Source organism: Microbacterium sp. CH-015 (assembly GCF_049707015.1).
Taxonomy (GTDB): domain Bacteria; phylum Actinomycetota; class Actinomycetes; order Actinomycetales; family Microbacteriaceae; genus Microbacterium; species Microbacterium aurum.
Map to the genome: position 1 here is coordinate 1 of NZ_JBNAFJ010000001.1, position 913342 is coordinate 913342.

Annotated in this window: 838 protein-coding genes, 9 tRNA genes, 3 rRNA genes, 9 pseudogenes and 2 riboswitches (1 of these 861 cut by a window edge); of the genes and pseudogenes, 501 read left to right on the forward strand and 358 right to left on the reverse strand. The window is 70.7% G+C overall.

The features are described 5' to 3' along the window. Positions 1 to 107: 107 nt before the first annotated feature. The 26 genes from ACPYN4_RS00005 to map all read left to right on the forward strand — a co-directional run bounded on the left by ACPYN4_RS00005 (position 108) and on the right by map (position 18253). A complete protein-coding gene (locus ACPYN4_RS00005; RefSeq protein ID WP_424445316.1) occupies positions 108 to 2990 on the forward strand; it encodes a beta strand repeat-containing protein in 2883 nt (960 codons plus the stop codon). Between the two features lie 43 nt (positions 2991 to 3033). Then, positions 3034 to 4524 (forward strand): SpaH/EbpB family LPXTG-anchored major pilin, encoded by a 1491-nt coding sequence (locus ACPYN4_RS00010; protein ID WP_287271235.1) that lies wholly within the window; start codon positions 3034 to 3036, stop codon positions 4522 to 4524. Between the two features lie 101 nt (positions 4525 to 4625). Then, the gene (locus ACPYN4_RS00015; protein ID WP_287271237.1) at positions 4626 to 5498 is read left to right on the forward strand and encodes a class C sortase; all 873 of its coding nucleotides are present in this window, start codon (positions 4626 to 4628) and stop codon (positions 5496 to 5498) included. A gap of 263 nt (positions 5499 to 5761) precedes the next feature. Continuing rightward, complete coding sequence (gene rpsJ, locus ACPYN4_RS00020; protein WP_005050520.1) at positions 5762 to 6070, forward strand: 30S ribosomal protein S10; 309 nt, start codon at positions 5762 to 5764, stop codon at positions 6068 to 6070. 10 nt (positions 6071 to 6080) lie between these two features. Further along, the gene (rplC, locus tag ACPYN4_RS00025) at positions 6081 to 6740 is read left to right on the forward strand and encodes a 50S ribosomal protein L3 (protein ID WP_076691650.1); all 660 of its coding nucleotides are present in this window, start codon (positions 6081 to 6083) and stop codon (positions 6738 to 6740) included. 2 nt (positions 6741 to 6742) lie between these two features. Then, positions 6743 to 7405: a 50S ribosomal protein L4 gene (gene rplD, locus ACPYN4_RS00030; protein ID WP_239281796.1), complete on the forward strand. Its 663-nt coding sequence runs from the start codon at positions 6743 to 6745 to the stop codon at positions 7403 to 7405. Then, positions 7402 to 7713, forward strand: a complete 312-nt coding sequence (gene rplW, locus ACPYN4_RS00035) for a 50S ribosomal protein L23 (protein ID WP_076691648.1) — start codon at positions 7402 to 7404, stop codon at positions 7711 to 7713. The genes rplD and rplW overlap by 4 nt, the downstream gene beginning before the upstream one ends. A gap of 25 nt (positions 7714 to 7738) precedes the next feature. Further along, positions 7739 to 8578: a 50S ribosomal protein L2 gene (rplB, locus tag ACPYN4_RS00040; RefSeq protein ID WP_076691647.1), complete on the forward strand. Its 840-nt coding sequence runs from the start codon at positions 7739 to 7741 to the stop codon at positions 8576 to 8578. A 12-nt stretch (positions 8579 to 8590) separates the two neighbouring features. After that, positions 8591 to 8872 (forward strand): 30S ribosomal protein S19, encoded by a 282-nt coding sequence (gene rpsS, locus ACPYN4_RS00045; protein WP_017201589.1) that lies wholly within the window; start codon positions 8591 to 8593, stop codon positions 8870 to 8872. 39 nt (positions 8873 to 8911) lie between these two features. After that, entirely contained in the window at positions 8912 to 9319 is a 408-nt protein-coding gene (gene rplV, locus ACPYN4_RS00050; RefSeq protein ID WP_076691646.1) for a 50S ribosomal protein L22, read from the forward strand. Continuing rightward, the gene (rpsC, locus tag ACPYN4_RS00055; RefSeq protein ID WP_239281797.1) at positions 9319 to 10068 is read left to right on the forward strand and encodes a 30S ribosomal protein S3; all 750 of its coding nucleotides are present in this window, start codon (positions 9319 to 9321) and stop codon (positions 10066 to 10068) included. Before rplV ends, rpsC begins: the two co-directional genes overlap by 1 nt. After that, positions 10068 to 10487: a 50S ribosomal protein L16 gene (gene rplP, locus ACPYN4_RS00060; RefSeq protein WP_029145865.1), complete on the forward strand. Its 420-nt coding sequence runs from the start codon at positions 10068 to 10070 to the stop codon at positions 10485 to 10487. The genes rpsC and rplP overlap by 1 nt, the downstream gene beginning before the upstream one ends. Further along, positions 10487 to 10801: a 50S ribosomal protein L29 gene (rpmC, locus tag ACPYN4_RS00065; RefSeq protein WP_275445314.1), complete on the forward strand. Its 315-nt coding sequence runs from the start codon at positions 10487 to 10489 to the stop codon at positions 10799 to 10801. Before rplP ends, rpmC begins: the two co-directional genes overlap by 1 nt. Next, the gene (gene rpsQ / locus ACPYN4_RS00070) at positions 10801 to 11184 is read left to right on the forward strand and encodes a 30S ribosomal protein S17 (RefSeq protein ID WP_239281798.1); all 384 of its coding nucleotides are present in this window, start codon (positions 10801 to 10803) and stop codon (positions 11182 to 11184) included. The genes rpmC and rpsQ overlap by 1 nt, the downstream gene beginning before the upstream one ends. A 3-nt stretch (positions 11185 to 11187) precedes the next feature. Next, complete coding sequence (gene rplN, locus ACPYN4_RS00075) at positions 11188 to 11556, forward strand: 50S ribosomal protein L14 (protein WP_018171454.1); 369 nt, start codon at positions 11188 to 11190, stop codon at positions 11554 to 11556. A gap of 5 nt (positions 11557 to 11561) precedes the next feature. Further along, positions 11562 to 11921: a 50S ribosomal protein L24 gene (gene rplX / locus ACPYN4_RS00080; RefSeq protein WP_076691642.1), complete on the forward strand. Its 360-nt coding sequence runs from the start codon at positions 11562 to 11564 to the stop codon at positions 11919 to 11921. Then, the gene (gene rplE, locus ACPYN4_RS00085) at positions 11921 to 12511 is read left to right on the forward strand and encodes a 50S ribosomal protein L5 (RefSeq protein ID WP_076691641.1); all 591 of its coding nucleotides are present in this window, start codon (positions 11921 to 11923) and stop codon (positions 12509 to 12511) included. The genes rplX and rplE overlap by 1 nt, the downstream gene beginning before the upstream one ends. A gap of 86 nt (positions 12512 to 12597) precedes the next feature. Beyond that, positions 12598 to 12996, forward strand: a complete 399-nt coding sequence (gene rpsH, locus ACPYN4_RS00090; RefSeq protein WP_076691640.1) for a 30S ribosomal protein S8 — start codon at positions 12598 to 12600, stop codon at positions 12994 to 12996. Positions 12997 to 13002: 6 nt separating this feature from the next. Further along, positions 13003 to 13539, forward strand: a complete 537-nt coding sequence (gene rplF / locus ACPYN4_RS00095; RefSeq protein WP_076691639.1) for a 50S ribosomal protein L6 — start codon at positions 13003 to 13005, stop codon at positions 13537 to 13539. Positions 13540 to 13541: 2 nt separating this feature from the next. Further along, complete coding sequence (gene rplR / locus ACPYN4_RS00100) at positions 13542 to 13901, forward strand: 50S ribosomal protein L18 (protein WP_076691638.1); 360 nt, start codon at positions 13542 to 13544, stop codon at positions 13899 to 13901. After that, positions 13898 to 14602 carry a 30S ribosomal protein S5 gene (gene rpsE, locus ACPYN4_RS00105; protein ID WP_076691637.1) on the forward strand — a complete coding sequence of 235 codons (705 nt, stop codon included), beginning with the start codon at positions 13898 to 13900 and terminating at the stop codon, positions 14600 to 14602. The genes rplR and rpsE overlap by 4 nt, the downstream gene beginning before the upstream one ends. Then, complete coding sequence (gene rpmD / locus ACPYN4_RS00110; protein WP_023954062.1) at positions 14602 to 14787, forward strand: 50S ribosomal protein L30; 186 nt, start codon at positions 14602 to 14604, stop codon at positions 14785 to 14787. The genes rpsE and rpmD overlap by 1 nt, the downstream gene beginning before the upstream one ends. Then, positions 14787 to 15380 (forward strand): 50S ribosomal protein L15, encoded by a 594-nt coding sequence (gene rplO, locus ACPYN4_RS00115; protein WP_076691636.1) that lies wholly within the window; start codon positions 14787 to 14789, stop codon positions 15378 to 15380. The genes rpmD and rplO overlap by 1 nt, the downstream gene beginning before the upstream one ends. Positions 15381 to 15492: 112 nt before the next feature. After that, positions 15493 to 16821, forward strand: coding sequence for a preprotein translocase subunit SecY (gene secY / locus ACPYN4_RS00120; RefSeq protein ID WP_315549237.1), 1329 nt, complete (start codon positions 15493 to 15495; stop codon positions 16819 to 16821). Then, on the forward strand, positions 16818 to 17411 hold the full coding sequence (locus ACPYN4_RS00125) for an adenylate kinase (protein ID WP_239281801.1): 594 nt from the start codon (positions 16818 to 16820) through the stop codon (positions 17409 to 17411). The genes secY and ACPYN4_RS00125 overlap by 4 nt, the downstream gene beginning before the upstream one ends. Further along, positions 17411 to 18253, forward strand: a complete 843-nt coding sequence (map, locus tag ACPYN4_RS00130; RefSeq protein ID WP_424445317.1) for a type I methionyl aminopeptidase — start codon at positions 17411 to 17413, stop codon at positions 18251 to 18253. The genes ACPYN4_RS00125 and map overlap by 1 nt, the downstream gene beginning before the upstream one ends. A gap of 122 nt (positions 18254 to 18375) precedes the next feature. Here the strand turns inward: map and ACPYN4_RS00135 are convergent, their stop codons facing one another. Continuing rightward, on the reverse strand, positions 18376 to 19347 hold the full coding sequence (locus tag ACPYN4_RS00135; RefSeq protein ID WP_424445318.1) for a hypothetical protein: 972 nt from the start codon (positions 19345 to 19347) through the stop codon (positions 18376 to 18378). A 287-nt stretch (positions 19348 to 19634) separates the two neighbouring features. On the opposite strand from ACPYN4_RS00135, the gene ACPYN4_RS00140 reads away from it, so the two are divergent. The 8 genes from ACPYN4_RS00140 (at position 19635) to ACPYN4_RS00175 (ending at position 24882) form a co-directional block, all read left to right on the forward strand. Further along, the gene (locus ACPYN4_RS00140) at positions 19635 to 20321 is read left to right on the forward strand and encodes a DsbA family protein (RefSeq protein WP_424445319.1); all 687 of its coding nucleotides are present in this window, start codon (positions 19635 to 19637) and stop codon (positions 20319 to 20321) included. A gap of 144 nt (positions 20322 to 20465) precedes the next feature. Then, the gene (gene infA / locus ACPYN4_RS00145) at positions 20466 to 20687 is read left to right on the forward strand and encodes a translation initiation factor IF-1 (RefSeq protein WP_017201569.1); all 222 of its coding nucleotides are present in this window, start codon (positions 20466 to 20468) and stop codon (positions 20685 to 20687) included. A gap of 62 nt (positions 20688 to 20749) precedes the next feature. Beyond that, the gene (gene rpmJ, locus ACPYN4_RS00150; protein ID WP_005050492.1) at positions 20750 to 20866 is read left to right on the forward strand and encodes a 50S ribosomal protein L36; all 117 of its coding nucleotides are present in this window, start codon (positions 20750 to 20752) and stop codon (positions 20864 to 20866) included. 224 nt (positions 20867 to 21090) lie between these two features. Further along, positions 21091 to 21465: a 30S ribosomal protein S13 gene (rpsM, locus tag ACPYN4_RS00155; RefSeq protein ID WP_239281803.1), complete on the forward strand. Its 375-nt coding sequence runs from the start codon at positions 21091 to 21093 to the stop codon at positions 21463 to 21465. Between the two features lie 40 nt (positions 21466 to 21505). Next, positions 21506 to 21904: a 30S ribosomal protein S11 gene (gene rpsK, locus ACPYN4_RS00160; RefSeq protein ID WP_005050490.1), complete on the forward strand. Its 399-nt coding sequence runs from the start codon at positions 21506 to 21508 to the stop codon at positions 21902 to 21904. A 116-nt stretch (positions 21905 to 22020) separates the two neighbouring features. Beyond that, the gene (locus tag ACPYN4_RS00165; protein ID WP_076691629.1) at positions 22021 to 23010 is read left to right on the forward strand and encodes a DNA-directed RNA polymerase subunit alpha; all 990 of its coding nucleotides are present in this window, start codon (positions 22021 to 22023) and stop codon (positions 23008 to 23010) included. A 47-nt stretch (positions 23011 to 23057) separates the two neighbouring features. Further along, on the forward strand, positions 23058 to 23666 hold the full coding sequence (gene rplQ / locus ACPYN4_RS00170) for a 50S ribosomal protein L17 (RefSeq protein WP_424445320.1): 609 nt from the start codon (positions 23058 to 23060) through the stop codon (positions 23664 to 23666). A gap of 133 nt (positions 23667 to 23799) precedes the next feature. Then, complete coding sequence (locus ACPYN4_RS00175; RefSeq protein ID WP_424445321.1) at positions 23800 to 24882, forward strand: GNAT family N-acetyltransferase; 1083 nt, start codon at positions 23800 to 23802, stop codon at positions 24880 to 24882. A gap of 15 nt (positions 24883 to 24897) precedes the next feature. Here the strand turns inward: ACPYN4_RS00175 and ACPYN4_RS00180 are convergent, their stop codons facing one another. Beyond that, on the reverse strand, positions 24898 to 26901 hold the full coding sequence (locus ACPYN4_RS00180) for an acyltransferase family protein (protein ID WP_424445322.1): 2004 nt from the start codon (positions 26899 to 26901) through the stop codon (positions 24898 to 24900). A 123-nt stretch (positions 26902 to 27024) separates the two neighbouring features. Here ACPYN4_RS00180 and ACPYN4_RS00185 point away from each other — a divergent pair, with 123 nt between their 5' ends. From ACPYN4_RS00185 to ACPYN4_RS00195, 3 genes are all read left to right on the forward strand, one after another. Then, positions 27025 to 27915, forward strand: coding sequence for a carbohydrate kinase family protein (locus ACPYN4_RS00185; RefSeq protein WP_424445323.1), 891 nt, complete (start codon positions 27025 to 27027; stop codon positions 27913 to 27915). A gap of 79 nt (positions 27916 to 27994) precedes the next feature. Next, positions 27995 to 28831, forward strand: a complete 837-nt coding sequence (truA, locus tag ACPYN4_RS00190) for a tRNA pseudouridine(38-40) synthase TruA (protein ID WP_424445324.1) — start codon at positions 27995 to 27997, stop codon at positions 28829 to 28831. A gap of 74 nt (positions 28832 to 28905) precedes the next feature. Continuing rightward, on the forward strand, positions 28906 to 29592 hold the full coding sequence (locus ACPYN4_RS00195) for an endonuclease/exonuclease/phosphatase family protein (RefSeq protein WP_424445325.1): 687 nt from the start codon (positions 28906 to 28908) through the stop codon (positions 29590 to 29592). 11 nt (positions 29593 to 29603) lie between these two features. Here the strand turns inward: ACPYN4_RS00195 and ACPYN4_RS00200 are convergent, their stop codons facing one another. The 3 genes from ACPYN4_RS00200 to ACPYN4_RS00210 are packed head-to-tail and all read right to left on the reverse strand — an operon-like array spanning position 29604 to position 33102. Continuing rightward, on the reverse strand, positions 29604 to 30731 hold the full coding sequence (locus ACPYN4_RS00200; protein ID WP_424445326.1) for a hypothetical protein: 1128 nt from the start codon (positions 30729 to 30731) through the stop codon (positions 29604 to 29606). Further along, complete coding sequence (locus ACPYN4_RS00205; RefSeq protein ID WP_424445327.1) at positions 30728 to 32341, reverse strand: sensor histidine kinase; 1614 nt, start codon at positions 32339 to 32341, stop codon at positions 30728 to 30730. Before ACPYN4_RS00205 ends, ACPYN4_RS00200 begins: the two co-directional genes overlap by 4 nt. After that, positions 32338 to 33102 (reverse strand): response regulator transcription factor, encoded by a 765-nt coding sequence (locus tag ACPYN4_RS00210; protein ID WP_239282388.1) that lies wholly within the window; start codon positions 33100 to 33102, stop codon positions 32338 to 32340. Before ACPYN4_RS00210 ends, ACPYN4_RS00205 begins: the two co-directional genes overlap by 4 nt. Positions 33103 to 33287: 185 nt before the next feature. Between ACPYN4_RS00210 and ACPYN4_RS00215 the strand changes: the two genes are divergently transcribed. Both ACPYN4_RS00215 and ACPYN4_RS00220 read left to right on the forward strand, forming a co-directional pair. Then, positions 33288 to 33554, forward strand: a complete 267-nt coding sequence (locus ACPYN4_RS00215) for a hypothetical protein (protein WP_281653653.1) — start codon at positions 33288 to 33290, stop codon at positions 33552 to 33554. Between the two features lie 79 nt (positions 33555 to 33633). Further along, positions 33634 to 34476, forward strand: a complete 843-nt coding sequence (locus ACPYN4_RS00220; RefSeq protein ID WP_281653654.1) for a universal stress protein — start codon at positions 33634 to 33636, stop codon at positions 34474 to 34476. A gap of 9 nt (positions 34477 to 34485) precedes the next feature. On the opposite strand, the gene ACPYN4_RS00225 is transcribed toward ACPYN4_RS00220, so the two are convergent. From ACPYN4_RS00225 to ACPYN4_RS00250, 6 genes are all read right to left on the reverse strand, one after another. After that, positions 34486 to 35328, reverse strand: coding sequence for a hypothetical protein (locus tag ACPYN4_RS00225; RefSeq protein ID WP_287271351.1), 843 nt, complete (start codon positions 35326 to 35328; stop codon positions 34486 to 34488). Positions 35329 to 35408: 80 nt separating this feature from the next. Further along, the gene (locus ACPYN4_RS00230) at positions 35409 to 36110 is read right to left on the reverse strand and encodes a peptidase M23 (RefSeq protein ID WP_287271352.1); all 702 of its coding nucleotides are present in this window, start codon (positions 36108 to 36110) and stop codon (positions 35409 to 35411) included. Between the two features lie 223 nt (positions 36111 to 36333). Next, on the reverse strand, positions 36334 to 37668 hold the full coding sequence (locus ACPYN4_RS00235; protein ID WP_287271354.1) for an HNH endonuclease: 1335 nt from the start codon (positions 37666 to 37668) through the stop codon (positions 36334 to 36336). Between the two features lie 262 nt (positions 37669 to 37930). Next, the gene (locus ACPYN4_RS00240; RefSeq protein WP_424445328.1) at positions 37931 to 39853 is read right to left on the reverse strand and encodes a hypothetical protein; all 1923 of its coding nucleotides are present in this window, start codon (positions 39851 to 39853) and stop codon (positions 37931 to 37933) included. 109 nt (positions 39854 to 39962) lie between these two features. Beyond that, positions 39963 to 41369, reverse strand: a complete 1407-nt coding sequence (locus ACPYN4_RS00245) for a UDP-glucose dehydrogenase family protein (RefSeq protein WP_424445329.1) — start codon at positions 41367 to 41369, stop codon at positions 39963 to 39965. Positions 41370 to 41489: 120 nt separating this feature from the next. Next, entirely contained in the window at positions 41490 to 41825 is a 336-nt protein-coding gene (locus ACPYN4_RS00250) for a hypothetical protein (protein ID WP_424445330.1), read from the reverse strand. A 223-nt stretch (positions 41826 to 42048) separates the two neighbouring features. Here ACPYN4_RS00250 and ACPYN4_RS00255 point away from each other — a divergent pair, with 223 nt between their 5' ends. The 6 genes from ACPYN4_RS00255 to ACPYN4_RS00280 all read left to right on the forward strand — a co-directional run bounded on the left by ACPYN4_RS00255 (position 42049) and on the right by ACPYN4_RS00280 (position 47535). Then, positions 42049 to 42426, forward strand: a complete 378-nt coding sequence (locus ACPYN4_RS00255; RefSeq protein ID WP_424445331.1) for an LPXTG cell wall anchor domain-containing protein — start codon at positions 42049 to 42051, stop codon at positions 42424 to 42426. Between the two features lie 125 nt (positions 42427 to 42551). Continuing rightward, a complete protein-coding gene (locus ACPYN4_RS00260) occupies positions 42552 to 43175 on the forward strand; it encodes a CPBP family intramembrane glutamic endopeptidase (RefSeq protein WP_315549278.1) in 624 nt (207 codons plus the stop codon). Positions 43176 to 43675: 500 nt separating this feature from the next. Next, positions 43676 to 44122, forward strand: a complete 447-nt coding sequence (gene rplM / locus ACPYN4_RS00265) for a 50S ribosomal protein L13 (RefSeq protein WP_076691601.1) — start codon at positions 43676 to 43678, stop codon at positions 44120 to 44122. Between the two features lie 27 nt (positions 44123 to 44149). Beyond that, a complete protein-coding gene (gene rpsI / locus ACPYN4_RS00270) occupies positions 44150 to 44635 on the forward strand; it encodes a 30S ribosomal protein S9 (protein ID WP_239279915.1) in 486 nt (161 codons plus the stop codon). Between the two features lie 6 nt (positions 44636 to 44641). After that, the gene (glmM, locus tag ACPYN4_RS00275) at positions 44642 to 45985 is read left to right on the forward strand and encodes a phosphoglucosamine mutase (protein WP_424445332.1); all 1344 of its coding nucleotides are present in this window, start codon (positions 44642 to 44644) and stop codon (positions 45983 to 45985) included. A gap of 56 nt (positions 45986 to 46041) precedes the next feature. Further along, entirely contained in the window at positions 46042 to 47535 is a 1494-nt protein-coding gene (locus ACPYN4_RS00280) for a helix-turn-helix transcriptional regulator (RefSeq protein ID WP_239279911.1), read from the forward strand. 375 nt (positions 47536 to 47910) lie between these two features. Here the strand turns inward: ACPYN4_RS00280 and ACPYN4_RS00285 are convergent, their stop codons facing one another. Next, positions 47911 to 48852 (reverse strand): Ppx/GppA phosphatase family protein, encoded by a 942-nt coding sequence (locus ACPYN4_RS00285; protein WP_239279909.1) that lies wholly within the window; start codon positions 48850 to 48852, stop codon positions 47911 to 47913. A 34-nt stretch (positions 48853 to 48886) separates the two neighbouring features. On the opposite strand from ACPYN4_RS00285, the gene coaA reads away from it, so the two are divergent. Next, positions 48887 to 49846: a type I pantothenate kinase gene (gene coaA, locus ACPYN4_RS00290; protein ID WP_239279907.1), complete on the forward strand. Its 960-nt coding sequence runs from the start codon at positions 48887 to 48889 to the stop codon at positions 49844 to 49846. A gap of 93 nt (positions 49847 to 49939) precedes the next feature. On the opposite strand, the gene lhgO is transcribed toward coaA, so the two are convergent. Together lhgO and ACPYN4_RS00300 are read right to left on the reverse strand one after the other, a co-directional pair. Next, complete coding sequence (lhgO, locus tag ACPYN4_RS00295; RefSeq protein ID WP_287269154.1) at positions 49940 to 51154, reverse strand: L-2-hydroxyglutarate oxidase; 1215 nt, start codon at positions 51152 to 51154, stop codon at positions 49940 to 49942. Further along, positions 51151 to 51753, reverse strand: a complete 603-nt coding sequence (locus ACPYN4_RS00300; protein WP_287269157.1) for an acyltransferase — start codon at positions 51751 to 51753, stop codon at positions 51151 to 51153. Before ACPYN4_RS00300 ends, lhgO begins: the two co-directional genes overlap by 4 nt. 214 nt (positions 51754 to 51967) lie before the next feature. Between ACPYN4_RS00300 and ACPYN4_RS00305 the strand changes: the two genes are divergently transcribed. The 16 genes from ACPYN4_RS00305 to ACPYN4_RS00380 all read left to right on the forward strand — a co-directional run bounded on the left by ACPYN4_RS00305 (position 51968) and on the right by ACPYN4_RS00380 (position 75079). Beyond that, a complete protein-coding gene (locus ACPYN4_RS00305; RefSeq protein WP_287269159.1) occupies positions 51968 to 57616 on the forward strand; it encodes a DUF4082 domain-containing protein in 5649 nt (1882 codons plus the stop codon). A 41-nt stretch (positions 57617 to 57657) separates the two neighbouring features. Beyond that, positions 57658 to 58737, forward strand: coding sequence for a Gfo/Idh/MocA family protein (locus ACPYN4_RS00310; RefSeq protein ID WP_239279900.1), 1080 nt, complete (start codon positions 57658 to 57660; stop codon positions 58735 to 58737). Beyond that, positions 58734 to 59732, forward strand: coding sequence for an NAD-dependent epimerase/dehydratase family protein (locus tag ACPYN4_RS00315; RefSeq protein WP_281653665.1), 999 nt, complete (start codon positions 58734 to 58736; stop codon positions 59730 to 59732). Before ACPYN4_RS00310 ends, ACPYN4_RS00315 begins: the two co-directional genes overlap by 4 nt. Then, on the forward strand, positions 59729 to 60877 hold the full coding sequence (locus tag ACPYN4_RS00320) for a DegT/DnrJ/EryC1/StrS family aminotransferase (RefSeq protein WP_239279898.1): 1149 nt from the start codon (positions 59729 to 59731) through the stop codon (positions 60875 to 60877). The genes ACPYN4_RS00315 and ACPYN4_RS00320 overlap by 4 nt, the downstream gene beginning before the upstream one ends. Further along, positions 60874 to 61503: an acetyltransferase gene (locus tag ACPYN4_RS00325; protein ID WP_239279897.1), complete on the forward strand. Its 630-nt coding sequence runs from the start codon at positions 60874 to 60876 to the stop codon at positions 61501 to 61503. Before ACPYN4_RS00320 ends, ACPYN4_RS00325 begins: the two co-directional genes overlap by 4 nt. Further along, the gene (locus tag ACPYN4_RS00330) at positions 61496 to 62635 is read left to right on the forward strand and encodes a DegT/DnrJ/EryC1/StrS family aminotransferase (RefSeq protein WP_239279896.1); all 1140 of its coding nucleotides are present in this window, start codon (positions 61496 to 61498) and stop codon (positions 62633 to 62635) included. The genes ACPYN4_RS00325 and ACPYN4_RS00330 overlap by 8 nt, the downstream gene beginning before the upstream one ends. Beyond that, on the forward strand, positions 62632 to 64932 hold the full coding sequence (locus tag ACPYN4_RS00335; protein WP_287269166.1) for a glycosyltransferase: 2301 nt from the start codon (positions 62632 to 62634) through the stop codon (positions 64930 to 64932). The genes ACPYN4_RS00330 and ACPYN4_RS00335 overlap by 4 nt, the downstream gene beginning before the upstream one ends. A gap of 9 nt (positions 64933 to 64941) precedes the next feature. Further along, positions 64942 to 66573: a lipopolysaccharide biosynthesis protein gene (locus ACPYN4_RS00340; RefSeq protein ID WP_239279894.1), complete on the forward strand. Its 1632-nt coding sequence runs from the start codon at positions 64942 to 64944 to the stop codon at positions 66571 to 66573. Next, complete coding sequence (locus tag ACPYN4_RS00345) at positions 66570 to 67952, forward strand: glycosyltransferase family 4 protein (protein ID WP_239279893.1); 1383 nt, start codon at positions 66570 to 66572, stop codon at positions 67950 to 67952. The genes ACPYN4_RS00340 and ACPYN4_RS00345 overlap by 4 nt, the downstream gene beginning before the upstream one ends. After that, complete coding sequence (locus tag ACPYN4_RS00350) at positions 67952 to 68800, forward strand: glycosyltransferase (protein WP_239279892.1); 849 nt, start codon at positions 67952 to 67954, stop codon at positions 68798 to 68800. Before ACPYN4_RS00345 ends, ACPYN4_RS00350 begins: the two co-directional genes overlap by 1 nt. Positions 68801 to 68894: 94 nt before the next feature. Next, positions 68895 to 69602, forward strand: a complete 708-nt coding sequence (locus ACPYN4_RS00355) for a hypothetical protein (RefSeq protein WP_239279891.1) — start codon at positions 68895 to 68897, stop codon at positions 69600 to 69602. Further along, positions 69599 to 70519 carry a hypothetical protein gene (locus ACPYN4_RS00360; RefSeq protein WP_239279890.1) on the forward strand — a complete coding sequence of 307 codons (921 nt, stop codon included), beginning with the start codon at positions 69599 to 69601 and terminating at the stop codon, positions 70517 to 70519. The genes ACPYN4_RS00355 and ACPYN4_RS00360 overlap by 4 nt, the downstream gene beginning before the upstream one ends. A 73-nt stretch (positions 70520 to 70592) precedes the next feature. Further along, positions 70593 to 71993, forward strand: coding sequence for an O-antigen ligase family protein (locus tag ACPYN4_RS00365; protein WP_239279889.1), 1401 nt, complete (start codon positions 70593 to 70595; stop codon positions 71991 to 71993). Further along, on the forward strand, positions 71993 to 73573 hold the full coding sequence (locus ACPYN4_RS00370) for an acyl-CoA ligase (AMP-forming), exosortase A system-associated (protein ID WP_287269180.1): 1581 nt from the start codon (positions 71993 to 71995) through the stop codon (positions 73571 to 73573). Before ACPYN4_RS00365 ends, ACPYN4_RS00370 begins: the two co-directional genes overlap by 1 nt. Next, positions 73570 to 74796, forward strand: coding sequence for a pyridoxal-dependent decarboxylase, exosortase A system-associated (locus ACPYN4_RS00375; RefSeq protein WP_281653672.1), 1227 nt, complete (start codon positions 73570 to 73572; stop codon positions 74794 to 74796). The genes ACPYN4_RS00370 and ACPYN4_RS00375 overlap by 4 nt, the downstream gene beginning before the upstream one ends. 25 nt (positions 74797 to 74821) lie before the next feature. Next, entirely contained in the window at positions 74822 to 75079 is a 258-nt protein-coding gene (locus ACPYN4_RS00380; protein ID WP_281653673.1) for an acyl carrier protein, read from the forward strand. A gap of 35 nt (positions 75080 to 75114) precedes the next feature. Here ACPYN4_RS00380 and ACPYN4_RS00385 read toward each other — a convergent pair whose 3' ends face one another. From ACPYN4_RS00385 to ACPYN4_RS00395, 3 genes are read right to left on the reverse strand one after another with little or no spacing between them, the layout of a single operon-like run. Next, entirely contained in the window at positions 75115 to 75972 is an 858-nt protein-coding gene (locus ACPYN4_RS00385; protein WP_239279885.1) for a hypothetical protein, read from the reverse strand. Between the two features lie 4 nt (positions 75973 to 75976). Next, positions 75977 to 77404: a glycosyltransferase gene (locus ACPYN4_RS00390; protein WP_239279884.1), complete on the reverse strand. Its 1428-nt coding sequence runs from the start codon at positions 77402 to 77404 to the stop codon at positions 75977 to 75979. Further along, positions 77397 to 78593, reverse strand: a complete 1197-nt coding sequence (locus tag ACPYN4_RS00395; protein ID WP_239279883.1) for a glycosyltransferase — start codon at positions 78591 to 78593, stop codon at positions 77397 to 77399. Before ACPYN4_RS00395 ends, ACPYN4_RS00390 begins: the two co-directional genes overlap by 8 nt. Before the next feature lie 35 nt (positions 78594 to 78628). On the opposite strand from ACPYN4_RS00395, the gene ACPYN4_RS00400 reads away from it, so the two are divergent. Further along, entirely contained in the window at positions 78629 to 79528 is a 900-nt protein-coding gene (locus ACPYN4_RS00400; protein ID WP_239279882.1) for a glycosyltransferase, read from the forward strand. 114 nt (positions 79529 to 79642) lie between these two features. Here ACPYN4_RS00400 and ACPYN4_RS00405 read toward each other — a convergent pair whose 3' ends face one another. After that, positions 79643 to 81376 (reverse strand): DUF4082 domain-containing protein, encoded by a 1734-nt coding sequence (locus ACPYN4_RS00405; protein WP_281653674.1) that lies wholly within the window; start codon positions 81374 to 81376, stop codon positions 79643 to 79645. Positions 81377 to 81583: 207 nt separating this feature from the next. Here ACPYN4_RS00405 and ACPYN4_RS00410 point away from each other — a divergent pair, with 207 nt between their 5' ends. After that, complete coding sequence (locus ACPYN4_RS00410; protein ID WP_424445333.1) at positions 81584 to 82009, forward strand: VanZ family protein; 426 nt, start codon at positions 81584 to 81586, stop codon at positions 82007 to 82009. On the opposite strand, the gene ACPYN4_RS00415 is transcribed toward ACPYN4_RS00410, so the two are convergent. The 6 genes from ACPYN4_RS00415 to ACPYN4_RS00440 all read right to left on the reverse strand — a co-directional run bounded on the left by ACPYN4_RS00415 (position 81993) and on the right by ACPYN4_RS00440 (position 88324). Further along, positions 81993 to 82646, reverse strand: a complete 654-nt coding sequence (locus ACPYN4_RS00415; RefSeq protein ID WP_287269187.1) for a polysaccharide deacetylase family protein — start codon at positions 82644 to 82646, stop codon at positions 81993 to 81995. The two genes, ACPYN4_RS00410 and ACPYN4_RS00415, sit on opposite strands and share 17 nt — an antisense overlap. Next, a complete protein-coding gene (locus ACPYN4_RS00420) occupies positions 82643 to 83497 on the reverse strand; it encodes a glycosyltransferase (RefSeq protein ID WP_239279878.1) in 855 nt (284 codons plus the stop codon). Before ACPYN4_RS00420 ends, ACPYN4_RS00415 begins: the two co-directional genes overlap by 4 nt. A gap of 5 nt (positions 83498 to 83502) precedes the next feature. Further along, entirely contained in the window at positions 83503 to 84528 is a 1026-nt protein-coding gene (locus ACPYN4_RS00425) for a hypothetical protein (RefSeq protein ID WP_239279877.1), read from the reverse strand. Further along, a complete protein-coding gene (locus tag ACPYN4_RS00430) occupies positions 84525 to 85784 on the reverse strand; it encodes an MFS transporter (protein WP_239279925.1) in 1260 nt (419 codons plus the stop codon). The genes ACPYN4_RS00425 and ACPYN4_RS00430 overlap by 4 nt, the downstream gene beginning before the upstream one ends. 2 nt (positions 85785 to 85786) lie before the next feature. Beyond that, positions 85787 to 86464: a hypothetical protein gene (locus ACPYN4_RS00435; protein ID WP_239279876.1), complete on the reverse strand. Its 678-nt coding sequence runs from the start codon at positions 86462 to 86464 to the stop codon at positions 85787 to 85789. Between the two features lie 342 nt (positions 86465 to 86806). Further along, complete coding sequence (locus ACPYN4_RS00440) at positions 86807 to 88324, reverse strand: sugar transferase (protein WP_239279875.1); 1518 nt, start codon at positions 88322 to 88324, stop codon at positions 86807 to 86809. A gap of 583 nt (positions 88325 to 88907) precedes the next feature. Between ACPYN4_RS00440 and glmS the strand changes: the two genes are divergently transcribed. The 8 genes from glmS to ACPYN4_RS00480 all read left to right on the forward strand — a co-directional run bounded on the left by glmS (position 88908) and on the right by ACPYN4_RS00480 (position 96090). Further along, positions 88908 to 90758 carry a glutamine--fructose-6-phosphate transaminase (isomerizing) gene (gene glmS / locus ACPYN4_RS00445; RefSeq protein ID WP_239279874.1) on the forward strand — a complete coding sequence of 617 codons (1851 nt, stop codon included), beginning with the start codon at positions 88908 to 88910 and terminating at the stop codon, positions 90756 to 90758. A gap of 72 nt (positions 90759 to 90830) precedes the next feature. Then, positions 90831 to 91262 (forward strand): holo-ACP synthase, encoded by a 432-nt coding sequence (locus tag ACPYN4_RS00450; RefSeq protein ID WP_239279873.1) that lies wholly within the window; start codon positions 90831 to 90833, stop codon positions 91260 to 91262. Further along, entirely contained in the window at positions 91259 to 92383 is a 1125-nt protein-coding gene (gene alr, locus ACPYN4_RS00455; RefSeq protein WP_239279872.1) for an alanine racemase, read from the forward strand. The genes ACPYN4_RS00450 and alr overlap by 4 nt, the downstream gene beginning before the upstream one ends. Before the next feature lie 229 nt (positions 92384 to 92612). Then, a complete protein-coding gene (gene tsaE, locus ACPYN4_RS00460) occupies positions 92613 to 93116 on the forward strand; it encodes a tRNA (adenosine(37)-N6)-threonylcarbamoyltransferase complex ATPase subunit type 1 TsaE (protein ID WP_239279871.1) in 504 nt (167 codons plus the stop codon). 44 nt (positions 93117 to 93160) lie between these two features. Beyond that, positions 93161 to 93841 carry a tRNA (adenosine(37)-N6)-threonylcarbamoyltransferase complex dimerization subunit type 1 TsaB gene (gene tsaB, locus ACPYN4_RS00465; protein WP_239279870.1) on the forward strand — a complete coding sequence of 227 codons (681 nt, stop codon included), beginning with the start codon at positions 93161 to 93163 and terminating at the stop codon, positions 93839 to 93841. Next, positions 93838 to 94335 carry a ribosomal protein S18-alanine N-acetyltransferase gene (gene rimI / locus ACPYN4_RS00470; RefSeq protein ID WP_239279869.1) on the forward strand — a complete coding sequence of 166 codons (498 nt, stop codon included), beginning with the start codon at positions 93838 to 93840 and terminating at the stop codon, positions 94333 to 94335. Before tsaB ends, rimI begins: the two co-directional genes overlap by 4 nt. Positions 94336 to 94450: 115 nt before the next feature. Next, complete coding sequence (gene tsaD / locus ACPYN4_RS00475; RefSeq protein WP_239279868.1) at positions 94451 to 95563, forward strand: tRNA (adenosine(37)-N6)-threonylcarbamoyltransferase complex transferase subunit TsaD; 1113 nt, start codon at positions 94451 to 94453, stop codon at positions 95561 to 95563. Continuing rightward, positions 95560 to 96090 carry a hypothetical protein gene (locus ACPYN4_RS00480; protein WP_239279867.1) on the forward strand — a complete coding sequence of 177 codons (531 nt, stop codon included), beginning with the start codon at positions 95560 to 95562 and terminating at the stop codon, positions 96088 to 96090. The genes tsaD and ACPYN4_RS00480 overlap by 4 nt, the downstream gene beginning before the upstream one ends. 11 nt (positions 96091 to 96101) lie before the next feature. On the opposite strand, the gene ACPYN4_RS00485 is transcribed toward ACPYN4_RS00480, so the two are convergent. Then, positions 96102 to 97289, reverse strand: a complete 1188-nt coding sequence (locus ACPYN4_RS00485; protein ID WP_239279866.1) for a class I SAM-dependent methyltransferase — start codon at positions 97287 to 97289, stop codon at positions 96102 to 96104. A 171-nt stretch (positions 97290 to 97460) separates the two neighbouring features. Between ACPYN4_RS00485 and groES the strand changes: the two genes are divergently transcribed. The 3 genes from groES (at position 97461) to ACPYN4_RS00500 (ending at position 100340) form a co-directional block, all read left to right on the forward strand. Further along, the gene (groES, locus tag ACPYN4_RS00490) at positions 97461 to 97757 is read left to right on the forward strand and encodes a co-chaperone GroES (RefSeq protein ID WP_239279865.1); all 297 of its coding nucleotides are present in this window, start codon (positions 97461 to 97463) and stop codon (positions 97755 to 97757) included. A gap of 133 nt (positions 97758 to 97890) precedes the next feature. Beyond that, positions 97891 to 98823: an EamA family transporter RarD gene (gene rarD / locus ACPYN4_RS00495; RefSeq protein ID WP_424445334.1), complete on the forward strand. Its 933-nt coding sequence runs from the start codon at positions 97891 to 97893 to the stop codon at positions 98821 to 98823. 164 nt (positions 98824 to 98987) lie between these two features. Then, a complete protein-coding gene (locus ACPYN4_RS00500) occupies positions 98988 to 100340 on the forward strand; it encodes an ABC transporter substrate-binding protein (protein ID WP_424445335.1) in 1353 nt (450 codons plus the stop codon). Between the two features lie 249 nt (positions 100341 to 100589). Here ACPYN4_RS00500 and ACPYN4_RS00505 read toward each other — a convergent pair whose 3' ends face one another. The 4 genes from ACPYN4_RS00505 to ACPYN4_RS00520 are packed head-to-tail and all read right to left on the reverse strand — an operon-like array spanning position 100590 to position 104604. Then, a complete protein-coding gene (locus ACPYN4_RS00505; RefSeq protein ID WP_315549376.1) occupies positions 100590 to 101357 on the reverse strand; it encodes an ABC transporter ATP-binding protein in 768 nt (255 codons plus the stop codon). Continuing rightward, the gene (locus tag ACPYN4_RS00510) at positions 101354 to 102343 is read right to left on the reverse strand and encodes an ABC transporter ATP-binding protein (protein WP_424445336.1); all 990 of its coding nucleotides are present in this window, start codon (positions 102341 to 102343) and stop codon (positions 101354 to 101356) included. The genes ACPYN4_RS00505 and ACPYN4_RS00510 overlap by 4 nt, the downstream gene beginning before the upstream one ends. Next, positions 102333 to 103313 carry a branched-chain amino acid ABC transporter permease gene (locus ACPYN4_RS00515; protein WP_424445337.1) on the reverse strand — a complete coding sequence of 327 codons (981 nt, stop codon included), beginning with the start codon at positions 103311 to 103313 and terminating at the stop codon, positions 102333 to 102335. Before ACPYN4_RS00515 ends, ACPYN4_RS00510 begins: the two co-directional genes overlap by 11 nt. Positions 103314 to 103320: 7 nt before the next feature. Then, positions 103321 to 104604, reverse strand: a complete 1284-nt coding sequence (locus ACPYN4_RS00520; RefSeq protein WP_424445338.1) for a branched-chain amino acid ABC transporter permease — start codon at positions 104602 to 104604, stop codon at positions 103321 to 103323. 254 nt (positions 104605 to 104858) lie between these two features. On the opposite strand from ACPYN4_RS00520, the gene guaB reads away from it, so the two are divergent. Next, entirely contained in the window at positions 104859 to 106361 is a 1503-nt protein-coding gene (gene guaB / locus ACPYN4_RS00525; RefSeq protein WP_287269210.1) for an IMP dehydrogenase, read from the forward strand. Here guaB and ACPYN4_RS00530 read toward each other — a convergent pair. Further along, positions 106349 to 107404, reverse strand: coding sequence for an FAD-dependent oxidoreductase (locus tag ACPYN4_RS00530; protein ID WP_239279860.1), 1056 nt, complete (start codon positions 107402 to 107404; stop codon positions 106349 to 106351). The genes guaB and ACPYN4_RS00530 overlap by 13 nt on opposite strands. Before the next feature lie 102 nt (positions 107405 to 107506). Between ACPYN4_RS00530 and ACPYN4_RS00535 the strand changes: the two genes are divergently transcribed. The 4 genes from ACPYN4_RS00535 to guaA all read left to right on the forward strand — a co-directional run bounded on the left by ACPYN4_RS00535 (position 107507) and on the right by guaA (position 111596). Continuing rightward, a complete protein-coding gene (locus ACPYN4_RS00535; protein ID WP_424445737.1) occupies positions 107507 to 108625 on the forward strand; it encodes a GuaB3 family IMP dehydrogenase-related protein in 1119 nt (372 codons plus the stop codon). Positions 108626 to 108713: 88 nt separating this feature from the next. Further along, positions 108714 to 109496, forward strand: a complete 783-nt coding sequence (locus ACPYN4_RS00540; protein WP_239279919.1) for an SURF1 family protein — start codon at positions 108714 to 108716, stop codon at positions 109494 to 109496. A gap of 10 nt (positions 109497 to 109506) precedes the next feature. Beyond that, the gene (locus ACPYN4_RS00545) at positions 109507 to 110016 is read left to right on the forward strand and encodes a DUF3817 domain-containing protein (RefSeq protein ID WP_239279859.1); all 510 of its coding nucleotides are present in this window, start codon (positions 109507 to 109509) and stop codon (positions 110014 to 110016) included. Then, positions 110013 to 111596 (forward strand): glutamine-hydrolyzing GMP synthase, encoded by a 1584-nt coding sequence (gene guaA / locus ACPYN4_RS00550; RefSeq protein WP_239279857.1) that lies wholly within the window; start codon positions 110013 to 110015, stop codon positions 111594 to 111596. The genes ACPYN4_RS00545 and guaA overlap by 4 nt, the downstream gene beginning before the upstream one ends. 118 nt (positions 111597 to 111714) lie before the next feature. Here the strand turns inward: guaA and ACPYN4_RS00555 are convergent, their stop codons facing one another. The 6 genes from ACPYN4_RS00555 to ACPYN4_RS00580 form a co-directional block, all read right to left on the reverse strand. Then, positions 111715 to 114747, reverse strand: a complete 3033-nt coding sequence (locus tag ACPYN4_RS00555) for an alpha-mannosidase (RefSeq protein WP_239279856.1) — start codon at positions 114745 to 114747, stop codon at positions 111715 to 111717. Positions 114748 to 114768: 21 nt separating this feature from the next. Then, a complete protein-coding gene (locus ACPYN4_RS00560) occupies positions 114769 to 115623 on the reverse strand; it encodes a carbohydrate ABC transporter permease (RefSeq protein WP_239279855.1) in 855 nt (284 codons plus the stop codon). A gap of 1 nt (position 115624) precedes the next feature. Next, on the reverse strand, positions 115625 to 116551 hold the full coding sequence (locus ACPYN4_RS00565) for a carbohydrate ABC transporter permease (RefSeq protein WP_239279854.1): 927 nt from the start codon (positions 116549 to 116551) through the stop codon (positions 115625 to 115627). A gap of 7 nt (positions 116552 to 116558) precedes the next feature. Further along, entirely contained in the window at positions 116559 to 117917 is a 1359-nt protein-coding gene (locus ACPYN4_RS00570; RefSeq protein WP_239279853.1) for an extracellular solute-binding protein, read from the reverse strand. A 110-nt stretch (positions 117918 to 118027) separates the two neighbouring features. Next, positions 118028 to 119248 (reverse strand): ROK family transcriptional regulator, encoded by a 1221-nt coding sequence (locus tag ACPYN4_RS00575; RefSeq protein WP_239279851.1) that lies wholly within the window; start codon positions 119246 to 119248, stop codon positions 118028 to 118030. Between the two features lie 91 nt (positions 119249 to 119339). After that, complete coding sequence (locus ACPYN4_RS00580; RefSeq protein ID WP_239279850.1) at positions 119340 to 120245, reverse strand: Bax inhibitor-1/YccA family protein; 906 nt, start codon at positions 120243 to 120245, stop codon at positions 119340 to 119342. Positions 120246 to 120400: 155 nt separating this feature from the next. Between ACPYN4_RS00580 and ACPYN4_RS00585 the strand changes: the two genes are divergently transcribed. From ACPYN4_RS00585 to ACPYN4_RS00600, 4 genes are all read left to right on the forward strand, one after another. After that, positions 120401 to 121408: a glycerophosphodiester phosphodiesterase family protein gene (locus tag ACPYN4_RS00585; protein ID WP_315549394.1), complete on the forward strand. Its 1008-nt coding sequence runs from the start codon at positions 120401 to 120403 to the stop codon at positions 121406 to 121408. 101 nt (positions 121409 to 121509) lie between these two features. After that, positions 121510 to 122442 (forward strand): ABC transporter ATP-binding protein, encoded by a 933-nt coding sequence (locus ACPYN4_RS00590; protein WP_281653013.1) that lies wholly within the window; start codon positions 121510 to 121512, stop codon positions 122440 to 122442. Then, entirely contained in the window at positions 122439 to 123524 is a 1086-nt protein-coding gene (locus ACPYN4_RS00595; protein WP_315549396.1) for an ABC transporter permease, read from the forward strand. Before ACPYN4_RS00590 ends, ACPYN4_RS00595 begins: the two co-directional genes overlap by 4 nt. Before the next feature lie 129 nt (positions 123525 to 123653). After that, positions 123654 to 126758 carry a S8 family peptidase gene (locus ACPYN4_RS00600; RefSeq protein ID WP_315549398.1) on the forward strand — a complete coding sequence of 1035 codons (3105 nt, stop codon included), beginning with the start codon at positions 123654 to 123656 and terminating at the stop codon, positions 126756 to 126758. 53 nt (positions 126759 to 126811) lie between these two features. Here the strand turns inward: ACPYN4_RS00600 and ACPYN4_RS00605 are convergent, their stop codons facing one another. Beyond that, positions 126812 to 128911 carry a bifunctional lysylphosphatidylglycerol flippase/synthetase MprF gene (locus tag ACPYN4_RS00605; RefSeq protein WP_287269240.1) on the reverse strand — a complete coding sequence of 700 codons (2100 nt, stop codon included), beginning with the start codon at positions 128909 to 128911 and terminating at the stop codon, positions 126812 to 126814. 99 nt (positions 128912 to 129010) lie between these two features. Between ACPYN4_RS00605 and ACPYN4_RS00610 the strand changes: the two genes are divergently transcribed. Then, positions 129011 to 130303 (forward strand): alpha/beta hydrolase, encoded by a 1293-nt coding sequence (locus ACPYN4_RS00610; protein ID WP_287269243.1) that lies wholly within the window; start codon positions 129011 to 129013, stop codon positions 130301 to 130303. A gap of 54 nt (positions 130304 to 130357) precedes the next feature. Here ACPYN4_RS00610 and ACPYN4_RS00615 read toward each other — a convergent pair whose 3' ends face one another. The 4 genes and pseudogenes from ACPYN4_RS00615 to ACPYN4_RS00630 all read right to left on the reverse strand — a co-directional run bounded on the left by ACPYN4_RS00615 (position 130358) and on the right by ACPYN4_RS00630 (position 132314). After that, positions 130358 to 130798 (reverse strand): hypothetical protein, encoded by a 441-nt coding sequence (locus ACPYN4_RS00615; RefSeq protein WP_287269245.1) that lies wholly within the window; start codon positions 130796 to 130798, stop codon positions 130358 to 130360. Positions 130799 to 130873: 75 nt separating this feature from the next. After that, a pseudogene (locus ACPYN4_RS00620) lies at positions 130874 to 131444 on the reverse strand (dihydrofolate reductase family protein). A gap of 309 nt (positions 131445 to 131753) precedes the next feature. Then, positions 131754 to 131826, reverse strand: a tRNA-Met gene (locus tag ACPYN4_RS00625). A 98-nt stretch (positions 131827 to 131924) separates the two neighbouring features. After that, entirely contained in the window at positions 131925 to 132314 is a 390-nt protein-coding gene (locus ACPYN4_RS00630) for a YccF domain-containing protein (RefSeq protein ID WP_281653019.1), read from the reverse strand. A 583-nt stretch (positions 132315 to 132897) separates the two neighbouring features. Here ACPYN4_RS00630 and ACPYN4_RS00635 point away from each other — a divergent pair. From ACPYN4_RS00635 to ligD, 3 genes are all read left to right on the forward strand, one after another. Continuing rightward, the gene (locus tag ACPYN4_RS00635) at positions 132898 to 135306 is read left to right on the forward strand and encodes an ATP-dependent helicase (protein ID WP_424445339.1); all 2409 of its coding nucleotides are present in this window, start codon (positions 132898 to 132900) and stop codon (positions 135304 to 135306) included. 38 nt (positions 135307 to 135344) lie between these two features. Beyond that, positions 135345 to 136388 carry an SseB family protein gene (locus tag ACPYN4_RS00640; RefSeq protein ID WP_424445340.1) on the forward strand — a complete coding sequence of 348 codons (1044 nt, stop codon included), beginning with the start codon at positions 135345 to 135347 and terminating at the stop codon, positions 136386 to 136388. A gap of 156 nt (positions 136389 to 136544) precedes the next feature. After that, the gene (ligD, locus tag ACPYN4_RS00645; RefSeq protein ID WP_424445341.1) at positions 136545 to 137570 is read left to right on the forward strand and encodes a non-homologous end-joining DNA ligase; all 1026 of its coding nucleotides are present in this window, start codon (positions 136545 to 136547) and stop codon (positions 137568 to 137570) included. Position 137571: 1 nt separating this feature from the next. Here ligD and ACPYN4_RS00650 read toward each other — a convergent pair whose 3' ends face one another. Continuing rightward, complete coding sequence (locus tag ACPYN4_RS00650; RefSeq protein ID WP_424445342.1) at positions 137572 to 138771, reverse strand: AI-2E family transporter; 1200 nt, start codon at positions 138769 to 138771, stop codon at positions 137572 to 137574. 138 nt (positions 138772 to 138909) lie between these two features. On the opposite strand from ACPYN4_RS00650, the pseudogene ACPYN4_RS00655 reads away from it, so the two are divergent. After that, positions 138910 to 139245, forward strand: a pseudogene (locus ACPYN4_RS00655) (alkaline phosphatase); the annotation flags it as partial. 137 nt (positions 139246 to 139382) lie between these two features. Here the strand turns inward: ACPYN4_RS00655 and ACPYN4_RS00660 are convergent. After that, positions 139383 to 140699 (reverse strand): threonine/serine ThrE exporter family protein, encoded by a 1317-nt coding sequence (locus tag ACPYN4_RS00660; RefSeq protein WP_424445343.1) that lies wholly within the window; start codon positions 140697 to 140699, stop codon positions 139383 to 139385. A gap of 281 nt (positions 140700 to 140980) precedes the next feature. Beyond that, positions 140981 to 142015 carry an ATP-dependent DNA ligase gene (locus ACPYN4_RS00665; protein ID WP_281653024.1) on the reverse strand — a complete coding sequence of 345 codons (1035 nt, stop codon included), beginning with the start codon at positions 142013 to 142015 and terminating at the stop codon, positions 140981 to 140983. 135 nt (positions 142016 to 142150) lie between these two features. On the opposite strand from ACPYN4_RS00665, the gene ACPYN4_RS00670 reads away from it, so the two are divergent. Continuing rightward, positions 142151 to 143923 (forward strand): acyl-CoA dehydrogenase, encoded by a 1773-nt coding sequence (locus tag ACPYN4_RS00670; RefSeq protein ID WP_281653025.1) that lies wholly within the window; start codon positions 142151 to 142153, stop codon positions 143921 to 143923. Between the two features lie 180 nt (positions 143924 to 144103). Here the strand turns inward: ACPYN4_RS00670 and ACPYN4_RS00675 are convergent, their stop codons facing one another. Continuing rightward, positions 144104 to 144778, reverse strand: a complete 675-nt coding sequence (locus ACPYN4_RS00675) for a TetR/AcrR family transcriptional regulator (RefSeq protein WP_281653026.1) — start codon at positions 144776 to 144778, stop codon at positions 144104 to 144106. A 197-nt stretch (positions 144779 to 144975) separates the two neighbouring features. Between ACPYN4_RS00675 and sucC the strand changes: the two genes are divergently transcribed. Together sucC and sucD are read left to right on the forward strand one after the other, a co-directional pair. Then, positions 144976 to 146142: an ADP-forming succinate--CoA ligase subunit beta gene (gene sucC / locus ACPYN4_RS00680; protein WP_281653027.1), complete on the forward strand. Its 1167-nt coding sequence runs from the start codon at positions 144976 to 144978 to the stop codon at positions 146140 to 146142. Positions 146143 to 146183: 41 nt separating this feature from the next. After that, a complete protein-coding gene (sucD, locus tag ACPYN4_RS00685) occupies positions 146184 to 147086 on the forward strand; it encodes a succinate--CoA ligase subunit alpha (protein ID WP_239279828.1) in 903 nt (300 codons plus the stop codon). Positions 147087 to 147145: 59 nt separating this feature from the next. Here sucD and ACPYN4_RS00690 read toward each other — a convergent pair whose 3' ends face one another. After that, entirely contained in the window at positions 147146 to 148558 is a 1413-nt protein-coding gene (locus ACPYN4_RS00690; protein ID WP_424445344.1) for an NCS2 family permease, read from the reverse strand. A gap of 78 nt (positions 148559 to 148636) precedes the next feature. Between ACPYN4_RS00690 and ACPYN4_RS00695 the strand changes: the two genes are divergently transcribed. The 21 genes from ACPYN4_RS00695 to ACPYN4_RS00795 all read left to right on the forward strand — a co-directional run bounded on the left by ACPYN4_RS00695 (position 148637) and on the right by ACPYN4_RS00795 (position 171145). After that, the gene (locus ACPYN4_RS00695; RefSeq protein ID WP_281652142.1) at positions 148637 to 149887 is read left to right on the forward strand and encodes a DUF6350 family protein; all 1251 of its coding nucleotides are present in this window, start codon (positions 148637 to 148639) and stop codon (positions 149885 to 149887) included. Next, the gene (locus tag ACPYN4_RS00700) at positions 149884 to 150177 is read left to right on the forward strand and encodes a hypothetical protein (protein WP_281652141.1); all 294 of its coding nucleotides are present in this window, start codon (positions 149884 to 149886) and stop codon (positions 150175 to 150177) included. The genes ACPYN4_RS00695 and ACPYN4_RS00700 overlap by 4 nt, the downstream gene beginning before the upstream one ends. A 4-nt stretch (positions 150178 to 150181) precedes the next feature. Then, positions 150182 to 150775, forward strand: a complete 594-nt coding sequence (gene purN, locus ACPYN4_RS00705) for a phosphoribosylglycinamide formyltransferase (protein WP_281652140.1) — start codon at positions 150182 to 150184, stop codon at positions 150773 to 150775. 26 nt (positions 150776 to 150801) lie between these two features. Next, positions 150802 to 152406, forward strand: a complete 1605-nt coding sequence (purH, locus tag ACPYN4_RS00710) for a bifunctional phosphoribosylaminoimidazolecarboxamide formyltransferase/IMP cyclohydrolase (protein ID WP_281652139.1) — start codon at positions 150802 to 150804, stop codon at positions 152404 to 152406. A gap of 78 nt (positions 152407 to 152484) precedes the next feature. After that, the gene (locus ACPYN4_RS00715; RefSeq protein ID WP_239279823.1) at positions 152485 to 153984 is read left to right on the forward strand and encodes a DNA-3-methyladenine glycosylase 2 family protein; all 1500 of its coding nucleotides are present in this window, start codon (positions 152485 to 152487) and stop codon (positions 153982 to 153984) included. Continuing rightward, positions 153981 to 154472, forward strand: coding sequence for a methylated-DNA--[protein]-cysteine S-methyltransferase (locus ACPYN4_RS00720; protein WP_239279822.1), 492 nt, complete (start codon positions 153981 to 153983; stop codon positions 154470 to 154472). Before ACPYN4_RS00715 ends, ACPYN4_RS00720 begins: the two co-directional genes overlap by 4 nt. A 92-nt stretch (positions 154473 to 154564) precedes the next feature. Further along, positions 154565 to 155260, forward strand: a complete 696-nt coding sequence (locus tag ACPYN4_RS00725) for a hypothetical protein (protein WP_424445345.1) — start codon at positions 154565 to 154567, stop codon at positions 155258 to 155260. A 2-nt stretch (positions 155261 to 155262) separates the two neighbouring features. Next, positions 155263 to 155853, forward strand: coding sequence for an esterase FrsA (locus ACPYN4_RS00730; RefSeq protein WP_239279820.1), 591 nt, complete (start codon positions 155263 to 155265; stop codon positions 155851 to 155853). Then, positions 155850 to 156167, forward strand: a complete 318-nt coding sequence (locus ACPYN4_RS00735) for a hypothetical protein (protein WP_281652136.1) — start codon at positions 155850 to 155852, stop codon at positions 156165 to 156167. Before ACPYN4_RS00730 ends, ACPYN4_RS00735 begins: the two co-directional genes overlap by 4 nt. Positions 156168 to 156246: 79 nt before the next feature. After that, on the forward strand, positions 156247 to 156825 hold the full coding sequence (locus ACPYN4_RS00740) for a hypothetical protein (protein ID WP_315549444.1): 579 nt from the start codon (positions 156247 to 156249) through the stop codon (positions 156823 to 156825). A 33-nt stretch (positions 156826 to 156858) separates the two neighbouring features. After that, positions 156859 to 157740, forward strand: a complete 882-nt coding sequence (locus ACPYN4_RS00745; RefSeq protein WP_424445346.1) for a hypothetical protein — start codon at positions 156859 to 156861, stop codon at positions 157738 to 157740. Continuing rightward, positions 157737 to 159053: an RDD family protein gene (locus ACPYN4_RS00750; protein ID WP_424445347.1), complete on the forward strand. Its 1317-nt coding sequence runs from the start codon at positions 157737 to 157739 to the stop codon at positions 159051 to 159053. Before ACPYN4_RS00745 ends, ACPYN4_RS00750 begins: the two co-directional genes overlap by 4 nt. Positions 159054 to 159108: 55 nt before the next feature. Next, on the forward strand, positions 159109 to 163689 hold the full coding sequence (locus ACPYN4_RS00755) for an FtsK/SpoIIIE domain-containing protein (protein WP_424445348.1): 4581 nt from the start codon (positions 159109 to 159111) through the stop codon (positions 163687 to 163689). Between the two features lie 99 nt (positions 163690 to 163788). Further along, positions 163789 to 164079: a WXG100 family type VII secretion target gene (locus ACPYN4_RS00760; protein ID WP_232321638.1), complete on the forward strand. Its 291-nt coding sequence runs from the start codon at positions 163789 to 163791 to the stop codon at positions 164077 to 164079. Positions 164080 to 164156: 77 nt separating this feature from the next. After that, the gene (locus tag ACPYN4_RS00765) at positions 164157 to 164444 is read left to right on the forward strand and encodes a hypothetical protein (RefSeq protein ID WP_076691524.1); all 288 of its coding nucleotides are present in this window, start codon (positions 164157 to 164159) and stop codon (positions 164442 to 164444) included. Between the two features lie 99 nt (positions 164445 to 164543). Further along, on the forward strand, positions 164544 to 164834 hold the full coding sequence (locus ACPYN4_RS00770; protein WP_232321638.1) for a WXG100 family type VII secretion target: 291 nt from the start codon (positions 164544 to 164546) through the stop codon (positions 164832 to 164834). Positions 164835 to 164941: 107 nt separating this feature from the next. Then, the gene (locus ACPYN4_RS00775; protein WP_076691523.1) at positions 164942 to 165166 is read left to right on the forward strand and encodes a hypothetical protein; all 225 of its coding nucleotides are present in this window, start codon (positions 164942 to 164944) and stop codon (positions 165164 to 165166) included. An 8-nt stretch (positions 165167 to 165174) separates the two neighbouring features. Next, positions 165175 to 166932, forward strand: coding sequence for an ABC transporter substrate-binding protein (locus ACPYN4_RS00780; RefSeq protein WP_424445349.1), 1758 nt, complete (start codon positions 165175 to 165177; stop codon positions 166930 to 166932). Between the two features lie 34 nt (positions 166933 to 166966). Then, positions 166967 to 167182, forward strand: a complete 216-nt coding sequence (locus tag ACPYN4_RS00785; RefSeq protein ID WP_281652131.1) for a hypothetical protein — start codon at positions 166967 to 166969, stop codon at positions 167180 to 167182. A gap of 337 nt (positions 167183 to 167519) precedes the next feature. Continuing rightward, positions 167520 to 169331: an ABC transporter ATP-binding protein gene (locus tag ACPYN4_RS00790; RefSeq protein ID WP_424445350.1), complete on the forward strand. Its 1812-nt coding sequence runs from the start codon at positions 167520 to 167522 to the stop codon at positions 169329 to 169331. Then, complete coding sequence (locus ACPYN4_RS00795; RefSeq protein WP_424445351.1) at positions 169328 to 171145, forward strand: ABC transporter ATP-binding protein; 1818 nt, start codon at positions 169328 to 169330, stop codon at positions 171143 to 171145. Before ACPYN4_RS00790 ends, ACPYN4_RS00795 begins: the two co-directional genes overlap by 4 nt. Positions 171146 to 171190: 45 nt before the next feature. Here ACPYN4_RS00795 and ACPYN4_RS00800 read toward each other — a convergent pair whose 3' ends face one another. Further along, positions 171191 to 171643, reverse strand: coding sequence for a GNAT family N-acetyltransferase (locus ACPYN4_RS00800; RefSeq protein ID WP_281652128.1), 453 nt, complete (start codon positions 171641 to 171643; stop codon positions 171191 to 171193). Positions 171644 to 171880: 237 nt separating this feature from the next. Next, positions 171881 to 172813 carry an N-acetylglucosamine kinase gene (locus tag ACPYN4_RS00805; RefSeq protein ID WP_424445352.1) on the reverse strand — a complete coding sequence of 311 codons (933 nt, stop codon included), beginning with the start codon at positions 172811 to 172813 and terminating at the stop codon, positions 171881 to 171883. A gap of 271 nt (positions 172814 to 173084) precedes the next feature. On the opposite strand from ACPYN4_RS00805, the gene ACPYN4_RS00810 reads away from it, so the two are divergent. Continuing rightward, positions 173085 to 175301: an NADP-dependent isocitrate dehydrogenase gene (locus ACPYN4_RS00810; protein ID WP_424445353.1), complete on the forward strand. Its 2217-nt coding sequence runs from the start codon at positions 173085 to 173087 to the stop codon at positions 175299 to 175301. Between the two features lie 91 nt (positions 175302 to 175392). On the opposite strand, the gene ACPYN4_RS00815 is transcribed toward ACPYN4_RS00810, so the two are convergent. After that, complete coding sequence (locus ACPYN4_RS00815) at positions 175393 to 176919, reverse strand: L,D-transpeptidase family protein (RefSeq protein WP_424445354.1); 1527 nt, start codon at positions 176917 to 176919, stop codon at positions 175393 to 175395. Positions 176920 to 176983: 64 nt separating this feature from the next. Continuing rightward, positions 176984 to 177409, reverse strand: a complete 426-nt coding sequence (locus ACPYN4_RS00820) for a hypothetical protein (protein WP_239279805.1) — start codon at positions 177407 to 177409, stop codon at positions 176984 to 176986. Between the two features lie 97 nt (positions 177410 to 177506). On the opposite strand from ACPYN4_RS00820, the gene ACPYN4_RS00825 reads away from it, so the two are divergent. From ACPYN4_RS00825 to ACPYN4_RS00835, 3 genes are all read left to right on the forward strand, one after another. After that, positions 177507 to 178643, forward strand: coding sequence for an ROK family transcriptional regulator (locus ACPYN4_RS00825; protein WP_315549476.1), 1137 nt, complete (start codon positions 177507 to 177509; stop codon positions 178641 to 178643). A 176-nt stretch (positions 178644 to 178819) separates the two neighbouring features. Further along, complete coding sequence (locus ACPYN4_RS00830; RefSeq protein ID WP_424445355.1) at positions 178820 to 178984, forward strand: hypothetical protein; 165 nt, start codon at positions 178820 to 178822, stop codon at positions 178982 to 178984. Next, positions 178977 to 179756 carry a glucosamine-6-phosphate deaminase gene (locus ACPYN4_RS00835; protein ID WP_076691512.1) on the forward strand — a complete coding sequence of 260 codons (780 nt, stop codon included), beginning with the start codon at positions 178977 to 178979 and terminating at the stop codon, positions 179754 to 179756. Before ACPYN4_RS00830 ends, ACPYN4_RS00835 begins: the two co-directional genes overlap by 8 nt. A gap of 270 nt (positions 179757 to 180026) precedes the next feature. On the opposite strand, the gene ACPYN4_RS00840 is transcribed toward ACPYN4_RS00835, so the two are convergent. The 6 genes from ACPYN4_RS00840 to ACPYN4_RS00865 all read right to left on the reverse strand — a co-directional run bounded on the left by ACPYN4_RS00840 (position 180027) and on the right by ACPYN4_RS00865 (position 185270). After that, positions 180027 to 181388 carry an FAD-binding oxidoreductase gene (locus tag ACPYN4_RS00840; RefSeq protein WP_424445356.1) on the reverse strand — a complete coding sequence of 454 codons (1362 nt, stop codon included), beginning with the start codon at positions 181386 to 181388 and terminating at the stop codon, positions 180027 to 180029. After that, positions 181385 to 181804: a YrdB family protein gene (locus tag ACPYN4_RS00845; protein ID WP_424445357.1), complete on the reverse strand. Its 420-nt coding sequence runs from the start codon at positions 181802 to 181804 to the stop codon at positions 181385 to 181387. The genes ACPYN4_RS00840 and ACPYN4_RS00845 overlap by 4 nt, the downstream gene beginning before the upstream one ends. Positions 181805 to 181869: 65 nt before the next feature. Further along, positions 181870 to 182121 (reverse strand): hypothetical protein, encoded by a 252-nt coding sequence (locus ACPYN4_RS00850; protein WP_239279800.1) that lies wholly within the window; start codon positions 182119 to 182121, stop codon positions 181870 to 181872. A gap of 65 nt (positions 182122 to 182186) precedes the next feature. Next, a complete protein-coding gene (locus ACPYN4_RS00855; RefSeq protein WP_424445358.1) occupies positions 182187 to 182429 on the reverse strand; it encodes a hypothetical protein in 243 nt (80 codons plus the stop codon). A 117-nt stretch (positions 182430 to 182546) separates the two neighbouring features. Beyond that, positions 182547 to 183683 carry an N-acetylglucosamine-6-phosphate deacetylase gene (gene nagA / locus ACPYN4_RS00860; RefSeq protein WP_424445359.1) on the reverse strand — a complete coding sequence of 379 codons (1137 nt, stop codon included), beginning with the start codon at positions 183681 to 183683 and terminating at the stop codon, positions 182547 to 182549. Between the two features lie 12 nt (positions 183684 to 183695). Next, positions 183696 to 185270 (reverse strand): family 20 glycosylhydrolase, encoded by a 1575-nt coding sequence (locus ACPYN4_RS00865; RefSeq protein WP_424445360.1) that lies wholly within the window; start codon positions 185268 to 185270, stop codon positions 183696 to 183698. 57 nt (positions 185271 to 185327) lie between these two features. Continuing rightward, positions 185328 to 185410: riboswitch (ZMP/ZTP riboswitch) on the forward strand. Positions 185411 to 185466: 56 nt separating this feature from the next. On the opposite strand from ACPYN4_RS00865, the gene glyA reads away from it, so the two are divergent. Beyond that, the gene (gene glyA / locus ACPYN4_RS00870) at positions 185467 to 186774 is read left to right on the forward strand and encodes a serine hydroxymethyltransferase (protein WP_287271953.1); all 1308 of its coding nucleotides are present in this window, start codon (positions 185467 to 185469) and stop codon (positions 186772 to 186774) included. A gap of 151 nt (positions 186775 to 186925) precedes the next feature. Then, positions 186926 to 187807, forward strand: a complete 882-nt coding sequence (locus ACPYN4_RS00875) for a bifunctional methylenetetrahydrofolate dehydrogenase/methenyltetrahydrofolate cyclohydrolase (protein WP_239279795.1) — start codon at positions 186926 to 186928, stop codon at positions 187805 to 187807. A gap of 254 nt (positions 187808 to 188061) precedes the next feature. On the opposite strand, the gene ACPYN4_RS00880 is transcribed toward ACPYN4_RS00875, so the two are convergent. The 11 genes from ACPYN4_RS00880 to ACPYN4_RS00930 form a co-directional block, all read right to left on the reverse strand. Further along, positions 188062 to 188829 (reverse strand): amino acid ABC transporter ATP-binding protein, encoded by a 768-nt coding sequence (locus ACPYN4_RS00880; protein ID WP_315549503.1) that lies wholly within the window; start codon positions 188827 to 188829, stop codon positions 188062 to 188064. Further along, positions 188826 to 189671 carry an amino acid ABC transporter permease gene (locus tag ACPYN4_RS00885; protein ID WP_239279793.1) on the reverse strand — a complete coding sequence of 282 codons (846 nt, stop codon included), beginning with the start codon at positions 189669 to 189671 and terminating at the stop codon, positions 188826 to 188828. The genes ACPYN4_RS00880 and ACPYN4_RS00885 overlap by 4 nt, the downstream gene beginning before the upstream one ends. Positions 189672 to 189694: 23 nt before the next feature. Next, positions 189695 to 190558 carry an ABC transporter substrate-binding protein gene (locus ACPYN4_RS00890; RefSeq protein ID WP_315549504.1) on the reverse strand — a complete coding sequence of 288 codons (864 nt, stop codon included), beginning with the start codon at positions 190556 to 190558 and terminating at the stop codon, positions 189695 to 189697. A 197-nt stretch (positions 190559 to 190755) separates the two neighbouring features. Continuing rightward, positions 190756 to 191304, reverse strand: coding sequence for a hypothetical protein (locus ACPYN4_RS00895; RefSeq protein ID WP_424445361.1), 549 nt, complete (start codon positions 191302 to 191304; stop codon positions 190756 to 190758). 31 nt (positions 191305 to 191335) lie between these two features. Then, positions 191336 to 192133 (reverse strand): transglutaminase family protein, encoded by a 798-nt coding sequence (locus tag ACPYN4_RS00900; protein WP_315549513.1) that lies wholly within the window; start codon positions 192131 to 192133, stop codon positions 191336 to 191338. A 58-nt stretch (positions 192134 to 192191) separates the two neighbouring features. After that, the gene (locus ACPYN4_RS00905) at positions 192192 to 192995 is read right to left on the reverse strand and encodes an HpcH/HpaI aldolase family protein (protein ID WP_424445362.1); all 804 of its coding nucleotides are present in this window, start codon (positions 192993 to 192995) and stop codon (positions 192192 to 192194) included. Beyond that, the gene (locus tag ACPYN4_RS00910) at positions 192980 to 193765 is read right to left on the reverse strand and encodes a 2-keto-4-pentenoate hydratase (RefSeq protein WP_424445363.1); all 786 of its coding nucleotides are present in this window, start codon (positions 193763 to 193765) and stop codon (positions 192980 to 192982) included. The genes ACPYN4_RS00905 and ACPYN4_RS00910 overlap by 16 nt, the downstream gene beginning before the upstream one ends. Next, entirely contained in the window at positions 193765 to 194925 is a 1161-nt protein-coding gene (gene hpaD, locus ACPYN4_RS00915) for a 3,4-dihydroxyphenylacetate 2,3-dioxygenase (RefSeq protein WP_424445364.1), read from the reverse strand. Before hpaD ends, ACPYN4_RS00910 begins: the two co-directional genes overlap by 1 nt. Before the next feature lie 69 nt (positions 194926 to 194994). Continuing rightward, positions 194995 to 196509, reverse strand: coding sequence for a 5-carboxymethyl-2-hydroxymuconate semialdehyde dehydrogenase (gene hpaE, locus ACPYN4_RS00920; protein ID WP_424445365.1), 1515 nt, complete (start codon positions 196507 to 196509; stop codon positions 194995 to 194997). Positions 196510 to 196528: 19 nt separating this feature from the next. After that, on the reverse strand, positions 196529 to 197188 hold the full coding sequence (locus tag ACPYN4_RS00925) for a GntR family transcriptional regulator (protein WP_424445366.1): 660 nt from the start codon (positions 197186 to 197188) through the stop codon (positions 196529 to 196531). A 1-nt stretch (position 197189) separates the two neighbouring features. After that, positions 197190 to 198716, reverse strand: coding sequence for a fumarylacetoacetate hydrolase family protein (locus ACPYN4_RS00930; protein ID WP_424445367.1), 1527 nt, complete (start codon positions 198714 to 198716; stop codon positions 197190 to 197192). 130 nt (positions 198717 to 198846) lie between these two features. Here ACPYN4_RS00930 and ACPYN4_RS00935 point away from each other — a divergent pair, with 130 nt between their 5' ends. Together ACPYN4_RS00935 and ACPYN4_RS00940 are read left to right on the forward strand one after the other, a co-directional pair. Next, positions 198847 to 200232, forward strand: coding sequence for an MFS transporter (locus ACPYN4_RS00935; protein WP_424445368.1), 1386 nt, complete (start codon positions 198847 to 198849; stop codon positions 200230 to 200232). A 49-nt stretch (positions 200233 to 200281) separates the two neighbouring features. Beyond that, complete coding sequence (locus ACPYN4_RS00940) at positions 200282 to 202165, forward strand: FAD-dependent monooxygenase (protein ID WP_424445369.1); 1884 nt, start codon at positions 200282 to 200284, stop codon at positions 202163 to 202165. Between the two features lie 4 nt (positions 202166 to 202169). Here the strand turns inward: ACPYN4_RS00940 and ACPYN4_RS00945 are convergent, their stop codons facing one another. Both ACPYN4_RS00945 and ACPYN4_RS00950 read right to left on the reverse strand, forming a co-directional pair. Then, positions 202170 to 203930 (reverse strand): Na+/H+ antiporter, encoded by a 1761-nt coding sequence (locus tag ACPYN4_RS00945; RefSeq protein WP_424445370.1) that lies wholly within the window; start codon positions 203928 to 203930, stop codon positions 202170 to 202172. Between the two features lie 178 nt (positions 203931 to 204108). Beyond that, on the reverse strand, positions 204109 to 205785 hold the full coding sequence (locus ACPYN4_RS00950; protein ID WP_424445371.1) for a thiamine pyrophosphate-binding protein: 1677 nt from the start codon (positions 205783 to 205785) through the stop codon (positions 204109 to 204111). A 242-nt stretch (positions 205786 to 206027) separates the two neighbouring features. Between ACPYN4_RS00950 and ACPYN4_RS00955 the strand changes: the two genes are divergently transcribed. Continuing rightward, positions 206028 to 207500, forward strand: coding sequence for an NAD-dependent succinate-semialdehyde dehydrogenase (locus ACPYN4_RS00955; RefSeq protein WP_424445372.1), 1473 nt, complete (start codon positions 206028 to 206030; stop codon positions 207498 to 207500). Positions 207501 to 207565: 65 nt separating this feature from the next. Then, entirely contained in the window at positions 207566 to 207907 is a 342-nt protein-coding gene (locus ACPYN4_RS00960) for a hypothetical protein (RefSeq protein WP_076691490.1), read from the forward strand. A gap of 395 nt (positions 207908 to 208302) precedes the next feature. On the opposite strand, the gene ACPYN4_RS00965 is transcribed toward ACPYN4_RS00960, so the two are convergent. Continuing rightward, positions 208303 to 209742: a helix-turn-helix domain-containing protein gene (locus ACPYN4_RS00965; RefSeq protein ID WP_424445373.1), complete on the reverse strand. Its 1440-nt coding sequence runs from the start codon at positions 209740 to 209742 to the stop codon at positions 208303 to 208305. Between the two features lie 119 nt (positions 209743 to 209861). Between ACPYN4_RS00965 and ACPYN4_RS00970 the strand changes: the two genes are divergently transcribed. After that, a complete protein-coding gene (locus ACPYN4_RS00970) occupies positions 209862 to 211757 on the forward strand; it encodes a phosphoenolpyruvate carboxykinase (GTP) (protein ID WP_424445374.1) in 1896 nt (631 codons plus the stop codon). 140 nt (positions 211758 to 211897) lie between these two features. On the opposite strand, the gene ACPYN4_RS00975 is transcribed toward ACPYN4_RS00970, so the two are convergent. Both ACPYN4_RS00975 and ACPYN4_RS00980 read right to left on the reverse strand, forming a co-directional pair. Then, entirely contained in the window at positions 211898 to 213811 is a 1914-nt protein-coding gene (locus ACPYN4_RS00975; RefSeq protein WP_424445375.1) for an ABC transporter ATP-binding protein, read from the reverse strand. 46 nt (positions 213812 to 213857) lie between these two features. Next, positions 213858 to 214070, reverse strand: a complete 213-nt coding sequence (locus ACPYN4_RS00980; RefSeq protein ID WP_424445376.1) for an AsnC family protein — start codon at positions 214068 to 214070, stop codon at positions 213858 to 213860. 193 nt (positions 214071 to 214263) lie between these two features. On the opposite strand from ACPYN4_RS00980, the gene ACPYN4_RS00985 reads away from it, so the two are divergent. The 3 genes from ACPYN4_RS00985 to ACPYN4_RS00995 are packed head-to-tail and all read left to right on the forward strand — an operon-like array spanning position 214264 to position 216919. Next, positions 214264 to 215205: an ABC transporter ATP-binding protein gene (locus ACPYN4_RS00985; protein WP_424445377.1), complete on the forward strand. Its 942-nt coding sequence runs from the start codon at positions 214264 to 214266 to the stop codon at positions 215203 to 215205. Further along, positions 215202 to 216074, forward strand: coding sequence for an ABC transporter permease (locus ACPYN4_RS00990; protein ID WP_239282726.1), 873 nt, complete (start codon positions 215202 to 215204; stop codon positions 216072 to 216074). The genes ACPYN4_RS00985 and ACPYN4_RS00990 overlap by 4 nt, the downstream gene beginning before the upstream one ends. Continuing rightward, positions 216071 to 216919: an ABC transporter permease gene (locus ACPYN4_RS00995; protein ID WP_239282728.1), complete on the forward strand. Its 849-nt coding sequence runs from the start codon at positions 216071 to 216073 to the stop codon at positions 216917 to 216919. The genes ACPYN4_RS00990 and ACPYN4_RS00995 overlap by 4 nt, the downstream gene beginning before the upstream one ends. Before the next feature lie 59 nt (positions 216920 to 216978). On the opposite strand, the gene ACPYN4_RS01000 is transcribed toward ACPYN4_RS00995, so the two are convergent. From ACPYN4_RS01000 to ribD, 6 genes are all read right to left on the reverse strand, one after another. Then, entirely contained in the window at positions 216979 to 218379 is a 1401-nt protein-coding gene (locus ACPYN4_RS01000) for an MFS transporter (RefSeq protein ID WP_424445378.1), read from the reverse strand. Between the two features lie 212 nt (positions 218380 to 218591). Then, complete coding sequence (locus tag ACPYN4_RS01005) at positions 218592 to 218942, reverse strand: Fe-S protein (protein WP_424445379.1); 351 nt, start codon at positions 218940 to 218942, stop codon at positions 218592 to 218594. A gap of 190 nt (positions 218943 to 219132) precedes the next feature. Further along, positions 219133 to 219606, reverse strand: coding sequence for a 6,7-dimethyl-8-ribityllumazine synthase (ribH, locus tag ACPYN4_RS01010; RefSeq protein WP_239282575.1), 474 nt, complete (start codon positions 219604 to 219606; stop codon positions 219133 to 219135). Beyond that, positions 219603 to 220883 carry a GTP cyclohydrolase II gene (gene ribA / locus ACPYN4_RS01015; RefSeq protein WP_424445380.1) on the reverse strand — a complete coding sequence of 427 codons (1281 nt, stop codon included), beginning with the start codon at positions 220881 to 220883 and terminating at the stop codon, positions 219603 to 219605. The genes ribH and ribA overlap by 4 nt, the downstream gene beginning before the upstream one ends. Next, positions 220880 to 221521, reverse strand: a complete 642-nt coding sequence (locus ACPYN4_RS01020) for a riboflavin synthase (protein WP_076691478.1) — start codon at positions 221519 to 221521, stop codon at positions 220880 to 220882. Before ACPYN4_RS01020 ends, ribA begins: the two co-directional genes overlap by 4 nt. A gap of 1 nt (position 221522) precedes the next feature. After that, positions 221523 to 222557: a bifunctional diaminohydroxyphosphoribosylaminopyrimidine deaminase/5-amino-6-(5-phosphoribosylamino)uracil reductase RibD gene (gene ribD / locus ACPYN4_RS01025; RefSeq protein WP_424445381.1), complete on the reverse strand. Its 1035-nt coding sequence runs from the start codon at positions 222555 to 222557 to the stop codon at positions 221523 to 221525. Between the two features lie 79 nt (positions 222558 to 222636). After that, positions 222637 to 222792: riboswitch (FMN riboswitch) on the reverse strand. A gap of 154 nt (positions 222793 to 222946) precedes the next feature. On the opposite strand from ribD, the gene ACPYN4_RS01030 reads away from it, so the two are divergent. Continuing rightward, positions 222947 to 224698 carry a glycerol-3-phosphate dehydrogenase/oxidase gene (locus ACPYN4_RS01030; protein ID WP_424445382.1) on the forward strand — a complete coding sequence of 584 codons (1752 nt, stop codon included), beginning with the start codon at positions 222947 to 222949 and terminating at the stop codon, positions 224696 to 224698. Between the two features lie 33 nt (positions 224699 to 224731). Beyond that, positions 224732 to 226285, forward strand: coding sequence for a glycerol kinase GlpK (glpK, locus tag ACPYN4_RS01035; protein ID WP_424445383.1), 1554 nt, complete (start codon positions 224732 to 224734; stop codon positions 226283 to 226285). 58 nt (positions 226286 to 226343) lie between these two features. Here the strand turns inward: glpK and ACPYN4_RS01040 are convergent, their stop codons facing one another. From ACPYN4_RS01040 to ACPYN4_RS01070, 7 genes are all read right to left on the reverse strand, one after another. Further along, positions 226344 to 227207, reverse strand: coding sequence for an Fpg/Nei family DNA glycosylase (locus tag ACPYN4_RS01040; protein ID WP_424445384.1), 864 nt, complete (start codon positions 227205 to 227207; stop codon positions 226344 to 226346). Between the two features lie 33 nt (positions 227208 to 227240). After that, positions 227241 to 228326 (reverse strand): alpha/beta hydrolase fold domain-containing protein, encoded by a 1086-nt coding sequence (locus ACPYN4_RS01045; protein ID WP_424445385.1) that lies wholly within the window; start codon positions 228324 to 228326, stop codon positions 227241 to 227243. Then, positions 228323 to 229330 carry a LacI family DNA-binding transcriptional regulator gene (locus ACPYN4_RS01050; RefSeq protein ID WP_239282480.1) on the reverse strand — a complete coding sequence of 336 codons (1008 nt, stop codon included), beginning with the start codon at positions 229328 to 229330 and terminating at the stop codon, positions 228323 to 228325. Before ACPYN4_RS01050 ends, ACPYN4_RS01045 begins: the two co-directional genes overlap by 4 nt. Further along, positions 229327 to 231918: a dipeptide ABC transporter ATP-binding protein gene (locus ACPYN4_RS01055; RefSeq protein WP_239282478.1), complete on the reverse strand. Its 2592-nt coding sequence runs from the start codon at positions 231916 to 231918 to the stop codon at positions 229327 to 229329. Before ACPYN4_RS01055 ends, ACPYN4_RS01050 begins: the two co-directional genes overlap by 4 nt. Beyond that, a complete protein-coding gene (locus tag ACPYN4_RS01060; protein WP_281653633.1) occupies positions 231915 to 232856 on the reverse strand; it encodes an ABC transporter permease in 942 nt (313 codons plus the stop codon). Before ACPYN4_RS01060 ends, ACPYN4_RS01055 begins: the two co-directional genes overlap by 4 nt. Positions 232857 to 232916: 60 nt before the next feature. Next, entirely contained in the window at positions 232917 to 234476 is a 1560-nt protein-coding gene (locus ACPYN4_RS01065) for an ABC transporter substrate-binding protein (protein ID WP_239282839.1), read from the reverse strand. 198 nt (positions 234477 to 234674) lie between these two features. Next, entirely contained in the window at positions 234675 to 235241 is a 567-nt protein-coding gene (locus ACPYN4_RS01070; RefSeq protein WP_239282837.1) for a GNAT family N-acetyltransferase, read from the reverse strand. Positions 235242 to 235496: 255 nt separating this feature from the next. Between ACPYN4_RS01070 and ACPYN4_RS01075 the strand changes: the two genes are divergently transcribed. After that, entirely contained in the window at positions 235497 to 236357 is an 861-nt protein-coding gene (locus tag ACPYN4_RS01075; protein WP_281652018.1) for a hypothetical protein, read from the forward strand. Positions 236358 to 236589: 232 nt separating this feature from the next. Here ACPYN4_RS01075 and trpS read toward each other — a convergent pair whose 3' ends face one another. The 7 genes from trpS to sdhC all read right to left on the reverse strand — a co-directional run bounded on the left by trpS (position 236590) and on the right by sdhC (position 243323). Further along, positions 236590 to 237594: a tryptophan--tRNA ligase gene (gene trpS, locus ACPYN4_RS01080; RefSeq protein ID WP_281652019.1), complete on the reverse strand. Its 1005-nt coding sequence runs from the start codon at positions 237592 to 237594 to the stop codon at positions 236590 to 236592. Positions 237595 to 237740: 146 nt separating this feature from the next. After that, a complete protein-coding gene (locus tag ACPYN4_RS01085; protein WP_239281811.1) occupies positions 237741 to 238574 on the reverse strand; it encodes an exodeoxyribonuclease III in 834 nt (277 codons plus the stop codon). Between the two features lie 9 nt (positions 238575 to 238583). Beyond that, on the reverse strand, positions 238584 to 239744 hold the full coding sequence (locus ACPYN4_RS01090) for a YihY/virulence factor BrkB family protein (RefSeq protein ID WP_424445386.1): 1161 nt from the start codon (positions 239742 to 239744) through the stop codon (positions 238584 to 238586). 53 nt (positions 239745 to 239797) lie between these two features. Beyond that, positions 239798 to 240559, reverse strand: a complete 762-nt coding sequence (locus ACPYN4_RS01095; protein WP_424445387.1) for a succinate dehydrogenase iron-sulfur subunit — start codon at positions 240557 to 240559, stop codon at positions 239798 to 239800. Then, a complete protein-coding gene (sdhA, locus tag ACPYN4_RS01100; protein WP_424445388.1) occupies positions 240559 to 242385 on the reverse strand; it encodes a succinate dehydrogenase flavoprotein subunit in 1827 nt (608 codons plus the stop codon). Before sdhA ends, ACPYN4_RS01095 begins: the two co-directional genes overlap by 1 nt. Before the next feature lie 48 nt (positions 242386 to 242433). Next, positions 242434 to 242889 carry a succinate dehydrogenase hydrophobic membrane anchor subunit gene (locus ACPYN4_RS01105; RefSeq protein WP_312678193.1) on the reverse strand — a complete coding sequence of 152 codons (456 nt, stop codon included), beginning with the start codon at positions 242887 to 242889 and terminating at the stop codon, positions 242434 to 242436. Continuing rightward, on the reverse strand, positions 242889 to 243323 hold the full coding sequence (sdhC, locus tag ACPYN4_RS01110) for a succinate dehydrogenase, cytochrome b556 subunit (protein WP_076691465.1): 435 nt from the start codon (positions 243321 to 243323) through the stop codon (positions 242889 to 242891). The genes ACPYN4_RS01105 and sdhC overlap by 1 nt, the downstream gene beginning before the upstream one ends. 217 nt (positions 243324 to 243540) lie before the next feature. Between sdhC and ACPYN4_RS01115 the strand changes: the two genes are divergently transcribed. The 8 genes from ACPYN4_RS01115 (at position 243541) to ACPYN4_RS01150 (ending at position 253088) form a co-directional block, all read left to right on the forward strand. Next, positions 243541 to 244656 (forward strand): mannose-1-phosphate guanylyltransferase, encoded by a 1116-nt coding sequence (locus ACPYN4_RS01115; protein ID WP_424445389.1) that lies wholly within the window; start codon positions 243541 to 243543, stop codon positions 244654 to 244656. Between the two features lie 162 nt (positions 244657 to 244818). Continuing rightward, positions 244819 to 245940: a BMP family lipoprotein gene (locus ACPYN4_RS01120; RefSeq protein WP_424445390.1), complete on the forward strand. Its 1122-nt coding sequence runs from the start codon at positions 244819 to 244821 to the stop codon at positions 245938 to 245940. 127 nt (positions 245941 to 246067) lie between these two features. Next, positions 246068 to 247582, forward strand: a complete 1515-nt coding sequence (locus tag ACPYN4_RS01125; RefSeq protein WP_424445391.1) for an ABC transporter ATP-binding protein — start codon at positions 246068 to 246070, stop codon at positions 247580 to 247582. Next, on the forward strand, positions 247579 to 248892 hold the full coding sequence (locus tag ACPYN4_RS01130; protein WP_239281822.1) for an ABC transporter permease: 1314 nt from the start codon (positions 247579 to 247581) through the stop codon (positions 248890 to 248892). The genes ACPYN4_RS01125 and ACPYN4_RS01130 overlap by 4 nt, the downstream gene beginning before the upstream one ends. Beyond that, positions 248889 to 250187 (forward strand): ABC transporter permease, encoded by a 1299-nt coding sequence (locus ACPYN4_RS01135; protein WP_424445392.1) that lies wholly within the window; start codon positions 248889 to 248891, stop codon positions 250185 to 250187. The genes ACPYN4_RS01130 and ACPYN4_RS01135 overlap by 4 nt, the downstream gene beginning before the upstream one ends. Positions 250188 to 250194: 7 nt before the next feature. After that, positions 250195 to 250593, forward strand: coding sequence for a cytidine deaminase (locus ACPYN4_RS01140; protein WP_424445393.1), 399 nt, complete (start codon positions 250195 to 250197; stop codon positions 250591 to 250593). Further along, positions 250590 to 251915, forward strand: a complete 1326-nt coding sequence (locus ACPYN4_RS01145; RefSeq protein ID WP_424445394.1) for a thymidine phosphorylase — start codon at positions 250590 to 250592, stop codon at positions 251913 to 251915. The genes ACPYN4_RS01140 and ACPYN4_RS01145 overlap by 4 nt, the downstream gene beginning before the upstream one ends. A 57-nt stretch (positions 251916 to 251972) precedes the next feature. Then, positions 251973 to 253088: an adenosine deaminase gene (locus ACPYN4_RS01150; RefSeq protein WP_424445395.1), complete on the forward strand. Its 1116-nt coding sequence runs from the start codon at positions 251973 to 251975 to the stop codon at positions 253086 to 253088. 126 nt (positions 253089 to 253214) lie between these two features. On the opposite strand, the gene ACPYN4_RS01155 is transcribed toward ACPYN4_RS01150, so the two are convergent. The 5 genes from ACPYN4_RS01155 to ACPYN4_RS01175 all read right to left on the reverse strand — a co-directional run bounded on the left by ACPYN4_RS01155 (position 253215) and on the right by ACPYN4_RS01175 (position 258346). Further along, a complete protein-coding gene (locus ACPYN4_RS01155) occupies positions 253215 to 254069 on the reverse strand; it encodes an endonuclease domain-containing protein (protein ID WP_424445396.1) in 855 nt (284 codons plus the stop codon). Between the two features lie 193 nt (positions 254070 to 254262). Further along, a complete protein-coding gene (locus ACPYN4_RS01160; protein WP_424445397.1) occupies positions 254263 to 255216 on the reverse strand; it encodes an SDR family oxidoreductase in 954 nt (317 codons plus the stop codon). Next, complete coding sequence (locus ACPYN4_RS01165) at positions 255213 to 256247, reverse strand: bile acid:sodium symporter family protein (protein WP_287270834.1); 1035 nt, start codon at positions 256245 to 256247, stop codon at positions 255213 to 255215. Before ACPYN4_RS01165 ends, ACPYN4_RS01160 begins: the two co-directional genes overlap by 4 nt. Next, positions 256244 to 257554 carry a flavin-containing monooxygenase gene (locus ACPYN4_RS01170; RefSeq protein WP_424445398.1) on the reverse strand — a complete coding sequence of 437 codons (1311 nt, stop codon included), beginning with the start codon at positions 257552 to 257554 and terminating at the stop codon, positions 256244 to 256246. Before ACPYN4_RS01170 ends, ACPYN4_RS01165 begins: the two co-directional genes overlap by 4 nt. An 84-nt stretch (positions 257555 to 257638) precedes the next feature. Then, entirely contained in the window at positions 257639 to 258346 is a 708-nt protein-coding gene (locus ACPYN4_RS01175) for a TSUP family transporter (RefSeq protein WP_424445399.1), read from the reverse strand. A gap of 407 nt (positions 258347 to 258753) precedes the next feature. Here ACPYN4_RS01175 and ACPYN4_RS01180 point away from each other — a divergent pair, with 407 nt between their 5' ends. Next, positions 258754 to 259068 (forward strand): GIY-YIG nuclease family protein, encoded by a 315-nt coding sequence (locus tag ACPYN4_RS01180; RefSeq protein WP_424445400.1) that lies wholly within the window; start codon positions 258754 to 258756, stop codon positions 259066 to 259068. A 130-nt stretch (positions 259069 to 259198) separates the two neighbouring features. Here ACPYN4_RS01180 and ACPYN4_RS01185 read toward each other — a convergent pair. The 5 genes and pseudogenes from ACPYN4_RS01185 to ACPYN4_RS01205 all read right to left on the reverse strand — a co-directional run bounded on the left by ACPYN4_RS01185 (position 259199) and on the right by ACPYN4_RS01205 (position 263344). Beyond that, positions 259199 to 260352, reverse strand: a pseudogene (locus ACPYN4_RS01185) (mannitol-1-phosphate 5-dehydrogenase). A gap of 8 nt (positions 260353 to 260360) precedes the next feature. Next, positions 260361 to 260798 carry a PTS sugar transporter subunit IIA gene (locus ACPYN4_RS01190; protein WP_424445401.1) on the reverse strand — a complete coding sequence of 146 codons (438 nt, stop codon included), beginning with the start codon at positions 260796 to 260798 and terminating at the stop codon, positions 260361 to 260363. A 218-nt stretch (positions 260799 to 261016) separates the two neighbouring features. Further along, a complete protein-coding gene (gene ptsP / locus ACPYN4_RS01195) occupies positions 261017 to 262678 on the reverse strand; it encodes a phosphoenolpyruvate--protein phosphotransferase (protein WP_424445402.1) in 1662 nt (553 codons plus the stop codon). A 19-nt stretch (positions 262679 to 262697) separates the two neighbouring features. After that, positions 262698 to 262973 carry an HPr family phosphocarrier protein gene (locus ACPYN4_RS01200; RefSeq protein WP_076691448.1) on the reverse strand — a complete coding sequence of 92 codons (276 nt, stop codon included), beginning with the start codon at positions 262971 to 262973 and terminating at the stop codon, positions 262698 to 262700. Continuing rightward, on the reverse strand, positions 262970 to 263344 hold the full coding sequence (locus tag ACPYN4_RS01205; RefSeq protein ID WP_239281838.1) for a PTS sugar transporter subunit IIB: 375 nt from the start codon (positions 263342 to 263344) through the stop codon (positions 262970 to 262972). Before ACPYN4_RS01205 ends, ACPYN4_RS01200 begins: the two co-directional genes overlap by 4 nt. A 109-nt stretch (positions 263345 to 263453) precedes the next feature. Here ACPYN4_RS01205 and ACPYN4_RS01210 point away from each other — a divergent pair, with 109 nt between their 5' ends. Continuing rightward, positions 263454 to 265400 (forward strand): BglG family transcription antiterminator, encoded by a 1947-nt coding sequence (locus ACPYN4_RS01210; RefSeq protein ID WP_424445403.1) that lies wholly within the window; start codon positions 263454 to 263456, stop codon positions 265398 to 265400. A gap of 196 nt (positions 265401 to 265596) precedes the next feature. On the opposite strand, the gene ACPYN4_RS01215 is transcribed toward ACPYN4_RS01210, so the two are convergent. From ACPYN4_RS01215 to ACPYN4_RS01225, 3 genes are all read right to left on the reverse strand, one after another. Then, positions 265597 to 266169: a GNAT family N-acetyltransferase gene (locus tag ACPYN4_RS01215; RefSeq protein ID WP_424445404.1), complete on the reverse strand. Its 573-nt coding sequence runs from the start codon at positions 266167 to 266169 to the stop codon at positions 265597 to 265599. A gap of 255 nt (positions 266170 to 266424) precedes the next feature. Continuing rightward, positions 266425 to 268101, reverse strand: coding sequence for a phospho-sugar mutase (locus tag ACPYN4_RS01220; RefSeq protein ID WP_424445405.1), 1677 nt, complete (start codon positions 268099 to 268101; stop codon positions 266425 to 266427). Continuing rightward, entirely contained in the window at positions 268098 to 268931 is an 834-nt protein-coding gene (locus tag ACPYN4_RS01225) for a purine-nucleoside phosphorylase (protein WP_281652030.1), read from the reverse strand. Before ACPYN4_RS01225 ends, ACPYN4_RS01220 begins: the two co-directional genes overlap by 4 nt. A gap of 64 nt (positions 268932 to 268995) precedes the next feature. On the opposite strand from ACPYN4_RS01225, the gene ACPYN4_RS01230 reads away from it, so the two are divergent. Continuing rightward, a complete protein-coding gene (locus ACPYN4_RS01230; RefSeq protein WP_239281843.1) occupies positions 268996 to 270447 on the forward strand; it encodes an NAD(P)H-quinone dehydrogenase in 1452 nt (483 codons plus the stop codon). Positions 270448 to 270598: 151 nt separating this feature from the next. Here ACPYN4_RS01230 and ACPYN4_RS01235 read toward each other — a convergent pair whose 3' ends face one another. Next, positions 270599 to 272392 (reverse strand): acetyl/propionyl/methylcrotonyl-CoA carboxylase subunit alpha, encoded by a 1794-nt coding sequence (locus ACPYN4_RS01235; RefSeq protein ID WP_424445406.1) that lies wholly within the window; start codon positions 272390 to 272392, stop codon positions 270599 to 270601. 78 nt (positions 272393 to 272470) lie between these two features. Further along, a complete protein-coding gene (locus ACPYN4_RS01240) occupies positions 272471 to 273127 on the reverse strand; it encodes a Maf family protein (protein ID WP_424445407.1) in 657 nt (218 codons plus the stop codon). 211 nt (positions 273128 to 273338) lie between these two features. Between ACPYN4_RS01240 and ACPYN4_RS01245 the strand changes: the two genes are divergently transcribed. From ACPYN4_RS01245 to ACPYN4_RS01260, 4 genes are read left to right on the forward strand one after another with little or no spacing between them, the layout of a single operon-like run. Beyond that, on the forward strand, positions 273339 to 274760 hold the full coding sequence (locus ACPYN4_RS01245) for a class I SAM-dependent RNA methyltransferase (RefSeq protein ID WP_424445408.1): 1422 nt from the start codon (positions 273339 to 273341) through the stop codon (positions 274758 to 274760). A 9-nt stretch (positions 274761 to 274769) separates the two neighbouring features. Further along, a complete protein-coding gene (locus ACPYN4_RS01250; protein WP_076691438.1) occupies positions 274770 to 275435 on the forward strand; it encodes a response regulator transcription factor in 666 nt (221 codons plus the stop codon). Continuing rightward, positions 275425 to 276675, forward strand: coding sequence for a sensor histidine kinase (locus ACPYN4_RS01255; protein WP_424445409.1), 1251 nt, complete (start codon positions 275425 to 275427; stop codon positions 276673 to 276675). Before ACPYN4_RS01250 ends, ACPYN4_RS01255 begins: the two co-directional genes overlap by 11 nt. Beyond that, the gene (locus tag ACPYN4_RS01260) at positions 276672 to 277706 is read left to right on the forward strand and encodes a hypothetical protein (RefSeq protein ID WP_424445410.1); all 1035 of its coding nucleotides are present in this window, start codon (positions 276672 to 276674) and stop codon (positions 277704 to 277706) included. Before ACPYN4_RS01255 ends, ACPYN4_RS01260 begins: the two co-directional genes overlap by 4 nt. 320 nt (positions 277707 to 278026) lie before the next feature. On the opposite strand, the gene ACPYN4_RS01265 is transcribed toward ACPYN4_RS01260, so the two are convergent. Then, positions 278027 to 278287, reverse strand: a complete 261-nt coding sequence (locus ACPYN4_RS01265) for an acyl-CoA carboxylase subunit epsilon (protein WP_424445411.1) — start codon at positions 278285 to 278287, stop codon at positions 278027 to 278029. Further along, entirely contained in the window at positions 278284 to 279909 is a 1626-nt protein-coding gene (locus tag ACPYN4_RS01270; protein WP_424445412.1) for an acyl-CoA carboxylase subunit beta, read from the reverse strand. The genes ACPYN4_RS01265 and ACPYN4_RS01270 overlap by 4 nt, the downstream gene beginning before the upstream one ends. Positions 279910 to 280031: 122 nt before the next feature. Between ACPYN4_RS01270 and ACPYN4_RS01275 the strand changes: the two genes are divergently transcribed. From ACPYN4_RS01275 to ACPYN4_RS01305, 7 genes are all read left to right on the forward strand, one after another. Continuing rightward, positions 280032 to 280820 carry a biotin--[acetyl-CoA-carboxylase] ligase gene (locus ACPYN4_RS01275; RefSeq protein WP_239281501.1) on the forward strand — a complete coding sequence of 263 codons (789 nt, stop codon included), beginning with the start codon at positions 280032 to 280034 and terminating at the stop codon, positions 280818 to 280820. 82 nt (positions 280821 to 280902) lie between these two features. Continuing rightward, the gene (locus ACPYN4_RS01280; RefSeq protein WP_076691434.1) at positions 280903 to 281466 is read left to right on the forward strand and encodes a PH domain-containing protein; all 564 of its coding nucleotides are present in this window, start codon (positions 280903 to 280905) and stop codon (positions 281464 to 281466) included. A 197-nt stretch (positions 281467 to 281663) separates the two neighbouring features. Further along, positions 281664 to 282779 (forward strand): 5-(carboxyamino)imidazole ribonucleotide synthase, encoded by a 1116-nt coding sequence (locus ACPYN4_RS01285; RefSeq protein ID WP_424445738.1) that lies wholly within the window; start codon positions 281664 to 281666, stop codon positions 282777 to 282779. Between the two features lie 163 nt (positions 282780 to 282942). Then, positions 282943 to 283410 (forward strand): 5-(carboxyamino)imidazole ribonucleotide mutase, encoded by a 468-nt coding sequence (gene purE / locus ACPYN4_RS01290; protein WP_424445739.1) that lies wholly within the window; start codon positions 282943 to 282945, stop codon positions 283408 to 283410. Next, positions 283407 to 284879 carry an LCP family protein gene (locus ACPYN4_RS01295; RefSeq protein ID WP_424445413.1) on the forward strand — a complete coding sequence of 491 codons (1473 nt, stop codon included), beginning with the start codon at positions 283407 to 283409 and terminating at the stop codon, positions 284877 to 284879. Before purE ends, ACPYN4_RS01295 begins: the two co-directional genes overlap by 4 nt. 3 nt (positions 284880 to 284882) lie before the next feature. Then, complete coding sequence (locus ACPYN4_RS01300; protein WP_424445414.1) at positions 284883 to 286037, forward strand: glycosyltransferase; 1155 nt, start codon at positions 284883 to 284885, stop codon at positions 286035 to 286037. 180 nt (positions 286038 to 286217) lie between these two features. Beyond that, entirely contained in the window at positions 286218 to 288215 is a 1998-nt protein-coding gene (locus tag ACPYN4_RS01305; RefSeq protein WP_424445415.1) for an S-layer homology domain-containing protein, read from the forward strand. A 3-nt stretch (positions 288216 to 288218) separates the two neighbouring features. Here ACPYN4_RS01305 and ACPYN4_RS01310 read toward each other — a convergent pair whose 3' ends face one another. From ACPYN4_RS01310 to ACPYN4_RS01335, 6 genes and pseudogenes are all read right to left on the reverse strand, one after another. Beyond that, positions 288219 to 288413, reverse strand: coding sequence for an S-layer homology domain-containing protein (locus tag ACPYN4_RS01310; protein ID WP_424445740.1), 195 nt, complete (start codon positions 288411 to 288413; stop codon positions 288219 to 288221). 372 nt (positions 288414 to 288785) lie between these two features. Beyond that, a pseudogene (locus ACPYN4_RS01315) lies at positions 288786 to 289520 on the reverse strand (ABC transporter ATP-binding protein); the annotation flags it as partial. Then, entirely contained in the window at positions 289504 to 290364 is an 861-nt protein-coding gene (locus tag ACPYN4_RS01320) for an ABC transporter permease (protein ID WP_424445416.1), read from the reverse strand. The gene ACPYN4_RS01320 and the pseudogene ACPYN4_RS01315, both read right to left, overlap by 17 nt. A gap of 11 nt (positions 290365 to 290375) precedes the next feature. Then, positions 290376 to 291287 carry a glycosyltransferase gene (locus tag ACPYN4_RS01325; protein ID WP_424445417.1) on the reverse strand — a complete coding sequence of 304 codons (912 nt, stop codon included), beginning with the start codon at positions 291285 to 291287 and terminating at the stop codon, positions 290376 to 290378. 54 nt (positions 291288 to 291341) lie between these two features. Next, positions 291342 to 292238 carry a glycosyltransferase family 2 protein gene (locus tag ACPYN4_RS01330; RefSeq protein ID WP_424445418.1) on the reverse strand — a complete coding sequence of 299 codons (897 nt, stop codon included), beginning with the start codon at positions 292236 to 292238 and terminating at the stop codon, positions 291342 to 291344. Between the two features lie 124 nt (positions 292239 to 292362). Then, the gene (locus ACPYN4_RS01335) at positions 292363 to 294321 is read right to left on the reverse strand and encodes a DUF6541 family protein (protein WP_424445419.1); all 1959 of its coding nucleotides are present in this window, start codon (positions 294319 to 294321) and stop codon (positions 292363 to 292365) included. A gap of 289 nt (positions 294322 to 294610) precedes the next feature. On the opposite strand from ACPYN4_RS01335, the gene ACPYN4_RS01340 reads away from it, so the two are divergent. The 4 genes from ACPYN4_RS01340 (at position 294611) to ACPYN4_RS01355 (ending at position 300933) form a co-directional block, all read left to right on the forward strand. Then, positions 294611 to 296728: an acyltransferase family protein gene (locus ACPYN4_RS01340; RefSeq protein ID WP_424445420.1), complete on the forward strand. Its 2118-nt coding sequence runs from the start codon at positions 294611 to 294613 to the stop codon at positions 296726 to 296728. Between the two features lie 11 nt (positions 296729 to 296739). After that, the gene (glf, locus tag ACPYN4_RS01345) at positions 296740 to 297888 is read left to right on the forward strand and encodes a UDP-galactopyranose mutase (protein ID WP_424445421.1); all 1149 of its coding nucleotides are present in this window, start codon (positions 296740 to 296742) and stop codon (positions 297886 to 297888) included. A gap of 250 nt (positions 297889 to 298138) precedes the next feature. After that, positions 298139 to 299698: a hypothetical protein gene (locus ACPYN4_RS01350; protein ID WP_424445422.1), complete on the forward strand. Its 1560-nt coding sequence runs from the start codon at positions 298139 to 298141 to the stop codon at positions 299696 to 299698. A 101-nt stretch (positions 299699 to 299799) separates the two neighbouring features. Beyond that, positions 299800 to 300933: a polysaccharide pyruvyl transferase family protein gene (locus ACPYN4_RS01355; RefSeq protein WP_424445423.1), complete on the forward strand. Its 1134-nt coding sequence runs from the start codon at positions 299800 to 299802 to the stop codon at positions 300931 to 300933. A 16-nt stretch (positions 300934 to 300949) separates the two neighbouring features. On the opposite strand, the gene ACPYN4_RS01360 is transcribed toward ACPYN4_RS01355, so the two are convergent. From ACPYN4_RS01360 to rfbA, 3 genes are read right to left on the reverse strand one after another with little or no spacing between them, the layout of a single operon-like run. Next, positions 300950 to 302362, reverse strand: coding sequence for a sugar nucleotide-binding protein (locus ACPYN4_RS01360; RefSeq protein ID WP_424445424.1), 1413 nt, complete (start codon positions 302360 to 302362; stop codon positions 300950 to 300952). A gap of 4 nt (positions 302363 to 302366) precedes the next feature. Next, entirely contained in the window at positions 302367 to 303365 is a 999-nt protein-coding gene (gene rfbB / locus ACPYN4_RS01365; RefSeq protein ID WP_424445425.1) for a dTDP-glucose 4,6-dehydratase, read from the reverse strand. Beyond that, positions 303365 to 304234: a glucose-1-phosphate thymidylyltransferase RfbA gene (gene rfbA / locus ACPYN4_RS01370; protein ID WP_424445426.1), complete on the reverse strand. Its 870-nt coding sequence runs from the start codon at positions 304232 to 304234 to the stop codon at positions 303365 to 303367. The genes rfbB and rfbA overlap by 1 nt, the downstream gene beginning before the upstream one ends. A gap of 71 nt (positions 304235 to 304305) precedes the next feature. On the opposite strand from rfbA, the gene ACPYN4_RS01375 reads away from it, so the two are divergent. The 8 genes from ACPYN4_RS01375 (at position 304306) to ACPYN4_RS01410 (ending at position 311799) form a co-directional block, all read left to right on the forward strand. After that, a complete protein-coding gene (locus tag ACPYN4_RS01375) occupies positions 304306 to 305037 on the forward strand; it encodes a glycosyltransferase family 2 protein (RefSeq protein WP_424445427.1) in 732 nt (243 codons plus the stop codon). Next, complete coding sequence (locus ACPYN4_RS01380; RefSeq protein ID WP_424445428.1) at positions 305034 to 305417, forward strand: DUF2304 domain-containing protein; 384 nt, start codon at positions 305034 to 305036, stop codon at positions 305415 to 305417. Before ACPYN4_RS01375 ends, ACPYN4_RS01380 begins: the two co-directional genes overlap by 4 nt. Beyond that, entirely contained in the window at positions 305407 to 306660 is a 1254-nt protein-coding gene (locus ACPYN4_RS01385) for a hypothetical protein (protein ID WP_424445429.1), read from the forward strand. The genes ACPYN4_RS01380 and ACPYN4_RS01385 overlap by 11 nt, the downstream gene beginning before the upstream one ends. Before the next feature lie 64 nt (positions 306661 to 306724). Further along, positions 306725 to 307699: a GDP-L-fucose synthase family protein gene (locus ACPYN4_RS01390; RefSeq protein WP_424445430.1), complete on the forward strand. Its 975-nt coding sequence runs from the start codon at positions 306725 to 306727 to the stop codon at positions 307697 to 307699. 42 nt (positions 307700 to 307741) lie between these two features. Continuing rightward, positions 307742 to 308557, forward strand: coding sequence for a glycosyltransferase (locus ACPYN4_RS01395; protein ID WP_424445431.1), 816 nt, complete (start codon positions 307742 to 307744; stop codon positions 308555 to 308557). Positions 308558 to 308645: 88 nt separating this feature from the next. Continuing rightward, the gene (gene gmd, locus ACPYN4_RS01400; protein ID WP_424445432.1) at positions 308646 to 309674 is read left to right on the forward strand and encodes a GDP-mannose 4,6-dehydratase; all 1029 of its coding nucleotides are present in this window, start codon (positions 308646 to 308648) and stop codon (positions 309672 to 309674) included. After that, positions 309674 to 310618 carry an NAD-dependent epimerase/dehydratase family protein gene (locus tag ACPYN4_RS01405; protein WP_424445433.1) on the forward strand — a complete coding sequence of 315 codons (945 nt, stop codon included), beginning with the start codon at positions 309674 to 309676 and terminating at the stop codon, positions 310616 to 310618. Before gmd ends, ACPYN4_RS01405 begins: the two co-directional genes overlap by 1 nt. Further along, positions 310615 to 311799: a DegT/DnrJ/EryC1/StrS family aminotransferase gene (locus ACPYN4_RS01410; protein ID WP_424445434.1), complete on the forward strand. Its 1185-nt coding sequence runs from the start codon at positions 310615 to 310617 to the stop codon at positions 311797 to 311799. The genes ACPYN4_RS01405 and ACPYN4_RS01410 overlap by 4 nt, the downstream gene beginning before the upstream one ends. 37 nt (positions 311800 to 311836) lie before the next feature. Here the strand turns inward: ACPYN4_RS01410 and ACPYN4_RS01415 are convergent, their stop codons facing one another. Together ACPYN4_RS01415 and ACPYN4_RS01420 are read right to left on the reverse strand one after the other, a co-directional pair. Beyond that, positions 311837 to 312928 (reverse strand): glycosyltransferase family 4 protein, encoded by a 1092-nt coding sequence (locus ACPYN4_RS01415; protein WP_424445435.1) that lies wholly within the window; start codon positions 312926 to 312928, stop codon positions 311837 to 311839. Between the two features lie 31 nt (positions 312929 to 312959). Beyond that, positions 312960 to 313844 carry an S-layer homology domain-containing protein gene (locus ACPYN4_RS01420; protein WP_424445436.1) on the reverse strand — a complete coding sequence of 295 codons (885 nt, stop codon included), beginning with the start codon at positions 313842 to 313844 and terminating at the stop codon, positions 312960 to 312962. Positions 313845 to 313927: 83 nt separating this feature from the next. On the opposite strand from ACPYN4_RS01420, the gene ACPYN4_RS01425 reads away from it, so the two are divergent. Next, positions 313928 to 314728, forward strand: coding sequence for an ABC transporter permease (locus tag ACPYN4_RS01425; RefSeq protein ID WP_424445437.1), 801 nt, complete (start codon positions 313928 to 313930; stop codon positions 314726 to 314728). Further along, the gene (locus ACPYN4_RS01430) at positions 314728 to 315468 is read left to right on the forward strand and encodes an ABC transporter ATP-binding protein (RefSeq protein ID WP_424445438.1); all 741 of its coding nucleotides are present in this window, start codon (positions 314728 to 314730) and stop codon (positions 315466 to 315468) included. The genes ACPYN4_RS01425 and ACPYN4_RS01430 overlap by 1 nt, the downstream gene beginning before the upstream one ends. 19 nt (positions 315469 to 315487) lie before the next feature. Here the strand turns inward: ACPYN4_RS01430 and ACPYN4_RS01435 are convergent, their stop codons facing one another. From ACPYN4_RS01435 to ACPYN4_RS01455, 5 genes are all read right to left on the reverse strand, one after another. After that, a complete protein-coding gene (locus tag ACPYN4_RS01435) occupies positions 315488 to 316483 on the reverse strand; it encodes a glycosyltransferase family 2 protein (protein ID WP_424445439.1) in 996 nt (331 codons plus the stop codon). Between the two features lie 185 nt (positions 316484 to 316668). Further along, the gene (locus ACPYN4_RS01440) at positions 316669 to 317049 is read right to left on the reverse strand and encodes a type II toxin-antitoxin system VapC family toxin (RefSeq protein WP_424445440.1); all 381 of its coding nucleotides are present in this window, start codon (positions 317047 to 317049) and stop codon (positions 316669 to 316671) included. Next, entirely contained in the window at positions 317046 to 317303 is a 258-nt protein-coding gene (locus tag ACPYN4_RS01445; protein WP_424445441.1) for a CopG family transcriptional regulator, read from the reverse strand. The genes ACPYN4_RS01440 and ACPYN4_RS01445 overlap by 4 nt, the downstream gene beginning before the upstream one ends. A 46-nt stretch (positions 317304 to 317349) precedes the next feature. Further along, entirely contained in the window at positions 317350 to 318690 is a 1341-nt protein-coding gene (locus tag ACPYN4_RS01450; RefSeq protein WP_424445442.1) for an O-antigen ligase family protein, read from the reverse strand. Beyond that, positions 318687 to 320093 (reverse strand): O-antigen ligase family protein, encoded by a 1407-nt coding sequence (locus ACPYN4_RS01455; protein ID WP_424445443.1) that lies wholly within the window; start codon positions 320091 to 320093, stop codon positions 318687 to 318689. The genes ACPYN4_RS01450 and ACPYN4_RS01455 overlap by 4 nt, the downstream gene beginning before the upstream one ends. 81 nt (positions 320094 to 320174) lie before the next feature. On the opposite strand from ACPYN4_RS01455, the gene manA reads away from it, so the two are divergent. The 4 genes from manA (at position 320175) to ACPYN4_RS01475 (ending at position 326575) form a co-directional block, all read left to right on the forward strand. After that, complete coding sequence (manA, locus tag ACPYN4_RS01460) at positions 320175 to 321374, forward strand: mannose-6-phosphate isomerase, class I (RefSeq protein WP_424445444.1); 1200 nt, start codon at positions 320175 to 320177, stop codon at positions 321372 to 321374. A 190-nt stretch (positions 321375 to 321564) separates the two neighbouring features. After that, positions 321565 to 321882: a WhiB family transcriptional regulator gene (locus ACPYN4_RS01465; RefSeq protein WP_076691402.1), complete on the forward strand. Its 318-nt coding sequence runs from the start codon at positions 321565 to 321567 to the stop codon at positions 321880 to 321882. A gap of 215 nt (positions 321883 to 322097) precedes the next feature. Beyond that, positions 322098 to 324917, forward strand: coding sequence for a glycosyltransferase (locus ACPYN4_RS01470; protein WP_424445445.1), 2820 nt, complete (start codon positions 322098 to 322100; stop codon positions 324915 to 324917). Beyond that, entirely contained in the window at positions 324914 to 326575 is a 1662-nt protein-coding gene (locus ACPYN4_RS01475) for a DUF5719 family protein (protein ID WP_424445446.1), read from the forward strand. Before ACPYN4_RS01470 ends, ACPYN4_RS01475 begins: the two co-directional genes overlap by 4 nt. 23 nt (positions 326576 to 326598) lie before the next feature. Here ACPYN4_RS01475 and ACPYN4_RS01480 read toward each other — a convergent pair whose 3' ends face one another. Next, on the reverse strand, positions 326599 to 327027 hold the full coding sequence (locus ACPYN4_RS01480) for a metallopeptidase family protein (protein WP_239281464.1): 429 nt from the start codon (positions 327025 to 327027) through the stop codon (positions 326599 to 326601). Positions 327028 to 327470: 443 nt separating this feature from the next. Here ACPYN4_RS01480 and ACPYN4_RS01485 point away from each other — a divergent pair, with 443 nt between their 5' ends. The 4 genes from ACPYN4_RS01485 to katG all read left to right on the forward strand — a co-directional run bounded on the left by ACPYN4_RS01485 (position 327471) and on the right by katG (position 332274). Beyond that, positions 327471 to 327677 (forward strand): DUF3499 family protein, encoded by a 207-nt coding sequence (locus ACPYN4_RS01485; RefSeq protein WP_076692243.1) that lies wholly within the window; start codon positions 327471 to 327473, stop codon positions 327675 to 327677. Between the two features lie 265 nt (positions 327678 to 327942). Further along, the gene (gene ahcY, locus ACPYN4_RS01490; RefSeq protein ID WP_287271995.1) at positions 327943 to 329403 is read left to right on the forward strand and encodes an adenosylhomocysteinase; all 1461 of its coding nucleotides are present in this window, start codon (positions 327943 to 327945) and stop codon (positions 329401 to 329403) included. A 71-nt stretch (positions 329404 to 329474) separates the two neighbouring features. After that, positions 329475 to 329903 (forward strand): Fur family transcriptional regulator, encoded by a 429-nt coding sequence (locus tag ACPYN4_RS01495; protein WP_424445447.1) that lies wholly within the window; start codon positions 329475 to 329477, stop codon positions 329901 to 329903. A gap of 40 nt (positions 329904 to 329943) precedes the next feature. Continuing rightward, the gene (gene katG, locus ACPYN4_RS01500) at positions 329944 to 332274 is read left to right on the forward strand and encodes a catalase/peroxidase HPI (protein WP_424445448.1); all 2331 of its coding nucleotides are present in this window, start codon (positions 329944 to 329946) and stop codon (positions 332272 to 332274) included. Between the two features lie 88 nt (positions 332275 to 332362). On the opposite strand, the gene ACPYN4_RS01505 is transcribed toward katG, so the two are convergent. Next, positions 332363 to 332902 carry an aquaporin gene (locus tag ACPYN4_RS01505; protein ID WP_424445449.1) on the reverse strand — a complete coding sequence of 180 codons (540 nt, stop codon included), beginning with the start codon at positions 332900 to 332902 and terminating at the stop codon, positions 332363 to 332365. Here ACPYN4_RS01505 and mtrA point away from each other — a divergent pair. From mtrA to hpf, 5 genes are all read left to right on the forward strand, one after another. After that, positions 332901 to 333581, forward strand: a complete 681-nt coding sequence (mtrA, locus tag ACPYN4_RS01510) for an MtrAB system response regulator MtrA (RefSeq protein ID WP_281653105.1) — start codon at positions 332901 to 332903, stop codon at positions 333579 to 333581. The genes ACPYN4_RS01505 and mtrA overlap by 2 nt on opposite strands. Before the next feature lie 10 nt (positions 333582 to 333591). After that, entirely contained in the window at positions 333592 to 335259 is a 1668-nt protein-coding gene (gene mtrB, locus ACPYN4_RS01515; RefSeq protein WP_424445450.1) for an MtrAB system histidine kinase MtrB, read from the forward strand. Then, complete coding sequence (locus tag ACPYN4_RS01520; RefSeq protein ID WP_424445451.1) at positions 335256 to 336959, forward strand: LpqB family beta-propeller domain-containing protein; 1704 nt, start codon at positions 335256 to 335258, stop codon at positions 336957 to 336959. Before mtrB ends, ACPYN4_RS01520 begins: the two co-directional genes overlap by 4 nt. A gap of 126 nt (positions 336960 to 337085) precedes the next feature. Next, positions 337086 to 337766 (forward strand): ComF family protein, encoded by a 681-nt coding sequence (locus ACPYN4_RS01525; protein WP_424445452.1) that lies wholly within the window; start codon positions 337086 to 337088, stop codon positions 337764 to 337766. A 90-nt stretch (positions 337767 to 337856) separates the two neighbouring features. After that, a complete protein-coding gene (gene hpf / locus ACPYN4_RS01530; RefSeq protein ID WP_287271985.1) occupies positions 337857 to 338519 on the forward strand; it encodes a ribosome hibernation-promoting factor, HPF/YfiA family in 663 nt (220 codons plus the stop codon). Between the two features lie 77 nt (positions 338520 to 338596). Here the strand turns inward: hpf and ACPYN4_RS01535 are convergent, their stop codons facing one another. Together ACPYN4_RS01535 and ACPYN4_RS01540 are read right to left on the reverse strand one after the other, a co-directional pair. Beyond that, positions 338597 to 338779: an ATP-binding cassette domain-containing protein gene (locus tag ACPYN4_RS01535; RefSeq protein ID WP_424445453.1), complete on the reverse strand. Its 183-nt coding sequence runs from the start codon at positions 338777 to 338779 to the stop codon at positions 338597 to 338599. Positions 338780 to 338909: 130 nt separating this feature from the next. Next, positions 338910 to 340244, reverse strand: a complete 1335-nt coding sequence (locus ACPYN4_RS01540) for a hypothetical protein (protein ID WP_424445454.1) — start codon at positions 340242 to 340244, stop codon at positions 338910 to 338912. A gap of 230 nt (positions 340245 to 340474) precedes the next feature. Here ACPYN4_RS01540 and secA point away from each other — a divergent pair, with 230 nt between their 5' ends. Continuing rightward, positions 340475 to 343279 carry a preprotein translocase subunit SecA gene (gene secA / locus ACPYN4_RS01545; protein ID WP_424445455.1) on the forward strand — a complete coding sequence of 935 codons (2805 nt, stop codon included), beginning with the start codon at positions 340475 to 340477 and terminating at the stop codon, positions 343277 to 343279. A gap of 13 nt (positions 343280 to 343292) precedes the next feature. Here the strand turns inward: secA and ACPYN4_RS01550 are convergent, their stop codons facing one another. Further along, a complete protein-coding gene (locus ACPYN4_RS01550; protein WP_424445456.1) occupies positions 343293 to 343709 on the reverse strand; it encodes a PIN domain-containing protein in 417 nt (138 codons plus the stop codon). Then, complete coding sequence (locus ACPYN4_RS01555; protein WP_424445457.1) at positions 343706 to 343966, reverse strand: type II toxin-antitoxin system Phd/YefM family antitoxin; 261 nt, start codon at positions 343964 to 343966, stop codon at positions 343706 to 343708. Before ACPYN4_RS01555 ends, ACPYN4_RS01550 begins: the two co-directional genes overlap by 4 nt. A 150-nt stretch (positions 343967 to 344116) precedes the next feature. On the opposite strand from ACPYN4_RS01555, the gene ACPYN4_RS01560 reads away from it, so the two are divergent. Then, complete coding sequence (locus ACPYN4_RS01560) at positions 344117 to 345340, forward strand: pyridoxal phosphate-dependent aminotransferase (protein ID WP_239282065.1); 1224 nt, start codon at positions 344117 to 344119, stop codon at positions 345338 to 345340. A 10-nt stretch (positions 345341 to 345350) separates the two neighbouring features. Here the strand turns inward: ACPYN4_RS01560 and ACPYN4_RS01565 are convergent, their stop codons facing one another. Further along, the gene (locus ACPYN4_RS01565; RefSeq protein WP_239282066.1) at positions 345351 to 345791 is read right to left on the reverse strand and encodes an Rv3235 family protein; all 441 of its coding nucleotides are present in this window, start codon (positions 345789 to 345791) and stop codon (positions 345351 to 345353) included. Between the two features lie 164 nt (positions 345792 to 345955). On the opposite strand from ACPYN4_RS01565, the gene ACPYN4_RS01570 reads away from it, so the two are divergent. After that, a complete protein-coding gene (locus tag ACPYN4_RS01570) occupies positions 345956 to 346582 on the forward strand; it encodes a hypothetical protein (protein ID WP_424445458.1) in 627 nt (208 codons plus the stop codon). A gap of 20 nt (positions 346583 to 346602) precedes the next feature. On the opposite strand, the gene ACPYN4_RS01575 is transcribed toward ACPYN4_RS01570, so the two are convergent. Continuing rightward, positions 346603 to 346884: a helix-turn-helix domain-containing protein gene (locus ACPYN4_RS01575; RefSeq protein WP_239282068.1), complete on the reverse strand. Its 282-nt coding sequence runs from the start codon at positions 346882 to 346884 to the stop codon at positions 346603 to 346605. 98 nt (positions 346885 to 346982) lie between these two features. Here ACPYN4_RS01575 and ACPYN4_RS01580 point away from each other — a divergent pair, with 98 nt between their 5' ends. From ACPYN4_RS01580 to ACPYN4_RS01590, 3 genes are read left to right on the forward strand one after another with little or no spacing between them, the layout of a single operon-like run. Next, the gene (locus tag ACPYN4_RS01580) at positions 346983 to 347615 is read left to right on the forward strand and encodes an SAF domain-containing protein (RefSeq protein WP_424445459.1); all 633 of its coding nucleotides are present in this window, start codon (positions 346983 to 346985) and stop codon (positions 347613 to 347615) included. Beyond that, entirely contained in the window at positions 347612 to 348874 is a 1263-nt protein-coding gene (locus ACPYN4_RS01585) for an AAA family ATPase (RefSeq protein ID WP_424445460.1), read from the forward strand. Before ACPYN4_RS01580 ends, ACPYN4_RS01585 begins: the two co-directional genes overlap by 4 nt. 25 nt (positions 348875 to 348899) lie before the next feature. Next, positions 348900 to 350393: a sensor histidine kinase gene (locus tag ACPYN4_RS01590; RefSeq protein ID WP_281653092.1), complete on the forward strand. Its 1494-nt coding sequence runs from the start codon at positions 348900 to 348902 to the stop codon at positions 350391 to 350393. A 12-nt stretch (positions 350394 to 350405) separates the two neighbouring features. Here ACPYN4_RS01590 and ACPYN4_RS01595 read toward each other — a convergent pair whose 3' ends face one another. Further along, the gene (locus tag ACPYN4_RS01595; RefSeq protein WP_039397845.1) at positions 350406 to 350654 is read right to left on the reverse strand and encodes a WhiB family transcriptional regulator; all 249 of its coding nucleotides are present in this window, start codon (positions 350652 to 350654) and stop codon (positions 350406 to 350408) included. Between the two features lie 247 nt (positions 350655 to 350901). Here ACPYN4_RS01595 and ACPYN4_RS01600 point away from each other — a divergent pair, with 247 nt between their 5' ends. Then, positions 350902 to 351282, forward strand: a complete 381-nt coding sequence (locus ACPYN4_RS01600; protein WP_424445461.1) for a histidine kinase — start codon at positions 350902 to 350904, stop codon at positions 351280 to 351282. Between the two features lie 29 nt (positions 351283 to 351311). Here ACPYN4_RS01600 and bcp read toward each other — a convergent pair whose 3' ends face one another. Genes bcp through aroA form a run of 3 tightly spaced genes read right to left on the reverse strand, consistent with a single transcriptional unit; the run spans position 351312 to position 354230 of the window. Next, positions 351312 to 351779, reverse strand: a complete 468-nt coding sequence (gene bcp / locus ACPYN4_RS01605) for a thioredoxin-dependent thiol peroxidase (protein ID WP_312678631.1) — start codon at positions 351777 to 351779, stop codon at positions 351312 to 351314. Positions 351780 to 351836: 57 nt separating this feature from the next. After that, complete coding sequence (gene rsgA / locus ACPYN4_RS01610) at positions 351837 to 352883, reverse strand: ribosome small subunit-dependent GTPase A (RefSeq protein ID WP_239282076.1); 1047 nt, start codon at positions 352881 to 352883, stop codon at positions 351837 to 351839. Between the two features lie 9 nt (positions 352884 to 352892). Continuing rightward, the gene (gene aroA / locus ACPYN4_RS01615) at positions 352893 to 354230 is read right to left on the reverse strand and encodes a 3-phosphoshikimate 1-carboxyvinyltransferase (protein ID WP_424445462.1); all 1338 of its coding nucleotides are present in this window, start codon (positions 354228 to 354230) and stop codon (positions 352893 to 352895) included. 109 nt (positions 354231 to 354339) lie between these two features. On the opposite strand from aroA, the gene ACPYN4_RS01620 reads away from it, so the two are divergent. Then, on the forward strand, positions 354340 to 354963 hold the full coding sequence (locus ACPYN4_RS01620) for a sigma-70 family RNA polymerase sigma factor (RefSeq protein WP_424445463.1): 624 nt from the start codon (positions 354340 to 354342) through the stop codon (positions 354961 to 354963). Continuing rightward, positions 354960 to 355205, forward strand: a complete 246-nt coding sequence (locus ACPYN4_RS01625; RefSeq protein WP_424445464.1) for a zf-HC2 domain-containing protein — start codon at positions 354960 to 354962, stop codon at positions 355203 to 355205. The genes ACPYN4_RS01620 and ACPYN4_RS01625 overlap by 4 nt, the downstream gene beginning before the upstream one ends. Here ACPYN4_RS01625 and ACPYN4_RS01630 read toward each other — a convergent pair. Next, complete coding sequence (locus ACPYN4_RS01630; RefSeq protein WP_424445465.1) at positions 355170 to 356120, reverse strand: diacylglycerol kinase; 951 nt, start codon at positions 356118 to 356120, stop codon at positions 355170 to 355172. The two genes, ACPYN4_RS01625 and ACPYN4_RS01630, sit on opposite strands and share 36 nt — an antisense overlap. Before the next feature lie 323 nt (positions 356121 to 356443). Between ACPYN4_RS01630 and ACPYN4_RS01635 the strand changes: the two genes are divergently transcribed. Both ACPYN4_RS01635 and ACPYN4_RS01640 read left to right on the forward strand, forming a co-directional pair. Beyond that, entirely contained in the window at positions 356444 to 357406 is a 963-nt protein-coding gene (locus ACPYN4_RS01635; protein ID WP_281653086.1) for an aldo/keto reductase, read from the forward strand. After that, on the forward strand, positions 357399 to 357764 hold the full coding sequence (locus ACPYN4_RS01640) for a MerR family transcriptional regulator (RefSeq protein WP_281653085.1): 366 nt from the start codon (positions 357399 to 357401) through the stop codon (positions 357762 to 357764). The genes ACPYN4_RS01635 and ACPYN4_RS01640 overlap by 8 nt, the downstream gene beginning before the upstream one ends. Positions 357765 to 357856: 92 nt before the next feature. On the opposite strand, the gene ACPYN4_RS01645 is transcribed toward ACPYN4_RS01640, so the two are convergent. Beyond that, positions 357857 to 358822: a helix-turn-helix transcriptional regulator gene (locus ACPYN4_RS01645; protein WP_281653084.1), complete on the reverse strand. Its 966-nt coding sequence runs from the start codon at positions 358820 to 358822 to the stop codon at positions 357857 to 357859. 103 nt (positions 358823 to 358925) lie between these two features. On the opposite strand from ACPYN4_RS01645, the gene ACPYN4_RS01650 reads away from it, so the two are divergent. The 3 genes from ACPYN4_RS01650 (at position 358926) to ACPYN4_RS01660 (ending at position 359943) form a co-directional block, all read left to right on the forward strand. Continuing rightward, positions 358926 to 359321, forward strand: coding sequence for a RidA family protein (locus ACPYN4_RS01650; RefSeq protein ID WP_281653083.1), 396 nt, complete (start codon positions 358926 to 358928; stop codon positions 359319 to 359321). Between the two features lie 76 nt (positions 359322 to 359397). Next, positions 359398 to 359730 (forward strand): DUF488 family protein, encoded by a 333-nt coding sequence (locus tag ACPYN4_RS01655; RefSeq protein WP_281653107.1) that lies wholly within the window; start codon positions 359398 to 359400, stop codon positions 359728 to 359730. 15 nt (positions 359731 to 359745) lie between these two features. Then, on the forward strand, positions 359746 to 359943 hold the full coding sequence (locus tag ACPYN4_RS01660; RefSeq protein ID WP_281653082.1) for a hypothetical protein: 198 nt from the start codon (positions 359746 to 359748) through the stop codon (positions 359941 to 359943). 197 nt (positions 359944 to 360140) lie between these two features. Here ACPYN4_RS01660 and ACPYN4_RS01665 read toward each other — a convergent pair whose 3' ends face one another. After that, the gene (locus tag ACPYN4_RS01665; protein ID WP_259607975.1) at positions 360141 to 360776 is read right to left on the reverse strand and encodes a TetR/AcrR family transcriptional regulator; all 636 of its coding nucleotides are present in this window, start codon (positions 360774 to 360776) and stop codon (positions 360141 to 360143) included. Between the two features lie 102 nt (positions 360777 to 360878). Here ACPYN4_RS01665 and ACPYN4_RS01670 point away from each other — a divergent pair, with 102 nt between their 5' ends. From ACPYN4_RS01670 to ACPYN4_RS01685, 4 genes are all read left to right on the forward strand, one after another. Continuing rightward, the gene (locus tag ACPYN4_RS01670; protein ID WP_281653081.1) at positions 360879 to 362429 is read left to right on the forward strand and encodes an MFS transporter; all 1551 of its coding nucleotides are present in this window, start codon (positions 360879 to 360881) and stop codon (positions 362427 to 362429) included. A 134-nt stretch (positions 362430 to 362563) separates the two neighbouring features. Continuing rightward, positions 362564 to 363121 carry a hypothetical protein gene (locus tag ACPYN4_RS01675; RefSeq protein ID WP_315552500.1) on the forward strand — a complete coding sequence of 186 codons (558 nt, stop codon included), beginning with the start codon at positions 362564 to 362566 and terminating at the stop codon, positions 363119 to 363121. A 19-nt stretch (positions 363122 to 363140) separates the two neighbouring features. Further along, positions 363141 to 363857: a response regulator transcription factor gene (locus ACPYN4_RS01680; protein WP_281653079.1), complete on the forward strand. Its 717-nt coding sequence runs from the start codon at positions 363141 to 363143 to the stop codon at positions 363855 to 363857. After that, positions 363854 to 364750: a HAMP domain-containing sensor histidine kinase gene (locus ACPYN4_RS01685; RefSeq protein WP_315552497.1), complete on the forward strand. Its 897-nt coding sequence runs from the start codon at positions 363854 to 363856 to the stop codon at positions 364748 to 364750. Before ACPYN4_RS01680 ends, ACPYN4_RS01685 begins: the two co-directional genes overlap by 4 nt. A 48-nt stretch (positions 364751 to 364798) precedes the next feature. Here ACPYN4_RS01685 and ACPYN4_RS01690 read toward each other — a convergent pair whose 3' ends face one another. Further along, entirely contained in the window at positions 364799 to 368548 is a 3750-nt protein-coding gene (locus tag ACPYN4_RS01690) for a multifunctional oxoglutarate decarboxylase/oxoglutarate dehydrogenase thiamine pyrophosphate-binding subunit/dihydrolipoyllysine-residue succinyltransferase subunit (protein WP_424445741.1), read from the reverse strand. 109 nt (positions 368549 to 368657) lie between these two features. Between ACPYN4_RS01690 and ACPYN4_RS01695 the strand changes: the two genes are divergently transcribed. The 3 genes from ACPYN4_RS01695 (at position 368658) to ACPYN4_RS01705 (ending at position 372600) form a co-directional block, all read left to right on the forward strand. Next, positions 368658 to 370115: a GuaB1 family IMP dehydrogenase-related protein gene (locus tag ACPYN4_RS01695; protein ID WP_239282342.1), complete on the forward strand. Its 1458-nt coding sequence runs from the start codon at positions 368658 to 368660 to the stop codon at positions 370113 to 370115. Between the two features lie 101 nt (positions 370116 to 370216). Next, positions 370217 to 371545 (forward strand): hemolysin family protein, encoded by a 1329-nt coding sequence (locus tag ACPYN4_RS01700; protein ID WP_076691376.1) that lies wholly within the window; start codon positions 370217 to 370219, stop codon positions 371543 to 371545. Next, on the forward strand, positions 371542 to 372600 hold the full coding sequence (locus ACPYN4_RS01705; RefSeq protein WP_424445466.1) for a hemolysin family protein: 1059 nt from the start codon (positions 371542 to 371544) through the stop codon (positions 372598 to 372600). Before ACPYN4_RS01700 ends, ACPYN4_RS01705 begins: the two co-directional genes overlap by 4 nt. Before the next feature lie 39 nt (positions 372601 to 372639). Here the strand turns inward: ACPYN4_RS01705 and ACPYN4_RS01710 are convergent, their stop codons facing one another. Continuing rightward, entirely contained in the window at positions 372640 to 373710 is a 1071-nt protein-coding gene (locus tag ACPYN4_RS01710; protein WP_424445467.1) for an NADH:flavin oxidoreductase/NADH oxidase, read from the reverse strand. 64 nt (positions 373711 to 373774) lie between these two features. On the opposite strand from ACPYN4_RS01710, the gene ACPYN4_RS01715 reads away from it, so the two are divergent. From ACPYN4_RS01715 to ACPYN4_RS01730, 4 genes are read left to right on the forward strand one after another with little or no spacing between them, the layout of a single operon-like run. Then, on the forward strand, positions 373775 to 374698 hold the full coding sequence (locus ACPYN4_RS01715; protein WP_281652637.1) for an ADP-dependent NAD(P)H-hydrate dehydratase: 924 nt from the start codon (positions 373775 to 373777) through the stop codon (positions 374696 to 374698). A gap of 54 nt (positions 374699 to 374752) precedes the next feature. Further along, positions 374753 to 375979, forward strand: a complete 1227-nt coding sequence (locus ACPYN4_RS01720; RefSeq protein ID WP_424445468.1) for a glycosyltransferase 87 family protein — start codon at positions 374753 to 374755, stop codon at positions 375977 to 375979. A 30-nt stretch (positions 375980 to 376009) separates the two neighbouring features. After that, positions 376010 to 376327: a thiamine-binding protein gene (locus ACPYN4_RS01725; RefSeq protein ID WP_424445469.1), complete on the forward strand. Its 318-nt coding sequence runs from the start codon at positions 376010 to 376012 to the stop codon at positions 376325 to 376327. Positions 376328 to 376355: 28 nt separating this feature from the next. Next, a complete protein-coding gene (locus ACPYN4_RS01730; RefSeq protein ID WP_424445470.1) occupies positions 376356 to 377576 on the forward strand; it encodes an MFS transporter in 1221 nt (406 codons plus the stop codon). Between the two features lie 12 nt (positions 377577 to 377588). On the opposite strand, the gene metX is transcribed toward ACPYN4_RS01730, so the two are convergent. Together metX and ACPYN4_RS01740 are read right to left on the reverse strand one after the other, a co-directional pair. Continuing rightward, on the reverse strand, positions 377589 to 378791 hold the full coding sequence (gene metX / locus ACPYN4_RS01735; RefSeq protein ID WP_424445471.1) for a homoserine O-acetyltransferase MetX: 1203 nt from the start codon (positions 378789 to 378791) through the stop codon (positions 377589 to 377591). Positions 378792 to 379017: 226 nt separating this feature from the next. Further along, the gene (locus ACPYN4_RS01740) at positions 379018 to 380340 is read right to left on the reverse strand and encodes a bifunctional o-acetylhomoserine/o-acetylserine sulfhydrylase (RefSeq protein ID WP_424445472.1); all 1323 of its coding nucleotides are present in this window, start codon (positions 380338 to 380340) and stop codon (positions 379018 to 379020) included. 128 nt (positions 380341 to 380468) lie between these two features. On the opposite strand from ACPYN4_RS01740, the gene ACPYN4_RS01745 reads away from it, so the two are divergent. Then, a complete protein-coding gene (locus tag ACPYN4_RS01745; protein WP_239282325.1) occupies positions 380469 to 381242 on the forward strand; it encodes an SDR family oxidoreductase in 774 nt (257 codons plus the stop codon). A gap of 25 nt (positions 381243 to 381267) precedes the next feature. Here the strand turns inward: ACPYN4_RS01745 and ACPYN4_RS01750 are convergent, their stop codons facing one another. Further along, positions 381268 to 382758 (reverse strand): MFS transporter, encoded by a 1491-nt coding sequence (locus tag ACPYN4_RS01750; protein WP_424445473.1) that lies wholly within the window; start codon positions 382756 to 382758, stop codon positions 381268 to 381270. 121 nt (positions 382759 to 382879) lie between these two features. Between ACPYN4_RS01750 and ACPYN4_RS01755 the strand changes: the two genes are divergently transcribed. From ACPYN4_RS01755 to ACPYN4_RS01765, 3 genes are read left to right on the forward strand one after another with little or no spacing between them, the layout of a single operon-like run. Then, positions 382880 to 383380, forward strand: a complete 501-nt coding sequence (locus ACPYN4_RS01755) for a phosphoribosyltransferase (protein ID WP_424445474.1) — start codon at positions 382880 to 382882, stop codon at positions 383378 to 383380. Further along, positions 383380 to 384072, forward strand: coding sequence for a uracil-DNA glycosylase (locus ACPYN4_RS01760; RefSeq protein ID WP_424445475.1), 693 nt, complete (start codon positions 383380 to 383382; stop codon positions 384070 to 384072). Before ACPYN4_RS01755 ends, ACPYN4_RS01760 begins: the two co-directional genes overlap by 1 nt. A 10-nt stretch (positions 384073 to 384082) precedes the next feature. Next, the gene (locus ACPYN4_RS01765) at positions 384083 to 384700 is read left to right on the forward strand and encodes a GNAT family N-acetyltransferase (RefSeq protein ID WP_076691362.1); all 618 of its coding nucleotides are present in this window, start codon (positions 384083 to 384085) and stop codon (positions 384698 to 384700) included. A gap of 9 nt (positions 384701 to 384709) precedes the next feature. Here the strand turns inward: ACPYN4_RS01765 and ACPYN4_RS01770 are convergent, their stop codons facing one another. From ACPYN4_RS01770 to ACPYN4_RS01805, 8 genes are all read right to left on the reverse strand, one after another. Then, positions 384710 to 385036, reverse strand: a complete 327-nt coding sequence (locus ACPYN4_RS01770) for a protealysin inhibitor emfourin (RefSeq protein WP_424445476.1) — start codon at positions 385034 to 385036, stop codon at positions 384710 to 384712. Further along, a complete protein-coding gene (locus ACPYN4_RS01775) occupies positions 385020 to 386078 on the reverse strand; it encodes a M4 family metallopeptidase (RefSeq protein WP_424445477.1) in 1059 nt (352 codons plus the stop codon). Before ACPYN4_RS01775 ends, ACPYN4_RS01770 begins: the two co-directional genes overlap by 17 nt. A gap of 33 nt (positions 386079 to 386111) precedes the next feature. Beyond that, positions 386112 to 386951 (reverse strand): ABC transporter ATP-binding protein, encoded by an 840-nt coding sequence (locus ACPYN4_RS01780; protein WP_424445478.1) that lies wholly within the window; start codon positions 386949 to 386951, stop codon positions 386112 to 386114. Further along, entirely contained in the window at positions 386948 to 387736 is a 789-nt protein-coding gene (locus ACPYN4_RS01785) for an ATP-binding cassette domain-containing protein (RefSeq protein ID WP_424445479.1), read from the reverse strand. The genes ACPYN4_RS01780 and ACPYN4_RS01785 overlap by 4 nt, the downstream gene beginning before the upstream one ends. Beyond that, positions 387733 to 388647 carry an ABC transporter permease gene (locus ACPYN4_RS01790; protein WP_424445480.1) on the reverse strand — a complete coding sequence of 305 codons (915 nt, stop codon included), beginning with the start codon at positions 388645 to 388647 and terminating at the stop codon, positions 387733 to 387735. The genes ACPYN4_RS01785 and ACPYN4_RS01790 overlap by 4 nt, the downstream gene beginning before the upstream one ends. After that, positions 388644 to 389594 (reverse strand): ABC transporter permease, encoded by a 951-nt coding sequence (locus tag ACPYN4_RS01795; RefSeq protein ID WP_239282313.1) that lies wholly within the window; start codon positions 389592 to 389594, stop codon positions 388644 to 388646. The genes ACPYN4_RS01790 and ACPYN4_RS01795 overlap by 4 nt, the downstream gene beginning before the upstream one ends. Positions 389595 to 389604: 10 nt before the next feature. Further along, positions 389605 to 391116: an ABC transporter substrate-binding protein gene (locus ACPYN4_RS01800; protein ID WP_424445481.1), complete on the reverse strand. Its 1512-nt coding sequence runs from the start codon at positions 391114 to 391116 to the stop codon at positions 389605 to 389607. 133 nt (positions 391117 to 391249) lie between these two features. Continuing rightward, complete coding sequence (locus ACPYN4_RS01805) at positions 391250 to 392176, reverse strand: alpha/beta fold hydrolase (RefSeq protein WP_424445482.1); 927 nt, start codon at positions 392174 to 392176, stop codon at positions 391250 to 391252. Between the two features lie 117 nt (positions 392177 to 392293). Between ACPYN4_RS01805 and ACPYN4_RS01810 the strand changes: the two genes are divergently transcribed. The 3 genes from ACPYN4_RS01810 to ACPYN4_RS01820 are packed head-to-tail and all read left to right on the forward strand — an operon-like array spanning position 392294 to position 394031. Further along, positions 392294 to 392785, forward strand: coding sequence for a carboxymuconolactone decarboxylase family protein (locus ACPYN4_RS01810; protein WP_076691354.1), 492 nt, complete (start codon positions 392294 to 392296; stop codon positions 392783 to 392785). Continuing rightward, positions 392782 to 393495 carry a tyrosine-protein phosphatase gene (locus ACPYN4_RS01815; protein ID WP_076691353.1) on the forward strand — a complete coding sequence of 238 codons (714 nt, stop codon included), beginning with the start codon at positions 392782 to 392784 and terminating at the stop codon, positions 393493 to 393495. Before ACPYN4_RS01810 ends, ACPYN4_RS01815 begins: the two co-directional genes overlap by 4 nt. A 38-nt stretch (positions 393496 to 393533) precedes the next feature. Then, positions 393534 to 394031, forward strand: coding sequence for an SIP domain-containing protein (locus tag ACPYN4_RS01820; RefSeq protein WP_424445483.1), 498 nt, complete (start codon positions 393534 to 393536; stop codon positions 394029 to 394031). Here ACPYN4_RS01820 and ACPYN4_RS01825 read toward each other — a convergent pair. The 4 genes from ACPYN4_RS01825 to ACPYN4_RS01840 all read right to left on the reverse strand — a co-directional run bounded on the left by ACPYN4_RS01825 (position 394018) and on the right by ACPYN4_RS01840 (position 398282). Next, complete coding sequence (locus ACPYN4_RS01825; RefSeq protein ID WP_239282689.1) at positions 394018 to 394476, reverse strand: Fe-S oxidoreductase; 459 nt, start codon at positions 394474 to 394476, stop codon at positions 394018 to 394020. The two genes, ACPYN4_RS01820 and ACPYN4_RS01825, sit on opposite strands and share 14 nt — an antisense overlap. After that, a complete protein-coding gene (locus tag ACPYN4_RS01830; RefSeq protein WP_239282691.1) occupies positions 394473 to 395285 on the reverse strand; it encodes an arginase family protein in 813 nt (270 codons plus the stop codon). The genes ACPYN4_RS01825 and ACPYN4_RS01830 overlap by 4 nt, the downstream gene beginning before the upstream one ends. Positions 395286 to 395388: 103 nt before the next feature. After that, positions 395389 to 396126 (reverse strand): PspA/IM30 family protein, encoded by a 738-nt coding sequence (locus ACPYN4_RS01835; RefSeq protein WP_239282693.1) that lies wholly within the window; start codon positions 396124 to 396126, stop codon positions 395389 to 395391. Positions 396127 to 396215: 89 nt separating this feature from the next. Then, the gene (locus ACPYN4_RS01840) at positions 396216 to 398282 is read right to left on the reverse strand and encodes a TPM domain-containing protein (RefSeq protein WP_424445484.1); all 2067 of its coding nucleotides are present in this window, start codon (positions 398280 to 398282) and stop codon (positions 396216 to 396218) included. 194 nt (positions 398283 to 398476) lie between these two features. On the opposite strand from ACPYN4_RS01840, the gene ACPYN4_RS01845 reads away from it, so the two are divergent. The 4 genes and pseudogenes from ACPYN4_RS01845 to ACPYN4_RS01860 all read left to right on the forward strand — a co-directional run. Next, positions 398477 to 399322, forward strand: coding sequence for a DUF3097 family protein (locus tag ACPYN4_RS01845; RefSeq protein ID WP_281653271.1), 846 nt, complete (start codon positions 398477 to 398479; stop codon positions 399320 to 399322). A gap of 22 nt (positions 399323 to 399344) precedes the next feature. Continuing rightward, positions 399345 to 400094: a tRNA (guanosine(46)-N7)-methyltransferase TrmB gene (gene trmB, locus ACPYN4_RS01850; protein ID WP_232321628.1), complete on the forward strand. Its 750-nt coding sequence runs from the start codon at positions 399345 to 399347 to the stop codon at positions 400092 to 400094. After that, entirely contained in the window at positions 400091 to 400939 is an 849-nt protein-coding gene (locus tag ACPYN4_RS01855) for a CPBP family intramembrane glutamic endopeptidase (protein WP_424445485.1), read from the forward strand. Before trmB ends, ACPYN4_RS01855 begins: the two co-directional genes overlap by 4 nt. Before the next feature lie 6 nt (positions 400940 to 400945). Then, positions 400946 to 401176, forward strand: a pseudogene (locus ACPYN4_RS01860) (DMT family transporter); the annotation flags it as partial. A gap of 229 nt (positions 401177 to 401405) precedes the next feature. Here ACPYN4_RS01860 and ACPYN4_RS01865 read toward each other — a convergent pair. The 5 genes from ACPYN4_RS01865 to ACPYN4_RS01885 form a co-directional block, all read right to left on the reverse strand. Further along, positions 401406 to 401663, reverse strand: coding sequence for a hypothetical protein (locus tag ACPYN4_RS01865; protein ID WP_281653272.1), 258 nt, complete (start codon positions 401661 to 401663; stop codon positions 401406 to 401408). A 170-nt stretch (positions 401664 to 401833) separates the two neighbouring features. Next, positions 401834 to 402178: a HepT-like ribonuclease domain-containing protein gene (locus ACPYN4_RS01870; protein WP_239282703.1), complete on the reverse strand. Its 345-nt coding sequence runs from the start codon at positions 402176 to 402178 to the stop codon at positions 401834 to 401836. Then, the gene (locus ACPYN4_RS01875) at positions 402175 to 402633 is read right to left on the reverse strand and encodes a helix-turn-helix domain-containing protein (protein ID WP_076691342.1); all 459 of its coding nucleotides are present in this window, start codon (positions 402631 to 402633) and stop codon (positions 402175 to 402177) included. Before ACPYN4_RS01875 ends, ACPYN4_RS01870 begins: the two co-directional genes overlap by 4 nt. A gap of 138 nt (positions 402634 to 402771) precedes the next feature. Then, positions 402772 to 402844, reverse strand: a tRNA-Arg gene (locus ACPYN4_RS01880). Positions 402845 to 402860: 16 nt separating this feature from the next. Further along, on the reverse strand, positions 402861 to 403619 hold the full coding sequence (locus ACPYN4_RS01885) for an SGNH/GDSL hydrolase family protein (protein ID WP_424445486.1): 759 nt from the start codon (positions 403617 to 403619) through the stop codon (positions 402861 to 402863). A 113-nt stretch (positions 403620 to 403732) separates the two neighbouring features. Here ACPYN4_RS01885 and ACPYN4_RS01890 point away from each other — a divergent pair, with 113 nt between their 5' ends. The 10 genes from ACPYN4_RS01890 to ACPYN4_RS01935 all read left to right on the forward strand — a co-directional run bounded on the left by ACPYN4_RS01890 (position 403733) and on the right by ACPYN4_RS01935 (position 415777). Then, positions 403733 to 404578, forward strand: a complete 846-nt coding sequence (locus ACPYN4_RS01890; protein ID WP_287270701.1) for a transglutaminase-like domain-containing protein — start codon at positions 403733 to 403735, stop codon at positions 404576 to 404578. Between the two features lie 40 nt (positions 404579 to 404618). Then, the gene (gene argS / locus ACPYN4_RS01895; protein WP_239282109.1) at positions 404619 to 406283 is read left to right on the forward strand and encodes an arginine--tRNA ligase; all 1665 of its coding nucleotides are present in this window, start codon (positions 404619 to 404621) and stop codon (positions 406281 to 406283) included. Between the two features lie 5 nt (positions 406284 to 406288). After that, positions 406289 to 407140 (forward strand): DUF2993 domain-containing protein, encoded by an 852-nt coding sequence (locus ACPYN4_RS01900; RefSeq protein WP_239282110.1) that lies wholly within the window; start codon positions 406289 to 406291, stop codon positions 407138 to 407140. 128 nt (positions 407141 to 407268) lie between these two features. Beyond that, positions 407269 to 408717 carry a diaminopimelate decarboxylase gene (lysA, locus tag ACPYN4_RS01905; protein ID WP_424445487.1) on the forward strand — a complete coding sequence of 483 codons (1449 nt, stop codon included), beginning with the start codon at positions 407269 to 407271 and terminating at the stop codon, positions 408715 to 408717. Further along, the gene (locus tag ACPYN4_RS01910) at positions 408714 to 410042 is read left to right on the forward strand and encodes a homoserine dehydrogenase (protein WP_281653278.1); all 1329 of its coding nucleotides are present in this window, start codon (positions 408714 to 408716) and stop codon (positions 410040 to 410042) included. The genes lysA and ACPYN4_RS01910 overlap by 4 nt, the downstream gene beginning before the upstream one ends. A 1-nt stretch (position 410043) precedes the next feature. After that, on the forward strand, positions 410044 to 411114 hold the full coding sequence (thrC, locus tag ACPYN4_RS01915; protein ID WP_281653279.1) for a threonine synthase: 1071 nt from the start codon (positions 410044 to 410046) through the stop codon (positions 411112 to 411114). Next, complete coding sequence (gene thrB, locus ACPYN4_RS01920; RefSeq protein WP_239282113.1) at positions 411111 to 412040, forward strand: homoserine kinase; 930 nt, start codon at positions 411111 to 411113, stop codon at positions 412038 to 412040. Before thrC ends, thrB begins: the two co-directional genes overlap by 4 nt. A 162-nt stretch (positions 412041 to 412202) precedes the next feature. Then, the gene (gene rho, locus ACPYN4_RS01925) at positions 412203 to 414260 is read left to right on the forward strand and encodes a transcription termination factor Rho (protein ID WP_424445488.1); all 2058 of its coding nucleotides are present in this window, start codon (positions 412203 to 412205) and stop codon (positions 414258 to 414260) included. 2 nt (positions 414261 to 414262) lie between these two features. Next, complete coding sequence (prfA, locus tag ACPYN4_RS01930; protein WP_281652300.1) at positions 414263 to 415336, forward strand: peptide chain release factor 1; 1074 nt, start codon at positions 414263 to 414265, stop codon at positions 415334 to 415336. Positions 415337 to 415372: 36 nt separating this feature from the next. Beyond that, the gene (locus ACPYN4_RS01935; RefSeq protein ID WP_239282116.1) at positions 415373 to 415777 is read left to right on the forward strand and encodes a hypothetical protein; all 405 of its coding nucleotides are present in this window, start codon (positions 415373 to 415375) and stop codon (positions 415775 to 415777) included. Positions 415778 to 415821: 44 nt separating this feature from the next. Here the strand turns inward: ACPYN4_RS01935 and epsC are convergent, their stop codons facing one another. Genes epsC through cysK (ACPYN4_RS01950) form a run of 3 tightly spaced genes read right to left on the reverse strand, consistent with a single transcriptional unit; the run spans position 415822 to position 418342 of the window. After that, positions 415822 to 416442, reverse strand: a complete 621-nt coding sequence (epsC, locus tag ACPYN4_RS01940; RefSeq protein ID WP_239282117.1) for a serine O-acetyltransferase EpsC — start codon at positions 416440 to 416442, stop codon at positions 415822 to 415824. Continuing rightward, positions 416439 to 417395, reverse strand: a complete 957-nt coding sequence (gene cysK / locus ACPYN4_RS01945) for a cysteine synthase A (protein ID WP_239282118.1) — start codon at positions 417393 to 417395, stop codon at positions 416439 to 416441. Before cysK (ACPYN4_RS01945) ends, epsC begins: the two co-directional genes overlap by 4 nt. Positions 417396 to 417403: 8 nt before the next feature. Next, positions 417404 to 418342, reverse strand: coding sequence for a cysteine synthase A (gene cysK / locus ACPYN4_RS01950; protein ID WP_424445489.1), 939 nt, complete (start codon positions 418340 to 418342; stop codon positions 417404 to 417406). A 147-nt stretch (positions 418343 to 418489) separates the two neighbouring features. On the opposite strand from cysK (ACPYN4_RS01950), the gene prmC reads away from it, so the two are divergent. The 13 genes from prmC (at position 418490) to ACPYN4_RS02015 (ending at position 429728) form a co-directional block, all read left to right on the forward strand. Continuing rightward, the gene (prmC, locus tag ACPYN4_RS01955; RefSeq protein WP_424445490.1) at positions 418490 to 419395 is read left to right on the forward strand and encodes a peptide chain release factor N(5)-glutamine methyltransferase; all 906 of its coding nucleotides are present in this window, start codon (positions 418490 to 418492) and stop codon (positions 419393 to 419395) included. 27 nt (positions 419396 to 419422) lie between these two features. Beyond that, entirely contained in the window at positions 419423 to 420190 is a 768-nt protein-coding gene (locus ACPYN4_RS01960) for an L-threonylcarbamoyladenylate synthase (protein ID WP_424445491.1), read from the forward strand. Continuing rightward, entirely contained in the window at positions 420187 to 421362 is a 1176-nt protein-coding gene (locus tag ACPYN4_RS01965; RefSeq protein ID WP_424445492.1) for an MraY family glycosyltransferase, read from the forward strand. Before ACPYN4_RS01960 ends, ACPYN4_RS01965 begins: the two co-directional genes overlap by 4 nt. Further along, positions 421359 to 421952: a hypothetical protein gene (locus ACPYN4_RS01970; RefSeq protein ID WP_424445493.1), complete on the forward strand. Its 594-nt coding sequence runs from the start codon at positions 421359 to 421361 to the stop codon at positions 421950 to 421952. Before ACPYN4_RS01965 ends, ACPYN4_RS01970 begins: the two co-directional genes overlap by 4 nt. A gap of 132 nt (positions 421953 to 422084) precedes the next feature. After that, complete coding sequence (gene atpB / locus ACPYN4_RS01975) at positions 422085 to 422903, forward strand: F0F1 ATP synthase subunit A (RefSeq protein WP_424445742.1); 819 nt, start codon at positions 422085 to 422087, stop codon at positions 422901 to 422903. A gap of 53 nt (positions 422904 to 422956) precedes the next feature. Then, a complete protein-coding gene (gene atpE, locus ACPYN4_RS01980; protein ID WP_045274135.1) occupies positions 422957 to 423190 on the forward strand; it encodes an ATP synthase F0 subunit C in 234 nt (77 codons plus the stop codon). A 28-nt stretch (positions 423191 to 423218) separates the two neighbouring features. Beyond that, the gene (locus tag ACPYN4_RS01985) at positions 423219 to 423767 is read left to right on the forward strand and encodes a F0F1 ATP synthase subunit B (RefSeq protein ID WP_424445494.1); all 549 of its coding nucleotides are present in this window, start codon (positions 423219 to 423221) and stop codon (positions 423765 to 423767) included. After that, a complete protein-coding gene (locus ACPYN4_RS01990) occupies positions 423767 to 424555 on the forward strand; it encodes a F0F1 ATP synthase subunit delta (protein WP_424445495.1) in 789 nt (262 codons plus the stop codon). Before ACPYN4_RS01985 ends, ACPYN4_RS01990 begins: the two co-directional genes overlap by 1 nt. 15 nt (positions 424556 to 424570) lie before the next feature. Then, a complete protein-coding gene (atpA, locus tag ACPYN4_RS01995) occupies positions 424571 to 426211 on the forward strand; it encodes a F0F1 ATP synthase subunit alpha (RefSeq protein WP_424445496.1) in 1641 nt (546 codons plus the stop codon). Position 426212: 1 nt separating this feature from the next. After that, positions 426213 to 427127: a F0F1 ATP synthase subunit gamma gene (locus ACPYN4_RS02000; protein WP_076691317.1), complete on the forward strand. Its 915-nt coding sequence runs from the start codon at positions 426213 to 426215 to the stop codon at positions 427125 to 427127. Between the two features lie 39 nt (positions 427128 to 427166). Further along, positions 427167 to 428621: a F0F1 ATP synthase subunit beta gene (gene atpD, locus ACPYN4_RS02005; RefSeq protein WP_239282127.1), complete on the forward strand. Its 1455-nt coding sequence runs from the start codon at positions 427167 to 427169 to the stop codon at positions 428619 to 428621. A gap of 1 nt (position 428622) precedes the next feature. After that, positions 428623 to 428883: a F0F1 ATP synthase subunit epsilon gene (locus tag ACPYN4_RS02010; RefSeq protein ID WP_239282129.1), complete on the forward strand. Its 261-nt coding sequence runs from the start codon at positions 428623 to 428625 to the stop codon at positions 428881 to 428883. Positions 428884 to 428978: 95 nt separating this feature from the next. Then, entirely contained in the window at positions 428979 to 429728 is a 750-nt protein-coding gene (locus tag ACPYN4_RS02015; protein WP_424445497.1) for a YaaA family protein, read from the forward strand. A gap of 2 nt (positions 429729 to 429730) precedes the next feature. Here the strand turns inward: ACPYN4_RS02015 and ACPYN4_RS02020 are convergent, their stop codons facing one another. Then, complete coding sequence (locus ACPYN4_RS02020; RefSeq protein WP_287270719.1) at positions 429731 to 430216, reverse strand: DUF4282 domain-containing protein; 486 nt, start codon at positions 430214 to 430216, stop codon at positions 429731 to 429733. Between the two features lie 160 nt (positions 430217 to 430376). Between ACPYN4_RS02020 and ACPYN4_RS02025 the strand changes: the two genes are divergently transcribed. The 4 genes from ACPYN4_RS02025 (at position 430377) to ACPYN4_RS02040 (ending at position 437900) form a co-directional block, all read left to right on the forward strand. Beyond that, complete coding sequence (locus tag ACPYN4_RS02025) at positions 430377 to 432110, forward strand: ABC transporter ATP-binding protein (protein WP_424445498.1); 1734 nt, start codon at positions 430377 to 430379, stop codon at positions 432108 to 432110. Between the two features lie 35 nt (positions 432111 to 432145). After that, positions 432146 to 434095: an ABC transporter ATP-binding protein gene (locus tag ACPYN4_RS02030; protein ID WP_424445743.1), complete on the forward strand. Its 1950-nt coding sequence runs from the start codon at positions 432146 to 432148 to the stop codon at positions 434093 to 434095. Between the two features lie 9 nt (positions 434096 to 434104). Then, entirely contained in the window at positions 434105 to 434893 is a 789-nt protein-coding gene (locus tag ACPYN4_RS02035; RefSeq protein WP_239282132.1) for a PP2C family protein-serine/threonine phosphatase, read from the forward strand. A 67-nt stretch (positions 434894 to 434960) separates the two neighbouring features. Beyond that, positions 434961 to 437900: an FtsK/SpoIIIE domain-containing protein gene (locus ACPYN4_RS02040; RefSeq protein WP_424445499.1), complete on the forward strand. Its 2940-nt coding sequence runs from the start codon at positions 434961 to 434963 to the stop codon at positions 437898 to 437900. A 42-nt stretch (positions 437901 to 437942) separates the two neighbouring features. Here the strand turns inward: ACPYN4_RS02040 and ald are convergent, their stop codons facing one another. Continuing rightward, the gene (ald, locus tag ACPYN4_RS02045) at positions 437943 to 439058 is read right to left on the reverse strand and encodes an alanine dehydrogenase (protein WP_239281384.1); all 1116 of its coding nucleotides are present in this window, start codon (positions 439056 to 439058) and stop codon (positions 437943 to 437945) included. A 44-nt stretch (positions 439059 to 439102) separates the two neighbouring features. Continuing rightward, positions 439103 to 440092, reverse strand: a complete 990-nt coding sequence (locus ACPYN4_RS02050; protein ID WP_424445500.1) for an asparaginase — start codon at positions 440090 to 440092, stop codon at positions 439103 to 439105. Between the two features lie 120 nt (positions 440093 to 440212). On the opposite strand from ACPYN4_RS02050, the gene ACPYN4_RS02055 reads away from it, so the two are divergent. After that, positions 440213 to 440689: an OsmC family protein gene (locus ACPYN4_RS02055; RefSeq protein ID WP_424445501.1), complete on the forward strand. Its 477-nt coding sequence runs from the start codon at positions 440213 to 440215 to the stop codon at positions 440687 to 440689. A gap of 167 nt (positions 440690 to 440856) precedes the next feature. Here ACPYN4_RS02055 and ACPYN4_RS02060 read toward each other — a convergent pair whose 3' ends face one another. Next, positions 440857 to 441702, reverse strand: a complete 846-nt coding sequence (locus ACPYN4_RS02060; RefSeq protein WP_424445502.1) for a DUF559 domain-containing protein — start codon at positions 441700 to 441702, stop codon at positions 440857 to 440859. A 247-nt stretch (positions 441703 to 441949) separates the two neighbouring features. After that, positions 441950 to 442789 carry a lysophospholipid acyltransferase family protein gene (locus ACPYN4_RS02065; RefSeq protein ID WP_281653280.1) on the reverse strand — a complete coding sequence of 280 codons (840 nt, stop codon included), beginning with the start codon at positions 442787 to 442789 and terminating at the stop codon, positions 441950 to 441952. An 87-nt stretch (positions 442790 to 442876) separates the two neighbouring features. Between ACPYN4_RS02065 and ACPYN4_RS02070 the strand changes: the two genes are divergently transcribed. Further along, positions 442877 to 443857: an FKBP-type peptidyl-prolyl cis-trans isomerase gene (locus ACPYN4_RS02070; RefSeq protein ID WP_424445503.1), complete on the forward strand. Its 981-nt coding sequence runs from the start codon at positions 442877 to 442879 to the stop codon at positions 443855 to 443857. Positions 443858 to 443877: 20 nt separating this feature from the next. Then, positions 443878 to 444963, forward strand: coding sequence for a 1-deoxy-D-xylulose-5-phosphate reductoisomerase (dxr, locus tag ACPYN4_RS02075; RefSeq protein WP_424445504.1), 1086 nt, complete (start codon positions 443878 to 443880; stop codon positions 444961 to 444963). Positions 444964 to 445060: 97 nt separating this feature from the next. Here dxr and pflA read toward each other — a convergent pair whose 3' ends face one another. The 5 genes from pflA to ACPYN4_RS02100 form a co-directional block, all read right to left on the reverse strand. Beyond that, a complete protein-coding gene (gene pflA, locus ACPYN4_RS02080) occupies positions 445061 to 445969 on the reverse strand; it encodes a pyruvate formate-lyase-activating protein (protein ID WP_315551850.1) in 909 nt (302 codons plus the stop codon). Positions 445970 to 445991: 22 nt separating this feature from the next. After that, entirely contained in the window at positions 445992 to 448256 is a 2265-nt protein-coding gene (pflB, locus tag ACPYN4_RS02085) for a formate C-acetyltransferase (protein WP_424445505.1), read from the reverse strand. Positions 448257 to 448383: 127 nt separating this feature from the next. Next, positions 448384 to 450018: a Mur ligase family protein gene (locus ACPYN4_RS02090; RefSeq protein WP_424445506.1), complete on the reverse strand. Its 1635-nt coding sequence runs from the start codon at positions 450016 to 450018 to the stop codon at positions 448384 to 448386. A 103-nt stretch (positions 450019 to 450121) separates the two neighbouring features. Then, complete coding sequence (locus ACPYN4_RS02095) at positions 450122 to 450829, reverse strand: DUF1775 domain-containing protein (protein WP_239281396.1); 708 nt, start codon at positions 450827 to 450829, stop codon at positions 450122 to 450124. A 50-nt stretch (positions 450830 to 450879) separates the two neighbouring features. Then, positions 450880 to 451470, reverse strand: coding sequence for a hypothetical protein (locus tag ACPYN4_RS02100; protein WP_076691301.1), 591 nt, complete (start codon positions 451468 to 451470; stop codon positions 450880 to 450882). 71 nt (positions 451471 to 451541) lie between these two features. Here ACPYN4_RS02100 and ACPYN4_RS02105 point away from each other — a divergent pair, with 71 nt between their 5' ends. Continuing rightward, on the forward strand, positions 451542 to 452888 hold the full coding sequence (locus ACPYN4_RS02105) for a M50 family metallopeptidase (RefSeq protein WP_239281398.1): 1347 nt from the start codon (positions 451542 to 451544) through the stop codon (positions 452886 to 452888). 42 nt (positions 452889 to 452930) lie between these two features. Here the strand turns inward: ACPYN4_RS02105 and ACPYN4_RS02110 are convergent, their stop codons facing one another. Further along, positions 452931 to 454868, reverse strand: coding sequence for a chorismate-binding protein (locus tag ACPYN4_RS02110; protein ID WP_424445507.1), 1938 nt, complete (start codon positions 454866 to 454868; stop codon positions 452931 to 452933). Positions 454869 to 455025: 157 nt separating this feature from the next. Further along, positions 455026 to 455475 (reverse strand): low temperature requirement protein A, encoded by a 450-nt coding sequence (locus ACPYN4_RS02115; protein ID WP_275445225.1) that lies wholly within the window; start codon positions 455473 to 455475, stop codon positions 455026 to 455028. Between the two features lie 41 nt (positions 455476 to 455516). On the opposite strand from ACPYN4_RS02115, the gene ispG reads away from it, so the two are divergent. Continuing rightward, positions 455517 to 456668 carry a flavodoxin-dependent (E)-4-hydroxy-3-methylbut-2-enyl-diphosphate synthase gene (gene ispG, locus ACPYN4_RS02120; RefSeq protein WP_239281401.1) on the forward strand — a complete coding sequence of 384 codons (1152 nt, stop codon included), beginning with the start codon at positions 455517 to 455519 and terminating at the stop codon, positions 456666 to 456668. Between the two features lie 142 nt (positions 456669 to 456810). Here the strand turns inward: ispG and ACPYN4_RS02125 are convergent, their stop codons facing one another. Further along, the gene (locus ACPYN4_RS02125; RefSeq protein WP_315551836.1) at positions 456811 to 458028 is read right to left on the reverse strand and encodes a PLP-dependent aspartate aminotransferase family protein; all 1218 of its coding nucleotides are present in this window, start codon (positions 458026 to 458028) and stop codon (positions 456811 to 456813) included. A gap of 116 nt (positions 458029 to 458144) precedes the next feature. On the opposite strand from ACPYN4_RS02125, the gene ACPYN4_RS02130 reads away from it, so the two are divergent. Next, the gene (locus tag ACPYN4_RS02130) at positions 458145 to 458660 is read left to right on the forward strand and encodes an Lrp/AsnC family transcriptional regulator (protein ID WP_281652016.1); all 516 of its coding nucleotides are present in this window, start codon (positions 458145 to 458147) and stop codon (positions 458658 to 458660) included. Positions 458661 to 458883: 223 nt separating this feature from the next. On the opposite strand, the gene ACPYN4_RS02135 is transcribed toward ACPYN4_RS02130, so the two are convergent. The 3 genes from ACPYN4_RS02135 to ACPYN4_RS02145 all read right to left on the reverse strand — a co-directional run bounded on the left by ACPYN4_RS02135 (position 458884) and on the right by ACPYN4_RS02145 (position 462150). Then, positions 458884 to 459912 carry a 1-aminocyclopropane-1-carboxylate deaminase gene (locus ACPYN4_RS02135; RefSeq protein ID WP_424445508.1) on the reverse strand — a complete coding sequence of 343 codons (1029 nt, stop codon included), beginning with the start codon at positions 459910 to 459912 and terminating at the stop codon, positions 458884 to 458886. Next, entirely contained in the window at positions 459909 to 460583 is a 675-nt protein-coding gene (locus tag ACPYN4_RS02140) for a GntR family transcriptional regulator (protein ID WP_239281405.1), read from the reverse strand. The genes ACPYN4_RS02135 and ACPYN4_RS02140 overlap by 4 nt, the downstream gene beginning before the upstream one ends. Before the next feature lie 130 nt (positions 460584 to 460713). After that, entirely contained in the window at positions 460714 to 462150 is a 1437-nt protein-coding gene (locus ACPYN4_RS02145) for an RNB domain-containing ribonuclease (protein WP_424445509.1), read from the reverse strand. 128 nt (positions 462151 to 462278) lie between these two features. Here ACPYN4_RS02145 and ACPYN4_RS02150 point away from each other — a divergent pair, with 128 nt between their 5' ends. Continuing rightward, entirely contained in the window at positions 462279 to 463301 is a 1023-nt protein-coding gene (locus tag ACPYN4_RS02150; protein ID WP_424445510.1) for a hypothetical protein, read from the forward strand. A 41-nt stretch (positions 463302 to 463342) separates the two neighbouring features. Beyond that, entirely contained in the window at positions 463343 to 465100 is a 1758-nt protein-coding gene (locus ACPYN4_RS02155; RefSeq protein WP_287270892.1) for a proline--tRNA ligase, read from the forward strand. Between the two features lie 334 nt (positions 465101 to 465434). Here the strand turns inward: ACPYN4_RS02155 and ACPYN4_RS02160 are convergent. Further along, positions 465435 to 465944: pseudogene (locus tag ACPYN4_RS02160) on the reverse strand (pyridoxamine 5'-phosphate oxidase family protein). 105 nt (positions 465945 to 466049) lie between these two features. On the opposite strand from ACPYN4_RS02160, the gene ACPYN4_RS02165 reads away from it, so the two are divergent. Further along, the gene (locus ACPYN4_RS02165; RefSeq protein ID WP_424445511.1) at positions 466050 to 467111 is read left to right on the forward strand and encodes a TIGR00730 family Rossman fold protein; all 1062 of its coding nucleotides are present in this window, start codon (positions 466050 to 466052) and stop codon (positions 467109 to 467111) included. Between the two features lie 25 nt (positions 467112 to 467136). Here the strand turns inward: ACPYN4_RS02165 and ACPYN4_RS02170 are convergent, their stop codons facing one another. Both ACPYN4_RS02170 and ACPYN4_RS02175 read right to left on the reverse strand, forming a co-directional pair. Then, complete coding sequence (locus ACPYN4_RS02170) at positions 467137 to 467943, reverse strand: DUF1206 domain-containing protein (protein WP_424445512.1); 807 nt, start codon at positions 467941 to 467943, stop codon at positions 467137 to 467139. A 1-nt stretch (position 467944) separates the two neighbouring features. After that, on the reverse strand, positions 467945 to 468568 hold the full coding sequence (locus ACPYN4_RS02175; RefSeq protein ID WP_424445513.1) for an acetate uptake transporter family protein: 624 nt from the start codon (positions 468566 to 468568) through the stop codon (positions 467945 to 467947). Between the two features lie 124 nt (positions 468569 to 468692). Between ACPYN4_RS02175 and nusA the strand changes: the two genes are divergently transcribed. From nusA to rbfA, 4 genes are all read left to right on the forward strand, one after another. After that, positions 468693 to 469682, forward strand: a complete 990-nt coding sequence (nusA, locus tag ACPYN4_RS02180; protein WP_315551824.1) for a transcription termination factor NusA — start codon at positions 468693 to 468695, stop codon at positions 469680 to 469682. Between the two features lie 9 nt (positions 469683 to 469691). Continuing rightward, positions 469692 to 469943: a YlxR family protein gene (locus tag ACPYN4_RS02185; RefSeq protein WP_076691287.1), complete on the forward strand. Its 252-nt coding sequence runs from the start codon at positions 469692 to 469694 to the stop codon at positions 469941 to 469943. Between the two features lie 92 nt (positions 469944 to 470035). Beyond that, positions 470036 to 472807: a translation initiation factor IF-2 gene (gene infB / locus ACPYN4_RS02190; RefSeq protein ID WP_424445514.1), complete on the forward strand. Its 2772-nt coding sequence runs from the start codon at positions 470036 to 470038 to the stop codon at positions 472805 to 472807. 110 nt (positions 472808 to 472917) lie between these two features. Next, positions 472918 to 473358, forward strand: a complete 441-nt coding sequence (rbfA, locus tag ACPYN4_RS02195; RefSeq protein WP_076691285.1) for a 30S ribosome-binding factor RbfA — start codon at positions 472918 to 472920, stop codon at positions 473356 to 473358. Positions 473359 to 473373: 15 nt separating this feature from the next. Here the strand turns inward: rbfA and ACPYN4_RS02200 are convergent, their stop codons facing one another. After that, on the reverse strand, positions 473374 to 474240 hold the full coding sequence (locus ACPYN4_RS02200; protein ID WP_239281415.1) for an A/G-specific adenine glycosylase: 867 nt from the start codon (positions 474238 to 474240) through the stop codon (positions 473374 to 473376). A 35-nt stretch (positions 474241 to 474275) separates the two neighbouring features. On the opposite strand from ACPYN4_RS02200, the gene truB reads away from it, so the two are divergent. From truB to ACPYN4_RS02220, 4 genes are read left to right on the forward strand one after another with little or no spacing between them, the layout of a single operon-like run. Further along, positions 474276 to 475208 carry a tRNA pseudouridine(55) synthase TruB gene (gene truB, locus ACPYN4_RS02205; RefSeq protein WP_239281416.1) on the forward strand — a complete coding sequence of 311 codons (933 nt, stop codon included), beginning with the start codon at positions 474276 to 474278 and terminating at the stop codon, positions 475206 to 475208. Continuing rightward, positions 475205 to 475573 (forward strand): hypothetical protein, encoded by a 369-nt coding sequence (locus tag ACPYN4_RS02210; protein ID WP_076691282.1) that lies wholly within the window; start codon positions 475205 to 475207, stop codon positions 475571 to 475573. Before truB ends, ACPYN4_RS02210 begins: the two co-directional genes overlap by 4 nt. Positions 475574 to 475606: 33 nt before the next feature. Continuing rightward, a complete protein-coding gene (locus tag ACPYN4_RS02215; protein WP_424445515.1) occupies positions 475607 to 476065 on the forward strand; it encodes a hypothetical protein in 459 nt (152 codons plus the stop codon). Next, positions 476062 to 477015, forward strand: a complete 954-nt coding sequence (locus ACPYN4_RS02220; RefSeq protein ID WP_424445516.1) for a bifunctional riboflavin kinase/FAD synthetase — start codon at positions 476062 to 476064, stop codon at positions 477013 to 477015. The genes ACPYN4_RS02215 and ACPYN4_RS02220 overlap by 4 nt, the downstream gene beginning before the upstream one ends. 6 nt (positions 477016 to 477021) lie before the next feature. Here ACPYN4_RS02220 and deoC read toward each other — a convergent pair whose 3' ends face one another. Beyond that, on the reverse strand, positions 477022 to 477738 hold the full coding sequence (deoC, locus tag ACPYN4_RS02225; protein WP_424445517.1) for a deoxyribose-phosphate aldolase: 717 nt from the start codon (positions 477736 to 477738) through the stop codon (positions 477022 to 477024). Positions 477739 to 477833: 95 nt separating this feature from the next. On the opposite strand from deoC, the gene ACPYN4_RS02230 reads away from it, so the two are divergent. The 6 genes from ACPYN4_RS02230 (at position 477834) to ACPYN4_RS02255 (ending at position 485999) form a co-directional block, all read left to right on the forward strand. Continuing rightward, entirely contained in the window at positions 477834 to 478718 is an 885-nt protein-coding gene (locus ACPYN4_RS02230; RefSeq protein WP_424445518.1) for a glycerophosphodiester phosphodiesterase, read from the forward strand. Positions 478719 to 478791: 73 nt separating this feature from the next. Continuing rightward, the gene (locus tag ACPYN4_RS02235; protein ID WP_076691277.1) at positions 478792 to 479004 is read left to right on the forward strand and encodes a heavy-metal-associated domain-containing protein; all 213 of its coding nucleotides are present in this window, start codon (positions 478792 to 478794) and stop codon (positions 479002 to 479004) included. Further along, positions 479001 to 481310, forward strand: a complete 2310-nt coding sequence (locus ACPYN4_RS02240) for a heavy metal translocating P-type ATPase (protein ID WP_424445519.1) — start codon at positions 479001 to 479003, stop codon at positions 481308 to 481310. The genes ACPYN4_RS02235 and ACPYN4_RS02240 overlap by 4 nt, the downstream gene beginning before the upstream one ends. A gap of 229 nt (positions 481311 to 481539) precedes the next feature. Continuing rightward, positions 481540 to 483702, forward strand: coding sequence for a DEAD/DEAH box helicase (locus ACPYN4_RS02245; RefSeq protein ID WP_281651996.1), 2163 nt, complete (start codon positions 481540 to 481542; stop codon positions 483700 to 483702). A 141-nt stretch (positions 483703 to 483843) separates the two neighbouring features. Continuing rightward, on the forward strand, positions 483844 to 484872 hold the full coding sequence (locus ACPYN4_RS02250) for a 6-phosphofructokinase (RefSeq protein ID WP_076691274.1): 1029 nt from the start codon (positions 483844 to 483846) through the stop codon (positions 484870 to 484872). A 275-nt stretch (positions 484873 to 485147) separates the two neighbouring features. Then, entirely contained in the window at positions 485148 to 485999 is an 852-nt protein-coding gene (locus tag ACPYN4_RS02255; protein WP_239281424.1) for a DUF559 domain-containing protein, read from the forward strand. 194 nt (positions 486000 to 486193) lie between these two features. On the opposite strand, the gene ACPYN4_RS02260 is transcribed toward ACPYN4_RS02255, so the two are convergent. After that, on the reverse strand, positions 486194 to 488395 hold the full coding sequence (locus ACPYN4_RS02260; protein ID WP_424445520.1) for a S9 family peptidase: 2202 nt from the start codon (positions 488393 to 488395) through the stop codon (positions 486194 to 486196). A gap of 77 nt (positions 488396 to 488472) precedes the next feature. On the opposite strand from ACPYN4_RS02260, the gene ACPYN4_RS02265 reads away from it, so the two are divergent. From ACPYN4_RS02265 to ACPYN4_RS02285, 5 genes are all read left to right on the forward strand, one after another. Further along, on the forward strand, positions 488473 to 489831 hold the full coding sequence (locus ACPYN4_RS02265; protein WP_424445521.1) for an anion permease: 1359 nt from the start codon (positions 488473 to 488475) through the stop codon (positions 489829 to 489831). Further along, positions 489831 to 490166 carry a peptidase gene (locus ACPYN4_RS02270; RefSeq protein WP_239280494.1) on the forward strand — a complete coding sequence of 112 codons (336 nt, stop codon included), beginning with the start codon at positions 489831 to 489833 and terminating at the stop codon, positions 490164 to 490166. Before ACPYN4_RS02265 ends, ACPYN4_RS02270 begins: the two co-directional genes overlap by 1 nt. A gap of 91 nt (positions 490167 to 490257) precedes the next feature. Then, positions 490258 to 491148 (forward strand): phosphodiesterase, encoded by an 891-nt coding sequence (locus ACPYN4_RS02275; protein ID WP_424445522.1) that lies wholly within the window; start codon positions 490258 to 490260, stop codon positions 491146 to 491148. A 115-nt stretch (positions 491149 to 491263) separates the two neighbouring features. Then, complete coding sequence (locus ACPYN4_RS02280) at positions 491264 to 492724, forward strand: aspartate ammonia-lyase (protein ID WP_424445523.1); 1461 nt, start codon at positions 491264 to 491266, stop codon at positions 492722 to 492724. Positions 492725 to 492826: 102 nt separating this feature from the next. Beyond that, positions 492827 to 493339 (forward strand): DUF4190 domain-containing protein, encoded by a 513-nt coding sequence (locus ACPYN4_RS02285; RefSeq protein WP_424445524.1) that lies wholly within the window; start codon positions 492827 to 492829, stop codon positions 493337 to 493339. Between the two features lie 51 nt (positions 493340 to 493390). Here the strand turns inward: ACPYN4_RS02285 and ACPYN4_RS02290 are convergent, their stop codons facing one another. Next, positions 493391 to 494254, reverse strand: a complete 864-nt coding sequence (locus ACPYN4_RS02290) for a fumarylacetoacetate hydrolase family protein (RefSeq protein WP_424445525.1) — start codon at positions 494252 to 494254, stop codon at positions 493391 to 493393. Between the two features lie 56 nt (positions 494255 to 494310). Here ACPYN4_RS02290 and ACPYN4_RS02295 point away from each other — a divergent pair, with 56 nt between their 5' ends. From ACPYN4_RS02295 to ACPYN4_RS02305, 3 genes are all read left to right on the forward strand, one after another. Next, positions 494311 to 495486 (forward strand): PrsW family intramembrane metalloprotease, encoded by a 1176-nt coding sequence (locus tag ACPYN4_RS02295; protein WP_424445526.1) that lies wholly within the window; start codon positions 494311 to 494313, stop codon positions 495484 to 495486. 154 nt (positions 495487 to 495640) lie between these two features. Then, positions 495641 to 496009 (forward strand): FKBP-type peptidyl-prolyl cis-trans isomerase, encoded by a 369-nt coding sequence (locus ACPYN4_RS02300; RefSeq protein ID WP_076691264.1) that lies wholly within the window; start codon positions 495641 to 495643, stop codon positions 496007 to 496009. Between the two features lie 90 nt (positions 496010 to 496099). Continuing rightward, complete coding sequence (locus ACPYN4_RS02305; RefSeq protein WP_076691263.1) at positions 496100 to 496666, forward strand: YceI family protein; 567 nt, start codon at positions 496100 to 496102, stop codon at positions 496664 to 496666. A gap of 85 nt (positions 496667 to 496751) precedes the next feature. On the opposite strand, the gene ACPYN4_RS02310 is transcribed toward ACPYN4_RS02305, so the two are convergent. After that, positions 496752 to 498059 (reverse strand): MFS transporter, encoded by a 1308-nt coding sequence (locus ACPYN4_RS02310; RefSeq protein ID WP_076691262.1) that lies wholly within the window; start codon positions 498057 to 498059, stop codon positions 496752 to 496754. Positions 498060 to 498175: 116 nt separating this feature from the next. Here ACPYN4_RS02310 and rpsO point away from each other — a divergent pair, with 116 nt between their 5' ends. After that, entirely contained in the window at positions 498176 to 498445 is a 270-nt protein-coding gene (gene rpsO / locus ACPYN4_RS02315) for a 30S ribosomal protein S15 (protein ID WP_005048780.1), read from the forward strand. Positions 498446 to 498625: 180 nt separating this feature from the next. On the opposite strand, the gene ACPYN4_RS02320 is transcribed toward rpsO, so the two are convergent. Both ACPYN4_RS02320 and ACPYN4_RS02325 read right to left on the reverse strand, forming a co-directional pair. After that, positions 498626 to 499636, reverse strand: coding sequence for an isopenicillin N synthase family dioxygenase (locus ACPYN4_RS02320; protein WP_424445527.1), 1011 nt, complete (start codon positions 499634 to 499636; stop codon positions 498626 to 498628). 51 nt (positions 499637 to 499687) lie between these two features. Next, positions 499688 to 500806 (reverse strand): acyltransferase family protein, encoded by a 1119-nt coding sequence (locus ACPYN4_RS02325; protein ID WP_424445528.1) that lies wholly within the window; start codon positions 500804 to 500806, stop codon positions 499688 to 499690. 160 nt (positions 500807 to 500966) lie between these two features. On the opposite strand from ACPYN4_RS02325, the gene ACPYN4_RS02330 reads away from it, so the two are divergent. Beyond that, positions 500967 to 502163, forward strand: coding sequence for an LLM class flavin-dependent oxidoreductase (locus ACPYN4_RS02330; RefSeq protein ID WP_239280503.1), 1197 nt, complete (start codon positions 500967 to 500969; stop codon positions 502161 to 502163). A gap of 20 nt (positions 502164 to 502183) precedes the next feature. Next, positions 502184 to 502855, forward strand: a complete 672-nt coding sequence (locus tag ACPYN4_RS02335) for an FMN reductase (RefSeq protein WP_424445529.1) — start codon at positions 502184 to 502186, stop codon at positions 502853 to 502855. Here the strand turns inward: ACPYN4_RS02335 and ACPYN4_RS02340 are convergent, their stop codons facing one another. After that, entirely contained in the window at positions 502856 to 504187 is a 1332-nt protein-coding gene (locus ACPYN4_RS02340; RefSeq protein WP_424445530.1) for a gamma-glutamyl-gamma-aminobutyrate hydrolase family protein, read from the reverse strand. It abuts the gene before it with no gap. Between the two features lie 216 nt (positions 504188 to 504403). Between ACPYN4_RS02340 and ACPYN4_RS02345 the strand changes: the two genes are divergently transcribed. Next, positions 504404 to 506341: a GDSL-type esterase/lipase family protein gene (locus ACPYN4_RS02345; RefSeq protein WP_424445531.1), complete on the forward strand. Its 1938-nt coding sequence runs from the start codon at positions 504404 to 504406 to the stop codon at positions 506339 to 506341. 22 nt (positions 506342 to 506363) lie between these two features. Here ACPYN4_RS02345 and ACPYN4_RS02350 read toward each other — a convergent pair. After that, a pseudogene (locus ACPYN4_RS02350) lies at positions 506364 to 508155 on the reverse strand (glycoside hydrolase family 15 protein). A gap of 62 nt (positions 508156 to 508217) precedes the next feature. Here ACPYN4_RS02350 and ACPYN4_RS02355 point away from each other — a divergent pair. After that, the gene (locus tag ACPYN4_RS02355; RefSeq protein WP_424445532.1) at positions 508218 to 509600 is read left to right on the forward strand and encodes a glucose-6-phosphate dehydrogenase; all 1383 of its coding nucleotides are present in this window, start codon (positions 508218 to 508220) and stop codon (positions 509598 to 509600) included. A 41-nt stretch (positions 509601 to 509641) separates the two neighbouring features. Here ACPYN4_RS02355 and ACPYN4_RS02360 read toward each other — a convergent pair whose 3' ends face one another. Next, the gene (locus tag ACPYN4_RS02360) at positions 509642 to 509815 is read right to left on the reverse strand and encodes a DUF5302 domain-containing protein (protein WP_198159054.1); all 174 of its coding nucleotides are present in this window, start codon (positions 509813 to 509815) and stop codon (positions 509642 to 509644) included. 274 nt (positions 509816 to 510089) lie between these two features. Here ACPYN4_RS02360 and ACPYN4_RS02365 point away from each other — a divergent pair, with 274 nt between their 5' ends. From ACPYN4_RS02365 to ACPYN4_RS02395, 7 genes are all read left to right on the forward strand, one after another. Next, positions 510090 to 512369 carry a polyribonucleotide nucleotidyltransferase gene (locus ACPYN4_RS02365; RefSeq protein ID WP_239280464.1) on the forward strand — a complete coding sequence of 760 codons (2280 nt, stop codon included), beginning with the start codon at positions 510090 to 510092 and terminating at the stop codon, positions 512367 to 512369. A gap of 259 nt (positions 512370 to 512628) precedes the next feature. Continuing rightward, on the forward strand, positions 512629 to 513666 hold the full coding sequence (locus ACPYN4_RS02370; RefSeq protein WP_424445533.1) for an aldo/keto reductase: 1038 nt from the start codon (positions 512629 to 512631) through the stop codon (positions 513664 to 513666). 88 nt (positions 513667 to 513754) lie between these two features. Next, positions 513755 to 514354 (forward strand): histidine phosphatase family protein, encoded by a 600-nt coding sequence (locus tag ACPYN4_RS02375; protein WP_424445534.1) that lies wholly within the window; start codon positions 513755 to 513757, stop codon positions 514352 to 514354. A gap of 104 nt (positions 514355 to 514458) precedes the next feature. Beyond that, positions 514459 to 515433 carry a hypothetical protein gene (locus ACPYN4_RS02380; RefSeq protein WP_424445535.1) on the forward strand — a complete coding sequence of 325 codons (975 nt, stop codon included), beginning with the start codon at positions 514459 to 514461 and terminating at the stop codon, positions 515431 to 515433. Further along, the gene (locus ACPYN4_RS02385) at positions 515434 to 517062 is read left to right on the forward strand and encodes a hypothetical protein (RefSeq protein ID WP_424445536.1); all 1629 of its coding nucleotides are present in this window, start codon (positions 515434 to 515436) and stop codon (positions 517060 to 517062) included. Next, positions 517059 to 517730 carry an ABC transporter ATP-binding protein gene (locus ACPYN4_RS02390; RefSeq protein WP_281651976.1) on the forward strand — a complete coding sequence of 224 codons (672 nt, stop codon included), beginning with the start codon at positions 517059 to 517061 and terminating at the stop codon, positions 517728 to 517730. The genes ACPYN4_RS02385 and ACPYN4_RS02390 overlap by 4 nt, the downstream gene beginning before the upstream one ends. After that, entirely contained in the window at positions 517730 to 519040 is a 1311-nt protein-coding gene (locus tag ACPYN4_RS02395; protein ID WP_281651975.1) for an ABC transporter permease, read from the forward strand. Before ACPYN4_RS02390 ends, ACPYN4_RS02395 begins: the two co-directional genes overlap by 1 nt. Before the next feature lie 10 nt (positions 519041 to 519050). Here ACPYN4_RS02395 and ACPYN4_RS02400 read toward each other — a convergent pair whose 3' ends face one another. After that, the gene (locus tag ACPYN4_RS02400; protein ID WP_281651974.1) at positions 519051 to 519521 is read right to left on the reverse strand and encodes a GNAT family N-acetyltransferase; all 471 of its coding nucleotides are present in this window, start codon (positions 519519 to 519521) and stop codon (positions 519051 to 519053) included. Between the two features lie 54 nt (positions 519522 to 519575). Here ACPYN4_RS02400 and dapB point away from each other — a divergent pair, with 54 nt between their 5' ends. Beyond that, complete coding sequence (gene dapB / locus ACPYN4_RS02405; RefSeq protein WP_281651973.1) at positions 519576 to 520391, forward strand: 4-hydroxy-tetrahydrodipicolinate reductase; 816 nt, start codon at positions 519576 to 519578, stop codon at positions 520389 to 520391. Next, positions 520388 to 520843 (forward strand): tetratricopeptide repeat protein, encoded by a 456-nt coding sequence (locus ACPYN4_RS02410; RefSeq protein ID WP_281651972.1) that lies wholly within the window; start codon positions 520388 to 520390, stop codon positions 520841 to 520843. The genes dapB and ACPYN4_RS02410 overlap by 4 nt, the downstream gene beginning before the upstream one ends. Positions 520844 to 520855: 12 nt before the next feature. Here ACPYN4_RS02410 and ACPYN4_RS02415 read toward each other — a convergent pair whose 3' ends face one another. From ACPYN4_RS02415 to ACPYN4_RS02430, 4 genes are all read right to left on the reverse strand, one after another. After that, positions 520856 to 521767 (reverse strand): TIGR01777 family oxidoreductase, encoded by a 912-nt coding sequence (locus ACPYN4_RS02415; RefSeq protein WP_281651971.1) that lies wholly within the window; start codon positions 521765 to 521767, stop codon positions 520856 to 520858. After that, positions 521760 to 522185, reverse strand: a complete 426-nt coding sequence (locus ACPYN4_RS02420) for an OsmC family peroxiredoxin (protein WP_281651970.1) — start codon at positions 522183 to 522185, stop codon at positions 521760 to 521762. Before ACPYN4_RS02420 ends, ACPYN4_RS02415 begins: the two co-directional genes overlap by 8 nt. Before the next feature lie 95 nt (positions 522186 to 522280). Further along, positions 522281 to 522862, reverse strand: a complete 582-nt coding sequence (locus tag ACPYN4_RS02425; protein WP_424445744.1) for a DUF4395 domain-containing protein — start codon at positions 522860 to 522862, stop codon at positions 522281 to 522283. Between the two features lies 1 nt (position 522863). Next, a complete protein-coding gene (locus ACPYN4_RS02430; RefSeq protein ID WP_281651968.1) occupies positions 522864 to 523301 on the reverse strand; it encodes a TlpA family protein disulfide reductase in 438 nt (145 codons plus the stop codon). 107 nt (positions 523302 to 523408) lie between these two features. Between ACPYN4_RS02430 and ACPYN4_RS02435 the strand changes: the two genes are divergently transcribed. The 13 genes from ACPYN4_RS02435 (at position 523409) to ACPYN4_RS02495 (ending at position 535756) form a co-directional block, all read left to right on the forward strand. Next, positions 523409 to 524236, forward strand: a complete 828-nt coding sequence (locus tag ACPYN4_RS02435) for a thymidylate synthase (protein ID WP_281651967.1) — start codon at positions 523409 to 523411, stop codon at positions 524234 to 524236. After that, positions 524233 to 524742 (forward strand): dihydrofolate reductase, encoded by a 510-nt coding sequence (locus ACPYN4_RS02440; RefSeq protein WP_281651966.1) that lies wholly within the window; start codon positions 524233 to 524235, stop codon positions 524740 to 524742. Before ACPYN4_RS02435 ends, ACPYN4_RS02440 begins: the two co-directional genes overlap by 4 nt. Before the next feature lie 178 nt (positions 524743 to 524920). Beyond that, positions 524921 to 525685, forward strand: coding sequence for an SDR family NAD(P)-dependent oxidoreductase (locus ACPYN4_RS02445; RefSeq protein ID WP_281651965.1), 765 nt, complete (start codon positions 524921 to 524923; stop codon positions 525683 to 525685). Positions 525686 to 525722: 37 nt separating this feature from the next. Then, positions 525723 to 526700, forward strand: coding sequence for a 4-hydroxy-tetrahydrodipicolinate synthase (gene dapA, locus ACPYN4_RS02450; protein ID WP_076691243.1), 978 nt, complete (start codon positions 525723 to 525725; stop codon positions 526698 to 526700). 62 nt (positions 526701 to 526762) lie between these two features. Then, positions 526763 to 528439, forward strand: coding sequence for a ribonuclease J (locus ACPYN4_RS02455; protein WP_281651964.1), 1677 nt, complete (start codon positions 526763 to 526765; stop codon positions 528437 to 528439). A gap of 70 nt (positions 528440 to 528509) precedes the next feature. Then, a complete protein-coding gene (locus ACPYN4_RS02460) occupies positions 528510 to 529004 on the forward strand; it encodes an N-acetyltransferase family protein (protein WP_424445537.1) in 495 nt (164 codons plus the stop codon). A gap of 64 nt (positions 529005 to 529068) precedes the next feature. Next, positions 529069 to 531807, forward strand: a complete 2739-nt coding sequence (locus tag ACPYN4_RS02465) for a DNA translocase FtsK (RefSeq protein WP_424445538.1) — start codon at positions 529069 to 529071, stop codon at positions 531805 to 531807. 34 nt (positions 531808 to 531841) lie between these two features. Next, on the forward strand, positions 531842 to 532459 hold the full coding sequence (gene pgsA, locus ACPYN4_RS02470; RefSeq protein WP_239280434.1) for a CDP-diacylglycerol--glycerol-3-phosphate 3-phosphatidyltransferase: 618 nt from the start codon (positions 531842 to 531844) through the stop codon (positions 532457 to 532459). Then, on the forward strand, positions 532456 to 533001 hold the full coding sequence (locus tag ACPYN4_RS02475; protein WP_281651960.1) for a CinA family protein: 546 nt from the start codon (positions 532456 to 532458) through the stop codon (positions 532999 to 533001). Before pgsA ends, ACPYN4_RS02475 begins: the two co-directional genes overlap by 4 nt. A gap of 168 nt (positions 533002 to 533169) precedes the next feature. Next, positions 533170 to 533490: a helix-turn-helix domain-containing protein gene (locus ACPYN4_RS02480; protein ID WP_076691237.1), complete on the forward strand. Its 321-nt coding sequence runs from the start codon at positions 533170 to 533172 to the stop codon at positions 533488 to 533490. Position 533491: 1 nt separating this feature from the next. Continuing rightward, positions 533492 to 533716: a DUF3046 domain-containing protein gene (locus ACPYN4_RS02485; protein ID WP_239280430.1), complete on the forward strand. Its 225-nt coding sequence runs from the start codon at positions 533492 to 533494 to the stop codon at positions 533714 to 533716. Between the two features lie 242 nt (positions 533717 to 533958). Continuing rightward, complete coding sequence (recA, locus tag ACPYN4_RS02490) at positions 533959 to 535011, forward strand: recombinase RecA (RefSeq protein WP_315550539.1); 1053 nt, start codon at positions 533959 to 533961, stop codon at positions 535009 to 535011. Between the two features lie 67 nt (positions 535012 to 535078). Beyond that, positions 535079 to 535756 carry a regulatory protein RecX gene (locus ACPYN4_RS02495; RefSeq protein WP_239280426.1) on the forward strand — a complete coding sequence of 226 codons (678 nt, stop codon included), beginning with the start codon at positions 535079 to 535081 and terminating at the stop codon, positions 535754 to 535756. 27 nt (positions 535757 to 535783) lie between these two features. Here ACPYN4_RS02495 and ACPYN4_RS02500 read toward each other — a convergent pair whose 3' ends face one another. Further along, the gene (locus ACPYN4_RS02500) at positions 535784 to 536740 is read right to left on the reverse strand and encodes a 1-phosphofructokinase family hexose kinase (RefSeq protein ID WP_239280424.1); all 957 of its coding nucleotides are present in this window, start codon (positions 536738 to 536740) and stop codon (positions 535784 to 535786) included. Between the two features lie 92 nt (positions 536741 to 536832). On the opposite strand from ACPYN4_RS02500, the gene miaB reads away from it, so the two are divergent. Genes miaB through dapF form a run of 3 tightly spaced genes read left to right on the forward strand, consistent with a single transcriptional unit; the run spans position 536833 to position 540196 of the window. Further along, the gene (miaB, locus tag ACPYN4_RS02505) at positions 536833 to 538386 is read left to right on the forward strand and encodes a tRNA (N6-isopentenyl adenosine(37)-C2)-methylthiotransferase MiaB (protein WP_315550535.1); all 1554 of its coding nucleotides are present in this window, start codon (positions 536833 to 536835) and stop codon (positions 538384 to 538386) included. Continuing rightward, entirely contained in the window at positions 538383 to 539300 is a 918-nt protein-coding gene (gene miaA, locus ACPYN4_RS02510; RefSeq protein WP_281651954.1) for a tRNA (adenosine(37)-N6)-dimethylallyltransferase MiaA, read from the forward strand. Before miaB ends, miaA begins: the two co-directional genes overlap by 4 nt. Positions 539301 to 539329: 29 nt before the next feature. Further along, positions 539330 to 540196 carry a diaminopimelate epimerase gene (gene dapF, locus ACPYN4_RS02515; RefSeq protein WP_281651953.1) on the forward strand — a complete coding sequence of 289 codons (867 nt, stop codon included), beginning with the start codon at positions 539330 to 539332 and terminating at the stop codon, positions 540194 to 540196. Positions 540197 to 540252: 56 nt separating this feature from the next. Here dapF and ACPYN4_RS02520 read toward each other — a convergent pair whose 3' ends face one another. Next, complete coding sequence (locus tag ACPYN4_RS02520) at positions 540253 to 540888, reverse strand: class I SAM-dependent methyltransferase (protein WP_424445539.1); 636 nt, start codon at positions 540886 to 540888, stop codon at positions 540253 to 540255. A gap of 96 nt (positions 540889 to 540984) precedes the next feature. On the opposite strand from ACPYN4_RS02520, the gene hflX reads away from it, so the two are divergent. Beyond that, positions 540985 to 542508, forward strand: a complete 1524-nt coding sequence (gene hflX / locus ACPYN4_RS02525) for a GTPase HflX (RefSeq protein ID WP_424445540.1) — start codon at positions 540985 to 540987, stop codon at positions 542506 to 542508. Between the two features lie 31 nt (positions 542509 to 542539). On the opposite strand, the gene ACPYN4_RS02530 is transcribed toward hflX, so the two are convergent. Then, a complete protein-coding gene (locus ACPYN4_RS02530; RefSeq protein WP_424445541.1) occupies positions 542540 to 544528 on the reverse strand; it encodes a S9 family peptidase in 1989 nt (662 codons plus the stop codon). 165 nt (positions 544529 to 544693) lie between these two features. Here ACPYN4_RS02530 and ACPYN4_RS02535 point away from each other — a divergent pair, with 165 nt between their 5' ends. Both ACPYN4_RS02535 and metE read left to right on the forward strand, forming a co-directional pair. Continuing rightward, entirely contained in the window at positions 544694 to 545728 is a 1035-nt protein-coding gene (locus tag ACPYN4_RS02535; RefSeq protein ID WP_281651950.1) for a methylenetetrahydrofolate reductase, read from the forward strand. Further along, positions 545725 to 548052 carry a 5-methyltetrahydropteroyltriglutamate--homocysteine S-methyltransferase gene (metE, locus tag ACPYN4_RS02540; RefSeq protein WP_424445542.1) on the forward strand — a complete coding sequence of 776 codons (2328 nt, stop codon included), beginning with the start codon at positions 545725 to 545727 and terminating at the stop codon, positions 548050 to 548052. The genes ACPYN4_RS02535 and metE overlap by 4 nt, the downstream gene beginning before the upstream one ends. Before the next feature lie 225 nt (positions 548053 to 548277). Here metE and ACPYN4_RS02545 read toward each other — a convergent pair whose 3' ends face one another. Together ACPYN4_RS02545 and lexA are read right to left on the reverse strand one after the other, a co-directional pair. Beyond that, a complete protein-coding gene (locus ACPYN4_RS02545) occupies positions 548278 to 548475 on the reverse strand; it encodes a hypothetical protein (protein ID WP_424445543.1) in 198 nt (65 codons plus the stop codon). Between the two features lie 69 nt (positions 548476 to 548544). Next, the gene (lexA, locus tag ACPYN4_RS02550; RefSeq protein WP_424445544.1) at positions 548545 to 549210 is read right to left on the reverse strand and encodes a transcriptional repressor LexA; all 666 of its coding nucleotides are present in this window, start codon (positions 549208 to 549210) and stop codon (positions 548545 to 548547) included. Between the two features lie 277 nt (positions 549211 to 549487). Here lexA and ACPYN4_RS02555 point away from each other — a divergent pair, with 277 nt between their 5' ends. The 6 genes from ACPYN4_RS02555 to ACPYN4_RS02580 all read left to right on the forward strand — a co-directional run bounded on the left by ACPYN4_RS02555 (position 549488) and on the right by ACPYN4_RS02580 (position 553905). Further along, complete coding sequence (locus ACPYN4_RS02555; RefSeq protein ID WP_239280404.1) at positions 549488 to 549868, forward strand: LysM peptidoglycan-binding domain-containing protein; 381 nt, start codon at positions 549488 to 549490, stop codon at positions 549866 to 549868. 13 nt (positions 549869 to 549881) lie between these two features. Next, complete coding sequence (locus ACPYN4_RS02560; RefSeq protein ID WP_424445545.1) at positions 549882 to 551000, forward strand: histidinol-phosphate transaminase; 1119 nt, start codon at positions 549882 to 549884, stop codon at positions 550998 to 551000. A gap of 59 nt (positions 551001 to 551059) precedes the next feature. Further along, entirely contained in the window at positions 551060 to 551671 is a 612-nt protein-coding gene (hisB, locus tag ACPYN4_RS02565) for an imidazoleglycerol-phosphate dehydratase HisB (RefSeq protein ID WP_239280399.1), read from the forward strand. Continuing rightward, positions 551668 to 552324, forward strand: coding sequence for an imidazole glycerol phosphate synthase subunit HisH (gene hisH, locus ACPYN4_RS02570; RefSeq protein WP_076691221.1), 657 nt, complete (start codon positions 551668 to 551670; stop codon positions 552322 to 552324). The genes hisB and hisH overlap by 4 nt, the downstream gene beginning before the upstream one ends. A 65-nt stretch (positions 552325 to 552389) precedes the next feature. Then, positions 552390 to 553136 (forward strand): bifunctional 1-(5-phosphoribosyl)-5-((5-phosphoribosylamino)methylideneamino)imidazole-4-carboxamide isomerase/phosphoribosylanthranilate isomerase PriA, encoded by a 747-nt coding sequence (priA, locus tag ACPYN4_RS02575; RefSeq protein WP_239280397.1) that lies wholly within the window; start codon positions 552390 to 552392, stop codon positions 553134 to 553136. Beyond that, positions 553120 to 553905: an SseB family protein gene (locus ACPYN4_RS02580; RefSeq protein WP_239280395.1), complete on the forward strand. Its 786-nt coding sequence runs from the start codon at positions 553120 to 553122 to the stop codon at positions 553903 to 553905. The genes priA and ACPYN4_RS02580 overlap by 17 nt, the downstream gene beginning before the upstream one ends. A gap of 21 nt (positions 553906 to 553926) precedes the next feature. On the opposite strand, the gene ACPYN4_RS02585 is transcribed toward ACPYN4_RS02580, so the two are convergent. Then, complete coding sequence (locus ACPYN4_RS02585) at positions 553927 to 554322, reverse strand: DUF1844 domain-containing protein (protein WP_239280393.1); 396 nt, start codon at positions 554320 to 554322, stop codon at positions 553927 to 553929. Positions 554323 to 554553: 231 nt separating this feature from the next. Between ACPYN4_RS02585 and infC the strand changes: the two genes are divergently transcribed. From infC to ACPYN4_RS02690, 21 genes and pseudogenes are all read left to right on the forward strand, one after another. Then, a complete protein-coding gene (infC, locus tag ACPYN4_RS02590) occupies positions 554554 to 555210 on the forward strand; it encodes a translation initiation factor IF-3 (RefSeq protein WP_076691217.1) in 657 nt (218 codons plus the stop codon). A 58-nt stretch (positions 555211 to 555268) separates the two neighbouring features. Then, positions 555269 to 555463: a 50S ribosomal protein L35 gene (gene rpmI, locus ACPYN4_RS02595; protein WP_005048908.1), complete on the forward strand. Its 195-nt coding sequence runs from the start codon at positions 555269 to 555271 to the stop codon at positions 555461 to 555463. Between the two features lie 30 nt (positions 555464 to 555493). After that, the gene (gene rplT / locus ACPYN4_RS02600) at positions 555494 to 555874 is read left to right on the forward strand and encodes a 50S ribosomal protein L20 (RefSeq protein WP_076691216.1); all 381 of its coding nucleotides are present in this window, start codon (positions 555494 to 555496) and stop codon (positions 555872 to 555874) included. 69 nt (positions 555875 to 555943) lie between these two features. Continuing rightward, positions 555944 to 556744 carry a TrmH family RNA methyltransferase gene (locus ACPYN4_RS02605; RefSeq protein WP_239280391.1) on the forward strand — a complete coding sequence of 267 codons (801 nt, stop codon included), beginning with the start codon at positions 555944 to 555946 and terminating at the stop codon, positions 556742 to 556744. Positions 556745 to 556831: 87 nt separating this feature from the next. After that, a complete protein-coding gene (locus ACPYN4_RS02610; RefSeq protein WP_239280389.1) occupies positions 556832 to 557620 on the forward strand; it encodes an amino acid ABC transporter ATP-binding protein in 789 nt (262 codons plus the stop codon). Between the two features lie 71 nt (positions 557621 to 557691). Further along, positions 557692 to 558561 carry a glutamate ABC transporter substrate-binding protein gene (locus ACPYN4_RS02615; RefSeq protein WP_076691213.1) on the forward strand — a complete coding sequence of 290 codons (870 nt, stop codon included), beginning with the start codon at positions 557692 to 557694 and terminating at the stop codon, positions 558559 to 558561. A gap of 73 nt (positions 558562 to 558634) precedes the next feature. Further along, positions 558635 to 559282, forward strand: a complete 648-nt coding sequence (locus tag ACPYN4_RS02620; RefSeq protein WP_076691212.1) for an amino acid ABC transporter permease — start codon at positions 558635 to 558637, stop codon at positions 559280 to 559282. After that, positions 559279 to 560220 (forward strand): amino acid ABC transporter permease, encoded by a 942-nt coding sequence (locus tag ACPYN4_RS02625; RefSeq protein ID WP_424445546.1) that lies wholly within the window; start codon positions 559279 to 559281, stop codon positions 560218 to 560220. The genes ACPYN4_RS02620 and ACPYN4_RS02625 overlap by 4 nt, the downstream gene beginning before the upstream one ends. Positions 560221 to 560372: 152 nt before the next feature. Further along, the gene (gene pheS, locus ACPYN4_RS02630; RefSeq protein WP_239280387.1) at positions 560373 to 561413 is read left to right on the forward strand and encodes a phenylalanine--tRNA ligase subunit alpha; all 1041 of its coding nucleotides are present in this window, start codon (positions 560373 to 560375) and stop codon (positions 561411 to 561413) included. Beyond that, positions 561413 to 563944, forward strand: a complete 2532-nt coding sequence (gene pheT, locus ACPYN4_RS02635; RefSeq protein WP_239280385.1) for a phenylalanine--tRNA ligase subunit beta — start codon at positions 561413 to 561415, stop codon at positions 563942 to 563944. Before pheS ends, pheT begins: the two co-directional genes overlap by 1 nt. An 82-nt stretch (positions 563945 to 564026) precedes the next feature. Continuing rightward, positions 564027 to 564804: pseudogene (locus ACPYN4_RS02640) on the forward strand (ABC transporter ATP-binding protein). Then, entirely contained in the window at positions 564786 to 566369 is a 1584-nt protein-coding gene (locus tag ACPYN4_RS02645; RefSeq protein ID WP_239280383.1) for a hypothetical protein, read from the forward strand. The pseudogene ACPYN4_RS02640 and the gene ACPYN4_RS02645 overlap by 19 nt, the downstream one beginning before the upstream one ends. Next, a complete protein-coding gene (locus ACPYN4_RS02650; RefSeq protein WP_343224520.1) occupies positions 566366 to 566797 on the forward strand; it encodes an NAD-dependent epimerase/dehydratase family protein in 432 nt (143 codons plus the stop codon). The genes ACPYN4_RS02645 and ACPYN4_RS02650 overlap by 4 nt, the downstream gene beginning before the upstream one ends. Positions 566798 to 567030: 233 nt before the next feature. Then, a complete protein-coding gene (argC, locus tag ACPYN4_RS02655) occupies positions 567031 to 568065 on the forward strand; it encodes an N-acetyl-gamma-glutamyl-phosphate reductase (protein WP_239280381.1) in 1035 nt (344 codons plus the stop codon). Between the two features lie 5 nt (positions 568066 to 568070). Continuing rightward, positions 568071 to 569252 carry a bifunctional glutamate N-acetyltransferase/amino-acid acetyltransferase ArgJ gene (gene argJ / locus ACPYN4_RS02660; protein ID WP_239280379.1) on the forward strand — a complete coding sequence of 394 codons (1182 nt, stop codon included), beginning with the start codon at positions 568071 to 568073 and terminating at the stop codon, positions 569250 to 569252. Continuing rightward, on the forward strand, positions 569249 to 570169 hold the full coding sequence (argB, locus tag ACPYN4_RS02665) for an acetylglutamate kinase (RefSeq protein WP_239280377.1): 921 nt from the start codon (positions 569249 to 569251) through the stop codon (positions 570167 to 570169). Before argJ ends, argB begins: the two co-directional genes overlap by 4 nt. Beyond that, positions 570166 to 571425 (forward strand): acetylornithine transaminase, encoded by a 1260-nt coding sequence (locus ACPYN4_RS02670; RefSeq protein WP_239280375.1) that lies wholly within the window; start codon positions 570166 to 570168, stop codon positions 571423 to 571425. The genes argB and ACPYN4_RS02670 overlap by 4 nt, the downstream gene beginning before the upstream one ends. Further along, positions 571422 to 572345 carry an ornithine carbamoyltransferase gene (gene argF / locus ACPYN4_RS02675; protein WP_239280373.1) on the forward strand — a complete coding sequence of 308 codons (924 nt, stop codon included), beginning with the start codon at positions 571422 to 571424 and terminating at the stop codon, positions 572343 to 572345. Before ACPYN4_RS02670 ends, argF begins: the two co-directional genes overlap by 4 nt. A gap of 13 nt (positions 572346 to 572358) precedes the next feature. Then, positions 572359 to 573453: a heparan-alpha-glucosaminide N-acetyltransferase domain-containing protein gene (locus ACPYN4_RS02680; RefSeq protein ID WP_424445547.1), complete on the forward strand. Its 1095-nt coding sequence runs from the start codon at positions 572359 to 572361 to the stop codon at positions 573451 to 573453. A 68-nt stretch (positions 573454 to 573521) separates the two neighbouring features. Beyond that, a complete protein-coding gene (gene argH / locus ACPYN4_RS02685) occupies positions 573522 to 574961 on the forward strand; it encodes an argininosuccinate lyase (protein ID WP_239280370.1) in 1440 nt (479 codons plus the stop codon). Positions 574962 to 575052: 91 nt separating this feature from the next. Then, on the forward strand, positions 575053 to 575703 hold the full coding sequence (locus ACPYN4_RS02690) for a SatD family protein (protein ID WP_239280369.1): 651 nt from the start codon (positions 575053 to 575055) through the stop codon (positions 575701 to 575703). A 77-nt stretch (positions 575704 to 575780) separates the two neighbouring features. On the opposite strand, the gene ACPYN4_RS02695 is transcribed toward ACPYN4_RS02690, so the two are convergent. After that, positions 575781 to 576377, reverse strand: coding sequence for a hypothetical protein (locus ACPYN4_RS02695; RefSeq protein WP_239280368.1), 597 nt, complete (start codon positions 576375 to 576377; stop codon positions 575781 to 575783). A gap of 61 nt (positions 576378 to 576438) precedes the next feature. Here ACPYN4_RS02695 and tyrS point away from each other — a divergent pair, with 61 nt between their 5' ends. The 6 genes from tyrS to ACPYN4_RS02725 all read left to right on the forward strand — a co-directional run bounded on the left by tyrS (position 576439) and on the right by ACPYN4_RS02725 (position 583804). Further along, a complete protein-coding gene (gene tyrS / locus ACPYN4_RS02700) occupies positions 576439 to 577749 on the forward strand; it encodes a tyrosine--tRNA ligase (RefSeq protein WP_239280367.1) in 1311 nt (436 codons plus the stop codon). Between the two features lie 9 nt (positions 577750 to 577758). Next, entirely contained in the window at positions 577759 to 578541 is a 783-nt protein-coding gene (locus ACPYN4_RS02705) for a DUF4184 family protein (protein WP_424445548.1), read from the forward strand. Positions 578542 to 578568: 27 nt separating this feature from the next. Next, a complete protein-coding gene (locus ACPYN4_RS02710; RefSeq protein WP_239280365.1) occupies positions 578569 to 579648 on the forward strand; it encodes a LacI family DNA-binding transcriptional regulator in 1080 nt (359 codons plus the stop codon). 105 nt (positions 579649 to 579753) lie between these two features. Further along, on the forward strand, positions 579754 to 581301 hold the full coding sequence (mmsA, locus tag ACPYN4_RS02715; protein WP_239280364.1) for a multiple monosaccharide ABC transporter ATP-binding protein: 1548 nt from the start codon (positions 579754 to 579756) through the stop codon (positions 581299 to 581301). Continuing rightward, positions 581298 to 582638, forward strand: a complete 1341-nt coding sequence (gene mmsB / locus ACPYN4_RS02720; protein ID WP_239280362.1) for a multiple monosaccharide ABC transporter permease — start codon at positions 581298 to 581300, stop codon at positions 582636 to 582638. The genes mmsA and mmsB overlap by 4 nt, the downstream gene beginning before the upstream one ends. A gap of 47 nt (positions 582639 to 582685) precedes the next feature. Continuing rightward, entirely contained in the window at positions 582686 to 583804 is a 1119-nt protein-coding gene (locus ACPYN4_RS02725; protein ID WP_076691188.1) for a sugar-binding protein, read from the forward strand. 75 nt (positions 583805 to 583879) lie between these two features. On the opposite strand, the gene ACPYN4_RS02730 is transcribed toward ACPYN4_RS02725, so the two are convergent. Next, positions 583880 to 585184 (reverse strand): CoA transferase, encoded by a 1305-nt coding sequence (locus tag ACPYN4_RS02730; protein WP_424445549.1) that lies wholly within the window; start codon positions 585182 to 585184, stop codon positions 583880 to 583882. Between the two features lie 724 nt (positions 585185 to 585908). Here ACPYN4_RS02730 and ACPYN4_RS02735 point away from each other — a divergent pair. From ACPYN4_RS02735 to der, 21 genes are all read left to right on the forward strand, one after another. After that, positions 585909 to 587432 (forward strand): 16S ribosomal RNA (locus ACPYN4_RS02735). A 377-nt stretch (positions 587433 to 587809) separates the two neighbouring features. After that, positions 587810 to 590915, forward strand: a 23S ribosomal RNA gene (locus tag ACPYN4_RS02740). A gap of 99 nt (positions 590916 to 591014) precedes the next feature. Next, a 5S ribosomal RNA gene (rrf, locus tag ACPYN4_RS02745) occupies positions 591015 to 591131 on the forward strand. The 16S, 23S and 5S rRNA genes sit together here, the layout of an rRNA operon. Positions 591132 to 591202: 71 nt before the next feature. Beyond that, on the forward strand, positions 591203 to 592243 hold the full coding sequence (locus tag ACPYN4_RS02750; protein ID WP_424445550.1) for a hypothetical protein: 1041 nt from the start codon (positions 591203 to 591205) through the stop codon (positions 592241 to 592243). Continuing rightward, positions 592243 to 593283, forward strand: a complete 1041-nt coding sequence (locus ACPYN4_RS02755; protein ID WP_424445551.1) for an HAD-IIA family hydrolase — start codon at positions 592243 to 592245, stop codon at positions 593281 to 593283. The genes ACPYN4_RS02750 and ACPYN4_RS02755 overlap by 1 nt, the downstream gene beginning before the upstream one ends. A gap of 54 nt (positions 593284 to 593337) precedes the next feature. Then, positions 593338 to 593511 carry a hypothetical protein gene (locus tag ACPYN4_RS02760; RefSeq protein WP_281652036.1) on the forward strand — a complete coding sequence of 58 codons (174 nt, stop codon included), beginning with the start codon at positions 593338 to 593340 and terminating at the stop codon, positions 593509 to 593511. Continuing rightward, positions 593508 to 594332: a TlyA family RNA methyltransferase gene (locus tag ACPYN4_RS02765; protein ID WP_424445552.1), complete on the forward strand. Its 825-nt coding sequence runs from the start codon at positions 593508 to 593510 to the stop codon at positions 594330 to 594332. The genes ACPYN4_RS02760 and ACPYN4_RS02765 overlap by 4 nt, the downstream gene beginning before the upstream one ends. After that, a complete protein-coding gene (locus tag ACPYN4_RS02770) occupies positions 594332 to 595291 on the forward strand; it encodes an NAD kinase (protein ID WP_424445553.1) in 960 nt (319 codons plus the stop codon). Before ACPYN4_RS02765 ends, ACPYN4_RS02770 begins: the two co-directional genes overlap by 1 nt. Further along, a complete protein-coding gene (gene recN, locus ACPYN4_RS02775) occupies positions 595288 to 596991 on the forward strand; it encodes a DNA repair protein RecN (protein WP_315551796.1) in 1704 nt (567 codons plus the stop codon). The genes ACPYN4_RS02770 and recN overlap by 4 nt, the downstream gene beginning before the upstream one ends. A 6-nt stretch (positions 596992 to 596997) precedes the next feature. After that, positions 596998 to 598698 carry a CTP synthase gene (locus ACPYN4_RS02780; protein ID WP_315551794.1) on the forward strand — a complete coding sequence of 567 codons (1701 nt, stop codon included), beginning with the start codon at positions 596998 to 597000 and terminating at the stop codon, positions 598696 to 598698. Next, the gene (locus ACPYN4_RS02785) at positions 598691 to 599344 is read left to right on the forward strand and encodes an NUDIX domain-containing protein (RefSeq protein WP_287271178.1); all 654 of its coding nucleotides are present in this window, start codon (positions 598691 to 598693) and stop codon (positions 599342 to 599344) included. The genes ACPYN4_RS02780 and ACPYN4_RS02785 overlap by 8 nt, the downstream gene beginning before the upstream one ends. Before the next feature lie 4 nt (positions 599345 to 599348). Then, positions 599349 to 600281 (forward strand): site-specific tyrosine recombinase XerD, encoded by a 933-nt coding sequence (gene xerD, locus ACPYN4_RS02790; RefSeq protein WP_315551792.1) that lies wholly within the window; start codon positions 599349 to 599351, stop codon positions 600279 to 600281. A gap of 136 nt (positions 600282 to 600417) precedes the next feature. Next, positions 600418 to 601653 carry an aminotransferase class V-fold PLP-dependent enzyme gene (locus ACPYN4_RS02795; protein ID WP_315551790.1) on the forward strand — a complete coding sequence of 412 codons (1236 nt, stop codon included), beginning with the start codon at positions 600418 to 600420 and terminating at the stop codon, positions 601651 to 601653. Position 601654: 1 nt separating this feature from the next. Then, positions 601655 to 602737, forward strand: a complete 1083-nt coding sequence (locus tag ACPYN4_RS02800) for a hypothetical protein (RefSeq protein ID WP_315551788.1) — start codon at positions 601655 to 601657, stop codon at positions 602735 to 602737. A gap of 171 nt (positions 602738 to 602908) precedes the next feature. Continuing rightward, complete coding sequence (locus tag ACPYN4_RS02805) at positions 602909 to 603742, forward strand: ParA family protein (RefSeq protein ID WP_315551804.1); 834 nt, start codon at positions 602909 to 602911, stop codon at positions 603740 to 603742. Next, entirely contained in the window at positions 603726 to 604607 is an 882-nt protein-coding gene (locus tag ACPYN4_RS02810) for a segregation and condensation protein A (RefSeq protein WP_281652044.1), read from the forward strand. Before ACPYN4_RS02805 ends, ACPYN4_RS02810 begins: the two co-directional genes overlap by 17 nt. Then, positions 604597 to 605208 (forward strand): SMC-Scp complex subunit ScpB, encoded by a 612-nt coding sequence (gene scpB / locus ACPYN4_RS02815; RefSeq protein ID WP_239280334.1) that lies wholly within the window; start codon positions 604597 to 604599, stop codon positions 605206 to 605208. The genes ACPYN4_RS02810 and scpB overlap by 11 nt, the downstream gene beginning before the upstream one ends. After that, positions 605205 to 605978: a pseudouridine synthase gene (locus tag ACPYN4_RS02820; protein ID WP_239280332.1), complete on the forward strand. Its 774-nt coding sequence runs from the start codon at positions 605205 to 605207 to the stop codon at positions 605976 to 605978. The genes scpB and ACPYN4_RS02820 overlap by 4 nt, the downstream gene beginning before the upstream one ends. An 8-nt stretch (positions 605979 to 605986) precedes the next feature. Next, a complete protein-coding gene (locus tag ACPYN4_RS02825; protein ID WP_239280330.1) occupies positions 605987 to 607108 on the forward strand; it encodes a prephenate dehydrogenase in 1122 nt (373 codons plus the stop codon). Beyond that, a complete protein-coding gene (gene cmk, locus ACPYN4_RS02830) occupies positions 607105 to 607803 on the forward strand; it encodes a (d)CMP kinase (protein ID WP_315551785.1) in 699 nt (232 codons plus the stop codon). Before ACPYN4_RS02825 ends, cmk begins: the two co-directional genes overlap by 4 nt. 11 nt (positions 607804 to 607814) lie before the next feature. Next, positions 607815 to 609350: a ribosome biogenesis GTPase Der gene (gene der / locus ACPYN4_RS02835; RefSeq protein ID WP_312678068.1), complete on the forward strand. Its 1536-nt coding sequence runs from the start codon at positions 607815 to 607817 to the stop codon at positions 609348 to 609350. A 29-nt stretch (positions 609351 to 609379) separates the two neighbouring features. Here the strand turns inward: der and ACPYN4_RS02840 are convergent, their stop codons facing one another. Next, the gene (locus ACPYN4_RS02840) at positions 609380 to 610114 is read right to left on the reverse strand and encodes an anaerobic ribonucleoside-triphosphate reductase activating protein (RefSeq protein ID WP_424445554.1); all 735 of its coding nucleotides are present in this window, start codon (positions 610112 to 610114) and stop codon (positions 609380 to 609382) included. After that, entirely contained in the window at positions 610084 to 611943 is a 1860-nt protein-coding gene (locus tag ACPYN4_RS02845) for a ribonucleoside triphosphate reductase (RefSeq protein WP_287271194.1), read from the reverse strand. Before ACPYN4_RS02845 ends, ACPYN4_RS02840 begins: the two co-directional genes overlap by 31 nt. 251 nt (positions 611944 to 612194) lie before the next feature. Between ACPYN4_RS02845 and ACPYN4_RS02850 the strand changes: the two genes are divergently transcribed. Then, on the forward strand, positions 612195 to 613121 hold the full coding sequence (locus ACPYN4_RS02850) for an NUDIX domain-containing protein (RefSeq protein WP_424445555.1): 927 nt from the start codon (positions 612195 to 612197) through the stop codon (positions 613119 to 613121). A 64-nt stretch (positions 613122 to 613185) separates the two neighbouring features. Here ACPYN4_RS02850 and ACPYN4_RS02855 read toward each other — a convergent pair whose 3' ends face one another. From ACPYN4_RS02855 to ACPYN4_RS02865, 3 genes are read right to left on the reverse strand one after another with little or no spacing between them, the layout of a single operon-like run. Then, entirely contained in the window at positions 613186 to 613569 is a 384-nt protein-coding gene (locus tag ACPYN4_RS02855; protein WP_239280320.1) for an RNA-binding S4 domain-containing protein, read from the reverse strand. Then, on the reverse strand, positions 613566 to 614279 hold the full coding sequence (locus ACPYN4_RS02860) for a lysoplasmalogenase (protein ID WP_281652051.1): 714 nt from the start codon (positions 614277 to 614279) through the stop codon (positions 613566 to 613568). Before ACPYN4_RS02860 ends, ACPYN4_RS02855 begins: the two co-directional genes overlap by 4 nt. Before the next feature lie 4 nt (positions 614280 to 614283). Continuing rightward, complete coding sequence (locus tag ACPYN4_RS02865; protein ID WP_348649235.1) at positions 614284 to 614637, reverse strand: GNAT family N-acetyltransferase; 354 nt, start codon at positions 614635 to 614637, stop codon at positions 614284 to 614286. Between the two features lie 333 nt (positions 614638 to 614970). Between ACPYN4_RS02865 and ACPYN4_RS02870 the strand changes: the two genes are divergently transcribed. Both ACPYN4_RS02870 and ACPYN4_RS02875 read left to right on the forward strand, forming a co-directional pair. Continuing rightward, positions 614971 to 615044, forward strand: a tRNA-Pro gene (locus tag ACPYN4_RS02870). A gap of 83 nt (positions 615045 to 615127) precedes the next feature. Continuing rightward, positions 615128 to 615886 carry a group I intron-associated PD-(D/E)XK endonuclease gene (locus tag ACPYN4_RS02875; protein WP_239280316.1) on the forward strand — a complete coding sequence of 253 codons (759 nt, stop codon included), beginning with the start codon at positions 615128 to 615130 and terminating at the stop codon, positions 615884 to 615886. Positions 615887 to 615897: 11 nt separating this feature from the next. Here ACPYN4_RS02875 and ACPYN4_RS02880 read toward each other — a convergent pair whose 3' ends face one another. The 4 genes from ACPYN4_RS02880 to nrdI all read right to left on the reverse strand — a co-directional run bounded on the left by ACPYN4_RS02880 (position 615898) and on the right by nrdI (position 618500). After that, a complete protein-coding gene (locus ACPYN4_RS02880; protein WP_281652053.1) occupies positions 615898 to 616113 on the reverse strand; it encodes a helix-turn-helix domain-containing protein in 216 nt (71 codons plus the stop codon). Continuing rightward, positions 616113 to 616604: a DUF2975 domain-containing protein gene (locus ACPYN4_RS02885; RefSeq protein WP_424445556.1), complete on the reverse strand. Its 492-nt coding sequence runs from the start codon at positions 616602 to 616604 to the stop codon at positions 616113 to 616115. The genes ACPYN4_RS02880 and ACPYN4_RS02885 overlap by 1 nt, the downstream gene beginning before the upstream one ends. Before the next feature lie 70 nt (positions 616605 to 616674). After that, the gene (locus ACPYN4_RS02890; protein WP_424445557.1) at positions 616675 to 618033 is read right to left on the reverse strand and encodes a flavin monoamine oxidase family protein; all 1359 of its coding nucleotides are present in this window, start codon (positions 618031 to 618033) and stop codon (positions 616675 to 616677) included. Between the two features lie 26 nt (positions 618034 to 618059). Further along, positions 618060 to 618500, reverse strand: a complete 441-nt coding sequence (gene nrdI, locus ACPYN4_RS02895; protein WP_076691077.1) for a class Ib ribonucleoside-diphosphate reductase assembly flavoprotein NrdI — start codon at positions 618498 to 618500, stop codon at positions 618060 to 618062. A 435-nt stretch (positions 618501 to 618935) separates the two neighbouring features. Between nrdI and adhE the strand changes: the two genes are divergently transcribed. The 3 genes and pseudogenes from adhE to ACPYN4_RS02910 form a co-directional block, all read left to right on the forward strand. Beyond that, positions 618936 to 621656: a bifunctional acetaldehyde-CoA/alcohol dehydrogenase gene (gene adhE, locus ACPYN4_RS02900; RefSeq protein WP_424445558.1), complete on the forward strand. Its 2721-nt coding sequence runs from the start codon at positions 618936 to 618938 to the stop codon at positions 621654 to 621656. A gap of 126 nt (positions 621657 to 621782) precedes the next feature. Beyond that, the gene (locus tag ACPYN4_RS02905; protein WP_424445559.1) at positions 621783 to 621914 is read left to right on the forward strand and encodes a FitA-like ribbon-helix-helix domain-containing protein; all 132 of its coding nucleotides are present in this window, start codon (positions 621783 to 621785) and stop codon (positions 621912 to 621914) included. Beyond that, a pseudogene (locus tag ACPYN4_RS02910) lies at positions 621854 to 622102 on the forward strand (PIN domain-containing protein); the annotation flags it as partial. The gene ACPYN4_RS02905 and the pseudogene ACPYN4_RS02910, both read left to right, overlap by 61 nt. A 117-nt stretch (positions 622103 to 622219) precedes the next feature. Here the strand turns inward: ACPYN4_RS02910 and ACPYN4_RS02915 are convergent. Continuing rightward, positions 622220 to 623734: a DUF222 domain-containing protein gene (locus ACPYN4_RS02915; protein ID WP_424445560.1), complete on the reverse strand. Its 1515-nt coding sequence runs from the start codon at positions 623732 to 623734 to the stop codon at positions 622220 to 622222. 270 nt (positions 623735 to 624004) lie between these two features. Between ACPYN4_RS02915 and ACPYN4_RS02920 the strand changes: the two genes are divergently transcribed. The 14 genes from ACPYN4_RS02920 (at position 624005) to ACPYN4_RS02985 (ending at position 640243) form a co-directional block, all read left to right on the forward strand. Then, positions 624005 to 625420, forward strand: coding sequence for an O-antigen ligase family protein (locus ACPYN4_RS02920; RefSeq protein WP_424445561.1), 1416 nt, complete (start codon positions 624005 to 624007; stop codon positions 625418 to 625420). Between the two features lie 188 nt (positions 625421 to 625608). Beyond that, positions 625609 to 626016: a type II secretion system protein gene (locus ACPYN4_RS02925; protein WP_424445562.1), complete on the forward strand. Its 408-nt coding sequence runs from the start codon at positions 625609 to 625611 to the stop codon at positions 626014 to 626016. A gap of 96 nt (positions 626017 to 626112) precedes the next feature. Then, a complete protein-coding gene (locus ACPYN4_RS02930) occupies positions 626113 to 626526 on the forward strand; it encodes a type II secretion system protein (RefSeq protein ID WP_424445563.1) in 414 nt (137 codons plus the stop codon). Continuing rightward, positions 626523 to 627218 carry a prepilin-type N-terminal cleavage/methylation domain-containing protein gene (locus tag ACPYN4_RS02935; protein ID WP_315552124.1) on the forward strand — a complete coding sequence of 232 codons (696 nt, stop codon included), beginning with the start codon at positions 626523 to 626525 and terminating at the stop codon, positions 627216 to 627218. The genes ACPYN4_RS02930 and ACPYN4_RS02935 overlap by 4 nt, the downstream gene beginning before the upstream one ends. Continuing rightward, a complete protein-coding gene (locus tag ACPYN4_RS02940; RefSeq protein WP_424445564.1) occupies positions 627212 to 629032 on the forward strand; it encodes a bactofilin family protein in 1821 nt (606 codons plus the stop codon). The genes ACPYN4_RS02935 and ACPYN4_RS02940 overlap by 7 nt, the downstream gene beginning before the upstream one ends. Continuing rightward, positions 629029 to 629868, forward strand: a complete 840-nt coding sequence (locus ACPYN4_RS02945; protein WP_424445565.1) for a prepilin peptidase — start codon at positions 629029 to 629031, stop codon at positions 629866 to 629868. The genes ACPYN4_RS02940 and ACPYN4_RS02945 overlap by 4 nt, the downstream gene beginning before the upstream one ends. A gap of 29 nt (positions 629869 to 629897) precedes the next feature. Continuing rightward, positions 629898 to 630974: a pilus assembly protein PilM gene (gene pilM / locus ACPYN4_RS02950; RefSeq protein WP_424445566.1), complete on the forward strand. Its 1077-nt coding sequence runs from the start codon at positions 629898 to 629900 to the stop codon at positions 630972 to 630974. Next, positions 630974 to 631615 carry a hypothetical protein gene (locus tag ACPYN4_RS02955; protein WP_424445567.1) on the forward strand — a complete coding sequence of 214 codons (642 nt, stop codon included), beginning with the start codon at positions 630974 to 630976 and terminating at the stop codon, positions 631613 to 631615. The genes pilM and ACPYN4_RS02955 overlap by 1 nt, the downstream gene beginning before the upstream one ends. Further along, a complete protein-coding gene (locus tag ACPYN4_RS02960) occupies positions 631615 to 632304 on the forward strand; it encodes a hypothetical protein (protein WP_424445568.1) in 690 nt (229 codons plus the stop codon). Before ACPYN4_RS02955 ends, ACPYN4_RS02960 begins: the two co-directional genes overlap by 1 nt. Position 632305: 1 nt before the next feature. Continuing rightward, a complete protein-coding gene (locus tag ACPYN4_RS02965) occupies positions 632306 to 633463 on the forward strand; it encodes a type IV pilus twitching motility protein PilT (protein ID WP_424445569.1) in 1158 nt (385 codons plus the stop codon). After that, positions 633463 to 634704: a type II secretion system F family protein gene (locus ACPYN4_RS02970; RefSeq protein ID WP_424445570.1), complete on the forward strand. Its 1242-nt coding sequence runs from the start codon at positions 633463 to 633465 to the stop codon at positions 634702 to 634704. The genes ACPYN4_RS02965 and ACPYN4_RS02970 overlap by 1 nt, the downstream gene beginning before the upstream one ends. A gap of 61 nt (positions 634705 to 634765) precedes the next feature. After that, positions 634766 to 636433: a GspE/PulE family protein gene (locus ACPYN4_RS02975; protein WP_424445571.1), complete on the forward strand. Its 1668-nt coding sequence runs from the start codon at positions 634766 to 634768 to the stop codon at positions 636431 to 636433. Positions 636434 to 636505: 72 nt separating this feature from the next. Next, the gene (locus tag ACPYN4_RS02980; protein ID WP_424445572.1) at positions 636506 to 637504 is read left to right on the forward strand and encodes a YihY/virulence factor BrkB family protein; all 999 of its coding nucleotides are present in this window, start codon (positions 636506 to 636508) and stop codon (positions 637502 to 637504) included. 234 nt (positions 637505 to 637738) lie between these two features. After that, positions 637739 to 640243 (forward strand): glycogen/starch/alpha-glucan phosphorylase, encoded by a 2505-nt coding sequence (locus ACPYN4_RS02985; RefSeq protein WP_424445573.1) that lies wholly within the window; start codon positions 637739 to 637741, stop codon positions 640241 to 640243. A gap of 234 nt (positions 640244 to 640477) precedes the next feature. On the opposite strand, the gene ACPYN4_RS02990 is transcribed toward ACPYN4_RS02985, so the two are convergent. Together ACPYN4_RS02990 and ACPYN4_RS02995 are read right to left on the reverse strand one after the other, a co-directional pair. Beyond that, positions 640478 to 641209, reverse strand: coding sequence for a glutamine amidotransferase (locus tag ACPYN4_RS02990; RefSeq protein ID WP_424445574.1), 732 nt, complete (start codon positions 641207 to 641209; stop codon positions 640478 to 640480). Beyond that, complete coding sequence (locus tag ACPYN4_RS02995) at positions 641206 to 642198, reverse strand: LysR family transcriptional regulator (protein WP_424445575.1); 993 nt, start codon at positions 642196 to 642198, stop codon at positions 641206 to 641208. The genes ACPYN4_RS02990 and ACPYN4_RS02995 overlap by 4 nt, the downstream gene beginning before the upstream one ends. Before the next feature lie 157 nt (positions 642199 to 642355). Between ACPYN4_RS02995 and ACPYN4_RS03000 the strand changes: the two genes are divergently transcribed. From ACPYN4_RS03000 to ACPYN4_RS03015, 4 genes are all read left to right on the forward strand, one after another. Beyond that, entirely contained in the window at positions 642356 to 643312 is a 957-nt protein-coding gene (locus ACPYN4_RS03000) for an NAD(P)-dependent oxidoreductase (RefSeq protein WP_424445576.1), read from the forward strand. Between the two features lie 22 nt (positions 643313 to 643334). Then, complete coding sequence (locus ACPYN4_RS03005; RefSeq protein ID WP_424445577.1) at positions 643335 to 644843, forward strand: CoA-acylating methylmalonate-semialdehyde dehydrogenase; 1509 nt, start codon at positions 643335 to 643337, stop codon at positions 644841 to 644843. A gap of 314 nt (positions 644844 to 645157) precedes the next feature. Continuing rightward, on the forward strand, positions 645158 to 645394 hold the full coding sequence (locus ACPYN4_RS03010) for a response regulator (RefSeq protein ID WP_424445578.1): 237 nt from the start codon (positions 645158 to 645160) through the stop codon (positions 645392 to 645394). Beyond that, entirely contained in the window at positions 645391 to 646026 is a 636-nt protein-coding gene (locus ACPYN4_RS03015) for a CYTH domain-containing protein (protein WP_424445579.1), read from the forward strand. Before ACPYN4_RS03010 ends, ACPYN4_RS03015 begins: the two co-directional genes overlap by 4 nt. A gap of 245 nt (positions 646027 to 646271) precedes the next feature. On the opposite strand, the gene lpdA is transcribed toward ACPYN4_RS03015, so the two are convergent. Both lpdA and ACPYN4_RS03025 read right to left on the reverse strand, forming a co-directional pair. Then, entirely contained in the window at positions 646272 to 647672 is a 1401-nt protein-coding gene (gene lpdA / locus ACPYN4_RS03020; protein ID WP_281652383.1) for a dihydrolipoyl dehydrogenase, read from the reverse strand. 9 nt (positions 647673 to 647681) lie between these two features. Continuing rightward, on the reverse strand, positions 647682 to 648236 hold the full coding sequence (locus ACPYN4_RS03025) for a copper resistance protein CopC (RefSeq protein WP_424445580.1): 555 nt from the start codon (positions 648234 to 648236) through the stop codon (positions 647682 to 647684). A 145-nt stretch (positions 648237 to 648381) separates the two neighbouring features. On the opposite strand from ACPYN4_RS03025, the gene ACPYN4_RS03030 reads away from it, so the two are divergent. Continuing rightward, entirely contained in the window at positions 648382 to 648765 is a 384-nt protein-coding gene (locus tag ACPYN4_RS03030; protein ID WP_287270179.1) for a hypothetical protein, read from the forward strand. Positions 648766 to 648817: 52 nt separating this feature from the next. Here ACPYN4_RS03030 and ACPYN4_RS03035 read toward each other — a convergent pair whose 3' ends face one another. Beyond that, on the reverse strand, positions 648818 to 649165 hold the full coding sequence (locus ACPYN4_RS03035) for a hypothetical protein (protein WP_424445581.1): 348 nt from the start codon (positions 649163 to 649165) through the stop codon (positions 648818 to 648820). Between the two features lie 185 nt (positions 649166 to 649350). On the opposite strand from ACPYN4_RS03035, the gene ACPYN4_RS03040 reads away from it, so the two are divergent. The 3 genes from ACPYN4_RS03040 (at position 649351) to ACPYN4_RS03050 (ending at position 651186) form a co-directional block, all read left to right on the forward strand. Further along, complete coding sequence (locus tag ACPYN4_RS03040; protein WP_424445582.1) at positions 649351 to 649860, forward strand: FHA domain-containing protein; 510 nt, start codon at positions 649351 to 649353, stop codon at positions 649858 to 649860. Then, positions 649857 to 650537 (forward strand): MerR family transcriptional regulator, encoded by a 681-nt coding sequence (locus ACPYN4_RS03045; RefSeq protein ID WP_424445583.1) that lies wholly within the window; start codon positions 649857 to 649859, stop codon positions 650535 to 650537. Before ACPYN4_RS03040 ends, ACPYN4_RS03045 begins: the two co-directional genes overlap by 4 nt. Before the next feature lie 103 nt (positions 650538 to 650640). After that, on the forward strand, positions 650641 to 651186 hold the full coding sequence (locus ACPYN4_RS03050) for a MerR family transcriptional regulator (RefSeq protein WP_076691052.1): 546 nt from the start codon (positions 650641 to 650643) through the stop codon (positions 651184 to 651186). 80 nt (positions 651187 to 651266) lie between these two features. On the opposite strand, the gene ACPYN4_RS03055 is transcribed toward ACPYN4_RS03050, so the two are convergent. Continuing rightward, positions 651267 to 652073, reverse strand: coding sequence for a ParA family protein (locus ACPYN4_RS03055; RefSeq protein ID WP_203189615.1), 807 nt, complete (start codon positions 652071 to 652073; stop codon positions 651267 to 651269). A gap of 63 nt (positions 652074 to 652136) precedes the next feature. Between ACPYN4_RS03055 and ACPYN4_RS03060 the strand changes: the two genes are divergently transcribed. From ACPYN4_RS03060 to def, 3 genes are all read left to right on the forward strand, one after another. Next, a complete protein-coding gene (locus tag ACPYN4_RS03060; RefSeq protein ID WP_424445584.1) occupies positions 652137 to 655544 on the forward strand; it encodes a pyruvate carboxylase in 3408 nt (1135 codons plus the stop codon). Positions 655545 to 655616: 72 nt separating this feature from the next. Next, positions 655617 to 656948 carry a MinD/ParA family ATP-binding protein gene (locus tag ACPYN4_RS03065; protein WP_424445585.1) on the forward strand — a complete coding sequence of 444 codons (1332 nt, stop codon included), beginning with the start codon at positions 655617 to 655619 and terminating at the stop codon, positions 656946 to 656948. Further along, positions 656948 to 657439: a peptide deformylase gene (def, locus tag ACPYN4_RS03070; RefSeq protein WP_239280976.1), complete on the forward strand. Its 492-nt coding sequence runs from the start codon at positions 656948 to 656950 to the stop codon at positions 657437 to 657439. The genes ACPYN4_RS03065 and def overlap by 1 nt, the downstream gene beginning before the upstream one ends. An 86-nt stretch (positions 657440 to 657525) precedes the next feature. On the opposite strand, the gene ACPYN4_RS03075 is transcribed toward def, so the two are convergent. Beyond that, entirely contained in the window at positions 657526 to 659373 is a 1848-nt protein-coding gene (locus tag ACPYN4_RS03075) for an AMP-dependent synthetase/ligase (RefSeq protein WP_424445586.1), read from the reverse strand. A 186-nt stretch (positions 659374 to 659559) separates the two neighbouring features. On the opposite strand from ACPYN4_RS03075, the gene ACPYN4_RS03080 reads away from it, so the two are divergent. The 3 genes from ACPYN4_RS03080 to ACPYN4_RS03090 all read left to right on the forward strand — a co-directional run bounded on the left by ACPYN4_RS03080 (position 659560) and on the right by ACPYN4_RS03090 (position 662636). Further along, on the forward strand, positions 659560 to 660498 hold the full coding sequence (locus ACPYN4_RS03080) for an ROK family glucokinase (RefSeq protein ID WP_424445587.1): 939 nt from the start codon (positions 659560 to 659562) through the stop codon (positions 660496 to 660498). Positions 660499 to 660529: 31 nt separating this feature from the next. Further along, complete coding sequence (locus ACPYN4_RS03085) at positions 660530 to 661210, forward strand: lysophospholipid acyltransferase family protein (protein WP_239280979.1); 681 nt, start codon at positions 660530 to 660532, stop codon at positions 661208 to 661210. Positions 661211 to 661298: 88 nt separating this feature from the next. Continuing rightward, entirely contained in the window at positions 661299 to 662636 is a 1338-nt protein-coding gene (locus tag ACPYN4_RS03090; protein ID WP_424445588.1) for a class II 3-deoxy-7-phosphoheptulonate synthase, read from the forward strand. A 64-nt stretch (positions 662637 to 662700) separates the two neighbouring features. On the opposite strand, the gene pknB is transcribed toward ACPYN4_RS03090, so the two are convergent. Both pknB and ACPYN4_RS03100 read right to left on the reverse strand, forming a co-directional pair. After that, on the reverse strand, positions 662701 to 664638 hold the full coding sequence (pknB, locus tag ACPYN4_RS03095) for a Stk1 family PASTA domain-containing Ser/Thr kinase (protein ID WP_424445589.1): 1938 nt from the start codon (positions 664636 to 664638) through the stop codon (positions 662701 to 662703). Positions 664639 to 664697: 59 nt separating this feature from the next. Then, entirely contained in the window at positions 664698 to 665738 is a 1041-nt protein-coding gene (locus ACPYN4_RS03100) for a LysM peptidoglycan-binding domain-containing protein (RefSeq protein ID WP_424445590.1), read from the reverse strand. Between the two features lie 174 nt (positions 665739 to 665912). Between ACPYN4_RS03100 and ACPYN4_RS03105 the strand changes: the two genes are divergently transcribed. After that, complete coding sequence (locus ACPYN4_RS03105) at positions 665913 to 666263, forward strand: Rv2175c family DNA-binding protein (protein ID WP_239280983.1); 351 nt, start codon at positions 665913 to 665915, stop codon at positions 666261 to 666263. 15 nt (positions 666264 to 666278) lie between these two features. On the opposite strand, the gene ACPYN4_RS03110 is transcribed toward ACPYN4_RS03105, so the two are convergent. Next, the gene (locus ACPYN4_RS03110) at positions 666279 to 667376 is read right to left on the reverse strand and encodes a polyprenyl synthetase family protein (RefSeq protein ID WP_424445591.1); all 1098 of its coding nucleotides are present in this window, start codon (positions 667374 to 667376) and stop codon (positions 666279 to 666281) included. Positions 667377 to 667457: 81 nt separating this feature from the next. On the opposite strand from ACPYN4_RS03110, the gene ACPYN4_RS03115 reads away from it, so the two are divergent. The 10 genes from ACPYN4_RS03115 to ACPYN4_RS03160 all read left to right on the forward strand — a co-directional run bounded on the left by ACPYN4_RS03115 (position 667458) and on the right by ACPYN4_RS03160 (position 678625). Next, positions 667458 to 667832 carry a DUF3040 domain-containing protein gene (locus ACPYN4_RS03115; protein WP_239280986.1) on the forward strand — a complete coding sequence of 125 codons (375 nt, stop codon included), beginning with the start codon at positions 667458 to 667460 and terminating at the stop codon, positions 667830 to 667832. A 240-nt stretch (positions 667833 to 668072) separates the two neighbouring features. Further along, positions 668073 to 668504, forward strand: coding sequence for a division/cell wall cluster transcriptional repressor MraZ (gene mraZ, locus ACPYN4_RS03120; protein WP_076691039.1), 432 nt, complete (start codon positions 668073 to 668075; stop codon positions 668502 to 668504). Between the two features lie 99 nt (positions 668505 to 668603). After that, a complete protein-coding gene (gene rsmH, locus ACPYN4_RS03125; protein WP_424445592.1) occupies positions 668604 to 669563 on the forward strand; it encodes a 16S rRNA (cytosine(1402)-N(4))-methyltransferase RsmH in 960 nt (319 codons plus the stop codon). Continuing rightward, complete coding sequence (locus tag ACPYN4_RS03130) at positions 669560 to 670168, forward strand: hypothetical protein (RefSeq protein WP_315550170.1); 609 nt, start codon at positions 669560 to 669562, stop codon at positions 670166 to 670168. Before rsmH ends, ACPYN4_RS03130 begins: the two co-directional genes overlap by 4 nt. A gap of 5 nt (positions 670169 to 670173) precedes the next feature. Further along, the gene (locus ACPYN4_RS03135) at positions 670174 to 671988 is read left to right on the forward strand and encodes a peptidoglycan D,D-transpeptidase FtsI family protein (RefSeq protein WP_287270209.1); all 1815 of its coding nucleotides are present in this window, start codon (positions 670174 to 670176) and stop codon (positions 671986 to 671988) included. A 27-nt stretch (positions 671989 to 672015) separates the two neighbouring features. Continuing rightward, positions 672016 to 673428: a UDP-N-acetylmuramoyl-tripeptide--D-alanyl-D-alanine ligase gene (locus ACPYN4_RS03140; protein WP_287270211.1), complete on the forward strand. Its 1413-nt coding sequence runs from the start codon at positions 672016 to 672018 to the stop codon at positions 673426 to 673428. Continuing rightward, on the forward strand, positions 673425 to 674534 hold the full coding sequence (mraY, locus tag ACPYN4_RS03145) for a phospho-N-acetylmuramoyl-pentapeptide-transferase (protein WP_281652368.1): 1110 nt from the start codon (positions 673425 to 673427) through the stop codon (positions 674532 to 674534). Before ACPYN4_RS03140 ends, mraY begins: the two co-directional genes overlap by 4 nt. Further along, entirely contained in the window at positions 674516 to 676111 is a 1596-nt protein-coding gene (gene murD, locus ACPYN4_RS03150; RefSeq protein ID WP_424445593.1) for a UDP-N-acetylmuramoyl-L-alanine--D-glutamate ligase, read from the forward strand. The genes mraY and murD overlap by 19 nt, the downstream gene beginning before the upstream one ends. Then, the gene (gene ftsW / locus ACPYN4_RS03155) at positions 676062 to 677351 is read left to right on the forward strand and encodes a putative lipid II flippase FtsW (protein WP_424445594.1); all 1290 of its coding nucleotides are present in this window, start codon (positions 676062 to 676064) and stop codon (positions 677349 to 677351) included. The genes murD and ftsW overlap by 50 nt, the downstream gene beginning before the upstream one ends. Positions 677352 to 677533: 182 nt before the next feature. Then, positions 677534 to 678625, forward strand: a complete 1092-nt coding sequence (locus ACPYN4_RS03160) for a UDP-N-acetylglucosamine--N-acetylmuramyl-(pentapeptide) pyrophosphoryl-undecaprenol N-acetylglucosamine transferase (RefSeq protein WP_239280994.1) — start codon at positions 677534 to 677536, stop codon at positions 678623 to 678625. A 38-nt stretch (positions 678626 to 678663) separates the two neighbouring features. Here ACPYN4_RS03160 and ACPYN4_RS03165 read toward each other — a convergent pair whose 3' ends face one another. Then, on the reverse strand, positions 678664 to 680055 hold the full coding sequence (locus ACPYN4_RS03165; RefSeq protein ID WP_424445595.1) for a hypothetical protein: 1392 nt from the start codon (positions 680053 to 680055) through the stop codon (positions 678664 to 678666). Then, complete coding sequence (locus tag ACPYN4_RS03170; protein WP_424445596.1) at positions 680052 to 680429, reverse strand: PadR family transcriptional regulator; 378 nt, start codon at positions 680427 to 680429, stop codon at positions 680052 to 680054. Before ACPYN4_RS03170 ends, ACPYN4_RS03165 begins: the two co-directional genes overlap by 4 nt. 107 nt (positions 680430 to 680536) lie before the next feature. Here ACPYN4_RS03170 and murC point away from each other — a divergent pair, with 107 nt between their 5' ends. The 9 genes from murC to ACPYN4_RS03215 all read left to right on the forward strand — a co-directional run bounded on the left by murC (position 680537) and on the right by ACPYN4_RS03215 (position 688148). After that, the gene (murC, locus tag ACPYN4_RS03175) at positions 680537 to 681940 is read left to right on the forward strand and encodes a UDP-N-acetylmuramate--L-alanine ligase (protein WP_424445597.1); all 1404 of its coding nucleotides are present in this window, start codon (positions 680537 to 680539) and stop codon (positions 681938 to 681940) included. Between the two features lie 3 nt (positions 681941 to 681943). After that, positions 681944 to 683008, forward strand: a complete 1065-nt coding sequence (locus ACPYN4_RS03180; protein WP_424445598.1) for an FtsQ-type POTRA domain-containing protein — start codon at positions 681944 to 681946, stop codon at positions 683006 to 683008. A 188-nt stretch (positions 683009 to 683196) separates the two neighbouring features. Further along, entirely contained in the window at positions 683197 to 684351 is a 1155-nt protein-coding gene (gene ftsZ, locus ACPYN4_RS03185) for a cell division protein FtsZ (protein ID WP_424445599.1), read from the forward strand. Then, positions 684348 to 685055, forward strand: coding sequence for a YggS family pyridoxal phosphate-dependent enzyme (locus ACPYN4_RS03190; RefSeq protein WP_424445600.1), 708 nt, complete (start codon positions 684348 to 684350; stop codon positions 685053 to 685055). Before ftsZ ends, ACPYN4_RS03190 begins: the two co-directional genes overlap by 4 nt. Positions 685056 to 685088: 33 nt before the next feature. Continuing rightward, positions 685089 to 685568, forward strand: a complete 480-nt coding sequence (locus tag ACPYN4_RS03195) for a cell division protein SepF (protein WP_076691026.1) — start codon at positions 685089 to 685091, stop codon at positions 685566 to 685568. A gap of 2 nt (positions 685569 to 685570) precedes the next feature. Continuing rightward, positions 685571 to 685873 (forward strand): YggT family protein, encoded by a 303-nt coding sequence (locus ACPYN4_RS03200; RefSeq protein ID WP_424445601.1) that lies wholly within the window; start codon positions 685571 to 685573, stop codon positions 685871 to 685873. 109 nt (positions 685874 to 685982) lie between these two features. After that, positions 685983 to 686609, forward strand: coding sequence for a DivIVA domain-containing protein (locus ACPYN4_RS03205; protein ID WP_424445602.1), 627 nt, complete (start codon positions 685983 to 685985; stop codon positions 686607 to 686609). A 5-nt stretch (positions 686610 to 686614) separates the two neighbouring features. Then, a complete protein-coding gene (locus ACPYN4_RS03210; RefSeq protein WP_424445603.1) occupies positions 686615 to 687229 on the forward strand; it encodes a signal peptidase II in 615 nt (204 codons plus the stop codon). Position 687230: 1 nt separating this feature from the next. After that, a complete protein-coding gene (locus tag ACPYN4_RS03215) occupies positions 687231 to 688148 on the forward strand; it encodes an RluA family pseudouridine synthase (RefSeq protein ID WP_424445604.1) in 918 nt (305 codons plus the stop codon). A gap of 178 nt (positions 688149 to 688326) precedes the next feature. On the opposite strand, the gene ACPYN4_RS03220 is transcribed toward ACPYN4_RS03215, so the two are convergent. Further along, positions 688327 to 688797: an NUDIX hydrolase gene (locus tag ACPYN4_RS03220; RefSeq protein ID WP_076691021.1), complete on the reverse strand. Its 471-nt coding sequence runs from the start codon at positions 688795 to 688797 to the stop codon at positions 688327 to 688329. Between the two features lie 49 nt (positions 688798 to 688846). Between ACPYN4_RS03220 and dnaE the strand changes: the two genes are divergently transcribed. From dnaE to ACPYN4_RS03245, 5 genes are read left to right on the forward strand one after another with little or no spacing between them, the layout of a single operon-like run. Beyond that, positions 688847 to 692365 carry a DNA polymerase III subunit alpha gene (gene dnaE / locus ACPYN4_RS03225; RefSeq protein ID WP_076691020.1) on the forward strand — a complete coding sequence of 1173 codons (3519 nt, stop codon included), beginning with the start codon at positions 688847 to 688849 and terminating at the stop codon, positions 692363 to 692365. A gap of 50 nt (positions 692366 to 692415) precedes the next feature. After that, entirely contained in the window at positions 692416 to 693480 is a 1065-nt protein-coding gene (locus ACPYN4_RS03230; RefSeq protein WP_424445605.1) for a hypothetical protein, read from the forward strand. Between the two features lie 9 nt (positions 693481 to 693489). Continuing rightward, on the forward strand, positions 693490 to 694818 hold the full coding sequence (gene hisD, locus ACPYN4_RS03235) for a histidinol dehydrogenase (protein WP_424445606.1): 1329 nt from the start codon (positions 693490 to 693492) through the stop codon (positions 694816 to 694818). Continuing rightward, positions 694818 to 695279 carry a transcriptional regulator NrdR gene (gene nrdR, locus ACPYN4_RS03240; RefSeq protein ID WP_076691018.1) on the forward strand — a complete coding sequence of 154 codons (462 nt, stop codon included), beginning with the start codon at positions 694818 to 694820 and terminating at the stop codon, positions 695277 to 695279. The genes hisD and nrdR overlap by 1 nt, the downstream gene beginning before the upstream one ends. Before the next feature lie 52 nt (positions 695280 to 695331). Continuing rightward, positions 695332 to 696360, forward strand: a complete 1029-nt coding sequence (locus tag ACPYN4_RS03245; protein ID WP_424445607.1) for a quinone-dependent dihydroorotate dehydrogenase — start codon at positions 695332 to 695334, stop codon at positions 696358 to 696360. Between the two features lie 162 nt (positions 696361 to 696522). Here the strand turns inward: ACPYN4_RS03245 and ACPYN4_RS03250 are convergent, their stop codons facing one another. Next, positions 696523 to 697083, reverse strand: a complete 561-nt coding sequence (locus ACPYN4_RS03250; protein ID WP_315550127.1) for a DUF3043 domain-containing protein — start codon at positions 697081 to 697083, stop codon at positions 696523 to 696525. 86 nt (positions 697084 to 697169) lie between these two features. Between ACPYN4_RS03250 and ACPYN4_RS03255 the strand changes: the two genes are divergently transcribed. From ACPYN4_RS03255 to ACPYN4_RS03280, 6 genes are all read left to right on the forward strand, one after another. Continuing rightward, a complete protein-coding gene (locus ACPYN4_RS03255) occupies positions 697170 to 698597 on the forward strand; it encodes a dipeptidase (RefSeq protein WP_424445608.1) in 1428 nt (475 codons plus the stop codon). Between the two features lie 78 nt (positions 698598 to 698675). Then, on the forward strand, positions 698676 to 699044 hold the full coding sequence (gene erpA, locus ACPYN4_RS03260; RefSeq protein ID WP_239282451.1) for an iron-sulfur cluster insertion protein ErpA: 369 nt from the start codon (positions 698676 to 698678) through the stop codon (positions 699042 to 699044). A gap of 145 nt (positions 699045 to 699189) precedes the next feature. Then, entirely contained in the window at positions 699190 to 700095 is a 906-nt protein-coding gene (gene coxB / locus ACPYN4_RS03265; RefSeq protein WP_281652352.1) for a cytochrome c oxidase subunit II, read from the forward strand. After that, on the forward strand, positions 700095 to 701861 hold the full coding sequence (gene ctaD, locus ACPYN4_RS03270) for a cytochrome c oxidase subunit I (protein WP_281652351.1): 1767 nt from the start codon (positions 700095 to 700097) through the stop codon (positions 701859 to 701861). The genes coxB and ctaD overlap by 1 nt, the downstream gene beginning before the upstream one ends. Further along, positions 701862 to 702296 carry a cytochrome c oxidase subunit 4 gene (locus ACPYN4_RS03275; protein ID WP_424445609.1) on the forward strand — a complete coding sequence of 145 codons (435 nt, stop codon included), beginning with the start codon at positions 701862 to 701864 and terminating at the stop codon, positions 702294 to 702296. A 52-nt stretch (positions 702297 to 702348) separates the two neighbouring features. Further along, positions 702349 to 703143 carry a PP2C family protein-serine/threonine phosphatase gene (locus tag ACPYN4_RS03280; protein WP_424445745.1) on the forward strand — a complete coding sequence of 265 codons (795 nt, stop codon included), beginning with the start codon at positions 702349 to 702351 and terminating at the stop codon, positions 703141 to 703143. Between the two features lie 96 nt (positions 703144 to 703239). On the opposite strand, the gene ACPYN4_RS03285 is transcribed toward ACPYN4_RS03280, so the two are convergent. The 5 genes from ACPYN4_RS03285 to ACPYN4_RS03305 all read right to left on the reverse strand — a co-directional run bounded on the left by ACPYN4_RS03285 (position 703240) and on the right by ACPYN4_RS03305 (position 708154). Continuing rightward, the gene (locus tag ACPYN4_RS03285) at positions 703240 to 703653 is read right to left on the reverse strand and encodes a rhodanese-like domain-containing protein (protein ID WP_424445610.1); all 414 of its coding nucleotides are present in this window, start codon (positions 703651 to 703653) and stop codon (positions 703240 to 703242) included. Between the two features lie 80 nt (positions 703654 to 703733). Then, on the reverse strand, positions 703734 to 705551 hold the full coding sequence (locus tag ACPYN4_RS03290; protein ID WP_424445611.1) for a cytochrome b: 1818 nt from the start codon (positions 705549 to 705551) through the stop codon (positions 703734 to 703736). Then, entirely contained in the window at positions 705548 to 706627 is a 1080-nt protein-coding gene (locus ACPYN4_RS03295) for a ubiquinol-cytochrome c reductase iron-sulfur subunit (RefSeq protein ID WP_281652347.1), read from the reverse strand. Before ACPYN4_RS03295 ends, ACPYN4_RS03290 begins: the two co-directional genes overlap by 4 nt. A gap of 61 nt (positions 706628 to 706688) precedes the next feature. Continuing rightward, on the reverse strand, positions 706689 to 707489 hold the full coding sequence (locus ACPYN4_RS03300) for a c-type cytochrome (protein WP_424445612.1): 801 nt from the start codon (positions 707487 to 707489) through the stop codon (positions 706689 to 706691). Between the two features lie 20 nt (positions 707490 to 707509). Beyond that, positions 707510 to 708154 carry a cytochrome c oxidase subunit 3 gene (locus ACPYN4_RS03305; protein ID WP_424445613.1) on the reverse strand — a complete coding sequence of 215 codons (645 nt, stop codon included), beginning with the start codon at positions 708152 to 708154 and terminating at the stop codon, positions 707510 to 707512. A gap of 143 nt (positions 708155 to 708297) precedes the next feature. Here ACPYN4_RS03305 and trpD point away from each other — a divergent pair, with 143 nt between their 5' ends. The 3 genes from trpD (at position 708298) to ACPYN4_RS03320 (ending at position 710985) form a co-directional block, all read left to right on the forward strand. Beyond that, entirely contained in the window at positions 708298 to 709359 is a 1062-nt protein-coding gene (trpD, locus tag ACPYN4_RS03310) for an anthranilate phosphoribosyltransferase (protein WP_424445614.1), read from the forward strand. A 92-nt stretch (positions 709360 to 709451) separates the two neighbouring features. Next, on the forward strand, positions 709452 to 709946 hold the full coding sequence (locus ACPYN4_RS03315; RefSeq protein ID WP_239282471.1) for an aromatic ring-opening dioxygenase LigA: 495 nt from the start codon (positions 709452 to 709454) through the stop codon (positions 709944 to 709946). A 52-nt stretch (positions 709947 to 709998) separates the two neighbouring features. After that, entirely contained in the window at positions 709999 to 710985 is a 987-nt protein-coding gene (locus ACPYN4_RS03320) for a PHP domain-containing protein (protein ID WP_315550112.1), read from the forward strand. Between the two features lie 7 nt (positions 710986 to 710992). On the opposite strand, the gene ACPYN4_RS03325 is transcribed toward ACPYN4_RS03320, so the two are convergent. Genes ACPYN4_RS03325 through ACPYN4_RS03335 form a run of 3 tightly spaced genes read right to left on the reverse strand, consistent with a single transcriptional unit; the run spans position 710993 to position 713235 of the window. Further along, positions 710993 to 711916, reverse strand: a complete 924-nt coding sequence (locus ACPYN4_RS03325) for a 5'-3' exonuclease (RefSeq protein WP_239281328.1) — start codon at positions 711914 to 711916, stop codon at positions 710993 to 710995. A 39-nt stretch (positions 711917 to 711955) separates the two neighbouring features. After that, positions 711956 to 712723, reverse strand: a complete 768-nt coding sequence (locus ACPYN4_RS03330; protein ID WP_281652342.1) for a hypothetical protein — start codon at positions 712721 to 712723, stop codon at positions 711956 to 711958. Continuing rightward, positions 712717 to 713235, reverse strand: a complete 519-nt coding sequence (locus ACPYN4_RS03335) for a hypothetical protein (protein WP_239281330.1) — start codon at positions 713233 to 713235, stop codon at positions 712717 to 712719. Before ACPYN4_RS03335 ends, ACPYN4_RS03330 begins: the two co-directional genes overlap by 7 nt. Before the next feature lie 63 nt (positions 713236 to 713298). Here ACPYN4_RS03335 and ACPYN4_RS03340 point away from each other — a divergent pair, with 63 nt between their 5' ends. The 7 genes from ACPYN4_RS03340 to uvrB all read left to right on the forward strand — a co-directional run bounded on the left by ACPYN4_RS03340 (position 713299) and on the right by uvrB (position 722152). After that, positions 713299 to 713727 carry a YchJ family protein gene (locus tag ACPYN4_RS03340; RefSeq protein WP_239281332.1) on the forward strand — a complete coding sequence of 143 codons (429 nt, stop codon included), beginning with the start codon at positions 713299 to 713301 and terminating at the stop codon, positions 713725 to 713727. A gap of 34 nt (positions 713728 to 713761) precedes the next feature. After that, positions 713762 to 714745, forward strand: a complete 984-nt coding sequence (locus tag ACPYN4_RS03345; RefSeq protein ID WP_239281333.1) for a cation diffusion facilitator family transporter — start codon at positions 713762 to 713764, stop codon at positions 714743 to 714745. Between the two features lie 215 nt (positions 714746 to 714960). Further along, the gene (rpsA, locus tag ACPYN4_RS03350) at positions 714961 to 716409 is read left to right on the forward strand and encodes a 30S ribosomal protein S1 (RefSeq protein WP_076691000.1); all 1449 of its coding nucleotides are present in this window, start codon (positions 714961 to 714963) and stop codon (positions 716407 to 716409) included. 124 nt (positions 716410 to 716533) lie between these two features. Further along, complete coding sequence (locus ACPYN4_RS03355; protein WP_239281335.1) at positions 716534 to 718195, forward strand: sensor histidine kinase; 1662 nt, start codon at positions 716534 to 716536, stop codon at positions 718193 to 718195. Beyond that, positions 718192 to 719370, forward strand: a complete 1179-nt coding sequence (locus tag ACPYN4_RS03360; protein WP_239281337.1) for a diguanylate cyclase domain-containing protein — start codon at positions 718192 to 718194, stop codon at positions 719368 to 719370. Before ACPYN4_RS03355 ends, ACPYN4_RS03360 begins: the two co-directional genes overlap by 4 nt. A gap of 13 nt (positions 719371 to 719383) precedes the next feature. Further along, positions 719384 to 719986 (forward strand): dephospho-CoA kinase, encoded by a 603-nt coding sequence (gene coaE / locus ACPYN4_RS03365; protein WP_239281338.1) that lies wholly within the window; start codon positions 719384 to 719386, stop codon positions 719984 to 719986. An 84-nt stretch (positions 719987 to 720070) separates the two neighbouring features. Further along, positions 720071 to 722152 (forward strand): excinuclease ABC subunit UvrB, encoded by a 2082-nt coding sequence (gene uvrB / locus ACPYN4_RS03370; RefSeq protein WP_239281339.1) that lies wholly within the window; start codon positions 720071 to 720073, stop codon positions 722150 to 722152. A gap of 150 nt (positions 722153 to 722302) precedes the next feature. Here uvrB and ACPYN4_RS03375 read toward each other — a convergent pair whose 3' ends face one another. After that, a complete protein-coding gene (locus tag ACPYN4_RS03375) occupies positions 722303 to 722548 on the reverse strand; it encodes a hypothetical protein (protein WP_076690995.1) in 246 nt (81 codons plus the stop codon). Positions 722549 to 722581: 33 nt separating this feature from the next. On the opposite strand from ACPYN4_RS03375, the gene ACPYN4_RS03380 reads away from it, so the two are divergent. From ACPYN4_RS03380 to ACPYN4_RS03430, 11 genes are all read left to right on the forward strand, one after another. Continuing rightward, a complete protein-coding gene (locus ACPYN4_RS03380) occupies positions 722582 to 723088 on the forward strand; it encodes a MarR family winged helix-turn-helix transcriptional regulator (protein WP_239281340.1) in 507 nt (168 codons plus the stop codon). Positions 723089 to 723127: 39 nt separating this feature from the next. Further along, positions 723128 to 726040 (forward strand): excinuclease ABC subunit UvrA, encoded by a 2913-nt coding sequence (uvrA, locus tag ACPYN4_RS03385; RefSeq protein ID WP_424445615.1) that lies wholly within the window; start codon positions 723128 to 723130, stop codon positions 726038 to 726040. Continuing rightward, positions 726040 to 728058, forward strand: coding sequence for an excinuclease ABC subunit UvrC (uvrC, locus tag ACPYN4_RS03390; protein WP_424445616.1), 2019 nt, complete (start codon positions 726040 to 726042; stop codon positions 728056 to 728058). The genes uvrA and uvrC overlap by 1 nt, the downstream gene beginning before the upstream one ends. An 82-nt stretch (positions 728059 to 728140) precedes the next feature. Next, positions 728141 to 729016, forward strand: a complete 876-nt coding sequence (rapZ, locus tag ACPYN4_RS03395) for an RNase adapter RapZ (RefSeq protein ID WP_424445617.1) — start codon at positions 728141 to 728143, stop codon at positions 729014 to 729016. 42 nt (positions 729017 to 729058) lie between these two features. Further along, positions 729059 to 730045, forward strand: a complete 987-nt coding sequence (whiA, locus tag ACPYN4_RS03400) for a DNA-binding protein WhiA (RefSeq protein ID WP_424445618.1) — start codon at positions 729059 to 729061, stop codon at positions 730043 to 730045. 139 nt (positions 730046 to 730184) lie between these two features. After that, complete coding sequence (locus tag ACPYN4_RS03405; RefSeq protein WP_424445619.1) at positions 730185 to 730811, forward strand: superoxide dismutase; 627 nt, start codon at positions 730185 to 730187, stop codon at positions 730809 to 730811. Positions 730812 to 730949: 138 nt separating this feature from the next. Further along, positions 730950 to 731960: a type I glyceraldehyde-3-phosphate dehydrogenase gene (gene gap, locus ACPYN4_RS03410; protein WP_315550097.1), complete on the forward strand. Its 1011-nt coding sequence runs from the start codon at positions 730950 to 730952 to the stop codon at positions 731958 to 731960. An 8-nt stretch (positions 731961 to 731968) separates the two neighbouring features. Continuing rightward, a complete protein-coding gene (locus ACPYN4_RS03415) occupies positions 731969 to 733186 on the forward strand; it encodes a phosphoglycerate kinase (protein WP_239281349.1) in 1218 nt (405 codons plus the stop codon). After that, positions 733186 to 733968 carry a triose-phosphate isomerase gene (gene tpiA / locus ACPYN4_RS03420; RefSeq protein ID WP_239281350.1) on the forward strand — a complete coding sequence of 261 codons (783 nt, stop codon included), beginning with the start codon at positions 733186 to 733188 and terminating at the stop codon, positions 733966 to 733968. Before ACPYN4_RS03415 ends, tpiA begins: the two co-directional genes overlap by 1 nt. A 99-nt stretch (positions 733969 to 734067) precedes the next feature. Further along, positions 734068 to 734316, forward strand: a complete 249-nt coding sequence (gene secG, locus ACPYN4_RS03425; RefSeq protein ID WP_076690986.1) for a preprotein translocase subunit SecG — start codon at positions 734068 to 734070, stop codon at positions 734314 to 734316. After that, positions 734316 to 734672 carry an RNA polymerase-binding protein RbpA gene (locus ACPYN4_RS03430; RefSeq protein WP_076690985.1) on the forward strand — a complete coding sequence of 119 codons (357 nt, stop codon included), beginning with the start codon at positions 734316 to 734318 and terminating at the stop codon, positions 734670 to 734672. The genes secG and ACPYN4_RS03430 overlap by 1 nt, the downstream gene beginning before the upstream one ends. 165 nt (positions 734673 to 734837) lie before the next feature. Here the strand turns inward: ACPYN4_RS03430 and pgl are convergent, their stop codons facing one another. Genes pgl through tkt form a run of 6 tightly spaced genes read right to left on the reverse strand, consistent with a single transcriptional unit; the run spans position 734838 to position 742959 of the window. Beyond that, a complete protein-coding gene (pgl, locus tag ACPYN4_RS03435; RefSeq protein ID WP_239281351.1) occupies positions 734838 to 735617 on the reverse strand; it encodes a 6-phosphogluconolactonase in 780 nt (259 codons plus the stop codon). A gap of 8 nt (positions 735618 to 735625) precedes the next feature. After that, positions 735626 to 736567 carry a glucose-6-phosphate dehydrogenase assembly protein OpcA gene (locus ACPYN4_RS03440; protein WP_424445620.1) on the reverse strand — a complete coding sequence of 314 codons (942 nt, stop codon included), beginning with the start codon at positions 736565 to 736567 and terminating at the stop codon, positions 735626 to 735628. Then, positions 736564 to 738114, reverse strand: a complete 1551-nt coding sequence (gene zwf / locus ACPYN4_RS03445) for a glucose-6-phosphate dehydrogenase (protein WP_281652326.1) — start codon at positions 738112 to 738114, stop codon at positions 736564 to 736566. The genes ACPYN4_RS03440 and zwf overlap by 4 nt, the downstream gene beginning before the upstream one ends. Positions 738115 to 738140: 26 nt before the next feature. Then, entirely contained in the window at positions 738141 to 739769 is a 1629-nt protein-coding gene (locus ACPYN4_RS03450) for a glucose-6-phosphate isomerase (RefSeq protein ID WP_239281354.1), read from the reverse strand. Next, the gene (tal, locus tag ACPYN4_RS03455; RefSeq protein ID WP_281652325.1) at positions 739766 to 740884 is read right to left on the reverse strand and encodes a transaldolase; all 1119 of its coding nucleotides are present in this window, start codon (positions 740882 to 740884) and stop codon (positions 739766 to 739768) included. The genes ACPYN4_RS03450 and tal overlap by 4 nt, the downstream gene beginning before the upstream one ends. After that, positions 740881 to 742959, reverse strand: coding sequence for a transketolase (gene tkt / locus ACPYN4_RS03460; RefSeq protein WP_239281356.1), 2079 nt, complete (start codon positions 742957 to 742959; stop codon positions 740881 to 740883). The genes tal and tkt overlap by 4 nt, the downstream gene beginning before the upstream one ends. A 189-nt stretch (positions 742960 to 743148) precedes the next feature. Between tkt and ACPYN4_RS03465 the strand changes: the two genes are divergently transcribed. Next, entirely contained in the window at positions 743149 to 744075 is a 927-nt protein-coding gene (locus tag ACPYN4_RS03465; protein WP_239281357.1) for a heme o synthase, read from the forward strand. A gap of 231 nt (positions 744076 to 744306) precedes the next feature. On the opposite strand, the gene ACPYN4_RS03470 is transcribed toward ACPYN4_RS03465, so the two are convergent. Further along, complete coding sequence (locus ACPYN4_RS03470; protein ID WP_424445621.1) at positions 744307 to 744768, reverse strand: dinucleotide-utilizing enzyme; 462 nt, start codon at positions 744766 to 744768, stop codon at positions 744307 to 744309. A gap of 84 nt (positions 744769 to 744852) precedes the next feature. Continuing rightward, positions 744853 to 745851: a COX15/CtaA family protein gene (locus ACPYN4_RS03475; RefSeq protein WP_424445622.1), complete on the reverse strand. Its 999-nt coding sequence runs from the start codon at positions 745849 to 745851 to the stop codon at positions 744853 to 744855. A gap of 284 nt (positions 745852 to 746135) precedes the next feature. Here ACPYN4_RS03475 and sufB point away from each other — a divergent pair, with 284 nt between their 5' ends. Genes sufB through ACPYN4_RS03510 form a run of 7 tightly spaced genes read left to right on the forward strand, consistent with a single transcriptional unit; the run spans position 746136 to position 752780 of the window. Then, positions 746136 to 747554 carry a Fe-S cluster assembly protein SufB gene (gene sufB, locus ACPYN4_RS03480; protein WP_076690975.1) on the forward strand — a complete coding sequence of 473 codons (1419 nt, stop codon included), beginning with the start codon at positions 746136 to 746138 and terminating at the stop codon, positions 747552 to 747554. After that, entirely contained in the window at positions 747554 to 748780 is a 1227-nt protein-coding gene (gene sufD, locus ACPYN4_RS03485) for a Fe-S cluster assembly protein SufD (RefSeq protein ID WP_424445623.1), read from the forward strand. The genes sufB and sufD overlap by 1 nt, the downstream gene beginning before the upstream one ends. Beyond that, positions 748777 to 749106, forward strand: coding sequence for a non-heme iron oxygenase ferredoxin subunit (locus tag ACPYN4_RS03490; RefSeq protein WP_239281362.1), 330 nt, complete (start codon positions 748777 to 748779; stop codon positions 749104 to 749106). Before sufD ends, ACPYN4_RS03490 begins: the two co-directional genes overlap by 4 nt. Positions 749107 to 749120: 14 nt before the next feature. Further along, on the forward strand, positions 749121 to 749891 hold the full coding sequence (sufC, locus tag ACPYN4_RS03495) for a Fe-S cluster assembly ATPase SufC (RefSeq protein ID WP_239281363.1): 771 nt from the start codon (positions 749121 to 749123) through the stop codon (positions 749889 to 749891). Between the two features lie 9 nt (positions 749892 to 749900). Continuing rightward, positions 749901 to 750230: a metal-sulfur cluster assembly factor gene (locus tag ACPYN4_RS03500; protein ID WP_076690971.1), complete on the forward strand. Its 330-nt coding sequence runs from the start codon at positions 749901 to 749903 to the stop codon at positions 750228 to 750230. Positions 750231 to 750288: 58 nt separating this feature from the next. After that, on the forward strand, positions 750289 to 751419 hold the full coding sequence (locus tag ACPYN4_RS03505) for a MalY/PatB family protein (protein WP_424445746.1): 1131 nt from the start codon (positions 750289 to 750291) through the stop codon (positions 751417 to 751419). Then, positions 751416 to 752780 carry an MFS transporter gene (locus ACPYN4_RS03510; protein WP_424445624.1) on the forward strand — a complete coding sequence of 455 codons (1365 nt, stop codon included), beginning with the start codon at positions 751416 to 751418 and terminating at the stop codon, positions 752778 to 752780. Before ACPYN4_RS03505 ends, ACPYN4_RS03510 begins: the two co-directional genes overlap by 4 nt. A 40-nt stretch (positions 752781 to 752820) precedes the next feature. On the opposite strand, the gene ACPYN4_RS03515 is transcribed toward ACPYN4_RS03510, so the two are convergent. The 6 genes from ACPYN4_RS03515 to ACPYN4_RS03540 all read right to left on the reverse strand — a co-directional run bounded on the left by ACPYN4_RS03515 (position 752821) and on the right by ACPYN4_RS03540 (position 758510). Continuing rightward, positions 752821 to 753729 (reverse strand): siderophore-interacting protein, encoded by a 909-nt coding sequence (locus tag ACPYN4_RS03515; RefSeq protein ID WP_424445625.1) that lies wholly within the window; start codon positions 753727 to 753729, stop codon positions 752821 to 752823. Then, a complete protein-coding gene (locus ACPYN4_RS03520) occupies positions 753726 to 754568 on the reverse strand; it encodes an ABC transporter ATP-binding protein (RefSeq protein WP_287270609.1) in 843 nt (280 codons plus the stop codon). The genes ACPYN4_RS03515 and ACPYN4_RS03520 overlap by 4 nt, the downstream gene beginning before the upstream one ends. Further along, positions 754565 to 755620, reverse strand: a complete 1056-nt coding sequence (locus ACPYN4_RS03525; RefSeq protein ID WP_424445626.1) for a FecCD family ABC transporter permease — start codon at positions 755618 to 755620, stop codon at positions 754565 to 754567. The genes ACPYN4_RS03520 and ACPYN4_RS03525 overlap by 4 nt, the downstream gene beginning before the upstream one ends. Further along, complete coding sequence (locus tag ACPYN4_RS03530; RefSeq protein WP_424445627.1) at positions 755620 to 756675, reverse strand: FecCD family ABC transporter permease; 1056 nt, start codon at positions 756673 to 756675, stop codon at positions 755620 to 755622. The genes ACPYN4_RS03525 and ACPYN4_RS03530 overlap by 1 nt, the downstream gene beginning before the upstream one ends. Further along, positions 756672 to 757703, reverse strand: coding sequence for an iron-siderophore ABC transporter substrate-binding protein (locus ACPYN4_RS03535; protein WP_424445628.1), 1032 nt, complete (start codon positions 757701 to 757703; stop codon positions 756672 to 756674). Before ACPYN4_RS03535 ends, ACPYN4_RS03530 begins: the two co-directional genes overlap by 4 nt. Positions 757704 to 757877: 174 nt before the next feature. Next, a complete protein-coding gene (locus ACPYN4_RS03540) occupies positions 757878 to 758510 on the reverse strand; it encodes a biotin transporter BioY (RefSeq protein ID WP_424445629.1) in 633 nt (210 codons plus the stop codon). Positions 758511 to 758657: 147 nt separating this feature from the next. On the opposite strand from ACPYN4_RS03540, the gene ACPYN4_RS03545 reads away from it, so the two are divergent. Both ACPYN4_RS03545 and abc-f read left to right on the forward strand, forming a co-directional pair. After that, entirely contained in the window at positions 758658 to 759275 is a 618-nt protein-coding gene (locus ACPYN4_RS03545) for a GyrI-like domain-containing protein (RefSeq protein ID WP_424445630.1), read from the forward strand. Positions 759276 to 759373: 98 nt separating this feature from the next. Next, positions 759374 to 760972: a ribosomal protection-like ABC-F family protein gene (gene abc-f, locus ACPYN4_RS03550; protein WP_424445631.1), complete on the forward strand. Its 1599-nt coding sequence runs from the start codon at positions 759374 to 759376 to the stop codon at positions 760970 to 760972. A gap of 55 nt (positions 760973 to 761027) precedes the next feature. Here the strand turns inward: abc-f and ACPYN4_RS03555 are convergent, their stop codons facing one another. Genes ACPYN4_RS03555 through ACPYN4_RS03570 form a run of 4 tightly spaced genes read right to left on the reverse strand, consistent with a single transcriptional unit; the run spans position 761028 to position 763110 of the window. After that, positions 761028 to 761945, reverse strand: coding sequence for an SURF1 family protein (locus ACPYN4_RS03555; protein ID WP_281653533.1), 918 nt, complete (start codon positions 761943 to 761945; stop codon positions 761028 to 761030). Beyond that, positions 761942 to 762145 carry a hypothetical protein gene (locus tag ACPYN4_RS03560; protein ID WP_076690957.1) on the reverse strand — a complete coding sequence of 68 codons (204 nt, stop codon included), beginning with the start codon at positions 762143 to 762145 and terminating at the stop codon, positions 761942 to 761944. The genes ACPYN4_RS03555 and ACPYN4_RS03560 overlap by 4 nt, the downstream gene beginning before the upstream one ends. Next, complete coding sequence (locus ACPYN4_RS03565) at positions 762142 to 762504, reverse strand: DUF3099 domain-containing protein (RefSeq protein WP_239281378.1); 363 nt, start codon at positions 762502 to 762504, stop codon at positions 762142 to 762144. The genes ACPYN4_RS03560 and ACPYN4_RS03565 overlap by 4 nt, the downstream gene beginning before the upstream one ends. 42 nt (positions 762505 to 762546) lie before the next feature. Further along, positions 762547 to 763110, reverse strand: coding sequence for a DUF4190 domain-containing protein (locus ACPYN4_RS03570; RefSeq protein ID WP_281653534.1), 564 nt, complete (start codon positions 763108 to 763110; stop codon positions 762547 to 762549). Between the two features lie 120 nt (positions 763111 to 763230). On the opposite strand from ACPYN4_RS03570, the gene fabG reads away from it, so the two are divergent. Next, on the forward strand, positions 763231 to 763941 hold the full coding sequence (gene fabG / locus ACPYN4_RS03575) for a 3-oxoacyl-ACP reductase FabG (RefSeq protein ID WP_076690954.1): 711 nt from the start codon (positions 763231 to 763233) through the stop codon (positions 763939 to 763941). Between the two features lie 37 nt (positions 763942 to 763978). Here the strand turns inward: fabG and ACPYN4_RS03580 are convergent, their stop codons facing one another. From ACPYN4_RS03580 to glgC, 3 genes are all read right to left on the reverse strand, one after another. Then, complete coding sequence (locus ACPYN4_RS03580; protein ID WP_281653535.1) at positions 763979 to 764692, reverse strand: alpha/beta fold hydrolase; 714 nt, start codon at positions 764690 to 764692, stop codon at positions 763979 to 763981. A gap of 79 nt (positions 764693 to 764771) precedes the next feature. Then, complete coding sequence (serB, locus tag ACPYN4_RS03585) at positions 764772 to 765407, reverse strand: phosphoserine phosphatase SerB (RefSeq protein ID WP_281653536.1); 636 nt, start codon at positions 765405 to 765407, stop codon at positions 764772 to 764774. Positions 765408 to 765438: 31 nt separating this feature from the next. Then, positions 765439 to 766683 (reverse strand): glucose-1-phosphate adenylyltransferase, encoded by a 1245-nt coding sequence (gene glgC, locus ACPYN4_RS03590; RefSeq protein ID WP_287271509.1) that lies wholly within the window; start codon positions 766681 to 766683, stop codon positions 765439 to 765441. A gap of 47 nt (positions 766684 to 766730) precedes the next feature. Between glgC and glgA the strand changes: the two genes are divergently transcribed. From glgA to ACPYN4_RS03605, 3 genes are all read left to right on the forward strand, one after another. Further along, on the forward strand, positions 766731 to 767924 hold the full coding sequence (glgA, locus tag ACPYN4_RS03595; protein ID WP_424445632.1) for a glycogen synthase: 1194 nt from the start codon (positions 766731 to 766733) through the stop codon (positions 767922 to 767924). A 9-nt stretch (positions 767925 to 767933) separates the two neighbouring features. Further along, positions 767934 to 768719, forward strand: a complete 786-nt coding sequence (locus ACPYN4_RS03600; RefSeq protein ID WP_424445633.1) for an ABC transporter ATP-binding protein — start codon at positions 767934 to 767936, stop codon at positions 768717 to 768719. Positions 768720 to 768800: 81 nt separating this feature from the next. Further along, positions 768801 to 769052 (forward strand): type B 50S ribosomal protein L31, encoded by a 252-nt coding sequence (locus tag ACPYN4_RS03605; protein WP_281653539.1) that lies wholly within the window; start codon positions 768801 to 768803, stop codon positions 769050 to 769052. A gap of 150 nt (positions 769053 to 769202) precedes the next feature. Here the strand turns inward: ACPYN4_RS03605 and ACPYN4_RS03610 are convergent, their stop codons facing one another. Continuing rightward, positions 769203 to 769997 carry an exonuclease domain-containing protein gene (locus tag ACPYN4_RS03610; RefSeq protein WP_424445634.1) on the reverse strand — a complete coding sequence of 265 codons (795 nt, stop codon included), beginning with the start codon at positions 769995 to 769997 and terminating at the stop codon, positions 769203 to 769205. 113 nt (positions 769998 to 770110) lie between these two features. On the opposite strand from ACPYN4_RS03610, the gene ACPYN4_RS03615 reads away from it, so the two are divergent. Further along, positions 770111 to 771010: an alpha/beta fold hydrolase gene (locus tag ACPYN4_RS03615; RefSeq protein ID WP_424445635.1), complete on the forward strand. Its 900-nt coding sequence runs from the start codon at positions 770111 to 770113 to the stop codon at positions 771008 to 771010. On the opposite strand, the gene ACPYN4_RS03620 is transcribed toward ACPYN4_RS03615, so the two are convergent. After that, positions 770970 to 771530: a CGNR zinc finger domain-containing protein gene (locus ACPYN4_RS03620; RefSeq protein ID WP_239282238.1), complete on the reverse strand. Its 561-nt coding sequence runs from the start codon at positions 771528 to 771530 to the stop codon at positions 770970 to 770972. The two genes, ACPYN4_RS03615 and ACPYN4_RS03620, sit on opposite strands and share 41 nt — an antisense overlap. 90 nt (positions 771531 to 771620) lie before the next feature. Here ACPYN4_RS03620 and ACPYN4_RS03625 point away from each other — a divergent pair, with 90 nt between their 5' ends. Continuing rightward, entirely contained in the window at positions 771621 to 772667 is a 1047-nt protein-coding gene (locus ACPYN4_RS03625; protein WP_424445636.1) for a DMT family transporter, read from the forward strand. Here the strand turns inward: ACPYN4_RS03625 and ACPYN4_RS03630 are convergent. Beyond that, positions 772585 to 773088 carry an Lrp/AsnC family transcriptional regulator gene (locus ACPYN4_RS03630; protein ID WP_239282236.1) on the reverse strand — a complete coding sequence of 168 codons (504 nt, stop codon included), beginning with the start codon at positions 773086 to 773088 and terminating at the stop codon, positions 772585 to 772587. The two genes, ACPYN4_RS03625 and ACPYN4_RS03630, sit on opposite strands and share 83 nt — an antisense overlap. A gap of 176 nt (positions 773089 to 773264) precedes the next feature. Between ACPYN4_RS03630 and pdhA the strand changes: the two genes are divergently transcribed. Genes pdhA through ACPYN4_RS03645 form a run of 3 tightly spaced genes read left to right on the forward strand, consistent with a single transcriptional unit; the run spans position 773265 to position 776841 of the window. Next, positions 773265 to 774386 carry a pyruvate dehydrogenase (acetyl-transferring) E1 component subunit alpha gene (pdhA, locus tag ACPYN4_RS03635; RefSeq protein ID WP_287271497.1) on the forward strand — a complete coding sequence of 374 codons (1122 nt, stop codon included), beginning with the start codon at positions 773265 to 773267 and terminating at the stop codon, positions 774384 to 774386. Further along, on the forward strand, positions 774383 to 775393 hold the full coding sequence (locus ACPYN4_RS03640; RefSeq protein WP_287271496.1) for an alpha-ketoacid dehydrogenase subunit beta: 1011 nt from the start codon (positions 774383 to 774385) through the stop codon (positions 775391 to 775393). The genes pdhA and ACPYN4_RS03640 overlap by 4 nt, the downstream gene beginning before the upstream one ends. Beyond that, positions 775390 to 776841 carry a dihydrolipoamide acetyltransferase family protein gene (locus tag ACPYN4_RS03645; RefSeq protein ID WP_287271494.1) on the forward strand — a complete coding sequence of 484 codons (1452 nt, stop codon included), beginning with the start codon at positions 775390 to 775392 and terminating at the stop codon, positions 776839 to 776841. Before ACPYN4_RS03640 ends, ACPYN4_RS03645 begins: the two co-directional genes overlap by 4 nt. A 6-nt stretch (positions 776842 to 776847) precedes the next feature. Here the strand turns inward: ACPYN4_RS03645 and ACPYN4_RS03650 are convergent, their stop codons facing one another. Further along, positions 776848 to 777459: a TetR/AcrR family transcriptional regulator gene (locus ACPYN4_RS03650; protein ID WP_287271492.1), complete on the reverse strand. Its 612-nt coding sequence runs from the start codon at positions 777457 to 777459 to the stop codon at positions 776848 to 776850. A gap of 117 nt (positions 777460 to 777576) precedes the next feature. Between ACPYN4_RS03650 and ACPYN4_RS03655 the strand changes: the two genes are divergently transcribed. Genes ACPYN4_RS03655 through ACPYN4_RS03665 form a run of 3 tightly spaced genes read left to right on the forward strand, consistent with a single transcriptional unit; the run spans position 777577 to position 780076 of the window. Next, on the forward strand, positions 777577 to 778779 hold the full coding sequence (locus ACPYN4_RS03655; protein WP_287271490.1) for an acyl-CoA dehydrogenase family protein: 1203 nt from the start codon (positions 777577 to 777579) through the stop codon (positions 778777 to 778779). Beyond that, on the forward strand, positions 778776 to 779264 hold the full coding sequence (locus ACPYN4_RS03660) for a MaoC family dehydratase (protein ID WP_239282230.1): 489 nt from the start codon (positions 778776 to 778778) through the stop codon (positions 779262 to 779264). Before ACPYN4_RS03655 ends, ACPYN4_RS03660 begins: the two co-directional genes overlap by 4 nt. After that, the gene (locus tag ACPYN4_RS03665) at positions 779261 to 780076 is read left to right on the forward strand and encodes an HpcH/HpaI aldolase/citrate lyase family protein (RefSeq protein ID WP_287271488.1); all 816 of its coding nucleotides are present in this window, start codon (positions 779261 to 779263) and stop codon (positions 780074 to 780076) included. Before ACPYN4_RS03660 ends, ACPYN4_RS03665 begins: the two co-directional genes overlap by 4 nt. Before the next feature lie 22 nt (positions 780077 to 780098). Here the strand turns inward: ACPYN4_RS03665 and ACPYN4_RS03670 are convergent, their stop codons facing one another. Both ACPYN4_RS03670 and ACPYN4_RS03675 read right to left on the reverse strand, forming a co-directional pair. Continuing rightward, positions 780099 to 780707 carry a histidine phosphatase family protein gene (locus ACPYN4_RS03670; RefSeq protein WP_287271487.1) on the reverse strand — a complete coding sequence of 203 codons (609 nt, stop codon included), beginning with the start codon at positions 780705 to 780707 and terminating at the stop codon, positions 780099 to 780101. A gap of 28 nt (positions 780708 to 780735) precedes the next feature. Continuing rightward, the gene (locus tag ACPYN4_RS03675; RefSeq protein WP_287271485.1) at positions 780736 to 781584 is read right to left on the reverse strand and encodes a Sir2 family NAD-dependent protein deacetylase; all 849 of its coding nucleotides are present in this window, start codon (positions 781582 to 781584) and stop codon (positions 780736 to 780738) included. Between the two features lie 74 nt (positions 781585 to 781658). Here ACPYN4_RS03675 and ACPYN4_RS03680 point away from each other — a divergent pair, with 74 nt between their 5' ends. Continuing rightward, entirely contained in the window at positions 781659 to 782471 is an 813-nt protein-coding gene (locus tag ACPYN4_RS03680; RefSeq protein WP_239282226.1) for a TrmH family RNA methyltransferase, read from the forward strand. 128 nt (positions 782472 to 782599) lie between these two features. On the opposite strand, the gene ACPYN4_RS03685 is transcribed toward ACPYN4_RS03680, so the two are convergent. Then, complete coding sequence (locus ACPYN4_RS03685) at positions 782600 to 783472, reverse strand: SGNH/GDSL hydrolase family protein (RefSeq protein WP_287271483.1); 873 nt, start codon at positions 783470 to 783472, stop codon at positions 782600 to 782602. 77 nt (positions 783473 to 783549) lie between these two features. Between ACPYN4_RS03685 and ACPYN4_RS03690 the strand changes: the two genes are divergently transcribed. The 5 genes from ACPYN4_RS03690 (at position 783550) to ACPYN4_RS03710 (ending at position 788997) form a co-directional block, all read left to right on the forward strand. Beyond that, a complete protein-coding gene (locus ACPYN4_RS03690) occupies positions 783550 to 785394 on the forward strand; it encodes a DEAD/DEAH box helicase (protein WP_424445637.1) in 1845 nt (614 codons plus the stop codon). Between the two features lie 114 nt (positions 785395 to 785508). Next, entirely contained in the window at positions 785509 to 786588 is a 1080-nt protein-coding gene (locus ACPYN4_RS03695; protein ID WP_287271512.1) for a VIT1/CCC1 transporter family protein, read from the forward strand. 89 nt (positions 786589 to 786677) lie between these two features. Then, positions 786678 to 786762, forward strand: a tRNA-Leu gene (locus ACPYN4_RS03700). An 83-nt stretch (positions 786763 to 786845) separates the two neighbouring features. Beyond that, positions 786846 to 788156, forward strand: coding sequence for a M20/M25/M40 family metallo-hydrolase (locus tag ACPYN4_RS03705; RefSeq protein WP_287271479.1), 1311 nt, complete (start codon positions 786846 to 786848; stop codon positions 788154 to 788156). Positions 788157 to 788166: 10 nt separating this feature from the next. After that, on the forward strand, positions 788167 to 788997 hold the full coding sequence (locus ACPYN4_RS03710; protein ID WP_076690931.1) for an undecaprenyl-diphosphate phosphatase: 831 nt from the start codon (positions 788167 to 788169) through the stop codon (positions 788995 to 788997). On the opposite strand, the gene ACPYN4_RS03715 is transcribed toward ACPYN4_RS03710, so the two are convergent. After that, positions 788991 to 789854, reverse strand: coding sequence for a PAC2 family protein (locus ACPYN4_RS03715; protein ID WP_239282222.1), 864 nt, complete (start codon positions 789852 to 789854; stop codon positions 788991 to 788993). The two genes, ACPYN4_RS03710 and ACPYN4_RS03715, sit on opposite strands and share 7 nt — an antisense overlap. A gap of 127 nt (positions 789855 to 789981) precedes the next feature. On the opposite strand from ACPYN4_RS03715, the gene ACPYN4_RS03720 reads away from it, so the two are divergent. From ACPYN4_RS03720 to lnt, 9 genes are all read left to right on the forward strand, one after another. Continuing rightward, the gene (locus ACPYN4_RS03720; RefSeq protein WP_424445638.1) at positions 789982 to 790674 is read left to right on the forward strand and encodes an HAD family hydrolase; all 693 of its coding nucleotides are present in this window, start codon (positions 789982 to 789984) and stop codon (positions 790672 to 790674) included. Continuing rightward, positions 790671 to 791744, forward strand: a complete 1074-nt coding sequence (locus ACPYN4_RS03725) for a tRNA (adenine-N1)-methyltransferase (RefSeq protein WP_424445639.1) — start codon at positions 790671 to 790673, stop codon at positions 791742 to 791744. Before ACPYN4_RS03720 ends, ACPYN4_RS03725 begins: the two co-directional genes overlap by 4 nt. Before the next feature lie 4 nt (positions 791745 to 791748). Continuing rightward, entirely contained in the window at positions 791749 to 792699 is a 951-nt protein-coding gene (locus tag ACPYN4_RS03730) for an FKBP-type peptidyl-prolyl cis-trans isomerase (RefSeq protein WP_287269469.1), read from the forward strand. 32 nt (positions 792700 to 792731) lie between these two features. Continuing rightward, on the forward strand, positions 792732 to 793733 hold the full coding sequence (locus ACPYN4_RS03735; protein WP_287269466.1) for a helix-turn-helix transcriptional regulator: 1002 nt from the start codon (positions 792732 to 792734) through the stop codon (positions 793731 to 793733). Then, positions 793730 to 794692 carry a helix-turn-helix transcriptional regulator gene (locus tag ACPYN4_RS03740; protein WP_239282613.1) on the forward strand — a complete coding sequence of 321 codons (963 nt, stop codon included), beginning with the start codon at positions 793730 to 793732 and terminating at the stop codon, positions 794690 to 794692. Before ACPYN4_RS03735 ends, ACPYN4_RS03740 begins: the two co-directional genes overlap by 4 nt. A gap of 57 nt (positions 794693 to 794749) precedes the next feature. Beyond that, entirely contained in the window at positions 794750 to 795037 is a 288-nt protein-coding gene (tatA, locus tag ACPYN4_RS03745; RefSeq protein WP_084202006.1) for a Sec-independent protein translocase subunit TatA, read from the forward strand. Positions 795038 to 795103: 66 nt separating this feature from the next. Further along, positions 795104 to 795898, forward strand: coding sequence for a twin-arginine translocase subunit TatC (gene tatC / locus ACPYN4_RS03750; RefSeq protein ID WP_239282617.1), 795 nt, complete (start codon positions 795104 to 795106; stop codon positions 795896 to 795898). Continuing rightward, positions 795895 to 798363 carry a DEAD/DEAH box helicase gene (locus ACPYN4_RS03755; protein ID WP_239282619.1) on the forward strand — a complete coding sequence of 823 codons (2469 nt, stop codon included), beginning with the start codon at positions 795895 to 795897 and terminating at the stop codon, positions 798361 to 798363. The genes tatC and ACPYN4_RS03755 overlap by 4 nt, the downstream gene beginning before the upstream one ends. Before the next feature lie 24 nt (positions 798364 to 798387). After that, positions 798388 to 799953 (forward strand): apolipoprotein N-acyltransferase, encoded by a 1566-nt coding sequence (lnt, locus tag ACPYN4_RS03760; protein ID WP_239282621.1) that lies wholly within the window; start codon positions 798388 to 798390, stop codon positions 799951 to 799953. A gap of 39 nt (positions 799954 to 799992) precedes the next feature. Here lnt and ACPYN4_RS03765 read toward each other — a convergent pair whose 3' ends face one another. The 4 genes from ACPYN4_RS03765 to ACPYN4_RS03780 all read right to left on the reverse strand — a co-directional run bounded on the left by ACPYN4_RS03765 (position 799993) and on the right by ACPYN4_RS03780 (position 802815). Continuing rightward, a complete protein-coding gene (locus ACPYN4_RS03765; protein ID WP_239282623.1) occupies positions 799993 to 800367 on the reverse strand; it encodes an RNA polymerase-binding protein RbpA in 375 nt (124 codons plus the stop codon). Positions 800368 to 800486: 119 nt separating this feature from the next. After that, positions 800487 to 801260: a glycerophosphodiester phosphodiesterase family protein gene (locus tag ACPYN4_RS03770; protein ID WP_239282626.1), complete on the reverse strand. Its 774-nt coding sequence runs from the start codon at positions 801258 to 801260 to the stop codon at positions 800487 to 800489. Continuing rightward, a complete protein-coding gene (locus tag ACPYN4_RS03775) occupies positions 801257 to 802333 on the reverse strand; it encodes an SPFH domain-containing protein (RefSeq protein WP_239282628.1) in 1077 nt (358 codons plus the stop codon). The genes ACPYN4_RS03770 and ACPYN4_RS03775 overlap by 4 nt, the downstream gene beginning before the upstream one ends. Continuing rightward, the gene (locus tag ACPYN4_RS03780) at positions 802333 to 802815 is read right to left on the reverse strand and encodes an NfeD family protein (RefSeq protein WP_239282630.1); all 483 of its coding nucleotides are present in this window, start codon (positions 802813 to 802815) and stop codon (positions 802333 to 802335) included. The genes ACPYN4_RS03775 and ACPYN4_RS03780 overlap by 1 nt, the downstream gene beginning before the upstream one ends. A 123-nt stretch (positions 802816 to 802938) precedes the next feature. Here ACPYN4_RS03780 and ACPYN4_RS03785 point away from each other — a divergent pair, with 123 nt between their 5' ends. Further along, positions 802939 to 803703, forward strand: a complete 765-nt coding sequence (locus tag ACPYN4_RS03785) for an SDR family oxidoreductase (protein WP_239282025.1) — start codon at positions 802939 to 802941, stop codon at positions 803701 to 803703. A gap of 73 nt (positions 803704 to 803776) precedes the next feature. Here the strand turns inward: ACPYN4_RS03785 and ACPYN4_RS03790 are convergent, their stop codons facing one another. Beyond that, on the reverse strand, positions 803777 to 804328 hold the full coding sequence (locus ACPYN4_RS03790; protein WP_239282026.1) for an HdeD family acid-resistance protein: 552 nt from the start codon (positions 804326 to 804328) through the stop codon (positions 803777 to 803779). A gap of 109 nt (positions 804329 to 804437) precedes the next feature. Further along, the gene (locus ACPYN4_RS03795) at positions 804438 to 805358 is read right to left on the reverse strand and encodes an AEC family transporter (RefSeq protein WP_239282027.1); all 921 of its coding nucleotides are present in this window, start codon (positions 805356 to 805358) and stop codon (positions 804438 to 804440) included. Positions 805359 to 805498: 140 nt separating this feature from the next. On the opposite strand from ACPYN4_RS03795, the gene ACPYN4_RS03800 reads away from it, so the two are divergent. Then, complete coding sequence (locus tag ACPYN4_RS03800) at positions 805499 to 805759, forward strand: hypothetical protein (protein ID WP_287269452.1); 261 nt, start codon at positions 805499 to 805501, stop codon at positions 805757 to 805759. Positions 805760 to 805877: 118 nt separating this feature from the next. On the opposite strand, the gene ACPYN4_RS03805 is transcribed toward ACPYN4_RS03800, so the two are convergent. After that, complete coding sequence (locus tag ACPYN4_RS03805) at positions 805878 to 807176, reverse strand: DUF222 domain-containing protein (protein ID WP_424445747.1); 1299 nt, start codon at positions 807174 to 807176, stop codon at positions 805878 to 805880. 284 nt (positions 807177 to 807460) lie between these two features. On the opposite strand from ACPYN4_RS03805, the gene ACPYN4_RS03810 reads away from it, so the two are divergent. Both ACPYN4_RS03810 and ACPYN4_RS03815 read left to right on the forward strand, forming a co-directional pair. Continuing rightward, entirely contained in the window at positions 807461 to 807796 is a 336-nt protein-coding gene (locus ACPYN4_RS03810; RefSeq protein ID WP_424445640.1) for a hypothetical protein, read from the forward strand. A 133-nt stretch (positions 807797 to 807929) separates the two neighbouring features. After that, positions 807930 to 809186, forward strand: a complete 1257-nt coding sequence (locus ACPYN4_RS03815) for an MFS transporter (RefSeq protein ID WP_239282050.1) — start codon at positions 807930 to 807932, stop codon at positions 809184 to 809186. A 7-nt stretch (positions 809187 to 809193) separates the two neighbouring features. On the opposite strand, the gene ACPYN4_RS03820 is transcribed toward ACPYN4_RS03815, so the two are convergent. From ACPYN4_RS03820 to polA, 6 genes are all read right to left on the reverse strand, one after another. Next, complete coding sequence (locus tag ACPYN4_RS03820) at positions 809194 to 809454, reverse strand: DUF6458 family protein (RefSeq protein ID WP_076690899.1); 261 nt, start codon at positions 809452 to 809454, stop codon at positions 809194 to 809196. A gap of 132 nt (positions 809455 to 809586) precedes the next feature. Beyond that, complete coding sequence (locus tag ACPYN4_RS03825; RefSeq protein WP_424445641.1) at positions 809587 to 810348, reverse strand: SGNH/GDSL hydrolase family protein; 762 nt, start codon at positions 810346 to 810348, stop codon at positions 809587 to 809589. Between the two features lie 50 nt (positions 810349 to 810398). Then, positions 810399 to 811775 carry an MFS transporter gene (locus ACPYN4_RS03830; RefSeq protein ID WP_287269441.1) on the reverse strand — a complete coding sequence of 459 codons (1377 nt, stop codon included), beginning with the start codon at positions 811773 to 811775 and terminating at the stop codon, positions 810399 to 810401. A 13-nt stretch (positions 811776 to 811788) separates the two neighbouring features. Then, positions 811789 to 812823 carry an LLM class flavin-dependent oxidoreductase gene (locus ACPYN4_RS03835; protein ID WP_287269438.1) on the reverse strand — a complete coding sequence of 345 codons (1035 nt, stop codon included), beginning with the start codon at positions 812821 to 812823 and terminating at the stop codon, positions 811789 to 811791. A gap of 65 nt (positions 812824 to 812888) precedes the next feature. Continuing rightward, on the reverse strand, positions 812889 to 814565 hold the full coding sequence (locus ACPYN4_RS03840) for a DUF885 domain-containing protein (protein WP_424445643.1): 1677 nt from the start codon (positions 814563 to 814565) through the stop codon (positions 812889 to 812891). A 45-nt stretch (positions 814566 to 814610) separates the two neighbouring features. Continuing rightward, positions 814611 to 817271 (reverse strand): DNA polymerase I, encoded by a 2661-nt coding sequence (gene polA / locus ACPYN4_RS03845; RefSeq protein ID WP_424445644.1) that lies wholly within the window; start codon positions 817269 to 817271, stop codon positions 814611 to 814613. 63 nt (positions 817272 to 817334) lie between these two features. Here polA and ACPYN4_RS03850 point away from each other — a divergent pair, with 63 nt between their 5' ends. Further along, positions 817335 to 817760, forward strand: a complete 426-nt coding sequence (locus tag ACPYN4_RS03850) for a hotdog fold thioesterase (RefSeq protein WP_239282035.1) — start codon at positions 817335 to 817337, stop codon at positions 817758 to 817760. A gap of 27 nt (positions 817761 to 817787) precedes the next feature. Here the strand turns inward: ACPYN4_RS03850 and ACPYN4_RS03855 are convergent, their stop codons facing one another. Further along, on the reverse strand, positions 817788 to 818417 hold the full coding sequence (locus tag ACPYN4_RS03855; RefSeq protein ID WP_287269429.1) for an ANTAR domain-containing response regulator: 630 nt from the start codon (positions 818415 to 818417) through the stop codon (positions 817788 to 817790). A gap of 53 nt (positions 818418 to 818470) precedes the next feature. On the opposite strand from ACPYN4_RS03855, the gene ACPYN4_RS03860 reads away from it, so the two are divergent. After that, positions 818471 to 818553, forward strand: a tRNA-Leu gene (locus ACPYN4_RS03860). A gap of 71 nt (positions 818554 to 818624) precedes the next feature. On the opposite strand, the gene pyk is transcribed toward ACPYN4_RS03860, so the two are convergent. From pyk to ACPYN4_RS04100, 48 genes are all read right to left on the reverse strand, one after another. Continuing rightward, positions 818625 to 820073, reverse strand: coding sequence for a pyruvate kinase (gene pyk / locus ACPYN4_RS03865; RefSeq protein WP_287269427.1), 1449 nt, complete (start codon positions 820071 to 820073; stop codon positions 818625 to 818627). A 45-nt stretch (positions 820074 to 820118) separates the two neighbouring features. Further along, positions 820119 to 821588 carry a glutamate synthase subunit beta gene (locus ACPYN4_RS03870; protein ID WP_287269424.1) on the reverse strand — a complete coding sequence of 490 codons (1470 nt, stop codon included), beginning with the start codon at positions 821586 to 821588 and terminating at the stop codon, positions 820119 to 820121. After that, the gene (gltB, locus tag ACPYN4_RS03875) at positions 821581 to 826149 is read right to left on the reverse strand and encodes a glutamate synthase large subunit (RefSeq protein ID WP_424445645.1); all 4569 of its coding nucleotides are present in this window, start codon (positions 826147 to 826149) and stop codon (positions 821581 to 821583) included. The genes ACPYN4_RS03870 and gltB overlap by 8 nt, the downstream gene beginning before the upstream one ends. Positions 826150 to 826238: 89 nt before the next feature. Further along, on the reverse strand, positions 826239 to 827225 hold the full coding sequence (lgt, locus tag ACPYN4_RS03880) for a prolipoprotein diacylglyceryl transferase (RefSeq protein WP_424445748.1): 987 nt from the start codon (positions 827223 to 827225) through the stop codon (positions 826239 to 826241). A 1-nt stretch (position 827226) separates the two neighbouring features. Beyond that, positions 827227 to 828033, reverse strand: a complete 807-nt coding sequence (gene trpA / locus ACPYN4_RS03885) for a tryptophan synthase subunit alpha (protein WP_424445646.1) — start codon at positions 828031 to 828033, stop codon at positions 827227 to 827229. Then, positions 828030 to 829325 (reverse strand): tryptophan synthase subunit beta, encoded by a 1296-nt coding sequence (gene trpB, locus ACPYN4_RS03890; protein ID WP_424445647.1) that lies wholly within the window; start codon positions 829323 to 829325, stop codon positions 828030 to 828032. The genes trpA and trpB overlap by 4 nt, the downstream gene beginning before the upstream one ends. Beyond that, a complete protein-coding gene (trpC, locus tag ACPYN4_RS03895) occupies positions 829289 to 830098 on the reverse strand; it encodes an indole-3-glycerol phosphate synthase TrpC (RefSeq protein WP_424445648.1) in 810 nt (269 codons plus the stop codon). Before trpC ends, trpB begins: the two co-directional genes overlap by 37 nt. A 2-nt stretch (positions 830099 to 830100) precedes the next feature. Next, positions 830101 to 830331: a DUF6704 family protein gene (locus tag ACPYN4_RS03900; RefSeq protein WP_239282043.1), complete on the reverse strand. Its 231-nt coding sequence runs from the start codon at positions 830329 to 830331 to the stop codon at positions 830101 to 830103. A gap of 39 nt (positions 830332 to 830370) precedes the next feature. After that, positions 830371 to 830985 carry a Trp biosynthesis-associated membrane protein gene (locus tag ACPYN4_RS03905; RefSeq protein ID WP_424445649.1) on the reverse strand — a complete coding sequence of 205 codons (615 nt, stop codon included), beginning with the start codon at positions 830983 to 830985 and terminating at the stop codon, positions 830371 to 830373. Then, a complete protein-coding gene (hisI, locus tag ACPYN4_RS03910; RefSeq protein ID WP_239282045.1) occupies positions 830982 to 831389 on the reverse strand; it encodes a phosphoribosyl-AMP cyclohydrolase in 408 nt (135 codons plus the stop codon). Before hisI ends, ACPYN4_RS03905 begins: the two co-directional genes overlap by 4 nt. Beyond that, a complete protein-coding gene (gene hisF, locus ACPYN4_RS03915) occupies positions 831386 to 832150 on the reverse strand; it encodes an imidazole glycerol phosphate synthase subunit HisF (protein WP_239282046.1) in 765 nt (254 codons plus the stop codon). The genes hisI and hisF overlap by 4 nt, the downstream gene beginning before the upstream one ends. Continuing rightward, complete coding sequence (hisG, locus tag ACPYN4_RS03920; protein ID WP_239282047.1) at positions 832150 to 832992, reverse strand: ATP phosphoribosyltransferase; 843 nt, start codon at positions 832990 to 832992, stop codon at positions 832150 to 832152. Before hisG ends, hisF begins: the two co-directional genes overlap by 1 nt. Positions 832993 to 833059: 67 nt before the next feature. Continuing rightward, positions 833060 to 833323, reverse strand: coding sequence for a phosphoribosyl-ATP diphosphatase (locus ACPYN4_RS03925; RefSeq protein WP_281652170.1), 264 nt, complete (start codon positions 833321 to 833323; stop codon positions 833060 to 833062). A gap of 76 nt (positions 833324 to 833399) precedes the next feature. Then, positions 833400 to 834071 carry a ribulose-phosphate 3-epimerase gene (gene rpe, locus ACPYN4_RS03930; RefSeq protein WP_424445650.1) on the reverse strand — a complete coding sequence of 224 codons (672 nt, stop codon included), beginning with the start codon at positions 834069 to 834071 and terminating at the stop codon, positions 833400 to 833402. Between the two features lie 66 nt (positions 834072 to 834137). After that, positions 834138 to 835526 carry an RsmB/NOP family class I SAM-dependent RNA methyltransferase gene (locus ACPYN4_RS03935; RefSeq protein WP_424445651.1) on the reverse strand — a complete coding sequence of 463 codons (1389 nt, stop codon included), beginning with the start codon at positions 835524 to 835526 and terminating at the stop codon, positions 834138 to 834140. Then, complete coding sequence (gene fmt, locus ACPYN4_RS03940; RefSeq protein WP_076690876.1) at positions 835523 to 836470, reverse strand: methionyl-tRNA formyltransferase; 948 nt, start codon at positions 836468 to 836470, stop codon at positions 835523 to 835525. The genes ACPYN4_RS03935 and fmt overlap by 4 nt, the downstream gene beginning before the upstream one ends. 41 nt (positions 836471 to 836511) lie before the next feature. After that, positions 836512 to 838542 carry a primosomal protein N' gene (locus tag ACPYN4_RS03945; protein WP_424445652.1) on the reverse strand — a complete coding sequence of 677 codons (2031 nt, stop codon included), beginning with the start codon at positions 838540 to 838542 and terminating at the stop codon, positions 836512 to 836514. Between the two features lie 31 nt (positions 838543 to 838573). After that, positions 838574 to 839767 (reverse strand): methionine adenosyltransferase, encoded by a 1194-nt coding sequence (gene metK / locus ACPYN4_RS03950; RefSeq protein ID WP_281652166.1) that lies wholly within the window; start codon positions 839765 to 839767, stop codon positions 838574 to 838576. A gap of 106 nt (positions 839768 to 839873) precedes the next feature. After that, positions 839874 to 840128: a DNA-directed RNA polymerase subunit omega gene (gene rpoZ, locus ACPYN4_RS03955; protein WP_076690873.1), complete on the reverse strand. Its 255-nt coding sequence runs from the start codon at positions 840126 to 840128 to the stop codon at positions 839874 to 839876. A 74-nt stretch (positions 840129 to 840202) separates the two neighbouring features. Next, a complete protein-coding gene (gene gmk, locus ACPYN4_RS03960; RefSeq protein WP_281652165.1) occupies positions 840203 to 841099 on the reverse strand; it encodes a guanylate kinase in 897 nt (298 codons plus the stop codon). Further along, positions 841092 to 841931: an orotidine-5'-phosphate decarboxylase gene (gene pyrF, locus ACPYN4_RS03965; protein WP_281652164.1), complete on the reverse strand. Its 840-nt coding sequence runs from the start codon at positions 841929 to 841931 to the stop codon at positions 841092 to 841094. The genes gmk and pyrF overlap by 8 nt, the downstream gene beginning before the upstream one ends. Further along, a complete protein-coding gene (gene carB, locus ACPYN4_RS03970) occupies positions 841928 to 845224 on the reverse strand; it encodes a carbamoyl-phosphate synthase large subunit (protein ID WP_281652163.1) in 3297 nt (1098 codons plus the stop codon). The genes pyrF and carB overlap by 4 nt, the downstream gene beginning before the upstream one ends. After that, the gene (gene carA, locus ACPYN4_RS03975) at positions 845224 to 846372 is read right to left on the reverse strand and encodes a glutamine-hydrolyzing carbamoyl-phosphate synthase small subunit (protein ID WP_281652162.1); all 1149 of its coding nucleotides are present in this window, start codon (positions 846370 to 846372) and stop codon (positions 845224 to 845226) included. Before carA ends, carB begins: the two co-directional genes overlap by 1 nt. Further along, positions 846369 to 846887 (reverse strand): hypothetical protein, encoded by a 519-nt coding sequence (locus ACPYN4_RS03980; protein WP_281652161.1) that lies wholly within the window; start codon positions 846885 to 846887, stop codon positions 846369 to 846371. Before ACPYN4_RS03980 ends, carA begins: the two co-directional genes overlap by 4 nt. Beyond that, positions 846884 to 848209: a dihydroorotase gene (locus tag ACPYN4_RS03985; protein WP_424445653.1), complete on the reverse strand. Its 1326-nt coding sequence runs from the start codon at positions 848207 to 848209 to the stop codon at positions 846884 to 846886. Before ACPYN4_RS03985 ends, ACPYN4_RS03980 begins: the two co-directional genes overlap by 4 nt. Further along, positions 848206 to 849195, reverse strand: a complete 990-nt coding sequence (locus ACPYN4_RS03990) for an aspartate carbamoyltransferase catalytic subunit (protein WP_424445654.1) — start codon at positions 849193 to 849195, stop codon at positions 848206 to 848208. The genes ACPYN4_RS03985 and ACPYN4_RS03990 overlap by 4 nt, the downstream gene beginning before the upstream one ends. After that, complete coding sequence (pyrR, locus tag ACPYN4_RS03995) at positions 849192 to 849731, reverse strand: bifunctional pyr operon transcriptional regulator/uracil phosphoribosyltransferase PyrR (RefSeq protein WP_281652158.1); 540 nt, start codon at positions 849729 to 849731, stop codon at positions 849192 to 849194. Before pyrR ends, ACPYN4_RS03990 begins: the two co-directional genes overlap by 4 nt. 179 nt (positions 849732 to 849910) lie before the next feature. Then, positions 849911 to 851476 (reverse strand): Rieske 2Fe-2S domain-containing protein, encoded by a 1566-nt coding sequence (locus tag ACPYN4_RS04000; protein ID WP_287269391.1) that lies wholly within the window; start codon positions 851474 to 851476, stop codon positions 849911 to 849913. Positions 851477 to 851555: 79 nt separating this feature from the next. Beyond that, positions 851556 to 854576: a DEAD/DEAH box helicase gene (locus ACPYN4_RS04005; protein WP_424445749.1), complete on the reverse strand. Its 3021-nt coding sequence runs from the start codon at positions 854574 to 854576 to the stop codon at positions 851556 to 851558. A 420-nt stretch (positions 854577 to 854996) separates the two neighbouring features. Further along, complete coding sequence (gene nusB / locus ACPYN4_RS04010; RefSeq protein WP_239281940.1) at positions 854997 to 855407, reverse strand: transcription antitermination factor NusB; 411 nt, start codon at positions 855405 to 855407, stop codon at positions 854997 to 854999. Positions 855408 to 855425: 18 nt separating this feature from the next. Beyond that, positions 855426 to 855986, reverse strand: coding sequence for an elongation factor P (efp, locus tag ACPYN4_RS04015; protein WP_239281939.1), 561 nt, complete (start codon positions 855984 to 855986; stop codon positions 855426 to 855428). A 162-nt stretch (positions 855987 to 856148) separates the two neighbouring features. Then, on the reverse strand, positions 856149 to 856604 hold the full coding sequence (gene aroQ, locus ACPYN4_RS04020; RefSeq protein WP_287269385.1) for a type II 3-dehydroquinate dehydratase: 456 nt from the start codon (positions 856602 to 856604) through the stop codon (positions 856149 to 856151). 37 nt (positions 856605 to 856641) lie between these two features. Continuing rightward, on the reverse strand, positions 856642 to 857259 hold the full coding sequence (locus ACPYN4_RS04025; protein WP_239281937.1) for a hypothetical protein: 618 nt from the start codon (positions 857257 to 857259) through the stop codon (positions 856642 to 856644). Continuing rightward, positions 857256 to 858956 carry an alpha/beta hydrolase gene (locus ACPYN4_RS04030; protein WP_424445655.1) on the reverse strand — a complete coding sequence of 567 codons (1701 nt, stop codon included), beginning with the start codon at positions 858954 to 858956 and terminating at the stop codon, positions 857256 to 857258. The genes ACPYN4_RS04025 and ACPYN4_RS04030 overlap by 4 nt, the downstream gene beginning before the upstream one ends. Continuing rightward, positions 858937 to 859254, reverse strand: coding sequence for a hypothetical protein (locus ACPYN4_RS04035; RefSeq protein ID WP_424445656.1), 318 nt, complete (start codon positions 859252 to 859254; stop codon positions 858937 to 858939). The genes ACPYN4_RS04030 and ACPYN4_RS04035 overlap by 20 nt, the downstream gene beginning before the upstream one ends. Before the next feature lie 63 nt (positions 859255 to 859317). Continuing rightward, positions 859318 to 860400 (reverse strand): 3-dehydroquinate synthase, encoded by a 1083-nt coding sequence (aroB, locus tag ACPYN4_RS04040; protein WP_424445657.1) that lies wholly within the window; start codon positions 860398 to 860400, stop codon positions 859318 to 859320. Beyond that, entirely contained in the window at positions 860397 to 860969 is a 573-nt protein-coding gene (locus ACPYN4_RS04045; RefSeq protein WP_424445658.1) for a shikimate kinase, read from the reverse strand. The genes aroB and ACPYN4_RS04045 overlap by 4 nt, the downstream gene beginning before the upstream one ends. Further along, positions 860966 to 862177, reverse strand: coding sequence for a chorismate synthase (gene aroC, locus ACPYN4_RS04050; protein ID WP_424445659.1), 1212 nt, complete (start codon positions 862175 to 862177; stop codon positions 860966 to 860968). The genes ACPYN4_RS04045 and aroC overlap by 4 nt, the downstream gene beginning before the upstream one ends. Before the next feature lie 4 nt (positions 862178 to 862181). Beyond that, positions 862182 to 863021, reverse strand: coding sequence for a shikimate dehydrogenase family protein (locus ACPYN4_RS04055; RefSeq protein ID WP_424445660.1), 840 nt, complete (start codon positions 863019 to 863021; stop codon positions 862182 to 862184). Then, the gene (mltG, locus tag ACPYN4_RS04060) at positions 863015 to 864481 is read right to left on the reverse strand and encodes an endolytic transglycosylase MltG (protein WP_424445661.1); all 1467 of its coding nucleotides are present in this window, start codon (positions 864479 to 864481) and stop codon (positions 863015 to 863017) included. The genes ACPYN4_RS04055 and mltG overlap by 7 nt, the downstream gene beginning before the upstream one ends. After that, positions 864481 to 864954 carry a Holliday junction resolvase RuvX gene (ruvX, locus tag ACPYN4_RS04065; protein ID WP_312676587.1) on the reverse strand — a complete coding sequence of 158 codons (474 nt, stop codon included), beginning with the start codon at positions 864952 to 864954 and terminating at the stop codon, positions 864481 to 864483. The genes mltG and ruvX overlap by 1 nt, the downstream gene beginning before the upstream one ends. Then, positions 864951 to 867614 carry an alanine--tRNA ligase gene (gene alaS, locus ACPYN4_RS04070; protein ID WP_424445662.1) on the reverse strand — a complete coding sequence of 888 codons (2664 nt, stop codon included), beginning with the start codon at positions 867612 to 867614 and terminating at the stop codon, positions 864951 to 864953. Before alaS ends, ruvX begins: the two co-directional genes overlap by 4 nt. A 69-nt stretch (positions 867615 to 867683) precedes the next feature. Beyond that, entirely contained in the window at positions 867684 to 867968 is a 285-nt protein-coding gene (locus tag ACPYN4_RS04075; protein WP_315551361.1) for an ATPase, read from the reverse strand. A 95-nt stretch (positions 867969 to 868063) separates the two neighbouring features. After that, complete coding sequence (gene rpsD, locus ACPYN4_RS04080; protein ID WP_076692206.1) at positions 868064 to 868693, reverse strand: 30S ribosomal protein S4; 630 nt, start codon at positions 868691 to 868693, stop codon at positions 868064 to 868066. A gap of 180 nt (positions 868694 to 868873) precedes the next feature. Continuing rightward, positions 868874 to 869596 (reverse strand): DUF1361 domain-containing protein, encoded by a 723-nt coding sequence (locus tag ACPYN4_RS04085; RefSeq protein WP_424445663.1) that lies wholly within the window; start codon positions 869594 to 869596, stop codon positions 868874 to 868876. Between the two features lie 67 nt (positions 869597 to 869663). After that, positions 869664 to 869957: a hypothetical protein gene (locus tag ACPYN4_RS04090; RefSeq protein WP_424445664.1), complete on the reverse strand. Its 294-nt coding sequence runs from the start codon at positions 869955 to 869957 to the stop codon at positions 869664 to 869666. A 98-nt stretch (positions 869958 to 870055) separates the two neighbouring features. Beyond that, positions 870056 to 870952, reverse strand: a complete 897-nt coding sequence (locus tag ACPYN4_RS04095) for a tetratricopeptide repeat protein (protein ID WP_424445665.1) — start codon at positions 870950 to 870952, stop codon at positions 870056 to 870058. A gap of 203 nt (positions 870953 to 871155) precedes the next feature. Beyond that, on the reverse strand, positions 871156 to 872418 hold the full coding sequence (locus ACPYN4_RS04100) for a replication-associated recombination protein A (protein WP_076692205.1): 1263 nt from the start codon (positions 872416 to 872418) through the stop codon (positions 871156 to 871158). Between the two features lie 156 nt (positions 872419 to 872574). Between ACPYN4_RS04100 and ACPYN4_RS04105 the strand changes: the two genes are divergently transcribed. From ACPYN4_RS04105 to ACPYN4_RS04115, 3 genes are all read left to right on the forward strand, one after another. Next, positions 872575 to 872874 (forward strand): dioxygenase, encoded by a 300-nt coding sequence (locus ACPYN4_RS04105; RefSeq protein WP_076690844.1) that lies wholly within the window; start codon positions 872575 to 872577, stop codon positions 872872 to 872874. An 86-nt stretch (positions 872875 to 872960) separates the two neighbouring features. Continuing rightward, positions 872961 to 874400, forward strand: a complete 1440-nt coding sequence (locus ACPYN4_RS04110; RefSeq protein ID WP_424445666.1) for a DUF349 domain-containing protein — start codon at positions 872961 to 872963, stop codon at positions 874398 to 874400. Positions 874401 to 874507: 107 nt separating this feature from the next. Further along, complete coding sequence (locus tag ACPYN4_RS04115) at positions 874508 to 875056, forward strand: SAM-dependent methyltransferase (protein WP_232321607.1); 549 nt, start codon at positions 874508 to 874510, stop codon at positions 875054 to 875056. On the opposite strand, the gene ACPYN4_RS04120 is transcribed toward ACPYN4_RS04115, so the two are convergent. The 11 genes from ACPYN4_RS04120 to pdxS form a co-directional block, all read right to left on the reverse strand. Further along, a complete protein-coding gene (locus ACPYN4_RS04120; RefSeq protein ID WP_424445667.1) occupies positions 875043 to 877310 on the reverse strand; it encodes a RelA/SpoT family protein in 2268 nt (755 codons plus the stop codon). The two genes, ACPYN4_RS04115 and ACPYN4_RS04120, sit on opposite strands and share 14 nt — an antisense overlap. Before the next feature lie 89 nt (positions 877311 to 877399). Next, the gene (gene secF, locus ACPYN4_RS04125) at positions 877400 to 878392 is read right to left on the reverse strand and encodes a protein translocase subunit SecF (RefSeq protein ID WP_424445668.1); all 993 of its coding nucleotides are present in this window, start codon (positions 878390 to 878392) and stop codon (positions 877400 to 877402) included. Further along, a complete protein-coding gene (secD, locus tag ACPYN4_RS04130) occupies positions 878392 to 880146 on the reverse strand; it encodes a protein translocase subunit SecD (RefSeq protein ID WP_424445669.1) in 1755 nt (584 codons plus the stop codon). Before secD ends, secF begins: the two co-directional genes overlap by 1 nt. Positions 880147 to 880191: 45 nt before the next feature. Further along, positions 880192 to 880623, reverse strand: coding sequence for a preprotein translocase subunit YajC (locus ACPYN4_RS04135; RefSeq protein WP_076690840.1), 432 nt, complete (start codon positions 880621 to 880623; stop codon positions 880192 to 880194). An 82-nt stretch (positions 880624 to 880705) separates the two neighbouring features. After that, positions 880706 to 881749 carry a Holliday junction branch migration DNA helicase RuvB gene (gene ruvB / locus ACPYN4_RS04140; protein ID WP_281653114.1) on the reverse strand — a complete coding sequence of 348 codons (1044 nt, stop codon included), beginning with the start codon at positions 881747 to 881749 and terminating at the stop codon, positions 880706 to 880708. After that, entirely contained in the window at positions 881742 to 882365 is a 624-nt protein-coding gene (gene ruvA, locus ACPYN4_RS04145) for a Holliday junction branch migration protein RuvA (RefSeq protein ID WP_281653113.1), read from the reverse strand. Before ruvA ends, ruvB begins: the two co-directional genes overlap by 8 nt. A gap of 92 nt (positions 882366 to 882457) precedes the next feature. Beyond that, a complete protein-coding gene (ruvC, locus tag ACPYN4_RS04150) occupies positions 882458 to 883033 on the reverse strand; it encodes a crossover junction endodeoxyribonuclease RuvC (protein ID WP_287272022.1) in 576 nt (191 codons plus the stop codon). A gap of 51 nt (positions 883034 to 883084) precedes the next feature. Further along, positions 883085 to 883843, reverse strand: a complete 759-nt coding sequence (locus ACPYN4_RS04155) for a YebC/PmpR family DNA-binding transcriptional regulator (protein ID WP_239280133.1) — start codon at positions 883841 to 883843, stop codon at positions 883085 to 883087. Positions 883844 to 883853: 10 nt separating this feature from the next. Further along, complete coding sequence (locus ACPYN4_RS04160) at positions 883854 to 884396, reverse strand: DUF1697 domain-containing protein (protein WP_287272020.1); 543 nt, start codon at positions 884394 to 884396, stop codon at positions 883854 to 883856. 351 nt (positions 884397 to 884747) lie between these two features. Continuing rightward, positions 884748 to 885344, reverse strand: a complete 597-nt coding sequence (gene pdxT / locus ACPYN4_RS04165; RefSeq protein ID WP_287272018.1) for a pyridoxal 5'-phosphate synthase glutaminase subunit PdxT — start codon at positions 885342 to 885344, stop codon at positions 884748 to 884750. Beyond that, positions 885338 to 886228, reverse strand: a complete 891-nt coding sequence (pdxS, locus tag ACPYN4_RS04170) for a pyridoxal 5'-phosphate synthase lyase subunit PdxS (protein ID WP_315552579.1) — start codon at positions 886226 to 886228, stop codon at positions 885338 to 885340. The genes pdxT and pdxS overlap by 7 nt, the downstream gene beginning before the upstream one ends. Before the next feature lie 51 nt (positions 886229 to 886279). Here pdxS and ACPYN4_RS04175 point away from each other — a divergent pair, with 51 nt between their 5' ends. Both ACPYN4_RS04175 and pdxY read left to right on the forward strand, forming a co-directional pair. Continuing rightward, a complete protein-coding gene (locus ACPYN4_RS04175) occupies positions 886280 to 887659 on the forward strand; it encodes an aminotransferase class I/II-fold pyridoxal phosphate-dependent enzyme (RefSeq protein WP_424445670.1) in 1380 nt (459 codons plus the stop codon). Between the two features lie 3 nt (positions 887660 to 887662). After that, positions 887663 to 888514 carry a pyridoxal kinase PdxY gene (pdxY, locus tag ACPYN4_RS04180; RefSeq protein ID WP_239280139.1) on the forward strand — a complete coding sequence of 284 codons (852 nt, stop codon included), beginning with the start codon at positions 887663 to 887665 and terminating at the stop codon, positions 888512 to 888514. A gap of 158 nt (positions 888515 to 888672) precedes the next feature. On the opposite strand, the gene ACPYN4_RS04185 is transcribed toward pdxY, so the two are convergent. After that, positions 888673 to 889230: an HIT family protein gene (locus ACPYN4_RS04185; protein WP_287269114.1), complete on the reverse strand. Its 558-nt coding sequence runs from the start codon at positions 889228 to 889230 to the stop codon at positions 888673 to 888675. 13 nt (positions 889231 to 889243) lie between these two features. Further along, positions 889244 to 891244: a threonine--tRNA ligase gene (gene thrS / locus ACPYN4_RS04190; protein ID WP_239280143.1), complete on the reverse strand. Its 2001-nt coding sequence runs from the start codon at positions 891242 to 891244 to the stop codon at positions 889244 to 889246. Between the two features lie 69 nt (positions 891245 to 891313). Here thrS and ACPYN4_RS04195 point away from each other — a divergent pair, with 69 nt between their 5' ends. Continuing rightward, the gene (locus ACPYN4_RS04195; RefSeq protein WP_424445750.1) at positions 891314 to 892477 is read left to right on the forward strand and encodes an SLC13 family permease; all 1164 of its coding nucleotides are present in this window, start codon (positions 891314 to 891316) and stop codon (positions 892475 to 892477) included. Positions 892478 to 892505: 28 nt separating this feature from the next. Here ACPYN4_RS04195 and ACPYN4_RS04200 read toward each other — a convergent pair whose 3' ends face one another. The 4 genes from ACPYN4_RS04200 to ACPYN4_RS04215 all read right to left on the reverse strand — a co-directional run bounded on the left by ACPYN4_RS04200 (position 892506) and on the right by ACPYN4_RS04215 (position 893371). Then, on the reverse strand, positions 892506 to 893012 hold the full coding sequence (locus ACPYN4_RS04200) for a glycine cleavage system protein R (RefSeq protein WP_287269111.1): 507 nt from the start codon (positions 893010 to 893012) through the stop codon (positions 892506 to 892508). Between the two features lie 47 nt (positions 893013 to 893059). Continuing rightward, positions 893060 to 893134, reverse strand: a tRNA-Val gene (locus ACPYN4_RS04205). Positions 893135 to 893162: 28 nt separating this feature from the next. Further along, a tRNA-Cys gene (locus ACPYN4_RS04210) sits at positions 893163 to 893233 on the reverse strand. Between the two features lie 65 nt (positions 893234 to 893298). Next, positions 893299 to 893371 (reverse strand) — tRNA-Gly (locus tag ACPYN4_RS04215). 150 nt (positions 893372 to 893521) lie between these two features. On the opposite strand from ACPYN4_RS04215, the gene ACPYN4_RS04220 reads away from it, so the two are divergent. Next, positions 893522 to 893597 (forward strand) — tRNA-Val (locus tag ACPYN4_RS04220). A gap of 47 nt (positions 893598 to 893644) precedes the next feature. Here ACPYN4_RS04220 and ACPYN4_RS04225 read toward each other — a convergent pair. The 4 genes from ACPYN4_RS04225 to ACPYN4_RS04240 all read right to left on the reverse strand — a co-directional run bounded on the left by ACPYN4_RS04225 (position 893645) and on the right by ACPYN4_RS04240 (position 898018). Further along, positions 893645 to 894232, reverse strand: a complete 588-nt coding sequence (locus ACPYN4_RS04225) for a type II toxin-antitoxin system PemK/MazF family toxin (protein ID WP_424445671.1) — start codon at positions 894230 to 894232, stop codon at positions 893645 to 893647. An 87-nt stretch (positions 894233 to 894319) separates the two neighbouring features. Beyond that, positions 894320 to 895543 carry an ammonium transporter gene (locus ACPYN4_RS04230; protein ID WP_424445672.1) on the reverse strand — a complete coding sequence of 408 codons (1224 nt, stop codon included), beginning with the start codon at positions 895541 to 895543 and terminating at the stop codon, positions 894320 to 894322. Between the two features lie 217 nt (positions 895544 to 895760). Then, positions 895761 to 896789: a cell division protein ZapE gene (gene zapE / locus ACPYN4_RS04235; protein ID WP_424445673.1), complete on the reverse strand. Its 1029-nt coding sequence runs from the start codon at positions 896787 to 896789 to the stop codon at positions 895761 to 895763. Then, entirely contained in the window at positions 896786 to 898018 is a 1233-nt protein-coding gene (locus tag ACPYN4_RS04240; RefSeq protein WP_424445674.1) for an alpha/beta hydrolase family protein, read from the reverse strand. The genes zapE and ACPYN4_RS04240 overlap by 4 nt, the downstream gene beginning before the upstream one ends. Before the next feature lie 25 nt (positions 898019 to 898043). Between ACPYN4_RS04240 and ACPYN4_RS04245 the strand changes: the two genes are divergently transcribed. The 5 genes from ACPYN4_RS04245 to ACPYN4_RS04265 all read left to right on the forward strand — a co-directional run bounded on the left by ACPYN4_RS04245 (position 898044) and on the right by ACPYN4_RS04265 (position 904096). Next, a complete protein-coding gene (locus ACPYN4_RS04245) occupies positions 898044 to 898667 on the forward strand; it encodes a DUF3000 domain-containing protein (protein WP_424445675.1) in 624 nt (207 codons plus the stop codon). Next, entirely contained in the window at positions 898660 to 899856 is a 1197-nt protein-coding gene (locus ACPYN4_RS04250; protein ID WP_424445676.1) for an HRDC domain-containing protein, read from the forward strand. The genes ACPYN4_RS04245 and ACPYN4_RS04250 overlap by 8 nt, the downstream gene beginning before the upstream one ends. 72 nt (positions 899857 to 899928) lie before the next feature. Beyond that, complete coding sequence (locus tag ACPYN4_RS04255) at positions 899929 to 901137, forward strand: thiolase family protein (RefSeq protein WP_239280157.1); 1209 nt, start codon at positions 899929 to 899931, stop codon at positions 901135 to 901137. Between the two features lie 5 nt (positions 901138 to 901142). Then, positions 901143 to 903287 (forward strand): 3-hydroxyacyl-CoA dehydrogenase NAD-binding domain-containing protein, encoded by a 2145-nt coding sequence (locus ACPYN4_RS04260; protein WP_424445677.1) that lies wholly within the window; start codon positions 901143 to 901145, stop codon positions 903285 to 903287. A 98-nt stretch (positions 903288 to 903385) separates the two neighbouring features. After that, entirely contained in the window at positions 903386 to 904096 is a 711-nt protein-coding gene (locus tag ACPYN4_RS04265; protein WP_424445678.1) for an SPFH domain-containing protein, read from the forward strand. A gap of 40 nt (positions 904097 to 904136) precedes the next feature. Here the strand turns inward: ACPYN4_RS04265 and pepN are convergent, their stop codons facing one another. From pepN to dut, 6 genes are all read right to left on the reverse strand, one after another. After that, complete coding sequence (gene pepN / locus ACPYN4_RS04270; RefSeq protein WP_424445679.1) at positions 904137 to 906644, reverse strand: aminopeptidase N; 2508 nt, start codon at positions 906642 to 906644, stop codon at positions 904137 to 904139. 32 nt (positions 906645 to 906676) lie between these two features. After that, positions 906677 to 908635, reverse strand: a complete 1959-nt coding sequence (gene dxs / locus ACPYN4_RS04275) for a 1-deoxy-D-xylulose-5-phosphate synthase (RefSeq protein WP_424445680.1) — start codon at positions 908633 to 908635, stop codon at positions 906677 to 906679. Between the two features lie 238 nt (positions 908636 to 908873). Next, entirely contained in the window at positions 908874 to 911708 is a 2835-nt protein-coding gene (locus tag ACPYN4_RS04280; RefSeq protein WP_424445681.1) for an aconitate hydratase, read from the reverse strand. A gap of 179 nt (positions 911709 to 911887) precedes the next feature. Continuing rightward, entirely contained in the window at positions 911888 to 912658 is a 771-nt protein-coding gene (locus ACPYN4_RS04285; protein WP_424445682.1) for a DUF3159 domain-containing protein, read from the reverse strand. Further along, on the reverse strand, positions 912655 to 913233 hold the full coding sequence (locus tag ACPYN4_RS04290) for a DUF3710 domain-containing protein (RefSeq protein WP_239280165.1): 579 nt from the start codon (positions 913231 to 913233) through the stop codon (positions 912655 to 912657). Before ACPYN4_RS04290 ends, ACPYN4_RS04285 begins: the two co-directional genes overlap by 4 nt. Next, a protein-coding gene (gene dut / locus ACPYN4_RS04295) for a dUTP diphosphatase (RefSeq protein ID WP_239280167.1) crosses the window boundary here: on the reverse strand, positions 913230 to 913342 show its 3' end. The gene runs 337 nt beyond the window's last position; only the last 113 of its 450 coding nucleotides appear in the window; its start codon lies beyond the right edge, outside the window — the gene reads right to left on this strand; it ends in the stop codon at positions 913230 to 913232. Before dut ends, ACPYN4_RS04290 begins: the two co-directional genes overlap by 4 nt.

Sequence of the window (913342 nt, forward strand, 5' to 3'; positions counted from 1 at the left end):
CCGCGACGGCACCCTCTACCAGTCGCGCATCACCGAACCGGTCCTCGCCGCTTGACAGAAGACATAGGGGCACCCCCCCCCGATCTGCAGAGACTCGGAGGGGAGACATGCGGTTCATTCGTGCGCGCCGGAAGGCGACGATCATCGCCGCCACCACGCTCGCCGTGGTCGGCGCTCTGTGCGTGGCTCCTTCTGCGACGGCAGTCGCGGGAGCGGATGCCGCCGCCGCAATCGGCATCGTCCCGATGGCTGCCGGCGTCACGGAGGCGCCCACGCAGGTCTGGGCGGAGACGTTCGAGAATGGCCAGGGAACAGCTCCCACGCGGTTGGGCACCTATCAGTCCGCTGCGGGGACGACCTACACGGGCGCCACCTACTGGTTTGACTATGGAAACTGCAACGGCGTCGTCCTGAGCTATCTCGCAAGCCGATCGGCCAACGGCAACGTCGCCTCGTTCTCCGCGCCGTTCTGCACGGTCGAGGTCGCCGCCGTCGCGCAGATGAACGCGCGGCGCATGGCCGATGTGCTCGGTCAGGTCGCCGCGGGTGTATCCGGCGGGACAGCAGGAGCTCCGGCGAACGGGTCGACGAGTGGCACCCAGAACAACCACGCCGTCGCTGAGTGGACCACTGACGGGGGCACGGGAACGGCGAATCAGATCGTCATGACGAGCTCGGCGATCGGCGTGAGCGCCACAACGAACCGGTACTACACCGCGTCGATCGACGTCGTGGAGGCATCCTGCAGTTACTTGAGTGGGGCGAACAACTCGCGGATCAATCTCTCGCTCGTCGTCTCCGGTACGGAGACGTCTGTCACTCCGACCGCGATTCAGGCCTGCTCGGCCAGCGGCGCCGGCTATTACACCTCACCGACTCCGCAAGGCGCGGGCAGCAATCCCTGGGACAACGGCGGCACGTCGGTGCGCGCGGGGCGCTTCACCGCCGCGGGGTCGCAGCTGCTCACGCCCGCCCAGCTCGCGACGGCTCAGTTGCGCGTGCGCAACCAGACGACTGCGTCCGAGGGCAACGACTTCGGCGTCGACAACCTCCGCCTGATCGACGTCACTCCAAGCCTCGACAAGAGCTTCGCGCCGACGAGCGTCACGGCGGGGGAAGTCTCGACGCTGACGTTCACGATCACCAACACGAGCGAGCTGGCTGCCAAGGCAGATATGTCGTTCTCCGACGCGCTGCCTTCGGGGCTCGTGGTCGCGGCGACACCGACGATCGGGGGAACCTGCACGAGCACGACGGGTTCGGCGCTCGTCCGCACCGCCAACGCAGGATCCTCAGTGGTCACTGTGTCCGGGGTGGATTTCGCAACCGGTGCGACATCGTGCACCGTGACGGTCAACGTCACCTCGAGCACGCCCGGCGTCTACACCAACGGTGCGAGCAATGTCACGACGATCCTCAACTCGCCCGAGACGGCGACGCTCACCGTCAACGCGCCGAGCACCCTCAGCGTCCGCAAGAACATCGTCAGCCGCGCCGCCGCCTCAGATCAGTTCGTGCTGCGTCTGCGCTCGGCCGGGTCGACGTCCGACATCGCGACCGCGACGACGTCGGGCAGCGCGACGGGCGTGCAGACGCAGTCCATCGCCGCGAGGCAGGTGATCTCCGGGCAGTCATACGACTTCAGTGAGGTCATGGCTGCGGGGTCGACATCGGCGCTCACGAACTACACGTCGGCGTGGGAGTGCCGGAACGGAACGAGCGTCTTAGCGAGCGGCACAGGCTCCTCCGGCACGATCGCGATCCCGGCGGCCACCGTCGCAGGAGTCGCCGTCGTCTGCACGATCACGAACTCGCCGCTGCTCGCCACCGTCACGGTCACCAAGCAGGTGCAGGACGTCACGGGCGCCAACCCGCAGCCCGGATCGGGATGGGTCCTGGGCGTCGTGCCGAGCGGAACCGGCGTCACCACGACCCCGGCGGCGACGACGCAGACCACCGCGGCGTCGGGGTCCGCGTCGTGGCAGATATCCTTCGCGACGGCGGCTTCGCGCGCGACGGTCGCGGTGTCGGAGACGCAGAAGACCACGCACACATTCGTCAGCGCACAGTGCCAGGTGACATCTCTCTCCGGAGTGACGCGCACCGTCACGTTCACCGCGGCCACGGGCGGGTCGGTCGCCGACATCGCTCCGGGCGACGCCGTCGCGTGTGGCTTCGTCAATCGGCTCAAGGCGACGACGCTGACCCTGACGGCCTCGGTGGGTTCGGGCTCCGCCCTCCCCACCGCGTGGAACCTCAGCGCAACCGGTCCGTCCGGTTCGGCGGCGGGGCCGACAGGCACCACCGGCTCCACAGGTGCGACGAACAGGACAGTGACCCCGGCCACCGGCTACCAGCTCGCCGCGACGGGCGGTCCAGGAACCTACGTTGCCGGCGCCTGGACATGCGCCGACCAAGACGGCTCCGCGGTGACGGTGACGTCGGGAGGCCTCGTCTCCCTCGTCGCCGGCAGCGCAGTGAACTGCGCGGTAACTCTCCGGACTGCCACGCTGACGCTTCTGAAGAACGTCGTCACGCCTTCGGCCGGCTTCACGGCCTCGACCTGGAACGTCACGGCCACGCCGACGACGCTCTCCGGCGTGTCGATCCCCACGGAGACGCGAGCGGGCGCGGAGTACTCCTCCGCGGGCAATCCGGCGAGCACGTTCGAGGTGCGCCCGGATCACACCTACACCCTCAGCGAAGCGCTCGCGAACCCGTCCAGCACGATCGCATACCGTCAGCTCGCGCTGCAGCGACTGAGCGACGGAGTGTGGGTCGACGTCGAGTCGACTGAGATCACGGCGCCGGCAGCTGGCCAGACGGCGGTCTATCGCTTCGTCAACGACAAGATCCCCGCAGTCGTCCTTCCGCTCACGGGCGGAACCAGCACCGACGTGTTCCTCATCTCCGGTGCCCTGTTGCTCGCGCTGATGGCGGGTCTCGCCTTCTGGCAGCGTCGCCGCCGCACGCGCATACAGCACACCTGACCCTTCCCGCCACACCGCTGATACCCCCGAGAAAGCAGAAAGAATGAACACCAGCATCCGTCCGGGCATCGCCCGGCGTTTCGCGGCCGCAGTCGGCGTCGTCGCGATCGCGCTCTTCGGCACGTTGGCAGCCGCCGGTCCGGCCTCGGCCGCGACCGGTGTCGGCAACATCACCGGCACCCAGGGCACGCTGACCATCCACAAGTACGAGCGCTCCGGCGCGAACGGTGTCACGCCCGGCAACGGGCAGGAGCAGACCGTGACCGGCACGCCCCTGAACGGCGTCACGTTCAGCATCCAGCGCGTCGCGAACTACGACCTCAAGACGGCGGCCGGCTGGGCTTCGGTGCAGTCGATCATGGCGGCGGCCAACCCCGTCACCGCGGCGACCGCCGCCGGTCTCGGCGCGGCGGCCTCGGTCACCACGACAGGCTCCGGCACCGCGACGGCGACGCTGCCCTTCGGTCTCTACCTCGTCACCGAGACGGGCACCCCCTCGTCGGTGACCGAGGCCGCGGCGCCGTTCCTCGTGTCGGTCCCGTTCGCGACCGGCCCGACGGCCACGCCGTCGAACACCTGGATCTACGACGTGCACGTGTACCCCAAGAACGCGGTGACCTCGCTCGGGAAGTCCGAGACCACCACGGCGGCGGACATCGCCGCCGGCGCAGACCTGGCGCGCTGGGCGATCACGGCGAAGGTCCCCGTGCTCGCGTCCGGCACGATCTCGAGCTTCGTGCTCACCGACGTCATCGACGCGGCCCAGCTCGCATTCGTGACGGATGCCGCAGCTGTCGCTCTCGGCCTCCCCGCCGGAACCGTCACGGCCGTGAAGGCCGACGGCACGACCGCCGTCGCGCTGACCGCCGGCACCGACTACACGATCTCGCCCGCGACCGGGACCACCCGCACCGTGACCTTCACGTCGACGGGTCTGACCAAGCTCAGCACTCAGGCGCCCGGCGGCACGGTCACGTTCGACGTGCTCACGCGCGTCGTGGGTGTGCCTGCGAACGGCGTCATCACCAACAGCGCGACGAGCGACGTCAACGGCAAGTCGGGAAACACCGCCACCGCCACGACGACCTTCGGGCAGCTGCAGGTGTTCTCGCACGTCACGGGCACCACGACGCCGCTTGCCGGCGGCGTCTACCGGGTGAAGGACGCAGCGGGCAACACCGTCGTCGTGAACGGTGTGAACTCCTGGACCTCCGACGCGAACGGCCTGCTGACCGTTCCCGAGCTGCGTCCCGGTAACTACACCCTCGTGCTGGTCACGCCCTCGGCGGGCTACCAGCTGCCTGCGAACACCCAGGTCGCTACGACGATCACGGCGGGGACCTCAGACCCGGCGGCGCCGAAGAATTACGTGGATGTGCCGTACGCGCAGGTGCCCGCGTGGGCGCTGCCGCTGACCGGTGGTGACGGCGCACTGTGGTTCGGCGTTGGTGGCGTGGCGCTCGTGGTCATCGCGGCAGGTGCGGCGGTCCTGGTGGCCGCACGTCGCCGTCGCCACGAGGCCGTCCAGGCCTGACCGGCACGAGCATGACTGAACCGATGCCGGGGGGTGGGGAGGACTCCGCGCCCCGGCATCGGCGCATGCGTCGGCCGCGGCGGGTATCAGGGCTCAGCGTCGTGATCGCGCTGATCGGCCTCGCCGGTGCCGCGTTGCTGCTCTACCCGAGCGCCGCTGCGTGGTTCACACAGCTTCAGCAGTCCCAGCAGATCGACGAGTACACCGACAGCATCGGTGCGCTGAGCGCCGAGCACCGCGTCGAGGAGATCCAGCGCGCCGAGGAGTACAACCAGGCTCTCATCGGGGGGACATCGGTCCTCGCCGCGGGAGAGCGCAAACCCCAGTCCGAGGTGGATGCCGCCGCCCACGCGGACTACGCAGATCTGCTGCATGCGGACGATCTCGGCCTCATGGCGCGCCTCAAGATCCCCGCGATCAATGTCGACCTCCCGATCTACCACGGCACGAGCGACGACGTGCTCGAGCATGGCGTGGGTCATCTCGAAGGGACGGCACTCCCGGTCGGCGGAGAATCCACGCATGCGGTGCTCACCGGCCATCGCGGACTCGCGACCTCGGAGCTGTTCACCCATCTCGATCTGCTCACGATGGGGGACACGTTCACGATCGAGGTCTTCGGCGAGGTCCTCACCTACCGCATCATCGACACCCGCATCGTCGCGCCGGATGACACGGAGACGTTGCGACCGCAGCGCGGCAACGATCTGGTCACCCTCGTGACCTGCACCCCGCTCGGGATCAACAGCCACCGGATCCTCGTGACGGGCGAGCGGATCCTGCCCACTCCCGTCAAGGACGTGAGCGACGCCGGTCGGCATCCGGATGTGCCCGGGTTCCCCTGGTGGGCGGTGACCTTCGGGGGTGTGGTGATCCTCCTCGGGGTGTACGTCACGGTCGCCGGGCGCCGACCCACGGTGCCCGTCGAAGACCGCGACACGCCCGGGTTTGCGACACGCCCGGGCGACACGTAGACTAGTCAGGTTCCACATTCCTGCGTGCGCTGTGTCTGAAAAGAAGAGCGCGGCGCGGGATCACTGCCAGGGCAGTGCATAGACCGGCGAGAGCTCAGAGTCTAGGCCGCGGGCAGCAGAACAGACATCCACCCCCAGTTCAGGTGGATACCGCGCGTCCGCGCGCGGGTTGACATCAGAACAGCGGTGCAGCATCCGGTGCGAGAGCACCACCGTGCGTCCAATGCCCGTGAGGTATGACGCGAGAAGAGAGAGAGCAGACAATGGCGGGACAGAAGATCCGCATTCGCCTGAAGTCGTATGACCACGAGGTCATCGACACGTCGGCGCGCAAGATCGTCGACACGGTCACCCGCGCGGGCGCCACGGTCGTCGGCCCCGTGCCGCTTCCGACCGAGAAGAACGTGGTGTGCGTCATTCGTTCGCCCCACAAATACAAGGACAGCCGCGAGCACTTCGAGATGCGCACCCACAAGCGCCTCATCGACATCATCGACCCGACGCCCAAGGCCGTCGACTCCCTGATGCGCCTCGACCTCCCGGCCGACGTCAACATCGAGATCAAGCTCTGAGGTCCCGGTCATGGCACACATCAACGAAAAGGTTTCCAAGGGCCTGCTCGGCACGAAGCTGGGCATGACCCAGGTCTGGGACGAGAACGGCAAGCTCGTTCCCGTCACCGTCATCGAGGTGGCCCCCAACGTGGTCACCCAGGTGCGCACGCCCGAGCGCGACGGCTACAACGCCGTTCAGATCGCCTACGGGCAGATCGACCCCCGCAAGGTCAACCAGCCCCTCACCGCCCACTTCGAGGCCGCCGGGGTCACCCCGCGTCGTCACCTCACCGAGGTGCGCACGGCGGATGCCGGTGACTACACGCTGGGCCAGGAGCTCACCGTGGACGCCACCTTCGAGGCCGGCCAGCTGGTCGACGTCGTCGGCACCAGCAAGGGCAAGGGCACCGCGGGTGTCATGAAGCGCCACAACTTCAAGGGTGTCTCCGCCTCGCACGGTGCGCACCGCAACCACCGCAAGCCCGGTTCGATCGGCGCCTCGTCGACCCCGAGCCGCGTCTTCAAGGGCATGCGCATGGCCGGCCGTATGGGTGGCGAGCGCGTGACCGTCCTCAACCTCACGGTGCACGCCGTCGACGCCGAGAAGGGTCTGCTGCTCGTCAAGGGCGCCGTCCCCGGCGCGCGCGGCCGCATCGTCTACGTCCGCAACGCAGTGAAGGGTGCCTGATCATGGCTGACTCGACTCTCGCGCTCGACGTCGTGAAGGCCGACGGCAAGAAGGCCGGCTCCGTGGAGCTGCCCGCCGCCATCTTCGACGTCAAGACGAACATCCCCCTCATCCACCAGGTCGTCGTCGCGCAGCTCGCCGCGGCTCGCCAGGGCACCCACTCGACCAAGCGTCGCGGTGAGGTCTCCGGTGCCGGCCGCAAGCCCTTCAAGCAGAAGGGCACGGGTAACGCCCGCCAGGGCTCGATCCGCGCGCCGCACATGACCGGTGGTGGCATCGTCCACGGCCCGAAGCCGCGCGACTACGGCCAGCGCACCCCCAAGAAGATGATCGCCGCCGCCCTGCTGGGCGCGCTCAGCGATCGTGCTCGCGGCGGCCGTCTGCACATCGTCGACTCCTTCGGCATCGACGGTGCGCCGTCGACGAAGGCCGCGGCATTCGTGCTGTCCGGTCTCGGCGCCGTCAAGAACGTCCTCGTGGTCACCGAGCGTGGCGACGAGCTGACCGTCAAGAGCGTCCGCAACCTCGGGTACGTCCACGTGCTCGACGCCGGCCAGCTCAACGCCTACGACGTGCTCGTCTCGGACGACATCGTCTTCACCAAGGCCGCCTACGACGCGTTCGTCGCGTCCAAGAGCGCCACCACCGAGGAGGTCTCGGCATGAGCACCGCGAACATCGCCGTCAACAAGGACCCGCGCGACGTCATCCTGAAGCCGGTCGTCTCGGAGAAGAGCTACGGGCTCATCGACGAGGGCAAGTACACGTTCCTCGTGGACCCCCGCGCCTCCAAGACCGAGATCAAGCTCGCCATCGAGAAGATCTTCGGCGTCAAGGTCGCCGCGGTGAACACGCTCAACCGCGCGGGCAAGGCCCGTCGCACCCGCTTCGGCACCGGCAAGCGCAAGGACACCAAGCGCGCCATCGTCACGCTGAAGTCGGGCACCATCGACATCTTCACGGCCGTCGGCTGACCGCTGGGATAGAGGACTAGAGAACATGGCTATTCGCAAGTACAAGCCCACGACCCCGGGTCGTCGCGGTTCGTCGGTGGCCGACTTCGCCGAGATCACCCGATCAACGCCCGAGAAGTCGCTGCTGCGCCCGCTGTCGAAGACCGGTGGCCGCAACAACCAGGGCCGCATCACCACGCGTCACATCGGTGGCGGTCACAAGCGTCAGTACCGCGTCATCGACTTCCGTCGCAACGACAAGGACGGCGTGAACGCCAAGGTCGCTCACATCGAGTACGACCCCAACCGCACCGCGCGCATCGCGCTGCTGCACTACGTCGACGGCGAGAAGCGCTACATCCTGGCGCCGAACAAGCTGGCGCAGGGCGACATCGTCGAGTCGGGTGCCTCGGCCGACATCAAGCCGGGCAACAACCTGCCGCTGAAGAACATCCCCACCGGTACCGTCATCCACGCCATCGAGCTCCGCCCCGGCGGCGGCGCGAAGATCGCGCGGTCGGCCGGTGTGTCGGTGCGTCTCGTCGCCAAGGACGGCCCCTACGCGCAGCTGCGTCTGCCCTCGGGCGAGATCCGCAACGTCGACGCGCGCTGCCGCGCCACGATCGGCGAGGTCGGCAACGCCGAGCAGTCGAACATCAACTGGGGCAAGGCCGGCCGCAAGCGCTGGAAGGGCGTGCGCCCGACCGTCCGCGGTGTCGCGATGAACCCCGTCGACCACCCGCACGGTGGTGGCGAGGGCAAGACGTCCGGTGGACGTCACCCCGTCTCTCCTTGGGGCCAGGCTGAGGGTCGCACCCGCCACCCCAACAAGGAAAGCGACAAGTACATCGTCCGCCGTCGCAACGCCGGCAAGAAGCGCAAGTAGGAGTAGAGGAAGATGCCTCGCAGCCTTAAGAAGGGCCCCTTCGTCGACGAGCACCTGCTTCGCAAGGTCGTCGTCCAGAACGAAGCCGGCACCAAGAACGTCATCAAGACCTGGTCGCGCCGTTCGATGATCATCCCGGCCATGCTGGGTCACACGATCGCCGTGCACGACGGACGCAAGCACATCCCCGTGTTCGTGTCCGAGACCATGGTCGGCCACAAGCTGGGCGAGTTCGCGCCCACCCGCACCTTCCGCGGCCACGAGAAGGACGACAAGAAGGGCCGCCGCCGCTGACGCGGTGGTGATCCTGGAGAGGACTAGAGGAGGAGAGACATGGTGGATTCCATCGCACGCGTCAAGCACATTCGCGTGACCCCTCAGAAGGCTCGTCGTGTCGTCGCGCTCATCAAGGGCAAGCAGGCTCAGGAGGCCCTGGCCATCCTGAAGTTCGCGCCCCAGAGTGCCAGCGAGCCGATCTACAAGCTCGTTGCCGCTGCGGTCGCCAACGCCCGCGTGAAGGCGGACAAGGACGGCGAGTTCCTGGACGAGCAGGACCTGTACGTGCGCAACGCGTACGTCGACGAGGGCACGACGCTGAAGCGTTTCCAGCCCCGCGCTCAGGGCCGCGCGTTCCAGATCAAGAAGCGCACGAGCCACATCACCGTCGAGCTCGCGACCCCCGAGGTCGCAGATGCGTCGACGGGCTCAGCAACCGCTGCTAAGAAGAAGGCGAGCAAGTAATGGGACAGAAGGTCAACCCGTACGGCTTCCGCCTCGGCATCACCACGGACCACGTGTCGCGTTGGTTCTCCGACTCCACGAAGCCGGGACAGCGTTACGCCGACTACGTGGCCGAGGACGTCAAGATCCGCAAGCTCCTGCAGACGCAGCTCGACCGCGCCGGCGTGTCCGGCATCGAGATCGAGCGCACCCGTGACCGCGTCCGCGTCGACATCCACACCGCCCGCCCGGGCATCGTGATCGGTCGCCGCGGCGCCGAGGCCGAGCGCATCCGCGCCGACCTCGAGAAGCTCACCGGCAAGCAGATCCAGCTGAACATCCTCGAGGTCAAGAACCCCGAGGCCGACGCCCAGCTGGTCGCGCAGGGCATCGCCGAGCAGCTCTCCGCACGTGTGGCGTTCCGCCGCGCGATGCGCAAGGGCCTGCAGGGCGCGCAGCGCGCCGGTGCCAAGGGCATCCGCATCCAGGTCTCCGGCCGCCTCGGCGGCGCCGAGATGAGCCGGTCGGAGTTCTACCGCGAAGGCCGTGTGCCCCTGCACACGCTCCGCGCGAACATCGACTACGGCTTCTACGAGGCCAAGACCACCTTCGGCCGCATCGGCGTGAAGGTCTGGATCTACAAGGGCGACCTGACGGCCAAGGAGCTCGCGCGCGAGCAGGCCAACCAGAAGCCCGCTCGTGACCGGGGCGACCGTCCCCGTCGTGGCCCCCGCAACGAGGCCCCCGTCGCAGAAGGAGCATCGGCATAATGCTTATCCCCCGCAAGGTCAAGTACCGCAAGCAGCACCACCCGGGTCGCTCGGGCCAGGCCACCGGCGGCACGAAGGTCTCCTTCGGCGAGTTCGGCATCCAGGCGCTGACCCCCGCGTACGTGACGAACCGTCAGATCGAGTCCGCTCGTATCGCGATGACGCGTCACATCAAGCGTGGCGGCAAGGTGTGGATCAACATCTACCCCGACCGTCCGCTGACCAAGAAGCCGGCCGAGACCCGCATGGGTTCCGGTAAGGGTTCGCCGGAGTGGTGGGTCGCCAACGTCAAGCCGGGTCGCGTCCTGTTCGAGGTCGCCGGTGTCAACGAGCAGCTCGCTCGTGAGGCGCTGACCCGTGCAATCCACAAGCTGCCGCTGAAGGCACGCATCATCAAGCGCGAGGAGGGCGACGCGTAATGGCTGTCGGAACCAAGACGCTCGCACCCAGCGAGCTGGACACGTTCGAGGACCAGCGCCTCGTCGAGGAGCTGCGCAAGGCCAAGGAAGAGCTGTTCAACCTGCGCTTCCAGTCGGCCACTGGCCAGCTCGAGAGCCACGGCCGCATCCGTGCGGTCAAGCGCGACATCGCGCGGCTGTACACCGTGATCCGTGAGCGCGAGCTCGGCATCCGTGCCACGCCCGCGCCCGTCGAGGTCGCGCCCAAGGCGAAGAAGACCAAGGCCAAGAAGGCGGATGCCGCCGACGAGGCCGTGAAGGAAGAGGCCGAGTGATGGCTGAGACCACTGAGAAGAAGGCGCCCGCCAAGAAGGCGCCGGCCAAGAAGGCGACCGCCGAGGCCGTCGTCGAGGCTCCGGTCGAGGCCGGCCACGAGCACGCCGCCCACGACGTCCGCGACGCGGACGCCCGTGGCTACCGCAAGTCGCGCCGCGGCTACGTCGTCAGCGACAAGATGGACAAGACCATCGTCGTCGAGGTCGAGGACCGCGTGAAGCACCCGCTGTACGGCAAGGTCATCCGCCGCACGTCGAAGGTCAAGGCCCACGACGAGCAGAACTCCGCCGGCATCGGCGACCTCGTTCTCATCAACGAGACCCGGCCGCTCAGCGCCACCAAGCGGTGGCGCCTGGTCGAGATCCTCGAGAAGGCGAAGTAAGAAATGATCCAGACTGAGTCCCGCCTCAAGGTCGCCGACAACACCGGCGCCAAGGAGCTGCTCACGATCCGCGTGCTCGGTGGTTCCAACCGCCGCTACGCCGGACTGGGCGACATCATCGTGGCGACCGTCAAGGACGCGATCCCCGGCGGCAACGTCAAGAAGGGCGACGTGGTCAAGGCCGTCGTCGTCCGCACCGTCAAGCAGACCCGTCGTGCCGACGGTTCCTACATCAAGTTCGACGAGAACGCCGCCGTCATCCTGAAGAACGACGGGGAGCCCCGTGGCACCCGCATCTTCGGCCCGGTCGGCCGTGAGCTTCGCGACAAGAAGTTCATGAAGATCGTCTCGCTCGCACCGGAGGTGATCTGACCCTCATGGCCAAGATCAAGAAGGGTGACCTGGTTCAGGTCATCACTGGCAAGAAGCAGGACAAGGGCGGCGACCGCGGCAAGCAGGGCAAGGTTCTCGACGTTCTCGTCGAGTCGAACCGTGTCATCGTCGAGGGCGTCAACTACGTCACGAAGCACAACCGCGTCGGCCAGTCGCAGCGCGGCACCAAGACGGGCGGCATCGAGACGATGGAAGCCCCGATCCACATCTCCAACGTCGCCCTCGTCGACCCCTCGACCAAGAAGCCGACCCGTGTCGGTCACCGCGTCGAGGAGCAGACGAAGGACGGCGTGAAGCGCAACGTCCGCGTGCGCTACGCGAAGAAGAGCGGTAAGGACCTCTGATGAGCACCACCACTGCCCTCGAGGCTGGCAAAATCCAGCCCCGTCTGAAGGCGAAGTACCAGACCGAGATCAAGAAGGCTCTGCAGGAAGAGTTCGGCTACGCGAACGTCATGCAGATCCCGGGGATCGTCAAGGTCGTCGTGAACACCGGTGTCGGCGAGGCTGCTCGCGACTCCAAGGTGATCGACGGCGCGGTCGACGACCTCACCAAGATCACCGGCCAGAAGCCGGTCGTCACGAAGGCCCGCAAGTCCATCGCGCAGTTCAAGCTGCGTGAGGGCCAGGCCATCGGCGCGCACGTCACCCTCCGCGGCGACCGCGCGTGGGAGTTCCTCGACCGTCTGGTCAACCTCGCCCTGCCCCGCATCCGCGACTTCCGCGGCCTGTCGCCGAAGCAGTTCGACGGCAACGGCAACTACACGTTCGGTCTGCAGGAGCAGTCGGTCTTCCACGAGATCAACCAGGACAAGATCGACCGCGTCCGCGGCTTCGACATCACGGTCGTCACGACCGCGAAGACGGATGCCGAGGGCCGCTCGCTGCTGCGTCAGCTGGGGTTCCCGTTCAAGACGGACGACGCCCAGGCCTGACACACTCCCGGTCATCCGGCCGGACCTCAAGAAGGTCGGCTGTCGTGTAACGGCATCCGAAACCACTGAACAAAGGAAACCAAGAAATGACGATGACAGACCCGGTCGCTGACATGCTGACCCGTCTGCGCAACGCGAACTCGGCGCACCACGACTCCGTGTCGCTGCCGAGCTCCAAGCTCAAGACCCACATCGCCGAGATCCTCCAGCAGGAGGGCTACATCTCGTCGTGGGAGGTCTCCGACGCCCGCGTCGGCCAGACCCTCACGCTGAACCTCAAGTACGGCCCGAACCGCGAGCGGTCGATCGCCGGCATCAAGCGCGTCTCCAAGCCGGGTCTGCGCGTCTACGCGAAGTCCACCGAGCTCCCCACCGTCCTCGGCGGCCTCGGCATCGCGATCCTGTCCACCTCCTCCGGTCTTCTCACCGACCGTCAGGCCGAGCAGAAGGGCGTGGGTGGGGAAGTCCTCGCCTACGTGTGGTGATCTGACATGTCGCGTATCGGACGTCTTCCCATCGACATCCCCGCCGGCGTCACCGTTTCGGTGGACGGCCAGGATGTCGCCGTCAAGGGCCCGAAGGGTGAGCTCGTGCTCACCGTCGCCAAGCCCATCGAGGTCAAGGTCGAGGAGGGACAGGTGCTGGTCACCCGTCCCGACGACGAGCGCGAGTCGCGGTCGCTCCACGGCCTGACCCGCACGCTCATCAACAACAACATCATCGGCGTGACCCAGGGGTACACCAAGGGCCTCGAGGTCGTCGGCACCGGTTACCGCGTCGCGCAGAAGGGCACGGCGGTCGAGTTCGCACTCGGCTTCTCGCACCCGGTGCTCGTCGAGGCGCCGGCCGGCATCACGCTGACCGTCGAGGGCAACAACAAGCTCACCGTCAGCGGCATCTCCAAGCAGGCCGTCGGTGAGGCCGCCGCGAACATCCGCAAGATCCGCAAGCCCGAGCCGTACAAGGGCAAGGGTGTGCGGTACGCGGGCGAGGTCGTTCGCCGCAAGGCCGGAAAGGCTGGTAAGTAACCATGGCTGTCAAGTCGAAGAGCGACGCACGCACGCGTCGTCACCTCCGCCTTCGCAAGAAGGTCGTGGGCACCGAGGCGCGTCCGCGCCTGGTCGTCACCCGCTCGGCCCGCCACGTCTTCGTCCAGCTGGTCGACGACAGCAAGGGTCACACCGTGGCATCCGCGTCGACCCTCGAGGCCGACCTGCGCACGTTCGACGGTGACAAGACCGCCAAGGCCCGCAAGGTCGGCGAGCTCGTCGCCGAGCGTGCGAAGGCCGCCGGCGTCTCGGACGTCGTGTTCGACCGCGGTGGCAACCGCTACGCGGGCCGTGTCGCAGCGATCGCCGAAGGCGCCCGCGAGGGAGGTCTGAACCTGTGAGCGATGCAACTACTCAGAATGTGGAGAACGAAGTGACCGAACAGGCCACTGAGGGAACGACCGCGCAGACGGCAGCCGCTGAGGCGCCCGTCGAGCGCGAGCGTGAGCCGCGCCGCGGTGGCCGCGAGCGCAGCCAGACCCGCGACCGCGGGTCGCGCGACGCCGAGAAGAGCCAGTTCCTCGAGCGCGTCGTGACGATCAACCGCGTGTCCAAGGTCGTCAAGGGCGGTCGCCGCTTCAGCTTCACGGCGCTGGTCGTCGTGGGCGACGGCAACGGTCTGGTCGGCGTCGGCTACGGCAAGGCGCGTGAGGTCCCCCTCGCCATCTCGAAGGGTGTCGAAGAGGCCAAGCGCAACTTCTTCCGGGTTCCCCGTGCCGGCTCCACCATCCCGCACCCGGTGCAGGGTGAGGCCGCTGCCGGTGTCGTGCTGCTGCGTCCGGCTGCCGCCGGTACCGGTGTCATCGCCGGTGGTCCGGTGCGTGCCGTGCTCGAGTGCGCCGGCATCCACGACGTGCTCTCGAAGTCCCTCGGCTCGTCCAACACGATCAACATCGTGCACGCGACCGTTGAGGCGCTCAAGCAGCTCGAGGAGCCCCGTGCGGTCGCCGCTCGTCGCGGTCTCGACTTCGACCAGGTGGCTCCTGCCCGTCTGATCCGTGCCGAGGCCGACGCCCTGGCCGCTGCAAAGGGAGGTGCCTGATGGCTGCGCGCCTCAAGGTGACCCAGGTCAAGTCCAAGGTGAGCGAGAAGCAGAACCAGCGTGACACGCTGCGTTCGCTGGGTCTCAAGCGGATCGGCGACTCCGTCGTCCGTCCCGACGACGCGCAGACGCGCGGCTACGTCAAGACCGTCGCGCACCTCGTCAAGGTTGAGGAGATCGACTGATGGCCGAGAAGGCTGAGAAGGTGACCGAAGAGGTCGCCGAGAAGAACACCGAGAAGAAGGCTGCCGCCAAGAAGCCGGCCGCTGCCAAGGCTGCCGCCGAGAAGAAGGCGCCCGCTAAGAAGGCTGCTCCCAAGAAGGATGCCGAGGCCTCGCGCCCCGGTGTGCTGAAGGTGCACCACCTGCGTCCGGTTCCCGGATCCAACACCGCGAAGACCCGTGTCGGTCGCGGTGAGGGCTCGAAGGGCAAGACCGCCGGCCGCGGCACCAAGGGCACGAAGGCCCGCTACCAGGTGAAGGTCGGCTTCGAGGGCGGTCAGATGCCGCTGCACATGCGTACGCCGAAGCTGCGCGGGTTCAAGAACCCGTTCCGCGTCGAGTACCAGGTGGTCAACCTCGACAAGCTCGCCGAGCTGTACCCCTCCGGTGGCGACGTCACCGTGAGCGACCTCGTCGCCAAGGGTGCGGTGCGCAAGAACGAGAAGGTCAAGGTGCTCGGCACCGGCGACATCTCGGTCAAGCTCACCGTCGCCGTCGACAAGGTCTCGGGTTCGGCCGAGCAGAAGATCGTCGCCGCGGGCGGTTCGGTCAAGTAATTCCACGGCAGGGGCCGGAGGCGAGCCTCCGGCCCCTGTTGCCGTACTCTGGGAAACGGTGTCCCCCGAGACGCCGGTCACTCTCACTGCAGGAAATCCCCTGGAGGATTCTTTGTTCAGCGCCATCGCGCGGGTCTTCCGCACGCCGGACCTCCGGCGGAAGATCGCCTTCACCCTCGGCGTCATCGCCATCTACCGCTTCGGCGCGCACGTGCCCGCACCGTTCGTGAACTTCCCGAACGTGCAGTCCTGCCTCGACCAGACCGGCTCGGCCAGCGAGGGCCTGCTGTCCCTGGTGAACCTGTTCTCCGGTGGCGCGCTGCTGCAGCTGTCGATCTTCGCGCTGGGCGTCATGCCCTACATCACCGCGACGATCATCGTCCAGCTGCTGCGCGTGGTGATCCCGCACTTCGAGGCGCTGTACAAGGAGGGCCAGTCCGGCCAGGCGAAGCTCACGCAGTACACCCGGTACCTGACGATCGCGCTGGCGCTGCTGCAGTCGACGACCCTCGTCACCGTGGCCCGCTCGGGTCAGCTGTTCGGCACCACCGGCATCGCGGAGTGCAACGCCCTGCTGACCAACGACGTGTGGTGGGCGCAGCTGCTGATGATCATCACGCTGACCGCCGGCACCGGCCTCATCATGTGGTTCGCCGAGCTCGTCACCGAGCGTGGCGTCGGCAACGGCATGTCGATCCTCATCTTCACTTCGATCGCCGCGACCTTCCCGGTCGCGATGTGGTCGATCTGGCAGGCCCGCGGCTTCGAGATCTTCCTCATGGTCCTCGCCGTCGGCATCGTCGTCGTCGCCCTGGTCGTGTTCGTGGAGCAGTCGCAGCGGCGCATCCCGGTGCAGTACGCCAAGCGCATGGTGGGCCGTCGCACGCTCGGCGGCACCAACACGTACATCCCGATCAAGGTCAACATGGCCGGCGTCGTGCCCGTCATCTTCGCCTCGTCGCTGCTGTACATCCCGGCGCTCATCGCGCAGTTCAACCAGACTCCGGATGCCGACGGCAACATCCCCGGCTGGGTGGCGTGGATCCAGGCGTACCTCACGAAGGGCGACCACCCGCTGTACATGCTGCTGTACTTCCTGCTGATCGTCGGCTTCACGTACTTCTACGTCGCCATCACGTTCAACCCGGTCGAAGTCGCCGACAACATGAAGAAGTACGGCGGCTTCATTCCCGGCATCCGTGCCGGTCGTCCCACCGCGGAGTACCTGGACTACGTGCTGACGCGCATCACCCTGCCGGGCTCGATCTATCTCGGTCTCATCGCCCTGCTGCCGCTCATCGCGCTCGCGACTGTCAGCGCCAACCAGAATTTCCCGTTCGGCGGCGCCTCGATCCTCATCATCGTCGGCGTGGGTCTGGAGACGGTGAAGCAGATCGACGCGCAGCTGCAGCAGCGTCACTACGAGGGGCTGCTGCGATGACGGCGCCTCGGCTTCTGATCATCGGCCCGCAGGGCTCGGGGAAGGGCACGCAAGGCGAGCGCATCGCCGAGACCTACGGCATCCCCGCCGTTTCGACGGGCGACGTGTTCCGCGCGAACGTCAAGGAGGGGACGCCCCTCGGGCGGCAGGTCAAGGCGATCATCGACGCCGGTGACCTCGTTCCCGACGAGCTGACCGGCGAGATCGTGCGCGACCGGCTGTCGCAGGACGACGCTGCGCAGGGCTTTCTGCTCGACGGATACCCGCGCAACCTCGGCCAGGTCGGCGACCTGGACGCATTCCTCGACGAGCGGGGCGCGCCGCTGACCGCGGTCATCGAGCTGTCGGTGCCGCGTGACGAGTCGATCCGCCGTATTGCGCTGCGGGCGACCGAGCAGGGCCGCGCCGACGACAACGAGGAATCGATCGCGAAGCGGCTGTCGATCTACGAGTCCGAGACCGCGCCGATCCTCGACGTCTACCGCGAACGCGGCATCGTCGACGCGGTCGACGGTGTCGGCACGCTCGATGAGGTCTTCGAGCGGATCGTCGTCGCGCTGACCGCGCGCGGCATCACGCCGGCGGCCTGATGGGTCTGCGGCGCTCGCTGTACAAGACCCCCGCGCAGCTGCGCGCGATGGTCGAGCCCGGCCTCATCACCGCCGCGGCCCTCGACGCCGTCCGTGAGCTGATCGCGCCCGGGGTGACGACCGCAGAGCTGGATGCCGCGGCATCCGCCGTCATCACCGCGCGCGGCGCGGAGTCGAACTTCCAGCTGGTGCGCGGATACCGGCATACGACGTGCATCTCGGTCAACGACCAGGTGGTGCACGGCATCCCGGGGGAGCGGGTGCTGGAGCCCGGTGACATCGTCTCGATCGACGCGGGCGCGCAGTTCAAGGGCTGGAACGGCGACTCCGCCATCACGCTCGTCGTGCCCGGCGGCGCTCCGGGCGTCGTGGCGCCGCGGCAGCGGCTGTCCGACGTCACCGAGGAGTCGCTGTGGGCGGGCATCGCCGCGCTGGCGTCCGCCGCGCGGGTCGGCGAGGTCGGCGAGGCGGTGCAGGGGTCGATCGAGCGGGCGGGTGCTGCGGACGGCGTGAGCTACGGCATCCTGCGCGACTACGTCGGCCACGGGATCGGGCGGCGCATGCACGAGGGTCCCACGGTCTTCAACTACCGCGTGGCCGATCTCGGGCCCGCCGTACGGCCGGGCCTGTGCCTGGCGATCGAGCCGATGGTGACGTCGGGCTCGGACGAGACGTTCGTGGAGGACGACGACTGGACGGTCACGACCGTCGACGGCAGCGACGGCGCGCACTGGGAGCACAGCGTCGCCGTGCACGAGGGGGGCATCTGGGTGCTGACCGCCGCCGACGGGGGCGCCGCCGGCCTCGCTCCCTACGGCGTCACCCCCACCCCGCCTGCCTGACCCCCGCGCGCCGCGGGCTTGCCGCCGCCCGCTGCGCCTTCCGCGAGACGGGGTATCCGTGCCGAGACGGCACGCGACGCATGTCGTCTCGCCACAGATCTGCCGTTTCGCCGGGCGGCGCGCTACAGCGTGCGCGGGCTGCGGCGCAGCGTGGCGAGCATGGCGGGCTGCTCCGGGTGGCACGGGCGGAGCCCCGTCGCCTGCAGCGCACGCACCAGCGGCGTCACCTTCGTTGCGCCGGCGCCATCCCATCGCCCGAACGGATGACCGTGGCGGCGCAGGCGATCCTCGCGCGTCTTCTCGTTGCGGAGGTGCGCTTCGGCGCGCGCGGGATCATCGAGGTCGTACTTGCCCCACCCGTCGGCTTCGCACAGGGCCCGGTTGGAAGGGAACCCGAAGTCCGTGCGGTCGGTGTGGCCTTCGTAGTGGAAGACCGGCTGTTGCACCGGTTCTTCGAATCCGGTCCATTCGATGACAGCGCGGCTGACGACTTCGGCCGGTGACTCCGCGACGCCGTTCACGCGGTCCCACACCCAGCGGAGGCGGGCGCGCCCCCGGGAGTTGATCTGACCGGCGGCGCGGTCGCGGAGCTGCTCCAGGCGGAGAACACCGCCCTGCACGGGGGACACCGCGGCATCCGCCACGGTCAGCGCCTGCGCCGGCGGCAGCACGCGCGCCAGGTCGACGACCGTGTCGACCATGCTCGTCACGAGAATGCCCCCGACAGTGACGACGTCGCGGGCATCGGCGCTGGCGTGCACGACGACGTCGCCGAAACGCGTCGACTTCGTCGCGCTGGGATCGTAGACGTGGATGTCGCGAGCCTCACCGAACAGCGGGATGCCGTGGATCACCGCGGCGGACTCGAGGCACAAGATCGCGTCCGGGCAGATGCGCAAGTAAGCGTGGACGCGGGCGGCGTAGCGCTCCCACGGAGCCAGCGACTGCCAGTGCGCGAGCGACGTCCACACGCCGGCGCGCACCCGATGGTGCGTGCGATGCGTGGGCCGTATGCCCGCAGCCGCGGCATCGCGCGCCGTGAGCAGCGTCGTGGGCGTGATGAGCTGAGCGCGATCGCGGAGCAGAAGGGGCATGCCGCCAGTGTGGATATCCGACGCGCGCCGTGGGGCGGGTCACAGCGCAACCGTGGACAACTTCGCCACCTCGGGCGTTGTGGAGGAGGCGATGCTCCGGCGCGAGACGGCGCATCTGTGGCGAGACGGGGTGTGTCGTATGCCGTCTCGCCACGAATGTGCCGTCTCGCGAGAATCCGTACCGCGCGGGCGGGCGCGGGGGAAGGGCTCACGGGGAATGCATAGGCGCGGATGGGGGAAGATAGAAGATGGCGCGGGCGGATGCCGGGGCCAGAGAGGCGCGGGCAATGGCACAGGCAGCGGCGGGCAAGACGAACTGGTTCGCGATCTGGGTGAGCGTGGCGGTCGTCGTCGTCATCGCCCTCGTGATCGGACTCGTGGTCTGGATGAACAACGCCGCGACCGACCCAGGGACAGCGCCCAGCGGCTCGGGCATCGACCAGGAGACGGGCGCCGTCGTCGTCGGCGCTGGCGATCAGACCTTGGACCTCTACCTCGACTTCATGTGCCCGATCTGCGGTCAGTTCGAGGACGCGTACGGCGAAGAGATCCTCGATCTGGTCAATGACGGAACGATCACGCTCAACATCCACCCGATCGCCATCCTCGACCGCTACTCGCAGGGCACCGAGTTCTCCACGCGTGCCGCGAACGCGATGTACTGCGTCGCCGAGGCGGATCCGGATGCCGCGGTGCCCTTCATGCAGGCCATGTTCGCGAAGCAGCCCGAAGAGAACTCCACCGGCCTCACCGACGCGGAGATCATCGAGATCGCCGCCAGCGTCGGCGTCACGGGCATCGACTCGTGCGTCACCGACGGCACGTACACACAGTTCGTCAGCGCGATGACGCAGAAGACGCCCGTGCAGCCGGGGTCCAGCGGCATCGGCACGCCGACCCTCGCCGTCAACGGCGAGGTCATCGCGAACTCGACGATCCCCGCGCAGGGCCAGTTCGCGACGCTCTTCCAGTAAGAACGAGGGCGGATGCCGGCGGTTTGCCGGACGCGCACCTATCACGTACACTAGATCTTTGGTGCCTTGCGCCTTCATTGGCGTGTCGCCGCACCACAACCCATCCACCGCAGACCGACCGGTCTGCCGAGCGTAAGCGAGCGTATGGCGAAGAAAGACGGAGTCATCGAGATCGAGGGCGTGATCTCCGAGGCGCTGCCCAACGCGATGTTCCGCGTTGAGCTGAGCAACGGACACAAGGTCCTCGCGACGATCTCCGGCAAGATGCGGCAGAACTACATCCGCATCATCCCCGAGGACCGTGTCGTCGTGGAGCTCTCGCCCTACGACCTCACCCGGGGTCGCATCGTCTACCGCTACCGCTGAGACCGGTCGAGAAGTAACACCCCAGGCTTCGGCCTGCCCGGTGAAGACAGCGAAAGAACATCATGAAGGTCAACCCCTCCGTCAAGCCCATCTGCGACCACTGCAAGGTCATCCGCCGCCACGGCCGCGTGATGGTCATCTGCAAGTCCAACCCGCGCCACAAGCAGCGCCAGGGTTGATTCGGGTCGGATCAATGCGAGCGTCAGCGAGCGTTGATGCGATCCCGAATCAAGGTTGAGCGAGCGAAGCGAGTCGAAACCTCGCGAGCGAGCCGAAACCTCCGCAAGCCCACAACTCAATACATACAGGCAGGATCAGATCCCACTGCGGTGGGGGACACCCCGGGTGGAGGCCCGGGCACCGATCCTGCTCCACACCTCCACGTACTCCTAGGAGAAACCGCATGGCACGTCTTGCCGGCGTTGACATCCCGCGCGACAAGCGCGTGGTGATCGCCCTCACCTACATCTACGGCATCGGCCGTACCCGTTCGGTCGAGATCCTCAAGGCCACCGAGATCGACGAGTCGATCCGCGTCAAGGACCTCTCGGACGACCAGCTGGTCGCGCTGCGCGACTACATCGAAGGCAACTACAAGGTGGAGGGTGACCTGCGCCGCGAGGTCGCCGCCGACATCCGCCGCAAGGTCGAGATCGGCTCGTACGAAGGTCTGCGCCACCGCCGCGGCCTTCCGGTGCGCGGTCAGCGCACGAAGACCAACGCGCGTACCCGCAAGGGCCCCAAGCGCACCGTCGCCGGCAAGAAGAAGGCGCGCTAAGGCGCGGCCCCCGGGTTCACAGGTTTAGGAGAACAGACTCATGGCACAGGCCAAGACCGCCGCGCGCAAGCCGCGCCGCAAGGAGAAGAAGAACATCGCGCTGGGCCAGGCCCACATCAAGTCGACGTTCAACAACACGATCGTCTCGATCACCGACCCGTCGGGCGCCGTCATCAGCTGGGCGTCCTCGGGTGGCGTGGGCTTCAAGGGCTCGCGCAAGTCGACGCCGTACGCCGCCGGCATGGCGGCCGAGTCGGCCGCCCGTCAGGCCGCCGAGCACGGCGTCAAGAAGGTCGACGTCTTCGTGAAGGGTCCGGGCTCGGGCCGCGAGACCGCGATCCGTTCGCTGCAGGCCGCCGGCCTCGAGGTGGGTTCGATCTCGGACGTCACCCCGCAGGCGCACAACGGCTGCCGTCCCCCCAAGCGCCGCCGCGTCTGATCCCGCCGACGGATGCCGCGTGTCGCGGCATCCGTCCGGTTCGTCTTTACACAACTCAAAATCTCTTGCTAATCGCACGTGTCATATAGCGGGCACGTGACGGAAAGGAACACATAGTGCTCATTGCACAGCGTCCCACTCTGACCGAGGAGAAGATCGGCGAATTCCGCAGCCGGTTCATCATCGAGCCGCTGGAGCCCGGCTTCGGCTACACGATCGGCAACGCCCTGCGGCGCAGCCTGCTCTCCTCGATCCCGGGAGCGGCGGTCACCAGCATCCGCATCGACGGCGTGCTGCACGAGTTCAGCACCATCCCGGGCGTGAAGGAGGATGTCACCGAGATCATCCTCAACATCAAGCAGCTCGTGGTCTCGTCCGAGCGCGACGAGCCCATCACGGCGTACCTGCGCAAGACCGGCGCCGGTGAGGTCACCGCCGCCGACATCTCCGCTCCCGCCGGTGTCGAGGTACACAACCCCGAGCTCGTCATCGCGACGCTCAACGACGCGGCCCGCTTCGAGCTGGAGCTCACGATCGAGCGCGGCCGCGGCTACGTCTCGGCCACGCAGAACCGCAACGAGTACGCCGAGGCCGGTCAGATCCCGGTCGACTCGATCTACTCGCCCGTGCTGAAGGTGTCGTACCGGGTCGACGCGACGCGTGCCGGTGAGCGCACCGACTTCGACAAGCTCGTGCTCGACGTCGAGGCCAAGCCCTCGATCACCCCGCGCGACGCTGTCGCGTCGGCCGGTCGCACGCTGACCGAGCTGTTCGGTCTCGCCCGTGAGCTGAACGTCGAGGCCGAGGGTATCGAGATCGGCCCCGCGCCGGTCGCCGAGGTCGTCTCGGGCGAGCTGTCGATGCCCATCGAGGACCTCGACCTGTCGGTCCGTTCGTACAACTGCCTCAAGCGCGAGGGCATCAACACGGTGTCCGAGCTCGTCGCCCTGAGCGAGACGCAGCTGATGAACATCCGCAACTTCGGTCAGAAGTCGGTCGACGAGGTGCGCGACAAGCTCATCTCGCTGGGCCTGTCGCTGAAGGACTCGGTCCCCGGGTTCGACGGCGCCCACTTCTACGGCGGCTACGACGACGAGACCATCTGATCCGGTTCGCGCCGGTTCTGTGACACTTTCCACCTGGAGTAACTGATATGCCCAAGCCCACCAAGGGTCCCCGCCTCGGAGGCGGCCCCGCCCACGAGCGCCTGCTGCTCGCGAACCTCGCCGCGGCGCTGTTCACGCACCGCTCGATCACGACGACCGAGACCAAGGCCAAGCGCCTGCGTCCGCTCGCCGAGCGCCTCATCACCTTCGCCAAGCGCGGCGACCTGCACGCCCGTCGCCGGGTGCTGTCGGTCATCGGTGACAAGGAAGTCGTGCACGTCCTGTTCGCGGAGATCGCGCCGCTGGTCGCCGAGCGTGAGGGTGGCTACACCCGCATCACGAAGGTCGGCAACCGCAAGGGCGACAACGCGCCCATGGCTGTCATCGAGCTCGTCCTCGAGCCGGTGAACCCGAAGCCGAAGAGCGCGAAGCGCCGTCCTGAGCCTGTCGAAGGGAAGTCGGCTCCGGCCGCCGCGGCGGCTCCCGCCGCGGACGAGGCCGAGGAGAAGGCCACCGAGGCCGTCACCGAGGCCGACGAGACTCAGGATGCTGCCGACGAGGTCGCCGCTGCGGACTCCGGTGCCGAGGCCGGCGCCGAGTCGCAGGAGGAGGGCGCGGCCGCCGAGGCTGCGGCCGAGGACGCCGTCGAGAAGTAAGGCACCCGCCGAACGCGAAAGGCCCGCACCGCGCTGTCATCGACAGCGAGGGCGGGCCTTTCGCATGCCCGGGCGGGGGCTACCCGGCGCCGGGCGGGCGATCCGCGCGCGGCGACCCAGCTACAGTGGCGAGGTGACTGAGACGAGCCTGATCGAGCGGATCGCCATGGCGCGAGGGGCGGATGCCGCGGGAAACGCGACCGGAGAACTTCCGCTTCTTCCTCCCACCAGCGACGTGCCGGTGTGGCGGATGGCGACGCCCGACGATGTCGACGCGATCCACAGCGTGCTCGCCGCCGCCGACCGCGTCGACCACCCGACGTGGACGACGCCGCGGGAAGAGGTCGCCGACACGTTCGACCTGCCGCACATCGACCACACCCGCGACACGATCATCGGGTTCGGCGTCGACGGCGAGCCGGTCGCGTTCGGGAGCGCGTTCCTGCATCCGTCCCGCCAGGGCACACTCACCGTAAACCTCGGCGGCGCGGTCGTGCCGGCGTTGCGGCGGCACGGCATCGGCGCGGGGATCTACGGCTGGCAGCTGTCGCGCGCGCTGCAGCAGCTCGCGGAGGCGGCGAGTGCGGTGGCCGACACGGCCGACACGACGTGGTCGGCCGAGGTGAAGTCGTATGCCGAGGAGACGGACCTCGGCAGCCGGCGCATCGCGGAGGGGCTCGGCTTCCGCGCGGAGCGCTGGTTCTCGTCCATGGTGCGGGATCAGTCCGAGCCGGTCGGTGCCCTGACCCCGCCCGCGGGGATGAGCGTCGTGCCGTACACGCATGATCGTGACGATGACGCCCGGCAGGCGCGCAACGACGCGTTCCGTGACCACTGGGGGAGCCTCGACAGCCAGCCGGAGACCTGGGCGAAGTTCGTCGGCGGCGAGTTCTTCCGCCCCGACCTGTCGCGGCTCGTGGTCGACGCGGACGGGGCGATCGCGGCGTTCTGCCTCGTCTCGGTCAACGAGGACGACTGGGCGACGCTCGGCGCCTCCCACGCGTACATCGATCTCATCGGCGTCGTACGAGAGCACCGCCGGCGAGGGCTCGCTCCGCTCGTGATCTCGGGCGCGCTGCAGGCGATCGCTGACGCCGGGCTGGCGAAGGCCGTGCTCGACGTGGACACCGCGAGCCCCACGGGAGCGAACACGCTCTACGAGCGGCTGGGCTTCGTCGCGACGGAGCGGTCGGTGGCTCTCGTGAAGAAGATCTGACGCGAACCGGAAGGGTCAGCCCGCAGCGCGCAGCGCCTCATCGGCCGCCCAGCGGATGAGCTCGACCTGGTATCGGACCTCGGCGCGCTGATTGGCGACGCCGTCGATCGCGGCGGCGACGGTGTCGGCGTAGACGCCACCGCCCTGAGGGCCGGGGTGGATGCGGTCGCCGGCGAGCATGTCGGGGTGCGGGGCGATGGCCTGTGCCCAGTCCGCGACGACGACACCGGGGTGGGTGGCGGCGAAGGCGGCGAGGTCGCTGTTGACGCCGGCGATCCAGTCGCGCGGCGCTGCGGCGTTCACGAACACGAGCGTGCGGTCGCGGCCGATCGCGTCGTAGATCTGCTGCAGCGCCTGCGCATCGACGGGGCCGTTCGTCCCGAGGCCCACGACGACGTACTCCCGCAGTGCACCCTGCGCCGCGAGCTGCTGGACGATCGTGTCGCCCGCCCACATCGACCGCGACACCTCGGCATCGATCTGGACGCCGGGCAGGCGGGCGAGGAGCCCGGCGGCGGAGGCGAGCATGACGGAGTCGCCGACCGCCGTGACACGGGTGCCGTCGACGGCAGCGGGTGCGGGGGGACGTGGCCGGCCGTCCGCGCCGGTAGCGCTCCGATTGTCCGCGCCGTCACCGCTCAGGCGGTCCGGGTCGGCAGCATCCGTGGCGGCCGCGTCGGGGGCCGCGGTGACGGGGGCATCCGGAGCCGGCGTGGCGTCGCTGCCGCCCTCCCCCATCGGAGGCGCCGGGGCGACGGATGCCGCGGTCAGCGCCTGACGGCCGGCTTCGACGACGGCCTCGCTCGAGGAGACGGCCGGTGCGGCGGCGACCGCGGCGGTGGTCCCGCCCACGACGAGCAGGCCCGCGGTGAGCGAGGCGATCGCGCCGAAACGGCGCACCGGCGTGGAGCCCAGCCGGGCCATGACCGCGCGCCCGGCGCCGGCGAAGCCGAGCCGGCGGATGGGCTGCTCCAGCATCCGGTACGACACGGCGGACAGCGCGAGGGTGAGCACGCCCGCGGCGAGACCCGCGGCCACGGGGATCGCGGTGTCGACGAACGCGCCGGTGGCCGCGAGCGTCACCAGCACGACGAGCGGCCGGTGCCACAGGTAGATGCCGTACGACCGTTCGCCGATCCAGCGCAGCGGCGCGACGTCCAGGGCGCGGCCGAGCCACGCGCCAGGCGCGGTCGCCGCGGCGATGACGACCGCGGTGAGGAGCGACGCCGCCAGCGGAACGGCGGGGTACAGGTCCGCGCCACCGGGGACCGACGCGACCGCGACGAGGGCGACGAGCGCCAGGGCGCCGGCCACCGGCATCCCGACCCGGGTCCATCCCGTCGCGCGGCGCCGTCCTCCCGCGCCCGCGCCCATGCCGAAGGCGAGGGCCACGCCGATCAGCAGGCCGAAGGCGTGCGTGTCGGTGCCGTAGTACGCCCGCGTCAGCGCGTCGCCCGCGACGGCGAAGCCCCAGAGGGCGGATGCCGCGGCCAGCGCGAGAGCGACCAGGGCGCGCAGCCAAGGCCTCCGCACGAGGAGGAGCACGGGCAGCAGCAGCGGCCAGAGGACGTAGAACTGCTCCTCGACGGCGAGTGACCAGAGGTTGCGCAGCAGCTCGGGCTCGGCGCTGCCGAAGTAGCTGGCGCCTGCGCCGATCGAGGTCCAGTTGTAGGAGAAGGTCGCCGCGCCGAGCACCTGTCGGCCGAGGCCCACGAGCACGTCGCCGCCGATCACCCACGCGAGCGTGGCGCTCACCGTCACCACGAGGGCGAGCGCGGGCAGCAGCCGCCGCGCGCGGCGGGTCCAGAACGCGCGTAGCGCGATGCGCCCCGTGGCCGCGCGCTCCCGCAGCAGGAGCGACGTGATGAGGAACCCGGAGATGACGAAGAAGACGTCGACGCCCACGAAGCCGCTGTGCAGGAACCACGCCGGAAACAGGTGGTAGAGCACGACGAGCAGCACGGCGACGGCGCGCAGGCCGTCGAGCCCGGCGTAACGGGGCGCGGTGGGTGTCGTCATAACCAGGAAGGGGGAGAAAGCGGCGGGCTGCGGAGGGGCATCGCGAGCGGTGCGCGTCGGGGTTCCAGTGTACGTATCGCACCTGGGAGTGGTCTCCCCGTCGGCGTGCGGCAGACTGACCTCATGGACACTGCGCTCGTGATCGGTGAGGCCCTGATCGACATCGTCGTCCGCCCCGACGGCGACCAGGAGCTGGTGGGCGGCAGCCCCGCCAACGTCGCGGTCGGGCTCGCCCGTCAAGGGCACGACGTCCGGCTGCTGACACGCTTGGGCCGCGACGCGCGCGGTGAGCGCATCGCCGCCCAGGTGCGGGCGTCGGGGGCGGCGATCGACGACGCGTCGTGGACGGATGCCGCGACCTCCACCGCCCGCGCGCGCCTGCGCGCCGACGGCTCGGCGGAGTACGACTTCGCGATCGACTGGGCCGTGCCCGTGCCCCCGCTCGACGGGGTGAGGGCGGTGCACACCGGCTCGATCGCGCTGTTCCTCGAGCCCGGCGGCGCCGCCGTGCGCGACACCCTCCGGGCTGCCGCCGGTCGCGCGCTCGTCACCCTCGATCCGAACATCCGCCCGGCGCTCGTCGGCGAGCGCGCGGGGGCGCGAGACCGGTTCGCGGATGCCGCGGCATCCGCCGACCTCGTCAAGCTCAGCGACGAGGACGCGGCGTGGCTGTATCCGGGTCTCGGCGACACCGAGGTGCTCGAGCAGATCGCGGCGTACGGGCCGCGCGTGGTGGTCATGACGCGCGGCGGCGCCGGGGCGATCGGGCTCGGGCCCGGTGGTGTCGCCGAGGTTTCCGCGCTGGCGGTGTCGGTGGCCGACACGATCGGCGCCGGTGACGCCTACATGGCGAGTCTCATCTCCAGCGCGCTCGACGACGCGGCCGTGTTCGACGATCCCGCACTGTTCCGATCGGCGCTGCAGCGGGCCGCCGTCACGGCGGGGATCACGGTGTCGCGCTCCGGGGCGAACCCGCCCACGCGCGCCGAGGTCGACGCCGCGCTGTCGGCCTGACGCCCGGGGCCCGGGAACCCGGACCGGTGGGCAGTCTCGCCTGACGCCCGGCGGGAGAGCGCGACGCTACGCTGGGTGCGTGCGGCTGCGCCTGGATCTCGCCTATGACGGCACCGGTTTCCGCGGGTGGGCGCGTCAGCCTGAACTGCGGACGGTGCAGGGCACCCTGGAGGCCGCGATCTCCCGGATCCTCGGCGGGGAGGCGCAACTCGTCGTCGCGGGGCGGACGGATGCCGGGGTACACGCCTCCGGCCAGGTCGCGCACCTCGATCTCACCGAGGCGCAGCAGCGGCGGCTCGCGGCCAGCCGCGCGGGCACGCCCGAGGCGCTCGCCGCCCGGCTCAACGGCGTGCTCGGCCAGTATCCCGACATCGCGGTGCACCGCACCGCCATCGCGGCACCCGGGTTCGACGCGCGGTTCTCGGCGGTCTGGCGGCGCTACGAGTACCGCATCGCCGACCGCGTGGCCGGCTACGACCCGCTCGAGCGCCACCGGACCACGACCGTGAACGCGCGACTGGACGAGCAGGCGATGGATGCCGCGGCGCGCTCGCTCATCGGCCTCCACGACTTCGCGGCCTACTGCAAGTGGCGCGAGGGCGCGACGACCATCCGCACCCTGCTGGATTTCGGGTGGCGGCGCGATGACCGCGGCATCCTCATCGCCCAGGTGAAGGCCGACGCGTTCTGCCACAGCATGGTGCGCGCGCTGGTGGGCGCGTGCGCGGCGGTGGGGGAGGGAAAGCTCGACGTCGAGGACGTCGCCGACATCCGCGACAAGGGCGCGCGCACGCCGGACGTGAAGGTCCTCGCCGCGCGCGGACTGACCCTGACGGAGGTGGGGTATCCCGCGGATGAGCTCCTGGAGAGCCGCGCCGAGCAGACGCGGGCCGTGCGCCGGCTCGACGAGGACTGAGCGGATGCCGCGCGGCGGCACCCGCCGCGAAGCTCGAGCGGATTCAAAGCACCGGAGCCTAGGCTGATCGCACGATGAAGCTGATCTCGTACAACCTCAACAAGCACAAGGCGGCGGGTGAGCTCGAGGACCTCGTGGAGTCCACCGGCGCCGACGTGCTGTGCCTGCAGGAGGCCGTGACCGGAGACCTGCCCGCCGCGATCTCCGGGCTGCAGCTGGCCGAAGCGACGGCCCGCAACCGGCTGGGACTGGCCGTCTACCACCGGCGCAACACGTACGAAGCGCTCGAGGTGCGCTCGCTCGCGCTGAAGAAGTCGCTGCACGACATGGTCCTCAAGCCGGCGGAGGAGCGGATGCTGGCGGTGCGGCTGCGTGACATCGATCGCGGCCGCGAGGTGATCGTGGCGAGCTTCCACGCGGCGCCGCTGACGGCGCTCAACTCTCTGCGGCGCAAGCAGATCGAGGCGGCGCTCGGTGAGCTGTCGACGCTGGGCGACAAGCTGCCGATCCTCATGGTCGGCGACTACAACTATCCGGTGTTCAAGGAGAACCTGGGACAGAAGGTCCGCGAGGCCGGCTACGAGCTGACGCTCAGCGATGCCCGCACCTACACGCGTTACAAGTTCTTCAAGGGCCACTACGACTTCGCCACGAGCGTCGGCTTCGACATCGACGCCATCACGACGCTGCCGCAGGGGCGCAGCGACCACCTGCCGATCCTCGTGACCGCGGCGCCGCGCGCCGCGACCGCGTCGGCCTGATCCGCGCCTGGTCAGACGGTCGCGGCGGTCGCTCGGTGCCACTGGTCGCCGCCGGCGGCCTCGGCCTCGGCAGCGGCGTCGCCGGCGACCCGGACCAGGGTGTCGAGGTCGTACCCGGCGACTTCGACCTGCGCCCAGCCGACGCTCGCCGACAGGCGCACGGCCAAGGGGCCGTCGGCTCCCGACTCGGCCACCTGCTCCAGAAGGTTCGCGAGGATCTGGCGCACGGCGCCGACCGGACGCGGCAGCAGAACGACCAGCTCGGTCGCGCCACGCTGCTCGATGTCGCTCTCCGCCGGTAGTGCCTGGCGCACGGCCGCCGTGAACTGCTCGGCCATGTGCTCGAAGGCACTGGTGCTCGAGGCGTCGCGGAGCGACTCGGGGTCATCCAATCGCACGACCAGAACGGACCACCATCGGTCGCCCAGCGCCTCGGCGCGCGCCAGCCGGTCGCGGGCAACGGTCTGGAAGGACGAGCCCTCGAGAGTGCCGGGCGCCGGCGTGTCGCGGCGCGTGAGCAGCAGCAGCGTCACCACCGCCGTCACCAGGAACAACAGCGACCCCAGCATGGTGAGGTTCCGTGTCGTCGACAGCACCTGGCCGGCATCCTGACCCGTCGTCAGACGCACGACCTCGTGCGCCAGCCCGAGTGCCGCGAACAGGACGAACAGCGCTGACATCAACGCCAGAGGCAGGATCTCGTCACGCAGCAATGGTCCGAGTCGAACGAGTTCGGCGATCGTGAGCGCGGAGAACACTCCGGCCGCGAGGAAGACGGCGCGAACCGCCGTGAGGAACACGCTCGTCTCGGCGAGCGCGGCGAGCAGAGGGGGAGCGCCGAGCGCGAAGGCGATCACGGGCCACCAGCGCCACCCCGGCGCACCGCGACGCGCGCACAGTCCGATCCACACCACGCCGACCATGGCGACCATGAACCCGGATGCGGTCGCCCGAAGCACGGCGGAATCGGAGACGTCGGCGGCGGCCCAGAGGTACGAGCTCACCATGGATCCGCAGAATGCCAGCGACCAGATCGCGGCGGACGGGCTCGGGCGCGGCAAGAACCCCAGCCCGATATAGAGCAGGGTGGTCAGCGTCGAGAGGGCGACGAGCGCGGCGCCCAGCCCGGCGGGAATCATGTCGGCATCCCTTCGACGGTAGCCGGTTGCGGTCGCTGCAGGGTGATCGTGACGCGTGTGCCGCGTCCGGGCGCACTTTCCACCTCCAATCCGCCGGAATGCTGCTCCACGATTTCACTGACGATCGCCATCCCGATCCCCGCACCGGCGATCCCCGACGCGTGGGCTGCCTCGCTGCGGTAGCCGTGCTCGTGCATCCGATCCCGGTCCAGCGGTGCCATGCCGATACCGGTGTCCGCGACCACGACGCTCGTCCGTGACGAGGTGTGGGCGGCCGAGACGTGCACGACGCCGCCGCGATGGGTGTACTTGATGGCGTTGCCGACGATGTTGTCGATCGCCTGGCGCAACCGGAAGGCATCTCCCCACACGGGGCGGAGGTCGCGGAGGTCGTGGCTGAGCAGGATCTGCCCCGCGACCGCGGTCGGTCCGAACGCGACCAGTGAGGCTTCGACCACCGCGGCCACGTCCACCACGGTGAAGGGCTCGTTGGTGAGGCTCACTCCCTCGAGCACCGAGGTCACCAGCCGTTCCATGCGCCGGCCGGCGTGGTCGATGACGGCGAGCTGCCGCTGCACACCCGTCGGCAGGTCTTCGCGCTCCAGCAGCAGATCGGTGTGACCGAGGATCGCCGTCAGCGGGTTGCGCAGCTCGTGCGAGACGACGGTGCTGACACTCTCACGCTCACGCTCGGCGGCGACCGTGTCGCTGACGTCGTGGATGATCACGATGTTCGAGGGGCGATCGACGACATCGGCGGCGATCGGGCGCATGGTCACGTTGAGCGCGCGCCAGGCGCCTCGTGCATCGAACATCCACACCCGACGATCGCTGCAGTGCTCACCGGCGGCCGCGCGGGCGAGGAAGGTGTCGGCGAGGGCGACGGGTTCGCCACGGTAGTCGCGGTACTCGACGGCGCCGGTGCCGGAGAACTCGGTAAGGGATGCCGAACCGAACAGGTCCAGGAAGGCCCGGTTCGCATCCAGCAGCGTGCCGTCTGCGTCGATGCGCGCGATGCCGATGTCGAGAGAGTCCGTCAGGATCGCGGTGCGGCGGGCGTGCTGTTCAGCCCGGCGGCGGGTGCGATCGAGCTGGGCGAACTGTCGTCGCAGCAGGTGACGGAACGCGCGGGCGCGTCGAGCGCCCACATTGATGGTCACTCCCATGAAGCCGAGGCACAGCATCACGATCACCGCGCGCTGCACCAGCGTCGGCTGCATTGCCCCGACGAAAGCGTCCACTGCCAGGAACAGGCCGATCAATCCGAGTGCCGTGGCGAGCATCGGCAGCCGATAGTAGGTTGCGATCCAGGCGATCGGGAACACCCACAGCAACCAGGTTCGCGTCTGATCTCCCGAGGACATCATCCCGATCGCGACGATCGCCGCCAGGGGGAGCGCGGCCACTGCGTGGCGCGGAACGTGGTCCCATGGCACGAGCAGTGCGCCCATGGTCACGGCGGCGATGGCCACGACGCCGCCGAGGAACGTGATCGAGGTCAGTCGCGGCGGGTCGAGCACGGCGATCGTCGCCGTCACCGTGACCGTCGCCGCGGCGAGGATCAGCTGCCACCGCCAGATCGATCGCGTGCGGACGGATGCGGGGCTCATCGCGCGGCGGTGCTGCCAGGCACGAGTGCCCGGTAGCCGACCGCGCGCAGGGTTTCGATGTAGCGAGGCTCGGCGGCGCTGTCGCCGAGCTTGCGGCGCAGATTCGTCATGTGCGTCTCGATCGCGCGCTCGTCCGCATCCGACACGCGCCCCGGTCCTCCGGGGCCGTCGCGAAGAGCGCCCACGAGGTCAGCCTTGCTGCGGACCTCGGGTGCCGCTTCGAGGAGCGTCGCGAGCAACTCGAACTCGGTGCGCGTCAGTGTGATCGGTGCGCCGTTCACACTGACGGCGTGCGTGCCGCGATGCACCTCCAGGCCGTTGGCGCCCAGCAGCACGCCGGGCGCAGCCACCGGTGCGGGGGCCGGCGAATCGGTGGGAGCCGAGCGTCGCCGCTTCTGCGCCGCGAGGACGCGGGCGCGCAACTCGCGCGCCCGGAACGGCTTGGTGACGACGTCGTCGGCGCCGACGCTGAACCCGAGGATGGCGTCCGCCTCGTCGGTCAGTGCCGTGATCAACAGGATGTAGGTGTCGCTGCGCTCACGGATGCGGCGCGCCGTCTCGTAGCCGTCGATGCCGGGCATGTTGACATCGAGGGTCGTGATGTCCGGGTTGTGGGCGAAGACCGCCTCGACGCCCTCGTAGCCGTTCTCCGCCGCGATCACCGAGAAGCCGGCGCTGGAGAGCACCTGGACGAGGAGGTCCCGCACGTCGGGGTCGTCGTCGATGACGACGGCGGTGTGCGCCGACGCGTGATCGCTCATACCCGATCTCCCGCTCATGTGATGGATAGCTCGATTGTGCCAGAACGGTCGGGGTCGCCTATGCCGTAAACTCTGCGCCGGCTCAGCGCTGACTCAATGCTGACTCAAATCTCGGCTCCGGCCCCGCCACCGTCACCGTCGCGGTCACGACATAGACTGACCGGCACAGGCCGGGAGGGGCGGATATGGGCAAGCGGGTGGCGATCGTGGGCGTGATCGCGGCATTGGCGATTGGCCTCACCGGCTGCGGGGCGCCGCCCTGGACGGACCCGACCGCATCGCCCGATGCCACCGCGACGGCGACGACCCCGCCGACCCCGGTGCCGAACGACCTGTCGACGGGCTCCACGCAGCGCTCCCTCACCGCGGGTGCGGTCGCCGCGACGGTAGACTACTGGTCGGATCTCACGATGGACAAGTGGACGGCCTCGGCGCTCCCCCCCCGGGTTTGACACGGCCCGTGCGCTCGCCGCGCGCGGGCGGCCGGCGTAGCGTGAGAGGACAGGAACTCCCGACGAAGGGATGGGACTCATGAACAGCACGATCATCGTCGGCGTGACCGGTGCGCCGGTGGCCACTCGGGCCGTGGACTGGGCGATCGAGCGGGCCGCGGCGAGCGGGCAGCGGCTGGAGTTGTGGGCCGTGGTGGGCGGCGCGATCGGCACGGTGGGGGAGCACGCCGTCGTCGAAGAGGCGCGGGCGGCAGCGCAGCAGCTGCTCGACGGGCACGCCGACCGGGCGCGGCAGCGCGGCATCGACGTGTCGACGCGGGTGGATGCCGGGAACCCCGTCGCCCGGCTGATCGACGCCTCCGAGCAGGCGGCGCTGCTGGTGATCGGCAGCGACTACCGGGGTCCGGGGGACGGCCCGGCGCGGGGCGCCCACGGCATCCGTCTGGCGGCCGGTGCGAAGTGCCCCGTCGTGGTCGTCCCCGATTTCGCGATCGCCGGCCGGTCGGGGGTCGTGGTGGGGCTCGACGGCTCGCCGGTGTCGGAGCATGCGCTGCGGTTCGCCGCCGCCGAAGCCGACCGGCTGGGCGAGAAGCTCATCGCCGTCAGCGTGTGGACGCCGGTGGAGGCGCCGCGCAACGGCCTGGCGGTGTACCCGGAGCTGTACCTCAGCAACATGCAGGCCGCGACGGAGGAGGTGCTCGCGCTCGCCGTGGCGGGTCTCGCGTCGGATTATCCCGACCTCGAGGTGGAGCGGATCGTGGAGCGCGGGTATCCGTCGCACGTGATCAATGCGCGGGCGCAGGAGGCCCGGCTCGCCGTCGTCGGCACCCACGGGCGCGGGGCGCTGGCACGGTTCCTGCTCGGCTCGATCAGCCAAGAAGTGCTGGCGCGGCTCGCGACGGTCACCGCTGTCGTGCGCTGAGCGGCGCTCTCATCGCAGCGAAGGGTTGGGCTCCGACCACTTCTCGATGCCCTGCACGATCCAGAACGCGCTGAACAGCACGAGCGCGGCGGCCTCGGCGACGAGCACGAGGGGGATGCCGAGGGTGTCGGCCTGGGGCAGGAACGCGATGTACGCGGCGAGCACGGCGACGAGCAGCACCGCGATGGCGATGTAGAGCGCGCGGAACACGCGGGCGGGCGGGTCGCTGCGGCGCGGGAACGCGGCGAGCACGGCGACGAGGGCGAACAGTGCGAAGAACGCGATGGTCGCGACGAAGTGGCCCTGCGCGAGCACCCAGTCGCGGGCGAACGCCCAGGAAAGTCCGACGGCGGCGAGCACGCCGATGGCGACCCCGCCGCTGATGGCGAAGGAGGCGACCGGCACCTGGCGCAGGATCACGAGCAGCGCCGCGACGATGACGACGACCGTGCCGGTGATGAGGTAGGTGGCGATGCCGTTCGCGGCATCCGCTTCGAACGCCGGCGGGAAGCAGCGGAAACGGCACGGCAGGTCGATGTCCGCGATGGTTCCGGGCGCGAGGGTCGTGGGGATGAGGGCGATCAGTGGGGCGAACAGCGCGGCCGCGTCGAGCAATCCGCGCTCGAGGCCGCGGCCAGACAGAGCGAGCAGGGCGAAGCCGACGGCGATGAGTGCGCCGACGAAGGGCGTGCGCGCCGACGTGTAGTAGTAGTCGCTGAGCGAGGTGAGCCAGCCGACGGATGCCGCCGCCACCCCCACCGACGCGAAGATGACGACGACCATGCCCGCGATGCCGATGCGCAGGTAGCGGTACGTGCGCTGCAGCGAGGTCGAGGGGTCGAGCGTGGACATGCCTTCACGGTAGCCGCCGTCGCCGACGGGCACCCCGTCATCTCGCCGCGGGCGCCCACCCGAATGGTGCGCCGTGGACGTCACCCGTCGCGGTCGGCGTCGCTGCGGTCGGCGTCCAGCGCCGCGATCAGGGCGACCGCGCGCGGCCAGTACGGGGCGTAGTGGTCGGGATCGCGGTTGATCTGCGTGCGATGCGCGACCTCGGTGGGTTCGAGGCCGTCGCGGTCGGGAACGCGTGCGACCATCGCGCGGTAGAAGAGGACAGCGGCGGTGTACGGGTCGAGGCGCTCGTCGCGGGTGCCCCAGCCGTCCTGCTGCTGGAAGAGCCCGATCGAGGTGGTGCGGGTGCCGTCGGGGTTGGTGACGCCGCTCGTCTCCCAGTCGCCGTAGTCGAGGTTGCGGAGCGACGATTCGCCCATCGCGGTCATGACGGCGATGGTCTGGTCGCGCGCGGAGAGGCCGAGATCCCGGCCGGCGCTCACGATGATGGCGGCGTTGTCGCGCTGCTCCTGGGTGTACTCGGCGGATGCCGGGGCGTCGCCCTCCGGCGACCACGGGCCGCCCGGGACGAACCCGGCGAAGATCGCGATCACCCCGGCGATGACCAGCGCGAGTGCGATCGTCGGCAGCGCGATGATCGCCGTGCGACGCCACGCTCTGCGCCGTGCCCGCGCGCGCCGGGCGGCCGCCGCACGTCGAGCGGATGCCGTGCGTCGCGCCGCCGCGCTGCCGCGCGTCCGAGACGGCGGGCGCCGTGAGCGTGCAGGTGCCGATCGCGCCATGCCGGGCATTGTGTCACCCGCGCCTGGACGGCGCCTCCGCGCGCCCGCACGCCGTCGCCTCCGCCCGCGCCTCAGCATCCGCGCGCCTCCGCGCACCCGCGCGCTATGTCGCCCCGACGACCCGGCATCCGCCCATCGCCCGCACCTCAGCATCCGCCCCAGCATCCACGCCCCAGCATCCACGCGCCCGCGCACACCCCGGCATCCGCCCCCGCCCTCGCGATCAGGCGGCGATGCTGCAGCGTTGGCGTGCGCCGGGACGTGGCGTGCGATCCCGGTCTATCCAGGGTGGCGGGATGAACCAGACGCGGGCGTCGATCCCGACTCCGTCGACCTCGATCTCCCAGCCGTCGTCGTGCAGGCGATGGTGACACGCGACGCACAGGAGCACTCCGTTGGAAAGGTCGGTTCGGCCTCCGTGTCGTTTCCACCAGCGGATGTGGTGCACTTCGGTCCACGACGGGGGCGCCCCGCAGCAGGCGCAGCCCTGGTCGCGCAGGGCGATGGCGAGTTTCTGCGCCCGGGTGAATCCCCGCTTGTCACGCCCCCAGTCGAGCACCGCGCTGTCGCTGCCGAGCACCGCCGGGATCACCTGCAGATCGCACGCGAGCCGCCGCACCGCACCGGCCGGAATCGGCTGGTCGATGCCGTCGATCGTGACCGCCCCGATCTCGGTGCGCAGCTGGTCGAGCGTCATCTGCACGATGACGGTCGTCGTCGGCCCGGTGGGCAGCTCTTCGCACCCGATCGCGTGCCGGCAGATCGCCACGAGCGCGTCGGCCCGCATCTGCTTGATCGAGCGCTGGTCGCGCGTCGCATCGTCGGCGTCGTGGTTGCGCCGGAGCGTCTGGCTCACGATCCCCTCGATCGCCGCCTTGATCGGAGCACCCGATTCCACGTCGACCTCGCCCGAGAACCGCAGGCGGCCGTCGCGCTCGATGATGTCGAGATGGCGCTCGGCGCGCGCCTCCTCGTGCCGCGGCTCGACGCCGTCGGGATCGAGGAACGCTTCGGTGCGCGCGATCAGCCGCGCCAGCTCATCGGCACGCAGTCCGGGCGCGAGGGCGACGAGCTTGCGCTCGGCCTCGTCGCGGTCGGCGAGTGCGGTGCGCGGCGCGACCCGGTCGAGGAGCGACACGATGGCGGATGCCGCGGTCACCCCCAGCCCGCCCGAGGTCACACCGTCGGCGACGTGCGGATGCTTCGCCGGCAGGCTCTCGCCGGTCAGCGACATCCGCGGCGCCGTGGCCTCGCCGACCTGGACGAGCTTCATCGCCTCGCCGACCGTCGACCCGGTCGTCGCCTGGATGAGGGCGACCGGCGAGCGGAAGCCCTGCTTCTTCGCGAGCGAGTCCTTGCCGAGTTCGACACGGGACTGCCGCGCGATCTCGGCGGCCACGGGCGTGAAGGCGGCGTCGACCTGCCGTTTGAGCGCTCCGAACGCGTTGTTCACGGCGACGAGCTCGGCCGGCGTCAGCACCTCAGGAGAGCGCCCACCACCGGCGGCAGCCAGCGCGTCGAGCGCCGCCGCGATGCCGTCGAGCCGGGTGTTGTCCATACCTTCGACTGTAGAACAGAGCTCCGACACTCGTGGAAGTTATCCACAGGTGAAGAAGGGACCTTCAGTCAGTGCGCCGAAGTGACTTTCATCAAGTGTGCCGACAACTCATCGGCATCCCGAACGCTGGTGGGGACCGTCGCCACGTAGAGGAGTCCATCGGATCCGAGTGGGGTGTACGAGGGAAACTGCTCCGCAATGGTCCCGGATGCAGGGGTGGTTCTTCGGGTGCGTTGCTTGCGACGAGCCTGAGACGGAGTAGTCACTGGGGCAACCCTTCCTTGATGGTCCTAGCGTAACGCAGTCCTCTGCCTGCGAACAGTAGGGCACTCGCGCACAGGTGCGTCAGGGTGAGGAACAGCAGTATCGCCCATTCCGGATGCTGCAGCACCACGATCCCGTCGATCAGTGTCCAAGGCGCCAACGCGGCGCCGCTGAGCGTGAGGGCGCTGATCGTGACCACGGCGGCGACGTCGATCGACAGCCATACGATGAGCGCGAACGCGGATGCCGACATGAAGCGCATGGCCTCGGCGTTGAGGCGTGACAGGAGCCAGCCGGTGAGAAGCGCCGGAGCGGCGAGGACGAGCGTGGTCCAGGCCGACTGTGCACCCGAGACGGCCGGGAAGAGGACGGGATGGAAGTAGGCGATCGTCCAGGTGAGGAGAAAAATCCAGAGTGACAGGGCGAACGTCGCTCCGATGAGCCCGGGGGGACGCTCCCGCATGCGGATGTTCAGTTTCGGCGTCTCCGCGACCGAGGCGCCTCCGTCGTGTCGGCGGACCCAGTCGCCGAAAGAGCGGATGTGGACGTGGGCGTGCGCATCTCCCCGCAACGGCGCGACGTGGACGAGTTCGGTGTCGCTCGGGGTGTCGCCTTCGTCGCCGGCGAAGACGACCGCTGCTTCTTCGAAGTAGGTAGACGATTCGGTGCGGATGTCGAGGTGGTAGGTGTCGGCTTCGGCGGCGCGGCGCAGGTCGACGCTGAAGTCCGATCGCCCGATACCCACGAAGCGGCGAGCCCACGAGATGGCCTTTCCGTATGGTTCGTCGTAGGCCACCGAGATCTTGTGCGTTGCGGCGCATCCATCCTCGACGACCGCGATCACCACGTCAGCGGCCATCGCGATGTCGATGAGTGAGCGAATCCACGTGAGAAGGGTTCGATGCCGAGGAAGGGATCGACGCGTCCGGGGATGTCGCGTCGCCGCCTTCAGCGCGCTGAGTACCGCCACCCGCTCGGCCTCGACGGAGGGCAGGTCGGCGACGATCAGCGGTGCTGCTGCCCTCACGCATTCGTCCATGTCGCTTCGCGAGGCGAGGCCGTCGGCAACAGCGGCGTCGGCGAGGTGGTCCAGGGCGCGGAGGACGACACCCCGTCCGATGTTCATCGGCAGCGTGCGGCCGGGCTTGTCGTCGATCGTGACGGTCATCGAGCCGACGAGACTGCCCTTGGGCACGTGCAGCACGGGGACGAGCACCAGATCCTTCATGGGCTCCGTCCCGTCGACCGTGCGCGTCAGCGTCACCGCGGCATGCTCGTCTTGGAGGCTTCGCCGTTCGCTCACCCGGGTGAACACGGATGCCGGGGCGACGACGGCGCGCGCCAGAAGCATGATGGCGCCCTGCGCGGCGGGGTCGTGGTCACTGGCTGATCGGAGGCCGTGCCAGAGTCGGGAGGCCTTGGATGCCGAAGGGTCGCGCGTGCTGATGATCTGGGCCACGCGTTCGGTGGCGGCGCTCGTCGCGACGCCCACACGGCGCTGCAGCAGCGCGTGCAGCTCGGCGTCCTTGCGGCGCTGCGCGTCGGGGTCGGAGAGTTGCGCGAGCTCGTTCTTGAGCGCAGACTCCCGGTCTCGGCGCTCGGTCACGACCGACACGTCGCCCGCGCCGAGCCTCTTGTCGGTGATTGCGACGCGGCCGATCGCGGCGATGAGGATGATCACGGCCAGTACGACGATCCAACTCGATGGCGCGTCCACCTCGATGACGGAGTGCACAGTCGCCGTGGCGGATGGCAGCGGTGTCGCGACTGCGACGCCGGGCGCTAACCGCGGAGGGTTGTCCGCGGCGACCCGTGCCGCGAACCCGATGGCGAGGAGTGTAAGAGGAATGACCGCAGCGGTGGTGCAGAAGACGCGCGCCCCTTTGCGGTGGATGCGCAGCCACCTGCGTATGCGTCCCATTGCGTCGCCTCCCCTCGGACGGCATCGTTTGGGTGAAGCATATTGCCGTCGCCGGACACGCTCCGGGCCGGATCGGGCGTCAACTCGTGCCGCTGAGGCACACCACCCGCTACGGCCGCCCCATCCCCAGATAGGTCCACCCCTCGGCGCGCCAGGCGGCGGGGTCGAGGCCGTTGCGGCCGTCGACGATCACACGGCCGGCGGTGAGCGTGGACGCGTGGGAGGGTGCGAGTTCGCGGCGGTATTCGTCCCACTCGGTGACGAGTACGAGCGCGTCGGCGTCGCGGATCGCTTCGTCGCGATCGGCGACGTAGGTCAGTTGCGGGTGCGCGCGGCGGGCGTTGTCGATGGCTTCGGGGTCGGTGACGGTGACCTGCGCGCCGAGCCCGTGCAGACGGACGGCGACGTCGAGCGCGGGGGAGTCGCGGATGTCGTCGGAGTAGGGCTTGAACGCGGCGCCGAGCACAGTGACCTTCTTCTGGAACACCTGTCCGCCGAGGGCATCGACGACGAGCTGCACGGCTCGATCGCGACGGCGCAGGTTGATCTCGTCGACTTCGCGCAGGAACGCGACCGATTCGCCGCGACCGAGTTCCTCGGCACGGGCGCTGAAGGCGCGGATGTCTTTGGGCAGGCATCCGCCGCCGAACCCGATGCCCGCACCCAGGAAGCGGCGTCCGATCCGCACGTCGTGCCCGATCGCGTCGGCGAGCTGGGTGACGTCGGCGCCGGTGACCTCGGCGATCTCGGCCATCGCATTGATGAAGCTGATCTTGGTCGCGAGAAACGCGTTGGCCGCGACCTTCACGAGCTCCGCCGTCGCGAGGTCGGTGACGATGAACGGCGTGCCCTTCGCGACGGCCGGTGCGTACACCTCACGAAGAACGGATGCCGCGTCCACCTCCCCGGTCGCCCCGCGAGCGAGGGACGAGCGAGACGAAACGCCCCCACCGCCCGCGTCCCCCTCTCCGGTCGTTGAGCGAGCGAAGCGAGACGAAACGCCCACACCCCCCGCGACCCCGACCACCAGCCGGTCCGGGTCGATGGTGTCCTGCACCGCAAACCCCTCGCGCAGGAACTCCGGGTTCCACACGAGCGTCGCCCCTGCCGCCTCGATCCGCGGCGCGAGCTCGGCGGCGGTGCCGACCGGCACAGTCGACTTGCCGGCGACGATGTCGCCCGGCGACAGGTAGGGCAGGAGAGCGTCGACCGCAGCGTTCACGTAGGTGAGGTCGGCGGCGTAGCCGTCCTTCTGCTGCGGGGTGCCGACGCCGATGAAGTGCACCTTGGCTCCGGATGCCGCGGACATGTCGGTCGTGAAGGTCAGCCGCCCCGACGCGATGCCCTCGGCGAGGATCTCAGGCAGCCCCGGCTCGAAGAACGGTGCCTCCCCCTTGGAGAGGGCCTCGATCTTGCGCGCGTCGACGTCGATGCCGACGACCTCGTGTCCGATGGACGCCATAGCCGCCGCGTGGACAGCCCCCAGATACCCGCAGCCGATGACAGACAGACGCATACGGCCGAGCCTACCGGCGCCCCACCGCGCCCCCGCCCCGCCCCAACCCCACCCGCGACACCGAACGGCCGCGGCATCCGTCGTCGAGACAGGATGCCGGGGCCGCGGCTCGCGCGAAGCTCAGCCGAGCGCGGGGTACAGCGTCGGTGTGGTGCGGTAGTGCGTCGCCTGCTCGGAGTCGTACGCGAGCCCGAGGAACACGCCCTCCGAGAAGTCACGGCCGAGCCATTCGAGGTTCACCCCGACCGCCGCACCGCCCTGACCCGCGCCCGTCGTACCCATCGGCAGGGTGACGGCCGGCATCCCCGTGTTGGGGCTCAGACGCATATTGGTGCCGATCGTCCCGTACGCGTTCGTCGAGGGGTAGATGATCGCGTCGAGGTCGTTGTCGTCCATCAGCTGCGTGACGAGCGTCTTGCCGGCGGCCAGCTGAGGGTTCTTCCTGCTACCTCTCATTGGAAGCGCAGCTTCCTTCATCGCGATCCCGTTTCTCATTCGTGCTGGCGGACCCGAGGGTTGGGCGGCGGCCTTCGTCGCGGGGGCGCTGCTGTTCGCTGGTGCTACCGCGGCAAGTGCCGACGAGTACAACCCGGGCAACGACCCGGTCGAACTGACCGCTCCGTCGACCTCGGCCACCGCAGGCGCCAGCGTCACGCTGACCGCCACGTTCCAGGACCCCGTGACCGACGAGGCGACCTTCACGGTGACGCCCACGACGGGCGCAACGCTCTCGTCGCTCGTCAAGGCTGCGGCCGCCGGTTCGGTCACCAAGCCGATCGTCAACGGCGTCGCCACCGCCAACTTCACGGCGTCGGCCACCGGCACGTACACCGTCACCGTCACCGACGGCGACGTGAACGACAGCATCACCCTCACCGTGACCGCAGCGTCGACCGGCGGCGGCACGGGTGGCGGCACTGGCGGCGCTGGCTCCACGCTGCCCTCGACCGGTGGCGAGATCCCCGCGGTCGCGCTCTGGATCGGTGCCGGCGCGCTCGGCCTCGGTGGCCTCGCGGTCGTCGCCGCGACGGCTCGCCGCCGCGCTCAGCAGCGCTGAACCACCGCACCACACTGAACGACCTCACGACGACGACCCCGGACTCCGGTCCGGGGTCGTCGTCGTTTCGCCGTCCCCGCCTCGCGCTGGCCATCGCGGCCATCGCCTACGCTGTCGCCCTCGTTGTGGCCTGGCCCGGCGTGCTCCCGGGGTTCGCCGCCCTGCCGGCCTGGGCGGCGACCGCGCTCGACGCGGTCGTGGTGCTCGCACCCCTCGTCGCCGGAGCGCTCGTAGCCGCACGAGCAGCGGGCCCCGCCGTCGCGCGCGCCCTCGGCATCCGTGTCACCCTCATCGACCTCGTGCTCGGCGTTCTCGTCGCGCTCGTCGCGCGCGCCGTCGTCGAGATCGTCACCCCGACCCGGGGGAGCCTGCTGTCCCCGTTCGGCGACACGGATGCCGATCAGCTCGCCGTCTCGATCGTCGCCGTCGTGCTCTTCGCGCCGATCGTCGAGGAGCTGTTCTTCCGCGGCGCCGTGCAGCGCGCCCTCCAGGCGCTGCTCACGCGCCCCGCGCGGCCGCTGCTGCCGAGCCGCGCCGCGGCCGCGGTCGCGATCGGCGTCACGACGATCGCATTCGTCGGGCTTCACGCCGTTCCCTACGGGGGAGCTGTTCCGCTCGGCGCCGTGCTCGCCCCGCTCCTGGTCGGTGTCGGCGCGGGTGTGCTCACCGCGGCCACCGGTCGCATCGCGGCAGGCGTCGTCGCACACGTCCTCTTCAACGCGGCGGGCATCGCACTTCTGCTGGTGTGAGGGCGCGGGATGCCGGTGGGCGGAAGCGGGTCGGGAAACGCCCGGGAAAAGGTGGTCGGAATCGCCCCCACGAACCGGTAGCATTCCTTCAGGCCGCGGTTCAACCGCGACATGCTGCACCGGAGCCCGAACTCCGACGCGCAGCACCACGACCCCCGGATGTGTCCCCCGCACAACCGGCTCGGTGTTCGCCGACCCCCCCGCGTGCGAACACCTCCGGAGGGCTGAAGCACGCTTTCTGCCGGCTTCGGCCCTCCGGCTTTCCGTTGGTGCCTGGCGAGGGCGCCGGGCTGCCGGTTGCGGGTTGCGGGCGCCGGTCCCGGTGAGTTTGGCCGCGGCATCCGGATGACGTAGACTATCCCTTTGGTGCGTCCGCTCCTCGATTCGCTCGGGCCGGACGTGCCGACACCGAACGTGAGCCCTCCACTGGCGTGTTCCGCAGGAACCACCCCGGAGTGGGATTCACGAACCTCTCCGTTCGATCAGAAAGCAGCACTACTGTGACGCGCACCTACACCCCCAAGGCCGGTGAAGTGACCCGTGAGTGGGTCGTCATCGACGCGACCGACGTCGTCCTCGGACGTCTCGCCTCGCACGCCGCCGCGATCCTCCGCGGCAAGCACAAGCCCACCTTCGCGAACCACATCGACACCGGCGACTTCGTCGTCATCGTCAACGCCGAGAAGGTCGCCCTGACCGGTCAGAAGCTCCAGAAGAAGATGGCGTACCGCCACTCCGGCTACCCGGGCGGCCTCACGGCCACCAGCTACGCCGAGCTTCTCGAGAAGAACCCGGTCCGCGCCGTGGAGAAGGCCGTCCGCGGCATGCTCCCCAAGAACAGCCTGGGTCGCCAGCAGCTGTCGAAGCTGAAGGTCTACGCCGGTGCCGAGCACCCGCACGCGGCCCAGCAGCCCACCCCGTACACCTTCGGCCAGGTCGCCCAGTAAGCGCGCCGAGAGATATAAGGACAACTCATGGCTCAGATCGCTGACTCCATCGACCAGACCCCCGAGAGCTACACCACCGAGAGCGCTGCCGCCCCCGCCGCTGCCGCGCTCCGCCCGGTGCTGTCGGTTCCCGGTGCCGCCGTCGGCCGCCGCAAGCAGGCCATCGCCCGCGTGCGCCTGGTCCCCGGCTCCGGCACCATCACGGTGAACGGCCGCACGCTCGAGGACTACTTCCCGAACAAGCTGCACCAGCAGCTGATCAACGACCCGTTCACGGTGCTCGACCTCGCCGGCGCCTACGACGTCATCGCCCGCATCTCCGGCGGCGGCCCCTCGGGCCAGGCCGGTGCCCTGCGCCTGGGCATCGCGCGTGCGCTCAACGAGATCGACGCCGAGAACAACCGCCCGACCCTGAAGAAGGCCGGCTTCCTCTCGCGCGACGCTCGCGTCAAGGAGCGCAAGAAGGCCGGTCTCAAGAAGGCCCGCAAGGCTCCGCAGTACTCGAAGCGCTAAAGCTTCATGGCGCTGTTCGGAACGGACGGTGTGCGGGGCCTCGCGAACGGCCCCCTCACCGCTGATCTGGCGCTCACCCTGGCCCAGGCGACTGCCGTCGTCCTGGGCCAGGGGCGTATCGCCGAAGCGCGCAGGGCGGCCGGCAAGCGGCTCACCGCGGTCATCGGACGCGACCCCCGCATCTCGGGGCATTTCCTGTCCGCCGCGGTCGAGGCGGGGCTGGCCTCGTCCGGCGTCGATGTGCTCGATGCGGGCACGCTCCCGACGCCGGCCACGGCCTTCCTCATCGGCGACATCGACGCCGACTTCGGCGTCATGATCTCGGCGTCGCACAACCCGGCACCGGACAACGGCATCAAGATCTTCGCGCGCGGTGGAGTGAAGCTCCCCGACGTCGTCGAGCAGCGCATCGAAGAGGCCATGTCGGGCCCCAAGCTCCAGCCCACGGGCGGGGCCGTGGGTCGTGTCATCCGGTTCGCGGATGCCGAGGATCGCTACGTCATCCATCTGCTCGCCTCCCTGCCGCACCGCCTCGACGGCCTCCACGTCGTCGTCGACTGCGCGCACGGCGCGGCATCCGGCGTCTCGCCCGAGACGTTCCGGAACGCCGGGGCGAAGGTCACGGTCATCGGGGCCGACCCCGACGGCATCAACATCAACGAGGGCGTCGGCTCGACGCACCTGCGGGGTCTCGCGGCGGAAGTCGTGCGCGTGGGCGCCGACATCGGCATCGCGCACGATGGCGACGCCGACCGGTGTCTTGCGGTCGACGCCGACGGAAACGTGATCGACGGCGACCAGATCATGGCGATCCTCGCCGTCTCTATGAAGCAGCGCGGAGTGCTCCGCGAAGACACGCTCGTCGCGACCGTCATGAGCAACCTCGGTCTGCACCGTGCGATGGCAGAGCACGGCATCCGCGTCGAGACGACCGCCGTCGGCGACCGATACGTCCTCGAGCGCATGAACGAAGGCGGGTTCTCGCTCGGCGGTGAGCAGAGCGGCCACGTCATCATGAGCAGGTTCGCCACGACCGGCGACGGCGTGCTCACGGGGCTCCACCTGTGCGCCGAGATGGCGCGCACCGGCAAATCGCTTGCCGAGCTGGCATCTGTCATGACGGTCTTCCCGCAGGTGCTGGTCAACGTCCGCGGCGTCGAGCGCGCTCGCGCGGAGGACGCCGACGTGCAGGATGCCGTGGCACGCGCGAGCGCGGCGCTCGGCCTCGGTGGTCGCGTGCTGCTGCGACCGTCCGGCACGGAACCGATGATCCGCGTGATGGTCGAGGCGACGACGCAGGACGAGGCCGAGCGCATCGCCGGGGAACTCGCCGAGGTCGTCCGGGGTTGACTCCGCTCCCGCCCGACGCCGTGGTGCTCCGCTAGCCTGAAGGCGGGGGTAGGGAGATGCTCGGGGAGATAGAGGTCGTCTCGCTCGTGCGCGAGGCGATCACGCGGGGTGCGCACGAACGGGTCGCCGAGCTGGTCGACGCGTACCCGCTCGAGGTCTGGTTCGGCATGCGTCCGGACGAGTTCCAGCTTGTGGTGGCCGAGGCGTCGCGTTCTCGCGCGGGGCGTACGGGGGCGGTGGCGCTGTTCGCTCCGGTCTTCGTGGCATCCGGGATCGTGGCGGAGCCGCTGTCGCCGGAGGACTCGACGGGCCTCGAGCGAGATCTGCACGTCCTGGCTCAGGCGATCGCCACGCGGATGCACGGACACGCGCCGGAGGCGTGGGCGCGCGTTCGCGGCATCGGACTCGTCACCGATCCGGTCCCTCGCGGCGTCGATCCGACGCGCGGTCTGCGCGCATTCGCGCTCTTCCAAGCAGGCTTCACCGCGTCGCTCGCCGGAGACCTCGGTGAGGCGATGGATCTCTACGCGAAAGCGGAACTGTGCCCCGTGCCGAAGTCACTGGACTTTCTGGGCCGACACGCCCTTGTACGCCACGCGCTCATCCACGCGCTCTGCGGAGATCGCAGTGTCGCGGAGAGGCTCGAGCGCGGGCTGCGCGCGGACGGACGCACCGACAGCTGGGTCGAGCAGGAGATCGACGCGGAGACCGTTCTGCTGCGCTCGCTGCTGCGGCCCGCGGACGAAGCCGAACAGGCATTCGACGCGATCGCCGCCGTCGACGCGACGGCGGTCGGCGAGATGTGGCCGTTCTACCTGCTGGGTGTCTTCCGGCTGGCCTTCATCGCGGGCGACCACCGTCGCATGCTGGGGGTGATCGACTGGTTCGATCGCGCGAACCTTGTCGGAAGCGGCGGTCCGGGCCTTCCCGGGAGCGTCCTGCGTTCTGCTCGGGCCGTCGAAGCTCTCCTCGACGGGGATGCGCGGCGGGCTCGGCGGGCGTTGCGAGGGGCGGACAAGGACCTGTGGGACACGGGCCTGCTCGTCGCCGCGCTGAGCCTTGTCAGCGGCCGCACCGCGCGCGCCGTCCGACAGCTCGAGGAGCTGGCCTCCGGAACCGCACGACTGCGTCAGGCGGAGAACCTGCGGGTGATCTGTCTCGCCATGGCGGCGCGCGCCGACGGTGACGAGGAGCTCGCCCTCGCACGGCTTCGTGGCCTGGCCCCGCATCTCGATCCCTACGCGACCGCGGCTCTGGCCCTGCTCGCGCCCGAGCTGACCGAGGCGGCGTCGACGCGTCTGGAAGGCTGGCCTCGGCCCGCCGCAACGGACAGCGGGCTGAAGGGGCTGCGGGTGCGACCCACGCTGACCGATCGCGAGTTCGACATGCTGAAGGCCCTCGCCCGGGGGATGACGCGCGAGCAGACCGCCGAGGCGCTGTTCGTCACCGTCAACACCGTGAAGACGCATCAGCGCTCGCTCTACCGCAAGCTGAATGCGAACGACCGCGCGACAGCGCTCGTGGAGGCGCAGCGGCTCGGCCTTTTATGAGACGGTGTTCATTTTCCGGGTGAATCAGGGGGTGAGTTCCTCGCGCCTCCAGGGCAACCCGGAAGGGGCCCACAAGCGACACAGTAGATTCGACTCATCAGCAGCCGAGCGCGGCCTTCCGCGCGGGCTGCGGTCACACGAGAAGCGCACGTCGCGGTCGGGCCCCCGACGCGTCGAGACGCATCGGGGGCCCCTCTGCCAGAGGGCCGGCAAGCGTGTCCGCAGGCCGCATTGATGAGGGATTGGGGCCCTCGCCGTGGGAAGCCGCTGAGCGCGAGCCGTTTGCTGGGGGGTATGCGGCACGCTACTGGGGGATACGGATGCCGGGGTGGGCGGGGCGCCGCCGCCCACCCCGGCATCGCGCACGATTCCGTGTCAGGTCGGCTCCGACCAGCTGAGCGATTCGATGTACCGCAGCAGCACGCCTTCACGCAGCGCCCACGGGCTCACCTCGAGCTCGTCGACGTGGAGCATCGTCATCGCGGTGTGCAGCACGACTCCGGCTGCGACGATCTGGAACGTTCGATCCGGCGTGATCCCGGGAAGCTCCTGGCGTGCGGCCGCGGGGATCCGCGCGAGGCGCGGGATCCACGACCCGAGCGACCCGCGCGGGAGCAGCATGCGTTCGCTGTCCGACCAGCCGGGGGCCGGATAGCCGGCGAGCTTCGCGAGCGAGCGGATCGCCTTCGACGACCCGACGACGTGATTCGGTCGGGGCTGAGCCATCATCATCTCCGCGACCGGTTCGAGCGTGGCGCGGGCGTGCTCGCGCAAACGCTCCACGGCCTCTTCGCCCGGCGGATCGGTCGGCAGGAACTCGATCGTCGTCCGGCCCGCCCCGAGCGGTACGGATGCAGCGACGTCGGGGAGTTCATCCGCTCCCGCGGCGAGTTCGAGCGAGCCGCCGCCGATGTCGAACAGCAGGATCTGCCCCGCCGCCCACCCGAACCAGCGACGGACCGCGAGGAAGGTGAAGCGTGCCTCCGATTCGCCGCCGAGCACCTGCAGGTCCTGACCCAGCGCCGCCTCGATGCGTGCGATCACCTCGGGGCCGTTCGTCGCCTCGCGCACGGCACTCGTTGCCGTCGCGAGGAGTTCGACGACGTTCTCGGCCCTCGCCGTCTCGCGCGCCTGCGCCACGGCATCCACGAGCGCTCGCACGCCGACCTCGCTGATCGAGCCGTCGGGCTCGACGTACCGCATGAGGCGCAGGATCGTCCGCTGACTGGTCGCCGCCTGCGGCCTGCCGCCGGGGTGGACGTCGGCGACGAGCAGGTGGACGGTGTTCGATCCGATGTCGAGGACTCCCAGACGCATGGGAATCAGGCTAGCGGCGGATAGAGTGGGCGCGATGTCCACCGAGGAGCACACGAACGAGCCGGCCACCGACGTCGCCTCGCTGTACCGCGAGGTCGACCGCGCCGAGTGGGCCGCCCTCGCCTCGGGCATCCGGAATCCGCTGAGCGAGACCGAGGTCGTCCAGCTTCGCGGAATCGGGGACCGGCTCGACCTCACCGAGGTGCGCGAGGTCTACCTGCCCCTCAGCCGGCTGCTGTCGACGTACGCGGAGAACACGAAGCGTCTCGGCGCGGAGACGGCCGCCTTCCTGCGTGAGCCCGACACGACGACCCCGTTCGTCGTGGGTGTGGCCGGTTCTGTCGCGGTCGGCAAATCCACGATCGCACGCCTGCTGCGCGAGCTCATGAGCCGTTGGCCCGGCACGCCGCGCGTCGAGCTCGTCACGACCGACGGGTTCCTGTACCCGAACGCCGAGCTCGAGCGCCGCGGCATCATGAGCCGCAAGGGGTTCCCCGAGTCGTACGACCGGCGCGCGCTCGTGCGTTTCCTGACGGACGTGAAGTCCGGGGCGGCCGAGGCGCGGGCCCCGTTCTACTCGCATGTGCGCTACGACATCGTGCCCGACGCGTACGTCACGGTCCGCCGCCCCGACGTCGTGATCGTCGAAGGTCTCAACGTGCTGTCGCCGCCTCCGACGCCCAACGACGTCGCGGTGAGCGACCTGTTCGACTTCTCGATCTTCGTGGACGCCGACGCCGACGACATCGCCGTGTGGTACGTGGACCGGTTCCTGGCGCTGCGCGAGGGCGCGTTCTCGAACCCGAGCTCGTTCTTCAACGTGTTCGCCGAGCTCTCCGACGCGGAGGCGGTCGAGACCGCGCTCGGCTACTGGAACGACATCAACCTGCCGAACCTCCGCGAGAACGTCGAACCCACCAAGCACCGCGCGACGCTCGTGCTCGGCAAGGCCGCCGACCACACCGTGAGATCCGTCCTCCTGCGGAAGCTCTGACGCCGCGGCCGCGATCGCCGGTTGGTGCGCGTATGTGGCATCCGTTCCCGCGTGTCGTGGCGAACGAACGGGGCCAGCATCCGCGGGCAGGCGTCAGCGCCGCGCGTCGAGGGTCTCGACGAGATGCTCGGCGATCGCGAGCGAGGACGTCGCGCCGGGGGACGGGGCGTTGCGCACCAGGGTGGCGGAGCTCGTCTCGTCGATCGCGAAGTCGTCGAGCAGGCGCCCGGAGGCATCCATCGCCTGCGCGCGGATGCCACGGACGAGCCGCGTCGCGCGGGCGCCCTCGAGGGCAGGCACGTAGCGCTGCGCCTCCTGCAGGAAGAAACGCTGCGAGAGCACCGTCCGGGCTTCGCGCACCGCGCTGGCCGCGTTCGCGGCGGAGAAGCGCCAGAACGCGCCGTCGGTCAGTGTCGCCGCAAGATCCCGGGGCGAGAGGCCCAACCCGCGGTATCCCTCGCGTGACAGCGACAAGAAGGCATTGGGCCCCACGGTCATCTCGCCGTCGTGGCGCTTCGTGAGGTGCACGCCGAGGAAGGGGTACCTCGGATCTGGCACGGGGTACACGAGCCCCTGCAGGATGTCGCGGTACGCGGACTCGAGCAGGAAGTACTGGCCGAAGAACGGCACGATGCTGGGATGCCGGTCGCCGCCGGAGCGGCGCGCGACGCGGTCCGACTGGAGCCCCGCGCACACGAAGACGTGATCGGCGCTCATCGGACCGGCATCCGTGTGGACCGTCGCCCGCCCGGAGCCCCGCTCGACACCCGCCACCTCGCGGCCGAACTCGACGCGTCCGCCCGCAGCCGTGATGTCGTCGACGAGCGCGCGGGTCACGGCGGCGTAGTCGGTGATCGCCGTCGTGGGGGACACGAGCGCCGCCTGCCCGACGGCGTGCGGCTCGATGTCGCGGATGCCGGCCGCATCCGTCAGACGGACGCCCGGCACTCCGTTGGCCTGCGCACGCTCGTGGATGTGCTCCAGCCGTGCCTCCTCCGCATCGTCGAGGGCGACGACGAGCTTGCCGCACTCGACGTAGGGGAGCGACTTCTCGGCGCAGAAGTCCTTCAGCAGCGACACGCCGCGGCGGCACAGCCGGGCCTTGAGGCCGCCGGGCTCGTAGTAGAGGCCGGCGTGGACGACGCCCGAGTTGTGGCCCGTCTGGTGCGCGGCCGCACGGTTCTCCTTCTCGAGAACCGTGACACTGCTCGACGGGAACCGCCGGGTCAGCTCTCGGCCGACGGCGGCGCCGAGGATCCCGGCACCCACCACGACGAACGACTGCGTCGACGTGCCGCCGGCGCTCATGCGACGAGGCTCAGCGTCTCGCCGTCCTGGGCATAGTGCTCCCCGGTGTCGGGGCAGACCCAGCGGTCGCCGTCCGCGGCGAGCGGATGCCCCGTGCGCCCGACCCAACCGATGCGGCGGGCCGGCACGCCCACCACCAGCGCGTGGGCGGGGACGTCCTTCGTGACCACCGCGCCGGCGGCGACGAGCGCCCACTCGCCGACGCTCACCGGAGCGACGCACACCGCGCGGGCACCGATGGACGCGCCGCGCCCCACGGTCACGGCCACGGCGTGCCAGTCGTCGCTGCCCTTCGGCGAGCCGTCGGGGTTCGCCGCTCGCGGGTACTCGTCGTTCGTGAGCACCGCGGCAGGTCCGATGAAGACGCCGTCGCCGAGCACTGCGGGCTCGTACACCAGCGCGTAGTTCTGCACCTTGCAGGCATCCCCCAGAACCACGCCGGGCCCGATGTAGGCGCCGCGGCCGATGTTGCAGTCGGCGCCGAGTCGCGCATCCTCACGGACCTGGGCGAGATGCCAGACATGGGTGCGTGCGCCGAGCGTCGCGCGCTCGTCGACATCAGCGGACGGTTGGACGATCGGGGCGTCGGGCGTGGACATGGCTTCCTTCCTCATGCGGCAGCGCCGCGGGCGTCGTGTTCCGGTCAGTATTGTGCCAGGCCGCCGATCGTCGCTACACTTCGGATCGGGGAACCCGGATATGTCCGTGCCGCTTGGGGTGCACGGACAGATCGGCGAGTGATCGTCGATCGGTGTCACGGGCGATTGAGCCTGACCGGCCGATGAGGCGGTCAGGTGACTGGGGAATGAGAATATGGGGACTTCTCAGCGCGGCGTCTACGTCGGCGAGGCGCGATGGCGGAGGGCTGCGGCGATGCTCGGCGCCGCCGCCGTGCTCGTCGCGACGCTCGTGGTCACGTCACAGCCTGACCAGGCGACGGCGGCGAGCCCGTGCGGCGCCGGCGTCAACGCCATCGCGTGCGAGAACCGTCAGCCGGGCACTGATCCGTCGGTGTGGGACATCGACGGCGCCGGCGACCCGTCGATCCAGGGGTTCGCGACCGACATCTCGGTCAACGCGGGCAATCGCATCGATTTCAAGATCGACACCCCGGCCTCGAACTACACGATCGACATCTACCGCACGGGCTGGTACCAGGGACTCGGCGCCCGTCACATCGCCTCCGTCACGCCGTCGGCAACGCTGCCTCAGCGCCAGCCGGAGTGCATCACAGATGTGACCACGGAGCTCTACGACTGCGGTACGTGGGGGGTGTCGGCGTCGTGGAACGTCCCCACCACGGCCGTCTCGGGCGTGTACATCGCTTCGCTCAAGCGAACCGACACCGGTGGCCAGAGCCACATCATCTTCATCGTCCGCAACGACGGCAATCGCTCGGATGTGGTCTTCCAAACCTCCGACACGAGCTGGCAGGCGTACAACACGTACGGCGGTGCGAGCTTCTACCAGGGTGCGGCCAACGGTCGCGGCTACAAGCTCAGCTACAACCGGCCGTTCGCCACACGCAACTGGGTGCAGGGGCGGGACTTCTACTTCAGCTCCGAGTACGCGACCGTGCGCTTCATGGAGCGCAACGGCTACGACGTCTCCTACGTGTCCGGTATCGACTCCGCTCGCTATGGCGGCGAACTGCTCAACCACAAGGTGTTCATGTCGGTCGGGCACGACGAGTATTGGTCGGGAGCGCAGCGCGCGAACGTCGAGGCAGCGCGCGACGCAGGCGTGAACCTGCAGTTCCTGAGCGGGAACGAGGCCTACTGGCGCGTGCGGTGGGAACCCTCGGCGGATTCATCCCACACCGACTACCGGACCCTCGTGTCGTACAAGGAGACCTGGGGCAATGCCGCCAACAAGGGCGGCGGGAAGATCGACCCGTCGCCGGAGTGGACCGGCACATGGCGCGATCCGCGATTCGCTGACAGTTCGACCGGCGGTCACCTGCCCGAGAACGCTCTCACCGGCACGATGTACATGGCGAACAACTCCGACCTCCCGGTGACCGTCTCCGCGGACGAGGGCAAGACGCGGCTGTGGCGCAACACCTCGCTCGCGTCCATGGCCGCGGGCACCACGACCGCGCTGGCCCCGCACACCGTCGGTTACGAGTCCAATGAGGACATCGACAACGGGTTCCGGCCCGCAGGGCTGATCCGGCTGTCGACGACGGTCGGGGCGACGCCGGAGTATCTGACTGACTACGGCAATGTGGTCGTGGCGGGTACGACGACGCATCACCTGACGCTGTACCGCGCCTCGAGCGGCGCACTCGTCTTCTCGGCGGGGAGCGTTCAGTGGGGCTGGGGGCTCGACGCCGAACACGACGGTGACGGTGCCGCCGCGGACAGCCGCATGCAGCAGGCGCAGGTGAACCTGTTCGCCGACATGGGGGCGCAGCCGACCACCCTGATGTCGACGCTGAAGGCGGCGACTGCGAGCTCCGACCGGACCGATCCGACCGTGAGCTTCACATCGCCGGCAGCGGGGGCGTCACTGGCATCCGACTCCGACATCACCGTCACCGGCACCGCCGCCGATGTCGGGGGCGTCGTCGCGGGTGTCGAGGTCTCGCTCGACGGAGGGCAGAGCTGGCATCCGGCCACGGGGACCACTCAGTGGTCCTACTCGGGTGTGCTCCGCGGCTCCGGTGCGGCGAGCATCCGGGCCCGCGCGATCGACGACAGCGCGAACTTCGATCGGGCCGGAACCTCGCTCGCGGTCACCGCTGCCGGTCCCTACACCTTCTTCGGGTCGGCCGTTCCGGCGACCGCTTCGGCCGATGACAGCGACCCGGTCGAGCTCGGGCTGCGCTTCACGCCGGAATCCGACGGCTTCGTCACGGGTGTCCGGTTCTTCAAGGGCAGCGCGAACACGGGGACCCACGTCGGCTCGCTCTGGGGCCCCGACGGCACGCGGATGGGAACCGTCACCTTCACCGATGAGACGGCCACCGGATGGCAGACGGCGACGTTCGCCTTGCCGATCACGGTGACGGCAGGACAGACCTACACGGTCTCCTACACGGCGCCGAAGGGCGGCTATGCCATGCAGGCGCGCTACTGGCCCTACGCCGCGACGCCGGCGACGCCGCTCTCCGTCGGCACCGGCCTCGGAGCGGACGCGCCCGGCGTGTTCGGGGCGGCCGGCGCCCGCCCGACCGGAGTGTGGTTCGACTCCAACTACTTCGTCGACGTCGTGTTTTCGAGCTCGGACACCTCGCCGTTACGGGTGCTGTCGCGTACCCCCGCCGCCGATGCAGGCAGTGTGGACCCGACCGCAACCATCGCGCTCACTCTCAGCCGTGCGGCCGATCCCGCGACGGTCGGCCTCACCGTCGCCGACAGTTCCGGCAGGGCTGCGGCCGGCAACGTGACCTATGACGCCGCGTCCCGCTCGATCCGCTTCAGCCCGAGCGCGCCGCTCGCGCCGCAGACGAAGTACACGGCGACCCCCTCCGCAAAGGATGCCTCGGGCCGCGCCCTCGAGAGTGGGGCGGCATGGTCGTTCACGACGCGGGGAGCGGATCTGCCCGAGGGCACGTGTCCGTGCAGTCTGTTCCCGGAGAGCACGGTGCCCGCGATCGCATCGACGGCCGATCCAGATGCCGTCACGCTCGGCGTGAAGGTCACGGTCGGCGCGTCGGGCACCGTCTCCGGCCTGCGCTACTACAAGGGGCGGGCGAACACCGGAACGCACGTCGGCATCCTCTGGAGTGCGACCGGCTCCGAACTGGCGCGTGCCACCTTCACCGATGACACCGCGGAAGGCTGGCAGGTCGCCACCTTCAGCAGCCCCGTCGCGGTCGCTGCCGGCACCACGGTCGTGGCGTCGTACACCGCTCCCGCCGGTGGATACGCCGTGACCACCGGTCGGTTCGCGTCGCCATACGCTCGCGGCCCCCTGTCCGTCCCTGCCAACGGAGCGGCGTACACGTACTCGGGCGGGTTCCCGACATCGCCCTCGAGCACCGACTACGGGGTGGACCTCGTCTTCCAGACCGGGCCGGCGGCTCCGACCGCCGTGTCCCTGTCGCCGGCCGCCGGAGCCACCGGCGTCGCCACCGACGCCCCGGTGTCGGTGAGCTTCTCGACACCCGTGAAGCCGATCGACGGGGCCACCGTCACGAGCGCGGGAACGGCAGTCGCAGGATCCTGGTCGCTGGATGCCACGGCGACGACGGCGACTTTCTCGCCGGCGGGCGCTCTGCCCGCCGGCGCTCAGATCGCGGTCTCGCTCACGGGCATCCGCTCCACCGAGGGCGTCGCGGGAACGGATGTGTCGTGGTCCTTTGAGACTCGGGCGAACGAAGCCGTCACGCGGTTCTTCTCCGGCGCCGTTCCTCCGCAGGTGGATGCCGATGCATCGCCGGTCGAGCTGGGGCTCGCCTTCCAGACCTCGACCGCCGGCGAGGTGCGCGCGATCCGCTTCTACAAGGCGACCGGCAACGGCGGTGTGCACACGGGCAGCCTCTGGGGACCGAGCGGTCAGCGGCTCGCGACGGTCACCTTCGCGAACGAGACGGCGACCGGCTGGCAGAGCGCGACTCTCGACAGCCCGGTCACGATCACGCCCGGCGCTGTCTACACCGTGTCGTACTTCGCTCCGCAGGGGCATCCGTCCTATGCGAGTGGCGCACTGGCGGGCTCCGTTACAAGCGGTCCCCTCTCGACAGTCGCCGGCAGCAACGGCCGCTATCGCTATGGCAACGGCGGAGTCGTGCCGACGCAGTCGTGGCAGTCGTCGAACTACTTCGTCGACGTGGAGTTCGTCGCCAGCACCAACGCGGTGCACGTGACGGGCACGTCGCCCGAGCGCGGCGCGGGCGCGGTCGCCACGACCGTGACGCAGGTGACGGCGACGCTCGTCGGGGCGACGGCTTCCTCGGCCCCGACCCTCACCGTGACGGGGTCGAGTGGTTCGGTTGCGGGGACGTCATCGTTCGCTCCGTCATCCGGTCTGCTGTCCTTCACTCCGAGCGCGGCGCTGCCCGCCGAGACTTCCTTCACCGCGACCGTCCGCCTCGGATCGTCGACGCTGGACACCTGGCAGTTCACGACCGCGCCGGCGGTGCAGACGCTGTTCGGGGATGAGACACCGAATGTGGCCGCGACCACCGACACCGATCCCGTCGAGGTCGGCACCGCGTTCACCGTTTCGCAGCCGGGCTCGGTCACGGCGCTGCGGTTCTACAAGGGTTCGACCAACACGGGCAGCCATCGCGGGTCGCTGTGGAGCGCCGACGGGACCTTGCTTGCGCAGGTGGCCTTCACGGGTGAGACCGCGTCGGGGTGGCAGCGCGCTGAACTCGCGACACCGGTGATGCTCGTGCCCGGTCAGCGCTACGTGGTGTCGTACTTCTCGAGCACGGGGCGATACGCCTACACGACCGCGTACTTCAACACGGAGCGGACGTCGGCCTTCATCAGCGCACCGGCCGGCGCGAACGGTCTCTATGCGTACGGCCCGAACGGTGGGTTCCCGACGGGATCATTCCGGTCGACGGCGTACTTCGTGGATGCGGAGATCCGCTTCACGGCGACAGGGGGCGGGACTGCGGCGCCGAGCGCGACGCCGACGCCTACGCCCACTGCGACGCCGACGCCGACTGCGACGCCTACGCCGACTGCGACGCCGACGCCGACGCCGACTGCGACGCCGACGCCGACTGCGACGCCGACGCCGACCCCGCCCGCCGTCAGTTCGGCGGCCCCGGCTGGAGGGGCCACGGACGTCGCTCCGACCGCGACGGTCGCAGCGACCTTCGATCGCGACGCGAGCAGCCCGCAGATCGCCGTCACCCGCGGTTCGACGGCGATCGCCGGTGCCACCGCGTACGATGCGTCGACCCGGACGGCCACCTTCACTCCGACCGCGCCCCTCGAGTGGGCGACGGACTACGCGGTGCGCGACACGAGCGGTGGCGCGGCGGTCACGGGCGGTCAGTGGAGCTTCCGCACTGCGGATGCCCCTCCGGTACTCACCGCCCAGACGATCTTCGGAGACGCAACCCCGCAGAATCCCTGGTGGAACGATCCGGACTCCGTTCAGGTCGCGACACGCTTCAGCGTGAGCACCGCCGGATCGGCGACCGGCATCCGCTTCTACAAGGGCGATGCGAACACGGGTGTGCACACGGGGTATCTGTGGAAGGCCGACGGCACTCTTCTCTCTCAGATCCAGTTCTCGGGAGAGACGGCGTCGGGGTGGCAGCAGATGTCCTTCACGACGCCCGTCCATCTCGAGCCCGGGGTCGAATACCGAGTCGGACTGCACAGCACCACGGGGCGCTACGCCGTCGATCTCGGAGCGCTGGCGCAGCCGACGACGTCGGGGGTGTTCAGCACACCGGCCAACGGGTCCGCGTACACCTATTCGACAGGCTTCCCGGACAGCACGAGTACACACAACTACTGGGTCGACGTCACGTTCACGCCGAACCCGTAGCGACGAGACGAACGGCATCTGTGCACTGGGGAGGAAGCACAATGGCAGAGAAGATGAAGGCAGTGGTCGTGGGGGCCGGGTACTGGGGGCCCAACCTCGCGCGCAACTTCCGCGCGAGCGCTGATTGGGACCTCGCGGGCATCTGCGATCTCGACGAGGATCGCGCCCAGGCCGTGGCGAACGGCGTCGGCGGCGTACCGGTGTGGACTCGGCTCGACGACGTCCTCGCGGACCCCGACGTGGATGCCATCGCGATCGCGACACCCGCGCGGACCCATCATCCGATCACCCTTGCGGCGCTGGATGCCGGCAAGCACGTCATGGTCGAGAAGCCCCTGGCCGACACCATCGCGCGCGGGGAGGAGATGGTGACGCGTGCCGAAGAGTGCGGTCTCGTCCTGATGGCCGATCACACCTACTGCTACACTCCCGCGGTCCTCAAGATCCGCGAGATCATCGCCGACGGGGGCCTCGGCGACATCCTCTTCGTCGACAGCACGCGCATCAACCTCGGGCTCATCCAGCCCGACGTCGACGTGTTCTGGGACCTCGCCCCGCACGACCTGTCGATCATGGACTTCGTGCTTCCCGGCGGGCTCGACACGTCGTCGGTGTCCGCGCACGGCTCCGACCCGCTGCGCACCGGCAAGGCCTGCGTCGGCTACCTCGCGATGCCGTTGCAGGGCGGCGCGATGGCGCACGTCAACGTCAACTGGCTGAGCCCGACCAAGATCCGGCAGATGGTCATCGGCGGCACGAAGCGCACGCTCGTCTGGGACGACCTCAATCCGCAGCAGCGCATCAGCGTCTACGACCGCGGTGTCGACATCGACGCCGTGTCCAAGGAGACGACTCTGGACCGTCGCGCCGCGAACATCTCGTACCGTCTCGGCGACACCTGGTCGCCCGCGCTCGAGGAGCGTGAGGCCCTCGGCGGTGTCGTGGCGGAGTTCGCCGCGGCCATCCGCGAGTCGCGCCCCGCACGCACGAGCGGTGACGCGGGCATGCGGGTGCTGTCCGTCCTCGACGCGGCGCAGCGCAGCCTCGCGGCGGGGGGAGCCCCCGCCCCGATGAATCTCGACATCCCACCCCACACGTCTCGCAGAACGGCAGCAGCATGACCCAGCTCGAAGGAACCCGTGTTCTCGTCACCGGCGGCGCCGGGACGATCGGCTCCACCCTCGTCGACCAACTCCTCGACGCCGGGGCCGCCCAGGTGAACGTCCTCGACAACCTCGTCCGGGGCCGGCGGGCGAACCTCGACGCCGCGCTGGCCACCGGCCGCGTCGAACTCATCGACGGCGACATCCGCGACGCCAAGCTCGTCGACGACCTCACCGCCGACGCCGATATCGTCTTCCATCAGGCGGCGATCCGCATCACGCAGTGCGCCGAGGAGCCGCGTCTGGCGCTCGAGGTCCTCGTCGACGGGACGTTCAACGTCGTCGAGTCCGCGGCGCGGCACAAGGTCCGAAAGCTCATCGCGGCTTCCAGCGCGTCCGTCTACGGCATGGCTGAGACGTTCCCGACGGACGAGCGTCATCACCACGAGAACAACGACACGATCTACGGCGCCTCGAAGACCTTCAACGAGGGCCTGGTCCGCAGCTTCCGTGCCATGCAGGGACTGGACTACGTCCTGCTGCGCTATTTCAACGTCTACGGCCCGCGCATGGACGTGCACGGACTGTACACCGAGGTGCTCGTGCGCTGGATGGAGCGCATCGCCGACGGTCGCCCGCCGCTGATCTTCGGCGACGGAAACCAGACGATGGACTTCGTCTGCGTGCCCGACATCGCACGTGCCAACGTCCTTGCCGCGGGAAGCGACGTCGTGGAGGGCACGTATAACGTCGCGAGCGGCACCGAGACGAGCCTTCTCGAGCTCGCGCAGGCGCTCCTGCGCGTGATGGATGCCGAGGAACTCGGTGTCGAGCACGGCCCCGAGCGCGCGGTCAACGGTGTGGTCAGGCGCCTCGCCGACACGAGCGCCGCTCGTGACGACCTCGGGTTCGAGGCGGAGATCGGCCTTGACGACGGTCTGCGGCAGCTCGTCGAGTGGTGGCGTCCGCTCCGCGAGGAGATCGCCGCCGGCCGAAGCCTGGTGACGACATGACCGACCGCATCAACGTGATGATCCCCTGGCTGGGCCAGGAGGAGGCGGACGCCGTCGCCGAGGCGATCGCGTCCGGTTGGGTCGCGCAGGGCCCGCGCGTCGCCCGCTTCGAGGAGGAGTTCGCCGAGGCGATGCAGGCGTCGTACGCGGTCGCGACGAGCAGCTGCACGACCGCCCTGCATCTTGCCCTCATCGTTGCCGGGATCGGACCCGGCGACGAGGTGATCGTGCCGTCCTTCTCGTTCATCGCGACGACGAATGCCGTCGCCTACGTGGGCGCCACTCCCGTGTTCGTCGACGTCGACCTCGAGACGGGCAACATGACGGCCGCAGGCTTCCAGAACGCCCTGACGTCCGCGACCCGCGCCGTCATGGTCGTCGACCAGGGCGGGGTGCCGGTGGACCTCGACCCCATCCGCGAGGTCGCCGACCCGCTCGGCATCGTGGTGATCGAGGATGCCGCGTGCGGCGCCGGTTCGACCTACCGGGGTCGCCCCGTCGGCGCGGGGGCGGACATCGCGGCCTGGTCGTTCCACCCGCGCAAGCTCCTCACGACGGGGGAGGGCGGGATGATCACGACGTCGCGCGCCGACTGGGCGGCGCGCGCGCGTCGTCTTCGCGAGCACGCCATGACCGTGTCGGCCGCGGATCGCCACCTGAGCGTGCTGCCGCCCGCAGAGGAGTACTCCGAGATCGGGTTCAACTTCCGCATGACGGACCTGCAGGCCGCGGTGGGGCTCGTGCAGCTGCGCAAGCTCCCTGCCATCGTCGCCCGACGTCGCGAGATCGCCACGCGCTACCGCGCCGGCATCCGCGGTGTCGACGGGCTTCGCACCGTCGGCGACCCCGACTACGGGACCGGCAACGTGCAGTCCTTCTGGGTGGAGGTGCAGGACGGCTATCCGACGGATCGTGACGGGCTGCTCGTCGCGCTCGCCGAAGCGGACATCTCGGCGCGTCGGGGCATCATGTCCACGCACCGTCAGCCGCCCTATCGTGACTTGGCCGCATCCGGTTCCCTCCCGATCACGGAGCACCTCACGGACAACACGCTGATCCTGCCCGTCTACCACACGCTCTCGAACGCGGATCAAGACAGGGTGATCGCGGTCCTGCGAGATCCGCTGAAAGAGGCCATCGGATGACCGCCGGGCTGCTCCTTGTGGGGGCGAGTGGCCTGGCTCGTGAAGTCCTCGCGGCGGGGATCACCGGTGTCGTCGGCATCATCGACGACGACGTGGAGCGCCACGGGAGCGAGATCGCCGGTGTGCCCGTGCTGGGCGGTACCGCCCTCGCGGCGACGAGCGAGGATCAACTGCTCCTGTGCATCGGCCCGAGCGCGGTGCGCCGCGAAGTCGCACGTCGGCTCATGCGTGCAGGTGTCGACGATGACCGTTTCGAGACGTTCGTCGCGCGTACCGCGCGGATCGGTCGGACGTGTGATGTCGGGCCCGGTTCGATCGTCCTCGACGGGGTCGTCGTCACCGCTGATGCGCGCCTCGGGCAGCACGTCGTGGTGATGCCGAACTGTACGATCACGCACGACGACGAACTCGGCGACTTCGCGACTCTCGCGGCCGGTGTCGCCTTGGGCGGTAGCGTGCACGTCGGCAAGCGTGCCTACGTGGGGATGAACGCCTCGGTTCGCCAGGGTGTGATGATCGGGACCGATGCCACCATCGGCATGGGTGCGGTCGTGTTGCACGACGTGCCCGAGGGAGAGACGTGGGCCGGTGTTCCGGCGAGACGATTGGGGAGAGCAGATGACTGAGCAGACGATCACACAGCAGGCGGTTCCGTTCCTCGACCTTGCCGCACAGCAAGCGGAAGTGATGGACGACGTGCTCCCTGTGTGGCAGCGCCAGCTCACGGACGCGGCTTTCATCGGCGGCGCGGAGGTCGCCGCGTTCGAGCGCGAATACGCCGACTACATCGGCACCGGTCACGTCGTCGGCGTCTCGAACGGCACGGATGCCCTCGAGCTGGCGTTCCGCGCCGTCGGCGTCGCTTCCGGCGATGAGGTCATCATGCCGGCCAACACGTTCATCGCGACGGCTGAGGCCGTCTCGCGCATCGGCGCTGTCCCGGTGTTCGTGGATGTCGACGACGCGCACCTGCTCATCGACCCGGATGCGATCGACGCCGCGGTGACGACCCGCACGCGTGCCATCGTCCCCGTGCACCTCTTCGGGCAGACGGCTCCCATGGCCGAGGTCGCGGCGATCGCCGACCGCCATGGTCTCGCCGTCGTGGAGGACGCGGCCCAGGCGCAGGGCGCTTCCGGTCCCGCGGGACGCGCGGGCGCCCTCGGGCGCGTCGCGGCGACGAGTTTCTACCCCGGCAAGAACCTCGGCGCAGCCGGCGATGCCGGGGCCGTCATGACCGATGACGAGGGGCTCGCGGACGTCGTCCGGAACCTCGCCGCGCACGGCAGCTCCGTCAAGTACGTGCATGACCGCATCGGCATGAACGCCCGTCTGGATGCTGTCCAGGCGACGGTGCTGCGTGCGAAGCTGCGGCGGCTCGAGGGGTGGAACACCTCGCGCCGGGCGGCGGCGGCCCGCTACGCGGGCCTCCTCGGCGACATCGCGGGGGTGCGTCTGCCGGAGGTGCGCGAGGGCAACACCGACGTCTGGCATCTCTACGTCGTCCGCGTCGCGGAGCGGGACCGCGTGCTCGCAGAACTCGGCGCAGCGGGGGTGGGCGCGGGCATCCACTACCCGACCGTCGTTCCGCTCACCGAGGCATACGCCGGGCTGGGGCACCGCCCGGGCGAGTTCCCCGTCGCCGAAGCGGCCGCGGCATCGATCCTCTCGCTTCCGATGTTCCCGCACCTCACCGAAGCGCAGCAGGCGCGGGTGGCAGAGATGCTTCGACGCAGCCTCGACGGCGACGGGTCATGATCGGCAGCGGGGAAGGCGGCCGCGTGCGGGTGCTCGTCGCCCCGCACAACTTCGAGCTCGGCGGCAGCCAGCTCAACGCGCTCGAGCTCGTCGAGAAGATGTCGACCGATCCCCGGTTCGAGTTCGTGTTGTATGCGCCGGACGGCATCCTCGTCGGGCGTGCCCGCAAGCTCGGCATCGAGATACACCTCACCCGGTTGCGTGACCAGGGGGCATCCGTGCGTCGGATGCGGGAACTGTCGCGGATCGTGCGCGACCGTCGAATCGACCTCGTGCACGCCTACGAGTGGATGCCGACGGTGGATGCCGCGTTCGCGGTCGCGTGGCGACGGGGGGTCCCCGTGCTCTCCACAGTCCTGTCGATGGACTATCCGTACCTTCTGCCCGCGTCCGTTCCGCTCGTCCTCGGAACGAGGTCGCTCGTCGCGCGTGCGCTCGGTGAGGGCCGCGAGGCGTACCTCCTGGAGCCGCCGGTGGACACCGAGCTGTTCCGTTCCGACGCATTGGCGGATGATGTCGTGCTCGAGGCTCGACGCGAGTGCGGCGCGGGTCCCGATGACGACCTCGTCGTGGTCGTCGGGCGTCTCGTGCAGCTGCTGAAGCTCGAGGGCCTGCTCACCCTCATCGAAGCGGTCGGGCGCCTGGCGCGCACGCGTCCCGTGCGTCTCGCCGTCGTCGGCGACGGACCCGAGCGCGCCACCGTCGAAGCGGCGGTTCGCCGGGCGAATGCCGAGGCCGGGACTGCGGCGGTGCGATTGCTCGGTGCCCGCTACGACCCGCTGCCGTACTACCTCGCAGCCGACATCGCGGTGGGCATGGGCGGTTCGGCCCTCCGCGCGATGGCCGTCGAACGGCCGCTTCTGGTCCAGGGAGAAGCCGGATTCTGGGATGTGGTCGACGCGGAGAGCATCCCCGTCTTCCTCGAACAGGGCTGGTACGGCGTCGGCGATGGGCGCGACGCCACGGACAGATGCGCCCACGAGCTCGCGCACCTGCTCGATCTCAGCGTCGCGCAGCGGGCCGAACTCGCCCGTGCGGGCCGCCGTCTCGTCGTCGAGGAATACAGCCTCGACGTCGCCGCGCGACGCCTCGCCGACCTCTATCTGGGCACCCTCGCGGCGCCGCCGCGCCTGCGCGAGCGTGTCTTCGGGCCCCTGCGACTGGGGCTCGAGCTGGTCAAGTCCTCACTGTCGGTGCGGATCCCGGCGCTCCGACGGTGGTCACGTCGACTGCGCGGACGGCCGGTGGCGCCGTCGGCCCCGCGGACGGAGGACGCAGCACGCGCCGTCTCGGTGGTGATCCCGTGCCACAACTATGTGGACTACCTCGATCAAGCCATCCGTTCCGCACTCGAGCAGGACGGTGTCTGCGTCGATGTCACGATCATCGACGACGGGTCCACCGATGGGAGCGTCGACATCGCGCGCAGGTGGGCCGAGCGGGGTGACCGGGTGCGGCTCGTCGCCCACGAGCGAAATCGGGGGCACATCGCCACCTTCAACGAAGCGCTCGACGCCGCCACCGCGCCATACGTCATGAAGCTCGATGCCGACGACGTGCTCACTCCCGGTTCGCTGCGCCGCGCGGTGGACGTATTGGAGGCGTGCCCGACGGTCGCGTTCGTCTACGGGCAGGTTCAGCATGTGCGTGGGCCGCTGCCGCAGGTGCCCGATGTCGCGACCCCCTCGTGGCGTCTCGTGTCCGGCGAGAGCTGGATCCGCACCGTGGCGCGCCATCGCGGGAGGAACCCCATCTCCCAGCCGGAGATCGTCATCCGCCGATCGCTCCTCGAGCGGGCAGGCGGACATCGGGCCGAGGTGCCCGGCACGAGCGACCTCCACCTGTGGCTGCGCCTCGCATCGCTCGGCGACGTCGCCTGGATCCGCAACGCGGTGCAGGGCCTGTACCGGGTGCACGGTGCGAGTATGCGCGCCACGATCCACTCGGGGCTGCTCCACGACGTCCGGGCGCGCCGCGATGCGTTCGAGCTCTTCCTCGCCGAACGGGGCGGCCCGCTTGCGGATGATCCCGCCTTCGCGCGGTCGGTGCGGCACGGGCTCGCGAGGGATGCGCTCACGAACGCGTTCCTCGACGTCGAGGCAGGGCATGACCCTCAGCCGCTGTTGGACGAGGCGGTCTCGCTGGACCCGTCCGTCCGCCGCACGATCGCGTGGTGGATGATGTCGCGCCAGCGAGGTCGGGGAGCCTCCGCCGCTCTGACGACCCGTCTCGGGCGCTTCGCCCGACAGATGTCGGCTCGGTGGCGCTGGCACCGCCAGAGACTGTTCGGGCAGTAGGCGGCCGCGATGATCAACGCAGAATCAGGGCAGCCGTCCGACCCGGTGCAGGCATCGCTCGACGAGCTGGCCGTCGACAGCGTCATGGCCGAACGCGTCGAGGAAGAGCGCGCGGAGGAATCCGGCGCGGCCGCGGATGAGAGCATCGGGCGCCAGGCGACAGCCGGGGTGTTCTGGCTGACCGCGCAGCGGTGGGCCATCCGTCTGCTCGGCTTCGTGACGATCGCCGTCCTCACGCGCCTCCTGTCGCCCGAGGACTTCGGGACGGTCGCGGCCGCGTCGACGGTGCTGCCGTTCTTCTTCCTCATCGCCGATCTCGGGTTCGCCGCCTACATCGTCCAGGTGAAGGATGCCGACCGGCGCATGCTCAGTACGGCGTTCTGGTTCTCTCTCATCGCCGGCGTGCTGCTGTGCGCGGTGATGGTCGCGATCGCGCCGTTGCTCGGTGTGGTCTTCCACGATGAGCGCGTGACCCCCGTGCTGCAGTCGCTCTCGCTGTGGGTGGTGCTGACCGCGTTCGGGTCGGTCCCGATGGCGCTGCTGCGCCGGCGCATGCAGTTCCGGATCCTCGCACTGCAGGGGGCGGTGGCCGCCGTCATCGCGCAGGTGGTGGCGATGGCCGTCGCATTCGCCGGTCTCGGAGTGTGGGCGCTCGTGGCGCAGAGCCTCGTGGCCCCGGCCGTGACCACTCTGCTGGCGTGGATCACGTCCCGCTGGCGTCCGGCGATGCTCTTCTCCTGGCGGGAGTTCCGCGTCATGGCGGGCTTCGGCGGTCAGGTTCTCGGGGTCGAATTCGTCGCGATGCTCCGTGCGTGGGGTGAGGCCGCCGTCATCTCGGGCACGCTGGGCATCGCCGCGCTCGGCTACATGAGCATCGCGCAACGCCTCGTGCAGGTCGTCCAGGACCTCACGGGCAGCGCGATCGTCCCCGTGACGACGGTCGCCTTCGCCAAGATCCGCGAAGCGCGGGATCGGCTGCGCGACGCGTACCTGCGCGCGGTCCGGATGACGTATGCGGTGCTGTCGCTGCCCCTCGCCGTCATCGCCGTCACAGCACCGCTCGTCGTGCCGATCGTCTTCGGCGACGGGTGGGAGCAGAGCTACACGGTTGCCCGGATCCTCGCCCTCGGCGGTGTCCTCACGGTGGGCGCAGCGCTCGATCATGGGCTCTTCTATGGACTCGGAAAACCCGGAACGTGGTTCGTGTACGCACTCGTGATCGATGGGCTCACCCTCGGCACGACGTTCTTCCTCGCCTCGCAGGGACTGGTCGCGATCGCATGGGGATTCCTGGGAGTGTGCATCGTCGCGACCGTCAGCCGCTGGTTCCTCACGGGGAGACTTCTGGAGACGTCCGCCTGGACGGTCGCGGGCCCCTTCGGCTACCTCGCCGTCGCCGTGATCCTCTCGGGAGGTGCCGGCTGGCTCACCCTCACGCTCACCGCCACGTGGCCCGCCGTGCTCTCGATCATCCTCGTGGGAGCCGTCGTGAGCGTCCTCCATCTCGCCGTGACCAGGCTCATGGCTCCCGACGTGCTCACCGAGGGGTTCGCGATGCTCGCGCGCTCGAAGGTCGGAGCGCGTCTGCCGTTCGTCCGCGGGGCGCGTGAGCGCGCCGCATCCAGAGAGGTCAACACATGACTGCGTCGTCCCGCCGTTCGCGCGTGCTCGTGATCGTGCAGAACCTGCCCGTCCCCCTGGACCGTCGGGTCTGGCTGGAATGCCAGGCGCTGCGCGCTCAGGGGTACGAGGTCTCCGTCGTCTGCCCCAAGGGCCCGGGCGACCCCGCCTATGAGGAGATCGATGGCGTGCACATCCACAAGTACGCTCCCGCACCCGAGGCGAAGGGGCTGCTCGGCTTCGCGATCGAGTTCGCATATTCGTGGGTGCGCACGGCGCTGCTGTCCCTGCGCGTTCGGCGTCGGCATGGCTTCGATGTCATCCAGGCGTGCAACCCGCCCGACACGTACTGGCTGCTGGCTCTGCTGTGGCGCATCCGCGGCGTGAAGTTCGTCTTCGATCAGCACGATCTGAATCCTGAGCTCTACATCTCGCGGTTCGGCAAGCCCGCAGGGCTGGCGGGGCGCATGCAACTCGGTGCTCTGGCGCTCCTCGAGCGCAACACCTATCGCGTCGCGGACCGTGTCATCTCGACCAACGGCTCCTACAAGCGAGTTGCAGAACGCCGCGGCGGGCTCGACCCGGCGCTCGTGACAGTCGTCCGCAGCGGTCCTGACACGACGGTGATGCGGCCGATCTACCCCGATCCGACCATCCGCGCCGGTGCCGAGCACGTGCTCGCCTACATCGGGATCATGGGCCCGCAGGACGGCGTGGAGAACATCCTCGCCGTCATGGACGAGCTCGTCCACCGGCGCGGACGGACGGGCGTGCGCGCCGTGCTGATGGGGTTCGGCGATTGCCTGGAAGACCTGCGTCGCGAATGCACCGAGCGACGCCTCGATCAGAACGTCGTATTCACGGGGCGAGTGGGCCCGGCCGAGATCGCGCAGAACCTGAGCGCCGCGGATCTCGGTCTCGGTCCGGACCTGAACACGCCGCTGAACAACGTGTCGACGATGAACAAGACGATGGAGTACATGGCCTACGCGCTGCCGTCGGTGTCGTTCGACCTGGTGGAGACGCGCGTGTCGGCAGGGGAGACCGGAGTCTTCATCCCCTCCGGGGACATCGTCGGTTTCGCAGACGCCGTCGAGGCGCTCCTGGATGATCCGGAGCGACGCACGCAACTCGGCCTGGCGGCACGCCGGCGCGTCGTCGCGGAGCTCGACTGGAAGCCACAGGCCGAGGCCTACGTCGGCGTGTTCGACGCACTGATGGACGAGTATCCGGATGCCGCCCGCCTGGCTGTCTGGCCGTACGCGGCGCGACCGGAGAAGGCGACCTCGGCGGACCGCGCATCGGTGGACCTCGACGACGCGGAGGAGTTCGCGCGCTTCGCCCGGGAACGCACCGCGCCGTCGGTCGTCGCGCCGTCACGGCGCTCCGAGGACGGCTGATGATGCTCGACCATCTGCTGCTCACCCGTTTCAACCTCCCGACCGGTGGCGTGGAGGCGCGCATCCGCGCGAGTGAGACGTGGCTGACCAACCGGTGGGCGCTGTTCGAACGCTATTGCGCGCCGTCGGTGAGCCGCCAGAGCACCGACGATTTCACGTGGCTGATCTTCTTCGACCCCGAGAGCCCGCAGTGGCTCAAGGATGCGATCGCCCCGTACGCCGAGGTGGGCCTGTTCACGCCCTGCTTCCGCGTCGAAGTCACGCCGGAGTCGCTGCTCGAGGACATCCGAGTCGTGGCTCGTCACACGGACGGCATGCTGCTGACGACCAACCTCGACAACGACGATGCGATCGCCGTGGACTTCCTCGAGCGCGTGCGCGCCGCGGTCGACTTCGACGACCGGCGGGCGCTCTACGTGCCTGAAGGGCTCGTCAAGGGGCCTGACGGCCTGTATCAGCACCGCGACGAACACAACGCCTTCTGCTCGGTCGCGACCCCGTGGTCGCGACCGTCCACGTCGTGGGACGAGTGGCACAACATGCTCGGACGCACGATGCCTGTCGTCCTGATCGACGGGGCGCCGGGATGGCTGCAGGTCGTCCACGGAGAGAACGTCAGCAACCGGGTACGCGGCCATCTGGCCTCGCCCGCGCGGTGGCGGTCGGCGTTTCCGGGCGCGCTCGACGACGTCGCAGACCCGGGGCGTGGGGCGCTCCTGCGTGACCGCTTCGTGAGCGGGCCGGCCCGCCGCCTGCGCGATGCCGGCCGCAGCGGCATCCGGCGTGCGGCGATCGCGGTACTCGGCAAAGAGGGGCTGCTACGCCTCAAGGCGCGACTGCGCCCGTAATGGCGGGATAATCACAGAACGCGCGCCGTCCCAGCCGAGTATGCTGGCCGGAATCGCGCTCTGTGTGGGGAGACACTGTGTGGGGAGGGGAGCGATGACGTTTCGCGACGTCCTGGGGGCTGTCTGGCGACGCCTGTATGTGGTGTTGGCCGTCGTCGTGGCATTCGCCGTGCTCTACCAGTCCCTCGCCCGCGATGGCGGTTCGTACTACACCCACAGCACCGTGACCTTCACGCTCCCCCTGCGATCCACCCTTCTCCCTGGCAGCGGCACGACCGACGCGAGTGTCATCGCGTTCGCCGGGTCGGTCGCCGCCGAACTCAACGGCGGTCGCCCCGTGCTCAGCTATTCGACGCTGGATGCCCCGTACTACGGCGCCGGCATCCGTGAGGGAGTCGTCGTCGGGCTTCGCAACGACGGCAATCAGTGGATGTCGATCTTCCCGTCGGCGACGATCGACATCCGGATCGTCGGACGCACGAAGGAGTGGGTGGCGGAGCGTCAGAGCGCACTGCTCGACGAGGTTCTCGGCATCGCCGAAGGACAGCAGGTCGCGGCGTCGACCGCGCCGGAAGATCGGATCACGGCGACCGTCGGTCCCCTCAGCACGGAGATCTCGCAGGTCTCCCCGTCCCGTACGGAACAGATGATGGCCCTCGCGGCCATGATGCTGGCCGCACTGATCGTGGGGGTGTCGGGCGCCATCGGCCTCGATCGCCTCCTGCGCACACCGAAGCGCCGGTCGCTTCGACGTGGTCTCGCCACCGCGGGCTCACCCCAAAGAGGAAGCACAATCTCATGAACGTTGCAGATACCCTTCGAGGTCTGCTCCGACGCTGGTACGTCACCGTGCCCGGTCTCGTCCTCGCGTTCGCCCTCGCCGTCGCCACCTACGTGATGGTTCCGCCGGTGTATCAGCGCACCGCGACCCAGCTGCTCATGCCGGGCGAAGGCACGGTGCCGCCGGGAGCGACGAACCCGTACCTGTACCTGGGTGGGCTGACGCAGGCCGCCGACATCGTCGTCCGCGTGATGCAGTCCAACGAGGTGCTGGGCCCCGTGGCGGAGAAGCACCCGGACGCTGAGCTCAAGGTCGCGCGCGATTCGCAGGTGTCCGGCCCAGCGATCCAGATCACGGTCACGGCGTCGAGCGATGCCGCGGCGGCGTCCGCGCTCGATGCGCTCGTCGATCAGACCGGGGTCGTGCTCGAGCGTCTGCAGACTCAGCAGAAGGTCACCCCCGACGATCAGATGCGGGTCGCCACGCTGACGGAGGACACCCAGAGCACCCTCCAGCAGAAGAACCGGCTGGTGCTCGCCGCCGCGGTCGGATTCGCCGCGGTGCTGCTGACGCTCGTGGTCGCGAGCATGGTCGACGGTCTGATCCGGCGGGCACGACGCTCGGGACGCGGCGGGGTGCGAAAGCGCACCACCGCGATCGCGCCAGAGGACGCCGATGAGGGCGCCGCGGAGGTCGACGCCGATGATGTCACGCCGGATGCTGTGGTGGCGGATGCCGAGGGAGCCGACGTCCCGCTGACCGAAGCCGCGGCGACGGATGCCGAAACGGGCTCCGCTTCGAAGGCCGCGGCCGAGGCGTCGCTCGATGAGGTGGCGGAGGCGGACCTCGACGGCTTCGACCCGTCTGCCGAGGAGGAGGACGGCGACGAGACGACCGACGACGCCGACCGCGCGCGCGTCGGGCGCCTCTCACGCTGATCCGATGACTCTGCACAGCGAAGCGCCACCGGTTGCGGTGGGGACCACGGGGATACACGAGAGATCGAGCGGCGTGAGCGCCGCGACGATGCTCACGGTGTACCTCGTGCTGCTGTTCGCTGTGCCGTCCTACCTCACGATCAGTCCGCTCGGCGGGCTCGGTCGGCCCTCCGTGCTGTGGGGGCTCGTGCTGCTGTTCTGGTGGATTCTCGCCGCACTGCAGCGGCGGGGGGCCCCGCTGCTGCGCGTCGCGCAGCCCGTGCGCATCTTCTTCCTGGCGCTCGTGGTCGTCGCCCTGGTGAGTTTCGCCGCCGCGCTCTTGCGAGGCCAACCCGCCGACCAGATCAGTCCCGCCGCGACGGCGCTCGTGCGGTTGGCGTCGTGGGGTGGGGTTCTGCTCGTCGCGATAGACGGCATCCGCACCCACGCCGACGCGGCCCGTCTCGCTCGAAGACTGGCCCTCGCAGGTGTGCTCTTCGCGGCGTTGGGGCTTGCGCAGTTCCTCACCGGGCAGTCGCTCCTCGGGTGGATCAACCTCATCCCCGGGCTCGGTGCCGACGCGGGTGACGTCGCGACCCGCGGTGCCTTCACCCGGCCGTCCGCCACCGCGACTCACCCTCTGGAGTACGGCACGGTGGTCGTCGCGGCACTCCCGCTCGCGATCACCGCCGCCGTCAACCGAGGGTTCCGAAGTGCCGCCGCCACCGCCAGTGCGCTCTGGTGGTGGCTGGGCGTCGGCATCCTGCTGCTCGCGTCGCTGCTGACGGTGTCGCGGTCTGCGCTCATCGGTCTCGGCGTGGCGCTCATCGCATCTCTGCCCGCGATTCCCCGCGCCTATCGCTGGTTCGTCGCTGTCGGGGGTGTCATGATCGCCGGCGTCGTCTTCGCGCTCATCCCAGGGATGTTCGGCACGCTCGTGAACCTGTTCGCGGGTGCCTCCAACGATCCGAGCACGTTGTCACGGCAGGCAGCCCTGGCCCGAGTGCCCGACTTCCTGGCATCCTCGCCGATGATCGGCCAGGGGTTCGGCACGTTCCTGCCGCGCTACTACATCTTCGACAACGGGTGGGTGCTGCTCACGGTGGAGCTCGGTGCACTCGGCGTCGCCTGCATGGCGGCGATGGTGCTCTCGGGGATCTTCAGCGCACTCTGGGCGAGCCGTCACTCGCCGTACGAGGAGACCCGCGCGATGAGCCGCGCCCTCGCCGCCTCGCTGCTCACCGCCGCCGTGCTGCTGCTGTTCTTCGACGGTCTGTCGTTCCCGATGTCGGCGGGGCTCATCTTCTTCCTCGCCGGGCTCTGCGGCGCGCTCCGCACGATCGCCGCGTCGGACGACCTGCTCGTGCGCGATCTGGGGCGGGTCTCGCGCGCCGAGCCGGAGGACAGCGTCTCCGGCGAGGGCGTCCGTCCGTCGAGCATCGCCGCGCGCGACCCCGCTTTCCGCTTCGCCACTGCCCGATCCGAGGACACCTGATGCGCATCCATCTCCACGACCTGCTCGTCGAGCGAGCGTTCACGCATCCGAACGACCCGGCGCTCACGTCCGGCGATCGGACCATGGGCTACGGCGAGCTGTGGGCGCAGACTCGCGATACGGCGCTGCAGTTGCGCGCTCTCGGCGTCACCCGCGGTGATCGAGTCGCGATCTACCTCGAGAAGCGGCTGGAGACCGTCGCGGCGATCTTCGGCACGTCCGCTGCCGACGGCGTGTTCGTGCCGATCAACCACGTGCTCAAGCCCGCGCAGGTGGGGCACATCCTCGCCGACAGCGGGGCACGTGTGCTCGTCACCTCAGCCGACCGTCTCGCCCAGCTGGCGGGGGTGCTGGAGGAGACCGCTGTCACCGATGCGATCGTCGTCGGCGCCGCCACTCTCCCCGACGCTGAGCACGTCGCCGTTCAGGCGTGGCATCCGCAGGGTGCCTCGGAAAGCGCAGAGCCTGCCCTTTCCGTCGAACTGCCACCTCCGGCGTCCATCGATCTCGACCCCGCGGCCATCCTCTACACCTCCGGCAGCACGGGCAGGCCGAAGGGCGTCGTGCTGAGCCACCGCAATCTCATCGTGGGGGCCGAGAGCGTCAGCACCTATCTGCACAACACGAGCGACGACGTCATCCTGAGCGTGCTGCCGCTGAGCTTCGACGCCGGCTTCAGCCAGGTCACGACCGCATTCGCCGTCGGCGCGCACTGCGTGCTCATGAACTATCTGCTGCCGCGCGACGTCGTGCGCCTGTGCGAGAAGCACGGGGTGACAGGGCTCACGTGCGTGCCGCCGCTGTGGTTGCAGCTGATGTCGGTGCCATGGCCGGAACCTGTCGCGACGCGCCTGCGGTACTGGGCCAACACCGGTGGACGGATGCCGCGCAGCACGCTCGACCGCCTGCGGGAGACCTTCTCGGGCGCGGCGCCCTACCTCATGTACGGTCTCACCGAGGCGTTCCGCTCGACCTACCTCGACCCGGCCGAGGTCGACCGTCGTCCGGACTCCATCGGCAAGGCGATCCCGAACGCCGAGATCCTCGTCCTGCGCCCGGACGGCACCGTCTGCGAGCCCGGCGAGGAGGGAGAGCTCGTGCATCGGGGAGCCCTCGTGGCCCTCGGCTATTGGAACGACGCGGCGCGCACGGCCGAGCGCTTCCGCCCGATCGCGCGCCCCGACCAGCCGTGGCGGGCTCCCGAGGCGGCGGTATGGTCCGGCGACACGGTCGTGGCCGACGAGGACGGCTTCCTGCGGTTCGTCGGTCGCGCCGACGACATGATCAAGACCTCCGGCTACCGGGTGAGCCCGACCGAGCTGGAAGAGGCCGCGTACGCGACCGGTCTCGTCGGAGACGTCGTGGCGGTCGGGGTGGAAGACCCCGCCCTCGGCCAGCGCATCGTGATGGTCGTCACGGCGGCCGGCGACGCCCTCGAGGAGCAGGCGCTCGTCGCCGCGCTGCGACCGCGCCTGCCCGCCTACATGCTCCCTTCCCGCGTGGTGATCCGCTCGGAGCTGCCCCGATCCCCGAACGGCAAGTTCGACCGCCCTCTCATCGTCCGCGAGGTATCCGCATGACTCCGCACGAACACGCGACCCGCTTCGGCACGATCGACGGAGAGCTCCGCCTGGGCGGCCAACCGCTGAGCCGCGTGGCGGCGCGCGTCGGGCAGACGCCGTTCTTCGCGTACGACCGATCGCTGCTCGACGCCCGGGTCGACGAACTGCGCGGTCTTCTGCCCGCGCGCGTCGAGCTCAGCTACGCCATGAAGGCGAATCCGATGCCCGCGCTCGTGCAGCACCTCGCGCGTCGCGTCGACCGCATCGACGTCGCCTCGGCGGGCGAGATGCAGCACGCGCTGGACACCGGCATCCGTGCCGATCGGGTCAGCTTCGCCGGACCCGGGAAGACCCCCGCGGAGATCCGGCAGGCCGTCGCTGCCGGCATCATCGTCGAGGTCGAGTCGGCGACGGAGCTCGCGCGCGTCACCGCGGCGGCGGGGCAGCTCGGGGTGCGCGCGCTCGCCGCGGTGCGCGTCAATCCCGACTTCGCCGTCAAGGGCTCGGGTATGCGCATGGGCGGCGGGCCGCAGCAGTTCGGCATCGATGCCGAACAGGTACCGGACGTCCTCGCACGCGCCGGCGACGCGGTCGACATCCTCGGATTCCATGTGTTCGCGGGTTCGCAGAATCTGCAGGCGGACATCATCGCGGAGGCGCAGCGGCGCACCGTCGACCTCGTGACGGACCTCGCCGAGCACCTGCCCGGACCGCTGCGATACCTGAACCTCGGCGGCGGTTTCGGCATCCCTTACACCGCCCGCGACCAGCCGCTGGATCTGCGCGCTGTCGCCGAAGGGCTGGCGGAACTCGTCGATGGGCCGATCGCCGCGCGATTCCCCGAGGCGAGTCCCGTCATCGAGCTGGGGCGCTTCCTCGTGGGGGAGTGCGGGGTCTACGTCACGCGGGTCGTCGATCGCAAGGTCTCGCGCGGCAAGACGTTCGTCGTCGTCGACGGCGGCATGCACCACCAACTGGCCGCGTCGGGCAACTTCGGCCAGGCGATCCGCCGCAACTACCCGGTCGTCGTCGGCAATCGCGCGACCGATGCGAAGGACGACGATGTCGTGACGGTCGTCGGATGCCTCTGCACGCCACTCGACCTGCTGGCCGACGACGTGCCGCTGCCGGACGCCGACATCGACGACCTGATCGTCGTGTTCCAGCAGGGCGCGTACGGACTCACCGCCAGCCCCACCGCCTTCCTCGGACACCCGGCACCCGCCGAGGTGCTCGTCTGACCGCCGATCCGAACCAGGAGACCCCATGGCCACCGACACTCTGAACGCCGTGCGCGAGGTGCTCATCGACGCGCTCGATCTCACGCAGCAGCCCGACGAGCTCACTCAGGAGACCGCGCTGTTCGGCGCACTCCCCGAACTCGACTCCTTCGGCGTCGTCGCGCTCGTCGGCGCGCTCGAGGACCGTTTCGACATCGTGATCGACGACGACGAGTTCGGAGCCGAGCTGTTCGAGAGCGTCGGCACGCTCACCGACTTCGTCGACGCGAAGCTCGCGGTCTGACAGGCGGTGACGCGCCGCGCGCTACCCGCGGCGCGTCACCAGGCGAGCAGTGCGAGCTCGCTGTAGAGATAGTCCACGTCGGCGTCGACCACGTCCCCGCGCACCATCTTCGGGCGCGGGTGGGCGAGTGCGCGACCCAGTCCGTCGGTGAAGCCGAGGATCCGGCGCTCGGCGAGGGTGAACGGCAGACGGTGTCGCAGCAGGATCCGTGACCGGACGCCGCCCCAGGCCTCGCGCAGCAGCCCGCGGTCCCCGCCGACGTACAGGGGTGCCGCGAACAGTCGCAGGCGCTTGCGGGACGTCGCGCGGTACACCAGGTAGGCGTAGTCGCTGCCGCGCTGCACGAGCAGGTGACGCGCAGCCGAGGCATCCGCGTGATCCCGGTAGACCTCGGCGTCGCGGTCGCGGAGCACGCTGCCCAAAGCGGCCGGGTCCTCCGTGAGACGCACCCCTCGCGGTGCCGGGCGAGGGGCGTTCACGACGAGTCGCGTCGTGCCGTCGAGCGTGCGCATGCCGAGGCGCTCGTTCATCGCGATGACGTTGCCGCTCGGCGAGAAATCGGTGAACACGTGTCCGGGCTGCGCGAGCAGGGCGCGCACGAGTTTGAGGCTGTGCATGCGGTACTCCTCGCGCACGCAGAACGCCGCGAGGTTGCATGTGGTGAGGGGGCCCGTGCTGGTCTCGCGGCGCGCGTAGACGGCGGCGTAGACCCCGACGACCTCGCCGTCGACGGTGAGCTGGAACCCCCGATTCGGCCCCGCGTCCGGCCACGAAGGCTGCAGCAGCGCCTGCCAGCGGGCGACGCTGACCGCGGAGTTGAGCTCGGTGTGGAGGAACCGGGCCGCGGGCCCGGTGTCATCTGCGGTGATCGGCGAGGTCTCGACGCGTGCCATGGGCTCAGCCTCTTTCCCGGTGAGCGTTATGCGCGGCGGCCGCGCGGATGACAGCCGCGTGCCCCGCGAGCATCGCCTTGACTCCCGAACGCTCGTCATCGGCAGCACCCGTCGCGGCGGCGCCCCCGGAGCGTTCGCGGAGGACCGTTGCGGCGATCCGACGCACACCCTCGCGAAGCTCGGCGGCGTTGGACTGGCGACGCGAGCGCCGGCGGGCGGTCCGCACGCGACCGTCGCTGACGGCGTCGGCCGCGCCGGTCGCATTCGCGATCAGCACCGAGCGCCCCGCATCCCGTTCCACGAGTTCTCGTGCCCCGCCGACGTCGCTGAGCAGCACGGGGTGCCCGAACGCCATCGCCTCGGTCGCCGCCACGGGCCACCCCTCGAAGAAGGAATCGAGGACGAAGGCATCCGCCGCAGACAGGAGCGTGCGGGCATCCGAGTTGCCGAGCAGATGGATGCGGTCAGCGGCGGGACCTGAGCGGCGTAGCGCGTCGGTGCGGCGCACCTCGACGCGGTCGGACGCGTCCCCCGCGCAGATCAGATGGACGGGGGGCGTCGTGTCCGCCAGCGCCGGGGCGATCGCCGCGACGAGCCCCGCATAGTTCTTCTGCGCGTCGTAGCGGGCGAGACTCACGAACACGATCGCGTCCCCCAGGTCGTGCTCGATCGCGAGGGAGAGCGCGGTGCGGGCGGCTGCCCGCTCCTGTGCGGTGGGTCGTGCCACGGTGGGAGCCCCGTTCGGCACCACCGTCACCGGAACGCGGATGTCTGCGCGCTGCAGATGGAAGTCGCGCACGGTGGCGCTCACCGCAATGGCCGCCACCGATCCGGCGGCGAGGGCGCTGAACTCGCGCCAGCGCGCCGGTGTGTAGTGGATCTCGGTGTTGTGCATCACCGGAATGAGCGGTACCCCGCTCGCGAGGAGTGCGCGTTCGATGAACGGCGAGGCACTGTGCGACTGCGCCACATCGGGGCTGAGGCGGGCGATCGCCGCGGACGCCTCCGCCTCGTCGCCGACCGAGACGACGTCGATCCCCGCGGAGCGAAGCCGGGCGGCGCGCTCGCCGTCACCGCGGCAGAGCACGATGGGCCGGACCTCGTACCGGTCGAGTCCGCGTGCGAGCATCTCGATCACGGTTCCGATGCCGCCCACGTCGAGCCCGTCCGCCGCGAGCAGACACACCGTCGGCGCACCGCGATCCGTTCCCGAGTCGGTCTCGCTCGCGGCAGGGGAGGCTGACGCGGGCGATGGTCGTTCGGGTGCGTCGTCGGCCGAGCGCAGGGTCGGGAGCGGACGGCGGAGCACGGCAGCGGTCAGTCGATGCACGTACCCGTAGCGCACGCGAGGAGGCAGACAGTCGGTGAGGAACACCACGACGCCCCACGCCGATGCGGCGGGGCCGGCGGCGCGGCGCCGGGCGTCAGGCAAGGCCCGGGACGGGTTGGTTGCGCCACGACGGCCAGAGGGACGCGAGTTCGGCGGCGGTGACCCCGAACAGCGCCCACTGGCCGGTGGAGTGAGAATTGCCGAGAAGATGGGGCTCGTCCTCGAGCGGGCCCCACGCGGCCAGGACGTCGGGGGTGAGGCTCGCGACGAAGATCAGCTCGTCGGGTTGACGCTCGGCGATCATCCGGCGCGCCTCGTCGGCACCTGCCGCCGTGACACGGAACGGCCGGCCGAACCGGTCGAGGTGCTGCGAGAAGGTCGCGACAGCCTCCGGGTCGAGGTCGATGACGTGCAGGGATGCCTTGCCACCCGTTTCGAGGGCGTCGTCGATCAGCATCCGAATGTCCGCGAGCACCTGTGCGCTGTCGGGGCTCGCCCGGCGCGTCGTCCGGGCGACTCGCGACTCGTTCCACCACAGCCGCGCACTGTTGTAGCGCCGGAGCCCCGCCGAGAGCCGGTCGGCCGTGGCCCCCGAGCGGCGGATCGTGCCGCAGGTCGTGTGCAGCGGAAGCAGTTCGGGGTACGCGTCTCCCACGTGTCGATGCGCGAGGTCGAGCTTGGCGAGGTTCGTGCTCAGGCTGTTGTGCGTGAGCGGGATGTCGCGTGCGACGGCTCGCAGCCCGGCGCGCCGCATCCGGGCCGCGTACTCGACGCCGTAGGCATGCCACGCCAGGAGCGGCTCTTCGGCGAACGGCTCGCGGAGGATCTGGTCGCGCGTCGTCATCAACAGGACCTCGTCGAGGGAGTCCACGTCGCGCGGAGTCGGTGCGAGCTCACCGATCGGCACGATCCGGTCGCGGATCCGGCCGACGATGCTGCGGTCGGCGTCGATGCCGCAGGCGCCCAGGATGCCGATGTCGGTGGCATCCAGCAGCTCCGCGGCGACCTCTTCGAGCCGCGGCAGCGAATGGAGCACGACATCCTGGTGCACGAAGACGACCACCGGATTCCGTGCGATCCGGGCGCCGTGGTTCAGTGCCGCGCCGGCGGTCGAGAACCGACCCTCACGGTTGTCGACCGCGATCAGCTCCGTTTCGGGGGCATCCGTGCTCTGGGCCCTCACCGATTGGCGCAGGCACGAGTCCAGAACGGCCTCGTCGTTGTAGACGCACACGATCGAAACGGGTGCGCGGCGGGCGTTCCCGGCGTTGTGATCGGATGTCGAGGACACCACAGAATTCTACGGGGGATCACTAGGCTGGACCAGTGGAAATCGATGTCGCTGCCGTCGTCGTGACATACAACAGCGAGGATCACGTCGCGGGGCTGCTGGACAGTGTCGGTCCCGCGCTCGGGGCGCTCTCGGGAGCGATCGTCGTGGTGGACAACGGCTCCACCGACCGCACTCTCGAGATCCTCGACGAGCGCACCGACTGCGTCGTCATCCGCTCCACGAACGTCGGGTACGCGGCGGGCATGAACCGCGCCATCGCCGCCGCGCCCAAGGCGCGGGCATTCCTCATCCTCAACCCCGACGCCACGCTCGACCCGGACTCGGTCGAGACGATGATGCGCGTGTTGGCGCAACCCGGAGTGGGGATCGTCGCCCCGCGCGTTCGGGAGAGCGACGGATCGCTGTCGCCGTCGCTGCGCCGGCGTCCGACGCTCGGCCGGGTGGGCGGCCTGAGCTTCACGGGGCTCGCCGCCTTCACCGAGCGCATCGAGGACCCGCGCGAGTACGAGAGCGCGCACGACGTCGATTGGGCGGTCGGCGCTGTCCTCCTCGTCGATGCGGGCTGCTACACGGCGCTCGGGGGCATGGACGAGTCGTTCTTCCTCTACTCGGAAGAGACGGATCTGAGCCTGCGCGCGCGTGCGGGCGGATGGGCGACGCGCTACACGCCCGATGCCGGAGCCGTGCACGTCGGGGGCGGTTCGGGCGAGAGCGACTTCACGCATACGCTGAAGATCGTGAACCGCGTCCGCATCTACCGCCGCCTCACCGGGCCCGTGCGCGGCTGGATGTACCTGTGGGCGAGCGTGTTCGTCGAACTGCGCCGCGCTGCCCTCGGGCGCCGCGAATCGCGGGCCGCGGTGAAGGCGCTGCTCGTTCCCTCGGCGCGGCCCGAGGTGCTCGGCCTCGGATCGGTGTTCGTTCCGCGCTGAGCACGCAGCACCGCCCGGCACCGGATCGAGCTGCCGGATCGAACGGCGCCGCGTCGAACCGGAACGGCCGGCCCGCATTGCGCGGACCGGCCGTTCCGGGTGGGGGAGCGGGCGTCACTCCTCGGGGCGTCCGATCGCCGCGCCGTCGCTGAATCGGTTGTTCGACCAGACGTTGCCGTTCGGCGCGCCGGCCTTGTTCAACGAGTTGGTCGGGCCGTAGACGCCGCACTTGCCGGATCCGCCGCGGGCGAACACATTGTCGGTGACCGTGAGGTTCCGCGTGTTCGGGTACGGCTTGCCGGGGTAGTAGCCGGGGTTGAGGCAGTAGCCGGCTTGGGTGTGCTTGCCGGCGTCGCTCATATCGAACGTGGATGCCAGGTAGTTCTTCGTGATGGTGATGTTCTGGATCGGCCCGTAGTCGCCGTAGAACCCGATCACCGCCGAGCAGCCGGCATCCTCGACGCGACTGGAGTAGGCCGACCAATCACCGCAGGTGGCGTAGTTGTGCTCGATGCGGAAGCCATCGGTGCCGTTCCCGCCGAAGGCGTTGTAGTGGTACGCGCCGCCGAGTTCCATCCCGTGGACCCAGTTGTCCTTGGCCTCGCAGTTGGTGTCGCACTTGATCACGCCTTCACCGCCGTGCGAGTTCACGCGGTAGGCGAAGAAGTTGCTGCGACCGATGTTCTCCCACCACGGAAGGTCCGGCGGGGCCACTTCGGTGTCCTCGATGAGCACGGGGCCGTAGCTCGACTTCTCCGCGAAGATGACGCCCTTCACGAGGGAGTTGCGGATCGTGACGCATGGAGTGCTCTTCGATGTCGTGCCGTTGCCGGCTTCGATGATGATCGATTCGTTCACGATCTTCGAGTCGATGACGACGCCGCAGGAGCGGATGGTGGTCGGGCCCGTGTACGTGGTGAGGGTGACGGGCTTGCGGGAGTCGCCGGGCAGGCCCTGCGGGTAGCCGGTGTTCTGCGGTCCTGGCCAGCATCCGCCCCACGGGTCCGGTCCGCCGGGGGTGTTGGCCGCGCCCACGCACGATCCCGGGGTCGCCGGAGCGGACGTCGCCGACGGCGTCGGCGTGGGGGTCGCCGTCGGTGTCGGGGTGGACGTCGGTGTCGGCGTCGGCGTGGGCGTCGCGGTCGGCTTCGGCGTGGGGGTCGCGGTCGGCTTCGGCGTGGGCGAGGTCGACGGGGTCGGGCTGGACGACGGAAGCGGCTTCGCATCGCCGGATGCCGCGAAGACGATGTCGACCAGATAGTTCGAGCCGCGGTACGTGCTCTGCGGGACGCTGCTCGTCGCGCCGTAGCGGTACACACCGGCGCTCGAGTCGAGGCGGAAGCCGTTCTGGGTCTTGCTGCGCACCAGATCCTGCTCTCGCACCGGATAGGCGCCCTCCGGTGCCTGGTATGAGGCGACGTACCGCTTGCCTGCGCTGAGTTTGACGGGGTTGTCGAGGGCGACCGTCCGCCACCCGACGGTGCGATCCGCGGGGAACGACGCGCGTGCGAGTACGGTACCGTCCGCGGACCACAGCGTCGCGGACGTCACATCCGTCGTGGCGCTGCCCTGGTAGTACTGCAATGCGGTGACCGATCCCGAACGCTCCGGGCTGAATCGGATGCCGAGTTCGACCGGAACCCGATCGGGATCGACGGCGACGGTGGGCTTGAGTTGGTCGGAGAAGATGCCGGTCGTCGTGGGGGCGGCGACGGCAGGGGTGATGATGGCCAGTCCTGTGATGGACAGTCCGGCCGCGATGAGTGCGGCGACGGCGACGCGGAGATTCCGCGTCAGGTGGGAGCGCACGCGGACGCGTTCGCGAGGGGTGGGGGCTTCGGCAGACATCTCGTTCCGTAAGTGGGAAGCGACCCGGCGGGTTTTCGGGGAGAGGACCGGGTCTGACGATCAGGTTCTAGGGAAGTATGACCGCAGTGTAGGGCCTCCTCGGAACGAATGAGAGAACACTCACATGCAGACCGTTCGGATATGCTCCTGCAGGAGCAGCGTCGGCGGGGGCACCGTCTGCGATGCGGCCACCTGGGGAGGGGCGTGATGGGACGACGGAGTGCCGCTATCGGACTGGGGGTGTACGGGGTGGCCGCTGCGGTCATCCTTCTGGCGCCTGTCTCGTACGGCGACATCGTTCAGGCGATCGCCGACGTCCTGGGCCGTCTTTTCGGTCTGGACGGGTTCGGCTCCGGCTGGGTCGAGTTCGTCGCCAACATCCTGCTCTTCACGCCGCTCGGGTTCCTCCTGACGGTGTTGTTGTACCCGCGCTGGTGGGCGGTGCCGCTCGCGATCGCCTTGTCGGCATGCGTGGAACTTGCGCAGATCGTCATCCCCTCGCGGCAGCCGAGCCTGCGAGATGTGCTCGCCAACAGTCTGGGCGCCCTCGTCGGCGCGTTGGTCGCGTTGCTCGTCATCGGATGGCGGGCGCGGCGTCGTCGGCGCCGCGAGAGGATCAGCGCAACCGTTTGACGAGGCTTGCGGCGGCGTTCCGCGCCTCGGACGCCCCGCTCCGGCGCGTGACGAGAGCGCTGACCGACTCGGCAGTGTCATGCTCGGTGACGCTGTAGCGCGCACGCATCCATGCTCCCGGCCGACTCCGGTAGCGGTCGCTCGTGTACAGCACCCGGTACCCGGCGGCGCGGACCCGGCGCACGGTGTTCCGGTCATACCGGCCGAGAGGGAGCGCCGCCTCGGTGGGGGTCGTGCCCGACGCCTCCTGGATCGCATTGCGCGCGTCGAACAGTTCGCGCCGTGCCGCCGCGTCGTCGAGCGCGCGCCACGGGGTGTGGGTCCACCCGTGGTTTCCGATGGACATCCCCGCCGCGACCAGCGAGCGCAGGTCTCGCGCGTTCAGGCTCGCGGGGTCGTCGAGGCGCCCCGCGAGCACGAAGAACGTCGCACGCAACCCGCGATCCGTGAGCGCCGGGAGAGCGATGTCGAGGTCGGACCGATTGCCGTCGTCGAAGCTCAGTTCGACGTCGGATCGGTCCGCGAGGGCGTCGAGCGTGCGCAGGAAGGTGTCCTCCGCCATCCAGTACCGGGCTTCGCCGCTTTCCCGCTCATCGGCGCAGACGCCGATGCCGTGAAAGCAGATGTGCGTGGTCACGTGACGTTCTCCTCAGGTCTTGCTCGCGTGCTCGTGTCGTGTCCCCAGCCGACCGCCTGCCCACGTCGCCCGCGCCGCCCTGCGATCGCGGTGATCACGACATAGGGCACGGCAGCGGGCGCGAGCCAGGGATTCGGCACCACGACGTCGCGCAGCCAGGCCCAGCGATCCGACGGTCGGACGGTGATCGCGACCTCCCCAGACGCCGCCGCCGCCCGCAGCTGCGCGTTGCCGCGGCGCACGCGAACCAGCCGGGCGAGAAGATCGGAGGTGCGCATCGGAGCCTCGACGACGACCTCGATCGCCGCGACTTCGCGCTTCTCCGCATCGTCGAAGAGTGAGTCGAGGAAGAGGTCATCCGCAACCAGTGTCGGGAAATCCGCGAACCGATCTCGCCCCTCCTCGGAGAGCGCGATCAGGCCGCGTCCGAACAGCCCTCGCCGAAAGACCGGGAGCCGTGAACTGATCGCCGTGTAGGCGCGCACGGGCCAGGAGCGGCCTACGACCTCGATACGTCGAGCCGGAACCGCAGCGAGGATGCCGGGCGCGTCGAGCGACTCGCACAGCGCGGTCAGACCTCCGGGAGGGACGACGATATCGGCATCGAGGTAGATGCGCGGAAAGCTCCCGGCGACGTCTTCGGCGGCGTTGAGCGCCGCCGCCTTGCCGGGCTCGGAGCGATCGATGACGACCGCTCCGCGACGGGCCGCGATCTCGGCGGTGCGATCCGCGCATCCGTTGGCGCTGACGATGATCTCCAGTCGCCCGGGCACATCCTGCGCAAGAAGCGCGGTGAGACACCGGTCGATGACCGCTTCCTCATTGTGCGCTGCGATGATGACGCTGACCATGGGCTCTACCCTCGCCCCCGCACCACCGACGGCGACCAGGCGTGTTCGATGAACACGCTCGGCTCGCTCGAGCCGTCCGCCGCCAGCTTCCAAACGTCGTAGTCGCCCACGGCACCGTCTCGAGGCATCCCGTAGAGAATCGTGCCGTCGTCGAGCCACTCGATCTGGTCGTCGATGCTGCGCGTCTCCGGCAGCAGGGTGACCGCGCCGGTGGCGATGTCGTAGACCGCGGGTGTCCAGTGCACGGTGGGGCCGGAGCCCGATGTGACGCGTTTGAACGCGATCCGCGTGCCGTCGGGGGAAAGCGAGGGACACTCGACGTTGGCGGCGATCGCATCGAGGGACCGGGTGGAGATCGATCCCTTCACGAGGTAGGTGGTGCCGACCGTCGTCATCCCGACGGTCGCGTAGAAGGTGTCGTCATCGACGAACGTGATGCCCCAGTAGTTGCGGTCCACCGGTGCGCTCGGCCGGCCGTCGATCATCAGCGACCAGTCTTCGAGAGTGCCGAGGTCCTCTCCCGTCGTCGTGTGGATGCGGGTGTCGGTCGAGAAGCCGATGGTCGCGTAGGAGTGTCCTGTCACGAACGACGTGGAGGCGATGAGGGTGCCATCGGATGAGATGCGGGTGCGACTCGGGAGACCGGGAAGGGGCCATGAGGCGGCTTCAGTGCCGTCCGCCCGATACAGCGTGCCGGTATAGCTCGGAGTGATGCCGCGTACTGTCCGCAGGCAGCTGAACTCGAGGGGCGTGGCATCCACGCGGTCGCAGACGACGTCGGAGATCGCGCGCGGACCGCTGGGATCGGTCAGCGGCACCGAGGCGACGTGGCCGTACTCGGCACCCGAGGCGGTGCTCCGGAAGACCACGCGATCGGATCCGATCACCGGTGCGGCCTCGGTCGCCACATCGCTCGGAGCCTGCTGCCGCGCCTGATACTGCTGCCATGCGACGATGCCCACGACGCCGGTCGCAGCGAAAGCCAGGACCGCGAGGACCGCGATCAGGATCCAGCGCGCGCGAACACTCACGGCGTCCCGCCCTTCTCCGCCTTCGCCGGCCGGTGCAGCACCGGACGCAGGAGAACTGCGACGAGGGGAATCGCGAGCGCGAGCACGATCGCCACTGCGATCATCGCCGCGTCGCGGCCGGCGACGAACCACAGGACGCCGAAGCCGGCTGCCGAGACGAACCGCGTGAGCGCCACGACCGTCTGCGCGGTGGCGATCGCCGTGCCTCGACTGTCCGGGGGTGCCAGTTGTGAGACGAGAGCCGAAAGCACCCCGTCGGTCGCGGCGTAGAACGCGCCCAGGAACACGAGACAGAGGATCGTCGCGGCCACATCGGCGAGCGGCAGCACCGCGATGACATAGGCGGCGAGCAACCCCAGGTGGCCCCAGACGAAAACGCGGGCTCGGCCGACCCGGTCGGCGAGGCGCCCGAGAGGGACGGCGAATGCCAGGAAGGCCACGTTCGTGCCGACATACAGCAGGGGGAACCAGAGCGCGGCGAAATCGCTTCGGGCCTGCAGCACCAGGTAGACGAAGCCGTCGCCGATCGTGACGAGTCCGAGGGTGCCCGCGGCGGCGAGGACGCGCCGCATGGGTCCTCGGACCACGGCGCGCCAGTCCACCTTCCGACGTGCTTCCGCGCGCCGTGCTCGAACGTTCGGGACGACGAGACCGAGGATCAGCACGCCGAGCGTGGCGAAGACGAGCGAAGCGACGAAGACGATGTGGAACCCGTCCGGCACCATCAGCAGGATGAGGAACGCGAGGAACGGACCGATAGCGGCCCCGATGTTGTCGAGCATCCGATGCACGCCGAAGGCGTTGCCGAGCCGTTCGGGATCGCTCGTCGCCGTGATGAGGGCATCTCGCGGCGCTGTGCGGATGCCCTTGCCGATCCGGTCCGCGGTGATCACGGCCGTCATCGCGGCGAACCCGCTCCACAGCAGGAGTCCCACACGTGCGACCGCAGCCAGCGCGTACCCCACGAACGCCACCCATTTGGGCTGATCGAGGCGGTCAGAGGCGTAGCCCCCCGCGATGCGGACGATCGCGCTCGTGCCCTGGTACAGACCGTCGAGCACGCCGAAGGCGATCGTCGAGAGGCCGAGGAACCCGGTGATGTACAGCGGAAGGATCGCCGAGACGGACTCGGAGGAGATGTCGGTCAGCATCGAGACGATACCGAGCGTCACCACGGTGGACGACACGGTGCGCACGCCGGCCGGTGCGCCGCCGCGTGGCTTGTCTGCCGGGGAGTTGGTGAGCGAGATGTACACGGTCACTCCGTCCGCAGCGTGCCGAACAGCTTGTAGACGAGGCCCGTCGCGGTCTCACTGGTGGTGAGCGAGATCGAGGTGAAGGGGCCGGAGTATGAGACGGTCGAGTCATCGCCGCCGGCGGGAGCGAGTCCGAGTGAGGCCCAGAGGGCGCGATAGTGATCGGCGATCTCTGCGGCGCTCTGCTCGGTCCGCGCGGTGAGACCCGCCTGCATCCTCGTGCCCTCTGAGGCGATCGACGAGTAGATGATCTCCGCGCCCGCCACCGGAGCCGCGACAGAAGTGGGGAAGCCGTCCACGAGCTTCCCCTGGGCGGTGGCGTCGGGCGGGAGCGGTGCGGCCACAAGCGGCGACGCCTGCGTCCGCTCGGGCAGTCGCGCGGCGTCCGACTGGCCTGTCTCCGGTGGCAGTACTTCGCTGCCGTCGACGGGCGTGGGCGCTGTGGTCGGTGTGGTCGGTGTTCCAGGCGACTCGGTCGTCCCCTGGGTCGGTCCCTGGACCGACCCAGACCGCGCTGTGTCGGCACTCCCGCCCGCGCCAGGCCGCACGACAAGCAGCGATCCCGCCCAGATGAGCCCCGCGGCGACGATCACGGCGATGCCGATCAGCGCCCATCGCATTCCGCGCGTCAGCGCGCGCGTCTTCGTCTCGGGCGCATCTGCGCCCTCAGTCGTCCCCATTTACGGATCCCCACATGCTCCGTACCGCCACTGCTTTCCACACTCGTTCGTCCGACACGATCGGCCGCCGTCCCCGGGGCAGATCTCTGTGGGCGATCGCCTCCTCAGAATCTACTCAGCTTCCCCCTCGTGCCGATAGCCACGTCCCGCGCAACCTCGGTGAACGGCGCGCCCGCCCTCGTGTGGGAGGAAGGGCGGGCGCGCCGCGTGGTGGCCGGCGCATACCCGCCGGGGGTCGGCATACCGCACCCGTGTGCGCGCACGAGGAGCACCCACCGACCCTGCCCGAAGGCGGGATCGTCTGCGTGGGTCGGCTGGGCCGGGCATGCTCGGTCACCTCTTTCAGTACGCTCCGCTCGGGCGGACCATGACGGCCGCAGTGCGGAGGATGATCTTCACATCGGCCAGGAGCGACCAGTTCTCGACGTAGTTGAGGTCGAGGCGCACGCTCTGTTCCCAGGACAGGTCGCTGCGACCGCTCACCTGCCACAGGCCCGTGATGCCGGGCTGCACGTACAGTCGCCGCAGCACGTGATGGTCGTAGTCGGCCACCTCGCTCGGCAGCGGAGGTCGAGGACCGACGACGCTCATGTCACCGATGAGCACGTTCCAGAACTGCGGCAGCTCATCGAGCGAGAACTTCCGCAGCACCGCACCGACCCGGGTGACACGGGGGTCGTTGCGCAACTTGAACAGCGGTCCCGAGCCCTCGTTGGATGCCGCGAGCTCGGCCTTTCGGTCTTCGGCATCCATGCTCATGGTGCGGAACTTCAGGATCTCGAACACCTGGCCGTCGCGCCCGATGCGACGCTGACGGAAGAACACGCCGCCGGGGCTGTCGAGCGTGATCGCCAGTGCGATGACCGGCGTGAGCAGAGCGATGGGCACGAGCGCGAGCGTGGCGACGACGACATCCAGTGCGCGCTTGGCGCGTAGCGTGGAGCGGTCGAATCGGGGCAGGCTCACGTGGGTCAGCGCGAGCCCGTGCGTGCGGTCGAACGCGATCCGCGAGCGGTCGACGTCGGTGAGGCGCGTGGCGAGGATCAGGTCGGTCGCGGCCCCCTCGAGGCTCCAGCTGAGCCGGCGCAGGTAGTCGGCGTCGTGGACGCCGTCGGCGACGATCACGGTCTCGATGCAGAGCTCCTTGGCGAGGCGCGCGACCTCCTCCGGGCGGCCCAAGGTGGCGAATGTCCGGCCGGCCACCTCGACGCTGGTGCCTTCGTCACCGAGCAGAGCGACACCCAGCACGTTGTGGATGAGGCGTGAGTCGGCCAGAAGCGACGTCAGCGCGTACTCGACGCTGCTGCGCGAGCCCACGACGATCGTGCGCGGCCCCATGGTGCGGTGCGGCGGTCGGCGCCGGGCGAAGGTGCGGCGCGTTGCGCGCACCGCCACGAGCGTCGCCGCACCGAGCGGCACGGTGAGCAGCAGGTGCGGCCCGAGCACGGGCCAGCCGGTCACGACCGACAGCGTCGCGATCGCCGCGACGCCCACCATCGTGGAGTGCAGGATCGGCGCGAGTTCGAAACGCTCGCCGGCCCCCCGCCGGTGCGCGTGATCGCTCAGCACGATGAGCGTCGCCGCCCACGCGGCCACGATGACGACCGCAGCCGTGACCGACATGCGATCGAGCTCGGTCGCCGGCGCCACCGCGTGCAGAACGGTGGTCAGAGCGGCGGCCGACGCGATGATCGCGGTGTCGATGAGCGCGAAGCGTGCCCGTCGACGCCGGCCCTGACTCAGTCGCCGCTCGAGCACCGGCATGACCTTCGGCGCGCCGATCGTCTGCGTGATCGGCGCCGGCGTCGTTGCGACGTGCGATGCGACGTGCGTCGGCGCACCCGACACGAGCGCGGTCAACGCTCTGCTCCCTCGATCGCGGGCGCGATGGATCGGCGCTCCCGGCGCGCGCAGGCGCGCGCCACAGTGATTCCCCCCATGAGATTCCCCAGTGTTCCCCGTTGCAGGCCGAAGCCCGCGATCCCCAGCGGCGGAACCAGTCCGCCATTCCCCGTTCTCCCCGGCAGCCCCCGGATCGACTCCCACATCGACCCCGGGACCGGACTGGAGGACGCCGACCCCTCGGCATCCGTCCTGCCTTTCGACAGCCGGTTCGGGATGAGTATTGCACACCCGCGCCTCCCTGGGAAGGACCCGTGAAACGAAGTCGCATCAGAGGAGGAGGGGGGAGGCCCCGCGTGTCGTGCCCGAAGTCCCGGGGCTCCCCCGTCCGGGCCTAAGAATGGAGATGCCAGTACGATCGCCGGTCGTCCCCAGCGGCTCGTGCCCTCGGAGTCCCCAGCTTGAGGGCCAGGCGATGTGGCGGAGGCCTTCGCGGGCGCTCCCTCCCGGAGAGCACTGCCCGCGAAGGCCTCACTTCGCGAAGCCCTCGGACGGTTTTGCGAGGGGTCCGACCAAACCTCGGCGGGCTACCCTTGACCCTATGTGTGGAATCGTCGGATACGTGGGCCCGCGCGAAAGCCAGGCCATCCTCCTCTCGGGTCTCGCCCGCCTCGAGTACCGCGGCTACGACTCGGCCGGCATCGCCGTCATCGACGGATCCGGCGACCTCGACATGCGCAAGCGGGCCGGCAAGCTCCAGGTGCTGCGCGACGACCTCGCGGCCCACCCGATGCCCGACGGCACGACGGGAATCGGTCACACCCGCTGGGCGACGCACGGCGGTCCGACGGATGCCAATGCGCATCCGCACCTCGCCGACGACGGCAAGCTCGCCGTCATCCACAACGGCATCATCGAGAACTTCGCCGAGCTGAAGGCGGAACTGCTCTCGCTCGGCTACACCTTCCGCTCCGAGACGGACACCGAGGTCGCGGCGGTCCTGCTCGGACACGAGTACGGCACCTCCGGCGATCTGACGGCAGCCTTCCGGTCGGTCGTCTCGCGCCTCGAGGGTGCCTTCACGCTGCTCGCGATGCACCAGGACCAGCCCGGACTCGTCGTCGGCGCGCGCCGGAACTCGCCGCTCGTGATCGGCCTCGGCGACGGCGAGAACTTCCTCGGGTCGGATGTCGCCGCGTTCGTCGAGCACACGCGCAGCGCCCTCGCCATCGGCCAGGACGAGATCGTCGCGATCACTCCCGGCGGCGTCGAGATCACCGACTTCGAGGGCGTTGCCGTCGAGGCGTCCCCGTTCGAGGTCGTCTGGGACGCTTCCGCAGCGGAGAAGGGCGGCTGGTCCTCGTTCATGGCCAAGGAGGTCTCCGAGGAGCCCGAGGCCGTCGCCAACACGATCCGCGGGCGCGTGCACGACGGCGAGGTCGTGATCCCGGAGCTCGACGGTCTCGACGATCTGTTCACCGGCATCCGTCGCATCATCGTCATCGCGTGCGGCACCGCCGCCTACGCGGCCCAGACCGGTGCGTACGCCATCGAGCAGTGGACCCGCGTCCCCGTGAGCGTCGAGCTCGCCCACGAGTTCCGTTACCGCGATCCCGTCATCGGCGACGACACTCTGGTCGTGTCGATCTCGCAGTCCGGCGAGACGATGGACACCCTCATGGCCGTCAAGTACGCGCGCGAGTGCGGCGCCAAGACGCTGTCGATCTGCAACACGCAGGGCGCGACGATCCCGCGCGAGTCGGATGCCGTGATCTACACCCACGCGGGGCCCGAGGTCGCCGTGGCATCCACGAAGGCGTTCGTCGCCCAGATCACCGCGCTGTACCTGCTCGCCCTCCATGTCGGCCGACTGCGCGGGGTGCTCTCCGCCGCCGAGTCCGCCGATCACGTGCGGGAGCTCGAGGCGGTCCCCGCGAAGATCCAGCGCGTGCTGGACGAGGAGCAGACGCACATCGAGCAGTTCTCGCGCTGGATGGCAGACACCCAGTCGGTGCTCTTCCTCGGCCGTCACGTCGGGTTCCCCATCGCGCTCGAGGGGGCCCTCAAGCTCAAGGAGATCAGCTACATCCATGCCGAGGGGTTCGCCGCAGGCGAGCTCAAGCACGGTCCGATCGCGCTGATCGAGCCGGGGCAGCCGGTCTTCGTGATCGTGCCGTCGCCGCGCGAGTCGGCGGAGCTGCACAAGAAGGTCGTGTCGAACATCCAGGAGATCCGCGCGCGCGGAGCCCGGGTGATCGTCGTCGCGGAAGAAGGGGATGCCGCGGTGCTGCCCTTCGCCGACGAGGTGCTGCGGATCCCGCTCGCGGGGCCCTTCTTCGAGCCGCTGCTGGCGGTCGTGCCGCTGCACATCTTCGCGATGGGCCTCGCGACGGCGAAGGGTCTCGATGTCGACCAGCCGCGGAACCTCGCGAAGTCCGTCACCGTCGAGTGAGGTTCCGCGCGGCTGACGGCGTCGCCGTCGGCGCCCGCATCCGCCCCGACCGGCGCCGGTAGGCTGGATGCCGTGATCGTCGGTATCGGCGTCGACCTCGTCGACATCCCACGCTTCGAGCGGTCGATCGCGCGCACGCCGCGGCTCCTCGAGCGGCTGTTCGCACCGGGGGAGCGCGCCCTGAAGCCGCACTCGCTGGCTGCGCGCTACGCCGCGAAAGAGGCCCTCATCAAGGCCCTCGGCGGCTCGGAGGGCGTGCACTGGACCGATATCGAAGTGGCCTCCGAGCCGAGCGGGCGGCCGGTGTTCGCGCTGACCGGTGAGACGGCCGAGACGGTGGATGCCCGCGGCATCCGCTCGCTTCACCTGTCGCTCAGTCATGATGCGGGCCTTGCGACCGCGTACGTCATCGCCGAATCGGTGGGCGTCTCGCCCGCCGCCGCCTCGACACACGTGCCCACGGAGGCCGCGGTCGCCACCCCGGCCGAAGGAGCCTCGGCATGAGCAGCCTCCCCGCCGGCGTCCTGCGCGAAGCGCTCATCGACACCGCCGCCATCACCGAGAACGTGAGGCATCTGCGTCGCGTCACCGATTCCGACGTGATCGCCGTCGTCAAAGCGGACGGCTACGGTCACGGCGCTGCGCGTTCCGCCGCCGCCGCTCTCGCCGGCGGCGCGAACCGGATCGGTGTCTCCGACATCTCCGAGGCGCTCGCGCTCCGCAGGGCCGGGATCGATGCGCCGATCCTCGCGTGGCTGCATGCGCCCGGGGCATCCTTCGTGGAGGCGGCCGCCGCGCGGATCGAGCTCGGCATCTCGAGCTTCGACCAGCTCGAGGCGGCTGCTGCCGCGGCATCCGGCGATGCTCCTGTCGCGGTGCACCTCAAGGCCGAGACGGGTCTCGGGCGCAACGGCATCGCGCCCGCCGACCTCGGCCGCGTGTTCTCCGAAGCGGCGCGCCTCGAACGCATCGGGCGGCTGCGTGTCGTCGGGATCTTCAGTCATCTCTCGAACACGAGCGAGGCCGACGACCTCGCCGCGGTCTCCCGTTTCGAGGGCGCGCTCTCGCTCGCAGCGACGCACGGGCTTGCGCCGCAGGTGCGGCACATCGCCGCCTCGCATGCGGCGATCGCCCTGCCCCAGGCGCGCTTCGGGTGCGTGCGGCTCGGGATCGCGATCTACGGACTCTCGCCCTTCCCCGACCGCACCTCGGCGGACCTCGGCCTTCGCCCCGCGATGACCTTGCGCGGGGCGGTCGCGGCCGTGCGACGGGTGCCCGCGGGGCAGGGAGTGTCGTACGGCTACGTGCACCGCACGGAGGAGGAGACGACGCTCGCCCTCGTGCCGCTCGGCTACGCCGACGGGGTGCCGCGCGCGGCCTCCGGCGCCGGGGCCGTGCGCCTCGGCGGCACGACCTTCCCGGTCGCGGGTCGCATCGCGATGGACCAGTTCGTCGTGGATGTCGGGTCGCACCCGGTCGCCGTGGGCGATGAGGCCATCCTGTTCGGCGACCCGGCCCTCGGGCATCCGCCGGTGGAGGCCTGGGCCGACGCCGCGGACACGATCAACTACGAGATCGTCACGCGGATCGGCCCCCGTGTGCCCCGCCGCGAGGTCGCACGATGACCCGGCATGCGCGCGCCGCGGCCACGTCTTTCGTCGGCACGGTCCCCGCTGTCGCGGGGTTCGGCGGGCATCCGTTCAGCTTCTTCGCCGACTCTCGCGAACCGTATTCAGTCCGCAGCGCACGTGCAGCCGAGCGGAGCCGCGGAAACACGGGGCCCGGCCGCGGCGCCCGCTCCGCGCAGACTGAATACGGAACGGCGAGTATGGGGCACGGAACGGCGGAGGCCGCATGAGCGGGCTGGATGCCTTCGTCGGCGAGCGCGAGATCGCCTCGCCGTCCGAGATGGAGGCCCTGGGTCGTGAGCTCGGCGGGGCGCTCGCGGGCGGTGACCTGGTCGTGCTCACGGGCGCGCTGGGTGCCGGAAAGACCACCCTCACCAGGGGAATCGCCGCGTCCTTGGGCGTGCGCGGGCGGGTGCAGAGCCCGACGTTCGTGATCGCGCGCACGCATCCGTCGCTGGGTGACGGTCCGTCGCTCGTGCATGTGGATGCGTATCGCCTGGGCACCGACGGGGAACTGGACGATCTCGACATCGACTATCCGCACTCCGTCGTGATCGCGGAGTGGGCGGCGCCCTATGCCGCAGCCGTCGCCGACAGGTGGTGGGAGGTCGAGATCGACCGCGGCTGGTCAGGCACCGGGGTCGACAACGCGTGCGGCACGGCGGGACCGCACGTCGCCGACATGGAGGATGCCGCGCCACGGCTCGTCCGCATCTCGTGCCGCCCGTAGCGGATCGAGCCGCCCCTCCGCCAGGGCCCGACTACCCTGGAGAGGTGATTCTCGGCATCGACACCTCGCTCGGCACGGCCGTGGCCGTCGTCGACCTCGACGGAGTCGTACGCGCCGAGGCATCCAGCGACAACCCGCTCGGGCACGCCGAGGTCATCGGCGACCTGCTGCAGGCCACGCTCGCGGATGCCGCGCGCGGGCCACTCGGGCAGACCGGCGCCGTCGAGCCCGTGACCCTGACACATGTCGCCGCGGGCATGGGCCCGGGCCCGTTCACGGGGCTCCGGGTCGGGATCGCCGCCGCCCGCGCGTTCGCCCTGGGCCGGGGTCTCCCGGTCGTCGCCGTACCGAGCCACGATGCGGCGGCGCTCGAGGTGTTCCTCGCGAGCGCGCTCACAGATCCCTTCGCCGAGGTGCCTCGCTTCGGCATCGTCACGGATGCTCGCCGTCGGGAGTTCGCCTACACCGCCTATGACGGCATCGACGACGACGGCCTCCCGGTGCGGGTCGCCGGCCCCGCCCTCACGCCGCGCGACGAGATCGACACCGTCCTCGCGGGCTTCGGAGCCGAGCGCCGCGACGCCGTCTCGATCTCGGCGGCGATGCTCGCCACGGTGGCCGCCCGGGCGGTCGCCGCGGGGCGTGAGCTCACCGGCCCCGAACCGCTGTACCTCCGCGCCCCCGACATCACGCTGCCCCGTGCGCCCAAACGGGTGACCGCATGAGCCTCCGGCCTGCGACCTCCGCCGATCTCGACGCCATCATGACGATCGAGCGCGCCGCGTTCCCGTCGGATGCCTGGAGCGCGGCCATGATGGCGGAAGAACTCGCTTCGCCGCACAACCACTATGTCGTCGCCGAGCGCGCGGGTCGCGTCGAGGGGTATGCGGGGCTTCGTGCACCGGCGGGCGCGAACGACGGCGACGTGCAGACGATCGCGCTCGCCGAGCCCGCCCGCGGACGCGGGACCGGGCGGGCCCTTCTCGTGGCGCTCCTCGAACAGGCCGCGCTTCGGGATGTGCGGCACGTGTTCCTCGACGTCCGCGACGACAACCCGGTGGCGCACGCGCTGTACGTGTCGGAGGGGTTCCGCGAGATCGGCCGCCGCGCGAACTACTACGCCGCCGACGGCGTCGACGCGATCGTCATGCAGCTCGAGATCCCGGCCTGGGCCGCGGCGCGCGTGCCGCAGCCCTCCGATGCGGGAGCGTGCTCGTGAATCGGTTCCGAAAGCAGGGCGAACCGCGCCCGGAGTGGCGCGCAGCCGCGTGGCGCCCGGCTTCGCCCTGCTTCCGTCACGGAGAGCCCGTCTCTCGCAACGGAAAGGGCGTCGCATGACACGCGCCGAACCGCTCGTGCTCGGCATCGAGACGAGCTGCGACGAGACCGGCATCGGCATCGTGCGCGGCCGGACTCTCCTGTCGAACACGATCGCGAGCTCGATGGACGAGCACGCCCGCTACGGCGGCGTCGTCCCTGAGGTCGCCGCGCGCGCGCACCTCGAGGCGCTGCAGCCCACCATCGAGGCGGCCGTCGCGGAGGCCGGCATCGCACTCGATGAGCTGGATGCCGTCGCCGTGACGAGCGGCCCCGGCCTCGCCGGCGCGCTCATGGTCGGCGTCGGGGCGGCGAAGGCGCTCGCCGTGAGCCTCGGCAAGCCGCTCTACGCGGTCAACCACCTCGTCGGCCACATCGCCGCTGACATCCTCACGGGGGACGAGGTCGAGTACCCGACGATCGCGCTCCTCGTCTCGGGCGGGCACACGTCGCTCCTGCTCGTCCGCGACCTGACGACCGACGTCGAGCTCCTCGGCGAGACGATGGACGACGCGGCCGGCGAGGCCTTCGATAAGATCGCCCGGATCCTCGGGCTGCCCTACCCCGGCGGCCCGGAGATCGACCGTGCGGCAGCGGCCGGCGACCCGAATGCGATCCGCTTCCCGCGCGGCCTCTCCCGCGCGTCGGACATGGCGGAGCACCGGTACGACTTCTCGTTCTCGGGGCTGAAGACCGCCGTCGCGCGCTGGGTCGAGCAGTCCTCGCTCACCCCGAGCGAGGGGGCGGGCGAGGCATCGCCGGAGACGGGCCCGGGCGCGCCAGGTGGCCCCAGCGCCGCCGACGTCGCCGCATCGTTCCGCGAGGCGGTCGTCGATGTTCTGGTGACGAAGGCGCTGGATGCCTGTGCCCGCCACGGCGTGCCACGACTGCTCTTGGGTGGTGGCGTCGTCGCCAATCGTCGTCTGCGCGAGGTCGCGCTCGAACGCGCCGCGGCCGCGGGCGTCACCGTGCGCATTCCGCCGCTCAGCCTCTGCACGGACAACGGCGCGATGATCGCCGCGCTCGCCGCCCAGCTCATCTCGACAGGACGCCGACCGTCGACCCTCGCCTTCGGGGCGGATTCGACGCTGCCCGTGACGGAGATCCAGATCTCCGAGGAGGCCCCGTGAGCGACCCTCGAGACCAAGACCGAAACGTCGCCGAACCCTCTGCGTCAGCGCCCGCGCCCGGTGCCAACGCGTCAGCCGAGTACCCGACCGCGCCGGCACCCGCGCCTGGAGCATCGCCCTCCCTCCCGCTCGGTGCGCCTTCGGACGATGTCACCGTCGCCGCATCGGCGGCGCTCCCGGGCGAGCACCGCGGCGGCTTCCAGCGCGAGTTGACAGCGCCCGTCCCGATCACGGCGACGGTCCACACAGAGTTCGCGTGGGCCGAGCCCCCGGCGCCTGCTCCCGCACCGACGCACCTCGGTTCGTGGGCACTGACGTTCGCCGTCGTGGGCCTCGCCGTGTCGTTCCTCGTCGGGTGGGGTTTCCTCATCGGCCTCGTGGGCCTGGTGCTCGCGATCCTGGCTCTCCGACGGCCGTGGGAGTCGCGGTCGATCGCGGTGTGGGCGCTGTGCCTGAGCGCTCTCTCGCTCGTCTACAGCGCCGGCTGGCTGTGGTGGGCGTCGACGCAGGGCCCGCTGTTCGGCTGAACGCCTGCCCGCTACACCCGGTCGGCGAGCAGTGTCGTGCGCGTGTTCCCGATGCGGGTGACGAACAGCGTCGCCGACTCCGCTCCGGAGAGCTTCAGCTTCGTCCGCAGGACGGCGGGGTCGAGGTCGACCCCGCGCTTCTTGATCTCGAGGGTCCCGATCCCGCGGTCACGGAGCGCCCGGCCCAGCGCCTTGACATCGTTGGGCAGCTGCTCGCGCACGCGGAAGCTGTGCACGAACGGGCTGGATGCCGGGGCATCCGACGTCAGGTACGCGATGCGCTGATCGAGCATCCCGGCGCCGATCGTGCGGGCGACCTCGCCGATGAGCCGCGCCCGGATGACGGCGCCCTCGGGTTCGTGCAGGTATGCGCCGAGGCCACGCACGGGCGCGTCGGGCGCATCGCCGGATGCCACGAGCTCCGCCGCCTGCCCGCCGCGGATGACGAGGGCCGCCCGTCGCACGCCGGGGCGCGCGAGGATGCCGGTCCACACGACGAGTTCGATCGTCGACCCGTCGACCGAGATCCACTGCGCCTCGGCGTCGTCGGGGATGAGCGAGCGGTCGAAGGCGGGCCCGAGCTTGATCCCGGCCGGCAGGCGCGCCGACAGGCCGAACACCCAGTCGAGCGGGGGTGACCAGTCGCCCGCACCGACCCGGGTCGTCTCGCCGTGGCCCGCGGTCCGCCGCGCGGGGTCGACCCACACGGCGTCGATCCCGGTGAGGTCGACGTCCTCGGCGCGGCCGCTGCGCACGGAGACGCTGTCCCCGAACGGTGCGAGGTTGTAGGCCGCGAGCGCCGCCGTGATCTCGTCGGCGTCGACAGCGAGCACGTCGAGTCCGATCCCGGCGAGCGCGAGCGCGTCGCCGCCGATCCCGCACCCGAGGTCGGCGACCCGGGTGATGCCGGCATCGCGGAAACGCCCGGCGTGGCGCGCCCCGACCTCGAGGCGGGTCGCCTGTTCGAGGCCGGCGCGGGTGAACAGCATGCGGTCGGCGAACGCCCCGAACTTCTGCCGCGCGCGGGTGCGCAGGCGTGCCTGGCCGACGACCGCCGAGACCAGCTGCGGGGAGTGACCGGCGGCGCGCAGGCATGAGACGGCGGATGCCACGGCATCCGTCGAATCGATCGCAGAGGCCTCGTCGACGAGTCGCAGCCCCTCGGGGGTGAGGAGGGCATCGAGTTCGGCGCGGTCCATGGAGCCAGCCTGCCACGGCCCGACGAATGACGCCGCACGTCACGCGAACTGGCACTCGCGTTGCACGAGTGCCAACCGCGCCCTAGACTTGCGTTAGCACTCCACCCTCGTGGGTGCTAACGAGTCTTTCAGTGACAAACGGCAGTACGCCCCGCAAGAAAGAGGTAGACCGTGTCGGTTTCCATCAAGCCGCTCGAGGACCGCATCGTCATCAAGCAGGTCGAGGCTGAGCAGGTCACGTCCAGTGGCCTCGTCATCCCCGACACCGCCAAGGAGAAGCCCCAGGAGGGCGAGGTCGTGGCGGTCGGCCCCGGCCGCATCGACGACAACGGCAACCGCGTGCCGCTCGACGTCGCCGTCGGCGACCGGGTGCTCTACAGCAAGTACGGCGGCACCGAGGTGAAGTTCGGCAGTGACGAGTACCTCGTCCTGTCGGCGCGCGACGTCCTGGCGGTCGTCGTCCGCTGAGCGAACGTCTCGCGAAGGCCCCTGGAGTTCTCCCAGGGGCCTTCGTCGTGCTGGCAGAAGATGAGCGAGGAACGGCAGGATGCCGCGGCCGTCGCGGCCCGCAACGAGTCATGACCGTTCTAGGCTTTGTCCCATGACACCCGACGAGACCGCCCGTGAGGAGCGCCTCGGCGGGATCTACGCCTTCGCCGCCTACTTCCTCTGGGGCTTCATGCCCCTCTACTTCCTGCTGCTCGCGCCGATCGGGCCGTGGGAGATCGTCGTCTGGCGCATCCTGTTCTCACTGCTGTTCTGCGCCATCCTGCTGACCGTCACCCGCACCTGGGGCAAGCTCCTCGCGATCCTCCGGGACAAGCGGCTGGTGTTCTGGACGATCATCGCGGGCCTGCTGATCTACGTGAACTGGCAGGTCTTCCTCATCGGCATCCTCACCGGGCACGTCATCGAGGGCAGCCTCGGCTACTTCATCAACCCCATCGTCACGGTGCTGCTGGGTGTCCTCGTGCTCGGCGAGAAGCTGCGCACCGCGCAGTGGGTCGCGATCGGGTTCGCGGCGCTCGCGGTCATCGTCATCATCGTCGCCTACGGGTCCTTCCCGTGGATCGCCCTGACCCTCGCGGCGAGCTTCGGCACCTACGGGCTGGTGAAGAAGCAGATCGGCCCCCGCGTCGACGCGATCAGCGGGCTGACCCTGGAGTCGCTGTGGCTCACCCCGATCGCGATCATCCAGCTCGTCGTCGTCGGCGCGACGACCGGCCTCGTCTGGGGCACGCAGGGCGCGTGGCACACCGCCCTCGTCCCGCTCGCGGGGGTCATCACCGCCGTGCCGCTGCTGCTGTTCGCGGCCGGCGCGCGGCGCGCGCCCCTCACCGTCATCGGCCTGCTGCAGTTCGTCGCCCCGATCCTGCAGTTCATCACTGGCGCGTGGATCATGCAGGAGCCCATGCCGCTGGAGCGCTGGATCGGGTTCGGGCTGGTGTGGATCGCCCTCATCGTGCTGAGCGCCGACTCGCTGATCTCGGCGCGGCGCACGCGCGCGGCATCCGACGTCGCCGATCTCGTCTGAGCCGGCCGGGAGCCCGCCGCGCGGCGGCGAGAGCCGTTATCGCACCGTGATCGTTTGGTTTCACACCGTTAACGGAACGCAACAATCCGGAAGCCGTTCCCCGCATAGGTTTGACCCACTGGGGCGCTCCCGAGCACCCCGCGTCACAGATAACAAGGAGCAACATGGGCGTTTTCACCCGTTCTCGCACCGCCAAAGTCCTGGGCGGCATCGCCTTGGTCAGCGCCGGTATGCTCGCGCTCTCCGGCTGTACCGGAAACGCGAGCACCAACCCCACGGAGTCCGCTGCCGCGGGCTTCGACTTCCCGATCGACTGCGACGCGGCCGAGCCCGCGGCGTACACGCCGACGTTCAACTCGACGTCGACCGGTCCCGGCACGGACCTCACGTACAAGATCGGCACGGCACTGCCCGTCACCGGCAACCTCGCCTTCCTTGGCCCGCCCGAGATCTCGGCGACCGATTTCGCCGCCAGCGAGGTCAACGCCGCCGCCAAGGGCGTCACGATCGACCTGATCCAGGGCGACTCCGGCGACACCGACAACAAGGCGTACGAGACCGAGATTCCGCGTCTGCTGGGCGAGGGCGCAACCGCGATCATCGGCGCAGCCTCCTCCGGCACCTCGCTGCAGTTCATCGACCAGGTCATCGCCGCGAACGCCATCCAGTTCTCGCCGGCGAACACCTCGGCCGCCTTCACGGGCTACGAGGACAACGGCCTCTACTGGCGCACCGCTCCCTCGGACGTGCTCCAGGGCGAGGTGCTCGGCAACCTGATCGCCGGCGACGGCAACGAGACCCTCGGCATGATCGTGCTCAACGACTCGTACGGCACCGGCCTTGCCTGCTTCACGAAGAAGGCGTTCGAGGCCGCGGGCGGCAACGTCGTCGCCGCGTCGCTGTACAACACGGGTGACACGAACTTCTCGGCGCAGGTCGAGGATGTCCTGGCTGCGAAGCCGGACGCGATCGCACTGATCACGTTCGAAGAGGTCAAGACGATCATCCCGGAGCTCGTGGGAGCGGACTTCCCCGCCGACAAGATGTACTTCGTCGACGGCAACCTGTCCAACTTCGGCGACGAGTTCGAGGACGGCACGCTGACGGGCGCTCAGGGCACCTACCCGGCGGTCGACCCCGACACCATCGCGACGTTCCGTGACTCGCTGCAGGCGTACTGGACGGGCAAGGGCAACGAGGCGCTCAAGGACTTCACCTACGCGCCGGAGTCGTACGACGCCGTGATCCTGCTCGCGCTCGCCGCGCTGGAGGCGGGCTCGACCGCCGGCCCGGACGTCGCCGCTCACCTGCAGCAGGTGTCGGGCGGCAGCGGTGACGGCACCAAGTGCACGACGTACGCGGAGTGCGCGGACATCATCATCGGAGGCGGCGTCGCCGACTACGACGGTGTGTCCGGCCCGATCACGTTCAACGAGGTCGGCGACCCGACCGAGGCGACGATCGGCATCTTCCAGTTCGACGACAAGAACAACAACAGCTTCGTCCGGATCGGCTGATTCGACAGAGCGCGGCGGGGCCCCGGTCTTCGGACCGGGGGCCCGCTTCTGTGTGCGCGTGCCTGGTGATGGCGCACCTCGGGTGGCACCTGGGCATGGGCGCGAGGCGCTCGACGTGCGCGGCGGCCACCGGAAGGCCGGCGGCCCCACGACGTGTGCGGGGGACGCCATAGGGGCCGCCATCCGGAGAGCAACACAGAAGAGGGGCCCGGATGCCAGGCATCCGGGCCCCTCTCGTGCGACGCGGGCTCAGGTGCCGAGCGTCCCGAGGTACAGCCCGATGACGTTGGGGTCGTTGAGCAGGTCGCGACCGGTGCCGGTGTAGGCGTCGCGGCCCTGATCGAGCACGTAGCCGCGGTCGCAGATCTGCAGGCAGCGGCGCGCGTTCTGCTCGACCATGATGGTCGTTACGCCGGCCTTGTTGATCTCCGAGACCCGCAGGAACGCCTCATCCTGACGCGACGGCGAGAGACCCGCCGACGGCTCGTCGAGCAGCAGCACGTGCGGATCCATCATGAGCGCGCGGCCCATGGCCACCATCTGGCGCTCACCGCCCGAGAGCGATCCCGCCCGCTGCTGCAGACGCTTGCCCAGGTCGGGGAAGATCGATGTCACGAACTCGACGCGCTCCGAGACCATCTTCGGGCGCTGGTACGCGCCCATCTGCAGGTTCTCGGCGATCGTGAGGCTCGGGAACACGTTGTTGGTCTGCGGCACGAACCCCACGCCCTTGGCGACGAGCTTGTTCGCGCGCAGGCCCGTGATGTCCTCGCCGTTCAGCACGACCGAGCCCGAGCGGATCTTGACCTGCCCGAAGATGGCCTTCAGCATGGTCGACTTCCCGGCGCCGTTGGGCCCGATGATGCCGATGAGCTCGCCCTTGGCGGCGGTCAGGTTCGCGCCATTGAGGATGTTGACACCGGGCAGGTAGCCGGCGACCACGTTGTCGAGGGTGACGACGTTCTCGGCGGTGGGAGCGGGGGACTGCGGCGCGGCCGCCGCTGTGGTGTCGGTCACTTCTGATCCTCCGTCGGTTCGGCGACACGCTCGGCATCCGCCGCGATCGCCTGGTCGAGCTCCTGCGCCGTCTCGACGAGCTCCTGCGCGTCGGCGGGCAGCTCGCCCGCGTATCGGCCGGTCACGACGCCGAGGTCGACGTCCTGGTGGGCCCCGAGATAGGCGTCGATCACGGCGGGGTCCTTCATCACGGCATCCGGCGGACCTTCGGCGACCACCTTGCCCTCGGCCATCACGACGACCCAGTCGGCGATGTGGCGCACCATGTGCATGTCGTGCTCGACGAACAGCACCGTCATGCCGAGGTCTTTGAGGTCGAGGATGTGATCCAGCAACGACTGCGTGAGCGCGGGGTTGACGCCCGCCATCGGCTCGTCGAGCATGACGAGCGTCGGATCGCTCATGAGCGCGCGCGCCATCTCGAGGAGCTTGCGCTGGCCGCCCGAGAGCGACGCGGCGAAGTCCTTCTCCTTGGCATCCAGCTTGAAGCGGGTCAGCAGCTCGCGCGCCTTCGCCTCGTACTCCTTCTCCTGGCGGCGCCAGAGGAACGGCAGAATGCCGGCCCAGATGTGCTCGCCGGTCTGCTTCGGCGCACCGAGCTTCATGTTCTCGAGCACCGTCAGCAGGCCCAGCGACTTCGTCAGCTGGAACGTGCGCACCTGCCCCATCCGCGCCGCCTTGAACGCGGGGATGCCGGCGAGGTTCGTGCCGTCGAACGACCAGCTGCCCGTGTTGGGCTTGTCGAAGCCGGTCAGCAGGTTGAACAGCGTGGTCTTGCCGGCGCCGTTCGGGCCGATCAGCGCCGTGATCGCGCCGCGCGGAATCTCCAGGTGCTCCACGTCGACGGCGGTGAGACCGCCGAACACGCGGGTGACGCCGTCGGCGACGATGATCGGGTCGACCTTCTCGACACCGGGGCGCGGTTCTCCTTTGTGGAGCCCCGTGGTCTTGGGGCGGGGGGTCGGGGGCGCGACGTCAGCGGACAAAGGTCAGCTCCTTCTTGCTTCCGAGGATGCCCTGCGGGCGGAAGATCACGAGCAGCATCAGCGCGACGCCGACTAGCACGAACACGAGCATCTGGCTCTGCTCGGCGCTCAGGAACGGCAACCACCCGATCTGCACGAGCGCGGGCAGCAGGTTCGACAGGAACGCACGCACCATCCAGAAGAGCACGGCGCCGAGCACGGGACCGAAGATCGTCGCCGCGCCGCCCAGCAGCAGCGCCGTCCAGACGAAGAACGTCTGCGACGTGACGTACACGTTCGGGTTCACGTTCGTGCCCATCGCGGTGATGATGCCACCGGCCGCGATGATCACGCCGCCCACGATGAGAGCCTGCATCTTGAACGCGAACACGTTCTTGCCGAGCGAGCGCACGGCATCCTCGTCTTCGCGGATGCCGCGGATGACGCGGCCCCACGGGCTACGCATCAGCAGCCAGACCACGAGCACGGCGATCGCGATCGTGACGACGCCGACGATGATCACCCACCACTGGTCGGACTGGTAGGTCCACGGCCCGAAGCCCCAGCGTCCCGGCGGAAGGGGATTGGATGCCCGGAAGTCGCGCTGGAACCCGGAGAGGCCGTCGGCCGAGCCGGTCCACGCGCGGAACGATGAGGTGAGGAACAGCAGGCGGAGCACCTCGGCGGCCGCGATCGTGACGATCGCGAGGTAGTCGCCGCGCAGGCGGAGCGTCGGGATGCCCAGGACGATCGCGAACAGCACGGCGCCGAGCAGGCCGATCAGCACCGCCGTCGGCCAGGGCAGGCCGAAGGTGAGGATCGAGATCGCGAAACCGTAGGCACCGATCGCCATGAAGCCCGCGACGCCCATGTTGAGCAGGCCCGCGAAGCCGAAGTGCACCGACAGGCCGATCGCCGCCAGTGCGTACCCGAGGGTCGCCGGGGCGAGGATCTGCGCGAACGTGTTGTTGAGAATCTGCAGCCAGTTCATGATGTGCCTAACCGATCCGTTCTCGGCGCCCGAGGATTCCCTGTGGGCGGAACAGGAGGATGACGATCAGCACGACGAGCGCGCCGACGTACTTCAAGTCGGACGGGATCCACAGTGTCGACACTTCGACGAGCAGTCCCACGATGATCGAGCCGATCAGGGCGCCGAACGCCGTGCCGAGCCCGCCGAGGGTCACCGCGGCGAAGATCAGCAGCAGGATGCTCGTGCCCATGTCCCACTTGATGCCCGGGCGGAAGTAGGCCCACAGCACACCGGACAGACCCGCCAGGCCCGCTGCCACCACCCACACGATCCGGACGACCCCGTCGACGTCGATGCCGCTCGCGGCGGCCAGCGACGGGTTGTCCGAGACGGCGCGGGTCGCGCGGCCGATCCGCGTGCGCATGAGCCACCACGCGAACGCGCCGATCACGACGATCGATATCCCCATGCTGATGAGGTCGGTCACTGACAGGCGGATCGGGCCGAGCCCGGGAATGGTCTGCGTGACCGCGCCGGGCAGCTGCTCCGTGCCGCCGCCGACGAACATCTGGTAAACGTAGCGCAGCGCGAGCGACAGACCGATCGAGACGATCATGAGCTGCACCGTGCCCAGGCCCTTGCGGCGCAGTGGCCGCCACAACCCGGCATCCATCGCGTAGCCGAACCCCGCGGAGAGGATCACCGCCAGCGGGATCGCGAGCCAGATCGACCAGCCCACCCCCGTCGAGAACAGCAGCGCCATCAGCGCGCCGAACGTCACCATCTCGCCGTGCGCGAAGTTCGACAGGCCGGTCGTGCCGAACACGAGCGACAGGCCGATCGCGGCGAGGGCGAGCATGAGGCCGAAGTTGAGTCCGTTGACGGCCCGCGAGAGGAACTGATCCCAGAAGCTCGTGGTCTGCCGCTCCGCGGCCACGAGGGTGAAGTTCTTCGTGATCGAGCTGCCGGCGCCGAAAGTCGCCTCCTGCGTGAACGCGAAGCCCTCGGGCGCCTCGACCCCGCTCGGCAGGCTCGCCTTGTCGAGCTCGAGCGTCCAGACGGGCTCCTTGTCGGGAACCCCGATGCTCGCGCGTCCCGCGGCATCCGTCGTCCCCTCGCCTTCGAAGCCGCCGCCGCTGACGGTGATGGTGGCACCCTCGACCGCCTCGCCGCCGGAGCGGACGTTCACGACGATCGTGTACGGCAGGTCGGCGCCGTCGTCTTGATCGTCGTTCGACGAGGCAGAGGCGATGCCGGGGGTGCTCAGCAGCAGTGCCGCCGCGGCGAGCAGCGCCCCCAGGAAGAGCACGAACCACCTGAGTGGATTCCGCGCGGTGACGCTCGTGGGTCTCAAAGGATCCTCCAGTCAGGGCGCATCGTTCGGGTGATGCGGTCGCATCGACGTTGATCAACGACGGTACGAGCGTAATGTGTCGGGATTGTTTCACCTACAGACCTTGTTCGGTGTGGCGTGGCGTGGCATAGGCGCGCACCGCGGGGGAATGCCGCGCCGTGCGCGCGACTTACAATCGATACACGCGCGCGCGAGGCATCGGAGGACCTGTGGAGCACAACGACCCGTTCGGTTTCGTCGGACTGACCTATGACGACGTGCTGCTCCTGCCGGGCCACACCGACGTCATCCCCTCCGAAGCCGATACGAGTTCGCGCGTCACGCGCCGCATCACGGTGGCGACGCCGCTGCTGTCGGCCGCGATGGACACCGTGAGCGAGGCCCGCATGGCGATCGCCATGGCCCGGGAGGGCGGCCTCGGCATCCTGCATCGCAATCTCGCCATCGCCGAGCAGGCCGCCATGGTCGACCAGGTCAAGCGCAGCGAGTCGGGCATGATCACCGACCCCATCACGACGACGCCCGACGCCACGATCGACGAGGTCGACGCCCTCTGCGGGCAGTACCGCATCTCGGGGCTCCCGGTCGTCGACGAGGACGGGCGCCTGGTCGGCATCATCACCAACCGCGACATGCGGTTCGTCTCGGGCTTCGAGCGCCAGACGACGAAGGTCCGCGACGTCATGACGAGCGACGGCCTCGTCACCGGACGGGTCGGCATCGGGGCGAACGAGGTCATCGCGCTGTTCGCGCAGCACCGCGTCGAGAAGCTGCCCCTCATCGACGACGACGGCAAGCTCGCCGGCCTCATCACGATCAAGGACTTCGACAAGAGCGAGAAGTATCCGCTCGCCACGAAGGACGACCAGGGGCGCCTGCGCGTGGGCGCGGCGATCGGCTTCTTCGGCGACGCGTGGGAGCGCGCCGAGGCCCTCCGCGACGCCGGTGTCGACGTCATCGTCGTCGACACCGCGAACGGCCAGTCACAGGGCGTCATCGACATGGTGCGCCGGCTCAAGGGCGACGCGTCGTTCGCGCACATCGACGTCATCGGCGGCAACGTCGCGACCCGGGAAGGCGCGCAGGCGCTCATCGAGGCCGGGGTGGATGCCGTGAAGGTCGGCGTCGGACCGGGCTCGATCTGCACGACCCGCATCGTCGCGGGCGTCGGGGTTCCCCAGGTGACGGCGATCTGGGAGGCCTACCAGGCCGCGCGCGAGGCCGGCATCCCGGTCATCGCCGACGGCGGCCTGCAGTACTCCGGCGACATCGCCAAGGCGCTCGTCGCCGGCGCCGACACCGTCATGCTCGGCTCGCTCCTCGCCGGCACCGACGAGTCGCCGGGCGAGATCGTCTTCCAGGGCGGCAAGCAGTTCAAGCTCTACCGCGGCATGGGCTCGCTCGGCGCGATGCAGACCCGCGGCAAGAAGACGTCGTACTCCAAGGACCGCTACTTCCAGGCCGACATCCCCTCGGACGACAAGCTCATCCCCGAGGGCATCGAGGGGCAGGTCGCCTACCGCGGCCCGGTCTCGGCCGTCGCCTACCAGCTCGTCGGAGGGCTCCGGCAGTCGATGTTCTACGTCGGCGCCCGCACGATCGAGGAGCTGAAGGCCCGTGGCAAGTTCGTGCGGATCACCGCGGCGGGCCTCAAGGAGAGCCACCCGCACGACGTGCAGATCGTCGTCGAGGCCCCCAACTACAAACGCTGAGCCCGGGCGCCGACGCCGGGGGCGAACTTGAATCCCTGGCCGGAGAATCCCGCGCCGACGACCACCCGGCCCACTCGGTCGAGCACGAACGCCTCGTCGGGGGTCGTCGTGTAGGTGCACGAGATCGGCACGGCGGTGTCGGGGTCGAGGCCCGGGAACCACTGCCGGACGTACTCCCGCAGCTCGCGCTGGAACACCGGCCGGTGCGGCCTGGCATCGGGGTCGATCTCGTCGCCGATGCCGTGAAATCCGACCTTGACGCCTTCGCCCGGGGTCGGCATGCCGTAGACGTTCGCCGGCTGCGACCCCGGCGCGACGAAGTGGTTGAACGACGGCCAGGGCCCCGGCATCCGCGGGGCGAAGTGGGCGGGGGTCTCCTCCGTGACGCGCAGGGGCGGCAGGCCGAGGCCCGCGCCGCCGAGCAGCTTCTCGGTCCACGCGCCCACCGTCACGATGGCGACGTCGACGCGGTGGGTCCCGGCATCCGTCACGACGTCCACCCCGTCGGAGTCGGGCTCGATGGCGCGGACCGGCGTGTGCCAGCGGACCTCGCCGCCGGCGGCGACGACGCGCCGCTCCAGCTCGCGCAGCGCCGCGGCGGCCCGCGCCACGCCGGCGTCGGGGGAGTGCAGCACTGTGTCCTCGAAGCGCATGCCGGGCCATCGACGGGCGGCGTCGGCGCCGGAGATCACCTCGGCCGGGATGCCCCGGGCGTCCAGCCGCCGCGCGATCTCCTCGAGCCCGACGGCGTGGGCGCTGCCGAGGGCGGCGCCGGAGCCGTGCGAGACGAGGCCGTGGCGTCGCAGCAGCGGCTCGCCCTCGACGACGCCCAGTGCATCCCAGCCCTCGCGGGCGCGTGTGAGCAGGTCGAGGTAGTGCTCCTCGGCGTAGGCGTTGTTGAAGTTGCGCGTCTCGCCGTGCGACGCACCCTCGTGGTGGCCGCGCGCGAAGCGCTCCACGACGATCGGCTGCTCGCCGCGGCGCGCCAGCTGCCACGCCGTCGCGAGCCCCATCACCCCACCGCCGACGACCACGATCCGCATGACACCATCCTGCCGCGGGTGCGCGCCGCCCGCGCGGCCCGTCGGACAGGGGAGGGATGCCGGGGCGCGCGCGGCGACGGCGGGTAGGCTGGCAGGGTGAGCATGGAGATCGAGCTCGGCCGCGCCAAGCGCGCCCGCCGCGCGTATGCGTTCGACGACATCGCGGTCGTGCCCTCGCGGCGCACCCGCAACCCCGAGGACGTCTCCACGGCCTGGTCGATCGACGCCTTCGGGTTCGAGATCCCCGTGCTGGGCGCCCCGATGGACTCCGTCATGAGCCCCACGACGGCGATCATGCTCGGCCAACTGGGCGGCCTCGGCGTGCTCGACCTCGAGGGCGTGTGGACGCGCTACGAGGACCCCGAGCCGCTGCTCGCCGAGATCGCGGGCCTTCCCGCCGACCAGGCGACCCGCCGGATGCAGGAGCTCTACGCCGAGCCCATCAAGCCCGAGCTCGTCTCGCGGCGCCTCGCGGAGATCCGCGCGGGTGGCGTCACCGTCGCGGGCGCGCTCACCCCGCAGCGGACGCAGGAGCTGTACGAGACCGTCGTCGCGGCCGGCGTCGACCTGTTCGTCATCCGCGGCACGACCGTGTCGGCCGAGCACGTCTCGAGCGACGCGGCACCGCTGAACCTCAAGAAGTTCATCTACGACCTCGACGTGCCCGTCATCGTCGGCGGGGCATCCACCTACACGGCGGCGCTGCACCTCATGCGCACGGGCGCGGCGGGTGTGCTCGTCGGCTTCGGTGGGGGAGCGGCCTCGACCACCCGCGCCACGCTCGGCGTGCACGCGCCGATGGCGACGGCGGTCGCCGACGTCGCCGGCGCGCGCCGCGACTACCTGGACGAGTCGGGCGGCCGCTACGTGCACGTCATCGCCGACGGGGGCGTCGGCACGTCCGGCGACATCGTGAAGGCCCTCGCGATGGGCGCGGATGCCGTCATGCTCGGCGTCGCGCTCGCGCGCGCGACCGATGCGCCCGGCCGTGGATTCCACTGGGGTCCCGAGGCGCACCACCCCAAGCTGCCGCGGGGTCGCCGCGTCGAGGTCGGCCAGGTCGCCCCCCTCGAGGAGATCCTGTACGGCCCGGCGCCCGTCGCCGACGGCACCGCCAACCTCATCGGCGCACTCCGCAAGTCGATGGCCACGACCGGATATTCCGACCTCAAGGAGTTCCAGCGCGTCGAGGTCGTCGTCGCGCCGTACTCCGCGAACTGATGTGGATGCCCGGTCGTTGAGCGAGAAGCCGGTGGCGGCGCGCCCGCCCGAGCGCGGCGAGGTGTTCCCGCCCACGCTGCGCGAGGTCATGCTGCGGCCGTGGTGGCTCGGGATGCTGGCGTTCGCCCTGCTGGTCGCGGCGGTGTTCGCGTGGCTCGGGCAGTGGCAGCTGGGGCGCGCGATCGACACGAATCCCCCGCCTCCCGGCGCGACCGAGCAGGTGCGACCGCTCGCCGACGTCGTGGCGCCCGGTGCCTACCTGCCGGAGCCGCTCGTGGGGCAGCGGGTCGAGGCGACCGGCACCTTCGTGCCGGGGGACTTCCTCGTCGTCTCGTCGCGCTACAACGCCGGCGTCGCCGGGTATTGGGTGACCGGTCAGCTGCGGCTGGACGCGACCGCGCCCACCTCGCTCGCGGTGGCACTCGGCTGGGCCGCCGATCGCGAGAGCGCGGATGCCGCGGCATCCGCTCTCAACGACGCCCCCGCCGACGCGGTGACGCTCGTCGGCCGGCTCATCGCCGACGAGGGACCGGCGGCCCCGCCGCGCGAGGGCCCCGCGACCGAGATGACGCGGATGTCGCCGGCGGCCCTCCTCGGCTGGTGGCACGACGTCGACGAGCTGAACGTGTACCGGCCCTACCTCGTCGCCGACGCGGGGGAGACCCTGCCCGACGGGCTCGTCGCGATCGATTCGCCCGCGCCCGAGGAGGGCTCCGGCGTCAACTGGCTGAACGTGTTCTACGCGGCGGAGTGGGCGATCTTCGCGGGCTTCGCGTTCTACATGTGGTACCGCCTGGCCCGCGACGCGTGGGAGAAGGAGGTCGAGGCGCTCGAGGAGGCTGCGGCCGGAGCGGGGCCCCCCGGCGACTAGACTGGAGGGCATGCCTCAGCCCAAACTCGCCACGTTTCCGGCGATCCGAGGGGCGCTGAAGTTCTACCAGATCGCGTCGGTGATCACCGGTGTCATGCTGCTGTCGCTGTGCGCCGAGATGATCGTGAAGTACGGCTTCCACTACGAGCTGTTCCTCGGCGGATCCGGCGGCTTCCTCTGGTTCGCGCCGGTCGACGCCTTCGGCGAGTCCACCGGCGACGGGGTGAACCTGTCGCTCGGCATCCTCATCGCGCACGGCTGGTTCTACGTCGTGTACCTCTTCGCGTGCTTCCGCGTGTGGAGCCTCATGCGCTGGGGCTTCGTCCGCTTCGTGACGCTCGCGCTCGGCGGCATCGTGCCGCTGCTGTCGTTTTTCATGGAGGCGCGCGTGGGCCGCGAGGTGAAGGCGTACCTCGCCGAGCGTGAGGCCTCCGAGGCGGCTGCGGCCGCATCCGCACCTCCGGTTCCCGAGTCTGTCGACGGAGCCGCCCCGGCATCCACCACGGAAGGCACCCGGTGACCGCTCAGACCGAGACCGCCCAGCGTCCCGTCCTCGTCGTCGACTTCGGCGCGCAGTATGCGCAGCTGATCGCGCGGCGCGTGCGTGAGGCGGGCGTGTACAGCGAGCTCGTCCCGCACACCGTGACGGCCGCCGAGGTCGAGGCCCGCAATCCGGTCGCGCTCATCCTCTCCGGCGGGCCGTCGTCGGTGTACGAGCCCGGTGCGCCCGCACTCGACCCCGGTGTGCTGCAGCTCGGCATCCCCACGCTCGGCATCTGCTACGGCTTCCAGGTGATGGCCCAGCAGCTCGGCGGCGAGGTCGCGAACACGGGCCTGCGCGAATACGGCGCGACGGATGCCGTGATCGCGAACGACGGCGGCGTCCTTCTCGGCGGCCAGCCCGCGCAGCAGAACGTCTGGATGAGCCACGGCGACCAGGTCGCCCGCGCCCCCGAAGGGTTCGATGTGCTCGCCTCCACGGCCGCCACCCCCGTCGCCGCCTTCGGCAACGCGGAGAAGTGCTTCTACGGCGTGCAGTGGCACCCCGAGGTCAAGCACTCCGACCACGGCCAGGAGGTCCTGCAGAACTTCCTGCACAAGGCCGCGGGGCTCGCCTCGGACTGGAACAGCGGCAACGTCATCGCCGAGCAGGTCGCGCGCATCCGCGAGCAGGTCGGCACGGGCCGCGTGCTGTCGGCGCTGTCGGGCGGCGTCGACTCCGCCGTCTCGACCGCACTCGTGCACGAGGCGGTCGGCGACCAGCTCGTCGCCGTGTTCATCGACCACGGGCTCCTGCGCAAGGGCGAGCGCGAGCAGGTGGAGAACGATTACGTGGCCTCCACGGGTGTGCGCCTCATCACCGTCGACGCGCGCGAGACGTTCCTGACCGCGCTCGCCGGTGTCAGCGACCCGGAGCAGAAGCGCAAGATCATCGGGCGCGAGTTCATCCGCGCGTTCGAGAAGGTGCAGCAGGAGCTCCTGGCGGAGGCGGAAGCCGAGGGCGACCCGATCCGGTTCCTCGTGCAGGGGACGCTGTACCCCGACGTCGTCGAGTCCGGCGGCGGTGCGGGCACGGCGAACATCAAGAGCCACCACAACGTGGGCGGCCTGCCGGAGGACCTGCAGTTCGAACTCGTCGAGCCGCTGCGGACGCTGTTCAAGGACGAGGTCCGCGCGATCGGACGCGAGCTGGGACTGCCCGCCGAGATCGTCGGGCGCCAGCCGTTTCCGGGGCCCGGCCTCGGCATCCGGATCGTGGGTGAGGTCACCGCTGACCGCCTCGAGATCCTGCGTGACGCCGACGCCATCGCCCGCGAGGAGCTGACGCGCGCGGGGCTGGACGGCGAGATCTGGCAGTGCCCCGTCGTGCTGCTCGCCGATGTCCGCTCGGTCGGCGTCCAGGGCGACGGCCGCACGTACGGGCATCCGATCGTGCTGCGCCCGGTCTCCAGCGAAGACGCGATGACGGGCGACTGGACGCGCCTGCCCTACGACGTGCTCTCGAAGATCTCGAACCGCATCACCAACGAGGTGCGTGAGGTCAACCGGGTCGTGCTCGACGTGACGTCGAAGCCCCCCGGGACCATCGAGTGGGAGTGACCTCCGCGAGAGGATGACCGGATGCCGGGGCGCGCGCCCCGGCATCCGTCGTCCCGGGGACGCTGCGGGGACGGCGAAGGCCCGCCCGGCGGAGCCGGACGGGCCTCCTCTCGTCGCGTCAGCGCGCGAAGCGCAGCGTGACGATCTCGAACGGCCGAAGATCGAGGTCGACGTGCGCGACGCCGTCCCCCACGGCGGTCACCGCACGCGCCTCACGGGCACGCTCGAGCAGGTCGGTCTCGATCACCGAGACCGCGTCGAAGTCCGGCGTGAGGCGACCGGACGTTCGCGCTCCGAGTGCTTCGTATAGGCGGACCACGACGTCTCCGCTCCCATCCTCGGCGAGCTTGACCGCTTCGACGACGATCCCATCGGCGTCGACCAGCAGCAGCGGTGAGACCTCGTGGGCGGCCGCGTCGACGACGCGCTCGGGGAGATTGATCCGATAGCCCTCAGCCACTGCCGCCGGCACATCGGCGCCGACGACGAGTCCCACGCGCAGACGGTGCGACCCCTCGTCCTGCGTCGGATCGGGGAAGAGTGCGGAGCGGATCAACGACAGCCTCACGGTGCTCACCGTGCCTCGGCCGTCGGGTCGATCGGCGCGGGTGACGTCGTGACCGTACGTCGAGTCGTTCACCACAGCGACGCCGAACCCCGGCTCGGCCACCCGCACCCACCGGTGTGCGACGGTCTCGAACCGCGCCGCATCCCAGGACGTGTTGGTGTGCGTGGGTCGCTCGATATGACCGAACTGGATCTCCGACGTCGCCGAGTCGGTGTGCACGTCGATGGGGAAGGCGAGCTTCAACAGCTTCTGCCTCTCGTGCCAGTCGAGGTCGATGTCGAAGGAGACGACGCGCGACCCGGTCTCGAGTGCGATGCGCTCGGTGACGCGCGACGATCCGAACGTGCGGACGATCCGCAGGCCATCGGCATCCGCGTCGACCGATTCCGCGTCGACGAGATCGACGACACTGTCGCGGTAGTGCACGTCGATGTCCCAGGCATCCCACTGCGTGGGAGTGTCCCGGTGCAGCTGCAACAGTCCCGCCGCCTGCCCCGGGGCGATCGCCTCGCGACCGGTGGCGAGGTCGACAGCCGACGTGATCAGACCGCGCGCGTCGACACGTACGCGCAGGATGCCATTGTCGAGCACCCATCCGTCGTCTTCTTGCACGGGGATGACGTGCGACGCACCGGTCGTGCGGGCGGCCGCCCCGAGCGCCGGCACCCCCCCTCGTGCGTGCGGTGCGGCGTTGGCGCGGAGGGAGAGGGCGCCATCGCCGGCGAGCGCGCGCAGACTCGTCGCGATGATGTCTTCGAGCTCCCGGGCAACCGCGGCGTAGTTGCGCTCGGCATCGTGGTAGACCCAGGCGATCGACGAGCCCGGAAGGATGTCGTGGAACTGCTGCAGCAGCACCGTCTCCCACGCCCGACGCAGCCGATCCGTCGGGTATTCCGCGCCGGCGCGGACGGCGGCGGTCGTCGCCCACAGCTCCGCTTCACGCAGCAGATGCTCGCTGCGACGGTTGCCCTGCTTCGTCGCGAGTTGGCTCGTGTATGTCCCGCGGTGGAACTCCAGGTAGAGCTCGCCCGACCACACCTCCGGCTGCGGGTACTCGGCCTCGGCGGTTTCGAAGAAGAGTCGAGGAGAGCTGTGTCGCACGCGGGGGGATCCCTCGAGAGAGGCCGTCCGTGAGATCGCCTGTGCCATCTCCCGAGTGGGCCCGCCGCCGCCGTCGCCGTAACCGTAAGGGAGGAGCGACACGCTCGCGCGTGCCTTGTCGGCGAAGTTGTGCTCGGCATGGGCGAGCTCTCGCGCTGAGACGACCGAGTTGTAGGTGTCGACCGGCGGGAAGTGTGTGAACAGCCGCGTGCCGTCGATGCCCTCCCATCGGAAGGTGTGGTGCGGCATGCGGTTGGTCTCGTTCCACGACGTCTTCTGTGTGAGGAACCAGCGGGAGCCTGCGGCGGCGGCGATCTGCGGCAGCGCGCCCGAGTAGCCGAACGAGTCCGGAAGCCACACCTCTTCGGTGTCGATGCCGAATTCGCGCAGGAAGAATCCCTTCCCGGCGACGAACTGCCGCGCCAGCGCCTCGCTGCCGGGGAGGTTGGTGTCGGACTCGACCCACATGCTTCCGACGGGGACGAACCTGCCTTCCGCCACTCGCTGGGCGATCCGCGCGTAGAGATCCGGGTAGGTCTCCTTGATCCAGGCGTACTGCTGGGCAGAGGATGCCGCGAACACGACGTCGGGGTCCTCATCCATGAGCGAGAGGACGTTGGAGAACGTGCGGGCGACCTTTCGCACCGTCTCGCGAACCGGCCAGAGCCACGCGGAGTCGATGTGCGCGTGCCCCACGGCGTGCAGCGTGTGCGCGCTTCCCACGGCGGGACGTGCCAGCAGCGGCGCGAGAATCGCCCGGCCCGCGGTCGCCGTCCCGGCGACGTCGTCCGGATCGACGGTGTCGATCATCCGCTCGAGCCCGAAGAGGATCTCGGCGCGGCGCGGAGAGCGCGGGTCGACCTCGTCGGCGAGCCCGCGCAGCGCCACGGTGTCGGCGACGAGCGCCGTGACCTCGAGATCGCGCAGGCGGAGGTCGATGTGGCGGAGGCGGTAGATCGGGCCGGGCCCGGCGGTCGCCTTGTCGCCGAGCGGGGTCGGGGCGAAGTCGAAGAGGCTGCCGACATCGGGGTTCGACGCCGCCTCGATGAAGACATTCACGTCACCGGCGGGGCTCACCGCTTCGATGACCGCATTGTTCAGCGGTGCGATCCCGCGCAGGGGGCGCCCCGACGTCGTCCACACCATCCCCTCGCACTGGAAGCCAGGCTGCCCGAGAGTGAATCCGAGGTCGGCCACCAGTTCGGCGCGCGTTCCTGCCGGAAGCCCGTCGACTGAGAGCCATTCGTCGGGGATGGCTCCCCGCACACGGAACCACGTGGTACCCCAGGGGCTGCCCCACTGCTCGCCTGCGGCGATCGGTGTGTAGGTTGCGGCCGCCGCTTCTCCGAAGGGCACCGGCTCATCGGGTGCATCCCAGAAGGCGAGGTCGAGCGGCGTGGAGGTGCGGTAGATCGCGGGCGCGAGGCGCTCTCGCAGAAAGCGATCGACGCGGAGTTCGGCGAGTCGAGAACGGTCGTGCATGGTGTGGAGCCTTTCGAGGAGTCAGCCTTTGACCGAGCCGGCGAGCGCGAACGCACCGCCGGAAAGCCTCTGGACGAGGACGTAGAGGAGGATCATCGGGGTCGCGTAGAGGACGGAATAGGCGGCGAGCTGCCCGTAGGCGATCGATCCGTACTGTCCGAAGAAGTTGAAGATGGATACCGCCGCGGGAAACTTCGAGGCGGTGAACAGCAGCACGAAGGGCACGAAGAAGTTCCCCCACGCCGTTGTGAAGACGAAGATGAACACCACTCCGATCCCCGGCCGCATCAGCGGCAGCACGACGCGGGCGAGCGCCGTCATCGACGTCGCTCCGTCGACCCAGGCGGCCTCCTCGAGCGAGATCGGCACCGAGTCCATGAAGTTCTTCAGCATCCAGATCGCCATGGGCAGCGACGTCGCCGCCATGAAGAGGATGACTCCCCAGACCGAATCGAGGAGCTTCATCGACACGAAGAGGGTATAGACCGGCACCATCATCGCGGTGATCGGCAACCCGGTTCCGAAGAGGATCGCGTACATGAACGATCGCTGGAACCGGAGGCGGTAGCGTGACAGCGGGTACGCGGCGAGGATGCCGACGATCACCGTGATGAGCGCCGTGCCGAGCGAGATGAGGATCGAGTTGAGGAGCGGCTGCCATGTCAGCTCCGACGTCATCACCTTCGTGTAGTTGTCCACCGTCCACGTCTCGGGGACCGCCATCGAGGTCGTCGCGTTCGCGTTGAACGAGGCGAAGGCGATCCACAGGAGCGGGATGAGGAACATCATCCCGATCGCGGCGAGGATGATGGAGGAGAGCACCGTCTGAGTGCGGCGGCGCGGGGCGGCCACGCTGATCGGGCGAGCGACAGACATCTCAGTCCACCTCCGGCTTCAGAATCTTGATGTACGCGATCGAGAACACCGCTCCGATGAGGAGGGTGACGACGGCGATCGCGGTGCCATAGCCGACCTGCGCGAACTTGAACGCCTCCTGGTAGGCGAGGACCGGCAGAGTGGAGGACTGGATGCCGGGGCCACCACCGGTCATCACCCAGATGAGGGTGAACACGCCGAGGGTTTGCAGCGTCGTGAGCAGCAGGTTCGTCGAGATCGACCGGCGGATGAATGGCAGCGTCACACGCGTGAAGCGCCGCCAGGCGTTGGCTCCGTCGATCTCTGCCGCCTCGGTCAGCTCGGGCGGCACTTCGGCGAGTGCCGCGTTGTACACCATCATCGAGAACGCCGTGCCCCGCCAGATGTTGGCGAGGATGACGGCGAGCATGGGGAAGTAGTAGAGCCAGGCGGTGCCGCCGAGGCCGACCCAGCCGAGCATCACGTTGAGGGTGCCGTCCTTCGAGAAGAAGGCGTAGAGGGCGAATGCCGCGACGATCTCCGGCAGCACCCAGGCGAGCACGACGAGGCCCCCGACGATCGAACGCAGCGGCTTCACCGCCGAGCGCAGCAGGACGGCCAGCAGCATGCCGAGCACGTTCTGTCCGATGACGGCGGACGCCAGTACGAAGACGACGGTGAGCCAGAGCGACATCCAGAAGTCGGGTGAGGTGAACAGCTCCGCGTAGTTGTCGAGTCCGATGAACTGCGGGTTCGCGGCGCGCGGCCCGGTCATCGATCTGTTGGTCAGTGACCCGTAGAGCGCGTAGGCGATCGGTCCGGCCATGAAAGCCAGCAGGAGCAGGATCGCGGGGAGGAGCGGGAGGATGCGGGCGAGGCGACTGCCGCGCCGCGGCCGGGGGGAACTCCCCCGGCCGCGCGCGACGTCGCCGGTGGCGACGACGGTCATCTGCGGATCAGCCGGCCTGCGTGTTCTCCTCGCCGACGATGCCGACGAGTGCCTGGTCGTACTGCGCCTGGGCATCCTTCGGCGCGGCCTGCCCGGTGAACACCGACTCGGTCGCGACGGGGATGTTCGACGAGATCTGCGAGTAGTCCGGCGTCGCGGGGCGGAAGTGCGTGTACTTCACGAGTGACGAGAAGAACTCGAACGATGGGTTGTAGTCCAGGTACTCCTGGTTCTCGGCGACATCGGAGCGTACGGCGATCTGGCCGGCCTTCTGGTGGTACATCAGGGCGTTCTCAGGGGTGAGCGCCTGCGTGATGAAGTCGAAGGCGGTGTCGGGATCGTCGGCGTTCGCACCGAGGGCGAGGGTCCAACCGCCCGACATCGAGGTGAACCCGTCGCCGCCGCCGTCCTGCGTGGGCATGGCGGCGAACCCGATCGAGTCTTCCCACTCGGGCCAGGCGTTGTCGCCGGCGATCCAGTTGCTCGGGAGCCACGAACCGTCCAGCGCGATGGCGATCTTGCCCTGGGGCAGCAGCTCGTTGCCGACCTTCGCCCCCCATGTCGCATCCAGCGCGTCGGCGGGGTCGGGGCCGAGGCCCTCGTCGGCGACCGTCTTGTAGAAGGAGAGGGAGTCGAGGAAGCCCTCGGATCCCGTGACCCACTTGTTGCTGGACGTGTCGAGCAGTTCATCGCCGGTGCCGTAGAGGAGCATCTCGAACCCCTGCATCGAGGTCGCCTCGCCGAGAGCCTTCGAGGCGTAGATGTTGAACGGGATGACATCGGGGTTGCTGCTCTTGACGGCGCGAGCGGCGTCGAGGACGTCGTCCCAGCTCTTCGGCGCCCAGTCGTCGGGAAGCCCCGCCGCGGCGAACAGCTGCTTGTTGAAGTACAAGCCGCGCGTATCGGTGCCGAGTGAGACGCCGTAGGTCTTGCCGTCGTCGCCGAGGCCGGCCTGCTTCGCGCCGTCGTCGTAGAGGCTCCACCCGTCCCAGTCGGCGACGTAATCGTCGATCGGCTGCAGATAACCCGCTGCGGCGTCGGAGCGGATCTGGAACGTGTCTTCGTAGATCACGTCCGGTGCGGTGTCGGGTGAGCCGTTCATCAGCGCGAGCTTCGTGAAGTACTGATCCTGCTCGGCCTCGATCGGCACGAGCTCGATCGTCGTGCCCGCGTTGGCTGCCTCGTACTCCTTCTTCGCCTTCTTCATCAGCTCGTCCATGGCGGTGAACGCCGAGGTCTTCTGATACGCGACGCGGATGGTCCCGTCGGCGTCACCTCCGTCGCCTTCGCCACCGGCGCAGCTGGCCAGTGCGATCGTCAGTGTGGTGATGCCCAGGACCGCGAGAGTCGCCCGTGATCTCTTCATGCCTAGCTCCTTTGCTGTGCGCACCCGTGGGTGCGGGGACGTGATCTTTTTATAAAGCAAATGGAGTAAAACATCAAGAGTGGCGTCGCCGTGATGTGCGCCGGCGTCGATCAGTCCGCGTGGATCATGAGGTCGGCGGGTCGCGCCGTGAACGCGCTGTCGAGGACGAGGCTCGCCGCGCCGAGGGCGGTGACATCCGTGCCTCGTGCCGACTGGTACATCGCGATGGGAAGCGTGGTCGTGACGGCGGCGTGCTGCTCGAGCGCGCGGGCGAGCGGCGCGCTGACGGCGTTGGAGATCGACGCCCAGATCGGACCTCCGATCACGACGACGTCGGCATCGAGGAGGTTGTTCATCAACACCATCGCCCGAGCGATCGACGCCGCGGTGCGTTCGAAGACGGCGACTGCGGCCCCGTCGCCGTCTACGGCCCGCTGTGCCAGTCGCGCCATCCGTGCGCGGAGCTCGGAGGGAGCCGCCACTTCGGAGATATCGATGCCCTCGCCGTCGGCGACAACCCGTTCCGGGGCGACGGCGACGCCCAGGCATCCACGCTGCCCGCATTCACATGGTGGCCCGTCGGGCTCGACGACGAGGTGGGCGATGTCGCCCGCGTTGCCGGTGCGCCCGTGCACCGGGGTGCCGTCGACGGCGAGTCCGGCACCGACCCCGGCTCCGTAGTAGAAGTACAGGGCCTCGCTGAGCTCGCGGTCGCTGCCGGTGAACAGCTCGCCGACCATCGCGGCGACGACATCCTTCTCCATGATCACCGCGAGACCGGTGGCCGCGGCGAGATCGTCTCGGAGTGGGATCTCGCGCCAGGCGGGAAGCAGAGGTGGATGCAGGACGACGCCCGCGCGACTGTCGATGGGGCCCGGCACCGCGATGCCGATCCCGAGCACGCGATCGCGGTGCACGTTCGCCTCGTCGAGCAGGGAGTTCACCCGCCGCGCGAGGCCGTTGACGAGCTCGGCGGGCGGGGCGTCGATGTGCGGCGAGAACTCTCGGTGGGCCACGATGCGTCCGCCGAGATCGACGAGAACGACGGTGTCGACGGCCGGGTCGAGGTGCACCCCGACCGCGTACCGCGCCTGCGCGTTGAGGTGCAGTGGAGTGCGCGGCTTGCCCTTTCCGGCGATGATCGGGGCGCCCTCGCTGATCATCTCCGCTTCGACGAGCCGTCGTGCCACGTTGCTCAGAGTCTGCGCGGACAGTCCGGTGCGTTCGGCGAGCTCCGTGCGGCTCAGCCCATCGGGCGCGCGGCGGATGAGGTCCAGCACGAGCGTCTGATTGTAGGTGCCGACGGCCGGCAGATTGGAACCGCGTCTCATGGTGATCCGACCGTACAGTCAATTGCGCGCGGCCCGGACGACGAAGGCCCGCCCGGCGAAGCCGGACGGGCCTGTCAGCGAGTGCCGCGGGTCAGTTGTTGCCGCGGAGGATCGCGATGAGGCGCAGGATCTCGATGTACAGCCAGACGACCGTGACCATGATGCCGAAGGCGCCGAGCCAGCCGAACTCGCGGGGAGCGCCGTTGCGGACGCCCTGCTGCACCGAGTCGAAGTCGAGCACGAGCGAGTAGGCCGCCATGATCACGACGAGGACGCCGATGATGACACCCAGCGGGATGCCCGCGATCGTGTAGTTCGACAGCATGCCGAAGGGGCCGCCGCTGCCGGCCGGGAACGCGCCGAACATCATCATGACGACGTTGACGAGCGAGAACACCAGGTAGCCGACCATCGCGATCATGAAGATCTTCGTGGCCTTGGCCGAGGCGCGGACCTTGCCGCTGGCGAAGAGGGCGAGGGTCACGCCGACGACCGACAGCGTCGCGAGGGTGGCCTGCATGACGATGCCGGGCCAGATGAACTCGAAGAACGCCGAGATGCCGCCGATGAAGAGACCCTCGAACGCGGCGTAGCCGAAGATGAGGCCCGGGCGCACCTTCTTGCGCGAGGTGAACGTCACGACCATCGCGAGGACGAAGCCGCCCATCGCGCCGATGATCCACGGCATCATCGTCGGCACGGGGTTCGCGGCGGTGACCGGCGACATGGTCCAGATCCAGCCGACGACGGCCGTCACGAGAAGGATGCCGAAGAGTGCGAGCGTCTTGACGACGGTGTCCTCGACGGTCATGCGACCGGTCTGGACCGCACCGGCGGCGGGGGCGGCGAACGCGCCCTCGAGCTGCGCCTGTGCGGCGACGTCGACGGACTGCGCGGTGGTCGCGGCGAACTGGGTCTGGGCAGCCGGCGGGGTCAGCCCGGGCCGCTGTTCCTGGAAGGCGGGGTTGCTGAATGCGGGGTTGCTGCTCGAGGCCATTGTGGTCTCACTCCAATACGAGGATGGCCGCAGCGGGTACTGCGGGATTCCAGCGTATCCGACGGCGGTTCGCGGCGGCAGGTGCGGCCCTGTGAGCACCCTTTGAACCCGGCATCCGCGTCGGTGCGCCGCATCGGCGTCGATAGCCTGGAGGCATGCCTCGACGCCGGCCGCTGGTCATCGGACACCGGGGTGCGCCCGGGTACCGCCCGGAGCACACGCGCTCGTCGTACGACCTGGCGCTCGCCCTCGGCGTCGACGCCGTCGAGCCGGACGTCGTCTTCACCGCCGACGGCGTGCTCGTCGTGCGGCACGAGAACGAGATCGGCACGACCACCGACGTCGCCGACCATCCGGAGTTCGCGAGCCGCCGCACGACCAAGACGATCGACGGCGCCGAGCACACCGGGTGGTTCACCGAGGACTTCACCTGGGACGAGCTGGCGACGCTGCGCTGCCGCGAGCGCCTGCCGCAGCTGCGCGCCGCCAGCGCGTCGTTCGACGGCGAGCAGCCGCCGTTGCGGCTGCGCGACGTGCTCGACCTCGTCCGTCAGGCCTCGCTCGACCAGGGGCGCGAGATCGGCGTCGTGCTGGAGATCAAGCACGCGACGTACTTCTCCGGGCTCGGCTACGACGTCGCGGGCGCCATCGCGGCGGAGCTGAGCGACGCCGGCTGGGCGACGGGCCGCCTGCCGCTCTACCTGGAATCGTTCGAGCAGACGGTGCTCGAGGCCGTCCGCTCCGAGGGCGTCCGCGGCACCTACATCTACCTGCTCGAGGCCGGCGGAAGCCCGTACGACCTCGTCGCGCGTCAGGGGCGCGCCGCGCCGACCTATCGCGCGCAGGCGACGCCGACGGGGCTTGACCGCCTCGTCGGCCGGGTGGACGGCATCAGCGTCGACAAGCGCATGATCCTCGCTCCCGACAAGCTCGGCCGGGCGACCGGCCCGGCATCCGTCGTCGCCGACGCGCACGCCCGCGGCTTGCGCGTCTTCACGTGGACCTGCCGCCCCGAGAACGCGTTTCTGGTCGGGCAGTTCCGGCGCGGCCGGGCGAAGGCCGAGTTCGGCGACTACGCCGCGGAGTGGCGCATGATCGCGGATGCCGGGGTCGATGGCGTCTTCGTCGACCATCCCGATCTCGGCGTTGCCTTCTTCCGGTGAGGGGCGTGCTCGCTCGCTCGCTCGCGCGACGAGCGGGGTGGGTGACGCCCGCGCGTCGTGCGCTCCGTCGTGGCCGCACGGCGATCCCCTAGGGTGAGGGCATGACCGCCCTCGGCATCGTCGCGTCTGGTGTACGTCGCTCCTTCGGGGCGGTGCAGGCCGTCCGCGACGTGAACCTCGAAGCGCGCGCCGGCGCCGTCACGGGCCTCGTCGGGCCGAACGGATCGGGCAAGACGACGCTGCTGCTCATGCTGGCCTCGCTGCTCGCGCCCGACGCGGGGACGATCCGCATCGGCGGCATCGACCCCGTCGCCGCGCCTGAGGCGGCGCGCGCGATCCTCGGCTGGATGCCGGACGCGCTCGGCGCGTGGCCGTCGCTGACCGCACGGGAGACCCTCGTGATGACGTCGCGGCTGTACGGGCTCGACACGGCAGCGGCCGCGGGCGGCGCGGCCCGCCTGCTCGACGAGGTCGGGCTCACCCACCTGGCCGATGCGCCCGCCCGCGTGCTGTCCCGCGGGCAGAAGCAGCGCCTCGGCCTTGCCCGCGCCCTCGTGCACGACCCGCGCGTGCTGCTGCTGGACGAGCCCGCGTCGGGCCTGGACCCGCAGGCGCGCATCGACCTGCGCGTCCTGCTGCGGCGGCTCGCCGCCGAGGGGCGCACGATCCTCATCTCGAGCCACATCCTGTCCGAGCTCGAAGAGGTCGTCGACGATGCCGTGTTCCTCGTCGAGGGCGCGACCGTCAGCAGCGACCGCGTCGCCGCCGCCGCGACGCGGCGACGCACGTGGCGCATCCGCCTAGCCGACCGCGAGCCTGTCGCGGCCGTCCTCCCGGTGGCGCAGGCGCTCGGGCTCGACGCCGCCCTCATCCCCATCGACCGGCGCGATCTGCTCGTCGGCTTCGCGGGCGATGCCGAGGCGGCGTCGGCGCTCGCCGCCCTCGTGTCGGCGGGACTTCCGGTCGCCGAGTTCGCCGCCGCCACGGGCCTGCTCGAACACACCTTCCTCGACCTCGAAGGGGGCCGCGCGTGAACCTGTCGCGTCTGTGGACGATCGCGCGGCTCGAGCTGCTCCAGCGCGTGCGGACGGTGTCGTGGTACGTGCTGCTCGGCGTGTTCGCACTGCTGCTCGTGGGTGTGACCGCGCTGTCGTTCCTCGGCTACGGCGGCTGGGGCATGGCCGGCCCGGGCGTGTACTCGATCGTGGTGTACGTCACCCTGCTCCTGGTGCTCCTCGTCTCCCCGACCCTCAGCGGCAACAGCATCAACGGCGACCGGGATGCCGCGACCCTCGCGCCCGTGCAGGTGACGCTCGTCACCACCGGCGAGATCCTCTTCGGCAAGTTCCTTGCGGCGTGGATCACCGGTCTCGCCTTCGCCGGCGTCGCCGCGCCGTTCCTCGTGATCGCAACGCTCGCGGGCGGGGTCAACCCCTGGACCGTCCTGATCTCGCTCGCCGTCCTCGTCGTCGAGACCGGCGTCATCGCCGCGATCGGGGTGGCGCTGTCCGGCATCCTCGCCCGTCCCCTCTTCTCCGTCGCCGTCACCTATCTCGTCGTCGCCGCGCTCGCCGTCGGCACCGTGATCGGCTTCGGGCTCATCGGCACCGCCACCGCCAGCGAGGGCGTCTCCCTGTCGCGGTCGGCCGAGTACGGCGACAACGGCCCGCTGTGCAAGGACGGGTCCGACGATTGCTGGGACGACCCGGAGCAGATGGTGTGCGGTGAGTGGACCCGCACGACCTACCCCGTCCCTCGCTTCGACCGGGTGTGGTGGCTGCTGTCGGCGAACCCGTTCGTCATCCTCGCCGACGCCGTGCCGACGAGCTTCGACCAGTACGGCAGCCCGGACGACCTGTTCGGGTCGCTGAAGTACACCGTGCGCAGCGCGCAGCGCACCCCCGATCTCGAGACGCGCTGGGACGAGTGCGATCCGACGTACTACTTCGGCGAGAGCGACTACCCGACGCCCGAGGAGATCATCGACCAGACCGTGCCGGGATGGTTCGTCGGGCTCGGAGTGCAGCTGGCCCTGGCCGTCGTGCTGCTGTGGTGGGCGTGGGCGCGCACCCGGACGCCCGCCCGCCAGCTGCCGCCCGGTACCCGCATCGCATAGCCGAGGATCTTCCCGCGGATGAGGATCCTCTCATCGTCCTTCCCGTGCTGTTCAGGGCTTGCATAGCCTCCATACAGCCGTGTCACACCCCGATGCGGCAGCACCCCTGCACGAAAGGCGGTTCCTCCTTTGCAACGACGCATCCTGGCCGCAGTCGGCGCCATCGCGCTGCTCCTGCCCTCCAGCGCCGCACTCGCGGCCAGTCCGGACGACGACCCGGCATCCCGATTCGCGGCGTCCGCCTCCCACGGCGCCGTGGACTCCTCGTTCCGCTCCGCGGCGATCGGCGCGGACGGACGCGTGACGGTCGTGATCGAGATGACCGGCGACCCCGTCGCCGTCGTCCAGGCAGAGAAGGGTCGCGAGCTCACCCCGGGTGAGCGCGGCGACGTCAAGGGCAAGCTCAAGAAGGCGCAGGACTCCATCCGGGGGACGATCACCAGCAAGGGCGGCGAGATCCAGGCCCAGATGCAGTCGGCCTACAACGGCTTCCAGGCCTCGGTGCCCGTCGACCAGGTCGACGCCGTCGCGTCGCTGCCCGGCGTCGTCGCGGTGCACCCCGTGCGCACCTACGCCGTCGACAACGCCGTCTCCGTGCCGTTCCTGGGGCTGCCCCAGGTGTGGCAGAACACCGGCTACACCGGCCAGAACGTCAAGGTCGCGATCATCGACACGGGCATCGACTACACGCACGCCACCTTCGGCGGCCCCGGCACGACCGAGGCCTACGAGGCGGCGCACGCGGCGGAGGCCCAGCCCGCCGACCCGGCATGGTTCGGCCCGGATGCGCCGCGCGTCAAGGGCGGCATCGACCTCGTCGGCGACGACTACAACGCCGATTCCTCCAGCGACGACTATCAGCCCGTCCCGCACCCCGACGACAACCCGCTGGACTGCAACGGCCACGGCTCCCACGTCGCCGGCACGACCGGCGGTTCCGGCGTCCTCGCCGACGGGACGACCTACCCGGGTCCGTACGACGAGTCCACGCCGTCGAACACGTTCCGCGTCGGTCCGGGCGTCGCGCCCCAGGTCGACCTGTACGCCGTGCGCGTGTTCGGCTGCGAGGGGTCGACCGACGTCGTCGTGCCCGCCCTGGACTGGGCGGTCGAGAACGGCATGGATGTCGTGAACCTGTCGCTCGGATCCTCCTTCGGGCGTGGAGATGACCCGGATGCCGTGGCGGCCGCCAACGCGGTCGGCGCCGGCGTCGTGGTCGTCGCCTCCGCCGGCAACGCGGGACACAACCCGTATCTCACCGGCTCGCCGGGCACCGGCGACGGCGTCATCGCGGTGTCGGCGGTCGACAGCACGGAGAGCTTCCCCGGCGCCACCGTGACCGTGGGCGGCGCGACGGTGGAAGCCATCAACGCCAACGGCGCGGACCTCGACGGTCTCGGTGAGCTCGAGGTGGTGCGCCTGACGGGCGAGAACGCCCTCGGGTGCTCGCCGGAGGCGTTCACCGCCGCCGGTGTCGTCGAGGGAGGCAACCAGCTCGCCGTCGTCGACCGCGGCGACTGCGCCCGCGTCGCGAAGGCGATCTACGGCCAGCAGGCCGGGGCCGCCGCGGTGCTCATGGTGAACCACACCGACGATCTGCCGCCGTACGAGGGCATGATCACCTCGAACGCCGACACCGGCGAGCCATACCTGGTGACGATCCCGTTCCTCGGCGTGCGGCAGTCCGACGGGGTCGCGTTCGGTCCCGGGCAGGTCGCGACCATCGCTCCGGCGCAGATCGCGAATCCCGGCTTCCGCGGCTACGCCTCGTTCAGCTCGTCGGGTCCCCGTTCGGGCGACAGCGCCATCAGCCCCGACGTCGCCGCCCCCGGCGTGTCGATCGCCTCGGCCGCCGTCGGCTCCGGCAACGGCGCATCCATCCTCTCCGGCACGTCGATGGCCGCCCCGCACGTCGCGGGCGTCGCGGCGCTGTCGGTGCAGGCGCACCCGAACTGGACCGCGCCGCAGGTCGCGGCATCCGTCGTCTCCACCGCCGACCCCGACAAGGTGGCCGGCCAGCGGCTCACCCTCGGCGGGGTGGGCCTGGTCGATGCGGCGCAGGCCGTCGCGACGCAGGTGACGGCGACCGGCGACGCGTTCCGCACCGAGAGTGGCTGGGCGCGCGAGTCGGCGCTGAGCTTCGGATTCCAGGAGTCGCCGCTCGGCTTCGGCGGGCTCAAGACCGTCACGCTGCGCAACGACGGACCGACGCCGGTGACCTACGCGGTCTCCACGACCCCGTCCGCGCAATCGCAGAAGGCGACCGTGACGCTGTCGTCGAAGAGCATCACGGTGCGGCCCGGCGGGACGGCGAAGCTCGTGCTGGCGGTCACCGCCGCCGCGAGGGACGTGCCCACGTCGGTCGTCGCGGGCGATCCGTTCGCGTTCTACGAGATCTCGGGCGACATCGTGCTGACGGCGCCGGACTCGACGCTGCGGGTGCCGTACCTGCTCGTGCCGCGGTCCTCCAGCACGGTCTCGACGCCGACGAGCGCGCTGTTCACGAAGAAGCAGCAGGTCGCCGACGCCACGAAGAAGATCCCGCTGTGGAACATCCTCGGCGCGCAGGCCACGGCCGGTGCCGACGTGTACACGTGGGGGCTCTCCGACGATCGCGATGTGCCGAAGACGTTCGCCGACACGGGCTACGACATCCGGGCAGCCGGTGTGCAGTCCTTCGGCAGCGGCGAGGATCAGCTGCTCGTGTTCGCGTTGAACATGCACCAGCGGTTCTCCAATCCCGCCGGCAACGAGTACGACGTGATCCTCGACACGGACCGCGACGGCGAGGCCGACTGGATCGTGCTGTCGTACGACTCCGGCACCGTCCGCGTGGGTGACACGGACGGTCTGGCGGAGGTGTTCATCGTCAACGCCAAGACGGGCGCGCTGTCGGCGAGCGGATTCCTCACGCAGGCGCCGACCAACAGCAGCACGCTGCTGCTGCCGGTGTACGCGAGCGATCTCGGCATCACGGGCGCGTTCGACTACACGGTGCAGACGTTCGGACTGGGCGCCGGTGAGGACGCGGTCAACGGCTGGGCCGCCTACGACCCGAACGCTCCGGCGATCGGCAACGGCCAGTTCGTCGACGTGCCGCAGCGCGGATCGGCGAGCGTCGAGGTCGCCGTCGATGCGGCTCAGGTCGCGGCGCAGAAGCCCCTCGGCTCGATGGTGGTCGTCTACGACAACCCCGCGGGCGCCGCCGAGGCTCTGCTGGTGAAGCTGAAATAGCCCTCCCCCAAGGATGCCGGGGGCGCTCGCCCCCGGCATCCGCCCCTCTCGTGTCAGTCGCGACCGGCGCCGCGCAGCAGCTCGAGGCCGGCGCCGGCGAACTGGCGCAGCGACGCGTCGGGGAGGAACGCGCGGGTCAGGCCCGCCCCGATGCGGGCGAGGTCGCCCTCATCGCGGAACAAGAGGGAGAGGGTCTCGTAGCGCGGCCGGAACTTCTCCTTGAAGCGGTGCAGCGACTGGAATCCGTAGACGGGCTCGAGGATGTCGGAGAGCCAGTCGCTCAGCGCGCTGATGGTCGCGGCCTCCGGCGGGTACTCGTGGGCCAGCGGCGCGCCCGACAGCGACATGATCTCGGCGCCCTCGTCGCGGAACGCCGCCGCCGACATGCCGATGAGGTACTCCATCACGGGGCCGAAACCGCCCTCGCGGCGACGCATGAGATCGAGCGTCCACCCCCGCATCCGGCCCTCGGCGCCGTGGATCGGCAGCCAGGAGAGGAACCCGTCGACGTCGCCGTGCGCGGAGATCGCCAGGGCGATGGGCACGTGCGGGTCGGCCGCCTCCTCCAGAGTGCCGAGCGTGAAGCGCATCTCGGGGAGCCCGCGGTCGCCGACCCACATCTCGGAGATCGCGTGGAGCTGGCTGCGGATGTGGAACGGCTCATCGGCCAGCCGGGTCAGCCGGAAGGTCATCTCCTCGCGACCGGCGCGGTTGATGGACGTGCGCACGTCCGACCACCGCTTGCCGGTGAAGGCGAGGCCCGGCAGATCGACGATCGTGTCGTCGGCCACGACGAGACTGCGCCACTGCGCGGGCACCGCGGCGCGCGTCGCGTCGCCGGCGCTGAAGAAGCACGGGACGAGCCCGGCGTGCTCCGCCGCGGTGATGAACTCCCGCGCCGAGTCGGCGCGGCCGGCCTCGGGCCCCAGCGGGTCGCCCAGGGCGATCGCCGCCCCGGCGCGACGCTGGTAGGCGACGATGCCGGTCGTGGTGCGCATGTAGAGGTTCCCCTCCCACGTCGACATCCACGACAGCGTGCCGCCGCCGTCACGCTCGAGCGTCTCGACGACGTCGAGGACCGTGGGGGCCGGCACCGGGCCGAGATGGCCGCGGCGGCGCCAGCGGAACGCCCGCCGCACGAGGATCAGATAGATCAGCAGCAGGCCCCACATGAGCCCCACGGCGACGTCGCCCGACGGGCTGGTGTCGAACAGCGGCACACCGCTCCACGCCTCGGTGATGAGCAGCGTCAGCCCGAGCAGCGCCACCAGCGCGTTCGCGGCGGCGAGGACGATCGCGACCGCCCACGCCCAGCGTCGCGCTCGCCGCAGACCGTTCGCGATGACGACGATGACGATGACGTTGACCGCGGCATCCCACACCGTGCCGTCCGGGACCGACGGGCCGAAGGGGCCGTCGGTGGGCACGAACTCCGTGATCACATCGATCGCGGTGAGGGCGACGAGCCACACGAACGCCACGAACCGCTGCTCGCTGACCGAGACGCGCTGCACCCGCAGCGACCGGTCCACGGCGAGGACGAGGAACACTCCCAGCGCGTGTTCGAGCTGCGACAGGCCGCCCCACAGCAGCACTCCCGTCGTGACGGACACGAGCAGGACGAGCCAGGCGCGCGAGCGCCAGGGAGCGGCGAACAGGCCGACCGCCGCCGCGATGCCGGCGAAGATGCCGCCCTCCGGCGCGACGTCCAGCAGCGCCGACTGCTCCGCCGCCCACGCCCACGCCGGCGCCAGCGACCCGAGCCACAGCAGCAGCGACGCGCCGAGCACGGCGAACAGCTGACCGCCAACGAGGTAGGCGAGGGCCGCGCGTCCGCCGCGGCGGAACTCGACGAACGCGACACCGGCGAGACCGGCGATCGTCACGGGGTAGAGCGCGGGGTGGCTCACCAGCAGCGAGCCCGTGATCGGCGTCCACCACCGCCCGTCCTGAAGGGCCGGCAGGCCGAACGCGAAGACGTCCCACAGCGGGCCGTCGGCGAGCGGGGTCCAGAGGGCGCCGGTGAGGATGCCGGCGATCAGCAGCACCGCGACCACCGACAGCGTCGCCGGGATGCGGCGGAGGACGGCCAGCAGGCGCCCCCCGCGCCGACGCGGAGCCGTGACGGGGGCCTCGGCCGCAGAGTCGGTCACGATGCCAGCGTACGGTTCGCGCGTGCAGACCGGCCATAGGATCGCGGGCCTACGATGTGCTGTGCGCCCGCGCGCATGCCATCCGTCCGAGAGCGCCTCATGCACACACTGCTCGCCCTGCCCATCATCGATGGCCCCGTCCCGTGGGTCCTCGGGGGACTGTCCGTGGCCCTGATTCTCGTGCTGGCCGTGCGGCCCGGCGGGGCGCGCCAGCGGGCGCGGGCGTTCGCCGCCGCGGCGGCGGGGGCGCTGCTGGCGCTCGCGGTGTACCTCGTGGTGAACGCGACGGGCGCGTTCGGCGACCCGCTGCCGGGGTTCGTGCTGTGGTCCGCGATGGCGGCGTGCGGTGCCATCGGCCTCGCCCTCGCGAGCTTCCGGCGGTCCCGATGGTGGCGGAAAGTGGTCGCGGGCATCGCGGTGGCGGTGTTCGCGGCATCCGGCGTCGTCGCGGTCAATGCCGGATTCGGGATCAATCCGACGCTCGGCAGCCTGTTCGGTGTCGTCCCGGCCGATACGATCGCCCTCCCGCCGAGCGACGCCGGCGACGACCCTCCGGATCAGCCGCTCTACGAGACGTGGCACGCGCCCGCCGACATGCCCGCCACCGGGCGCGTCGGCACGGCGGAGATCCCGGCGACGGTGTCGGGGTTCGACGCCCGCCCGGCGGGGATCTACCTGCCGCCCGCCGCTCTCGTCGCCGATGCTCCCGCCCTCCCGGTCATCGTCTTCATGATGGGCCAGCCCGGAAACCCCGACCCGTCGTTCCTCGCCGCGACCCTCGACGCCTACGCCGCGCAGCACGACGGTCTCGCACCCATCGCCGTCGTCGCCGACCAGGTCGGCGCGAACGTCGTCGACACGGCCTGCGCGGACTCGACCGCGTACGGGAACGCCGAGACCTACATCACGAAAGACGTCGTCACGTGGGTGAAAGCGCACCTGCACGTCATCGACGACCCGCGCTGGTGGGTCATCGGCGGATACTCCAACGGCGGAGGCTGCGCGATCACGTTCGCGGCGGAGCATCCGGAGCTCTGGAAGAACGTCATGGACATCTCGGGGGAGCCGTACCCCGGCTCGGAGCAGCCCGACAACATCGAGAAGACCGTCTACGGCGGCAGCACCCAGGCGTTCGAGGCGTCGAAGCCGGTGAACATCCTCGCCGCGCACCCCGGTGCCTATGACGGGATGACGGCGGCGTTCACGGCGGGTGGCGATGACCCGACCTATGTCACCGCGGCGCAGACGGTGTCGGCCGCCGCGCAGCGGGCGGGGATGAGCGTCAGCCTCGACATCATCCCCGGGGCGGGCCACACCGGAAACGCGCTGACGAGCGGACTGCAGATCACCGTCGGGAAGATGTACCCCGCGCTGGGATTGTCGCCGGGCTGAGCGGATGCCGTGGTCTCGGCGCCGGGACGGGGTCTGGGGTCAGGGCGGCGTGCGTCAGCGGGTGCAGAGTTTGGGCGTGGGGCCGTTTCCGAAGCGGTAGTCGTACGTCTTCCCGTCGGAGGTCACGACGACACGCATGCCGTCGACCTGGGCCTGGGTGTAGGACTGGCCGGGGCTCGCGCAGCCCAGCGAGCCGTCGTTGAACGTCACCGCCTCGGCGGAGACGAGCTCGGGTGTCGCGGTGACGCCGCGGTCGGTGAGGTCGGCGACGATCGCGTCCCAGCGGTCCGGCGGCACCTCGACGGGCGTTCCGGTCGGCGCGATCGCGCCGGGCGTCGTGGTCTGCAGCGGTGGCCGCGTCGAGGCGCTCGCGCCCGGGGTGCCGGTCGTGCCGCTGGTGCTGCTGCCGCCGCCGGTGCCGCCGGGGCCGGCCGCGCACGCGGACAGGGTCAGCGCGATCAGGGCCGTGGCCGCGAACAGAATGGGCTTGCGCATGGGGTGCCTCCCGATATCCGGCGCTGTCGTGAGGGTACGTCCGTCACCTGCGAGCACCCGGGGAGCCCGCCGCCGTCACCGCGGCGGTCCATCGAGCACCGTCGGGATGTACTCCAGCAGCTGCAGGCGCCCGTCGAAGGTGCGGCTCTGGACAAAGCTCGAGCGCGACATCGGGGTAGTCGTCGAAGATCCGCTCCCGGCCGGTCACGCCCGTGATGACGGGGAACACCACGACGCGGAACCGATCCACGACCCCCGCGCGCAGCAGCGAACGGCTGAGGCTCAGGCTCCCGAGGGTCCGCAGCGGAAGCGTCTCGCGGTCCTTCAGCTCCCGGACGACCGTGACGGCGTCGCCGCGGGCGAGCTCGGTGTTGCGCCACGACAGCGGCTCATCGAGCGTCGACGAGAACACGATCTTGCGCGCGTCGTCGAGCGCCTGCGAACCGGCATCCTGCGACTGCCCGGCGAACGCGGCCATGAGCCGATACGTCGTGGACCCCATCAGGTGAATGAGTCCGTCCTGTGCGTCCTCGCCCAGCCAGGCGAGGTACTCGGGACCCTCGAGGCCCCAGAAGCCGGGCCACCCCTCGCCCGCCCCGTAGCCGTCGAGCGAGATGATGTAGTCCACCATCAGAGTCGTCGCCATCGTCGTCTCCCTCTGGGCGCGGTGCGCCCATCACTCCATCGTGGAACGGGGCGGAGACGGAGGCAAGGGGATGCCGCGACGCGGCCGTCGGAGTCGCCGCACCCACGCGCTGTACGCGAGCGTCACGACGCCGAGGAGCACCAGCCACACCAGCAGGATGCCGGGCCGTGGCCGGAGGATACCGAGGAGAGTGCAGGATTCCGAGGAGCGGATGCCGCGGACATCTCCTCGGAATCCGCCATCTCCTCGGAATCGGCCATCTCCTCGGAATCCGCCATCTCCTCGGAATCGGCCGCGGGGCGCACGTAGACGCGACGAGGGGAGTCGAACCCGCAACGCAACCGGTTATGAGCCGGAGCCCGGGACCGCCCGGATCGCCGCGATGACCCCACGCTAACCCGGCCGGCCGACGCGGGCCTGGGGTGTGAACGATGGTTTCGGCATGCGTCGCCGTGTGACGCGGGCCGTTGGTGCCCGGATTCAGGCGAAGGCGCCGGTGCGGGTCGAGACGATGTCCTTGCCGAGCGGCATGAGCGAGATCGGGATCATCTTGAAGTCCGCGATCGCCATCGGGATGCCGATGATCGTGATGCACAGCGCGATGCCGCTCGCCAGGTGGCCGAGCGCGAGCCACCAGCCCGCGAAGATCACCCAGATCACGTTGCCGAGGAACGATGCGACCCCCGCCGTCGGCTTCGGGACGATCATCCGCCCGAAGGGCCAGATGACGTAGCCCGCCGTGCGGAATGACGCGATCGCCCACGGGATCGTGATGATCGGGATGCACAGGAGCACGCCGGCCAGGACGTAGCCGAGGAACAGCCAGAACCCGGCGAAGACGATCCAGATGATGTTCAGCAGCGTGCGCATGGTGCCATTCCCGCCCGGTCTCGCGCAGTGGGTGTTCGCAATTCAGTCTCCGCAGGGTGCGGAGCCCGTTTCTGGGGCTTTTCGGGGCGTTTCGAGGCGCGAAGACTGAATTATGGACCGAGTGGCGGCGCGACGTCACCCGACGCGGCGCATAACTCAGGCTGGAAGGCCGGAATCGGGGCTGAAACCCCCTCAGACCGGGATTCTGCCTGAGTTATGCGCCGCCGGCGCCGGCGGCGGCACCGGGGTCCGGTGCCGGCGGGATCAGGCGGGAGTGGGAGGCTGGCCGGACGAGACCAGGCGCCGGGGCGGGAGGCTGGCCGGGGGAGATCAGGCGTAGGCGCAAGCTGCAGCTGTCGTCGCGACACGAGCTGACCGCGTGGGCGAGCGAGCGGCAGCTGCTCTGACGCAGCTCGATGGGGCAGAAGCGGCGTGGAACCGGCCGAGGAGTGCGCTCTGGCCCCACGTTGCAGGACTTCGGCACACCTCCGCGCCCGCACAGGCGCCGCGCCCGGACGGGCGCTCCCGCCGGCGCGCGCTGGCGGACGCCCGTGTCGGGGCGCCGACCTAGACTTGACGGGTTATGAGCGACCCGATCAAGCCCGTCATCGTCGGCATGCCAGCGGCAGGAACGGGTGCGCCCGGGGCCGACGATGACCTGCTCGCGGGCCTCAACGAGCCACAGCGCGAGGCCGTCACCTACCGCGGCCCGGCGCTCCTCATCGTCGCGGGCGCCGGCTCGGGTAAGACGAGCGTGCTCACGCGCCGTATCGCGTCGCTGCTGCGCTCGCGCGAGGCGTGGCCGAGCCAGATCCTCGCGATCACCTTCACCAACAAGGCGGCCGGCGAGATGCGCGAGCGCGTGCAGCAGCTCATCGGCGACACGGCGCAGGGCATGTGGATCTCGACCTTCCACTCCGCGTGCGTGCGGATCCTCCGCCGCGAGGCCGAGCAGTTCGGCTTCACGAAGAGCTTCACGATCTACGACTCCGGCGACTCCCGTGCGCTCATCAAGCGGCTCGTCAAACAGTACGAGGCCGACGCGTTCGGGCTGACCCCGGCATCCGTGCAGGGACGCATCTCGAAGCTCAAGAACGAGCTGGCGGATGCCGAGTCGTTCGTCCGCACGGCGAACCTCAGCGACCCGGCCGAGCGCCTGTTCGCCGAGATCTTCGCGGATTACCAGCGTTCGCTGCAGCGCGCGAACGCGTTCGACTTCGACGACCTCATCGCCCAGACGGTGTACCTGTTCCGCGCCTTCCCGCACGTCGCCGACGTCTACCGCAAGCGGTTCCGCCACATCCTCGTCGACGAGTACCAGGACACCAACCACGCCCAGTACGCGCTCATCCACGAGCTCACCCGGCCCATCGAGGACGTGGGCGCGCTCCTGGACGAGACGGAGGGGGCGTCGCTCACGGTCGTCGGCGACTCCGACCAGTCGATCTATGCGTTCCGCGGGGCGGACATCCGCAACATCACCGAGTTCGAGCGCGACTATCCGGGCGCCAAGGTCGTGCTGCTCGAGCAGAACTACCGCTCGACGCAGAACATCCTCAGCGCCGCGAACGCCGTCATCAGCAACAACTTCGACCGCAAGGACAAGAAGCTGTGGACCGATGTCGGCGCCGGCGAGAAGATCGTCGGCTTCACCGGCTACTCGCAGCACGACGAGGCGCAGTTCGTCGCCGACGAGGTCGAGGCGCTGCACCGTGCCGGGCTCGCCTACGGCGACATGGCGGTCTTCTACCGGACCAATTCGCAGTCGCGCGCGCTGGAGGAGATCCTCATCCGCTCCGCCGTGCCGTACAAGATCATGGGCGGCACGAAGTTCTACGAGCGTGCGGAGATCAAGGACGCCCTGGCGTACCTGATCGCCGTCGCGAACCCCGCCGACGAATTGAGCGTCCGCCGCATCCTGAACAAGCCGCGTCGCGGGATCGGCGACGTCACCGAAACCTCGATCGCGCGGTACGCCGCGGAGGAGGGCATCACGTTCCGCGACGCGCTCGCCAACGCGTCGGCGCTCGGCGTCGGCCCGAAGATCCAGGCCGCGATCGCGCAGCTCGACGCGGTGCTGGCCGAGGCGACGGCCCTCATGCTGCCGAGCTCCGGTGAGGTCGCCCCGCCGACGGCGGTGACCGAGGGGCTCAATCTGCTGCTGAACAAGTCGGGCTACTACGACGCCCTGCGGATGTCGAAGGACCCGCAGGACGAGGCGCGCGTCGAGAACCTCGACGAGCTCCTCGCCGTCACGCGCGAGTTCGCCCGCAACAACCCCGAGGGCACCATCCTCGATTTCCTGACCGAGGTCGCCCTGGTGTCGGATGCCGACGACCTCGCCGACGCGTCCGGCTCGGTGTCGCTGATGACGATGCACACGGCGAAGGGCCTGGAGTACGACGCCGTGTTCGTGACGGGCGTTGAGGAAGACCTGATCCCGCATCGGATCTCCGCGGGGGAGCCGGGCGGCCCGCAGGAGGAGCGGCGGCTGTTCTACGTCGCGCTGACGCGCGCGCGCAAGCGCCTGCACCTGTCGCTCGCGATGACCCGCGCGCAGTTCGGCGAGGTCTCGGTGGCCATGCCGAGCCGGTTCCTGCAGGAGATCCCCCACGACCTCATCGACTGGCGGCAGTCGCCGGGCGACGTCAACTCCCGCGGGGGCATGCAGTCCCGCGCCCTCAACGCCCGCCGGCCGGGCGGCCCGGGGCACGGCGGCGGGTCGCGCTACGGCGACGACCTGGTGCCGCTGCCGCGCCGCGAGCGCCCCGCGGGGGACCTCACGAAGTTCGCCAACCGCATCCCGGCGAAGGTGCGCGACAATGGCGACCTCGAGCTCGCCCCCGGCGACCGCATCCGCCACGACGACTTCGGGGAGGGTCGCGTCGACCAGATCACCGGCGAGGGTCCGAAGCGCGTCGCGCACGTCCGGTTCGACCGGGCCGGACAGAAGAAGCTCCTCATCAAGATCGCGCCGATCGAGAAGCTCTGACCGACGCCGCCCCGGATGCCGCGGTTAGGCTGACAGGCATGGGCTTCTTCTCGCGCGGCAAGCGCACGCCCGCCGACGGTGTCCCTCCCGAGGCGGTGCCGGAGGCGGCATCCGACGCCGTCGAGGAGACCGTCGACGCGCACGCCGGCGAGGAGCCCGTGCCCCACGTCGGCATCTCGGTCTCGACGTTCGGGGCGCCCCCGCCGGCCGCGGCGGCTCCGGCAGCGCCGGGCGCGCTTGCGGAGTCGGCGGCGCCTGCGGCCCCGGTGCGCCGGCCGCCGGCGACCGCGCCGGCACCGCAGCCGACGGTGCCCGGGCTCGTCGACAACACCCTCGTGCAGGCCGCGCTGGCGGGTCTGCCGGGGAAGCCGCGGAACACCGACATCATGAACGTCATGCGGCAGGCGCTGCAGGGACAGCTGTTCGTGCGTGCGCAGGGTGATGCGCAGGCGCTGCTGGCGGCGGGCCAGCCGTTGAACCTCGCGATCACGACGTTCCGGGACAAGCGGTTCCTGCTCGCGTTCAGTGGCGGCGCGGCCCTGCAGGCGAGCGCGCAGGCCGAGGGGGCTGCCGCGGCATCCGTCATCGGTCAGCCGGCGATCGCGGTGCTGCGCGGCGCCGTCACCGGCGGATACGACGGGATCTATCTCGACCACGCCACGCCGGGCGCACGGCTCGTGCTGCCGAAGCCGCTCATCGAGAAGGCGCTCGACGAGGGCGAGCCCGGGTTCGAGCTGAAGGCTCTGCTCGCCGGCGCCCGCGGCGACGCGACGGCGCTGCAGGTGGCCGAGGCGCTCACCCGCGTGAAGGTGTGGGTCGCCGGCGGGACCGACGACCAGGGTCGCATGGGGCTTGCCGAGGCGCGCTCCTCCGATGGACAGCGGCGCCTCGAGGTGTTCTCGCATCCGCTCGAGGTGATCGTGCTGGGGCGCGGCGACCGGCCGCTGCCGGTGCTTCCCGAGCAGCTCGCGAAGGCCCTCGCCTCCGAACCGGGCCTGACGGGCATCGTCGTCGACCCGGGCGGCCCGTGGATCGAGCTCGACCGCGACGTGCTCGCCCCGGTGCTCGCGCTTGCCGGTTGACGGCGTCGCGAAAGCAGGCTGAAACGGCGATCCGGGGCCGCGGGCGGGTCGTCGAGGTCGATCTGGCCTGCTTTCGCGACGGCTGGCGCCCGCGACGCCAACGCCCGCGGCGCGGGCGGGGTGTTGCGCGTGCCGCGGCCGCCCTAGGGTCGAGCCATGGCCTCCGAGCGCATCACCCTCACGATCCCCGGCCCCGACGGCGAGCGCGAGGTGTCGCTGTCGAGCCCGAACCGGGTCATCTGGCCGGAGGTCGGGATCACCAAGCGCGAGCTCGCCGAGTACGCCATCGCCGTCGCGGAGCCGTTCCTGCGGGCGAACGGGCACCGGCCGGTGTCGCTCGAGCGGTTCCCCGACTCGGTCGACGGGGAGAGCTTCTTCTCCAAGAACCCGCCGAAGGGCGCGCCCGACTATGTGCACGAGGTGATGTGCACGTACAACAGCGGGCGGCGGCATCCGCAGGTCGTCCTCGACGAGGCGGCCGCGATCGTCTGGGCGATCCAGATGAACACCGTCGTCTTCCACCCGTGGGCCTCGCTCGCGCGTGACACCGACAATCCCGTCGAACTGCGGATCGATCTCGATCCGCAGCCCGGAACGGATTTCGCGGATGCCGCGGCCGTCGCCCCGGCGTTGCGCGAGGTGCTGCGCGAAGCGGGATTGGAGCCGTGGCTGAAGACGAGCGGAAACCGCGGCATCCACGTCTTCTGCCCGATCGAACCCACCCACGAGTTCCTCGACGTGCGGCACGCCGTGATCGCGGCCGGGCGGGAGCTCGAGCGTCGGATGCCCGACCGGGTCACGATGAACTGGTGGAAGGAGGAGCGCGGCGAGCGCATCTTCGTCGACTTCAACCAGGCCAACCGCGACCGCACGATGGCGGGCGCCTACAGCCCGCGGGCGCTGCCGGCGGCGACCGTCGCGACCCCGATCACGTGGGACGAGTTGGCCGACGGTGTGGACCCGGCATCCTTCACCGTGCGGACGGTGCCGCAGCGCCTCGCCGAGCTCGGCGACCCATGGGCCGAGCTGCAGTCGGAGCCGGGACGCATCGACACGCTGCTGGAGTGGTGGCAGCGCGACCTCGACGACGGGCTCGGCGAGCTGCCGTTCCCGCCCGAGTTTCCCAAGATGCCGGGGGAGCCGCCGCGCGTGCAGCCGAGCCGCGCGCGCAAGCCCGACTGAGTCAGGCCACGGGCGCGTCGGCGGTGCGGGCGCGGGTGGCCGCGGCATCCTCGCGATGCTTCGGGCGCGCCCAGCGCGCGGGCGTGTGAGGCCCGTCCCACACCTGCACGATGCCCCACGCGACGGCGGTGATCGGCACCGCGAGCACGGCGCCGATGATGCCCGACAGCACCGTTCCGATGGTCAGGGCGACGAGCACGACGAACGCGTGCAGCTTCATCGACCGGCCCATGAGCACCGGCTGCAGGAGGTTCCCCTCGAGCTGGTTGACGAGCACGACGACGCCCACGACGAGAAGCGCCACGACCCAGCCGTTGGCGACGAGCGCGACGAGGGCCGCGAGGATGCCGGCGAGGGTCGCACCCACGATGGGGATGAACGCCAGCAGGAACACCAGCACCGCGAGCGGGATCGCCAGCGGCACCTGCAGGATGAGCAGTCCGATGAGGATGCCGACGGCATCCACCGCGGCGACCGTCGCCGTGCCGCGGACGTAGGAGCCGAGGGTCTGCACCGTCTTGTCGCCGATGCGCACCGCGCGCTCGTAGTTCTCACCGCGGAAGGGGCGCAGGAGGAACGCCCACATCTGCGGGCCGTCCTTCAGGAAGAAGAAGAGCATGACGACCATGAGCACGAGCCCCGTGACGAAGTTCGCGACCGCGCTCACCCCGGCGATCGCGCCGGAGCCAAACTGGGCGCTGGTCACGAAGGACTGCAGCTGCGCGATCCACTCGTCGATCTGGTCGTGGTCGATGTCGAACGGCAGCGTCCGGCCCCACGCGAGAAGGTCCTGGAAGCCCGCCTCGGCCTGCGCGTAGAGCGTGTCCCACTGGTCGCGGACCGCCCAGACGATCAGCCACGACACCGCGCCGAGGATCACGAGGATCGCCAGGAGCGCCATCAGCGTGGCCACGAGCGAGGGCACGCCGTGCCGGCGCAGCCACGTCATGACGGGAGCGAACGCCGAGGCGAAGATGAGGGCGAGCACGAGCGGGATCGTCACAACGGTGACCTGCTGGATGCCGACGATGATCGCCGCCGCGATCGCCACGACGATCATGATCTGCAGCGCCCGGATCGCGAGCACGCCGAGCCCGTCGGACCACAGACTCCACGGCTTGCCGCCGCCGGCGTCGACCCGCAGGGCCTTGGCGGAGGTGTCGACGCGGACGGTCTTCGGCGCTGAGCTGAACAGTCCCATGCTCCGACGCTAACCGATGCCGCGCGTCCGCCGGCGTGGGTTGACAACCTGCGCGGCGGCCGGGACCCGCGTCGGCATCCGTTCACCGGCGGTTCCTCCGATGTCTCCGAGAGGCCGCCGGCGCTCGGGACGGTGGAGGTGCGGCCCGGGCCATCCGGGACCGCGTCACGTCACGTACGCACACACGGAACGAGGAAACATGTCAACGAGCACGTTCGGGCCCGCACGGCGCCTGATCGTCCCTGGGTCGGCTCGGGAGCCACCGACTCCGCCGCCGCGGCGACCGCGCTCGGCACGGGCGTGAAGACGAACAACGGCGTGATCGGCTTCGACCCGGCATCCGGCCGCCTGCTGACCGTCGGCGAGCAGGCGCTCGAGGTCGGCAAGAAGGTGGGCCTGGTGACCTCCGTCACGTTCAACCACGCCACCCCGGCCGGTTTCATCGCCCACAACGGCAACCGCAACGACTACCACGGCCTCGCGACCGAGATGATCGACAGCGGCATCGACGTCATCATCGGCGCCGGTCACCCCGATGGCGGTCGTGGCCGGCGTCGTCGTCTGGCTCGTGATCCGGCGCCGCCGTGCGCGGGGCTCCCGGCCGCAGGTCGTCAGCGCGAACCCCACTCCCGCTCCGTGAAGACCCGCGCCACGGTGAGGCCGATGGCGAGCGCGACGACGACGAACAGCGCCGTCATCGCGTTCTGGATCGCTGCGAGCGTGTCACCGTCGATGACGCCGGCGATCGATCGGTAGGCGGCGGCGCCGGGCACCATGATGAGGACCGCGGGCACGGTCAGCGTCACGCGCGCCGCGCGCAGCCGGTCGCCGAACAGGTACGCGCCGAGGCCGACCGCCAGCGCCGCCGCTGCGGCGGCGACGGCCGGGTTCACCTGCGCGTCGACGAGGGCGAGGCGGCCGACGTTGGCGATCGCGCCGAGGGCCGCGGCCGTCACGGCGATCGCCCACGGGGTCGAGAAGAGCGCCGCGAACCCCAGCACGCCGACGAACCCGGCGATCAGCCGCATGAGGGAGAGGAGCGGTTCGCCGAGCTCGGGCGCGGCCGTCTGGGTGACCGTTGTGTGGAAGATCGTCGCGACCGCCCACACCGCCGTCCCGGTCGCGAGCAGGATGAGAGCCGCGTAGGTGACGCGCGCGATGCCGGCGTTCAGGTCGAGCCGCGCGAGGTCGAGGGCGCCGGTGACCAGCGGGAAGCCGGGCACCAGGTACAGCACCGCGCTCGTCAGCGCCGCGTCGTGCTGAGCGCCGGGAAGGCCGACGAGCGCGAACACCGCGGCGACGGCGAGATACACCAGCAGCGCCGTGACGGCCGAGGCGAACACGGTCAGGAACTCGTTGGTGCGGAGGTGATGGATGGCCATGCGCACGGCCTGACCGGCCCCGGCGGCGATGCCGACCGCGACGAACTCCTGCCACCCGCCGTTGTTCAGCAGCGCGAACGCGGCGCACGCGAGCGCCGCCGCCACGACGCGCAGCGCCGGGGAGGAGCGCCGCGGCATCCGCTCGATCTCGGTCAGTCGCGCCTGCAGCTGGGCCGGGGTCGTGCCGTCGACGAGCTCGTTCGTCAGTCGCTTCAGCGCCGTCAGCCGATCGGCGTCGACGGCGGGCTGGCGGATCTCCGCCACGCGGGTGCGGAACATCTGCCCGCGCCCGGCGGTCGCGACGATGTCGGTCATGCCCACGCGGCAGTGCAGCTGCTCGATGCCGAGCGCGCCGGCGGCGCGTTCCATGCTGTCGCGCACGCGCGCAGACGACGCGCCGGCGCCCAGCATGAGGGCGCCCAGCCGGGTGACGGCGTCGGTCCGTGCGATGAACTGCACGGGCTCCAGGCGCAGCTCCTGCGTGTGGGTGGGCACCGGATCGCCGTCGCGGTCCGGCCCGTCAGGGGCGTCGGGGGCGTCGGCCATGCTCCGATCCTCGCACCGCGACGCCCCCGGGCGCACCCGCCGCGGCCGGGAAAACGGCCCGGTGGTGGCGGCGGAATATTCACGGTCGCCGGCCGATCGGGCCTCCGGCGGCGCCCGCTATCGTCGTGGTCAAGGAGGGCGGGTTACCGCCACCTCCGCAGAATCGGGCCCGCGCGGCAGGCCGCCGGACTCCGGCGCCGGTGCGGGCCCGCCTGCGGGAGACCGGCTTCGGCCCGCGCGGTGCTGCGCGGGTCGAAGCTGCGTCCGGGCCCGGCCCGGCGTCAGGTCAGCACGTCGGCGAGGTCGTACGCGGCGACCTGCTCGAGCTGGTCGTACGTGCACGAGCGGGGATCGCGGTCGGGGCGCCAGCGGTCGAACTGGACGGTGTGGCGGAAACGGCGGCCCTCGAGCTGGTCGTAGCGCACCTCCAGCACGCGCTCCGGACGCAGGCGCACGAACGAGGTGTCCTTCGACGCCGTGAACCGCGACCGGTCGGTCTGTCCGGTGACGGCGTAACCCGCGGCATCCGTCTCGACGAGCGGTGCCAGCTCGTGGACGAGCTCGAGGCGCCGGGCGTCGCTGAAGGCCGACGCGCCGCCGACGCTCTGCAGCTCGCCGGTCTCGTCGTACAGGCCCAGCAGCAGCGAGCCGACGCCGCTGCCGCTCTTGTGCACCCGGTAGCCGAGCAGCACGACGTCGGCGGTGCGGGCGTGCTTGATCTTGAACATCGTCCGTTTGCCCGGCGCATACGGGGCATCGAGCGGCTTGGCGACGACGCCGTCGAGACCCGCTCCCTCGAACTGCGCGAGCCAGCGCTCGGCGAGCGCGCGGTCGCCGGTCGTCCGGGTGACGTGGATCGGGGCGGGGACGCCGTCGAGCAGATCCTCGAGCTGCGCTCGCCGCAGCCGGAACGGCTCGGGCTGCAGGTCGCGCTCGCCGCGGGCGAGCAGGTCGAAGGCGATGAACATCGACGGTGTCGTCTCGCTCAGCATCCGCACCCGCGAAGCGGCCGGGTGGATCCGCTGCGAGAGCAGCTCCCACTGCAGCCGAGCCGGGTCGCCGGCCGCCACGACGATCTCGCCGTCGATCAGGCAGGGCTCTGGCAGCAGCGCGCGGCACGCGGCGACGAGTTCGGGGAAGTAGCGCGTCAGCGGCTTGGCGCCGCGCGAGCCGATCTCGACATCGGTGCCGTCCCAGGCGATGAGGGCGCGGAACCCGTCCCACTTCGGCTCGAACGACAGGCCGCCGGGCGTCTTCGCCGGGTCGGGGATGGCCGGGACGGACTTCGCGAGCATCGGCGCCGGAATCTCGTACATGGGGCCAGTCTGGCGTTCGACGAGCGCAAATGGTCCTCGGATGCCAGATTCCCGAGCCGCCTGCGCGTCCCGAAGCCGCACGCCGTGGGACTGAGTCTCAGCTAGAATGGGCCGGAGTCTCACCGAGGAGGACCCATGGCCACCGAGTACCAGCCCCCCGTCGCCGACTACGCCTTCCTGTACGGCGAGGCGTTCGGTCTCGACATCGTCGCCCGCTCCACCGGGGGCGAGCTCACCGCCGACGACGCGACGGACGTGATCGCCGGGGCCGGCGAGTTCGCGGCCTCCGTCCTCGCACCGCTGCAGGAAGCGGGCGACCGCGAGGGCGCGCGGCTGGTCGACGGCGAGGTGCGTCTTCCCACGGGCTTCGCCGAGGCGTATCGCGCGTTCGTCGACGCGGGCTGGGTCACCGCCGAGGCGCCCATCTCCGCGGGCGGTGACGGGCTGCCCGGCTCGGTGCGCGCGGGCCTCGGGGAGATCTGGAACGCGTCGAACGCCGCCTTCGCCCTGTGCTGGCTGCTGACGGCTGGGCAGATCCATGCGCTGGATGCCGCGGCATCCGACGCCCTTCGCGAGACCTACCTCACCAAGCTCGTGTCGGGGGAGTGGACCGGCACGATGAACCTCACCGAGCCCGATGCCGGGACCGACCTGGGCGCGATCCGTACGATGGCGACACCCCGCGAGGACGGCTCGTACGCGATCCGCGGCCAGAAGATCTTCATCACCTGGGGCGACCACGACGTCGCCGAGAACATCGTGCACCTCGTTCTCGCGCGCACCCCCGGCGCGCCGGACGGGGCGAAGGGGCTCTCGCTGTTCGTCGCGCCCCGTGTGCTCGTCAATCCTGACGGCACGCTCGGCGCTCGCAACGCCGTGACGACGGTCGCGCTCGAGCACAAGCTCGGCATCCACGGCTCGCCCACCTGCGTGCTGTCGTACGAGGACGCGACCGGCTACCTCGTCGGCGAGCTCGGCGGGGGACTGGCGGGCATGTTCGTCATGATGAACTCCGCGCGTATCGGCATGGGCTTCCAGGCGACGGGCATCGCCGACCGTGCGCTGCAGCAGGCGCAGGCATATGCCGCCGATCGCATACAGGGTCGCGTGCTGGGACGCGACGGCGTCGCCCCCATCGCCGAGCACCCCGACGTCCGGCGTCTGCTGCTGTCGATGCGCAGCGACGTCTTCGCGATGCGTGCGCTCGGCGTGTACGTCGCCGACCTGTTCGACCGCGCCGAGTCCGACCCCGCGCTGCTGCCGCTGGCGGAGTTCTTCGTCCCGATCCTCAAGGGCTGGGCGACCGAGAATGCCGTGGCACTCACGAGCGACGCCATCCAGGTGCACGGCGGCATGGGGTTCATCGAGGAGACGGGCGTCGCGCAGCACTACCGCGACGCGCGCATCATGCCGATCTACGAGGGCACAACGGCGATCCAGTCAAACGACCTCATCGGGCGGAAGGTGATCCGCAACCAGGGCGCCACCGCGGCGGAGCTGTTCGCGCAGGTGGAGCAGACGGTGGCGGATCTGCGGGCCGTCGCCGGCGCGGCGGACGCGGGGTCGACGGGCGCGGGGACGACCGCCGGGGCGACGGGCGCGGTCGCCCGGCGTGCCGCGGACCGGCTCGAGCGCGCCGCGGCATCCGCCCGCCGTGCCACCGCCGACCTCATCGGCTTCGCCGAGTCGCCCCGCGACGCGCACGCTGTGAGCGTGCCGTACCTCATGCTGCTCGGCGTGCTCGCCGGCGGGTGGATGCACGGGCTGGCCGTCGTCGCTGTCGCCGCGCACGACGCCCCCGCGGCGGAGGATGCCGGCCGGCTCACCCTCGCGGACTTCTACGGCGCCCACCACCTGCCGCGGGTGCACGCGCTCGCCGAGACGGTCACCTCGGGCGAGACGGCCTGACCGGCCGCCGCGGCCCGGGCACGCGAGCGCCGGGCGGCGCGCATTCGTCGAACCCTTACCTCCCCGCCGAACCCTCATCCCCGGGCGCGCTCGGTGGTGAGTGTTCGTCCCAGGGGTAAGGGTTCGGGCTACGGCGCCGCGCGGGCACCACCAGGGCGCGGGCTACCACCAGGGCGCGGGCTATAGGGACTCGCGCAGCCGGCGGGCGACCTCGGCGCCGGGCATGCGCCGCGGGAAGACCGCGACGACCAGATCGTCCTCCTGCGCCTCGTCCCCGCCGGGGTGCACACCGAAGCGGTGCATCAGCCGGTCGTAGGCGTCGGTGAGCACCGACTCGGGGATGTCCTCGGTGCCGCGCAGCAGCCGCCGCAGCACATGGTTGTGCACCGCGGTGACCGCCGCCGAGAACGCGACCGCGTCCACGGGGTCGAGGCCCGGCAGCGCGGAGCGCAGGTACTCGTCGAACAGGCGCTCGTACTGGAACACCGTCACGATCTCGCGCTCGCGCAGCGCCGGCACCTGCCGCACGACCGCATAACGACGGCGGGCGAGCTCGGGCTCGGCCGCGAAGTGACGGAACACCTCGACGGATGCCGCGCACGCCGCCGCCCACGGGTTCTCGTGCGGGTCGTCCTGCAGGGTGCCCAGCGACGTGCGCAACTGGGCGAGCAGCACCTCGTGGTCGCTGAAGACGACGTCGTCCTTGCCGCCGAATTGGCGGAAGAACGTCGACCGGGAGACTCCCGCGGCCTGCGCGATCTGCTCGACAGAGGTCGCTTCGAAGCCCTGCGCGACGAACAGATCGAGCGCAGCGGCGACGACGGCGTTGCGGGCGGAAGCAGGAGCGGCGGTCATAACGGAGCCAGCCTAGTCACCCGCCTCCGAAAACGGCGGAGGATCCCCGCGCAGGTCACAGCACAGGATGCCACGGAGGCGGTCAGCGCGCTCAGCCGCACGTATTAGGCTGGGGGATCGGTCGATCTCTCGACATCGAGATTTCTTCGGCAGCGGGACACCCCGAAAACCCACAGACGCCCAGCGGAGGATTGCGCGTGGATCTTTACGAGTACCAGGCACGTGACCTGTTCGAAAAGTACGAGGTGCCGGTGCTCGCCGGCATCATCGCCGACACTCCTGAGGAGGCGAAGGCGGCCGCGGAGAAGCTCGGCGGTGTCGTCGTCGTCAAGGCTCAGGTCAAGACCGGCGGCCGCGGCAAGGCCGGCGGCGTCAAGGTCGCGAAGACCCCGGAGGACGCCTACGACGCCGCGAAGGCCATCCTGGGCCTGGACATCAAGGGCCACATCGTCAAGCGCGTCATGGTCGCGGCGGGCGCGCAGATCGAGAAGGAGTTCTACTTCTCGGTGCTGCTGGACCGCTCCAACCGCTCCTACCTGTCGCTCGCGAGCGTCGAGGGCGGCATGGAGATCGAGGAGCTCGCGGTGGAGCGCCCCGACGCGCTCGCCAAGGTCGAGGTCGACCCGCTGACCGGCATCGACGCCGAGAAGGCGCTCGAGATCGCCAAGGCCGGCGGCTTCGACGACGAGCTGGCCCCCAAGGTCGCCGACGTCTTCGTCAAGCTCTACAACGTCTACACCGGTGAGGACGCGACCCTCGTCGAGGTGAACCCGCTCATCCAGGACGCCGACGGAAACATCGTCGCCCTCGACGGCAAGGTGTCGCTGGATGACAACGCGACCGAGGTGCGTCACCCCGAGCACGAAGAGCTCGAGGACAAGGATGCCGCTGACCCGCTCGAGGCGAAGGCCAAGGCATCCGGCCTCAACTACGTCAAGCTCGACGGCCAGGTGGGCATCATCGGCAACGGCGCGGGCCTGGTCATGTCGACACTCGACGTCGTCGCGTACGCCGGTGAGAACCACGGCGGCGTGAAGCCCGCCAACTTCCTCGACATCGGCGGCGGCGCGTCCGCGACGGTCATGGCCGCAGGCCTGGACGTCATCCTCGGCGACGAGCAGGTCAAGAGCGTCTTCGTCAACGTCTTCGGCGGCATCACGTCGTGCGTCGCGGTCGCGGAGGGCATCGTCAAGGCGCTCGAGATCCTCGGCGACACGGCGACGAAGCCCCTCGTCGTCCGCCTCGACGGCAACCAGGTCGAAGAGGGCCGCGCGATCCTCGCCGCCGCGAACAACCCGCTCGTCACCCTCGCCGCGGGCATGGACGAGGGCGCCGACAAGGCCGCCGAGCTGGCAAACGCCTGAACCGCGCTGAGACAGCTGAGACACAAGGACTGAGAACAGAAATGTCGATCTACCTCAACAAGGACTCCAAGGTCATCGTCCAGGGCATCACCGGCGGCGAGGGCACCAAGCACACCGCGCTCATGCTGAAGGCGGGCACCAACGTCGTCGGCGGCGTCAACGCGCGCAAGGCCGGCACGACGGTCTCACACACGGATGCCGCGGGCAACCCGGTCGAGCTCCCGGTCTTCGGCTCCGTCGCCGAGGCCATCGAGGCGACCGGCGCCGACGTGTCGATCGCGTTCGTGCCGCCGGCGTTCACGAAGGACGCGATGGTCGAGGCCATCGACACCGAGATCCCCCTCCTCGTCGTCATCACCGAGGGCGTGCCCGTCGGCGACACCGCCGAGGCGTGGGCGTACGCGAAGAGCAAGGGCAACAAGACCCGCATCATCGGACCGAACTGCCCCGGCATCATCACCCCCGGTGAGGCGCTCGTCGGCATCACGCCCGCGAACATCACGGGCAAGGGGCCGATCGGCCTCGTCTCGAAGTCGGGCACGCTGACCTACCAGATGATGTTCGAGCTGCGCGACCTGGGCTTCTCGACCGCGATCGGCATCGGCGGCGACCCGATCATCGGGACGACCCACATCGACGCCCTCGAGGCGTTCGAGGCCGACCCCGAGACGAAGGCGATCGTCATGATCGGCGAGATCGGCGGCGACGCCGAGGAGCGCGCGGCCGAGTACATCAAGGCGCACGTGACGAAGCCCGTCGTCGGCTACGTCGCCGGGTTCACCGCTCCCGAGGGCAAGACGATGGGCCACGCCGGCGCGATCGTCTCGGGCTCGGCGGGCACCGCGCAGGCGAAGAAGGAGGCCCTCGAGGCCGCCGGCGTCAAGGTCGGGAAGACCCCGTCCGAGACCGCCGCCCTGATGCGCGAGATCATCGAGACGCTGTGATCTGAACGACGAAGGGGCGGATGCTGCGGCATCCGCCCCTTCGTCGTTCCCGGCTCGGATCAGACCCCGAAGGCCGCCTCGATCGGACCGCGGGCGAAGTACAGGACGAAGCCGGCGGCGACGATCCAGAGCAGCCAGTGCACCTGCTTCGCCTTGCCCGAGAACGTGTTCAGCACGACCCAGCTGATGAAGCCGGCGCCGATGCCGTTGGCGATCGAGTAGGTCAGCGGCATGACCGTGGCGGTGAGGAACACCGGCAACAGGACGTTGAAGTCCGAGAGGTCGATGTTCTTGATCTGCGTCAGCATCAGCGCGCCGACGAGGACGAGGGCGGCGGCGGCCACGAAGCCGGGGACGAGGCCGGTCACGGGGGTGACGAACATCGCGAGCAGGAAGAGCACACCGGTGACGACGTTCGCCAGGCCGGTGCGGGCGCCCTCGCCGATGCCCGAGCCGGACTCCACGAAGACGGTGGCCGACGACGACGACGTGCCACCGCCGACGACGGCGCCGACGCCCTCGACGATCAGTGCCGACTTGATGCGCGGGAAGTTGCCGCGCTCGTCGGCGAGGCCCGCCTCGCGAGCGAGACCCGTCATCGTGCCCATGGCGTCGAAGAAGTTCGTGAAGACGAGGGTGAACACGAACATGATGAGGGCGACGAAGCCGACGCGGCCCCAGTCGAAGCCGAAGTCGATGGCGCCCACGAGGCTGAGATTCGGCGCGGCGACGATGCTGCCGGAGAGGCCGAAGTCCGCGACCGGCGTGAAGATGTTCACGATCGCGGCGAGGATCGTGCCGGCGACGAGGGCGATGAGGATCGCACCCTTCACCCGCAGCGCCATGAGGATGCCGCCGATCAGCAGAGTCGCGATGAACAGCAGGGTCGCGGGCGAGGTGATCGAGCCACCGACGCCGAGCTCGAGCGGCGTCCCCTCGGCGGGATTCACGAAACCGGCGTTGACGAAGCCGATGAAGGCGATGAAGAGGCCGATGCCGACCGTGATCGCGAGCTTCAGCTGCACCGGCACCGCGTCGAAGATGAGCTTCCGCAGGCCCGTCGCCGCGAGGAGCACGATGATCAGACCGTTGATGACGACGAGCGCCATCGCCTCGCCCCACGAGACCTGGCCGACGACCGAGAAGGCGACGAACGCGTTGATGCCGAGGCCGGCGGCGAAGGCGAACGGGAGCCGCGTGACGAGACCGAACAGGATCGTCATGACGCCGGCGGTGAGGGCGGTGGATGCGGCGACGGCGGACGGCTCGAGGGTGAGGCCCTCGACATCCGGCGTCGACAGGATCGCCGGGTTCAGGATGACGATGTAGGCCATCGTCACGAACGTGACGATGCCGCCTCGGATCTCGGTGCCGACGGTGGAGCCGCGGCGGGTGATCTCGAAGAAGCGGTCGAGGGCGCCGGTGGGCTCCTGCTCGGCGGGACGGCGGGTGGCCGCGGAAGTGGTTGACATTGATCCTCCTGCGAAAAACGTACTGGGTCGGCGGGGCCACCGACGACCGGCACCGACGGAGGTTAGGGTCGAAGCCGCATGAACCGCCTTCTCGTCGCCGTCCTGGCCGCCATCGACGCTGTGATCGCGGCGGCCGTCGGCGTCGCCGCGGCGCTCGCACCGCTGACCCTCTTTTGGGTGCTCGGCCTCGGCGGCACCGCCGACTGGGCTGCGCTGTGGCCGGCCGCGGTGCGTGTGTGGCAGCTCGGGCACCTCGTCCCGCTGCACATCACTCTCGGGGACGACTACCTGATCGCCACCGGCATCCCGGTGGACGGCGCCCGGTTCGTCGTGTCGCTGGCGCCTCTCGCCTTCGCCGTGTTCACCGCCGTCTTCGCGGCGCGGTCGGGCGCGCGCGCGGCCCGTGCCGGCGCGTGGCTGGTCGGCGTGGCCGCGGGGACGGTGACCTTCGCGGCGCTCGCCGCCGGCATGTGGGCGACGGCGGGCAACCCCGTCGCCGCCGTCTACGGCTGGCAGTCGCTGCTGCTGCCGACGCTCGTGTTCGCCCTGCCGGCGATGAGCGGTGCGCTCGTCGGCGCGTGGCGCCACGGCGACGACGGCCTCATCGACGTTCTGCGCGACCGGCTGGACGCGCACCCGCGGTGGACGGCGGTGCCCGCGGCATCCGCCCGCGCGCTCGGCATCGCCGTCGCCGGGCTCGTCGGCGTGGGTGCCCTCCTGGTCGCCGGCGCGACGATCACCCGCGGCGGCGAGGTGGTGGCCCTCTTCGAAGCCGCGCACGTCGATGCGACCGGTGCCACGATCATCGCGCTCGGACAGCTCGCCTACCTGCCGACGCTCGTCGTGTGGGGAGCGGCGTTCGCCGCAGGGCCGGGCTTCGCGGTCGGCACCGGCACGACGGTAGCGCCGGCGGGAACGAGCCTCGGCCTGGTCCCCGGCGTTCCCGCGCTGGGCCTCATCCCGGAATCGCCCTCGTCCTGGCTGCTGCTGCTCGCGCTGGCGATCGTCGCGGTCGGGTTCGTCGCGGGCGCCGTCGCGCGGGCGCGCCTGGCCGCCGAGCAGGGGGAGGGTGCCGCCCCGCGGCTGGCCACGCTCTCGGCGCTCGTGGTGCTGGGTGGCGTAGCCGCGGCGCTGCTCGCGGCGTGCGCGTCGGGTTCGATCGGGCCCGGCCGGCTCACCGAGACGGGCCCGGATGCCGGCCCGTTCGCCTTCGCCGTCGCTCTCGAGCTGGCGGTCGGTGCCGCGATCGCGCTGTTCGGTCCGGCCCGCACCGATGCCTCCGCGGGGGTCCGCGCGCAGACCCAGTCCGCGAGGACGACGAGACCGTGACGGATGCCGCGGCATTCGCCGACGCGCTGTTCGTCACCGCGGGCGTCACGGCCACAGCCGGTGCGACGGCGCGAGCGGATGCCACGGTCGCGCCGGCAGTGGCGTCGGCCCCGGCATCGGCGCCGGCGTCGACGTCGACAACGTCGGCATCGGATGAGGAGACCGAGCCTTTCGCCCTCCTGGATCCGGCTTTTCTCGACGACGCGCGTCCGGACGCCGGAGAGCCGGACACCGTCGAGCCGGGCGACGACGGCGGGCCGCAGCGCGGTCCGCGCCCGCCGGTAGACTGACCGGGTGCTGAGGGTCGCCGTTCTCATCTCGGGCACCGGCTCCAATCTCCGGGCCCTTCTCGAGGCCGCCGCCGACCCCGGATTCCCCGCACGGGTCGTCGTCGTCGGCGCCGACCGGCAGGCCGACGGCTTCGCCCACGCGGAGGCCTTCGGCATCCCCACCTTCCTCGTTCCGTTCCGCGAGTTCGAGACCCGCGAGGAGTGGGGTCGCGAACTGCAGGCCCAGCTCGAGGTGTGGAGTCCGGACCTGGTCGTGCTGAGCGGCCTGATGCGGCTGCTGCCGGCATCCGTCGTCGACGCCTGGGCGCCCCACCTGATCAACACCCACCCCGCGTACCTGCCGGAGTTCCCCGGAGCGCACGGCGTCCGCGACGCCCTCGCCGCCGGCGTCGCCGAGACCGGCGCGAGCGTCATCGTGGTGGACAACGGTGTGGACTCCGGCCCGATCCTGGCGCAGGAGCGCGTGCCGGTGCTACCCGGCGACACCGAGCACACGCTGCACGAGCGCATCAAGCCCGTCGAGCGGCGCCTGCTCATCGAGGTGGTCCGCGCCATTGCCGCGGGCGACCTCGCGCTCCCCGCCCCCGAACCTCACTGAGCCCCAACCCGAACCTGGAGTCCCGCATGGCCGGTCCTGCCGTCGATCCCACCCTCTACCGTCCCCGCGACGTCGTGCCCGTCCGCCGCGCACTCGTCTCGGTCAGCGACAAGACCGACCTGCTGCCCCTGGCGCAGGCGCTGCAGGCCGCGGATGTGGAGATCGTCTCGACGGGCGGCTCGGCGGCGCTGCTGCGCGAGGCCGGCATCGCCGTCTCGGACGTCTCCGAGATCACCGGCTTCCCCGAATCGCTCGGCGGCCGCGTGAAGACGCTGCACCCGAGCGTGCACGCGGGGCTGCTCGCGGACCTTCGACTGGAGGACCACGAGACCCAGCTGGCCGACCTCGGCATCGAGCCGTTCCAGCTCGTCGTGGTGAACCTGTACCCGTTCGTGGAGACCGTCGCCTCGGGCGCGACCGGCGACGCCGTCGTGGAGCAGATCGACATCGGCGGCCCCGCGATGGTCCGGGCATCGGCGAAGAACTTCGCCAACGTCGCCATCGTGGTCTCGCCCTCGTCGTACCCCGCGATCATCGAGGCCGTGGGCCAGGGCGGCACGTCGCTCGCGCAGCGCCGCGACCTCGCCGCGCGCGCCTTCGCGCACACCGCCGAATACGACCGCGCCGTGGCCACGTGGTTCGCCGAGCAGACGCTCGCGGGCGAGGATCTGCCGCAGCACCTGACGATCCGCGCCGAACGCCTCTCGACGCTGCGCTACGGCGAGAACTCGCACCAGCGCGCCGCCATCTACACCCGCGTCGGCGGTCACGGCATCGCGCAGGCCGAGCAGCTGCAGGGCAAGGAGATGTCGTACAACAACTACGTCGACGCCGATGCCGCGCTGCGGGCGGCTTTCGACATGGTCAAGCCGGCCGTCGCGATCATCAAGCACGCGAACCCGTGCGGCATCGCGATCGCCGCTCCGAACGCGCTCGACCCCATCGCCTCGGCCCACCTGCGTGCGCACGAGTGCGACCCCGTGTCGGCGTTCGGCGGCGTCATCGCCGCCAACCGCACCGTCACGCTGAAGATGGCCGAGAACCTCCGCGACATCTTCACCGAGGTCATCGTCGCCCCCGACTTCGAGCCCGAGGCGCTCGAGGTCTTCAAGCTCAAGAAGAATCTGCGCGTGCTGCGCCTGCCCGCCGACTGGCGCCAGGAGCCCATGGACGTACGGCTGCTGTCGGGCGGGCTGCTGCTGCAGGATGCCGATCGCTTCCCGGCTGAGATCGAGTCGCTCGTCGACGGGTGGGAGCTCGTCGCCGGTGAGATGCCCGCCGACGACGCGAAGTCGAACCTTGCGTTCGCGTGGAAGGCCTGCCGTGCCGTCAAGAGCAACGCGATCGTCCTCGCGCAGGGGTCGGCGACCGTCGGCATCGGCATGGGCCAGGTCAACCGCGTCGACTCGTGCCGCCTGGCCGTCGAGCGGGCGGGGGATCGTGCCGCCGGATCCGTCGCAGCATCCGACGCGTTCTTCCCGTTCGCGGACGGCCCGCAGGTGCTCATCGACGCCGGCATCCGCACCATCGTGCAGCCCGGTGGATCGGTGCGCGACCAGGAGGTCATCGACGCGGCGCGTGCGGCGGGCGTCACGATGTTCTTCACCGGCGAGCGCCACTTCTTCCACTGACGCGCGTCGCCTCGGACGCGTCACCGTCGTGTCCGAAAACCGCGAGCGCCAGGTCGCGGCGGGTGGCAGGCTGGAGGCATGTCCACCGCCGCGATGACCTTCGACGAGCGCTACCGCGCGATCGACGCGCGCGACGCGCGGTTCGACGGCCAGTTCGTCACGGCGGTGCGCTCGACCGGCATCTACTGCCGGCCGAGCTGCCCCGCGCGCACCCCGAAACCCGCGAACGTCACGTTCTACCCGACCTCGGCGGCCGCGCATGAGGCGGGTTACCGCGCGTGCAAGCGCTGCCTGCCTGAGGCGGCGCCGGGGTCACCGGAGTGGAACCTCCGCGGTGACGTCGCCGGCCGGGCGATGCGGCTCATCGCCGACGGGGTGGTCGAACGCGAGGGCGTGCCCGGCCTTGCCACCCGGCTCGGCTACTCGTCGCGCCACCTCACGCGGCTGCTGACGGCCGAGCTCGGCGCGGGGCCCCTCGCCCTCGCCCGTGCCCAGCGCGCTCACACCGCGCGGATGCTGCTCGTCGCGACCGATCTGCCGGCCGCCGACGTCGCCTTCTCGGCGGGATTCGCGAGCGTCCGCCAGTTCAACGACACCATCCGCGAGGTGTTCGGCATGACCCCGCTCGCGCTGCGCGCGCGACGCCCCTCGGCGGCGAGCGCCGGAGCCGATGGGGCCGCGCTCGGCGCGATCGATCTGGTGCTGCCGCACCGCGGTCCCCTCGACGCCCAGGGGCTCTTCGCCTGGATGGCGGCCCGCGCCGTCGCGGGCGCGGAGAAGACCACGGCCGGCGGTTTCGCCCGCACCCTGCGCCTGCCCGGTGGGCCGGCGTGGTTCGAGCTGCGCGTCGACGCCGCCGGGCGCGTCCGGCTGCGCGCCCGCCTGGCGCACCTGCGTGACCTGCCGGTGCTCGTCGCCCGCGCCCGCCGCCTGTTCGATCTCGACGCCGACCCGATCGCGGTGGATGCCGCGCTGTCGACCCACGCCGAGATCGCGCCGCTCGTGGCGCGCGTGCCCGGCATCCGCGTGCCCGGCGCCGCCGACCCGCACGAGATGCTCATCCGCGCGATGATCGGCCAGCAGATCACCGTCGCGGCCGCGACGACGGCGCTGACGGCGCTGACCGACGCGCTGGGGGAGCGGATCGAGGGCCACGACGGGCTCGACCGGCTGTTCCCCACGATGGCGGCGATCGCGGAGCGCGGTGCCGAGGTGCTGCGCGGGCCTGCCGCCCGCATCCGCGCCGTCACCGGCGCCGCCGCGGCACTCGCCGACGGGACGCTGACGCTCACGAGCGGGGACGACGGCCCGTCCCAGCGGGCGGCGCTGCTGGCGATGCCCGGCATCGGGCCGTGGACGGCGGATTACGTGCGGATGCGGGTGCTCGGCGACCCCGACATCACTCTGCCCGGCGATGTCGCCGTCCGCGCCGGTGCTGCAGCGGCGGGCATCCCCGCCGACCCGCGCGGCTTCGCCGAGTGGGCCGCCCGCACCGCGCCGTGGCGCAGCTACCTGACCGCGCACCTCTGGCGCGCGAGCACACCCACCCTGAAACCGCAACGCCGGGAGACGACATGACCGCCACGATCCAGACCATCGACACGCCCGACGGCGCCTTCACGATCCTCGCCGATGACCGGCAGCGCGTGCTGGCGAGCGGGTGGACCGCCGACCCCGCCGCGATTCTCGCCCGGCTCGCGTCACCGCCCGCGGAGGTGCGCGAGGGCCAGGCGGATGCCGCGGCCGCCGCGCGGGCGTACTACGACGGCGATCTGGCAGCGATCGACGATGTCGAGGTGGTGCAGACCGGCACGGCGCTGCAGCGCGCCGGGTGGGCGGCGCTTCGCAGGATCGCGCCGGGCGCACCGCTCACCTATGCGGAGTTCGCCGCCGCCCTGGGAAGCCCCGCCGCCGTGCGAGCCGCCGCATCCATCTGCGCCCGCAACGCGCCCGCTCTGTTCGTGCCGTGCCACCGGGTGCTGCGCACCGGTGGGGCGCTCGGTGGGTTCGCGTGGGGGCTCGATGTCAAGCGCGCGCTGCTGACCCGCGAGGCGGCAGCCGGCTGACGCCGGCACCGCGCGATGGGGAGTTCTCCCCATCGAGGGCCTCCGCCGCGGTCGAGTAGGGTCTTCGCAGGGAGGTGGGCACCGTGGGAATGATGCTGCCGAATGAACTCATCTGGGTGATGGAGAAACTCGGATTCGAGTGGCCCGACATCGACGAGGACGAGCTGCGCCGCGGCGGGCACATGGTCGGAACGTTCCGCGACGACCTCGAGAGCAAGCTGCAGGCCATGGATCGCAAGGTCAACGGCGACCTCGCGGCGGCGCTGCAGGGGCAGGCCGGGCCCGCGTATGTGAGCGCCTGGAACACGAACCGCTCGCAGAACCTGCAGAAGCTGCTCGACCTGCTCGGCCCGGTGCCGGCGGGGATCGAGGTCGCCGCCGGCGCGGTGCTCGCGCTGAAGATCAAGGTCATCGTCGATGTGACGACCACCATGATCGCGCTCGTCGCGATGCTCACCAATCCGGTGACCGCGGTCGGCGCCGGGCCGATGCTGATCATCAAGAAACGGCTGCTGAACGCTGCCGTCGACATCGCGGTGGAGCAGGCGCTGAACCAGGTGCTTCCGATGGTGATCGAGCCGCTGACGGAGCAGCTGCCGGGCGTCATCATGGCGGCGCTGGAGTCGCCGATCGTGGAGGCTGTCGCGGGGGATCCCGACGAGTTCTACGCCGACCTGCAGGCGCTGGAGCAGGCCCAGGGCGAGATGGAGCAGCACGCCGCCGACGTCGAGTCGCTGACCGAGCGCCTCATGTCCGACCTCGCCAGCCTCAACATCGGAGGTGACTGACAGTGGGGATCGGCAGTGCGGTCATCCGACCGCTCAAGAACGCGCTGGACGACATGCCGGTGCACGTCCGCCAGCTCTCAGACATGTTCCGTCGGCACGGGCAGCGCCAGAACCGGACGACGGGGCGGGTGAACGACCTCGACGCGGCCGAGACGCGTACACCGCAGATCGCGCAACCGTCAGGTCGTCCTGGATTCCACGCGGACGGCACGATCAACCCCGCCGACTTTCGTACCCCGCGCGATGGGGCCTATTACTGGTCTGGCATGTACCCGCGCAATGGCGAGGAGATCGCGGGCCGTATCGCTAGCAGCAACAATGCGACCACGCTGGAGATGCTCATCGATTCGCGTGGGATCGAGATGCCGGAGTGGGATGCCGACAACCCGGCTGTCGTCGACACCTGGACCCGTGCGTCGGAGGCCTACGCGGCTGGCGCTTCGGGCGAGGTGCGCGCAGTATTGGGCGACAATCTGCGACCGGATGCCGTCTGGTGGACGGAGCTGGACAGGCTGAAGGCGAACGACGACGTCACCCGGGTGATCCGGGTGGATCCGGACACTCTGGCTGAGTCTGTGATCTGGCCGGAATGAGCGAGGGAGACGCTGTGGTGGATGAAGGACTGAGCGAGGCGGTCATCGCCTATCTGGGCAAGGGCAGGTCCTCCTTCCCGCGCACCGATGAGGATGCCGTCGCGACGCTGGCGGGCGCCGTGGGCCGTCCTGACCTGTTGGCGACGGTGAAGGCGCTCGTTGCTGAGTGCCTCGCCGTGCCGGTGGACTGGACGACGCGGTCGCTCTCGGAGGGCGGGCGCGAGGCGCAGGCCGTCATGGCAGAGCGTCATCCGGAGCTATCGGCGGCAGCGCTCGAAGCCCTCTACTGGATGTTCACCTACAACTGGCGATGAGAAAGCGACGCGAGGCTCGGCCATGCTGATGAATCATCACGCCGGCGCACGTCGTTACTCAGCCCTCACCCCGGATGCGGTGCTCGAGGGCGCCGTCGTGTCGTTCAGCGGGGACACCTTGGTCGCATCCGGCGGGAGGATCATCGAAGAGGCTGATCTGCAGCTGGTCGATCCGGACGTGCAGGCAGACCCGTCGAGGAGCCGGCTGCTCGACGGCGTGCCGTTACTGGCGCGCGGTGATGCGTGGATCATCCCGCTGATGTGGAATCCGCTCACCGAAGGCCAGCCCGTCGACGGCGAACTGTCGCGACGGGGCAGCGAACTCTGGTCGAGCATTCGAGCGTGGGCGGAGTACGCGCACGGCGTTCCGATCATTCCTGACCTCGAGGACCCGGATCTGTGGAGCGCGTATCTGCGGGAACTGGTGAGCACGGGAGCGCGCCGCGCGGACTGGTGGGGATCGAAGGACGCGGCGCTGGTGCTGGTCGTCTCTGGTGACCCAATCCCGGCGCCGGTGCGCGCGATGGCTCTGCACGTCGTGCCGATCGGCTGGGTATCGGAGCGTCGGGCGCCGAAGCGGTTCCCCCCGATGGACCTCGCCTGGTCGTGGGCCGACGCCGTCGAGGTCGCCGGGGGGCGGTGCGGCGGGACCGGATAATCTGAAGCGAACGCAAGACGAGGGGCGGAACGGATGACCGACACGATCGGCGGCATCGGGGTGGCGCTGGTGCCGCGCATCTATGGCGCGAGCCAGCTGGGTGTGCTGTCGGTGACGGCGCCGGGACCGGCGCACCCGCGTGTCGAGTACGGCGGCGGGGAGCTGTTCATCGGTCTCGACGAACCCCGGGATGGTGCAGCCACAGCTGTGACCGAGGGCCAGACCGACGCGTGGCCACAGCCGTTCCGCGAGGCGCTGCTCGCCGCGCTGGGAGCCGCCACGGCACTGCCCGACGCCGCCGAAGGCGCGACCGTCATCACCGACGAAGCGGATGCCGCGGCGATCCTCCTAGAGCCCGCCCGACTGACGGGCCGTCAGCTGTCCGGTGCGCCCGTGGTCCTCGCCCTCGCGCGGGATCGTGTCGTCCTCGTCGGCGCCGACGACGAGGCCGCGCTCAGCCGCGCGCTGGACCTCGCCGAAGAGCTCTACGACGCCGGCGGCCCGCTGGTCAGCGCCCACCCGATCGTCCTGCAGGACGATGCCTGGGCGCCCTTCGACTGGCGCGAGCGCGTCCCGTCGCTCCGCCCGCGGTTCGAGCGCGTGCTGCGCCTGTTCAGCGTTCGCGCGTATGAAGCGCAGACGGTCGCGCTGCAGCGCCCCGACGTGCATATCGCCGACCCGAAGATCCGCGTGCTCGACGACGGCGTCACCGTCACCTTCGCCGCCTGGCCGAAGGGCACCGCGACGCTGCTCCCCGTCGTGGACAACGTCATCATCGCCGACCCGTCCGGCCAGCTCAGCGTCGCGACGATGGCCGAGTTCCTGGATGCCGCGGGGGATGCGGTCGTGCGGACCGGCCTGTCGCCGGCCCGCTACTTCGTGCCCGGCGAGCGACCGCGAGACACCGGGGCATGATCTGGGAGATCGAGCATGAGACGCGGGTCGTCGACGGTCTGGACGCGCAGGGCCGGCCCGACCCCGCGTACGCCGCCGCCCTCGGCCTCGTGCCGGCACCGTTCGGCAGGCGCGCGCTCGCCTTCGCGATCGACATCGCGATCTGGCTGATCCCCCAGCTGCCGCTGTGGCTCGGGGCGGTCCCCCTGCTGCTCAAGCTCGCGACAGGAGCCATCTCGCCGTACGGGTTCGTCAACCATCCCGATTTCGTGCTGGCCGTCATCATGGCCGCCGTCTCCGTTGCGCTCTCCCTCGTCTACGTCGTCGTGCAGTGGATGCTGCATGGGCTCAAGGGGATCACCATCGGCAAGGCGATCACCGGCATCCGCAGCGTCAATGTGATGACCCTGGAGCGCCCCGGCGTCTGGGCGGTGCTCCTGCGGTACATCATCGTGGCGGCATCCGGGATCCTTCCGGCGGTCGGCCCCGCGCTCGTGCTGCTGTCGCCCACGTTCGACCTCGAGCGGCGTGGCCGTGGCTGGCACGACCGTATCGGCAAGGTCTGGCTCGTCGACGTGCGCCACGGCCTGAACCCGTATGACGAGAAGCGCATGCGCGTCGCACGCAAGACGGTCAAGGCGGAGCCGGCCCCCGAGCGCGTCGAACTCCCGTCCCTCGCGACGCCGCGCGACCCCGTTGCGCAGCCGGAATACCGCCCCGGCAGCCGCATCAGCGCGGGCGTCGTCGGAGTGCCGCGCTCTCCCGAAGCCCCGGCGATGCCGGCGCCCGCGGCGGCCGCGGCACCGGCATCCGCTCCGGTGAACCCGGCGACCCCGTCGCCCGCGGCGACGCCCGCCGCTCCGGCCGTGGCGACGCCGGCCCCGGCGGTGGCGACGTCTGCCCCGGCGGTGGCGACGTCTGCCCCGGCGGTGGCGACGTCTGCCCCGGCGGTGGCCGTCTCCGAGGCCCCCGGTCCCCGGCGCCGCGGCCGGATGGGCGGGCTTGCACTCAGGCTCGATACCGGGGAGACGATCCCCGTGACGGCGCCGATCCTGCTCGGCCGCGATCCCGACGCCGCCGCGCACCCGGGCGCCCGGGCCGTTCCCCTCACCGACACCACCCGCACGCTGTCGAAGACGCACGCGCTCGTCCAGCCCGTCGCGGGGGGTCTGGAGATCATCGATCGCCGCTCCACCAACGGCTGCGGGGTGATCCGCGGCGGCATCGAGACCGAGCTCGCCTCCGGCGGATCGGCGACGGTCGCCGAGGGCGACGCGATCCGTCTCGGCGACCGCACCGCCGACGTGGTGCAGATCGCGCCGCTGCAGACATGAGCGAGGCAGACATGAGCGACGCCGACATGACCGACGAGTGCATCGGAGGAGTCTCGTGAGACTGAAGCTGACCCTGCATCGCGGTGAGGGCGATCCGGTCGACATCGTCGTCACGACCGACTCCACCGCGACGGCCGGAGACGTGGCGCGCCACATCGCCGAGTCCGACCCGACGCGCACCCTCGCCTTCGCGGAGGGCAGCGCGCTGACTCTCGCGGTCGCGCCGCCGACCGACGCGCGCATGGTGCCGCTGCACCCCGACGTCGCGATCGGCGAGGCGCCCATCGGCTCGGGGTTCGCGGCATCCATCGTCGAGGTGGGCGCCGGGTACGTCGCCGCCGACCGACGCGAGGTCGTCGGCGTGCTGCGCGCGACGGCGGGGCCGCTCGCCGGGCAGGAGTTCCCGCTGTCGGCGGGCCACGTCTCGCTCGGGCGCGACGAGGGCAACGACATCGTGCTGGCCGACCCGATGGTCTCCAAGCGCCACGCCCGGCTCGAGGTCGGCGCGTACGTCGAGGTCGTCGACCTCAACTCCGCCAACGGCGTGCTCGTGGACGGCGTGCAGATGCAGCGCGTGCGCATCGAGGACGGCACGCCGTTCGTGATCGGCGGAACCACGCTCGTCCTCTACCTGACCCGGGCATGGGACGGCTCGGGCGAGGAAGACCCGATCATCGAGCGCGGCGGCGGACTGCTGTTCAACCGCAGCCCCCGCGTGGAGGTGCGCTACCCCGGCACCAAATTCAAGCCGCCGCGGCTGCCCACCGAGAAGATCGGCAAGGTCTTCCCCTGGCCCATCCTCATCGCCCCGATCCTCATGGGGGCGGCGCTGTTCGCGCTGAACGGCAACCCGCGCTCGCTGCTGCTCATCGTGATGACGCCGATGATGGCGCTGTTCAACCTCGTCAACCAGTCGGTGCAGAGCAAGAAGAGCCAGAACCACGAGTTCCTGCTGTTCGAGCGGCAGTTCGAGCAGCTCGAGGAGGACTTCTTCCACGGCAAGCCCGAGGAGGAACGCGCGCGCAACGCGGAGGCACCACCCGTCGCCGAGGTCTTCGACCAGGCCATGCGCCTCGGCCCCATGCTGTGGACCCGGCGCCCCGAGCACTGGAACTTCCTCGGCCTGCGGCTCGGGACCTGCCGCCTGCCGGCGCGTAACGCGATCGACGACGCCGAGGCCCCGGACGGCCTGCCGGAGTTCATCGACCGCGTCGACCGGCTGCGCGAACGCTACGCGTTCGTCGACGACGTGCCGGTGTTCGAGACGCTGCCCGCCGCCGGCTCGATCGGCATCGCCGGGCCGCGCGCCCTCGTGTCCGACGCCATGCGCGGGATCGCGGTGCAGCTGTTCGGGCTCCATGCCCCCAATGACGTCGTCGCTGTCGCTTTCGCCGACTCCACGTGGACGAGTGAACTGGACTGGCTCAAGTGGCTGCCGCACACCACCAGTGAGCGCAGCCCTTTCCAGACCATGCCGCTGGCCGACTCGGCGCCCACCGGTGCCGCGCTGCTGAACTCCCTCGAGGACTACGTGCAGCGTGCCGCGGGCGGCGGCAGCGGCGAGCCGCGCGGTCCGTTCAAGGACGAGTGGAACCCGCTTCAGTACGGCACCGACGTCGCTCGCGCGGCGGAAGACCGGGGCCGGACGCCCCCGGTCTCGGTCGTCGTGTTCATCACGGGCGACGCGCCCGTCGACCGGGGGCGTCTCACCGACGTGCTCGAGCGCGGCGCCGACCACGGTGTGCACGCGGTCTTCGTCTCCCACGCCGTCGAATCCCTCCCCGCCGTGTGCCGCAGCTACATCGAGCTCACCACCGACCTCGACGATGCACGCGTCGGCCTCGTCCGCAGCGGCGCCGCCTACGATCATGTGAAGGTCGAGGGCGTCTCCCACGCGTACATGCAGATGTTCGCCCGGCGCCTGGCGCCGGTCGTGGATGCCAGCACCGTCGTCCACGACGCGTCCGACATCCCGGGCTCGGTGAACCTGCTGCAGCTGATCGACCCGGCGATCGCGGAGGACCCCGCCGTCGTGATCGAACGGTGGCGCCAGAACAACACGATCGTCGACCGCTCCACCGCACCGCGCCCGCGTCTGAAGAAGGCGGGCGGGCTGCGCGCCATCACCGGTCAGGGCGTGAGCGACGCCATGGTGCTCGACCTGCGCGCGCAAGGGCCCCACGCGCTCGTCGGCGGCACCACCGGCTCGGGCAAGAGCGAGTTCCTGCAGGCGTGGGTGCTCGGCATGGCTGCCGCGCACAGCCCCGACCGGGTCACCTTCCTGTTCGTCGACTACAAGGGCGGTTCTGCGTTCGCGGACTGCGTCGACCTGCCGCACACGGTGGGTCTGGTCACCGACCTCAACCCGCACCTCGTGCGCCGAGCCCTGACGAGTCTCCGAGCCGAACTGCAGCACCGCGAGCACCTGCTCAACCGCAAGAAGGCCAAGGACCTGCTGGAGCTGGAGAAGCGCCAGGACCCGGAGTGCCCGCCCTCGCTCGTGCTCGTGATCGACGAGTTCGCCGCCCTTGCGTCGGAGATGCCGGAGTTCGTCGACGGCGTCGTCGACATCGCGCAGCGCGGCCGCTCCCTCGGCATCCACCTCATCATGGCGACGCAGCGTCCCGCCGGCGTCATCAAGGACAACCTGCGCGCCAACACCAATCTGCGCATCGCGCTGCGCATGGCCGATGAGGCCGACTCCCGCGACGTCGTCGACGACCCGATCGCGGCGACCTTCCCCGCGAGCGTCCCCGGGCGTGCGATCGCCAAGACGGGTCCGGGGCGCCTCGTGCCCTTCCAGTCGGCCTACACCGGCGGCTGGACGACGAGCGACGACGCGGCCGTCGCGGAGGTGCGCGTCGCCGAGCTGCGTTTCGGTGCCGCCCCCGAGTGGGAGCCGGACCGGCCCGCCGAGTCGGACGCGCACGCCGAAGATCTCGGTCCCACCGATCAGAAGCGCATCGTGTCGACGCTCCTGCGCGCGAGCGAGGTCGCAGGCCTCCCGCGCCCGCGACGCCCCTGGCTCGATGACCTGTCGCCCCTCGTGGATGTACAGGATCTGCCGAACGAGGGCGACACCCGCATCCCGATCGCGCTCATGGACGTGCCGGAGAAGCAGCAGCAGGAGGCCGCGGTGTTCGTCCCCGACCGGGACGGCTCGCTCGTCATCTACGGGACGAGCGGCTCGGGCAAGTCCACGCTCCTGAAGACGATCGGCGCCGCCGCAGGCCTGCGTCCCGAGCGCGGCCGCGTCAACGTGTACTGCCTCGACTTCGCCACCGGCGCGCTCGGCGCGCTCGCCGCGCTGCCCCACGTCGGCTCGGTCGTCGACGGTGGCGATGTGGAGCGCATCCAGCGCCTGCTGCGCACGCTCGACGGTGAGATGGACCGTCGGGCGGCGGCGTTCGCCGCGGTCAGCGCCGCCTCGATCCAGGAGTACCGTGAGCTCGCCGATGCCGCGCTGCCCCGCATCCTGCTGCTGATCGACAACTACCCCGACTTCAAGAAGGACTGGGAGGTCGCGCCCGGTCGCGGTCCGTCGTATCGCACCTTCATGCGCATCCTCGGGGAGGGGCGCACGCTCGGCGTGCACACCGTCATCACGGCCGACCGCGGAAACGCGGTGCCGAGCGCCGTCGCGGCCAACGTTTCGCGCAAGGTGGTGCTGCGCATGGGCGACCCTTCGCAGTACATGCTGCTGGGCGTGCCGCGCGACGTGCTCGACGAGCAGTCCGTGCCCGGCCGGGCGGTCATCGACGGTCACGAGGCGCAGATCGCGGTCCTCGGCGGGACCTCCAACGCCGTCGAGCAGACGAAGGTGCTCGGCGCTCTCGGTGCCCGGCTGCGCGAGCAGGGGGTGCGCGACCTGCCCGAGATCGGCGCGCTGCCGACGCTGGTCCCGGCGAACGAGATGCCGGCGAGCGTGGAGGGGATGCCGGTGTTCGGCGTCGCCGACGACACCCTCGCGGCCCGCGGCTTCGAGCCGATCGGATCGTTCGTCGTGTCGGGTCCGCCGGCGTCGGGACGCACGAACGCGCTGAAGGCGCTCGTCGTCGCGATGGAGCGGTTCGATCCGGGCGTGCGCCTGTACCACTTCGGCAGCCGTCGGTCGGAGCTCAAGGACTTCCGGCCGTGGGTGCGCAGCGCGACCCGGCCCGAGGATGAGCGGGACCTCGCGACGGAGCTTGCCGAGCTCGTGGTCAGCGAGTCTCCGGGCGGGCGCATCATGATCGTCATCGAGGACATGCCGCACCTGGCCGACGGCGTCGCCGACCGCCCGATGCGCGCGCTGCTGCAGGCGATGAACGACAGCGAGCATCTGCTCGTCGGCGAGGCGGAGATCACGCGCGCCAGCGGCAGCATCGGCGTGCTCGGTGAATGGAAGTCGGCCCGTCAGGGCATCGTGCTCAAGCCCGACACGTACGACGGCGAGGCGATCTTCAAGACGCCGTTCGGACGGGTCAAGCGGAGCGACTTCCCGGTCGGGCGCGGAATCTTCGTGCAGGCCGGCAAGGCCGTCACGATGCAGATGCCGTTCGTCGCCGACGTGCAGGACGTGCAGGCCGAGGCGCCGTCGACGCGCGCGGCGGCGCGCGCCACGGCGCCGGCCGGCACCCCCGCGACGCATGGGTAGTTCTCCCCATGGGTGGCGCGGGACCGGTTCGCTAGCATCGATCGCGCGGGGTCGTTCGGACTCCGGACGACGTAGGACGACACGCTGGGAGGCGGGTTCATGGCACACGATTTCGGTGCAACGTACAGCGAGATGGAGAGCGCGGCGCAGCGTCTGCGCGACGGTCGCCAGACGGTGACCGACACGCTGAAGGAGCTGCAGGGCATCATCGATGACCTGGTGCAGGACGGTTTCAAGACGGAGAACGCGTCGGAGGCGTTCTCGACCGCGTACTCGGAGCTGACGACGTCGCTCGATGACGCCGCGGAGGCTGTCAACGACATGGCGCAGGCTCTGGATCGGATGGCGGACCGCATCCGTGACACGGACGCGGAGCTCGCCGGCGGCTGAGCCGCACCAACGACCCGGCGTCGCGGGGATGATGTGGCCCGAGTGAGCTGATGCTGTGCGCCGCTGGGAGGTCTTTGATGGATGCCGACGCGTTGATGACGATCGTGCGCGAGGAGGGCCTTGACCAGCCGGTGCTGGAAGGTCACGGCGTCCTGCGCAATGAGGCCGTCGTGCTGCAGCGCGAGGGAAGCGGGTGGACCGTCTTCCTCGCCAACGAGCGGGGAGGTCGCATCTCTTCGACGGTTCGTGAGTTCGAGAATCGCTCGGACGCGCTCGAGCACGTACTCGAGAAGCTGCGGCAGACGGCGCGGGCTCGTGAGGCGATGGCGCGACTTCGCGCCCGCCGCGCGGCAGCGGATGGGTAGTTCTCCCCATGGGTGGCGCGGGACCGGTTCGCTAGCATCGATCGCGCGGGGTCGTTCGGACTCCGGACGACGTAGGACGACACGCTGGGAGGCGGGTTCATGGCACACGATTTCGGTGCAACGTACAGCGAGATGGAGAGCGCGGCGCAGCGTCTGCGCGACGGTCGCCAGACGGTGACCGACACGCTGAAGGAGCTGCAGGGCATCATCGATGACCTTGTGCAGGACGGTTTCAAGACGGAGAACGCGTCGGAGGCGTTCTCGACCGCGTATTCGGAGCTGACGACGTCGCTCGATGACGCTGCGGAGGCTGTCAACGACATGGCGCAGGCTCTGGACCGGATGGCGGACCGCATCCGTGACACGGACGCGGAGCTCGCCGGCGGCTGAGCCGCACCAACGACGCAGGGTCGTGGGGGGATCGCAGGATCGCCCCACGACCCTTCGTCGTCACAAGTGACGATTAGGATCATTCCGACGGACGGAGCGCGCAGCCGATGACCCCCTCGCAGAGCTACTGGTACAACCTCAGCACCCAATCGGTGGTGCGTGACGACGTGCGCCCCTCCGAGGACTGCCTCGGCCCGTTCGGCAGCGCGCAGGAAGCCGAGGAGTCGCCCGCGGTTCTCGTCGAGTACGCCCGCGCCTGGCTCGAGAGCGAGGAGAGCGAGCCGTACCGGCAGATGGCCGCTGAACTCGACGACGACACCGACCTCCGCTGACCGGCACGATGGGGCTCCGTCGCCGCGTCGCGGCCACCGCGGTCGCGCTGGTCGCCGTGACGCTCGCCGCGTGCGCTCCGGCGCTGCCGGAGTCGGTGGTGCCCGGGACGCACGCCGTCGTGGGTGTCACGGGCGAGGTCACCTCCAGCAACCCGCTCGCCTCGCCGACACCGGCGAATCTCGAGCTCGCCGCGGCGACGCGTGCCGGCTTCGGCGCGATGGTCGACGGCGAGTTCGTCCCCGACCCGAGCTTCGGTGCAGTGACGATCAGCGGCGACGATCCGTTCATCGTCCGGTACGACCTCGCCGAGCCGTCCTGGTCGGATGGCACCCCGGTGGACGCCGCCGATCTCCTCCTCGGCTGGGCCTGGGCGGCCGGCATCCTGCCGGCCGATGACGCGGATGCCGGTGCGGAGGCCGAAGCGACGGATGCCGGTGCGCAGGCGAGCCTCGAGCCGGAGATGGCCGGCGTGCCGGAACTCGACGAGTTCGGCCGCGCGATCGTGGTGCGCTTCGCCGCACCGACGATGCTGTGGCAGACCGCCGTGACGGCGCAGGTTCCGGCGCACATCGTCGGGCGCCTCGCGTTCGGACTCGACGACGCGATGGAGGCCAAGCAGGCGGTGGTCCGGGCGATCGAGGACGACGACGCCACCGCCCTCGCGAAGATCGGCGAGGCGTGGGATGAGGGCTTCGCGTGGGGCGAGGACGACGATCCCTCCGCCGACCTGCTGCTCTCCAGCGGCCCGTACCGGGTGGTCGACGTGACCCGGGATGCGACCGGGCAGAGCGTGACGCTCGTGCCCAACGCCGCCTATCGCGGCGGTGCGGCGGCGCAGGTCGCCCGCGTCGATCTGGTGCCGGCCGGTGCCGACGCGGTGGCCGAGGTGGGTGCTCGTCTTGACGTCGTGCAGGTGGCGCCCACGGCCGCCAACGACGCACCGATCCACCAGCTGGAGCGCCGCGATGGGACGGTGGCGACGACGCATGACGGCACGGTGTGGAGCCTGCTGCTGCGCCCCGCGGGCGTGCTGACCGATGCGGCGGCGCGCGCGGCGTTCCTCCGCCTCGCGCCGGTGGGTGACATGGTTGACCGTGGCGCGGGGCCGTGGGCGGCGGCATACGCCAAGACGACCTCCATGCTGGCGATGCCGGGCTCCCGCGCGTTCGACGTCGTCGCGGAAGACTCCGGGTTCGCCGCCGCCCTCGGCACGCCGGCCGATGACGCCGTGCTGGACCGCGAGGCCGCCGGTGTCCCGGCCGGCGCGACGGTGTGCGTGCTGTACGACCGGGCGAGCCCCTTCGCCGCCGGGGCGTTCGCGGCACTGCGCGACGCCGCGGCCGAGGCGGGATGGACGGTGACCGACTGCGGCGCCGACGACATCGACGCCGCCCTCGCGCAGGGAGGCTGGGTCGCCGCCCTCGCCCGCGTTCCGATCCCGCAGAGCCCGGCGCAGATCGCCGAGCAGTGGGGGAGCGCGAGCACCACGGCGCTCACATTGCAGGCGGATGCCGAGCGCGACACCCTCATCGCGCAGTACGCCCACACGGTGGACGTGTACGACTCCCGCGACCTGCTCGCCCAGATCGAAGCCACGATCGTCCGCGCCGCCGTCACACGGCCGCTCGCGATGAACCCGGTGGTGACGCTCGCCGACCGCGACGTGACCGGCGTGGCTGCGCGCAACGGACCGGGGCCGATGCTCCTGCCCGGCATCGCGCAGTGGAGTGCCGCCGTCGATGCAACGGCGGTGACGGCGCCGTGATCGCGAGCCCGCAGGCGATTCGTATCGCGTCGGCGTGGCAGGTGCGCAAGCCGGTGTGTGGCCGAGCGGCATGGTGCGCGACCAGGGCGGCGGCCTCACCGCCTACCGCCTGGAGGCGGAAGCGGAGGCCGAGGCTGAAGCGGATACCGTCGTCGACACCTTCGCGCTCGTCGATCCGGCCACCACGTCGACGGTCGCCGCGCAGCAGGCCGACGCCGAGCGCGCAGGTCTCGGCCGCCCGACCGGCTGAATCTTCGTCTTGCGTCCAGCGATCTCCCAGGTCTAGGCTGAAGGGCTGTCGTGTCGTCACCGGCGCGGCGGTCCCCGCTCATCGACTCCTGGAGGAAGCCATGTCCACGGCCATCGTCATCACGAAGCCCGCTTCCTTCCGTGCCCCGGCCGTCGCCGGCGCCGCCGGGAGCCGGCGCGGATAACAGGCGCTCGCGTCCTCCTTCGGCGGAATCGTCCCGCCGCTCGTCGCGTTCTCCCCGCCAGGGCCAGCTTCGTCCTGCGGCGCCTCCGCGCGCCTTCTGTCACCTCCGCCGGCTCTGTGACCCCGGCATCCGCACCACCCCTTCGCAAGGATCATGACCTCTTCCACCGAGAGACTCTCCACCCCCCGGGCGCTGGCCCGGCTCTACCCGTTCGCCAAACCGGTGCTGCCACGTCTCGTCATGGGCGCCGCGAGCGCGCTCGTCGCGAGCCTGCTCGCGCTGTCCATCCCCCTCGTGCTCGAGGTGCTCGTCGAGGGACCGATCGCCTCCGGCGACCAGATCCAGCTCGTCTGGGGCGCCGGCGCCATTCTCGTGCTGGGCCTGCTCGAAGCGGCGATGGTGTGGCTGCGCCGCTGGTTCGTGCTCGCGCCGTCCACCGCCGTGGAGTACGACCTGCGCACCGGCTTCTACAAGATGCTGCAGCGTCTGCCGGTCGCCTTCCACGACCGTTGGCAGTCCGGGCAGCTTCTCAGCCGCATGATGCAGGACATCAGCATGCTGCGGCGGTGGATGGCCTTCGGCATCGTGCTGCTGGTGGTGAACATGCTGACGATCCTCGTCGGCATGGCACTGCTGTTCCGCTGGCACTGGGCCCTCGGGGTGACGTTCCTCATCGTCTGCGCGCCGCTGTGGTACGCCGGCTACCGGTTCGAGAAGACGTATGGCACGCTTGCGCGGCAGAGCCAGGACCAGGCCGGCGACCTCGCCACCAGCGTGGAGGAGTCGGTCCACGGCATCCGCGTGCTCAAGGCCTTCGGTCGCGGCTCGCACGCCCTGCACAAGTTCACCCGGCAGGCCGAGACGCTGCGCGAGACCGAGCTGAACAAGGCGCGCGCGGTCGGCTGGATCTGGTTCTGGCTCGTGCTGCTGCCCGACATCGCCTTCGCGCTGTGCTTGGGCGTCGGCATCGTGCTGCAGCAGCTGGGGCAGCTGCAGCTGGCCGAGCTCGTCGCGTTCTTCGCGATGGCGACGGTGCTGCGCTGGCCGATGGAATCGATCGGCTTCCTGTTCTCATTCCTCCTCGACGCGCGGACGGCCACCGACCGCATCTTCGAGGTGTTCGACGAGCAGAACACCATCACCGACCCCGCGGAACCCGCCACGATCACCGCGCCCCGCGGTGCGCTGCGTTTCGAAAACGTCCACTTCCGTTATCAGGATGCCGCGGACAGCGAGCGCGACCTGCTGGACGGCATCGACCTCGACCTCATCCCCGGCGAGACGATGGCCCTGGTGGGACTGACCGGGTCGGGCAAGACCACGCTGACGACGCTGCCGGGGCGGCTGTACGACGTCACCGGCGGGCGGGTCACGATCGACGGCGTCGACGTGCGTGACCTGACGCTCCGGGAGCTGCGCACGCACGTCGGCATGGCCTTCGAGGACTCGACGCTGTTCTCGCAGTCCGTCCGCGAGAACGTGCTGCTCGGCCGCGAGGACCTCGTGCTCGGCAGCCCCGAGGCCGAGGCGGTGCTGCGCGAGGCGCTCGCCGTGGCGCAGGCCGGGTTCGTCGACGACCTGCCCGACGGGGTCGACACGATCATCGGTGAAGAGGGACTCTCGCTCTCCGGCGGCCAGCGCCAGCGTCTCGCGCTGGCGCGCGCCGTCGCGGCCCGGCCCGCCGTGCTCGTGCTCGACGACCCGCTGTCGGCGCTCGACGTCGACACCGAGGCGCTCGTCGAGGACGCGCTGCGGGAGGTCATGGCCGACACGACCACGCTCGTGATCGCGCACCGCCCCTCGACCGTCATGCTCGCCGACCGCGTCGCGCTGCTTGAGGCCGGCCGCGTGACCGCCGTGGGCACCCACGCCGAGCTGCTGCGCACCAGCGAGCACTACCGCTACGTCATCTCCAGCCTCGAGTTCGAACAGGCCCGCCAGCAGGCCACGGAGGTCAATCTATGAGCACCGCAACGGTCGCCGGGACCACCGGCGAAGACCGCTCGGACTACACCCGCGAGGAGTCGCGGTCGATCCGGCGCCGTTCGCTGCGCCTGCTCGGCTCGCTCGTCGCGCCGCTGCGCTGGCAGCTCGCGCTCGCCGCGCTCGTGCTGGTGATCTCGACGGCGCTGCGCGTGGCCGGGCCGGCGCTGATCGCGTACGGAATCAACACGGCGCTGCCGCAGGTGGTCAGCGACGCGAACTGGATGCCGACGATCATGATCGTCGCGGTCTACCTCGTCGCCGGCATCGGCGGCGCCGCGCTCATCGGCTGGTACGCCGTCGTCGCGGCGCGCCTCACGCAGGCGGTCATGATCGACCTCCGCAAGCGCATCTTCCTGCATACGCAGCGGCTCAGCCTCGAGTTCCACGAGTCGTACACGTCGGGTCGCATCATTTCGCGGCAGACGAGCGATTTGGATTCCATCCGGGAGTTGCTCGACGGCGGCCTGAACGAGCTGGTCTCCGGCATCCTGTACGGCGCCTTCACCCTCGTCGCACTGCTGCTGATCGACTGGCGCTCCGGCCTCGTGCTGGCCGTTGCGGGCGTGCCGCTGTACTTCCTGATGCGGTGGTTCTACCGCAACTCGCAGCGCGCGTACCGGGAGTCGCGGGTGGTCTCGGCGAAGGTCATCGTGAAGTTCGTCGAGACGATGACCGGCATCCGCGCCGTCAAGGCGTTCCGCAAGGAGCCGCGCAACGACGAGGAGTTCGGCGACCTGTCGGGGAAGTACCGCGATGTGAACATGCGCTCGCTGCGCCTGTTCGGCACGTTCGAGCCCGGCATGATGGCCGTCTCGGCGTTCGCCGTGGCGGCGGTGCTGCTGTGGGGCGGCCTGCGCATCGAGGCGGGCGTGTACGAGATCGGCACGCTGCTGGCCGCCGTGCTCTACGTGCGGAACTTCTTCTCGCCGCTGCAGGAGGTGGCGATGTTCCTGAACTCCTACCAGTCGGCCACGGCGGCGCTCGAGAAAGTGTCGGGCGTGCTGGAGGAGGAGCCCACGGTGCCCGACCCGGCGAAGCCGGTGGACCTGTGGGAGGCGCGGGGGCACGTCGAGTTCCGCGACGTCGTGTTCGGGTACTCCGACGACCGCACGATCCTGCCGCACTTCTCGCTCGATATCCCCGCCGGTCAGACGGTCGCCCTCGTGGGCACGACCGGTGCCGGAAAGTCGACGCTCGCCAAGCTCGTGTCGCGGTTCTACGACCCGTCGCGCGGTGCGGTGACGCTCGACGGGGTCGACCTGCGGTCGCTGCACCCGAAGGACCTCCGCCGCGCGATCGTCATGGTCACGCAGGAGGCGTACCTGTTCAGCGGCACCGTTGCCGACAACATCGCGCTCGGCAAGCCCGACGCGACGCTCGAGGAGATCAAGGCGGCCGCGCGCGCGGTCGGTGCCGACGGGTTCATCGAGCGCCTGCCCGACGGGTACGCCACCGACGTCAACAAGCGCGGCGGCCGCGTGTCGGCGGGACAGCGCCAGCTGATCTCCTTCGCGCGCGCCTTCCTCGCCGACCCGGCCGTGCTGATCCTCGACGAGGCGACCGCGTCGCTCGACATCCCCAGCGAGCGGCAGATCCAGAACGCGCTGCAGACCCTGCTCGCCGACCGGACCGCGATCATCATCGCGCACCGCCTGTCGACGGTCGCGATCGCCGATCGCGTGCTCGTCATGGAGCACGGTGAGATCATCGAGGACGACGCGCCCGATGTCCTGATCGCCGGCACCGGCAAGTTCGCCAAGCTCCACGCCGCCTGGCGGGAGTCGCTGGTGTGATGACGGATGCCGGGGCGCGCGCCCCGGCATCCGCTCACCCCATCGCTACAGGCGGATCTCGGCGACGACCTCGCCGTACTCGGTCTCGTCGACCGGCTCGAAGCCCACGCGGGAAAAGAACGCCTCGGGGCCGCCCTCGCCTGCTTCGTAGATCACGTTGACCCGGTCCATGCCGCGGGCGCGAGCCTCTTCGATCAGCTTCTCCACGGCGAAGCGGCCGACGCCGCGACCCTGGTCGTCGGCGTCGACGTTGATCCGCCACAGCACCGAGCGGAACCGTTCCTGCTCCGCCTCGGGATCGAAGTTCGCGCTGACGAATCCGACGACCTCATCGCCGTCGAGCACGACCCGCTGCCAGGCGGTCGCGGGATTGATGACGGCCCCGGCGACGGCGTAGCTGGTCGGGGCGATGAACTGCTCCTGCCCTGGTTTCAGCGACAGCGCGTTGACGGCGACAATGGTCGCGGCAGACAGTTCCACCAGGCGCAGTTCGGTCATGACGACAGGGTATCGGTAGCCGTCGCACCCCGGCATCCGACTTTCGTCAGGAATATTCGCCTCGGTGCGCGCGGTGGGGTGCGGGCGGTAGCGGGTGCGCGGCGGCGTCCGGGGTTCATCCGTCGCAGATGGCGCTGTCGCGGGGGTTTCGCCGCAGTTTGCGCCGGTTGAGTGGGCGCCAGGCGCCAGGCGCACCGCGGCGCACGCCCGTTGTCGAGCGCGTCGGGCGCCCCGCGGTCAGGCTGAGCCTGCGCGCTGCACCACCGCCGTCAGGGGGTGGGCCGGCGAAAGATCGGCCAGCGCCACAGCGCCGTCGATCCCCAAGCCGCGTGCGGGGACGATCTCGACGTCGTCGCCGGTTGATCCATCGGTGAGGGCGTCCTCGAACGCGGTCTGCAGGGACCGCGAACGAAACACGCCGCCCAGCGCGCAGACGGCGAACCGCTCGTCGTCGTCGCGTACTCGGGCGATCGCCGCCCGCACACTCCTCGCGAGCTCGGTCGCCGCGGCCTGCGTGATGCGCAGGGCGACCGCGTCGCCGTCGTCGGCGGCGCGGGCGACGGGCGTGGCGAACGAGGCGACGATGCGTACGCGTTCCTCCTCCGCCTGGAGTGCCATGTACGCCTGGGACAGGTCGGGCCAGCGCTCGCGCACGGCGTCGGTGAGCACCGTCGCCGGACCGCGGCCGTCGTACGCGCGCATCACCGCGTCCAGCGCCTCCCGGCCGATCCAGTACCCGCTACCCGCATCGCCCATGATGTAGCCCCAGCCGTCGACGCGCGCGGTCGCCCGGGGGCCGACGGCGAGAGTGACGACGCCGGTGCCGGCGGCCACGACCGCCCCGTGCCGGTCACCGAGCGCACCGAGGAACGAGGTCGTGGAGTCGTGAGCGAGGATCGCGCCGCGGATGCCGGTGTCCGCGACGAGTGCCAGCAGCGCGTCGGCGTCGGCGTCACGCGCGGTGAGCCCGGAGACGCCCGCCGTGACCAGCGCGGGCGTGGCCCGGGTCTGGGTGAGCGAGGCGCGGGCGACGTCCGCGAGCTGGGGGAGCAGCGGCCGGTGTGTCTCGATGCCGGGGAAGACGAGCTCGTCCTGGACACTCGGGGTGTCCAGACGCACCCTGATGCCGGTCTGGCCGGCGTCGATGGCGAGCACGCTCCTGGTGGTCATGACGGTTCCTTCCTGCTCAGCGCAGTATAGGTCGTGCGGAGTGGGCGGCCCGGGTGCTGCGCGAGACGGCACGTCGATGACGAGACGGCGTGCGCCACGTCCCGTCTCGGCACGAATGTTCCGTCTCGCGGATGCCGGGGCGCGCGGGATGCCGGGGCGCGCGGGCGCGAAGATATCTTGACGTCGAGATACTTTCGCGTGGTGCGGTAGGCTGAATTCGACCCCGCGACGCTCGAAAAGACCCCGCGACGCTCGAAAAGAGAGATCATCCGTGCCTGAGTCCACCATCATCTACACCCACACCGACGAGGCTCCCGCGCTGGCGACGGCGTCGTTCCTGCCGATCGTGAAAGCCTTCGCCGGGCAGGCGGGCGTCGAGATCGACACCCGCGACATCTCCCTCGCCGGCCGCATCCTCGCGGCGTTCCCGCAGCGCCTCACCCCCGAGCAGCAGGTCGGCGACGCCCTCGCCGAGCTCGGCGGGCTCGCGACGCTCCCCGAGGCGAACATCATCAAGCTGCCGAACATCTCGGCATCCATCCCCCAGCTGAAGGCCGCGATCGCGGAACTCCAGTCGCAGGGCTACGACATCCCCGACTACCCCGACGACGCGTCGACGGTCGAGGAGAAGGACATCCGCGCCCGCTACGACCGCATCAAGGGGTCGGCGGTGAACCCGGTGCTGCGCGAGGGTAACAGCGACCGCCGCGCGCCGCTCGCGGTGAAGAACTACGCCAAGAAGCACCCGCACCGCAACAAGGCGTTCGCGGCCGGCTCGAAGACGCGCGTCGCGACGATGGGTCATGACGACTTCAAGAGCAACGAGAAGAGCTGGATCGCCGCGCACGACGACGTCCTCACGATCCGTCACACCGCGACCGACGGCACCGTCACGGTGCTCAAGGAGGGCCTCAAGGTCCTGCCGCGCGAGGTCATCGACGCGACGTTCCTCTCCGCGAAGGCGCTCGACGCGTTCCTGGCCGACACGATCGCCCAGGCCAAGGCCGAGAACGTCCTGTACTCGGTGCATCTGAAGGCCACCATGATGAAGGTGTCCGACCCGATCATCTTCGGTCACGTCGTGCGCGCGTTCTTCGCCGACGTCTTCGACACCTACGGCGCGCAGCTGACCGCGGCGGGACTGAACGGCAACAACGGCCTCGGCGCGATCCTCGCCGGTCTCGGCGAACTCGCGGACGGCGAGGCGATCTCGGCGAAGATCGCCCAGGACCTCGAGAACGGTCCCCGCCTCAGTTACGTCAACAGCGACAAGGGCATCACGAACCTGCACGTGCCGAGCGACGTCATCGTGGATGCCTCGATGCCCGCGCTCATCCGCAACGGCGGCAAGCTGTGGGGCAAGGACGGCGGCGAGGACGACACGATCGCCGTCATCCCCGACTCGTCGTACGCCGGCGTCTACCAGGCCGTGATCGACGACGTCATCGCGAACGGACCGCTCGACCCTGCGACAATCGGCACCGTGCCCAACGTCGGCCTCATGGCGCAGGCCGCCGAGGAGTACGGCAGCCACGACAAGACGTTCGAGATCCCCGCCGACGGCGTCGTCGAGGTGCTCGACTCCGACGGCACGGTGCTCATCGAGCACCGTGTCGAGCAGGGCGACATCTGGCGCGCGACGCAGACCAAGCACATCGCGATCATGGACTGGGTGCGCCTCGCGGTCACCCGCGCGCGGGCGACCGGCGTCCCCGCCGTCTTCTGGCTCGACGTCAACCGTGCCCACGACGCGCAGCTCATCGGCAAGGTGCACCAGGCACTCGCGACGCTCGACACCCACGACATCACGATCGTGATCCTCCCGCCGGCCGAAGCCACGACGTACACGCTCGCGCGTCTGCGCCGCGGCGAAGACACCATCTCGGTCACCGGAAACGTGCTGCGCGACTACCTCACCGACTTGTTCCCGATCCTCGAGGTCGGCACGTCGGCGAAGATGCTCTCCATCGTGCCGCTCCTCGCCGGCGGCGGCCTGTTCGAGACCGGTGCGGGCGGGTCCGCCCCGAAGCACGTGCAGCAGCTGCTCGAGGAGGACTACCTCCGCTGGGATTCCCTGGGCGAGTTCTTCGCGCTGGCGGCATCCTTCGAGCACTTCGCGGAGTTCACCGGCAACGCGAAGGCGAAGATCCTCGCCGACACGTTGGATGCCGCGACCGGCACGTTCCTCGAAGAGGACCGCTCGCCGGGCCGCGCGCTCGGCACGATCGACAACCGGGGCAGCCACTTCTACCTCGGTCTGTACTGGGCGCAGGAGCTCGCGCGCCAGACGGCGGACGCCGAGCTGGCCGCGGCCTTCGCGCCGATCGCGCAGCAGCTGGCGGATGCCGAGGCCACCATCGTCGCGGAGCTCAACGGCGTCCAGGGCCACCCCGTCGACATCGGCGGGTATTACCACCCCGACGAGGCGAAGGTCGCGGCCGTCATGCGCCCGTCGGCGACGCTCAACGCGGTGATCGACGCCCTCTGAGGCGAGAATGACGAGCGGCGGATGCCTCGGCATCCGCCGCTTCGTCGTTACCTACTCAGATGCGTGGTAGGCGAGCACAACGGATGCAGTTTCAGTAGTGCACCCAAACGTCCACGCCCTGAGGAGCCCACTCGTAGATCTGCTCAGCGCGGAACTCGGGCATTCCCACGCAACCCGCGCTCATCTGGTTGCCCCAGTTGGAGTGCCAGTAGACGCCGTGGAACGCTTGGTCGCCATTGAAGTACATCGCCCAGAGGACGTCTTCCTGCACGTATGGCTTCCCAGAGTCGGGCGCGATGCCCGTCATGGTTTGGCTCGGTGTCTTCCAACCGATGTTGTAGTGGCCAGTCTCAGTTTCGGCGCCCTTGCGGCCAGTCGAGACGTACCAGGAGTCGAGAACGACGCCGTTTTCTTTGACGTACATCCGTTGCTCACTGAGGTTGACTTCAAGCAGCCGCTCCAGCTTGACCATCGTCGCGGGCGTAATCGTCACAGGTAGCGCGAACGCGCTATTGCCTTCGGCGAGCTGGGCGGCGAAATCAGAGGCAACCGAGGATGTGTCTCCGAGCGTGCGGCCGTCCTGACCGGGGGCAGCGGTGCCGAGTTCGCTTCCGGCGGAGTTCACGATCACGCCGCCGTTGACCGGCGGCCGGTTCACCGCGGCGGCGAGGGCATCGATGGAGGGCTGGATCTTCGCCGGGTCGGCGGTGACGGTGAAGGCTCCGGATGCGTCGGAGGTCACCGTCAGCCAGCCCGCCGCGGTCGCGGCGTCGACCGGAACGGTGCGCTCGTCGCCCACGTAGAAGCCGATGTTCGCGAGCATCGCGTTCGCCTGGTCGGCGGCGGCCTGCGCCTTCTCGGTCGTCGCCGGGGAGGCGACCGGGCTCGAGGTGAGGTCGATCGTGGCCGAGGTCTTGCCCGCGACGAAGGCGTCGTGGAGGGCGGCGGTGACGGCGTCGACATCGATGCCCGTGCCGTCGACGGCGGGGGTCACGACGAACGCGGTGCCGTCGAACGAGACGGCGGCCGGCGTCGGATCGGTGAAGGCGGCGGGCACGGCGGCGCGCAGCGCGGCCGTGGCGGCGTCGGCGTCGAGGGTGATCGGCGCGTCGACGGCGTCGCCGAACCACTGCGTGACGTTCCACATCGGCCGCTCGTCGAATGCGGCCGATGCCAGCGCGGCCGCGTCGACCGTGGCGCCGAGGTCGGCGCCGGTGACCGTCGGGCCCCCGTCGCCGAGGACGAGGGATGTGGATGCCAGGCGCTGATCGATCGCGTCGGTCGCCGCCCCCGGAGTCATGAAGCCCACAGGCACGCCGGCGACGGCCGTCCCGGGCGCGATCAGCACGAGCGAAGCCGCGACGGCACCGGCGGCCACGAGCGCGACCGGTGCGCCGATCCACAGCCAGAGCCGCTTCTTCTTGGGCGCGGGCTCGGCCGGAGCCCATTGCACGGGCGCGGCGCCGTCGCCGGAGCTCTCCGGCGTCAGCGCGCCGGGTGCGGCGGGTGCGTCCGGGTGATCGAGCACGGCCGTTGCGGCCGTCGTTGCGGTGGTGTCGGCGAACGCCGAGGGCCCCGCCCCACCGTCGGCTTCGTTCTTCGTGGCGAGATCGGTCACCGCGACACCCCCGTGTTCTGCGCTCCCGCGCCCCTCAATGGTACGGGATCGGCGCCGATCGTTGTCACGGTGTGGTACAGAGCTCGGCGAAGCGGGTGAAGCCGTCCTGGATGTCGGTGGTGATCTGCTGCAGTTTCGGCAGCTGTGAGAGGTCGCCGCCGGCGATGGCGGTGAGGGTCTCGGATGCCGCGGCGAACCCCTGCTGCAGCTCGGGGAGGAGCGCGGCGACATCCGCGTTGCCGACCGCTCCCGCGGCGGCGCCGAGTCGGTCGGCGACGCCCGACAGCGCCGTCACCGCCGCCTGGGGATCGCCGGGGTCGATGGCCCGCAGCTGGGTGACGGCGTCATCCACGCCGGCGCGGACGGTGTCGCATGCCTCGGCGACGGTCTGGGTGTCCGAAGAGGTGGGGGAGGGCGACGGCTCCGGCGTCGATCCCGCGCACGCCCCGAGGGCAAGGGTGGCGGTGAACAGGGCCGCGACGGCCGGCATCCGTACGGATTTCGCGAATGTAACGATTTTGTAAACGCTCCTGCCAAATACGCTGCACGGCTTGCAGTCCGTTTGTTCGTAAGGTCTACTAACAAATATGTCGAGATCGGATCTGCAGCGCAGCGGACGCGGGATGCGCCACGCCGCGAAGGTGTTGCCCGAGCACGCGCGGGCGCACAACCGATCGCTCGTGCTGCAGACCCTCTTCCACCAGGGTGCCATGTCGCGCGCGGACCTGTCGCGCGAGACCGGCCTGACGCGCGTGACCATCTCCGACCTCGTCGCAGAGCTCATCGACGACGGCTACGTCGCCGAGCGCGGCCTGCGCGAGGTGACGGGACCCGGCAAGCCCGCCATCCTCGTCGATCTCGACCGGGAAGGCCACCGCATCGTCGGGCTCGACCTCTCGGGCACCGAACGCTTCCTCGGCGCCGTGCTCACCCTCGACGGCGAGATCGTCGCCCGCCACGACGCGCCGGTGCCCGCCGACACCGCCGACATCCTCGAAGCGGTCGTGGAACTGGCATCCCGCCTGGTCGCCGACGCCCACGCGCCGGTCCTCGGCATCGGCGTCGGAACGCCGGGTGTCGTCGACGATCACGGCGTCGTGCTCACGGCGCCGAACTTCGGCTGGACCGACGTCGACCTCGAGGGGGCGCTGCGCGCCCGGCTGGATCTGCCGGTCCTCGTCGCCAACGACGCCAATGCGGCGGTGCTGGCCGAGTACACCTTCGGCGGCGCCGCCGCCGACGTCCTCGTGGTGCGCGTCGGCCGCGGCGTCGGCTCGGGCCTGCTCGCGGGCGGTCAGCCCCTGCGCGGCAGCCGCTTCGCGGCCGGGGAGATCGGCCACGTCACCGTCGGCACCGACGGGGGACCGGTCTGCGTCTGCGGCAAGATCGGCTGCCTGGAGGCGTGGCTGTCCGTGCCCGCCCTCGAGGCGCGCCTGGCCGAGTCCGGCGCCGACCGCGACGCCATCCTCCGCGATGCCGGCGATCGCCTCGGCATCGCCCTCGCGCCGGTCGTCGGCGCCCTCGACCTGTCGGAGATCGTGCTCTCCGGCATCCCTGATCTTCTCGACGGGACCCTCGCTCAGGCGACCGTCGAGACGCTGCGTGCCCGCACGCTCGCCCAGTTCCATGACGGCGTGCAGGTGCGAATGACGACGCAAGGCGAGGACATCGTCCTCCGCGGCGCGGCCGTCATGGTCCTGTCAGGACAGCTCGGGGTGTCCTGACACCCCTCATCCCCCGGATGGGTCACCCGGCCCCGGGAATCGCCAAGAGAGACAAAGGAAGACACCATGAACAAGAAGCTCGGAGCCCTCGCGCTCCTCGGCGCTTCGGCTGCGACGTCGATTCCGTCCTGCTGGGGGGAGGCGTCGCGGCCCTCGGCGACCGTATGCTGGGCCCCGTGGTGACCGAGCTCGAGGCCAGCGCAGCCGCATGGCCGTTCCTGCGCTCGCTGCGCCTGCCCGAGCGCGTCGATCTGCTGCCGCCGGGATCGCCCGCGGCGGCGCTGGGCGCCGCGATCGTCGGCGCCGACACGAACGCGCAGGAGGCTGTCGTCCATGGCTGAGATCGTGATCGTCCCGTCCGCTGCGGCGGCGGGGGAGCTCGTCGCCGAAGAGATCGTGAAGCTCATCACCGCACGCCCCGATGCCGTGCTGGGACTGGCGACCGGGTCGACGCCGCTGCCGGTGTACGAGGCCCTGCGCCCTCGCCTGGCCGGGGTCGACGTGTCGCGGGTGCGCGGGTTCGCACTCGACGAGTACGTCGGCATCGACCCGCACCACCCGGAGAGCTACCGGTCGGTCATCACGAAGGAGGTCGTGGAACCGCTGGGGCTCGACCCCGAACGCATCCACACCCCCAACGGCGCGCTCGAGACGATCTCGCACGCCGGCGAGGACTACGAACGGGCGATCGCGGATGCCGGGGGCATCGACCTGCAGATCCTCGGGATCGGCACCTCCGGCCACATCGGCTTCAATGAGCCGGGATCGTCGTTCGCCTCGCGCACCCGCGTGAAGACGCTCATCGAGCAGACCCGGCAGGACAACGCGCGCTTCTTCGACTCCGTCGACGAGGTGCCGATGCACTGCATCACGCAGGGCCTCGGCACGATCCTCGAGGCGAGGCACCTGTTCCTGCTGGCGTTCGGCGAGGGCAAAGCCGCCGCCGTCGCGGGTGCCGTCGAGGGTCCCGTGACGTCTTCGCTGCCGGGATCGGCGATCCAGCTGCATCCGCACACCACCGTCGTCGTCGACGAGGCCGCCGCCTCGCAGCTGGCCCACGCCGACTACTACCGCTACGCGTTCGCGAACAAACCCGCCTGGCAGGGCCTGTAAGCGCGCCGCCCGGACGCGGTGTCGGCGCCGCCGGTGTCGGCGCCGCCGGTGGCGGTGCCGCCCGTCTCGAAAGCAGGCTGGATCGACGCGGGCGGCCGTGTTCGGGGCCGCTGGGGCCGGTTCAGCCTGCTTTCGGCACGTCGGGACGTTCTGCCCGGGTCGCGTCTGGGGCCGTTCCGCCGGGGTCGCGCCGGGACGTCCTGCCCGGGTCGCGCCGGACGGCCTGCCCGGGTCGCGCCGGACGGCCTGCCCGGGTCGCGTCGGGGCCGTTCAGCGGTCGAAGACCTTGCCCGGGTTCAGGATGCCGGCGGGGTCGAACACGCGCGTGATCTGACGCTGCAGCTCCCACTGATCGTCGCCGAGCTCGTCGCGCAGCCAGCGGCGCTTGAGCACGCCGACGCCGTGCTCGCCGGTGAGGGTGCCGCCGAGCCGCAGCGCGGCGCGGAAGAGGTCATCGGCCGCGGCCCAGATCCCCGGCGGCACCTCGGTGCCGGAGAACACGAAGTTCGGATGCAGATTGCCGTCGCCGGCGTGACACACGGTGGGGATGCGCACGCCGTGCTCGCGCTCGACGCGGGCGATCTCGTCGAACATCGCGGGCAGGGCGCTGCGCGGCACCGAGACGTCCTCGATGAGGGTCGTCCCGAGGGTCTCCATCGCGGGGTGCATCGACCGGCGGATGCGCCACAGCAGTTCCGCCTCCGCGTCGTCGGCGGCCAGGCGCACGGTTCCGCCGGCGGCGGCGAGCGTCGCCGCGATCGCCTCCGCCTCGGCATCCGCCGCGGCGCCGTCGGTCTGCACGGTCAGCTGCGCGCGCCCCGGTGCCGCCTGTTCCAGACCCAGCAGCGCGTGGACAGCCGCGAGCGACGCGGCATCCATCAGCTCCATGATCGCCGGCTGGACGCCCGACGCCGTGACGGCGGCCGCGCCCGCGGCGGCCGCCCGCACGTCGGGGAAGGTCGCGGTCAGCGTGCGCGCGTGGCCGGGGACGAGGCGACGCAGCTTGAGTGTGGCCGCGACGACGACGCCGAGCGTCCCCTCCGAGCCGATGACGAGCGACGTGAGGTCGAGGCCGGTGACGCCCTTGACGCTGCGATGCCCGAGGTGCAGCAGCCGCCCGTCGGCGAGCACGAGGTCGACGCCGAGCACCGCGTCGCGGACGACGCCGTACTTCGCGCACAGCAGCCCGCCGGCGCCGGTGGCGATGTTGCCGCCGACGGTGGAGATGTCGCGGCTGGCCGGGTCGGGCGCCCACCACAGGCCGTGCGCGGCGAGGGCGGCATTGAGGTCCGCGTTGAGGATGCCCGGCTCGACGACGGCGAGCAGGTCGTCGGGGCGGACCTCGAGGATGCGGGTCATTGCGCGCACCGACAGGACGATCTCGCCCGTGCCGGCGTTGGCTGCCCCCGCGAGGCCCGTGCCGGCGCCCCGCACCACGACGGGCGTCGCGGTCGCGGTGGCGATGCGCATCGTGGCCTGCACGTCGTCGACGGATGCCGCGTGCACGACGGCCAGTGGGGTTCCGGCGGCGGCGTGCCCGGACTTGTCGGCGCGCGCCCGCTCCAGCAGGTCGGGATCGGTGTCGACGCGATCTCCGAGCTGAGCGCGGAGCGCGGCGACGACGTCGGTCATGCCAGGCGTCGGCGGCCGGCGACGAGGCCCACGGTGACGGCGACGACGGCGTAGGCCAGGCCGATCCACGCGTTGCCGCTCGTCCACCAGACGATCGTCGCGGCGGCGTAGACGAGCAGTTCGACGAGCGCCCGCACGAACGGGTGCACCGCGATGACCGCGCGCGGCGACACGAACAGCGCCCAGAGGAGGATCGCGATCACCGGGGCGCCGATGCCGACCGCGATGTTCCAGGGGAACGGCCACGCCGTGAACCCCCACACTGCGAGCGTGCCGAACGCGAACAGCTCGCACAGGAACGCCAGCACGTCGACGGCGTCGAGCGCGGGACGCGTGCCGGCGGGGAATCCCGGGGACGCGTCAGCGGCACGGGGCGCCTCGGGCGCGGTCGGTCGGACGTGCGGCAGTTCGGACATGAGCCCAGTTTACGCGGCGCCGTTCGGTGCCGACGGGGCGAGAGCGGCGGACTGCGGGGGAGAAGTCAGGCGCGACGGCGGCGACGCGATGCCTTCTCCGTCTCGGCGGGGGCGATCGCCGAGGCGGCGGGGGCGTCCGCACTGACGCCGGAGTGCAGGTGCAACTGTGCGATGGACTCCCGCGCGAGCGCCATGTCGACCTCGAGCTCGGCGTACTCGTAGGAGAAGCCGTTCTCGTCGACCATCGAGACCTTGACGAGCGCCTTGCCGCGACCGGGCAGTCTCGTCGATGTCCGTGTGAGGAAGCCGTGCGCCATGGAACTCAGCGTAGAGGTCGACACGGACATCGGCTGGGCGCGACGTGCTCTGGACACGATGCCCGTCACCAGATCCGTGTCGTGTCCCCGGCGGGCGCGTCGTCGATGAGGTACGCGACGTGCGCGCGCCCCAGGAGGTAGTCGGTCGCGGGCACCGTGAACTGCACCGCCACCGTCCCGTCCGCGCCGACGACCGCGCGGGCGAGGTCGCGCGAGGTCCCGATGAGCGGACTGAGCGGGGAGAAAGTGACGACCAGGCTCCGGCCCGGCTCGCCGGTGACCGTGACGGTCGTGGCGACGGCGTCCAACGACGCATCGATGTCCGGTGCCCCGGCAGGGCGGCAGCGCGGGGGCGCTGCCGCCCTCCGTTCACCTCGCGAGAGTCCACGGCGTCGGCGGTGGCGCGCGTGTGACGCGATCGCCCCTCAGACGCGGATGCCGTCGACCCAGACCCCCGCGACCGTCAGCGCGTCATCCAGCAGCACGGCGTCGGCGGCGGCGCCCGGGCGGAGCGAGCCGTATCGCCCCTCGACGCCGATCGCGCGCGCGGGCACGGTCGTGAGCGCCGCGACGGCGGCAGGCAGCGGCAGGCCGCCCGCCACGACGAGCCGGAGGGCGGCATCCTGCGTGAGGGTCGAGCCGGCGATCGCGCCGCCGACGTCGAGGCGCGCGGCGCCGTCGATCACGGTCACGGCGAGGCCGCCGAGCTCGTAGTGGCCGTCGGCGGCACCGGCGGCGGCCATCGCGTCGGTGATCAGCGCGATGCGGCCCGGCGCCTGCGCGAACGCCAACGCGATCACATGCGGATGCACGTGGAACCCGTCGGCGATCACCTCGAGCGTGACCCGATCGTCGCGCGTCGCCGCGACGATCGGCCCCGGCGCGCGGTGGTGGATGCCGGGCATCGCGTTGAACGCGTGGGTGAGCAGCGTCGCGCCCGCATCGAAGGCGGCCGCGGCCTCGTCCTCGGTCGCGGCGGTGTGGCCGACCGCGACGGCGACCCCGGCGGCGACGAACTGCGCCGTGGCCGCAAGGCCGCCCGGCAGCTCGGGGGCGAGGGTCACCTGGCGCACCGTGCCGCGGCCCGCATCGACCAGGCGCGCGATGCTCTCGGCATCCGGCGCCCGCAGCAGCCCCTCGGTGTGCGCGCCCTTGTGCCCGGCGTCGAGGAATGGACCCTCCAGGTGCGAGCCGAGGATCGTCGCGTCGCGCTCAGCGAGATCGGCGATCACCCCCACCCGCGCGGCGAGATCGTCGATCGACGCCGTCACCAGCGACAGCACGGCGCGGGTCGTGCCGTGCGCCCGGTGGACGGCGCGGGCCGTCGCGATCGCCTCGGCGCCGTCGTCGAACGCGGCGCCGCCGCCGCCGTGACCGTGGATGTCGACGAACCCTGGGGTCAGGTACGCGCCGCCGCCGTCGACGGTCTCGGCCACCGGCATCTCGCGCCACGACGCACCGGTCCCGCGGGCGAGCACGACGCCGTCGGCGAACGCGACCCAGGCGTCGTCGGTGACGATGCCGTCATCGACGAGACGCAGCGAATGCAGGACGGTGGTCATGCACGGATCCTGTCAGTCTTCGCGGGCCCAGTCGATCCCCGGCAGGGCGGCGAATCGGATGCCGGAACGCGCCCAGAGCGGAGCGAGGGCGCCCACGCGGGTGCGGAACGATTCCCACGTGCGCTCGCTGTTGGAGCCGGCGGCCGGCGACCAGGCGGCCTCCGCCGCAGCACCGATCCGCGGAAAGGCGAGCGCGTCGATGTCGTCCAGGGTGCGCACCATCTCGGTCCACATCGGCGCCTCGACGCCGAGGATGTCGGCATCCGTCACGCCCTCGATCACCGCCGCAGGGTCCCACGCGTACGCGCGCTCGGCGCTCGTGACGCCGCGCGCCCACGTGAGCCCCAGCGGGGAGTCGGCGTCGAACTTCATGTCGAGGTAGATCGCGTCGGCGGGCGACATGATCAGCCGGCCGCCGCCGCGGACGAAGCCGCGTGCCTTCTCGTCCATGCCGTCGGTGGGGGCGACGTAGCCCCAGTACTGGCCGATCGTGCCGGGCGCGAGCCCCGACGCGGTGCCGGCCTCGTGCCACGCGACGGGAGTCTTGCCGAGGTCGGCGACCATCGCGGTGACCCGGGCGACGAAGGTGTCGTAATCCGCGGCATCCGTCCCCAGCGCCTCGTCACCGCCGATGTGCAGGTACGGGCCGGGGGAGAGCTCGGCGAGCTCGCCGAGGACATCGGCGAGGAACGCGTAGGTCGCCTCGTCGTGGATCTTCAGCGACGAGAATCCCACGGCCATGCCGTCGTAGGCGGTGCCGTTCTCGGGCATGCCCCCGCCGTAGTCGCGCACCGTGTCGCGGATGTGATCGCTGATCACGGGTTGTTCGGACAGCTCCGGATACGCGAGCGAGACGGCGTGGGTGTGGCCGGGCAGGTCGATCTCGGGCACGACGGTCATGTGGTGCGCCGCCGCGTACGCGACGATCTCGCGGAAGTCGTCCTGTGTGTAGAAGCCGCCGGGGTCGCCGCCGACGGACGTCGCGGCGGCGTGGGCGGTGAGCTCCGGTCGCGACCGCAGCTGCAGCCGCCACCCCTGGTCGTCGGTGAGGTGCAGGTGCAGATGGTTGAACTTCAGGCTCGACGCACGATCGATGTAAGCGGTGACGGTGGCGACCGGGTGGAAGTGGCGGGCGACGTCCAGCATCACGCCGCGGTAGGCGAAGCGGGGGGCGTCGTCGATGACGACGGCGGGGATCTCCCAGCCGTCGCCGGCGGGCCGGATCAGCTGCACGAGGGTGTGGACGCCGTAGAACAGTCCCGCGGGATCGGCACCGGTGACGGCGGCCGACGTGCCGTCGACCGCGATGCGGTACGACTCCGGCGCGCCACCGGGGACGACGGCGAGGGTGATGGCGGGGGTGCTGTGGCTAACTCCTTCGATCCGAGCACGGGAAGCGATTTCTGAGCCGTTTTCGCCAGCTTTCGCGTCAGATCCGTGGAGTTCGATACCGGTTCGCGTGGCGACCAGGGCTCGAAGCAGGTCGGCGTCGGGGCCGGAGACCGTGGTGGCGGGCGTCAGGGGAAGTCCGGGGGCATCGGCGACCACGACGGAAGCGGGCAGCGGGACGAGGGCGTGGACGCTCAAGTTAGGACTCCTAACAAACCGGGTGCGGCCAGCCTATCAGCGCCCGATCCGCTATGCTCGCAGGGTCGCGACTGGCGTTGAGGTGGGTCACCACCGGGGAGCGACCACATGGCAATCGACCGTTCGCCTGGGTCGGCCGTGGTTTCACCGCCGCGCGCGGGAACCCGTAACCACTGCACCAGCCGGAGGAGCCGCCATGACCGACCCGTACTTCAACGCCCCGCTCGCCGAGGTCGACCCCGAGATCGCACAGGTGCTCGAGCGTGAGCTCGAGCGGCAGCGCGGCTACCTCGAGATGATCGCCTCCGAGAACTTCGTGCCTGTCTCGGTGCTGCAGTCGCAGGGCTCGGTGCTGACGAACAAGTACGCCGAGGGCTACCCGGGTCGCCGCTACTACGGCGGCTGCGAAGAGGTCGACGTCGCCGAGGAGCTGGCGATCGAGCGGGCGAAGGCGCTGTTCGGGGCGGAGTTCGCGAACGTGCAGCCGCACTCCGGGGCATCCGCCAACGCCGCCGTCCTGCACGCGATCGCGCGCCCCGGCGACACGCTCCTGGGCCTCTCGCTCGACCAGGGCGGGCACCTCACGCACGGCATGAAGATCAACTTCTCCGGCCGGCTGTACAACATCGTCGCGTACGGCGTCGACCCGGAGACCTCGATCATCGACATGGACGAGGTCGAGCGCCTCGCCGTCGAGCACAGCCCCAAGGTCATCATCGCGGGCTGGTCGGCGTACCCGCGTCAGCTCGACTTCGCGCGCTTCCGCGAGATCGCCGACAAGGTCGGCGCGCTGCTGTGGGTCGACATGGCGCACTTCGCGGGTCTCGTCGCGGCGGGCCTGCACCCGAGCCCCGTGCCGCACGCGCATGTCGTCTCGTCGACCGTGCACAAGACGATCGGCGGCCCGCGTTCGGGCTTCATCTTGACCAACGACGCCGACATCGCGAAGAAGATCAACTCCGCCGTCTTCCCCGGGCAGCAGGGCGGCCCGCTCATGCACGTGATCGCCGCGAAGGCGACGGCGTTCAAGCTCGCCGCGACGCCGGAGTTCCGCGAGCGCCAGGAGCGCGTCGTGCGCGGCGCGGCGATCCTCGCCGACCGGCTGTCGCAGCAGGACGTGAAGGATGCCGGAATCAGCGTGCGCTCCGGGGGCACCGACGTGCACCTCGTGCTCGTCGACCTGCGTGACGCGGCGATCGATGGCAAGCAGGCCGAGGACCTGCTGCACGAGATCCACATCACGGTGAACCGCAACGCCGTCCCGAACGACCCGCGCCCGCCGATGGTGACGTCGGGCCTGCGCATCGGCACGCCGGCGCTTGCGACCCGCGGCTTCGGCGACGCGGAGTTCACCGAGGTCGCCGACATCATCGCGCTCGCGCTCGTGGGCGGCGGGGCGGGTGTGGACGACGGCGGGGCCGCGGGTGCCGACCTCGAGGCGCTGCGCGCCCGCGTCGCCGCGCTGACCGCGGCCTTCCCCCTCTACCCCAATCTTCAGCAGTAGCGCCCGCCCCGCAGCATCCGCTGCCCTCTCCTCGACCGCGAGAGAACAACGGCGCGCCGAGGGTACGGGTAACACCCGTTCTCTGGGCGCCGAGTTGTTCTCTCGCGGATCCGGCGGGGCGATCCGACGACAATCCATTCCGGGAGGAACCATGACGGCACAGAGGCTCGACGGCAGGGCCGCCGCGGCGGAGATCAAGAACGAGCTGCGCGAGCGCGTCGCGGCGCTGAAGGCGCGGGGCATCACCCCCGGGATCGCGACCGTGCTGGTGGGTGCCGACCCGGCATCCCAGCTGTACGTCGGCATGAAGCACCGCGAGTCCGAGGCCATCGGGATGAACTCGATCCAGCGGGAGCTGCCGGCCGATGCCACGCAGGCGGAGGTCGAGGCGCTGATCGACGAGCTCAACGCCGACCCGGCCTGCCACGGCTACATCGTGCAGCTGCCGCTGCCGCGCCACCTGGACACCGATGCGATCCTCGAGCGGATCGACCCGGCGAAGGATGCCGACGGCCTGCACCCGACGAACCTCGGACGCCTCGTGCTGAACGTGAACGGGCCGATCACGACGCCGCTGCCGTGCACGCCGCGGGGTGTCATCGAGCTGCTGCTCCGCAACGACTACGACCTGAAGGGCAAGGATGTCGTCGTCGTCGGCCGCGGCGTCACGATCGGCCGTTCGATCGGGCTGCTGCTCACGCGCCGGGAGATCAACGCGACGGTGACCCTCACCCACACCGGGACGACCGACCTGGCGCACCACCTGCGGCAGGCCGACGTGATCGTCGCCGCGGCGGGCGTCAAGCACATCGTGCAGGCGGCGGACGTGAAGCCCGGCGCGGCCGTGCTCGACGTCGGCGTGACCCGCGAGACCGACCCCGAGACCGGCAAGAGCAAGGTATACGGCGACGTCGCGCCGGATGTCGCGGAGGTCGCCGGGTTCGTGTCACCGAACCCCGGCGGCGTCGGCCCGATGACGGTCGCCCTGCTGATGACCAACGTCGTGGAGGCCGCGGAGCGCTCCCTGTCCTGACGGCGTCGTTTCGTCTCGCTTCGCTCGCTCAACGACCGGTGGGCGCCGCTGGCGAACCGGTGGCTGACGGCGTCGTTTCGTCTCGCGTCGCTCGCTCAACGACCGGTGGGCGCCGCTGGCGAACCGGTGGCCGACGGCGTCGTTTCGTCTCGCTTCGCTCGCTCAACGACCGGTGGGCGGCCGACCGGCGGGTGCGGCGCCGGTCGTTGAGCGAGGAGCGCAGCGACGAGACGAAACGTCGCAACCGACCGCGCTCAGGCGGTGACGCGGGCGAGGAACTCGCGCGTGCGGGGATGCTGCGGGGCGCCGAAGACGGATGCCGGGGCGCCCTCCTCCACGATCGTCCCGGCATCGAGGAACACGACGCGGTCGGCGACGTCGCGGGCGAACGCCATCTCGTGCGTGGCCATCAGGATCGTGGCGCCGTCGGCGGCGAGCTGCCGCACGAGTTCCAGCACCTCGCCGACGAGCTCCGGGTCGAGTGCCGAGGTGATCTCGTCGAGCAGCAGCACCTCCGGGTCGGTCGCGATCGCGCGGACGATCGCCGCGCGCTGCTGCTGGCCGCCGGACAGCCGATCGGGGTGTGCGCGCGCGTAGTCGCCGAGCCCGATGCGCGCGAGCAGGTCGAGCGCGCGGGCCTCGGCATCCTTCCGCGGCATCCGGTGCACGACGCGCGACGCGAGCGTCACGTTGTCGAGGACCGACAGGTGCGGGAACAGGTTGTAGCTCTGGAACACCGCGCCCAGCCGCGCGCGCACCCGGTTGCCGTCTACGCGCGGGTCGGAGATGTCCTCGTCGCCGAGGAAGATCTGCCCGTCGTCGATCGGCTCGAGCAGTCCGAGACAGCGCAGCAGCGTCGACTTGCCAGAGCCGGAGGCGCCGATCAGCGCGACGACCTGGTGGCGCGCGAGCGAGACGGACACGCCGCGCAGCACCTCGCGGTCGCCGAACGCCTTCCAGACCCCCTCGGCCCGGAGCACCGGCGCGGACAGCACCGCCGCGCCCCGGTCGACGCCGCTCACAGGATCGCCCCCGACTGCTCGCGCTCGCGCAGCCGGGCGGTGTACCAGTCGGCCAGCCGGATCGTCGGGATCGCGAGGAGGACGAACAGGATGCCGGCGACGACGTACGGCGTGAAGTTGTAGCTCAGGGCGGTCGCCGAGCGGGCGGCCGCGAGCGCGTCGAACACGCCGAGGATCGAGATGAGCCCCACATCCTTCTGCATCGAGATGAAGTCGTTCATGAGCGGCGGCGTCATCTTGCGGAGGGCCTGCGGCAGCACGACGCGTCGGAGCGTCTGCGCGTAGCCGAGTCCCAGCGCCCGGGCGGCAAGGCGTTGGGAGGGGTGCACGGCCTCGATCCCGGCGCGGATGACCTCCGCGACATACGACGAGTAGGTGAGCGTCACCGCGATGACCCCGAGCAGCACGACATCGACGCGCTGGTTCAGGATGGTGGGCACGCCGTAGCCGATGAGGTACAGGACGATGATGAACGGGAATCCGCGGAACAGGTCGGTGTAGGCGGCGGCGAGCACCCGCACGGGGAAGAAGACCGGGCCGCGCAGCGTCCGCAGCACCGCGACGAGCAGGGCGACGATCGCCACCGTGAACACCGAGATCCCGAGCACCGTCAGGTTGAGCAGGAACCCGTCCCACACCTTCGGCAGCGCCTCCCACGCCGTCGCCGGGTCGAAGAACGTCTCCTGCACCTTCGTCCAGCCGGGCGTGTTGATGACGGTGACCCACACGATCGCGGCGAACACGAGCGTCGAGGCCACCGCCATCAGCACCGAGCGGCGCTCTCGACCGCGCCGGAACGCGCGGCGATCGAGCTCGAGCGCGCTGGGCGTGTGGCCGGTCACGCCGACGACGCTACCCGAGTCGGTCACTGCAGCTGCGGGATGCCGTCCGTGAAGACGCCGAGCCACTCGGACTGGAGCTTCTCGAGGGTGCCGTTCTCGCGGAGCGTGTCGACGGCGGCGGTCACCTCGGTCGTCAGCGGCGAGTCCTTCGCGAGCAGCAGGCCCCACTGGTCGGGCACGCCGGCCGCGGGGAGCTGCCCGACCACCAGCGAGTTCTCGATGTAGAAGTTCGCGGCCACGTAGGCGGTGGGCGTGTCGAGCACCATGGCGTCGATCTGGCCGGCCTCCAGCGCCGCGCGCGCGTCCTCGTTCGAGGCGTACAGCCGCGGCGCGGTCGTCGGCGCGATGGCCTTCTCGAGCGTCGTCGCGCTCGTCGACCCGGTCATCGCGCCCAGCAGCAGGGGCTTCAGGCCCGCGATGTCGGTGACGCCGTCGGCCTTGCTGCCCTTGAGGGCGACGACGGCCTGGCTCGCCTCGTAGTAGGGCGAGGAGAAGTCGACGGCCTGCTTGCGGTCGTCGGTGATCGTGTACTGCTGGATGTTGAAATCGAAGTTCTTCGGCCCCGGAGCGATCGCCGACTCGAACGAGGTGCGCACCCACACGACATCCGCCTTGTCGAAGCCGAGCTCGGCGGCCACGGCATAGGCGACGGCCGCCTCGAACCCCTTGCCGGAGGCGGGGTCGTCGTCGATGACATACGGCTCGTACGCCGTCTCACCGGTCGCGATCGTGAGCTTGCCGGGGGTCACGTAGCCGGCGTCGGCGACCGCGGGGGCATCGCTGCCGGATGCCGCGGGTGCCGCACCGCCGGAGGCGCAGCCGGTCACGAGCAGGGCGAGGGCGGCCGCGGTGGCGGCGAGGGCGGTGCGCAGGGCAGGACGCGTCATGGAAGGACCTCCGGGTGTGGGTGCACGCGGCGCGTCGGATGCTGTGGACGAGCCGGCTCTCCCATCCTCGCGCGAACGCCCGGTGGCGAGGGCCTCGGGCGTCGCTTTGTTACGAGGTCTTCATCCCAGCGGGCATCGCGCGCGGGCATCGCGGGCGGGCATCGCACGCGGGTGCACCCCGGCGCGATCGCGCCCGCTCAGCTCTTGCCGAGGTCGTCGAGCATCTTGCGCTGCTCCGGCGTCAGGCCGTCGTTCAGCTCCTGACGGCCGGCGGCAGCGGGGGTCGTGGCCGCGGCATCCGCGCCGGATCTCGCGCTCAGGCTGGCGTCGGCCCGGTCGTAGAGGTCGCCCGCGGTCTTCTCCAGGCGCCCCGAGACGCGTGCGTAGACGAACCAGCCGATCGTGATGATCACCGGCGGCAGCACGAATGCCCAGAACCAGCTGCCCCCGAGGTCGACGCCCGACAGGAGCACCGTGATCAGCCAGACGATCGCCGCGACAAGCAGGACGATCACCGCCTGCACCAGCCACTCGCCGGTCTTCGTGCGCTCGCCGGCCGATTTCGCCGCTGCGGACTGGAACGCCTTCGTGACGAGCGGTCGCACCACGAGCTCCGCCAGCGCCATCACCAGCGCCGCCCAGATGACGGCCCAGCCGACGTGCGCGGGCGTGAGCAGCCCGATCACGAGCAGCACGACGACGTTGAACACGTACAGCGACGCAAAGCGCACGATCCAGCTCTTCATGAGTTCAGGATGGCACGCCCGTCCCCTGACGTCACCCGATCGAGACGAGGTTGCGGACGTCGTCGGCCGGGAGCGCGTCGACGGTCGCCGTGACGGTCAGCTCGGCGAGGTCGGCGCGGCCGCTCATGACGCTGAGGAACGCGGTGTCCGCGGCATCCCGCCCCGTCGCGATGCGGACGAGACTCTGCCTCGGCGCGAGCGTCGTGGCGTCGACGACGCGCCAGGCTCCGTCGACCCACGCCTCGGCGACCGCGTGGAAGTCCATCGGGTCAAGGCCCGGTGCATAGACGGCGACGAGGCGCGCCGGGATGCCGCGGGCGCGCAGCAGCGCGACGCACAGGTGGCTGTAGTCGCGGCAGACGCCGCGGCGGTTCAGGAGCGTCCGGGTCGCGCCGTCGGTGGGAAGGCTCGATCCGCTGACGTAGGCCAGGCGTGTGCCCACCCAGGACGAGACGGCGGCCAGCAGCGCCACGGGGTCATCGATGCCGGCGAACTCGGCCGCGGCCGTCGGGGCGAGCGCGTCGGACTCGGCGTAGCGGCTGGGACGGCCGTAGACGAGCAGCTCCGTCTCGTCGGTCTCGAGCGCGGCGGCGGGTCCGTCGAGGGTCGCGGCGTAGTCGACCGTGAGCCGGCCGGGTTGCGCGTCGAGACGGTGCAGGCGCGTGCCGTGCGCGTCGGCGAGCTCGCGCATCGCGACGGGTGCGCCGTCGAGGGTCGCGGTCAGGGTCTCGGATGCCGGGGCGTACGCGGAGGAGACGGCGATGGCGAACACGAGGTCGGCCCGCTCCGTGACGTCGAGGACGATATGGCTGGTGACGGTGCGCTGCATCCCCCCAGCGTCCCACGCGCAGGTTTCAGCGTCGTGACGGTTGACATCGGGCGCCGGCTCAGTAGCCGGCGCGCAGGGTGTCGTCGGCGGTGGGGATCCACCGGGCGGCGAGGGCCTCCGAGCCGCGGGCGAGCAGGGCCACGTCGGCGCCGACGAGGACGAACGCGGCGCCGGCATCGAGGTAGGACTGCGCGACGGCGGGATCGAACGCGTTCACCCCGACGGGCTTGCCCGCGGCGATGACGGCGGCGAAGGCGCGGGCCACGGCATCCGTCACCTCGGGGTGCGTCTGCTGACCGAGCAGTCCCAGGGATGCCGCGAGGTCGCTCGGTCCGACGAAGACGCCGTCGATGCCGTCGACGGCGGCGATCTCGGCGGCCGCGTCGACGCCCTCGATCGTCTCCACCTGCACGAACACCGACACGTAGGCATCCGCGTTCTGCAGGTAATCGTCGACGCGGTTCCAGCGGGCGGAGCGCGCCAGCGCCGACCCCACCCCGCGCCGCCCGCGCGGCGGGTAGCGCACCGCCTCGACGACGGCCCGCGCCTCGGCGGCGGAGCCGACCATCGGCACGAGGATGTTCTGCGCCCCGAGGTCGAGCACCTGCTTGATCGTCACGACGTCGCCGATCGGCACCCGGACGACGGGCGTCGCGGTCGTGCCGGCGACGGCCTGCAGCTGCGACACCACCGTGTCGAGCGTGTTCGGGCCGTGCTCCATGTCGATCAGCACCCAGTCGAGCCCCGACCCGGCCATGATCTCCGCGACGAGGGGCGACCCCGAGCACACCCAGCCGCCGGCGAGGGGGCGGGATGCCGCGCCGAGCCGGTCGCGGAAGGTCGGACTCAGACGAAACGGCATGTGATGACCCCCATCGGCCCGAAGTCGCAGTGCACCTCGTCGCCCTGCGAGACCCACATCGGCCTCGTAAACGACCCGGCGAGGATGATCTCGCCCGCCTCGAGTCTGGCACCGTGCTGGGCGAACTTGTTCGCGAGCCACGCGACGCCGGTGGCCGGATGCCCCAGCACGCCCGCCGCGACCCCGGTCTCCTCGATCTCGCCGTTGCGGCTGAGCACTCCCGGCACCCAGCGCAGGTCGATCTCGTCGGGGCGCTTGCGCACATCGCCGAGGACCATCGCGCCGTAGGCGGCGTTGTCGCTGATCGTGTCGACGATCGTGCGCCCCTCCAGCTCGATGTGGGAGTTCAGGATCTCGAGCGCCGGGACGGCGTAGTCGATAGCGGCGAGGGCATCCTCGAGGGTGCAATCGGGGCCCGCGAGCGGGGTCTTCAGGACGAAGGCGAGCTCGACCTCGATGCGCACGTTGGAGAACCGCGCCGCCTCGATCTCCGACCCGGACGGGTACACGGTGTCGTCGAACATGACGCCGTAGTCGGGCTCGGTGATGCCCGTCGCCCGCTGCATCGCCTTGGAGGTGAGCCCGATCTTGCGCCCGACGAGACGCCGACCCGACGCGACCATGCGGTCGCGCCAGACGCCCTGGATCGCGTACGCGTCCTCCACGGTCGCCTCCGGGTAGCGGGCCGTGATCCGCGGGATCACGCCGTGCGTGCGGTCGGCCTCGGCGAGCTCGTCGGCGATCGCCGCGATCTGGTCGGGGGTCAGCATCAGAGCTGGTGCCCCAGCTTGTACTCGCCCTTCTTGTAGTCGGGCATCGAGTCCTCACCGGGGCGGGTGTAGCTGAAGCCGTCGGCGCCGATCGTGACGGCCATCTCGGAATCGTCGGTGCGGGCGACGACGGGCTGCGGGTTGCCGTCGAGGTCGAGCACGAGCGAGGCCTCGGTGTACCACGACGGGACCACGGGGTTCCCCCACCAGTCGCGGCGCTGGTTGTCGTGCACGTCCCACGTGACGACGGGGTTGTCGGGGTCGCCGGTGTAGTAGTCCTGCGTGTAGATCTCGACGCGGTGCCCGTCGGGGTCGCGCAGGTACAGGTAGAACGCGTTGCTGACACCGTGGCGGCCGGGGCCGCGCTCGATCGCGTCCGAGCGGCGGAGCGCCCCGAGCTTGTCGCAGATCGCGAGGATGTTGTGCTTCTCGTGGGTCGCGAAGGCGACGTGGTGCATGCGCGGGCCGTCGCCGCCGGTCGCGGCGGTGTCGTGCACGGTGGGCTTGCGGCGCATCCACGCGGCGTACACGGTGCCGGCCTCGTCCTGGATGTCCTCCGTCACGCGGAAGCCGAGGTCCTGGTAGTGGCGCACGGCGCGCGGCACGTCGGGGGTGACCTGGTTGAAGTGGTCGAGGCGCACGAGCTCGCCGGGCGTGTGCAGGTCGTAGCGCCAGCTCAGCCGCTCGACGTGCGTCGTCTCGTAGAAGAACTCGTACGGGAAGCCGAGCGGGTCCTCGACGCGGACCGAGTCGCCGATGCCCTTCACGAATCCCTCCGGGCGGCGCTCGACGCGGCATCCGAGTTCGGTGTAGAACGCGACCGCGCGGTCGAGGTCCTCCGCCGACCGCACGCGGTAGCTGAACGCCGCGACGGCCGCGATCGGTCCCTTGCGCAGCACGAGGTTGTGGTGGATGAACTCCTCCGTCGAGCGCAGGTAGATCGCCTCGTCGTCCTCTTCGGTGACGTACAGGCCGAGCACGTCGACGTAGAACCAGCGGGAGGCCGTGAGGTCGGTCACCACGAGCTCCATGTACGCGCAGCGCAGGATGTCGGGCGGGGATGCCGCGGGTGTCGCGACCGGGTTGTTGGAGTGGATCGGCGCCTCGGCGCTCACGTAGTAACCCGACGAGGTCAGGGTCATGTCATCACGGTTGGTCATGTCAGCGTCCTTGCTTTCGTGTACCACCGGTCGCCGGGCGAGGAGCGCAGCGACCGTCATGGGGAGGGGTCAGTTCTTGCCGAAGGTGGGGTTGTGGACCTTGCCGAGCGTGATGTGCACGGCCTGCTGGTCGGTGTAGAAGTCGATCGAGCGGTAGCCGCCCTCGTGTCCGAGTCCGGAGGCCTTGACGCCGCCGAACGGGGTGCGGAGGTCGCGCACGTTGTTGGAGTTCAGCCACACCATGCCGGCCTCCACAGCCTGCGCGAAGTTGTGCGCGCGCTTCAGGTCGTTGGTCCAGACGTACGCGGCGAGGCCGTACTTCGTATTGTTCGCCAGCGCGAGGGCCTCCTCGTCCGTGTCGAACGGCGTGATCGCGACGACCGGCCCGAAGATCTCCTCCTGGAAGATGCGGGCGTCGGGGGAGACGTCGGCGAAGACCGTCGGGGCGACGAAGTTGCCGAACGCGAAGCCCTCCGGCTGGCCGCCGCCAGCGACGAGCCGGCCCTCGCCCTTGCCGATCTCGACGTAGCTCATGACCTTCTCGAAGTGCTCGGGGTGCACCAGGGCGCCGACCTCGGTCGCGGGGTCGTGCGGGTAGCCGACCTTCACACGCTGCGCCTGGGCGGCGTAGCGCTCGACGAACTCGTCGTACACGTCCCGCTGCACGAGGATGCGGCTGCCGGCCGTGCAGCGCTCGCCGTTGAGCGAGAAGACCCCGAAGATGGTCGCGTCGATCGCGGCATCCAGGTCGGCATCGGCGAAGACGACGGCGGGGCTCTTGCCGCCGAGCTCCATCGACAGGCCCTTGAGGTACGACGCGGCGTTGCCGAAGATGATCTGTCCCGTGCGGCTCTCGCCGGTGAAGGAGATCAGCGGCACATCGGGGTGCTTCACGAGCGCGTCGCCGGCGTCCTCGCCGAGGCCGTTCACGAGGTTGAAGACGCCCTGCGGGAGGCCGGCCTCTTCGAAGATGCCGGCCCACAGCGATGCCGACAGGGGCGTGAACTCGGCGGGCTTGAGGACGACCGTGTTGCCGGTCGCGAGCGCGGGCCCGAGCTTCCACGACTCGAGCATGAACGGGGTGTTCCACGGCGTGATGAGCCCCGCGACGCCGATCGGCTTGCGGTTGACGTAGTTGATCTGGCGACCCGGCACCTTGAAGGTGTCGTCGGCCTGCGCGACGATCAGGTCGGCGAAGAAGCGGAAGTTCTCCGCCGCGCGGCGGGCCTGCCCGAGCGCCTGCGTGATCGGCAGCCCCGAGTCGAACGACTCGAGCTCTGCCAGGCGCGCGTCGCGCGACTCGACGATGTCGGCGATGCGGTGCAGCACCCGTGAGCGCTCGCGGGGCAGCATCTTCGGCCACGGGCCGTCGGTGAACGCGCGACGGGCGACGGCGACGGCGAGGTCGATGTCGGCCTTCTTGCCGGCGGCAGCCTGCACGTAGACCTCGTTCGAGACGGGCTCGAGCACGTCGAAGGTGTCGCCGTCCTGCGAGTCGACGAACTGCCCGTCGATGTAGTGGCGGATGCGATCGGGCAGGTCCGCGGGGACGTGGCGCCGGTCGAGGGCGGGGGCGTCGGTCATGGTGTCTCCTTCGACGGGGTCAGTGATCGTGGCGCGCCCGCAGGAACGCGTCGAGCGTGCGCAGGCGGTGGTTGCGGGTGAACAGCTCGAGCTCGTCGGGGTCGGCGCCGGTGCGGATGAGTTCGACGATGCGGTCGTGCTCCTCGACGGAGTGCCGGGGCCGCGACGGGATCAGCGCGAACGACGTGTCGCGCAGCCCCGCCAGCCGTGACCAGCCGCGGTCGACGAGATCGAGGACGTGCGGGTTCGGGCACGCGGCGAACAGCACGGCGTGGAACTGCTGGTTCAGCTGCGTGTAGACGTGCGCGTCGAAGTGATCGAGCAGGCGGTGCATGCGCTCGTTGATCTCGGATGCCGCGGCCAGGTCCTCGTCGGTGAGATGCGGCGCGGCCAGGCGCGTCGCGTAGCCCTCGACGAGGCTGAGGGTCTGCATCGTGTAGACGTACTGGTCTTCGTCGACGACCGAGACGCGCGCGCCGACGTTCTTCTCGAAGGTGACCAGGTGCTCGGCCTCGAGCCGGCGGATGGCCTCGCGCACCGGCACGACGCTCATGTCGAGCTCGGCGGCGATGCTCGCCAGCACGAGGCGGTACCCGGGCCCGTACTCGTGGCGGGTGATCCGCTCGCGGATCCAGTCGTAGGCGTCCTGCGACTTGCTGCCGGTCTCGACGGTGCTCATCTCACTCACCGGTCCCTGCGCCGATCGAGCGGGCCGTCTCGTACTGCGCGCGCCAGGCGGCGTTCATCGGGAAGAGGCCGTCGATGGGGTGACCCTCGGCGACACGGGCGGCGATCCAGGCATCCTCGTCCTCCTGTGCGAGCGCCGCGTCGGCGACCTCTTCGGTGAGGGCTGGCGGGATGACGATGACCCCGTCGGCGTCGCCGACGATGACGTCCCCCGGCTGCACCGTGGTGCCGCCGCACGCGATCGTGATGTCGTGATCCCACGGGACGTGCTTGCGGCCGAGCACCGCGGGGTGCGCGCCGACGGTGTACACCGGGATGCCGACGGCGCTGACCGCGTCGAGATCGCGGACCCCGCCGTCGGTGACGACGCCGGCGGCGCCCCGCGCGTGCGCGCGGATCGCGAGGATGTCGCCGAGCGTGCCGGAGCCGGCTTCGCCGCGGGCCTCGATGACGATGACCTCGCCGTCGCCGACGGCGTCGAACGCGCGCTTCTGCGCGTTGTAGCCGCCGCCGTGGCTGGCGAACAGGTCTTCGCGGCCCGGCACGAAGCGCAGCGTCTTCGCGGTGCCGACGAGCCTCTGCTCCGGGTGCAGCGGGCGCACGCCGTCGATCGTGACGTTGTTGAGGCCGCGCTTGCGCAGCTGCTGCGACAGCCCCGCGACGGGGACGCGCGTGAGCTTCTCGCGGAGTTCGGGGGAGAGGCTCGGCGCTTCGACAGGCTCAGCGACCATGGCCGGCAGCCCCACCGCCTCGCGGGAGCCCCAGGCCTCTTCGCGCTGCGTGTCGTCGACGGCGGGGAGCGAGCCGACCGCGGCGTCGTACGCGACGTCGGGGCCGTCGACGACGGTCGTGACGAGCCGGCCCGAGGTGGCGCCCGTCGCCGGGGCGTCGACCTCGACCTCGACGACATCGCCGGGGACGATCACCGACGAGCCGGCCGGGGTTCCGGTGAGGATCACGTCACCGGTTTCGAGAGTGAGGTGCTGCGACAGGTCGGCGACGAACTGGGCGAGGGGGAAGATGAGGCCGGCCGTGGTGTCGTCCTGGCGCAGGTCGCCGTTCACCCAGGTGCGCACGCGCAGGCCGGCCGGGTCGACCGCCCGCGCGTCGATGAGCTGCGGCCCGATGGGCGTGAAACCGTCACCGCTCTTGGAGCGGACGTTCGAGCCCTTGTCGTTGGCCCGCAGGTCGTAGAGGCCCAGGTCGTTGGCGGCGGTGACCCACGCGACGTGGTCCCACGCGGTCTCCAGCGACACGCGGCGGGCCGGGGCGCCGATGACGAGCGCGATCTCGCCTTCGAAGGCCAGCAGCTCGGTGCCGGCGGGGCGCTCCACCGTGCCACCGGAGGCGGCGACCGAGCTGGATGCCTTGAGGAAGTACGAGGGGGATGCCGGGCGGCGCCCGCGCTGTGCGGCGCGCGAGTCGTAGCTCAGGTGCACGGCGACGATCTTGCCGGGGCGGGTGGGCAGACCCGCGAAGCGGGCATCCGTCTCGGCCGGCTGGGTGGTGTCGGTGGTCATGAGCTCCCTCGCTCTTGCGTCGTATCTGAAATCGTATATGATCATCGGAAGGCGGGCAAGTGATCTTTCGATCCCGGTCCAGCCGCACCCCGACGAAGCCGTCGTCGCCAACTGACACTGGAGTCATGACATGAGCACACCTTCCGTCCCCGCCGGCGGGTTCACCCCGACCGGCACGATCGCGAGCCACACCGATCGTCGCCGCGTGGTCTTCGCCACGGTCGTCGGCACGACCGTCGAGTGGTACGACTTCTTCATCTACGCCACGGCCGTCGGCCTGGTCTTCGGCGAGCTGTTCTTCGCGCCGCTCGGCGCCAACAGCGCCCTCGTCGCTTTCGCGACCGTCGGCATCAGCTTCCTGTTCCGCCCGCTCGGCGCGTTCCTGGCCGGCCACCTCGGCGACAAGTACGGCCGCAAGCCGGTGCTGATGTGGACGCTCATCATGATGGGTGTCGCAACGGCGCTCATCGGTGTGCTGCCCACGTACGGCGCCATCGGCATCGCCGCGCCCGTGCTGCTCGTGCTGCTGCGCATCGTGCAGGGGATCTCCGCCGGCGGCGAATGGGGCGGCGCGGTGCTCATGGCCGTCGAGCACGCGCCCCGGCCCCGCCGCGGCGCCTTCGGAGCGTCGCCGCAGATCGGCGTGCCGCTGGGCCTGCTGCTCGCCTCCGGTGTCATGGCGCTCATGACGCTCCTCGCGCCCGGTGACCAGTTCCTCACGTGGGGCTGGCGCATCCCGTTCCTGCTGTCGGTCGTCCTCATCCTCGTCGGCTACTACGTGCGCCGCCGCGTCGAGGAGAGCCCCGTGTTCGCTGAGCTCGCCGAGCGCAAGGAGGAGACGAAGATGCCGATCGTGCAGCTGTTCCGTCGCCACGCGCTGCTCGTGATCATCGCCGCGCTCGTGTTCGCCGGCAACAACGCCGTCGGCTACATGACCACCGGCGGCTACATCCAGGGCTATGCGACCAACCCCGAAGGGCCGCTCGCCCTCGAGCGCGGTCCGGTGCTGTGGGCCGTGACCGGCTCCGCCGTCACGTGGCTGCTGTCGACGCTCGCCGCCGGATTCATCTCCGACCGCATCGGCCGCCGCACGACCTACATCATCGGGTGGATCCTGCAGCTGGTCGGTGTGTTCACCCTCTTCCCGCTCGTGAACACGGGCGACATCGGGCTGCTGTTCCTGGGACTCGCGATCCTCACGATCGGCCTCGGCTTCACCTACGGACCGCAGGCGGCGCTGTATGCGGAGCTGTTCCCGGCATCCATCCGTTTCTCGGGCGTCTCCATCTCGTACGCGATCGGGGCGATCCTCGGCGGTGCGTTCGCCCCCACCATCGCGACGGCGCTCGTGCAGGCCACCGGAACGACGATGTCGGTGACGTGGTACCTCGCCGGCATGACCGTGCTCGGCCTCATCGCGACGCTGCTGCTGCGTGACCGCAGCGGCATCCCCCTCGGCCCCGACCACGAGGCCGAGCAGTCGGTGAGCCCCATCCGGGGCATGGCCAAGGCCTAACCGGCCGCGTCCGCACGGGCCGCCACCCGCACACCTCGAGGAGACGACGATGCAGTTCCACCACCACGGCTACGTGTCCGCGGACCCGCGGATCCAGCCCGCCGCCGGCACCGGGATCGACCGGCCGACGGAGGTTCCCGACGAGGTCGACGTGCTCATCGTCGGGTCGGGACCGGCCGGGATGCTGCTGGCGGCGCAGCTGTCGCAGTACCCCGACGTCACGACGCGACTCATCGAGAAGCGCGAGGGGCGGCTCGTGCTCGGGCAGGCCGACGGCATCCAGCCGCGGAGCGTCGAGACCTTCCAAGCCTTCGGGTTCGCGGAGCGCATCGTCGCCGAGGCGTACAACATCGGCTGGATGAACTTCTGGGGGCCCGATCCGGCCGACCCGACGCGGATCCTGCGGCGCTCGCGCACCGCCGACTACGCGTACGACATCAGCGAGTTCCCGCACCTCATCGTCAACCAGGCGCGCGTGCTCGACTACTTCGCCGAGGCCGCGGCGCACGGCCCGGGCCGCATCGTGCCGGACTACGGCGTGGAGTTCCTCGGGCTCACCGTGCCCGGCGACGACACCCTTCCGGTCGACGTGCGTCTCAGGGATGCGACGGGCGCCGAGCGCACCGTCCGCGCCCGCTACGTCGTGGGCTGCGACGGCGCGCGCAGTCGCGTCCGTGCGGAGATCGGACGCGTGCACGTCGGCGACATCTCGCAGCATGCGTGGGGCGTCATGGACGTGCTGGTGGAGACCGACTTCCCCGACTGGCGCATCAAGTGCGCCATCAACGCGGAGGCGGGGAACATCCTGCACATCCCGCGCGAAGGCGGCTACCTCAGCCGGATCTACGTCGATCTCGGCGCGGTCGCCGCCGATGACGACCACCGCGTGCGGCAGACGCCGATCGAGGAGATCATCCGTCGCGCGAACGAGATCCTCCACCCGTACACGCTCGACGTGCAGAAGGTCGCCTGGCACAGTGTCTACGAGGTCGGGCACCGCGTGACCGATGGTTTCGACGACGCGCACGGAACCGACCGCGCGCCGCGCGTGTTCCTCACCGGCGACGCCTGCCACACGCACAGCGCCAAGGCCGGTCAGGGCATGAACGTCTCGATGCAGGACGGCTTCAACCTGGGCTGGAAGCTCGGGTCGGTGCTGTCCGGGTTGAGCCCGGCATCCCTCCTGTCGACGTATGGCACCGAGCGGCGCCCCGTCGCCCAGCAGCTGATCGACTTCGACAAGGAGTGGTCCTCGCTCATGGCGCGCAAGCCCGAGGAGATCAGCGACCCGGGCGACCTCGCGACCTATTACCTCGCGACGGCCGAGTTCCCGTCGGGGTTCATGACGCAGTACGAGCCCGGCACGGGCGTCGTCGCGCGCGGCGCGCACCAGGAGCTCGCGACGGGGTTCCCGCTCGGCAAGCGGTTCAAGAGCGCGCCCGTCACCCTCGCCGCCGACGGCAACGTCGTGCACCTCGGTCACCACGCGAAAGCCGACGGGCGCTGGCGGATCTACGCCTTCGCCGATGCGGACGGGCTGGCGGAGGGGTCGGCGCTCGCGGGGTTCGCGGCGTGGCTCTGGTCGTCGCCGGACTCGCCGGTGCGCCGGTACACGCCGGCGGATGCCGACGTCGACGCCGTCTTCGACGTGAAGGCGATCGTCCAGGGCGGCTACGACGAGATCGACGTCACGAGTGTGCCCGAGATCTTCCGGCCCGAGACCGGGCCGCTTGGGCTCATGGACTGGGAGAAGGTCTTCGCCGCGGGGCCCACGCGCTGGAACGAGACCGACATCTTCGACGTGCGCGGTCTGTCTCGTGGTGGTGTCGTCGTGGTGGTGCGCCCCGACCAGTACGTCGCGCACATCCTGCCGTTGGATGCCACCGACGCGCTCGCCGCGTTCTTTGAGCGCTGGATGCTGCCGCAGCGCTGACGCGTCAGTCCAACTGCTCGATGCCGCTCAGCCGCATCTCTTCGAGGTCGAGGTGGGCCTCGATGCGGCGCACGACGAGGTCGTCGATCGTGCCCTCGCGCCGCATCCGGTGCAGGACGGCGCGCTGGCGATCCAGCAGGGCGAGCTTGAGGCGCGTCGCTTCCTCGTGCTTCTGGATGGGCGAGCGCTGCGTGAGGTCGATCCCGTCGCTGGTCGCGAGCATCTGCAGAGCGGATGCCGCGGCCGTGCCGCCGCCCGCGGACCCGACCGTTGTGGTGCGCGGCGGTACCTCGCCGATCTCCGGGACGGGGCCCGTGTCGGCGGCATCCGGTTCATCGAGCATCGTCTCGAGCTCGGCGATCTGCGCGTCGTCGGTCTGCCGCTGCCGCGCGTAGGCGCGTGCGTTGGCGAGCTCGAGCATCTCGTAGCCCTCGCGCCGAGCGCGGTCACGCACATCGGCGCTGATGCCGTGCTCGGCGGCGATGTCGTCGAGCGCCGCGAGCGCCGCACCTGAGATCGCCCGCTGGGCGAGCTCGTACTCTTCGTCCGCGGCGGCGTCCTCGGGCAGACGCGCCCAGCGCACGATCGCGGGGAGCAGCGGTCCCTGCACGAGCAGGCTCAGCAGGATCACGCCGCCCGTCACGAACACGACGGCGTCGCGCCCGTCGAGCCCGTCGCCGCCGACGGTCGTCGGCACCGACAGGGCGATCGCGAGCGAGACCGCTCCGCGGAATCCGGCGACGGTGCTGACGATCCGCGCCCGGTTGCCGCCGCCGTGCGGCGCGCCCCGCGCGGGGCGCGTGAACGGCGCGAACAGCAGCTGGAACAGGTAGCGCACGACGAGGAGCGCGAGCCAGGCGGCGATCGTCACGAGCACGAGCGCGCCGATCTGACGCGCCGCGATGTCGTGCACGACGTACTGCACCTCGAGGCCGATGAGCACGAACAGCGCCCCGTTGAGCAGGTACACGCCGAACGGCCAGGCCGCCGTCGCCTGGCGGCGGGACGCGGCCGTCGTGATGCGCGGCAGCATCCATGCCACGATGAGCCCCGCGAAGACGACCGCCAGCACGCCCGACGCCCCGATGAGCTCGGCCAGGAGGAACGCCGTGAACGGCACCAGCAGCAGCGTCGTGTTGATGACGATGGCCGAGTGCGCGCGCCGCAGCGCCAGGTACGCGAGCGCCGCGACGGCGATGCCGGCCGCCGCGCCGCCCAGGTACGACACGAGCACCGTCGCCGTGATCGACCACGGCGTGATGTCGTCGCCGAGGGCGACGGACAGTGCGATCGCGTACACGACGAGCGCCGTGCCGTCGTTGGTGAGGCTCTCTGCCTTGAGCTTCATGAACATGCGCTGCGGCAGCAGGCGCCCGAGGGCGGCGACCGCCGTCGCGTCCGGCGGCGCGACCGCCGCGCCCAGGAGGAGCCCCGTCTGCCACGGCATGCCGAACAGCGTCGCGATCCAGGCGACGGCGCCGGCCGACGCGACGACCAGCAGCGTCGACATCGGGATGATGTAGCGCAGTGACCGGCGGATGGCGCGCAGCGACGTCGTCAGGCTCTCCCAGAACAGCATGACCGGCAGGAACAGCAGCAGCACCGTCTCCGGCGGCAGCTGGATCTCGCGCAGCGCCGGCACGAACCCCAGCAGCAGCCCGATGACGACGAGCAGCAGCGGCGTCGCGATCCGCAGCCGCGGCGCGAGCACCGTGCCGGCGAGGATCGCGAGCCCGAGCAGGACCGTGACTTCGAGACCTTCCATGGCATCCTCCTCGCGCTCTCGCACTCAGTGTGCGCTGAGGTTCCAGCGCGGCGCCAGGCCCTGGCATTCCCTGTCTCGCGCCGACCCCGGGGCCGCGAGTTCGCCGGTTCGTCCGCGAGTTCGCCGGTTCGTCCGCGAGTTCGCCGGCGAACTCGGCGCGGAACCGGCGAACTCGGCGTCAGGAGTTCACGCGGATGATCTCCTGCTGGTACGGCGCGATGACGTCGCCCGAGATGCGGCAGTCGAGCAAGAGGAAGGGGCGATCGGATGCCGGGGTGCGCGCCCAGCGCGCGAGCGCCTCGAGGTCGTCCAGCGTGCGCACGACGACGCCCGACGCGCCGACCGAGGTCGCGAGTCCCGCGAAGTCGACCTCCGGGATGAGCATCGGTTCGCGGGCGAGCCCCTGGAGGCCGTAGAGGTTCACCTCGGCGCCGTAGGCGGCGTCGTTCCAGACCACCGCGAGGCCGCGGCCGCCCGCGACCCGGACGGCCGACTCGAGGTCGGCGAGGGCCATGAGGCCGCCGCCGTCGCCGGTCGACAGCACGACCGTGGCACCGGGCTTCGCGAGGGCGGCGCCCGGCACGGACGGGAAGCCGAGCCCGATCGACTGGTACGCCGTGCCGACCATCATCAGGCGGTCTGGGGAGGCGACGGGCCAGTACATGTTGGCCCACCCGAGGAAGTGGCCGCCGTCGGTCACGACGACGCGGTCGCGCGTCGAGGGGTTGCTCTCGAGCAGCTCGCCGATGCGGATCGCCACCGAGCGCGGGTCGAGCCGGCCGTCGGGGGCGAGTGCGTCGCCCGGCTCTCTGGTGCGCAGGGCGGCGACATCGAGGGTCCCGCGCCAGCCGTCCGGGCGCGCCCCGGCATCCGCTGTCTCTGCGAGCTCGGCGAGGAGCGCCTCGGCGACCAGACGCGCGTCGCCGCGGATGAACCCGCCGACGTGCGGGTGGGTCGCCGCGGGGGCGATGTCGACCTGCACGACGCGCGTGCCGGGGGAGAAGAGATGACCGAACCGCATCGTGAACTGGTTGAGTCCCGCGCCGAAGACGACCGCGACGTCCGCCGTGCCGATGATCTCCATCGCCGCTTCGGCGCCGAAGCCGCCGGTGACCCCGAGGTCGAACTCGCCGCGCGGGAAGATGCCGCGCCCGAGCGCCGTGGTCGCCGTGACGGCACCCGTCGCGTCGGCGAGGCGTCCGAGGGCGTCGCCGGCCCCGGCGAGCCAGGCGCCGCGGCCGGCCAGCAGCACCGGCCGCTCGGCTCCGGCGAGGGCGCGGGCGAGATCGGCGATCGCGGCGCGGGCGAAGGGGGAGGACGGGGCGAGCGGCGCCGGCAGCACGGGCTGCGGCGCAGCGGGAACGGGCCCGGCGTCGAGTTTCGCGACGTCGTACGGGATCGCCAGCACCGTCGGCACCCGGTACGACAGCGCGTGCTCGATCGCGATGACGGTCGTGGCCGCGGCATCCGCCCGTCCCACGGTGTACGTGCGGGCGCCGACGGCGGAGGCGAGGGCGATCTGGTCGACGTCCCACGGGCGCGGACCGCTGGTGGGCTCATCGCCGACGACGAGGATGAGCGGCACGTGCGCCTGCACGGCTTCGGCGAGGGCGGTGAGCGTGTTGGTGAAGCCGGCGCCGTAGGTCGCGGTCGCGGCGGCGAGCCGGCCGCTCGCCCGGTGGTAAGCGTCGGCGGCGACGACGCCGCCGGCCTCGTGCCGGACGGCGGTGTAGTGCACGTCGGTCGAGCGCTCCAGCGCATCGAGGAAGTAGGCGTTGCCGTTGCCCATGACGCCGAACACGTGGTCGATGTGCTGGGCGAGGGTCTGGGCGACGTGGGCGGAGACGGTGGGCATGACGATGCCTTTCGAGACGGGACGGAGGAAGGCCGTATGTGTCTCGCGTGCCCCTTTTTCGAGCACCGGCTCGCGTCATCGCGTGCCGGACGAGTCGATTATACGGGCGCCGGATGCCGCGGCCCGCGGTCCCGCCAGGCTTCTCGCGCGCTCGGTGTCCGCCGATCAGGGCCACGGCAGCGGGCGATCGTATACGATTGCCGGAGAGATGTCATGCCGCATCCGACGACGAAGGAGTCCCCATGAGCGCTGAGCGTGAGACCGAACTGCTGAACCGCGTACCCGACGGCCTGTTCATCGGAGGGAGCTGGCGCGGCGCCGAGAACGGCGCGACGCTGACGGTCGCCGACCCCGCGACCGGCGACGTCGTCAAGACGATCGCGAGCGCCTCGGTCGCCGACGGCATCGCCGCCCTCGACGCGGCGGTCGCGGCGCAGGACGCGTGGGCGGCGACGCCCGCCCGCGACCGCGCCGAGCTGCTGCGCCGCGCGTTCGACCTGCTGCAGGAGCGCAAGGAGGACTTCGCCCTGCTCATGACGATCGAGATGGGCAAGCCCCTCGCCGAGGCCCGCGGCGAGGTCGCGTACGGCGGCGAGTTCCTCCGCTGGTTCAGTGAGGAGACCGCCCACCTGCAGGGTCGCTATGGCGCGAACCCCGAAGGCACCGGCCGGATGATCGTCACGCACCACCCGGTCGGGCCGTGCTTCCTCATCACGCCGTGGAACTTCCCGCTCGCGATGGCCACACGCAAGATCGCGCCGGCGCTCGCCGCCGGCTGCACCGTCGTCGTCAAGCCCGCTGCGCTGACGCCGCTGACGACGCTCGCGTTCGCCCAGCTGCTGCAGGACGTGGGACTGCCCGACGGCGTCGTCAACGTCATCACCACCTCGACGTCGGGGCCGGTCTCCGACGCCATCATCGCCGACCCGCGGCTGCGGAAGCTCTCCTTCACCGGGTCCACCCCGGTCGGCCAGCAGCTGCTGCAGAAGGCCGCAGCCGGGGTGCTCCGCACCTCGATGGAGCTCGGCGGCAACGCGCCCTTCGTCGTGTTCGACGACGCCGACCTCGACAAGGCCGTCGACGGCGCCATCGCTGCGAAGTTCCGCAACATCGGCCAGGCGTGCACCGCGGCCAACCGGTTCATCGTGCACCGCGACGTCGCCGACGAGTTCGCGCGCCGTGTCACCGAGCGCGTCGAGGCGTTCCGCACCGGGCGCGGCACCGAGGAGGGCGTTACGATCGGCCCGCTCATCGACGACAAGACGGTCGCGAAGGCCGATGAGCTCGTGCGAGACGCGGTGACCCGCGGCGCGACGCTGCGCACCGGCGGATCCGCGATCGAGGGCGCGGGATCGTTCTACCAGGCGACGGTGCTCAGCGACGTGCAGGCGGGAAGCGACATCCTCCGCGAGGAGATCTTCGGTCCCGTGCTCGCCATCGTCCCGTTCGACGACGAAGACGACGCGGTCCGCCTCGCCAACGACACCGAGTACGGCCTCGTCTCCTACGTCTACACCGAATCGCTCAGCCGCGGGCAGCGGATGATCGAGCGGCTGGCGACGGGCATGATGGGCCTGAACGTCGGCGTCGTCTCCAACGCCGCTGCCCCGTTCGGCGGCTGGAAGCTCTCCGGTCTCGGCCGCGAGGGTGGCGCCGAGGGCATCCACGAGTACCTGCAGACGAAGTACACGCTCACTGCGAACCCGTTCGGGTGACAGGCACCGCGGGCGGATGCCGCGGCATCCGCCCGCGGTCGAAGAGCACACGGCAGGATGGCCGCATGGACATCCTCCGGCTGCGCGCCGAGCGGCTGCGCTCGCACCGTCTGAGCGCGCCCGCGGCGACCATCGCCGATGCCGCCTCGCACATGATGGCGACCCAGGGTCAGGAGTTCTGCACCGTGCCGTGCGCGCCGGAGTTCCTCGCGGCGATCGGGCCCACCGCGAACGGCATCGTGCGGCCGATCCTCGTCGCGGGCGGGGAGATCATCGGCGTGTGGTCGCACTCGGTCGCCGTCGGCAAACACCACCTCCTCCCGCAGCACGAGGTGTTCGACGCGGCTGTCGATCCGGCATCCGTCGACGCCGCCCTCGCCCGCTACGCGCGCTTCATCCGCGGCTGAGCCCGCGGCGGCGGTGCGGCCGGAGCCGTCGCGCGTTCCAAAAGCAGGCTGAATCGACCCGCGGAGCGCGATTCGGCCCCGCCGGGGCCAGTTCAGCCTGCTTTCGCGACGCCGAACCGGCCATCCCGCCGCCTCTCCGCCGCCGCCGGCCCTCTCCGCCGCCGCAACTCACCGCCGCCGCGCGTTCCGAAAGCAGGCTGAATCGACCCGCGGAGCGCGGTTCGGCCCCGCTGGGGTCAGTTCAGCCTGCTTTCGCGACGCCGAACTGGCCATACCGCCGCCACGCCGACGCCGACGCCGAACCGGCCGCACCTGCACCCGCACCGCACCCATCACCCGCGCCGATCACCCGCACCCGGCGCCGATCCCGCCGCCGCGCCGCGCCCCGCCTCAGGTCACGACTCGGCGTGACGGTCCAGGAACGCGTACACCTCGCCGTCGTCGACACCCGGGAAGGCCCCCCGCGGCAGGGGCGAGAACATCTGCATGTGCACGCGCGCGCTCGGCCACGCCTTGCCCTCCCACCGGCCGGTCAGCTCGGCATCCGGCCGCCGGCAACACGACTCGTCCGGGCAGGTCGAGGTCGCGCGCTTCTGCGTCTCGCGGCCGCGGAACCAGCGCGCATCGTCGAACGGCACGCCGACGGTGATGGAGAACTCGCCGTCGGAGGTTCGTCCGGTCTGGCTCGAGCACCAGAACGTGCCGGCGGGGGTGTCGGTGTACTGGTAGTGCTCGACGGTGCGGTTCTGCTCCGAGAAGGCGGCACGCGCCGCGAAGCGGCGGCACACCACCTGCCCCTCGACCGACCCCGTGACGTCCATCGGCAGCGGCAGGTCGTCGTTCTCATACGCGCGCGTGATCGCGCCCGCCCCGTCCACGCGCAGGAAGTGCAGGCGGATGCCGATGTGCTGCGTCAGCAGGTTCGTCAGCCGCATCCCCGCCGCCTCGTGCGTCACACCGAACGCGTCGCGGAAGTCCTCGACCGCGAGATTCCGGTCCTTCTTCGCCTGGGCGAGAAACGCGACCGACGCCGTCTCGGGCATGAGGCAGCACGCCGCGTAGTAGTTGATCTCCAGCCGCTGCTGCAGGAAGTCGGCGTAGTCGGTCGGCGGGGTGTGGCCGAGGAGCCGGTGCGCCATGGCCTGCAGTGCCATCGACCGCAGTCCGTGCCCGCCGGGGATGGATGCCGGGGGGAGATAGATCCGGCCGTTCTCCAGATCGGTGACCGAGCGCGCCGAGTGCGGCAGATCGTCGACGTAGATCAGCTCGAACCCGAGCTGCGAGGCCATGATGCTCACGGTCCGGTGGGTGAGGGCGCCGGAGGTGTGCCCCGCTGCCTTCAGCTGCTTCTCCGCCAGCTTCTCGATGTCCGGCAGGTAGTTGTCCTTCTCGCGCATGAGCAGCCGCAGCTCGGTGTTCGCCCGGCGCGCCTCCTCCGGCGTCGCGATGGCTTCGCGCTCGCGGCGCTGCAGTTCGTGATGCAGGCCCAGGATCGACTCGATGGTCTCGTCGGTGGTCGCCTTCGTGACGCGCACCGGAGGGATGCCGAGGCGTCGGAAGACGGGCGAAGTCTGGGCGCGCTCGAGTTCGAGCTCGAGCGCCGCACGGCGGTTGGGCGGCTCGGGGGAGAGGAGGTCGGTGACGTCGGTGCCGGTCGCGCCGGCGATCGCCTGCAGCAGCGACAGTTTGGGCTCGCGCTTGCCGTTCTCGATCAGGCTCAGCTGGCTGCCGGCGACGCCGACCTTCGCGCCCAGTTCGTCCAGCGTCATCCCGTGCGAGACGCGTTGATGACGGATGCGGTGGCCCAGGGTGGACAGTTCGAGCGACGAAGCCATTCCTTGAGCATATCGAAAGAAACTCATTTCTTGACGCCGGAAACGGTGGAAAGCACGGCGATTCCCGACGCAGAGTGGAAGAGCAGCACAACAACGCCGCATCCGCTGAAGGAGCTGACATGGCCATCGCCGACCTCTTCACCCGCCCGACCGCCGTCGCCGCCCCGGGCGGTTCCGCCCCGGCATCCCGCGCCTTCGGCTCTCGCCCGGTCCTCGCCGGCACCGGCCTCGAGGAGCTCTTCGCGTGGGTCGACGAGATCGCCGCGCTGACGCAGCCCGACCGGATCCACTGGGTCGACGGCTCGCCCGCCGAGAACGAGGCGCTGCTGCGCGAGCAGGTCGCCGAGGGCAAGCTCATCAAGCTCAATCCCGAGTGGCGGCCGGGCTCCTACCTCGCCCGCTCGCACCCGAGCGATGTCGCCCGCACCGAGGCGCGCACGTTCATCGCGTCGGAGCGCGAAGCGGATGCCGGCCCCACCAACAACTGGGCACAGCCCGACGAGATCCGCGCCACCATCACCCCGCTGTTCGCAGGGTCGATGCGCGGGCGCACCATGTACGTCGTGCCGTTCTCGATGGGTGCCGTCGGCGGTCCCCTCTCGCACATCGGCGTGCAGGTGACCGACTCGGCCTACGCCGTCACCTCGATCGGCATCATGACCCGCGTCGGCGCCTCGGTGCTCGAGCAGATCGCCGCCGGCAAGCCGTGGGTCAAGACCGTGCACTCGGTCGGCGCGCCGCTCGAGCCGGGACAGGCCGACGTCGCATGGCCCTGCAACGACGAGAAGTACATCGTCCACTTCCCCGAGACGCTGGAGGTGTGGTCGTACGGCTCGGGCTACGGTGGCAACGCGATCCTCGCGAAGAAGTGCTTCGCGCTGCGCATCGCCTCGGTCATCGGTCGCGACGAGGGATGGCTCGCCGAGCACATGCTCCTCATCCGCGTCATCTCGCCGGAGGGGCGGAAGTTCCACCTCGCGGCGGCGTTCCCGTCGGCGTGCGGCAAGACGAACCTCGCGATGCTGCGCCCCACGATCCCCGGCTGGCGCGTCGAGACCCTCGGTGACGACATCGCGTGGCTCCGCCCCGGCGACGACGGGCGCCTGTGGGCGATCAACCCCGAGGCGGGGTTCTTCGGGGTCGCCCCCGGCACCGGCGAGTCGACCAACGTCGCCGCCGTGGAGACGCTGTGGGGCAACACGATCTTCACGAACGTGGCGCTGCGCCCCGACGGCGACGTCTGGTGGGAGGGGCTCACCGACGAGGTCCCCGCCGAGCTCACCGACTGGGAGGGCAAGCCGTGGACCCCGGCCTCCGGTCGCCCCGCGGCGCACCCCAACTCGCGCTTCACGGTGAGCGCCGCGCAGTGCCCGCAGATCGCCCCGGACTGGGACGAGCCCGAGGGCGTGCCGCTGGACGGCATCCTCTTCGGCGGGCGTCGCGCCACGAACGTCCCGCTCGTCGTCGAGGCGACCGACTGGACGCACGGCGTCTTCCTCGGCTCGAACATCTCGTCCGAGCGGACGGCCGCCGCCGAGGGCACGGTCGGCGAGCTGCGCCGCGACCCGTTCGCGATGCTGCCGTTCTGCGGGTACAACATGGCCGACTACTTCGGCCACTGGCTGAAGGTCGGGCAGAAGCTGCGCTTCGACCGCGCGCCGCGCATCTTCCAGGTGAACTGGTTCCGAAAGGGCTCGGACGGCCGGTTCCTGTGGCCGGGCTTCGGCGACAACGCGCGCGTGATCGACTGGATCATCCGCCGTATCGAGGGCGCCGTTCCGGCCGTCGACAGCGCGATCGGTCGGCTGCCCGAGACGTCGGACCTCAACCTCGACGGCATCGACGTCCCGGCATCCGACCTCGACGCGCTCTTCGAGGTCGACCCGGACCTCTGGCTGCAGGAGGCCGACCTCACGGAGGAGTTCTACCGCACCTTCGACGGCAAGGTCCCTGCCGCGCTCTACGCCGAGCTCGCCGCCCTCCGCTACCGCCTGAAGCTCGCCCAGCGGGCCTGAGCCGCGTTTCGTCTCGCTCCGCTCGCTCAACGACCAGCGGGGAGCCCCGCCCCATGACCGGTCGCCCCGCGAGGGAGCGCCAGCGACCGAGACCAAACGCCCGAAACGACCGGACGAGCCCCCACTGAGCGACGCGCCCCTCAGACGAGCAGCTGATGCCGCGCGAGATCCCGGTACAGCGGCACGGTCTCGACGAGCTCGGCGTGCGTCCCCTGCCCGACGACCTCGCCGCGGTCGAGGACGACGATGAGGTCGCTGTCGACGACGGTCGACAGCCGGTGGGCGATCACGACGAGGGTGCGGCCGGCGGCGACCGCGTCGATCGCCTCCCGCATCCGCTGCTCGTTGAGGCCGTCGAGCGATGACGTCGACTCATCCAGCAGCAGGATCGGGGGAGCGGCCAGCAGCGCCCGCGCGATCGCGAGACGCTGGCGTTCGCCGCCCGACAGCATCACGCCGGCTTCGCCGACCGGCGCCTGAAGGCCGAGTGGTGACCGCTCGAGCACGTCGCCGAGGTTCACGGCGCGCAGCACCCGCTCGCAGGCGGCGTCGGATGCCGTGGGCGAGGCGAGCCGCAGATTGTCGGCGATCGTGCCCGCGAGGGTCGGCGCGTCCTGCTCGACGTATCCGAGTTGCGCGCGCAGCCGTGTGCGGTCGATCGCGCGGACATCGACTCCGTCGAGGAGGATGGCCCCGGCCGTCGGATCGTAGAACCGCTCGATGAGGGCCAGGGTCGTGGACTTTCCGGCACCCGACGGGCCGACCAGCGCGACCCGCGCCCCGCGCGGAACCCGGAACGACACCCCGCGCAGCACCTCCCCCTCCGCGTCGGCGACCGCGACGGTGTCGGCGTGCGCCTCGGCGAGGAGCGCCGCCGCCTCGGTCTCCGTGCGGCGCCGCGCCTGCACGACGGCATCCGGATAGGCGAAGTGCACGTCGCGGAACTCGATGGCGGCGGCCTCCTGACCTGCGGCATCCGTCACCGCGATGGGGGAGGTCGCCGGGGCGAGGGATGCCGCGACCTCCGGGTCGCACGCGGTCTCGGTGCGGAGGTCGAGCACCTCCTGGATGCGGCCGAGTGCGCCGAGGGCCTGGTTGACCGACGTGATGGCGCCGAAGAACGACCCGAGCGGCTGCACGAGGAAGAACAGGAACATCACGAACGTCACGAGTTGCGCGATCGTGATCGCCCCCGAGGCGACGCGGAACCCGCCGACGCCGAGCACGACCAGCAGCGACAGCTGCAGCGCGATGCCGGCGATCGGCACGATGAACGCCGACGCCTTCGCGACCTGCACGCCCGCGTCGTAGGCGCCGCGTGCGGTGGCCTCGATCGCGGTGCGTTCGCGGTCGGCGGCGCCCGCGGCGCGGATGGTCCGGATCGACCCGACGGCGCGCTCGACACCGGAGGCCAGTTCGCCCACGCGTTCCTGCTGCAGCGTGGTGGCGCGGCGGATCCGGCCGCTGAGCGCGCCCACGACGGCGACCGAAGCGCCCACGACCACGAGGATCAGCAGCAGCAGGACGGGGTCGATGAGGAGCATCGCGACGACGGCGCCGACGAAGATGAGCGCGTTCCCGAGGGAATCGGCGAGCCCCTGCGTGAGGACGGCGTACAGGAGGGTCGTGTCAGTGCCGACCCGCGACACGAGGTCGCCGGTGCGCCGCGCGTCGTACTCCCGCACCGGCAGGTGCAGCAGCTGGGCGATCAGCCGGCGGCGGCTCGAATACACGACCGCGGTTCCCATGCGCTGCAGCAGGAAGTGCTGGATGCCGCTGATCACCGATCCCACCACGACGAGACCCACGAGCAGCCAGATGAGGATGCCGAGGGGAGCGCTCGTCTGCACCCGCTCGATCAGCTGCCCCACGACGAGGGGCTGGGCGAGGGTGAACGCCGCGGCGAGGATGCTCAGGATCGCGACGACGAGGAGCACGCCCTTCTGCTCGAACACGAACGGGAGCAGCTGGCGGAGGCTCGCGCGGGGGCCGTCGTCCTTGTGATTCCTGCCGGGGCGGGAGGGGCGGCGCGAAGGGGTGCGCGGTGTGGACATGGTGGTGCGTCCTCGTGATTCGGGTTCGGAGGCGACGATGCCGCTTCTATCTTCGTCCGTATTTTTTGTGCACAGCCTGACGGCTGACGCCCAGGACGTCGGCGATCGCGACCCACGAGAAGCCGAGGGCGCGCGCGCGGCGCACCTGCTCGGCCTCGGCGCGCGCGAGGTCGGCGTGCAGCGCCCGCAGTCGACGGAGCTCGGGGAGGGGGTCGCCGCCGTCGGCCGCGGCGATCGCGGTGCGGATCTGATCGCTCATGCCGTCAACCGTAGTTGACGCCGCGGCATCCTGTCAATCAAGGTTGACACCGCGCGCGTTCCTGCGGAGATCTGCACTTCTGCGGACCGATTCCGGCCCTGGCCTCCGAAGAACGGCAGATCTCCGCAGAAGTGGGGGGACGGTCCGCGGATGCCGAGGCGCCGATGTCCCTGCCCCGCGCTAGTGTGAACCGGTGCCCGCTCCTGTGATCGCCGCCCAGAGCCTCGTGAAGACGTACAAGGTCAAGGGCAAGCCCGACTTCGTTGCTGTCGACGGGCTGAGCTTCGAGGTCGCGCCGGGCGAGTCGTTCGGCCTCCTCGGCCCGAACGGCGCCGGAAAATCCACGACCATGAAGATGATCGGCGCCGTCTCGACCCGCAGCGGCGGCGATCTGCAGATCCTCGGCCTCGACCCCGACCGGTACGGACCCGAGATCCGCTCGCGCCTCGGCGTCGTGCCGCAGCAGGACAACCTCGACGGCGAGCTCAACGCCCGCGAGAACCTCTACATCTACGGCCGGTACTTCGGCCTGCCGGGTAAGGTCTGCCACCGGAAGGCCGACGAGCTGCTGGCGTTCGCGCAGCTCGAGGACAAGGCCAAGAGCAAGGTGGATCAGCTCTCCGGCGGCATGAAGCGGCGCCTCACGATCGCGCGCGGGCTCATCAACGACCCCCGCATCCTGCTGCTGGACGAGCCGACGACGGGCCTCGACCCGCAGGCGCGGCACGTGCTGTGGGATCGCCTCTTCCGGCTCAAAGAGCGCGGCACGACGCTCGTGCTCACCACCCACTACATGGACGAAGCCGAGCAGCTCTGCGACCGGCTCATCGTCGTCGACAAGGGGCGCATCATGGCCGAGGGCACCCCGGCATCCCTCATCCGCGAGCATTCCAGCCGTGAGGTGCTCGAGGTGCGCTTCGGCTCCGACCGCAACGCGCAGGCCGCCGAGCGCCTGCAGGGCATCGGCGATCGCCTCGAGGTGCTGCCCGACCGCATCCTCATCTACACGCACGACGGCGAGTCGGCGCTCGAGCGCATCACGGCCGCGGGGCTCGAGCCGATCACCTCGCTCGTGCGGCGCTCGTCGCTCGAGGACGTCTTCCTGCGCCTGACCGGACGGTCGCTGATCGAATGAGTGCGCCGCAGACGGATGCCGCGACCCACCCGACGCTCGACGACCTGCGCGCCGAGGCGATGGCGTGGGGCCGGAGACCCCGGCGCCGCGGCAGCTGGTACGTCACCGAGCACATGGTGCGGGCGATGCGCGCCTACGGGTGGACCATCATCGTGGGCGCGGTCGGGCAGCCGATCCTCTACCTGCTGGGCCTCGCGGTGGGCCTCGCGGCCCTCATCACGGTTCCGATCGTCGATCACGGGCAGGAGGTCAGCTACCTCATGTTCGTCGCCCCGGCGCTCCTCGCGACAGCGACGATCTCGGTCGCGAGCGAGGAGATGACCTACCCGGTCATGGCGGGCTTCAAGTGGCGGCGCTACTTCTACGGCTTCAACGCGTCGCCGCTGTCGAGCCCGCAGATCGCCAACGGCGTCATCGCCGGCGCGACGGCGCGCATGCTCCTCGCCTCCGCGGCGTACTACCTCATCGTGTGGCTGCTGCCGTTCGGCGCGGTCCCGCATCCCGAGACCGGGTGGCTCGCGATCCTCGCCGGCGTGCTCGCGGGCGTGGCGTTCGGCATCCCGCTGATGGCCTACGCCGGGTCGATCGAGGACGACAAGGGGCAGTTCGCGCTCGTGCAGCGGTTCATCTTCATGCCGATGTTCCTCTTCTCCGGCACGTTCTATCCGCTGGACACCCTGCCGTGGTGGCTGCAGTGGATCGGCTGGATCTCGCCGCTGTGGCACGGCGCCGAACTCGGACGGGTCGCGACCTACGGGGCGCAGATCGCGCCCGCGATGATCGCCGTCCACCTCGCGTATCTCGTCGTGCTCGCCGGCGTCGGCTACCTGTGGGGCCGGCGCGTCTTCAGCGAGAGGCTCGCGCGATGACCGTTCGACAGGCTCAGGGACCGCGACCGGAGGCCGAGACGCCGACGGTCGCGCGCCGCGGCGGCGTCCGCGCGCTGTGGGCGGGCAATCCCGGCGCCGTCGTGCAGCGCGGCCTCATCGCGGCGCGCTCGTCGAGCTGGGTGGTCGTGCTGTCGGGCTTCTTCGAGCCGGTGTTCTTCCTGCTGTCGATGGGCATCGGGCTCGGCGCCTTCATCGGCGACGTGCAGGTCACGCAGGGCGTGACGGTGCCCTACGCCGCGTTCATCGCGCCGGCGCTGCTGGCGGTCTCGGCGATGAACGGCGCGATCTACGACTCGACGTGGAACGTCTTCTTCAAGCTGAACTACGGCAAGCTCTACGAGGGGATGCTGTCGACCTCGCTCGGCCCGCTCGACGTCGCCCTCGGCGAGATCCTCTATGCGCTGCTGCGGGGGCTCGCCTACGCCACCGGCTTCATGATCGTCATGCAGCTGATCGGGCTCAACCTGTCGTGGACGGCGATGCTGGCCCTTCCCGCGGTCGTCCTGATCGCCTTCGGGTTCGCGAGCCTCGGCATGGCGATCACGAGCTACATGAAGACGTTCCAGCAGATGGACTGGATCAACTTCGTGATGCTCCCGATGTTCCTCTTCTCCGCGACCTTCTACCCGATCACGGTGTACCCCGGCTGGGTGCAGCAGATCGTGATGGCGCTCCCGCTGTGGCACGGCGTCGAGCTCATCCGCGGGCTGACGACCGGCATCCTCTCTGCGGGCATGCTCTGGCACGTCCTCTACTACGTCGTCATGATCGCGGTCGGCCTCGTCTTCACGACCAAGCGGCTGCGGGCGCTGTTTCTGGACTGACCCCGCAGAACGACGGATGCCGCGGAGCAGCGCCCCGCGGCATCCGTCGTTCTCGGTGATTACAGCGAGGCGGTCTCGCCGAGCCCGATGTTGGTGTCGTAGTCGACGTCCTTCGTCTCCTTCGACAGCCACAGCGCGATGAGCGTGAGGACCGCCGAGCCGGTGAGGTAGACGCCGACGAGCCACGGCGATCCGCCGGCGGCAGCCCACAGCGCCGTCGCGACGATGGGCGCGAGCGCCGCGCCGAGGATCGACGACACGTTGTACGAGACGGCCGAACCGGTGTAGCGGACGTTCGTCGGGAAGAGCTCCGGCAGTAGCGCCCCCATCGGGCCGAACGTCGCACCCATGAGCGTGAAGCCGAACACGAGGAACGCCTGGGTCAGTGCGCCGGTGAACTTCGGGTCGAGCTGCGGCAACAGGAACACGTTGAACAGCAGGCCGAACACACCGATGCCGACCGTGATCCAGATGAGCAGCTTCCGGCGGCCAACGGAGTCGGCGACGGGGCCCGAGAGCAGCGTGAAGATGCCGAAGAACACGACGCCGATGATCTGCATGATGACGAAGTCGGTGTAGCCGAACCCGAGGCCGGGCACGGGGGCATCCGCCGCCTTCGTGCCGTACGCGAGGGTGAAGCTCGTCATGAGGTAGAACAGCACGTACGTCGCCAGCATGATGAACGTGCCGAGGATGAGGTTCTTCCAGTTGCTGCGGATGACCTCACCGAGCGGGAAGCGGCGCAGCGCGCCCTTCTTCTCGGCGGCCGAGAAGGTCTCCGACTCGACGAGCTTCAGCCGCACCCACAGACCGACGATGACCATGACGGCCGAGAAGAGGAACGGCACGCGCCATCCCCACGCGAGGAAGGCCTCGGACTGCAGGCCCGCGCCGTCCGGGTGCGGCAGCGCGAAGTAGATCACGAGGAACACCGTGTTGGCGATGATGAAGCCGATCGGGGCGCCCAGCTGCGGGAACGTGCCGTACCAGGCGCGCTTGCCCTTCGGGGCGTTCTCGGTGGCCACGAGCGCCGCGCCCGACCACTCCCCGCCGAGGGCGAAGCCCTGGAACAGGCGCAGGATCAACAGCAGCAGCGCCGCCCACCAGCCGATGTCGTGGAAGGTCGGGAGGCAGCCGATGAGGAAGGTCGCGACGCCCATCGTGAGCAATGACCCGACGAGGGTCGCCTTGCGACCGAAGCGGTCACCGAAGTGGCCGAAGATGACGGCGCCGATCGGGCGGGCGACCATCGCGGCGCCGAAGACGGCGAACGACGACAGCAGCGACGTGGTGTCGTTGCCGGTCGGGAAGAACAGGACGGGGAAGACGAGGACAGCGGCGGTCGCGTAGACGTAGAAGTCGTAGAACTCGATCGTCGTGCCGATGAGGCTCGCGGTGATGACGCGCGAGCGGGGGTTGGCGGGGGCGGTGGGAGCCGCGGATGCGGGGGAGGAGGCCATGCGGGGAGAGTTACCTGTCGATGAGTGTCGAAGGTCCTCGTGGGACGCGCCGGTGGTGGGCGTCCGGAGCAGGGGTGGTGCGGCGGGCGCCACGGCTGTGGGGGCACCGGGGGCGCCGGCGGTGTCCCCGGCGCACAACCGTCTACTCTACGCCCGCGACGGGGGCGCCGGCGGCGTCGGGGTGGCGATGAGCGGCGCCGGGGTGGCGCGGTTCAGTGCCAGAGCACGGCGAGCGCCGCGTTCAGCAGGGTCAGGATGCCGATGAGCCAGAAGATCGCGGGAGCCACCGTGCCGCTCTTGCGCTGACGTGCCGAGCCGATGCCGAGCAGGGCGCCGATGATGAGCAGCACGACGAGCTTCACACCGATCTTGGTGTAGTTCAGGTCGTACGAGATCCCCCACGGCGCGGCCAGCGCGAGGCCCGCGACGGCGGCGATGACCATGCCCAGCGTCTGCAGACGCGTGATGCGCCGCTGGCCGACGGCTTCGACGACCCACGCCCCGAACAGGATCGCGAATCCGACGAGGTGGACGAGCAGGACGGCGTGGCGCAGGATCTCCATGCCTTCAGCCTACCTGATGGTGACCGAGACGGCGAGACGGCGGTGGCGGATGCCGAGACGCGGTCTGTGCACCGAGACACGGGTGCACCGCCGTGGTCTCGGTGCACGATCCGTGTCTCGCTGTGGGCCCGGCCGGCCGCCGTACGGGGTCAGGCGCGCAGGCGGGCGCGCGGGCGGCCGCCGGACGGGGTCAGGCGCGCAGGCGGCGGAGGAGCAGGGCGGTGCGCAGGGCTGCGTCGGCGGCCTCGGCGCCCTTGTCCTCCTTCGAGCCGGCGAGCCCGGCGCGGTCGAGGCCCTGCTGTTCGTCGTCGAGGGTCAGCACGCCGAAACCGACCGGCTTGCCGGTGTCGAGGGCCACCCGGGTGAGGCCGTCGGTGGCGGCGGAGGAGACGAACTCGAAGTGCGGCGTGCCGCCGCGGATGATGACCCCGAGGGCCACGACGGCGTCCGCGCCGGCATCCAGCGCCGCCTTCGCGGCGACCGGCAGCTCGAACGACCCCGGCACGCGCTCGAGCCGCCACGAAGCGCCGGAGGCGTCGAGCACGCGCTGCGCGCCGGCGATGAGGCCCTCGGTGATCACGTCGTGCCACGAGCCCGCGACGACGACGACCTGCAGGCCGGCGGCGTCGATCGGCTCGGTCTGGGGGGCTCCGTGGCCGCTCATGCGTGCTCCTCCGGGTGGGTGCTGTGGGCGAGGGCTTCCTCGAGTTCGTCGGCGCCGATGATGTGGCCCATGCGGTCGCGCTTGGTCGCCAGGTACTGGTGGTTGTTGGCGCCGACGCCGACCAGGAGCGGCACCTGCTCGACGATGTCGAGGCCGAGCGATCGCAGCTGGGTGACCTTGTCGGTGTTGTTGGTGAGCAGGCGCAGCTTGTCGACGCCGAGGTCGGCGAGGATGCCGGCCGCCGCCGCGTAGTCGCGGGCATCCGCCGGGAGCCCGAGGGCCAGGTTCGCGTCGACGGTGTCCAGGCCCCGCTCCTGCAGGCTGTAGGCGCGCAGCTTGTTGATGAGGCCGATGCCCCGACCCTCGTGGCCGCGCATGTAGACGACGACGCCGCCGTCCCGCTCGATCCTGTCGAGGGCGGCATCGAGCTGCGGGCCGCACTCGCATTTGAGCGAGCCGAAGGCCTCGCCGGTGAGGCACTCGGAGTGCACCCGCACGAGCGGCGCCTCCTCGGTGAGATCTCCCGAGACGACGGCGATGTGGTCGGTGCCGGTGATGCGGTCTTTGTACGCGAGGAAGCGGAAGGTGCCGTGCGAGGTCGGTACCTGCGCTTCGGCGCGCAGGCTCACGCGGCGGCGCGGTGCGTGCTCGGCGGTCGCCGCCGCGGGGGCCTGACCGTCCAGGTGCGCGATGAGCTGCTCGATCGTGATGACCGGGATGCCCTCCCGCTCGCCCATCTCCAGCAGCCCGGGCAGGCGCATCATCGAGCCGTCCTCGGCGACGACCTCGCCGATCGCGGCGACCGGCTGCAGGCCCGCGAGCTTCATGAGCTCGACGCCCGCCTCGGTGTGCCCGGCGCGCTCGCGCACGCCGCCGTCGACGGCGCGGAGCGGCAGGATGTGTCCCGGTCGGATGACCGAGGAGGGGGTGGATGCCGGGTCGGCCAGCACGTTGAGGGTGTGTGACCGGTCGGCGGCGCTGATGCCCGTGGAGACGCGGTCGGCGGCATCCACGCTCACGGTGTACGCCGTGCCCCGGGAGTCCTCGTTGACGGCGACCATCGGCGGCAGGTCGAGCCGGTCGGCCCACTCGGCGGGCATGGGTGCGCAGAGGAATCCGCTCGACCAGCGAATGGTCCACGCGAGCCACTCGGGCGTCGCGAGTTCGGCCGACAGGATGATGTCGCCCTCGTTCTCGCGGTTCTCATCGTCCGCGACGATGACGGGCCGCCCGGCGCGCAGTGCGTCGAGGGCATCGGGGATGGTGGAAAGGCTCATCGGGAGCCTCCTTCGGTGGTGGGGGTCTGCGGGGCGGTGAAGGCGAGCAGTCGCTGCACGTGGCGCGCGAGGATGTCGGTCTCGAGGTTCACGCGGTCGCCGACCGTGCGGGCGCCGAGGGTCGTGACCTGGAGGGTCTCGGGGATGAGCGACACCTCGAACCACGGGTCGGCCTCGTCGGCGGCGGACACCGCGCTGACGGTGAGAGAGACGCCCTCGACCGTGATCGAGCCCTTGTCCACGACGAGGGGAGCAAGCTCACGCGGCATCCGGAACCGGATCACCTGCCACTGCGCACCGGGCCGCACCTCGAGCACCTCGCCGGTGCCGTCGACGTGCCCCTGCACGATGTGGCCGCCGAGCCGGGTGTGCGTCGCGACGGCGCGTTCGAGGTTGACCGGGGATCCCGGCGTCAGCGCGCCGAGCGTCGACATGTCCAGCGACTGGCGCATGACGTCGGCGGTGAACCAGTCCTCGCCCTGGTCGACGACGGTGAGGCACACGCCGCTGACGGCGATCGAGTCGCCCTGGTGCGCGTCGGAGACGACGAGCGGTCCCTGCACGGTGAGGCGGACCCCGTCGCCCGAGGGCGCGACGGCGGTGACGGTGCCGCGTTCTTCGATGATTCCGGTGAACATGTCAGGGTGTCCCTTCCGGGGTGGCGACCACGAGGAGATCCTCGCCCAGCCGCTCGATCGTGGTGATGGTCAGGCGCCGCTGATCGGCGATCGTCGCGACGCCGAGGTCGCCGGTCGCCAGGCGGGGGCCGCCGAGCAGGGTCGGCGCGAGGTAGACGAGCAGTTCGTCGGCGAGGCCGGCGCGGACGAACGACGACGCCAGGGTCGGTCCTCCTTCGACGAACACGCGGTGGGCGCCGAGCTCCCGCAGCCGGTCGAGCAGGTCGGGCAGGTCGTCGCCCTCGTCCTGCAGGAACGGCAGCGGATGCCGTCGGACTTGCGCTTCCTGCGGCGTCGCCCGCGTGCCGATGACGACCGGGCGCGGCTGGTGCTCGTAGAGCGTCCCGTCCGGTCGGCGCGCGGTCAGCGCCGGGTCGTCGGCGAGGAGGGTCCCGGTGCCCACGACGATCGCGTCGGCGTCGCTGCGACGGCGGTGCACGTCGGCGCGTGCGTCCGGTCCGGTGATCCACTGGCTGGTGCCGTCGGATGCCGCGGCGCGCCCGTCGAGTGACTGCGCCCACTTGACGGTGACGTGCGGGCGCCCGAGGCGCTGGACGGTGAGCCACGAGTCGAGCAGCTCCTCGCCCTCCGCCGCGAGGACACCGCCAACGACGTCGACGCCGGCGCTGCGCAGGCGTTCCGCGCCTCCCGCCGACAGAGCGCCGGGATCGGCGACGGCGTAGACGACGCGCGCGACGCCGGCGGCGATGAGCGCTTCGCTGCACGGCCCGGTGCGACCCGTGTGGTTGCACGGCTCGAGGGTGACCACGGCGGTCGCGCCGACCGCGGCATCCGGCCCCTTCTCCTCGGCCAGCCGGGTCAGCGCGTCGACCTCGGCGTGCGCCGTGCCGGCGCCGCGGTGCCAGCCCTCGGCGAGGGTCTCGCCTTCGGGGGAGAGCAGGACGGCGCCGACCTGCGGATTGACTCCGCGGGGGCCGCGAAGGGCGAGGAGCAGCGCCTGGCGCATCGCCTGCGCTTCGCGATCTGTCGCGGCCATCGGGTCGTCCTCCGTCGAGGCTCCGGGGGCGCGGATGCGCGGGAGAATTCACCGGCGGCGCCCATCGCGGGACGTCGTCGGGTGCTGCCTCCCATCCGGACTAGCGCGCGCCTCCCTGGGGAGGAACGTCGCATCACCGTCGGTTCCGGATTTCCACCGGATCAACCCTCGACCAAGGTCTCAGGCTCGCGGACTGTCACCGCCGGTTCGGATTCTCACCGACCCCGGAGCACGTTTCTGCTCACGATCCTACTCAACGCGCCCGGTCCGGTTTCATTCCGTGACGCCCGGCCCGCACGAGACGCCTGAATGATCCCGAATCGTGCGGATGGAGAGCCTTTTGCGCTTCGCGAACCTGCGGGCGCCTAGCCTGGAGTCGGGAGAGCATCATGACCGACACCGCACGCCGAACGACCGAGACCCTCGCGGAGCGCCCGTACGCGGACGTGCTGATCATCGGCGGCGGCATCAACGGGCTCGCGACGCTGCGCGACCTGGCGCTGCAGGGCGTCGATGTCGCCCTCGTCGAGCGGGGCGATTTCGTCAGCGGGGCATCGGCGGCGTCGAGCCACATGATCCACGGCGGCATCCGCTACCTGGAGAACGGCGAGTTCCGGCTCGTGCACGAAGCGGTGACCGAGCGCAACGCCCTGCTGAAGACCGCGCCGCACTACGTCCGCCCGCTGCAGACGACGATCCCGATCTACTCGACGTTCTCGGGCGTGCTCTCGGCGCCGTTGCGCTTCCTGCGTCACAGTGCGGGACAGCACCGCGAGCGCGGCGCCGCGCTCATCAAGATCGGCCTCGTGATCTACGACTCCTTCTCCCGCGGCGGCGGGCTGCTCGGCAAGGGCACGGTGCCGCGCCACGCGTTCCACGGTCGCAAGAGGTCGCTCGAGCAGCTGCCGCAGCTGAACCCGGGCGTGCGATACACCGCGACCTACTGGGACGCCTCCCTGCGCGATCCGGAGCGCCTGGCGCTCGACGTCCTCCGTGACGGCCTCGCCGCCGGCGGCGACCGCGCCCGCGCCGCCAACTACACCGAGGCCGTCGGCGCGGACGGCGGCAAGGTGACGCTGCGCGACGGCGTCACCGGCGAGGAGTTCGCGTTCACGGCATCCGTCGTCGTCAATGCCTCCGGGCCCTGGACCGACCTCACCAACCTCGCCCTCGGCGATCCGACCCACTACATGGGCGGCACGAAGGGATCGCACATCGTGCTCGAGCACGAGGAGCTGCTGGCGGCGACCGGCGGGCGCGAGCTGTTCTTCGAACACTCCGACGGCCGCATCGTGCTCATCTATCCGCTGAAGGGCCGCGTGCTCGTGGGCACCACCGACCTCGAGCACGACATGCGCGAGCCCATCGTGTGCACCGAGGCCGAGATCAACTACTTCTTCGAGCTCATCGCGCACGTCTTCCCGGGCATCGCCGTCGACCGTTCGCAGATCGTCTACCGCTTCGCGGGCGTGCGCCCGCTGCCGGGCCACGGCGACCTCGCTCCCGGATTCGTCTCGCGCGACTATCGCATCGAGGCCGAGCGGCTGCCCGGCGCCGACGCGCCCACCGTGCTGAGCCTCGTCGGGGGCAAGTGGACGACGTTCCGCGCGTCGGCGGCGCACCTCACCGACCGCGTCCTGGAGCTGCTGGCGCGCCCGCGCCTGCGCAGCACGAAGGGGCTGCCGATCGGCGGCGGTGCGGGCTTCCCGACCTCCGAGCGAGCGCGACGGCAGTGGGTCGCCGCGCACGCCGACCGGGTCGGGTTCGACCGTGCCGGCGTGCTGCTCGACCGCTACGGCACGGGAGCCGCCGAGGTCGTCGCCGCGATCGGCGACGACGACACGTCGCTGCGCACCGTGCCGAGCTACAGCCGTGACGAGCTGCGCCACCTCGCCGCCACCGAGCTCGTCGTGCACCTGGCCGATATGCTCCTGCGCCGCACCGCGATCGCGTTCCTCGGGGCGGCGACCCGCGAGGCGGCCGTCGAGGTCGCCGAGGTGATCGCCCCCGTGCTCGGGTGGGATGCCGGTGCCCAGGCCGTCGAGGTCGACCAGGCCCTGGCCGCCGTGCACGCGGCCGACCCTGCGTCCGGTCCCGCGACCGCGCCCGCCGACGCGGGCGCGACGAGCCCGGCGCGGTAGCGTGAGAGGCAGGTAGCTCGAGGAGGAGACGACGTGCCAGACCATGTGATCGCGCTCGATCAAGGGACCACGTCTACCCGGGCGATCGTGTTCGACCGCACTGGTGCGAGCGTCGGCTCCGCCCAGCAGGAGCACCAGCAGATCTTCCCCCGTGCCGGCCGGGTCGAGCACGACGCCGCCGAGATCTGGCAGAACACGCGGCACGTCCTCGAGGCGGCGCTGGAATCGTCGGGTCAGGATGCCGCGGCCATCGCTGCGGTGGGCGTCACCAACCAGCGTGAGACGGTGATCGTCTGGGACCGTCGCACCGGGGAGCCGGTGCACAACGCCCTGGTCTGGCAGGACACCCGCACCCAGCCGCGCATCGACCGTCTCATCGCGCAGCGCGGCGTCGATGCCTTCGCCGAACAGACCGGTCTGCCGCTGGCCACCTACTTCTCGGCGTCGAAGATCGCCTGGATCCTCGACAACGTCGAGGGTGCCCGCGAGCGGGCCGCACAGGGCGAGCTGCTGTTCGGCACCCCCGACACCTGGGTCGTCTGGAATCTGACCGGCGGGGCGGACGGCGGCATCCACATCACCGACGTCACCAACGCCAGCCGCACTCTGCTGATGGACCTGCGGACCCTCGACTGGGCCGACGAGCTGCTCGAGGTGTGGAACATCCCGCGGGCGATGCTGCCGGAGATCCGCTCCTCCTCCGAGGTGTTCGGCGAGGTGCGCGAGCCGGCGGCGCTGGCGGGCGTGCCGATCGCGGGGATCCTCGGTGACCAGCAGGCGGCGACGTTCGGTCAGACCGCGTTCGACGCGGGGGAGTCGAAGAACACCTACGGCACCGGCAACTTCCTGCTGGTCGGCACCGGCACCGAGATCGTGCGCTCGCGCGCCGGGCTCATCACCACCGTCGCCTATCGCTGCGGCGACGGACCGCCCCGGTACGCCCTGGAGGGCTCGATCGCCGTCACCGGCTCGCTCATCCAGTGGCTGCGCGACAACCTCGGCATCATCGGCTCCTCGGAAGAGGTCGAGGAACTCGCGGCATCCGTCGACGACAACGGCGGGGCCTACTTCGTGCCCGCGTTCTCCGGGCTTTTCGCGCCGTACTGGCGGCCGGATGCGCGCGGCGCGCTCGTCGGCATGACGCGATACGTGACGAAGGCGCACATCGCCCGCGCCGCGCTCGAGGCGACCGCGTTCCAGTCGCGCGACGTCATCGAGGCGGTCGTGGCCGACGCCGGACGGCCTCTCACCGAGCTGCGCGTGGACGGCGGGATGACCCGCGACGGGCTGCTGATGCAGTTCCAGGCCGACATCCTGGGGATCCCCGTCGTCCGGCCGAAGGTCGTTGAGACGACGGCGCTCGGCGCGGCGTATGCGGCGGGACTCGCCGTCGGATTGTGGTCGGGACTGGACGAGCTGCGCGGACACTGGCAGGAGGATGTGCGCTTCGAGCCCCGCATGGGCGCCGACGAGCGCACCCGCCGCTACCGGCAGTGGAAGAAGGCGGTCGGCAAGTCGATCGACTGGGTGGATGACGACGCCCGCATCCTCATGGGCACCGAGGATCCGCCTCCGGTGGTCGAGTAGCCGGAGCGCCAGCGGAGGCGTACCGAGAACAGCCCGCCCTCGGGAACCGGGCGCGCAGCTACTTCAACAGGCGGCTCAGCCGCCGGTCGGCGAGGAGCTTCCCGCCGGTCTGACAGGTCGGGCAGTACTCCAGCGAATTGTCGGCGAAGAAGACGCTGCGCACCTCGTCCCCGCACACCGGGCAGGCCTGCCCGCGCCGGCCGTGCACCGCCATGCCGCGGCGTTTGGCGTCCTTGAGGTCTGCCGGAGGCTTGCCGGATGCCGCGGCCACGGCATCCGCCAGGGTCTCGCGCAGCGCGACGTAGAGCCGCGTGACCTCGTCGCCGTCGAGGCTCGCGGCGAGGGCGTAGGGCGACATCTTCGCCGCGTGCAGGATCTCGTCTGAGTAGGCGTTGCCGACGCCGGCGAGGATCGACTGGTCGCGCAGGACGCCCTTGATCTGCGTGCGGCGACCGGCGAGCAGGCCGGCGAACGCGTCGCGCGTGAAGCCGTCACCGAGCGGATCGGGGCCGAGGCGTGCGATGCCGGGCACGTCCTGCGGGTCGCGCACGGCGTAGACCGCGAGCGACTTCTTCGTGCCGGCTTCGGTGAGATCGAACCCGGCGCCGTCATCCAGGCCGACGCGCAGTGCGATCGGGGTCTTCCCCGGCCGGATGACGGTCGCGGGCAGTTGTTCGTACCAGCGCAGCCAGCCGGCCTTCGCCAGGTGGAAGATGAGGTGTACACCGGCATCCGTCGACAGGTCGACGAACTTGCCGTGGCGCGCCGCCCCCGTGATCGTCGCCCCCTTCAGTGCCTCGATCGGCGGATCGTACGTCTTCAGGGCCGCGATGTTGGCGACGGTTGCCTTCGTGACGGCGACACCCGTGGCGCGCTCGGCGAGGAAGTCGACGAGCCCCTGCACCTCCGGCATCTCGGGCATGCGCTCATCCTGCCACGCACGCCCGACATCCCGTCAGAGGTGCAGCGCGTCGCGCATCGCCGCCGCCAGCTCGCCGATCATGGCGGCCTCCACTGCGGGCGTCGCCGTCGTATGCGTCATCTCGTATATATGCGCCGTCGCTTCGCCGCCGCCGGCTTCGATCGCGGCGCACAGGCTCTCACCACCCGCCGCGACCTCGTCGGCCGACGCGATCGCGGCGAAAGTGGGCGGCAGGCCGGCGATCCGGGGGAGCACCCCCGGCGAAGCCCATGGGTCGTCGAGCGCGAGCTCGCCGAGGTATCCGCGCAGCTGCTGCCTGCGCACGCGCAGGGCGGCCTCGCCGTCGGGTACCCGAGTCAGCAGTACCGACGGGACGAGCAGGCCCAGGCCCCGCAGGGGCGATGCGGGGCGGCGCGCGGCATCCGCCATCGCGGCGACCGTCGCGATGTTCGCACCCGACGAGGTACCGACGAGCGCGATCGGCGCCGCCGCCTCCGTCGCGAGCCCCAGGTTGCCGTCGCGGACGGCGTCGAGGACGGTCAGCGTGTCGACGATCGCGGCGGGGAAGGGATGCTCGGGCGCGAGCCGATAGTCGACGTTCAGCACGACGGCGCGCGCGACGTGCGCCAGCTGGTCGATGAGGTGGGCGTCGATGCTGTCGGCGGCGGTGCCGCCGGCCATCCAGAAGGCGCCGCCGTGCAGCCGGATGATCACGGACTGCGGATCGGTCGGGGTCGTGACGCTCACGCGCACGGTCGTCGCGGGGTCGGGCACGCGCGCGCCGGGCCCCGCGGGGATGCCGCCGCCCGGCGCATCCCCGCCGGGCTGCGGGTCCGCGGGCACCGGGACATCGATCGTGTACCGGGCGAGTGGCCCGACGGGCGGCAGCAGCTCGGCGACGGTGGTGCCGAACAGCTCTTTCGACGCACGGTCGACGAGCGCGCGGTGGCGCAGGGCACCGGCATCCGCCATCGCCCGGACGCGCGCCACCTCGGCGCGCCACTGCGCGACCGACTGTCCGTCGTGCGGTTCGGGGGAGGGCAGCGGCACCTCCTCGTCGCCCCGCGCCTCGTGCACCGCCCGCAGGAGGGTCGCGAGGTCGCCGGCGGGCGCCGTCACGTCGTGATCCCGGGAACGAGCGTCGGAGTGAGGATGATCCGCTCGATCGGCACCGATTCGTGGCGCACGAGCGACATCAGGCGCTGCGCACCGATTCGGCCCGAGTCGACGAGCGGCTGCGCGACGGTCGACAGCCCCAGGGCCTCGACGATCGCGCCGCCGTCCCACCCCATGACGCCGACCCGATCGGGCACGGCGACGCCGAGGCCGCGCAGGCCGCCGACGACGCCGGCGGCGAGCGTGTCATGACCCGCGAGCACGCCCACGCGGCCGCTGCGCGCGACGGATGCCACGAACTCTGCGGCGGCGCGCCCGGCGGCGATGTCGCCCGACCGTGCCGTGATGCGGTGCAGCCGGTCGTCGGTCACGCCGTTGTCGGCGAGGGCCTGCACGAAGCCGGAGAGACGGCGCGTGCCCTGCGAGATGTAGTCGTTGGAGACCTGGCCCTCGGTGACGTAGACGAACTGCTCGAACCCGCGGGCCAGCAGGTGCTCGGCGGCGAGCCGCGCGCCGTGCGCCTCGTCGAGCACGATCGACGTGAAGCGGGGGTGGCTCGAGTCGATCAGCACGGTCGGCAGATCGCGGTCGAGGATGCGGTCGCTCAGGCCCGTGTCGACGGGCACGCCCATGATGATGAGCCCCTCGAGCGTGCCCGAGAACGGCAACGATGCGAGGCGCGGCGAAGGCGACCTGCTCGCCGACGGGTGGTCGTAGACGATCGTCTCGGTGCGGTCGACGCCGAGCACCTCGAGGATGCCGTTCAGGCGCGCCGCATACGACGGGTAGCTCGCGAACGGCGCGATGACGCCGAGGCGCTTGCGTGCCGTCGCGGCGCGGTAGTTGGCGGTCGACTGGGGGACGTAGCCGAGCTTGTCGGCGGCTTCCAGAACCCGTGTGCGGGTCTGCGCCGACACCCGCCCGGGCCGGTTCATCGCGTTGGACACCGTCGCGATCGAGACGGATGCCTCGTCGGCGACGTCGCGGATCGTGATGCCGCGGCTCATGCCACGTACCTCTCCGCCTGGAGCGACCGACGGCGCTGCACGGCGGGGTCGGGGATCGGCGCGGCATCCAGCAGCGACCTCGTGTACGGATGCGTGGGGTCTCCGATGACGTCCTGCGCGGTGCCCCGTTCGACGATCGAGCCGCGGTACATGACGGCGATGTCGTCGCAGAAGCTGCGGACGACCGACAGGTCGTGCGAGATGAACAGGTAGGCGATGCCGAGATCGTCCTGCAGGGAGGACAGCAGGGTCAGCACCTGCTCCTGGATCGTGAGGTCGAGGGCGCTCACCGGCTCGTCGCACACGATCAGCTCGGGGCCCAGCACGATCGCGCGGGCGATCGCGATGCGCTGGCGCTGACCGCCGGAGAACTGCGCCGGGTAGCGGTCGGCGGCGGCCGCCGGCAACCCCACGCGCTCGAGCGCTTCGCGCACGCGCCGGGCGGCCTCGCGGCGCCCCACCCCGTGCGCGAGGGTGAGCGGCTCGGCGAGCGTCGACCCGATCGTGCGGACGGGGTTCAGCGATCCGTACGGGTCCTGGAAGATGATCTGCACGCGGCTGCTGAGCTGACGGCGGCGCGCGGCGGATGCCCCGACGAGCTCTTCGCCGTCGAGGCGGATGCTGCCGGACTCGGCCGCGGCCAGCCCCACGATCGCGTTGCCGACGCTCGACTTGCCCGAACCGGACTCGCCGATGAGGCCCAGCGTGCGGCCCCGGTGCACGTCGAGGTCGATGCCCTTCACGGCGGTCGTCCGCGTCGGCTTGCCGTCGGCGCCGCGGCCCGTGTACGAGATCGTCAGGTCGCGCACCTCGAGCAGCAGCTCGGTCGCGGAGCGCACGGGGTGCACGTCGAGCCGCGCGGGGTCGGCGGCGAGCATCGCGCGGGTGTGCGGATGCTGCGGCTCGCGGAAGATCTGCGCGCTCGGCGCCTCCTCGACGAGCTGCCCGTGCCGCATCACGATGACGCGGTCGGCGATGTCGGCGACGACGCCCCAGTCGTGGGTGACCAGCAGCAGCGACATCGAGTCGTCGTCGTCGCACAGCTCGTGCAGCAGCGCGAGGATCTCGGCCTGCACCGTCACGTCCAGCGCGGTCGTCGGCTCGTCGGCGATGAGGATCTTCGGCTTTGCGCTCAGCGCCGCGGCGATCACGACGCGCTGCGCCATGCCGCCCGACAGCTGGTGCGGGTAGCGGCGTGCGACGGCGGCGGGGTCGGGGATGCGCACGCGGTCGAGGAGCTCGAGCGTGATCCGGCGCGCCGTCTTCTTGTCGACCTTCTGGTGCAGGCGGACGAGCTGCACGAGCAGGTCGCCGATGCGCATCGTCGGGTCGAGCGAGGGCTGCGGGTCCTGTGTGATGTAGCCGAACTCGGATGCGCGCAGGCGCCGCATGGCGTCGGCGTCGCCCGTGTCGATCGTGCGGCCGTCGATGCGGAGCGTGCCCGCAGCGACGCGCGTGCCGCGGCTGAGGCCGAGCAGCGCGAGCGAGGTGATCGACTTGCCCGAGCCGCTCTCGCCGACGAGGCACAGGGCCTCACCGCGTGCGAGCGAGAACGACACGTTCTCGACGAGGGTGCGTTCTCCCTCCGGCCCGTCGACGACGATCTTCAGGCCGTCGACCTCGAGCAGGGCCGAGGGATCGCCGGTGGCGGCGGCCTGCGCCGCCACCGGCTTCCGCCGCGCGGACTGCCCCCGCGGAGCGGGACCGGCCCACCGCTCGGCGACAGCGTCGCGGACGCTGTCGCCGAGGAGCATGAGCGCCATGATCGTGATGATGATCGTGCCGCCGGTCGGGATCAGCAGCCACGGCGACCGGCTGATGTTCTCGCTCGCGGTCTGCACCATGTTGCCCCAGCTGGGTGCGGGCAGCTGCACGCCGAAACCGAGGTAGCCCAGGCCCGTCTCGGCGATGATGACGACGCCGCAGAAGATCGTGGCCTGCACGATGATCGGCCCCGCAAGGCGCGGCAGCACGTGGCGCACGGTGATCTGCGTCTCCGTCAGGCCCATCGTGCGCGCACCGCGGATGAAGAGCTCGTTGCGGACGGTCCGCGTCGTGCCGCGCACGACGCGGATGAGCAGGGGACTCGTGAGGATGCCGAGCGCGATCATCGCGACGGTCATGTTGCCGGGCACGATCGAGAGCATCACCAACAGGATGATGAACGACGGCACGCTCAGCAGGATCTCGGCGAGGCGCACGATGACGGTGTCGACGGCGCCGCGCGACATGCCGGCAATGAGTCCCAGCATCGTGCCCAGCAGCAGGAACACGACCATCGCCTGGACGACGCCCAGGAGCGTCACCTGGCCGCCGTACAGCAGTCGCGACAGCACGTCGCGGCCGAGGTCGTCGGTGCCGAGCGGATGCGCGGTGGACGGCCCGGCGAGCGTGTTCGCGAGATCCTGGGCGGTGGGGGAGAACGGCGCGATCACGGGTGCGAACGCCGTCGCGATGACGATGAGGGCGACGATGACGGCGCAGACGACGAACTGCGGGCGGCTCAGCAGCAGCACCCACAGGGGCCGCACGGTGCGCTCGTCGCGTGCGGTCTCGGCCTCGGCGGCCGGAGCGGACGGGGTGCTCATGCGGACTCCTTCACGTTGAGGCGGGCGTACGCCAGCTCGACGAAGAGATTGGTCACGATGATGACGATCGTGAAGATGAGGGTGATCGCCTGCACGACCGGAAGGTCGTGCAGGAGCGTCGCGTTGACCGAGTAGCCCGCGAAGCCGGGGATCACGAAGACGCTCTCGACCAGGACCGTGCCGCTCGTGAGTCCCACGATCTTCATGCCGAGGATCGTCACGATCGGGACAGCCGCGCCGCGCAGCGCGTGCTTCCAGAGGATCCGGCGCTCGCTCACGCCGTGGGCGCGCAGCAGGAGGATGTGCGGTGACGTCAGCTGCTCACTGACGGCATCCCGCGTCTGCTTCGCGAGGAGCGCCGTGCCGCCGATCGTGAGCGTCGCGACGGGCAGGATCATGTGCGCGAGCCACGGGCCGAACCCGTCGACGAGCGGCGAGTAGCCGGTCGTCGGCAGCCAGCGCAGCTGCACCGCGAAGACCGTCGCGAGCACGAGGCCGATCCAGAAGCTCGGCACCGCCGAGCCGATGACGCTGCCGACGTCGGCGGCCTTGCCGACCGCGCCGGGGCGTGCGGCGCCGATGACGCCGAGGACGATGCCGAGCACCGACGCGCACAGGAACGTGCAGATGATGAGCGCCAGCGTGGGCTCCAGCCGGTCGGCCAGCACCTGGGCGACCGGGACGCCGCTGACGATCGAGGTGCCCAGGTCGCCCTGGAAGAGGTTCCCGAGCCAGCGCCCGTACTGCGCCCACAGGGGGAGGTCGAGGCCGAGCTCCGTCCGCACCTGCTCGTACCGCTCCGCCGACGCGGTCGGACCCACGATCGCCCGTGCCGCGTCACCCGGGGTGAGCGAGACGAGGACGAAGATCAGCGCCGAGATGACGAAGAAGAGGATGACGCTCATGATGAGCCAGTTGAGGAAGCGCCGGAGGGGCATGTCACTCCTGTGTCGTACGTGGAGAGGTGCCGGGGGCTCTCGCCCCCGGCACCTGCGGGATCACTCTGCGGGGGCCAGCTCTGCGATCGGCACCTGCGGGCGCGCCTCGGTGGCGCTCGTCGGGGCGATCGTGTCGGCGGCGTAGTAGAAGACGGGTGCGAAGACCGCCGGCGCGAACCAGGCCTCCTCCACAAGTTCCGTCGTGATCGCCTCGTAGAGCGTGGCTGCCTCGTCCTCGGGTGCGACGAGGGCGGCGGCCATGTTCTCCTCGATCGTCGGGCTCGTCGACCCGAGCGGGTTGAAGATGGCATCCGGACCGAACAGGCCGTCGTACTCCATCGGCAGCGGCTGCGAGCCGTAGCCGATGCCCGCGGCGGGGAACGTGCCGCCCGTCATCGCCTCGAAGTAGTCGGGACCGGGACGCGAGTCGAGCTCGACCGTGATGCCGACCGCGGCCAGCTGCTCGACGTACACCTGGGCGAGCGTCGCGGCTGTCGCCGACGTGCTGGCGATCACCGGGAGGGTGAACCCGTCGGGGTAGCCAGCCTCGGCGAGCAGCGCGCGGGCCTTGTCCTGGTCGAACGGATAGCGGTCCTCGAGGGCCTTGACGTAGCCGGGCTCGCTCGGAACCATCGTCTGCTCGGTCGCGAAGCCGTAGTCGCCCAGCAGCGCCTGCGCGATGCTCGTGCGGTCGAGGGCGTAGTTGATCGCCTGGCGCACGCGGACGTCTCCGAGGGGCGAGCCGAGCGTGCCGTCGCGGTCGAGCAGGCTCAGGCCGTACACGATCGTCGGCGCATAGAGCACCTGAAGATCGGCGGATGCCGCGGAGTCGGCCGTGCTGAGGTCGCCGACGGCGTAGTCGATCTCACCGGTCTTCAGCGCGTTGAGGCGCTGCTCGGGGTTCTCGATCACGGTGATGACGACCTCGTCCCAGAGCTGCCCGTCCGGGTTCCAGTAGTCGTCGCGGGCCTCGTAGACATAGCGGGAGCCGGCAACTGTCTGCGCGGCATCCAACGTGTAGGGACCTGCCCCGACCGTCTGGGTCGCGAGGCCCTCGGGGTCCTCGGCGATGGCCTTGGGTGAGACGACCATGCCCGCGACCCAGCGCTGCGTGAGAGCCTGCGGGGCGAGCGGGTGCGGCGTGTCCCACGTGATGCGGATCGTGTCGTCGTCGACCTTCTCGTAGGTGCCGCCGTTGACGAGCGTCGCCACGTTGCTGCGGCCGTCGTCGAGGTGCTCGAAGTTGGCGATGAGGGCATCCGCGTCGAGCTTCTCGCCGTCAGAGAAGGTCACGTCGTCGCGCACCGTGATCTCGAAGACCTTGTTCTCGTCGTCGGTGAATCCCCACTCGGTCGCGAGCGACGGGACGAGCGTGCCGTCGGCGGTCACGCCGATGAGCGCGTCGTACGCGGGCTGTGCGAACGGGCTCGTGGACTGCTCCATGTTGGCCGGGTCGAGGCTCGTGGGAGCTGCGGCCAGGGCGATGCGCAGCGTGCCGCCGCGTGCGCCCGACGCGCTGGCGTCGGGCTTGGCAGATGCTGCGCAACCCGAAGCGGTGAGGGCCACGGCTGCTGCCGTGACCAGGGCGAGCAATCGCCGCGTGCGTGGTGCTGTGGACATGAGACCTCCTCGTCTGGCGGCGGCGGCTCGGGAGCCGCAGACCGCTGTGTCTTGCCGTGTGTCAAGCAGTCAAGCGGCCACCCTGAAAGCCGTAAAGCTTTTGATGTGAAATGTTTTACACGGTGGATGGTGGGGAGTGCCAATCGGGCCGGGTGGGGCGGCCGGGTGGGTCTGGTGCCGCGGTGGTGCGGTGCGGGATCAGTCGGTGAGGACGGGCCAGGGTTGCGGGGCGCGGTCGTCGGTGCTGAGGAGCCCGGCGATCCACGCGTCGTCGCGGCCCTGCTTGCCGGAGAGTCCCGCACGCAGGAGCCCCTCGTAGCGGAAGCCCAGGGCGCGCGCGGCGCGTGCCGAGCCGACGTTGCCGACGACGGCCCGCCACTCGATGCGCTCGAGCCCCGCGCCGTCCGGCGAGAAGCCCCAGTCGATCACGGCCTTCCCCGCCTCGACGATGAGTCCGCGGCGGCGGGACCACGGCGAGACCCAGTAGCCGAGCTCGCCTGACCCCGACCCGTCGAGGCGATAGAGCCCGATCGTGCCGGCGAGGGCGTCGCCCTGGCGCATCGCCCAGGTGAGGTGCACGCCCTCGGCCCAGTGCGCGGCGACGCGCGGGATGAACTCCTCCGCGTGGACCCGGGTGTAGGGCGAGGGCACCGTGGTGTACCGCTGGGTGGCGGCATCCTGGCACGCCTCGAAGATCTCGTCGATGTCGCTCTCCCGCGGCACCGACAGCTCCATCCGCACCGTCTTGAGCGTCACCGACTCCATTCCCCGACCCTACCCACCCCGCCCCGCCGCCCCGACCCGCCCCCGACTCCCTCCCCGCCCCGGCGCATAACTCAGGCAAAAGGCCGGTGCGGAGCCCGAACCGGCCCCGAGGCCATAGTTCTGCCTGAGTTGTGCGCCACGACTGGACTGCGCCCGCGCCCGCACTTCTCCTCCCCAGCCCACCATTTCGTCCCTGTGTCCACAGATCGACCCATCTGGCATCCATCCCGTCACTCGTCCTGGGATGGTGACGGCATGGATATCGGCACCGGAGCGATCGGCGAGGTACTCAGCCGTGCCGATCTGCTCGCGGCGGGGATGCGTCCGAAGCACATCACCCGGGCTGTCCGTGGCGGCGGACTGCTCCGACTGCGTCGCGATCGGTACATGCTCGTGCCGCACGCTGGCATCGATCGGGCGGTCCGGGTCGGTGGGCGCCTCGCTTGTGTGTCGCGTCTCGCTCTCCTCGGCGTGTTCGTCTTCGACTCACGCAGGCTCCACGTGCACCTTGACCGGTCGATGTCGCGCTTGCGTGCTCCCGACGACGGCAGACGTGCGCTTGATGTCGCGGACCGGTCGGAGACGGTTTTGCACTGGTGGCCGCTGTGTGACGACGCGGACAGCCTCGGCGTCGTCGGCGTGGCGGATGCACTGGCCCAAGCCGTGCGGTGTCAGGATGCGCGGTCGGCCGTGGCGACCGTGGACAGCGTCCTGCACCTCGGCATACTTTCGTGGATTGAGGTGCGCGACGTCTTCGCGGCACTTCCGCCCCGGTACGCCACAATCCTGCGGCTCGTCGATCCCAGCGCTGAGTCGGGGACCGAGACGTTCATGCGGCTGATTCTTCGTCAGCTTGGCCTGCGGTACGAGACGCAGGTCGAGATCCCGGGAGTGGGGCGGGTCGACTTCCTCGTCGAGGGCTGGCTCATCATCGAATGCGACAGCAAGGCCCACCACGAGGGCTGGGACAAGCAGCGGCGCGACAGACGTCGGGACCTCGCCGCCGCGCGGCTCGGGCTGACGACTCTCCGCCCGCTCGCGGAGGACCTGCTGTACGACCGGGCACCCGTCTCAGAGGCCGTGCGCGGACTGATCACCGCCCGTCGCCGGCGCTGAGCTGACCGCGCGGGCGGCCGGGTCAGCGGCGCGCGGCGCGCAATTCAGGCAGAGTCGCGGTCTTCGTGGCAGATCGGGCGCTGTGCGGCCATTCAGCCTGAGTTATGCGCCGTGGCCCGGCGGACGTGTGCGTCGGGCTCGTCCGGTCGTTGGCGCGCAATTCAGGCAGAACCCCGGTTTCTGGGCCGGTTCGCGGTGCGCGAGGGAGTTCTGCCTGAGTTAGGCGCCGGGGTCAGCCGCGGCGGAGGAGACCGACCTTGGCGTAGACATCGGCGAGCGTCGCGTCGGCGACCTCCGCGGCGCGGTCCGCGTTGGTGGCCAGCACCCGGTCGAGCTCGGCGGGGTCGGAAAGAAGCTCGAGCGCGCGCTGACGCACGGGGCCGAACTCGTTCACCACGACCTCGGCGAGCCCCTTCTTGAAGTCGCCGTAGCCACGTCCGGCGTACTCGTCCTCGATGGCCGGGATCTGCCGCCCCGTCAGCGCCGCGTAGATCACCAGCAGGTTCGACACCCCGGGCTTGTTCTCGCGGTCGTAGCGCACCGCGCCCTCGCTGTCGGTGACAGCGCGCATGATCTTCTTCGCCGAGACGGCAGGGTCATCCAGCAACCACAGCACACCGGCGTCCGACTCGGCGGACTTGCTCATCTTCGCCGTCGGGTTCTGCAGGTCGTAGATCCGCGCAGTCTCCTTCTGGATGACCGGCATCGGCACGGTGAACGCGGTGCCGTAGCGCGAGTTGAACCGGTCGGCGAGGTCGCGGGTCAGCTCGACGTGCTGCTTCTGGTCGTCGCCGACCGGCACGATGTCGGTCTGGTACAGCAGGATGTCGGCGGCCATGAGCACCGGGTAGGTGAACAGGCCCACGTTCGTCGCGTCGGCGCCGTACCGGGCGGACTTGTCCTTGAACTGGGTCATGCGGCCGGCCTCGCCGAACCCGGTGATCGTCGACAGGACCCACGCGAGCTCAGCGTGCGCGCGCACGTGCGACTGCACGTACAGCGTGGACTTCGCCGGCTCGATGCCCGCGGCGATGTACTGCGCCGCGGTGCGGCGGGTCTTCTCGCGCAGCTCCGCCGGGTCGTTCGGCTGCGTCAGCGCGTGTAGGTCGACGACGGAGAAGAAGGCCTCGTACGCCTCCTGCAGGTCACGCCACTGCAGCAGAGCCCCGATGTAGTTGCCGATCTGGAGGGAGTCGGCGGAGGGCTGCATTCCGGAGTAGAGGCGGGGCCTGGTCATCCCTCAAGTCTATTGATCGGATGCCGGGCGTTTCGTCTCGCTGCGCTCGCTCAACGACCGGCTGGGGGATGCCGGGCGTTTCGTCTCGCTGCGCTCGCTCACCGACCGGGTGTGCGCTCGCTCAACGACCGGTAAGGGTTGCCGGGTCAGAACGCGTAGTCGGCGACCACGGGCGCGTGGTCGCTCCAGCGGGTGTCCCACGACGGTGCCCGGACGACCCGATAGTCCACGACGCGCTCGGCCATCGACGGGGTCGCGAGGTGGTAGTCGATGCGCCAACCGGTGTCGGTGTCGAACGCCTTGCCGCGGTTGGACCACCACGAGTACGGTCCGTCGACCTCGCCGGCCCAGCGCCGCCCGACATCCACCCAGCCGAGCCCCGTGCCGCGGGTGCCGTCGACGCAGGTGACCTCGGTGCCCGCCGGCCCGGTGAACCGGTCGAAGTAGGCGCGCTCGCGGGGGAGGAACCCGGCCTTCTTCACGTTCCCGCGCCAGTTGCGGATGTCCAGCTCGCGGTGCCCGACGTTGAGGTCGCCCGTGATCACGGCGAGCGGGCCGAGCTGCGGCATCCGTGCCTCCATCGCGTCGAGGAACGCGTACTTGGCGACCTGCTTGTCGGTGTCGGCCTCGCCGGTGAACACGTAGGCGCTGACGACCGTCACCCGCTCGCCATCGACGTCGATATCGGCCTCGACCCAGCGCCCGCGCGAGTCGAGCGTGTCGTCGCCGAGCTCGATGCGCCAGACGTCGAGCGGCTCCCGGGTGGCGATCGCGACGCCCGCGCGCCCCTTGGCGAGCGCCTCATCGTTCACGACGTGCCACCCCGGGAGCGCCGCAGCGAGGTCGGATGCCTCGGCGCGCACCTCCTGCAGGGTCAGGACGTCGACATCCGCGGCATCCAGCCAATCCCGCATGCCCTTCCGCACGGCGGCGCGGATGCCGTTGACGTTGACGGATGCGAGGCGGAGGTTCTGGGGCACTGGCACAGCCTAACGAGGGGCGCCGACACCGCCGATTCCGGCAGGCGTCTCCGCCTCGAGCCGGGCGAGTTCGTCCTCCGCGCGCCGCAGGTCGCGGGTCGCGGCCCAGCGTCCCCACCACGCCGCGTCGGCGCGCGCGACATGCGCATCGCGGACGCGCACCCGCGCGGCGATCAGCAGCGCCTCGTGCTCCTGGCGCCGGCGTTCCTCCTCGGTGACGGGCACCATCGGAACGTCGGCATCCCGCGCGGCGAGGGCGACCCAGGATGCCGCGACGAGGATGACGATCCCGACGAGCCGGAACCACAGCAGGAAGCCGATGAACACCGAGAAGGTCGCGAGGAGCGGGTTCGAGGGCGAGTAGTAGAGGAGGAGCCCCGCGCCGAGCTGGAGGACGACGAGCGCGCCCCCGCCGAGCGCGGCGCCGGGGAGGATGAGCCGCCAGCGCAGCGAGGTGCCGGTGAGGAACCGGATGAGCGCTGCGAGGGCGGCCGTGTTGATCACGAACGCGACGAGCGCCGACGCGAGACGTCCGGCGATCCAGACCCATCCCGACGAGCTCTTCCAGCCGAAGAACTCGAAGACCGCCTCGATCACCCCCGTGGTGACGCCGGCGAGAGCCGCACCGATCAGCAGGGCCAGTCCGAACATCGCCGCGGCGACGAAGTCGCGCGCCTTCAGCAGCACGTAGTTGCGGGAGTCGAACGGCAGGCCGAAGATGTCGCGCACCGCGCGGCGCGTGAAGGTGACGAAGCCGATCGCGGTCCACAGCGCGACGAGGAACGCCACGGCACCGGTGATGGCCAGGACGCTCGCGGACTGCTGCGCGATCGCCGCGACATCGGCGCGTGTGACCAGCCCCTGACCCGGCGCCTCACCGATGATGCCCGGGATGTAGGAGTTCACGATCGCGATGAGCGCGTCGATCGCCGACTGCGAGCCGCCCAGCCACACGCCGACGATCGCGAACGCCGTATACAGCACGGCGAAGATCGCGAACAGCGACTGGTAGCTGATGGCCGCTGCCAGCAGGAATCCGTTGTGCTGCAGGAAGTGCCGCCACACCCGGATCGGGAACCACGCGAGCGTGCGCCGGGTGATCTCGGTGGCGCGCTCGATCGGCTCGTCGAACCGCTCCCGCAGTTCGTCGCGCCACCGGTCGTTGCTCACGGCTCACACCCTATCGAGCGGGGTGCCGCCGTCGCTCCGGCCGGGCCGGTGACTCAGACGCCGCCGCGGAGGATCGCCTGCTTGACCTCGGCGATCGCCTTGGTGACCTCGATGCCGCGCGGGCACGCCTCGGTGCAGTTGAAGGTCGTGCGGCAGCGCCACACGCCCTCCTTGTCGTTGAGGATGTCCAGGCGCACGTCACCGGCGTCATCGCGCGAGTCGAAGATGAAGCGGTGCGCGTTGACGATCGCGGCGGGGCCGAAGTACTGCCCGTCGGTCCAGAACACCGGGCACGAGGACGTGCATGCGGCGCAGAGGATGCACTTGGTGGTGTCGTCGAAGATCGCGCGCTCGGCGATCGACTGGATGCGCTCCTTGCCGGGCTCCGGCTTCGAGCTCGCGATGAGGAACGGCTGCACCTCGCGGTAGGAGGCGAAGAACGGCTCCATGTCGACGATGAGGTCCTTCTCCAGCGGCAGGCCCTTGATGGCCTCCACGTAGATGGGCTTCGAGATGTCGAGGTCCTTGATGAGGGTCTTGCAGGCGAGCCGGTTGCGCCCGTTGATGCGCATGGCGTCGGAGCCGCAGATGCCGTGGGCGCACGAGCGCCGGAAGCTCAGCGAGCCGTCGACCTCCCACTTGATCTTGTGCAGCGCGTCGAGCACCCGGTCGGTGGGGTACAGCTCGACGTCGTAGTCGACCCAGCGCGGCTCGGCGTCGGTCTCCGGATCGAAGCGACGGATGATGAAGGTGACGAGGTACGACTGGATGCCGGTGTCCTCCGCGACGGTGGGCGCTTCGGTGACGAGGGTCATCAGTACTTCCTCTCCATCGGCGGGTAGTTCAACTCGCCCGCCTCGTTCTTCGTGAAGACGACCGGCTTCCAGTCCAGGCGGATGTGGTCCTCGGGGTCGGGCGAGTGCGGGTCGCCGGTGAGGTAGGCCATCGTGTGCTGCATGTACTGCGCGTCGTCGCGGTCGGGGTAGTCCTCGCGCATGTGGCCGCCGCGGCTCTCCTTGCGGTTGCGGGCGGCGTAGGCGACGATCTCGGCGAGATCGAGGAGGAAGCCGAGTTCGACGGCTTCGAGCAGGTCGGTGTTGTAGCGCTTGCCCTTGTCGTCGACGTGGATGTTCTTGTAGCGCTGGCGCAGGTCGTGGATCGTGCCCATGACGTTGGTCAGGGTCTCCTCCGTGCGGAAGACCTGGGCGTTGGCGTCCATCTCCTCCTGCAGGGTCTTCCGCAGCACCGCGATGCGCTCGGAGCCGGGGTTGTTGCGCAGGCCCTCGATCATCTCGCGGACCCCCTTCGCGGGGTCGTCGGGAAGCGGCACGAACTCGGCGGTCTTGACGTACTCGACGGCGTTGCGGCCGCTGCGCTTGCCGAACACGTTGATGTCGAGCAGCGAGTTGGTGCCGAGACGGTTGGCGCCGTGCACCGACACGCACGCGCACTCGCCGGCGGCGTACAGACCCGGCACGACGGTGTCGTTGTCCTGCAGCACCTCGCCGTTGTTGTTGGTCGGGATGCCGCCCATCGCGTAGTGGGCGGTCGGCATGACCGGCACCGGCTCGGTGACGGGGTCGACGCCGAGGTAGGTGCGCGCGAACTCGGTGATGTCGGGGAGTTTGGTCTCCAGCACCTCCGCGCCCAGGTGCGTGCAGTCGAGGTACACGTAGTCCTTGTGCGGACCGGCGCCGCGTCCCTCGAGCACCTCCTTGACCATGCAGCGTGCGACGATGTCGCGCGGCGCGAGGTCCTTGATCGTGGGGGCGTAGCGCTCCATGAACCGTTCGCCGGAGGCGTTGCGGAGGATCGCGCCCTCGCCGCGGGCACCCTCGGTGAGAAGGATGCCGAGGCCGGCGAGCCCGGTCGGGTGGAACTGGAAGAACTCGATGTCCTCCAGCGGCAGACCCTTGCGCCAGATGATCCCCACGCCGTCGCCGGTGAGGGTGTGGGCGTTGGAGGTCGTCTTGTAGATCTTGCCGAAACCGCCGGTGGCGAAGATGACGGCCTTGGAGTGGAAGACGTGCAGGTCGCCCGTCGCGAGCTCGTAGGCGACGACACCGGCGATCTGGGTGTTGCCGTCGGCATCCTTCACCGTGATGAGGTCGAGCGCGTAGTACTCGTTGAAGAAGTTGATGCCGAGCTTGACGCAGTTCTGGAACAGCGTCTGCAGGATCATGTGTCCGGTGCGGTCGGCGGCGTAGCAGGCGCGGCGCACCGGGGTCTTGCCGTGGTCGGCGGTGTGCCCGCCGAAGCGGCGCTGGTCGATCTTGCCCTCGGGGGTGCGGTTGAATGGCAGCCCCATGTTCTCGAGGTCGATGACGGCGTCGATCGCCTCCTTGGCGAGGATCTCCGCGGCATCCTGGTCGACGAGGTAGTCGCCGCCCTTGACGGTGTCGAAGGTGTGCCACTCCCACGAGTCCTCTTCGACGTTCGCGAGCGCCGCCGCCATGCCGCCCTGGGCCGCGCCGGTGTGCGAGCGCGTCGGGTAGAGCTTGGTGATGACCGCAGTGCGAGCACCGGGGCCGGCCTCGATCGCGGCGCGCATGCCGGCGCCGCCGGCGCCGACGATGACGATGTCGAACTCGTGGTAGTACACGCCGTCACGCAGGACGGCTTCAGGATGCTGGGTGCTCACGTCAGGAATGCCTCTTCGTTTCGTATCGTCGTCTCGGGGGTGCCGCGCTCAGAGCGCCTGGCACGCTTCCCAGAACACGCTGTCGCTGGTGACGCCGTTGCACGGATCGAACGCGAACACGACGAGCGTGCCGAGGACGATGAGCAGGCCCGCCGCGACGAACACGGCCCACACCAAGGTCTTGCGCACCTTCTCGCCGGTCACGTAGTCGTTGACGATCGTGCGCATGCCGTTGGCGCCGTGGATGAGCGCGAGCCACAGCATGAGGATGTCCCACCACTGCCAGAACGGGTTCGCGAGCTTGCCGGCGACGAAGCCCCAGTCCAACGCATGGATGCCGTCGCCGACCATGAGGTTGGTGAAGAGATGACCGAAGATCAGCACGACGAGCAGCACGCCCGAGACGCGCATGTACACCCAGCCGACCTTCTCGAAGTTGACGCCCTTCTTGCGGATCTGCGGCGACCGCGGGGCGGCGAGGTCCGGAGTCGTGGTGGCGGACATCAGTGGCCCCCTCCCACGTTGGCGAAGACGTTCATGAGGTGGCGCGGCGCGAACCCGGCGAGGGTCACGGCCCAGATGCCGATGACGCCCCACCACAGCTGGCGCTGGTGACGCGTCGCCCACGGCCACAGGTCGACCGCGATGATGCGCAGGCCGTTGTAGGCGTGGTAGGCGACGGCCGCGACGAGGAAGACCTCGCCGATGCCCATGATCGGATTCTTGTACGTGCCGATGACGGCGTCGTACGCCTCGGGGGAGACGCGGATGAGCGCGGTGTCGAGCACGTGCACGAGCAGGAAGAAGAAGATGGCGATGCCGGTGATGCGGTGCAGCACCCACGACCACATGCCCTCGTTGCCGCGGTACAGGGTGCCGCGAGGGGTCTTCGACGTGGTCTGGGCTACCGACGGTGTGACGCGTGCTGGTGCAGACACGGTCGTCCTCCCTTGGTGTGATCGGACGCTACGCTGCGGCGGGGCCTGATCGGCTGCGGGGCCAGAGCCCTCTCGTCGCACACGGGCGCAGTCTTATCCTAAGTCGCGCCCTTCCGCCCCGGCGAGGAAGGGGAGCCTAAGTTCTCTCGATATCGAGAGAACCGCACGAAAAGGCATTCTTTCGGAGGGGGTCGGCGCAGGCGATACCCTCGAAGCCATGGCCCGACCCATCGACGACTTCTACGCCGTGATCCCTGCTGGAGGTGTCGGGAGCCGCCTGTGGCCCCTGTCGCGGGCCGACGCGCCCAAGTTCCTGCACGACCTGACGGGGTCGGGCCATTCGCTGCTGCGGGACACCTGGGACCGGCTCGCGCCGCTGTCGGGCGAGGACCGGATCGCGGTCGTGACCGGCCGGGCCCATCGCGCGGCCGTGGAGGAGCAACTCCCCGGCATCCCGGATCGGAACGTGTTCCTCGAATCGGAGCCGCGGGACTCGGCGGCCGCGATCGGCCTGGCCGCGGCGATCCTGCAGCGGCGAGAGCCCGACGTCATCATCGGGTCGTTCGCGGCCGACCACGTGATCCGCGGGACCCGCGTGTTCGAGTTCGCGGTGCGGGATGCCGTCGAGGTCGCCCGTGAGGGCTACATCTGCACCGTCGGCATCTCGCCGAGCGAGCCCGCGGTCGGCTTCGGCTACATCAAGCGCGGCGGCGAGCTGATCGTCGACGGCGCGCGCGACGCGTCGCTCGTGGACAGCTTCGTGGAAAAGCCCGACCTGGAGACCGCCAAGCAGTACGTCGCCGACCGCGACTACCTGTGGAACGCGGGCATGTTCATCTCGCGCGCCGATGTGCTGCTGGCCGAGATCGAGGCGAACAACCCCGAGCTGCACGCGGGGCTCCTCGAGCTCGCCGAGGCGTGGGACGACCGCGACCGGCGGGGGCCGGTCGTGGATCGGGTGTGGCCGAAGCTGCCGAAGATCGCGATCGACTACGTCGTCGCCGAGCCTGCCGCCGAGAAGGGGCGGCTCGCCGTCGTGCCGGGGCACTTCGACTGGGACGACGTGGGGGATTTCGCGAGTCTCGCCAAGCTCAACTCCGGCGGACGCAAGAACGATCTCGCGATCCTCGGCGAGAACGCCCGCATCCTCTCCGACGCCGCCAGCGGCATCGTCGTCAGCCACACGAAGCGGGTCATCAGCCTCATCGGCGTGAAGGACATCGTCGTCGTCGACACCCCCGACGCCCTCCTAGTGACCACGAGCGAGAACGCGCAGCGCGTGAAGGGCGTCGTCGATGCCCTCAAGCTCACCGGCCGCGGCGACGTGCTGTAGGGCGATCGCGTGTCCCCGCGCGGCGGGGGTGTATCGGGATCATTGCGTCTTTGTAACCATTCGCACCCACGCCTGCCAGACGCGTGCAAGTCCCGCGTCACAGTAGGTAACTTCGATGCGTGCGCCCGCGAGATCCGCGGGTCTATCAATGTGGAGGCTGCATTGACCATCTCGACCACCAAGAAGCTCGCCGGCATCACTGCCGCGGCCGGGCTCCTCATCGCCCTGGCCGGCTGCGGCTCGGCCCCCGAAGCGAACCCGACCGGTTCGGGTGACGCCGGCGCTGCCGACTTCCTGCCCTGCCTGATCTCCGACGCGGGCGGCTGGAACGACAAGTCGTTCAACGAGTCCGCCAAGAACGGCATGGACAAGGCCGCGAGCGAGCTGGGAGTCACCCCGCTCGAGTTCGAGTCGACGAACGACAACGACTACGCGCCGAACATGGAGCAGGCCGTCGCCGAGGGCTGCTCGCTGATCATCTCGGTCGGCTTCAAGCTCAGCGCCGCGACCGTCGAGGCGGCCAACGCCAACCCCGACCTGAACTTCGCGATCATCGACGACTACGCCGACACCGACTTCGACGGCAAGACCGACGCGCCGAACATCAAGCCGCTCGTCTTCAACACCGCCGAAGCCGCGTACCTCGGCGGCTACGCCGCGGCGGCATGGTCGGCCCAGGCGGGCGTGAACAAGGTCGGCACCTTCGGCGGCATGCAGATCCCGTCGGTCGCCGTGTTCATGGACGGCTACCAGCTCGGTGTCGAGAAGTACAACGAGGACAAGGGCGCCGACGTCCAGGTCTTCGGCTGGGACGTCGCGACGCAGGAGGGCTCGTTCACCGGCGGCTTCGACGCCAACGACACCGCCAAGCAGACCGCGCAGGGCGTGCTCGACCAGGGTGTCGACGTGCTGCTGCCCGTCGGCGGCCCGATCTACAAGAGCGCGGCCGCGGCCATCGCCGACAGTGGCAAGGACACGCTGATCCTCGGCGTGGACAGCGACCTCGCCGTCGCCGACCCCTCGGTCACCGACATCACGCTGGTCTCGATCATGAAGGCGATCGACGTCGCCGTCTACGACGCGACCATGGCCGCCTCCAAGGGCGAGTTCGACCCGACCCCGTACGTGGGCACGCTGAAGAACGAGGGTGTCAAGCTCTCGAGCTTCCACGACTTCGAGTCGAAGCTGCCGGCGGGTCTCACGGACGAGCTGGCCGCACTGCAGGAGCAGATCATCTCGGGCGAGATCACGGTGGAGTCGGCGAACTCGCCGGCCACGTCCTGATCCTCTCCGATCCGCACTCGGGGCGGGCAGCCGCGCGCTGCTCGCCCCGAGTGCCGTCCTGCCGACCCCCGTGCGGCTCTGCCGCGCGGGGGCGCCCACTTGAAAACCATCCGGATAGGGTGCTGATATGAAGCTCGAGCTCCGCGGGATCACGAAGAGATTCGGCAGCCTCGTCGCCAACGACCACATCGATCTCGTGGTCGAACCAGGGGAGATCCACGCTCTTCTCGGGGAGAACGGCGCGGGCAAATCCACGCTCATGAACGTGCTGTACGGCCTGTATCGCGCCGACGAGGGCGAGATCCTGCTGGACGATGCGCCGCAGCACTTCCGCGGCCCCGGCGACGCGATGGCCGCCGGCATCGGCATGGTGCACCAGCACTTCATGCTGATCCCCGTGTTCACCGTCGCCGAGAACGTCATGCTCGGCCACGAGGAGACCAAGGGCTTCGGCCGCCTGGACCTCGCCAAGGCGCGTCAGCACGTGCGCGACGTCGCCGACCGGTTCGGATTCGAGATCGACCCCGACGCCGTCGTCGGGGACCTCCCTGTCGGCGTGCAGCAGCGGGTCGAGATCATCAAGGCGCTCTCCCGCGACGCGAAGGTGCTCGTGTTCGACGAGCCCACCGCAGTGCTCACCCCGCAGGAGACCGACGAGCTCATGGCGATCATGCGCCAGCTGCGTGACGAGGGCACCTCCATCGTCTTCATCACCCACAAGCTGCGCGAAGTTCGCGAGGTCGCCGACCGCATCACCGTCATCCGTCTCGGCAAGGTCGTCGGCGAGGCTTCGCCCACCGCGACGAACGCCGAGCTGGCCTCGCTCATGGTCGGCCGCGCCGTCGAGCTCACCGTCCACAAGGACCCGCCGCAGGTGCGCGACGGCGGTCTGCGCGTGCAGGGGCTGCGCGTGCTCACGGCCACCGGCGCGATCGTCGTGGACGGCGTCGACTTCGAGGTGCGCCCCGGCGAAGTGCTCGCCGTGGCCGGCGTGCAGGGCAACGGCCAGACCGAGCTCGTCGAGGCCATCGTCGGCCTCGCCCCGCGCGTCGAGGGCTCGATCGTCCTCGACGGCACCGAACTGGTCGGCAAGAGCGTCCGCGCCATCCTCGACGAAGGCGTCGGGTTCGTGCCGGAGGACCGCAAGGAGGACGGCCTCGTCGGCGGGTTCTCGGTCGCCGAGAACCTCATCCTCGACCGGTCGTCGGACCCCGAGTTCGCGCAGTGGGGGACCATCCGCCGCGGTGCGCTCGACGCGTTCGCGCGCGACCGCATCCGCGAGTACGACATCCGCACCCAGGGGCCCGAGACGGCCGCGGGGACGCTCTCCGGCGGCAACCAGCAGAAGGTCGTCATCGCCCGCGAGATGAGCCGCGACCTGCGGCTGCTCGTCGTGGCCCAGCCGACGCGCGGCGTCGACGTCGGGTCGATCGAGTTCATCCACAAGCGCATCATCGAGACGCGGGATGCCGGCATCCCGATCGTCGTCGTGTCCACCGAGCTCGACGAGGTCACCGCCCTCGCCGATCGCATCGCGGTGATGTACCGCGGCACCGTCGTCGGGATCGTCCCCGGCGACACGGCGCGCGACGTCCTCGGACTCATGATGGCCGGAGCAAGCGATTCGGAGGCCGCGGCATGAGCGGAATCACACCCGGCGCCCCCGACGCGGCGCACACGCCCGCGGACGACGAGCAGCTGCCGCGCGCGAGCGGGCCGCTCACGGGGGAGGACCCCGCGCCGACCCGCTCCGGGATCTTCCTGCGCGAGCTGATGCGCGGCAGCGCGATGACCACCGTGCTCGCCATCGTTCTGGCGATGATCGTCGGCGGAGTGCTGATCGCATCGACCAACAAGGAGGTGCAGGCCGCGGCCGGCTACTTCTTCGCGCGTCCCGGCGACACGCTCGTCGCGATCTGGAACGCGGTCATCGGCGGCTACGAAGCATTGTTCCGCGGCGCGGTGTTCAACCCGCGGGGCAACGACTTCGCCGCCCAGATCCGGCCGCTGACGAACGCGCTCGGATTCGCGGCGCCGCTCATCGCCGCCGGACTCGGCGTTGCGCTGGCCTTCCGCACCGGCCTGTTCAACATCGGCGCCCGCGGACAGATGCTCATCGCGGCGATGTTCGCCGGGCTGTTCGCCTTCAACCTCGACCTGCCGATGTGGATCCACCTGCCGCTCACCCTCGTGATCGGCATCGCCGGTGGCGCGCTGTGGGGTGGGCTCGTGGGGCTGCTGAAGGCCAAGACCGGCGCGCACGAGGTGATCCTGACGATCATGCTCAACTATGTCGCGTACTACCTGCTGCTGTGGATGCTGCGGACGCCCGGCCTGCTGCAGATGCCCGGCAACAACCAGCCGCAGACCGCGCCCACCCCGGCCAGTGCGCAGTTCCCCGACCTCCTCGGCCCGCGCTTCCCAGCGCTGGACTGGGGCTTCGTCGTCGTCGTCGTCGCGACCGTCGTGGTCTGGTGGGTCATCGAGCGCTCGAGCCTCGGTCTGCGCCTGCGGGCCGTGGGAGAGAACCCGCACGCGGCGCGCGCCGCCGGCATCAGCGTCGAGCGCATCTACCTCTACGCGATGCTGTTCGCGGGGGGTCTGGCGGGCCTTGCGGCCATGAACCAGATCCAGGGCAACGTCACGACCGGCTTCGGCGCGACGATCGACGCCGGCATCGGCTTCGACGCGATCACCGTGGCCCTCCTCGGCCGCAGCCGCGCCTGGGGCACCTTCGCCGCCGGCATCCTGTTCGGGGCGCTCAAAGCGGGCTCGTTCTCGATGCAGGCGCAGGGGATCCCGGTCGACATCGTGCTGGTCGTGCAGTCGCTGATCGTGCTGTTCATCGCCGCGCCGCCGCTGCTGCGCGCGGTCTTCTTCCTCCCCAAGACCGACGCCGAGAAGGCCGCCAAGGCGCGCGCCAAGGCGGCGAAGAAGGCGGTGACCGCATGAGCACCTCGCTCCCCGACGCGACGCAGGTCGAGCGCAGCGACGGCACGATCCAGCTCGCCGTCGTCGAGGAGCGCCACTTCAAGGCGCCTATCGTCCTGGCCGTGCTCACGGTGCTGCTGGGGGCGATCGTGCTGTTCGTCCCGCGCGACGGCACGTCGACCTTCCGGCTCGGCGATCCCTCGCAGTCCTTCGCGCTGCCCAACGTGGCGCTGCCCACCGCGGTGACCTGCTGGGTGCTGCTGGCGGTTCTCGCGCTGCTCACGGTGTGGGCGTTCTGGCTCGCGTGGTCGTACCGCCGCCAGCCGCTGTGGCTCACGATCGCCTTCGGCATCCTGGGCGTGTTCGCGTTCCTGGTGTGGGCCGCCGCCGACGGACTCGTGCCGGTGTCGAGCCTGCTGTTCGGTGCGGTGTCGCTGTCGGTGCCGCTCGTCTTCGGTGCGCTCGGCGGCGTCATCGGCGAGCGGGTCGGCGTCGTCAACGTCGCCATCGAGGGCCAGCTGCTGCTCGGCGCTTTCTCGGCGGCGCTGCTGTCGAGCATCACCGGCAACCCGTTCGTGGGGCTCATCGGCGCCATGGTCGGCGGTGTGCTCGTCGCCTTCGTGCTTGCCGCCTTCGCCATCAAGTACCTCGTCGACCAGGTCATCGTCGGTGTCGTGCTGAACGTCCTCGTGACGGGCCTCACCGGCTTCCTCTACGGCGCGCTGCTCGTCCCCAACGAACAGCAGCTGAACGAGCCGGAACGCTTCGGCCGCATCCAGATCCCGCTCCTCAGCGAGATTCCGATCATCGGGCCGGTGCTGTTCAACCAGACCTTCATCGTCTACCTCATGTTCATCGCCGTCGCGCTCGTCGCCTGGGGGCTGTACCGCACCCGCTGGGGACTGCGCCTGCGCGCCGTCGGCGAGCACCCGCAGGCCGCCGACACCGTCGGCATCAAGGTCAACACGTCGCGGTTCTGGAACGTCACGCTCGCCGGTGCGATCGCCGGCATCGGCGGCGCCTACTTCACGCTCGTGTCGGTGCCGCAGTTCGGCAAGGACATGACGGCCGGGCTCGGCTTCATCGCCCTCGCCGCCGTCATCTTCGGTCGCTGGGACCCGATCCGCGCGACCCTCGCCGCCCTGCTGTTCGGATTCGCCACCAACCTGCAGAACCTGCTGACGGTGCTGAAGACGCCGGTGCCGAGCGAGTTCATGCTCATGCTGCCGTACGTCGTGACGATCCTCGCCGTGGCCGGCTTCGCCGGCCAGATTCGCGGGCCCGCGGCATCCGGCAAGCCGTATATCAAGGAGTGAACGCCAGATGACCGACATCGACTGGGACGAGCTGCGCGCCGTCGCCACCGACGCCATGCAGCGTGCGTACGCGCCGTACTCGCGCTACCGGGTCGGAGCCGCCGCGCTCGTGAGCGACGGCCGGATCGTGTCGGGCTGCAACGTCGAGAACGCCTCGTACGGCGTCGGCCTGTGCGCGGAATGCGCGCTCGTCGGCGACCTGCACATGTCCGGCGGGGGCGAGCTCGTCGCCTTCGTGTGCGTCAACAACGACGGCCAGACGATCATGCCGTGCGGGCGCTGCCGTCAGCTGCTGTACGAGTTCGCCTTGCCGGGGATGCTGCTCGAGACCGTCTCCGGCATCCGCACGATCGACGAGGTGCTGCCGGATGCCTTCGGGCCGCGCGATCTGGAGGGGGCGCGATGACTTCCGTCGAAGCGCCTGCGCTGAGCGAGCGCCAGCGAGTCGAAGCGTTCGACGCGGTCGACGTCATCCGCATCAAGCGCGACAAGGGCGAGGTGCCCGAAGAGGCGCTGCGCTGGATGATCGACGCCTACACCCGCGAGTACGTCGCCGACTCGCAGATGGCGGCCTTCGCGATGGCGGTGCTGCTCAACGGCATGACCCGCGGCGAGATCCGCGTCATGACCGACGCGATGATCGCCTCCGGCGAGCGGATGAGCTTCTCGTCGCTCGGCAAGCGCACCGTCGACAAGCACTCCACCGGGGGTGTCGGCGACAAGATCACCCTGCCGCTCGCCCCGCTCGTCGCCTCGTTCGGCGTCGCCGTGCCGCAGCTGTCCGGCCGCGGACTCGGACACACCGGCGGAACGCTCGACAAGCTCGAGTCCATTCCGGGGTGGCGCGCCGCGCTGTCGAACGAGCAGATGTTCGCGCAGCTGCAGGGGGTCGGCGCGGTCATCTGCGCCGCCGGATCGGGTCTCGCCCCGGCCGACAAGCGGTTGTATGCGCTCCGCGACGTCACCGGGACGGTCGAGGCGATCCCGCTGATCGCGTCGAGCATCATGTCGAAGAAGATCGCGGAGGGCACCGACGCGCTCGTCCTCGACGTGAAGTTCGGGTCCGGCGCGTTCATGCAGGACATCGACCGCGCCCGCGAGCTCGCCCGCACGATGGTCGCGCTCGGGACCGACTCGGGCGTCGCGACGACGGCGCTGCTCACCGACATGAACACCCCGCTGGGTCTCGCGATCGGCAACGCCAACGAGGTGCGTGAATCGGTCGAGGTGCTCGCCGGCGGCGGCCCCGCCGACGTCGTCGAGCTGACCGTCGCCCTCGCCCGCGAGATGCTCGCGCTCGCCGGACAGCCCGATGCCGACGTCGAGGCCGCCCTGCAGGACGGTCGTGCGATGGACGCGTGGCGCGAGATGATCCGCGCGCAGGATGGCGACCCCGACGCGGCCCTCCCCACCCCGCGGGAGACCCACACGGTCACGGCCGCCGGCGACGGCATCCTGACCCGCATGGACGCGCTGCCGTTCGGCGTCGCGGCGTGGCGGCTGGGCGCCGGGCGCGCCCGTGCGCAGGACCCGGTCGTGCACGCCGCGGGCATCGACCTGCACGTCAAGCCCGGTGCGGCCGTCACCGCCGGTCAGCCGCTGTTCACCCTGCTCGCCGATGATGACAAGCGCTTCGACCGTGCCCTCGACGCCCTCGAGGGTGCGTGGGAGATCGGGGCCGACGCCCCGGCATCCGCCCCCCTGGTGCGCGAGCGCATCACCGCCTGACCTGCATCCACCCCGCATCCACCTCGCATCCACCTGCATCCACCCGAGGAGCACCCCATGGCCATCGATCAGCACGGCGACGCGAAGCTCGACGGCGTCTCGATCCGCTCTCTGCCGAAGGTGTCGTTGCACGACCACCTCGACGGGGCGCTGCGCCCGCAGACGATCCTCGAGCTCGCCGACGAAATCGGGCTGGAGGTGCCGGCGGAGACCGCCGATGACCTCGCGGACTGGTTCGAGGATCAGAGCGACTCGGGCTCGCTCGTGGAGTACCTGAAGACGTTCGATCTCACCACCGCGGTCATGCAGTCCGCTGACGGGCTGCGCCGCGTCGCGAAGGAGTTCGTCGAAGACCTCGCCGCCGACGGCGTCATCTACGGGGAGGTGCGCTGGGCGCCCGAGCAGCACCTCGCCCGCGGACTGTCGCTGGAGGAGGCGGTCGAAGCCGTGCAGGAGGGCATCGAGGAGGGTGAGGACGCGGTCGACGGCACCGGGCGCGACATCCGCGTCGGCCAGCTCATCACGGCGATGCGCCACACCGACCGGTCGCTCGAGATCGCCGAGCTCGCCGTCGCGTACCGCGGTCGCGGCGCCGTCGGGTTCGACATCGCGGGGCCCGAGGACGGCTTCCCCGCCTCGAACCACCGCGCAGCGTTCGACTACCTCGCGACGCACTTCTTCCCCGTGACCGTGCATGCCGGCGAGGCGGCCGGGCTCGACAGCATCCGTTCCGCGCTCATCGACGGGCGCGCGCTGCGGCTCGGCCACGGTGTGCGCATCGCGGAGGACCTCGACGTCGTGCACCAGAAGGGCGACGAGGTGCTCGTGACCTTCGGCGACCTGGCCCGCTGGGTGCGTGACCGGGAGATCCCGCTGGAGCTCTCGCCGTCGTCGAACCTGCAGACCGGTGCGATCGCGCGGTGGGGCACCACCCTGGAGGACCACCCGTTCGACCTGCTGTACCAGCTCGGCTTCGCCGTGACGGTCAACGTCGACAACCGCACGATGAGCCGCACCTCGCTCACCCGCGAGCTCGCCCTGCTGGCCGAGACGTTCGACTACCGGCTGGAGGACCTCGAGGCGTTCCAGCTGAACGCCGCCGCGGGCGCGTTCCTGTCGGTGGAGGAGCGCGAGGAGCTCATCGAGCTCATCGGCGAGGGCTTCAGCGCCTGACCGCCGGCGGCACGGCCCCGGCGGCCCCTGGGGCGCCGGCGGCTGGCCGTGGCGAACTCCTTCGATTCGGTCGCTGCCGCGCCGAAAGAGACCTCTCGAGCGAGACCGCGTCACGGATCGAAGGAGTTAGCGACGTGGGCCGTGCGAGATCGCGCGCTTGAGGAGTTCCTGAGTCTGTTCCGGAATGGTCAGGATGTCCTCCGCGAGAGGGCGTACCGTCGTGTAGCCACGCGCCGCGGCGGCGAGATCACGCCGCATGTCGCGTTTGCGCTCTTGCCAGCTGCTGTGGTGTGCGCGGCTGTCGCACTCGACGATCAGCCACCCGTTGACGAGCAGATCGATGCGCCCGACCCCCTCGATCTCGACCTGCGTTTCCACGCGACATCCGAGCATCCTGAGCATGAGGCGGACGAGCGTCTCGGGGCCCGACTCGGCGCTCTTGTCGAGCAGCGGGCGTAGCCGCCGGAATCGACGGGGCAGCCGCGCGAACACCGCAGCAACCCCTTCCTCGTCGATCAATCCGTGGTGCCACGCGCTGTCCAGCGTGGCGATCGCGTCGCGTGGCGACTGGCATCGGCACGCCTGGGCGAGAGCTTCGATGAGGTCAGCCGCGAGATCGCAGGCGCCTCGTGACGAGCGTCGCCAGTGGCCGATGACGTGGGAGCCGCGGGCAGGCACACGGCTCGCCCCCATCTCCAACTGAACATGGACCTGGGCGCACTCCCGGACGAAGACGCCGAGCGCCGACAATAGCGAGATGCAGTCGAGGCGCGCGCCGAGAGCGGCAGCCGAGATGAGGAGCGGAGAGAGGCGAGGGTCGACGTAGCGTCCGCGGCGCACGCGAAGCAGGCGCCCGCTGCCCGTGAGTTCACCGAGCTGTCGCTGGGTGATGCCGCGCGAGCGAAGCGCGTCGGTGCTGAGGAAGGTGGCCGGAAGGATGAGCGCGGCGTTCTCACGCACCTGCAGGCTCGTGTTCGACATGCCGACCAGTACAACCCGTTCGCCGTCGGCGCGGAGCGCGGAAGGTCACATCGGTGGAGAGACCTGGTTATTCGGCGTCTGGGGAGAGGGCGATGCAGCTAACTCCTTCGATTCGGTCGCTGCCGCGCCGAAGGACGCTGATTCTCCCGTGCCGCTCCCGGATCGAAGGAGTTGGGTACCGTGGCGCGGCGGCTCAGCGGCGGGCGACGCCCGGGTGGGCGGCGAGGTAGGCCTCGAAGGCTTCGCGGGAGGTGAGCGCGGGCGTATAGCCGAAGTCGCGCTTCAGCGCGGTGTTGTCGAGCACCGGCCGGTAGCGGAGGAACCGCACCTGCTCGGGGCCATGCGGCGTCAGGCGCAGCGCCCGACCGACCCGCAGCGCGAGACCCAGGGCGGATGCCGGGACGCGCACCACCGGTTTACCCAGGCGGTTTGCGATCTCGTCGACCGTCATGCGTCCGTCGCCGGCGACGTTGTAAATGCCGGCCGGCCCGTCGGTCGCCGCGCGCGCCATCGCGGCGGCGACGTCGTCCACCCATACGAAGACGAACGGCGAGTCCGCGCCGCGCACCGCCAGGATGCGACGACCGTCCCATAGCGCCGTGATCTGATTCTGCACGGTGGGTCCGAGGATCGTCCCGATGCGGAACACGACCTGCTCCAGGTCGGGATGCGCGCCGTGGTACTCCGCGAGCATCTCCTCCACGAGCCGCTTGTGCCTCGCATACGCGAACTCCTCGTTGCCGCGGACGGGGTCGCTCTCGCGCAGCCAGTCCGGGCTGTCGGCGTGGTACCCGTACGCCGCCCCGGAGGACGACACGACGATCCGCCGTACGCCGGCCGCCACGCACGCCTCGAGCACGTGCCGCGACCCGTCGACGTCGACGCGGTACTCCAGGTCGTGATCGCGGCCCGGGTTCACGATCGCCGCGAGGTGCACGACGACGTCGATCGCGTGCCGGCGCAGCAGCGGTTCGAGGGTGCCCGCCCGCGTGACGTCGCATTCCTCGTAGACGACGCCGGCGACCGGATGCCGGGGCGCGCGCACGTCGCCCGCGATGACGGCCTCGACGTCGCCCCGCGCGGCGAGGGCCGCTACGACGTGACCGCCGAGGAACCCGGCACCGCCGGTGATCAGCACGCGGGTCATGCCGGGCTGTCCGTCCGCGTCGTCCCGGATGCCGGCGGCGGCGCCGTGCCGTTCGCCCTGTCCGCCGCTGCCGACGCCGCCCGGGCCGCCGCGGCCATCCCGCGCCGGCTGGCGTCGCCCTTGACCGAGCCGGTGCGGCGTTTCGTGTGTCGGGCCCACAGTGCCGCCACGACGAGCCCCGCGATGATGTCCCACACGCCCCACCAGCCGGCGACGATCGCCATGCCGCCGAGACCCCCGAAGAACGTGAAGATCAGCCCGAGTCCGAGGCCGGCATTGCGGATGCCGACTTCGAACGTCAGGGCCTTGCGTTCCCGCGTGCCGAGACCGCCGACGGTCGCGGTGGTCCAGCCGATCGCGAGGGCGACGGCGTCGTGGATCGTGACGGCCAGCACGATGAGCCCGAGGAAGGCGATGAAGTACTGCCAGTTGCCGGCGAGGGCCGCGACGATGAAGGCCAGCAGCGCGATGAGCGAGAACCACTTCACGAACGGCTGCACGCGCCCGGCGAGCCGCGGCAGGCGGTTCCGGAACGTGAGACCCACGACGAACGGAAGCCCGATGACCAGCAGGATCTCCAGCAGCATCTGCCAGCCATTGAGCGAGACGACGTGCAGCAGCGCCTTCGTGTCCGCCCGCAGCGAGCCCCAGAAGGCGACCGACAGCGGCAGCACGAAGATGTAGATGAGGTTCGAGACCGCCGTCATCGACACCGACAGGGCGACGTTGCCGCCGGAGCGATGCGTCAGCACCTGCGAGATGTTGCCCGGCGGACAGCACCCGACGAGGATCATGCCGAGCGCCATCGAGGCCGTGACGGGAAGGATCAGGGTGAGACCGAACGTCACGGCCGGCAGCACGAGCAGCTGCGCGACGATGGCGATGATCATCGGGCGGGGCCGGCGCGCGACGACCTTGAAGTCGTCGACGGTGACGTCGAGGGCCACGCCCAGCATGATGAGCCCGAGCACGACGTTGAGGATGACCAGCGTGCCGGGGTTGAAGTTCAGGACGATCTCGTCGGGGTTCATCGCTGGGCTCCGAGACTCGTCCGCGCCTTCCGCACCGCACCGCGATACGCGTCCTTGTTGACGTAGTACGACATCCGGGCAAGGCCGAGGTAGCGGTAGCCGCCGGTGAGGTCGGGCCAGGGCTCGTCGGCGACCCGGCGGCGGAACGCCGCCTGCGCCGCGGCATCCGCCGTCAGGTACGTCGCGATGAGTTCGGCCTGCTCGTACCGGCCCTGCCAGCCGATGCCGGACGCCTCGATCATGCCCATCACGTACAGGCCGTTGAACGACGGCGGGAAGATGTTGAGGTACAGCTTCGGGGCCATGCCGGTCCAGTTGAGGGCCGCGCGGTCGACGAACGGATAGTCCAGCGTGTAGCCGGTTGCCAGCAGCACCGTGTCGTACTCTCCGCTCGTCCCGTCGCGGAAGTGCACCGTCTGTCCGTCGAAGCGGTCGATGTCGCCGCGGATGCCGATGTCGCCCTGACCGAGGTGGTTCAACACGAGCGTGTTGACGATCGGGTGCGACTCGTAGATCCGGTAGTCGGGCTTCGGGAAGCCGAAGCGCACCGGGTCGCCGGTGAACGCGCGCAGCACTCGCGTGTCGACGAACTGCTTGATCCGCGCCGGCAGCGGACGCCCCTGGTTGAGGGTGTCGGAGGGCCGGCCGAACAGGTACCGCGGGACGAAGTAGTAGCCCCGCCGCACGCTCATGTCGACGGATGCCGCGTGGTGGACGGCATCGACGGCGATGTCGCACCCGGAGTTGCCGGCCCCGACGATGAGCACCCGTCGGCCGTCGAGCTGGCGCGCGCTCTTGTACGTCGAGGTGTGGAAGATCTCGCCGGTGAAGGTCCCCGGGAAGGTGGGGACGGCGGGCTCCGCGAGCGTGCCGTTGGCGAGGATCACGGCGTCGAAACGCTCCGTCGTCTCCCCGTCGGCCCCTGAGCCTGTCGCAGGGCCGACCGAGGTCACCTCCCACCCGCCGCCCTCGGCGGGGGTCACCGCCTTTACCTTCGTGTCGAAGCGGAACAGCTCGGTCAGACCGAAATGGTCCGCGTAGTCCCGGAAGTACTCGATCAGCACCCGGTGGCTGGGATAGTCGGCATCCGTCGCCATCGGGAACTCCGCGAACTGCGTCGTCGTGAGCGACGAGATGAGGTGGGCGGACTCGTACATCGTCGAGCGGGGGTTCTCGATGTCCCACAGGCCCCCGACGCCGCGCGAGGCCTCGAAGCCGACGACCTCGAGCCCCGCCTTCTGCAGCGCGCGTGCCGCCGACAGGCCCGACGGTCCCGCGCCGATGACGGCGCAGCGATGTGTGTGCATCCCCAGATACTCCTTCGTACCCGGCGCGCGCGGCGCGCCAGCGACACGATGTTAGCGGCTGCTAACTGAAATCCGGAATCGGTGTCAGGACCACAGTGCCAGGATGCCGCGGACGAGCACCACTGTCGCCCCCGCCCACGCGATCGCGAGCATCGCGCGGCGGGCGATCGGGGCCGGGACGAACCTCACCAGAAGGCTTCCGACGACGATGCCGGCCGCCGTCGCGGCGACGAGGATCGTCACGTCGACGGACGGCAGCGCGGGGAGCCCGCGCAGCAGCACCGAGACGGCGCTGAACGCGACGAAGATCACCTGCACGCTCGCCGCGAACGAGCGCTGCGGCCACCGGTCGCCGACGGCGTGCGCCGCCAGCGGCGGGCCCGACAGGCCGCTCGCGACGTGCATGAATCCGGCGGCGGCGCCCGCGGCGACGGCTCCCGAGCGTCCGGTGAGCGCCTGGGCCAGGGCGGGGAGGTGCCCGGCGACGAGCGCGAAGTAGGCCAGCGCCGCGATCATGAGCAGCAGCGCCGGGTCGGGGAGCACACGGACGACGAACGCACCGGCGGGGGCGGCGACCAGCCCCGGCCAGATGAGCCACCACGAGCGCCGCCAGTCGACGTCGCGCCAGACGAGCGGCACGGCCGCGAGGGACGCGACGAGCGCCAGCAGCACGCCCTCCCGCCCGCCGTAGAGCAGGACGACCGGTCCGATGAGCACGAGCACGAAGCCGAGCCCCGTGATGCGCTGGATCACCGCGGCGACGAAGGCGGCGGATGCGGCGGCGAGGAGCACGAGGGCAGAGTCTACGGGGCGCGGGGGACGCGCAGGTGACGCGCCGGGGATCCGCCTTCGTGGCATCCCCGCCGGAAGCGTGCGGCTGCACCGCACTGAAGCCATGTTCGGTGAATACTCCGACGCACAGTGGATCGGCCTGGCGTTCGTCCTCCTCGGCTTGGCTCTCGTGCTCGCCATCGCGGTCCGCCGCTGTCGGCGTGCTCGAGCGGTCGTTGAGCGAGCGAGGAACTTCTCTTCCCGGTCGTTGAGCGAGCGAGGAACGAGCGAGACGAAACGGCGTGCCACTTCCCGGTCGTTGAGCGAGCGAGGAACGAGCGAGACGAAGCGGGCCGACCGGTGGGAGACCCGCCGCGGGGCTGTGGAGAGCCGGCGCGCCGTCGACGCAGCATCCCTACTCTCGGCTCATGCCGTACACCTACATGCTCCGCTGCTCCGACGGGACCCTGTATGTCGGGAGCACGATCGACCTCGACCGTCGACTCGCGCAGCATCAAGCCGGCGAGGGCGCCGCGTACACGAAGAGGCGGCGTCCGGTGGAGCTCTTCTGGGCCGGGGAGTTCGAGCGGATCGACGAGGCCTTCGCCTGGGAGAAGCGGCTGCAGGGATGGAGCCACGCCAAGCGCGAAGCCTTCGCCGCGGGAGGACTTGACGCTGTCGTCGGGTGGAGCGCGCGACAACGACGCCGCGATCGCGCACCGGCGGACGACGGCGACGAGTGAGACGAAACGGAGTGAGGGGTTCTGGGGGATTTGGGGCGTTTCGTCTCGGTCGCTGGCGCTCCCTCGCTCAACGACCGGTGGGGTTGCGCTCCTCGGGGCGACCGGTGAACGCGGGGGCGGGGCGCGCCGGCTACCCGGCGAGGGCAGCCTGGCGGGCGCGGACGACCGCCTCGACGGCGGCGAACAGGGGGTGCGCGGGTTCCAGCCCCGTTACCCCCGTCGTGAACGTAGCGGCATCCTCCTCGCGGAGGCGGCGCTGCAGCTCGACGGACTGTTCGTCCTCGGGCTCGTCGAACTCGAGGGCCGCGGCCATCGCCGCTACGAGCGCCGACGTCGCCAGACCCCGCTCCGCGGCGGCCGCTGCCGGGCCGACGAAGCGCTCGTGGCGCGACAGCTTCCGCAACGGCTGCCGTCCCACCCGCCCCACGGTGTCCGGCAGGGCAGGGTTGGCGAACCGGCGGAGGATCGTGGCGCGGTAGGCGGCGAGGTCCGCCGCGTCCAGCCCGTGGACGGCCTCGAGCAGCGCCGAGGTCTCCTCGAGTGTCGCGGCGACCTTCGCGGCGATCGCCGGGTCGGCGAGCGCGTCGGAGATCTTCTCGAGCCCGGCCTGCGCGCCGAAGTACGCCGTCGTGGCGTGGCCGGTGTTGACGGTGAACAGCTTCCGCTCGATGTAGGGCGCGAGGTCGTCGACGAAGTGCGCGCCGGGGATGTGCGGCGGGTTGTCGCCGAACGGCCCGCGCTCGATCGCCCACTCGAAGAACGGCTCGACGGTGACATCGACGCCGGCGCCGGGCGCCTGCGCCGGGACGATGCGGTCGACGGCGGTGTTGGCGAACACGGCACGGTTCGCCACGGCATCCCACGCCTCGCCCGCCTGCGCGCGGATCTCCTCGCGCAGCAGATCGGTCGCTCCGATGGCGTTCTCGCATGCCATGACCTGCAGCGGCGGCAGCGCGGGGTCGCGCGTGCCAGCCCGGCGAGGATGTGCGGCGCGACGAACTTCAGGATCGTGGGACCGACGGCCGTCGTGACGACGTCCGCGGTGGCGATCTCGTCGATCACGTCCTGGGGGTCGGTGGCGCTGTTGATCGCCCGGTATCCGGTGACGACCCGGTCCGCCCCGCCCTCGCCGACCTCGTGGACGGTGTAGCTGGACGTCGCGTTGATGGCGTCGACGAGGGACGCCGCGACATCCGAGAACACCAGCTCATAGCCCCCGTCGTGCAGCAGCAGACCGACGAAGCCGCGTCCGATGTTGCCGGCGCCGAAGTGGACGGCCTTCATGGCGCGCCTCAGCCGTTCACCGAGGCGAGCAGGGCGTAGAGCTCCTCGGGGGTCTGTGCCGCCTTCAGGCGGGCGACTTCGTCCTCCTCGGAGAAGATCAGAGCGATCTGCGACAGGATGTCGAGGTGCTCTTCGCCCTTGCCGGCGATGCCGACGACGAAGGTGACGTGCTCGCCGTCCCAGTCGATGCCGCCGTCGTAACGGACGAACGAGAGCGCCGAGTCGAGGATCGCCGACTTCGTCTCGTTGGTGCCGTGGGGGATCGCCAGCTCGTTGCCCATATACGTGGACACCGTCGCCTCGCGCTGCTGCATGGCGTCGAAGTACGCGCTCGTGACCGCACCGGCGGCCTCCAGGATGTCGGCGGCCTCCCGCATCGCATCTTCCTTCGACACCGACCCGGAGTGGATCCGCACCTGACCGACGTTCAGGACTTCGCGTGACATGTCATCCTCTTCTCGTTCGTGCTCTCGTGATCGATCTGGGCTCATCGTAGGCGCCGAGCCCGTGACGGCCAGGGCCGCGGAGCCGGGGCATCGCGCATCCCGGCTCCGCGGCGGTCTGTACTCAGCCGCGGTTCTTGTGCTGGTCGACGACCATGTCCACGACCTCGTCGTACTTCGGCGAGTTCATGAAGTTGTCGACCGACACGTGCGGACCGCGACTACGCGGCGTTCTGAGCCGCGGCCTGCGCCGCTGCTCGGGCGGATGCCGCGTCATCGGCGGCGAGGGCGGCCGCGGCGATGCGCTCGGCATCGGCACGGTCGTACTGCAGGAGCGAGGCGCGCACGTCCGCGAGGGCGGTCGGGGCCATCGAGAGGGTGGTCGCGCCCATGCCGACGAGCACGACGGCCAGCAGCGGGTCGGCCGCGGCCTCGCCGCAGATGCCGACGGGCTTGCCGTGCGCCTTGCCGCCGTCGGCGGTGGCCTTGATGAGCCGGAGGACCGCGGGATGCCAGGGGTCCTGGAAGCTCGCGACCGACCCGAGCAGACGGTCGGCGGCCATGGTGTACTGCGTGAGGTCGTTCGTGCCGATCGAGGCGAAGTCGGCGATCTCCAGCACACGGTCGGCCATGAGCGCCGCCGAGGGCACCTCGACCATGACGCCGGCGGTCTTGATGCCGTACTCCTTCGCGAGGGTGACGAAATAGTCCGTCTCCTCGACGGTCGAGACCATCGGCGCCATGACCCAGAGGTCGGCCTCGGTCGACGTGTCGGCGTTGGCGAGCGCCGTCAGCTGCTCGCGCAGGATGTCCTCGCTCGCGCGGAGGGCCCGGAGGCCCCGCAGGCCCAGCGCCGGGTTGTCCTCGTGCGCGTCGTTGAGGAAGGAGAGCGGCTTGTCGGCCCCGGCATCCAGCGCCCGCACGACCACCTTCTTGCCGGGGAAGGCCTGCAGCAACTCGGTGTAGGCCTTCGTCTGCTCCTCGACGGTCGGTGCCTGCGTGGCGGAGAGGAAGAGGAACTCGGTGCGGAACAGGCCCACGCCCTCGGCGCCGAGTTCGACCGCCTCGGCGGCGCCGCCGGGCTTGCCGAGGTTCGCCAGGAGCGGGACGGGCGTGCCGTCCTTCAATGCGCCGGGCGTGACGGGGGCGGATGCCGCGGCCGCCCGCGCGTCGGCACGGTGCTGCGCCTGCGCCAGCTCGTCGGCGGTCGGGTCGGTCGTCACGACGCCCTTGGCGGCGTCGACGATGACGATGTCACCGTCGACGAGGTCCTTCGCGCCCGCGACGCCCACGACCGCGACGATCGACTTCTCGCGGGCGAGGATCGCGGTGTGCGAGGTGGGACCGCCCTCGGTGGTGACGAGGGCCAGCACCTTGTCGAGGTCGAGCAGGGCGGTGTCGGCGGGGGCGAGGTCCTTCGCGACGAGCACGAACGGGTGGCCGGGGTCGGGGACGCCCGGCGCGGGCAGGCCGCGCAGCCGCGCGATGACACGCTGGGCGACGTCGTCGAGGTCGGCGGCGCGCTCGCCGAGGTAGCCGCCCATCGCCGCGAGGGTGTCGCGGAAGCTCGCGAAGGCGTCGTAAACGGCGAACTCACCGGTCTTGCCGGCGTTCACCCGGGTCTGGACCTCGGTGTCGAGGGTGGGGTCCTCCGCCATCATCGCCTGCGCCTCGAGCACCTCGCGGGCCATGCCGCCGGCGTGGGAGCCGCGCTCCTCGAGCTCGCGGGCGACGGCGGCGACCGCCTCGCGCACCCGGGCGAGCTCTTCCTCCGGAGTGAGGGTGCTCGCGGCATCCGACGGCGCCGGCAACGGCTCCGCCATCCGGGCGACCGGCCCCTGGGCCACTCCCAGTCCGATCCCGACTCCACGCAGTTGTGCCATCTCTTCGTCTCCTTCGGCTTCAGTTCTCGTCGTGATCGGTGGTCAGCAGTTCGGCGAGCGTGTCGAGCACCTGCTCGGCGTTGTCGCCGTCGGCCGCGAGGGTGACGTAGTCGCCCTTCTCGGCGCCGAGGGCGATGACGCCCAGGATGCTGGCGGCGTTGACCGGCGCCCCCGAGCCCTTGGAGATGGTGACCGGGATGCCGGAGTCCTTGACCGCCTGCGCGAACAGCTTGGCGGGGCGGGCGTGCAGGCCATTGGACGATCCGATCCGGATCGTGCGCGTCACAGCGGTCATGCGGGGTTCCTCTCCGTGGGGGCGTTCTCGGTCTGCAGGGGGCTCGGCGCCGGGACGTCCGGCGCGCCGGAGGCCAGTGCCGCCTCGACGAGCGCCAGCGTGCGGCTGCCGTCGAGGTCGGTGAAGATGTCCGGCGGCAGCAGCACGACGCGGGTCTCGCGGGGTTCCGCCTCCCGACGGATGCGCTCGAGGGCGTGCTGCAGGTGAGGACCCACGAGCACGACATCGGCCGCATCCAGGTCGATCGGCAGCGACTGCTCCGTTCCGGCGACGGCGCTGAACTCGCGCCCGGCCGCCTGCGCGGCATGGCGGATGCGCTGCGCCACGAACGTGCTCGACGCTCCCGCGCCGCACACCACGAGGATCCTCATCGATCCGCCTCCTTCACGGCCATTCTTGTGAAAGCGCTGGGAGCGGACAACCACTCTCCTTTCCGCGGGGGCGGAAACTCCCGGCGGGTCGCATGGTTGACTGGACGACGTGAGCAGAGCGCGCCAGGACCGGGTCATCGCGCTGCTCTCCCGGGAAGGCGACTGGGTCACCGCCGCCGAGCTCGCCGACGTCGTCGGGGTCACGCCTCGCAGCATCCGCAGCTACGTGACGGCGCTGAACGCGCGCGTGCCCGGCGGTCTCGTCGTCGAGTCGGGACCGCTCGGCTACCGCGCCGGGCCGGACGCGATGACCGCGCTGCGCGCCGCCGTCGACACGGCCACCCCCCGCGAGCGCGTGCACCGGCTGGTGCGCGCGCTGCTCGACGGTCGCGACGGCATCGACGTGTTCGAGGTCGCGGAGCAGTTTCACGTCAGCCCCGCGACCCTCGAGGGCGACCTCGGCCGGGTGCGGGCGCTCCTCGGCGACAGCGAGCTGACGCTCGAGCGCACCGGCGCGCGGGCGCGGCTGCGGGGCACCGAGATGGCGCAGCGGCGCCTGCTCAGCAGGCTCGCCCACGACGAGACCGACGACGGCGCCTTCGACCTTGAGGCCCTCCGACGCAGCCTCGGCGAGGGCTCGATCGGCGAAGCGGTGTTCGGCCCCTTCAAGGCCGAGCTCGTCTCGGGCCTCGGCGACCTCGGCTACTTCGTCAACGAGTTCGGCATCGGCGACGTCATGATGCACATCGCGATCACCGCCGACCGGGTGGCGCACGACCGCGCACTGGAGACGACGCTCGCCGCCGCCGTGCCGCCCGCGCAGGAGCAGGTGGGGGAGCTGCTGGACCGGCTGTGCGCCCAGTACCTCGGCGTGCAGCTGGGAGCGGGCGACCGCCGGCACCTCGCCGCGCTGGTGCTCAGTCGCGTCGTCGCGCCGGGAGCGGGGGAGCCGGCATCCGTCATCCGCTCCCGCCTGCAGCCCGATGTCGAACAGGCCGTCCGCGATGTCGTGCAGCGCGCGGCCGCAGAGTTCCTCGTCGACATCGCGCACGAGGACTTCGTGCTGCGCCTCGCCCTGCACGTGCAGAACCTCCGTCTGCGCGCGCGGGAGCAGGCATGGTCGCGCAATCCGCTGACGCGGTCGCTGAAGTCGTCGTACCCGATGATCTTCGAGGTCGCGGTGTACATCGCCGACGGACTGCGCGGGCTCCTCGGCATCCCCATCCTCGACGACGAGATCGCGTACATCGCCATGCACGTGGGTGGACGGCTGGAGCGCAGCCGTCGCGGCGGCACGCAGCTGACCGCCACGATCGTCTGCCCCGGGTACTACGAGCTGCACGAGCTGCTGCGCTCGAGCGTCGACCGTTCGCTCGGTCAGGCCGTGGACGTCGTGGGGGTCCAGACGCGCGCCGACCCCGACTGGGACGCCATCGACACCGACCTCATCCTCACGACGATCGACCCGCCGTTCGCGGGCGACCGCGTCGTGCGGATCCAGCCGTTCCTCACGGAGGGCGACGTCGAACGGGTGCAGGCCGCCGCCGGCCGCGTGCGCCGTGCCCGCCGGTTGGCGCGGCTGCGGGCGGAGTTGGAGCGGTACTTCTCGGCCGACGCCTTCGTCGCGACGGTGCCGCCGGATGCCGACGAAGAGAGCGTCATCCGGATGCTGGGGGCCCGACTGGTCGCGCAGGGCGTCATCGACGAGGACTACGTGGAGCGCACGCTCGAACGCGAGCGGCTGTCCTCGACAGCGTTCACCGACGCGCTCGCCGTCCCGCACGCGCTCGGCATGACCGCGAGCCGCACCGCGATCGCCGTGGCGCTCGCCGATCCTTCGATGCCGTGGGGCCCGCCGTCACCGGCGGGAGATCAGGGGCGCGTGCAGGTGATCGCGATGGTCGCGTTCTCGCAGAGCGACCGCGAGGCGTTCCAGACGGTCTTCGAGCAGTTCGTCGAAGTGTTCAGCGAGCGCGAGAGCGTGCAGCGGATCGTCCGCCGCGGCACGGCGTTCGGCCCGTTCCTCGACGAGCTCGTCGCCGTCGTCGACGGCTGAGGAGTGGGGCGGGGCGGGGTGGGGCGGGGTGCTGCGCCTGCCGGTGCCTGCGCGCGAGTGCCCGTACCCGCCCGTGCCTGCGAACTGCAAGGTCGCGTGGCCGACACGCCGCGGATGCCGGGGCCGCAGCGGCGTGTCGCAGACGATCCCTTGCAGTGAGCGCGCGGCCAGCACGATGAGGCGGGGCGACGGCGCGTCAGCCGCGGGCGAGGCGTGCCTGCAGGCCGTTGCGCACGGCCGGCCACTCGTGGGGGAGGATCGAGTACACGACGGAGTCGCGCAGGCTCCCGTCGGGGCTGCGCCGGTGGTTGCGCAGCACGCCGTCCTGCCGTGCGCCGAGCCGCTCGATCGCCGCGCGCGACTGACGGTTGTGCCAGTGGGTGGTCAGCTGCACCGCGATGACCTCGCACGCCTCGAACGCGTGCCCGAGGATCAGGAGCTTCGCGGCGGTGTTGACGGCGGTGCGCTGCACGCGGGGCGAGAGCCACGTGTAGCCCACCTCGACGCGCGGGCTGTCGAGATCGATCCCGCAGTAGGTCGTCATGCCGACGGCGCGCCCGTCTGAGACGACGGCGAAGGGGTTCATCCTCCCGGCATCCCGCTCGGCGAGACGGCGCTCGATCTCGTCGGGCACCGATGCCGGGACCGACGTGTACCAGGCGTACTCCAACCCCTCGCGGGCGTCGGTGAGGTCGTCCGCGTGGGCGGGGCTGAGCGGTTCCAGCCGGACGAACGGGTTCTCGAGGACGACGGGGTCGGTCAGCAGCACGGGGTCGAGCCTACGCGTGTTCCCAATTCAGTCCGCCCGTGCCAGGCCCGCGCGCTCGCCCCCGGGATTCCGGGGGCGAGCGCGCGGGCCGCGGTGAGGAGACTGAATACGGCCCGGGCCCGGCCCGCCACCCGCCCGGCCGTCACCCGGCCAGCCGTCACCCGGCCAGGCCCTCACCCGGCCAGGCCCTCACCCGGCCAGGCCCTCACCCGGCCGGGCCCTCAGGCCCGGGCGATCAGCCCTGCGCAGCCGCGATCAGCTCTGCGCCGCCGCGATCAGTTCCCGCGCGGCGGCATCGAGTGCGGCCAGACGGGCGGCGGCGTCGGCCGCGGTCTCGCCGCGCACGTCGAGGTACGCCTTGAGCTTCGGCTCGGTGCCGCTCGGGCGCACGATGACGCGCGACCCGTCGGCCAGCCACAGCCGCAGCACGTCGCCGGGCGGGAAGCCGTCCACGCCTGTCAGCAGGTCGTCGATGCGCGTGACGGCCACGGTGCCGAGAGCGGCCGGAGGGGCCGCGCGCAGCACCGCCATGATCCGGGAGATCACTGACACGTCCTCCACCCGCAGCGACACCTGCCCGGACTGGAAGAACCCGAAGGTCTCCTGGAACTGGGTCAGCAGGTCGGCGAGTGTGTGGCCCTGTTCGCGCGCCTCGGCGATCATGCCGAGGATCGCGACAGCCGCGGAGATGCCGTCCTTGTCGCGCACCGTCTCGGGATTGACGAGGTAGCCGAGGGCCTCCTCGAAGCCGTAGACGATCCCGGGGGCGCGGGAGATCCACTTGAAGCCGGTGAGGGTCGAGTGGAAGTCCAGGCCGTAGTGCTCCGCGACGGTCTGCAGGCCGGGGGAGGAGACGAGCGAGCAGGCGAGCGAGGCGCCGGGGCGGGCCTCGCCGGCCGCGCGCGCGGCGGCGCGCCAGCCGAGCAGCAGGCCGATCTCGTTGCCGGTCAGGCGCCGCCAGCCACCGTCGGCGGCGGCGTCGGGGATCGCGACCGCCAGGCGGTCGGCGTCGGGGTCGTTGGCGATGACGAACTCGGCATCCGCCTGCCGCGCGGTCTCGAAGGCGAGGTCCATCGCGCCCGGCTCCTCGGGATTGGGGAACGCGACGGTGGGAAAGCGCCCGTCGGGCGCGATCTGGGCTTCGACGACGGTCGGCTCGGGGTAGCCGGCGAGATGCAGGATCGCGCGCAGCGTCTCGTAGCCGACGCCGTGCATGGCGGTGTAGACCCAGGTCATCCCCGCCGAGCCCGCGGGGGCCGGGGCGACCGTCGCGGTCGCCGCGATGTAGGCCTGGACGACGGACTCGTCCGCCGTCTCGTACGCGCCTCGGGGCAGGTCGGCGACGACGGATGCCGCGGCCACCCGGTCGATGTGTGCGGCGATCTCGGCGTCGGCGGGCGCGACGATCTGCGACCCCTCGTCGGCGCCGCCGAGGTACACCTTGTAGCCGTTGTCGTCGGGCGGGTTGTGCGACGCGGTGACCATGACGCCCGCGGCGGCGCCGAGGTGCCGGACGGCGAACGCGAGCACCGGGGTGGGCAGCAGGCGCGGCAGCAGCACGGCGCGCAGGCCCGCACCGGCGAACAGCTCCGCCGAGTCGCGGGCGAATACGTCGGAGTTGCGGCGACCGTCGTAGCCGATGACGACCGTGGGCGTCGTCCCGGGGGCCGCCTTCTCCCGCAGGTAGGCGGCGAAGCCTGCGGCGGCCTGCGACACCAGCACCCGGTTCATCCGGTTGCTGCCGGCGCCGAGCCGGCCGCGCAGCCCCGCCGTGCCGAACTGCAGCCGGGCGCCGAACCGGTCGGCGAGCTCGGCCGCGGCATCCGCCTCGCCCGCCTCGTCGCGCGCGATCAGGTCGGTCAGCTCCGCCTGCGTGACGGGGTCGGGGTCCTGCGCGAGCCAGGCCCGCGCGGCGGCCCGCACGTCGCTCACAGCGCGCCGATCACGCGGGCGAGGAGCGCGGAGATGACGGGCTCCGCGGCCTGTCCGGCCTCGATGACCTCGCGGTGGCTGAGGGGCGTGGTCTGGATGCCGGCGGCCATGTTGGTGATGAGCGAGAACCCGAGGATCTCCATGCCGGCCTGACGCGCGGCGATCGCCTCGAGCGCCGTCGACATGCCGACGATGTGACCGCCGATCGTCTTCGCCATGCGCACCTCGGCGGGCGTCTCGTACTGCGGCCCGCGGAACTGGCAGTACACGCCCTCGTCGAGCGTGGGGTCGATCGTGCGCGCGAGGTCGCGCAGGCGTGTGGAGTACAGGTCGGTGAGGTCGATGAAGGTGGCGCCTTCGAGCGGCGAGTCGCCGGTGAGGTTGATGTGGTCGCTGATGAGGACCGGGGTGCCGGCCTTCCAGGTCGGCTTGATGCCGCCGGCGCCGTTGGTGAGCACCATCGTTTTCGCGCCCGTCGCCGCGGCGGTGCGCACGCTGTGCACGACGCGGCGGACGCCGTGGCCCTCGTAGTAGTGGGTGCGCGCTCCGATCACGAGCACGCGCTTGCCGGAGGGGGTCAGGATGCTGCGCAGCGACCCCACGTGGCCCGCGAGTGCGGGCCTGCTGAACCCGGTCACCTCGGTCGCGGGGATCGTCGTCGTGGTCTCGCCGACGAGATCCGCGGCCTTGCCCCACCCGCTGCCGAGGGTGAGGGCGATGTCGTGGCGCTCGACTCCGGTGAGGCGGGCGATGTCGGATGCCGCGGCGGCGGCGATCTCGAACGGGTCGGCCGCGGGGTCGTCGAGGGGGTTGCTGTACGAGTCGGACATGGCTCCCACTCTAGGAAACCCGGCCGGTGTTCGGACAGAGCGGCCCGGCTGAGACAATGGAGCAATGTCTTCGAGCTTCGTGAATACCCAGTCGGTCGCCGTCCTCGGCGGCGGCCCCGGGGGATACGAGGCGGCGCTGGCCGCCGCGCAGCTCGGGGCGGAGGTGACTCTCGTCGAGCGTGCGGGGGTGGGCGGCGCGGCGGTCATCACCGACGTCGTGCCCTCGAAGAGCCTCATCGCGACGGCGGATGCCGCCGTCGCGATCGCGGAGGCGTCGGATCTCGGCGTGCAGCTGTTCGCGCATGGGGAGTCGGGGCGCCCGCTCAAGCCCGAGATCGCGATCAATCTCGCCGCGGTCAACAAGCGGCTGATGTCGCTGGCGCGGCAGCAGTCCGACGACATGCGCGCCCAGCTCGTCGATGCCGGCGTGCGCATCATCTCGGGGCACGGCCGCCTCGACGATCACCACTCGATCATCGTGGCCACCGGCCCCGGAGGGACCGACTTCGACCGCGTCGAGGCCGACACGCTCGTCGTCGCGGTCGGGGCATCGCCCCGCCAGCTGCCGAGCGCCATGCCCGACGGGGAGCGCATCCTCACCTGGACCCAGCTCTACGACATGAAGGCGCTGCCCGAGCACCTCATCGTCGTGGGATCCGGGGTCACGGGCGCGGAGTTCGCCTCCGCCTACATGAACCTCGGTGCGAAGGTCACCTTGATCTCGAGCCGTGACCAGGTGCTCCCCGGCGAGGACCGGGATGCCGCGGCCGTGCTCGAGAAGGTCTTCACGCGCGGCGGGATGACGGTGATGTCGCGCTCCCGTGCGGAGCGCGTCGAGCGGGCGGGCGACGGCGTCGTCGTGACCCTCTCGGACGGACGCACCATCGAGGGCAGTCATTGCCTCATGGCGGTCGGATCCATCCCCAACACGGCGAGCATCGGGCTCGCCGAGACCGGCGTGCAGCTCACCGACTCGGGGCACATCCGGGTCAACCGCGTCGCCCGCACCTCGGTGCCCAACATCTATGCGGCGGGAGACTGCACGACCTTCGTGCCCCTGGCATCCGTCGCCTCGATGCAGGGACGCACCGCCATCTTCCACGCGCTGGGCGACACCGTGATCCCGCTGGAGCGGCGCCGCATCACCGCGAACATCTTCACCGCGCCCGAGATCGCGACCGTCGGCCGGCAGGAGAAGGACCTCGAGACCGGCGCCATCAACGGCTACGTCCACAAGCTCCCGCTCGCGGCGAACGCGCGCGCGAAGATGATGGGCATCAAGGACGGCTTCGTCAAGATCATCGCCCGGGAGGGGAGCGGCACCGTCATCGGCGGTGTCATCGTCGCACCGCGCGCATCGGAGCTCATCTACCCCATCGCGATCGCCGTCGAGCGCCGCCTCACGGTCGACCAGGTCTCCCGCGTGTTCGCGGTGTTTCCGTCGCTGACGGGCTCGATCACCGATGCCACGCGCGCGATGCACCTCGTCAACCGCGACGACGACTTCTTCGGCTGATCGCACCGGGCGCCGCCGGGGGGATCCGCCGCCGTTCCGCGGGAGCCCCGCGCCCGGCACTCCTTCGTCCGTCGCAAATCGCGGCTATCGCCGCGTGATGGCGCACTGTGCGTCGGATGAGCACCGCCGCGACGGCGGGCGCGCCCCCGCCTCAGGAGATGGTGAGCAGCTGATGCCCGGCCGACACGGTCGTGCCGGGGTCGGCGTTGATCGCGCCGATGACGCCGTCCTTGTGCGCCTGGATCGGCTGCTCCATCTTCATGGCCTCGAGCACGACGACGAGGTCGCCCTTGACGACCTGCTGCCCGTCGGCGACGGCCACCTTCACGATCGTCGCCTGCATCGGCGCCTTGACGGCGTCGCCCGAGGCCCCGGCCGACACCGTCGGCGCGTGCGAGCGCCGCGACGGCGGCACCGCGGCGGGGCGGCCGATCTTCGTGGGTGCGACGGCGATGCGGTCGGGCAGGCTCACCTCGAGCCGCTTGCCCGACACCTCGACGACGACGGTGTGGCGCGGCTCGGCGTTCTCGGGCGACTCGAGTTCGCCGTCCCACGGCGGGATGTCGTTCTCGAAATCGGTCTCGATCCACCGCGTGAATACGCCGAACCGGCCGTCCTCGGCGGTGAAGGCGGGGTCGCGCACGACCTTGCGGTGGAACGGCAGCACCGTCGGCATGCCCGCGACCTCGAACTCGTCGAGGGCGCGGCGTGCGCGTTCCAGCGCCTCGGCGCGGTTGCGGCCCGTGACGATGAGCTTGCCGAGCAGCGAGTCGAACGCGCCCGAGACGCTGTCGCCGGCGGTGACGCCCGAGTCGAGACGGATGCCGGGACCGCCGAACGTCTTGAACTGGTGGATCCGGCCGGGTTGCGGCAGGAAGTTCCGCCCCGGGTCCTCCCCGTTGATGCGGAACTCGATCGAGTGACCGACCGGGGTCGGGTCGTCATAGTCCAGCGTGCCGCCCTCGGCGAGGCGGAACTGCTCGCGCACGAGGTCGATGCCGGTGACCTCCTCGGAGACCGGGTGCTCGACCTGCAGACGGGTGTTGACCTCGAGGAACGAGATCGTGCCGTCGGCGCCGATGAGGAACTCGCACGTGCCCGCGCCGACGTAGCCGACCTCGCGCAGGATCGCCTTCGAGGCGTCGTACAGGATGCGGTTCTGCTCGTCCGTCAGGAACGGCGCGGGCGCCTCCTCGACGAGCTTCTGGTGACGGCGCTGCAGCGAGCAGTCGCGGGTGGAGACGACGACGACGTTGCCCGCGGCATCCGCCAGGCACTGCGTCTCGACGTGACGCGGCTTGTCGAGGTACTTCTCCACGAAGCACTCGCCGCGGCCGAAGGCGGTGATCGCCTCGCGCGTGGCGGACTCGAACAGCTCCGCGACCTCGTCGAGCTCGCGGGCGACCTTCAGTCCCCGGCCGCCGCCGCCGTACGCGGCCTTGATCGCGATGGGCAGGCCATGCTCCTCGGCGAACGCGATGACCTCGTCGGCGCCGGACACGGGACCCGGGGTTCCGGGGGCGAGCGGCGCGCCCACCTTCTCGGCGACGTGACGGGCGGTGACCTTGTCGCCGAGCGCCTCGATCGCCTCGGGAGAGGGACCGATCCAGACGAGCCCGGCGTCCTGGACGGCGCGGGCGAACTCGGCGTTCTCGGCGAGGAAGCCGTAGCCGGGGTGCACGGCGTCGGCGCCGGAGCGGCGAGCCACCGACAGGATCTTCTCGATCGACAGGTACGTCTCGGCGCTCGTCGCGCCCTCGAGCGCGTACGCCTCGTCGGCGAGCTTGCTGTGCATCGCGTCGCGGTCCTGGTCGGCGTAGACGGCGACCGAGAGCCTGCCGCTGTCGCGGGCGGCGCGGATCACGCGGACGGCGATCTCGCCGCGGTTCGCGATGAGCACTTTGGTGATCTGCGGACGCGCGGGCGCCGTGTCCAGTGAAGGCATGGATGCCAGCCTACCCAGCAGCGGACCGCCTGCTTTGGATCACTCGCACAAGATCCCCGAGGAATCGTGGGCGGAAAGCTACGACGCGCGGGGGCGGTTCCACAGGTCGGTCCAGCGGATACCGAGCCTTCCGCACAGGTGCCGCACGGTCGACAGGGACATCCCGACGACCGTGGACGGGTCGCCCTCGACGCGCTCGATGAACGCGCCGCCGAGGCTGTCGACGGTGAATGCACCGGCGACCTGCAGCGGCTCGCCGGAGGCGACGTAGGCGGAGATCTCGGCATCCGTGATGTCGGCGACGAACGTGACGGATGCCGCGGCCACCGCGGACTCCTCGCGCGGCGCCCGGCCGGGCTCGACCCGGATGACGCTGTGGCCGGAGTGCAGGATGCCGGTGCGCCCGCGCATCTGCTCCCAGCGGGCGGTCGCGACGTCGGGGCGGTGGGGTTTGCCGAGCACCTGGCCGTCGATCTCGAACATGGAGTCGCCACCCACGACGACACCGTCGAAGGCGGGATCGGCAGCGTCGAGGGATGCCGCGACATCCGCCGCCTTGCGACGCGCGAGCAGCAGCACATGCTCGTCCGGCGGCAGGGTGCGGCCCTCGGCGGTTTCGGCGGCGGCGATCACGGCGTCCTCGTCGACGTCCGGCGCCTGCAGCAGCGGCTCGATGCCCGCCTGCCGCATCAGCATGAGGCGGGCGGGTGAGGTGGAGGCCAGGCACACGCGCATGGGACCACGGTATCCGGCCCGCCCGGGGCAGCGCCGCGCCCCCGCGCCCCCGCCACGCTCTGTGCCGAACCCGCGCCTCTGGGCCGAACCCTCATCCTCCAGCGCGCACAGGGGCGAGGGCTGGTCCCCGGGGTAAGGGTTCGGCAGGGTGCGCCGCGCAGCCCCGGCCGCCCCGGGGCGGGCGGTCGGCGAGTGCGGCTAGCGTTGAGGGATGCAGCCCGGCGACCTCCTCGACCTCGACGTGACCGGTGTCGCCCACGGCGGCGTGTTCGTGGCGCGGCACGAGGGGCGGGTGGTGTTCGTCTCCGACGCGATCCCCGGCGAGCGGGTGCGCGTCCGCCTCACCGACACCGCGAAGGCCTCCTTCTGGCGGGCGGAGACCGTCGAGGTCCTGGACGCCTCGCCCCATCGCCGCCCGCATGTCTGGGCAGCGGCCGATGTCGCCGTCGACCCCGACGACCGTCCCGGCGGCGCGGACTTCGGGCACATCGCGCTGCCCCACCAGCGCGACCTGAAGCAGCGCGTGCTCCTCGAGGCGCTGGAGCGGTTCGGTGGGTTCACCCCGCCCGCAGTCACCGTCGCGGAAGCGACTCCCGTGCGCGCGGCGGACGGCGCGGTCCTCGCCGAGGAGACCCCCGATGCGACCCGCTGGCGCACCCGCGTCAGCCTCCACGTCGACGCCGACGGGCGTGTCGGTCCGTTCGCCGCCCGCAGCCACCGCGTCATCCCCGTCGAGGAGCTGCCGCTCGCGACGGCCGAGATCGAGGATGCCGCGCGCGCCCTGTCCGGCGCCGATCACGCGCCGGGGCGGATCGACTTGGTCCAGCCGGCCGACGGGCGGGTGCGTGTCCTCCCGCGCCCGGAGCTCGCGCGCCGCGGAGCGGAGGCCCGTCGCCCCGCCGGCCCCCGCCGCGGAAAGCGGCCCCGCGGCCGCACCGCGGCATCCGCCCCCGCAGCCCACGCCCCAGCACCCCACACCCCAGCAGCCCACCCCCCAGCACCGCACGACCCGGCCCGTGAGGTCGTGCTCGAGCGGGTCGGCGACCGGAGCTTCCGCGTCGACGCCGGCGGCTTCTGGCAGGTGCACCGGCTCGCCGCGCATTCCCTCAGCGCGCTCGTCGCCGACGCGCTCGCGGGCATCGGCGTCGATCCCGACGCGCACCACCTCGACCTCTACGGCGGGGTCGGCCTGTTCGCGGCGGCGCTGGCGGATGCCGGGGGACCGGCCACCCGCGTGACCAGCGTCGAATCCGACCCGCGGGCGACCGAGCACGCCGGCGAGAATCTCGCGGCGTGGGTCGGCGCGCGCGCCGAGACCGACCGCACCGAGCGCTACCTGACGCGGCTGCTCGCCCAGGCCAGCGCGGCGGAACGCGCCCGCCTGGCGCACGGCGTCGTGCTGCTCGACCCGCCGCGGGCGGGGGCGGGACGCGAGGTCGTCGAGCGGGTGGCGGCGCTGTCCCCGGCATCCGTCGTGTACGTCGCCTGCGACCCGGTCGCGCTCGCGCGCGACATCGGGACCTTCCGCGCCCACGGATATCAGCCGCAGCGCATCGACGCGCTCGACCTGTTCCCCCACTCGCATCACCTGGAGGCGGTCGCCGTCCTGAGCCGCGACGGTCGCGCTCGATAGGCTGACCCCATGACGCGGGTGGCCCTGATCGACGACCACGAGTCGGTGCGGCTCGGCCTCCAGGCCGCCTGCGCCCGAGCCGGGACGACGCGCGTCGTGTTCTCGGGGAGCACGGTCCGCGCCTACCTCCGCTGGCACGCCGAGAACGGCGGCGCGCCGGCCGACGTGATCGTGCTCGATCTGACGCTCGGCGACGGCACCACCGTGACCGAGAACGTGCAGCGGCTCGTCGCCGACGGATCGCCGGTCTTGATCCACAGCGTCGCCGACCGGCCCACCGCTGTCCGTGAGGCGCTCGCCGCGGGCGCGGCCGGCGTCATCAGCAAGGCGTCCCGCATCGACGACGTGCTCGCGGCGATCCGCACGATCGCGGCGGGAGAGGCGCTCGACAACATCGAGTGGGCCAGCGCCGTCGAGGGTGACCGCGCGTTCGCCGACGCGCAGCTGTCCAAGCGCGAACGCGACGTGCTGCGCCTGTACGCGGCGGGCCTGCCGCTGAAGGCGGTCGCCGAGCGCCTGGGCATCGCGTACTCCACGGCGAAGGAGAACATCACGCGCGTGCGGGTGAAGTACGTCGACGTGGGCCGGCCGGCGCGCACCAAGATCGACCTGCTGCACCGCGCCATGGAAGACGGACTCGTCACGGGCGGCGCCGGCGGCGACGGTGACCGCTGAACCCCTGCCGATCGCCGTCGATCCGGCGGTGCGCCGGCCCCTCGGCGACATCGCCGCCGGTGCGGAGCGCTTCACGCAGGCGCGCGTCGAGCGGATCATCGGCGTCGTCGTCGCCCTCGGCTTCGCCGTGCTGGGTGTCCAGGCGTTCCTGAACGCGCTCGGCTCCACCCAGGAGAGCCCGCCGTGGCACCTCGCGCTCATGATCGGGGTGTTCCCCCCGCTCGCGCTCGCGATCCTCGCCTGCGCGACCGGAATCGGCGTGCGGGTGTGCACGGGGCTGCTCGCGGTCGTGCTGCCGCTCGCCCTGATCGCGTGGCCGATCGCAACCGCCGGGCGCGGGGCGGATGCCGGGGCGAACGCGGCCGAGCAGCCCTGGATCTGGTACCTGCTCAACATCGCGACGGTCGCCGCCGTCATAGCGTTCCGCATGCCGCTGCAGATCGCGTGGGCGGTGCTCGTGCCGGTGCTGTACGCCGTCGCGCGCCTCCTGCAGCTGGACGCCGACGCCGCCGCGACGGCCGCCGTGATCCTCGACGCGGTGTTCGCGATGATCCTCGCCGGCGTCGTGATCGCGCTGGGATGGATGCTGCGCACCGTCGCGCTCGGCATCGATCGCGCGCGCCGCGACGCCGTCGATTCGTACGCGGCGGCGGCCGCCGCCGACGCCGTCGAGACCGAGCGCATCGCGGTCGCCGCCCTCATGCACGACAGCGTGCTGGCCGCGCTGATCGCCGCCGAGCGCGCAGAGACGCCGCGTGAGGAGGCCCTCGCCGCCGCGATGGCGCGGGAGGCGCTCACCCGGCTCGCGAACGCCGACCACGACTCCGGCGAGGGCCCGGATGACCCGGTCGCGCCCGCCGGTGTCGCGGCGGGGATCCAGGCGGCGGCGCGGGAGCTCGGTGCCGCGCTCACGGTGCGTGCCGAGGTGGCGTCGGATGCCGGGGTGCTGCCCGGCCGGGTCGCGCGCGCGCTCGTGCTCGCGGCGACCCAGGCGATCGCCAACGCGGTGCAGCACGCGGGCGCCGCGGGACTTCAGGTCACGGTGCAGGCGCGCGCCGCCGGCATCCGGGTGCGCATCGCCGATGCCGGGGGCGGTTTCGATCCCGCCGCGATCCCGGAGGACCGCCTCGGGATCCGCGGCTCGATCGTTGCCCGCACCGCCGCCGTCGGCGGACGGGCGCGGGTGCAGACGACGGCATCGGGCACCGTCGTCACACTGGAGTGGGAGCGGCGCGCGTGAGTGTCGGCATCCGCGCCGCACTGTCGGTGCTCGCCGTCGCCTTCACCGGCTATCTGGCCGTCGGGGCGCTGCTGTGGACGACCCCGCCCGCCAATCCGATGGTGCAGCTGGTGGCGGTGGCGTGCTACCTCGTGACGACGTGGCTGTGCATCTTCTGGAAAGCGCAGCGGACCGCCGGCGCCGACCCGATCACCGGGGAGCTCGGCCGTGGCGCGCTGCTGCCGGCGTGGGCGGCGGTGCTGGCGCTCGCGACGGCGGTGCTCGTCCCCAACGCGAGCTGGGTGGCCGCGGGGCCCGAGGCGCGGTCGCTGGACTTCGCGACGTGGAGCCTCGGGGCGATCGGGGCGCTCATGGCGATCGTCATGGTGCGGGGCCGTCCCTGGGTGGCGTGGACGGGGGTCGTGATCCTCGCGGTGGCGGCGACGGCCTGGATCGGCCCGGCGGCGGCATTGGCGCTGGGCGTTGTCGGGGCGGTGCTGTGGGTGGCGATCGCGCAGCTGCTGACGTGGCTGGTCGACCGGGCGGCGTCGGACACCGCCGCGCTCACCGAGCTGCAGCGGGCGGCGTCGGAGTGGCTCGCGACGCAGGAGGGCACGCGGCGCGAGCGCCGCACCCAGGTGCAGCGGGCGCTGGCGCTGGCCGGGCCCGTCCTCACGCGCACGATCGAGCAGCAGGGCCGGCTGGATGCCGCGGACAAGCAGCGGGCGCGGATCGCCGAGGAGGCGCTGCGCGACGAGCTGCGGGGTGCGGCGCTGCTCGACGACGCGGTGCGGCACGCGCTGGGGGCGGCGCGCGATCGCGGCGCCGTGGTGTCGGTGCTCGACGAGGGCGGGCTCGAGGGTCTGTCCATCGAGGAGCGCGCCCGGATCAGGGCGGAGCTCGCGCGGGTGCTGACCGGGGCGGCATCGGAGCGGCTCTACGTGCGGGCGTCGCGGCATGACGAGATCGCGGTCACAGTCGTCGGGCGGTCGGCATCCGACGACGGAGACGACCGCGTCGACCTCTGGCACGAGATCGCCCGGCAGGCGTGAGCCGCGGAGGCGTGCGCGCGTGTGCGTGCGCGCTCGGCGAGGCTCGTGCATCGAGGAGGTCGTGCGTGGAGGAGAGGGAGGCGAGGGGCGGCGAAGCCGCCCGCCCCTCGCCGCGCGAGCGGTTACCCGAAAACCGGCTCGCGAGGGCTGAACACGCTGAGATCGGCGCAGTCAGCCGAACGCAGAAGCGTTCCAGCGGTTCCAGTTTGACGGCTGGTGCGCGCGCTGTCTGTAGGTATTTTGGGGGACAAGCCCGTCGCGACCCGCGCAGGCCTTGCGATGGCCAGCGCGCGCCCCGAGCGCGCGCGCCGGGCACGGGCTCAGCCGGCGAAACGGCCCCAGGCGATGTCGCGCCGCAGCGGGGCGCGCAGCGCGCGCGCCGAGACCTGCCACGCGGACGGGCGGGCCTCCTCTTCGGCGACGGCGGCGGACGCCTCGCGTTCGTACGCTTCGGTGACGACGGCGATGACGGCGGCGAGCTCCTCGGGAGTCGGGTCCCCTCGCAGCACGTCGAGACGCACGGCATCCGGTGCCGGGGTCGACGTCGGGGCCCCTGCGGGGCGCTGCTCTGCCGGGCTCACAGCGGGATGTTCCCGTGCTTCTTCGCGGGCAGGCTCGCCCGCTTTCCGCGGAGTGCGCGCAGGGCCTTGGCCACCGAGACGCGCGTCTGCGCCGGCTCGATGATGCCGTCGAGTTCGCCGCGCTCGGCCGCGAGGAAGGGCGACGCGACGTTGTAGGTGTACTCGCTCGCGAGACGCGCGCGGACGGCCGCGACGTCCTCGCCGGCCTCCTCGGCGCGCTTGATCTCGCCGCGGTAGAGGATGTTGACGGCGCCCTGCCCGCCCATGACCGCGATCTCGGCGGTGGGCCAGGCGAGGTTGACGTCAGCGCCGAGCTGCTTGGAGCCCATGACGATGTACGCCCCGCCGTACGCCTTGCGGAGGATCACGGTGACGAGGGGCACGGTCGCCTCGGCATACGCGTACAGCAGCTTCGCGCCGCGGCGGATGACGCCCGTCCACTCCTGATCGGTGCCGGGAAGGTATCCGGGCACGTCGACGAGGGTGAGGATCGGGATGGAGAACGCGTCGCAGAACCGCACGAACCGGCTCGCCTTCTCGCCCGCCTCGATGTTGAGCGTGCCGGCCATCTGCGACGGCTGGTTGGCGATGACGCCGACGGTGCGCCCCTCGACGCGGCCCAGGCCGATGACGATGTTCGGCGCGAACAGCGGCTGCACCTCGAGGAAGTCGCCGTCGTCGACGATGTGCGAGATCACCTGGTGGATGTCGTACGGCTGATTCGGAGAGTCGGGGATGACGGAGTTGAGCACGCGATCGGCGTCCGTCGTCTCCCACTCGAACCCGTTCTCGTAGACCGGGATCTCGGCCATGTTGTTGTCGGGGAGGTACCCGACCATGGTGCGGACGTAGTCGATCGCGTCGTCCTCGTCCTCGGCGAGGTAGTGCGCGACGCCGGAGCGGGTGTTGTGCGTGTAGGCGCCGCCGAGCTCCTCCATGCCGACGTCCTCACCGGTGACGGTCTTGATGACGTCGGGGCCGGTGACGAACATCTGGCTCGTCTTGTCCACCATGACGACGAAGTCGGTGAGGGCGGGGGAGTACACCGCACCGCCGGCGGCCGGACCCATGATGATCGAGATCTGGGGGATGACGCCGGATGCCGCGGTGTTCAGGCGGAAGATCTCGCCGTACTTGCCGAGGGCCACGACGCCCTCCTGAATGCGGGCGCCGCCCGAGTCGAGGATGCCGATGATCGGCATGCCGCCGCGCAGGGCGAACTCCATGACTTTGATGATCTTGTCGCCGGCGACCTCGCCGAGCGATCCGCCGAAGGTCGTGAAGTCCTGCGCGTAGACGGCGACGGTGCGGCCGTGGATCGTGCCGACGCCGGTGACGACCGAGTCGCCGTACGGACGGGAGCGGTCCATGCCGAAGGCGCTCGTGCGGTGGCGCACGTACTCGTCGAGCTCGACGAACGAGCCCGGGTCCACGAGCAGTTCGATCCGCTCGCGCGCGGTCATCTTGCCCTTGGCGTGCTGCTTCTCGCGGGCGACGACCTCGGCGTCGACGACGGCCTCCTGGTAGCGCGCGCGGAGGTCGGCGATCTTGCCGGCGGTCGTGGACAGGTCCGGCTGGTCGGACGAGGCGGACGGCGCGGGCTGGTCGGGCTGCTGTGGCACGCATTCCACCCTAGCGAGCGTGCCGTGCGAGCGGTTGGGGACCTGCGACAACGGGAACGGCGATCCGCTGTGGGGTATGCCACTCGATCGCGCGGTCTGCACGCCCGGCGTAGGGTGGCGGCATGCCGATTCCGTCTGAGGGATTCCCGCTGTCCGCCGCCGTCTCGCCCCGCGTGCACGTGATCGAGACGGTGGACTCGACGAACGCGAAACTGCTCCGGGATGCCGCGGACGACCCCGACGGGCACCCGCACCTGTCCGTGGTGGTCACGCGCGACCAGCGCGCCGGCCGGGGGCGGCTCGATCGCGCCTGGACGACCCCGCCCGGGTCGGCGCTCGCCGTCTCGGTGCTGCTGCGGGTGGGCGCCGTCGCCACGAGCGACCGCGGGTGGATCCCGCTCCTCGCGGGAGTGGCGATGGCGGATGCCGTCGCCGCACAGCTCCCGTCGATGCGGGCGGGTCGCGATGTGCAGCTCAAGTGGCCGAACGATGTGCTCGTACAGGGCCTGAAGATCAGCGGCATCCTCGCCGAGGTGCTGCCGACCGACCCGCACACGGTCGTGTTGGGCGCGGGCGTCAATACGACCATGGCGAAGGTGGATCTCCCGGTGCCGACCGCGACGTCATTCGCCGCGCTCGGGGCGACCGCGGACGAAGACCGGCTGCTCGCCGATTTCCTCACCGGTCTGCGCGACGGCATCGCGCGCCTGGCCGTCGACGGCTCGGCGGCGGTCGCCGACGACGTGGCCGCGCACTGCGCGACGCTCGGCGCAAAGGTCACGGTGTCGCTGCCGGACGGCACGACGTTGCACGGCACGGCGGCGCGCCTCGACGCCGACGGGCGGCTCGTCGTCTCGGCCGACGGGGTCGAAGCCGTCGTGTCCGCCGGTGACGTGGTGCACGTGCGCTGACCTGCGGGCGCGTTGCCGGCGCGGGCACGCCGCGCCCGGCGGGATCCGGCGGTCGTGACCCATCTGCCGCCACAATGGTGGGGTGACCCAGCCGATGGCGTACCCGGGCCGCCCCGCGGCCCCTGCTCCGGGCGCCGCGACGCCCGAGTTGCGCATCGCGCGCGTGCGGCCGCACGCGCGCCGACTGTTCTGGTCGGCTCTCGTGCTCGTAGCCGCCGCCGCGGCGGTCGGGTACTTCACCGACAACCTGCCCGAGCCTTTCGAGGACTGGATGCTGTGGGCTGTGGCCGGTGCCGTCGTGCTGCTGCTGGTGGTGCTGCCGTACCTGCGATGGCTCGGTCACACCTACACCGTCACGACGCGACGGGTGATCGCGCAGGCGGGCCTGTTCGGCCGGAACCGGCGCGAGCTGCTGCACGCCCGCGGGTACACGATCTCCGAGCGTCGCGGGCCGCTGCAGCGGATGTGGGGAGCGGGCACGCTCACCCTGTCCAACGGTGTGGACGAGCCGCTGCGGATGGCGAACATCCCGGCCGTCCGGCTCGTGCACGAAGTGCTCAGCGACCAGGTCGAGGTGAGCCAGATCCTCGCCCACCGCGATTCGCACAGCATCCCGGTCATCGGCGATCCGCCGCCGCTTCCCTGATCCGCGCCGCGGGCACCGGCATCCGCCTCGCTCGGCCCGGCGACGGCCGGTTGCGACGCTCAGGCGACGAAAGAACAACTGCCCGCCGAGGGAACGGGTGTTACCCGTTCCCTCGGCGCGCAGTTGTTCTTTCGCGGGGGATGGCGCGGTATCCCGCCTGTCGACCTGGGAGGATGGGTGTGACGAAAGGGAGCACGATGGCGCTGACACTCGGGATCGTCGGGGGCGGGCAGCTGGCCCGCATGATGATCGCTCCGGCGGTGGAGCTCGGCGTCGATGTGCGCGTGCTCGCCGAGGAGCCCGGCATGGCCGCGGCGCTGGCGGCGACCGCGACCGGCGATTACCGCGACCTCGAGACGGTGCGCGCGTTCGCGCGGGGCGTCGACGTGCTGACCTTCGACCACGAGCACGTGCCGCAGGAGGTGCTGCGCGCCCTCGTCGCGGACGGGGTCCGGGTTCATCCCGGTCCGGATGCGCTGCAGTTCGCGCAGGACAAGCTGCTCATGCGGGCGCGGCTGGCCGGGCTCGGCATGCCGCAGCCGGAGTGGGCGAGGGTGACGGATGCCGCGGGCCTGCAGTCCTTCCTCGACGAGCACGGCGGGCGGGCTGTCGTGAAGACGCCGCGCGGGGGGTACGACGGCAAGGGCGTGCGCGTCGTCGCAGACCCCGAGGAGGTCGCCGACTGGTTCGACGGCGGCGAACTGCTCGCCGAGGAGCTGGTGGATTTCACGCGCGAGCTCGCGCAGCAGGTGGCGCGGCGGCCGTCGGGTCAGCTCGTCGCCTATCCGGTCGTCGAGACGGTGCAGCGCGATGGGGTGTGCGCCGAGGTCATCGCGCCCGCACCGCACGGGTCGACGCGGCTGACGGAGGTGGCGGCATCCATCGGCTCCGCCATCGCGGAAGGACTGGGCGTGACCGGGATGCTGGCGGTGGAGCTGTTCCAGACCACCGATGACCGGCTGCTGGTGAACGAGCTGGCGATGCGTCCGCACAACAGCGGGCACTGGGGGCAGGACGGGGCCGTGACGGGACAGTTCGAGCAGCATGTGCGCGCCGTGCTCGACCTGCCGCTCGGCGATCCTGCGCCACGGCAGCCGTGGTCGGTGATGGTGAACATCCTGGGCGGTCCTGCGGACGGCACGCTCGAGAGCCGGTTCCCTGCCGTTCTCGAGGCTCATCCGGCGGTCAAGGTGCACACGTACGGCAAGGCGCCGCGGCCGGGCCGCAAGGTCGGGCACGTCAACGCCGTCGGCGACGATCTCGACGCCGTCGTCTACGAGGCCCGCGCCGCCGCCGCCTTCTTCGCCGACTGACCCCTTCCCGGCCGTTGAGCGAGGGAGCGCCAGCGACCGAGACGAAACGGGGTGACCCGCCCCGCGCCGCGCGCCGCTCCGGCGATCTTCCAGCCTGCCGCCCTAACCTTGTCGGGTGACACGGCCCCTGCATTCCTCGGCATCCCCCCTCGTCGGCGTCGTCATGGGATCGGATTCCGACTGGCGCGTCATGAGTGACGCGTCGCAGGTGCTCAGCGAGTTCACGCTCGCGCATGAGGTCGAGGTCGTCTCGGCGCACCGCACCCCCGACAAGCTGCTGCGCTACGGGCGCGAGGCGCGTGAGCGGGGGCTGAAGGTCATCATCGCCGGAGCCGGAGGCGCCGCGCATCTGCCGGGCATGCTGGCGTCGGTGACGGCCTTGCCAGTGATCGGCGTTCCGGTGCAGCTCGCGACGCTCGACGGGCTCGATTCGCTGCTGAGCATCGTCCAGATGCCCGCCGGCATCCCGGTGGCGACCGTCTCGATCAACGGCGCGAAGAACGCGGGACTGCTGGCGGCGCGCATTCTCGGCGCCGCCGACGACCGCCTCGCCGACCGTGTCGAGCAGTACGCCCGGGCGCTCGAGGAGCAGGTCGAGGAGAAGAACCGCCGGCTGAAGGACTCGCTGTGAGCGTGTCGGCTCCGCCTCGTCCGCCGGCACCGCCGCGGGGCACGTCGGCCGGAGTGATCCTGGGCGAGCAGCCCATCCGCCGCCCCGACACGCGGTCGCCGCAGGTCATGACGCGGCGGGCGTGGTGGCTCGTGGCGATGAACTTCCTCGTGCCCGGTTCCGCCCAGGTGCTGGCCGGCAACCGGCGGCTCGGCCGGGTCGGGCTCGCCGCGACCCTCGTGATGTGGGTGCTGGTCGTGCTGACGCTCGTCGCGGCGCTGGTGTGGCCGACGCTGATCGTCGACCTGGGCGTCAACGGGTTCGTCCTGCTCGTGGTGCAGCTCGTGCTGCTGGCGTACGCCGTGCTGTGGGTCGTGCTGACCGTCGACACGCTGCGGCTCGTGCGGCTGGTGAAGACACGGCCGGGGGCGCGTCCGCTCGTCGCGGTGACGGCGATCCTGGGGCTCGTCCTCGGGTCGGGCGGCGCTGTCTACGCCGCGCAGCAGCTTCTCGCGCCCGCGCGGGAGGCCCTGGCATCCATCTTCACGAACAACGCGCCGCCGGTGCCGCCGTCCAACGGGTACTACAACATCCTGCTGCTGGGGGCCGACAGTGGCCTTGGGCGCGATTCGATGCGGTTCGACAGCATCTCCGTGGTGTCGGTGAATGCCGATACCGGGGCGGTGCACATCACCGGCATCCCGCGCGATCTCGCGCACGTGCCGTTCTCGGCGGGGCCGATGCAGGATCTGTATCCCGACGGGCTCGAGGGGCACATCTCGCAGACGTGTGGCTGGGGTCCCGGGATCAATCAGCTGATGAACGCGGTGGAGGTCTGTCGCGAGGATCGTGGCGCGGGTCTGTATCCGGATGCCGCGGCGAACAGTTCCACGCCGGCGATCGAGGCGACGAAGGATGCCGCGGAAGGAATCCTCGGGATCGAGATTCCGTACTATGCCTTCGTCGACATGAAGGGGTTCGCGGACATCGTCGACGCGCTCGGCGGGGTGGACATCACGGTGCAGGAGCGGCTGCCGAAGGGTGGGGGACCGGCGTACGACGGGCAGAGCGCCGAGGACTGGGCGATCGGCTGGATCGAGGCCGGGCCGCAGCACATGGACGGCGACACGGCGCAGTGGTACGCACGGTCGCGGTACACGACGAGCGACGCCGACCGGATGCGGCGGCAGCGCGAACTTCAGCAGGCGATCCTCGCGCAGGCGAACCCGGCGAACGTGTTGACGCGCTTCCAGGAGGTCGCGGCGGCGGGGGAGGACCTCGTGCAGACGGACATTCCGTCGTCGCTGCTGGGCTTCTTCGTGAACTTGGCCGTGAAGGCGAAGGACCAGCCCGTGCAGACGCTGGAGCTGACGCTCGACGGCGCGGGGATCGACACCGACAAGCCGACGCCGGAGGCGTATGCGCACGTGCGGGAGCTCATCCAGCAGGCGCTGTATCCGCCGTCGCCGACGCCCACGCCGGAGGGCTGAGCCGTGTCGGCGGTGTTGCGGGTCGTGCTGGATCAGGTGGTGTCCCCGACGGATGCCGACCTGGCGATGGCGTCACGGGAGCTTGCGCGGGCGCTCGTGGCGTCGACGCCGAGCGGATGCGAGGTCGCGGCGATCGTGCCGTCGGGCGCGGATGTCGCCGGGACGGTGGAGGGCGCGGTGCCGGGGCTGGCGTCGCTGGCGCGGATGCCGCTCGCGCGCCGCGAGCTGGCGGTGGCGTGGCAGCTCGGGGTCGCACCCGGCGTCGGCGGGGGCATGATCCATTCGCCGACGCTCCTCGCGCCCCTCGTCAAGCACGACCGGGTGCACGAGCACGACCAGACCGTGGTCACTCTCTGGGATCTGGATGCCTGGGAGCGGCCTTCCGAGCTGCCGCGCACCGTCGTCTCCCGGAACCGGGCGATGCTCAAGCGCGCCGCCAAGCACGCGGATGCCGTCGTCGTTCCGACCCACGCGGCGGCCGAGCGGCTCAGCGAGCTCGGACCTTTCGGCGACCGAGTGCGGGTCGTCGCGGGGGCGGCGCCGGCGGGTTTCGCCGTGCCCACCGACGAGATCGGCAGGCGTCGTGCCCTCGACCTGCCCGACGGCTGCCTCGTCGTCGCCGGGTCGTCAGGGCCCTCGTCCCGGCTGCGTGCCGTCTTCGCCGCCGTTGCCCGCGCGGGCGCGGATCTTCCTGTCGTCGTGCTCGACGTGCCTGAGGGCGACGAGATCGCTGTCGCCGACCTCGCCGCGGCGGGCGGTCTCGGCGAGGGGCGTGTGCTCGTGCGCGGTGCGCTGACGGATGCCGACCGGGCGGCCGTGCTCGGGGGAGCGGTCGCGCTTCTGGCCCCGTCGTCCCGCACCGCGTTCCCGTGGCGGGTCGTGGAGGCCCTCGCGATCGGGGTGCCGGTCGTGGCAGTCGCGTCGCCGACGCATCGCGAGATCGTGCTCGATGGAGGGCTGCTCGTCGACGATCCGCAGGCGCAGGGTGCCGTGGGCGACGAGGATTCTCTCGCCGATGCGCTCTCCGACGGGCTCGCCCGTGTTCTCGGCTCCACGGCCGCCGTCGAACGCTTCGCCGTGCTCGCCGGCGATCGAGGTCGCGCCTTCTCGTGGCTCGGTGCGGCCGAGCGGGTATGGCAGCTGCATGCCGACCTGTGAGAGCCCGTGGGTGTGCCGAAATCGGCGTGTCCCCGTCCTTTCGATCGGTGGGCAGTGGTAACGGGAGGCTACTTCAGTCACAATGGTCACGTGCATACCCGACGCCGATCCCCCCGTCGCGCGCTCCGGCAAGACCGTAGATCTGTCCTGACCGTCGCCGCGGCGACGCTCGCGCTGGTCGTGTCTCTGCTCGCCGCCGCCCCCGCATCCGCCGCCGACATCCCCGTCTCGGCGGTGCAGCCGAGCGCCGCGGCGCCTGTCGACAGCGCCATCGTGAGGGCGGCGGCCGTCGTCGGGTTCAACCCCGAGAACATCATCGCCGACGCCCTGTTCTACGACGGCGGCGCCATGACCGCCGCCGAGATCCAGTCGTTCCTCAACGCGAAGATCGGCGCGTGCCGCAACGGCAAGTGTCTCAACGTGCTGACCGCCGGCATCTCCTCGCGCGCCGCGGTCTACTCGCAGTCGACGGGCAATCTCATCTGCTCCGCGATCGAGGGCGGCACGATGCCGGTGTCCGAGCTCATCTACCGCGTCCAGGTGGCGTGCGGCATCTCCGCCAAGGTCATCCTTGTGACCCTCCAGAAGGAACAGGGCCTCACGACGAGCAAGGAGCCGTCCGACTGGAATCTCAAGGCCGCGATGGGTGCGTCCTGCCCCGATACCGCCCCCTGCGACCCGGCGTTCGCAGGTGTGGGTCCGCAGATCCTCAAGGGCACGCAGCAGCTGAAGACGTACAAGGCCGCGCGATTCGCGAAGCAGCCCGGCATCAACTACATCGGCTTCAGCCCCAACTCGGCCTGCGGGGGGACCAACCTCAACGTCGCCAACTATGCGACCGCCGCGCTCTACAGCTACACGCCCTACCAGCCCAACGCGGCCGCGCTCGCCGCAGGCTACGGCCTCGGCGACGGATGCTCGAGCTACGGCAACCGGAACTTCTACAACTACTACACGGCGTGGTTCGGATCGACCCAGTTCCTGCAGACCGACACCGCCTTCGTCGACGTGTCCACACAGCCGACGTCTCCGGCGTACAGTGTGTTCGCTCCCGAGATCGTGTGGCTGGCGTCGGCGGGCATCACGAGCGGATGGACCGTCGCCCCCGGCATCCAGGAGTTCCGCCCCGCGACAGCGGTGACGCGAGACGTCATGGCGGCGTTCCTCTATCGGCTCGCGGGCAAACCGGCGTACACCGCCCCGACGACTTCTCCCTTCAGCGACGTCTCGGTCAGTGACACCTTCTACCGCGAGATCGCGTGGCTGGACGAGTCGAGCGGGCGCGCCGAAGAGCGCACCGCCGGGCCCTCGACCTACGATCCGCTCGGAGCTGTCACGCGGAGCGCGATGGCGGACCTCCTGTACCGGTTCGCCGGCGAACCGGCCTTCCAGGCGCCCAGCCAGTCACCGTTCCGAGACGTTGCCGTCAGCGACCCTTCATACACGCAGATCGCGTGGCTCGCCGCCATCGGGATCAGTCGCGGCTGGACGGTGAGCAACGGGGTGGAGTTCCGCCCCGACGCGCCCGTGACGCGCGACGTCATGGCCGCCTTTCTGCAGCGTGCCCAGGCCTACCTCAATCCGTTCGTCGATGTGTCATCGATGCAGACAGCACCTGCGTACAGCGTCTTCGCTCCGGACGTCGCGTGGCTCGCCGCGACAGGGATCACCCAGGGCTGGACTCTGCACAACGGCCTGCGGGAGTACCGTCCCGGTGCGACGGTGACCCGCGACGTGATGGCGGCCTTCCTCTACCGCCTGGCGGGCGCGCCGACGTATGAGGCGCCGTCCGTCTCCCCGTTCACCGACGTCACCGTCACGAGTCCGTTCTACAAGGAGATCGCCTGGCTCGCGTCGCGTGGCATCAGCGACGGCTGGCCGACCTCGACCTCGTCACGAGAGTTTCGACCGGATGCCCCCGTCACCCGGGACGTCGCGGCGGCGTTCCTGTACCGGCTGATGGGATCACCGGCGTACACGCCGCCGACGACTTCGCCCTTCGTCGACGTTCCGGTCGCTCGATCCTTCTACAAGGAGATCTCGTGGCTGGCGTCGATCGGCGTCAGCGAGGGCTGGCCCGTCTCGGATTCGCAGAGCGAGTTCCGTCCGGCGGCCCCGGTTGCGAGGGACGTGACGGCAGCGTTCTTCAACCGTCTGCAGCGTCAGACGGCCGGGTGACCCTCACGACCGCGACGCGGCCATCCCGTCTCTGAACCTTGACAGCATGATCACGAGCGCCTCGCGGGTCAGGTCGAGGTCGGGGCGGAAGGTGGGGGCGTCGAGCGGGTCATCCCACCCTCGCGCGATGCCGGCGTAGAAGAGCCAGCGAATCGCCGCTGCGCTCGGAGACGATGCGTCCACGTCGGAGAACGGCATCGTGTCGACGGTCGTCGGCGAATCGGCGAGCGCATGCAGTATGCGAGCGAACTCCGCGCGTGTCACCGGACGGTGGGGCGTCTCGCCGACAGCGATGTTCACCCTCGGCTGCTCGGTGAGCCACTGCACGGCGACGGCGTCGGCCGCATCGGCGTCTTCGGTCGCCGGCGCCGCTTCGCCCCGCGCTCGGGGAAGCCAGGTCCGCAGGGCGACCGCGAGCTCCGCGAGCGTCACCGCGTCGTCGGGGCGGAACTCGCTGACGCCCTCTCCGACCGAGAACGACGCGATTGCGTGAGACTCGACCGCCTCGAGGATCTCGTAGAAGTGCGGATGTCCGCGTTCGATGTCGGTGAACGGCGACCTGCTCAGCGAACGAAGGGTCCGCACCGCGTCGGCGGTCGGTCCGTCGTATGCGACCTTGCCGTCTTGAAGGACGATGCCGCGGCTGCACAGCCGCGACACCATCGCGAGGTCGTGCGACACGACGACGAGCGTCTTGCCCTGCGCGTGGAGCTCACGGATGCGTGCGAGGCACTTCCGCTGGAACGGCTCGTCGCCGACGGCGAGGATCTCGTCGATCAGAAGGACATCCACTTCGGTGTGGATGGCGACCGCGAAGGCTAACCGGAGGAACATCCCCGACGAGTAGTGCTTCACTTCGGTGTCGATGAACTGCTCGATCTCGCTGAAGGCGACGATCTCATCGAAGCGCGCCTCTGTCTCTGCGCGTGTCATTCCGAGAATCGCGGCGTTGAGATACACGTTCTCGCGCCCCGACAGGTCGGGGTGAAAGCCCGCGCCCACCTCGATGAGTCCGGCGACCCGACCTCGTGTCAGCACCTTGCCGCTGTCCGGAGTCAGGACGCCTGAGATCAGCTTCAGCATGGTCGACTTGCCCGAGCCGTTGAATCCGAGCAGGGCGACCGACTCGCCCTCGCCGATCTCGATGTCCACACCGTCGACCGCGCGGAAGTCCGTCGTCAGGGGCTTGCGTCGAACGGCGGCGATGAAGGTCTCCTTCATCGAGTGCGTGTGCCGGAGGCGGAACGTCTTGTGGACGTCGTCCACGACGATGCGCGGGAGGGCGCGTTCAGAGGTCCTGGGCAAAGCGTCCCTCCAGACGGTGGAAGGCGACCTGGCCGATGACCAGGAGGGCGACGGACGTGCACAGTGCGATCGCCGAGAACTCCCACATGCCCGGGATCGGCGGCGAATTCCGGGGGCCCAGCGGCAGCCACAGCCCGTTGTGGAAGAGTTCGACCGCCATCGTGATCGGATTCAGCCGATAGAGGGTGAAGAACCAGTCGGGGGCGTTGGCTGCGACCATCTCCCATCGGTACATCACGGGCGAGGCCCATACGGCGCACATGGTGATGATCTCCACAAAGCTCTGCGCGTCGCGGAAGGTCACATTGATCGCGCCGAAGAGCAGACCGAGCCCCGTGGCGAGAATCGCCACGATGGCGAGCCCGAGAAGGATGCCCGCTATCTGGACGAACGACGGAGCCCATCCCCAGAAGAGCGCGATCGCGACGACGACGATGATCTGCGGCACGATGTTCACGAGGGCGACGAGCACGCTGGAGATCGGGAACATCTCGCGAGGCAGGTAGATTTTCTTGATCAGCGCGGCGTTGTCGACGAGCGAGCGGGTGCCGTTCGAGAACGCCTCGTTGAAGAACGTCACGACCGTGATGCCGGCGAGGATGTAGATCGCGTAGAAGTCGATGCTCTTGTTCAGCGCGAGGAAGACGCCGAGCGCGATGTAGAAGACCAGGAACTGGACGAGCGGCTTCACGTACGACCACAGCCACCCGAACAGCGACCCGCGGTAGCGAATCTGGATCTCTTTGCGGATGATCAGCGAGAGAAGGTGACGGCGTTCGATCACATCACGCAGACCCCGGCCCCGCCCCGGTTCGATCAGGAGATCGTCGTTCGTGTTCCGCACGGTCGACTCCGCTACCGGCCGATGGCGGCGGGCACCACGCGCTCCGCGGTGGGGTTGAACGTGATGGCGGCGAGAAGGCGACCGGTGATGCGGCGGCGCAGGCGCCACGGCACGCGTCCCCGGTGCATCAGGATCTCGACACGGGCAAAGAAGCGCAGATAGGACAGCAGGGACTCGTGGTGGAGATGATACGAAGCCTCGTTGCGCGCGCCGTAGGAGAACTTCCAGATGTTGCCGTCGCTGACCTGGGTGAAGTCGCCTGCGACGTTGTCGGGGGTGTCGTGGATCACTTTGCTGTCCAGGATGCACACGCCCGGTCCGATGCCTTGGCCCGCCATCCGGGCATAGGCGGCGTCATCGAACCAGATGAAGTACTCCTGCAGAGGCAGTCCGATCCGCTCGACCGTCTCGCGCGTGTACAGGGCGGACACGAACGAGCAGGTCTGCACGAGGAACGCACGCTGCCCCTGCACCCACAGCCGCGCCCACTTCCAGTCGGGCGCGGCGATGTTCATCTCGGCAAGCTCATGGTGACCGAAGTAGACGAGGGAGCAGGCGAACGGAACCCCGCCCGGCATGGCCTCCATCGCGGCCGCATGGCCGGATACGAGGTGCTCGAGCGCGTCGGGCTCCGGATAGCAGTCGTCGTCCATCAGCCAGAACAGATCGGCGCCGAGCTCGTAGGCACGCTTCATCCCCGCGGCGAAGCCGCCCGCCCCGCCCGTGTTCTCCGACATGCGGGTGACGTCGAGCAGCGGGTCATCCAGCGTGCGGAGGTACTCCTCCGTCGCGTCCGAGGATGCGTTGTCGATCAGCACGATCCACTCGGGAGGCGTCGTCTGCGCATGCAGCTTCTCGAGGACCGTCTTCAGCTTCTCGAGCCGGTTGTAGGTGACGACGACCGCCGCGACGCGCTGAGACACGTGGACCTCTCTCAAAGTGATGATGGGGGGATGCCCCGGGGACGGGCAGCTGAGTCAGCGACGGCGCCGGAACCGCAGCTTGTCGAGCAGTCGTGATCGCGCGCGCCGGATGGTCTGCTGCAGGGAGTAGAAGCGCACCGTCTCTTCGATGTACTTCGACAAGTAGAGGAGCCCGCCGACGCCGTTGCGCTCGATGTACTCGTGGATGGCCTTGTCGCGCACCAGGCGGTCGAACTGGAAATGCTCGGCTCCGCCGCCGAAGACGCTGTTCGACGCGGCACCGCTCGCATGCGGACGCTGGTGCCAGAAGGCCAGGGGATCCTCGCCGACGAAGAGCACCCGCCCGTGGCGTACGAGGCGAAGATTGAACTCCCAGTCGCCGACGGCCTTGAGTGCCGGGTCGTACCAGCCGATCTCGTCGTACACCCGGCGGCGTACGAGAAGCGCGATCGGGACCACCCGGTTCGCCTGCAGCAGGTCGTACATCGTCACGAGCTCGCCCGGGGGCACGAAAGGGGCACGCCCGATCTCGATCTGCCGATCGCCCTCGATCCGCTCGAAGACGATCTCGGTCCGCGCGGCCGCGGCCACTGCGTCCTCGTCGGCGTCGAGCGCGGCGACCATGACGGCCAGGAAGTCGGGTGCCCAGGTGTCGTCGTCGTCATGAATGATGACGTAGTCCCCGGTGGCACGCTGCGCGCCCAGGTTCGCTGCGGCCTCCATCGAGCCCGTTCCGCCGTCGACGTGGATGACGTCGAGACGGCCATCGAACGCCGTCTTCCGATCGGCGATGGCGGCATCCACGAGGTCTTTCGCACCGCCGTCGTTGACGACGATGACGGTCCATGCGCGGAGGGTCTGGCCGAGGATGTCGTCGAGCGCGCGCTTCAGAAGCTGCGGCCGGTCCTTCGTTCGGATGACGATGCTTACTCGTTCGCGATTCTCGGACACTCGGCAAACCTCAAGACGACATGACGGCACCGACCGTCGGCGCGCACGAGGTGAAAGTCTACCCGACGTCCCTCGCGGCACCTGTGAGACACCGGGGTGAACGCGGAAGCGCGTCGAAGCGGATTCAGCGTCCGCAGGCCGTGACCTCATAGAGCCGTGCGTCGCCCTCGCTGTCGACGAGGCGGACCGCGCCGGAATCCTGGAGGTCGTCGAATCCCGGGAAGTCGTGGTCGGCGCCGTGCACCTCGCGGGAACCGAAATCGAGCACGAATCGCACGTCGAGCTGCTCCATCGCGGCGCAGACGGCCGAGCCCGGAGCGGCGTCCGCGAGGCCGTCGTTGATCTCAGCGATCTCCTCCGAGATCACCATCAGGATGTGAGGCATGAGCACGCGCCGATCGGCGAGTGCGTACGCGACCGACGTCCCCGTCCAGGGGCTCCCGGCGATCGTGGCATCCTCGGGAACGTGCTGGTCCAGCCGCGAGAGCAGCGCGGCCTCGTCGGTGCTCAGCAGCGGTGAGTCATCCGTGAGTGCGTACGACCACGATGCCACGCGCTGTGCCTCAGACATGGCCGAGAGCGGGCCGATCTGCAAGGCGATCACCCCGATGACGGCGAGCGCCGCTGCTCCTCGCCGGAGAGCGGCCGGCGACCAGCCCCTCGACCGCACGGCAGCGGCGCAGACGGCTCCGGCGCTGGCGAAGCCGTACGCCGCGATCGGGACGAACGTCACGCTGAGAATCGCCGCGAGTCGCGGGATGTTGTTGTACCAGGGCGCGGTGAACACGTCGCGCAGCGGGAACGGTGCGGATGCCGAGATGACGAACAGGATGGCGGCGACGATGTACACGCCGAGCATCGCGACGGCTGCAGGCGTGCGCGCGCGAAGGATCGCCGCAACACCCAGGAGCACGCCGATGGCGACGACGAGTGCCGCGTGCGAGTACCACGGTGACGCAGTCATGAGCTTCACCAGTGCCGCATTGACGCTCATCTCCGGACCCCACGTTCGCGCCTCGCCCGGAGGTCGCAGGACGTAGACCATCGCGGCTGCGATGACGAGGTAGAGGAGGGTGAAGCCGGCGATTCTCATGCGCGCCCCGCGAGCCGTCTCCGCTCGCCACCGCTGCACGACGAACACGACGGCGATCGCGCCCGACAGTGCGAGCCACGCCACGAGTGCGCCCGGGTGAACGATCGTGATCGCGGCGAGCGTCGCCGCCAGCGCGACACAGGACCAGGCTGTGCCGAGCGGATCGCCGACCGACGCGACCCGAAGCAGCCAGGCCGTGATGGCGAGCGCGATCGGCACGAGTGCGAGTCCCAGCTGGAACGGGTAGAGGACGCCGAAGTCCATCATCGCGAGTGGAAAGCCCGGCACCGAAGACGCGATCAGCCCGGTCGTGATCGCCAGGACGGGCGAGCGGCCGAACAGCGTGCGGCTGAGCAGCAGGATCCCGAGCGGCCAGATGATCGCCGACACGATGAGGACCACCGCGTTGACGGCGACGGGAATCGAGGCCCCGGAGAGCTGTACGACCAGTGATGCGAAAGCGTGCCACCCGGTCGGATAGAAGCTCGGGGGGCCGGCCGGATTGGTCAGGTAGCCGATCTGCAGGGCCGAGGCAGAGCCGTTGTCGAGAATCCACCGAATGGCGTTGAGGTGGAAGACGTTGTCGAAGGTCTGGGAGATCCGGTCCGGCGCCTGGATGACCGCGAGCGTGCGGACGATGATCAGGAGCGCCGCCACGGCAAAGCCCGTCAGCAGCCACAGGTCTGCGCGGCGTGGAGGCATCGCGGACGGTCGGAAGCGACGGGTCGCACGCCGCAGTGCGAACAGCACCAGCGCCGTGACGATGCCGACACCCAGGACTCCCCAGCCCGACCAGGGGACCCGCAACCACGGGAGCACGACGGAGGCGGCGCCGACGACCGCCAGAGCGAACGCCGGGGCGACCGCGACGGAGGCGAAACCGCGCAGGCCCAGCAGACGCGTCAGCGGAAGACCGATGACGAACAGAATCAGCGCCGCGACGGTCGCCGGCCAGACCAGGGGAAGCCAGAGCATAGTGGAGTCGTTCACCGTTCCATCAGGAGTGCCGAGACGCGTCGGCGATGGGGTGCGAGCGTGAAGGGAGTTCGCTGTTCATCTGCCTCTGCTGCCTGGCTGGGTGTTCGACGATCCTAGCGGGGCAGGCAGGCAGGCCCCTGGATGGGCGCGCAGACACGATCCAGGGGGCGGCGCGCCGGAGGTGTTCGGCCGACGGCGAGTAGACTGCCACCTCGTCCGGCATCGCTGGCAGTCGCGGCGCTTCGACCGCGGCGTCCGTTCATCGCCGTTTCCGCCTTGCTCGAAGCCTCCGGTGCCCCTCATGAACCTCGTCGACAACAGTCCTCTCCCGGTGCGGGCCGACGCGCGCCCGGCTCACTTCCGCACCGACGTGCAGGCGCTGCGGACCGTCGCGATCACGGCGGTCGTGCTCAACCATCTGTGGCCCCACTCGCTCACGGGAGGCTATGTCGGCGTCGATGTCTTCTTCGTCATCTCGGGGTTCCTCATCACCGGCCACCTCTTCCGTGAGTTGGCCGACGCCGGGCGAATCCGGCTCGGCGCGTTCTACGCGAGACGCATCCGTCGCCTGCTGCCGGCCGCCCTGCTCGTGCTTCTGGTCTCCGTTGTACTGGTGGCGGTGTTCCTGCCGTATCCGCGGTGGGATCGCAACGCGGCCGAGATCGCGGCGAGCGCCGGCTACGTCGAGAACTGGTTCCTCGCGGCGATGTCGGTCAACTACTCGGCGCTCAACGACAGTGCGACCGTCGCCCAGCATTACTGGTCGCTGTCGGTGGAAGAGCAGTTCTACCTCGTCTGGCCGATCCTGCTGTTGGCCGCCGTGGCGATCGTGCGCAGCGGTCGTCTCTCGCTGCGCGCGCGCGTCGCGCTGGCTCTCGGCGTGGTGGGTGTCGGCTCGTTCGTGGCATCCGTCGCATTCACCGTCGTCTCGCCCGCCCAGGCGTACTTCGTCACCTTCACCCGCGCGTGGGAGTTCGCCGTCGGGGGCGCAGTAGCCCTGTTCGCGGCGAGGCTGCCGCTCACGCGCGCATGGGCGGGCGTCCTCGCGGCGGGAGGCCTCGCCGCGATCGCAGCCGCGGCGCTGCTGTACGGCAGTGAGACGCCGTTCCCGGGGTCTGCGGCGCTCGCGCCGGTGATCGGAACGGCCGCGATCATCGTCGCCGGCACCCGCCACGAACGACTCTGGCACACCCCGGTGAGCGCAAGTCGGCCCGTGCAATGGGTCGGCGCTGCCTCGTACTCGCTGTACCTCTGGCACTGGCCGCTCATCGTCATCGCGCCGTTCGCGCTGGCGCGGGAACTCACCACGCCCGTCAAGGTCGCGATCCTCGCCCTCGCCGTCGTCCTCGCCGGCCTGACGCGGTCGTTCGTCGAGAGCCCGGCTCAGCGGTGGTCATGGTGGTCTCGCTCCGTCCGGCGCTCGCTGATCGGCATGGCGATCGGCATGACGGTCGTCCTCGTGGGCTGTGCCGCACTGTTCGGTGTCTACACGGTGCGCGCAGCGGCGGATTCCCCGACAGCTCCGCTGCCGACGGGGTCGTGCGTGGGCCCGGCGGCGCTCGAGAACCCCTCCGCCTGCCCGGGCCGCTTCGGGCCCGCGGAATCGGTGGTGATGACTGCGAGGAACGAGTACTTCTACACGCCTCCCGAATGCGGCGACATGCTCGACATCCTCACGGCGGGAGACAAGCTCACGACCTATCGCTGCGACTTCTCGGGGGGATCGCCCACCGAGCGAGTGTGGCTGGTCGGCGACTCTCACGCGCAGCAGTGGCAGGGCGCCGTGTTCGAGCTGGCGCGCGAGCGCGGATGGGAGGTGACGACGAGCTACCTCGGCGGCTGCCCCGTCGCCGACGTGAGCTTCGTGGGATTCCGCACACCGTGGGGGCCCGCGGATGCCGACGCCTGCATGCGCTGGGGGGATGAGGTCTCCGACGCGATCGTCGCCGAGCGTCCGGATGTCGTCTTCACATCGATGGCCGCGCGGCTGCAGCTCGTCGACGACGGGTCGGGGCGGCCCGCCACCGAGCAGTTCGCCGACGGACTCGTCCGCGACTGGACGAGGTGGGCGGATGCCGGCTCGCGCGTGGTCGCGATCGGCGACCCGCCGCTCAACGGCGAAGTCCGGGGTGCCGACTGCGTCACGCTCAATGCCTCCGATCCACTCACCTGCGCGCGCCCCCTCGCTCAGGCGCAGCCGCCGGACCCGATCGTCCTCGCCGCCGAGCGCGTCCAGGATCCCCGCGTGCAGGTCATCGACTTCACCGACGCGTTCTGCGACGACTCGCTCTGCTACGCCGTGGTGGGCGGCATCCCCGTGTATTACGACGCCGATCACCTGAATCTCGAGTACGTGCGCCTGCTCGCACCGCGCCTCGGGACGACCCTCGACCAGATGCCGACGACTTCGCCCGGATAGACTCGACACCCATGGATCTCCTCATCGTCGGCTCGGGCTTTTTCGGTCTCACGATCGCCGAGCGGGCCGCTGCGTCCGGCCGCAAGGTCACGGTCATCGACCGCCGCCACCACCTCGGCGGCAACGCCTACAGCGAGAACGAGGCGACGACCGGTATCGAGGTGCACCGGTACGGTGCGCACCTGTTCCACACGTCGAACCCGGCGGTGTGGGAGTACGTGAACCGGTTCACGACGTTCACCGACTACGTCCACCGCGTGTACACGAACCACCGGGGCGTCGTGTATCCGCTGCCGATCAACCTCGGCACGATCAACCAGTTCTTCCAGGCGGCGTACTCGCCGGATCAGGCGCGGGCGTTCGTGCAGGAGCTCGCGGGCGAGTTCGACCCGAAGTCGGCGCAGAACCTCGAGGAGCGGGGGATCGGCCTCATCGGGCGTCCGCTGTATGAGGCGTTCATCCGCGACTACACCGCGAAGCAGTGGCAGACCGACCCGAAAGACCTCCCCGCTGAGATCATCAGTCGCCTGCCGGTGCGGTACACGTACGACAACCGGTACTTCAACGACACGTGGGAGGGTCTGCCCACCGACGGCTACACGGCCTGGCTCGAGCGCATGGCCGACCACCCCAACATCGAGATCCGGCTCGACACCGACTTCTTCGACCCGTCCCAGCCGCTCCACAAGGCCGCGACCGTCGGGCAGCTCCCGATCGTCTACACGGGGCCCGTCGACCGCTACTTCGACTACGTCGAGGGCGAGCTCAGCTGGCGCACCCTCGACTTCGAGGAGGAAGTGCTCGAGGTCGACGACTTCCAGGGCACGAGCGTCATGAACTACGCGGATGCCGAGGTGCCCTACACCCGCATCCACGAGTTCAAGCACTTCCATCCTGAGCGCGCCGACCGCTACCCGACCGACCGCACGGTCATCATGCGCGAGTTCTCGCGCTTCGCGACCCGCGCCGACGAGCCCTACTACCCGGTCAACACCCCAGACGACCGTGCGGGCCTGCTCGCCTACCGCGAACTCGCGAAGGGCGAGGCGGACGTCCACTTCGGCGGGCGCCTCGGCACCTACCAGTACCTCGACATGCACATGGCCATCGGGTCCGCACTCTCGATGTGGAACAACACGCTCTCCGGCGCGGACCGCTGAAAGAAGTCGCCGAAGCATTCCGCTGTTTCACAGTATTTGCTGGGAGAACTCCCAGTGTAGGCTGAGCCCACATTCACGCTGTACGACGGAGGGCAAGCGGATGGGCAATCGGAGTCGACGGTTCTCTCGCCTGGGAATCTTCGCGGTTCTCGGACTCTGTGTCGGTACGCTCCTGCCCGCCGCTGCGCTCTCGGCCAGCGCCGCCCCCGCCGGTCCGGAGGATGCGTGGCCCGTTCCCGGGGGTTACGCGTTGCTGCCTGAGCTCGGGCCCGATTCGGTCTGGTACAACGAGACCGGCCAGGCCATCGATCTCGGCAATGGCCGTGTGGTTGCGCCGGGGGGACTCATCGGCTACCCGCTGTGGACGATGTGGCCCGCCGGTAGTCTTCCGGCGTGTACAGCAGCATCCGACGCCGATCAGGCGTCGCGCGTGTGGGCGTTCACGGACACGCTCGGCAATGTTCTCGCCGATGCGCAGGTCGCAGGATTCGGGGAGACACCCGTCGCCCCCGCATACCGGATCATCATTACGCCGGACGTCGAGTTCTCATCCAACATCGGTGGCGCGGTCAGGGCGACGTGCCTTCACACGGACGGCACGGCTCCCACTGAACTGGCGTCGATTCCGGTGCGGATCGCGCCTGATCCGCACCCCCTCTACGCGTCGACGACGCAGTTCACCCTGAACGGCTTCCGGGCGGGGAACGTGGCCTCGCTCGACCTGATGGGCTTCGCGCCCGGCGAGGAGGTGACGGTCTCGCTCATCAACACGACGGGCGGGGGACAGGCCCTGCTCACTCAGGCGATCGTTACCGCCGACGGGGCAGGCGGCGTGGCCGCGCGCCTTGACGTCCCCGCGGCGTGGGGCGGGAGCATCGAGATGATCGACTTCGTTGCCGCGGGCGCGACGAGCCGATATGTCTACTGGAACTACGAGACACCTGACACCGTCGACCCCACTGACGGCGCGTTCCACGCCTACATCGCTCCGAGCAGTGATTCTCCCTCGGGACGCGCTGCCCTCGTCGGCCTCTACGGCTACGACCCCGGGGCGACTGTGAAGGTGTACCTGCACTCGTCGGGCGCACCGGTGGAGCTCGGCACGGTCACCGTCGGCGGCGATGGGACGGCCTCCGTCACGCTCCCACTGCCCGAGAGCATTCCGCTCGACGCGCGACTGTGGGCGGGAGAGAAGACCGGCGGCTACGTGATGCTCAGCGCCCCGCTCGAGACGCTCACATTCCGTGACGTGCCCGCGAACTATGTCTTCCATGACCAGATCGCCTGGATGGCCGATCAGGGCATCTCCCTGGGCTACGACGTCTTCGCAGGTCGTGAGTATCGACCGTTCGGCACCGTGACGCGTGACCAGATGGCCGCGTTCCTGTACCGCTACGCCGGTTCGCCGGACTACGATCCGCCGACGACGTCACCGTTCGTGGACGTTCCGACGAACTACGTCTTCTACAAGCAGATCGCATGGCTCGCGTCGGAGAGGATCTCCACGGGCTGGGATGTCGGCGGCGGAAAAAAGGAGTACCGGCCCTTCCAGCCGGTGAGCCGCGATGTGATGGCTGCGTTCCTCTACCGCTCGGCGGGCTCGCCGGCATTCGAGCCGCCGGCGTCCTCGCCCTTCGTCGACATCCCGAAGAACTACGTGTTCTACAAGGAGATCTCCTGGCTCGCTGCCGCGGGCATCTCCACCGGCTGGGATGTGGGCGGTGGCAAGAAGGAGTACCGCCCCTTCTCGTCCGTGCTTCGCGATCAGATGGCCGCGTTCCTGTACCGCAGCAACGCCCTGCTGAACTGACAGTCGCGGACGGGCGCCCGTCGATCGCGCGGCGGGCGACCCACTTGTTCGATAATGGTGTCGGCCTCTGTACCCGACCAGAGCCGGGAAGGCGTGCGTTCATGTTCGGTCGTCGACGCGACCGGAGACCGATCTATCTCGTCTCCGCGGCTGGTCTTCCCAACTACGGAGACGAGATCCTCACGCGCGTGTGGCTCGACTGGCTCGCGGTCCATCGCCCCGACGCGCCCGTGTGGCTGGACTGCCCCGAGCCGGGTCGCGCCAATCACCTCTTCCGCGACACGCACCCGCTGCTGCGAACGACGAACACGCTCTGGCACCTCGCATTCGGATCGCAGGGCATGGATCTCGATGAGGGCGCGGCGCGCGCTGCTCGGCTCGTCACCGACTACGGCTCACCGCGGTTCGATCTCGGCCTGGAAGAGCTGCGTGGAATGCGTTCGGTCCACCTGCTGGGAGGGGGATACCTCAACTCGGTCTGGGAGAACCATCTGTTCATCCTCCCGGCGCTCGTCTCCCTCAAGGAGCACTTCGACGTCCCGCTGTATGCCACCGGCCAGGGCGTTCTGCCACTGAGCGATCACGCGCGCGAGCTGGTGACCGGGTGGGTCCGTCACTTCGAGTTGTTCGAGGCGCGCGACGCCGCCAGCGCCGACGCCGTCGGTGCAGTGAGCGGCATCGACGATGCCTTCCTGGCCGTCGCCAACAGCAGGACGTTGTACGCGGACGCTGCGACACCCGACGTGATGCTCCTGCTGCAGGGCGACTTCGTCGAACCGGAGGTGCGGGAATCGCTGATCGATGCCGCGGTGCGATTCGTCGACTCACACGGCGAGCACTCCACTGTCGGCCTTGTCGAGGGCATCCCGCCGGATGACTCGTGGGCGCTTCCGCTGCTGCGGGCCCGCGGCATCGATGTCGACTTCTATTCGTTCGGCCGACTGTGGCAGGAGGGCCTGCCTGCCCGAGAAGGCCAGAGCTGGCTGTCGACGCGCTTCCACTTCCACCTGCTCGCGGCTGCGGCGGGCGCGCGTGGTGCCGTCATCGAGCTGGACCCTGCATACTACGGCGTCAAGCACGGATCGCTCCGTGACCTCGGCACCGGGTGGGCTCACCTGGCAAGTCTCGATCCGGGTGCCGACATCGTCGCGACGGTCAATGACCAGTTCTCTGATCGGGTCGCGGACCTCGGTGCCCGCAAGGCCGCCGTCGCGAAGCGGATCTACCAGAGCTGAAGAGCGGTCGGTCCGGTCAGGCGCCGGCGAGGTAATCGGCGAGTCGACCGGATACCAGGCCGAGAGGCACGTTCCGGGTCGTCGCCTTCGTGAGGTCGAGCACGCTGTTGCGTGGTCTCGGCGCGATCGGCCCCGTCGCCGACGCGAAGTACTCCTCGGTCGACACACCGGTCACCCGTTCCGGATCGTGGCCCGTCAGCGCGAAGACCGCACGCGCGATGTCAGCCCACGAATGTGGCTCGCCGTCGCCCGTGAGGTTGTAGACGCCGAACGGCGCGGCGTGCTCGACGAGGTGACGGATGCCACGGGCGATGTCGGCGGTGAACGTCAGCCGCCCGATCTGATCGTCGACGACCCTCGGTTCGATGCCGCGCTCGGCGAGCGACGCCATCGTGCGGACGAAGTTGCTGCCGTCGCCGATCACCCAGCTGGTGCGCACGATGTAGTGACGCGGCGCGGTCGACACCACCGCGTCGCCGGCGGCCTTCGTCTGTCCGTAGACGCCGAGCGGGCACACCGGATCGTCCTCGCGGTACGGGCGGTCGAGCGTGCCGTCGAAGACATAGTCGCTCGACACGTGCACGAGCGTGATGCCGTTGTCTGCGGCGATGCGCGCGAGCGTGGCGACGCCGGTGACGTTCGCTGCCCAGGCGTCCTTTCGCCCTTCGGGCGTCTCGGCGAGGTCGACCCTGGTGTGAGCGGCGGCGTTGATGATCGTGCCGTAGTCGCGCCAGCGGCGCGCGGTCGCGAGATCGGTGGAGGAGATGTCGAACGTCGACCGGTCGGCGTACTCGACGTGCGGCGCATCGCCGTACTCGGCCCGCAGGGCGCGGCCGAGCTGCCCATTCGCGCCGACGACGAGGATCTTCTTCGGCGGGATGGGGGTGACGTCCGCCATGCGTGGGTGGGCGAGGTCCTTCGCCGAGATCTCGACGTCCGACAGCGGGATCGGCCAGCCGATCGCGGCCGTCTCGTCGGCGAGATTGAGGAACGAGTACGCGGCATCCGGCGACCAGTGGTCGTTGACGAGGTACGTGTAGGCGGTGTCGGGCTCGAGGGTCTGATACGAGTTCCCGACGCCGCGCGGAACGAAGATCGCCTTCGACGGGTCGAGCTCCGTCGTGAAGACGGCGCCGAAGGTCGGCCCTTCGCGCAGGTCCACCCAGGCTCCGAAGATGCGCCCCGTGGCGACGGAGACCCACTTGTCCCATGGCTCGGCGTGGATGCCACGGGTCGTCCCGACGGCGTCGTTGAACGAGATGTTGTTCTGCACCGGCCCGAAGTCTGGAAGGCCGAGCGCCGTCATCTTCTCGCGCTGCCAGTTCTCCTTGAACCACCCGCGCGCATCGCCGTGAACGGGCAGATCGAAGACCACGAGCCCGGGAATGGTCGTCTCGGTCGCCCCCAGAGGCTTGCCGTACTCCGTCACGCGGTCACTGCCCCTTGCTGGCGTAGAACGCCTCGACGCCGTCCTTGTCGGCCGCCCACCAGGCCTCGTTCGCGCGGTACCAGTCGATCGTCGCGGCAAGCCCTGCCTCGAAGTCGCGGTACTGGGGCTGCCAGCCGAGTTCGGTGCGCAGCTTCGTCGAGTCGATCGCGTACCGCAGGTCGTGCCCCGCGCGGTCGGTCACGTGATCGTATGCCCCGGCACCCTGGCCCATGAGATCGAGGATCAGCTCGACGACGGTCTTGTTGTCCTTCTCGCCGTCCGCGCCGATGAGGTAGGTCTCGCCGATCTCACCCTTGTCGAGAATCGTCAGCACGGCCGAAGAGTGGTCGTCGGCGTGGATCCAGTCGCGCACGTTCTCGCCCGTGCCGTAGAGCTTGGGGCGGATGCCGCGGATGACGTTCGTGATCTGGCGGGGGATGAACTTCTCGACGTGCTGGTACGGGCCGTAGTTGTTCGAGCAGTTCGAGATCGTCGCCCGCACGCCGAACGAGCGCACCCAGGCGCGCACGAGAAGGTCGGAGCCCGCCTTGGTGCTGCTGTACGGCGACGACGGGTTGTAGGGGGTGCTCTCGGTGAAGCGCTCGGGGTCGTCGATCTCGAGGTCGCCGTACACCTCGTCGGTCGAGATGTGGTGCAGGCGGGTGCCGTGCTTTCGTGCGGCCTCGAGCAGCGTGTAGGTGCCGATGATGTTGGTGTCGAGGAACGGGCGCGGGTCGTTGAGCGAGTTGTCGTTGTGCGACTCGGCGGCGTAGTGCACGACGGCGTCGGCATCCGCGAAGAGCCCGTCGACGAGCGCCGCATCGGCGATGTCGCCCTGCACGAAGGCGAGCCTGTCCTCGGGAAGGCCGTCGAGGGATGCCCGGTTGCCCGCGTAGGTGAGCTTGTCGAGCACCGTGACGTGGTCGTCCGTGTGCTCTATGACATGGTGGACGAAGTTCGAGCCGATGAAGCCGGCTCCGCCGGTGACGAGCAGTCTGCGCATCAGCGCCCTCTCTCCAGAGACTCGAGCAGGTAGGTGCCGTACCCCGACTTGACGAGCTTCTCAGCGCGCACGCGCAGCTCGTCGTCGCTCAGGAATCCCTGTCGCCACGCGACCTCTTCGGGCACCCCGATCGACAGCCCGGTACGACGTTGGATCGTGCGGACGTACTCCGCGGCATCCGTCATCTGGTCGAACGTGCCGGTGTCGAGCCACGCCGTGCCGCGGGGCAGCACCTCTACCTTGAGCTTTCCACGCTCGAGGTAGGCCCGGTTCACGTCGGTGATCTCGTACTCGCCGCGCGGGCTCGGGCGAAGGGCACGGGCGATCTCGACGACGTCGTTGTCGTAGAAGTAGAGCCCCGGAACCGCGAAGTTGCTCTTCGGAGTCGCGGGCTTCTCCTCGAGCGAGACGGCTCGGCCGGCCTCGTCGAACTCGACGACGCCGTACGCCGAGGGCTCGGCGACCCAGTAGGCGAACACGGCGCCGCCATCGACGTCGGCATAGCGCTTGAGCTGCGTGCCGAGGCCCGGGCCGTACAGCAGGTTGTCACCGAGTACGAGGGCGACCTTGTCGTCGCCGATGAAGTCGGCGCCGATCGTGAACGCCTGCGCGAGTCCGTCGGGCGACGGCTGCTGCGCGAAGGTCAGGCGGATGCCGAATCGTGACCCGTCGCCGAGCAGACGCTCGAAGAACGGCGCGTCGTGCGCGGTCGTGATGATCAGGATGTCGTCGATGCCGGCGAGCATTAGCGTCGACAACGGGTAGTAGACCATCGGCTTGTCGTAGACCGGGATGAGCTGCTTGGAGACCCCCAGCGTGATCGGGTGCAACCGCGTGCCGGAGCCTCCGGCGAGGATTATGCCTTTCACAGCCCAATCGTGGCATAGACGCGGCGCGCTTCGCGTTCTCGTCGCAAACGCCCACGGTAGGATCGAACGTCATGGAGGCCCCCGCCGAGCGCACGCTCATCATCGTGCCCGCCTGGAATGAGTCTCGGAACGTCGGCAAAACGGTGCGAGAGATCCGCGGTCACTTCGACCAATACGACGTCGTCGTGGTCGATGACGGCTCGACCGACGACACCGCGGCAGTCGCCCGGGAGGCGGGAGCCCGCGTACTCATCCTCCCGTTCAACATGGGCGTCGGGGGGGCGATGCGCACCGGGTTCACCTACGCCCAGCGCCACGGCTACGACCGAGCGATCCAGGTGGATGCCGACGGCCAGCACAACCCGGCCGACATTCCGGAGGTCCTCGCGGGCCTTCAGAAGGCCGACATCTCGATCGGTGCTCGGTTCGCCGACAAAGGCGAATATGAGGTGCGGGGACCCCGCCGCTGGGCGATGGTCTTCCTCGCGTCGGTCATCTCCGCCGTGGCGAAGACCAAGCTGACGGACGTCACGAGTGGGTTTCGTGCGGCGAACCGCAAGGCGATCGATCAGTACGTCCGCTACTACCCGGCGGAGTATCTCGGCGACACGGTCGACTCTCTCGTGAGCGCGATCCACTCGGGCCTCACAGTCACGCAGGTCCCGGTTGCGATGCGGGCCCGGATGCACGGCAGCCCGAGCCAGAACTTCATCGGCTCTGCGATCTACCTGCTGCGTTCCGTCTTTGCACTGAGTCTTGCACTCATGCGCGGGCGTCGTCGCCCCGCGGAGGCCAGCGCATGATCGTTGTCGCCGGCATCTGCTTTGCACTGATCGTCCTCGTGATCATCGTGTCCATGCTGCTTCGTCGACAGCTGCGCGAGAAGTACGCGACGCTGTGGATCATCATCGGGCTCGCCATCCTGGTCCTCGCGATCTTCCCCGGCCTGCTGGTGGGCCTCACTCATCTGCTCGGTGTCGAGGTGCCGTCGAACCTGATCTTCGCCCTCGCCATCGTGCTCCTGGTCGGCGTCGCGCTCCACCTGTCGTGGGAACTGTCGCAGGCGGAGGACGAGGTGCGCCGCGTCGCAGAGGATGTCGCGATCCTCCGCGCCGAGGTCGAAGAGCTGCGCACCGACCTCGGTCGCCCCGGGGGCGAGCCCGAGACCCGCGATGAAGGCTGAGTCCGCCGCGAGCGGACTGCGCAGCATCCTCGTCGCGACCGCGATAGCGGGTGTGTTCGGCTACGCGATTCAGCTTCTCGCGCCCCGGATGCTGCAGGACGGATCGTCGTATGTGGCGTTCTCGGTGTTCTGGTCGGCGCTGTACCTCGGGGTATCGGCGATGTCGGGGGTGCAGCAGGAGGTCGCACGCGCTGCGCATCCCGCCTCCGGCGAGCCTCCGACCGCCGTCCTGCGCACGTTCACGTTGTGGGCGGGACTCGTCGTCGTGTGCGTGTCGGTGATCGTCGCCGTGTGGTTCGGCGGAGCGCTCCTGCAAGCGGGTGTGCCGAGCGTGGCGGCGATCTTCTCCGTGGGGCTCGTCGGCTATCTGGCCAACGCGGTGCTGTCGGGTGTGCTCTACGGGCTGCGGCTCTGGACGCCGGTCGCCGCGCTCATCGTCATCGACGTCGTGATCCGCGCCGCGCTGACAATCACCGGTTTCGCCGCCCAGTTGCCGACCGCCGTGCTCGCACTGTTCGTGGCGATCCCCTTCGGCGCCTCGTTCGGCATCGTGTGGCTCTGGGTTCGGCGACGCGTGATCGGCGCGTTCCGGCTGGACGTGTCCCTGTCCCGGCTCTCCGCGCACGTCGTGGGCACGGTCGGCGCCGCGGCAGCGTCCGGAGTCATGATCACGGGCCTCCCGATGCTCATCGGTGTCATCGCGGCCGACGAGCCCGCTGCCGTCACCGGCGCACTGATCCTCGCCATCACGCTCACCCGCGCCCCCATCGTCATCCCGGTGATCGCCCTCCAGAGCTTCCTCATCTCCGCGGTGTTCCGCGGCGGGCGCGTTCTCCCCGGCCGTCTGATGCGCATCCTCGGTCTCGCGCTGGTCGCCGTCGCCGCGCTCGCAGCGCTCGGGTGGCTCATCGCGCCGCCGCTGATCACCTGGGTCTCCGGCGGCCGCTTCTCCGTCGATGGGTGGATGGCGGCGACGATCGTCGCCAGCGCCGGTCTCGTGGCCGCGATGTGCGTCACAGGACCGGCCCTGATCGCCGCACGACGGCATCTGGCCAACGCCGTGGGGTGGGGCGTCGCGGCGGCGGCGACCATCCTGGCGCTTGCGGTTCCGGGCGACATCGAGTTGCGCGTCGGGACGGCGCTCCTGGTCGCGCCGCTGATCGGACTTCTGCTTCAGGCCGGCGCCCTCCTGAGAAGGGCGGGAGATCCCGTCGCCGCGAACCCCCCGGGACCTGTGGGCTGAACGGCCGCCGCATCGCATCGCCAACTATCATTGAGACGAAGAAGAGTCGGGAGCACCTCACACAATGTCGCACGAGCCTACGTACGAGCCGAAAGAACTCGATCGAGACTCCATCGTCTACATCGCCGGCCACCGCGGTCTGGTCGGGTCGGGGATCTGGCGGGCGATGGAGGCCGCGGGCTTCACGAACCTCGTCGGCCGGACATCGAAGGAGCTCGATCTGCGCGATCGCGACGCGGTGTTCGACTTCTTTCGTGAGACGAAGCCCGACCACGTGGTGCTCGCGGCAGCCAAGGTGGGCGGCATCCTCGCCAACAGCACCTACCCCGTCGACTTTCTCTCCGACAATCTTCAGGTGCAGGTGAACGTCATGGACGCTGCGCTCGAGCAGGATGTCGAGCGGCTCCTGTTCCTCGGGTCGAGTTGCATCTACCCGCGCGACGCCGCTCAGCCCATCCGTGAGGAGAGCTTGCTGACGGGGCACCTCGAACCGACCAACGATGCCTACGCCATCGCCAAGATCGCCGGCATCCTCCAGGTGCAGAGCGTGCGCCGTCAGTACGGCCTTCCGTGGATCTCGGCGATGCCGACGAATCTCTACGGTCCCGGGGACAACTTCTCGCCGACCGGGTCGCACGTGCTCCCCGCGCTCATCCGCCGCTACGACGAAGCCGTCGCCGCGGGCGCAGACGAAGTGACGAACTGGGGAACGGGTGCTCCCCGACGCGAGTTCCTCCACGTCGACGACATGGCTTCGGCCTGCCTCTATCTGCTCGATCACTTCGATGGACCCGAGCAGGTCAACGTCGGCACCGGTGAAGACAGCACGGTGCGCGAGATCGCCGAACTGGTGGCGCAGGCCGTCGGGTTCGAGGGCCGGACCGAGTGGGACACCTCCAAGCCCGATGGCACCCCGCAGAAGCTCCTCGACATCTCGAAGCTCACCGCCGCCGGCTGGACCGCGTCGATCGGCCTGAAGGAGGGGCTCGAGTCGACCATCGACTGGTACCGCGCCAACCGCGCCTCGCTGCGTGGCTGATCTCCCGGCTCTCTTCCCCCCCATCACACGCGAGGCATCCTCTTGACTGACACCGCCCCCGGCATCCTCGTCGTGCTTCCCACCCTCGGCGACCGGCTGGAGTTTCTGCGAGAGACGTTGGAGTCGGTCGCGGTGCAGCGGTCCACCGTCGCACTGACGCTCGTCGTCGTCTCGCCGCCCTCCGCCGCCGAGGCGCGTGCGCTCGCGGAGTCCTACGATGCCGTGCTCGTCGATGATCCCAAACTCGGGATCAGTGCGGCGATCAACTGCGGGTTGAAGGCCCGGACGAGCGAGCGCTACTACGCCTGGATCGGCGACGACGACCTCTTCCGGCCGGGCGGACTCGCTCGCCTGCAGGGAATGCTGGAGTCGGATGCGCGCGCGGTCGTCGCCTACGGGGCGTGCGACTACGTCGATCCGCACGGGGGGATCGCGTGGGTGAGTGCGGCAGGACGGCTGGCGACGTTCATCCTGCCTTTCGGCCCCGACCTCATCCCCAATCCCGCGGCGCTGATCAGGTTCGACGACCTCGAGGCCATCGGCGGCTTCGACGAGAGCCTGCGCTACGCGATGGACCTGGACGCGTTCCTCTCGCTGCGCCGCCGGGGGCGCTTCCTCGCCACGCGCGAGCCGGTCGCCGCCTTCCGATGGCACCCCGATTCGCTCACGGTGGCGAACAGGCGGGCTTCGAGTGCGGAGTCCGAGGCCGTGAAACGCGCTCACCTTCCGAAGGGTCTCCGGCCCTTCTCCTTCCTTTGGGACCTGCCGGTGCGCTGGGCGTCGCGATATGCCGCGTCGCGAGTGACAGCGCGGGCACGCGCGCTGGCCGCGACGGTTCCCCCGGGGTCTCGCGAGTGAATGAGATAGGCTTGTCCCAACTCAGCTGGCGCTCGTCAGCACACAGGGCGCCCGGTGCGGTGCCCTCGGAATCGTCGGAGTCTTCAACATGAACAACGCGGAACTCAAGCGCGCCCTCGTCACGGGCATCACCGGCCAGGACGGCAGCTACCTCGCAGAGCTCTTGCTCGCCAAGGGGTATGAGGTTCATGGCCTCATCCGTCGGTCGTCGACGTTCAACACCGACCGCATCGACCACATCTACATGGATCCGCACACGCCGAATGCGCGGCTGAAGCTCCACTACGCCGATCTGACGGACGGATCCAGGCTCGTCACGCTGATCGACCAGATCCGCCCGCACGAGGTCTACAACCTCGCCGCGCAGTCGCACGTGCGGGTGAGTTTCGACGAGCCCGAGTACACGGGTGACGCGACCGGGCTCGGCACCATCCGTCTGCTCGAGGCCATCCGTGCGACCGGTTCGGATGCTCGCTTCTACCAGGCGAGCAGCTCGGAGATGTTCGGCGCGACGCCGCCGCCGCAAAGCGAGACCACGCCGTTCTACCCCCGCTCGCCCTACGGCGTCGCGAAGGTGTACTCGTACTGGATCACGAAGAACTACCGCGAGGCGTACGGCCTGTTCGCGGCGAACGGCATCCTGTTCAATCACGAGTCACCGCGCCGCGGCGACACCTTCGTGACACGCAAGATCACGCGGGCCGTCGCCAGGATCGCGGCCGGCAAGCAGGACTATCTCTACATGGGAAACCTCGACGCGGTTCGCGACTGGGGCTATGCGCCCGAGTACGTCGAGGCGATGTGGGGGATGCTCCAGCACGACACTCCGGAGGACTTCGTGGTCGCGACGAACACCGCCTACACGGTGCGCGACTTCCTCGAGTTCTCGTTCCGCCATGTGGGTCTCGACTGGGAGGACTACGTGCGCTTCGACGAGCGCTACCTGCGTCCGACCGAGGTCGACGCTCTGGTGGGCGACTTCAGCAAGGCGCAGGATCTGCTGGGATGGACGCCGAAGGTCCTCACCCCGCGCCTCGCGCAGATCATGGTCGAAGCCGATCAGAAGGCTTTCGAGCTCGAGGGCTCCCGATACGTGGACACCGTGCAGGGAGCCTGATGAGAGTTCTCCTGACCGGCGCTCAGGGGATGCTCGGATCGAGCTTCTTCGCGCGGCTTCGCCGCTCCGGAGACGACGTGGAGGTACTCGCGCCGCCTCGCTCGCAGCTCGACCTGCGAAACCGTGAGGCGGTTGCGGAGTATATCGCGGACGCGAGGCCGGACGCCGTCCTCCACGCCGCGGCGAAGGTCGCCGGCATCGCCGCCAAGCTGGCGGCGCCTCTCGACTACCTTCTCGACAACCTCCTCATGGACTCGAGCGTGATCGAGGGATCGATTCGCGGCGGCGTCTCGCGCCTCCTCTACGTCGGCACCGCCGCGGCCTTTCCCGCGGAGTACACACGGCCGTATGTCGAGAGCGACCTGATGACCGGTCCGCTCGAGTCTGCCAATGAGGGCTATGCGCTGTCGAAGGTGACCGCGATCAAGCTCTGCCAGTACGCGTCGGTGCAGCACGGACTCGTCTATCGTGCCGTCCTCCCGTCGAACCTCTACGGCCCCTACGATCACTTCGGATCGGCCGACGCCCACCTGGTCGCGGCGACGCTCACAAAAGTGCACCGAGCGAAGGCCGAGGGTGCGCCGAGCGTCGAGGTCTGGGGTGACGGCACGGCCCGCCGGGAGTTCACGTACTCCGAGGATCTCGCGGACTGGCTCGTTTCTCAGCTGGACTCCCTCGAAGACTGGCCAGCGTGGCTGAACGTCGGCGCGGGGGAAGACCACAGCATCGCCGAGTACTACGAGGTCGCGCGTGAGGTCGTCGGCTACGACGGCGATCTGAGATTCGACACCAGCAAGCCGTCCGGCGTTCCCCGGAGACTCATCGACTCCACTCGAGCGACCGAACTGGGCTGGCGCCCGCAGACGAGCATCCGCGATGGGATGGCGGAAGCGTATGTCGCGATGCAGGCGTTGTACACCGAACCCCGAGAGAAGGCACTATGACCGCCCAAGAAGAATCCGGATTCCCGCTGGCGACGAGCTCGTGGGACGATGCGGAGCACGATGCCATGCAGCGTGTGATCGCGAGCGGACGATTCACGATGGGTCCTCTGGTGGCGCAGTTCGAGCGTGACTTCGCTGCGCAGTTCGGCTCCGCGCACGCCGTGATGGTCAACTCGGGCAGCAGCGCCAACCTCGTTGCGATCGCCGCCGCCGTCCTCGACCCCGAGATCGACCTCAACCCCGGCGACGAAGTCCTCGTGCCCGCGGTGTCGTGGGCGACGACCTACTATCCGCTGCACCAGTACGGGCTCTCGTTGCGGTTCGTCGACATCGACATCGACACGCTGAACATGGATCTCGACCTCGCCGAGCAGGCGATCACGCCGCGCACGAAGGCCGTCTTCGCGGTGAACCTCCTCGGCAACCCGAACGATTTCGCGCGCCTCCAAGAGATCTGCGACCGCCACGGGCTGCTCCTGCTCGAGGACAACTGCGAGTCGCTCGGCGCGACGTTCGGCGGCAAGGTCGCGGGAACGTTCGGAGCCATGGGCACCTTCAGCACGTTCTACTCGCACCACATCGCGACCATGGAGGGCGGCGTGGTCCTCACCGATGACGAGCGGCTCTACCAGACCTTGGTGTCGCTGCGTGCGCACGGTTGGATCCGCGAGCTGCCCGAGCACAACTTCATTCACGACAAGACGGGCGACCCGTTCGAGGACTCGTTCTGCTTCGCGCTGCCGGGCTACAACTTCCGCCCGGTCGAGATGTCCGGTGCACTCGGCATCGAGCAGGTGAAGAAGATCCCGATGATCATCGAAGAGCGGCGCAAGAACGGCGCCTACTTCACCGAGGCGATCGGGTCGGTCGAGGGCATCCGCATTCAGCGTGAAGTCGGTGAGAGCAGCTGGTTCGGTTTCTCGATGGTTCTCGAGGGAGCGTATGCGGGTCGCCGTCGCGAGCTGGGTGCGGCACTGTCGGCCGCCGGAATCGAGTCTCGTCCGATCGTCGCCGGCAACTTCACCCGCAATCCGGTGATGGGATACTTGAACGCCGAGGTTCCCGACGCGCTCCCTGCTGCAGACGCCGTTCACTTCGACGGCCTCTTCATCGGCAATCGGCACTACGCGAGCACTGAGCACATCGACGCGCTCCGCGGCATCCTGCTCGATCTGCGCTGACAGCCCCCGATCTCGCAGGCAGCGTGAAGCGGCCCGGTCAGCCCTGCAGGGCGCGGGTGAACGACTCGAACGTGCCGGTCGCGACCTTCTCCCACGAGAACAGCGCTGCACGCTCGCGTCCGGCCACAGCGAGCTCGGCGAGGCGATCGGGGTTGTCGACGGCCTCCACCATGGCACGGCCGATCGCGGCATCGTCTGAGGAATCGAAGTAGATCGCGGCGTCGCCGCCGACCTCTCGGTAGACGGAGATGTCGGCCAGCAGCACGGGCAGGTCGATCATCATGGCCTCGAGAGCGGGCAACGAGAAGCCATCGCAGTGCGACGGCACGATGAGAGCGGTCACGCGCGAGTAGAGGGCGTCGAGGTCCTCGACACTGACCCAGGACAGAAGTTCGACGGAGTCCTCCACGCCGAGCTCTCGCACGAGCGGCAGAAGCGGGTCGTCCCCGTGGCTGCCGGTGATGATCACCCGGGGGCGGCGGGACGGTTCGATCGTCGCAACAGCGCGCACCAGCCCGTCGAAGTTCTTGTGCGGGCGGCGGTTGCCCACCGCGAGGAAGGTCGCGCGATCGCGTTGCACCGGTCCGCGTTCACGCGGCTGCACCGTGCCCGCCAGGGGGACCAGATCCGTGCGGTCGGGCGGGAAGTGGAGGTACTTGCGGATGTCGGCGGCGGACGCCTCGCTGATGGTGAGGATGCGCGTCGCGTTTGCTGCCGCGCGCTTCTCCATCCACTTGACCGGCTCGGTGTACAGCCCGGTCAGCATGTACTCGGGGTGCGCGAAGTACAGCAGGTCGTGCATCGAGATCACAACGGGGACGTTCGAGCGCATGGGGCCCAGCATCGCCGGGCAGTGGATGAGGTCTGCGTTCAGCCGCCGCGCCGCCTTGGCGACGCCGAACAGCTCTCCGTATGCCCACGAGAACCGGTTCTCGCCGCTGTATCCCGAAGGAATCACCTCGCCGGGGAACCACGAGTGGTCGTGGGTGAGGAACTCCTTGCTCGCGTAGCCCACGAACTCGAACGGCGAGTCCATCTGCCCGATCTGACGGTAGAGCTCGCGAGTGTAGGTCTCTGTCCCGCCCTTCGTGCCGGTGTACGAGAGAAGGTCGACAAGAACTCTGGGCATAGTGATCGATTTTATCAGCGCGGGCTCGGCATCACGCCTGGCGCCAGCGCGGCTGCGTCTCTCCGGGGAGCTGAGTGCACCGCATGAGCACACCGGTCACGGTATAGCCGTACCATCCGAGCCTCGCCTGTCCGCAGAAGGCGCCGCTGGTGACATGGTCGGACACGAGGGGCGACGGCGGGGGTGCGCACGTGTTGCCCACGAGCGGCGTCGTGCCGCCGTTCTCCATCCGGTAGAGGAACGCAGCCATCTCGGAGCGCGTCACGTTCTGATACGGGCGGTACTCGTAGCAGCCGTAGCCCACGTTCCAGCCCGTCGAGATGCCCTCGGAGGCGAGCCAGAGGATCTCCGTCGCGAACACCGTGCTGCCGGTGACGTCACGGAACGGGCTCACTCCGGCGTCGAAGGCCGGGCTCAGCTGGAATCGGTGCAGGAATCTCGCCATCACGTCGCGCGACGTCGAGAGGAAGGGACGGAACTCTGCTCCTGCGGGGGTCGACCACCCGGCTGAGATGCCCTGCTCCGCGAGCCAGGCAATCTCGCGGTAGAACACGAAATCCGTCGACACATCGATGAACGGCGAGGTGGTCGGAACGTCGAAGTTCGGCGAGCCCGACAGCCGGTAGAGGAACGCTGCCATCTCCCCGCGGAGGATCTGCGCCTGCGGCCGGAACTCGTACATCCCGGGCGAGACCTCCCAGCCGCGCGTGACGCCGGCGGAGGCGAGCCAGGCGATCTCGTTCTCGAAGACGTGGCCGTTCGTATCGGTGAAGATCGGCGCGGGGTTGTCCACGGCGGGCGCAATGACGGACGTGCCGCGAACGTCGGCGGACGCCGCGAGGGCGGCCGTCGGCAGGAGCATCCCCAGCACGACGGCGGCGATGGCGAGGACGAGTGAGCGGGGGAAGGTGCGCATGCTGACCGACTTCCATGTGCGGTGAGGGGACGCCACCAGCCTAGCGACGGTGCTCGCGCTCTCCGTTCTTCTAGACTCGTCAGGTGACCACCGCTGTCGTCGGCGCTCCGGGGTCGGCCCGGCGCTACTTCCACTCGCTGTGGCTGCTGTCCGCCCGCGACCTCAAGATCAGGTACGCGACGAGTGCGCTCGGATATCTGTGGTCGATCCTCGATCCTCTCGTCATGAGCGTGATCTACTGGTTCGTCTTCACCCAGGTGTTCCAGCGCGGCAGCGTCGGGGAGGCCCCGTACATCGTCTTCCTCATCGCGGGCCTGCTGCCGTGGGTCTGGTTCAACGCGTCGGTCACCGACATGACGAAGGCGTTCCGGAAGGATGCCAAGCTCGTCCGCTCCACGGCGATCCCGCGTTCCATCTGGGTGGGACGCATCGTCCTCAGCAAGGGCATCGAGTTCCTCTTCTCGATTCCGGTCCTCATCCTCTTCGCGCTGTTCGCGCAGCCCCGGGTGCAGTGGAACCCGCTCATCCTGCTCTTCCCGCTCGGCATCGTGCTGCAGGCGGTGCTGCTCGTCGGACTCGGCCTGCTGGTGGCGCCGCTGTGCGCACTGTGGGGCGACCTGGAGCGGACGACCCGGCTCATCCTCCGCGCACTCTTCTACGCGTCGCCCATCATCTACGGACTTTCCGACCTCCCCTCGCCCTTCCACGAGATCGCCCTCTTCAACCCCCTCTCGGGAATCTTCACGCTCTACCGCTCCGGTATGTTCCCCGAGGAATGGAACCCGCTCGCGGTGTCCGTCGCCGCGGCGATGTCGCTGGCCTTCCTCGTGCTCGGCGCTCTCGTCTTCCGGCGCCTCGAGCCGTCGGTGCTGAAGGAGCTGTGATGGACGAGCAGCTCGCCATCCGCGTCGACGACCTCGGCGTGCGCTTCCGCCGGGGCCGTCGTGGTCGCCGCACCCTGAAGGATCTGTTCGGAGGGTCGGCACGGCGCATGCGCCCGGGAGAGTTCTGGGCCCTCCGTCACGTGACGTTCGACGTCGCCCAGGGCGAGGCGATCGGCGTCGTCGGCCGCAACGGGCAGGGCAAGTCCACGCTTCTCAAACTCGTCGCGGGCGTCCTGCTGCCCGACGAGGGCTCGGTCACGGTGCACGGAGGAGTGGCACCGCTCATCGAGATCACCGGCGGCTTCGTCGGCGACCTGACCGTGCGGGAGAACGTGCGTCTGACCGCGGGCCTCCACGGCATGTCGAAGGCGGCGATCGCTCGCCGTTTCGACGACATCATCGCGTTCGCCGAGCTCGAAGATTTCGTCGAAACGCCCTACAAGCACCTCTCGAGCGGTATGAAGGTGCGTCTCGCCTTTTCCGTCGTCTCGCAGCTCGACGAGCCGATCCTCCTCGTCGACGAGGTGCTCGCGGTCGGCGACAAGGCGTTCCGCGAGAAGTGCTATCTCCGCATCGACGAACTCCTCGCCGAAGGTCGCACGCTGTTCTTCGTCAGCCACAACGAGAAGGACCTGCGCCGCTTCTGCACGCGAGGCCTCTATCTCGACAAGGGCGCGCTGAAGCTGGATGCCCCGATCTCCGACGTCCTCGACGCCTACAACGCCGACTATAACCGCTGAGTCGCCGCCCGCTCGGGCCTCAGCCCTCGGTGCCCACGAGCGCCGGCATCGGCTGCCAGTCGCGGTCGCGGGAGATCTTGCGCCCGTCGCGGAGGCCCCGGAAGAGGTGCGAGGTCCCCTTGACCTTCCGCTCGACGAACAGCAGCCGGATGATCTCCTTGCCGAACGTGAGCGCCGTGCCGAGGCCGAACGCCACCGGGTTGTAGACCCCGAGAGCCCGGTAGTACTGCTGGATGTGCGCGCGGTTGCGCATGATGTAGTACCGGTACGCGTCGCTCGACGCGTTCATGTGGCGGATGCCCATGTCCCACTGCTTGATCTCGCGGGTGCGGCGCAGCACGAACTCGTCGACGATGACCGAGGTCGTCACGCGTGACGCGAGCCAGCCGTACGTCTGGTCGTCCCAGTAGATGAAGAAGCGCGGGTCGGGCAGACCGATCTGCGTGACGATGTCCCGGTGGATGAACATGCCCTCGAAGCAGCCGGAGTTCATCTCCTTGTAGCCCGAGGAGTCGAAGCCGGACGGGGCGAAGGGGATGGGGATGCCCATGCGCTCGGCGACGCGGTACTGCCAGTAGAACTCGCTGCCGTCGTAGTCGTAGCGGCGGCCCTGGATGCTCTTGAAGCGACCCGACCACGCGCCCATCTTCGCGAGCCCGTCGGGCAGCACCTCGACGTCGTCGTCCATCAGCCAGATCCACGTCGAGCCCAGCTCGTACGCGACCCGCATCCCCTCGCTGAAGCCGCCCGACCCGCCGGTGTTCGTGTCGAGACGCCGGTAGACGATCTCGGTGCCGATCGAATCGCGGAACGACTCCACGACGTCGGTCGTGTCGTCGGTCGACGCGTTGTCGATGATCACCACGTGCCCGGGCTTCGGGTCCATCGCGGTGATGCTCGTCAGCAGGCGCGTCAGCAGCCCGGAACGGTTGAAGGTGACGATCGCGATCGTCGCGCTCGACGGCGCAAACTGCTCGTTCTGAGCCGCGTCGGGGCGCGAAGAAGTGAGTGTCATGACCGGACCATCCTATCCCGGCGCCCTGTGAGAGCCTGAGTCCAAGATCTGCGCGAACGCGCAGAAATGGATGCCGACACCCGCCGCAGCTGGCTCCAGCATTCTGAATCTGCGCGATCGTGCCGACCGCAACCGCTTGGTCGCGCGCACTCTCGCCTACCGCCGCCAGGTGGCGGCGTGAGCGGTCAGGGGCTAAACGGCGGCTGGAGGCCCTCGAACATCGGGAAGTGTCTGGTGTTCAGTGTCGCCACCGTCGCTCCGACCGTGTCTGCCGTCCCTGCGATCAGATAGTCGCCCAGGGAGATGCCTTGGTGGCTGCGTCGGAACTCCCGCTGCAGATCGCCAGCGCGTGCCGCGATGACCTCGCTCACCGGTATCGCGGGCAGCGCTGACAGCAGCGCGCGCACGGCTGTGCGCTCAGCCGAGCGCATGCCGCCCATGATCTCCGCGACGGTCACGACGCTGATCGCGAGATCCTCATCGGCAGCAACGCGCCGGAGCCACGTGTGAGCGCTTGGGGAGCCTCGGAGATGGGCGATGAGCACGTCGGTGTCGACGATGATCACACGGTGTCCTGTCGCAGTCGCTCGAGCCACTGCTCGCGCTCGCTCCCTGCGCGTGCGGGCGCAGACAGCTCCGGGGCCGCACCCGCCGACGCGTCGATGGCCGCGAGGAGAAGGTTTCGCCGATCCGCGCCCGTGTCGAGCGCACGGTCGATGAGCCGACGGATGATCTCCGCCCTCGACGTCCCCTCTGCGTCGGCGAGCCTGTCGAGAGCGCGGGTCTGGCGCTCCTCCAGGTAGATGTTCGTGCGCCGCATACACCAGATCATACGCCGCCATCCGCGTCGCTGGTGGCGTGAGGGGCTACCGCGGCAGCGAGAACGACCCCGTGGGGGCGTCGCCGGTCAGCCGGTCGCGCCACGACCGGGACTGCCCGGCCCGCACCGCGCACAGGCACAGCAGCATCCACCCCACCCCGAACAACGCGACCGACTCGAACACGCTCGTCACCGCGAGCGCCACGAGCATCAGCGGCGTCCACGCATAGACGATCGAGCGCCGCTGGCTCGCGGTGATCCACGACCGCACGAGCGCCACGCCCCCGAGCGCGCACAGCAGCAGCAGCCCCGCCCACCCCAATTGCAGCAGCACGTCGACGTAGGCGTTCAGCGCCGTCGTGTGATGCTCACCCAGCAACTGATTGATCGTGAAGAACGGCTGCTCGCCCGGCTCCCACGGCCCGAACCAGCCCCAGCCCTGCACCGGCCGCTTCGACGTGTAGAACCCCGCCAGCGACCACAGTCGCGTCCGCATCGACAGGTCGTCGGTCGCGCCGAGCGCGTCGAGGATCCGCGCGCGCTGCACGTACCCCGCGACGGATGCCGCGGCCACCACCGCCGCGAGCGACCACTGCATCGCGCGGCGTCGCTCCGCCGGCACGGCGCGCACCAGCATGAGCACCGCCGTCGCCGTGCCCACCGCCACCGCGAGCACGAGGACGGTCGGCGACGCCGACAGCAGACCGAGCGCGGCCGCCAGCGTCAGCGACGCGGCCGCCGTCCCCGGCCGCACCGACTGCGTGCGCATCTCCACCGCGAAGGTGATCATCGCGACCACCGTGATGATCCCCAGCATGTTGCGGGTGCCGAAGATCCCCTGGATGGGGCCGAGCGCCGCGATGTTCCCCTGGATCCCGAGGAACTTCAGCGGCATGTCCAGCAGGATGCCGGAGAACACCTCGAGCCCGAGTGAGAGCCCCAGCGCGGCGCGGAGCACATCGCCGAGCGCCCGCACCGTCTGCAGCGTGTCGCGGATATGCCCGATCGTCACCGCCAGCAGCGCCACCGCCGCCATCGCGGACCACCGCCCGAGGCTCGCGAACGGGTCGGAGCTCCAGAACACGCTCGCGAACGCCCACGCCACCAGCAGCAGCAGCGTCGTCGGCACGAGGCGCAGCAGCGAGATCTCCTCACGCCGCGCCCAGAGGATGCCGAGGGCGAACACGCACAGTCCCGCCACGACCGCGCGCAGCGTCACGATCCCCGCCACCCGTTCGATCAGGTGCGACCCCACGAGCGCCGCGAACGTCGTCAGCGTGAACGTCCGCGCGAAATCGGCCGACCCCAAGAGCCGCCGCACTGCACCGCTCGCGTCGCGGCCGCGATCGGCGTCGCGGGGGCCGGTGCCGGCGGCATCCGCCGTCATCGCGCCATCCGTGCGATCTCGCCCTGCTCGCCGACCAGGCGCTGCTCGGACGGTCCGCGACCGAGGAGCGGCGCCTGCTTGATCTTGAACGCCAGCATGATGACGAAGAACCAGCCCCACCCGAGCAGCGGCGCCGACTCGGCGAGCCCCTGCACGAGCAGAATCGCCGCGACGAGCGTCGGCAGCAGCGTCACCGCCGAGTACGGCCGGTCGGCCACGAGGTCCCACCGGGGCCGGTCCACGGCGAAGAACCACGACCGCCAGACGTACGCCAGGAACGTCAGCGCGACGAGGACCAGGCCGATGATCCCCAACTGGAAGTACACGTCCAGCCACATGTTGTGCGCCTGCATGACGGTCTCGCCGTGGTCGGTGATCCAGCCGTCGAAGAACGGATCGCTCGGCACCCACGGCGTGGAGAAGCCCCAGCCGATCACCGGGCGCTCGGCCGCCTTCTGCGCGACGACCTCCCAGATCCCCTCCCGCCCGGTGAGGTCGGACGACCGCCCCAGCGCCGAGAAGATGCGCTCGCGCAGCAGCCACAGGGCCGTGAGCCCGCCGATGCCGACGACGGCATATGCCACGTAATACCGGGTGCGCTCGCCGGCGCGGCGCGTGGTCCGCATGAGCAGCGCCGTCGTGAGCACCACGACGACCGCCACCGCGGCGAGCCACGCCGTCGCCGATCCCGCCCGCACGAACAGGAACGCCGCCAGCGCGAACCAGGCCACGAGGAGGCTCCGCCGCGGCGCCCGCGACGCGAAGCGGATGGCGAACACGACCATCCCCAGCAGCGCGGCGTAGGCGAGCGGGTTCGCGTTGCCGAACACGCCCTGCAGTCGTCCGCCGTCGAACAGGTTGTCGCGCACCCAGTACACGATCGGGTCGTGCTTCGTGCCGGGGTCCGGCCGCACGAACTCCGGCAGCATCGGGCCGTGCCAGAAGAGCGAGACCCACAGCTCGAGCAGGAGCGACAGCGCGAGGATCCACTTCAGCGCCGACGCGATCGCCCGCACGAGTTCGCGCCAGGTCAGCACCGACCCGACGAACATCGCCTGCACGGTCGTCGTGAGAAGCAGCAGCAGCGTCAGCGTCGTCGCCGACGGATACGCCGTCCAGATGAGCGACGTCACCGCCCACACGACGTACAGCACCGCGAACCACGGCAGGCGCCGCCACTGCACCTCGGGGCGCAGCACCAGCCACAGGACGATCGAGACGATCCCCGAGCCGAACGCGACGACGCCCGCGCCGACGGTGCCGAACGCCATCAACCAGGAGGTGCCCGCGATCGCTGCGGCGATGACGAAGATGCACCAGCCGCGGAGCAGGATGTGGCCCGTCTTCTCCCGGATCGGCGCGGTCGGCGGCGCCGCGACGGGATGCTTCGTGTGGACGGCCATGGTGTGATCAGGGTATCGCGCGCACCCGTGCCCGACCGGGCGCCGCCGGGACCGTTCTCGGAGCGGTTCTAGGCTGGGCGCATGCTGATCCCGATCTCCAACACCCCGCGCGACTACTCCTGGGGATCGGTCGATCTCATCCCCGCGCTGGAGGGGCGCGAGCCCACCGGGCGCCCCGAGGCCGAGGTCTGGTACGGCGACCATCCCGGCTGCCCGTCCGTCGTCGCCGACGGGTCAGGACAGACCCTCGATGCGGCCCTCGCCGCCGCGGGCGAGCCGCCGCTGCCGTTCCTGCTGAAGGTGCTGGCGGCGGCATCCTCGCTGTCGATCCAGGCGCACCCGACGATCGCGCAGGCCCGCGAGGGCTTCACGCGCGAAGAGGATGCCGGGGTGCCCCGCGACGCCGCGGATCGCCTCTACCGCGACGCCAACCACAAGCCGGAGATCATCGTCGCGCTCAGCGACGAGTTCCGCGCGCTCGTCGGGCTGCGCCCCCTCGAGGACACCCGGCGCCTCGTGGCGGCGCTGGGGGAGGGGCCCGCCAGCGCCGCGCTGACGCAACGGCTCGGGGCGCCTGTCGGTGCGGAGGGCGCCGCCGGTGCGGCCACGGGGACGGATGCCGCGGCCCCGGCATCCGTCGTCCGCGATCTGCTGGCGTGGGCGCTCACCGACGCCGATGCCGACCTCGTCGCCGACCTCGTCCGGGCGCTCGAGCGCGCCGACAGCGATGAGTTCGCCGAGGAGATCGCGACGCTGCGCGCCGCGGCCGCCGACTTCCCCGGCGACCCGGGCCTCATCGTCGCGCTGCTGATGAACCTCGTGATCCTCCGGCCCGGTCAGGCGCTGTTCGCCCCCGCCGGCGTGCTGCACGCCTACCAGTCCGGCCTCGGCGTCGAGCTCATGGCGGCCAGCGACAACGTCCTCCGCGGCGGACTGACCCCCAAGCACGTCGACGTGCCTGAGCTCATGCGCGTGGTCGACGTCGCAACCGGGCCCACCCCGCTTGTCGTGCCGCAGGAGATCGCGCCGGGCGTCCGCGAGTACGCCCCGCCGGTCAGCGATTTCGCGCTCACGGCCGTCACCGTCACCGCCGACCAGCCGGTCACGGTGGCGCTGCGGGGCCCCGCGATCGTCTTGGCGACGGCGGGCGACGTTGAGGTGCGCACCGCGGATGCCACGGCGTCGCTCGTTCCCGGCGCAGCCGTGTACGTCGGACGCGAAGAGCGCGTGGACATCTCCGGCGCCGGCGCGGTGTTCGTCGCGCAGCCCGGCCGCGAGTGAGGCGCGGCGCGCGCGTCTCGTGCGCGCGTCTCACGCCGGGTCCGCGCGGGCGACACGCCGGACGGGACGCGGGTGAAGGTTCAATCCGGCCTTGAGGGTTTACGATCTGCGACTTGACCGCGGCGAATGACAAGGGTGTAATTATCCCAACACGCGCACCAGCGCCAGCCGAAAACGTGGGGAGAACGATATGACGGGTTACCGCTCCGGCGTCCCCGACAACTGGTTCGTCGACCCGGTCAATCTCGGCGTCCCGGGAGTCCGTCGCCCCTCCGCTGTCGATGAGGACAGCGCCCTGGCGTGGCAGGCCGATGCGCTGTGCGCACAGACCGACCCCGAGGCGTTCTTCCCCGAGAAGGGCGGATCGACCCGCGACGCGAAGCGCATCTGCACATCGTGCGACGTCCGTGGCGAATGCCTGGAGTACGCCCTGCAGAACGACGAGCGCTTCGGCATCTGGGGTGGCCTCAGCGAGCGCGAGCGCCGCAAGCTCAAGCGCCGCGCCTGACCCCGCGGGGCGTGGGGGCGTTTCGTCTCGGTCGCTGGAGCTCCCTCGCTCAACGATCGTTGGGGTTCGGCGCGTTCCGCACGTCCCGGTCGTTGAGCGAGCGAGGAACGAGCGAGACGAAACGGGGTTCCCCAGCCCCGCCGAGTGGGCTCGATCTGAAGACTCGCGGCCGATCTGCGCCGTGCCGGCGAGGCCCCGCCTAGGCTGACGACGTCATGCCCGCCCGAGTACACGCGCTGCTGGTCGTGCGCCCCGAGGGGCGCGTGGCCGCAGATATCCACCTCCGACGCACGCTCAACGCGCTCGCCGCGCAGACCCGCCCGGCCGATGTGCTCACGATCGTGCTGTGCGGCGTGCACGCGACCGACCGCACCCTCGCCCAGATCGCGGGGGAGTCGGGCGCCGAGGGGGTCATCACCGCCGACCGCGGCACCTCCTTCGCCGAGGCGCTGAGTCTCGCCAGTCGCCGCATCGACGGCGACGCGGTGTGGTTGCTCTCGCAGGAGACGACCCCCGCTCCCGATGCCCTGCTTCGCCTGGTCGGCGCGCTGGAGACCTCCCCGTCGGTCGCCCTGGCCGCCCCCAAGCTCGTCCGCGCCGACGACAACGACCGCATCGTCTCGCTCGGTGTGTCCCTGTCGCGCGGCGGCCGCACCGTCGGTCTCGCCGACGGCGAGCACGACCAGGGCCAGCACGACGCGGGCGATGACGTCCTCGGCGTCGATGTCCGCGGCATCCTGATCCGCGCCGACGCGTGGACGGCGCTGCACGGTCTCGACACCGCCCTCGCCGGCGCCGACGAAGGGCTCGACCTCGGCATCCGCGCGCGGCTGCGCGGCGGCCGTGTCGTGCTCGCGCCGCAGGCGCTCGTCGCGATCGCCGGCGCGCACGCCTCGGCATCCGACCCCGCCCACCCCGGCATGCGCGAGACGTACGCCCAGCGCACTGCGCAACTGCACCGCCGCCTCGTGTACGCGCCGGCGTGGGCGGTCGTGCTGCACTGGCTGTCGTACCTGCCGCTCGCCCTCGTCCGTACGATCGGGATGCTGCTGGCCAAGCAGCCCGGCGACATCCTGCCCGAGTGGGGCGCCACCCTCACCGTCATGGCGCGCCCGGCCGCCGTCGCCCGCGCGCGTCGCGGCATCCGCACCGGACGCGCCGTGTCGTGGGCGCAGCTCGCCCCGCTGCGGGTGACCTCCGCGCAGTTGCGACAGCGCCTCGACGACGATGTGGTCGAGGGTCCCGGTCGCGGTGAGCTGCGTTTCTTCTCCGGCGGCGGAGCTTGGATCGTGCTCGGCGCCCTGCTGGTGTCGGTCGTGGCGTTCCTGTCGCTGCTGGCCTGGCCGGTCCTCGCCGGCGGTGCGCTCGCGCCGCTGCGGGCGACCCTCGCGCAGTTGTGGGCCGATGCCGCCTACGGCGCCCGCCCGCTCGGCTGGGCGACCATCGGCCCCGCCGATCCCTTCAGCGCCGTCGTCGCCGTGCTCGGCTCGCTGTGGCCGGCGGCGCCTTCGCGGGTCACCGTCGCGCTGTGGGTGCTCGCCCTGCCGCTGTCGGCCCTCGGCGGCTGGTTCGCCGCGACGCGCTTCACCGGCCGCGGCGTCGTCCGCGCCGCCGTCGCGATCGGGTGGGCGCTCGCGCCGAGCCTGCTGGACGCGCTCGTCACGGGGCGCCCCACGGTCGTCATCGCGCACCTGCTGCTGCCGTGGCTGCTGTGGACCGCCGCCGTCGCGCACCGCTCCTGGAGCTCGGCCGCGGTGGGATCCGTCGCCGCCGTCGGCGTCGTCGCCGCGGCCCCCTCGCTGGCGCCGGCGCTCATCGTGCTGTGGATCATCGCGATCGTCCTCACCGCGGGCCTCGGCCACGGCCGCGGACTCGCGCGCGTGATCTGGCTCATCGTCCCGGCGGCGGTCGTCTTCGCCCCGATGATCTGGCACCGACTCAGCACCGGCGACCCGTGGGCGCTGCTCGCCGACCCCGGCGTGCCGCTCGCGGGCGACGGCTCCACGGACCTCGTGCGCCGGCTGCTGCTCGGCCTCGGCTTCCCCTCCGGCGACGCGAGCCGCTGGGGTGAGCTGATCGGCCCCGTCGCCGCCTGGATGCCGCTCCTCGTCGTCCCGGTCCTGGTCCTCGCAGTCGCGGCACCCGTCGTCGCGCGCATCGTCCCCGCCGCGGTCACCCTGTTCGCCGCGCTCCTCGGACTCGGCACCGCGTCCATCGCCATCGGCATCACGGTGACGACGGATGCCGCCGCGTCGATCGTCCTGTCGCCGGCCCCCGCGCTCAGCCTTTTCTGGCTCGGAGCCCTCGCCGCCGCCGCGCTCACGCTCGACGCGATCCCCGACGCCGCGCGGGTGCGCGCTCCCCTCGCGGCCCTCGTCATGGCGACGCTCGTCGTGAGCGCCGTCCCCGCGCTGACCGCCCTGCCGCGCGGCACGTCCGCCCTCACCGAGGGGGCGACGAGCACGCTGCCGGCCTACGTCGAGGCCGAGGGACGCGCGGGGCTGCGCAACGCGACGTTCGTCATGACCCCGGCATCCGACGGCGCCGTCATCGTCGACGTCGTGTGGGGGGAGACCTCCGCGCTCGGCGGGCAGTCGACACTGCGCTCGGCACGGCTCGCGGCGAACGCGGGAGATGAGGATGCCGCGAGCCTCGCCGCGGCGCTCATCGCCGACCCCTCGGGCAGCGCCGTGACCGATCTCGCCGACCACGGCGTCGCGTTCGTGTTGCTCGGGACCGAGCCGGCCGGCGACAGCGACGCCGCCCGCGCCGTCCGCATCCAGGCGGAGACCGCGCTCAACCAGCGCGACGACCTCGAGATCGTGGGCGACACCGGCAAGGGCAAGCTGTGGCGCATCACGGCGCCGATCACCGACCGGGCGGATGCCGCGACGCCCGCGACCTCGCCGATCGCGCTTCTGCAGCTCGGTGCCGTCGCGATCGCGCTGCTGCTGGCGATCCCCACCCGGCGCTCGCTCGCCGACAGCCGCCGCCGCTCCCGCATCGTCGGCGCCCGGAAGGGAGACGCGGCATGACCGATCCACGCTCCGACGCCCGCCGCGAGGTGGGGGAGCCCGGCGGGGACGCCGTGCCCGGGGACGCCGTGGCGGGCGTCTCGCCCGACGCCGCCGTGGCGGCCGCCGGTGCCTCGGCTGACGGGGCGCCGGCTGTGGCGGGCAGCGTCTCGGCCGACGACGCCGCGGCCGCGCAGGCTGGAACGGCTCCCGCCGCGTCCGCCGAGGCGCCGGTGCACCCGGCGGCCGCCCCCCGGCATCCGTCCGGCAGATTCGGGCCGGTGCGGCTCGGCATCGGCCTGGTGGTCGCCGTCGTGGCCGCCTCGCTCGGGGTGAGCGTCGCGGTGCTGCCGGTGTCGGGCCTCCTGCCCGCCGCGGCCGGCGACCGTGCCGCGGTCGAGCTGGCCGCGCTGCCGCCGGCGGGACCCTCGATCGCAACCTGCGCCGGACCGGTGCTCGCGGCCGGGCGCGACAGCGCGAACGCGTCGGTGCTCGCCGACGCCGCACCCCAGTCCCTCACCGACGGCGCTGCCGGCGGGGTCGCTCCCGAGTCCACCACGCTCCAGGCACCCGACATCGCCGACGGCGCCGGCCCCGCCGTCCTCACCGTGCCTCCGACCGATGGGGCCGTGACGGATCTGGCTGCTGCAGGCTCGGCGACGGTCGCGGCATCCGACCTCAGCGGCTTCGCCGCCTCGGCCTGCACGCGCGCCGCGATGGAGTCGTGGATCGTCGCGGGATCGGCCACGACCGGCGCCGCCGACCTCGTCGTGCTGGCGAATCCCGGCGACGTCGCGGCGCGGGTGACGATCACGGTCTACGGTGCGACCGGCCCCGCGGTTCCCGCCGCCGGCGCCGGGATCGTCGTCGCGGCCAGCACCCAGCGCGTCGTCCCGCTGGCGGCCCTCGCCCTCGGCGAGGAGAACCCCATTCTGCAGATCACCGCCGCGGAGGCTCCGGTGCGCGCGTCGCTGCAGGCGAGCCTCACCCGTATCCTCGTGCCGGGCGGGCTCGACCAGGTCGGCGCCAGCGCCGTGCCGACGGAGCAGATCGTCATTCCCGGCGTGCCCGTCGTCACCGCTCCCGGCACCGCCGGCGAGAGCGACGTCGTGACATCGCTGCGCCTGCTCGCCCCGGCCGCCGACGCCAACGCGTCGGTCGTGATCCTGCGGAACGGCGGGGCCGGCGGCGCTACCTCACAGCCGCAGGACGTCGCCCTCACCGCCGGGATTCCGCTGCAGCTCGACCTGTCGGGGCTCGAGGTCGGCACCTACACGGTGGTCGTGACGGCGAGCGCGCCCGTCACCGGCGCGGTGCGCGCGGCATCCGGATTCGGGGCCGGCAGCGACTTCGGCTGGTTCGCGGCGGCGGACGAAGTGACGGCGCCGGCGCTGGTCGCCGTCGCCGACGGCCCCGCCCCGCAGTTGACGCTCGCGTCCACCTCCGACACGGCGCAGACCGTGGGGCTCACGGGCATCGACGGTGAGCGGACCGACGTGACCGTGCCCGCCGGAGGGAGTGTCACCGTCCCGGTGACCGCCGGTGCGGTGTACCGCATCGAGCCCGGCGACGACGGCATCCGGGCGGCCGTCACCTACGCCACCGGCGGCGCCGTGGCGGGCTATCCCGTGCCCGCGGGGGATGCCGCGGCATCCGCCATCACCGTCTACCCCCGCTGAGCCGTCTCCCGCTGGGCGCCGCGTCAGTAGTGGAAGCGGTCGGGGCCGAGGTCCCACGGGTCGCGGTCGAGGTACTCCGCGGCGGCGCGGAAGACGCATGCCTCGATCGCCATGCGCCGATGCAGGTCGTCCTCGCGGTGCAGCTGCCCGAGCCGCTCGATCGGCAGCCGGTACAGCACGATGCGCTGCTCCGTGGGCAGTGCGCTCCAGCGGGGGATCCCGTCGTCATCGGATGCCGGTGGCATCGCCGCCACCTCGAAGCGCACCTCGCGCAGTTCCGGCCAGGCGCTGCGCAGAAACTCGGCCGCCGTCCCGACGGCGAAGTCGAACCGCTCCTCGCGGGTCTCCAGCGGCAGCAGGGGCGGCCGGACGACGGGGCTGCGGTCCTCGCGGCCGTGCCGGCCGTGGCGGGACGCGCGCCGCGGGGGAGCCGTGACGCGCTTCCTCACCATGCGATCAGTCTAGGCGGGGCCGTCCGGGCCGGCGGGTGTCGGGTCGGGCCGTCGGGTCGGCTGTGGCGGTCGTGGCGGTCGGGGCGGGCGGGGCGGTCGCGCCGGCTGGGGCGGTCGGGGCGGCTGGGGCGGTCGCGCCGGGTCTGCCGGTCGCGAAAGCAGGCTGAAACGGCACTTTCGCTCCGCCGGGGTGCCCCTTCGGCCGATCGAGCCTGCTTTTGAGTCGGCGGCGGCGCGGCACCCGGCCGCGGCCGGGGCGGACGGACCATGGCTCGACCCGTGGGGTTCGGGCGGGCTGCCGGTCGGGTCTGCCGGTCGCGAAAGCAGGCTGAAACGGCACTTTCGCGCCGCCGGGGCGCCCCTTCGGCCGATCGAGCCTGCTTTTGAGACGGTGGCGGCGCGGCACCCGGCCGCGGACGGGGTCGGCGGCTACCGTGAAGGCGATGCGTACTCGACTGTGCTCGAAGGTGGGCTGCGCCCGCGAGGCCGTGACGACCCTGACCTACGACTACGGCGACCAGATGGCCGCGCTCGGCCCGCTCGGCGGCGCGACCGATCCGCACGCGCACGACCTGTGCGCGATCCACACCGACCGGCTCTCGGTGCCCAAGGGCTGGGTCGTCGTCCGCCACGAGACCCTGCGCGTCTAGTCCCTCTCCCGCCCTTCCGGCGAGATCGCCGCCCCGCGCGCGAGCTTGCCGGCAACCTCGGCGACGGACCGGCGACCTCGGCGTGAGACCGGCGACCTCGGCGTGGAACCGGCGACCTCGGCGACGAACCGGCGACCTCGGCGTGGAACCAGCGACCTCGGCGAGGAACCCCTGGCGACCCCGGCGTGGAAGAGGCGACCTCGGCGACGAACCGGCGACCTCGGCGTGGAACCGGCGACCTCGGCGGGGGTGGGAGAATGGGCGGATGCCGACTGCCACCGCCTCCACGCACGACTTCGTCGTCGCCGACCTGAGCCTCGCCGACGCGGGCCGCCACCAGCTGCGCCTGGCCGAGAACGAGATGCCGGGCCTCATGGCGCTGCGCGAGGAGTACGGCTCCAGCCAGCCCCTCGCCGGTGCCCGCATCGCCGGTTCGCTGCACATGACGGTCCAGACCGCGGTCCTCATCGAGACGCTCGTCGCGCTCGGCGCGCAGGTGCGCTGGGCCAGCTGCAACATCTTCTCCACGCAGGACGAGGCCGCCGCCGCCGTCGCCGTCGGTCCCACGGGGACGGTGGACGAGCCCGCCGGCATCCCCGTGTTCGCCTTCAAGGGCGAGACCCTCGAGGAGTACTGGCAGCTCGCCGACCGCATCTTCGACTGGTCGGCGGAGGGCTTCGACGGCCCGAACCTCATCCTCGACGACGGCGGCGACGCCACCCTGCTCGTGCACAAGGGCGTCGAGTTCGAGAAGGCCGGCGCCGTGCCCGCGGCATCCGACACCGACTCCCTCGAGTACCGCATCGTGCTCGACACCCTGCGGGCGAGCCTCGCGCGCGACCCGCAGCGCTTCACCCGCATGGCGGAGCAGATCGTGGGCGTCACCGAGGAGACGACGACCGGCGTGCACCGCCTGTACGAGCTTGCCGCGGCCGGAAAGCTGCTGTTCCCGGGTATCAACGTCAACGACTCCGTCACCAAGAGCAAGTTCGACAACAAGTACGGCATCCGCCACTCGCTGCCCGACGGCCTGAACCGCGGCACCGACGTCCTCATCGGCGGCAAGGTCGCCTTCGTCGTCGGCTACGGCGACGTCGGCAAGGGCGCCGCCGAGGCCCTGCGCGGCCAAGGCGCCCGCGTCATCATCGGCGAGGTCGACCCGATCTGCGCGCTGCAGGCGGCGATGGACGGCTTCCAGGTCGCCAAGCTCGAGTCGGTCATCGACCAGGTCGACATCCTCATCACCGGCACCGGCAACACCCGCGTCGTGACGACCGAGCACCTGCAGGGGCTCAAGCACCTCGCGATCGTCGGCAACGTCGGCCACTTCGACGACGAGATCGATATGGCGGGCCTCGAGGCGATCCCGGGCGTGGAGAAGGTGGAGATCAAGCCGCAGGTGCACGAGTACCGCCTGCCCGGCGGCACCAGCATCCTCGTCATGAGCGAGGGACGCCTCATGAACCTCGGCAATGCCACGGGTCACCCCTCCTTCGTCATGAGCGCCTCCTTCACCAACCAGGTGCTCGCCCAGATCGAGCTGTGGACGAAGCCCGAGGAGTACCCCGTGGGCGTGTACGTGCTGCCGAAGATCCTCGACGAGAAGGTGGCGCGCCTCCACCTCGCGGCCCTCGGCGTGGAGCTCACGGAGCTCACCGCCGAGCAGGCGGCGTACATCGGCGTGCCCGTCGAGGGACCGTACAAGCTCGATCACTATCGTTACTGAACGGGCGGATGCCGGGTCGTTCACCCACCGTTCTACTTTTGTCTAGTTCAAAACAACGCTAGGCTGGGGGCATGACTCTCGCCGACGCCGCCGACGCGCTCCGCGCCGCGGGGCTCCGCGTCACGGAGTCACGCACCGCGGTGTACGACGCGCTCCGGGAGCGCCCGCATGCCAGCGCCGACGACGTGTTCGGGCACGTGCTGCCGCGGCTTCCGCGCGCGAGTCGGCAGTCGGTCTACAACGCGCTGAACGACTTCGCGGATGCCGGGATCGTGCGCCGCATCGAGCCGGCCGGGCGATCGATGCTGTTCGAGCTGCGCGTCAGCGACAACCACCACCACCTCGTCTGTACCCGCTGCGGCGCGGTCCGCGACGTCGACTGCGTCGTCGGCGAAGCGCCCTGCCTCACGCCGTCGCACGACCACGGCTTCGCCGTGCACGCCGCCGAAGTCACCTTCTGGGGCCTGTGCCCCGACTGTGCCGCCGAGCGCGCCGCCTGAACCTGAACCGCTGCCCACCCGACCCCACGGAAGGAACACCATGAGCACCCCCGACGAGACGGTCCAGCCGATCGGCGAGAACCCGACCGACACCGATCAGGCCGTCACCGACATCGACACCCCCGTCGACGACCGCGAGGACGGCGAGACGCGCCCCCGCCCCAACCCCGACGAGGCCGGCACCTGCCCCGTCATCCACGGCGACCGCCAGCCGCACCCGACGACGGGTTCGGCCAACAACCGATGGTGGCCGAACCAACTGAACCTCCGCATCCTCAAGAAGAACCCCGCCGTCGGAAACCCGCTGGGCGAGGGCTTCGACTACCGCGCCGCCTTCAACGCCCTCGACCTCGACGCCGTCAAGAAGGACATCGACGAGCTCCTCACGACGAGCCAGGACTGGTGGCCGGCGGACTTCGGCAACTACGGGCCGCTCATGATCCGCATGGCGTGGCACAGCGCCGGCACCTACCGCGTGACCGACGGCCGCGGCGGCGGTGGCACCGGCCAGCAGCGTTTCGCGCCGCTGAACTCCTGGCCCGACAACGTGAGCCTCGACAAGGCCCGCCGCCTGCTCTGGCCCGTGAAGAAGAAGTACGGCCAGGCGATCTCGTGGGGCGACCTCATGATCCTCGCCGGCAACGTGGCCCTGGAGAACATGGGCTTCGAGACGTTCGGCTTCGCCGGCGGCCGCCCCGACGTGTGGGAGCCGGACGACGACGTGTACTGGGGCCCCGAGACGACGTGGCTCGGCGACGAGCGCTACACGGGCGACCGTGACCTCGAGAAGCCCCTCGCTGCCGTCCAGATGGGCCTCATCTACGTCAACCCCGAGGGCCCGAACGGCAACCCCGACCCGATCGCGTCGGCGCGCGACATCCGCGAGACGTTCGGCCGCATGGGGATGGACGACGAGGAGACCGTCGCCCTCATCGCCGGCGGCCACACGTTCGGCAAGACCCACGGCGCCGCCCCTGACACCAACATCGAGGACAACCCCGAGGCTGCGGGGCTGGAGATGCAGGGCCTCGGCTGGAAGAACAACTTCGGCACCGGCAAGGGCGACGACACCATCACCTCGGGACTCGAGGTCACCTGGACCTACCACCCGACCCGCTGGGACAACGAGTTCTTCCACATCCTCTACGCCTACGAGTGGGAGCTCATGCGCAGCCCCGGCGGCGGCCACCAGTGGCGCCCCGTCAACGGCGGGGGCGCCGACATGGTGCCGCTCGCGCACTCCAACGGACGCCGCGAGCCCCGCATGCTCACGAGCGACCTGGCGCTGCGCATGGACCCCGACTACGACGCGGTCTCGCGCCGCTTCAAGGAAGACCCCGAGGCCTTCCGTGACGCGTTCGCCCGCGCCTGGTTCAAGCTCACCCACCGCGACATGGGTCCCATCGAGCGCTACCTCGGACCCGAGGTGCCCGAGGAGGAGCTCATCTGGCAGGACCGCGTACCGGCCGTCGACCACCCGCTGATCGACGCCGACGACGCCGCCGAGCTGAAGAAGCGCGTCCTCGACTCCGGCCTCACAGTGCCCGAGCTCGTGTCGACGACGTGGGCCGCGGCATCCACCTTCCGCGGCAGCGACAAGCGCGGCGGCGTCAACGGCGCCCGCATCCGCCTCGAGCCGCAGAAGGACTGGGAGGTCAACAACCCCGCCCAGCTGCACAAGGTGCTCGGCGTGCTCGGCGGCATCAAGGCCGACTTCGACGCGCAGGCCGCCGGCGGCACCAAGGTGTCCCTCGCCGACCTCATCGTGCTCGCGGGCAACGCGGCCGTCGAGAAGGCGGCGGCGGATGCCGGTGTCTCGGTCGACGTGCCGTTCCACCCCGGCCGCACCGACGCCAGCCAGGAGCAGACCGACGTGCGCTCGTTCGGGCACCTGGAGCCGGCGGCCGACGGCTTCCGCAACTACCAGGGGCCGGCGGCGACGGCGGCGGGCCTTCCCGCGGAGCACCTGCTCGTCGACAAGGCGAACCTGCTGACGCTCAGCGCCCCCGAGATGACGGTGCTCGTCGGCGGCCTGCGCGTGCTCGGCGCGAACTGGGACGGCTCGGACCACGGCGTCTTCACCGACCGCGTCGGCGTGCTCACGAACGACTTCTTCGTGAACCTGCTCGACCTCGGCACGACGTGGAAGCCGCTCGACCCCGGGTCGCACGCGTTCCTCGGCACGAAGGACGCCACCGGTGAGAAGGTCGGCGTCGGCACCCGCGTCGACCTGCTGTTCGGCTCGAACTCCGAGCTGCGGGCGCTCGCCGAGGTGTACGCGTCCGACGACGCGAACGAGAAGTTCGTCCGCGACTTCGCCGCCGCGTGGGGTCGGGTCACGGAGCTCGACCGGTTCGATCTGCACGCGTGAGACGGATGCCGGGGCGCGCGCCCCGGCATCCTCACCACAACGGCCCCGCCTCATCCGAGGCGGGGCCGCTGTCGTGCGGGCGCGCCGGTCAGCGCGCCGGCTTGGCGTCGAACAGGGCGCGGTGCGCCAAGCCCGCGAGCAGGCCGCCGACGATCGGGAACACGAGGAACACCCACAGCTGCGCGAGGGCGTCGGGGCCGCCGTAGATCGCGGCCGCGAGCGAGCGGGCCGGGTTCACCGACGTGTTGTCGACCGGGATCGAGATGAGGTGGATGAGCGTCAGCGTCAGACCGATGACGAGGCCCGCGATCGTGGCGTTGCCGCGGGTCGCGTGCGTGACCCCCAGGATGACGAGCACGAAGACGGCCGTCAGCACGATCTCAACCGTGATGGCCGAGCCGAGACCGAACCCGCCGGGGGAGTGCTCGCCGAACCCGTTGCTGGCGAAGCCGCCGTTCTGCGCGGTCGCGAGCCACCCGTCGGGGCCGAAGAGCCCGACCAGCACGATGACGGTCGTGGCGAGGGCGCCGCGACGTGCGGCCCGGTCCCAGACGGGTCCGATACTGTGTTCCTGCGCCCTGCCGTGACGACGGCATCCGGCCGACCCGAAGGACGAATCAGGCCACATGACTTCCCGCATCCTCGTTGTCGACGACGACACCGCGCTCGCCGAGATGATCGGCATCGTGCTGCGCACCGAGGGCTTCGAACCCGTGTTCTGCGCCGACGGCGCCGCGGCCGTCGACGTCTGGCGCACCCAGCGCCCCGACCTGGTGCTGCTGGACCTCATGCTGCCGGGGGTCGACGGCATCGAGATCTGCACCCGCATCCGCGCCGAGTCGGGCGTGCCGATCATCATGCTGACGGCTCGCACCGACACCGCCGATGTCGTCCGAGGCCTGGAGTCGGGCGCCGACGACTACATCGTCAAGCCCTTCAACCCCAAGGAGCTCGTCGCGCGCATCCGCACGCGGCTGCGCCCGAGCGCCGAGCCGGAGAGCGGCAACCTGCGCATCGGCGACGTCGTCGTGGACGTCGCCGCCCACGAGGTGCGTCGCGGCAGCGAGGTCATCGCGCTGACTCCGCTGGAGTTCGAGCTGCTCGTCGCGCTGGCGAGCAAACCCCAGCAGGTGTTCTCCCGCGAGATGCTGCTGGAGCAGGTCTGGGGCTACCACTACAAGGCCGACACGCGCCTGGTGAACGTGCACGTGCAGCGCCTGCGCGCGAAGGTCGAGATCGACCCCGACAACCCGAAGATCGTCATGACGGTGCGCGGCGTCGGCTACCGCGCCGGCGCGGTGGTGTGATCGGGGCGTCATGACGCCGACGACGGCGAGCGTGCCGACCCTGACCGGATGGCGCGACTGGCGTGCGTGGCCGCAGCGCGTGCGCTACGCCTGGCGCCGGTCGCTGCGGTTCCGCACCCTCGCCATCACGCTCGGTGCGACGGCGCTGGCGATCCTCGTCGCGTTCGTCGCGATGGCCCTCGCGATCCAGAACGACCTGTTCGAGTCGCGTGTGCAGCAGGTGCAGGGTTCGGTGCAGCGGGCGACGGAGGCGACGCAGCGCACGCTGAACGCCGCGCAGGTCGAAGGTGACGCGGTGGCGCTGCAGACGCTGTACGACAACGCCGTCGACGCGATGTCGCGGCAGGCGGGCACCGACCTCATCGCCGGGTTCCGCGTCTCGGGCGCGCCCTCGGCGATCGCCCCGCAGGACGTGCAGCGCGGTGAGATCGCGGGCCTGATCACCCCCGGGCTGCGCGCGGCGGTGCAGCGCGATGGCGAGCAGCGGTGGTGGCAGTCGATCGCCCTGCCGGGCCCCGGCGGCGGTGCGGTCCCGGGTGTCGTCATCGGCCAGCAGGTGGAGTTCCCCGAGGTCGGCGCGTACGAGTTCTACTTCGCCTACGACCTCGCCGCGGAGCAGCAGACCCTGCAGTTCGTGCAGGTGACCCTGTGGCTCGTCGGTGCGGGCCTCGTCTTGCTGATCGCCGCGATCTCGTGGGTCGTGCTGCGCTCGGTCACGGTGCCGATCGCCGAGGCGGCGCAGACCAGTGCGACCCTCGCAGCGGGCGACCTCGGTGTGCGCCTTCCCGTCCGCGGCGAGGACGAGTTCGCGACGCTGGGGCGCTCCTTCAACGCGATGGCCGACAGCATCGAGTCGCAGATCAAGGAACTGGCGGAGCTCTCGCTCGTGCAGCAGCGGTTCGTCTCCGATGTCTCCCATGAACTCCGGACCCCGCTCACGACGATCCGCCTGGCCAGCGACATGCTCAACGACCAGCGCGAGAGCTTCGACCCCACCACGGCGCGCGCCGCGGAGCTGCTGCACGCGCAGGTGCAGCGGTTCGAGACCCTGCTGACCGACCTCCTCGAGATCAGCCGTTACGACGCCGGCTCGGTGCAGCTGGAGTACGAGCCGACCAGTCTGGCGCACCTCGCCGAGGATGTCATCGCCTCCATGCAGCAGCTCGCCGAGCAGCACGGCACGGACGTGCGCCTTGTCGCCCCCGGCGGCTATTCGCCGGTGGAGATGGACCCTCGTCGCGTGCGGCGGGTGGTCCGCAACCTCCTCGGCAACGCGATCGAGCACGGCGAGGGGCGTCCCATCGTCGTCACGGTCGACAGCGATCAGCACGCCGTCGCGATCGGCGTGCGCGACTACGGGCTCGGCATGAGCGCGGCCGACTCCGAGCGCGTCTTCGACCGGTTCTGGCGGGCCGACCCCGCCCGCAAGCGCACGATCGGCGGCACGGGCCTCGGCCTGTCGATCGCCCTCGGCGACGCGCACCTGCACGGCGGAACTCTGGCGGTGTGGAGCGAGCTCGGTCGCGGCACCCACTTCGTGCTGACCCTGCCGCGGCACGGGCAGCAGCTGGGCGGGTCGTCGCCGATCCCGGTGGACCCGGGCGACGACGGCTTGTCGCTCGACGACCTCGGTCTCACCCAGCCCATCGCCGTCTTCGAGAAGGGGGACCGCCGATGATGCGCCTGCGCGCCCTGGCCGCCGCCGCCGCGACGGCGCTCGCCGCCGCCGTCCTGACGGCGTGTGCCGGCCTTCCGACCTCCGGGCCCGTCAATGCCGGCGTCGTCATCAGCGACGACGGCGCGTCGGGCGATGTCGTCTTCATCCCGAAGGGACCGGTCGACGACGCCACGCCGCAGCAGATCGTGGAGGGCTTCATCGCCGCCGGCTCCGGCCCCGGTCCCGGCGCGAACTGGGCGACGGCGCGGGAGTTCCTGGCGCCCGAGTTCCGCGACCAGTGGAAGCCGTCCGGCGTCACCGTCTACAGCCCCGGGCAGCGGCGGATCGAGGAGATCTCCGAGACCCAGTTCCAGCTCACCGTGACGCCGGTCGCCACGGTGGATGCCGCCGGCGAGCTGCTCACCGCGGACAGCGGCGAGATCCCGCTCGATTTCACGCTCGCCCAGCAGGACGACGGCCAGTGGCGGATCACGCAGGCGCCGAACGGCATCGTCCTGGACGAGACCCGGTTCAAGACCGTGTTCAACACGTACTCGCTGATGTACTTCGACTCCACCTGGACCTACCTCGTCCCCGACGATCGGTGGTTCCCCCGCGTGAACGCGGCGACCAGCATCACCCAGGCGCTCGTGAACGGGTCGCCGAGCCCGTGGCTCGAAGGCGCCGTGTCGACCGCCTTCACCGACGACGCGCGCCTGGCGCTGGCCGCGGTGCCGGTCGATGCCGACAACGTCGCGAGGGTGAGCCTGGAGGAGGGCGCCCGGGGACTCGACCAGACGGTGCTGAACCGCATGCAGACGCAATTGACGAGGAGCCTCGCGACCGCCGGCATCCAAGGAGTCGACATGGTCGTCGCCGCCCAGCCGCTGCCGGCGGAGACGGTGCCGTGGCGCCCCACCACCGTCGACTCCCGGCCGCTCGTGCGCACCGCGGACGCCTTCGGTTTCGCCAGCGGCAGCTCCGCCGGATCGGGCACGTCGATCGAGCCGATCGCGGGGCTGTCGGAGGCGATGCTCACGGTCGACGCCACCGACATCGAGGTGAACGCCGACCGCACGACCGCCGCCGTCCGCGACGCCGCCGGCGCCGTGCTCATGGTGGGCGCCGATGACGCGATCGCGACGCTGGACCGGCGCACGGGACTCGTGGCGCCCTCGATCGACCCGTTCGGCTTCGTATGGAGCGTGCCCGCCGCGAGCCCCACCGCCGTCTTCGCGTACTCCGAGACCGGGGCGCAGTCGGCGATCGCCGGCGCCTGGCCGGGGGCGGTGCAGATCGTCGCGCAGCGGGTGTCGCGCGACGGCACGCGCATCGCCGCCGTCGTCCGCGACGGCAGCCGGTACGCGCTGTGGGTCGCCGGCATCCTGCGCGATCGCGACCACGCTCCGACCGCCCTCGGCGCCCCCAAGGTGCTGGCGACGCTCGCCGGTGCGCCGACCGCGCTGGCCTGGCTGGATGCCGGGACGCTCGCGGTCCTCGAGTCCGACGACACCGAGACCGTGCTGTACACGCACGAGATCGGCGCGTTCGGCGACGCGCTGCGCGGGCCGGAGGGCGCGACCACCGTGGCCGGCGGACTGCCGTCCGGCGTGCGGGTGCGGGCGGCCGACGGCGAGCTGTACGCACAGCGCGGCGCGAACTGGCAGCACCTCGCGTCCGGCATCGAGGTGCTCGCCGTGCAGCAGGGCTCTCCGCGGTGACCCGCACGGGCGGCTGACCCGCGCGCGCGGCTCGCCGCCCTCTCCCCAGGCGCCTCGGTTCGCGCGGTGTCCACAGATCGGCCGTGCGCCCCGTCACGGCCGCCGTCGCCGGGCCAGAGTGGAGGGATGCCGGCCCTCCCCGAATCCGTGCGCGATGCGCTCAGCGGCGCGCTGTCGCTGCTGCTGCCCGTCTGGTGCGCCGGCTGCGACGCGCCGGACGTCGTGCTGTGCGGCGAGTGCCGGCGGACGCTGGCGGCCGAGGCGGCGGCGCCCGGCCCGCCGCGCACGCTCCACGGCGGGCTGCGGGTGCACGCCGCCGTCGAGTTCTCGGGTGTGGCGGCCCGCACGATCCGCGCCTTCAAGGAGGAGGGGCGGACCGCCCTCGCCGGGCCCCTGGGCGCCGCGCTCGCGGTCTCCGCGGCGGCGGCGCTGACGGCGGCATCCGACGACGTCGTCTTCGTGCCCGTGCCGCCCTCGCGCGCGGCGTACCGGCGCCGCGGACACCACATCGCCGAGCTCCTCGCGCGGCGGGCGGGGCTGCCGGTGGCGCGGATGCTGCGAGTGCACGCGCCCACCGCCGATCAGCGGCTGCTCGGCCGCACCGAACGCGCCGCGAACGTCTCCGGAAGCATGCGCGCCCGCGGCGCCGCCGGTGCGGCGGTCATCGTCGTCGACGACGTCGTCACGACGGGGGCGACCCTCGTCGAGGCGGCCCGCTCTCTGCGGGCGGGCGGGGCACGGGTGCTCGGGGCGGTGACGGTGGCATCGACCACCCGCACCGGATTACTCCCAGCGATTCCTACGTGACACCGGCCGTGCGCCCGGATAGCGTGGGACAGACCAAGGCGAACTCAGGGTCCGCCCTTGACCGGGCGGACCGGAACAAGGAGGTCAAGGATGGAAACCAGCATCGTCGGCGTCGGAGTGAGCATCTCCGATCGGTTCCGCACCGTCACCGAGGAGAAGTCCGTCCGGATCGGGACGCTCGCGCCGCGGGCGCAGCGCCTCGACGTCAAGGTCACGCATCGCGCCTATCACAACGGCAGCCGCGAAGAGGAGACCGTCGAGCTCACCGTCACGGGGAAGGGCCCGCTGGTGCGGGCCGAGGCCACCGACGGCGACAAGTTCACCGCGCTCGACCTCGCCGTGGACAAGCTCGCCGAACAGCTGCGGCGCGCGAAGGAGAAGCGCGTCGACTCCCGCAACCACCCCCGCGGAGCGAAGCTCGACAAGGGCAGCGGCTCGCTCGCCGGGATCGATGTGCAGCCGGCATCCGCGGATGTGCTGCGCGCTGTTGCGACCGGCGCCGTGCCGGTCATCGCCGGTGACGAGGCGGACGAGGACTACACGCCCGTCGTCATCCGCACGAAGGTCTTCGACGCGGAGTGGATGACCGTCGAGGAGGCCGTCGACCGCATGGAGCTCGTCGGCCACGACTTCTTCCTGTTCATCGACGCCCGCACCGACCACCCCAGTGTGGTCTACCGCCGCAAGGGCTGGGACTACGGCGTCATCTCGCTGACCGCGAGCGCCCCGCCGGCTCAGGAGCTCGCCTCCTGACCCCGCGCGAAGGCCCCGCATCCGCCTCGTCGGATACGGGGCCTTCGCGCGCCCGGGTCAGAACCGCAGCGCCCGGGTCAGAACTGGAACACGAATCCGACCTCGCGCCCGCGCAAGCGGTCGAGGGCGCCGCGGCGCATCCGCTTGCCGTGGTCACGGAACACCGGATTGCCGCGGAAGTCCACCTCGCCCGACGACGGCAGGTCCAGCATCCCGAGGATGTTCAGCAGTGTCGACGTGCCCGATCCGCTGCGCCCCACGATCGCGACGGTTAACGAGGAGAAGGGCGGATTCCGAGGACCGAATCCCGGCATCCGCCCCGCTGTTGCCGACATCTCCTCGGAATCCGACGGACCGCGATGCGCGCCCACGGCCGCCGCGGGCGAATGCTCAGTCGAAGATGCCGTCGAGGATCGAGCCGATGACGAGGCCGCCGAGGATGCCGCCGACGACGTCGCCGCCCCCGCCGCGGCGTCCGCCGCCCCAGCCGCCCTGACTGGGGCCGCCCCAGTTGTCGTCGTTGGGGCGCGAGGAGTCGATGTCGCGCTGCGCGAGCTGCAGCGCCTCGGCCGCCAGCTGCCCGCAGCGGCGGGCATCGGCCAGCGCCTGTTCCCGATCGTCCTCGGCGATGGGCTGACCGGTCAGCGTCGACAGCTCGAGACGGATGCGCTCGGCCTCGGCGAGCCGGGTGCGGGCGTCGGCGCCGATCCAGCCGCGGTGGCCGGAGATCACGCTGCGGGCGACACCCAGCTGTCGGTCGGCGTCGTCGATCGCGTGACGCACGTGCGCCTCGGGCGGCGGCGGGTTGGCCGCGCGTGCCCGGGCCTTCGCGACGGCGGCGTCCAGCGCCGCGTTCGCCTCGCGCAGGCGGGTCAGCTCGGTGAACGGGTCGGGCTTCTTGCCGGCCGGCGTCAGCTGCGACAGCTCGCGGTCGAGGGTCGCCATCGCCGCGGTCACGGCCGGCACGTGCAGCAGATCCTTCGCCGCGACCAGGTCGCCGCGGGAGTCCTCCACGATCGCGTCGAGCGTGGACTCGGCGCGCAGCGCCTCCACCTCGAACGCGTCGACGGCGTCGAGCAGGGTCGTCGCGCGACGCACCGCCTCGATCGCGGTCTCCAACGCCAGGTTCGCCTGCTCGCGCTGCCCCGACTCGCGCCGGGCGGTGGAGACGTCCGCGCCGTGTGCGGCGAACTCCAGCAGCTGCGCGGCCTCACCCGGGTTGCCGGCGATCTTGTGCAGGGCCTCGGGGGAGTAGCGCGCCTGCAGTCGCTGCAGCGTCGCCTCGGCGCGGGGCACGCGATCGGTGCCGCGGGCGACCTCGGCGCGGATCCCCTCGATGATCTCCGGCGCCCGCCGCGCGCGGGCGACCGGCTCGGCGAGGGCCTGCAGCCGATCGTCGAGGAGATCCTCGGCCCAGTCGCACAGCTGGATGATCCGCGCGTTGCGGGTGCGCAGCTCTTCCGGGGTGTCGGGGATGTGGTCGTGGTTGAGCTGGTTCAGCGTGAACGCCTCGCCGAGGTGGGTGCGCACGGCATCGAGCGCGTCGCGCAGGTCGCGGGTGGCGTCCCTGCCGAGTTCCAGCTCGGCGAACAGCAGCTCGTCGGCGGTCGTGCGCAGCCGCTCGTCGGCCGCGACGAGGGCGGCATCGGCACGACGGCCGAGCTCGGCATCCGCCGCCTCGCGCTGTGCGCGTTCCTGCTTGCGGGCACCCCAGAATCCAGCCATATCCCGATCCTATGCGCGGCAGCGACGGCCGCTGCGGTACGGATGCCGGGTGCACAGCCGATTCACCGCGACCGCCGCACTGGGCGGCAGGGCCGGCGCGACCCGCGTCCAGGTGCGGGTCAGCCAAGGAAAGTCACAGCCGGGTACCATGACGAGGTATGCCGTGCGCCGTCGCGCCCGGTACCGGGCGGCACCCGACGTCGCCCGCATCCGACAGATGGAGATCCTCCGTGGCCAACCCCCTCGAGAAACTGCTCCGCGCCGGCGAAGGACGCATCCTCCGGCGCCTCCAGCAGGTCGTGAAGGCCGTGAACGCCCTCGAAGAGGACTACGCGCAGCTCACCGACGAGGAACTGCGCGGCGAGACCGCCGAGCTGCGTGCCCGCCACGAGGCGGGGGAGTCGCTCGACAAGCTCATGCCCGAGGCGTTCGCCGCCGTGCGCGAGGCCGCCAAGCGCACGCTCGGCCAGCGCCCCTACGACGTGCAGATCATGGGCGGCGCGGCCCTGCACCTCGGCAACATCGCGGAGATGAAGACCGGTGAGGGCAAGACCCTGACGGCGACGTTCGCGGTCTACCTCAACGCGATCGCCGGCAAGGGCGTGCACGTGATCACCGTCAACGACTTCCTCGCGAGCTACCAGTCCGAGCTCATGGGCCGCGTGTACCGCGCGCTCGGCATGACGACCGGCACCATCATCGCGGGTCAGACCCCCGAGGTGCGCCGCGAGCAGTACAACGCCGACATCACCTACGGCACGAACAACGAGTTCGGCTTCGACTACCTGCGCGACAACATGGCGTGGCAGCAGCAGGACCTCGTCCAGCGCGGCCACTTCTTCGCCATCGTCGACGAGGTCGACTCGATCCTCATCGACGAGGCCCGCACGCCGCTCATCATCTCGGGACCGTCCTCGGGCGAGGCCAACCGCTGGTTCGTGGAGTTCGCGAAGATCGCGAAGACCCTCGAGGCGGGCGTGGACTACGAAGTCGACGAGAAGAAGCGCACGATCGGCGTGCTGGAGCCCGGCATCGAGAAGGTCGAGGACTACCTCGGCATCGACAACCTGTACGAGTCGGCCAACACCCCGCTCATCTCCTTCCTCAACAATTCGATCAAGGCCCTCGCCCTCTTCAAGCGCGACACCGACTACGTCGTGATGAATGACGAGGTCATGATCGTCGACGAGCACACCGGGCGCATCCTCGTGGGGCGCCGTTACAACGAGGGCATCCACCAGGCGATCGAGGCGAAGGAGGGCGTGCCGGTCAAGGCCGAGAACCAGACGCTCGCCACCGTCACGCTGCAGAACTACTTCCGCCTGTACGACAAGCTCGCCGGCATGACCGGTACCGCCGAGACCGAGGCGGCGGAGTTCATGTCGACGTACAAGCTGGGCGTCGTGCCCATCCCCACGAACAAGCCGATGATCCGCAAGGACCAGCCCGACCTCGTCTACAAGAACGAGCAGGCCAAGTTCGCGCAAGTCGTCGAGGACATCGCGCGCCGCCACGAGACCGGCCAGCCCGTGCTCGTCGGCACCGTCAGCGTCGAGAAGAGCGAATACCTGTCGCGGCTGCTGGCGAAGAAGGGCATCAAGCACGAGGTCCTCAACGCCAAGAACCACGCCCGCGAGGCGGAGATCGTCGCCCGCGCCGGACGCCTCGGGGCCGTCACGGTCGCCACGAACATGGCCGGCCGCGGTACCGACATCATGCTCGGCGGCAACGCCGAGTTCCTCGCCGTGCAGGAGCTCAAGGCGAAGGGCCTCGACCCGGTCGAGACGCCGGAGGAGTACGAGTCGGAGTGGGATGCCGTGTACACGGCCATGCGCGACACGGTCGCCGAAGAGGCCACGAAGGTCGTCGAGGCCGGCGGTCTGTACGTGCTCGGCACCGAACGCCACGAGTCCCGCCGCATCGACAACCAGCTGCGCGGCCGCTCGGGACGACAGGGCGACCCCGGTGAGAGCCGCTTCTACCTGTCGCTGACCGACGATCTCATGCGCCTGTTCCAGTCCGGCGCGGCCGAGGCGATCCTCGCGCGCACGAACTTCCCGGACGACGTCGCGATCGAGTCCACGATGGTCTCCCGCGCCATCAAGAGCGCGCAGAGCCAGGTCGAGGCGCGCAACGCCGAGATCCGCAAGAACGTCCTGAAGTACGACGACGTCCTGAACCGGCAGCGCGAGGCGATCTACGCCGACCGTCGCCACATGCTCGAAGGCGACGACCTGTCCGAGCGCGTGCACCACTTCATCGAGGACGCGATCGGCGCGATCATCGACGACCACACCTCGAGCGGTCACACCGAGAGCTGGGACTTCGACGCGCTGTGGACCGAGTTGAAGACCCTCTACCCCGTGTCGGTCACGATCGACGAGGTCGTCGCCGAGAGCGGCAGCAAGGGACGGGTGACGGCCGAGGTCCTCAAGCGCGAGATCCTCTCCGACGCCAAGATCGCCTACGCCGCGCGTGAGGAGAAGCTCGGTTCGCCGGCGATGCGTGAACTGGAGCGCCGCGTCGTGCTGCAGGTGCTCGACCGCCGCTGGCGCGACCACCTCTACGAGATGGACTACCTGAAGGACGGCATTGGCCTCCGCGCAATGGCGCAGCGCGACCCGCTGATCGAGTATCAGCGCGAGGGCTACCAGATGTTCCAGGCGATGATGGGCCAGATCAAGGAGGAGTCGGTCGGCTTCCTCTACAACCTCGACGTCGAGGTGCGCGCCACCGGCGACGGCCAGGTCGAGGCCAAGGGACTGCAGGCGCCTCCCGTGGAGGCGCAGAAGCTGCAGTACACCGCCGCCGGTGCCGACGGGCAGGTCGAGGTGCGCAACGACCGCGGTCAGGTGCAGCAGGCCGCGACTTCCAAGGTGCGCCAGCAGGCGGCCGCGGCCGTCGCCCCGCAGCAGCAGCCCGCGGCCGAGGCGCCCCGCGGCGCGTTCGGACAGAAGACGGATGCCGCGGCATCCGCCCCCGCCGCCGCCCCGCAGAACCGCGCCCAGCGCCGCGCCGCCGACCGCAAGAAGTAGTCGACGCGGAGTTCTACTCGCTGGCGGGTTCTCGTACCTGCACGATGCCGTCGAGACCGCGCAGGTCGGCGGCGTTCAGCGTCACCAGCACATGGTCATGTGCGGCGGCGATCGCGGCGATCATGCGGTCCGTGCGGTGGGCCCGCGGGTCGCCTCCGGTCGATTCGACGCGACTTGTGATTCTGCCGTACCACTCGGCAGCGCGGTCGTCGAAGGGGATGCCGACGCCGAACACCCGCTGGAGCTCTTCGAGCGCGGCCATCCGCGCGCGCGCGACGTCGGCGGACCGCGCCATCGAGATCCCGAGGCGCAGCTCGGCATAGGTCAGACTGCTCACGGCGACCCGGTCGAACGAGGAGACGTTGAACGCGCGCTCCTCCTGGAACAGCGCGATGACCGTCGACGTATCGAGCAGTGCGCGCTCGGTCATCCCCACAGATCACGCTCGGGCTCGTCGCGCGCAGCGGCCAGGTCGGCCATCAGGTGCGGATCGAGATCGAGCTGTCTCAGCCGCGCCATGACCTCGGCGCCGCTCACTCCGTAAGCGGGTCGATGCGGAACCAGATCGGCGATCGGGCGATTGTGGCGCAGCACGACCACGGTCGCCCCATCTTCCACGTCGTTGAGCACCGCCGTGGGATTCTGGCGCAGTTCGCCGACGGAGATGGTGGACGCTCTGGTGGACATACGGCGAGTCTATGTCGGTCTGTAGACAATTGTCTACGTAGCAGCGAAGAGGCGCCTGCGTCCGTCGCGCTGTGGGTCGCGGGCCACGACGGGGCGATTGGCATGCGGCCTCAGAACGGGGCGGCAATGCGACGGGCATATCCTGATGCGATGAGTCCCCGCATCCTCGACCAGTCATCCAAGCTCAAGGACGTCCTCTACGAGATCCGTGGAGCCGCCCTGGTGGAGGCTGACCGGCTCGAGGCCGACGGGCACCGCATCCTCAAGCTCAACACGGGAAACCCGGCGATCTTCGGGTTCGAAGCCCCGTACCAGATCGTCCGCGACATGATCGAGGCGATCCCCCACGCGCACGGCTACAGCGACAGCCGCGGCATCATGTCCGCGCGCCGCGCCGTCGTGTCGCGCTACGAGGAGATCACCGGCTTCCCGAAGTTCGACCCCGACGACGTGTACCTCGGCAACGGCGTCTCCGAGCTCATCACCATGACGATGCAGGCGCTGCTGGACACCGGCGACGAAGTGCTGATCCCGTCGCCGGACTACCCGCTGTGGACCGCCATGACGAGCCTCGCCGGCGGCACGCCGGTGCACTACCGCTGTGACAACGACAACGACTGGCAGCCCGACCTCGAGGACATCCGGTCGAAGATCACCCCCTCGACGAAGGCGATCGTGGTCATCAACCCCAACAACCCCACCGGCGCGGTGTACTCCCGCGAGGTGCTGGAGGGGATCGTGCAGATCGCGCGCGAGCATTCGCTGCTGCTGCTGTCCGACGAGATCTACGACCGCATCCTGTTCGACGACGCCGTGCACATCCCGCTTGCGACGCTCGCGCCCGACCTGCTGTGCCTCACCTTCAACGGGCTGTCGAAGACGTACCGTGTGGCCGGGTACCGGTCGGGATGGCTCGTGATCACGGGACCCAAGAAGCATGCCGCCGGGTTCCTCGAGGGCATCCAGCTGCTGGCCTCGACGCGGCTGTGCCCCAACGTCCCCGCCCAGCACGCCGTGCAGGCAGCGCTGTCGGGGGTGCAGTCCATCGACGCGCTCATCGCCCCGACCGGCAGGCTCCACGAGCAGCGGGATGCCGCGTGGAACGCCCTCACCTCGATCCCCGGCGTCACGTGCCACAAGCCACGCGGCGCCCTCTACGCGTTCCCGCGTCTGGACCCGGAGGTCCACGACATCCGCGACGACGCGAAGTTCGTCTACGACTTCCTGGTCGCCGAGCACGTCCTGCTCGTGCAGGGCACCGGGTTCAACTGGCCGACACCCGACCACTTCCGCATCGTCACGCTGCCCGAGGCCCGGGTGCTGACCGAAGCCGTGGAACGCCTCGGGAACTTCCTCGCCACCTACCGCCAGTAGCGGGCGGGGGTCACAGAAGGCCCAGCGAGGTCGCCCGCCAGCGGCCGTCCCAGCCCTCCAGCCGCACCGCCACCGCGCGGGTGCGCACAGGGCCCGCCGTGATGACGACGCCCTCCACGACGCCATCGGCGGGGGAGGTGGTGTGGGTGGACAGGATGCGGTACGCCGGGCGTGCCGGGGTGACCCCCCGCGCGTTGCGGGCGCGTGCGGAGAGGTTGGCGCGGGTCACCAGCGCACGGAAGGCGTCCTCGCCGAGCCAGCGCGCCAGCTGGTCGACCTCGCGGACGCCGGCGAGCACCTCGAGGACGCCGATCGTGAGGTTCTTCAGCAGCGGCTCGGGGGCGGGCAGCGCATCGGTCGAGGTGCGCTGCGGGGCGAAGTACTCGGCGACGTCCAGCGCCGAACCGTAGCGGGATGCGGCGCCGGGGGCACCGCCGGGGGGAGGGGCCATGAGCCGAACCTCCTGTCGTTGTACCGGATGGGGAGCGGGATGGGTGACGGTGGCATGAGTACAGCACAGCGGCCGAGGCCGTGGGATGAGAATCCTCCAACCTGTGGACAGAGCGCCTGTGGACAGAACGGGCGGCTCCGTCGGCATCCGCGTACGCTCCCCTCGTGCGCTGGGATCGATTCTTCGAAGACCTGGAAGACCAGCTCGACTCCGAATGGGAGGCCGAGCGCGCCGCGCTGGACACCGAGTCCGAGCGGCTGCGGCTGTCTCGGGTGCGGCTGCGCGAGCGGCTCGTCGCGATCGCCGCGGCAGGGTCGGCGCGGCCGGTGTCATGCGAACTCGCGGACGGATCGGTGCTCGACGGCCGTGTCTCGCGGGTCGGGGCGGACTGGTTCGGGCTCACCGGCGCCGCGCACGGCGACGGGGAGCGGCGCCTCGCCGTGCGGCCGCTGTGGATCGTCCCGCTCGCGGCGGTTCAGGCGCTCGCCCTGCCCGTCGAGGACATGCTGGGGAGCGTCCGTGACGCCGCCGCCGGCGACGCGCTCGGTCAGCGCATGGGGCTCGGATTCGTGCTCCGCGACGTCGTGCGCCGCCGCGTCGGGGTGACGGTGCGGCTGACCACGGGCAGGGTGCTCCACGGCACGATCGACCGGGCCGGTGCCGACCACCTCGATCTCGCCCTGCACGACGCCGGGCAGCCGCGCCGATCCGGCGCCGTCACCGGGTTCCGCGTCGTGCCGTTCGAGGCGATCGCCGCCGTCGCCCTCGACGCGCCGCTCGAGCTGCCCTGACTGCCGCCGCGGAGCAGACCTCAGTCCGGGTTGCGGACCGCGCCCCGCCCCCACAGCTCGGGGAAGCTCGCCGCGTTGGACTCGCGCCACAGCGCGATCCGCCGCGCCTCCTCCGCCTGATCGTCGAGATACCCGGCCACGCTGTCGGCTTCGATGCGCCACCGGGCGGGCGTGCCGATCCTGGCGCCGCGCAGGCGCCCGTCGAGCACCAGCGCGATCACCTCGTCGACGGGGAGCTGCAGCATCTCCGCGACCTGCGACGGGGCCAGCAGGCGCACACCGGAGTCGGTGGGTTCGGGCATGAGGACATTATGCGTGCGTCCCGATCACGGCAGTCCGGCCCACGCCGGGGCTGTGGATAACCTCGGCGCGAGATCGCGCGATCGGTGACGATGAGGACATGAGCGAGCTTCCCGTCACGGCGCGGCCGCGGCCGCGCGCCTTCTGGGCGGACGTGAGATTCCTCCTGGGCATCGCCCTGGTGATCGTCTCCATCGCGGGCGTCTGGTTCGTGGTCGCGGCCGCACGCCAGACCGCGCCGGTGTTCGCCGCGGCGCGGACCATCGTGCCGGGGCAGGCGGTGGATGCCGATGACCTGCGTGTCGTCGAAGTCGCGCTCGGTCCGCTCGAAGACGCGTACGCGTCGCCGGCGACCCTGACCCCCGGCGCCGTCGCGACCCGCACCGTCGCCGCCGGCGAACTGGTGCCGCGCGACGCCGTCGGCGACGCGGCGCAGGCGCGCACGACGACGATCGTGATCCGCAGCGCCACCGCCGTGCCGGCCGCCGTCGCTGCGGGCGCGACGGTCGAGGTGTGGGCGGCGCCGCAGCTCGAGCGCGGCGTCTACGACACTCCGCGCATCCTCGTCGCATCGGCGACCGTCGTGTCGGTCGACCGCGACGAGAGCATGATGGGCTCGGCGGGCACGGCCGTCGAGCTCGTGATCTCCCGCGCCGACGTCGCCGCCGCGCTCGCGGCGGTCGCCGACGGCTCCAGCCTTTCGGTCGTGCCGTCGTCGGGGACGACGCCGTGAGAGTGATCGTCGCGTGCGACGGTTCGGTCGGCGACCGGCTGGCGGAGCGGTTGCGGCGTGAGGACGTCGATGTGCGGCTCGTGGTCGCGGCATCGGCCCCCGCTGCGGCCGCCGCCGACGCGATGACGGGCCGTGCCGCCGCCGAGCTGCTCGGGGAGCTGGCCGGCTCCGACGCGCTCGCCGTCGCCGCGACCCGGGAGGCCCTCACCGCGCAGCTCGTGACGGCCTGCGATCGCTTCGGCGTGCGGATCGTCGCCGTCTGCGCGGATGCGGCAGAGCGCCGTCTGGCGGAGATGTTCGGCGTCGTGGCGGCGGATCCCGACGAGGCGGCGGCGGCCGTCGTCCGACCCGCACCGGCGCCCGAGGCGTCGCCCGCCCGGGGCCGCGTCCTCACGGTGTGGGGGCCGGCCGGAGCCCCCGGGCGCACGACGATCGCGATCGAGCTGGCGTGCGAGCTGGCGCGCGACGGACGCCGCGTCGCGCTCGTCGACGCGGACGCGCACGCCCCGTCGATCGCGATGCTGACCGGGCTCGCCGACGAGGGACCCGGGTTCGCCGCGGCGTGCCGCGGCGCCGAGCGGGGCACGCTGACCGTGGCGGAGCTGTCGCGCATCGCGGTGCCGCTCGGCGAGATCGAGGTGCTGACGGGACTGAACCGTCCCGGCCGCTGGCCCGAGCTCTCCGCCGCGCGGGTGGGTGCCGCGCTCGACCACTGCCGCGCCTGGGTGGACGACATCGTCGTGGACGTCGCCGCGTCGCTCGAACGCGACGAGGAGATCGTCAGCGACCTCGACGGCCCGCGTCGCAACGCCGCGACGCACGCGGCGCTGGCCGCCGCCGATCTCGTCGTGGCCGTCGTCAGCGGTGACCCGGTCGGGGTCTCCCGGTTCGTGCGCGCCCACGCCGATCTGCGCGCCGCCGTCGGCGCGACCCCGGTGCGCGTGCTCGTCAACAAGACCCGCGCCGCCGCACTGGGCCTCGATGCGCGCGGGCAGCTGCGTCGCACGCTCGAGCGCTACATCGGGCTCGACGAGATCTGGTTCGCCCCGTGGGACCCGAAGGCGACGGATGCCGCCATCCTCGCCGCCGAGCCGGTCGCCCGCGTCGCGGGCCGCTCCGCGCTGTCGGGCGCGGTGCGCCGCTTCGTCGGCGAGGCCGTGGACCCACCGGTGCCGGTGCGGATGTCGCGGTCGGCGCGGGTGGGGCAGGAGCCGACGCGGCGCGGCATCCGCGGCCGTCGTGCCGCGCGCACGGCCTGAGGCCCGCTCGCCTAGTCTGGAAGACGTGTCCACGCTCAGCGACCTCGTCTATGCCCAGGGCCGTTCCACCGACGCCGACGTCGAGTGGCTGCACCGCCTCGCCGGCGACGGGCAGCTGCTGGCTGACCTCGCGTTCGCCGACATCGTCATCTGGGTGCCCACGGCCGACGACTCGTTCATCGCTGTCGCCCACACGCGACCCTCGGGTGCGGCGACCCTGTTCTACCGCGACATCGTCGGCGACCTCGTGCGCCCGCAGTGGCGCACGCAGGTGCGCGACGCGTTCACACGCGCCGAGATCGTCGACTCCGCCTCGCCGGACTGGTTCGAGGAGACCCCGACGCGCGTGCGTGCCGTGCCGATCGTCCGGGAGCGGGGGTCGGCCGAGCATCCGCCCCGTGTCGTGGGCGTACTCACCCGGCACACCAACCTCGGCGAGGCGCGGACGCCCTCGCGCCAGCAGATCACCTTCAACGACTGCGCCGACGACCTGTTCGGCATGGTCGCCTCGGCCGACTTCCCCGACCTCGCCGCCCCGACCTCGCCGCGCCGCGGCGCGCCCCGCGCGTCGGACGGCCTGATCCGGATGGACGTCGACGGGATCACGACCTTCGCGAGCCCCAACGCGCTCTCCGCGTTCAACCGACTCGGGTTCGACGACGAGCTCGAAGGCGAATCGCTGCTCGAGGTCGCCACCGGCATCCTGCCGAAGGGACGTGACTTCGACGAATCGCTGCCCATCGTCATGGCCGGTCGCGCGCCGTGGCGTGCGGACATCGAGGCCCGGGGCGTCACGGTGTCGCTGCGGACCATCCCGCTGAAGGACCGCGGCCACCGGATCGGTGCGATCGTGCTGTGCCGTGACGTCACCGAGATCCGCCATCAGGAGCAGGAGCTCATCACCAAGGACGCGACGATCCGCGAGATCCACCACCGCGTGAAGAACAACCTGCAGACGGTCGCGTCGCTGCTGCGCATCCAGTCACGGCGCACCCACTCCGACGAAGCGCGCGACGCCCTCACTCACGCGATGCGCCGCGTCTCGGCGATCGCCGTCGTGCACGACACCCTGTCGGAGGGCCTGGCGCAGAACGTCGACTTCGACGACGTGTTCAACCGGGTGCTCAAGCTCGTCGCCGAGGTCGCCGCGTCGCCGAACACCCGCGCACGCACCTCGAAGACCGGCACGTTCGGCACGCTGCCGAGCGAGTACGCCACCCCTCTCGCCCTCGCGCTGACCGAGCTCGTCACCAACGCCGTCGAGCACGGCCTCGCCGATCAGGAGGGGGAGGTCGAGATCATCGCCGAGCGCACCGAGGAGCGCCTGGGGGTCAAGGTGCGCGACACCGGCGTCGGCCTGCCGGAAGGGCAGGTCGGGCGGGGGCTCGGCACTCAGATCGTGCGCACGCTCATCCAGGGCGAGCTCAGCGGCACGATCGACTGGCACACGCTGGTCGGGTCGGGTACCGAGGTGACGATCGAGATCCCGATGCGGTACCTCGATCGGGCGCGGGCCTGAGGTCGGCGCGGGTCAGCTCGCGCGGCGGGCGCGGGCGGCGCGGCGCTTGAGGGCGCGGCGCTCGTCTTCGGAGAGACCGCCCCACACGCCCGAGTCCTGACCGGTCTCGAGGGCGTACTGCAGGCAGATCTCGGTGACCGTGCAGCGGGCGCAGACGGCCTTCGCCTTCTCGATCTGGTCGACCGCCGGCCCGGTGTTCCCGACGGGGAAGAACAGCTCGGGGTCGACAGTGAGGCAGGCGGCTTTGTCGCGCCAATCCATAGGGGTGCTCCTTGATGCGGGATGAGAAGTTTCGGGTTCGGGTCGGACGCCGGGCGTCCGTTACCCTGGTGGGTGTGCGAGCTCTGCTCGCCCCACTTCGCTGTGGGAGCACACGAATAGATCCATGGTCCCATGGCTATTCAGATGAATCAAGGGTGAACATGGCATTTCCTCTGGGAATTGCTGTGGATCGCCTCCACGACGCCGGCTTCACCCGTGCCGGACGCGTGAGACGAGGGGGAGCGCCGTGAGGACGACCGTCGCCGAGCGTCAGGCCGCCGGCATCCTCGGCCTGCAGGCCATCGCCCTGCTCGTGCTGGCGGGGTGGGAGCTCACCGCGCTCGTCTCCGGCGACACCGACGACGTCGGCAGCTCCATCGCCCTGCTCGTGCTGACGGCGATCGGGGCAGCCGCGCTCGCGGCCTTCGCCGTCGCCGTCGCCCGCGGCGGGTCGTGGGGACGATCGGGGGGCATCGTCGCCCAGCTGCTGCTGCTGGCCGTGGCGTTCGGCGCGTTCACCGGCCCGACGGCGGCACCCGCCGTCGGCATCGCGCTCGCGGTTCCCGCGCTCGTGGGGCTGGGGCTGCTCATCGGCGCCGCCCGCGCGGCCGCCCGCCGCGCCGAGTAGCGGCCGAACCGGCGCGGACCGGGGGCCGGTCAGCCGACGCCGAGGAGCGTGCGGATGCGGGCGACGTGCCCGGTCGCCTTGACGTTGTACAGCGCGTGGGTGACGACGCCGTCCGCGTCGATGATCACGGTGGAGCGGATGACGCCCTCGACGAGCTTGCCGTAGTTCATCTTCTCGCCCCACGCCCCGTACGCCTCGTGGACGGCGTGGTCGGGGTCGCTGAGCAGCGGATAGGTCAAGCCGTCGCGCTCGCGGAACGCGCGGAGTTTCGCGGGATCGTCACGGGAGATGCCGACGACGGCGTATCCGGCGGCCTGCAGCGGGGCGAGGCTGTCGCGGAAGTCGCAGGCCTCTGTCGTACATCCCGGCGTCATCGCCGCGGGGTAGAAGAAGAGGATGGCGGGTGCGCCGCGGAGGTCGTGCAGCGAGACCGTGCGGTCGTCCTGGTCCACGAGGGTGAAATCGGGCGCGGGCTGTCCGGGTTCGAGGCGGGGCATGCTTCCAGCGTACGGCTCGCGTGGCATCCTGCTCCCCGCGGATGCGGGCGCGCCCGGTCAGGCGAAGGTGGCGAGCAGACGCTGCAAGGAATCCAGACGCGCCGCGCCGCGGTCGCCGAGGCGCCCCTCCGCGACGGCCTCGACGATCGCGCAGTCGGGGGCGTCGGGCAGGTGCGTGCAGCCGCGGGGGCAGTCCTCGGCCACCGCGGCCAGGTCGCTGAAGGCCTTGAGGATGTTGGCGGGGTCGACGTGCCCCAGCCCGAACGAGCGCACGCCCGGGGTGTCGATGACCCAGCCGCGGGCGGCCGGGTCGGCGGGGTCGACGTAGCGCAGCGACACCGTCGAACTCGACGTGTGGCGGCCGCGGCCGGTCACCTCGTTGACGTGGCCGGTCGCCCGGTCGGCGCTCGGAACGAGAGCGTTCACGAGCGTGGACTTGCCGACGCCGGAATGGCCGACGAACACCGTGGCGTGGCCGATCAGCCGCTCGCCGATCTCCGCGACCGGCATCTGACCGCGACCGCTCGTGAACACCTCCAGATCGTCGAGACCCTCGAAATGGGCGAGGAAGCCGCTCGGGTCGGCGAGGTCGGTCTTCGTGACGACAAGGAGGGGATGGATGCCGGCGTCCAGCGCCGCGATGAGGTACCGGTCGACCAGCCGGGGCCGCGGCTCCGGGTCGGCGGCGGCGACGACGATGAGCATCTGGTCGGCATTGGCGACGACGACGCGCTCCACCTGATCCGTGTCGTCGGCGCTGCGCCGCAGCAGCGACGTGCGCTTTTCGATTCCCACGATGCGCGCGAGGGTGCCGGTCTCCCCGCTCGTGTCGCCGACGATGCGGGCGTGATCGCCCGTGACGATCGGCTGCTTCCGCAGTTCACGGGCCCGTGAGGCGAGGACGGTGTGCTCGTCGGGGCCGTCTTCGTCCACGAGCACCGTGTAGCGTCCGCGGTCGACGCCGAGCACGCGCGCGATGCGGGCGTCGGCGTGCGCGGGACGGCGCTTCGTGCGCGGGCGGTTGGCCTTCGGATTCGGGCGCACCCGCACGTCGGCCTCGTCGAACTCCGGCTCGTCGTCGTCGACGTCGTCCAGCCAGCTCATCTCACCCGCTCACTCCGCGGGGGTGGCGTCGAGCATGTCGTGCCACAGCGCGGGGAACTCCGGCATGGTCTTGGCGGTCGTGCCGATGTCGTCGACCTCCACGCCCGGCACCCGCAGCCCGACGAGGGCTCCCGCAGTGGCGATGCGGTGGTCGTGGAAGGCGCGCCACACTCCGCCGCGCAGCGGACGGGGGTTGATCCGGATGCCGTCGGGCAGCTCCTCGGCGTCGCCGCCGAGCGCCCGGAGGTTCGTCACGAGGGCGTCGATGCGGTTCGTCTCGTGACCGCGGATGTGGCCGATGCCGTGCAGCGTGGTCGGAGCGTCCGCGAACGCCGCGAGGGCGAACAGCGTGGGGGTGAGTTCGCTCGCGGCGGTGAGGTCGAGGTCGACGCCCGCGATACGGGGACCGCCGACGACCGTCAGCGCCCCGCCGCGGCGGGAGACCTTCGCACCCAGGAGGGACAGGATCTCCGGCAGCAGCGCGCCGGGCTGCGTCGAGCTGGCCGGCCACGCCGGTATCGTCACCGACCCCTGCGTCAGCAGGGCTGCCGCCAGGAACGGCGCCGCGTTGGACAGGTCGGGCTCGATCGCGGCATCCCGCCCCCGCGGAATGCCGGCGGGCACGAGCCACTCGTTCGGGGCGGGGCGCTCGACCTGGATGCCGCGGCGACCGAGCGTCTCGATCGTCATGTCGATGTGCGGCAGCGACGGCAGGCGCTCACCGGAGTGGATGAGGTGCAGGCCCACGTCGAACCGGGGAGCGGCCAGCAGCAGCCCGGAGACGAACTGGCTCGATCCGCTCGCGTCGATCGTCACCTCGCCGCCGCGGATGTGACCGCGGCCGCGCACGGTGAACGGCAGCGACCACGTGCCTCCGTCGTCGATGTCGACGCCGATCTCGCGCAGCGCCTTGATCATCTCGCCCATCGGGCGGTGCAGGGCGCTGTCGTGCGCGGTGATCGTGACATCGCCGTCCGCGAGGCCGGCCAGGGGTGCGATGAAGCGCATGACGGTGCCGGCCTGGCCGCAGTCCACGACGGTGTCGCCGCGGAAGCTCGTCGGCGGGACGACGTGCAGGTCGGGGCCGAATCGGCCGGTGCCGGCGACCTCCTCGATCTCGACGCCGAGAGCGCGCAGCGCCCCGATCATGCGCGCCGAGTCGTCCGAGTGCAGCGGCGAGGACAGCACGCTCGGGCCGTCGGCGAGGGCCGCCAGGACGAGCTTGCGGTTCGTCAGTGACTTCGAACCCGGCACGCTGACGGTGGCCTGGACGGGTCCGGTGGCGGGCCGTGCCGGCCATCCGGAATCCGAGGCCGGATGGGGGAGGGAATACCCGGTCGCAGTCATCGGGTTCTACCCTAACGAACCCGTCCGACGCCGCAGAAAGAAGGTGCCCCAGTTGACAGCGACTCTCGCGCCGGTTAGAGCGGATGCCGCCGACGTAGACTGGGCCCTGATGGAAGAGCAGGCGGCCACAGAACCGCAGACCACCGAGGATCCGCGCACGCAGTTCGAACAGCAGGCGCTGCCTTTCATGGACCCGCTGTACGCCGCGGCCATGCGGATGACCCGCAATCCGGCCGACGCCGCCGACCTCGTGCAGGAGACGTTCGTGAAGGCGTTCGCCTCGTGGGCGTCGTTCACCCAGGGCACCAACCTCAAGGCGTGGCTGTACCGCATCCTCACCAACACGTACATCAACACGTACCGCAAGAAGCAGCGCGAGCCCTATCAGGGCACGATCGATGAGCTCGAGGACTGGCAGCTCGGCGGTGCCGAGTCGACCACGGCCACGAGCCGCCGGTCGGCCGAAGCCGAGGCGATCGACCACATGCCGGCATCCGTCGTCAAGGATGCGCTGCAGTCGATCCCGGAGGACTTCCGGCTCGCGGTGTACCTCGCCGACGTCGAAGGCTTCGCGTATCAGGAGATCGCGGACATCATGAAAACCCCCATCGGCACGGTCATGAGCCGTCTGCACCGTGGCAGACGGATGCTGCGTGACCTGCTGGCCGATTACGCACGAGAGCGCGGCATCGAGGTGCCCGCCCCCGCATCTTCATCGAGGAGCAGGAAATGAGCGACTGCGGCTGCGACAAAGCGCGCAAGGATCTGGAGGAGTACCTCCGCAACGAAGTCTGCAAGATGGAGCACTCTGACATCCGGGAGCACCTGGAGAACTGCCCGGCCTGCCGGGATGAGGCCCTCGTCGCGACGACCCTCACCGCCGTCGTCGCGCGTGCGTGCAAGGAGACGGCTCCCGAGGAGCTGCGCGACCAGGTGCTCTCACGCCTCCGCGCCGAGCAGGCCACCCACCACTGACGGGCTCCGGCCCGGTCGCGCGCCGAACACGCGGAGGGCCGCCGGCACCACCTCGACCCGCAGCGGCAGCGCCCCGACCGGGTCGCGGTCGGCGTACGCCGTGACCCCGGGGGAGGACAGCTCCACGGCGCGCACGCGCCGCGTCTCGACCTCGGCGATCGCGGTGTGCGTCCCGCGGTACACGCGCGGCAGCAGGCGCAGCAGCCGCAGCCGGCCGGCGGGTCTGACGAGGGTGAGGTCGAGCAGGCCGTCGGCGAGGTCGGCGTCCGGGCAGATCGGGATGCCGCCGCCGTACGTCCGGCCGTTGCCGACCGTCGCCATGACGAGATCGCCGTCGATGCGCTCGGTCGTGCCGTCGGCGGAGACGAGGTCCACCTGGAACGGCATGCCCCGCAGCGTCAGGAACTCGGCCAGGAGCGCGATGGTGTACCGCAGGCGGCCGTGCGGCCAACGCATGCGGTTCGCGCGGTCGTTGACGCGAGAGTCGAAGCCGCTGGCGAGCACGGTGCCGTACAGCGTCGTCGTCCCGTCGGCGCGGGTGATGCGGGCGAGGTCGATGACCCGCGTCGCGCCCCGCACGATCGCGGCGGCGGCGCCGTGGGCGTCGAGGTCCCGCAGGCCGAGCGAGGTGGCGAGGTCGTTGCCGGTGCCGGTCGGGACGATCCCGAGCGGCACGTCGGTCCCGGCGAGCTGCTGCACCGCGAGCGCCACGGTGCCGTCGCCGCCGGCGACGACCACGGCGTCGGCGCCGACCTCCAGCGCGGTGCGCAGCAGCGCCGAGGATTCCGCGGCGCTGCCGCCGGAGATCACCGCGACGCGCATGCCGGCCTCGCGCAGGCGCGCGGCGGCGCGCATCGCGGCGCCGGTGTGGGCGCCCGAGCGCGCGGCGGGGTTCGTGAGGAGCACGACGTCCATGTCGTCCTTCCGGTCGGGTGGGCGGACTCGCCCTGGGCGGCCTCGCCCACAGTAGCTGTGACTGTCACTGTTACCCGGCGGGGTTCTGCCCACGCTCCGTGACGGCTTCCGCTCGCGCCGAAGCAGGCACTGGGCTCAGCCACCTGACGTTCCGTAAGCCGATCGCGAAGCGGGACAGTGCCCGGCCGCGGCTCCGTGATGGCCGGTTGCGTGCCGGGCGGGCAGGGGCGGGAGCGGTCGCGCGATCGCCTCCGCCCAGCGTCGAGGCCTGTTCGCGTGACTGTGGTTGACATAGACCGAGGTTCAGGTTGCAGGGTGGGGTCATGACCACGAACACGATGACCGTCAGGATTGGATCTCTCGTGGTGCCGCCGATGTCGGTGGGCACCATGTACTTCGGCACCACCGTCGAGGCGGCGGCGGGCTGGGCGTGCCTGGACGCAGCGTTCGAGGCGGGGGCCCGGTTCTTCGACACCGCGAACAACTACGCGTTCTGGGCGGGCGGGGTTGGCGATGAGTCCGAGACCGTCCTAGGGGACTGGTTCACCGCGCGCGGCGCGGCGGCCCGCGACCAGGTGGTGCTGGCCACCAAGATCGGCGCCCGCCCGGCCCATGCGGGAGCAGGCTTGGAGTCCATGCTCGGGTTGTCGCGGGCGGCGATCCGCCCGCAGCTGTTGGACTCGCTGCGCCGGTTGCGAACCGACCGCGTCGACGTTCTGTATGCCCATGTCGACGATCCGGCGGTCGACCCGGCCGAGACGCTCGGCGCGTTGAGCGACCTGGTCGAGGAGGGCCTGGTCCGTGAGATCGCGGCCAGCAACCTGACCCCCGACCGGGTTGGGCAGGTGATGACCGTCGACTCCCCGCACCGCTACGTCGCGCTGCAGCAGCGGTGCACCTACCTCATTCCCGCTGCGGGCGCGGACCTGGGCCCGCACATCCTGCTCGACGAGGCGATCGAGGAGGTGGGCGCCGCGCACGACCTGACCCTGCTGGGCTACCTGCCACTGCTGTCGGGCGCCTACACCCGCGCCGACCGGCCCCTGCCCGCCGGGTACGACACCCCCGCCACCGCGGCCGCGCTCGCGACGCTGCACGAGATCGCCGACCGGCACGGGCTGGACGCCGGGCAGGCGGTCCTGGCGTGGATGGCCCACCGGAACCGACCGGTACTGCCCGTGGTTGGGGTGTCCCGACCTCAGCACGTCACCAGCGCGTGGGCCGCAGTACACACCATGCTGAGCCAGGACGAGCTGACCGCCCTGGAGCTGGCCCGTCGTGGCTGAACACCTGAGCATCGGGCAGGTCTGCGCCCGGGTCGGCCTTGATCCGGACACGCTGCGCTACTACGAGCGGCGCGGGGTGGTGCCCACCCCGGCCCGCACCGGCGGCGGACGGCGGGCCTACACCGAGGCGGACCTGCACCTGCTCGACGTGCTGCTCAACCTTAAGCGCACCGGGATGCCGCTGGACCGGATCGCGCAGTTCACCCGCCTGGTGGCCGCCGACCCCGCCGGGGTACCCGAACGCCTCGCCCTACTGCGCGAACACCACCGTGTCGTGACCGAGCACCTCCTCGCCTGGCAAGCCTCCCTCCGCCTGATCGAGACCAAGATCCGCGACTACGAGCAGCGGAACTCCTGACCGACCCCGGAAGCCGCGCCCGAGAACCGATCCGGCTGCGGTGGATGGGGCTGCTGGGAATCGGAGGGCTGGGTGCTGGCCGCTTCCGCGGGTCAGGCGTAGCGGTCGGCGATTGTCTGGGCGCGGTCGTGCAGGGCGGTGCGTAGCTGGGTGGGGCTGAGGGCTTCGGCGTCGGTGCCGAGTTGCCACAGGGCCCACAGTGCGTGCCGGAAGTCCTGGAATGCCGCCTCGATCCGGAGCCAGCCGGCGGGTTCGGGTTCGTCGGCGGTGATGGCGAGTGCGGTGGCGATCAGGTCGTCCCAGCGGGCCGGGTTCATTCGTAGTCGGACGCCGATTTGGTCGCCGCTGGTGCGGAACTGGGTGCTGCGTTCCCGCCACAGCCGTTCGAGGTTGACGTTGTCGGGGCGTTGCGCGGGTTCGGCCAGCACGTCTACGGCCAGGATGCGGGCGAGCCGGTAGGTGCGGTCGGCGCCGTTGGTGGTGGCGAGTAGGTAGCCTTTCTCGCGGACGGTGACCAGCCCGATCGGGTCGCTGACCTGCCAGCTCCGGGTTCCGTCGCCGGACTGGTAGTGCAGCCGCAGCCGTTGTCCGGTTAGCACGGCGCGTCGGACCGCATCCATCACTGGGGCGGGCACCTTTTCCACGGCCAGCCTGCGCGAGAGCAGGTCGGTCTCGGGGTCGATCAGGATGCGTTGGGCGGCGGCGCCGGCGCTGTCGCGGTGGTTGTCGGGCAGGGCGTCGACGATCTTGCGGACCGCCGAAGCCATGGCCGAGCCCAGTCCGAACACCTGACCAGCTCCCCCCGAGCCGGCGCTCAGCAAGGCGAGCGCCTCGTCGGAGTTCAGCCCGCCCAGCTCGGCGCGGAAGCCGGGCAGCAACGCGAACCCGCCGTAGCGGCCGCGTTCGGCGTACACCGGCACGCCGGCGGCGGAGAGGGCTTCGATGTCACGCAGCACGGTCCGCGGCGACACCTCCAGTTCGGCGGCCAGCTTCGTGGCCGACAGACGGCCGCGTTGACGCAGCAACAGCATCAACGACACCAACCGATCGGCACGCATAAGCCTGAATCTAGACCTATATGTGACAACAGGTGTCATGAATCGGTTGCAGGCTCATCGTGAGGGCCGCGAGTAGGCGTGGCCACAGTCAAGGAGAACCGTCATGGAACGCACCCCGATCAACCCGTCCAGCTGGTCACTGGCGCTGGGATTCAACCAGGCTGAACTCATCCAGGGCCAAGCCCGCACCCTGTACTGCTCCGGACAGACCGCGATGAGTCCCGACGGTGAGCCGCTGCATCAGGGTGACATGTCTCTTCAACTCGAGACCGCCGTGGACAACCTGGAGAGCGTGCTGCGCCAGGCGGGCATGACGTTGGCCGACGTGGTGCGTCTGAACGTGTACACCACCGACATCGAGGCCTTGCTCCCGCATTACGGCGTGCTCGCCGGCAGGCTGGCCGAAACCCAAGCGGCACCCGCCACCACCATGCTGGAAGTCTCCCGGCTCGCCATCCCCGGCCAACTCGTCGAACTCGAAGCGACCGCGGTCGCCTGACCGGCCGTGTTCGCGACCACAACCCAGCCCCGGCGCTGGTGCACCATCGGGGTGTACGGATTCGACCTGGACCTTCCTGAGCCGGCTCCACGCCGCTGACGTTCGATTGGTGGCAGACGTGCGCCAACGCCGCGGTGTCCGCGGCCCCGACTACGCCTGGGCGAACTCGCTGCGGCTCCAGGGCGCCCTCGCCGAGGCCGGGATCGGCTACGCCCACCACCGCGAACTCGCCCCCACCACCGAGCTGCGTCATCTGCAGTACGCCGAGGACCACCGCGAAGGCGTCGGCAAGCGCAACCGTCGCGAACTCGGCGCCGACTACATCCGCCGCTACACCGCCGAGATCCTGCACGGGACTGTCCGACTAACGGGGACTGTCAGCGAAACGGTGGGTCTGGGACTGGCCTGACCGAAAGGAAGGGCTATGAGCCAGACCATCGAGATGATCGATCCTGTGACGGGAGAGATCATCGATGAACAACAGATCGCCGAGCAGCTGCTTGCGCAGGCGAAGCCAACCGGCTCGTCGAGTTCACGACAAGAATCGGCACCGCCCTTCGGTCTACGCAGTAAGGCGTTGCTCATTGCCAGACGGCCGCGTCGGCAGGGGGCCTGCTCATGATCGCGGATCGCGAATCTGGGCAGCTGCGGTCCTTGTGTCCGCGCTCGTTCGATGTCCCCCCTCTCGAGCCAACCCGTCCTCCGGTTCCTGCAGGGCTTGACCTTCAGTAGTAGGCGAGTACCCCGCGGGACTGTGTCAGTAGTCGCGCCTGGATGGGCTTGTTTCTGCGGCTCATGTCCTGCTGGTTGGTTACTCCGTCATTGCTCAGCGCGCCGAGCCGTGTAGGTGGAGAAGATGTTGGCGAACTCGCGGATCGCGTCTTGTGCGGCGTCGTCGTCTCGGGTTGAGAGCCAGGACGTCGTCAGCCCGGAGAGTGCGGCGAGGATCATCTCGGCGAGTCTCTCGACCGGGATCGCGTAGTCGACGTCGGCGTGCGAGGCGAAGCGCCGGAGGTGGGCGATGAGGCGGTCACGGTAGGCGCTCTGCTCCCAGGCAGGAAGCTCCTGCAGTGCAGGGTCGCGCAAGGCCAGGGTGGTCAGCTCCGTCAGTACGATCTGCGCCTGCGGGTCGTGCTCGACCGTGCGCCAGTAGGCGATCATCAGCGCGTAGATGCTGTCGTGGATGCTGCTGGCGTTATCGATCGTCGCCCATGCTTGATCCAGATCGACGTTGATGTCGGTCGAGAACAGCGCTGTGTAGAGCTCTTGCTTGGAGCGGAAGCAGTAGTGGAACGCCCCGTGGGGCATCCCCGCCTCTGCGCAGATCGCCCGCGTCGTCGCCGCCTTCACCCCCTCGCGCTTCATCACCTGCAACGCCGCCTCGGTCAGCAACCGCCGCCGCTCGTCCGCACTCAGGTGTAAACGTGCCGTTCCTGCCTCATCGTCGGTAGCCATGACCTCATCATACCGGGTATTGGCCGAATGCCTTGGGCGCTTGACTTGGCCAGAGGGCCAAATTAGATTGGAGGGCATCGCCGCCGACGTGAGGAGACTCGAATGACCACTGCTGCTGCTCCCCGTGCTGGTGCTCGTGAGTGGGCGGCACTGGCTGCCTTGACGGTGCCGGTGCTGCTGATGAGCATCGACCTGACCGTGCTGGCGATCGCGATCCCCGAGCTGAGCGAAGACCTCGCCCCGACCGGCACGCAGCTGCTGTGGATCGTGGACATCTACGGGTTCTTCCTCGCCGCACTGCTGGTGCTCATGGGCAACATCGGCGACCGGATCGGCCGACGCCGACTCCTGCTGATCGGGGCAGTCGCATTCGGGCTCGCCTCGGTGCTGGCCGCGTTCGCGTGGTCGGCGGAGGTGCTGATTGCCGCCCGCGCGCTGCTCGGGATTGGCGGGGCTACGCTCATGCCCTCCACGCTCGCGCTGATCCGCAACATCTTCACCGACCCCGCCCAGCGCCGCCGCGCCGTCTCGGTCTGGGTGGCCGCATTCGCCGGCGGCGCCGGCCTGGGCCCGGTGGTCGGCGGCCTGTTGCTGGAGAACTTCTGGTGGGGATCGGTGTTCCTCATCAACGTGCCGGTGATGCTCGCCCTACTCATCGCCGCCCCGCTACTCATCCCCGAGTTCCGCAACCCCGCACCGGGCCGCTTCGACCTACTCTCCGCCGGGCTGCTGATGGCAGCGATGCTCCCCGGTGTATACGGGCTCAAACACGCCGCCGAGTACGGCTGGGATCTCCCAGCGATCCTGTGGCTGACAACAGGACTCGCGCTCGGCGTCGTCTTCACGCTGCGGCAACGCCGCCTGACTGACCCATTGATCGACGTGGCACTGTTCCGATCCTTGCCATTCAGCGTCGCCGTCATCGCCAACATGGCCGGAGTCTTCGCGCTGACCGCCCTGCTGTACTTCCTGCCCCAGTACCTCCAGCTCATCCTGGGCCACTCGCCGCTCCTGGCCGGACTCTGGACGCTGCCCGTCGCCGTCGGAGCGATCGTCGGCTCTCTCCTCGCCGCCACGATCGCCCGCGTCGTGCGCCCCGGCTGGCTGATCGGCGGCGGGCTGATCGTCGCCGCGGGCGGGTACCTCACGCTCAGCGCCCTCGACCTCGACGGCACCGCCTGGGTCGCATTCACAGGCGGTGCGCTCATCGGGGCCGGGATCGGGATCGCTGACACCGTCTCCAACGACGTCATCGTCGGCACCGCCCCACCCGAGAGAGCCGGAGCCGCCGCGGGCATCAGCGAGACCGCCTACGAACTTGGCGGCGCGCTCGGCACCGCCATCCTCGGCGCCCTCGGCACTAGCCTCTACCGCACCGAGGTCAGAGCCGGATTGCCCGACACAACGCCGCCCCAGATCGGTGACGCCGTCACCGAAACGCTCGGAGCTGCCGTCGCCACCGCCCAGCAGCTCCCTGCGGACCTCGCCGAGACGCTGCTTGGCATCGTCCGCCCCGCCTTCACCGACGCAATGACCACCGCGTTCACCACGGCAGCGATTATCGTCACCATCATCGGCATCGGTGCGGCCGCGACACTCGCACAGAACCGCACCACCAGCACACAGAAGCAGCCGCCAGCACCCTCGTCATAGGCACCTGATGCCGCCATCGAACGATGGCATCACGCCGCCACTCATCGCTGAACTTCACACACAGTAGCGTCGTGTCGCAGGATCGAGACACGGCTGCGACGCGGCGGCGACATCCGTTTCGTAACGTGGGAGCCATGAACTCCTCACCCCGTCGCTTCCTCGCCCTTCCGCTCGTCCTCGCCCTCGCGGGCGTCGGACTGGTCGGCTGCACGGTCGCCGTGGCCGATCAGCCCGCCGCCTCCGGCACGGCCAGCGCTCCGTCGTCGACGTCGACCGGGTCGACGCCGGACTCCGCCGCGTCCACCGCCGCCACGCCCGCGGCAGCGAACCCGACCGGAACCGTCGACGACGAGCGCATGGCCCGGCTGCAGCGTTCCTCTTGGACCGACGCCGTCACGCAGCACGTCGTCTGCATCGACGGCGAGTACACCGTCGACAACAACGCCGACGCGCTCGTCGTCGAGATCACCGGCGACTGCCGCGAGGTGACGATCGCAGCCCACGGCGCGACGGTGCTGCTGCCCGCCGTCGACGAGGTGAAGATCACCGGCGACGGCAGCATCGTCATCGTCGCGTCGGCCCGCGAGATCGCGATCGACGCGGATGCCGACGCCAACCTCGTCGGGTGGGAGCAGGGCACCCCCGAGGTTCACGACGCCGGCACCCTCAACGCGACGACACCGATCTCGTGACGGTCGGTACGATCCCGTCATGACCTCCGGCCCGCCGCGCCTGCTGCTCGTCGACGACGAGAGCTCCATCACCGAGAGCCTCGCGCCCTTCCTCGCCCGGAGCGGATTCGACGTCCGGGTCGCCGGCGACGGACAGCGGGCGTGGGACCTCGTCGCCGAGTGGCACCCCGACATCCTCGTCAGCGACGTCGTCATGCCCGTGCTGGACGGACGGGAGCTGGTGCGCCGACTGCGCGCCGCCGGTGTCACCACCCCGACGATCCTGTTGACGCGGGTGGGGGAGTCGGGCGAGCGCAGCGCCGCGCTCGAGGAGGGCGCCGACGACTACCTCAACAAGCCCTTCGACCCGCAGGAGCTCGTCGCTCGTGCGCGCGCCGTGCTGCGCCGGGCCGCAGCGGGCGCCGCGCCGCTCGTGACCTCGCAGACGCTGGTCGCCGACGGGTTGCGCCTGGACCGGCCGTCGCGCCGGGTGTGGCGCGACGGCCGGGAGCTCGCGCTGACGCCGAAGGCGTTCCAGCTGCTGGAGTACCTCATGGCCCGCCCCGGGGAGGTGCACGCGCGGGAGCGCCTGCTGTCGGCCCTGTGGGGTTTCGACTTCGCGACCCACACGCGCGCCGTCGATCATCGCGTCGCGGAGCTGCGGGCCGCGCTCGGCGACGACGCCGCCGACCCGCGCTACCTCGAGACCGTCCCCGGCGTGGGCTACCGGTTCAGCGCGGAGGTCGCGCGCGCATGACACCGAAGCGCCTGCCCTCGGCATCTCTCGTCCTGGGGGTACCGGCCGTCGGGCTGGCGGTGGCGGCCGCCGTCGGTGTCGCCGTCGGCGACGGCCGCACCATCGTCGTGTCGGCCGCGGTGCCGCTGGTGGCCGCGCTCCTGGCGGCGGTCTTCGCCGCCGCTGCCGCGCTCATCGTGATCGCCCGCCGCCGCCGCCGCGCCCTCGTCGCCCGCACACAGATCGCCGCGCGGGACGCCGCCGCCGCCAACCACCGCCGGTTCCTGGCGCGCCTGGACCACGAGCTGAAGAACCCGATCACCGCGATCCGGGCGGCGGTCGCCGCCAGTGCGGAAACGACGCCGCAGCTGGGGACGATCGACGCGCAGACCGCCCGCCTGTCGCGCCTGGTCGCCGATCTCCGCAAGCTCTCCGAACTGCAGACGGCCGACCTGGAGCAGTCCCGCGTCGTCGTCGCCGATCTCGTCGCCGACGTCGTCGACGCCGTCCGCGACGCGCACGGCCGCGACGTGACGGTGACGCTGCCGACGGCGCCGTGGCCGCTGCCGGACCTCCTCGGCGACCCCGACCTCCTCTTCGTCGCGCTGTTCAACGTCGTCGCGAACGCCGCGAAATACTCCGATGCCGGCGACGTCGTCGAACTCCGCGGCGACGAGCAGCGGGGCACCGTCGTGCTCGACGTCGCCGACACCGGGCGCGGCATCCCCGCGGACGAGGTCGACGCCGTCTTCGACGAGCTGGCTCGCGGCAGCAACGCGCGCGACCGCGCCGGCAGCGGGCTCGGCCTCGCGCTGGTGCGCACCATCGTCGACCGGCACGGCGGCGAGGTGACCGTCACCTCCCGCGAAGGCGAGGGCACGCGGGTGCGCGTGACGCTCCCGGCGGCGTCCTGACGAGAAGAAGCCGGATGCCGCGGCATCCGGCCCCTTCTCGTCAGTGCCTCAGAGGGTGAGCGCCTTCTCGATGATCTCGGCCTGCTCGCGGGCGTGCACCTTCGGCGACCCGGTCGCGGTCGACGCGGCCGCCGCACGCGAGACGCGGCGGATGGTCCGGCCGTGGAGGTGCTTGACGACCTCGAGCGCGATGAATGGCCAGGCGCCCTGGTTCTCGGGCTCGTCCTGCACCCACACCAGCTCCGCGTTCGGGTAGCTGTCGATCACCGCGTTCAGCTCGTCGATCGGCGCCGGGTACAGCTGCTCCAGGCGCACGAGCGCGATCTGCGGGTTCGGCTTCTTGTCCAGCTCGGCCTTGAGGTCCCAGTGGATCTTGCCGGCGTGCAGCAGCACGCGGGTCACGGCGCTCTTGTCGATGCTGCGGTCATCGTCCAGCACCGGCTCGAACCGGCCCGTCGTGAACGCTTCGACGGGACTCGTCGCGCCGCGCAGGCGCAGCATCGCCTTCGGTGTGAAGACGATCAGCGGGCGGCGCGGGCGGGCGTAGGCCTGACGGCGCAGCAGGTGGAAATAGGATGCCGGGGTCGACGGCCGCGCGACGATCATGTTGTCCTGCGCGCACATCTGCAGGTAGCGCTCGATGCGGCCCGAGGAGTGGTCGGGACCCTGGCCCTCGTAGCCGTGCGGCAGCAGCAGCACGACGCTCGACTGCTGACCCCACTTCTGATCGGCGGCCGAGATATATTCGTCGATGACCGACTGGGCGCCGTTGGCGAAGTCGCCGAACTGGGCCTCCCAGAGGGTGAGGGTGTCGGGGCGCTCGACGGAGTAGCCGTACTCGAACGCCATCGCCGCGTACTCGCTCAGCAGCGAGTCGTAGACGTAGAAGCGGCCCTGGTTCTGCGACAGGTTCGCCAGCGGCAGCCACTCCTGGCCGTTCTGACGGTCGTGGAGCACCGCGTGCCGCTGCACGAACGTGCCGCGGCGGGCGTCCTGCCCGGCGAGGCGCACGTTGGTGCCCTCCATGAGCACGGAGCCGAACGCGAGCAGCTCGCCGAAGCCCCAGTCAATCTGGCCGTTGCGGCTCATGTCGAGGCGCTTCTCCAGCAGCTGCTGGAGCTTGGAGTGCACCGTGAAGCCGTCGGGCTTGTTGACGAACGCATCGCCGATCTGGTGGACGACCTCCACCGCGACACCGGTCGTCTCCGGCTCGCCCACGGCCTGGTCGATCTCGCCGCTGGCGGAGGAGACGATGCCCGTGGCTCCGGTCTCGGCGGCGTGCGTCTCGGCGAACGCGATCTCCAGACGGTTCTGGAAGTCGGCCTTCGCCTTGTCGTACTCCTCCTCGGTGATGTCACCGCGGCCGACGAGCGACTCCGTGTACAGGCGCCGGACCGAGCGCTTGGCCTCGATGAGGTTCGTCATGAGCGGCTGCGTCATCGACGGGTCGTCGCCCTCGTTGTGACCGCGGCGGCGGTAGCAGACGAGGTCGATGACGACGTCGCGCTGGAACTGCTGGCGGTAGGCGACGGCCAGCTCCGCGACGCGGACGACGGCCTCGGGGTCATCGCCGTTGACGTGGAAGATGGGGGCCTGGATGGTCTTGGCGACATCGGTGGCGTACACCGAGGTCCGGCCGTCCTGCGGCAGGGTCGTGAAGCCGACCTGGTTGTTGACGACGACGTGCACGGTGCCGCCGGTGCGGTATCCGCGCAGCTGCGACATCTGCAGGGTCTCCACCACGACGCCCTGACCGGCGAACGCCGCATCGCCGTGGACGAGGATCGGCAGCCAGGAGTACGTGCCGATCGGCATCCGGTCCTGCTTGGCGCGGACGATGCCCTCCAGCACGCCGTCGACCGTCTCCAGGTGCGACGGGTTGGCCGCCAGGTACACGGGCAGCTCCTCCCCGGCATCCGACACGAACGTGCCCTCGGTGCCGAGGTGGTACTTGACGTCGCCGGAGCCCGACTTCGACCCGATCGCGACGGACCCCTCGAACTCGCGGAAGATCTGGCTGTAGGTCTTGCCGGCGATGTTGGTCAGCACGTTCAGGCGGCCGCGGTGGGCCATGCCGATCGCGGCGCCGTCCAGGCCCGCGCCGGCCGCTCCCTGCAGGATCTGGTCCAGCAGCGGAATGAGCGACTCGCCGCCCTCGAGGCTGAAGCGCTTCTGGCCGACGTACTTGGTCTGCAGGAAGGTCTCGAACGCCTCGGCCTGGTTGAGCTTGTCGAGGATGCGCAGCTGCTCGTCGTGGCTCGGCTTCTGGTACTTGACCTCGACGTTGTCCTGGAACCACTTGCGCTGGGTCGGGTCCTGGATGTGCATGTACTCGACACCGATCGTGCGGCAGTACGAGTCGCGGAGCACACCGAGGATGTCGCGCAGCTTCATCGTGCGCCTGCCGCCGAATCCGCCGGTGACGAACTCGCGGTCGAGGTCCCAGAACGTCAGCCCGTGGTTCTCGATCTCGAGGTCGGGGTGCGTGCGCTGCACGTACTCCAGGGGGTCGGTGTCGGCCATGAGGTGGCCGCGCACGCGGTAGGAGTTGATGAGCTCGACGACACGGGACTGCTTGTCGACGCGCTCGGCGAGGTCGACGTTGATGTCGCTGGACCAGTGGATCGGCGCGTACGGGATGCGCAGCGCGGCGAAGATCTCCTCGTAGAAGCCACGCTGGCCGATGAGGAGCTCGTGCACGATCTTGAGGAACTCACCCGAACCGGCGCCCTGGATGACGCGGTGGTCGTAGGTGCTCGTCAGGGTGATGGTCTTGCCGATGGCGAGCTCGACGAGCGTCTTCTCGCTCGAGCCCTGGAATTCGGCGGGGTACTCGAGGGCGCCGGCGCCGACGATGCAGCCCTGACCCTTCATGAGGCGCGGCACGGAGTGGACCGTGCCGATGCCGCCGGGGTTGGTCAGCGAGATCGTCGTGCCCTGGAAGTCGGTCGCAGTGAGCTTGTTGCCCCGCGCGCGCTTGACGAGGTCCTCATAGGCGGAGAGGTACTCGCTGAACGTCAGCGACTCGGCCTGCTTGATGCTCGGGACCATGAGGGCGCGCGTGCCGTCGGGCTTCGGGAGGTCGATCGCGATGCCGAGGTTGATGTGCGCGGGTGCGACCACCGAGGGCTTGCCGTCGATCTCGGCGTAGGAGACGTTCTGGCTGGGGAAGACCTTCAGCGCCTGGATGAGCGCCCATCCGATGAGGTGCGTGAAGCTGACCTTGCCGCCCCGCGTGCGGGACATGTGGTTGTTGATCACGATCCGGTTGTCGATCATGAGCTTCGCCGGAACGGTGCGCACACTCGTGGCGGTGGGGACCGTGAGGGACTCGTCCATGTTCGCCGCGAGGGTCTTCGTCATGCCGCGCAGCGGCGTGACGACGTCCTCGCGGGCGGCGGTCTGGGCGGGCTCGTCCTCCGGGGCCTGCGCCGGGACCGGCTGCGGGGCGGCCGGGCGCGCCGTGGTGCGGGCGACCGGCTGCGGGCCGCCGACGACGGGGATGGGAGCGGTGAGCGGGCGCGCCTCCGAGGCCGGGGTGGAGGACGCCGGGGCCGGGGAGGCGGGGGCGGATGCCGCGGGCTGCGCCGCGGACGGGGCCTGCGGTTGACCGGCCGGAGCGGGGGCCGTGCCGGCATCCCGCTGCGTCTTCTCGTACGCCTCCAGCACCGGCCACCAGGCCTGGTCGACCGAGTTGCGATCCTTCGCGAACTGGTCGTACATCTCGGCGACGAGCCACTCGTTGGCCCCGAATTCGCCGTCGCTCGAAGTACCCACGCCGGTCACCTGACTGGACACGGTTGCGCCTGCTTTCATCGATGAAGTTCAGTCCGTACGGGGCATCCAGGAGCCCTCACGCACACATCCATCAAGGGTATCCCAGGTTTTCGGTCGGTACCGTGGGTACATGCAGTTCTCCGGCGCCCAGCCCACCGTCGACCTCACCTATTCCGACGTGTTCCTCGTGCCGCGGCGGTCGGGGATCACGAGTCGCCTGGATGTGGACCTCTCGCCGCAGGACGGCACGTCGGCGACCATCCCCCTCGTCGCCTCCAACATGAACTCCGTCACCGGACCGCGCCTGGCAGCCGCGCTCGCGCGCCGGGGCGGGCTGGGCGTGCTGCCGCAGGACATGCCGCTGCAGGACATCGACGCCGCCATCCGGTGGGTCAAGGAGCAGCCGGTGCCGTGGGACACCCCGCAGGTGCTCACCGCCGACGCGACCGTCGCCGAGGCGGCGGCGTTGCTGCCGGCGACCGAGGGCCACGGCATCGTCGTCGTGGCGGCGATCGCCGACCGCATCCACGTCGACGACATCCTCGGCGTCGTCCCGGCGAGCAGGCTCGGCACCGCGCTGCCGGATGCGCGGCTCGGCGACCTCGCGCGCGGCCGCACCGCGTCGATCGATGCGGACGACGTGACCGACGCGCGCCACGCGTTCGATCTGCTCGTCGCGGCGGAGGCCGAGACCGTGTGCGTGCTGCACCACGGGTACCTCGTCGGGACCCTCTCGCAGCGCACGGCGCTGCGCTCCACCCTGTACCGGCCGGCGGTGGACCCGGACGGACGGCTCATCGTGGCCGCCGCGGTCGGCATCAACGGCGACGTCGCCGCGAAGGCGAAGGCGCTCGCCGCCGCGGGCGTGGACGTTCTCGTCGTCGACACCGCGCACGGGCACCAGGAGGGGATGCTGCGGGCGCTGCACACCGTCGCGGGTCTGGGTCTCGGCATCCCGCTCGTCGCCGGGAACATCGTGACCGCGGAGGGCGCGCGCGACCTCGTCGCCGCGGGAGCGTCGATCCTGAAGGTCGGCGTGGGTCCGGGAGCGATGTGCACGACGCGCATGATGACCGCCGTCGGACGACCGCAGTTCTCCGCCGTGCTGGAGACCGCGCAGGCCGCGGCGGAGCTCGGCGCGCACGTGTGGGCCGACGGCGGTGTGCGCTATCCGCGTGACGTCGCCCTGGCCCTGGCGGCGGGCGCGGCATCCGTCATGATCGGCTCGTGGTTCGCCGGGACGATCGAGGCCCCCGGCCAGTTGCAGGTCGACGAGGCGGGGCGCGTCTACAAGGAGTCGTGGGGGATGGCCTCGACGAAGGCGGTCCACGGTCGGTTCGGACGCCTGGACCCGTACGAGCGGGCACGCAAGGAGCTGTTCGCCGAGGGCATCTCGTCGTCGAAGATCTACCTCGACCCGCTGCGCCCGTCGGTCGAGGATCTCGTCGACATGATCACCTCGGGTGTGCGGTCGTCGTTCACCTACGCCGGGGCATCCTCGGTGCCGGAGTTCCACGAGCGCGCGACCGTCGGGCTGCAGTCCGCCGCCGGCTACGAAGAGGGCAAGGCGCTCCCCGTCAGCTGGTGACCCGCAGCGTGCCGTAGAATCGTCGGCACAATGGACGACCCTCCCAGTTGCAGACGTTCGCCCCACCGACCCTCCTTCCGCGTGAGCGGGGGTGATGCGTGATGGATTACGTCATGTTGGGCGTGGGGCTGCTGCTCACGATCGGGACCGGCCTGTTCGTCGCGAGCGAGTTCGCGCTCGTGAACCTCGACCGCGCCGACCTCGAAGCCCGCCGGGCCGCCGGCGAGTCGCGGCTGTCACTGACGATCGACGCGCTGAAGATGACGTCGACCCATCTCTCCAGCGCGCAGCTGGGCATCACGCTGACGACGCTGCTCACCGGCTACACGATGGAGCCCGCCCTCACGAACCTGCTGAGCCCGCTGTTCACCGCAGCAGGAGTGCCGGATGCCGTGGCCCGCACGATCTCCACGGTCGTCGCCATCGCGATCGCCACGATCTTCTCGATGATCCTCGGCGAGCTCGTGCCGAAGAACTTCGCCCTGGCCATCCCGCGGCAGACGGCCAAGTTGGTCATGCCGTTCCAAGTCGGCTTCACGACCGTGTTCCGCCCCGTCGTCGCGGTGCTCAACGGCAGTGCGAACGCCATCCTGCGCAGCATGGGGATCGAACCCAAGGAGGAGCTGTCGGGCGCTCGAACGGCCGACGAGCTGTCGAGTCTCGTGCGGCGCTCCGCGAGCGCGGGTGTGCTCGAGCAGGACACCGCGTCACTGCTGAACCGCACCCTGACCTTCGCGCGGCTGACGACGGCGGATGTCATGACCCCGCGCCCGTCGATCCACGCGGTCGCCGCCAGTGACAGCGTCGAGGATGTCATCCAGCTCGCGCGCCGCACCGGCCACAGCAGGTTCCCCGTGTACGCCGAATCGATGGACGACATCACGGGCATCGTGCACCTCAAGCAGGCCGTCAGTGTTCCCCGCGACCGCCGCGCCGAAGTGCCCGCCGCCGCCATCGCCGAGGAGCCGCTGCGCGTTCCCGAGGCGGTGCACCTGGATGCCGTCATGGCGGAGTTGCGCGCCCGCGGCTACCAGATGGCGATCGTCGTCGACGAGTACGGCGGGACGGCCGGCGTCGTGACGCTCGAGGACCTCGTCGAGGAGATCGTCGGTGAGGTGCTCGATGAGCACGACCGGAGCCGCGCGGGTGTCGTCCGCGTCGCGGATGCCGTCATCTTCCCCGGTGAGCTGCGCCCCGACGAGGTGCTCGACCGCACAGGCATCCGCGTGCCCGAAGGTGAGGTCTACGACACCGTCGGCGGGTTCGTGATGTCGACGCTCGAGCGGATCCCCACCGTCGGCGACAGCATCGAACTCGAGGACGGCACCCTCGAGGTGCAGCGCATGGACGGTCGCCGCGTCGACCGCGTGAAGTTCACCCCGCGTCCGCTGCCGGAAGGGGCCGAGATCGAGGGAGGTGAGCGGCGATGAGCGACTGGGCAGGCCTGGCATGGCTGGTCGTGCTGCTCGCGTTCAACGGATTCTTCGTGGCATCCGAGTTCGCGGTCATCTCGGCCCGTCGCTCACAGATCGAACCGCTCGCCGAGAAGGGGTCGCGCGCGGCGAAGACCGCGCTGTACGCGATGGAGCACGCGACGCTCATGCTGGCCACCTGCCAGCTCGGCATCACGATCTGCTCGCTGCTGATCCTGAACGTCTCGGAGCCCGCCATCCACCACCTCCTCGAGGTGCCGCTGGGCCTCACCGGCTGGAGCGAGGCCGTCATCGGCGGCGTCGCGTTTGCGATCGCGCTGCTGGTGGTCTCGTACCTGCACGTCGTGTTCGGCGAGATGGTGCCGAAGAACCTGGCGTTCTCGCTGCCCGACCGTGCGGTGCTGCTGCTGGCGACGCCGCTCGTGTGGGTGTCGAAGCTGTTCTACCCGCTCATCGTCGCGCTGAACTGGATCGCGAACCACATCGTGCGCCTGTTCCGCGTGGAACCGAAGGACGAGGCGGCATCCACCTTCACGCTCGACGAGGTCGCGACCATCGTGAACCAGTCCCGCATCGAGGGTGTGCTCGACGACGCGTCGGGCGCCGTCGCCGCGGCGGTGGAGTTCACCGACAAGAAGGCGCGGGATGTCGCCGTGCCGCTGTCGGAGCTCGTCACCCTGCCGGAGATCACGACGCCCGACGAGATCGAGCGCGCCGTCGCCAAGCACGGCTTCTCGCGCTACGTGATCGTGGATGCCGAGGGCGCCCCCCGCGGCTACGTGCACCTGAAGGACGTGCTGCGTGCCGCCGAGGGTCCGGATGCCGAGAACGACGTCGCCGCTCCGATCAAGCCCAAACGGATCCATCACATGGTGCCGGTGGCCGAGACGACCGACCTCGAGGACGCGCTCGCCCTCATGCGCCGGTCGAGCCGGCACCTCGCGCAGGTGCGCAACGCGGCAGGGGAGACCACCGCGGTGCTGTTCCTCGAGGACATCATCGAGGAGCTCGTCGGAGAGGTGCACGACGCGACCCGCCGCCGCGGGTACTGAGTCACCGCGCGAGAAACCACCCGTTGAGCGGCCCGCGCGCTAGCGGGGCCGGGCGCGGACGTACTGCGGCGGCCACAGCGAGGCGTCGGTCTCGCCGAGCTCGGTGGCGGCGCGCAGCGCGAAGTGCGGGTCGCGCAGCCACTCCCGCCCGGCGAGGATCACGTCGGCGTCGCCCGACTGCAGCACCGCCTCGGCCTGGGCGCCCGACGTGATCTCGCCGACGGCGCTCACCGGCAGGCCGCTGGACCTGCGCACCTCGGCGGCCAGCGGCACCTGATAGCCCGGGCCCGTCGTGATGCGCTGGTGGGCGACGAGTCCGCCGCTGGAGATGTCGAACAGCACCGCGCCGCGCTCGGCGGCCCACTGCGCGACGGTCGCCGTCTGCGCGGCGTCCCAGCCGCCGTCGGCCCAGTCGGATGCCGAGAACCGCACCACGAGCGCCGCCTGCGGCGCCGCGGCGCGCACCGTCTCGACGATGCGCAGCAGCAGCCGGGCGCGGTTGTGAAGGCTTCCGCCGTACTCGTCGTCGCGGAGGTTCGACAGCGGGGAGAGGAACTGGTGCAGCAGGTAGCCGTGCGCGGCGTGCACTTCGAGCACGTCGAACCCGGCGGCGACGGCGCGCACCGCCGCGGCGCCGAACGCCTCGACGATCCGGTCGATCCCGGCGGTGTCGAGGGCGACGGGCTCGGCGAAGCCCTCGAAGGCGACGGCGGAGGGCGCGACGGTCGTCCAGCCCCCGGCATCCGTCGGCACGGAACCGCGGTGCCCGGAGAACGGCGACCAGGTCGAGGCCTTGCGCCCCGCGTGAGCGAGCTGGATGCCCGGCAGCGCGTCGCGCGCGCGGATCGCGGCGGCAATCGGCGCCCACGCCTGCTGCTGCGCGTCGTTCCACAGTCCGGTGTCCTCGGGGGAGATGCGCCCCTCGGGCACGACCGCGGTGGCCTCGGCGATGACGACGCCCGCGCCACCGGACGCGAACTGCGCCAGGTGCACGTGGTGCCAGTCGTTCGGCACGCCTTCGCTCGCCGAGTACTGGCACATCGGCGCGACCCACAGTCGATTGCGCACGGTGCGTCCGGCGAGGTCATAGGGGGAGAACAGCAGGCTCATCGGCGACCTTCCGAGTGGGGACGGGGCGGGCCGGCGCAGGGACCGGCCGGGTACAGTGTCGCGCATGAACGCGTCACGGGAATGGTCCGCGGCCGACGCGGCGGCGGTCCTCAGGAGGCCAACGGCCCACGATGACAAGTATTCCCGCGGCGTCGTGGGGCTGCGGACGGGATCGGACGCCTATCCCGGCGCCGCCGTCCTCGGCGTGGAGGCGGCGTGGCGCACCGGTGTCGGGATGGTCCGCTACCTCGGACCGGACCGCCCCCGCGCGCTCGTGCTGCACCGCCGCCCCGAGACCGTCACCGCCGACGGTCGCGTGCAGGCGTGGGTAATCGGATCGGGGACGGATGCCGCGGACCGCACCCCCGACGAGACGGCCGCGCTCCGCAGCGTCCTGCAGGCGGATGTCCCCGTGGTCGTCGACGCCGGCGCCCTGGACCTCATCGAGGCGCTGTCGCGCGCCGATCGCGCCGCGGATGCCGGGGCGGCCGCCGCCGACGTGCGCGCGCCGCGGGTGCTCACTCCGCACGACCGGGAGCACGCGGCGCTGCGGAAGCGTCTCGGCCTCGGCGAGCAACCCGACCGGGTCGCGGCGGCGGCCGAGACGGCGGCGGCCACCGGTGCCGTCGTGCTGCTGAAGGGCGCGACGACGATCGTGGCGGCGCCGGACGGCGGCATCCGCACCGTCACGACGGACGTGCCGTGGCTCGCCACGGCCGGGACCGGCGACGTGCTCGCCGGCATCCTGGGGGCGCTGCTGGCGGGCGCGACCGCCGCACGGAGTGGCAGCGACGGCGATGGCGGCGGTGATGGCGGTGGCGACGGCGGCGCGGGGGCGACGCCGGAGGCCTGCGCCGCGACGGCGGCGTGGCTGCACGGCCGGGCCGCCGCGGCGGCGTCGGAGGCCCACCGGGGCGGACCGGTCGTCGCGCTCGAGGTCGCGGAGGCCGCGGCATCCGTCGTCGGAGGCATGCTCGCGGGAGGCTGAGCCGGCGCCGGCCCCGGGAACCGGGTGCGGTGACGCCGTCCCTAGGATGGAGGGATGTCGAGGCGCGCGGTGCTGTGGATCGCGTTCGCCGTCGTCCACGCGGGCGTCGCGTGGCTCGGGTTCCTCATGCCGAACCAGCCCATGGGCGACGTGCACAACGTGTACGACCCCTGGTCGCGGATGGCCCTCGACGGCAGCGCGATCGTCGGGGTCACCGAGCCCTGGGTGTACCCGCAGCTCGCCCTGCTGCCGATGATCGCGGCGCAGGGGCTCGCCCCGCTCGCGGGCTACTACCTCGCGTGGGCACTCGTGGTCACCGCGGTCGACGCCCTCGCCTTCGCCGTGCTCGTCGGCCGCGCGCACGCCGTCGGCCGGGTCACTGCGGCGTGGTTCTGGCTGTCGTTCATCGCGCTGCTCGGGCCGGTCGGCCTCTACCGCCTCGACGGCTTCACGACCGCGCTCGCCGTCCTCGGCTGCCTGTGGCTCGTGGGCCGGCCCTGGCTCGCGTCGATCCTGCTGGCGGTCGCCACATGGATGAAGGTGTGGCCGGCCGCGCTGCTCGCCGCCGCCGTCATCGCGCTGCGCCGTCGGGGCGCGCTCGTCGGCGGCGCCGTGATCGTCTCCGCGCTCACGCTCAGCGGCGTCGTCCTCGCGGGCGGCGCGGCGAACGCGTTCGGGTTCATCGGCGACCAGACCAGCCGGGGCCTGCAGGTGGAGGCCCCGGTCAGCACGCCGTACCTGTGGGGCACCTTCTTCGACCCGCGCACGTTCTGGGTGTACTACGACCGCGACATGCTGACCTTCCAGGTGACGGGGACCGAGGTCGACACGGTCATCGCGCTCATGACCCCGCTGCTGCTCGTCGCGATGGCCGGCATCGCCGCGCTCGGCGTCATCGCCGTCGCGCGCGGCGCCCGCTACGCCACCCTGTTCCCGCCCCTGTCCCTCGCCCTCGTCCTGGGATTCATCGTCTTCAACAAGGTGGGCTCGCCGCAGTACCTCTGCTGGCTCGTGCCCTCGCTCGTCGTCGGCCTCGTGCTCGACCGGCGCCGGTGGGCGCTGCCGGCGACCGTCGCCCTCGGCACCGCGCTGCTCACCCAGTTGGTGTACCCGCTGCTGTACGGCGGCATCCTCACCCCGGCCCTCGTGCCGGTAACGGTGCTCACCGTCCGCAACCTCGCGCTCATCGCGCTGCTGGTCTGGATGGTGGTGCGCCTCGCGGCCATCGTCCGGTCACCGGTGCGCGACGCGGCCGCGCTGCGCGCGGCATCCTTCGCCTGAGAACCGCCCGCCACCGAATCGAGGAGTTCCATGCTCATCGCCTTCTCCGTCGCCCCATCCGGGACCGGTCGCGCCGACGGGTCCGTCCACGACGCCGTCGCGGCGGCGGTGTCCGTCGTCCGCGCCTCGGGACTGCCGCACCGCACCACGTCGATGTTCACCGAGATCGAGGGGGAGTGGGACGAGGTCTTCGCGGTCGTGAAGGCGGCGACGGATGCCGTCCTGCCGTACGGTTCCCGCGTCTCGCTCGTGCTCAAGGCCGACATCCGCCCCGGGCACACCGGTGAGATCGACGGCAAGATCGACCGCCTCGAGCGGGCCATCGAGTCGCTCCCGCACGACGCCTGAGCCTCCGCGGGGCCGCTAGCATGATGCGGTGACCTCCTCGACGCTCTCGAGGGGCGCGGCGACGTGGACGCTCCTCTCCCTCGCCATCGGATCGTTCGGCATCGGCATGACCGAGTTCGTCGTCATGGGCCTGCTGCCGCAGATCTCCGCCGACCTTCTGCCGACGCTCACCGCCACCGACCCCGAGGCCGCCATCGCCCAGGCAGGCTGGCTCATCTCGCTCTACGCGCTGGGCGTCGTCGTCGGCGCGCCGACGATCGCGGCATCCGTCGCGAAGTACCCGCGCCACCGGGTCATGCTGGGTCTCGCCGCCGCTCTGACGCTGTTCAACGCGCTGACCTTCCTCATGCCGACGTTCGAGATGGTCGCCGCCTCGCGTCTGCTGGCGGGGCTGCCGCACGGCGCCTACTTCGGCATCGGCGCTCTCGTGGCCGCCGACGTGCTGGGGCCGGGGTCGCGGGCGAAGGGCGCGGCCTTCGTGCTCACCGGACTCACGCTCGCGAACGTCGTGGGCGTGCCGCTCGGCACATTCCTCGGCCAGCAGCTGGGCTGGCGCGTCGCGTTCGCCATCGTGGCCGGCATCTTCGCCCTCGCGACCGTGCTCATCGGGCTGTTCGTGCCCGCCCACGCCGGCGACCCCGACCGCACCCTGCGCGCCGAGCTGCGGGCGTTCGGCATGCCGCAGGTGTGGTTCGCGATCGGCATCGGCGCGATCGGCTTCGGCGGGTTCTTCGCCGCCTACAGCTACATCGCGCCCGTCGTGACCGACGTGGCCGGAGCTCCGGAGTGGGCGGTGCCGGTCGTGCTGGTCCTCATGGGGCTCGGGATGACGATCGGCAACCTCGTCGGCGGTCATCTCGCCGACATCGACCTGAAGCGCACGCTGCTCGTCGGGTTCGTGCTGTTCATCGTCGTGCAGGCGCTGCTGGCGCTGACGGCCGCCTGGATCGTCACCCTCGGTGTGTTCGTCTTCGCCCTCGGCGCCATCACCTCCGCGCTGTCGCCGACGATCCAGTCGCGGCTCATGAGCGTCGCCGGTGACAACCAGTCCATCGCCGCGGCGCTGAACCACTCCGCGCTGAACATCGGCAACGCGCTCGGGGCCTTCCTCGGCGGACTCGTCATCGCGCACGGGTTCGGCTTCATCGCGCCGATCTGGGTGGGACTCGTCCTCGCCGTCGCCGGGTTCGCGCTGGCGCTGGTCAGCTACGCGCTGCAGGCACGTCGGCCCGCCGCCGTCCCGGCCTGACGCGCGGGCGGGTCAGGCCTGCAGCAGGCGCCGCAGGTGCGCGCCGACGGCGGCAGTCTCGATGAGGAACCCGTCGTGACCGAAGTCGCTGGAGAGGACGACGGCGCCGTCGTCGATCGTCGAGCGGATGCCGCGGGCGATGCGGTGCTGGCCGTCGACGGGGAATAGCCGGTCGCTGTCGATGCCGAGCACGAGCGTCGTCGCCGTGACGCGCGCGAGGGCGTCCTCGATGCCGCCGCGGTCGCGGCCGACATCGTGGGAGTCCATGGCGTCGACGAGCGCGATGTAGCTGTTCGCGTCGAAGCGGCGCGTGAACTTGTTGCCGTGGAAGTCGAGGTAGCTCTCCACCGCGAACCGGCCGCCGTGCCCGAGCGGGCTCTTGTCGGACTGCCATGACCGCTGGAAGCGCTGGTTGAGCTCGGTGGGGCTGCGGTAGTTCAGCAGCGCCATCCGCCGGGCCAGCGCCAGCCCCCGGTGGGGGCCCTCGCCGTCGGGGGCGTCGTAGTACTCGCCGCCGGCGAACCGGGGGTCGATCTGGATCGCCTCCAGCTGCACGCCGTTGAGGGCGATCTGGTCGGCCGTCGTCACCGGCGGTGCCGACAGCACCGCGAGGCGCTCCACCCGCTCGGGGTGCCCGACGCCCCACTCCAGGGCGTGCATGCCGCCCATCGAGCCGCCGATGACCGCCGCCCACCGGTCGACGCCGAGCGCGTCGGCCAGGCGCACCTGCGCGGCGACCTGGTCGCGGATCGTGAGGTACGGGAAGCGGGAGGCCCACTCGTAGCCGTCCGGCGCGATGGAGGACGGGCCGGTCGAGCCCTGGCATCCGCCCAGCATGTTCGGCGCCACGACGAACCAGCGATCGGTGTCGACGGGGGCGCCCGGCCCGACGATGTCATCCCACCAGCCCGCCGTCGGGTGGCCCGGTCCCGCGGGCCCGCGCACATGGCTGTCGCCGGTGAGGGCGTGCAGGATGAGGACCGCGTTGTCGCGGGCGGCGTTCAGCTCGCCCCAGGTCTCGTAGGCGAGACGGATGCCGGGGAGCTCCTCCCCGCCCTCGGTGGCGAACGCGCCGAAGGCCGCGAAACGACGCTCGCCGGCCGGATCGCCGTCGCGCCATGCGCCGGTCGCCGGCGGACGCGCGCGCAGCAGGCGCGCGTCGGCCTCCGTGATCGGCGCGGAGGGCACCGTGTCTTCGGAGGTCTGCCAGTCCATCCGTCCATTCTCCCGGGTCGGCGCGGATGCCGTCGTCGTGTTACGGGCGCCGGTGACGGCGGCCGGATGTCGCAAAAGCAGGCTGAATCGACCTCCGCGGTCCGCGGGGGACCGAGAAGGTGCGATTCAGCCTGCTTTCGGAACAGAACCGGCGCGGCACCGGAACCGGCGCGGCGCTGTCACGGGCGACGCGGCACCGGAGCCGGCACGGCGCGTGCGGCGCGGCTCAGGCGCGGGCGGCCTCCGAGACCCGGCGCGCGGCGGCGAACGCCCGCTCCAGGTCGGCCTTCAGGTCGTCGATGTTCTCGAGGCCCACCGACAGGCGCACCAGACCCGGCGTGACACCGGCGGTGAGCTGCTGCTCCGGGGTGAGCTGGGAGTGGGTGGTGGATGCCGGGTGGATCACCAGCGAGCGCACGTCGCCGATGTTGGCGAGGTGGCTGAACAGGCTCAGCGAGTTGACGAACTCACGGCCGGCCTCCACGCCGCCCTTCAGCTCGAAGGAGAGCACGGCGCCGACGCCCTTCGGGGCGTAGCGGTTGGCGGCGGCGTACCACGGCGAGCTGGGCAGCCCGGAGTAGTTCACCGACGCGATGTCGTCGTGGTTGTCGAGCCACTCCGCGATCTCCTGCGCGTTCTGGACGTGACGCTCGATGCGCAGCGAGAGCGTCTCGACGCCCTGCAGCAGGTTCCACGCGCTCTGCGGCGAGATCGCCGAGCCGAGGTCGCGCAGCAGCTGCACGCGCGCCTTGATGATGTACGCGAGGCCGTCGCCGACGGCCGTGGTGTAGCTCGCGCCGTGGTACGACTCGTCGGGCTCGGTGAGCCCCGGGAACTTCTCGACGTTCTGCGACCAGGCGAACGAGCCGCCGTCGATGATCGCGCCGCCGATCGTGGTGCCGTGGCCGCCGAGGAACTTCGTGACGGAATGCACGACGATGTCGGCACCGTGCTCGAACGGGCGGATGAGGTACGGGGTCGCGATCGTGTTGTCGACGATGAGCGGCACGCCCGCCTCGTGCGCCACGTCGGCGACGAGGCGGATGTCAAGGATGTTGATCTTCGGGTTGCCGATCGTCTCGGCGAACAGCAGCTTGGTGTTCGGGCGGACCGCGCGGCGCCACTCCTCGGCGTCGTCCTGGTTCTCGACGAACGTGACCTCGATGCCGAGCTTGGCGAGCGAGTACTTGAACAGGTTGTACGTGCCGCCGTAGATCGAGCTCGACGAGACGATGTGGTCGCCGGCCTGCGCGATGTTGAGGACGGCGAAGGTCGCGGCGGCCTGGCCGCTGGCGAGCGCGAGCGCGCCCGTGCCGCCCTCGAGCGCCGCCAGGCGCTGCTCCAGGACGTCCTGCGTCGGGTTCTGGATGCGCGTGTAGATGTTGCCGAACTCCGCCAGCGCGAACAGGTTCGCGGCGTGGTCGGCGTTGTCGAAGACGTAGGAGGTGGTCTGGTAGATCGGCGTGGCGCGAGCCTTGGTGACCGGGTCCGGCGCGGCGCCGGCGTGGATCTGCTTGGTCTCGAAGCGCCAGTTCTCGGGTGCGGACATGTTCGGCTCCTGCGTGGTTCGGGTGGTGGCGGGCGGATGCCGGCGACCACACCGACAGTACGGAGCGCCCCCGATGTCAACAAGCACGGGGAAATGTGACGTAACACCGGTCCGGGTACCGTAGAGGCATGACCAGACGTGCAGTGGTGACGGGGGCCAGCTCGGGGATCGGCGAAGCGACGGTGCGTGCTCTGCGCGCATCGGGCTGGGACGTCGTGGGTGTCGCGCGCCGGGCGGAGCGGCTCGAGGCGCTGGACGCCGAGGTCGGCTCCCGCTCGTTCGCCGCGGACCTGTCGAACGAGGCCGACGTTGCCGCGCTCGCGGCGCACCTCGCACAGACCGGCGACGTCCACGCGCTCGTGCACGTCGCCGGCGGCGCGCGGGGCACCGATCGCGTCGAGGACGGCGACCCCGCCGACTGGCGCTGGATGTTCGAGGCGAACGTGCTGTCCGCACAGCTCGTGACGGCGGCCCTGCTGCCGCTGCTGCGGTCCGCGATCGGGCCGGGCGGACATGCCGACACGCTGTATGTGACGTCGACGGCCGCGCAGACGGCCTACCCCGGCGGGGCGGGCTACAACGCCGCGAAGGCGGGCGAGGCGATGCTCGTGCATGCGCTGCGGCTCGAGCTGAACGGCGAACCCATCCGGGTTACGGAGATCGCCCCGGGCATGGTCTACACCGAGGAGTTCACGCTCAATCGCCTGGGCGGTGACCGGGCGAGCGCGGAGCGGGTGTACGAGGGCGTGGAGCACCCCCTCACGGCATCCGACGTCGCCGATGTCATCGCCTACGCGCTGAACGCGCCGGGGCACGTCAACCTCGACCTCGTGACGATGCGTCCCGTCGCGCAGTCCGCGCAGCACCTGCTGGCCCGCGGCCCGCTGCGTCCGCGCGGCTGACGCCCGAGTGAGCGGGGTCTCGCGCTCAGGCGGGGGGAGCGTCGGCGAACGCGACCTTCGGGACGAACAGCAACAGGACGGCGGCGAGGAACCCGCCGCCCGCGCAGATCGCCCACACGGTCATGTATCCGCCGAGGGATGCCGCGGTCTGGCTCGCGACGGCGCCCACGCCCGCCGCGAGCACGACGCCGAACACCGCCGACGAGAACGTGCCGCCGATCGTCTTGGTCGTGTTGGTGAGCGCGGACGCCACGCCCGTCTGCCCGAGCGGCGCGGCCGCGGCGGCCGCGGCCGGTAGCGCTCCGACGAGCGCGCCGCAGCCGAGGCCCGCGATGCACAGGTTCAGCAGCACCTGCCACAGCTCGAGGTGGAACGGCAGGAACAGCGTGTAGCCGACGCCGACGAGCAGCGCCGCGACGATCAGCACGATGCGCGGGCTCGCCCGGCGCGAGGTCACCGCGAACAAGATCGCGCCGACGATGAGCGACACGAGGTACACACCGATGATGTTGGAGCGCTCCGTGGCATCCAGCCCCAGGCCGTACCCGAGCGAGCGGTCGGTGCCGGCATACGTCGACAGCGGACCCTGCGCGCCGAGCAGGCTGATGCCGATCAGGAACGCCGTGACCTGCACGGGCCACATCTCGGGGCGGCGCAGCACGCGGATGTCGATGGCCGGGTCCTGCTGGCGCAGCTCGTACCGCACGAACAGGGCGAAGATGGCGAGACCCAGGACGATCAGCACGATCACCCAGGTCCAGGCGTCCGCGCCGAGGCCCAGCTCGCCGATCATGCGCATCCAGGCGAGACCGCCGGTGACCAGCAGCAGGCCCCAGGCGAGCAGCACGAATCCCCACAGGTCGAGGGAGCGGCCCGGCTCCGGCTTCGACTCGGGAACGCCGAACCAGATCACGACGGCGACGAGGGTCACCGCGACCGCGGGCACGATGAGGGTCGTGGTGAGGTCCTGCGTGGCGGCGAAGATGCGCCCGGCGGCCAGCGCGCCGATGATGGCACCGGCCTGCAGGCCCACGACGAGCAGGCCCGCCGCGCGCCGCGTGGTCGACACGCCACGCTGCTGACGCCGGCCGCGCTCGAAGATGAGCGCGATCTCCAGCGGCAGCCAGACGACGTAGAACCCCTGCAGCGCCCACGCGATGAGGAACGACCAGAACGATGTCGCAAAGGCCAGCCACCAGGTCGCCCCGGCCGTGAGGATCGCCGCGACCAGCAGGATCTTCTTGTGCCCGTACATGTCGCCGAGCTTCGCGAGGATCGGCACGACGAGCGCCGACAGCAGCAGCTGCGATGCCTCGAACCAGTTGACGTCGGAGTCGTGGATGCCGAGCGTCGTCACGATGTCGCTGAACAGGGGCACGTAGTAGCCCTGCAGGATGCCGCTGACGAGCTCGACCAGCACGAACCAGCCGATGAGCGCGGCGGTGACGCCGACCGTCGAGGAACGCACAGAGGCGGTCGCGGTGGCCAGCGGTCCCAGAGCCGACTTCGATGTCACGGCGCTCAGTCTAGGGGCGTGCCCGCCGGTCGCCGCGCACGCCGTGATGCGCCGCGCGGCCGTGCGTGACGCCGCGGGCGGCGGTTCGCGCCGGCTCACCGTGTGCTCGTAGGCTGATGGCGTGACGAGCGACCGCGAAGTGCTGACCTGGGACGGATTCGGCGAGGCGACGCGCGAGCTGTCGCGCACGATCCTCGCCGACGGCTTCGTCCCCGACGTCGTCGTCGCGATCGCCCGGGGCGGCCTGCTGCCCGCCGGGGCGATCGCCTACGGGCTGGGCGTGAAGAGCTGCGGGGCGCTGAACGTCGAGTTCTATACCGGCATCGGCACCGTGCTCGACGCCCCGGCGCTGTTGCCGCCCGACCTCGACCTCGGCTACCTCCCGGGCAAGCGCGTGCTGCTCGTGGACGACGTCGCCGACAGCGGCCGCACCCTCGCGCTGGCGGTGCGGATGCTGCAGGACGCGCAGGCCGACGTTCGCTCGGTCTGCATCTACACCAAGCCGGGTTCGGTCGTCTCGCCCGACTACTCGTGGCGCGAGACCGACCGGTGGATCGACTTCCCGTGGTCCGCCGCCGGTACGGTCGCCGAGGAGGACGCCGGCGCCGAGGCGAGCGCCTGATGGCGATGACCCTCGACGAGCTCGCCGCGGCCGGCCTCGTCGACCCCAGCTGGGCGCAGGCGCTCGCCCCGGTCGCGCCCGATATCGCGGCGCTCGGCGAACGCCTACGCGCCGAGGTCGCCGCCGGAACGCACTACCTCCCCGCGGGCGACAAGGTGCTGCGTGCCTTCGCCCGGCCGCTGTCCGAGGTGAAGGTGCTGATCGTCGGACAGGATCCCTACCCGACACCCGGCCATCCGATCGGGCTGTCGTTCGCCGTCGATGCCCACGTGCGCCCGCTGCCGCGGAGCCTGTCGAACATCTACACCGAACTGGAGGCCGACCTCGGCATCCCGCGGGCGCCGCACGGCGACCTGTCGGCGTGGAGCGATCAGGGCGTCATGCTGCTCAACCGTGTGCTGACCGTGGCGCCGGGCGCTCCGGCATCCCACCGCGGGTGGGGTTGGGAGAAGGTCACCGAGCACGCCATCCGCACGCTCGTCGCCCGCGACGCACCGCTTGTGGCGGTGCTGTGGGGGAGGGATGCCGCGAACCTGCGGCCCCTGCTGGGCGCCACCCCGATCGTCGAGTCGGCGCATCCGTCGCCGCTGTCGGCGAGCCGCGGGTTCCTCGGGTCGCGCCCGTTCTCGCGCGTGAACGCGCTGCTCGCACAGCAGCAGGCCGCGCCGGTCGACTGGCGCCTGCCCGCGTAGGCTGTCGCGCATGCTGGAAGAGGAGTACGACAAGACGCGCCGGCGCCTGCCGGCGCATCTGCGCCGCGTCGAGACCGAGCGTCCGTTCTCGTTCGAGATCCGCCCGGTGCAGGATGCCGACATCCCGGACATCCGCGAGATCTACAACCACTACGTGACGAACTCCGTCGTCACCTTCGATGAGAAGAAGTGGTCGCTCAAGCAGTGGCGCGACAAGGCGGCGCACCTGCACAAGCTCGGCATGCCGTTCCTCGTCGCGCAATCCCCGTCGGGGCAGGTGCTCGGATACGCGCTCGTCCAGCCGATGTCGTCGAAGTCGGCGTACCGGTACAGCGTCGAGAACTCGATCTATCTCGGGCAGGCCGCGACCGGCAAGGGGCTCGGCCGGGCGCTGCTGGAGGCGCTGATCGCGGCATCCGAGGAGGCGGGCATCCACCAGATGGTCGCCGTCATCAGCGACAAGGGCGCGGAGGCGTCGATCGCGCTCCACGAGAAGCTCGGCTTCGTCGAGGTGGGGCGGATGGGGCGCGTCGGCTTCAAGTTCGGCCGCTGGCTCGGCACGATCTACCTGCAGAAGCAGCTGCAGCCCAAAAAGCGCCGGCGGAAGCTGTTCGGCGCCGGTCGGTGAGCGGCGGAGTCACCCCGCCGCCGCCTCCCGCACCGCATCGATGAGCGTGCGCCACGGCCCTGAGGCCTGATCCTCGGTGAGGTCCGCGTGCCGCGAGGCGTCCGGCAGCGTGGCCCGCACCGACCACGCGAACCGGTCCGCGCCCGTCGGCCGCGCGCTGTCGCACTCGTCCCACGGGCAGGCCTCCACCAGAGCGCGCCACTGCGCGGCATCCTCGGCGCTCTGGGACCGCACCGCCCAGCGCCGCGTCATCCCGGCGATGCCGCCGGACCGACTGACGGTCACGGCCACGACGGCGTCGGGCTCGCCCCCTGCGGGTTCAGGATCGTTCGTCACCGTTCACGACCCCGACCGCGGACCACGCGGTGCGGACGGCGTCGGCCTCCTCCGAGTCCTCACCGTACTCCCGCGCGGCGACGGCCACCGTCTCCGCGGCGAAGGCCGCGAAATCGGCGGTGCGCGAAAGTCGTCCGCCGGTGAGCGCCAGGTACCAGATGCGGCCGGCGCGCTCCCATGCGTACCCGCCGAGGGCCGTCGCGACGAGGTGGAACGCCTTGTTCGGGATGCCGGAGTTGATGTGCACGCCGCCGTTGTCCTCGGTCGTCTCGACGTAGTCGCGCATGTGCGCCGGCTGCGGGTCGCGGCCGAGCACGTCGTCGTCGTAGGCGGTGCCGGGCGCCTTCATCGACCGCAGAGCCGTGCCCTGCACGGCATCCGTGAAGATCCCCGCCCCGATCAGCCAGGACGCCTCCACGGCGCTCTGCCGCACGAGATGCTGCTCCGTGAGCGCGCCGAACACGTCGGCGACGGACTCGTTCAGGGCGCCGGACTGTCCCTGATACTCCAGGCCCCCGGCGTGTTCGATCACGCCGTGCCCGAGCTCGTGTCCGATGACGCTCACCGAGCCGGTGAAGCCGGTGAAGACCTCGCCGTCGCCGTCGCCGAACACCATGCGCTCGCCGTTCCAGAACGCGTTGTCGTACTTCTGGCCGTAGTGCACGGTCGCCTCCAGCGTGCCGCCGGCGCCGTCGATGGCGGCGCGGCCGAAGGAGTCCCACAGCAGGTCGAACGTGTCGCCGAGGCCGTCGAAGGCCTGGTTGACCGCCACGTCGTCGGATGCCGGGTCGTCCTCGCCGCGCACCCGCACGCCCGGCAGCGTCTCACGGTGCTGCGCGTCGGAGATCGCGCGATCCGGTGCCGGAGAGCCCTCCAACACCAGCGCGTCGCCCTCGACCGTGACGTCGAGGTTCGCGCGCGTCGGGTGGTAGACGCGGGGCGTCGCGAGCGTCGCGCGGGCGGCCTCGGCTGCGACGGCCAGGTGCGGGGCCTCGGCGGTGGCCAGCCGTGCCAGCAGGTAGGGCGGGATGATCGCGTGCATGCGGGTCACCCTACGCCGCGCCCCCGACACCGGTCAGCCCCGGGGCGGGTCGATGACGGGGATCGAGGCGAGCAGGCGCCGCGTGTAGGCCACCTGCGGCGCGAGCAGCACCTTCTCGGTCGGGCCCTCCTCCACGATCCGGCCGTCCTTCATCACGAGGACCTCGTCGCACAGGTTCTGCACCACGCCGATGTCGTGCGAGACCATGACGAGGGTCAGCTGCTGGGCGGCGCGGAGCTCCCGGATGAGCTCCAGGATCTGCGCGCGGACGGTGACATCGAGCGCCGACAGCGGCTCGTCGCCGACGAGCAGCCGGGGCCGGTGCACGATCGCGCGCGCCAGCGCGACGCGCTGACGCTGACCGCCCGAGAACTCGTGCGGGTAGCGGTCGGCCATCTCCGGTTCGAGGCCCACGTCGGTCAGCACCTCGTGCACCCGGGCACGGCGGTCGCCCTCGATCCCGAGCGCCCACAGCGGCTCCCCGACGATGCGGCCGACGCTCATCCGAGGGTCGAGCGAGGCGTACGGGTCTTGGAAGACGATCCCGGTCTCGCGGCGCAGCCAGTGCAGCGATCGCGCGCCGGCGCGCGCGTCGACGGCACGCCCCGCGACTTCGACGGTGCCGCCCGTCGGCACGTCGAGGCCCAGCATGAGGCGCACGAGCGTGGACTTGCCCGAGCCGGACTCGCCGATGATCCCGACCGCGGAGCCGGCGCGGACGTCGAGGTCGGCGTCGTCGAGCGCCGTCGTCCAGCGCTTCGGCGTGAACAGGCGCCCGCCGCCCTGGCGGAAGCGCCGGGTGAGCCCCCGCACCCGAACCAGTTCCCGGGGATCCTGCCGCCGGCCTGTGCCCGGCGCGTCGTGCTCGGTCATGCCGCACCTCCCGGTCGCCACAGCGTGGCGGTGGCATCGCGCAGCAGACCCTGGGTGACGGCCGACTCCGGGGCTGTGAGCAGCCGTGACAGCGGTCCGCTCTCCACGACCCGGCCGTCGTCGAGGACGACCGCGTCGGTCGCGATCTGCGACAGCACGGCGAGGTCGTGCGTGATGAACACGAGTGACATGCCGTCCTGCGCGACCAGACCGTGCAGCAGCTCGAGGATCTCCGCCTGGATCGTGACGTCGAGCGCCGTCGTGGGCTCGTCGGCGATCAGCAGCCGCGGTCGGCAGGCGAGGGCCATCGCGATTGCGACGCGCTGACGCTGCCCCCCGGACAGCTGGTGCGGGTAGCGGCGCACGATCTGCGCGGGGTCGGGCAGTCGCACGCGCTCGGCCTCGGCGATCGCGCGCGCGGCGGCATCCGCCCGCCCGATCCCCTCGTGGATGCGGACCGACTCGGCGATCTGGCGCCCCACCGTGCGGATGGGGTTGAGGGCGGTGCGGGGCTCCTGGAAGACGATGCCGATCTCGTCGCCGCGCAGGCGCGCGAGCTCGCGGTCGGCCAGCCCGATCAGCTCGCGATCGTTCCAGCGGATGCTGCCGGTCGCCGTCGCGCCCTCTGGCAGCAGCCCGAGCACGGCGAGCGCGGTGAGCGATTTGCCCGAGCCGGACTCGCCGATGAGGCCGACCCGCGCGCCGTCCGGGACGTCGAACGAGACGCCGTCGACGACGCGGCGGCCGTCGATCGTGATGACGAGATCGCGGACGGCGAGGCTCATGCGATCACCGCCGGGGTGTGCGTCTGCGCCTCGGGCCGGGCGCTGCGGCGCCGGGACAGCGTCGGGTCGGTGGCCTCGCGCAGCCCGTCGCCGAGCAGGTTCAGCCCCAGCACCGTGAGCGTGATCGCGAGCCCCGGCCACACCACCGTGAGGGGGTGCACGGAGATGTACGTCTGCAGGTCCTTCAACAGCAGCCCCCAGCTCGGCTCGGTCAGCGGCGCCCCGAAGCCGAGGTAGCTGAGGCCGGCCTCGGCGAGGACCGCGACCGCCATGCCCCACGACAGCTGCACGATGAACACCGGCGCGACGTTCGGCAGCAGATGGCGCCACAGGTTCTGGAACGGGGTGAGGCCGCTCGCGCGCCCGGCCAGCACGAAGTCGCTGTGCAGCACGCGCCGCAGCTCCGGCCGCGTGACGCGGGCGATGTTCACCCCGAAGCCGATGCCCACCGACACGATCACGACCCAGAGCGATCCTCCCCACACCGACGAGATCATCATCGCGATCAGCAGCACGGGGAAGGCGATGAGGATGTCGACGAGCACGGCGACGGTCTCGCGCAGCCAGCGGGCGGTGAGGGCGCCGAGCGCGGCCAGCAGGATGCCGATGAGAGTCGCCACGACGCCCGCGCCGAGCGCGACCCACACGGTCGTGCGCGCGCCCGCCATGAGCAGGCTCAGGATGTCGCGTCCCGACCCGTCGGTCCCGAGCAGGTGCGGCCAGCCGGGAGGCGCCCAGCGTCCCGACACGTCGACACGCTGCGGGTCGAACGGCAGCCAGAAGCGGGCGACGAGAGCCGTGAGGCCGATCACGGCGACGACGATGAGGCCGAAGCGCCCCGTGCCGAGGTGCCACAGCCGGTGCAGCCACGCGAACCGGGCGGTCCCCGGGCTCTGGTGTCGAGGTGTCACTCCGCCTCCCGCTGCCGGGGATCGATGACCCGGTGGACGAGGTCGACGACGAAGCCGACGACGAGGACGAACCCGGTGAGCACGAGCAGCTCGCCCTGCACCTTCGGCAGGTCGCGGTTGCCGACATCGGCCACCAGCATCCGCCCGATGCCGGGCAGGCTGAACAGCTGCTCGATGACGACGGCGCCCACGATGATGCCGGCGACCTGCAGGCCGAGCACCGTGATGATCGACAGGCCGACGGTGGGCAGCCCGTGGCGCAGCAGCGCCTGGTTCCGTGTCAGGCCCTTCGCGGCGGCGGTGCGGACGAAGTCCTGACCGGTCGCCTGCAGTGTCGCCGACCGCACGAAGCGCATGAGCATGGCGCCCTCGACGACCCCGATCGTGACCGCCGGCAGCAGCAGCGACCGGAAGGCGAGCGAGGGCTCGGACCACCCGCTGCGCGGGAATCCCTGGGCGGGCAGCCACCCGAGCCACACCGCGAAGACCAGCACGAGCATCATGCCGGCCCACACCACCGGGACGGCGGCGACGGCCTGTGCCCCCACGCTCATCAGGGTCCCGTCGCGGTGACCGCGCCGCATCGCCGAGAAGACGCCGAAGGGGAGCGCGATCAGCAGTGCGACGGTCATCGACATGAGCCCGAGGGGGATCGTGACCTGCCCCTTCTGGAGCAGTTCGCCGACGACCGGCGCCCCGGTCAGCAGCGACGTGCCGAGATCGCCGCGGGGGATCCCGCCGATCCAGGTGAGGTACTGCGTGAGCAGCGGCTCGTTCAAGCCCATCCGCTCGCGCAGCGACGCGATCTGCTCGGGGGTGGAGTTCATCCCGGCGATGAGCTGTGCCACATCGCCGGGAAGAACCCGCAGCGTGAGGAAGATCAGCGCGCTGGCGACGAGGAGGCCCAGCAGCAGCAGGGCCAGTCGCGTCAGCGCGTAGCGGATCACCTCCGGTCGATCAGCCCTGGCTCTTGGCCAGCTCGGAGAGGTTGAGGCGCTCGTTGACGTTCACCGACGGGAAGCCGGTGACCCCGGAGGCGACGGCGACGACCGAGGCGCCGTTGTACAGCCAGTCGGCGGCCTGGTCCTCGGCGACGATCTTCGCGGCCTGCTTCAGGAAGTCCGCGGCGGTGTCGGGGTCGGTCGCGGCGACCGACTTGGCGTACAGCGCCTGCACCTCGGGGTTGTCGTAGGTGAAGTAGTAGTCCGGGTTCGCCCAGTTCTCGAAGTCACGCGCCTCGGTGTGCAGCACGAAGCTCAGCTCGTAGTCCTTGTTGATGTAGACGTTCTGCAGCCAGGCGCCGAACTCGACGGCATCGACCTTCAGCGTGATGCCCACGTCGTTGAGGTTCGAGACGAGGATCTGCGAGACCGTCGTGCCGTAGAACGACGGGATCATCAGCGTCAGCGTCAGGTCGCTGAAGCCGGCGTCGGCGAGGAGCTTCTTCGCGGCATCCGGATCGAACGGCGCCGTCGACTCGAGGTCCTCGTAGCCCGGGTCGAGCTCCGGGATCGGACCGTACAGCGTCTGCCCGGCGCCGAGCGCCTCGATGATGGCGTCGTGATCGATCGCCTGGCGGATCGCCTGACGCACGCGCTTGTCGGCGAGCGGCTCGGTCGTGGAGTTCATCGCGAGCGTGCCCTTGTCGGTGGACTTGCCGACGACGAGGGCGAAGTCGCCGTTCGCCTCGATCTGGTCCTTGAGGTTCGCGTCGAAGCCGGTCACGACGTCGAGCTCCCCGGCGAGGGCGCCGTTGAGGGCCGCCTGCGTGTCGGGGATGTAGTCGAAGACGACCTCCTTGACCCCGGCGGGCTCACCCCAGTAGTCGTCGTTGCGCTCGAAGGTGATCGAGTCGCCCTGCTTCCAGTCGGTGAGCTTGTAGGGGCCGGTGCCGTTCGCCTTGGTCTTGCGGTCGGTCGTGTCGCCCTCCTTGAACACCAGTCCGGCGCGACCGGTGAGGTTCCACAGCAGGGTCGAGTCGGGGGCGCTGAGGGTCAGCACGATGTCCTGGCCATCTGCGGCGATCGTCGTGACGTTCGCGAGGCGGGCGGAGTCGCGGTAGTCCGCGTTGTCGCGCACCTCGGTCAGCGACGTCACGACGTCCTGCGGAGTCAGCTCCTGGCCGTCGTGGAACGTGACGCCCTCGCGGAGCGTGAAGGTGTAGGTCAGGCCGTCCGCCGAGACCTCGTGGCGGGAGGCCAGGGTGTCGACGATCTCCTGGTCGGGCGTGCGCGAGACGAGGCCCTGATAGACGTTGTCGATGAGGATCTGATCGAGCGCGGCGCCGGCGGTCTCGCGGATGTCGAGGTTGCTCGGCTCGGCGACCAGGCGCACCGCGACGGAGGCGTCGGGGTCGGCCGGGCCCGCGGTGGCCGTCGGCGACGCGGTGCTGCCGCCGGTGCAGGCGCTGAGCAGCAGCGCGCCGGCCGCGAGCAGCGCGGCAGCGGCGACGGTGGTGCGACGAGGCATGTGGGGGTGTCCTTTCGTAAGGGCGGGCGCGCGTCGTTGCTGTTCGCACGGCCCGCGAACTCGGGTGCGCGTTACAGCCTAGGCTTTGCGCATCCGCGCACGGTCATCGTCCGTCTCAAACCGTCGCGGGGCGTCACGTGTTCCGTGCGACGAGGTGGGCGAGCGCCACCGGCTGCTCCTCCTGCACGTTGTGGCCCGAGGCCACGTCGATGACGGATGCCGCGGGCACCCGGCGGCGGAACTCGTCGGCATCCGCGGGGATGACGAAGCCGCGGTCGCCGCGGACGAGCGTGATCGGGGCGGTGACGGCCGCGAGGTCTTCCCAGCCGGATGCCGAGAGCGCGCCGCGCAGCGCGGGCTGTTGCGCCCCCGCGGCCTGCGCGGCAGCGGGATCGGCGGCGAGGGCGTTCGCCAGATGCGCGAAATGGTGCTTCCATTCGACGCGGCCGTCGGGGCGGATGCGGGAGTTGAGGAAGACGCCGCGGGTGGCTGCCTCGCGGGAGCCGCCCAGGCCGAACGACAGCGCCCGCTCGACGAGTTCGTCGCGGCTGGCCCAGTCGGTCGGTCCGGCGAAGAACGCCGCGATCGAGGCGGCGTCGCCGTCGGGGTCGATCCCGGGGGTGATGTCCACGATGACGAGTTCGCGGACGAGATCCGGGTGCGTGGCGGCCAGAGCGGCGGCGGTGAGGCCGCCCAGCGACTGGCCGACGAGCACCTGGGGCGCCGTGGTCCACGCCGCGATCGCGTCGGCGATGTCGGCGGCGAGCGTGCGGCCGGTGTACGCGGCATCCTCGCGCCAGGAGGAGTCGCCGTGCCCGGGCAGGTCCAGCGCGAGGGCGGGCAGGCCCAGCGCGAGCACCGTGGTGTCCCACGTGTGCGCGTTGAGGCCCGCGCCGTGGAGGAAGGTGACGACTGGGGGAGCGTCGCCGTAGGCCAGCGCGCTGACGGTGCGACCGTCGGGGAGGGCGTGGGTGAGGCGGCGTACCGGCGGCACCTCGGCGGGTGTCCCCGCCGCGCGCAGTTCCGCCGCCTGCGCGGGGAGGAAGGAGAACTCGTCCATCCCGCCATTGTGGTGCATGCCCGCCTCCGGGTCTCCGGGCCCGGGGGCGCGGGGCCGGGTGCCGATGCGGGCCCGGCGCGCGGGCGGGGGAGGCGGGGTGCGCCGTAGGCTGGGCGCATGACCTCGGAACGCCGCGTCCACCTCTCCCGCTCGGCCCGTCCCGCCTACGACGCCCTGGAGGCGTTCTCCCAGACCGTCGGCACGATCGCCGCCGAGGCGGGCATCGACGACCGCATGAAGGAGATCGCCCTCATCCACGCGTCACAGTTGAACGGGTGCGCGTACTGCGTGCGCGTGCACGTGGACCGCGGCGTGCAGGCGGGACTGACCGCGGACGAGATCGCCCAGCTGCCGGTGTGGCGCGAATCCGGCGTGTTCACGGCGCGGGAGCGCGCGGCGCTCGAGCTCGCCGAGCGCTACGTCTACATCCACGAGGAAGGCATCCCCGACGACGTGTACGACCATGTCGGCGGCATCCTCTCCGAGCAGGAGTACGTCGCCCTCAGCTGGCTGCTGGTGTCGATCAACGCGTTCAACCGCATCACGATCGCCGGGAAGTACCCGGTGCCGCCGCGTCGCGGCGAGCGGGCGAGCACCGACCCGGCATGAGCGACGTCCCCGGAGCGCTGAACTTCCGCGACGTCGGGGGCCTTCCCGCCGGCGCGGCGCGGACGCGCGCGGGCGTGCTGTTCCGCTCCGGCAACCTCGCCCGGCTGGACGACGACGGTCGCGCCGTGCTCGCGCGGCTCGGCATCCGTCGCATCGTCGACCTGCGCGAGGACGACGAGCTCGCCCGCGAGCCGAGCCGTCTGGGGGCGCTGCCCGTGGAGACGGTGCGCGTTCCGCTGTTCCTCGGGTCCACGGCATCCTTCTTCGTCGAGGACATCTCGCTGCCGGAGATGTACCGTGCGCTCGTCGACGGCTCGGCAGACCGCATCATCGCCGCCGCGCGCGCCGTCATCGCCGACCAGCCGGTGCTCGTGCACTGCACGGTCGGCAAGGACCGCACCGGGGTCACGATCGCCCTGCTGCTGGCCGCCGCCGGTGTCGAGGAGGATGCCGTCGTCAGCGATTACGCCCGCACCGAGACCCTGCTGCCGCGCGAGCGCAACGCGCGGGTCGTCGCGCACCTGCGTCGGATGCACCCGGAGGCGCGCCATCTCGAGGATCTCGCGACGCGCTCGCCCGCGCCGGTGATGCGGACGGTGCTCGAGGACGTGAGCGCCCGGTTCGGCTCCGCGGCGGACTATCTGCGCGCCGGCGGTATGGCCGACGACGAGCTCCGCGCCCTGCGGGACGTCCTCATCGACCGAGATTGAGGTAAGGCTACCCTTAAAGGGGTTATAGTAGAGTCATCATGAGTTCCCCGGTCCTGCATCTCAGCGCGCACAACGAGACGGCCTGCAAGGCGTCGCGTCACGCGCGCGTGCAGCATCTCATCACCGCGGACGAGAACGCGCTCGCCGAGCTCGGCGCGCTGCTCGCGACCCTGCCGATCTGCTCGACCGGGCGCGTGTTCATCGAGGTGCCCGACGCGACGTGGATCTCTCCGGTGGACGTTCCGGTGCGCATGATCGTGACGTGGCTCGACCGCTCGCGCCGCACCGGCGACCCCGGCACCGGGCGCGCCTGCGCCCCCGGTCAGGCGCTGAGCCGCGCCGTGAACGCGTGGGCCGACGAGGTGCTGTGCCCGGTGGATGAGACGGATGCCGCGTGCGTCGACGGCACCCGCATCCACCTGCTCGGCGGGTACCTCGGCACCGCCGACATCTTCGACCACCTCACCGGCGCACTCGGCGTCGCCCCGGAGCGGGTGCACACGCCGGAGCGGTTCGGACTGCTCAGCGCCCGCTGAGTCCCCGCGGAACGTAGTTGCCGTCCTCGAGGCCGGCGAGGATCTCGAACCGGTTCGTCAACGGGTTGCGTCCCGCCAGCAGGTACAGCAGCGGCATGAGAAAGCCGTAGCGGCGCCACTGCCGCGCATGCACCGCCTCGTGGCGCAGCACGGCGTCGGTGACGGGCGCGGACCCGGTGAGGTAGCAGCCGCCGACGCAGACGCCGCCACGGCCGAACGTCCACGAGGGCATGCCGGTGAAGACCCACAGTCCCGCGCGCCGCTCGACGCGACCGGTGGACCACAGCGTGCCCCAGACCCATCCGACGGCGGTGCCCCACGCGTAGCCCACGAGGCTCACCGGAGAGTCCAGCAGCACGCGCGGGATGAGCGCGTCCAGCCGACCGCCCCGCGCGACGGCGCGATCGGCGCGCTCCCGCCAGCCCGCCGGCGGCGTCGCGATCACGCGAGCGCCCCGACGATGCGGAGGATAGTGCCGAGGTCGTCGACCGCGGCGGCCGGGTCGGCGGGGGCGAACCCGGCGAGCGAGGCGCCGACCAGCGGCCGTCGCGCGCGGACGGCGGCGATGGCGCCCGTCAGCTGATCCAGCGTGAGACCGAACGGCACCGGCAGCCCCACCCCGGTGATGACGGCGGGGTCGAGCACGTCGAGGTCGACGTGGATGTACACCGCGGAGGCCCGCGTCGCGGCGACCGCCTCGGCGAGGGCGCCGGGGTCGGCGAGGTCGTCGACCGACAGCACCCGCAGGCCCACCTCGTCGACGAAGGCCTGCTCGGCAGGGTCGAACTCGCGGGCGCCGGCGAGGATCACGCGGTCGGCGGCGACGGCTCCGCTCCCGGGCAGCGGAAGGTCGGTGAACACCGCGCGCAGCGCCATCCCCGCGAACGCGCCGGACGGCGAGGTGGCGGGGGAGTTGAGGTCGGCATGGGCGTCGAGCCACACCACGGCGAGGTCGGGATGCTGCTCGGCGGCATGCGCGATGGCGGGGACGGCCACGCCGCAGTCGCCGCCGACGACGATCGCGGGCTCGGCCGCCTGGCCGAGGGCGTCCGTGACGGCGTCGGCGATGCGGGCGAGGGCACTGTACCGGCGGATGCCGGTGCCCAGCGCCTCGCCGGCGGAGGCGGGCACCTCGACGCGTGCGGTGGAGGCGCGGGGAAGATCGCCGGCGATCGCCTCGGCACCGTCGACGAGGTGCATCGCCCGGGCGGCGGGAGACCCCTGCCACTGCGGGACCACGAGGAATCGGGTCATGCAAGCATCCTCTCGCGTCGCGTATCGCCGAGAAACCACTCGCGGCGCGAGAAACCACGCACCGCGTGGTTTCTCGCGCCGAAGTTGGTTTCTCGCGCGGCGACTACTGTTCCAGCGCGGGCGCGGCGGTGCCGCCGCTCTTCAGCGCGGCCAGGCGTGCCTCGACCTCGGTGAGCTCGCCCACGTCCTCCAGCTGGTTGAACTGCGCGTCCAGCGTCGACGCGGCGATCTCGGCCTTGCCGGCGGCGAGGGCCTCCTGACGGCGGACCTTGTCCTCGAACCGGCCGAGCTCGCTCGTCGGGTCGAGCACGTCGATCGAGCGGACGGCGTCGTGCACCTTGTTCTGCGCCTCGGCCGACTTCGCACGGGCGAGCAGCTCGGAGCGCTTCGACTTCAGCTGCTCCAGCTTCTGCTTCATGCCGTTGAGGCCGTCCTTGAGCTTGTCGACGACCTCGGTCTGGGTCGCGATCGCCGGCGCGAGGGCCTTGGCCTCGTTCTCCTCGGTGATCTGGCGCTGCAGCGCGATCTTGGCGAGGTTGTCGAACTTGTCGGCATCCGTCGTGTTGCCGGTGCCGCGCAGCTCGTCGGCCTTCTTGCTGGCGGCGAGGGCCTTGTTGCCCCACTCGGCGGCCGCCTTGACGTCCTCCTCGTGGTCCCGTTCGAGCAGGCGCAGGTTACCGATCGTCTCGGCGATCGCCGACTCCGCGTCGGCGATGTTGTTGGTGTAGTCGCGCACCAGCTGGTCGAGCATCTTCTGCGGGTCTTCGGCGGAGTCGATCATCGCGTTGATGTTCGCCTTCACGAGGGTCGAGATGCGGCCGAAGATGGACTGCTTTGCCATCGGTTTTCCTTTCCTAGCGGGAAGCTGTGGGTGAGTCGTTCAGTGAGGGGCGAGGGATGCCGGCGCCTGCGCGGCCGATCGGGGACGGCTCAGAAGCGGCCCCCTCCGCGGCGCGAGCGGGTGCCGCCGCCGCCGAAGCTGCCGGGGCTCATGCCCCCGCCGCGCGAACCGCCGCCGAAGCCGCCGCCGAAACCTCCTCCGCCGAAGCCGCCTCCGCCGAAGCCGCCTCCGCCGCTGCTGCGGCCACCGCCGCCCAGCAGCGAGTTGATGACGATGCCGCCGAGGATCGCGCCCATGACGTTGCCGCCGGAGCCCGAGCCTCCGGAACCGCCGAACATGCCGCCCGCGCCGGAGCCGAACGCGCCGACGTCGTTCTGGGCGTACTGGATCGCCTGTGCGGCGAGGTCGTTCGCGCGCTGCGCGTACTGCACGGCCTGTGCCGGGTCGGCCTGCTGCAGCTGCCGTGCCTGCACGAGGGCGGCGCCCGCCTCGGCCAGCCGGGTGCGCGCCTCGGCGCCGATCGCGCCGCGGCGCGAGGTGATGAAGTCTTCGGCCGCGGACACCTGCGCCTGGGCCTGGGTCATGAGGGCGCCCAGCTGGCGCTGCGCGCGATCGGCGCGCTCCTGCGCGTCGCGGACGCCCGCGAGCATCGCGTCGATCTCCCGGTTGGCCTTGTCGAGCCCCTGCAGCGCGACCAGCGGCTGCTGGGCGGAGCCCGTGAGCAGGGCGCGCGCGGCGTCGACCTGCTGACGCGTCGCGGCGACGACGGGAGCGAGTCTGCCGCCGGTGTCGGGCAGGGCGCTCGCGGTGGCGATGTCCTTCTCGAGGTCGGCGATGAGCGCCGCGGCATCCGTCTCGGCCTTCGCGAGATCGGCGCCGAGCTTGCCGATCGCGTTCTGCAGCAGCTGCGCCTGGGCGACGGCGTCCTCGGCCGCGCGGATGCTGACAGCGGCGGCGCCGCCGTTGCCGGCGTCGAGCTGCTGCTGCGCGGTGGTCAGCTGCTCCCGCGCGAAGTCCAGGCGCTGCTGCGCCTGCGCGGGGTCATCGGCGACCGTGGCGAGGGCGGCGGGGGCGTAGCGCTGCTGCAGCGCCGTCAGGGCCGTCACCGCCGCGGCGTGCTCGCCGGAGACCTGGGCGTGCAGATCGGTCACGTGCGCGAGCGCCGCGGGGGCGTTCTGCTCGAGCTTGCGCAGCTCGTCGAACGCGGCCGCCTTGGCGTCGAGTTCGGACCCGGCGTGCTCGCACAGCTGGATGATGCGCGCGTTCCATGCGCGGACGTCCGCCTCGGCATCCGGCTGCTCGTCGTCGAGCTTCTGCTTGAGCGCGAACGCCTCGTCGAGGTCGTTGCGGGCCGCGGTCAGCGCGTCGTCGAACTCCTTCGCCGCCGCGTCGCCGAACTCGGCCCGCGCGAACCCGAGTTCCTGCTCGCTGGTCTTGATGGCGTCATCGGTCTGCACGAGCGCGGACGACGCACGCCGGGCGAGGTCCTCGGTGGACAGACCCGCGAGGGGGTCGACCGGTGCGCCGCCAGCGCCCGCGCCGCCTCCGGCGACGGCCGGTTGGCGCGTCTTGCGCCGCGAGCGGACCACGATCCAGATGACGAGGCCCGCGAGGGCGATCACGACGACGATGAGGAGGATGGGCACGAGTGCGCCCCCGCCGTCGTCGGTGCCGCCGGAGCCGCCGCCGATCGCGGCGGCGAGGCCGTCGGCGGCCGCGAAGGCGGCGCCCGACCAGTCCTCGGCAGCGAGCGCCGGCTGGATGCGCTGCTGTTCGATGGTCCCCAGCTGATCCTCGGTGACGGGTCCGTCGGAGTCGCCCGAGAGGTAGAAGGTCCGCCCGTCCGTCGCGATCGCGAGGAGGTACTGGTGGGGCCCGCGGCCGTTGTTCGTCGCGGTCGTGTTGGCCCACTCTTCGGGGGAGGACGGGTCGGTGAACGTGGGGACGTACACGACCCAGAGGTCCACGCCCGAGCTGGAGTTCAGCGCTCGCAGGCGCGCGTCGACGGCGGACTCCTCGCCGCTGGAGAGCACGTCCGACTGGTCCACGACGCGGGTCGATCCGAGCGTGACGGGGTCGGTCGCCGATGCCGCCGCCGCGCCGCCGAAAATGATCGCCGCCGCGGCCGTGACGGCCAGCAACAGTCGCGTTCGCATGCGGGATCCCTCCTGCGCGGGAACGTTCGCCCCCTTTCCCCGATCCTATGCCCCGCGGTGCATGTGCCGGTAGGCGGTCGCCGGGCTCTCCGCCTGCGGATCGGCTATGAATCATCGGTCGTCGCCGATCCCGAGCGTCGCTGTCCCGCCTGGCCGCGCACGCCCGGTAGGGTGACGGCTTCGGAGGGTGGATCATGAGCGACGGATTCGGTGCCGACCGCTACGGGACGGACGTCCTGGCGAAGGGCTGGCGCGAGGCGGGCCGGCCGGTGGTGCCTCAGGTCGCGGCCGAGCGCGACCTCGTCGTCGAGGTCGCCGGCGACGGCTTCTGCGGCGCGGTGACCGGTGTGCGCAGCGGTCATGTCGAGTTGGAGGACCGGCTCGGCAGGCGCCGGCTGTTCCCCCTCGGCGGAGGCTTTCTGATCGACGGGGCCGCCGTCGTGCTGACGCCCCCGGCGGCCGCCGTCGCCGCGCCGAGACGCACGGCATCCGGATCGTTCGCCGCTCCCGAGTCGCGCGCGCGGGTCGCGCGTGCGTCCCGCATCCTCGTCGAGGGTCGGCACGACGCCGAACTCGTCGAGAAGGTGTGGGGCGACGATCTGCGCGCCGAGGGCGTCGTCGTGGAGTACCTGCAGGGCGTCGACCTCCTGGAGGCGGTGCTGCGCGATGAGCCGCCGGGGCCCGACCGGCGCTACGGCGTGCTCGTGGACCACCTCGTGCCGGGGTCGAAGGAGTCGCGCATCGCGCAGGCGGTGGAGCGCGGCCCGCACGGCGCGCACGTGCGCATCGTGGGGCATCCGCACATCGACGTGTGGCAGTGCGTGCTGCCGCGCGCCGTCGGCATCGCGGCGTGGCCTGAGGTCCCGCGCGGCATCGAGTGGAAGGTGGGCGTCAGCCGCGCCCTCGGCTGGCCGGCGCGCGATCAGGCCGACCTCGGCCGCACGTGGCAGCGCATCCTCGGCGCGGTGCACAGCTACCGCGATCTCGACCCGGCACTGCTCGGCCGCGTCGAGGAGCTCATCGACTTCGTGACCGCCTGACCCGCGCGGGTACGCTGGACGGATGCCGGATGCCAGCCCCGACAGCATGCCCGACACCCCGCGGTTCCGCGACAAGCCCGTCTCGTTCGTCCGCCGCAGCGGCCGGATGAGCGACGCGCAGGAGCGCGCTTGGGCCGAGCTGGCGCCGCGCTACGTCCTCGAGGTGCAGCGGGATGCGGCGGCCACGAGCATCCTCCCCGGCACCGGGATCGACCCGGCATCCGTCTTCGGGCGCCGTGCGCCGCTCGTCGTCGAGATCGGCTCGGGGCAGGGGCACGCGATCGTGCATGCCGCGGCGGCGCATCCGGACACTGACTTCCTCGCGGTCGAGGTGTTCCGCGCGGGGCTTGCCCGCACCATGCTCGACGCCGATCGCGCCGGCGTGCGAAACCTCCGCCTCGTCGAGGCGAACGCGCCCGAGGTGCTCGAGCATCTGCTGCCCGAGGCGAGCGTCGACGAGGTGTGGATCTTCTTCCCCGATCCCTGGCACAAGGCAAAGCACAACAAGCGGCGGCTCATCGCACCGGCCTTCCCGCCGCTGGCGGCGCGGGCGCTGCGGGGCGGCGGGATGCTGCGGCTCGCGACGGACTGGGAGGACTACGCCCTGCAGATGCGCGACGTGATGACGGATGCCGCGGAGTTCGCACCGGCCTTCGACGGCGACTGGGCGCCCCGCTTCGACGGGCGCACGATGACGGCGTTCGAGCGCAAGGGCATCGCGAAGGGCCGCGAGATCCGCGACCTCGCCTACCGGCGGCGCGACCGCGGATGAGACCGGTCGCCGCGGCATCCCGCCCCTCGCTGTCGGCGGGGACGGCACCCGCGCTGCTGGTCTGTCTCGCGGCGCCGGCGTTCTTCGTCCTGCTGCTGCCGTGGCTCGGGTGGCTCCTCCTCGCGGCGGGCGTCGGGGCGGCGTGGCTGATGGAGCGCGGGCGCGTCCGGGCACCCGGACCGTCGCTCACCCGCGACCTGTCGCTCATCGCGCTCGGGATGCTGATCGTCAGCGCGATCTCGCTGGAGGCCAAGCTCGACGACCTGTCGATGCTGCGGTTCACGCTCGCGCTCGGCGGTGCGGTCGTCGTGCCGTACGCGGTGTCGCGGTGGCTCTACCGCGACCGGGCGATCGCCTTCCCGTGGCGCGGCGGCGGGCGCTGGCGCGGATGGCAGTGGGCGTGGCTCGGTGCCGTGCTCGTGCTCGGCTGGCTGATCCTGCCGTTCTACTTCATCACGTCGGGCGTCTACCTCAACTGGCCCGTCTTGGACACCCCGGACCTCATCGGGCGGCTGTTCATCGGGGTGGGAGCGGTCGGCATCTGGGACGAGCTGTTCTTCATCTGCACCGTGTTCGCCCTGCTGCGCCGGCATTTCGCGGATGCCGCGGCCAACGTGCTGCAGGCGATCGTCTTCGTCTCGTTCCTGTGGGAGCTCGGCTACCGCGCCTGGGGACCGGTGCTGACGATTCCGTTCGCGCTGCTGCAGGCCGTCATCTTCTTGAAGACCCGGTCGCTGGGGTACGTCGTCACGGTGCATCTGCTGTTTGACGCGGTCGTGTTCGCGGTGCTCGTCCACGCCCACAACCCGGGGCTGCTGGACGCGGTGTTCCTCGTCTCGCCCTGAGGTCCTCCGACGATCGTGTTCGGCGTCGCCCTGGTCGCCAGCATGGGCGGTCTCGCGTGGGCGATGCGCGACATCTCCACCGGCACGGCCTACGCCGTGTGGGTCGGCATCGGCGCGTCGCTCACTGTCGCCTACGCGATGATCACCGGCGACGAGCAGTTCTCCCTCGTCAAGATGCTGCTGATCCTGGGGCTCGTCGGATGCGTCGTGGGCCTCAAGCTCGTCGGTCACGAGTGACGCGACATCCGCCCTGTCATTCACGTTCAACCTGACGGTCAGGTGACTTCGAGGTGAACTCTTGACGCCGGATCGGCGCTGAGTATCTTGGGTTCTGCGAAGGAAAACGGAGACAGAAAGAACTCGAAAGAGATCCCGAAACAGAGACCGACACCGCATTGATGATCGCCCCGAGGCTTCGGTCTCGGGGCGATCTTCGTTGTGCCCGCGGGGTGTCGCGTTCGTCGCCTCAGAAGGCCTGCAACAGGGCCGGTCCGAACGCGACGAGCGCGGCGATCGGCACGACGAGCACGCCGATCGCTGCGACGCCGATCGCGAGCATGCTGCCCAGCACCGACAGCACGGCCGCGCGTGTCGTCGACAGGGCGGATGCCGGGGTGGCGCCCGCCGGCGTCGTCCGGCCGGCGGTGGCGCTCCGGCCCGCGGGGGCGCTCCGTCCGGCGGTGGGCCTTCCGGTGGGGGAGAGGGAGATCGTCGCGGTGGTCATACTCCGACGCCACGAAGCCGCGGCGCGCACCGCGTCGTCCGCCGGGCTGAACCTCATCCGCCTGCAGGATGATGTCCTGCGCGAGGCGGCGGCCGTGGGGTGGTCAGTTGTGGCTGCTTCCCTCGCACGAGGCAGCCACTACTGAGAGGTCAACGCGCCGCGTGCCGGTATCAGCGTTCCGCCGCGGTGATCGCCGCGACGATTGCGGGAAATTGGACCGTGATGGCCTGCCAGAGGATCTCCTCGTCCGTGCCGTCGTAGTCGTGCGCGATGAAGTTCCGCACGGCGCGGATCCCGCGCCAGTCGACCTCGGGATGAGCCGTGCGAAAGCGCTCCGGTAGGCGGTCGGCCGCCGCGGAGAGGTCGATGAGAAGAGACCGGGCGATGCGACGCTGGTCATCGTCGTCGGGGTCGACGAATCGGTCTCGTCCACGCTCCGCAACGCGTCGGGCGGTGACCGCGAACCGGGCGATGTCGGCGAGGATCGCGGGGATCCTGTCGCCGGGGTCGTTCATAGGGCAACCGCCTCCGCGCGGATGTGGTCGATCGCCGGCCCCGTGCCGCGATCGGAGACGACGTCGACGTCGACGCCGAGCAAGTCCGCCGCGTCGACCATGAATCCGGCGAGGTCGAAAACCGAGGCATCCGGCAGAGGATGGACGAGAAGGTCGACGTCGGAGCCCGTGCCGGCCCGTCCTCGGGCGACGGAGCCGAAGACGCGGACATCTCCGAGCCGTCGCGCCTTCGCCGCCTCAAGGAGGGGACCTCGCAGCGCGCGAACACGCTCGAGAGTGGGAATGCTGAGTGTCGACTCAAGCTTTTCCCTGGTGGCTGCAGCGGGAACTCGCCTGCCGCGTTCGTAGGCCGCGATATTCGGCTGAGGAACTCCGGAGCGAGATGCCAACTCCCGCTGAGTCAGCCCGGATTCCCGCCGGCGGCGCCGGAGGTCGTCGCCGTAGGGAACCATCATGACCTCATGATAGCGGGGCGATATCGACCGCGGAGGCCGTGGGGTGGGCAGTCGTGGCTGCTCCCCTCGCGTGAGGCAGCCACTACTGACAGGTCAACGCGGCGCGCGAGACGCGCGAACACGCGGGAAGTGGTGGAGTGCCCCCGACAGGAATCGAACCTGCGACCTTTGGTACCGGAAACCAACGCTCTATCCCCTGAGCTACGGAGGCGTACCGATCGAGGTTATCACCGAGTGAGCGCGCCGACCGCCGCCGCGAGCCGCTCCGCCAGGTACCGGTGGCCCAGCGTGGTCGGGTGGTAGCGCCCGATGCCGGTGTCGATGACGGCGGCGTAGTTGTCGGTGGTGATCCAGTCCTGCATGAGGGGGGAGATGTGCCACCAGCCGCGTGCGGCCGCGGCGGCCGCGAGGTCGCGGTCGATGCGCGCCGTCGCCGCTTCGACGGGAAGCACCTGCGGCGCGGGGCCGAGGATGACGATCTGCGCCCGCGGGTAGGTCGCTGCCAGGTCATCCCACGCCGCATCCACCGCGGCGCGGTAGCCGTCGGCGGGGAGCTTCCGGTCGTTGATCGAGCCCTGCACGATGACGAGGTCGGGGTCCAGCGCCGGGTCGAGCGCCGCGATGCGGGTGCCGAAGTCGGGACCGTCGATGCCGGGCTTCAGGTATCCCGAGCCGCGGACGCCGTCGACGATGGTCGTCCACCCGGCCAGCTGTGCCACGACGTAGGCGTAGCCGAGCGTCGGTGCGGCCGCCGCCGAGCCGTATGTCCACGAGTCGCCGAAGATCAGCACGGTCGGGTTCTCGGGCAGCTCCAGGGCGGCGGGTGTGAGCGGGACGGCGGCGTCGCCCGCGCCGGCCGCGACGGTGGCGGCGGGCGTCGCCCAGGGGCGCCAGAACCCGACCACGACGATCGCCGCGACGAGGCCCGCGACCAGCACCGTGAGCCACGCCGAGACGCGCGAGCGAGGCGTGCGGACGGCGGGCATGCGCCTACGGTAAGTCACGTTCCGGCCAAACCGGAAACCCGCCGCCGCGGGCGATCGCACCGGCATCCACACACGTGTGCGGCGCACCGTCGCGAGCGTGCGAGGATACTCCGGTGCAACGCCTCGTGACCGCTGAACTCGACCTGGAACTGGGGTCCTCCGTCGACCTCATCTTCCAGATCGCCGCCGCCCAGCCGGCACCGGTCATCCGCGAGGAGCTGACCTTCACGCAGGGCGATCGCGTGTACACGCCGAGCGAGATCGTCGACCAGTCCGGCAGCCGCCTGCACCGTCTGCAGGGCGACGCGGGACGCCTCGAGGTGCGCTACGAAGCGCTCATCGACGGGCACGTCTCCCCACGCGCCACGAGCGACCTCGAAGCCATCACCTACCTGCGCCCGAGCCGCTACTGCCAGTCCGACGAGGTCTTCTCGCAGGCGCGACGCCAGTTCCGCGGGCTGCAGGGCATGGATCTGATCAACGCGGTGAGCGAGTTCGTCGCCTCCAGCACCACGTATACGCCCGGGCTCAGTCAGGGCACCGACTCGGCCGTGACGACCCTCATGACGGGTCAAGGGGTGTGCCGCGACTACGCGCACGTCGTGATCGCGCTGCTGCGGGCAATGGACATGCCCGCGCGCTATGCCGCGTGCTTCGCGCCGGGGCTGCGCCCGATGGACTTCCATGCCGTCGCCGAGGCCTACCTCGACGGCAGCTGGTACGTCATCGACGCCACGCGGCTCAGCAACCGACGCTCTCTCGTGCGGATCGCGACGGGGAGGGACGCCGCTGACTGCGCGTTCCTCAGCTATCACGGCGGCTATGTGGGCCTCGAGCGCATGCGGGTCGATGCCTGCACCGTGCCGGACGACGCGTCGGATGTGGCGGCGCAGGATGCCGCGGCCGCGGCATCCGACCCCGCCCTCGACGACGCCGCCGAGCTCGTCATCCTCGGCTGAGGACGGCTCTCGGAGACCGCGCTCGTAGACTGGTCGGGCCATGAATCCTGATGCCCTCTCCGCAGCCCTCCTCGCCGTCATCGCCCCGCTCGCCGAGGCGCGACGACCCGGTGCCGCCGCGGACCTGACCGTCGCCGACCTGCCGCTGGAGCGCCCGCGCAACCGCGACCACGGCGACTGGGCCTCGAACGCCGCCCTCAAGCTCGGCAAGGCGGTGGGGGCGAACCCGCGCGAGTTCGCGCAGGAGATCGCGACGGCGCTGGCGGATGCCGAGGGCATCGCGAGCGTCGAGGTCGCGGGCCCCGGCTTCATCAACATCCGCCTCGAGGCCGGCGCCGCCGGCGCCCTCGCGAAGACGATCGTCGAGGCGGGTGCCGCGTTCGGCACCAACACGTCCCGCGCCGACGAGATCATCAACCTCGAGTTCGTGAGCGCCAACCCCACCGGACCGATCCACCTCGGCGGTACGCGGTGGGCCGCCGTCGGCGACGCGCTCGCCCGCATCCTCGCCAGCCAGGGCGCGCAGGTGACGCGCGAGTATTACTTCAACGACCACGGTGCGCAGATCGACCGCTTCGCGCGCAGCCTCGTCGCCGCCCACGAGGGCCGCCCGACGCCCGAGGACGGCTATGGCGGCGGCTACATCGACGACATCGCCCGCCGCGTCGCGCTCGCATACCAGGGCGACATCGACGAACTCGAGCCCGCGGCCAAGCAGGAGGCGTTCCGCGAGATCGGCGTCGGCTTGATGTTCGACGAGATCAAGAAGTCGCTGCACGACTTCGGTGTCGACTTCGACGTGTACTTCCACGAGAACCACCTGCACGAGACGGGCGCCGTCGAGCGAGCCGTCGCGCGCCTGCGGGAGCTCGGCCACATCTACGAGGCCGACGGTGCCACCTGGTTGCGCTCGACCGAGTTCGGCGACGACAAGGACCGCGTCGTCATCAAGAGCGACGGCAACCCGGCCTACATCTCCGGCGACCTCGCGTACTACCTCGACAAGCGCGAGCGCGGCTTCAACCGGTGCATCATCATGCTCGGCGCGGACCATCACGGCTACGTGCAGCGCCTCATGGCGATGACGGCGGCGTTCGGCGACGAGCCCTACGTCAACCTGCAGATCCTCATCGGCCAGATGGTGAACCTCGTCAACGACGGCCAGCCCGTGCGGATGTCCAAGCGCGCCGGCAGCGTCGTGACCCTCGAAGACCTCGTGGAGATCGTGGGGACGGATGCCGCGCGCTACGCGCTCACCCGCAGCTCCGCCGACTCGAACCTCGACGTCGACCTCGACGTGCTGCAGAAGCGCACGAACGACAACCCCGTCTTCTATGTGCAGTACGCCCACGCCCGCACTCACAACGTCGCCCGCAATGCGGCGAGCCTGGGCGTGACCCGTGAGGCCTTCGTGCCCGAGCTCCTCGACCACGAGACCGAGTCGGCGCTCCTCGGCGCCCTGCAGGAGTTCCCGCGCGTCGTGGCCTACGCCGCCGAGGTGCGCGAGCCGCACCGCGTCGCGCGCTACCTCGAGGAACTCGCCGGCCTCTACCACCGCTGGTACGACAACTGCCGCGTCACCCCTCTCGGCGACGAGGAGGTCACCGACCTGCACCGCACCCGCCTGTGGCTCAACGACGCCACCGGTCAGGTGTTGCGCAACGGCCTGACCCTCCTCGGCGTGAGCGCCCCCGAGCGCATGTGACCGACATGAGCGACGAGCACCCGACCCAGCCGCTGCCCGACCCCCGGGCGCAGTGGGTGCTGTCGACGGATGCCGGGGCGCCGGCATCCGCGCCCGGCGCCCCGACCCGGCGTCGACGCTGGCCCTGGCTCGTCGCCCTCCTCGCCGTCGCCGCGCTCGTCGTCGGCGCCGGGTTCGCGGGGGAGTACATCGCCCGCGGCATCGTGGAACGGACGATCCGCGACCAGCTGATCACCCACCTCGATCTGCCCGCCGATCAGCAGATCGACGTCGACATCCCCGGTCAGATCCTGCCTCAGCTGATCTCGGGGCGCCTGGACTCGCTCACCGTCTCGAGCGCCGACGTGTCGTTCGGGGGTCTCAGCGGCGACGTCGTGGTGCGCGCCACCGGCATCCCGATCCGCGGGGACGCCCCCGCCGAGTCCGGCTCTGCCACGGTCACCCTCGACGAGGCGGAGGTGCGCACGCTGCTGGCGACCGTGGACGGCTTCCCCTCCGAGACGGTGACTCTCGCCGAACCCGATGTCGTGATGACGACGGAGCTGCAGCTGTTCGCCCTGACGGTCCCGGTCGGCGTGAGCCTCACCCCGAGCGCCTCCGCGGGAGACCTCGTCCTCACGCCGCGGACCTTCCGGGTGGCGGATGCCGAGATCTCCGCCGACGCGCTCGTCGCCCAGTTCGGCGCCATCGCGACGACGGTCGTGCGGGACTGGGACGTGTGCATCGCGCAGTACCTGCCCGCCGGCCTGACGCTCACCTCCGTGCAGGTCGCCGGGGAGGATGTCGTCGCCGACTTCGACATCGACGGCGCGATCGTCACCGACGCCGCGCTGCAGCAGAACGGCACCTGCGCCTGAGGGCGAGCCCGTCGACACATGCGCGGAGCCGCATGAGCCGGTGCCCTAGACTTCAAGGACCGCCGTCCAGGACCGCCGAGCGTGACGTGACCGCCGGCGACCAGCTTCCCACCCGATTGGTTGTCCCCGTGTCCGCCGCATCCGACCGCCCGCTCGTGCCGGAGTGGCTCGCCTCTCCGGAGGACGTGAACGCCCTCGTCGACGAGGTCTGGCCGGCGTCCGCGCAGCGCGACGAGCACGGTGAGCTCCGGCTCGCGGGCGTGGCGGTCAGCGATCTGCGGGAGCAGTTCGGCACGCCCCTGTATGTGCTCGACGAGGATGCCGTGCGCGCCCGCGCCCGCGAGGCGCGCGAGGCGTTCACCGCGGCGACGGCGCGGCACGGCGTGCAGGCGCGCGTCTACTACGCCGGCAAGGCGTTCCTGTCGACCGAGGTCGTGCGGTGGGTGAGCGCCGAGGGCCTCGCCGTCGACGTCGCGACCGGGGGAGAGCTCGCCGTGGCGCTCGCCGGCGGCGCCGACCCCGCCCGCATCGGCGTGCACGGCAACAACAAGACCACCCGGGAGCTCGAACGCGCCGTCGAGGTGGGTGTCGGGTCGATCGTCATCGACTCGCCCATCGAGCTCGAGCGCCTCGCCGCAATCGTGGAGCGCTCGCCCCGCGCCGACGGTGCACCGCAGAGCGTGCTGGTGCGCGTCAACAGCGGTGTCCACGCCGAGACCCACGACTTCCTCGCGACCGCCCACGAAGATCAGAAGTTCGGCTTCGCTCTCGAAGACGCGCCCGCGATCGTCGCCCGCATCCGGGAGCTTCCGGGTCTGCAGTTCGTGGGCCTGCACTGCCACATCGGGTCGCAGATCTTCGGCACGCGCGGCTTCGAGGAGTCCGCCGCGCGCGTCGTGGAACTGCACGCGCAGCTGCTCGACGGCGGCGACATTCCGGTGCTCAACCTCGGCGGCGGCTTCGGCATCGCCTACACCTCGGCGGACACCCCGACGCCGATCGCGCAGCTGGCGGACGGCATCGTCGACGCCGTTGCGCGCGAGTGCGAGGTCCGCGGCATCCCCCTGCCGAACCTCGCCTTCGAGCCCGGTCGCGCGATCGTCGGCCGCGCAGGCGTCACCCTGTACGAGGTCGGCACCGTCAAGCCCGTCCGGGTCAGCGACGCCCTCGAGCGCCTGTATGTCAGCGTCGACGGCGGCATGAGTGACAACGCCCGGCCCGCGCTCTACGGCGCGCAGTACTCCGCCCGCATCGCCTCGCGCGCCTCGGATGCCGCGCCCGCCCTCGCCCGCGTCGTGGGACGCCACTGCGAGTCGGGCGACATCGTCGTCGACGCGGAGTACCTGCCCGCCGACGTCACGCCGGGCGACCTGCTGGCCGTGCCCGCGACCGGCGCCTACTGCTTCTCGCTCGCGAGCAACTACAACTACGTGCCCCGCCCACCCGTCGTCGCCGTCTCCGGCGGCCGGGCGCGGGTCATCGTGCGCGGCGAGACCGTCGACGACCTGCTCGCGCGGGACGCGGGCTGGTCCCCGGCATCCGCGTCGAACGCGACCGTATGGGAGGACTCCGAGTGACCGACTACCGCCGTCTGCGCGTGGCTCTGCTGGGTGCGGGAGCCGTGGGCTCCCAGGTCGCGGGGCTGCTGCGCAAGCACGCGGATGAGCTCGCCGACCGCGCCGGTGCCGCGCTCGACCTCGTCGGCATCGCGGTGCGCAACCCCGACGCCCCCCGCGATGTCGACCTGCCGCGCGAGCTGTTCACGACCGACTCCGAGCAGCTGATCGTCGGCGCCGACATCGTCATCGAGCTCATGGGCGGCATCGAGCCGGCCCGCACCGACATCCTGCTCGCGCTGAACTCCGGCGCCGACGTCGTCACCGCCAACAAGGCGCTGCTGGCCACGCACGGCCCGGAGATCTTCGACGCCGCCGACCAGGTCGGCGCCTCGGTGTACTACGAGGCCGCCGCCGCCGGCGCGATCCCGATCATCCGGCCGCTGCGCGACTCGCTCGCGGGCGACCGCGTGCAGCGGATCATGGGCATCGTCAACGGGACGACCAACTACATCCTCGACCGGATGGACCGCGAGGGCAGCGACTTCGCCGACGTGCTGGCCGACGCGCAGGCGCTCGGCTATGCCGAAGCCGATCCGACCGCCGACGTCGAGGGATACGACGCCGCGCAGAAGGCCGCGATCCTCGCCTCCCTCGCCTTCCACACGGCCGTGCCGCTGGACGCCGTGCATCGCGAGGGCATCACGCAGATCGACGCGCAGATGATGGAAGCCGCGCGCCACGCCGGCTACGTCATCAAGCTGCTCGCGGTGTGCGAGCGTCTCACCGGGCCGGGCGTCGACTCGCCCACCGGCGAGGCGATCTCGGTGCGCGTCTACCCGGCGCTGATCCCGCGCGAGCACCCGCTGGCGAGCGTCCACGGCGCGAACAACGCCGTCTTCGTGCAGGCCGAGGCCGCCGGCAACCTCATGTTCTACGGCGCCGGCGCCGGCGGCGTGCAGACCGCCTCGGCAGTGCTGGGAGACGTCGTCTCGGCGGCGCGCCGGCACATCGCCGGCGGCGTCGGGGTGGGGGAGTCCACCCGGGCGAACCTGCCGGTGCTGCCGATCGGCCGCGTCACGACGCGCTATCAGATCACGCTCGAGGTCACCGACACCCCCGGCGTGCTCGCGACGGTTGCCGGCATCCTCAGCGACGGGCGCGTCTCGATCGCGACGGTCGAGCAGACAGTGCTGCGGAACGCGAACGGCGAGCCCGGAACCGCGCGGCTCGTCATCGGCACCCACACGGCGCTCGAGCAGGATCTCAGCGAGACCGTCGACCGCCTCGCCGCCAGCGGCGTGGTCGGACGTGTCGAATCGGTATTGCGAGTAGAAGGAGACTGACATGGTCCACGTCTGGCAGGGAGTCCTGCGCGAATTCGCCGACCGGCTGGGCGTCACCGACGCCTCGACCGTCGTCACGCTCGGCGAGGGCGGCACGCCGCTCATTCCCGCCGCAGCCCTCTCGCAGCGCACCGGCGCGGAGGTCTACGTCAAGTTCGAGGGCATGAACCCGACCGGCTCCTTCAAGGACCGCGGCATGACCGTCGCGCTCTCGCGGGCCGTCGAGCACGGCGCGAAGGCCGTCATCTGCGCGTCGACGGGCAACACGTCGGCATCCGCCGCCGCCTACGCCGCGCACGCCGGCATCACCGCCGCCGTCCTCGTCCCCGAGGGCAAGATCGCGATGGGCAAGCTCAGCCAGGCCGTCATCCACGGCGGCCGGCTCATCCAGGTGCGCGGCAACTTCGACGACTGCCTCGAGATCGCCCGGGAGCTCGCGGCCAACTACCCGGTGCACCTCGTGAACTCGGTCAACCCTGACCGCATCGACGGGCAGAAGACCGCCGCCTACGAGGTCGTCTCGCAGCTCGGCGACGCGCCGGACTTCCACTTCATCCCGGTCGGCAACGCCGGCAACTACACCGCCTACGCCCGGGGCTACCGCGAAGAGGTCGCCCGCGGCGTCGCGACGAAGGTGCCGCGCATGTTCGGCTTCCAAGCGGAGGGGTCGGCACCGCTCGTGCGCGGCGAGGTCGTCAAGAGCCCCGAGACGGTCGCCTCGGCGATCCGCATCGGCAACCCCGCCTCGTGGGAGCTGGCCCTCGAGGCACGCGACGCCACCGACGGCTGGTTCGGCGCGATCGACGACGACCGGATCCTCGCGGCGCAGAAGCTGCTCGCCGCGACCGCCGGCGTCTTCGTCGAGCCGGCGTCGGCGATCAGCGTCGCGGGCCTGCTCGACCGGGCCGAGGCCGGACTCGTTCCCGCCGGCGCGAAGGTCGTGCTCACGGTGACCGGCCACGGCCTCAAGGACCCGCAGTGGGCGCTGCGCAACGCCGACGGCAGCGAGATCGCCCCCACCGTCGTGGACGCGTCGACCAGCGAGGTCGCCGCGGTGCTCGACCTGGCATGAGCGAGCGGACCGTCGCGGTCCGGGTTCCCGCCACGAGCGCGAACCTCGGCCCCGGCTTCGACACCCTGGGCCTCGCGCTGAGCGTGTACGACGAGCTCGTCGTGACGGCTCTGCCCGAACCCGGGCTCGAGATCGTGGTGAGCGGCGAGGGCGCGGCGGATGTCCCCACCGACGCATCGCACCTCGTCGTGCGGGCGATGGCCTACGCATTCGAGGCGTGCGGGCGGTCGCTTCCCGGCATCCGTCTCGTCGCGCACAACACGATTCCGCACGGACGCGGCATGGGCTCGTCCGGTGCGGCCGTCGTCGCGGGGCTGCTTGCGGCCAAGGGGCTGCTGGCCGGCGACGTCGAACTCGGCGACGACACCCTGCTGCGCCTGGCCACCGAGCTGGAGGGCCACCCCGACAACGTCGCGCCGGCCCTGTTCGGCGGCCTGACGATCGCGTGGATGGACGAGGGCGGTCCGCAGCACAAGAAGCTCCTCGTGCATCGCGGCGTCTCGCCGCTGGTGTTCGTGCCCGACTTCACGATGTCGACGTCGGTCGCGCGCGGCCTCGCGCCGTTGCAGGTGACGCGAGAGGATGCCGTCTTCAACGTCTCCCGCTCGGCGCTGCTGATCGCGGCGCTCACACAGAGCCCCGAACTGCTGCTGGCGGCCACGGAGGACAAGCTGCACCAGTCCTACCGGGCGCAGGCGATGCCGGCGACCGATCAGCTGGTGCGCGCGCTGCGCGCGCAGGGCTTCGCCGCCGTCGTCTCCGGCGCCGGGCCGAGCGTGCTCGTGCTCGCCGACGGGCCCGGGCAACGCCTGGCCGCGGCCGAGCTCGCCGCCACCGTCACCGACACCCCGTGGGAGCCGCTCATGCTGGCCGTCGACGTCAAGGGTGGTACAGTAAGGGACTATACGGAGGGTGCCACGGCGTGACCGTGAATCTGGCCTCCGTCGCAATTCTGCGAACCCCCGCATAACCCCCGGCGCTGTATCGGCCGTCCGTCACGGACGCAGATGCGTGCACCGAAGGTCGCGCCTGTCGTGGACGGCGCTCATGCGGACCTGTCCAATCCACATGTCCCAGAAGGAGAACTCGTGGAGTCCCTCTCCGAGATCCAGTCCGAGAACACCGATGAGGCGCGCGAGGATGCCGCCGCCGAGGTGACCGAGACCCCCACCGCCGACGCGCCCGCCGAGGAGCAGCCGGCCGAGGCCCCCGCCGCCGAAGAGGCCCCCGCCGCCGAGGAGGAGCCCGCCGCCGAGGCGGCCGCCGCCGTGCAGACCGAGGCGCCCGACGTCGAGGTGCCCGCTGACGCTGCCGCACCGGCAGCTGCCGAGGAGCCCGCCGCGGAGGAGGTGCCCGCCGCTGAGGCCCCGGCCGCGGAGGAGGCTCCCGCCGAGGCGCCGGCCGCTGAGGAGGCGCCCGCCGCGCCCGTCAAGGCGCCCCGCAAGCGTGCGCCGCGCCGCGCCAAGAGCACCGATGTACCCGCCGAGGCCCCGGCCGACACCGCCGTAGAGACGCCGGCATCCGACGCCGCCGCAGACGAGACCCCGGCATCCGCCCCCGCGGGCGACGAGACCGTCGACGAGGCCGCCGCCGCGTCGGAGACCCCGGCCGACGACAGCGCTGCGAGCACCACCGCCGACGAGAGCGCCGCGACCGACGCGCCCGCCGCCGAGGGCGACGCCGCGCAGGGCGAGGCGCCCGCCGAGGGCGAGTCCACGGGCCGCAGCCGCAGTCGGTCGCGCAGCCGCAGCCGCAACCGCGGTCAGAAGTCCGACAACGGCCAGAACGGCCAGCCGGCGCAGAACGGCCAGAACGCGCAGGGCGCACACTCCGGCGCGTCCGCCGAGGAGAGCGCGCCCGCGCCGGAGGACGAGCAGTCCTCGGGGCGCGGCCGTCAGCGCAACAAGCGTCGCGGCCAGAACAGCACGGGCGACGAGTTCGAGACCGAGATCGGCGAGGACGACGTCCTCATCCCGATCGCCGGCATCCTCGATGTGCTCGACAACTACGCGTTCGTGCGCACCACGGGGTACCTGCCCGGCGCGAGCGACGTCTACGTCTCGCTCGGCCAGGTCAAGAAGTACAACCTGCGCAAGGGCGACGCCGTCGTCGGCGCGATCAAGCAGCCGCGCGAGGGTGAGCAGTCCAGCCGCCAGAAGTACAACGCGCTCGTCAAGGTCGACGCGATCAACGGCCTGTCGGTCGATGACGCCGCGAACCGCGTCGAGTTCGGCAAGCTCACCCCGCTGTACCCGCAGGAGCGCCTGCGCCTGGAGACGGCGCCCGAGAAGCTGACCCAGCGCATCATCGACCTGGTCGCCCCGATCGGCAAGGGTCAGCGCGGCCTCATCGTCGCGCCGCCCAAGGCCGGCAAGACCATCGTGCTGCAGCAGATCGCGAACGCGATCGCGACGAACAACCCCGAGGTCCACCTCATGGTCGTTCTCGTCGACGAGCGCCCCGAAGAGGTCACCGACATGCAGCGCACCGTCAAGGGCGAGGTCATCGCCTCGACCTTCGACCGCCCCGCCGAGGACCACACCACCGTCGCCGAGCTCGCCATCGAGCGGGCGAAGCGTCTCGTGGAGCTCGGGCGCGATGTCGTCGTGCTGCTCGACTCGATCACGCGTCTCGGCCGCGCCTACAACATCTCCGCGCCCACGTCGGGTCGCGTGCTCACCGGTGGTGTCGACGCCTCGGCGCTGTACCCGCCCAAGCGCTTCTTCGGCGCTGCGCGCAACATCGAGAACGGCGGATCGCTCACGATCCTCGCCACGGCGCTCGTGGAGACCGGTTCCAAGATGGACGAGGTCATCTTCGAGGAGTTCAAGGGCACCGGCAACAGCGAACTGCGCCTCAGCCGTCAGCTCGCCGACAAACGCATCTTCCCGGCCGTCGACGTCAACGCGTCCTCCACGCGCCGCGAGGAGATGCTCCTGTCTCCCGACGAGGTGAAGATCACCTGGAAGCTCCGCCGCGCGCTGGCCGGTCTCGACCCGCAGCAGGCCCTCGAGGTCGTGCTCGGGAAACTCAAGGAGACGCAGTCCAACGTCGAGTTCCTCGTGCAGATGCAGAAGTCGATCCCGACGCCCGCGGGCGGTCACGGCGGCGGCCACAGCCACGGGCACGAGAACAGCATCCGCTGATCGTGTTCGAGTCCGTCGCCGGGCTGATCGCGGAGCACAGGGCCGTCCAGGAGGAGCTCTCCGACCCGGCCGTGCACGCCGACGCTGCCCGGGCGAAGCGCGTCAACCGGCGCTATGCCGAACTGTCGCGCATCGTGGCGGCCCACGACGCCTGGGTCGCGGCATCCGCCGATCTGGAGGCCGCGCGCGAACTCGCCCGGGAGGACGACGCGTTCGCCGATGAGGTCCCGGCGCTCGAGGAGCGCCTGGCCGCCGCGCAGGAGAAGCTGCGCCGGCTGCTGATCCCTCGCGACCCCGATGACGCGCGCGACGTGATCATGGAGATCAAGGCCGGCGAGGGTGGGGCAGAGTCCGCCCTGTTCGCCGCCGACCTCCTGCGGATGTATCTGCAGTACGCGGCATCCAAGGGCTGGAAGACCGAGCTGCTCGAACGCAACGAGAGCGACCTCGGCGGCTTCAAAGACGTCCAGGTGGCCATCAAGGGATCGAGCTCCGACCCCGCGCAGGGCGTGTGGGCGCACCTGAAGTACGAAGGCGGCGTGCACCGCGTGCAGAGGGTGCCGGCGACGGAGTCGCAGGGGCGCATCCACACCTCCACGACCGGCGTGCTGGTCTTTCCCGAAGTCGACGAGCCCGAAGAGGTGCAGATCGACCCGAACGACCTCAAGATCGACGTGTTCCGCTCCTCGGGCCCCGGCGGCCAGTCGGTCAACACGACCGACTCCGCCGTGCGCATCACGCACGTGCCGACCGGCATCGTCGTGTCGATGCAGAACGAGAAGAGCCAGCTGCAGAACCGCGAGGCGGCCATGCGCGTGCTGCGGGCACGGCTGCTCGCGAAGCAGCAGGAGGAGCGGGATGCCGCCGCCTCCGACGCCCGGCGCTCGCAGATCCGCGGCATGGACCGGTCGGAGCGCATCCGCACCTACAACTTCCCCGAGAACCGCATCGCCGACCACCGCACGGGGTACAAGGCCTACAACCTCGACCAGGTGATGGACGGCGCCCTCGGACCGCTGGTCGACGCGGCGATCGCCGCCGACGAGGAAGCGCGGCTCGCCGCCCTCGGTTCGTGACGGCGCGACCGCCCTCGCAGGCGGTACGCTCGCGCCATGGTCATGTTCCTGCTTCGTGCGGCGATCTTCCTCGCCTCGGCGGCGCTCGGTCTCATCGTCGCCGACCTCATCCTCGAGGGCTTCTCGATCCAGTGGTCGAGTCCTCTGGGCTTCATCCTCGCGATCGTGATCTTCGCGGTGCTGCAGAGCGTGCTCGCGCCGTGGCTCGCGCGCGTCGCGCAGCGCAACGCCCCGGCGTTCCTGGGCGGCATCGGCATCGTCTCGACGTTCGTCGCGCTCGTGGTCGTCGTGCTGATCCCGGGCGCGGGGCTCACGATCGGCGCGCCGTGGTGGACGTGGATCGCGGCTCCCGTGATCGTGTGGATCGTCACGGCGCTCGCGACCTGGCTCCTGCCTGCCCTCTTCATCAAGAAGAAGGTCGCCGACCGCCGCGAGCGCTGAGGCGGCCGCATCAGGCGAGTAGCCGGATCAGGCGAGCGGCCGGATCAGATGTAGTACTCGGGCGCGGTGAGCACGGCGCGGGTGTCCTCGCCGGCGACGCGCGGTCGCGGCTTGGCGGGAACGCCGACCAGCACCGAGTCCTCCGGGGCGTCGCGCGTGACGACCGCGTTCGCGCCGACGACCGAACGCGCACCGATCGTGATCGGCCCGAGGATCTTCGCCCCCGCGCCCACTGCGACGCCGTCGCCGAGTGTCGGATGCCGCTTGCCGGCATCCCGCGTCCGTCCGCCGAGAGTGACGCTGTGGTAGAGCATGACGTCGTCGCCGACTTCGGCGGTCTCGCCGATCACGACCCCCATGCCGTGGTCGATGAAGAACCGGCGGCCGATGACGGCGCCCGGGTGGATCTCGATGCCCGTGAGCCACCGCGTCACCTGCGACAGCGCGCGCGCCGGGAAGCGCAGGCCGCGCGTCCACAGGGCATGAGCGAGCCGATACGACCAGATGGCGTGCAGGCCCGAGTAGAGCACCGCGATCTCGAGCCCGCTGCGCGCCGCGGGGTCGCGGAGCTTCGCCGCCGCGAGGTCCTCGCGGACGCGCGCGACCGCACCGACCCGCGCCGCACCGACCCGCGCCGCACCGGCGCGGGCCGGTCCGCGGGTCACTTCGCTCCTTCGCGCGGCTCTTCGCGCAGGTGCTCGTACAGCGCCGTCGACAGGTACCGCTCGCCCGAGTCGGGCACCACGACGACGATGCGCGCGCCCGCGGCATCCTCTCGCGCGGCGATCTGCAGCGCCGCCCACACGGCCGCGCCCGCCGACATGCCGGCGAGGATGCCCTCGCGCGTCGCGAGGCGGCGCGCCACATCGATCGCATCGTCGAACGCGACGGTGACGACCTCGTCGACCACCGACCGGTCGAGCACGTCCGGCACGAAGTTCGGCCCGATGCCCTGGATGCGGTGCCCCCCGGCGCGGCCCTCGCTGATCACGGGGGAATCCGCCGGCTCGACGAGCACCACCTTCACGGCGGGGTTGCGCTCCTTGAGCACCTGAGCGACGCCGGTGATCGTGCCGCCGGTGCCCGACCCCGCGACGAACCAGTCCACGCGGCCCTCGGTGTCGCGCCAGATCTCCTCCGCCGTGGTGCGCCGGTGGATCGCGGCGTTCGCCTCGCTCTCGAACTGCCGCGCGAGGACCGCACCGGGGGTCTCGGCGGCGATGCGCTGCGCGGTCGCCACCGCCTCGGTCATGCCCTTGTACGGATCGGTCAGCACGAGCTCGGCGCCGTAGGCCTTCAGCAGTGTGCGGCGCTCCTTCGACATGGATGCCGGCATCGTCAGCACCACGCGGTAGCCCCGCGCCGCCCCGATCAGCGCGAGCGAGATCCCGGTGTTCCCGCTCGTGGACTCCACGATCGTGCCGCCGGGCTGCAGCTGGCCGGACTGCTCGGCCGCCTCGACGAGCGCGTACCCGAGCCGGTCCTTGACCGACGAGCCCGGGTTGTAGAACTCGAGTTTGGCGAGCACCTCGGCGCCGAGTCCCTCCGTGAGCGCGTTGAGGCGCACGAGGGGGGTCTCGCCGAAGGCGGTGGTGATGTCGTGATGGATGCCGGGCACGTGCGCGATCAGTCCTCGCGCAGGTCGTCGAACAGCGCGGTCGACAGGTAGCGCTCGCCGGTGTCGGGGACGATCACGACGATGTTCTTGCCGGCGTTCTCCTCGCGAGCGGCGACCTGCAGGGCGGCCCAGACGGCCGCGCCGGACGAGATGCCGGCGAAGATGCCCTCCTTCGCGGCGAGGTCGCGGGCGGTGGCGATCGCGTCGTCGAACTCGACGGTGACGATCTCGTCGAACACGTCGCGGTCGAGGATCGGCGGAACGAAGTTGGGGCCGATGCCCTGGATCTTCGCCGGTCCGGGGGTTCCGGTGGACAGCAGCGGCGACGCCGACGGCTCGACGGCGACGACCTGCACGGCGGGCTTGCGCTGCTTCAGCACCTGGCCGACGCCCGTGATGGTGCCGCCGGTGCCGATGCCGGCGACGAAGATGTCGACGGCGCCGTCGGTGTCGCGCCAGATCTCCTCGGCGGTGGTCTTGCGGTGGATCTCGGGGTTGGCCGCGTTCTCGAACTGACGGGCGAGGATCGCGCCAGGGGTCTCCGCGACGATCTCCTGCGCCTTCGCGACAGCCGCTTTCATGCCGCCGGCGGGGTCGGTGAGCACGAGCTCGGCGCCGAAGCGCTTCAGCAGCTGGCGGCGCTCGATCGACATCGACGAGGGCATCGTCAGGATGACCTTGTAGCCGCGCGCGGCACCGACCAGCGCCAGCGCGATGCCGGTGTTGCCGCTCGTGCCCTCCACGATCGTGCCGCCCGGCTTCAGCTCGCCCGAGGCCTCCGCGGCGTCGATGATGGCGATGCCGATGCGGTCCTTCACGCTCGACCCGGGGTTGAAGTACTCGAGCTTGGCGATCACGGTGCCGGGCAGGCCTTCCGAGACGCGGTTGAGCGTGACGAGGGGGGTGTTGCCGAATGCGCTCGTGATGTCGGAGTGGATGCCGGACATGGTCTGCCTTTCGTGCGGTCGGGGTGGGGCTGGTCGTCAGCCGCGCGGGCACGCGAGGACGCGCCCCCACAGATCGAACCAGCCTAGGCGGCACAGCTATTCCCGTGCGGATTGTGACGATTCTTCACGGCTAGGCTGGAGACTCCCATGAGCTGCGAGCACGATCCCGACGCGCCACGGCCGCTGTCGCTGTCCGCGCTGCTGCGCGCCGCCACCGACACCCTCGCCGCGGCCGGCGTCCCGACGCCCGACGTCGACGCCGAACTGGTCGCCGGCCACGTGTTCGGGCTGTCACGGGGAGAGCTCGCGGCGGCATCCCTCCGCGGCGACGCGGCCGGCGACGGCGGACGGGATGCCGGCGACCTCGCCGCCTTCGCCGAGCTGATCGAGCGCCGCGCCGCCCGTGAGCCGCTGCAGCACCTCACCGGCACGGCTCCCTTCCGCCACCTCGAGCTGCGCGTCGGGCCCGGGGTGTTCGTCCCGCGGCCCGAGACCGAGATGGTCGCGCAGCTCGCGATCGACGCGTTGCGCGCGACGGCGGATGCCGAGCCGATCGCCGTCGACCTCGGCACCGGTTCGGGCGCGATCGCGTTGGCGATGGCGACCGAGGTGCCGCACGCGCGGGTCCACGCGGCGGAGAACTCCGTCGATGCCTTCATCTGGGCCAAGGAGAACTTCGCGCGCATCGCGCCCCACGCCCGCCTCGCCTTCATCGACCTCGCGGAGGCGTTCGGCGAACTCGACGGCACCGTCTCGGTGCTCGTCTCCAATCCGCCCTACGTTCCGGCTGCCGCGATCCCGCGCGACCCGGAGGTGCGCTTCTGGGACCCGCCGGCGGCCCTGTACGGGGGAGCGGACGGCCTGGACGTCGTGCGCACCCTCTCGCGCGTCGGCCTGCGGCTGCTGCGTCCCGGCGGCACCCTGGTGATCGAGCACGGCGAATGGCAGGGAGAGCCCATTCGCGAGCTGCTGGCCGCCGACGGCTGGCGCGCGACGGCGACGCACCCCGACCTCACCACGCGCGACCGCGCGACCACCGGCATCCGTCCCTGAAGGGGCACGACGTAGACTGGGGCGGATATGTCCGAGCTCTTCGACTGCCGCGACCCCGAGCAGCTGCTGCCGGGGCTGCGACGGGCCCGTCAGGCCATCGGGCGGGGCGAACTGGTCGTCATGCCGACCGACACGGTCTACGGCATCGCCGCCGACGCGTTCAGCGCCGGCGCCGTCGCATCGCTTCTGGCCGCCAAGGGCCGCGGCCGGCAGTCCCCGCCGCCGGTGCTCGTCGCGGGGCTCGCGACGATGCGCGCGCTCGTGGCGGAAGTGCCGGAGCCCGTGGAGCGCCTGGTCGAGGAGTTCTGGCCGGGTGGCCTCACGATCGTGCTGCCGGCGCAGCCGTCGCTGTCGTGGGACCTCGGGGACACCAACGGCACGGTGGCGGTGCGGATGCCGGCCGAGCGGATCGCCCTGGAGATGCTGGAGGAATGCGGCCCGCTCGCGGTCTCCAGCGCCAACCTCACCGGCCGCGCGGCGGCCATCGACGTGCACGGTGCCCGGGAGATGCTCCGCGACAGCGTCGCGGTCTACCTCGACGGCGGTCCCTCCACGCACGGCGTCGCCTCGACCATCGTCGACGCCACCGGCCTCGTCGGCGGAACCCGCCCGGTCCGCGTGCTGCGCGACGGCGCCGTGTCGCGGCAGCGTCTGCGCGACGTGCTGGGCGAGCTGCTCGAGCCCGACGACCCCGACGCGCCGCTGCCCGGCGACGGCGCGCGGCGCGACGAGCCCGCCGGCGGCGGCCCTGCACCGGGCGATCCCGCGCCCGACGGTCCTGTGCCCGCCCCATGAAGTTCTACGTTCTGACCGTCGTGCTGACGGCGGTGGCCACGCTCGGGCTGACCTGGGTGGTGTGGCGGATCGGCATGCGCTACCGGCTGTACCCGGAGATCCGCGAGCGCGACGTGCACACGACGCCCAAGCCCCGCGTCGGCGGCGTCGCGATGTTCCTCGGAGTGCTGGTCGCCTTCGCGCTGTCGTCGCAGATCTCGTACTTCTCGATCATCTGGAGCGACCCCGAGGCGATCTGGTCGATCCTGGGGGCGGCGCTTCTCATCGTCATCGTCGGGGTCGCCGACGATCTGTGGGACCTCGACTGGATGATCAAGCTCGGCGCGCAGTTCGTCGCCGCCGGCATCGTCGTGGGGCTCGGGGGCATCCAGATCTTCTTCATCCCGCTGGGCGCGCAGATCGTCGTCTCCAGCTGGGCGAGCTTCACGCTGTCGGTGTTCGCGATCGTCATCGTCATGAACGCCGTCAACTTCATCGACGGGCTCGACGGCCTGGTCGCCGGCGTCGCCCTCATCGCGAACGCCGTGTTCTTCGTCTACAGCTACCTCGTCGTGCGCGACCTCGGCGAGTCGAGCTACTTCAACCTCGCCTCCTTCCTCGCCGCCGCCCTCATCGGGGTGTGCCTCGGGTTCCTGCCGATGAACTGGAGTCCGTCCAAGCTGTTCATGGGCGACTCGGGCGCGCTGCTGCTGGGCCTGCTCATGGCGACGTCCGCGATCGTCCTCACGGGGGGATTGGACCCGAACCTGCTCAGCGACAACGACGTGTTCGGCCGCTCCCAGCTGCTCGGTGCCTTCATCCCGATCCTGCTGCCGGTCGTCATCGTGCTGCTGCCGCTGCTGGACTTCGGAATGGCGATCATCCGGCGGATGGGCCGGGGACTGTCGCCCTTCTCTCCCGACCGCAAGCACCTCCACCACCGCATGCTCGACATGGGCCACAGCGACCGCGACGCGGTGCTGGTGTTCTACGCGTGGACGGCGGTCGTCTCCATCGGAGTGCTGCTGATGTACATCGGAACGACGCAGGACTGGCCCGGCGACTACCTGTTCGGCGTCGGCTACGTCCTCCTCGGCATCGCCGCCTGCATCGTCGTCACCCTGACCCCCTCGCGCCCCGCCGTGCGTCCGCGCGCCGCGGCGCCCGCTCCCATCGAACAGAGGACCCCATGACCGAGGCCCCCGCTCCCGACCCCACGCCTGCCGTCGCGAACCGCGACGTGTCCAGCAACCGCCTGTTCCGCACGACCCTGCGCTGGTCGGCCGTGATCACGGCCGCACTCGCCGTCGTCGGCGCCGCCGTCGGATACGCCGTCGCCGGCACGTCGGGGCTGTGGAGCGCGCTCGGCGCGATCCTGCTGGCAGCGGTCTTCCTCGGCCTGACGGCTGGCACGATCCTGATCGCGAACCGCTGGTACGGCGATCCGCTGTACGTCCCGATCTTCTTCGGCGCCGTCATGGGCGGATGGATCGTCAAGTTCGTCCTGTTCATCGTCGTGCTCCTCGTGCTGCGCGGTCAGCCGTGGCTCAACGGGCCGGTGTTCTTCGTCGCACTTGTGGTCAGCGTCATCACGTCACTCGTGATCGACGTCGTCGTGATGCTGAAGATGCGCGTGCCCGCCGTCGACGTATCGCTGCCGACCCTCGCCGACGTGATCGAAGAGGTGCGGCGCCCCGCACCGGCGGCCGGTGGGACGGATGCCGATGCGCCCGCGACCGAGGGCGACGGCCCGGCGGCGGACGCGGACCCGCCACGGGCCTGATAGGCTTTCCCTGCGCCCGTTCGCGCCGCCTGACACGAGCAGTGCAACGCGTGCGCAGTGACGCTCACACCGACCATCGTCGCACCGGTTCACGCCGGTGCCCCGAAGCTGGAGCCAGCGCTGTTTACCCAGATCGCGACCCTGATCGCAAAGACCGCCGAAGACGGCGGAGAGTTCCACGGCCCGTCGATCGACGAGTTCTTCCCTGACGCCGTCTTCACCTTTCCGGGGATCGTCCTGTTCGGGCAGCCGCTCGAGATCACGCGCATCCACCTGATCCAGTTCATCGCGACCGCAGCGATCGTGCTGATCTTCTGGCTCGGCACCCGCCGCATGACGATCGTCCCCGGCCGGTTCCAGTCGATCGTCGAGATGGGCCTGGACTTCGTCCGCGTGAACATCGCCGAAGACCTGCTCGGCAAGAAGGACGGTCAGCGGTTCCTGCCGATCCTCACCACGATCTTCTTCATGGTGCTGTTCTTCAACATCACCGGCGTCATCCCGTTCATGAACATCGCTGGCAGTTCGATCGTGGCCGTGCCGCTCATGCTGGCCGTCATCAGCTACGTGACGTTCATCTACGCCGGTCTCAAGAAGAGCCCCAAGAACTTCTTCAAGAACGCCCTGTTCCCGTCGGGCGTGCCGTGGCCGATCTACTTCATCGTCACCCCGATCGAGCTCATCTCGACGTTCATCATCCGTCCCGTGACGCTCACGCTGCGACTGCTCATGAACATGATGGTCGGGCACTTGCTGCTCGTCCTGTTCTTCTCGGCGACGCAGTTCTTCCTCTTCACGATGGGTGGATGGTGGTCGGCGCTCGCCGCCGGCTCGCTCGCCTTCGGCTTCGTGTTCACCTTGTTCGAAATCCTGGTGGCCGTCCTCCAGGCCTATGTCTTCGCCCTCCTCACCGCGGTCTACATCCAGCTCGCGGTCGCAGAAGAGCACTGAGCGGTCGGCCCCCTGACCATCAGGGCCGCCCATAACCCCGAAAGGAAAACCCCGTGGACGCAACTACGGTTCTCGCAGAGCTCAGCGGCAACGTCGCGACGATGGGCTACGGCCTCGCCGCGATCGGCCCGGCCATCGGCGTGGGCATCGTCGTCGGCAAGACGATCGAGGGCGTCGCCCGTCAGCCCGAGCTGGCCGGCCGCCTGCAGGTCCTGATGTGGATCGGTATCGCCTTCACCGAGGCGCTCGCCTTCATCGGCATCGCGACCTACTTCATCTTCGTCTGATCGTCACACCGGTTCTTAAGGAGACAGGATGCTGAACGCTCTTGTCGCGTACGCGGCAGAGGAGGGCGGGGCTCCCAACCCGCTCATCCCCGCCTGGTACGACATTCTCTGGTCATCGGTCTGCTTCGTCATCATCCTGTTCATCTTCTGGAAGGTCGCCCTTCCGAAGATGAAGGATCTGCTCGACAAGCGTGCGGTCGCCATCGAAGGCAACATCGCGAAGGCCGACGAGGCGCAGCGCAAGGCCGAGGCCGCGCTCGAGGAGTACACGGCCCAGCTCGCCGAAGCCCGCAAGGAGGCCGGTGAGATCCGCGATGCCGCCCGTGAGGACGGCAAGAAGATCATCACCGAGGCGCGCGAGATCGCGTCTGCTGAGGCTGCGCGTCTGACCGCAACCGCGCACACGCAGATCGAGGCGGAGCGCCAGTCGGCGCTCGTCTCGCTGCGCAGTGAGGTCGGCACGCTCGCCCTCGACCTGGCCAGCGGTGTCATCGGTGAGTCCCTCTCCGACGACGCGAAGGCCAAGCGTGTCGTCGACCGCTTCCTCGCCGAGCTCGAGACCGAGAAGGTCAAGTAATGGGCAGCGCGACCACTCAGGCACTGGCGACGACCACCGCCGAGCTGAAGGCAGCGAAGGTGAGTGACCTCACGGTCGCCCGCGAGCTGTTCGCGGCCGCGCGCGAGATTGCCGAGTCGGCGCAGCTGAGCGGCGCGCTCTCGTCGTGGGGCGCGCCGGCAGCGGCGCGCGCCCAGGTCGCCCGCACCGTGTTCGCCGGTTTCGGCGCGACCTCGGTGCAGCTCGCGGCATCGGCGGTGTCGCAGCGGTGGTCCTCGACCGAGGACCTCATCGCCGGCATCGAGGAGCTCGCGATCCGCGCTGCCGCCATCGGTGCGCCGGACGCTGACATCGAGGGAGAGCTGTTCCAGGTCGCCCGTACCGTCGCGGCGAACCCGGAGCTCGAGCTCGCCCTCGGCAGCCGCCTCGGTGACGCATCCGCCAAGGGTGCACTCATCGAGAAGCTGTTCTCCGGTCAGGCGAGTGAGGCGACGACGCTCATCGCGTCGCAGCTCGTGCAGCAGCCGCGTGAGCGGCGCGTGCGCGCCCTGCTGAACCGTGCTCTCGACCTCGTCGCCGACGAGCGCGGCCGGACCGTTGCGACGGTGCGTGTCGCCGCGGCGCCGGATGCCGCGCAGCAGCAGCGCCTCGCGCAGGCTCTCAGCGCCCGCTACGGCAGCGACGTCGCCGTCAACGTCGTCGTGGACCCCGAGGTCCTCGGCGGCATGCGGGTGGAGATCGGCGACGACGTCATCGACGGCACCGTCTCTTCCCGAATCAACGACTTGCGCCAGCGCCTCGCTGGCTAGAAAAGAAGGAACACCATGGCAGATCTCACCATCAGCCCCGATGCCATCCGGGATGCGCTGAAGGACTTCGTCGCAGCCTACGAGCCGGCGGCCGCGAGTGCGACCGAGGTCGGCACGGTCGTCGACGCGGCCGACGGCATCGCCCACGTCGAGGGTCTTCCCGGCGTCATGGCCAACGAGCTGGTCCGCTTCGAGAACGGCATCGAGGGCCTCGCGCTGAACCTCGACGAGAACGAGATCGGTGTCGTCGTGCTCGGCGACTTCTCCGGTATCGAGGCCGGCCAGAAGGTCACCCGCACCGGTGAGGTCCTGTCGGTCGCCGTCGGCGACGGCTACCTCGGCCGTGTCGTCGACCCGCTCGGCAACCCGATCGACGGTCTCGGCGACATCGCCACCGAGGGTCGTCGTGCCCTCGAGCTGCAGGCGCCGGGCGTCATGCAGCGCAAGAGCGTCCACGAGCCCATGCAGACCGGCATCAAGGCGATCGACGCCATGATCCCCGTCGGCCGTGGCCAGCGCCAGCTCATCATCGGCGACCGCCAGACCGGCAAGACGGCCATCGCGATCGACACGATCATCAACCAGAAGTCCAACTGGGACTCGGGCGATGTCACCAAGCAGGTGCGCTGCATCTACGTCGCCATCGGCCAGAAGGGCTCCACGATCGCCTCCGTCAAGGGTGCGCTCGAGGATGCCGGCGCCATGGAGTACACGACGATCGTCGCGGCCCCGGCATCCGACCCCGCCGGGTTCAAGTACCTCGCCCCCTACACCGGTTCGGCCATCGGCCAGCACTGGATGTACGGCGGCAAGCACGTCCTGATCATCTTCGACGACCTGTCCAAGCAGGCCGAGGCCTACCGCGCCGTGTCGCTGCTGCTGCGCCGCCCGCCGGGCCGCGAGGCCTACCCCGGCGACGTCTTCTACCTGCACTCGCGTCTGCTCGAGCGCTGCGCGAAGCTCTCGGACGAACTCGGTGCGGGCTCCATGACGGGCCTTCCGATCATCGAGACGAAGGCCAACGACGTGTCGGCCTACATCCCGACGAACGTGATCTCGATCACCGACGGCCAGATCTTCCTGCAGTCCGACCTGTTCAACGCCAACCAGCGTCCCGCGGTCGACGTGGGCATCTCGGTGTCGCGCGTCGGCGGTGACGCCCAGGTCAAGTCGATCAAGAAGGTCTCCGGCACGCTCAAGCTCGAGCTCGCCCAGTACCGCTCGCTCGAGGCGTTCGCGATGTTCGCCTCCGACCTCGACGCCGCCTCGCGCCGTCAGCTCGAGCGCGGTGCGCGTCTGACCGAGCTGCTCAAGCAGCCGCAGTACGACCCGTACCCGGTCGAGGAGCAGGTCGTGTCGATCTGGGCCGGCACCAACGGCAAGCTCGACACCATCGAGGTCGAGGATGTGCTCCGCTTCGAGCGCGACCTGCTCGACTACCTCAAGCGCAACACGACGATCCTCGACACGCTCCGCGACACCAACGTCCTCGACGACGCCACGGCTGCAGAGCTCGAGAAGGTCACCGACGCGTTCATCCTGGAGTTCCAGGGCGGCAAGGGCCAGGCCATCAACAAGCCGGGTCACGAAGAGGTCGCCGCCGCGCACGAAGAGGACGTCAACCAGGAGAAGATCGTCAAGGGCCGCCGCGGCTGATATGGGCGCACAACTCCGGGTCTACAAGCAGAAGATCGCTTCTGCTCAGACGACCAAGAAGATCACGAAGGCGATGGAACTCATCGCGGCTTCGCGCATCCAGAAGGCGATGGCGCGCGTGCGCGCATCATCGCCCTTCGCGCGGGCCGTGACGCGCGCCGTCTCCGCCGTGGCGACCCACTCGAACATCCAGCACCCGCTCACGACCGAGCGCGAGACGATCCGCCGCTCGGCGGTGGTCATCTTCGCCAGTGACCGGGGCCTGGCCGGCGCGTTCAACTCGCAGATCCTCCGCGAGGGCCTGCAGCTGGGCGAGCTGCTGCGGTCGCAGGGCAAAGAGGTCGAGTACTTCCTCGTCGGCCGCAAGGCCGTCGGCTACTTCCAGTTCCGTCGCATGTCGGCGGCGGGGGAGTGGACCGGCGACACCGACACCCCGCACTTCAACACCGCCGAGCAGATCGCGGGCGCCCTCCTGGACGCCTACGACCGCGGCGGCGAGGAGCAGGGCGGCGTCGACGAGATCCACCTCGTCTACAACCGCTTCGTCAGCATGATGACGCAGGAGCCCGAGACGGTGCGCCTGCTGCCGCTGGAGGTCGTGGAGGCCGACGAGGTGGAAGCCGCCACTTCCGCTCCGAACGCGGTGTACCCGCTGTACGAGTTCGAGCCGAGCCCCGAGGTCGTCCTCGACGCGCTGCTGCCGGTGTACGTGCAGAGCCGCGTGTTCAACGCGCTGCTGCAGTCCTCGGCCGCCAAGCACGCCGCGACGCAGAAGGCGATGAAGAGCGCGAGCGACAACGCCGACAAGCTCATCACCGACTACACCCGGCTGCGCAACAACGCGCGTCAGGCCGAGATCACCCAGCAGATCGCCGAGATCGTCGGCGGCGCCGACGCGCTCGCGTCGGGCAAGTAAGCCGCGACGGCATCCAGACCACACCGAAAGAGACAGACAATGACTGCCACCGCCACCGCCGAAAAGACCGAGACGACGGTCGTCGGGCGCGTCGCACGCGTCACCGGCCCGGTCGTCGACATCGAGTTCCCGCACGATGCGATCCCCGACATCTACAACGCGCTGAAGACGACGATCACGATCGACGGTGAGTCCACCGAGATCACGCTCGAGGTCGCCCAGCACCTCGGCGACGACCTCGTGCGCGCCATCTCGCTGAAGCCCACCGACGGCATGGTCCGCGGCCAGGAGGTGCGCGACACCGGCGGCCCCATCACGGTCCCGGTCGGCGACGTCACCAAGGGTCGCGTGTTCAACGTCACCGGTGACGTGCTGAACGCCGAGCCGGGCGAGACGATCGAGGTCACCGAGCGCTGGGGCATCCACCGCCAGGCGCCGAACTTCGACCAGCTCGAGTCGAAGACCCAGATGTTCGAGACCGGCATCAAGGTCATCGACCTGCTCACCCCGTACGTTCAGGGTGGCAAGATCGGCCTCTTCGGCGGCGCGGGCGTCGGCAAGACCGTCCTCATCCAGGAGATGATCCAGCGCGTCGCACAGGACCACGGCGGTGTGTCGGTGTTCGCCGGTGTCGGCGAGCGCACCCGTGAGGGCAACGACCTCATCCACGAGATGGAGGAGGCGGGCGTCTTCGACAAGACCGCGCTCGTGTTCGGTCAGATGGACGAGCCGCCGGGGACGCGTCTGCGCGTGGCCCTGTCGGCGCTGACGATGGCGGAGTACTTCCGCGACGTGCAGAAGCAGGACGTGCTGCTGTTCATCGACAACATCTTCCGCTTCACGCAGGCCGGTTCCGAGGTCTCGACCCTCCTCGGTCGCATGCCGTCCGCGGTGGGTTACCAGCCCAACCTCGCCGACGAGATGGGTGTGCTCCAGGAGCGCATCACCTCGACCCGCGGTCACTCGATCACCTCGCTGCAGGCGATCTACGTGCCCGCCGACGACTACACCGACCCCGCGCCGGCGACGACGTTCGCGCACCTTGACGCGACGACCGAGCTCAGCCGTGAGATCGCGTCGAAGGGTCTGTACCCCGCCGTCGACCCCCTGGCATCGACCAGCCGCATCCTCGACCCGCGCTACATCGGCGCCGACCACTACCGCGTGGCGACCGCCGTGAAGCAGATCCTGCAGAAGAACAAGGAACTGCAGGAGATCATCGCGATCCTCGGTGTCGACGAGCTGTCCGAAGAGGACAAGGTCGTCGTGGCCCGCGCGCGCCGCATCCAGCAGTTCCTCTCGCAGAACACCTACATGGCTAAGAAGTTCACCGGTGTCGAGGGCTCCACGGTCCCGATCAAGGAGACGATCGAGTCGTTCGACGCGATCGTCAAGGGTGACTTCGACCACGTCGCCGAGCAGGCGTTCTTCAACGTCGGCGGCATCGGCGACGTCGAGGAGAAGTGGGCGAAGATCCAGAAGGAGAACAGCTGAGATGCCTCTCACCGTCACCCTCGTCTCCGCCGAGGAGGAGGTCTGGCACGGCGAGGCCTCCCTCGTCGTGGCGAAGACCGTCGAGGGCGAGATCGGCTTCATGTCGGGCCACGAGCCGGTGCTGGCGATCCTCGCCGAGGGCCAGGTGCGCATCACCCAGGCTGACGGCTCCAAGGTGATCGCGAGCGCCGACGACGGGTTCCTGTCGATGGAGAACGACGAGCTCACCATCGTCGCCGGTCACGCCAGCCTGCAGTCCTGACCACACCTCCCGCCGAGAAACCACTTTCCGCTCCAGAAACCACGTCACGCGTGGTTCCTCGAGCGGGGAGTGGTTTCTCGCATGAAAGGGCACGGATGCTGATCCTGCTGCCGCCGAGCGAGACCAAGCGCCCCGGGGGTCGGGCGCGCGCCCTCGACCTCGACACCCTCGCGCTGCCGCAGCTCGCCCCGCAGCGCGCGGCGGTGATCGAGGCGCTGGCCGCCCTGAGCGCCGACGAGGACGCCGCCGCGCGCGTGCTGAAGCTCTCCGCACGCCAGCGCGGTGAGATCGCCGGGAACGCCGCGCTGCGCACGGCGCCGACGCTCCCCGCCGTCGACCGGTACACGGGGGTGCTCTACGACGCGCTGGATGCCGGGACGCTCGACGCCGCCGCGCGGCGGTGGCTCGGCGGCCACGTCCTCATCCACTCCGCGCCGTTCGGCCCGGTGGGAGCGCTCGACGCCATTCCGGCGTACCGACTCGCCGCCGGCACGACGTTGCCGGGCCTGCCGCCGCTGCGCCGGCTGTGGGCCGACGCCGTCACCGACGCCCTGGCCGCGGCGGCGCCGACGTTCGTGCTCGACCTGCGCTCGGAGGCGTACGCGGCGCTCGGGCCGGTGCCCGCCGGCATCCGCTCGGCGTACCTGCGTGTCGTCACGCGCGGCGCCGACGGCACGACGCGCGCGCTCAACCACTTCAACAAGCACGCCAAGGGCGACCTCGTGCGGGCTCTGGCGACCTCGCGGCCCCGCATCGCCACCGCACGCGGCTTGATCGACTGGGCCGGCGCCGCGGGTCTCGACGTCCGTGCCGGCGCCGAGGGGGAGCTCGACCTCGTCGTGTGAGCTCAGCGCCGCGTGTTCGCTGCCGTGCGCTCGGTGTTCTCGGCGATCGCGACGAGGGCGACACCGGCTTCGATCACGAAGCGGAGCACGACGACCGCGAGGAACGCCAGCACCGGGACGACGATGATCGTCGACACGATCAGCGCGATGCCGCCGCCGGGGTTCCACCACAGCGCGCCGATGCCCGACACGATGCCGCCGACGAACGCCGCGACGAACGAGATGCCGATGGCGACGAGCCCCACGAGGTAGAAGACGCTCGCCAGCCGACGCGTGATGAACCGGGTGAAGGTCAGGTCGAACAGCGCGGCGAGGAAGCCGCGGCCGATGTCGTCGAGATCTCCGGTCAGGCGGGGGACGCCGGTGTCGTCCACCCCGGCGATGCCCTCGGCGCCCGCGGTTCCCACGGGGGCGGCCCCGGCGCGCGCCGCCTCGGCGGCGGGGCGGTCCGGCAGCGGCGGTGGGGTGGGGGTGTTCGCGTCGGTCATGGGGTCCTCCCTGTGGATGCTGTGGCCAGGCTATCGATGCGCAGGACCGGGCGCGAGCACGCGGGGTTCGCTGACAGCGCAGGAACACGGTTGAACCGGTCGGCGGCTCGAGCGTAGCGGCGATCCGCGCCCGTCGTCGCGGACGCAGGAAGGGGATGCCGTGCTCGGCAAGATCCTCGTGCGCTATCTCGCGCCGGCGTGGCCGCTCGTGACGCTGGTGATCGTGTTCCAGCTGGGGCAGTCGATCGCCTCGCTCATGCTGCCCACGTTGAACGCCGACATCATCGACCACGGCGTCGTCACCGGCGACATCGGGTACATCTGGCGCACTGGCGCCGTCATGCTGGGGGTCAGCGCCGTTCAGGTGGTGTGCTCCCTCGTCGCGGTGTACTTCGGCTCGCGCCTGGCGATGGGCATGGGCAGGACCGTCCGCGCCGACCTCTTCCACCGCGTCGTCGCGTTCTCGCAGCGCGAGGTCGGACAGTTCGGCGCGCCGTCGCTGATCACCCGCAACACCAACGACGTGCAGCAGGTGCAGATGCTCGTGCAGATGTCGGCGACGGTCATGGTGTCGGCCCCCATGCTCGCGATCGGCGGCATCGTGATGGCCGTCCGCCAGGACGTCGGCCTGTCGTGGCTCATGGCCGTCTCGGTCCCCGTGCTGCTGGTGATCGTGTCCCTCATCGTCGTGCGGATGGTCCCCGCGTTCACGAAGATGCAGGCGCGCATCGACCGCATCAACCAGATCATGCGCGAGCAGCTCACCGGCATCCGCGTCGTCCGTGCCTTCGTCCGCGAAGACGAGGAGCGCACCCGCTTCACGGCGGCGAGCGCGGACGTCATGGCGACCGGGCTGCGCGCGGGCAATCTCATGGCGCTGATGTTCCCCGCCGTCATGCTCGTCATGAACGTCTCGTCCGTCGCCGTCATCTGGTTCGGCGCCGAGCAGGTGCAGAACCACGGCGTGCAGATCGGCACGCTGTTCGCCTTCCTCACCTACATGATGCAGATCCTCATGGGGGTCATGATGGCGACCTTCATGTTCGTCATGATCCCGCGCGCCGCGGTGTGCGCCGACCGCATCGGCGCCGTGCTGCACACCGAGCCCTCCGTGGAGGCGCCCGCGTCGGCGGTGACGGCGACCCGGGCCGGTGGCCGCGTCGTGTTCGACGACGTCGAGTTCACCTACCCGGGCGCCGACGCGCCCGTGCTGCAGCACATCAGCTTCGACGCCGAGCCGGGCACGACGACCGCCGTCATCGGCTCGACCGGTGCGGGCAAGTCCACGCTCGTCGGTCTCATCGCGCGCCTGTTCGACGTCACCGGAGGAGCGGTCACGGTCGACGGGGTGGACGTCCGCCGCATGGACCCGGACGACTTGTGGGACCGCGTCGGACTCGTGCCGCAGCGGGCGTTCCTGTTCGCCGGCACGATCGCGTCGAACCTGCGCTACGGCGACGCCGCCGCGACCGACGACGACCTCTGGCGCGCGCTCGAGCTCGCGCAGGCGAAGGACTTCGTGCAGGCGCTCCCCGGCGGGCTGGACGCGCCCATCGCCCAGGGCGGCACGAACGTGTCGGGCGGTCAGCGGCAGCGCCTCGCGATCGCCCGGGCGCTGGTCAAGCGCCCCGAGATCTACATCTTCGACGACTCGTTCTCGGCGCTGGATCTGCAGACGGATGCCGCGTTGCGCCGCGCGCTGGACACCCATCTCCCCGGCGCGACGCGGATCGTCGTCGCGCAGCGGGTGTCGACGATCCGCCACGCCGACCAGATCGTCGTGCTCGACCACGGCCGCATGGTGGGCATCGGCACGCACGACGAGCTCGTCGCGTCGAGCGAGACCTACCGCGAGATCGTGGAGTCCCAGCTGGCGGCGGAGGCCACCTCGTGAGCGGCCCGGGGCGCGGACCCGGTCCCCGCGGGCCGATGGCCGGCGGGGCGCCCGGACAGAAGGCGCAGAACTTCGGCCCGAGCGCCAAGCGGCTGCTCGGCACGCTGCGCGTGGACTCGGCGCGGCTCGTCACCGTCCTCGTCCTCGGCGTGGTGTCGGTGACGCTGTCGGTGCTGGGCCCGAAGATCCTCGGCGAGGGCACCAACATCGTCTTCGCCGGGTTCATCTCGATGCAGGTGCCGGCGGGAGCGACCAAGCAGCAGGTCATCGACCAGCTCGTCGCGAGCGGCAACCAGCAGCAGGCCGACATGCTCTCGGCAATGGATTTCACCCCCGGTGCCGGCATCGACTTCGCCCGGCTGGCCGCGATCATGGTCGCCGTCCTCGCGGTCTACATCTTCGCGTCGGTGTTCAACTGGGTGCAGGCGCGGGTGCTCAACGGCATCGTGCAACGCGCGATGCACCGACTGCGCGTACAGGTCGAGGAGAAGATCCACCGGCTGCCGCTGTCGTACTTCGACCGCGTGCAGCGCGGTGAGCTGCTCAGCCGGGTGACCAACGACGTCGACAACATCGGTCAGACGATGCAGCAGACGCTGTCGCAGGTGATCATGTCGCTGCTGACGGTCGTGGGTGTGCTCGTCATGATGTTCGTCATCTCGCCGCTGCTGGCGGTGATCGCGCTCGTCACCATCCCGTTGACCGTCGCGGTCACGATGCTCGTGGCACGGCGGTCGCAGAAGCTGTTCATCGCCCAGTGGAAGGCCACCGGCATCCTCAATGCCCGCGTCGAGGAGACCTACTCCGGCCACGCCGTCGTCAAGGTCTTCGGTCACCAGAAGGCCGTCGAGGCGGACTTCGCGACGGAGAACGACGAGGTGTACCGTGCGAGCTTCGGCGCGCAGTTCCTCTCCGGCGTGATCATGCCGTCGATGATGTTCATCGGCAACCTCGTGTACGTCGCGATCGCCGTCGTCGGCGGTCTGCAGGTCGCCGGCGGGCTGCTGTCGATCGGCGATGTGCAGGCGTTCATCCAGTACTCCCGCCAGTTCACCCAGCCGCTCAGCCAGCTGGGGTCGATGGCGAACCTGCTGCAGTCCGGCGTCGCGAGTGCCGAGCGGGTCTTCGAGCTCCTCGACGAGCCCGAGCAGGAGCCCGATCCCGACCCCGCCGACTCTCCCGCCCCGGATGCCGCCGAGCTCGCCTTCACCGATGTCTCGTTCCGCTACGCCGCCGACAAGCCGCTCATCGACGACCTGTCGCTGCAGGCGCATCCCGGCAGCACGGTCGCGATCGTCGGCCCGACCGGCGCCGGCAAGACGACGCTCGTGAACCTCATCATGCGCTTCTACGACGTGGATGCCGGGACCATCTCCCTCGACGGCGTCGACACGCAGCGGATGACGCGCGCCGACCTGCGTGGGCGCACCGGCATGGTGCTGCAGGACACGTGGCTGTTCGCCGGCACGATCCGCGACAACATCGCCTACGGCCGCCCCAACGCCACCGAGGAGGAGATCGTGCAGGCGGCCACGGCCGCCTACGTCGACCGGTTCGTCCACGGGCTGCCGGACGGGTACGACACCGTCCTCGATGATGAGGCGACGAACCTGTCGGTGGGTGAGCGTCAGCTCGTGACGATCGCGCGCGCGTTCCTCGCCGACCCCCGCATCCTCATCCTCGACGAGGCGACCAGCTCGGTCGACACGCGCACCGAGCTGCTGATCCAGCGCGCCATGTCGCGGCTGCGGGCCGACCGGACCGCGTTCGTCATCGCGCACCGGCTGTCGACGATCCGCGACGCCGACCTCATCCTGGTGATGGAGGACGGCGCGATCGTCGAGCAGGGCGCACACGACGAACTGCTGGCCGCGCACGGTGCGTACCGCCGCCTGTACGACGCGCAGTTCGAGGCCGCCATCGACGAGGGCGATGCGGCGCCCGGCGCGCCCGTCGCGCCCGTGGGCGGGGGAAGCGTCCACTAGAGTGTGACCGTGCCCGAAGCCGCGACCCAGTCGCGCACCGTCCCGCTGCAGGACGGTGCGCTGGAACTGCAGTGGTCGGCGATCACCCACACCGGTCGCCGCCGCGAGGTGAACCAGGATGCCGTGCTCGCCCAGTATCCGCTGTTCGTCGTGGCCGACGGCATGGGCGGGCACATCGGCGGCGAGATCGCGAGTTCCCGCACGATCGAGCGGCTGCGCGCCGTCGTCGCCAAGGGCGAGGTGACGCCGAAGACGATCGAGAAGGCGCTGGCCCGGGCCGTCGCCGACATCGCCTCCCACCCTGAAGCCACCGACGACGGGACCGGCACGACGGTCACCGGCGTGTACCTCGACACCTCCACCCCCGAACCCACGTGGGTGACTCTCAACATCGGGGATTCGCGGGTGTACCTGTTCCGCGACGGCGGGCTCGCGCAGGTCACGACCGACCATTCGGTCGTCCAGGAGCTCATCTCCGCGGGGCGCCTCAGCCCCGAAGAAGCCGAGAACCACCCCTACGGCAACGTGATCACCCGCGCCGTCGGGCCGTCGGACGGCGTCTCGCCGGACTACGTGCGTCTCGAGGTGCAGGACGGCGACCGATTCGTGGTGTGCAGCGACGGTCTCACGAAAGAACTCACCGACTACGGCATCCTGCACTTCCTGCTGCAGCACGAGGACCCCACCGAGGCCGCGGACGACATGCTCGAGGCGGCGCTGGAGAACGGCGGGCGCGACAACATCACGATCATCGTGGTGAACGTGCGCCGCATCGCCTCCTCCCCAACTGCCGACTGACGCGAGTCCTCCACCGATCCGCCCTTTCGGGCGCCGCGCGGCGCGGCGACGCGCTTGACTGTCGCGCATGCATCACGAGGACCTCGACACGGATGCCGGCGACGCGATCCGGCTGCCCGCACCCCCGCCGGCGCCACCGCGACCGGCGATTCCCCTCCTCACCGCCGTCGTGCCCGTCATCGGCGCCGTGGTCCTCTGGCGGCTGACCGGTTCGGTCTACTCGCTCTGGTTCGCCGCCCTCGGCCCGGTGCTGGCGATCGCCGGGTTCGCAGACGGGCTGCGCGGATCGCGACGCGTCGCCCGCAGGGCACGCCGTCAGGCCGCGACGGAACTGGCCGCGATCGACGCGGCGCTCGCCGAGCGTCACGCCGACGAACGACGCCGGGCCTGGGCGCGGACGCCCGACGTCGCGGGATACTGCGCCGCACCCGACGAGATCTGGCGCCAGGTTCCGGGGCGGGAGGAGGTCGTCGTCGTCGGGCGCGGCACCGCCCGGAGCGCGGTGCGCGTGGACGGCGAGCCGCACGACGACGCCGCCCGCGCCGTGCGGCGACGCGCGCGGCTGCTCGAGGACGCGCCCGTCGCGGTGCCGCTGCGGGCGGGCATCGCGGTCTGCGGACCCGCACCCGCCGCCGCGGCGGTCGCGCGCGCGCTCGCGCTGCAGGTGTGTCTCGCGCATCCGCCGGGCCGTGTGCGCGTCGTGGGTGCCGGTGAGCGGGATGCCGACGCGCTGCCGGCGCGGCTGCCGCAGCGCGAGGCCGCCGGTGGCGCGACCCTGCTCGTGGCGCCGCCGGGACGCAGTGTGCCGGACGACGTCGACATCCCGATCGTGCGCGTCGCGGACGGCGCGCCTCCACCGCCGCGGTGCGCGGCGGTACTGACGCTGACGGCGCCCGGGCGGGCGCGGCTGGAGCACGGCGGCGCCACGCGCGAGGTCCGCGTCGAGGCGGTGTCCGCCGGTCAGGCGCTCACCGTCGCCGGCGAACTCGCGGCGCGGGCCGCCCAGTTGGGGCAGCGGATCGACGGTGCGGTCGCGTTCGCGGATCTGCCCGCCGCGGCGCCGTCGGCGGGATCGTTGGCGACGTCGATCGGATCGTCCGGAGGAGAGGCGGTCGTCGTCGATCTCGTCGCCGACGGTCCGCACGCCGTCGTCATCGGCGTCACCGGGGCGGGCAAGAGCGAGCTGCTGACCACGTGGGTCGCCGGGATGTGCCGCGGCCGCACCGCGCGGGAAGTGTCGTTCCTGCTCGTCGACTTCAAGGGCGGCCGCACCTTCGATGCGCTCGCCGGTCTGCCGCACGTCGCGGGGGTGCTCACCGACCTCGATGACGCCGAGGCGCTCCGCGCCGTGGAGAGCCTGTGTGCCGAGGTCCGGCACCGGGAGGGGGTGCTCGCGGCGGCGGGGGCGCGGGAGATCGGCGATGACCCCGGCATCCTGTCGCGCCTTGTGATCGTCGTCGACGAGTACGCCGCGCTCGTGGCCGCCCACCCGGGGCTGCACGAGCTGTTCGGCGACATCGCCGCGCGCGGCCGCGCGCTCGGCATGCACCTGGTGCTCGCCTCGCAGCGCGCCGCCGGATCGTTCCGCGACGCGGTGCTCGCCAACGCGCCGCTGCGGATCGCGCTGCGGGTGACCGATGCCGCCGACTCGCGCGCCGTGCTCGGCACCGACGAAGCCGCGCACCTGCCCGGTGCGCCCAGCGCCCGGGGCGTGGCGTTCGTGCGTCGCGCCGCCGACTCCGCGGCCCTCCGCGTACGCGTCGCACGGTGCGCGCCCGGCGATCTCGCCGCGGTCGCCGGTTCGGCGCCCACGGCCGAGCGCGCCCGGGCGCCGTGGCTGCCCGCGCTCCCCGCGCTCGTGCCGCTGTCGCGTGTCGCGGAACCCGGTCGGATCGCGCTCGGACTCGTCGACGAGCCCGAGCATCAGCGGCAGCCGGCGCTGCTGCTGCCGGGCGTGGTGGCGGCGGCGGGCGGGGCGGATGCTGCGGTCGGGGGTGCGCCGGGCGGGGACGCCGTCGGTGCGTGCGGCGGGTTCGCTGTGGTGGGAGAGTCGGGTAGCGGTCGCACGACGCTGCTGCGGACGGTCGCGGCCCAGCATCCGCGGGTCGTGTGGGTCCCCGCCGACCCGGAGGGAGCGTGGGACGCGCTGGCCGCGGTCGATGCGGCGCCGGGCGGGACGGCGCTGCTCGTCGACGACGCCGACGTCATCGCCGGTCGATTGCCCGCCGAGTACACCGCGGAATGGCTGGCGCGACTGGAGCGCGCCGCGCGCGAGGCGCGCGGCCGGGGGATGCTCGTCGTCGTGGCGGCAGCGCGTGTGTCGGGTGCGCTGTCGCGGACGATCGAGCTTCTGCCGGGGCGGGCGCTGCTGCCGCTGGCCTCCCGCGCCGATCACGTCGCGGCGGGTGGTGAATCTGCCGACTACGCCGGCGATCAGCCGCCCGGACGCGGCCGGTGGGGGCGGCGGCTCGTGCAGTTCGCGATGCCGGATGCGCCGGCGGACGCGGCGTTCCCGGCCGCGGCCGGGGGTGCGGCGCAGGGTGCGGGGCCGAGTGCTGTGCCCGGCGCCGCCGCGGGTGCGGCGCCCGGGCAGCTGCGATTCTGGCGGCCCGGGCGGACGCCCACGGCCCTCGTGCTGCCTCCCGGGGTGTCGGCCGAGCGGTTCGCCGGCGGAGGCGTGCGCCTGTCCACGGTGGACGAGGCCGCGGCATCCGCCGGTCCTGCCGGGGCGACCGCGCCGGGCGCCGGATCGGCTGCGGCGGGCACCGGAGCGGCTGCGGCGCCGGGGAGCGTCGTCTGGGGCACGCCGGAGGCGTGGCTCGGGCAGTGGCGGCTGCTCGCCGCGATGCGGGCGGCGGGCGACGTCGTGATCGCGGCGGAGTGCGCGCCGGAGTACCGCTCCCTCACCGGGCAGCGCGAGCTGCCGCCGTACGCCCGCCCCGGCGCGGATCGTGCGTGGCTGCTTCGTCCGGGCGGTGACGTCGTACGCGTCGTCCTGCCGCGGTGACCGCGGACGGCGCCGATCGGGCCGCCCGCGGCCCCGTCGCGGTCAGACGAGGACGTCCTCGAGAGCGGCGGCCGACAGGTCGTGCGCCGCGGCGACACCGGCATTGACGGCGTGGCCGCCCGTCGTGTTCAGGCCGAGCGCCAGCGCGGGGTCGGTGCGCAGCGCCTCGCGCCATCCCGCCGAGGCGATCCGGCGGACGTAGGGCAGCGTCGCGTTGGTCAGGGCCGAGGTCGACGTGTTCGGCACGGCGCCGGGCATGTTGGCGACGCAGTAGAACACGCTGCCGTGTACCGGGAAGGTCGGATCGGCGTGCGTGGTCGGATGGGTGTCCTCGAAGCATCCGCCCTGGTCCACGGCGATGTCGACGAGCACCGAACCGGGCCGCATCCGCGCGACCATGTCGTTGGTCACGAGCTTCGGCGCCTTCGCGCCCGGGATGAGCACCGACCCGATGACGAGGTCAGAGCCGACAACGGCGCGGTCGAGGTCCAGCGGATTCGATGCGGCGGTCTTGACGCGCCCCTGGAAGTGGTCGTCGAGAAAGCGCAGGCGCTGGATGTTCGTGTCGAAGATGGTGACGTCCGCCCCCAGCCCTGCAGCGATCACGGCGGCGTTGGCACCGGCGACGCCCCCGCCGATGACCGTGACGGATGCCGGGCGGGTGCCCGGCACGCCCGACATCAGCAGTCCGAGTCCGCCCGCGGAGCGCAGCAGCGTCGCCGCCCCCACGGTCGGGGCGAGACGTCCCGCGACCTCGCTCATCGGCGCGAGCAGCGGCAGCGTGCCGCCCGGCAGCTGCACGGTTTCGTAGGCGATCGCGGTGACGCCGTCGGCGAGCAGGCGATCGGTCAGTGGCCGATCGGCCGCCAGATGCAGATAGGTGAACAGCACGAGGTCGTCGCGGAAGTAGTCGTACTCCGCGGCGATCGGCTCCTTCACCTTCAGCAGCAGCTCGGCGCGCGCCCAGATCTCGGCGGGGTCGTCGAGCAGGATCGCGCCGGCCGCGGCATACTCGTCGTCGCTCATCGACGAGCCGGCGCCGGCGCCGCGCTGCACCGCGACCTCGTGGCCGGCGGCGGTGAGGTCATGGACCCCCGCGGGGGTCAGGGCCACCCGGTACTCGTTGTTCTTGATCTCGGTGGGGACACAGATGCGCATGAGACTCCTCCTTGAGTCCGTCGGCCTCGTGAGCGTCGGGACGGCTATATCGTCGGCCGGATGAGGCCGACCGGGTTTCCGCCGCCGGTCACGGTCAACGGAAGCTGGGTGATCACGCCGGCGACATCGGCGGCCGCGAGGGCGCCGGCGCGTACGAGCAGCGTGAGGGCGATGGCGGTCGCGGCGCGTCCGCTGCCGTCGAGCACCTTGAGGGCGACGGTCACCCCGTTCGGCGCGGTCATGATCATGACGCCTTCGGCGCCGCCCTTCGCGAACACGCCCAGGCGCTCGATGGCGATCGTGTCGGGGCGTCCGGGGCCGTCGATGGCCCACGGGTTCTCGCGCACCGCCCGCACGAGCGTGCCCGCCAGACGGTGCAGCGCGAACGGCGAGCGTTCGGAGGCCGTCCCGATGCGGTGCGCGGCGCGCGCGAGCGCCGTCAGGCTCATCGCGTGCACAGGTGCGCCGCAGCCGTCGACGGCGGTCGCGGCGACCTTCGCGCCCGTCAGCCGCTCGACGACCTCGCGGATGTGCAGCTGCAGCGGATGCTCGGGATCGAGATACCCGGCGGTGTCCCAGCCGCGCGCGACGCAAGCGGCCAGCATGGTGGCGTGCTTGCCGGAGCAGTTCATGCGCACCCGCTCCGGCCGGCCGAGCTCGCGGACCATCTCGTCGCGAGTGGCGGTATCGGTGGGCCAGGACGGCGGGCAGCTGAGGTCGTCTTCGCCGAGGCCGGCGGAGCGGAGGATGTCGCGGACGACGGCGACGTGACGGTCGGTGCCCGCGTGGCTCGCGGTGGCCAGGGCGAGGCGCTCGCCGTCCAGCGTCACGCCGGCGGTGAGGCACCCGAGCGCCTGCAGCGGCTTGAGGCTGGAGCGGGGGAGGATCGGCGTGTCGACGTCGCCGAGGGTGGTCTGGACCACGCCGTCCGGGTCGAGCACGATCGCCGCTCCCGCGTGGCGCGACTCCACGAAGCCGCTGCGCTCGACGACGGCGAGCTCGACGGCCCCGGTCACCGGAAAGGTCTCTGCCACCCCGCCAGCCTATCGCCGCGCGCCGTGCGGGCCGGGGTGGCCCGAGTGGTGGTGCCGGGGTGTTGCCGGGGTGGTGCCGGCGTCCGCCTGCGCGTCCTGGCACCGTGGCAGACTGACCGGATGCTGGGTGAACATCGCTACGCGCTGCGCAGTCGCTGGACGGGCAACCGGGGGGCCGGGACGAGCGGATACCGAGACTACGACCGCTCGGTCACGATCTCGATCGACGGCAAGCCGGACCTCGCCGCCTCGAGCGACCGCCCGTTCCGCGGCGACGGCGCGAAGTGGAACCCGGAGGACCTGCTGCTGGCGGCGCTGTCGGAGTGCCATCTGCTGTCGTACCTGCACGCGTGTGTGCAGGCGGGCGTCGTCGTCGTCTCCTACGACGACGACGCGACGGGGCTCATGACCGAGGACGGCCGCGGCGGGGGCGCGTTCACCGAGGTGACGCTCCATCCGCGGGTCGTGGTGGCGGCGGCATCCATGATCGAGGCGGCCGAGGCCGCGCACGCGCAGGCTCACGAGTGGTGTTTCATCGCCAACTCGGTGAAATTCCCGGTGCGCCACGACGCCGTGGTCACCGCCCTCGGCGACTGACGCGGCGCGCCGCGCGCTCCCGGGGCGCGGCGCGGCCGGCGCCCAGACCCGGCGCTCGGTCCCGTTCCGGGGTGATGCTGTTCCGAAAGCAGGCTGGATCGACCCCGCAGCCGCCCTTGAGCGTCCCGACGCACTGTTCAGCCTGCTTTCGCGACACGATCGCACCGTCAGATGGTCGCCCGAACGGCGAGCAGGCCGACGATCGCGGCTCGGACCTCGTCCGAATGCCAGAGGATGTCTTCGGCGATCGGCCGGTAGGTGGCGTATCCGCGGGCGGCGGCCGCCTGGTCGCGGCGCCGGTCCCGCTTCTGATCCGCCCACGACGAGTGGTGCTCCTCGCTGTCGCACTCGATGATGAGCCAGCCGTTCACCACGAAGTCGACCCTCCCGACGCCGGCGATCACGACCTGGACATCGAACACGCATCCGATCGAGCGCAGGATCAGTCGCATGAGGGTCTCCGGACCCGATTCCGCCCGTGAATCCAAGAGCCGCCGCAGCCGCCGGTAGCGGCGGGGCAACGCCGCGAACAGTTCGTCCAGCTCGTCGTGCGGGAAGACGCCGAGGTGCAGCGCCGAGTCGATGGTGGCGATTGCCGCGCGCGGCGGCTGGCAGAGGACCGCCTCACGCAGCGCGTCGAAGACGTCCACACTCATCGACCGCGGATGCGGTGCGCGCGACAGCTGCTCGCGGTGCACGCGACCGTGCGCGCTCATCGCGGGCAGGCGCGCCGCATCCGCGGTGACGTGGATGTGCCGTGTCGAGTGGTCCAGGACGAAGACGCCGCGGCGGCGCAGCTCCGAGACGCAGGCGAGTCGCCCCCGCGTCCGTCCCGCCTCGACGCAGTCGGCGTCGGTGTCGGGCGTGCAGTAGGCGCCGCGGCGCACCGTGACCAGCCTGCCGAGGCCGGCGGCGGTGCGGATGTCGCGGCCGCGCCACCCCCGTTCCACCAGGTCGCGGCTGCGGAAGAAGGAGGGGGCCGGGCCGGCGTCCGGCGGATGGGATCTGAACATGACGGTCAGCCTTGTCCCTCGCGGCCCTGCGGTGCGGCGGGAGAGGCCGAACTGTGGAGAGATCGCCGAAACGGCGACCTGGGGAGAGGGCGATGAGCCGTGCGCGGTGGCGACGTCCGACGGGCGCGCCGTCGCGAAAGCAGGCTGAAACGGTCTCGGCGGGGCTCGCGACGGCCGAATCGGTCGATTCAGCCTGCTTTCGGAACGCCGACCCGCTGTCAGCGGCCCCCGCGACGCAGACCCGGGGTCAGCGGCGCTCGTGCGGGAGCACCTGCTTGAGGCGTTCCACGGGGTTCGCGGCGGGGGCCTCGTTGTAGGCGTTCGCGAGCTCCTGGCCCGACAGGGCGTGGATGGCCGCCATGATCTCGTCGGTGGCGAGGCGCCGGGCCTTGCCCGACTCCGCCGATCCGTGGTGCGAGAGGTCCAGCGGCTCGCCGAAGCGCACCGTCACGCGCGGACGCAGCCGCGGGAACTTCGCCCCGACCGGCATGATCTCGTTCGTGCCGACGAGCCCGACCGGGATGACCGGCGCGCCGGTCTGCAGCGCGAGGAACGCGACGCCGGTGCGGCCCTTGTACAGCCGGCCGTCGAGCGATCGGGTGCCCTCGGGGTAGAGCGCGGTCGACCATCCCGCCTGCAGCATGCGGCGCTGCTGGTCGAGCGCATCCAGCGCAGCCTGTCCCGCGCCGCGCTGGACGGGGAAGGCGCCGACCGCGTAGAAGAACTCCCGCGAGAACCAGCCCTTCACACCCTTGCCGTCGAAGTAGCTCGACTTGGCGAGGAAGCGCACCGGGCGGGGAGCGGCCATCGGGATGACGAACGAGTCGATGAACGACAGATGGTTGCTCGCCAGGATGACCGCGCCCTTGCGCGGGAAGTTCTTGCGGCCCTCGATGCGCGGCCGGTAGATGAGGCGTGCGAGCGGGGCGATCACCCAACGGCCCAGCACGTAGGTCGCGCCGATGCCGGGGACCTGACCCTCGTCGGTGTCGCTCGCCGCGGCCGGCTCCGACCCGGGGGCGTCGGCAGCGGGGGTCGGTGCGGTCACCAGACGAGGGTACTCCCGAATCCATTCCGCTTCGCGCATGGCGGCGGCGGCGCTGCTCCCAGCGCGTACAGAAGAAACTAGGAGAGGATGGATCGATCCCGTTCTCCCTTTCTGTGAGGTCTTCTCTTGCGCCTGCGCCCGTTCGCCGCCCTGTCCCTCGCCGCCGTGTCGGCGGTTCTGCTCGCCGGGTGCTCAGGCTTCGGCGGAGGCGGTACGACGGCCTCGCCGACGCCGACGGATGCCGCCGCGGTCGACCTCTGCGACGCCGCAGCGCCCTCCGGAGCGATCTCCGACGCCGTCACCGCGACCGGTGATGTCGGCACGGCGCCGACGGTGTCCTTCGACTTCCCCATCGACACGACCGACCTCGCCACCGAGCGCACGGTGCTCGTGACCGGCGACGGCGACGAGCTGACGTCCGGCGATTACGTGAACTTCGGCTACACGATCCTCGACGGCACGACCGGCGCGGTGCTGGAGACGGCCGGCTACCAGGCCGGTCAGATGCTGCCGCAGCAGATCTCGTCCGACGGCCTGGGCTCGCTCTTCGGCTGCGCGACCGTCGGCTCCCGCATCGCCGCGGTCGCCGCCACGGGCGACGAGAACACCCCCAGCGTCGTCTACGTGCTCGACGTCCTCGGCATCAACCCCACCGCCGCGTGGGGCGAGGAGCAGGCTCCGGTCGACGGCATGCCGACCGTGACGCTGGATGCCGACGGCACCCCCAACATCACCGTGCCGACCGACCAGACCCCGCCGACCGAGACCGAGATCGCCACGCTCAAGAAGGGCGATGGCTACACGGTGGCCGACGGCGATTACGTGCTCATCCAGTTCCGCGGCGCCCGCTGGTCCACCGGCGAGCTCTTCGACGGCGGCGACACGTGGGCCGGCGGCTCGGCGTACGCCGGCCAGACGAGCGGTTTCGTGCCCGGCTTCAGCAAGGCCCTCGTCGGGCAGACGGTCGGCTCGCAGGTGCTCGTCGTGATCCCGCCGGCCGACGGCTACGGTGATGGTGAGATCAACACGACCGACCTGAAGGGCGAGACCCTCGTGTTCGTCATCGACATCATCGGAGCGCAGCAGGCGACCGCGACGGGCCAGTGAGCGCTCGGTAGGCTGGCGTCATGCGCCGCATCCTGATCCTCGGCTCCACCGGTTCGATCGGGACGCAGGCGCTCGACGTCATCCGCACCCGTCGCGATCGCTTCCAGGTCGTGGGCCTCGCCGCCGGGCGTAACGCCGACCTCCTCGCCGCCCAGGCGGCCGAGTTCGGTGTCGCGCACACTGCCCTGGGAGTGGATGCCGCCGAGCAGCTCGTCCGCGACGTCGACGCCGACGTGGTGCTGAACGGCATCACCGGATCCGTGGGCCTCGGGCCGACGCTCGCGGCGCTCGAGGCCGGCCGCACGCTCGCGCTCGCCAACAAGGAGTCCCTCATCGTCGGCGGTGAGCTCGTGACGGCGCTTGCCGCCCCCGGTCAGATCGTGCCGGTCGACTCCGAGCACTCGGCGCTGGCGCAGGCGCTGCGCGCCGGGACGGATGCCGAGGTGCGACGGCTCGTGGTGACGGCATCCGGCGGGCCCTTCCGCGGCCGCAGTCGCGCGGAACTGGCAGCGGTCACGCCGGCGCAGGCGCTCGCCCACCCGACGTGGGACATGGGGCGCGTCGTGACGACCAACTCGGCGACCCTCGTCAACAAGGGGCTCGAGGTCATCGAGGCGCACCTGCTGTTCGGCATCGACTACGACGCCATCGACGTCGTCGTCCACCCGCAGTCGATCGTCCACTCCATGGTGGAGTTCGCCGACGGCTCCACGATCGCGCAGGCGTCGCCGCCAGACATGCGCTTGCCGATCTCGCTCAGCCTCGACTGGCCGCACCGCGTCGCCGGTGTCGGCGCGCCGCTGGACTGGACGACGGCGCAGTCGTGGACGTTCGAACCGCTCGACGAGACGGCCTTCCCCGCCGTCGCGCTCGCGAAGCAGGTGGGCCGCGCCGGCGCCACCTACCCGGCCGTCTTCAACGCGGCCAACGAGCAGGCCGTGGACGCGTTCCACGACGGCAGGCTGGGCTTTCCCGGCATCCTCGACACGATCGCCCGTGTCGTCGACGCGCACACGGCACCTGCCGAGCTCACCCGGCAGACGCTCGCCGAGGCCGAGCGCTGGGCGCGCGACGCCGCCGACGCCGTCATCGCTGCCGCCGACTGACCGCGCGCGGCGCAGACGGCTCAGCCCGTCCGCGCGGGGAGGGCGGACGGGCTGAGCGGGAGCCGGGGGAGGCTCTGGCTGGCCGCGGGGGGAGCGGTCAGTAGGTGACGAGGCCGTGCGCGCGGAACTGCGCGCGCACCCGCTCCGTCGATTCCGGGGTCGGCGGAGGTGTATCGGCGAGTTCGTAGGTGCGGCCCAGGGCCTCCCATTTGTCGCGACCCATCTGGTGGAACGGCAGCACCTCGACCCGGCTCACCGCGCCGGGCCGGATCTCGTTCAGCGATGCCGCGTACCGCGCGACCAGCTCGATGTTCTCGGCGTCGTCGGTGAGACCCGGGACGAGCACGAACCGCACCCAGATCTCGGGACCGCCCGCTCGCTCGGCCAGCCGCCGTCCGAAGGCGAGCGTGGGCTCGAGCTCACGCCCGGTGACTTTCGTGTAGGTGTCGGGGTCGCCGCTCTTGACGTCCAGCAGCACGAGGTCGACGTCATCGAGCAGGGCGTCGGATGCCGCGGCGCCCAGGTATCCGGAGGTGTCGATGGCGGTGTGGATGCCGAGTTCCTTCGCGCCGCGGAGGATCCGCGCCGCGAAGGCGGGCTGCATCAGCACCTCGCCGCCGGAGAGGGTGATGCCGCCGCCGGTGGCGCGGAAGACGCCCGTGTACCGCGCGATGCGGGCCAGCAGCTCGTCGCTCGTGACCGGCTTGCCGTCCTTCATCGCGAGCGTGTCGGGGTTGTGGCAGTACAGGCACTGCAGCGGGCAGCCGCTGAGGAACGTCGTCAGGCGCGTCCCCGGGCCGTCGACGGCGGTCACGAGCTCCCACGAGTGCACCGAGCCGAGTCGGCCCTCGCGCATCGCGGTGAGACGCTCGTGCCGGTCGACGTCCTCGACGGTCCATCCGTCCAGGCCCGCGCCGGCCCGCCGCCCGGGCGCGGCGCCCTGGACGGGGAGGTCCAGGGCCACCGCGTCCTCGGGAAGGACGGCGGGAAGCATCGTGGCGGCCATGATCGTCGGCTCCGGGGAGGGCTCAGACCGAGCCGTGGAAGGTCCGCGACAGCACGTCGAGCTGCTGTTCGCGGGTGAGCCGCACGAAGTTCACGGCGTAGCCCGAGACGCGGATCGTCAGCTGCGGGTAGTTCTCGGGGTGCTCCATGGCGTCTTCGAGCGTCTCGCGGTTCAGCACGTTGACGTTCATGTGATACCCCTGCGACCCGACGTAGGCGTCGAGGAGACCGGCCAGGTTGTGCACCTGCTCGTCCTTCGTCCGGCCGAGCCCGGCGGGCACCACCGTGTTGGTCAGCGAGATGCCGTCCTGCGACTGGGCGTAGGGGAGCTTCGCGACCGAGAGGGCGGAGGCCAGCATCCCGTGCGTGTCGCGGCCGTTCATCGGGTTGGCGCCCGGGGCGAAGGGCTCGCCGGCGCGGCGGCCGTCGGGCGTGTTGCCGGTGGCCTTGCCGTACACCACGTTGGAGGTGATCGTGAGCACCGACTGGGTCGGCAGCGCATTCCGGTACATCGGGTGGCGGCGGATCTTCGCCATGAAGCGCTCGACGAGGTCGACGGCGATCGCGTCGGCCCGGTCGTCGTCGTTGCCGTACGTGGGGAACTCGCCCGTCGTCTCGTAGTCCACGACGATGCCGCGCTCATCGAACACGGGCGTGACCGTGGCGTACTTGATGGCCGAGAGCGAGTCGGCGGCGACCGACAGGCCGGCGATGCCGCAGGCCATCGTGCGCAGCACGTCCTTGTCGTGCAGCGCCATCTCGATGCGCTCGTACGCGTACTTGTCGTGCGACCAGTGGATGCAGTTGAGGGCTTCGACGTAGGTCTCGGCGAGCCAGTCCATCGTCTTGTCGAACCGCGCCATGACGTCGTCGAAGTCGAGCAGGCCTTCGCCCACCGGCGCGGTGGCCGGCGAGATCTGCTTGCCGGAGACCTCGTCGCGACCGCCGTTGATGGCGTAGAGCAGGGTCTTGGCGAGGTTCACGCGGGCGCCGAAGAACTGCATCTGCTTGCCGACCCGCATGGGGCTCACGCAGCACGCGATCGCGGCGTCGTCGCCCCACGCGGGGCGGATGATCTCGTCGGACTCGTACTGCACCGCCGAGGTGTCGATCGACACCTGCGCGCAGTAGTCCTTGAAGCCCTGCGGCAGCTGCGGGCTCCAGAAGACCGTCATGTTGGGCTCGGGGGCGGGGCCCAGGTTGTAGAGCGTCTGCAGGTAGCGGAACGAGTTCTTGGTGACGAGCGGGCGCCCGTCCTCGCCCATGCCGCCGATCGTCTCGGTGACCCACGTCGGGTCGCCGGAGAAGAGCGCGTCGTACTCGGGGGTGCGCAGGAACCGGACGATCCGCAGCTTGATCACGAAGTCGTCGATGATCTCCTGCGCCTCGGTCTCGGTGAGCGTGCCGGCCTCGAGGTCGCGCTGGATGAAGATGTCGAGGAACGTCGACGTGCGCCCGAGCGACATGGCTGCGCCGTTCTGCTCCTTGACGGCCGCGAGGTAGGCGAAGTACAGCCACTGCACGGCCTCCTTGGCGGTCGTGGCGGGACCGGAGATGTCGTATCCGTAGGATGCCGCCATCTGCTTCAGTTCGCCGAGCGCGCGGATCTGCTCCGCGTGCTCCTCGCGCATGCGTACGACCTCCTCGCTGAACGGGGTGGTGTCCAGGCCGAGCTTGTCGACCTTCTTCGCGGCGATGAGCTGGTCGACGCCGTACAGGGCGACGCGACGGTAGTCGCCGATGATACGGCCGCGGCCGTAGGCGTCGGGGAGGCCCGTGATGATGTGAGAGCTGCGCGCGGCGCGGACAGCGGGCGGGTAGACGTCGAACACGCCCTGGTTGTGCGTCTTGCGGTACTCGCTGAACACGGTCTTCAGGGTCTGGTCGACCTCGTAGCCGTAGGTCTCGAGGGCGCCCTCGACCATGCGCCATCCGCCGTTGGGCATGATGGCGCGCTTGAGTGGCGCGTCGGTCTGCAGGCCCACGATGACCTCGTCGCCCTCGGCGATGTAGCCGGGCGCGTGCGCCGTGATGCCGGCGGGGGTGTGGGTGTCGACGTCGTAGATGCCGTTCTCGCGCTCGGCGGGGAACATGCCCGCGAGCGTCTCCCAGATGCGGGTGGTGCGAGCGGTGGGGCCGGCGAGGAAGGTGGCGTCGCCGGTATAGGGCGTGTAGTTGCGCTGGATGAAGTCGCGAACGTCGATCTTGTCCTGCCACGGGCCGGCGGTGAAGCCGGTCCAGGCTGCGGGCTGTGCGTCCTGGGCAGTGGTGGGGGTGACGGTGGTCATGACCCCAGCATAGAACCAGTGGTCAGACCACATAGCGAAGGCTTCGGAAAGCCACAACCGCCACGGCATTCGCAGGCGCTTTGTTGTGGCCTGACCACATACGCCATGGGCGACGCTCGCGGCGAGGTCAGTGCCAGTCGCGCGCGGGGTCCGACAGGGGGGTCTCGTCGGCCGGGTACGGCACGGGCCAGGACGGTTCCGGCACGGGCCACCCCGCGTCGCGCAGCGCGCGGCGGGCGAGCTCGCGCGCCGAGTACGGGGTCCGGACGCCGCGGATGTCGCGGTAGTCCTGGTGGCCGGGACCGGCCCACAGGATCGCGTCGCCCTCACCGGCGCGCGCGACGGCTTCGATGATGGCGCGCTCGGGCGGCGAGAACTCCAGGATCTCGGCATCGGGCCGGGCGCGCCGGGCGCCGTCGACGAGCGTCGCGCGGATGCTGTCGGGATCCTCGTGACGCGGATGGTGATCGGTCACGATCAGCAGATCGCTGCCCTCCACCGCCGTGCGCCCCATGTCCAGGCGCTTGGTTGCGTCGCGGTCGCCGTCGGCGCCGAAGACCATCACGACTCGACCGGGGGTGACCCGCCGCACTGCGGCGAGCGTCTTCTCGAACGCATCGGGCGAGTGGCCGAAGTCGACGTAGACCGCGGGGCCGCGCTCGCCGGAGACGCGCTGCGTGCGGCCGGGGAGGTGCGCGTCGATGAGCTGTCCGTCGAGCGCGTCGGTCAAGCGCGCCCAGGGGTAGCCGGCCTCGAGGAGCATCACGATCGCGAGACCGGCGTTGGCGGCCATGTGTCGTCCGATCACCGGCACGGTCGTCGTCAGCGCACCGGCGGGGCCGGTGAGCGTGAACTCGGTGCCGTCCTGGCGCTCGGCGACGATCTCGACGGTCCAGTCGGCGGATGCCGCGGCGTCCGCCGCGATCGCGGGCGTGACGATCGTGACCGTCGGCACCTCGCTGCGGGCGGCGACTTCCGCGCCGTACGACGAGTCGAGGCACACGACGGCGCGGCGCGACCGGTCGGGGCGGAACAGCGGCAGCTTCGCCTCGAAGTACTCCCGCATGTCGGCGTAGTCGTCGAGGTGATCATGGGTGAGATTCGTGAATCCGGCGACGTCGAACACGATGCCGTCCACGCGGTGGCGGCTGAGCGCCTGTGCGCTGACTTCGACGGCGACGGCCTCGACGCCGCGCTCGCGCATGAGCGCGAGGAGGGCGTGGAACTCGGATGCCTCGGGTGTTGTCAGCCGCGAGACGATGACCTCGCCGGCGATGTGGCGCTCGGCCGTCGACGACAGGCCTGTGACGACGCCGAGCTGAGCGAGGATGCCCTCGAGCAGGTGCGAGACGCTCGTCTTCCCGTTGGTGCCGGTCGTCGCGAGCAGCACCGGCAGGTTCTCGGCCGTGTCGTAGACCCAGGCCGACAGGTCGCCGAGGAGCGCGCGCGGGTCGTCGACGACAACGACGGGCAGACCGGAGCCGGCGGCGATCGCCGCCCCCGCCTCGTCGGTGATGACGGCGACGGCGCCGGTGGCTGCGGCCGCCTCCGCGAACTCGGCACCGTGCCGGTTGACGCCGCGGACCGCGACGAACGCCTCACCGGGGCGCAGGTCCGCCGTCGCGAGGGTGAGGCCGGTCAGCTCGACCTCTGCCGCGTCGCCGCGGACATCGCCGCCGAAGCGTGCCGCGAGGTCGTCGAGCCGGCGACGGGGCGGGTGCGCCGGGCGCAGGACGGGCGGGAGGTGCGAACCGGTAGTCATAGCGCTCCCATCCTCTCACCCCGCCCGCACGCGGCGGGGTCGCCGCGCAGCCGCGGCGACCCCGCCGGTGCGGACCGGTTCGGCCCGTTCCGAGCAGGGGCGCTCAGGCGCGCCGGCGGCGTCCGACCACGGCGACGACGAGCGCGGCGAGGGCGGCCACGAGCGCGCCGCCGCTCAGCCAGCGGGCGACCGGGTCGGCGTCGGATGCGGTGGCCGCGGCATCCGCCTCGTCGTGCGCGTGCTCGCCGTCGGTGGCGGCATCGGTCGCCGCCCCGTGGCCGTGGCTGTCTCCCGCCGCGGCGACGGCGCCGACCGCAACGACCGGCGCGGGAGCGGCGAGGTCGTCCTCGGTCTGGCCGTCGGCGGCGACCTCGGCCCAGTCCGTCGCGCCCTCGACGCAGGTCTGCAGCACCGGGAAGGCGACGGCGGTGTTCGCGGCGGACGACGCGAAGATGACGTCGAGGGCGACCGAGGCGGCCACTCCACTCTCCACCGGTGTGACGGCGGTGTAGGTGACGCTCGTCGGGATGCCGTCGTCGCCGACCTCGCGCGAGATGCTCCAGGCGCCGTCGAGCACCGGGGTCACCCCGTCGATGCCGTCGGGGATGGTGATCGTGACCGCGGTGGTCGGGGAGTCGTCGCAGCCGTGGCTGAACGAGAACGCCAGTCGTGTGGTGGCGCCGGCATCCGAGGTGTCGGGGGTGACGTGGACGTGGGCCGAGGCGGCGAGGGGTGCCGCGACGGCGAGGACGGCTCCGGCAAGGACGCCGGTGAGAAGGCGCGCGCGGCGGCGCGGGGACGTGCTGTTCATGAAGGTTTCTCTCTGTGTGTCGGGTGCGGCGGATGCCGCGAAGGCCATGCTCAGCGCGCGAGCGCGGGCGGCCCCCGACGGGACAGGGAGAAGGGCGGCAGCGTAGGCAGTGTCACCGGCAGCGGGGCCAGCGCGCGCACCCGCGGCGCCCGCGGGACGAGGGTGGGGGCGGCGGGGCGCGGCAGGAGGCGGCGGATGCCGCGGGCGAGCGCCGCCAGCATCCGCTCGCCGCGCGCGAGGAGCACGACGGTGACGGCGGCGGCGATCGCGTGACCGATCATCATGCCGCCCGAGGCATGCAACACATGCGCCTGGGCGACCGGCCCGGCGCCGAGCGACGTCCCGCCGTGAACGTGACCGGCGGCGACGGGGGCTGCCGTGCCGACGGCGGCGAACGCGAGGTGCAGCGCGGCTTGCGCGAGCGCGACGGCCGCGCCGAGGCGCAGCGGGCGGGGACGGTCGCCGACGAGGGCGACGGCGACGGGGGTCGCCAGCAGGGCGACGGCTACGAGCAGCCAGGCCGGCGGAGCACCGCCCCCGGAGAGCGTGTGCGCGGTGGCCGAGACGACGACCGCGACGGATGCCGCCGCGAACCCGCGCAGCGCCCGCGCGCGTCGCGCCGCCTGCCGCCGGGAATCCACCCGACGAGCCTACCGGCCGTGCCGGGACCGGTTGGGCAAACTCAAAGCGGGTCACGATACCCTCGACGCTCGTGACCGTCATCGCCTTCCTCATCGGCGTCGTGCTGCTCGTCGTCGGGCTGGCGGTCTCCATCGCGCTGCACGAGATCGGTCACCTCGTGCCCGCCAAGAAGTTCGGCGTGCGGGTCGGCCAGTACATGATCGGGTTCGGCCCGACCCTGTGGTCACGGCGCATCGGCGAGACCGAATACGGCGTGAAAGCGCTGCCGCTCGGCGGCTACATCTCCATGGCGGGGATGTACCCGCCGTCGCCCGACGCGACCGCGACCGCGGACGCCCCCGCCGCCGGCGCTCCCGCCGCCGCGGGCACCGCCGGCAAGGCGGGCGGCGGCTTCTTCGCCACGATGGTGCAGGACGCGCGTCTCGCCAACGACGAGACCCTCGCCGGCGACGACGGACGCCGGGCGTTCTACGAGCTGCCGGTGTGGCAGCGCGTCATCGTCATGCTCGGCGGCCCGCTGATGAACCTGGTTATGGCGGTGGTGCTGTTCGCGATCGTCTTCAGCGGCATCGGCGTGCAGACCGCGACGACCACGATCGCCGCGGTCAGCGAATGCGTGCTGCCGTCCGGATCGACCCAGACCGCCTGCGCCCCTGGCGATCCCGCGTCGCCCGCGGCCGAAGCCGGCATCCAGCCCGGCGACGTCATCGTCTCGGTCGACGGGACCGACGTCGACAGCTTCGCAGCGGCATCCGCCATCATCCAGGCGGCGCCGAACCGGACGCTCGATGTCGTCGTGCGCCGGGACGGCGCCGAGCAGACCCTCCGCGTGACGCCGATGCTCGCCGAGCGCGAGGTGCGGGGAGCCGACGGCGCGGTCACCACGGCCGAGGTCGGCTTCGTCGGGATGACGGCGACGACGGAGTACGTGCGGCAGCCGATCTGGGAGGGACCCGAGGCGGCGCTCGCGCAGGCGGGGCAGGTCGCGGGCATCATGTGGCAGCTGCCCGCCCGCGTCTACCAGACCGCCGCAGACATGATCGCCGGTCACGACCGCGACCCCAACGGCCCCCTGTCGGTCGTCGGGGTGGGGCGCCTGGCGGGCGAGGTGGCCGCGACCGACGCGCCGGTGCTCGACCGCGTCTCGACGCTGCTGGGGCTGCTGGGGTCGCTCAACATCGCGCTGTTCGTCTTCAACCTCATCCCGCTGCTGCCGCTGGACGGCGGTCACATCGTCGTGGCGCTGTGGGACGGCATCAAGCGCGCGTGGGCGAAGCTCTGGCGGCGACCGCCGCCGGCCCCGGTGGACGCGACGCGGCTCGTGCCGGTGACGTTCGTCGTGGTCATCGCGCTGGTCGTGATGGGCGGCATCCTCATCCTGGCCGACCTCATCAACCCGGTGCAGCTGCTCGGCTGACCACGCCGCGGACGCGGTGCCGTCGCGCCGGCTGCCGACCCGCTACGCCGCGTCGACCGGGGTCAGGGCGTGCGCGATGAGGCGCTCGAGGGTCGCCAGACCGTCGCGCGACAGGATCGACTCCAGGTGCCCCTGCACCGACGCGTAGCCGGGACCGCGCAGCGCGTACACGTCGCCGGATGCCGGGTCTGCCGCGATCTGGGTCGCACCCAGCTCCGTGGTGCCCGGGTCGACCCGTGCGGTGAACGTGTTGTAGAAGCCGATGGACGCCGGCGTGCCGAACACGTCGATCGTCTTCTGCAGCCCCTGGTGCGGCGCCGCGAGCGGGCCGAGACCGATGCCGAGGCGGTCGGCGAGGATCTGGTGGCTGAGACAGACGGCCACGAGCGGCCGGCCGCTCGCGAGCCGCGCGTCCACGACGCCGCGCATCGCCGCGATGCGCGTGTTCGCGCTGTCGCGCGGGTCGCCCGGTCCGGGGCCGGCCACGACGAGGTCGGCGACGTCCTGCGCGGCGGCATCCGCGCGCTCCCACGGCACGATCGTCACGGCGAACCCGAGATGACGCAGCTGGTGGGCGAGCATCGTCGTGAACCGGTCCTCGGCGTCGATCACGACAGCCGTCAACCCGGCGAAGGGTCCCGCCTCGCCGGAGGCCTGCGGGTTCAGCCAGAACGGGGCGAGCCGCTCATTGCGGGCGGCGAGCAGCGCCGCGATGTGCGGGTCGTCGGCGAGGCGACGGGGCTGCGCGGTGGGGGCGTCCTCGTCGAGGGCGGCAGCTTCGGCGACCTCGTCGCGGGGCACCGCGCCGATCGCGCCGAGCACGCCGGCCGCCTTGCCGTGGGTCTCGCTCACCTCGCCGTCGGGGTCGGAATGGCGCACGAGCGTCGCGCCGACCGGCACGCGCAGGCGTCCGTCCACGAGGTAGGCGGTGCGGATGAGGATGGGGGCGTCGAGGTCGTGCCCTGCCGCACCCCCGTCAGTCGAGCCGGTCGACGGGGTGAACAGCGCCGCGACACCCGAGTAGTAGCCGCGCGGCGCGCGCTCGTGCCGCTTGATGACCGTGCACGCGTTCTGCATCGGCGAGCCGGTGACGGTCGGGGCGAACATGGTCTCGCGCAGGATGTCACGCGGATCCATCATGCTGCGCCCGCGCAGCATGTACTCGGTGTGGGTGAGCCGCGACATCTCCTTCAGGTGCGGCCCGGTGATGCGGCCGCCGTCGCTGCAGACGGCGCTCATCATCTTGAGCTCCTCGTCGACGACCATGAACAGCTCCTCGGTCTCCTTGGTGGAACCGAGGAACTCCGCGAGGGTTTCGGCCGTCGCGCCGCCGGCGGGGTGGCGGAAGGTGCCCGAGATCGGGTTCATCGTGACGACGCCGCCCGTCGCACTGACGTGCGCCTCGGGGCTCGCGCCCACCGCGAGATGGCCGGGGGTGGAGACGAGGAACGTCCAGTACGCGCCGCGCTCGTGCTCCAGCAGCGCCCGGAACCACGTGAGGCCCGCGGTGAGCGCGTCGCCGTCGACGGATGCCGTGTAGTCGCGGCGGATGACGAAGTTCGCGCCCTCGCCGCGACCGATCTCGTCGGCGATCACCGTCCGCACGATGTCGGCGTACTCCGCGTCGGCGATGTCGAAGCCGGCGTCGTGCAGCGGCACCGGGGCCGTGGGGAGGGCCGCCATCACCTCGGCGCGCGGCAGGTGGGTGTGCTCGGCGACGACGAGGCAGCGCAGCGGTGCGGCGTCATCGTGGCACTCGAAGCCGCGCTCGACGACCTGTCGGTACGGCACGAGGGCGAGCACTTCGCGCGGTGTGCCGTCGGCATCCGTCACGGGGATGTCGGCGAGCAGCGCCACGTCGACGACGTCGCCGGTGAGGAGCTCGACGGTGCTCTCGTCGCGGGCGATGAGGGCGAAGGGCGCACCCGACGCGAGGACGGCGGACAGCGCGTCGGGCTGGGCGGACGGGCTCGGAGTCATGCCGGGCCTTTCTGTGGTTCGGGCGGACCGCTCGTCGCTGGAACGAAAAGACCGCCTCGATGGGCGGTCTGTGTCTCTTCGGGATTACCGGTCGCGCGTACACACCGCCTCAGCGGGTGTGCCACCGGGAGCTGCGCGCGAACATGCGGTCACGATATCAGACGGCCGCAGCGCTCACCCGCGCCACGAGCTCCTGCTTGCGGCGCCACCCACCGGCTTCATAGCCGACGACGAGCACAGCGGGGGAGGCGGCGACGATGAGCAGTCCCCACGCGAGCGTGGCCCCGGCGGCGACGGCGGCGACGGCGACGGCGAGCAGCGCGGCATCCACGGTCCACTGGTTCTCCTGCACGCCGGCGGAGATCGTCAGGATCGTGCCGAGCACGACCTCGCCCAGGGCGATGATGACGAGCAGGCTGTAGCGCTCGGCGATGTGGTGGGGATGCCACGGCGTCGGCCCGTGCCGGTGCTCGGCCGAGAACGGGCCGATCATCTCGAAGGCCACCAGCACCGCGACGATCGCCAACGTGGGCGCGAGCGGCAGGTTCACGAAGATGAGCACGATCCAGCCGATCTGCGCGATCGCGATGTTGCGCGCGAGCGGCAGCGCTCAGCCTCCGCCCGGTCGCCGCGGCGTAGGCTGGTCCGGTGCCAGCTGTGAACCTCGGGATGCCGCGTGTGCCGGACGTCCTCGCCCCGCGCCGCAAGAGCCGTCAGATCAAGGTCGGCAAGGTGCTCGTCGGCGGCGACGCCCCCGTGAGCGTCCAGTCGATGACCACGACGCCGACGACGAACATCAACGCGACGCTGCAGCAGATCGCCGAGCTCACGGCATCCGGCTGCGAGATCGTGCGCGTCGCGGTGCCCTCGCAGGACGACGCGGACGTGCTGCACATCATCGCGAAGAAGAGCCAGATCCCGGTGATCGCCGACATCCACTTCCAGCCGAAGTACGTCTTCCAGGCGATCGACGCCGGCTGCGCCGCGGTGCGCGTGAACCCGGGCAACATCCGCAAGTTCGACGATCAGGTGGGCGCGATCGCGAAGGCCGCGAAGGATGCCGGGGTGTCGCTGCGCATCGGTGTGAACGCCGGATCGCTCGATCGCCGGCTGCTCGAGAAGTACGGCAAGGCCACGCCGGAGGCCCTGTGCGAGAGCGCGGTCTGGGAGGCGAGCCTGTTCGAGGAGCACGACTTCCACGACTTCAAGATCTCGGTCAAGCACAACGACCCGATCGTCATGGTGAAGGCGTACCGCCTGCTCGCGGAGCGCGGCGACTGGCCGCTGCACCTCGGCGTCACCGAGGCGGGCCCCGCGTTCCAAGGCACCATCAAGAGTGCGACGGCCTTCGGCATCCTGCTGTCGGAGGGCATCGGCGACACGATCCGCGTCTCGCTGTCGGCGCCGCCCGCCGAAGAGGTCAAGGTCGGCCACCAGATCCTGCAGTCGCTGAACCTGCGCGAGCGCAAGCTCGAGATCGTCTCGTGCCCGTCGTGCGGGCGCGCGCAGGTCGATGTCTACACGCTCGCCAACGACGTCACCGAGGGGCTGAAGGACATGACGGTGCCGCTGCGCGTGGCCGTCATGGGCTGCGTCGTCAACGGTCCCGGCGAGGCCCGCGAAGCCGACCTGGGAGTCGCCAGCGGCAACGGCAAGGGTCAGATCTTCGTCAAGGGCGAGGTCATCAAGACCGTGCCCGAGGCCGAGATCGTGCAGACCCTCATCGAAGAGGCGAACCGCATCGCCGCCGAGCTCGGCCCGGACGCCCCCGTCGGCACCGCGCAGGTCGTCACCGTCTGACTGGTGCGGCCCGGTACTGCTCGGGCGCGGCGCGGGAGCCGTCGCGCCGCAGGGCCGCCGTCGCGCGCCCGCTCGGTTCGTGACGTTCGAAAAGCAGGGTGGATCGACCTCGCGGCGCCTTCCGGCCCGTCGGCGGGCCGGTTCAGCCTGCTTTCGCGACAGCGCCGGCCGTCGCGGCGGCCGGACCGGCGAGCGTCCGCACCGCATCGAGCGCCGCCTCGAGGTCGGCGATGAGGTCGTCGGCGTGCTCGAGACCGATCGACAGGCGCAGGATGTCGGCATCCGGCCGCGCATCGGGCGCGACCGGCCGGTGGGTCAGGGCCGCCGGATGCTGGATCAGCGAATCGACGCCGCCGAGCGACACGGCGTGCGTGAACAGCCGGGTGGATGCCGCCACCCGCGAAGCCGCGTCGTACCCGCCGCGCAGCCGGATCGACAGCATCGCTCCGGCCCCGTGCTGCTGCCGGGTCAGCAGGCCCTCCGGGTCGCCATTCAGGCCGGGGTAGAAGACCTCGGAGATGGCGTCGTGGCTCACGAGGCGGCGAGCGATCCGCTCGGCCGACGCCTGCTGCGCCCGCATCCGCAGCGGCAGCGTCGGCAGTCCGCGGTGCAGGAGATACGCACCGAGCGGGTGCAGGATGCCGCCGGTGATCGCCCGCACCCGGCGCAGCGCCGCCGCGGTCTCGTCGGAACAGGCGATCACGCCGCCGACGACGTCGCCGTGTCCGCCGAGATACTTCGTCGCGCTGTGCAGTGACATCGCGGCGCCATGGCGGAGCGGCTGCTGCAGCACGGGGGTGGCGAACGTGTTGTCGACGAGCACCGGCACCTCGCCTGCCTGCGCCACGACGGCGGCGATGTCGACGAGTTCGAGGGTGGGGTTGGCGGGGGTCTCGATGACGACCAGGCCGGTGTCGGGGCGCAGGTGCGCGGCGATCTCCTCGGCGGCGCAGAACGTCGCCTCGGTGCCGAGCAGGCCCTTCGACAGCAGGTGATCGCTGCCGCCGTAGAGCGGGCGGACGGCGATGACGTGCGGGCGGCCGACGGCGGTGGTGTGGGAGAGCACAGCGGCGGTGAGCGCCGCCATTCCGGAGGCGAAGGCGACGGCCGCGTCGGCACCCTCCAGTGCGGCGAGCGCCTGCTCGAAGCGCGCCACGGTCGGGTTCCACAGCCGCGCGTAGACGTGGCTGCCTCCTGCGAGGGGAGTGCCGCCCCCGGCGAGTGCCTCGTAGGAGTCTCCGCCGCGTTCGACGTCGGGCAGCGGATAGGTCGAGGACAGATCCAGCGGGGGAGTGTGGACGCCGAGGTCGGCGAGGTCGTCGCGACCGGCGTGCACAGCGAGAGTATCGAGGTGGTCCATGCCGGCATTGTGGCGGACAGCACAGCTGCACGGGTCTCATGTTGCGGATCACGCAAGCCGTTGACCGGATCGGACGTGATCGAGCAAGATCGAGACAAGAAGAGGAGGCGGCATTGGTGGATGCGCAAGCGGGTGCGTCGGGTCTGGATGACCTCGATCTGCGGCTGCTCGCCGCTCTCGTGCGCTCACCGGGGCGGTCCAACAAGGCCCTCGCCGACGAGCTCGGCGTCGCCGAGTCGACCTGCGCCTATCGGGTGCGGTCGCTCCGCTCGCGCGGCGTGGTGTCCGGCGTGCAGGTCGTGCTGGACCCGGCATCCCTCGGTCTTCCGCTGCAGGCGGTCATTCGGGTGCGGCTGGGCCGGCACACGCGCGAAGGCGTCGGCCGGCTGTTCGACGCGATCGTCGCGACCCCCGGCGTGATCGAGGCGTTCCACGTCGCCGGCGAGGACGATTTCCTCGTGCACGTCGCGGTCGAAGATGCGACCGCGCTCCGCGACATCGTGCTGCAGCACATCACCGTGCACGAGTCGGTTCGCACGACCGAGACGCACCTCGTCTTCGAGCGGCGCGAGGGCGTCGGTCCGCTCGCCCGGGTGACGGCGCCGAGTCCCACGGCGAGCGGCAGGCGCTGACGACCCCGCCGGATGCCGCCGGCGTCACGACGTCGCAGACGTCGGATGCCGCCGGCGTTCGGATGCCGCGGCCGTTCGGATACCGCAGACGCCGGATGCCGCACGCATTCGGATGCCGTGGGCGGTCGGATGCCGCCGACGTTCGAAAAGCAGGGCGAATCGACATCTCCGGCCGCCCTCGGGACCGGAAGGCGCGTCTCGCCCTGCTTTCGGAACGAGATCGTCAGGCCGCGGGGTCCCAGAGGGAGTGGTAGGCGTTGATGGCGGGCTGGCCGCCGAGGTGGGCGTACAGCACGGTCGACGACGCGGGGATGTCGCCCGAGCGCACCAGGTCGATGAGCCCGGCGAGCGACTTGCCCTCGTAGACCGGGTCGGTGATCATCGCCTCGAGCTGCGCGCCGAGCGCCATGGCATCCATCGTCGATGCGACGGGGATGCCGTAGAGCTCGCCCGCCCATCCCTCCAGCACCTGGATCTCGTCGTCGCGGAGGTCGCGGCCGAGCTCGATGAGCTCGGCGGTGTTGCGGGCGATGCGGGCGACCTGGTCGCGCGTCTTCTCCAGGGTCGCCGAGGCGTCGATGCCGATGACGCGGCGCCTCACGCCGGTGAGGTCCTCCAGCGCCGCGAAGCCCGCGATCATGCCGGCGTGGGTCGAACCCGTGACGGTGCACACGACGATCGTGTCGAAGAAGACGCCGAGCGCCTTCTCCTGCTCGGCGACTTCGAACGCCCAGTTCGCGAAACCGAGACCGCCGAGCCGGTGCTCGCTGGCGCCCGCGGGGATGGGGTAGGGCGTGCCCCCGGCGGACTCCACCTCCTGCAGCGCCTGCTTCCACGAGTCGCGGATGCCGATGTCGAAGCCGGCGTCGTCGAGTCGGGAGTCGGCGCCCATCATGCGGGAGAGCAGGATGTTGCCGACCTTGTCGTTCGTGGGGTCATCCCATGGCACCCACTTCTCCTGCACGAGGCGGGCCTTCAGCCCCAGATGGGCGGCGACGGCGGCGACCTGACGGGTGTGGTTGGACTGGTATCCGCCGATCGACACGAGCGTGTCGGCGCCGGAGGCGAGGACGTCGGGGACGATGTACTCGAGCTTGCGGACCTTGTTGCCGCCGAACGCGAGGCCGCTGTTCACGTCCTCGCGCTTGGCCCATACCTGCGCGCCGCCGAGGTGCTGCGTGAGGCGCTTCAGGTGCTGCAGCGGGCTCGGCCCGAACGTGAGCGGGTGGCGGGGGAACTCGTGCAGCTTCATGCGGTGTCCTGTTCGACGGTGGATGACGGGAGGTCGGCGGTCAGGGTCTGCCAGATCTGTTCGGTGAGACGCGCGGCAGCATCGGCGTCGCCCGCCGCGCACAGCTCGATCAGTTGCGCGTGCCGGGCGGCGGAGGCTTCGCCCTCGTGGGAGCCGAACCGCAGGCGCTCGGCGCGGCGGAGCACCGGCTCGTACTGCGCGAGCACGCCGGCGACGGCCCGGTTGCCGCTGACGTCGATCGCGACCCGGTGGAAGCGGTCATCGGCATCCATCGCGGCGTCGACGTCGCCGCGACGGTGGGCGGCGGCGAAGTCGGCGTTCGCGGCGCGCATCGCGTCGAGGTCGCCGGGGGAGAGGCGGGGGACGGCCTCGCGCACGGCGAGGGCGTGCATCGCGGCGACGACGGCCTGCGCATCGCGGATCGCGGCGGCGTCGACCGGGGCGACCGCCGTCGACCGCCCCGGCACTGCACGGACGAGGCCCGCGCGGCCGAGCTCCAGCAGCGCTTCGCGGACGGGGGTGCGGCTGACGCCGAGCCAGGCGGCGAGGTCGCCGTCGCGCAGCTGCTCGCCGGGGGCGAGGGTGCCGTCGACGATGGCGTCGCGCAGCCGCGCGAGGACGTCTTCGCGCAGCAGTGGGCGACGCGGTAGCGTCTCGGCGGGAATAGGCACGATATGCAATATATCGCAGATGTCCATGGCGCACCTGACGCCCGCACGGCACGCCGCGCCCTCGTTCAGGTGGCGCATGCCTCGGGAATTCTCGAGCGATATCCGCGGCACGCGCCACCTGAAGTGGCGATCAGACGCCCGCGAACGTCACGGTTCCGTCCGAGATGGATGCCGAGACGAGCCGCAGCAGGACGGTGGCGCCCGCGGCGGCATCCAGACCTTTCACCTTCGCGCTCACGGGCGGGTCGGTCAGTTGCACCCGCGCGCCGTCCCCGCGTTGCGCGAGGACGACGGCCTCGAAGACCTCGCCCTCGCGGCCGTGCAGCACGGCCGCCTCGACCCGGTCCAGAGCGCCCGCGTCGAGCTGGGCCGCCAGTTGCGAACTGCGCGCCATGAGCGCCGGCACGTCGGACAGCGACGCGCGCGCCCACTCCGGGACCTCGCGCCCGTTCGCGAGCGCCTCGCAGATGACGAGCACCCAGCGGTCGACGAGCCGGCGCAGCGGCGCCGTCGTGTGCGCGTACGGTGCGCCGATCGCCGCCTGGATGGTTTCGTCGGGCACCTCGCCGTCGAACGCGACGTAGCCCGCGCCGCGGAAGAGACCCGCTGCGTACTCCTTGACGGCGCGCGCCGCCGGCGACCGGTCGAGACCGCGCAGGTAGTCGCCGTAGGCGACACCGTCCTGCCACGGCAGCCCGAGCGCGATCGTCTGCGCGCGGAAGTCGGCGACGTCGTCGGGGTCGGCGGGTGGCATCGTGCGCAGGATGCCGACGCGGCCGCGCAGCATGGCCTCGGCAGCGGCCATCCCAGTCAAGAGGGACACGTGCGCGTTCCACTCCTCGAGCGGGACGCCGTGGTCGAGTTCAAGCCGGTAGCCGTCGCCGTCGGGCTCGATGCGGGCCGCGGGGATGTTGAGGCTCGCGCCGCCGCGCTCGCGCTCCCGGTCGGTGCGCTGCGCGCCGAACCACGCCATCGCAAGGAGGCTCGGCGGGGCCGTGCCGGCATCCGTCGCGCGCTGCGCGTCGTCGTACGACCACTGCGCGCGCGAGCGGACGACGGCGCGGGTCAGCGTCGTCTCCACCGGGCGTGCGCCTTCGTCGAGTTCGAAGCGCCACACGTAGGCGCGGCGGTCCACGCCCGGCAGCAGCGATGCCGCACCTTCGCTCACCACGGGCGGATGCAGCGGAATGCGCCCGTCGGGCGCGTACAGTGTCTGACCGCGACGGCGCGTCTCGGCATCCAGCGCCCCTCCCGGCTCGACGAAGGCGGGAACGTCCGCGATCGCATAGTGCAGGATCGCCCCCGTCGCCGTGCGCTCGAGATGCAGCGCCTGATCGAGGTCGGTCGACCCCGCCGGATCGATCGTCAGGAACTCGATCGCCCGCAGGTCAGCGAGGTCCGCCTCGCCCGGATCGGTGGGCACGTCGGCGGCGGCGCGCTCCGCCTCGGCCTGCGCGTCGGCGGGGTAGGTCTCGGGCAGACCGAGCGCGTGTCGCAGGGCGGCGAGCGAGGCGGCCAGCTCCCCACGGGACGCCGCGGAGAGGATGCGGGGGCGAGGGCGGGGCACGGGGTCAGTGTAGGTCGGCGCCGAGGGGATCGTGCAGGTTCGACCGTTAGCATGCCGACGTGCGTGTGACGAGGGTGAGATCCGGTTTCCCGAGGAGCAGGCGGGGTCTCGCCGGTGTCGCTGCGGCCGTGCTGGCTGTGCTGCTCGTGAGCGGCTGCACTTCGGCATCCGACACGGCATCCGACACGGCGTCCGACACGACAACCGACGCGGACCAGACCGAGCAGGTCTCCTCGGCGACGCCGTCACCGACGCCGTCACCCACCGCGAGTCCGGCGGTGCGCACGCTGTCCCCGACGAGCCCGATCGCGGGCGGATGCGCCGCGCTGGCGACGGCGCCGGGGGTCGCGGATGGGCTCGGCGAGATCCGTCACGTCGAAGCGCTCGCCGACCTCTGGCACGTCGGCATCGACACGGCGGGCGGACTCGCGTGCTCACTGCGGGGCAGCCGCGCGCCGGTGGACGTGTACATCATCCCCGACGCGCTCGTCCGGGGCGACGTCGCGACGCTCGCCGCCGAACCCGCGTGCGAGCGGGACGGTTTCACCGGGCAGTGCTGGGCGCCCGTGTCGGCGAACGGACACGTCACGCTCGTCGTCGGCGCGGTCGCCGCGTCAGAGGACAGTGCGACGGCCCTCACCATGCTCGGCGGCATCGCCGATGCGATCTCGGCCGCCGCGGCCGAAGGTGCCCCGGTGCGGTCGCAGAAGACCACCTGGGTGAAACCGCTCGATTGCGAGAAGATCGCCGACACGATCGGACTCACGTCGATCCTCGGCTCCGACGCCGCCCGCACGGCGCTCGTCCGTCCCGCGGCGAGCGATGTCGACGAGCGCCTGGCTGCCGCCTCGAGCATGACGGCGAGGTGCGACTGGCGACGGACGCCCACGGCCCAGGGGGATAAGGGAGCGAACTTCAGCGTGATCGCCGTGCCGAACGGCGCGTGGGCATGGCGCACCGTGTCGGCGAACGTGCCGGACTCCGCCGAGGCCACCGTCGGCGGGTTTCCCGCGCGGGTGACGTCGACGGGTGACGTGTACGTGAGCGACGGGGTGAACCTGCTCCACCTTCAGGGAGCGCGCCTCTCGGGGATCAGCGTCGCGGATACCGCACAGGGCGCGCTGTTCGTCCTTGCCACCGGGTCGCAGTAGCCGCCGGGTCGGAGTAGCCGCCGCGGCTAAGCTTGACGCTCGTGGTCACCCGTCTGTCGAACTTCTTCCTCCGCACGCTCCGCGAAGACCCTTCGGATGCCGAGGTCACGAGCCACAAGCTGCTCGTGCGCGCCGGTTACATCCGCCGCGCCGCGCCCGGCGTGTTCACCTGGCTGCCGCTCGGCCTGAAGGTCAAGGCGAAGATCGAGGCGATCATCCGGGATGAGATGGCTGCGGCGGGTGCCTTCGAAGTGCACTTCCCCGCGCTGCTGCCGCGGGACCCGTACGAGCAGTCCGGCCGATGGACCTCCTACGGCGACGGCATCTTCCGGCTGCAGGACCGCAAGGGCGCCGACTACCTGCTCGCGCCGACCCACGAGGAGATGTTCACGCTGCTCGTGAAGGACCTGTACTCGTCGTACAAGGACCTGCCGCTGACCATCTACCAGATTCAGGACAAGTACCGCGATGAGGCCCGGCCCCGCGCGGGGCTCCTGCGCGGCCGCGAGTTCACGATGAAGGACGCGTACTCGTTCGACTACACCGACGAGGGTCAGGACGCGTCGTACATGTCGCAGCGCGACGCGTACGAGCGCATCTTCCAGCGGCTGGGGCTCGAGTACGTGATCGTCGCCGCCGACAACGGCCTCATGGGCGGCGCGCGCAGCGAGGAGTTCCTGCACCCGACCGCCGTCGGAGAAGACACCTTCGTGCGCTCCGCGGGCGGCTACGCGGCCAACGTGGAGGCGTTCACCACCGAGGCGCCGGAGCCGGTGCCGTTCGACGCGGCCGGATCCCCGGTCGTCTTCGACTCGCCGAACACGCCGACGATCGAGACGCTCGTCGCGCACTCGAACGCCGTGTTGGAGGGCGAGTACACCGCCGCCGACACGCTCAAGAACGTCGTGCTCGCGCTGACGCACCTCGACGGCACGCGCGAACTCGTCGTCGTCGGGCTCCCCGGTGACCGCGACATCGACGAGAAGCGCGCCGAGGTCGCATTCGCCCCCGCTGCGGTCGAGCCCGCCACCCCGGAGGACTTCGCGCGCCATCCCCTCCTGGTCAAGGGCTACATCGGTCCGTGGTCGCCGGAGGGCGCCGTGCTCGGCGAGGAGTCGGCCACCGGCATCCGCTACCTCGTCGACCCGCGCGTGGGCGAGGGGACGAGCTGGATCACCGGGGCGAACATCGACCAGAAGCACGCGCACTCGGTCGTCGCGGGACGCGACTTCTTCGCCGACGGCGTCGTCGAGGTCGCCAACGTGCGCGCCGGCGACCCGGCTCCCGACGGATCAGGTCCGGTCGAGCTCGCCCGCGGCATGGAGATCGGTCACGTGTTCCAGCTCGGCCGCTTCTTCGCCGAGACACTGGGTCTGAAGGTGCTCGACGAGAACGGCAAGCTCGTGACGGTCACGATGGGGTCGTACGGCATCGGCGTGACGCGCATCCTCGCGATCATCGCCGAACTGAACAACGACGAGAAGGGCCTCATCTGGCCGGCATCCGTCGCCCCCTTCGACGTGCAGGTGGTCGCGACGGGTCGTGACGCGGTCGTGTTCGAGGTCGCCGAGGCACTGTCGGCGCAGCTGGATGCCGCGGGGCTCGACGTCCTGTACGACGACCGCCCCAAGGTCTCGCCCGGCGTGAAGTTCGGCGACGCCGAGCTCATCGGCGTGCCGCAGATCGTGATCGTGGGTCGCGGCGCGGCCGACGGCGAGGTCGAGCTGTGGGACCGCCGCTCGGGGGAGCGCGAGGTCGTGCCGGTCGCCGAGGTGGTGGCGCGGCTCACCGCGCGCTGACCCGGTCGCGGCGCGCCACGGCCCGAACGTGGCGCCCGTCGCCTCCACCCGCTCGCGGAAGGCCGCCCCGGTGTGGAACCGCGCGTGGTGCCCGCGCGCGACGAGGGCCTCTGCGGCTGCGAGGACGGGGGCGACATGCCCCGAGAACGGCATCGCCGTCACCATGAACCGAGCCATGGCGTGATCATCCCGCACTGCGGCGCCGGGCGCATCGGTGCTAGCCCCCACAATCTTCGCGGGCATTGCCGACGGTCGCGACCGAAGAGGTGGCGCGAAGTGCCGCTACCGCCGCGGCGAAGCGACAAGATGCGCCACCTTCATGGCGCCCGACGACCTACCGGCTGATCTTGCCGTGGCGCATCGTGTCGTCGGGGGTGTCGCGGGTCACGAGGGCCTTGAGCATCCCCGCCGCCATGACGAGCTTGCCGTGGGCGGGCTCCCAGAACTCGGTCTCCCGCGGCGTCACCTTCAGCAGCGCGATGCTCGGCGTGTCCAGCCCGTCTTCGAACCAGATGTCGAGCGACGACGTGTACAGCTACTCCATCTTCGCGCGGTCGTGCACGACGCGCGCCGTGCCGGCGACCGACACGAACCGCATGCCCTTCGCGTCGAGGTAGGACAGCCCCACGTCGTGGTCCGCCTCGACCTCGTCGACCTTTTTCGTGTCGTCGGAGGTGAAGAACCAGATGTCGCCGTTCTCGTCCATCTCCCGCGTGCTCATCGGTCGGCTCACCAGATGACCGTCGGCATCCGCCGTCGTCAGCATCGTGAAGTCGATGTCCTCGACGAGCTCCTTCACACGGGCGGCGGCCTCGGGGCCGGTCAGTTCGTTGTTCTCGCTCATACCGTGACGCTGTCGCGGCGCCGGTCGGCGACCCAGGGGGTTGACAGCGGCATCCGTTCACCTCGCGGAGGGCCGCGGCACGCGAGGTCATGCCAGGGTGGAGGCATGCCCGACCGCATCCTGCCTCCTGAAGTGACCGAGGACATCCGCGCGCTGCTGACGGATGCCGGGGTCACCGCCAACCAGGACCTCGTCGCCCGCATCATCGCCACCGGCGTGGGGCTGGGGCTCGACGACACCGACCGGCTCGACCTCAAGATCACCTCCGCCGCGCTCACCGAGATGCGCGCGGCGTTCCGGCTGTTCGCGCCCTATCGCGACGTGTCGAAGGTCACGATCTTCGGTTCGGCGCGCACGCGACCCGACGACGCGCTGTACCGCGCCGCCGTCGACGTGGCCGCCGCGCTCGCCGCGCGAGGCTGGTTCGTCGTCACCGGCGCCGGTCCCGGCATCATGCAGGCGGCGGCGGAGGGCGCCGGCCCCGAGCACTCCCTCGGCGTCTCGATCCGGCTGCCGTTCGAAGAGAAGCCCAACGCCCTCGTCGCCGAGGCGGATCGCGTCGTCGCGATGAAGTACTTCTTCACCCGCAAGCTCATGCTCGTCAAGGAGTCGCGCGGCTTCGTGTGCGTTCCCGGCGGCTTCGGCACGCTCGACGAGATGTTCGAGCTGCTCACGCTGCAGCAGACCGGAAAGGCCGACCCGACGCCGATCGTGCTGCTCGACGAGCCGGGCGGAACGTTCTGGGCGGCCTTCCGCCGCTATGTCGACGACCACCTCATCCCCGCGGGAGTGATCTCGCCCGACGACTTCGATCGCGTGCTCGTGACCGACTCGGTCACCGCCGCGGCCGATGAGATCACCGGGTTCTGGCGCAACTACGACTCGCTGCGCTGGGTGGGAAAACGCCTCGTGCTGCGCCTGCGCGCCGAGCCGACGGATGCCGAGCTCGAGAGCCTCAACGAACGGTTCGCCCACCTCGTGACCAAGGGGCGCATCGAGCGCACCGGTCCGCGCAAGCCCGAGGTCGCCGACGACGACCGGATCGACCTGCCGCGGATCATCATGTACTACGACCAGTTCCGGGTCGGGGAGCTGTTCCACCTCATCCGGGCGATCAACGAGTTCGACAGCGCTCCGCCGGCGACCCCGCCCGACCCTCACGCGTAGGTCCGGGGGCCCTGTCGCGGAACCGTCACAGCTTCGCGTAGCGGGCGCGGAAGAAGCAGAACACCCCGTACGCGACGAATCCCGCGCCGACGAAACCGACCAGGAACGGTCCGCCGACGACGCCCAGCAACGCGTCGATCGCCCCGTCGAGTCCACCCGCGGCCGCCGGGTCGACGGTCACGGCGGCGACGACGAGCAGCACGCCGATGATCGCGAGCGAGACCCCCTTGGCGATGAAGCCGATGACGCCGAGCACCGTCACCGCGCGGCCGAGCCGGCCGGGCGGGATCGCGACCTTCGAGCGGAACGATCGGCGCACGCCCATGACGACGAACGCGATGCCGCCGATGCCGATGCCGAGGCCCACCGCGCCCAGCAGCACCGCGCCGCCCGGGATCGCCAGCACGCCGCGGCTGGCGTCCTCCGCCGTCTGCTCCGCGTCGGGGCGCGCGCCGAGGGCGACGGATGCCCCGATGACGCCGAGCGCGACGAACACGATCGCCTGCCCGAACTCGGCGACCCGGACCGCCCACTTCTTCACGTCGGAGCGGCGACTGACCGCGACCCCCGCCACGAGATGCCACACGCCGAGCGCCCACAGCAGCACGGCCAGCAGCCACAGTGCGAGAAAACCCAGGGGAGCGTCGCCGATCGCGCGGAAGGCGCCGGACTGATCGCCCTCGCCCTGGCCGCCGAACGCGATCGCCAGGGCGATCGTGCCGATGAGCACGTGCACGACGCCGTTCGCCGCGTAGCCGCCGCGGGCGAGCGCACGCAGGGGCGTGCTCGCCTCGGCATCCCGTGCCGCCGCCTTCACGGGCTTGCCGGTCACGTCACGACTCCGGATCGATGGGTCCCCCCTGGCGGATCCATGCCGGTCCGAGCGGGAGCAGGTGGCGGCCGAGCGTGCGCCAGTAGAACTTCTCGATCCCCATGTACGCGGCCAGCGCCGACGCGGCCAGCAGCAGGATCGACCCCGTGGTGGCGAGGGCGGGCGCCTCGGCGAACGCCGCGAAACCCTGCAGCGCGAGTCCCGCCGACACGCACAGCAGCGTCACCGGCAGCACCGAGTTGTGCTGCGCGGCCGGTGGGGTGAACGCCAGCGCGAGCACGGCGAAGCAGAGGGCGAACGTGCCGCGGGCGCCGGGAGCGACGTCGAGGATCCCGAGCTCTTCGCCGAGCAGGAACCCCGGGACGACGATCCAGTACCAGCCGAACGCGTTGTACACGAGGAAGTGGAAATCGTCGCCCTTGAAGTACGACAGCATGCCCGCGAGCACCTGCACGACGCCGCCGAACACCGCCCCGATCCAGAACACCGGGTGCTCGTCCTGTACGCCGAGGTGCGCCAGCTGCGCCGTGAACGTCGCGATGACGAACCCGAGCAGGCCGATGAGCCCTGGGTCGGCCGTCCGGTCGGGGTCGCTGGCCGGACGAGGGTCGCTGCGCAGGTGCATGTGGCCAGTATGGTGCGTACCGCGGGCGCCGGGAATCCCCGGGGTCGCACCCCGCGGCATCCGGTAACGTTGGTGGGATGGCGCGGGGTGACCCGGCGCCGAAGAGCTGAATAGGGAGGCACCTGTGGACATCGATCTGGGACTGCTGCGGACGGTCGAGCGCGAGAAGGAGATCCCCTTCGATGAGCTCGTGCGCATCATCGAGCAGGCCATCCTCACCGCCTACGCCAAGCACACCTCGCCCGACGGCGAGCTTCCCGCGGGCGCCCGCGCCGAGCTCGACCGCAAGACCGGCCACGTCGCCGTGTTCATCCCCCTTCTCGACGAGGAGGGAGCGGTCATCGGCGAGGAGGAGTCCACGCCCGAGGACTTCGGCCGCATCGCCGCCTTCGCCGCCAAGCAGGTCATCAGCCAGCGCCTGCGCGACATCGCCGACGACGCGATCCTGGGGGAGTTCCGCGGCAAGGAGGGCGACATCGTCGCCGGTGTCATCCAGCAGGGCCCGAACCCCCGCATGGTGCACGTCGACCTCGGCACGGTCGAGGCGATCCTGCCTCCCGAGGAGCAGGTCGCCGGCGAGGAGTACCCGCACGGCGCGCGCCTGCGCGTGTACGTCACGTCGGTCGCGAAGGGGCTGAAGGGCCCGCAGATCACCGTCTCGCGGACCCACCCCGGACTCGTGCGCAAGCTCTTCGCCCTCGAGGTGCCCGAGATCGCATCGGGTCTCGTGGAGATCACCTCGCTCGCCCGCGAAGCCGGTCACCGCACCAAGATCGCCGTGACGGCGAAGGATCCCGCCATCAACGCCAAGGGCGCCTGCATCGGCGAGCTCGGTCGTCGCGTGCGCGCCGTCACCGAGGAACTCGGCGGCGAGAAGATCGACATCGTCGACTACGACCCCGAACTGGCCCGGTTCGTCGCGAACGCCCTGTCGCCGGCGAAGGTGACGTCGGCGTTCGTGCTGGATGCGGGCACGAAGGCCGTCCGGGCCCTCGTCCCGGACTACCAGCTCTCGCTCGCGATCGGCAAGGAAGGGCAGAACGCCCGCCTCGCGGCCAAGCTCACCGGCGCCAAGATCGACATCCAGCCCGACAGCATCTTGGAAGACGAGTAACGGGGTAGGATGGAACCCGTTCGAACGTGCGTGGGATGCCGCGCGCGTGCCCCACGGTCCTCCCTCCTGCGAGTGGTGGAACAAGGCGGTGCCCTCGTCGCAGACGAGAAGGCGGTCCTGCCGGGTCGGGGTGCGTGGGTGCATGACACGAGCGCGTGTGTGGATGCCGCCATCCGGCGCCGCGCCTTCGGACGAGCATTGCGTGTGTCGGGCCCGCTCGACACGCAGACCTTTCAGAACACCCACCAGCGAAACGGCTGAACGGCTATGGACACAAAGTGAACGGCTCGAAATGAGACCCGTCCGCAAGTAACGGTCTGCCCTGTCCGGGGGAGACCTCAGACAGGAGAATTGTGGCAAACCCACGCGTGCACGAAATCGCTTCCGAGGTCGGAGTCGACAGTAAAGTCGCTCTCGCGAAGCTGAAGGAGCTCGGCGAATACGTCAAGAGCCCCTCATCGACCATTGCGCCCCCGGTGGCGCGCAAGCTCCGTGCGGCACTCGAGGCCGACGGTGCGGCCAAGCCCGCCGACGCCGCGAAGCCGGCGGAGAGCAAGCCGGCCACCCCGGCCCGTCCCGGTGGCGCTCGCCCCGGCCCCGCCGCGCCTGCCGCGCCGAAGCCGGCTCCCGCTGCGCCCGCCTCCAAGCCCGCCGCGCCCGCGGCCGCGACGCCTGCTTCGGCGGCCCCCGCAGCGGCGGCGACGCCCGCCCCGGTCGCCGACAAGCCGGCGTCCGACACGCCGGCGGCAACGCCCGGCACGGCGACCCCGGGCACCGCGACGCCCGGCGCTCCGCGTCCCGGTGGCGCTCCGCGCCCCGGCAACAACCCGTTCGCGTCGAGCCAGGGCATGGGCCAGCGTCCCGCCGGTCCGCGCCCGGGCAACAACCCGTTCGCCTCCGCACAGGGCATGGGCCAGCGCCCGACCCCCGGCAACATCCCGCGCCCGCAGGCGCCGCGTCCCGGCGCCCCGCGCCCCGGCGCTCCGCGTCCCGGTGGTGCCGGTCGCCCCGGTGGCGGCCGTCCCGGCGCCCCGTTCCAGCAGCGTCCCGGCGGTCCCGGTCGTCCCGGCGGCGCCGGCGGCTTCCAGCGTCCCGGTGCTCCCGGCGGCGCGCCCGGTGGTGGCTTCGCCGGTCGCCCGGGTGGTGGTGGCGGCCGCGGTCGTGGTCCCGGCGGCGGCACCGCGGGTGCCTTCGGCAAGGGCGGCGGCAAGAGCAAGCAGCGCAAGTCGCGTCGGGCGAAGCGGCAAGAGTTCGAGATGAGGGACGCCCCGGTCGTCGGCGGCGTCAACGTCCAGAAGGGCAACGGCGAGATCATTCGCCTCCGCCGCGGCGCCTCCATCGCCGACTTCGCGGACAAGCTCGAGGCGATCCGCGGCTACACCGTGCAGCCCGGGACGCTCGTGACGATCCTCTTCAACCTCGGTGAGATGGCCACCGCGACCGAGTCGCTGGACGAGGCCACGTTCGAGGTGCTCGGTGCCGAGCTCGGCTACAAGATCCAGATGGTCTCGCCCGAGGACGAGGACAAGGAGCTCCTGGAGGGCTTCGGTCTCGACCTCGAGGCGGAGCTGGAGGCCGAGAGCGAGGACGACCTCGAGATCCGGCCGCCGGTGGTGACCGTCATGGGTCACGTCGACCACGGTAAGACGCGACTGCTCGACGCGATCCGTCAGACCAACGTCGTGGCGGGCGAGGCCGGCGGCATCACCCAGCACATCGGTGCCTACCAGGTGTGGACCGAGCACGATGGCATCGAGCGCGCGATCACCTTCATCGACACCCCCGGTCACGAGGCGTTCACCGCCATGCGTGCCCGTGGTGCGCAGGTGACCGACATCGCGATCCTCGTGGTCGCCGCCGACGACGGCATCATGCCCCAGACGGTGGAGGCGCTGAATCACGCCCAGGCGGCCGGTGTGCCGATCGTGGTCGCGGTGAACAAGATCGACAAGCCCGAGGCCAACCCCGCCAAGGTGCGCCAGCAGCTGACCGAGTACGGCCTGGTCGCCGAGGAATACGGCGGCGACGTCATGTTCGTCGACGTCTCGGCCCGGCAGAACATCGGCATCCAGGATCTCCTCGACGCCGTTCTGCTCACCGCTGACGCGGGTCTGGACCTCACGGCCAACCCGAACAAGGCGGCCCGCGGTGTCGCGATTGAAGCCAAGCTCGACAAGGGCCGCGGCTCGGTGGCGACGGTCCTCATCCAGTCCGGAACGCTGCGCGTCGGCGACGCGATCGTCGCGGGAACGGCCTACGGTCGCGTCCGCGCCATGATCGACGAGAACGGCGACGCGGTCGACGAGGCCTTCCCGTCGCGCCCCGTGCAGGTGCAGGGTCTCAACTCCGTGCCCCGCGCCGGCGACACCTTCATCGTCACCGAGGAGGATCGCACCGCCCGTCAGATCGCCGAGAAGCGTGAAGCGGCCGAGCGCAACGCGCAGCTGGCGAAGGCCCGCAAGCGCATCTCGCTCGAGGACTTCACCCGTGCGCTCGAAGAGGGCAAGGTCGAGTCGCTCAACCTCATCATCAAGGGTGACGTCTCCGGTGCCGTCGAGGCGCTGGAGGAGTCGCTGCTCAAGATCGAGGTCGACGACTCGGTGCAGCTGCGCATCATCCACCGCGGTGTCGGTGCGATCACCGAGTCGGACATCAACCTGGCCACGATCGACAACGCGATCGTGATCGGCTTCAACGTCCGCCCCGACACGAAGGCGCGCGAGCGCGCCGCCCGCGAGGGTGTGGACGTCCGGTTCTACTCGGTCATCTACAACGCGATCGAGGACGTCGAGCAGTCGCTGAAGGGCCTGCTCAAGCCGGAGTTCGAAGAGGTGCAGTCGGGTGTGGCCGAAATCCGCGAGGTGTTCCGCTCCTCGAAGTTCGGCAACATCGCCGGTGTCATCGTCCGCTCCGGGACGATCACGCGCAACGCCAAGGCGCGCGTCATCCGCGAGGGTGTCGTCATCGCCGATGGCCTGGCCATCGAGTCGCTGCGCCGGTTCAAGGACGACGTCACCGAGGTCCGCACGGACTTCGAGGCTGGCATCGGACTGGGCAAGTACAACGACATCCAGGTGGGCGACGAGATCGAGACCACCGAGATGGTGGAGAAGCCCCGCGGCTGACCCCTCCGTTTCGATTCGCTTCGCTCGCTCAACGACCGGGGACCTGGTCCCCGGTCGTTGAGCGAGGAGCGAAGCGACGAGACGAAACGCCCCAAGGAAAGGACGACAATATGGCAGGCGAACGTCAGGCACGGCTCGGCGACCGCATCCGCGTCATCCTCGCGGAGCGCCTCGAGAAGGGGCTGCGCGACCCGCGGCTGGGCTTCGTGACCATCACGGATGTCCGGGTGACCGGTGACCTGCAGCACGCCTCCGTCTTCTACACCGTGTACGGCACCGACGAGGAGCGCGAGGCCTCGGCCCAGGCGCTGAAGTCGGCGACCGGCATGCTGCGCAGCGAGGTCGGCAAGCACCTGAACGTGCGCCTGACGCCGTCGCTCGAGTTCATCCCCGACGCCCTGCCCGAGAACGCCGGCCACATCGCCGACCTCCTCCGCGAGGCGCAGGAGCGGGATGCCGCGGTCGCGGGTCTCGCGGCAGGCGCCGCCTACGCGGGCGACGCCGACCCCTACGTCAAGCCCCGCGAGCACGACGCCGACGACGAGGACTGACTCCGCTCCCCAGCGTCAGTGGGGGAGCCGGAGGGTGCCGTCGGACGCCTCGACGAGGCCATCGGCGATGAGGGAATCGATCGCGCGGTCGCGCTGAGCGGGATCCGACCAGTCCGGGATGACTGCGGCATCCGCCAGCGTGTGGCCGACGGCGCCGCGAAGCGCCTGCAACACGGCCCCGCGCGCCTGCCGGTCGCTGCCCTCGTAGCGCGCCTGGCGGCGGCGGGTGTCTCCCGTGTCGGGATAGCCGGCGGCGCGCCACGCGCACCGATCGGCGATCGGGCAGGCGTCGCAGCGCGCCGCGCGCGCCGTGCAGACCACCGCGCCGAGCTCCATCGCCGCGGCGTTGACGATCGCCGCCTCGGCGGGGTCCGCGGGCAGGATCGCCGCCATGGCCGCGAGGTCGCCCTTCGACGGCGGACCGGGCTGGGAGCGGCCGTCGACGGCCCGGGCGAGTACCCGCCGCGTGTTGGTGTCGACGACCGGATGCCGGTCGCCGTAAGCGAACGCCGCCACCGCCCGCGCCGTGTAGTCGCCGATCCCGGTCAGCGCCAGGAGGTCGTCCACCTCCCGGGGGACGACGCCGGCGTGGCGGTCGCGGATCTCCACCGCCGCGCGGTGCAGCCACAGCGCGCGGCGCGGATAGCCGAGGTTCGCCCACTGCGTCACCGCGGCGGCCGGGGGATCGGCGGCGAGCGCCGTCGGGGTCGGCCAGCGGTGCAGCCACGCCTCCAGGTGCGGGATGACCCGGCTCACGGGCGTCTGCTGCAGCATGAACTCGCTGACGAGCGTTCCCCAGGCGCCGAAGCCCGGCCGCCGCCACGGCAGGTCGCGGGCATTCTCGCGGTACCACGCGATGAGCGGCGTCGCGAGGTCGGGCATCCGTCCAGCCTACGTGCGGCGCTTAGGCTGGAGGAATGCCCGACGCCTCCGCCTCACCCAACGGCATTCTGCTGGTCGACAAGCCGCAGGGCATCACGAGCCACGACGTCGTCGCCCGCGCGCGACGCGCGCTCGGCACCCGCAAGATCGGCCACGCCGGCACCCTCGACCCGATGGCGACGGGCCTGCTCATCCTCGGTGTCGGCCCCGCCACGCGCCTGCTGACCTACATCGTGGGGCTCGACAAGACCTACGAGGCCACGATCCGCCTGGGAGTGTCGACCGACTCCGACGACGCCGACGGCACGACGACGGCGCAGGCGGATGCCGCGGCGCTGGCCGCCGTGACCGACGAGCGCATCCGGGACGGCATCGCGGCGCTCACGGGCGAGATCTCCCAGGTTCCCAGCACCGTCTCGGCGATCAAGATCGGCGGCAAGCGGGCCTACGACCTCGCTCGCGCGGGGGAGGAGGTGCAGCTGAAAGCCCGCACCGTCACGGTGAGCCGCTTCGAGGTGCGCCCTTCGACAAGCTCAGGGACCGGAGCGGGCTCCCGCGACGGCGTCATCGATCTGAACGTCGTGGTGGACTGCTCCAGCGGCACCTACATCCGCGCGCTCGCCCGCGACCTCGGTGCCGCCCTCGGCGTCGGCGGCCACCTCACCGCCCTCCGCCGCACCCGCATCGGCCCGTTCCGGGTGGCCGACGCCGCGACCGACCTGACCGGCGACCTGCCCCTGCTGCCCCCGGCGGACGTCGCGACCGCGGTGCTCGGCGCCTTTCCCGTCACGGCGGACGAGGCGCGCGACCTCCGTCACGGCAAGCGGCTCGCGGGTGCCGCCGACCGCCTGGCCGGGCTGCCGACGGCGACGCCGGCGGCGATCGATCCGGACGGCCGCCTCGTCGGCATCGTCGAGCGCCGCGGCGGCGACGTCAAGAGCGCGATGAACATGGCGGAGGACGCATGATCCTGTGGTTCACGATCGTCCAGCTCGTCGTCGCCGTGGTCGTCGGAGCCGTGGCGCTGATCCTGGGCCTGGCCGGCCGCCGGCCGAGCGATCTGACCGTGGGCGGCATGGCCCTCGTCCTCGTGCTGCTGCTCGCGCAGGTGGTCATCGCGATCGTCGCGCCGCTCGCGGGGAATCCGCCGGTGGGCAGCGCGCTGGAGTACTGGGTGTATCTCGTCTCCGCGGTTCTCATCCCCCCGGCATCCGTCTTCTGGGCCCTCATCGAACGCAGCCGGTGGAGCACCGTCATCATGGGCGTCGCGGCGCTCTCGGTAGCCGTCATGGTGTGGCGCATGCAGGTCATCTGGACCGTTCAGGCAGCCTGAAGCGGGCCTCCGGGCGCCTATCATTGACGAGTCATGTCGTCACAGCCCCGCACCCGAATGACCGGCATCGGACGCGTCCTCGTGGTCGTCTACGCGATCATGGCGCTCGCCGCGACCGGGCGCTCGTTCGTCCAGATCGTGCAGGACTTCGCCGCTGCTCCGCTCGCGTACACGCTGTCGGCGGTCGCCGCCGCGGTGTACATCCTCGCGACCGTCGCGCTGGTGCGCTCGGACTCCCGCGTCTGGTACGTCATCGCCTGGATCGCGATCGGCTTCGAACTGGTCGGCGTGCTCGTCGTGGGCACGCTGAGCCTGATGCACCCGGAGCTGTTCCTCCACGACGCGACCGTGTGGTCGGGTTATGGCTTCGGCTACTTCTGGGTGCCCCTCGTGCTGCCCTTCGTGGGACTGTGGTGGCTGCGCAGCTCCGGACGGACGAGCGATCAGGCGACGGATGCCGGGGCGCTGGCGACGGGGAGGTCCAGCTGGTGATCGTCTTCCACGACCCTGCGGAGGTGCCTGCCGGCTTCGGGCCGAGCGTCGTCGCGATCGGCAAGTTCGACGGCGTGCACTCCGGGCACCGGGCGGTGATCGACCGCGCCCGCGTCACCGCGACCGACGCGGGCGCCCAGGTGGTGGCCGTCACGTTCGACCGCAACCCGCTGAGCCTGCTGCGCCCCGAGCTCTGCCCCGAGCCGCTCTCCAGCGTCGACCAGAAGCTCGGCCTGCTCGCCGAGGCCGGGGTGGATGCGACCCTCGTCCTCCGCTTCGACGCCGAACTGGCGGCCCTCGAGCCGCGGGTGTTCGTCGAGCATGTGCTGGTGCGGCTCGGCGTGGTCACCGTCATGGTGGGCGACGACTTCCGCTTCGGCCGGGGCGGCGTGGGCGACCCCGTACGCCTGCAGCGGCTCGGCGAGGAGTACGGCTTCGACGTCGACGTCGTCGGCGATGTGCAGGGCGGCGGGCGGCGTGTGTCGTCGTCGTGGGTGCGCGATCTACTCGCCGCGGGCGATGTGGAGGGCGCGGCCCGACTGCTCGGCCGCGCGCACACCGTGACCGGCGAGGTCGTGCACGGCCTCAAGCGCGGTCGCGAGCTGGGGTTCCCGACGGCGAACCTCAGCGCGGACGCCGAGGGCTTCATCCCCGCCGACGGCATCTACGCCGGCTGGCTCGTCGACCTCGGCGGTCCCGACGATGCGTCGAGCGTGACCACGCGATACCCCGCGGCGATCTCGGTCGGCACGAACCCCACCTTCGACGACGTTCCGCTGCGGCAGGTGGAGGCGTACGTGCTCGATGAGACGACGCTGGACCTGTACGGTCACCACGTGCAGTTCCAGTTCACGCACCGCATCCGCGGCATGGTCGCCTTCGAGGGCATCGACGCGCTCATCGCGCAGATGACGGACGACGTCGCGCGGGTGCGCGCCGTGCTGACCTGACCCGGGTCAGTACGAGGAGGCGTCCACGGCGCCGACGGCGTCGCCGCCGGCATCCACGCGCCGCGCCTCGCCGAGGATGACGGCGCTGCCGCTGGTGCCCAGGCGCGTCGCGCCGGCCGCGAGCATCGCCAGGGCGTCGGCGTAGCTGCGCACCCCGCCGGAAGCCTTGACCTGCACGCCCGAGCCCACGTTCGCCCGCATGAGCTCGACATGCGGCACGGTCGCGCCACCGCCGGCGAAGCCGGTGGAGGTCTTGACGAAGTCGGCGCCCCCGGCCTCGGTCAGGCGGCTGCCGCGGGCGATCTGCTCGTCGTCGAGGAGCGAGGTCTCCAGGATCACCTTCGTGACGTGACCGGATGCCGCGGCCACGACCGCAGCGATGTCGGCGGTCACGACGTCGTCGAACCCCGAGCGCAGCGCGCCGATGTTGACGACCATGTCGAACTCGGTCGCGCCGTCGGCGAGCGCCTGACGCACCTCGGCGACCTTCGCGGCGGTGGAGGTCGTGCCGTGCGGGAATCCGATGACCGTGCCGACGGCCACGCCGGTGCCGTCCAGGCGCGCGACGGCGTGGGCGATGTCGCTCGGGCGCACGCACACGCTGAAGACGCGCCACTCGGCGGCGATGTCGAGTTCGGCGTCGACGTCCGCGCGGGTCAGCTCGGGCTTGAGGATCGCGTGGTCGATGGTGGCGGCGAGGTCGCGCTCGGTGATGGTGGCCATGGATCCAGCGTACGCGTCGAAAAAGATCACAGAAGGGTAACGGCCGGGCTAGGGTGGCGATGACGACGACGTCACCCGGCACGAAGGATCACCCGATGACCCCTGAGCGGCCCGCCGACCGGCTCCCCGCCCTCCTGATCGTCTGCGCGCTCGCCGCCGCCAGCATGGTGATCGCCCTCGCCGGCGTGTCGCCCGCGCGGGTCAGTGCGGTCGAGCTGATGGGCGCCGAGCGCACGCCCGGCGAGGCGGCCTTCATCGCCGCTCACCGCGGCGGCTCGGCGATGGCTCCGGAGAACACGCTGCCCGCCGTCCGGGCGGCCCTGGTGAGCGGCTTCGACTACGTCGAGGTGGACCTCGCCCTCACCGCAGACGGCGTGCCGGTGCTCATGCACGACCGCACTGTGAACCGCACGACCGACGGCACCGGCCCGCTCGCCGCGCTGACGCTGGCGGAGGTGCGGCGGCTGGACGCCGGGGGCTCGTACTCCGCGGCATTCGCCGGCACACCGGTGCCGACGGCGACGGAGTTCCTCGACGTGCTCGCCCGGCTGGACGGAAAGGCGATCCTCGATCTCAAGGGCGTGTGGACGCCGGAGGCCGCCGCGGCCCTCGTCGACGAGGTCGCGGCGCGAGGCCTGGAGCGGCAGGTCGCCGTCGCGAGCTTCGATGCGCGCACCCTCGCCTACGTGCAGGCGCACTCCCTCGTCATCTCCCGGCTGCTCATCCTGAAGTCGCTGCCCGCGGACGTCGTCGACGCGGCGCTCGGTGTGGGGGCGCGGGGGATCGTCGTCGACCGCTCCGCGCTGAAGGCGCACCCCGACGCCGTCGACGACCTGCACGCGGCAGGGCTGCGCGTCGTCGCCTACACGCTGAACTCCGATCGCCAATGGGATGCCGCGACCACCCTCGGCGTGGACGGCATCGTCACCGACGACCCGGGGCTGCTGGAGAACTGGCAGCGCGGCCTCGCCAGCGACTGACGGAATACCCCTGGGGGGTATCCTTGTTGTCGGAGATGTCGCCTCATCCGGGCGGCGTCGAGAGGAGTTCATCGTGACCACCCGCACGTACACCGTCCAGGGGATGACCTGCGCGCACTGCGCCGGAGCCGTCTCGCGCGAAGTCCGCAAGGTGCCCGGCGTCACCGACGTCACCGTCGACGTGGGCACCGGCATCCTGACCGTCGCGTCGAGCGACGCGCCGTCCGATGCCGCGGTCGCCGCGGCCGTCGACGAGGCCGGCTACGTCCTCGTCGCAGGGCAGTGAGCACCTCGACCGACGACGCGCGTGCCCAGGCCGTCCTCGACATCGAGGGGATGACCTGCGCGAGCTGCGTCGCCCGCGTCGAGAAGCGGCTGCAGCGGCTGGACGGCGTGACGGCAGCGGTCAACCTCGCCACGGAATCGGCGCGGGTGGACTACCCGGCCGCGCTCGATGCCGACGCGCTCGTCGCCGCCGTGCGCGAAGCGGGGTACGACGCCCACGTGCGCACCCGTGCCGCCGCCCCCGTCCACGACGGCGGCCACCCGCACCCTCACCCGCAGGACGCCCACGCCGACCATGCCGCGCACGCGGCGGCATCCGGCGGCCACGTGCACGACGTCGAGGACCACCCCGGCACGGTGACGCTGCGCACGCGGCTGATCGTCAGCGCGGTGCTGGCGCTGCCGGTCGTGGCGCTCGGCATGGTCCCGGCCTGGCAGTTCCCGGGTTGGCAGTGGGTTTCGCTCGTCCTCGCCACCCCGGTGGTGCTATGGGGCGGCTGGCCGTTCCACCGTGCGACGTTCGCCAACGCGCGACACGGTGCGATGACGATGGACACCCTCATCACGCTCGGCACCGGCGCCGCGTACCTGTGGAGTCTGTGGGCGCTGCTGTTCGGCAGCGCCGGTCGCATCGGGATGACGCACGGCACCGGCCTGTTCGCGCCCGTCCACGACCCGTCGTCGCTCGTCTACTTCGAGGTGGCGGCCGCCGTCACCGTCTTCCTGCTGCTGGGACGCGTCATCGAGCAGCGCTCCAAGCGTCGCGCCGGTGCCGCCGTGCGCGCCCTCATGGAGCTGTCCGCGCGTGATGTCGAACTCGAGTCCGGCGCACGCGTGCCGATCGAGCAGCTGCAGGTCGGCGACGTGTTCGTCGTGCGTCCCGGGGAGAAGATCGCCACCGACGGACGTGTCGTCTCGGGCCGCGCATCGGTCGACGAGAGCATGATCACCGGCGAGTCCGTCCCCGTCGAGGTGGATGCCGGCGCCACCGTCACCGGCGGCACCATCGCCGCCGACGGCCGCCTGATGGTCGTCGCGACGTCGGTCGGCGAAGACACCCGTCTCGCGCACCTGGCCCGGCTCGTGGAGGACGCGCAGGCGGGCAAGAGCCGCGTGCAGCGACTCGCCGACCGCATCTCCGGCGTGTTCGTCCCGGTCGTGATCGTCCTCGCGGTGCTCACGCTTCTGGCGTGGATGATCGTCGGCGGCTTCAGCGGCGCGTCCATCGCCGCGGGGTTCACCGCCGCCGTCGCCGTCCTCATCATTGCCTGCCCCTGTGCGCTGGGACTCGCGACCCCCATCGCGATCCTCGTCGGCACCGGGCGCGGCGCCCAGCTGGGCGTGCTCATCACCGGTCCCGAGGCGCTGGAGGCCGCTGACCGGATCGACACCGTCGTGCTCGACAAGACCGGAACCGTCACCGAGGGGCGCATGGCGGTCACGTCCGTCGTCCCGATCGGCGACGCGGATGCCGCGCGCATCGGTCACCTCGTCGGCTCGCTCGAGCAGGCGTCCGAGCACCCCCTCGCCCGCGCGGTGGCGGGCCTCGCGCCCACGCCCGCCGCGGTCACCGAGTTCGCGGGACATGCCGGGCGCGGTGTCAGCGGCACGGTCGAGGGCCACGACGTCTTCGCCGGCCGGGCCGCCTTCGCCGCCGAGCGGGCGGGGGAGCTCCCCGAGCCGGCGCGCGCCGCGGTCGCCGCCGTCGAGGAGGCCGGGGCGACCGCGGTCGTCGCCGGATGGGACGGCGCCGTGCGCGCCGTGCTCGCGGTGTCCGACACGGTGCGCGCCGACAGCGCGCGCACCGTCGCGGCGCTGCGCGCGCTCGGGCTCGACGTCATCCTGCTGACCGGCGACAACGAGGGCGCGGCGCGTGCCGTGGGCGCGGCCGTCGGCATCCCTCGCGTGATCGCCGGCGTCCTGCCGGAGGAGAAGGTCGCCCAGATCGGGCTCCTGCAGCAGGACGGCCGCCGTGTCGCGATGGTCGGCGACGGCATCAACGACGCCGCGGCGCTGGCGACCGCGGACCTCGGGCTCGCCATGGGCGGGGGGACGGATGCCGCGATGCACGCCAGCGACATCGCCCTCACCGGGCACGGGCTCGCGCCCGTGCTGACCGCGATCCGTCTCAGCCGCCGCACGATGCGGATCATCCGCGGCAACCTGTTCTGGGCGTTCGCGTACAACGTGGCGGCGCTGCCCCTGGCGGCCCTGGGCCTGCTGAACCCGATGATCGCCGGGGCCGCGATGGCCTTCTCGAGCGTCTTCGTCGTGCTCAACAGCCTGCGGCTGCGCTCCGCCTCCTGATCCGCGCCGCGCTGCCGCGCGCGTGGTTTCTCGACGCCGACGGCGGACGCGCTAGACTGAGGGTCGGGGATCCGTCCGCCGTCGCCGCAGCTCGCAGAAGCGAGTGCCCGCAGCCGGGGGAGCGGACCTCGCGCTTTCCCTCCCGCGGCAGCCGTCGCGGACACCGACCGCCCGGTCCTCCGACCGGACGCACGCCGGTTCTCACCGGCGTCTCACGCTCAGGAGGAGCATGCCGCCCACGGCATCCATCGCCCCCGCCTCGCGCCGACGCGGCTCGTCCTCGCGGGGTTCGGCGGCGCGCCGCGACGACGACGCGCCGCTCATCCCGATCCTCGCCCGCAAGGTGCGCGAGGTCGAGGCCAAGGCCCAGCGCGGCAAGCTCGGGCCGACCAACCGCGTCAAGTTCCAGGTGATCGCGTTCCTGGTGCGCGAGGAGCGCGCCCGCGTCAAGGCCGACGACGCGATCGCCGCCGCGGCGCGCGCGGAGCTGCTGAAGCGCCTCGACGGGGTGGCCACCATCCTCGCCAAGACCGCCGCCCGCGACACGTCCCTCATCCAGCTGCTCGAAGTCGACGCGGCGACCTCTCCCGTCGCCAAGCGGATGCGCCGTGACTGGCTGCTCGAGTCCGGGGCCGAACTGCCCGAGGACGAGCTGATCATCACCGACGTCGCCCCGGTGCAGACGCCCGTCGTGCCCGCCGCGCTCGCCGAACGGCAGGTCATCCCGCCGCAGATCGAGGCGCGCCGCGAGGCCAACCCCTTCCTCGCCCCCGATGTGGCGCTGCGCGCCCCGGCATCCTCCGTGCGCCGCCGTCTGGACGGCTGGGAGCTCATGGGCCCCCTCTACAAGGCGTTCGAGACCGGCGCGGGGGGAGCGGCGGCGTCCATGGAACTGCCGCCCGTCCCGGAGTTCGACCGTCTCTCGCCCAAGGGGCTGGAGATCATGCCCCACCAGTCGCGGTTCCTCGAGGCCGTGCGCACCGGGCACCGGTCGTTCCTCCTCGCCGACGAGCCGGGTCTCGGCAAGACCGCGCAGTCGGTGCTCGCCGCCTCCGTCGCGAATGCCTACCCGCTGCTGGCGGTCGTTCCCAACGTCGTCAAGATGAACTGGGCGCGCGAAGTCGAGCGGTGGACGCCACAGCGTCGCGCGACCGTGATCCACGGCGACGGCGACACCGTCGACGCGTTCGCCGACGTGTTCATCGTCAACTACGAGGTGCTCGACCGGCACCTGGCGTGGCTCGGTTCGCTGGGGCTGCGCGGCATGGTCGTCGACGAGGCGCACTTCATCAAAAACCTCACCTCCCAGCGCTCGCAGAACGTGCTGGCGCTCGGCGCTCGCATCCGCGAGCAGGTGCGTGATCCGCTCATGCTCGCCCTGACGGGAACGCCGCTGATCAACGACGTCGAGGACTTCGACGCCATCTGGCGCTTCCTCGGCTGGACCAACGGCGAGAAGCCGGGGCCCGAGCTCATGGCCAAGCTCGACGCGACCGGCCTCACCCCGGCCGACAAGGCGTTCTATCCCGAAGCGCGCGACGCCGTCATCTCCATGGGCATCGTCCGCCGCAAGAAGAAGGATGTCGCGGCCGACCTGCCCGACAAGCTCGTCGCCGACCTTCCCGTGGAGCTCGACGACGAGTACGGCCGCTCGATCCGCGCCGCAGAGCACGAGCTGGGCGAGCGTCTGGCAGCGAAGTACCGCCGCATCATCGAGGCGCGCGGCGACACCGTGCGCCTGGGCGAGTACGACGAGGACATCGTCCGCCTGGTCGCCCACGGCGAACTGGAGGAGTCGAAGGCCGCCGGGGCCGGCGCCGACAACGTCTTCACCATGGTCCGCAAGATCGGTCAGGCCAAGGCGCTGCTGGCGGCGGACTACGCCGTCCAGCTGCAGCGCTCGGTCGGCAAGGTCGTCTTCTTCGCGAAGCACATCGATGTGATGGATGCCGCGGAAGCGCACTTCGCGGCATCCGGACTGCGGACCATCTCGATCCGCGGCGACCAGTCCACGCCCGCCCGGCAGCAGGCGATCGACGCGTTCAACGGCGATCCCGACGTCGCGATCGCGGTGTGCTCGCTGACGGCGGCCGGCGTCGGCCTCAACATGCAGGCGGCGTCCAACGTCGTGCTCGCCGAGCTCAGCTGGACCGCCGCTGAGCAGACGCAGGCGATCGACCGCGTGCACCGCATCGGGCAGGACGAGCCGGTCACGGCGTGGCGGATCATCGCGGCGCACACGATCGACACGAAGATCGCCGAGCTCATCGACTCGAAGCAGTCCCTCGCCGCGCGGGCACTGGACGGCGAGCAGGTCGACCCGACCTCGAGCGACTCGGTCCAGCTCTCGGCGCTCATGCACCTGCTGCGTCAGGCGCTGGGGGGCAGCTGACGCCGCACCGCCGGCTCCCGCCGCGACACCGGACCGGTCGTCCTTTTGGACGGCCGGTCCGGTGGCATGCGGCGCCTCCGCGGCGATAGTGTCGACTGTGGCAGTGACGCCGGACGACCACCTCAACCGAAGGACCTCTCCATGAAGATCGGCATCCTCACCAGCGGCGGCGACTGCCCCGGACTGAACGCCGTCATCCGCGGTGTCGTGCTGAAGGGCACCACGAAGTACAACATCGAGTTCGTCGGCATCCGCGATGGCTGGCGCGGCGTCGTGGACGGTGACTTCTTCCCGCTCACGCGTCACGAGGTCAAGGGCCTGTCTAAGGTCGGCGGCACGATCCTCGGCACGAGCCGCACCAACCCGTACGAGGGTCCGCGCGGTGGCGCCGAGAACATCGCCAAGACGCTCTACGGTCACCACATCGACGGCATCATCGCGATCGGCGGCGAGGGGACCCTCGCCGCGGCGAACCGCCTGTGGGGCGACGGCATCAACGTCATGGGCGTGCCGAAGACGATCGACAACGACCTGCGCGCGACGGACTACTCCTTCGGCTTCGACACCGCCGTCAACATCGCCACCGAGGCCATGGACCGGCTGCGCACGACCGGCGACTCGCATCAGCGCTGCATGGTCGCCGAGGTCATGGGCCGCCACGTGGGGTGGATCGCACTGCACTCGGGCATCGCCGCCGGCGCGCACGTCATCTGCATCCCGGAGGTGCCGATGTCGCTCGAGGAGATCACGGCGCAGGTGCAGCGTGCGCACGACCGTGGCCGCGCGCCGCTGGTCGTCGTGTCGGAGGGCTTCACCCTCAAGGGCATGGACGAGGCGTACAGCGACAAGGGGCTGGACGCGTTCAACCGTCCGCGCCTGGGCGGCATCGGCGAGGTGCTGGCGCCCGAGATCGAGCGTCTGACGGGCATCGAGACGCGCTCGACCGTGCTCGGCCACATCCAGCGCGGCGGCTCGCCGTCGGCGTTCGACCGCGTGCTGGCGACCCGGCTGGGACTGCACGCCGCCGACGTCGTCGCCGAGGAGGCGTGGGGCCAGATGGTCTCCATGAAGGGCACCGACATCGTGCGGGTCTCCTTCGAGGAGGCCCTCGGCGAGCTCAACTCGGTGCCGCTGTACCGTTACGAAGAGGCCGCAGCACTCTTCGGTTGACCGGTGGCGGATGCCGTGGCATCCGCCCCTTTGCCGCCCCGCCCCGCCTCGCGCGTCCGCATCACCGACACAGGAAATCTCACCGAGACAGGACGTGTCATCGATCACACGTCCTGTGTCGGTGATTTCTCCTTTCTCCGTGACGCGGGCCTGGCGCGGTGGGGTGGAGCGCCGGCGCGATCATCGCCCTCTCCCCAGACGGCCTTTTCGTGGATCTGTCCACAGATCGCCCGTTGCAGGGGCCGGATGCCGGGGCGCACGGCCAGTCTGGGGACGTGACATCACCCGGACAGCTCGCTCAGTGGCTCCGCCAGCACGATGCGGTCGCGCACACCACGGCGCTGCGCGCGGCGGGGTTCACGACCCACGCGATCCGCTCGGCGGTCGCCGCCGGTGTCGCGGACTGGGTGCGGCGGTCGTGGCTGGCGCTTCCGGACGCGCCCGCGCCGTTGCGCGCGGCCGTCGCGGCGGGTGGCCGGCTGACGTGTCTCAGCGAGGCGAGCCTCTCGGGCCTGTGGACGCCCGCCCATGAAGAGACACACGTGGCGGTGGATGCGACGGCGTCGCGGGTCTGTCGCCCGGGTCTGCGTCTGCACTGGAGCCGCCCGGTCGTCCCCGTCGGGGCGACCGCCGTGCGCGAGCCGCTCGTGAACACGCTCGCTCATGTCGCCGCGTGCGTCCCGGTCGCCGAAGCGTTGAGCGTGTGGGAGTCCGCGCTGCGCAAGCAGCGCATCTCTGCGGCGGAGGTCGCGCGCGTGCAGTGGCACGGCGCTGCGGCGCGATCCATCGCCGCCCGCGCGTCGTTGCTGTCCGACTCCGGTCTCGAGACCGTCTTCGTCGGCCTGATGAGCTCCATCGGCGTCGTCGTGCGGCAGCAGATCTGGGTCGACGGGCGGCCCATCGACGCCATCATCGGCGACCTCCTGGCGGTGCAGATCGACGGGTTCACGCATCACCAAGCCGCCGATCGGCGCCGGGACCTGCGCGCGGACGCGCGGCTCGTGCTGCGCGGCTACACCGTGCTGCGCTTCGACTACTACCAGATCCTCTTCTGCCCCGACGAGGTCATCGCAACGATCCGGATGGCGATGGCGCAGGGCCTCCACCTCGCGCCGGCGCACTGCTGACCGCGTCCGAACGCCGACGCCTCGGCATCCGGAGTTGCCCTCCCGCGTCCCGCGCATCACCGACACAGGAAATCTCACCGAGACAGGACATGTCATCGATCACACGTCCTGCCTCGGCGATTTTTCCTGTCTCCGTGACGTGACGTGACGTGACGTGACGTGACGCAGGGCAAGGCGGCGCAGGATGCCGCGGGTCAGTCCTCGGCGAGGCCCAGCACGTCCAGCAGCCAGGCGAGTTCGAAGGCGCGCTGGTGCCATGCGTTATAGCGACCGCTGACGCCGCCGTGTCCGGCGGCCATCTCGCACTTCAGCAGCGCGTCCGCACCGACCTCGCGCAGCCGGGCGACCCACTTGGCGGGTTCGACGTAGTACACCCGCGTGTCGTTGAGCGAGGTGACGGCGAGGATGCGGGGATAGCGCACCCCTTCGCGCACGTTCTCGTACGGCGAGTACGACTTCATGTACGCGTACACCTCGGCGTCGTGCAGCGGATCGCCCCACTCGTCCCACTCGATCACCGTGAGCGGCAGCGACGGGTCGAGGATCGTGGTCAGCGCATCGACGAACGGCACGTCGGCGAGGATCCCGGCGAACAGCTCCGGGGCGAGGTTCGCGACCGCGCCCATCAGCAGGCCGCCGGCCGATCCGCCCTCGGCGACCAGCAGCGACGGCGTCGTGACGCCTGCATCGACGAGGTGCTGCGCGACCGCGACGAAGTCGGTGAACGTGTTGCGCTTGTGCTGCAGCTTGCCGTCTTCGTACCACTGCCGGCCGAGCTCGCCGCCGCCGCGCACGTGCGCGATCGCGAACACGACGCCCCGGTCGAGCAGCGACAGGCGCGCGACGGAGAACCCGGGCTCGATCGAGTGCTCATACGACCCGTAGCCGTACAGGTGGACGGGGTGGGCCGCGCCGTCGCCGGGGTCACCGAACGAGCGTTTCCACACCAGCGAGACGGGCACGCGCGTGCCGTCGGATGCCGTGGCCCACTCCCGGCGCTGCGCGTAATCGGCGGGGTCATAGCCGCCGAGCACGGGCTGGCGCTTGCGCAGCAGGAAATCGCCGGTCGCGACGACGTAGTCGTACACCGTCCCGGGGGTGATGAACGAGCCGTACCCGAGCCGCACCACCGGCGGCGCCCATTCCGGATTGCCGGAGGCGCCGGCGGTGTACAGGTCCTCGTCGAACGCGAGCTCGTCCACGCGACCGCTCGCGTAGTCGAGGATGCCCATGCGCGCGAGTCCCTCGCGCCGGTACGACACCACCGCCCAGTCGCGGAACGCGGAGACGTCCAGGAGGCGCCGGCCGGGCTCGTGCGCCAGCACAACCTCGCGCGCGCCGCGCGGGTCGGCTGCCGCCACCCGCACGAGCTCGAAGTCCAGTGCGCCCTCGTTGTGCAGCACGTAGAGCACGTCCTCGCCCCCGACGACGGCGTGTGTCGCGGAGTACTCCACGCCCTCGCGGCGCGGCCAGATCGAGCGCGGCTCGGCAGGCAGGTCGGATGCCGGGACGAGATACTCTTCGGTCGTGATCGAGGACCCCGCTTCGATGACCAGGTACTTCTCGCTGCGCGTGAACCCCGCTCCCACCCAGAACCGGTCGTCGGGCTCATGGAACAGGCGCACGTCGGCGTCGGCATCCGTCCCCACCTCGTGCAGCCACACGGTGTCGGGGCGCCACGCCTCGTCGACGGTCGTGTAGACGACGTAGCGGCCGTCGGGGGAGAAGCACGCGCCGGACGAGGTGTTCTCGACGGTGTCGGGGAGGTCTGCGCCGGTGGCGAGGTCGCGGATGCGGAGGGTGTAGCGCTCGTCGCCCTCGACATCGACGCCGTAGAGCAGTCTGCCGCCGTCGGTGGAGACGTCGAAGCTGCCGAGCGAGAAGAACTCGTGGCCGGCGGCCTCGGTGTTGCCGTCCAGCAGCACGACCTCCCCGGCGACGGGCTCGCCGGGGGTGAGGACAGGTGGGGTCCAGTCGTCGGGCGAGGCCAGGGGCGCCCGGCAGTGGATGCCGTACTGCTGGCCCTCGACGGTGCGGCCGTAGTACCACCAGTCGCCCTGGCGCGTCGGCACCGACAGGTCGGTCTCGAGCGTGCGGGAGCGGATCTCGCCGAAGATGCGCTCCCGCAGCCCTGCGAGGTGGGCCGTGCGCTGGGCCGTGTAGGCGTTCTCCGCCTCCAGGTGCGCGACGACGTCGGCATCCTCTTTCGCACGCAGCCACTCGTACCGGTCGACGACCTCGTCGCCGTGGTGGGTGCGGGTGATGGGGCGGGCGGGGGCGACGGGCGGGGCGGGCGTGCTCACGCGTCCACGGTAACCGACGGCCCTGCCTGCCCGGGCGGTTCTGCGAACACCGGCGGATGTGCGAGGATTTTCCTCGTCCGGTTGCCGGAACATGAACCCACGGTGAACTGTTCGTTCGCACCGCCGATCGCATCGGCTCCCTTCCCTGGAAATCCCGACGAAAGCGAACTGTGGAAACCGCTGCCCTCATCGTCGTGCTGGTCATCGCGCTGGCATTGTTCTTCGACTTCACCAACGGGTTCCACGACACGGCGAACGCGATGGCGACGCCGATCGCGACCGGGGCGCTCAAGCCCAAGGTGGCCGTCATGCTCGCGGCGGGCCTCAACCTCGTCGGTGCGTTCTTGTCGACCGAGGTGTCCAAGACCATCTCGCACGGCATCATCCGCGAAGAGCAGATCACGCCGCTGGACTTCCTGCCGATCATCTTCGCGGGGCTCATCGGCGCGATCACCTGGAACATGCTGACGTGGCTGCTGGGCCTGCCCTCGAGTTCGTCTCACGCCCTGTTCGGCGGCCTCATCGGCGCGACCCTGGTGGGCGCGAGTCTGCAGGCGATCGACTTCGGCATGGTGCTGAGCAAGGTCGTGCTGCCGGCGCTCATCGCCCCGTTCACGGCCGGCGTCATCGCGTTCCTCGTGACCCGGCTGGCGTATGCCGTCACGCGCCGCTACGACAGCAAGCCTGACGGACGCGACGGCTTCCGCTGGGGCCAGATCTTCACGTCGAGCCTCGTGGCGCTCGCGCACGGGACCAACGACGCGCAGAAGACGATGGGCGTCATCACGCTCGCGCTGATCATGGCGGGTTGGCAGGACAGCGACCACTCCGACCCGCAGACCTGGGTCATCTTCGCCTGTGCGTTCACGATCGCGCTCGGCACCTACATGGGCGGCTGGCGCATCATCCGCACGCTCGGCAAGGGCCTCACCGACGTCAAGCCCGCGCAGGGCTTCTCGGCCGAGACCTCCACCGCGGCGACGATCCTCGCCTCCAGTGCCCTCGGCTTCGCGCTGTCCACGACGCAGGTCGCGTCCGGCTCGGTCATCGGCTCGGGTCTCGGGCGGCGCGGGTCGAAGGTGCGCTGGCGCACCGTCGGGCGCATCGCCGTCGGCTGGGTGCTGACCCTGCCGGCATCCGCGGCCGTGGGAGCCGCCGCCGCACTGCTGGTCGTGTGGTTCGGAAACTGGGGGATCGCCGTCGACGCCGTGCTGGCGGTGGCGATCATCGTGGGCCTGTTCTGGCGGTCGCGCCGCAACCAGGTGGACTCCTCGAACGCGATGAGCGAGGTCGCCGACTCGGGACTGGCCGTCAAGGTGCCGCGCAAGGCGCCCCCCACGCGCCGGCAGCGCGCGATCCTCCGGGAGGAGGCGCGGCTGAAGGCTGAGGCGAAGGCGAAGGAGAAGGCGGAGCGCAAGGCGAAGGCGAAGGCCGACGCGAAACAGGCCGCCGATGACCGCCGCGCCGCCGACAAGCAGCGCGCGGACGCGCAGAAGGCGCAGAAGGCCGCGAAGAAGGAGGACCGGTGATGGACATCACGATCGACTGGTTCGCCTTCGTGCAGGTGTTCGCCGCCGCGCTCGTGGGCGCGCTCCTCGTCGTCGGGTTCTACGCCGTCGGACTGCGTCTGCTCGTCCGTGCCGGCCGTGCGCCGGTCGTGGCCCCGGCGGAGTTCACCGACGCGATCACGGTCATCACCGAGAAGGAAGCGCGGCGGGCCGCGAAGGCCGCGGCGAAGGCCGCGAAGAAGAGCCCGCTGACCGAGGGCCAGAAGCGGCTCGCGCTGGTCGGGGCATACGGGTCGTTCGGCCTGTGTGCGCTGGCGGTGCTCGGCGGCCTGGTCCTCATCGTCGTCGGGCACTGAGCGGCAGCGTCGGCGACGCCATCGGCCTCGCGACGCGCGGCGTCGGCCGGCCCCGCGACCGGGCGTCGGCGCCCCGGCCTAGGCTGGGGCCATGCAGTTCGGACGGCACGCACCCGCCCAGCGCGTCATCGTGCACATCAGCGACACGCACCTGCTGGCGGGTAACCGCCCGCTGGGCGGCCGGTACGACACCGCGGGCAACCTGACCGCGACCCTCGCCGCCGTCGAGCGCACCGGCATCCATCCCGATGCCATCGTGTTCACGGGCGATCTGACCGACCTCGGCGAGCCCGACGCCTACGCGGCGCTGCGCGCCGAGGTCGAGCCGTTCGCGGCCCGGCTGGGCGCCCCCGTGGTGTGGGTGGCGGGCAACCACGACGAGCGCCCAGCGCTGCGCGAGGGGCTGCTCGACGCCGCGCCGAGTTCAGACCCGGTCACCGGCGTCTGGGATCTCGGCGGCCTGCGCCTCGTCGCGCTGGATTCCACGGTCCCCGGCTGGCATCACGGCGATCTCGACGCCGCGCAGCTGGACTGGCTGCGGGACGTGCTGGCGACCCCGGCACCCCTCGGCACCATCCTCGCCCTGCACCACCCGCCGCTGCCGAGCCACATCCCGTTCTTCGACATCCTCGAGCTGCAGCATCAGGACGAACTGGCCGCCGCGATCGCCGGCAGCGACGTGCGCGCGATCCTCGCGGGCCACCTCCACTACTCCACGTCGGGCACCTTCCACGGCATCCCGGTCAGCGTCGCCTCGGCGACCTGCTACACGATGAACCTGCAGCGGCCGCCGCAGGGGGTGAACGGGATGGATGCCGGGCAGTCCTTCCAGCTCGTCCACGTCTACGAGGACACGATCACCCACGCCGTCGTACCGGTGGGGGAGGCCGAGACGGCGGACGTCTTCTCTGCGGAGTGGACCCGTCGCATGGCGGCGCTGAGCCCCGCGGAGCGGCTCGAGGCGTTCTCCCGGAAGCGGTGACGCCGCGGCGAAGTCCCGCCGGTCGGCTATACGCGGTGTACACCGCGGCGGTGGAGGCGGCGCGTTAGGCTCGGAGCACATCCACCCGAGGCGACGACCCACAAGGACTGCACTCATGGCACTGGACGCGACGACGCGCACCGAGACCGACTCCCTGGGATCGATGGAGATCCCCGCCGACGCCTACTGGGGCATCCACACCGCCCGGGCGCTGGAGAACTTCCCGATCTCGATGCGGCCGATCTCCGTCTACCGCGACCTCGTGAACGGGCTCGCCATGGTCAAGCAGGCCTCGGCGCGCGCGAACCTCGAGATCGGCGTGCTCGACGCCGAGCGGGCCGACCTCATCGACCGCGCCGCGCAGCGCGTCATCGACGGCGAGTTCCACGATCAGTTCGTCGTCGGCGTCGTGCAGGGCGGGGCCGGGACCTCGACGAACATGAACGCGAACGAGGTCATCACCAACATCGCGCTGGAACTCGCCGGCCGCCCCAAGGGCGATTACGCCTACCTCTCTCCCATCGACCACACCAACCGCTCCCAGTCGACCAACGACGTCTACCCGACCGCCGTGAAGGTGGGCCTGAGTCTCGACCTCATGACGCTGCTGGAGGAGCTCGATCTGCTGCGGCAGTCGTTCCTGGCCAAGGCGGTGGAGTTCCACGACGTGCTCAAGATCGGCCGCACGCAGCTGCAGGATGCCGTCCCGATGACCCTCGGGCAGGAGTTCCACGGCTTCGCGACGACACTCGGGTACGACCACCAGCGCCTCACCGAGAACGCCTCGCTGCTGTACGAGATCAACATGGGCGCGACGGCCATCGGCACCGGCATCACGACGCACGCCGGCTACGCGCCGGCCGTGCTGCGCCACCTCCGGGAGATCACGGGCCTCGACCTCGCGACCGCCGACGACCTCGTCGAGGCGACGAGCGACACCGGGTCGTTCATGTCGTTCTCGGCGTCGCTCAAGCGCAACGCCATCAAGCTCTCGAAGATCTGCAATGACCTGCGCCTGCTCTCCAGCGGCCCGCAGGCGGGGCTCGGCGAGATCAACCTGCCCGCGCAGCAGGCGGGGTCCTCGATCATGCCCGGCAAGGTCAACCCCGTCATCCCGGAGGTCGTCAACCAGGTCGCGTTCTCGGTGGCCGGCGCCGACCTCACCGTCACGATGGCCGTCGAGGGCGGCCAGTTGCAGCTGAACGCGTTCGAGCCGATCATCGCGCACTCGATCTTCCAGTCGATCACGTGGATGCGCCGGGCCATGCGGACGCTCCGGGTCAACTGCGTCGACGGGATCACCGCCAACCGCGAGCGGCTCGGCGCGATGGTGGGCTCGTCGGTCGGGGTCGTCACGGCGCTCACGCCGTTCATCGGCTACGCGGCCTCGGCGGCGCTCGCCAAGACGGCGCTGCTGACCCACCGCAACGTGGGCGACCTCGTCGTCGAGGCGGGGCTCATGACCCGGGAGGAGGTCGACAAGCAGCTCTCGCCGGCGCGGCTGTCGGGTCTGGAGGCCATCACCCAGGCGATCCCGGTCGTCCAGCCGGCCGAGAACGTCGTCGAGGCCGGCTGAGGGGCGGCGCTGCCCACGCGCGGTGCGGATGATGCGCGCGCGCCGCTCCGTCCGTTAGCGTGTCGTCAGCCGGTATGTGCCGGATCGACACAGGAGGCCCCCATGAGCGACCCCAACAGCCCGACCCCCGCACCCGGAAACCAGCCCCCGGCCCCGCAGCCGGCGTACGGCGAGTACGCACCGCCGGCTCCGCCCGCCGCCGACAGCGCCCCGGCCTACGCCGCACCGGCCTACCAGGCGGCGCCGGCCTACAGCGCCGGTCCCGCGGCGAACGGCTCGTACCCGGGCAAGACGCTCGGCATCGTGGCGCTCGTGCTGGCCATCGTGCCGGTCGGCCTGCAGCTGGTCGGTCTGATCCTCGGCATCGTGGCGCTCGTGCAGAGCCGCAAGGCCGGACAGAAGAACGGCATCGCGCTCGCTGCGATCATCGTCAGCGGCGTGCTGCTCGTTCTGACGATCATCGGCATCATCCTCGCGGTCGCCCTCTTCAACGCCGCGGGCGGCGCCGACCTCATCAACCAGGTCAACGCGTGCCTCAACGACCCCACGGGCAACGTGGTCGTCAACGGCATCACGGTCACGTGCGAGGAGATCCTGGAGCAGTCCGGCCGCTGACCTTCGCCACCCTCCTCCACCGAGCATCGGTGGGGGAGAAGGGGGGAGGCGTCAGCCGAGAATGCGGCAGTGGGTCGTGAGCTCGCCGATGCCGTCGATGCCGACCGTCACGGTGGAGCGGTCGCGGAGGAAGATCTGCGGGTCGCGCGAGTAGCCGGCCCCGCCGGGGCTGCCCGTCGAGATGAGGGTGCCCGGCAGCAGCGTCGCCGAGCGCGACAGGTGCGCGATGAGGGTGGACACCGGACGGATCATCTGGCCGGTCGACGCGTCCTGCACGACCTGCCCGTCGACGACGGCCCAGATGTGCAGGTCCTGCGGATCGGGGATCTCGTCGGCGGTCACGATGAACGGCCCGGTCGGCGTGAACCCGTCGAACGACTTGCAGCGCGACCACTGCGCCTCGGAGAACTGGATGTCGCGCGCCGTGATGTCGTTGACGACGGTGTAGCCCCACACGTGCGACAGCGCATCGGCTTCGGCGACGTCCTTCGCCGGCCGACCGATGATGACGCCGAGCTCGGCTTCGTAGTCGACCGACTCGCTGAGCGTGCGCGGCCACGTCGTCGTCTGCTCGTGGGCGGACAGCGAGTTCGGCCACAGCACGAAGACGGTCGGCGCGGTGTCGGCCTTCAGGCCCAGTTCGCTGGAGTGCGCCGCGTAGTTCAGGCCGATGGCGAGCACCACGGGGGGAGCGGGGACCGCCGGACCGAAGGGAAGACCCTCAAGCGCGATGCCCGGCGCGTCGGCGGATGCCGCGGCGACGCGCGCGCGGGCCTCGTCGCCGCCCGCGATCAGCTGCGGCAGGTCGTGCGGTGCGCCGTCGTAGAGGCCCGCAACCGCGACGGCGCCGCGCGGGGTCACCACGACCAGCTGCGGATGCGACGATCCGGGCAGGACGACGTGGGCCAGGCGCATCGTCCCAGGCTACCGTGGCCGTCGGATCCCGGATGCGGCGCAATAGGCTTTCGACCGTGAGCTACCCGTCGCCGCTGGCGCATCGCCCCCAGGTCCCGTCGCAGCCCGTCGCCCCCGCCCCCGTCTCGCCGCCGGTGCTCCCGATGCCCGCACGCGCCGGGCGATCGGTGCCCGTGTGGGCCTACGCGGTACTGGCGGTGCTCCTCGTCGCGCTCGCCGCCTACATCCTGACCTTCCTCGGCGTCGTCGCGCCGGTGGTCGGGATGGTGCTGGCGCTGCTGCCGCTGACCGGGGTGCTCCTGGCGGTGCGGATCGCCGACCGTTGGGAGCCCGAGCCGACCGGGCTCGTGGTGTTCGCGCTCGCCTGGGGCGCGGTGGCCGCCGTCGTGATCGCGCTGGCCGTCGACATCGGTCTCGGCTTCCTCGTGCCCGACGACGGCTCCGCCGCCCGGGCGGCGTTCTCGTCGGTGATCCAGGCTCCGCTGGTCGAGGAGTTCGCGAAGGGACTCGGCGTCTTCATCGTCTTCGCCGCCGCACGGCGCACCTTCGACGGCCCTGTCGACGGCGTCGTCTACGGCGCGCTCGTCGGCGCGGGCTTCGCCTTCACCGAGAACATCCTCTACTTCTCGACGAGCCTCATCGAGGGCGGCGTGGCCGAGACGACCTTCACGTTCTTCCTCCGCGGCATCCTGTCCCCGTTCGCGCACGTCATGTTCACCGCCGTGACGGGGTATGTGCTGGGCCGGGTGGCGCGTCGCGGCACCCCGACGCGCGCCGCGGTGGGACCGTGGATCGGCGGCATGCTGGGTGCGGCCGTGCTGCACGCGCTGTGGAACGGCTCGGCCATGTTCGCCGACTTCTTCGCGCTGTACGCCACCTTGCAGGTGCCCCTGTTCGCGGGGTTCGTCGGCGGTTTCATCGCCCTCCGCCGCGAGGAGGCGCGGCTGACCCGGGAGCGCCTCGGCGAGTACGCCGCCGCGGGCTGGTTCTCGCCGATGGAGGTCGACATTCTCGCCACCCCCGCGGGGCGACGGCGGGCGCTGCAGTGGGCGGCCGGCCTCCCCGGGGATCGCCGGCGCATCATGCGCGGGTTCATCGCCGAGGCGACGAGTCTCGCGGCGGCGCGCCAGCGCGCCCTCACCGGGCGCGACCCGGCGGCGGCCGCCGACGAGCAGGTGTTCCTGACGCGGGCGGTCGCGGCCCGCGCCGCCCTGCTCGCACCGGCCTCTTGACGCCCGCGGGGGTCGCCGCGACAATGGGGGCAGGCCAACTCAGCGCCCGGGAGACACGCAGGCATCGCCGCGGCACCGGGCGCTGAGTCTTGTCCGGCACGGTCCGGCACCGGCCGGGGCGCGCGCCGCGGGCATCCGTGCTTGGATGGATGCCATGAGTGAAGAGCGCACCAAGCCCGAGTTCGACGCCCCCTCCGGCCCCGCGCCGGCCGACCTCGTCATCCGCGACATCATCGTCGGCGACGGTGACGAGGCGAAGCCCGGTGACACCGTCACCGTGCACTACGCCGGCGTCGAGTACGACTCCGGCGAGGAGTTCGACTCCTCGTGGGGCCGCGGCGAGTCCATTCAGTTCCCGCTGCGCGGTCTCATCCAGGGCTGGCAGGACGGCATCCCGGGGATGAAGGTCGGCGGTCGCCGTGAGCTCGTCATCCCGCCGCACCTGGCTTACGGCCCCGCCGGCGGCCACTTCCTGGGTGGCAAGACCCTCATCTTCATCATCGATCTGCTGAAGGTCGGCTGAACGTTCAGAAGATTTTTATATTCGTGGGAATAGATGGTCTGCGGGGGTGTTTCACCCCTGCAGACCATCTTCCGTTTCGAAGGGCATGACATGACCGACACCACGACCACCACGATCGACATCCCCGGCTACAAGGCCGGCACCTGGGTGCTCGACCCCGCGCACAGCGAGGTGACCTTCTCCGTCCGCCACATGATGATCTCCAAGGTGCGCGGCGTCTTCGGCGTCAAGAGCGCCACCATCGAGGCCGGCGAGAACCCGCTCGACACGAAGGTGACCGCCTCCGTCGACGTCGCCTCGGTCGACACGAAGGACGAGGGCCGCGACGCCCACCTCCGCTCCGCCGACTTCTTCGACGCCGAGCAGTACCCGACGCTCGACTTCGTCTCCACGGGTGTCCGCTACGAAGGCGGCGACTTCCTCGTCGACGGCGACCTGACGATCCGCGGCATCACCAAGCCCGTCACCTTCGAGGTCGAGTTCGGCGGCTTCGGCACCGACCCGTGGGGCAACTACAAGGCGGGCGCGACGGCGAAGACCGTCATCAACCGCGAGGACTTCGGCCTCACCTGGAACGCGGCGCTCGAGACCGGCGGCGTGCTCGTCGGCAAGGACGTCACCATCACGCTGGACCTGCAGGGCTCGATCCAGGCCTGACCTGTGCTCGGGGATCCGCCTGCGGACCCCGACGCACCCTGAACGACGACGGGGCGGATGCTGCGGCATCCGCCCCGTCGCCTCATTACGGCACGGGATGCTCGGCGTCGTAGGCCCGGAAACGCGGGCTCAGGCGCACGAGCACCGCGACGAGCGCGATGATCAGCATCCCGCCTAGGAGCGGCGGGAACCACAGCGCCGTGAACGTCGCGAGCGTCCCGGCGTACAGCGCCCCGAGGCGCGGACCGCCGGTGACGACGACGATGAAGATGCCCTGCAGCCGCCCGCGGATGGCGTCGGGCACGGCGGCCTGCACCATTGTGTTGCGGAAGATCGAGCTCACGTTGTCGGCGGCACCGGCGAGCGCAAGCGCGAGGGCCGCGACGACGATGATGACGACGTTCGGGTGCCCCTCGTCCACTGTCTCGGGGGCGAACGCGCCGAGGGCGCCGGCCAGCAGGGCGAGTCCGAACAGGCCGATCGCGACGCCGTAGACGATGATCGCCCGCTCGATGCCGATTCCCTGGCGCCGCACTCGCCCGAACGGGCCGGAGAAGACGCTGCAGACGAACGCGCCCGCGGCGATCGCCGCCGTCAGCACACCCGTCGTGATGGCGCCGCCGCCGAGGAGCACGGCGCCGATCGCGGGGAACAGCGCGATCGGCTGCCCGAAGGTCATCGCGATGATGTCGAGGATGAACTGCAGCCGGATGTTCGCCGCGCGCCGCAGGAACCGCCATCCGTCGCGGAGCGACTCGAGGCCGGGTCGCACCATGGTGCCCTCGGGACGGATCGCCGGCAGCGACCAGAGGCCGAGGAAGTTCGCGAGCATGAGCGCGACGTCGATCGAGTACGTCCACGCGTAGCCGGTGAGGGCGACGAGCACGCCGGCCAGGGCGGGCCCGCCCATCACCATGATGCCCATCGTGATGCCGTTGAGCGCCGACGCCGCCGGCAGCAGCTCGCGGGGGAGCAGCCGGGGCACGATCGCCTGCCGGGTCGCCGAGACGATGGAGTTGGCGGCGGAGTTGACGACGCTCAGCGCGTACAGCCACGCGACCGTCTCGAGGCCTCCCCACGCCAGGACGGCCAGCAGGAACGTCGAGACCCAGGTGACGGATGCCGCGATCAGCGCGACCCGGCGCCGGTCGAAGGCATCCGCAAGCATCCCGCCGTACAGTCCCGCGATCACCATGGGCACGAGCCCGGCGACGGCGATCATCGACACCGCGAACGTCGACCCGGTCAGCTCGTACATGTGCAGCATGACCGCGACGATGGTCAGCTGCCCGCCGAGCCCGGCGAGCGTCGACCCGACCCACATGCGCGCGAAGGCGGGGCTCGCCGTGAACGGCCGCAGGTCGATGAAGCTGTCGCGGCGCAGGCGGGGCATCGTCCGAGCCTAGGAGACTGGTAGACTCTTCAGGTTGCCGTTGGATCGGCCGCGGATAAAGAGAGCCCACGCATCAGGCGTCGGGCGCCGCGCAACAAGGAGAGAGGGGATCACCTATGGCACTGGAAGCAGACGTCAAGAAGGCGATCATCGAAGAGTACGCGACGCACCCCGGTGACACCGGATCCCCCGAGGTGCAGGTCGCGATGCTGACGCAGCGCATCAAGGACCTCACCGAGCATCTCAAGGAGCACAAGCACGACCACCACTCGCGTCGTGGGCTGTTCCTGCTCGTCGGTCAGCGTCGTCGCCTGCTGGGTTACCTGCAGGACATCGACATCAACCGTTACCGCTCGCTCATCGAGCGTCTCGGTCTGCGCCGCTAAGCATCGCACGAGCGTTCAATCGCGCAGAACATTCTTGAGAAGGCCGCCCACGGTGTGGGCGGCCTTCGTCGTTCGCGCGACGGCTTCGCGAGACGGGACATTCGTGTCGAGACGGCATGCGCCGCACCCCGTCTCGACACAGATCTCCCGTCTCGGCGCGCAGGCCGGCGGATGCCAGGGCTATGCGCGGGCGGCGAGCAGGTCGGCGTGCCAGCGCGCGGCGACGTCGGGGTGGGCGCGCAGCCGGGACTTCAACGCGTTCTCGCCGTAGCGCGCGTGGATCGGGTTCGCGGGGTCCTGCGTCACGCCGCGCGCCTGCGCGGCGAGTTCGGCCGGCAGCTCGATGAGCGGCAGTGTCGCGTCCAGGGCCGGGTTGAAGAAGTACGGCACCGAGATCCGATCGTCCGGATGCCGCGGTGAGATCACCCGGTGATTGGTCGCCACGAGGTACCCGCCGGTGGCGTACTCGAGCATCTCGCCGATGTTGACGACGAAGGCGCCCGGCACCGGGGGTGCATCCACCCACACCCCGTCGCGCTGCACCTGCAGCCCGCCCTTGCCGGGCTCGACCCACAGCAGCGTCAGCACACCGGAGTCCTTGTGCGCTCCGACCCCCTGCGCGGGCTCGGGGGCGTCGGTGCCGGGGTAGCGGACGATCTTCAGCAGGGTCGACGGCTCACCGAAGTGCTCGTCGAAGTAGGTCTCCGGCGCGCCGAGGGCGAGCGCCCAGGCCCGGAGGAGCTTCCGGGCCACCCCCGCGAGGTGCTCCTGCCACAGCGCCGTGACCTCGCGCAGCTCGGGGAGGGCCGCCGGCCACAGGTTCGGACCGATGAGCCGCGCGTACTCCGGGGCGTCCGGGTCGTCGACCGCCGCGCGCTCGGGGCCGATGTCGATCTGCTCGCGCCAGTCGACCTTCCCCTGCGTCCGCTCACCGCCGATGCGCGTGTACCCGCGGAACTGCGGGCTGTTCACGTTCTCGATCGAGAGCTTCTCGGCCTCGGGCAGATCGAAGAACGCGCGCGCGGTGCGGCGCAGCCGCGCCTCGAGCTCGGGCGCGACCCCGGTCCCGGTCAGGTAGAAGAAGCCGACGTCGTGGGTCGCGGCGCGCAGCGCCGCGCGAAAGCGGGCGGCGTCGTCCGCGTCGCCGTCCAGGAGCGAGAGGTCGAGGATCGGCAAGTTCAGGTCGCTCATGCGATGAGAGTAGGCGGATGCTGCCGGCATCCGCCCCTGTATTGCGCCGGGTTACCGGGGTCGGCGGGAGCCGGTCGGGTCGGAGCGGTGCCCCTCGCGGCCGGCAAGCGCCGGGTCGGCGAACAGCCACGCGGGACGCGGCTCGATGAGCGGACGGAAGACGGTGCGCACCGGCTTGGTCGCGAGCGCCAGCGCGACGACGACCGAGAGGACCACCACCGCCGGCAGCCACAGCCAGGTCGGCTCGGCGTTGCGGAGGATCCCGGTCTCGCGGAACGGGTACAGCACGAACGAGTGCAGCAGGTAGACGTACATCGTGTACTGGCCGAAATGGGTCCACCAGTACGTGCCGCGGGGGATGAGCGCGAAGAACGCCACGCTGAGCAGGAGCGCGATCGCCATGAGCGCGAGTCGCAGGGCCCCCGACCACCACGGTCCGCCGAGCGTGGCGTAGTCCTCGTCGTAGAACAGCCATTCCCGCAGGTTCACGGCGCGCCAGGTGTCCACGAAGAACCAGGCGACGAAGCCGGTGACGGCGAAGAGGGCGAGCGCGCCCACCCGCACCCACAGCCGCCGTCGCTGCAGCAGCCGGAACCGCGCGACGATGTCGTGGTGGGCGAGCCACCAGCCCAGGGTGAAGAACGGCAGCAGTCCGAGGGTGCGCGACAGCGAGAGCGTCGAGTCGATGTTCGGCCAGTAGCCGACGGCGAGCGAGATGGCGACCGTCCACACGAGCGGCCACCGCAGTAGCGCGAGGTAGGGGAGGACGAGGCGGAAGAGGGCGAGGGCGAGCAGGAACCACAGCGTCCACGACGGCTGGGTGAGGTTGGGGTTCGCCTGGCCCTCCACGAGCCACTTCGTCAGCGTCCAGAGCGTCTCGAAGATGACGTACGGTGCCACGATGTCGGTGAGGACGCGCGCCATCTGCCGTCGGCTCGGGGAGTCGGACTTCGAGAAGTACCCGGAGATGATCGCGAACGCCGGCATGTGGAACGCGTAGACGAGCAGGTACAGTCCGAGCGCGATGTCGCTGTCGTACGTCAAACGCTGCACGGCGTGGCCGAGGACGACGAGCACGATGCAGGCGAAGCGGGCGTTGTCCCACAGCGGCACGCGACGCCGGGGCGCGCGGACGGTGCCGGTCTGCGGGGCGGAGGGCGTCGTCGTCATGTCGCTGGCCACCCTACCCGCCTGTGTCGACGGGTCGGGAATAGCCTGGACGCAGGCGCGTTGCACCAGATACATTCATTTGCATGTATTGGATGCCGCGGCATCCGGGAAGCGAAGTGAGACCGTGAACGAGACCACCACCGGTGGGGCTGCCCCGCAGATGCAGTTCGGCATCTTCACCGTCAGCGACATCACGCAGGATCCGACGACGGGCCACACCCCCAGCGAGGCCGAGCGCATCCGCGCCACCGTGACGATCGCCCGGCACGCCGAAGAGGTGGGCCTGGATGTCTTCGCCCTCGGCGAGCACCACAACCCGCCGTTCTGGTCGTCCTCGCCGACGACGACGCTCGCCTACATCGCCGCGCAGACCGAGCGGCTCATCGTCTCGACGGCGACGACGCTCATCACGACCAACGACCCGGTGAAGATCGCCGAGGACTACGCGATGCTGCAGCACCTCTCCGGCGGGCGCATGGACCTCATGCTCGGCCGCGGCAACACCGGTCCGGTCTACCCGTGGTTCGGCAAGGACATCCGCCAGGGCCTGCCGCTGTCGATCGAGAACTACGCGCTGCTGCACAAACTCTGGCACGAGGACGTCGTGGACTGGGAGGGCAGGTTCCGCACGCCGCTGCAGGGCTTCACCGCCACGCCGCGGCCGCTCGACGGGGTGGCGCCGTTCGTCTGGCACGGCTCGATCCGCACCCCCGAGATCGCCGAGCAGGCCGCGTACTACGGCGACGGCTTCTTCGCGAACAACATCTTCTGGCCCGCCGAGCACTACCAGCGCCTCATCGGCCTGTACCGCCAGCGCTGGGAGCACTACGGCCACGGCACGCCCGAGACGGCGATCGTCGGCCTCGGCGGCCAGGCGTTCATGGCGCGCAATTCGCAGGATGCCGTGGCGCAGTTCCGCCCGTACTTCGACAACGCGCCCGTGTACGGCCACGGACCGAGCCTGGAGGACTTCAGCGAGATGACTCCGCTGACCGTGGGGTCGCCGCAGCAGGTCATCGACCGCTACGCCGGCATGCGGGAGCTGTTCGGCGACTACCAGCGGCAGCTGTTCCTCATGGACCACGCGGGGCTCCCGCTGAAGACGGTCCTCGAGCAGCTCGACTTCCTCGGCGGCGAGGTCGTGCCGGTGCTGCGCCGTGAGTTCGCGAAGGACCGTCCGGCCGCTGTGCCGGACGCTCCGACACACGCGGCGCGCGTGAAGGCGGTCTACGGCGACGGTCCGGCCCGGCAGGCGACGCCGCGGGCGAACCGCGGCGACAACCTCAGCGGCCCGTCGCCCTACCAGGACGCCCCCGCACCCGCCGGAGCCGCCTTCGGCGTGGCGGGCGGCCGGTGAGCGAGAAGCGAGACGAGACCATGAACACCACCACCGCCCGTCGCATCGCCGTCGTCTCGGCCGGCCTGTCCAACCCCTCGTCCACCCGCATGCTCGCCGACCGCATGGCGGCGGCGACGGTCGCGCGGCTCGCCGAGGACGGGATCCAGGCCACCGTCGACACGGTCGAGCTGCGCGACCTGGCGCACGACATCACGAACAACCTGCTCACCGGCTTCGCGCCGCCCGCGCTGGAGTCGGCGATCAACACCGTCGTCTCCGCAGACGGCGTCATCGTCGTCACGCCGATCTTCTCGACGAGCTACTCGGGACTGTTCAAGTCATTCATCGACGTGCTCGATCCCGACGCCCTGACCGGGATGCCGGTGCTCATCGGTGCGAACGCCGGCACGGCGCGGCACTCGCTGGCGATCGACTACGCGATCCGCCCGCTGTTCGCGTACCTGCACGCCGAGCCGGTCTCGACGGGCGTGTTCGCGGCATCCAGCGACTGGGGCGCCGCCGCCGACGACGTCGCGCCGCTGTCCGCCCGCGTCGATCGCGGGGCGCGTGAGTTCGCCGCCGCCATCGCCCGCCGGCCGGCGGCGCAGAACGCCGACCCGCTCAGCCCGGAGAACTATCTCGACAGCTTCACCCGGCTGCTGAACGCGCCGAAGGACGGCCACCTGCTGGGGGGCCTCGCCGGGGAGTAGTCAGCGCGCCGCGAGCCGGCCGGCGCGCACGAGGCTCGCGAAGGCCGCGAAGGGCGCCGCCGCCAGATCGGCGGGGGTGCCCTCGGCCTCCGGGTGCCACTGCACCGCGATGATCGGCAGGCTCTCGTGCTCGACGGCCTCGACGACGCCGTCCGGCGCGACCGCTGTCGCGACGAGCCCGGTCCCGAGCGCGCGGATCGCCTGATGGTGACCCGACGCGACCGGGATCTCGTCGGCATCCATCTCGTCGCGCAGCCGTGAACCGGCGGCGACGGCGACGGGGTGCCACGTCCACTCCAGCTCGCCGCACCCGTCGGTTCCCGGCGTGTGCCGCACCGCGCCCGGGGCGAGGTCTTCGACGAGGGTGCCGCCGAGCGCCACGTTGACCACCTGCAGTCCGCGGCAGACGCCGAGGACCGGCAGGCCGCGCTCGATCGCGGCGGCGAGGATGCCGAGGTCGAGCTCGTCCTGCGCAGCGTTGACGTCGTAGCAGGGTGCGGACGAGTCGCCGCCGTAGCGAGCCGGGTCGACGTCGCCGCCGCCGGGCAGCACCAAGCCGTCGAAGCCGGAGAGGTCGGTGTCCCGCACCACCACGACGTCCAGGCCCTCGGCGCGCACGAGCGCCGCCACGTCGTCGAAGATCGCGTTCGCCAGGCCCACGCGGGCATCGGCCCCGTCGGCGTCGGAGAGGCGGGCGGGCATGGCGATGCGTGACGTCATGACTCCATTCTGGCGGCGCGCACCGGTCACCCGCGCACGGGCGGCGAGGGTGCGGTCGACGACGACCCCGAGTGCGAGCGCCACGACGACCGAGACCACCACGGCGAGCGCGGGGGCGTTGGGCAGAAGCGCCGCGACCGCCGCCCCCACCACGGCCTGGTAGACGCCCCACGCGGTCGCCGCGCCCGCCGCGACCGACAGGTAGCGCACCGCGCCGACGCCCGTCGCGCCGGCGGTGAGGTTGACCGCGAGCCGTGCGAAGGGCACGAACCTCGCGGTGAAGACGACCGCCGCGGTGCTGCGGTCCAGGCGCCCGCGCGCCCAGGCGACGGCCCGGCGCACACTGTCGGTGCGCATCCATCGCCAGCGCTCCACGCCGACACGGCGGCCCACCAGGAAGCACAGGGCGTCACCGGTGAGCGCCGCCGCCGACGCGACGGCGATGACCGCGGCCAGCGGCGGCGCCCCCACCGACACCGACAGGGCCCCGAGGGCGCTCACCGCGACCTCGCCGGGGACGACGACCAGCAGCGCGTCGAGCAGGACGAGGGCGAACAGCGCCGGCAGCAGCCATCCGCTGTGCCCGAGTCCGGCCAGCAGTTCTGCGCTCACCGCTCCGTCCTACCGCGGTCCCGTGAACGGCACGCGAACGGCGGACGTGCGCCCGGCGTCGCCGCAGACGACGCCGGGCTTGCCCGATGGTGACGCGACGTCGGGCATCGCGTGAACACTCTCCCCGGCGCCGGGTCGGACGGGCCACGACCGGACGATGCCCGCCACTGTGGAGACGTGAGAGTCGCGATCGTCGCAGAGACATTCCTGCCCCACATGAACGGAGTCACCGGCTCCGTCCTCCAGGTGTCGTCGTGCCTGCAGCGTGCCGGCCACGACGTGCTCGTCATCGCCCCCGCACCCCGCCGCGGGGGCGACCGCTCCACCCCCGTGGCCACCGAGCGCATCGCGTCGCTCCCGCTGCCGAGCTACCCGGCCGTGCGGCTGGCCGCTCCCCACAGCGCGACCCTCGCGCGGCGGCTGCGGGCCTTCGGCCCCGACGTCGTGCACCTGGCCTCGCCCTTCCTCCTCGGCTGGCAGGCGCAGGTCGCGGCCGACGACCTGCGCCTGCCGACCGTCGCGGTGTACCAGACCGACGTCGTCGCCTACGCCCGCCGCTACGGTCTGCCGCGGGCGACGGCACTCGCCGAACGGCACGTCACCCGGCTCCACCGGCGCGCCACCCTCACGCTCGCCCCCTCGGCCGCCTCGCTCGCACAGCTGGAGGATCTCCGGGTGGATCGGGTCTCGCTCTGGGGGCGCGGCGTCGACCTCGAGCGCTTCGCCCCCGCCCGGCGCAGCGAGAGGTGGCGGGCAGACGTGGGCGGCGGCCGGACCATCGTCGGATACGTCGGCCGTCTCGCGCCCGAAAAGCAGGTCGCCGATCTCGCCGCGCTGGCGGGACTCCCCGGCATCCGCCTCGTGATCGTCGGCGACGGTCCCGACCGTGCGATGCTGCAGCGGCGCCTGCCGGATGCCGTGTTCCTCGGGCACCTGACGGGCGACGCCCTCGCCGAGGCGGTCGCCGGATTCGACGTGTTCGTGCACCCTGGCGAGAGCGAGACCTTCGGCCAGACGATCCAGGAGGCGATGGCCAGCGCCGTGCCCGTGGTCGCCACGGGGCGCGGCGGCCCGGTCGACCTCGTGCGCAGCAGCGTCGACGGCTGGCTGTACCGCCCCGGCGACCTCGGCGACCTGCGGACGCGAGTCGCCGATCTCGTGGGCGACCCCGCGAAGCGGCGCGCCTTCGGCGCGGCGGCCCGCGAGAGCGTCGCACCGCGCTCGTGGGCGACGCTCAGCGACGCCCTCGTCGGGCACTACGCGCGCGCGGCGCGCCTGCGCACCCTCGACGACGCGCGACGCGCGCGGGTGCACCCGCTGCCCTCGCCCCGCCCCGTGCCCGCGGAGACGGCCCCGCGCAGGCCGAGCTGGCGGCGCTACGTCGCGCTCGGCGACTCGATCACCGAGGGACTGTGCGACGCCTCGCGCATGCCCGCAGGGGAGTATCGCGGGTGGGCGGACCGGCTGGCGCAGCTGCTCGCGCTATCGGGCCGGGAGGGGCCGTTTCGCTACGCCAACCTCGCGGTGCGCAGCCGCACCGTCGCGCAGCTCATCGACGAGCAGCTGCCCGCGGCGCACCGGCTCCGCCCCGATCTGGTGTCGGTGCTCATCGGCGCGAACGACCTGGTGGGCGCTCGGGCGGACGTCCCGGCGCTCGCCGCCGCGGTCGGCGGCGCGGTGGCGAGCCTGCGTGCGGCGGGGTGCGATGTCCTGCTCGTCACCCCGTTCCTGCCCGATCGCCGCGCGGCGGCGATCTTCGCGCAGCGCTTCGCCCGGTTCAACGCCGAGCTCCGGCGGATCGCCGCGCGCACCGGCGCGATCCTCCTCGACCTCGAAGCGCACCCCGACCTGGGGGCGCCGCCGCTGTGGGCAGACGACAGAGTGCATCTGCGCTCGGCGGGCCACCGCTTCGTCGCGTACCGGGCGGCCGATGTGCTCGGGGTGCCGGATGCCGCGGCACTCGCGGGCCTCGACGAGGCCCTGCACGCCGACGACGAGCCCGCGCCGGCGGGCACGTGGCTGCGACGGGATGCGTTGCCGTGGCTGTGGCGGCGGCTGCAGGGCCGGACGGCCGGAGACGGTCGGTCGGCCAAGCACGAGGGCTACATCGTGATCCCGCGTCCCGGCACGCGGGACCGGGCGCAGCAGGGCTGAGCGTGTCGGCGGACGCGCCGGATCAGCTGCGGCCGCCGGCGGCGTGGACGGCGTCGGCCGCCCGCACGAGCGCGAGATGCGACAGCGCCTGCGGCGTGTTGCCGGCCTGCCGGCGCCCTGCCACGTCGTACTCCTCCGAGAACATCACCACATCGTTCGCCAGGGCGCAGACCCGGTCGACCATCGCCCGGGCATCGGCGACCCGCCCCGACCGGGCGTACTGCTCCGCCAGCCACAGCGAGCACGCGAGGAACGGGTTCTCGTCACCGCCCAGACCGTCCACACCGGTGTCGGTGCGGTACCGGTGCACGAGGCCGTCGACGACGAGGGTGCGCTCGATCTCGGTGACCGTCGCCAGCATCCGCGGGTCGTCGGGCGCACAGAATCCGACGGCGGGCAGCAGCAGGGAGGCGTCGACCTCGGTCGAGCCGTAGAACTGCGTGAACCATCCGCCGGGGGCGGCGCCGCGCGCGTCGATCTCCGCGCGCGTGCGATCGCGCATCCGCTCCCATTCTTCGACGGGACCCGCCAGGCCGTGCTCGCGGACCGCGGACGCCGCGGTCGAAGGCCGCCCAGACGAGCGCCCGCGAGTGCGTGAACATGTGCGGCTCGCCGCGGATCTCCCAGATGCCGCGGTCGGGCTCGTCGAACCGCGCCGTCGCGTGGCCGAGGAGCGCACGCTCCAGCGGCCACGAGAAGGCTGACTCCGCCAGTCCCGCGTCGCGGGCCGCGTGCAGGGCCACGAGCACCTCGCCGATGACGTCGGCCTGGTACTGCAGGGCGGCGCCGTTGCCGATCCGCACCGGCGCGCTGCCCCGGTACCCGGGAAGCGACTCCAGCTCGCGCTCCAGCAGGTCGCGCTCGCCGCCGATGCCGTAGACGATCTGCATCTGGCTCGCGTCGCCCGCGATGGCCCGCAGCAGCCACGACCGCCAGTGGTCGGCGGCCTGCAGGAAGCCGTGGGCCACGAGGGCCTCGAGCGTCAGCGCTGCGTCGCGCAGCCACACGAACCGGTAGTCCCAGTTGCGCTCGCCGCCGAACTGCTCCGGCAGCGACGTCGTCGCGGCGGCGATGATGCCGCCGGTGTCGCGATGGGTGAGCGCCCGCAGGATCAGCAGCGACCGGACCACTTCGGCGCGGTGGACCTCGCGCACGTCGATGCGGTCGGCCCACTCCGTCCACCACGTTCGGGTGCGGTCGAGGGCGGCCGCGACGTCCAGACGCCGCGGCGGCTCCCGGTGGGACGGATGCCACGTCAGCACGGTGTCGTGCACCTCCCCGGCGGCGACCGTCACCTGCGCGCGGTGGGAATGGTCCTCGGGCTCGAACTTCGCCCCGCGGAGCACGAGGCTGTCGGGACCGGCGATGGCGACGAGTTCGGGCTCGGCGCGCGTGCCGCGCTGCCGCACCCAGGGCAGGGCGCGGGCATAGTCCGGCCGCATCCGCAGCCGGTGGGTGAAGGCGACCGAGCCCGACACCCCGACCAGCCGTCGCACGAGGTCGATGCGCTCGACGACCGCGACCGTGTGGGGCGCGATCGTGAGGGCGTCGTGAACCTCCGCGACGCCGCCCGGCGTCGTCCAGCGTGTGACGAGCGTGAACGTGTCGCCGTCGTAGTGGCGCTCCGCGACGGCGTCGGGCTCGTCGGGGCGCAGCTGCCAGCAGCCGTGCGCGTCATCGCCGAGCAGCGCGCCGAAGACCGACGCGGAGTCGTATCGCGGCAGGCACAGCCAGTCGATCGCGCCGTCGCGGGAGACCAGGGCCGCGGTGCGGCAGTTGCTCAGCAGTGCGTAGTCCGCGATCTCAGAGGGCATCGATGCGATTCTCGCAGGCGCCCCCACGCGGCTCGGCAGGCTCGCGGGTTAGTGTGGCGTTCATGTCGGACGAGACGGTGTTCGTGATCATCGGCGCGAGCGGCGACCTCGCCTCGCGCCTGCTGCTGCCGGCGCTCGGCGAACTCCTTGTCGCCCAGCCCGAACGGCGCGTGCACCTCGTCGGAACCGGTCGCAGCGAGAGTTCCGACGCGCAGTGGCGGAAGACCGTGCGGCGCGCGTTCGGGACGGCGGATGCCGAGAGCGCGCTCACCGGGTCGATCGTCTCGACCCCCTACATCCGCGCAGACGCATCGACCGCGAGCGGCCTGCGGACGATCCTGCACGCGTTGCCGGAGGTGGACGACGGCCGCGTCGTGCTGTACTTCGCCGTGCCGCCGCAGGTCGCGGCATCCGCCTGCCGTGCCCTGAAGCCGAAGGATCTGCCGCCGGGCACGATCCTGGCGCTCGAGAAGCCGTTCGGCGACGACGAGGCCAGCGCGCGCGAGCTCAACGAGGTGCTGGGCGCGCTCGTGCCCGAGCGTCAGGTGTTCCGGGTGGACCACTTCCTCGGCCGGTCCACGGTGCTGAACCTGCTGGGCGTGCGCTTCGCGAACCGCTTCGTGGAACCGGCGTGGTCGGCCGAGCACATCGCCGCGATCACCGTCCGCTTCGACGAATCGCTGGGGCTCGAGGGACGCGCCGGGTACTACGACCGGGCGGGCGCGCTCGTCGACATGATCCAGAGCCACCTGCTGCAGGTGCTCGCGATCCTCACGATGACACCGCCCGCGACGCTCGGCGACGCCGACGTGCGCGATGCGACGGCCGCCGCGCTGCGGGCCACGCACGTGTGGGAGGACAACGCGGTCCGTTTCTCCCATCGCGCCCGCTACACCGCCGGCACGATCGACGGCCGCGACCTGCCGGACTATGCCGCCGAGCCGGGCGTCGACCCGTCGCGACAGACCGAGACGCTCGCGCAGGCGACGTTCGAGGTGCGCACCGACCGCTGGGCCGGGGTGCCGATCACGCTCCGTTCGGGCAAGGCGATCGGCGACGCCGTGACCGAGATCGTCGTGCGCTTCCGGCCGGTCCGCCACCTGCCGGCCGGCTTCACCGGCGCCGAGGAGCCCGCCGTGCTCCGCTTCTCACTCGGCCCCGACCGGCTGTCGCTGTCGATCAACGTCAACGGGGGAGCGGATCCCTTCGCCCTGCAGCGGACCACGCTCGAGGCCGACCTGGGCGTCGGGGCGCAGCGCGCGTACGTTGACGTGCTGGCGGCGCTCCTCGACGGCGACCCGACGCTGTCAGTGCGCGGCGACGCCGCCGAGGAGTGCTGGCGCATCCTGCAGCCCATCCGCGACGCCTGGGCGCGCGGCGACGTGCCGCTGGAGGAGTATCCCGCAGGTTCCGCCGGCCCCGCGGACTGGGATCCGGACCGCTAGAGAGGACGGTTCCAGCGATACCGACGCTCGGCGGGACGGGCTCAGCCGCTCTTGCGGCGGAACTCGCGCTTGGTGACGGCGCCGTGGGTGCCGTGGATCGCCGAGTCGCCGTCCAGGTGCGCCTCGCCGACGCGCTGCTGCGCGTTCTTCTTCTCGAGCGCCTCCTTGAACTTGCGCTTCATCTCGTCGGATGCCGTGGTGTCGTCGGTGCTCATGATCACCACCATACGCACGCCCCGCGCGTGCTGCCTATGGTCGCCTGATAGGCTGGTGCAGGATGCCGTGGATTCTCCGCGGAATCTGGAGCAGGCCGGCAGGAAGCTGGTCGCTTGTGGTGGGTTCCTCTCTCGCAGAGTGACTTTCGACTGGTGACCAGCGCTGACGATCTCCGCGACGCTGTCGCGCGTCTGGATCTGCCTGTTCCTGCTCCTTCGCACGATCTCGCGGTCGAAACGCGCCCGCGAGTCTAAACAAAGAAGGAGAGACCTCTTGGAAGGTCCTGAAATCACCGCCGCCGAAGCCGTCCTCGACAACGGCCGCTTCGGCACCCGCACGATCCGGTTCGAGACCGGACGACTCGCGCAGCAGGCACAGGGTGCCGTCGCCGCGTATCTCGACGAGGAGACGATGCTCCTCTCGGCCACCAGCGCCGGCAAGCACCCGCGCGAAGGCTTCGACTTCTTCCCGCTGACCGTCGACGTCGAGGAGCGCTCCTACGCCGCCGGCAAGATCCCCGGCTCGTTCTTCCGCCGCGAAGGCCGCCCCTCCACCGAGGCGATCCTCGTCTGCCGTCTCATCGACCGCCCGCTGCGTCCGTCGTTCGTCGACGGCCTCCGCAACGAGGTCCAGATCGTCGTGACCGTCCTGTCCATCGCCCCCGGCGAGTTCTACGACGCGCTCGCGATCAACGCGGCATCCCTCTCGACGCAGATCTCGGGTCTGCCGTTCTCCGGCCCGATCGCCGGCGTCCGGCTCGCGCTCATCCCCGGTCACGGCGAGCACGCCGACCAGTGGGTCGCCTTCCCGAAGGCCGAGCAGCTCGAGGATGCCGTCTTCGACCTCATCGTCGCGGGCCGCGTGCTCGAGGACGGCGACGTCGCGATCATGATGGTCGAGGCCGAGGCCACCGAGAACAGCTGGAACCTCATCAAGGCCGGCGCCACGAAGCCTTCCGAGGAGATCGTCGCGCAGGGCCTCGAGGCCGCCAAGCCCTTCATCAAGGAGCTCGTCGCGGCGCAGAACGTCGTGGCGAACACCGCCGCCAAGGAGATCCAGCCCTACCCGGTCTTCCCGGCATACAGCCAGGAGGTCTACGACTTCGTCGCCGGCCGTGCCTACGACCGCCTCGTGCCGGTGTACCAGATCGCCGACAAGGTCGAGCGTCAGAACGCCGACGACGCGATCAAGGACGACGTCAAGGCGCAGCTGCTGGCCGCCGTCGAGGCGGGCGAGCTTCCCGCCGGCGCGACGCTGGAGTTCTCCGCCGCGTACAAGTCCGTCACGAAGACGATCGTCCGCGGTCGCATCCTCGCCGAGGGCGTCCGCATCGATGGCCGTGGCCTCGCGGACATCCGTCCGCTGGATGCCGAGGTCCAGGTGATCCCGCGCGTGCACGGCTCGGCGATCTTCCAGCGCGGCGAGACCCAGATCCTGGGTGTCACGACGCTGAACATGCTCAAGATGGAGCAGCAGATCGACTCGCTGTCGCCCGTGACGAGCAAGCGCTACATGCACCACTACAACTTCCCGCCCTACTCGACCGGTGAGACCGGCCGTGTCGGTTCGCCGAAGCGTCGCGAGATCGGGCACGGCTTCCTGGCCGAGCGCGCGCTCGTGCCGGTGCTGCCCAGCCGCGAGGAGTTCCCCTACGCGATCCGCCAGGTCTCCGAGGCGCTCGGCTCCAACGGCTCGACGTCGATGGGCTCGGTCTGCGCCTCGACCCTGTCGCTGCTGAACGCGGGCGTGCCGCTGCGCGCGCCCGTCGCCGGCATCGCCATGGGCCTCGTGTCCGACCAGGTCGACGGCCAGACGCGCTACGCCGCGCTGACCGACATCCTGGGCGCCGAGGATGCCCTCGGTGACATGGACTTCAAGGTCGCCGGCACGAGCGAGTTCGTCACGGCCATCCAGCTCGACACGAAGCTCGACGGCATCCCGTCGTCGGTGCTGTCGGCCGCGCTGACGCAGGCCAAGGAGGCGCGCCTGACGATCCTGAACGTCCTGAACGCCGCCATCGACGGCCCGGACGAGATGGCTCCCACCGCGCCGCGCGTGATCAGCGTGCAGATCCCGGTCGACAAGATCGGCGAGCTGATCGGCCCGAAGGGCAAGACGATCAACGCGATCCAGGACGAGACCGGCGCGCAGATCTCCATCGAGGAGGACGGCACCGTCTACATCGGCGCGACCGACGGCCCGTCGGCCGAGGCCGCCCGCGCCCGGGTCAACGCGATCGCGAACCCGACGAACCCGGAGGTGGGCGAGCAGTTCCTCGGAACCGTCGTCAAGCTGGCAGCGTTCGGTGCGTTCATCTCGCTCCTGCCCGGCAAGGACGGCCTGCTGCACATCAGCGAGGTCCGCAAGCTCGCCGGTGGCAAGCGGGTCGAGAACGTCGAGGACGTGCTCTCGGTCGGCCAGAAGCTGCTCGTGAAGATCACGAAGATCGACGACCGCGGCAAGCTGTCGCTCGAGCCCGTGCTCGAGGAGGCCGCCGACCAGGAGGGCCGCGCCGCCGCGAGCGAGGGCCCGGAGGCTCCCGCCGAAGGCTGAGCCACCGCACTAGGACACGGATGCCCGCTTCCTCCCGTCTCGGAGGGGCGGGCATCCGTTTTCCGCGCGGATTGTCCCCCGAACGGGGGACATCGCAGGGTCCCGAACGGATGCCGTGACCCAAGCGTTATGCAATGTTTACCGCCCGGCCCCCGCAATGACCGGTTGTGTCGGAGGCCTGGCCTACCCTCGGTACTACGCACCGGGGGGGTGCGGAGAACGCGGATCCTCCTGTGCGGCTCCGTGAGGGGGTGGACAGATGGGCTTCTTCGGCGTCGGCACGTCGCCCGCCCAGGCGAGCCCGCAGACCGGCACGCCGGCGGTCTCGGACCACCCGTCCGCGCCGATCCCGGTCCAGGGCGCTCCGCTGGGCGCGGCGATCCGCGTGCCGCTCGGCGAGACCGGCTTCGAGGTCTTCCCGCTGATCCTCGGCGGCGCCGAGTTCGGCTGGCACGTCGACATGGCGGCGGCCCACGGCATCCTCGACGCCCACCGCGAGCGCGGCGGGAACGCCGTCCACACCTCCGACGGCTACGCCGCTGGTCGCAGCGAGCACATCATCGGCCAGTGGCTCTATCGTCGCGGCACGCGCGACACGACCGTGCTGGGAGTGCGCGTCGGCACGAACCCCGACCATTCCGGTCTGGGACCTGTCAACCTCATCCGTGCCGTCGAGGCATCGCTCACCCGGTTGCAGACCGACCGGATCGACGTGCTGTACCTCGACGCGACCAGCGACCGGGTCACGGCTCTCGAAGACACCCTCGCGACGGCCGAGTGGCTCATCGAGGCCGGCAAGGTCCGCGCGCTCGGCTCGCTCGGGCACACCGCGGCACAGCTCGTCGAGGCGCGCATCCTGGCCTCCGCCGGGTACCCCCGGCTGACGGCGCTCGATGTGCCCTACAACGTGCTGCGGCAGACGGAGTACGACGGCGATCTGCGGCTGGTCGCCGGGGCTCAGGGCATCGCGGTGACGCCATCGCAGGCGCTGGAGCACGGCTACCTGGCCGGTGCCGTCCGCAGCCGCGCGGGCGTGGCCGACTCGGTGCGCGGCAGCCAGCTGGCGGCGGCGATGAACCGACGCGGCACCCGCACGCTCCGTGCGCTGGACCGCATCGGCGCCGAGCTGTCGATCCCGACGTCCGCCGTCGCGATCGCGTGGCTGCGCGCGCAGCGCACGGTCGTCGCGCCGATCGTGAACGTGTACGCCGTGAGCCATGTCGACGAACTCGTGCAGGGGATCGGCGCCCGTCTCAGCCGGGCGCACCTCGCCGAGATCGCCCGCGCCGCGCAGTAGCGCCACCGCGCGTCGCGGCAGGTCCGGCGTCGTCGGTCTGACGTATGGTGGAGGAGCCCCCACCCCCCTGATGGCGAGACGAGTGACCGTGACGCATTATCTGTATCTCGTGCGCCACGGTGAGCACCTCGACGCGGAGCACGGCCTCGAGGACGGACCGCTCTCGCCGCGGGGCAGGAGGCAGGCGGAGCTGCTCGCCGATCGCCTCTCCGGCGTGCCGCTGGCGGCCGTCTGGCACTCCCCGCTGGAGCGTGCCGCCGAGACCGCGCGCGCCGTCGCGGAGCGTCTGCCCGCCGTCACCCCGGAGCCCTCGGCGCTGCTGTTCGACTGCATCCCGACGGGAATGACGCACGACACGCCCGCGATCTACGAGCCGTTCTTCGGGTCGTACACCGACGCCGAGGTCGATGCCGGGCACGCCCAGATGGACGACGCCGTCGCGGAGTTCCTGGTGCGCAAGCCCGACACGCACGAGTTGCTGATCACCCACAACTTCGTCATCGCGTGGTTCGTGCGCGAGGTCCTGGAGGCGCCGCAGTGGCGGTGGCTGACGATCAATCAGGCGCATTGCGGGCTGACCGTCCTCGCGCAGCGGGCCGCCCGGCCCTGGGCGCTCGTCGCCCACAACGATCTCGCGCACCTGCCGATGGAGCTGCGGACCGGTCTGCCGGAGGTCCCGCCGGTCTGAGCGTCGGCCACATCATCCTGAAGGATGACATTGCGGCGGTGAGGCATGTCCTATGAGCCCGCTGTGTCAGGATGAAGGCACAACGCCCCCTCCGGAGGACACCCATGAACCGTCGCCGTTTCGCCGTCGCGCTCGCCGCGGCATCCGCTCTCGTCCTCCCGCTCGCCGCCTGCGCGCCGGGCGACGGGACGACCGCCTCGCCGGAGGAGCTCTCGCCGTTGACCGCCTACCTGTCGGCCGGGTGGGGTGGCGACCTCGACCAGGAGGAGCAGCAGGCGAAGTTCGAGGAGCAGCAGAAGAAGATCGAGGAGCTGCAGGCGCAGTGCATGGCCGAGCTGGGGTTCGAGTACAAGCCGATGGACACCACCGGCGGCATCTCGTACGGCGGCGGCGAGGAATGGAAGCCCGACGACCGCGAGTGGGTCTCGCAGTACGGCTACGGCATGGTGAATTGGCCTGGCCGCGACGCGGCCCCGGTCGAGGAGACCGAGTTCGTGGACCCGAACCAGGACTACGTGGCGAGCCTGTCCGAGTCGGAGCAGGCCGCCTACTACGAGGCGCTGTACGGCCCGAGTCCCACCGAGGAGGAGCTGAACGACGACGGCTCCTACGAGTGGAACTGGGAGACGGCGGGCTGCTCGGGCTGGGCGCAGCACGAGCTGAACGGCGAGGACCCGTGGAGCTCCGGCGAGCACCAGGACCTCACCGACGCCATCAACGACTTCTACGCCGAGATGCCGAACCACCCCGACCTCGCCGACCTGAACGCGAAGTGGGCCTCGTGCATGGCGGATGCCGGTGAGCCCGGGTTCGCGACGCAGCAGGAGGCGACGGACTCCATCTCGCAGGAGCTCAACGCGTACTACGAGAACCAGACCGAGTACATCGAGGACGACCCGGCGCTGGACGAACTGGGCGAGCGCGAGATCGCCCTGGCCCTCGTGGACCTGGACTGCCGGGAGAAGGTCGACTACCGCGCGCAGTACCAGAAGGTCACGTATGCGCTCGAGGAGCAGTTCGTCGCCGATCACAAGGCCGAGCTCGACGCGTTCAAGGCGGACGCCGAGGCGGGCCGCTGAGTGGGGCCGAACGACGATCCGGAGTTCGACCGCCTGATCGCCGCTGACGGCGCCGCCGACGAGGTCGCCGACGGCGATGTCGCCGCGGGTGATGCCGCGGGGGCGTCGCGCGTGAGCGGCTGGCGGCGGGTGTTCACCGGCAACCGGGCGCTGTGGCTGGTCGCCGCCGCGGCCGTGGTGGCGCTCGTGGCAGGGCTGCTGGTGGGCAGATTCGTGCTGTCGCCCGCCGACGCGGCGGCCTCCGGCGAGCCGCCCGAGGCGGGCCTGGTGACGGTGCCCGTGGAGTTCGGTGCGCTCAGCAACGATGTGACGATCCGTGGTGAGGTCGCGTATGCGGATGCCGTGGACGTGACGATCGACACATCCGGCCTCGGCGGCGCCGCCGTCGTCACCGGCAACGTCCCCGAGGTGGGCGCGATGCTCGACCCGCTGTCGGTCGCGCTGACGGTCTCGGGCCGTCCGGTGATCGTCCTGCCCGGCGAGCTGCCCGCCTACCGCAGCCTCGCGTTCGGCATGACCGGACCCGATGTCGTGCAGTTCAAGCAGGCCATGGCCGCGGTCGGCATCGACGCCGGCGACCCGGCCTCCGACGTCTTCGACGAGAAGGCGGCCGCCGCGGTCGGGGCGCTGTACGCGCAGGCCGGCTACACGGCTCCCGTTCCCGCCGAGGGCGCCGCGGAGGGGGTGTCCGCCGCCGAAGACGGTGTCGGTGCCGCGCAGCTGTCGCTCGCGTCGGCGCGGGCGGATCTCTCCCGTGCCGGGGCCGGTGCCTCGGCGGAGCAGGTGCGCGAGGCCGACGTGGCGATCGCGCAGGCGCAGCGCGAGCTCGCCGTGGTGCAGGCCAGCAAACCGGCCGACCCCGCCGATGCCGCGGCGATGGCCCGCTGGCAGGCCGACGTCGGCAACGCGCAGGACAACGTCGGGCTCGCGCAGCTGCGCCGGCAGCAGCTGGACGCCGCCCCCGACACCGCCTCGGCGCGCGCCGGGGTGCAGGCGGCCGAGCAGCAGCTCGCCGATGCCCAGCGCGCGCTCGCCCGTGCCCGCCAGGACGCCCTGCCCACGCTGCCGGCGGGGGAGGTGCTCTACCTCACCGATCTTCCCCGCCGCGTCGACGCCGTCAACGTGACCCGTGGGCAGACGCTGCAGGGGGCGGCGATGACGGTGTCCGGTGCGACGATCGCGCTGACCGGGTCGATCGCCGAAGCCGACGCGGCGCTGCTGGCCGTCGGCGACCGCGCCGTGTTCGACCTGCCCGACGGCGCGGAGCACGCCGCGACGGTCGAGGCCCTCACCCCCGGCAAGAGCGCCGGGGAGCGCTGGTCGGTCACTCTCACGCCGGAGGCGCTGACGACCGAGCAGGCGCAGCAGGTGCAGGGGCGGAATGTCCGCGTGACCATCCCGGTGGGATCCACGAGCGGCGAGGTGCTGTACGTGCCCGTCGCCGCGCTCACCGCAGGCCCGGGCGGCGAGTCGCGCGTCGAGGTCGTCGAGGGCGACCCGCGCGACGGCGAACGCGCCCAGACGCGGATCGTCGTCGTGGAGACGGGTCTTGCCGCCGGCGGTCAGGTCGAGGTGACGGCGACGGACGGCGACCTCGGCGAGGGCGACCTCGTGGTGGTCGGACGGTGACGCTGATCGAACTGCGTGACATCACGCGGTCGTTCCCCGGGCCGCCCGAGGTGCAGGCGCTGAAGGCGGTGAACCTGTCGATCGTCGAGGGCGACTACGTCTCCATCATCGGACCCAGCGGGTCGGGCAAGTCCACCATGCTCAACATCCTCGGTCTGCTTGACCGGCCCACCGTCGGCGAGTATCGCATCGACGGGGTCGTGACCGGCTCTCTCAGCGAGGACGAGCGCGCCGCCGTGCGGGCGCGCCGCATCGGGTTCGTCTTCCAGTCGTTCCACCTCATGCCGCGGCGCACCGTCCTCGACAACGTGCTCATGCCGATGCTGTACAGCGGCGTGCCGCGCGCCGAGCGCGAGGAGCGCGCGCGGCAGACGCTGCGCCGCGTCGGCCTGGAGCACCGCGTCGACTTTCTGCCGGCGACGCTCTCCGGTGGCGAACGCCAGCGGGTCGCCGTGGCCCGCGCCGTCGTGAGCGCGCCAAGCGTGCTGCTGGCCGACGAGCCGACCGGCAATCTCGACGGCGCGACCTCCGGTGAGGTCATGAACCTGTTCGACGAGCTGCGCGCCGATGGGCTGACCCTCGTCGTCATCACGCACGATCCGGCGGTGGCCGCCCGCGCGTCGCGCCGCGTGCGGATCGCGGACGGCCGGCTGAGCGAGGTCGCCTGATGGCGCGGCCCTCCCGCCCCTCGTGGCTGCGGCTGCCGCGGCGCCGCGCGGATGCGCGGACGGCAGGATCCGCGCTCGTGGAGCCGGTGCCGCACGCTGATCGGTTCCTGTTCCAAGACCTGCTCGTCGAGGCGACCGCCGACATCGGGTCGCGACCGGGGCGCCTCGTGATGACGATCGCCGGCACCGTGCTCGGCATCGGGGCGCTCGTCGCGACGGTCGGCTTCGCCCAGACCGCTGCGCACCAGATCGCGCGACAGTTCGACGCCGTCAAGGCAACCCAGGTCGTCGTCTCCCCGGCCGAGGCGCAGACGCGCGGCGGATCGGTCGCGACCTCACGGCTGCCGTGGAACGCGGTCGACCGAGCCGAGACCCTGGTCGGCATCGAGTCGGCCGTCCTCCTCGCCGAGCTGTCGCTGGGGGAGGATGCCATCACCGCCGTGCCGATCCACGACCCGTCGGCGGCGGCCACGGCATCCCCGGCCCTCGCTGCGGCGACCCCCGAGCTGCTCGACGTGCTGCGCGGGGCGATCGTGACGGGCCGCATGTTCGACGCCGGGCACGAGGACCGTGCCGATCGCGTCGTCGTGCTCGGCACGCGCGCCGCCGACCGTCTGGGCATCAACCGGGTGGACAGTCAGCCGGCGATCTTCATCGGCGACGTCGCGTATGCCGTGATCGGCATCTATGGCGGACTGCAGGCGAAGGGCGACCTGCTCGACGCCGTGGTCATGCCGCTCTCGACGGCCCAGCACGACCGGGCGCTGGCGGCGCCCGGAACACTGCAGGCGCGCATCCTGCCGGGAACCGGCCCGCAGCTCGCGGAGCAGCTGCCGCTGGCGCTGCGGCCCGACGACCCGGAAGGGCTGGAGGTCACGGCCCCCGCGGCGTCGTCGTCGCTCGGCGAGAACGTGCAGGCAGACGTCAACATCGTCTTCCTCGTGCTGGGGGCGATCGTGCTGCTCGCCGGGGCGCTCGGCATCGCGAACGTGACGATGCTGAATGTCATGGAGCGGGTGCCCGAGATCGGCCTGCGGCGCGCGCTCGGCTCATCCGGTCGTCAGATCGCGGGCCAGTTCATCGTCGAGTCGGTCGTCATCGGCCTGCTCGGCGGACTCATCGGCTCGGCCCTGGCGGTCGGCGCCGTCGTCGGCATCAGCGTCGCGCAGCAGTGGACGCCCATCGTGGACCCGTGGGTCGCGGCGGGCGGCGTCGTGCTCGGCGCGATCGTGGGACTCGTCGCGGGAGGGTTCCCCGCGCGCCGCGCCGCCCGCATCGAGCCGGTCACCGCACTCCGCGGCGGCCACTGAGCCCGACGCGTCAGTCGAGTCGCTTGCCGTACCAGCGCGTCGCGTTCGGGTTGTCGTTGTAGGGCGCGATCGCCTCGAACCCGGAGCGGGCATACAGGCCGCCCGCCGCCGCGAGGGTGTGGTGCGTGTCGAGGACGAGCTCGGCCGCTCCCCACTCGCGTGCACGGCGCTCGAGGTCTTCCAGCAGCAGACGCCCCCAGCCGCGACCGCGGGTCTCTGGCCTCAGATACAGATGCTTGACCTCGTACCTCACGCCGGCGGGACCGTCCTCGATGCGGCGGATGCCGCCGCATCCGACATCGGGGCCGTCGTCGACGGCCACGACGAACACGCCCGCGGGAGGCGTGAAGACGGATGCCGTGGGGAAGACCGGCCGGTAGGTCTCGCCCCGCGGAAAGGCTTCGCCGCGCATCTGGAAGTACTCCGTCAGCAGCGCCCGCGAGCGCGGATCATCGACGGGGAGGGGGACGAGGGTGGGCATCTTCCGAGGGTAGCCCGCCGTCTCGGCCCCTCGCCGACCCCGTAATCTGGTGGCATGACGACGAGAGTGGCCCTCGTGGGCGGCACCGGCAAGCTCGGCGGGATCATCGCGGGCGTGATCGATGCCTCCGACGGCTTCGAGACGGTCGCCGTGCTCGGCTCCTCGAGCGACCTGGCTGACATCGACGGTGCCGACCTCGTCGTGGATGCCTCGACCCCCGGGGTCTCCGTCGACGTCGTCCGCGCCGCGATCGAGCGCGGCATCAACGTCCTCGTCGGGACGTCGGGGTGGTCGTCCGAGCGCATCGCCCTGGTGCGCCCCCTGGTGGATGCCGCCGGCACGGGCGCGGTGTTCATCCCGAACTTCTCTCTCGGATCGGTCATCGGCTCGGCCCTGGCCGCCGCGGCCGCGCCACATTTCCCGTCGATCGAGATCGTCGAGGCGCACCGCGAGACGAAGGTCGACTCGCCGAGCGGCACGGCAGTGCGCACCGCGGAGCTCATCGCCGACGCCCGCGCCGAGGCGGGCCCGGTCTCCTCGCCCCATGTCGATCAGCGCGCCCGCGGCCAGCAGGTCTCGAGCGTGCCGATCCACTCGCTGCGCCGCCCCGGCGTTGTCGCCCGGCAGGAGACGATCCTGTCCGGCCCTGGCGAGTCGCTCACGATCGTCCACGACACCGTCGAGCCGGCTCTGGCCTACGCCCCCGGCATCCGCGTCGCCCTGACCGCCGCCCGCGACGCGCGCGGCGTCATCGTCGGCCTCGACGCGCTCATCGATCTGGGCCTGCGGCCCCGCCAGGCGCCCGCCGCCGAGGCCCCGGTCGACGAGGGCGCCGCCCCGGGCCAGGTCGCCCGCACCACCGGCGCATGAGCGCTCGCATCGGCGTCGCCGTCATGGCGGTGCTGCTGGGGCTGTACATCGTGCTCGTCGCGCAGCGCGCGTGGCTCCTGCTCGTCTCCGGCGAGCCGGTCGGCATCGCGATGGGCGTCGCTCTCGTCGTGCTGCCGGTCATCGCGGCGTGGGCGCTGTGGCGCGAGATCATGTTCGGCCGGGGCGCCGAGCGCCTCGCCACCCGCCTCGAGGCCGAGGGCGGTCTCCCGTCCGAGGAGGTCGACGTGCGGCAGAGCGGACGGGTCGACCGTGCGCAGGCCGACGCTCTGTTCCCGGCGTACCGCGCCGATGTCGAGGAGCATCCCGGCGACTGGCGTGCCTGGTTCCGGCTCGGTCTCGCCTACGACGGCGCCGGCGACCGCACCCGGGCACGGCAGGCGATCCGCAAGGCCATCACGCTGGCGCGGTCCGATTCCACGCCCGGCGCCTGAGCCGGCGGCGGATCAGACCGGGACGGCGGCGGCCACGGCATCCTCCACCGTGGGATGAGCGAAGACGAAGCCCGATGCCGACAGTGCCCGCGGCACGACCGGCAGGTCGCCGAGGAGCAGACCGTCCGCGGCGTCGCGTCCGAGCGTGGCGCGCAGCGCCCACGCCGGGACGCGGACGAGGTAGGGACGGTTCATCCGCCGCGCGAGGGCGAAGCCGAGGTCGTTGGCCGTCGCGCGTTCGGGCCCGGTGAGGTTGACGGGGCCCGTCAGACCGGCGTCGATGACGTGGCGGATCGCGCGGACTTCGTCGTCCAGGGAGATCCACGGCCACACCTGCGTGCCGCGGCCGAGCGGGCCGGAGACCCCCAGTCGCGTGAGCAGCAGCAGGGGCTTGAGCACGCCCTCGGCGTGCACCACCGGAGCCGTCCGCAGGACGGCGACTCGCGCCCGTTCCCCCGCCCCGCGCTGCGCCGCCGCCTCCCACTCGCCGCAGAGGTCCGCCAGGAAGGACTCGCCGCGCGGCGCGTCCTCGGTCAGCTCCATGCCGCGCCCCGAGGGGTAGTAGCCGACGGCGGATGCCGACACGAACGTCGGCGCGTCCTCGCCCAGGCGCCGCACGGCGGCCGCGAGGGCTTGAGTGGGGGCGATCCGCGACCAGACCAGCTCGTGCTGGTACCGCTTCGTCCAGGGGAACCGACCGAGGGTCGCGCCGTTCAGCCCCACGACGGCGCGCGCGCCGGCGAGTACATCGGCGTGCAGCGGCTCCCTCCCGGGATCCCACGCGATCTCGTCGGCTGCCTGCGCCGGCCGCCGGACGAGCCGGGTGACGGCGACGCCGTCGGCGCGCAGCGCCGCCACCAGCGCCCGGCCGATGAGGCCGGAGGCGCCGGCGACGACGACGCGCGCGTCGGGACGATCAGCCAAGCGTGGCCTCGAGGGTGATCTCGATGCCGGCCAGCGCAGCCGAGACGGGGCATCCGGTCTTCGCCTCGCCGGCGATGCGGGCGAAGTCCTCCGCCGACAGGCCCGGGACCACGGCGTTGACGTTCAGGTGGGAGCCGGTGATGCCGGTGCCGGGGATGAAGGTCACCGAGGCCGTGGTCTCGATGCTCTCGGGCGGGGTGCCGTTGCCCGTCAGCGCGTGCGAGAGCGCCATGCTGAAGCACGACGAATGGGCGGCGGCCAGCAGCTCTTCGGGTGTCGTGACCGACGTGGACCCTTCGCTGCGGGCCTTCCAGTTCACAGCGAACGGCCCCTGATTCGAGCTCTCCAGCGCGATCTGGCCGGAGCCCTCGGCGAGGGAGCCCTTCCAGCTGGTGGTCGCTTCGCTCGTGACGCTCATGACTGTCCTCCCGTGTCCCCGCAGGGACGTCGCTGACGGGCGCCGATCCGCGCCCGTCATGAGCCTAGACGCGGGGGCCGGGGGAGGGAACCGGGTCAGTCCGGGCGGCCCCACAGGCCGACGCGCTGCAGGAGCAGGTACAGCTGGCATCCCAGGCACAGCCCGAACACCGCGTTGAGGAACGCCGCGATGAACGCCATGCCCGCCGCGATCGGCAGCGCCCACGGCACGCCGATCAGGTGCAGGAGAAGCCCGACGCCGGTCACCAACAGGCCGACGCCCTGCGCGAAGCGCGGCGGGCGCGGGTCCTCGAGGTCCGTCGGCGGCGCCAGCCGCGGTTGCACGAGTCGGCGGTAGAGCACACCCCACGGTGCCGTGCGTGGTGAGACGACGCCCCAGAGGAAGAGCAGTGCGATCACGAGCAGCAGGAGGAACGCGGGGTCGGCGGCGCGCTGGGCGACCGTGAGGGTCGGCAGCAGCCAGGAGCCGGCGACGAACGCGAAATCGGAGTCCGCCAGCGGCTGATAGGCGAACCAGCCGAAGGTGGCGGTCGCGCGCGCCGTCGACGCGCCGATCAGACCGAGGAACACGTCCACGAGCAGCAGCACCGCGGTGACGGATGCCGCGAAGCGCGGTCCGCGCGGATCGATGCCCTTCGGGGAGGCGGGGCGGGCGATGTCAGACACGGGCATCCTCGGCGGCCACACGACCGAGTTCGAGTTCCACGGCGCCGCGACTCGGCGTGCCGCCGAACCGGGTCTGGATGACCCCGTTGCGGTCGAGGATGAGGGTCGTCGGCGTCTGCAGCACGTGGAAGTGCTTGGCGATATCGGGACGGTGGGTGAGGTCCACGTCGAGGTGGAGCACCCCGTCGTGCGCGTCGGCGATCGCGCCGAGCGTGCGGTGCACGCCGGGGCAGCGCGCGCACATCTCGGTGCTGAACTGGAGCAGCGTGGCGCGCTCGCCGAGCGCGGTGGCGCCCAGCCGCTCGGGTTCGACGATCTCGGCGGGGTTCTGCCGCCGCGGCCGGCTCTGCTGCCAGCGGAGGACGAAACCGCCGCCGACGGTCACCGTGAGCAGGGCGGCGAGGACGATCGCGGCTTCCGACAGGTTCACAACCCCTCACCCTAGACCGCCACGGCCGTGCGACGGCCCGATGCCGCCCAGATGACGAACCGTGCGTCACAGAGCCGGTGCGCACCGCCGCCGGTAACCTGGCAGTCATGAGCGCGCACCCGGCATCCGGCCACCCCGTTCCCACCCCCTACGAGGACCTTCTCGCCGATGTGGTGCGCAGCGGCGTGCACAAGGACGACCGCACCGGAACCGGGACCACGAGCGTGTTCGGGCGGCAGATCCGCTTCGACCTGTCGCAGGGGTTTCCGCTCATCACGACCAAGCGCGTGCACCTGAAGTCGATCGTCTACGAACTGCTGTGGTTCCTGCGCGGCGAGTCCAACGTCGGCTGGCTGCAGGAGCACGGCGTCACCATCTGGGACGAGTGGGCCGACGAGCGCGGCGAGCTCGGCCCCGTCTACGGCGTGCAGTGGCGGTCGTGGCCGACACCCTCGGGCGGCCAGATCGACCAGATCTCCCAGGTGATCGAGCAGATCCGCACCAACCCCGACTCGCGCAGGCTCATCGTGTCGGCGTGGAACCCGGCCGACATCCCCGACATGGCGCTCGCGCCGTGCCACGCGCTGTTCCAGTTCTACGTCGCGGACGGAAAGCTGTCGTGCCAGCTCTATCAGCGCTCGGCCGACATGTTCCTGGGCGTGCCGTTCAACATCGCGTCGTACGCGCTGCTGACGATGATGATCGCGCAGCAGACGGGCCTCGAGCCCGGCGACTTCGTCTGGACGGGCGGCGACTGCCACGTCTACGACAACCACCTCGAGCAGGTGCGCGAGCAGCTCTCCCGTGAGCCCTACCCGTACCCGACGCTGTCGTTCGCGCGAAAGCCCGACTCGATCTTCGACTACACCTACGACGACATCGTCGTCGAGGACTACCAGCACCACCCGGCGATCCGCGCCGCGGTGGCGGTGTGAGCGCGCCCGGCCCGCGTCTCGGGCTCATCTGGGCGGAGGCCCGCGGCGGCGTCATCGGCAAGGACGGCGGCATGCCCTGGCACGTGCCGGAGGACCTCGCGCACTTCAAGGAGCGCACGACGGGACATCCGGTCATCATGGGCCGGCGCACGTGGGAGTCGTTCCCGGAGCGGTTCCGTCCGCTCCCGGACCGGCGGAACATCGTGGTGACGACGGATGCCGAGTGGGCCGCCGACGGCGCGGAGCGCGCCTCGTCGCTCGACGAGGCCCTCGCGCTCGTGGGCGACGCGCGGGAGGTCTGGGCCATCGGCGGTGCGCGCCTGTTCACCGAGGCGATCGAGCGGGCCGACCTCCTGGAGGTGACGGAGCTCGACCTGGAGGTCGAGGGGGACACGTTCGCCCCCGATCGCTCCGGGTGGGACGTCGCGCGCATCGATCCCGCCGACGGCTGGACCGTCTCACGCACCGGCGTGCCCTACCGCTTCCTGACGCTCATCCGCGCCTGACCCTCATCCTCGGGCGTCTCGCGCGGGCGGGTGACACCCGGCATCCGCCCGCGATGTCACGGACACAGGAGACATCGCGCACACAGGATGTGTGATCGTCACCACGTCCTGTTTCGGCGTTTTCTCCTGTCTCGGTGATGGCCTGACACGCCGCATGCATCGCCGGTAGCGTGACGGAATGGCGAAGACGGCACTCATCACCGGCGCGAGCTCGGGTCTCGGCGCGGAGTTCGCGCGACAGCTGGCATCGAAGGGTGCGGACGTGGTCCTCGTGGCGCGAGACCGGGCGGCGCTGGACGCCGTCGCCGAGCGGCTGCGCGCCGAGTTCGGTGTCGCGACCGAGGTTCTGGTCGCAGACCTTACGACCGACGAGGGCACGGATGCCGCGGCATCCCGCCTCTCCGACCCGACGCGGCCAGTCGAGGTGCTCGTCAACAACGCCGGGATAGGGCTCGACCTCGACTTCGCGAGGAACGACATCTCCGTCGAGGAGCGGCACCTCGACCTGCACGTGCGCGCGACGATGCGCCTCACGCACGCGGCGCTGCAGCCGATGCTCGCGCGGGGACACGGGCGGATCATCAACGTGGCATCCGTCGCGGCGTTCCTCCCGCGCGGCACGTACGGCGCGGTCAAGGCGTGGATCGTCTCGTTCAGCCGGTGGGCGAACGCCGTGTACCGGCCCCGCGGCGTGAGCGTCACCGCGGTGTGCCCCGGCTTCGTGCACACGAACTTCCACGAGCGGCTCGGGCTGCCGCCGGGTCAGGAGGGCATCCCCTCCTTCATGTGGCTCGATGCGCCCGACGTCGTCCGGGAGGGGCTGCGCGCCGCCGCCCGCGGCACCGCCGTCTCGATCCCGTCGCTGCGCTACCGGGCCATCGTCGCCGTCGTGCGGATGCTCCCGGCACCCCTCGCCGCCCGGCTCGCCCGCACCGGGCGCTGACGCACGGCGAGCGTATCCGAACCGATAACCTGGACGCATGACGCACACGGGCAACCCCTTCGGTCAGGTCCTCGTCGCGCTCGTCACCCCGATGACGGCCGACGGTGAAGTCGACTGGCCCGCCGTCGAGAAGCACATCGACGACGTCATCACCGCCGGCGCCGACGGCATCGTCGTGACCGGCACCACGGGCGAGACCTCCACCCTTACCGACCCGGAGAAGCTGAAGCTCGTCGAGGTCGGCAAGAGCGTGTCCGCCGGCCGCGCGAAGATCATCACGGGCGGTGGCTCCAACGAGACCGCACACGCGATCGAGCTGTACAAGGCCAGCGAGAAGGCCGGCGCCGACGGCATCATGATCGTCACGCCGTACTACAACAAGCCCACGCAGGCCGGCATCCTGACGCACTTCCGCCTCGTCGCCGACGCCACCGATCTGCCGGTGATCCTCTACGACATCCCCGGCCGCACCGGCGTACCGATCAAGTACGAGACGATCCTGCGTCTCGCCAAGCACCCGAACATCCTCGCGATCAAAGACGCCAAGGGCGACTTCAGCGAGGTCAGCCGGGTGCTCAACCAGACCGACCTGATGTACTTCTCCGGCGACGACGCGAACGCGCTGCCACACATGGCGATCGGCGCCACCGGGCTCATCGGCGTCACCGCGAACATCGCGCCCGCGCCGTACCGCGTGATGGTGGATGCCGTGAACCGCGGCGACCTGGCCGCAGCGACCGCCGCCCACCAGAGCCTCGAGCCGCTCGTCCGCGCCGTCATGACGCACGTGCCCGGCACGGTCAGTGCGAAGTACATCCTGCACGGCCTCGGCCGGATCTCGAGCCCCCGCGTCCGCCTGCCCCTCGTCGGGCCGGAGGAGTGGGAGGCCGCCATCATCGAGGACGAGCTGGCGCTCGTGAAGGGCGTCGACGGCGCCGACTTCTCGAACTTCCGGCCCGACCGCAACGCCGCCGCGGGCGGCGCACTCCCCAAGGTCCACGGCACGACCCGCTGAGACCGCAGCGCTGAACAGCATGGAAAAGAGCGGATGCCGCGGCATCCGGTGAAAGGCATTCGATGCCCACGAACGTGTACGACCCGCCCGCCCTCGAGAAGGGCACCCTCCGGGTGATCCCCCTCGGCGGCCTGGGTGAGATCGGCCGCAACATGACCGTCTTCGAGTTCGACGGCAAGCTTCTGATCGTCGACTGCGGCGTGCTCTTCCCCGAGGAGCACCAGCCGGGCGTCGACCTCATCCTCCCCGACTTCGAACCGATCAAGGGGCGCCTCGACGACGTCGTCGGCCTCGTGCTGACGCACGGCCACGAAGACCACATCGGCGCCGTGCCGTACCTCCTCAAGCTCAAGAGCGACATCCCGCTCATCGGCTCGCAGCTGACGCTCGCGCTCGTCGAGGCGAAGCTCAAGGAGCACCGCATCAAGGCGTACACGCTCACCGTCGCGGAGGGGCAGGAGGAGCAGGTCGGCCCGTTCGACCTCGAGTTCGTCGCGGTGAACCATTCCATCCCCGATGCGCTCGCCGTCGCGATCCACACGGATGCCGGCACGGTGCTCGCCACGGGCGACTTCAAGATGGACCAGCTGCCGCTGGACGGTCGGCTGACCGATCTGCGCGCGTTCGCGAGCCTCGGAGAGGACGGGGTCGATCTCTTCCTCGTCGACTCCACCAACGCGGACGTCCCCGGGTTCACGCCGCTCGAGCGGGCGATCGGTCCTGTCCTGGATCAGGTGATCGCGAAGGCGCCGCGGCGCGTCATCGTCGCGAGCTTCTCGAGCCACGTGCACCGCGTGCAGCAGGTCATCGACGCCGCCGCCGCGAACGGCCGCCGCGTCGCGTTCCTCGGCCGCTCGATGGTGCGCAACATGACGATCGCCGAGGAGCTCGGCTACCTGCACGTGCCGGACGGCGTCCTCATCGACTACAAGAAGGCCAAGGACCTCCCGGACGACCGGATCGTCTACATGTCCACCGGGTCGCAGGGTGAGCCGATGGCCGTGCTGTCGCGCATGGCGAACCTCGATCACGCGATCGAGCCCGGTCCCGGCGACACCGTGATCCTGGCATCCAGCCTCATCCCGGGCAACGAGAACGCCGTCTACCGCGTGATCGACGGACTGACGAAGCTCGGGGCCAACGTCGTGCACAAGGGCAACGCGAAGGTGCACGTCTCCGGCCACGCCGCCGCCGGCGAGCTGCTGTACTGCTACAACATCCTGCAGCCGCGCAACGTCATGCCTGTCCACGGCGAGTACCGGCACCTCATCGCGAACGCGAAGCTCGCGCAAGACACCGGCATCCCCGCCGAGAACACGATCATCGCCGAGAACGGCACGGTCGTCGATCTGCAGGGCGGGGTGGCGAAGGTCGTCGGCCAGCTCGACCTGGGCTTCGTATACGTCGACGGCTCCACCGTCGGGGAGATCACCGACGCCGACCTCAAGGACCGCCGCATCCTGGGCGAAGAGGGCTTCATCTCGGTGATCGTGGTGGTGGATGCCGCGACCGGCCGCATCATCACGGGACCCGAGATCCACGCCCGCGGTTTCGCGGAGGACGACAGCGTCTTCGACGACGTCAAGCCGAAGATCGCCGCCGCGCTCACCGAAGCGGCCCAGTCCGGCGTGCGCGACACGCATGCGCTGTCGCAGGTGGTGCGCCGCACGATCGGCCGCTGGGTCAATCAGCGTCTGCGCCGGCGCCCGATGATCGTCCCGCTCGTCATCGAGGCGTAGGCCCGCGCGCGACCCGGCGATCACCGGGAGCCGTCATCGAGGCGTAACACCCGGTCGCTACCATCGACCCATGCCCGCCAGCTTCCGCATCCGCCCCGCCACCCAGGCGGACGGCGCATTCCTCGGCGACATGGTCGTCGAGGCGGCGAACTGGGGTCAGGGCGGCGCACGACCGCGGCACGAGGTGATCGCGCATCCCGACCACAGCAGGTATGTCGCGGGGTGGATGAGGCCGGGGGATGCCGGGTTCATCGCCGTCGACGCGCAGGATCAGTCGATCGGCGCCGCCTGGTACCGGATGCTGCCGCGCACCGATCCCGGCTTCGGGTACATCGGCACGGGTGTTCCGGAGCTCATCATCGGGGTGCGCCCGATCTGGCGCGCTCACGGCGCCGGCCGGGCGCTGCTGCAGCGCCTGTGCGAGCACGCCAGGGCGCAGGGCTTCGCCCGGATCAGCCTGTCGGTGGAGCGCGGCAACTTCGCGCAGCAGCTGTACCGCAGCGAAGGCTTCGCCGTGACCGAGGCCGGCCACGGCCGCGACACGATGGTCAAGCGGCTGCGCTGACGCAGGCGCGCATCCCGCCGCGTCAATCCGCGGATTCTGCCCCACCCGCGCCTACCGTGGAGTAATGGCACGATCGAGCACGCCCACGAACGCCCGCGCGTCCGCGAAGGGCTCCTCCTCGCGTGCCCAGAAGTCCGGCGCGCGGCGGCCCGATCCGGCGCCCAAGCGCTACGTGGACGACGTCGACAAGCCGCCGGTGATCGTCCGGGCGTGGCTCGGCCTCGCGCACGCCACCGGCGGGATGTTCCGCGCCTTCGGTCCGGAGGCCCTCGAGAAGGATCAGCGTCGCGACGGATTCCCGTTCCTGCTGGTGCTGCTCGCCGTCGCCGGGGCGGTCGTGGAATGGTTCCTCATCGGCACCGACGTCGGCACGAACATCAGCGCCTTCACGGTGGGTGCGCTCATCGGCCGGGTCGCCTTCATCATGCCGGTCCTCCTGCTGCTGCTCGCCGGGTGGCTCTTCCGGCATCCGTCCTCGGTCAACGACAACGGGCGGGTCGGCATCGGCTTCGGCCTGTTCGTCCTGTCGATCGCGGGCTTCTGCCACGTCGCGGGCGGTCAACCGCAGCCCAATCAGGGCCTGCCCGCGCTGAGCGAGGCCGGGGGCCTGTTCGGCTGGGCGATCGGCGGGCCGCTCACGGTCCTCACCGACATCGGCGCCTATGTCGTGCTCGGTGTCATCAGCTTCTTCAGCGTCCTCATCATCACCAAGACCCCGCCGAACCGCATCGGCCGCCGACTCGGCGACCTGTACGCCTGGATGTTCGGCGCGGAGCGCCCGCAGGCGACGGATGCCGCGGCCACCGGCCCCACGGTCGCCTTCGGGCCGGTCGACGATCAGGACGCGGAGAAGGAGCCGTCGCTGCCGTGGTGGCGCCGCAACAAGTCGGGTCGCGAAGAGGATGCCGACGGCAACCTCGGCGCGGATGACCTGACCGCCCTGCTCGATCCGCAGGGCGTCGGCGGGTTCGATCAGGCCGCCGTCGCCGTGCCTGCGACGCCTCCGGTGCCGCCGCTGCCCGTGCTTCCCGATGCCGCGACCGAGATCATCGACCCCGCCGTCATCGCCAGCGCGAAGAAGGCGGCCCGACGCGCGGACACCGGCATCCGGGAGGACAGCGGCGAGATCGTCCTCGACGACGGCGTGCTGCCCGGCATCTCCGCCCTCGGCGACGACCACGACGGCCGGCCGCCGCAGGCCCCGTACCGGCTGCCCTCGGTCGCCGCCCTCGCGCAGGGCACGCCGCCCAAGGCGCGCTCGGAGGCCAACGACCGCGTCGTCGCGGCGATCATGGGCGTGTTCGACCAGTTCGGCGTCGACGCGAAGGTGACGGGTTTCTCCCGCGGCCCGACGGTCACCCAGTACGAGATCGCCCTCGGCCACGGCGTCAAGGTCGAGCGCATCACGGCGCTCACCAACAACATCGCCTACGCCGTCGCCTCCAACGAGGTGCGCATCCTCGCGCCGATCCCGGGCAAGAGCGCGATCGGCGTCGAGATCCCCAACACCGATCGCGAGATCGTCACTCTCGGCGACGTGCTGCGCTCGCAGGCGGCGACGAGCCAGACCCACCCGATGACGATCGGCGTCGGCAAGGACGTCGGCGGCGGCTATGTCGTCGCGAATCTCGCGAAGATGCCCCACCTGCTGGTCGCCGGTTCCACCGGCTCGGGCAAGTCGAGCTTCGTGAACTCGATGATCACGTCGCTGCTCATGCGCGCCAAGCCCTCCGAGGTGCGGATGGTGCTCATCGACCCCAAGCGCGTGGAGCTCACGAGCTACGCCGGCGTGCCGCACCTGATCACCCCCATCATCACGAACCCGAAGAAGGCGGCCGAGGCGCTGCAGTGGGTCGTGAAGGAGATGGACATGCGGTACGACGACCTCGCGTCGTTCGGGTTCCGCCACATCGATGACTTCAACAAGGCCGTCGTCGCGGGGGAGATCAACCTCCCCGTCGGCAGCGAGCGGGTGCTGAAGCCCTACCCCTACCTCCTCGTCGTCGTCGACGAGCTCGCCGACCTCATGATGGTCGCCCCGCGCGATGTGGAGGACTCGATCGTCCGCATCACGCAGCTGGCGCGCGCGAGCGGCATCCACCTCGTCCTCGCCACGCAGCGTCCGTCGGTCGACGTCGTCACGGGTCTCATCAAGGCCAACGTGCCCTCGCGTCTCGCGTTCGCGGTCACGAGCGTCACCGACTCGCGCGTCATCCTCGATCAGCCCGGCGCCGACCGGCTCATCGGCCAGGGCGACGGCCTGTTCCTGCCGATGGGCGCCTCGAAGGCGCTGCGCGTGCAGGGCGCGTGGGTCGCCGAGAGCGAGATCGAAAAGGTCGTCCACCACGTCAAGAACCAGGCCCGCCCCGAGTACCGGGCCGACGTCGCGGCGGTGGCGGAGAAGAAGGAGATCGACGCCGACATCGGCGACGACCTCGAGCTGCTGCTGGCGGCGGCGGAGCAGATCATCTCGACGCAGTTCGGCTCCACGTCGATGCTGCAGCGCAAGCTCCGGGTCGGCTTCGCCAAGGCCGGGCGCCTCATGGACCTGCTCGAGTCCCGCGAGATCGTCGGGCCGTCCGAGGGGTCGAAGGCCCGTGACGTGCTCGTGACGCCCGACCAGCTGCCCGAGGTGCTCGCGCGCCTCCGGGGCGACGACCCGCCGGCCGCGGCGCCGTCTTCCGGCGCCTCGGGTGCCGACCCGTACGGGCCCGATGCGGTCGACACGCAGTTCGACGGCCTCGAGGTCGTCGACGGCGACGAGGGCTCCGAGGATGCCTGGGGGCTCACCGGCCGCGACTGAGGTCACGCGGCGGGGCGGCCAGTAGGCTCGGCACGTGACGATCCCCCGGCAGCTTCCGAACGCGATCACGATCGTGCGCATCCTGTGCGCGCCGGTCTTCCTGTGGATGCTGCTCGCGGATGCCGGCGCGGACGGCGCGCTCCGCTGGTGGGCCGCCGTGCTGTTCATCGTGGCGATCGCGACGGACGGCATCGACGGCCACCTCGCGCGAAAGCACGACATCGTCACCGACCTCGGCAAGCTGCTGGACCCCATCGCCGACAAGGTCCTCACCGGGTTCGCGTTCATCGGCCTGTCGATCCTCGGCGAGCTGCCGGTGTGGGTCGTCGTGGTGGTGCTCGTGCGCGAGATCGGCATCACGGTGCACCGGCTCGTCGTCGCATCGAACCACGTCGTCGCGGCCGCTTGGATGGGGAAGCTCAAAACCGTCGCGCAGGCCGTCGCGCTGTCGCTCGCGCTGCTGCCGCTGTGGACGGTGGTGGGGGAGTGGATCCACGTCGTGAACACCGTGACGATGTGGATCGCCGTCATCCTCACGATCGCGAGCGGCATCGACTACGTCGTCACCGAGGTGCGCGGCTCCCGCGCGTCACGCCCGTCGCGCAGGCCCCGACCGTCGCAGCCGAAGGATGCCGGGGGGAGCCCGTCATGAGTCCGTTCCACCCACCGTCCGAGCTCCCCGACGAGCTCGAGAACACCCTCGTCTCGGTCGGGCGCCGCACCGACGCCGAACGCCTCGTGGACCGGCTCGGCGAGCTCGGCTGGACCGTCGCGGTCGCCGAATCGCTCACTGGCGGGCTGGTCGCGGCATCCATCGTCGCGGTCTCCGGAGCCTCCCGCGTGCTGCGCGGCGGCGTCGTCGCCTACGCGACCGACGTCAAGGCGAGCCTGCTGGGGGTCGATGAGACGCTGCTGAGCGCCCACGGTCCGGTGCACCCGCGCGTCGCGCGGCAGATGGCCGAGGGGGTGCGCCGGGTGCTCGGCCACGAGGGCGTCCCCGCCGACATCGGCATCGCCACGACGGGGATCGCCGGCCCCGTCTCGGCGGACGGGCAGCCGGTGGGAACGGTGCACCTCGCCGTCTCGACGCCGCTGGGGTCGCGGGTCGAGTCGCTGCAGCTGGAGGGCGACCGCGACGGCATCCGCGCCGAGTCGGCGGCGCGCGCCCTGCGACTGGCGCTCGACGCGCTGTGAGCGCCCGCAGATGACGGCGGGAATACCCGATGTGTCGGCTCCGTTACGTATGAGCGATTCCCAACCATTCCCCAGCACGAGGGGTCTATCGTGGCCAGCAAGTCCTGTACTGTTGTCCACCCGGGACAAGGTTTTCGACCGAGGAATCGCTGAAGGAGGGGGCCCGACATGATCCTGGTTCGTCAAGAGATCGGCGAAGTCCTGCGCGACTTCCGCCTGCAGAAGGGCCGCACCCTCCGTCAGGTCGCAGGCCGCGCGAGTGTCGCCCTCGGCTACCTCAGCGAGGTCGAGCGCGGTCAGAAGGAGGCGTCCAGCGAGATCCTCGCGTCCGTCGCCGAAGCGCTCGATGTCCCGATCTCCACCATCATGCGTGAGGTCGGCGACCGCATCTCGGTGCTCGAGGGCTTGCAGGTCTTCCCCGACGTCGTGCCCGACGACCTCGCGGCGCTCGGCGACGAGATCATCCAGCCCGAGCTCTCGCTGCGCTGACGTGCGGCGCAGCGAGTTCACGCGCGCCGTCACCGCCGAGTTCGGCGGCCGCGGCGCGGCCCTCGTGGCAGACCTGGCCCTCGGCCCGCTGGACTATCGCACCGCCGCGCAGGCCCTGGAGGACGGCGTGCCGCCCCGGGAGATCTGGCTCGCCCTGTGCGAGGAGGCCGATGTGCCCGAGTCGCGTCGGCACGGCGTGGGGCTCATCCAGACACGCAAACGCTGAATCGCGGATGCCCGCACGCGGCGTGTCGTCGTATTTTTGTTCGACTGACGCATAGGCTCCTCCACAAGAGGTGAAACGGGCGTCTTGTCCACAGATGCGGGTCCACCGCCGACCGATGTCGGAGGTCCTCCCTAACGTGAACAGGGTCATCACGACACCTCCGCCTTGTCGCAGCATCCGTCCCGTCGGGAGGGAGCGCGACAGCCTACAGGCGACGGAACCGCGACCATAAGGAGCACGTCATGCCCTCACCCGCCGACCGCGAGAAGGCCCTCGAATCGGCCCTCGCCCAGATCGACCGCCAGTTCGGAAAGGGCTCGGTCATGCGACTGGGCAGCGATGACCGCGCTCCCGTCGAGGTCATTCCGACCGGCTCCATCGCCCTCGACGTCGCCCTCGGCGTCGGTGGCCTGCCCCGTGGCCGCATCGTCGAGATCTACGGTCCCGAGTCCTCGGGAAAGACGACGCTGACCCTGCACGCGATCGCCAACGTGCAGCGTGCCGGCGGCATCGCCGCCTTCATCGACGCCGAGCACGCGCTCGATCCCGACTACGCCCAGAAGCTCGGCGTCGACATCGACCAGCTGCTGGTGTCCCAGCCCGACACGGGTGAGCAGGCGCTCGAGATCGCGGACATGCTCGTCCGCTCCGGCGCGATCGACCTGGTCGTCATCGACTCGGTCGCCGCCCTCGTGCCCAAGGCCGAGATCGAAGGCGAGATGGGCGACTCGCACGTCGGCCTGCAGGCCCGCCTCATGTCGCAGGCGCTGCGCAAGCTGACCGGTGGCCTGAACCAGACCGGCACGACGATGATCTTCATCAACCAGCTGCGCGAGAAGATCGGCGTGTTCTTCGGCTCGCCCGAGACCACCGCCGGTGGCAAGGCGCTCAAGTTCTACGCGTCGGTGCGGCTGGACATCCGTCGCATCGAGACGCTGAAGGACGGGACGGATGCCGTGGGCAACCGCACCCGCGTGAAGGTCGTCAAGAACAAGATGGCCCCGCCGTTCAAGCAGGCCGAGTTCGACATCCTGTACGGGGTGGGCATCTCCCGGGAGGGAAGCCTCATCGACTTCGGCGTCGAGCATGGCATCGTCAAGAAGTCGGGCGCCTGGTACACCTATGACGGCGAGCAACTCGGCCAGGGCAAGGAGAACGCGCGCAACTTCCTGCTCAATAACGCCGACATCGCCGCCGAGATCGAGCAGAAGATCCTGCAGAAGCTCGGCATCGGTCAGCCCAAGGTCGTCGACGCCGCTCCGGTCGCCGACCTCGCCGAGCGTCGCCCGGCCTGATGTTCCGGCAGGGTTCGACAGCAGGTGCTTCGGTGCGCCCCGCGGCCGGGCGTGAGCCGGGTGAGCCATGCGTGACGACCTCGCACCCGTGATCCCGCTGTTCGGCGGGGCGGCTTCGGCCGCTCCCGCCGAACGCGGCGCCGCTCCGGCGGACTCGTGGCACACGACGTGGACCGCGCCTGTCGACCGCGGCGCGGATCCGGCCGCACGCGCCGACGCGGATGCGGCGGCACAGGACGCGGCACCCGACGTCGCGGAGATCGCCGCCGCCGCCGAGGCCGCGCTGCTGCGCAGGCTGCGGACGCGTTCACTGTCGATCCGTGAGGCGCGCGCGGTACTGCGGGAGCGCGAGCTGGACGAGGCCTCCGTCGACGCCCTCGTCGAGCGGTTCGTCGGGAACGGCTACCTCGACGACGCGAGACTCGCCGAGCAGCTGATCCACAGTGGTGTCGAGCGCAAGGGGCAGGGACGTCTGATGCTGTCCCAGGCGCTCGGCAAGCGCGGCATCCCGCGTGAGGTCATCGACGCGGCGCTGGCCGAGCTGCCCGACGACGAGGCTGAACGCGCGCTCGCGTTCGCCCGGCAGAAGGCGCGATCTCTGCAGGGCCTCGACCGCGACACCGCGCTGCGACGGCTCTCCGGACAGCTGGCGCGACGCGGCTACGGCAGCGTGGCGCTCTCGGCGGCGCGGCAGGCGCTCGACGAGGCCGCCCGGCCGCCGGCGCGCGGCGTCCGCTTCGAGTAGCGGCCAGGCGACGTCGGGTTCCGGCCGTCACATCCACGCGGCGGCGAGCTCGACCTCCAGGAGTGCGACGTGCTCGGCGCCGCACAGTTCGGTGCCGGGCAGGGCGGCCGTGGCCGCTCCCGCGGCGGCCGCGGTGCGGAACGCGTCGGCGACGGGGCGCCCCTGGGCCAGGCGCAGGACGAGTCCGGCGAGGAACGCGTCGCCCGCGCCGACCGTGCTGCGCACCTGCACCTGGGCCGCCGGCAGCCGCAGGACGGCCTCGGCGCTCACGAGCACGGCACCCGCGCCGCCGAGTGTCAGCGCGACCAGCTCGCTGCGACCCTCCTCGATCAGCAGGCGTGCGGCGGCGATCTGCGCCTCCACGTCGTCGAGCGCGGTCCCGACCAGCTCCGCCAGTTCGCGCCGACTGGGGGCGACCAGGTACACGCCCTCGTCGAGCGCGGCGCGCAGCGCGGGCCCCGACGAGTCGATGACGGCCCGCGCCCCGTGCCGCTGTGCGGCGCGCGCGATGCGGGCGTAGAAGTCGTCGGGCACCCCGGGTGGCAGACTGCCGCTCGCGACGACGTAGCCGCCCGACGGCAGCTCCTCCGCCGCCGCCAGAACGGCGCCCCACTCCACCTCCGACAGCTCGGGGCCCTGCAGCACGAACCGGAACTGCTGCCCCGTGTCGGTCTCGTTGACCGTGAAGCTCTCGCGGGTGCTCCCCGCGATCCGGATCGCGCGCGCCGTCACGCCCTCGTCCTCGATCAGCTCGCGGTAGGCCTGCCCGGTCGGCCCTCCCGCCGCGAACAGCGCCGTGGACGTCCCGCCCAGGTTGCGGATCGCGCGGGACACGTTGATGCCGCCTCCGCCGGGATCGAGCCGCGTCGGCCCGCACCGCATCTTGTGCTCGGCCACCACGCGCCCCACCGACGTCGTGACGTCGAGCGCGGGATTGATCGTGATCGTCAGGATCGGAGCGTGCCCCGTTGCGGCATCCACCATGCCGTCAGTGTAGGACGAGGGCGGAGCCGGTGTCGCCGGCGCCGCGCGAGCTCCGGCCTGCCTGCACAGACGGCTCGTACAATGGTGCGATCATGACTTCTCCGTCTGCCGCCCCGACCCTCATCGCACCGTCGACGGCCGCCATCGCCGCCGACGGCCGCCCGCGCACCTACGAAGTGCGCACCTTCGGCTGCCAGATGAACGTGCACGACTCCGAGCGGCTGTCCGGCTCGCTCGAGTCCGCTGGCTACGTGCGCGCCGACGCCGGCGTCGAAGCGGACGTCGTCGTCATCAACACGTGCGCCGTGCGCGACAACGCGGCCGGCAAGCTCTACGGCACCCTCGGTCACCTCAAGAGCCGCAAGGACAAGCACGACGGCATGCAGATCGCCGTCGGCGGATGCCTCGCCCAGATGGACAAGGACGCCGTCCTCGACAAGGCGCCGTGGGTCGACGTGGTGTTCGGCACCCACAACATGGGCTCCCTGCCGAGCCTGCTCGAGCGCGCACGGCACAACGGCGACGCGGAGCTCGAGATCCTCGAGTCGCTCGAGGTCTTCCCCTCGACGCTGCCCACCAAGCGCGACGCGGTCCACAGCGGCTGGGTGTCGATCTCGGTCGGCTGCAACAACACCTGCACCTTCTGCATCGTCCCGCACCTGCGCGGCAAGGAGAAGGATCGGCGCCCCGGCGACATCCTCAGCGAGATCAAGCTCCTCGTCGACGACGGCGCGGTCGAGGTGACCCTCCTCGGCCAGAACGTCAACAGCTACGGCGTCGAGTTCGGCGACCGGCAGGCCTTCGGCAAGCTGCTGCGCGCCGCAGGGGAGATCCCGGGCCTCGAGCGCATCCGCTTCACGAGTCCGCACCCCGCCGCCTTCACCGACGACGTCATCGACGCGATGGCCGAGACGCCCGCCGTCATGCCGCAGCTGCACATGCCGTTGCAGTCCGGCTCCGACCGCATCCTCAAGGCGATGCGCCGCTCGTACCGCAGCGAGCGGTTCCTCGGCATCCTCGACCGGGTGCGCGAGCGCATCCCGCACGCGGCGATCTCCACCGACATCATCGTGGGATTCCCCGGCGAGACCGACGAGGACTTCGAGGACACCCTGCGCGTCGTCGAGCAGGCCCGGTTCGCGAGCGCCTTCACCTTCCAGTACTCGATCCGTGAGGGCACGCCGGCGGCGACCATGCCCGACCAGGTGCCGAAGGCCGTCGTGCAGGAGCGCTACGAGCGCCTGGTCGCCCTGCAGGACCGCATCAGCCTGGAGGAGAACCAGAAGCAGGTCGGTCGGCGCATCGACGTGCTCGTCTCCACCGGGGAGGGGAAGAAGGATGCCGAGACGCACCGCCTCACCGGGCGCGCCGAAGACAACCGCCTCGTGCACTTCGAACTGCCCGCCGGCAGTGTCGTGCCGCGCCCCGGTGACGTCGTCTCCGTGACGGTCACCCACGCCGCTCCGTTCCACCTGCTGGCCGACAGTCCCGACGGAGCGCCGTTGCAGATCCGCCGTACCCGCGCCGGCGACGCCTGGGATCGTACGCAGGCCGAATCCTGCGGTGTGCCGGCCCCGGCTGTCTCGCTGACGGCGGACGGCCGTCGTGCGGTCGGTCTCGGCATCCCGACGCTGCGCCCCGCGTGAACCCAGCCCGGCTGTGGGCCGTCGTCGGCGCCACCGGCACCGGCAAGACGGACCTGTCGCTGCGCCTGGCGGCGACCCTCGCACAGCGCGGCCGGCCCGCCGAGATCGTGAACGCCGACGCGATGCAGCTGTACCGCGGCATGGACATCGGCACGGCGAAGCTCCCCGTCGCCGAGCGACGCGGCATCCCGCACCACCTGTTCGACGCGCTCGAGGTCACCGACGAGGCGGCCGTCGCGTGGTATCAGGATGACGCTCGCACCGCGATCGGCGAGATCCACGCGCGCGGCGCCGATGCGATCCTCGTCGGAGGCTCCGGACTGTACGTGTCGAGCGTCGTCTACGATTTCCGTTTCCCGCCCCACGACGACGCGGTGCGTGCCGAGCTGGAGGCCGACCTCGCCCGCGAGGGCGCCGGCTCCCTCTACGCGCGCCTGCAGCGGCTCGACCCGGTCACGGCGGCGCGGATCGATCCCCGCAACGGGCGTCGTGTCGTGCGGGCGCTCGAGGTCGTCGCGCAGGGGGCGGACACCCACGGGGCGGCGCTTCCCGACGAGCCCGCGCTCTGGCATCCGGCGACGACGCTCATCGGCGTGGAAGTGGAGCGCGCCGCACTCGTCGAACGCCTCGACCGGCGGGTCGAGGAGATGTGGCGGGTCGGCCTTCTCGACGAGGTGACGCGGCTGCGCGAGCGCGGACTGGAGCGCGGCATGACGGCGAGCCGGGCCATCGGGTACGCGCAGGCGCTCGCTGAGCTTCGCGGCGACCTGAGCCGTGACGAGGCGATCGCGCAGACGCAGGCCCTGACGCGCCGCTACGCGCGTCGCCAGGTGTCGTGGTTCCGGCGCTACCCGGGCATCCGGTGGGTGGGGCCGGGGGCGGATGCCGGAGCGATGGCAGACTCGGTGGGATGAGCTCGGACCCGCGGAACTAGACTGGGCGGATGCCGCAGACCATCGCGTTCACCAAGGGCCATGGCACGGGCAACGACTTCGTCATCGTCCCCGACGACGACGGCGCGATCGACCTGAGCGATGCGCAGGTCGCGGCGCTGTGCGACCGCCGGTTCGGCATCGGCGGCGACGGCATCCTGCGTGTCGTGCGCTCCGGCGCCCTCCCGGAAGGCGCCGCCACCCCGGATGCGGAGTGGTTCATGGACTACCGCAACGCCGACGGGTCGGCCGCAGAGATGTGCGGCAACGGCATCCGCGTCTACGCGAAGTATCTCGTCGAGACCGGCCGCGCGACGATCGACGACGGGCCGCTGCGGATCGGCACCCGCGCCGGCACGAAGACGCTCACCCGCAGCGAGCTCGGGTTCGAAGTCGATCTCGGCCTCTTCGCGGTCGCGCCGGACGAGGTCGTCGTCCGCGCCCGCGGCCTCGACGTCGCCCGCCCCGGGCAGGGGATCGATGTCGGCAACCCTCACGTCGTGGTGGCGCTCTCCAGCGTCGCCGAACTCGATGACCTCGACCTCACGGTGCAGCCGCAGCTGCATCCGCTGCCCGCCGCCGGCGCCAACATCGAGTTCGTCGTCCCGGCGGAGCCTCTCGTGCAGGCGGGCGTCGGCACGATCCGCATGCGCGTCTTCGAGCGCGGCGTGGGCGAGACCCTGTCCTGCGGCACGGGGGTCGCGGCATCCGCCCTCGCCGTGCGGCACTGGGCGGGCGCCGGTGCGCCGGATCGCTGGAGCGTCGAGGTGCCGGGCGGAACGCTGGGCGTCCGCGTCGCCAGGGGTGCGGACGGCGATCACGTGCTGCTGTCGGGCCCCGCGACCCTGGTGTTCTCCGGCGAGGTCGCGCTCGCCTGACCGCGCTCGTCTGACCGCGCCGCCGCGGCGCGCGACCGGACGCGGGTTTCGGCGCGCTACGCGGGTGTCGGGTCGGCGGGCGCGTCGTGGCGACGCACCTTGAGCACGCGGAATCCGCGGCCGGTGGCGGCGCGGGCGACCGAGTACCCGTCGTCGAACGTCGCGGCGAGCCACCGCTGCAGCGAATCGGAGCCGAGATTGCGCTGCACCACCAGCCACGCGTCGCCGCGCTCGTCCAGGCGCGGGATCCACCGTTCGAGCAGGCCGTGCAGTTCGTGCTTGCCGACGCGGATGGGCGGATTGGAGCGGATGCTGCGCAGGCGCACGCTGTCGGGAACATCGTCGGGCAGCACGGCGTTGATGTTGTCGACGCCCCATTCGGCGGCGTTGCGGCGCACGAGGTCCAGCGCCCGCTCGTTCACATCCACGGCCCACACTGTCGCGTGCGGCGACTGCACGGCGAGGCTCAGCGCGATCGGGCCCCATCCGCAGCCGAGATCCAGCAGATGACCGCCCGGCGGCGGCGGAGGCGTGTTGGCGAGCAGCACGGCAGTGCCGGTGTCGACGTGACCGGGGCTGAACACCCCGCCCGCGGTCGTGACCTCGCCGCTGCGGCCGCCGAGGGTCACCCGGATGCGACGGAGGTTCTCGGCGCTGGACGGGGAGGCGCTGAAGTAGTGGTCGCTCCCCATGGATGCGAGCGTACCGGAGCCGCCGGGTCGCGTGTTCGCGGCCCCGCCACCACCGGCCACAGCGGATAGACTGCAAGGCTGACCTGGAAGGAACTCATGACAGACACCACCGACACCGACATGCGTGACGCCGACGACACGCCCGTCGACCCGGTCGACCGGGTGCTCGCGCGCGCCGAGGCGCGGTCGGGCGTGCATGTCTTCGGAGCCGCTCAGGCGCTGCAGGATGCCGCCACCGTCGCCTACGGCGACACGGACGGCGAGCAGTGGGATCGCGAGGAACGCGCGGCGCTGCGACGCGTTCCGGGGCTGTCCACCGAGCTCGAGGACGTCACCGAGGTCGAGTACCGGCAGCTGCGGCTGGAGAACGTCGTGCTCGTGGGCGTCTACCCGCAGGGCTCGCACGAGGACGCCGAGAACTCGCTGCGCGAGCTCGCCGCGCTCGCCGAGACGGCCGGCTCGGTCGTGCTCGACGGCGTGCTGCAGCGGCGCCCGCATCCCGACCCCGCCACCTACATCGGCCGCGGCAAGGCCGCCGAGCTGCGGGACCTCGTCGCCGCCGTGGGCGCCGACACCGTCATCGCCGACACCGAGCTCGCCCCCAGCCAGCGACGTGCGCTGGAGGACGTCGTCAAGGTCAAGGTGATCGACCGAACCACCGTCATCCTCGACATCTTCAGTCAGCACGCCAAGAGCCGCGAGGGCAAGGCCCAGGTCGAGCTCGCTCAGCTCGAATACCTGCTGCCGCGCCTGCGCGGCTGGGGTGAGTCGATGAGCCGTCAGGCCGGTGGACAGGTCGGCGCCGGCGGCGCCGGTATGGGATCGCGCGGACCCGGTGAGACGAAGATCGAGCTGGACCGCCGCCGCATCCGCACCAAGATGGCGCAGCTGCGCAAGCAGCTGCGTGACTTCGCGCCCGCCCGTGAGGCCAAGCGCAGCGAGCGCAAGCGCAACACGATCCCGTCGGTCGCGATCGCCGGCTACACCAACGCGGGCAAGTCGAGCCTGCTCAACCGGCTGACCAGCGCCGGCGTGCTCGTCGAGAACGCACTGTTCGCGACGCTCGACGCGACGGTGCGCCGCGCCGAGGCCGCCGACGGACGCGTGTACACGCTCACCGACACCGTCGGCTTCGTCCGCAACCTGCCGCACCAGCTGGTGGAAGCGTTCCGCTCCACCCTGGAGGAGGTCGGCGACGCCGACGTTCTCGTCCACGTGGTCGACGGATCGCACCCCGATCCGGCCGCGCAGCTGGCGACGGTCCGCGACGTCATGGGCGACGTCGGGGCGCGGTCGACGCGCGAGATCGTCGTGTTCAACAAGGCCGATCTCGTCGACGACGACACCCGACTGGTGTTGCGCGGACTTGAGCCCGGTGCGCTGTTCGTGTCGTCTCGCACCGGTGAGGGCATAGAGCAGCTGCGGGCCGCGATCGAGGCGGCGCTGCCGTTGCCGGCGGTCGAGGTGCGCGCACTCGTGCCGTACGACCGCGGCGACCTCATCAACGCGATGCACGAGAGCGCGCACATCGTCTCGACCAGCCACGAAGAGGGCGGCACCGCCGTGCACGCGCACGTCTCCGAGCGCCTGGCCGCCGAGCTCGCCCCGTACGCCGTCTGACGCGACCGGCAAGAGGCCGCAAAGGCGGTGCTCAGGTCAGCGTGATCGGAGGGATGCCGGGGGTCTCGAACCCGAAGACCTGTCCCAGGAAGGCGAGTTCGGTCTCCAGAGCGTGCACGATCGTCTCGGCACGCCGGAAGCCGTGGCCCTCGCCCTCGTAGCGGACGTAGGCGTGCGGCACGCCGTGCGCGGCGAGCGCGTCGCGGATGGCTTCGGCCTGCGACGGCGGGACGACGGGGTCGTCGGAGCCCTGCAGCAGGAGCACCGGCACGTCGAACCCCTCGATGTGGGTCAGCGGCGACCGCTCCCGGTAGACCTCCTCGGTCTCGGGCAGCGGCCCGATGAGACCGTCGAGGTAGTGCGCCTCGAAGCCGTGGGATGCCGCGGCCAGCGCACGGGCGTCGCCGACGCCGTAGCGGGAGATCCCGGCGGCGAACACATCGGTGCGGGCGAGCGCCGCGAGCACGGTCCAGCCGCCCGCCGAGCCGCCCTTGATCGCGAGGCGGGCGGGATCGGCGGCACCGGTCGCCGCGAGGCCGGATGCCGCGGCGGCGACGTCCGCGACATCCACCACGCCCCACTGCCCGCGAAGCCGCTCGCGATAGGCGCGCCCGTATCCGGTCGAGCCGCCGTAGTTCACCTCCAGGACCCCGATGCCGCGGCTCGTGAAGAACAGCACGCGGCTGTCGGCAACGCCCGTCGCGCGCCCGGTGGGGCCGCCGTGGGCGAGCACGAGGTACGGCGGGCGCTCGCCGTCCGCGCCGCGCGCCACCGGGCTTGCCGGGGGATGGACGAAGGCGTGCACGTCGCCGGAAGACCCGGACACCGTCAGCGGCGCCGTGCGCGGCAGCCACGCGCGCTTGATCCCCAGGGACGCGCCAACGATCTGTCGGGCGGTCCCGGCATCCGCGTCGATGAGCCAGATGCCCGTCGTCTCGGGCGCCGTCCCCGAGACGAGCGCCTGGTGACCGCGCACCGCCTCGATGAGGAGGTCCCCGGTCGCCGGCAGCGCGACGGGGCTCACGTCGCCCGTGGGACCGATGAGCACGAGGCGGTCGGAGCCGTCGCTGCGGACGGCGAGGATCCGTCCGCCCTCGAGGACGCCGTACCAGCGCATGCCCAGCGACCACAGCGGTCCGCCGGTGTCCGCGTCGGCGGGTGCGAGAGGGATCGGCGGGATGCCGGCATCCGCGCTCACCTGCCACGGGTTCCAGAAACCGGTGGTGTCGTCGAGGAAGACGAGGGTGCGCTCGTCACGCCACTCCGGCTGCAGGACCGCGCCGGAGCCGCCCGCGACGTCGACGGGGGCGGCGGGGGTGTCACCGTCGATCCGGGCGATGCGCAGCCGGCTGTGATCCCACGGCATGTCGGGGTCGTCCCACCCGATCCACGCCAGCAGCGCGCCGTCGGGAGACAGAGCCGGCTGGGCGAGGAAATCGGTTCCCGTCGCGAGCGTCCGCACGTCGCCGGTCGCGACGTCGATCGCCACGATCGCACGCGTCGCGGCGTCGGTCCCGGCCGCCGCCGTCACGTCGCCGGCCGCGTCGGCACCGGTGGCGCGTTCGCGCACCGCGAGGAGGGTGCCCGCACCCCAGCGGAGGCCGCCGTAGCGGTGGGCAGGGTCCGCCGTGAGCGGCTGCGGCGCGCCACCGGGGAGCAGCCGCCAGACCTGCTGGTCGCTCTTCTCGACGAAGAAGAGACGGCCGTCGTCCGTCGCGGCCCACGCGCCGCCGCCGTAGTCGTGCACCGCCGACCGGGCGCTCCACGGGGTCGGCAGCACGGTCTCGATCGCGGTTGCCGTCGCCGTCAGCGCGCGGCGGAACACCGCGGTGCGGCCGCCCTCGGCGGGGACCGACTGCCCCCACCAGATCTCGTCGCCGACGAAGGCCGCGCCCTCCAGCCGCGGCGACGCCGCCGAGGCCCACTCCGCCGTCAGCGGCGACGGCCAGCTGCCGTAGGGGAGGGCCGGGAGCGCGGGGGTCTCGGACGTCTCGGGGCGGTCGGGGTGCGCAGCGGTCATCCGGCCACGCTACCGGCGAGATGACATCTGCCGTCATACAGCGCGCGCGGCCATCGCACGCCCCTACAGTGGACGCATCGACGCCCGCAGCTGCGGGCACGCGCCCGGCACCGACCGGGCAGGAGCGACAGCCGAGCCCGGCACCCGCCCGCGACGAGCGCACGTGTGCGCGCATCCGCGGCCGACCGGCTGACCGACCCTGACCCGAGAGCGACGATGACCCGCGCGACGATGTCCCTCCCCGAGACGTCCCCCGATACGCCCGTGCCGGCCGCCGCCGCGCCGTTCTCGTTCGAGATCTACCCGCCGCGCACCGCCGCGGGCCTTCCCGCCCTCTACGAGACCATCCGGGTGCTCGCCGACGCCGGTCCCCGATTCATCTCGGTGACGTTCGGCGCGGGCGGCTCGACGACCGACCGATCCCTCGCGGTCCTCACCCACATCCTCCGCGAGACCGCCGTGCCGCCCGTCGCCCACCTGACCTGCGTCGGCAGCACCTATGCCGACGCGACCGCGGTCATCCGCGAGTTCCTCGACGCCGGGATCACGCGTTTCCTCGCCTTACGGGGGGATCCGCCGGCCGGTACCGCCGAGGAGGACATCTATCTCGGCGACCTCGAGTCGGCCGCGCAGCTGGTGCAGCTCATCGACCGGGTGCAGGCGGAGTGCTCGCCGTACCGCGAGCAGGAGATCCCCGGGGTGCCCGGCGCCGCGCGGGTGCAGCCGGCGCCCCGCGTCGAGATCGCCGTGGCCGCATTCCCGAACGGGCATCCGCGCTCGCGTCACCGTTTCGAGGACATCGATGCGCTGCTGGCGAAGCAGGCCGCGGGCGCCACGTCGGCGATCACGCAGCTGTTCTTCCACGCCGACGAGTACCTCGCCTTCGTCGCGCGTGCCCGCGCCGCGGGGGTGCGCATCCCGATCGTCCCCGGCATCATGCCGATCACCTCCCCGGCGCGCCTGCGTCGCGTGCTGGAACTCACCGGTGATCCGCGGCCGGACGACCTCGGGGAGGCGCTGGAGACGGCGACGGATGCCGCGGCGCAGCGCGCCGTCGGGATCGCGCACGCGGCGGACCTCGCACGCGCCGTCCTGGACGGCGGCGCGCCCGGCATCCATCTCTACGCCTTCAACAATCACGAGACCGTGCTGGCGGTGCTGCGCGCCGCCGGCCTCATCGAACAGGAGACCCTCGCATGACCACTCCCGCCTTCCCCGCCGGCACCATCCTCGGCTACCCCCGCATCGGACGGCGCCGCGAGCTCAAGCGTGCCCTCGAGCAGCACTGGGCCGGGGAGATCGACGAGGCCGAGCTCGACCGCGTCACCGCCGAGTTGCGCCGCGCGACGCGGGAGCGCCTCGCCACCCTCGGGCTCGGCCGCGGCGACTCGGCGATTCCGGAGTCGTTCTCCTTCTACGACCAGGTGCTCGACGCCGCCCTCACCGTCGGCGCGCTGCCGGAGCGGTTCGGCGCGCTGCGGGCTGCCGACGGGTCGATTCCGCTGGCGGCATACTTCGCGGCGGCGCGCGGTCTCGGTGAGGCTGCGCCGCTGGAGATGACCAAATGGTTCGACACGAACTACCACTACCTCGTCCCCGAGATCGGCCCCGAGACCGACTTCCGGCTCTCCAGCGATCGGTTCGCCCGGCAGGTCGCCGAGGCGCGCGCCGACGGCGTGACGGTGCGGCCCGTGATCGTCGGCCCGGTCACCCTGCTCGCGCTGGCCAAGCCCTCAGACGCGGCTCCCGCAGGGTTCGCGCCGCTCGACCGGCTCGATGACCTGCTGCCGGTGTACGCCGACCTGCTCGCGGCACTCCGCCGGGCGGGCGCCGAGTGGGTGCAGCTCGACGAGCACGCCCTCGTGAGCGAGAGCCTTGATGTGGATGCCGCCTCTCTCGCCGCCGTGGCCGCGCGCGCCTACGCCGTGCTCGGGGCGGCGACGGAGCGCCCCGCCATCCTCGTCGCCGCCGGCTACGGTCCGCTCACACCTGAGGCATGGCGCGCGCTCGGCGCAGCGCCGGTCGAGGCGCTCGCGATCGACCTGCACCGCGGTGGCGTCCCGACGGCGGTACCGGGGCTGGCGGGCAAGATGCTCGTCGGCGGTGTGATCGACGGTCGCAACATCTGGCGCGGCGACCTGGGTGCCGCAGCCGAGCGCCTGGCCTCGCTGGCCGGTCTCGGCGCGGCGGGCGTCGCGGCCGGGACGTCCACATCGCTGCAGCACGTGCCGCACGACGTCGCCGACGAGACCGCGCTGGATGCGCGTCTGGCATCCTGGCTCGCGTTCGCCGACCAGAAGGTCGCGCAGGTCGTCACGCTCGCCCGTGGACTCACCGATGGGCCCGCGGCGATCGCGGCCGACATCGCCGACGCCGCGGCCGCGCTCGCTGACCGTCGCAGCGCGCCGGGCGTGCGGGACGGGGCGGTGCGGAGCCGTGCCGCCGCGCTGACGCCTGCCGACGCGGAGCGCGGCGACCTCGAGCTGCGGGCCGCCGCGCAGCAGTCGCTGGGACTTCCCGTCCTGCCGACCACGACGATCGGCTCCTTCCCGCAGACGGGCGACATCCGCCGCGCCCGCGCCGCGCACGGCCGCGGCGAGCTCACCGCTGTCGAGTACGCGCAGTTCCTGCGTGACGAGATCGCGCGGGTGGTCGCGCTGCAGGAGGACCTCGGGCTGGACGTGCTCGTGCACGGCGAGGCGGAGCGCAACGACATGGTGCAGTACTTCGCCGAGCACCTCGACGGCTTCGCCGTGACGCAGCACGGCTGGGTGCAGTCATACGGGTCGCGGGCCACGCGCCCGTCGATCCTGTGGGGCGACGTCGCACGGCCGGCGCCGATCACGGTCGACTGGGCGCGCTTCGCGCAGTCCCTGTCGGACAAGCACGTCAAGGGGATGCTGACCGGCCCCGTCACGATCCTGGCGTGGTCATTCGTCCGCGACGACCAGCCGCTCGCCGACACGGCGAACCAGGTCGCGCTCGCCCTTCGGGATGAGATCGCGGACCTCGAAGACGCCGGCATCCGGATCATCCAGGTCGACGAGCCCGCCCTCCGCGAGCTGCTGCCGCTGCGCCGCGCCGATCAGGCGTCGTACCTCGACTGGTCGGTACGCGCCTTCCGCATCGCGACGGCGGGGGCGGCAGCGCCGACGCAGATCCACACTCATCTCTGCTACTCGGAGTTCGGTGTCGTCATCGAGGCGATCGCCGCGCTGGATGCCGACGTCACGTCGATCGAGGCGGCGCGCAGCCGTGGTGAGGTGATCGGCGACATCGCCGCGTCGGGCTTCGCGGCGGGCATCGGTCCCGGCGTCTACGACATCCACTCTCCGCGCGTGCCGAGCAGCGCGGAGATCGAGTCCCTGCTGCGTCGCGCCGCCGCTGAACTGCCGCTGCGACAGGTGTGGGTCAACCCCGACTGCGGCCTGAAGACGCGGGGGTACGACGAGACGGTGGCGTCGCTGCGGAACCTCGTGACAGCCGCGGACCGGGTGCGCGGCGAGTTGCAGCCCATCGGCTGAGTCTCACCACGCGGCGGCTGCGACGTCCTCCGGGCGTCGCTGCAGCACCTCGACGAGCCACCACACGATGAGGGAGACGACGAGCACGAGGTGCGGTGAGGGCTCGGTGGCCGGCGCGCGTCGCCGTCGCCCACACGTCGGCGAACGCGTCGGAGGTCACGACCCGGGTCACCGCGCCGTGGACGAGGTTCTCCAGGCCCGCAGCGGCCGGCTGCTTGAGCAGTGTCAGCGCCAGGCGGTGGCGATCGACACCGGGACGAGGATGGCGGCGATCACGATGCACAGGGCCGAGACGGCGGCGCGCCAGCGGCCGCGGGACGGACGCGCGGCAGGTGCGGCGGCGACGCCGGATGCCGCACGCAGCTGCGCGTTCTCGGCTTCGAGTTCGGCCAGGCGCGCGGCGAGTTCGGGGCTGTCGGTCATGGCGACATTGTGGCGCGCGCACGGCCCGCGGCAGGCGGAGTGCTCCGGACCTCAACCTCGACGGGTGACTCAGACGGCGCGGAGCACGGCGACGACCTTGCCGAGCACGACGGCGTCGTCGCCGAGGATCGGCTCGAACGCGCTGTTGCGGGGGAGGAGCCAGGTGTGACCGTCGCGCTGGCGGAAGGTCTTCACGGTCGCCTCGCCGTCGAGCATGGCGGCGACGATGTCGCCGTTGTCGGCGTTCGGCTGCGAACGCACCACGACCCAGTCGCCGTCGCAGATGGCCGCGTCGATCATCGAGTCGCCGCTGACCTTCAGCATGAACAGGTCGCCCTTGCCCACGAGCTGGCGGGGAAGCGGGAAGATCTCCTCGACCTGCTGGTCGGCGGTGATGGGGACGCCGGCGGCGATGCGTCCGACGAGCGGTACGAGCGCCGCGTCGCCGAGGGCCGGCGTCATGTCGGCGGGGTTCTCGGCTGCCGAGCCCGGCAGGTCGATGAGGACCTCCATCGCGCGCGTCTTGCCGGCGTCGCGGCGCAGGTAGCCGCTCAGCTCGAGCTGATTCAGCTGGTGGGTGACGCTGGAGAGCGACTTCAGTCCGACGGCGTCACCGATCTCGCGCATGCTGGGCGGATAGCCGTGCCGCGCGATGGAGGCCTGGATCACCTCGAGGATCTTCAGCTGCTTGTCGCTCAGGCTCTTGCGTCGGCGGGTCTGGGGCTTGTCGGCCATGTCGCGCGCTCCTTCGATCGCGGCCTCCGGAAGGCGTCGCCTTCGAATGTCGGAGGTTGGTGATGGGGTCATCTTGTCGAAACCGTATCCGGTTCCGGAGGTCTCCGCTCGCAGCGCCACGCGTGTCGCGTTCGATCCATCTCCGATCCGGGAAGGGCTTGACAATCAGATTATATCGAAGATAGCTTCGGTACAGAGATTCGCATCCGACTCTCCCGGCCGAGAGCCGGGTGCGAATCTCTAACATCCGCAGGCATCCGTCCTTGAGGAGGAACCCATGACCACGATCGACATCCTCGGCGCTTCGCCCCGCCGCGCCGTGCTCGGCGCCGCACCCGCGACGCGACTGCGGCTGACGCGTCGCGGTCGCCGGGTCCTGGCCTTCCTCGCATCGGTGCCGGCGATCGTCGCCCTCAGCATCGCGATCATCTCCGGCGGTGGCGCACTCGCCACGTCCGACAGCGGCGCAGGCGCCGCATTCGAGAAGGTCACCGTCATGCCCGGCGACACCTTGTGGTCGATCGCCGAGAGCGTCGCGCCGCAGGCGGACCCGCGCGACGTCGTCGATGCGATCATGCGGCTGAACGCCCTGCCGTCGGGCAGCCTCGACGCCGGCGAGACCATCGCGATCCCGCTGGAGTACAGCGCCGCACGCTGACCCGCCCTCTACGATGGTCAGGGTGAGCGCCCGTCTCGAAGACCTCCCCTCCTCGCTGGAGAACCTCCTCCGTCCCGACCTCCGCGGTCTCACGCCATACGGTGCGCCGCAGGCGCCGCTGCCGGTCGCGCTGAACGTCAACGAGAACACCCACCCCGTCCCAGAGGAGGTCGCCGACGACATCCTCGACGGCATCGCGCGCGCGCTGCGCGAGGTCAACCGCTACCCGGACCGCGAGTTCACCGCGCTGCGCGAGGGCTTCGCCGATTACCTCGGTCACGGTCTCGCCCCCGATCAGATCTGGGCGGCCAATGGTTCCAACGAGGTGCTGCAGCACCTGCTGCAGGCGTTCGCCGGCCCGGGACGCACCGCGTTCGGGTTCGCCCCGACCTACTCCATGTATCCGCTGCTGACCCGTGCGACCGGCGCATCGTACGTGTCCGGCACGCGCGGGGTGGACTACACGCTCGCCCCCGAGGACGCCGCCGCGCAGGTCGCGCAGGCTCGGCCCGACGTCGTGTTCCTGTGCGCGCCGAACAATCCGACCGGCACCCCGCTCGGGCTCGACGTCATCGAAGCGGTGTACGACGCGACCGACGGCATCGTGATCGTCGACGAGGCGTACCAGGAGTTCGCGCCCCGCGACTCCCGCTCGGCCCTGACGCTGTTGCCGGGCCGGGAGCGGCTCGTCGTCTCGCGCACGATGAGCAAGGCGTTCGCTTTCGCCGGCGCGCGCGTGGGCTACCTCGCCGCCGACCCCGCCGTGATCGACGCCCTGCGCCTCGTCCGCCTGCCCTACCACCTCAGCGCGCTCACTCAGGCGGCCGCTGTCGCGGCACTGCGTCACGCGCCGGCCATGCTCGCGATGGTCGACGACATCGTCGCGCAGCGCGATCGCATCTCCGCGACGCTCGCCGCGCTGGGCTACACGCCCTACGAGAGCTGGACGAACTTCGTGCTGTTCTCCGGTGTCGCCGACCCTGCGGCGACCTGGCAAGCGCTGTACGACCGGGGCGTGCTGATCCGCGATGTCGGCATCGCGCACAGCCTGCGGGTCACGGCCGGCACTGAAGCGGAGTCGACAGCGTTCCTCGACGCGCTCGCGTCGATCGGCGACGCCGGCCGCGCGTAGCCCGCGTCGCGGCATCCGGCCGACGTCGGCGCGGCGCACGGCGCCGATAGACTCGCGGCATGAGCACTCCTGCGTCCCGGACGGCGGCGATCCGCCGCGCGACGAGCGAATCGACGGTCGAACTCGAGCTCGACCTCGACGGCACCGGTCAGAGCCACAGCGACACCACGGTGCCGTTCTTCGACCACCTGCTGACGGCGTTCGCGAAGCACTCGCTGACCGATCTCACGGTGCGCGCGTCCGGCGACACCGACATCGACGCACACCACACCGTCGAGGACGTCGCGATCGTACTGGGACAGGCGATCCGGCAGGCGCTGGGGGACAAGAGCGGCATCTCGCGCTACGGCGACGCGCTCGTGCCGCTGGACGAGGCGCTGGCGCAGGCCGTCGTCGACATCAGCGGGCGCCCCTATCTCGTCCACACCGGCGAGCCCGTCGGCTACGAGCACCATCTCATCGGCGGACACTTCACCGGATCGCTCGTGCGGCACACGTTCGAGGCGCTGGCCTTCAACGGCGGCCTCACGGTCCACGTCACGGTGCTCGGCGGTCGCGATCCGCACCACATCGCCGAGGCCGAATACAAGGCGTTCGCGCGGGCGTTCCGGCAGGCGAAGGCGCTCGACCCGCTGGTGCAGGGCGTTCCCAGCACGAAGGGCGCGCTGTGACCGACGCTGCCACGCGGCCCCTCGTCGCGGTGCTGGACTACGGGTCGGGCAACGTCCACTCCGCCGTCAAGGCGCTCGCGGCGGCCGGCGCGGACGCCCGGCTGACGGCGGATCGGGGACTGATCCAGGATGCCGCGGGTCTCGTCGTCCCCGGCGTGGGTGCGTTCCGCGCCGTCATGGAGGCGCTGCGCGCGAGCCGCGGCGACGAGGCGATCGAACGGCGGCTGGCCGGCGGGCGTCCGGTCCTCGGGATCTGCGTCGGCATGCAGGTGCTGTTCGAGCACGGGGTCGAGCGCGGTGAGGAGACCGAGGGGCTCGGCGAATGGCCCGGCGCGGTCACCGAGCTCGATGCGCCCGTGCTGCCGCACATGGGGTGGAACACCGTCCGGGCGGGGGAGGGCTCGGTGCTGTTCGACGGCATCGCCGACGAGCGCTTCTACTTCGTGCACTCCTACGGCGCCCAGCACTGGTCACTCGAGGTCATGCGGCCGTTCCGCGAGCCGGTGCTGACCTGGTGCGATTACGGCACGCCGTTCCTGGCGGCCGTCGAGAACGGACCGCTGTCGGCGACGCAGTTCCATCCCGAGAAGAGCGGTGCCGCCGGCATCCGCCTGCTCGGCAACTGGATCTCGGCGTTGCCGTCGGCCGGGTAGTCTCTCTCCTTGTCTTGCATTCACCGCACCCGCACACGCGGGGAGATGACCCACCCACTGGAGCCATGAACGATTTCGCGTCGACCCCCGAACTGATCCTGTTGCCTGCTGTCGACGTCGCCGACGGAAAGGCGGTGCGGCTGACGCAGGGTGAGGCCGGCACCGAGACGAGCTACGGCGACCCCGTCGAGGCGGCGCTGACCTGGGCCCGTGACGGCGCGCAGTGGGTGCACCTCGTCGACCTCGACGCCGCGTTCGGTCGCGGCAGCAACGCGGCGGTACTGCGCAAGGTCATCAAGCAGCTCAAGGGCGTGCAGGTGGAGCTGTCCGGCGGCATCCGCGACGACGCGACGCTGGAGGCGGCGTTGGAGTCCGGGGCCGCGCGCATCAACCTCGGCACCGCCGCGCTGGAGAACCCGGAATGGGCCGCCGACGTCATCGGCCGCTACGGCGACGCCATCGCCGTCGGGCTCGATGTGCGCGGCACGACGCTCGCCGCCCGCGGCTGGACCCGAGATGGCGGGGACCTGTGGCAGGTGCTGGAGCGCCTGGAGGATGCCGGATGCAGCCGTTACGTCGTCACCGACGTCACCAAGGACGGCACGTTGAAGGGCCCGAACCTCGACCTGCTGCGCGAAGTGACCTCACGCACCGTGAAGCCCGTCGTCGCCTCCGGCGGCATCTCCAACCTCGACGACATCGCGGCGCTGCGCGAGCTCGTCCCGCTCGGTGTGGAGGGCGCCATCGTGGGCAAGGCTCTCTACGCCGGCGCGTTCACGCTGGCTGAGGCGCTGGATGTCGCCGCAGGCTGAGCACCCCGCCGACTCGGCCGGAGTCCCCTGGGAGGGGCGTTCGTTCGAGCCGAATCCCCATTCCGGCGACGACGGCTCGGCCGACCCGGCGCTGCTGGCGGCACTGACCGCGTTCCACGCCGGCCAGGGCGACGCCGTCGCCGTGGTCGAGGCCTACCGCACGGCGCGGCTGCTGATCCCGCTCGTGGCGGAGACGGGGAGCGCCGGCCAGGCGCTCGAACCGGAGGTCGGACCGTACGGGCTGCCGGTCGACAAGACGCAGGAGCTGTCGATCGTGACCGTGGCCGCTCCCGACGGGCGCAAGGTCCTGCCGGTGTTCACCTCGGTGACCGCGATGGCGGCGTGGGACCCGAAGGCGCGGCCGGTGCCCGCCGACGGTGTGCGCACGGCGCTGTCGGCCGCGGCCGATGACACCGATCTGATCGTCATCGACCCGGCATCGGTCACGGAGTTCGTGTTGCGCCGTCCCGCGGTCTGGGCGATCGGGCAGGGTCATCCCTGGGAGCCGGCGCACGCCTCGCCGGAGGTCTTCGCGGGGCTGCAGGAATCGATCGGCGGTGAGCTGGGCGTGCTCGATCTGTCCGTCGCGGCCGGCGACCCGCACGCGCGCCTGCGCGGCCCGGAGCTGGTCGTGCGGCTGCATCTGATCGACGGGCTCGATCAGGGCGAGCTCGACGCGATCCTGCAGCGGCTCGCCGCTCGCTGGGCGGCGGACGATCGCATCGCCGTGCTCGTCGACTCGCTCACGGTCAAACTCGTCCGCGCCTGACCCCAGACCCGCTCCGCGGGGTCAGGTGACCGGGCCGGTCCACTTCTCGCCGGGACCCTTGCCGATCTCGTCCGGGATGACGGAGGCCTCACGGAAGGCCAGCTGCAGCGAACGCAGGCCGTCTCGGAGGGACCGCGCGTGCATGTCGCTGATCTCGGGGGCGCCGGCGGTGATGAGTCCGGCGAGGGCGTTGATGAGCTTGCGTGCTTCATCCAGATCGAGCTGGGCGTCGGGGTCGTCGGCGAGTCCCGTCTTCACGGCGGCGGCGCTCATAAGGTGCACGGCGGCGGTCGTGATCACCTCGACAGCGGGGACGTCGGCGATGTCGCGGCTGGCCGCCGCGGCGGCGCGCTCCTGCTCCTCCCAGCGGGCGAGGCGCTCGGCGTCGTGCGGGTCGGGGGCGTCGATCGTGTCCACGTGCTGCTCTCTGCTAGACTGAGCGGGCGCCGGAGTGTTCTGCTCCGGATCGAAAGAGGATCACATCCCACCCGCGCTTGCCGCTCCAGGCTACCGGGTCACGCACTCCGCCCCGCTCGTTGGGGTAGCCACGCCGGCTTGCGGCGGGGATCAGGGTGCAGACGAAGCCGACGTGCGCGTCGTGCGGGGTGGACGTGAGACTCTTCCGCCCGAGACACCTCCCGTGTCCCGGTGGCACCCACCCGTACGACTAAGGAGTTCCGCATCAGCGATCCCCGCACCAACGACCGCATCCGCGTCCCCGAGGTCCGCCTCGTCGGGCCGAACGGTGAGCAGGTCGGTGTCGTCCGCATCGAGGCCGCACTGCGCCTCGCTCAGGAAGCAGACCTCGACCTGGTCGAAGTCGCCCCCAACTCGAAGCCTCCCGTGGTCAAGATCATGGACTACGGCAAGTTCAAGTACGAGGCTGCCCAGAAGGCCAAGGAAGCGCGACGCAATCAGGCCAACACGGTCCTCAAGGAGGTCCGTTTCCGCCTGAAGATCGAGGCGCACGACTACACGACGAAGCTCAAGCGCGCCGAGGGCTTCCTGCAGGCGGGCGACAAGGTCAAGGCCATGATCCTCTTCCGCGGCCGTGAGCAGTCCCGGCCCGAGCAGGGTGTGCGCCTGCTCCGCAAGTTCGCGGAGGATGTCGCCGAGTTCGGCACCGTGGAGTCCAACCCTACGATCGACGGCCGCAACATGGTGATGGTGATCGCACCGCACAAGAACAAGTCCGAGGTCAAGACCGAGCAGAACGCGCAGCGTGCTGCCAACAAGGAGGCGGCGCGCCAGGCGAAGACCGTCACCGCGGACGCCCCCGCCGCCGACGACGCCGCTGCCGAATAGCAGCGTCACCGGCACCACAGACTCCCGCCCCGCGGGAACCACAACGAAGGATAGAGACATGCCGAAGCAGAAGACCCACTCGGGTGCCAAGAAGCGCTTCAAGGTCACCGGTAGCGGAAAGATCAAGAAGCAGCAGGCGAACCTCCGCCACAACTTCGAGGGCAAGCCGACCAAGCGCACCCGCCGCCTGTCGGCCGACAAGATCCTGGCTCCCGGCGACGCCAAGGTCGCCAAGAAGCTCCTCGGCATCTGAGCGCCGACGCAACGTGAGGAAGTAGAAGAAATGGCTAGAGTCAAGCGGGCTGTCAACGCCCACAAGAAGCGTCGCGTCATCCTCGAGCGCGCCTCCGGTTACCGCGGACAGCGTTCGCGCCTGTACCGCAAGGCGAAGGAGCAGGTCACCCACTCGCTCGTCTACGCGTACCGCGACCGTCGCAAGCGCAAGGGCGACTTCCGCCGCCTGTGGATCCAGCGCATCAACGCCGCCAGCCGCGCGAACGGCCTGACGTACAACCGTTTCATCCAGGGTCTCGGCCTTGCGGGTGTGCAGGTCGACCGTCGCATGCTCGCCGAGCTCGCCGTGAACGAGCCCAAGACGTTCGCGTCGCTCGTCGAGACGGCCAAGAACGCTCTGCCCGCGGACGTCAACGCGCCCAAGGCGTAAGCACCGCAGCAGCACACGGTAGAGGGTGTCCTCCATTCGGGGGACACCCTTTCTCCGTAGGATGAGAGCGTGCTCGAGAACCCGCGTTCCCCCCGCGTGCGCGCCGTCGCCAAGCTGACCAAACGCAGCGCCCGGCAGGAGACCGGTCTGTTCCTCCTCGAGGGCCCCCAGGCCGCTCGGGAGGCCCTGGCGTTCCGCCCGGACACCCTCGTCGAGGTGTTCGCGACGCCCTCGGCGATGGAGCGCCACCAGGACATCCGCGACGGGGCGAAGGATGCCGGGGTCGAGATCGTCCTCACCACCGAAGCGGTCCTGGACGCCATGGCCGACACGGTCACCCCGCAGGGCATCGTCGCCGTCGCGCGGCAGTCGCCGACGTCCCTGCGGGACGTCTTCGCCGCCGGCCCCCGCCTCGTCGCGATCTGCGAGGAGGTGCGCGACCCCGGCAACCTCGGCACGATCATCCGCGCCGCCGATGCCGCCGGGGCGGACGCCGTCGTCCTCACGGGGCGCACCGTCGACCCCTACAACCCCAAGGTCGTCCGCGCGACGACGGGGTCGCTGTTCCACGTGCCGGTGGCCGTCGGCGCCGACCTCACCGAGGTCGTCGAGCGCGCGAGGGCCGTCGGCCTGCGGGTCGTGGCCGCCGATGTCGAGGGAGCGGACTTCCTCGCCAGCCGTGATCTGCTGAGCGAGCCGACGGCGTGGCTGTTCGGCAATGAGGCGCGCGGCCTCGAGGACGACGCCCTCGCACAAGCCGACCTGGCGCTGCGCCTGCCGATCTACGGTCGCGCCGAGTCGCTGAACCTGGCGACGGCGGCGAGCGTGTGTCTGTACGAGACGGCCTTCGCGCAACGCGCCGGCTCCTGAGGCGGACATGTTCCGACCGGGTTACGACTCGGTCAAGATCTGTGGAGAACGTCGGTCGGCCACGGGGGTACTGCCTAGGCTGGCCCCATGGCGACCCCGAACTCTGCCCCTGCGACCTCGAACATCAGCGTGCGCCGCGGGGAGCCCCTCGTTCGGATCGAGCACGTCGACAAGCATTTCGGCGACCTCCACGTGCTCAAAGACATCAACACCGTCGTAAACCGTGGTGAGGTCGTCGTCGTGATCGGCCCCTCCGGATCGGGGAAGTCGACGCTCTGCCGAGCCATCAACCGTCTCGAGACGATCGACTCCGGCTCGATCAGTATCGACGGGGTGCCGCTGCCCGAGGAGGGGCGGGCACTCGCCGAGCTGCGTGCCGACGTCGGCATGGTGTTCCAGTCGTTCAATCTGTTCGCCCACAAGACCGTGCTCGAGAACGTCACGCTCGGCCCCATTAAGGTGCGGAGGATCTCGAAGAAGGATGCCGAGGCGAAGGCGCTGGCACTCCTCGATCGCGTCGGTGTGGCCAACCAGGCCCACAAGATGCCCAACCAGCTCTCCGGCGGTCAGCAGCAGCGCGTGGCCATCGCCCGCTCCCTGGCGATGGACCCGAAGCTCATTCTGATGGACGAGCCGACGAGCGCCCTCGATCCCGAGATGATCAACGAGGTGCTCGATGTCATGGTCGGCCTCGCCCAGGACGGCATGACCATGATCGTGGTCACCCACGAGATGGGCTTCGCCCGGAAGGCGGCCGATCGCGTCCTTTTCATGGCCGACGGAGCCATCGTCGAAGAGGCCGTGCCGGAGAAGTTCTTCACCGCTCCGGAGAGCACGCGCGCGAAGGACTTCCTCTCGAAGATCCTCGCGCACTGACACCAGACCCGGCTGCCTGGCGGCCGTGACCGAGGCCCCTCGGGGTCGAACACACAGCAAAGGAACATGACATGAAGCGAATGCGAATTCCTCTGATCGCGCTTGCCGCCGCCGGCGCGCTGGCTCTCTCGGCGTGCGCGGGCGGCTCGACGCCTGCCGCCACCGACAGCGCCACTCCGGAACCGGACGTGAGCTTCGAGGCGGGCACGACGATGGCCGCGCTGAACGAGGCCGGGGAGATCACCATCGGAACGAAGTTCGACCAGCCGTTGTTCGGTCTCGTCGGCCCCGACGGAAAGCCCGAAGGCTTCGACGTCGAGATCGGCAAGCTGATCGCCAGCGAACTGGGCATCGCCGAAGACAAGATCACGTGGAAGGAGGCGGTCTCGGCCAACCGCGAGCCCTTCATCCAGAACGGCGAAGTCGATCTGGTCATCGCGACCTACACGATCAACGACAAGCGCAAGGAGGTCGTGTCCTTCGCCGGTCCGTATTACATGGCCGGGCAGTCGATCCTGGTGCTCGCCGACAACGACGACATCAAGAGCGAGAAGGACCTCGTGGGCAAGCCCGTGTGCTCCGTCACCGGGTCGACCCCGGCCGCGAAGCTCGCCGAGCTCGGCGCCGAGCCGGTGCTCACCGACACCTACTCGAACTGCCTCGAGCCGCTGCGCCAGGGCAACGTGGTCGCCGTCTCGACCGACAACGTCATCCTCGCCGGCCTCGCCGCGCAGAACGAGGGCGAGTTCAAGGTCGTCGGCAAGCCCTTCACGCAGGAGCCCTACGGCATCGGCCTGAAGCTCGATGACACCGACTTCCGCATGTGGATCAACGACACCCTCGAGAAGATCTACGCAGATGGTCGCTACGAGGAGGCCTGGAACAAGACCGCCGGCACCGTGCTCGACTTCGTCGAGCCGCCCGCCGTCGACCGCTACTGATTGGACGGATGCCCCGGCCGCTCTCCGGCCGGGGCATCCCGGTCTCTGCTGAAATCCACGAGAGGAACGACGGGTGGATCAGTACCTGTCCTTGGCCCCGACCTTCTGGGAGGGGTTCCGGGTGACCCTGCTCCTGCTGGCGGTCTCGGGGGTGCTCGCCCTCGTCCTCGGCACGGTCATCGCGGCGATGCGGATCTCCCCCGTCGCCTCGCTGCGCTGGTTCGCGGCGGCGTGGACCGAACTGGCCCGCAACACCCCCCTCACGCTCGTCTTCTTCTTCTTCGCGTTCGTCATGCCGTTCCTCGGCGTGCGCGTCCCCTACCTCGCCCTGGCCATCGCGGCGCTGGCCTACTACACCTCTCCGTTCGTCGCCGAGGCGCTGCGCTCCGGCATCAACGGCGTGCCGGTGGGCCAGGCCGAGGCCGCCCGCAGCATCGGTCTCGGGTTCGGTCAGACCGTGTCCCTCGTCGTTCTGCCGCAGGCGTTCCGGATGACCATCCCGCCGCTGATCAATGTGTTCATCGCACTGACGAAGAACACCTCGGTCGCGGGAGGCTTCTTCGTCGTGGAGATCTTCGCGGCGACGCGCCAACTCGCCAACGACAACGGAAACATGGTGATCCCGATCCTCGCCACGGCTGCCGCGCTCTACCTCGTCATCACCGTGCCGCTCGGTTTCGCGGCCGCGCAGCTCGAGCGTCGGCTGGTGGTGAAGCGATGAGCGGCGCAAGCGTCCTGTTCGACGCACCGGGGCCCCGCGCGCGGAGTATCTCGCTCATCGCTTCGCTCGTCGGCGGCGCGCTGATCACCGGGATCCTCGGCTGGGTGGTGTGGATGCTGGCGCAGCCCCGCGAGTCGGGCGGGGTGAAGGTCGCACCCATCCTCGACGGTTCGCGCTGGGACATCTTCAGTGACCCGGTCGTCTGGGAGTCGATCGGCCGCGGTGTCGTCGGCACGCTGCAGGCTGCCGCGGTGGCCGCGGCGTTCGCGCTCGTGCTCGGCGTCGTGTTCTCGTTGCTGCGCAGCTCGGAGATCGCGTGGATCCGCATCCCGACGGCGTGGGTGCTCGAGTTCCTGCGGGGCATGCCCGTCCTGCTGATGATGCTGTTCATCCTCCTCGTGGCGTCCACGGGGTCGTTCTGGGCGGTCGTGATCGCGCTGGCGCTGTACAACGGCACGCTGATCGGTGAGGCGCTGCGCGCCGGGCTCGCGGCGTTGCCGCGCGGGCAGCGCGAGGCCGCGCTCAGCGTCGGCATGCGCACGATGCAGGCGAAGCTGCTCGTGGAGTTCCCCCAGGCGTTCCGCCAGATGCTGCCGATCATCGTCGCCCAGCTCGTCGTGCTGCTGAAGGACACCTCGCTCGGCTATATCGTCGCGTACGACGAGCTCGTCCGCGTCATGATGAACCGTCTCGCCAGCTACTTCGGCAACAAGTACCTGTTCTCGCTGTTCTTCGTCTGCCTCGTCATCTACCTCGCGATCAACCTCACGCTGTCGTGGTTCGCCAGATGGCTCGCGCGCCGCACGGCGAGCGGCGGCAAGCGCGGGTCGCGCACGCGGGCGGCGGACGACACCGCGGATCCGACCCGGGCGATCGCCTTGGCCCAGGCGAATGCCGAGGCGCGCAGGTCGGAGAACACCCGCGGCGGTCTCGTCTAGTCCGTCCGGCGCGCGCATCCGAATCCGTTCACCATCTCCGATTCTGCGTTGGGGTGTCGATAGTCCGGGCGACCGGGCGACCGGGCGAGCGGACGGGTGCGGGCGAGTGGGTGCGACGGGCAGGGGGCGGCCCGCCGGTAGACTCGGCTCTTGTGTCTGACGCACCCGAGATCACGCAAGAAGCAGTGGATGCCGCCGTCGCCGACGCGCTGGCGGCGACCGCCGCGGCCGGCTCCACGGCGGACCTCAAGGCCGCCCGGGCGGCGCACAGCGGCGAGGGCTCGCCGCTGGCGCGGCTGAACGCCCAGCTGCGGAACGTCCCGAACGATCAGAAGGCTGCGTTCGGCAAGCTCGTCGGGCAGGCGCGCGGTCAGGTGAACCAGGCGCTCGTCGCCCGCGAAGCCGCGCTCGCCGAGGCCGAGTCCGCCGCGCAGCTCGAGGCGGAACGTGTCGACATCACGGCCATCGCGCCGCGCGGGCGCGTCGGTGCCCGGCATCCCGTCTCGCTCCTGCAGGAGGAGATCGCCGACCTGTTCGTCGGCATGGGTTGGGAGATCGCCGAGGGCCCCGAGCTCGAGCACGAGTGGTTCAACTTCGACGCGCTGAACTTCGACGTCGACCACCCCGCCCGCCAGGAACAGGACACGTTCTACGTCGACCCGCCGTCGCGTCACCTCGTCATGCGCACCCACACGAGCCCCGTGCAGGTGCGCTCCATGCTGGAGCGCGATGTGCCGATCTACGTGCTGTGCCCCGGCCGCGTCTACCGCACCGACGAGTTCGACGCGACGCACCTGCCGGCGTTCGTGCAGTTCGAGGGGCTCGTGGTCGACAAGGGCATCACGATGGCGAACCTCAAGGGGACGCTCGACCACGTCGCCCGCCAGCTGTTCGGACCCGAGGCGAAGACCCGGTTCCGCACCAACTTCTTCCCGTTCACCGAGCCCTCCGCCGAGCTCGACCTCTGGCACCCGAGCTTCAAGGGCGGTGCCCGCTGGATCGAGTGGGGCGGATGCGGGATGGTGAACCCCAACGTGCTGCGCGCCGCCGGCATCGACCCCGATGTCTACTCCGGGTTCGCATTCGGGATGGGGGTGGAGCGGGCGCTCATGTTCCGCTCCGACGTGCAGGACATGCGCGACATGGCCGAAGGCGATGTCCGCTTCAGTGAGCAGTTCGGAATGGTGGTCTGATGCGCGTCCCTCTGTCCTGGCTGCGGGAGTACGTCGACGTCCCGGCCGATGCCACGACCGACGACGTCTTCGCCGCCCTCGTGTCGGTCGGCTTCGAAGAGGAGGAGACCGTCGGCTTCGAGGTCTCCGGCCCCGTCGTCGTCGGCCAGGTGCTCTCCTTCGAGGCCGAGCCGCAGTCCAACGGCAAGACGATCCGCTGGTGCCAGGTCGATGTCGGCCCTTCGACAAGCTCAGGGACCGGTCGAGATGTCCGCGGCATCGTCTGCGGTGCCTCCAACTTCCTGGTCGGCGACAAGGTCGTGGTGTCGCTGCCGGGCGCCGTGCTGCCCGGCCCGTTCCCGATCTCGGCGCGGAAGACCTACGGCCACGTCTCGGACGGCATGATCGCCTCGGCGAAGGAGCTCGGGCTCGGTGACGAGCACAACGGCATCCTCCGCCTGACCGAGCTCGGGCTCGACCCGGAGGTCGGCGCCGACGCGATCGCTCTCCTCGGTCTCGACGACGTCGCGGTCGACGTCAACGTCACGCCCGACCGCGGCTACGCTCTCTCGCTCCGCGGCATCGCGCGCGAATACGCCCACGCGACCGGCGCCGCCTTCCGCGACCCTGCAGCGCACGAGTGGGCCGACGTGCAGCCGGGCTCCGGCTTCCCGATCACCGTCGACGACGCGGCACCCATCCGTGGATGCGTGGGAGCCAGCGAGTTCGTCGCCCGCGTCGTCCGCGGCGTCGACCCCTCCCGGCCCACGCCGCCGTGGATGATCGCGCGCCTCACGCTCGCCGGCATCCGCTCCCTCGGCATCCTCATCGACATCACGAACTACGTCATGCTCGAGCTCGGCAACCCCATCCACGGATACGACCTCGACAAGCTCACCGGCGGCATCACGGTGCGCCGCGCCGCCGAGGGCGAGAAGCTGGTGACCCTCGACGGCAAGGAGCGCACGCTCAGCGCCGAGGATCTGCTCATCACCGACGAGTCCGGCCCGATCGGCCTCGCCGGCGTCATGGGCGGCGGCACCACGGAGATGAGCGACACGACCCGGGACGTGCTCATCGAGGCCGCGAACTTCGATCCCGTCACGATCGCGCGCAGCGCCCGCCGTCACAAGCTGCCCAGCGAGGCGTCGCGCCGCTTCGAGCGCGGCGTCGACCCGCTCATCCCGTTCGTCGCGGCGCGGCGCGTCGCCGACCTCATGGTCTCCCTCGCCGGCGGCACGCTCGACACCGAGCTCGGCGGGGCGCTGTACGGCGAGGTGTTCCTGCCCTCGATCCTGCTGCCCCGAGCGTTCGTGCCGGCGCTCATCGGCGTCGACTACACGGATGCCGAGATCACCGGCGCGCTGGAGATGATCGGCTGCGAGGTCACGCCCGTCGAAGAGGCGGATGCCGGGTGGGATGTCATCCCGCCGTCCTGGCGTCCCGACCTCACCGACAAGTGGACGCTCGCGGAGGAGGTCGCGCGCATCCACGGCCTCGACCGCATCCCGTCGATCCTCCCGACCCCGCCGTCCGGCCGCGGCCTGACCTCGCTGCAGAAGGGCCGCCGTCGCGTCGCGAACGCGCTGGCTGCCGCCGGGTTCGTCGAGACCCCGTCGTTCCCGTTCGCCACGGCCGACGCGAACGACCTCCACGGATCGGCGTCGGGGGAGCACGCGCCCGCCGTCAAGCTCGCGAACCCCCTCGACGGTCAGGCGCCGTACCTGCGTCGCTCGCTCGTGCCGGGCCTCGTGCAGGTCGCGCACCGGAACCTGTCGCGCGGGTTCACCGACCTCGCCCTCTACGAGACGGGCCTCGTGTTCACGCCGGAGGCGGGGGTGGACTACGGCACCGCCGAGGTGCCGCCGCTCGCGCAGCGTCCGACCGACGAGACCCTCGCGGAGCTGAACGCCGCGATCCCGCCGCAGCCGCGCCACGTCGCCGTGCTGCTGACCGGCAACCTGCAGGCCAAGCAGCCGGCGCACCCCGCCGTGCCGGTGGAGCTGGCCGATGCGCTCGCCGCCGTCGAGGTGATCGGCGCCGCCGCAGGCGTGCGCATCGACGTCGCCCAGGGGCAGCGCGCGGCCCTTCACCCCGGGCGCACCGGCATCCTGTCGGTCGCCGGGGTCGAGGTCGGCTACGTGGGCGAGCTGCTGCCCGCCGTCGCGGCCGACGCCGACCTGCCGGGACGGGTGTACGTCGCCGAACTCGACCTCGACGGCATCCTGTCCCTCGCCGGTGCGCCGGATGCCGCCGCCTCGCTGTCGGGTTTCCCGGCGGCGACGCAGGACGTGTCGCTCGTCGTCGGCGTCGACGTCGTGGCCGCCGATGTGCGCGCCGCACTCGTCGAGGGCGCGGGCGACCTGCTGGAGTCGCTGCGGCTCGTCGACGACTACCGCGGGCAGGGCGTGGCCGAGGGCACGAAGAGCCTGACGTTCGCGCTGCGCTTCCGCGCACCCGACCGCACGCTGACGGCTGCGGAGGCCACCGAAGCCAAGCTCGCCGGCGTCGCCGTCGCCGCCGAGCGATATGGCGCCACCATCCGGGAGTGACAGCCGCATTCGTTGTGGTGGCGACCGGACGCGCCCGCCACCCCGATGCGCCGGATGCCGAGGCTCACTAGGCTCGGGCAGGATGACCGACACCGCCGCCACCCCCGTCCCCGCCCTGCACCTGTCCGGGCTCGTCAAACGATTCGGTGAGAAGACGGCCGTCGCGGGTGTCGACCTCGTGGTACCGCAGGGCTCGTTCTTCGGGCTCGTCGGGCCGAACGGCGCCGGCAAGACAACGACGCTGTCGATGGCGACGGGACTCCTGCGCCCCGACGCCGGCAGCGCCTGGGTGCACGGGGTGGACGTGTGGGCGAACCCCGTCGCGGCGAACGCCATGATCGGCAACCTCGCCGACGGCGTGCGTCTGTTCGATCGCCTGACGGGGGGAGCAGCTGATCACGTACACCGCGATGATGTTCTCGCTGCCGCGCACCGAGATCGCCGGGCGGGTGAAGGACCTCATCGAGCTGATGGACCTCGGTGAGGCCGCCGGCACGATCGTGGCCGACTACTCGGCGGGCATGACGAAGAAGATCGCGCTGGCGTGCGCGCTCGTCCACGCGCCGCGCCTGCTCGTCCTCGACGAACCGTTCGAGTCGGTCGACCCGGTCTCGGCGGCCAACATCGAGGACGTGCTGCGCTCGTACACCGCCTCCGGCGGCACGATCATCATCTCCAGTCACGCCATGGACCTCGTCCAGCGCATGTGCGACCACGTCGCCGTCATCGCCGCCGGACGCGTGCTGGCCGCCGGAACCGTCGACGAGGTGCGCGGCGCCGAGACCCTGCAGGATCGGTTCGTCTCCCTCGTCGGAGGCCGCCACACGAGCGAGGGGCCGCAGTGGTTGCGACAGTCCTGAAGCTCCGGTACCGGATCCTCGGCAACAGCCTCGTCCGCCGGCCCTGGCAGCTCGTCGGGTTCTGCTTCGGCATCGTGTGGGCGCTGTCGATCCTCGCCATGGTCGTCGCGGCGCTCGTCGCCGTCGCGCAGCTGGACGGCACCCAGGTCGCCCGCATCGTGACGACGCTGGGCGGTGCCGCCCTGCTGCTGGGATGGGTCGTGGGTCCCATCCTCATCGCGGGCACCGAGACGACGGTGGATGCCGAGAAGCTCGCCCCCTTCCCTCTGACCGCGCGGCAGGTGATGGCGGCGCTCACCGCGACCGGACTGACCGGCATCCCCGGCATCGTCACGACCCTCGCGGCGCTGTCGACGCTGATCCTGTGGCTGCGGTGGCCCGTGGCCGCCGTGGTGGCCGTGCCGTGTCTCGCGATCGCGGTCGTCACCTGCGTCGTGGCCTCGCGCCTGGTGACCGCGCTCTCCAGCGGACTCGGCGGCAACCGGCGAGGGCGGGAGACGGTGGGCACGATCGTGCTGGTCCTGCTGATCCTCGCCGGCCCCATCGTCACCGGTGCTCTCGCGCTGCTGAGCTCGGCCAGCGCGAGCGGCGCGAAGCTGATGCAGATCTCCGGCATCCTGGGCTGGACGCCCCTCGCGGCGGCGTGGGCCGTCCCCGCCGACATCGCCGACGGCGCCGGGATCGCCGCGGTCGCGAAGATCGCGATCGCGGTCGCGACCCTCCTCGTGCTGTGGCTGCTGTGGGCGCGCGCGCTCGCCCGGGCGGCGACGACGAGTCACCGCACCGCCGCCCGCACCGTGAGGCCGGGGGCGCTGGGATGGTTCGGGCGCATGCCGACCGGCGGCGTCGGCGCCACGTGGGCGCGCTCGCTCACCGGGTGGCTGCGCGATCCGCGCTACCTGCGTCAGCTGCTCGTCGTTCCGATCTTCCCGGTGCTGTTCGCCTTCACCGGCGGCACCCAGGGCTTCATGTTCACCGGATCCGCGGTGTTCGTCGCCTTCATCCTGTGCATCGGGGGCTACACCGACATCTCCTACGACGGCACGGCGTTCGCCTCGGTGCTGTCGGCCCCGATCCGCGGCCGCGATGACCGGCTCGGCCGGCTGCTGGGCGCGGCCTGCGTCGGGGTGCCGCTGACGGTGCTCGTCGGCGTCGTCACGACGGTGATCGCCGGTCGCGTCGACCTGCTGCCGGCCGTCCTCGGCGCGGCCCTCGGCCTGCTGCTGGCGGGCTACGCCGTGACGGCGGTGTCGTCGGCGCTCATCGTGACGCCGGTCGCCGCCCCCGGCGACAGCCCGTTCAAGAGCGTGCCGGGGCAGACGTTCGTCAGCGGTCTGCTGGTGTTCGTCGTGCTCGCGGCGTGCTTCGTCGTCGGCATCCCGGCGCTCGGTGTCGCCATCGCGGCCCTCGTCACCGGATCGGCGGTGCTCGGCTGGGTCTCGCTCGCCGTGGCGCTGGTCGTCGGCGGGGGAGCGATCGCGCTCGGCATCCACCTCGGCGGGCGCACGCTGGACGGCACCGGTCCGGACCTGCTCGTGCGCATCAAGGCGTTCCCGACGACATGACCGACGTCCTCATCCTCGGCGGCACGGGCTGGCTCGGCTCGCGCATCGCCGAGCGGTGGCTGGATGCCGGGGCTTCGGTCACCTGCCTCGCCCGCGGGGGTCGCGACGCGCCGTATGGGGCACGGCTGGTCGTCGCCGATCGCGACGTCGAGGGCGCCTACGACGCCGTGCGGGGCCGGGACTGGGACGAGATCGTCGACGTCTCGTCGCGCGCCGCTCACGTCGCCGGCGCTGCCACGGCGCTGTCCGAGTGGGCCCGCCACATCACGTTCGTCTCGAGCGTCTCGGCCTATGCGGCCGACGACGAGCCGGATGCCGATGAGTCGGCGCCCCTCGCCGAGCCCGCCGCCGCGGGCCTCAGCCGCGCCGACGAACTCGCGCTCATCGCGGCGCTGCCGCCGGCACCCCATAGCCCCGCCGGCGCCTGACCCACCGGCATCCACCCCCCCCGCGATTTGCGCGAGTCCGCCGACGCGCGTTAGGGTCACGGCATGTCTTCGCCCGCGTTCGCCGTCTCCACGGTGCTGCGCGCGCGCCGACGTCTGGCCGGCCGCCGACTCTAGGCGACCCCGCGATCTCCCCGCGCACCCGGTGCGAAGCGGGTCGAGTCGCCGGTGTCGCCGTTTCCGAGCCCACCGTCTCCAGACAATAAGGTTGAACAATGACCTCTTCGGTCGCCGTCTCCGGCGCCTCCGGCTACGCCGGCGGTGAGATCCTGCGGCTGCTCGCCGCCCACCCCGAGGTGGAGATCCGCACCGTCACCGCCCAATCCAGCGCGGGGGAACCGCTCATCGCCCACCAGCCGCATCTGCGCTCGCTGCGGCACCTGACGCTCCAGCCGACGACGCCCGAGGTGCTGGCGGGGCACGACATCGTCTTCCTCGCGCTGCCGCACGGTCAGTCGGGTCAGTACACCGACGCACTCCAGGACGCGCCGCTCGTCATCGACGCCGGCGCCGATCACCGGCTGACCTCGCAGGACGCCTGGGACGCCTTCTACGGCGGCACGTTCCACGAGCCGTGGGCGTACGGCGTGCCCGAGCTGCCGGGCGGTCGCGCGGCGCTTGTCGGTGCGACGCGCATCGCTGCCCCGGGCTGCAACGCCTCGACCGTCTCGCTCTCGCTCGCCCCGGGCGTCGCGGCGGGCGTCATCGACTCCTCCGACATCGTCGCCGTGTTGGCGGTCGGCCCGTCCGGCGCGGGCAAGAGCCTCAAGACCAACCTCCTCGCCGCCGAGATCCTCGGCTCCGCGAACCCCTACGCCGTCGGCGGCACGCATCGCCACATCCCCGAGATCCGGCAGGCGCTCGTGGCCGCCGGCGCCACCGGCGATGTCCGCATCTCGTTCACGCCGGTGCTCGTGCCGATGGCCCGCGGCATCCTGGCCACCTCGACGGCGCCGATCGCGGACGGCGTCACCGATGCGCAGATCCGGGATGCCTGGGAGCAGGCCTACGCCGACGAGCCGTTCGTGCAGGTGCTGCCCGAGGGACACTTCCCGCGGACGGCCGACGTGCTGGGCGCCAACACAGCGCTGATCGGCCTCGCCGTCGACCGTGCCGCGAACCGCGTCGTCGTCGTCACCGCCGTCGACAACCTCGTCAAGGGCACCGCGGGTGCCGCCATCCAGTCGATGAACATCGCCCTCGGCCTGCCAGAGGCCACCGGCCTGACCGTGAACGGAGTGGCACCGTGAGCGCCGTGTCTGCATCAGGAGCGTCTGCAACAGGAGTGACGGCCCCGCAGGGGTTCGAGGCGGCGGGCGTCGCCGCCGGGCTGAAGTCCACCGGCAAGGCCGATGTCGCCGTCGTCGTCAACCGCGGCCCGCGCACCGTCGGCGCGGCCGTCTTCACGAGCAACCGGGCCAAGGCTAACCCGATCCTGTGGTCGCAGCAGGTCATCGCCGACGGCACGGTCGAGGCGATCGTGCTGAACTCCGGCGGTGCGAACTGCTTCACCGGCAGCTTCGGCTTCCAGACCACGCACCAGACGGCCGAGCGCGCCGCGGAGCTGCTGGGCGTCGGCGCGGGAGACGTTCTGGTGTGCTCGACGGGTCTCATCGGCACCGGTGACGAGGTGTTCCGCGCCAAGGTCCTCGCCGGCACGGAAGACGCGATCGCCCACCTAAGTGCGACCGGCGGCGGCGACGCGGCCCGCGCGATCATGACGACCGACTCCGTCGCGAAAGAGTCGGTCCACCAGGGCGACGGCTGGACGATCGGCGCCATGGCGAAAGGCGCCGGCATGCTCGCGCCGGGCCTCGCGACAATGCTCGTCGTGATCACCACGGACGCCGTCCTCACCGCCGCAGACGCCGACGCGCACCTGCGCGCCGCGACGCGCGTGAGCTTCGACCGGCTCGACTCGGACGGCTGCATGTCGACGAACGACCAGGTGACCCTCATGGTCAGCGGCGCCTCGGGCGTGACGCCCGATGCGGAGGCGTTCCGCGCCGCGCTCACCGCCGTGTGCACCGACCTCGCCGTGCAGTTGCAGGCGGATGCCGAGGGCGCGAGCCACGACATCGACATCCAGGTGGTCGGGGCGGCGACGGAGGAGGACGCCGTAGAGGTGGGGCGCTCCGTCGCGCGCAACAACCTCTTCAAGGCAGCGATCTTCGGCAACGATCCGAACTGGGGACGGGTGCTCGCGGCGATCGGCACGACGTCGGCATCCTTCGACCCCTACGAGGTGGACGTGAGCTTCAATGGCGTGCGACTGTGCAGCGCGGGCGCGCCCGATCGCCCCCGCGAGGAGGTCGACCTGACGCCGCGGTCGACGAGCGTGCTGATCGATCTGAAGGCCGGCACGGCATCCGCCACGATCTACACGAACGATCTGACGCACGACTACGTCCACGAGAACAGCGCGTACTCCTCATGAGCGACAGCGCCGTCTCGCCCGAGAACCTCCAGCACACGACGCCCGAGGAGGCCGCCGAGAAGGCCGCCGTGCTCATCGAGTCGCTGCCGTGGCTGCAGCGGTTCCGCGACCAGATCATCGTCGTCAAGTACGGTGGCAACGCCATGGTGTCCGAGGAACTGCAGGACGCCTTCGCCCAGGACATCGCCTACCTGCGGTTCGTGGGGGTGAAGCCCGTCGTCGTGCACGGCGGCGGCCCGCAGATCTCGCAGATGCTCGACCGGCTGTCGATCCCCAGCGAGTTCAAGGGCGGCTACCGGGTCACCTCGACGGAGGCGATGAGCGTCGTGCGCATGGTGCTGACCGGTCAGGTCAACCCGCAGCTGGTCGCCCGCATCAACGCGTACGGCCCCTTCGCGGCGGGCCTGTCGGGCGAGGACGCGGGACTGTTCCACGGCCGCCGCCGCGGCGTCGTCATCGACGGCACCGAACACGACCTGGGCGCGGTGGGCGACGTCGTCGCCGTCGATCCGCAGCCGGTGCTCGACCAGCTGGCCGCCGGCCGCATCCCCGTCGTGTCCTCGATCGCGCCGGACCTCGACAACCCCGGGCACTCGCTCAACGTCAACGCGGATGCCGCGGCCGCGGCCCTCGCGATCGCGCTCGACGCGACGAAGCTCGTCGTCCTCACCGACGTGCCGGGGCTCTACGCGGACTGGCCGAACCGCGACTCGCTCGTCTCGCACCTGACGGCGGACGAGCTGCGCGCCATGCTGCCGCGGCTGGAGTCGGGCATGATCCCGAAGATGCAGGCGTGCCTCGACGCCGTTGACGGCGGCGTCGACACGGCGGCGATCATCGACGGCCGCCAGCCGCACTCGGTGCTGGTGGAGATCTTCACGGAACAGGGAATCGGAACAGAGGTGGTGGCCGGATGAGCGGCGCAGCGGAACAGGTGATCCAGACGCACTGGCAGGACGACGCCGCGCGCGACCTCGTCCACAACGTCTCCGACCGGTACGCGCTGTTCGTGCGGGGCGAGGGGTCGTCGCTGTGGGATGCCGACGGCAAGCGCTACCTCGACTTCCTCGCTGGGATCGCGGTGACCTCGCTCGGCCACGCGCATCCGGTCTTCGTCGACGCCGTCGCCACGCAGGCGGCGACGCTCGCGCACGTGTCGAACTTCTTCGCGACACCGCCGCAGCTGGCCTTGGCGGCACAGCTGAAGCGCCTGGCCGGCACCGGACCGACCGGACGCGTCTACTTCGGCAACTCCGGCGCCGAGGCCAACGAGGCGGCGTTCAAGCTCGCGCGACTGCACGGCGCGGCGGACAACGGCGGCGCCGGGCGCCCCCGCATCCTCGCCCTGAAGGACGCCTTCCACGGCCGCACGATGGGCACGCTCGCCCTCACCGGCAAGCCGTACATGCAGGCGCCGTTCGTCCCGATGGTGCCGGGCGTGGAGTTCATCGACTCCACCGTCGAGGCGTTGGAGCAGGCGATCGACGACCGCGTCGCGGCGCTGTTCGTGGAGCCGATCAAGGGGGAGGCCGGGGTCATCCCGCTGCCCGACGGGTTCCTCGCCGCGGCGCGGGAGCTGACCTCCCGCCACGGCGCGCTCCTGATCGTCGACGAGATCCAGACCGGCGCCGGCCGCACCGGCGCGTGGTTCGCGTTCCAGCACGAGGGCATCACCCCCGACGCGATCACCGTCGCCAAGGGCATCGGCGGCGGCTTCCCGATCGGCGCGCTCATCACGTTCGGCGCGGCCAGCGAGCTGTTCTATCCCGGGACGCACGGTTCGACCTTCGGCGGCAACGCCCTCGCCACCGCGGTCTCGACAGCGGTTCTCGGTGAGATCGAGCGGGCCGGGCTCGTGGAGAACGCCGCCGTCCGCGGCGACCAGCTGCGTGAGGCGATCGACGCGATCGGGTCGTCCCTGGTCGACGGATGCCGGGGTCGGGGCCTTCTCATCGGCGTGAGCCTGCGGCATCCGGTCGCCGGCGCCGTCGTCGCCGCGGCGCAGCAGCACGGACTCATCGTCAACGCCGCCAACGACGCCACGGTGCGGATCGCGCCGGCGCTCACGATCGGCGATGTCGAGATCGACGAGTTCATCGACCTGTTCACCCGCGCGCTGCGCACCGTCGAGGACGCGCTCGTGCTCGACGAGACCCCCGAGGAGAAGAAGTGACCCGCCACCTGCTGCGCGATGACGACCTGAGCCCCGCCGAACAGGCGGAGATCCTCGACCTCGCGGTCGCGCTCAAGAAGGACCGCTGGAAGCTCAAGCCCCTCGAGGGCCCGCAGACGGTCGCCGTCATCTTCGACAAGAGCTCCACCCGCACGCGGGTGTCCTTCGCGGTCGGGATCGCCGACCTCGGCGGCTCGCCCTTGATCATCTCGACCGCCAACAGCCAGCTCGGCGGCAAGGAGACCCCCTCCGACACCGCGCGGGTGCTGGAGCGCCAGGTGGCGGCCATCGTGTGGCGCACCTACGCGCAGGCGGGCCTGGAGGAGATGGCGCGCGGCACGACCGTCCCGGTCGTCAACGCGCTCAGCGACGACTTCCACCCCTGCCAGCTGCTGGCGGACCTCCTCACCATCCGAGAGCACAAGGGGGAGCTGAAAGGTCTCACACTCGCCTTCTTCGGCGACGGCAAGTCGAACATGGGGCACTCCTACGTGCTCGCCGGGGTCACGGCGGGCATGCACGTGCGCGTCGCCTCGCCCGCCGAGTACGCACCGCGGGAGGACGTCGTCGCCGATGCCGACCGCATCGCGGCGCAGACCGGGGGATCGGTCACGCTCTACACCGATCCGCTCGAGGCCGCTGCGGGTGCCGATGTCATCGTCACCGACACGTGGGTGTCGATGGGCAAGGAGGAGGAGAAGGCCAAGCGCCTGCGCGACCTCGGCCCGTACAAGGTGACGACCGAGACGATGGGGCTGGCGGATGCCGGTGCCGTCTTCATCCACTGCCTGCCGGCCGACCGCGGCTACGAGGTGGACGCCGAGGTCATCGACGGACCGCAGAGCGTCGTGTGGGACGAGGCCGAGAACCGGTTGCACGCGCAGAAGGCGCTGCTCGTCTGGCTGCTGCGTCAGCAGTGAGGCCGCCCGGACGGTGAGCGAGCGAGCGCAGCGAGACACCGGCATCCTGCGGAGCGGCCCCGGTCGCATCGCCGGTCGTATCCCTGGTGTGGATCTGGCGCGCGGCCTCGCCGTGCTCGGGATGTTCGCGGCGCATCTGCTGACGATCGCGCCGTTCGATCCCGCCGACCCGGCGACCTGGATCGATGTCGCGAACGGGCGCTCGTCGATCCTGTTCGCGACGCTCGCCGGGGTGTCGATCGCGCTCGTGACCGGCGGGGCGCGCCCGATCGACGGCGCGGCGCTCAGCACGGCGCGGCGGCGGCTGGTGGTGCGCGCGATTCTGCTGTGGCTGATCGGCGCGCTGCTGATCTCGACGGGCGTGCCGGTGTACGTCATCCTGCCCGCGTACGCGCTGCTGTTCCTCATCGCGCTGCCGCTCCTGCGCCTGTCCGCGCGGATGCTGTGGATCATCGCGGCCGTCATCGCGCTGGTCGTGCCCTGGTTGCTGCCGTGGCTGAATGCCCTGCCGGTGTGGCAGGGCGAGACGGGCGGCGACCTCGCTCTGATCCTCGGCTGGCACTACCCCTTCCCGCTGTGGTCGGCGTTCGTCGTCGCGGGGATGGCCGCCGGGCGCTCGGACCTGCGCTCGCGACGGACCGCGTGGCTGCTGACCGCGGGTGGCCTTGTCGCGGCGATCGCGGCGGCCGCGGCATCCGCCATACCGGCCCTCGCCGCCCTCGACCCGCGGAGCATTCTCGGGCAGGTGCTCGCCGACGACGCGCACTCCGGTGGGCTGCTCGAGGTCATCGGATCCGGTGGGGGCGCGCTGGCGACCATGGGGGCGTGTGTGCTGCTGTGCCGCACCCGCGCGAGCGGCGTGCTGCTGCCGCTGCGCGCCGTCGGGTCGATGCCGCTGACGGCCTATGTGGGCCAGCTCGTCGCGTGGGCGCTCATCGCGGCGGCGGTGCTCGGCGACACGGGAGACCTCCTGGGTTTCCGCGCCCTGCAGCCGTTCTGGCCGTTCGTGCTGGTGACGCTCGCGGCGTGCACCGCGTGGGCGCTGCTCCTCGGTCGTGGACCGCTGGAGCGGCTGTTGGGGTGGGTCGCGCGGCGCGTCGCGCCCTGAACGGGGGGTGCCGCGGCGCGCACCCCACCCCCGCCACCCCACCCCACGGCCGTCGGTAGGCTGGTGCGGTGAGCGACACCAAGCACGACGGCACCAACGAGGGCGCGCTGTGGGGCGCCCGTTTCGCCTCCGGGCCCGCGCCAGAGCTGGCGGCGCTGAGCCGCTCCACGCACTTCGACTGGGTGCTGGCGCCCTATGACATCGCCGGGTCGCACGCCCACGCCGCGGCGCTCGCCGCCGCGGGATACCTCACCCCCGACGAGGAGCAGCGCATGCACGCCGGCCTCGACGCGCTGTCCGCCGCGATCGCCGACGGAACGCTCGTCGCGCAGCCGGGCGACGAAGACGTGCACGGCGCGCTAGAGGCCGCCCTCATCGCCGAGGTCGGACCCGACCTCGGCGGCCGGCTCCGCGCCGGCCGCAGCCGCAACGACCAGATCGCGACGCTCGTGCGGCTGTACCTGCTCGACCACGCCGCCGTCATCGCCCGCGACATCCTGCGGGTCATCGACGCGATCGTCGCCCAGGCTGAGGCGCACCCCACGGCGATCATGCCCGGCCGCACCCACCTGCAGCACGCCCAGCCGATCCTGCTGGCCCATCACCTCCAGGCGCACGCTTGGCCGCTCGTGCGCGACCTGGAGCGCCTGCGCGACTGGTCGGCCCGCGCCGCGGTGTCACCGTATGGCGGGGGAGCGCTCGCCGGCGCCACCCTCGGCCTCGATCCGCAGCTCGTCGCTGACCGGCTGGGTCTCGCGCGACCCGCGGAGAACTCGCTCGATGGCACGAGTTCGCGCGACGTCGTGGCGGAATTCGCCTTCATCGCGGCGATGATCGCGGTCGACATCTCGCGCTTCGCTGAGGACGTCATCATCTGGAACACCCGCGAGTTCGGCTTCGTCACGCTCGACGACGGCTACTCCACGGGCTCCAGCATCATGCCGCAGAAGAAGAACCCCGACATCGCCGAGCTCGCCCGCGGCAAGGCGGGGCGCCTCATCGGCAACCTGTCGGGTCTGCTCGCCACGCTCAAGGCGCTGCCGCTCGCGTACAACCGCGACCTGCAGGAGGACAAGGAGCCGGTCTTCGATTCCGTCGCGACCCTCGAGGTCGTGCTGCCCGCCTTCGCCGGAATGATCGCGACTCTCCGCTTCGACACCGACCGGATGGCCGAGCTCGCCCCGGCGGGTTTCTCCCTCGCGACCGACGTGGCCGAGTGGCTCGTGAAGCAGGGCGTGCCGTTCCGCGATGCGCATGAGATCTCGGGCGCGCTGGTGCGCGCCTGTGAAGAGCGGGGGATCGGGCTCGAGGATGCCGACGACGCGCTGCTCGCGCAGGTCTCCGCACACCTGGTGCCGGCGGTCCGTGACGTCCTGTCGATCGAGGGTTCGGTGGCGAGCCGCACCGGCGTCGGCGGCACGGCCGGGGTCAGGGTGGCGGAGCAACGCACCGAGCTCATCGCCCGCGCGCAGGCGGCGCTGCATGCGCTGCGCGGTGACGCTGGCTAAACTCGTTGCAAGCAATAAGTCCTGAGCTTCTCGAATCGGACTTATCGGGAAAAGCTTGATCTTACGGTGACATCAGTGGAAGACTGATGTCATGGTCGCCGCCGTCATCGCCGATATCGTCGGCTCGCGTGAGCTCGAGGACCGTGTCGCGGCGCAGCGCGCGCTCGACGCGGCGCTCGCCGACCTTGCGGCAACGGGGCCCCGGGCTGTGCGTGCCATGCTCCCGACCGTGGGCGACGAGCTGCAGGGGGTGTATCCCGATCTCGCAGGAGCCCTGACGGCGACGTTGCTCCTCCAGCTCACCCTGCCCGAGACGATCGAACTGCGCTTCGGCATCGGCCTCGGCGAGATCCAGTCCATCCCGTCGGCGGCGGGTCCGCTGTCGGAGGGGGAGGCGTGGTGGGCGGCCCGCGCGGCGATCGAGCACGTCGAGCGCCTCGCGCGTCGTGCCGCCCCGAGCGCGCGCACCTGGGTCGCCGCCCCAGACGAGGCCCCCGCGGAGGTTGCCGAGCTGGTGCGGGTGGCCAATGCCGGGCTGCTGGTGCGCGACCGCGCGTTCGCTCAGCTCACTCCTCGCACCCGGCGCCTCGTCCGCGGGCGCTGGGAGGGACGCACCCAGCGCGAGTTGGCGGAAGCCGAGGGGATCACCCAGCCGGCGGTGTCCCAGGCGCTGGCGACAGCGGACGGCGCGGCCCTCATCGAAGGGCTGCGCGCGCTCGGCGCCATGCCGGGGAGCGCCTGAGACCCCGCGCTGCGCATGCCGCAGCGGCTGAGACCCCGTCGCGCGCGTGCCGGGCAGCGCCTGAGACTCGAGCCGCGTCACCAGATCGCGAGCCGGATGACACCGGCCACCGCGCACGCCCACAGCAGGCTCGCCATCGTGCCGACGATGAACCGCTCGCGTGCGGCGGGGGTCGCGAGCTCCGTGAACCGGCCGACGCCCTTGAGCGCCACGACGACGGCGACGACGCCGGGAAAGCCGGCGAGGATGCCGAGGGTCACAGATGCCCGTTCCAGGTAGCCGATCGTGGTGCCCCCGCGCAGGATCTCCTCCTGCCGAGGCGGGGTCGCTGCGGCGCTGTCCGCCATGAGCTCGACCAGGATGCCGCCGCGGGGTCCCTCCGCCGTGCGCCCGCCGTCGGCGACGCCGAGAATCCACCGGGTGAACGGGTTGCCGCCGAGGGTCGCGAGCGTCGTCCCGAGGACGGCGAGGACGGCACCGAACAGCACTGGCACGTCGTACGGGAGCACCGCCACGACGATGAGGCACAGCACGACCAATCCGCCCGCGACGCCGAGCGGTGCGGCCGCCGGCGTGCGCAGCGCCACCGTGACGAGCACGAGCGCGGCGCACAGCGCGAGGAACAGGAAGATCGTCAGCACCGCGATGGCGATCGCCTCGGCCTGGATGTCCATGGCGTCAGTCTGGCACGGCCCTCGGACGGGGGCCGTGCCCGCCGCTGATAGCCTGGACCGCGTGTCTGAAACCGTCGCCGTGAGCGCTCTGGCGCCCGCCAACGACCCGTCGTTCGAGAACGTCTGGGACGAGATCGTGTGGCGTGGCCTGGTGCATGTGTCTACCGATCAGGAGGCGCTGCGCGCCCTGCTGGCGGGCGACCCGATCACGTATTACTGCGGCTTCGATCCGACCGCGCCGAGCCTGCACCTGGGCAACCTCGTGCAGCTGCTGCTGATGCGCCGGCTGCAGCTGGCCGGACACAAGCCGCTGGGGCTCGTCGGTGGCTCGACCGGGCTGATCGGCGACCCTCGGCCCACCGCGGAGCGCACGCTCAACACGAAGGACACCGTCGCCGAGTGGGTCGGATACCTCCGCGCGCAGGTCGAGCGATTCCTGAGTTTCGAGGGCGACAACGCGGCCCGCATGGTCAACAACCTCGACTGGACGGCGCCGCTGTCGGCGATCGACTTCCTGCGTGAGATCGGCAAGCACTACCGCGTCGGCACGATGCTCAAGAAGGATGCCGTCAGCGCCCGCCTGAACTCCGAGGCCGGCATCAGCTACACCGAGTTCAGCTACCAGATCCTGCAGGGCATGGACTACCTGGAGCTCTACCGCCAGTACGACTGTGTGCTGCAGACCGGCGGCAGCGATCAGTGGGGCAACCTCACGAGCGGCGCCGACCTCATCCACCGGGTCGAGGGCGTGAGCGTCCACGCGATCGGCACCCCGCTGATCACGAACAGCGACGGCACCAAGTTCGGCAAGAGCGAGGGCAACGCGATCTGGCTGGACGCAGCGATGTGCAGTCCGTACCGCATGTACCAGTTCTGGCTGTCGACGGCGGATGCCGACGTCGTGGACCGCCTGAAGATCTTCACGTTTCTCACGCGCGCTGAGATCGAGGAGTACGCCGCGTTGGTCGCGTCCGAGCCGTTCCGTCGCGCCGCGCAGAAGCGACTCGCCCTCGAGGTGACGACCTTCGTCCACGGAGCGGATGCCGCGGAGGCGGTCATCGCGGCATCCGAAGCGCTCTTCGGCAGTGGTGACCTCACCGTGCTCGACGCGCAGACGCTGCGCAGCGCGCTCGAGGAGCTGCCGCACGCCGAGGTCGCGCCGGGCACCCCGGTCGTGCAGGCGCTCGTCGACACCGGCCTCGTCTCGAGCCTGTCGGAGGCGCGCCGCGCGATCGCGCAGGGCGGCGTGTCGCTCGACGGCGCCAAGGTTGAGGACGAGGCGGCGACCGTCGCGGGCACGCTGCCCGGCGGAGTCTCGGTGCTCCGCCGTGGCAAGAAGACGCTCGCGGGTCTGTTCGTCGCGGGCGTCTGACCCCGACGGATGCCGTTCACTCCCTCGCACGCCGTCGTCGCGCTGCCCTTCGTGCGCACGCCGCTGCTGCCGGCGGCGATCGCGATCGGCGCGATGACGCCCGACCTGCCCCTGTTCCTCCGTGGCACGCCGTTGAGCTATCAGGCGACGCACACCAACCTGCTGCTGTCCGGCCTGCTCGCGCTCGCCCTCCTCGTGCTCTGGTACGGGCTGCTGCGACCCGCGGTGCGCGAACTGTCGCCCGACGTGCTCGCCCGTCGTCTGCCGGGGGAGTGGGATGCCGGTGCGCGCGCGACCTGGCGCCAGATCGCGCGGGAGCGCCCTGCCGCCGTCGCCGCACTCTGGATCGCCGCCTCGCTGCTGCTGGGCGTCGTCACGCACATCGTGTGGGACGCCTTCACGCACGAGGGTCGTTGGGGCGTGCGCCTCGTTCCCGCGCTGGCCGAGCAGTGGGGCCCGCTCGCCGGCTACACGTGGCTGCAGCACGGCTCGAGCCTCCTCGCCCTCGTGATCCTGGCCCTCTACGGGGCGCGCTGGCTCGCGCGGCGGCGACCGGCGGCATCCGTCACCCGCGCTCTCCCCGGGTGGATGAGGGCCGCGTGGTGGGTGTCGCTTCCCGTCGTGCTGGTGGCGGCGTGGGGAATCGGCCTCGCCGCATACGGTCCTCTGACGCCTTCGTGGACGGCGCAGCACCTTGCCTATCGCATGCTCCCGCCGGCATGTGCGGTGTGGGGTGCGCTGACGCTCGTGCTGTGCCTCGCGGTGGCGGTCCGGCGGCGCGGCGCCCGCTGATCGTCGTTCGCAGCGCCGCGCGGTAATGTGAACGTGCACATCGAAGGCGAGGGCACTGTGTCCACAGGCGAGGAGCGGACGCGCACCGCGAGTATCCGCGATGTCGCGCGCGCCGCTGATGTCTCGTACCAGACGGTCTCGCGCGTCTTGAACGGGCACCCCTCGATCCGCCCCGAGACCAAGCAGCGCGTGCTGGATGCGATGGCCGAGCTGCGCTACCGCCCCAATCAGGCGGCCAGGGCGCTCGTCACCAGTCGCTCCCGAACGATCGGCGTCATCCTGGGTTCGCGCGGCGAGTACGGCCCGACCTCGAGCCTCGCGGCGCTCGAGGATGCCGCCCGCGCACGCGGGTACTGGGTCACCTCCGCCTACCTCGGCGACACGCGCCCCGAGGCGATCCGCGCCGCCGTCGACCATCTGCGCCGACAGGCCGTTGAGGGGATCGTCGTGCATGCGCCGCAAGTCCGTGTCTTCGATGTGCTGGAAGAGCTCGACATCGGCATCCCGCACCTCGGGCTGCACACGGCGCAACGCGGCATCGCCGAGATCGCCGAAGACCAGGTGCACGGCGCGCGACTGGCTACCGAGCACCTCATCGGTCTCGGCCATGTGGAGATCGTCCACGTGGCCGGCCCGCAGGACTGGATCGAGGCGGAAAGTCGCATGCGCGGCTACCTGCATGCCCTCTCGGACGCCGACCTCCCGACGCGGCCCCCGATTCTCGGTGACTGGACGGCCGACTTCGGCTATCGCGCCGCGCTCGAGCTGTCGCGGCGACTCGATTTCACGGCGGTGTTCGCGGCCAACGACGAGATGGCGCTGGGGCTCTTGCACGGCTTCCGCGATATCGGCCTCGAGCTGCCCCGGCAACTGAGTGTCGTCGGATTCGACGACATCCCGCTGGCCCGGCACGGCTGGCCGCCGCTGACCACGGTGCATCAGAACTTCGCCGGTCTGGGGGAGCGCGCGGTGGGGGCGCTGCTCGCGGCGATCGGCGGGAACGACGCGTCGTCGGATGCCGCGGGAGCCCCGCGCGCGGAACCCGAGGTCGCGCCGCGTCTGGTCGTGCGCGACTCGGCGGCGGGTCCGGTCGCGCACCGAAAGTGACACTTCGGTAACGGCGCAGACGCGCAATTGACAGCGCGGCCCGGAGGGTGCACGATGTTCAAGCGATGTGAACGGTCACATCGTAAGACGAGGAGGTCGCGGCCGATGACGGACGCAATGCCCATCCTGGAGATGCGCTCCATCACGAAGGAGTTCCCCGGGGTCAAGGCCCTCAGTGACGTGTCGATCACCGTCGCGGCCGGCGAGGTCCACGCGATCTGCGGAGAGAACGGCGCCGGCAAATCCACGCTGATGAAGGTGCTCTCCGGCGTGTACCCCTACGGCACCTACAGCGGCGAGATCTTCTTCCGCGGCCAGGTCGTCGAGTTCAAGGACATCCGCGCGAGCGAGCAGGCGGGCATCGCGATCATCCACCAGGAGCTCGCGCTCATCCCGGAGCTGTCGATCACCGAGAACATCTTCCTCGGCAACGAGATCGCGCACGGCGGCGTCATCGACTGGTCCGAGGCGCGCATGCGCGCCGTCGACCTGCTCGCCCGCGTCGGGCTGCGCGACGACCCCGACACGCAGATCAAGCACCTGGGCGTCGGCAAGCAGCAGCTCGTCGAGATCGCGAAGGCCCTCGCCAAGGAGGTCAAACTCCTGATCCTCGACGAGCCGACTGCGGCGCTCAACGAAGACGACTCGCAGCACCTGCTCGACCTCATCCTCTCGCTCAAGGGCAAGGGGATCACATCGATCATCATCAGCCACAAGCTCAACGAGATCGAGCAGATCGCCGACTCGATCACCATCATCCGCGACGGCCGCACGATCGAGACCCTCGATGTGTCGGCGGGCGGCGTCGACGAGGACCGCATCATCCGCGGCATGGTCGGACGGTCGCTCGCAAGTCGCTTCCCCGACCGGACGCCGCACATCGGCGACGTGTTCTTCGAGGTGCGCGACTGGACGGTGCGCCACCCGCAGGTGCCCGAGCGCCTCGTGGCGAAACACTCCCACCTCTTCGTGCGCCGCGGCGAGATCGTCGGCATCGCGGGACTCATGGGGGCGGGGCGCACCGAGCTCGCCATGAGCCTGTTCGGCCGCTCCTACGGCATCTACGAGTCGGGTCAGATCCTCATCGACGGCAACGAGGTCGCCATCAAGGACGTCAAGTCCGCGATCGACCACGGCATGGCCTACGTGAGCGAGGACCGCAAGGTACTCGGCCTCAACCTCCTCGACACCATCAAGCGATCGATCGTCGCAGCCAAGCTCAGCAAGATCGCCCGTCGCGGCGTCGTGGATCCGTATGCCGAGAACGACATCGCCGAGGACTACCGCAAGCGTCTGCGCATCAAGACTCCGAGCGTCGACGTCGGCGTCGCGAAGCTCTCCGGCGGCAATCAGCAGAAGGTCGTCCTGGCGAAGTGGATGTTCACCGACCCCGACCTGCTGATCCTCGACGAGCCGACGCGCGGCATCGACGTCGGGGCGAAGTACGAGATCTACACGATCATCCAGCAGCTCGCGGCGCAGGGGAAAGGCGTGATCCTCATCTCCAGCGAACTGCCCGAGCTCCTCGGCATCGCCGACCGGATCTACACGGTCTTCGAGGGGCAGATCACCGATGACATCCCCGCATCCGAAGCCACCCCCGAAAACCTCATGCGCAGCATGACCTCCTCCCGACCGAAGGCGAAAGCATGACCGACACCACTCAGACCGCGAAGAGCAAGGGCGGACTCTCCGACCTGCGCAAGATGTTCCGCTCGGGGTCGACAGGGCGTCAGTTCGGCATCCTCGGCTCGCTCATCATCATCATCATCGTCTTCCAGATCTGGACCGGCGGCACGACCCTTTCGCCGCAGAACCTCATCAACGTCGTGAGTCAGCAGTCGTACATCCTGATCCTCGCGATCGGCATGGTGATGGTCATCATCATGGGCCACATCGACCTGTCGGTCGGTTCGGTCGCGGCCTTCGTCGGCATCATCGTCGCCAAGTCGATGAGCGAGTGGAACATGCCCTGGCCCCTCGCGATCGGCATCGGCCTCATCGTCGGCGCGCTCGTGGGTGCCTGGCAGGGCTTCTGGGTCGCATACGTCGGCGTCCCGGCGTTCATCGTCACGCTGGCCGGCATGCTCATCTTCCGCGGCGGAAATCAGTGGATCGGGCAGTCGACCACCATTCCCGTTCCCCCGGAGTACGGATTCATCGGCGCCGGATACCTGCCCGAGCTCCCGCTGCCGCTCGAGTTCAACGTCCTGACGATGGTGCTCGGACTCATCGGCGTCGCGTGGATCATCTACAACGAGGTGCGTCTGCGCCGCCAGCAGCGCAAGATCGACAGCGACATGGCGCCGGTGTGGGTGTCGGTCGTGAAGGTCGTCATCCTCTCCGCCGTGATCCTGTGGGCGGCGTGGCTGTTCGCGACCGGTCGCCCCGGCACGAGCTTCCCGATCTCGGGAGTGATCCTGCTCGTCCTCGTGGTGATCTACTCGTTCGTGACGAACCGCACGGTGTTCGGTCGCCACATCTACGCCGTCGGCGGCAACCGTCTCGCGGCGAGCCTGTCCGGCGTCAAGGATCGGCGCATCGACTTCTTCGTCATGATGAACATGTCGGTGCTCGCCGCGGTCGCCGGAATGATCTACATCGGCCGCGCGACGGCGTCGGGGCCGCAGGACGGCAACGGCTGGGAGCTGGATGCCATCGCCGCGGTCTTCATCGGCGGCGCGGCCGTCTCCGGCGGCATCGGAACGGTGATCGGCTCGATCATCGGTGGCCTCGTCATGGCGTTCCTCAACAACGGTCTGCAACTGATCGGCGCCGGCGCCGACGCGATCCAGATCACGAAGGGCCTCGTGCTGCTGCTCGCCGTCGCCGTCGACGTCATGAGCAAGCGCCGCGGCGGCCCGTCCATCATCGGCCTGCTCATGCGTCGCCGCGATCGAAGTGCCGAGATCGCCACACCTGTCCCCGCCGTCATCCCGACGTCGGGTACGAACGAGTCGAGCCAACCGGCCGACCTCCCCAAGGGGTAGGCACGAGACCGCCTCGTCTCACCCTCACCAGAGAAAGTGATGAATCAATGAAGAGAATCGCTCTTGCGGCAGCCTCCTTGGCCGCCGTCACGGCTCTCGCACTGACCGGCTGCTCCGGCTCCGGACGCACGGGCGGCGACGCCTCCGAGAGCGCGGCCGCCGGCTTCGCCGCCGACGCGTCGATCGGCATCGCCCTGCCGGACAAGACCTCGGAGAACTGGGTCCTCGCGGGCGACCTGTTCAAGGACGGACTCGAGGAGGCCGGCTTCAAGGCGGACGTCCAGTACGCGCCCGCGTCGAACACCGTCGCCGAGCAGCAGAACCAGATCTCGTCGATGATCACCAACGGGGCGAAGGTCATCGTCATCGGCGCCAAGGACGGCAAGCAGCTGGGCACCCAGCTGCAGCAGGCTGCGGACGCCGGCGTCAAGATCATCGCGTACGACCGCCTGATCGAGAACACGCCGAACGTCGACTATTACGTCGCCTTCGACAACTACAAGGTCGGCGAGCTGCAGGGCCAGGCCCTGCTCGACGGCCTCGCCGCCCGCTCGGGTCACGCCGCGCCGTGGAACATCGAGCTGTTCTCGGGTTCGCCTGACGACGCCAACTCCGCGGTGTTCTTCAACGGCGCGATGAGCGTCCTGCAGCCGAAGATCGACGACGGCACGCTGGTCGTGAAGTCGGGTCAGACCGACATCGCGCAGACGGCCACGCAGGGCTGGAAGGCCGAGAACGCGCAGAGCCGGATGGACTCGCTCATGACGGCCAACTACGCCGACGGATCGATCGACGGCGTCCTGTCACCCAACGACACCCTCGCCCGCGCCATCATCACGTCGGTGAAGGGCGCAGGCAAGGACATCGCGACTTTCACCGTGACGGGTCAGGACTCGGAGGTCGAGTCGGTCAAGTCGATCATGGCCGGTGAGCAGTACTCGACGATCAACAAGGACACCTCGCTCCTCGTGGCGCAGACGATCAAGATGATCCAGCAGCTCCAGAAGGGTGAAGAGGTCGACGTCAACGACACCGAGCAGTACGACAACGGCGTGAAGGTCGTGCCCGCGTACCTGCTCGACCCGGTGATCGTCACCAAGGAGAACGCGGCCGAGGCGTACGCCAACAACCCGAACCTCCTCGAGATCGTGAAGGCCGCCCAGTAAGCAGCGCGCACGCAGCACGACGGCCCCTGCTCTCCGGAGCGGGGGCCGTTCGCGTGGCGGGGCGGATGCCGGCGGTCACGCCCACGCCGGCTCGTCGCGTCCCCACGGGCGCGGCGCGGCGAAGGCGGTCGGGCCGCCGGGGTAGGACACCGCAGGGGCTGCGGTCGTGATGCGGACGCCGTCCACGATGAAGTCCTGAGTGTGACCGGCCGCATCCGCGAGGGGGTGCAGGGGAGTCTTCTCCGGCGTCCGCGGCAGGCCCAGCAGCTCTGCGGCGATCCGACGCAGCGACGTCGATGCCAGCCACGATCCGCCCTCACGACTGCGACGACCGAGGAGGTCCATCGCCGCGGAGGCCAGCAGATAGCCCGCGCTGTGGTCGAGTGCCTGCGCGGGAAGCGCGCCGGGCGCGGCGTCGTCGCCCTCGAGGACCGCGATGCCGCTGTCCGCCTGCACGAGACTGTCAAAGCCGCGCCTGTCGGGCTCGCCCCACGCCGTCAACTGCAGCACGACGACGCCCGGATGCCGCGCCGCGATCGCCTCCGGCGACAGACCGAGCGCAGCCAGCGCCGCGGGACGATATCCCAGCGCGATGACGTCGGCGCCGCTCAGCAGTTCCTCCCCCCGCGAGCGGCCCGCGGGGGAGGACAGGTCCAGCAGCGCCGACCTCTTGCCGTGACCGGTGTCGAGGTGCTGGTTCTCCGGTTCGCCGAGACGGGGCGGATCGATGCGCAGCACCTCGGCGCCGAGCAGTGCGAGCGTGCCCGTCGCGACCGGGCCGGCGATGACGCGCGTCAGATCGAGAACGCGGACTCCGCGCAGCGGCGCGAGAGCGGTCGGCGCGGGGAGGGGACGCGCGGGCGCGTCGCCGAGGCGGCGGATCTCCACGAGCGGATGCCGGCGCCAGCTGTCGTCGGCCGCCCAATCCTCCGGGCGGACGGCGACGCACAGTCCGCCGGCCGCCGTCACGCCTGCCGCGGCTGCGGCGGTGGACATCGTCGCGAGGCGTGCGGCGACCCGCTGCCGGGTCTCGGCGTCGGAGTCCACGTCCTCGGCATCCGCATCGATCCGGCGTGCGTCGCGCGAGAGCCCGAGGCCGAGCAGCAGCGCCGCCCGGTGATGCGGATAGTTGGCGTGGGTGCGGACCCAGCCGTCCATCGTGGGGAAGAAGGCAGACAGCGGGGCGAACCCGGCACGCGGCCGGCCGTCCATGCGGAACCACCGCTCACTGGAGTACGCGACCGCGATGCGGTCAGCGTCGAGATCCGCCACCCCGTCGACGCCGGACAGACGCAGGGCGGATGCCGAGGCGCACGCGACCGCGGAGCGTGCCAGCGCGGCGACGTCCGTGCGAGCGGGGAGAGGCACGACGCGGCTCATGGCGCCACGATACGCCCCGGCCGAGAACGATTGACCGTGCGATCAGGCCGAACCTGGTGTGGCGTATCGCCACGCGCGGGCGCGACACGCCCGGGATGCGAGCCGGATTTGCCAGATGCCCCGGGGCCACGTAACTTATTACTTGTTCACCCCACAGGGAAGAGCGAAGGGCCGGAAGGCCTCGCCCCCTCAAGCGGAGAACCACCCCATCCCAAACCTCTCGTAGAGAGAACAAGACCTTCTGGTCTAGGATGGGATCCCACTCCTCGAAGCTGTCGAAGAGTGCTGCTGGAGACGCCAAATCAGTCACAGACAGCCCACTTGACAAGCAGAGCGAGAGGGGATAAGATAGAGAAGTTGCCCGACGGGCTGGCTTGAAGCCGAAACGTCGAGCTGCCGATCTAGCTTCGTGAGATGCACGTCATCGCGTCTGACTCCGGTCAGAAACGCCGATTTGACAAGCGAAACACGAAGTGTAAGATAGAGAAGTTGCCCTGCAGGAGAGGCCGAGAGGCTGAACGGCAGGAGCATCCGATCCTTGAGAACTCAACAGCGTGCACTTGTCAAATGCCAAAAAACCTCGATTCAACCTCGGTTGAATGAGATTCCTTTGGATCAAAGTCCGGCACTTTCGGTGCCGGCAACGGAAGTCAGTAATGACATCCCTTTGGTCAGATCAAACTCGCTGCTTCAGTCAATTTCCGGCTGATCGCAGCAACATTTCTTTACGGAGAGTTTGATCCTGGCTCAGGATGAACGCTGGCGGCGTGCTTAACACATGCAAGTCGAACGGTGAAAGCGGAGCTTGCTCTGCTGGATCAGTGGCGAACGGGTGAGTAACACGTGAGCAATCTGCCCTTGACTCTGGGATAAGCGCTGGAAACGGCGTCTAATACCGGATACGAGCTGCGAAGGCATCTTCAGCAGCTGGAAAGAACTTCGGTCAAGGATGAGCTCGCGGCCTATCAGCTTGTTGGTGAGGTAACGGCTCACCAAGGCGTCGACGGGTAGCCGGCCTGAGAGGGTGACCGGCCACACTGGGACTGAGACACGGCCCAGACTCCTACGGGAGGCAGCAGTGGGGAATATTGCACAATGGGCGCAAGCCTGATGCAGCAACGCCGCGTGAGGGACGACGGCCTTCGGGTTGTAAACCTCTTTTAGCAGGGAAGAAGCGAAAGTGACGGTACCTGCAGAAAAAGCACCGGCTAACTACGTGCCAGCAGCCGCGGTAATACGTAGGGTGCAAGCGTTATCCGGAATTATTGGGCGTAAAGAGCTCGTAGGCGGTTTGTCGCGTCTGCTGTGAAAACTGGAGGCTCAACCTCCAGCCTGCAGTGGGTACGGGCAGACTAGAGTGCGGTAGGGGAGATTGGAATTCCTGGTGTAGCGGTGGAATGCGCAGATATCAGGAGGAACACCGATGGCGAAGGCAGATCTCTGGGCCGTAACTGACGCTGAGGAGCGAAAGGGTGGGGAGCAAACAGGCTTAGATACCCTGGTAGTCCACCCCGTAAACGTTGGGAACTAGTTGTGGGGTCCATTCCACGGATTCCGTGACGCAGCTAACGCATTAAGTTCCCCGCCTGGGGAGTACGGCCGCAAGGCTAAAACTCAAAGGAATTGACGGGGACCCGCACAAGCGGCGGAGCATGCGGATTAATTCGATGCAACGCGAAGAACCTTACCAAGGCTTGACATATACGAGAACGGGCCAGAAATGGTCAACTCTTTGGACACTCGTAAACAGGTGGTGCATGGTTGTCGTCAGCTCGTGTCGTGAGATGTTGGGTTAAGTCCCGCAACGAGCGCAACCCTCGTTCTATGTTGCCAGCACGTAATGGTGGGAACTCATGGGATACTGCCGGGGTCAACTCGGAGGAAGGTGGGGATGACGTCAAATCATCATGCCCCTTATGTCTTGGGCTTCACGCATGCTACAATGGCCGGTACAAAGGGCTGCAATACCGTAAGGTGGAGCGAATCCCAAAAAGCCGGTCCCAGTTCGGATTGAGGTCTGCAACTCGACCTCATGAAGTCGGAGTCGCTAGTAATCGCAGATCAGCAACGCTGCGGTGAATACGTTCCCGGGTCTTGTACACACCGCCCGTCAAGTCATGAAAGTCGGTAACACCTGAAGCCGGTGGCCCAACCCTTGTGGAGGGAGCCGTCGAAGGTGGGATCGGTAATTAGGACTAAGTCGTAACAAGGTAGCCGTACCGGAAGGTGCGGCTGGATCACCTCCTTTCTAAGGAGCATCTGGCACCCTCGGGTGTCCAGGCGCCGGATCGAGACGAACGTTCTCGCCGGTTAGCTCATGGGTGGAACATTTGACGAGGTGCCGAGGATCGATCCTCGAGCCAGTACGACCTTCGGGTCTGGAAAGCTCGAGGCAAGAGAGCCGGCACATGCACGCTGTTGGGTCCTGAGGGACCGGATGCGCGAAAGCGCAACCAACCTCAGGACCTTTTCTGACGCCGGCAGCGCCGGCTGCGGAGAGGGTACCGCCCGTACTTTGAGAACTACACAGTGGACGCGAGCATCTTTGAACCGACGCAAGTCGGTTCAGAAAGATGATCTTAAAGATCATTAGTCAATTTCAATTGACGATTCAAACTCATGTGATTTCAAGTCTTTAAGAGCAAACGGTGGATGCCTTGGCATCTGGAGCCGAAGAAGGACGTAGCAATCTGCGATAAGCCTCGGGGAGTGGATAAGCACACTTTGATCCGAGGATCTCCGAATGGGGAAACCCCGCTGGGCGGCGTGCCGACCCAGTGACTCCCGCCTGAATATATAGGGCGGGTAGAGGGAACGTGGGGAAGTGAAACATCTCAGTACCCACAGGAAGAGAAAGCAACCGCGATTCCGTTAGTAGTGGCGAGCGAAACCGGAACAGGCTAAACCGAGTACGTGTGATATCCGGCAGGAGTTGCGTATTCGGGGTTGTGGGACTTTTCAGGCTGTTCTGCCGAGCAGCCGGCGTTACAAGAAGGTATAGACGAACTGGATTGAAAGCCAGGTCATAGAGGGTGCCAACCCCGTAGTCGAAATGCCTCCCTTGGCGCGAAGAGTATCCCAAGTAGCACGGGGCCCGAGAAATCCCGTGTGAATCTGTCAGGACCACCTGATAAGCCTAAATACTCCCAGATGACCGATAGCGGACAAGTACCGTGAGGGAAAGGTGAAAAGTACCCCGGGAGGGGAGTGAAATAGTACCTGAAACCGTTTGCTTACAAACCGTTGGAGCAGCCCTAGCAGCTGTGACAGCGTGCCTTTTGAAGAATGAGCCTGCGAGTTAGCGATATGTGGCGAGGTTAACCCGTGAGGGGTAGCCGTAGCGAAAGCGAGTCTGAATAGGGCGATTCAGTCGCATGTCCTAGACCCGAAGCGAAGTGATCTATCCATGGCCAGGCTGAAGCGACGGTAAGACGTCGTGGAGGGCCGAACCCACTTAGGTTGAAAACTGAGGGGATGAGCTGTGGATAGGGGTGAAAGGCCAATCAAACTTCGTGATAGCTGGTTCTCTCCGAAATGCATTTAGGTGCAGCGTTGCGTGTTTCTTGCCGGAGGTAGAGCTACTGGATGGCCGATGGGCCCTACAAGGTTACTGACGTCAGCCAAACTCCGAATGCCGGTAAGTGAGAGCGCAGCAGTGAGACTGTGGGGGATAAGCTTCATAGTCGAGAGGGAAACAACCCAGACCACCAACTAAGGTCCCAAAGCGCGTGCTAAGTGGGAAAGGATGTGGAGTTGCTCTGACAACCAGGAGGTTGGCTTAGAAGCAGCCACCCTTGAAAGAGTGCGTAATAGCTCACTGGTCAAGTGATTCCGCGCCGACAATGTAACGGGGCTCAAGCACGCCACCGAAGTTGTGGCATTGACATTATTGGTAGGCCTTCGTGGTCCAGCCGTGTTGATGGGTAGGAGAGCGTCGTGTGGCCAGCGAAGCGGCGGTGTGAACCAGCCGTGGAGGCTACACGAGTGAGAATGCAGGCATGAGTAGCGAAAGACGTGTGAGAAACACGTCCTCCGAAAGACCAAGGGTTCCAGGGTCAAGCTAATCTTCCCTGGGTAAGTCGGGACCTAAGGCGAGGCCGACAGGCGTAGTCGATGGACAACGGGTTGATATTCCCGTACCGGCGAAGAACCGCCCAAACTAATCCAGTGGTGCTAAGTGCCCGAATTCCTCTGCATCGATCCCTTCGGGGTGAGAGCGGTGGAGCTAGCGCACGACCCCATGCTGGTGCGGTTAGCGTATTAACAGGTGTGACGCAGGAAGGTAGCCCAAGCCAGGCGATGGTTGTCCTGGTGCAAGTGCGTAGGCCGAGAGATAGGCAAATCCGTCTCTCACATAGGCTGAGACACGATGCGGATAAAAAGTGGGTGATCCTATGCTGCCAAGAAAAGCATCGACGCGAGGTTCTAGCCGCCCGTACCCCAAACCGACTCAGGTGGTCAGGTAGAGAATACCAAGGAGATCGAGAGAATCGTGGTTAAGGAACTCGGCAAAATGCCCCCGTAACTTCGGGAGAAGGGGGGCCTTCGACGTATTAGGACTTGCTCCGAAAGCGTTTGGAGGCCGCAGAGACTAGTGGGTAGCGACTGTTTATTAAAAACACAGGTCCGTGCCAAGTCGCAAGACGATGTATACGGACTGACGCCTGCCCGGTGCTGGAAGGTTAAGAGGACCGGTTAGCCGCAAGGCGAAGCTGAGAATTTAAGCCCCAGTAAACGGCGGTGGTAACTATAACCATCCTAAGGTAGCGAAATTCCTTGTCGGGTAAGTTCCGACCTGCACGAATGGCGTAACGACTTCCCAACTGTCTCAACCGCGAACTCGGCGAAATTGCACTACGAGTAAAGATGCTCGTTACGCGCAGCAGGACGGAAAGACCCCGTGACCTTTACTACAGCTTGGTATTGGTGTTCGGTGTGGCTTGTGTAGGATAGGTGGGAGACTGTGAAGCGGTGACGCCAGTTACCGTGGAGTCGTTGTTGAAATACCACTCTGGTCACTCTGGATATCTAACTTCGAACCGTAATCCGGTTCAGGGACAGTGCCTGGTGGGTAGTTTAACTGGGGCGGTTGCCTCCCAAAAAGTAACGGAGGCGCCCAAAGGTTCCCTCAACCTGGTTGGCAATCAGGTGGCGAGTGTAAGTGCACAAGGGAGCTTGACTGTGAGACTGACAGGTCGAGCAGGGACGAAAGTCGGGACTAGTGATCCGGCAGTGGCTTGTGGAAGCGCTGTCGCTCAACGGATAAAAGGTACCTCGGGGATAACAGGCTGATCTTGCCCAAGAGTCCATATCGACGGCATGGTTTGGCACCTCGATGTCGGCTCGTCGCATCCTGGGGCTGGAGTAGGTCCCAAGGGTTGGGCTGTTCGCCCATTAAAGCGGTACGCGAGCTGGGTTTAGAACGTCGTGAGACAGTTCGGTCCCTATCCGCTGCGCGCGTAGGAAATTTGAGAGGATCTGACCCTAGTACGAGAGGACCGGGTTGGACGAACCTCTGGTGTGCCAGTTGTTCTGCCAAGAGCACCGCTGGTTAGCTACGTTCGGGATGGATAACCGCTGAAAGCATCTAAGCGGGAAGCCGGCCTCAAGATGAGATTTCCATGCCTTCGGGCGAGAGGCTCCCAGCCAGACTACTGGGTTGATAGGCCGGATGTGGAAGCGCGGTAACGCGTGAAGCTGACCGGTACTAATAAGCCGATGACTTGATAACACACCGTTTTAGGTGCTTGCGTCCACTGAGTGGTTCTCGATGTACGGTCGAGAACCGCATGACATTGACATGTTGTGCAGACTGAAACATCAATAGTGTTTCGGCGGCCATAGCGTGAGGGAAACGCCCGGTTACATTCCGAACCCGGAAGCTAAGCCTCACAGCGCCGATGGTACTGCAGGGGGGACCCTGTGGGAGAGTAGGACACCGCCGGACTTCTTTCGTGAAATGGCCACCCAGTGATGGGTGGCCATTTCTCGTTAACCCGCGTGTGAGAGGAAGCAGCAATGGCCGAGGAACGACGCCCGCGGAGCGGCGAACGGAAGCAGCTGTCCCCGCGCGCCGGTGAGAAGAAGCCGTACGGGAAGCGCGATGGCGAGAAGAAGCCGTACCCGAAGCGCGATGGCGAGAAGAAGCCGTACCCGAAGCGCGATGGCGAGAAGAAGCCGTACCCGAAGCGCGACGGTGAAAAGAAGCCCTACGCCAAGCGCGACGGGGACCGCCGGTCCAGCCGGCCGCCGCAGGATTCCGACCGTCGTGTCGGTCCGCCGGCGCCGCCGCTGCCCGCCGACGTGACGCCGCGGGATCTCAACGGGGCTGCGCGCAATGAGCTGAAGACCCTCAGCAAGGAGAACGCCGAGCAGGTCGCCCGTCATCTCGCGATGGCCGCACGCCTCATCGACGACGACCCCGCGCTCGCGCACCAGCACGCGCTTGCGGCATCCCGCAGCGCCGGACGCATCGCGATCGTGCGTGAGACCGTCGCGATCACCGCGTACGCGCTCGGCGACTTCGCCCTTGCCGTGCGCGAACTGCGCACCTATCGCCGGATCTCCGGCCGCGACGACCAGATCGCACTGCTCGTCGACAGCGAGCGGGGGGTCGGTCGTCCCGACCGCGCCCTCGAGGTCGGTCGCGCCGTCGACCGGAGCACCCTGCCGACCGAGGTCCGCGTGGAGCTCGCGATCGCGATGTCGGGCGCACGGCTGGACCTCGGCGAGACGGAGCGCGCCCTGCAGGAGCTCGACATCCCCGAACTCGACCCGGACCGCGCGTTCGCGTGGAGTCCCGGCCTGTTCGCGGCCCGCGCCGCCGTCCTCGAGGAACTCGGGCGCACCGAGGAGGCTGCCGCGTGGCAGCGTCGCGCCGAGATCGCCGAAGAGGCCATCGGTGCCCGCGATGCTGATCGCGAAGTGCTGGAGATCGACGAGGTCGAAGAGATTCCGCTGCCGGTCGACGACCACACGGACGTCCCCGCGGATGGCCCCGCGGCTGGCCCCGCGGACGACCGTTCAGGTGATGACAACGGCGAGGCGGGGGAGCGCTGATGGCGCTGTTCGGCCGTCGCGCGTCGCGCACACCCCTCGACGGCGTGGATGCCGTGCTCGCGGACCTCGACGGCGTGGTCTACGCCGGTCCCGGGAAGCTTCCGCATGCCATCGAGAGCCTCAACGCGGCGGCGACCGGCGGAAGCCGGCTCGGCTACATCACCAACAACGCCTCCCGCCGGGACGCGGTTGTCGCGGAACACCTTCGCGACCTCGGCCTCGTGGCGACGCGGCCCGAGGACGTCGTCACGAGTCCGCAGGCGGCGATGCGCCTCCTGCGGGAGCGGGTGCCCGCCGGTGCGACCATCCTCGTCGTCGGCGGAGACGGCCTGGTCTTCGAGGTTGAGAAGGCCGGCTTCGTCGTCACGCGCAGCGCCGACGATGCACCGGCGGCCGTCGTGCAGGGGTTCGCGCCCCACGTCGGCTGGGAGCATCTCGCTGAGGCGTCCTACGCGCTGGCGACACCGGAGGACGAGGGCGGCATCCCCTGGATCGCCACGAACACCGACTGGACGATTCCGCAGGCGCGCGGGATCGCACCGGGCAACGGCACGCTCGTCTCCGCCGTCCACACCGCCGTCGGGCGCCTCGCGGTCGTCGCCGGCAAGCCGGAGCGGCCCATCTTCGACGAGGCCGTCGCCCGCTTCGGCGCCCGGCATCCGCTCTTCATCGGAGACCGGCTCGACACCGACATCGCCGGCGCACAGACGGCGGGCATCGACTCGGCCCTCGTGCTCACCGGGATCGATCGGCCCAAGCACGTGCTCGCGGCGCCGCCCACCTCGCGCCCCACCTACATCCTCGCCGACCTGCGGGAGCTGCACGAGGAGTACCCCGAGACCGTCGTGCGCGGCGAGGTGACGAGCGTGCGCGACGCGGCGGTGCGGATCGACGGCGCCGACATCCACATTGTCGCCGCGGGTACCCGCCCGATCGACCTGGTGCGCGCCGGGGCGGCCGCCATCTGGGCGAGCGGGCGCGCGATCTACGGCTTCCGCGTTCCCGAGCAGCTCTACGCCGACCCGTTCCATCGACCCTGACCGCGGCGGAGCCCGCCCCGCCCGTCGTTGTGCCCGGACGGTATCGTTGAGCGCATGCCGATGGATGCCGCCGACGCTCGCGACCCCGATGGCCATAGCCGCCGGGACGATCTGCTGTCCGCGCTCGAGGTGATCGAGGGGCAGCCGCTCGGCGAGCGCGCTGCGGCGTACGCCGCGCTGCACGACGACCTGGCCCGGCGCCTGGAGTCCGGACCGCGGGACCAGTGACCCAGCGCCTCGATGCGGCCGTCGCCGCCCGGGGACTGGCCCGGTCGCGCACGCATGCGGCGCAGCTGATCACCGCCGGACTGGTGTCCGTCGACGGCCACCCCGTCGTGAAGGCGTCGGTGAAAGTGGGTGATGATCAGCAGATCGTCGTCGCCGCCTCCGACCACTACGTCAGCCGTGCCGCGCACAAGCTCATCGCTGCTCTCGATGGTTTCGGCGTCGACGTCACCGGACGGCAGTGTCTCGACCTCGGTGCCTCGACGGGGGGCTTCACGCAGGTGCTGCGCGAACGCGGCGCCGCGCGCGTGCTCGCGGTGGACGTGGGCCACGGGCAACTGGACCCGGTGATCGCCGCCGACCCCGGTGTGACGGCGGTGGAGGGGTTCAACGTCCGCTACATGACGGCGCAGTCCCTCGCCGAGGCGGCGGGCGACGGCATCCGCCCCGAGATCGTCACCGGCGATCTCTCGTTCATCTCGCTGACGCTGGTGCTGCCCGCGATCGCCGCGGTGATCGGGGCCGACGCGCACATCGTGCTGCTGGTCAAACCCCAGTTCGAAGTCGGCCGCACCGGCGTCCGCGAAGGTCTCGTAACGGATGCCGCCGCGCGCGCCGACGCCGTCGCCGGCGTGCTCTGGGCCGCATGGGACGCCGGTCTCGGCACCGTCGGGGTGCTCGCCTCGCCCCTCGCAGGCACGCACGGCAACCGGGAGTTCCTCGTACACCTGCGTCCGCGGGCCGTCGGCGGGGACGGCGGGACCGAGACGGGCAATCCGACAGAATATCTGCAGGCTGTCAATCGACTGGCGGGAGCGACATGATGGGCGGGACCACCCAGCCGACGCGGAACATCCTCGTCGTCGCGCACGCGCGCCGCGACGACACCGTCGCCGCGGCGCGTCGTGTCATCGCCGCCGTGCTCGCCTCGGGCGCACGTCCCGTGCTGGCCATCGACGACCCGGAACTCGTGGCGGCGCTCGCCGACCTCGGCCCGATCGCGGGGCTCGGCGCGGACGTGGACGTCGCCGACATCGAGATCGCGATCGTCCTCGGCGGCGACGGCACGATCCTCCGCGCCGCCGAACTCGTCCGCGGCGGCACCGCGCCGATCCTCGGCATCAACATGGGTCACGTCGGCTTCCTCGCCGAGATCGAAGCCGACGTCATCGACGACGCCATGCGGCGGGTCATCGACCGCGACTACGAGGTCGAGGAGCGCATGACCCTGGCGGTGCGGGTGAAGGATGCCGCCGGGGAGGTCATCTACGACACCTGGGCGCTCAACGAGGCCACCGTCGAGAAGGCGGCGCGGGAGCGGATGATGGAGGTCGTCATCGAGATCGATCGCCGGCCGCTGTCGACGTTCGGCTGCGACGGCGTCGTCATCGCGACGCCGACCGGATCGACCGCCTACAACTTCTCCGCCGGAGGACCGGTGATCTGGCCGACGGTGGAGGCCATCGCCGTCGTCCCGCTGTCCGCCCATGCCCTCTTCGCCCGTCCGCTCGTCGTGGGACCGGAAGCCACCGTGGCGATCGAGGTGCTCGCCCGCACCGACGGCACCGGCATCCTGTGGTGCGACGGCCGGCGCTCGCACGATCTGCCCCCCGGGGCCCGTGTCGTCGTCGGCCGCGATCCGGAGCCCGTGCGGCTCGCCCGGCTGCACCCGGCGCCGTTCACCGACCGCCTGGTGCGCAAATTCCAGCTGCCGGTGGTGGGGTGGCGCGGCCCGTCGTCGAACCCGGTGAGCCCCGCGAGCCCCGGGACGGGTGCGGCGTGATCGAGCAGATGACCCTGCGCGACCTCGGCGTGATCGCGCAGGCCACCCTCCCTATCGGTCCGGGTTTCACGGCGATCACCGGTGAGACCGGGGCCGGTAAGACGATGGTCGTGACGGGGCTCGGATTGCTGCTGGGTGCGCGTGCCGACTCGGGCGTCGTCCGCTCCGGCGCGGATCAGGCCGTCGTCGAGGGCGTGTGGATCGTGCCGGACGCCGGGGCGGTCTCCGAACGCGTGAGCGAAGCCGGCGGCGATGTCGAGCCGATCGGCGACGGCCGCGCCGAGCTCTACCTCGGGCGTACCGTGACGGCGGAGGGCCGCAGCCGCGCCAGCGTCGGCGGACGGTCGGCGCCGGCCGGTGTGCTCGCCGACCTCGCCGAGCACCTCGTCGTCGTCCACGGCCAGTCCGATCAGCTGCGGCTGCGTTCCGGCGCCGCGCAGCGCGATGCGCTCGACCGGTTCGGCGGCGAGGAGATCGCGGCGGCCCTCGCGGCCTACCGCGACGCGTTCGCCCGGCAGCGCGAGCTCGCGGCCGAGTTGACCGAGCTGACCGAGCGCGGCGCCGAGCGCGCCGCCGAGGCCGAGGCGCTGCGCGCGGCGCTCGCCCAGATCGAGCAGGTCGACCCGCAGCCGGGGGAGGACGTCGCTCTCGCCCAGCGCGCCGAGCGCCTCGCCAACGCGGAGGAACTGCGTCAGGCCGCCGCGATCGCGCACGACGCGCTGTCCGGCGACGGGGACACGCCCGACGTCGGCATTCTGCTCGCCGAGGCGCGGCGCGCGCTCGACCGCGCCGCCCGCGGTGACGAGACGCTCGCCGCGCACGCCGCGACCCTCGACGATCTGAGGTACCGGGCCGCCGACCTCGCCACGGAGCTGAGCGCCTACCTCGCCGATCTCGACGAGTCCGGCCCGCACGAGCTCGCCGCCGTGGAGGAGCGCCGTGCCGCCGTGGGCGCACTCGTCCGCGCGCATGGCAGCCTCGATGCGGCCCTGGCGGTGCAGCGCACCGGTGCGCTGCGCCTGGCCGAGCTCGACGACGACGGCGACCGGATCGCGCGCCTGCGCGCAGAGGAGGAGGCCGCGGCATCCGCCCTGGACGACCTCGCCGTGCGGCTCACCGCGCTCCGGCGTGCGGCCGCCGAACGGCTGTCGGCGGCCGTCACCGACGAGCTCCGTGCCCTCGCGCTGCCCGACGCCCGCGTCGAGGTGCAGGTCACCGAGGGGACGGCGTCGGCATCCGGTCGCGACGACGTGACGATCCTGCTCGCACCGCACCCCGGTGCCGACCTCCGGCCGGTGGCCCGCAGCGCCTCCGGCGGCGAGCTCAGCCGGGTGATGCTGGCGATCGAGGTCGTGATCGCCGGTGCCGACAGTGTTCCCACATTCGTGTTCGACGAGATCGACGCCGGCATCGGGGGAGCGGCGGCCATCGAGGTCGGCCGGCGCCTGGCGCGCCTGGCGGAGACGAGCCAGGTGATCGTCGTGACGCACCTCGCCCAGGTCGCCGCCTTCGCGACCAACCATCTCAGCGTCGTCAAGGGCAGCGACGGCGCCGTGACCGCCTCGAGCGTGCGCGCGCTGGCGGGCGCCGACCGCGAAGCCGAGATGGCGCGCCTGCTGTCGGGACTGCCCGACTCGTCGGTGGCGCTCGAACATGCCCGGGAGCTGCTGAGCCTCGGCCACTCAAGACTGATAGGATGAAAGCCCGTGACGGACACTCATTCAGACGCGGGATCACTTCAGAACGACACCACCAAGCACATCTTCGTGACGGGCGGTGTCGTTTCGTCGTTGGGGAAGGGCTTGACCGCCGCGTCGCTCGGGAACCTCCTCACCGCGCGGGGCCTGCGCGTCGTGATGCAGAAGCTCGACCCGTACCTGAACGTCGACCCCGGCACGATGAACCCGTTCCAGCACGGCGAGGTGTTCGTCACCGACGACGGCGCGGAGACCGACCTCGACATCGGCCACTACGAGCGCTTCCTCGACATTGAGCTGAGCCAGGCCGCCAACGTCACGACGGGACAGATCTACTCGCAGGTGATCGCGCGCGAGCGCCGCGGCGAGTACCTCGGCGACACCGTGCAGGTCATTCCCCACATCACCGACGAGATCAAGCGCCGGATGCGCCTGCAGGCCGACGAGACGCCGAAGCCCGACGTGATCATCACCGAGATCGGTGGCACCGTCGGCGACATCGAGTCGCAGCCGTTCATCGAGTCGGCTCGGCAGATCCGCCACGAGCTCGGACGCAAGAACGTCTTCTTCGTGCACGTCTCCCTCGTGCCGTTCATGGGCGCCTCCGGTGAGCAGAAGACCAAGCCCACGCAGCACTCCGTGCAGGCGCTGCGCCAGATCGGCATCCAGCCCGACGCGCTGGTGCTGCGCAGCGACCGGCCCGTGACCGAGTCGAACAAGCGCAAGATCGCGCTCATGTGCGACGTCGACGAGGATGCCGTGGTCAACGCGGTCGACGTGCCGTCGATCTACGACATCCCCACGATGCTCAACGAGCAGGGGCTCGACGCGTACATCGTCGACGCGCTGGGCCTTGCCGCGAAGGCCGACGAGGTGGACTGGACGCGCTGGAGCAAGGTCCTGAACGCCGTCCACAACCCCAAGCACGAGGTCACGATCGGTCTCGTCGGCAAGTACATCGACCTGCCCGACGCGTACCTGTCGGTGACCGAGGCGCTGAAGGCCGGTGGTTTCGCGCAGGAGACCAAGGTGCAGGTGACCTGGATCCCGTCCGACCTCTGCGAGACCCCGGAGGGCGCGGAGAAGGCGCTCGCCGCCGTCGACGGCATCGTCGTGCCGGGCGGCTTCGGCATCCGCGGCATCGAGGGCAAGCTCGGCGCCCTGCGGTTCGCGCGCGAGCAGGGCATTCCGACGCTCGGCATCTGCCTGGGCCTGCAGTGCATGGTGATCGAGTACGCCCGCAACGTCGCCGGGATCGAGGGGGCGTCTTCGAGCGAGTTCGACCCCGACACCGCGCACCCCGTCATCGCGACGATGGCCGAGCAGGTCGACATCATCGCCGGCGGCGACATGGGCGGCACGATGCGTCTGGGACTCTACGAGGCGGAGCTGGCCGAGGGCTCGCTCGCAGCCGAGGTGTACGGCGCGAACCGCGCGAGCGAGCGTCACCGTCACCGCTACGAGGTCAACAACCGCTACCGCGACCAGATCGCCGAGGCGGGCCTGTGGTTCTCCGGGCTGTCGCCCGACCGCAACCTCGTCGAGTACGTCGAGCTGCCGCGCGAGGTGCACCCGTACTACATCGCCACGCAGGCCCACCCCGAGCTGCGCTCGCGTCCCACCGAGGCCAACCCCCTGTTCCGCGGGCTCATCGCGGCGGCGCTCGAGCGCCACCGCGCGAGCGAGCTGTTCGAGGTCGAGGGTGAGTGAGCCCGAGGCGCTGACCGATGACCCCGTGCAGGTCGAGGTCCTCAGGACCGAGACGCCGTTCACCGGCCGCGTCTGGAACATCCGTCGCGATGCGTTCGCCTACAACGGCGACACGATCGTCCGGGAGTACGTCGATCACACCGGCGCCGTGGCCGTCCTCGCGATGGACGATCAGGAGCGGGTGCTGCTGATCAAGCAGTACCGCCACCCAGTGCGCGCCCGCGACTGGGAGATCCCCGCCGGGCTCCTCGACGTCGCGGGGGAGGACGCGCTCGCCGCCGCGCAGCGAGAGCTGGCGGAGGAGGCCGACCTCACGGCATCCCGCTGGGACGTCCTCAGCGACTTCTACACGAGCCCTGGCGGCAGCGATGAGGCGATCCGCGTCTACCTGGCCCGCGATCTCGCCCCCGCCGCAGAGGTCTTCGCGCGCGGCGAGGAGGAGGCCGACATCGAGGTGCGCTGGGCGAGCCTGGACGAGGTCGTCGACGCGGTCCTCGCGCGACGGGTGCAGAACCCCTCGCTCGCGATCGGAGCGCTCGCCGCCCACGCCGCGCGCGCCCGCGGGTGGGAGACGCTCGCGCCGGGCGACGCGCCGTGGCCGCAGCGTCCCCGTCCCCTCGGCGAGACGCCCGGCCGGGACGCCTAGCGCCGTGCGTGCCGACCGCGCCGTCGAGGCGTACCTGCGGCACATCTCGATCGAGCGCGGCCTGTCCGAGCACACCGTCGCCGCGTATCGGCGGGATCTCGCCGTCTACCGCGGCTGGCTGAGCGATCACGGCATCGTCGACACCTCCGAGGTGACGCCGGCGATCGTCGCGCAGTTCGCCGCGGAGCGCGCCTCGGCGCAGCCCCCCGCCGCGGCCACCTCGCTCGCGCGTCTGCAGTCGTCGGTGCGCGGCCTGCACCGCTTCCTGGTGCGGGAAGGACTCGCCGACACCGATCCCAGTGAACGGCTGCGCCCGCCGAAGGCCCCGCAGCGGCTGCCGAAGGCGCTGTCGATCACGCAGATCGAGGCGCTGCTGGATGCCGCCGGTCCCGCCCCGGGCGACACCGGGGCCACCGGGGACGATCTCATCCTCCGCCTGCGCGACCGCGCCCTCCTGGAGCTGCTGTACGCCACCGGAGCGCGGGTGTCGGAGGTCATGCAGCTCGACGTCGACGACCTGGCGCACGGCGACGTGCTGCGGGTGCGCGGCAAGGGCGCGAAGGAGCGGATCGTGCCCGTCGGGTCGTACGCCCGCGCAGCCGTGGACGCCTACCTCGCCCGCGCCCGTCCCGAGCTCTCCCGCCGGGGACGGGCGACCCCGCGACTGTTCCTCGGCGCCCGCGGCGCGCCGATGTCGCGGCAAGGCGCGTGGCTGGTGATTCAGGCGGCCGCCGAGCGGGCGGACCTGCAGGCACACGTGTCGCCGCACACGTTCCGCCACTCGTTCGCGACGCACCTGCTGCAGGGCGGCGCCGACGTCCGTGTCGTGCAGGAGCTGCTCGGCCACGCCTCGGTCGCCACGACGCAGATCTACACGCACGTCACGGTGGACGCGCTGCGCGACGTCTACGCCACGTCCCACCCTCGCGCCCGCTGACCGCGCCCCGCTGCTCGCCCCGCCCGTCGATCCCGCGGATCGGCGTCGGCGCCCGGGCCGGGGAAGGTGCTGGCGGCGGCATTTGTCACGGTCGCTGCGGGGACGGCGGGACCATCCGACGGCGGAGGATCGAGCCATGGCCTCTTCGGGCGGCATCCGGTCGCTGTTCACCCGCACCTCTGCCGCGTCGGTCGCCCCGGCCGCGACGCCCGCCGATCGCGCGGACTTCGCCTACCTGGCGGATCAGGACATCTACCTCGACTCGGCCTGCCAGACCATGCGCCCGCAACCGGTGATCGACGCCGTGACGGCGTACTACACCGAGGACAACGCGTGCGGCGGGCGCGTCCGCTACGACGCCGGCCGCCGGGTCGACGAGCAGGTCGCCGCGACGCGGGCGGCCGTGCTCGACATGCTCGGGCTGTCCCGGCAGCGCTACGCGTGCTCCTTCACGCTCAACACGACCTACGGCCTCAATCTGCTGCTGCATCAGCTGCCCGCGGGCCGCTATCGCCGCGTCGTCACGACGCACACCGAGCACAACTCGGTGTTCCTCGCGACGATGGCGTTCGCGCGGCGCACCGGCATCCCGCGTCTCGTCGTCGAGCGCACCGCGGGGGTGGTGCAGGTCGACGACGACGCCCTCGTCGACGCGCTCGTCGTGGTCAGCGCGATGGACAACGTCCACGGCGCCGTCACCGCGAACCTCGCCGACCTCGTCGCCCGCACGCACCGCCGCGGCGGGACGGTGATCGTCGACGCCGCCCAGGCGGCGCCGCACGCCCTCGCGGCCCTGCGCGGAACCGCCGCCGACGCGGTGTGCTTCTCGGCGCACAAGATGTACGGCCCGTCGCTCGGTGTCGTCGCCGCCAGCCGCGACCTGCTCGCCGCGCTCGAGCTGACCTTCGTCGGCGCCGGCCAGGTCGCCGCCGTCACCGAACACGACTTCGTGCCCGCCGACGAGCCCCACACCCGGCTCGAACCCGGCCTGCAGGCGTGGGCGGAGATCATCGGGTTCGGCGCCGCGCTGCGGTGGTTCGCGCGGCATGAGGACACCATCGCGCAGCGCGAGGAGAGCCTCGCGGCGCGCCTGTACGACGGGTTGCAGAGCCTGCCGCACCTGCGGGTCGTCTCACCCGCGGCATCCGCCGTCGTCTCGGTGCTGCCCGAGCGCGTCGACGCGCACCGCCTCGCCGTGTTCCTCGCAAAGGCGCACATCTCGGTGCGCAGCGGCCACTTCTGCGCGCACCACTGGCTGCAGGAGCGCGAGGCGCTGCCTCCGCTCGTCCGCTTCAGTCTCGGCGCCCACAACACCGGCGCCGATGTCGACCGTGCCCTTGAGGTCATGGGCCGCATGATGCGGGGGCTGTGACATGGTCTGCATCGTCGCCTTCGTCGTGGTGCTCGTGCTGTCCGCGGTGTCGGCGAAGTACCGCCGGCTTCTGGGCCGTGCGTGGGGATGCTTCGCCCGCCGTGTGACGCTCCGTCCGTGCGACACCTCGTTCCGCGACGACGTGAAGAGCTCCCTGCTCGCGCCGCTCGCCGTGCGGGCGCCCGCACTGGTCAAGCCCGCGAGCATCGCGATCGAGGTCGTCGCGTGGGTCATGGTGCTCTCGCTGATCGTGAGCCTGTACCTGCTCGGCCGCTCCGGCCTGAACCTCTTCGTCTACGGCACGTGCGACAAGCAGGACACCCAGTCGTGCGCGCTCGCCGCCGAGGCGTGCTCCATCGGCAGCGAGACGCCGGGGTTCTGGGAGTCGATCGGCCGCGGCGACGTGTTCGGTGCGTTCGGCAACGAGTTCGGCTCGGTCGGGCAGACCATCGCCGCGATCCCGAGTCGACTGAAGACGTGGGATGCCGCGGAGTACACCGCCGCGAACGCGACGTACCTCGGCGGCTACCGGGACGGCCTGCCGGTCGCTCTCGAGGTGCTCGACCCGGGCTGCCGGTTCTGCGCCGAGCTGTTCCGCAACATCGAGGAGTCCGGCTTCGCCGACACCCACAACGTGACCTACCTCGCCTACCCGATCTCGTCGGGGTTCGGATCGAAGTTCCCCAACTCGCCCCTCGTCGCGTCCTACCTCGCCGCGACGCAGGCCTTCGAGGCCGAGCGCGCGGGACTGTCCGGCACCACCGGCGACTGGTACATCCTCGAGCAGCTGTTCACGGGCCAGAACGCGGGGGGCACCGGCTGGCAGGAGTGGATGAACGAGGCGGATGCCGACGACGCCCGCGCCCGGCTGCAGGACTGGCTCCGCGACGCCGGCTACACGGACGCGGAGGTCACGGCGATCGACCGGCTCGCGGCATCCGACGCCGTCGCCGAGACCCTCGCGCACACGCGGCGCGTCGTCGAGGACGACATCCAGACCGTCGCGATCCCCACCCTCATCGCCGGCGGGCGGCTGCACGCGGGCCTCGCCGACGCGGACACCCTCCGCGACATCGGCCGCTGAGCCCGCCGGTCCCGCGCCGGTCCCGCGCACGTCGCACGGGTGCTCCGCCGCGCGTCCGGCCGGGCACGGCCCGGCCGCTGTGCGAGAATCGGTCAGACGCGAAAGAAGGCAGGAGTGTCGGTGACGGACAAGGCGCGGGGGACGAAGAAGGCCTCCTCGGAAGACATCCCGATGGGGCCCACAGGCCGGCCCTATCACGGCTTCCCGACCCCGCCGCCGCTCACGGGCCACGGCCCCGCCCGCATCATCTCTCTCTGCAACCAGAAGGGCGGCGTCGGCAAGACGACCACGACCATCAACCTGGCCGCCTCCCTCGCGCAGTATGGGCGCAAGGTGCTCGCCGTCGACTTCGATCCGCAGGGCGCACTGTCGGCCGGTCTCGGCATCGCGACGCACGACGTCCCGACGATCTACGACCTGCTGCTGGACACCAAGCGCGACCCGCACGAGGTGATCGTGCACACCTCGGTCGAGGGCCTCGACGTCATCCCCGCCAACATCGACCTCTCCGCCGCCGAGGTGCACCTCGTGAACGAGGTCGCCCGCGAGACGATCCTCGCGCGCGTGCTGCGCAAGGTCGCGGAGGAGTACGACGTCATCCTCGTCGACTGCCAGCCTTCGCTCGGCCTGCTGACCGTCAACGCGCTCACCGCGAGCCACGGCGTGCTCATCCCGCTGGAGTGCGAGTTCTTCGCGCTGCGCGGCGTGGCGCTGCTGATCGAGACGATCGACAAGGTGCGCGACCGGCTGAACCCGTCGATCGAGCTCGACGGCGTCCTCGCCACGATGTACGACCCCCGCACGCTGCACTCCCGCGAGGTGCTGGAGCGAGTCGTGGAGGCGTTCGGCGACGACGTGCTGGAGACCGTCATCGGGCGGACGGTGAAGTTCCCCGACGCCTCGGTCTCGGGCGTTCCCATCACGACGTTCGCGCCGGAGCACGCCGCGGCCCAGGCCTACCTGCGGCTGGCGCGGGAGCTGGTCGCCCGTGGCGCCGTCGCCTGATCCTTCCGCACCCGCAACGGCCGACGAGGCGTCCGACCCGGCTCGCCCGTCGCACGAGCCCGCCACCCCGACCCCCGAGCCTGCCGAGGGGTTCCGCGTCTCGCTCGGCAACTTCGACGGTCCGTTCGACCTGCTGCTGACCCTGCTCGGCAAGCATGAGCTCGACATCACCGAGATCGCGCTCAGCAAAGTCACCGACGAGTTCATCTCGTACCTGAAGGGCCTGGATGCCGAGGAGGAGCTGGAACAGGCGTCCGAGTTCCTCGTCGTGGCGGCGACCCTCCTCGACATGAAGGTGGCGGGGCTGCTGCCGCAGGGAGAGCTGGTGGATGCCGAGTCGGTCGCCCTCCTCGAGGCGCGCGACCTGCTGTTCGCGCGGCTGCTGCAGTACCGCGCGTTCAAGGAGGTGTCGGCCTGGTTCGAGCGGAGCCTGCGCCGCGAAGACCGCCGGCACGTGCGCTCGGTCCGCCTCGACGAGAAGTACCGCACGGCCGTGCCCGAGCTCGTCTGGACGCTGTCGAAGGAGGACTTCGCGGCGCTCGCGATGCTCGCCTTCGCGCCCAAGGAGATCCCGCATGTCGGGCTGGACCATCTGCACGCGCCGCTCGTGTCGATCCGCGAGCAGGCGGCCGTCGTCGTGACGCTGCTGCGCGACGCGGGGACGCTGAACTTCCGCGAGCTCGTCGCCGGGGTGACGCAGACCGGCGTCGTCGTGGCCCGGTTCCTCGCCGTGCTGGAGCTCTACCGCCACGCCGCCCTCTCGTTCGAGCAGCTTGAGCCGCTCGGCGAGCTGACCCTGCGCTGGACCGCCGAGCGCTGGTCCGAAGAGAACCTCGCCACCCTGGGAGCCGACTATGACCGCTGACGTCACCGACATCGCCGACGACACCCCGCCGCGCTCGCAGCAGCCCGTCGACATCGCACGACGGCTGGAGGCGATCCTCCTCGTCGTCGACGAGCCGCAGAGCCTCGTGGCGCTCGCCGCCGCGGTCGGCTCGCCGGTGCCCGCCGTGCGCCAGGCCGTCGCGGGGCTCGTCGCCGACTACGACGGCGAGACCGGCGGTCCGCGCCGCGGGTTCGAGCTGCGCGAGGTGGGCGGCGGCTGGCGGCTCTACGTGCGGGAGGAGCACGACGATCTCGTGAGCGAGTTCGTGAACGCCCAGGCCCCCAGCCGGCTTTCACAGGCGGCGCTGGAGACCCTCGCCGTCATCGCCTACAAGCAGCCCGTCACCCGCAGTCAGGTCGCCTCCATCCGCGCCGTCAACGTCGACTCCGTCGTCCGCACGCTCGTCGCCCGCGGCCTCATCACCGAGCTGTTCACCGATCCGGAGACCGGTGCCATCAACTACGGCACGACCGACGCGCTGCTGGTGAACCTCGGCATCAACTCGCTCGACGAGCTGCCGCACATCTCGCCGCTGCTCGACGACGGGTCGGACGGCTTCGACGCGGAGACCCTCCGATGAGCGCGCAGAATCCGGCGGATGCCGAGGGCGTCCGGCTGCAGAAAGTGCTCGCGAACGCCGGGGTGGCCTCGCGCCGCGTCTGCGAGCAGTACATCGTCGAGGGGCGCGTGCGCGTGAACGGGCAGGTCGTCACCGAGCTCGGCACGCGCATCGACCCGGCATCCGACCTCGTCGACGTCGACGGCACCGCGATCCAGCTCGACGCCACCAAGCGCTACATCATGCTGAACAAGCCGACGGGCGTCGTGTCGTCGATGAAGGACGAGCAGGGCCGCCCCGACCTGCGCCGCTACACGCGGGAGTGGCCGGAGCGGCTCTACAACGTGGGGCGGCTGGATGCCGAGACCAGCGGCCTGCTCGTGCTGACGAACGACGGCGACCTCGCGCACGTGCTCGCCCACCCCTCGTTCGGGGTGACGAAGGTGTACATCGCGAAAGTCGACGGGCGGGTGACGGCGCAGACGATCGCACGACTGGTGAAGGGCATCGAGCTGGAGGACGGGCCGATCGCCGCCGACAAGGCGCGGCTGCTCGGCACGGAGGGCGGGACGAGTCTCGTCGAGCTCACGCTGCACTCCGGCCGCAACCGGATCGTGCGCCGCATGATGGCCGAGGTCGGCCACCCCGTCGTCGACCTCGTGCGGCGCCAGTTCGGCCCCCTGCACCTGGGAACCCTCCCGGCGGGGCGCGCACGCGAGTTGACTACAGTGGAACGCGGTGCGCTGCTGACGATCGCGCGCCGCAGCACCCCCGACCCCGAGCATGACTGAGTGACGCCGTGACCGATACCACCGCCGCCGAGGCGCGTCCGCGCGCCGCGCGCACGTCGGGGACGGTGCGCGTCGTCGGAGCCGGCCTGCTCGGGTCGAGCATCGGCCATGCGCTGCGCGGCCTCGGCGTCGACGTCGTCCTCGCCGACGCTTCGCCCGCGCAGCTGCGCCTGGCGATCGACTACGGCGCCGGGCGTGCCGCCGCGGACGATGACCGGCCGGGACTCATCGTCGTCGCGACGCCCCCCGATGTCGTCGCCGACGTCGTCGAGCGCGAGCTGGCGTCCTACCCCGGCGCCGTCGTGACCGACGTCGCGAGCGTGAAGCTCGAACCACTGCGCGAACTGCGCGCCCGCGGGGTCGACCTCACCCACTACATCGGCTCGCATCCGCTGGCCGGTCGCGAGCGCGGCGGGGCGATCTCCGCCCGCGCCGACATCTTCGTCGGCCGCCCGTGGGTGGTCTGCCGCGACGGGGAGACCCCGGCATCCGACCTCGCCCTCGTCGAAGGACTCGCGCTCGACCTCGGGGCGACGCCCATCGAGATGACGCCCGAGGAGCACGACCGCGCCGTCGCGCTCGTCTCGCACGTGCCGCAACTGGTCGCCTCGCTCCTGGCCGGGCGGTTCGTCGACGCGCCCGACGGGTCGCTGCGGCTCGCAGGTCAGGGGGTGCGCGACACGACGCGCATCGCCGCGTCCGCCCCCGAACTGTGGGTGCAGATCCTCGGCGCGAACGCCGCGCCGGTCGTCGACGTGCTCGACGCGCTCGCGGACGACCTGCGCGCCGTCGCCGACGCGCTCCGCGCGCCGGAGCAGCCCGGCGCCCGCCGCGCCGTCGCCGACACGATCCGCCGCGGCAACGACGGCGTGGAGCGGCTGCCCGGCAAGCACGGGCAGAACCGCCGCTTCGAGAGCCTCGTGGTCATGGTCGATGACACGCCCGGTCAGCTCGGCCGCCTGTTCGGCGAGCTGGGCGAGCTCGGCGTCAACGTCGAGGACCTGCGGCTCGAGCACTCCCCGGGTGCCCAGTTCGGCCTCGCCGAGATCAGCGTCACCCCGAGCGTGCTCCGCCACGCCGAAGAAGGCCTCGCCGAGCGCGGCTGGAAGATCGCGAGCATCCCCTCATGACCCTTTCGTCATCTGCCGAGACCGGTGCCGCGCCGGTCACCATCGCCATCGACGGCCCCGCCGGCTCGGGCAAGTCGAGCGTCTCCAAGCAGGTCGCGCGCGAGCTCGGCTACGGCTATCTCGACACCGGCGCCGCCTACCGCGCCCTTGCGTGGCACGCGTTGGCGCAGGATGCCGACACCGCCGACCCGGGCGCCGTCCTCGCCGCTGCGGCGGAGTTCCCCTACGCCATCTCGCTCGACCCCGACGACTACTGGGTGCGGGTCGGGGAGACGGATGTGACGGACGCGATCCGCGAGCCGCGGGTGTCCGACGCCGTCAGCGGCGTCGCGCGGGTGCCCGCGGTGCGCGCGCAGGTGACCGAGCTGTTCCGGGCGCTCGTGGCGGAATCGGGACTCCCGGGCGTCGTCGTGGAGGGCCGCGACATCACGACCGTCGTCGCCCCCGACGCGCCGGTGCGGATCCTCCTCACCGCCGCTCCCGAGGTGCGCGCGGCCCGCCGCAGCGCCGAGCTCACGTCGCACGACGCCGCCGCGGTCGCCGAGGCGCTGCACCGACGGGATGCCGCGGACAGCACCGTCGTCGACTTCCTCACCGCCGCGGACGGCGTCACGGTGGTCGACTCGACCCACCTCGATTTCGCACAGACCGTGGCCGCCGTCCTCGACGTCGTCGCCGCGGGGAACACCCACTGACGGGAGCGCAGATGAGCGCCAACACGCACGACGACGCCGAATACGAAGCCGGCCCCGACCAGCTCGAGGAGAAGCTCGCCAACCTCGACGAGGAGCTGGCCGATCAGCGCGCCGTCGCGCTGCGCGCGTCGCTGTCGGATTACGAGCTCGATGAGGAGGACGACGAGCTGCTCGCCGGCTTCACGGCCGGCGGAGAGGTCGTGCAGACCCTGCCGGCGCTCCCCGTCGTCGCGATCGTGGGGCGGCCGAACGTCGGCAAGTCCCAGCTGGTCAACCGGATCCTCGGCCGCCGCGAAGCCGTCGTGGAGGACACCCCCGGCGTCACCCGCGACCGGGTGACGTACAAGGCGGAGTGGATGGACCGCCGGTTCTCGCTCGTCGACACCGGCGGGTGGGAGCCCGACGCGCGCGGCATCGACCGCTCCGTGGCGGCGCAGGCCGAGGTCGCCATCGAGCTGTGCGACGTCGTGCTGTTCGTCGTCGACGCCATGGTCGGCGCGACGGCGACCGACGAGGCCGTCGTGAAGCTCCTGCGCAAGACGGACAAGCCGGTCTTCCTCGTCGCCAACAAGATCGATGACGCCCGGCAGGAGCCCGAGGCGGCGGCACTGTGGAACCTGGGTCTCGGCGAGCCGCACCCCGTCTCGGCGATCCACGGCCGCGGCGTCGCGGACCTGCTCGACGAGATCATGAAGGTGCTGCCGGAGGTCTCCGCCGTGGCGAAGGCCGAGCTCGGCGGCCCCCGCCGCGTCGCGATCCTCGGCCGCCCGAACGTCGGCAAGTCGTCGCTGCTGAACAAGGCGGCGGGCGAGGAGCGGGTCGTCGTCAACGAGCTCGCCGGGACGACCCGCGATCCGGTCGACGAGATCGTGGAGCTCGGCGGCAAGCTGTGGCGGTTCGTCGACACCGCCGGCATCCGTCGCCGCGTGCACCTGCAGCAGGGCGCCGACTTCTACGCGTCGCTGCGGACCTCGGCGGCCCTCGAGAAGGCCGAGGTCGCGGTCGTCGTGCTCGACGTGTCGGAGTCGATCAGCGTGCAGGACCTCAACATCATCGACCTCGTGCTCGAGTCGGGTCGCGCGCTCGTGCTGGCGTTCAACAAGTGGGACCGCCTGAACGACGACGACATGGAGAACGCCGACCGGCGCCGCTACCTCGAGCGCGAGATCGAGCAGGACCTCGCGCACGTGACGTGGGCGCCGCGCGTCAACATCTCGGCGCGCACCGGGCGTCACCTCGACAAGCTCGTGCCGGCGCTCGAGACGGCGCTGGAGTCGTGGGATCAGCGGATCTCCACCGGCAAGTTCAACGCGTTCCTCGCGGAACTCGTCGCCGAGCACCCGCACCCGTTGCGCGGCGGCAAGCAGCCCCGCATCCTCTTCGGCACGCAGGCCTCGACCCGCCCGCCGACGTTCGTGCTGTTCACGACCGGGTTCCTCGACCCCGGCTACCGCCGGTTCATCCAGCGGCGCCTGCGCGAGATCTTCGGTTTCGAGGGCACGCCGATCGTGACCAACATGCGGGTGCGCGAGCGCCGCCAGCGCTGACCCGGCCGCGGCGGCGCGGAAGTGGTTTCTCAGCGCACGACGAGACTCGCGAAACGCTCGACGGGGAGGTCGTCGAGCCGGAGCGGTGCCGCCTCGGCATCCCCGACGCGGGGGAGCGGATGCCGGGTGCCCGTCTCGCGGAACCGCTGCACCGCCCAGCAGTCGACGCCCGCGTCGGCGAGGCGGCAGCCGAGCTCGCGCAGCCCGTCGTCGTCGATCGCGGCGGCGTGCACGGTCGTGCGCACCTCGATGTCGAGCGGCCGGTCGCTGCCGGCGCGCAGCACGCGGTTGCCGAGCACCAGCTCGAGCGAGCGCCAGGCGGCGTCGGCGCTGGGCGCGCGGCCGGTGACCTGGGCGTAGCCCGACGGCAGGGCCTTGATGTCCAGGCCCACCCAGTCCACGTGCGGCAGCGCGCGGGCGAGGAGCCCCGGGTAGGCGCCGCCGGTGTGCAGGCCCACAAGGAACCCGAGCGCCCGCACCATCCGCATCGCCGGGATCAGGGCCCGCTGCATCGTCGGTTCGCCGCCGGAGAAGACGACCGCGTCGAGCAGGCCGATGCGGTCGCAGAGGAGGTCCGTGACATCGCTCCAGGTGATCTCGCCCTCCGCCCTCGGGTCGATGAGGGCGGGGTTGTGGCAGTAGAAGCAGTTCCACGGGCACCCCTGCAAGAAGACCGTCGCGGTCATCATGTCGGGCCAGTCGACCGTCGAGAACGGCGCGATGCCGGCGATGTTCAGCTCACAGGCTGCAGCGGTGCGGACCATGACTCCTCCTGCGCGGTGGGGGCGACGAAGTATCTCCGCTCCTGAGCTTCGCCCTTCTTGCCGATGTTGAAGCCGGCTATGGGCCGGAAGTAACCCATCACCCGCGTCCACACCTCGCACGCGGCGGCGCACGTGGGGCAGGTCTCGTGATGGCCGGAGACGTAGCCGTGTTGCGGGCAGATCGAGAACGTCGGCGTGATCGTCAGGTAGGGCAGCCGGAAGCGTTCCAGAGATCGGCGCACGAGTTCGCGGCAGGCGGATGCCGACTCCATCGCCTCGCCGAGATACAGGTGCTGCACGGTGCCTCCGGTGTATTTCTGCTGCAGCGGCTCCTGCATCGCCATGGCCAGGAACGGGTCGCTCGTGTAGCCCACGGGCAACTGGGAGGAGTTGGTGTAATACGGGTTCGCCGTCGTTCCAGCGTGGCGGATGCCGCCGGGGGCGGTCATGCCCGAGGTGAACCGGGCGATGTCCTCTTTCGCGAAGCGGTAGGTGGCGCCTTCGGCGGGGCTCGCCTCCAGGTTGTACATGTGGCCGGTCTGCTGCTGGAACTGCGTGATCCGGGTGCGCACGTGATCGAGCAGGCGCATCGCGAGGGTGGCCCCGGCATCCGTCGTGATGTCCTCGGCGTCGCGGGTGAGGTTGCGGACGTACTCGTTGAGACCGTTGACGCCGATCGTCGAGAAGTGGTTGTCGAGGGTGCCGAGATAGCGCAGCGTGTAGGGGAAGAGGCCGCCGGCGAGGTGGCGCGAGATGACGGCGCGCTTGGCTTCGAGGCTGTCGCGCGAGATCTCGAGCAGTTCGTCCAGGCGGGCGAGGGCGGCGCTTTCGTCCCCGGAGTGCAGGAAGCCGAGGCGTGCGCAGTTGATCGTGACGACGCCGATGGAGCCGGTCTGCTCCGCCGAGCCGAACAGGCCGTTGCCGCGTTTGAGGAGCTCGGTGAGGTCGAGCTGCAGGCGGCAGCACATCGACCGGATCATGTGCGGGTCGAGGTCGGAGTTGAGGAAGTTCTGGAAGTACGGCAGGCCGTACTTCGCGGTCATCGCGAACAGGGCGTCGACGTTCTCGCCGTCCCAGTCGAAGTCCTTCGTGATGTTGTAGGTCGGGATGGGGAAGGTGAAGGCGCGGCCGTCGGCGTCGCCGGCGGTCAAGACGTCGATGAAGGCGCGGTTGATCATCGCCATCTCCGGCGCGAGGTCGCCGTAGGTGAACGGCTGCACCTCGTAGCCGACGAGGGGATGCTGGTCGCGCAGGTCGTCGGGGCAGACCCAGTCGAACGTGAGGTTGGTGAAGGGCGTCTGCGTCCCCCAGCGGGAGGGGACGTTGAGGTTGTAGACGAACTCCTGCATCGCCTGGTGGACCTGGGCGTCGGTGAGGCCGTCGAGGCGGACGTAGGGGGCGAGGTAGGTGTCGAAGGAACTGAAGGCCTGTGCGCCGGCCCACTCGTTCTGGAGGGTGCCGAGGAAGTTGACCAGCTGGCCGAGGGCGCTGGACAGGTGCTTCGGGGGAGTGCTGGAGATCTTGCCGGCGACGCCGTTGAACCCCTGCTCGAGCACCATCCGCAGCGACCAGCCGGCGCAGTAGCCGGCGAAGACGTCGAGGTCGTGGATGTGGAGGTCGCCGTCGCGGTGCGCCGTTCCCGCCTCGGCGGCGTACACCTCGTCGAGCCAGTAGTTCGCGATGAGCTTGCCGGCGGAGTTGAGGATCATGCCGCCGAGCGAGTACCCCTGGTTCGCATTCGCGTTGATGCGCCAGTCGGCGCGCGCGAGGTACTCGTCGATCGTGCTCTTGACGGCGACGGCGCGCGCGGGGGAGTCGGGGGTGGTCATAGCGGGGATCCTCTCTTCAGGCTGTCGGGGCGGTGCGACCACAATATGTAGTGGCAATGCACGCTGTCGCGTCTATATGTGGCGTGTCGCGATTGTGTCCTGACCACACGGGCCGTGAATAACCTGGGGGTTGCGGTGCGGTGCGGGGCGTGCGGGTGCAACGGGTGCGGGGTCGGCGCGTCTGTACGCGTCGATGACGGCGATGGTCGCCGGGAGGTACCGGGCGCGGCGCGGTGTGACAGGCTGAACGGGTGACGATCGTGCCGCCCGCCCCCGGTGAGCCGCGCCGCCCGTCTGGGCCGCGCGACCCCGGTGATGCGTGGGTCGTGACCGAGGACGGCGCGAAGTACTGGGGCCGGTTCGGCGCGGCAGGGCTGCTCGCGGTCGACCCTCGCCGTGGGGTGCTGCTGCAGCATCGCGTCTCGTGGAGCCACTTCGGCGACACGTGGGGGCTGCCCGGCGGCGCGCGGCACGAGGGAGAGTCGGCGTGCGACGCGGCGCTGCGGGAGTCAGCCGAAGAGGCCGGGGTGCCGGCATCCGCCGTGCGTCCGCGCCTTCTCAGCGTGTACGACATCGGGGTGTGGAGCTACTCGACGCTGGTCGCCGACGTCGTGGCGCCGTTCGAGCCGGTGATCAGCGACCCGGAGAGCCGTGAGCTCGCGTGGGTGCCGGTCGACGAGGTGGACGCGTATCCGCTGCATCCCGGGTTCGCGGCGGCGTGGCCGCAGCTGCGGGCGCTGCTTGCGGTGCACCCGGCCGTCGTGGTCGACGCGGCGAACGTCGTGGGATCGGTGCCCGACGGATGGTGGAAGGACCGCGCCGGCGCGACGGCGCGGCTGCTTCAGGGTCTTCGTGTGCGAGCGCGCGAGGGGACGGATGCCGCGGAGCTCGCGCTGCCGGCGGACACGTGGTTCCCGACGTTCACGGTGGTCGTCGAGGGTCAGGCGCGCGAGGTGGCCGCGGACCCGGGTGCGGGTGTGGACGCCGACGCGGGCGCGGGGGTCGAGGTCGTGCGGGCGCCGGGGTCGGGGGACGACGCGATCGTCGCGGAGACAGCGCGCCTGGTCGATGCCGGGCGTACCGTGACCGTCGTGACGAGCGACCGCGAGCTGGCGGCGCGGGTCACCGCCCTGGGCGCGACGGTGCGCGGCGCGGGCTGGCTGCGCGACCTGCGCTGAGGCTCGCGCCCCGGCATCCGCTCTCTGCGCCCGGCATCCGCCGACCGCTTCCGAGGTCAGCCCGTCAGTCGCCGTCCCAGCGCGCGGGGTCGTCGCGGCCGCGCAGACGGTCGATGTCGCGGCGCTCTCGCTTGGTGGGGCGCCCGGCGCCGCGGTCGCGGACGGCGAGCTGGGCGACGGGTTCCCGGACCGGCGTGCGGTCCTCGGCGGCCGCGGCGGCCAGTGGTGCGCCGACGCGCTTGGTGAGCAGCTGGCGCACGACGAGGATGCGGTCGAAGCCCGCGATCCGCACGCGCACCTCGTCGCCGATGCGCACGGGCTGTGCGGCTTTGGCGCGGTCGCCGCCGATGCGGACGTGGCCGGCGCGGCAGGCGGTGGTGGCGGCCGAGCGGGTCTTGTAGACGCGGACGGCCCAGAGCCACGCGTCCACCCTGACCGATTCGCTCACCGCGGCTCCTCGCGCAACAGGCGGACGATGCCGTAGGCGAGCAGCCCCTGCCCGATCGTGTATGTCAGCATGACCCAGGGGCCGGCGAGGAGGCCGGTCTGGTCGGGCAGGAACAGCCGCAGCGCGAGGATCGTGTCGGAAGCCAGGAAGAACGCGCCGCCGGCGGTCGTGATCGCACCGCCGCGCGTCGCAGCGACCGCCGTGCCGCCGAGGACGAGGCCGTACAGCGCGACGGCGATCGCGAGGGCGCCGAGGCTCGGCCACAGGACCGCGACCATGAGCACCCACCACACGACGTAGATCAGGGTCCAGCGCGGTACCGCTCGCCGCGGGAGGAAGCGGAGGAACAGGAGGATGTAGGCGAGGTGCGCGAGACCGAAGCACAGCAGCATTGCAGGCAGCTCGTCGTCGAGGAACGGGAAGAAGAACCCGGCGCCGTCGCCGAGCCACGAGAAAGCGAGCGCGACGAACAGGACGGATGCCGCGCGGGTTGCGGTGGAGGTGTCGAACGACCCGCGCAGCGCCCACAGTGCGGCGATCGCGAGTGCGGGCATGAGCATGAGCTTCGTGGGGAAGACGATGACGTCGGGGCCGACCACGCCGCTGACGATGTGGATCGCCGAGACGAGCGCGTAGAGTCCGAAGCCCCACCAGCGGGTGCGATCGGCGAACGCGGGGCGGGTGCGGGGATGCGCCGGGTCGAGGGTCACGCAGTCATCGTACGGTCAGCGACACGATCGGTCGTGCCGGCGCGGGGCGAGCCACCTCATGGAAGCCCGCGTCGAGGAAGCTGGAAAGCGCGCCGTGGAAGAGCTCGTTGGCGGAGGTCTTCATCGCGTCGACGTCGACGGGGTATCCCTCGATCACGCGGGCACCGTGGGTCGTGGCGTGGGCGATGGCGGCGCCGAGCAGCTGGTTCGCGAGGCCGACGCCGCGGTGCTCGCGGCGCACGACGAAGCAGCTGATCGCCCACACGGAGGTGTCGTCGAACGGCTCCGGTGACTGCTGGAACGCCTTCGTGAGCGCGAGGCGGGGCTGCTCAGGGCGCGGTGAGACACCTTCACCCACCCCGCGGGCTCGCCGTCGACATAGGCGATGAGGGCGGATGCCGGAGTCTGTGCGAGGTCGGTGCGCAGCAGTTCGCGCCGCTCGTCGTGCGTCGTGGCGTTGAAGTCCTTGTTGCGCAGCATCCACCACTGGCACCAGCAGGAGGCGCCGTCGCCTCCGCCGGTGAGGGCGTGCTCCGCGTCGGCGAAGCGGTCGGCGGATGCCGGGGCGATGACGATCTCTGTCATGCTCCGACGGTACGCCGGGTCACCGACATGCAGAAGACGCGTGCGTTCGCGAGCGCTCCGCCGAGCGGGTAGGATGGTGGAGTTGCCCGCGCGCGGGCGGCGGATCCGGGACGTGGCGCAGCTTGGTAGCGCACTAGACTGGGGGTCTAGGGGTCGCAGGTTCAAATCCTGTCGTCCCGACGGAAAAGCCCTGATGAGGAGATGCTCCCATCAGGGCTTCGTCGTTTCCGCGCGGTGTCTGTGGCCGAGAGTAGCGTCTCAGTATGGTGAGGGCGCGGACATATTCGGACGACGCGCTGGCGGATGCTGTGGCGGCGTCAACATCGTGGCGCGGTGTCTTGCGTGCGCTCGGACTCGTCGCCACATCTGCAGGAGCCATGCGGTCCGTTCGAACGCATGCCGATCAACTCGGCCTTGCCTACGAGCATTTCCGTGGCGGTCGGCGGTGGACAGAAGCGCAACTACGTGCCGCTGTTGCTGCAGCCTGTGAATGGGGCGAGGTCGCGGCTGCGCTCGGGCTGGAGGACGGCCGTGCCGTCACGACGATCAAGGGTCATGCGGCGCGTCTGGGTCTGAATGTCCGCCACCTCACGCAGAGGGCGGAACTCGGCCCGCCGCACCACCCCGACGCGACTCGTCTCTCCCGGGCCGGTTCGCTCTTGGCGGCCGCGTGGTACGCGCTGTGCGGCTACGACGTCGCCTGGCCGCTGGAGCCGAGCCGATACGATCTCGTCGTTCGGCGCGCTGGCATCATGCGGCGTGTGCAGGTCAAGACCACGACGTCGCGACGCAACGGTCACTGGCAGGTCTTCCTCTCGACCACTCACAGGGAGCGCACCACATACGATCCCGACGACGTCGATGAGTTCTTCATCATCAGCGGTGACCTCGCCTGCTATGTCATCCCGCTCGAAGCCGTGGGCGGGCTACATGCGATCCATCTCACGGCCTACGAGCGGTACCGCGTCGTCGGATTCGACCAGGGCCTTGGCGTCCGGGAGATGACGGCCTGGTCGGTGTAGTCCCGCCGAGCTCAGTCTTCGTCGTCCGGCACCCAGCGCAGGAGGTCGCCGGGCTGGCACTCCAGCGCCGTGCACAGCGCGTCGAGGGTCGTGAAGCGCACCGCCTTGGCGCGCCCGTTCTTCAGCACGGCGAGGTTAGCCGGGGTGATGCCGACGAGCTCGGCGAGGGTTCCGACGGCCATCTTGCGGCGCGCGAGCATCACGTCGATGTCGACGACGATCGCCATCACACCACCTCATCGAGCTCGGCGCGGAGCGTCTGCGCCTCGGCATCCCGGTCGATCGCCTGCGCGAGCAGGCGCCGCATGACGACCACCAGCAGCGCGACCCCGGCGATCGTGAACGCGCCGCCGCAGATGAGCGCCACGAGTCCCGGCGCGGGACCGCCGGGCGCAAGTGCGACCGCGAGCGCGAAGGTGAGGACGGATGCTGCGGTGATCGCCCCGATGATGATGTCGATGTACCGGAACGAGCGCACCGAGAACACCGCGCCGCGGCGCACGAGCGTCAGCAGGCGCCACACGCACACCGCGAACACCTGCAAGGTGAGGATGCCCGCCGCGAAGATCACGATGAACACGATCCGGCCGGGGACGGGCGTCCCGGCATCCGCCAGGTCGTTCCACACCAACGGCAGCATGACGAGCTGGACGAAGAGCGACCCCGCCAGTGACAGCGCGATCATCACCTTGAGCACCGCGATGGTCACTCCATGCATGGCATTGCCTCCCGTGAGTCGATGGAAATCTATCGTAAAACAATAGATTCATCAACGCTACGAACCGGCATCAGCTCCAGACGTCGGCGATCGGGATCTCGCGTCCGAGCACGCGCTCGGCGGCACGGTGCCCCGACAGCAGCGCTCCCGGCACAGTGGCGGGGTCGTCGGTCCACGTCGCCTCGCCCGCCAGGTGCAGCACGCCGCCGATCGGCTCGGCGAGATCGTCGTGGTCGGCCGGCACCGACCCGACGGCCATGTACGCGTACGCCCCGTGACTGAACGGGTCGTCCTGCCACGCCGTCCGCTGCATCGCGACGGGCTCCGGCACCGCGTCGCCGTACAGCCGCCGCAGCTGCGCCAGCACCGAGTCGGCGACCTGCGCGTCGGTCCACTCCCGTGTCGCGACGGCGGCCGGCCCGGCGGCGAAGGTCAGCAGCGTGGGGGAGTCGTGGAGTGCTGTCAGGTCGTACCAGGAGTGCCACCACGCCCCCTCCGGGCCCTGCTGGCGGATCGCGTAGACGCCCTCGTCCCAGAACCGGTGCGAGAAGCGGAGGAACACCTTCTCGAACGCGTTCATCCGCAGTCGCGACAGCGCCGCGGCGTGCCGCTCCGGCAGCGCCGGCTCGATGGCGAAGTCCGCGGACTGCAGCACGCCGACCGGCACCGTCACGACCGCGCTGTCCGCCGTGAACTCCGCACCGGTGCTCGTGCGCACCGTGACCCCGCGCGATGACCACCGCACCGACGCGACGACGTGACCGAGGCGCACGTCGAGGCCCTCCGCGATCGCTAGCGGCAGCCGGTCATAGCCGTCGGGGAAGACGACCTCGTCCCCGTACACGTGGTCGTCTTCGAGCCCACGCGCGCCCATGTCCTCGATCCACGCGCCGTACTGCTCCTCCGACCGGTGCTCCAGGTACTCGCGCACCCTTTGCGCGCGCTCGGCGGACCAGCCCTGCCGCGCGATCGCCTCGTCGGTGACGTCGCGATACGACGCCGTGACGTCGGATGCCACGATCACCGCATCCAACTCGGCATCCACCGCGTGGATATCGGCGACGTACGCCGCCGCCTCCGCGTCGGTGAGGCGCCGGCCATCGGGGCCGTAATGCGCGATCGGACGGCTGTCGGGCTGATACCCGCCCACCGTGAACTCGATCATGCGCATGCCGAACGCGGTGGCGGCCGCGGCCACCGGGCTGTCGTCGATCCCGTGGATCCACGACGCGCCGCGATCGGTGACGTACCCGTCGGAGCGGTCGGTCCACACGCGCCCGCCGACGCGGTCGCGCGCCTCCAGCACGACGACGCGGTGCCCGGCCTTCGTCAGCAGTCTCGCCGCGGTGACCCCGGCCACGCCGGCCCCCACGACGACGGTGTCGAATTCGGACATGATGTCCTCCCGCTGCCGAACATACCGCGGCACGCCGCGGCGGGAGAAGCGTCCCGGGCTCAGCCCGTGCTGCGGACCTCGGCGAGCGCTTCGTCGAGGCTCGCGAGGATCGCGGCGCACCGCTCGACGTCCTCACGCGTGCCCGACAGCTCGAACTCGAACAGCACGGGCCGGCCCGACCGTTGCGACAGGTCTCGTGCGGCGGCCTGGTAGTACTCGCCGAAGTTGCGGTTGCCCGAGCCGATGATCCCCACCATCCGCCGCCGGGTCATCGGCGAGCGCAGAAACGCGCGCACTCCCGCCGGCAGCGTCACCTCGGCGGCGTTGCCGGCCTTGTACGAGGGCGTCAGCAGCACCCACGGCCCCGTGGGCTCGCTGCGGCGCACCTCGCTGCGCGCGAGGTTCAGCACGCGCCGTCCGTCGATGCGCGCCAGAGCCTCCGCGAAACGCCCCGTCAGATTCGATGACGAGGAGTAGTAGTACACGGGGATCTTCCGCATGCTCCCAGTGTCGTCCGCGCGACGAGACCGCGCGAGGCCCCACCGGCGTGACAAATCCCTCCGGTGTCGCCGACGAGGTACGAGTCGGGGCCGTCGGTGCCCATGCCGACATAGTCGGTCGCGACGATCGTGTAGCCGCGGTCGAGCATGAGCCGCATGCCCTCGATGAGATGCCGGCAAGGAGCGCGGCGAAGAACGCGATCCAGTGCGGATGCCGGCGCCCGCGCCGACGCGGGGGCGGTCGCTCGGCGGCATGCTCGGAGCCTAGGGCACGGTGGCCGCGGCCGGGAGGTGGTGCGTGGGAGAGGCCTCCCGGCATCCTCTTGTGTGGTCAGACCACATGTGTCATACTGGGTCTCAACAAGGCCCGAGAGCCCTCGGACCCGGAAAGCGATGACGCGGACACCGCGTCCGCGCCGGGTAGGAGAACCCACAATGTCCACCTCGATCGATGCTCTGGTCGATGGCGCACAAGCAGCGCTCGCAGAGTATGCATCCTTCACTCAGGAGCAGGTCGACCACATCGTCCGCAAGGCGAGTGTCGCGGCCCTCCACGTGCACGGCGAGCTCGCCACCATGGCTGTCGAAGAGACGGGCCGCGGCCTGTTCGAAGACAAGGCCGTGAAGAACATGTTCGCGTGCGAGCACATCACGAACTCGATCATCAATCAGAAGACCGTGGGCGTCATCTCGCACGACGAGCTCACCGGCATCACCGAGATCGCCGACCCCGTCGGCGTGATCTGCGCCCTGACACCGGTCACGAACCCGACCTCGACGGCGATCTTCAAGTCGCTGCTCGCGCTGAAGACGCGCAACCCCATCATCTTCGGCTTCCACCCGTCGGCGCAGAAGAGCTCGGCCGAGGCCGCGCGCGTCGTGCGCGATGCCGCGATCGCGGCCGGCGCCCCCGAGAACTGCATCCAGTGGATCGAAGAGCCCTCGATGGAGGCCTCCGGCGCCCTCATGAACCACCCCGGCGTCGCGCTCATCCTCGCCACCGGCGGCAACGCCATGGTCCGCGCCGCGTACTCGTGCGGCAAGCCGGCCCTCGGCGTCGGCGCCGGCAACGTGCCCGCCTTCATCGAGCGCACCGCCAAGGTGGGTCGCGCCGTCAACGACGTCGTGCTGTCGAAGTCGTTCGACATGGGCATGGTCTGCGCATCGGAGCAGGCCGTCATCCTCGACGAGCCGATCGCCGAGGAGGCGCTCGCCGAGTTCGCCCGGCTGCACGCCTACACCGCCACACCCGCCGAGAAGCGGATGCTGGAGGAGTTCATCTTCGGCGTCACCGCCGACAGCGAGAACTGCGCCGGCGCAAAGCTCAACCCGAAGGTGGTCGGCCAGTCGCCGCAGTGGATCGCCGAGAACGCCGGATTCACGGTTCCCGAGGACACCTCGATCATCCTCGCCGAGGTGGGGTCGGTCGGTCCGCAGGAGCCGCTGACGCGCGAGAAGCTCGCCCCGGTGCTCGCCGTGCTGCGCGCCGCGACGCCCGATGAGGGCATCGAGCTGGCGCGCCAGATGGTGGAGTTCGACGGCCTCGGGCACTCCGGCGCGATCCACTCGAACGACCAGGAAGTCATCGCCCGCTTCGGCGAGGTCGTCCGCGCCGTCCGCATCATCACGAACAGCCCGTCGGCGCTCGGCGGCATCGGCGACATCTACAACGCCTTCATGCCCTCGCTCACGCTCGGCTGCGGCTCGTACGGTCACAACTCGGTCTCCAACAACGTCTCGGCGGTGAACCTCTTGAACGTCAAGCGCATCGGGCGCCGGAACAACAACCTGCAGTGGTTCAAGGTTCCGGCCAAGACCTACTTCGAGCCGAACGCGATCCGCTACCTCGCCGACATGCGCGGCGTCGAGCGCGTCACGATCGTCACCGACGAGACGATGACCAAGCTCGGCTACGTCGACCGCATCGTCGACGTGCTGAACCGCCGCGAGAACCGCGTGCAGGTGCAGCTCATCAACACGGTGCGCCCCGAGCCGAAGGTCTCCGAGGTGAAGGCCGGCGCCGAGCTGATGCGCCAGTTCCAGCCCGACACGATCATCGCCCTCGGCGGCGGATCGCCGATGGATGCCTCCAAGGTCATGTGGCTGCTGTACGAGCACCCCGAGGTCGAGTTCTCCGACATGCGCGAGAAGTTCTTCGACGTGCGCAAGCGCGCGTTCAAGTTCCCCGAGCTCGGCAAGCTCGCCAAGCTCGTCTGCATCCCGACGACGTCGGGAACCGGCTCGGAGATGACGCCGTTCGCGGTGATCACCGACGACGAGACCGGCATGAAGTATCCGCTGGCCGACTACGCGCTGACCGCCTCGGTGGCCATCGTCGACCCGCTGCTGACGACACAGCTGCCCGGGTTCCTCGTCGCCGATGCCGGGTTCGACGCGCTGACGCACGCGACGGAGGCGTACGTGTCGGTGTACGCGAACGACTACACCGACGGCCTGTGCCTGCACGCGATCAAGCTCATCTTCGAGAACATCGAGCGCAGCGCCAAGGCGCAGCCGAACTCGACGGATGCCGAGGACATCAAGGCCCGCGAGAAGATGCACAATGCGGCATCCATCTCGGGCATGGCCTTCGGCAACGCGTTCCTCGGGATCGTCCACGCGATGAGCCACGTCACGGGTGCGACCTATCACCTGGCGCACGGCCGGACGAACGCGACGTACCTGCCGCACGTGATCCGCTACAACGGGCGCATTCCGACGAAGCTGACGAGCTGGCCGAAGTACGAGCGCTACGTCGCGCCCGAGCGCTTCCAGGAGATCGCGCAGCACCTGGGCCTGCCGGCGTCGACCCCGGAAGAGGGCGTGGAGAGCTACGCCCGCGCGGTCGAGGAGCTGCGCGCGAGGGTCGGCATCCAGCCGTCGTTCCAGGCGCAGGGCGTCGACGAGACCGCGTTCATCGCGGGGCTGCACGACCTCGCGATGGCCGCGTACGGCGACCAGTGCGCGCCGGCGAACCCGCGGATGCCGATGATCGCCGACATGGAGACGATCATGGAGGCCGCCTATTACGGCACCTCGTTCGACGAGGTGCGCGCCGCCCGCCGCGGGGCGCACGTCGAGAGCGAGGCCGTCACGGGCACCGTGAAAGTCGCACAGCCTGCGAAGGGCGCACGCCGCACCAAGGCGACCGCCTGACGCACGGATACGAAGCGGCGGGCCGGGGGAGCATACCCGGCCCGCCGCGTCGTCGTGCGCGGCCCTCGGTGGTTCCGCGGCTGGGCCGGTGCGCGCATTGCTAGCGTCGTTCGGTGAGGGGTACGCATGGCGACGATCACGGTGCGCAATCTCGATGAAGACGTCTGCAGGCGGTTGCAGCAGCGCACCGGCCGAAACGGCCGATCTGGGCGCAGGCGGATGCCGCCGTCACGGCCGTCTCCGTCGCCGAGTTGCTGACGGGCGCCTACCGACGACGGCACGGCGTGCGTCGCGAGCAGTTGCTCTCTGCGATCGAGCGCGTGCTCGCCGGGCCCGAGATCCTGGCCGTCGATGCCAGCGCCGCCCGCGAGTACGCGTCGATGCAGGAGTCCCGTCGTGCGGAAGGCAGGCCGCTGTCGATCGAGGACGGCATGATCGTGGCGATCGCGCGCCAACGGCGCCGCGGTCGCGACGCGGAACACGGTCGACTTCGAGGGTCTCGGGGTGGCGCTGGTCGATCCCTGGGCCGAGTGACGATTGTCGGGTTGCCGAGCGGGCGCGCGTCAGAAGGGTGGCGGGTCTTCGCGGGCGGGGACGAATCGCACGACCGCGGGTGGTCGGTCGAGGTAGCGCCGACCGGTGGGCGCGGTCCACTCGAGGACTCCATGCCCGAGTTGGCGCACGCGCCACGCGGTGTGGTGCTTGCAGATGTGATGTCGGCGACAGAAGTTGCCGAGGTTGCCGTCGCACGTGGTTCCGCCTTGCGACGCCGGGATGGTGTGGTCGATGTCTGCGCGGTAGACCGGTCGGGTGCACCCCGGGGCGCGACAGCGTTCGTCGCGCGCCGCGAGGTATCTCTTGAGCTGTGCGCTGGGGCGATAGCGGTCGACGGCGAGCGGCTCACCGGTGTGACGGTCGGCGAACACCCGGTCCCATCCCGGGGCGAGGCCGGCGATCCGGCGTGCGAGAGCGGGATCGATGGGGCCGTAGCCGGCGAGGAGGGCGGGGCCGCCGTGGTCGTCGCCGGCGAGGGTGAGTGCGGGGACGGTGATCTGGACCTGCGCCCTGACCGATGCGAGCGCGCCGTCGGTGCCGTGAGCGGTGGGTGCGCCGGTCAGCAGCAGGTCGCAGAACACGTCGGCACGAATCTGGTCCATTCGGCGCGGATCGGCGCCGGGCACAGACCGGCGCGTACGCGAGCTCGGGCCGGTGACGAGGGTCTCGGTTGCCGCATCGTGCTCTGTTGCCTCGCCGGTTTCGGCCGCATCGCCGGGCCGGGTCGTCGCATCGTGCTCGGTCGCCTCGGGCTCGATCGTTGCGGCGTCGGCAGGCGCGTCGGCGGCTCGCGTCGAGTCGCCTGCAGCGGCACCGGGCTCGACGGGGGCGGCTTCGGCATCCACCGGGGCGGCGTCGGCCTCACGCAGGACGGCGCGGGCCATTTCGGTGAGTCGGTCGACGACGGCGTGGGCGAGGGGTGCGGGCAGGTCGGCGATGATGCGGGCCATGCCTTCGGGCAACTCGTATAACCGCACAGTGCGATCGTCGGCCGCCGCGCGGGCGAGCTCTGCGAACGCCTCGGGGCAGAGGGTCGCCGCGATCGCCTTCGCGGCCTGCGTCATCCGCGCGGGGGACTCGGTGGCCGCGGCGGCGAGGGCGAGGTCTTCGTATCGGGCGCGCAGGTCTTCGTCGGTCAGCAGGATGCCGACCCGGCTGATGCCCCAGGCGTGACCGGCGTCGATGTCGCCCACCGACCAGACCTCGAGGGTGCGGGGGAATTCCTTGACGAGCGTGAACGCGTCGGACACCCTGGCCTGTACCGTGCGGTCGGACATCCGCATCGCCATGCCGAGCTCGAGCGACACCTCACGCAGGGGCAGGTCGGCGGAGGAGCCGTATCGACGCCCTGCCTGCTGGGCTTCTTGACGCAGCTGTGCCGTGCGATCGGCGATCAGCTCGACCGCTTCGCACAGCATCTTCGCTTCCGCGGCCTGGGCCACAGCGATCTGGCGCCTGGCGCCGACCACTCGCTCGACCAGGTCGTCGAGGACGGGCCATGGAGAGTCTTCGGGCGCGTGCATCATCCACCTCCCTCCGACAACGCCGGAGGCAGAGAACCCGCGAAACAGAGGTAGGCACGCGCGGGGCTTCGGGTACCAGATTAGCGCATATATTCGACACTGGCAACAGCAATTCGAAAAGATGTGCAATCAATGTAGGAACACAAATGCGAATTGAACTTGACGCCGCCGACGCATCGCGCGAGTAGCCGGTTCCGTGAGCAGTGCCGCGTGTCGGTTACCATCCTGCTATCGGCACCCCCGACGCCATCCCCCAGGAGTCCGGCCACGATGAAGGCTTTTCGACGCGTCCTTCGCGCGCGCACGGTGCGCGAGGCGATTCAGCAGGTGCCGGACGTCTTCTACGAGCGGTTCGCCGTCGTCGCGCTCGCCTACTGGCTGATCGTGCCGCTGCCGTTGTGGTGGTGGGGGCTGTCGGTCGGGCTGCCTGTCAGCTTCTTGGCGCGGGTCGACCTGCAGGTGGGCATCGCGGCCGTCGTGCTCGCCCTCCTGGTGCTCGCCGCGCGGTGGGCGCGTGCGGATCTCCCCGGCGAACGCGACGTCCTGCGCGACAACATTCCGTTGCTGCTGTTCGGTGCGTTCTCGGCCCTCGCACTGACGGCGGCGATCTTGCGGCCGACGCCGGAGACCTGGTCGGGCGACGGATACCGCCACGAGTCGATCTTCACCTACCTCAGCTACGTCGGGTTCTTCTTCCTGGCGAGTCAGGTCTTCAGCAGCCGGCGTCGTCGGTTCGTCGTCGGGCTCGTCCTCGGCCTCGTGCTCGTCTCGTGCGTCGTGACTCTCGTCTCAGTGACGGCCAATGCCGCACCGACGGAGAACACGTCGCAGCTGCGTCATGTCAAGGCGTATTTCGAGCAGTTCAACCACTACGGATACCTCTTGGCGGTCGGTGCCGCGCTCGCCGCGGCGGGAACACTGGTCGCCCGCAGCCGCCTCGCGCGCTCAGGCTCACTCGCGATCTTCGCGATCACACTCCTGACGTTGCTCTTCAATGACACGCTGGGGGCCTCCGTCGCGCTCGCCGTCGGAGTGCTCGGCCTCGTCGTCTGGCTGGCGACGATGGGGCGGCTGCGTGCGCGTAGGACCGCGGCGCTGGTGGCTGTCGCGATATCGGTTCACCTCGTCGCCGAGTTCGCTGGTGCGGGCATCCTGAACGCTCTCATTTCCCTCGGAGCCGACGTCGGAAAGCTCTCGGCCGGAGGCGAGGATGCCGGGTCAGCCGGCACCGGGCGATGGGAGCTGTGGGTGGCGACGATCGAGCGGATCGCGGCAGATCCGTGGCTGGGGCACGGTGTCGAGGGCATCGCGGCGGGCTTGCCGGGCACGACCGGGCGCTCGCACAACGAGTACCTGCAGTACGCAGCGTTCTTCGGCGTCCCTGCGCTGCTCGCCTACCTCGGCGCGATCGGAGCGATCACGGTGCGGGTGGTTCGGCGGGGGCGTGCGGTGGATGACGTCACCGTGTGCGCCGCGATCGGCGCGGCGACGTATCTCGTCTCTGCGTGCTTCGGCAACACGATGTACTACACCGCGCCGGTGCTGTTCCTGCTGCTTGGAATCGTCTGGAGCGGCGTGCGACTGCGGGGCGAGGCGCCTGCGCGAAGCGACAAACAACGTGCGTCGCAGGTTTCACATTGGTCACAAGAAACACAAGATTCGCAAAAGACGCAAACTGCGCGTTGACAACAAGATGAGAGTTCTCTCATGATTGCCTCGGAGAAGGATGAACGTCCTCGCGACGAGCTTTCTGATCCACTCAGCACATTCCCGAGGCCCCGGAGCCTCGAGATCCCCCCGTACGTGCGCCTCCCCCCGGAGCACGTCCGGCGTGCCTGAGTGACCTGTATCCCCCCAAGGAAAGGCGCGCTCACATGCGTAGCATCAAGAACTACATCCAGGCGGTGAAGGCCCGTCGCGAGGAGAACGGCGACGAGGGCTTCTCGCTCATCGAGCTCATCGTGGTCGTCGTGATCCTCGGCATCCTCGCCGCGATCGCGATCCCGATTTTTGCGGGCCTGCAGGAGAACGCTCAGAAGCAGGCGCTCGCAACGGTGGCCGCGAATGGTGCGACTGCTGTGGCTTCGCAGATCGCTTCGAACACCCCCGACGGCATCGCGGAGGAGCTCGCCCAGCTGTCGAAGGACGGAATCACCGTTACGAACGAGGGCAGCACGACTGAAGTCGAAGCGGTTTGTGTCGAGGCGGAGAAGGACGGCGACATCGCAGCGGCGGGCCCGGCGGCGGTAACCGCTACTGACGGCACCACCTCTTGCCCCTGATCCATCTCAAGGACGTCAAGGCCGGCCCGACCCGAACGGGCCGGCCCTGACGGCATCCCCCTGTAGTTCCACTCCGACCCGAACGGAGGTGATCGTGTGACCCCGCGTTCCGACGACGGCTTCAGCCTCATCGAGCTGGTCATGGCGATGTTCCTGTTCGGGCTCATCGCCCTGGCGATCCTGCCGTCGGCGATCTCCGCGGCCGAATTGTCGGTCGTCAACCGCGACCATGTCGCCGCGAACGCCTTCGCGTCCGGGCAGCTCGCGCTCGTGCGCAGCGACTTTCCCGACACGGGCGACAACGCCTGCACGGCCGTTCAAGCGCACACGCAGACGACCCCGCGCGTCGAGGATCCCGCGAAGACCGGGCTCGAAGCCGAGATCGTCGTCTCGCCGACGTGCCCGACCTTCCCCGGCGTCGTCGACGCAACCGTGAAGGTGTTCGACCCGGAGGCGTCAGCCACCGACCCGGTCGTCACGATGTCGACGAAGATCGTGGTGACGAAGTGACGTACCACCTGCGCACCGGTTCGGCGGCGCCGAGCAGTCCGGCGCACGACGCCGGATTCTCGCTGGTCGAGCTGATCGTCGCCGGAGCGATCACCGTCATCCTCGGCGCCGTCCTCGCCTCGATCTTCATCGCCGGCGCCACCGCGACGGCCCAGACCGCCGACCGTGACCGGGCGAGCGGCGAGGTGCAGGCGATCAGCACCTCTCTCTCAAGCTCGATCCGCAATGCCTCGGGCGTCACGCTGACCTCGACCACCCTGCACGGGCGTCCCCTTCACGTCGTACGCGCGCGCATCGCCGTCGGCGCCGCGGACTGGAAGTGTCGTGCGTGGGCGATCGGTGATCTGGGCACGTGGAACGGCAACGCCTGGACGACCACAGGTGACGGCATCGACGAGTTGTGGGTGAAGACCTACAACGTGAACACGACGTCTGCACCCAGCACGTCATGGGGAAACCTCGCGCGGGAGGTGGACCAGGTGCCGATCAGAGCCACCCCTGCGGTCGACCCGCCGACCCTGCTCTCGTACTTCGCCGTCTCGGGCACTCCCGTCGGCGGCTGGTACCCGCAGCTCACCTGGAACATCGGCGTCGTCCAGCAGCAGAACGAGAAGCTCGGCGACGAGCAGACGGCAGAGGTCACCGGCGCCGCCGTCGCCCGCGCGTACGACACAGGGAGCGGAACATGTTGAGCAGGCTCGCGCAGCGACTGCATGTCGGACGAGCCGACGAGGGCTCCACGCTCGTCTCGGTGCTGATCATCGCGATGGTGCTCGGCATCATGACCCTCACCGTCAGCTCGGCCGTCGTCAACACGGCCGTCGTGACGTCCGGCGTCAGGTCGACGTTGCAGGCGCAGGCCGCCGCGGATGCCGGTTCGGCAGCCGCCTTCGTCCAGGCGACCAAGGCGGGCAGCGGACTGTGTCCCTCGACGGGATACGTCAAGGCCGACTTCGCCGAGAGCACCACCGCGCCCCGGTACAAGGTGAAGCTGACCTGCGCGACCTCAACGGTGACGCTGACCTCGACGGGACACGGAGAGGACGGCGGCGTCTCCGTCGTTGAGTCCGTCTATCGCTTCGTTGGCTCGGTGACCAACGGCACGCCGAACGGGGCCGTCGTCATCGGCGGCGGAACGATCTCGGCGTCGTCCTTCGTGCTCGACGGCAACGGGCAGCCCGGCGCTTCAGCGGTGCTCATGAGCGGCGACTTCAACACCTGCAACTCGACGACTCGCCTTGAGTCCGACCTCGTGCTGTTGCACGGCAAGCTCAACCTCACGAACACCTGCGTGTTCGACGGCAACGTCTACGTCGACGGCGTCGTCGAGGGCAGCTCGGCCGCGACGATCACCGGCAGCCTCTTCTCGACCGGCAGTGTGAGCATCCAGAACACGACGGCGACCATCGGCAGTGTCACGGCGCTGGGAGACGTCACCATGCTCGGGCACGTCAAGGGCGACATCATCGCCGGCGGCAATGTCACTGTGCAGGGAGGCGGCAAGGTCGACGGCAACATCTACGCGGGCGGGACCCTGCTCACCCTCAACAACGCGACGATCACGGGCGACATCGTCGCGGCCGGCACCGGGCAGACGAACATCTACAACGCGAAGATGGGCTCGATCAAGGTCGGCGGTTCGTTCAGTCAGTTCGGCGCGGCCGAGGTGACCCGCGGCATCGTGGCGACGAAGGCAGGCGCGACGAGCAAGATCTCCGGCGCGAACGGCGTGAAGATCGGTGCCACCTCCACGATCGTTCTCGGCGGCCCGATCGACACGTGGGGGACGAACTCGTGGGCGCCCCGCCTCACGCAGAACGCGACCGGACTGACCGCCCCCGCCGCGCCGACGATCACGAAGCCGTCGATCCTGAATGCCGCCGGTCACCCCTGGGTGGACTACTCGATCGTGCCGACCGACTGGGTCGCGCGCGGCTACGAGGTCGTCACGCAGCCCGCCACGAAGTGCAATTTCCAGGACAACCCGTCGTTCGTCACCGAGCTCAAGAACCGCAAGACCCCGACCCTGCTCGATCTGCGCGCGTGCGGGACGGTCAACTTCTACAACGTCAGCCTGCCGCTCGACACCGACTTCGTCATCGCCATTCCCGACAACGGCAGCACTCATTCCTTCCAGGAGGCGAAGATCACGAGCGCCGACGGCGAGGCGCACACGTTCACGATCGTCATGCCCGACGACACCAAGGGTGACGGCCCGACGTGCAAGAACTCGTCGTCGCAGCTCAAGCTCTACCGTGCCTCGCTCGGCACTTCGCCGATGATCAGCGGACTCGCCTACACACCGTGCAAGCTCTGGGTCGGCACGAGCGGCAGCGCTCTCGGCTGGAACGGCCAGTTCTACAGCGGCTCGATGAACATGGACGGCGGCGGGTCGGCGTACACGTTGACCTACATTCCGATGTCGGTGCCGAGCTTCGGCGTCAGTGGCAGCAGCGCCGCGGTGCTCGGCGCGTTGCAGAGCCGGCGTGCCCTGGGGGCCGGATGAGCGCTCTCGACGTCTTCTTGCTCGCCTTCGCGGGAGTGCTCGGGCTGATCATCGGCTCGTTCCTCAACGTCGTGGTGTACCGGGTGCCCGCCGGCATCCCGCTCACCCGGCCCAGCCAGTGCCCGCACTGCGATGCGCCTGTGAAGCCGTGGCAGAACGTGCCTGTCATCTCATGGCTTGTGCTGCGGGGAAAGTGCGCGCACTGCACGGAGCCGATCTCGGCGCGGTACCCGCTGGTCGAACTCGCGACTGGACTCGCATTCGTGGGGGTGACGTGGTGGGTGGCCAGTACGTTCCGACTCGCGGCGATCGCCGGGCGACCGGAAGGCACCGTCGCCGTCGTGGTGGTCGCAGTGGCCTATCTCTATCTCGCGGCGATATCGATCGCGCTGACCCTCATCGACCTCGACACGCGGCGGCTTCCGAACGCGATCGTGCTGCCCAGCTACATCGTGCTCGCGGTGCTCTTCACGGCATCCTGCCTCTTCGGCATGCCGTGGGAGGCCCTGCTGCGCGCGGCGATCGGCGGGGCGGCGCTGTTCGCCTTCTTCTGGTTGCTGCGCGCAATCCGCCCCGGCGGCATGGGCGGGGGAGACGTCAAGCTCGCCGGTGTGATCGGAGCGGCCCTCGGCTTCATCGGGTGGGGTGCCCTCGTCGTCGGCGCCTTCGCGGCGTTCTTCATCGGCGGGTTCGTCGGCATCGGGCTGATGATCGTGCGACGCGCCACACGCACGACCGCGATCCCCTTCGGCCCGTTCATGGTCGTCGGGGCGTGGATCGGAATCTTCGCGGGCGAGTCCATCGCACGCTCGTACACGGGACTTCTCGTCGGCTGACCGCCGAAGGCGCAGGAAAGGAGCAGACCATGGCGAACACGATCGTCGGGCTCGAGATCACCGAGGAGGGGATCCGGGCCGCCGAGGTGACCACCGGCAAGCAGCCGACCATCGTCGCGTACGGCTCGGTGCCGCTGCCCGCGGGCGCAGCGAAGGACTCCGAGGTCTTCGACACGGATGCCGTCGTGCTGGCGCTACGGCAGCTCTGGTCGCGCGCCGGCATCAAGGGCAAGAACGTCGTGCTCGGCATCGGCAGCCGCCGCATCCTGGTGCGCGACTACACCACTCAGGCGATGCGACCCGATCTGCTGGCGCAGGCGCTTCCCTTCCAGGTGCAGGATCTGCTGCCCGTTCCCGCCGATCAAGCCGTGCTCGACTTCTACCCCGTCTCGCAAGAGGGCGACCAGATCACCGGGCTGCTCGTCGCGGCCGTCGCTGAGACCGTGCAAGACCTCGTAGACACCGTCGGCAAGGCGAAGATCGAGGTCGACGTCGTCGACCTCGCCCCCTTCGCCCTCGCCCGCGCGGTCAGCCGCGTCGCCGCGGCAGGCGAGACGATCGCAGCCCTGCACCTCGGCGATCACACCAGCTACGTCGTCGTCGTCCAAGACCACGTGCCGCGGTTCGTCCGCATCATCCCCATCGATATCGCGACGGCAGCGGTCGGTGCGCGCGAGGGGGCTGGGGCGGACGAACCGGATGCCGGGCACGCCGCCTCATTCGACGAGATTCTCGAGGCGGTGCCGGCCGGCTCCGCCGGTACCGGTGGTGAGGTGCCGCTGCGGCGCCGATCGGCTGCCCGCGCCGCCGCTCGGCCGGTCGTGGGCATGACGGCAGCCGCGGTCGACGACCTCGTGACCCGGCTCGGCAGCACGCTCCGCTTCTATGCCGACCGCTCCATCGACGCCCCCGTCACTCGCGTGCTCATCAGCGGCGCGGGCGCCGCTGTCGATGGCATCCCGGCGGCGCTCGCCGCCAGCTTGCCGTTGCCCGTCGAGGTGCTCGCCGCAAGCGGTGTCTTCGCCTCGAAGGTCGGCTTCGCCTCGCCCGACGACGATCTGAACCTGCTCACCACCGCCGGTCTCGGGCTCGGAGGTGACCGCTGATGGCGCTCGCCGCTGCCCCCGCGCTCACGATCGGCGGGCCCCCCCGTGTCAACCTTCTGCCCCGGGCGGTCACCGCGAGCCGACAGCGCGCGAGCCTGCTGCGCACGTGGCTTCTGGGACTCCTCGCGGCGCTCGGCGTCGTGCTCGTCGCCACGGGCGGCGCGTATGCGCTTCAGCTCACGGCGCAGCAGAGTCTTGATCAGGCCAACGCCGATACGGTCCGGCTTTTGGGCGAGGTCGCCGCACTGCAGCCGGTGAACGAGAAGCTCAAGCTCGAGTCCGAGCTGGGCGACTACCGCACGCAGGCGATGGGCACCGACCTCACGTGGGCGACGCTCGTCTCGAGCGTCGAGTCGGCTCTCCCGGCCGACACCGTGCTCGCCGGCTTCACGCTCGTGCCCGGGGGAAACCCGGTCGGCGACGATCCGGCCCTGGAGATCGGGGCGGCAGGCGAGCTCACGATCACGAGCACGACACCCACGCAGATCGTCGACATCGTGCGCGCACTGCGTACCGTGCCCGGCATTCTCAGCGTCGACGGGTGGGAGAGCACGACGGACACGCTCGGCTACTCCTACCTGTTGCGCATCGTCTTCGACCAGTCCTCGTACACGGGCGCGTTCGCTGAGGAGGCCGGGTAGTGAATGTCAACAAGCAGTTCATCAACATCGCCGGCATCCTGCTCGTCGTGGTGGTGCTCACCGCGGGAATCGCGCTGATCGCGTTGCCGATGTTCTCTCAGGCGCAAGCGACCCGGGCGCAGACCGCCACCGTCGAGCAGACGAACAGTGTGTACCAGGGGCAGATCGATGCGCTTTCCGCCGCCGAAGCGCGCAGCGACGAGATCGACGCGAGTCTCGCGGCGCTGCGCACGGAGATCGCGGCTACGCCCCAGTTGGACGACGTCTTCGAGATCGTCGCGACGGCTGCCGAAGCGAATCAGGCGACCATCGAATCGGTCGTGGCGGCTGAGCCCACCGCGTTCGCAGCGCGCCCCCCCGTCGTCGATGCCGGCGGACTCGGCCGTCCGGTCGCAGCTCCCGAAGAGAGCGCGGAGCAGGCAGAGACCACAGGCGAGACGGATGCCGAGAGCTCGACCGACGCAGCGGCAGACGCGGCCGCGGCTCCCACACCGTCTGACACCGATTCGCTCGGTCCGCAGCAGGAGGTCATGGTCACGATCGTCGTCACCGTCCCCGACGCGAACACCGCCGCGGCCTTCATCGATGCGCTTCGGGTCGGCCCACGTCTGATCCTGCCTACCGACAACGCGCTCGCCGACGGCAAACTCACCGTCAAGGCACTCGCCTTCATCCGGACGGAGGACTGACATGTCCCTGCCCCCCAGTCCATCGGTGACGCCGCTGTTCGATCTGCTCGCGGTCGCGCAACGCGCGGGCGCCTCGGATGTGCACCTGACGGCGAACCACGTACCGCTCATGCGCGTCGACGGAGACCTGGCCGACATGCCCGGTTACCTCGAGCCGACGACGGCCAACTGGCTCGAGAACGCGCTCGGCGGAATCCTCACCCGAGACCAGTCCAGCGAGTTCATGCAGCACGGTGAAGTCGACCTGTCGATCACCGTGCCGAATGTCGCGCGCTTTCGTGTCAACGTGTTCCGTCAGCTCGGCGCCGTCGCGGTCGCGCTGCGATTCATCCCCGACAAGATCAAGAGCTTTGCCGAGCTCGGGGTGCCCCAGGTGGCGGCCGAGCTCGTCAGCAAGCCGCGCGGACTCGTGCTCGTCACCGGCCCGACCGGTTCCGGGAAGTCGACGACCCTGGCATCCATGATCGACGTCGTCAACCAGACGAAACCCGCCCACATCGTGACGGTCGAAGACCCGGTGGAGTTCCAGCACACGAGCAGGCGGGCGCTCATCCATCAGCGCGAGATCGGCAGCGATACGGCGTCGTTCTCTGAAGCGCTGCGCCGCGTGCTGCGGCAGGACCCCGACATCATCCTCATCGGTGAGCTCCGCGACCCCGAGTCGATCTCGACGGCGCTGACGGCCGCCGAGACCGGCCACCTCGTCATGTCGACCCTGCACACGCAGAGCGCCGCGAAGTCGATCAACCGCATCGTCGACGCCTTCCCCTCCGATCAGCAGAACCAGGTCCGCACGCAGCTCGGTGACACGCTGCGCGGCATCATCACGCAGACACTGCTGCCGCGCGCGCAGTCGGGTGGCCGCGTCATAGCGACCGAAGTGCTCGTCAACACGCCCGCCATCGCGAACCTCATCCGCGAGGGTGAGATCAGCCAGATCTACTCGATGCTGCAGGCGGGCGGCGCGATCGGCATGCACACGCTCGACCAGGACCTCAAGCGGCTCGTGGAGAGCGGCACGATCTCGCTCGCCCTCGCCCGCGAGATCGCGGAAGACCCGAAGACGTTCGACGAAGCCCGTGTGCGCCCCGTCGACTACGACGCCGAAGCGTGGACGATGCACGCCTCCGAGCGGCAATCCGTCGGTTGGGGCAACTGATGGCACTCGTCGAGGAGTACACATACCGCGCAGTGGATGCGACGGGCGGCGCCGTCGTGAAGGGAACCCTCGAAGCGGTCAGCGAGAATGCCGTCGCGGCGAAGCTGCGCGCACAGGGACTCACCCCGCTCGAGGTGTCGCTCACCTCGAAGACCGGCCTCAACCGCGAGATCACGATCCCCGGCATGCAGCGCCGAGTGAAGGTCGCATCGCTCGCGGTGTTCTCGAAGCAGATGGCGAGCCTCATCAACGCGGGGCTGCCGCTCATGCGCACACTGTCGATCCTCATCGAGCAGTCCGAGGACAAGCTGCTGCGGCAGGCGCTGGTCCGTGTTCACGACGACGTCGAGTCGGGCACGGCGCTCTCGAGCGCGTTCGCCCAGCACCCCGACGCCTTCCCGCCCCTCATGGTCAACATGGTCAAGGTCGGCGAGTCGGGCGGCTTCCTCGCGCAGTCGCTGCAGACCGTCGCCGACACCTATAAAGACGAAGCCGAGCTGCAGGACAAGATCAAGTCGGCCACCACCTACCCTCTGATCGTGCTGTCGATCGCGATCATCGGCGTCATCGCGATGATCACCTTCGTCGTCCCGGTGTTCGAGGGAATGTTCAAGAACCTCGGTTCAGAACTCCCGCTGCCGACGCAGATCCTCGTGACGCTGTCGAACAACATGGTGTGGATCCTGCCGGTCATGATCGTGGCGGGCGTGGTCTTCTGGTTCTGGTGGATGAAGAACCGCAACGAAGAGAAGGTGCGCAAGGTCGTCGACCCGCTCAAGCTCAAGCTGCCGGTGTTCGGCCCGCTCGCCACGAAGATCGCGGTGGCGCGCTTCTCGCGCGGCCTGTCGATGATGCTGAAGGCGGGCGTTCCGCTCGTGCAGGCGCTCGGAATCGTGGGCGCGGCATCCAACAACTACAAGGTCGAAGAGGCCGTGCGGGCCGTGCAGGAGTCGGTCAAGCAGGGGCGGTCGTTCTCAGCGCCGCTCGAGAAGGCCGAGGTCTTCCCGGCGATGGTGTCGCAGATGGTCGCCGTCGGTGAGGAGTCGGGCACGCTGCCCGACATGCTGGCATCCATCGCCGAGTTCTACGAGGGCGAGGTCAAGACGGCGACCGAGCAGCTGACGAGCGCGATCGAGCCGATCCTCATCGTCGGCATCGGCATCATCATCGGCGGCATGGTCGTGTCGCTGTACATGCCGATCTTCTCGATCTACGGAGAGATCGGAAACAGCGGTGGCTGACGTTCGGGCACCGCGCGCACTGGGGCATGGAATGATCGAACAGCTGGGGGGAGGGTCCGCCGTGAAGGGACTGGCGGAATCGCTGATCCGCACCGGTGCGGTGCAGGCGGCCGACATGTGGGATGTCGTCGCCGAGCACGGCGACGGGCCTGATCTGCGCAACAGATTGGTGGCCGCGCGACTGGTCACCGAGACGCAGGTCGCGGAGGGCATCGCCGTGCAGACGGGGCTCGACTTCGTCGATCTGGCGGCGATGACCCTGTCGGTCGACGTGCTCGGGCTCGTGCCGGCGGCGCTCTGCCGGCGCTACAACGCGATCCCCATCGAGCGCGGCCGCCGCGCGCTCACGGTCGGCATGGTCGACCCGACCGACCTCATCGCGATCGACGACCTGACGACGGCGACCGAGCTCAACATCCGCCCCGTCGTCGTCGCCAAGGACGCTCTCGAGGCAGCGTTCGGGCGCTACCTGCGCTCCGACGAAGAACTCAGCGACCTCTCCGAGCAGATCGGCGAGATCGCCGCGGCCGACGGCCTCGGCGCGACCGAGACGATCGACGAGTCCGTCGACGACGCGCCGATCGTGCGGTTCGTCAACCTGCTCATCTCGCAGGCGATCACCGACCGTGCCAGCGACATCCACATCGAGCCGGGGGAGCGTCAGCTCACGGTCCGCTACCGCATCGACGGCGTGCTGCACGAGATGCAGAAGGCCGACCGGGCGATCCAGGACGGCGTCATCTCGCGGCTGAAGATCATGGCATCCGTCGACATCGCCGAGCGCCGCAAGCCGCAGGACGGGCGCCTCTCGGTGCACCACGACGGCCGCCAGATCGATCTGCGCCTCGCGACGCTGCCGACGGTGTGGGGCGAGAAGATCGTCATGCGCATCCTCGACAGCTCGGCGCAGACGCTGTCGATGAGCGACCTGCGCTTCTCGATGATCAACGAGAAGCGGTTCAGCGAGTCGATCACGCGCCCGCACGGCATGGTGCTCGTCACCGGGCCGACCGGGTCGGGAAAGTCGACGACGCTCTACACCGCCCTCAACACCGTCGCCAATCCGCGCATCAACGTCATCACCGTCGAAGACCCCGTCGAGTACCGCATGCCGGGCATCAACCAGGTGCAGGTGAACGCCAAGGCCGGCATGACCTTCCAGGCGGCGCTGCGCTCCATCCTGCGATCCGACCCCGACGTCGTGCTCGTCGGCGAGATCCGCGACCAGGAGACCGCGACCATCTCGATCGAGGCGGCGCTCACGGGCCACCTCGTGCTCTCGACGCTGCACACCAACGATGCGCCGTCGGCGCTCACCCGCCTCACCGAGATCGGCTGCGAGCCGTTCCTCGTCGGCACGGCACTCTCCGCCGTCGTCGCCCAGCGACTGGCGCGACGCTTGTGTGTGAAGTGCCGCGAGCCGTACACCGAGTCGCGTCAGCTGCTCGACTCGGTGCGCTTCCCGCATAACCCGGCCAACCCGCCGATTCTGTACCGCGCGGTGGGATGCCAGGCGTGCTCCGGCACGGGGTACCGCGGCCGCGTCGCGCTCCACGAGGTGATGACCCTCTCCGAACAGCTCGAGCAGCTCGTCGTCGCCCACGCGACGGGCACCGAGATGCGCGCTGTCGCGATCAGCGAGGGCATGGTGTCGCTGCGCGAAGACGGCTTCAGCAAGGTGACGCAGGGCATCACGACGATCGAAGAGGTGCTGCGCGTCTCGGTGTGATCCGGCTGACGCGGCGGCAGGACCCTGTCAACCCCTCCGCGGGATGTCGCCGGCCCTGCATATCCTGGCGGCATGGACTTCTCCCGCGTGATCGCCTGGGCCCTGTCGCTCACCCCTGTCCGCGCGTTCCTGCGCTACAGCGAGCGCCGCGGTGCCATGCTCGCCGACAGTGTCACCTACCGCACGCTGTTCAGCCTGTTCGCCGGGGTCCTCCTCGGGTTCTCGATCGCCGCCCTCTGGCTGGCGGGCAACAAAGAGGCGTGGGATGCCCTCGTCGACGCCGTCGACCGCGCCGTCCCGGGACTCGTTGGCAAGGGCGGACTCATCAAGACCGACAAGATCGACGCGCCGGTCGGGCTCTCCATCGCCGGCATCCTCTCCCTTGTCGGTCTCGTCGGCGCCGCGATCGGCGCCATCGGCTCGCTGCGCACGGCCATCCGCGCGATCTGCGACCGACTCACCGATGACGTGCCGTTCTGGCTCGTCATGCTGCGCAACCTCGCCCTCGCAATCGGCGTCGGCGGCGCCCTCGCCGCCTCGGCGGTGGTCACGGTGCTCGGCACGGCGGGCCTCGGCACCGTCGCCGGCTGGCTCGGCGTCGCCTCCGACGACCCGCTCGTGTCGTGGGGGAGCAGGTGGCTCGCGATCCTCGTCACGTTCGTGCTGGATGCCGCCGTCATCGCCGTCCTGTTCCGCGTGCTCTCCGGTGTCCGCGCACCGGCGAAAGCCCTGTGGACAGGCGCCGTCCTCGGCGCGATCGGCCTGAGCGTGCTGCAACAGCTGTCGGGACTGTTCGTCGGCGGCGCGTCGTCGAATCCGCTGCTCGCCTCGTTCGCCTCGCTGATCGCGCTGCTGACGTGGATCAACCTGTCGGCGCAGGTCATCCTCATCGCGTCGTCGTACATCATGACCCTCGTGCAGGAGGATGCCGACCGCATCCGCGCCCGCCACGGTGCGACGACCTTCGCTCAGCGACGCGTGCACCAGGCGGAGGATGCCGTCGCCCTCGCCTCCGACGAACTCGCCGCCGCACGGGCGGCGGAGGCGAAGGAGCGCGCGGCAGCGGGGTGAGGCGTTTCGTCTCGGTCGCTGGCGCTGGCTCGCGGGGCGGGCGGGGAAGGGCGTTTCGTCTCGGTCGCTGGCGCTCCCTCGCGGGGCGACCGGCGACGGCGACGACGCTCCGCAACGACCGGGGCGGCGCCCCCGTGTGTAACGACCAGGTAAGGCTCTCGTGAAAAAAGGCTCCGCGATGTGCGTGAAACCCGGTGTCGCATTAGCGTATGAAGAGTGTCAGAATCCGAAACTGTGACCGGTCCCACTTCCGCGCGTCATCCGCTCGGCGCGACCCACCCCCTCGCCCTCGCTCCCGTCACCGGACCGGCGAGCTCCGTCGACGGGTTCGTCCGCCAATTCCTGCGGAACCTCAACTACGAGCGCGGTGTGCCCCTGTCGGGCTCGAGCGACAACGATCGCTACTTCGCGTTCGCGATGACCGTGCGCGACTACCTCATGGCGCGGTGGCTCGAAGACCAGCGGCGCCAGTACGAGTTGCAGGCCAAGAGCGTCGTGTACCTCTCCGCCGAGTACCTGCTCGGGCCTCAGCTCGACAACAACCTCCTCGCCTCCGGCCTCACCGACATCGCCACCGAGGCGATGGCCGCGTGCGGCATCGACATCAACGACCTGCGCACGCAGGAGATCGAGCCCGGCCTGGGCAACGGCGGTCTCGGTCGCCTCGCGGCGTGCTTCATCGACTCCCTGGCGACGATGAGCGTCCCGAACGTCGGCTACGGCATCCGCTACGAGTACGGCATCTTCCGCCAGACCTTCGAGGACGGCCAGCAGGTCGAGCAGCCCGACGCGTGGCTCACGCTCGGCTCGCCGTGGGAGTTCCCGCACCCCGAGTTCGCGCGGCGCATCTCGTTCGGCGGACACACCGAGACCTACGACGACGAGGGCGTCACCCGCACTCGCTGGGTGCCCGGCTGGCACGTTCAGGCCGTGCCCTACAACTACATGGTGCCCGGCTACCTCAACGGCCGCGTCAACACCCTGCGCCTCTGGAGCGCGAAGGCGACCGACTCGTTCGACCTGCGGGTGTTCAACTCCGGCGACTACGAAGAGGCCGTCCGCGCCCAGACCTACGCCGAGAACATCTCCAAGGTGCTCTACCCCGAGGACTCCACGCCGCAGGGCAAGGAGCTGCGCCTGCAGCAGCAGTACTTCTTCGTCGCGGCATCCATCGGGGACTTCCTCGACCACATGCTCACCGACGACTTCGACCTGACGCACCTGCCCGACCGCGTCATCTTCCAGCTCAACGACACCCACCCCGTGATCGGCGTCCCCGAGCTCATGCGCGTGCTCGTCGACGAGCGAGGGCTCGAATGGGATGCCGCGTGGCAGATCACCCAGAAGTGCTTCGCCTACACGTGCCACACGTTGCTGCCCGAAGCCCTCGAGGTGTGGTCGGTCGACCTGCTCGGCCGCCTGCTGCCGCGCCACCTGGAGATCATCTACCGCATCAACGACGAGTTCCTCGACGCGGTGCGCGAGCGATTCGGCGACGACGAGATGCGCATCCGTAACATGTCGATCATCGCCGAGTTCCCGGAGCGGAGCGTGCGCATGGCCTACCTCGCCACCGTCGCCGGGTCCAAGGTCAACGGCGTCGCCGAGCTGCACTCCCAGCTGCTGCGCGACAAGGTGCTGCCGGACTTCAACGAGTTCTACCCCGACAAGTTCACCAACGTCACCAACGGCATCACGCCGCGGCGGTTCGTGCGCCTGGCCAACCCGGGCCTGTCCGAGCTCATCACCTCGGCCATCGGCGCCGGATGGCTCACCGACCTCGAGCGGCTGCGGGAACTGGAGACCTACGCCGAAGACCCGCAGTTCCGCGCGGCCTTCGCCGACGTCAAGGCCGCGAACAAGCGGCGCCTGGGCGAGGTGCTGCGCGTGCGGGACGGGATGGAGATCAGCGACGGCCACATGCTCGACGTCATGGTCAAGCGCCTGCACGAGTACAAGCGCCAGATGCTCAAGCTGCTGCACGTGGTCACCCAGTACGAATCCATCGTGTCGGGGCGCGTCGCGACATCCGACGTGCAGCCTCGCACCGTCATCTTCGGGGCGAAGGCGGCCCCGGGCTACGTCATGGCGAAGCGGATCATCCACCTCATCAACGCGGTCGGCTCGGTCGTCAACGCCGACCCGCGGGTGGAGGGGCGCCTGAAGGTGCTGTTCCCGCCGAACTACAACGTCACCCTCGCCGAGCGGCTGATCCCCGCGGCCGACCTGTCGGAGCAGATCTCGCTCGCCGGCAAGGAGGCCTCGGGCACCGGCAACATGAAGTTCGCCCTCAACGGCGCCCTCACGATCGGCACCGACGACGGCGCGAACGTCGAGATCCGCCAGCTCGTCGGCGACGACAACTTCTTCCTGTTCGGTATGAGCGAGCCCGAGGTCGAGGCGCTGTGGGCGCGCGGGTACAAGCCCGCGGAGTTCTACCAGGCCGACGAGAACCTGCGCCGCGCGATCGACCTGATCGCGTCGGGGGCGTTCTCGGGCGGCGACAAGAGCGTGTTCGAGCCGATCGTTTCGAACCTGCTGTACGACGACCGGTTCATGGTGCTGGCCGACTACTCGTCGTACCTCGCCGCGCAGGCGAAGGTGGATGCCGCGTACGCCGATCAGGATGCCTGGACCCACGCCGCCATCCTCAACGTCGCCCGCTGCGGATTCTTCTCGTCGGACCGCTCGATGCGCGACTACATCGACCGCATCTGGCACACCCCGCCCACCCGCTGACGCGCGGGCCGGGTGGGCCGGTCGGCTGGCGGGCGTTCGCGGTCGGGTTTGGGCGGTCGGTCGCGCGGTCGCGTTCGGGGCGCTCGCGTTCGAAAAGCAGGCTGGATCGACCTCTTTCGGGCGCTGGCGCCCGCCGGGAGTCGATTCAGCCTGTTTTCGCGACGTCCGCAGCCGGTGACCGGCTGGGCCGCGGCCGGTGATCGGCCGGTGCGAGCGGCCGGAGCCCCGGCCGGCTCAGCGGGCGTAGCGGGTGACGAACCGGCGCAGGATGCCGCCGGTGTGGACCACCGGCAGCCGCCGCACGGCGGCGAGCGTGAGGTCGAGCTCGCCGGCGGCGAAGTAGCCGTGGTCGGCGTAGGCGCGGATCCGGGTCGAGATCCCCTCGACGTCGCACTCCGGGTGGAATTGCGTCGCATACACGTTCTGCCCGACCCGGAACATCTGCACCGGGCACGTGTCGCCGCGCACGAGCAGGGTGGCGGATGCCGGGAGCGCGCTGATCGCCTCCTTGTGTCCGACGAACGCGGCGAACGTGTCCGGCATGTCCACCAGGAGCGGGTCGGCTGCCCCGGCATCCGTCCGGTGCACCTCGACGACGCTGATGGGTTCGCGGTACGTGCCGTCGATGATCGCGCCCTGGTGCGCGCCGACCGTGCCGATGCCGTAACAGGCGCCGAAGAACGGGAAGTCCCGGGCGATCACCTCGTCGAGCAGTCCGGAGATCTCCGCCTCGACCCGACGCTGCACCGCGGACTTCTTCTCCGGCGGATCCGATGCGTTGAAGGGGCCGCCGCCGACGAAGATGCCGGAGTAGTCGTCCAGATCGATCGCCCCGAGCGGCTCGGCCTCCAGCCTCCGCCGCACGAGCTCGCCCTCGTCGAGCCCGGTGAACCGCAGGAACAGGGCGTACTCCTCGTCGGCGGGAACGTCCTCGGCCCGCGTCGCCAGCAGCAGGAACGGCTTCATCGCGCCATCACCGGCGTCGCGACCGCCGCGCTCGCCGCGGCAACCGCCGCGCCGGAACCCTCCGCACCGGAACCCTCCGCGCCGGAACCCTGCGCCGCGGCATCCTGCACCGTGCCGATGTAGGCGGTGATCGCCTGCAGCGTCGCCGCCACGGCCGGATTGCGAGGACCCTCGTCGCGCGCGACGGCCCAATAGGCGAGCGGGTGCGCGTAACTGCCGTCGAGCACCCGGACCAGGCGTGGGTCGTGGTCGCCGAGGAAGTCGGGCAGGATGCCGATGCCCGCCCCCGCCGCCGTGGCTTCGACATGCGCGAACACGCTCGTGGACCGTACCGACGGCGGCGAATCGGGGAGCTCCTGCAGGGCGCGGTCGAGCTCGTCGACCTGCAGCGAGCTCTCCACGTAGTACACGAGCGGGTGGGTCGACAGGTCAGCGAGTGCCGCGGGCTCGCCGTGCGCCGCGAGGTAGTCGGGCGTCGCGTACAGCCGCAGCGAGTACGCGCACACCGGCGTCGCGTAGGCGCGCAGCACCTGCGGGCGCCCCACGACGATCTCGAGGTCGACGCCGGAGCGGTTCTGCCGCACGCGCTGCGTCGCTGACAGCAGTTCCACCGCGAGCGCGGGATGCTCGCGTCGCAGCGCCGTCATCGCCGGCGCGAGGAACACCGACGTGAACGCGTCGGGCGCCGAGATGCGGACCATGCCGTGCACGGCATCGGCGCCCTCACCCTCGACGAGTTCGCGCAGCGACGCCTCGATGCGCTCGGCGATCGCCACCGCACGCCGGCCGAGGTCGGTGACCTCCCAGCCTCCGGTTGTGCGCACGAGCACGCGCCCGCCCATCGCCGACTCCAGCGCAGCGATCCGGCGCGACACCGTCGAGTGGTTGACGCCGAGGACCTCCGCGGCCGCGGTGTAGCGGCCGAGCCGTGCCACCGAGAGGAAAGTCATCAGCGCCTCGAGCGGCGGATCGGCGGATGCGGCGGTCACGCCGTCATTGTGCACCAGTGCACATCCCGGGTGCAAACTTGCCGCACCGCTGTGCATTGAACTGCAGGATGCCGCGTGCCTACAGTGACTGCGAGGCGCTCGTCGCGGAGCGCCCGCCGCACTGCCGCACACCTTCGACGACGCAGGGAGAACGCTCATGGCCACCATCGCCTTCATCGGACTCGGACACATGGGGGAGCCGATGGCGGGGCATCTCGTCGCCGCCGGGCACACGGTGCGCGGCGTCGACCTCAACCCGGCCGCCGCTGCGGCCGCCGCCGCGCGGGGCGTCGAGATCGTCGGCTCGGTCGCCGAGGCGCTGGCCGGTGCTGACGCCTGTCTGACCTCGCTGCCGAAGCCGGAGCACGTGCGCGCCGTCTACGGCGGCGACGACGGCATCTTCGCGCACGCCCCGGCATCCGCCGTTCTCATGGACACCTCCACCGTCGACGTCGAGACCTCACGGTGGTGCCACGACGCTGCGACCGAGCGCGGTCTCACGTTCGTCGACGCGCCGATCTCCGGCGGCACCGCCGGCGCCGAGGCGCACAGCCTGACCTTCATGCTGGGCGGACGGCCCGACGACGTCGAACGCGTGCGGGAGATCGTCGCCCCGATGGCCGGCAACGTCATCGCCTGCGGCGACGCGGGCGCCGGCATCGCCGCGAAGCTCGCGAACAACATGATGCTGTTCATCTCGGTGATGGCGATGTCGGAGGGCTCGCAGCTCGCCGAGCGGCTGGGCCTGGACCCGCGCGTCTTCTGGGAGGTCGCGCGCGTCTCGTCGGGCGACTCCTGGGCGCTGCGCACGTGGTATCCGGTCCCCGGCGTCGTCGAGCGCGCCGCGGCGAACAACAACTTCGAGCCCACGTTCTCCGTCGACCTCGCGCGCAAGGACTGCGGCCTCGCGGTCCAGGCCGGCGACGTCACCGGCGTGCACCTGCCCGCCGCACGCCTCGCCCTCGCGCAGCTCGACGAGCTCATCGCCGAGGGCTACGGCGGCAAGGACTGCACCCTCGTCGCCAAACTCGCCTCGCCCGACGGCACGCTGCGGGGCTTCGACCCGGCGTCGGATGCCGCGGCATCCGCCGCTCCCGTTCCCACCCACGCCTGACCCACATCCCGAAGGACACCTGATGAGCACCACGATCGACGCCCCCACCCGCACCGCCATCCCGCACGTCGTCGGCGGTGAGCGCGTCGCCGGCGATGGCCGCACCGGGCCCGTCTTCAACCCCGCGACCGGTGTGCAGACCGGCGAGGTGGCCCTGGCATCCGCCGACTTCGTGCACGAGGCCGCCCGCACGGCGCAGGCCGCGCAGCGCGCGTGGCGCGACACCGGCCTCGGCAAGCGCCAGCAGGTGATGTTCCGCCTGCGGGAGATCATCTCCACGCGGGCCGAGGAGCTCGCCCGCATCATCACGGCCGAGCACGGTAAGACCGTCGACGACGCGCTGGGCGAGGTCGCTCGCGGGCTGGAGAACGTCGAGTTCTGCACCTCGCTCATGCATCATCTCAAGGGCGAGTACTCCGAGCAGGTCGCCGGTGGCGTCGACGTGCACCAGGTGCGTCAGCCGATCGGCGTGGTCGCGTGCATCACGCCGTTCAACTTCCCGGCGATGGTGCCGCTGTGGATGGTGACGACGGCGATCGCCGCCGGCAACGCCGTGATCCTCAAGCCCAGCGAGCGCGACCCCTCGGCGGCGGTCTGGCTCGCCGAGGCGTTCGAGGAGGCGGGGCTGCCCGCCGGCATCCTGAACGTCGTCCACGGTGACAAGGAGGCCGTCGACGCGATCCTCGATGACCCCATCATCCGCGCGGTCTCATTCGTGGGATCCACCCCGATCGCGAAGTACATCTACGCCCGCGCGGCCGAGAACGGCAAGCGCGTGCAGGCGCTCGGCGGAGCGAAGAACCACATGATCGTCATGCCGGATGCCGACCTCGACGCCGCGGCCGACGCCGCCGTCTCCGCCGCCTATGGCTCGGCGGGGGAGCGCTGCATGGCGGTCTCGGTCGTCGTCGCCGTGGGCGAGGTCGCCGACCCGCTCATCGCGAAGGTGTCCGAGCGCATCGCGGGGCTGCGCGTCGGCGACGGCACCGACCCCGACAGCGACATGGGCCCGCTCATCACGCGCGACGCGCTGGACCGGGTGAGCGGTTTCGTCGCGGGTGCCGCCGGGGAGGGTGCGCGCCTCGTCGTCGACGGGCGCGAGATCGCCGTGCCGGGCGAGGGATTCTTCATCGGCCCGTCGCTCGTCGACGGCGTCACCCCCGGCATGCGCGTCTACGACGAGGAGATCTTCGGCCCCGTGCTGTCGGTCGTGCGGGTCGCCAGCTACGACGAGGCGGTGGACCTCATCAATGCGAACCGCTACGCCAACGGCACGGCGGTGTTCACCCGCGACGGCAAGACGGCGCGCCAGTTCGAGTACGACATCGAGGTGGGGATGGTGGGCATCAACGTGCCGATCCCGGTGCCGATCGGCGCGTTCTCGTTCGGCGGCTGGAAGGACTCGCTGTTCGGCGACACGCACATGTACGGGTCGGAGGCGTTCAACTTCTACACGCGCCGCAAGGTCGTGACCACCCGCTGGCCGGAGCCGAGCGAGAGCCAGATCAGCCTCGGATTCCCGACGCACTGACCCGGCGCGCTGCGCGGGCGCTGGCGTTGCGGGTGAGGTGGTGCTGCGGGCGGGGCGCTGCGGGATGGGTGGCGCGATCTGCGGCCTCGCGCCGCTGGTGGTGGTCGTTTGCGACACCTGTTTCTGCGGGGCAGGAAATGGGTGGCGCGATCTGCGGCCTCGCGCGACTAGTGATGGTCGTTTGTGACACGTGTTTCCCGCCTGGCGGTGCGACACGTGGCGCGATCAGCGACCCGATGTCAACCCCCGCTCGGGGACCGGGCCGGCCGTCGGCGTCGCGACTAGGCTGAGAGCATCGACCACAGGAGGTTCCCATGGCACTCGCACGACTTCAGGGCGGACCGCTCGACGGACAGGTCATTCCACTCGATGACGAGTCGCAGGACACGCTGATCATGCCGTACAGCGAGACGCAGGTCGTCTACGAGCGCGCCGGTGCCGACGAGAACACGGGCGAGGGCGACGGCCCGACTCAGGCCGAGTTCCGTTTCGTCGAGGCGCAGGACGACATCGACCCCGACGCCGACGACAACGACCGCCGCAACGAGTGACGACGGAGCCGTCCCCGTCGCTCGAGATCGAGCGCAAGTACGATGTCGACGCCGACACGCCGCTGCCGGACTGGTCGGGGATGCCGGGTGTCGCGCGGATCGGCGAGCCGGAGCCCCGGGAGCTCGACGCCCGCTACCTCGACACCGCCGACGCTCATCTCGCCGGGTCGCTGACCGCGTTGCGGCGCCGCAGCGGCGGACCCGACGCGGGCTGGCACATCAAGCGATCGACTCCCGAGGGCAAGCTCGAGACGCATTTCGCGCTCGATGAGACGACGGATGCCGAGGCCGACCCCATCGTCCCCGACGCCGTTCTCGCCGCGCTCGCGGAGATCGCCGTACCGCCGTTCGTGGTCCTCGCGCGCATCCGCAACTCCCGCACGGCGTACGCACTCCAGGATGCCGCCGGGGGCGTCGTCGCGGAGTTTGTCGATGACCGCGTGACGGCGACCGATGTCCGCCGCGGCGTGGAGACCTCGTGGCGGGAGTGGGAGCTGGAGCTCGGCCCCGCCGCGCCCGCCGACCCCGCCGGCCGCGCCGCGCTCTTCGCCGCTGCGGACGCGCGAGTGACTGCCGCCGGCGGGCGGGTCTCGGCATCCGCTTCGAAGCTCGGTCGCGCCCTCGGCCTCTGACGCGCCCCCGCGCTGGGGACTCGGCGGCGGCGCCCCGTTCCTCCGTCGCGAATCGCGGTTATCCGCGCCCTTAGCGGCACTATGCGACGGATGAGGCCCAGCGTCACGCCAGCACCCCACCCAGCACCCCACCCCCACCCACCCCACACGCCACGAACGCCGCCCCCGGCTTCGGTTGGGGCGGCGTTCGTCGTGGGGAGAGCGTACTCCCGAAACCTATGCAGTCAAATACAAGGTCGCCAGGATCACAGGTTGATCATGTGGCCCGCGAGGCCGTGGAACGCCTCCTGCAGCGCCTCGGACAGCGTCGGGTGCGTGTGCACGTTCCGCGCGAGCTCGAGCGCCGTCAGGTCCCACTTCTGCGCGAGGGTGAGCTCGGGCAGCAGCTCCGACACGTCGGGGCCGATGAGGTGTCCGCCGACGAGCTCGAGGTGCTCGGCATCCGCGATGAGCTTGACGAAGCCGACCGGCTCGCCGAGGCCGTGCGCTTTGCCATTGGCCATGAAGGGGAACGTCGCGACCTTGTACTCGCGGCCGGTCTCCTTGTACTGCGCCTCGGTGTAGCCGAACGAGGCCACCTGCGGCGAGCAGAAGGTCGCGCGCGGCATCATGCGGTAGTCGCCGAGCGTCATGGTCTCAGCACCGCCGATGGTCTCGGCTGCCACGACGCCCTGCGCCTCGGCGACGTGCGCGAGCTGCAGCTTCGCCGTCACGTCGCCGATCGCGTAGATGCCGGGAACGTTCGTGCGCATGTAGTCGTCGATCTCGATCGCGCCGCGGTCGGTGAGCTTCACGCCGGTGTTCTCCAGACCGAAGCCCTCGACGCGCGGGGCGAAGCCGATCGACATGAGCACCTTGTCGGCCTCGATCTGACCCTTTTCGCCGGTCTTGTTGTCGCTGTAGGTGACCGTCACCGACGAGCCGGAGTCGACGACCGTCTCGACCTTGGTCGCGACGAGGATGTCGACGCCGAGGTTCTTGTACTGCTTGGCGATCTCCTTGGAGACATCCGCGTCCTCGTTCGGCAGGGCGCGGTCGAGGAACTCGATGATCGTGACCTTCACGCCGTAGTTCGTCAGGACGTACGCGAACTCCATGCCGATCGCGCCCGCGCCGACGATGACGATCGAGCCGGGCAGGTCGCGCGTGAGGATCTGCTCCTCGTACGTCACGACGTTCTTGCTCAGCGAGACGCCGGGCAGCAGGCGCACGGTCGAGCCGGTCGCGATGATCACGTTGTCGAACGTGACCTCCTCGGTCGACCCGTCGCTCTTGGTCACCGTGATCGCCTTCGGGCCGGTGAACGACCCGCGACCTTCGTACTCGGTGACCTTGTTCTTCTTCATCAGGTAGTGGATGCCTTTGACGCGCCCGTCGGCGACGACGCGCGAGCGGTCGAAGGCCGCGCCGAAGTCGGCCGTGAACTCACCCGAGATGCCGAAGAAGTCGGCCTTGTGCTTCAGGGTGTGCACGACCTCGGCGTTCTTCAGCAGCGCCTTCGAGGGGATGCAGCCGACGTTGAGGCACACACCGCCCCAGTACTTCTCTTCGATGATGGCGACGGACTGGCCGAGCTGCGCGGCGCGGACCGCCGCGACATAGCCACCAGGGCCGGCACCGAGGACGACGACGTTGTAATGAGGCATGCTCCCAGCCTAGTCCTCGCGCGAGGGGCGTTTCCGTGTCAGAAGGATGACCAGAAGGATGCCGCCGGCCACCACGACGGCGCCGAGCACCCACCAGATCCACGTCATGTCGACGGCTTCCATGGGCGGGCCTGGCAGCGGCGTCTGGGTCCCGGTCGGTGCGACGGACCCGTCACCGACGGTGAACGACAACTCGCCCGAGACGGGGTGGCCGTCGCTGGAGACGACCCGCCAGAGGACCGTGACGGTGCCGGATGCCGATCCGGCCAGCGGCTGCGTCAGCCGCGTGCCGTCCAGCACCGGGTCGCCGGCCGCGAGCGCGGTGCCTGCGGCATCCGTCACCACGACCTGCGTCGCACCGGGTTCGTCCATCAGCACCCCGCTGAAGGTCAGCTGCAGTTCGGCGGGAAGCGCGTCGATCTGCGCATCGGCGGCGGGGGTCGATCCGATGAGCTCGTCGTGCGCCGACGCGGGTGTGGCCACGAGCGCCAGGGCGAGGCCGAGCAGCACCGCGAGGGCGGCGGCGAAGGGGGTGCGGGGGGAGTTGTGAATTCTGTGTGACATCACACTCACGAGCCTATCCGCGCCTGTTGCGACCGCGCCCCGAGGCATACCATGGCGGCAGGCGGGCCGCCTCGAAGGGCTCGGGGACTCCACGTCCGCCGTGACACGGAAGAGGTGCGAGATGGACGCCATGATGATGGACGCCATGTCCGCGGACATGATGTCGATGGAGGGCATGTCGACGGACATGTCCGCGATGATGGCCGCCGCGCAGGCGTGCATGGACGCGTGCGCCGCATGCGAGCAGGCCTGCACGGTGTGCTCGACGCAGATGATGGACTGCGCGCCGTCGTGCATGAACTGCGCCGACATGTGCAACACGATGATGCGCGCCATGATGCGGATGCAGGGGATGACCCCGGCGTCGATGATGGCGATGCTCGACGCCTGCATCGCGATGTGTCAGACCTGCATGGACATGTGCATGATGCACGCCGACTCCAGCCCCGTGTGCAAGATGTGCGCGGACTCCTGCCAGGCCTGCATGGACGCGTGCATGACGATGCGCGAAGCGCTCGCCGCCGGCTGAGGGCGGCCGCCGACGCGCAGCGCGAGCGCCAGGTCAGAGGGCGATCGCGAGGTCAGAGCGCGAGCGCGTTGAACCGCTCGGCGCCCACGCTCAACACGTGATAGCGCGGGTGGTACGCCACCGGCGTGCCCACCGCGACGTGCTGCGCCGCACCGGCGCCGTTCCACACGGCGATCAGCACGCCGTCGAGCGTGTGCAGCAGGATGCTGCCCTCGCCGGCATCCGCCGTCGTCACGATCGCGTCGACCCACTCGCCGGGCGTCGCCGCGACCAGTCGCGCCTGAATGAGATGCACCGCGTGCCCGGGGGCGAAAGAGGTGCACGCACCGCCGCGCGCGCACATGCAGATCGCGTCCTGACGCACCGGGGCGGGCGTGAGGCGGTTCTGCGACGGGGACACGTGGGGCTCCTTGCGAGGGCGGTGACGGATGCCGGGGTCTCCCGGCTCTCTCAGGCTAGGTCGACGGCCGATCCGGCGCCTTCCGGCCGACACACGGTGCAACATTCGCGACCGGCCTACCGGCCCGCATCCGGGGCTTCCGCGTCGGGGTCGATCCGTTAGGGTGAAGGGGGAGGAGGCCCATCGTGGAAGACAACAGCCGAGACGCCGGCAGCGGCGACGAGATCCGCCGCGGCGTGGACAACGGCCGGTCGGCCGACACGACCCAGACCTTCGGGCACGATTCCGACCTCTCCTTCGTGCCGTTCCGCAGCGACCTCACCGACGTCGAGTTCGAGGCCATCGGCGCCCTGCCCGCCCGCTCGGCGCTGCTCCTGGTGCGCTCGGGCCCCACCGCGGGCGCGCGCTACCTGCTCGACGCCGACGTCACCACCGTCGGGCGTCACCCCGAGGCCGACATCTTCTTCGACGACGTGACCGTCTCGCGTCGCCACGCCGAGATCACCCGCACCGGCAACGTGTTCGAACTCGTCGACCAGCGCTCCCTCAACGGCAGCTACGTCAACGGGGAGCGGGTGGACCGCTCGATCCTCGTCGACGGCGCCGAGGTGCGCATCGGCAAGTTCCGCCTGAACTTCTTCGCGTCCCCCGTCGACCGCGATCAGGTGACCCCGGACCAGGCGATTCGAGGGTGACGGCCGCATCCTCGTCCCGCCCTCGTTCCTCGTCGGCGGGGTATCTCAGCATCGGTCAGGTGCTCGCCCGCCTGACCCCGGAGTTCTCCGACCTCAGCGCCAGCAAGCTGCGCTACCTCGAGGTGCAGGGCATCGTCACGCCCCTGCGCACCGACTCGGGCTACCGCAAGTTCTCGCCGGTGGACCTCGAGCGCCTGCGCACCGCGCTCACGCTGCAGCGCGACCACTACATGCCGCTGGCGCGGATCCGCGAGTACCTCGACGAGCACGGCGCCGGTGCCGGCGGCACGCCGCCGGCCTCGATCGTGACGGCACGGCGCCGCTACCGTCGCGACGAGCTGCTGCAGGCGGCGGGCGCGCCGGCGGGCCTGCTCAACGACGCCGTCTCGACCGGGCTGATCCCGGCATCCGACAGCTTCGACGACCGTGCCCTGGGTCTGTTGCGCGCGCTGGTCGCGCTCGACGGCCACGGCATCCAGCCGCGCCACATCCGTGGGCTCCGTCAGGCGGCGGAGCGCGAGGTCGCGCTCGTCGAGAGCGCGCTGGCGCCGCTGCTGCGCCGGACGGATGCCGCTTCGCGTGCGCGTGCGGGGGAGCTCGCCCCCGAACTCGTGCGGCGGCTCGAAGAGGTGCGGGCGGCCGTCGTCCACACCGCGCTGGATCGTCTCACTCCGTGAGTCGAACCGCGACACGCCGCAGCCCCGGATGCGGATGTCGTTGCCGGAGGGCAGGTGCTCATCTACCGTGGAAGCACACACCGGAGTTCGTCGGGAGGCGAGTATGACCGCGGGAGACCTTCCCGGCGAAGCGCCGTTCGCCACCGAACTCCTGTTCACCGACGGCCTGCCGCAGATGGACGACGAGGTCGGCTATCGCGGCGCCGTCGCCGCCCGGGCTGCCGGCATCACGTACCGCCAGCTGGATTACTGGGCCCGCACCGAACTCGTCGAGCCGACCGTGCGCGGCGCCAAAGGCTCCGGCTCGCAGCGCCTCTACGGTTTCCGCGACATCCTCGTGCTGAAGCTCGTCAAGCGCCTGCTCGACACCGGCATCTCGCTGCAGCAGATCCGCACCGCCGTCGATCAGCTGCGCGCCGCCGGCATCCGGGACCTCGCCGGGACCACCCTGATGAGCGACGGTGCATCGGTGTACCTGTGCACCTCGAACGACGAGGTCATCGACCTCGTCAGCCGCGGTCAGGGCGTGTTCGGCATCGCCGTGGGCAAGGTGCTGCACGAGGTGGAGTCGACCTTGCTCGACTTCGACCCGCAGGCGCCGGACCCCGTCGACGAGCTCGCCGCGCGCCGCGCCGTCCGCTCCGCCTGATCCGCGCCGTCCGCTCCGCCTGATCCTCGTCTCCGCGACGCCGTCGTCTCGACGACGCCGTCTTCAGCGTGCGGGAAGGGTCAGGCGCGCTGTTCGCCGGCGGCGATGCGGCCGGTGCGCATGACGCGATCGAGCAGGGCGTCGAAGTCGCCCGCCAGCTCCTGGGCGGAGTCGCCCGGCCAGATGTGCAGCGGCTTGGCAGCGCCCTGCGCCTGCTGCAGCGACGTGCGCTCCGGAAGCTGCGGCGAAAGCACGAGCGGACCGAACATGTCGCGCAGCTCCTTGATGCGGAACTGGTGCTCGATCGACTGCGGGCGCACGCGGTTGACGACGATGCCCAGCGGCTGCAGGCGCGGCGAGAGGCCGCGGCGGATCTCCTCGATCGCACGCAGCGCGCGGTCGGCGGCGGCGACCGAGAACAGTCCCGGCTCGGTGACGACGATGACGCGGTCGGATGCCGCCCACGCCGTGCGGGTGAGGGCGTTCAGCGAGGGCGCGCAGTCGATGAGGACGAGGTCGTAGTCGGCCTCGATCGTGGCGAGGGCCTCCTCGAGCTTCCACACGTCGCGCACGCTCGGGTGCGGGCCGTCGAAGTTGATGGCCGAGGGGCTGCCGATCATGACATCGATCGTGCCCGGGTGCACCTTCGCCCAGCCGCTGGAGGTAATGGCCTGACGGACCACCTTCTCCTTCGGGTTGGCCAGCACGTCGGCGACGTTCAGACGCCCGGCGACCTGGATGTCCATCCCCGTCGACACGTCGGACTGGGGGTCGAGGTCGACGACGAGAGTCCGCACGCCCCGGGCGAACGCCGCGGAGGCGAGACCCAGAGTCACGGTCGTCTTGCCGACACCCCCCTTGAGTGAGGAGACGGAGAGTACGTGCACGAGGCTCTACGTTACCGTCCCCTAGGCTGTGATCACACTCAGGCACTCGGGGAAGAGGTGCAGATGTTCCGCAAGATCCTGGTCGCGAACCGCGGTGAGATCGCCATTCGCGCATTCCGGGCGGCCTTCGAGCTGGGAGCGCGCACCGTCGCGGTGTTCCCCTGGGAGGACCGGGGTTCGCTCCACCGGCAGAAGGCGGACGAATCGTACGAGATCGGCGAGCAGGGTCATCCGGTCCGCGCCTACCTCGACGTCGACGAGATCATCCGCGTCGCGCTGGCCGCCGGCGCCGACGCCATCTACCCGGGCTACGGCTTTCTCTCCGAGAATCCGGAGCTCGCCGCGCGCGCCGCGGAGAACGGCATCACCTTCATCGGCCCGCCCGCGCGGGTGCTCGAGATGGCGGGCAACAAGGTCACCGCCAAGGAGCACGCCATCGCGGCGGGCGTCCCCGTGCTGCGCTCCACGCCGGCATCCGACGACGTCGACGCGCTCGTCGCCCAGGCGGACGAGATCGGCTTCCCGATCTTCGTGAAGGCCGTCGCCGGCGGCGGCGGCCGCGGCATGCGGCGCGTCGAGACCGCCGGCGAGCTGCCGCCCGCCATCGCGGAGGCGTCGCGTGAAGCCGCCGCCGCGTTCGGCGACGGCCGCGTCTTCCTCGAGCAGGCCGTCATCCGGCCGCGGCACATCGAGGTGCAGATCCTCGCGGATGCCGCGGGCGAGACCGTCCACCTCTACGAGCGCGACTGCTCCGTGCAGCGCCGGCACCAGAAGGTCGTCGAGATCGCGCCCGCGCCGAACCTCGACCCCGCGGTCCGCGATGCGCTCACCTCGCACGCCGTCGCGTTCGCCCGCTCGATCGGCTACGTCAACGCCGGCACCGTGGAGTTCCTGCTCGAGACGGCCGGCCCGCGCACCGGCGAAGCCGTCTTCATCGAGATGAACCCCCGCATCCAGGTCGAGCACACCGTGACCGAGGAGGTCACCGACGTCGACCTCGTGCAGTCGCAGATGCGCATCGCCGCGGGCGAGACCCTCGCCGAGCTCGGCCTCCTGCAGGACGCGATCCAGCTCCGCGGCGCGGCGCTGCAGTGCCGCATCACGACGGAGGATCCGGCGCAGGGGTTCCGGCCCGACACCGGCCGCATCACGACGTACCGGTCGCCCGGCGGCGCCGGCATCCGCTTGGACGGCGGCACGACCGCCGCGGGGTCCCAGATCAGCCCTCACTTCGACTCCATGCTCGCCAAGCTCACGTGTCGTGCCCGCGACTTCCCGTCGGCCGTCACGCGCGCCAAGCGGGCCCTCGCCGAGTACCGGATCCGCGGCGTCGCGACCAACGTGCCGTTCCTGCGCGCGGTGCTCGCCGACCCGGCGTTCGCCGCCGGCGACCTGTCGACGTCGTTCATCGACGAGCGCCCCGAGCTGCTGACCAGCAACCCGTCGCGCGACCGCGCCACGAAGCTGCTGAGCTGGCTGGCCGACGTCACGGTGAACCGCCCATATGGTGAGAAGCCGCTGTCGGTGTCGCCGGGAAGCAAGCTGCCCGAGATCGACCTCACGGTCCCGCCGCCCGCCGGCAACCGCGACCGGCTGCGCGAGCTCGGTCCCGCCGGCTTCGCCGCGGCGCTGCGTGCCCAGACGGCCCTCGCCGTCACCGAGACGACCTACCGCGACGCGCACCAGTCGCTGCTCGCGACGCGTGTGCGCACCCGCGACCTCGTCCGCGTCGGGCCGCACGTGGCGCGCATGACGCCGCAGCTGCTGTCGGTCGAGGCGTGGGGTGGGGCGACCTACGACGTCGCGCTGCGCTTCCTCGCCGAGGACCCGTGGGAGCGGCTCGAAGCGATCCGCGACGCGATGCCGAACATCCCGATCCAGATGCTGCTGCGCGGGCGCAACACCGTCGGCTACACGCCGCGTCCCACGGCCGTCACCGACGCGTTCGTGGCCGAGGCGGCATCCAGCGGCGTCGACATCTTCCGCATCTTCGACGCGCTCAACGACGTCGACCAGATGCTGCCGGCGATCTCCGCCGTGCTCGAGACCGGCACCGCCGTCGCCGAGGTCGCCCTCTGCTACACGGCCGACCTCCTCGACCCCGCCGAGAAGCTGTACACGCTGGACTACTACCTGCGACTGGCCGAGCGCGTCGCGGCATCCGGCGCGCACATCCTCGCGATCAAGGACATGGCGGGCCTGCTGCGGCCCGCCGCGGCGGCCAAGCTCGTCACGGCGCTGCGCGAGCGGTTCGACCTGCCGGTCGCGGTGCACACCCACGACACCGCCGGCGGTCAGCTGGCGACACTGCTGGCCGCCAGTGCGGCCGGCGCTGACGCGGTGGATGCCGCGGCCGCACCGCTCGCCGGGACGACCAGCCAGCCGTCGCTGTCAGCGCTCGTCGCCGCCCTCGCGCACACCGACCGCGACACCGGCCTCGACCTCCAGGCCGTCAGCGACCTCGAGCCCTACTGGGAGGCGGTGCGCCACCTGTACCGTCCGTTCGAGTCGGGCCTGCCGAGCCCCACCGGCCGCGTCTACCACCACGAGATCCCCGGCGGTCAGCTGTCGAACCTGCGCCAGCAGGCGATCGCGCTGGGTCTCGCCGACCGGTTCGAGCGCATCGAGGACATGTACGCGGCGGCCGACCGGATCCTCGGTCGCATCCCGAAGGTCACGCCGTCCTCGAAGGTCGTCGGCGACCTGGCGCTCGCGCTCGTCGCGGCCGACGCCGACCCGGCCGACTTCGAGCAGAACCCGCAGAACTACGACATCCCCGACTCGGTGGTCGGGTTCATGGCGGGCGAGCTCGGCGACCTGCCGGGCGGGTGGCCCGAGCCCTTCCGCAGCAAGGTGCTGGCGGGGCGCGAGCCGAACGTCGAGATCCCGCCGCTCACCCCCGACGAGGAGGAGGGGCTCGCGGGCGAGGCCGCCGCGCGTCGCCGCACGCTCAACCGGCTGCTGTTCCCCGGCCCCGCGAAGGAGTTCGAGGCGACGCGGGAGGCCTACGGCGACCTGTCGACCCTCGGCACGCCGGACTACTTCTACGGGCTGAAGCCCGGCGAGGAGCACGTCGCCGAGATCGACCCCGGCGTACAGCTGTATGTGGGCCTGGAGGCGATCGGCGAGCCCGACGCGGCCGGCATGCGCACCGTCATGACGACGCTCAACGGCCAGTTGCGGCCGGTGTGGGTGCGTGATCGCTCCATCGCCGTCGACAAGCCCGCCGCCGAGAAGGCCGACACCTCGCGGCCGGGACAGCTCGCGGCGCCCTTCGCCGGTGTCGTCACCGTCAAGGTGGCCGCCGGTGACACCGTCACGGCCGGCCAGCCCGTCGCCTCGATCGAGGCGATGAAGATGGAAGCGGCCATCACGTCGCCCGTCGGAGGTGTCGTGGAGCGGGTGGTCCTGGCCGCGACGGCGTCCGTCGAGGCGGGCGACCTTTTGCTCGTCGTCCGGCCCGCCGACTAGCCTGAGGAGGGGGCGCGGAGCGTCCGTGAGCTTATCGGCCGATGATCCGGCCGTGATCTGGAGTGTGCAATTGTGACGCCACCTGCGACAAGCGGCAGCGAGAACGGGTCTGACGACGTCGATCTCGGAGTGCTGGAGACCACCGGCGGCATCGACACGACGCGCATCGGCATCGTCGACGGCGCCACCGCGCAGGTCGATGTGACGCTGCCGACGGCGACGGACGAGGACGACCTCGACGACGACGTCGTGCTGGACGACGATGCGACCTTCGCGGCGGATGCCGTGGTGGATGCCGACCTGGTCACCGTGACGGAGACCGCGGCACCCGCATCCGCGACGGCCGCGGCCGCGGCATCCGCGGGGTCGGCTCTGGACGTCGAGGCGCATGAGCGCCTGCGGCCGCGCACGTCCGAGATCACGCTGCAGTCGCGCCGGCTGGGCGACTTCGAGGCGGGGCGCGAGAGCAGCGACCTGCTCACCGCCGACCGGCTGCTCGACCCCGCCCACGCGGTGCGGCCCGAGCCGGAGGGCGCGTGGCGCCACCTCGTCTACACGCTGTCGGGACGGCGTCTGAACCTCGGCGACAGCAAGCGGGCGCGCGCCCGCAAGGAGCTCGACCGGCGGATCGCCGCGCCGCTGCACGGCGGCGCGAAGTTCGTGCCGGTGCTCTCGCGCAAGGGCGGCGTCGGCAAGACGACCGTGACGACCCTGCTCGGCATGGCGCTGGCCGACGCCCGTGAGGACCGGGTGATCGCCGTCGATGCGAACCCTGACCGCGGCACGCTCGCCGACCGCATCGGCCGCACCAGCGGCAAGACGGTGCGCGACCTCGTGCGCGCTCAGGCGGACGTCCGCGGCTTCAACGACATCTCCGACATCGTCGCGCGCGACCACACGCGGCTGGACATCCTCGCATCCGACACCGATCCGCACGTGTCGGAGGCCTTCAGCGACGACGATTACCGCAGCGTCGCCGAGGTCGCCGCTCACTTCTACTCCGTCGTCCTCACCGACACCGGCACGGGGATCGTCCACTCCGTCATGGGCGCGACGCTCGAGCGGGCCGACGACATCGTCGTGGTGGCGGGCCTCAGCGTCGATGAGGCGCGGCTGGCGTCCGAGACGCTGACGTGGCTGGAGATCAACGGCTTCGCCGACCTGGTGCGCCGCGCCGTCGTCGTGCTCAACACCGCACGGCCCGGGGCCGCGCTGGTGCGCGCCGAGGAGCTCGAGGCGCACTTCGCCAGCCGCGTGCGCACCGTCGTCCGCGTGCCCTACGACCCGCACATCGCCTCCGGCAGCGCGATCACGTTCCGCGATCTGCAGCCCGAGACGCGCGAGGCGGCGCGCCAGCTCGCCGCGACGCTCGTGGAGGGCCTCCGTCAGCAGGCTGCGGCCTGATGGCGGTCCGTCCGATCCGGATCTTCGGCGACCCTGTGCTGCGGGAGCCGTGCGCGCCCATCGAGGTGGTGGATGACGGCATCCGCGCGCTTGTGCAGGACCTCCTGGACACGGTGGAGCTGCCGGGACGTGCCGGCGTCGCGGCGCCGCAGATCGGCGTGGGCCTGCGCGCGTTCAGCTACAACATCGACGGCGACATCGGCTACGTGCTCAACCCGGTGCTGGTGGAGGTCGCGGGCGACCCGGTGCCGATGGGGGAGGGATGCCTGTCGGTTCCGGATCTGTGGCACGAGACCCTCCGCCACCCGTGGGCAAAGGTCGTCGGCACGGATCTCGAGGGCCGCGAGGTGGTCCTGGAGGGCGACGGGCTGCTGGCACAGGCGCTGCAGCACGAGACGGATCACCTCGACGGCAGGCTGTACCTGTCGCGGCTGAGCCCCGACGAGCGCAAGATCGCGATGCGCCGCATCCGCGAGAGCTCCTGGTTCTGAACCGCGGCGGCGTGGATCCGCCGCCCGGCCGCACCGGCGCCGACGACGTCGCGCCGGCGCCGCAGCGACGGCGCCGGCGGGCGGGGTCAGCCGCCGAGCGCGACGTTCGTGGTGTTGACGGGCACGTCGTAGAGCTCGTCAACGGCATCCGCGAAGTCCTGCATGATGACGTTGCGCTTGATGCTGAGCTTCGGCGTGAGGTGGCCGGAGGCCTCGGTCCACTCGGTGTCGAGAATCGTGAACTTGCGGATCGACTCCGCGCGCGACACGCTCTTGTTCGCGATGTCGATGGCTCGCTGCACCTCTTCGCGCACCTTGGGGTTCGCGGCGGCATCCTTCAGCGACATGTCGTCGGGCAGGCCGTTGTTGGCGAGCCACGTCGGCAGCATCTCCGGGTCGAGGGTGATCAGCGCCGCGATGAACGGCTTCTGGTCGCCGACGACCACGACCTGGCCGACGATCGGGTTCGCCCGGATCGGGTCCTCGAGCACCGCCGGGGCCACGTTCTTGCCGCCCGCGGTGACGATGATCTCCTTCTTGCGTCCGGTGATCGTGAGGAAGCCCTCGTCGTCGAACGAGCCGATGTCGCCGGTGCGGAACCAGTCGCCGTCGAACGCCGCGGCGGTCGCCTCGGGGTTGCGCCAGTACTCCTTGAACACGTTGATGCCGCGGACCTCGACCTCGCCGTCCTCGGCCAGGCGCACGCCGACACCCGGAAGCACCGGTCCCACCGTGCCGATCTTCGACTTCTTCGCGAGGTTCACCGTCGCCGGAGCCGTCGTCTCGGTGAGGCCGTAACCCTCCAGGATCGTCACGCCGAGGCTGTGGAAGAAGTGGCCGAGGCGCGGGCCCAGGGGCGCCGAGCCCGACACGGCGTACGTCACGCGGCCGCCCATGGCCTCGCGCAGCTTGCCGTAGACGAGCTTGTCGAACAGGGCGAACTTGATGCGGGTGCCCAGCGGCACCCTCTTGCCCTCCTGCAGCAGGCGGGAGTGCTCGATGGCGGTGTGCGCGGCGGCGCGGAAGATCTTGCCCTTGCCGCCGGCCTCGGCCTTCTGCTCGGCGGAGTTGTAGACCTTCTCGAACACACGCGGCACGGCCAGCAGGAACGTCGGCTTGAACGAGCCCAGCGCGGGCAGCAGCTGCTTGGTGTCGGGCTGGTGCCCGGTCTTGACGCCGGCGTGGACGTTCAGGATCGAGATGAACCGCGCGAACACGTGGGCCGTCGTGATGAACAGCAGTGTCGACGCGCCGGGGGTCTGCACGACCTCCTCGAGCGCCTTGGCCGAGTTGCGGGACAGCTCCACGAAGTTGCGGTGCGTGAGGACGCAGCCCTTGGGGCGACCGGTCGAGCCGGAGGTGTAGATCAGCGTGGCGATGTCGGCCGCGACGGCGAGGCTGCGGCGGCGTTCGATCTCGTCGTCGCCGATCTCGGCACCAGCGGCGCGCAGGGTGTCGAGGTCGCCGGACGCCATCGTCCACACCTCGCGGATCAGCGGCACCTCGGAGCGGATCTCGGCAATGCGGGCGGCGTGCTCGGCGGACTCCGCGATGATCGCGATCGCGCCGGAGTCCGACAGGATCCAGCTGATCTGCGACGCGGAGCTCGTCTCGTAGATCGGCACCATGACGGCCCCGGCGAAGAAGAGGGCGAAGTCGACCAGCGTCCACTCGTAGGTCGTGCGCGCGATGAACGCGACCTTGTCGCCGGGGGCGATGCCCGCGGCGGCGAAGCCCTTGGCCAGCGCGATGACCTCGCGCTGGAACTCCGCGGCGGTGATGTCCCGCCATCCGGTGCCCCCCGCGGCGGTGTCGGGCACGGCGAACAGCGGCAGCGACGGGGTGGCCTTGACGCGCTCGACGAGCAGGTCGGCGATGTTCGCCTGCGGGTCGGCGGGGATCACGGCGGGGACTTCGAACTGGACGGCGCTCATGGGCGGCAACTCCTTCGGTACCGGGTGGCGTCGGGCGTGACGGCTGACATCGAGTCTAACTGTTGATGACACTCAGTCCCGCTGCGCGCGAGGACGGCTATGCACGGTCCACGCGCCCGGTGGGACTGTGCCCTCCACACTAGACTCTCGGATGCCGTTCCGTGCGGGACGGCGGGAGGGAGTGCCGTGCTGAACGTCGGCATCGACATCGGCGGAACCAAGATCGCCGGAGGCGTCGTCGGCACCGACGGGACCATCGTCGAGCGGCTCCGCGTTCCCACCCCGACCGACACCGGCGCGCTCGCGGATGCCGTCGCCGACATGGTGCGTGAGCTGGCCTCGCGTCACGACGTCCACGCCGTCGGCGTCGCCGCGGCCGGCTTCATCGACCGCACGCGCTCGGTCATGCTGCACGCGCCCAACATCGACTGGAACAACGTGCCGCTGCGTGCGCAGTTCGAGCAGCGCATCGGGCGCCCCGTCACCCTCGAGAACGACGCCAACGCCGCCGGCTGGGGCGAGTACCGCTTCGGCGCCGGGCGCGGCTCGGTCGACATGGTCATGGTCACCCTCGGCACCGGTGTGGGCGGCGCGGTCATCACCGATGGCTCCCTGCTCATCGGCGCGAACGGCAGCGCCGCCGAACTCGGCCACCTGCGCTTCGTGCGCGGCGGCCGCCCCTGCGGCTGCGGTCAGAACGGATGCCTCGAGCAGTATGCGTCCGGCCGCGCCCTGCAGCGCGAGCTCAGCGACATCGCCGACGCTGGCGGCATCGGCGAGCGTCTGGCCGCCCACCGCGCGCCCGACGGCGTCGTGCATGGGGCGGATCTCGCGATGCTGCTGGCCGAAGAGGATGCCGGTGCGCTCGAGGCCGTGCGTCGCGTCGCGACGGCGCTCGGCGAGGCCTGCGGCGCGTTCCAGGCCGTGCTCGACCCCGAGCTGTACGTCATCGGCGGCGGCGTCGCCGACCTCGGCGAGGTGCTGCTGGAGCCGACCCGCCTCGCTTACGAGACCTCGCTGCCCGGCTTCGGCGACCGCCCCACGGCGCGCTTCGTCACCGCCAGCCTCGGCAACGACGCCGGTCTCGTGGGCGTCGCGGATCTGGCGGGACTGCGCAGCGAGTGAGCAGACGGCGGGGGATGCGGGGGAGCGTCTGATGTTCTACTGGTTCATGAAGTACATCGTGATCGGTCCGATCGTGAAGGCCATCTTCCGCCCATGGATCGTCGGACGCGGCAACGTCCCGGCATCCGGAGCGGCGATCCTCGCCTCGAACCACCTCTCGGTCAGCGACTCGATCTTCCTGCCGCTGATGATCGACCGGCCGATGAGCTTCCTCGCCAAGAGCGACTACTTCACCGGCAAGGGGGTGAAGGGGTGGTCCACGCGCATGTTCATGAAGGCGACGGGACAGATCCCCATCGACCGCACCGGCGGCAAGGCCTCGGAGGACTCGCTCAACACCGGGCTGCAGGTGCTCGGCCGCGGCGACCTGCTCGGCATCTACCCGGAGGGCACGCGCAGCCCCGACGGCAAGCTCTACCGCGGACGCACGGGCCTCGCGCGCATGGCGCTGGAAGCCCGTGTGCCGGTGATCCCGGTCGTCATGGTCGGCACCGACGACATCATGCCGATCGGCCGGTCTATCCCGCGGATCGGCCGCGTCGGCATGGTCATCGGCGAGCCGCTGGACTTCTCGCGCTTTCAGGGGATGGAGTCCGACCGCTACGTGCTGCGGTCGGTCACCGACGAGATCATGGTCGCGCTGCAGCGCCTCGGCGAGCAGCAGTACGACGACGTCTACGCCTCGACCGTGAAGGACCGCGCGAAGGCCTGATCCGCGGCATCGGATGCGCACGAGACGCGCGTCCGACCCGGCACCCGACCCGGCGATCGGGGTCACCGCGCGCCACTAGACTGAGCGGATGCCCTCCCTGCACTCCGACCTGGATCACTGGCGCTCGCTCCCGATCAAGCAGCAGCCGTCCTGGCCCGACGCGGATGCCGTCGCCGCCGTCTCAGACGAGCTCGCGACTCTGCCGCCGCTGGTGTTCGCCGGCGAGGTGGACAACCTGCGGGAGCGGCTCGCGCGCGCCGCGGCCGGGCAGGCGTTCCTGCTGCAGGGCGGCGACTGCGCCGAGACGTTCGCCGGCGCCACCGCAGAGCAGATCCGCAACCGCATCAAGACCGTGCTGCAGATGGCCGTCGTCCTCACCTACGGCGCGTCGATGCCGGTCGTGAAGATGGGCCGCATGGCCGGGCAGTTCGCCAAGCCCCGCTCGAGCGACACCGAGACCCGCGGCGACGTGACCCTGCCCGCCTACCGCGGCGACATCGTCAACGGCTACGACTTCACCGAGGCGTCGCGCACCGCCGACCCCCAGCGGCTGCTGAAGGGGTACCACACCGCGGCATCCACCATCAATCTGATCCGCGCCTTCACGCAGGGCGGATTCGCGGACCTCCGCGAGGTGCACTCCTGGAACAAGGGCTTCGCGCAGAACCCCGCCAACCAGCAGTACGAGCGCCTCGCGACCGAGATCGACCGCGCCATCAAGTTCATGGAGGCCGCCGGAGCGGACTTCGACGAGCTCAAGCGCGTCGAGTTCTACACCGGCCACGAGGGCCTGCTGATGGACTACGAGCGGCCGATGACCCGGATCGACTCCCGCACGCTCACGCCGTACAACACCTCGGCCCACTTCCTGTGGATCGGGGAGCGCACGCGCGAGCTCGACGGCGCGCACGTGGACTACTTCTCCAAGATCCGGAACCCGATCGGCGTCAAGCTCGGCCCGTCCACGTCAACCGACACCGCGCTCGCGCTGATCGACAAGCTCGACCCCGAGCGCGAGCCCGGCCGCCTGACCTTCATCACGCGCATGGGCGCGGGCAAGATCCGCGACGCGTTGCCGCCGCTGCTGGAGGCCGTGAAGGACTCGGGTGCGACGCCGCTGTGGGTCACCGACCCCATGCACGGCAACGGCATCACGACGCCGACGGGCTACAAGACGCGTCGGTTCGACGACGTCGTCGACGAGGTGCGCGGGTTCTTCGAGGCGCATCGCGCCGTGGGGACGTTCCCCGGCGGCATCCACGTCGAGCTCACCGGCGACGACGTCACGGAGTGCCTGGGCGGCAGCGAGCAGATCGACGAGGCCACCCTCGCGACGCGCTACGAGAGCCTGTGCGACCCGCGTCTGAACCACATGCAGTCACTCGAGCTCGCGTTCCTCGTCGCCGAGGAGCTCGAGAAGCGCTGACCCGCGCCGTCGGGGTGGCCGGCGCGCGTCAGCCACCGGTCAGCCCACGCGGGCAGGGGCGGGCCTACTGGCGGACGTCGAGGGAGATCTCGACGGTCGTGCCCTTACGGTAGGAGCCGGAGGCAGGGTTCTGCGACACCACCTCGGTGAGGTCGTTGACGGCGATGTTCCATGGGAACACGATGCCGCTGACCTTGAATCCCGCTGCCTCGAGCGTGCTCTTGGCCTTGTCGCGGGTCATGCCGACGACGTTCGGCACGTCGAACAGCTGCGGTCCCTTCGACACCACGAGCGGGACGGCGTCGTTCGGCTGGAACGGCCCCCCGTCCTCGCGCGTCCCGACGCTGATGACCCGGCCCTCCTCGACGTCGTCGCTGAAGTCCTCCGTCACCGACGCCTTCAAGCCGACGGCCTCCAGCGCCGCGATGGCGGCATCCTGCGTGTCGCCGACGACGTCCGGGACGGGTCCCGCCGAGACGTCGAACGTGACGGTCGAGCCCTCCAGCGCCGTGCATCCATTCGTGCAGTCGACGGCGTCGCCGCCGCCGGGCGGCGTCACGAGCGCCCGGATGACGGTGCCCTCGGCCGCATCGGTGAAGAACCGCGCGGGATCTCCGGATGCCGTGATGTAGAACTCCGACAGGGTCTGCGTCGCGGCATCCAGCGTCTGCCCGGCCAGCGCCGGGATGTCGTGCGACTGGGGCCCGAGCGAGATGACCACCGTCACCTGCGCGTCCTTGGCCACGCGGGCGCCGGCTTCAGGATCGGTGCGGATCGCCTGCCCGAGCGGGACGTCGCGGCTGTAGTCCTGGCCCGGCACGGCGACGAGCGCGTGCTCGGCGAGGATGCCGGTGGCCTCCTCGATCGTGCTCCCGGTGACGTCGGGCACCATGACGAGCGACCCCGGTCCCGAGCCGAACCACCAGCCCGCGCCTCCCGCGAGGCCGGTCAGCAGCAGCACCAGAGCGACCAGCCACGCGCCCTTGCGGGTGTTGCGGCGGGCGCGGCGCCGCAGGCGCGTGGCGTTGTCGACGTCGTCGGTCACGATCGGGGCGGTGAACGTGCCGGGCATGACCTTGGTCAGCTCGCCCGAGTCCACGCCGTCGTCGACCGCGATGACGCCGGGAGCGGGGGCGCGCACGACGTGCGGGAACACCCCGAGCTCCTTCTCGATCTCGCGCAGCCGGTCGAGCATGACCCGGGCATCGGTCGGACGGTCGTCGGGGTTGCGCTCGGTCGCCCACATGACGAGCTCGTCGAGCTGCTCGGGGATGGCGGGGTTGCGGGCGCTCGGGCGGGGGACCGAGTCGGTCGCGTGCTGGTAGGCGATCTGCATGGGCTGCTCGCCCTTGTACGGCTGCTCGCCCACGAGCATCTCGTAGAGCATGATGCCGAGCGCGTAGATGTCGCTGCGGGCGTCGGCGGTGCCGCGGGTGACGAGCTCGGGGGCGAGGTAGGCGATCGTGCCGAGCAGCATCTGCCCGGTCGCGGTGTTGGCGCTCGTCGCGCGCGCCAGGCCGAAGTCGCCGATCTTGATGCGGCCGTCCTCGGCGAGCAGCACGTTCTCAGGCTTGACGTCGCGGTGCACGATGCCGGCACGGTGCGCGGCGGCGAGGCCCGACAGCACGGCATCCATGATCGTGATCGTCTGCGGGATCGAAAGTCGCTTCTGCTCGCGCAGCAGCTCGCGCATCGTGATGCCCGGGAGGTACTCCATGACGAGGTACGCCATCTCGCCGTCCTGGCCCTGGTCGAACACGTTCACGACATGCGGATCGGCCAGCCGCGCGGCGGCGCGGGCCTCCTGGATGAACCGGCTCTGGAACACGGTGTCGTCGGAGAGATGGCTGTGCATCACCTTCAGGGCGACGCGGCGCTCCAGCCGCAGATCGGTCGCGACGTACACCGTCGCCATGCCGCCGCGGGCGATGCGAGCACGCACCCGGTACCGGCCGTCGACCAGACGGCCGATCAGCGGGTCGGTCTGCTGGCTCGTGCTCACCCTGTGATTCTAGGGAGCGGATGCCGCCGGGGCCGGGAGCGCCTCACCCCGGCCGTGCATCAGCCGAGCGCCGCGAGCCAGGCGTAGGCCTGCGGCTCCCACGGTGCGTACCGCTCCGGGTAGGCCGAGATCTGCACGGCCTGGGCGGCTGCGCCGAACTCCATGGCCTCCCACCCGGCGATGTCGAGGAGGCCGCGCGTGCGCGTTCCGTTGGGATCGGCGGGGCCGCCGAAGAAGGCCGCCGCGGCGCGGGCGGGATCGCGGACCTCGGCCTCGGTTCCCCAGCCGGTGCTCGGCCGCTGCTGGAACAGGCCCAGCGAATCGCGGTCGCCCCAGTCGAGGTTCCGCAGCCACGACTCCACCATCGCGGTGGCCAGAGCGATCGCGATGCCCCGGTCCGAGACGCCGAGACTGCGGCCGACCCGGATGATGAGCCGCGCGCTCTCCTGCTGCTCCGCGTCGAGCACGACGGTCGGCGGCGTCGCGGGGGTGGCTGCGGCCTGGGCGGATGCGGGGGCGGATGCCGCGGCCGGTGCCGCCGTGAGGATCGTGAGGGTCTGCCCCGGGTAGATGATGGCGCCGTCGGCGAGTCCGTTCGCGGCGAGGAGCGCCGCGACGGTCGTGTCGTGGGCCCGCGCGATCGCCCAGAGGGTGTCGCCCGCGGCGATGGTGTGCGTCGTCGTCGCGGCCGGTGCCGGCGCGGGCGCGGGTGCGGCGGGGGATGCTGCGGCGACGGCTCCCGGAAGCGCGAGAACCTGGCCCGGGCGAATCAGCGTCGCCGCCCCGAGACCGTTCGCCTCCTGGAGCGCCGCGACCGACGTGCCGTGGGCGCGGGCGATCGCCCACAGCGTGTCGCCGGACTGCACGGTGTAGGTCGCGGCATCGCCGACGGCGCCGACGGCGCGGGCGCCAGTGGCGTGGAAGGACGCCGCGGCGGCAGAGCGTGGCAGTGCGCGGTCAGCCGGTTGTCGCTGCGTCGCGTGCGCGTCCGCACCCGCGGCGGGCGCGGCCGCGGCGGGTGCCGCGGTCAGGCTGAGCGCCACCGAGCCGACGAGAGCGGCGGGGGTGGTGAGGCGGGCGGAGAGGCGTGCGAGTCGCAAAGCGGACCCCCTTCTTCGACCCCGCTACCGTGTCACGGATGTCTATTGCTGTCAACGAGTGTTATAAGAAGTGACTTGTGTGACAGAAGTGGTCTCGCGGCGCTCCGGCGGGTCGCCGGTGCGCGACCCGCGACGCGCGAGGCGCGACGCGCCCGACAGTGGAATAGTGGAACCGTGACCGACGACACCGCCGCATCCGCCGCCACCGACTGGCTCACCCTCCCCGAACTCGTCGAGGCGCTCGGCGAACCGCTGGGCCGCGTCCGCCGTCTGCTCGACGAGAAGCACCTGGTCGGTTCGCGCCGCGGCGGCGCCTTCGCGGTCCCGTCGCTGTTCATCCTCGACGGTCGTCCGCTGGCGTCATTGCGCGGCACGGCGATCGTGCTGCAGGACGCCGGTTTCAGCGACGACGAGGTCATCGACTGGCTGCTCGCACCGGAGGAGTCCATCGGACGTCCCCCGATCGAGGCGCTGCGCGAAGGGCGCAAGAGCGAGGTCCGTCGCGTCGCGCAGACGCTCGCCTGATCCGGCGGCGCGCCGTCAGGCCGTGCGCGCCGTCGCGTCGCGCGCGAGATCGCGCAGCGCCCCGACCGCCGGTGTGCCCAGCGGCGCACCGCGCAGCGCGCGGTCGGCCTCGTCGGCGAACCGCGTGATCGCCTGCTCGACCCGCTCCAGCGCGCCGGTGTCGACGATCGTCTGCTGCAGGGCGGCGATCTGCCCGGCATCCAGCGCCGGATCGCCGATCAGCTCGTCGAAGACCTGCCGCGCGCCGGGAGCGAGCCTCTCACGCGTGTAGGCGATGAGCAGCGTGCGCTTTCCCTCGCGCAGGTCGTCGCCCGAGGGCTTGCCGGTCACGGCGGCATCGCCGAAGACGCCCAGCACGTCGTCGCGCAGTTGGAAGGCGAGCCCGAGCGGGTGCCCGAACGCGGCGAGGGCGGCACTCTGGCGCTCGTCGGCGCCCGCCAGTGCCGCGCCCAGCAGCAGCGGATGCTGGATGCTGTAGCGCGCCGACTTCAGCGACGCGACGCGCAGTGCGCGGTCGGCGTGCTCGTCATCGGGGGCCGTGACGAAGGCGGCCTCCTCCGCGATGTCGAGGAACTGGCCGACCGTCACTTCGCGCCGCATCAGGGCGTAGACGGCGCGGGCGGATGCCGCGTGCACCGCGTCCTGCAGTCCCTCCTCGAGCAGGTCGTCGCTCCAGGCGACGAGGAGGTCGCCGAGGAGGATCGCTGCGGAGCGGCCGAACGCCGCGGCATCCCCTGCCCAGCGCGAGGTCCGGTGCGCGCTTTCCAGCGCCCGGTGGGCGGCGGGGTGGCCACGACGGGTGTCAGAGTTGTCGATGAGGTCGTCGTGCACGAGCGCGGCGGCGTGGAAGATCTCCAGGGCGGCGGCGGCCGCGAGCACGTCGTCCGGTGCCTGCGGTGCGCGCGGAGCGGTGTTGCCGTGCTCGGCGACCGCCTGCCAGCCGGTGATGCAGAACCGGGCGCGCAGGCGCTTGCCGCCGGTGAGCGCGGCCGCGGCGGCGTCGAGGAAGGCCGCGGTTTCGGCGCCCCCGTCGCGCCACTGCGCGCGCTGGTCGGCCACGAACCTCTCCAGTCGCTGGGAAACAGCCTCGATCGGCACGGGAGACGCGGTCACGGGCCTAGCCTAGTTCTCGAGTGCACGCGTAGAATCGAGCGCACACGAGGCCGACACCCGTACGGCGAGGAGGGGGAGGCAATGCCTCTGTCAGAGCAGGAGCAGCGTCTGCTCGATGAGATGGAACGCCATCTCATGAACAAGGACGCCGATGTCGTCAGTGCGCCTCGTGATGGGCAGACCCTCAGCTACCGCAACATCGTCTACGGCACGATCCTCGTGCTGCTCGGCATCGGCGGCCTCATCGCCGGCGTCTCCTCGGGGATCATCGTCATCGGTGTCATCGCCTTCCTCGTGATGGTGGCCGGCGTCGTCCTCGCCGTCACGCCCGCGCGCGGGTTCGCCGCCGCCACGCCCCGCTCCGGTGAGAAGAAGCCGAAGCCGGCGTCGTCGTCGTCGGCATCCTTCATGGATCGCATGAACGACCGGTGGGATCGCCGCCAGGGCGACCGCTGATCGCCGCCGGCTGACTCCGCCCGGCTGACTCCGCCCGGCTGACTCCGCCCCGGCGGAGCGCCCCCGCCACACGCACGACCACGCACCGACCTTCGGGTCGGTGCTTTTTTGCGTGTGGGCGGTTCTTCGCGTCTGTGGGGGAGCGGGGGAGGAATGCGCCGAGAAATTGATAGTGAAGTGGAGGGAAGTGGAGTAAAGTGGTGCGTACCTGGATCGGGCCGGAGGAAGGGGGAGTGGCCGATGCTGTTGGGCACCTACACCCCCAAGCTCGACGACAAGGGCCGCGTCATCCTCCCGGCCAAGTTCCGCACCGACCTCGGTGACGGCGTCGTCGTCACCCGCGGTCAGGAGCGCTGCCTGTACGTGTTCAGCACGAAGGAGTTCGAGCGGGTCTACGAGAAGATCCGCGAGGCGCCGCTGACGAATAAGCAGGCGCGCGACTTCCAGCGCATGTTCCTCTCCGGAGCGAGCGACGAGAAGCCCGACAGCCAGAGCCGCATCACGATCCCCCCGCACCTGCGCACCTACGCGAACCTCGGCCGCGAACTCGTCGTCACCGGTGTCGGCGCGCACGCCGAGATCTGGGATGCCGAGGCGTGGAACGCCTACGCCGAAGGCAACGAAGACAGCTACTCCGACATGGAGCAGGAGGTGATCCCGGGCCTGTTCTGACCGTGGCCGTGACTCCCAGCCGCACGCCCTGACACACTTCCCCGGTGCCAGGTCGCGGCGGATGGGGATCACGACTCCGGATCGGATCCCGCGAAGACCATGACCTTCTCCGACATCCACACCCCCGTCCTGCTCGAGCGCTGCGTCGAGCTGCTGGCGCCCGCCCTCACCCGGCCCGGTGCCGTGCTCGTGGATGCCACCGAAGGCATGGGCGGACATTCCGAGGCGCTGCTCGAGCGGTTCGACGGCGTCCGCCTCATCGGCCTGGACCGCGACACCGACGCCCTCCACATCGCGGGGCAGCGCCTGGCCCGCTTCGGCGACCGCGTCACGCTCGTCCACACCGTCTACGACGGCATCGCCGCGGCTCTGGCCGGTGCCGGCGTCGAGCGCGCCGACGGCATCCTCTTCGACCTCGGGGTCTCCTCGCTTCAGCTCGACGAGGCGGACCGCGGGTTCGCGTACGCGCAGGACGCGCCGCTGGACATGCGCATGGACCAGACCGCCGGCACGACGGCCGCCGACATCGTCGCGACCTACGGTGAGGGCGACCTGCGCCGCATCTTCGAGCGGTACGGCGAAGAGAAGCTCGCCGGCCGCTACGCGCGCGCCATCATCGCCGCCCGCGCGACGGCGCCGATCACGCGCTCCGGTCAGCTCGTCGACATCCTCATCGCCGCGACGCCCGCCGCCGTCCAGCGCGAGGGCCGGGGCCACCCCGCCAAGCGGGTGTTCCAGGCGCTGCGCATCGAGGTCAACGCCGAACTCGCCGTGCTCGAGCGGGCGCTGCCGGCGGCGATGGACGCCCTCCGCGTGGGCGGGCGCATCGTCGTCATGAGCTACCAGTCGCTGGAAGACCGCCTCGTCAAGCGGGTGTTCGCGGATGCCGCGGCATCCACGGCCCCGGCGGGGCTGCCGGTCGAGCTTCCCGAGCACGCGCCGCGGTTCCGTCTCGTGGTGAAGGGTGCGGAGCTCGCGACCGATGAGGAGAAGGCGCAGAACCCCCGCGCCACCCCCGTGCGCCTGCGCGCGGCCGAGCGCGTGAGGGAGGCGGCATGAGCATTCCGGCCGAGAGTTCCGTCGACCTGCTGGCGGGTCTTCCCGAGCTGCCGTCGCGCACCCGCCCGGGTGGTCCCGCCCGCGGCGAGCGACTGCGCGCCCTCGAGCATCCCCTGCCGCGGCGGCGTCCGCGCATGCTGTACGGCATCGTCGCGGTCGCCGGTGCGGTGCTCATCGCCGCAGCGCAGATGGGGCTGTCTATCCTCACGACCCAGACCTCGTACGAGCTCTCCGCGCTGACCTCGCAGCAGCGCGACCTGGACTGGCAGAAGCAGATGCTGCAGGACGACGTCGCCGGGCTGAGCTCGCCGCAGTACCTCGCCGCGAACGCGCAGGCGATGGGGATGCTGACCGGGCAGGCGCCGACGTACCTGCGCTTGAGCGACAACGCCGTCATCGGCACCGCGGCCGGTCTCAGCGGTGCCAGCGCCATCAACGCGCTGACGCAGGCGGCCGTCGGAAACGCTCTCGTCAGCGGGGTTCCGCTGGCCGGTGACCCCGCCGCGAGCCTCGGCGGCGGCGCGAGCGTCGTCGACGACGCCATCGTCAATACGACGACACCCCCTGCCATCGCCGACGGTCTTCCCACCCCCGCCACACACTGATCTGTATGACGACCCGAGCCACCCGAAGCCCGCGTCGGCGCACCGTCGTCGCCCTCGCCGTCGTCCTGGCGGTCCTCGCCGCCTTCGTCGTGCGGCTCGTCGACATCCAGGTCGTCAACGCCAACGACCACATCACCGACTCGCAGAGCTTCGCGACCGGCGCCAAGCAGCCGCTGTACGGCGCGCGGGGCGAGATCGTCGACACCGACGGCACGGTCCTCGCCTCGAGCACGCTGCGCTACGACGTGCAGATCGACCCGTCCCTCGCTGTGAAGGGGATCGCGAAGAAGGACGACGACGGCCGAACCGTCAAGGACGACAAGGGCGAGACCGTGATGGTGCCCTGGACCGAGCTCGCCGCCGACATCGCGGGCGTCACCGGGCAGTCGGCGGCCGACGTGGAGAAGATCGTCGCCGACGCGCTCGCCGCCGACGCCGACAGCCAGTACGCCGTCGTGAAGAAGTCGGTGTCCACGGAGGAGTACCGGACGCTGGCGGGGCTGAAGCTGCCGTTCCTGTCGTTCCCGCCGCATCCGTCTCGGATCTATCCCGACGGCGCCGTCGCCGGCAACCTCATCGGGTTCGTCGGCTCGGACGGCACGCCGCTGGAGGGACTGGAGGGCCTGCAGAACTCGTGCCTGGCCGCCGAGGACGGATCGCTGACCTACCAGCGCGGCGCCGATGGGGTCATCATCCCCGGCACCGAGGTGGAGAAGCCGGCCGTGGACGGCGGGACGCTGAAGCTCACGATCGACAGCGACCTGCAGTGGTTCATGCAGCAGCTGATCAGCGAGGAGACCGCCCGCTACCAGGCGGACTGGGGCGGCATCATCGTCATGGAGGCCAAGACCGGCAAGATCCGGGCGCTCGCCGAGACGAACTCCGTCGACCCCAACGATCCCGGGGCCTCATCTCCCGACGACCGGGGCTCGCGCCTCCTGCGGGTCGCGTACGAGCCGGGATCGACGTTCAAGCCGGTCACCGCGGCGACGGCGATCGAGCAGGCCGGGCTCACCCCGACCTCCACCGTCGTCACGCCCGACCGCATCGAGTTCCCCAACGGCGCGGTCATCAACGACTCCGAGAGCCACCCCACCGAGAACCTGACCCTCACCGGCGGTCTCGTGCAGTCCTCGAACGTCGCCATGAGCCAGTTCGGCACGACGGTGGCACCCGAGGTGCGTCAGGACTACCTCCAGCGCTTCGGCGTCGGCGGCGGCGACGCCCTCGACTGGTCGGGTGCACCGCGGGCCGGGTTCTCCGCCGACGCGAAGGACTGGGACAACCAGACCTACTACACCACGACGTTCGGGCAGGCCTTCACCGTCACGCCGACCCAGGTCACGAGCGTCTTCCAGACGATCGCCAACGGCGGCGTGCGCATGCCGGCGCAGCTCGTCGAGTCGTGCACGAAGGCCGATGGCACCGTCATCACCCCCGACCTTCCCGACCCGGTGCAGGTCATCGAGCCGGAGACCGCGGCCGAGGTGTCGCAGATGCTGGAGAACGTCTACGCGCAGGGCACGCTCGCCGCCGACATCAACATCCCCGGGTACCGCCTGGGGGTTAAGACCGGAACGGCGCAGGTGCCCGACGGGCACGGCGGCTACAAGGACAACCTCTACATGACCTCCCTGGCCGGTTACGCCCCCGCGGAGGATCCGCAGTACGTTGTTCTGACGCTGTTCAACGAGCCGAAGACCAACACGATGTCCTCGGCGAACCGCTCCGTCTTCAAGAAGGCGATGACGCAGGTGCTGACGCACTACCGCGTCATGCCGTCGAACCAGCCCACCCCGCTGCTGCCGGTCACCCAGTGACGCACTGCGCGTGAGGAAGCACTCCCTATGATCCGCATGACACTCGCCGAGGTCGCCGCCGCCGTCGCGGGGCGCCTCCAGACGACGGATGCCGATACCCCCGACACCACGGTCGACGGCACCGTCGACACCGACTCGCGCCTCATCGGGCCCGGTGACATCTTCGTCGCCAAGCCCGGCGAGGCCACCGACGGCCACCGCTTCGTCGCGGCCGCAGCCCAGGCCGGCGCGGCGCTCGCGATCGTCGAGCACCCCGTCGACGCCCCGATCAGCCAGATCGTCGTGGCCGACGCGGTGCAGGCCCTCGCCGATCTCGCCCGCACGGTCGTCGCGCAGGTCCGCGCCGGCGGCGACCTGCGCGTGGTCGGCATTACCGGATCCAACGGCAAGACGACCACCAAGAACCTCCTCGCCCGCATCCTGCAGGACGAGGGGGAGACGGTCGCACCGCGCGCCTCGTTCAACAACGAGGTCGGAGCGCCGCTGACGATGCTGCGCGTCACCGCCGACACCCGGTTCCTGGTGAGTGAGTTCGGCGCCGCGGCCGGCGGCCAGATCGCCCGCCTCGCCGGGCTCGTGACCCCCGACATCGGCGTGGTCCTCATGGTGGGACTCGCCCACGCCGGAGGCTTCGGCGGCGTGGAGGAGACCCTGAAGGCCAAGACCGAGCTGGTCGAGGCGGTCCGCCCGGGCGGTGTGGCCGTGCTCAACGCCGACGATCCGCGCGTCGTGACGATGGCCGCCGTCGCGGCGGCCCGGGGCGTCGCGGTGCGCTGGTTCGGGCGCAGCACCGCGGCCGAGCTGCGTGCCGAGGACGTCGAGGTCACGGCATCCGGCACCACCTGCGTCGTCGTCGCGGGCGACGAGCGCCTGCCGCTGCGGCTGCGGGTGCTCGGCGAGCACCACGTCATGAACGCCCTCGCCGCGCTCACCGCCGCCCGGGAACTGGGCGTCTCCCTCCGCGACGGCATCGCGCGGCTGGAGACCGTCGAGATTGCCGAGCGCTGGCGCATGCAGCCGCTCGGGTCCGACCGGGTGCGCATCATCAACGACGCCTACAACGCCAGCCCCGACTCCATGGCGGCGGCGCTGCGCACCCTCGCGCAGATCGCCGAGCCCGGACAGCGCAAGGTCGCCGTCCTCGGGGCGATGAGCGAACTGGGCGAGTATGCCGGGGAGGAGCACGACCGGGTCGGGCTCCTCGCGGTGCGGCTGCGGATCGAGCGCATCGTCGTCGTCGGCCGCGACGCGCGCCGACTGTACCTCGCCGCCGTCGGCGAGGGCTCGTGGGACGGCGAGGCGGTCTTCTTCGAGACCGCCGACGAGGCGTTCGACTACCTGTCGGGCGAGCTCCGCGACGGTGATCGCGTGCTCGTGAAGTCCTCCAATTCGGCGGGCCTGCGGCATCTGGGCGATCGTCTGGGAGAATCGTTCTCGTGAGATCCCTGCTGACGGCCGCGACGATCTCCCTCGCCTTCACCCTCTTCCTCACGCCGCTGTTCATCCGGCTGTTCGAGAAGCTCGGCTGGGGACAGGTCATCCGCACGCCGGAGGACGCCCACAACCCCAGCCACCACGCCAAGCGCGGCACGCCCACGATGGGCGGGGTGGTCTTCATCGTCGGCTCGATCGTCGGCTACGTCGTCGGCACCCTGACCGGCGGCGCGCCGCCCACGATCTCGGGACTGCTCGTCATCTGGATGATGGTCGGCTTCGGCGTCGTCGGCTTCATCGACGACTTCATGAAGGTCCGTCAGCAGCGCAGCCTCGGCCTCTCCGGCTGGCGCAAGATCGTCGGCCAGGTGCTGGTGGCGGTGCCCTTCGGCATCCTGGCACTGAACTTCCCGAACACCTACGGTCAGACGCCCGCCTCGCCGTACGTGTCGTTCTTCCGCGACATTCCGGTGCTGTCGTTCATGGCCCTCGGGGTGATCGTCGGCTGGATCATCTACCTGGTGTGGGTGTCGTTCATCTCCGTCGCCTGGTCCAACGCGACCAACCTCACCGACGGGCTGGACGGACTGGCCACCGGCGCGGGCATCTTCACCATCTCGGCGCTCAGCCTGGTGACCTTCTGGCAATTCCAGCAGCGCTGCATGAGCAACGCGCTCGTGGACAGCTACGTCAACGCCTGCTACCCCACGCGCGACCCCATGGACCTCACGATCGTGGCGGCCTCCTTCGTCGGCGCCCTCGTCGGGTTCCTGTGGTGGAACGCGCCGAAGGCGAAGATCTTCATGGGCGATGTCGGGTCGATGGCGATCGGCGGTGTCATCGCCGCGATGGGCATCCTGTCGCGCACCGAGCTCCTGACCGTCATCATCGCGGGCGTCTTCATCATCGGCCCCGGTTCGGTGATCCTGCAGCGCTACTACTTCAAGGCCACGGGCGGGAAACGCCTGTTCCTCATGAGCCCCTTCCATCACCATCTCGAGATGCGCGGATGGCCGGAGATCACGATCGTCGTGCGGATGTGGATCATCGCCGGCATGCTCGCCGTCACCGGCGTGGGCCTGTTCTACGTCGCGTGGCTGGCGGCGCTGTGACGGGGCGCCTCGACGAGCTGACGAGCTGGCACGCCGACTGGAAGGGCCTGCGCGTCGCGGTGCTCGGCCTGTCGATGACGGGCTTCTCCGTCGCCGACACGCTCGCCGAGCTCGGCGCCGAGGTGCTCGTCGTGACGCAGGATGCCGACGCGGAATACGCGCGGCTGCTGCCGGTGATCGGCGCGACCCTGTGGACGGGGGCGCTCGACACCGTGCCCGCCGAGCTCGAGGCGTTCGCGCCCGAGGTCGTCGTCGCTTCGCCCGGCTTCGCCCCGCACCATCCCGTCATCGCGTGGGTGCGCGCCTCGGGCATCGCGCTGTGGGGCGACATCGAGCTGGCGTGGCGCGTCCGCGACAAGGTCGTGCGCGCCGACGGCACGCCCGCGGACTGGGTGCTCATCACGGGGACGAACGGCAAGACCACGACCACGCAGCTGACGGCCGCGATGCTCGTCGCCGGGGGACTGCGGGCGGCGCCCGTGGGCAACATCGGCGTACCGGTCCTCGACGCTGTGCGCGACCCCGCCGGCTTCGACGTGCTCGTCGTGGAGCTGTCCAGCCACCAGCTCTGGTACCTGTCGCTGCAGGACGGTCCGGATCCGCTCTCGCCGCACGCGAGCGTGTGCCTGAACCTCGCCGACGACCACCTGCAGTGGCACGGCTCGTTCGCCGCCTATCGCGACGCCAAGGCGGTCGTGTACGAGAACACGCGTGTCGCGTGCGTCTACAACAAGGCGGATGCCGCGACCCGCGTCATGGTGGAAGAAGCCGACGTCGTGGACGGATGCCGCGCCATCGGCTTCGACCTCGGGGTGCCGGGGCCGAGCGACCTGGGCGTCGTCGACGGCATCCTCGTCGACCGCGCCTTCCTCGACGATCGCCGCACCAGCGCGCTGGAGCTGACGACCGTCGCCGACCTCGCGGCGCGCGGCCTCGCCGCCCCGCACGTCGTGGCGAACATCCTCGCCGCCGCGGCCCTCGCCCGCTCGCTCGAGGTCGCCCCGGCGGCGATCGCCGCGGCGCTGGACACCTTCCGCCTGGACGCGCACCGTATCGAGGTCGTCGCGGTGACGGCGGGCATCACGTGGGTGGACGACTCCAAGGCCACCAACCCGCACGCCGCGGCGTCGTCCCTGGCCGCGTTCCCCGGAGCGGTCTGGGTCGTCGGCGGTCAGCTGAAGGGCGTCGACATCGCCGAGCTCGTCGCCGCGCGCGGCGGGGGAGTGAAAGCCGCGATCGTCATCGGCGTGGACCGCGACCCGATCACGGAGGCGTTCGCACGACACGCCCCCGGCATCCCGCTGTTCGAGGTCGACCACGCTCAGACTGAAGACGTCATGGCGCAGGTCGTCGAACTGGCGGCGGAGATCGCCCGTGACGGAGACGTGGTCCTCCTCGCTCCGGCCGCGGCATCCTTCGATCAATTCGATTCCTACGCCGACCGCGGTCATCGTTTCGCCAGGGCCGTGAAGGACCGGGCCAACCGGGACGAGAACCAGCAGGACCGAAGCCACGGAGGGGGAGCCGGTGACGACGACGATCCCGCCGCGGACCCGCCGCGCGGCGCCGCCGGCTGAGCCGACCGCATCCGCCTCGGACGCCGCCTCGCGGCGTGGTTTCGCCGCGCGAGTATCGCTCGGGCGTGTGTTCGCGCCGGTGCCGAGCGAGTTCCTGCTGATCGCCTCCACCGCGCTGCTGCTCACCGGGTTCGGTCTCACGATGGTGCTGTCGGCGACGATGGCGACCGCGCTGGCCGACGGGCAGAGCCCGTTCGAAGTCGTGCTCAAGCAGGCCGTGTTCGCGGTCATCGGCATCCCGCTGATGTTCGTGGCGAGTCGGCTGCCGGTGTCGTTCTGGAAGAAGATCGCCTGGCCGGCGCTCATCCTCACGACCGTGTTCCAGCTGCTCGTCTTCGTCCCGGGTATCGGCATCGAGAACGACGGCAACCGCAACTGGGTGCGCATCGCCGGCCTCCAGATGCAGCCCTCGGAGTTCCTCAAGGTCACGCTCGCGCTGTGGCTCGGCTACGTCCTGTACCGCAAGCAGACGCTGCTCGGCCTGTGGCGGCACGTGTTCATCCCGGTGGTGCCGGTCGGCGCGCTCGTCATCGGGACGGTCATGGCCGGTCACGACCTCGGCACCGCGATGATCCTCATGGCGATCCTGCTCGGCTGCCTGTTCTTCTCCGGCGTGCGCCTGCGGCTGTTCCTCATCCCGCTCATCCTCGTCGTCGGCGCCGCCGCGGTGTTCGCGGTGACGAGCCCCAACCGCATGGGGCGCATCATGAGCTTCTTGAACGTCGACTCCACCGCCTGTTACTTCGACGACTGCTACCAGTCGCTGCACGGGGTGTGGGGGCTCGCCAACGGCGGCATCTTCGGGCTGGGGCTCGGCAATTCGCGGGAGAAGTACGGGTGGCTGCCGGCGCAGTCGAACGACTACATCTTCGCGATCCTGGGGGAAGAGCTCGGCCTCATCGGCTGCCTGGTGGTGCTCGCGCTGTTCACGCTGTTCGCGGTGGGCGCCTTCCACATCGTCCGCAAGACGCACGACCCGTTCATCCGCATCGTCGCGGGCGGCATCACGGTCTGGATCGTCGGCCAGGCGCTGCTGAACATCGCCGTCGTCCTGCGGCTGGCCCCCGTGCTGGGCGTGCCGCTGCCGTTCATGTCGCAGGGCGGGACGTCCCTTCTGTCGGTGCTGATCGCGTGCGGTGTGCTGCTGTCCTTCGCGCGGACGCTGCCGCAGCCGGCCCTCGCGCCGCCGCCCGCGTCCGGGCGTCTCGCGTCCGGGCGGCCTGGCCGCGCGAGCCGCTGACGGAACAGATCCACTGTGCCCAGCGGGCCCGGCTGAACTCACTGCAAGGGATGCCGGGCGACACGCCGCACGATCGGCGCGCCGCCCCGGCGTGTCTCCCGCACGGCCTTGCAGTTACCTCGCCTCGGGCCGCCGAGGCCGAGGCGGAGGCCGCGGCGTCGCGCGACGGTAGGCTCGATCCGGTGACGAGCGCCTCAGCATCCCCGACGTATCTGCTCGCCGGCGGTGGGACCGCCGGCCACGTCAACCCGCTGCTCGCCGTCGCCGACGGACTGCGGGCGCGGGATGCCGCGGCATCCGTTCTCGTGCTCGGCACCCGCGAGGGGCTCGAGTCTCGCCTCGTGCCCGAGCGCGGGTACGAGCTGCTGGTGGTGGACAAGGTCCCGTTCCCGCGCCGACCGAACGCCGCGGCCCTGCGGTTTCCGTTCGCGTGGCGCCGCGCCGTCCGGCAGGTGCGCGCCCACATCCGCGCGCACGGCGTCGACGTGGTGGTCGGCTTCGGCGGCTACGCCTCGGCTCCCGCGTATGTCGCGGCGCGCCGGGAAGGGGTGCCGTACGTCGTGCACGAAGCCAACGCACGCCCGGGACTGGCGAACCGGCTCGGCGCCCGCGGGGCGGCGGGCATCGGCGTCGCGTTCGAGGGGACGCCGCTGCCCGGCTCCCGTGTCGTCGGCATGCCGCTGCGGCGCGAGCTGGTCGAGCTCGACCGCGCCGAGCTGCGCGCCGAGGCGGCGGCATCGTTCGGTCTCGACCCCGCGCGGCCGGTGCTACTGGTCTTCGGCGGATCCCTCGGGGCGCGCCGGCTGAACGAGGCGTTCGCTGAGGCGTGGTCGTCGGTGACGGCGGCCGGGTGGCAGCTGCTGCACGCCGCGGGGGAGCGCGATGAGCTCGTCGACCCGGGCGCGCCGGACTACCGTGTCGTGCCGTACCTGGACCGGATGGACCTGGCGCTCGCGCTGGCCGACCTCGTGGTCTCGCGCGCCGGGGCCGCGACCGTGAGCGAGCTGTCGGCGCTCGGCATCCCCGCCGTCTACGTCCCTTACGCCGTCGGCAACGGCGAGCAGGCGCTGAACGCGGCATCCGCCGTCGCCTCCGGTGCCGCGCTGATGATCCCCGACGCCGAGTTCACGGCCGCCCGGGTCCGCGACCAGATCGTGCCGCTGCTGACCGACGCCGACGCCCTCGCGGCGATGCGGGAGGCCGCCGCCGGATCGGGCTCGCGCGCCGGCACGGCGAACGTCATCGCGATGATCGACGAGGCCCTCGGGCGCTGACCGCGTGTCCCGGCCGCGCCGACGGGTGGCGTCGAGTGTCAGCCGACCGCGACGGCGCGGCGGCGTCGGCGCACCGACGCTGAGACGGCGACGACGAGCGCGGCGACCGGGGTGAGGAAGGGGAGCAGCTGCAGTCCCAGGGCGAGCACGAGGACGGGCAGGGCGGCGCCGATCGCCAGGATCCCGCCCGAGTCCCCCGCTCCCCAGGACGTGAGGAGCAGCCACGCGACGGCTCCGGCGATCGGCAGCGCGCACAGCAGCAGCTGCCACACGATCGCATTGCCATCGCCGTCGGAGGCCGCGTTCACGATCGCCAGAGCGGCCGCCGCGGCGGCGAGGAGCGCGGCGGGGCCCCAGCGGTCTCGCGTGCGGTGGCCCGTCCGCGCCACGCCCACGCACAGCGCGAACGGAATCGCCGCGAGCGCTCCGGATGCGATGCCCGCTCGCATCGCCTCGGTTGCGTCCAGCGCCGACCACTGCGACCCGGCGAACGCGAAGGCGACGGCCGGGATCCCGAGCACGAACGACGTCGTCGCCAGGCCCGCGATCCATCGCGAGCGGGCCTCGGCGGCCCGGCCGTGCGGCCCGGGCGAATCGGCGGCTGCGGCTGAGGCCGGCGCCCATCCGGGCGCGGAGGGCACGGATCCTGCGGGGGACCGGGTGTCTCTGCGCGGCGGGCGCGTCCCGAGATCAGCGAGCACGAGCGCGCCGATCGCCGCCAGCCCGGCCGTCGCCGGGCTCGGCAACGTGATCATCAGCGTCGGTGCCAGCACGAGCCCCGCCGCCCCGCCGATCACGTACGCCCAGCCGCGCAGGCGTCCCGCGAGCATCGTCCCGATGAGGATCGCGGTCGCCGTCGCGCCCAGCAGCGCGGCCCCCGCGGCCAGAAACAGCCACGCGGCCGCGAACGGCGATCGAGCGACGCCGGCATCCGCCTCGTCGAACCCGATGCTCCACGATGCTCCGGCGCCCGCGAGCAGCACCGTCGCGAGTGTAGCGATCACCAGTGAGGCCAGCGCGGGGCCCGCGCGCAGCCCACGCACGCGCAGCGTCGCGATGAGCGACATGGCGACGAACAACGGCACGCTGAAGATCGTGACAGCGGCGACGACGCTCATCGCCGTCGGCCCGCCCTCCCACGGCAGCACTCCCGCGGTACTCTGCAGGATCGCCGGGACCACGAGGTAGAGGATGAACCCGGCGGCGGCGAGGACGACCGCCGCGACGGCGGCGACGAGCGCGAGCCGACGGTCCAGGTGGTGCGCGAGGCCCTCGATGCGGGCCGATCGCCGCTCGGCCGGGGACGGTGCTGCTCCTCCCGTCGCCTCGGCGACGTCGCGCAGCATTCCGGCGACGATGTCGCCGTGCGCCCGGCGCCAGGATGCCGGGTACCACCGCAGCAGGCGGCGGAACGGGTCGTCGTCCGTCATGCCCACACCCGGGCCGTGCGGATGGGACGCGCCGGGGCGCCGCGGGGCGGGACCGCGCGGGTCCGAGCACCGCGCATCAGTGCGGCGCGTGCGGCCCGGGCGCGTTCCTCGAACTCCGCGGCCCGTGCGTCGAGGCCGTCGCGGCCGGTATCCGTCACGACGAAGTAGCGGCGCGCCCGCCCGTCGACGATCTCGTCGCCGTCGGCGCGGATGAGCCCCTGCTGCTCCAGCCGCTCCAGGCTGGCGTACAGCGTCGTCGCTTTGGGGGCGACGCCCGCCGCCTGCGCGACGTCTCGCAGGATCGCGTACCCGTGCTTTCGCCCGCCCGCGAGCGAAGTGAGGATCCAGAACGAGGTGTCGCCGAGAGTGCTCATACGGCACATCATATACCCGCGGTGGGAATATAGCCACGATCTGCCCCCCGCCGGCCCAGCGCGCCGCAGCGTCCCCTCAGCGGGCGCCGACCTAGACTTGACGGGCCATGATTCGACCCGACCTGAGCCTCCCCATCCCCGCCGAGATCACCGCCGCCCACTTCATCGGGATCGGCGGATCCGGGATGTCGGGGCTCGCGGGCATGTTCCTCGACCGCGGCATCCGCGTGTCGGGATCGGACCGCGCCGACAGCGCGGCGCTGCGGGCGCTCGCCGAGCGCGGCGCCGACGTGCACGTCGGTCACGACGCGGCGAATCTGCCCGATGACGTCGACACCGTCATCCACACGGGCGCGATCTGGCCGGAGAACCCGGAGTTCCTCCTCGCGAAAGAGCGAGGGTTGCACGTCATCCACCGCTCCCAGGCGCTGCACTGGCTGATCGGGAGCCGTCGCCTCGTGAGCGTCGCCGGTGCCCACGGCAAGACGACCTCGACCGGCATGATCGTCACGGCGCTGCGCGGTCTCGGTGAAGCGCCGACCTTCGTCAGCGGGGGAGTGATCGCCGATCTCGGCGTCTCCAGCGGCACCGGCTCGGACGAGCTCTTCGTCATCGAGGCCGACGAGTCCGACGGCACCTTCCTCCTCTACGACACCTCGGTCGCCCTCATCACCAACGTCGACCCCGATCACCTCGACCATTGGGAGTCGCGCGACGCGTTCTACGACGGGTTCGTCCGCTTCGCGAACGGTGCGCGCGAGGCGGTCGTGATCTCCGCCGACGATGCGGGTGCCCGCCGCGTCGCCGCCGCGATCACCCACCCGCGCGTGATCACCTTCGGTGAGGATGCCGACGCCGACGTCCGCGTCACCGACATCGTCACCGCCGGTCCCGTGGCCTTCGCCCTGACCCACAACGGCGAGACCGTGCCGGGGCGCCTGTCGGTGCCCGGTGCGCACAACGCCATCAACGCCGCCGGCGCGGTGGCGGTGCTCCTCACGCTCGGCTACGCGCTCGAGCCGGCCCTCCGCGCCGTCGAGCGCTTCGCGGGCACCGTCCGCCGCTTCGAGCTGCACGGCGTCGAGCGCGGCGTCAGCGTCTACGACGACTACGCGCACCACCCGACCGAGGTGGCGGCGGCGCTGTCGGCCGCGCGCAGCGTCGTCGGCGACGGCCGCATCATCGCCCTGCACCAGCCGCACACCTACTCGCGGACGCAGGAGATGTACCGCGAGTTCGCCGATGTGCTCGAGACCCTCGCCGACCACACCGTCGTCCTGGATGTCTACGGCGCGCGCGAAGACCCCGTGCCGGGCGTCACGGGCGAGCTCGTCAGCGGCGCCTTCCGCGACGCCGACCGCGTGCACTTCGTCGCCGACTGGCAGCAGGCGGCCGACTACACGGCATCCGTCGCCCGCTCCGGCGATTACGTCATCACGCTCGGCTGCGGCAACGTCCACCTCATCATCCCGCAGGTGCTCGAGGCCCTGGCGGCGAAGGCACAGGACTAGCCGATGCGCCGGCCGACTCCGCTTCCGGCGCCGACGACGACCGGTGCCGCCGGCGATGCGGAGGCGCCGGTCGAGGTGTCGATCCCGCTCGCGCCGCGCCGCACCGAGACCGCCCCCGAGACGCCGTCCGAGCCGACCGACGCCGTGCCCGGTGGGGCGGGGGCGGACGCGGGGGACGACGACCTCACTGCCCCGGCGTGGGCCATCACCTCGCCCCTCGCGCCGATCGTCCCGATCGACGACCGCGATCCCTCCGAGGCGGATCGGGTCGAGCCGGACGAGGGGCAGGCTCCGGATGCCGCGCCCATCGGCGTCCGCGATGTGTGGGCCGCCGCCCGCGCCCGGCGCCGGGCGCTGCGCGCCGAGGTGCGCCGCTTCACCGTGCGCCAGCGGCGGCGTCGGATGCTGTGGATCGGCGTGCTGGGCGCGCTCGCGCTGCTCGTGCTCGGCACCCTCGGCGCCGCATACAGTCCGCTGTTCGCCGTCGAGCGGATCCGCGTGGTGGGCGCCGAGACGCTCAATCCCGGCGACGTCGAGGCCGCGCTCGACGGCCAGCTGGGCACGCCCCTGCCGCTCATCGACTCGTCCGAGATCAAGGCGGCGCTCGTGCAGTTCCCGCTCGTGCAGAGCTACACCCTCGAGGCGCGGCCGCCGCACGAACTCGTCGTGCGCATCGTGGAGCGCACGCCCATCGGAGCGGTCCAGTCCGCGGCCGGCTACACGCTGGTGGATGCCGCCGGCGTCGCGCTCGCGACGACACCGGATGCCCCCGCGGGTCACCCCGTGATCGAGGCCACCGGCGGCATCGGATCGCCCGCGTTCACGGCGATCGGAACGGTGTACCGCTCCCTTCCCGACGACATCCGCGCGCAGGTGACGACCATGCGCGCGACGACCGCGAACGATGTGACCCTCACGCTCGGCGGCACGAACACCGATGTCGTCTGGGGCAACGCCGACGACTCCGCCGAGAAGGCGGTGCGCCTGGCCGCGGCGATGGCGGTCCGCCCGCCGGCGGACGTCTACAGCTATGACGTCTCGTCGGTGGACGCCGTCGTCGTCCGCTGACGAGCCGCGCCCGAACGCCGATCCCGCCGCGCGCGAACTCCGATCGCGCGACACGCCCAGCGCCTGAACCGGCCACAGGTTTCTCCCGCTTACCTTCAATCAAGGAATTGCATACTCGGCAATTCTTTAAACCTCAACTTGAGGTTCAAGGTTTAGCAGTCAGGGTTCGGGACACAATGGAGGCCGGCATGAGCCAGAACCAGAACTACCTCGCGGTGATCAAGGTCGTGGGTGTGGGCGGCGGTGGCGTGAACGCCGTCAATCGGATGATCGAGCTCGGGCTGCGAGGTGTCGAGTTCATCGCGGTGAACACCGACGCGCAGGCGCTGCTCATGAGCGACGCCGACGTCAAGCTCGACGTGGGCCGCGAGCTCACTCGCGGGCTCGGTGCGGGCGCCGACCCCGAGGTCGGCCGTCGCGCCGCCGAGGACCACGCCGAAGAGATCGAGGAGGCGCTCGCGGGTGCCGACATGGTCTTCGTCACCGCCGGCGAGGGCGGCGGCACCGGCACCGGCGGCGCTCCCGTCGTCGCGCGCATCGCGAAGTCGATCGGCGCGCTGACGATCGGTGTCGTCACCAAGCCCTTCTCCTTCGAAGGGCGCCGCCGCCAGCAGCAGGCCGAGCAGGGTGTCTCCAAGCTCAAGGAAGAGGTCGACACCCTCATCGTCGTCCCCAACGACCGTCTGCTCGAGATCAGCGACCGCGGCATCTCGATGATCGAGGCGTTCGCCACGGCCGACCAGGTGCTCCTGGCCGGTGTGCAGGGCATCACCGACCTCATCACGACGCCCGGTCTCATCAACCTCGACTTCGCCGACGTCAAGTCGGTCATGCAGGGGGCGGGTTCGGCGCTCATGGGCATCGGCTCGGCGCGCGGTGCCGACCGGGCGATCAAGGCGGCCGAGCTGGCCGTCGAGTCGCCGCTGCTCGAAGCCTCGATCGAGGGCGCCCACGGTGTGCTGCTGTCGATCCAGGGCGGGTCGAACCTCGGCATCTTCGAGATCAACGACGCCGCGCAGCTGGTGAAGGAGGCCGCGCACCCCGAGGCCAACATCATCTTCGGCACGGTCATCGACGACACCCTCGGCGACGAGGTGCGCGTGACGGTCATCGCCGCCGGCTTCGACGGCGGTGAGCCGCAGGCGCGCATCGAGCCGATTACGGCGCAGCGCCCGGTGTCCGCTCCGCTGGTCCCCGCGGTGTCGGCCGACGAGGCTGCTCGCGAGATCGCCGAGGCCGACCACAGCGCCCCCAAGGAGACGGTCTCGGTCACGGCATCCAGTGACTCGTATGACTCGGTGTTCGGCGATGACGACCTGGACATCCCCGACTTCCTGAAGTGACCGATCTGGCCGAACGACTGACCGCCCTGGACGCCCGCATCGCGGATGCGGCCAGGGCGGTCGGTCGCGACCCCGGCGCCCTGACGCGCATCGTCGTCACGAAGTTCCACCCCGCGCAGCTCGTCGCCGACCTCGCCGCCCTGGGCGTGCGCGACGTGGGGGAGAACCGCCAGCAGGAGCTGACCGCCAAGCGCGCCGCCCTTCAACAAGCTCAGGGACCGGAGACCGTGGTCGACGACGTGCGTTGGCACTTCATCGGGCAGCTGCAGAGCAAGAAGGCCCGGGCGGTGCGCGCGGCATCCGACTGCGTGCACTCCGTCGACCGCGATCGCGTGGCCGATGCACTGCACGCCGCCGACCCCGACGGCAGCGCGCTGGACGTCTTCCTGCAGGTGAACCTCACCGACGACCCGGGTCGTGGCGGCATCGCCCCCGGCGACGTCGAAGCCCTCGCGGAGCACGTCGCCGCGCGGTGCCCGTCGCTGCGCGTCCGCGGCGTCATGGCGGTCGCGCCGCTCACCCAGGCGCCCGCCGCGGCGTTCGAACGCCTGGCGGCCGCCGCCGACGCGCTGCGACGCGTCGTTCCGGATGCCGTGTGGATGTCGGCCGGAATGTCCGGCGACTTCGCCGAAGCGATCGCCGCCGGCGCGACACACCTGCGGATCGGCACGGCAATCACGGGTCCGCGGCCCGGTGGCGGCTAGCCTCAAACACAGACGAGCAAACGGAGGAATGCGATGTCGAACCCGCTCAAGAAGACCATGGTGTACCTGGGCCTCGCCGATGAGGAAGAGGTCTACGACGAGCCGGTCGCCGAGACCCCGGCCCGCCGCGAGCGCACGAGCGAGCGGGGCGCCGAGCGCACCGTCGAGAAGGCCGCGCCCGTGGTCCCGCTGCACCGTCCCGCCGTGGTCCGCCAGCCCACCGCCGGCACCGTCAGCGAGATCCTCACGGTGCACCCCAAGCAGTACCGCGACGCGCAGCTGATCGCCGAGAACTTCCGTGACGGCATCCCCGTCATCATCAACCTCTCGCAGATGAGCGATGCCGACGCGCGTCGCCTCATCGACTTCGCCAGCGGCCTCTCGCTCGGTCTGTACGGACGCATCGAGCGCGTGACCAGCAAGGTCTTCCTGCTCTCGCCCGAGAACGTGGCGATCTCCGGTGACGGCTCGGTCGCGCAGGCCGACCCCGAGGCCGCGCCCTTCTCGCAGTAGTCGTGGAGTTCGTGCGCCTGGCGGCATCCGTCGTCGACGTCCTCCTTCTCGTCTACATCCTGCTGCTGCTCGCGAGGCTCATCCTCGAGTACATCCCGATGTTCAACCGCGAGTGGCGGCCCCGCGGATTCGGGCTCGTGCTCGCCGAGATCGTCTTCACCGTTACCGATCCTCCGCTGCGGTTCTTCCGCCGGCTGCTGCCTCCGCTGCGGCTCGGCCCCGTCGCGCTGGACCTCGGATTTCCCGTCACGATGATCGCCTGCTTCGTGCTGCTGTCGGTCGTCCGCATCTTCGAGCGCCTGTGACGGGCTCCTCGCACCGCCCCGGTGTGCGGACTATGCTGTGTCAGTACGACTCGCCCAGGCGGGTCACCGCCAATCGGCCCGCGTCGTGAGCCCCGAAAGAGGAAACACCATGGCTTTGACCCCCGAAGACGTCGTCACCAAGCAGTTCCAGCACGTCCGCTTCAAGGAGGGTTTCGACCCGGACGAGGTCGATGACTTCCTGGACGAGATCGTCGTCGAGTGGCGCAAGACGATCGCCGAGAACGAAGAGCTGAAGGCCAAGCTCGCCGCGTACGAGTCGGGCGAGGCGCCCGCGCAGGCGGCTGCCCCGGCAGAGGAGCCGGTGGCCGAGCAGTCCGCTCCCGAGCCCGAGGTCGTCGAAGAGGTGCCCGCGCCCGTCGCCGCCGCCCCGGCCGCTCCCGTCGCCACCGGTGGCGCCGCCGCCTCCGCCGGCATCATCGAGCTGGCGCAGCGCCTGCACGACGAGCACGTCGCCGAGGGTGTCGCGCAGCGCGACAAGCTCATCTCCGAGGCCCAGGCCAAGGCCGCCGCGATCCTCGCCGACGCTGAGGCGAAGGGCCGCGACGAGATCGCGCGCCTGGAGAGCGAGCGCGTGACGCTCGAGGGCCGCATCAGCGAGCTGCGTCAGTTCGAGCGTGACTACCGCTCGCAGCTGCGCGGCTTCATCGAGGAGAAGCTCCGCGACCTCGACGTCGCCGGCTCGACCTCGGGTGCGACGCCCGTCTCGGCATCCTGAACCCGGTGGAGCCCCGCACCAATCGGCGCACCACCCTGCTGTCCCGGCCGGCGGCCGGCATCATCGTCGTGATTCTCGCGGCGCTGGTGCTGGCCGCCGACCAGTTCTCCAAGCACCTCGCGCTGACGAACCTGCCCTACCAGGAGCCCGTGGAGGTCTGGGGCCAATTCCTGCAGTTCTATCTGACCCGCAACCCCGGCGCCGCGTTCTCGTTCGGCGAGGAGGTCACCTGGGTCTTCACCCTCGTGCTCGCCGCGGCTGCGGTGACGATCATCGTGCTGGCGGTGACCCGCATCCGATCCCGGGCGTGGGCGATCGTGCTGGGGCTGCTCCTCGGCGGCATCCTGGGCAACCTCACCGACCGGCTGCTGCGTGATCCCGGATTCCTCGTCGGGCACGTCGTCGACTTCATCAACACGCCGTGGATGTGGCTGGGTATGAACCCGGCGATCTACAACGTCGCCGACATGTTCATCGTGACCATGATGATCGGCGTGGCGCTGCTGGTGCTGCGCGGCCGTCGCCTGGACGGCAGCCGTGAGGGAGACGACGCGCCGGCAGAGGATGCCGACGTGAGCGCGTCTGCCGAGCCCGCGCGCGAGTCCCGCGACGACGACTGACATGCCGTCCCGCAGCATGCCCGTCCCCGACGGACTCGACGGCGTCCGCGTGGACGCCGCCCTCGCGAAGATGCTCGGCTTCTCGCGCACCTTCGCCGCCGAGGTCGCCGAGGCCGGCGGGGTGCGGCTGGACGGCCGTGCCGTCGGCAAGTCCGACAAGCTGCGCGCCGACGGCTGGCTCGAGGTCGAGTGGTCCGAGCGTCGCGAGCCCGAGATCGTCCCGATCGCCGTGCCCGACCTCGGGATCGTCCACGACGACGACGACATCGTCGTGGTCGACAAGCCTGCTGGCGTCGCGGCGCATCCGTCCGTCGGCTGGGAGGGTCCGACGGTGCTCGGCGCCCTCGCCGCCGCCGGCTTCCGCATCGCGACGACCGGTGCGCCGGAGAGGCAGGGCGTCGTGCACCGGCTCGACGTCGGCACGAGCGGCTTGATGGTCGTCGCCAAGAGCGAGCGGGCCTACACCGCGCTCAAACGCGCGTTCAAGGAGCGCGAGGTCGACAAGATCTACCACGCCGTCGTGCAGGGACACCCGGACCCCCTCGCCGGCACGATCGACGCGCCGATCGGGCGCCACCCTTCGCACTCCTGGAAGTTCGCCGTCACGCCCGACGGCAAGGACTCCATCACCCACTACGAGACGGTCGAGGCGTTCCCGCGCGCATCGCTGCTGGAGATCCACCTCGAGACCGGGCGCACGCATCAGATCCGCGTGCACATGGCCGCGCACCGGCATCCCTGCGTCGGCGACCCGCTGTACGGGGCCGACCCGACGCTGTCGGCCCACCTCGGACTGACACGGCAGTGGCTGCACGCCCGTGAGCTGTCGTTCGCGCACCCCGTCACGACCGACTGGGTGACCTTCACGAGCGCGTACCCGGCCGACCTCGCGCACGCCCTCGAGGTGCTGCGCGGCTGACCCGCGCCCCGCGCCCGGCACCCCGCCCCATTCGCCGAGAGAACAACTGCGCGCCGAGAGAACGGGCATCACCCACGCTCTCGGCACCCCGTTGTTCTCTCGCGGTCACGGCCGTCGCGGGCGGGCGGGGCGGTCGCGCACGGCGGCCGCGCACGGCGCGGCGCACGGTCCGAGGCGGTCAGCGCCCGCCTTCGAAACGCGCCTCGCCCGCCTCGTCCAGGGCGGACTCGACGCGCCGGCGCATGTCGCCGGTGAGGTCGGGGTGGTCGAGCGGGAACCAGCCCACCTCGGTCATCTCACCGTCGGCGGGGTACGGGTCGCCCGAGACCCACTCGCAGCGGAACACGAGGTCGAGATAGTCGCTCTGGTCGCCGTTGTCGTAGATGACCCGCGGAATCTGATGCACCCACGTCAGCCGGGTCGCCCGCGCGACGACTCCCGCCTCCTCGAGCGTCTCGCGCACCGCGGCGTCTGCGGGCTCTTCCTGCGGGTCGACGATCCCGGTGATCGGCGTCAGCGCCCCGGTGTCGCTGCGTCGGCCGAGCAGCACCTCATCGCCGCGCAGCACGACGGCGGTCACCCCGGACAGGGACAGCGGCATCGTGCCGACGTGGCGGCGGAGTTCGAGGATGAAGTCGGGAGTGGGCATGCGTCCAGCCTAGAAGCCGGTGTCGGTGGCCCCGCCGTAGACTCGATCCGTGGCATCCGACTCCTTCGTACACCTGCACGTGCACAGCGAGTACTCGATGCTCGACGGAGCCGCGAAGATCGGTGCGATGACGAAGGCGGCAGCCGAATACGGGATGCCGGCGATCGCCGTCACCGACCACGGCAACACGTTCGCTGCGTTCGAGTTCTACAACGCGGCCAAGGCTGCGGGCGTGAACCCGATCATCGGGCTCGAGGCCTACGTCACCCCCGGCACGCACCGCAGCGACAAGTCCCGGGTCGCGTGGGGCTCGCCGGACCAGAAGAGCGACGACGTCTCCGGCTCGGGCGCGTACACGCACATGACGCTGTGGAGTGAGAACACCGCGGGCATGCACAACCTGTTCCGGCTGAGCTCCCGCTCGAGCATGGAGGGGTACTACTTCAAGCCCCGCATGGACCGGGAGCTGCTGCAGACCTACGGCAAGGGCCTCATCGCGACGACCGGGTGCCCGTCCGGCGAGGTGCAGACCCGGCTGCGACTGGGGCAGTACGACGCCGCGCGCGCCGCCGCCGCGGAGTTCCAGGACATCTTCGGCAAGGAGAACTACTTCGCCGAGATCATGGACCACGGCCTCTCGATCGAGCGCCGCATCATGACCGACCTGCTGCGACTCGCGAAGGATCTCGACATCCCGCTGGTCGCCACCAACGACTCCCACTACACGCACCAGCACGAGGCCGACGCCCACGAGGCGCTGCTCTGCGTGCAGTCGGGGTCGACGCTAGACGATCCGAACCGGTTCAAGTTCGACGGCGACGGCTACTACATCAAGACGGCGCAGGAGATGCGCCAGCTCTTCCGCGACCATCCCGAGGCGTGCGACAACACGCTCCTCATCGCGGAGCGGTGCCAGGTCGAGTTCAACACCGCCGCGAACTACATGCCCCGCTTCCCGGTGCCCGACGGCGAGACCGAGGACAGCTGGCTCATCAAAGAGGTCGAGAAGGGCCTGCACTACCGGTACCCCGCCGGCATCCCCGACAAGGTCAGAAAGCAAGCGGAGTACGAGACCGGGATCATCCTCCAGATGGGGTTCCCGGGATACTTCCTCGTCGTCGCCGACTTCATCAACTGGGCCAAGGACAACGGCATCCGCGTCGGACCCGGACGAGGTTCCGGCGCCGGATCCATGGTCGCCTATGCGATGAAGATCACCGACCTCGACCCGCTCGAGCACGGCCTCATCTTCGAGCGCTTCCTCAACCCCGACCGCGTCTCCATGCCCGACTTCGACGTCGACTTCGACGACCGGCGCCGTGGCGAGGTCATCGACTACGTGACGCAGAAGTACGGCTCCGAGCGGGTCGCGCAGATCGTCACGTACGGCACCATCAAGTCCAAGCAGGCGCTGAAGGATGCCGGGCGCGTGCTCGGCTTCCCGTTCAGCATGGGCGAGCGCCTCACCAAGGCCATGCCGCCGCCCGTCATGGGCAAGGACATGGAGCTCGGCGGCATGTTCAACCCCGAGCATCCTCGGTTCAAGGAGGCGAGCGAGTTCCGCAGCCTCATCGAGACCGACCCCGAGGCGAAGACGGTCTTCGACCGGGCGCTCGGGCTCGAGGGGCTGAAGCGCCAGTGGGGCGTGCACGCGGCCGGGGTCATCATGTCCTCGGAGCCGCTGCTGGACATCATCCCCATCATGCGCCGCGAGCAGGACGGCCAGATCGTCACGCAGTTCGACTACCCGTCGTGCGAGGCGCTCGGCCTCATCAAGATGGACTTCCTGGGGCTGCGCAACCTCACGATCATCTCCGACGCGCTCGACAACATCCGCATGAACCGCGGCGAGGAGATCGACCTCGAGCACCTCAGCCTCGACGATCGCGACGCGTACGATCTGCTGACCCGCGGCGACACCCTGGGCGTCTTCCAGCTCGACGGCGGCCCGATGCGGGCGCTCCTGCGCCTCATGAAGCCCGACAACTTCGAGGACATCTCCGCCGTCATCGCGCTGTACCGTCCCGGTCCGATGGGCGCGAACTCGCACACCAACTACGCGCTGCGCAAGAACGGGCAGCAGCCGATCACCCCGATCCATCCCGAGCTCGAAGAGCCGCTGCGCGACATCCTCGACACGACCTACGGCCTGATCATCTACCAGGAGCAGGTCATGGCCATCGCGCAGAAGGTCGCCGGGTTCTCCCTCGGTCAGGCCGACATCCTGCGTCGCGCGATGGGCAAGAAGAAGAAGTCCGAGCTGGACAAGCAGTACGAGGGCTTCTCCGGCGGCATGAAGGAGCGCGGCTTCGGCGAGGGCGCGATCCAGGCGCTGTGGGACATCCTGCTGCCGTTCTCGGACTACGCCTTCAACAAGGCGCACTCGGCCGCCTACGGCCTGGTGTCGTACTGGACGGCGTACCTGAAGGCCCACTATCCCGCCGAGTACATGGCCGCCCTCCTCACGAGCGTCGGCGACTCGAAGGACAAGATGGCGGTCTACCTCAACGAGTGCCGCCGCATGGGCATCAAGGTGTTGCCGCCCGACGTCAGCGAGTCGATCCGCTACTTCGCCGCCGTCGGCGACGACATCCGCTTCGGCTTGGGCGCCGTGCGCAACGTCGGCGCCAACGTCGTCGACGGGATCGTCGCGGCCCGCGAGTCGGGGCCCTACACCGGGTTCCACGACTTCCTCACGCGCGTGCCCGCGCAGGTGGCGAACAAGCGCACGATCGAATCGCTCATCAAGGCGGGCGCGTTCGACTCGCTCGGCTCCACGCGCCGCGCGCTGATGGAGATCCACGAGGACGCCACCGAGCAGGCGGTGCTCGACAAGCGACGCGAGGCGAACGGCGAGGTCGGCTTCGACTTCGACAGCCTGTGGGGCGACGACGAGCCGCAGGCGGTGCAGAAGGTTCCCGACCGGCCGGAGTGGACGAAGAAGGACAAGCTCGCCTTCGAGCGCGAGATGCTCGGCCTCTACGTCTCGGACCACCCGCTGGCCGGGCTCGAGATCCCGCTCGCCAAGCACGCGTCGACCTCGATCCACGACCTCCTCGCGTCGGATGACGTCAACGACGGCGACATCGTCACCGTCGCGGGTCTGGTCACGAGCGTGCAGCACCGCGTCGCGAAGCAGAGCGGCAACCCCTACGGCATGATCACGGTCGAGGACTTCGACGGCGAGGTGACCGTCATGTTCATGGGCAAGACCTACACCGAGTTCTCGTCGATGCTCGTTGCCGACTCGATCCTCGTCGTGCGGGGGCGCGTGTCGCGACGCGACGACGGCTTGAACCTGCACGGCCAGTCCGCCTTCTCGCCGGACCTCGGGTCGATGGATGCCGCGGGACCGCTCGTCCTGCTCATGCCCGAGCACCGCGCCACCGAATCGACGATCGGTCAGCTCGTCGAGGTGTTCGGCCGTCACCCCGGCACCACCGAGGTGACGTTGAAGCTGCACAAGGGGGGCGTCGCGAAGGTGTTCGAGGTGCCTGCCCAGGTGGGCGTCACGGTCGACCTGTACGGCGAGCTCAAGGGGCTTCTCGGTCCGCAGTGTCTCGGGTGAGGCCGGCGACGGGCGAGTAGGATCGCTGTGGAGTTTCCCGTTCCGGAAGGATGCGCACCGTGACCGACGAGAAGAACACCCCCGAGACCGAACCGGCGGCCGAGCCCGTCGTCGCTCCCGCCACCGACGCGGCGCCTGACGAGTCCCGCGAGGGTGAGGCCGCGGCATCCGGACGCGACGACGACGTGACCTACGCGTCGTTCGCCGAGGCCTTCGAGGCTGTCACCGACGGACCGGAGGGCGTCGACGCGTCGGCGCCGCCGCAGTACGGCGTCGGGCCGTTCTCCATTCGCGAGGTCGCGCTCGCGGGTGTCTGGCTGCTCGCGTTCGTCTTCTCGTTCTTCCCGATCTACGACTACGGCCGCGCCGGAGCCGGGCCGTCGGTGTGGACCGGCATCGACTGGCTGCTGACGATCGGCACGCCGACGATCGCGGTGTTCCTCCTGGGTCTGCGCCGGCTGTCCCCGCAGGGCATCCGCCGCGTCGGCTCGCTCGGCATCGATCAGTTCGCCTCCGTCGCCTTCTCAGTTTCGGCGATCATCTGGCTCGGCCTGCTGTGGAGCTCGTTCGTCTCCGTCTCGGGCACGGGCATCTTCCTGTCGACGTGGGTCGTGTGGGTCGAGTTCATCCTCATGCTTGCGGGCGTCCTGCTGACGGTGTTCGCGCCGCTGTTCCCCACCATCGGCGAGGACTTCCGCCACCGCCCCGAGGTGCCCGCACATCGCTTCGCCCGCCCCGCCCGCCCCGTCGTCGCGCGCCCCGCGACGCCCCGGCCGGCGCCTGCCGCCGCACCGCACACTGCGAGCCCGTACGCGGCTCAAACTCCGCAGGCGACGGATGCCGGCGCGTATGCGGCGGCTCCGGTGGCGGAGACTGTGGCCCCCGAGACGACGGTGATCGCCGATGTCGAGCCGGCGCCGTCCGCGTCGCAGGCGTTCTGGGCGCTCGCGCCCGTGGAGCGCGACGTCGTCGACGAGAACGGTGTGCCGCTCTTCACGATCGGACCCACCGCGTGGGCGCTCGTGATCGAGGATCGTGGCGACAGTTTCGTCGTGCGTCATGAGGACGGCCGCATCGGCTACCTCCGCGACGTCTCCGGCGTGACGCGCGGGTAACCTGGACGGATGCTCCGCACCATCGACCTGCGCGGTCGCGCCCTGAGCACGCCCGAGCTGCTCGCCGCCGTGCCGCGGGCGACCGCTGCCCGTGACGAGGCGCTGACCGTTGCCGCACGGATCGTCCACGACGTCGCCGCCCGCGGCGAGGAGGCGCTGCGTGAGCAGGCCGCCCAGTTCGACAACGTTCAGGGTCACAACATCCGGGTGCCGCAGCACCACCTCGACGAGGCGCTCGACGGGCTGGATCCCGCCGTGCGCGCCGCGCTCGAAGAAGCCATCCGCCGGGTGCGGGAAGCCTCGGCCGCGCAGATCCCGCCGGTGCGCGTCACCGAGCTCGCCGCCGGCGCGCGCGTCGAGCAGCGCTGGCGCCCCGCGGAGCGCGTCGGCGTCTACGTCCCCGGCGGCAAGGCCGTCTATCCGTCCAGCGTCGTCATGAACGTCGTGCCGGCGCAGGTCGCCGGCGTCACGCACGTCGTGCTCGCCTCGCCGCCGCAGGCCGAGTTCGCCGGCCGCGTGCACCCCGTGATCCTCGCCGCCGCCCGGCTGCTGGGCATCGAGGAGGTGTACGCCATGGGTGGCGCGGGCGCGATCGGTGCGTACGCGTACGGCGTGCCGGGGCTCGGCCTCGAGCGGGTCGACGTCATCTCCGGCCCGGGCAACAACTTCGTCGCGCTCGCGAAGCGGGTCGTCGCCGGCGTCGTGGGCACCGACTCCGAAGCCGGCGCCACCGAGATCCTCGTCGTCGCCGACGCCTCCGCCGACGCGGACTGGGTCGCCGCCGACCTCGTGAGCCAGGCCGAGCACGACGAGCAGGCCGCCGCCGTGCTGGTCACCGATTCGGCAGAGCTCGCCGACGCGGTCGCCGCGCGCGTGGCCGCGCGCGCCGCCGCGACGCGGCACGCCGACCGCGTCGCCGCCGCCCTGGGCGGCCCGCAATCCGCGATCGTGCTCGTCGACGACATCACCGCAGCCACCGCCTTCAGCAACGCCTACGCCCCGGAGCACCTGGAGCTCCACCTCGACGGGCTCGAGCTGGGGGACCCCCGCGTGGACGCTTTCGTCAACGCGGGCGCGGTGTTCGTCGGCGGTCACTCGCCGGTGAGTCTCGGCGACTACCTCGCCGGCAGCAACCATGTCCTGCCCACGGGGGGTCAGGCGCGCTACGCGGCCGGCCTGTCGGCATCCACCTTCCTGCGTCCGCAGCAGATCATCGCCTACGATCGCGCCGCACTGGCCGACGTGCAGGAGGGGATCGTCGCCCTCGCGACGGCCGAGGCCCTGCCCGCGCACGGCGAGGCCGTCGTGGCGCGATTCGCACAGGACGGAGCGCGCTGATGCACTGTCCTTTCTGCCGCCACGCCGACTCGCGGGTGATCGACTCCCGCACGAGCGACGACGGTCTCAGCATCCGCCGTCGCCGGCAGTGCCCGGAGTGCGGCGGCCGGTTCTCGACGATCGAGACGGCCAGCCTCAACGTCATCAAGCGCTCGGGCGTCATCGAGCCGTTCAGCCGCGAGAAGGTGATGTCCGGTGTCCGCAAGGCCTGCCAGGGGCGCCCGGTGACCGAAGCCGATCTCGCGATGCTCGCGCAGGCCGTCGAGGAGGCGGTGCGCCAGACCGGATCGTCGCAGATCGACACCAACGAGATCGGACTGGCGATCCTCGGCCCGCTGCGCGAGCTCGACGAGGTCGCGTACCTGCGCTTCGCGAGCGTGTATCAGGCGTTCGACTCGCTGGAGGATTTCGAGTCCTCGATCGCGCAGCTGCGCGCCGACCACCAGCGCGTCGCGGAATAGTGACGGCCGGCGCGGCCGGGCGCGATGCCTGCCGCGCCGTAGGCTGGAGGCGATGTATCCGCTCATCTTCCGCACCGTCTTCTCGCGCATGGATCCCGAGCGCGCCCACCATCTCGTCGTGCCGGTGATCCGCGCGTTCGGAGTCTGGCCGCTGCGCCCGATCGTGCGCGCGCTGACCCGGCCCGACCCGCGCCTGCGCACCGAGGCGCTGGGGCTCGTGTTCGACTCGCCGTTCGGCGTGGCGGCCGGGTTCGACAAGAACGCGGTGATGAGCGAGGGGCTGTACGCGCTCGGGTTCGGGCACGTCGAGGCGGGGACGGTGACGACGGTGCCGCAGGACGGGAACGCCAAGCCGCGGCTGTTCCGTCTCGTCGCCGACCGCGCGCTCATCAACCGGATGGGATTCAACAATGCCGGGGCCGCGGCGGCCGCACAGCGCCTGCGCCGCTCGCGTCGGCATCCGCGTCGCGCCGTGCTGGGAGCGAACATCGGCAAGAGCCGCATCGTCGACGTCGAGCACGCGACGGCCGACTACGTCACGAGCACGAAGCTCGTCGCGCCCGTGGCCGACTACCTCGTCGTGAACGTGTCGTCGCCGAACACCCCGGGGCTGCGCGGCCTGCAGGCGGTCGAGACGCTCCGGCCCCTGTTGGAGGCGGTGCGGGGTGCCGCGGGCACGACGCCGCTGCTCGTGAAGATCGCCCCTGACCTGCCCGACGACGAGGTGTCAGCCATTGCCCGGCTCGCTGTGGATGCGGAGTTGTCGGGCATCGTCGCGACCAACACGACGATCGCGCGCGAGGGTCTGCGCGCCCCTGCGGCCGCGGTGACGGCGATGGGGGCGGGCGGGCTGTCGGGTGCGCCGCTGAAGGCGCGCGCGCTGGAGGTGCTGCGCCTCGTCCGCGCTGCCGTGCCGGAGGATTTCTGCGTCATCGCCGCCGGGGGAGTGGAGACCGCCGCCGACGTCCAGGAGCGCCTGGATGCCGGGGCGACCCTCGTGCAGGGCTACACCGCGTTCATCTACCGCGGCCCGCTGTGGGCGCGTCAGATCAACCGCGGGCTGCTCGCCGCGCGCGCCTGACGGCGCCGCGGTCGCCTGCGCTGCCGTCGTCCGTCGCAAGTTGCTGTTGTAGCGGCGGGTAGGCGCGCTGTGCGTCGGTTGAACGCGCGGCCGCGCGCATCGTCCCGGCAGCGATGGAGGCGGCGACGGATGCCGCTGCCACCGCGCCGGGGGAGCGGGCGCTCAGGCCGGGCGCTGGCCGCGCTTGACTTGCGGCTTGGGCAGGCGCATGAAGCGCATCTGAATCGTGCGCATCGCGGCGTACCAGCCGAGGCCCTTCTCGGTGCGCTCGCCGAACTTCGCGCGCGCCAGCTTCTTGACCCGAATGCTGGTGAAGATCATGTCCACGACGACGAACATGATGAACAGCCACAGCCCGACGAAGCCGTAATAGACGATCGCGGTGTTGGGCACGAGGCTCAGCAGGATCACGACGAGCATGAGCGGCATCAGCAGCTCGCCGGCGTGCCACCCTGAGTCGACCCAGTCGCGCACGAACCGGCGCTGCGGGCCCTTGTCGCGCACCGGGAGATACCTCTCGTCGCCGTTGGCCATGCCGATGCGGGCCTTCTCGCGCTGGGCGGCGAGCTCGGCCTTCGCGCGGGCGCGCGCCTCCTTGGTGTCGGCGACGAGGGGACGCTTCCGGGCGGCCTCCTGCTCGGCGCGCGAGGGCGTCGGACGGTTCTTGCCGGGTCCGGCGGGGACCTCGGGGGCGGCGTCGGGGGCTGCGGAGTTCTTGGCCACGGGGTGGAACCTCGATGTCTGGGCGCGTTGCGAGCGGGGTGCGATCCGCGGGCGGCGCGCGGTTCGTGCCCCATAAGATTACCCGCATGTCCGCATCATCGTCCCGGCCCGACCCGTCCACCCCTGGCGAATCGCGCCGCGCCGCCGTGCGCGCCGCGGCGGAGGCCGCCGTGCCCGCGGCGCTGGCAGACCTCGGAAACCTGGTGCGCATTCCGTCGGTGGCCTTCCCGGGCTTCGACCGCGCCGAGGTGGAACGCAGCGCTGCCGCGGTGCAGGCGCTGCTGGCGGACCTCGGCATCTTCGACCGCGTCGAGGTGAAGACGGCCGTGATCCCCGAAACCGGTGCCGAGGGGATGCCGGCCGTGCTGGCCTCGCGCGCGGCCCGCAACGGGCGCCCCACGATCCTGCTTTACGCCCACCACGACGTGCAGCCGGCGGGCGACGAGGCGCTGTGGGAGTCGGCGCCGTTCGAGCCGACGGTGCGCGACGGTCGCCTCTACGGGCGCGGCGCCGCCGACGACAAAGCGGGCGTCATGGCCCACGTCGGTGCGCTGCGCGCGCTGATCGAGGCGCTCGGCACCGACTTCGACCTGGGCGTCAACCTCTTCATCGAGGGGGAGGAGGAGGCGGGCTCGGCATCCTTCGCCGCGTTCCTCGCCGAGAACGCCGACGCGCTGCGCGCCGACGTCATCGTCGTGGCCGACTCCGGCAATTGGGATGCCGCGACGCCCGCACTGACGGTCTCGCTGCGCGGGAACGCCCGCTTCACCCTGACGGTGCGCACCCTCGACCACGCCTCGCACTCCGGCATGTTCGGCGGCGCCGTACCCGACGCGATGCTCGCGACGGTGAAGCTCCTGTCCACGCTGTGGGACGACGACGGTGCCGTGGCCGTCGCGGGGGTGCACGAGCGGGATGCCGAGACGCCCGAGTACACCGAGCAGACCCTCCGTGACGAGGCCGGCCTTCCCGAGGGCGTCAGCCCCATCGGGAGGGGGACGATCCTCAGCCGCATCTGGAACAAGCCCTCCATCACGATCACCGGCATCGACGCGCCGAGCGTGCGCAACGCCTCGAACACACTGTCGCCCGAGGTCTCCGTCGTCATCAGCATGCGTGTCGCTCCCGGCCAGGACGCCCGCGAGGCGTTCGGGGCGATCGAGGAGCACCTCCGCGCGCACGCGCCGTTCGGCGCACAGCTGAGCTTCAGCGACATCGACTGCGGCAACGCCTTCCTCGTCGACACCGGCGGATCCGCCGTCGCGCAGGCCCGTGCGGCACTGGAGGAGGGCTACGGCGTGCCCCCGGTGGACATCGGCGTCGGCGGCTCGATCCCCTTCATCGCCGACCTGGTGCGCGAGTTCCCCGGAGCGCAGATCCTCGTGACCGGCGTCGAAGACCCGCACGCACGGGCCCACAGCCCCAACGAGTCGCTGCACCTGGACACCTTCCGTCACGCGCTGGTCTCGGAGGCGCTGCTGCTGGAGAGCCTCGATTCCGCCACCGCGTCGTGACGCGGCGGTAGAATCGAGCACATCGCACCGCGCACGCCCGGTTCCGGACGTGCGGCCTGACACCCTGCGGAGGCACCCATGACCGACATCGCGACGCCCATCCCGACGACCGACGCCAAGGCGCACGGCGTGCTGCTGACCGATGCGGCGGCCGAGAAGGTCAAGAGCCTGCTGCAGCAGGAGAACCGGGACGACCTGCGCCTGCGCGTGGCCGTTCAGCCCGGCGGATGCTCGGGGCTCATCTACCAGCTCTACTTCGACGAGCGGTTCCTCGACGGCGACCAGACGGTCGACTTCGACGGCGTCGAGGTCATCGTCGACGACATGTCGGTGCCATATCTGGACGGCGCCACGATCGACTTCAAGGACACCATCTCGGAGCAGGGGTTCACGATCGACAACCCCAACGCGGCCGGCAGCTGCGCCTGCGGCGACAGCTTCCACTGAGCGGCTCCCGCTCCGCCGCGCACGCGCGGATCCGGGCCTCCGGCCCCTCCGATAGTGGTTGACATCCTGGGCGGATGGCCTGAATCGGGTGGGAGGTTGCCCTAGACTGAAGGTGATCGACCTTCATGACCCCGAAAGGTGCACCGTGCGCGTCAAACGCCGACTCCGCCTCGCCGCCATCCCGCTCGGGATCGTCACGGCGGTCGCCCTCGCGGGCTGCACGACGGCTCAGCTGAACGGGTTCCTGCCCGGCTTCACCGATGACGGCACCCAGGCCACCAACCGCACCGAGATGGTGTCGGGTCTGTGGGTCAACTCGTGGATCGTCCTGCTCGCGGTCGGTGTCATCACGTGGGCGCTGATGGGCTGGGCGGCGATCGTCTACCGTCGCCGCCGCGGCCAGACCGGTCTGCCGGTGCAGCTGCGCTACAACATGCCCGTCGAGATCTTCTACACGGTCGTGCCGCTGATCCTCGTGCTCGGCTTCTTCGCCTTCACGGCGCGCGACCAGGCCATCCTCGAGACGCAGTACGACGACCCCGACGTCTGCGTCACCGCGATCGGCAAGCAGTGGGCCTGGGACTTCCAGTACAATGACGACACCGCCAATTGCGAGGCCGGTGACGACGCGGTGTGGACCATGGGTGTCCAGGCGCAGACCGACGCGCAGGGCAACATCACCACCGAGCTGCCGACGCTGGTGCTGCCGGTCAACGAGACCGTCAAGCTCAAGCTCGTCTCGCGCGATGTCATCCACTCCTTCTGGATCATCGACTTCCTCTACAAGAAGGACATGTACATCGGCAAGGACAACTACTGGTCCTTCACGCCGACGCGCGTGGGCGAGTACGACGGCAAGTGCGCGGAGCTGTGCGGCCAGTACCACTCGATGATGCTGTTCAAGGTCAAGGTCGTCGAGCCCGCCGAGTACGAGCAGTACCTGGAGTCGCTGCGGGCGGCTGACCAGACCGGCGACATCAACGACGCGTACGACCGGCTGCAGAACTTGCCCGGCACGGGCGCATCCTCAACCTCCGAGGGAGAACACTGATGGCGACGACGACGATCCCCCTTCAGGCGGAGACCTCGGGGCGTCCCACCACTCTTCCGCCCCGCCAGGCCGCGCTCATGAGCTCGACCCGCGTGGAGCAGAAGGGCAACATCATCGTCAAGTGGATCACCTCCACTGACCACAAGACGATCGGGTACATGTACCTCATCGCCTCGGTGCTGTTCTTCCTGCTCGGCGGTGTGATGGCGCTCATCATCCGCGCCGAGCTGTTCGAGCCGGGTATGCAGGTCCTTCCCACGAAGGAGCAGTACAACCAGCTGTTCACGATGCACGGCACGATCATGCTGCTGATGTTCGCGACGCCGCTGTTCGCGGGCTTCGCCAACGCGATCCTGCCGCTGCAGATCGGTGCGCCCGACGTCGCTTTCCCGCGTCTGAACGCGTTCGCCTTCTGGCTGTTCCTCTTCGGCTCGCTGATCGCGGTGGCTGGCTTCCTCACCCCGCAGGGCGCTGCCGCGTTCGGCTGGTTCGCCTACCAGCCGCTGGCCGGGGCGACGTTCTCGCCGGGTGCCGGCGGCAACCTGTGGATGCTGGGGCTCGGCATGTCCGGCTTCGGAACCATCCTGGGTGCCGTCAACTTCATCACGACGATCATCACGATGCGCGCCCCCGGCATGACCATGTGGCGCCTGCCGATCTTCTCGTGGAACACGCTGGTCACGAGCATCCTGATCCTCATGGCCTTCCCGGTGCTCGCCGCGGCGATCCTGGCTGCCGCTGCCGACCGCGTGCTGGGTGCCCACATCTACGACCCGGCCAACGGCGGCGTCCTGCTGTGGCAGCACCTGTTCTGGTTCTTCGGCCACCCCGAGGTCTACATCATCGCGCTGCCGTTCTTCGGCATCGTGTCGGAGATCTTCCCGGTGTTCAGCCGCAAGCCGATCTTCGGGTACAAGACCCTCGTCTACGCGACGATCGCCATCGCGGCGCTGTCGGTGTCGGTGTGGGCCCACCACATGTACGTCACCGGGTCGGTGCTGCTGCCGTTCTTCGCGCTGATGACGATGCTCATCGCGGTGCCGACGGGTGTGAAGATCTTCAACTGGATCGGCACGATGTGGCGGGGCTCGGTGACGTTCGAGACGCCCATGGTGTTCGCCCTCGGCTTCCTCGTCTCGTTCGTCTTCGGTGGCCTCACCGGCGTCATCCTCGCCTCGCCGCCGCTCGACTTCGCCCTGTCCGACTCGTACTTCGTCGTCGCCCACTTCCACTACGTCGTGTTCGGCACGGTCGTGTTCGCGATGTTCGCCGGCTTCTACTTCTGGTGGCCGAAGTGGACGGGTCGGATGCTCAACGAGCGTCTCGGCATGGTCCACTTCTGGATGCTGTTCATCGGCTTCCACATGACCTTCCTCATCCAGCACTGGCTGGGCGTGGACGGCATGGTGCGCCGCTACGCGGACTATGCCGCGGCCGACGGCTGGACCTGGCAGAACCAGGTCTCCACCGTGGGTGCGATGCTGCTGGGCGCGTCGATGATCCCGTTCTTCCTGAACGTGTGGCTGACGGCCCGCAAGGCGCCGCGCGTCACCGTCAACGACCCGTGGGGCTACGGCGGATCGCTCGAGTGGGCGACCAGCTGCCCGCCGCCGCGCCACAACTTCACGTCGATCCCGCGGATCCGCAGCGAGCGTCCCGCCTTCGACCTGAACCACCCCGAGGCGGCCGTGCCGGTCGGTGTCGGTCCTGCCAAGGACGCCCCCGACGCGCCCGTGGTCGATGTGGCCGATGGAGAGGTCAAGTAAGTGAAGACGAACGTCAACCTCTGGTGGATCCTCGCCGCGTTCTTCCTGCTGGTGACCGGGGTCTACACCGGCTGGAACATCATCGAGCACTCCGATCGTCCGTGGTTCCACGCGATCGAGTGGGTCGGCACCGTTGCCCTGCTGTTCACCATGTTCATGTCGGTGATGATCGCCTTCTACGTCGACCGTGTGCACCGCGCGCAGGGCGGTGAGCTGCCCGAGGACGTCCTGACGGCGGACATCGACGACGGCGACCCCGAGATAGGCGAGTTCAGCCCGTGGTCGTGGTGGCCGCTCGTGCTCGCGCTGTCGGCATCCCTCGGCATCCTCGGCCTCGCGGTGGGCACCTTCCTGCTGCCCATCGGCCTCGCCGTCTTCGTCGTCGCGATCGTCGGCTGGGTGTACGAGTACTACCGCGGATACTTCGCACGCTGATCGGTCGGCGGGTCGAGGCTTCGACGGGAACGGTGCAGGAACCATCGTGGTGATGGGTCTGTCGCTGCGCGCCGGCATCGCCAGCGACGTCGGCGAGTACCGCGAGACGAATCAGGATGCCGCCTTCGCGGCCTCGTGGGGAGCGGGTGTCGCGGACGGTGTCGGCGGCGGCCCGGCCGGTGATCTCGCCTCGGCGGCGCTCGTGCACCGTCTCGTCTCCGGCGGGGCGTCGGTGGCGGATGCCGCCGAGCTCGCCGTCCGCATCCGCGCCGCCAACTGGGACCTCGCCGCCCACGTGCGCCGCGATCCAGCCCTGGCCGGGATGGCCACGACGTTCACCGGCGTGTGGTTCACCCGTTCCGGTGCGCTGCTCCTCGCGCACACCGGCGACTCGCGCGCGTACCTGCTGCGGGAAGGACACCTGACGCGGCAGACCCGTGACGACTCGTTCGTGCAGGTTCTCGTCGAGCACGGGATCGTCCGCGAAGAGGATGCCATGACGCACCCGCGCCGCAACATCATCACCGCGTCGCTCCGCGGCGACGCCGATGACCTGGTGCGGATCAGCACGCGCATCCCGGTGCGCCACGACCGCTGGCTGCTGTGCAGCGACGGGGTGAGCGACTACCTGCCGGATGACGCGATCGCGGCCGTCGTCGCGAGCGCCGACGATCCCGCTGTCGCGGCTCAGCTGGTGGTCGCCGCCGCGCTGCAGGCCGGGTCACGCGACAACGTCACGGCGGTCGTGGCCGACATCGTCGACGGCACTTCGACGGGCGAGCCGCCGCTGTTCGGCGGGGCCGCCGCGGACCGCTTCAGGGAGAGCTTCGACGCCGTCGCCGGCTAGCGCTGCTCGCGGACGAAGCTCTGCTCGGGCTCAGTTCTTCTCGCGGACGACCATCACCTGCGGGTCGCCCTTCGACAGGCTCAGGGACCGCCGCGGTCAGCTCTGCTCGCGAACGACCATCACCTGTGCGTCGAAAACACGGGGGAGGGGGCCGTTGGCGTTCTCGGCCGGCAGGCCTTCCCGCACCCAGTATTCGTAGCCGCCGATCATCTCCTTGACGGCGTACCCGAGCCGCGCGAACTCGATCGCGCCCTTGGCTCCGGCGTTGCAGCCCGGGCTCCAGCAGTAGACGACCACCGTGGCCGATCGGTCGATCTCGCGCGGTGCACGGGTGGCGATGTCGCGGTAGGGCATGTGGACCGCGCCGCGCGCGTGCCCCTGCGCCCACGCGTCGTCGCTGCGGACGTCGACGAGGACGACGTCTTCGCCGGCGCGCTGGGCGGCATAGACGTCGGACGGGTCGGTCTCGTGGTCGAGTTTGGCGGAGAAGTAGGCGAGGGCGTCGGGCATGATCTCACGCTACGACAACGACGAAGCGGCGAGGAGGACCATGACGGTCACTCCTCGCCGCTTGCCTGCCAGATGCAGCCTCAGCGCTTCGCGCTGCCGTCCTCATCCGGGATGATCACGTTCGACGGGCGGTTCGCCGTCTCACTGTTGTGGCCGTCGTCGATGGGGTGATGCGGGGCATCCGGCACGCCGGCCCGCTCGTGCATGCCCTGGATCTCGGCATCCTCTTCTTCGGCGATGTGGTCCAGCGTGTGGTGCTGGTGCGCACGGGCCGCCTCGAGCTCGGCCTGCGTGACCGGCGACAGCCGGTCCTCGAAGAACCAGCGCGAGATCGACGCGCGCAGGTTCTCGTGCCACGGGATCCGGCCCTTGTCGTTGGGGCGCACCACGAGCGGCTCGTTGGTCTCGAAGTCGACGAGCTTGACGACCTCGTACTGGTCGACGGGCTGGTGCACCTCGATGTACTCGCCACCGGGCAGGCGCACGATGCGTCCCGACTCGTAGCCGTGCAGCGCGATCTCGCGATCCTTCTTCTGCAGGGCCAGGCAGATGCGCTTCGTGATGAAGTACGCGAGCACGGGACCCACGAACAGCAGCGCCTGCAGGGTGTGGATGACGCCTTCCATCGTGAGCCAGAAGTGGGTCGCGATGATGTCGGAGGATGCCGCGGCCCACAGGACGGCGTAGAAGGTCACACCGGCTGCGCCGATCGCCGTGCGGGTCGCCGCGTTGCGCGGACGCTGGGCGATGTGGTGCTCCCGCTTGTCGCCGGTGATCCACGCCTCGATGAAGGGGTAGATCGCGACGAGCACGATGAACAGGCCGAGCACCAGCAGCGGGATGAGGATGTTGAACGACCACGTGCGGTCCCACAGCACGAACTCCAGGTGCGGCGGCACGAGACGCAGCGCGCCGTCGGCGAAGCCGATGTACCAGTCGGGCTGGGTGCCCGCGGAAACCGGAGACGGGTCGTACGGGCCGTAGTTCCAGATCGGGTTGATCGTGAACAGCGACGCGATCAACACGATCACACCGAACGTGATGAAGAAGAAGCCGCCCATCTTGGACATGTACACCGGCATCATCGGGTAGCCGACGACGTTGCTGTTCGTGCGGCCGGGGCCGGCGAACTGCGTGTGCTTGTTGACGATCATCAGCATCAGGTGCACCGCGAGCAGCGCCACCAGGATCGCCGGCAGCAGCAGGATGTGCAGCGTGTACAGGCGTCCCACGATCTGCGTGCCGGGGAACTCGCCGCCGAAGAGGAGGAACGAGGTCCAGGTGCCGATCAGCGGGATGCCCTTGATCATGCCGTCGATGATGCGCAGACCGTTGCCGGAGAGCAGGTCGTCGGGCAGGGAGTAGCCGGTGAAGCCCTCCGCCATCGCGAGGATGAACAGGACGAAGCCGATCACCCAGTTGAGCTCGCGCGGCTTGCGGAACGCGCCGGTGAAGAACACGCGCAGCATGTGCACGCCGATGCCGGCGACGAACACGAGCGCGGCCCAGTGGTGGATCTGGCGCACGAGCAGTCCGCCGCGGATGTCGAAGGAGATCCGCAGCGTCGAGTCGAGGGCCGCGGACATCTCCACGCCGCGCAGCGGCGGGTACGCGCCGGCGTAGTGCGTCTCGACCATGGACGCCTGGAAGAAGAACGTCAGGAACGTGCCGGACAGCAGGACGACGACGAAGCTCCACAGGGCGATCTCGCCGAGCATGAACGACCAGTGGTCGGGGAAGATCTTCCGGCCCAGCTCCTTGACGAAGCCGGAGATGCTCGTGCGCTCGTCGATGTAGTTCGCGGCGCCCGCGACGAACCGGCCGCCGAGGGGCTTCTCGGAGGTCTTCGCGCCGGCGGCGGTGTCAGGTCCTGTCTCGGTGACAGTCGCGGTGCTCAATGGCGCTCCCAGAAGCTCGGGCCGACAGGTTCGGTGAAGTCGCTCTGCGCGATGAGGTAGCCCTCGTCGTCGACGGTGATGGGCAGCTGCGGCAGCGGCCGCGCGGCCGGACCGAAGATGACCGCAGCCGAACGCGACACGTCGAACTGCGACTGGTGGCAGGGGCAGAGGAGGTGGTGGGTCTGCTGCTCGTACAGGGCGACGGGGCAGCCGACGTGCGTGCACACCTTGGAGTAGGCCACGATGCCGTTGTAGGACCACTCCAGCTTGTTCTGGTCGGCCGGCAACTGCTCGGGGAGCAGGCGCATCAGCAGGACGATCGCCTTCGCCTTCTCCTCGAGGTAGCCGTCGTGGTGGCTGAGCTCGGCGAGCGACTCCGGGATGACGTGCACGGCGGAGCCGAGCGTCAGATCCGCGGCGCGGATGGGCTCACCGCTCGGGTCGTGCGCGAGGCGCTCACCCTTCTTCCACATGGTGTGGCTGAGGAGCGCGACCGGGTCGCCCGCGATCGGGTTGGCCTCGCTGCTCTCGGGGGCGAGACCGCGGAAAAGAGTGATGCCGGGGAGGATCGACGCGACGAGCGCGGCGATCAGCGAACCGCGGATGGCCGTGCGGCGACCGAAGCCGGACTCCTCGTTGGCGTCGCGGAAGACCTGGACGGCCGCCTCACGCGTCGTGTCACGACCACGGGTGGCATGCCGCGGCTCGATGAACTCCTTGTCGCTCATGATGGCCTTGGACCAGTGGATCGCACCGATGCCGATGGCCAGCAGGGCGAGACCGATGCCGAGGCCGATGAAGAGGTTGTTGTGGCGGATGTCGACGATCCGGCCGCTCTCGATGGGGAAGAGCATGTAGGCGGCGATCGCCCAGATGCTGCCGGCCAGCGAGAGGTAGAACAGCGTGTAGACCGTGCGGACGGCGCGCTTCATGGCGGCCGGGTCCTTGTCCGTGATGCGCTCCCGGTGAGGCGGGAGGCCAGGGTTGTGCACGGGGTCGGGAACGGCGACGGCGAGCCCGGGGGAGGGCTTCCATGACGCCCGCTCGTGCTCGAGCGCGTCTTCCTCGTGTGCCATGATGCGTCCGTTTCCTACGTCAGTTCCGATATCCACAGATTCTTTGGGTCGGCGTGCCCGGTCAGTTCGACTTCGCCGTGATCCACACGGTGAGGCCGATGAGCGATCCGATACCGAAGATCCAGATGAACAGGCCCTCCGAGACGGGGCCGAGCGAGCCGAGCGAGAAGCCGCCGGCGGACTCGTTCTCCTGGAGGAACAGCAGCGCCGAGATGATGTCGCGCTTCTCCTCGGGGGTGAGGGTCATGTTGTTGAAGACCGGCATGTTCTGCGGGCCGGTGACCATCGCCGCGTACATGTGCAGGGCGCTGGTGTTGGTCAGGGCGGGGGCGTACTTGCCCTCGGTCAGTGCACCACCGGCGGCGGCGACGTTGTGGCACATCGCGCAGTTGATGCGGAAGAGCTCCGCGCCGTTGGCCACGTCGCCCTTGCCGTCGATGATCTCCGCCGACGGGTAGGTCGGACCGGGCGAGATCGACTGGACCCAGGCGGCGATGGCCTTGATCTGGTCCTCGGTGAACTGCACCGGCTTCTGCGGCGCCTGCGGGCCCTGCATCTGCAGCGGCATGCGGCCGGTGGACATCTGGAACTCCACCGCCAGCTCGCCGACGCCGTACAGCGACGGGCCGTCGGGGGTTCCCTCCATGTTCAGTCCGTGACAGGTGGCACAGTTGGCCTGGAAGAGCTTCTTGCCGTCGTCGACGGTGAGGGCGCTGGATGCCGTGGTGGGCTCTGTGGCCGCCATGGCGGCGGAGGCGCCGGCGTAGACGCCGCCCGTGACGAGCAGCCCGATGCCGATGAGGGCGGCTGCGGCCCACTTGCTGCGGCGGCCGGCCTTGCGGCGCGAGTTCTTGGGTGCCATGGAGGTATTCAGCTCCGCTCTCACTTGACGAAGTAGATGACGGCGAACAGGACGATCCACACGACGTCGACGAAGTGCCAGTAGTAGGACACGACGATCGCCGAGGTCATCTCCTTGCGTCCGAAGTTCTTGACGGCGAAGGCGCGACCGATGACGAGCAGGAACGCGATGAGGCCGCCGGTGACGTGCAGCGCGTGGAAGCCGGTGGTGATGTAGAACGCCGATGCGTAGGAGTCCGCGCTGATGGGCATGCCTTCTGCGACGAGCGTCGCGTACTCCCACACCTGGCCCGAGACGAAGACGGCGCCCATGATGAAGCTCAGGTAGAACCACTCGACCATGCCCCACTGGCGGAACTGCCAGAACGAGCCGCGACGGTAGGGCTGGAAGCGCTCGGCGGCGAACACGCCGGCCTGGGCCGTGAACGACGACAGGATCAGGATGACGGTGTTCACGGCGGCGAACGGGATGTTCAGCAGCTCGGTGCGCTCTGCCCACAGCTCGGGGGAGGCGTTGCGCAGCGTGAAGTAGATCGCGAACAGGCCCGCGAAGAACATGACCTCGCTGCCGAGCCAGACGATGGTGCCGACGGCGACCGGATCCGGCCGCTTGACGGAGCGCAAGGCTTGGGAATAGGTCGCTGAAGAGGTCGTCACGCTCCCCATTATGGCGGATTCGGCGCCAGGTTTTCGCATCACTGAAGGTGCGGCCGACAATTCCATCGTCCGCATTCCACTTTCGGAGGGATCGGAGCAGGCCGTGTGAGCGCCGGGAGTTCGCCGAGCAACTCCCGATAGGATCGACGCTCATGGCGGAGCTCTATTCCTGGCCCGAGATCCTCACCGCGGTGCTCGATCGACGAGACCTCAGCGTGTCCGAATCCACGTGGGCGATGCGGCAGGTGATGCGCGGGGACGCGACGCCGTCGCAGCTGGCCGGATTTCTCCTCGCCCTGCGTGCGAAGGGCGAGACGGTCGACGAGATCGTCGGCTTCCGCGACGCCATCCTCGAAGCAGCGCTCCCGCTCCCGGTGCCGGCTGAGGTGCTCGACATCGTCGGCACCGGAGGCGATCGCTTCGGCACGGTGAACGTGTCGACGATGTCGGCGATCGTCGCCGCCGCGACGGGCATCCCGGTCGTCAAGCACGGCAACAAGGCCGCCAGCTCGGCATCCGGCTCCTCCGACGTGCTCGGAGCGCTCGGCATCGATCTGTCGCTGTCGCCGGAGCGGGTTGCCGAGGTACTCGCGGAGGTCGGGATCACCTTCGCCTTCGCGTCGGCGTTCCACCCCGGCTTCCGTCACGCCGGACCGACGCGCGCCGAGCTCGGCGTGCCCACCGTCTTCAACTTCCTCGGGCCGCTGTGCAACCCCGCGCGCGCCGAGGCGAACGCCGTCGGCGTCGCGAACCTCGACCGTGTCCCGCTCATCACGGGGGTGTTCCAGACGCGCGGCGCCACGGCGCTCGTCTTCCGCGGCGATGACGGTCTGGACGAGCTGACGACGACGGGGCACAGCCGGGTGTGGGAGATCAGCCGCGGCGACATCCACGAGCACGACCTCGATCCGCGTGACGTCGGCATTCCGCTGGCCGACATCGGCGATCTGCTCGGCGGCGACGCGGCGCACAACGCCGCCGTCGTCCACCGCGTGCTCGACGGCGAAGCCGGGGCGGTGCGGGACATCGTGCTGCTGAACGCGGCCGCCGGCATCGTGTCGTACGAGCTGTTCCGCGATGCCACCCAGGTGCAGTTCCCCATCGTCGAGCGCCTGGCACGCGCGCGCGACACGGCGGCGGCGGCGATCGACAGCGGCGCGGCGGCGGCGAAGCTCGCGGCCTGGGTGGAAGCCACCTCTGCAGATGTGGTCTGACCACTAGGGTCTTCTCCGGCCCGTCCTCTGGTGCGCCTTCCGCGGCGACGGCTACGTTGAACTCAACAGCCGCTCCAGGAAGGAACGCCCCCATGTCAGAAGAAGTCGTCGCCACCGCGGACACTCTCGAGCCCCCGCAGAAGAAGGTGGGGATCGTCAAGGTCGCCGGCATCCTCGGCATCCTCGGCGGCATCGCCCTCATCGTCGTCGGCGTCGTCGTCTGGGTGATGGTCTCCAGCCAGCTGCGCGCCGAGAACATCACCGTTCCCGACGACGCGATGGCCTTCCAGGGTCAGACCGTGGCCGGTCCCTTCACCGCCTACGTGCAGGCCGACATCATCCAGCACCACGCGCTCGAGGCCTCGGGTGGCAAGACCTACGCCGAGCTGCCGCAGGACGACCCGGTGCGCGCGACGATGATGAACGCATCGTTCCTCCGCGCGTCGCTGTTCACGTCGGTCGTCTCGTTCGGTGTCGCGGCATTCGCAATCGGCATCGGCATCCTGTCGATCCTCTTCGGTCTCGCGCTGAACCGACTGGCCGCCGTGCCGGTGATCGTCCGCCGGGCCGCCGTCACCCGCTCGTAACGCGATCGGAGGGGCCTGCGCGATTGCGCAGGCCCCTCCGGCATCCGTCATCGTGGATCCCGTCGACGCGCTCCTGGAGATCGCGACCCTGCTCGAACGCGAGCGGGCGTCGCGATATCGTTCGTCCGCCTTCCGCACCGCCGCCGCCGTCGTCGAGGGGCTGACCCCGGCGGAGCGGGCGGATGCCGCGGGCCTGCGCCGGCGCAAGGGGATCGGCGATTCGTCGTTCGCGGTCATCCAGGAGGCGCTCGCGGGACAGGTGCCGCGCTACCTCGTGGAACTCCGTGAGCGGTACGCCCCCGCGCGGTCGGCACTGCGGTCGGCGCTGCGGGGAGACCTGCACTGCCACTCCGAGTGGTCGGACGGCACGACCTCGATCGCGCAGATGGCGGCCGCGGCGCGGGGGCTGGGGCACGAGTACCTCGCTCTCACCGACCACTCACCACGGCTGCGGGTGGCGAACGGGCTCTCGCCGGAGCGGCTGCGGGCGCAGCTGGAGGAGATCCCGGCATACTCCGACGACGGCTTCACCCTGTTGAGCGGAATCGAGGTCGACATCCTCGACGGCGGCGAGCTCGACCAGGAGCCTGAGCTGCTCCAAGCGCTCGACGTCGTCGTGGCGTCGGCGCACTCGAAGCTGCGGATGGAGGCGGCGCCGATGACACGCCGGCTCGTGACGGCGGTCTCCAGCGGTCAGGTGGATGTGCTCGGCCACGTCACGGGGCGCCTCATCACCGGCTCACGGGGCACGCGCCCGCCGTCGACGTTCGATGCCGGCGCCGTGTTCGATGCGTGCGCCGCGCACCGGGTCGCTGTCGAGATCAACTCCCGGCCGGAGCGCGAGGACCCGCCCGACGACCTCATCGCGCTGGCACTGGAGCGCGGATGCCTGTTCTCGATCGACTCCGACGCGCACGCGCCCGGTCAGCTGGGGCTGATCGACGAGGGCGCGGCGCGGGCCGAGCGCCTCGGCGTCCCGGTGGAGCGCATCGTCACGACGTGGCCGCTCGCGCGCCTGCGGAAGTGGCTCACGCGCTGACGCGTGGTCAGGCGTCGGCGCGGGCGGCGAGCGCGGCGGCCGCGCGGCCGGCGGACGCACCCAGTCCCCAGCGCTCGGCCAGTGCGTCGAGGTCACCGGCATCCGTCGCCCGGATGCGCGCGTCGATCTCGCCGAGGTCCAGGTCGCGCACCACCTCGACGACGCGGGGCGCGACGGCGAGATAGTCCGCCGCGGCGAGGATCTTCGCGCGGATGCCGGCGGTCATCCCTGTGCCGGATGCCGCCGCCGCGATGATGCCGGTCAGGTCGCCGTGTGCGGCGAGCAGGCTCGCGGCGGTCTTCTCCCCGATGCCGGCGACGCCCGGCAGCCCGTCAGAGGCGTCGCCGCGCATGACGGCGTAGTCGGCGTACTGCTCGGGGAGCACGCCGTACCGTCCGACGATGGCCGCTGCGTCGAGCAGTTCGAGGTTGCTCATTCCGCGTCCGGTGTAGACGACGCGGACACCGCGGTCGTCGTCGACGAGCTGGAACAGGTCGCGGTCGCCCGTGACGACGTCGACCGGTATGGTCGACTGGGCGGCGAGTGACCCGATGACGTCGTCGGCCTCGTGGTCGGCGGCACCCACGATGGGGATGCCGAGGGCGCCGAGCTCTGCCCGGATGAGCGGAACCTGGGCCTCGAGGGGATCGGGCACGACCTCCACGTCGGGACCGGCGGCGACGACCTCGGCGACGCGATGCGTCTTGTAGCTGGGGATGAGATCGACGCGCCACTGCGGGCGCCAGTCCTCGTCCCAGCACGCGACCAGATGCGTCGGCTCGTACGTCGCGACGAGCTTGGCGATCATGTCGAGCAGGCCCCGCGCCGCATTCACCGGCGTTCCGTCGGGAGCGCGCACGGTGTCGGGCACGCCGTAGAACGCGCGGAAGTAGAGCGACGCGGTGTCGAGCAGCATGAGACGGTCGGGCATGGGCGGAGTCTATCCGCGGGACGGCTGCGGGCAGCGCGGTCAGCAGCCGACGCCGGCGGGGTCTTCGATGCAGGTCCGGTCGACGAGCGCCGTGCGCGCCTCGAGGACGTCGATCGTCGCGTTGGCGGTGGGGATCGCGAGGAGCCCGGGAACGGGCACCCATCCACTGCCGAAGTCGACCTCCGCCGCATACCGCACGAGGGCGGATGCCGTGTACGTGCCGCGCGCGGCATAGGCGTGGCTCGTGGGCGTCGCGCTGAACTGGGGGAGACCGAGCGCGGACAGCGACCGGCCGCCGTCGGCGGCGGTGCGTGTCACCCCATCGCCGTAGGCGAAGACGACGGAGTCCGGCGTGAACCGCACGGTCACCGGGAGATCGAACAGTTCGCCGGTCTGCTCGTGGGTCGTCGCGGTGACGACGAAGTTCACCGGCATGCCCACGATGCCCACTCCGTCAGGCTCGTCGGTGAGCCCGAGGCCCGCCGGCGCGAAGGAGGCGACGTCGGTCAGCGTCGGGCGGAGTATCCCGACCTCGTAGGTGATCGGTATCCGATAGCAGAGCGCGCCGACACACTCGTCATCCGCGTCGGGAGCCGCTGCGCCCGGGTCCCGAGCGTTACCGCCGCGGTCGCGTCCGCGGTCGCTGTTTCCGCCCGTCGTGTCGCGCCCGCCCGGAAGGGTGCCGGAGACATCTACTGTCGAGCCGGAGTTGACGATCTCCGGGCAGAGGCCCGTCGCCTGTTGTTCGGGGGTGCACTTGATCTCGGTCGTCGCAAGCAATGTGGACAGCGCGATAGCGGTCAACACTGTTCATCACCCACGATCGACTGCGCGATTAACGGCGTCGGAGAGGCATAGATGACCTGGACTTTGAGGGAGCCGACGTCTGACCGGGACTCGGGGGTCACGTCATTGCCAGATTTGTCGACGACCCTTGTGTCGGAGTAGTTCATGCACACGGAGATGGTGGCGGTGGAAGGATCCCAATCGTCACCTCTGACGCTCACAATGCTCATCGGCCCTTCGAGCTCTAGTCCGGCATCGTTGAGCTGCTGGGTTGCGGCGATGCTCTCAGTCAGGGCATCGCCCGTCAGGAAGTCAGTTGGGCTGGGTAGCGAGTCCGGATCCTCCCGTTGTGCATTCGAGGCATCGATATACGCGCGGTAGGTGTCCTCGGCGGCGGCGAAGGCCTCCTCGTCCGAGGCGAAGCCGGTCGGGGAGGGCGTCGGCGTCGGGTCGGGGGTGCACGCCGTCAGCGCGGCGAGCGCCAGCAGCGCCGCCGCCGCGTGCGCCGTCAGACGCCGCCGTCCCTCTGCCATGCGCCCCACGTTAGCCATCTCCGCCGACGCGCGATCAGGTTATCCACACGTACGATCGAGCCCATGTCCTTCGGAGTCGCCGCGCAGGGGAGAACGCCCTCGGCCGACGCGCCCTGCCCGTGCGGTGGCGGCGCGTACGGCGACTGCTGCGGCCCGGTCGTGGCCGGCGACCCCGCGGCGACGGCGGAGCAGCTCATGCGATCGCGGTTCACCGCCTTCGCACTCGGCCATGCCCGCCACGTGCGCGACTCCTGGCATCCCTCGACAGCCCCGGCATCCGTCGACCTGGATGACGGACTGCGCTGGGACCGGCTCGATATCGTGCGCACCGACGAGGGCCAACCCGGCGATCGCCGCGGCGTCGTCGAGTTCGTCGCATCGTGGCACGACCCCCGCACCGGGGAGAGCGGGCGGTTGCACGAGGTGAGCCGGTTCCGGTTCGCGCTCGGCCGGTGGTACTACCTCGACGGCGAGGTCGGCGCCGACCGGTGACGCCGATCCGGCGCGCGGGCGTAACGTGATGCCCATGTCGCCGACCCGCCCGGACCGCGCCGCGCCGCAACCCGAGTCGATGCTCACGGTGCTGATCGCGTTCGGCGCGAACCTGCTCATCGCGATCGCGAAGACCGTCGCCGCCGTGCTTACCGGCGCCGCCAGCATGCTCGCCGAGGCGGCGCACTCCTGGGCCGACACCGGCAACGAGGTGTTCCTCTACGTCGCCGCGCGACGCGCGGTGCGGCCGCGCGACCCGCGGCATCCGGCCGGCTACGGGCGCGACGCGTACGTGTGGTCGCTGTTCGCGGCGTTCGGTTTGTTCGCCGTCGGCGCCGGGGTCTCGATCATGCACGGCATCCAGGAACTGCTGAACCCGGCGCCCGCCGAGCTGTTCGGCGTCTCCTACGCCGTGCTGGCGGTGGCGTTCGTCCTCGAGGGGATCTCGTTCGTGCAGGCGCTGCGGCAGTCGCGTCGTGATGCTCGGGAGAGTCATCGCGACCTGCTCGACTATGTGATGGGCACGTCCGACCCGACGCTGCGCGCGGTGTTCTTCGAGGATGCCGCGGCGCTCATCGGCCTCGTCATCGCTTTCGGCGGAATCCTGCTGCACCAGGTGACCGGGTCCGCGGTGCCCGACGCTGTCGGCTCGATCCTCGTGGGCGTGCTGCTCGCGGTCGTCGCCGTCGTGCTCATCCGGCAGAACCGGCGGTTCCTCGTCGGCGTCGTCGTCGAGCCCGAGGTCCGCGCCGCCGCGGTGCAGCGGCTGCTCGCCCAGCCGGAGATCGCCCAGATCACCTATCTGCACATCGAATACGTCGGCCCCGGACGTGTCTTCCTCGTCGCGGCCGTCGATCTCGAGGGCGACACCCCTGAGCACACCGTCGCCGCGCGGCTGAACGCGATCGAGGATGAACTGGCGCGCAGCCCGCGGGTGGCGTGGGCGGTGCTGACCCTGTCGCGCCCCGGCGCCCCCGCGCTGGATCCGCAGCACCCCGCCGACCCGCTGATGGGCTGACGACGACTGCCGGGGGAGAACGACATCGCCCGGCGGCGCTCCCGCGATCTCTGATACCCTGGACTGTCACTCGTGTGGCTCTTCGCCGTGCAATCGTGACGCGCAATCCCTGACCGACCGCTCCGGCGGCGGCATCCGCTCGTCTTCGGACGGATGCCGAGGCGGCACCGCCGCGCCGGAGCCCGACATCCAACCCAACAAGGACAACCCACTACATGACTACCGCAACGACCGCCCCGGCCACCAAGCAGGTCGCCATCAACGACATCGGATCTGCTGAGGACTTCCTGGCCGCGGTCGAGAAGACCCTGAAGTTCTTCAACGACGGAGACCTCATCGAAGGCACCGTCGTGAAGATCGACCGCGACGAGGTCCTCCTCGACGTCGGGTACAAGACCGAGGGCGTCATCCCCTCGCGCGAGCTCTCCATCAAGCACGACGTCGACCCGAACGAGGTCGTCAAGGTCGGCGACGAGGTCGAAGCCCTCGTCCTCCAGAAGGAGGACAAGGAAGGCCGCCTCATCCTCTCCAAGAAGCGCGCGCAGTACGAGCGCGCCTGGGGCGACGTCGAGAAGATCAAGGAGAACGACGGGGTCGTCACCGGCACCGTCATCGAGGTCGTCAAGGGTGGCCTCATCGTCGACATCGGCCTGCGCGGGTTCCTCCCGGCATCGCTCATCGAGCTGCGTCGCGTCCGCGACCTCACGCCGTACCTCGGTCAGGAGATCGAGGCGAAGATCCTCGAGCTCGACAAGAACCGCAACAACGTCGTGCTGAGCCGCCGCGCCCTGCTCGAGCAGACGCAGTCGGAGTCGCGCACCACGTTCCTCAACAACCTGCACAAGGGTCAGGTCCGCAAGGGCGTCGTCTCGTCGATCGTCAACTTCGGTGCGTTCGTCGACCTCGGCGGCGTGGACGGCCTCGTGCACGTCTCCGAGCTGTCGTGGAAGCACATCGAGCACGCCTCCGAGGTCGTCGAGGTGGGCCAGGAGGTCACCGTCGAGATCCTCGAGGTCGACCTCGACCGCGAGCGCGTCTCGCTGTCGCTGAAGGCGACGCAGGAGGACCCGTGGCAGGTCTTCGCCCGCACCCACGCGATCGGTCAGGTCGCGCCGGGCAAGGTCACCAAGCTCGTCCCGTTCGGCGCGTTCGTCCGCGTCGCGGACGGCATCGAGGGCCTCGTGCACATCTCGGAGCTCTCCGGCAAGCACGTCGAGCTCGCCGAGCAGGTCGTGTCGGTCGGTGAAGAGGTCTTCGTGAAGATCATCGACATCGACCTCGAGCGTCGCCGCATCTCGCTGTCGCTCAAGCAGGCCAACGAGTCCGTCGACCCCAACGGCACCGAGTTCGACCCGGCGCTGTACGGCATGGCGACCGAGTACGACGAGAACGGCGAGTACAAGTACCCCGAGGGCTTCGACCCCGAGTCGGGCGCCTGGCTCGAGGGCTTCGACGCGCAGCGTGAGAAGTGGGAGCAGGAGTACGCCGCCGCTCAGGCGCGCTGGGAGCAGCACAAGGCTGCCGTCGCGAAGGCCCTCGAGGCCGAGGCGGCCGCTCCGGTCGAGACCGGTGCCTCCTCCTTCTCTTCGGAGACGGTCGGCGGCGGCACCCTCGCCGACGACGAGGCGCTCGCGGCACTCCGCGAGAAGCTGTCGGGTCGCTGAGCCGAACCCCTTCAGAACGGGCCGTCACCGTCGACCTTCTGGTCGCCGGTGGCGGCCCGTTCGCCGTTCTGCGGGCGTCGTGTCCCGACGATCCCGCCGCGAGCGGTAGCGTCATGGAGTGCGGATGACACGAGCGACAGCGGCCGGTGCGCCGACGCCGCCGCGCACGCGCCGGCGCACGGCACTGCGCTTCGATCTGCGTGACCGCGTCGCCGTCGGCAACCAACTGCTGTTGTGCGGCATCGTCGTCGTCCTCTTCGTCGGGGGAATCCTCGCCGGCGTGCTCAGCAGCCCCGGCGTGTTCGCGATCGGCACCCTCCTCATCGCCGTTGCGACGATCGCGACGCTCGCCGTCCCGTGGACGAGGGTCGCGCCCGCGTGGGTCGCTCTCGTGCCGCTGGTCGATATCGTGGCGATCGCGGTGCTGCGCGTCGCGGAGCCGCCCGCGGGTCTGGGCCTGCTCTGGGCGTTCCCGGCGATGTGGCTCGCGTCGCTCGGGCTGGCCGGCCTCATCGTCAGCTGCGTGCTGATCCCGCTGCTGTACTGGGTGCTGCTGGTGGTCGGCCCGGCATCCGCCTTCACCTTCTCGACCCTGCTGCTGCCGCTCGTCATCGTCGCGATCAGCAGTGCGGGCTACGTGGCCGCGCGCCGGCTCACCGCGCAGCGCGACCTGCTCGATGCGCAGGCGGCACGGCTCGCGTTCGCGCGCTCCGCCGCCGTCCGCCAGGAGCAGCTGGTGACCGAGGTGCTCGACACCGTCGACTTCGGCGTCATGCGGCTGTCGGTCGGCGGTGACATCGTCTACGAGAACGACGCCGTCGGTCGCCTCAGCAGCGCGATTCCCGAACTGCACCCGGCGTCGGGGCGGACGACTCTGCTCGCCGAGGACGGCCGCACGCCGCTGCCGGCGAACGACCACCCGCTGGCGCGCACCCGGCGCGGCGAGACCTTCGACGACGTCGTGGTGTGGTCGCAGGATGCCGAGGGTCGCCGGTCGGCGCTGACCTTCACGGCGCGGCGGCTCATCGACCACCGCGGCGAGGACGGCGGGGCCGTGCTCGTGGCACGCGATGCGACGGCGGAGCGCGAGGCGCTGCGCGCCCGCGACGACCTCGTCGCCTCGGTGTCGCACGAACTGCGCACGCCGCTGACATCGGTGCTCGGCTACCTCGAACTCGCGCTCGACGAGGAGGACCTGCCGGAGCGCGCCCGCCGCTACGTCGACACCGCGCTCGGCAGCAGCGAGCGCCTCCTCGCGATCGTCGCCGACATCCTCACCGCGTCGCGGCGTTCGCTGCAGTCGGTGGAGTCGTCAGTGCATCCGCGCGAGATCGACGTGGTCGAGATCGTGCGCGCGTCGATCCTCGCGCTCCGCCCGCTCGCGGACGACCGCGTCATCAAGGTCACCCTCGACGGGGCGGAGAGCGCCGTCGCCTACGCCGATCCGGGACGGCTGCGACAGGTCATCGACAACCTGCTGGGCAACGCGATCAAGTTCAACCGCGACGGCGGCTCGATCGAGGTCACCGTCCACACCGATGGAGACACGACGACGATCGCGGTGCGCGACACCGGCATCGGGATCGGCGAGGAGGACCGCGGTCGCGTCTTCGAACGGTTCTTCCGCGCCTCCGAGGACATCGCCGGCAACGGTCTGGGACTTGCCATCAGCCACGAGATCGTGCGGGCACACGACGGCGACCTGACGGTGGCCTCCGAGCCCGGGGTCGGCTCGACGTTCACCGTCGCGCTGCCGGCCAAGGCGGGGACGCGGGTGACGCGATGACCCTGGATCTGTTCACCGTCACGGTGATGACCGCGCTCGTGGCATCCGTCGCCAGCCTCACCTTCATCCTCGACACCGTCATCCGTCGGGACGTGGGGCCGGGTCGGCTCTGGGCGGTCGCGTTCTTCTGCGGCCTGGCGACGACGGTCGCGTACATGGCCTGGTTCTCCGGCGTCGGCGGCGCGCTGTCGGTCGCCGTCGGCAACACCCTGTTCGTGCTCGTGCCCGGGTTCATGTGGGTCGGCACGCGCCGGTTCAACGACCGTCCGATCGGCTACGCAGCGGGCCTGCTCGCGGTGCTGGCCGCGGCGACCTTCGTCGCGGCGCTGCTCCAGGCGGATGCGCTCGGCAGCTGGGGCGGCTGGACGACGATGGCGGCGTGCCTGGTGGCGCTGTTCGTCGCCGGCGCCATCGAGACGCTGCGCCCGCCGCTGCGGCACATCCACAGTTCGTGGGCGCTGGCGGCGGTGCTGCTGATCGCCGCGGTCTTCTACGCCGTCCGGCTGACGGTCTTCCTCGTCCTGGGGCACGACAGCGCGCTGATCTCGGAATGGCTCGGGTCGATCAGCGCCAACTTCGTCACGGTCACGCTGACCGTGGTCGCCGCCATCGTCACCTCGGTGCTGCGTTCGCACCACACCTCCGAGCAGCGCTACGAATGGCTCACGGAGGGCGGCGTGGCCTTCGACGGCGTCATGCTCGCCCGGACGTTCGCCGGCGCGAGCGCCGATGTCGTCGAGCGGGCGCAGTGGCGGTCGGAGGGGGTGGCGCTCGTGGTCATCCGCGTTGAGGGCATCTCGGAGATCCGCACGGCGTTCGGTCCCGAGGTCGCCGATGACATCACCCGCGCGTGCCGGCAGGCCGTGCGCCGCTACGCGCCCGCCTCGGCGATCGTCGGCGAAGACGGGGGCGATCGCCTGGCGGTGTGCGCGCTGGCGACGACGGCCGCCGACGCGCGGCGCCTGGGCGCGACGATCTACCGCGGCTGCACCGAGGAGCTCGCCCGCTCGCAGTCGGGCCTGTTCCCGTACGTCGGCGTCGGCGTCGCCTTCACCGAAAATGCCGGCTATGACATCGACCGACTGCTGGAGGGCGCGCGCGACGCGGCGCAGCGTGCCGCACAGACACCCGGTGCTTCGGTGCTCCTCGATGCGCCGTCGTCGCCATCGTCGTGACAGGCTGTCGACCATGCCTCTCATCGCGCTGACCGGAGGGATCGCCTCCGGCAAGTCGACGATCGCGCGTCGTCTCGCCGAGCACGGCGCGGTGATCGTCGACGCCGACGCCATCGTCCGCGAGGTGCAGGCGCCCGGCTCGCCTGTGCTGGACCTGATCGCCGCGGCCTTCGGCCGCGAGGTGATCGCCGGCGACGGCACGCTCGACCGCGCGGCGCTCGGCGACATCGTCTTCGGCGACCCCGACGCCCTCGCCCGCCTGAACGGCATCGTGCACCCCGCGGTGCGGGAGGAATCGGCGCGGCGCTTCGCGGCGGCGAGCGCCGCCGATCCCGGTGCCGTCGTCGTCTACGACGTGCCCTTGCTGGTGGAGGCGCGCGTCGACGATCCCTGGGACCTCGTCGTCGTGGCGCACGCGCCGGCAGCCGTCCGCATCGCGCGTCTCGTCTCGCTGCGGGGGCTGACCGAGGACGACGCCCGCGCCCGCATCGCCTCGCAGGTCGACGACGCCGCCCGTCTGGCGGTCGCCGACGTGGTGATCGACACCGCCGGAACGCTCGAGCACACGATCGCGCAGACCGACGCGCTGTGGCGTCGGCTTCAGGCGACCGGCTGAACCGGCGCCGTCGGCGTGCCGTCGTGGACCACGCCCACGGCGAACGCCGATGCCGGTGTCGGAGGCCCCGCCTACGCTGGAGTGATGCAGACCACACGCTCCGTGCGCCCCTTCGAGGTCGTCAGCGAGTACGAGCCCAGCGGTGACCAGCCGCAGGCGATCGCCGAGCTGGCGGCACGCATCAACGCCGGCGAGACCGACGTCGTGCTGCTGGGCGCGACGGGTACCGGCAAGTCGGCCACGACCGCATGGCTCGTCGAGCAGGTGCAGCGGCCGACGCTCGTGCTCGCGCACAACAAGACCCTCGCAGCCCAGCTGGCCAACGAGTTCCGCGAGCTCATGCCGCACAACGCCGTCGAGTACTTCGTCAGCTACTACGACTACTACCAGCCCGAGGCGTACGTCCCGCAGACCGACACCTTCATCGAGAAGGACTCCTCGATCAACGCCGAGGTCGAGCGCCTGCGCCACTCCACCACGAACTCGCTGCTGAGCCGGCGCGACGTCGTCGTGGTCTCGACCGTGTCATGCATCTACGGCCTCGGCGCACCCGAGGAGTATCTGCGGGCGATGGTCGCGCTGCAGGTGGGGGAGCGGTACGACCGCGACGCGCTCATCCGCAAGTTCATCGCGATGCAGTACAACCGCAACGACGTGGACTTCTCCCGCGGCAACTTCCGGGTGCGCGGCGACACGATCGAGATCATCCCGGTGTACGAGGAGTACGCCGTGCGCATCGAGCTGTTCGGCGACGAGATCGAGGCGCTGTACATGCTGCATCCGCTCACCGGCGATGTCGTGCAGCGGCTCGACAGCGTGCCGATCTTCCCGGCATCCCACTACGTCGCCGGCACCGACACGGTCCAGCGCGCCATCGGGACGATCGAGCACGAGCTCGGCGAGCGGCTGAAGGAGCTCGAAGGGCAGGGCAAGCTCCTCGAAGCGCAGCGGCTGCGCATGCGCACGACGTTCGATCTCGAGATGCTGCAGCAGCTCGGCTTCTGCTCCGGCATCGAGAACTACTCGCGCCACCTCGACGGCCGTCAGCCCGGCGAGCCGCCCCACACGCTCTTGGACTTCTTCCCCGACGACTTCCTGCTCGTGATCGACGAGTCGCACGTGACGGTGCCGCAGATCGGCGCGATGTACGAGGGGGATGCCTCGCGCAAGCGCACTCTCGTCGACCACGGCTTCCGACTGCCCAGCGCCCTGGACAACCGCCCCCTGCGCTTCGACGAGTTCAAGAACCGCATCGGCCAGACCGTGTACCTGTCGGCGACGCCCGGCCGGTACGAGATGGGGATCGCCGACGGTGTCGTCGAGCAGATCATCCGTCCGACCGGCCTCGTCGACCCGCAGATCATCGTCAAGCCCTCGAAGGGACAGATCGACGATCTGCTCGAGGAGATCCGCGTGCGCGTCGAGCGGGACGAGCGGGTGCTCGTGACGACACTCACCAAGAAGATGGCCGAGGAGCTCACCGACTTCCTCGGCGAGCACGGCGTGCGCGTGCGGTACCTCCACTCCGACGTCGACACCCTGCGGCGCGTGGAGCTGCTCACCGAACTGCGTCAGGGCGTCTACGACGTGCTGGTCGGCATCAACCTGCTGCGCGAGGGACTCGACCTGCCCGAGGTGTCCCTCGTCGCGATCCTCGATGCCGACAAGGAGGGATTCCTCCGCAGCGGCACGTCGCTCATTCAGACGATCGGCCGCGCGGCGCGCAACGTGTCGGGCGAGGTGCACATGTACGCCGACAACATGACCGACTCGATGCGCTCGGCCATCGACGAGACCGAGCGCCGGCGCGAGAAGCAGATCGCCTACAACACCGAGCACGGCATCGACCCTCAGCCGCTGCGCAAGAAGATCGCCGACATCACCGACGTGCTGGCCCGCGAGGCCTCCGACACGCAGGAGCTGCTCGGCGGTCGCGCCACGGCGAAGAACAAGTCCGGCAAGGGCAAGTCGCCCACCCCGCAGCTGCGGCGCGAGGGCATCGCCGCCGAGGGCGCCATGCAGCTGGAGGCGACGATCGAGGATCTCACCGCCCAGATGCTCGCCGCCGCCTCGGAGTTGAAGTTCGAGCTGGCGGGGCGCCTGCGCGACGAGGTGCAGGATCTGAAGAAGGAGCTGCGCGCGATGGAGCGCGCCGGGCACGCGTGAGGATGCCGACGGAGCAGAGACTGAACCTTGTGACGCTGGGCGTCGCCGACCTCGAACGCGTGGGAGGTCGCGATCAACCCCGGCTGGACGCTCGGCGCCGACGGCTCGACGCGCCTGCGCTGACGCGCGCGAGCGCGGCGCGGCGACGCGTCAGGACGGGCAGTGCATGAGCGGTTTGGGGCCGCTGCGGTCGAACGTGTGCGCCGACATCGGGTGGCCGCACAGTGGACACGATCGCTCGGTGCGCACGGGTTCGGGCTCGGTGTCGAACGGGCCCACCGATGCGGGACCGGCGAGGCGGATCAGCCGACTGTTCCAGTAGGCGTACCACCCACCGGCCGCCCGCACACGCTCCCGCAGCGGCGGGCGTTCCGGATCGTTTCGTGTCATGATCATTAGTGTACTAACAAAACCGGGTAGAGTGCTGACATGGACCCCCGCGACGACCTTTTGAAGCTCGACAACCAGCTCTGCTTCGCCCTGGTCACCGCGGCCCGCAACGTCGTCTCGATCTATCGCCCGGTGCTCGAGCCGCTCGGGCTCACGCACCCGCAGTACCTCGTCATGCTGGCGCTGTGGGAGCGCGCCCCGCGCTCGCTCGCGAACCTCGCGGGGGAGCTGGCGATGGAGCCGGCGACGCTCTCCCCGCTCGTGAAGCGCCTGGAGGCGCAGGGGCTCGTCTCCCGCGCGCGCAACGCCGACGACGAACGGCAGCTCGACATCACGATCACGGCGGCCGGCCGCGCCCTGCGCGAACGCGCGCTGGGCGTGCCAGAGCAGATCATGGCTCGAGTCGGGATGGATGCCGGTGAGCTCGCCGCCCTCCGCGACGCCCTCGCTCCCTTCGCCGGGCGCCGGCCACCGGCCGCGGGAGACCCGGTCGCGACCGATGCGAGTTCGCGCAGAGCGCACGCCGGAACCGCTGCGACGCCCTGAGCCGGCCGCGGTGTCGGAGGTCCCGCCTAGACTTGTCCGGTGCCTATTGTCCCCGTCGCAGCGTCGAAACTCAGTGTCCGCGGAGCCCGCGTCCACAACCTCAAGAACGTGGATCTCGACATCCCGCGGGACGCCCTCGTGGTCTTCACCGGCCTGTCCGGATCGGGCAAGTCGAGCCTCGCGTTCGACACGATCTTCGCCGAGGGTCAGCGCCGCTACGTCGAGTCGCTGAGCGCGTACGCGCGCCAGTTCCTCGGTCAGGTCGACCGGCCCGACGTCGACTTCATCGAGGGCCTCTCACCCGCCGTCTCGATCGACCAGAAGTCCACCAACCGCAACCCGCGGTCCACGGTCGGCACGATCACCGAGATCCACGACTACATGCGCCTGCTGTGGGCGCGCATCGGAGTGCCGCATTGCCCCGAGTGTGGCGCACAGATCCAGCGCCAGACGGTGCAGCAGATCGCCGACCAGCTCATGGAGCTGCCGGAGCGGACGCGCTACCAGATCGTCGCGCCGGTCGTGACGCAGAAGAAGGGCGAGTTCGTCGATCTCTTCAGGGAGCTCTCCGCGAAGGGATACGCGCGCGCCGTCGTCGACGGCGACCTCATCCAGCTCGCCGAGCCGCCCGCGCTGAAGAAGAGCTACAAGCACGACATCGCCGTCGTCGTCGACCGGCTCGTCGCCGCCCCCGACATCCTCGGTCGCATCACCGACTCCGTCGAGACGGCGCTGGGGTTGGCCGGCGGCATCATGCAGGTCAACTATGTCGACGAAGAGGGGGATGCCGCGTGGCAGAGCTTCAGTGAGAAGCTCTCGTGCCCCAACGGGCATCCGCTGCAGCTGACCGAGATCGAGCCGCGCACCTTCTCGTTCAACGCGCCGTTCGGGGCGTGCCCGGCCTGCTCGGGCCTGGGGACGCGCATGTCCGTCGACGTCGATCTCATGCTCGGCGACGAGGATCTCTCGATCAACGAGGGCGTCATCATCCCGTGGACGACGCAGGGCAAGGGCCTCTATCAGTATTACGAGCGACTGCTGGTCGGTCTCGCCGACGACCTGGGCTTCTCACTGGACACTCCGTGGCGGAAGCTGCCGGACGAGGTCAAAGAGGCCGTGCTGCGCGGCGAGAACTACAAGGTCACGGTGAAGTGGCGCAACCGCTACGGCCGGGAGATGCGGTACTCGTCGGGATTCGAGGGCGTCGTGCCCTACATCGAGCGCCAGTACACGCAGGCCGAATCCGACACCCAGCGCCAGCGCTGGGCCGAGTACCTGCGCGAGGTGCCCTGCCCCGTCTGCAACGGCGACCGGCTCAAGCCCGAAGTGCTCGCGGTGCTCGTGCACGGGCACTCCATCGCCGACGCGTCGCGTCTGAGCCTGGGCGAGGCGCAGACGTACTTCGCCGAGCTTCAGCTCACCGACCGCGAGGCGAAGATCGCCGCCGCCGTGCTGCGCGAGATCCGCGCCCGTCTGGACTTCCTCATCCAGGTCGGTCTGAACTATCTGAGCCTCGGCCGCGCGGCCGGCACCCTCTCCGGCGGCGAAGCGCAGCGCATCCGGCTCGCGACCCAGATCGGCTCGGGCCTGACCGGCGTGCTGTACGTGCTCGACGAGCCGTCGATCGGCCTGCACCAGCGCGACAACCGGCGCCTCATCGAGACGCTCGTGCGTCTGAAGGATCTCGGCAACACGCTCATCGTCGTCGAGCACGACGAAGAGACCGTGCACGCATCGGACTGGATCGTGGACATCGGCCCCCGCGCCGGAGTCGACGGCGGCGAGGTCGTCCACTCCGGACCGCTGGCCTCGCTGCTGGAGGAAGACAGGTCGCTGACCGGTGCGTACCTCAGCGGGCGCCGCTCGATCGAGACGCCCGCGAAGCGCCGCAAGATCGACCGCAAGCGGATGCTGACGGTGGTCGGAGCCCGCGAGAACAACCTGCAGAACGTGACGGCGGAGTTCCCGCTCGGCGTCTTGACGGCGGTCACCGGCGTGAGCGGTTCAGGCAAGTCGTCGCTGGTCAACGGCATCCTGTACGAAGTCCTCGCCACGAAGCTCAACGGCGCCCGCCGCGTGGCCGGCAAGCACACCCGCGTGACCGGGCTCGACAACCTCGACAAGGTCGTGCACGTGGACCAGGCGCCGATCGGTCGCACGCCCCGGTCGAACCCGGCGACCTACACCGGCGTCTTCGACCGCATCCGGACCCTGTTCAGCGAGACGATCGAGGCGAAGACGCGCGGCTACCAGCCGGGACGGTTCAGCTTCAACGTCAAGGGCGGACGCTGCGAGGCGTGCTCGGGTGACGGCACGATCAAGATCGAGATGAACTTCCTGCCCGACGTGTACGTCGACTGCGAGGTCTGTCACGGCAAGCGCTACAACCGCGACACGCTCAGCGTGCACTACAAGGGCAAGAACATCGCCGAAGTCCTCGAGATGCCGATCGCGGAGGCGGCGGAGTTCTTCGAGCCGATCCAGGCGATCCACCGCTACCTGCAGACGCTCGTCGACGTCGGCCTCGGCTACGTGCGGCTCGGGCAGTCGGCGACGACGCTGTCCGGCGGCGAGGCGCAGCGCGTCAAGCTCGCCACCGAACTGCAGCGCCGGTCCAACGGCCGCAGTGTCTACGTGCTCGACGAGCCCACGACCGGCCTGCACTTCGAAGACGTCTCCCGGCTGCTGCAGGTGCTGAACGGGCTCGTCGACAAGGGCAACACCGTCATCGTCATCGAGCACAACCTCGACGTCATCAAGTCGGCCGACTGGATCATCGACCTGGGTCCCGAGGGCGGGTCCGGCGGCGGCCGGATCGTCGCGACGGGTACGCCCGAGCAGGTCGCCCGGGTCGAGGGCAGCCACACCGGCGCGTTCCTCGCCGAGGTCCTGGAGGGCAGGTCCCTCGTCGACCGCGGCGAGGAGCGCGAGCTCGAGCGCAAGGCGGGCTGATGGCCGCAGCCCTGCCGTACAAGCCGAGACCGGGCGAGATCCCCACCCAGCCGGGTGTGTACCGCTTCCGCGACGCGGACGGGCGGGTGCTCTACGTCGGCAAGGCGAAGAACCTCCGGGCGCGGCTGTCGAACTACTTCGCGCCGCTGCACACGCTCCACGAGCGGACGCGGCGCATGGTGACGTCGGCGTCGTCGGTGGAGTGGACGGTCGTCCCGACGGACGTCGACTCGCTGCAGCTGGAGTACATGTGGATCAAGGAGTTCGATCCGCCGTACAACGTCCGGTACAAGGACGACAAGTCCTACCCGTACATGGCGATCACGCTCGCCGACGAGGCGCCGCGCGTCATCGTGACCCGCAACCGCCGCATCCCCGGTGCGCGCTACTTCGGGCCGTACCCCAAGGTGTGGGCGGTGCACGACACCATCGATCTGATGATCAAGGTGTTCCCCATCCGGACGTGCTCGGACTCGTCGTACAAGAAGGCGATGGCCTCGGGGCGCCCCTGCTTCCCCGGTCAGATCGGCCGCTGCGGCGGCCCGTGCTCCATGAAGGTCACGATCGAGGAGCACCGGGCGATCGTCGACGACTTCGTCGCGTTCATGGCCGGCGGTGACCAGCGGTTCACACGAGACCTCACGCGGCGCATGCGCGAGGCGTCCGCCGCGATGGACTACGAGTCGGCGGCGCTGTACCGCGACCGGCTGCAGGCGATCGACGCGGTCCTCAGCCGCAGTTCGCTCGTGCTCGCCGAAGACACCGATGCCGACCTTTTCGGCATCGCGGAGGACGAGCTCTCCGCCGCCGTGCAGCACTTCGTGGTGCGCGGCGGACGCGTGCGCGGCGTGAGGGCGACCACGATCGACAAGGAGCTGGACATCTCCGGCGCCGACCTCGTCGACCAGGTGCTCCAGCGCACCTATGGACCGGCCGGTCCCGGCGAGATCCCGCGGCAGGTGCTCGTCCCGTCGCTGCCGGACGATGCCGCCGACCTGGAGCAGTGGCTGCAGGAGCGTCGCGGCAAGCGGGTGTCGATCCAGGTGGCACAGCGTGGACGCAAGGCCGACCTGATGCGGACGGCGACCCTCAACGCGCAACAGGCCCTGCTGCTGCACAAGACGCGCCGCACGTCCGACTACACCGCGCGCACCAAGGCGCTCACCGACCTCCAGGTCGCGCTGGGGCTCGCCGAGGCGCCGCTGCGCATCGAGTGCTACGACGTGTCGCACCTGTCGGGCACCAACGTGGTCGCCTCGATGGTGGTATTCGAGGACGGGCTGCCGCGCAAGGACCAGTACCGCTCGTTCGGGGTCGGCGAGACGACCGACGACACCGACTCGATCTATCAGGTGCTGACCCGGCGGCTGGCGCACGTGGACCGTGACGATGCTGCGGGCGAGAGCGAGGCGGCGGATGCCGCGGCATCCGCCCCCGCCGGACCGGACGGCGCGGAGGCGCCCGTCGTCACCGAACGCAAGCGCCCCCGCTTCGCCTACCGCCCGCAACTTCTCGTGGTCGACGGCGGCGCGCCGCAGGTCGCCGCCGCCGCCCGCGCCCTGGAGGATGCCGGACACACCGAGATCGCCCTGTGCGGCATCGCGAAGCGGCTCGAGGAGATCTGGCTCCCGGGCGAGGAGTACCCGGTCATCCTGCCGCGCACCTCCGAAGCGCTGTACCTGCTGCAGCGGCTGCGCGACGAGGCCCACCGGTTCGCGATCACGCATCAGCGCAAGCGCCGCCGGCGCGACATCACCACGGTGCTCGGCGAGGTGCCCGGCCTCGGGCAGGCGCGCATCAAGGCGCTGCTGCGCCACTTCGGCTCCGTCGCCGCGCTGAGCCAGGCGTCGGCGGAGGAGATGACGGCGCTGCCCGGGATCGGACCCAAGCTGGCGGCCGCAATCGCCCAGCGGCTCGCCGACCGGGAGGGGGCGTCCGGACGGGAGGCATCCGCGGGCGGGAACGCCTCCGCCGGCCGGGAGGCACCCGCCGGACGGGAGTCATCCTCCGGTCGGTAGGCTGGGGGAGCGGGCCGGTTCGGTCCGTCCGCGTCGGCCGCGGTGCCGATGGTCGGGGAGCCGACCGATCTGGGGAGGGAACGTGGCAGACGACCAGCCGGCCGGCGAGGTCCTCATCGTCACAGGCATGTCGGGCGCGGGGCGGACGACGGCCGCCAACGCTCTGGAGGACCTCGACTGGTACGTCGTCGACAACCTCCCGCCGCAGATGCTCGGCCCGCTGCTGGAGCTGACGGAGCTGGCCGGCGGCGCCCTGCCGAAGATCGCCGCCGTCGTCGACGTCCGCGGGCGGGAGCTGTTCCGGGCGCTGCCCGCGGTCACCAGCGCGCTGCGCGGTGGTCGTCCCGTGCGCGTGCTCTTCCTCGATGCGTCCGACGACGTGCTGGTGCGCCGGTTCGAGTCGGTCCGCCGCCCGCATCCGCTGCAGGGCGACGGCACGATCCTCGACGGCATCCGTCGCGAGCGCGAGCGGGTCGCCGCGATCCGCGAAGGCGCCGACGTCATCATCGACACGAGTGCCATGAACATCCACCAGTTGGCCACGCGCGTCGTCGACCTGTTCAGCGAAGAGGGCGCCGCGCGGCACACCATCACGGTGATGAGCTTCGGGTTCAAGTACGGACTGCCCACCGACGTCGATCTCGTCGCCGACATGAGGTTCCTCCCGAATCCGTTCTGGATCCCGGAGCTGAAGGGCCACACCGGCGAGGAGGAGTCGGTGCGCGACTATGTGCTGGCGCAGCCCGGCGCACGCGAGTTCATCGACGCGTACGCCCTCGCGCTGCGCCCCGTGCTGGAGGGGTACCAGCGCGAGAACAAGCGGCACTCCGTGCTCGCGATCGGATGCACCGGCGGCAAGCATCGCTCCGTCGTGACGACCCTGGAACTCGCCGACCGGCTGGCGGAGCTGCCCGGGGTCGCCGTCCGCGTGAAGCATCGGGACCTCGGGCGCGAGTAGGCTGGTCTCTCGTTCCCCCCCCGCTTCGACCGAAGGATCGCCGTGTCGCCGACTGCAGACGTGAAGACCGAGCTGGCCGCGATCCGCGACCCTCGTCCCACGGCTCGCGTGGCGGAACTGACCGCGATCCTGCGCTTCTCCGGGGGCCTGCACTCCATCGCCGGACGCGTCGCGGTCGAGGCCGAACTGGAGACCGACCCGCTGGCCCGCCGCGTCGCGCGCGACATCATGGAACTGTACGGCGTGCGTCCCGAGCTGCACCGCGTGCAGGCGTCGGGCGGGGCGAGCGGACGCGTCGGTGGCCACTTCGCGGTCCGCGTGATCGACGGCGGCGAGACCCTCGCCCGCCAGACCGGTCTGCTCGACGCGCGCCGTCGCCCGGTGCGCGGCCTGCCCAACAAGCTGACCACCGGCGCCCGGCACGACCTGGCGGCCGTCTGGCGCGGAGCGTTCCTCGCCGCCGGCGCCCTGTCGGATCCTGGCCGGTCGGCGGCACTGGAGATCTCCTGCCCGTCCGGTGAGGCCGCCATGGCGCTCGTCGGTGCCGGTCATCGCCTGGGCATCGCGGCGAAGGCGCGCGAGGTGCGCGGCGTTCCGCGCGTCGTCGTGCGCGACGGCGAGGCCATCCGCGTCGCGCTGGCCGAGATGGGGGCCACCCGCACGGCGCAGGCGTGGGAGGAGCAGCGGCAGCGCCGCGAGGTGCGCGCGGGCGTCAACCGCCTGGTGAACTTCGACGACGCGAACCTGCGCCGTTCGGCGCAGGCCGCCGTCGCCGCCTGCGCACGCGTCGAACGCGCCCTGGAGATCCTCGGCGACGAGGTGCCCGAGCACCTGCGCGAGGCGGGGGAGCTGCGCCTGGCCCACCGCGACGCGAGCCTGGACGAGCTCGGCCACCACGCCGACCCGCCGTTGACGAAGGATGCCGTGGCCGGTCGCATCCGCCGGTTGCTCGCCATGGCCGACAAGAAGGCTACGCAGGACGGCATCCCCGGCACCGACGCCGCCGTGCCCGAGGGCCTCGAGGACTGACCGCGCCGCCATCGCGCATTCCCGGCATCCGCCGCGATGACGGGAACAACCTCCTGACGCGGGCGTTGCACCTCAATAGGATGGCAACGTCCCATCGCTGCAGTGTCTGCTGCGGCGCCGACGACAGGAAGAAGAGAACATGGCGAAGTACACACTGCCCGACCTCCCCTACGATTTCGCAGCGCTCGAGCCGCACATCAGCGGCAAGATCATGCAGCTGCACCACGACAAGCACCACCAGGCCTACGTGACCGGTGCCAACACCGCCCTCGAGCAGCTCGCCGAGGCCCGCGAGACCGGCAACCTGGCGAACGTCAGCAAGCTCGAGAAGGACCTCGCGTTCAACCTCGGCGGTCACGTCAACCACTCGATCTTCTGGACGAACCTCGCGCCGGCGAACGACGGCGGCGGCGGAAAGCCCGAGGGCGAGCTCGCGGCGGCGATCGACGAGTTCTTCGGCGGCTTCGACAAGTTCCAGGCGCACTTCACCGCCGCCGCGACCGGCATCCAGGGCTCCGGCTGGGCCGTGCTCAGCTGGGACGTCATCGGCCAGCAGCTGATCATCCAGCAGCTGTTCGACCAGCAGTCCAACACCGCCCAGGGGACGGTGCCGATCTTCCAGCTCGACATGTGGGAGCACGCCTTCTACCTCGACTACCTCAACGTCAAGGCGGACTACGTCAAGGCGGTCTGGAACATCGCGAACTGGTCCAACGTCGCGGAGCGCTTTTCGACGGCTCGCGACAAGACGGCGGGACTTGTCTAGTAGTAGTGTCGTGACCAGGTGAGGATGCCGGGTCCCGCCCGGTAACGGGGAGACCCGGCATCCTTTTCCATTTCGCAGAGATCGCGATCGCGGTGCGTCCAGTTGGCGTCACCGGCGCGACAAGAACCGGGAGACAACGTGTCTGTCAAGATCGGAATCAACGGCTTCGGCCGCATCGGACGTAACTTCCTCCGCGCGGCTCTCGAGCAGGGTGCGGACCTCGACATCGTGGCGGTGAACGACCTCACCGACAACAAGACCCTCGCCCACCTCCTCAAGTACGACTCCGTCGGCGGACGCCTGGACGCCGAGGTCTCGTACGACGCAGACTCCATCACCGTCAACGGCAAGGCCATCAAGGTCTTCGAAGAGCGCGACCCCGCGAACCTCCCCTGGGGCGAGCTCGGCGTGGACGTCGTCATCGAGTCCACGGGCCGCTTCACCAAGGCTGTCGACGCGCGCAAGCACATCGACGGCGGGGCGAAGAAGGTCATCATCTCCGCGCCCGGCACCGACGTCGACGGCACGTTCGTCATGGGCGTCAACGACGACTCGTACGACTCCGAGACGATGCACATCATCTCCAACGCGTCGTGCACCACGAACTGCCTCGCGCCGCTGGCCCAGGTCTTCAACGACAACTTCGGCATCGAGCGCGGCTTCATGATGACGGCGCACGCGTACACCGCCGACCAGAACCTGCAGGACGGTCCGCACAGCGACCTGCACCGCGCCCGCGCCGCCGCGATCAACATCGTGCCGGCCTCCACCGGTGCCGCCAAGGCGATCGGCCTCGTGCTGCCCGAGCTCAACGGCAAGCTCTCCGGCTCGTCGTACCGCGTCCCGGTGCCCACCGGCTCCATCGTCGACCTCACGATCATCACCCCGACCGAGGGCCTGACCGTCGAGCAGATCAACGAGGCGTACAAGAAGGCCGCCGCCGAGGGTCCCCTCGTCGGCTACCTCAAGTACACCGAGGACGCGATCGTCTCCAGCGACATCCAGCTCGACCCGCACTCGTCGGTGTTCGACGCCGGTCAGACCAACGTCTCGGGCAACCTCGTCAAGGTGTCGTCCTGGTACGACAACGAGTGGGGCTACTCGAACCGTCTCGTCGACCTCACCGAGCTCGTCGCCAGCAAGCTCTGAGGCACCCCATGGCTCTGCGCACCCTCGATTCGCTGGGTTCGCTGGCCGGTAAGCGCGTCATCGTCCGTGTTGACTTCAACGTCCCCCTGAAAGAGGGCGTCATCACGGACGATGGCCGTATCCGGGCGGCTCTTCCCACCCTCAATCACCTCATCAACCAGGGCGCGCGCGTCATCGCGTGCTCGCACCTGGGCCGTCCCGACGGCGCCCCCGACGCGAAGTACAGCCTCGCGCCTGTCGCCCAGCGGCTGTCGGAGCTGCTCGGCACGCCGGTCGCGTTCGCGCGCGACACCGTCGGCGACTCCGCGCGCGACGCCGTCGCCGCTCTCGAAGACGGGGACGTCGCCGTCATCGAGAACCTCCGGTTCAACCCGGGGGAGACGGCGAAGGATGCCGGGGAACGCCGCGCGTTCGCCGAGCAGCTCGCCGCCCTCGGCGACGCCCTCGTCTCCGACGGCTTCGGCGTCGTGCACCGCAAGCAGGCCTCGGTCTACGAGCTGGCCGAGCTGCTGCCGTCCGCGGCGGGCTTCCTCATCGAAAAGGAGGTCGACGTCCTCGACCGCCTGACCGAGAACCCGGAGCGCCCGTACGCCGTCGTCCTCGGCGGCTCGAAGGTCAGCGACAAGCTGGGCGTCATCGAGCACCTGTTGCCGCGCGCCGACAAGATCCTCGTCGGTGGCGGGATGCTGTTCACGTTCCTCGCCGCGCAGGGCCACAAGGTGGGAAAGAGCCTGCTCGAGGCCGACCAGATCGACACCGTCAAGGGCTACATCAGTGCGGCGGCCGAGAAGGGCGTCGAGCTGATCCTTCCGGTCGACGCCGTCATGGCGTCGGGCTTCGCGGCTGACGCCGACCACGTCGTCGCGGCGGCTGACGCGCTGGAGGACACGCCCTTCGGCGCCGACGGGATGGGCCTGGACATCGGCCCGGAGACGGCGACGATCTTCGCTGACGCGATCCGCGGGTCGAAGACGGTCTTCTGGAACGGTCCCATGGGCGTGTTCGAGATGCCGGCGTTCGCCGCCGGCACCAAGGCCATCGCGCAGGCGCTCACCGAGGTCGACGGACTGTCGGTCGTCGGCGGCGGCGATTCCGCGGCGGCGGTGCGTCAGCTCGGCTTCGCGGACGACCGGTTCGGTCACATCTCGACCGGCGGCGGCGCGAGCCTGGAGTTCCTGGAGGGCAAGAAGCTCCCCGGGCTGGAGATCCTGGGATGGGAGGCCTGATGGCGCGCACACCGCTCATCGCCGGCAACTGGAAGATGAACCTCGACCACCTGCAGGCGGTCGCGTTCGTGCAGAAGCTGCACTGGACGCTGAAGGATGCCGGTCACGAAGACGGCTCGGTCGAGGTGGCGGTCTTCCCGCCGTACACCGACCTGCGCACCGTGCAGACGCTGCTTGACGCCGACAAGATCCCGTTCGCGCTGGGCGCGCAGGACCTGTCGATGCACGACGCGGGGGCGTACACCGGGGAGATCTCCGGCGCGTTCCTGAGCAAGCTGGCCTGCCGCTACGTGATCATCGGGCACTCCGAGCGTCGCGAGTACCACCACGAGACCGACGAGATCGTCGCCGCCAAGGTGCAGGCCGCACTGAGGCACGGGCTCGTCCCCGTCATCTGCGTCGGCGAGACGCTGGAGCAGCGTGAGGAGTCCGGCCCCACCGCGGTGTCGGTTGCGCAGCTGCAGGTGGCGCTTGAGGGCGTGCCGGCCGACGCCGACATCGTCGTGGCCTACGAGCCCGTCTGGGCGATCGGCACCGGTCAGGTGGCCTCGCCCGAGCAGGCGCAGGAGGTCTGTGCCGCCGTGCGCCAGGTCGTCGCCGACAAGCTCGGTGCGGATGCGGCGGCGCGCACGCGCATCCTGTACGGCGGATCGGTGAAGTCGGGCAACATCGCCAGCTTTATGCGCGAGCCCGACGTCGACGGTGCACTGGTGGGGGGAGCGAGCCTCGTCGCCGACGAGTTCGCCGCCATCATCCGCTACCAGAAGCACGTCGGCGTCTGACGCCGTCGGTCGGGGGCGCCTCATCCGTCGAGGTGCCCCCGACCGGTATACTCGACCTTTGTGCGCCCTGACGCGGCGCCGCGAAAGGCTTCATCGACTGTGGACATCCTTGAGTTCGTGCTGCAGGTGCTGCTGGGCATCACCAGCCTCCTGTTGACCCTCCTGATCCTGCTGCACAAGGGACGCGGTGGCGGTCTCTCCGACATGTTCGGCGGCGGCATGAGCTCCGCGCTGGGGTCTTCGGGTCTGGCCGAGCGCAACCTCAACCGATTCACGGTCGTCCTCGCTCTCATCTGGTTCGTCGCGATCGTCGCGCTGGGCCTCATCACCAAGTTCCAGGGGATCTGATGGCCACCGGAGGAAACGCAATCCGCGGCACCCGTGTCGGTGCCGGACCCATGGGCGAGCAGGACCACGGGCACCACGCCGACCGCATCGCGGTGTCGTACTGGGACGCCCTCGGCAACGAGACCGTCCGCTACTTCGCGGCGGGCATCGCCGAGGAGGAGATCCCCGAGGTCATCGACTCGCCGCACTCCGGCCTTCCCGCCGGGCGTGACAAGGAGAACCCGCCGGCGCTCGCCAAGACCGAGCCGTACAAGACGCACCTGGCCTACGTGAAGGAGCGTCGCACTGAGGAAGAGGCCGACGCCCTCCTCGAGGACGCGCTGCAGCAGCTGCGCGACCGTCGCGGCCAGAGCTAGTCACGCGCCCCTCGGTGCGGCGGCGGCTCCGACTCGAGGGGTTTCGGCTCCTCGCTGCGCTCCTGAGGTGAGGCGCGAGGGTTTCGACTCGTCGCTGCGCTCCTCGCTCAACCTTGAGCCGCAGCCGTATCAACGCCGGCTCCGCGCGCATTGATACGGCTCGGCTCAAAAGTCCTGGTCGATGAGCTCGGGCGGGACACCCACGGCCGCGGCCTCGTCGACGAAGAAGAGCGTGCGCTTGCGTCCCTTCGCGCCCGCGGCGGGCACCGTCTCGTAGCTCGCCCCCGCGAGGGCGAGCCCCAGCGCCGCCGCCTTGTCACTGCCCGAGACGACGAGCCACACGCAGCGCGCCGAATTGATGACCGGCCGGGTCAGGGTGATCCGCTCGGCCGGGGGCTTGGGTGCTTCGCGCACCGCCACGACGCTGCGGTCGGTCAGCTGGATCGCCGAGCGGTCGGGGAACAGCGACGCGATGTGCCCGTCGGATCCGACGCCGAGGAAGCAGACGTAGAAATCCGGCCAGGGCCGATCGTCCTCGCCGAAGCGAGCGAGCTCGGCGGCGTAGGCGGCGGCCGCGGCATCCTGATCCGTCGCCTCATCGGCACCGGCGATGGCGTGCACGTTCCGCGCGGGCACATCGATCCGATCGATCAGCGCGGCGCGCGCCGCCTGCTCGTGCCGCTCCGCGTCGGCGCGCGGCGCGAACACCTCATCGCCCCACCAGAAATGGACGAGCGACCAGTCGATGTCATGACCGGACGCATGATCGCCCGCGGCGCGCAGCACGGCGGTGCCGATGGCGCCACCCGCGAGCGCGAGGTGGGAGGTCTTGCCCGCCGCGGACCGCTTGGCCAGTCGCGAGAGCAGCCGGGAGGCCACCGCATCCGCCAGAGTCGGCGCATCGGGACTGATCACGACCCGCTTCGCCGTCCACAATTGCGCCATCGGAACTCCTAGGATTCGGCGGTGGCCGGGGCCCCGATGAGCCCCCATCCCTCCGTGATCACTCGACCATACAGGAGGTCGGGATCGAGTCGGCGCAGCTCTTCGGCGAGGCACTCCCGGAGCGTCCGTCGCGGCAGGACGATGTCGTGCGAGGGCTGACCGGGCTGGGTCAGCGTCGCGTCGATGTCGTTGCTGCGCTCCAGCACGATGTCGCCGCTCGCGCGCGTCAGTCGCACCTTCTGGATGCCGTGCTCCCACTCCTCGGGCGGCGAGTAGCGCCACGCCACGGGCACGTCGAGCTTCAGGCGCAGCCATGCCGCGAGCAGGCCCGTCGAGGGCGAGCTGCCGGCGCCGACGACCTCGACGGCCCTCACCGGCTCGTACGGGGGCTGGTCCAGCACCGCCGCCAGCTGTTCGCGCCAGTGGGTGAGCCGGGTCCATGCGAGGTCGGTGTCGCCGGGGGCGTACGAGGCGCCCAGCTGCGAGAGCCGGTCGCTCGCGTAGGGCTTGGTCGACGCGTCGGTGATGCGACGCTGTGCCATGCGGCCGATGTCGGATGCCGCCGGCACCGCCGGCGGGAAGTCCGGCCACCACGCCACCACTGGGGCGTCGGGGAGGAGCAGCCCCGTGACGAGACCCTCCTGGTTGCCGGCCGCTTCGCCGTAGGCGCGCAGCACGACGACCTCGCTCGCGCCGGCGTCGCCGCCGACACGGATCTGGGCGTCGAGCTTCGACTCGCCCTCGGTGCTCGCGATCAGCACGATGACGCGCATCGGGTGCTCGCGCGAGGCGTCGTTGGCGGCCTCGATGGCCTCTTCCTGCAGGCCGTGCGTCGTCACGATGACCAGCGTCAGCACGCGGCCGAGAGCGACGGCGCCGCCCTCTTCACGCACACTGACGAGCGAGCGGGCGATTTTCGACACCGTGGTGTCGGGCAGGTCGACGATCACGGGCGCCTCCAGACGCGGCCGTCACGGGCCAAGAGCTCATCGGCGGACGGGGGACCCCACGATCCGGGGGAGTACTGCTCGAGCGGGCCGCCCTGGGCTGCCCAGAACTCCTCGATCGGATCGAGGATCTTCCACGACAGCTCCACCTCCTCATGGCGGGGGAACAGCGGCGGGTCGCCGAGCAGGACGTCGAGGATGAGGCGCTCGTACGCCTCCGGGCTCGACTCGGTGAAGGCGTGGCCGTAGCCGAAGTCCATCGTCACGTCGCGCACTTCGTTCGCCGCGCCCGGCACCTTCGAGCCGAAGCGGATCGTCACGCCCTCATCGGGCTGCACGCGGATGACGAGCGCATTCTGGCCGAGCTCGAGCGTTTGGTTGCGCTGGAACAGGTGCTGCGGCGCTCGCTTGAACACGACCGCGATCTCGGTGACGCGGCGACCGAGGCGCTTGCCGGTGCGCAGGTAGAACGGCACGCCCGCCCAGCGGCGCGTGGCGATCTCGAGCTTGACCGCGGCATACGTCTCGGTCGTGGACTGCGGGTTCATGCCGTCCTCCTCGAGGAAGGCGGTGACCTTCTCGCCGCCCTGCCAGCCGCCGCCGTACTGCCCGCGCGCCGACGCCGTCGACAGGTCGGCCGGCAGACGCACCGCCGCCAGGACCTTCTCCTTCTCGGCGCGCAGGTCCTTCGCGTCCATGGAGATCGGCTCCTCCATGGCGGTCAGCGCCAGAAGCTGCAGGAGGTGGTTCTGGATGACGTCGCGTGCCGCGCCGATGCCGTCGTAGTAGCCCGCGCGGCCGCCGACGCCGATGTCCTCGGCCATCGTGATCTGCACGTGGTCGACGTAGTTGGCGTTCCAGATCGGCTCGTACAGCTCGTTGGCGAAGCGCAGCGCGAGGATGTTCTGCACCGTCTCCTTGCCGAGGTAGTGGTCGATGCGGAAGATCGAGTCGGCCGGGAAGGCGACCTCGAGCGCGGCGTTCAGCTCACGCGCCGTCTGCAGATCGCTGCCGAACGGCTTCTCGATGACGACGCGACGCCACGCGTCGGGGTTGTTGGACCGGTCGTCGACAAGTCCGGAGTCCTTCAGCTGCTTCGCGACGATGGGGAAGTCGCGCGGCGGGATCGAGAGGTAGAACGCGTGGTTGCCCATGGTGCCGCGTTCGACGTCGAGCTTCTCGACCGTCTCGCGCAGCCGGCGGAACGCGTCGTCGTCGCCGAACTCGCCGGAGACGAAGCGGATGCCCTGCAGCAGCTGCTTCCACGTCTCCTCACGGAACGGCGTGCGCGCATGCTGGCGGACGGCGTCGTGGACGACGTTCGCGAAGTCCTGGTCTTCCCAGTCGCGGCGCGCGAAGCCGACCAGCGCGAACCCGGGTGGCAGGAGACCCCGGTTCGCGAGGTCGTACACGGCGGGCATGAGCTTCTTGCGGGACAGGTCGCCCGTCACGCCGAAGATCACGAGCGCGCTGGGACCGGCGATGCGGTTCAGGCGCCGATCCTCGGGATCGCGCAGCGGATTGTGGCCGCGCGAGATTTCGGCAGTCATCGAGGGGAGCTCCTAGCGGGGTGCGACTACTGCGCTGCTTCGAACAGCGACAGCACGTCGGCCTGCGGGTCGGTCAGGGTCAGGGTGATGACGGGGCGGCCGTGCGCGACGAGGACGTCGGCGTCGCCGGCGGCCTGAGCGGCGATCAGCTGCCCGAAGGTGAAGGGCCTGCCGGGGATCTCGAGATCGATCTCGCCCGAGCCCAGGATCTGGACGAACACGCCGGTCGCCGGTCCGCCCTTGTGGTACTGGCCGGTGGAGTGCAGGAACCGGGGACCCCAGCCGAAGGTGGTGGGGCGGCCGGTGTCGGCGGCGATCAGTTCGCGGATGCCGGCCAGCTGCGGCACGGCGGTGCGATCGAGGTAGGCCTGCACCGCGACGTAGCCGCCGTCGCCCAGGCGCTGCCACAGCGCCTCGAGCACGCCGGCGAGGGTGCCGGAGGCGGCGAGGGCGGGGTCGGAGACGCGCGCCTCGACGCCGTCGGCCGCGAACGCCGCCGGCCGCGCCGGCGGGCGGGCGTCGAGGAGCCCGCGCGCGGCCTCCTTCGCCGACTCGACGTCGGGCTGGTCGAACGGGTTGATCCCCAGCATCCGTCCCGCGATCGCCGTCGCGTACTCCCACACGACGAACTGCGCGCCGAGTGAGCCGCTGATCAGCACCTCACCCGGATACTGCTCGAGGATCCGGAAGTGCACCGCGTCGTCGACGAGACGGACGATCTGCACGTCGTGCGGCGTCTGCTCGACCTCGGGGGAGACCGGCAGCAGCACGACGGGCAGGATGCCGGTGCCGTTCTTGCCGGTCGACTCGGCCACGAGCTGCTCGATCCAGTCGGGCAGGCCCACGATGTGGGTGCCGTCGCTGACGAGGCCGAGCTTGTCGCGGCGTGCGCCGTTCGCTGCCGTGCCGGCGATCGCGGCGGCGAGCACCAGCGCGGGGTTGCGGGGGTCGTCGATGGCGACCTCGAGCAGTGTCGCCTCCGCTTCGTCGAGCAGTTCGTCGATGTCGACACCGGCCAGTCCCGACGGAACGAGGCCGAACGCCGTCAGGGCGGAGTACCGCCCGCCGACGTTCGGATCCGCCGTGAAGACGCGGTAGCCCGCGGCACGCGCGGACTCCTCGAGCGGCGAGCCGGGGTCGGTGACCACGACGATGCGCTCGGCGGGGTCGATGCCGAGGTCGCTCCACGCCGCCTCGAACGCGCGACGCGCCGAGTCGGTTTCGACGGTCGAGCCGGACTTGGAGGCCACCACGAGCACCGTCTGGGCGAGCCCGCCCGATTCGGCGTCACCGTCGATGGCGGCCAGCACCTGGCCGGGGTCGGTCGAATCGAGGATGACCAGCGGGACTCCGGCGGTCTGCGCGATGACCTCGGGTGCGAGCGACGACCCGCCCATCCCGGCGAGCACGACGCGGGTGAGGCCCCGGGCGAGCAGGTCCTCACGCAGCGCCAGGATCTCGGGCACGAGGGGGCGCGACACCGTGACGGCGTCCACCCAGCCCAGGCGCCGCGCCGCTTCTGCGGCGGCGTCGGGGCCCCACAGGTCCGCGTCGCCGGCGGTGATGCCGCTGGCGATCAGGCTGTCGACGAGGCCGGGGAGCTCCCGCTCGACGACAGCCCGCACGTGACCCGAGACGTGGATCTCGAAACTCACCGGTCGTTCTCCGCGGCGGCGTCCAGCGCGGTGGCGACAGTCTGCTGCAGCTCGTGCCACGAGGCGATGAACTTGTCCACGCCCTCGTCCTCGAGCAGCTGCGTCACGTCCTCGAGGTCGACACCGGCCGCGGCGAGGTCGTCGAAGACCTGGTGCGACGCGGCATACGTGCCGGTCACGGTGTCGCCGGCGATGACGCCGTGGTCGAACGTGGCCTGGAGCGTCTTCTCGGGCATCGTGTTCACGGTGCCGGGCGCGACGAGCTCGGTGACATAGAGCGTGTCGGGGAGGGCCGGGTCCTTGACGCCCGTGGACGCCCAGAGCGGACGCTGCAGGTTCGCGCCTGCCGATACGAGGTCCTGCGCGCGCTTCTCGGCGAAGCGCTGCTCGAACAGCTCGTAGGCGAGACGCGCGTTGGCGATGCCGGCGAGGCCCTTCAGCGCGAGCGCGTCGTCGGTGCCGATGGCGGCGAGACGCTTGTCGACCTCCGTGTCCACGCGGGAGACGAAGAACGACGCGACCGAGTGGATCGTCGACAGCTCGACGTCGGCCGAGCGGGCCTGCTCGAGCCCGGCCAGGTAGGCGTCGATGACGGCGGCGTAGCGCTCGAGCGAGAAGATGAGCGTCACGTTGACCGAGATGCCCGCCGCGATCACCTCGGTGATGGCGGGAAGGCCGGCCTTCGTGGCGGGGATCTTGATGAGGACGTTCGGGCGGTCGACGGCGGCGTGCAGCTTCTTGGCCTCGGCGACGGTCGCGGCGGTGTCGTGGGCGAGGTCGGGGGAGACCTCGATCGACACGCGGCCGTCGACGCCGCCGGTCGCGTCGTAGATCGGCCGGAAGATGTCGCACGCGTCGCGCACGTCGGTGGTGGTCAGCGCGAAGATCGCGTCATCGGCCGTGGCGCCGGCGATCGCCTGCGCCGCGATGGCCTCTTCGTAGCCGACGCCTGCCGAGATGGCGCCCTGGAAGATCGTCGGGTTGGTGGTGACGCCGACGACGTTGCGGGTCTCGATGAGCTCCTGCAGGTTGCCGGTGGTGATGCGCTGACGCGACAGGTCGTCCAGCCAGATGCTGACGCCGGCGTCGGCGAGGTCCTGCGTGGGGGTGCTCATGCGTTCTCCTTGACAGTTGCGCGAGCCGCTTCCACGACCGCGTCGGCGGTGACGCCGAACTTCTCGAACAGGGTCTTGTAGTCGGCGGACGCACCGAAGTGGTCGATGCCGACGGAGCGGCCGCGGTCGCCGACGACGGTCTTCCACAGCGGGGTGGAGCCGGCCTCGACCGAGACGCGGGCGGTGACGGATGCCGGGAGCACGCTCTCGCGGTACGCAGCATCCTGCTCCGCGAACCACTCCAGCGACGGCGCCGACACGACGCGGGCCTTGATGCCCTCGGCGGCGAGGGTCGCGCGCGCCTGGACGGCGAGCTGCACCTCGGAGCCAGTGGCGATGAGGATGACGTCGGGCTGGCCGCCGTCGGCGTCGATGAGCACGTATGCGCCCTTCGCGACGCCCTCCGTCGTGGCGAAGCCGTCCTCGCCGCGGGGGAAGACGGGGATGTTCTGACGGGTGAGCGCGATCCCGACAGGGCCGCCCGTGGTGCGGCGGACGATCTCCAGCCACGCCGCGGACGTCTCGTTCGCGTCCGCGGGGCGGACGACGGTGAAGTTCGGGATGAGGCGCAGCGTGGACAGCTGCTCGATGGGCTGGTGGGTGGGGCCGTCCTCGCCGAGCGCGACGGAGTCGTGCGTCCACACGAACACCGACGGGATGTCCATGAGCGCCGCCAGGCGCACCGCGGGCCGCATGTAGTCGCTGAAGATCAGGAACGTGCCGCCGAACGGGCGGGTCGGACCGTGCAGCTTGATCCCGTTGACGATCGCGCCCATGGCGTGCTCGCGGATGCCGAAGTGCAGCACCCGGCCGTACGGGTCGCCCGACCACTCGTGGGTCGACCACTTCGCGGGGATGAAGCTCTTGGCATCCTTGATCGTCGTGAGGTTCGACTCGGCGAGGTCCGCCGACCCGCCCCACAGCTCCGGGAGCTGCGCGGCGAGGGCGTTGATGACCTGACCCGATGCGGCGCGGGTGGACACGTCCTTGCCGGCCTCGAACGTCGGTGCGGACAGGTCCGCGGGCAGCGCGCCCGCCTCGAGGCGGTCCAGCAGCGCCTTGCGCTCCGGGTTCGCCGCAGCCCACGCATCGAGGTCCGCCTGCCACGCGGCGCGCGCCTCGGCGGCACGCTCGGCGAGCTTGCGGGTGTGTGCGATGACGTCGTCGGCAACGACGAACGACTGCTCCGGGTCGAACCCGAGCACCTTCTTCGTCGCGGCGAGCTCGTCGGCGCCCAGGGCGGAGCCGTGGATCTTGCCGGTGTTCTGCTTGCCGGGCGAGGGCCACCCGATGATGGTCTTGAGGATGATCAGCGACGGCTTGTCGGTCACGCCCTGCGCAGCCTGGATCGCCGCGTACAGCTCGGCGACGTCCTCGACATACTCGCCGGTCCGCTTCCAGTCCACTGTCTGCACGTGCCAGCCGTACGCGTCGTAGCGCTGGGCGACATCCTCCGTGAACGCGACGTTGGTGTCGTCCTCGATGGAGATCTGGTTCGAGTCGTAGATCGCGATCAGGTTGCCGAGCTCCTGGTGACCCGCCAGGCTCGACGCCTCACTGGTGACACCCTCCTGCAGGTCGCCGTCACCGGCGATCACGTACACGAAGTGGTCGAACGGGCTCTCACCCGCCGGCGCCTCCGGGTCGAACAGGCCGCGCTCGTAGCGCGCCGCGTACGCGAACCCGACCGCGGAGGACAGTCCCTGCCCCAGCGGGCCGGTCGTGATCTCCACGCCCTTCGTGTGCCCGTACTCCGGGTGGCCCGGAGTGAGCGAACCCCACGTGCGCAGCGCCTCGAGGTCCTTCAGCTCCAGACCGAACCCGCCCAGGTACAGCTGCACGTACTGCGTCAGCGACGAGTGACCCGCCGAGAGGATGAACCGGTCGCGACCGATCCAGTGCGTGTCGGCCGGGTCGTGGCGCAGCACCCGCTGATACAGCAGGTAGGCCGCCGGGGCCAGGCTCATCGCAGTGCCGGGGTGGCCGTTGCCGACCTTCTCCACGGCATCCGCCGCCAGCACCCGCGCGGTGTCCACCGCGCGCCGATCGATCTCGTCCCACAGCAGATCTGACACTCGTCGCCTTTCGTCGGGGCACGTGCGCGGCCGCAGGATCTTTTCCGGGGGGAGGAGTCGGCGTCGCGCGCGCAGGTGCCTTCAGCATATCGAAGCGGCATACCCCGGTGGCCATGCGCACCGCTTCATGACGCCGTCTGACGAGGGCGGATGACCTAGACTTGGGGCGACGATCGGACGGCAGGGGCGATGGACATCACGACGACACGGGCGAGCGAGGTCACCGCGACCCGGCAGAGCATCGGCCGCACCGTCCGGGCCTACATCACCCTCACCAAGCCCCGCGTCCTCGAACTGCTGCTGGTGACGACCGTCCCGGTGATGATCCTCGCGCAGAACGGCATGCCGAACCTGTGGCTGGTGCTGGCGACGGTGATCGGCGGCGCGATGAGCGCCGGGTCGGCGGCGACGTTCAACATGTACATCGACCGTGACATCGACGCGCACATGCACCGCACCGAGAACCGGCCGCTCGTGACCGGCGAGGTCTCGCCCCGCGGCGCGCTGATCTTCGCATGGACGCTCGCGGCGGCATCCACCGTCTGGCTGCTGCTGACGACGAACTGGCTGGCGGCCACCCTCAGCGTCGTCGCGATCTTCTTCTACGTCGTCATCTACACGATCATCCTCAAGCGCCGCACCGAGCAGAACATCGTCTGGGGTGGCATCGCCGGATGCTTCCCGGTGCTGATCGGCTGGTCCGCGGTCACCGGGTCGCTGGACTGGCCGCCGTTCATCCTGTTCCTGCTGGTATTCCTGTGGACCCCGCCGCACTACTGGCCGCTGTCGATGAAGTACAAGGGCGACTACCAGGAGGCCGACGTCCCGATGCTCGGCGCGACGCGGGACGGACTGCAGGTCGGTCTGCAGGTCATCCTGTACGCGTGGGCCACGGTCGCGTCGTCGCTGCTGCTCGTTCCGGTCGCCGGCATGGGTCTCGTCTACACCGTCTCGGCCGTCGTGTTCGGCGGCTGGTTCATCTTCGAGTCGCACGTGCTGTACGCCCGCGCCGTGCGCGGTGAGCAGATCAAGCCGATGCGTGTGTTCCACGCCTCGATCACGTACTTGACGCTCCTGTTCCTCGCGATCGCGATCGACCCGCTGCTGCCCTTCTGAGTCCGGCCGCGTCGCGCTCTCCCCAACCGCGAGGTTGTCCACGGATGCCGGAGTTTCGGCTCCCGCAGCGCGGTGGGGAGTCGTGCTCGACGGCGGCCACCACGTCGGCGCGCAGCGCCCACTGAGCAGGTCCTACGACCGTGCTGAAAACAACGGAGATCTGCAGTTCGTCGGACCGAATCGAATGCGATCGTCCGAAGAACTGCAGATCTCCGTCGTACGGCGGACGGGTCAGCGCGCGGGCGTCTCCGGGGTGGTGGCGGATGCCGGGGCCTCGGGATCCGTCGCGGCGGCATCAGCGGCGGCGGTGTCCGTCACGACGGGCGTGGGCGCCTCGGGCTCGGCGACAGCGCTCTCGACCGTGGTCGCTTCGGCCACGACGACCTCGTCCTCCCACGCCGGCGGCTCGACGACCTCGACGGGCGCGACGGGGACCAGCGTCCGCACGGCGCCGACGGTCAGGGCGAGCGCGAGGCCGATGAGGCCCGCGCCGATGAGGATCGCGCCGAGCACGGCCCAGATCTGACCGGCGTACACCTCGACGCCGGTCGCGGTGCCATCGGTGAGGGTGGCGGCCATGGTGCCGAGCTTGTCGACGAGCAGGTACGTGCCGGCGCCGATCGCGACGACGGATCCGCCCACGAGCACCCAGAACGGGATGCTGCGACTCAGACGGGGGGCGGTGTTGGGCATGGAAGAGCTCCTTCTGTCACGTCACCGCGCACACGGCGACTCATCGACTATCTGCGAACCACCAGGGTACGGCTGATGCGCCCGCTATGAGCCTGCTGTGGAACCGTCCGCGGCCGGAAGCACCGCGAGCGGCGCCTTCAGGTGCATCACGACGGCGGTCATCGCCGCGACCAGGCACACCGCGAGTACCATGTGGATGTTCACGAGCACGATCGGAAGGCCGGTGCGGGCCTGCCACAGCCCGACCGCGATCTGCAGGATCTCGATCCCGAGCAGCAGCCCCGTCCACAGCGGCAGGCGGAGAACCTGCGGCATCCGGAACGAGGCGGCGAACAGCACCAGCGTGAGGGCGAACAGCACGTACGCGGGCCAGCTGTGCACGTGCTGCCAGAAGATCGGGTCCAGGCCGTTGCGCGCCGCGGCGTCGTCGCCGGCGTGGGGGCCGGAGCCGGTGAGGAGGATGCCGATGACCACCGTCACGAGCACGGCGGCGCTCGTGACGTGCGTGAGGATCGCGTACCGGCGGGGGACGGCTCGGCGCCGTGGGCCGGGCTGCGCGTAGACGCGCGCGACGTAGACGGCCGACAGCGCCACGAGCGCCGCCGACACCAGGTAGTGCAGCCCCACGATGCTCGGGTGCAGGTGCAGCCACACCGTCACGCCGCCGATGACGGCCTGCAGGATGATGCCGATACCGACGGCGAGGGTGAGACGGGGGAGTTCCGGGCGGGTGTGCCACATCCGCACGACGGAGAGGAAGGCGAGGAGCGCGACGACGACGAGCACGCCGGTGAGGGTGCGGTTGCCGAACTCGATGAGGCCGTGGATGCCGAGCTCGCGCGTCGGGACGAGGGATTCCGCCGTGCAGTACGGCCAGGTCTCGCAGCCCATGCCGGAGCCGGTGAGGCGGACGAGGCCGCCCGTGCCGACGATCACGATGTTGCTGATCAGCACGAGCCAGGCCAGCACGCGCGTCGCGCGTGTGATGCGGTCGGGCAGTCGGGATCGCAGCCGCGAGACGAGCCCGGCGCCGGCGTCGGTCGACGCCGGCTCGGCGGGAGCGGAGGTCTGCTGCGCGGACATGTGGGGTCGCCTCCCGGGTGGGCGCCCGAAGGGCGCTGGACACGCCCCCGGAGGGGGCGCCTACTGTAGACTGACGGGGTGGGAACGGCGGCGCGCGAGACGCGTCGCGCCCACTGACAGTCTAGGCGCGCGACCCGCGGGCCCCGGACGAACCCCGTGTCAGCGAAAGACACTCAAGCGGCCCTGAAAGCGGCATCCGCCCCTCGCCCACGACTCGCGTGGTGCGGTGAGGACGACGGAATGCCGGAGCGGATGACACCGTTGGGCCCGAAGGAGGCAAAGCCATGTCGGATGTGCTCATCGACCGACCGGAGCTCGAAGGACTCGGCGTGTACGAGTTCGGGTGGCACGACCCGGATGCCGCCGGTGCCAGCGCGAAGCGCGGGCTCACGGAGGCCGTCGTCCGCGACATCTCGGGCCTCAAGAACGAGCCCGAGTGGATGCTGAAGACGCGGCTGAAGGGCCTGCAGCTGTTCCAGCGCAAGCCCATGCCCACCTGGGGCGCCGACCTGTCGGACATCGATTTCGACAACATCAAGTACTTCGTGCGCTCCACCGAGAAGCAGGCGCAGTCGTGGGAGGACCTCCCGGAGGACATCCGCAACACGTACGAGAAGCTGGGCATCCCCGAGGCGGAGCGTCAGCGCCTCGTCGCGGGGGTCGCTGCGCAGTACGAGTCCGAGGTCGTCTACCACCAGATCCGCGAAGACCTCGAGGCGCAGGGCGTCATCTTCATGGACACCGACACGGCGCTGCGCGAGCACCCGGAGTTCTTCGAGGAGTACTTCGGCACCGTCATTCCGGCCGGCGACAACAAGTTCGCCGCGCTGAACACCGCCGTGTGGTCGGGCGGCTCGTTCGTGTACGTCCCCAAGGGCGTGCACGTCGAGATCCCGCTGCAGGCCTACTTCCGGATCAACACCGAGAACATGGGCCAGTTCGAGCGGACGCTCATCATCGCCGATGAGGACAGCTACGTCCACTACATCGAAGGCTGCACCGCGCCCATCTACAAGTCCGACTCGCTGCACTCGGCCGTCGTCGAGATCATCGTGAAGAAGAACGCGCGCGTGCGGTACACGACGATCCAGAACTGGTCGAACAACGTCTACAACCTCGTCACCAAGCGCGCCGTGGCCCACGAGGGCGCGACGATGGAGTGGATCGACGGCAACATCGGCTCGAAGGTGACGATGAAGTACCCGTCGATCTACCTGATGGGCGAGCACGCGAAGGGCGAGACTCTGTCGGTCGCCTTCGCCGGCCCCGGTCAGCACCAGGACGCCGGCGCGAAGATGATCCACATGGCGCCGTACACGCAGTCCTCGATCGTCTCGAAGTCGATCGCCCGCGGCGGCGGTCGCGCCGGCTACCGCGGTGAGGTGCGGGTGGACGCGAACGCGCACCACTCCGCGAACACCGTGCGCTGCGACGCGCTGCTGGTCGACACGAAGTCTCGGTCCGACACGTATCCCGCGATCGACATCCGCGTCGACGACGTGCAGCTCGGCCACGAGGCGACCGTCTCGAAGGTGAGCGAGGAGCAGCTGTTCTACCTCATGAGCCGCGGGATGCCGGAGGACGAGGCCATGGCGATGATCGTCCGCGGCTTCATCGAGCCCATCGCCCGTGAGCTGCCCATGGAATACGCCCTCGAGCTGAACAAGCTCATCGAGATGGGCATGGAAGGATCCGTCGGCTGATGACGACAGCGACCCAGACCCCCGCCGGAACGGTCGCGGAGGGTCACATCGACCCTGCCGCCCGGCTGGCCGCCGCCGCGGCCGACGTGCCGGTGCAGACGCGCTCCGAGCGCCCCACCTCGTTCGACCCGGCCGACTTCGGCGCGCCCACCGGCCGTGAGGTCAATTGGAAGCACACGCCGCTCGACCGCATCGCGGCGCTGCTGCGCGACGAGCCCGCCGACGACGAGGCGATCACGGTGACCGTGACGGCCTCGGGTGCCGAGCTCGGCGCGCCGCTGCGCGAGGGACAGGCGCCGCGCGGCACCGTCCTCGTCCCCGAAGACCTGCCGAGCGCGATCGCGTCCCGCCGCGCCGACGGCGCCGTGCACGTGCGCATTCCCGCCGAGGCCGAGCTCGAGGCGCCGGTCGTCGTCGAGGTGGCGGGCGCCGACGCGGCGCGCCGCGGCATCCTGCACCTCGTGATCGAGGCTCAGGCGCATGCCCGAGCGACCGTGCTGCTGCGCCACACCGGCGCCGCCGCGCTGGCCGAGAACGTCGAGATCGTCGTCGCCGACGGCGCCCAGCTCGAGGTCGTGACCGTGCAGCAATGGGATGACGCCGCCGTGCATGCCGCGTCCCACCAGGCGCGCGTCGGTCGTGACGGCCTGCTGCGTCACGTCGTCGTCAGCTTCGGCGGCGGCGTCGTGCGCGTGAACCCCTCGGTGGAGCTCGCCGGGACCGGATCCCAGGGGCAGCTGTACGGCCTGTCCTTCGCCGACGCCGGCCAGCACCTGGAGAGCCAGGTGTATCTGCACCACAAGGGCGAGAACACCGTCGGCGACGTGCTGTACAAAGGAGCGCTGCAGGGCGCCTCGGCGCGGAGCGTCTGGATCGGCGACGTGCTGATCGGTCCGGATGCCACGGGCACCGACTCCTACGAGGCCAACCGCAACCTGGTGCTCACCGACGGCGCGCGCGCCGATTCGATCCCGAACCTCGAGATCGAGACCGGCGACATCCGGGGGGCCGGCCACGCCAGCGCCACCGGCCGGTTCGACGACGAGCAGCTGTTCTACCTGCAGGCCCGCGGCATCGCCGAGGACGAGGCCCGGCGCCTCGTGGTCCTCGGCTTCCTCACCGAGATCGTGCAGAAGATCGACATCCCCGCGCTGCAGGACGAACTCATCGCCGCGATCGAGGCGGAGCTCGCCCTCACCCAAAGCGTCGTCGAGGCATCCGCATGAGCGCGCAGAAGGTGCTGAACCTCAGCGATCTGGAGCAGGATGCCGCGGTGCGCGTCGTCATCGACGACATCCCCATCGCGGTCGTGCTCGACTCCAATGGCGAGGTGCACGCAATCGGCGACACCTGCACGCACGGCGACATCTCGCTGTCCGACGGGTTCGTCGAGGGTGAGACGCTGGAGTGCTGGGCTCACGGGTCCGCGTTCTCGCTGCGCACCGGCCGCCCCCTGAACCTGCCGGCCTACGAGCCGGTGCCCGTCTATGAGGTCACGATCGACGGGGACGACATCCTCATCGACCCGCATGTGACCAAAGAAGTCAACTGAAGAAGGTAGAAGACATGGCTGTTCTCGAGATCCGCGACCTGCACGTGACGGTCGAGACGGATGCCGGCACCACCCCCATCCTCAACGGTGTGACGCTCACGGTGCGCACTGGCCAGACCCACGCGATCATGGGTCCCAACGGCTCGGGCAAGTCGACGCTCGCGTACACGATCGCCGGGCACCCGAAGTACACCGTCACCGGCGGGTCGATCACGCTCGACGGCGAGGACGTCCTCGCGATGTCCGTCGACGAGCGGGCGCGGGCGGGGCTCTTCCTCGCGATGCAGTATCCGGTGGAGATCCCCGGGGTCACGGTGACGAACTTCCTTCGCACCGCGAAGACGGCGATCGACGGCGAGGCGCCGGCGATCCGCGCCTGGACCAAGGACGTCAAGGAGGCCATGAAGGCGCTCCGCATGGACCCGAAGTTCGCGGCGCGCAACGTCAACGAGGGCTTCTCCGGCGGTGAGAAGAAGCGTCACGAGATCCTGCAGCTCGAGTTGCTCAAGCCCGCCATCGCCGTGCTCGACGAGACCGACTCCGGCCTCGACGTCGACGCGCTGAAGATCGTCTCCGAAGGCGTCAACCGCGCCAAGGAGGCCACCGACCTGGGTGTGCTGCTCATCACGCACTACACGCGCATCCTCCGCTACATCAAGCCCGACTTCGTCCACGTCATGGTCAAGGGCCGCATCGCGGAGGAGGGCGGACCGGAGCTTGCGGAGCGTCTCGAGAACGAGGGCTATGACCGCTATCTCGAGCCCTCCGATGTCATCGAGGCCTAGGATCGAAGCATGACCGCGACCCTCAGCCCCGAGAAGTACGACGAGGTCACCGAGGCGCTCAAGGACGTCATGGACCCCGAGCTCGGGATCAACGTCGTCGACCTCGGCCTCATCTACGATCTCGGCTGGGATGACGAGAACGACGCGCTCGTCATCCACATGACGCTGACGTCGGCCGGCTGCCCGCTGACCGACGTGCTCGAAGAGCAGACGGCGCAGGCCCTCGACGAGGTCGTGGAGCGATTCCGCATCAATTGGGTGTGGATGCCGCCGTGGGGCCCGGAGCGCATCACCGACGACGGCCGCGACATGATGCGGGCGCTGGGGTTCGCGATCTGACGCCTGGACCCTTCGGTAGGCTCGTCCGGTGAGCACCATCCCCCTCGAGGCCCTTCCGATGGAGACGCTGCGGCGACGCTCGAGCAGCAAATGGCGGACCTACCCTGCCGACGTGCTGCCCCTGTTCGTCGCGGAGACCGACTTCCCCCTCGCCCCGGCGATCAGCGCCGCGCTGGCCGACGCCGTCGCGATCGGCGACACCGGCTACACGCCGCGCGAGAACGGACTGGCCGACGCGTTCGCGGGCTTCGCGCAGCGACGGTTCGGCTGGACGGTGGACCCCGCCCGGGTTCGCCCGACCGGTGACGTGATGATGGGCGTCGTCGAGCTGCTGCGCGCGACGACGCGCCCCGGCGACGCCGTCGTGACGACCCCGCCGGTGTACCCGCCGTTCGCGATGTGCATCGAGGAGGCGGGATGCCGGGTCGAGACCGTGCCCCTCGTCGACACCGGTGCCGGCTGGCAGCTGGATCTCGACGGGATCGAGGAGGCGCTGGCCGCCGGCGCCCGCGCCGTCCTGTTGTGCAACCCGCACAACCCGACCGGGACGGCGCACCGGCCCGAGGCGCTGTCCGCCCTTGCCGAGATCGCTGCACGCCACGGTGCCGTCGTCATCAGCGACGAGATCCACGCGCCGCTCGCGTACGACGACACCCCCTACACGCCGTTCCTCGCGGCCTCGCCCACCGCGGCATCCGTCGGCTACGCCGTCACCAGCGCCTCGAAGGCGTTCAACCTGGCGGGGCTGAAGTGCGCCGTCATGATCACGGCGTCCGAGGAGACCGCGGCGGTGGTGCGCGGTCTGCCGCCGGAGGTGGAATGGCGCACCGGCCTGTTCGGCGCCATCTCCGGCGTCGCGGCGTTCGGCGGCGCGTCGGACGATTGGCTCGATGCGCTGCGGGCGCGTCTGGACGGCAACCGCCGACTGCTCGGCGATCTGCTCCGCGCGCAGCTGCCGCAAGCCGTGTACCGGATGCCGGAGGCCGGCTACCTGGCCTGGATCGACCTGTCGGCGTACGGCTGGGGGGACGACCCGGCCGTCCGCATCCAGCGGGACGCCAAGGTCGCGCTGCACCACGGTCCGCAGTTCGGGGCGGAGGGGGCCGGGTTCGTCCGCCTGAACTTCGGCTGCGCTCCCGATGTGCTCACCGACGCCGTCACGCGCATCGGCGCCCTCGCGCCGGCGTGAGCACGCCCGAACCGGCGCGTGCGGCGGGGATCTGGGCGCCCGAACACGTCTGGGTGACGCTCGGCGCCGTCGCGATGGTGTTCCTCGCGGCGACGCAGTCCTTGGCGATCACGACCGTCATGCCCCTCGTCAGCGCCGATCTGGACGGGGCAGCGCTGTATGCCGTCGCCTTCGCGGGAACCCTCGCCACGAGCGTCATCGGCATGGTCGCCGTCGGCGCGTGGTGCGACCGGCAGGGACCCACGCTGCCGTTGACGACGGCCGTCGCGCTCTTCGTGGCGGGCCTGCTCATCGCAGGGTTCGCGCCGTCGATGGAGGTGCTCGTCGCGGGGCGCCTGCTGCAGGGGCTCGGCACGGGAGGGCAGACCGTCGCGCTGTACGTCGTGGTTGCACGGGTCTATCCCGCGGTGCTGCACGGGCGGGTGTTCGCGGCCTTCTCCGCCGCGTGGGTCATCCCGTCGATCGTCGGGCCGTTCCTCGCCGGGGTCGTCGCGCAGCAGCTGCACTGGCGGTGGGTGTTCCTGGGGGTGGCGATCCTGACGCTCGCGGCGTTCACGCACGTCTACCTGCGCCTGCACGATGTGCCCCTCGACACGGCGCACCCCTCCCGCGCCCCGATCGCCGCTCGGCTCGGCTGCGCGACGATCGTCGCCGCGGGCGCCGTCGCGTTGAGCATGGCGGCGCAGGCGGAGGGCGCTGCCCCCGTCGTCATCGTCGTCTCCCTCGCGGCGATCGTGCTCGCTGCCCGGCCGCTCCTTCCGGCGGGAACGCTGCGAGCACGGCGGGGACTGCCGAGCGTCGTCCTCATGCGCGCCCTCATCGCCGGCGCGCTGTTCGGCGCCGAGATCTACGTGCCCTACCTCCTCATCGACCACTACGGTTTCGACGCGACCGGCGCCGGCCTCGGGCTCACGTCCGCCGCACTGCTGTGGGCGGCCGGCGCGGAGGTGCAGGGCCGCATCGGCGACCGGCTCGGCAACGCCCGGATCACCCTGATCGGAACGACGCTGCTCGCCGCCGCCGCGCTCGTCGCCGCCGCGACGGCCGCGTTCGCGCTCGACCCGTGGGTCGTCATCGCCGGCTGGGCGCTGGCGGGTGCCGGCATGGGGCTCATGTACCCGCGGTTGACGGTGCTCACCCTCGCCTACTCGACGCCGCAGAACCAGGGCTTCAACTCGTCCGCGCTGTCGATCTCGGACTCGATCGGCGCGTCGGCATCCATCGCCGTGATGGGGCTGACCTTCGTCGCGCTGACGGCGACGGATGCCGCCTTCCCGGCCGTTTTCGTGATCGCGGCGGCGCTCGCGGTGCTCGCGCTCGTGCCGGGGCTGCGACTCGGGCACGCCGGCGAGGCGCGCTGATCGCGGGCCGCGACAGCGCTCCCGCGGCGGCGCCGCCCCGCTACACCTCGGCGCGGCCGAGCCGCCAGTAGCCCATGAACGCGATGGCGCGCCGGTCGATGCCGTGGTCGGTGACGAGGTGGCGGCGCAGGGTCTTGATCGCACCGGCCTCCCCGGCGAGCCACGCGTACAGCGGCGCGCTCTTCAGGGCGGCGCCGCCCTTCGCGGTGCGCGGCACCTCCCAGAGGATGTCTTGGTCGATGTCGATCTCCTCAACCTCCGCGCCGCGCCCGGCGGGGACGAGCCGTGTGGCGGTCTCCTCCACCGCCGCGACGAGGTGGGCGTGGCGATCGTCGTGGTCGCGCGCCGCCACGCGGTATTCGAAGCCGGGGTGGACAGGCAGGTAGGCGGCGTCGCCGGAATGCGGGACCTCGAGCACCACGACGCCGCGCGCCTGCGGCGGCAGCTGCTCGAGGATGGCGGCGATCGCCGGCGCGGCGGTCTCGTCGCCCGCGAGGAGGATGTCGTCGGTCTCTGCGGGCGGGACGAAGTCGATGCCGTAGCTGATGCCCGTGTGCGCCGTGGTCGGAGCGAAGATCAGGACCTCGTCGCCGAGCTGGGCGTCGGCGATCCAGGCCGACGCCGGTCCCAGCACGTCGTGGGAGACCATGTCGACGTCCACCTCGTGCGCCGCGGCGCGCACCGCACGGGTGGTGTAGGTGCGAAACGGCGGCCGGGCGCCTTCGTCCATCTCCCGCCACTGCGTCCACCAGTCCTCGCCGGTCGGCATCGCGTCGATGGGGGTGCGGGGGGTCGGGAAGACGATCTTGATGCGCTGGTCGAGCCCCGGGTCGCCGTAGTCGGCGAGGTCGGGACCCCCGAACGTGAAACGGCGGAAGCTCGGCGTGAGGTCGGTGATCGCGGTGACCTCCGCGCGGAAGAACCGGCTGGTGGGACGGGTGCGGGTCATCGGGTGCCTCCTGTGACGTGGGGGGTGACGTGGTCGGCGGCTCGCACGTGGTGCCGGCCGCGGGGGAGCACCATCGGCGCCCCCGAGACGGGGTCGGTGATGACGAGCGCATCGAGGTCGAAGACCTCGCGCACGAGATCGCTCGTGACGATGTCGGCCGGTGCGCCGTCGGCGACGAGTCGGCCCCGCTTGAGGGCGAAGAGGTGGTCGGCGTACCGGGCGGCGAGGTTGATGTCGTGGAGCACCATGACGATCGTCGTGCCGCGCGTGCGGTTGAGGTCGGTGAGGAGGTCGAGCACGTCGATCTGGTGCGAGACGTCGAGGAACGTCGTCGGCTCGTCCAGCAGCAGCAGGTCCGTCTCCTGCGCGAGCGCCATCGCGATCCACACGCGCTGGCGCTGCCCGCCGGACAGCTCATCGACGGCGCGGTCGGCGAGGTCGAGCACGCCCGTCGCGGCAAGCGCTTCGGTGACGGCGCGATCGTCGTCGGCGGTCCACGACCGGAAGAGCTTCTGGTGGGGGTGGCGGCCCCGACCGACGAGATCGGCGACGACGATGCCCTCGGGGGCGATCGGCTGCTGCGGGAGGAGGCCGAGGGTGCGGGCGAGCTCCTTCGTCGGAATGCCGTCGATGCGCTTGCCGTCGAGGAGCACCGCACCGGACTGCGTCGGGATGAGCCGCGCGATGGTCTTCAGGAGCGTCGACTTGCCGCAGGCGTTGGCCCCGACGATGACGCTGATGCCGCCGGAGGGGAACTGCAGGTCGATCCCGTCGACGATGCGGGTGGCGCCGTACCCCGAGACGAGCGCCTCGGTGGTCAGCACGTGCTGTGCGGTCATGACGATCCTCCGCGGCGGCTCGTTCGGATGAGCAGGTAGATGAGGTACGGGGCGCCGAGGATGCCGGTGATGACGCCCACGGGGAACTTGGTGTCGAACGCGAACTGCCCGAGCAGATCGGCCGCGAGCACGAGGACGGCGCCGGTGAGCGCCGCCGGCAGGATGACGGGTGCGCCGGGGCCGACGATCCGCGCCGCGATGGGACCGGCGAGGAACGCGACGAACGCGATGGGGCCGGTCGTCGCGGTCGCGAAGCACGCGAGCGCGACGGCCGCGAGGACGAGGAGGATGCGGGTGCGGTCCACGCGCACACCGAGTGCCGTCGCCGACGCGTCGCCGAGTTCGAGGGCGCCGAGGTCGCGGCCGAGGAGGACGACGACCGGCACGAGCACGACGACGGCGATCGCGAGGGGCGGCACGTCCTCCATGCGCGAGCCGTTGAGGCTGCCGGTCATCCACCGGATGGCGGCGGGGAGGTCCCAGACAGCGGCGCGCAGGAGGAGATAGGAGACGACGGCATCCATCATCGCCCCCACACCGATGCCGATGAGGATGAGCCGGCCGCCGGTCGACTCCCCGCCCCGGGCGGCGAGGTAGATGATCGTGGCGGTGGCGATGCCGGCGACGAGGGCGAGGCCCATCGTGGCGGCCCCGCTCCAGTGCAGCACGACGAGGGACAGGACCGCCGCGGCGCTCGCGCCCGAGGTGATGCCGATGACATCGGGGCTGGCGAGGGGATTGCGCAGCATCGTCTGGAAGGTGGAGCCGGCGACGCCGAAGGCGATGCCGGCGAGCACGGCGGTGAGCGCCCGCGGCAGGCGCAGCGTCCCGACGGCGAACGATGCGCCGGGGACCTTCTGTCCGGTGAGGACCGCGAGGACATCCGAGAGCGGGTAGATCGTGTTGCCGAGCACGAGCATCGCGCCGAAGAGCACGATCGCGAGGACGCCGAGAGCCGACATCGTGAGGATGCGGCGGCGCGACCGGCTGCGGCGACCCGCGCGGAGGCGGGCGACCGCGGCATCCGTCGGCGGGGCGAGGAGCGCGGTCATCAGAGGGCCTTCATCCGGGTGCGGCGCGCGATGGCGATGAGGACGGGCGCGCCGAGGAACGCCGTGATGATGCCGGCCTCGACTTCGCCCGGCGAGCCGATGACGCGGCCGATCGTGTCGGCGAGGGTGAGCAGGACGGCGCCGCCGAGTGCGGACAGGGGGAGCAGCCAGCGCTGGTCGGCGCCGGAGAGGAGACGCACCGCGTGCGGCACCATGAGACCGACGAAGCCGATCGGACCCGCCACGGCGGTGACGGCGGCGCAGAGGGCGACGCCGGCGAGCGCCGCGACGATCCGGATGCGGCCGACCGGAACGCCGAGGCCGGTCGCCACGTCGTCACCGAGGGCGAGGGCGTTCAGCGACGACGCGCACAGCAGCGCGACGAGGGTGCCGACCGCGATCACGGGGACGATGATGCCCATGGTCTCCCAGTCGGCACGGCCGACGTTGCCGATCTGCCAGTAGCGGAACTCGTCCATGACGTTCTGGCGGGGCAGGAGCACAGCGGACACGAGCGAGGACAGCGCCGCCGTCGTGGCGGCGCCCGCGAGCGCGAGCTTGATCGGGGTCGTGCCGCCGGGGCCGACGGACCCGACGAAGTACACGAAGAACGCGGTGAGGAAGGAGCCGACGAGGGCGAGGCCGAGGTAGCCGAGGGCGCTCGAGACGCCGAAGAAGGCGATGCCGATGACGACGGCGAGGGCGCCGCCGGTGTTGACACCGAGGATGCCGGGGTCGGCGAGAGGATTGCGGGTGATGGCCTGCATGAGCGCGCCGGAGAGGGCCAGCGCGGCGCCGGCGAGGAGGGCGAGCACCGTACGGGGGACACGGCTCTGCACCGCGAGCGCGCCGATGTCGGCAGGTGTCTCGCCGCGCACCCACGCCGCGATCCCCGCCATGATCTGGTCGAGACTGACCGGCCGCGAGCCGAAGGACAGGGACAGGACGACCGACACGACGACGGCGACCAGCGCGACCGCGAGCACGACGACGCGGCGCCGCGCGTCCACCCTCGGGGCGGACGCGCGGCGCGCTGGCGCGACGGAAACGGTCACTGAACCTTCGCTGCCGCGTCCTTGAGGTCGGCCACGTACTGGTCGAGCACCCACGGGATCGACAGCGCCGTGGGGCTGACGGCGGCGCTGTACGCGTCGCCCTCGCCGACCGCGACGACCGCGCCCTTCTTGACGGCGGGGAGCGTGCTCCACAGCGGGTCGGCCTGCAGGGCGGGCAGCAGGGTCTCATCGCCGTACGTGACGATGACGTCGACGTCGGCGAGCTGGTCGGCGTTCTCGGCGCTGAAGTCGAGGTAGAACGAGCCGGCGTCGGCCGCGTCGACGGCGACCTGCGGCAGGTCGAACCCGAGGTCGTGCAGGAAGGCCGTGCGCGAGTCGCCGCCGGTGTACAGCGACACCTTCGACAGGTCGGCGGGGCTCATGTAGAAGAACGCGGCGCTCTTGCCCGCGAAGCCGGCATCCGCTGTCGCATCCGCGATCTGCTTCTCGAGGTCGGCCACGAGCGCCTCGCCCTCGGCCTTCAGGCCCAGGCCCTCGGCGTTGAGCGTGATCTGGTCGCGCCACGGCGTGAACCAGGGGATGCCGGGGTAGGCGACGACGGGGGCGATGCCGGAGAGCGTCTCGTAGTCCTCCTCGGAGAGTCCGGACTGGGCGGCGAGGATGACGTCGGGCGCGGTGTCGGAGATCGCCTCGAAGTCGACGCCGTCGGTCGCGTCGAAGAGCGGCGGCAGGTCGGCGCCGAGCTCATCGAGCTTGTCGCTCGTCCACTCGTAGACGCCGGGCTTCGCGGTGCCGGACCACGCCCAGACCTGCGTGTCCATGCCGACGGGCACGACGCCGAGGGCGAGGGCGACGTCCTGGTTGCCCCAGGAGATCGTGGCGACCCGCTCCGGCTTCGCCTCGATCGTGGTCTCGCCCAGGGCGTGCGTGATGGTGACCGGGAAGCTGTCGGACGCGGCTCCGGCCTCACCGGAGGCGGTGGACTGCGGCGAGCTGCCCGAGGCGCAGCCGGTGAGGAGCAGAGCGGCCGCGGCGGTGAGGGCGGCGGCGGTGCGAAGTCGAGACAAGGGGAATCCCTTCGATGCTGTGAGGAGCGCCCGAGTAAGGGCAGGCTAACTTTAGATCGTCGATGGCGGGATGCGCCAGTTCGCTGCAGTCCGCCTGAAGGATGCCGTGACATGCGAAAGGCCCCGCCGGCGCAGAGCGGCGCGGGCGGGGCCTGTCGAGGATCCGGGCGGGGATCAGCCGTTCTTGCGGCGATCGACGGCGCGGACGCCCGCCCACGCGGCCGGGATCAGGAGCGCCGCGAGGGCAGCCTTGACGAGCCCGCCGACGATGAACGGCCAGAGGCCGAACTGCAGGATCTCGCCGACGCCGAACGCGCCACCGCCGACGACGTTCAGGATGAACGCCATGTAGGGGATGCCGAAGACGAACGGGATCGCGCTGGCGGCGACGAAGCCGGCGAAGGCGAGCAACGGCCGACGGTCCCAGGCGCGCTCGGCGAACCAGCCGGCGACGAAGGCGGCGAACACGAAGCCGATGACGAACCCGAAGCTCGGCTTCGCCAGCGCGGCGACCGTGCCGGTGAACCCGGCGAAGACGGGAAGACCGGCAAGGCCCGCGAGCAGGTAGGTCACGAGGGCTGCAGCGCCCCGGCGTGCGCCGAGGGCGGCGCCGACCACGACGACGGCGAGCGTCTGACCCGTGATGGGGACCGGCCACAGCGGCACCTCGACCTGAGCGAGCAGTGCGACGACCGCGGCACCGGCGACGACGAGCGCCGCATCGAGGGCGACGGCGCGCGCGCGACCGGACGGGCGGGCGATGAGGTCGGCCAGCACGGGGCGGCGGACGGGGACGGCGAGAGACATGCGCGCTCCTTGGGAAGTCGTGGGTCGGCACGGGATGCCGGGGTGTCGCGACTCAGCCTAGGGCGTGGCGCGCCCGGGTTCTTGGACGCCGTCCATCGTGCGAGGGGCACGTGTTTGTAGAGAGTCGCACAGCGGTAGTTTCGAGGTATGAAGGTCGACCTCAAGAAGGAGACCGCGACGTATGCCGCGCGACGCGGTCGCTTCGACCTCGTCACGGTGCCGCCGCTGCCGTACCTGATGTGCGACGGCGCCGGCGACCCGAACACGGCACCGGCCTACCGGCGCGCCCTCGAGGCGCTCTACCCCGTCGCCTACGGCCTGAAGTTCATGAGCACACGCGAACTCGACCGCGACTACGTCGTGCCGCCCCTGGAGGGACTGTGGTGGGCCGACGATCCCGAGCTGTTCACCACCCGCCGCGACAAGAGTGCGTGGCAGTGGACTCTCATGATCCTCGTTCCCGAGTGGCTGTCCGCCGATCACGTCGACCGTGCCCGGGAGGCGGCCGGCGCCAAGGGCGTCGACGGCGCCCGCGACGTCCGGTTCGAGACGCTCGACGAGGGCCTCAGCGTCCAGACCCTCCACGTCGGCAGCTACGACGATGAAGCTCCCGTGCTCGCCGAGCTGCACGACCGCGTGATCCCCGAGCGCGGCCTGCGGATGACGGGGCGCCACCACGAGATCTACCTGAGCGACGCCCGACGCACGGCGCCGGAGAAGCTGCGGACGATCCTGCGCCAGCCCGTCGAGGCGCTGTCGGCGTGAGCGCGTCACGGCGGAGCTGACCCTCCGCCGCCCCGGGTAGACTAGAAAGTCGGCCGATCGGCCGCCTGAACCCTCCCGCTGAAGAACGGACGTCCGCTGTGCTCGCCGTGCACGACCTCGAGATCCGCGTGGGCGCCCGCACGCTCATGGCCGACGTGTCGTTCCGCGTGTCCGACGGCGACAAGATCGGCCTCGTCGGGCGCAACGGCGCCGGCAAGACGACGCTCACGAAGGTGCTCGCGGGCGATCTCATCCCCGCCGACGGCAAGGTCGAACGCTCCGGCGAGCTCGGCTACCTCCCGCAGGACCCTCGTTCGGGTGATCCCGAGATGCTCGCTCGCACCCGCATCCTCGACGCCCGCGGTCTCGGCACTCTGGCGCTGCAGATGCACGAGGCGTCGCTGCAGATGGGGGATTCCGACGAGAAGGTGGCCGCGAAGGCGATGCGTCGCTACGGCAACCTCATGGAGCGCTTCGAAGCGCTCGGCGGCTACGCGGCCGAGTCCGAGGCGGCATCCATCGCCCACAACCTGTCGCTGCCGGACCGCATCCTCGACCAGCCGCTGAAGACCCTGTCGGGTGGTCAGCGCCGCCGCATCGAGCTCGCCCGCATCCTGTTCTCGGACGCGCAGACGATGATCCTCGACGAGCCCACCAACCACCTCGACGCCGACAGCGTCGTGTGGCTGCGGGAGTTCCTCAAGAACTACAAGGGCGGCCTCATCGTCATCAGCCACGACGTCGAGCTCGTCGGCGAGACCGTCAACCGCGTCTTCTACCTCGACGCGATGCGCCAGGTCATCGACGTCTACAACATGAACTGGAAGAACTACCTGCGTCAGCGGGTGGCCGACGAGGAGCGCCGCAAGAAGGAGCGCGCCAACATCGAGAAGAAGGCCACGGCGCTGCAGCTGCAGGCCGCGCGCTTCGGCGCGAAGGCCTCGAAGGCCGCCGCCGCGCACCAGATGGTCGCGCGCGCCGAGAAGATGCTCTCGGGCCTCGAGGAGGTGCGCCAGGAGGACCGCGTCGCGAAGCTGCGGTTCCCCAAGCCCGCACCCTGCGGCAAGACCCCGCTCATGGCGAAGAACCTGTCGAAGTCGTACGGGTCGCTGGAGATCTTCACCGACGTCGACCTCGCGATCGACCGCGGCTCGAAGGTCGTCGTCCTCGGCTTGAACGGCGCCGGCAAGACGACGCTGCTGCGCATTCTTGCCGGCGTCGACAAGCCCGACACCGGCATCCTCGAGCCCGGGCACGGCCTGAAGATCGGGTACTACGCGCAGGAGCACGAGAACCTCGACGTCAGCCGCTCGGTCCTCGAGAACATGATGTCGGCCGCGCCCGACATCACCGCCACCGAGGCGCGCAAGGTGCTCGGCTCGTTCCTCTTCACCGGCGATGACGTGCTGAAGCCCGCGGGCGTCCTCTCCGGCGGTGAGAAGACGCGCCTGTCACTCGCGACCCTCGTCGTGTCGAGCGCGAACATGCTGCTGCTCGACGAGCCGACGAACAACCTCGACCCGGCGTCCCGCGAGGAGATCCTCGGCGCGCTCGCGCACTACGAGGGCGCCGTCGTGCTCGTCTCGCACGACTCCGGCGCCGTGCAGGCGCTGAACCCCGAGCGCGTGCTCATCCTGCCCGACGGCGTCGAGGATATCTGGGGTCGCGACTACGTCGACCTGATTGAACTGGCGTGACGCGGTCTGGCGAACGGGCGTGACGCGGTCTGGCGAACGGGCGTGACGCGAGCGCTCAGCGCGGCGTGAGCTCGTCGAGCAGCGCGTCCTCGTCCACCATGTCGCGGTCGCGCTTGCGGCCTTCGCGGCGTCGCCGCGGGCGAGGGGATGCCGCCGGCACCGCTGCGGCGCCGGCATCCGCCACCGCGATCCCGGGGGATGCCGGGGCCGCGGCGTCGGCGGCGGCCGCGTCCTCCGCGTCCTCACGGCGATGCCGGATCTCGGTGCGGATCATGTACCAGATGAACACGAATCCCATGACGGCGAAGAGGATCCACTGGATCGCATAGGACAGGTGCGGCCCGGGGTCATCCGACGGCGACTCGAGCGGGTTCGGCGCCGCGGCGGGCGCGGGATCCTCCGACACCATGAGGCCGTACGCGCTCGTGACCATGCTGTCCTGGCCGGTCGCCTGGGCGATCAGCGGCAGATTGATGGTCGGCACCTGCCCCTCGGGCGCCGAACGTCCGGAGTTCGGCAGCGGCTCGCCCGGTTTCAGGCGTGCGACGACGGTGACCTGCCCCGTCGGCGCCGCGGGGATCGCATCGGGCTCGGGCTGATCGTCGCCCGGCGGCACCCAGCCGCGGTCGACGAGGAACACGTCGCCGTCGACCGTGCGGAACGGCACGAGCACCTCGAAGGCGCTCGTGCCGCCGTGAGCGCGGTTGCGCGCGAGGAGGGTGTCGTCCGTCAGATACTCGCCGACGAGGGTGACGGGGTGCCACTGGTCGGCCGGATCGAACCCGCCGCCGGCCGGGATCAGCTCGCGCAGCGCGACGGGCGCGGCGTCGTAGTTGGCGGCGATGAGGCCCAGCTGACGTTCCCGCTCGGCGTTGCGCGTGAACTGCCAGTTCGACAGGAAGGCGCAGGCGATGGCGAACGCGATGGCCACGGCGACGTAGCCGGTCCACCGCAGCGCGGTGCGACGGTTCACGACGCGACTCCGCTCTCGTAGGCGACGACCTCGACCGGGAAGTCCCGCGCCGCCAGATAGTCGCGGAGATAGCCGACGTGCGCGTCGCACGCCGACCACACTTTGCGTCGGTCGGCGGAGTGGATGCGGGGGTTCCGCCAGCGCACCAGCCAGGTGGCTGCGTCCCGGCATCCTGCCCGTGAGCAGACGGGCGCCGTCACGGGTCGTCCTGTCGTGGCGAGGGCGGCGGGGCGGCGTCGGTCTCGTGGATGCGGATCACTCCTGCGGGTCCGGGGGCGGTGGCCGGCGGGGCGGCCGGTGCGATCGCGCGCTCGGGAGGTACGGCGCGCTGCGCCGGGGCGGCGGCGACGTTGGCGACGACGACCGCGACGTACGGCAGGAAGCATGCCCCGACGGCGAACAGCCAGGTGTACCAGCCGTAGGGGGTCACGACGACCATGAGCACGAAGCAGGCGACGCGGATCGCCATCATCGTGAAGTACTTCGTCATGCGCGTGTGGGCGTCGTCGCGCGGGGCACGCGGCAACGACGTCGCAGACTGAGCAGCAGAGTTCTTCACGGTGCTTTCAGCCTACGCCGCGCGGCGGCGGGGCGGACCCGGTCAGGCGCTGCCGTAGCGGGCGCCGTTCGCGGCTCCGTAGAAGATCGCGATGATGAAGAAGATGCCGATGAGGACGGCGATGGCGACGCCGATCCAGCCCAGGATGACGCCGGTCAGCGCCATGCCGCGACCGCCTTCGCCGGTGCGCTTGATCTGCCCGAGCGAGAGGTGGCCCATGATCGCGCCGGCGAGCGACCCGACGAAGGGCAGCACCCAGATGAAGCCGACGATCGCCGCGATCATCGACACGATGGCGAGCGTGTTCGTCTTGCGTGCCGGGGCGTAGCCGTACGGCGCACCGTAGCCGGGCGCCGGCGGGGCCGCGTAGCCGGCCGGAGGGGCGTATCCCGGCTGCGGCGCGGCGCCGGGATAGGCGGGCGGCGGGTAGGCGGGAGCCTGGTACGTCGGCGGCTGGTAGGCCGGCGCGGCGTACGGGGGAGCGGGCGGCACGGCCGGCGCCGAGGGTGCCGCGCCGGGGGTCGGGGGCGTCAGCGGCGGCGTGGCGGCGGCATCCGACCCGCCGGGGACGGCGTCCGGTGCGGCGGGGATGTGGGGGTCGGTCATCGTCGGCTCCTGTCTCGCGCCGCCAGCCTATCGGGGCGCCCGGGTTCTCGACGAAGCCCGACGCATCCGGAGCCCCGGGATAGGCTGGGGCCGACCCACGCCCGCCCATCCAGGAGCACCATGACCACCGATCGCGTCGTCCTCGTCACCGGCGGAAACCGCGGCATCGGCCGCGCCATCGCGGAGCGCTTCGTCGCCGCGGGCTATCGCACCGCCGTCACCGCGCGTTCCGGAGAGGGGCCCGCCGGGACGCTCACCGTCCGTGCGGATGTCACCGACGCGGCGTCCCTGGACGCCGCCTTCAGCGAGGTCGAGCGCGAGCTCGGCCCGGTGGAGGTCGTCGTCGCCAACGCCGGCATCACGAAGGACACCCTGCTGCTGCGTATGACGGAGGACGATTTCGACTCCGTGGTCGCGACGAACCTCGGCGGCACCTTCCGCGTCGTCAAGCGGGCGTCGAAGGGGATGCTGCGGGCCAAGTGGGGGCGCGTGATCCTCATCTCCAGCGTCGTCGGCCTGTACGGCTCGGCCGGCCAGATCAACTACTCGTCGTCGAAGGCGGCGCTCGTCGGCTTCGCCCGCTCGCTCACCCGTGAGCTCGGCGGACGCGGCATCACCGCGAACGTCGTCGCCCCCGGCTTCATCGAGACCGACATGACCGCGGAGCTGCCCGAGGAGACCCAGGCGGAGTACAAGCGGAACATCCCCGCCGGGCGCTTCGCGACGGCCGACGAGGTCGCCGGGGTCGTGGCGTGGCTGGCGTCGGACGACGCCGCCTACATCTCCGGTGCCGTCATCCCGGTCGACGGTGGGCTCGGCATGGGGCACTGACCCGGCCGGAGTCGCCGCCCGAGGTCGGGCAACGGGTTCAGCCGGCGCGCTGGATCGCCGCCACAAGAGCCTCGCCCAGCCGCTCCGGCTGCGAGAACTGGGGCCAGTGGCCCGTGTCCAGGCGCACCACCTCGGTGTCGGCGATCGCGGTGAACTCGTCGGCGAAGGGGCCCCACTGCGCGAGGAAACGGCGGAACTCCGCATCGTCGCGGTGGCCGGAGAGCACGGTGACGGGCACGGCGTAGCGACGATCGTCGGTCAGCGCGATCGCATCGGTCGTCACGCGGGTCGGGATGCTGAGTGCGCGCGGCGCCGTTCGCTCCCGCGTCTGCGGGTCGAGGTCGGCGACGTCCTCGTCATCGAAGAAGTCCCACCCGGGGAAGGGGATGATCGGCTGGTCCGTCTCGAACTCCCCGACGTTCGCCCCGGGCGGGGGAGGCACGGTGTCGACGAAGACCATCCGGGACACCCGATCGGGCCGCGCGTCGACGGCGCCCCACGCCACGTTGCCGCCGCCCGAATGCCCGACGACGACCACCGGTCCCGGCGCACGGTCGATCTCGGCCACCACGGCGGCGATCCAGTCGGCGAGACCGATCTCGGCGGCCGCCGCGGCCTCGGTGCCGACGCCGGGCATGGTGAGGGCGCGGGGTGCGAGCCCCGCCGCGCGGAGGGTCGGCATGACGTCGTCCCATGACGCTGCGTCGAGCCAGAAGCCGGGAATGAGGAGAACGTCGGTCGTGGTGTCCATGACGCCGAGGGTACGACCCACCGCCGACATGCGGAACCGGGGTGCCGAGCGGAGCCGCCGACGCGCGGAGAACCGGCGCTCAGGGGAGAAGCGGGATGACCTCGCGGAGGTCCACGGGCCCCACCACCAGGTCGGCCTGAGCGCGCACCGCGGGCTTCGCGTTGAAAGCGAGCCCGAGGCCGGCGACGGCCATCATCTGAAGGTCGTTCGCGCCGTCACCGATCGCGATCGTCCGCCGCAGCGGCACGCTGTACGCCTCGGCCCACTCCAGGAGCGCGGCGGCTTTGCCCGCGGCATCCACGATGTCGCCCTCCACCTCGCCCGACAGCACCTCCGATGCCACCGCGAGCCGGTTCGCCCGCCAGATGTCCACGCCGAGCGGCGGGGCGACGACGTCGAGCACCTCGTGGAAGCCACCCGACACGACGGCGGCCACGCCGCCGCGGTCGTGGATCGCGGCGATCAGCTCTGCGGCCCCGGGCGTCGGCTCCACCCGGGCGCGCACCCGCTGAAAGGCGGCGACCGGGACCCCCTCCAGCGCGCGCACGCGTGAGCGCAGGCTGGTGGCGAAGTCCACCTCGCCGCGCATGGCGGCCTCGGTGGCCGCCGCGACCTCGGGGCCACGGCCCGCCTCGTCGGCGATCAGCTCGATGACCTCGTTGCGCAGCAGGGTGGAGTCGGCGTCGAAGACGACGAGGAAGCGGGCGTCAGGCACCCGTCCAACCTAGTGGGCGCGCGGGGCGTCCTCAGCGCGCGATGCGGGCGTTCTTGCCGACGACGGTGATCCCGCTGTCGGTGACGGTGAAGCCGCGCGCGAGGTCCAGCGCTCGGTCGACGCCGACGGTGGCGCCCGGCTCGAGTACGACGTTCTTGTCGAGGATGGCGCGGTGCACCCGCGCTCCCGCGCCGACGTCGACGTGGTCGAAGAGCACCGAATCGGTGATCGTCGAACCGCCCGCCGACAGCGTCCACGGCCCGACGACCGAGCGCTCGAGGTGCGTCCCCGACAGCACCGAGCCCAGCGAGACGATCGAGTCGATCGCGTTGCCCATGCGTCCCACCCCGTCGCGGACGAACTTCGCCGGCGGCGAGTTGATCGCCTGCGAGTGGATCGGCCAGTCCATGTTGTACAGGTTGAAGATCGGCAGCGTCGAGATGAGATCCATGTGGGCGTCGAAGAACGAGTCGATCGTCCCCACGTCGCGCCAGTAGTCGCGGTCGCGGTCGGCGGACCCGGGCACGTCGTTGCGCTTGAAGTCGTAGACGGCCGCTTCGCCGCGGTTCACGAAGTACGGGACGATGTCGCCGCCCATGTCGTGGTTCGAGCCCGGCAGCTCGCCGTCGGCCTCGACGGCGGCGATGAGGGCGTCGGCGTCGAAGATGTAGTTGCCCATCGACGCGAGCACCTCGTGCGGCGCATCAGAGAGCCCGGTGGGGTTCTGGGGCTTTTCCAGGAAGTCGCGGATCGTGACGTTGTCGGTCAGATCCAGGTCGATGACGCCGAACTGGTTCGCCAGCGAGATCGGCTGACGGATGCCGGCGACGGTCGCCTTCGCGCCCGAGGCGATGTGGGCGTCGAGCATCTGCTCGAAGTCCATCCGGTACACGTGGTCGGCGCCGATCACGACGACGATGTCGGGCTTCTCGTCGTAGATGAGGTTCAGTGACTGCAGGATCGCGTCGGCCGAGCCGGAGAACCAGCGCTTGCCGAGACGCTGCTGGGCGGGCACGGAGGCGACGTAGGAGTTGAGCAGCGCCGACATGCGCCACGTCTGCGAGATGTGACGGTCGAGGCTGTGCGACTTGTACTGGGTCAGCACGACGATCTGACGCAGGCCGGAGTTGATGAGGTTCGAGATCGCGAAATCGATCAGGCGGTACTGGCCGCCGAACGGCACGGCGGGTTTGGCGCGATCCTCCGTCAGGGGCATGAGTCGCTTACCCTCGCCGCCGGCGAGGATGATTCCGAAGACCTTCGGCGCTGCAGGCATGGCACCACCCTAGGCCCCCCGCGCGCGCTTGTACTAGCGTTCGAGACATGCGCGTCGACATCGTCACCAAGGAGTACCCGCCGGAGATCTACGGGGGGGCGGGGGTCCACGTGACCGAGCTCGTCGCGGCGCTCCGGCGGAGCATCGACGTGCGCGTGCGCGCGTTCGGCGCGGACCGCGACGAGGCCGGCACGTCGTCGTACGGCGTCCCGGCCGAGCTCGCGAGCGCGAACCCGGCCGTGCAGACCCTCGGCACCGATCTCGAGATCGTCGGGGATGTCGCGGGCGCCGACGTCGTCCACTCCCACACCTGGTACGCCAACTTCGCGGGGCACCTCGCCTCGTTGCTGCACGGCATCCCGCACGTGGTCACGGCGCACTCACTGGAACCGCTGCGGCCCTGGAAGGCGGAGCAGCTCGGCGGCGGCTACGCCGTCTCGAGCTATATCGAGCGGACGGCCTACGAGGGGGCCGCCGCCGTCGTCGCCGTCAGCGAGGGCATGCGCCGCGACATCCTGCGCAGCTACCCGGCGCTCGACCCCGACAAGGTGCGCGTCATCTACAACGGCATCGACGTCGAGTCGTGGCGGCCGCGCACCGATCACGCGCTGCTCGAGCGCTACGGCATCGACCCGGACAAGCCGTCGGTCGTCTTCGTCGGGCGCATCACCCGGCAGAAGGGGCTGCCGTACTTCTTGCGGGCGGCGGCGCAGCTGCCGCCGGAGGTCCAGGTCGTGCTGTGCGCGGGCGCCCCGGACACCCCGCAGATCATGGCCGAGGTCGAAGGGCTCGTCCGAGACCTGCAGACCCGCCGCGACGGCGTCGTCTGGATCGACGAGTTCCTGCAGCGCGACCAGCTGTGCGCGATCCTCACCTCCGCCACCACGTTCGTCTGCCCGAGCGTCTACGAGCCGCTCGGCATCGTGAACCTCGAGGCGATGGCGTGCGGCGCTGCCGTCGTCGGGACGGCGACCGGCGGCATCCCCGAGGTGGTCCTCGACGGCGTGACGGGTCGATTGGTGCCCATCGAGCAGGTGCAGGACGGCACCGGCACGCCCATCGACCCGGAGCGCTTCGTGGCGGACCTCGCCGCAGCGCTCACCGAGGTGGTGTCCGACCCGGAGCGCGCACGGGCGTACGGCGAGGCGGGGCGGCAGCGTGCGGCGACGGAGTTCAGCTGGCAGGCGATCGCCGACGCCACGGCCGCGCTCTACCGCGAGGTGGCCACGACCGGCCGATAGGCTGGAGGCATGCCGCAGGTCCTCGAATTCGCCGACGTCGTCGTCCGCCGTAACGCCCGCAACATCGTCGACCACATCGACTGGAGCGTCGCCGACGATCAGCGCTGGGTGATCCTCGGGCCCAACGGCGCGGGCAAGACGACGATCCTGCAGCTGGCGGCGACGCTCCTGCATCCCACCTCCGGCGTCGTCACGATCCTCGACGAGCGTCTCGGTCGCACCGACGTGTTCGAGCTGCGCCCCCGGATCGGCTTCGCGTCGTCGGCGATGGCCCGCCGCATCCCGCCGGAGGAGACCGTGCTCGACGTCGTGCTGACCGCGGCGTTCGCCGTGCTCGGCCGGTGGAACGAGTCCTACGAGGCGATCGACGAGAAGCGCGCGCGCCGCGTGCTGGGGGAGTGGAAGCTGGAGCACCTCGCCGAGCGCACGTTCGGCACGCTGTCCGACGGCGAGCAGAAGCGCGTGCAGATCGCGCGCGCCGTCATGACCGACCCCGAGCTGCTGCTGCTCGACGAGCCCACGGCGAGCCTCGACCTGGGGGCGCGTGAAGAGCTCCTGGCGTTGCTCGGCGGGTACGCGCAGGCGCCGACGACGCCCGCGATGATCATGGTCACCCACCACGTCGAGGAGATCCCGGTCGGGTTCACCGACGTGCTGCTGCTGCGCGAGGGCGCCGTGGTCGCGGCGGGACCGATCGCGCAGACGCTCACCGCCGAGAATCTGTCGGCGACCTTCGGCATGCCGATCACGCTCACCGCCGAGGACGGCCGGTTCGCTGCGCGCGCCACCGGGTGATAGAATCGACCCTTGGTGCATTCGCGCCGCTGACTTTCCGCGTCCTGGCAAAATCCAGGACATCTCTGGACAGGACCCACCATGAAGACTGACATCCACCCCGAGTACCAGGCGGTTGTGTTCCGCGACCTCGGCTCCGGCGAGACGTTCCTGACCCGTTCCACGGTCACGAGCGACAAGACGATCGAGCTCGACGGCGAGACCTACCCCGTCATCGACGTCGAGATCTCCTCCGCGTCGCACCCGTTCTACACGGGCAAGCAGCGCATCATGGACTCGGCCGGTCGCGTCGAGAAGTTCAACCAGCGCTTCAAGAACTTCGGCACCAAGTAAGCCGTCGCTCCGTCTCGAAAGCCCCGCTCCGGCGGGGCTTTCGTCGTTCCGCGCAGCGGAACGGCGAAAGCCGGTCCCTGAGCCTGTCGAAGGGTCGTCGTTCCGCGCAGCGGCCGGCCTGTGAGCGAGCGCGACGAGTCGAAACGTGCGTCAGCGGATCGGCCAGCTGCCGTCGAGGGCGTCGGACGGGTCGAGCCGACCGATGCGGATGAAGTACTCCGTGAGGCTCTCGGCCTGAGCCCGTGCCCAGCCGATCTGCTGCGTGTGCAGCTCGTGCGCCGGGGCGTCGAGGCCGTACCGCTCGGCGAGCGCCTGGGCGACCCGGCCGGCTGCGATCGCGTCGGCTGCCGCGTCGTGGGCGCCCGTGAGCGTGACGGCGTAGTGCGCGGCGACGACCTCGAGGGTGCGCTTGCCCTTGCGGTAGCGGTCGTGGGCCTTGTCGAGCACGAGCGGATCGATGACCGGCGCCGGGTCGATGATCGGCTCGATGCCGTGCCGCAGGGCCTCGTACTTGAGGAGCGAGAAGTCGTACGGCGCGTTGTAGGCGACGACGGGGATGCCGGCGGCGAACAGCTCCCGGAGGGCCGCGACGACCTCGGAGACGATGTCGACGGCCGGGCGTCCGTGCGCTCGTGCGTGAGCCGTCGTGATGCCGTGGACGGCGGTCGCACCCTCGGGGATCTCGATGCCCGGATCGGCGAGCCAGGACCGCGCCGACAGCGGCTCGCCGCCCGGCCCCAGCACGCCGACGTGGGCTGTCACGACGCGGTCGGCCGTGACCTCGACGCCCGTCGTCTCGAGGTCGAACACGCCGACGGTGTCGCACCAGCGCCGGTCCGGCGCGGCGGGGGCGATGGGCGCGGCATCCGCCGACACCGGCGCCGCGCTCGGCACCGCATCCTGCACCGGGTCATCCCACAGGGGGAGCGCCTGCCACCTGTCCATGCCTTCGACGGTATGTCCTGCCCCCGACATCGGCCGGCAGCGCCACGCCCGCCGTGCGCGTCCGGCCGGGATCACGCGCGGGGGTCGCCCTGGCGGGTCCGTAGAGTGGAGGGATGCCCGTGACCTCCCCGTATGCCGACGCGCTCGCGACCGTCCCGGTCAGCCGCCACGAGGTCGAGGTGGCGGGCGGCACGACGGCGTACTGGGTGTATGGGCCGGCGGATGCCGAGACCACGCTCCTCATGGTGCACGGCTACCGCGGGGACCACCACGGGCTCGAGCCGGTCGTGGCGTTCCTGCCCGGCATCCGGATCGTCTCGCCGGATCTCCCCGGTTTCGGCGAGACACCGCCGCTGCCGGGCCGCGAGCACACGCTGCAGGCCTACGCTGAGTGGCTCACGGCGTTCGCCGCGGCCGTGGCACCCGGCGCCGACATCCTCGGTCACTCGTTCGGCTCGATCGTCGTCGCGGCGGCGGTCGCCGGCGGGCTGAAGACCCCCCGCGTCATCTTCGTCAATCCGATCGGGGCGCCCGCGCTGGAGGGACCCCGCGGCATCCTCACCCGCCTCGCCGTCTTCTACTACTGGGCGGGGGCGAAGCTGCCCAAGCGCCTGGGTGACGCCCTCCTGCGAAATCGGCTGATCGTCCGGGTGATGAGCGTGTCGATGGTGAAGACCCGCGACCGGCAGCTGCGGGCCTTCGTGCACGATCAGCACGACACGTACTTCTCTCGGTTCGGCGACCGGGACGTCCTGCATCAGGGCTTCGTCGCCTCCGTCTCGAACGACGTGCGCGCCTTCGCGCCGCGCATCTCGCAGCCGACGCTGCTCATCGCGGCGGAGAAGGACGACATCACGCCGATCGAGGCGGAGCGGCACCTGCAGACGCTGTTCCCGCGGGCCGAGCTCGTGGAGATCGCGGGCGTCGGGCATCTCATCCACTACGAGACGCCGCGGGAGGCGGCCGAGGCGATCAGGCGGTTTGTCGCGCCCGGCGCCGCCGATACGCGTTGACATTCATCCGGTTGCCGCAGTTGCCGGTGTCGCAGTAGCGCTTCGAGCCGTTCTTGGAGAAGTCGACGTAGACGGCGTCGCAGTCGTCGGCGGAGCACACGCGCACGCGGTCCCACTGGTCGGCGCGGATGACCTCGGCGAACGCCATCGCCACCTCCACGAGGATGCGCGTCGCCAGCGGATCGGAGTCGTCGGTCGCGTGGATGTGCCAGTCGTAGCCGTCGTGGATGACGAGCTGGGGGAGCGCACGGCCGTCGCGCAGCAGGGCGTTGACGATCGGCACCGCGTCGACGCGGCTGACGCTCCACAGCTCCCGCAGCCGCGCGCGCGCCGCGCGCAGTTCGCGCAGTTCCACCTCGTCGCGACGGATGCGACCGGTGAACGGGTACTCCGCCAGATAGAGGTCGAGGTCATCGGTCGAGACGAGCGTGTCGGTCTCGTCGAACGACACGTTGCGCAGCGTGTTCACCAGGGCGGCGCCCGCACGCAGCGACATTTCCGTGTCACGAATGAAAACCACATTGACTCCTGACCGTCGGGGGCGCTACTGTCACCAGTGTAAACACCAGTCACTCCTGACAGGGCCGCATCTGAACTCAAGGGAACGCCGGTGACCCACACCGCTCCTCGGCACATCATCGTCCCCGCCGTGCCCGCTGCGGCGTCACCCCGCCGGCGCACCGCCGGGATCGTCATGGCTGTCGCCTCGGCATTGGCGTTCTCCTCGAGCGGTCCGCTCGTCAAGCCTCTGCTCGAGGCGGGCTGGTCGCTGTCGGCGGCGCTCATCGTGCGGATGGGGCTTGCGGGGCTCATCCTCTCGCCCGCGCTCGTCCGCGCCCTGCGCCGGGAGCGGTCCTTCCTGCGGCGCCACGGGCTCGCGCTCCTCGCCTTCGGCCTCATCCCGGTCGCGGGGTGTCAGCTGCTCTTCTTCTCGGCGATGCAGCGGATGCCGGTGGCCGTCGCGCTGCTGATCCAGTACCTCGCTCCGGTCATGCTCGTGGGCTTCGTGTGGCTGCGCACGCGCCGCACGCCGTCCCGCCTCGTGATCATCGGATCGATCGTCGCGATCACCGGTCTCGTGCTCGTGGTCGACATCGCCGGCGCGCGCTTCGACCTGCTCGGCACCCTGCTCGCTCTCGGGGCGGCGATCTGCGTCTGCGTGTACTTCGTCATGAGCGAGCGCACCGGCGACGACCTGCCGCCGCTCGCCCTCGCCGCGGGCGGGCTGCTGGTCGGCGCGGCGTTCATGGGCGTCCTCGCCGTCACGGGCGTGCTGCCGTTCGACGCGCCCCCGGTGACGGTGGTCTTCCGGGGCGTCGAGATCCCCGGCATCCTGGCCCTGCTGTGGGTCGGCGGCGTCGCGACGACGCTGGGCTACGCGCTGGGCGTCATGGCGGTGCCCCGCGTCGGCTCGCGGCTGGCGTCGTTCATCGGGCTCAGCGAAGTGCTGTTCGCGCTGGGATTCGCCTGGCTGCTGCTGGGCGAGACGCCCGCGGCGATCCAGTTCGTCGGCGGCGCGCTGCTTCTGGGCGGCGTGATCCTCGTGCGGATGGACGCCGCCGAAGCGGATGCCGTCAGCGTTCCCGCCGACCCGATTCTGCCCGTGCCGACGCTCCCCGGGCCAACTGCAGGAGAGGCCGGATCCGGTACCCGATGACCTCGCCCATGACGAGAGAGGTCTCGGTGCGCTCGACGCCCTCGATCGCGAGGATGCGGGCGTCCACATCGAACAGATGCTGCGTGTCGCGTGCCGCGACCCGCACGAGCAGATCGATCTGACCGCTGAGCCCGTGCGCCGAGATCACCTCAGGGATCGCGGCGATCGCCGTCGTGATGCGCGGCAGGTGCGCCTGGTGGACGGTCACGCTCAGGACGGCCTGAATGGGAAAGCCCAGCGCGGCCGGCGACATCGCGCGCTCGAACGACCCGAACACATCGGCGCGCTCCAGGCGGCCGAGCCGCGCCTGGACAGTGTTGCGCGACAATCCCAGTCGCTCCGCCAGCGCGACGACGGTCGCGCGGTGGTCATCGGCGAGAGCTTCCAGCAGGTCGAGATCGACGCGATCGAGGGGTCCCATAGTGCCCAACGCTAGCAGGGGTTTCGGGGCGTCGTTGCGCAACATGCTCAACGGTGACCGGAATGCTTGAGCTAGGTGCGATGCGGACGTAGCCTTCGGGTGAACCGGCGACGAGGCCGGTCCCGGACGCGGTCGCGCTCCACAAGAGCGCGCGCGGCGACCAGAGAGGGATCACAATGGTGTACACCCTGACCACCGACGAAGCGATGACGGCGCTGGACGACACGGCGCGTCTGCTCACCCCCGAGGGGCGGCGCATCGCCGATCCCCGGCTCGACCGCTGGGTCGAGGACATCGACGGCGCGGCGCTTCGCGCCCTGTACCGCGACATGGCCATCGTGCGACGGATGGACGCCGAGGGCGTCGCCCTCCAGCGGCAGGGCCACCTCGGCCTGTGGGCGCCCGCGCAGGGCCAGGAGGCCGTCCAGGTCGGCACCGCCCGGGCGTGCCGCGACGACGACTTCCTGTTCCCGAGCTATCGCGAATGCGGCGTGACGATCGTCCGCGGCGGCGCACCGGCCGACCTCGTGCTCGCGTGGCGCGGCGAGGTGCACGCCACCTACGATCCGTACGCGCTGAACCTCGCCAACCCGCAGATCATCATCGGTGCGCAGAGCCTGCACGCCGTCGGCTACGCCATGGGCATCCAGCGCGACGGCACCGACCAGGCCGCCGTCGCCTACTTCGGCGACGGTGCGACCAGCCAGGGCGATGTCAACGAGGCGATGGTGTTCGCCTCCTCGTTCCAGGCACCCGTCGTCTTCGTCTGCTCCAACAACCAGTGGGCGATCTCCGAGCCGGTCACCGTGCAGTCCCGGTTCCCCATCGCCGGCCGGGCGCCGGGCTTCGGCATCCCCAGCATGCGCGTCGACGGCAACGACGTGCTCGCCAGCACCGCCGCGATGCGGTGGGCCCTCGACCACGCCCGCCGCGGCGAGGGACCGGTCTTCCTCGAGATGGTCACCTACCGCATGGGCCCGCACACGACCTCCGACGACCCCACCCGTTACCGCGACCGCGACGAGGTGGAGGCGTGGCGCCAGCGCGACCCGCTGCTGCGGGTGGAGGCCTACCTGCGCGCCACCGGCGCGTGGGACGACGCGTTCGCCGCGCAGGTGACGGCGGATGCCGACGCCGACGCCGCGGCGATGCGCGAGGCCGCGCTGACCGCTGTCACCCGCCCGGCCATCGCGGTGCTCGACGACGTCTACGCCGAACCGCACACCGGCATCGACCGCCAGCGCGCGCGATTCGCCGCCTACCTCGACGGCTTCGCCGAGACGGAGCCGGCGCGATGACCGAGATCACGATGGGCAAGGCGCTCACGGCGGGGCTGCGCAGCGCCATGGGGCGCGATGACCGCGTGCTGATCATGGGCGAGGACATCGGCCGGCTGGGCGGTGTGTTCCGCATCACCGACGGCCTGCTCGACGAGTTCGGCCCGAAGCGCGTCATCGACACCCCGCTCGCCGAGTCGGGGATCGTGGGGACGGCGGTGGGGCTCGCCGTGCGCGGCTTCCGTCCCGTCGTGGAGATCCAGTTCGACGGCTTCGTCTACCCCGCCTTCGACCAGATCGTCTGCCAGGTGGCGAAGCTGCACTATCGCACGCGCGGGCGCGTGAAGATGCCGATCACGATCCGCATCCCCTGGGCGGGTGGTGTGGGGGCCGCCGAGCATCACTCCGAGTCGCCCGAGGCGTACTTCGTGCACACCGCCGGGCTGCGCGTCGTCGCGGTCTCGAACCCGCAGGACGCGTTCACCGTGCTGCAGCAGGCGATCGCGAGCGATGACCCGATCATCTTCTTCGAGCCCAAGCGCCTGTACCACGCCAAGGGGGAGGTCGACCTCGACGCCGACATCGCCGATGCGCCGCCGATGGGGCTCGCCCGCGTCGCGCGGGAAGGGGATGACGTGACGCTCGTCACCTATGGCGCCCAGGTGACGACGGCGCTGGATGCCGCGGCGGCAGCCGAGGATGAGGGGATCTCGATCGAGGTCATCGACGCACGGTCGCTCTCGCCGGTCGACTACCGGACGCTCGCGGCATCCGTCCGCAAGTCCGGCCGGCTCGTCGTCACCCACGAGGCCGGGGGAGAGGCGGGTGTCGCCGCCGAGATCATCACGAGTCTCACCGAGCAGTGCTTCCACTACCTCGAGGCCGCGCCGCAGCGCGTGACCGGGCATGACATCCCCTACCCGCCGGCGAAGCTCGAGAAGCACCAGCTGCCCGACCTCGACCGCATCCTCGACGCCGTCGATCGCGTGCTCGACCGGCCGAACAGCCTGTCGGAGGTGGCGCTGTGATCGCCGAGTTCCGGCTGCCCGACCTCGGCGAGGGACTGCCGGAGGCGGAGATCGTGCAGTGGCTCGTCGCCCGCGGCGACGAGGTGACGCTCAACCAGCCGATCGCCGAGGTCGAGACCGCGAAGGCCATCGTCGAACTGCCGTCACCGTTCGCCGGCACCGTCAGTGACCTGCACGCGGCGGCCGGCGACGTGGTCGCCGTCGGCGCGCCGCTCATTGCGATCGACGTGCCCGGCGACGCCGGGGCGCCGGCCGGCGCGGGCGGGGCCGGGAGCGCGGACCCGGCCGGGAGCGCGGACCAGACCGGCGTCACGGACCCGGCCGGCGTCACCCGCGAGACGGCGGCCGACACCGCGGCCGCGGCGGCCGACACCGACGCCACGGTTCCGAACCTCGTCGGATACGGGGCTGCTCCGCGCACCGCGGGGCGTCCGCAGCGACGCGCGCGCGCCGTGCGCGCCGCGGCGGCATCCGCATCGGCATCCGACACCGCCGTGCTCGCCGACGCGCCGCACGATGTCGTCGCGCCTGCCCCGACCGAGGATCTCCGCCACGAGCGTCCCCGTTCCACGCCCCCCGTCCGCGCCTACGCGAAGGAGCGGGGTGTCGATCTGGCGCTCGTCGAGGCGTCCGGGGTGACGGGGATCATCCGCCGGGAGGACGTCGACCGCTACGCCGATGCGATGCGGGCGCAGGCGGCGGGGGCCCCCGCCACGGCCGCGCCGACCGCGCCGGGAACGCCGGGCGCGCGGGAGACCCGCATCCCCATCCGTGGCGTGCGCAAGCACACCGCCGCCGCGATGGTGCAGAGCGCCTTCACCGCACCGCACGTGACGACCTTCCTGGAGGTCGATGTCACCGAGACCGTGCGGCTCGTCGCAGACCTCCGCGCCGATCGGCGCCTCAACGGCCATCGCATCGGCATCCTCGCCGTCGCCGCGAAGGCCGCCTGCCTGGCGCTGCGCGCTGAACCGTCGCTCAACGCCCGCTGGGACGGGCCGGCCGGGGAGATCGTGCAGTTCCACTATGTGAACCTCGGCATCGCCGCGGCGACCGAGCGCGGCCTCGTCGTGCCGCACATCGCCGATGCCGACCGCCTCACGCTCGTCGAGCTCGCCGACGCGATCGGCGCGCTCGCGCAGACGGCGCGCAGCGGTCGCACCGCTCCCGGTGCGCTGTCGGGCGGCACCTTCTCGATCACCAACTTCGGCGTGTTCGGCATCGATGCGGGAACGCCGATCCTCAATCCGGGAGAGGCCGGCATCCTCGGCCTCGGGTCGGTGCGCCGACGGCCGTGGGAACACGACGGCCAGATCGTCCTGCGCGACATCGTGACGCTGAGCCTGTCGTTCGATCACCGCCTGGCCGACGGCCAGGAGGCGTCGAGGTTCCTGCGCGCGGTGGGGGACATCCTCCGCGAGCCCGGCCGTGCGATGCTGCTGAGCTGACCGGGTTCAGTGCGCGCAGAGCGCGGCGAACGCCATGTCGGACAGGATGTCGTGCACGACGGCATCCGGGGGAACGTCGTGCAGCGCCCGCACCGAGTACGGGGTCGAGTTGATGAGGCCGAATCCGGCGTGCGCGCGCACCCGCAGGTCGGTCGCGGCGCGGTCGGGGTGGACGCGCTCGAGCACCCCGATCCACAGCTCGACGTACTCGCGCTGCAGCCGCCGCACCTCGTGCCGGTCGGCGTCGCTCAGCCGGGCGAGGTCGCGGTCGTGTACGCGGATGACGTCGGCGTCGGTGACGGCGAAGTCGACGTGGAAGTCGACGAGTTCGCGCAGGCACTGCCGCGGCTCGGCGCCCTGGGCGATGACGCGTCGTCCGCCGCTGAGCAAGTCACCGCTCGCGCGCAGCAGGATCGCGCCGAGGAGCGCGCGCTTGCTCGAGAAGTGGCGGTACACCGCGGGCCCGGTGATCCCGACGGCCGCGCCGAGATCCTCCAGACTGACCCCGTCGAAGCCGTGCGCGGCGAACAGGCGGGCGGCCTCACGCAGCAGCGCACCGTGGCGCTCGGCCTTCGCGCGGTCGCGCGGCGTCGCAGCGTCGGGGGGACGCGTTGTCATTTCAGTTAATCCTCGCTAACCTCGTGACTTGGGTTAGTGAACACTAACCCATCGCAATGCGCGCACGCCAGGAGCGCTGGCGGGCCGTTATACGACCGCGACATCAAGGGAGATGACATGGGCGTGCTGGACCTATCCGCCTACGGACTGAGCGACGAAGAGCGCGAGCTCGCGGGTCTCGTGCGCGCCTTCGCCGACGAGCGCATCGCGCCGCAGGCCTACGAGGCCGACCGCACGAAGACCCTCCCGCTGGGGCTCGTCGCCGAGATGGGGGAGCTGGGCCTGTTCGGCCTGCCGTTCCCCGAGGAGGCCGGCGGCGTTCGCATCGGCGGGCAGGGCGGGGACTACCTCGCCCTGGGGCTGGCCATCGAGGCGATCGCCCGCGTCGACCAGTCGCTGGCGATCACCCTCGAGGCGGGGGTCAGCCTCGGCGCCATGCCGGTGTACCGGTTCGGCACCGACGCGCAGCGCGCCGAACTGCTGCCCGACCTGCTGGCCGGCCGGGCGCTGGCCGGGTTCGGCCTCACCGAGCCCGAGGCGGGGTCGGATGCCGGGGCCACCCGCACCACGGCAAGACTCGACGGCGACGAATGGGTGATCGATGGCGCGAAGCAGTTCATCACGAATTCCGGCACCGCCATCACGCGCTTCGTCACCGTGACGGCCGTCACCGGCACACGGGAGGGGCGCAAGGAGATCTCCACGATCATCGTGCCCGCCGGCACCGCGGGGTTCATCGTCGGTGCGCCGTACGACAAGGTCGGCTGGCACGCGTCGGACACCCACCCGCTGACCTTCGAGGGGGCGCGGGTGCCGGCGGAGAACCTCCTCGGGGAGCGCGGTCGCGGATTCGCGAACTTCCTCAGCATCCTGGATGAAGGACGCATCGCCATCGCCGCGCTGTCCGCGGGGGCCGCCGAGGGGTGCCTCGAGGCGGCGCTGGACTACGCCGACAGCCGCATCGTGTTCGGCGAGCGCCTGGGGTCGCGCCAGTCCATCCAGTTCATGCTCGCGCGCATGCAGCAGCGTGTGCACACCGCGCGGCTGGCCTGGCTGCACGCCGCCCGTCTGCGCGACGCCGGGCAGCCGTTCGGGACGGCGGCGGCCCTCGCCAAGCTCACCGCAAGCGACGCCGCGATGGACAACGCCCGCGACGCGACGCAGATCTTCGGCGGCAACGGCTTCATGAACGCGTACCCCGTCGCGCGCCACTACCGCGACTCGAAGATCCTGGAGATCGGCGAGGGGACCAGCGAAGTGCAGCTGCTGGTCATCTCGCGCGCGCTGGGCCTGGACGCGGGGCGTAGCGTGAAGGCATGAGCGACATCGTCCAGCGGGGCCTGTACCTCGAGGAGTTCGTCGTCGGCGCGACCTACCGGCACACGCCCGGGCGCACGGCGACCGAGGCCGACAACGTCCTCTTCTCCTCGCTCACGATGAACACGCAGGCGCTGCACCTCGATGCCGCCTACGCGGCCACCCAGCCCTTCGGACAGCGGCTCATGAACTCGATGTGGACGCTCGCGACGATGGTGGGAGCCTCCGTCACCCAGCTCACGCAGGGGACGCTCGTCGCGCAACTCGGCCTCAGCGACATCTCGTTCCCGCATCCGCTGTTCGCGGGGGACACGCTGTACACCTCGACGGAGATCCTTGCGGCGCGGCCATCGGCGTCGCGGCCCGGTCAGGGCGTCGTGACCATGCGCCACACCGGGCGCAACCAGGACGACGTGATGGTCGCGGTGGCGACGCGGGTCGCGCTCATGTGGCAGGCCCCCGGCACTGCCGTGGAGGTCGAGTCGTGAGCCGCTTCACGCTGGGTCCCGCGCTGCTGTTCTGCCCCGCCGATCGGCCCGACCGGTTCGCCAAAGCGGCCGCCCGGGCCGACGCCGTGATCCTCGACCTGGAAGACGCCGTCGCTCCCGACGCCAAGACGGCGGCGCGGGGCGCGCTCATCGACGCGCATCTGGACCCCGAACGCGTCATCGTCCGCGTGAACCCGATCGACTCCGATGCGTTCGCCGCCGACATGGCGACGCTGTCGCAGACGGACTACCGGCGCATCATGCTCGCCAAGGCCCAGTCGCCGAAGCGGATCGCGCGGCTCGATCCGCGGTTCGAGGTGATCGCGCTGTGCGAGACGGCGCGGGGCGTCGTCGCCGCCGAGCGCATCGCCGCGCAGGACAACGTCGTCGCGCTCATGTGGGGCGCGGAGGACATCGTCGCCTCCCTCGGCGGGACCTCCAGTCGCACGGACCGTAAGGACCGCCGCTACCGCGATGTCGCCCGGCACGCGCGCTCCCGTGTGCTGCTGGCCGCCGGCGCCGCCGGGAAGGCGGCGATCGACGCCGTGCACCTCGACATCGACGACGAGAAAGGGCTGCGCCGCGAGGCGGAGGATGCCGCCGCGAGCGGCTTCACCGCCACCGCGTGCATTCACCCCGCACAGGTCGACATCGTCCGCGCGGCGTACCGCCCCGACGCGGCGACGCTGTCGTGGGCGCGCGAGGTGCTCGAGGCCGCGCGCGGCGAGCGCGGGGTGTTCCGGTTCGCCGGACGCATGATCGACGAGCCCGTCCTGCGCCACGCTCGCGCCATCGTCGCGCGCGCGGACTGAGGGCGCGCGCCGCGGCGACGTCTCAGCGGACGGGTGTCCCGACGTAGGAGCGCATGCTGAGACGATCGCGTTCGACGAGGAAGGTGTGCGCGGAGCCGTTCGGCAGCCGCTCTCCGACGTGCGGGAACTCACCCGCCGAGGCGTGGCGGATGACCTCGCGGATGAGCGCGCCGTGGGCGACCACGACGACGGTCGGCGCGGCGGGGGCGGTCGCGCGGCGGGCGTCGCGGATGACCCGCTGGATGCCGGCGAGCGCGCGACGGCGCACATCCGGCCAGCTCTCCGCGTTCGGCACCTCGGCGGTGTGCCAGTCGCCCCAGCGGGCGTGGAACTCGCTGTCGGTGATGCCCTCGGCATCCCCGTACGAACGCTCCCGCAGCTGCGGGTACGTGCGCGGTTCGGCGACCCCCACGGTCGTCGCGATGATCCGCGCCGTTTCGTGCGCCCGCGACAGGTCGCTCGAGGCGATGACGACGGGGCCATCGCCGGCGAGTTCGTCGCGCAGGCGCTCGGCGGTCTCGCGGGCCTGCGTGCGCCCGTTCTCGTTGAGCGGGATGTCGGTCGAACCCTGGATGCGGCGCTGCGCGTTCCAGTCGGTCTCGCCGTGGCGCACGAGGATGAGGGAGGTCACCCCTCGAGCCTAGGCGAGCCGGTCGGGGTCAGCGTCCGGGCAGGTCCTGTGCCAGCCGCCGCAGCACCTCGCTCGTGCCGGCGTCGATCTTGACGGTCGCGTGGCCGTCGCCGCGGGTCTGACCGCGGTTGACGATGACGATGGGCAGCTTCCGGCGCCGCGCGCGTTCGAGCAGACGGATGCCGGAGTTCACGACCAGCGATGAGCCGGCGACCAGCAGCGCGTCGCTGGCGTGCACGAGCTGCTCGGCCTCGGCGAACTTCGCGACGGGGATGTACTCCCCGAAGAACACGACGTCGGGCTTGAGCATCCCGCCGCAGACGCTGCAGTCCGGAACGACGAATCCGTCGCTGGACGAGGGGAGCACATCGCCGTCGGGGCCGAGCTCGACGGCGTCGGGGATCGCGATCCACGGGTTGTTGGCTTCGACCCGCGCGGCCAGGTCGCGGCGGTCGAACACCTGTCCGCAGTGGGTGCACAGGACGCGCCGCATGGTGCCGTGCAGCTCGACGACACGGCGGCTGCCGGCGCGCACGTGCAGGCCGTCGACGTTCTGGGTGATGATGCCGGTCGCTACGCCGGCCGTTTCGAGGGCGGCGAGTGCCTCGTGGCCGGCGTTGGGCCGGGCGGCGGCGAAGGCGCGCCAGCCGAGGTGGCTGCCGACCCAGTAGCGGCGGCGCGCGGCATCGCTGGAGAGGAACTGCTGCGCGGTCATGGGCGTGCGCACCGGAGCGCCCTTGCCGCGGTAGTCGGGAATGCCGGAGTCGGTCGAGACGCCCGCGCCGGTGAGCACCGCGAGGCGCCGACCGGCGAGAACGTCGACGGCGTGGCCGACGGCCGCGTCGGTCGCGGCATCCTGCGTGAGTACGGTCGACATGGCACCCCCTCTCACGCCCGAGCCTACGCCGCGTCGTTTTCCGGGATGTTACGCGCCGTGCCAGCATGGGGCGCATGCCCGTGCTGAGGATCGACGATGCGGCCGACGAGCGCCTGGCCGACTACCGCGATCTGACCGACGTCGCGCTGCGGCGGACGCTCGAGCCGGCAGGCGGTCTCTATATCGCCGAGTCGGCGAAGGTGATCACGCGCGCGCTCGCCGCCGGTCATCGGCCGCGCTCGATCCTCGTGCAGGAGAAGTGGCTCGACGATGTGCGCACGCTCGCCGGAGACGCGCCGATCTACGTCGTGACCGATGCCGTGGCCGAGCGCCTGACCGGGTACGCCGTGCACCGCGGCGCGCTCGCCGCGATGCACCGCCCGGCGCTGCCGTCGCTGGCCGAGGTGGTCGCCGACGCGCGCCTCGTGCTCGTGCTGGAGGACATCGTCGATCACACGAACGTGGGAGCGGCCTTCCGGGCCGCCGCCGGTCTCGGCGCCGACGCGGTGGTCGTCTCGCCCCGCTGCGCGGATCCGCTGTACCGCCGGAGCGTGCGGGTGAGCATGGGGACGGTGTTCCAGGTGCCGTGGACGCGGATGACGGAAGGCCCCGGCGGCCCGTGGCGGGCTGCCCGCGAGGAGCTGCACGACGCCGGCATCCACCTCGCCGCGCTTGCCCTCGCGGACGACGCCGTGCCGCTCGACGAGTTCGCCGCCGACCGGCCCGAGCGGGTCGCTCTGGTGCTCGGCACGGAGGGCGACGGCCTGTCGCGTCGCGCGCAGGAAGCCGCCGACACCGTCGTGACGATCCCGATGGCCGGGGGAGTGGACTCGCTCAACGTCGCATCCGCGGCCGCCGTCGCCCTCTGGGCGTTGCGCACGCCCTGACGCTCGCCGTCCTACCGCCGGCCGAATCCTCACCCCTGCACCGAACCCTCACTCCTGTGCGCGCTCAGGCGTCAGGGTTCGGCCGGGGGATAAGGGTTCGGCGAGAGGGAGAGGAGAGGTCAGGGGCGTCAGGCGGGGTGTCCGGGGTCCGCGGTGCGATCCTGCGCGGGCGCCTCGACGATCACCGGCAGCGGCTCGGGGCGCTTGGCGGTGATGTGATCGCCGGAGGACTGGTGGCGCAGGCGCCGCAGCACCCACGGCACGAGGTGCGTGCGCGCCCACACCAGGTCGTTCGCGCGCGCCTGGCGCCACGTGAGCGTCGGCAGCGGATCGGGCTGCATCGGCTGCAGGTCGTTCGGCACGTTGAGGGCGCGCAGCACCATGCGTGCGACCTCGTGGTGGCCGAGCGCGTTGTAGTGCAGGCGGTCGTCGTCGAAGAACCGCATGTCCTGCACCTCCTTGAGCGCCCACTGGTCGGCGACGATGCAGTCGTAGCGCTCCGCGATGGCGCGGATGTTCTCGTTGTAGATCGCGACCCGACCCCGGATGCCGCGGAAAACGGGCGTGAACTCGGTGTCGATCCCGGTGAAGACGACGAGCGTGGCGCCCTGGGAGCTCAGCCGCGCGACGGCGTCTTCGAACTGCTGGGCGACCGCGTCGGGGTCGCTCCCGGGTCGGATGACGTCGTTGCCGCCGGCGGAGAACGTGATGAGGTCGGGGTTGAGCGCCAGCGCGGGCTCGATCTGGTCGGCGACGATCTGACCGATGAGCTTGCCGCGGACGGCGAGGTTGGCGTAGGCGAAGTCCTCCACCTGGCTGCCCAGCACCTCCGCGACGCGGTCGGCCCAGCCGCGGTGGCCGTCGACCGTTCCGGGGATGGGGTCGCCGATGCCCTCCGTGAAGGAATCGCCGATCGCGACCATGCGGCGCCAGGGGTGGGCGCTCTCGTTGGGCACGTACGGCGAGCGGTGCTCGTCCGGTGTCGGGGTGTTGCGGGGCATGTCTCTCCTGACTCGTGGCCTGTTCGAGGCTACCCGCCCGGCCGTCATGGGGGTGGGGTGATTTAAGGTGGTCACTCGTGGACGGGGCGGACGAGCGGCAGCAGGAGCACTTCGGCAGCTTCGCCGCAGAGCACCTCTCGCCCGCGTTCCCGCAGCGCGCACCGTGGGGAACGGCGCAGAATCTCCGCGCCTGGCAGGCCGAGGCGCTCGAGGCGTACTTCGCCGCCGACGGACCGGACGGGGTCGGCAAGGGGCCGCGCGATTTCCTCGCCGCCGCGACCCCCGGCGCCGGAAAGACGACGTTCGCGCTGCGCCTGGCATCCGAGCTGCTGCGTCGCGGCGTCGTCGACCGCATCATCGTCGTCGCTCCCACCGAGCATCTGAAGACGCAGTGGGCCGATGCCGCGGCGCGCGTCGGCATCCGGCTGGACCCGCGCTTCAGCAACCGGCAGCACGCGCCCGCCCGCCACTTCCACGGCATCGCCGTCACGTACGCGCAGGTCGCGGTGAAGGCGTCGGTCCACCAGCGCCTCACGATGGATTCTCGGGCGCTCGTCATCCTCGACGAGGTGCACCACGGCGGTGACGCGCTCAGCTGGGGCGATGCGCTGCGCGAAGCGTACGGCCGGGCGACGCGGCGGCTGCTCCTGTCGGGCACCCCGTTCCGCAGCGACACGGCACCCATCCCGTTCGTGGAGTACCACCCGAACGAGAAGGGCATCCGCCTCTCGCGCACCGACTACAACTACGGCTACGGGCGGGCGCTCGCCGACGGCGTCGTGCGGCCGGTGCTCTTCCTCGTCTACGCCGGGAAGATGCGCTGGCGCACGAAGGCCGGCGACGAGCTCGAGGCGCACCTGGGGCAGGACAACACGAAGGACGTCACGGCGCAGGCCTGGCGCACCGCGCTCGACCCGGAGGGCGACTGGATCCCCGCCGTGCTCCGCAGCGCCGATCGGCGCCTCTCCGAAGTGCGGCAGGATGTGCCGGATGCCGGTGGCCTCGTCATCGCGACGGATCAGACCGCCGCCCGGGCCTACGCCGCGATCCTCCGCGAGATCACGGGGGAGCAACCCGCTGTCGTCCTCTCCGACGACAAGGCCGCGTCGGGGCGCATCGAGACGTTCGCGAACGCGACGACGCGGTGGATGGTCGCCGTCCGCATGGTGTCGGAGGGCGTCGACGTGCCGCGACTGGCCGTCGGCGTGTACGCGACCAGCGCGTCGACGCCGCTGTTCTTCGCGCAGGCCATCGGCCGTTTCGTGCGAGCCCGGCGGCGCGGCGAGTCGGCATCCGTCTTCCTGCCCCACGTGCCGCAGCTGCTGAACCTCGCCGGCGAGATGGAGCGCGAGCGCGACCACGCCCTCGACCGCGAAGCCGGAGATGACGACGGCCTCGAGGACACGCTGCTGGCCGAGGCCGAGCGCGAGGAGAAGGCGTCCGACGAGCTCGAGCAGGAGTTCAGCTATCAGGCCCTCGGCTCGGTCGCCCACTTCGACCGCGTGCTGTACGACGGCAAGGAGTTCGGGCAGCTGGCCGTGCCCGGAACGCCCGAGGAGGAGGAGTTCCTGGGGCTGCCGGGCCTGCTCGAGCCCGAGCACGTCCACGAGCTGCTCATGCAGCGCCAATCGCGGCAGAGCCGCCACCGGCGGTCGCGCGAGGCGCGGGAGGGGGCTGCCGCCGACGCGGGCGGGACGGAAGTCGGGGCCACGACCCTCCCGCCGGCGCTGCACCGCACGCTCCGCGAGCAGCGGCAGCTGCTCAACAGCCTCGTCGGGCTCTATGCGCGACAGAGCGGCGAGCCGCACGGCGCCGTGCACGCCGAGCTGCGGCGGGTCTGCGGTGGGCCGGAGGTCGCGCGTGCCACGGTCGCGCAGCTGCAGGCGCGCATCGAGGTGCTGCGCCGGCGCGTGCACAGCTGACGTCGCTCCGGGCGGCACGCGCGGTGGCCGCGGAGGTTCGGATCTCCGAAATGCTGGCAATCCCGGCATCCGCCCCCGCGGGTCGCACGTCGGGGCTAGCGTGAGCGGGTGACCATGACCCCGCAGCCGACCGCGCGCGACCGCCGCCGCTGGGCGCGCTACCTCGTCGACGAGCGTGCCGAGGCGCGTGTCTACCGCGAGCTCGCGCAGCGCCGCGACGGCGAGGAGCGCGAGATCCTGACGGCGCTGGCCGACGCCGAGGGCCGGCATGAGGCGCACTGGCTCGAGCTGCTCGGCGGTGAGCCGGCCCGCCTGCCGGCCCCGAGCTTCTCGTCGCGGATGCTGGGGTGGATGGCGCGACGCTTCGGCTCGATCTTCGTGCTCGCCCTCGCGCAGAACGTCGAGGGACGCTCCCCGTACGCCGACGATCCGGACGCGACGGCCCGGATGGCAGCCGACGAGCGCGTCCACCGCGAGGTCGTGCGCGGGCTCGCGGCGCGGGGACGGCGGCAGCTGTCGGGCACGTTCCGGGCCGCCGTGTTCGGCGCGAACGACGGGCTCGTGTCGAACCTCGCGCTCGTGATGGGCATCGGCGCGACCGGCGTCGCGTCGCAGTTCGTGCTGTTCAGCGGCATCGCGGGCCTGCTCGCCGGCGCCCTGTCGATGGGCGCGGGGGAGTTCGTGTCGGTCCGCTCGCAGCGCGAGATGCTGGATGCCACGGAGCCCAGCGACTACGCCGATGCCGTGCTGCCTGACCTCGACCTCGACGCCAACGAGCTCGCGCTCGTGTACCGCACGCGCGGCATGCCCGAGGCCGAGGCCGAAGCACGGGCTCGCCGGGTGCTCGAGGCGGCGCGCAGCGCCGAGGCCGCGCCCGCAACGGGACCGGTCGCCGTGGGCGCCGGCCACGAGGTGGTCGGGAGCGCCCTCGGGGCGGCCGGGTCGAGCTTCCTGTTCTTCGCGTCCGGCGCGATCATCCCGGTGCTGCCCTGGATCTTCGGCCTGTCCGGTCTCGTCGCCGTCGTCGTCGCGCTCGTCCTCGTCGGGGCGGCGCTGCTGGCCACCGGCGCCATGGTCGGCCTGCTGTCGGGCGCACCGCCGCTGCGCCGCGGGCTGCGACAGCTCGCGATCGGATTCGGCGCCGCCGCCGTCACCTATCTGCTGGGTCTGCTGTTCGACGTGTCGGTCGGCTGAGCGTGAGCCCCCGCCGGTTCGGGGCACCCTCGCGGACGTGCTAGGCTCGATCTTCGGTTGACGCCTTCGAGGCGACAACCGACACCCATGCGCGGGTGGCGGAATAGGTAGACGCGCTAGCTTGAGGTGCTAGTGCCCGTATAGGGCGTGGGGGTTCAAGTCCCCCCTCGCGCACAGAACGACAATCAACGAAAAGGCCCCTGATCAGGGGCCTTTTCGTTTCGGTGACGAGGGTGGCGACGGAGTAGCGTGGGGCCATGCCCGTGACCGACGAGATCCCCGAGGAACTGCCCGAGGTCGCCCGCATCGCGCGGGACCTCATCCGCTTCGACACGACGAACTACGGCGAGGGCCGCAGCAACGGCGAGCGCGAAGCCGCCGAGTACGTCGGCGCGTTCCTCGAGTCCCTCGGCCTGAAGCCGGAGTTCTACGAGCCCATCCCGCGACGCACGAACCTCAGCGTCCGCGTCCCCGGGCGCGACCGCGACAAGCCGGCGCTCGTCCTCCACGGCCACCTCGACGTCGTTCCCGCCGTCGCGGCGGACTGGAGCGTCGATCCCTTCGCGGGCGTCGTCAAGGACGGAATGCTGTGGGGCCGGGGCGCGGTCGACATGAAGGACATGGACGCCATGATCCTCACCTCCGTCGCCGACCTGGTGCGGGCGGGGGAGCAGCCGGCACGCGACCTCATCGTGACGTTTTTCGCCGATGAGGAGAACGGCGGCGTCGAAGGGTCGCAGCTGGTCGTCCGGGACCGTCCGGAGTGGTTCGCCGGCGCGACCGAGGCGATCAGCGAGGTCGGCGGCTATTCGATCCCGGTCGGGGATCGTCGTGCATACCTGCTGCAGGTGGGGGAGAAGGCCCTCATCTGGCTGCGTCTGCGCGCCCGCGGCACGGCAGGTCACGGCAGCCGCTTCCACCCCGACAACGCCGTCACCCGGCTGGCCGAGGCCGTGGCCGCCCTCGGCCGCACCGCGTGGCCGATCGAGCTGACCGCCACGACCCGCCAGACGGTCGACGGGCTCGCCGCCCTCTGCGGCAAGGACCCCGCAGAACCCGACGTCGTCGCGGCGGCGACCGGGCCGGCATCCGGGTTCCTCCGTTCCACCTTCCGCACCACCACCAACCCGACCGGGCTCACCGCGGGCTACAAGCACAACGTGATCCCGGATGCCGCGGTCGCGGCGATCGACGTGCGCACCCTGCCGGGGCAGGAGGACCGCGTTCTCGCCGAGATCCAGCGGATCGTCGGCGACGACATCGAGATCGAGATCGCCCACCGCGACATCGGCTTGGAAGTGCCGTTCGCCGGCTCCCTCGTCGACGCGATGGTCGGCGCGCTCGGTCGGCACGACCCCGGCGTCCCGGTCGTTCCCTACCTGATGGGCGGCGGCACCGACAACAAGGCTCTCGCCGAGCTCGGCATCGCCGGGTACGGCTTCGCTCCGCTGCGCCTTCCCGCGGACCTCGACTTCACGGGTATGTTCCATGGGGTGGATGAGCGCGTCCCGATCGACGCCCTCGTGTTCGGCCAGCGTGTGCTGACCGATCTTCTCCGCTCGTACTGAAAGGCGCGGCATGCTGTTCGACGCGATCATCCTCGGGATCGTGCAGGGGCTCACGGAGTTCCTGCCGATCTCGTCCAGCGCCCATCTGCGCATCGTGGGCGAGCTGCTGCCGTCGGCCGAAGACCCGGGCGCGACCTTCACGGCCATCACGCAGATCGGCACGGAGCTCGCGGTCCTCGTCTACTTCTGGAAGAAGATCGTCCGCATCATCGGTCGCTGGTTCCGTTCGCTCACCGGAGCGGTGCCGCGCAACGACCCCGACGCCCGCATGGGGTGGATCGTCATCATCGGCACGATCCCGATCGGCATCCTCGGGTTCCTGTTCCAGGACGTCATCCGCGACACGTTCCGCAACCTCTGGCTCGTCGCGATCGTGCTCATCGTCTTCGGCCTCATCCTCGGCGCCGCCGACGCGCTGGGCCGCCGCACGCGCAATGAAGAGGATCTGACCTATCGTCACGGCCTCATCCTCGGCGTCGCGCAGGCGCTCGCGCTCGTGCCCGGGGTGTCGCGCTCGGGCGCGACCACGACGATGGGCCTGGCCCTGGGCTACACCCGGCCGGCCGCCGCCGAGGTCGCCTTCCTCCTGGCCGTCCCCGCCGTCTTCGGCAGCGGCCTGTACGAGCTGTTCCAGGCGATCAAGGATCCGGGCGAGCAGGTCTTCACGATGGTCGAGACCGGCGTCGCGACGGTCGTCGCGTTCGGCGTGGGGCTCGCCGTCATCGCGTTCCTCATGCAGTACCTCAAGCGCGGCAGCTTCCTGCCGTTCGTGATCTACCGCGTGCTGCTCGGCATCGTGCTCATCGTGCTCTTGAGCTTCGGGGTGCTGCAGGCCTACTGACGCCGGTCGTCGCGGCCGGGCTTGCCCGGGCCCTCGCCGCCGCGGCGGAGGTACCGTTCGAACTCCTGCGCGATCGCGTCGCCCGACGCCTCCGGAGAGTCCCACGTGTCGCGGGTCTGCTCGAGCTGGCGGATGTACTCCGTCATCTCCTCGTCCTCGGCGGCGGCCGCGTCGATCGAAGCCTCCCACGCGAGCGCCTCGGCGGGCAGTTCGCCGCGGGCGACGACGGCACCGGTGAGTGCGGTGAGACGGTCCAGCAGCGCGAGGGTCGCCTTCGGCGAGGGTGTGTGCCCGGCGACGTAGTGCGGCACGCTCGCCCACAGCGACGCGCACGGGATGCCGGCCTCCTCGGCGGCGGCGGCGAGCACTGAGAGGATGCCGGCGGGTCCCTCGTAGGTCGGCTTCTCCAGGCCTAGCGCCGTGCGGAGGCGGTCGTTGTCGCTGCCGGCGAAGACGGAGATCGGCCGGGTGTGCGGCACATCCGACATCATCGAGCCGAGCGCGACGATGCCCGTGATGTCCTCACTCAGCGCCGCGTCGATCAGCTCCGCCGCGAACGCCTGCCACGCCCGTGCGGGCTCCACGCCGGACAGCAGCCACAGGCGGGCGTCCTCCGACGGATGCAGGGGCCGCCACAGCGTCGCGTCGGGCCAGGTCAGGGTGCGCGAGCCGTCGGCATCCAACCGGATCTGCGGGCGCGTGTACTGGTAGTCGAAGTACAGCTCGGGGTCGACGGAGAAGACCTCGCGATAGGCACCCGACTCGCGGATGTGGGCCACGGCCGCAGAGGCGGCTTCGCCCGCGTCGTTCCAGCCATCGAACGCCACGACCAGCACCCGCTGACCCAGTTCGTCCACGCCGCCCCTTCCGTCGGTGAACCGATCCCCCCACGATACGCGCTGAGAGCGGGAGGGGGCCGGGGCTGGCCGGGCAGGCCGGGGCTGGCCGGGCGGGCACCGGGGACGCCCCCGGTAACATGAATCGGTGAGCGCAGCCCTTCCCGCCGCCGTCCTGTGGGACATGGACGGCACCCTGGTGGACACCGAACCGTACTGGATGGCCGCGGAGACGGCGCTCGTCGAATCGTTCGGCGGCACGTGGACCCACGAGCAGGCGCTGACCCTCGTCGGCCAGGGGCTGGAGAGCTCGGCGACCATCCTGCAGGCCGCAGGCGTGCGGATGGCCGCGTCCGAGATCATCGACCACCTCACCGAGCGGGTCACGCAGACCATCGCCGAGCAGGGCAACCCGCTGCGGCCCGGTGCCGCCGAACTCCTCGCCGACCTGCGGGCGGCCGGCGTGCGGTGCGCGCTGGTGACGATGTCGCTGCGGCGCATGGCCGAACAGGTCGTCGCCCCGTTCGGCGACACGTTCGAGGTGATCGTGTCGGGCGACGACGCCACGCGACCCAAGCCCTACCCGGACGCCTACCTGCAGGCCTGCCAGGCCCTCGAGATCGCGCCCCGCGACGCCGTCGCGATCGAGGACTCGCCCACCGGCGTCCGCGCCGCCGTCGCCGCCGGGGTTCCCACCATCGGCGTGCCGCTGATGGTGTCGCTCGTCGGCGCCGGCGCCCACGCGCTGTGGCCGACCCTCGCCGGCCGCACCACGGCGGACATCGCCGCCTTCCACTCCGCCCGCCCCACCCCGCCCGCTCCCGCCGAAGGACACCGATGACCGTGGCTGACCCCGCCGACCCCGCCCAGCCCGCCCAGCCCGCCCAGCCCGCCGCGCAGGCCGACCTGCGTCCCAGCGGACCATTCCGCCTCGGCGACCGCGTGCAGCTGACGGGCCCCAAGGGGCGCCTGCACACCGTCACGCTGCGCGACGGCGGTGAGCTGCACACGCATCACGGCGTCCTCCGCCACGAGAGCATCGTCGGCCAGCCCGACGGCTCGGTCGTGACGAACTCCGGCGGGCACGAGTACCTCGCCCTGCGGCCGCTCCTGCGCGACTTCGTCATGTCGATGCCGCGCGGTGCGGCGATCGTGTACCCGAAGGATGCTGCGCAGATCCTCGCCGCGGCGGACATCTTCCCGGGTGCCACCGTCGTGGAGGCCGGCGTGGGCTCCGGCGCGCTGTCGATGTGGCTGCTGCGCGCGATCGGTCCGGCGGGCCGGCTGGTGTCCTTCGAGCGGCGCGACGAGTTCGCGCAGGTCGCCGAAGCGAACGTCGAGACCTTCTTCGGCCACCACCCGACGGCGTGGCAGGTCGTCGTCGGCGACCTCGTCGATCAGCTGCCGAACGCGGTGGCCCCGGCATCCGTCGACCGTGTCGTGCTCGACATGCTCGCCCCCTGGGAGTGCATCGACGCCGTCGCCGATGCCCTCACCCCGGGCGGCGTCGTGCTCTGCTACGTCGCCACCGCCACCCAGCTCAGCCGTGTCGCGGAGTACCTGCGCGGCACGGGGCTGTTCACCGACCCGGAGGCCACCGAGACGATGATCCGCGGCTGGCATGTCGAGGGGCTCGCGGTTCGGCCCGACCACCGGATGGTGGCGCACACCGGCTTCCTCATCACGGCGCGGCGGCTGGCTCCCGGCGCGGTGCCGCCCGATGTCCGCAAGCGCGCCCTGAAGAAGCCGTCATACGCCGACGAGGACGTCGAACTGTGGACCCCGGGCGCCGTGGGCGACCGCGAGATCACCGACAAGAACCTCCGCAAGCGCGTCCGCGAGGCCCAGCGTGCCGCCGATGGGGCGCGCACCGCGGCGGCGGGGGAGCGTGCGACGGACGACGTAGACTGATCCGGTGCGTCGCCGGATCCCTGCTGTTCTCGCCGTCCTCGGCCTGTCCGCTCTGACCCTCGCCGGGTGTGCGACGGCCTCGTTGCCCGCCGCGTGCGCGCGTCCCGCTGCCGACACCGGCGTCCTCGACGCCGTGCACGTCTCCGGTGCGCCGGGTGCGGCGCAGGTGTCGCTGGACGCACCGGTCTTCGTGCCCGAGACAGTCGCCGAAGACGAGACGGTGGGCGAGGGGATGGCCATCACCTCCGACGCGCAGGACCTCGCCTTCAGCGTCACGATCGTCGACGGCGCGACGGGCGAGAGCCTGCTGAGCGCCGGCCCGCAGGTGAACACGGTGGGCTACTGGCGTGAGCACTACGACGGCCTCGCCGACATGATGATGTGCGCTCGCGAAGGCTCGCGCGTCGTCGGCGCCGTGCCCGCGACGGCCCTGTCGACGGACGCGGCGCAGAACTGGGGCCTGAGCGAGGACGACACCATCGTGGTCGCGATGGACGTCCAGAAGGTCTACCTCGCCGCGGCGAACGGCGTGCCGCAGTACAACGACCGCCGCGGCATGCCCTCGGTCGTGCTGGCGCCCGGTGGCGAGCCCGGCATCATCATGCCGGACGCCGATCCGCCCGCCGACCTCGTCGTCGAGGTGCTGAAGAAGGGCGACGGCGCCGTCGTGACTGATGCCGACAGCATCCGCATCAAGTACACCGGCGTCACCTGGGCCGACCGCAAGGTCTTCGACTCGTCGTGGCAGAAGGGCGCCTCGGTCGCCGTCACGATGAACGGCGTCGTGCCCGGGTTCGCCCAGGCCCTCGAGGGGCAGACGGTGGGGTCGCAGATCCTCGCCGTCATCCCGCCGGAGCTCGGCTATGGAGCCGAGGGCAGCGGCACGATCCCCGGTGACGCGACGCTCGTCTTCGTCATCGACATCCTCGGCATCGACGCGCCCGCATCCTCCTGACCGGCGGCACAGCCGACACCTAGGATGGTCGGGTGGCCACCGAGACGACCCGTGCCGCGCCGGAAGAGCGCCTGGTGAATCTCGTCGTCGCGCTCATGGCGACCGAGCAGGGGCTCACCAAGCAGGCGATCCTGTCGTCGGTCGCCGGCTATCGCGAGCAGGGTGAGGCGGGCGCGTCCAAGGATGCGCTGGAGAAGATGTTCGAGCGCGACAAGGAGAACCTGCGCTCGCTCGGCATCCCCGTGGAGACGATCGGCGACTACGCCGACCCCGATGATCTGCGCGAAGCGCGCTACCGCATTCCGACGGCGGAATACGAACTGCCCGCGGACATCGACTTCACGCCGGCGGAACTCGCGGTGCTGAACCTGGCCGGAGGCGTCTGGAGCGAGAGCTCGATGTCTGCCGACGCCCGCAGCGGACTCCGCAAGATCCGCGCGCTCGGCATCGAGGTGGACGCGCCGATCATCGGCTACTCGCCGCGCATCAATCTCCGCGAGGCGTCGTTCGCGCCGCTGCAGCGGGCGATCGAGCAGGGCCGGGTCGTCGAGTTCGACTACCTCAAGGCGGGGGAGGATGCCGCGACGCGCCGTCGTATCGAGCCGTACGCGCTCGTGGAGTACGAGGCGCGCTGGCACGTGTACGGCTTCGACCTCGGCGCGCAGGACGTCCGCACCTTCCTCCTCTCGCGCATCTCCTCCGGCGTCACCGTGACCAAGACCGCGTTCGATCTCGCCCGCCGCGAGGACGCCGGCGATCGGGCGCTCGCGGGCCTCGCCGAGGTCGCCGCGCGGCAGCGCGCGCTGCTCGAGGTCGCGCCGGGCACCGAGGCGGCGCTGCGGCTGAGCCGGCGCGCCGAACCGGCGGGGCAGGGGATCGAGGTGCCCTACGTGGACGTCCACATCTTCGCCGACGAACTGGCCTCGTACGGGCCGGAGGTGCGGGTGGTCGAACCCGCAGACCTGCGCGCCCAGGTGATCGCGCGGCTGGAACGCGCCCTCGCGGCGCACACCGATCGGGGGAGCGCGTCGTGAGCGCACGCAAGCCGCTGCCGGCGACCGACCGCGCCGCGCTCATCCTGCAGCTCGTGCCGTACCTGATCGGCAAGGGCGAGGTGTCGCTCACCGAGGCGGCGGACGAGTTCGACGTCACGCCCGAGCAGATGCGCGGCATGGTCGAGAAGCTCACCGTCATCGGCCTGCCCGGTGAGGGCGGATTCTGGCAGATGGCCAACGACCTCTTCGACATCGACTGGGATCTGCTCGACGAGCAGGACCTCATCGTCATCACGAACACCGTGGGGCTCGAGCGCACACCGCGTCTGAGCGCCCGCGAAGCGGCGGCGCTGCTGGCGGGCCTGCAGGTCGCGGCGTCCCTGCCCGGCGTCGGGGACAGCGGCATCGTGCAAGGGCTGCTGGCGAAGCTCGCCCGGGGCGCCGCCGCGACACCGGCGGAGGTCATCGTCGCGCCCGAGGCCGTCGACGACGTACGGGTCGCCGTCGCGCAGGCGCTGCGCGAGGGCGTCGCGGTCTCGTTCACCTACCAGGCGCCGGATGCCGCGCCCACCACCCGCACCGTCGACCCCGTCAAGGTCCATATCGCGGGCGGTCAGTGGTACCTGCAGGGCTGGTGCCATTTGCGCGAGGCGATGCGCACATTCCACCTCGACCGGGTCTCGCAGGTGCGCCTGACCGACATCCCCAGCACCCACGGCGACGATGTCGCCCCCGCCCTGTTCGAGGCGTCCGCCGGCGACGTCGAGGTGGATGTGCGCTACCGCGCCGCGGCGGCGCCCCTCCTCGCCGACTACGTCGTCGTCGACGAGCAGGGCGGTGCCTCGGCGGTGCGCACCGCGCGCATCCGCGTCGGCGACGAGCGCAGCCTCAAGCGCGTCGCCGCGCGTCTGGGCGGCGAGCTCGAAGTGCTCGCCCCCGCCGGGGCGCGCCAGGCGGCGGCCGCCTGGGCCGAAGCGGGGCTCGCCCAGTACCGCTGACCGCGTCGGCGGGACCGCCGGGTAGACTTGTGCCACGCTTCGACGAGGGGACGCCCCATGCCCAGCAATCTGTTCGCGGGTCCGCACCTGTGGATTCTCCTGATCGTGATCCTGCTGCTGTTCGGCGCGGCCAAGCTCCCGGCGCTCGCCAAGAGCATGGGACAGTCCGCCCGCATCTTCAAGGGTGAGATGAAGGCGATGAAGGACGACGACAAGACCGCCGATGCGGCCGCCGGCACCGCCGCATCCGTCGCCCCGGCGCCCGCCGCCGAGCCCGCACCGCTGCAGACGCCCCCGACGGACACGACCGCCGGCCCCGCCGGCACGGCGGACACCCGGTCCTGACACCCCGTGTCCACAGCCGCTCGTCCTCGGGTCGGGGCGGACGACGTCCCGCGCAATGACAAGCGGATGTCGCTGGGGCAGCACCTGGTGGAGCTGCGCCGCCGCTTCGTGATCGCCGCCATCGCGCTCGTCGTCGGCATGGTGATCGCGTTCTTCCTCACCGACTGGATCATCTGGGCGATGACCGAGCCCATCCGCATCGTCGCGGAGCGACGCGGGGAGGACCCCGCCGCGATCGTCCGGCTCATGTACTCCACCATCACCGGCCCGTTCGACATGCGGCTGCGGATCTCCTTCGTCGTCGGCATCATCCTCTCGGCGCCGGTGTGGATCTGGCAGCTGTGGGCGTTCCTCATGCCGGGACTCACCCGCAAGGAGATCCGCTACACCGTCGGCTTCGTCTGCGCCGCCGTGCCGCTCTTCTTCGCCGGATGCTTCGTGGGCTGGCTGATCATGCCGCACATCGTAGAGATCATGGCGTCGTTCTCGGCGGAGGGTGCGGCGAACATGTACGAGGCGAAGTACTACTACGACTTCGTGTTCAAGCTCATCGTCGTCGTCGGCGTCTCGTTCGTGCTGCCGGTGTTCCTCGTCGCGCTGAACCTCGCCGGGATCATGACCGGCAAGGCGATCCTCAAGGGCTGGCGCGTCGCGATCCTCATCACGGTGGTGTTCGCCGGCCTCGCGACCCCCGCCGCCGACATCGTCAGCATGCTGCTGCTGGCCGGCATCCTCATCGTGCTCTTCTTCGCCGCCGCGGGTCTGTCGATGCTGTTCGACCGGCGCCGCGCGAAACGTGACGCCGCCGCGGGACTCGCGCCCGCCGACGCGCCCACCCAGACACCCAAGGCCGGCGCGTGAGCGATCCCGCCGCGCGGTTCGCACAGGCCCAGCTGCGACAGGCGCACCCGCTGACGGCCGCGTTCGCGGACGCGCAGCGCTTCGACCTCGACCCGTTCCAGATCGCCGGCTGCCAGGCGCTGGAGGACGGTCGGAGTGTGCTCGTCGCGGCGCCCACCGGGGCCGGCAAGACCATCGTCGGCGAGTTCGCCGTGCACCTGGCGATGCTCCGCCCCGGCGACAAGGCGTTCTACACGACGCCCATGAAGGCGCTGTCGAACCAGAAGTTCCGGGAGCTCCAGCAGGTCTACGGCGAGAGCGAGGTGGGGCTCCTCACCGGCGACACCAACATCAACGGCAACGCGCGTGTGGTCGTGATGACCACCGAGGTCCTCCGCAACATGCTGTACGCGGACTCGCCCGCGCTGCAGGGCCTGCGCTACGTCGTGATGGACGAGGTGCACTACCTCGCCGACCGGTTCCGCGGCGCGGTGTGGGAAGAGGTCATCATCCACCTCCCGCAGGACGTGAGGCTGGTGTCGCTGTCGGCGACGGTCTCCAACGCCGAGGAGTTCGGCGACTGGCTCGACACCGTGCGCGGTGACACGGCCGTGATCGTCTCCGAGACCCGCCCGGTGCCGCTCGAGCAGCACGTGCTGGTGCGCGGTGACCTGCTGCCCCTGTTCGACGAGCGCGCCGGGATCGCCACGGCGCAGGTGAACCAGGAGCTCATGCGCATCCGCGGTGGCAGCGGCGCGCGCTACGAGAACAACCGTCAGGCGCAGCAGTACCGGTCCCAGGGGGGACGGGACGGCGGTGCCCGGCGACCGCAGCGCGGCGGGCGGCGGCCGGTGCGCAGTGCGAACATGCAGCGGATCGAGCGCATGGACCGGCCGCAGGTGGTCGAGCTGCTCGCGCGGGCGAACCTGCTGCCGGCGATCTTCTTCATCTTCAGCCGCGCGGGCTGCGAGGGCGCCGTGCAGCAGGTGCGCCGCGCCGGCGTGCGGCTGACGGACCGTGAGGAGCGCGACGAGATCCGCCGCGTGGTCGACGAGCGCACCGGGACGCTCCCCGACGAGGACCTCGCCGTACTCGGCTTCTGGGAGTGGCGCGAGAACCTGGAGCGGGGCATCGCCGCCCACCACGCGGGGCTGCTGCCGGCGTTCAAGGAGATCGTCGAGGAGCTGTTCCAGCGCAAGCTCGTGAAGGTCGTGTTCGCGACCGAGACGCTCGCGCTCGGCATCAACATGCCGGCCCGCACGGTCGTGCTCGAGAAGCTCGAGAAGTTCAACGGCGAGGCGCGGGTGGCGATCACGTCGGGGGAGTACACCCAGCTCACCGGGCGTGCCGGGCGGCGGGGCATCGACGTCGAAGGTCACGCCGTGATCCAGTGGACCGAGAGCCTCGACCCGCAGGCGGTCGCGTCGCTGGCCTCGCGCCGCACGTACCCGCTCAACTCCAGCTTCCGCCCGACGTACAACATGGCCGTCAACCTCATCGACCAGTTCGGGCGCGCCCGGGCGCGCGAGATCCTCGAGTCGTCGTTCGCGCAGTTCCAGGCCGACCGCGCCGTCGTGGGGCTGGCGCGCGAGGTGAAGGATGCCGAGGAGTCCCTCGCCGGCTACGCCGACTCCATGGCGTGCGACCGCGGCGACTTCGCCGAGTACGCCCGCATGCGGCGCGAGCTCACCGACCTCGAGCGCAAGAGCGATCGCTCCGCGCCGCCGAAGCTGCGCCAGCAGCGGCAGGAGCAGATCGAGTTTCTGCGCCGCCGCCTGAAGAGTCACCCCTGCCAGAGCTGTCCCGACCGGGAGAAGCATGCGCGCTGGGCGGAGCGGTATGCGAAGCTGCGGCGGCACACCGACAAGCTGCGTCAGCAGATCCAGACCCGCACCGGCACCGTGGCCCGCATCTTCGACCGTGTCGTCGATGTGCTCGCGGCCCTCGAGTACGTCGCCGTCGCGCCCGACGGCACGACGACGCTGACCCCGGCCGGCGCGACGATGAAGCGCATCTACGGCGAGCGCGACCTGCTGGTGGCCGAGTCGCTGCGCACCGGCATCTGGACGGAGCTCGACCCGGCGGGGCTCGCGGCTCTCGCGTGCTGCCTGGTCTACGAGCCGCGGCGCGACGAGGCCGGTCCCGGAGAGCACGGGCTGCCGCGGGGAGCGTTCCGTGCCGCGCTCAGCGAGACGCAGACGCTGTGGTCGCGGCTGGACGATCTGGAGCAGGATCACCGGCTGCCCGGGTCGGCGCCGGTCGCGACGGGACTCGCGCAGGCGATGCACTCCTGGGCACGGGGCGCGAGCCTGGACCGCGTGCTGCAGGAGGCCGACCTGGCCGCGGGCGATTTCGTCCGGTGGAGCAAGCAGACGATCGACCTGCTCGATCAACTCTCGATCGTCGCCGACCCGCCGGTCGCGGTGACCGCGCGCCGCGCGCTGGACGCGGTGCGCCGCGGCATCGTCGCCTACGGCTCGCTCTGACCCACCTGGGTTAGACTCGACGTCGTGCCCGTCCGCCCCCGACCGTTGCTGCCGCTGTGGGCCGCGGTACTCGCCGCCGCCGCGGGCGGTCTGCTGCTGACGGCGGCGTTCCCGGCATCCGGCCGGTGGCCGGTCGTGTTCGCCGCGGTGCCGCTGGCGCTCGTGAGCCTCATCGGCCGCCGCGCGTGGGCGGCGGTGCTCGTGGGCGCGGTGTTCGGGGCGGCGCTGTTCTTCCTGAATCTCTCCTTCACGGCGCGCTACCTCGGCCCGGTGCCGTGGATCGCCCTGTCGTCGCTGGAGACCGCGCTGACGGCGGTCATGGCGCTGCCGCTCGCCCTCGCCTACCGCTGGCTGCCGCGCCTCGCTCCGGGCACCGTGGGCCGGCTGGTGGCGCTCCCGGCGCTCGTGGCCGGACTGTGGGTCAGTCGCGAGGAACTGCTCGGCACGTTCCCCTACGGCGGATTCCCGTGGGCACGCCTGGCGGTCACGCAAGCGTCATCGCCGCTCGCCGACGTCGCGTCGTGGACCGGGATGAGCGGACTGTCCTTCCTCATCGTCTTCGCGTGCGCGTCTGCCGTCGAACTCGTGCGCACCGGCCGCCTGCGTGCCGTCTCGACGGCGTGGCGCGGCATCCTGCCCGTCGCCGCGACGCTGGTGCTGCTGCTCGCCCTCCCGCAGTTCCCGACGACGGATGCCGGGAGCATCCGCGTCGGTGCGGTGCAGGGGAACGGCCCAGCGGGCTACTTCGACGAACGCGAGCCCTACGATGTGCTGCGCTCGCAGCTGTCGGCGACGGAGCCGATCGAGGACGAGGATCTCGACGTGCTGCTGTGGCCGGAGGGGAGCGTGGACGCCGACCCCACGGCAAACGCCTCGGTGGCGCGGACGCTCGATGCGCTGTCGGCGCGGATCGACGCGCCGCTCCTGATCAGCGCGGTCACCCAGCGCGGGGAGCAGTACTTCAACTCGTCGCTGGTCTGGCAGGCCGGCGCCGACAACCCGACGCAGACGTACGACAAGCGGCATCCCGTGCCGTTCGGGGAATACGTCCCGGATCGCTGGTTCTTCTCCCTCCTCGCGCCCGACCTGATCGGTCTCATCCAGCGGGAGTACACGCCCGGCACCGCGGCGCCGTTCGTCGATGTCGACGGCGTCGGGGTGGGGCTCGCGATCTGCTTCGACGTCATCTACGACGACGTCATCCGCGACGGCGCCTTCGCCGGCGCGGAGGTCTACATGTTTCAGACCAACAACGCCGACTTCCGCGGTACGGATGAGAACCTGCAGCAGCTGGCGTTCGCGCGGATGCGGGCGATCGAGGCGGGGCGCGCCGTCGTGAACCTGTCCACCGTCGGGACGAGCCAGGTCATCGGCCCCGACGGCGTCACGGTCGACGCGCTGCCGGCAGACGAACCGGGGGCGATGGTCACCGACGTGCCGTTGCGGACGGGGCTCACGCCGGGAATGGTGGCGGGGGCCGCGATACAGAGTCTTCTGGGGTGGGGGAGCGTGGTCGCCCTCGCCGTGGTGGCGCTGCTCGTCCGGCGGCGCCGCAGGCACGCCGAAGACGCCGGCCTTCCCGTGGTGTGAATCAGGGGGGAGACCGGCGTCACGCGGTCGGTGCGACCGTCAGGCGCTGAGGCGGGCGTCGCCCTCGGCGCCTCGACGGGCGCGCAACAGGGCGAGGCGCTCTTCGAGCAGCTCCTCGAGTTCGGGGATCGTCCGGCGCTCCATCAGCATGTCCCAATGGGTGCGTGCGACCTTGTCGCCGGAGTGGTCGATCTCGACAACCGAGTCGCCGACTCGGCGGACGGCCTCGGCGCCGCAGGTGCGGCACTCCCAGGCCTCGGGCAGCTCGGCGTCGGCCGCGAAGGTCATAACGGTCTCGCGTCCGCACTGGGTGCAGACGTACGTGTGGTTGGCGCGCTCATGGAACACGACGCCTTCCTCGCTCTGTAGGCTGGAGGCGCCGAGTCGGATGCCGCGCAGGCTGCGATCTGCCATTGTGTGGTCCTCTCGTCGTCTCAGGTATAACGCGCGCGCCTGTGTGCATCATCCGAACGGATGCCGGCCGGGCGCCTTTCACAGCGGATGCTCAGGGCTTCTGGGCTGCGTGCGCGGTGTCAGCGGCGCGCCGCAACGGCGCGCAAGGCGAGGTCGGCGCGATCGCTCACGAGCCCGTCGACGCCGAGGTCGAGCAGGCGCGTCATCGCGGCCGGATCGTTGACGGTCCACACGTGCACCTCGACGCCGGCTGCGTGCGCGGCCCGCACCAGGCGGGGGGTGACGATGCGCAGCGCGCCGCGCCGCTCGGGCACCTGGACGGCGTCGATTCCGCGCAGTGCGCGCCGCACGAGGACACGCGAACCGGATGCCACGGCGCCCAGCATCCGCACGATCGTCGCCTGACCGGCCGAGGTGGCGGGGAGCCCTCCCGCACGCTGCGCGGCCTCCCACGCGGTGCGCCGCCGGCTGTCCGAGAAGCTCGTGACGAGCACCCGGTCGGCGTGCGGTGCGATGATGCGTCCGAGCGGCAGGGCGGCGGCGGCCACTTTCACGTCGAGGTTGAAGCGCAGCGTCGGAAACGCGTCGAGGGCGTCGGCGGCGGTGAGCAGGCCGCCGCGGTCGGCCATGATGCGCGACAGCTCGGCGTGGCGCACGTCGGCGACGGGCCGGGGGTCTCCAGTGATGCGGGTGAGATCGTCGTCGTGGAAGAGCACGACGACGCCGTCGGAGGTGACATGGCAGTCCGACTCGACGTAGGCGGCCCCGGCGCCGTGGGCGGCCGCGAAGGCGGCGAGGGTGTTCTCGACGACCCCGTCAGCGTCCGGCGGCACGAACCCGCGGTGGGCGAGGACGCGCGGCGCCGGGCTCGCCGAGAACCACGGGTGCGTCACGAGAGGCGGTCGGTCGCCTCGGACGCGATGTCGTCGGCAGCGGATGCCGCCTCGCGCGCGGCCGCCACGGCGGCGTTCGCCGCCTCGCTGAGAGTGCCCGACGGTGCGGACGTCGCCGCGGGCGCCGCGGGGGCGGCGTCGTCAGCGGCACCGGGGGTCGGCACCGGACCGGCGGGCGCGCGGCCGGCGAAGGCTTCGCCGATGCCCTGAAGAGCCTGGGTCAGTTCGCTGGGGACGATCCAGAGCTTGCTGGAAGGGCTCTCGGCGATCTTCGGGAGCGTCTGCAGGTACTGATAGGCCAGGAGCTTCTCGTCGGGCGCGCCGGCGTGGATCGCGTGGAAGACCATCTGGATGGCCTCCGCCTCACCCTGCGCGCGCAGCACCGCGGCCTGCTTGTCGCCCTCGGCGCCGAGGATCGCCGCCTGGCGCCGGCCCTCGGCCTCCAGGATCTGCGACTGCTTCGACCCCTCCGCCGTGAGGATGGCGGCGCGGCGGTCGCGCTCGGCGCGCATCTGCTTCTCCATGGAGTCCTGGATGGAGTGGGGCGGATCGATCGCCTTCAGCTCCACGCGCGAGACGCGCAGTCCCCACTTGCCGGTGGCCTCGTCGAGGACGACGCGCAGCTGGCCGTTGATGTTGTCGCGACTGGTGAGCGCCTCTTCGAGGTTGAGACCGCCGACGACGTTGCGGAGGGTCGTGGTCGTCAGCTGCTCGACGGCGCTCAGGTAGTTCGCGATCTCATAGGTCGCGGCCCGGGCATCCGTCACCTGGAAGTAGACGACGGTGTCAATTGAGACGACGAGGTTGTCCTCGGTGATCACCGGCTGCGGCGGGAACGAGACCACCTGCTCGCGCATGTCGACGAGGGGGCGCAGCCGGTCGATGAACGGCACCAGCAGGTTCAGGCCGGGGGAGAGGGTGCGCTGATAGCGCCCCAGACGCTCGACGACGCCCGAATAGGCCTGCGGAATGATGCGGATCGAGCGGAAGATCACCACGATCACGAAGATCGCGATGACGATGAGGAGAACGACCACGAAGATCTGTCCGACGAACGCTCCGACGTCGACCATCAGTCGGTGCTCCTTTCCGGGGTGACGGCTGCGGGCGCGACCTCGACGGTGGCGCCGCGGACGGCGGTGACGACGACGCGCGAGCCCGGCTCGGGCACGGCGACGGTGTCGGGAATTTCAGCGGTCCACTGCTCGCCGTTGTCGAGGCGCACGTAGCCACGGCCATCGACGAACGGCGAGGTGACGCGCGCGGCCATGCCGTAGAGCGCATCGACGTTGGTCGGATGCAGCCGCGATGAGCGGTGCAGGGCGCGCAGCAGCAGGGGACGGATGGTGAACAGCAGCAACGCCGACACGGCCGCGGCGGCGAGCACCTGCAGCCACCACTCACCACCGAGGAGGTTGACGCCGAGGCCGCCGATGAGCGCGCCCGCGGCGAGCATGAGGAAGGTGAACTCGAGTGTCAGCAGCTCGATGATGACGAACAGCAGCGCGAGCACGAGCCAGGCGATCCACATGTACTGCGTCAGATCCGGCAACATGGTGTGCTCCTTCGGCGCCCTCTTCGTGCACACTAACATTCCGTCGGCCGCACCGGCCCGTTGGTAGGGTCGGAGGGTCGCCGCGACTGTGCGGGCGACCCGATCCACCGCAGGAGACCGCTCATGACCCAGCCCATTCCCGCCGGAACTCTCACCGGAAGGACGGCGCTCGTCACCGGCTCCTCGCGCGGCATCGGCGCCGACACGGCGCGCTACCTGGCCGAGGGCGGGGCGAACGTCGTCATCAACTTCCGCAACAAGGCGCCGCGGGCCGAGAAGCTCGCCGCACAGCTGCGAGAGCTCGGCGTCGAGGTGCTCGTCGTCGGCGCCGACCTCACCGACGCGGCGTCGGTCGCCGCCATGATGGCGGCCGTCAAGGAGACGTTCGGGTCGCTCGACCTGCTCGTGCTGAACGCGTCGGGCGGTATGGAGAGCGGGATGGGCGAGGACTACGCGCTGGTCCTCAACCGCGACGCGCAGCTGAACGTGCTCGACGCCGCGCTTCCCCTTCTTCCGGACGGCGGGCGCGTCGTGTTCGTCACGAGCCACCAGGCGCACTTCATCCGCACGACCCCGACGATGCCGGAGTACGAGCCGGTCGCGCTGTCCAAGCGTGCCGGGGAGGACGCGCTGCGTGAGCGCATCCCGGCCCTCGCCGAGCAGGGGGTCGGCTTCGTCGTCGTCTCCGGCGACATGATCGAAGGCACCATCACCGCGACTCTGCTCGAGCGCGCCAACCCCGGCGCGATCGCCGGACGCCGGGAGTCGGCCGGCAAGCTCTACAACGTGTCGGAGTTCGCGGCGGAGGTCGCTCTCGCCGCCGTCGAGCCGATCCCGGCCGGCAACACGCGACTCGTCGGCGACGTGAGCTCGTTCGGCGGGGAGTGAGCCCCGGCATCCGTCATCTCAGCACAGCGCCCCGCGACCGGATCGGTCGCGGGGCGCTGTGCTGATGTCGGGATTACTTGCCGAACGAGAAGGCGCGGATGACGTTAACAACGCCCATCGCGATCAACATGATGCCGAGAAGCCACCATAGGACGATCGCACCCCAGAGGGGCGAGAACAGCAGGTAGATTCCGGCGATGATCGAGATGACCGCGAAGATGATCGTCCAGACCTTGGACGATGCATCCCCAAGTGTCGACAGGGAAACGATGCCCTCGACGATCCATGTGATGCCGATCATGATCGCCACGAAGACAGCGAGCAACGCGGTGGTTACCTGCCAGTTAGAAAACGCGACGATGCCAGCAACGATGAAGAGCAGTCCGAGAACGATGTGGCCGATGCGTGACCATCCACCCTTCTCCGTGGAGAAAATCCCTAGGCCTGCGTACACGAGTCCAGCAGCGATTGCATAGATGGCGAGGATGCCAGTCACAACCGCAGCAGTCTGCCCGGGCCACACAAGGATGAGGATTCCAGCGATGAGGGTGAGGACGCCGGCAAGGCCGAGCGCGGTGCGGACGCCGTTGGTGGCGGACCGCTCGGTGGAAGATGCGGTTGTCATGATGTCGCCCTTTCTGGGAGATTCCTGTGCGGGAGTACATCCAGAGTAGCGCCGATGCGCTCGCGCCACGCGGATTGACGCGGGACGCGGGGGGAGTGGCCCGCCGCGGTCACCCGAGCAGGGTGACGATCAGCAGGAGGACCGGGACGCAGCCGACGGTGGTGAGGAAGACGGTGTCGCGGGCGATCGTCTCGCCGACGTCGAAGCGCTGTGCGTAGTTGAAGACGTTCTGCGCGGTCGGCAGCGCGGCGATCACCGTGACGATGAGGACATCGTGCGGCGAGAGGTGGAAGACGAACGCGGCGACGACCCAGGCGACGAGGGGCATGGCCGCGAGCTTGAGCACCGACGCGAGGAGGATGTCGCGGCGTCGCCCGGAGGGGCCGAGGATGCGCTGGCCGTGCAGCGAGATGCCGTAGCTGATCAGCAGCACGGGCACGCAGGCGTCGGCGATGAGCTGGAGCGGATCGAGGGCGATGGGCGGCAGGCGGATGCCGGAGAGGGAGACGAGGACGCCGAGCACGGAGCCGACGACGATCGGGTTGGTGACGGTGCGCCGAAGGATCGGAATCGCCCGGCGCTGTCCGCTCGTGACCGCCTCGAAGATCGCCATCGTGACCGGGGTGAACACAAGCAGCTGCAGCAGGATCACCGGGGCGGGGTACGCGGCGCTGCCGAGCAGGTAGAGCGAGAGGGGGATGCCGATGTTGTTGGAGTTGACCTGGCCCGCCGACAGCGTTCCGATGAGGGTCTCGGCGACGCCCCGGCGCCAGACGAAGCGGGCGACGACGGCGTAGACGATGAACACGGCGACGGCTGCGATCGCGGAGACGGGCAGGAGCGCGGAGAAGAGGGTGTGCACGTCGGCCTGCGCGAGCACGACGAAGAGCAGGAACGGCGAGAGGACGAAGAAGGTGAGGCGGCTGAGCACGTGCCGCGCGTGCGGACCCAGCAGATCGATGCGTCCGAGGATCCAGCCCAGTGCGATCGCGACGCCCACCACGACGAACCCGGTGAGCGTGTCCAGCATCCTTCGAGGCTATTGCGTTCGGCCCGGACGAGAACGGCGTGGGCAGGGCGACGAGGAGACCTATAGACAGGAACGATGAGGTCGTTCCGCTCTGTCTGTGCTCTGACCCCGCTTGTCGCGCTTGTTGCCGTCCTCGCCGGATGCGCGACCCCGATGGAGCGTTCGATGAGACCGAGTGGCGGACGCGTGTGGATGCCGCGACGCAGGAGCTCGCTGCGCTCGCCGCGGGGTCGAGCTCCGGCATCCGGGTCGAGTTGGAGAGCATGTCCACGGCGCTCGCCGAGACGGGCCGCGTCCCCGGTCAATCGATGGCCGGCACTGAGGCCGCACTCGGGCGCGTCACCGTCGCCTGCAACGCCAATCACACCCCGTTGGTGCTCTCGGCCGAGTTCGGAGGCTGAACTTCGGGGGACGAACTTCGGCGAGTGAACTGCGGCGAGTGAACTGCGGCGACGGAACTTCGGCCACCGCGTCGCGTATGCGCGGCGATGCGTTCCTGTGGCGCGGCGGGTCGTCGGTTCAGAAGGGTGCGTCGCCGGTGTATGCCGGCATGAAGGCGACGGGTGGTGCGGGGGCGTCTTCGCGGTAGATCCGTCCAGTGGGCGAGGTCCACTCCAGGACCCCACCCGACACTTGTCGGACTTTCCAGGGTGTGAACTGCTTCATCGAGTGATGTCGTTGGCAGAGGTGGGCGAGGTTCCAGAGGGCGGTGGGGCCGCCTTTGGCGGCGTCGATGGTGTGGTCGATTTCGCAGCGGATGGCGGCGCGTCGGCATCCGGGCCATCGGCAGTGCTGGTCGCGGGCTTGGAGGAAGCGGCGTTGGGGCCAGGGGGTGCGGTAGCGGTCGACGGCGAGGACGGTGCCGTCGACGGGGTCGGTGAGTATGCGCGCCCACGTAGGCGCGTTCGCGGCGAGGCAGCGTGCGGTGTCGGCGTCGATGGGGGAGCGTCCCACGAGGTCGGCGGGTCCGTCGTCGGTGCCGAGGAGGGTGAGCGCGGGGACGATGACCTGCACGTGCGCGCGGATGGTGCCGAGGGTTCCGGGGGCGTCGCCGGTCGCGGTGGGGTCCAGGGCGAGGGCGCCGGCCAGCAGAAGGTCCGCGAACACGTCGGCGCGGACCTCGTCGATCCCACGGCGGTCCCGCTCGACCGCGTCGACGCTGGTGTCGTCGCGGGTGTCGATGATGGTCTGTGCTTGCTGGGTGAGGCGGTCGAGAATGCCGTCGCCGATGACAGTCGGGACATCCGCGATGACCGTGGACATGCCGTCCCGTCCCGGGATGAGGCGGACTTTCCGGCCGGTCGCGGCCTCCCGGTGACGGTCGGTGAACGAGCGTTCCGCGGTGCGTTCGGCGAGGATCTCCAGCCCGGGGCGGACACGGTTCGGGGTGTCGTGCAGGCACCGTTCGATTGCTGCGGCTTCGTACTCGCCGCGCCGCTCCACGGGGACGACCGTTCCGGCGTCGACGATCGCGCGGACGTGTCCGCGGGTGATCCGGCCGGCCTCCCACGCCGCGAGGGCGGAGGGGTATCCCTCCACGATCAGGCGGGCCTCGCCGATCCGGGTCTGCATCGTCCGATCGGTGACCCGCGTGGCCCCGCCGAGCTCGGCCGCGATCGACCGGAGGGCCATGTCATGTACCCGTACCGTGTCGCGGGAGCCGGCGGCCTGCTTCTCCGCGAGCTGGCCCGCGCGCGCCAACGCCCGCATCTCGGCGACTTGCGCGGCCGTCAGCTGCGCCTGCACCGCCTCGACATCCGCGACGATCTCCGCGAGCACGGCGATGTCACCATCACTGCTCGGGACCGACGCGAACATCTCTTCCATACCTCCCATTGTGGTGAGGGCCTCCGACATCGACGGGGTGGATCGGAGGCGCCTGGTGGCGGCGGATGATCCTGACGAGATGCCGTCATTCCACGTTCTGCGACGCCGATGGGTAACGCTGATAATGCACATTATGTCAGCTCGTACAGCCACAACCCTCGTGGGCTGCACGTTGGCGGGCTCGCTCGTTTGCTGCTGTGGGGACCTCGAGGATGATCACGGATGCCGCCGACATCGCGCCACCGCGTGTCGATCCACAGCGGTACCGTGATGCCATGTGGTGGTTGCGCTGGAGGAACGTCATCACGATCGGGGTGCTGATCGTCGCGGTCGGGCTGTACGCGGCATCCGTCGTCTTAGGCGGGAGCGCCATCGCCTGGATCATCCTGCCGGCCGCGCTCCTCATTGTGCTCATCCTCCGTCTCGTGTTCGAGGGCCCGCGCCGCCCGGCCGGATCCGGTGAGCTCTATGCCTCGGATCCGTACTCCGACATCGAGCTGGGACGGCTGCGTCCGACGCATCCGTCCCGCGACGTGACGGAGTCGTCCCAGATCGCGGATCCGCCCCCGCGTGACCTCCTGGACCTCGCCGACGAGGACGAGAACCGGTGAGCGCGAACGGCTGAACGGCCCGCCGCGAGCGCCCGTCGGACGCGAGTAGCGTGGAGGGGTGCGCCTGACCAGATCCTCTCCCGGACCGAATTGGCAGGCATGGTTCATCTGGGGTGTCGGGGTCACGGCGTACATGCTCGCCGTCGTCAACCGCAGCTCGCTGTCGGCGGTCGGGATCGACACGGCGGAGCGGTTCGGGGCGGATGCCGCGACCCTGTCGATGTTCGCGGTGGTCCAGCTCGCGGTCTACGGCGGCATGCAGATCCCTGTCGGCCTGCTCCTCGACCGCTACGGCGCCCGCCCGGTCATGGCGATCGGCATGGTGCTGATGGCGCTCGGCCAGCTCACGCTCGCCTTCTCCCCCAGCGTCGGCGTCGCCATCTTCGCGCGCACGCTCCTCGGCGCCGGCGACGCGGCCGTCTTCCCGAGCGTGCTTCGCCTCATCGCCACCTGGTTCCCCACTCAGCGCGGTCCCCTCATGAGTCAGCTCACCGGCCTCGTCGGCCAGGCCGGCCAGCTGCTCGCGCTCGCGCCCCTCGCCGCGCTCCTCCACGCCACGAGCTGGGAGGTCGTCTTCGGCGGCATCGCGGGCCTGTGCATCCTCTTCGCGATCCTCGTCTACGCGTTCATCCGCAATCACCCGCCCGAGGTCGGTGCCGATGTCACCGTCGACACGAACACCGGAGCCATCCGGGTCGTGCGATCCTCGATGGACACCGGGGTCGGCATCCGCGCCGCCTGGGCGCACCCGGGCACCCGCCTCGCCTTCTGGTCGCACTTCACGACCCCCTTCGCCGGCACGGCGTTCGTGCTGCTGTGGGGCATGCCCTTCCTCACGGCGGGCGAGGGCCTGGCCAAAACGCAGGCCGCGGCGGTGCTGTCGACCTACGTCCTGATCAGCATGGTGCTCGGCCCCGTGATGGGCGACCTGTCGCGCCGCATCCCGCACCTGCGCTCACGCGCGCTCGTCCTGCCGGCGATCGCGACGCAGTTCGTCGTCTGGATAGCCGTCATCGCCTGGCCCGGCCCCGCGCCGCTGTGGCTGCTGTACGTGCTGGCGTTCGGGCTCGCGATGGGCGGCCCAGCGTCGATGATCGCCTTCGACCACGCGCGCACGCACAATCCGGCGCACCGGCTCAGCACGGCGACGGGCATCACCAACGTCGGCGGATTCCTCGCCGCCCTCATCGCGATCTTCGCGATCGGCCTCGCGCTCGACCTGCAGGGCGCGGGAACGCCCGACACCTACCGCCTCGATGCGTTCCGCATCGCCTTCCTCACGATGGTGCCGCTGTGGGTGCTCGGCTGGATCTTCATCGTGATCGAGCGCCGCAAGACGCGGGTGCTGCTCGGGATGGATCAGCCGCGGACGCCTCGCCGCGACCGCTGACCGAGTCTCAGACGGTGCCGTCGCCCGAGGTGCGCGATTCGGTGCGCGTCACGCGCTCCCCCACGGCGGGGTCGACCGTCCGCGTCACCTGCTCGGTGGAGCGGCGGCGGAACAGGAACACCAGGCCCAGCAGGAGCACGACCGCACCCGCGGCCATCATGATGTAGCCGATCATGTCGAGGTCAACGAATTGACTCGTATCGACGTTGATCGCGAACACGAGGATCGCTCCGATCACGATGAGGGCGATTCCAGCACCGATGCTCATGAGTGAGATTCCTTCCGGGTCGGGGTCCGAGGGTCACCCGACATCATGGTGTGCAGCGGGCCGCGCCGCCCACACCCTTGACAGGCGGATGCCGGGTGTGCTGGCGCTCAGCTCAGCTCAGCGCAGATCGGCTCAGCGCGGCGAGACCTCGATCCACTGGCCGCCGAACTTCGGCTCGCGACCATCGCCCGAAGAAGTGCCGGTGAGGCGGCGACGGAACCACGGCCCCAAGTGCTCGCGGAAGTACTCGCCGCGGGCGAGCCGCACGGCGTCCGGAAGCTCCGGCAGCGACCACCAGCCTTCCGGCACCTGCTCACCGAGGGCGTCGAGCACGCGCGCCGCGACGCGATGGTGGCCGCGCGCGTTCATGTGCAGCCGGTCTTCCGACCAGTAGGACGGGTCGGAGAGTTCGGCGTCGGGCCAGTTCAGGGCGCGCACGACGTCCTCCCGCTCCCCCATCCGCGCCACGACGGCCGCGGACATCAGGTCGCCGCGCCGCTGGATCACGCGGCTCAGCGGCAGCTGCGCCGAGGGGTTCGCGCCCGACAGCAGGATCAGCTGCACGCCCTCTTCGTCGCAGCGGCGCAGCACCTGGCTGAACGCGTCGGCGATGTGCGAGATCGACGTCCGGGGACGCAGCATGTCGTTGCCGCCGCCGTTGAACGACAGGTGGGTCGGCTTCAGGGCCAGCGCCGGCTCGAGCTGCTGCTCGACGATCGGCCACACGAGCTTGCCGCGGATCGCGAGGTTGGCGTACTGGATCGGCTCGCCGAGGGAGTCCGCCCAGCCGGCGGCCGTGAGGTCGGCCCAGCCCCGCACGACCCCGTCGGGAAGCTCATCGCCGACGCCCTCGGTGAACGAGTCGCCGATCGCGACGAAGCGTACGGATGCCATCCCCCCAGCCTATGACCGACGGCCCGACCGCCCGACCGTCCCGACACGGCTCAGCGATCGTCGAGGGCAGCACCGCGGTGTTCGGCGAGACCCCACGCGGCGGCCGCGGCGAGCACGAAGAAGGCGGCGAAGATCACGAACAGCAGCGGCGCACCGCCGGCGGCCAGCAGCGGCGGGACGCTCAGCGGGGCGACGATCGAGGCGATGCGCCCGACGCCGGCGGCCCAGCCCGCCCCCGTGCCGCGCAGCGACGTCGGGTAGGTCTCGGGCGTCACGGCGTACAGCGCGCCCCACGCGCCGAGATTGAAGAACGACAGGGCCATGCCCGTCGCGATGATCGCGCCCTCGCCGGATGCCGTACCGAACAGGACCGCGGCGATCGCCGAGCCGGCGAGGAACACCGAGAGCGTCGCGCGCCGTCCCCACACCTCGATGAGCCACGCCGCGACGGCGTAGCCGGGCAGTTGAGCGAGGGTGATGATGAGCGTGAACCCGAAGGACTTCACGAGGTCGTATCCCTGGGCGAACAGGATCGTCGGGATCCAGATGAAGGCCCCGTAGTACGCGAAGTTGACGCAGAACCACACCGTCCACAGCGCGGCCGTGCGCACCCGGAGCTCCGCGGACCACAGCCTCGCGAGACGCTGACGCGCCGACGTCGCTGCCGGTGCGGGCGCCGCCGGGAGGGCCGGAGCAGCCGGCGCTGTGCGGTGCCGACGGCTCTCACCCAGTGTCGGCGAGGACTCGAACCCCGCCACGACCTCGGACGCTTCGGCGTCACGACCCCGCTGCGCGAGCCACCGCGGCGACTCGGGCAGCCCCCACCGCACGATCAGGGCGTACAGGGCGGGGATCGCCCCCAGCGCGAACGCCCACCGCCACCCGTCGGCTGAGGCGGGGATCACGAAGAAGCCGATGAGTGCCGCCGCGGTCCACCCGATCGCCCAGAACGCCTCGAGGATCACGATGAGCCGCCCGCGCATGCGCGCCGGCGCCAGTTCGCTGACATAGGTGCTCGCCACCGGCAGCTCCGCGCCGAGCCCGAGACCGACCACGACACGCAGCGCGATGAGCGCCGCCACGCCGCCGGCGAGGGCGCTGGCGCCGGTGGCGAGGCCGTAGATGAGCAGGGTGAGGGCGAACACCGAGCGGCGTCCGAACCGGTCGGCCAAGAGGCCCCCGAGGCTCGCCCCGACCGCCATCCCGACGAAGCCCGCCGACGCGATCCACGACGCCTGCTCCCCCGTCAGCGACCACTGGGCGATGAGCGCCGTCAGCACGAACGAGACCAGCCCGACGTCCATCGCGTCCAGCGCCCATCCGAGCCCCGATCCGGTCAGCACCTTCAGGTGCCGACGCGTGAACGGGAGGGCGTCCAGGCGCGCGGCGACCGAGGCGTCCGGCGCGGTGGTAGCGGCATCCGTCATGCCTGAATGCTACTCAGGATGCCGCGAGCATATCCCGCACCATTGGCGCGACGCGCGTGCCGTACAGCTCGATCGACCGCAGCATCTTGCCGTGCGAGAGCGTGCCGTTGGCGTACTTCAGGTCGAACCGCTCGGCCCCGAGCGTCTTCACCGTCTGCGCGATCTTCCGCGCCACCGTCTCCGGCGATCCGGCGTAGATCGCGCCCTCGGGCCCGACGTCCTGCTGGAACTGCAGCCGGCTGTACGGCGGCCAGCCGCGCTCCGCGCCGATCGCGTTGCGGTTCGCTTCCATCGCGGGGTACAGCTCGTCCCACGCCTGGGCGTCGGTGTCGGCGACGTGTCCGGGTGAGTGCACGCCCACCGGCATCCGCTCGTGCCCGAAGGAGTCGAGTGAGCGGTGGTACAGGTCCACATACGGGCGGAACCGCGCCGCCGAGCCGCCGATGATCGCCAGCATGAGGCCGTAGCCGTATCGGGCCGTGCGCACAACGGACTCGGGTGATCCGCCGACACCAACCCACGCGGTGATGCCGTGCTCGGTCTTCGGGTACACGTCGGCGGCATCCAGCGACGCGCGGGTCGTGCCCTGCCAGGTGACCGGCTGCTCGCGCAGCAGCTGCGAGAACAGGTCGAGCTTCTCCTCGAACAGGACCTCGTAGTCGCGCAGGTCGTAGCCGAACAGCGGGAACGATTCGATGAACGACCCGCGCCCGAGGATCACCTCGGCGCGGCCGCGCGATATCGCGTCGAGCGTCGCGAACCGCTCGTACAGGCGCACGGGGTCGTCGCTGGAGAGCACTGTGACGGCCGTCCCGAGATGGATCCTCTCGGTGCGCGCCGCCGCTGCGGCCAGCACGATCTCGGGGCTGGACACCGCGAACTCGTGCCGGTGGTGCTCCCCCACCCCGAAGAAAGACAGCCCCACCTCGTCGGCCACGACCGCCTGATCGACGATGTCCCGGATGGTCTGCGCATCGCTGAGACGCTCGCCGTCCTCGCCGATCGTGATGTCGCCGAAGGTGTCGAGCCCGAGTTCTACTTCATGCATGTGAATGCAAACTCCGTACCATCCCCCGGCATTCCCGCCTCCGTCGTGTACATCGACGGGCGATCTCAGCCCTGCGCGAGCGCCATGCGCAGGGTGTCGAGTCCGACTCCGCCGAGGCGCAGCGCCCGCATGTGGAAGCGCTTGATGTCGAAGGCGTCGCCCTCGCGCTCGGCGGTCTCGTCGCGGATCTGCTCCCAGATCCGCTGGCCGACCTTGTACGACGGCGCCTGCCCCGGCCAGCCGAGGTAGCGGTTGACCTCGAACTGGATGAACTCGTCCGACATGTTGACGTTGCGCCGCATGAACTCCAGCGCGACGTCGGCGTCCCAGATGCCCTGTCCGTCGGGACGAGGCTTGCCGAGGTGCACGCCGATGTCGAGCACGACGCGCGCGGCGCGCATGCGCTGCCCGTCGAGCATGCCCAGCCGGTCGGCGGGGTCGTCGAGGTAGCCGAGCTGCTCCATGAGACGCTCGGCGTACAGCGCCCAACCCTCGGCGTGGCCGCTCGAGCCCGCCAGCAGCCGTCGCCACGAGTTCAGCTCGGCGCGGTTGTAGACCGCCTGCGCGATCTGCAGGTGGTGACCGGGAACGCCCTCGTGGTAGACGGTCGTCAGTTCACGCCAGGTGTCGAACGAGTCGACGCCCTCCGGCACCGACCACCACATCCGGCCCGGGCGCGAGAAGTCGTCGGTCGGGCCGGTGTAGTAGATGCCGCCCTCGTTGGTCGGGGCGATCAGACACTCCAGGCGCCGGATCGGCTCGGGGATGTCGAACTGTGTCTTCCCGAGTTCCGCGACGGCGCGGTCGCTCGTCGCCTGCATCCACTCCTGAAGCGCGACGGTGCCGTGGAGCTTGCGGCTCTCGTCGTTCTCGAGGAACGCCACAGCCTCTTCGACGGTCGCGCCCGGGAGGATCTCGTTCGCGATCGCCTCCTGCTCGGCGACCATGCGCGCGAGCTCCTCCAGGCCCCACTCGTAGGTCTCATCGAGGTCGATCTCGGCGCCGAGGAACACCCGCGAGTGCAGCTGATACAGCTCACGGCCCACGGCGTCGGTCTCGGATGCCGCAGGTGCGAGCTCGGTGCGCAGGAAGTCAGCGAGCTCGTCGTAGGCCACGCGCGCGGCGCCGGCGTGGTCGGCGAGCGTCTTCGCCAGCGAGGCCGGCAGGCCGCCCTCGGCGGGGGCCGCGTCGGCGGCGTACGTCGCGAAGAAGCCGTTGTCGGCGGTGTAGCGGGCGATCTGTCCGATCACCTCCGTCACCTGACGGCGCGCCGGGACGACACCGGTCGCGATGCCCTCCCGCAGCGTCTCGACGTACCCGCCGATCGCGGCGGGGACGGCGGCGAGACGGTCGGCGATGACCGACCAGTCCTCGATCGTGTCGGTCGGCATGAGGTCGAAGACGTTGCGCAGCTCCTGCGCGGGCGACGCGATGACGTTGACATCGCGCAGGTGCGCCCCGGCCTCGTGCAACGCGATCTCGAGCTCGAGGTCGCCGGAGAGGTCGGCCTTCGTGACGAGGTCGACGTCGTCGACGGGCTCCGCCTCGCGCAGGGAGGCCAGCGCGGAGGTCGCCGCCGCAAGGCGCGCGGCGCGTCCGGCGGGTGACAGGTCGTCGAGCCGGTGGTTGTGCTCGAACCGGCCGATGTAGGTGGCGAGGCCCGGTGAGAGCTCCGCGGACGTGTCGACCCACGCCTCGGCGATCTGGTCGATCGGCGTGGGGGTGCGCTGGGTGTCGGTCATCCTTCGAGCCTAATCCCGCGCGGGCTGACACTCGGTGTCACCGGCTCAGTGACCGGCGACATCCCAGTTCTCGCCGCGGCCGATCTGCACGTCCAGGGGAACCGACAGCTCGGCGGCGTCGCCCATCCGGTCGTGGACGATCTGCTCCACGGCATTCCACTCCCCCGGCGCGACCTCCACGACGAGCTCGTCGTGGATCTGCAGCAGGATGCGCGAGCGCAGCTCGCGTCGGCGCAGCTCGTCGTGGATGCGGAACAGCGCGATCTTCATGATGTCGGCGGCGCTGCCCTGGATCGGCGCGTTCAGCGCCGCGCGCTCCGCGTTCTCGCGCAGCACGCGGTTGGGGCTGGTGAGGTCGGGGAACGGCCGCCGCCGCCCGAAGATCGTCTCGGTGTACCCGTCGATGCGGGCCTGGGCCACCGAGGAGCGCAGATAGTCGCGCACGGCGCCGAACCGGGCGAAGTACTCGGTCATCAGGAGCTTCGCCTCGGCCTGTTCGATGCGCAGCTGCTTGGACAGGCCGAACGCGCTCAGACCGTAGACGAGACCGTAGCTCATCGCCTTGACCTTCGTCCGCATCGCCGGTGTGACGTCGGCCGGGTCGACGCCGAACACGCGGGCGCCGACGAAGCGGTGCAGGTCCTCGCCGGAGTTGAACGCCTCGATGAGTCCCGCGTCGCCGGACAGGTGCGCCATGATGCGCATCTCGATCTGCGAATAGTCGGCCGTCAGCAGCGTGTCGTACCCCTCGCCGACCTCGAAGGCGGCGCGGATGCGGCGGGACTCCTCGTTGCGGATGGGGATGTTCTGCAGGTTGGGGTCTGTGCTCGACAGTCGGCCGGTCTGACTGCCGGTCTGGACGTACGTGGTGTGGATGCGCCCGTCCGCGCCGATGGCGCGGTCGTTGCCGATCGCGGTGTCGAGGGATTCGATGATCTGACGGAGCTTCGTGGCTTCGCGGTGCTGCAGCAGCAGATCGAGGAAGGGGTGCGGGTTCGACTCCTGCAGGTCCGCGAGGACCGCGGCATCCGTCGAGTACCCCGTCTTCGTCTTGCGCGTTTTCGGCAGTTCGAGCTGTTCGAAGAGCACCTCCTGCAGCTGCTTGGGCGACCCGAGGTTCACCTCGCGACCGATCTCCGCATACGCCAGCTGCGCGACGGCGTCGGCGCGGGCGCCCAGCTCGGCGGAGAAACCCGACAGCTTCTCGTGCGAGACGGCGACGCCGGCCAGCTCCATGTCGGCGAGGGTGTCGAGGGTCGGCAGTTCGATGTCGCTGAGCACCGCGGCGACGGATGCCGGCAGCTCGCCCTGCATGGCCGCGGTCACCCGCAGGATGTACCAGGACAGCTGGCCCGGCGTAGCGCCCTCGGTCTCGGGGACGAGCTGGGTGGGATCGGCCTCGGGCAGCTTCTCATCCAGGTAGCGGTTGACGAGGTCGCCGAGGCTCTTGTCGGGAAAGCTCGGCCGCAGCAGCCAGCCGGCGAGGATCGGGTCGAAGACGAGCCCGCGCATTCGCACACCCGCCCGGCGGAGCGCCTTGACCTGCGGCTTCGCGTCGGCGAGGACCTTCGGGCTCTCGCCCTCGAGCCACGGGCGGAGCGCTGCGGCGGTCTCCTCGCTCCACCGCGACTCCACCGCGGCGTCGGCGGTCGCCAGGCCGATGCGCGCCGGCATCCCCCCGTCGATGGTGACGGTGACGGCCACCTCGGTCTCGCCGGTCGCGGCGAGCCACGCCTCGAGCCCCGCCGGGTCGAGCTCGGTGGGCACGGGGGCCGCCACGGCGGGGGCGGCGCTCGCGGCCGCCGTCTCGGCGTCGACGCCGACCGCGTCGAACACGCGCGGCAGCAGAGTGCGGAACTCGAGTCGGGCGAAGATGTCGCGCACCGCCTGCGCGTCGATCGGCTGCACGGCGAGGTCGGCGGGGCCGATGCCGAGATCCACGTCGCGCAGCAGCGCGTTCAGCGAGCGGTTGCGGCGCACGTCGTCGAGGTGCTCGCGCAGGTTCCCGCCGACCACGCCGGTGATCTTGTCGGCGTTGTCGAGCAGGGCGTCGAGGGAACCCCACTGCGTGATCCACTTGACGGCCGTCTTCTCGCCGACCTTCGGCACGCCCGGCAGGTTGTCGCTCGTCTCCCCCACCAGCGCGGCGATGTCGGGGTAGTTCGCGGGCGGCAGGCCGTACTTCTCCACCACGGCATCGGGCGTGTAGCGCTTGAGCTGCGACACGCCCTGCACGCTCGGGTACAGCAGCGTGACGTCATCGGTGACGAGCTGGATCGTGTCGCGGTCGCCGGAGCAGACGAGCACGTCGAACCCCTGCGCGGCGCCCTGCGTCGCGAGGGTCGCCAGGATGTCGTCGGCCTCGATGCCCTCCTGCGTCAGCACCGGGACGTTCATTGCAGCCAGGCACTCCTGCAGCAGCGGGATCTGTCCCTTGAACTCGGCGGGCGACTCCGACCGGTTCGCCTTGTACTCGGCGTACTGGTCGGTGCGGAACGAGTGTCGTGACGTGTCGAAGGCGACCGCGAGATGGGTCGGCTGCTCGGCTTTGACGAGGTTGACGAACATCGACAGGAACCCGTAGATGCCGTTGGTGTGCTGTCCGTCCTTCGTCGTGAAATTGTCGACGGGAAGGGCGAAGAAGGCGCGATAGGCCAGCGAATGGCCGTCCACGACGAGGAGGGTAGGCTTTGCGGAGTCCGTCACCCTGCAAGCCTAGACGCGGGCGCGGACACACCCCTCGAACCGAGCGCATCCCGAAGGTGGACGATGACCGCTGAGCACTCCCCCGCCGACGACGACGGCCTGGACTGGATCCGGCGACGCGGCATGGGCGCCCTCGCCGAGAAGATGGGCATCGAGTTCACCGAGTTCACGATCGAGCGGGCGGTGGCCACGATGCCCGTCGAGGGCAACACGCAGCCGGTGGGGCTGCTGCACGGCGGGGCGTACGTCGTGCTCGGCGAGTCGCTGGGATCGATGGCCGCGAACCTCCACGCCGGGCCGGAGCGCCTCGCCGTCGGCGTCGACATCAACGCGACGCACACCCGCTCCGCGACGAGCGGCATCGTGACCGGTGTCTGCACGCCGGTGCACCTCGGTCGCAGCATGACCGTGCACGAGATCGCCGTCACCGACGATCAGGGTCGCCGGTGCTCGACGATCCGCATCACGAACATGATCAAGGATCGCTGAGCGCGTCCTGCGGGCGGATGCCGCCGGTCAGGACTTCTTGGGCGAGAGCTGCTCGATGATCGCCTTGGCGACGTCCTGCATGGTCAGGCGCCGGTCCATCGACGCCTTCTGGATCCAGCGGAACGCCTCGGGCTCGGACAGGCCCATCTTCTCGTTCAGCAGGCCCTTGGCCCGGTCGACGAGCTTGCGCGTCTCGAAGCGCTCGACCATGTCGGCGACCTCGGCCTCGAGCGTGATGATCTGCTCGTAGCGGGCCAGGGCGATCTCGATCGCCGGCAGCAGGTCGTTCGGGGTGAAGGGCTTGACGACGTACGCGAGGGCGCCGGCTTCGCTCGCGCGCTCGACGAGCTCCTTCTGGCTGAACGCCGTCAGCAGCACGACGGGGGCGATGTGGTTCTTGCTGAGCTTCTCGGCCGCGCTGATGCCGTCCAGCACCGGCATCTTCACGTCCATGATGACGAGGTCCGGGCGCAGTTCGGTCGCCAGCGCCACGGCGGTCTCGCCGTCACCGGCCTCTCCCACCACGTCGAACCCGTTGTCGCGGAGGATCTCCACGATGTCGAGGCGGATCAGCGACTCGTCCTCGGCGACGACGACGCGTCGCGGGGCCGATGCCGTGGAGGATGCCGGGGCCGTGCTCTGTTCCTGCTCAGTCACCTTTAGATCCTACGGTATGGTCAATCCCGGACGCGCGAGCAACCCTCGCGCGGGCCGGTGTGGCGGAATGGCAGACGCGACCGACTCAAACTCGGTTGCCCGAAAGGGCGTGTGGGTTCGACTCCCACCACCGGCACGAGCGTGACGAAACGCCGAAGGGCGGATGCGGTGTCTCCCCCGGCATCCGCCCTTCGTCCGCTGCGACCGTTACTTCTCGGCCTGGTAGATCGGCGCCTTGCCGTGGACGGCGTCGCCGATCTTGTGCACGCGGATGTCGTTGGTCGACCCGATGATTCCGGGAGGCGAACCCGAGATCACGACGACCTTGTCGCCTTCCTTCGCGAGGCCCTGGCCGAGGAAGAACTCGTCGACCTGGATGAACATGAGGTCCGTGTGCGCGACGTGCTCGACGAGCGTCGACTGCACGCCCCACGTGAGCGCCATGCGGCGGCGGATCGCGGGGTCGACCGCGAACGCCATCATCGGGATGCCGGGGCGCAGGCGCGACATGCGACGCGCCGTGTCGCCCGACTCGGTGAAGATGCAGATGAACTTCGCCTCGACGAACTCGGCGACCTCGTTCGCGGCCAGCGTGATGATGCCGCCCTGCGTGCGCGGTTTGGCGCTGAAGGGACGGATCCGCTCCAGGCCGTGCTCCTCGGTCGACTCGATGATGCGAGCCATCGTCTGCACGGTGACGACCGGGTAGTCGCCGACGCTCGTCTCGCCGGAGAGCATGACGGCGTCCGCACCGTCGAGGACGGCGTTGGCGACGTCCGAGGCCTCGGCGCGCGTGGGCACCGGAGCGTGGGTCATCGACTCGAGCATCTGCGTCGCGACGATGACGGGCTTTGCCATGCGGCGGCACATCTCGACGGCGCGCTTCTGCACGACCGGCACGGCCTCCAGCGGCAGCTCGACCGCGAGGTCGCCGCGAGCGACCATGATGCCGTCGAAGGCATCGATGATCTCCTCGAGGTTGTCGACGGCCTGCGGCTTCTCGATCTTGGCGATGACGGGGACCTTGCGACCCTCCTCCGCCATGATCTCGTGCACGCGGGTGACATCGGCGGCGTCGCGCACGAACGACAGCGCGATGAGGTCGGCGCCGGCCTGCAGACCCCAGCGCAGGTCGGCCTCGTCCTTCTCGGAGAGAGCCGGGACGCTGACGGCGACGCCCGGAAGGTTGATGCCCTTGTTGTTGGAGACGGTGCCGGCGACGACGGTCTTCGTGGTGACGACGGGGCCGTCGACGCTCTCCACCTGCACGCGGACCTTGCCGTCGTCGATGAGGAGGAAGTCGCCCGGCTTCACGTCGCCGGCGAGGCCCTTGAAGGTCGTGCCGACGAGATCGCGGGTGCCGACGACGTCTTCCGTGGTGATGCGGAGGGTGTCGCCCACGGCGAGGTCGTGGGGTCCGTCGCTGAACTTGCCGAGGCGGATCTTTGGGCCCTGCAGGTCGACGAGGATGGCGACGGCGCGGCCCGCGTCGTCGGCGGCCTTGCGCACGTTCGCGAAGCGGACTTCGTGCTCGGCGTAGGAGCCGTGGCTCAGGTTCATTCGGGTGACGTCCACGCCCGCATCGATGATCGCGCGGATCATCTCATACGATTCGGTGGCCGGACCCAGGGTTGCGACGATCTTCGCGCGTCTCACTGAAGACTCTCCGGTCTCTATGGGTTGTTCGGGGGTGATTTCAGCCTACGCGGGCTGAAGGCCGATCGCGACGTCCGTCGGGCGCACTGGTGACGGCAGGCTCGTGCGTCCCATGAGGTACTCGTCGACGGCTGCCGCCGCGGCACGACCCTCCGCGATCGCCCAGACGATCAGGGACTGGCCACGCCCGGCGTCACCGGCGACGAACACGCCGGGCGCGGTCGTCTGGTAGTCATCGCCGCGCTCGACGTTGCCGCGGCCCGTGAACACGGTACCGAGCTGCGATTCGAGTTCGGCGCGTTCGGGGCCGGTAAAACCCATCGCGATGAGGATGAGATCGGCGGGGATCTCGCGCTCGGTGCCACTGCGGGGAACGCGGCGGCCGTCGGGCAGGTACTCGGTCTCCGCCACGCGCAGCGCGCGTACCTCGCCCGCCTCGTTGCCGAGGAACTCCACCGTCGAGGCGAGGTAGGTGCGCTCGCCGCCCTCCTCGTGCGCCGAGGATACCTCGAAGACGGTCGGGGTCATCGGCCACGGCTGGTGGTCGGGCCGCCCCGTCGGGGGCTGCTTGCCGATCGCGAGGTTCGTCACGCTCAGCGCGCCCTGACGGTGGGCGGTGCCGATGCAGTCGGCGCCGGTGTCGCCGCCGCCGATGACGATGACGTGCTTGCCCTCGGCGTGGATCTGGTGGGGCACCTGGTCGCCGGCGACGGCCTTGTTCGACTCCACGAGGTACTCCATCGCGAAGTGCACGCCCGCGAGGTCGCGGCCGGGGATGGCGAGCTCGCGCGGCAGCGTCGCGCCGGTCGCGATGACGACGGCGTCGTAGCGCGCCCGCAGGTCGCTCCACGTGATGTCCTTGCCGATCTCGACGCCCGCGCGGAAACGCGTGCCCTCGTCCTGCATCTGGCGCAGGCGCGACTCCAGGTGGCGCTTCTCCATCTTGAAGTCGGGGATGCCGTAGCGCAGCAGGCCGCCGATGCGGTCGTCGCGCTCGAACACGGCGACGGTGTGGCCGGCGCGCGTGAGCTGCTGCGCGGCGGCGAGGCCGGCGGGCCCGGAGCCGACGACGGCGACGGTCTTGCCGGTCAGGCGCGCCGGCGGCTCGGGCTCGACCCAGCCGTTCGCGAACGCGTCGTCGATCGTCGAGACCTCGATCTGCTTGATCGTGACGGCGGGCTGGTTGATGCCCAGGACGCACGCGCTTTCGCACGGCGCCGGGCACAGCCGCCCGGTGAACTCCGGGAAGTTGTTCGTCGCGTGCAGACGCTCGATCGCCGCGCGGCCCTCACCGCGCCACATGAGGTCGTTCCACTCCGGGATCAGGTTGCCCAGCGGGCAGCCCTTGTGACAGAACGGGATGCCGCAGTCCATGCAGCGGCCGGCCTGGCGTCGGAGCACGGCCGAGTCGCCCGGCTCGTACACCTCTTTCCAGTCCATGATGCGCACGGGAACCGGCCGGCGCGCCGGGAGCTCGCGCTCGGTGGTCTTCAGGAAGCCCTTGGGGTCAGCCACCGGTCACCTCCAGGATGCGGGTCCAGACGACGTCGCTGTCGGGGTCGAGCCCCTCGGCGGCGGCGTCTTGTCGGGTCTGCAGCACCGCGGCGTAGTCGCGCGGCAGGACACGGACGAAGTTCGCGGCCTCGGCCTCGAGATCGTCCAAGAGGGCGGCTGCGAGCACCGAATCGGTCTCGGCGACATGGCGCTCGAGCAGGTCACGGAGGATCTCGACGTCTCCCGAGCCCATCTCGAGCAGTTCGAGTTCGCCACTGGCCAGCGCCTCGCGGTTGACGAGGTCGCGGTCCAGCTTGTAGACGTAGGCGGCGCCGCCGGACATGCCGGCGCCGAGGTTGCGCCCTGTGGCACCGAGGATGACCGCGAGTCCGCCCGTCATGTATTCCAGGGCGTGGTCGCCGACGCCTTCGACGACCGCGGTGGCGCCGGAGTTGCGTACCAGGAACCGCTCCCCCACGACACCGCGCAGGAACATGCTGCCCTGCGTCGCGCCGTAGCCGATGACGTTCCCGGCGATGACGTTCTGCGAGGCGTCGAACGTCGCATCGCGCGGCGGCCGGACGACGATCTCACCGCCGGAGAGGCCCTTGCCGACGTAGTCGTTGGAGTCGCCCTCCAGCCGCAGGGTGATGCCCGCCGGCAGGAAGGCGCCGAAGGACTGTCCCGCCGAGCCGGTGAGGTTCACCTCGATCGTGCCCGAGGGCAGTCCGTGCTCGCCGTGCGCCAGGGTCACGTGGTGGCCGAGCATCGTGCCCACGGCGCGCTCGGTGTTGCGGATCGGCAGCGAGATCTCGAAGTGGCCGCCGTGGGCGATCACGTCCTGCGCGCGCTCGATCAGCGCGACGTCGAAGTGCTCGTCCAGTTCGTGGTCCTGGTCGCGCAGGTGACGGCGCGGGGTGTCGGGGCCGAAGGCGGGGCCCTGGAGGATCGGCGAGAGGTCGAGACCGCTCGCCTTCCAGTGCTCGATCGCGCCGTTCATGTCGAGCAGCTCGCTGTGGCCGATCGCCTCCTCGACGGAGCGGAACCCGAGTTCGGCGAGGTACTCGCGCACCTCCTGGGCCAGGAACTCCATGAAGTTGATGACGAACTCCGGCTTGCCGGTGAAGCGGGCGCGCAGCACCGGGTTCTGCGTGGCGACGCCCACCGGGCAGGTGTCGAGGTGGCAGACGCGCATCATGACGCATCCCTCCACGACGAGCGCCGTCGTGGCGAAGCCGAACTCCTCCGCACCCAGCAGCGCCGCGATGACGACGTCGCGGCCGGTCTTGAGCTGGCCGTCGGCCTGCACCACGACGCGATCGCGCATGTCGTTGAGCATGAGGGTCTGCTGCGTCTCGGCGAGGCCCAGCTCCCACGGGGTGCCGGCGTGCTTGAGGGAGTTCAGCGGGCTGGCGCCCGTCCCGCCGTCGTGGCCGGAGACGAGGATGACGTCGGCGAGAGCCTTGGCGGTGCCCGCCGCGACCGCACCGATGCCCGACTGGCTGACGAGCTTCACGTGCACGCGTGCCCGGGGGTTCGCGCGCTTGAGGTCGAAGATCAGCTGCTTCAGGTCCTCGATCGAGTAGATGTCGTGGTGAGGGGGCGGCGAGATCAGCCCGACGCCCGGGGTGCCGCCGCGGGTGCGGGCGATCCAGGGATACACCTTGCCGGGCGGCAGCTGCCCGCCCTCGCCGGGCTTGGCACCCTGGGCGAGCTTGATCTGGATGTCGTCCGCGTGCGTGAGGTACATGCTCGTGACACCGAACCGGCCCGAGGCGACCTGCTTGATGGCGCTGCGCCGCTCCGGGTCGAGGAGGCGGTCGACGTCCTCGCCGCCCTCACCGGTGTTGGACTTCGCCCCGATCGCGTTCATCGCGATCGCGAGCGTCTCGTGCGCCTCTTTCGAGATCGAGCCGTAGCTCATCGCACCGGTCGAGAACCGCTTGACGATCGACGACACCGGTTCGACCTCGTCGATCGGCACCGGCGGGCGCTCCCCCGTCTTGAGACGGAACATGCCGCGGAGGGTCTTCAGCTCAGCGGCCTGATCGTCGACGAGCTTGGTGTACTCCCGGAAGATGTCGTACCTGCGCGACCGCGTCGCGTGCTGCAGCCGGAAGACGGTGTCCGGGTTGAACAGGTGCGGCGAGCCGTCGCGGCGCCACTGGTACTCGCCGCCGGTCCACAGCCGCTCGTGAGCGCGAGCGGCTTCGTCCTCGGGATACGCGTAGTCGTGGCGCGCCTGGTTCTCGGCGGCGATCTGACGGATGCCGATGCCGCCCAGCTTGGTCTCGGTGCCCGTGAAGTACTTCGCCACGAACTCCTCGGACAGCCCGACCGCCTCGAAGACCTGAGAGCCGGCGTACGACGACACCGTCGAGATCCCCATCTTCGACATGATCTTCAGCACGCCCTTGCCGAGCGCGTAGATCAGGTTCTTGACGGCCTTCTCGGGAGTGACGCCCGTGATGAAGCCGGCGCGCACCAGGTACTCGACGGTCTCCATGGCGAGGTAGGGGTTCACCGCGGAGGCGCCGTAGCCGATGAGGGTCGCGACGTGGTGCACTTCGCGCACGTCGCCCGCCTCGACCACGAGCCCGACCTTCATCCGGTTCTCCTGGCGGATGAGGTGGTGGTGCACCGCGGAGAGCATGAGCAGCGACGGGATCGGGACGAGGTCCTTGTTGGAGTCGCGGTCGCTCAGGATGATGAACTCCGCGCCCTCCTCGATGGCGCGATCCACTTCGGCGCAGATCTGGTCGATCCGCTGCTCCATGGCATCCTCACCACGATCGAACGGGTACAGGCCGCGGATCGTGACCGACCGGCGGCCGGGCAGCGCCTTGTCGATGTTCTGGAGCTTCGCCAGCTCGTCGTTGTCGATGACGGGGAAGTCCAGCGTGATGGTGCGCGTGTGGTCCGGCCCCCACGCCAGCAGGTTGCGCTCGGGGCCGAGACCCAGCGCGAGCGAGGTGACGACCTCTTCGCGGATGGAGTCCAGCGGCGGGTTGGTCACCTGCGCGAACTGCTGCACGAAGTAGTCGAACAGCAGGCGCGGACGTTCGCTGAGCACCGCGATCGGCGTGTCCGATCCCATTGCGCCGAGCGGCTCGGCGCCGGTCTGACCCATGGGTGTGAGAAGGATGCGCACCTCCTCCTCGGTGTAGCCGAAGGTGCGCTGACGGCGGGTGATCGAGGCGATCGGGTGCACGATGTGCTCGCGCTCGGGCAGGTCCTTCAGGCGCACGCGCCCGGCATCCAGCCATTCCTGCCACGGCTGCAGGGCGGCGAGCTCGCGCTTGACCTCGTCGTCCTCGATGATGCGGCGCTGCGCGGTGTCGACGACGAACATGCGCCCGGGGCGCAGACGTCCCCGGCGCTTGATGCGCTCGGGGGCGAAGTCGAGCACACCGGTCTCCGACCCGATGACGACGAGGCCGTCCGTGGTCTCGGTCCACCGCCCCGGGCGCAGGCCGTTGCGGTCGAGCGTCGCGCCCACGAGCGTGCCATCGGTGAAGATGAGGGCTGCCGGGCCGTCCCACGGTTCCATCTGCATGGAGTGGTACTCGTAGAACGCGCGCAGGTCCGGTGCGATGTCGGCCTGCTTCTCGTAGGCCTCCGGCACCATCATCATGATCGCGTGCGGCAGGCTGCGCCCGGTGAGGGTGAGCAGCTCCAGCACCTCGTCGAAGGATGCCGAGTCACTCGCGCCCTCGGTGCAGATCGGCAGCAGCGGGCGGATGTCGCCGACGAGCTGGGATTCCAGCTGCGACTGGCGCGCACGCATCCAGTTGCGGTTCGCGCCCACCGTGTTGATCTCACCGTTGTGGGCGAGCATGCGCAGCGGCTGCGCGAGCGGCCACGACGGGAAGGTGTTGGTGGAGTAGCGGGAGTGCACGACGGCCAGCTCGCTCTGGAAGCGCTCGTCGTGCAGGTCGGGGTAGAAGGGCTCGAGCTGCAGGGTGGTGACCATGCCCTTGTAGCCCAGGGTGCGCGAGCTGAGCGACACGAAGTAGGCGTCGTGCTCGCGGCGGGCGCGCTTGCGCAGGCGATACACGCGACGGTCCAGCTCGATGCCGCTCAGGGCGGGCGCGTCGCCGACGGCGGGACGCGAGACGAACAGCTGCTCGAAGTGCGGGCGCGCCTCGAAGGCGAGCTTGCCGAGGTGCTGGTCCTCGGTGGGCACCTCGCGCCAGCCGAGCACCGTCAGGCCCTCGGCGGCGGCGATGTGCTCGACGCCGGCCTTGATCTCGGCGCGGGCCTCGTCGTCCAGCGGCAGGAAGGCCATGCCGGCGGCGTACTCCCCCACCGGCGGCAGGTCGAAGTCGACGACGGCGCGCAAGAACGCGTCGGGCATCTGCGTGAGGATGCCGGCCCCGTCACCCGTACCGGCATCCGACCCGATCGCACCGCGGTGCTCGAGGTTGCGCAGCGCCGTCAGAGCGAGCTCGACGATGTCATGCCCGGGCTCGCCGCGCAGGGTCGCCACCATCGCAAGGCCGCAGGCGTCCTTCTCGAAGGCGGGGTTGTACATGCCCTGCTTCGCGGGAAAGCCGGCGAGGGCTCGGTTGATCGAGGCCATTGCTACCGTCCTCATGGTCAAGCTGATCTGGGACGACGTCGGCCCGGTGATATCGCGGTGAGTGAAGTCCGCAGGGGATGTGCTGTCGGTTAGTTCGAGGCGACTGTGCTTGTGGCATCGTCCGCGACGGGTTCGCGCGTCGGGGGTGCGCTCACGTCCACGAACTCGTCGGTGTCCTGTGATTGTACAACCCCGTCGGGCGTCCACTCGCGACCGCGCATGTACGGCGAGGGCTCGAAGCCGGGGTGACGGCGGGTCTGGACGATGAAGATCACGAGCCCCACGACGACGCCGGCGATCGCGGCCCACACGTTGGTGCGCAGCCCGAAGAAGACTTCGCTCGGGTCGATGCGGATCGACTCCCACACGATGCGGCCGGCGCTGTACCAGATGAGGTAGAGGGCGAACAGGCGCCCCCACTGCAGGCGGAAGCGGGTGCCGGCCCACAGCAGGAACAGCACGCCGAGGCTGTTCCAGATGACTTCGTAGAGGAACGTCGGGTGGAACAGCGTTCCCGCGGGGAGGCCTTCGGGCCATGCCGCGTTCGGGTAGTCGATCTGAAGGCCCCAGGGCAGGTCGGTCGGAAGGCCGTACAGCTCCTGGTTGAACCAGTTGCCGAACCGTCCCATCGCCTGGGCGAGAAGGAGGCCCGGGGCGAGGGCGTCGGCGAAGCTCCAGAAGCGGATGCCGGTCCATTTGCAGCCGAGCCACGCGCCGATCGCACCACCGATGAGGGCGCCGAAGATCGCGATGCCGCCCTCCCAGATGTAGAAGATCGCCCAGATGTTCTTGCCCTCGCCGAAGTAGAAGCCCCAGTGGGTGACGACGTGGTAGATGCGCGCGCCGATGATGGCCAGGGGCACCGCGAGCAGGCAGATGTCGATGACGACCCACGGCTCCGCGCCGCGCTTGGTCAGGCGGTGGTTGGTGATCAGCGCCGCCACGACGATGCCGGCGAGGATGCACAGGGCGTAGAAGTGGATGAACGGACCCCCTGGCCACAGGCTGAAGCCGTTGATGGACGGGCTCGGGATGCTGGCGACGACGTTCACGGCGGGAGAAAGCACGAGGGGCAGTCTACTTCGCCGCGCCGCCCCGTCCGTTCCGGCGCCTGCCGGCGGTGAGCGCGCGTGCCTCGGCGGCCAGCGCCTCCACCCCGCCGTCGCGCAGGGCGCGGACGAGCGCGGTGCCGACGATCGCGCCGTCGGCGTACTCCAGCACGCCCGCCACCTGATCGGGCGTCGAGATGCCGATGCCGACACAGGCGTGCTCGACCCCGTGCGCGCGCAAGCGGGCGACGAGGGTGCGGGCCGCGGCATCCAACTCGGCGCGCTCGCCGGTGATGCCCATGGTCGACACCGTGTAGACGAAGCCGGTCGAGCTCTCCGCGATCATCTGCAGGCGCTCGTCGGTCGAGGTGGGCGCGGCGAGGAACACCCGGTCGAGGCCGGTGCGCTCGGATGCGGCGATCCAGTCGGCCGCGGCATCCGGGGTGATGTCGGGGGTGATCAGGCCCGCTCCCCCGGCGGCGAGGAGGTCGTCGGCGAACCGATCGACCCCGTACTGCATGACAGGGTTCCAGTACGTCATCACGAGGATCGGCACGTCGACCCGCGCCGCGATCGCGCGCACCGCGGTGAACGTGTCGCGCAACCGGAAGCCGTCCGCGAGGGCGGCCTGCGTCGCCTCTTGGATGACCGCACCGTCCATAACCGGATCGGAATACGGTGGGCCGAGCTCGAGGATGTCGGCACCGGCCTCAGCAAGGGCCACCGCCGCGTCGATCGACGTCTGCAGGTCGGGGTACCCGATCGGCAGGTAGCCGACGAACGCGCCGCGGCCGGCGGCCTTCGCGGCGTCGATGGCGGCAGCGACCCGGCTCACAGCTCGATCCCTTCGCCCGAGGCAGCGTCATCGTCGGGCGGCGTCTGCACCGGACGCTCCCCCTTGTCATAGAGCCCGAACCACGTCGCGGCGGTGTCCATGTCCTTGTCGCCTCGGCCCGACAGACTCACCGCGATGATCGCGTCAGGGCCGAGCTCGCGGCCGAGGCGCAACGCGCCCGCGAGTGCGTGCGCCGACTCGATCGCCGGGATGATGCCCTCGGTACGACTCAACAATCGCAGGGCGTCCATCGCCTCGGCATCCGTCGCCGGAATGTAGGACGCGCGGCCGATGTCGGCGAGCCAGGCGTGCTCGGGGCCCACGCCCGGGTAGTCCAGGCCCGCAGAGATGGAATGCGACTCGATGGTCTGGCCGTCCTCGTCCTGCAGCACGTACGTCTTCGCGCCGTGCAGCACGCCGGGGCGGCCGCGCTCGATGGATGCCGCGTGCTTGTCGGTGTCGACACCGTCGCCCGCCGCCTCCACACCGTAGAGCGCGACGCCCTCGTCGTCGAGAAACGCGTCGAACATGCCGATCGCGTTCGACCCGCCGCCGACGCACGCGACGACCGCGTCGGGCAGGCGTCCGGTCTCCTCGAGCAGCTGCGCGCGCGCCTCTTCGGAGATGATCTTCTGGAAGTCGCGCACCATCGCCGGGAACGGGTGGGGGCCGGCCGCGGTGCCGAAGATGTAGTTCGTCGTCTCGACCGACGCGACCCAGTCGCGGTACGCCTCGTTGATCGCGTCCTTCAGCGTCCGCGAACCGCTCGTGACGGGCACCACCTCGGCGCCGAGCAGCCGCATGCGGGCGACGTTGAGCGCCTGGCGCTCCGTGTCGACCTCGCCCATGTAGATCGTGCACTCGAAGCCGAACAGCGCCGCGGCGGTCGCCGTGGCGACGCCGTGCTGGCCGGCGCCGGTCTCCGCGATGACGCGCGTCTTGCCGAGGCGCTTCGTGAGGAGGGCCTGACCGATCACGTTGTTGATCTTGTGCGATCCGGTGTGGTTGAGGTCCTCGCGCTTGAGGAAGACGCGCGCACCACCGGCGTGCTCGGCGAATCGCGGCACCTCGGTGAGCGCCGAGGGGCGCCCGGCGTACGAGTGCAGCAGGCTCTCGAACTCGGCCTGGAACGAGGGATCGGCCTTCGTGGCCTCGTACTCGGCGGTCAGTTCGTCGATCGCGGCGATGAGGGACTCCGGCATGTACCGCCCGCCGAAGTCGCCGAAGAAGGGGCCGTGCTGATCGCGCAGTCCGGTCACTTCGACGCGCTCCTCTCGCTCAATACGTCGCATCGTCCCGCCTCCAGAAATGCGTGCAGGGTGGTCACCGGGTTGCTCGTGACGAGCGCTTCGCCGACGAGGACGACGTCGGCGCCGGCGGCGCGGTAGTGCGCGACGTCGGCGGGCGCGAGCACGGCGGACTCGGCGATCTTCACGGCATCCGCCGGGAAGTGCTCCGCCAGCGACCCGAACAGGTCCTTGTCGAGTTCGAAGGTCGACAGGTTGCGCGCGTTCACGCCGATGAGGCGCGCGCCGAGGTCGGATGCCCGGTCGAGCTCTTCGCGCGAGTGGGTCTCGACGAGCGGCGTCATGCCGAGGTCGGTCACGAGGGCGTAGAGCTCACGCAGCAGCGGCTGCTCGAGCGCCGCCACGATGAGCAGGACGAGGTCGGCGCCGGATGCCCGTGCCTCGAGCACCTGGTAGGGCGTGGCGATGAAGTCCTTGCGGAGGACCGGGACGCTGACGCGCGCCTTCACGGCTTCGAGATCGGCGAGCGACCCCTTGAACCGGCGTCCCTCGGTCAGCACCGAGATGGCGGACGCGCCGCCCTGCTCGTACAGCGCGGCCTGGTGGGCGGGGTCGGGGATCGCCGCGAGGTCTCCGCGCGACGGGCTCGCCCGCTTGACCTCCGCGATGATCTTGACGCGGTCTGCGGGCGCGAGGGCGGCGAGGGCGTCGAGGGCGGGAGCGTGCGCGAGCGCAGCGCGTTCCACGTCGGCCAGGGGCCGGGTGGTGGCGCGGGCCTCGGCATCCTCCACCGCGCCGGCGGTGAGGCCTGCCAGCATGATCAGTGCTGCTTCGGCTTGTACTTGTCGCCGTAGGCGCCGTAGCCGGCCTTGGCCAGCGCCCAGCCCACGATGGCACCGACAATGAGAAGCCCGACCGATGCCCAGACGAGCACGGGCATGTCGAGGACGAAGAACAGCGTGCCGAGCGTGACCGCCACGAGCATGATGACGACGGCCGTCCAGGCAGCCGGCGAGTGTCCGTGGCCGGGGTCGTCGATGCTGTTGCTCATGGTTCTCCCTCGTGAGGCTTCGGGCGCGTCGGTGTCAGTCTAGTGGGCGGTGGGATCGTCCCCGTGCGACAGGTCGTCCCACGAATCGATCGCGCGGTCCCGTGACGCATCGTGCGGGCGGGGGCCGGAGGCCGCGGTCGCCGTCCGGTCGGCGTCGGTACGGTAGCGGCGGCCCGCGCCCCGCCAGGTGTGCGCCGTCGCGAGGGTGAGAACGCCCCCGACGGCGACCAGCGCGCCGGCGACGACGGTGAGCCATGGCCACGCGGTGCCGTCGATCGTCTGCACGAGGCTCGCGACCGCGTCGGGACCCGAGAGGCCGGTGGCCTCGGTCACGGCGGAGGCGACGGCGTCCAGCGGATGGCCGGTGGCGACGCGCCACGCGCCGACACACAACGTGCCGCCGATCGCCGCGGCGAGCACGCCGAACAGGTAGCGCAGCACCCGCCCCACGACGGTGAGGGCGAGCCCGAGCGCGAGGGCGGCGAGGCTGAAGGGGGCCAGCAGCGTCAGCGCCGAAGCGCCGGGCACGGCGAGGGCCGCCGTCGCGCCCGCGCTGAGCGTCACCTCCAGCCAGGTCTGCGTCGAGGAGATGATCGCGACCGCTCCCCCGGCGATGATCGCGAGCACGGCCAGCATCCGCGCCCGTGCGATCACGGCGTCGCCTCGGATCCGTCCGCGGCGTCCGCCGGGGCCTGCCCCGTCGCGGGGGCGTGCCCCCTCGCCGGGCTCAGATCGTCGGCATCGAAGCACGTGTGGTCGCCGGTGTGGCACGCGGCGCCGATCTGCTCAACCGCGATGAGCAGCGCGTCGCCGTCGCAGTCCAGGCGCGCGCCGCGCACGTACTGCGCGTGCCCCGAGGTGTCGCCCTTGCGCCAGTACTCCTGACGTGAGCGCGACCAGAACGTCACGCGGCCCTCCGTGAGCGTGCGGCGCAACGCCTCGGCATCCATCCATCCGAGCATCAGCACCTCGCCGGTGTCGTGCTGCTGGATGATCGCCGGGACGAGTCCGTCGGCGTTGAAGGCGACGCGGGCGATGCGCTCGTCCACGGCGGTCATCGGCGGACCTCGATGCCGTCGGCGACGAGCGCGTCCTTGACGTCGCCGATGCTGAGCTGCCCGGAGTGGAAGACGGATGCCGCGAGCACCGCGTCGGCGCCGGCGCGCAGCGCGGGGGCGAAGTCGGTGACCGCTCCGGCGCCGCCGGAGGCGATCACGGGCACGCTCGACAGCTCCCGCATGAGGCCGACGAGCTCGAGGTCGAACCCGTCCTTCGTGCCGTCGGCATCGATGGAGTTCACGAGCAGCTCGCCGACACCGCGGTCGATGGCCTCCCGCGCCCAGTCCAACGCGTCGAGATCGGTGGCGGTGCGACCGCCGTGAGTCGTCACGACGAAGCCCGATCGCGTGCCGGCGGCGCGCTTGACGTCGAGCGAGAGCACGAGCACCTGAGATCCGAAGCGGTCGGCGATCTCGTCGATGAGTACGGGGCGGGCGATGGCCGCGGAGTTCACCCCGACCTTGTCCGCGCCGACGGCCAGCAGTCGTGCGACGTCGTCGGTGCTGCGGACACCCCCGCCGACGGTGAGCGGGATGAAGACCTCTTCCGCGGTGCGCCGCACCACGTCGTAGGTCGTGGCGCGTTCATCGACGGTCGCGGTGACGTCGAGGAAGGTCAGCTCATCGGCGCCCTGCGCGTAGTACAGCGCGGCCAGCTCGACCGGATCGCCCATGTCGCGCAGGTTCTCGAAGTTGACGCCCTTGACGACGCGGCCCGCCGCGACGTCGAGACACGGGATGACCCGGCAGGCGAGGCTCATCACAGCCTCGCGTTGTGGATGGGCGTCACGAGGATCGCGCGCGCGCCGATCGCGTACAGCGCGTCCATGACCTGGTTGACCGTCCCCCGCGGGCTCATGACGCGCACCGCGACCCAGGCCGGGTCGCGCAGCGGCGAGATCGTCGGGGACTCGATGCCGGGCGCGAGCGCCACGGCCTCGTCGACGAGATGCGCCGGCAGGTCGTAGTCGATGAGCACGTAGCGGCGGGCGACCATGACGCCGCGCAGGCGACGCAGCAGCGTCTCGGTGCCGTCCGCCTCCACGGGAGCGCCGATCAGCACGGCCTCGGACTCCAGGAGCACCGGGCCGAAGATCTCGAGCCCGGCCTGCCGGAGAGTCGTTCCGGTGGAGACGACGTCGGCGACGGCGTCGGCGACGCCCAGCTGCACGGCGGATTCCACGGCGCCGTCCAGCGGCACGAGGTCGACGGCGACGCCCTGCTCGTCGAGGAAGCCGTCGACGAGCCCTGGGTAGGCCGTCGCGACCCGCAGCCCCTCCAGGTCGGCGACCGTGGTGAAGCGTCCGGGCGGACCGGCGAAGCGGAACGTCGAACCGCCGAAGCCGAGCTGCTCGATCTCGCGCGCCCCCGGCATCCGCGCATCGAGGAGCAGGTCGCGGCCGGTGATGCCGACGTCGAGCGCGCCGGAGCCGACGTAGGTCGCGATGTCCTTCGGGCGCAGGTAGAAGAACTCGACCTCGTTCACCGGGTCGATGACGTGGAGGTCCTTCGGGTCGCGGCGGCCGGTGTAGCCGGCCTCCGCGAGCATCTCGGCGGCGGTGTCGGCGAGCGACCCCTTGTTCGGCACGGCGATTCGCAGCATGTCCGTCGGCATTTTGGTGAGCGGGCTTTCGGTGTCTGGGATGTCAGTCGGAGCGGAGGAGGCCTGCTCAGAGATGTCGGTACACGTCCTCGAGCGACAGCCCCTTGGCCAGCATGAGCACCTGCAGGTGGTACAGCAGCTGCGAGATCTCCTCGGCCGTCTCGGCGTCGGACTGGTATTCGGCGGCCATCCAGACCTCTGCCGCCTCTTCGACGATCTTCTTGCCGATGGCGTGCACGCCGCGGTCCAGCTGCGCGACGGTGCCGGATCCTTCGGGGCGTGCGGCTGCGGTCGCGGTCAACTCCGCGAACAGCGCATCGAACGTCTTCACCCTGACAGGCTACCGGTCCGCGCGGGCGCGGTGCGCCGTGGCCGGCCGCGGAGCGGGTTCAGGCTGCGCAGCGGGTTCAGTGCAGGTGCGCGGAGCCGGCGAGGTTCCGCAGCGCCTCGATGGCGCGCGCGGGGTCGTCGGCGCCGAAGACGGCGGATCCGGCGACGAACGTGTCGGCTCCGGCCTCGGCGGCCTGCGCGATCGTCGACTCGGAGATGCCGCCGTCGACCTGCAGCCACACCTGCGAGCCGCGTCGGCGGGCCTCATCGTGCAGTCGGGCGAGCTTGGGCATCTGATCGGCCATGAACGGCTGACCGCCGAAGCCCGGCTCGACGGTCATCACGAGGATCTGGTCGAACTCGTCGAGCACGTCGTAGAGCCCCTCGACGCCGGTTGCGGGCTTGACGGCGACACCGGCGCGGGCGCCGATCTGCCGCAGCCGCCGGGCGAGGCTGACCGGATCGGTGGCCGCCTCGAGATGGAAGGTGACGGATGCCGCGCCGAGCTCGGCATAGCCGGGGGCCCACCTGTCGGCATCCGTGATCATGAGGTGCACATCCAGCGGGACGGGGCTCGTGGCCTGGATCCGCTCGACCATCTGCGGGCCGAAGGTGAGGTTCGGCACGAAGTGGTTGTCCATCACGTCGACGTGCACGAAGTCGGCGGCGGCGATGCGGCCGACTTCGGCCTGCATGTTCACGAAGTCGGCGGCCAGGATGCTGGGGTTAATGCGGATGCTGTCGGGCACCAGTCCACCCTAAGCGGTGCCCGCAGAGTCCCTCCTCGATGCCCATGCGATGCGCGCCGCCGCAGCTCAGCGGCGTCGCAGCAGCGAGATTGACATGGCGTCGGTGCCGTGGCGGTGGGGCCACAGCTGCGCGCGTCCGGACCCGTCCGTTGGGGCGGCGAGGTCGATGGGGGCGCTGCTGAGCGCGGCCACGACGGCACGGGCGTCGAGCTCTTCCACGCGATCGCCGAGGGTGCGCAGGGCCTCTGAGACGACCGCGGCGGTTTCGGCCAGATGCGGTGAGCACGTCACGTAGGCGACGATCCCGCCCGGCGTGAGCGCGTCGAACGCCGCCGCGAGCAGCTCGGCCTGCAGCGCCGCGAGCTCGGGCACGTCGGCGGGCTGCTTCCGCCAGCGCGCCTCGGGGCGGCGCCGCAGGGCGCCGAGGCCCGTGCACGGCGCGTCGACGAGGATGCGGTCGTACCGGCCGTGCGCCGCGCGGGTGCGGCCGTCCTCTTCCGATACCGGCACCGGCAGCGGTATCGCGGCGACGGAGTCGCGGACGAGCCCCGCGCGGGCCGGTGACACCTCGTTGGCCTCCAGGCTCGCGCCGTGGGCGAGCGCCTCGGCGGCGAGCACGGCCGTCTTGCCGCCCGGCGCGGCGCAGAGGTCGAGCCACCGCTCCCCCGCGCGCACCGGAACGGCACGCGCCAGCGCGAGCGCCGCCAGCTGCGACCCCTCGTCCTGCACGCGCACGAGGCCGCCCGACGCGGTCACGACACCCGCGGGGTCTCCCCCGGCGGAGCGGAAGCCGATCGGCGAGTACGGCGTCGCCGCGGCATCCGCGGGCCGCTCGGCGAGCCCGGGCAGGGCGGCGAGGGTGACCACCGGGGCGGTGTTGTCGGCGTCGAGCAGCGCGTCCAGCTCATCGGCGCGGCCTTCCGCGGCGAGGGCGCGACGGAACGCCCGGATCACCCACACCGGATGGGCGTACCGGACCGCGAGGCGTTCGTCGTCCGACCGCGCGGCGGCGGCGAGACGCTCGTCCCACTCCTCGGGCGTCCGCTCCGACACGCGTCGCAGTACGGCGTTGGCGAAGCCCGCGGCGGATCTGCCCGCGGCCTGGCGCACCTGACGGACGGTCTCGTTGACGGCCGCGTGCGACGGGGTGCGCATCGCGACCAGCTGATGCACCCCGAGGCGCAGCGCGTCGAGCACCGGCGGGTCGATCGCCGTGACGGGCCGGTGCGCGGCATCCGCGATGATCGCGTCGTACGTGCCCTCGCGCCGGAGGGTGCCGTAGGTGAGCTCCGTCGCCAGGCCCGCATCGGCGGAGTTCAGGCCCGCGCGGGCGATGGTGCGCGGGAGCAGGAGGTTCGCGTACGCGTCGGACTCGTGGACAGCGCGCAGCACGTCGTATGCGACCCAGCGCGCCGACCGTCCGGATGCCGGGACGGACCCGGTCGGCGCGGTCACGACGCCTTCTCCGCGGACGTGGCGGGCACCTCGACGCGCGGGTCGGTCGTGCGCAGACCCCGCCACCAGTCCGCCGCAGCCATCGGACCCTTGCCGGCCGGCTGCACGGTCTTCAGCAGCACACTGGTGCCGTCGCCCGCTCCCATGACGACGTCGCGCCCGAGGAGGGCGAGGGCTCCGGGTGCCAGGTCCGCATCGGGTCCGCGGAGGGCGGCGAGCACCTTCAGGCGTGCGCCGTCGAGCGTGACGTGCGCCCCCGGCTCGGGCGTCGTGCCGCGGAAGCGGTTCAGCACGTCGTCCGCCGGGCGCGACAGGTCCAGCGCGCCGTCAGCGATCGACAGCTTCGGAGCGAGTGTGGCCTCGCCCTCCTGCGGCACGGCGCGGGCGGTGCCGCGGGCGATCTCGTCCACGACCCGGACGAGCAGGTCCGCCCCGCGGTCGGCGAGGTCGGCCAGGACGTCACCGGCGGTCGCGCCGCGCGGCACGTCGTAGCGCAGCTCGCCGAACACGTCGCCGGCATCGAGCGCGGGAACCAGCTGGAACACACTCGCGCCGCTGACGCGGTCGCCGGCGATGAGGGCGTGCTGCACGGGCGCGGCGCCGCGCCAGCGCGGCAGCAGCGAGAAGTGCAGGTTGATCCAGCCGTGGCGGGGCACCGACAGCAACGGTTCCCGCACGAGCCCGCCGTAGGCGACGATGACCCCGAGGTCAGGTTCGAGCGCGGCCACGGCTGCGGTCGCGTCGTCGCCGAGCCGGTCGGCCTTCACGATCGGGACGGCGAGCCCCGTCGCCGCCGTCGCCACCGGCGAGGGAGTTAGCACGCGCTTGCGGCCGAGCGGGGCGTCGGTGCGGGTGACGACGCCGACGAGGTCGTGGTCGCTCTGCGCGATCGCCGTCAGCGACGGCACCGCGGGGTCGGGGGTGCCGGCGAAGACGATGCGCATGGGTCTCCTCGGGAGGTCGGTCGAAGCGGGCGGCGCGGCGGTCACAGGTCGAGTTCGGGCACGTCGAGCCGCACCCTGAGTGTAGTTCGCGGGCTCGCCGCCCCCGGCCGCCCCGGTCCTCGTCCCCGCCCGCGACGCCCGCGCAGGGCCTCGGCCACCACGGCCGCGCGCAGCTGCTCGGCCACCGCCCGCCCGTGGGCGTAGTCCAAGCGGACGAGTGCGCGCACGAGCCCGGTGTCGGAGGCGGCGCTCGCCGTCCCCACGCCGCGGGATGCCGGATCGATCGGCACCGGACCCAGGAACGCCGATGCGGGCAGCGCGGGGACCTCGCTGCGGAGGGCGGTCAGGGCGGCATCCACCGCCTCGGGTGTGCCCTCCACCGCCGCCACGCGCACGACGGGCGGCATGGACAGCGGGGTGCGGTCGGTCAGCTCCGCGCGGGCGTACGCGGGCTGCGTCCAGGTGGCCAGCGCCCGCGCCACCGGGCCGGCCACCCCGACGAGGTGCACGGGCGCCCCCGGAGCGGCGAGAGCGGCGGCGTTGGACCACCACCGCAGGCACGACTCGCCGATGCGCAGCTGCTCGGCCAGCAGCATCCGGTCGCCGTCGAGCAGGATCACGGCGCGATACCCGCCGGCGGCATGCGGTTCGGCGCCGCGTGTGGCGACGACGAGCGCGGGACGGTCGTCGACCGACGTGAGGGGGTAGGTCCCGTCGGCCACGATCACACGGGTGTTCGGGAACGCTCGGCCGAGCTCGTCGGCGGTGCGCTCGCTCCCCGACGAGGCCATGCGCAGCTTCGTCGAGCCGCACTGCACGCACGCCCACGCCGGCGCCGTGCGCCCGCACCACGCGCACTCCGGGGCGACGCCCGGGCGGCGGGCGCGCAGCGGTCCGGTGCAGTGCCGACAGCGCGCGGGCGTGCGGCATTGCGCGCACACGAGCACCGGTGCGTACCCGGGACGCGCGACCTGGACGAGCACCGGGCCGCGGGTGAGCGCGTCGCGCGCCGCCGCGAAGGCGCTCGAGGGCACGCGTGCGCCGCGGGACTCCCCCTCGCGCGTGGCCGAGAGCACGACGGCGGGGCTCTCGCGCCGCGCCGCCGGCAGCTCGCGCACCCAGCCGAGCTGCACGAGGCGTTCGACGTCGGTGGTGCGGGTATGCCCCGCCAGCACGAGGGCGGACCCCTCGAGCTCCTGCCTGATGAGCGCCGCGTCGCGAGCGTGCACGCCGGGGCTCAACGGCTCCGCCAACAGCGGATCGCCGTCGTCCCAGATGATCACGCACCCGACGTCGTGGGCGGGGGCGTAGACCGTCGAGCGGTTGCCGACGACGATCGCGGGGGCCGTCGACAGCAGCCGCAGATACGTCGCGTACCGCTCCGGGCCGGACCGTCGCGCGTCGTCGCGGACGACCGCGTCTGCCGCGAGGGCGAGCGCGTCGCGGGCGAGGACGGCGAGCACCTGGTCCTGGTCGCGCTGGTCGGGCACCGCCACGATGGCGCTCCGCCCCTGGGCGAGGGTGCGGACGGCGATCGCCGCCAGCAGTTCGGCCCACGCGCCGACCTGTTGCACGGTGCTGGGGCGAGGCGGGGCGTCGAGGGCGAGCCGTTCCCCCGCGGCGACGGCGTCGGCGAGCCCCGGATAGGGGGCCAGGATGCCGTCGGCCCACGCCGCGGCATCCGCCCCCACCTGCGGCATCTCCGGAGCGGGCGCGGCCAGCCAGGCCTTCTCCGCCCGGACCATGCGCTTCGGGATGACCAGGCGCAGGATGTCGCTCGCCGAGCCCGCCGCGCGGTCGGCCGCGCGGCGCGCCAGCGCGTAGAGGGCGGGGGTGAGGACCGGTGTCGGCGAGACCACGGCATCGAGCTCCGACAGCGGTCGGCCGTCGGGGTCGGGCTCGCCGAGTTCCACGAGATACCCGTCGACGACGCGCCCCGCCGAGCGCAGCGGCACGCGCACGCGCGCGCCCGGCACCGCCTCCGCCGCGAACTCGGGGGGAACGGCGTAGTCGAACAGCCGGTCCAGCTGCGGCAGCGGCGAGTCGATGAGCACGCGGGCGACGGCGGTCACGCTGCCTCCGTCGCTCCCGCTCCTGCCGGCCTCACAGCCCGGCGGCGGCGCGCAGCTCCTCGACGCGGTCCGTGCGCTCCCAGGTGAAGTCCGGCAGTTCGCGGCCGAAGTGACCGTACGCGGCGGTGGCGGCGTAGATGGGTCGCAGCAGATCGAGCTGCTCGATGATCGCCTTGGGGCGCAGGTCGAACACGTCGCGGATCGCGGCGGTGATGACCTCGTCGGCGACATGACCGGTGCCGAAGGACTCGACGTACAGGCCCACCGGCTTCGCCTTGCCGATCGCGTAGGCCACCTGCACCTCGAGCCGGTCGGCGAGACCCGCGGCGACGACGTTCTTGGCGACCCAGCGCATGGCGTAAGCGGCGGAGCGATCGACCTTCGACGGGTCCTTGCCGCTGAAGGCACCGCCGCCGTGACGTGAGGCGCCGCCGTAGGTGTCGATGATGATCTTGCGGCCGGTCAGCCCGGCGTCGCCCTTCGGGCCGCCGATCACGAACGGGCCGGCCGGGTTGATGTAGTAGCTGACGTCGGGAAGCTCGAGGCCGGTGCGCTCGAGCACCGGGTCGATGACCTCGGCGCGCACGGCGGCGCGCAGCGCCTTCTGCGAGATGTCGGGGTGATGCTGCGTCGACAGCACGACGGACTCGACGGTCTTCGGGACGGATCCGTCGTAGCCGAGGGTCACCTGGGTCTTGCCGTCGGGGCGGAGGAAGGGCAGGCTGCCGTCGCGGCGCACCTCGCTCAGGCGCTCCGCGATGCGGTGCGCCGTCCAGATCGCCATCGGCATGAGCTCGGGCGTCTCGTTCGTCGCGTAGCCGAACATGATGCCCTGGTCGCCCGCGCCCTGGAGGTCGTGCGGGTCTTCGGAGCCGTCCTCGCGGCGCTCGAACGCCTTGTCGACGCCGGCGGCGATGTCGGAGGACTGCGCGCCGATCGACACGCTCACTCCGCACGAGTCGCCGTCGAATCCCGTGTCGCTGGAGGTGTAGCCGATCCGGTTCACGACCTCGCGGACGATCGCGGGGATCTCGACGTAGGCGCTCGTGGAGACCTCTCCCGCGACGTGGACGAGACCGGTGGTGACGAGGGTCTCCACCGCGACGCGCCCGTCGGGGTCGGCGGCGATGATCGCGTCGAGGATCGAGTCGGAGATCTGGTCGCAGATCTTGTCGGGGTGTCCCTCGGTGACGGACTCGGATGTGAACAGGCGCAGCTGGCTCATCGATTCTCCTGACGGAACGGGCTCACACAATCATGCCCGCGGTCCCCGACATCGCGGGTCACGCGGGCATGGCGACGCCATACGGCGTCATGCGATCACAGGGTGATCACTCGACGGGGCGCAGCCGCAGCTTGTCCTCGTGGATCTCGTGCAGCGCGATCGTCAGCGGCTTGTCCTCGACGGACGAGTCGACGAGCGGTCCGACGTTGTCGAACAGGTTGCCCTCGTGCAGGTCGGAGTAATAGTCGTTGATCTGCCGCGCGCGCTTGGCCGCGTAGATGACGAGCTGGTACTTGGAATCGACCTTGTCGAGCAGCGCGTCGATGGGCGGGTCGATGATGCCCTGGTCACGTCCGGCCATGGGGAACCTCCTGGATCGGATGGCGGTGGTGAAGTCGGAGGCGTCGGCGGTGCCGAGCGCATCCGACCATTCTATCAGCCGGCGAGCCGCGCGATCTCGGCGGCCGCGCGGGCCACGTCGTCGTTCACGACGCGGTAGTCGAACTCGCCCTGGGCGGCCAGCTCCACCTTCGCGGTCTTCAGGCGGCGCGCTCGCTCCTCAGCGTCTTCGGTCCCCCGCCCGACGAGCCGCTGGACGAGCTCGTCCCAGCTGGGCGGGGTGAGGAAGACGAGCGTCGCGTCCGGCGCGGCGGCGCGCACCTGACGCGCCCCCTGCAGGTCGATCTCCAGCAGCACCGTACGTCCGTCGGCGAGAGCCTGCTCGATCGGCGCGCGGGGCGTGCCATAGCGGTAGGCGTTGTGCACGGTGGCGTGCTCGAGCAGCGCTCCGCTGCGGATGAGCTCGTCGAAGGCCGCGTCGTCCACGAAGAAGTAGTGCTCGCCGTCGACCTCGCCGGGGCGGGGCTTGCGGGTCGTCGCCGACACCGACAGCAGGATCTCGGGGTGGTGCTCCTTGATGTGCGCGGCGACGGTCCCCTTGCCGACCGCGGTGGGCCCGGCCAGAACGATGAGCCGACTGCGGCCGGCGCGCGGCTGCAGCGGCGGGAACCGGCCGTCGAGCCAGCGCTGCAGCGCGACGCGCTGGCGCACGCCGAGTCCGCCGAGGCGCTTGACCGGTGAGATCTCGAGCTCGGCCAGGATGCGGTCGCGCTTGCCGTCGCCGATGGCCGGCAGCGCGGTCAGGAAGTCGGGGACGCGCATGGCGCCGGCCGGAGAATCGGGCTCGTCGAGCGCACGCTGCAGCAGTTCCTGCGGGGTGATGACGCGCATCGCGACGTCGTGCTTGAGCGCGGCGCGCTCACGGCGGGCGGCGACGGCGCGGCGGGATGCGGCGACGCGGTCGACCTCGGGCGGGGTGCGGGAATCAGCCATCGGATTCTCCACGGTACAGGGCCGCGCGCTCACGGATGCGCTCGGCGAGGCGGTCGGGGCTGGCGGAGAGGATGCTGCGGCTCTCGCTCGCGACGACCTGCGAGGCGACATACCCGAACAGCCGGCTGAGGTCGCCGGGCTCGGCGCCCTGCGCACCGAATCCGGGGGCGAGGATCGGGGTGCCGGCGAGCACCACATCGGTGAGCCCGAACGAGCGGCGGTCGACGGTCGCGCCGACGACGAGGCCGATGGGTCCGAGAGAGCCGGGCGCGCCGATGTTGCGGGCCGCGACGTCGTGCGCGACGCGCTCCGCGACGGTCTCCTCCTCGTCGACGCGAGCGCGCTGCAGGGGTGCGGCCTCGGGATTGCTCGTCGCGGCGAGGACGAACGCGCCTTTGTCGTGCGACATGGCGGTCGAGAAGGCGGCGTGCAGTGCGTCGGCGCCGAGGTAGGGGCTGAGGGTCACGGCATCCGCCTCCAGCGGCGCCCCCGGCATGAGCCAGGCGGCGGCGTAGCCGTCCATCGTCGTCCCGATGTCGCCGCGCTTGGCGTCGGCGATGACGAGCAGGCCTGCCGACCGTGCCGCGGACATGACGTCTTCGAGTGCGGCGAAACCGGCGGCGCCGAACCGCTCGTAGAACGCCACCTGGGGCTTGACGACGCCCGTGCGGCCGGCCGCGGCGTCGACCGTGCGGAGTCCGAACTCACGCGCACCCGCCGCCGACACGTCCAGTCCCCACGACCGCAGCAGCGCCTCGTGCGGGTCGATCCCCACGCACAGCGGTCCGTGCGCGTCGAGCGCGGCCCGCAGTCGCTGACCGAACGAGCTCACACCGTCGCCTTCCGCTCGGCGCGATCCTCGGCGTACTCCTGCAGGCTCCGCACCTCGAACCCGGAGCGCAGCACCGGCAGGGCGCTGACGGCGGCGCCGAGCACGGCCATCGTGGTGAACAGGGCCTTGTCGGCCGCGACGGCGGCCGCGCGGATCTCATAGCCGTCCGCCCGGGCGATACCGCCCGACGGTGTGTTCACGACGATGTCGATCTCGCCCGCGTTGATGAGGTCGACGACGTTGCGCTCCCCCGTCTCCTGCGTCGCGGAGTACTTGTTCACGAGGTCGACGCGGATGCCGTTGCGCGCGAGGATCTCGGCGGTGCCCTCGGTCGCGACGAGGCGGAAGCCGAGCTCCTGCAGGCGGTGCGCGGGCAGGATGACGGCGCGCTTGTCGTCGTCGGCGACCGAGAGGAACACGGTGCCCGACGTCGGCATCCCGCCGTAGGCGGCGGCCTGGCTCTTCGCGAACGCCGTCGGGAAGTCACGGTCGATGCCCATGACTTCGCCCGTCGAGCGCATCTCGGGGCCGAGCACGGAGTCGACGGTGTGACCGTCGGCGGTGCGGAACCGCTTGAAGGGCAGCACGGCCTCCTTGACGGCGACGGGGGCATCCAGCGGAACCCGCGAACCGTCCTGCTCGGGGAGCATCCTCTCGGCCTTCAGCTCCGCGACGGTCGCGCCCGCCATGATGCGCGAGGCGGCCTTCGCGAGCGGGATGCCGAGCGCCTTCGACACGAACGGCACCGTGCGGCTCGCCCGCGGGTTCGCCTCGATGACGTAGAGCACGCCCGCCGAGACGGCGAACTGCACGTTCAGCAGTCCCCGCACGCCGACGCCCTCGGCGATCGCGAGGGTCGCGGTGCGCACCCGGTCGATCTCGGTGCGGCCGAGGGAGACGGGCGGGAGGGTGCACGAGGAGTCGCCGGAGTGGATGCCGGCCTCTTCGAGGTGCTCCATGACGCCGCCGATGTAGAGCTCGTGTCCGTCGTACAGCGCGTCGACGTCGAGCTCGATCGCGTCGTCGAGGAACCGGTCGACCAGGAGCGGCTTGCCCTCCTCGATGACGACCTCACCGGCCGTGCGGACGAAATAGTCGCGCAGGCTCTCGGTGTCGTAGACGATCTCCATACCGCGGCCGCCGAGCACGAAGCTCGGACGCACGAGCACGGGGTAGCCGATCTCCTCGGCGATCTCGACGGCGCCCGCCTCGTCCACGGCGGTGCCGTGGCGCGGCGCCACGAGACCGGCGCGGTCGAGCAGCTGCGAGAAGAGCTCACGCTCCTCGGCGATGTCGATGGCCGCGGGCGAGGTGCCGAGGATCGTGTAGCCGGCCTCCTCGATCCCCTTCGCGAGGCCGAGGGGCGTCTGACCGCCCAGCTGGCAGACGACGCCGAGGATCGTCCCCGAAGCGCTCTCCGCGTGCAGCACCTCGAGGACGTCCTCGAGGGTCAGCGGCTCGAAGTACAGCCGGTCGCTCGTGTCGTAGTCGGTCGAGACCGTCTCGGGGTTGCAGTTGACCATGACGGTCTCGAACCCGGCATCGCTCAGCGCGAACGACGCGTGGACGCACGAGTAGTCGAACTCGACGCCCTGGCCGATGCGGTTGGGCCCCGATCCGATGATGACGACCTTCGTGCGCTCCGACGGCGTCACCTCGGTCTCGTGGTCGTACGACGAGTAGTGGTACGGCGTGAGCGCCGGGAACTCCCCCGCGCACGTGTCGACCGTCTTGTAGACGGGACGGATGCCGAGACCGTGGCGGATGCCGCGGATCTCGCTCTCCGAGTCGCCGCGGAGCTGGGCGAGCTGCGCGTCGCTGAAGCCGTGCTCCTTCGCGAGGCGGAGCGTCGCGGCATCCAGCTCCGGAGCCTGCCGCACGAACTCGGCGACCTCGTTGATGAGGGCGATCTGGTCGAGGAACCACGGGTCGATCTTCGTGGCCTCGAAGGCCTGCTCGATGGTGGCGCCGAGGCGCATGGCCTGCTGGAGCACGACGATGCGGCCGTCGGTGGGCGTCTTCGCGATCTCGAGGAGCTCCTCCACCGACCGGGGCTCCTCGCCCCAGTGGAAGCTCGAGCCGCGCTTCTCGAGCGACCGCAGCGCCTTCTGCAGCGCCGTCGCGTAGTTGCGGCCGATCGCCATCGCCTCGCCGACCGATTTCATGGTGGTCGTGAGGGTGGTGTCGGCGTTCGGGAACTTCTCGAAGTTGAACCGCGGCACCTTCACGACGACGTAGTCGAGCGTCGGCTCGAAGCTCGCCGGCGTCGCCTGCGTGATGTCGTTGGGCACCTCGTCGAGGCGGTAGCCGATCGCGAGCTTGGCGGCGAGCTTCGCGATCGGGAAGCCCGTCGCCTTGGAGGCCAGCGCCGACGAGCGCGACACGCGCGGGTTCATCTCGATGACGATGATGCGCCCCGTCGCAGGATCCACGGCGAACTGGATGTTGCAGCCGCCGGTGTCCACTCCCACGGCGCGGATGATGTCGATGCCGATGTCGCGGAGCTTCTGATACTCGCGGTCGGTGAGGGTGAGCGCCGGGGCGACCGTGATCGAGTCGCCGGTGTGCACGCCGACGGGGTCGACGTTCTCGATCGAGCAGACCACGACCGTGTTGTCGGACGTGTCGCGCATGAGCTCGAGCTCATACTCCTTCCAGCCGAGGATCGACTCCTCGAGGAGCACCTCGGTCGTCGGAGAGTCGCGCAGGCCCGCCCCGCCGATGCGGCGCAGGTCCTCCTCGTCGTAGGCGAAGCCCGACCCGAGCCCGCCCATCGTGAACGACGGGCGCACGACCAGCGGGTAGCCGAGTTCGGCGGCGCCGGCGAGGAGGTCGTCCATCGTGTGGCAGATGACGCTGCGGGCGACGTCCGCCCCGGCATCCAGCACCAACTGCTTGAAGATCTGGCGGTCCTCGCCCTTGCGGATGGCGTCGACCTTCGCGCCGATCAGCTCCACGTTGTACTTCTCGAGGATCCCCTGCTCGTGCAGCGCCATGGCCGCGTTCAGCGCCGTCTGGCCGCCCAGGGTCGGGAGGATCGCGTCCGGCTTCTCCTTGGCGATGATCGTCTCGATGACGGCGGGCGTGATCGGCTCGATGTACGTCGCGTCGGCGAAGTCGGGGTCGGTCATGATCGTGGCCGGGTTGGAGTTCACCAGGATGACGCGCACGCCCTCCTCGCGCAGCACGCGGCAGGCCTGAGTGCCGGAGTAGTCGAACTCACAAGCCTGACCGATGACGATCGGGCCGGAGCCGATAACGAGGACGGAGCGGATATCGTCGCGCTTGGGCATCAGTTCTTGTTCTCCAGGGAGGTGCGCACCAGGTCGGCGAAGCGGTCGAAGAGGTAGTTGGCATCGTGCGGGCCGGCGGCGGCCTCGGGGTGGTACTGCACCGAGAAGGCCGGGATGTCGAGGGCGCGCAGGCCCTCCACGACGTTGTCGTTGAGCCCGATGTGGCTCACCTCGACGCGGCCGTAGCCGTTCGGCGAGTCCACCTCGCCCTCGAGGGGCGCGTCGACGGCGAAGCCGTGATTGTGCGCGGTGATCTCCACGCGGCCGGTCTGCTTGTCGAGCACGGGCTGGTTGATGCCGCGGTGGCCGAAGGGCAGCTTGTACGTGCCGAACCCGAGGGCGCGGCCGAGCAGCTGGTTGCCGAAGCAGATGCCGAAGAACGGCAGGCCCCGATCGAGCACGCCGCGCAGCAGTGTGATGTGGTCGTCGGATGCCGCGGGGTCGCCGGGTCCGTTGGAGTAGAACACGGCGACGGGGTCGATCGCGAGGACCTCCTCGATCGTCACGCTCTGCGGCAGCACGTGCACGTCGAAACCGCGGTCGGCGAGGTTCTCGATCGTCGCCTGCTTGACGCCGAGATCGAGCACGGCCAGATTGCCGAGGCGCTCGCCGCGGGCGGGCGTCACCTCGGCGGTGGCGACGGAGACCGCGGCGGACAGGTTCTGCCCGGCCATCTGCGGGGCTTCGCGCACCTGACGCAGCTGCTCCTCGGCATCCAGCGTCGCGGCCTCGCCGGAGAACACTCCCCCGCGCATCGAGCCGGCCGAACGCAGCACGCGCGTGATGGCGCGCGTGTCGATCCCGGAGATGCCGACGATGCCGTCGCGCGTCAGGGCGTCGTCGAGCGACTCCTCGGAGCGCCAGTTCGACACGACGCGCGAGGGATCGCGGACGATGTAGCCGGCGACCCAGATGCGGCGCGACTCGACGTCTTCGCTGTTCATTCCGGTGTTGCCGATGTGCGGCGCGGTCTGCAGGACGATCTGCCCGGCGTACGACGGATCGGTGAGGGTCTCCTGGTAGCCGGTCATGCCGGTCGCGAAGACGACCTCGCCGAGCGTCGTGCCGCGCGCACCGTATGCGCGGCCGGGGTGGCGGGAGCCGTCTTCGAGGACGAGGACGGCGGGGTCGGTGGTGAAGGAGGTCATGCGTCGGTTCCCGTCGGGGTGGTGGAAGTCGAGGCGGGCAGGATCGCGGCGATCGCCGCCGCGAGCGCGCGGGCGGAGCCGTCCTGCGGGCGGAGGTAGCTGTCGACGAGCGTGTCGCCGGCGCGCCAGGTCAGGCGGACCAGGCCGCCACGCTCGACGACGCGGTCGATCGCGACGGTCGCGAGGTCCACGTCGGCGATGCGTGCGGTCTCCAGGAACAGCCGGGGCTGGCCGGTGAGGTCCAACGCGACACCGCGGTCGGTGATGGTGACGTCGACCCGGGAGCGGAAGCCGAGGCCCCGGATCGCGAGCCGCTCGAGCGGCTCGCCGTGGCGGGTCGTCGCCACGTACAGCCCGGACACGCGTTCGCGCTCCACCGCTGCGGCGGGCGCTTCGCCGAAGGGGGCGGCGAGGTCGGCGTCACGGCGGGTGCGTCGTCGCCACGCGATGACGCCGATCGCGAGCAGCGCGATCGCGACGGCGATCATGACGAGCAGGGCGCCTTCGCGGCTCATGCGCGCACCCCCGTGCCGACCGGGGCGCCCATCGTCGCGGCCACGACGGCGTCCTCGACGGTCGCCGCTCCCCGGAAGAGCGTCCAGCGCACCTCGCCCGGGAGGTCGCGCCCGAGATACGGTGAGTTCACGCTGCGACCGTGGAGGTCGCCGCGCGCGAAGGTGCGTACCGGGGCGGGGTCGTACAGCGTGAGGGAAGCCGGCGCGCCCGCCTCGAGCGGCGTGCCGGCACCGCTCAGCCGGCCGATGCGGGCGGGAGCGGCCGACATGACGCGGGCGACGTCATCCCACGTCAGCATCCCGGTCTCGACCATGGCCTGGTGCACGACGCGCAGGGCCGATTCGAGGCCGACCATGCCGTTGGCGGCGGCCTGCCACTCGCAGGACTTGCTCTCGTCGGGATGCGGCGCGTGATCGGTCGCGACGATGTCGATCGTGCCGTCGGCGAGGCCCTCGCGCACCGCCTGCACGTCCTCGTCGCGGCGCAGCGGCGGGTTGACCTTGAAGCGGGCATCGTAGCCGCGGACGAGCTCTTCGCTCAGCAGCAGATGGTGCGGCGTGACCTCGGCGGTGACGTTGACGCCGCGCTTCTTGGCCCAGCGGATGATGTCGACCGACCCGGCCGTGGACAGGTGGCACACGTGCAGGCGGGAGCCGACGTGCTCGGCCAGCAGGACGTCGCGCGCGATGATCGACTCCTCGGCGACGGCGGGCCAGCCGGCGAGCCCCAGCTCGGCCGAGACGGCGCCCTCGTTCATCTGGGCGCCCTCGGTCAGCCGGGGGTCCTGGGCGTGCTGGGCGACGACGCCGTCGAACGCCTTCACGTACTCCAGCGCCCGGCGCATGATGAGCGGGTCGAAGACGCAGAATCCGTCGTCGCTGAAGACGCGGACGCGGGCGCGGGACGAGGCCATCGCGCCGAGCTCGGCGAGACGCTCCCCCTTCTGCCCGACAGTGACGGCGCCGATCGGCTGCACGTGCACGAACCCGGCCGCTTCGCCGAGCGCGAGCTCCTGCTCGACGACGCCCGCGGTGTCGGCGACCGGCGACGTGTTCGGCATGGCGAACACGGTCGTGTAGCCGCCGGCGGCCGCGGCGCGCGACCCGGTGAGGATCGTCTCGGACGCTTCGTAGCCGGGCTCGCGCAGGTGCGTGTGCAGGTCGACGAGGCCGGGCAGGGCGATGAGACCGTCGGCATCCACGATGCGCGCCCCGGCGCGGCTGAGGCCGGTGCCGACCTCGGCGATGCGGCCATCCGCGACGATCAGGTCGGCCGCGTGCCGGCCGTTGAGCTTCGCGCCGCGGATCAGGTAATCGGTCACGGGGCTTCCTCCTCTTCCGCATTCGGTCCCTGGGCCTGTCGAAGGGCGCGCTCGCCCGCCAGCAGCAGGTACAGCGCCGCCATGCGGACCGAGACGCCGTTCGCAACCTGTTCGAGCACGGTCGAGCGCGGGGAATCGGCGGCGTCGGCGGAGATCTCCAGCCCTCGGTTCATGGGACCGGGGTGCATGACAATGCTACCGTCCGGCAGTGCTGCCAGCCGCGCGGCGTCAAGCCCCCAGCGCCGCGAATACTCCCGTTCAGTGGGGAAATACGCGGCATTCATGCGCTCCAGCTGGATGCGGAGCATCATGATGGCGTCCGGCTCCGCGGCGATCGCCGCGTCGAGGTCGTACTCGATCCGCACCGGCCAGCCGGTGACGTCCTGTGGGATCAGGGTCGGCGGGGCGACGAGCGTCACCTCGGCGCCGAGGGTACGCAGCAACCAGACATTGGACCGCGCGACGCGCGAGTGCAGCACGTCGCCGACGATCGTGACGCGGATGCCGCTGAGGTCGCGCCGACGGCTGTCGTCGCCGAACCGGCGCTTGCGGATCGTGAACGCGTCCAGCAGCGCCTGCGTCGGGTGCTCGTGCGTCCCGTCGCCGGCGTTGACGACACCGGCGGTGATCCAGCCACTCGATGCGAGGGTGTGCGGGGCGCCGGAGGCGCCGTGGCGGATGACCACGGCATCCGCCCCCATCGCCTGCAGCGTCTGCGCGGTGTCCTGCAGCGACTCCCCCTTGCTGACGGAGGAGCCTTTCGCGGAGAAGTTGATGACATCGGCGGAGAGGCGCTTGGCGGCGGCCTCGAACGAGATGCGGGTGCGGGTGGAGTCCTCGAAGAAGAGGTTCACGATCGTCTTGCCGCGCAGGGTCGGGAGCTTGCGGATCTCGCGGGACTGGGTGTCGCGCATGTCCTCGGCGACGTCGAGGATGCGGAGGGCATCGTCGCGGGACAGCGTCCGGGTGTCGAGGAGGTGCCTCATGACGCGATCGTCACCTCTTCGATGCCGTCGACCTCGGCGAGGTGGACGTTGACGCGCTCGCTGCGGGCGCTGGGCAGGTTCTTGCCGACGACGTCGGGGCGGATGGGCAGCTCGCGGTGACCCCGGTCGACGAGGATCGCGAGGCGCACGGCGGCGGGCCGGCCGATGTCGTTCAGAGCGTCGAGCGCGGCGCGGATCGAGCGTCCAGAGAACAGCACGTCGTCCACGAGCACGACCGTCTTGCCGTCGATCCCGCCGGCGGGGATCTGCGTCGGCTGCGGCGTGCGGGTGGGATTGCGGTGCAGATCGTCGCGGTACATCGTGACGTCGAGCGCTCCGACGGGGACGCCGACTCCGGCGATGTCGGCGAGCAGGCCGCCGATGCGGTTCGCGAGCGTGACGCCGCGGGTGGGGATGCCGAGGAGGACGAGGTCCTGCGGCCCTTTGTTGGACTCGAGGATCTCGTGGGAGATCCGAGTCAGAGCGCGTGCGATGTCAGCGTCGTGCATCACGGTGCGCGTGGTACCGGTGCTCATCCGCCGCTCCCTTCTCCGCCTCACAGGACGGTGTTAAAGGTTGCTGTGGTTCCGGAATCCACCCTACCGGACCGGTGCGGGTGGCTGGTCTCGATACGCCTCCGCGCCGGTCGTTGAGCGAGCGAGGTACGAGCGAGACGAAACGTCGCACGCGATCCCGGTCGCGGGCGCGCCCGCGCTCAATGACCGGAGGCGGAGGCGGTCTCGATGATGCGCTCGGCGCGGATCGGGTGCCCGGGCGTGGTGAGGCATGCGCCACTCGCGAGGTCCCATTTCCAGTCGTGGAGGGCGCAGGTGAGGACGCCGTCCTCGACCTTTCCGGTCTTGGTGAGGTCGGCGCGCAGGTGCGGGCAGCGGCGTTGCAGCATCCAGCCGTCGATCTCGGCATCTTCGGTCTGATCGGACTGCTCGGCGTACCAGTTCTCGACGTACTCGATGCGGTCGCGGGACAGGCACTTCAGGAACGTCGTCAGGAACTCGTTGAACTTCCCCGAACGACCCACCTCGAACTGCATCGACAGGAAGATCGAGTTCGACCAGTCGATCTCGTGGTCGCGGATGTTCGTCGAGACGAGGTCGGCGGGGATCGTGTACCAGTAGATGCAGTCCTCCCCCGCGTACTCGCGCACCTTCGCCTTCGGGAAGTCCACCACCATGTCGAGCTCACCGATGCGGAAGCGTACGTTGCCGCCGACGCCGGTGCGGATCGTGCGCGCGCGGCGCAGCAGCGGCTCCCACCACTCTTTGATCGCGGCGAGCATCTCGTCGGGGGCGATCACCTCCGCGCGCGTCGCGATCTCGGCGATGACCTCGTCCTGACGGCTGTCCCGCTGCTCGGCGAGGTAGTCCCACTTCTCGTCGAACACGCGGTCGATCTCATCCTGCGTATACAGCGTCTGCGTGACCTCGATCGCGCCGCCGTCCAGCTCCACCTGCGTGCCGGGAACGAACTCGTACCCCTTCTGCGCGGGCCGGACCTCCCGCATGTGCGCGAGGAACTGCCGCTGATCGGTGAAGATCGAGTCGTTCTGAAGCCCCAGGCCGTTGAAGCGGAACAGGTCCTCGCGCAGGAACATCGGCGGTCCCGCCATGGGGAACACGTGCTCGGCATCCACCTTCTCGATGTAGTACATCGCCCGCTTGTTCTGCGCGTCGCGCTTGAGCTGGGCGAAGTGCTGCTTGGAGTCCTGCGGCAGGTCGTAGACCATCGGCCACCAGATGGCCCCCGACACCTGCGTGAAGTACGCGTCGGGCTTGCCGAAGCTCATGAGCTTCTCCAGGTCCAGCGGGTGGGAGTCGTTCTGGTTGAGGATGCTGGCGGTGCCGTCGTCCACGCTGAGCGACGAGTCCCCGATGGGCCCGTCGCTGGGGGCGCGCAGCGGCGTGACCATGATCTTCAGGCCGCCCGGGTATTCCAGCGGAACGCCCGCCTGCGTGTACACGATGTTCTCGTAGCCGAGCGCCCGGATGTCGACCTCGAGGTCGTCGGTCGGGTACTCCGGCAGGAGCACGCGGATGTCCTTCGGCACGTAGCGCTCCAGCAGCCGCGGGTCGAAGTGGTCGCGGTGACGGTGCGAGATGTAGAGGAAGTCGGCCCGGCCGAACCGCTCCCAGTCCAGGCCCCGGTTGTCAGGGAAGGGAAACCACGACCCGAAGAAGCTCGGCCCGATCACGGGGTCGCAGAGGATGCTGCCGCCGCTCGTCTCGATGAACATGCCGGCGTGGCCGAGACCCGTGATCCGCATGGAACCTCCTGTGTCGAACAGCTGTCGAGTCTACGCGGCGGTCCCGCCGCGATCCTCCCGCCTCGCTGGACGCGCGCGGTCAGGGCTCCAGCAGGTCTCGGATGTCGGCGGCGGTGAGTGACTGCGCCAGCAGGTCGTCGTCGCCCATGACCGACTGGAACAGCCGCGCCTTGCGCTGCTGCAGGGCGACCACCTTCTCCTCGATGGTGCCGCCGGAGATGAGCCGGTACACGTTCACGGGGCGTGTCTGACCGATGCGGTGGGTGCGGTCGACCGCCTGCGCCTCCGCGGCGGGGTTCCACCACGGGTCGAGGAGGAAGACGTAGTCGGCTTCCGTGAGCGTGAGACCGAACCCGCCGGCTTTCAGGCTGATGAGGAACACCGGCGCATCGCCGCCCCGGAACGCCTCGACGACATCGCTGCGGCGCCGGGTTGACCCGTCGAGGTACGCGTACCGGATGCCGTGGGCGTCGAGGTCGGCGCGGACGAGGTCGAGGTACGACGTGAACTGGCTGAACACGAGCGCACGATGGCCTTCGGCGATGAGCTCCCCCAGCTGCTCTCGCAGCGCGTCGAGCTTGGCTGAGCGGATGCCGGGGTCGCCCGCATCCACGAGCGCAGGCGCCAGGGCGAGCCGGCGCAGGAGTGTCAGCGACCGGAACACGATGAAGCGGTTGCGGTCGAGGTCGTCGAGCAGCCCCAGCACCTTGCGGCGCTCCCGCTGCAGGACGGCGTCGTACACGGCGCGGTGCGCCGGGCCGAGCTCGATCGTCAGCACCTGCTCCTGCCGCGGCGGGAGCTCGGGCGCGACGAGCTCCTTCGTGCGCCGCAGGACGAACGGGCGCACCCTGCTGCGCAGGCGTTCCAGACGGCGCTCCCGGTAGGGGCCGCCCTCTTCGTTCTCGGGCACCTTGCCCTGCTCGATCGGCTTGACATACTCCTCGCGGAACCGGCGCGGCGAGGGGAATAGCCCGGGGCAGGCGAGAGCCAGCAGCGCCCACAGTTCGGTGAGCGAGTTCTCCAGCGGGGTGCCGGTGACCGCGACCACCATGTCGGCGCGTAGCGCCTGGACCGCCCGGTGCACGCGCGTGCGGGGGTTCTTCGCGAACTGTGCTTCGTCGAGCACCACGCAGGCCCAGTCGCCCGCGGCGTAGAGGTCCGCGTCGAGGCGCAGCAGCGTGTAGGAGGTCACGACGACGTCGGCACCCGACCAGGGCGGCTCTCCCGCCTGCGGATCGGCGCCGGCCATGCGCCCCGCCGCAGCCGCCCCCGATGCCTTGCCCGCAGTCTCCTCGACGAGGTTCACCCTCAGCCCCGGCGTGAACCGGGCCGCCTCGGCGCGCCACGTCGCGAGCACCGACGTCGGTGCGACGACGAGGACGGGGCGGCGCTCGCCGCCCTCGCGGAGGTGTGCGATGAGGGCGAGCACCTGCAGCGTCTTGCCGAGGCCCATGTCGTCGGCGAGGATGCCGCCGAGCCGGTGCCGCCACCACAACGCAAGGCGTTCGAAGCCCTCGCGCTGATACGGGCGGAGCTCCGCATGCAGGGCCGCCGGAACCGAGACGGCGACCGGCGCGGCGACTCGGAGACCCTCCGCCGCGGCCCGCCACGCCACCGCGGGCTGGGACTCGTCGGCGAGGTCTTCGAAGTCCTCCCACAGCGGCAGCTGGTAGCGGCTGATCCGCGGGCCCGACTCCCACTCCGGCAGGTCGGCGGCTTCGTCGATGAGCTCGCGCAGGCGGTCGAGGGCAGGGTGCGCGAGGGAGAAGTAGTGGCCGTCGGAGAGCAGCAGCTTCTTCTTGCGCAGTGCGAGGGCGCGGAACAGCGGCGTGAACGGGATGCGGTGCCCGCCGATCTCGACGAGGATGCCGAGGTCGAACCAGTCGGCATCCGTCGTCTCCACGGTCTTCACCGTGATGCGGGGGTCGCCGCCGAGCTCGCGGTACACGCGTCGCCGGCCGCTCGTCTCCACGCGCACGCCGTCGAGCTCCTCGAGGGCCGGCAGCACGTGCACGGCGAACTCGGCCGCATCGACGCCGGTGACCGTCGCCGCCGCGGTGACCGCGAGCCCACGATCGGTGAAGACGCGCTCGACGGCCCGGCGCAGCTCGGCTTCGTGGGGATCGTCCGCGCTGGTGTCGAACGCCGCGCGGCCGAGCCCCGGCCGCTGCCAGCGGAGGTCGACGCGGATCGTGTCCTCGGGAAGGAACCGCACCGTTACGACGAGCGTCGTCTGCTCCGGTGCCGGCAGCGTCACGCCCGCCCCGGCGGCCACGACGCCGTCGCGCGCCAGTCGCGGGTAGGCCTGCGCAAAGAAATCGCTGACCTCGGCGGCAGGGACGGGCACCGGGCGCCCCGCGGCGAGCAGGTCGTGCACGGTGTCGCCGAGCGGTGCCGGCGCGAGGGTGAGCGCGATGCCGCCGCTGCGCACCTCGAACCGATAGACGCCGGAGTGCCCGACGGGGCGCACCGTGCCCGGATCGGCGACCTCGTCGCCGATCGCGACGGCGGCGGCGACGCTCAGGCCCCCGGCATCCGCCTTTCCGATCACGACCTCCACGTGGGCGCGGGGGGCGAGGGTGACCGTCTGGGCGCTGGAGACGGCGACGAGCGGGATGCCGAGGGCGTCGGCCGCTGCGAGGTGCGACCACAGCAGGCTCGACTCGACGCTGTCGAGGGTCACCCACTCGGAGTCGTCGCGGTATCCGCCCAGCACGCGGGTGTCGTGGACGATCCCGAAGAGGGTCGTGAACCAGCGGAACTGGTCGCGGCGGTAGCGCAGCGGCACGCGGCGGAGCGCATCCCAGGACACCTCGGAGCGGATCCACTTGCCGCTGCGGCTGCTGCGCGACAGCGGTCGCACGCCGACCGTGATGTCGTCGGGATCGGCCGCCTCGAGGGAGCGGGCCGTCGCCGGCAGCACGCGCCGCGGACCCCAGTGCACGGCCTGCGCGCGCGACTCCCGCACGCGCAGCTCGACGCCGAGCGCGAGCGGGACGATCCCCTCGCCCCGGCCGGCGTCCTCGCCGGTTCCGAGGATCGTGCGCCAGTGCGCGTCGCGCGGCGGTACGGCACGAGGGCCCGGGCCGGCGGGAGCCATGGGTGCGGCCGACACCGGCGACGCCGGTGGTGCCGGGTCGCGGTGCACGCCGTCGGCGGCGCCGGCATTGCTGCGCACGAGGGTTGCGACGGTGTGCTTGCAGTGCTCTGCCATCGGGCACGAGCAGCGCGCCGTCATGATGCGCGGCTGCGCTCCGCTCGTGTCGAGGCGGATGCTGCACCGGTACAGCTCGCTGCGGCTGCCGGCCACGATGCCGCTGAGGGTGCTGTCGTCGGGATCCCAGGTCACGCGGCGCACGGCGCCGCTGCGCGCGTAGTCGACGCCGCGCTCGTACGCGCCACCCCATGCGGCACGGCGGATCTCGACATCCGGAACGTGGGGCGCGGTCACCGCTTCATCCTCGCAGGGGCCGCCGACGTGCCGCGAAGACTCCGTCGTGGACGTCGGCGTCGGGCGGGATCAGCTGGAGCGCGCGATGCGCGCCAGCACGCCGTGCACGAACGAACCGGAGTCGTCGGTGGAGAACTCCTTGGCGAGCTCCACGGCCTCGTCGATTGCCACAGCGGCGGGCACCTCGTCGTTGAACAGCAGCTCCCACACCGCCAGGCGGAGGATCGCGCGGTCGACCGCCGGCATCCGCTCGAGCTTCCAGTCCTTGGCGTGGGTGACGATCTGCTCGTCGATCTCGTCGCGGTTGTCGATGACACCGTCGACGATCTCGCGGGCGTAGAGCCATGACGCCTCGCGGGCAGGCTCGTTCGCGGCGCGCCGCGCTTCGGTGGCGAGCGTCGCGGCGAGGTCGTCGCCGCGCACGTCGGACTGGTAGAGGATGTCGAGCGCGCGCTTGCGCGCCTTCGAACGGGCACTCATCGGCTCAGCCGCCGCCGATCAGTTGACGCGGCCGAGGTAGTCGCCCGTGCGGGTGTCGACCTTGACCTTGGTGCCCGTCTCGAGGAACAGCGGAACCTGGATCTCGTAGCCGGTCTCGACGGTCGCCGGCTTCGTGCCGGCCGAGGAGCGGTCGCCCTGCAGGCCGGGCTCGGTGTAGGTGATCTCGAGGACGACGGATGCCGGGAGCTCGATGTAGAGAGGGTTGCCGTTGTTGAGCGCGATCTGCACCTGCTGGTTCTCGAGCAGGAAGTTCGCGGCGTCGCCGACGGTCGCCGCGCCCACCGTGATCTGGTCGTAGTCGGCGACGTCCATGAACACGAACCCGTCGCCGTCGTTGTACAGGTAGGTGAAGTCGCGGCGGTCGACGTTCTCGATGTCGACCTTGGCGCCGGCGTTGAACGTCTTGTCTACGACCTTGCCGGTCATGACGTTCTTCAGCTTCGTGCGGACGAACGCGCCGCCCTTGCCGGGCTTGACGTGCTGGAACTCCACGACGTTCCAGAGCTGGCCGTCGATCGAGAGGACGACGCCGTTGCGGATGTCTGCGGTGGATGCCATGAGTGTGGAGTTCCGTCCCGCCCAGCGGTCGCTGAGCCTTCGAAGCGTGCGGGGCCGACCGGCCCGACGCACGATTCTACGGGATGCCGTGCGTGCGTCGTGCGGTCGGGCGGCGATAGCGCTCCTGGTCCGACCGCGGATCAGCGTTCGCCGCGGGGCGGATCAGCCCTCGGCGCGCCCCGCGATCACGTCGATCAGCAGCGAGACGGCGCGCGCGTAGCCCGCGACGCCCTCGCCGACGATGTGCACCGCGGCGACGTCGCGCACGTACGAGTGGTGGCGGAACTCCTCGCGGGCGTACACGTCGGAGATGTGGACTTCCGCGACGGGAAGCGCCACGCCCGCCAGCGCGTCGCGCAGGACGACGGAGGTGTGCGTCAGTCCGCCCGGATTGATGACGATCCCCGCGCAGGTCGTACGGGCCTCATGGATCGCGTCGATGAGGATGCCCTCGTGATTGCTCTGCACGGCTGTCACGTCGAAGCCGTGCGCGGCGGCGGCATCCGTCACGAGCCGCTCGACGTCGGCGAGGGTGTCGTGGCCGTAGACCTCGGGCTCGCGGATGCCGAGGAGATTGAGGTTCGGTCCGTTCACGAGCAGCAGGCGGCGCGGAGTCACCCCTGCACCCTATCGCCGGGCCGGACGTGCCCGAGGATCAGCCCGCCGAGGAGAACTGCGGTTCACCCGGCGTGATCCCGAAGAACAGCGGATCCGACGGCGACTCCTCCGTGGGAAGGTAGCCCTGTCCCGGGAGCGCCTTCTCGCCAAAGAGCCGGTCGGAGAGCGCGTACCGGTCGCCCGCCGTGCAGGGCGTCGTCGCGGTGACGAGCACACTGCCGTCCGCGACGAACGTCACCATCAGCAGCGAGTACACGCCCTGCTCCCGCACGATGACATCGCCCGAGCCGCTGTCCTCGTCACCGAGGTCCATCCCCTCCACCTCGAAACCCGCGTCCACGAGGTGATCGGCCACGGCGGTCCGCCGGGCCGGGACGTCGGCGGGATCGATCGCGGTCGAGCGGCCGAGGTCGAACTTCCACCCGTCGCCGCATCCGGCGCCCGAGGGGGTCATGCCGTATCCCTCGACCTTCCACGGCCCGTCGTCGATGACGGCGAGCACGCCGTTGGTCGCCTCGCGATAGGCGAAGTACAGCTCCTCCGCCTGCGCGAACTGCTCGTCTGCCGTCGGCTCCGCCACTGTTCCTCCACACCCCGCCAGCAGGAGCACGGCGATGCCCGCGGCGGCCACGATCGCCGTCTTCGCCCGTCTCACTGAAGCACCTCACCCTTGGCCACGATGTTCGCAATGTTACGGAACGACTCCGCGTCGCGGGACAGATACCCGTTGTCCTCTTCCCACCAGCCCCAGATCGTGTTGCCGCCGTCGTGAGCCGCGTGGCCCGGCGTGCGGGCCACATCCTCGGGCGTCCCGCGCAGCGACGGGGCGGTGCCGCCGTCGCTCTCGAAGCGGATCGCGCCGGGGATCTCGGCGGGGTCGGTGCCGTGCCCGAACGAGCTCCACTCGCCGTAGCGGGCGACGATGTCGCCGGGCGCACGCGACGCGTAGACCTCGACCCCCGAGTAATCCATGGGGTCATCTCCGGTCCAGCCCGCGTGATACCCGTCCGGAACCCCGGCCGATCCGACCGCCACCAGCCGGTCGACGCCGGTGGCGCCGTCGGCGCCACCCACGGCGAGGAAGGCGGTGGTGCTCCCGTAGGAATGACCGATGACGGTCGAGGTCACGCCGGCGCCCATCTCGTTGTCGAGCCCGCGCAGCGCGTCGGTGAGTCGCGCCGCACCCTCGGTGGCGCTTCCCATCGTGTGCTCCGTCAGGAGGTTCGGCGAGTCGTAGCCGTACCACGCGATCGACACCGATCGTGTGCCGGTGCCGCCGTACGCGTCGGCGAAGCGATTGAGGTTGCGCGCACTCTCGCCCCACGCCGACAGGTCGTCGAGGCTCGAGAACATCCCACCGACAAGCGTGCTGACATTCGTCGTGCCCGCAAGCGGATCGCCGACGATCCGTCCGGACGCGTCGCGGGTGACCGCGGCGCCGTACATCACGGCGGCGGTGGCCTGCGGCTGCTCGAAGGGGTAGAACATGAGCAGCTCGCCGGCGAACTCGGGACCGAGTTCCTCGCCGAGCTGGCGCAGCTGGCCGTCCAACGGCTCGCCGTACGGCATGCCATTGACCGTCCTGTCGTAGACGGCGCGGTTGGCGTCGAAGCGCACCGGGTACGGCACCCCCTCCAGGTTCCCGATGAAGCCGGGATGCCGCTCGAACAGCTCCTGCTGCTCCTGCGGGCTGAGGCTCGCCCAGATCGCGGCGACCTCGGCGGGCGCATCGGCGTGCGCGAGCGAGGAGATCGCCATCCGGATGCCGGGGTCATCCGTCGTGCCGGACGCCGTGACGAGGGCCGTCAGCGCCGCCCCGTAGGCGTCGTCCCACCACCGGTACGCCGACTCCCACCGCGACCACAGTTCACCCAGCGCGCCCCGCCGCGCGTCGAGGTCGCCGTCGGCGTCGTCGACCGCCGATGCCGCGCCGGCCACGGCGGCCCAGGTGGCGTCGGCGCTCAGCGCGTCCTGCTGCGCACGGGCGTCGGCGGCGGTATCCTCGGCGACCTGCAGCGCAGCGTGGGCGCTCTCGATCTCGTCGATGAGGTCGTTCGCGATCCGCGCATGGGAGCTCACGGCGTCGACGTAGCCGCGGAGCACGTCGACGATGCGCCCGATCGTGGCCGCGGTGGGCTGCACGCGCTGAGACAGCCGGCCCGCGGCATCCGTGGCCGTGTCGATCGCCCTGCCACGCCCCTCGAGCCCGTGGTGGATGCTGTCCAGGACGACGCACGCATCCGCCGCGTAGTCGACGAGGGTCGCCAGCGCCGCCGCGACACCCTCGATCGCCCCGGAGTCGTAGTCGATGCGCTCCAGCGGATAGCCGCGCTCAGGCGAGGTCAGCGACATCGTCGCGGTTCCACCCCTCCCCGAGCGTGGCGTCGAGATCGGCGAACGAATCGAGCACGGTCTGCAGCCCGGAGGCGAGCTCGCCGCCCTCGTCGACGTGGCCGCGCACGCGCACGAGTGCCTCACCGAGGGCGTTCTCCAGCGCTACTCGCAGGAGCGTGCGGCCGCACGGGTTGCCGATGCCGGTGTCACGGCGCCACGTGTCCTCGGCGTACAGACCGTACTGGCCCATCGAGGAGCCGAGGACGATCTTCGCCTGCTCCAGCGCAGCGCGGTCGATCGCGACGTCGTTCTCCACGTCACCGATTCGACCACGGTGCTCAGGTGGCGTCGATGGGCAGAACTGCCCACCCGCGAGGGATCAGGCTCCGACTTCCTGGTACGCCGCGAACAGCAGCGACTCGTCGGGCGCCTGCAGCACCGTGGGCTTCGCGATGTCGTCGAGCACGATGAAGCGCAGCATCGCACCGCGCGCCTTCTTGTCGCGCTGCATCGTCGCCAGCAGCTGCTGCCAGGCACCCGCGCGGTAGGAGGTGGGCAGGCCCAGCAGCTCGAGGATGTCGCGGTGACGTTGCGCCGCGGCATCCGACAGGCGACCCGCGAGCCGGGACAGCTCGGCGGCGAACACCATTCCCACGGAGATCGCGGCGCCGTGACGCCACTGGTAGCGCTCGGCGTGCTCGATCGCGTGGCCCAGGGTGTGGCCATAGTTCAGCACCTCGCGCAGACCCGCTTCGCGCAGGTCCTCCCCCACGACGCGCGCCTTCATCTGGATGGCGAGTTCGATGCAGCGCCGGAACGCGGGGGTGTGCGGATCGACGGCCGCCTCGGGATCCGCCTCGATCAGCTCGAGGATCTCGGGATACCAGATGAAGCCCGCCTTTACGACCTCGGCGAACCCGGCCACACGCTCGTTTCGGCTCAGCGAATCGAGCAGCGCGAGATCGCACACGACCGCCCGCGGCGGCCAGAACGCGCCGACGAGGTTCTTCCCCTCCGCGGTGTTGATCCCGGTCTTGCCGCCCACGGCGGCGTCGACCATGCCGAGCACCGTCGTGGGCACCTGCACGACCGCGACTCCGCGCAGCCAGGTGGCCGCGACGAACCCGGCGAGGTCGGTCACGGCGCCCCCGCCGAAGCCGACGACGGCGTCGGTGCGGGTGAAGTCGGCCTGACCCATGACCTGCCAGCAGAAGGCGGCGACCTCGACGCGCTTGCCCTGCTCGGCGTCGGGGACCTCCGCCAGAAGCACCTGGCGCTCGCCGCCGGCCATGAGCGTCTCGCGCAGTGCCGCCGCCTGCGCCGCCAGTGTGGGCGGGTGCACCACGAGCACCTTGCGCGCGCTCGGCGGCAGCACCTCGGCGACCAGCGGCACGATGTCGCGGCCGATCGTGATGTCGTAGGGCTGATCGCCGGCGACGGTGATCACGGTGTTCTCGGTCATGGAGTCTCTCCCGGGTGGGTGGTCGCGGAATCCGTCGCCGGGGTGTCGCCGGCGGGGGCGGCCGCCGCGGTCCCGGCGACCCAGGCGGCGAGAGCGTCGGCGACGTCCTGCAACGGGCCGGTCGACGTGTCGAAGACAACGTCGGCGAGGCGCTCGTAGACGGGGCGCCGCGCGGTGTAGATCTCCTGCCAGCGTGCGACGGCGTCGCCGTCGGCCAGCAGCGGCCGCTTGCCGCCCCGGATGCGGGCGGCGACGTTGTGCGGCGCGACGGTGAGCAGCACGACGCGGTGCTCGGCGAGATCGCGCTGGGTCTCGGGGTGCAGCACGGCGCCGCCGCCGAGCGCGACGACGCCGCCCGCGCGCAGCGCCTCGGCCACGGCCGCGCGCTCCAGCTCGCGGAAGTGCGGTTCGCCGTACTCGGCGAAGATGCGGTCGATGGGTCCGTGCGCGCGCACGACGGCGGCGTCGCTGTCCGCGAAACGCAGGCCGAGCTGCTTCGCGACGCGCTTGCCGATGCTCGTCTTGCCGGCGCCCATCGGTCCGATGAGGACGATTGCGGGCTCGGTCATCCGATCGCGGTGTCGCTGCCGCCGGCCGTCTGGAGGTTCTCCGGAATGGCGGCGAGGTAGCCCTCGAGGTTCCGGCGGGTCTCTGCGACGCTGTCGCCGCCGAACTTCTCCAGGACGGCCTCGGCGAGGACGATGGCGACCATCGCCTCGGCGACGACGCCGGCTGCCGGGACGGCGCACACGTCGGAGCGCTGGTGGTGCGCCGTGGCGGCCTCGCCGGTGGCGACGTCGATCGTGCGCAGCGAATGCGGGACCGTCGCGATCGGCTTCATACCGGCGCGCACGCGCAGCACGGTGCCGGTGGACATGCCGCCTTCCGTGCCGCCCGCCTTGTCGGTGGCGCGCGTGATCCCCGCGGATGCCGCGAACAGCTCGTCGTGGGCGGCGGAGCCGCGCCGGCGCGTGGTCTCGAACCCGTCGCCCACCTCGACGCCCTTGATCGCCTGGATCGACATGAGAGCCTGAGCGAGCCGGCCGTCCAGGCGCCGGTCCCATTGCACGTGCGAACCGAGCCCCGGAGGCACGCCGTAGGCGAGCACCTCGACGATGCCGCCGAGCGTGTCGCCGTCCTTCTTGGCGGCGTCGACTTCGGCGACCATCGCCGCCGAAGTGGCGGCGTCGAAGCAGCGCATCGGATCGGCATCGAGCGCGTCGACGTCGTCGGGCGTCGGCAGCGCGGCGTCCTCGGGCGCGCGGACCGGACCGATCGACAGGGTGTGGCTGACGAGGCGGATGCCGAGTTCGCCGAGGAAGGAGCGTGCGATGGCGCCGAGCGCGACCCGCGCCGCGGTCTCGCGGGCGCTCGCACGCTCGAGGATCGGGCGGGCCTCGTCGAAGCCGTACTTCTGCATGCCGACGAGGTCGGCGTGGCCGGGCCGGGGACGGGTGAGCGCCGCGCCGCGTCCGCGCGAGCGGTCGGTGAGCTCGACGGGCTCCGCGCTCATGACCTCGGTCCACTTGGGCCACTCGGTGTTGCCGACGCGCAGCGCGATGGGGCTGCCGATCGTGAAGCCGTGGCGGACGCCGGCCGAGATCGTGAGTTCGTCCTCCTCGAACTTCATCCGCGAGCCGCGGCCGTAGCCGAGCTTGCGGCGCGCGAGGTCCGCCTGGATCGCGGCGCGCGAGACGGGGACGCCGGCGGGCAGACCCTCCATGAAGGCGACGAGTTCGGGGCCGTGCGATTCGCCGGCCGTGAGCACGCGGAGCATCCCCCTAGTCTCCCATGAGCGCCGAGCGCATGACGTCCACGACCGCCTCCTCGTCGGGCAGCGGCTCGGTCACCGCGCCCGTCGCGAAGGCGCGGATCTGCAGCACGGCTTGGCGCAGCAGCATCCCGCGGCCATCCACGGCGTGCCCGCCCGCCTGCTGCCACGCCGTCGCGAGCGCGGTCGGCCAGTGCCCGTACACGACGTCGTAGAGCAGTCCCCCGCCCTCGGCGAGCCGTGCGGCCGCGCTCTCGTCGAGCGCGGCGCCGCCGGGCAGCGTCGAGATGGTGAGCGGGACGGATGCCGGCGCCACCGCCGTCATGGCGGTGATCGACACCGCGACCGACAGGCGCTCCCCCAGCGTCGCGAGGGCGTCGGCCGCCTCGGGGCGGCGGCCGACGACCTCGACCGTGCGGGCGCCGAGTTGCGCGAGGGCGACGAGCGCGGACGTCGCCGTCGCACCGGCTCCCACGATGCGCGCCCTGTCGAGCGTCGAAATGCCCTGCGCCTGCACGTCGGCGACGATCCCGCCGACGTCGGTGTTGAAGCCGCGGCGCTCCCCGCCCGTCAACACGAGCGTGTTGACCGCGCCGGTGAGTTCCGCCGGGCGGTCGCGCGTCGTGGCGGCGGCGAAGGCGGCCGCCTTGAGCGGGAAGGTCAGCGACAGCCCGCGGTACGACCCGTCGAGGCCGTCGACCTCGGCGGCGAAGCCGGCGGCGTCGACACGGCGCCGGCCGTACGTCCAGTTCCAGCCGAGGCGCGCGTACGCGGCGGCGTGGAGGCGCGGGGAGAGGCTGTGGTCGATGGGGTCGCCCCAGACCTCCAGCCGTGTCGGCCCGGTCAGCATCCGCGGTTGTCGTTCGCGGTGCACCACTCGTTCCACTTGGCGATCGCGGCCTCGTGCTCGGCGTAGGTGTCGGAGAAGATGGTCTCGCCGGTGTCCATGTTCCAGGTGACGAAGTAGAGCCAGTTCCCGTCGGTGGGGTGCATCGCCGCGTCGATCGCGGTGTCGCCGGGGTTGGAGATCGGGGTGGCCGGCAGGCCGTCGATCACGTAGGTGTTCCAGGCGTTGTCGTCTTCGAGGGCCTCTTTCGACGAGCTTGCGCTGCCGTCGTGCATCTCGCCGTAGCCGTACTGCGCGGTGGAGTCCATCTGCAGCTTCATGCCGTCGGCGAGCCGGTTCGCGATGACGCGCGAGACCTTGGAGAAGTCGTCGGGCAGGCGGGCCTCGCGTTCGATGATCGACGCCGTGATGAGCACCTGCTGGCGCTGATCGACGGGCACCCCGGCGGTGTCGAGCGACTGCACCGTGCGGTTCACGAGCGTCGTGATGACGTCCTGCGCCGTCACGCCGGGATCGAACGTGTACGTCGCCGGGAACAGCCAGCCCTCCAGGCTCGTTGCGTTCACGCCGTAGGCGGAGGGGTCCGCCGTCGCCGCCTGCAGGTCGGCCAGGGGCAGTCCGAGGCTGGCCGAGAGGCGGTCCAGCGTCTGCGCCTCGGTGAGCCCTTCGGGCAGCTGCGCGGTGAACTCCTGCTTGTTCGCGGGGTCGAGGAGTGCGGTGAGCGCTGCCGCGGACGTCATCTTCTGCTGCAGGGCGTAGACGCCGGGCTGGAAGGGCGGGTTCTGCGCGGACTGCACCAGGTAGTCGTAGAACGCCTCGGGCGTCTTCGTGACGCCGGCCTCGTACAGGGTCTGCGAGATGGTGGAGCCGGTGTCGCCGCTGACGATCGTGACGAGCGCCTCACCGGTGGCGAGCCCCGCCTCGTAGTCCTTGGGCTCCTCCCAGCCCATGAACGCGCGGATCTTGTCCTCGTACGTGTTCCACACGTAGAAGCCGCCCGCGGTGATTCCGCCGATGATCGCGAGGATCACGCCGAAGATGACCCACGCCGCGATGCGGCTCTTGCGCCGGTCCTTCGCGTGCCGGCTGTCGCGGGCGTTCACCGCACCGGCGCCGTCGAACAGCGTGTCCAGCTGCGGGGCCGCGTCGGCGACGGTGACGCCGGTGGGTGCGGCCGCGGCCGCGCGCGGCGCGTCGGTGGTGCGGGCGGGGGCGTCGGGGGTGCGTGCCGGCGTGGCGGCCGCTGCGGCGGACGTCGGGGCCGCGGGCTCGGATGCGCCCGGCGCCGCGGCCGTGTCGGGCTCGGACGTCGCCGCGGCTTCGCGCGCCGCCCGCCGCGACAGCGGTGCGTCGGGGGCGGCCGGCGCCGACTCGGGCTCCTGGGCAGGCTGCGACGTCCGCGGCGACGGCAGTTTGCTGAAGAGATCCGCGAACGTGTCGTCGCCCTGCGGGTTATCGGGCATCAGGTCGGCTCCTGCGACTCGGTGAGTGAGACACCGGCCGGGGTACCGGTGCTCTTCTCGACGTCGATCGCCTGCTGCAGCAGGACGACGGCGGCGACTTGGTCGACAATCCTACGAGACGAACGCTGAGAACGCCCGGACTCGCGCAGGACCGCGTGCGCCGACACCGTGCTCAGGCGCTCGTCGACGAGGCGCACGGGCAGGGCGGATGCCGCCTGCAGCGCGGCCGCGAACGCGCGCGCGTCCGCGGTCGACGCGGTCTCGTTTCCGCTCAGGCTGATCGGCAGACCCACGAGGAGCTCGAACGCGCCGTACTCGTCGGCGAGCTCGGCGACCCGCCGTGGTGCGGCCTCCGAGCGGGCCACCGTCTCGACGGGCACGGCGAGCAGCCCGTCCCGGTCGCAGCGTGCGACCCCGACGCGGGCGGTCCCCACGTCGATGCCGAGTCGGACGCCGGGCCGGAACCCGCTCACGCGGTCGCCGTCTCCAGCGCGCGCGTGAGGGCATCGAGGGCAGCCGGGAGCGCCGCGGCATCCGTGCCACCGCCCTGGGCGACATCGTCGCGGCCGCCGCCACCGCCGCCGAGCACGGCGGCGGCGGTCTTCGCGAGCTGTCCGGCACGCGCGCCGCCGCCCCGGGCGACGTCGTCGGTGGCGACGATCACGACGGGACGCTCGCCGACCTGGGCGCCGAGCGCCACGACGGCGCCCGCCCCCACGCGCTCGCGCACCTGCAGGGCGAGGCTGCGCATGTCGTCGGCGGATGCCGCGGTGCCCAGCGACTGCGCCACGACGCGGAACGGTCCGACCGCCTGCGCCGCCGCAGCGAGCTCGGGAAGTCGGCTCTCGAGCGCCTTCGCCTCGAACTGGGCGATGCGCTTCTCGGCGGCCTTCAGGCTCGCCGCGAGCTCGGCGATGCGGGTGGCCAGCTGGTCCTTGGGGGTCTTCAGCGACGTGGTCAGCTGCGAGACGATGGCCCGCTCGGCGGCGAGCTCGCGGAAAGCGTCGAGGCCGACGAGGGCCTCGACGCGGCGCGTGGACGCGCCGACCGACGACTCGCCGACCAGGTTGATCAGCCCGACTTCGGCGGAGCTGGAGACGTGCGTTCCCGCGCACAGCTCGCGCGACCACGGTCCGCCGATGTCGACCATCCGCACGGTCTCGCCGTACTTCTCGCCGAACAGGGCCATGGCGCCGAGCGCCTTGGCCTCATCCAGCGGCAGGACGCGCGTGGTGACCTGCAGGTTGTCGCGGACGGCGTTGTTGGCGATCTCCTCGATCTCGGTCTTGGTGGCCTCGGACAGCGTCTGGCCCCACGCGAAGTCGAAGCGCATGTAGCCGGCGCGGTTGAGGGAGCCCGCCTGCGTCGCGCTCTTGCCGAGCGTGTCGCGCAGCGCAGCGTGGACGAGGTGCGTCGCGGAGTGCGCCTGCTGCGCGGCGCGGCGGTTGGCCGCATCCACGACGCTCGTGGCGGGCTGGCCGACGCCGACCTCGCCGCTGGTGACCTCGACGGTGTGGCTGACGAGTCCGGGGACGGGCTTCTGCACGTCGAGGACTTCCAGCTCGAACCCGGGGCCCACGATCATGCCCTTGTCGGCGACCTGGCCGCCGCTCTCGGCGTACAGGGCGGTCTCGGCGAGGATCACCTCGGCGATCTGACCGGTCGTCGCCCGCGGGGCGGGGAGGCCGTCGACGAGCAGCCCGAGCACGGTCGACTCGGTCTCCAGGTCGCTGTAGCCGGTGAAGATCGTCTCGCCCTGCGCCCGGAAGTCGCGGTACACGCTGGTGTCGGCGAGCTGGCGCTTGCGGGAGCGGGCGTCCGCCTTCGCGCGGGCGCGCTGCTCCTGCATGAGGGTGTCGAACGCGTCGCGGTCGACGCTCAGCCCCGCCTCCTCGACGATCTCCAGCGTCAGGTCGATCGGGAAGCCGTACGTGTCGTGCAGCAGGAACGCCTCGGCGCCGCCGATCTGGGTGGCCCCGGCATCCTTCGCCGCCGCGATCGACGCATCGAGGTTCTCCGAGCCGGCCGCGAGGGTCCGCAGGAACGTCGCCTCCTCGGCGAGGGCGTACGCCGACAGCCGCTCGTACTCGTCGGCGACGACCGGGTAGGCGTCCTTCATCGCGTCGCGCGACGCCGCGAACAGCGTCGCGAACGTGGGACCGTCGACGCCGAGCAGGCGCATCGAGCGGATGGCGCGGCGCATGAGCCGGCGCAGGATGTAGCCGCGGCCGTCGTTGGAGGGCGTGACACCGTCGCTCAACAGCATCAGGGACGAGCGCACGTGGTCGGCCACGACGCGGAAGCGCACATCGTCGTCGTGGTCGGCACCGTACGTCTTGCCGGACAGGCGCACAGCCGCGTCGAGCACGGGACGCACCTGGTCGGTCTCGTACATGTTGTCGACGCCCTGCTTGATGAAGGCGATCCGCTCCAGGCCCATGCCGGTGTCGATGTTCTTGTTCGGCAGCTCGCCGACGATCGTGAAGTCGTACTTGCTCATAACGTCGGTGATCTCGTACTGCATGAACACGAGGTTCCAGATCTCGACATACCGGTCGTCGTCGGTCGCCGGTCCCCCGTCGATGCCGTACGCGGGGCCGCGGTCGAAGAAGATCTCCGAGCAGGGGCCGGCGGGGCCGGGCAGCCCGGTCGACCAGTAGTTGGTGTCCTTGCCGAGGCGCTGGATGCGCTCCTCGGGGAGGTCGGTGAGCCGGCGCCACAGGTCGTGCGCTTCGTCGTCCTCCTCGTACACCGTGACCCACAGATCCTTCGGGTCGAACCCGAGCCCGCCGTCGGCCTCGCTCGTCGTGAGCAGCTCCCACGCGTAGCGGATCGCGCCCTCTTTGAAGTAGTCGCCGAACGACCAGTTGCCGAGCATCTGGAAGAAGGTGCCGTGACGCGGCGTCTTGCCGACCTCTTCGATGTCGTTCGTCCGGATGCACTTCTGGTTGTCCGCGGCGCGCTTGTAAGGCGCGGGCACGTCACCGGACAGGTACGGGATGAACGGGACCATGCCGGCGACCGTGAACAGCAGGGCCGGGTCGTCGGTGACGAGGGATGCCGAGGGCACGATCGTGTGCCCGTTCTTCTCGAAGTAGTCCAGGTAGCGCTGCGCGATCTCGGCGGTCTTCATCTCGGGTTCCTGTGGAGTCTGTGGGCATGCATGACCGCCGCGCCCCTGCCGGGCGCCGTGCGGTCTGGGTCAGTCGGCGAGCTTCGCCGCGGTGTCCTTCGCGGCCTCGACGGCGTCTGCGGCGGCATCCTTCGCCGCGTCGACGGCGCCGGCGGCGGCATCCTTCACGTCGGCGGCGATGCCGTCGATCTTCGCCTCCTGGGCCCGGTAGGCCTCGCCGATGCGGTCGGTGAACTCCGTGATGCGGGCATCGACCTCGGCGAGCACTTCGTGGCCGCGCGGGTCCTTGTTGACCAGGTGGGCGGCGACGAAACCACCGGCGAGTCCCAGCACGAACCACACGACGCTCTTCATGGGTTCCATGTTAGGTGCAAACGCCGAAGGGCGCCGGGGAGACCCCGACGCCCTTCCTGCCCCGCGCGGTGAGCGAGGGCAGCGAGACGAAACGCTCAGCGCGCCGCGTAGTACTCCACGACGAGCTGCACGTCACACGTGACGGGCACCTCGGCGCGCTTGGGACGACGCACGAGCTTCGCGTGCAGCTTGTCGAGCTCGACCTCGAGGTAGCCCGGAACCGGGGGCAGAACCTCGGCGTGGCCACCGAGGGCGGCGACCTGGAACGGCTCCAGCGCCTCGCTCTTGGGCTTGACGTGGATGGTCTGACCCGGCTTCACGCGGAAGGAGGGGCGGTCGACGAGCTGGCCGTCGACGAGGATGTGACGGTGCACGACGAGCTGGCGGGCCTGCGCCGTCGTGCGGGCGAAACCGGCGCGCAGCACGAGCGCGTCCAGACGCATCTCGAGCAGCTCGACGAGGTTCTCACCCGTCAGGCCGTCCTTGCGGCGGGCCTCGTTGAAGGTGTTGCGCATCTGCTTCTCGCGGATGCCGTACTGCTCGCGCAGACGCTGCTTCTCGCGGAGGCGGACGGCGAAGTCGCTGTCCTGCTTGCGCTTGGTGCGACCGTGCTCACCGGGAGCGTAGGGGCGCTTCTCGAGGTACTTGGCTGCCTTGGGGGTCAGCGCGACGCCGAGGGCGCGCGACAGACGCACCTTGCGGCGGTCCTGGGACTTCGTAGCCACGAAGCTGTCCTTTCCTGACGCGGTCGTGACTGTCACGACTCGCGGACGTATCGCCTCTCCTCGCCCTGTCCGGACTGCACGCCGGGGCATGCCGGAAGGTCGGTCAAGAAGAGAGGGGATGCCCGAAAACTCGGTTTCGAGCCGCTCAAGTCTAACAGACGCCCTCTCGGCGCCGCGCGATCACAGGAGCGCTGTCCACGCGAGGGAGAACAGCGGCACGTACAGCAGTGCGATGAGCAGGGCGTGGGTGAGGACGAACCCGCCCGCCTCGAGCGCCTTCCCGCGCTGACGCAGATGCGCGACGAGTTTGCGGAGCATGGATGCGGGATGCCGGACATCCCAGCTGTTGAAGCGCAGGTAGCGGCCGAGGTACACGCCCACGGCACCCAGCACGATGACGACGCCGGCGAAGGTCCAGCTGCTCGCCGGGACGCCGCCGGAGGGCGGGTCGACCATCAGGATGAACATCGTCTGCACGACCGCGAGGCTCAGCACGGCGTTGGCGATGCCGGAGAGCGTCAGCGCGAGCGTCTGCACGATGTCGTACCAGAGCGGCACGGGCGTCTTCTCGGCGCGATGGCTGAAGTTCAGCTCCGTGATGAGGTACACCGAGTTCGGGAACAGCAGCAGCCAGAGGACGGTCGCGACGACGAGATAGATCCAGACGACGAGCGTTCCCGCGCCGATCGTGGACTGCGCCGTGCTGCTGATCGCCGGCACGATCCCGACGAGCCCGACGCCGAAAACGAGCGCCAGGAGCACCGGCAGGAACGACAGCCCGATGTTCACCAGCATGGGTCGGTACAGCGCCACGCCGTACACGCGCGAGCGCAGCACGATGAGGATCGCCGCGTAGAGGTTCAGGAGCACCACCGCGACGGCACCGAGGACGAGGGCCGACATGCGTCCAGCCTGACACAGGCCTCAGGCCGGCGGTGTGGCGAGGATCACGACCCGCGCACCGCCGCAGTCACGGCCACAGGAACACCGCGAACAGGAAGAGCAGATACAGGATGCCGGCGGCGACCGCGAAGGTCTGCGAGATGCGCCCCCAGCGACTGCGGACGGCGGCGACCGCGAACGCGCCGGCGAGGAGCGCCCAGACGAGTTGGTGGCCGAGATCCACGACGAGGCGCCGCGGCCCCGCGGCATCCGCGACCTCGACGCCGTCGCCGACCGTCGCGAACACGATCGCGACGATGCTCGCCGCGACGGCCGCGAGCGTGTACCACCGGCGCCGCGGCACTCTCGTGCCAGTGGTCATGCGAGGGCCTCCTCTTGCTGGCGGAGCCAGGCGATCAGCGTATCGTGCGCGCGCAGGCCGGGGTCGTCGTGGATCGTGGCGTGGGACATGACACCAGGTCAGGGCAGCAGATCGAGGATGCCGACGGGGTACACCGGAAGACCGCCGGCGCGCAGCGCGGCGATCTCGTACCACCCGACGGTCGTGTGACTGTCGCGCACGGCGATCCGCTCGTCTGCGGGCAAGGCGGCGAGGCCCGCCGAGGCGACCGCGAACACGTGGACGATCTCGTGACCGCGGCCGCTCGAGGTGTCGAAGATGTTCTCCGTGACCGCGAGCAGCCGGGCGTCATCGATCGTGGCGTCGAGCTCTTCGGCGAACTCCCGCCGCACGGCGACCGCCGCCGGCTCGCCGAAGGAGATTCCGCCGCCGGGCGCGCGCAGGAACTCGCCGTGGCGGGCGTTCGCGGGGTACGACTCCAGCAGCACCGACCCGTCCCGCACGAGCAGCCCGACGGCGATCACGCGCACGCGGTCGAGCTTCACCAGCTCGCCGGCGTACGCGTCCACGGCGCGGCGGTAGCGCGGCAGATGCGGCGCCAGGGTGCGCAGCGCCAGCGCGAGCGCCTCGGTCGGCTTCTCATCGCAGTGCAGGGCGAGCGCGAGGAACGCCTGCGCGGCGTCGTGGAGCGGGTCGGATGCCGGGACGGCGCGCAGCAGCGCGATCGCGCCCGAGGCATCGCCCACGTTGCGCAGCGAGCTCGCGAGCTGGATCGTCGCCTGCGTGCGGAGGTCATCGCTCAGACCGTCCGCGAGGGCGGCGCGGTACAGCGGGATGGCGGCATGCTCCTCCCCCAACGAGTCGTGCAGGGAGCCGCGCTCATACGCCGCGCGCGCATCGTCGATGCCGCGTTCGGCCAGCAGCGCCTCGAGCCGCGCCCGCGCACCCGTCGGGTCGTCGAGCTCGACGCCGTCCCAGAAGTCGTCGAACCGCGCGTCCCAGGCATCCGTCGTCATCGTCCGATCCTCGCATCCGCGGCTCACGCGGCGCGCATGACCGGGCGAACGGCAAGGTCTTCGAAGCGACACGCCGCGCTTTCGCCGTCTCGCCCGGCGTGTCGCGCACGATCCCTTGCCGTTGGCGTGAGCACGGCGACGCGCCAGCACATCGATGCGTGAGCACGGCGACGCGCCAGCACGGCGATGTGCCGATCGGGGGCTCAGTCCCCGAGGATCTTGCGGATCTTCTCGACGCGAGCGGAGATGTCGCGCTCGAGCCCGCGCCCGGTGGGCTCGTAGTAGCGCCGGCCGCGCAGCTCGTCGGGCAGGTACTGCTGCGTCGCGACGCCGACCTCGAGGTCGTGCGGGTACACATACCCCTTGCCGTGGCCGAGCCGCTTGGCCCCCGGATAGTGCGCGTCGCGCAGGTGCGTCGGGACGCGGCCGAAACCGCCGGCGCGAACGTCGGCGATCGCGGCGTCGATCGCGACGTAGGCGGCATTGGACTTCGCCGTCGTCGCGAGATAGGCCGTCGCCTCGGCGAGCGGGATGCGTCCCTCGGGCATGCCGATGAAGGCCACGGCATCCGCTGCCGCCACGGCGATGACGAGCGCCTGCGGGTCGGCGAGGCCGATGTCCTCGGATGCCGAGATCACGAGCCGCCGCGCGATGAACCGCGGGTCCTCCCCGGCCTCGATCATGCGCGCCAGGTAGTGCATCGCCGCATCGACGTCGGAGCCTCGGATCGACTTGATGAACGCGCTGATGACGTCGTAGTGCTCATCACCCTGGCGGTCGTAGCGCAGCAGCGCGCGGTCGACGGCCTGCGCCACGTGTTCGGCGGTGACGGCGCCGCCGTCGTCCGCCACCATCGAGGCCGCGGCCTCCAACGACGTCAGGGCGCGGCGGGCATCGCCGGAAGCCAGCTGGATGAGCGCCGTCCGCGCTTCCGGCGACAGCTCGACGGCCCCCGCGAGCCCCCGCGCATCGGTGACGGCGCGGTCGATCAGCAGCCCCAGATCGTCGTCGGTCAGCGGCTGCAGCGTCAGCAGCAGCGAGCGCGACAAGAGCGGCGAGATCACCGAGAACGACGGATTCTCGGTCGTCGCGGCGATGAGGATCACCCAGCCGTTCTCGACACCCGGCAGCAGCGCGTCCTGCTGGGCCTTCGTGAAGCGGTGGATCTCGTCGAGGAACAGGATGGTGGACGCGCCGTAGAGATCACGCTGGGTCATCGCCTCCTGCATGACCTCGCGCACATCCTTCACACCCGCCGTCACGGCGGACAGTTCCACGAAGCGGCGACCGGAGGTGCGGGCGATCGCCTGCGCCAGCGTCGTCTTGCCGGTGCCGGGCGGCCCCCACAGGATCACCGAGACGGCGGTCTTCGCCGCCCCGGCCGCGTCGGCGAGGGCGACCAGCGGCGACCCCGGTCGCAGCAGATGCCCCTGCCCGGCGACCTCGTCGAGCGACGTGGGCCGCATCCGCACGGCCAGCGGGGTCTGACCTTGGAAGAGAGCGGATGCCGATGCCACACGTCCAGGCTATCCGCGACCACCGACGCGGGCGCGTTTGTCCGGTTCGACCGCCGCGCCGTAGGCTTTGTCCGGCCCCGGATCGCCGGGAACGAGGGAGGTCCCGTGGCTGCGGGTGCAGGTAGGAGCAAGTCGCGCGTCGAGCAGGAGCGCGCCCGGGTGTACCGCGCGCGGCAGGAGTTCCATCAGGGACTCATCGCGCGCCGTCGTCGTGACAACCTCATCGCCGGCGTCGCCGGCGGCGCACTCATCCTCGCGGTGATCGGCGGCCAGATCGCCTTCTACACCGTCGGCCCGGGCGCCCCGGTGCCCTCCCCGAGCGCCACGCCGACCCCGTCGGATGCGCCGACGCCGGCACCGACGACCGAGCCGGCCCCCGTCGAGTCACCCGCGCCGACCCCCTGACGACGTCCGCGTCGGCCGCGGGCCCGCATATAGGCTGTATGCCGACCGAACCCCCAGGCGGCATGGGCCGCGACGAGGTGCTACCCGTGACTGACGCTTCCACTCCCCCGTCCGACGAGACGATCCCCGCCGACGCGACCGCCGAGACGGCCGTCGAGCAGGATGTCGCCGCCGGTGGCGACGCCCTCACCGACGAGGCCCCCGCCGACGAGGCTCCGGCGCCCGCGCTGTCACCGCGCAGCATCCCCGTGCCCCGCCCGCCCGCGCGCCGACCCGCCGTGGCGCCGATCTCGGCCGCACCGGCGGCGTCGTTCGGACGCGTGGACGATGACGGCACGGTGTCGGTGCGTGAGGGCGACCAGTGGCGCGTCGTCGGCCAGTATCCCGACGGCACTCCCGCCGAAGCGCTGGCCTACTTCGAGCGCAAGTACGCCGACCTCGCCGGTGAGGTGACTCTCCTCGAGACCCGCCACCGCAGCGGCGGCGCTTCGGCCGCCGACTTGCGCGCGACGGCGAAGACCGTGCGCGAGCGCGTCACGGGCGCGGCTGCCGTCGGCGATCTGGCCGCCCTCGAGGACCGGCTGTCGGCGCTCGAGGCCGAGCTCAGCGAAGCCTCCGCCGAGGAGGCGCAGGCGCAGCGCGCCGCCGTCGATGCCGCCGTCGCCGAGCGCACCGCGCTCGTCGAGCGGATCGAGGCGATCGCCGCTCGCGACCCCAAGTCGATCCAGTGGAAGCAGACGACCGCCGAGGTGAGCGAGCTGTTCGACCGGTGGCAGAGCCACCAGGCGAGCGGCCCGCGTCTGCCGAAGAGCCTCAGCCAGCAGCTGTGGAAGCGATTCCGCGACGCCCGCGCGACGCTCGACAAACACCGTCGCGAGTTCTACGCCGGCATGGACGAGCAGCACCGCGCCGCCCGCGACGCCAAGGCGCGTCTCGTCGAGCGTGCCGAGGCGCTGGCCAGCAAGGGCGAAGAGGGCATCGGCGCCTACCGCACTCTCCTCGACGAGTGGAAGAGCGCGGGCCGGGCCGGCAAGAAGGCCGACGACGCCCTCTGGGCACGCTTCAAGGCGGCGGGCGACGCGCTCTACGCCGCGCGCGGCGAGCGTGAGCAGGCCGACGCCGAAGCCTCCCGCGAGAAGATCGAGGCCAAGCGCGCGTTGCTGACCGAGGCGGCCGCGGTGCCGAAGGAGAAGGACACGGCCAAGGCGCGGGCGCTCCTCACCGGCATCCAGCGTCGCTGGGACGAGATCGGTCGCATCTTCCCGCGTGAGGCCGAGCGCGGTCTCGACGACGACCTGCGCAAGATCGAGCAGGGGCTGAAGGCCCGTGAGGACGCGGACTGGAAGAGCAACAACCCCGAGACCAAGGCGCGCCAGAACGACATGACGCAGCAGCTGCGCGACGCGATCGCGGGGCTCGAGGCCGATCTTGAGAAGGCCAAGGCCTCGAAGGACAAGAACGCCATCGCCAAGGCCACCGAGGCGCTCGAGGCGCGCAAGAGCTGGCTGAAGGCCCTCGGCGGCTGACCGCGCGCCAGCTCATCGCCCTCTCCCCAGCGTCCGCGCGCGCCGGGTTGTCCACAGTTGCGCTTCTCGCCCCCGCGGGCGGCACAGTGATGCGGGACACTGCCAGCATGTCCTCGCCGTTCCTCTACTTCGCCGATGAGCGGCTCTCCGCGGCCGAGCTGAGCGCCGCGCGGCTGGACGGCGACCTCGTCGAGATCGGCGAGGGCTACATGCCGACGGATGCCGTGGAGACGCGCGAACTGCGCGCAGGATCGCTGCGCACCCGCATCCCGGCGACGCTCGCCCTGACGCGCGCGTCCGCCGCCTGGATCCACGGCGCCGTCGCCGACCCGCCGCCCCGGCACATCGTGCAGCGCACGGCGCCGCGTCGGGGCAACTACGTGCGCGACCTCCGGCTGGACTACCGGGATCAGCGGATCGCCCCCGCCGACGTGCAATGGATCACGGGCGTCGCGGTGACGACGCCCGCGCGCACGCTCGCGGACCTCGTGCGCGACCTGCACGCCGGCGAGGCCACGCTGCCACTGATCGACGCGATGCTGGCGTGGCGACCGGAGCTCGCGGCGGCGACGGCCGATGCGCTGGACGCCGGCGGCGCCCTCCACTACAAGCGACCGGCGGTGCGCTTCCTGCGGGCGCGAGTCAGGACGACGTGACCCGGTACACGTCGTAGACCGCGTCGATCCGGCGCACCGCGTTGAGGACGCGGTCGAGGTGGACGATGTCGCCCATCTCGAACACGTACCGGCTGAGCGCGAGTCGATCGTTCGTGGTCTGCACCGACGCGGAGAGGATGTTGACGTGGTGCTCGCTGAGCACACGCGTGATGTCGCTGAGCAGACCCGACCGGTCGAGAGCCTCGACCTGGATGTGCACGAGGAACACGCTCTTCGTGGTCGGAGCCCACGCGACGTCGATCATCCGCTCCGGGTCGTCTTTGAGCGACTTCACGTTGGTGCAGTCGGCGCGGTGCACCGACACGCCGCTGCCGCGGGTGACGAAGCCGACGATGTCGTCTCCGGGGACCGGCGTGCAGCACTTGGCGAGCTTCACCAGGATGTCCGGTGCGCCGCGCACGAGGACGCCGGAGTCGCCGCCGCGCGGGGCCTTGGACCGGCCGACGTGCGGGATCTCGATCGGGCCGGTGGAGGTGTCCTCCTGCGAGCTCACGAGTGCCGTGACCTTCTCGATCACCGACTGGGTGGAGATGTGCCCTTCGCCGACGGCGGCGTACAGCGCCGTGACGTCTTCGTAGCGCAGCTGGTGGGCGACCTCCGTGAACGAGTCCTGGTTCATCAGCCTCTGCAGCGGCAGGTTCTGGCGGCGCATCGCGCGCGCGATGGCATCCTTCCCCTGCTCGACGGCCTCTTCGCGACGCTCCTTGGTGAACCAGCCGCGGATCTTGTTGCGGGCGCGGGTGCTCTTGACGAACGTCAGCCAGTCCTGGCTCGGCCCGGCATCCGGGTTCTTCGAGGTGAACACCTCGACGACGTCGCCGGAGTGCAGTTCCGACTCCAGTGGCACGAGCCGGCCGTTGACCTTCGCACCCATCGTGCGGTGGCCGACCTCGGTGTGCACGGCGTACGCGAAGTCGACCGGCGTGCCGCCGGCGGGAAGACCGATCACCCGGCCCTTCGGGGTGAAGACGTACACCTCCTTCGCGCCGATCTCGAACCGCAGCGAGTCGAGGAACTCCCCCGGGTCGGCTGTCTCGGCCTGCCAGTCGGAGATGTGCGCCAGCCACGCCATGTCGGCGTCGACGGCCTTCGCGTCCGGCTTGCCGCCGGCCATGCGCTCCTTGTACTTCCAATGCGCCGCGACACCGTACTCCGCCTGCTGATGCATCTCATTGGTGCGGATCTGGATCTCGACCGTGCGGCCGCCGGGGCCGATCACGGTCGTGTGCAGCGACTGATACAGGTTGAACTTCGGCGTCGCGATGTAGTCCTTGAACCTGCCGGGCAGTGGCGTCCAGCGGGCGTGGATCGAGCCGAGGACCGCGTAGCAGTCGCGCACGTTGTTGACGAGCACGCGGATGCCGATGAGATCGTAGATGTCGTCGAACTCGCGGCCGCGCACCACCATCTTCTGGTACACCGAGTACAGCTGCTTCGGCCGTCCCATGACGCGCCCGCGGATGCGGAGGTCGCGCAGGTCCTCTTCGACCGCGTCGATCACGGAGTGCATGTACTCCTCGCGCTGCGGCGTGCGCTGCTTGACGAGGCTGTCGATCTCGGCGTACAGCTTCGGGTGCAGCACGGCGAACGACAGATCCTCCAGTTCGCTCTTGACGGCCTGGATGCCGAGGCGGTGCGCGAGCGGCGCGTAGATCTCGAGCGTCTCCGTCGCCTTCTTCGCGGCCTTCTCGGGAGGGACGAACCCCCAGGTGCGCGCGTTGTGCAGCCGGTCGGCGAGCTTGATGAGGAGCACGCGGATGTCCTTGGACATCGCCACGATCATCTTGCGGACGGTCTCGGCCTGGGCCGCGTCGCCGTACTTGACCTTGTCGAGCTTGGTGACCCCGTCCACGAGCATGGCGACCTCGTCGCCGAAGTCCGCGGCCAGCTGATCGAGGCTGTAGTCGGTGTCCTCCACCGTGTCGTGCAGCAGCGCCGCGGCGATCGCGCGCGGGCCGAGCCCGAGATCGGCGAGGATCTGCGCGACGGCGAGCGGGTGCGTGATGTACGGCTCGCCGCTCTGCCGCTTCTGCGACGCGTGGGCGGCCGCAGCCACCTGGTAGGCGCGCTCGATGATCGAGACATCACCCTTGGGGTGATGGGTGCGGACGGTGCGGATGAGCTGTTCGACGCCGTTGCGCGAGGGAGCGCGGGAGAAGATCCGGGGTACCAGTCGGCCGAGGGACGAGCTCTGCGGGGAGTTCTGGGCGGACGCAGCGGGCGTCTGTGTCATCCGCTCACCTCCGCCCTGATCAACCCGTCAATCCTACCCGGGCGCCTACGCCCCGGCACGCCGGACGGTGCTCGCGCGCCGAGCGATGCTCACGCGTCGGCCAGGGCGCGCTCGCGGGCGGCCAGCACGCGGCTGTCGCGTGTCTTGAGAGCGGGCTCGTTCTCGCGCAGCAGCGAGTACAGCGGGGCCGCGACGAACAGGGTCGAGTAGGCCGCGACGATCGTTCCGACGAAGATCGACAGCGAGATGTCGGTGAGCGTCTGAGCGCCGAGCCACAGCGCGCCGATGAACAGGATCGCGCCGGTGGGCAGCGCCGCGACGACCGTCGTGTTGATCGAGCGGATGAGCGTCTGGTTGACGGCGAGGTTGACCGACTCGCCGAACGTGCGACCCGATCCTTCGCCGTCGTCGCGGGTGTTCTCGCGGATCTTGTCGAAGACGACCGTCGTGTCGTACAGCGAGTACGACAGGATCGTGAGGAAGCCGATGACGGCCGCCGGGGAGATCTCGAAGCCGAACAGTGCGTAGATCCCGACGGTGATGACGAGCACGTCGACGAGGCCGATGATCGCGGCGATCGACATCTTCCACGTCCGGAAGTAGATCGCCAGGATGATGAAGGTCAGCGCGAGGAAGATCGCGAGACCCCACAGCGACTGCCGCGTGACGTCCTCGCCCCAGCTGGGACCGATGAAGGACGAGCTGACGTTGGCCTCACTGACGTCGAAGGCCTGCGCGAGTGCCGTCTTGACGGCGGCGCTCTTCTCCGGCTCGGTGATCTGGTCGGTCTGGACGCGCACGGCATCCGTGCCGATCGTGGTCACCTTCGTGGTCGCGCCGGGGATGACCGACTGCACCGCTTCGGTGGCGACGGCCTGGTCGGGGGTCGCCACGTCGTTGACGGTGAACTGCGACCCGCCGGTGAACTCGATCGAGAACTGGATCGGGCGGAAGAGCGGGACCAGCGCCGCACCGATCACGAGGATCGCCGCGATGATGAACCACGTCCGTCGCTTGCCGACGAACGGGAACGAGGTCTTGCCGGTGTAGAGGTCGTTGCCGAGCTCGTTCATGGAGCGCATCAGTCGTTCCCCTCCGTCGTGGAGCCGGCATCGGATGCGGACGAGCCGCTGCTCTTGCCGGCGAGCTCGGCCTGCTTGCGCTCGGCGATCGTCTGGCGCCGCTCCGCCTCACCCCGCGAGCGTCCCGCGCGACGCGCCGCGGAACCCTTCGCCACGGAGGCGTCCACGGGCGCGCGGAACTGCGCGCGGCCGCGGTAGACAGCGCCCAAGGCCTCGGGATCCAGCCCCGACAGCGGATGGCCGCCGCCGAAGAAGCGGGTGCGGGCGAGCAGCTGCATCACCGGGTGGGTGAACAGGATGAAGATGAGGATGTCGATGAGCGTCGTGAGACCGAGGGTGAACGCGAAGCCCTTCACCGTCGCGTCGGCCAGGATGTAGAGCACGACGGCGGCGAGGATGTTGATCGACTTGGAGATGTAGATCGTCCGCTTCGCCCGGCCCCAGCCGTCCTCGACGGCGCCGGTGATCGACTTGCCGTCGCGCAGCTCGTCTCGGATGCGTTCGAAGTACACGATGAACGAGTCGGCGGTGAAGCCGATCGTGACGATGAGGCCCGCGACGCCGGCGAGCGACAGGCGGAAGCCCATCCGCCACGCGAGGATGCACAGCGTGATGTAGGTCAGCACCGCCATGACGCCCAGCGACGCGATGATGACGAAGCCCAGGGCGCGGTACACGATCAGCGAGTACAGCGCGACGAGCGCAAGACCGATGAGACCGGCGATGAGGCCGATCTGCAGCTGCTGCGAACCGAGGGTGGCCGAGATCGCGTTGTCGCTGACGATCTCGAAGCTCAGCGGCAGGGCACCGTACTTCAGCTGATCGGCGAGCGTCTTCGAGCTCTCCTGATCGAACGAGCCGCTGATCTGCGGCTTGCCGTCGAGGATGACGCCGTTCATCGACGGCGCCGAGATCACGCGGCCGTCGAGCACGAAGGCGAACTGGTTGCGCGGGGTGTCGCCGGCCTGCGTGAAGGCGTACAGACGCTGGCTGACCTCGCCGAAGATCTTCGTGCCGGCGTCGTCGAACGTGATGTTGACGACCCACTGACCGTTCTGGGTGTTCATGCCGTTGGTGGCATCGGTGATCGCGGATCCGTCGAGCTCCACCGGGCCGAGCAGGTACTTCGCGGTCCCCGTCGGGTCGCACGCGATGAGCGGCTGGTCGGCCGGCTCGTTGGCGGGGTCGTTCGCCTCGTCGGCGCAGTCGTACGCGAGGAACTCGGCCTGCAGGGCCGGCGTGATCCAGTTGAGGTCGCTGCCGTCGGTCGGAGCGACGGTGGGCGTCGCCTCCAGGCCCGCATCCGGCGTCGGGTACGGGGTGGGTGAGCCGTCCTCGCCGACGTACGACGTACTGGCGGCCGTGGTCGCCAGCACCGCGCGCAGCTGCATCTGGGCGGCGGACTCGATGCGGTTGCGAGTCTCCTCGTCGGCCTGCCCGGGAATCTGCACGACGATCTGGTTGCCGGACTGCGTCGTGATGTCGGCCTCGCCGACGCCGGACGCGTCGATGCGCTGCCGGATGATCACGGCGGCCTGGTTCAGCTGCTCGGTCGTCGGCGCGGCGCCGTCGGGCGTCTTGGCCTGCAGGATGATCTGCGTGCCGCCCTGCAGGTCGAGCGCGAGCTCGGGTGCCCATGAGCTCTTGCCGAAGCCGTAGACGCCGAGGGCGTTGATGCCGAACAGGACGGCGGTGATGACGAGAAGGCCCGTCAGTGCGCGCCAGGCATGACGCACAGGGGTGGGTGTGGCCACGGAGGGTCCGCTTTCTTCGAGGATCCGCGTGCGAGACGCGCGGTGTCAGGCCTGGGGCTTGTCGCCGGGCTCGGTCTTGTCCGTTGCGGTGTCGGCTGCGGCGCGGTCGTCGCTGATCGAGGTGACCTCGCCGTCGGCGACGTCCGCGGCATACTCCGCCTGGTCGGCCTCGGCCTCGAGGTACTCGTCTTCGGTGACCGTCTCCTCGGTCTCGTCGACGACGCGGAGGATGGCCTGGCTGTGGACCTCGACCTCCATGCCGGGGGCGAGCTCGACGCGAGCCGACTTGGAGAGGTCTTCGCCGTCGTACTCGACGAGGGTGCCGTACAGGCCGCCCTGCAGCAGCACCTTCACGCCGGGGAGCATCGCCCGGGCCTTCGCCTCCTGCTCGTCCTTCATCCGCTTGGCACGACGACGCGAGCTCCAGAACATGAAGACGAGCAGCGCCGCCATGGCGACGAGCAGGACAATATCCATCGGTACAACCTTTCGGGACCGCGTCGATCGACGCGAAGAAGACGGCAGCCCTACGTCAGGGTCAGGGGCCGGCCTTCAGCGATTATAGGTCATCGAAGATCGCGGCCCCGCTCGGCGCGGGCACCCGCAGGTGCGCGTACGCCTCGGGCGTGGCGATGCGGCCGCGCGGCGTGCGGGTGAGCAGGCCAATGCGCACGAGGTACGGCTCGACGACCGATTCGATCGTGTCGGCCTCCTCACCGACCGTGACGGCGAGGGTGCCGAGCCCGACCGGGCCGCCGCGGAAACGGCGCACCACGGCGTCGAGCACGGCACGGTCGAGGCGGTCGAGTCCGATCTCGTCGACGTCGTAGAGGTTCAGGGCCGCCGCGACGTGGGCATCGGCCGCCGCCGCGCGCGCGGCGGTGTCGGCGTCGCCGTGCACGATCACGTAGTCGCGCACCCGGCGCAGCAGCCGGTTCGCGATGCGCGGGGTCCCCCGGGAGCGCCGGGCGATCTCGGCACGCGCGGAAGACGGCAGGTCGACCCCGAGTACCGTCGCCGAGCGCGAGATCACCTGCTCGAGCTCCTCCGGTTCGTAGTACTCCAGGTGGGCCGTGAAGCCGAACCGGTCACGCAGCGGGTTCGGCAGCATGCCGGATCGGGTCGTCGCACCCACGAGCGTGAACGGGGCGAGATCGAGCGGGATGCTGGTCGCCCCCGCCCCTTTGCCGACCATGATGTCGATGCGGAAGTCCTCCATCGCGAGGTACAGCATCTCCTCCGCGGAGCGCGCCATGCGGTGGATCTCGTCGATGAAGAGGACTTCGCCGGGGATGAGGCTCGACAGCAGCGCCGCGAGATCGCCGGCGTGCTGGATGGCGGGGCCGCTCGACAGGCGCAGCGGACGGTCGCTCTCATGCGCCACGATCATCGCGAGCGTGGTCTTGCCGAGGCCGGGCGGCCCCGACAGCAGGATGTGGTCCGGCGGCCGCTGCTGGATCCGGGCGGCGTCGAGCAGCAGCTGCAGCTGGCCGCGCACCTTCTGCTGGCCGACGAATTCGGCGAGGGATGCCGGGCGCAGCGCGCCTTCGACGGCGAGCTCGCTCTCGTCCTGGGGTGCGGCCGGATCGATCGCGTCAGACACCGGCGCGCTCCGGACGGGCCGGGCCCAGCTGGGCGAGGGCGAGCTTGAGCAGCGCTGGCACCGACTCGCGGTGGGCGGGTGTCGCGGCATCCGTCACGGCGGCGACCGCCTCGGTGCTCACCCGCTCGTTCCAGCCGAGGGCCACGAGGGCGGCGACGACCTGCGCGGCCACGGCGCCGGCCGGCGCACCCGCCGCGGGCGCCGCGACCCCGACCGCGACGTGGAGTTTGCCGGCCAATTGCACGACGATGAGCTTCGCTGTCTTCGGGCCGATGCCCGACACGCGGCGGAACGGCGCGTCGTCCTCGGCGGCGAGGGCCTCGGCGATCTGCGCCACGGTGAGCGCCGACAGCACGCCGAGCGCCGATTTGGGTCCCACGCCGGACACGCTCAGCAGCTGCGTGAACACTCCGAGCTCCTCGCGCTCGGCGAAGCCGTAAAGCGAGAGGGCGTCGTCTCGGACGACCAGCGTCGTGTGCAGCTGGGTCTCGTCGCCGACGTGCAGGGCGCGGGAGACCTGGGCAGTGACGGCGACGGTGAAGCCGACGCCGCCGACCTCGATGATCGCCGACTCGGCATCGACATGCAGGACGCGTCCGCGCAGCGAGGAGATCATGCGATCAGCCTACGAGGCGGTTCGCAGTTTTGTTCGAGCGACACGCGCCGCCGCGGGTGTGGCCACGGCTGCCGTCACCGTCATCGGCTCCGTCATCGGCGTGCGGCCGCACGCTCGGCATCCGCCCACGCGCGCTGCGCAGGGGTGAGGGACGCCGTGGCGTGGGGTCCGGCGGCATTCCCCGGCCCTTGCCGCCACGCGTGGCACAGGGCGAGGGCGAGCGCGTCGGCGGCATCGGCGGGCTGCGGCAGCGCGTCCAGGCGCAGCACGCGCGCCACCATGGTCTGCACCTGGAGTTTGTCGGCGGCGCCGTATCCGGTGATCGCGGCCTTGACCTCGGAGGGGGTGTGGGTGGCGGCGGGGAGGCCGTACTCGGCCGCCAGCAGCAGGGCGATGCCGCTGGCCTGCGCCGTGCCCATCACGGTGTTGCGGTTCTGCTGCGCGAACACGCGCTCCACCGCGACGACGTCGGGGCTGTGGGAGCGGAGCACGGCGCGGATGCCGGCGGCGATCGTCGCCAGCCGCTGCTCGATCGGCAGGTCGGTCGCCGAGCGCACGACGCCGACGTGCACGAGCGAGGCGGAGCGGTCGCGGGCGACGTCGACGACACCGACGCCGCAGCGGGTGAGGCCGGGGTCGATGCCGAGAACGCGAAGAGCGGATGCCACTCCCCCACGCTACGGCGTGGATCGGCGGCATCCGCTCTCGAATCGCGGGGCTTACTCGTCTTGCTCGAGTTCGGCCTGCACCTCGACCGACAGGTCGAAGTTGCTGAAGACGTTCTGCACGTCATCGCTGTCTTCGAGGGCGTCGATGAGACGGAAGATCTTGCGGGCCGTCTCGGCGTCGATCTCGACCTTGAGGTTCGGCACGAACTCGACATCGGCGGACTCGTACTCGATGCCGGCCTCCTGCAGGGCGGAGCGCACCGCGACGAGGTCGGAGGCCTCGGTGATGACCTCGAAGCCCTGGGCGTGCGGCTCGATCTCCTCGGCGCCGGCCTCGAGGGCGGCCATCATTACGTCATCCTCGGTGGTGCCCTCCTCGGAGACGACGATGACGCCCTTGCGGGTGAAGTTGTAGGCGACCGATCCGGGGTCGGCGAGGGTGCCGCCGTTGCGGCTCAGGGCCGTGCGCACCTCTGCGGCGGCGCGGTTCTTGTTGTCCGTCAGACACTCGATCATGAGGGCGACACCGCCGGGCGCGTACCCCTCGTACATGATGTTCAGGTACTCGACCGACTCGCCGCCGATGCCGGCGCCCCGCTTGATGGCGCGGTCGATGTTGTCTTTGGGGACGGAGGTCTTCTTCGCCTTCAGGACGGCGTCGAACAGGGTCGGGTTGCCCTGGAGGTCCGGGCCTCCGAGCTTCGCGGCGACTTCGATGTTCTTGATGAGCTTCGCCCACGACTTGGCACGGCGCGCGTCGATGACGGCCTTCTTGTGCTTGGTCGTGGCCCATTTGGAGTGTCCGGACATAGCCTCCAGTTTACGGTCCCGCGGCCGCGATCTTCGCGAGGGTGCGGAGGTTGCGGGTGGTCGTGGTGCCGGTGTACGACGATCGGGCCAGCACCTTGGCGAACGGGGTGTCCACCGAGCGCCCCTTCGGCGGGCTCCAGTACACGACGCCGAAACCCGGCTGCACGAGATCGTCCGGCGACTCGAGCTCTTCCGCCGTGTGCGCGAGAGCGTCGCGCACCGCCCGATCGCGGCAGAAGACCACGTACGGCTGGCGGCCGGCGTCATCGGCGTCGAACGGGAAGTCCGCGATCGCCGCATCGAGCTCCCGCATCGTGACGAGCACGATCCACGCCTCGTAATCGAACCGCGCGCCGAGGGCGCGCTCGATCGTCTCCGTCAGTTCGGCACGGGCGGATGCCGCGGCATCCGCCTCGAAGCGCACGTTCCCACTCGCGAGGACCGTCGCCACCCGATCGAAGCCGAGGTCGCGGAACAGCGCCGCGAGCTCGGCGCTGCGGACCGTCACGCCGCCGACGTTGACTCCGCGCAGGAGCGCCACCCAGGTCGTCATAGGGGCAGAGTATCGCCGGGCGTCGACGCCGCGCGTGCGCCCTTGTGCGCGCACGGCGAATGGACGATCGTCGAAGCGTCAGGGGGGATCGAATGGGACTGCTGGTGTCTGCGAGCATCTGGGCGATCTTCGTCGCCGCGACGCTGTGGTTCCCCACCCGGCGCGGGCCGCTGGGCTTCGTCGTGTACCTCGCCACGATGAGCTTCAACGAGATCCCGATGGTGCTGTTGGTCGTGTTCGCGATGTCGGCGGGGCTCACCCTGACCGACGAATCCGCAGACACGGCTGTCGCCGGAGCAGTGTCGCTCTACGGGTATCTCGGTGCCGGGCGGCGCCTCGTCCGACGTGACCTCACGCCGCGCGGACGGTATCGAGGAACATCTCGTGGAAGCGCGTCTCGCCCGACACCTCCGGGTGGAAGGCGGTGCCGAGCAGCCTGCCCTGCCGGACGGCGACGACCGCGCCGTCGTCGAGCGTCGCGATCGTGCGGGCGGCGGGGCCGACCTCGACGACGCGTGGGGCGCGGATGAAGGTTGCGTGCGTCGTGGTGTCGAACCCCTCGACCGTCAGGTCGGTCTCGAAGGAGTCGACCTGACTGCCGAAGGCATTGCGCTGCACCGTGACGTCGAGGCCGCCGAAGGTCTCCTGACCCCGGATGCCGTCGGTGATGCGGTCCGCGAGGAGAATCAGGCCCGCGCAGGTGCCGTAGACGGGCAGACCGCCCGAGATGGCGTCGCGGATCGGCTGCTGCATGCCGAAGGCGCGGGCGAGCTTGTCGATCACGCTCGACTCGCCGCCGGGGATGACGAGCCCCGAGATGGCCGCGAGCTCCTCGGGCCGGCGGACGAGCACGACGTCGGCGCCCAGCGCCGTGAGTACGCGCGCGTGCTCACGGACATCCCCCTGCAGGGCGAGGACGCCGACGCGCGGCATCCCCTCGGTCACCATCCGCGCTCGGCGAGGCGGTGCGGCGCCGGCAGGTCGGTCACGTTGATGCCGACCATAGCCTCGCCGAGTCCCCGCGAGACGTCGGCGATGACCTTCGCGTCGTCGAAGAACGTCGTCGCCTTGACGATCGCGGCGGCACGGGCGGCGGGGTTGCCGCTCTTGAAGATGCCGGAGCCCACGAACACGCCGTCGGCGCCCAGCTGCATCATCATGGCGGCATCCGCCGGGGTGGCCACTCCCCCGGCGACGAACAGCACGACGGGCAGCGTGCCCGTCTCGGCGATCTCGGCGACGAGGTCGTAGGGCGCCTGCAGCTCCTTCGCCGCGACGTAGAGCTCGTCCTTCGACAGCGCGCCGAGCGCGGCGATCTCGCCGCGGATCCTCCGGATGTGCTTCATCGCCTCCGAGACGTCTCCCGTGCCGGCCTCGCCCTTGGACCGGATCATCGCCGCGCCCTCGGTGATGCGCCGCAGCGCCTCGCCGAGGTTCGTCGCGCCGCACACGAACGGCACGGTGAAGTCCCACTTGTCGATGTGGTTGACGTAGTCGGCGGGCGAGAGCACCTCGGACTCGTCGATGTAGTCGACGCCGAGCTCCTGCAGCACCTGCGCCTCGACGAAGTGGCCGATGCGGGCCTTCGCCATGACGGGGATCGACACCGCCGAGATGATGCCGTCGATCATGTCGGGGTCGCTCATCCGCGACACCCCGCCCTGCGCGCGGATGTCGGCGGGCACGCGCTCGAGCGCCATGACGGCGACCGCGCCGGCATCCTCGGCGATCTTCGCCTGGTCGGGCGTGACGACGTCCATGATGACGCCGCCCTTCAGCATCTCGGCGAGGCCGCGCTTGACGCGCGAGGTTCCGGTGGCGGCAGCGGACACGGGTACTCCTTCGAATTGACCTAGGCCAAAAGCTAGCATGGCTGAGCACGTATGCTGAACGTCGTGCACGGCGACATCCCCGACGAGATCTCCGACGAGATCTCCGACGCGTTCGGCGGCGGATCGGCGAGCGAGATCGCCGCCAGCATCCGGCGCCGCATCGAGCGCGGCGACCTCGACGCCGGTGCCGTGCTCCCGCCGGTGCGCGCCCTCGCGGAACGGCTGGGTGTCAACCGCAACACCGTCGTCGCCGCCTATCGGCAGCTGGCGCAGGCCGGCCTCGTGGCCAGCCGGGGCCGCGGCGGCACGGTGGTCGCCGGAGTGGCTCCGGCGCCGCAGGAGGGATTCGCCCAGGGCAGTGTGCTGCGCGATATCGGCACCGGCAACCCCGACCCCGACCTCATCCCCGACCCCTCGCGCGCCCTCGCGGCGGTGGTCGGCCGACCCGTGCTCTACGGCGAGCCGGTCATCGATCGCGGTCTTGACGCGTGGGCGACGGCGTGGCTCGGCGAGGCCCTCGACCCGGCGCTGGCGTTCCGGCTCACGGTCACCAGCGGCGCGTCGGACGCGATCGACCGGCTGCTGTCGCAGACCCTCACCCGCGACGACCCGGTCGCACTGGAGGACCCCTGCTTCCTGTCCAGCCTCAACACCGTGCGCCTCGGCGGATACCGGCCGGTGGCCGTGCCGGTGGATGCCGAGGGGATGACCGTCGCGGGACTGCGCGCCGCCCTCGAGGCCGGCGTCCGCGCCGTCGTCTGCACCCCGCGGGCGCAGAACCCCACGGGGGCGAGCCTGTCGCCGCAGCGCGCCGCGGAGCTCCGGGAGGTGCTGGCCGACCACCCGTATGTGCTCGTCATCGAGGACGACCACTACTCGCTGCTGTCGACCCAGCCCTACCACTCGCTCATCGGCCCCGGACACCGCCGGTTCGCACTCGTGCGGTCGGTGTCGAAGTTCCTGGGTCCCGACATGTGCCTGGCGATCACCGCCTCCGATCCCGATACCGCCGAGCGCCTCGCGCTGCGACTGAGCCCCGGCACGACCTGGGTCAGCCACCTGCTGCAGCGGCTCGCGCACGCGCTGCTCGCCGATGACACGGTGCGCGCCGGCATCCGTCGCGCGTCCGCGCACTATGCGCGTCGCAACGACGCCTTCGCCGCTCTCCTCGCCGAGCACGGCATCGACGCCGACGCCGGTGACGGCCTCAACGTGTGGGTGGCACTCCCGGTCGACGCCCGCGCCGTCTGCGAGCAGCTCATGCGGCGCGGCTGGCTCGCCCGGCCCGGCGACGAGTTCATCCTCGCCGACACCGGCGCCGCCCGCCGGCTGCGCCTCACCGTCCACGACCTCTCCGATGCCGACGCCCGACGCCTGGCATCCGACCTCGCCGCCGCCATCGAGGCGGCGGACCTGAAGAAAGCGGGTTGATCCGTGAAGATCCTGTCCATCCAGTCCGCCGTCGCGTACGGCCACGTCGGCAACTCCGCCGCCGTCTTCCCGCTGCAGCGGATCGGCGTCGAGGTGCTGCCGGTGTACACGGTGAACTTCTCCAATCACACCGGGTACGGGGCGTGGCGGGGGCCGCTCATCTCCCCCGCGGATGTGCGGGACGTCATCACCGGCATCGAGGAGCGCGGCGTCTTCGGCGAGATCGACGTCGTCCTCAGCGGATACCAGGGCTCGGAGGGCATCGGCGACGTCATCCTTGACGCCGTCGCGCGGGTGAAGGCGGCCAACCCGGCAGCGGTGTACTCGTGCGACCCCGTGATGGGCAACGCGAAGAGCGGATGCTTCGTCGCACCCGCCATCCCGATCCTGCTGCGCGAACGGGTGGTGCCGGCCGCCGACATCATCACCCCCAACCAGTTCGAGCTGGGCTTTCTCACCGAGACCGAGCCGAGCGACCTGGACTCGACCCTCGCGTCGGCCGACGCGGCGCGCGCGCTGGGGCCGGATGTCGTGCTCGTGACGTCGGTGGAACGGCCCGATCGACCGGCCGACACGATCGAGATGCTGGCCGTCACCGGGGATGGCGCGTGGATCGTGCAGACCCCGCACATCCCGATGAAGGCGAACGGCTCGGGCGACGTCACCGCTGCGCTGTTCACGGCGCACTACCGCGCGAGCGGGGATGCCGCGGCCGCCCTCGCGAAGACCGTCTCGAGCGTGTGGGACCTGCTGCAGACCACGTACGAGTCCGGTCAGCGCGAGCTGCAGCTCGTCGAGGCGCAGGAGTTCTACGCCCACCCCCGCCTGCAGTTCGAGGTCACCCGCGTGCGCTGACGCCGGCGTTGCCGCCCCTTCCCCGCGAGAGAGTCACCGCCCCTTTTCCGCGAGAGAACAACTGGGCGCCGAGAGAACGGGTGAAACCCGCACTCTCGGCGCGCGGTTGTTCTCTCGCGGGAGGAGAGGCGCCGGGCGCGCACGGCGTGCCGGGTGGATCAGGCGGGCCAGGCGGATGCCACGGCCTCGCGCACCTCGCCGAGGAGCTGCGGCAAGGCCTTGGTCTTGGCGATGATCGGGAAGAAGTTCGCGTCGGTCGCCCACCGCGGCACGATGTGCTGGTGCAGATGCTCGTCGACGCCGGCACCGGCGACGGCGCCCTGGTTCATCCCGATGTTGAACCCGTCGCAGCGGGAGACCTGACGCAGCACCCGCATGGCGGTCTGCGTCAGCGCGCCGATCTCGGCGACCTCCTCGGCGCTGGCCTGATCGTACGTCGGGATGTGGCGGTACGGGCACACCAGCATGTGCCCCGAGTTGTACGGGAACAGGTTCAGCAGCACGTAGGCGGTCTGGCCGCGGTGAACGATGAGCCCCTCGGCATCCGTCCGCTGCGGCGCCGCGCAGAACGGGCATCCCGACCCGCGGTTCACGTCCGCACCGGCGGTGATGTACGCCATCCGGTGCGGTGTCCAGAGCCGCTGGAACTCGTCCGGGACGCCCGGCAGCGTCGCGGCGTCGATGAGCTCGCCGTGCTCCGCGTCACCCTCGCTCATCGCCCGGCTCCGCTCACGCGAGATCCTCGGCGGTGTTGACGAGGGCGTGCGACGCGATCGCACCGACGATCTTCTCGATCGCCTCGTCGACGGGGATGCCGTTGGTCTGCGACCCGTCGCGGAACCGGAACGAGACCGTGCCCTGCGAGCGGTCCTGCTCCCCCGCGATGAGCTGCAGCGGCACCTTCTGCGTCGTGTGGGTGCGGATCTTCTTCGGCATCCGATCGGCGGAGTGGTCGACCTCCGCGCGCACCCCTCGCTCGCGCAGGCGACCGATGATGTCGTCGAGATACGGCGCAAAGTCGTCCGCGACGGGGATGCCCACGACCTGCTGCGGTGCCAGCCACACCGGGAAGGCGCCCGCGTAGTGCTCGAGCAGGATCGCGAAGAAGCGCTCGATCGAGCCGAACAGCGCGCGGTGGATCATGATCGGGCGGTGCTTCTCGCCGTCGGGACCGGTGTACTCCAGGCCGAAGCGCTCGGGCAGGTTCGGGTCGACCTGCACGGTCGACAGCTGCCAGGTGCGGCCGATCGCGTCGCGGGTCTTGAGGTCGATCTTCGGGCCGTAGAACGCCGCCTCGCCGGGGACCTCGGTGAGCTTCAGCCCCGAGGCGACGGCGACGTTGCGGAGCGCGTTGGTGGAGTACTCCCAGAACTCGTCGGAGCCGATCCACTTGCTCTTCTCGTCGTCGCGCATCGACAGCTCGAGCTCGAAGTCGTCGAGGCCGAAGTCGCGCAGCATCGAGATGACGAACTCCAACACGCGCGTCGCCTCGGTCTCGAGCTGATCCTCGGTGACGAACAGGTGCGAGTCGTCCTGCGTGAAGCCGCGGACGCGGGTGAGGCCGTGGAGGGCGCCGGACAGCTCGTTGCGGTAGACGGTGCCGTTCTCGGCGAGCCGCATCGGCAGGTCGCGGTAGCTGCGCGCACGCTCCTTGTAGATGAGGATGTGCATCGGGCAGTTCATGGGCTTCAGGTAGTAGTCCTGGCCCGCCTTGGTGATGTTGCCCTCGGCATCCCGCTCCTCGTCCATGACGATCGGGGGGAACATGCCCTCCTTGTACGTCACGAGGTGGTTCGAGGTGAGGAACAGGTCCTCCTTTGAGATGTGCGGGGTGTACACGTAGGTGTAGCCCGCCGCGATGTGGCGACGGCGCGCGTGCTGCTCCATCTCGCCGCGGACGATGCCGCCCTTGGGATGCCAGACCGACAGCCCCGAGCCGATCTCGTCGGGGAAGCTGAACAGGTCGAGTTCCTTGCCGAGCTTGCGGTGGTCGCGCTTCGCGGCCTCTTCGAGACGCTGCTGGTAGGCCCGCAGCTCGTCCTTCGTGGGCCAGGCGGTGCCGTAGATGCGCTGCAGCTGCGGGTTCTTCTCGCTGCCGCGCCAATACGCCCCGGCGATGCGGGTGAGGTCCCAGCCGTTGCCGACCAGGCGCGTCCCCGGCACGTGGGGGCCGCGGCAGAGATCGCGCCAGGCGGTCTCGCCGTCGCGGGTGACGTTGTCGTAGATCGTGAGCTCGCCGGCGCCGATCTCCGCCGACGCGCCCTCGGCGGCGTGCGCGCCGGAACCAGGGCCGCCGGCGAGGTCGATGAGCTCGAGCTTGAACGGCTCGTCCGCCATTTCGGCGCGCGCCTCGTCCTCGGTGACCACGCGACGCACAAACCGCTGGTTCTCGCGGACGATGCGCTCCATCTCCTTCTTGATGGCTTTGAGATCTTCGGGGGTGAAGGGCTCGTCGACGCCGAAGTCATAGTAGAAGCCGTCGGTGATGGGCGGCCCGATGCCGAGGTTCGCCTGGGGGCGAATGCGCTGCACCGCCTGCGCGAGGACGTGCGCCGTGGAGTGGCGCAGGATCGCCAGGCCGTCGGCGCTGTCGACGGTGACGGGCTCCACCGCGTCCTCGGCCGTGACCACGGTTGCGAGGTCTTTCAGGTCGCCGTTCACGCGCAGGGCGATCACGGAGCGGTCGGGGAACAGCGCGAAGCCGTCGGCGGGGTAGGTCACGTCAGTCACGGGGATCCTTCTTCGATCAATGCTCCTCCCAGGCTATCTCTCGCCCGCACCTGTCTCGTGAGCGCCATGATGGATGCCGTGAAGCTCGCCCTCGTCGGAGTCGTGCTGCTCCTGGCGGGCGGCGCCGCCGTCGCGTCCGGCGTGCTGCCCGCGGACGAGGCGGGAGCGATCGCGGAGCGCGTCTGGCCGATCCTGCTGTTCGTCGTCGCCGTCACGATCGTGGCGGAGCTGTCCGCGACCGCGGGCGTCTTCGACGTCGTGGCCGCGCGCCTGGCACGCTGGTCGCGCGGTCGCATCGTCGCGCTGTGGCTGCTGATCGTCGGTTTCGCCGTCGTCGTGACGGCGTTCCTCTCCCTCGACACGACCGCGGTGCTGCTGACCCCCGTCGTCGTCGCCGTGGCACGCGCCAACGGCCTGCCACCGCTGCCGTTCGCGTTCGCGACGGTGTGGCTGGCCAACACCGCATCGCTCTTCCTCCCGGTCTCGAACCTCACCAACCTGCTGGCGTCGCATCGGCTCGACGAGGCCGGGGCGCCGGTCCCGTTCCTCACGCTGCTGGGGCCGTCGGCTCTCGTGGCTGTCGCCGCCACGGTGCTGCTGCTGTGGATCTGGCACTCGCGTGCCCTGTCGGGCCGGTTCGCGATCAGCGCGCCGCCGCGCGTCGCCGACGTCGTGCTCCTGCGCGGCTCAGCCGTCGTGCTGATCGTGCTGCTGCCGCTGCTCGTCAGCGGCATGCCGCCGTGGCTGCCCGCGCTGGCCGCGGCGGCAACTCTCACGATCCTGTTCGCGTGGCGCTCGCCGGGCGCGCTGCGCCTGCGGCTCGTGCCGTGGCAGCTCGTCGTGTTCGCCTCGGGGCTCTTCCTCGCGGTCGGCGCGCTGGAGGCGTGGGGGTCGGCGCAGGTCCTCGCCGCCGCGACCGGCACCGGCGAGGACCTGCTGTCGCTCTGGCAGCTCGCGGGCGTCGGGCTCGTCGGAGCCAACGCCGTCAACAACCTGCCCGCCTACCTCGCGCTCGAGCCGGTCGCCGACTCACCGGTCCGGCTCGCCGCGCTGCGCATCGGCGTCGGCGCCGGACCCCTGATCACGCCGTGGGCGTCGCTAGCGACCCTGCTGTGGCACGAGCGGCTGCGCGCCGTGGGCATCGACGTGCCGTGGCGCCGCTACGTGCTGTGGGGGCTGCTGGCGGCTCCGGTGGTGGTCGCGCTGGCCGTGATCCCCCTCGCGTGGCGGTGACGTCGTCGACGGATGCCGCCGCGCACGCTCACTCGACGCTGAGGTCCACCTGGATCTCACCCGCGAGTGCTTCGAGGGCACGGCGGATCACCGCGGCATCCGCCCCTTCGGGGATGCTCACCTCGACGGTGGCTTCGAAGAGGATGCCGCCGGCCATCGGGGCGTCGAGCGTGCGGCTGCGGAAGGCGTCGATCGACAGGGCATGGGCGGCGATCGTCGCCGTCACGTCGCGGACGATCCCGGGGCGGTCGTTGCCGAGCACGGTGATGTGGAGGGTCCGGGGCGCGGGCGTGGCGGCCTTGGTGCCGGCGTGGACCGCGACCTTCAGCATCCCCTCCAGAGGCTGCAGCGACGCGACGAACTCGTCGACGCGCGCGTCGTCCACCCGGACGAGCACGATGCCCGCGAACGCGCCGGCGAGCTCGGCGAGCTCGCTCTGCTCCCAGTTGGCGCCGGCTTCGGAGACCTTCTGCGCGAGGGCGTTCACGAGACCGGCGCGGTCGTCGCCGACGACGGTGAGCACGAGGTGGGCCATACCGCGAGCCTAACGACAAAAACCCCCGGCGACCCGGGGGCTTCAGGTGGTGCGCGATACTGGGATCGAACCAGTGACCTCTTCCGTGTCAGGGAAGCGCGCTACCGCTGCGCCAATCGCGCCTGTACAGGCGTATTCAGTTGTCTAGCGAGGTGGCGACGGGATTCGAACCCGTGTAAACGGCTTTGCAGGCCGGTGCCTAGCCGCTCGGCCACGCCACCATGTGGATTAACCGTGTGGTTTGACCCCACGTGCCGTGATCGCTGTGACACGATCCCTGCACTCGAGCGGATGACGAGACTCGAACTCGCGACCCTCACCTTGGCAAGGTGATGCGCTACCAACTGCGCTACATCCGCGTGCTCCCTGGTTGCCCCGGGAACTTGATCGACTTTAGCCGACGATCCCGTCATCACCAAACCGAGGCGAGCCCGCGCGTGTCACACCCGGACGATTCGTGACAGCGCTCCGCATCCGGTAGCATCATGACTCGATCCCATGCGGATCACGGGCGATTGGCGCAGTTGGTAGCGCGCTTCCTTCACACGGAAGAGGTCATCAGTTCGAGTCTGGTATCGCCCACCACACCACATCCCCCGATGCAGCTCCGCTGGTGGCGAAGATCGACGCCGTCAGCCGCCGACGGTCCAGCCGTAACGCAGTTGCAGCGCGCGGGCGACGACCGCGAACCGCTCCAGGTCGAGCGCCGACGCCTCGCGGCGCATGCCGGCGGTGTGCACGCTGTACAGCTGATCGATGTCGACCCAGGAGGGACGCCCCTTCGAGTCCCATCCGCCCGAGCCGATCGGCAGGAAATCGCGGTCGCCGTCGTGGGCGATGCTCGTGAGCTTCACCGCGTACACCCGATCTTCGCTCTGGCGCCCGATGACGAGCACCGGCCGGTCCTTGCCGCGACCGTCGCGCTCGGCGTACGGAACCCACGTCCACACCACCTCGCCCGCATCGGGCATGCCATCGCGGTCGGGCGCGTAGGTGATGCGCAGCCCGCGACGGTCGGGCGGATCGATCTCGATCGTCGCCGTGTCGCCGGAGCTGCCGGGAGCGATGTCGCGGACGGATGCCGTCGCCTGCGCCGTCTGCGCGCGTGCGGGCCGCTCCGGCGTGCGCTGCGGGGCCTGGCGCGACGGTGAGGTGAACAGCGTCGCGATCCCCCGGAGGAACCGGGTGAGGGAGCCGCCGTCGGTGTTGCGCGTCGCCATGCCGCCACCATAGCGAGAACGGCCGAGGGGCGCCGGATCGTGTGATCCGGCGCCCCTGTGCCGTGGTGGCTTGCTGTGTGACAGGTGTCAGTCGACGAGCGCGTAGCCCTCTTCACCGTGGACGACGGTGTCGATGCCGGCGATCTCGTCCTCGTTCTTCACGCGGAAGCCGATCGTCTTCTCGATCGCGAGACCCAGCACGTAGGCGACGACGAACGAGAAGATGAGGACGGCCACCGCGGCGACGAACTGCACGACGAGCTGCTCGAAGCCGCCGCCGACGAACAGGCCGGTCCCGGTGGCGAAGAAGCCGAGGTACAGCGTGCCGATGAGGCCGCCGACGAGGTGGACGCCGACGACGTCGAGCGAGTCGTCGTAGCCGAGCTTCCACTTCAGCTCGATCGCCAGGGCGCAGACAGCACCGGCGATGAGCCCGAGCAGCAGCGCCCAGCCCGGGGCCAGGTTCGCGCAGGAGGGCGTGATCGCGACGAGACCCGCGACGGCGCCGGACGCGGCGCCGACCGACGTGGACTTGCCGTCCTTGAGCTTCTCCACGATCACCCAGCCGAGGATCGCCGCGGCGGTCGCGCCGAGCGTGTTGACGATGATGAGGCCGACCGAGGAGTCCTCGGTGCCGAGCAGGCCGAACGTGCCCTCGGCGCCGGCGTTGAAGCCGAACCAGCCGAACCACAGGATCGCCGCTCCCAGCATCACCAGCGGCACGTTGTGCGGCTTGTGGATGCCCTTCTGGAAGCCGACGCGCTTGCCGAGGACGAGCGCCAGCGCGAGAGCGGCGGCACCGGCGTTGATGTGCACCGCGGTGCCACCGGCGTAGTCGATGACCGTGACATCCCAGCCGAAGCTCTCACCGAGCTTCATGATCCAGCCGCCGCCCCAGACCCACGCGGCAACCGGGAAGTAGACCACCGTCGCCCAGATGCCAGCGAAGATCATCCACGAGCCGAACTTGGCGCGGTCGGCGATCGCGCCGGAGATGAGCGCGACCGTGATGATCGCGAACGTGGCGCCGAACGTCGCCCCGACCAGCGTGTCACTCGACGCGTTGGCGAGACCGAAGTCGGAGAACGGGTTGCCGGCGAGCCACGTCGGACCGTCGGTGATCGCCGACATGTTGAACCCGTAGAGGATCCACAGCACGCCGACCAAGCCCATCGCGGCGAAGCTGAGCATCATCATGCTCACGACGCTCTTCGCCTTGACCAACCCGCCGTAGAAGAACGCCACACCCGGCGTCATAAAGAGCACGAGGGCTGTCGCGGCGACAGACCACGCGAGGTTTCCGCTGTCCATGAAGTTCCTCACTCATGTGTTGTGTAACTCGGGCCTGGACACCGCTGCTTTCGGGTCGCGGCTGTCCTGGCGAGACTCAGTGTGACGACGCGCGGTTTCCACCGGCATGCGTGTCGTGTTTCGCGATCGTTACGCGGATGCCGCGTGGGTAAACATCACGTTTCGTGACGCCGAAAAGGGCGCGGGAATCCCCCGCCGAACGGCGGGGGACACCGGGTCAGGAGTGCGTCAGGGCGTTCAGGCGTGAGATGGCGCGCAGATACTTCTTGCGGTAGCCGCCGGCGAGCATCTCGTCGCTGAAGACGGCGTCGAGCGCCTGCCCGGTCGCGCGCACCGGGATCTGCGCGTCGTACGCCCGATCGACGAAGGCCACCAGCCGCAGCGCGGCGGACTGATCCTCGAGGGTCGTCACGTCGCGCAGCCCGATCATTCCGACGCCGTCGATGAGGCGGAGATAGCGCGACGGGTGCACGGTCGCGAGGTGCGCCACGAGGTCGCCGAACGCGTCATCGGAGACGACGGCGTGCGCGGCGGCATCCGTGATCGCCGTGCGGTACCCGGCGTCGTCGAGAGTCACCGCGTGGCCGTCGAGCGCTCGCTGGCGGTAGTCGGTGCCGTCGATGCGGATCGTCTGGAAGCTCGACGCCATGGCGTGGATCTCGCGGAGGAAGTCCTGCGCCGCGAACCGTCCCTCGCCCAGGGCGTTCGGCGGGGTGTTGGAGGTCGCTGCGAGCTTCGTCCCGGTGGGAACCAGCTCGCCGAGCAGACGCGTCATCACCATCGTGTCGCCGGGGTCGTCGAGCTCGAACTCGTCGATGCACAGCAGATCGGCGCCGCGGAAAAGCTCGACCGTCTTCTGGTAGCCGAGCGCGCCGACGAGCGCGGTGTACTCGATGAACGAGCCGAAGTACTTCCGGCGGGCGGGCATGGCGTGGTAGATCGACGCGAGCAGGTGCGTCTTTCCGACGCCGAACCCGCCGTCCAGGTACACGCCGGGTTTCATCTCCGGCGTCTTCTTCGCGCGCCGGAACAGGCCCCCGCGCTCGGCCGGCGCTCCCCCGCGACTGAAGGCGATCAGCAGATCCTTCGCCTCCTGCTGCGACGGGTAGTGGGGGTCGGCGCGATAGGTGTCGAAGGTGGCGTCGTCGAACTGCGGGGGCGGAACGAGCGCGGCCACCATCTCCGTGCCGGAGACCTCGGGTCGACGTTCACTGAGGTGCACGACCCCCGCGACGGCGCCGGTCATGACGCCGCCTCCGCCGGAACGAGTTCATGACTGCGCAGCCACTGCGTGATCGCGTCGGTCCAGCGCCGCTGGTCGTAGTTCCACAGCTTCGTGTGGCGCGCGGTCGTGAACACCTGCAGCTCCACGAGATCGGGGCGTGCGGCGGCGAGCCGGTGCGACGCGCTCGAGGGGACGAAGCCGTCGTCATCGCTGTGGAGGATGAGGACGGGATGCCGCAGCTCCCCCGCCCGGGCGACGACGTCGAGCCGGTCGAAGGGGATGGGGCCGTCCGAACCCGTCGCGGCGCTGGCCCAGTCGGTCCGCAGCGCGCCGATCGCGAGGTCGGTGACCGGCGCCGGCAGCCGGAGCGCCTTGCCCTGGTACGCCAGCACGATGCGCCAGTCGATCACCGGCGAGTCGAGGATGACTCCGGCGATGAGCTCACGATGCGCTGAGCCGAGGGCGACCTGGAGGGCGATCGCTCCGCCCATCGACCACCCCATGAGCAGGATGCGGCGGGCACCGTGACGGCGCGCCCAGCCGATGGCGGCGTCGACGTCACGCCATTCCGTCGCGCCGAGCGCGTAGGTTCCGGCGCGGGTGCGCGGCGCCTCGCCGTCGTTGCGGTACGACACCACGAGCGAGGCGATGCCGAGCCCGTGGACGACGGGGACGGCGCGCAGGCACTCCGCCCGGGTCGTGCCGCGACCGTGGATCTGGATGACCCAGGTCTCGGCGGCGGCGTCGTCGGACGAATCCGGGGCGGGGAAGAGCCACGCGGGGCACGTGCCGAGCGCCGCATGGACGTGCTCGACGGTGAACGGCAGGTGCAGCTCTTCGGGACGCTCGTAGTACCACCCGCTGAACGCCGCCTCCGAGGAGAACGTCGAGGCGCCGGTGACCTGTGTGAGCAGCTTGCGCTTGACGGTGTGGGCGTCGCTGGAGAGCACGGTGCCGACCTTGAGGTAGTCGGTGCTGCCGTGTGTGAACAAGCCGTAGCGGCCGGGCAGCTCGGTGTCGGGCGTGCGAGCGAGGGTGATCGTCTGCGCCGGGACGTCGATGTCGACGATGTGCGTGTCGGGGACGCGCGCGGCCGGGGTGACGAAGCGTCGCGCCATCCGGAGAGCGACGACGCCGAGCAGCGAGAGCGTCGTGAGGAGGGCGGTCAGCAGCGCCACCGCGAAGGATCGCAGGGTCGCCGGGGCGCCGAATCGTGAGCCGTCGACGGCGGCGCGCCTGGATGCCTTCATCGTGTGGTCATTCTAGTCTGTGACGGTGGATGAACCTCGTCCCCCTGCCGGGGCCTCGGCCTTCGCCTCCGTCGCCGAGTCGCTGCGCGCCCTGACGTTCCGGTCGGACTTCACCGTGCGGGAGATCGCCGCGCCGGGAAGCCTCGCGCCCGACGCCATCGCCCTCGCCGGAGACGTCCGTCCCGATGCCGACGGCATCGACTCCGACTACGGCACGGGCCGGTTCATCCTCCTGCACGACCCCGAAGAGCCGACCGCCTGGGACGGCGCCTGGCGCGTGGTGTGCTTCGCACAGGCGCCGCTGGAACCGGAGATCGGAGTCGACCCGCTGCTCGCCGACGTCGCCTGGTCGTGGCTGATCGACGCGCTGCACACGCGCGGCGCGACCTTCCACGCGGCATCCGGCACCGCCACCAAGACACTGTCGAAGGGGTTCGGCACCCTCGCCGACGAAGGCGACGGCGCACAGATCGAGCTGCGCGCCTCCTGGTCGCCCGGCGGCGATCTCACCGCGCACGTGGCCGCGTGGGCCGAACTCGTCTGCATGCTCGCCGGTCTGCCCCCGGGATCCGAGGACATCGCCGTGTTCGGAGCGCATCGCGCCGCCGGCGGGCGGGGACCATCCGCGCGCGGGGGGTCGCGTGGCTGAGTACGACGTCGTGGCGGATGCCGCGGGCCTCGCCGCGGCCGCCGCCGCCCTCTCCGACGGCACCGGCTCGGTCGCTGTCGACGTTGAGCGCGCCTCCGGGTTCCGCTATTCGCAGCGCGCCTACCTGATCCAGGTGTTCCGCCGCGACGCCGGCGTGTGTCTGTTCGACCCGCCGGCGATCGGCGACATGTCGGCGCTGCAGGGCGCCATCGGCGACCTCGAGTGGATCCTGCATGCGGCCAGTCAAGACCTGCCGTCGCTGCGGGAGGCGGGCCTCGAGCCGCCCTCGGTGTTCGACACCGAGCTGGCGGCGCGGCTGCTCGGGCACGAGCGGGTGGGGCTCGGGGCCGTCGTGGAGGACACCCTCGGCATCACGCTGGCCAAGGCGCACTCCGCGGCCGACTGGTCGACGCGGCCGCTGCCCCAGCCGTGGCTCGAGTACGCCGCGCTCGACGTGCTGCACCTGGTGGACGTCTACGACGTGCTGGTCGCCGAGCTCGCCGAGCAGGGCAAGACCGAGATCGCCGCGCAGGAGTTCGAGGCCGTCCGCACCAAGCCGGAGCGTCCGGCGCGCGAGGAGCCGTGGCGGCGTCTCAGCGGACTGCACACGGTGCGCGGACGCCGTTCCCTCGCGGTGGCGCGCGCGCTGTGGCTCGCCCGCGAGGAGTACGCCAAGGAGCAGGACACCTCGCCGGGCCGGCTCGTCCCCGACCGATCGCTCATCGCCGCCGTCCTCGCCGATCCCGCCAGCAAGCAGGAACTCGCGCGCGTCAAGGACTTCACCGGCCGCGCCAGTCGCGCCCAGCTCGATCGGTGGTGGGCGGCGATCGAGGCCGGCCGCGCCGATCCCGCGCTGCCGGCGGAGCGCGCGACGGGCGACGGGATGCCGCCGCCCCGCGCATGGGCGGACCGCAATCCCGCCGCCGACGCGCGGCTGAAGGCGGCGCGCCCGCTCGTCGAGCAGCTGGCCGCCGACCTCCGGATGCCGACGGAGAACCTCCTGACGCCCGACACGCTGCGGCGCGTCGCCTGGGCTCCCCCCGCCGAGGTGGACGCGGCATCCGTCGGCGAGGTGCTCGCCGCCCACGGCGCGCGGCCGTGGCAGATCGCCCTGACGGCCCCGGTCATCGCGCACGCGTTTGTCGATTCTCTGCACGCGCCCGACGACTCCCCTGGCGGCAAGTCGTAGAATCGGTCCAAGCGATTACGCGAGACTGAGTGTCACCATAGGCTGGACTCAATCTCATAACTTGGAGGCAGTGTGGCCGAGCTCACGGACGTCTACTTCGTCGATGGCATGCGCACCCCGTTCGGGCGTGCCGGCGAAAAGGGCATGTACTGGAACACCCGCGCCGATGACCTCGCCGTGAAGGCGACCATCGGTCTCATGGAGCGCAACGCCGCCGTCCCGGCGGACCGCGTGGACGACGTTGCCATCGCCGCGACGAGCCAGACCGGTGAGCAGGGCCTCACCCTCGGCCGCTCGGTGGCGATCCTCGCCGGCCTCCCGCAGACGGTCCCCGGCTTCGCCATCGACCGCATGTGCGCCGGCGCGATGACGAGTGTCGCCATGATGGGCGCCTCCATCGGCTCCGGCATGTACGACATCGCCCTCGCCGGCGGCGTCGAGCACATGGGCCACTACCCCATCGGCGGCAACGCCGACCCCAACCCGCGCTTCGTCGCGGAGAAGATGGTCGACCCGGGTGCGCTCAACATGGGTGTCACGGCGGAGCGCATCTTCGACCGATTCCCGCACCTGACGAAGGAGCGCAGCGACCGCTTCGGGATGCTGAGCCAGCACAAGGCGCAGGCCGCCTACGAGGCCGGCAGGTTCCAGCCCGACCTCGTGCCCGTCGCGATCAAGGATGCCGAGGGATCCTGGGGCCTCGCCACCGAGGACGAGGGCCGCCGCCCGCAGACCACGATGGAAGACCTCGCGAACCTCAAGACCCCGTTCCGCCCGCATGGGCGGGTCACGGCCGGCACCTCCTCGCCGCTCACCGACGGGGCGACCATGTCGATCCTCGCCGGTGGCAGCGCCGTCAAGGAGCTGGGCCTTCGGCCCAAGATGCGCATGGTCTCGTTCGCGTTCGCCGGCGTACAGCCGGAGATCATGGGCATCGGCCCCATCCCCTCGACCGAGAAGGCCCTCCGCAAGGCGGGCCTCACGATCGACGACATCGGCCTGTTCGAACTCAACGAGGCCTTCGCGGTCCAGGTGCTGTCGCTGCTCGATCACTTCGGCATCGCCGACGACGACCCCCGCGTCAACCAGTGGGGAGGCGCGATCGCGCTCGGGCACCCCCTCGCGGCATCCGGCGTCCGCCTCATGATCCAGCTCGCGGCACAGTTCGCCGAGCGCCCCGACGTCCGCTACGGCCTCACCGCGATGTGCGTGGGCCTCGGGCAGGGTGGCTCGGTCATCTGGGAGAACCCGCACTTCGACGGCAAGAAGGGCAAGCGCTGAACGCCATGACCAACTACGACGAGATCGACTTCTCCCCCATCCAGGCCCTCACCGAGGGTGAGGTCATCACCCATTCGCGCGTCCGCGACATCACCCTCCCCTCCGGCAAGGTGCTGGCGCTCATCACGCTCGACAACGGTCGTGACCACACCCGCCCGAACACGCTCGGCCCCGCCACGATGACGGCCCTCGGCGAGACGCTCGACGCGCTCACGGCGCGCGCCGCGGCCGGCGAGATCCAGGCGGTCGGCATCACCGGCAAGCAGTACATCCTGGCTGCCGGCGCGGACCTCTCCGACATCACCAAGGTCGGCTCGAAGGCCAACGCCAAGCTCGTCGCGCAGCTCGGCCACAGGGTGTTCGGCAAGCTGTCGACGCTCGGTGTGCCGAGTTTCACGTTCGTCAACGGCCTCGCGCTCGGCGGCGGCCTCGAGATCGCGCTGAACTCGCACTACCGCACGGTGGATGCCTCGGCCGCGGCCATCGCGCTGCCCGAGGTCTTCCTCGGGATCATCCCGGGCTGGGGCGGCGCGTACCTGCTGCCGAACCTCATCGGCATCGAGAACGCGCTCGAGGTCGTCATCTCGAACCCGCTCAAGCAGAACCGGATGCTGAAGCCCCAGCAGGCGTACGACCTCGGGATCTTCGACGCGATCTTCCCGGCGGCGACGTTCCTGGAGAGCTCGCTGCGGTGGGCCGACGGCGTGCTGTCGGGCTCCACGAAGGTGGAGCGCAAGAACCAGCCCGGCAAGATCGAGCGCACCGTCAAATGGCCGGTCGCGATCAAGATGGCGCGCGGCATGCTGGAGTCGAAGATCGGCACCGTTCCCCGCTCCCCGTACGTCGCGCTCGACCTGCTCGACAAGGCGCGCAGCGGAACGAAGGAAGAGGGCTTCGCCCGCGAGGACGAGGCCCTGGCCGATCTCGTGACGGGTGACCAGTTCGCGGCATCCATGTACGCCTTCGACCTCGTGCAGAAGCGCGCGAAGCGCCCCGTCGGCGCCCCCGACAAGGCCCTCGCGAAGAAGGTCACGAAGGTCGGGATCATCGGCGCGGGCCTCATGGCCAGCCAGTTCGCGCTGCTGTTCGTCCGCAAGCTCCGGGTGCCGGTGCTCATCACCGACCTCGACCAGGCGCGCGTCGACAAGGGCGTCGCCTACATCCACGACGAGATCGGGAAGCTCGAGGCGAAGGGCCGCCTCGACGCCGACACCGCGAACCAGCTGCGCGCGCTCGTCACCGGCACGACCGACAAGAGCCTGTACGCGGACTGCGACTTCGTCATCGAGGCCGTCTTCGAAGAGGTCGGGGTCAAGCAGGCCGTGTTCGGCGAGATCGAGCAGATCGTCGCCGAGGACGCGATCCTCGCGACCAACACGTCATCGCTGTCGGTCGCCGAGATCGGATCGAAGCTCGCACACCCCGAGCGCCTCGTCGGCTTCCACTTCTTCAACCCGGTCGCGGTCATGCCGTTGATCGAGATCGTGAAGACGGATGCGACGACGGATGCCGCGCTGTCGACCGCCTTCGTCGTCGCGCGAGGCCTGGGCAAGAACGCCGTGCTCACCGCCGACGCGCCCGGGTTCGTCGTGAACCGTCTGCTCGCCAAGGTCATGGGCGAGGCCGCCCGCGCCGTCTACGAGGGGACGCCGGTCGCCGATGTCGAGAAGGCCTTCGCGCCGCTCGGACTGCCGATGGGGCCGTTCCAGCTGATCGACCTCGTCGGGTGGAAGGTCGCGGCGCACGTGCAGGACACCATGGTGCACGCCTTCCCCGACCGGTTCTACGCGAATGAGAACTTCCACGCGCTCGCGGAGCTGCCGGAGGTCGTCGAGAAGGACAAGGGCGGGCGCGTCACCGGCTTCACGAAGGACGCCCAGAAGGCGCTCAAGGGTCACGTGGGCTCCGCCCCGGCATCCGCCGACACGATCCTGCGCCGCGTGCAGGACGGACTCGCGCAGGAGATCAAGCTCATGCTCGACGAGGGCGTCGTGCCCGAGGTCGAGGACATCGACCTGTGTCTCATCCTCGGCGCGGGCTGGCCGTTCATCGACGGCGGCGCCTCGCCCTACCTCGACCGCGAGGGCGCGTCCGAGCGTGTGTTCGGCGACACGTTCCACCACCCGCCGATCCGCGGCATCGGCGGCTGACGCCTCGCGCCCAACAGTGCGCGACGGTTGGGTGAACAGTTGATCGCGCCGTGTGGATCTGCACCGAAGGGTGCAGATCCACACGGCATTCTGGGCATGTGATCGAGACCATCACGTCCCTGTTCGGCACGAGCAGCATGAACGCGCTCATCAAGACCGGCGGTGCCGTCCTCACCGTGCTGCTCGTGGTGCCGGCGCTGTTCAAGCTGCTGATCGTGACGATCGACGAGGGTGAGGCCGCGATCCGCACGCGCAACGGTCGTCCGATCGTGCGGCGCCGGGCTCGAGGCGGACACGAGGCCGGTGAGGTCGTCGTGCTCGGCCCCGGCACGCACGCCGTCTTCCCCGTCCTCGCCTGGTACCGCCGGGTCGACACCCGGGTGCGTTCGACAGATCTTCCGGCCCGCCAGCTGACCTCGAGCGGCGGGCGTCAGCATCTCGTGCACGCGTCGTTCGACTGGCGCCCCTATGTCACCGGCGGCGATCTGCGCGTGTTCGAGCTCGAGGTCGTGCACGTGACCGAGCGCACCGGCAACCTCGTCGGTGCGGCGCTGCGCGACCTCGTGCACAGTCATGAGGGCACGCGTCTCCCCGTCAACGTCGACCTGTCGGCCGCGGTCGTGGACGCGTGCGCCGAGCGGGTGCGCGAAGCGTGCGGCATCGAGCTGCTGTCGGTCGTGATCACCGGCGACGCCCTGACCGACGGATATCTCCTCGCGGACGCGATCACGCGTCAGGCATCCGACCGGGCGCCCGACGCGGTGCCTCACCTCTGGGCCAGCGCGGTCGCGGCACGGCACAGCGCGTAAGCGCGCCGATGGCGCGAGCGGCGCGGCGTCGGCTGCCGGATCAGGTCCGTGGCTGGGCGGCGCGCACGCGCAGGTCGCGGGCGAGCCCGTCGCGCTGCTCGATGACGAGTCGCCGCAGGGCCCCGGGCGCATCTGCATGCTCCGCGAGCCATGCGTCGACGAGATCGAGAGAGTCGGATGCCGGGAACAGCCCGATCACAAGGCGCCGCGCGATCTCGATGCTGCGCGAGGCCCAGGTCGGCGCGATGCGTGCGAAGTACTCGGCATCGAACTCCGCCAGGAACCGCCGCGCGTCGCCCGCGCGCGCACCGGCGATCGTCGCGCTCAGACGCTCGTTGGTCAGGCTCTCATCGTCCCAGGCGGCGTGCCAGGCGGCGGCGCGCACGGCGGAATCGGGGCGCGCCGCGAGCACGGTCAGGTGCGCGGTCCGACCCTGCGATGACGGATCGGCATCGCGCTCGGCATCCGCCTCCGCGGCGGTGAGACGGCCGGTCGCGGACAGCGCGGTCAGCCACATCCACCGCAGCTCGTGATCCAGCCGCAGCCCGTCCGGACCGGCGGCATCCCCGGCCAGGATCGCGCGGAGCTCGTCGGCGCGCCCCGCGGCGCGGGAGGCCGCAGCAGCCACTGCGCGCGCCCACGCGAGCTGCGCATCCGACTCGGCATCCGCCGTCCACAGGGCCTGCCAGCAGGCCTCGAGCCACCGGGCCGCGAGGTCCGACCGTGCCTCCGCGGCGGCGTAGTGGCCGATCGCGGCGTCCGCGTGGGCGAGCGCGTCGGCCAGCAGCGCCACATTCGGCTCCGCGGGCGCGTGCCTGCGCACGATCTCGAGGTAGCGGACCACCGGCAACTCGCCGTCACGCGTCGCGTCCCACAAGGCGGCCCAGACCACGGCGCGCGCCAGGGCATCGTCGATCGTGGCGAGACCTGCGGCCGCGGCATCCGTCGATGCGTCGTCCAGGCGGACCTTCGCGTACGTGCGGTCGTCGTCGTTCGGCACGACCAGCACGATGTCCTCGTCGGCGAGGGAGGCATCGAGCGTCGTCCGCTCGGCGGTCACGTCGAGCTCGATCCCCCGGCGGCGGACCAGCCGATCGCCGTCGCGCCCGTACAGGCCGACCGTCAGCCGGTGCGGGCGCGGGTCGGACTGCGCCAGCGCGAGCGTGCCGTCCGCGACGGGCTCGACGGCGAGCCGGGAGATCCCCGACGTCTGCAGCCAGGCGGCGCTCCAGGCCCGCAGATCGCGGTCCGAGGCGGATTCGAGGGCGGCGAGCAGGTCCGGCAGGGTCGTGTTGCCGTATGCGTGGTCGGCGAAGTAGCGGCGCGCACCGCGGAAGAAGGCCTCCTCGCCGACGAACGCGACGAGCTGCTTCAGCACGGAGGCGCCCTTCGCATACGTGATGCCGTCGAAGTTGAGCTTCGCGGCCTCGAGGTCGGGGATGTCGGCGACGATCGGGTGCGTCGTGGGGAGCTGGTCCTGCACGTACGCCCAGCCCTTGCGACGGCTCGCGAACGTCACCCAGGCGTCGGGGAAGCCGCCCGCGACGACCGCTGCGTGCGCCCCCATGAAGTCGGCGAACGACTCCTTGAGCCAGAGGTCGTCCCACCACCGCATCGTGGTGAGGTCGCCGAACCACATGTGCGCCATCTCGTGCAGGATCGTGTTCGCGCGGGCCTCGTGCTGCGCCGCGGTGGATGCCCCGCGGAACACGTAGCTCTCGGTGAAGGTCACGAGGCCCGGGTTCTCCATGGCCCCGAGGTTGTATTCGGGCACGAAGATCTGGTCGTACGTGCCCCAGGGATATTCGAGCCCGAACGCCTCGCCGAAGAACGCGAGTCCGCGGCGCGTGATGTCCAGGATCTCCTCGGCGTCGAGGTGGGATGCCAGTGACGCGCGGCACAGCACGCCCAGCGCGACGGCGCCGGATGGGCCTTCCCACACCCCCTCGACACGGTGGTACGTGCCCGCGGCGACGGCGGTGATGTAGCTGGAGAGCGGCAGGGTCTTGGCGAACCGCACCCGCACGCCGCCGGCGACGGCCTCGCGGTTGATCTCGGCGCCGTTCGAGAGGACCTGCCAGCCTGCCGGCGCCGCGACGGCGAAGCGCCAGCGGGCCTTCAGGTCGGGCTGCTCGAAACACGGGTAGACGCGGCGGCAGTCGGCCGGCTCGTACTGCGTGTACAGATAGACCTCGCCGTCGAGGGGGTCGACGAAGCGGTGCAACCCCTCACCGGACGTGCTGTACCGTCCGGTGCCGCGGATCTCGACGGTGTTGTGCGCGGCGAGGTCGTCGATGTGCACGCGCGCGCCGTCCCAGTCGACGGCGCGTTCCTCGCCGTTGACGATGACGGCGTCGACCGATGCGCCGATGAAATCGATCCACGTCGCATCGACGTCGGCCTCGAACGCGAGCGTCGTCGCCGTGCCGAACGTCGCGGCATCCGCGTCACGCGCACCGCGCAGATCGAGCTCGACATCGATGGTGTGAAGGCGGATGCCGGCGGCGCGCGCCGCCGTCTCGTCTCGGGTGAGGTTGGCGGAGGTCACCGCTCCATCGTGTCAGACCCGTGGCGGCGGCCTCAGCGCTCCTGGTGCTCGCTGTCCTGGGGTGAAACCGTCCAGATGGCGCCGGTGTCGGCGGAGGGACGCGCGACGGGAATGCGCGTGCCGAGCACCTGCGCCACGACGTCCTGGGCGATCTTGGCGGCCGAAAGGCCGGCATCCTCGAGGATCTGCTCGCGCGTCGCGTGGTCGATGAACTCGTCCGGCAGGCCCAGCTCGTCCACCGCGGTGTCGACGCCGGCCTCGCGCAGCACCTGCCGCACCCGCGTGCCGACGCCGCCGACGCGGATGCCGTCCTCGATCGTGATGACGAGACGGTGGGATGCCGCCAGCTTCACGATCGACGGCTGCACCGGCACGACCCAGCGCGGGTCGACGACCGTCGCGCCGATGCCCTGCGCGCGCAGGCGCTCCGCCACGGCGACGGCGAGCTGCGTCATCGGGCCGATGCCGACCAACAGCACATCCTCGGCACCGTCGCGCCACAGCACGTCGGTGCCGTCGGCGAGCCGCTCGAGGGCGGGCTGGTCGGCGGCGACGGCGCCCTTCGGGAAGCGGATGACGGTCGGTGCGTCCTCGACGGCGATCGCCTCGTCGAACTCCTCCCGCAGGCGCGCCGCGTCGCGTGGCGCGGCGATGCGGATGCCGGGGACCAGCTGCAGCATCGCGAGGTCCCACACACCGTGGTGGCTGGGACCGTCGGGACCCGTCACGCCGGAGCGATCGAGGACGAACGTGACACCGGCCTTGTGCAGCGCGACGTCCATCATGACCTGGTCGAACGCGCGATTCATGAACGTCGCGTAGATCGCGACGACGGGGTGCAGCCCGCCGAAGGCGAGTCCGGCGGCGGATGCCACGGCGTGCTGCTCCGCGATGCCCACGTCGTACACGCGGTCGGGGTACCGCTGCGCGAACGGCTGCAGCCCGGTCGGCCGCAGCATCGCGGCCGTGATCGCGATGACGTCCGCACGCCGCTCCCCGGCGGCCACGAGCGCATCGGAGAAGACATCCGTCCACGCCTCGGCATCCGATGATCCGAGCGGCTCGCCCGTGGCGGGATCGATCTTGCCGACGGCGTGGAACTGGTCGGCCTCGTCGTTGCGGGCCGGCTCGTAGCCGCGCCCCTTCTCGGTGATCACGTGCACGATCGCCGGCGCGCCGTACTCCTTCGCGAGGCGCAGGGTCTCTTCGAGGGCCTCGAGGTCGTGCCCGTCGATCGGGCCGAGGTACTTGATGTCGAGGTTGGAATACAGGGCGGCGTTGTTGGTGAAGCGCGAGAGGAAGCCGTGCGTGCCGCCGCGGACGCCGCGGTAGACGGCGCGGCCGGCGGGACCGAGCTTGCGGAAGAAGGATGCCGATCCCTTGCGAAGGCTCTCGTACTGCTCGGTCGTGCGGACGCGGTTCAGGTACCGCGCCATGCCGCCGATGGTGGGCGCGTAGGAGCGGCCGTTGTCGTTGACGACGATGACGAGGTTGCGGTCGTTGTCGTCGGAGATGTTGTTGAGCGCCTCCCACGTCATGCCGCCGGTCAAGGCGCCGTCGCCGACGACCGCGATGACGTGGCGATCCTTGCGGCCGGTGCGGGTGAGCGCCCGCGAGATGCCGTCCGCCCAGCTCAGCGAACTCGACGCGTGGGAGGACTCGACGACATCGTGCTCGCTCTCGGAGCGCTGCGGGTAACCGGCGAGCCCGCCGCGCGAGCGCAGGGCGCCGAAGTCCTGCCGCCCCGTCAGCAGCTTGTGGACGTACGACTGATGCCCGGTGTCGAAGACGAAGGGGTCCTGCGGGGAGTCGAACACGCGGTGCAGGGCGATCGTCAGCTCCACGACGCCGAGGTTCGGGCCCAGGTGCCCGCCGGTGCGGGCGACGTTCTCGATGAGGAAGTCGCGGATCTCCTGTGCGAGTTGCTTCAGCTGCGGTACTGAGAGGTCATCGAGGTCGCGGGGACCGTGAATCGACTCGAGCAGGCTCATCCCCCGAGTCTACGTCGCAGCGGTCCCCTCGGTCGTAGCCGCAGGCGGGCCCGGCATCCGCCCCTCGCCCGCCTCCGCCCCGCTCATCCGTCGCGAATCGCGTCTATCGGGGCGGGATGACGCACTTTGCGCCGGACGAATCCCGACCGCCGTCGCCCACCGTTCCCCCGGCACGCGAAAGCCCCGGCATCCCCCTCCGAAGACGGGCGGATGCCGGGGCTTTCAGCCGCGGCGCGGCTCAGACGAGCGAGCGAAGCACGTACTGCAGGATGCCGCCGTTGCGGTAGTAGTCGGCCTCACCGGGCGTGTCGATGCGGACCTTCGCGTCGAAGACGACCGTCTCCTTGCCCTCGGGCGAGAACTCGCTCGGCGCGGCGGTGACCTTGACCGTCTTCGGCGTCGTGCCCTCGTTGAGCTGCTCCAGGCCCTCGATCGAGACGATCTCGGTGCCGTCGAGGCCCAGGCTCTTCCAGGACTGACCCTCGGGGAACTGCAGCGGGGCGACGCCCATGCCGATGAGGTTCGAGCGGTGGATGCGCTCGAAGCTCTCCGTGATGACGGCCTTCACGCCGAGGAGCGAGGTGCCCTTGGCCGCCCAGTCGCGCGACGAACCCGAGCCGTACTCCTTGCCACCGAAGACCACGAGCGGGGTGCCCTGCGCCTGGTAGTTCTGGCTCGCGTCGTAGATGAACGACTGCGGACCGCCCGGCTGCGTGAAGTCGCGGGTGTAGCCGCCCTCCACGATCTGGCCGTCGTTGACCGCCGCGACGAGCTCGTTCTTCAGGCGGATGTTCGCGAACGTGCCGCGGATCATGACCTCGTGATTGCCGCGCCGCGAACCGTAGGAGTTGAAGTCCTTCTGCGCGACGCCGTGCTCGGTGAGGTACTGCGCCGCGGGCGTGCCCGCCTTGATGTTGCCGGCCGGCGAGATGTGGTCGGTGGTGACCGAGTCGCCGAGCGTCGCCATGACGCGCGCGCCGTGGATGTCCGAGACCGGCGTCAGCTCCATCGACATGCCGTCGAAGTACGGGGGCTTGCGCACGTAGGTGGACTCGTCGTTCCACTCGAACACCGGGCCAGTCGGGGTGGGCAGGTTCTTCCAGCGCTCGTCGCCGTCGAAGACGGTGGCGTACTGCTTGATGAACTGCTCGCGGGAGATCGACGAGTCGATGACCTCCTGCACCTCTTCGGGCGAGGGCCAGATGTCCTTCAGGAACACATCGTTGCCCTCGGAGTCCTTGCCGAGGGGGTCCGTCTCGAAGTCGAAGTGCATCGACCCGGCGAGGGCGTACGCGACGACGAGCGGCGGCGAGGCGAGGTAGTTCATCTTCACGTCGGGGCTGATGCGGCCCTCGAAGTTGCGGTTACCCGAGAGCACCGCTGTGACGGCGAGGTCGTTCTCGTTGATCGCCGCGGAGACCTCCTCGATCAGCGGGCCGGAGTTGCCGATGCAGATCGTGCAGCCGTAGCCGACGGTGTAGAACCCGAGACCCTCGAGGTCCTTGTCGAGACCCGACTTCTCGTAGTAGTCGGTGACGACCTTCGAGCCCGGGCCGAGCGTGGTCTTGACCCACGGCTTCTGCTTCAGGCCCTTGTTGCGCGCCTTGCGGGCGAGAAGGCCCGCCGCGATCATGACGGACGGGTTGGACGTGTTCGTGCATGACGTGATGGCCGCCAGGGTCACCGCGCCGTGGTCGAGGATGTAGCTCTCGCCGTCAGGGGTGGTCACCGGAACCGGCTTGGAGGTGCCCTCCACGCCACTGGAGATGTGAACGGGGTGGGGGTCGTGTTCCTCGTCGCCGGGCGCTGCACCTGGGTCGGATGCCGGGAACGAGAGCATCAACTCGAGGTCGACGATGTCGTTCGAGACCGACGGCGTCGTGTAGTTCACGATGTCGCGCTCGAACTGCTCCTTCGCCTCGGAGAGCAGGATGCGGTCCTGCGGGCGCTTGGGACCGGCGATCGAGGGGACGACCGTCGACAGGTCGAGCTCCATGTACTCGCTGTAGACGGGCTCGTTGTCGGCGTCGTGCCAGAGCTTCTGCTCCTTGGCGTACGCCTCGACGAGGGCGACGGCCTGCTCGTCGCGGCCCGTAAGACGCAGGTAGTCCAGAGTCACGTCGTCGATGGGGAACATCGCGGCGGTCGAGCCGAACTCGGGGCTCATGTTGCCGATCGTGGCCCGGTTGGCGAGCGGAACCGAGGCGACACCCGCGCCGTAGAACTCGACGAACTTGCCGACGACGCCGTGCTTGCGGAGCATGTCGGTGATCGTGAGCACGACGTCGGTCGCCGTCACACCGGCGGGGATGTCGCCGGTGAGCTTGAAGCCGACGACACGCGGGATCAGCATCGACACGGGCTGGCCGAGCATCGCGGCCTCGGCCTCGATGCCGCCGACGCCCCAGCCGAGCACGCCGAGGCCGTTGACCATCGTGGTGTGCGAGTCGGTGCCGACGCACGTGTCGGGGTAGGCGCGCAGCACGCCGTCGCGGCCGGTCCGGTCGTAGATGACCTTCGCCAGGTGCTCGATGTTCACCTGGTGGACGATGCCGGTACCCGGAGGGACAACCTTGAAGTCGTCGAAGGCGGTCTGGCCCCAGCGCAGGAACTGGTAGCGCTCACCGTTGCGCTCGTACTCGATCTCGACGTTGCGCTCGAGGGCGTTCTCGGTGCCGAACAGGTCGGCGATGACGGAGTGGTCGATGACCATCTCGGCGGGCGAGAGCGGATTGATCTTGTTCGGGTCGCCGCCAAGCGCCGTGACGGCCTCGCGCATGGTGGCGAGGTCGACGATGCAGGGGACGCCGGTGAAGTCCTGCATCACGACGCGCGCGGGCGTGAACTGGATCTCGGTGTCGGGCTCCGCGTCGGCATCCCAGTTTCCGAGCGCCTCGATCTGCGCCTTCGTGACGTTCGCACCGTCCTCGGTGCGCAGCAGGTTCTCCAGCAGGACCTTCAAGCTGAACGGAAGGCGCTCGTACCCCGCGACGGTGTCGATGCGGTAGATCTCGTAGTCGGTTCCGCCGACTGTCAGGGTGCTCTTGGCTCCGAAGCTGTCAACAGTGGACACGTCTCTACTCCTTCGTTGGGGGCCGCGGGCGCTGGGGTCGGCGGTGCGCGCACGCGCTGCATCGGCAGCGGCCCGTGCTTCCATCTTCCTCGGCGGTCTCGCCTGCGGCTAGTGAGGTCTGCCTAACCCGACAGATCGGTTCCGGCGCGGAAATTTATCTTGATATCAAGATAAATCTATCACGACTCCGCGGGAGCCTGCGGCTTCGGATAGACGGCGCGCACGGCCAGCCAGGTGACGGCGACGAGCGGCGCGAACAGGGGCAGACCCATGACGAGCTTCACGGTGCCGAGCGTCGTCACGTCGCCAGAGAAGTAGAACGGCAGCTGCACGGCCAGCCGCGCGAAGAACAGGGCGGCCCACGCCATCGCGAGCCAGAAGAAGACGCGTCGCTTGCGGGGGTCCGCGCGCCAGGCCGTGCCCTCGTTCATGAGGAACCCGACCGCGAGCCCGATGAGCGACCAGCCGATGACGGCGGAGACGAGGAACGCCGTGCCGTATGCGGCGTTGGTGATGAGGCCTGGCACGAAGTTGTCCTGGCCGCGACCCGTCGATAGCGCCAGCGCAGCGGCCGCGACCGTCGCGATGAGCCCGCCGAGCGCGGCGCTGAGGGTGGAACGCTGCACCAGCCGGGCCACGGTGAACGCGGCCGCGAGCCCCACCGAGCACACCAGGGAGAGCAGGAGGTTCTGGGTGAAGGTGAACAGCAGCACGAAGGCGAGCCCGGGCAGGACGCTCTCGAGCACACCGCGCCACCCGCCCATCGCCGCCCAGACGACATGACCGGTGTGGCTCTGCGCGTTCGGGTCGAGTCCCGCTTTGCGGGCCGCGCCGCCGAGGGCCTGGCCGAGGATCTCGGATGCCGTGGCGGGCGCCGGGGGCTCCAGTCCGGTCTCCCGCGGCTCACGCGGCGTGGCGTCCGCGTGCGGGTCGTCGGCGGGAGTGCTCATGCGGTGCCGGGAGCGGCGGGCATCTTCAGCGGGATGAGATCGCGCGGCGGCATGGGGCTGCCGCCGCGGACCACGACGATCGAGCGGAAGAGGTCCTCGACCCGTGCAGCGGCCTCGACGTCACTGGTCGCGGCGCCGCCGATGACGCCGCGGAGGAACCAGCGAGGACCGTCGACGCCGACGAACCGGGCCAAGCGCTTGCCCTGCGTGCCGTCGGGACCGGCGACGGGCACTTCGGCGAGAAGCTCCGCGCCGAGCGGGCCTTCGCGCTCTTCGACGCGGCCGCCCTGCTGGCGGATCTGCTGGCGGATCTGATCGCGCGTCTCGTCCCACAGCCCGCTGGAGCGGGGAGCCGCGAACGGCTGCACCTGAAGCGTCGACTCGGCGTAGTCCAGGCCGACGGCGACGATGCGCTTCGTCTGCTCCTCGACCTCCAGTCGCAGATTCAGGCCCTCACGGGGCAGCACCTTGATGCCGCCGAGGTCGATGTAGGGACGGACCGGGTTCGCTTCGGACTCGTCGAAGGGACCCGTCGATGCGCGGTCGCCGAGGCCGGCGGTGACGTCGTCGCTCATGAGGTGACTCCTGTCTGGTAGCCGGTGGACCCGAACCCGCCCTCGCCGCGCGGCGATTCAGGCAGGACCTCGACCGGGAGGAACCGTGCTCGCGGCACCGGCATGACGA

Excerpts from the sequence above, each read along its gene's own strand:
- erpA (WP_239282451.1), top strand. The coding sequence starts at position 698,676 with ATGACCGACATCGCGACGCCCATCCCGACGACCGACGCCAAGGCGCAC.
- nrdI (WP_076691077.1), bottom strand. The coding sequence starts at position 618,500 with ATGCGGAAGATCCCCGTGTACTACTACTCCTCGTCATCGAATCTGACG.
- ACPYN4_RS02060 (WP_424445502.1), bottom strand. The coding sequence starts at position 441,702 with ATGTTCAGATCCCATCCGCCGGACGCCGGCCCGGCCCCCTCCTTCTTC.
- ACPYN4_RS00750 (WP_424445347.1), top strand. The coding sequence starts at position 157,737 with ATGATCTGGGAGATCGAGCATGAGACGCGGGTCGTCGACGGTCTGGAC.
- ACPYN4_RS03030 (WP_287270179.1), top strand. The coding sequence starts at position 648,382 with ATGTCCGCGGACATGATGTCGATGGAGGGCATGTCGACGGACATGTCC.
- ACPYN4_RS01935 (WP_239282116.1), top strand. The coding sequence starts at position 415,373 with ATGGTCATGTTCCTGCTTCGTGCGGCGATCTTCCTCGCCTCGGCGGCG.
- rpsK (WP_005050490.1), top strand. The coding sequence starts at position 21,506 with ATGGCACAGGCCAAGACCGCCGCGCGCAAGCCGCGCCGCAAGGAGAAG.
- zapE (WP_424445673.1), bottom strand. The coding sequence starts at position 896,789 with ATGACCGGCGCCGTCGCGGGGGTCGTGCACCTCAGTGAACGTCGACCC.
- ACPYN4_RS00335 (WP_287269166.1), top strand. The coding sequence starts at position 62,632 with ATGATCGGCAGCGGGGAAGGCGGCCGCGTGCGGGTGCTCGTCGCCCCG.
- ACPYN4_RS02465 (WP_424445538.1), top strand. The coding sequence starts at position 529,069 with ATGGCACGATCGAGCACGCCCACGAACGCCCGCGCGTCCGCGAAGGGC.
- ACPYN4_RS00535 (WP_424445737.1), top strand. The coding sequence starts at position 107,507 with ATGGAGATCGAGCTCGGCCGCGCCAAGCGCGCCCGCCGCGCGTATGCG.
- ACPYN4_RS04000 (WP_287269391.1), bottom strand. The coding sequence starts at position 851,476 with ATGCGGATCACGGGTCTCGGCCACGCCGGCATGTTCATCGAGACGAGC.
- nrdR (WP_076691018.1), top strand. The coding sequence starts at position 694,818 with ATGCACTGTCCTTTCTGCCGCCACGCCGACTCGCGGGTGATCGACTCC.
- hisD (WP_424445606.1), top strand. The coding sequence starts at position 693,490 with ATGCTCCGCACCATCGACCTGCGCGGTCGCGCCCTGAGCACGCCCGAG.
- ACPYN4_RS01870 (WP_239282703.1), bottom strand. The coding sequence starts at position 402,178 with ATGAACGACCCCGGCGACAGGATCCCCGCGATCCTCGCCGACATCGCC.
- trmB (WP_232321628.1), top strand. The coding sequence starts at position 399,345 with ATGCCGGATGCCAGCCCCGACAGCATGCCCGACACCCCGCGGTTCCGC.
- ACPYN4_RS00330 (WP_239279896.1), top strand. The coding sequence starts at position 61,496 with ATGACTGAGCAGACGATCACACAGCAGGCGGTTCCGTTCCTCGACCTT.
- ACPYN4_RS02495 (WP_239280426.1), top strand. The coding sequence starts at position 535,079 with ATGCGTGACGACCTCGCACCCGTGATCCCGCTGTTCGGCGGGGCGGCT.
- ACPYN4_RS01970 (WP_424445493.1), top strand. The coding sequence starts at position 421,359 with ATGACCGAGGCCCCCGCTCCCGACCCCACGCCTGCCGTCGCGAACCGC.
- truB (WP_239281416.1), top strand. The coding sequence starts at position 474,276 with ATGCCCGACGCCTCCGCCTCACCCAACGGCATTCTGCTGGTCGACAAG.
- ACPYN4_RS03525 (WP_424445626.1), bottom strand. The coding sequence starts at position 755,620 with ATGACCGCGCTCCTCGCCCCGCCGACGGATGCCGCGGTCGCCCGCCTC.
- ACPYN4_RS00125 (WP_239281801.1), top strand. The coding sequence starts at position 16,818 with ATGACGGCGCCTCGGCTTCTGATCATCGGCCCGCAGGGCTCGGGGAAG.
- ACPYN4_RS03990 (WP_424445654.1), bottom strand. The coding sequence starts at position 849,195 with ATGAGGCACCTCCTCGACACCCGGACGCTGTCCCGCGACGATGCCCTC.
- coaA (WP_239279907.1), top strand. The coding sequence starts at position 48,887 with ATGTCCACCGAGGAGCACACGAACGAGCCGGCCACCGACGTCGCCTCG.
- ACPYN4_RS00010 (WP_287271235.1), top strand. The coding sequence starts at position 3,034 with ATGAACACCAGCATCCGTCCGGGCATCGCCCGGCGTTTCGCGGCCGCA.
- ACPYN4_RS02530 (WP_424445541.1), bottom strand. The coding sequence starts at position 544,528 with ATGACCGCTGCGCACCCCGACCGCCCCGAGACGTCCGAGACCCCCGCG.
- purE (WP_424445739.1), top strand. The coding sequence starts at position 282,943 with ATGGGATCGGATTCCGACTGGCGCGTCATGAGTGACGCGTCGCAGGTG.
- ACPYN4_RS02915 (WP_424445560.1), bottom strand. The coding sequence starts at position 623,734 with ATGCACGCGCCCGAAGACTCTCCATGGCCCGTCCTCGACGACCTGGTC.
- katG (WP_424445448.1), top strand. The coding sequence starts at position 329,944 with ATGAGCACCCCCGACGAGACGGTCCAGCCGATCGGCGAGAACCCGACC.
- ACPYN4_RS04120 (WP_424445667.1), bottom strand. The coding sequence starts at position 877,310 with ATGACACAGACGCCCGCTGCGTCCGCCCAGAACTCCCCGCAGAGCTCG.
- ACPYN4_RS01720 (WP_424445468.1), top strand. The coding sequence starts at position 374,753 with ATGTCGAGGCGCGCGGTGCTGTGGATCGCGTTCGCCGTCGTCCACGCG.
- ACPYN4_RS03405 (WP_424445619.1), top strand. The coding sequence starts at position 730,185 with ATGGCGAAGTACACACTGCCCGACCTCCCCTACGATTTCGCAGCGCTC.
- ACPYN4_RS00185 (WP_424445323.1), top strand. The coding sequence starts at position 27,025 with ATGGACACTGCGCTCGTGATCGGTGAGGCCCTGATCGACATCGTCGTC.
- ald (WP_239281384.1), bottom strand. The coding sequence starts at position 439,058 with ATGCGCATCTGTGTCCCCACCGAGATCAAGAACAACGAGTACCGGGTG.
- ACPYN4_RS03215 (WP_424445604.1), top strand. The coding sequence starts at position 687,231 with ATGCCGTCCCGCAGCATGCCCGTCCCCGACGGACTCGACGGCGTCCGC.
- rbfA (WP_076691285.1), top strand. The coding sequence starts at position 472,918 with ATGGCAGGCGAACGTCAGGCACGGCTCGGCGACCGCATCCGCGTCATC.
- ACPYN4_RS02460 (WP_424445537.1), top strand. The coding sequence starts at position 528,510 with ATGCCCGCCAGCTTCCGCATCCGCCCCGCCACCCAGGCGGACGGCGCA.
- ACPYN4_RS03775 (WP_239282628.1), bottom strand. The coding sequence starts at position 802,333 with ATGGTCGACGTCGGAGCGTTCGTCGGACAGATCTTCGTGGTCGTTCTC.
- map (WP_424445317.1), top strand. The coding sequence starts at position 17,411 with ATGGGTCTGCGGCGCTCGCTGTACAAGACCCCCGCGCAGCTGCGCGCG.
- ACPYN4_RS01275 (WP_239281501.1), top strand. The coding sequence starts at position 280,032 with ATGCCGATTCCGTCTGAGGGATTCCCGCTGTCCGCCGCCGTCTCGCCC.
- ACPYN4_RS03205 (WP_424445602.1), top strand. The coding sequence starts at position 685,983 with ATGGCTTTGACCCCCGAAGACGTCGTCACCAAGCAGTTCCAGCACGTC.
- ACPYN4_RS01845 (WP_281653271.1), top strand. The coding sequence starts at position 398,477 with ATGAGCGACGGATTCGGTGCCGACCGCTACGGGACGGACGTCCTGGCG.
- mraZ (WP_076691039.1), top strand. The coding sequence starts at position 668,073 with ATGCTGTTGGGCACCTACACCCCCAAGCTCGACGACAAGGGCCGCGTC.
- ACPYN4_RS03490 (WP_239281362.1), top strand. The coding sequence starts at position 748,777 with ATGAGCGCGCAGAAGGTGCTGAACCTCAGCGATCTGGAGCAGGATGCC.
- ACPYN4_RS01700 (WP_076691376.1), top strand. The coding sequence starts at position 370,217 with ATGGATTACGTCATGTTGGGCGTGGGGCTGCTGCTCACGATCGGGACC.
- tsaE (WP_239279871.1), top strand. The coding sequence starts at position 92,613 with ATGAGCGGGCTGGATGCCTTCGTCGGCGAGCGCGAGATCGCCTCGCCG.
- sucD (WP_239279828.1), top strand. The coding sequence starts at position 146,184 with ATGTCGATCTACCTCAACAAGGACTCCAAGGTCATCGTCCAGGGCATC.
- ACPYN4_RS03005 (WP_424445577.1), top strand. The coding sequence starts at position 643,335 with ATGAGCACCACGATCGACGCCCCCACCCGCACCGCCATCCCGCACGTC.
- ACPYN4_RS01665 (WP_259607975.1), bottom strand. The coding sequence starts at position 360,776 with ATGGCTACCGACGATGAGGCAGGAACGGCACGTTTACACCTGAGTGCG.
- ACPYN4_RS01155 (WP_424445396.1), bottom strand. The coding sequence starts at position 254,069 with ATGTCGAACACGAGCCTGCAGGTGCGTGAGAACGCCGCGCTCATCCTT.
- ribH (WP_239282575.1), bottom strand. The coding sequence starts at position 219,606 with ATGAGCGGCCACGGAGCCCCCCAGACCGAGCCGATCGACGCCGCCGGC.
- ACPYN4_RS01765 (WP_076691362.1), top strand. The coding sequence starts at position 384,083 with ATGCTGGAAGAGGAGTACGACAAGACGCGCCGGCGCCTGCCGGCGCAT.
- ACPYN4_RS00360 (WP_239279890.1), top strand. The coding sequence starts at position 69,599 with ATGAACGTTGCAGATACCCTTCGAGGTCTGCTCCGACGCTGGTACGTC.
- ACPYN4_RS01495 (WP_424445447.1), top strand. The coding sequence starts at position 329,475 with ATGACTCTCGCCGACGCCGCCGACGCGCTCCGCGCCGCGGGGCTCCGC.
- ACPYN4_RS02750 (WP_424445550.1), top strand. The coding sequence starts at position 591,203 with ATGGCCGAGGAACGACGCCCGCGGAGCGGCGAACGGAAGCAGCTGTCC.
- ACPYN4_RS03500 (WP_076690971.1), top strand. The coding sequence starts at position 749,901 with ATGACCGCGACCCTCAGCCCCGAGAAGTACGACGAGGTCACCGAGGCG.
- ACPYN4_RS00500 (WP_424445335.1), top strand. The coding sequence starts at position 98,988 with ATGGGCGTTTTCACCCGTTCTCGCACCGCCAAAGTCCTGGGCGGCATC.
- alr (WP_239279872.1), top strand. The coding sequence starts at position 91,259 with ATGAGCAGCCTCCCCGCCGGCGTCCTGCGCGAAGCGCTCATCGACACC.
- ACPYN4_RS02555 (WP_239280404.1), top strand. The coding sequence starts at position 549,488 with ATGACCACGATCGACATCCTCGGCGCTTCGCCCCGCCGCGCCGTGCTC.
- sufC (WP_239281363.1), top strand. The coding sequence starts at position 749,121 with ATGGCTGTTCTCGAGATCCGCGACCTGCACGTGACGGTCGAGACGGAT.
- ACPYN4_RS02905 (WP_424445559.1), top strand. The coding sequence starts at position 621,783 with ATGGCGACGATCACGGTGCGCAATCTCGATGAAGACGTCTGCAGGCGG.
- ACPYN4_RS01380 (WP_424445428.1), top strand. The coding sequence starts at position 305,034 with ATGATCGTTGTCGCCGGCATCTGCTTTGCACTGATCGTCCTCGTGATC.
- ACPYN4_RS01285 (WP_424445738.1), top strand. The coding sequence starts at position 281,664 with ATGGCGCTGACACTCGGGATCGTCGGGGGCGGGCAGCTGGCCCGCATG.
- ACPYN4_RS00280 (WP_239279911.1), top strand. The coding sequence starts at position 46,042 with ATGCTCGGGGAGATAGAGGTCGTCTCGCTCGTGCGCGAGGCGATCACG.
- ACPYN4_RS03255 (WP_424445608.1), top strand. The coding sequence starts at position 697,170 with ATGTCCGCATCATCGTCCCGGCCCGACCCGTCCACCCCTGGCGAATCG.
- trpC (WP_424445648.1), bottom strand. The coding sequence starts at position 830,098 with ATGCTGGCAGGCCTCACCGCCGGCGCGGTGGAGGATGCCGAGGCCCGC.
- ACPYN4_RS01760 (WP_424445475.1), top strand. The coding sequence starts at position 383,380 with ATGGCGATGACCCTCGACGAGCTCGCCGCGGCCGGCCTCGTCGACCCC.
- ACPYN4_RS03515 (WP_424445625.1), bottom strand. The coding sequence starts at position 753,729 with ATGACCCGCACCCGTCCCACCAGCCGGTTCTTCCGCGCGGAGGTCACC.
- miaB (WP_315550535.1), top strand. The coding sequence starts at position 536,833 with ATGACTTCTCCGTCTGCCGCCCCGACCCTCATCGCACCGTCGACGGCC.
- ftsZ (WP_424445599.1), top strand. The coding sequence starts at position 683,197 with ATGAGCCAGAACCAGAACTACCTCGCGGTGATCAAGGTCGTGGGTGTG.
- rsmH (WP_424445592.1), top strand. The coding sequence starts at position 668,604 with ATGACCTTCTCCGACATCCACACCCCCGTCCTGCTCGAGCGCTGCGTC.
- ribA (WP_424445380.1), bottom strand. The coding sequence starts at position 220,883 with ATGAGCCTTTCCACCATCCCCGATGCCCTCGACGCACTGCGCGCCGGG.
- ACPYN4_RS03470 (WP_424445621.1), bottom strand. The coding sequence starts at position 744,768 with ATGCCCAACACCGCCCCCCGTCTGAGTCGCAGCATCCCGTTCTGGGTG.
- rpsC (WP_239281797.1), top strand. The coding sequence starts at position 9,319 with ATGGGACAGAAGGTCAACCCGTACGGCTTCCGCCTCGGCATCACCACG.
- ACPYN4_RS01410 (WP_424445434.1), top strand. The coding sequence starts at position 310,615 with ATGACCGCCCAAGAAGAATCCGGATTCCCGCTGGCGACGAGCTCGTGG.
- ACPYN4_RS00850 (WP_239279800.1), bottom strand. The coding sequence starts at position 182,121 with ATGGCGCACGGCTTCCTCACACGGACATCGACGAGACTGCCCGGTCGC.
- ACPYN4_RS03705 (WP_287271479.1), top strand. The coding sequence starts at position 786,846 with ATGCCCGTGACCGACGAGATCCCCGAGGAACTGCCCGAGGTCGCCCGC.
- ACPYN4_RS00220 (WP_281653654.1), top strand. The coding sequence starts at position 33,634 with ATGAACAGCACGATCATCGTCGGCGTGACCGGTGCGCCGGTGGCCACT.
- ACPYN4_RS00890 (WP_315549504.1), bottom strand. The coding sequence starts at position 190,558 with ATGACGCGTCCTGCCCTGCGCACCGCCCTCGCCGCCACCGCGGCCGCC.
- ACPYN4_RS02500 (WP_239280424.1), bottom strand. The coding sequence starts at position 536,740 with ATGGTGGATGCCGCAACGGGGCACGCTCCGATCCTGACGATCACGATC.
- ACPYN4_RS03545 (WP_424445630.1), top strand. The coding sequence starts at position 758,658 with ATGAAGGTCGACCTCAAGAAGGAGACCGCGACGTATGCCGCGCGACGC.
- ACPYN4_RS02410 (WP_281651972.1), top strand. The coding sequence starts at position 520,388 with ATGAGCGCTCGCATCGGCGTCGCCGTCATGGCGGTGCTGCTGGGGCTG.
- ACPYN4_RS01005 (WP_424445379.1), bottom strand. The coding sequence starts at position 218,942 with ATGGAGATCCTGCGCCACGCCGTCCTGCTCGTCCACCTCGTCGGATTC.
- ACPYN4_RS02805 (WP_315551804.1), top strand. The coding sequence starts at position 602,909 with ATGGGGCCCACAGGCCGGCCCTATCACGGCTTCCCGACCCCGCCGCCG.
- ACPYN4_RS03415 (WP_239281349.1), top strand. The coding sequence starts at position 731,969 with ATGGCTCTGCGCACCCTCGATTCGCTGGGTTCGCTGGCCGGTAAGCGC.
- ACPYN4_RS02965 (WP_424445569.1), top strand. The coding sequence starts at position 632,306 with ATGTCCCTGCCCCCCAGTCCATCGGTGACGCCGCTGTTCGATCTGCTC.
- trpS (WP_281652019.1), bottom strand. The coding sequence starts at position 237,594 with ATGACCAGGCCCCGCCTCTACTCCGGAATGCAGCCCTCCGCCGACTCC.
- ACPYN4_RS00140 (WP_424445319.1), top strand. The coding sequence starts at position 19,635 with ATGGCACAGGCAGCGGCGGGCAAGACGAACTGGTTCGCGATCTGGGTG.
- ACPYN4_RS00230 (WP_287271352.1), bottom strand. The coding sequence starts at position 36,110 with ATGGCGCGATCGGCACCTGCACGCTCACGGCGCCCGCCGTCTCGGACG.
- dxs (WP_424445680.1), bottom strand. The coding sequence starts at position 908,635 with ATGAGCCTGCTCGAGTCGATTCACGGTCCCCGCGACCTCGATGACCTC.
- ACPYN4_RS00515 (WP_424445337.1), bottom strand. The coding sequence starts at position 103,313 with ATGAACTGGCTGCAGATTCTCAACAACACGTTCGCGCAGATCCTCGCC.
- ACPYN4_RS00210 (WP_239282388.1), bottom strand. The coding sequence starts at position 33,102 with ATGAGCGATCACGCGTCGGCGCACACCGCCGTCGTCATCGACGACGAC.
- ACPYN4_RS03900 (WP_239282043.1), bottom strand. The coding sequence starts at position 830,331 with ATGAGCAACAGCATCGACGACCCCGGCCACGGACACTCGCCGGCTGCC.
- ACPYN4_RS03475 (WP_424445622.1), bottom strand. The coding sequence starts at position 745,851 with ATGTCCGCGCAGCAGACCTCCGCTCCCGCCGAGCCGGCGTCGACCGAC.
- ACPYN4_RS01450 (WP_424445442.1), bottom strand. The coding sequence starts at position 318,690 with ATGACGGCGGATGCCGCCGGCACCGGCCCCCGCGACGCCGATCGCGGC.
- ACPYN4_RS01885 (WP_424445486.1), bottom strand. The coding sequence starts at position 403,619 with ATGCCCGCCGTCCGCACGCCTCGCTCGCGCGTCTCGGCGTGGCTCACG.
- ACPYN4_RS04090 (WP_424445664.1), bottom strand. The coding sequence starts at position 869,957 with ATGACCACTGGCACGAGAGTGCCGCGGCGCCGGTGGTACACGCTCGCG.
- ACPYN4_RS02065 (WP_281653280.1), bottom strand. The coding sequence starts at position 442,789 with ATGCGCGAAGCGGAATGGATTCGGGAGTACCCTCGTCTGGTGACCGCA.
- ACPYN4_RS02435 (WP_281651967.1), top strand. The coding sequence starts at position 523,409 with ATGAGCGCGCACCCGGCATCCGGCCACCCCGTTCCCACCCCCTACGAG.
- ACPYN4_RS03610 (WP_424445634.1), bottom strand. The coding sequence starts at position 769,997 with ATGGACAGGTGGCAGGCGCTCCCCCTGTGGGATGACCCGGTGCAGGAT.
- infA (WP_017201569.1), top strand. The coding sequence starts at position 20,466 with ATGGCGAAGAAAGACGGAGTCATCGAGATCGAGGGCGTGATCTCCGAG.
- ACPYN4_RS03335 (WP_239281330.1), bottom strand. The coding sequence starts at position 713,235 with ATGGCAGAGGGACGGCGGCGTCTGACGGCGCACGCGGCGGCGGCGCTG.
- ACPYN4_RS01745 (WP_239282325.1), top strand. The coding sequence starts at position 380,469 with ATGACCAGACGTGCAGTGGTGACGGGGGCCAGCTCGGGGATCGGCGAA.
- ACPYN4_RS03295 (WP_281652347.1), bottom strand. The coding sequence starts at position 706,627 with ATGGCACACGAGGAAGACGCGCTCGAGCACGAGCGGGCGTCATGGAAG.
- ACPYN4_RS02330 (WP_239280503.1), top strand. The coding sequence starts at position 500,967 with ATGCAGTTCGGCATCTTCACCGTCAGCGACATCACGCAGGATCCGACG.
- ACPYN4_RS02020 (WP_287270719.1), bottom strand. The coding sequence starts at position 430,216 with ATGACCGACGCGAACACCCCCACCCCACCGCCGCTGCCGGACCGCCCC.
- ACPYN4_RS01180 (WP_424445400.1), top strand. The coding sequence starts at position 258,754 with ATGCCGTACACCTACATGCTCCGCTGCTCCGACGGGACCCTGTATGTC.
- ACPYN4_RS00315 (WP_281653665.1), top strand. The coding sequence starts at position 58,734 with ATGACCCAGCTCGAAGGAACCCGTGTTCTCGTCACCGGCGGCGCCGGG.
- mmsB (WP_239280362.1), top strand. The coding sequence starts at position 581,298 with ATGACCGACACCACTCAGACCGCGAAGAGCAAGGGCGGACTCTCCGAC.
- rplX (WP_076691642.1), top strand. The coding sequence starts at position 11,562 with ATGGCCAAGATCAAGAAGGGTGACCTGGTTCAGGTCATCACTGGCAAG.
- ACPYN4_RS01525 (WP_424445452.1), top strand. The coding sequence starts at position 337,086 with ATGCCGGCCCTCCCCGAATCCGTGCGCGATGCGCTCAGCGGCGCGCTG.
- ACPYN4_RS04045 (WP_424445658.1), bottom strand. The coding sequence starts at position 860,969 with ATGACCGAGCCCGCAATCGTCCTCATCGGACCGATGGGCGCCGGCAAG.
- aroC (WP_424445659.1), bottom strand. The coding sequence starts at position 862,177 with ATGCTCCGCGTGCTCACGGCCGGCGAATCGCACGGCCCCGAACTCGTC.
- ACPYN4_RS02705 (WP_424445548.1), top strand. The coding sequence starts at position 577,759 with ATGCCGTTCACTCCCTCGCACGCCGTCGTCGCGCTGCCCTTCGTGCGC.
- ACPYN4_RS01020 (WP_076691478.1), bottom strand. The coding sequence starts at position 221,521 with ATGTTCACCGGAATCATCGAAGAACGCGGCACCGTCACCGCCGTCGCG.
- ACPYN4_RS03800 (WP_287269452.1), top strand. The coding sequence starts at position 805,499 with ATGCGCGACCCCGATGGAGCGTTCGATGAGACCGAGTGGCGGACGCGT.
- tatA (WP_084202006.1), top strand. The coding sequence starts at position 794,750 with ATGCCCAGCAATCTGTTCGCGGGTCCGCACCTGTGGATTCTCCTGATC.
- ACPYN4_RS03355 (WP_239281335.1), top strand. The coding sequence starts at position 716,534 with ATGACACGAGCGACAGCGGCCGGTGCGCCGACGCCGCCGCGCACGCGC.
- ACPYN4_RS01900 (WP_239282110.1), top strand. The coding sequence starts at position 406,289 with ATGAGCGACGAGCACCCGACCCAGCCGCTGCCCGACCCCCGGGCGCAG.
- ACPYN4_RS03305 (WP_424445613.1), bottom strand. The coding sequence starts at position 708,154 with ATGGGGAGCGTGACGACCTCTTCAGCGACCTATTCCCAAGCCTTGCGC.
- ACPYN4_RS01865 (WP_281653272.1), bottom strand. The coding sequence starts at position 401,663 with ATGACCACCGCGACGATCTCCCTCTCCCCCACCGGAAGGCCCACCGCC.
- ACPYN4_RS02940 (WP_424445564.1), top strand. The coding sequence starts at position 627,212 with ATGTTGAGCAGGCTCGCGCAGCGACTGCATGTCGGACGAGCCGACGAG.
- ACPYN4_RS04095 (WP_424445665.1), bottom strand. The coding sequence starts at position 870,952 with ATGACGACGGATGCCTGGGACGCGCGGTTCGACGACTTCTGGGACGGC.
- ACPYN4_RS00895 (WP_424445361.1), bottom strand. The coding sequence starts at position 191,304 with ATGAAGAGCTGGATCGTGCGCTTTGCGTCGCTGTACGTGTTCAACGTC.
- metK (WP_281652166.1), bottom strand. The coding sequence starts at position 839,767 with ATGAGCCAGCTGCGCCTGTTCACATCCGAGTCCGTCACCGAGGGACAC.
- ACPYN4_RS00925 (WP_424445366.1), bottom strand. The coding sequence starts at position 197,188 with ATGAGCACCGTCGAGACCGGCAGCAAGTCGCAGGACGCCTACGACTGG.
- argS (WP_239282109.1), top strand. The coding sequence starts at position 404,619 with ATGAATCCTGATGCCCTCTCCGCAGCCCTCCTCGCCGTCATCGCCCCG.
- glyA (WP_287271953.1), top strand. The coding sequence starts at position 185,467 with ATGACCGACCCGTACTTCAACGCCCCGCTCGCCGAGGTCGACCCCGAG.
- ACPYN4_RS03340 (WP_239281332.1), top strand. The coding sequence starts at position 713,299 with ATGTCCTTCGGAGTCGCCGCGCAGGGGAGAACGCCCTCGGCCGACGCG.
- ACPYN4_RS02090 (WP_424445506.1), bottom strand. The coding sequence starts at position 450,018 with ATGACTACCGGTTCGCACCTCCCGCCCGTCCTGCGCCCGGCGCACCCG.
- ACPYN4_RS01405 (WP_424445433.1), top strand. The coding sequence starts at position 309,674 with ATGAGAGTTCTCCTGACCGGCGCTCAGGGGATGCTCGGATCGAGCTTC.
- ACPYN4_RS02615 (WP_076691213.1), top strand. The coding sequence starts at position 557,692 with ATGAAGCGAATGCGAATTCCTCTGATCGCGCTTGCCGCCGCCGGCGCG.
- hisG (WP_239282047.1), bottom strand. The coding sequence starts at position 832,992 with ATGCTGCGAATCGCCGTGCCGAACAAGGGGTCGCTCGCCGACACCGCC.
- ACPYN4_RS00485 (WP_239279866.1), bottom strand. The coding sequence starts at position 97,289 with ATGGACCGCGCCGAACTCGATGCCCTCCTCACCCCCGAGGGGCTGCGA.
- ACPYN4_RS01190 (WP_424445401.1), bottom strand. The coding sequence starts at position 260,798 with ATGTCACGCGAAGTCCTGAACGTCGGTCAGGTGCGGATCCACTCCGGG.
- ACPYN4_RS01455 (WP_424445443.1), bottom strand. The coding sequence starts at position 320,093 with ATGGCCGTCCACACGAAGCATCCCGTCGCGGCGCCGCCGACCGCGCCG.
- ACPYN4_RS01725 (WP_424445469.1), top strand. The coding sequence starts at position 376,010 with ATGCTCATCGCCTTCTCCGTCGCCCCATCCGGGACCGGTCGCGCCGAC.
- rplR (WP_076691638.1), top strand. The coding sequence starts at position 13,542 with ATGGCTGTCAAGTCGAAGAGCGACGCACGCACGCGTCGTCACCTCCGC.
- ACPYN4_RS00420 (WP_239279878.1), bottom strand. The coding sequence starts at position 83,497 with ATGGTCAGCGTCATCATCGCAGCGCACAATGAGGAAGCGGTCATCGAC.
- hpaD (WP_424445364.1), bottom strand. The coding sequence starts at position 194,925 with ATGACCAACCGTGATGACATGACCCTGACCTCGTCGGGTTACTACGTG.
- ACPYN4_RS03840 (WP_424445643.1), bottom strand. The coding sequence starts at position 814,565 with ATGACCGACACCCAGCGCACCCCCACGCCGATCGACCAGATCGCCGAG.
- ACPYN4_RS01420 (WP_424445436.1), bottom strand. The coding sequence starts at position 313,844 with ATGCGCACCTTCCCCCGCTCACTCGTCCTCGCCATCGCCGCCGTCGTG.
- ACPYN4_RS01145 (WP_424445394.1), top strand. The coding sequence starts at position 250,590 with ATGACTTCCGTCGAAGCGCCTGCGCTGAGCGAGCGCCAGCGAGTCGAA.
- ACPYN4_RS03430 (WP_076690985.1), top strand. The coding sequence starts at position 734,316 with ATGGCCACCGGAGGAAACGCAATCCGCGGCACCCGTGTCGGTGCCGGA.
- ACPYN4_RS01625 (WP_424445464.1), top strand. The coding sequence starts at position 354,960 with ATGAGCGACTGCGGCTGCGACAAAGCGCGCAAGGATCTGGAGGAGTAC.
- rpsA (WP_076691000.1), top strand. The coding sequence starts at position 714,961 with ATGACTACCGCAACGACCGCCCCGGCCACCAAGCAGGTCGCCATCAAC.
- ACPYN4_RS04005 (WP_424445749.1), bottom strand. The coding sequence starts at position 854,576 with ATGGCTCCCGCCGGCCCGGGCCCTCGTGCCGTACCGCCGCGCGACGCG.
- ACPYN4_RS02400 (WP_281651974.1), bottom strand. The coding sequence starts at position 519,521 with ATGCCCACCCTCGTCCCCCTCCCCGTCGATGATCCGCGCTCGCGGGCG.
- ACPYN4_RS01355 (WP_424445423.1), top strand. The coding sequence starts at position 299,800 with ATGTTCGGTCGTCGACGCGACCGGAGACCGATCTATCTCGTCTCCGCG.
- ACPYN4_RS00805 (WP_424445352.1), bottom strand. The coding sequence starts at position 172,813 with ATGACCACCAGGAGCGTGCTCGCCATCGACGCCGGCCAGACCGGCATC.
- ACPYN4_RS03810 (WP_424445640.1), top strand. The coding sequence starts at position 807,461 with ATGTGGTGGTTGCGCTGGAGGAACGTCATCACGATCGGGGTGCTGATC.
- ACPYN4_RS02845 (WP_287271194.1), bottom strand. The coding sequence starts at position 611,943 with ATGACCACCCCCGACTCCCCCGCGCGCGCCGTCGCCGTCAAGAGCACG.
- ACPYN4_RS00780 (WP_424445349.1), top strand. The coding sequence starts at position 165,175 with ATGGGGCTCCGTCGCCGCGTCGCGGCCACCGCGGTCGCGCTGGTCGCC.
- ACPYN4_RS00350 (WP_239279892.1), top strand. The coding sequence starts at position 67,952 with ATGATGCTCGACCATCTGCTGCTCACCCGTTTCAACCTCCCGACCGGT.
- thrC (WP_281653279.1), top strand. The coding sequence starts at position 410,044 with ATGGTCCACGTCTGGCAGGGAGTCCTGCGCGAATTCGCCGACCGGCTG.
- ACPYN4_RS02335 (WP_424445529.1), top strand. The coding sequence starts at position 502,184 with ATGAACACCACCACCGCCCGTCGCATCGCCGTCGTCTCGGCCGGCCTG.
- ACPYN4_RS01685 (WP_315552497.1), top strand. The coding sequence starts at position 363,854 with ATGACACCGAAGCGCCTGCCCTCGGCATCTCTCGTCCTGGGGGTACCG.
- ACPYN4_RS01070 (WP_239282837.1), bottom strand. The coding sequence starts at position 235,241 with ATGGAGTCGGTGACGCTCAAGACGGTGCGGATGGAGCTGTCGGTGCCG.
- rsgA (WP_239282076.1), bottom strand. The coding sequence starts at position 352,883 with ATGAGCTGGCTGGACGACGTCGACGACGACGAGCCGGAGTTCGACGAG.
- carA (WP_281652162.1), bottom strand. The coding sequence starts at position 846,372 with ATGACCTCCTTCACCACCGACCCCGCCGTCCTCGTCCTCGAAGACGGC.
- ACPYN4_RS01855 (WP_424445485.1), top strand. The coding sequence starts at position 400,091 with ATGAGACCGGTCGCCGCGGCATCCCGCCCCTCGCTGTCGGCGGGGACG.
- ACPYN4_RS00675 (WP_281653026.1), bottom strand. The coding sequence starts at position 144,778 with ATGACCGCCGCTCCTGCTTCCGCCCGCAACGCCGTCGTCGCCGCTGCG.
- ACPYN4_RS00235 (WP_287271354.1), bottom strand. The coding sequence starts at position 37,668 with ATGGACAACACCCGGCTCGACGGCATCGCGGCGGCGCTCGACGCGCTG.
- ACPYN4_RS00905 (WP_424445362.1), bottom strand. The coding sequence starts at position 192,995 with ATGCCGTTTCGTCTGAGTCCGACCTTCCGCGACCGGCTCGGCGCGGCA.
- ACPYN4_RS02610 (WP_239280389.1), top strand. The coding sequence starts at position 556,832 with ATGGCGACCCCGAACTCTGCCCCTGCGACCTCGAACATCAGCGTGCGC.
- ACPYN4_RS04085 (WP_424445663.1), bottom strand. The coding sequence starts at position 869,596 with ATGTCGGCCCTCGTCCTCGGTGCCGTCGCGGTGGTGCTCCTGAACCTC.
- ACPYN4_RS01125 (WP_424445391.1), top strand. The coding sequence starts at position 246,068 with ATGAAGCTCGAGCTCCGCGGGATCACGAAGAGATTCGGCAGCCTCGTC.
- ACPYN4_RS02760 (WP_281652036.1), top strand. The coding sequence starts at position 593,338 with ATGCCGATGGATGCCGCCGACGCTCGCGACCCCGATGGCCATAGCCGC.
- ACPYN4_RS02280 (WP_424445523.1), top strand. The coding sequence starts at position 491,264 with ATGGCACTGGACGCGACGACGCGCACCGAGACCGACTCCCTGGGATCG.
- ACPYN4_RS02110 (WP_424445507.1), bottom strand. The coding sequence starts at position 454,868 with ATGACTCCGAGCCCGTCCGCCCAGCCCGACGCGCTGTCCGCCGTCCTC.
- ACPYN4_RS01540 (WP_424445454.1), bottom strand. The coding sequence starts at position 340,244 with ATGGCTGGATTCTGGGGTGCCCGCAAGCAGGAACGCGCACAGCGCGAG.
- ACPYN4_RS00640 (WP_424445340.1), top strand. The coding sequence starts at position 135,345 with ATGGGCTTCTTCTCGCGCGGCAAGCGCACGCCCGCCGACGGTGTCCCT.
- ACPYN4_RS03090 (WP_424445588.1), top strand. The coding sequence starts at position 661,299 with ATGCCCTCCCTGCACTCCGACCTGGATCACTGGCGCTCGCTCCCGATC.
- ACPYN4_RS03675 (WP_287271485.1), bottom strand. The coding sequence starts at position 781,584 with ATGTCGACCGTACTCACGCAGGATGCCGCGACCGACGCGGCCGTCGGC.
- ACPYN4_RS00670 (WP_281653025.1), top strand. The coding sequence starts at position 142,151 with ATGGCCACCGAGTACCAGCCCCCCGTCGCCGACTACGCCTTCCTGTAC.
- ACPYN4_RS03375 (WP_076690995.1), bottom strand. The coding sequence starts at position 722,548 with ATGATCATGACACGAAACGATCCGGAACGCCCGCCGCTGCGGGAGCGT.
- ACPYN4_RS02795 (WP_315551790.1), top strand. The coding sequence starts at position 600,418 with ATGGCCTCTTCGGGCGGCATCCGGTCGCTGTTCACCCGCACCTCTGCC.
- rpmD (WP_023954062.1), top strand. The coding sequence starts at position 14,602 with ATGGCTGCGCGCCTCAAGGTGACCCAGGTCAAGTCCAAGGTGAGCGAG.
- ACPYN4_RS03780 (WP_239282630.1), bottom strand. The coding sequence starts at position 802,815 with ATGTTGCCGGATCTGACGCAGTACATGTGGATCGCCTGGCTCGTGCTC.
- ACPYN4_RS03605 (WP_281653539.1), top strand. The coding sequence starts at position 768,801 with ATGAAGACTGACATCCACCCCGAGTACCAGGCGGTTGTGTTCCGCGAC.
- ACPYN4_RS01095 (WP_424445387.1), bottom strand. The coding sequence starts at position 240,559 with ATGACCCTCGTCACCGAAGCGCCCACCGTCGCGGAGGACACCGGCATC.
- rpsJ (WP_005050520.1), top strand. The coding sequence starts at position 5,762 with ATGGCGGGACAGAAGATCCGCATTCGCCTGAAGTCGTATGACCACGAG.
- ACPYN4_RS03680 (WP_239282226.1), top strand. The coding sequence starts at position 781,659 with ATGCCCGTGCTGAGGATCGACGATGCGGCCGACGAGCGCCTGGCCGAC.
- ACPYN4_RS01630 (WP_424445465.1), bottom strand. The coding sequence starts at position 356,120 with ATGGACGTCGTGCTCCTCACGAACCCCGCCGCGCGCTCGGGCGCCCAC.
- ACPYN4_RS00300 (WP_287269157.1), bottom strand. The coding sequence starts at position 51,753 with ATGTCCACGCCCGACGCCCCGATCGTCCAACCGTCCGCTGATGTCGAC.
- ACPYN4_RS02480 (WP_076691237.1), top strand. The coding sequence starts at position 533,170 with ATGATCCTGGTTCGTCAAGAGATCGGCGAAGTCCTGCGCGACTTCCGC.
- ACPYN4_RS00370 (WP_287269180.1), top strand. The coding sequence starts at position 71,993 with ATGCGCATCCATCTCCACGACCTGCTCGTCGAGCGAGCGTTCACGCAT.
- ACPYN4_RS03650 (WP_287271492.1), bottom strand. The coding sequence starts at position 777,459 with ATGACAACGCGTCCCCCCGACGCTGCGACGCCGCGCGACCGCGCGAAG.
- rimI (WP_239279869.1), top strand. The coding sequence starts at position 93,838 with ATGAGCCTCCGGCCTGCGACCTCCGCCGATCTCGACGCCATCATGACG.
- ACPYN4_RS00135 (WP_424445318.1), bottom strand. The coding sequence starts at position 19,347 with ATGCCCCTTCTGCTCCGCGATCGCGCTCAGCTCATCACGCCCACGACG.
- ACPYN4_RS02445 (WP_281651965.1), top strand. The coding sequence starts at position 524,921 with ATGGCGAAGACGGCACTCATCACCGGCGCGAGCTCGGGTCTCGGCGCG.
- pyrR (WP_281652158.1), bottom strand. The coding sequence starts at position 849,731 with ATGAGCACCGGTACCACGCGCACCGTGATGCACGACGCTGACATCGCA.
- pflB (WP_424445505.1), bottom strand. The coding sequence starts at position 448,256 with ATGACCACCGTCACCCCCACCACTGCCCAGGACGCACAGCCCGCAGCC.
- ACPYN4_RS01620 (WP_424445463.1), top strand. The coding sequence starts at position 354,340 with ATGGAAGAGCAGGCGGCCACAGAACCGCAGACCACCGAGGATCCGCGC.
- ACPYN4_RS01820 (WP_424445483.1), top strand. The coding sequence starts at position 393,534 with ATGAGTTCCCCGGTCCTGCATCTCAGCGCGCACAACGAGACGGCCTGC.
- manA (WP_424445444.1), top strand. The coding sequence starts at position 320,175 with ATGCTGATCCCGATCTCCAACACCCCGCGCGACTACTCCTGGGGATCG.
- ACPYN4_RS01815 (WP_076691353.1), top strand. The coding sequence starts at position 392,782 with ATGAGCGACGTCCCCGGAGCGCTGAACTTCCGCGACGTCGGGGGCCTT.
- ACPYN4_RS02275 (WP_424445522.1), top strand. The coding sequence starts at position 490,258 with ATGCAGTTCGGACGGCACGCACCCGCCCAGCGCGTCATCGTGCACATC.
- ACPYN4_RS01705 (WP_424445466.1), top strand. The coding sequence starts at position 371,542 with ATGAGCGACTGGGCAGGCCTGGCATGGCTGGTCGTGCTGCTCGCGTTC.
- ACPYN4_RS01710 (WP_424445467.1), bottom strand. The coding sequence starts at position 373,710 with ATGAGCCTGCTGTTCTCCCCCTATGACCTCGCCGGACGCACCGTGCGC.
- ACPYN4_RS03520 (WP_287270609.1), bottom strand. The coding sequence starts at position 754,568 with ATGACCGCACAGCACGTGCTGACCACCGAGGCGCTCGTCTCGGGGTAC.
- ACPYN4_RS01805 (WP_424445482.1), bottom strand. The coding sequence starts at position 392,176 with ATGGACGAGTTCTCCTTCCTCCCCGCGCAGGCGGCGGAACTGCGCGCG.
- mltG (WP_424445661.1), bottom strand. The coding sequence starts at position 864,481 with ATGCCCGATAACCCGCAGGGCGACGACACGTTCGCGGATCTCTTCAGC.
- ACPYN4_RS00205 (WP_424445327.1), bottom strand. The coding sequence starts at position 32,341 with ATGAGCCCCGCATCCGTCCGCACGCGATCGATCTGGCGGTGGCAGCTG.
- ACPYN4_RS02770 (WP_424445553.1), top strand. The coding sequence starts at position 594,332 with ATGGGCGGGACCACCCAGCCGACGCGGAACATCCTCGTCGTCGCGCAC.
- rpsI (WP_239279915.1), top strand. The coding sequence starts at position 44,150 with ATGGCTCAGATCGCTGACTCCATCGACCAGACCCCCGAGAGCTACACC.
- ACPYN4_RS02135 (WP_424445508.1), bottom strand. The coding sequence starts at position 459,912 with ATGAAGCTGCACGAGTTCCCCCGCCACCCGCTCACGTTCGGGCCGAGC.
- ACPYN4_RS01965 (WP_424445492.1), top strand. The coding sequence starts at position 420,187 with ATGAAGTTCTACGTTCTGACCGTCGTGCTGACGGCGGTGGCCACGCTC.
- ACPYN4_RS00900 (WP_315549513.1), bottom strand. The coding sequence starts at position 192,133 with ATGCAGCGCACCGTCACCAGCCATATCGTCCTCGACGTCACGGAGCGG.
- ACPYN4_RS01135 (WP_424445392.1), top strand. The coding sequence starts at position 248,889 with ATGAGCACCTCGCTCCCCGACGCGACGCAGGTCGAGCGCAGCGACGGC.
- ACPYN4_RS02945 (WP_424445565.1), top strand. The coding sequence starts at position 629,029 with ATGAGCGCTCTCGACGTCTTCTTGCTCGCCTTCGCGGGAGTGCTCGGG.
- ACPYN4_RS01595 (WP_039397845.1), bottom strand. The coding sequence starts at position 350,654 with ATGGATTGGCGCGACAAAGCCGCCTGCCTCACTGTCGACCCCGAGCTG.
- ACPYN4_RS03655 (WP_287271490.1), top strand. The coding sequence starts at position 777,577 with ATGGGCGTGCTGGACCTATCCGCCTACGGACTGAGCGACGAAGAGCGC.
- ACPYN4_RS01390 (WP_424445430.1), top strand. The coding sequence starts at position 306,725 with ATGTCGCACGAGCCTACGTACGAGCCGAAAGAACTCGATCGAGACTCC.
- ACPYN4_RS04285 (WP_424445682.1), bottom strand. The coding sequence starts at position 912,658 with ATGAGCACTCCCGCCGACGACCCGCACGCGGACGCCACGCCGCGTGAG.
- ACPYN4_RS03220 (WP_076691021.1), bottom strand. The coding sequence starts at position 688,797 with ATGCCCACTCCCGACTTCATCCTCGAACTCCGCCGCCACGTCGGCACG.
- ACPYN4_RS01465 (WP_076691402.1), top strand. The coding sequence starts at position 321,565 with ATGACGGGTTACCGCTCCGGCGTCCCCGACAACTGGTTCGTCGACCCG.
- ACPYN4_RS03615 (WP_424445635.1), top strand. The coding sequence starts at position 770,111 with ATGCCCGTGACCTCCCCGTATGCCGACGCGCTCGCGACCGTCCCGGTC.
- ACPYN4_RS00720 (WP_239279822.1), top strand. The coding sequence starts at position 153,981 with ATGACCGCCACGATCCAGACCATCGACACGCCCGACGGCGCCTTCACG.
- glgC (WP_287271509.1), bottom strand. The coding sequence starts at position 766,683 with ATGCCTGCAGCGCCGAAGGTCTTCGGAATCATCCTCGCCGGCGGCGAG.
- ACPYN4_RS04115 (WP_232321607.1), top strand. The coding sequence starts at position 874,508 with ATGTCCTCGCCGTTCCTCTACTTCGCCGATGAGCGGCTCTCCGCGGCC.
- ACPYN4_RS03710 (WP_076690931.1), top strand. The coding sequence starts at position 788,167 with ATGCTGTTCGACGCGATCATCCTCGGGATCGTGCAGGGGCTCACGGAG.
- ACPYN4_RS03170 (WP_424445596.1), bottom strand. The coding sequence starts at position 680,429 with ATGAGCACTCTCGGCGACACCTCGTTCTGGATCCTCACTTCGCTCGCG.
- ACPYN4_RS02345 (WP_424445531.1), top strand. The coding sequence starts at position 504,404 with ATGAACGGAGTCACCGGCTCCGTCCTCCAGGTGTCGTCGTGCCTGCAG.
- ACPYN4_RS00385 (WP_239279885.1), bottom strand. The coding sequence starts at position 75,972 with ATGGCACGCGTCGAGACCTCGCCGATCACCGCAGATGACACCGGGCCC.
- ACPYN4_RS03835 (WP_287269438.1), bottom strand. The coding sequence starts at position 812,823 with ATGCATGAAGTAGAACTCGGGCTCGACACCTTCGGCGACATCACGATC.
- ACPYN4_RS01050 (WP_239282480.1), bottom strand. The coding sequence starts at position 229,330 with ATGAGCCGCGGCATCACGATCCGCGACGTCGCCGACGAGGCATCCGTC.
- thrB (WP_239282113.1), top strand. The coding sequence starts at position 411,111 with ATGAGCGAGCGGACCGTCGCGGTCCGGGTTCCCGCCACGAGCGCGAAC.
- ACPYN4_RS04135 (WP_076690840.1), bottom strand. The coding sequence starts at position 880,623 with ATGGATATTGTCCTGCTCGTCGCCATGGCGGCGCTGCTCGTCTTCATG.
- ACPYN4_RS02125 (WP_315551836.1), bottom strand. The coding sequence starts at position 458,028 with ATGGACCACCTCGATACTCTCGCTGTGCACGCCGGTCGCGACGACCTC.
- ACPYN4_RS01150 (WP_424445395.1), top strand. The coding sequence starts at position 251,973 with ATGGCCATCGATCAGCACGGCGACGCGAAGCTCGACGGCGTCTCGATC.
- ACPYN4_RS02925 (WP_424445562.1), top strand. The coding sequence starts at position 625,609 with ATGCGTAGCATCAAGAACTACATCCAGGCGGTGAAGGCCCGTCGCGAG.
- ACPYN4_RS01580 (WP_424445459.1), top strand. The coding sequence starts at position 346,983 with ATGAGCGAGCTTCCCGTCACGGCGCGGCCGCGGCCGCGCGCCTTCTGG.
- ACPYN4_RS00995 (WP_239282728.1), top strand. The coding sequence starts at position 216,071 with ATGACCGTTCGACAGGCTCAGGGACCGCGACCGGAGGCCGAGACGCCG.
- coaE (WP_239281338.1), top strand. The coding sequence starts at position 719,384 with ATGCCTCTCATCGCGCTGACCGGAGGGATCGCCTCCGGCAAGTCGACG.
- ACPYN4_RS02755 (WP_424445551.1), top strand. The coding sequence starts at position 592,243 with ATGGCGCTGTTCGGCCGTCGCGCGTCGCGCACACCCCTCGACGGCGTG.
- ACPYN4_RS02030 (WP_424445743.1), top strand. The coding sequence starts at position 432,146 with ATGGCCGGCGGGGCGCCCGGACAGAAGGCGCAGAACTTCGGCCCGAGC.
- ACPYN4_RS00935 (WP_424445368.1), top strand. The coding sequence starts at position 198,847 with ATGAGCACACCTTCCGTCCCCGCCGGCGGGTTCACCCCGACCGGCACG.
- dapF (WP_281651953.1), top strand. The coding sequence starts at position 539,330 with ATGCCGCAGACCATCGCGTTCACCAAGGGCCATGGCACGGGCAACGAC.
- ACPYN4_RS03075 (WP_424445586.1), bottom strand. The coding sequence starts at position 659,373 with ATGAGCGCCGTCCAGTTCGAAGTCCCCGCCGTGATCCCCGCCGACCCG.
- ACPYN4_RS04240 (WP_424445674.1), bottom strand. The coding sequence starts at position 898,018 with ATGAAGGCATCCAGGCGCGCCGCCGTCGACGGCTCACGATTCGGCGCC.
- ACPYN4_RS01875 (WP_076691342.1), bottom strand. The coding sequence starts at position 402,633 with ATGATGGTTCCCTACGGCGACGACCTCCGGCGCCGCCGGCGGGAATCC.
- gmk (WP_281652165.1), bottom strand. The coding sequence starts at position 841,099 with ATGGCTGATTCCCGCACCCCGCCCGAGGTCGACCGCGTCGCCGCATCC.
- ACPYN4_RS01065 (WP_239282839.1), bottom strand. The coding sequence starts at position 234,476 with ATGTCCACAGCACCACGCACGCGGCGATTGCTCGCCCTGGTCACGGCA.
- ACPYN4_RS02370 (WP_424445533.1), top strand. The coding sequence starts at position 512,629 with ATGGGCTTCTTCGGCGTCGGCACGTCGCCCGCCCAGGCGAGCCCGCAG.
- atpD (WP_239282127.1), top strand. The coding sequence starts at position 427,167 with ATGACTGCCACCGCCACCGCCGAAAAGACCGAGACGACGGTCGTCGGG.
- ACPYN4_RS02000 (WP_076691317.1), top strand. The coding sequence starts at position 426,213 with ATGGGCGCACAACTCCGGGTCTACAAGCAGAAGATCGCTTCTGCTCAG.
- gmd (WP_424445432.1), top strand. The coding sequence starts at position 308,646 with ATGAACAACGCGGAACTCAAGCGCGCCCTCGTCACGGGCATCACCGGC.
- ACPYN4_RS03600 (WP_424445633.1), top strand. The coding sequence starts at position 767,934 with ATGCCGCAGGTCCTCGAATTCGCCGACGTCGTCGTCCGCCGTAACGCC.
- ACPYN4_RS01250 (WP_076691438.1), top strand. The coding sequence starts at position 274,770 with ATGACGCGGGTGGCCCTGATCGACGACCACGAGTCGGTGCGGCTCGGC.
- dapB (WP_281651973.1), top strand. The coding sequence starts at position 519,576 with ATGACGACGAGAGTGGCCCTCGTGGGCGGCACCGGCAAGCTCGGCGGG.
- ACPYN4_RS03060 (WP_424445584.1), top strand. The coding sequence starts at position 652,137 with ATGTTCCGCAAGATCCTGGTCGCGAACCGCGGTGAGATCGCCATTCGC.
- ACPYN4_RS02840 (WP_424445554.1), bottom strand. The coding sequence starts at position 610,114 with ATGGTCCGCACCGCTGCAGCCTGTGAGCTGAACATCGCCGGCATCGCG.
- ACPYN4_RS00690 (WP_424445344.1), bottom strand. The coding sequence starts at position 148,558 with ATGTCAACCACTTCCGCGGCCACCCGCCGTCCCGCCGAGCAGGAGCCC.
- rpmC (WP_275445314.1), top strand. The coding sequence starts at position 10,487 with ATGGCTGTCGGAACCAAGACGCTCGCACCCAGCGAGCTGGACACGTTC.
- ACPYN4_RS01130 (WP_239281822.1), top strand. The coding sequence starts at position 247,579 with ATGAGCGGAATCACACCCGGCGCCCCCGACGCGGCGCACACGCCCGCG.
- rplT (WP_076691216.1), top strand. The coding sequence starts at position 555,494 with ATGGCTAGAGTCAAGCGGGCTGTCAACGCCCACAAGAAGCGTCGCGTC.
- ACPYN4_RS02990 (WP_424445574.1), bottom strand. The coding sequence starts at position 641,209 with ATGAAGCCGTTCCTGCTGCTGGCGACGCGGGCCGAGGACGTTCCCGCC.
- rpsS (WP_017201589.1), top strand. The coding sequence starts at position 8,591 with ATGCCTCGCAGCCTTAAGAAGGGCCCCTTCGTCGACGAGCACCTGCTT.
- ACPYN4_RS00225 (WP_287271351.1), bottom strand. The coding sequence starts at position 35,328 with ATGTCCACGCTCGACCCCTCGACCTCGCTGCAGCGCACGTACCGCTAC.
- ACPYN4_RS01835 (WP_239282693.1), bottom strand. The coding sequence starts at position 396,126 with ATGGCAAAGCAGTCCATCTTCGGCCGCATCTCGACCCTCGTGAAGGCG.
- ACPYN4_RS01205 (WP_239281838.1), bottom strand. The coding sequence starts at position 263,344 with ATGAGGATCCTCGTGGTGTGCGGCGCGGGAGCGTCGAGCACGTTCGTG.
- ACPYN4_RS01775 (WP_424445477.1), bottom strand. The coding sequence starts at position 386,078 with ATGCACGCGATCATCCCGCCCTACCTGCTGGCACGGCTGGCCACCGCC.
- ACPYN4_RS00930 (WP_424445367.1), bottom strand. The coding sequence starts at position 198,716 with ATGACCACCGACACCACCCAGCCGGCCGAGACGGATGCCCGCTTCGCG.
- ACPYN4_RS02200 (WP_239281415.1), bottom strand. The coding sequence starts at position 474,240 with ATGCCCGACCTCGCGACGCCGCTCATCGCGTGGTACCGCGAGAATGCC.
- metE (WP_424445542.1), top strand. The coding sequence starts at position 545,725 with ATGACCACTCCCGCCTTCCCCGCCGGCACCATCCTCGGCTACCCCCGC.
- ACPYN4_RS02250 (WP_076691274.1), top strand. The coding sequence starts at position 483,844 with ATGAAGATCGGCATCCTCACCAGCGGCGGCGACTGCCCCGGACTGAAC.
- priA (WP_239280397.1), top strand. The coding sequence starts at position 552,390 with ATGAACGATTTCGCGTCGACCCCCGAACTGATCCTGTTGCCTGCTGTC.
- ACPYN4_RS03790 (WP_239282026.1), bottom strand. The coding sequence starts at position 804,328 with ATGACAACCGCATCTTCCACCGAGCGGTCCGCCACCAACGGCGTCCGC.
- ahcY (WP_287271995.1), top strand. The coding sequence starts at position 327,943 with ATGCCGACTGCCACCGCCTCCACGCACGACTTCGTCGTCGCCGACCTG.
- glmS (WP_239279874.1), top strand. The coding sequence starts at position 88,908 with ATGTGTGGAATCGTCGGATACGTGGGCCCGCGCGAAAGCCAGGCCATC.
- cysK (WP_424445489.1), bottom strand. The coding sequence starts at position 418,342 with ATGTCCGGCATCCACTCCGACATCACGAGCGCATTCGGCAACACCCCC.
- ACPYN4_RS00735 (WP_281652136.1), top strand. The coding sequence starts at position 155,850 with ATGAGCGAGGGAGACGCTGTGGTGGATGAAGGACTGAGCGAGGCGGTC.
- ACPYN4_RS02420 (WP_281651970.1), bottom strand. The coding sequence starts at position 522,185 with ATGAGCGTCACGAGCGAAGCGACCACCAGCTGGAAGGGCTCCCTCGCC.
- ACPYN4_RS01375 (WP_424445427.1), top strand. The coding sequence starts at position 304,306 with ATGGAGGCCCCCGCCGAGCGCACGCTCATCATCGTGCCCGCCTGGAAT.
- ACPYN4_RS01140 (WP_424445393.1), top strand. The coding sequence starts at position 250,195 with ATGACCGACATCGACTGGGACGAGCTGCGCGCCGTCGCCACCGACGCC.
- trpB (WP_424445647.1), bottom strand. The coding sequence starts at position 829,325 with ATGCGACGTATTGAGCGAGAGGAGCGCGTCGAAGTGACCGGACTGCGC.
- murC (WP_424445597.1), top strand. The coding sequence starts at position 680,537 with ATGATTCGACCCGACCTGAGCCTCCCCATCCCCGCCGAGATCACCGCC.
- ACPYN4_RS00405 (WP_281653674.1), bottom strand. The coding sequence starts at position 81,376 with ATGTCTGCCGAAGCCCCCACCCCTCGCGAACGCGTCCGCGTGCGCTCC.
- hisB (WP_239280399.1), top strand. The coding sequence starts at position 551,060 with ATGAGCACTCCTGCGTCCCGGACGGCGGCGATCCGCCGCGCGACGAGC.
- ACPYN4_RS00745 (WP_424445346.1), top strand. The coding sequence starts at position 156,859 with ATGACCGACACGATCGGCGGCATCGGGGTGGCGCTGGTGCCGCGCATC.
- rplO (WP_076691636.1), top strand. The coding sequence starts at position 14,787 with ATGGCCGAGAAGGCTGAGAAGGTGACCGAAGAGGTCGCCGAGAAGAAC.
- ACPYN4_RS00820 (WP_239279805.1), bottom strand. The coding sequence starts at position 177,409 with ATGCCGGCCGTCGCGGCCCTGTTCACCGCCACCCTTGCCCTCGGGGCG.
- ACPYN4_RS03640 (WP_287271496.1), top strand. The coding sequence starts at position 774,383 with ATGACCGAGATCACGATGGGCAAGGCGCTCACGGCGGGGCTGCGCAGC.
- ACPYN4_RS01105 (WP_312678193.1), bottom strand. The coding sequence starts at position 242,889 with ATGTCCGCCACCACGACTCCGGACCTCGCCGCCCCGCGGTCGCCGCAG.
- ACPYN4_RS04260 (WP_424445677.1), top strand. The coding sequence starts at position 901,143 with ATGACCAACTACGACGAGATCGACTTCTCCCCCATCCAGGCCCTCACC.
- ACPYN4_RS02210 (WP_076691282.1), top strand. The coding sequence starts at position 475,205 with ATGATCCTGTGGTTCACGATCGTCCAGCTCGTCGTCGCCGTGGTCGTC.
- ACPYN4_RS02010 (WP_239282129.1), top strand. The coding sequence starts at position 428,623 with ATGCCTCTCACCGTCACCCTCGTCTCCGCCGAGGAGGAGGTCTGGCAC.
- ACPYN4_RS00310 (WP_239279900.1), top strand. The coding sequence starts at position 57,658 with ATGGCAGAGAAGATGAAGGCAGTGGTCGTGGGGGCCGGGTACTGGGGG.
- glf (WP_424445421.1), top strand. The coding sequence starts at position 296,740 with ATGGATCTCCTCATCGTCGGCTCGGGCTTTTTCGGTCTCACGATCGCC.
- rplP (WP_029145865.1), top strand. The coding sequence starts at position 10,068 with ATGCTTATCCCCCGCAAGGTCAAGTACCGCAAGCAGCACCACCCGGGT.
- ACPYN4_RS02725 (WP_076691188.1), top strand. The coding sequence starts at position 582,686 with ATGAAGAGAATCGCTCTTGCGGCAGCCTCCTTGGCCGCCGTCACGGCT.
- rpmI (WP_005048908.1), top strand. The coding sequence starts at position 555,269 with ATGCCGAAGCAGAAGACCCACTCGGGTGCCAAGAAGCGCTTCAAGGTC.
- ACPYN4_RS01660 (WP_281653082.1), top strand. The coding sequence starts at position 359,746 with ATGAGCCAGACCATCGAGATGATCGATCCTGTGACGGGAGAGATCATC.
- ACPYN4_RS01235 (WP_424445406.1), bottom strand. The coding sequence starts at position 272,392 with ATGCCTTCACTGGACACGGCGCCCGCGCGTCCGCAGATCACCAAAGTG.
- ACPYN4_RS00790 (WP_424445350.1), top strand. The coding sequence starts at position 167,520 with ATGACCTCTTCCACCGAGAGACTCTCCACCCCCCGGGCGCTGGCCCGG.
- sufD (WP_424445623.1), top strand. The coding sequence starts at position 747,554 with ATGACGACAGCGACCCAGACCCCCGCCGGAACGGTCGCGGAGGGTCAC.
- argB (WP_239280377.1), top strand. The coding sequence starts at position 569,249 with ATGAGCGACAGCGCCGTCTCGCCCGAGAACCTCCAGCACACGACGCCC.
- ACPYN4_RS02285 (WP_424445524.1), top strand. The coding sequence starts at position 492,827 with ATGAGCGACCCCAACAGCCCGACCCCCGCACCCGGAAACCAGCCCCCG.
- lpdA (WP_281652383.1), bottom strand. The coding sequence starts at position 647,672 with ATGCCTCATTACAACGTCGTCGTCCTCGGTGCCGGCCCTGGTGGCTAT.
- ACPYN4_RS02520 (WP_424445539.1), bottom strand. The coding sequence starts at position 540,888 with ATGGGGAGCGACCACTACTTCAGCGCCTCCCCGTCCAGCGCCGAGAAC.
- ACPYN4_RS00200 (WP_424445326.1), bottom strand. The coding sequence starts at position 30,731 with ATGATTCCCGCCGGGCTGGGCGCCGCGCTCGTCGCCCTCTCGACGCTG.
- ACPYN4_RS00340 (WP_239279894.1), top strand. The coding sequence starts at position 64,942 with ATGATCAACGCAGAATCAGGGCAGCCGTCCGACCCGGTGCAGGCATCG.
- ACPYN4_RS02325 (WP_424445528.1), bottom strand. The coding sequence starts at position 500,806 with ATGACGACGACGCCCTCCGCCCCGCAGACCGGCACCGTCCGCGCGCCC.
- ACPYN4_RS01715 (WP_281652637.1), top strand. The coding sequence starts at position 373,775 with ATGAACGCGTCACGGGAATGGTCCGCGGCCGACGCGGCGGCGGTCCTC.
- ACPYN4_RS03630 (WP_239282236.1), bottom strand. The coding sequence starts at position 773,088 with ATGGGACCCCTCGATCGCGTCGATCTCGACCTGCTGGAAGCTCTCGCC.
- ACPYN4_RS01170 (WP_424445398.1), bottom strand. The coding sequence starts at position 257,554 with ATGCACACACATCGCTGCGCCGTCATCGGCGCGGGACCGTCGGGCCTG.
- ACPYN4_RS02175 (WP_424445513.1), bottom strand. The coding sequence starts at position 468,568 with ATGCACCTGCGCAGCGACCCTCGTCCGGCCAGCGACCCCGACCGGACG.
- ACPYN4_RS04055 (WP_424445660.1), bottom strand. The coding sequence starts at position 863,021 with ATGCTGACCGGGCCGACACGGCTGGAGGTCTGGGGCGACCCCATCGAC.
- ACPYN4_RS01645 (WP_281653084.1), bottom strand. The coding sequence starts at position 358,822 with ATGCGTGCCGATCGGTTGGTGTCGTTGATGCTGTTGCTGCGTCAACGC.
- ACPYN4_RS00660 (WP_424445343.1), bottom strand. The coding sequence starts at position 140,699 with ATGGCCGACGCCCCCGACGCCCCTGACGGGCCGGACCGCGACGGCGAT.
- ACPYN4_RS01230 (WP_239281843.1), top strand. The coding sequence starts at position 268,996 with ATGTCTTCGAGCTTCGTGAATACCCAGTCGGTCGCCGTCCTCGGCGGC.
- ACPYN4_RS02245 (WP_281651996.1), top strand. The coding sequence starts at position 481,540 with ATGCCGCCCACGGCATCCATCGCCCCCGCCTCGCGCCGACGCGGCTCG.
- gltB (WP_424445645.1), bottom strand. The coding sequence starts at position 826,149 with ATGGCCTCGATCAACCGAGCCCTCGCCGGCTTTCCCGCGAAGCAGGGC.
- tal (WP_281652325.1), bottom strand. The coding sequence starts at position 740,884 with ATGAGCACCCCCACGCAGGACCTCGCCGACGCCGGCGTCAGCATCTGG.
- ACPYN4_RS04155 (WP_239280133.1), bottom strand. The coding sequence starts at position 883,843 with ATGTCCGGACACTCCAAATGGGCCACGACCAAGCACAAGAAGGCCGTC.
- ACPYN4_RS00695 (WP_281652142.1), top strand. The coding sequence starts at position 148,637 with ATGAACCGCCTTCTCGTCGCCGTCCTGGCCGCCATCGACGCTGTGATC.
- ACPYN4_RS03540 (WP_424445629.1), bottom strand. The coding sequence starts at position 758,510 with ATGTCTCTCGCCGTCCCCGTCCGCCGCCCCGTGCTGGCCGACCTCATC.
- rpsO (WP_005048780.1), top strand. The coding sequence starts at position 498,176 with ATGGCACTGGAAGCAGACGTCAAGAAGGCGATCATCGAAGAGTACGCG.
- ACPYN4_RS01040 (WP_424445384.1), bottom strand. The coding sequence starts at position 227,207 with ATGCCCGAGATGCCGGAGGTGCAGGGGCTCGTCGACTTCCTCGCCGAG.
- ACPYN4_RS00770 (WP_232321638.1), top strand. The coding sequence starts at position 164,544 with ATGGCACACGATTTCGGTGCAACGTACAGCGAGATGGAGAGCGCGGCG.
- ACPYN4_RS03315 (WP_239282471.1), top strand. The coding sequence starts at position 709,452 with ATGTCAGAAGAAGTCGTCGCCACCGCGGACACTCTCGAGCCCCCGCAG.
- ACPYN4_RS03000 (WP_424445576.1), top strand. The coding sequence starts at position 642,356 with ATGGCCACCATCGCCTTCATCGGACTCGGACACATGGGGGAGCCGATG.
- rplC (WP_076691650.1), top strand. The coding sequence starts at position 6,081 with ATGGCACACATCAACGAAAAGGTTTCCAAGGGCCTGCTCGGCACGAAG.
- ACPYN4_RS03025 (WP_424445580.1), bottom strand. The coding sequence starts at position 648,236 with ATGTCACACAGAATTCACAACTCCCCCCGCACCCCCTTCGCCGCCGCC.
- ACPYN4_RS03280 (WP_424445745.1), top strand. The coding sequence starts at position 702,349 with ATGGGTCTGTCGCTGCGCGCCGGCATCGCCAGCGACGTCGGCGAGTAC.
- ACPYN4_RS00005 (WP_424445316.1), top strand. The coding sequence starts at position 108 with ATGCGGTTCATTCGTGCGCGCCGGAAGGCGACGATCATCGCCGCCACC.
- ACPYN4_RS02875 (WP_239280316.1), top strand. The coding sequence starts at position 615,128 with ATGGTGAGGGCGCGGACATATTCGGACGACGCGCTGGCGGATGCTGTG.
- ACPYN4_RS01340 (WP_424445420.1), top strand. The coding sequence starts at position 294,611 with ATGAACCTCGTCGACAACAGTCCTCTCCCGGTGCGGGCCGACGCGCGC.
- ACPYN4_RS00840 (WP_424445356.1), bottom strand. The coding sequence starts at position 181,388 with ATGACCGACGTCGTCGCCGCGCTCCGCGCTCAGCTCGGAGATCGCGTC.
- rplE (WP_076691641.1), top strand. The coding sequence starts at position 11,921 with ATGAGCACCACCACTGCCCTCGAGGCTGGCAAAATCCAGCCCCGTCTG.
- ruvA (WP_281653113.1), bottom strand. The coding sequence starts at position 882,365 with ATGATCTCCTCGCTGCGCGGACGCGTCCTGCATGTCGATGCCGAGTCG.
- ACPYN4_RS01115 (WP_424445389.1), top strand. The coding sequence starts at position 243,541 with ATGGCCCGACCCATCGACGACTTCTACGCCGTGATCCCTGCTGGAGGT.
- ctaD (WP_281652351.1), top strand. The coding sequence starts at position 700,095 with ATGGCGACGACGACGATCCCCCTTCAGGCGGAGACCTCGGGGCGTCCC.
- rplV (WP_076691646.1), top strand. The coding sequence starts at position 8,912 with ATGGTGGATTCCATCGCACGCGTCAAGCACATTCGCGTGACCCCTCAG.
- ACPYN4_RS00580 (WP_239279850.1), bottom strand. The coding sequence starts at position 120,245 with ATGGCCTCGAGCAGCAACCCCGCATTCAGCAACCCCGCCTTCCAGGAA.
- ACPYN4_RS01505 (WP_424445449.1), bottom strand. The coding sequence starts at position 332,902 with ATGTGGCCTGATTCGTCCTTCGGGTCGGCCGGATGCCGTCGTCACGGC.
- ACPYN4_RS02580 (WP_239280395.1), top strand. The coding sequence starts at position 553,120 with ATGTCGCCGCAGGCTGAGCACCCCGCCGACTCGGCCGGAGTCCCCTGG.
- ACPYN4_RS03785 (WP_239282025.1), top strand. The coding sequence starts at position 802,939 with ATGACCCAGCCCATTCCCGCCGGAACTCTCACCGGAAGGACGGCGCTC.
- fabG (WP_076690954.1), top strand. The coding sequence starts at position 763,231 with ATGACCACCGATCGCGTCGTCCTCGTCACCGGCGGAAACCGCGGCATC.
- ACPYN4_RS03465 (WP_239281357.1), top strand. The coding sequence starts at position 743,149 with ATGGACATCACGACGACACGGGCGAGCGAGGTCACCGCGACCCGGCAG.
- rplD (WP_239281796.1), top strand. The coding sequence starts at position 6,743 with ATGGCTGACTCGACTCTCGCGCTCGACGTCGTGAAGGCCGACGGCAAG.
- ACPYN4_RS00635 (WP_424445339.1), top strand. The coding sequence starts at position 132,898 with ATGAGCGACCCGATCAAGCCCGTCATCGTCGGCATGCCAGCGGCAGGA.
- ACPYN4_RS04225 (WP_424445671.1), bottom strand. The coding sequence starts at position 894,232 with ATGGCGACGCGCAACACCGACGGCGGCTCCCTCACCCGGTTCCTCCGG.
- lexA (WP_424445544.1), bottom strand. The coding sequence starts at position 549,210 with ATGGCCGACAAGCCCCAGACCCGCCGACGCAAGAGCCTGAGCGACAAG.
- ACPYN4_RS03285 (WP_424445610.1), bottom strand. The coding sequence starts at position 703,653 with ATGCCCGACGCCCTCGCCTACTTCTCCGCCAAACTCGACCACGAGACC.
- ACPYN4_RS04195 (WP_424445750.1), top strand. The coding sequence starts at position 891,314 with ATGGATGCCGTGAAGCTCGCCCTCGTCGGAGTCGTGCTGCTCCTGGCG.
- ACPYN4_RS01415 (WP_424445435.1), bottom strand. The coding sequence starts at position 312,928 with ATGCCCAGAGTTCTTGTCGACCTTCTCTCGTACACCGGCACGAAGGGC.
- ACPYN4_RS02165 (WP_424445511.1), top strand. The coding sequence starts at position 466,050 with ATGCCCGACCGCATCCTGCCTCCTGAAGTGACCGAGGACATCCGCGCG.
- ACPYN4_RS01075 (WP_281652018.1), top strand. The coding sequence starts at position 235,497 with ATGGATATCGGCACCGGAGCGATCGGCGAGGTACTCAGCCGTGCCGAT.
- glgA (WP_424445632.1), top strand. The coding sequence starts at position 766,731 with ATGCGCGTCGACATCGTCACCAAGGAGTACCCGCCGGAGATCTACGGG.
- cmk (WP_315551785.1), top strand. The coding sequence starts at position 607,105 with ATGACCCTTTCGTCATCTGCCGAGACCGGTGCCGCGCCGGTCACCATC.
- hflX (WP_424445540.1), top strand. The coding sequence starts at position 540,985 with ATGACAGACACCACCGACACCGACATGCGTGACGCCGACGACACGCCC.
- ACPYN4_RS03050 (WP_076691052.1), top strand. The coding sequence starts at position 650,641 with ATGACCGCGGGAGACCTTCCCGGCGAAGCGCCGTTCGCCACCGAACTC.
- purH (WP_281652139.1), top strand. The coding sequence starts at position 150,802 with ATGGCCGGTCCTGCCGTCGATCCCACCCTCTACCGTCCCCGCGACGTC.
- ACPYN4_RS00560 (WP_239279855.1), bottom strand. The coding sequence starts at position 115,623 with ATGTCTGTCGCTCGCCCGATCAGCGTGGCCGCCCCGCGCCGCCGCACT.
- ACPYN4_RS03580 (WP_281653535.1), bottom strand. The coding sequence starts at position 764,692 with ATGGACACCACGACCGACGTTCTCCTCATTCCCGGCTTCTGGCTCGAC.
- ACPYN4_RS00940 (WP_424445369.1), top strand. The coding sequence starts at position 200,282 with ATGCAGTTCCACCACCACGGCTACGTGTCCGCGGACCCGCGGATCCAG.
- ACPYN4_RS01695 (WP_239282342.1), top strand. The coding sequence starts at position 368,658 with ATGCAGTTCTCCGGCGCCCAGCCCACCGTCGACCTCACCTATTCCGAC.
- ACPYN4_RS01650 (WP_281653083.1), top strand. The coding sequence starts at position 358,926 with ATGGAACGCACCCCGATCAACCCGTCCAGCTGGTCACTGGCGCTGGGA.
- rpsH (WP_076691640.1), top strand. The coding sequence starts at position 12,598 with ATGACGATGACAGACCCGGTCGCTGACATGCTGACCCGTCTGCGCAAC.
- ACPYN4_RS00760 (WP_232321638.1), top strand. The coding sequence starts at position 163,789 with ATGGCACACGATTTCGGTGCAACGTACAGCGAGATGGAGAGCGCGGCG.
- ACPYN4_RS01780 (WP_424445478.1), bottom strand. The coding sequence starts at position 386,951 with ATGACCGAGCACGACGCGCCGGGCACAGGCCGGCGGCAGGATCCCCGG.
- ACPYN4_RS00355 (WP_239279891.1), top strand. The coding sequence starts at position 68,895 with ATGACGTTTCGCGACGTCCTGGGGGCTGTCTGGCGACGCCTGTATGTG.
- ACPYN4_RS02820 (WP_239280332.1), top strand. The coding sequence starts at position 605,205 with ATGAGCGCGCAGAATCCGGCGGATGCCGAGGGCGTCCGGCTGCAGAAA.
- ACPYN4_RS02885 (WP_424445556.1), bottom strand. The coding sequence starts at position 616,604 with ATGCATGGAGTGACCATCGCGGTGCTCAAGGTGATGATCGCGCTGTCA.
- ACPYN4_RS01240 (WP_424445407.1), bottom strand. The coding sequence starts at position 273,127 with ATGCGCGTGTGCCTGGCCTCCACCTCACCCGCCCGCCTCATGCTGATG.
- ACPYN4_RS03830 (WP_287269441.1), bottom strand. The coding sequence starts at position 811,775 with ATGACGGATGCCGCTACCACCGCGCCGGACGCCTCGGTCGCCGCGCGC.
- ACPYN4_RS04030 (WP_424445655.1), bottom strand. The coding sequence starts at position 858,956 with ATGTCGCTGACCTCGCCTGAGCGCGGCTATCCGCTGGAGCGCATCGAC.
- tatC (WP_239282617.1), top strand. The coding sequence starts at position 795,104 with ATGTCGCTGGGGCAGCACCTGGTGGAGCTGCGCCGCCGCTTCGTGATC.
- ACPYN4_RS04160 (WP_287272020.1), bottom strand. The coding sequence starts at position 884,396 with ATGACGACCTGGGTGGCGCTCCTGCGCGGAGTCAACGTCGGCGGCGTG.
- uvrB (WP_239281339.1), top strand. The coding sequence starts at position 720,071 with ATGCAGACCACACGCTCCGTGCGCCCCTTCGAGGTCGTCAGCGAGTAC.
- aroB (WP_424445657.1), bottom strand. The coding sequence starts at position 860,400 with ATGACCGAGAACACCGTGATCACCGTCGCCGGCGATCAGCCCTACGAC.
- der (WP_312678068.1), top strand. The coding sequence starts at position 607,815 with ATGAGCGCCAACACGCACGACGACGCCGAATACGAAGCCGGCCCCGAC.
- ACPYN4_RS02690 (WP_239280369.1), top strand. The coding sequence starts at position 575,053 with ATGGTCGCCGCCGTCATCGCCGATATCGTCGGCTCGCGTGAGCTCGAG.
- ACPYN4_RS03660 (WP_239282230.1), top strand. The coding sequence starts at position 778,776 with ATGAGCGACATCGTCCAGCGGGGCCTGTACCTCGAGGAGTTCGTCGTC.
- ACPYN4_RS00530 (WP_239279860.1), bottom strand. The coding sequence starts at position 107,404 with ATGCGGATCGTGGTCGTCGGCGGTGGGGTGATGGGGCTCGCGACGGCG.
- hisF (WP_239282046.1), bottom strand. The coding sequence starts at position 832,150 with ATGAGCCTCGCCTGCCGGGTCATCCCGTGTCTCGACGTCGCGGCGGGC.
- ACPYN4_RS01675 (WP_315552500.1), top strand. The coding sequence starts at position 362,564 with ATGAACTCCTCACCCCGTCGCTTCCTCGCCCTTCCGCTCGTCCTCGCC.
- ACPYN4_RS03725 (WP_424445639.1), top strand. The coding sequence starts at position 790,671 with ATGACCGTGGCTGACCCCGCCGACCCCGCCCAGCCCGCCCAGCCCGCC.
- atpA (WP_424445496.1), top strand. The coding sequence starts at position 424,571 with ATGGCAGATCTCACCATCAGCCCCGATGCCATCCGGGATGCGCTGAAG.
- rpmJ (WP_005050492.1), top strand. The coding sequence starts at position 20,750 with ATGAAGGTCAACCCCTCCGTCAAGCCCATCTGCGACCACTGCAAGGTC.
- pheT (WP_239280385.1), top strand. The coding sequence starts at position 561,413 with ATGCGCGTCCCTCTGTCCTGGCTGCGGGAGTACGTCGACGTCCCGGCC.
- ACPYN4_RS03230 (WP_424445605.1), top strand. The coding sequence starts at position 692,416 with ATGCGCACCGTGACCGACGAGAAGAACACCCCCGAGACCGAACCGGCG.
- ACPYN4_RS02215 (WP_424445515.1), top strand. The coding sequence starts at position 475,607 with ATGTCGTCACAGCCCCGCACCCGAATGACCGGCATCGGACGCGTCCTC.
- ACPYN4_RS03325 (WP_239281328.1), bottom strand. The coding sequence starts at position 711,916 with ATGCCCGACCGTCTCATGCTGCTCGACACCGCGTCGCTCTACTTCCGC.
- ACPYN4_RS00630 (WP_281653019.1), bottom strand. The coding sequence starts at position 132,314 with ATGCGCACGCTGCTGAACATCATCTGGATCGTCTTCGCCGGGTTCTGG.
- ACPYN4_RS02320 (WP_424445527.1), bottom strand. The coding sequence starts at position 499,636 with ATGAGCGACCTGAACTTGCCGATCCTCGACCTCTCGCTCCTGGACGGC.
- secF (WP_424445668.1), bottom strand. The coding sequence starts at position 878,392 with ATGCGCTCCATGAACGAGCTCGGCAACGACCTCTACACCGGCAAGACC.
- ACPYN4_RS04185 (WP_287269114.1), bottom strand. The coding sequence starts at position 889,230 with ATGAGCGAGGGTGACGCGGAGCACGGCGAGCTCATCGACGCCGCGACG.
- ACPYN4_RS01200 (WP_076691448.1), bottom strand. The coding sequence starts at position 262,973 with ATGACCGCTGTGACGCGCACGATCCGGATCGGATCGTCCAATGGCCTG.
- ACPYN4_RS00285 (WP_239279909.1), bottom strand. The coding sequence starts at position 48,852 with ATGCGTCTGGGAGTCCTCGACATCGGATCGAACACCGTCCACCTGCTC.
- ACPYN4_RS03165 (WP_424445595.1), bottom strand. The coding sequence starts at position 680,055 with ATGACGGACGACGACCCGTTCCGCCGCCTGCTGCGGTGGTACCCGGCA.
- carB (WP_281652163.1), bottom strand. The coding sequence starts at position 845,224 with ATGCCCAAGCGCGACGATATCCGCTCCGTCCTCGTTATCGGCTCCGGC.
- ACPYN4_RS01785 (WP_424445479.1), bottom strand. The coding sequence starts at position 387,736 with ATGAGCCTCGCCGTCCGCGATCTCGTCATCACGATCGACGGCCGCCGC.
- lhgO (WP_287269154.1), bottom strand. The coding sequence starts at position 51,154 with ATGAGCGCCGGCGGCACGTCGACGCAGTCGTTCGTCGTGGTGGGTGCC.
- ACPYN4_RS00540 (WP_239279919.1), top strand. The coding sequence starts at position 108,714 with ATGCTGCGGCCGTGGTGGCTCGGGATGCTGGCGTTCGCCCTGCTGGTC.
- hisI (WP_239282045.1), bottom strand. The coding sequence starts at position 831,389 with ATGACCGCCGTGGACGAGCGCATCGCCCGCGTCGCCTTCAACGCCGAC.
- ACPYN4_RS02055 (WP_424445501.1), top strand. The coding sequence starts at position 440,213 with ATGCTGGGTGAACATCGCTACGCGCTGCGCAGTCGCTGGACGGGCAAC.
- rplB (WP_076691647.1), top strand. The coding sequence starts at position 7,739 with ATGGCTATTCGCAAGTACAAGCCCACGACCCCGGGTCGTCGCGGTTCG.
- ACPYN4_RS01055 (WP_239282478.1), bottom strand. The coding sequence starts at position 231,918 with ATGAGCACCCCGTCCGCTCCGGCCGCCGAGGCCGAGACCGCACGCGAC.
- adhE (WP_424445558.1), top strand. The coding sequence starts at position 618,936 with ATGTCCACCTCGATCGATGCTCTGGTCGATGGCGCACAAGCAGCGCTC.
- ACPYN4_RS01435 (WP_424445439.1), bottom strand. The coding sequence starts at position 316,483 with ATGACACTCACTTCTTCGCGCCCCGACGCGGCTCAGAACGAGCAGTTT.
- ACPYN4_RS02300 (WP_076691264.1), top strand. The coding sequence starts at position 495,641 with ATGAGTGAAGAGCGCACCAAGCCCGAGTTCGACGCCCCCTCCGGCCCC.
- ACPYN4_RS01310 (WP_424445740.1), bottom strand. The coding sequence starts at position 288,413 with ATGCCGTTCTCCGACGTGGACGCATCGTCTCCGAGCGCAGCGGCGATT.
- ACPYN4_RS03195 (WP_076691026.1), top strand. The coding sequence starts at position 685,089 with ATGTCGAACCCGCTCAAGAAGACCATGGTGTACCTGGGCCTCGCCGAT.
- ACPYN4_RS00650 (WP_424445342.1), bottom strand. The coding sequence starts at position 138,771 with ATGGGACTGTTCAGCTCAGCGCCGAAGACCGTCCGCGTCGACACCTCC.
- tsaD (WP_239279868.1), top strand. The coding sequence starts at position 94,451 with ATGACACGCGCCGAACCGCTCGTGCTCGGCATCGAGACGAGCTGCGAC.
- ACPYN4_RS00240 (WP_424445328.1), bottom strand. The coding sequence starts at position 39,853 with ATGGGACGCATACGCAGGTGGCTGCGCATCCACCGCAAAGGGGCGCGC.
- ACPYN4_RS00375 (WP_281653672.1), top strand. The coding sequence starts at position 73,570 with ATGACTCCGCACGAACACGCGACCCGCTTCGGCACGATCGACGGAGAG.
- ACPYN4_RS00320 (WP_239279898.1), top strand. The coding sequence starts at position 59,729 with ATGACCGACCGCATCAACGTGATGATCCCCTGGCTGGGCCAGGAGGAG.
- ACPYN4_RS01030 (WP_424445382.1), top strand. The coding sequence starts at position 222,947 with ATGACCGACACCGCACGCCGAACGACCGAGACCCTCGCGGAGCGCCCG.
- ACPYN4_RS01000 (WP_424445378.1), bottom strand. The coding sequence starts at position 218,379 with ATGGCCTCCTCCCCCGCATCCGCGGCTCCCACCGCCCCCGCCAACCCC.
- ptsP (WP_424445402.1), bottom strand. The coding sequence starts at position 262,678 with ATGGCACAACTGCGTGGAGTCGGGATCGGACTGGGAGTGGCCCAGGGG.
- deoC (WP_424445517.1), bottom strand. The coding sequence starts at position 477,738 with ATGGCCACCATCACCGAGCGCGACCTCGCCGCCACCATCGACCACGCG.
- ACPYN4_RS03805 (WP_424445747.1), bottom strand. The coding sequence starts at position 807,176 with ATGTTCGCGTCGGTCCCGAGCAGTGATGGTGACATCGCCGTGCTCGCG.
- ACPYN4_RS04230 (WP_424445672.1), bottom strand. The coding sequence starts at position 895,543 with ATGGACAGCGGAAACCTCGCGTGGTCTGTCGCCGCGACAGCCCTCGTG.
- ACPYN4_RS02270 (WP_239280494.1), top strand. The coding sequence starts at position 489,831 with ATGGACATCACGATCGACTGGTTCGCCTTCGTGCAGGTGTTCGCCGCC.
- ACPYN4_RS00970 (WP_424445374.1), top strand. The coding sequence starts at position 209,862 with ATGGCCATCGCCGACCTCTTCACCCGCCCGACCGCCGTCGCCGCCCCG.
- ACPYN4_RS00950 (WP_424445371.1), bottom strand. The coding sequence starts at position 205,785 with ATGCCCACCGTCTCCGCCCACGTCGCCCAGACCCTCGCCCAGCACATC.
- rplQ (WP_424445320.1), top strand. The coding sequence starts at position 23,058 with ATGCCCAAGCCCACCAAGGGTCCCCGCCTCGGAGGCGGCCCCGCCCAC.
- ACPYN4_RS03345 (WP_239281333.1), top strand. The coding sequence starts at position 713,762 with ATGTCGCCGACCCGCCCGGACCGCGCCGCGCCGCAACCCGAGTCGATG.
- ACPYN4_RS00725 (WP_424445345.1), top strand. The coding sequence starts at position 154,565 with ATGCTGCCGAATGAACTCATCTGGGTGATGGAGAAACTCGGATTCGAG.
- ACPYN4_RS00910 (WP_424445363.1), bottom strand. The coding sequence starts at position 193,765 with ATGCTGACCCCCGACCAGATCGCGGCGATCGCCGACGAGCTCGCCGAG.
- pflA (WP_315551850.1), bottom strand. The coding sequence starts at position 445,969 with ATGGCCGCCACGATGCTTCCCGCCGTCCTTCCCGAGGACGCGGTGGCC.
- ACPYN4_RS02800 (WP_315551788.1), top strand. The coding sequence starts at position 601,655 with ATGGTCTGCATCGTCGCCTTCGTCGTGGTGCTCGTGCTGTCCGCGGTG.
- nusB (WP_239281940.1), bottom strand. The coding sequence starts at position 855,407 with ATGAGTGCCCGTTCGAAGGCGCGCAAGCGCGCGCTCGACATCCTCTAC.
- ACPYN4_RS01165 (WP_287270834.1), bottom strand. The coding sequence starts at position 256,247 with ATGAACCCCGACGAGATCGTCCTGAACTTCAACCCCGGCACGCTGGTC.
- ACPYN4_RS01520 (WP_424445451.1), top strand. The coding sequence starts at position 335,256 with ATGATGCGCCTGCGCGCCCTGGCCGCCGCCGCCGCGACGGCGCTCGCC.
- ACPYN4_RS02650 (WP_343224520.1), top strand. The coding sequence starts at position 566,366 with ATGACCGACGTCCTCATCCTCGGCGGCACGGGCTGGCTCGGCTCGCGC.
- hpaE (WP_424445365.1), bottom strand. The coding sequence starts at position 196,509 with ATGACCGACGCCCCCGCCCTCGACCGGCGCCACGTCCCCGCGGACCTG.
- def (WP_239280976.1), top strand. The coding sequence starts at position 656,948 with ATGGCGGTCCGTCCGATCCGGATCTTCGGCGACCCTGTGCTGCGGGAG.
- ACPYN4_RS03130 (WP_315550170.1), top strand. The coding sequence starts at position 669,560 with ATGAGCATTCCGGCCGAGAGTTCCGTCGACCTGCTGGCGGGTCTTCCC.
- rfbB (WP_424445425.1), bottom strand. The coding sequence starts at position 303,365 with ATGCGCAGACTGCTCGTCACCGGCGGAGCCGGCTTCATCGGCTCGAAC.
- ACPYN4_RS03795 (WP_239282027.1), bottom strand. The coding sequence starts at position 805,358 with ATGCTGGACACGCTCACCGGGTTCGTCGTGGTGGGCGTCGCGATCGCA.
- ACPYN4_RS00180 (WP_424445322.1), bottom strand. The coding sequence starts at position 26,901 with ATGACGACACCCACCGCGCCCCGTTACGCCGGGCTCGACGGCCTGCGC.
- sufB (WP_076690975.1), top strand. The coding sequence starts at position 746,136 with ATGTCGGATGTGCTCATCGACCGACCGGAGCTCGAAGGACTCGGCGTG.
- dapA (WP_076691243.1), top strand. The coding sequence starts at position 525,723 with ATGACGCACACGGGCAACCCCTTCGGTCAGGTCCTCGTCGCGCTCGTC.
- ACPYN4_RS01680 (WP_281653079.1), top strand. The coding sequence starts at position 363,141 with ATGACCTCCGGCCCGCCGCGCCTGCTGCTCGTCGACGACGAGAGCTCC.
- rplN (WP_018171454.1), top strand. The coding sequence starts at position 11,188 with ATGATCCAGACTGAGTCCCGCCTCAAGGTCGCCGACAACACCGGCGCC.
- ACPYN4_RS04075 (WP_315551361.1), bottom strand. The coding sequence starts at position 867,968 with ATGAAGAGCGTCGTGTGGTTCGTGCTGGGACTCGCCGGTGGTTTCGTC.
- ACPYN4_RS01800 (WP_424445481.1), bottom strand. The coding sequence starts at position 391,116 with ATGCCTCGTCGCACCACCGTCGCCGCTGCCGCGCTGCTCGCGGCCGGC.
- rarD (WP_424445334.1), top strand. The coding sequence starts at position 97,891 with ATGACACCCGACGAGACCGCCCGTGAGGAGCGCCTCGGCGGGATCTAC.
- trpD (WP_424445614.1), top strand. The coding sequence starts at position 708,298 with ATGGCGGAGCTCTATTCCTGGCCCGAGATCCTCACCGCGGTGCTCGAT.
- ACPYN4_RS01470 (WP_424445445.1), top strand. The coding sequence starts at position 322,098 with ATGCCCGCCCGAGTACACGCGCTGCTGGTCGTGCGCCCCGAGGGGCGC.
- ACPYN4_RS01245 (WP_424445408.1), top strand. The coding sequence starts at position 273,339 with ATGCAGCCCGGCGACCTCCTCGACCTCGACGTGACCGGTGTCGCCCAC.
- scpB (WP_239280334.1), top strand. The coding sequence starts at position 604,597 with ATGACCGCTGACGTCACCGACATCGCCGACGACACCCCGCCGCGCTCG.
- ACPYN4_RS01445 (WP_424445441.1), bottom strand. The coding sequence starts at position 317,303 with ATGCGGCGCACGAACATCTACCTGGAGGAGCGCCAGACCCGCGCTCTC.
- ACPYN4_RS02355 (WP_424445532.1), top strand. The coding sequence starts at position 508,218 with ATGTCGGACGAGACGGTGTTCGTGATCATCGGCGCGAGCGGCGACCTC.
- ACPYN4_RS02260 (WP_424445520.1), bottom strand. The coding sequence starts at position 488,395 with ATGTTCCGGCAACCGGACGAGGAAAATCCTCGCACATCCGCCGGTGTT.
- ACPYN4_RS00555 (WP_239279856.1), bottom strand. The coding sequence starts at position 114,747 with ATGCACGACCGTTCTCGACTCGCCGAACTCCGCGTCGATCGCTTTCTG.
- ACPYN4_RS04100 (WP_076692205.1), bottom strand. The coding sequence starts at position 872,418 with ATGCGGCCCACGTCGCTCGACGAGGTCGCCGGGCAGGGGCATCTGCTG.
- ACPYN4_RS00960 (WP_076691490.1), top strand. The coding sequence starts at position 207,566 with ATGGACATCCTCCGGCTGCGCGCCGAGCGGCTGCGCTCGCACCGTCTG.
- ACPYN4_RS00980 (WP_424445376.1), bottom strand. The coding sequence starts at position 214,070 with ATGAGCGATCAGATCCGCACCGCGATCGCCGCGGCCGACGGCGGCGAC.
- bcp (WP_312678631.1), bottom strand. The coding sequence starts at position 351,779 with ATGCCCCGCCTCGAACCCGGACAGCCCGCGCCCGATTTCACCCTCGTG.
- ACPYN4_RS03765 (WP_239282623.1), bottom strand. The coding sequence starts at position 800,367 with ATGGCAGATCGCAGCCTGCGCGGCATCCGACTCGGCGCCTCCAGCCTA.
- ACPYN4_RS00575 (WP_239279851.1), bottom strand. The coding sequence starts at position 119,248 with ATGAGACGCGGTTCCAATCTGCCGGCCGTCGGCACCTACAATCAGACG.
- dxr (WP_424445504.1), top strand. The coding sequence starts at position 443,878 with ATGCGCCGCATCCTGATCCTCGGCTCCACCGGTTCGATCGGGACGCAG.
- ACPYN4_RS01225 (WP_281652030.1), bottom strand. The coding sequence starts at position 268,931 with ATGTCCGACTCGTACAGCAACCCCCTCGACGACCCCGCGGCCGACCCG.
- hpf (WP_287271985.1), top strand. The coding sequence starts at position 337,857 with ATGGAAACCAGCATCGTCGGCGTCGGAGTGAGCATCTCCGATCGGTTC.
- ACPYN4_RS02980 (WP_424445572.1), top strand. The coding sequence starts at position 636,506 with ATGGACTTCTCCCGCGTGATCGCCTGGGCCCTGTCGCTCACCCCTGTC.
- ACPYN4_RS02880 (WP_281652053.1), bottom strand. The coding sequence starts at position 616,113 with ATGGCGATCGTCGTCGACATCGACGTGATGCTCGCGCGCCGCAAGATG.
- ACPYN4_RS00715 (WP_239279823.1), top strand. The coding sequence starts at position 152,485 with ATGTCCACCGCCGCGATGACCTTCGACGAGCGCTACCGCGCGATCGAC.
- ACPYN4_RS02955 (WP_424445567.1), top strand. The coding sequence starts at position 630,974 with ATGGCGCTCGCCGCTGCCCCCGCGCTCACGATCGGCGGGCCCCCCCGT.
- ACPYN4_RS01485 (WP_076692243.1), top strand. The coding sequence starts at position 327,471 with ATGCGTACTCGACTGTGCTCGAAGGTGGGCTGCGCCCGCGAGGCCGTG.
- nagA (WP_424445359.1), bottom strand. The coding sequence starts at position 183,683 with ATGACCACCGTCCTGCATTCGCTGCGTCTCGTCGATGACGGCATCGTC.
- ACPYN4_RS01575 (WP_239282068.1), bottom strand. The coding sequence starts at position 346,884 with ATGCCCGAACCCACCGACTCCGGTGTGCGCCTGCTGGCCCCGTCGCAG.
- ACPYN4_RS02360 (WP_198159054.1), bottom strand. The coding sequence starts at position 509,815 with ATGAGCACCGACGACACCACGGCATCCGACGAGATGAAGCGCAAGTTC.
- ACPYN4_RS03300 (WP_424445612.1), bottom strand. The coding sequence starts at position 707,489 with ATGGCACCCAAGAACTCGCGCCGCAAGGCCGGCCGCCGCAGCAAGTGG.
- ACPYN4_RS04290 (WP_239280165.1), bottom strand. The coding sequence starts at position 913,233 with ATGAGCGACGACGTCACCGCCGGCCTCGGCGACCGCGCATCGACGGGT.
- glmM (WP_424445332.1), top strand. The coding sequence starts at position 44,642 with ATGGCGCTGTTCGGAACGGACGGTGTGCGGGGCCTCGCGAACGGCCCC.
- ACPYN4_RS00325 (WP_239279897.1), top strand. The coding sequence starts at position 60,874 with ATGACCGCCGGGCTGCTCCTTGTGGGGGCGAGTGGCCTGGCTCGTGAA.
- ACPYN4_RS00570 (WP_239279853.1), bottom strand. The coding sequence starts at position 117,917 with ATGAAGAGATCACGGGCGACTCTCGCGGTCCTGGGCATCACCACACTG.
- ACPYN4_RS03085 (WP_239280979.1), top strand. The coding sequence starts at position 660,530 with ATGTTCTACTGGTTCATGAAGTACATCGTGATCGGTCCGATCGTGAAG.
- ACPYN4_RS01385 (WP_424445429.1), top strand. The coding sequence starts at position 305,407 with ATGAAGGCTGAGTCCGCCGCGAGCGGACTGCGCAGCATCCTCGTCGCG.
- ACPYN4_RS01740 (WP_424445472.1), bottom strand. The coding sequence starts at position 380,340 with ATGTCCGCACCCGAGAACTGGCGCTTCGAGACCAAGCAGATCCACGCC.
- ACPYN4_RS01830 (WP_239282691.1), bottom strand. The coding sequence starts at position 395,285 with ATGACCCGATTCCTCGTGGTCCCGCAGTGGCAGGGGTCTCCCGCCGCC.
- ACPYN4_RS01560 (WP_239282065.1), top strand. The coding sequence starts at position 344,117 with ATGAGTCCCCGCATCCTCGACCAGTCATCCAAGCTCAAGGACGTCCTC.
- rplF (WP_076691639.1), top strand. The coding sequence starts at position 13,003 with ATGTCGCGTATCGGACGTCTTCCCATCGACATCCCCGCCGGCGTCACC.
- ACPYN4_RS01550 (WP_424445456.1), bottom strand. The coding sequence starts at position 343,709 with ATGACCGAGCGCGCACTGCTCGATACGTCGACGGTCATCGCGCTGTTC.
- ACPYN4_RS03135 (WP_287270209.1), top strand. The coding sequence starts at position 670,174 with ATGACGACCCGAGCCACCCGAAGCCCGCGTCGGCGCACCGTCGTCGCC.
- ACPYN4_RS00435 (WP_239279876.1), bottom strand. The coding sequence starts at position 86,464 with ATGGGGACGACTGAGGGCGCAGATGCGCCCGAGACGAAGACGCGCGCG.
- metX (WP_424445471.1), bottom strand. The coding sequence starts at position 378,791 with ATGGACTGGCAGACCTCCGAAGACACGGTGCCCTCCGCGCCGATCACG.
- ACPYN4_RS03815 (WP_239282050.1), top strand. The coding sequence starts at position 807,930 with ATGCTCGCCGTCGTCAACCGCAGCTCGCTGTCGGCGGTCGGGATCGAC.
- ACPYN4_RS03180 (WP_424445598.1), top strand. The coding sequence starts at position 681,944 with ATGCGCCGGCCGACTCCGCTTCCGGCGCCGACGACGACCGGTGCCGCC.
- ACPYN4_RS02310 (WP_076691262.1), bottom strand. The coding sequence starts at position 498,059 with ATGCCCCGCCTGCGCCGCGACAGCTTCATCGACCTGCGGCCGTTCACG.
- ACPYN4_RS00345 (WP_239279893.1), top strand. The coding sequence starts at position 66,570 with ATGACTGCGTCGTCCCGCCGTTCGCGCGTGCTCGTGATCGTGCAGAAC.
- efp (WP_239281939.1), bottom strand. The coding sequence starts at position 855,986 with ATGGCATCCACCGCAGACATCCGCAACGGCGTCGTCCTCTCGATCGAC.
- ACPYN4_RS02670 (WP_239280375.1), top strand. The coding sequence starts at position 570,166 with ATGAGCGGCGCAGCGGAACAGGTGATCCAGACGCACTGGCAGGACGAC.
- ACPYN4_RS01160 (WP_424445397.1), bottom strand. The coding sequence starts at position 255,216 with ATGACCCGCGTGCTGATCACCGGCGGTGCCGGGTTCCTCGGCGGTCAC.
- ACPYN4_RS02560 (WP_424445545.1), top strand. The coding sequence starts at position 549,882 with ATGGTCAGGGTGAGCGCCCGTCTCGAAGACCTCCCCTCCTCGCTGGAG.
- ACPYN4_RS02015 (WP_424445497.1), top strand. The coding sequence starts at position 428,979 with ATGCTGATCCTGCTGCCGCCGAGCGAGACCAAGCGCCCCGGGGGTCGG.
- ACPYN4_RS00765 (WP_076691524.1), top strand. The coding sequence starts at position 164,157 with ATGGATGCCGACGCGTTGATGACGATCGTGCGCGAGGAGGGCCTTGAC.
- ACPYN4_RS00875 (WP_239279795.1), top strand. The coding sequence starts at position 186,926 with ATGACGGCACAGAGGCTCGACGGCAGGGCCGCCGCGGCGGAGATCAAG.
- ACPYN4_RS01990 (WP_424445495.1), top strand. The coding sequence starts at position 423,767 with ATGGGCAGCGCGACCACTCAGGCACTGGCGACGACCACCGCCGAGCTG.
- ACPYN4_RS03570 (WP_281653534.1), bottom strand. The coding sequence starts at position 763,110 with ATGACCGACCCCCACATCCCCGCCGCACCGGACGCCGTCCCCGGCGGG.
- ACPYN4_RS02040 (WP_424445499.1), top strand. The coding sequence starts at position 434,961 with ATGCATCACGAGGACCTCGACACGGATGCCGGCGACGCGATCCGGCTG.
- ACPYN4_RS02970 (WP_424445570.1), top strand. The coding sequence starts at position 633,463 with ATGGCACTCGTCGAGGAGTACACATACCGCGCAGTGGATGCGACGGGC.
- ACPYN4_RS01670 (WP_281653081.1), top strand. The coding sequence starts at position 360,879 with ATGACCACTGCTGCTGCTCCCCGTGCTGGTGCTCGTGAGTGGGCGGCA.
- aroA (WP_424445462.1), bottom strand. The coding sequence starts at position 354,230 with ATGACTGCGACCGGGTATTCCCTCCCCCATCCGGCCTCGGATTCCGGA.
- ACPYN4_RS00775 (WP_076691523.1), top strand. The coding sequence starts at position 164,942 with ATGACCCCCTCGCAGAGCTACTGGTACAACCTCAGCACCCAATCGGTG.
- ACPYN4_RS01985 (WP_424445494.1), top strand. The coding sequence starts at position 423,219 with ATGCTGAACGCTCTTGTCGCGTACGCGGCAGAGGAGGGCGGGGCTCCC.
- ribD (WP_424445381.1), bottom strand. The coding sequence starts at position 222,557 with ATGGCCGCGACAGATCGCGAAGCGCAGGCGATGCGCCAGGCGCTGCTC.
- ACPYN4_RS00975 (WP_424445375.1), bottom strand. The coding sequence starts at position 213,811 with ATGTCCACACCGCGCACCCCTTCGCGCCGCCCCTCCCGCCCCGGCAGG.
- ACPYN4_RS02475 (WP_281651960.1), top strand. The coding sequence starts at position 532,456 with ATGAGTCCGTTCCACCCACCGTCCGAGCTCCCCGACGAGCTCGAGAAC.
- ACPYN4_RS00825 (WP_315549476.1), top strand. The coding sequence starts at position 177,507 with ATGTCGAGATCGGATCTGCAGCGCAGCGGACGCGGGATGCGCCACGCC.
- tpiA (WP_239281350.1), top strand. The coding sequence starts at position 733,186 with ATGGCGCGCACACCGCTCATCGCCGGCAACTGGAAGATGAACCTCGAC.
- ACPYN4_RS02920 (WP_424445561.1), top strand. The coding sequence starts at position 624,005 with ATGAAGGCTTTTCGACGCGTCCTTCGCGCGCGCACGGTGCGCGAGGCG.
- pdxT (WP_287272018.1), bottom strand. The coding sequence starts at position 885,344 with ATGGTGACCGAGGGGATGCCGCGCGTCGGCGTCCTCGCCCTGCAGGGG.
- ACPYN4_RS04175 (WP_424445670.1), top strand. The coding sequence starts at position 886,280 with ATGCTGAACGTCGTGCACGGCGACATCCCCGACGAGATCTCCGACGAG.
- ACPYN4_RS00380 (WP_281653673.1), top strand. The coding sequence starts at position 74,822 with ATGGCCACCGACACTCTGAACGCCGTGCGCGAGGTGCTCATCGACGCG.
- ACPYN4_RS00250 (WP_424445330.1), bottom strand. The coding sequence starts at position 41,825 with ATGAGAGGTAGCAGGAAGAACCCTCAGCTGGCCGCCGGCAAGACGCTC.
- ACPYN4_RS00195 (WP_424445325.1), top strand. The coding sequence starts at position 28,906 with ATGAAGCTGATCTCGTACAACCTCAACAAGCACAAGGCGGCGGGTGAG.
- rpoZ (WP_076690873.1), bottom strand. The coding sequence starts at position 840,128 with ATGGCCGGACGTGACCAGGGCATCATCGACCCGCCCATCGACGCGCTG.
- ACPYN4_RS03380 (WP_239281340.1), top strand. The coding sequence starts at position 722,582 with ATGGACCCCCGCGACGACCTTTTGAAGCTCGACAACCAGCTCTGCTTC.
- ACPYN4_RS01555 (WP_424445457.1), bottom strand. The coding sequence starts at position 343,966 with ATGTCCACCAGAGCGTCCACCATCTCCGTCGGCGAACTGCGCCAGAAT.
- ACPYN4_RS00565 (WP_239279854.1), bottom strand. The coding sequence starts at position 116,551 with ATGACCGTCGTCGCCACCGGCGACGTCGCGCGCGGCCGGGGGAGTTCC.
- fmt (WP_076690876.1), bottom strand. The coding sequence starts at position 836,470 with ATGCGCATCGTCTTCGCCGGCACCCCCGACCCCGCGGTGCCGTCGCTG.
- mtrA (WP_281653105.1), top strand. The coding sequence starts at position 332,901 with ATGACTTCCCGCATCCTCGTTGTCGACGACGACACCGCGCTCGCCGAG.
- ACPYN4_RS02625 (WP_424445546.1), top strand. The coding sequence starts at position 559,279 with ATGAGCGGCGCAAGCGTCCTGTTCGACGCACCGGGGCCCCGCGCGCGG.
- ACPYN4_RS02545 (WP_424445543.1), bottom strand. The coding sequence starts at position 548,475 with ATGACCGACAGCCCCGAACTCGCCGCGCGCCTGGCCGAACTCGAAGCC.
- rpsQ (WP_239281798.1), top strand. The coding sequence starts at position 10,801 with ATGGCTGAGACCACTGAGAAGAAGGCGCCCGCCAAGAAGGCGCCGGCC.
- ACPYN4_RS00835 (WP_076691512.1), top strand. The coding sequence starts at position 178,977 with ATGGCTGAGATCGTGATCGTCCCGTCCGCTGCGGCGGCGGGGGAGCTC.
- ACPYN4_RS02305 (WP_076691263.1), top strand. The coding sequence starts at position 496,100 with ATGACCGACACCACGACCACCACGATCGACATCCCCGGCTACAAGGCC.
- ACPYN4_RS01480 (WP_239281464.1), bottom strand. The coding sequence starts at position 327,027 with ATGGTGAGGAAGCGCGTCACGGCTCCCCCGCGGCGCGCGTCCCGCCAC.
- ACPYN4_RS01960 (WP_424445491.1), top strand. The coding sequence starts at position 419,423 with ATGTCCGAGCTCTTCGACTGCCGCGACCCCGAGCAGCTGCTGCCGGGG.
- alaS (WP_424445662.1), bottom strand. The coding sequence starts at position 867,614 with ATGAAGACCGCCGAGATCGCGCAGCGCTACCTGGACTACTTCGAGAAG.
- ACPYN4_RS03825 (WP_424445641.1), bottom strand. The coding sequence starts at position 810,348 with ATGGCATCCGTACGCTTCGTCGCGATCGGCGACTCGTTCACCGAGGGC.
- ACPYN4_RS02380 (WP_424445535.1), top strand. The coding sequence starts at position 514,459 with ATGAACCGTCGCCGTTTCGCCGTCGCGCTCGCCGCGGCATCCGCTCTC.
- ACPYN4_RS02290 (WP_424445525.1), bottom strand. The coding sequence starts at position 494,254 with ATGCGCCTGGCCCACGTCGTCCTGCCCGGATCGTCGCATCCGCAGCTG.
- ACPYN4_RS02395 (WP_281651975.1), top strand. The coding sequence starts at position 517,730 with ATGGCGCGGCCCTCCCGCCCCTCGTGGCTGCGGCTGCCGCGGCGCCGC.
- ACPYN4_RS00215 (WP_281653653.1), top strand. The coding sequence starts at position 33,288 with ATGGGCAAGCGGGTGGCGATCGTGGGCGTGATCGCGGCATTGGCGATT.
- pdhA (WP_287271497.1), top strand. The coding sequence starts at position 773,265 with ATGGTGTACACCCTGACCACCGACGAAGCGATGACGGCGCTGGACGAC.
- ACPYN4_RS00965 (WP_424445373.1), bottom strand. The coding sequence starts at position 209,742 with ATGGCTTCGTCGCTCGAACTGTCCACCCTGGGCCACCGCATCCGTCAT.
- ACPYN4_RS02095 (WP_239281396.1), bottom strand. The coding sequence starts at position 450,829 with ATGAACAGCACGTCCCCGCGCCGCCGCGCGCGCCTTCTCACCGGCGTC.
- ACPYN4_RS03505 (WP_424445746.1), top strand. The coding sequence starts at position 750,289 with ATGGAGACGCTGCGGCGACGCTCGAGCAGCAAATGGCGGACCTACCCT.
- ACPYN4_RS00615 (WP_287269245.1), bottom strand. The coding sequence starts at position 130,798 with ATGCGCAAGCCCATTCTGTTCGCGGCCACGGCCCTGATCGCGCTGACC.
- mtrB (WP_424445450.1), top strand. The coding sequence starts at position 333,592 with ATGACGCCGACGACGGCGAGCGTGCCGACCCTGACCGGATGGCGCGAC.
- ACPYN4_RS00610 (WP_287269243.1), top strand. The coding sequence starts at position 129,011 with ATGCACACACTGCTCGCCCTGCCCATCATCGATGGCCCCGTCCCGTGG.
- ACPYN4_RS03695 (WP_287271512.1), top strand. The coding sequence starts at position 785,509 with ATGACCCCGCAGCCGACCGCGCGCGACCGCCGCCGCTGGGCGCGCTAC.
- ACPYN4_RS03850 (WP_239282035.1), top strand. The coding sequence starts at position 817,335 with ATGACCGCTGAGCACTCCCCCGCCGACGACGACGGCCTGGACTGGATC.
- ACPYN4_RS00845 (WP_424445357.1), bottom strand. The coding sequence starts at position 181,804 with ATGTCCGAACTGCCGCACGTCCGACCGACCGCGCCCGAGGCGCCCCGT.
- ACPYN4_RS00545 (WP_239279859.1), top strand. The coding sequence starts at position 109,507 with ATGCCTCAGCCCAAACTCGCCACGTTTCCGGCGATCCGAGGGGCGCTG.
- pgl (WP_239281351.1), bottom strand. The coding sequence starts at position 735,617 with ATGGCGCAATTGTGGACGGCGAAGCGGGTCGTGATCAGTCCCGATGCG.
- ACPYN4_RS04200 (WP_287269111.1), bottom strand. The coding sequence starts at position 893,012 with ATGGCCCACCTCGTGCTCACCGTCGTCGGCGACGACCGCGCCGGTCTC.
- ACPYN4_RS00245 (WP_424445329.1), bottom strand. The coding sequence starts at position 41,369 with ATGCGTCTGTCTGTCATCGGCTGCGGGTATCTGGGGGCTGTCCACGCG.
- ACPYN4_RS01810 (WP_076691354.1), top strand. The coding sequence starts at position 392,294 with ATGACCTCGGAACGCCGCGTCCACCTCTCCCGCTCGGCCCGTCCCGCC.
- ACPYN4_RS02455 (WP_281651964.1), top strand. The coding sequence starts at position 526,763 with ATGCCCACGAACGTGTACGACCCGCCCGCCCTCGAGAAGGGCACCCTC.
- ACPYN4_RS03360 (WP_239281337.1), top strand. The coding sequence starts at position 718,192 with ATGACCCTGGATCTGTTCACCGTCACGGTGATGACCGCGCTCGTGGCA.
- ACPYN4_RS02185 (WP_076691287.1), top strand. The coding sequence starts at position 469,692 with ATGGAACCCGTTCGAACGTGCGTGGGATGCCGCGCGCGTGCCCCACGG.
- ACPYN4_RS01430 (WP_424445438.1), top strand. The coding sequence starts at position 314,728 with ATGGACGAGCAGCTCGCCATCCGCGTCGACGACCTCGGCGTGCGCTTC.
- mmsA (WP_239280364.1), top strand. The coding sequence starts at position 579,754 with ATGACGGACGCAATGCCCATCCTGGAGATGCGCTCCATCACGAAGGAG.
- ACPYN4_RS00410 (WP_424445333.1), top strand. The coding sequence starts at position 81,584 with ATGGGACGACGGAGTGCCGCTATCGGACTGGGGGTGTACGGGGTGGCC.
- ACPYN4_RS00955 (WP_424445372.1), top strand. The coding sequence starts at position 206,028 with ATGAGCGCTGAGCGTGAGACCGAACTGCTGAACCGCGTACCCGACGGC.
- ACPYN4_RS00665 (WP_281653024.1), bottom strand. The coding sequence starts at position 142,015 with ATGTACGAGATTCCGGCGCCGATGCTCGCGAAGTCCGTCCCGGCCATC.
- ACPYN4_RS00590 (WP_281653013.1), top strand. The coding sequence starts at position 121,510 with ATGACCGCCCTCGGCATCGTCGCGTCTGGTGTACGTCGCTCCTTCGGG.
- ligD (WP_424445341.1), top strand. The coding sequence starts at position 136,545 with ATGGCCTCCGAGCGCATCACCCTCACGATCCCCGGCCCCGACGGCGAG.
- ACPYN4_RS02695 (WP_239280368.1), bottom strand. The coding sequence starts at position 576,377 with ATGGACATCCAGGCCGAGGCGATCGCCATCGCGGTGCTGACGATCTTC.
- ACPYN4_RS00990 (WP_239282726.1), top strand. The coding sequence starts at position 215,202 with ATGAGTGCGCCGCAGACGGATGCCGCGACCCACCCGACGCTCGACGAC.
- ACPYN4_RS00305 (WP_287269159.1), top strand. The coding sequence starts at position 51,968 with ATGGGGACTTCTCAGCGCGGCGTCTACGTCGGCGAGGCGCGATGGCGG.
- zwf (WP_281652326.1), bottom strand. The coding sequence starts at position 738,114 with ATGACTGCCGAAATCTCGCGCGGCCACAATCCGCTGCGCGATCCCGAG.
- ACPYN4_RS03685 (WP_287271483.1), bottom strand. The coding sequence starts at position 783,472 with ATGCCCCGCAACACCCCGACACCGGACGAGCACCGCTCGCCGTACGTG.
- ACPYN4_RS01060 (WP_281653633.1), bottom strand. The coding sequence starts at position 232,856 with ATGCCCCTCCGGCGCTTCCTCAACTGGCTCATCATGAGCGTCATCCTC.
- recA (WP_315550539.1), top strand. The coding sequence starts at position 533,959 with ATGCCCTCACCCGCCGACCGCGAGAAGGCCCTCGAATCGGCCCTCGCC.
- ACPYN4_RS02230 (WP_424445518.1), top strand. The coding sequence starts at position 477,834 with ATGACCCCTGAGCGGCCCGCCGACCGGCTCCCCGCCCTCCTGATCGTC.
- argC (WP_239280381.1), top strand. The coding sequence starts at position 567,031 with ATGACCTCTTCGGTCGCCGTCTCCGGCGCCTCCGGCTACGCCGGCGGT.
- ACPYN4_RS01475 (WP_424445446.1), top strand. The coding sequence starts at position 324,914 with ATGACCGATCCACGCTCCGACGCCCGCCGCGAGGTGGGGGAGCCCGGC.
- prmC (WP_424445490.1), top strand. The coding sequence starts at position 418,490 with ATGAGCTGCGAGCACGATCCCGACGCGCCACGGCCGCTGTCGCTGTCC.
- pilM (WP_424445566.1), top strand. The coding sequence starts at position 629,898 with ATGGCGAACACGATCGTCGGGCTCGAGATCACCGAGGAGGGGATCCGG.
- ACPYN4_RS00800 (WP_281652128.1), bottom strand. The coding sequence starts at position 171,643 with ATGACCGAACTGCGCCTGGTGGAACTGTCTGCCGCGACCATTGTCGCC.
- ACPYN4_RS00585 (WP_315549394.1), top strand. The coding sequence starts at position 120,401 with ATGCCTCGACGCCGGCCGCTGGTCATCGGACACCGGGGTGCGCCCGGG.
- ACPYN4_RS03980 (WP_281652161.1), bottom strand. The coding sequence starts at position 846,887 with ATGAGCCGCGAAGGCGCCCTGCTCGTCATGATCGCCGTCGCGATCGCG.
- uvrC (WP_424445616.1), top strand. The coding sequence starts at position 726,040 with ATGGCCGCAGCCCTGCCGTACAAGCCGAGACCGGGCGAGATCCCCACC.
- ACPYN4_RS01635 (WP_281653086.1), top strand. The coding sequence starts at position 356,444 with ATGACCACGAACACGATGACCGTCAGGATTGGATCTCTCGTGGTGCCG.
- rpsM (WP_239281803.1), top strand. The coding sequence starts at position 21,091 with ATGGCACGTCTTGCCGGCGTTGACATCCCGCGCGACAAGCGCGTGGTG.
- ACPYN4_RS03115 (WP_239280986.1), top strand. The coding sequence starts at position 667,458 with ATGCCTCTGTCAGAGCAGGAGCAGCGTCTGCTCGATGAGATGGAACGC.
- rplW (WP_076691648.1), top strand. The coding sequence starts at position 7,402 with ATGAGCACCGCGAACATCGCCGTCAACAAGGACCCGCGCGACGTCATC.
- ACPYN4_RS03010 (WP_424445578.1), top strand. The coding sequence starts at position 645,158 with ATGGCACTCGCACGACTTCAGGGCGGACCGCTCGACGGACAGGTCATT.
- ACPYN4_RS03820 (WP_076690899.1), bottom strand. The coding sequence starts at position 809,454 with ATGAGCATCGGTGCTGGAATCGCCCTCATCGTGATCGGAGCGATCCTC.
- ACPYN4_RS03140 (WP_287270211.1), top strand. The coding sequence starts at position 672,016 with ATGATCCGCATGACACTCGCCGAGGTCGCCGCCGCCGTCGCGGGGCGC.
- ACPYN4_RS01565 (WP_239282066.1), bottom strand. The coding sequence starts at position 345,791 with ATGGCCCCTCCCCCCGGCGGTGCCCCCGGCGCCGCATCCCGCTACGGT.
- ACPYN4_RS02730 (WP_424445549.1), bottom strand. The coding sequence starts at position 585,184 with ATGAGCCGCGTCGTGCCTCTCCCCGCTCGCACGGACGTCGCCGCGCTG.
- ACPYN4_RS00945 (WP_424445370.1), bottom strand. The coding sequence starts at position 203,930 with ATGGAAGGTCTCGAAGTCACGGTCCTGCTCGGGCTCGCGATCCTCGCC.
- ACPYN4_RS00795 (WP_424445351.1), top strand. The coding sequence starts at position 169,328 with ATGAGCACCGCAACGGTCGCCGGGACCACCGGCGAAGACCGCTCGGAC.
- ACPYN4_RS01840 (WP_424445484.1), bottom strand. The coding sequence starts at position 398,282 with ATGCGAACGCGACTGTTGCTGGCCGTCACGGCCGCGGCGGCGATCATT.
- ACPYN4_RS03245 (WP_424445607.1), top strand. The coding sequence starts at position 695,332 with ATGTATCCGCTCATCTTCCGCACCGTCTTCTCGCGCATGGATCCCGAG.